Genomic DNA, 864,458 nt, shown 5'->3' with positions numbered 1-864,458 from the left:
CTTCCCATTCCGAACAGAGAAGTTAAGCCCACCAGAGCCAATGGTACTGCGGTAACACGTGGGAGAGTAGGTCGGTGCCAGATCTTAAACAAACCCTGTAGCTACAAATGCTGCAGGGTTTTGTTGTTTATACGGAGTTCTTAAGTTGAATCTATGATATTGTTGCTAGACTTTCTCGTATATTCAGGTTATGAAAAGCTTAGCTACGCTCTTGTTATTGCTTCTAGTAGCATCCGCTGGTTTCGGTCAGTCGGTTGTCAAGGAACGACTTTATTCCCACATTGTTAAAGATACGATACTGTATAATGTCTGGCTTCCTTATGGGCATGAGGGCGGTAAAGGAGCGTATCCGGTAATCTATTTGCATAATTACGGGGCGTTGTCTGATTATGGTCTCAATGTAGCCGCTGCATTAAATGAAAGAAGATCTGCGTTCCCGAAGTCGATAGTGATTGAGCTGACCGGTTCTAGCGCAACTGGGGATATTTCTGAATTAGTGGATTTTAGTTATTTTAGGTCGGATTTGTCAAGTAAAGCTAAAAACTATCTTAGTTTTCTCAGCACGGAACTATATCCCTCTGTCGAAAGAAAATATACAACATCGGAATTTAGGGCTTATATGGGGCACTCGTTTTTTGCTTCGTATGGCAATATGCTCTTTCGCGATCATCCGCAAATGTTTGATGCTTATATGTTGTTTGCACCTGAGCGGTTAAATGAGTTTCAGGATTTGTCTTATCATGGTAAAGTTGCGACACAGCAAAAGTTTTATTACGTAGCTACGGGCAGAAAGGACGTTGAAAGAAGAGTGAAGTTAAATGAAATGATTGGGAATAGTCTAAAGGGTTTACAAAGTGCTTATTTACAGGCTGAGATCATCGATTCTGCCGATCATAATTCAATCGCTGATATAGTTATCGGGAGGGCGCTGTCGTTTTTGTTTAGTAAGCATTTTAGGATTTTTAATCTGGACACCTCCGACTTGACTGGATCCTACCAAAAGGAATTACAACGTGTAAAATCACTATACAAGCTGAACGACTATTCTCCGGAGCGCAATTTCTATGCTTTATACGATTTGGGTGCCAAGTATAAGAACAGAGCGTTTATTGAATTTTTAATTGCGACGGAGAAGGCGATTTCAGATGATCCGCTGCACGTGTTTAACTTGGGCTATATCTATATGGAGAATTTTAAAGATCCAGTAACAGCTGAGAGATTTTATAGAAAGAGCATTGATGTGAGCCTTAAAACTAAAAGGCCCAAGGCTTCTTACAACGGCTATTACTGGTTAGCGACACTGTATTCCGATCAGGGCAGGTACAGGGAAGCCTTTGAGCTGCTGGAAGATGGGTACAAGACCAGCAGGAGTTACGCCTTACTGTACAAGGCTTGCGGATTAGCCTTAGAGGACAAATCCTTAGCCTCCCGGAGTCGGGCGTATTTGAAGGATATAATTAGCAATTTTGAGGGTTCGGATCTTGAGTTGTTCGGAGTAAAGATTGAAAACCTGAAGGATCGATTGATGAAGTTGAAGTAGCCATAAGTCGCGGTTCTAAACCATATCGCCTTTTGATTGTTATTGGTTTAACATTCACCTAAACTTTAAATATCATGGCAAGAGGAACAAAAGTGGAAAGGAATTCGGTATCGAATCAGGAACACGAGATTAAATATGAGGCTGGAAAGATGGGCGTTAAGCAGTCGGATATTAAGGACGCAAAGAAAGGCGGCTCTAACCAGCGTAAGGATATCGAAAAGAAAGTAAAGTAGAAGACAGAATTAAGAGCCCCTTATAAGGGGCTTTTTTGTCAGACATACCGTCCTGCTGGGCTTTTTGTTCTTTTGGCTGGTTTGCCTTTATGGTTGTACCACATGATGAATCCGGTGATGGGTAATCCTGCGCAAATGAGCGACACGAAGAAATAGAAGAGCTTGGTGGGTATGCCGCTGTAAGCGCCGGTATGCAGATCGTAATTCATGGTACGGAGTTTTTGTCCGCCCCTGATGTCCTGATCACCATACCTTAGTAATAGCTCACCCGTGTTGCGATCGAAGTAATACCACATGAACAGGTGGGTCCGGTTTTTGGCCAGACGTACTTGTACATCAAGCGGATCAGTTTCCTTGTCGCGAAAGCGTACGGAAAATATGTCGGCATCTTGATGATCGTGTAAGAGTTTTTTTAGTACTGAGTCGGCCGCTCCGCGGTGATAATCCGGGTTTGGGCTCGACAGAGGAATTTTAATCTTCTGGTAAGGCGTGCCGCCGTTAGCTACATATTGCACCGATTTATCGGCCCATTCAAAAGCGAATACCATACCTGTTACGGAGATGATGATTCCGGGTATGATAATGTAGAACCCGAAGACATTATGGATATCGTAAATCAATCGCTTAATACCGACGCGCATTTTTAGTGCGAATCCGCGCTTAAAAGCTTTTTTCTTCCATTTTCGCGGGAACCAGAGGACGAGGCCGCTTAGCAGCAGTAGGAAAAAGCAGAGGGATGAGCCTCCGGTTATTATGCCCCCGACAGTATCGCCAAGGAGCAGATTGCGGTGCAGGCTGAGGATGATCTGGAAGAACTCGTTCAGCGTATTTTCTATGTAGACTACTTTTCCGGTGTACGGATTTACGTACACCCGGTAGTAATATTTGTTATAGTTCCAGTAGCCGATGCCGTCTTTGTCGGTAAGCGTAGCCCGGAAGATCCAGTTGCGCCGGCCGTCAGGGTAGATTTCAGCGCGCGTGACCTTGATATCAGCTCCCAGCGCTTGCTGTGCGGTTTGCCTCAGTTCACTGAAATCACGAAATGTGCCCCCACCGGTATCTGTAACATACAGCCTGTCGCGATAAAAAAACGTTTTCAGCTCGTCGGCAAAAACGTTAATACAGCCGGTGAGGCTGACGATCAGGACGACGATCCCGGTAATCAGCCCCAACCATTTATGTAACCAGAAGAAAACCTTCCTGAACACCTGTTAGAAGTTGTACGATACGTTGAGACTCATGGTGGCTCCATTGCCGCGCACGTACTCCGCGTCTATAGCCCTGTACTGACTTACTACGGGATAGTAGGCGTTGTTGAGCAGGTTTTCTACACCTAGTCCGGCCGACCATTGCGTGTTGATCCGGTAGGCTGCAGTAAGGTTAAACAGGCTTACCGGTTCTACAGGTCCTTCGCTGTTGGCGTAGAGGTTGTTGGCCCGCACATCAAATCTGTCGCGGCCTTCGGTGTATACCCAATATAGCTTCATATCCAATGCGCTTAGCGGACGGTAGCCAAGATAAGCTGTCGCTTTGGGTGGCGCGATACGCAGCCCGTTCATATATACTTTATTGCCATTGGCCTGTTCGGCTTTGCCTTCTACGTAGGAGTAACTTCCTCCGAGGGCCCACTGCTCACTCAGGTTCACATCGGCGGCGATTTCATAACCGTGTATCCTTTCCGGTTCGCGTTGCGCCACAAGGAAACCACCCACGTCGACCAGGTTGGCGCCCAGTTTGGATGTGCTCACATAGTATGATGCGGTGAGGTTGACCATGCCCAGCCTTGAACTGAAGCCTGCCTCGTAATTGTTGGTGATGATGGGGTCGGTTGCAATTGACTCGAGTGTATTGCTTGTCGCCCGCCGCAGGATGCGACCTAGTTCGTTGATGGCGAAGCCCTGTGAGAAGCTGATGAAGGGATTGAATATCTCGTACCTGTTGTACCTCAGGCCAGCATTAAAAGTGGTGGCGTTATATGGAATCTTTCCGCCGCTCACGGCGATGCTGCCTGCACCGTTAGCGCCGGTTGCAATGGTGTTGAAGTCTTTCACCTTGACACGCGCATTCTCGTGGCGGACACCTGCTTTCAATACAAACTGGTCGAGCAGATCAATGTTGAATTGTGCATAGGGCGCAAGGTTGAGCATATTCATATCTGGAATGTACACCCGTCCGTCGGTAAGAACCTGGTTGGTACGGTCATTTAGCAGGTCTAATCCGTAAGTTAACTCACCCCGGCCCAGACCGCCCATTGCCCAGGGCGTATTGAGCGTAAGCCTGACACCCTTTTTGAATGATTGTATTTTCGTTTGTCCTGGTCCGTACCATGCGGTGCCTTGCTCTACATAGCGGTTCATGGATACGAAGCTGTTGTAATAGGCAGACAGATCAAGCGAACTTGCTAAAGGCAGGGCAGTATTTTGGTAGGAGATGAGGGCGTTGTGGTTATAGGGCGTTCCGGCAGGTTCGCCCGGATCATCGCCTTTCTGGCCAACTGAAGGCGTCTGCCCATATTTTCCTGTCACATTGATATAGTCTGCATCCTGCACGCTACGAAAGAGGTTGTAGGAGGCAGTAACTGCGCTGTTTGCGTTTGGTTTGTAAGATAGTTTGGCAAATGCATTATACAGAGAGTTTTCGCCCAGTCCGTCGGGCTGTGCGTTTACATTGCCCTTCGCGTCACGTAACACACCGGTGTAATTATAGGTGCCGTTTACCACATAGGAGAGCTTGTCGACCGTTCCGGAAAAGCCCTGAGATAAGCGATAACCAAGGGTATTTGCGGGATGAGCAACATTGCTGTTTAATCCGACGCTCGTGGTGCCGCTGAACGCTTTGTCGGCCACCGCTTTCTTCGTGATAAAGTTGATGATTCCCCCTGCAGAGCCATTGCCGTAAATGGAGGTAGCGCCTTTTATGACTTCCACACGTTCAATGACCGCAGGATCAAGCGTACGGATGTCACGGCTTCCGTTCATGAGCGGTGTAGACTGTGGTATGCCGTCGATGAGCACAAGTACTTGTCGCCCCCTGAGGGTCTGTCCGGCGTTAGTAGCTTTATTATTCGATGTCCCTAATCCCGGTATGGTATTCCCCAAAATGGCCGCTACCGACGGATTAACGTTCAACTGTTCCTTTACTTCGCGTTCGGTAAGGATGCTCACCGAAGATGGTACGTCTTTGAGGCTCTCGGGCTTTCTGCCTGCAGTGACAATTACTTCTGAGAGGTCGGTGCCGGGCTGAAGTACGAAAGTCAGGTCCTGTGCCTGTCCGGCTTCCAGGTTGATGTTTCTCGTCTCTGACTGCTGGCCTACACGGCTAACGGTGAGCTGATAAATGCCCGGACGTAAACCGGTAATACGGAATTTACCCTCAGCGTTTGTCTGACTGCTCTTGCCTCCCTTAATGGCTGCAGTAGCATATTGGAGAGGCTGGCCATTGATGTCGGAAACTGTTCCGGTGATGGTAGCGCCTGAGGTTTCGCTGTTTTGCGCAGACGCGGCGGTGAACAGGAAAAGGAACAGTATGCTTAGAAAAAAGCCGGACAGAAGTTTAGCCGCTGGCCCGGATGGTATAAGTAAATATGAATTCGGCATATTGGTTTGTTTTGAATTGGTGCAAATATATTTTTATTTGGATTCATTACAAATTAAATGAACGGTTATCTGCCCACGGCTTGCGTTTGATAGGAGGATAAAATGTGTATCTTGAGCTATATAAATCCAGTGTATGAGAAGTGTTCTATTACTATTGATTTTTGTCGCGGGCGCTCGTCGCCTGCCAGCCCAGAGCGGTACGGATGGTAAGGGACTTAAGGATTACTACAAGGCTTACTTTCCGATAGGAGTAGCAGTAACGCCCCGTCAGCTGCAGAATCCGGACGAAAGGAAGCTGATTTTGAAGGAGTTTAACAGCGTAACTGCCGAGAATGCGATGAAAATGGAACCGATTCATCCGGAGGAAAACCGTTACGACTGGCGTGGTGCAGATGCGATCGTTGATTTCGCTGCTGCAAATGGGTTGAAGGTGAGAGGGCATACCCTTTGCTGGCATTCCCAGGCACCAGATTGGATGTTCCGCGATGATAAGGGTGAGCGGGTAGGTAAGGAAGTTCTGCTTGAACGCCTGAAGGCACATATTTATACTGTGGTGAAACGCTACAAAGGCAAGATATATGCCTGGGATGTGGTGAATGAAGCAATTTCAGATAATCCCAATGAGTTCTTACGAAACTCGGTGTGGTACCAGATATGCGGTGAGGACTTTATTTTTAAAGCGTTTCAGTATGCACATGAGGCCGATCCGGCCGCGGTGTTGTTTTATAACGACTATAATGCTGAACACCCGGAAAAGCGTCAGCGTATTTATAAACTGTTAAAAAAGCTGATAGATGCCAAGGTTCCTATCCACGCTGTAGGTCTGCAGGGACACTGGTCTGTAGCCGGCCCTTCAGAAGAAACCATAAAAGCAGCTCTGGACCAGTATTCGGCATTGGGCCTTAAAGTGCAAATTACCGAACTGGACGTATCTGTCTATCCCGATGGCGGCAGGAAAACCGAAGGGGCCGCTAGTTCCGGATTCACACGAGAGCTGCAGAAGAAGCAGGAAGAGCAATACGGTACGTTTTTCCGGGTGTTCCGGCAATACCGTGGTGTACTTACGGGCGTTACCTTCTGGAATTTGTCGGACCGCCACAGCTGGCTCGACAACTTCCCGGTACGCGGCCGTAAGAACTACCCGCTTTTATTTGACAAGGACCTGCAGCCTAAGGGCGCTTACTGGAACGTGGTCAGGTTTTAAGGCATACAATTAGGCCTGGAGCGTTTTCATCGCTTCTGCCCACTTCGCTAACTCTTTAAACATGGCTCCTGCGGCTTTACCATGACTTTCGTCGGCCGCAAACTTTCCGTCTTCACCGATAAACTTACTGAACATCGGTAGGGTAACTCCCTGGTTAAGGGGCATCATATGCAGCGTGGTGAGTACCTGCTTAAGCATTTGCGTGGAGCGTAAGCCACCGGAAACGCCGCCATAACTCACTATTCCTACTGGTTTATAGGCCCATTCATTGAAAAGGTAATCGAGGGCATTTTTAATTGGCGCCGGAAACCCGTAATTATATTCTGCCAGAACAATAATGAAGGCGTCGGCCTCACTGATCTTAGCACTCCAGTCTTTCGTATGCTGATGCTGATATTGTTGTAACCGCGGATGTTGCGGCTCGTCCATCAATGGAAGATTGATTGCAGCAAGATCAAGCAGTTCGGCATCTATGTTTTCCTGTGAGGCAGCAAGGTTGTATATCCACTCGGCAATGGCGATTCCTTTGCGCTCCGGCCGGGTTGTAGAGGTGATGATCTTTACATTCATTTTCTGTCTTTTTTAAGATAAAGGTACATATCCGGGGATTGTTTTTGTTGAAGGGGAAAAATGTACAATGCTCATGGCAATATGTCCATTCCCCCGCTGTATGTGTTTGTGCAACTTTGTACTGTTCAATTAATCATAAACACTAAAAAAAATAAACGACATGAAAAATTCAGTATCAAAAACAATCAGCAAGTTAATTTTAGCAGCGGTTATCGCTTTCGGTGTAAAAGATTCAGTACACGCTCAAGGGAAAAGAGTACCTGCTTCGCTTGGCAGGGAGGAGTATGTTGAGGTGGAAAAAAATGTTAGGTTACATGTTACCGACCTGGGTGAAGGTAAACCTGTTGTTCTGATTCATGGATGGCCGCTGAGCAACGCCATGTACGAGTATCAGTACCAATATCTGGTCCGAAAGGGTTTCAGGGTCATAGGAATCTCTCTTCGCGGGTTTGGTAAGTCGGACAAGCCATACGGACGCTATGATTTTGATGTATTCTCGGATGATATCAAAGTTGTCTTGGAAAAGTTGAAAATTGAAGATGCGGTACTTGGCGGTTTCTCGATGGGCGGAGCAGTGGTGATTCACTATGTAACAAAGTATAACTCGGCTCATGTAGGAAAACTGGCCTTATTCGCAGCCGCGGCTCCGACATGGAAACAACGCGAGGGTGCTCCTTATGGTGTGCCCGAAGCCGATGCGATAAATCTTATTAATGAAACGATGAAGAACAGGCAGGATTTAATTGCCGGATTTGGAAAAGATTTTCCGGCCAGGGAAGGTGCTATTTCTCAGAACATTGTGAAGTGGCTGGAGAATATGAATCTGGAGGCCTCGCCGTATGCGACAACTGAATCTATCAGGTCATTACTTAACCTGGATTTACGTCCGGAGCTTTCAAAGATCAAAATACCGACCGTCATTTTTAGTGCGGTGCACGACAAACTGGTTAGTTTATCGGCCGGTGAAGCGCTCAAAAAGGGAATTGCAAATGCTCGCCTGGTAAGGTTTGAAAATAGCGGACATGCCTTATTCTTTGAAGAAGCAGACAAGTTTAATGCAGAGTTGGAAAAGTTTGCAAGGCAATAACACCCCGTTTGCCTATTTTAGAGAAATTTTGCTAAATGAGGAAAGATAATTATCTGTTTGAAAGCAGCCTGAAGACATTCGGGCTGCTTCATTTTGATCAGGTTGAGGCAGCCGGCATTGATGCCTATAAATCATATATCAAGGTTTTATATCTGCCGGAAGGCTATACCATAAAGGTAGATTTTGCGGTGTATAACACGTCTAAGCCTACGCTTCTGTTTGTGGCCCCCAACCAGCATATCGAGTTAGAACGTTTGGGAGACCGGCCTGGACATTTCGTATATTATAATCGTGATTTTTATTGTATTCAGATCAATGATGCGGAGGTTTCTTGTGATGGGCTGTTATTTAACAATATTCATAATATGCCTGTGGTTGTGCTGGAAAGCAGGGAGGCTGCATTTATCGATTACCTGTTTTCTGAACTGGAGGACGAGTTCTTGAACAACGACTCTTCGATGGAGGAAATGCTTCGTACCTATCTGAAGCAGTTGCTGATTAAGGCTACACGGCTATGGAAAATACAGCATCTGGACAGGGTGGTGACGGAGCAGCATGCCGACCTGGAGTTTTTCAGGAAATTCACCCTGCTCGTTGACGCGAACTATAAACAGAAACATACGGTAGCCGATTATGCTGACCTGCTGTATATGTCGCCCAAGACAATTACGCATAAATTTAAACGGCTTAATCTTCCACAGCCCAACGAGGTCATCAAAAACAGGATCGTGCTGGAGGCTAAGCGTTTATTGGTTCACACTGGGATGACTGCAAAAGAGATTGCTTACGATCTGGGCTACGACGATCCGGCGTATTTTAGCCGTCTGTTTTTGGTGAAGACCGGCGAGTCGCCTACAGGTTTCAGGACTAAGTATAATCATAGTTAATATTCTATGGTGGCCGAAAAGTGCTGTCGGGAATAGCAATGTTATCGTCCTGGAGATTTACGCGAATACGTTTTGATTCCCGGTTCTTTATCTCAATAATCCGGCCGCAAAGATCTTTTCCCGGTCCTCCAGTGTTCTTGTCGAGTCTGTATACGCGCAGGTGAAAGCGCGTAGATTCGATACCGCCGTTGTGATGAAAGGTGAATGCAAGGCGGTGGATGGTGACTTCCTGAAGCAGAGCCCCAGCAAATGGAAGGTCGAACTGCTGTGCAAGCTGAAGATGGTCTGCATCTGCAGGTGTTTTCTGTATGTCGGCGTAATGGGTGATGTCGCGGCGACTGAAATCGTTTAAAACCGAGTCTTTCGCTAATGTCCGCTTTGCTTTATTTGGCTTATAAGGTACTGGTTTTAAACGTATGCTGTTTTGTGCGCTGAGCTTGCCCAGGGGTATAAGCAGTGTAGCATAGTTTTGCGCAGAAACGCGGAGGGTGTCTTTTATCTTTGGAAGTTCGCCCGGAATGGAAAATATGCCATCGTCTTCAGTGTTGATGTACAAGTTTGCCCGTAGCAGACTGATGGAAACGAAGGGGATGGGCTTCAGCGTTTGTTCGTCAATGACTACAAAGCGAGTTAGCGGTATTTCCTGGCTGAACGCGAATTGCACGGAAAGCAGTGTCGCAGCTAGCACTGCGACAAAAGGTGAGTGAGCGAAAATCATCACACAATATACAAAAAGTAATCTGTGTTATGCTACGCTGCTTCAAAAGAGTTCCTCTGCCAGGTCTCTGTTGACCATCGCGCCCGTTAACGACCCCGCCGCTACGGCATTGGCCACCGACCGCATGGCTGAGGTGTTGTCGCCGCAGGCATACACCCCATGTACTGAAGTTTTCTGAAAGGCGTCTGTCTTGATATGTCCCTGCTCTGTGAACTCACAGCCTAAGAAAGCCGGGATCTCCGACTGCTGAACAAAGGGGATGCCCGCATAAATTGCGTCGAATGCATACTTACTGCCGTCTTCCGTGACCACATGGTGAAGGTAGCCAGCCTCATGTTCGATTTCTTTGACCGTTGCTGCGATGAACTGCACGTTATTCTCCTTGAACTTATCGAGCTGTGGCCCATCGAATGCTGTACCCTGCAGCCCGATAATGCTCAGGTCTCTGGTCAGATTGCTGACCAGCGGCGCTAAATGCGTTGCCCGCGCTGCATCCGCCATAATCGCCGTCTTTTTGTCACGAAATTCATAACCATGGCAATAGGGGCAGTGGATGACGGAAATTCCCCAACATTCAGAGAAGCCCTTTATGTCTGGCATCAGATCTTTTATGCCGGTAGCAAGAATAAGTTTTCTGCCGTAAAAGGTGTCTCCTAAGTTTGCCTTTATTTCGAATCCGTTTTCTGTTTTAATGCCCGCCGTCGCAAGACCATCATAAAACTGAACTGTTCTATATTGCGCTACCTGGGCCCGGGATGTCTCGGAAATCTCCCTGGGTGTCTTGCCGTCCTGAGTCAGGAAATTATGGGAATGCGGCGTTTGCCGGTTGCAGGGCAGTCCGCTGTCTATCACAAGAACGTTTCTGAGCGACCGACCTAAACTCATTGCAGCAGCGAGCCCGGCATAACTGCCTCCAATAATTATGACGTCGAAAGTTGGAATATGTGTCATCATTTGCTTTTGAATTCTCATAAAGGTAGCTTATTTATTTATTTGTTGCAATGTAGTTGCAACAAATGACTTTGGAAAGACTTCTTTCAATGTTCCGGAAAACTAGTGTACTTCAGTTTTGTTTATATACCATCAGCAGAATGCTATTATGGAAAATTATCCCGTTACGGTTAGCGTAGACAAGGAGGTCCACCACTTTGAAGTTGCAGAATACCCGCATCATGACGGCGACCGGTGCAAAGTAAAGGTTTACCAGGATGGTAAGCTTGTGGCTGGTTTTGAACCTGATGAGTACAATTTCCTGCATATATGCCAAAACCCTGGTGGTTTAGATGAAGAACTGTTGCATGTATTGGCGGACCGGCTGGATGCTCTCCATCCGCATCGCATTAGTAAGGACATAAATGAAGAACTATGAGATCAATTTGGAAAGGGACAATCAGTTTTGGCCTGGTGAGTATTCCCATCAAGTTATATTCGGCGGTGCAGACTACTTCGCTCGACCTGGATATGCTCGACAGCAGGGATCATGCACATATTAAGTTTCAGAGGATCAACGAAGATACCCGGAAGGAAGTTCCCTACGATAAAATTGTGAAGGGCTATAAGTACAAAAACGGGAATTATATCATTGTAGAGGAGAGTGATTTTGAGGCTGCCGCACCGGAGAAGACCAAGCTGATTGAGATAGAAAGCTTTGTGGACATTGCCTCGGTAAACCCGATGTTCTACGAGACATCTTACTATGCTGAGCCTGAAACGAAAAGCAACAAGGCTTATGCTCTACTGATGCAGGTACTGAAAAAGTCGGGCAAAGCCGGCCTGGCCCGCTTTGTGCTGAGAAGCAGCGAAAGTTTATGTATTGTACATCCGGTGGGCAAGGCGCTTGTCGTTACCCGAATCAGGTTTCAGCAGCAAATCCGCGATCAGGATGAACTCAAGGTGGATGATAAGATCAGTATCAGCAAAAAGGAGCTGGATATGGGACTGACGCTGGTGAACCAGTATGCTGAAGATTTTGATGTGTCGAAGTACAAGGATGAATATCATACTAAGCTGCTTAAGCTGATTGAAGCGAAGGCTAAGGGCAAACGGCCAACCATCAAGAAACTTAAACCTAAAAAGGAGAAAGGCGACGATCTCTATGCTCAACTGATGAGCAGTCTTGGGAGCAAGAAAGGCGCATGATTTAGCTTATGTCGGATTTGTCATGCTTCTATTCGGGGACCAGCGGGCTTTTACTACCAGTGCGCAACAAGCTTTTCTATCCGGATGAGTTTAAAAGTAAAAGCCGTCTCTGTTTCTATGCTTCGCTGATGAACAGTATTGAGGTGAACAGCTCCTTTTATAAAATTCCGATGGCGTCTACCATTGCCCGTTGGGCAGACGATGTGCCCGAGGGTTTCAGGTTTACTTTTAAGCTTTTTCGTGAGATTACTCATAACAAAGGTCTGCTTTTCGACGCAGAATTGGTACAGCGCTTCTGGGATGTTATTTCTCATGCAGGCGAAAAGAAAGGGTGCGTGCTTGTGCAATTTCCGGCGAGCGTACGGATCGAACACCTGCGTCAGCTGGCGCGGCTGGTAACTGAGCTGAGGCATTGCGATGAGGAGATGAACTGGAACATTGCGCTGGAATTCAGACATGTGTCGCTCTACCGCGATGAGGTATATCGTCTTTTGGAGGACAATCGTATGGCTCTCGTTATCCAGGATATGCCTGCTTCGGCAACGCCTATGCTAGATAGTGATCTGCCTTTTGTATATCTCCGGTTCCATGGTCCGGGCGGCAGCTACCGCGGGAGTTATGACGAGCAGTTGCTATATGAATATGCGGGGTATATTTCTGACTGGCTTGCGGAGGGAAAGACGGTTCATGTTTATTTCAACAATACCATGGGTGATGCATTAAAAAACCTGAACACACTAAAAGACCTTGTGCATGGCTCGCGCTAAAATCTTATCTTTGCAAACGCATGAATACAAGCCATCCTTCAGACCATCTCGCTGAAAAAACCGTATTTCCGATTCTTTTTGCCATCAGCTTTTCGCATCTCCTGAATGACACGATTCAGTCGATCATTCCGGCTATATATCCGGTTGTAAAAAGCAGTTATAACCTGAGTTTTACGCAGATTGGTCTAATTACACTGACTTTTCAGATGGCGGCTTCGCTCTTTCAGCCTTTTGTGGGGCTTTATACCGACAGGAAGCCTCAGCCATATTCTTTAGCTGTGGGAATGAGTTTCACATTAATAGGGCTTATCTCATTGGCTTTGTCGGGCAATTTTTATATGATGCTTGTATCGGTTGCTCTCGTGGGAACGGGTTCATCGATATTCCACCCGGAGGCTTCCAGGATGGCCCATGCGGCTTCAGGTGGAAAAAGGGGATTGGCACAATCGATCTTTCAGTTGGGCGGGAATTTCGGGAGTTCACTCGGGCCGCTGCTTGCTGCGTGGATCATTGTGCCTAACGGCCAGACCAGCGTGATATGGTTCTGCTTAGTGGCTTTGGTGGCCATAGTTGTATTGAGCCGCGTAGGGAACTGGTACCGCAGCTATGTTAGTGAGCGTACACGATCAAAGAAGGGAACAGGGGCAGCCCCGCACGGCTTTTCCCGACCCAGGGTCATTCTGGCCATAATTATCCTGCTTATCCTCATCTTTTCCAAGTATTTTTACATGGCCAGCTTAACAAGCTATTTTACGTTCTATGTGATGAGTAAGTTTCATGTTTCTGTTCAAACTTCCCAGGTGTATTTGTTTATCTTCCTGGTTTCCGTTGCTGCGGGCACACTTATTGGCGGCCCGGTTGGCGACAGGATAGGTCGCAAGTATGTGATCTGGTTTTCTATATTGGGTACCGCTCCATTCGCGTTGCTGCTGCCTTACGCAAATTTGTTCTGGACTGGCGTGCTGGTGGTTCCCATTGGCGTAATTCTGGCCTCGGCATTCTCCGCTATTCTTGTTTATGCGCAGGAACTTATTCCAGGTAAGGTAGGCCTTGTATCTGGTCTATTCTTCGGTTTTGCTTTCGGACTGGGTGGAATTGGGTCGGCACTGCTGGGCAACTTAGCCGACAGCACAAGTATAGAACACGTTTTTCATTTGTGTTCATTTCTGCCGCTTATCGGTCTATTGACGGGCTTCTTACCTAATATCGGGCGTAGCAGATAGCCTTCCAGCAACAGCGAGGAACCGATCTATGTCGGCTTCTACAAGGTCGAAGGCGCATACCAGGCGCATTTCCTGAAGTTCCTCATCCCAGGTATGGAAATACATGGTTTCCTTTAACGAAGAAACCCATGAAGCTGGAAATATTGCGAACACGGCGTTTGCCTCTACCGGACGGGTAATCTGCACTTCCGGAATCTTTTTGAGTCCTTCAGCAAGCCGGGATGCAAGGTTATTGGTGTGGTTAGCGATCTCCCGCCATAGTTCGCCATTCAGCATGGCTTGAAACTGACTGCTGATGAAGCGCATCTTAGAGTTTAGCTGCGTTGCCCGCTTTAAATGGTAGATGGCCTTCTGGTATAACTCGTCGTTAAAAAACACCACTGCCTCACCGAACATCATGCCGTTTTTGGTTCCGCCCAGTGAGAGTACATCAATACCGATTTCTGAGGTAAGTGCTGCAAGACTGCAGTTTAAGCTGGCTGCGGCGTTATAGATACGGGCACCGTCCATATGCACGAGCAAACCGAATTCTTTGGCCACGGCAATAAGCTCCTTGAGTTCGCTGATGGTGTAAACTGTGCCAAACTCCGTGCATTGGGTAATAGATATGGCGGATATCTGGGCTGCGTGCGGGTTGCCGATCCTGGTGATCTTTCTCCGAAGCGCTGCTGGATCAATCTTTCCGTTGGTGCTGGCCACCGGCAAAAGCCGGCATCCGGCCAGAGATTCCGGGGCGGTCGACTCATCGTTATATATATGGGCGCTGTCTGCACAGAGTATTGCGTTAAACCGCTCAGCCATGCTACTTAAAGAGACGATGTTGGCGCCTGTTCCGTTGAAGGTAAAATGGACGCCGGCAATATCGCCAAACACCTGCCCGAACAGCTCGGATGCATTACGCGTATATTCGTCGGCACCGTAAGCAAAGCTATGTCCGTTATTACATTGGATGAGCGCTTCCAGAAAAGCGGGGTGAACACCTGCAAAATTTTCGCTGGCTAGTGATTGGATTGTATGACTTGTGTCCATTTTTTACGTTTGCGACAAATTTAGGGACTTTTTAGTACCTTTATTCCAATCAAAACAGAAAGATTATGAGTACGGAAAAAGCTATTCTTGCAGGGGGGTGTTTTTGGGGCGTTGAGGAGTTATTCAGGCATCAGCCAGGAGTGATATCTACCGTAGTGGGTTACACTGGCGGCGATGTTCCTAATGCAACCTATCGAAACCATGGTACACATGCGGAAGGGATCGCCATAGAATTTGATGCTAAGCGTTTATCATACAGAGGATTACTTGAATACTTTTTTCAGATTCACGACCCGACAACGCGTAACAGGCAAGGCAACGATATCGGTACCTCGTACCGCTCGGCGATTTTTTACCTCAATGATACGCAGCGAGAGGTAGCACTCCAACTGATTGCAGAAATGGAGGCATCAGGCAAATGGCCTGGTAAGATCGTTACAGAGGTGGTACCTGCTACAGATTTCTGGAATGCCGAAGAGGAGCATCAGGATTACCTGCAAAAGTACCCAAACGGATATACCTGTCACTATGAGCGCCCTGAATGGAAGCTAAGCTGATTGTTTAACGCAGTCGCCGATGTACATGAACGAACGTTACAGCAGACAGATCCGTCTAACGGATTTCGGCATCGAAGCGCAAAGAAAACTCTTTAGTGCCAGTGTCCTGGTGATTGGTGCTGGAGGACTTGGTTGTCCGGCATTGCAATACTTAGCTGCCGCTGGAGTTGGACGAATCGGAATTGCTGATCCGGATGTTGTTGAGTTGAGTAATCTTCACCGGCAGATCTTGTACGGGACAGAGTCACTTGGTTTATACAAGGCGGACGCTGCTGCTGCAAGGTTGCGCGACCTTAACCCGGATGTAGCTGTCGAGCCCTATATTTATCCTGTAGATCAGCATAATGCGCTATCCTTATTTGAGCGCTACGATTATATTTTAGACGGTACGGACAACTTTGAGTCGAAATACATGATCAGTGACGCTGCTGCGATGCTCGGTAAGCCATTGGTTTTTGGGGCGGCCGATCAGTACGACGGTCAGCTTGCTGTTTTCAATGTAACAGGGCCTGATGCTATTGCTGCGAATTATCGGGACCTGTTTCCAGAGCCGCCAGGGAAAGATCAGATAGGCAACTGCGCTGACAATGGCGTGCTCGGTGTGCTTCCCGGTATTATTGGTACGATGCAGGCGGCAGAGGTGATTAAAATGATTACCGGTGTCGGTACAGCCCTTGTCAACCAGCTGCTGATTTATGATATAAGAAATCAGCAGATGAGTAAGCTTGCCATAGTGCCTTCGACGATTAGTTATCGTTTACCGGCGTCGGCGAACGAATTTATTGCAATGAATTACAGTCTGAACTGTGGTCTGTCTGACGATGATATCGAGGAAATCAATGCTCAGCGAATGGAACAACTCTACCTGGGCGGCGGTACCTTACTCGTTGATGTGCGAGAGGAACGCGAGACTCCCCGCCTTGACGCCGCTAAATTTGTGCTGGCTCCATTGCGGGATTTTGATTCCTTCCTTAATAATCATTATAAAGAAGAACGCATCGTGTTGGTTTGTCAGCATGGTATTCGAAGTCTCCATGCAGCCCAGCAACTTCAGGAGAAATGGGGCAACGACAAGAAAATTTATAGTTTAAAAGGGGGTATTGCGAAATATCCTCAGTATTTTGTGGCGAAAACTAAACTAAGCTAGCTTTCATGGAGCACATCACCACGCCGATTTTTCAAGCGCTCTTTCAATCAGACGTGCCGCGGATCATTCTTCGGGCAAACTCGCCCGAGTTTACGATACTTGATTATAACAGTGCACATATGCAAGCTACGGGCATAGGTGCCGGCTCCGACCATCGAGGCAAAAGCCTGTGGCAAGTTTACGATCCGGTGATCGCAGGTGAGAATGGCCCGGAACTGGTAAGCCTGGCCTTAAACCAAGCGATAGACCACAATACACAGGTGCATATGCCCGTTTTCCGATACGACATGCGCAACGAAGCAGGAGAAGTAGTGCCGGGCTGGTGGCAACTGGAGATACTGCCGGTGAAAAAGAATTCTGACGATGTCGAGTATCTGCTGATCACAACGCAGAATGTTACTCAGGCGATCCTTGCCGAACACCGGGAGCAGGAACTTACTGAGGAGCTTGCTGCTTCTAACGAAGAGCTTGCTGCAGCAAATGAAGAACTGACAGCTACAGTTGAGGATTTGAAGGAAGCGCATGATGAGCTTGAAAAGCTTAACGCGGAACTTGAGGCTAAGATTGAGGCTCGTGTCAGGGACCTGGCTAAAAGTGAGAGCAGTTTGCGTAGCCTAGTGATGACTGCACATTATCCGCTGATGATACTCAGAGGCCGCGAGTGGGTTATAGAAATTGTTAATCAACCTCTTGTAAACTTGTGGGACCGATCGATAGAGGAGGTTACAGGCCGGCAGCTGATGGAGATACTTCCGGAGCTTGAGGGGCAGCCGTTTCCAGGCTATCTACGACAGGTCTATGAAACCGGTATAGGATACGGGCAGGAGGAGCAGATATTTTACTACAATTCACCCTCAGGTCCGGCCGAAAAGTATGTCAGTTTTTATTATGATCCGCTAAGAGATGACCAAGGCAATGTGTGCGGTATTATCGTGGCGGCCGATGACATTACAGCGAAGGTTCAACAGCGCCAACTGCTCGAGGCCAGTTTGGAAAATGAGCAGGTGCTGACAGAGCAACTCAACGCTATTAATGAGGAGCTTACTGCCGCGGTAGAAGATCTTTCTGCCTCCAACGAGGATCTCGTTCGTTCGCAACATGATTTGCAGGACAAGCATCAGGCACTCACTGAAAGTGAAGCACGGTTCAGGAGTTTAATCCGTCAGGCTCCGATTGGAATATGTGTGCTCCGGGCGAGTGATTTGATGGTGCAGGAGGTTAATGATGGTTATCTTGAACTGGTAGGCAAGGACAGGGCTGAACTGGAAAACCGTACCATTTGGGAGGCCATATCAGAAGCGGCCGAAAGCTATGCGCCGGTTATGGACCAGGTTATTCGTACAGGGCAGCCGTTTGTTGCCAAGGAGCATGAGGTTGTCCTTATCAAGCATGGTATACCTCAAACGGTCTTTATCGATTTTGTATATGAACCTGTGGTAAACCAGGGTCAGATCAATACGATTATGGTTGTGGCCATTGATGTGACGGAGCAGGTTAAAGGAAGACGGTCCATCGAAGACGTTGAAGAACGCATCAGGCTTGCGGTGGACGCTGCTGAGATTGGTACTTTTGAACATAATTATCTGACCAATGCCTTGCTCACGTCCGAGCGCTTCGACGCCATATTTGGTTTTCCTAAGCCGTCTTCGCGCCTTGATCTTCTTCCGTTGTTTCATCCCGACGACGTGCATTTGAGTAAGCAGGCTCACATTAGGGCGGCGCGCGACGGTCACATGTTTTACGAGGCACGGTTAATCGCCAAGGATCAGTCGATTCGCTGGATCAGGGTGCAGGCTAAGGTTTACTTTCAGTCGAACGGAATACCTGAAAAGCTGTTGGGTACGGTTTTGGATATTACCGACTTTAAGAAATTGCAACAGCAGAAAGACGACTTTATTTCCATTGCCAGCCACGAACTTAAGACGCCGATCACAGCGCTTAAAGCTTCTCTTCAGTTAATGCAGCGATTGAAGGATAATCCATCCGCAGCTATTTTGCCAAGGCTCATTGATCAGGCCGGCAGGAGCATGGATAAGATCAGTGCCCTGATTGACGACCTGCTCAACGTAAGCCGGATGAATGAAGGTTCTATGCGGTTGAATAAGACTACCTTCCTTTTAAAGAAGTTACTTGACGAATGCTGCGGGCATGTGCGTGCAAGTGGCACTCACGAGCTCATCTTTGAGGGCGACGAAGAACTGGAAGTGTATGCGGATGAGCACAGGATCGATCAGGTGGTTGTAAATTTTGTAAACAACGCGGTTAAGTATGCGCCTGACTCGAGATATATTTACCTGATTGCGGAAAGAGTTGGCAACACCGCGAGGGTAGCGGTACGCGATAACGGACCAGGCATTTCGGCCGACAAGCTTCCGCATTTGTTTGAACGCTATTACCGCGCAGATGAGTCTGGTTATCAGGTGTCAGGACTCGGTTTGGGCTTGTATATCAGTGCGGATATTATACAGCGTCATGGAGGCGAAATTGGTGTGAACAGCAAGCTAGGGGCGGGATCAACTTTTTGGTTTACACTTCCCATTGGGCTGGACTAAACTCATTTTTTTGCATTTCTACAGAACATTATAATACTTCGTTTTGTCGACGTTGCAAATGTGCAAATGATTGTTACTTTTGTTTAAAAAATAAATAACTGGAATGAAACAAAATACGTCGGCTCTTCTGAAAAAGAAAAGCGCTCAGATCATGGAAAAGTGGATGACAAATCAACTGGCTGATGCCGGGCTGCGCGATGATCTGATCAGTAACGAAGACCTGAGGGAACAGTCTGAAGAACTGCTTACTTCGTTGCTGAACAATATCAGTAGTGAAAATATTGTCAACCCGGAATCCGGCGATTTTGATCAGCTGATTGAGATCCTTTCCGGCGTATCGATCTCCCGGGCAAGACAAGGGTTTTCCCCAAGGGAAACCGGGATGTATGTACTTAGTCTGAAACAAGCTTTGGTTGAACTCCTGGAAAAGGAAATAAAAGACGATCCTGCTTTGCTTTATGCTGAAGTGACAAAGATCGGTAAGTTGTTCGACTACTTCAGCATGCTTACCTTCGAAACTTTTATTAAGGGAAGGGAAGATGTAATTCTGCGTCAGACCGACGAAATCACGGAGATTTCCACTCCGGTTATACAGGTTTGGGACGGTATTCTTGCCTTACCTATTATAGGCACCCTGGATAGCTCACGAACGCAAATCGTGATGGAAAGTCTGCTTGAAAATATTGTTCAGACGGAAAGTACCATCGCCATCCTGGATATATCAGGAGTTCCGGCTGTTGATTCGCTGGTAGCCCAGCATTTAATGAAAACTGTGGCAGCGACAAGGCTAATGGGCGCCGAATGCGTTATTAGCGGTATCAGACCGGAAATAGCGCAAACCATTGTGCATTTGGGGATAGACCTGTCAGGTATCATCACCAAGGCATCGTTGGCGAGTGCACTTAAGTATGCTTTTCAGGTATTAAAGCTTGAAGTCCGGAAACAAGTAGTGAAAGTAAATCAGTAAGTTTTTATGGAGAAAATTCCTATTTTAAAAATGGGACCCTTTCTGCTTGTGACTATACAAGTAGATCTTTATGATCGTTTAGCGCTGAACCTGGAATCAGATCTTATTCAGACCATTAACAAGACCGGCGCTCAGGGGGTCTTAATCGACATATCTGCCGTGTCGATCGTAGATTCCTTTATGGGCAGGATTATTGGTAATATCGCCAGCATGTCTAAGATACTCGACGCGCATACCGTTGTAGTAGGGATGCAGCCCGCCGTTGCCATTACACTTATCGAGTTGGGATTGCCGCTAACAGGTGTGCATACGGCACTAAATGTGGAGCGGGGCATGGAGTTTTTGAGGTCAAAAATAGTGGTAGATCAGGAAGATATTGATGAAGAACTAAACAACGATGATAATCTCGCTCTCTAAGCAGCAGATGCGGATTGAAAGAGATCACGATGTGGTGCCTTTTAGAAACAGAGTTAAGGAGTGTGCTGTAAAGATCAGGATGGGCCTGGTTAATCAGACCAAGCTGATCACTGCTGCAAGTGAACTTGTCAGGAACATGTTGAAATATGGCGGAGGAGGCGAGACATTAATTGAAGTGGTAAGCCGGGGCAGGGATACTGGCGTTCGGCTGACATTTTTAGATCATGGTCCGGGAATACAGGATATAGCTCAGGCCATGAAAGATGGCTTCTCGACCGGGAAAAGTCTCGGTTTAGGTTTGCCCGGCGCCAGGCGGCTGGTGAATGAGTTTGACATTAAAAGTGAGTGGGGTAAGGGAACGACAGTTGTTATAACAAAGTGGGCGAATGGTTAGTGGCGTTTATAAGAGCTTTGATGCTAACGACAGAAGTTATTTTGCGATCATCAAAAAGGAAATACATAAATTGGTTGCTGAGGCCGGCTTCCCTGAACAAAAAGTAGCGCATACGGATATTATTGTTGGAGAAACCACCTCTAACCTTATGAAGCACGCTTTAGGTGGCGAAATTCTTGTCGCTTTAAAGGGGGAGGGTAGTGAGTCCTATCTGGAAATCGTCAGCATAGATAGTGGTCCTGGAATAAAAGACGTGGATCGCATGATGGAAGACGGCGTATCCACCTCCAGCACCATGGGGCACGGATTAGGAAGTATACGGCGACTGTCTGATTTTTTTGATGCTTATTCGTTGCAGGGATGGGGCACGATTCTTCTAATCAGGATCTTCAAAGACAAGCCGCTTAAAAACAGCATGAGTAGTGCTCTAGGGGCACTTATTGTACCAAAGAAAGGTGAGGCAGTAAGTGGAGACGGGCTGATCGTGGCCAGGAACAAAAATCATGTGAAATTAATGCTTATGGACGGGCTGGGCCATGGCGCCGATGCAAACGCGGTGATTAAAGAGGCGGCTAAAGCCTTTAATAATTGCCTTACCGACGACCCTGTTGCAACGGTCAGATATATCCACAGCTATATCAGGAAGACCCGCGGGGGGGTGGGTACCGTATTGTTATATAATCTAAAAGATGCCTCCTGGGAGGCTGCAGGTGCAGGAAACATCATGGGCAAGCTGTTCGGACACGCCTCAAGTAAAAACCTCGTACCGTATAACGGAATTATCGGGCATAATATACCTGCTACAATGAATGTTCAACGATATAGCGGTAGTGATTTTCCTCTGGTCATTTTATGTTCAGATGGAATTAAGTCCAGATGGGATATCTCCAGGTATGTCGGTGTTCAGCGTCATGATCCGGTGATACTTGCTACGGCCATCTATAAAGATTATGGGCGGCAAACGGATGATATGTCGGTAATAGTTGCTAAATTGAATACTTTATGAACTCAATTCTGGAGATAACACTGGAAAACGAAATGGATGTCATGCTTGCACATCAGAAAATGATGCGCGCTGCGGAGATAATTGGATTGAGTATTACTACTAAGACCACTTTCGTTACTGCACTCTCTGAGCTAAGCCGTGTATTAATTGAGCACACTGATAAGGGCTTGCTTTCTGTTGCTGTGGCAAGCGATAATGCAAGGCATAAGTTGAATGCATTGCTCACTTATCCTGTTGCCGACGGACTGATCGACGAGCGTCTCTTCTATTATGCCAAGAAGCTGGTGCCTGTGTTAAATTTCACTAGCACCGCAGAGAGCTACGCCATAAATTTCAGTATCGGATTGCCAAGATCTGCCGCTTTCGGGTCTGAAGTCCTGAGGCGCGTACGGTCTGAAGTGCGCGACAAGATTATCTCACCGTATGAGGGGATTAAAAGTAAAAATGCTGAGCTTTCGCGTCTTACCGAAATGCAGGAAGAGCAGTTGCGATACTCAAAACGTCTTAACGAATTGAAAAGCGAATTCCTGTCGGTTGCCAGCCACGAAATCAAAACTCCGTTGACGGTGTTACATGGCTATGTTCAGATGGCCGCAAAAAAAGAAACACTTGAGGAGACACGAAAGATTATTACGAAAATAGAACAGCAGCTTAAAAAACTCAATCACCTCTCCGTAAAGCTCCTTGATTCTGCCAAGACGGACAGCGGTAAGCTGGAATATGATAAGCAGCCTATGATGGTTAATGCTGTTTTGGAACGCCTCTTTGCAGACCTGGTATTGATCACTTCAAGCCATGAACTCGAAATGTCCGTGTGCGATGATGTTCAACTTTTCATAGATCCTGTTCGCATAGAGCAGGTTATAAGCAATATGGTATCTAACGCGGCAAAGTATTCGGCTCCCGGAAGCAGGATTAATATCAGTAGCAGCTTGAACGACAATGCTGAATTGATTATTTCTGTTAAGGACGAAGGTTTTGGAATGAACAGTGAAAGTGTGTCAAGAGTATTTGAAAAATTTTACAGGGATAAAGGTATAGCCAATTCCTATTCGGGCTTAGGGATGGGAATGTACATTGCTAACGAGATCGTATCCGAACATGGTGGCAGGATCTGGGTGGAAAGTGAAGCTGGCAAAGGTTCAACATTTCATTTCTCTATACCCCGCGCGGAAGGTGCAGCTTAAGCTTCAAATGCCTGGAGAATGTTAAGAATGCTTTTTCAGCAGGAGCAGTGCGGCAGCTAATCCAAGTATAATTCCGCCACCGATATATTTCCGGTGGGCTTTAGGTTTCCCTGGTAGCCCCCAGCCCCCGTACACAGCGTTTCCATACCGCACGGGGTTAAACAGGTTACCGTCTGATTTTTCTATTTTTTCAGCTCTGTTCAAGTAATATTTGATTACTGCTCCGGCGATCCCCTTGGTAAGCCCAGGCATTAAAGCGTAAGACAAACGCAGCAGGCGCGACGCGCTACCGATCATCGTTTCATTTGTGGGATTGTCGGCAAGCGCTGTCACGGTCGATGCAATACGTCTTGGGTCATAAATAGGAGGTGCCGGTCTGACTTGCTTTCCGGTATAGTTAGCCGCATGCTGTATGCCTGGCGTATCCAGAAATGCAGGGAAAATATCACACACATGGATGTTTTCAAATTCGGCCAATTCTGTTTTTAATGCGGCGGAGAAGCCCCTCAGTCCAAACTTACTGGCCGAATATGCCACACCAAACGGAACAGGCAAGAAGCCGCCAATGGAGATATTATTGATCAGTATACCATACTGTTGTTTCTTAAAATATGGAAGTGCCGCATGTGCGCCATGCATGTAACCCAGCAGGTTCGTCTTTATCACCTGTTCCTGCACAACCATTGGGGTTTCATCAAATGGGCCGACTGCCAGAACCCCTGCGTTGTTTACCCATACATCTATTCCCGCGCCTTGCTCATCGGCGATTGCGGCAAGGTTGACCATGTCGGCCGACTCCGTAACGTCGGTTTTAACAACGGTGGCAATAGCTCCAAATGATCTACACTCCGCAACCAGTTCTTCAAGTTCTCTCTCATTCCTGGAAGCCAGGAAAAGTCTGTCCTGTCTTTCCGCAAATGCAAGTGCGATTGCTTTTCCTACGCCGCTGGATGCCCCGGTTATCACTATGGTTTTTGACATAATCCGATTTAATTATTCACTTAATTGAAACTCAAAAGCACGTAAAATGTTTCGATTAATCTCATTCCGGAAGTTTCTATAAAACATAGCAGATGCAACGCTTGTTACACGAGGAACACAATAACAATAATTATGAAAAATACGAGAGGTAATTTGCAGAACCAGGACGACGTAAATCCTACTACTCAGCTCGACAAGATTTTAGTAGAGGGAAGTGATGAAGCCGTGGATACCAACGGTACCGGGTCTAACCGGCCGGTGCCAACTTCAGACTCAGTGGTCATTAAAGATGAATCATCAGATGACGACCATGATAAGGACTGACATAAAAAAGAGCTAACTTTACAGACAAAAAAAGATAACAGGTTGTATTCAAAGAGCGAGGCATCACAGCTTAGACACGAATTCTGGACTACTTTCGGTCAATACATCTCGCCCCTTCCTTCGGCAGATGGAATGCGGATAAACTGGGTAAATTATAAAACCGGCATTAAGCATCTTCAGTTCAAGATGCAGGCCGACAACCGATCGGCCTCCATCGCTATAGAGATTTCCCATCCGGACCCAGGCATTCAGGAACTTGTCTTTGAACAATTTAGCGAATTAAAAAAAGTCCTGCATGAACAACTTGGAGAAGAATGGGAATGGAATAAGTTTGTAGCCGATGAATATGGTAAAACTATTTGCCGTATTGAGCGTTCCTTAAGTGGTGTACGGATATTCAGGAAAGAAGACTGGCCTACACTCATATCATTTTTCAAACCAAGGATTATCGCGCTCGACGAATTCTGGAGTGTGGCGCAATTCAGCTTTGAGATGTTTAAGTAACATTTATATGCATTTCCGCAGATGTGGCAAAGTTGTTGCTTATAAAAACGCAACGACCATATAAAACTACTCCAACATGATAAAAAGAATACATGTGCTTGAAGATGATGAGGATATCAGATACATAATCGGTGTCTTGCTAAAAGACGAAGGTTATGAATTGCAATTGTCGTCTTCTTTTACAGAGCTAAAGAGCAAATTAAGAGATTCAGTACCTGATCTGTTCATTCTGGATGTAATGATACCTGACGGTGACGGTACCGATATTTGTACTGATCTGAAGAGCGATCCCTTCACCAGACATATCCCGATTATCGTCATGTCGGCGAATGACCAGAATAAGCAGAAAAGTCTTGAAGCAGGCGCCAATGATTATATCAGCAAGCCTTTCGACATAGATTACATCGTGAAGCGTATCAACGCTCAGCTCAACCGTTAAACTTACATTCCTATCTTATAAGGGCCCGGGCTTTGTTCCGGGCTTTTTTTTTGCCTGTCACCCAGCACGTTTATCGCGTTGCAATTTTTTTTCCTACTTTTGGTGTTTAAAAATTAATATTCCCAATGTCAGATCAGAAAAAAGAGATATTTGAAAGTGTCGCACAACGGTTGAAAATTGAAGGTTTCAATATAATCAATCGTGATGAAACTCGTCCCTGGGGCGGTTTTTTTGTTATCGACGAAGCACAGGCCCAACAATTTGCCAATATTTATTTTGAAGGCCTTAACGTAGAGGACCTGCGAATTTCAGGAAAGCTGAGTCCAAAGATATTGATCGTTGCCCCAGAGACTCGTTTGTCCTGGCAGTATCACCACCGCCGTGCAGAGATATGGCAGGTCGTTAACGGTACTGTAGGTGTTGTTACAAGTGATACTGACGAAGAAGGAGACCTGCAGGAACTTGCGCCCGGACAGCGTATTAAGCTGAAGCAAGGCGAAAGACATCGACTGATCGGCTTGAAAGACTGGGGTATCGTTTCAGAAATATGGCAGCATACTGACCTGGATAACCCTTCAGACGAAAGCGATATTGTTAGGGTTCAGGATGATTTTGGACGATAGGTCTATTGACCACATCATAAAAAAAGCAGGAGTTTAATGATTCCTGCTTTTTTTTATTTAAGACTTGGCAGTCCGTTTGCCAAACCAGCGTTTTCCTCCATTTGGTTTCTTCCTGGCGCCGCTCAAATTAGGTTCTTTTTCTTTGCTGCCGTTTCTCGGCGCACTTTGTGAATTCCTACCCCTGTTTTTGGCTGTCGTCTCCGGTGCTGATGCCAGGAGGCTTTGCCAGCTTTTTGCGTAAGGGTGGTCTTCCGTAACCGGCAACTTTAGGCCGATCAGTTTTTCGATGTCGTTTAAATAGGCTTTTTCCTCGCCATCGCAGAACGAAAATGCAGTGCCGCTTAAACCCGCCCTGCCGGTACGGCCGATCCGGTGAACATAAGTTTCCGGAATATTCGGAAGTTCATAATTGATCACGTGCGCAAGTTCATCCACATCAATACCCCTTGCGGCAATATCGGTAGCTACTAAAATTCGTGTAGTCTTTGCTTTGAAATTCGTCAACGCTCTTTGTCTGGCGTTCTGCGACTTATTACCATGAATAGCTTCTGCCCTTATACCCGCCTTTATCAGGTCCTTAACAATGCGGTCAGACCCATGTTTTGTCCGGGCAAAAACCAATGCTGTCTCAATAGACGGATCCTTTAAAATGTGCAGCAGCAGATTTTTTTTATCGCTCTTTTCCACATAGAATACTTGCTGACTGATTTTTTCGGCAGTAGATGATACGGGAGTTACCTCTACCTTAACCGGGTTTTCCAGAATGGTATCTGCAAGTCCCTGAATCTCTTTCGGCATTGTGGCAGAAAAGAAGAGGGTCTGCCGCTTAACCGGAAGCTTGGCGATGACCTTTTTTACATCGTGGATAAAGCCCATGTCGAGCATCCGGTCTGCTTCATCAAGCACAAAAAGTTCAATATCCTTTAAGCTAATAAAGCCCTGGTTCATCAGGTCGAGCAAACGGCCAGGAGTAGCCACTAAGATATCTACACCTCGTTGTAACGCATCGGTTTGCGATTTTTGACCAACACCACCAAAAATTACCAGGTGCCGTATGGGAAGGTTTTTTCCATAGGCTTTAAAGCTCTCTTCGATTTGAATAGCAAGTTCCCGGGTAGGGGTAAGCACCAGTGCCTTAATGGCTTTGTGGACTTTTGTATTCGTATGCGGTTTGTTTAAAAGCTGCAACATCGGGATCGCAAAAGCGGCTGTTTTACCTGTGCCGGTCTGCGCGCATCCTAAAAGGTCGCGGCCTTGTAATATAGAAGGGATAGATTGGGCTTGTATTGGAGTTGGTTGTGTATAACCTTCTGATTGCAGCGCCTTTAGGATCGGCTCAATCAGATTTAATTCTTGAAATGACAATGTATAATATATTAAGTAATAAGTGAAAGAGTATCACTTTCCTGCAAAGGTAGTTATAAAATGTTATATTTGTGTTATACTCCAAATCATCATGGCTGAACCAAACTACAACGAAGATAGTATACGATCGCTCGACTGGAAGGAACACATCAGACTGCGCCCGGGTATGTATATCGGTAAGCTGGGCGACGGCTCAGCGCAGGACGACGGGATATATGTTTTGCTTAAGGAGATCGTCGACAACTCGATCGATGAGTTTGTGATGGGGTCGGGCAAGACGATCGAGATAACTGTTTCAGAACATAAGGTCAACGTACGGGATTACGGCAGGGGGATTCCTTTAGGGAAAGTGATCGACTGCGTATCTAAGATTAATACCGGCGGTAAGTACGACAGTAAGGCCTTTCAAAAATCGGTCGGTCTTAACGGGGTGGGTACTAAGGCGGTGAACGCACTGTCCAGCACATTTACGGTTCAATCGTATCGCGACGGTAAAACCAAGAAGGTCGAATTCTCGAAAGGGGAGATCGTTATCGACCATGACATTATTGATACCACTCAGCGTAACGGAACGGCCATCACTTTTTATCCCGACGACACTATATTCCGCAACTACCATTATATAAGCGATTTTGTGGAGAGCATGATCTGGAATTACGTTTTCCTGAATACAGGGCTTACAGTCAATTATAACGGGCAGAAGTATTTTTCCGAGCGCGGACTTTACGATCTGTTGCACAAGGTGGCTGATGTAGAACATATCCGCTACCCGGTGATCCATATGAAGGGCAACGACATTGAGATTGCTATGACGCATGGGCAGCAGTACGGAGAGGACTATCATTCTTTCGTTAACGGCCAGCATACCACCCAGGGTGGTACTCACCAGGCAGCTTTCCGAGAAGCGGTAGTAAAGACTATACGTGAGTTCTATAAGAAAGAATTCGATGCCTCAGATATCAGGGCCTCAATCATTGCGGCCATATCCGTCCGCGTACAGGAACCGGTGTTCGAATCACAGACAAAAACAAAGCTGGGTTCGCAGAACATTGGTCCGGATGGTCCCACCGTAAGAACCTTTGTAAATGACTTTGTAAAAAAGGAACTTGACGATTATTTGCACAAACACCAGGATGTTGCAGACGCGCTTCTGAAACGCATCATGCAGTCGGAAAGGGAGCGTAAGGATATCGCAGGTATTAAGAAACTGGCCAACGACCGTGCTAAAAAAGCTTCCCTGCACAATAAGAAACTCAGGGATTGCAAAGTTCATTTCAACAGCAATCACGACAGACGGTATGAGACAACGCTTTTCATTACCGAGGGTGATTCCGCTTCGGGCTCTATTACCAAATCCAGGGACGTAGAGTGCCAGGCAGTATTCAGTCTTAAGGGCAAACCTTTAAACTGTTATGAGCTCACCAAAAAAGTAGTGTACGAGAATGAGGAATTCAACCTCCTTCAGCATGCGCTGAATATTGAGGACGGTCTGGAAGGTTTACATTACAATAACATCGTAATTGCCACGGATGCTGACGTAGACGGTATGCACATCCGTTTGTTAATGATGACTTTCTTTCTGCAGTTTTTCCCCGATTTGGTCCGTGCGGGCCATGTCTACATTTTACAAACCCCGCTTTTCAGGGTTCGCAATAAAAAGGAAACAATATATTGTTATAGCGATGATGAGCGAAAAAAGGCGATTGAGAAGCTAGGGAACAGACCAGAGATCACGCGGTTTAAAGGGCTAGGTGAAATATCGCCCGACGAGTTCGGTCTTTTTATAGGAAAAGATATACGGCTCGATCCGGTGATCCTAAAAGATCAGACCATAAAGGGCCTTCTTGAATATTATATGGGCAAGAACACTCCGGACCGTCAGCAGCACATTATCCGTAACCTTCGGGTGGAAAAAGACACCGTAGAGGAATTGGTTTCAGCGGTGGAGGATGCCGCAACAACAGCTGTTGTACACGATGTGGTAGAAGACGACTTCGCGGAGTCTGCCTGAGCAGCTCCTGCTAATCTTCTTTAGCAGGGTCGATTTTAGTGTCCTCAGGATGCTGTGGCGGAAGCACGTCCACTTTCTTTTCTACCACGATGACTTTAGTATGAACGGCATACTTAGTCGGGCTTATCCCATGATCATACCTTTCCGCATATGCTTGTGTAAACTCTGCCCCAAAGTATAATATAACAGCTGTATAATAAATCCACACCAAAATAACGATCACAGAGCTGGCCGCGCCAAACGCTGAGCCAGGATCACCTTTCTCTATATAGATACCAATGGCATATTTGCCAATACTAAACAATACAGCGGTAAAAAGAGCGCCTACCAGGGCAGGCTTCCATTTCAGGTCCACATCTGGCAATACCTTGAAGATAACAGCAAAAACACAGGTCACCACAGCAAGCGTGAGCGCGTTCGTAAGGATAAGCATAAACAGTTCAGAAACCTGCTCTACGCCAATCTTAGTAGCATAAAGCTCAAGCTTACTGCCAATTGCCACAACAACGCTATTAACGACCAGCGATACAAGCAGGAGGAATCCCAGCGAAGCAATCAGTGAAAACGACAGTAAACGGTTAACGATGAGTTTCTTCCAGCCTTTCTTTGGTACGGCTTTCACCTTCCAGATCAGGTTTATACTATCTTGAATTTCAATGAAGATCGCCGTTGCACCAATGATCAGCGTTCCTATACCAATGATTAAGCCAAGCGTGCTTTTACCGGAATAGTTGGCGTTATTTACAAAACTCCTGAGTTGATTAGCAGCATCGGGACCAACAAGTTCGCTGATTTCACCGAAAAGCTTAGTGTTAGGATCCATATTATCGCCCAGAAACAATGATGCTGCGGAGATAATGATAATGATCAGGGGAGTTAGCGCAAATATGGTATAATATGCCAATGCCGCGCTTAATTTCATCACCCGGTCTTCCGAGAAGCCTTTACCGGCGGCAACAAACAAATGGTATACCGCTATAAAGAAGTGTTTCACTTTTCTTAGAACTGCCATGCTCAATTGCGATTAGAATGGATATCCGATTCCTATGTTATAGATCAGATTTTCCCTGCGCCAGTCCTTACTGCCAAAATCAACCTGATCAATTACCCAGCGATCACCCGGCGGCAGGTATGGTTTTCTGATCGGAAAGGCTACATCCAGACGAATTACAAATATGGTTGCATCAACCCTTAAACCAGCCCCTGTTCCTACAGCCATTTCACTCAAAGCATATCCGGGCCTGAACTTTGAACCAGGACGTTCCGGATCCTCTTTCCGTAGCCACACGTTACCTGCGTCGGCAAATAGTGCACCGTGCAGTACGCTTACCAGCTTAAAGCGGAGCTCAGTATTCAGCATAATTTTTACGTCACCGCCCTGATCAGCAAAGATAGTGTCCGGCAGCTCATACGTGCCCGGTCCCAAACCTCTGGCCCTAAATGCCCTGATGTCATTACTTCCACCGGCAAAAAATTGTCTTACATAGGGTAACGCCCTGCTGTTGCCGTAAGCGAAGCCATAACCAACATTGAAGCGGTTGGCCCAGGTAATGCCCTTGGTTAGTTTAAAATAGTCTCTTACATCAGCCTCCAGCCTTACGAATTGTGTTAGCGGGGTTTTCAGGAAAGTTTTCTGACCCTCGTCGTTTTCCGGAACAAATAAACCCCATACGTTGCCGGCAGTCTCTATATCACCACTAAAATAAAGGTTGTTTCGTCTTTCGTCCTCCATTTGATTGGTATAGGTGAAGTTGTAGTTGCTCCCAATGATGAACTGTTTTTCCAGAACCCCTCTCAAGCCGATCCGGTACAGGCTGTCCAGCTTTTTCTCATTTTCATTCGAAGGCTGAACATAATTGATCGAGATAGGGTTAAAGGTATGTTCCTTGTATTTACTCTCCTTGAAATTGTAGCCGAACTCACCCCTGATGGAGTTAAGATTATATAGGGAACCTCTGCTCAGCAGTTGATACGACGCCGTTACGATCGTCTTTGGTACAAAGGCATTTGTGCTGCTAAACTTAAAGAAGGGTATGATCAGGCGCGGGAAGGTCAATTTTCCTTCAGTGGTAAAAGAATAAGAGTTCAAACCTCTGGCCTGGCCGCTCACCTGGGTTTCGAATCCGCCGCTTACACTTACATCAAGCTGTTCAGCTGCCCTGAACAGGTTCCGTGTTGTCTGCGTGAGCCTCACTTCCGATCCCACAAAATTGTTCGACTTGCTGGTTCCCAGAACAGAGAAGGTAAGCGAGTTCTTTTTCAGAGGAGTAAGGTATAGATTTAGATCAAGCTGATTATTCTTAAAACTATCTATCGGCACAAAGTCGGCCCTCACACCCTGAAAAGTACCAATGTTCACGAGTCTGTTCAGCGACTGGCTATGATCTCTCCGGTTGTAGCGTTCACCTTTTTCGAAAAATACCAGGCGGTTAAACACCCATGGTTTAAACGTGTTCCGGTTATCGTAAATATTGAAGTTCCCGAACTCCAATGGCTTAAGGCGTTTCAGAACACTGTCGCGGCGTACGTTATAATTTGGGAAGATATTGATGTCTCGAATGGTGTACGGCTTCAGTCCCGCATCCGGAGCGCTGTCCTTAAGCCGTATCCTAACATCCACCATGTTTCGTCCAATTGTGCTGTCTACCTGCATAATCAGGTAATCCGGACTGAAGTAAAAATAGCCACTCTCTTTCAGGTCGTTGTCAATCCGTATCCGCTCATTTTTATAGGTCTCCAAGTCATAATAGTCGCCCGCTTTCAATAGGGATCTATCCTTATTTGCGTTAATAATATTGGCTAGATTACCACTGTCTTTCGGAAAGGAAATGCTATTGATCTTATAACGCTGGCCGGTAACAGCCGTATACACAGCCTTGCCTTTTTTCTTCTTCACCACCGTGTCGCCGGTAACCACCGATTGAAGATATCCCTGACTTATCAGGTAGCTCGTTAGCACATCATTGTTATACCGTAGTTTAACCTCACTCAGCAGTACCGGGGGTTCACCAAGTTTAGTCCGCAACCAGTGTTTAAAGCCCTTATTCTTCTTAGGCTCGCCAGCCAGGTTGTAAAAGAACAGTTTATACTTAAATCCGAGGATAGACTTGTTCGGGCGGGGCCTGGTGCGGCTTTCAAGTGCGTCTTTTACCGATTTCTGGTCATCAATCCGCCCCGAAGAATCCGGATTTATCTTTACGTCCGCGCCGGTGTACAAAATCTGCCCCGGCTTTAAGCCCCGGGTGCTGCTGCAGCCAGCAAGGATAAATAACGAAAATAATGCTAATAAAATTAAGTGAGATCTGTTCATTTTATCTGGTGGTGTTTGTGCTGTCTGGGCTCATGCCCTCAGCTTTAAGCTGTTGTTCACGTGCTTCACGATTCCTGTTTTCCTGTTCCCTTTGTCTGTTTTTTTCCCGTCTTGCCCTGCGCTCTTCCCTAGTTTCTTTCTTTTTGAAAATCTCCCTGAACTTGTTGTAGTCGACTACAAGCGCAAAGCCAAGGCCAGTCTCGATGATCTGTCCCTCAATAACACTTTCATTCTGGTTACGGCGATAGGCCCTTAGCCTGTACCTGCCGTCGGCAGAAAGGGCATATTCGACATTCACGTTACCCGCAATATTGGTAGAGTTTTGATTCTGGGTTTCCGGCCCTTCAATGCCAAATGAGCTGCCCACGGTTACGGTCAGCCTGTCGTTTAACAATTTCTTGGACAAGCCAACTTCCAGATCTGTCTTCTGCTCGAGTGAACCGGTAGAGTAATCTTCCGAAGAATTCAGGTTAAAATTGAGATCAACTCCCTGGATGAGATCAGAAGCCAGGTTGTTGAGCTGCTCGGTCAGAAGCTTACTTACACTAGACCGGGCAAGGGTAGATACCCCACCTCCTCCGCCAGCCAGACTTTGAAACGGATTATCTGCAATGAAGCGGTTCAAAGCAAGCAGCGCAAATACCTGCTTGTTCAGTTCGTTAACATCCTGATTTACCTGAAGGAGTTTGGCATATACTTGTCCCCCGAGCGCACCGCGCTCATTTTCTGGTAGATCCAGCCTGAATGAGATGGTAGGCTTCATCAGTTCATCCTCCATCATCAGGTAAACCTGGAATGGCAGTTTAGTTTTTGCCTGAATGTTGTTCTCTTCGTTCAATAGATCAATAGGTGCAGCGTTCACCTCATACAAGGCGGTAAGGTCAACGTTGGCCGACATCGGATCGCCGGTCCAAACAATGGAACTACCCTTAACCAAGCTGAAAGACTTTTTGCCCAGCGGTCCTACCGATAAGTTATAGGAGCCATCATTAATCTCATAACGTCCGGTCAGACTAGTCTTACCGCTGGCATCCATCGTAGCAATCAGGTTGGCCTCTCCGCGCACCTTCAACGCATCTCCATTCGCGGGGTCTACCACTACATTTAATTCGGCTTCGGGATCGAGGTTCAGGGTCGCGTTCAACGTCATGCCTTTAATGGGCGCTTTGCTCACGCTATCAGTTTTCAGCGCCAGTTGGCCGTTAAACGGAGGAGCATCCGCATCAATAAACTGCACAATGCCTTCCTGATCAATCACCGAAGGGTCGCTCGTTGGCACTGCGAAAAAGAATTTTGTGCCCTTTTCAACGGTAACGGTCATATCAACATCCGGTTGGTTCATGTCGCCACGAACCTTAATGTTACTCGTCAGGTACACGGTGCCATAGATCATTTCATTATCTTCAGAAGTCGAATTTAAAGCCCGGAAATTATCTGTGGTGATGTCCATGTTGAAGGCAAAGTCCTGATAATTTGTGGTTCGTACTCCTCCATTGATCACCGCCTGTTTGCCTAGCGAATCAAGGATCGTGAAATTGTCGAAATTTACACCGGTATCCGTAAAGCGTATCGATTCGTTAGGAATTCGCAGATACGAGTTTACATACCCCGCAGTAAAAGCAACCTGGTTGAAATCTATATTACCACGCACCTGTGGGGAAGATGTAGAACCTTTCACCGTCATCTGTCCCGTAACGGTTCCCGACCCATTCTTGATCTGCCCCATCGACACACTTTCCAGTGATTTTAAGTCTACCTTATCAAGGTTTAGTGTCAGATCAAGCGCGTTTTCCGTATTGGTATAATAAAAGCCATTCACACGCAATTCATGGACGCCGGTTAGCGCCACATTCACCTCGTATGCATTTGTTGTATTGTTGTTCACCGCTATGCGCAACGTGCCAAGCTGGTCTTTCTGGTATCGCAGCTCGTCTACCGTCAGGTTAGCCACAAACTTAGGGCTTCCCGTCAGTTCGCTTATATTAGCTGTTCCATTAATCACACCGCCAACAAGCGCACTGTCCTGCTGGGCAAACTTAGTCAGTGTCTCAATCCTGAAGTCCTTAAACTGAACCTCCACCGGCGAGTTAGGCGTTTCGTCCGAACTGTTAATACGCAATAGCTGATTGCCCTTGCTTAGGTTAAACTGGTGCGCCAGGATACCCGATTGCCCGAACTGCAGGTAATTTTCAGGCGCTATGGCCCAGCGCTCATAGTCTAGCAAAAGTTTCTCAGGATCAAGCGAAAACTGGTAATCCTTATTAACCGATTTAAATGTACCCCCAAGCACATACTTATCTTTACGCTCGCTGTCACGCAGATAAATGTTCAGTCCCAGTTGATTATTTGCAGCCTTTCCACCGATTTCGGAATTATACAGGGCTATTGACGGACTCTGCATGCTTCCAACACTGAGTTTATACGACAGCTGTTCGGCGGTATTGCCAATATCCAATCTGGTGCTGTCCACCTTAAAATCCCCATATACGACCTGCGGAAACCAGGCGTTCATTTTCAGGCTGTCCTGCTGCGTATCTATTACCCCGCTAATGCTGGAAGGAGAGAAGCTGGTCAGATCAGGAACAAAATTTTTCAAAACTTTAGCGTTGTAGATGTCTACTTTAAACCGCATGCGCTGATCCGGAACTTCTTTCACTTCCCCAAATGCGTAATATTTATTGATCTCATTGATCACAGCCGTCCCCATATTGGTCAGCTGGTATTTTCCATCGATGCGGGCACTCAGAATTTCCGATTTCAGGGTCAGCAGATTGCGGTCGGCCGTCGCTTCCGAATGGATATCAATCGTATCCATGTTAAACCGCTGACCATCTTTCGCAAACTGCAAACCCCTCAGGCTGATGTCGCCATTCAGATAGTCAGGATCAGCTGTTTCGATATCAGCATCGAGCAGCCCCGCTACACGGAATTCTGAGGTGCTGAAGTTTAGCTTTTGAAGGTCAACCTGAACCAGGTCCAGATCAGCCTTTACAGCAGGATATTTACCGGCCATGTTTACCGCTGCGGTCAGCTTGAAGTTGGCGTTACTATCGGCCATGTTACTTCGCAGATTCACTTTCTGGCGGTTATAATCGCCGGTCAGATATAAATTGCGATAGGTGTATTTGTTATAGAAAGCACTAACCAGTTGGGCATCTATCTTTGCTGAGGCCGTCTTCATATCCAGACCGGCTCCGCTTACTGTGGCTTTTACCGTAATCCGGCCAAGCGTCGGCTCCTGCTTCAGCAGCCGGCCTACGTTAAAATTATTCAGGCTTACATTCGCGGCGTATCTTTCACGACCCTTCGCACCGCGCATTTTTGCAGCCAGTTTAGCAGAACCCATATCGGTCGCGATATTAAAGCCGGTTGTAAAATTCGTCATGGAGCCTTTAAACAATCCGTTAGCCAGGATCGCATTCGGTAGTTCTATGTTGGCTGGCAGCGAGTTCCTCGGAATAATGACCAGGAGGTCCTGCTTCGTCAACGAGAACTTTTTTATTTTCAGATCAAGTACCGTTTTTTCCATATCAGGCAAACCTTTCGCCGTGCCGCTGATGTCAATCTGTGTATTTTTCAGCCCTCGCACCTGCAATTTAGGAACCGCCAGGTTGTTCATGTAGCCGTTTGCGCTCGCTTCCAGCCTTATTTTCTCATTCCGGTAATTGGCCGGGATAGCATCGCTAAAGTAAGCAGCATCGCGCAGCCCAATCGTTGTGTTATTCACTGTCATCGCCAGCTTTACGCGCTCGGGATGCTTGGTGAGGTCATCCATGCTGGTATAGTTCAACTGGGTATTGTTTTCAATACTGGTATTCGGCGTTTTAAGCTTGAAGTTGTCAATACGGATTTGCTTTTGATTATACCCCACATCGCCTTGCAAAGTGTTCAGTTGAAAGCCACTTTTTTCCCGGAAGCTTCCTTCACGAAGGTTTGCGGTTATGGCAGTGTCGCTGTAGGCAATTTGCTCCGCCATCAAGGTCAGATCGCTGAACTTCAAATGATTAAAATCCATAACATTCCTCACTGGCCGGGCTGCCATATTATCGAACTGTACGTTGTTGTTCGCGAGTCTGATTTTGCCTAGCTGTAAACTTAAAGGGGCAGAGGCTGCCGTAGAATCGGCCGGGCCAGAAGCAACAGTCGCGGTTTTAGGTGCTGGCTTGAGCGCAAACAGCACGTTTGAATTGTTGAGCGCCGCGTCATCAATTTTATATTGCCCGCTCTTGACGTCTGCCAGTAATTTGCTTAAAGAAAGTTCGCCCAAAGCTACGTTCGCCTTACTTCCCGCATTTGAAAATCCGATTTTAGTGTCGTTTATCTTGCCTTCCCCGAGCGTATACTTACTGTTGGTCAGGTCAACCAGCAAATCAGTCAATTCAAGTTTTTGCAGATCAAGGTCTGCATCCATGCCCGACAAACGATCAGCAAAGCCTACACGCACGTTATTAAATGCAAAATCCTCAATTTCAACCGTCGGCAGCTTGCCCGATTCCGTCTGAGCGGTGTCCACGCTTTTCTCCAGCTGTGCCGCCAGCACCGTCAGCGGCTTTTGCTGAAGGTAATCGACACTCGTATTGCTAAGCTCCAGTTCCCTGATCACATAGCGCTGATTGGCAAGGTCAAAGTCCTTCACCTTCGCTGTAAATTCCCCAAGGTTCAGCTTCAGGTCGTTCCCCGCCACATCATCATGGTAAACAATCCCGATATCTTCAAAACGCACCTTGTCGATAGCGAACTTCATGGTTGAAGTCGTATCCTTCTCAACCTCTTCTTCCGGCTTTGTCTGTTCCGACATAAAGGCGTCGACCAGGAAAGAGAAGTTAAACGTGGTGTCCGGATCGATACGGGTTACGTTGGCCCTGATCTTTTCCAGTGAAATATTATTGATCTCCACCTTGTTGCTGATCAGCTTAAACAGGCTGATGTCTACCGACAGTTTCTGTGCATAAAGGAGTGTATCGCCTTTCAGATCCTCGATATAAAACTTGTTAAGCACAACATCTTTCGGAAGTGCAATTTTAATGCTCTCCAGACTTACCTCTGTTTTTGTTTTTTTCTTCAGATAGCCTATAGCTTTGTCCTTAACAAAGTTCTGTACGGCAGGAATGTTTAAAGAAGCGGCAATCAGCACAAACAGCAGAATGATGCAGCCAATTACCCAAAGAAGTACCTTAAGACTTTTTCGTATATATTTGTTCAATGGTATGTGTTTGAGAGTTTGTAAACGTGTTTATCTCCACTATATCTACAATCATGCCAGTTAAATTGTTTAGAGCGCACATATAAAATACGGCCCTTTATTCATATATTTCTTCGCATCGCTTATATTTACACATCCAATCCTTTTTTGATGACAGAAGAACCAGAAAACCACATAAACGAAGAAAACGCACATAATGTAACCCCCATCAACGGGCTTTATGAAAACTGGTTTCTCGATTATGCGTCGTATGTAATTCTAGACCGGGCGGTGCCCCACATCAACGATGGCTTAAAGCCGGTGCAGCGCCGCATTATGCACTCGCTGAAAGAAATGGACGACGGCCGTTTCAATAAGGCGGCAAATGTCATCGGGAATACGATGAAATACCACCCGCATGGCGATGCATCCATAGGCGATGCTATGGTGCAAATAGGTCAAAAGGAACTGCTTATCGACTGTCAGGGCAACTGGGGTGATCCTATCACCGGCGATAGTGCAGCAGCGCCTCGCTACATTGAAGCAAGGCTTTCCAAATTTGCAAATGATGTGGTATTTAATCCGGATACGACCGAGTGGCAGCTCAGCTACGACGGCCGAAACAACGAACCGGTAACGCTCCCTGTAAAGTTCCCGTTGCTGCTTGCACAGGGTGCAGAGGGAATTGCTGTAGGCTTGGCTACTAAAGTAATGCCCCATAATTTCGTGGAGTTGCTGGACGCCTCCATGGAAATACTTCGGGGCAACCGGTCTAACATACTGCCCGACTTTTTCACCGGTGGGATGGCCGATTTCTCGGCCTACAATGAAGGGATGCGGGGCGGAAGGATTCGCGTGAGGGCTAAGATCACGGAGAAAGACAAGAAGACACTGGTTATCACGGAAATTCCCTACAGCACAACTACCGGATCAGTTATAGACAGCATACTCTCGGCCAACGACAAGGGCAAGATCAAGATTAAAAAGATCGAAGACAATACCGCCCAACACGTCGAGATTGTGATCCATCTGGCACCGGGGATATCACCCGATGTTACCATCGACGCGCTTTACGCCTTTACATCTTGCGAAGTGTCTATATCGCCGAACACCTGCGTGATCAAAGGCGACAAGCCACACTTCATGAGTGTGAACGATATACTGGCAGAGAACACCGCTCATACCAAAGGTCTGCTAAAGCGCGAACTGGAGATTAAGCTGCATGAGCTGATGGAGAAAATCTTCTTCAGCTCGCTGCTCAAGATCTTCATCCAGGAGGGGATGTATAAGCATGCCGATTATGAGAATTCGGGCAATTTTGATACGGTCGTAGAAGTGTTACATCGTCTTTTTGAGCCCTTTAAGCCTGATCTGTATCGCGAAATCCAGCCTGAGGATTTTAAAAAGCTGATCGATAAACCGATGAGCAGCATTACGCGGTTCGACGTTAAAAAAGCGGACGAGCAGATGAAAGCGCTTAATGCGGATATCAAAGAAGTAAAACATCACCTGCGTCACCTTACCGACTATGCCATTGCCTGGTTCCAGAAATTAAAAGACAAGTATGGAAAGGGTAGGGAGCGTAAAACCGAAATACGCTTGTTTGATAGGGTAGAGGCTGCTAAAGTGGCCCTTGCCAATGTTAAGCTCTATATGAATCGGGAAGACGGTTTTATTGGTACCGGTTTGCGCAAGGACGAATTCGTAGCCGATTGCTCTGATATTGATGAGATCATTGTCTTCCGCGAGGATGGAAAGTGCATGGTTACCAAGGTGGCCGACAAAACCTTTGTGGGTAAAGGTATCCTTCATGCCCAGGTATTCAAAAAGGGTGATGAACGGACTATTTACAATATGATTTATAAAGATGGCGCCAGTGGCGTTTCTTATATCAAGCGTTTTGCGGTAGTAGGCGTTACGCGCGACAAGGAATACGATCTTACTAAGGGAACAAAGGGTTCCAAGGTGTTGTATTTCACCGCAAATCCGAACGGCGAAGCCGAGGTGGTCAATGTGCAGCTTAAACCGCACAGCAAACTTAAGAAGCTTCAGTTCGATCTGGACTTTGCTGAACTGGCCATTAAAGGGCGTGGTTCTCAGGGTAACATCGTTTCCAAATACCCGGTGAAGAAGATTTTATTGAAATCAAAAGGCGTATCTACGTTATCCGGACTTAAAATTTGGTACGACGACCTGCTTCGCCGTCTGAACGTGGATGGCCGCGGAAAGTACCTTGGTGAATTTGACGGCGACGACAAGATACTGCAGGTGCATAAAGATGGCTGGTACGAACTAAGTACATTCGAATTGAGCAACCATTTTGATGCCGACCTGATCCTTATTCAGAAGTTTGATCCGGAAAAGCCGTTTGCGGTTGTGCATTTCGAAGGTAAAGCTAAAAACTATTACGTTAAACGCTTCCTGTTTGAGTCCATCGCGGTTGGTAAAAAGGTTAGCCTGATCAGTGAAGAGACAGGCTCAAGATTCCTTTATCTTTCCGCAAATCCTGAGGCGATGCTTACTGTCGATGTGTTGAAAGGCAAAACCCAGATACCAGAAACGCTGGAAATAAAGCTGGCCGATTTTATTGATGTGAAAGGGATAAAGGCGAATGGAAACCGGCTTACCCAACATGAGGTAAAGACCTTAAATATCAGCAATCAGGAGGAAGAGGGACCTTCAGTAGATAAAGCGGTTGAACCGGCAGAACCGACTGAAGCGGATGGGGAACAGCCGGAAGAACAAGAGCCAACTCCGGAAGCCGGACAGGAAGAGAAGCCCGTTAAAAAACCATGGTCGGGCAGCGGCGGAACGCCAGCTAACACAACTGCCAAAAACGTTAGTCTCGAAATTACCAATCCTGAGGATATAGATATCGATGATCTGGGGCAGACTAAGTTGTTTTAGTCTGCCGCCAGTATCTTACTGCCTGCGCGATTCCTGCATGCGGTTGTTTCCTGTAGAGGATCCGCGTACAGCTTCTTTCTGCTTAAACAGCTCAAATCGTGATGGCTTGGCCTGTCTGGGCCAGGCATTATTGCTTTCGTCGATGTCTGCGGTCTCCCGGTAAGGATCTAACTGAACAGACACCACCTCCTTGTCTTTCGCAAACACCTTCGTCACCTTATTCTCGTTTTTACGCCATATGTACGCCGGTATCCGGTCCATTTCCTTACTGCCGTCCTTAAAGGTCCACTCAACAATGATCGGCATCACCAGTCCGCCCGGGTTACTAAACTCCAGCTCATAAAAGTTCTTGTTGCTTTCGTACAATTTCTTCTCCTCAGCAGTTAAGCTGTTATAATACGACTGAAAGTCCTGATCGGCTGTTCTGCTAACCTCAAAGCGGTTAAACTTGTTATAGAAGTCGAGCAGGCTTGTGTCCTGTTCAACGGCAAACTTTATCCCTGCCGCGCGGTTGCGCTCCCGTCCTATGTACCGCTCGTCATGCTCATAGGCCTTCTTTGCTTCGCCCTTTTCAATCGCATCTTTCATGCTATTCATCCGGTAGGCGCTTACATTATCGAGGGAAATATCAACCGGATCGGTCGTAAAGAACCATCCCCGCCAGAACCAGTCGAGGTCCACAGCCGAGGCATCCTCCATCGTACGGAAGAAATCGGCCGGAGTAGGATGTTTAAAAGCCCAGCGTCTCGAATATTCTTTAAAGGCATAATCGAAAAGCTCGCGTCCCATTACGGTTTCCCTCAAAATATTCAGTGCAGTAGCCGGTTTAGCGTAGGCATTCGGTCCAAACTGAATGATGTTTTCAGAGTTTGTCATAATAGGCTCCAGCTGATCCTTAGGAAGTTTCATGTAATCAACAATCTTATGCGCCGGACCCCTGCCCGATGGATAATTGTTATCCCATTCCTGCTCAGCCAAAAACTGGCAGAAAGTATTCAAGCCCTCGTCCATCCAGCTCCATTGCCGCTCGTCAGAGTTTACGATCATCGGGAAAAAGTTATGGCCCACCTCATGAATGATCACACCGATCATACCAAGTTTAGTAGCCTCAGAATAGGTGCCGTCCTTATCGGCCCTGCCATAGTTGAAGCAGATCATTGGGTATTCCATACCGTTGGCCGCCTCTACAGAAATCGCCACCGGATAAGGGTAGGGTATGGTATGTTTTGAATAAACCTTCAGGGTATGGTCAACCACCTTCGTTGAATAGCGGTTGTAAAGCGGATAAGCTTCCGGACCGTAATAAGACATAGACATGATCTTTTTACCATCGATATAGGTCGCCATAGCATCCCATACCAGGCGCCTCGACGACACCCAGGCAAAATCACGCACATTTTCAGCAGTATAGGTCCAGGTCTTTTTGGCCGACGATTTTTTGCTTAGCCCAGCTTTAACTTCAGCCAGGTTCACAATTTCAACAGGAGCCTTAGCCGTTTGTGCAGCGTTCCATCTTTTCATATAAGCCGGACTAAGCACCTGACTGTAGTTCTGGCACTCGCCGGTAGCACCCACAATATGGTCGGCCGGCACCGTCATGTTCACCTTATAATTACCAAACACAAGTGCAAACTCGCCACGTCCCTCAAACTGCTTGTTCTGCCAGCCCTGGTAGTCAGAATATACCGCCATGCGCGGAAACCACTGGGCCATAGTAAACAAGTAGTTGTCGTCTTCTGCGAAATATTCATAACCTCCCCGTCCACCGGCTGTCATCCGGTTCGAGATCTTGTAATTCCAGGAGATGTTCAGTACATACTTCTCGCCCGCTTTAAGCACTACCGGCAAGTCTATGCGCATCATCGTGTTGTTGATTACATAAGGCAATGCCGAACCAGACCCGTTGGTTACTTTCAAAATGTTTACCCCGAGGTCGTTAGGCTCGTTAACGATGCCCGACAAGGTCTTATAAGTCATCTGGTCGGTCATTCTGCTCTGCTCGGTCAGCTTATTGTCGCTGGTCGATTTATGCTGGTTTTCATCCAGCTGTACCCAAAGGTACCTCAGCGGGTCGGGCGAGTTGTTATAATATGTAATCGTTTCCGATCCCGTAAGCCTCAGGTTTTTTTCATCCAGTTCGGCGTTGATCACATAGTCAGCCCGCTGCTGCCAATATGCCGGGCCAGGTGCTCCGGATGCCGAGCGGTAAGAGTTCGGGTCACTGAGCACTGTTCCCAGTTGTTCAAACTTATTGCCATGGTTTGATCCTGGATTATTATGCAATTGCGCATGCAGGGAACCACTCAGTGCGCATGTGATCAATAAGAGTAATGGTCTTTTCATGTATGTGTTATAAAAGTTCGGGCAGCCGTTCGGCGGCCATAATGAACGATATACCAAAGATAGCAGACGATAAGAAGAAATTCCAGTCCCATCGCTTGATTTTTACAAGGGAAATCAGAATAAAAGACAAGAGTAATGCTGCAATCACAATCAGGATCTGCCCAAATTCAAGGCCAATATTAAACGCAAACAGCTCAAGTACGATGTTTGTGCTCTTGCCCAGGAGGCTTTTCAGGTAGTTGGAAAAGCCTAATCCGTGAATTAGTCCGAACAACAGAGCCAGGGTATATTTCAATCCAAGTCCTTTCGGTTTCGTTTTCTTTGATGCGATATTAGACAAAGCCGTAATGGCAATCGTTACCGGAATCAGAAATTCAACGAGGGCGGTATTTACGCTTAGCAACCGGAGCGCACTTAAAGCAAGCGTAACGCTGTGACCGACGGTAAAAGCGGTCACCAGAATAAGTACCTGTTTCCAGTCTTTAGCCGTGTAAATACCACAAAGCACCAAAACAAAAAGAATATGATCATAACCCTGCCAGTCCAGAATATGCTGCCAGCCAAGTTCAAAATAAAGATTAAAGTCGCGCATTACATTTTGAAAGTCGCAATTTCCGAAAATAATTGCAACTAATACACTAAGTTTGTTACTAAGAAACCATGATACTATCCATCCTGCTTATCTTTTTTAAGATTTTTCATCCTTTTTATGTCAGTGTAACCGAAATAACGCAGGATGAAAAGACAATGGCTGTGCAAGTGAGTGCACGGATATTTTTTGACGATCTTGAAGCTGCGTTAAACAAAAAATACAAGACTAATGTCAGCATTTTAAAACCTGCTGATAAGAAGCAGGTAAATGCGCTGATCTCAGCCTATATTAAAGACCACCTTAAAATTAAAGTTAACAACACTGATGTTGCACTCAGTTTTGTAGGCTATGAAATTGAAGAAGAAGCAGCCTGGTGTTATTTCGAGTCTGCGAAAGTACCGCCGATCAGGCAGCTTCGTATCCACAACGATATTCTATTCGAGCAACACAGCGCTCAGATCAATATGATCCATGCTATTATCAAAGGCAAGCGACAAAGCACCAAACTGGATAATCCTAAGACCACAGTAAACTTCCTGTTTTAATACACAGGATGCTGGCGTCTTCGTAGCATATTCGGGCTAAACAGGTACTTTCTTCGGGAAAAGTACCCCTTTTCCCGAAGAAAGTACGAGGAAAGGCCCAACATGCCCCGAATATCCGAAGACCAAGCCATCTGAATAAACCCGCCTAACTGTGACAAATGGCGTAGTTAGCCATGAGTCTGCACGCTACCTTTGTACCATAACAAATTAAATATGGCAAGATATAATAATGGAATTAATGGTCCCGTGAGCGGGAAAGTCGGGAGTGTAGTAGGCGCCAGCTGGCGAGGAGTAGACTATATGCGGAGCCTCCCAGTCAAGACCAAGGAGTCTAGTGAGGCTCAACTGGCACAACAGGAAAAATTCGCAGTGGCTGTCGCCTGGCTAAAACCTCTAACAGAAATTATTAATGTTGGCTATCACCACATCAAGAAAGGTATGACGCCGCATAACGCGGCGATGTCTTACTATTTAACAGAGGCAGTAGCCGGAACGGCGCCCGACTTTGTGATCAATTTTAGCAAGGCAATTTTCAGTGAAGGACCGCTGATCACTTCCTTTGTTACCGAAGTAACACCGGCAGGAAGTTGTCTGCTGAATTTTAAATGGGAAAATGCGACAGACTCGATCTATTCCGCTGCAGACGATCGGGCGACCTTTGTTCTTTACAATCCACAAAAAGAAAAGTTTGTGTTGTACCAAAGCGTTGCAGCACGGGGCGAGCGATCTGTCACATTGTCGATACCCAATAAATCTTCCGGTGATACGGTTCATGGGTACCTGTTTTTTGTCCGTGCCGACGGGCAGGCCGTTAGCACTACGCTCTATCTCGGGCCGCTAATAGTTCCCTAAGACGTACGCCTTAGCGTTTGTAAGGTGGGCTTAGGCCCACTTTACAAACGCTTACTGATATTGAATGTAGATAGGCGCCGGTTTCAGTTTTAGAAGCTCCTCAGGGGTCATTAACCTGTTAGGAGCTTTCTTTAAATCATTCTTATAGAATAGTTTAAATCCAGTAAACTGCACTGGCTCAGAGTATATAAAGTGACGGTAAGTTCCTCTTTTTAGTTCTGGTTCGCCCCAGCCATCCATATGCATCACCACCTGTACTTCCGGACGAAGCTTGATGTTCTGGGAATTGGTGACCATTTTTCGGGTAAACCGGTGAATAACGAAAACCTTTGGCGGAAGGTTATGCTTCTTTACCAGTCCGGCCAGGTAGTCTGAGCAATAGTTAATGTCTGCTGCATCGTAGGTGCCTATTTTCCTGCCGGGAAGTGATCCGTCTTTCATGGAAAACTCAGGGTCGATTCCAAGGTGTACATTAGGTAGCTTCAAATATTCTTCCAGTTGCGGCAGTTCATCGCGGATGCTGCCCAAACCAACCTGAATATCAAGGAACACGATCATGTTTTTACGCATTCTGGAGATGGCCATTACAGAATCTATCTGTTTAAAAGGCATACGTGTGCGATACTTTCCAGACTTTCCGGGCTCACCTGCGGCAACCACGGCAATGTAGTGCAGACCTGGTTGAACAGGGGTAGATGGGTCAGCTTTCTCCCAACGCTTCACCTCTGCGTCAAGTCTCGAGAGCATTTCTTTAGGTGCATACTCGCCTAATGCGCCCATTTTTTTCGAGAAAAGGTTGCCGTAATAAACCACGATACGTTTAAATGGCAATATAGCCCCGTCAAGCGGATAGGGATGCTGTTTCACCGGCCACTTGCCGGTAGTGTCGCCATTGGCAAGTTTTTTCATCAGCTGATTGTATTTAGCTGTATCAACCGGTGTTCTTACATTGGCGTCTTCCTCTGCTTCAGGGTTTTCTGTTGAATCCTTGGTGGCGGTTGTTTTGGTTTTAACACCGGTTTGTTTTCCTTCCGAGGTGCAGCTGGTGGTTGTGGCCACCGTAACAACGCCAATTAAAAAGACTCCTGCAAGCTGAGATAATTTCATTTGTAATATTATTTAAGGTAAGATGTATAGGGTTAAAATCGTTTAACTATGCAAGTATAATACACTTTATGATGCTAAACAAACTTGTTGAATTTACCAAAAACGCCGAGGGGCAGCTTTGTGCCGGCGGTCGCCTGCAAATACAGTTCACCGGTTTCCAGGTTCTGTACCTGCGGAAAGGATGTTTTGATCAGATTTTCAACGATGACCGACGAAAAGCCCAGCGAATAGGTGTTCAGAATAAGGAAGTGTTCCTTGTCGTCCAGAAGCTGTACCACATCCTGCATCATTTCTTGAATATGGTCTTCAAGCTTCCATTTTTCGCCATTCGGACCGTGGCCAAAGGCAGGCGGATCAAGAATTATTCCGTTGTATTTCTTTCCGCGTTTCAACTCGCGTTTTACGAATTTAAGTGCGTCCTCAACCACCCAGCGCACATCCTTTAGTTTCGATAGTTCCTGGTTTTCGTTTGCCCAGTTCACCACCTGCTTAATGGAGTCGACATGCGTGGTATCTGCACCAGCGGCTTTGGCCACAAGCGATGCCGCTCCGGTATACGCAAAAAGGTTAAGCACCTTCGGGCTCTGCGCTTTAAACTTCTTCACGCAGGAAGAAATATAATCCCAGTTTACCGCCTGCTCAGGAAATACACCTACGTGTTTAAACGAGGTAAGTCCGAGCCTCAGATTGATAGTTATATCGTTGTTTTTATATTCAACATTCCAGCGGTCGGGCAGTTTAGGGTTATTTCTGATCCACTCGCCCGTAGTCGCGGTGCGACCTTTGAAACGGATATGCGTACGCTTTTTCCATTCTTGTTCTGAAAGCGTCTTTTTCCAGACCGCCTGAGGTTCGGGTCTGGTAAGTACCATCGTTCCGAAACGTTCCAGTTTTTCAAAATCGCCACAATCAATCAGTTCGTAATCTTTCCAGTGCGTGGGGGTTAGCAGGCTAATCATGGTATTGGTTGGTTTGGTATTTTATTAAAACTTTCCCTTGGCAGCTTTCATGAAGCGGCTTGCAAAGACAAAGTCATTTAGCTCCTGAACATCTGTATGGGCAATCTCCTTATTCGAGCCTTCCCAGAACTTCTTGCCTTCATGCAGGAACAGGATATAGTCGCCAATACCCATTACAGAGTTCATATCATGTGTTACCACGATCGTGGTAGTATTATATTCTTCGGTCAGCTCCTTGATCAGCTCATCGATCACAATGGAAGTTTTCGGATCCAGTCCGGAGTTAGGCTCATCTACGAACAAGTACTTAGGGTTCATGGCTATTGCCCTTGCAATGCCTACCCGTTTCTTCATACCGCCCGACAGCTCTGCGGGGAAAAGTTTGTTCTTGCCTTCCAGGTTTACGCGCTCCAGGCAGAAATTAACCCGCTCCAGTTTTTCTTTGCGCGACTGGTCGGTAAACATATTCAGCGGGAACATGATGTTTTCCTCCACGGTCATAGAGTCGAATAGGGCAGAGCCTTGAAAAAGCATGCCTATCTCTTTTCGAATCTCGATCTTTTCCTCAAAGTTCATTTTGGTAAAGTCGCGTCCGTCATATTCCACAATGCCCTGTTCCGGAATGTGCAGTCCAATCATGCATTTGAGCAGGGTGGTCTTGCCCGATCCCGATCCGCCGATAATGAGATTGGTAACCCCAGCCTCGAACTTGCCCGAGATGCCTTTAAGCACCTCGTTCTCGCCAAACGATTTGTTGATGTCTTTAATCTCGATCATAATAACAGCTGGGTTACAATGTAGTCACACGCCAGAATAGTGATACAACTGACCACCACAGCCCTTGTACTGGCCTGCGCAACTTCGAGTGCCCCGCCTTTTACATAGAACCCTTCATAGGCTGGCACGGACGTGATAATAAAACCAAAGACAAACGCCTTTACGAGTGCAACGGTGATGGTATAGGGGTTGAAATCCGTAGTGATACCCTGGATATACTCTGCCGGAGTAACGGCGCCCGACAATGTGCCGCCGAGATAGCCACCGCTGATGCTCAAAAACATAGAGATGATTACCAACAGCGGAACCATAGTAATTCCCGCAATGATCTTTGGAAGGATCAGGTAGCCCGGCGAATTTATGCCCATGATTTCCAGCGCGTCGATCTGCTCACTCACACGCATGGTGCCGATCTCAGAGGAAATAGCAGAACCGATTTTACCCGCAAGAACAATAGCGCTGATGGTAGGGCTCAACTCCAGGATCGTAGAGTCGCGGTTTACCGAACCGATTATGGTCTTAGGAATAAAATCGCTCACGAGCTGGAAGGCGATCTGGAGGGTCATAACTGCCCCAATAAACGTTGAAATAATGGCAATAAGACCAAGTGAACCCACACCGATAAAGTCCATTTGCTTAAAAATGGCTTCCAGGTAGATCTTAAATTTTTCGGGTCGTCTGAATACCGCTTTTAACAGAAGCAGGTACTTGCCAAAATTGGTAAAATTCATTCAGTGAAATTTAGCTTTATATGCAACGATGTACAAAGAAACAATAAAATTTGAAACAAGTATGCGTTCCCACGCATAAAACATGATGCAAAACTGAAACAATTCTTCATGGCCAAAGTTTTGCTATGGATGGGTTTTTTGTATTATTGCGCCACATAACTGTTTAAACAATGAATGCTATTATTACCGGTGCCACCAAAGGGATGGGCAAAGCCATTGCTATAAAACTGGCAGAGAATGGGTACAATCTTGCGGTGTGCGCGCGAAACAGGGAGGAGCTTGCCGAATTTGCCGAAGCAATGGCGTATACCGGCCGGGATATTTTTACTTTTCAGGCCGATTGCAGCATTAAAGAAGAGTTGTATGCTTTTTGCGAGGCCGCCTCTGCGCATATGCCCACGGTCGATGTGCTGGTCAACAATGCAGGGATGTTCCTTGTCGGCGCCATGCTCGACGAAGCGGATGAACAGTTGGAAAAACAGGTCAGCCTGAACGTAATGGCCGCTTACTATACAAGTAAATATTTTGGCAAAAGGATGCGCGAGCAGGCTTCAGGCCATATTTTCAACATCTGTTCGGTAGCCAGCAAGCAAATCGTTGAAAATGCTGGTAGTTACAGTGTAACTAAAGGCGCATTGCTTAGTCTTAATCATGTATTCAGGGATGAGTTATCAAAATACAACGTTAAGGTTACAGCGGTTTTACCGGGCTCAACACTTACCGCTTCATGGGAGGGAACAGATATCCCATTTGAACGGTTTGTACAGGCGGAGGATATTGCAGAAACGATCCTTTATGCGCTTAAAATGAGCAGTGGCGCAAATGTTGATGAGATAACGATACGACCGGTACAATTTTAGCATTGGAGGAAAAAAAATATGGACAGGAGATTATTTAGGAATGAGCATGAAAAGGTGATCGCCGGCGTATCGTCTGGCATAGCTGAGTACATGGAGGTGGATGTAACGATAATCAGGCTATTGTTTGTACTGTCCACCATTTTTCTGGTTGGAACCGGGATATTGGTATACCTGGTTATGTGGATTGTGGTACCGGTAAATAACGACCCGCTGAGGAGATTTACCAAATTTAATGAATTCTATCAGGGAAAAGATACTTTTAACTCACCAAACGCATTTACCCAGCCGCATCAGTCAAGTCAGCAGCCATTTACGTCACCGGGTACTAATGAGCCCTTTCAGGCTGACCCGAAGGCTGGCGATTTTAAACCGCTGCAAAAAAATAATGAAACAGGGCGCATGGTTGGGGGATTATTTCTGCTTGTTATAGGGGTGTATTTTCTGCTGAACGAGTTTAATATAATACCGTTTTGGTTTAGCATCAGTAAGTTGTGGCCTTTGGTTTTCGTAGCTATTGGCGTTAGTTTTATTCTTAAGGCCAACAAGAAAAATGCCTGGGAGCAATGGAAGCGCGAGCAGGAGCGGGATCTTTACAGTGATATCCGCAACAGTAAAACAAATGAAACTTCAGCCGGCGGTGCACAAGATGGCTCTGCAACTGATGGTTCTGCACAAACTGAGGGAGGCGACAGATTCACTCAAAAAGATATATAACATGAAATTGGATAGAATAATGTGGGGTATCGTGCTGCTGTTTATCGGCGGTGTACTCCTGTTGGAGAATTTCGGTATTATAGATTTTCATTGGGGAAATGTCTGGCGCTTCTGGCCGATCTTTCTGATCATTGCCGGAGTTAACATTTTATTTGGCCGGGGAAAGTCGCAAACCGGCGGCATTATCTCTATAGCTATTCTGGTTGCGATGCTTGCGCTGCTGTTTTACAAGGGTCAGCAGTCACCGGATAATGAGCGCTGGATAGGGGACCGTATTAAAGAAGATATAGGGGCAGAAACGGAGGTGTTAGAGGAAATGAATTTTTCGCACCCTTATGAATCGGAATCTGCCCGTAACACGGTGTTGAATATTCGCGGAGGCGGTGCCTCCTTTGAATTGAAAGGGGCTACAGACAGTCTGATCGCGGTGCATGTTTCCAAGAGATCAGGGCGGTTTAGTATGGAAACATTACAAACCGACAGCACCACCACGATTAGCTTCGAGAAAAACGGTAAGTCGAAATGGAATATAGGTAGTGGAGGTGAAGACGTCGATTTCCGCCTTAATACAGGCCCGGTTTGGGAACTTAATGTGAACATGGGCGCCGGCGAGGTTAAATTTGATTTATCTGACTATAAAGTCCGGACATTTAATATCGACGGAGGTGCTGCAGCCTTAGATATTAAGCTTGGAAGTCAGCTACCGATAGCCGATCTTAATGTAAAAACCGGAGTGGCCGATGTCAAGATTCAAATACCGCAAGCCTCCGGCTGTCGCATCAAAGCGAAAACGGGTTTGTCGGCCAAAGACTTTACCGGTTTTGTGAAGATTGCAGACGGAACATATCAAACGTCGAACTTTGATGCGGCTGCGACAAAAATCTTTATCAATTTGGATGGCGGGCTCAGCAGTTTCGAGGTTCGCAGATATTAATCTATGGGAGTATGTCTAGCGGGGAACAATATACCATTGTTGTAAACGGCAGGCCCGAAGGCCCTTATACGCTGGATCAGCTTAGAAATATGCCGCTTAGGGCAGAAACTTTTGTGCGAACCCCTCAAATGCCGGATTACAAAGAAGCTCACGAAGTACATGAATTGCGTGAGCTTTTCGGTTTTACATACCAGCAGACCGCCCCTCAGTATTTTGCTTCTTTCGATCAGCGGTTGCTGGCTATGGTGGTCGACTATTTTCTCGTATCGCTTTGTTATGTTGTTCTGGCCTTGATCGGGTTTATTTTTATAGAGGGACAGTTTCAGCGGATATCTCTGTTGCTTAGCGGGGTGCCACTGATTCCGCTTGCAAAATTCCTCTACAGCAGCATCGCTGAAGCCTCTGAAAAGCAGGCTACAATCGGCAAACGCTTGTTGCGCATCACGGTGACCGATGAGGCTGGTCACCGCATCAGCATGGCCAATTCCTTTGGTAGGAATCTAGCCAAAGTTTGCTCTGTTGCTCCGTTTTACATCGGTTACCTTTATAGTTTCCTCAATAAGAAGCAACAGTGTTTTCATGATCTTATTGCCCATACGCTAGTTACAAAGGAGCGCCTCATTTAAACATTATACTTATCTTTGCTGTTCATTTTGCATTCCATGGAAAAAGTACCAGCTCCGTATTCTAGATTTCTAACCCGTGAGGTGCACATCGGTGACGTTCCGATGGGTGCCCATCATCCAATACGGATACAGTCTATGACCACTACAGACAGCATGGATACGATGGCGACCGTGGAGCAAACGATCCGTATGGTGAATTCGGGCTGCGAATATGTGCGTATTACAGCGCCGAGCGTAAAGGAAGCGGAAAACCTTGCAAACATTAAAAAGGAACTGCGTATGCGTGGCTATACGGTACCTTTGGTAGCAGACATTCATTTTACGCCAAATGCTGCGGAAGCTGCTGCACGTATCGTTGAAAAGGTACGGGTGAACCCGGGGAACTACGCAGATAAGAAGCGCTTTGAAAACATTGTTTACACGCAGGATGCCTACCGTGCTGAACTGGAGCGGATCTATACCAAGTTTAAACCGCTGGTGAAGATCTGTAAGGAATATGGAACGGCGATGCGGATCGGCACCAATCATGGTTCGCTTTCCGACCGGATCATGAGTCAGTATGGTGACACGCCGCGTGGAATGGTTGAGTCAGCCATGGAGTTCATCCGTATGTGCGAAGATCTGAATTATTACAACCTGGTTATTTCCATGAAGGCCAGCAATACACAGGTAATGATTCAGGCGTACCGCTTGCTTGTGGAGACGATGATCGAGGAAGGCATGAACTACCCGCTTCACCTTGGGGTTACAGAAGCAGGCGATGGGGAGGACGGGCGAATCAAGTCGGCCGTAGGCATTGGTACCTTACTGGAGGACGGGCTCGGGGATACCATCCGGGTTTCACTGACAGAGGATCCTGAATTCGAGGCGCCGGTTGCCAGGGCCCTGGCCATGCGTTATGAACGTCGCGCCGCGGGACAGCTGCCGCAATCGAGAGAGCGGCTTTACATGGGCGATCTTGCTTACAATCCCTTTGAATACAGTCGCCGGGCAACGCTGCCTATACAACATATTGGCGGCAGTCATCATCCTCTGGTGTTGTTAGACGTGTCGGCCCAGAATCTGAAAGATCCATTCTTTCTTAATGCGGCGGGATATAAGTACAGTGTCGGGCTCGACAAATACAATATGACCGATCAGGCCTGTGATATGGTTTACCTCGGTGATGCGCTTCCCTCATTCTCATTCCCGGGCAACTTGGTGCAGATTTACAATTATGCGACCTGGGCATCACTTAAAAACAAATATAATTGCCATCCGCTGTTCAGCTACCAGGATTACTTGTCGGCTACCCATAAAGATCCTGTACTGAATCTGGTAAGTATAGAAGCAGGCGAAGAGATTGATTTCAATAACCTTGAAAGTAATGTTGTGCTTGTTTTAACGACAAGTGCTGAAAATGGTGTGCAGGCGCAGCGGAGCTTCTTCGCTGACCTGTTAAGGTCGGGCGTGCGACTGCCGGTTATCATTAAACGCACTTATGGCGATATTTCTTCCGATGATCTGATGCTCTATGCGGCCACCGACATGGGTGCTTTGCTGAACGATGGTTTTGGCGATGGGGTGTGGATAGATGCCGCAGCCGATCTAAGCTTACTTAATGCAGTAAGCTTTGGTATTCTGCAGGCTACCCGGACGCGTATTTCAAAGACCGAATATATATCGTGTCCGAGTTGCGGCCGTACCTTGTTTGATTTGCAGGAAACTACGCAACTGATCCGGTCACGAACTGACCATTTAAAAGGTATTAAGATCGGGATTATGGGTTGTATTGTGAACGGTCCGGGCGAAATGGCAGATGCTGATTATGGATATGTGGGTACAGGTCCCGACAAGATTACACTGTATCGCGGTAAAGAAGTGGTTAAAAAGAACGTTAATACCGCAAATGCGCTCGACGATCTCATCGGCTTGATTAAAGAGGACGGAAACTGGATTGACGCAGTTTAACCTGTAACTCGTATATTGAGCCAAAATATAACCACATGAAACCAAATTCTTTTATCGCAGCCCTGCTGCTGGTATGCGCCAGTGTCAGCGTTTTTGCCCAGCAGTATACCGTGGGCTCTTTTAATATTCGAAACGACAATGCCGGTGATGTAGGCAACCGCTGGTCACAGCGCTCAGCCGTTGCCGCCAATCTGATTGACTTCCATCAGTTTGATGTGGTCGGACTGCAAGAGGCGCTGAAAAACCAAGTAGACGACTTGAGCAATGCCCTTCCCGAATATGCACATTACGGAGTAGGCCGGGATGATGGCAAAGAAGGCGGCGAGCATTCGAGCATTTTTTACCGTAAGGACAAGTTCAAGTTACTGAACAAAGGCGATTTCTGGTTGTCGGAAACGCCAGATAAACCGGGTAAAGGCTGGGATGCCACCTGCTGTAACAGGATTTGCAGCTGGGTTCAGTTGCAGGACATCAAAACGGGCAAACGCTTCTTCTTTTTTAACGCGCACTATGACCATGAAGGTAAGGTAGCTCGTATGGAGAGCAGCAAGCTGATTTTGACAAAGATCACAGACATTGCCAAAGGTCAGCCAGCCATATTCACGGGCGATCTGAACGGCAGCCACAAGAGTGAGTGGTACCTTAGGTTAGCGAATTCGGGCATGCTTACCGATGCCTATACTCAGGTTAAGAAGCCGTACTTGAATAATGCATCGTTTAACGGCTGGGGTAGAAGTATAAGCGGCTACGATGTCATCGACCATATCTTCGTCACCAGGCACTTTCAGGCTCAGCGTTGGGGCGTTCTCACAGATACCTACTACGGCAAATTTGTATCAGACCACTTTCCGGTATTAGCCGATGTGAGACTAAAATAGGGCAAACCTTCGCTTTACGGTAAGTGTTGTATGGAAAAGCATTGGTATGACTCTTCAAAAATATATCAAAAAGCGCGATTTCAGCAAGACCCGGGAGCCGGGAGCCTCTCACACGAAAGCTTCGGCAAAAAATAGTAAACTGAAGTTTGTGGTGCAGCGTCACCACGCTTCACGTTTGCATTACGACTTCAGGCTGGAGATGGAAGGTGTGCTGAAAAGCTGGGCCGTCCCTAAAGGTCCTTCACTCAATCCGTCCGACAAGCGACTTGCCATGATGGTGGAGGACCATCCGTACGACTACCGTACATTTGAGGGCACCATACCAAAAGGCAACTATGGGGCTGGTGTGGTGCATATTTTTGATGAAGGTACATACGAAGCCCTGGATGGAGGGAATGAAAAAGACCTGCTTAAGGGTTTGCACTCCGGTAACCTGAAATTCAGGCTGAATGGAAAAATCTTAAAGGGGGAGTTTGCGCTGGTCCACATCAAGAGTTCCGAAGACAATGCCTGGTTATTGCTGAAGCATAACGATGAGTTTGCCGTGAAAAAGCCTTTCAATACCGAGGATCTTGTTTCCGCTTCGATTAAAAAGAAGGGGGTCGATTTTAAAAATGAGGACGGCAAAAATAGCAAGTCAAAACAACGCGTAATCCCTGATCCGGAACCTCATGAACTGGAACAGGAAAATGAAATTACCGCAAAGTTTGGCCGTAAGACCGTTAAGCTGACCAACCTGAACAAGGTTTACTGGCCAGATGAGGGGATTACAAAAGGTGAGCTGCTGGGGTATTACGAGCAGATCAAAGATTACATCCTGCCCCATTTAAAAGACCGTCCGCTTTCGTTGAACCGCCACCCCAATGGTATTAAGGAACCTGGTTTTTTTCAAAAAGACCTTGATCTGGATAAGGTGCCGAAATGGATTAAGTCGGCTCCTTTATATTCGGAGAGTAATGACAAAGATATCGACTATCTGATCTGCAATGATGAAGCGACGCTGCTTTGGATGGTCAACCTCGGTTGTATCGAGATCAACCCATGGCTAAGCAGGTACAAGAAGCCGGATAACCCTTTGTTTGCGGTACTCGACCTCGATCCACATGATATAGATTTTGAAGAAGCGATAAGCGTAGCGCTTTCCGCAAAGGAATTGATGGATCGCATGAAATTGAGGTCTTTCATCAAAACGTCGGGGTCTAAGGGACTGCATATTTTTATCCCGGTTGGAGCTAAGTACGATTATCAGATCACTAAAGATTTTGTTCGTTATCTCGGAGAACAACTTCTCGATATGCATCCCGACACCACAAGCCTGGAACGCAGTCCGGCGAAAAGAAAAAATAAGATCTACCTCGACTTCCTGCAGAACCGACGCGGACAAACCATTGCCGCACCTTACTCTGCTCGGCCAAAAGCCGGTGCCACAGTGTCTGCGCCGCTCGACTGGAAAGAGGTTGCGCCCGGTCTCAATTTAAAGGACTATACCATTTATAATATGGCCGATCGGCTCAGGAAAAAAGGAGATTTGTGGGAGGATGTCTTTTCGGTAAAGAATGATCTGCTGAAAGCACTTAAGAACTTTAAAGGTTGGTTGATTGTAGTGTTTACGTTTTATCAGGGCGCCCTCGATTTGTTTGAGTTTGGTCAGAAAACATGGTGAAATTTTGATGTTAACGGAAAGCAGTTAAATTTGTTAACACTGTTATTATTCCCATGGGCATAGCTGAACGCAAGGCAAGACAAAAAGAAGAGTTCAAAGCAAGTATACTGGAAGCTGCATGGCAGCAAGTGATTACTGAAGGCTGGCAATCGCTGTCCATCAGGAAAATTGCGGACGCTATTGAGTACAGCGTTCCGGTAATTTACAGCCATTTTGAAAATAAGGAGGCTATTTTACTGGAATTTGCTAAAGAGGGGTTTCAGAAGCTGGCCGACACGCTGCAGGCGATCAAAGAGCAACATACTGATCCTGCCCGCCAGTTGGAAGCAATGGCTTATGCCTACTGGGACTTTGCTTTTGATAACAAAGAGTATTATCAGCTCATGTTTGGTCTGGGGATTCCGGCGTGTGAGCAGGTGAATCAGATTACCGAACTGAAGAATATGACGCAGGTGATGATCGAGCCCATTCAAAGCGCGATATCCCAGAGCAAAACTAAAAACGCCGAGTGTTTCTTAAAATACCATACCTATTTTTCTATACTGCATGGGCTGGTTTCCATTCAAATGATCGAGAAGACCGGGAAGCCAGGTCCTGAAAAGCGCATGATCCTGAAGGATGCGATTTCCGGATTTATAGCGTCCCTGCTTGCGGGGTAATCCTGAATTTATCTATATTTACTTCCGCCTGAATAAGCAACTAACAAAACAAGATATGAGACGATTGTTTAATACAAACTTTAACAACGAGAGCATGCATTTCATGCTGCTGGTATTGCGGGTTACCTTCTCCGTGTTTATGATTACACACGGCTATATGAAACTTCAGATGCTTACCGCCGGTGGTGAAATCCAGTTCGGTGATCCGATCGGCGTTGGTCAGGCTGCATCTTTATATCTCGCTGTTTTTGCCGAATTCTTTTGTTCGGTGTTACTATTGCTGGGTTTGGCAGGCAGACTGGCCACCATACCGCTCATCATTACCATGATCGTAGCCGCATTTATTGTTCATGCACCTGATCCGTTTGCGAAGAAAGAGATGGCCTATCATTTTCTGGTAGTTTATCTGTTCCTGCTTGTGTCTGGTCCTGGAAAATACAGTATCGATCATTTCATCAGCCGCAGTTTAAATCCTCGCAGGCGATAGTTTATATGATTTATCATAAATAACCGTTATAGCTGTTATGAAAAAACTCCTGATCATTTTTCTGGCAGCTATAGCTGTTTCAGGCTGCGGCATAAACAAACAAACCGAGCAGATCAAAGCACTTGAGAAGTGTAAATATCGTATTACGGCCGTGGAGCAATTGCTTGTTGGCGGTACAGATGTGAGAAAGCTGATCGGCGGTGAGGATATTAATCTTGCCAGCCTGCCGGCACTTGCTTTCGGCTTTCTGAGGCAGGATATTCCGCTGAAAGCAAGGCTCAATCTGGAAGTAACCAACCCGTCCTCCAATCATGCAGCTATCAACGAATTTGAGTATAAGATACTGGTCAATAGTCAGGAACTTGCTAATGGTTTTGTAAACCAGGAAGTAAGTGTAGGTCCGGGACAAAGCACCGTTGTACCGGTAGATATGACAATAAATGCATATCCTTTTATATCCAACGACAAGGTGATGGGGGAAATCAGTGAATTTCTGAAGACCCGCACAAATGGTACGGAGAAGAAAGGTATGCTGACGCTCAAAATTAAACCCAGCATCAAGGTAGGCAGCACCCTGGTGAAATATCCTGGCTATATCACCATTGACAAAGAGATAAGCAGCAAAATTCTGCTGTAATCATGGCTTTGCTGTTGAGGTGTCTCATTATTGCAGCATTGTTACCTGTATTTTTCGTCGATAAATTTTCGATTACAGATTTTTGGTTATTTTCGAATCAACTATGAATGTAACCATGAAGTTTCGACTGCTTTTTGTGGCCCTGTTTTTCCTTTGCCTATGTACTCAAGCACAACGTATGCAGCAGCTCAATGCTGCAGAAATCAGGCAAGGGCTGGAGGCATTGCAGGTTACCGGAAGCGTGCTTTATATAGCTGCGCATCCGGATGACGAAAATACCCGGCTGTTGACCTACCTGGCAAGGGAAAAGAAGTTGAGAACCGGCTATCTTTCCCTTACGCGTGGCGACGGCGGTCAGAACCTGATAGGCAATGAGCAGGCGGAATTGCTGGGCTTGATCCGTACGCAGGAGCTGCTTGCGGCGCGACGTATAGATGGAGCCGAACAATTTTTTACACGTGCCAACGATTTTGGGTTTTCTAAAAACCCGGAGGAAAGTTTCCGTATATGGGAAAAAGGGAAGATACTGGGCGATGTGGTCTGGGTGATCCGGAACTTTCGGCCCGATGTGATCATCACCCGCTTTCCGGAAGACTCCCGGGCCGGACACGGACATCACTCAGGATCAGCAATACTGGCCCGTGAGGCCTTTACTGCAGCAGGAGATCCTAAACAGTTTCCGGAGCAACTTGCTTTTGTGAAGCCCTGGCAGGCGAAAAGAATCGTGTGGAACACTTTTAATTTCGGTGGCAATAATACCACGTCGGAAGATCAGCTGAAGATAGATGTAGGATTGTACAACCCGCTGTTTGGCAAGAGTTATGGCGAATTGGCTGCAGAGAGCCGGTCGAGCCACCGGAGCCAGGGGTTCGGTTCGGCCATGCAGCGAGGCAGCGGTTACGAATATTTTACCCCTGTAGCTGGCGCGGAAGCCAAAGGAGATCTTTTTAGCGATATAGACCTTACATTAGGCAGGTTGTCGAAGGGCGCAGCTGTCCAGAAACTGTTAGCTGAGATAACCAGAAATTACGATGTGGCCGACCCTTCAAAGTCGATCCCTAAACTTCTGGAGCTAAAAGTGATGGTGAACGATCTGCCGTTCAAGCATCAGGCTTTAGATGATCTGATCCTTTCCTGTGCAGGCATCTGGCTGGAGAGCGCCGCGTTGAATCAGACCTATGCCCTGGGCGAAGAAGTCGATGTGCGCGTACAGGCGATCGTTCGCCCCGGATCGGGGTTTTCACTGCCGGTAGAGGTAACAGAGGTCTTGTCGGGAGCATCGTTTAACCTGAAACCGAACGTCCTGGCCTCGCAGGATCGAAGCATAGCGCCGAAGGATATCGCCATTACGCAGCCGTACTGGCTCGAGCAGAAGCATGGCATCGGGACATTCAACGTAGATGATCTCCATAAGATAGGTATGGCGGAAAACAAGCCGGCAGTTGCAGCTTTATTTAAGATAAGGGTGGGCGACCATGTTATAGAGAAATCTTTGCCGGTGGTATATAAATATACGGATCAGGTGAAAGGCGAAATCTATCAGCCGCTGGTCATTGCACCTCCAGTTACAGCCACGCTTTCTGAAAAGGCTTTTATTTTTAACGGTAACGCAGAGAAGAAGGTGGTCGCCACACTGCGCGGCTTTAAAGAAAACGTGTCAGGCATGATCCGGCCGGTGGTACCAACGGGCTGGAAAGTAAGTCCGGAACAGTTGCAGTTTACTTTAGGTCGGAAAGGAGAGGAGCGTAATGTGGAGTTTACCGTTACACCGGCTGGCAGCGTCGCCTCGGGTACACTTTCGTTAAAAGTTGTTGTCGATGGAAAAACATACGACAAGGGACTGCATGAGATCAACTACGACCATATACCAGCCCAAACGCTGTTTCCTCTGGCGGCAGCAAATGTTAACCGTGTTAGCCTGGTTGTCGGCGGTAAACGCATCGGCTATATCGCCGGAGCTGGTGATCTGATTCCCGAATCACTTCGTCAGATTGGCTACCAGGTAGAACTACTTAACGCAAACCAGGTGATCACACAGGATCTATCAAAGTTTGACGCTATTGTAACCGGGGTGCGTTTGTATAATGTAAGCGATCAAGCCAGGGTGATGCAGCCTAAACTCATGAATTACGTAGAGAACGGTGGCACACTGTTGGTACAATACAACGTGAATGCACCGCTGCGTATAGACAATATGGGACCTTACCCCTTCCGGTTGTCGAGAGACCGGGTAACCGAGGAAGATGCAGCGGTTACTTTCCTGGCGCCTCAGCATCCGGTGCTTAACGTTCCCAATAAAATTACAAAAGACGATTTCAACGGCTGGGTGCAAGAGCGGGGACTATATTTCGTGACCGATACTGACCAGAGATATACGCCGCTGTTTAGCATGCACGATGCAGGAGAGCCCGCCCGGAACGGTTCGCTTATCGTAGCCGATTATGGGAAAGGGCGTTACATCTACACCGGTATTTCCTTTTTCCGTCAGCTACCCGCGGGCGTTCCCGGAGCCTATCGGCTGTTTGTTAATCTTATATCCAGGAGAAATTAGAGGAATGCAGAACGAAAAGCGGTTTTATATCCTGTTGGTTGGCTGGCTTGTTCTGCTTATAGTGTTGTTTTATGCATTTACGCGGTATTTTGAATGATATTGCTAAGATTAGATCGCTATGAGTAGTATCGACTGGGCGGTATTAGTATTAACGCTGGTTTTCATAGTCGTGTATGGGGTCTATAAGAGTCGCGATACCCAAAATATACAAGGTTATCTTCTCGGTAACCAGTCGCTGCCCTGGTACCATGTTTGCCTTTCGGTTATGGCTACGCAGGCGAGTGCCATTACCTTTCTCTCAGCGCCTGGCCTGGCGTACTCCTCGGGTATGGGTTTTGTACAGTTCTATTTTGGTTTGCCGCTGGCGATGATTGTGCTTTGCGTAACCTTTGTACCTATTTTTCATCGCCTGAAAGTCTATACCGCCTACGAGTACCTGGAGCAGCGGTTCGACCTGAACACCCGTGCGCTTACCGCTTTTCTTTTTCTCGTACAAAGGGGCTTGTCTACCGGCATCACCATATACGCCCCGTCTATTATTTTATCGACCATACTCAACATCAATACCACATACACTACCCTGTTTATGGGTAGCCTGGTTGTATTTTACACCGTATACGGAGGCACCCGGGCTGTGTCTTACACCCAAATGCTCCAGATGAGCATTATCTTTTGCGGACTCTTCGCTGCTGGGGCCATGGTGGTTCACTTACTGCCGGCCGAGGTAGGCTTTGTAAAAGCGCTGGATATTGCGGGCAAAATGGGCCGTACTGAAGCGATCGATTTTACCTTCGACCTCAATAACCGGTACACGGTATGGACCGGTATTATCGGTGGATTCTTTTTACAACTTTCTTATTTCGGTACCGATCAGAGCCAGGTTGGTCGATATTTGTCGGGCGCCTCCGTAAGCCAAAGCCGCATGGGTTTACTTATGAATGGTTTGGTAAAAATACCTATGCAGTTCCTGATCCTGCTCATCGGTGTGCTGGTGTTCACCTTCTATCAGTATAACCGCCCGCCTATATTCTTCAACAGTTTTGAGTTGAATCGCTTAGAGAAGAGCGCTTACGCTCCGCAACTTAGAAAGCTCAGTGCCGAATATGATGAGGCCTTTCAGCAAAAGCAGGTGGTGGTTCAGCAAATGAACAATGCTTTGGATCAGAACAACGAAGCTGCGGTGAATGAGCAGCGCCTGCTGCTTCAGCAAGCCGATCAAAAGCAAAAAGATTTACGTGAGAAAGTCACCCTATTGATGAAGGCGAACAATAAGGACGCCAATACAGATGATGTGAACTATGTATTCCTCAGTTTCGTGACCCAGTATCTTCCGCGTGGACTTGTGGGACTGCTTATAGCCATTATCTTTCTGGCATCGATGGGTTCAACAGCCAGCGCACTCAATTCCCTGGCGTCGACCAGCGTCATCGACATCTATAAACGCCTTGTAAGGAAGGATGCATCAGACCATGAATATTTGCAAGCCTCGCGACTGGCTACGTTGTTTTGGGGTGTTGTTTGTATCGTTATGGCGCTTTATGCCGGGAAAATCGGTAACCTCCTGGAGGCGGTTAATATTCTGGGCTCCTACATATATGGCACAATACTGGGGATTTTTCTCGTTGCCTTTTACGTAAAACATGTACGGGGACGTGCTGTTTTTGCTGCGGCACTGCTCTCCGAAGTTATTACCATAGTCCTGGGCTGGCAGGAGGCCGTCGCTTATCTTTGGCTCAATGTGATCAGTTGCACCATGGTAGTCGGGTTTTCGATCTTCATCCAATACTTCACCGGCGGAAAAGAAAAGACCGCCCATTCCAGTGGAGGGGCGGTCTCATAGCATAGCAAAATAATTTATTTCCTGGCTTCAGCTAACAGGGCTCCGTTCAATCGGATATATTCCTGGTTCTTGATTTCGGTAGCGATCCTTAATCCTTCTTCCGCTGTTTTGGCGGCTCCGGCTTTGTCGCCCATCTTGAGCTGAACGCGGCCTTTCCATAATTTAACCCAAGGCTGGGTGGTGTTGTTAGCGTCTGCCGCATTCATCCACTCCAAGGCTTTATTGATGTCTTTTCCGTTTTCAAAGTAGTACTGCGCAGCCTGAAAGTACGGTTTCTTTTCGCCCTTCATGGCTTCGTCGATACTGGCCATTACTTTGCTGTCTACGTCGGTGCTCAGGTTTACCGTTACACCGGTGTTCTCCCACATCAATTGCAATTTAGCTGTTGTCGGATAGACGTCAGAGAATTGAATAGTAAAAGTTTCCACTTTGTCTTTAAGCTTAACTGGTTTTACTTTTACGCGCAGTACGTCGTTGGCTTCTTTGTAAGTGTACGAACCCCATTGTTTGGCTTCTTTGTTAAACACGATTGTCCAGTCGTTCTGCTCAGGTATGGTGAACAACGCATACTCGCCTGCAGGAAGGTTCTGGCCTTCAATTTTAACATCCTCGCTAAACTTGATGGTCGTCGCCGAGTTGGCACCCGTACGCCATACGGTTCCATAAGGTTCGAGTCCGCCAAATATCTTACGTCCTTTAACGTTAGGGCGGGCATAGTTAAGGGTAATAGTGCCAAGTCCGAATGCCTGGGTAACCGTTTGAGAGGTACTTGCCTGAGGCATTTTAAGTCCCTGAGCATTACCTTCAAATTGCAATCCAGCGGCAAGAGCAATGACCAGCATGGTTTTCAACGTCGTTTTCATATCTTATTACTGTTAAATTTTGTTGTGCTAAATTAATGCTAAAGCGGATTATATGGTCATTATATTTTGATTAATTTAGCCCGCATGGTTAATTATCGCATTTGGCTTGCCTCTGTCTGTCTCTTTTGTTTGTCTTGTTCTGCATTTAAGTATACCGCCGCACCAAATTTGGAGCCGGGCGTATCAAGAAGGCTGGCCGAGTACAGAAAAGCAATCATAAAAGGCACCAATTACAATCTCGAACTGGATATTCCTGGAGATAAGCAGGCTGGTATAGCAGCCAGGGAAGTCATCACCTTTCAAATGTCTGATGTCACACATCCTTTGCAGATCGATTTTAAGGAGGACCCGGCCAAGCTTAAGTCGCTTGCCGTAAATGGCAAGACAACAGCTATAGATTATCGTGATGAACACATCATTATTGCCCCCGAGCATTTAACCAAGGGTTCGAACAGGATAGAGATAAGTTTTGAGGCTGGTAATGGTGCGCTGAACAGGAATGCCGACTATTTATATACTTTATTTGTGCCGGACCGGGCCAGAACCGTTTTTCCTTGTTTCGACCAGCCGGATCTGAAAGCTACCTATACACTCACGCTGATGTTGCCGTACGACTGGACCGCAATTGCCAATGCTGCCCTTCAGGATTCTGTGCAGACCGGCGATCGCAAGACTTACCGCTATGCGACCTCTGATACATTGAGCACATACCTTTTTGCTTTTGCGGCAGGTAAATTTTTTCGCGCCTCGGAGCGACTGGCAGAGGGTAACAACCCCAAGTATGTTTCCGACTTTCTGTACCGGGAAACTGACACGGGTAAACTGAAAACCAGCATCAGGTCTGTATTTGATCTTCATGCAGCTTCGCTTCGCTATATGGAGGAGTGGACAGGCATACCGTATCCCTTCCAAAAGTTCGGGTTTGTGGCTATTCCTGATTTTCAGTTTGGCGGAATGGAGCACCCAGGTGCGATACAATACAAGGCTTCTGCTTTTTTCCTGGATTCGGGAGCTACAAAAGATCAGTTGAACGCAAGAAGTCACGTAATAGCACATGAAACTGCGCACATGTGGTTCGGCGACCTGGTAACAATGAACTGGTTTACCGACGTATGGATGAAGGAGGTGTTTGCCAATTTTATTGCCGACAAGAGCATGGAAGCCGAGACCGGTAAGGATTTGTTTGATCTTAAGTTTTTGCTTGATCATTTTCCGGCAGCATCGGGGTGGACCGCACCTCAGGTTCTAACCCGATCAGGCAGGACCTGGATAATCTGAAGGATGCAGGAACACTTTACGGCAATATCATCTATCACAAAGCACCTGTGATGATGCGGCAACTGGAAAGATTGATGGGGGAGGAGAAGTTCCAGCGGGGTGTACAGGAATACCTGAAGAAATTTGCGAATGGCAACGCTTCCTGGCCCGAGCTGATTAGTATCCTGGATAAGTATACTGATGAGGACCTGCAAGCATGGAACAAGGTCTGGGTGAACGATGTGGGGCGGCCGGTGGTCGACTATAAAGTAGAAGAGGAGCGTGGTAAAATATCTGCATTCACCATCACGCAGCATCCGGAGTACGGTAGTCATCGTTTATGGCCGCAGTGGGTGGAGGTCAAGTTTTTCTATCCGGGCAGGACAGAAGAATTTAGCGTAAACCTAAACGCAGAAACGGTTCAACTTCCACAGGCAAAAGGGCTGGATAAACCCTTATTTGTACTCTTCAACTCGTCCGGACAGGGCTACGGTTTGTGGCCGGTCGATAAGGAAATGTTTGACCGCATATATGCTATCGAAAAGCCGCTAAACCGGGCCTCTGCTTACATAACCCTGTATGAGAACATGCTGACTGGGAGGTTTATTTCACCGGTAGCATTGCTGGACTTGCTCATGAAGGGTTTGCAAAAGGAAACTGAAGAGCTGAATTTAAAGCTCATCACGGGCTATATTGGCACGATATATTGGGAATTTTTAAGTGCGGCCGACAGAGTTGCAGCATCGGCTTCTTTGGAACGTACGCTGTGGCTTGCATTAAGCGAGCATGGACAGGCTAATCATAAAAAGCTTCTATTCAAGAGCTATCAGGATATTTTCGCCTCCGCGGAGGCCAGGGATCGCTTGTACCGGATATGGCATACCCAAGCGCCGCCCGATGGCTTAAAGCTTACTGAAGACGACTATACAACCCTTGCGTTTTCGCTTGCGTTAAGAGGCGATGCCGACAAGGATCTGCTGAAAAAGCAATTGGCCCGCATCAGCAATCCGGACCGCCGTACACGCTTCGAATTTATAATGCCGGCCGTATCGGCATCGGTGGCCGAGCGTGACGCGTTTTTCGAGAGTCTGCAGCAGCGCGCCAACCGTGGTAAGGAAGCTAATGTCGTGGCTGCACTTTACTATTTGCATCATCCGCTAAGGCAGCAAACCTCTGCGAAATATCTGAGAAAGAGCCTGGAGATGCTGGTGGAGATTCAAACAACGGGCGACATATTCTTCCCGCAGAATTGGCTGCAGGCAATATTTTCTTATTATCAGCATGCCGAAGCCGCAGACACGGTGCGCAGTTTTCTTGACGAAAACCCTGATTACAATCCGAAGTTGAAGGCCAAGATCCTTCAGGCGGCAGATCATGTTTTTAAAGCGGAAAAATTACTGAGAAAGGACTGATCCTTCAGGCCCAATATTTTGATTTGCATAGCTTTTTAACGAGTTTTGGAAATCAATCTTTTCCCGCATGGATGATCTTCTTGCCGCACGTCTCCAGATGGCCTTTTCGCTGGGCTTCCACATTGTTTTTGCTTGTATAGGAATGGTTATGCCGTTCTTTATGTCGGTAGCCCATTTTTATTGGCTCAAGACGAAAAAGTTGGTATTCAGAGATGTAACGAAGGCATGGAGTAAGGGTGTTGCTATTTTTTTTGCTACAGGTGCTGTGTCGGGTACGGTGCTTTCTTTTGAACTTGGTTTGCTCTGGCCCACTTTTATGGAACATGCAGGCCCTATTTTTGGGATGCCCTTCTCACTGGAAGGCACGGCCTTTTTTATCGAAGCAATTGCACTTGGCTTCTATCTGTACGGTTGGGGAAAGCTGCATCCCTGGTTCCATTGGTTTACAGGGGTCATTGTCGGTATCAGCGGTTTGGCTTCAGGTATTCTGGTTGTGGCAGCCAACTCCTGGATGAACAGTCCGGCCGGATTTGATTTTATTGACGGACAATACCTTAATATAGACCCTATCGCGGCAATGTTCAACGATGCCTGGTTTTCTCAGGCTCTGCATATGTGTATAGCGGCGTTCGTGGCTACCGGCTTTGCCGTGGCTGGTGTGCATGCGCTGATGATTCTGCGCCGCCGGAACGTGGAGTTCCATGCAAAGGCCTTTAAGATTGCCGCGGTCTTTGGCGCTGTGGCGGCTTGTCTGCAGCCTTTGAGCGGAGATATTTCAGCAAAGGATGTGGCAGAGCGGCAACCTGCAAAGCTGGCTGCGATGGAGGCACACTTTCATACAGAAAAGGGTGCAGGGCTAATTATTGGCGGCATACCCGACACGGCAACCAAAACCGTAAAATATGCCGTAAAGATACCAAACTTACTCAGCTTTATGACTACTGGTGATTTCAATGGTGAGGTGAAAGGACTTGATCAGATTCCGGTGGAGGATCAGCCTCCTGTGGCAGTAACGCATTACGCATTTCAGGTAATGGTTGGCCTCGGAATGTTACTTGTGTTGATTTCAATGCTATTCTTTGCGGCGCTCTGGAAGAAAAAGCTTTGGCTCGAAAGCCGATGGCTGCTAAAACTGTTTGTGGCGGCTACACCGCTTGGATTCATCGCTGTGGAAGCGGGCTGGACAGTAACGGAAGTGGGTAGACAGCCCTGGATTATTCAAGGCATAATGCGTACGGCTGATGCGGTGACACCAATGCCTGGCATTGCTTACTCCTTTTATCTGTTTACCGCCATTTATGTGTCGCTGTCGGTGGTAGTGGCTATGTTGCTGTACCGGCAGATATCAATGGTTGGTAAATTGTATGATTCATCTTTAAAAGCGAACGACTGATGCTATACATTGTAATTGTTTTCTTGTGGCTGTCTATCTTGTTATACATTCTGTTAGGCGGAGCAGATTTTGGGGCAGGTATTATTGAACTGTTTACATCAGCCAAAAACAAGGAGCGAACGCGTAAGACGATGTATAAAGCCATTGGCCCCATTTGGGAAGCTAACCATATGTGGCTGATCATTGCTATAGTGATCCTTTTCGTAGGTTTCCCCCGAATTTATACCACTGTGTCGGTATACCTGCATATTCCGCTTGTGTGCATGCTGCTCGGTATTGTAGCTCGGGGAACAGCCTTTGTATACCGGAATTATGACGCCGTCCGCGACGATATGCAGAAAATATATACCCCGATCTTTGTATATTCCAGTTTAGTTACACCCTTCTTCCTTGGTATTATTGCGGGGAGCGCAGTATCGGGGCAGATCGATGCGCAGGCGGGCGATTTTTTATCAGCGTATGTCTTCAGTTGGCTCAACTGGTTTTCTGTTTCCGTGGGGATGTTTACAGTTTGCATCTGCGGTTTCCTGGCAGCGATTTTCATCATCGGGCAGACTGTTCGGGATGAAGACCGGAACTACTTCGTCAGGAAAGCAAAGCAAACGATCTTTATGGTCATGTTCAGTGGCTTGTTTGTGTTTGCTGCTGCTTATTACGAAGGTATTCCACTGCTCACCTGGATTTTCGGTGATTTCCCGGGTGTGGCGGCAATTGTATCAGCAAGTATTTCGCTTGTGGTAATGTTTTATTTTCTTGGCCGCAACCGGCCCGTATTGCTTAGGTTGCTCGCCGGCTTTCAAGTCACGATGATCCTTTTTGCAGCTACTTATACGCACTTTCCTGATATTGTGCTGATTAAAAATGGTCCGAATTTATCGCTGCTGGTACATCAGGGCCAGGCGAAGACAATATCGTCTCTGGCTTATGCCCTGCTTGCTGGGAGTGTATTCATTTTGCCTGCCTTGGCATATCTTATTTACATCTTTCAGGTGAAGGCTAAAGCGCAAGGTGAATCTTAAATGATTGGTTATTATCTTCTTCAGCGATTTTAACAAAATCGTGACAACAAGCAATTAAACCAAGCTCTACGAGCCTAGTCATACTTCAGAAAAAACACAGAACAGATATTTCTCAGTATGAAAAACGGATTTTTCGGCACACTAGCGGCCATTGTATTAATAGCATTCAGCGCGGCTATGGCCACAGCTCAGAAAGTTACGGAATTACAGGAAGTGGGTATCGTAGCTCCTCCGGCTATGAAAATAGACGGTAAAAATTTCGAATGGAAGGACGCGGATTTTACCGTTAATAAGCGCACTACGCTTTCCTATATCATCAGTAATGATGACAAAAATCTGTATCTTATTGTCAAGTCGACCGACGCCATGAATAATAACAAAATTCTTGCGGGTGGCATTACTTTTTCAGTGAATCCCGACGGTAAGAAAAAAGAGAAGGAAAGCATCAGCCTGACATATCCCCTGATTAACCGTAGTAATATGAGAGGACCGGGAGGAGCCGGCATGAGAAGAATGGGCGCGGCTATGGGGATGGGTGGCGGCGCAATGCCGTCGCAGAAAGAACGGGATTCTATGATGGCCGCCATGCAGCGTACGCAATTGGCTCAGGCGAAAGAGATTAAATTAAGTGGATTTAAAAAAACGACAGACACGTTGCTGTCTATTTATAACGCAGAGGGAATAAAGGCTTTTGCTTCTATTGATAAGGAGAATGTGTTTTTCTATGAAGCCGCAATTCCTTTGGAAGAGCTCGGAATGTCTGCCGGAAACACAAAGGAGTTCGTCTATAATATTAAAGTAAACGGTTTACAACTCGCGGGATTTGATGGTCCTGGTGGCGGCGGTGGTGGACGCGGTAATGTGGTAGTGATGGGAAGCCCGAGAGGTGGGGGTGGTTTTGGTGGTCCGAGAGGGGGCGGCTTTGATTTTCAAGAGTTTACAAGTCCAACAGATTTTTGGGGAAAATATACTTTGCTTCAGAAATAACTCTGTATACGCGCACACCAAATAATATTTAATCATACACACAAATGAATCATTTTTTTCAGACTGTGAGAACGGTGATGGCACTGCTTCTTATAGGGCTTAGTTCATCCAGTCTATTTGCTCAGGTCCCTGCCGGAAAGCCTTCGGACCCACCTCCGCCCTTGCCTTTCCGGGAGATCAGCGGTATTGTAAAAGACAGTACAGATCTTGGCGTTATTGGTGCCACGGTGAGCCTGACTTCGGAGAAAGATACTTTGAAAACAAGCACCAACAGCGACGGTATTTTCATTTTTAAAAATGTTAAGTCGGCCACCTACACGCTTGTTGTACAGAGCATAGGTTTTCGCGCCACCCCACCCATGCGCTTTAAGCAGAATGACCTTGCGCCACGTATTGTGATGGATCCCATCGTTCTTAGCGAGGAAAAGAACACGCTGAAGGAGGTTGTCATTAGTGGTACGCCGTCTATAACCTATAAGACGGATACTGTAGAATATAAAGCAAGCGATTACGTGGTGCGCAAAAATGCCAGTGTGGATGAGTTGCTCAAGAAGATGGAAGGTATGGAAGTGGGCAATGACGGGACGTTGGTTCACCAAGGTGAGAGTGTTACCCGAGCAAAAGTAAATGGTAAGGAGTTTTTGGGTGGCGACGTCGCTAATGCCATAAAAAATCTGCCGGCAGAAATTGTAGATAAGATACAGATTGTGGACGACTACGGAGATCAGGCTGCGCGCACAGGTATTAAAGATGGCGATGCGCAGAAGATATTGAATATTACAACACGTACGGATAAGTCGGTGGGAAATATGGCCAATGTTAATATGGCTGCCGGAAACAATGATAGGTATGAGGCTGGAATCTTCGGCACGAGGATTAACCAAAATCAGCAGATTGGTCTGAATGCCAACTACACGAATACCGTGAATGGCGTGAATGTGAACGCCGGTGATATGGGTGGTTTCGGTGGGGGAGGCTTCAGAGGACGAAGAGGTAATAACCCAAGTGCGTCTGGCGGTATAGGCGGTAATACCAAGATGGGCAGCACATCTTTCAGTATACGCGACAAAGTCGGCTCAAAGATCGAGTATAACTTGAATTACGATTTCACAAGGACTTCCGCGAATTCGATTAATGCTTCGGAGTCTTTGCTGAACCGTAGCGGGTCTGGATCTGATACAGCTAATACAAGCCTTTTCACAATCAGTAACTCCAACGGTGACGACGATGATAAAACCCACGAACTGAGGCTCGAGACGGAAATTAATCTTGATTCAAACGACTTTTTGAGGATCAACCCGCGTCTGTCTTATTCCTCGACCTCGTCATTAAGTGATTTCAGGCGATCGATAACAGGAGAGTTGAACGGCCAGGACAATAGCAGATTGGAAACCGGAAGCACTGGCCGGAGTAATACCACACCCTCATTGGGTTTGACAGTATTTTACCAGCATCTGTTTGCTAAAGCAAGAAGAAACTTTTCTGCACAGGCCGAGATTAGCAGAAATAACAATGAGACAGCGCAGACTCAGGACAGACTGGATTCTTTGTATTATTTACCTGTTAATCAGCAGCAGCTTCTTATTGACCGTATTGTGGCAAGAAAAAATCTTAGGAACAATTATCGAGGCAGCCTGACCTATGCTGAACCGCTTAGCGGAAATACCCAGTTGGAATTCAATGCGCAAGTTAACCGGAATGGTTATGATAACGAGGCTATCACGAGCGAGCTTAATGCTTCGGGAATCCCGGAGGTGCAGGCTGATCTGAGTAATATCTACAAGTATTCTTTTACACAAGGGCGCTTATCAGTGAACTTTCGGTATGGGATGCAGAACACGTCTAAAGTCCGCTTTTCGCTGGGCGTGACTGGTGTGCCTGCCCAATTGTCGGGCACAAAGGCAAGCTTGGGGACCTCTACCAACCGGACCAGCTTTAACGTTGTGCCTATAGCCCGCATGGAGTATTTATGGTCAAGACAACACAGGATCAGTTTCGATTATTCGGGCAATGCAACCGAACCGACGTTCGATCAGATTCAACCCGTTCGAGATGTTTCCAATCCGGAAAATCCGGTACTGGGTAACTCCGATCTGAAAGCGACATTTGTACATGGTCTTAGAGCGAGGTATGATAATTACATCGCCAATGCTAAATTGAATTATTCCGTAAATGCCAACCTGTCATTCACAGATAATGCTGTTGTTCAAAACCGGGTAGATACGAATAACACAATCAACGGCAAACCAGTACGTGTAATTGAAACCCGTTTTATCAATATGGATGGTGTTTACCGCGTGGGTGGAAATTATAACATCAGCAAGCAACTGTCGAACCGAAGATATAATCTGCAGCTCAATGGATCGGTAAATTATAACAGGGGTGTAGGAATCTCTAATGGACTGGAAAACATAAACAGACAGCTTACTATTGATCAGCGGTTTGGACCGAGGATTAACCCGGCTGACTGGTTCGAGATTAATCCGCATGTCTCGTATACGTACAGCAGTTCTCGAAATACAGTTCAGGCATTCATCGGCAATGAGACAAAGACGCTCGGTCTAAACCTTGACGGAAGGGTTTATTTTAGCGAAACTTGGTTGTTGGGTTACAATGGAAGCAAGCGCTTTATTAGTGGACTTTCATCAAACATTAACAACGATCCTTTCGTTGTTAATGCATATCTCGAGAAGGAAGTATTCAATCGTCGAGGCAGAATTACGTTCCAGGCTTACGATATTTTGAATCAGAATAACGTAGTCAGTCGAAACAACACTGACTTCGGCTACACCGATATCCGGTCTAACCCGGTGAGCCGCTTCTTTATGTTACGCTTAAGCATGCGCTTGCAGAAATGGAGTGGTGCCCAGGGTGGAAGAGGTGGAAGAGAGATCCGGCGAAGGGGAGACGGCAGCTTTTTTTAAAACCTCCTAGCGCACTTTATCTGATTTTTAATATCTTCATAGTTCTAATAGGATATTTATGAAGGGTAAAGGGCGCTTGCTCATGATCTTTGCGGTGATTGCAGCGTTTGTTATATTTTTTTCCCAGTGTGTAGATGCTCCCAAGGAGTTGAAGGCAACAGAAAATACGCTTGCCGGCTCCGAAAGTTGTAAGCAGTGTCATCAAAAGATATACAATGATTATCAGCATGACTTTCATGCCCGGACTTCAAGGGCTGTAAGAGACACAGACCTGGTAGAGGGACCGCTGCCGGATTCGATATACAGGTTTCACAAGCATCTGAAAATACAGGTGGAAAAGCGGTCGGGCGGAATGTATCAGGTAGCATATTTTGACGGGGAGGAAGCCATGGCCAGACGATTCGATGTCGTCATCGGATCAGGGAAACATGCCTATACCTATGGATCTTGGCAAGGCAAGATGCTGTTGCAGTTACCGCTGTCCTACTTTCGGGCTATAAATGCCTGGGCGAACAGCCCTGGCTTTCCTAAGGACCGGGTGCACTTTAGCCGTCCTATCGATCAGCGTTGCCTCGAATGTCATAGTAGTTTCGTGGAGCAGGCCCCTGCGACGCATCAAGGGATTGCAACAGTAGAACGATTTCAACCGGGATCCGTCGTTTACGGCATTAATTGCGAAAGATGCCACGGTCCTGCTGGAAGGCACGTCGAGTTCCACAGGAATGATCGCGAAGAAAAGAAGCCGCACTATATCACCCTTTATAGTTCATTGACCCGAAAGCAACGGCTTGACGCCTGCGGAATTTGCCATTCTGGTGTCGACATGCAGTCATTGAAGACAACTTTTAATTTTAAACCGGGCGATACCTTAGAATCCTACTATGCGATTGCTGCCAACCAGCAAGGGCAGGCGTCTCCCGATGTCCACGGCAACCAAGTTCAGATGCTGGCGCAGAGTAAATGTTTTACCGCTAGCGATAAACTCGACTGCAACACCTGTCATAGTCCACATGAATCAAAGAAGGCGGGGTTGACGGCTTATTCAAGGAAATGCATGTCCTGTCATCCCTCGGTCGAGCATAGTGCGAAAACGCTTTCCAATGCGATGGTTAAGACGAACTGTATTGATTGCCATATGCCTTTGCAGAAGTCGAGGGTGATCAGTTTTCAGGAGGCAGGCAAATCCGATGCGAGTCCATACAAGCTACATACCCACAGGATTGCGATATATTAGAACGCTAATGCATAAAAGAGAAAGCCCGATACATCGTATCGGGCTTTCTCTTTTATATTTTGGCTAGAAGCTAACTTAGAATGAAAAGTCATCGCCTTGTGCACGGGCAGGAATGCTCTCGTGGTTGTCGGCGTACTCATATCTTTTCTCTACGACTTCCTGGTGATTTTTAATATACTCTACCGTTTCATTAAGGCCTTCAGCAAACTTTTCGAAGTCCTCTTTATATAAAAAGATCTTGTGCTTCACAAAAACGCCATCTTCCAGTCTTTTTTTACTTTCAGTCAGTGTCAAATAGTAATCTCCTGATCTGGTTGCTTTTACGTCAAAAAAGTAAGTTCTTTTGCCTGCCCTTACCTTCTTAGAAAAAACCTCTTCTCTCTCTTTGTTTTCAAATTCTCCCATGTTGCTTTAGCTCTTGGTTTTGGTTCGGGTAAATATAAAGTAATAATTTTTAAAGTTCAAAATCAAATTATGCAGTTTGATTTTCCTCTTCCAGCAGCTGATTTTGGTACATCTCTGCGTAAGCACCATTTTGATGAACGAGCTCCTCGTGTGTACCTTGCTCTATAAGACGGCCATCGTCTAAAACCAGAATCTTATCGGCATTTTTGAGGGTCGATATACGATGTGCAATCAAAATAATGGTTTTCTGATGCATGAGTGCCCCCAGATTATTCAAAATTTCTTCTTCCGTCTTTGTATCTACAGCCGAAAGGCAGTCGTCTAATATAAGTATCGAAGGAGATTTAATAAGCGCCCGGGCAATGGAAACCCGTTGCTTTTGGCCGCCCGACAAAGTTATGCCGCGTTCACCCAGCATAGTGTCAAACTGTTTCTCGAAGCCGATGATATTGTTATATACAGCCGCCTGTTTTGCGGCGGTTTCTACCTGCGACTGGTTCACTTCTTCAAGACCGAATGCAATATTGTTTCTTATCGTGTCCGAAAACAAAAACACCTCTTGTGGTACATAGCCAAGCTGATTCCGGTAATGCTGAAGACTTAGCTTTTTCAAAGGGAGACCATCTACCGTTATGCTGCCACTGTCTGCATCATACATCCTCATGAGAAGATTGGCTAGCGTAGATTTTCCCGATCCCGTTCGGCCCATAATAGCAACGAATTGTCCTTTTTTGATGTCGAAGCTGATGTCGCTTATCGCCTTAATACCGGTGTCGGGGTAAGTAAACGTAACGTTTTTAAAACTGATGTCACCCAAAACAGTCACTTCGGGGTGATCTCCAGACACTATATCCGGCTCGGTATGCAGGAACTCATTAATCCGTTTTTGCGATGCCGATGCCCGCTGGATCAAAGTGGTTACCCAACCGAGCATAGAAACCGGAAAGGTCAGCTGGTTCACGTACACAATAAATTCGGCGATATTGCCTGGTGTTATATAACCGCCAATGACCTGTTTCCCCCCGATATAAATGGTTAAGATCGTACTCAAACCAACAAGCAGGATCATTGCCGGATAAAACAACGCTTGAACCTTTACCAGATTCATCGCCAGATCTTTGTATGTATAGCTCTCACCGGCGAATACCTTGCGCGTGTGTTCTTCCCTTACATAAGATTTTATAACCCGAATGCCAGAAAACTGTTCCTGGACATAACTTGACAACCTCGACAGCTGCTGCTGTATACGTTCGCTTTTGCGGTTGATAAGTGTGTTTACAAAATAGATAACAATAACAAGTACAGGTAATGGTAACAACGAAAACAGGGCCAGTTCAGCATTTACGTCGAACATCGCGTAAATGACTAGCGAAAAAAGCACAGCGGTATTAATCGCATACATGATGGCCGGGCCGACATACATCCGCACTCTGTTTACATCTTCGGTGGCACGGCTCATCAGGTCGCCTGTATTATTGCGCCGGTAAAAACCAAGATTCAGTTTTTGGTAGTGGGCATAGATTTCGTTCTTCATGTCGAACTCAATATGCCTCGACATGAGAATCAGGGTTTGTCGCATAAAAAAGAGAAAAAGGCCTCTCAATAGATACAGGATAAGGACGATGGCACCAAAATAAAGAAGACTATAACTAAAGATGTCGTAGATGATTTCCCTGCGTTCGAAGCCGTTAAAAAGTCTGTATATCTGTATATTTTCCGTAATCAGGTTAAAAGCATGACCTATGACCTGGGCAGGTACAACCCCAAAGATATTAGATACAATGACAAAGAAAATACCTGGTATGATCCACCATTTATATTTGTAAAAGTACTTGTTTAAATGGCGGAGATGCTTCATGGTTTGTAAAGTTAGCCAAAGCAGTATTATTTTCTAAAGACTTTGGTTAAAACAATGTAAATATCTTTTTTTATGCTAGTTTTGCGGCATATCTGATAAGAGTCGTATGTCTGGTAATAGTTCTCCTGTAAATTCCGTTTTAGATCAAATTGGCACTTCGGGCCATAGAAAAGTTGTTTTTTGCAATGATCCTGATACCGGACTAAGAGCGATTATTGCTATTCATGACACAACGCTAGGGCCCGCCATAGGGGGTACGCGCATGTGGAATTATGCTACCGAATCTGAGGCATTGGAGGATGTGCTAAGACTGTCGAGGGCAATGACCTATAAGTCGGCAATTACTGGCTTGAATTTGGGTGGGGGCAATGCCGTGATCATCGGCGACTCGAGAAAGTCCAAGTCTGAGGCGATGATGCGGAGCTACGGGCGCTTTATTAAGAATCTAAACGGCGAATTCATTACAGCAGAGGACGTAGGTACCAATACGAAGGATATGGAGTATATCCGTATGGAAACAACGCATGTTACCGGTGTGCCTGAATCGCTTGGCGGAGCCGGAGATCCCTCACCGACGACTGCCAAGGGTGTTTATCTCGGGATAAAAGCCTGTGTTAAAGAGGTCTTCGGTACAGATATGCTGGCCGGGCGTTCCGTTGTGGTTCAGGGTATTGGCAACGTGGGTGAACATTTGGTTGAGTTGCTGCGTTCGGAGAATGTGGAAGTGTACATCAGTGACATCAACGAAGAACGTTTGCAGCATGTCGCAAGGAAATATAAAGCTAAACCTGTAGCGGCAGATAAAATCTTTGGTTTGAATGCCGACATTTACGCGCCGTGTGCCCTTGGTGCAACCGTAAACAACAATACCATAGAGAAGATGAAATTTGCCATTATAGCCGGCTCGGCCAATAATCAGCTTGCAGATGAACAGGTGCACGGGAAGCGGTTACTGGAAAAGGGTATTTTGTTTGCGCCGGATTATCTGATCAATGCAGGCGGGCTGATCAGTTGCTACTCAGAGCTTACAGGCTTTGGCAGAAAACGGACTACCCAGCTGACAGAAAATATTTATAACGCAACCAGAGATGTGATCAGGATGTCTAAACGTGATAATATCCCCACGGTTTGGGCTGCAAACCAAATCGCAGAGCAAAGAATAAGAGATATAAAGAAAATAAAATCATCATTTTAAAATCAGGTAATTACCACTCGTTCTTACATTCATGTTAAACAGAAGGCACTTAAGAATTAAAGCTTTGCAAAATGTTTTTGCTTGGCACATGGCAGATAAAAAAGATCTGACGTCATCAAGAAAGGCGTTGATGCAGAGTATAGATAATGTATACGAAATGTATATGTGGATGCTGTCGCTCCTCGTTGAAATCACCGAATACACCGGCATAGACGCAAGTGAGCGCGCAAATAAACATCTGCCTACGGAGGAGGATCTCAATCCAAACCTCAAGCTGCTTGAAAACAAGTTCATCAACGTGCTTAAGGAAAACCCCGAATACGTTGCCCTTGTTAAAAAGTACAAAATCAATTGGATGTCCGATCCGGAATTGGTAAAGGCTATTTTTAACGCACTTAAAGTCACCCCGGAATACCAGGCTTATCTCGCAGATCCAAACAATGACCTCGAGGAATCCAAAACCATCATTAAATATATTTTCAGAAAGATTGTACTGAAAAGTCATGCTGTTATTCAGGCGTTTGAAGATAAATTTATCAATTGGTCGGTAGACAAAGAGGTTATGCAGGGTATGGTAGCTAAGACCATCAAAAACTTTACTTCCGAAGACCCTTTTGCAAATAAACTCACGCCCATTAGCCAGGACTGGGATGAAGACGGCAAGTTTGTGGAAGACCTGTTTGTGTTTACGCTCAGAAATGACAAAGAGTACCAGGCAATGATTGCGGATCGTACAAAGAACTGGGAATCGGAACGTATTGCGCTGATGGACACGATTCTGATGAAGATGGCTATTTGCGAACTGCTCAATTTCCCATCCATACCTGTTAAGGTAACCATTAACGAATACCTCGATTTGTCAAAAGATTACAGTACTCCGAAAAGCAATTCGTTTATAAACGGTATATTGGACAAAATTATGGGCGACCTAAAGCGTAACAATGTGCTCAAGAAAACTGGTCGCGGTTTAATAGAAGATTAACAACTATGAAGAAAATTTTATTTGCGCTGTTTGTTGCAGCCGCGCTCACATCATGCCAGTCTAAAACGGAACAAACAAACGAAAGTGCTTCCTCACCGGCCGATACTTCCTCATTGAAGCAGGACGGTCCTGTGATGAAATTTACTACGGAGACTTATAATTTCGGTAAGATAAAGAAGGGTGAGTCAGTGTCTTACAGCTTCACGTTTAAGAATATGGGGCAAGTTCCGCTGATTATAACGGACGCTGTTACTACATGCGGATGTACAGTGCCTGAGGTTCCCAAAGAACCGGTTAAGCCGGGTGACGAGGGAAAATTGAACGTGGTGTTTAACAGCGCGGGTAAACCGGTGGGTATGACTGACCGCGTGGTAACCGTGATGTCCAATGCTTTAAACAGTTCAGTGCAGTTGCATATAGTGGGAGAAATAACAGAATAGCAAACCAATAAAAATTGAATATGATATCTACGATAATTTTACAGGCGGCAGCTGGTGGCGGTGGTTTTATGAGTTTACTTCCTTTAGTGCTGATTTTTGTGGTCATGTATTTCTTCATGATCAGGCCACAGCTTAAAAAAGCGAAAGAGCACAAAAAGCTGATTCAGGAATTAAAGAAGGGTGATAAGATTGTCACAACCGCAGGAATACACGGTCGCATTATCGATATGAACGAAACTACCTTCCTGATTGAAGTGGAGAGCGGAGCAAAGATACGGTTTGATAAGACTGCAGTATCTCTGGACGCTACGAAAACCGTTGTGCCAAAATCTGATAAAAAGGATACTCCAAAGATCGAAACCGCTGCGAGCTAGTTTGCATATACAGAAATTAGAGCCGCTTCCTATGGAGCGGCTTTTTGCATGAATAGGGGTATTATGATATTTTTGTGTATTTTACAGCATGCCCGTAATTAAACTCACGAAAATAGAGCGTAAGCGTTTTTTGGCATTTATCACTTGTTTGCTGATCGCTATCGGTGCGTGGTTATTCCTTGCTCTGAACAATAAATATATATATACGGCCAAGACAGTTTTAGTTTACAAGAACTTTCCCTCAAAGCGGGCTTTTCATGCCTTACAGTCGGACACTGTAGATCTTCAGGTAGAGGGAACCGGCTGGCAATTGTTGTTTGCCCGGCTGCGTATAAAGCCACAGTCCATATCGATCAATTTGGAAAAGCTGAACAGCCGTAACTACATTTTATTTTCGGAGCAACTGCTTAGCGTCAACAATCAGTTGGAAACGGCTCAGAAAGTCATTTCGGTGAAGCCGGATACGCTTTATTTTGATTTCTCGGAGCGCAAAGTAAAACGAGTGCCGTTAAAGCTGTTGTCCAAGCTTGGTTTCGCTAAGCAGTACGGTGTTTCCGGTGAAACGGAACTCACGCCGGAATACATTACGCTGTCGGGCCCTGAGCAGGATCTTAAACAAATATCAGAGTGGTATACAGACACGCTTTCGGCCGACCAGATACAGCGAACTTTTGTGGCTCGTGTACCGGTTATGCGGAACCGCATGAAAAACGTAAGTATATTTCCGACTAGTGCGGAAGTACGTATTCCTGTCGATGAATTTACAGAGAAGACTTTGGAATTACCTATCCGGGTGATTAACAACAAGCAATATTTAAACGTTCGGCTGTTTCCCAAGAAAGTTCGGGTCACATTTTTAGTGTCTTTGTCTGATTATCAGCAGATCGACGAAGAATTTATGGATGCTGCGGTAGATATCGATGACTGGAGGACGCTTGGACATAGCCAGTTAAGAATCAAAATGCGACGCTTTCCGGAATACTGTAGGCTAGTAAAGCTGGAGCCGGAAAAGGTCGATTTCATTATAGAGAAGTAAATGAAGAAAATTGGTATAACCGGGGGGATCGGGAGTGGAAAGACGACGGTTTGCAGAGTTTTTCAAACTCTGGGAATTCCAGTTTTTTATGCTGACGAAGCGGCAAGGAGCGTAATGATCAAAGATCAGGAACTGATGTGTGGTTTAAAGCAGGAATTCGGATCGGAGAGCTACTTCAATGACGGATCATTGAACCGGGCTCATATAGCCGGGATTGTATTTCATGATGCAGATAGATTAGCCAAGCTAAATGCGCTCGTGCATCCAGCCGTTTTCAGAGCCTTCGATCAGTGGTGCGCAGATTTGCCGGTCGGCTTTCCCTACGTACTTAAAGAAGCCGCATTGCTTTTTGAAAGCGGTTCGGCGTCAATGTGTGATGAGAATATCGTTGTCGTATCACCCGTGCAACTGAAGCTTGAACGGGTGATGAAGCGGGATAACACGAACACGGAAGAGATTATGGCAAGAATGAGTAAACAACTGCCCGATGACAAGAAAGCCGAGCTGGCCGACCACGTCATTGTAAATGATGAAAACGAATCGCTGATTGCCCAGGTGGTACGCCTGCACCATAGATACCTGGATTAGTATGATTCTCGAAGATTTTATTTGTCTCGATAACACGGGACTGTATTGCAGATATGGGGATTTTTATATAGATCCTAAGCAGGCGGTTAAGCAGGCAATCGTTTCACACGCGCATGGCGACCATGCGGTAGGAGGAAATGCTGAGGTTTATTGCACTGAGGCTACATCTCTGTTCATGAAACACCGGTATAAAAATTTCTCCGCTGGTACCTTCCATATCAAAGGATATCACCAACAGTTTGTGTTAAATGATGTAAACGTAACATTTATTCCGGCAGGGCATATGCTCGGTTCGGCAATGATCCTGATGGAATACAAGGAGGTGCGTTATCTTTACACAGGTGATTATAAGCTACAGTCTGACGAAACCTGCGAACCTATTGAGTATGTCAAAGCGGACGTGTTAATTACCGAAACTACCTTCGCGAACCCGGAAGTTGTGCATCCGGAGGCCGAACTGGAAATTCTGAAACTAAGCAGTACCGTGCATAACATTATGTTGGGTGCTTACGCCTTAGGAAAAAGTCAGCGTCTGATCAGTTTAATCAATCGGTATTGTACAGAAAAAAGGATATTGGTGCATCACAGCATCATGCCATACATAAATATTTACCGCCAAATGGGTGTAAACCTGGGCAGGTATGAAATATATGACCGCAAGGTCATGAAGGCGCAGAAAACGAATCTGATATATCTTGTGCCGCCCATGGCCTTCAACAGTTACATCCGCGCTGTTGGTGTAAAACGGGTATTTGCTAGCGGATGGAAGCATTTGCAACGCACAAACGACATGGATCTGTACATATCCGACCATGTAGACTGGAACGGAATCATCAATACCGTAGCGTATGTACAGCCTAAGCAAATATGGACAAACCATGGCAATGGAATGCTTTTAAAGGATTATTATCAAAAATCTTTGGTAGTTAAATTGCTTAATTAATGACAGGGGAGCCAGATTACTACTTCAATGAACAAGGTCTTATGGTTTTTACCAAAGCCTATCACCTGAAACGAGGATTCTGTTGCAAGAATAAATGTAAGCATTGTCCCTGGGGATTTGGCAGAGAGAAAATAAAAAAGCAAACACCTGAGAAACGCTAAACACAATACCGATGCAACTGCTGAAAGATACGTTTACATCACGATTTGAAAATGAACATCAAAAGGCAATCGTTAACGTGCTTTATACTTATAGCTGGTGTATAGATCAGCTGAAGCAAGTAACCGCGCCTTATGAGATTACCACCCAGCAATTTAATATTTTGAGGATACTACGCGGTCAGTATCCTAATGCTTCTACAATTAATCTGCTTAGAACGAGAATGCTTGATAAAATGAGCGATGCCTCCAGAATTGTTGACCGGCTGGTTCAGAAAGGTCTGGTTGTGAAGCAGGTTAGTGCACTGGACAAGCGCGCGGTTGATATATTAATTAGTGAGAAGGGACTTAAGCTCCTGAAAAAAATGGATAAGGAAGTTAATGTGTCGGCTATTATATCAGATAACCTGACAGAGGAGGAGGCCAGGCAATTGAACTTACTGCTGGACAAAATGCGCAAATAAGTTGTCAATGCGTGTGTCCGGTACCAGACCCGGATAGGAAATATCCGATGAGTGCAATAGAGATTCCGCACAATACCGCTACCATTTTCCGCTTGTTCACTTTGTGGTCTACACTTGATTCAAAAAGAATTGTTGTTGAAATATGCAGAAATATGCCGATCACAATTCCCATGATCCTGCTGAAATATTCCTCGACGTTTCCGATGGAGCCAGTGCTCATTCCGTAGCTCACGTAAAAACCTAATGGCGCCATAATAGCAAATACTGAAATAAATATCAATATTCTTGGTGGCGTAAACTTATTCTGGAGCAAAATGCTGGCCAGCGCAAAAGCAGCCGGAATATGGTGCAGGGAAATCCCAAAAATCAGCGCATTATGATGGTCCTTGGCCAGCGGCATTCCTTCAAGGAAAGCATGCAAGCATAAGCTGATCATGATGCCATAAGGGAACACCTGTGCTTCGTTGTGTTTATGTATATGGCCATGTTCCACACCCTCCGAAAACTGTTCGAGAAATACCTGCAGCAAAAATCCAATCAATATGAAGATGCCAATATCATGATGGTGGTCGTGATAGGCTTCCGGGATCAGATGCAACACCGTTATTGCAAAAAGATAAGCACCGCTGAAAGACAGAATGAGCTTCAGCAACTGTGATTTGTCGCTTTTTACCAGGAAAATTGAAGCACCACCGAAAAAGGCGCTGAGGAATAAAACCAATAGCTTCCAGAATTCCATTACAATCGTTGCTCTAGCGTTTTATAAAGTTTTGAAGTCAGTATACCAATCGTTGTCCCAAGCATGGCGCCTATCAAGGTGTCGACCGGGTAATGCACGCCCACATAAATTTGCGAAAAGGTAATGATCGCCGCCCAGAACAAGGCAATAGGTAGAATCGGTTTCCATCGCCTGTAGAAAACCAGTATACAGAAAACGGAAAGCGCAAAGTGATTGGTGGCATGCGCAGAGGGAAAACTATAACCCGCCCCGCAAGGTACCCTGGCGATGATTTGACCAGACAGCGCCGGTTCATTGCAGGGCCTTAGGCGACCAACAGTAGGCTTTATCACACGCGATGCTGACAAATCGCCCAGTGCAAAGGTGAACAACAACATGCCAACAATAAGCCATCCCTTTTTTTTGTACTCGCGCACACAATACACAATGATGAACAAGTACAGCGGCGCCCAGAAATATTTATTCCGCATCAGAGGCAGAAGCCAATCGAAAAAAGGATTTGACATCCCCCGGTGAATGTCGAGGAACAAATCATGATCAAATTGCAGCAGCGCTTCGATCATGCCCGTTTACAGATAAATATCACACGATCAGAACGCATTTCGTCGTACGGTTCCAGTTCATAGCTGCCGAACTTCTCTTTGATCTGCAGCCCGCTTTTTGAAAACATACGCTCGAAATCGCTTAAAGTGAAAGCTTGCACCCTTTCTTCGAAGGCATACGTCTTGCTTTTATGTTCAAAGTTGATGTGTTTGATAATCTTGCCTTCAGATACGAATTTGTGCAGATGGAACTCAATACCTTCAACCACCTTAATTTCCTGATGTGTAAGGTTCTTGATGATCTTTTCGGTATTAAAATAATCCAGTACAAGTGTCCCGTCAGCCTTCAGGCTTTTACGGAATGACTTCAGCGCGTTGACGTGATCCTTTTCCGTTTCGAAATATCCAAAGCTGGTGAACAGGTTTACCGCAATATCAAAATAGTTGATGTAGCACAACTTTCGCATGTCATGTACATAAAAATGCAGGTTTTTCTGTTCAAACTGCTGGGCATATTTAATGCTTTGTTCCGACAAGTCAATACCAGTCACATCGTAGCCCTTCTTATGCAGATATACCGCGTGTCGCCCTCTTCCACAAGCAATATCAAGAATCTTAGCGTTGGCAGCCGGCTTTAGGTATGCCGAAAGATTATCTATAAGTAATTCAGCTTCAGCATCATTGCGCTGACTGTACAGGATATGATAAAACGGGGAGTTGAACCAGTATTGAAACCATTTTCGCTGCATGAAGCTTGTTTTTTTTCTTTTTTGAGCCACAAAGATAATATTTTAACGAGCATAAGCCTTGTAATCTTTGGTTAAAAGGAAATTTGTTACTTTTGAAAAAAAACTGAACATTGACACTTATAAAATCTATCTCTGGTATCAGGGGAACGATAGGTGGTGCGCCTGGTGAAGGGCTTACGCCTATGGATATCGTAAAATTTACCGCCGCCTACGGAGCCTGGGTTATTCGTACCACAGGGAACAAGAAAATCGTTTTGGGTCGCGATGCGCGGACCTCAGGCGCGATGGTTAATCGTATAGTTACCGGCACCCTTCAAGGCCTTGGCATAAATGTCATCGACCTCGGACTGTCTACTACGCCTACAGTGGAAATAGCTGTTCCGCTTGAACAGGCGGGGGGCGGAATTATTCTGACTGCAAGCCACAACCCAGCGCAGTGGAATGCACTGAAGCTGTTAAACAGTAAGGGCGAGTTCATCAGCGACGCTGAGGGTAAGGAGGTGCTGGATATTGCTGAGAGCGGCACCTTTGAGTTTGCTGAAGTAGAAGAACTCGGTCGGGTATCTACAGATGACACCTACCTGCAAAAGCATATCGATGCAATTTTAAGTCTTCCGCTTGTAGACGTTGCAGCCATTAAAGCCGCTGATTTTACTGTGGCGATCGACTGCGTGAATTCGACGGGTGGAATCTTTGTGCCAGCTTTACTTAAGGCTTTAGGCGTAACCAATATTCATGAACTTTATTGCGAGCCAAATGGCCACTTTCCTCATAATCCGGAACCATTACCCGAAAACCTGACCGCCATAGCTGGTATGGTTAAAGAGAAGGGTGCCGATCTTGGTATCGTCGTCGACCCTGATGTCGACAGGTTGTGCTTCGTGAATGAAGACGGAAGCATGTTTGGCGAGGAGTACACCCTCGTGGCCGTGGCCGACTATATCCTGAAAAATAGCCCGGGTAATGCCGTCTCCAACCTGTCGTCAACGAGGGCCTTACGGGACGTTACCGAAGCAGCGGGAGGTAATTACTACGCTGCGGCTGTTGGAGAGGTAAATGTCGTCAACAAAATGAAAGAGAGCGAGGCGATTATCGGCGGGGAAGGAAATGGCGGTATTATTTATCCGGAATTGCATTACGGCCGTGATGCTTTGGTTGGAATAGCCTTATTTTTAACACACCTGGCCAAATCTGGTGTTTCAATGACCCAGCTCAGGGGCGGTTATCCTCAATACAGCATCTCAAAGAACAAGATTACACTAACGCCAGGGATGGATATCGATGCGCTTTTACTTAAAATTCAGGACAAGTATAGCGATCAGCCCAACAGTACAATAGACGGACTCAAAATAGAATTCGGCAAAGAATGGGTGCATCTTAGAAAGTCAAATACTGAACCGATCATTCGTATATACAGTGAAGCATCATCGGCCGAGCGTGCGGACGCACTGGCCATGAATGTCATTTCGGATATCAAAGCAATATTAAATTAGATCCATGCAAAGAATTTATTTGGATAACGCGGCTACAACGCCATTAGATCCTGTGGTCATTGATGAGATGGTTCAGGTTATGACTCAGTATTACGGCAATCCGTCATCTATCCACGCACAGGGGCGGGAAGTTCGCACCATCATTGAAAAGGCAAGGAAGACCGTTGCCGGCCTGCTTAATGTGACGCCTGCCGAGATATTTTTCACTTCAGGCGGAACGGAAGCAGATAATACGGCCATAAGATGTGGCATCGCCGCTTATGGTATAAAGCATGCCATTACGTCTAAAATTGAACATCACGCCGTAGAGCACACGTTGAATACGCTGCTGAAACAAGGCGTAATTGATAAACTCAGCTTTGTGGATGTTGATAGTAAGGGCAACGTAAACCTGCATCATTTAAGGCAGTTGCTGCAAGACAATGAACGTTCGTTCGTATCTCTCATGCATGCCAACAATGAGCTGGGTACACTGACGGATATTGAACGCGTGGGCGAAATATGCGAGGAATACAACGCGATCTTTCATTGCGACACCGTACAGACCATGGGGCACTACGTACATGACCTGAGGAAGATCAAGGCACATTTCGTTGTTTGTGCAGCGCATAAACTACACGGCCCTAAAGGCGTTGGATTTTTATATGTAAACCACCAGGTAAAGATCAGCCCGATGATTTTTGGCGGGGCACAGGAACGTAACATGCGCGGGGGTACCGAGAATGTATATGGCATTGTAGGCTTGGCGAAGGCAATGGAAATTGCTTATGCGGAAATGGAGGAGCATCAGCATTATATCCAGGAATTAAAATCGTATCTGATCGGCCGGCTTACTCAAGAGATTCCAGATCTCTGTTTTAACGGCGAGACAGCACCCGAGAGAAGTCTTTATACCGTGCTGAACGTATCCTTCCCGGCAATGGACATGGGAGATATGCTGCTTTTCAATCTGGATATTAATGGAATTTCAGCATCTGGCGGCAGCGCCTGCTCATCTGGGTCAAACATAGGATCGCACGTTCTTGCAGGTATATCCGCCGATCCGAACAGGCCTTCGGTCAGATTCTCTTTCAGTAAGTTTAACACCAAAGAAGAACTGGATATTCTGGTAGATAAAGTCAAGCAGATCGTCAGCCAGAACGTCGCGGTCTAAGCCAAAACAATTTGATTATCGGGATGTTGTATAATAAGCAATATTATATATAACCTAAAATTGTTAAAGTTATGATACATACCGATAAGCATCACGACAGCGATGAAAGCGACAAAAAGAAGACCGTTCTGAGGGAGGAAAATTATAACGCGGAAAATGAAACCAGCGGTGAAACATCTTCTGCTACAGAGTTTGACCGCTCAGGATTTACCAAAAAGACCGGTCGCAGTAATAAGCCTCTGGGTTCAAGCCATGAACCCGGCGTAACCCCCGGTTCAGAATTCTGATTCTAACCTCTATCTTATTTAAGTCACGGCCGCAGACCGTGACTTTTTTGTTTTTTATATTTGGAAATTCTTTATCTTGGTGGCATGTAACCAGTTTTGGCGACTTCCTTTGTTGCTGAGACGTTTAATTTATAAACCACACATAATGATTAAGAAACTTTTAACCGCCTCACTTGTGGCGGCTTCGTTTGGTGCGTTTGCCCAGACAGTTGAAAAAGTAACCGATCCGGTCGAGTGGATCAACCCGCTCATGGGGACATTTAGTAAACCAAGCCTGTCAAACGGAAATACCTATCCTACGATAGCAGTTCCATGGGGTATGAACTTCTGGACGCCACAAACCGGCAAGATGGGGGATGGCTGGGCTTATACCTACGATGCCGATAAGATCAGAGGGTTTAAGCAAACGCATCAGCCGTCACCCTGGATGAACGATTACGGTCAGTTTTCTGTAATGCCGGTCACCGGTAAGAAGCGGTTTACCCAGGATGAGCGTGCGAGCTGGTTTTCACACAAAGCAGAAGTTGTAAAGCCATACTATTACAGTGTTTATCTTGCTGATGCAGATGTTACTACAGAAATTACCCCTACGGAACGTGCTGCACAATTCCGTTTCACCTTTCCTAAGTCGGACGAGTCTTATATCGTAGTAGACGCCTTCGATCGTGGATCTTACATTAAAATCATTCCTTCAGAGCGGAAGATCGTGGGTTACAGTACCAGACACTCACATAAATCGCCCGAAAACTTCAAGAACTACTTTGTGATGTATTTCGATAAACCATTCGCTTCTGCAGACGGATGGAAAGGTTCGGAACTGGCAAACGGTGTGCTGGAGATTACAGACAACCATGCAGGAGCGATCATTGGCTTCAAAACCAACAAAGGCGAGCAGGTTAACATGAAAGTTGCCTCGTCATTTATCAGCATTGAGCAGGCAGAAATATCTTTAAAAAGAGAACTTGCCGCTGATAGCTTCAATGATACCAGAGATAAAGCAAAAGCTATCTGGAATAAAACCCTGAGCCGTATCAGTGTCGAGGGAGGAACAATTGATCAGGTCAGAACATTCTATTCCTGCCTGTATCGCACCCTTTTCTTCCCGAACAAGCTTTATGAAATCGATGCGAACAACCAGATCATTCACTGGAGCCCTTATAACGGCAAGATCCTTCCTGGTTATATGTTTGCCGGTACTGGGTTCTGGGATACCTTCAGGGCACTTTATCCATTCCTTAACCTGATGTATCCTTCTATTAATAAGGAAATGCAGGAAGGACTTGTTAATGACTTCAAGGAGGGCGGGTTCCTTCCCGAATGGTCTAGCCCTGGTTTTGCAAACATCATGGTTGGAAACAACTCCGCTTCTGTAGTGGCGGATGCCTATATAAAAGGTGTAAGGGGTTACGACATCAACACCCTATGGGACGCTGTAAAACATGGCGCGAATAACGAAGGTCCGATGACAGCAGTTGGCCGTGTAGGTGTTAAGTATTACAATGAGTTGGGTTATGTGCCTTATGACGTGAAAATCAACGAGAACGCAGCAAGAACGCTGGAATATGCTTACGATGACTTCGCGATTTATCAATTGGGCAGGGCGCTTGGAAAGCCAGCTTCAGAGATCGATATCTATAAGCAGCGGGCAATGAACTATAAAAACCTGTTTGATCCTGCTAGCGGTTTGATGCGTGGTAAAAACAAAGACGGTAAATTCCAGTCGCCTTTCAACCCATTCAAATGGGGAGATGCCTTCACGGAGGGTAACAGCTGGCATTATTCATGGTCGGTATTTCAGGATGTAGACGGTTTGGCTAAACTGATGGGTGGAAAAGAAAAGTTTGTAGAGAAACTCGACTCTGTATTTACCTTGCCGCCAATCTTTGACGATAGCTATTATGGTGGAGTGATACACGAAATCCGCGAGATGCAGATTGCTAACATGGGACAGTATGCACACGGTAACCAGCCTATACAGCATATGATTTATCTGTATAACTACGGCGGTGCGCCATGGAAAACACAATACTGGGTGCGTGAAACAATGAACAGAATGTACAAGCCAACGCCAGACGGATACTGTGGTGATGAAGACAACGGACAGACTTCGGCCTGGTATGTTTTCTCTGCCCTTGGGTTCTATCCTGTTACCCCTGCGGTAGATCAGTATGTTTTAGGTGCTCCTTTGTTCAAAAAAGTAACCTTGAACCTGGAGAACGGTAAACAAATCGTCATCAACGCACCTGAAAACAGCGATACTAACCGCTATGTAGACATTTTGAAATACAACGGTAAAATAAGAACGCAAAGCTGGCTGAGTCACTCTGATTTGATTAAAGGTGCTAAGCTTGATTTTAATATGATCGCTTCACCGAACAAATCAAGAGGAACCAAGGAATCTGATTTCCCTTACTCTATGTCGACGGAAAAATAAACTTCTTTTAAAGACTGATGTTCGTTCGTGCTGCATTTCTCTAAGCTTAGCAAAGGAACGCAACGCACTCACAAACATCAGTCTTTTTGCCATATAACAACAAAGCCCATTCATTGAATGGGCTTTGTTGTTATCGTATAAAAAGTGTTTTTTGTATTGTTAGTGCTTCATCATCTTAATAAATGATGCAAGTTTAGATTTCATAGCACGTCTGTCGACAATAAAATCCAGGAAGCCATGTTCCAATACAAACTCCGCTGTTTGGAAACCTTTAGGTAAATCCTTCTTAATGGTTTCCTTAATAACCCTCGGACCTGCAAATCCGATCAAAGCACCCGGTTCAGCGATGTTAATATCTCCAAGCATCGCGTACGAAGCCGTAACACCGCCTGTGGTTGGATCGGTAAGCAGGGAAATATAAGGAATCTTCGCCTGACTTAGCAAGGCAAGCTTTGCCGAAGTTTTTGCCATCTGCATGAGCGAAAATGCAGCCTCCATCATTCTGGCACCTCCCGACTTGGAGATCATCAGAAAGGGTATCTTATTCGCAATAGAATAATCAATACAGCGGGCAATCTTTTCTCCAACAACAGAACCCATAGAACCGCCAATAAAATTAAAGTCCATACAGGCAATCACCAGGTCTTCACCTTCAATCTTACCGTGAGCAGCCCTGATGGCGTCTTTCAAACCCGTCTTAGCTATAGTCTCTGTCAATCTGGCGGTATAAGGTTTACTGTCCGTGAAATTAAGCGGGTCGCCCGATTTCAGATTCCCGAAAAGTTCGGTGAACTCGTTCTGGTCGAACAGTACCTGAAAGTACTCTTTAGAACCAATTCTTAAATGGTAATCGCAATACAGGCACACATATTTGCTTTCCAGCAGTTCTCCGGTATGCAACGCTTTTTTACAATTAGGGCACTTGTTCCACAATCCGTCGGGAGCTTCTTTTTTCTCTTCAGTAAGTGTACTTATGCCTTTTTTATCTCTCTTAAACCAAGCCATGTTATTTCTTGAAAAATGCGACCACAAAGAAACGAAAAAAAATCAGAAGAGTTCAACCTTGTTTTCGCATTAGATTTCCGTTCCACAGCTCAAAATATTGCGCCGCAACCTTGGGCTTAAGGCATAATTTTCCTAACTTCGGCGTACATTAAAATATTAAAGATGAGTTTAAAAGGTTACAAGGGAGTAATTTACGGAGATGCTGTTCAGGAATTATTTGAACAGGCAAAGAAACATCAATTTGCACTACCAGCAGTAAACGTTACTGGAACAAACACCATTAATGCTGTGATGGAAACTGCAAAAGCCGTGAATTCACCGGTTATTATTCAGTTATCTAACGGCGGAGCCCAGTTTTATGCAGGTAAAACACTAAACAACGATAACTTGAATGCTTGCATTCTTGGCGCTGTATCAGCTGCTAAACATGTGCATTTGTTGGCAGAACACTATGGTGTTGCAGTAATATTACATACCGATCATGCCGCAAAAAAGCTTTTGCCATGGATCGACGGCCTGCTTGATCACGGTGAGGAGTTTTTTGCCACTCATGGCAAACCTCTATTCTCGTCTCACATGCTCGATCTTTCAGAGGAGTCTATCGAAGAGAATATGGAGATCTCAGCGAAATACCTGGAGCGTATGTCTAAAATGGGCATGACTATCGAAATCGAACTGGGCGTAACAGGTGGTGAGGAAGACGGTGTAGATAACAGTGATGTCGACAGCTCTAAACTATATACACAGCCTTCTGAGGTAGCTTATGCGTATGAAGAACTCAGCAAGGTTAGCGATAAATTTACCGTAGCTGCCGCTTTCGGTAACGTACACGGTGTTTATAAGCCAGGTAACGTTAAGCTACAGCCGGTTATTCTCAAGAATTCTCAGGACTTCATTAAAGAGAAATTCAATCTTACCGCCGAGAAGCCGATTAACTTCGTGTTCCATGGCGGATCAGGTTCCTCTCAGGAAGAGATCCGGGAAGCAATCTCCTACGGCGCTATCAAGATGAATATCGATACCGACATGCAATGGGCGTTCTGGGAAGGCATCCACGATTATTACAAAGCAAATGAAGCTTATCTTCAGGCACAGATCGGTAACCCGGATGGCGAGGACAAACCAAATAAAAAGTACTATGATCCACGCGTATGGTTGCGCAAAGGTGAAGAGAACTTCGTAAAGCGTCTAACTCAGGCCTTCGAAGATCTGAATTGCCGTAACGCAAGCGATAAGTTATAACAACAATATACCTTTCAAAAGGCAGAAGCGTTGCGGAGCAATCCTCAACGCTTTTTTAATGGAATATACGCGACGAGAACCGCACCGCTTCCGTCCATTTTTCCATATCAAGGTTAAGATGTATGTTCTTGGCTCTGAAGAAATCAATAAGATCTTCTGTTGCCATGTTCCCCGTAAGGTCATCTGCAGCCATAGGGCAACCGCCATATCCGCGCAGTGCACTATCAAATCTCACACATCCCGAGTCAAATGCTGCTTCCATTTTTTCAAGCCTGGTAGCTGGCGTACTATGGAGATGCAGACCAATCTCGATATTGCTGAAGCTGGCCAGGAGAGGGGGCACGATTTCTCGTATTTTTTCCGGGGATGACACCCCGATGGTGTCCGAAAGTGCCAGTATCGTTACGCCATTTCCCACCAGTCTGTCTGTCCATTCCTCAACAATTTCCGTATTCCAGGGGTCGCCATAGGGGTTACCGAAACCCATAGAAAGATAGACTACGGCCGTCTTTTGTCGCTTATCGCATATCTCAAGCAAAGCCTTTACTGTGTCAACCGATTCCAGTATGCCCGAATTCGTATTCCTCCGCTGGAATGTCTCGGAAATGGAGAAGGGGAATCCCAGATAGCTTATCTCGTCGAACGCTGATGCTTCCTCTGCGCCGCGAAGGTTCGCGACTATGGCAAGCAGCTTTGACTTTGTGCCCGTCAGATCCAGCTTGCTTAACACCTCCCGGGTATCTTTAAGTTGAGGAATGGCTTTAGCAGACACGAAACTTCCAAAATCAATCGTGTCAAATCCTACCCCGAGGAGTAAGTTGATGTACTGCGCTTTTAGTTCGGTGGGAATAAAATCATGGATGCCCTGCATGGCATCCCTGGGGCACTCAACCAGTTTTATCGATTTTTGCTTCATTGTTGGTATCTCTGAAAAACGGGCGGATAATCAGTCGTGTGCCCCTGTCGTAACTGAAATAACTCCAAACCCAGTTCACGAATACGACCAGCTTGTTCCTGAATCCAACCAGCGTCATCAAATGTACAAACATCCAGGTAAACCAGGCAAATACCCCCTGAAATCTGATCTTGTGCAGATCAACCACCGCCCGGTTTCGGCCCACAGTAGCCATGGTTCCCTTATCGAAATAGTCGAAAGGTTCGGTAGGCTTGCCCTCAATAATACCCATCAAATTCTTTGCTAGCAATTTCCCTTGCTGCATCGCTGCTGGCGCCACGCCGGGGTGACCGTTCGGAAATTTATCTGTGATCATCGCAGCCACATCACCGATAGCAAAAATATTGGCATGGCCCTCAACCAGGTTTATTTCATTGACCCTTAAGCGGTTTCCGCGTACTATACTGGCCGGGTTCAGGCCGTCGAGAACGGCACCTTTTACGCCGGCCGACCAGATTACGGTAGAGGAGGAGATTCTTTGTCCACCTTCCAAGCTAAGCACTTTACCGTCGTACGACAGTACCCGGGCATCGGTTAGCACCGTAACCCCCAATTCAACAAGGAAGTCCCTCGATTTCTTCTGCGCCTGGGGAGACATGGCGCCCAACAACTCGGGCGATCCTTCAATCAAATAGATGTTGACCTGGTCAAGGTCCAGATCCGGATAGTCGTTCTTCAGTACATGCTTCTTCAGTTCAGCGATCGCGCCTGCTGTTTCTACACCCGTGGGGCCGCCGCCCACCACAATGAAGTTCAGCATCTCCGACTTTAATACTGGATCGGCCGTGATCTGCGCAGCTTCCAGATTCTGCAGCATCAAACTGCGTAAATTTAAAGCCTCCGGAATTGACTTCATGGGCATGGCATTCCGCTCAATTTCCGTCTGCCCGAAGAAGTTACTCGTAGAACCTGTCGCGATAACCAGGTAATCGTATTCAATTGTGCCTACGGTGGTTGCCAGAATGTTTTCCTCCGGGATCACATGCGTAGCGTCCGTAACCCGGAACGTAAAATTCTTTTGCCCCTTGAATACTTTTCTCAGCGGGAAAGCGATCGACTCTGCTTCTAGTCCGCCAGTGGCAACCTGATACAGCAATGGCTGAAATGTATGATAATTATGGCGGTCGACCATCAGAACATCGACATCTTTGTTCCGAAGCTTTTTAGCTAATTCAATACCGCCGAATCCACCGCCCACGATAACAATTCTTGTTTTGGATCCTTTCGGGAAATGTTGCTCCATAGTGATCAATTTTGATGAGTATGATATAACAACAAAAAGGCATCCAAAAAGGATGCCTTTATTTATAGTTTTTTGTATTTCCGGATTATACGGTCGTGTTGTCTTCCTTTTTACGGGTAAACTCAACCACAAATGGCGTAGCCACGAACAGGGATGAATAAGTACCGAAGATAACACCGATCAGCATCGCGAAAGAGAATCCTCTCAAGATATCACCTCCGAAGAAGAACAATACCAGCAAGGCAAGCATTACGCAAAGACCAGTAACCACCGTACGGTTCAAGGTGCTGTTCAATGCGTTATTCACGATAGTCGGCATGCTTTCGTTCTTATGACGGCTTTGGCCCAGATATTCCCGTACACGGTCAAATACTACAACTGTATCGTTCATCGAATAGCCCATTACTGTAAGGATGGCAGCAATAAACTGTTGGTCGATATCCAGTGAGAAAGGAAGTATTCCGTTGAAAATCGAGAAGATCGCAAGTAATACCAATACGTCGTGTAACAATGCGATAACCGCTGCGATACCAAACTGCAGGTTTTTAAACCTGATAACGATGTATATAAATACCGCCAGTATGGCTAACAAAACTGCATATACCGCTGAGGTCTTGATGTCGCTCGCCATAGTCGGACCGATTTTCTGCGCATCCTTAATCAGGTAAGGGTTGTTAAGGCTCTTCAGTCCGGTATTCAGTTTCTGCTCCACCTGGCTTTCTACATTTTCACCAGTTTCATCGATCAGGTAGCTCGTTGTAATACGAACCTGATTGCCGATACCGTAAGTTTTCACTTCCGGCGCTTGTCCGAATTTCTCGTCTAAAGCATCCCTTACATCTATAGTATTAACATCTTTTTTAAACTCTACAACGTAAGCACGTCCGCCTTGAAAATCTACACCAAGGCTGAACCCTTTGGTGAAAATGGACACAATACCCGCAAGGATAATAACAGAGGAGAAGATATAGAACTTACGTCTTCCGCTTACAAAGTTAAAGTTTGAATCTTTGAAGAGGTTTGCAGTTAAAGGAATAGAGAAAGAGATCTTTCCTTCTTTCTTTAAAAGCGCTTCGAATACAAGGCGGGTGATAAAGATCGACGTGAACAGTGAGGTTACGATACCTAAAACGAGGGTAGTAGCGAAACCTTTGATCGGACCAGTACCCAGGTAGAACAGGATGATACCTGTGATCAGGGTTACGATGTTTGAATCGATGATCGCAGAATAAGCGTTTTTGTAACCGTCAGCTATAGCTTGTCTCACTGCCTTTCCGGCGGCAAGTTCTTCTTTGATACGTTCGTAAATAAGTACGTTGGCATCCACGGCCATACCAATGGTAAGTACCAGACCGGCGATTCCAGGAAGCGTCCATACCGCACCCAATGAAGTCATTGCACCAATCAGGAAGAACAGGTTAGTCACCAAAGCGATGTTGGCAACCCATCCGGCCTTGCTGTAATAGATAGCCATAAAGCCAAGTACCAGCACCAGACCAAGGATAGACGAGATTAAACCGGCGTCAATTGACTCCTGGCCTAAAGTAGGACCAACAACATATTCACCTACAATATGCGCAGGAACAGGTAGTTTACCAGCTTTCAGTACGTTGGCTAAATCTTTTGTTTCTTCCACTGTAAAGCTTCCGGAAATTGACGATACCCCGTTCGGAATTTCTTCGTTTACAGAAGGGGCTGAGTATACCTGGTCATCAAGAACAATAGCAATTGACTTTTTGCCGTTAGCGGCAGCCTCTCCAGTCATTTTTTTCCATGTTGAGGCACCTACACCAGTCATGTACATGGTTACAACAGGCTTACCACTCTGTGGGTCGTAGTCATCCCGTGCATTACTTACAGCATCACCGCCCAAATCAGGCCTGCCATCAGATGAAGTAACCTTTATAGCATAAAGTTCAAATATCTTGGTGTCGTTTATTGGCTTTACACTCCAAAGGAATTTATAAGTCTGAGGAATTATTGCCGCAATCTCCGGTCTTGCAAAAAACTCATTAACCTTCGCTGTATCCTTCTGAAGAACCCGGCCAACTACAGCGCCCGGGGCCAGTTGCTGCTGACCATTTTCAGCCTGGTAGGTCGGAATATTCAATACAGAAAACAGGGGGTTAGTTTTGGCCATCTCCTGTGCCTGCAGGGCGGTAGAATCACTTTGTTTTGCCCCTTTAGCCAAACCAGCCAGTTTACTTCCACCTTTAGAAGCTGTATCCGCAGTTGCTGTACCTGAAGTATCTTTTGCGTTCTTTAAGCTTGCAGCCAGAGTATTGTTAATGTTCTCCATGATGGGGAACACCTCTTCGTTATTATATACATGCCAGAACTGCAGCTCAGCAGATCCTGATAAAAGCTTGCGCACTCGTTGCTTCGCACTTTCGTCAACTCCCGGAAGTTCGATAAGGATACGGTTGGTACCTTCCTGCTTCTGCATGTTCGGACTCACAACACCGAATCCGTCAATACGGCTTCTCAGGATAATAAATGAACGGTCGATAGCATTATCTGCTTCCTTAGTCAGGAAGTTTTTAATTTCAGCGTTAGTAGCGTTAGCCTTTACGGTAGCAGCATTGCTTTCATTCGCAAAATAATCGGCCAGTTTGCCGTTCGGGCTGATTTTCTCAAACTCGTTAACAAAAGCAGCAATAAAATCTTTTCCGCTGGCGCCGGTCTGACGTTGCGCGTTTTCAATAGCCTGGTTAAAATTTGCGTCGTCAGTATTGTTGGCAAGCGACTTGATCAGGTTAGCCACGGAGATTTCCATGGTTACGTTCATGCCGCCTTTAAGGTCAAGACCAAGATTAATTTCCTTCTCCTTGCAGAATTGATAATTGAATCCAAGAATCGGATAAACAGGAACAGTAGCCATGGAATCCAGATACGCTCTTTCCTTGTTCACATCCCCTTTAGCATAAGCTTTGGCATCTTTTTCAACTTTAGAAGTTACAAAGCTGAACGAGAGAGAATACACACAGACAATACCTAGAAGTATTGCCATTAATTTAATAAAACCTTTACCCTGCATTTTTTGTTGTTAGTTATCTGTATGCTGCTTGTCTTTTTTTACAAGTCGGCAAATCTAATTATTTTTTTAAATAATAGGCTAGCTATTAGAATTTTTATTATGGCGCGTTAGCGCCTTTCCAAAGTGGAAAATGTGAAGGCCACACTGTGCCTGTCATCTGCCTCATGACGCTGTGATTCTGTTTCTTTCCAGAGCGTCTCGTTTAGCTCCGGGAAGAAGGCATCAGCATCATAAGTCTCATGCACAGTGGTCAGATAAATCCGGTCGGTACGCTGAAGCGCGAGCTTATAGATCTCCGCCCCCCCGATAATAAATACCTCAGTTTCATGTCTGCAAAGTTCAAGGGCGGCGTCCAGACTGCTTACCACCTCAGCACCTTCTATTTCCAGATCCGTTCTACGCGTAATCACAATATTACGGCGGTTGGGCAGGGGCTTACCTACCGAATCATAGGTCTTACGGCCCATAATAACCGTATGTCCGCTGGTAATCTTTTTAAAGTGTTTCAGGTCCTTAGGCAGGTGCCACAGCAACTGATTATCTTTACCTATAGCCCGGTTTTCGGAAATGGCAACAACGGCAGAAACGATCATACAGCAACTACCCCCTTAATATGCGGATGAGCTTCATAGTTTTTCAACGTGAAGTCCTCATACTTAAAGGCAAAAATATCCTTCACCTCCGGATTAATCTCCATCACAGGTAGTTTGTGCGGCGTGCGGCTTAGCTGCAGTTTGGCCTGTTCAATATGATTATTGTATAAATGCGCGTCGCCAAGCGTGTGGATAAAATCACCATACTGCAAGCCGCATACCTGTGCAACCATCATGGTCAGCAGGGCATAGGAAGCAATGTTAAATGGTACACCCAGGAAAATATCCGCACTGCGCTGATACAACTGGCAGCTCAACCGGCCCTCTGCTACGTAGAACTGGAAAAAGGCGTGACAAGGCGGAAGCGCCATGTTTTCTACCTCAGCCACGTTCCAGGCCGACACAATAATGCGACGCGAGTCCGGATTATTTTTAATCGTTTGTATGATCTGGGTGATCTGATCTATATGTCCGCCATCGGGTTTAGGCCAGGAACGCCATTGTGAACCATAAACCGGGCCCAGATTGCCGTCCGCATCCGCCCATTCATCCCAAATCCTTACACCATTATCTTTCAGGTATTTAATATTGGTATCACCACTTAAAAACCAGATCAACTCATGAATGATCGATTTCAGGTGAAGCTTTTTAGTAGTCACCATCGGGAAACCCTCTTGCAGGTTAAACCGCATCTGGTAGCCGAAAACACTGATCGTTCCCGTTCCCGTTCTATCATGCTTCTGTGTGCCGTTCTCCAGCACATGCTGCATCAAATCTAAATATTGTTTCATGATATTATCAACTGCTTGCGAATATAGTTAAAACCCGGGCAATTACCAGCCTATCCCATAGTCTTCCCCATGATTGCTGGAGCCGCCCCACAAACTGCCATGCTTCCAGTCAAAATAAATCGCGTTTATAGGCCCGCTTGTCCGGTCGTCAAAGCTCAATACATATCCCATCTTTTTCAGTTCCTCCCTGATCTCCTCCGGCGTAGCGTCATGCAGCAGCAACTGACCAGGCTTTGGTGCCCTGTCAGATGTCCGGGTGCCGCCCAGCGATAGCCACAACTGGTTGGTGTTGATATTAGGCGCCTCAGCAGCCTGCTGCACGTTCATGCCAAACTCAGCGATATTTAGAAAGCACTGCAAGAGGTTCTGATCCTGCGTATCGCCCCCCTGCACGGCGGCCGACAAAAAAGGCTTGCCGTCTTTCATGGCCAGCATGGGCGATAGAGTTACACGCGGACGTTTGCCCGGCTCAACAACATTGAAAGGGTTAAGCGAAGCATCCAGCACAAAGCTCTGCATACGCTGACTCATACCGATACCCGTATTGCCCGCAATGCAGGCCGGCAGCCAGCCACCGCTAGGAGTAATAGATACTACCCAACCTTCTTTGTCGGCCGCTTCAACTGAGGTGGTGCCCCGCCACAGCCTATCCTCATAGGTTTCCCGATCCGTATTGTTTCCCATATCATGTTTAGGCGCAAAATTCCTTTTTGTAGTATCCATTTCATAGCCGCGCGACCGAAGCAAATTGAGATAAGGATTCTTCTTTCCTTCAAAAGGGTAGGGGTCGCCCGGACCAATCTTAGGTTCATTCCTGTCGCTTCGTATCATGGCCGCGCGTTGCCGGGCGTATTCCTTGCTTAGCAGTCCGACAATAGGTTCGGCGGGTGACTTATACGGATCGCCATAATAGAAATCCCGGTCGGCAAACGCCAGGTTCATCGCCTGGTATAACGTATGAATGTATTCAGGGCTATTATAGCCCATCTTTTTCAAGTCGAAATTTTCCAGTATGTTCAGTGCCTGGAGCATCACCGGTCCCTGCGTCCAGGATTGCAGCTTATACACCTCAATGCCTTTATAATTTGTTTTCAAGGGTTCCTCTTCCAGAGGTTTCCATCTGGCAAGATCCTCCATCGTGATCAACCCGCCCTGTTCCTGGCAGCCGCGCACAAATTCACGGGCAATATCGCCCTTATAGAACCGGTCGTACGCCGCCATCAGCGCATCTTTCCTGCTTTTGCCTTTTTTCAAGGCCTCGTCCTCAGCCTCCACAAGCTTGCTAAGCGTATTCAGCAAGTCCTGTTGCACAAAGATTTCCCCAGCTTCAGGTGCCTCGCGCTTGGCTCCCGAATGAGGAAGCAAGACCTTCTTACTGTAAGGCCATTGTTTGATCTGAGATTTATATCTTTCCATGATATTGGCCGCCTGAGCCTCTATCGGATAGCCGGCCGCCAGTTCCATAGCTGGTTTAAGCACCTGCTTCAAACTCATGGTACCATAATTGGCCAGCATAAAAATCAGTCCCCCCGGCGTACCCGGAGTCGTTGCTGCCAGCGGACCGTACTCTGGTGGAAAATCAAAGCCCTTGCGCTTAAAAAAGTCGGCCGTTGCACCAGTCGGCGCTACACCCATCGCATTAATGGCAATCACCTTACCCGTCTTCGGGTTATAAATAAGAATCTGGCTTTCCCCGCCCCAGCTCAGCGTATCCCACATGGTACAGGTGGCAGCAAGCATGGCGCAGGACGCATCAACAGCATTCCCGCCCTGTTGAAATACCATTGCCCCGGCAGTGGCAGCCAACGGCTTTCCGGTTATAGCCATCCAGTTTTTTCCGTGGATAACCGGTTTTTGTGTCTGCCGGGCCGCAACGCTTATAGCGCACAACAGAAGTCCCGGAATCAGTAAGGTAGAGATATATTTCATTGGACGAATCAGAGACTCTAAGATACCAAAAAAAGCCTACTTTTATATCATGATACTCGACGCACTGCTTACCCTGAGCCACCTGCTTGTTATCGGTTTCAACCTTTTGGGCTGGATCTGGCCGGCAACCAGAAAGGCACACTTCGTCGTCGTATGTGCAACCGCCGCATGCTGGTTGCTGCTCGGAATCTGGTATGGCATAGGTTATTGTCCGCTTACCGACTGGCAGTGGACCTTGAAAGAACGTATGGGCGAGACTGATCTTCCTGCCTCGTTCATCAAGTACTTTGCCGATAAAGTAAGCGGCCGCGACATCCCGGCTGTGTTGGTCGACTGGCTAACCGCCCTGTGCTTTGCCGCTGCAGCAGTACTATCCGTTTACCTTAATTTTTTCAGGAGACGGCAAATACCTGTTAAACACTAAAACTCTCTGCCACTGCCGTTGCGTAGTAACCAACAAACCACTTTAATGCCGCACTTTGGTTTGTGGCCTTAAAAGCCAGCACCACCTCCGTGTTCACAGGGATATCCGGCAGACCAACAAAGGAAACATCCAAATGTGCATACTGATCTCTTAGCGATGATGGCAGTATCGATACTCCCAGTCCTGCTTCTACCAACTGAAGGATAGAATGAACATTGTTCGCTTCATGCATGATCTCTGGTTTAAAGCCCATGCGCTCGCAAATCTCGGTTAATTTGTCGCTGTAATGCGGCGCGAAATCCTTGTTAAAGAAAATAAACGGACTTGCCCGAAGAAGCGATATAAGTTCTTCCGAAGACGCGGTTGCGGTCTTCCCGCCGGGTAACACAATAACAAAGGGATCAAAAACATCGTTTGCACCTTAAGCACTTTGGAGTGAACGGGTGCACGCAGTATACCAACGTCAAGTTCGCCTTCTTCAAGTGCCTTGATCTGCGATAGGGTGGGTATTTCGTACAAACTGGTTTTAACGTAAGGAAAGGCTGCACCCATCTCTTTTAGCGCCTCAGCGAGTTGTGTTTGATACACCGAACTGATGTAGCCGATTTTAAGTGTGCCGCTCTCGTTCAAATGGATTTGTCGCACCGAATTTTTTACCTCCTCCAACCTGCTGAAAAGATTGTCGACCTCCGTTTTCAGATACGCTCCCGCGTCAGTTAACGCTACGCGTTTATTGCTTCTGGTGAACAGCGTGGCGCCCAGTTCTTCTTCAAGCTCTCTGATCTGTCTGCTTAAGGGCGGTTGCGAGATAAAGAGCTTTTTGGCTGCATTTCCAAAATGAAGCAGGTCGGCCAGCGTTTTAAAATAGCGGAGGTGTCTAAGTTCCATACCTTAAAAGTATCGATAGTTGATGAAAATGATATTTTCCAAATATCAATAATGACGCTAGTTTTAGCAAAAAAAAGAAAATGCAGAAAGATTATTCAAAGAAGTCTACCACCGACGAGATCAGGGCAAGGTTCGACGCTGATGTAGAGCGTTTTTCAGATCTAGAGGGCGGTCAGGCCACGATGCTCGATGCCGCCTTAACTATGGACTTATGTACAGAGGCAGCATTATGCACAAACCCCGAAGCCAGGGAACTACTGGATATCGGTTGTGGCGCCGGCAATTACACCCTGAAAATGCTCAGCAAAGTCCCCGGTTTGAACTGTACGCTTAACGACCTGAGTATGCCTATGCTCCACCGGGCCCGCGAAAGGGTGGCGGCGCAGACCACCGGAAAAGTCACCTGCATACAGGACGATATGCGGAATCTGGATATGCCCAATGATCACTACGACATTGTGCTTGCCTCGGCAACCTTTCATCACCTGCGCGATGATGCCGATTGGGAAAATGTTTTCAAGAAGGTACACCGCGCACTAAAGCCAGGTGGAAGCCTGTGGATCTCCGATATTATTACCCACGATACGCCAGCATTGGCAGATCTGTTTGAAAAGAGATTTGCCAACTACCTTGAATCCTTAGGCGGCGCGGAGTATCGCGATAAGGTGATTGCCTATGTTGATTATGAAGACACCCCGCGCTCACTGAACTATCAGCTCGAACTTATGCGCAGGGTAGGCTTCCGTCATGTAGAGATTCTACATAAGAACAGCTACGTTGCCGCTTTCGGCGGAATAAAATAATTGCTAAATTGACACCACCAAAAAGATACCTTATGAAACACCTCATCCTTACGACAATCATGCTGAGTGCAGGTCTGGCGGCAGCTGCGCAGAACCTTAAAACTGTAAATTATATCGATGGTTCGCAGAAACTCAAGGGGCTTGTAACTTCAAATGCTGGAAAGAAATTGCCTGGCGTGCTCATCCTGCCGGCCTGGAAGGGCATCGACCAGGAAGCTAAAACGGCGGCGCTCGATCTGGAAAAGCAAGGCTATATTGCCCTCATTGCAGATATTTATGGTGAGGGGAATGTTCCGGCCGACAATGCGGCTGCGGGTAAACTGGCCGGACAGTACAAACAGGACTATAAAGCTTACCAGCGCAGGATCAGCGTAGCGCTTGATGAGCTGAAAAAGCAGGGAGCGATGCCTGAGAAGCTGGCGGTAATAGGTTACTGCTTTGGCGGTACAGGTGCTTTAGAGGCCGCAAGAGCTGGTTTGCCGCTGCAAGGCGTAGTCTGTATACATGGCGGACTGGGCAAGGCGGCCGACCGCCCCAATGTGCCATTGAACACACGAATACTCGTGGAGCACCCGGCCGATGATGCTGGTGTAAAACCTGAAGATTTAACCGCACTGATGAAGGAGATACGTGAAGGGAAAAACGACTGGCAGATCATCACTTATGCAGACAGCAAGCATACTTTTACCAATCCTGAATCGGCCGATTATAATCCGGTAATGGCGAAACGCGCCTGGCAGCACACGCTGTTTTTCCTTAAGGAGGTGCTGAATTAAAAGGCGGCCATTCCCTTTGTAAACTCAAGCAGGTATTTATCGATATACAACTGCTGGTCTTTCAATTTGTACTGCTGTATAAAACGGGGATGCTCGAGCACAACGAGCTCCCCGAAAAGCTTCTCCGTTCTGTTTAACCTGTCTAAAAACGTGGCATTCTTTTTTCCAAGTACAAAGACACGGGATGTGTCGAGGCCCAGACTGATGTGTTCTCTCAATGCAGAGATCATAAAATCTCTGACCATTTCAAATAGCCTCAGGTCGTCGTAATAGTTCGCGTTCAGCCATTTGCCTCCCGCAGTTTGCCTGATGATGGCCAGCGGAAAGGGCGAATTGATATAGAAGTCCCTGTAAAAGGCCGTAGGTCCGCCATAAGCCGCAATCATTTCATACATAAACACAGAAGATATTTCATGCGTGTATGCAGAATGCATTTTTATGCCGCATACCGCCTCAAGGCGCTTCGTGTCTGTAAAGGGTACGCCCGTTACTCCTGCGCCATGCCGACTTGGATTTATGCCTATAATGAACCTGCGCTTTTCCTTGTCGTTATAGTACTTCTCGTAAAACTGCTGCATCACAGAAATCGTTTCCGGATTATCCATATAAGGATTCAGCACCTGAAAGCCATCAGGCAGGCTGCCTGTATATTGCAAATTCCGGTTAAACGCTATGATTTTATCTGCCAGTACCATCACGTCACTAACCCGGGTACTTGTCGGCTATCAGATTCAAATTGATTCCATGCTCCAGGTAAGCTTTTAGCCCATCCAACACGGTCGTAAACCCACCGGTCGAGTCTTTAATCTCCCTCAAAAGGTCATCGCCCTGCTGCGGAAAACCATAGTTCCTGATAATGACATACGTTTTGTCTTCACCCATCTCCTGGAAATTAAACTCCACGGTAGTTGCCGGGTCGCCCCATTCGATCTGGATAAGCTTATCCGCAACAATGTCGCGTACAATCACCTCAGCCGAAACATCATACATCTCCCAGGTCCAGGTTACGGTTGCGCCTTTTTCCAGTCTACCGCTGCCTTTGGTAAACCAGAAGTGCTTTGTCTGCTCCGGATCGCAGAATGCGTTGAACACTTCGGAGGCTGGTTTCCTGATCAGCATCTGTGCTTCTACAAAATTTTGGTTCTGTTCCATAAGCTAACCTTATTAAATGGGTGAATTTAGCTATTTTATATCGTGTTTGGCGTATAAACTTTCACTACACCATCATTTTCGCTGCTCACCACCAGCAGGCTTTTTTTGGTCGGACTGTCTTTAGCCGGAATGAACAGCACACCTTCTGGTGCATCGCCGCATTTAAGCATTTGCAGAAACACAGGGCTTGCCGGATTGCTTACGTCATAAACCGCTACGGCATCGGCCCTCTCCAAGCCTACAAAGGCGACTTTTGTACGGCCAACGGTTCCTGTAGTGATACCTTCCGGCTCCACACTTTTGTCATCACTGCGGCCATCATCATAAACTCCTGCCTTAACGGCTTCTTTGTCTAGCTCGTTCTTGCTATCAAAAACCAGTGTGCCATTGCTTCCGTTCCATACGTTAAATGAACGTGCACCCAAAGAATACAATTCATCCAGGTCACCGTCGCCATCGGTATCTCCGAGGGTAGTGGTAATGTTCAGTCTGCCCAGTTTACCGTCCTTTTTCAGATCAGCTGCATTCGGAAATTTGGTGGCATCCAGAATAACAGTCTTATCTTTTACGCGCTTCACTTCTGCAAAGGTATCGTACTCACGGGCATCGCCTTCATTGGCGGTAAAGAGATAGGGAGTACCGTTGCTTTCCATTACCGCAACCGCATCCGGCATATAAACACCTTTTACCGGCCATTTAGCTGCGGCATAAGCTTTGTCATCGTCGGTAGGGTCTATTTCGTTGCCGTCGGTATTGTAGTCTTTGAAGCCTAGCGGAAAAATATTGCTGATGGTTTTTGAAGGTATGTCAATTTTAGCGATACCGTTGTTTTCCTGTAAAGTTACCCATGCGGTTTTCGAATCGGCTGAAATGGTCACGTATTCCGGTTCGATGTCTTTCACAAAGGTTGCGCTCGGACCAAAAACGCGAAAACCCTTCTGCATCAGTGCATTTTGCTGCCCGGCCATCGACGAAAAGTTTAGCGTGGTAACCGCATAGTTTTCAGCTACCGAGATAATGGAAACCGTCCCTTCCGGGTCAGTGGTATAGCTGGCATTGGGCTCGCCTTCATTTGCAGTCATGATGAATTTCCCATCTGGCGAGAACGTCACCATATCTGGCAAGGCACCAACATTGATCTGGCTGATGACGCTATGGTCGCCAGTTTTAAATACGACAACCTTGCCATTTGATGTTTTGTCGGTTGCTTGTATCGCAGCGGCCAGTTTGCCGGAATGTACAGAGAGACTGTTTACCACACCACCAAACGGCTGCACGCTGATGTTGCCGATAATGGTCATTTTTGATGGGTCTTTAAAATCAATCACCTCGATGCGGTTAACTGCAGCAGCAGTACCCTCACCTTCATTTTTTACGACAAATAGTTTTTTTGTGTCCGGATCATACGCTGATATTTCAGCAGCACCTGTCTCACCGATATCAATAGTACCGATCTCAGCAAATGTCTTCGCATCTTCGTTCACAAAAAAGTCAGGCTCGGGTAGGGGACCTTTATTGTCATTTTTTTTACAGCCCAGTGCCGCCGAAATCATCAAAGCGAGAAGTAATCTTTTATGCATAAAATTGTTTTTTGAGGCGAAAATAGACCCCCAATGTTAGTATAAGTTCAGTCTTGCGTTATGTTAGTGTTAAGCTAAGGTTGCAGACGAGCTACCACTTCCAGCTAAGGTGGTTCACATGGGGAATATTTTTTTGCGCTATCAAGATGGCTATTTCCTGATTCAGCGAAGGCGAGGCTTTAGTAAGTATTAAACTTGGTCCTGTACTTATCTTGATAAAAAAGTGACTTGCAATTTCAGTTACACCGATAATTTCAGATATTTTAATACAACTCTCTCCAGTTTTGTCTTCAAATCTCAGTAGTTCATCTTCGATTTCGAGTTGAACCGATTCATTAAATGCACCTTTGTATGTGTCCTTTACGAACTTGGTATAATGTTTTTTTAATCTCCATTTCAAATATTTATAATAAAAAAGTGCGACCACGATTACACAACATGTAGCGTAGTAGAATAGAAAGGTATCACGCTCATAATAGCCAATAATTATAAAAAATATCCCCAGGGCGATTAATGAAAGGTAATTTCTTTTACGAGTTTTTATTTTTTCGGTATTTGTAGAGGCCCCATATAATTGAAATGTAATGAAGTCGCCTTCTTTGAGCGTTATCGTGTGGGTCATTTGATTCTGATTTCCGGGTGGATGGTTATTAGTTAAATACACGTTGTTGGAAGGAGACATAGCTGAGTACCTCGCTAAACGTGCTATCGATTTTAAATGAACTGATGTATGTGGCACTAGCGCCGGAATCGTTCTTAGCCTTGAAGCTATGTGACAGGTTAAAATATTTAACTCCACCCTGCTTGGTGAAAACAGTATCTATTGACCCATACTTAAGCGGTTCATAGCTTTCGGAATCGATCAGTGTGGTGTCTAAATAATTTTTAATCAGGATTTTCGCTTTTTCATCAGGATTGCTGGAACAAGCAGCCAATAGAATGCCGAGGACGCTAAAGTAGATTTTTCTTTTCATCGCACTTAATTTACTGCAATGTAGATAATTAATAGATTAATATCATATCTCACTTTTAGCAAGCGGAGCAGCGATAATTGCGATGGTACCTTTGTCAGGTTCGCTGGAAACGGTTAGTGTGCCGCCATTCAGGCCGGCAAACTCCATGGCTAGCTTTAGTCCAAGCCCGGTTCCACGTTCATTCAGGGTACCCTGTGTAGATCGGAGTGTTGAATCTATAAAACAAGGCATCGAGCAAGACGTATTGCTATAATATAGGAATGATCTTTCGGATCGATGAAATCAAAGTCTTATCATTGTATATGAGAACTAAAGTATCAATCGTTTTTTTCTTGTTGGCCGCACTGCTTGTGCGCGCTGAAAGCGCATATGCCCTACACACAAAAGATTCGAAGCGGAATATATTGCCATTAGCAATAAAGTCGCCCAACAAGAAATTAAAATTTGAGTTCAGTTATAATCAAAACAAGGAGATCATCTTTACAATTACGGCCAACTCGAAAACCATTATCTCAGCTTCGAAGATGGGACTAAGTGGTATTGATGGAGCAGTGCCGTCAAGTTTCTCCCGTGCTTCCAGCAAATCAGTCTGGAAGCCCATCTGGGGAAAAAGAGCTATCGTGCCTGATGAATACAATGAGCTTACGCTGGATGTAAAAACCTACAAGATCATCGTCAGGGCATATAATGATGGAATAGCTTTCCGGTACGACTTCCAAAAGGAGATGGCAAAAAGCGATTTGACGGAGTTTAACTTTAGTGGCGACTATACGGCCTGGTATTATAATGGTGAGCATGCCAATATTGGCCCGGAGAAGTTATCGGCCTGTAACGATAAACGCTTACCTGTAATGACAGTTCAGGTAGACGATCACAATTATCTGGCTGTGCACCAAGCAGATTTATCATGGGGCGACCCGCTGATGTTGGCGTCAAAGAAAGGCCAAACCCTGTTTACCGTAGCGTCTAAGCTGAATAATGCATGGAAAGTGGTTATGTACGGAAATACTCCTGGTGAATTGGTTGATTCGCACCTCATAGAATTGTTAAATCCTCCGCCGCCGGGCGACGCAGATTTCTCATGGGTGAAGCCAGGCGTTGCTGTTTGGGACTGGCGGATAGCAGGCGCGCAGGTCGACGGTTTCAAATATGATATGTCTCTTCCTTCCTGGAAAAAAATGGTGGACTTTGCTTCTGAAAATAACATCCGTTACCTGGCACTTGATGCCGACTGGTATGGTCCCGAATTTGGCAAAGATTCAGATCCGCTGAAAGGTGGGAAAGTCGCCCAGGTTCATGAGATCATCAGATATGGGAAAATGAAAAATGTGGGCATCTGGCTATATCTCAACGACGTTGGCGGTCGTATGTTTCCCATAGAGCAAACTTTGAAGCAGTATGGCGACTGGGGTGCTGCGGGTATTAAATACGGTTTTATGTCGGGCACTCCCGCAGAAAAGAATGAACGTACCCGAATGATCACGGAGCTATGTGCAAAAAATCGTCTGCTATGCGATTTTCATGATGGTCCTGTACACCCGTACGGACAAATGCGTACGTTTCCAAATGCAGTCACACGCGAATACTGTCAGGCACAGCTTGATGGCAGCACCGCCCTGGAGCCAAAAACATTTGTCACCTCGGTATTCGTGAACATGCTTGCAGGTCCGCTCGATATGAACAATGGCATAGCTGATCTGAAACAGGCTGGCAGGGTTCATGCGCCAGCTTATGCTACCAACTCCACAGTGGTAGGCGAGGCAGCACGTACATTAATTACCTTTTCGGGGGTGACAGTTATACCTGATATACCTGAGAGTTACCGAAAGCATCCTGAGATTCTTGAATTTATTTCATCACAAAACATGCCCTGGATGGAAAGTAAAACCATCAAAGGCGACATAGGTCAATACATCGTTATGGCAAGGCAGGCCAGCGACAAAACCTGGCTTGTCGGAGCAGCAACAAATGAAAATTCAAGAGAACTGGATATTCCGCTTTCTTTCCTGAAAAAAGGCCGCTACAAAGCACTGATTATTCAGGATGGCGATGATGCTGATTATCGTACCGATAAGGAAAGTTATAAGAGCTCGAAGACGGAAGTTAGCGCAAAAGATTCGATTAAGGTCAGGCTGGCGCCGGGCGGCGGGGCTTGTATTTTGATCAGGCAGTTGTAACTGTGGGCTTGGCACGTCCATCGCCTTACCCATTTTACACTTCGCTTGGGGCAACCCGGTCGGGGAATTGTTTCAGGATCACTTCTCTTAATCTGTCCTCATTCGCATCACCCCAAAGGCCAATGGTGCGGATCACAGGGATTAGTGTCTCACCAAAATCAGTCAGATCGTACTCTACTTTGGGCGGCATTACCGGATAGATGGTCCGTTTTACCAGCTCGTGTTCTTCCAGCTCCTTCAGCTGAATATTCAGTACTCGTCTTGAAACATCGGGTATTTTTCGCTGTAATTCGCTAGGACGTTTATGTCCCTGATGAATGAACCACAATATACGCAGTTTCCACTTTCCATACAGAACCTCGCCGACCAGGTCCAGTCCGCAATTCAGATACGGTAAGATTTTTCTTTCATACATTATCGCAAATATAGGCACACATGCTGGTTGGCGCAATAGGGATAAATTTCTCCCTATTTGAATCGTAAGCCCGTACTTGTTAGCGCTTTAGGTACTGCCTAGATTTGCCCGAAACAAGTACGATATGGAACAACAATTTAATTACAGCAACGAATTATCAGGAAAGATTGCCTTAGTAACGGGCGGTACAAAGGGTGCCGGCAAGGCGATCGCGGAACGCTTAAAGGCAGCAGGGGCAATGGTTATCATTACCGCAAGAAACCCTGCTAAGCAAGTAGACGCAGATCTTTATTTTATTCCTGCCGACCTGAGCAAGGCAGAAGATGCTCAAAAAGTGATCAGCGAAGTACTGTCAATCTATGGCAGGCTGGATATCCTGGTAAACAACCTGGGAGGTTCATCAACACCTGCAGGCGGTTTTTCAGTATTAAATGATGAGGATTGGATCTCAACGCTACAGGCAAATTTACTTGCTCCTGTAAGGCTCGACAGAGGGTTTTTACCGCAAATGATCGATAGGAAAAGCGGTGTAATCATTCACATCGCTTCCATCCAGGGCAAATTGCCGCTATATGATTCTACCTTGCCGTACGCAGCTTCAAAAGCGGCACTAATCAATTACAGTAAAAGTTTATCCAATGAAGTTACGCCAAAAGGTGTGCGCGTGCTTACTGTCTCGCCAGGGTGGATCAATACAGCAGCATCGATAGCCTTTTTAGGCGAGATTGCAAGAAATGCAAATACTACCGTAGAAGAAGCTCAGCTAAGTGTAATGGATGCACTGGGCGGAATACCTTACGGCAGGCCTGCTGAACCAGAAGAAGTAGCCGAATTGGTTGGCTTTTTAGTTTCACCAAGAGCCAGTTACTTAACAGGAACAAATTTCGTCATCGACGGTGGAACAGTGCCCACAATTTAAAAAACTTAAAACCTATCATCATGAAATTACCAAAAGTAGTAGAGCGCTTTATTGAGACGCAAAACAGTTACGACAGCAAATCTTACACAGAATGTTTCACTGAATCGGCCATTGTGCATGACGAAGGGAAGGTACATAGAGGTAAAGAGGAAATTCGCCGTTGGATTGAGCATTCGAATGAGGCTTATCAATCTTCGATGGAGTTGGTTGATTATGAGCAGGCCGGATCTAATGGCGTGTTGACGGCAAATGTTTCGGGTACATTTCCGGGAAGTCCCATTGTATTGAAGTTTCATATGGAGCTCAAGGATGAGCTAATCGATTCGTTAAAAGTAACTGGTTGAGACATTAGGTGCTGCCCCGCTTATCGAGGTACTCAAGGTAGGCAATTACCTGCGCTTCAGTTTCGTTTTGAAGCTGGATTACTGCCGGGTAAAGTTTAGCACGGAGTCTGTGGTAAAGTGATATTGCGTTCTTTAAGGCCTGGAGAATCGATCCCTTGTTGTAGGCTGGAATGGTGCTCGTTAAGTTATCCAGATGTTCTCCGTCCAGTATCATTTCCACCTTACGAACGCCTCTGGGCTGCTGGTTTACGCTATGCTGAAGAAGCGGACCGAGTACTGTCATACGCAAATAGCCGAGAAAATCCAGCGCCTCCAGATATTCGCCGCGTCCAATTTTGAGCGCGGCGTAATGAATCCAGATCCAAAAGCGGTCTTCAATCCACTGAAAGTCTGGCAGGCTGCTCTTAGGAGGATGCCGATTTATGGTTTCTTGAATTTCTCCGGAAGGGTCCAGCAAGATGGCTGGATCTTCGATTCGAAATCGAAGTTCGTCAAGAGTTAAGAATTTTAGGTCTACATGCAGCAGCGGGTCCTTATATAAGCAAATCAATAAACGTGGCTCGCCAACATGTTCTCCGGTAAATCCCGAAAGCAAGTTTCCCAGGCTGGCCGCGCAGTCTACCATTAACTGCTTATTGGCTGATATGGATTCTCGGGTTACAACGATCAGATCCAAATCTGAATATTCGTCAATTTCGCCAGAGATCCATGACCCACCAGCGCAAAGGCCGACGATACCCTCCTTTTTTGAGAGTACGCTCGCTGCGCGGTCTGCAAATGCTTGTTGTATCATATTACGTGAATGGATACAAATATACTATTCTTGCCGGGGCCTTGTCTTTTGCCGTTTTGAAAGTAGAGTTGAAGACCGTAACTTATGCTGGATTTATGCAATTTCACATCATTGAAACACAGCGGCTAAAGCTGAAACGGTTAGGCCACGATGATTTCATTTACATATTTAACAACTGGCAGAAACCAGAGATTAAGCGCTTTTTTGGTCATCGCAACGAAGAGGAATATCGGCTTGCCCGGTTGAAGTTTGAAAAGGGTTATGTCTCTTACAACAGGAGCATTCTTTTTTTCTTGATTATCGATAAGTTTGATGATTGTGTTATCGGTGAATGCTCTTTTCACAATTGGTATCCAGACCATAGGCGTGCTGAACTAGGTTATTCTATTAAGACTGATGCTTACAAAAACAAAGGACTCATGTCCGAGGCGCTTGCCGCGGTGATTGCTTACGGGTTCAACGAAATGAATCTTCACCGGATTGAGGCGTTGGTCGGTACGCGGAATGTTCCCTCGTTACGTCTTGTGGAAAAGTTTGGATTCAGTAAGGAAGGGGTACTGAAGGAACATTATTTTATTAACGGGCAATATGAGGATTCAGCGGTTTTCGGTTTGTTGAAAAGCGATTACGGTGTAAATGCAGAAAGCGTCTCATAGTCAGTTGGGTACAGTGTAATCCAGTGGCTAGCGCTCTAAAACAACAGCAACGGTTTTGCAGATTAGTATGCGATTCCTATCTTTCACTATTGATCCAGTTCATATGAAAATTCTCTCTGTATTAATTGCCACTTTTCTTACTGGCAATCTTTTTGCCCAATCCACTCCTGAGCAGATCCGTGCCGTTGACAGCATCTTCAGCCGTTACAAAAGCCCTGAAACAACTGGCATTAGTGTTATGGTCATCCGGGATGGGCGCAAACTTTATAGCAGGTCATTCGGATATGCCGATATCGCCCGAAAAGTCAGGGCTACTAGCAAAACCAATTACCGGATCGCATCAGTCACCAAGCCTTTTACCGCGATGGCCATCCTCATGCTTCGCGACCAAGGTAAGCTCGACCTCGGCGACCGACTGGATGCCTTCTTTCCCGATCTGCCAGCGTTCAGCAAAGAGATCACAGTCAAACAAATGATCAACCATACCTCCGGGCTGAAAAGCTATGGGAGCGTTCCGACTAGCCGTCCCTTAAAAGATATCAATGTACTACATATTGTCGCAGAGCAGGACAGCACAAATTTTAAACCCGGGACAAAGTTCTCCTACAGCAATACTGCTTACGTTTTACTTGGGCTGATCGTGGAAAAGGTGTCCGGATTACCATTTGATGAGTTTGTTCGCCGTCATATATTCAAGCCGCTGAAAATGGCCAACTCCACTTTCAATAATATGGAGGGGACAATACCAAACCGGGCATATGGTTATAATCCAAAAGATGGCAAACTGGTCTTGGATGATCAAAGTACGGCCAGTTATCTGCAGGGCGATGGAGGAATTTATTCTTCCATCGACGATTTCTACTATTGGGACCAGGCGCTCTATGGAGATAAGCTGGTAAAAAGAGAAACGCTGAATGAAATTTTCAGTCCCAGTTCAAACGAAACGCCTGAGATTGCCTACGGCTACGGCTGGTATATCGAGCGCCGCTATAATGCGACACGGATATCTCACAGCGGTGGAACGACCGGTTTTTCGTCTTATTACGTCCGCTATCCTGAAAAGAAGTTCTCTATAGTGGTGTTTGGCAATCAGGATGACGGACTGGCACTAGACCCGATAATTACCGCAATCGAACGCATCTATTTGCGGTAAACTATCGGATTAGTGCACTTGAATGTAACTGCTTCCTCTAGTTTTAAGCTAGTTCGCCAAGCAGCATTTTGCTTTTTTCAGTGTGTTCGGTGATCGTGGGGTGTGATACGGTGGCGATGTGCCTGGTATGCTTGTCCGGCATGCCGGTTTTTCCCTCGGTACTCTTAATAAAGTCGCCCGTTAGGGATTTCAACTGCTGATGGGTTTCATGCTGAGCCTGCATGAAGGCTTTGTCAAAGGCAGCCCCGCTGGCGGCGTTGAGCTTTTCAATGATAGCCTGTCCTTTAGCATCCATAGCAGGGATAGGCGTGTTTAAATCTTTCAGCACAGTTGCCAGAGCGGTTTGTTCAGCTACTTCACATTTCGCAAATAGCTTAACTTTTGGGTTCATGGCTTTTCTCACCGCAATTTCGCTGGTCATCAGCGACAGGCTACCTAGCAGGCCAAGTTGACTGCGGAATGCAGCTTCCGACTGGTCAGCTTCCGCCGGGGCGAACGATTGCAGCAGGGTTACAGAGGACATGCCTGCCATCACCAGTAAGGATCCTTTCAGGGATGTCGATAAAAAATCCCTTCTTGGGTTTTGGATTAGTGTTTTCATAGTAGAAATGTTATAATTTTAATTGCGATAACCATCTGCCGGGGCATGTGGTTCTTTAGTTCGACGGATCAAGTATAGTCCGCAGTCGGTAGTAGATTACGCAATTAGATGCATCGTCAGCATTCAGCGTAAATTGTATCTGATGTCCCGAATCCTGCATGGCGCTAAGTCTTAGCTGGCTACCGGAGCTGAAAGCCATTCTGAAGGCGGTTCCGTGGCCGCTCGAACGAAGAACTATTGCCCATAACGAGTCATAGCAACTGAAGATTTGGAACGTATAATCGCAGGCGGTGCGTTCAATAATAGGTTGATTGTTTTTGAGTTCTTTTAACGCAGTGGCTGTCCAGGTAGAAATTGGCATCATAGGTGTTTTGTTTAGTTTGATATGCTGCCTTAAAAACACTCTACTTCAATTTGATGTTTGACCGCTTAATACCTGATCTTCTGCGTAAATATCGGCAAATGCGTTGAAACATACGTGGGGCTATCGCCGGGCCGGGCTGGTCGGCTGTGCTGGAAATGTGCCTAGGGATTAATCTAAAGGGGGTAGGAGGGTCCAGCGAACCCTAATGACCTCGCCCTCATCATTTACGTCCTCCTGGCGGGCATAGGTTTTGTTTACGAGCCTGCCCCAGGTATGCTGTTTGCCAATCCGGACCACAGAAGGCTGTCCTTTCTCGTCTGTGGATATCTGCAGGTCGTATCTTCCTTCCGAGATGTTGAGTGTGGAATTGGCCGGGTAGTACCTGCTAAGCAATGTCAATATCTTCAAATTCATAACCCTCGCTTTAGCCTAGTAAATTTACGTAGTTCGCCGAAAAAGCGATGCGAGTATTTAGGCCTGAAAACTATCAAGAAATACTGATTTTGCTGCATGATTCACCCGCGGTACCTGTTTGATCACATGACGGGATTGATTACATTTGTATCTGACCGAAAAACCTATGATGCAGTCGAGCCATTATGCTTCGCTTTCCGATGAATCCGGGGTAGCCACTTTCATATTTGATATAGAAGCTCATAAGGTCGTTTATAAGAATGCAGCTTTTGATGCGTTGTTTGGCGCAGGCAAAACCGGGGCGCAGCTGGATGAATTGAAAGACATTGTACATCCGGATGATGTTGAATATGCGCTCGCTTGCCTATCGGACCTGTTGAAAGGCAGATTGGATAAGCATGTCCATCTTCGGATACGGCACGCTGAGGGGAAGTTACGCTGGGTGCGGGTCATGGCCTCTGTTCATACAGACAGTAAACAGAGGAGATCGGTTTATGGCCACGCTATAGACATAACGACAGAATTAACCAGTCAGCATACATTTGCAAAGTACGCCAATAAGAAAAATTCCATTCTTAATATTCTTGCCCATGAACTCTCTGGGTCCCTGGGGATAGCCCGGAGCCTGGCCAAGGCGTTAAAGGCTGATTTGCCCGACACGGTACATAACGAACGCATTGATAAGATCATGGAAATCAATCAGCAGGCTGTGCAGCTGATCCGGGATCTGACCAACCGTGAGTTTTTGGAAACTGCAGAGGTGAAACTGGTGAAGAAGCGGGTTGACATTGCAAAGAAACTCCGCGAGTATGTAGAAGAGGCCCAAAAAGCCGAGGGTGGATTAAGGCGGAGCATTACGTTCAGTTCTTCGCCTGAGGAGGTATTCATTCGTATTGATGAACCGAAGTTTATGCAGATCATCAATAATCTGATGAGCAATGCGCTGAAATTCACCGCCGAAAACGGGGCCATCGCATTCAAAATAGTGAAAAATGCCGATGGCGTTCTATTCACTGTTTCCGATAACGGTATCGGTATTCCGAAAAAACACCATGCGATCCTGTTCGATCAGTATACTGCGGCAGGGCGGCCGGGCCTTCAAGGCGAGCCGTCAATGGGTCTTGGGATGAATGTTGTAAAAAATATTGTTGAATGGCATAAGGGAAGCATCTGGTTCGAAAGTGCAGAAGGACAGGGAACAACTTTTTACTTTGAAATTCCGGATAAGGGTGTTTGAATCGATGCTTTTAGTTAAGCCAGACGTATAGGCTACCCTCTGTGTCGTCTTTTAGAGACGGAAGTTTCCATTTTTGAAAGGCCTTTATTCCGGCGTTTTTTATATTTTGCGCATTGATGGAGAACTCAAGCAATCAACCTCAGGATCACTATTTCCTCCCTGGATGGAGTGAGGTGGCGGTCGCCATTTTTGGCTTCGACTGGACGGCTACGTCCCTAGGCGACCTGCGCAACTGGCCTGTCGTTTTAAAGCAATCGCTTAGCATGGCCCTGAACAGTCCGGTGCCGATGCTTATTTTCTGGGGAGCAGAATTCATTGTCTTGTATAACGACGCGTTTGAGCCTTACGCGACTAAGTCCGGCTTTGCTCTGGGCCAGCCCGCTGCGCAGGCGGGCCAGCCAGCCTGGACAGAACTTGCCGCCGCGTTCCAGCCGGTATATTCCTGCAGGCCTGCTATATTGCGCGGGGTCTGTTTCGGGGAGGGCTCAGGAGAGCGCTTCGACGTGTATTGCAGCGCGATACAAGATGAATCGGCGGACATACAGGGCATAGGGGCTATGCTTGTTGCCGCGTCCGCTTTTGCAGACACGCAGTCGGTCAATGAAGAACTGGCCGCTTCCAACGAGGAGCTGCAGGCCATCAATGAGGAGCTTCTTGCGGTGCAGCAGGCCCAGGAGGAGTCCATGGCAGTGATCTCCCTTCGTGAGCGGCAAATGGCTGCGCTAGTGGAGAGTGCTCCTTTTCCCATTGCCGTATACACAGGTCCGGAAATGCGGATCGTCCAGGCAAACAGGTCGCTTATAGAACTTTGGGGTAAGGGAAATGACATTATAGGTAAAACCTATTTTGAGGTGCTGCCAGAACTCAGCGATCAGCATATTTATGAGCGCCTTACGCAGGTTTATGAGACGGGTGTGGCATATCATGTGAGAAACCAGCCAGTTAATCTAATGGTGAACGGACGCATGCAGGAGTTTTTCTTCAATTACAGCTTTACGCCGCTGTTCGATGGTCAAAATCGTATTTACGGGATCTTGAATACGGCAGCCGATGTGACGGATTTAAACCAGGCAAAAAAGCAGTTGGAGCATAGCCAAGAAAACTTTCGCAACATGATATTGCAGGCTCCGGTCGCCATGTGTCGCCTGATGGGGCCTGATTTTGTTGTTGAGGTTGTAAATAGTGCAATGCTGGAAATCTGGGGCAAGCCACTGGACGAGGTCATGAATAGGCCGGTGTTCGACGCCCTTCCGGATGCCCGGTCGCAGGGACTGGAAGAGGCAATGGCTGGTGTGTACCGGTCAGGGGTTTCATTTTCTGCAAAAGAGCAGCCAGTGGAGCTCACAAGGCATGGCAAGCAGGAAACTGTTTATCAAAACTTTGTATATCAGGCTTACCGTGATTCTGACGGATGTATACAAGGTATCCTGGCGATCTCGGTAAACGTGACAGAACAGGTGCTGGCGAGGCTCGAGCTCCACAAGGCGTATGAGCAAATCCGGCTGTCAAAGCAGGCAGCGCAACTAGGTACTTTTGATATGGACCTGATAGAAGGGACGATGGACTGGGACGAACGCTGCCGGAAGCTTTTTGGGATTGATCATGCTGGCCCGGTCACTTATGAGTCGGACTTCCTGGCAGGTTTGCACCCGGATGACCGGGAAAGGATCGAGTCTCAGATATCCCGACTTTTTGATCCTGTAAACAGTGGAGGCGACTATGACGTGGAATATCGGACGGTCGGGGCTTCCGACGGTCGGGTACGATGGGTTCAGGCCAAAGGAAAAGTGTATTTCAGCGGTGGGTTGGCTACGCGGTTTATTGGTTCGGTTATGGACATTACTGCCCAGAAGCTCAGCCAGCTTCGCCTGGCAGAACTCGCAGAAAAGCAGGCCCGGCTTGCTGCAGTAGTCGCCTCATCCGATGATGTAATCATCAGCAAAACGCTGGAGGGAATTATTACCAGCTGGAACTTTTCTGCCCAGCGGGTTTTTGGGTATAGCGAGCAGGAAGCGATCGGCAAACATATTAGCATAATCATTCCGGAGGAGCGGCTGCAGGAAGAGGATTTTATCATTTCAAAGATATGCGCAGGCGAAAAGGTAGACCATTTTGAAACGGTCCGAAAAACCAGAGATGGCAGACTGGTCCAGCTTTCCCTGACAGTTTCCCCGATTATTGACGAGCAAGGCAAGATAATCGGAGCATCCAAGATTGCCAGGGATAACAGCCAGGAGCTGGCTGCGCGGCAGAATGCAAGAAAATATACGGAAAGACTGGAGATCATGAATATGGTGATGACAACGATCTCTGAAGAGTTGGAACTCAATAAAATTTTGCAAAAGGTAACCGATGCAACAACTGAGTTGACCGGAGCAAAGTTTGGCGCCTTTTTTTATAATAAAACGGATGAACGGGGCGGCTCATATATGCTCTATACGCTGTCTGGCGCCCCGCGAGAGGCATTCGAAAAGTTCGGAATGCCGCGCAACACGGCAATCTTTGAACGCACGTTCTCCGGTTCGGGGATCATGCGGGTAGATGATATTACCTCCGATCCGCGGTATGGCCATAATGCGCCACATTATGGAATGCCCAAGGGCCACCTGCCGGTTGTAAGTTATCTGGCCGTTCCGGTGATATCACGCTCAGGCAATGTGATTGGCGGGCTGTTTTTCGGACACCCCGAACCGGCCCGGTTTACCGCAGAGCATGAGACACTTGTCAGCTCAATTGCCGCACAGTCGGCCATAAGTATTGACAATGCGAAGCTCTTTGAAGAGGTGAAAGGCTTAAACGACAAAAAAGATGAGTTCATCGCATTGGCAAGTCATGAATTGAAAACCCCTCTTGCTAGCATTCATGGATACCTGCAGATTCTAAACAGGTTGCCCGCAGATGAGCAGCAAAAGAAATTTATGAGTAAGGCTGGCCAGCAGGTCTTAAAACTCACCTCGCTTGTGAATGATTTGCTGGACGTTTCCAAGATTGAAGCCGGTAAAATGATATTCAGCTATGGGGAGTTTGATCTTCAGCAAGTGGTGACCGAAGCCATCGAGCTTATTCAGCATAGCTCCGGTGCACACCGGATCATCTTTGATCGTACTGCTGATGGCTGCATGGTATATGGCGATTCGGCCAGAATAGAGCAGGTGATGATCAACCTGCTGAGTAATGCGGTTAAGTATTCCCCGAATGCAGACACGGTAGAGGTGAAAGTTACAAAGCAGGAAGATACGGTGGTGATCGCGGTGCGGGATTTCGGACCCGGCGTTCCGGAAGACAAACTGAAGCATATTTTTAATCGCTTTTATCGTATTGATGAACTGACGCCGAACATCTCGGGACTTGGCATCGGGCTATATTTGTCACGTGAGATTATCGGCAGGCATCAGGGCGATATCTGGGCAGAACGTGCACAAGGAAACGGTACGGTGTTCTTTGTTTCATTGCCCGCATTCAACAAAGCTTCTGCACCAATAGCACTAACTAGCACTAACTAGCATGTTACCGATGGCTGACGAAACGCTTGGGCCTGGAATTAGCCTGAATACGGTGCTCTAATAAGCGAAAACCATTTGTCGGATTGGGATGTATCTACGGTGAAGTTAAAATCACCTCAATGGCAGAACGACTGTTTAAGTGGATACGTAAGTATTACAATATATTTGTGCACAGCATCGGCTTTTTCCCTGCTGTTTTCGGTCTTTTGTTTCTGGCAATCGCCGTGGGCGCTCTTGAGCTGGACGCTGCCGGTTTTGGTCATGTGCTCAACGAGCGGTTTAGATGGCTGACGCTTAAGGATCCAGAAACGGCCAGGACAATTGTGTCTACAATCGCAAGCGGAATTATTTCCCTGACTGTCTTCAGTTTCTCAATGGTCATGATTCTAATGAATCAGGCGGCATCCCAAATGAGCAACAGAATGCTCGATAATATCATCGGAGACCGAGTTCAAAAGGTTATTTTAAGTTTTTATATCGGTACTATTGTATTTTCCTTATTTCTCCTGGCCAACATTAATGACTCTGAAACCGATCTGTTTGTCCCGTCAATCAGTGTATATCTCCTTGTGCTGCTCACGATCGCCGATATCTTCCTGTTTGTGTACTTCCTCCATTACTTTACTCAGTCTTTTCGTTACGAGCAGCTAATCCAGCGCATCCATTTAAGGACATCCCGTAGCTTGGAAAGGGTCGCAAAGAACACGCATGCAAGCATAGTACCGGCGGCTGAAATCCACGGCCAGCAAATTCTTTCGCCTCAAAGCGGGTATTTTCAAGGCTTCGACGAAGGTCGCTTGCTGAAATTTTTGTGCAAACATGATCTGGCGATCAGCTTTCTGCATCCCGTTGGTACGTTTGTTCTTCAGGGAACGCCATTTTGCGTCATTGAAGGCCATCCGGACGAAGACCAGTTACAGAGATTGTTGCTCGATATTGACTTTTACTATGGACAGGAAGTTAACAAAAACGCTTATTATGGTTTCTTTCATCTGGCCGAGGTAGCAGTAAAGGCCCTAAGCCCGGCAATCAATGATCCGGGGACAGCAGCACTAAGTATTCACGCGTTGACTGACCTTTTTTCGCAAGTGATCAAAAGACCAATGATGACCGTGCTAAAGGACGATCAAGGCAATACGCGTATTATTACCAAAGAAATTCCGGTTGAAACGTTGTTGGATAATGTTCCGGGTTCCATCTGGGACTATGGCAGAAATGACCGGATTGTAAAAAGGGCGCTATCCGACATGCTACACCAGCTTATTTTTATTGATAGAGACAGAAAATATGAACCCTTACTCAGCAGAAGACTGGAGGATGTTGATGCCGGAAACGGTTTTGGGTGAACTGGTTGGACTGTAATGGAGGTACTCGTCGTATTTACACCTTTAAACTATGCCGTCTGCTCGCTAAGTTTGCTTTTAAATTTCAAAAATATGACCAATACAGACGTTTATGGTATTTTGATGTGGGGCAGCGTTTGGCTGCGCAATGAACGCTTCAGACATCTTTTTCCTTTTGTCCGGAGCAAGCGGTGAAAGGTGGCTTAATATGAAAATTTAAACAATGAGATATGTCATTTCAAGGATATTTAAAGGCGATACAGGACAAGACCGGTAAGACTGCAGCGGATTTCAGGGCACTGGCTGAAGAGCGGGGTTTTGCAGTTAACGGGCAACTGGCCGTAAAGGCGGGTGACATCACCAAATGGTTAAAGGAAGAATTTGATCTTGGGCATGGACATGCAATGGCGATCTATGCCCTGCTTAAAGGCTTAAAGGATGAAAATAGCAAATGATTGTCTGACTTGGCCTTTATTTCTAATTCATTTGGAAGGTGAGCGTGAACAAAACTGGCGATGGTTTTGTAGGTTTTTATATTATTGAACTCACGTTCGTTAGATTTAACCACCGCCTCTCAAATCAATCAAGTTTGAGAAAACTCACCGGTTATATGGGGTTATTGATATCCGTAATGATCAAACACCGTGCAAGTAAAGATTTTGCCTACGTAGATTTAGCGGATATCAAAAGTAGCCAGGATATGGGCTATTAAGTCAACGTGTGCCTTCAGTTTAATCCCGCAAAAAAGGTTGCATGCCACCTGTTCTCTTGCAAGCGCGGGGCAATCAATCGCTCTTCGGATATGCCGCTTTATGATAACTCTAAAATGTTGCTTTATCGAGCGGTTTTCGTAATTTAATGATCTGATAACCTTAAAACGAGCTATGGGCAAAATTTCAGATTTAGAGGACACGAATGCCAGCGGAATGTCTTTCCGGAAAGTTATAGATCATAGCCTTTCAGGTATCCTATTGCTTGATGGTGACTTAAGGGTTATGGATAGCAATCCATCTGCCCGTCGGATCACCGGCTGGCGCGATTGCGACTTATCCGGACAGAACCTTATCGACCTGGTGCACCCGGACGATAAGGATTTGGTTCAGGAATGTGTGCAGAATATATCTCCGCACCACGACGAAGCGGTCTCGCTGGGTTTCCGGCTGCAACGCCACCCGGCAGAATATCTTTGTATAGATTGTACGTTTATCAATCTATTGCATGCCGCCGATGTGGGCACCATTGTACTTAGCTTTGTTCGTGCTCCCCATATCGTCGAAACGGCCCCAGAGCCATCTAAAGAGAAAGTTGCCAATGGATCGATAGCATTGGAAGACGTGCTGGAGACTATTTCAAACGGCTTCATCGCTGCAGATGCAGACCAGCGGTATGTGTACGTAAACAAGAGGTTAGGGGAGATGGTTGGCAAAGCACCACAGGATATGATAGGCCAATGCATCTGGGATCTGTTCCCGGAAGCGATCGGTTCCCCTACCTACAAATCGATACAGGAAGCTTTGCGCGAAAAGCGCTGCGTAGTAAGTGAAGATTTTTATGCTCCCCTGGGCCTGTGGCAGGAGAACCGGATTTATCCGAATGGCGACGGTTTTTTTATGTTTGTTCGGGACATAACCAATCGCAAGAACGCCGATGAACAGCTCCGGATGCTGTTTGACCGCGCGGCAGATATGGTGGGCATATTAGGGATAGACCGCTATTTTAAAAGAGTGAATCCGGCCATGTACAATCAGTTGGGCTTTACCGAGGAGGAGCTGCTGGGCAGACCGCTCGATCTGTTGGTTCACCCGGATGACCTGGAAGCCAGTCGCGAACGTACCAAAGCGTTTATAGCGGGTGGCGATCAGACCATGTATTTTGAAAACCGGTTTCTTACCAAAGGTGGCAAAGCGATCTGGCTGTCGTGGACGGTTACTCGTTCGGCACAGGAAGGGGTCATGTTTTGCGTCGGCAAAAACATTTCTGACAAGAAGGAGCTGGAAAACCTGCTGCATAAAGCGAATAAGCTTGCCAGGATTGGAGGCTGGGAGGTCGACCGGGTTAGGGGTACAGCGTATTGGTCGGCCATTACGCGTGAAATTTATGAAGTGCCTGAGGATTTTGTGCCGGCGGCAGATAACTGGCTATCTTTTTACCAAGAGGGTGCCGATAGGGACTACATTGCAGGCAAAATGGCGCATACCATAGCCACTGGGGAACCGATTGATGCTGAAGTAGAAATGACAACTGCTCGCGGCAACAGACGATGGATCCGTGCGATGGCGGAGGCCGAGTTTCGCGATGGCGAATGCGTGCGCGTATATGGCAGCTTTCAGGATATCGACCATCGCAAAAGGGCAGAACTTGCTGCTGTAGAGGCCTTAGCCGAGCGCAACAGCATACTCGAAAGTATTGGCGACGGCTTCTTTGCGGTCGACCGGAACTGGATTACCACATATTGGAACCTTACTGCTGAAAAAACGATGGGAAAGCCACGCGAAAGCATGCTGGGGAAAAACTTTTGGGATATATTTGATGACGCCCTTCAGCTGGATTTTTATAAGCACTATGAATATGCCATGCGTACCGGAGAAGCAGTCCAGTTTGAGGACTACTACCCTGCAACCCAAACATGGTTTGGTGTTAGTGCCTATCCATCTGCAAACGGGCTCTCGGTATTTTTTAAAGACATCACCGAAAGCAAAAGAACCATGGAGGCCCTCGCTGAGTCAGAAAGACGTTACAGCGACCTCTTCCAGCTTAGTCCGCAACCCATGTTTGTTTATGATGCAGAGTCACTGCAATATCTGGATGTCAACACGGCCGCGGTAGAACATTATGGGTATAGCCGGGAAGAATTTTTGTCGATGACGATTCTGGATATTCGCCCGCCGGAGGAAATACCGCTCGTTAAAGAGACGGTCAACCAGCAGCAGAATGAAAAGAAAGTGAGGTTACAAGGCATGTTCAGGCACCGTAAAAAGAACGGTGAACTAATTCAGGTTGACATTCAGAGCAATCTGATTGTTTACAAAGGCAGAAAAGCTAAGGTAGTCCTTGCCAACGACGTGACCGAGCGTGTACGCTACATTGAGGCTATCGAAGACCAAAACAAAAAGCTCCGGGAGATTTCCTGGATACAGTCGCACCTGGTGCGGGCCCCACTATCTCAGATTATGGGGCTTGTGCCACTGCTGCGCGGTACTTGTGAAGACGACCCCGAGAGGGAGAAAATCCTTGATTACCTGATGGCATCCGCCAATGAGCTGGACGAAGTGGTACGTTCAATCACGCGTCTCAGTAATAAGTGAGTTCGCCAGGATCATCCACTTGTAAAAGCCAAAAAGTTAAGTCTTCGTAGCCTATAACTAGAAAATAAATACGTGATAAGTAGAATATAAATAGGGGGTTGGTATATGGTTGGTATATCCTTGGTATATCGTTGACATATCCTTGATATATCCAATTGATATAGCAAGGATATGTCAAGTATAGTTCAACCATATATTGATTATCTAGTTATTATCTATTTATATTCTAAAGAATATCGACTTATTGGTAAGGATGCCCAGAGATGTACAAGCATTGCACTCAGATATCTCTTCACGGGGACTACAACAAATTTGATCGGTAGAATGATTTATTTCTATCAGATAGGTTGAGGTCTGCAAGATGGCATAAATTTAGTGCCAATTCTTAAAAAGCATATGAAAAGCATTGTATACGTTATAGCTCTCTCAGCAACTATGTTAGCCAGTTCGTGTTATAGTTACCGAACCGCAGGAAACAGTGGAAAGGTGCCTCCTGGGCAAGCAAAGAAAGGAACAGGATCTAAGTCGGCGAAGCCATTCGCTCCCGGCCAGCAAAAGAGAAATTAGTGCTTACTCAAAGGGCTGATATTGAACGTGTAATGGGGTCAAAGGAAACAATTATCATAGGCGGCGGGCTGAGCGGAATCACCCTGGCTTATTTATTAACCAAACGAAATATAAAATCTACCATACTTGAAGCCTCGCCACGGTTGGGGGGAAGAATACAAACCATCAAAGGAGTCATCGGAACGCCCTTAGAATTAGGTGCAACCTGGTTTTCGGATATGCATCCGAATTTACTTGCTTTGATTGATGAGCTTGGGCTAAAGAAGTATCCCCAGTTTTCAAAAGGCATATCGTTATTTCAAACCAGATCGTTCGAGCCACCGCAGAAGTTCTATGTGCCTGAAGCAGAAAACCCGTCATACCGGTTGGCAGGTGGGACCCAGATGCTGATTGACACACTGATCCAAAAGCTACCAGAAGATGCAATCTTACTAAACACGAAGGTTACGACGGTAAGGGAAACAGAAAATGGTATTGTATTGGGCACGGCCGATGGCCGCTTCCTGGACGCTCACACTGTTGTTATTTGTATTCCGCCTCAACTGGCGTCAAAACAAATGACATTTTCGCCAGCTTTGCCGGATCCGCTTGTTGCTGTTTTGCCGTCTGTACAGACATGGATGGCAGGAGCCGTTAAATTTACACTAGAATATGAGCGCCCGTTCTGGCGTACTGAGGGTTATTCGGGTATGCTATACAGCCACGCGGGGATTATTACGGAGATGTACGACCATACGAACTTTGAAGGAAGCAAGTTTGGGTTTACGGGTTTTCTCGGCGGCGGTGCGGCATCCTATGCGGAGGAAGTAAGGAAAGAACTTGTATTGCGGCAGTTGGGCGAATTATTGGGAGAAAAGGCGTTAAAACCTGTGGCTTATTTTGACAAGGTTTGGACAGACGAATTTATATTGTCGGGCAATCAGGTTATCCAGCGCCCTCATCAAAACAACGGACATCCGCTATTGCAACAAAGCTATATGGACGGAAAGCTCTTTTTTGCCGGAACGGAAACGTCCCCTGAATATTCCGGCTACATGGAGGGAGCAGTTATTTCGGCTCAATTGGTGGCAAAAAGATATTTTAAGACATAGTCAAGACACCGAGCCGCTACCGCGTATATTTTAATGAGACAATCTGATAAGACCGTTACTAAAGGTTTCCTGTTCGCAATTGTAGCTGCTATTCTTTGGGGAATTTCGGGAACCTTCGGGCAGTTTCTTTTTCGGGAAAGAGGTGTGAATGTAACTTTTACCCACGGTAACTTCAACAGTCTTGCGATATCCCCAATGGCTCTTTTTCTTGGACTGGCTTCTGCCGTTGCATTGGCTATTTATACACTACAGCCTAGAGAACTGCTTTCACAATACCGGGCATCGGTTGTTATTGGTTCGGGTATGCTTTGCGGCGGCATAACAATCAGTTTGATAAAGGCCCCGGGGAATGTAGATGGGGTTTGGGATTTATATACCTATTTATACACAGGACTGAACAACCAACTTTAAATTCCGTTCTCAATGGAATCAGCATTGAAATTGTACAGTGAAGTGATCATCCGCTTAGAGAGGCTTAATAGTTTATAACATGAATGCCAGAAAAAATTACGTCCTTATACTGATATTAGGAGCTCTTATTGCCCTAAGCCCTTTCTCCATTGACATGTATTTGCCTTCATTCCCGGCAATTGCCTCGTCGTTAGATACAAGTCTTGCAGCAGTTGGTTACAGCCTGACGAGCTATTATGCCGGCCTTTGCATAGGACAGCTGGCCTACGGGATTCTTATTGATCGCTTCGGAAGAAAGAAACCCTTGGTAGCGGGTTTGATCATTTATATACTCGCAGCTTTACTGTGCGCATTATCAACTGGTATAAGCAGCCTGATAATTGTGCGTTTATTTATGGCGCTTGGAGGATGTGTAGGCATGGTAGCGGCCAGGGCCATTGTCAGGGACGTTTTTCCTTCCGAAGAAACAGCAAAAGTACTTTCTACGCTGGTATTGGTAATGGGAATAGCTCCTATCATTGCACCAGCTATCGGAGGAATAGTTAATAACCGGCTTGGTTGGCGATGGGTATTTGGCGTAATGGCAACGATCGCGTTAGCCATTTTGATTGCAGTGAAATGGGTCTTGCCTGAAACCAAGGCAGAAGACAAATCTATCTCCCTCAAGGTGTCGAAAATATTTCCGGAGTACTTAACTGTCCTTAAAAATCCCGCATTCCTGAGTTACACTTTGGCTGGAGGTATCAGCTATGCGGGGATGTATGCCTATATCGCCGGTTCTCCATTCGTATTTATGGAGAAATTCGGCTTTACAGATAGTGAATACAGCTGGGCTTTTGCATTTAACGCATGCGGACTCATTGCAGGTAGCCAGCTCAATAAACTGGCATTGAAAAGGTTTACGAGCGAGAAGATATGTTATTGGGCGGGTATTTTATTATTTATTACCGGATTTCTTTTTTTTGTTACTGCAGTTTCCAGTCTGGCAAATGCATTTTTGACATTGGCATTTACATTTTTTTTCTTATTCTGGGTGGGCTTCATTAACCCAAATACGACTGCCCTTGCATTGAAAGAATTTAAAGCAGCTACCGGAAGAGCATCTGCTGTTTTAGGAAGTTTGCAGATGATAGCCGGAGTTATTGCTTCCGGACTAATTAGCTTGCTGCATAACGGAAGTTTGGCAATCATGCCTTCGGTCATGTTTGGCTGTACTGCAATTGCCTTACTGCTATTGTGGCGTTCCAGATTCAGGGATCAAATTAGCTATTAGACTAATCACTACAACCACTAATCACTACATCCACCTACTGCTGCAGACGAACAGTTTTGTTGTTCAGGTATAAAACGGGGAATAGCTATGGTTTAAGGGCTTTTGTACGGTTCCTGAGTGTATCCGGGTGCAACCTATAAACGGGCATTTCCGCAACTTTCTATGCGGTTTAATAACTGTGTTGTAAGCGCTTGGCATTAATTTCTTGGGTGGCGCCAAATGCCAGGTATACAAAATCTTTCCCGGTCTGGTTTTTTAAGTATATTTATCGGGCATCAAGTATGATCTATGGGAAGCGTTAATGAATTCGATGAACAAAATTTGCTGATCCGGTTGAAGAACGGTGATGAGCATGCGTTTGCCGTTTTGTATGACGCCTATAAATATCGGCTGACGGGCAACCTTTTCAAGCTCTTAAAGTCGAGTGATCTGGTGAAAGAAACGCTGCAGGAAATATTTGTCAGAGTTTGGGAGAACCGGGAACGGATAGAACCCGACAAGTCCTTCAAGTCTTACATCTTTCGCATAGGCGAAAACCTTGTCAGCGATTATTATCGGAAAGTTGCCAGGGACAGAAGATTGCTGAACAAGATGATGGAGGCTACTTCTGAGCTTTATCTGCACATCGAGGAGGATATTTGGGAAAGGGAAGGTTCGCAAAAGTTTATGGATGCCATTGCGTTAATGCCGCCGCAGCGGAAGCAGGTTTTTACACTTTGCAAACTGGAGGGCAAATCTTATAAAGAGGTGGAAGAAATCTTAGGGATAAGCGCCAAGACGATTAGTAGTCACATGCTACAGGCAAACAGATTTCTGAGAAACCATTTCCGGAATTCGTCCGGGCTTGAGTTGTCTATCATACTGGCAATTCTGGTAAAGGGACTGTGATATAATTTTTTAAAAAAAATCGTCTGCTGACTAAGGATTTTTTTAGTCTTCTACGTATTAGCTTAAAATCAGACATTGAAAAAGACCGACGAAGTACTTGCCTTATTCCACAAATACCTGGATAATTCCTGCAATGCCGAGGAAACGCAGCGTGTTATGGAGTTTTTTCACAACGAACGCGATATGGATCGGTTGAACGCAGCGATTGTTGAGGTATTGGCTGAGGTAGGCAGTGAGTATGAAACTGATCCGCTTGTTGAAGATGTGGTAAGCAGGGTGGATCGTGATTTGTTTATCCATGTGAGATCACGGAGGTTTAAGCTTTGGCCATGGATTTCCGTTGCGGCAGCTATTCTCTTAATTGTTTTCGGCATTCGTTTGTTCAGTGTTCAAACGGACAAGGTAGCGGCGCCTCAGTCTGTTGTTGCCGAGGATGTAGCCCCCGGTACTGTTGGTGCTACATTAACGCTCGCAAACGGGAAGAAGATCAGACTCGCAGATGTTGCTGCCGGAACCTTAGCGAATGAGTCTGGGATTGTGATTTCGAAAAATGAGGAAGGTATGCTGGTCTATGAAATTAGGGATGTCGTATCTGATCCGGATGCGGTGAACGTTTTGTCGACAGACAAAGGACAAACCTCCCGTGTGCTTTTGCCAGACGGATCTGTCGTCTATCTAAATGCCGCTTCCAGCCTAACCTACACGACCTCTTTAATGAGAGGCGGTAAACGGGAAGTGATGCTTAGCGGGGAGGGGTATTTTGAAATTGCTAAAGACAGGCAGCATCCATTTGTTGTAAAGACGGCAAAACAGGAGGTGGAAGTCTTAGGAACGCATTTTAATATTAGTAGCTATTTTGACGATGCATCAGAACGCACTACGCTTTTAGAGGGTCGTGTAAAGGTAAGTGCATCAGGTCATTTCCGGGTTCTGGAGCCCGGACAACAGAGTCGGTTGACGAAAGATAAATTGATGGTATCAGAAACGGATACCGATCTGGCTGTTGCATGGAAAAACAACGAATTCGTTTTTGACAGTCAGACGATCGAGGAAGTGATGAAGATGGTGGAACGCTGGTACAATGTGGAGGTGGTATTTGTCGGCGAAAAGACCAGCGAACGATTCAGCGGTGGCGTATCGAGGTTCGATAACGTGTCTAAAGTGCTGGAAATGATCGAGTCGACAGGTGCCAGTCATTTCCGAATAGAAGGAAGGAAAATATATGTACAGAACTAAACGCGAATTAATAGAATATTAACCAAAAACCGACTACATGAAGAAAATGCTACTATAAACACGCCATAAAGAACAAAACCAGACCCGGTAGCTACCGGGACCTGGTTTTAGTTTGGCACATTGAAATTATCAACTTTAAACCGCAGATTCCTGGACCGTTGGAAGAAAAGGAACTGCTCAACCAAACCAAACACTAATGTATCAAAATTCCCGGAAATTTGGTGTGCCTAAGCGGCTATACCATAAAATCTTGCTAACCATGCGTTTAACCATCGTTATCATCGCAGCATGTCTGATGCAGGTAAGTGCGTCGACCCTTGCCCAAAAAATCACGTTGTCGGAATCTGACGCTTCGTTGAAGTCAGTATTTAAAGCTATCAAGACACAGAGCGGTTATAATTTCCTCTATACTGACAACCTGTTAAAAAACACAAGACCGGTCGACATCAATGTTAAGGAGAAGGAATTGGACGAAGTTCTGAAGATGATCTTTGCCGGCCAGAATCTGAACTATGTTGTACGCGATAATACTGTGATTGTACAGCCAGCCAAAGTGGTTGCACAGGACATTATCTCAGGATCTGTGGGCGATAGGCGGACCAGACAGCCCATCCCGGGGGTGACCGTAAGTATCGTTGGTACAAGATCAGTTGTTCAAACTGATAAGAACGGAAAGTTTACCATCAGCGTCCCAAGCGGGGCAAAATCACTGGAATTCCGGTATGTCGGGTATAAAGTAGCGGAGGTGCCCATTGAGGCCAACTCAAATTATACTATTTATCTTGAAGAAGAGGAGCAAATGCTAAAGGAGACCGTAGTTAGAGGAATTGTGGAGCGAAAAGTCTCTACATTTACAGGTGCTGCGAAAACGATTACGGGAGCGGAACTTCTCCAGGCTAACCCTACTAATCTGTTTACGGCTATTCAATCCCTCGACCCATCCTTTAGGATTATCCCGAATAATAGCACAGGTGGTGATATCAACGCATTACCGGACATCGCGGTTCGCGGACAAGGTTCTTTCCCTACCTTGGGAGACCAGTTAGCTGGCAATCCTAATTTGCCGCTGTTTGTGCTGGATAATTTTGAAGTGAGTTTACAACAGGTTGCAGATCTGGACATGAACAGGATTGCCTCTATAACGATATTGAAAGACGCGTCTGCTACTTCCATATACGGTGCAAGAGGCGCAAATGGAGTCATGGTGATTACCACCGTAACTCCTGCAGCAGGTAAATTGGAGGTTTCACTGACAAATAACTTCACCTTGTCGAGTCCCGACTTATCGGTATACAATATGCTGAACTCGGAGGAAAAGCTGGAGTTTGAAAAGCGGGCAGGATTGGTCACAACCTTTGCCGAACAGTACAGATATGCTGAACGCTATAAAGAGATGCTCAGGGGCGTAAATACTGACTGGAAACGCGTCCCCGCCCAAACGGGTTATAGTAACCGTACTTCATTGGGACTGTCTGGTGGCGACCAAACCATCAGATATGGGATAACGTTCAATGGTCAGTTACTGCAGGGCGTTATGAAAGAACAGGACCGGAAAAATTATTCCGGAAACTTTAATTTTAGTTACAGCGTTAAGAAAGTCCGATTTAGAAATGATGTCACGGTAACTCAAACTGTCTCAAATGCATCGCCGTACGGTGAATTCAGCGATTATCTCGCATATAATCCATACACCCGGCCTTACGACGAAAATGGTAAACCAAGGCAATATATTGAACAGATAACAGTACCAAATACCAATAATCAAAATGATCATTCCGCGGTTTTAAACCCATTGGCAGATATTAACTATAACACTATAAATGATCGGAACAAAACTTTTAACCTTCGAAATCAAACCAGCCTGGAATATTTTGTAACTGATCATTTGCGGGTTGCTGGAAATTTCGGTATCACAAAAGAAAACGGAACTGTAGACAATTTTTACTCCGCATTTGACAGCCGGTTTGCAAGCGTTACAGATGTCTCAAGAAGAGGTTCTTATTCCATAGCAACTAATAATTCTCTTGGGCTGGACGGACAGGGGCGAGTTAATTACAATAACAGTTTTGGGCGTCACATTTTCACAGCTGGAGGTACGTTTGATATCCGTTCATCTGACGCCGATAACTACACGCTGGTTACCGAGGGCTTCCCGTTCGATAAACTGGATAATTTGCTGTTTGCCACACAATATCAGGCCAATGGTAAGCCTACCGGTCTACAAAGCACAGTCAACGAGCTTTCCTACGGGGCGGTGTTCAATTACACCTATGACAACCGCTATTTCGCTGATTTTTCTTATACCAGGGAGGGCTCTTCAGCTTATGGCGAGAATAATAGGTTCGCTTCGTTCTGGTCTGCAGGGCTCGGATGGAACCTTCATAACGAACAGTTCCTGAAATCCGTTTCGCAAATAAGTTCTTTACGGATACGGGGAAGTTATGGTTCGACGGGATCGAGTGCAACTCAGCCTTACGCATCTCAGTTCAGATATAACTTTGGGACAGCGACTACTTATTACGCAGATCTTGGAGCTACATTGGCTGGCTTCGGAAATCTAACCTTAGGTCCACAAAATAGATTGAAAGCCAATGTCGGAATAGATGCGAGTCTATTTAATAACAGATTGAACCTGACGGTTGATGCCTATAGGGAGTTAACAGAGAACTCTCTGACGTCGGTTTCTTTGGCCCCTTCAACGGGCTTCAACAGCTATATTGAAAACCTGGGTCAGATTCAAAATTCGGGGATTAACTTCGATGTTGCTTATCAGGTGATCAATGATCCTGTGAGGGCCTTACGATGGACAGTCAGTGTAAACGGCGCAATGAATGAAAATATTTTGAAGAAATTGTCTGATAAAATGAAAGCTTTCAACGACCGGCTGAATGCTGCTAACCCTAATCAGTATACACCAAACCCTCAGTTTATTGAGGGACAGTCAATGACTGCTATCTATACGGTCCGATCATTAGGGGTTGATCCAATCACCGGGCAGGAAATTTATGTGAAGCTCGACGGCACGCCAACGTACAACTGGGACACCAGGGATAAAGTGAATACGGGCGATTCAAGGGCCAAGATTACGGGTGGATTAAATTCGAATTTTCAATACCGGGGCTTCAACTTTGGGTTTAACCTAAGGTATGATTTCGGTGGCTATATGTATAACTCCACGCTGGCCACGAGAGTGGAAGGAACCAATCCTTCAGGAAATGTGGACCGCAGAGCCTATGACCTGGGCTGGGTGAATGTCGGAGACGTGTCGATGTATAAAAGAATTTCTGCGAATAGTATTGTAAGAAGTACATCCCGCTTTGTACAGAAGAACAATACGGTAACGCTGCAGGGACTCAATATCGGGTATACGTTTCAAAATGCGTTTGTGCAGCGGCTTGGTTTGAAAAATCTCCGGATAACGGCAAATTCGGACAATGCATACACCTTCAGCTCAATAGAAGTTGAGCGCGGAACGGAAAACCCTTTTGCCAGAAGCTATACGCTCAGTCTAATTTCAAGATTTTAACATTTGATTCGATGAAAAAGAATATCATATTAATAGGGTGCATTGCTATTGGAATTTCGCTGGCAGGGTGCAAGAAATTTCTGGATGTGGAGCCAAAGGACAGTTTGTCGGAAAAGCAGTTTTTCTCTTCGGAAGCAGGTTTTCAGCAGGCGCTTAATGGTGTCTATTCCCAACTGGCTTCACGAGACCTATATGCCGATAAGCTAACAATGGGGTTCGTTTCTGCGCTTGCACAGAATTATGCCATTACAAGCACACAGAGTACAATACCTCTTGTGGAAACAACTAAATTAAACTTTACGACCACTGAGGTGCAGACGCATGTATCGGCAATTTGGTCGACCAGTTATAACGCAATTGCTGGACTGAACAAAATTCTTGAGAATACAGTCGCCAATAGATCCGTTTTGTCGGACAGTACTTACACAATTATTCGCGGGGAATCGCTTGCGCTAAGGGCATTAATACATTTTGACCTGCTGCGTCTGTTTGGTAAAGAGTATAAAGGCAACATGAACGCCAAAGCAATTCCCTATAAAAAGGATATTAGTGAGAACGCTCAGGTGCCCTCCACTTCAGAGCAGGTTGCAAATCTGGCTTTGGCCGATCTTAAGGAGGCTGAGGACTTACTGATCAAACAAGATCCAATTGTGTTGAACGATGTCAGGACAAGACGTGAACATATGAATTACTATGGGGTAAAAGCGCTGGAAGCGAGAGTCAGGATTTACATCGGGGATAAAGAAGGTGCGAAAAATGCAGCCCTGGTAGTCGTAAACTCGGGAAAATATCCGTTTGTCACTCTTGCCGCTGCTGAGAGTACAACAAACCGAGATCGTTTGTACATAACCGAGCAAATCTTTATGCTTAGATCCAGAAGCTTGATCGGTCACACCGAAACTTATTTCAGGGCTGGGACGCTGTTGAATACTAAACTGACCAGAAGTGAAGCAAACTTTAATACTTTATACGAGACACCGACCTCAGGTCCCCTGGCAGGGGTTAATACAGATATCCGGTTTAAGAATTGGATAGAAACCGACGGCGGGCTTAAGTTTCCATCAAAGTTTTGGCAATCATCAAATACAGTCATTTCAACAGCCAGGTTAGATCAGTATGTACCCGTAATCCGGCTCTCAGAGATGTACTATATTCTTGCAGAATCCGCTGCTACTGTGGCAGAAGGTATTGCTTATCTGAATACCGTCCGGCAGAACAGGGGCTTGTCGCCGCTTTCAACAACCGGCTCACAGGTCTTTTTAAACGCTGAATTATTGAAAGAGCATCAAAAGGAGTTTTATGCGGAAGGTCAGCTATTTTTTTACTACAAAAGAATTAATGCTGCGACTATGCAGTTCAACACTACTGCGTTGACGCCGGCCAAATATGTTCTGCCCATACCGGATACTGAGCTCCAATTCAACCCGAATTATTAATCCAATAGTAAGTTTTATGAGATATTTTCTGTTTTTTATATGCTTCGTCAGTTTTATTTCCTGTAAAAAGGAAGAGGTAATGACCTATGAAGGCGAAAATGGAGTCGCCTTCTATGAGTATTACCAGATTACCAATCCACGTATATATTCCTTTGCCGCCACCGCAAATGCAGCTAAGGTTAAGGATTCTGTTTTTATAGAGATGCAGATTTCCGGCAAGCTGGCCGACTATCCCCGAAAGATAAAAATTAAATCTGTCGCCGGTACTACAGCCCGCGTTGGAATCGATTATGATTTTCCTGAGGAAATCACTCTGCCTGCCGGAGCGCACAAAACGAGGTATCCAATTGTGGTTTACAAGACGCCACAAATGATGTTGGATACAATGATATTAGTTGTGGAGCCTGAGGCGACTGCGGATTTCAAGGTCGGCGCAGCAGGAACGATACCAAGAAAGAACAATGCAAGTTCTGATGAGCAGCTTTTCACACAGCTTAAGCTATATGTCAGCAATATGTTGTCAAGGCCCACAAACTGGAGCGATGCTACTTACGGAAGCTTTAGCTCCGTTAAATTGCGTTTTATGATGCAGAGCGTCCCGGGTTCCACGCAGACCTACTTTACTGCTGCAAGGGGGGCGGCTACACTGCCCGTTTTAAGGGCGGCACTACTAACTTATGAGTCAACCAACGGGCCTCTTATAGACGAGAGCAACAACCGGGTTACGTTTTAATTACTTTTAATACGAGAAGCAATGTATTACATAAAGCATAAAATACTGAACATCATCATGTTGATGGTGATACTGATCGTCTCCTGTAAGAAGGAAGAAGGCAAAGAAGATTACAAGCTGATCAATGATATAACCATTGAGACTCCAACTGAAAGTAGTTTGGTCAGATCGCTCAACGATTCCCTGATCATTACGCCGGTTTTAAAGGAGTCTATGCCAGCCGGAGACGATTACAGTTATTCCTGGACAATAAACGATTCCCTGGTGTCTGTACAAAAAGACCTCAGAATGTTGGTCGACCTGCCGGTTAAAACCGGTTATAAAGTCTGGTTTAAAGCGACCAACAAAGCGACGGGTGTACAAGCGATGTATCAATATGATCTGGAAGTAAAAGGAACATACTATGGTGGATGGTATGTTGCCCACAATAAGGACGGGAAGGCACGTTTTTCTTTTATCCGGGAAGACGATGTAATCTTTACCAATCCGTTGGAAGAAGTTAATCAGAAAACCTACTCAGGTAGTGCACTTGGTTTGTATCACGCTGGCGCTTACGCTTATGGCGGCAGCACCTATTCGGGCTATATATTCGCTTTCACCAGCCAGGGTGTGTGGAGGTTTGATCGGGATAATTTAAAGGAGATACATGATATTTCGGAAATTGTTCCTTCTTTCGGTAGTTTTCCCTTGTTGGGAAAGCCTTTCCAGGCCGACGTTCCAGCGTTCTATATTGATCAGGTCCTGATTTTAAACGGTGGTGTCTATGCAGGACCCGGACCGGCATTCCCGGACTATGAACTAGGGGCCTTTGACGAAGTTTCGGCGGGAGATTATGACATGTTTCCTGGTGCTTTCTTTTTAGCATCAACTTCTCCTGCATACTACTATGACAACAAAAACAAGCGATTTATGACGCTTCCTCAGCAGTCGAATATCCTTAGCGTTGCGGCTGTTACCACCGGTAGCTTCAACTTCGCGAACGTGGGGCGAACTTTGCTTGCATATGATACAGGCCTGACTTCGTCCAGAGAATACTACTTCATCATGGCTGATGCAACGAATGTTAAATATCTGATGTCGGCAGTAGCAAATGGTAGTGGAACGACGCCAGGAATTAACCAGCGGATAGAGGGTCCAAATATTAATCTGGCTTCAAAATTTGTTACCTCATCCACCCAAAAGCAGATGTATTATGCAGTTAATAATGAGATATACCTCTATAATATTCTAACAAACACCGCACAGTTAATCTATTCGTTCCCCGTAGGCTACGTCGTTAAGGATATGAGAAAATCGGGTGCTACCCGAATTGTCGTCGCTACGGCTTCGGGCTCAGCTGGGGAGGTTTATTACTTTGATCTAGCGGCGACAGGAGAATTTAACGGCAACACCTATGTAAAGAAATATGTAGGATTTGGTGACATCGTCCAGGTTACCCAACGATAATTAGAAAACTGATATGAGAAAAATGACTATGATCGCAGCAAGCCTTTTAACGGGGCTTGCTGTTTACGGCCAGCAACCTGCTCCGGCCTACAAGGCAAGTTTAGATTCCTTAAAGATCGTTATCGATCCGTTAAAGCAAGAGGCTATTATTACCAGATTGATCCAGGCCAATCCGAATGACAACTTTGAGCAATATCAGGCGATGTTGGCAAGCAATTTCGCGGCCGCAAAAAATACGTCAAAGGCCTTGAATTATTTTGGTCAGCTTAAGGGCAGACCGCGGAGCATGTACCTGAACGCTGTTGTAACGAGTATTCTCGCTTACGATCTACAAGCGGCAAAGGAATTTGTGAAAAAAGAGTTAAGCAAGACAGATCTTCCTGCTCAGGAGCGTCAGATGCTACTTAATTTACAAAGCCAGATTTTGGCAAAGGAAGGTGATTACACGGGTGCGTTTTCGGCTTTCAAACAGTATTATGATCAGGCGCAGCGTAAATCACCTGGGTTGACGGCTAACTATTATTACTTAATGAGCAGGTGGGGCAACAAGCAGGACGCTCTTCCCGAATTGGAGAAGGCAGTGCTTGCTGGGGTAGCTACTGAAGAAATGAAGACTGAATTGTCGGCGGCTTTCGGTAAACTAAATCCGGGTAAAGATGCTAAAGTGTATGTATCCGGACTCATTAGGCAATTCGAAGAAAAACATAAAGCAGAGCTGGCTTCTCAAATGATCAATGAAGCTGCACCGAACTTTGTGGTTACGGACCTGAAAGGGAAAGCTGTTTCCTTGAGTGACTTCAAAGGAAAAATTTTAGTGCTGGATTTTTGGGCCACCTGGTGCGGACCCTGCAAGGCTGCGTTGCCAGCAATGCAGATGACTGTCGATAAATATCGCGCAGATCCGGATGTGCAGTTTCTGTTTATTCACACCTGGGAGCAGGTCGCGAATCCGAAGGAAGAAGCGATGAAGTACTTTGCGGATAACAACTATAGATTGCCCTTATATATGGATGTCAGAGATGCTTCAACGAAGAAGAACCCAGCGGTATCGGCGTTTGAGGTAAAGGGCATTCCTGCCAAATTTGTTATTGACGGAAAGGGGAATATTCGCTTTAAGACGGCGGGATTTGGCGGTACAAAAGAAGCTGCGGTAAATGAACTCTCTGCAATGATCGAATTAGCGCGTAAATCTGGCTAACAATTAATAAACTAAACACATGAAAAGAATAATACTGATTGTAGCGGCATTGTATAGCTCTGTTTTCGCCAGTGCCCAATATATGATCATTCAAACCCCCGAGACCATTGCACTAAGGAATATAAAGGATCCTTCAGAACTACAGGCTAAACTACAGGCGCTGCAGTTATCTGGAACGGACAAGGATTTGAATACATTACACACCTACTATCAGTTGCGGGATCGGCAAAAGGCAGATTCAATCGCAAAAGTTGCTGTAGGGAAGTTTCCCAAAGGTGCGGTTGCTTTTAAGAATGCCTCAAGCGGGGTGATGTTGGAAAAGGATCCCGTTAAAATTGAGCAGATGCTTAACACGCTGAAGCAGAATTTTCCGGGGCAGGACTTTAGCACAGTGTTTTCCATCGTTATACCGAACTTGTTACAGGGGAATGATGTTTCTGCCGCATTAAAATACCAGAAGCTGGTTTCCGGTGAAACAAAATCAAACATGTTAAGAAGAACAGTAAGGAGCGCCAGCACAATCGATGCTCAAGCGACTGCAAGATACGTGGAGGAAGAATTAAATCATGCGAAAATTTCAGAAGGTGACAAGATGACCTTGCTGTTACTCCAGAGTGAGGTGCTTACAAGAACGGGCGATTATAAAAAGGCATTTAAAGCCATGGAAACCTATTACAATAAGCTAGGGCAAAAGACCCCCGAATCCGAAGCAGCATATTATAAACTGATGAGTATGGCCGGTAGACAAGCTGAGGCTTTCCCTCATTTGGAAAAGGCAGTGTCGACCATGGTAGGCGGCCCCGATGTTAAGGCAGAACTGAAAGCTGCTTACATCAGGCTTAATCCGGGAAAGGATGTAGATGCTTATATGTCAAGACTTGTGGAGATGGTTGGTGACTTTAAAATGGATGAGGTGGCGAAGTCGATGATAAAGGAAAAAGCACCATCATTTTCCGTGCTCGACGCCAGTGGTAAGACAGTCTCGTTAGCCGACTTTGAAGGAAAGACAATTGTACTGGATTTCTGGGCTACATGGTGTGGCCCCTGCAAGATGTCGTTGCCTGGAATGCAAGCTACAGTAAATAAGTATAGAAACGATCCGAAGGTAGCTTTTCTGTTCATCCACACGTGGGAAGGTAAGGGGAAGGATGCTAATCCAACCGAAGCAGCAAAAAAATACTTTGCTGATAACAAATACGACAATTTACCGCTTTATATGGACTTGCAGGACGCTAATAAAAAGAACCCTGCAGTGTCCGCATTTAAAGTTTCGGCCATCCCTACGAAGTTTGTCATCGACGGTAATGGTGATATCAGATTCAGGCATACTGGCGCCAGTATAGATGTCAATGCAGCGGTCGCAGACCTTTCCGCTATGATTGAATTGTCCCGTAAAAAAAGTTAAAATGAAGTATTTAATGCCGCTAAGAACAAACATCATGCTACTTATGGCTTGGTGCGTGTCGTCGCATGCGCAGTATGTGAAGGACCCGCGGAAAATAGAAGCACAGGTACAGACAGCTTTGGACAGTGCATACTCAGCCAGCGTCCAGATTGTGCCGTTTGATACAATACAGAATCGTCAGAGGCCGGGAGTGTTCAGTGGAGTTGTCGTTTCCGCTCAGGGGCATATACTCACAGTGGCACATGCAACTACTCCGAACGCGGTTTATCAGGTAATGTTTCCCGATGGTGCCAAACACATTGCTATCGGAAAAGGCCGGATGGCCATAAAGCAGCAAGGACGTGACCTCGATATGGCGATGATCAAAATCCTCCGGCCAGGAACCTGGCCTTATGCAAAGATGGTCTCTAATACCGGGATGAAGGCGGGGCAGTTATGCCTGAGCATTTCATTTCCGGGTTCATACAATCCGAAGGCGCAGCCGAACATCCGGGTGGGACGTATCAATGATCCTTCTGTCAGCTCGGGATACTTTGAGACCTCTTGCAAGATGGAGCCTGGGGATTCCGGTGGTGGACTTTTTGACGGGGCGGGCAGGCTGCTCGGTTTACATAGCTGGATTAAGCGTTCTGAAGATCAAAACTTCGAAGTTCCGGTCGACTTGTACAAAAAATACTGGACAGCCTTAAATAGGGCGGAAGATTACAAGGAACTGCCCGAGATGGATGATTTCAGGGCTGTTCCGGACCCTGTGAGTATACCGCTCATTGCCCCGGTAGAGGAATTGGTGTCCGTTCCGGGTACGTTACGTAAAAGTATAGTGATGTTAGAAAGCAAGAGATCAGGTAAACCCGTCCGGATTTTAGCTACCGTAATTGAAGCTAAGAATGCGGGAAAGAGACAAGCTTTTTTAATCAGCAAAAGTTCAATGGTGGCAGATAGCCCTTTAGTCTCCTATATGGGCAATACGGTTGAGTTGCAGGTATTGGAACGTGACAGGGAAAACGATTTGGTTTTATTGATGGCGAGATCCGCGCTTCCAAAAGGAATACCACTTAAAAGCATCCCCGATAGTATAGCGCTCAGTAAAGCTGATTTAGGTAAATTCCTGGTGAGCGGTTTAAATGAGGCAGGCAAGAAAGTCGGAGTATTAAGCAGCATCTATACCAGAATGCCCCTGCGTTTCAGCGTTGGTTATTTTGGGGCAAACGCGCGGTTCATTGATGAGAAGATTACAATCACTGATATCGCAAAAGGCGGAGCCGCCAGTAATTCGCTTCAACTCAATGACCAGGTAACTGGTATCGGAGGCGTGCCAATTAGCAGACCGCCAGAATACGGTGCAGAACTGATGAAGCACTTGGCGGGCGATTCGCTTACCGTCGACGCGGTAAGGGCAGGGCAACCGATTCAGGTCAGGATGTATCTTCCCGCGCAACCGGGACCTAATCATGTGGCGAGCCAGTTTGAAGGGGGGCGGAGTGCGCGCTCTGATGGATTTGCACGGGTGTTAGTCCATGATGCAGCGGTTACAGCTGGAGAATGTGGTGGTCCGGTGTTCGATGTTAGCGGAACATTTTTAGGGATCAATATCGCTCGCCACAGCAGGACATCTACGGTAATAATGCCCGCGGATGTTGTTAAGAAATTTATTGTAAATGGCCTTAAGATTAAAAAAACATGAGACAAATAAAGGTATTTAAAGTCATAGGCTTTCTGGCTATGTTGCTCTCCATCAATTCGGCTTCAGGACAATCAATGCCGGCAGACACTTCATTGTCTGGGCTATACAATGGTATCAAGTCGGAGGTTGAGGCCGAACGCATGGAGCAGATGCTTAATATGATGATCAGGAAGCCTGAGGTAGGAAATAATAAAATGCTTATTGATGCAAGCAAACAAATGACGGCTATGGCTTATGCTGAGTCCATCAACGTGCGAAAGGCATTGTATTGGGCAAAGCAAATTGATGAAAACAGCTGGAAAGCATCCACGTTAACAGCAATTGTCAGAACGCTTATTGACAAAGATAGATTAAAGGAAGCTGAGCTCGTGATCAACTCAGTTATCAGCCCAGCTTCAGCTACAGAAGCGATTGCGCTGTCAGACACGGATCAGCAAGGTCTTAGGAATAGTCTTGGAGTGATCCGGTATAAACAAGGCAGGTATAAAGAGGCATTATCCTATCTGAGCGGCCGAAGCGGTCGACAAGGTGCTGGGGACGCCGAATATTATGTTCTCGCCTTGATGCACTCAGGACAGAACGATGTCGCTTTCTCAGAAGCATCCAAGCTGTTGAAAACGACAGCGCGCATTAGCCCGGAGTTTAAGTCGGGCGTCAAGTCCTTGTTTGTGACCAAGTATGGTAATGATGAGCGGTTCAACATTATTATAGATTCTCTTGAAAATGTCGAACATCAAAAAATGCTGCGCAAGATATCAAAAATGGAAGTGAATGAACCAGCACCAGATTTCGAATTAAAAGATTTGAATGGAAAAACTGTCTCGTTGAAGGACTTAAGAGGTAAAGTCGTCATTCTGGACTTTTGGGCCACCTGGTGTCAACCATGTGTAGCGTCATTTCCTGGAATGCAAAAGGCTGTAGACTTTTACGGGAATGACAAGGAGGTTGTTTTTATGTTCATACATACTATGGAGAAAAGCCCAACTGCAGATCAGGATGCAAAAAGAATGTTGGCAGCAAAAAGAAACAGGTTTGAGGTCTATATGGATTGGAAGGATAAGACCACCGGACGGAGCCCGGTTGCAGCGGCGTTCAAAGTCTCTGGGATACCCGCTAAATTTTTCATCGATAAGAAGGGGATTGTCCGTTATAAAAACTCAGGCTATATTGGCGTTGATGAGGCAATTCCGGAGATTAAGACTATTGTGGATAAAATCAGGGAACAATGAAACGGTCAGGCCTGTCTTGATATGCTTAACAAGATAGGTGGCAGTTTTTGTCCTTCACTATTGTTTTTTGCATAGTCATACCAGCCACATTCTATCGGATAATCTGTTAGAAAAAATCCGTAGATTAGGGTTAACACAAACGGAAGTATGAAACCACTTATGATTTGCCTTGGAGGGCTGGCGTTTGTCGCCAGTTTTTTTGACAATTTGCCTTTAGTAGCGACAAAGCCTCCGGTGACGGCAATAGCAACCAACGATTTTTTAAACAGTATTGGCGCTAATTCAGCGATAGCCAGCCGTGGCGAGCGGTTGGAAAAAACCGTTGAGATCTTGAGGTATACAGGGATACGGTGGATTCGTTCGGGGTATGAAGGTGATGTGAAGATAGAAGACTATCTGAGTCTGCACAAGCAAGCTGGTACAATGTTCAGTTACGGTCTTATGAGCGGCGGAAATGATATTCCCCGACTGTTAAGCGACGGTAGAAAGCTTGCTGCAGCCGGGGCGCTGCTGGCCTTTGAGGGTGCCAATGAACCGAATAATTGGGGCATTACCTATAAGGGTGAAAAGGGCGGAAGTACGCTAAGCTGGCTGCCGGTTGCCAAGTTACAGCGCGAACTTTATGCTGAAGTCAAAAAGGATCCCGACCTGAAAGGCTGCCCGGTGTGGAGCATCAGCGAAAACGGGGCGCAGACCGACAATGTGGGTCTCCAGTACCTGCAGATTCCTGAAGGCGCAGGTACGACGATGCCCGAAGGCACCATATATGCCGACTTCGCCAATTGTCACAATTATACGATCCATTCCTCCAACCCAAGGCTTGCCGACAATCAGGCCTGGAACGCCGCTGATCCAAGTCATTTGTGCCCGGTTGACGGCTTGTATGGTAATTACGGCAACACTTGGGCTAAGAAATTTAAAGGCTATTCAGAAGAGCAGCTCATGCGGCTGCCCAGGGTAACCACGGAAACGGGCAGCACCCTGAGCGAATATGTAACGGAGGAGCAGCAAGCCAGATTATTCTTGAACTTGTATCTGGCACAGTTTGTCCGCGGCTGGTCATATACCGCGCTGTATTTACTGCGCGACCGCTCCGATGAGGCTGGCAATCAGAGCTTCGGGTTTTACGAGCCGGATTATACGCCGAGGAAGGCGGCACTTTATATGCACAATTTCACGAAGATTCTGGCCGATAAACCCGTATCAAGAAAACCATCGTCGTTAACTTATTCAATCGCTGATCAGCCAAACACCGTTCATGATCTGTTATTGCAGAACAGCAATGGAAAGTTTCAACTTGTGGTTTGGGGGGAGCGTGTGAGCGGCAGCGATGAGGTAACCGTGAGTTTGGGAAACAAGGTGCGCTCTATCCAAGTGTATGATCCTACGCTTGGGATTAATCCGACGCAAACGCTGAGGAACACGAGCTCGATAAAGCTGGCGCTTTCAGATCACCCGTTGCTTTTGGAAATTGGTTGAGGTAGCGGCATGCGAGGAAAAGCATTTTTTAAATTGGTATCTTAGTCACAAGATGACTTATTATCAAACAGAGTTTATACGGATCCGACAATTGGTTTATCCGAACCAGCAGCAGCTGGATGGGGTGATTGGGTTGAAGCGATTTATGGACAGCAACTTTGATCAGGATCTGAATTTAGATGCGCTGTCTGAGGCCGGGTTTGTCAGTAAGTTTCATTTGCTTCGGTTATTTAAAAGATATTATGGTCAAACGCCGATGCAGTATTTGACCGGTATAAGGATTGAGCGAGCGAAAGAGCTTTTAAGGTCGGGCATGCCGGTTACCCAAACCTGTTTTGCGGTAGGCTTTGAAAGCCCTGCGTCCTTTTCCACGCTGTTTAAAAGGCGGGTTGGACAAACCCCTCTTGCCTATCAAAAGAGCAATTTTCGAAAAGTTTAGTCCGCCAGGATTGCTCAGCTTTGCTCTAAATTAGATTACATCATGAGAATACAGATCATTAGTGTACCGGTATTAAACCAGGCGGAGGCCTTAGCCTTTTACACGGAAAAGTTAGGGTTTATTAAAAAGGTTGACCTGCCATTGGGCGGGGAAAACAGGTGGCTTACAGTGGTGAGCGCTGAGCAGCAGGATGGTCCTGAAATTCTGCTGGAGCCTGCGCCGCTACACTTCGAGCCTGCAAAAGTTTATCAAAAAGCCCTCTTGGACGCTGGAATTCCCTATACGCAGTTCAACGTGGAGGATGTGCAGTCGGAGTTTGAGCGTTTAAGTGGTCTTGGCGTGGAATTTAGTGTGCACCCGACAGTAATGGGTACCGTAAAAATTGCGGTGTTTAACGATACCTGCGGAAACAATATCCAGCTTGTGCAGATGTTGTAGGGCATGGGATGGTTGATTAATATATTCAACTGCTTTTGAAAGCTGGTTAAGGCTGTTTAGCTGGAGCAGGTTGTCTGACAAATGATAGCAATAAGGTATCTTTGGCGTAGAGTTTTAAGCTGTCTTGACTTGCCTCATATCGGGTGACTCGGCGTAGGTATGAAAAGTATGTGGGTTCTATGCTGCCGATGCATCCTCTTTGAGTGGCCATCAGGTCGGCAATGGTCAATTGGTGTTTTAGCAGGGTGTATTCGCCACCAAAGCTGTTGCAGCCTGAGTAGCCACCGATGGTCTTTTTAGCAGTATCAATGCTGAGGTATGGCCTATTCTCCACCGTGCCTTTTTTAATGTCGACTGTGTCTGGAAACGCGCTGACCAAGTTCCAATGACCGTGCAGGTCGGCGGGGAGTATGGCTCTGCTTTCTTTTTTTGGGCTGCTGCAAGCTGCCAGGATGCAGACCAGTAATGCCATGGTAAGTTTTGTGAACATGCTTTCAAGATGCGCATGGTCAGAAGATTCCATAAAGGAGCGATCGCTTTAGATGTTTAGATTAAATTTGTGTATTGGAAGGCCCTCGGGATGCGGCTGGCTGGATTTCTTCTGAAATCCAAGCTTGGTTAAGAGCCTGTTTGATTTCTCGTTATGCTGGTGAGAAAAAGCGTATATGGTTTTGATGGTTAAGGAGGCGTGCGCGTATTGGATGACGGCTTGGGCTGCTTCTTTCATTAGTCCCTGACCCTGGAGTTCGGGGAGCATTTCGTAGCCGATTTCGTAGCTGCTTGTTTCTTTTGAAAAGTTGAAAAGGCAAATGATACCGACGCAAGTTTCGGTTTTACTTAAAGTAATCGCCCAATAGTAGAGTTGATGTATTGCGGTATGCTCGCTGATTGTGGTGATAAAATCTATTGCATCTTGTTCGGTTGTGGCAGGCTTCCGGTTTAAGTACCGGTTTACTCCTGCGTTAGAACGGAGACGGAAGATAGCTAAAGCATCGGTAAATTCCAGCTGTCTAAGTCTGAGTCTTTCCGTATGTAGATTGGAGAGTTGTTCTGCAATGTGCGTTTTTTTCGATGTGTCCAATGTTCTAACTATTGATCGCGTTACAAAGTAAGGTATAATTCTTGGATCGGTACAAGTCGCCTGCTTCTGAACGACTGGTACCTCCGCGACGTCGTCGGCCTTATAACGAAAATAGGCCCTTGTAAGGGGCTATCCGATGTTTAGCGGAGAGTGAGGGAAATGAAAGCACGGTTTAAACCGTCATTTGGCGTCATTTTCTCATCATTGCCACGAATTACGAGGGCACTTTCCTTGTACTATGTAGAGTAGGATGCCGGGTCACACTTGACGCTCACCTACTTCAATCCATTTTGTTAATGTGAATTTACGGAAAATCGATCAGATTAACAAATGAGTAATACCATATGATACGTCTGGCGCTTTTATTCGAGGGTGCCGTAACGCCTACCTTCATAGATCTCACTTGCCGATTGTGTTTTGCCTTGTAAGATACGCGCTACCTAGCCGAATGTTACACTAACACGTACAGCACGATTGCAATATGCACTTCTGCTATGATATGTAAATCATTCGACGAGTGCGTCGTTGTCTCGTCTAAGCAAAAGTTACTATATTTACCCTTATCCAATTTGCTTGCCTTTTATAAGATATGAAGATAAACAACCGCAAAATAATGCCTGTCGAGCAGGCGTTGTTGTCGCCAAAATTATTATTGGAGGTGGTGTACGAAATCTATTACGACAGGTTGCTTTATTTCGCCTGGACAATGATCCACGATAAAGAAGTGGCAAAAGATCTGGTTCAGGAGGCCTTTGTGAGCTATTGGGAGCACAGGGAGATAGTGACCGTGGATGCTGTGAAGGTACGCAACTTCCTATATGTCGCTGTCAGGAACGGATGCTTAAAGTACATCAGGCATAATAAGGTAGTTGACAGGTACCTCGCTGTACAGGATCCCGAACCTATGGTTGAAGGTGTGGCATTGGAACAGATGATCAAAGCGGAAGTTATCGGGCAGATATACGCTGCCATTGCCACCCTGCCTCAGGCCATGCAGCAAATCTCCCGGATGGCTTATTTGAAGGGAATGAAAAATCATGAAATTGCCGATGAACTCGGTATCTCCATCAATACCGTTAAAACTCAAAAGCAGCGAGCAGTGCAGCTTTTGCGTGTGAAGCTGAAGCCGGAAAGCTTTTTGGTATTACTTAGTTTTTATATGGCTCATAAGTGCTGAGTATCCTATTGCAACGCCGAGAGTTGATTCCCATTTAAATTTTTTCTTATCTCTTTGTCACCCCGAATTTGTGTTCAGGGATCACTATTAATATGAAAGAGGAAGCGGATCTATTATTTCGGGCGGAGCAGATGCTCGCTAGTCTTCGTAATGAGCTTGATGAAAAGCAGCATCGGGAACTGCAACTTTGGCTTCAGTTGCATCCTGATCAAGCCAAATTGATGAAGCAACTCTCAGATGGCCGCGGATTCGACGGCGAGCTAACCTTTTTTAAGGAGAGTTCCAGGACTGACGACTGGGAGGAACTGCAACGCCGGATCCTTCGAACTAAGCCTTTGAAAAGGGCCAGACTTTGGCCGGGATTCGCAGTTGCTGCTGCAGTTACAGCTATCACCTTGGGTGTATGGTTGTATTATATAAATAGCGGACCGAATGTAGACTCTAAAGCTCCTGTGGTCATGAAGAATGACATAAAACCCGGAGGAAAACGGGCGACTATAACCTTAGCTAACGGTAGAGTGATTAATTTGAGTGCTCAGAAGAGTGCCGTTATAATTGGTGAGGCGGGAATTACTTACTCTGACGGTGATAGTTTAAACAGTGGAGTATACTCGGAAGTACAGACTTTGGTGGCAAGGACACCAAGAGGAGGGATGTACGACTTTATATTACCTGATGGCTCTAAGGTATATTTAAATGCAGCTACTACGATAAAATTTCCTTCAACTTTTGACCAAGAAAACAGGGTAGTTGAACTTGTGGCCGGAGAGGCCTACTTTGAAATAACAAAAGATGCAAGCCGGCCTTTTATAGTGAACGGATCAGGGCAGCAGGTCGAGGTATTAGGTACACGTTTTAACGTTAGCGCTTATCCTGATGACAAGGCGAGTACGACAACATTACTGGAGGGGTCGGTGAAGATGGTCACCGCTTTCGAATCGCGCCTCCTCAAGCCAGGACACCAAGCTGCTTTAAGGAATGGAAAGCTTGAAATTTACCCTACCGACACTGATCTGGCAGTTGCTTGGAAAAACAATAAATTCTCCGTGGAAGGTTCAGACATTGAGTCGTTTATGAAGATGGTAGAAAGGTGGTACGATGTCGAGGTAATCTATGTAGGGGATAAAACTGAGGAGACTTTTAGTGGTAACGTATCGAGGTTTGACAATTTATCTAAAGTGCTTCAAATCGTAGAGGCCTCAGGTGCTGGCCACTTTAAAATAGAAAATAGAAAAGTTTATGTTTTTAAATAAGAATCAATTAATCAACTGTTAACCCTTTAAACCAGAGACTATGAATCAATATTTACCCTAAGAGCTAAAAAACCAGAAAAGCAAAGCCATTCTGGTTTATGGCCTAGTTAACTAAACAAACGTTATTTTGCAGTTTCTCGCTCGTGGAAAAGTTTAGGAACTGCTCAACCAAACCAACTACTAATGTATCAAAATTTATCGAAATTCGGTATACCTCTACGGCTATACCAAAAAATCCTGCTAATTATGCGTTTAACCATCGTTATTATTTTAGCATGCTTAACTCAAGTGAGCGCATCGTCCTTTGCTCAAAACATTACAATTAAGCGGTCAAACGCTAGTGTTAGATCGGTGCTAAAAGAGTTGGAAGCACAAAGTGGCTACGACGTTTTTTACAGAGACAAACTGCTAAAGAATCTGGATCTGATAGACATTAATGTAACTAACAGAAAATTAGAGGATGTACTACAATTGATTTTGTCGCCTCAAAATCTAACTTATATCATTGATAATAAGACGGTCATAATTAAACAGCGTGAGCAGTCTGCATTTGTGAAGGCGGTCGTGGACACCACTGTACGAGGAGTTGTAATAGATGATGCGACCAGAAAGCCGGTTTCAGGTGTTACTATTACCTTAAAGGGCCGAACAGTCGTTACCAAAGAAGATGGAACGTTCTCTTTTCCGAATGGTTCCGTTGGCGCTACGATTACTGCCAAATATCTAGGTTATAAGTCGTCAAGCATTACCATAACCGAACTTAATATCTCGCAGCGTATTACTATACGGCTGGAAGAGTCTAACACTGAACTAAAGACAGTCGAAATCAACAACGGCTTGTTTACCCGTGAGAGCACCAAAAGTGCCGGAATTACCAAAACCATTAGTGGTGCAGAACTCTTAAAAGGCGGAACAGTAAATATCATACAAAGTCTGAGAAACCTTGAGCCTAGCATGATGGTTATTGAGAACAATGTTGCCGGTTCTAATCCAAACGCTTTGCCTGAAATCAATGTGCGCGGCGCTACAGGTTTGCCAGACCTTAATGGAGAGTTCGCCGGCAATCCCAATCTCCCACTTTTTATTTTGGATGGCTTTGAAACTTCGTTGAGGACGGTTCTTGACCTAGACATATACCGTGTAGCTAGCGTCACACTTCTGGTAGACGCTGCCTCTAAAGCTATCTACGGTTCTAGGGCCGGCAACGGGGTGATTGTTATCGAAACCGTTCGTCCCGCTGTGGGTCAGATTCAAGTATCATACAATAACACCCTCGGCTACGAAGTACCTGATTTGAGTAGCTATAATTTAACCAATGCAAGGCAGAAACTGGACGTTGAAGTGGCTGCGGGTATTTTTAATGGCGCTACAGCAACTGAGCAATATAATAACGATGTACTTTACAACGAGAAGCTGAAGCTCGTGTTGAGCGGAGTCGATGTCGATTGGATGCATAAACCCCTGCGGAATGCTTTTACTCAAAACCACAGCATAAATATCTACGGTGGTGAACAAAGCTTTATGTATGGGATAACCGGTACTTACCGGGGAAACAATGGTGTTATGAAAGGCTCTGGTAGAAATAACTTAGCAGGTAATATTCAACTTACCTATCGGCCGATATCCAAGAAAGCACTTGGTTTGACGAATTATAACGTGAGTATAACAAACAATCTATCCATTAGTAACGACAAATCCACGAATTCACCCTGGGGCGATTTTAGTACTTACGCGTCGATGAATCCCTATATGCCTTATACCAATACAGACGGCTCAATAACAGATACTACCAGGTTAGGAGCGTTAATTTTCGCCAATCCTGCGTACAACGCCACATTGAATTCGTTTGACAAAAGTAACACAACCACAATTACCAACAATACTTCCTTAAATGCAACCCTCTTTAAGGGTTTCGTGGTGAACGGACGGTTCAGTTTCACTAAAGCGATGGGACAAACCGATATATATCTACCAGCTGCACATACCACCTTCGCATCTACACCCATGGCAAGAAAGGGATCTTATAACAAGTCAAACGCGAATATTGACAATTATGGAGGTCAATTGATTCTTACCTATTCGAAAGCAGTCAATAAAAATACTTTTACCATTAACGGTGCTGCAGATCTTCAATCCAACAGTTCGTTCGGAAACGGTTATATCATTGAGGGTTTTCCGAATGAACGTTTAAATATCCCCTCGTTAGGACTGCAATATGCATTGAACTCAAGGCTGAGCGGTACGGAGAATGTAACGCGCACGATGGGACTCTCGGGAGTGCTCAACTACTCATACGATAACAAATATGTACTCGATGGATCGTACAATGGCTCACAGTCTTCTCAATTTGGCGAGAACGCGAGATGGGGACAATTCTGGTCGCTTGGGGCACGTTGGAACGCGCAGGAAGAAGAATTCCTCAAAAACGTTAAATGGCTTGATCAGTTAAGTATTCAGGCATCTACAGGCTATACGGGCACACAAGGATTCAATTCCAGCATGAGCCTGGGATCGCTGCAGTATATCATTGATGCTACTTATAATGGTGCAAATGGCGCCACCTTAACAGCTTTGGCCAACCCGGATTTGAGGTGGCAGCGCGTACAAGATCATAATTTCTCTATTCAAATCGGGCTGTTCAGAAAGTTCAGAGCAAGCTTTAATCCATATATTAGAAATACGGCCGGCGCCCTAACGGATATTAACTTGCCGCTTTCTAGTGGTTTTACAACGTACAAAGCGAACTTGGGACGTGTTCAAAACAAAGGATACCAAGCCTCCCTGAACTACAGTGTCTTTCAAGAAGGAAGAAATTTCCTTCAGTTGACTGCTGGTTTCCAATATAATGAGAATACGCTTAAGGAGTTGTCTAACGCCTTACTCGCATATAATAAGAGAATCAATGATATCAGCTCTGGAAGCACGGGTTCAAATACACAGACCACTACGGTTCTAAGTGCTACAGACATTACAAGACCAAAGACATTATTTTTTGAAGGCCAGTCGATGGATGCGATATATGCTGTACGTTCTTTGGGGATAGATCCTTCAACCGGAAGAGAACTTTATCAAAGGTTGGACGGAACCGTTACCTATACCTGGAATGCGAACGATCAAGTGCCGCTGGGAAATACCATCCCTAAATTTAATAGTAATTTCGGTTTTAATCTTAGTTACAACGGCTTTCTGGTCAATGCCACGTTTCGATTAACCTTGGGTGGTCAAATGTATAATTCAACTTTGGTCGATAAGGTAGAGAATGCGAACATTTACAATAATGTTGACCTGCGCGTATTAACGGACAGATGGAAAAAACCGGGAGACGTAGCCTTTTTCAAGAATATTGCGGATCAAGGTATCACACGTCTTAGTTCACGATTTGTGGAGGATAACAACCAATTAACACTAGGCGCTTTGAACGTAACATATGAATTGGATCGTATGGTAGCAGTTAGGAGAACGGGTATTTCGCGCTTGCGGGTTGGATTGAGTTCCAACGAGCTCTTTACTATTCAATCGATGCAAATTGAAAGGGGTACCAGTTACCCTTTCTCACGAAGCATACAGTTCACTCTAAATGCAAACTTTTAGTTAAAAGCTTAAAACAATGAAAATTAAACATATAATTTACACATGCCTCGCTCTTGCGGTTGCATTTGTTTCATGTAAAAAATGGATCGACGTAGAACCTAAGACGAATATAGAGAATGATCGTTTCTTCAGCAGCCCTGCCGGCTTTACCGAGGCGCTAAACGGCGTTTATCTCAACATGGGTAATGTCGTTTCCTATGGAAGAGATATGACTTGGGGGCTCGTTGACGTAATGGGAAGAACTTACGTAACACCTCCCGGAAACGCGCCACTTAGTGGGGCTTACGTAGATGCAGTCAATGGAAATTATCAATCGCGACGGTTTCAAGATGTGATCAGCGCTACATACCTCGCACAATACAATAGTATAGCGAACCTAAACAATATATTAGAGAAATTGGAAAGTAAGGCATCCCTTCTCTCTACATCACAATACAAAATGATCAAAGGGGAAGCCTTGGGGCTACGGGCGTTTTTACATTTCGACATGCTCAGATTATTTACTAAATCTTACGCAGACGGGGGGGAGAATACTCAAGGGGTGCCTTATGTGACCGTTTACAAACCAATTGTGACGCCTAGGTTAACCGTTAAGGATGCTATGGAAAACATCCTGAAAGATCTTGATCAAGCTGAGCAAATGCTTAGCAAGGATACGATCATTACGGGTAGTGCCTCAGACATTCTTGATACCAGAAGGTCCCGTTTTAATTATTATGCTGTTAAGGCCACTAAAGCACGGGCATATTTATGGAAAGGCGATAAACCAAACGCCTTGAAAAATGCAGAAGATATAATAGCAATTTCGGCCGCGAAATTCCCATTTGTCAGAGATGCGGAACTTACGGTAGCTGATGCACAGAAGAACAGGGTTTTCACCAGGGAACATTTGTTTGGCCTAGTGGTGCCAAAACTTGCAACTAACTATGTTGGCTTTCTGGATTCCAATAGGGCTGCCGGCCTTCAGTTGGCTATCACGCGGACCATCATGAATGATCAGTATGAAGCTACGACGGTGGGGAGCTCGGATATCAGACGTGTGTACCTGCTTAAAGATTTGACCGCCTTACCATCGCCTAATAATAGAATATACTTCAGTAAACTACATCAGCCAGCTTTATCTAATCGCATGCCGCTTATTAAAATCCCAGAGATGTACTATATAGCGGCGGAATGTTTGGCCGAGAATGATCCGAATAAGGCAGTTGGCTACCTGAATACAGTAAGGACAGCCAGAGGAATAACTGCACCACTTGTAATAGGAACTTCCGGGTTAGAGACGGAAATAAGGAGAGAATACCGCAAGGAGATGCCTAACGAAGGCCAGGTTTTCTTCTATTATAAGCGGCTCAATACCACTTCTGTACCTCAGATAGCCCAGGGAACTTTGTACCCTACAGCAAGGTATGTGATTCCTTTGCCACAGGCAGAAATTGATTTTGGAAACTAAACTTAAATGTATGAAAACTATTTATCACTTATTCTTTGCGGCTGTTGTGCTCGGTTGCCTAGCCACAGGCTGCAAAAAAAATATACAGGACAAGGAGTATAAAGATACTAGCCGGCTAATGATCAGTGGAGATTTCAACGAGGGGGCGCGAGGGGATTCTATAGTGGTGTCTTTTGCAAGCGTAGATGATGCGGTGTTGGAACGGAAAGTAAGCATGTTAGCCTACACCATGGGCTATATCTCAGATAAACCCAGAGAATTTAAGATATCGGTTGATCCTGCCAGTAACGCTTTACCGGAAGAATATGAGCTTCCTGCAACTTTCGTGGTTCCGGCTCGTGCCACAGTGGCCAGAATTCCAATTACCCTGAAGCGCAGCGACAGGTTGAAAAACTTGAAGGTTAAATTGATTTTGAAACTTGAACCTAATGACAATTTTCAATTAAGCGAACGAATTCGTCGTAATGAAATAGACATGGGACCGACGTTTCAATTTCATTGGACCGCTCAATTGGTTAGGTTTCGATATTGGAATTCGGGCCTTTGGGGAGGATACAGCTATAATAAGCATCGGTTTTTGTTAAATTCCCAGGATTTATATAAGGATTTTGATTTAATACCACTTAGTGAGCTTGACAGAGCAATTGGAATTATTGCTGCGAGAGCAACGAAAGCCTTGTATGATTATAATCAGGCAAACCCAGGAAATCCCATCCTTAACGATGCGAACCCTAGACAACCCATTCAGATATGTTCCGCATGCCCGTAATTACTAAATAATAAGAAAATGAAGTCATTAAAATTAAAATATAGCTTGCTTGTTGCGGTATGCATCGTTTTCTACGCTTGCAGAAAGGATCATACCAACATGGATCTGATCAGTCTCCCACATTTGACTGTGGATACGGTTGGCCAGAAAACAAGTTTTGAAGTAAGACAAAATCTAGATGAGGTCACAATTGATCCGAAGATCGTTGGCAATACAACTACAGACAGCCAGACTTACTTGTGGCGCATCTACGCAGAAGATACCGGCTTTTCAGATACGTTAAGTAACGAAAAAACATTTAAGCAGACGATTAAAAAGGCTCCAGGAACTTATACCTTAGAGTTCCAGGCCAAACAAAGCAACGGCGTAAAATCGTTCATGCGTTATAATGTGACCGTGGCTAAGAAACTGCCATATGGCTGGGTGGTTGTATATGAAACGCCGGAAGGGACCACTGATCTTGGTTATTTCAGGACATCGGAAATTGTAAAAAATTTAACCAGCGATGTAGTGCTAAAAGACCTTTATAAAGCGGCAAACGGATCGGCTTTCCCGGGGCCGCCTTTAGCCATTGGGATTAATGGAGTAAATGTCTTCCTGTATTCAACCAAGGAAGCTGCGGGTCTGTACGACTCCGATTTTTCAAAAATAATCAGCTTTAGCACTCTGTTTGTTGGTGCTCCCCCATCTGAACCCAATATTCAGGGCATCTTTGGTAGTACAAACTTCCAGCTTATTAATAACGGGAAGGTATATTTTATGGATAATAATATTTATCTCGGGCAAGTAGTTGTCGATAACAAAGGCTACCAAGTTGATCCGACCGGGGGTATAGCAAGTGGAGGTGCCCGAACCGGTATATTTTTCGATATTTTAAATAAGCGGTTTATCAATTTGGGCCAGTTTGTCGTTACGGGCACCACCTTTATTGATGCCAATGCTGGCGCCAGATTTAGTCTGAACTCAATTAATAAACGATTGATCTATGGAGATCAGTCAGCACCTGGGTTCTCCAATGCCAATAAGGTAACTATCTTTGAAGATCTTGATAAATCTAAACGATGGTTGTATGGCATAAATTTTAATACACCGGCAACACCAGACCGGTTTTTGATTGATATGAGTGTTATGCCAAATATTTTACAGGCAAAATATTTTGAACTCAGTAAATTAGGTGAAGCCATCGCTCCTATAGGCTTCTACGCTACTGAAAGTCAGATCTACAATTACAACTACAGTATCGCCGATAATTCTATATTGTATACTCGGGCAGGATTTACTGCGCCGGCAGGGGAGTCAATTACTGCGATGAAATTGTTTAGAGATAATGGAAGTGGTGGTTATACCGCTACAGATACGAGAAGCAATAGACTCCTATTCGTTGCGACCTGGAATGAGGCAGCGAAAAATGGGAAAGTCTATTTGATACAGGTAAACGGAACCAGCGGCGACATGACAACCACTCCTTTAAAAGTAATTGAAGGTTTTGGAAAGATTAAAGACATGGCATTAAAGCCAAGCTAATTGAAGCTTGGAATAGGGTTAGCCACTGCTCTCAGCAGAAATCTAGGAGAGGAGTTTACATAATTTTAAATTAGAATATACAATGTTATCAAGTAGAATTGTAAAGATAGTTATCGTGCTATTATTCAGCAGTTTCATTGCTGTACGAAGCCAAACGCCCACAGGGACAAAAAGCAACGTTTTAAAAATTGGTGATCCCGCACCAGCACTTTCTGTTGCTAAATGGATAAAGGGGGATAAGGTCGACCAATTTAAAAAAGGCAGGGTTTACGTCGTGGAATTTTGGGCTACCTGGTGCGCCCCTTGTATTGCGGGGATGCCCCATCTTTCTGAACTTGCTGAAAAATATAAAGAGGATTTAACAGTTATTAGCTGTAGCATTATGGAAAGACCCGGTACAACTTTAGCAGATGTTGAAAAATTTGTGATGGGGAATACGAATAACATGCGTTTTCTTGTAGCGGCGCAAAAGGGAAGGGATATGGCCGATAACTGGCATTTTGCCAGTGGCGGAGCCGGTATTCCAAATGCCGTAATTGTTGACCGGGACGGAAAAATTGCATGGACCGGGCATCCCGTACGTTTGGACGAGGTATTGCCTAAGATTATTGCCGGAAAATGGAATTTAGCATCAGAGTCTGAAAGGAAACAAAAACAAATGGAGTTAAAAAGGATGGACGGCGATGAGGTGGTCTCAACCCTGAACAAGTACATGGGGCGACCAGGTAATCCGGTAGGCTGCCTTGCCAGAATAGACAGCTTTTTACGCGTAGAACCTGGGCTTAAGTACCAACATAGTTTTGGGCATTTTACTTTTGTATGTCTTGCTAAAACAGATGCTGATAAGGCAATTGCATTTGCTAAAGACTGGTTCGCTGCCAATCCGGATGGCCCGCGTTACTCATCGGTTACGGATGCTATAAACTATATTGAAAATCCCTCTCCCGCCTTTTTTAGGTTTGCAGCCGAATGCTATCAGGCGCAATTAGATAAATATCCCTGGAGTATGATTTTTAAAGACACCTATAACCAAATGGCATCACTGTATAGAAAAGCTGGTGATGAGAAGAAGGCGATTGAATTCGAACAAAAAGCCGCAAAGGCTTCATCCGTTCGCGGTGAATATTGACATATAATATTGAATGATAATAAAATGAAAAAGATACTATTAGGCGCTTTATTTGTGCTTCAATTAAGCTTCGCTATTGCGCAGCGGCCACAAGCGAACCCTAGATTAACCCAGCTCAGTAATGAGCAGGACTCGGTGGCGTTAGAAAAAAAACTGGCAGCGCTTTATTCGAGCGATGACGAATCAGACTTGATCCTGTTGAGTAGTTATTATTCCGTGAAAGGTTCTCGCGATAAAGCCGCGGAGGTCTCCAGCTTAATCCTTAAAAAGCATCCCCAGGGCTTGACGGCGTTTCAAGAATTGTTCACGCAAATATACAATGAACCTGATCCGAACGAAAAGGAAAAGTTATTTAAAAATATGACAAGCAGATGGAGCAGTACCCCCCCGGGTTTTACAGGTCTTGGCCTGGATGGATCCAGGTACTATGTGGCCGTTAGCTTTCTAGGTAGAAATAGACCTGAAAAAGTAATGGAATATTTGAACGCCATTAAAGATAGCACGTACAAAACCAAAGCCTTTTCCTATGCTGCACGTGAAGCCATTGATGCTCGTGATTACAAGCTAGGAGAACAGCTTATCAGAAAAACCTTTGCAGACCTGGCACGGCGCGGTGAAGTAAAGCCAAGCGGGTATGAAGAATACATTAGGATTTTTAGTCTTTTACTTTATCATAATGGTAAGTACGAAGAAGGTTTTAGATATGCAAAGGAGCTTTATGAGTATCCCACGGAAAATGTGTATGCAAAAAATGAATACCAGAATATCTATATGAATTACCTTATCGGGATGAATCGTCTGAAAGAAGCATATCCGCTCATGGAACAGCAGATGCGCGACGGAAGAGGCACAGAGGCTCTAAGATCTAAATTCAAACCAGCCTATATGGCCTACAAAGGTAGTGACGCTGGGTTTGATGAAATGCAGACGCAATTTGATGTGGCATTGAAAGAAAGGATAAAGTCGAACATAAGTAAAAGAATGAAATCGGAACCTGCTTTTAATTTTACTATGAAAGACTTGAATGGAAAGACTGTACGTTTAAGTGACTATCGGGGAAAGGTTGTTATTCTGGATTTTTGGGCGACTTGGTGTGGTCCATGTAAAGCATCCTTTCCAATGATGCAAACGGCTGTCGATAAATTCAGAAGCGACAAAGAGGTTGTATTTTTATTTATTCACACCTTTGAAAAGACACCAGAAGCGCCTAAAATGGCAGCCGAATATATCAAAAGTAAAAATTATACCTTTAATGTGCTTATGGACATGAGAGATCCCGAGACTAATTTGAATCCGGGAGCAAAAGGCTTTAAGGTAATAGCTATTCCCAGCAAGTTTGTGATTGATAAATCAGGCAACATACGTTTTAGCTCTACGGGCGGTGGGGCAGAAGGTGAACAGGCTTTTTTGCAAGAAATGTCGACCATGATAGAACTCGCCAAAAATGGTTAGGTTTAAGACGGAACTGAAAATGAACAATCTGCTTATTTTAATCGTGTTATGCAGCATTTCAACAGCCTGTGCGCAATCGCAGATTAACTCGCGACGAACTTCCAAAAAATCTGAAGTTGAGGGAAGCACATTAGGGCTTCAAACGAGAAAGGACTCTTTAAGCTACGCGATGGGTTTAAAGGCTGCAAAATCTTACGCTAAACAAGGCGTAACGGAGATAAGTAAGCGAGCTTTCTCGCTGGGCGCGGCTGATGTTATCGACGGTTCCAAAGTACTCCTCAGCGAGGCTGAAATGGATATCATAATCATGGAGGAAGTCAACCCCAAAGTCGCTGCTACAATCAAGAATGGCCTGGCTTTTCTAAAAGCCAATAAAAGCCGACCCGAAATAAGATCAACTCAAGGTGGTTTACAATATGAAATTTTGGTTTCCGGAACCGGAACGAAGCCAACCATTTCCGATACAGTTATAGCACATTATGAAGGTAAACTGCTCGACGGAAAAGTTTTCGATAGCACCTATGGTGAAAAAGACCCTGTGGCATTTCCGCTTAAAAATACGATAGGCGGGTGGATCCAAGGAATTCCGTTGATGTCTGTGGGATCAAAATATAGATTTTACGTGCCGTACCATTTGGCATATGGAACGAATGGCCGCCAAGGCATCCCGGGTGGGTCCTTACTGATCTTTGATGTCGAATTGCTAAATGTGAAATCTGCTGCTTTGTCAGATAAGTGACCCAAAGTTAATAAATCATGAAAGTGTTTTTGAGTGTTCTTTTCTTTTTGATCTATTTGGTTCCAAATGCAAATAGTCAGCATTATGGGATTGCTGAGCTTCAGGTGCAAATTAAACAAAGTATCAAGAAGGCCTATTCAGCGTCTGTCAGAGTCTGGGGATTTGATACGATAAGAAAAACGCAGAATAGTGCGCAGTTTAGCGGGGTGGTAGTAAGTGCCGAAGGCCATATACTAACTGTCGCTCACGCTATTCAGCCGGGCAGAACTTATAAGGTTCGGTTTCCGGATGGAAGGGAGGTTATGGCTACAGCATTAGGCAGAATCGGATTGGCCGATATGCAGGTCAGACCTGATATTGGGATGATGAAAATCATTGATAAAGGTGTGTGGCCGGCTGCTGAAATGGGCTGGTCATACAGCTTAAAGGTAAATGAGCCTTGTATCAGCATTTCCTATCCTGAAACTTTAAATCAGTTGTTCCCCTCAGTACGGTTTGGCCGGATTGTCAATGTGCTTACCAAATGGGGTTTTGTGCAATCGAGCTGCAAGATGGAGCCAGGTGATTCCGGAGGGCCGCTATTTGACTACATGGGCCGTTTAGTAGCGATGCATAGCAGGTGTGAGTTGTCAGAGAATGAGAATTATGAGGTGCCGATAGACACTTATCGGAAGTACTGGGATTTATTGTCTGTAGCCGAAGATTACAAGGCATTGCCTGAACCAAGCAATGAGGTGAAAGCAGATCCGCTTGTGGGTAAGATTTCATCAGTTCCTGATCTTGTTGACCCAGTCAGTACTAAGGAGCTAACATTCAATTGGAAGAACAGCGTCATAGAGATCAGAAGTGTGTTCAATGAACTGGCACAGAGCGCTATGGGCACAGCCTTTAGCGTGGACGGAAAATCTGTAGTTGTCAGCAAAAATTCGATCGTAGCCGATCATCCGGTAATCTCCGTTAATGGTAAGGAATTTAACACAGAAGTAGCTGCAAGAGATGTGGAAAATGATCTTGTGCTGCTGCGCATAGCGGGTGAACTTAAAAATAGCATTCCATTGCGTACGATGAAAAACGCGCCGGTTGCTGAGCTGGAAGCTCTTGGACATTTTCTGATTTCTCCCCTGCCGGGAGATGTTCGAAAGGCAAGTGTGATCAGTACTGCTGAATTTAACCTGCCCAGAAAGTTCAGCGCAGGGTATTTGGGTGCACCAGCGAATTTTAAGGACGAAAAGATTATCCTTTCTCGGATAGCTCCAAATAGCCCGGCGGCGATGGCCAAACTACAGGCGGGAGACCAGGTTACCGGCATCAATGGGATTCCGATTGATAAAGCCGAGCAGTATGGCGCAGAGCTTGTTAAATACAATCCCGGTGATACCATTGGCATTCGGGGAATCCGTGAGGGGAATAATTTTGAGGTAAGCGCTATATTGACAAAACGGCCGATAGGTAACCACCCAGCAGACCGACCAGAAGGAGGAAAAAGCCTTCGGCTGGATGGATTTAACGGTGTGTTTTCACATGATGCGGCGATCAGGGCAGACGAATGCGGGGGGCCGGTTTTTGACAGTTCAGGTAAATTTTATGGGATTAACATTGCAAGGTTTAGTCGCACAAGCACGCTTATTATGCCTGCCAGACAGGTTGCGGAATTTATTAAAAGTCATATCTACTGATTAGAATAGCAATCGTTTTGTGTAATTTGAAGATATACATGATCAGGAATGCCGGAAGTGCATGATAGAAAACAATCTGCTTTCCAGGTATTTCAGGCCATCTGGACCGTCTGTACAACTTCGGCGGCAGCTTCAGCTTTACCTTCAAATCCTGATGCATAAAAACGTATCCGCCACTTTCGGCAATAGTGAATTTAGCAGGATGCCGTTAATCTTGAATGCGTCGGCTGCAGCACCGTGACGGGTAACCGGGTCACAAGCTGCTTTTCAAAGCGGGTAAAAATGAGGAAGCCTACCCATTCACGGTGGAAGCTTACAACAAAAAGAGAGAGAGACGCGGAACTGGAAGAGAGCTACGGTTTCTTTCAAGCCTGAAAGGGAAAGTATGATGTTGCATCGCCGATTCTTTCTATAAAAGGGTAGACAAAAAATGCAACCTTATCTTTGATGAATACCTGACATTGTTTATCAGCCTGATCACTACGACTACTACCGGTGGGGGCAAGTTGATTCGCTATACGATTGGGATTCAAAGTATTCAGCAGACAAGAAACGACTATGGGGCGGAACTGGAGATCATAGCGGAAATTGATGCCACTCATTAGCGTTAACCCTACAGTACTAAGCGATTGGTATACTAAAAAGATAAAGGTTGTTAACACAAATGGATTGAGCAAGGTTGGTTGCCCATTATTGCAAGTTTAGTTTCATTCCCTCATGGGTAGCGATGAAACCAATACTTTGGTAGAAAGTAATAGCATGAGGCCTCTGCTTATCCGTTGTCAACTGCAACATGATACAGTTTTTCTCTTTAGCTCTTCCAATTGCATACTCAAATATTCTCTTTCCTATACCTTGGCGTCTACAATTTGAGTGGATTCTGACACCCTCAATTTGCGCACGAAGACCGCCTTGATGGGTCAAATATTGCAAAAAGCTCAATTGAAAAGTACCTACTATGTATCCTTCCATTTCTACAATCATTAATTCATGAGTGGAATTAGTATTAATGGCTTCAAAGGCACCGATATAGCGTTCCGATAGAACTTCGCCGACGTCTTCCCTGATTGCGCCTAACTCGTCATCTGCTAACATCTTTGCAAGATCCGGCAGATCTTTTAAAGTTGCCTTTCTAAATTCAAGTTTATTTTTCATAATTATTCTGCAAAGACTAACCATTAATAGGTTTTAGCAAAGGACAATTTTGCTATTTGTTAACTTTCCCCAAACGTAGCAATAAGGGAAAACGTATCGTTTTTGTTTCGCCGGTTTTCCAATGCTTTTTTATATCCATTTGTAAACGATCTACCGGGTTAACATGGTTTGCTTTGATGTAATGCTTTACTGCCGACCAAGTGTTCAAATAGCCGATCAGATGTTCTAAGGTCCATACCTGAATATTTACAAATTCAGGTGTCTCGACCTCCTCAAAGGGGAATGGGATGGTCTGGTAATTATCATCTATGAATTTCCTTTCTTTATCCCAATAATGACCTAAAACATGATGGTAAAAATCATCTATGATCTGATCTATCAATTTGGAAATTTCTAATCTGCCATAACCCACAACGCAAATCCATGCATTTCTTGTTGCTGTCCGTTGAACTTCACTGTAAAACTGTTCAAAATCAAACCAATGAATGGCCTGACCGACAATAATGAGATCAAACATATTATTTTGAAACATCGTCTTCTCGGCTGGTTGTAAAGAATAAATTATGTTTTCTGATCGTTGGGCGTTGTCTATCTGAGACTGACTGATGTCGGTTGCATATACCGTATTAAACATGGCAGATAACTGTATAGCTATTTGACCATTACCCGCGCCACAATCCCATGCGCTTTTCCTTTGAGATGCTTTGGAGCCAAGGTAGTCAAAGAGCTCCGGAGGATAAGTCGGTCTATATTTCGCGTATTTGTCTGATCCTAATGAAAAGTTGTCTTTCATAATTGCAATTTATGGATTCTAGACTATTTAACAGGTACTAAATTAATCTAACGATCATTGAATCCCCCTGTAACAATATTATAAGAATTCAAAATTCTACATAAAGAGTCATCGAAATTGTGGAGGGTCTTTTTGATATAAAGATTTAGTTTGCCCTCAACTTCATTAAGTAACTTTATTCTTCATGTTGCTGTTGACACGCGTACGAATAGCCCAGTCATATTCATAACGATGCAATCGAGAATACTGTACGTCCCATCGCTTTAGGACGCAAGAACTACCTTTTCGCTGGCACCCATGATGCTGCTAGCTGGGCTGGAATGCTATATTCCTTTTTTGCAATCTGCAAAGAGCACGAGGTAAATCGCTTCCAACGATTGAAATACGCCATGGAAAATATCTTGCCAAGCCAGCCCAACTTGAAGTGAATTTCTTTCGCCAATCAAACTGTGAACCACCTTCAGCGAAATCAGCTGACCACTTTGAGCGAAATATGCATTATTGGGAGGCTTTCTAAAATGGTATTTCAAAGACTAAAAGTTAAATATTGTTTTAACCATAATCATTCTGCCCGGTAATCCAAAATTGCTGATTGAACGGATATTGTTGGAAATGTTTGGAAGGGTATATTGTTTAACGTTAAAGATATTTAATGCTTTCAGTTCAAATTCGATCCGTTTTTTGCTGAACATATATTTGCCGCTGATATCGCTGAAAAATGATTGGACAGTTTGACTGTTTTCTTGCAAGGTTAGAAAGTGTTCTCCAAATAACTGAATGTCTAGATTTTCTAGAAGCGTGAGGTTCACAGATAGTGATTGCTCCAATCTCCTGAAGTTAATAGGGGAGGTCAGAGGCGATTTACTGCTTGAATTGTATATATTCCCTTCAAATGTAATGTTCAAGGATTTTGATATTGATTTGTCAAGACCTAATGTGGTTCCTGCGGTATTTGTCCGGTAAGGAAGAAGGCTTTCATTCTGGATGATTTCTGTTTCCGAGAAGCTGATGTAAGGGCCTGCACTTAACGTGACCCCAAAAAAGAACAAGTATTTGCTGCTGAACATGTTCAGGCTTAGGTTGCTTCTTTTATTATGTATGGGAAGTAATATACGTCTACTCAATTCCTGGCTAGTTTCGAACGAGGGAAGTGAATTTGATATGGAACTGGTGTATCTTATATCCAGGTTGGTAAAGAATAGTTTTTCTGGTCTCACATATTTAAAGCCTATCGAAGCTGTATGATTTATTTGCCTTAGCAGACCTGCGTCATTGGCGCTGAGGTTTCTGTAATTTCGCAGTACATAGCCTCTATAAACCTGTTCAATGTCTCCCTGCTCATTTTGTAATCGGTAACTGAAATTCAGACTGTGCTGGTTGATCAGCTTGTAGTTTAATCGGATGGCGGGCAATACCATTAAATTGGTTACTGTGTGATTCAGGTCCCAGCTGGGGTCATCGTATGAGGTACGCTGTAGGATAAATGGGAGCTTTCCGCTGAGGGAAATTTTCTTTCCCGGAATATCGATGCCCGCTTCAGCGAAGAGATTGCCACGTGTCCAGGAAACGTTATTTGTGGAACGATCAATGGCAGAGGCATGAGTAGCTTCGGATGTCACTTTGCTGAGGTTTGATCGGTACCGCTGATTTTGATAATTAACTCCAGTACTGTAGTTGAGAAATATGTTGCCAATCCTGTGCTTCATTGATAAGCTGTGGCTAGTTAGGAGTGATGGGGCATGAATAGTTTGATCAAGGAGAGAATAGGGGATGCCTCCATTAAACAATTTTGGATTATAACCCGGTAAAATTGATAGGTGCTGTGGTTGACGCAGGTAATCTATGTTCGAGTTAAATTGAATCAGTGATGTTTTGCTGATAGGGAAGATATAATTAAGATCATTGGAAAGTTCGACGGGACGAACAGATAATCTTTGATCCAATCTTTCCCCATTTGTTTGTATGGTTGCGTTCTCTGAAGTTTGGTTACTTGTAATTTTACTGGTGTTGTTGAAGTACGTGTTTTTTTTATTGATGTTTAGGTTGGTTTGAATTTGAGAGTACCTTGGCTTTCGCTGATCATTTTGGGTTTCATCGTATTGTATTCGCTGCTCCGGTAATAAGATTTCTGTTTGACTGTTGTATCGCTCGTCTTGTCGATCTCCAAAGTAGTAGGTGTTCAATTTTAGTTGCAGACCTTCTTTTAATTTGATCAGGTTGTTCAGGTTGACCAGCGCCGCGTTATTCATCAGATATCTTTTGCTGGGCAGATCTGGTGTTCCTACTGTACCTATCGAGAGCTGTGTTTGCGGATGTTTGAGGTCGCTATCTCCGTTCTGGTCCAACTGGTGGGATTGAATATCATTTTCAAGGTTGAGGCCTATATTGTTAGCCTTGATTGAATTGATCGCTTTAAAAGATCTCCTGAAGGTCATCGCATTGACTTCTGTATCGTACTTTTTGGGAACGCCCCCGGCAATCTTTGCCTGACCCATAATTTGTAGTTTTGCATCGTCCTTTAATTTGAGATTCAGGGCAACGGCGTCGCTAAATTCTTTTCCTTCAAGCATTTTAACGCCCTGATGATTCTGTAGGACTTGTACCTGGTCAACAGCCAGGTTTGGAATTGATTTTGAAGCCAGGTTGTACCTGTCATTTAACAGATCGTCCCCATCGATATAGAAGTTGGTGATCGCTTTTCCGTTATAGCTTATCTTTCCAGTAACATCAATTTTGATACCGGGCATTCGTTTCAATACATCGCCAATGACCCGATCCTGATTTCGGCTGAAACTGGCTACTGAATAATTAATGGTATCTCCCCTCGCTTCAATCTTAGGCCTGGAGCTGGAGATTTCTACCGCTTTTAACTGCTGTATATCTGTCTTCAAGACAAATCGGTGGTCGGGCGTCCCATTCAATCTCCTGCTTTGTTTTTGGTAGCCGATACAATTAACCTCTATGCTTAACTCATTTGTATTTAGACCTGCAGGAACGGCCAATTCAAACTTTCCGTTTTCATTTGTCAGTACAAAGGCAATGATAGACTGGTCGCTTGCTTTCAGATTAACGCTGGCATAGGAGATTGGTTTATTCAGCGTATCAGTTACGAGTCCATGGACGGACTGACCATATAGATTGAAAGAGATGAGAATCAAGTATAAAAAGACAGGACAATAGAAAGCAAATCGCCTTTTCATGGCTGTTTATTCAGGTAGCTCGATCGGATTGTTGATGGCCGGACTGAAAGTGTTCTTTGTTCGCTTCACATTGATGGCTTTAATTTTACTTTTATCGACGCCAGAAAATGGACCGCTATCCGGAGCTGTCCCCGCCATTTTATAGAACGCCCCGGGATCAGTTCGCTCCAGTTTTTTAAGTTTAGCATATTCAGCCTCGCTTAGTTTGGTAGCATTTTCTGGAAGCCCGACCGTAAGCTGTTTCGAACTGACGTCTGTAAATCCGGCATATTCAAAAATTACCTGACTTTTAGTGTCTTTGACCTGAACGATTAGCCCGGGGAGGCCGCTAAACTTCCAAGGGCCACTATGAAAGGGAAGATCCGGACAGAACCAAGCCTGATACCTTCGTCCCATGTAGGTCGTTTCTGCCTTTTGACATTTTAGCCCAGCTATGCTTGCAGTATCCTTTTGTATTTGCCAGTTGAATTCAGGGATACGTTGATCATAAAGGTATGCATGCGGACCGATAAACTCTTTGGAATATATCTTCTTTGCAGAAAGGTCTTGGAAAAATTCCACTGGGCTGGTTGGGCGCCCTTCTGTAATGGTAAGTTCAAGCTCATTGGGGTTGGTAGCCCTGTCGATTTGATCCTTAATGTCTTTTTCCATGGCGGATTTAGACTGTCTGGCGTCATAGCTGCTGTATAAACTTGATCTCTTCCCGAGCAGTAGTACAAAGCTTTCAGTATAAGGATTATTCTTTTCAGTGGTATCCGTGATATGTATCAACTTATAATGCACCTCGGCTAAGGCAGGCTCCTTTTTCTGTGCCTTTGAAGTAATTGCGATAAGCAGTAATAAAAATAGCAAGAGATTTTTCATAAGAACAATTAATCTTAAAGTTTAGAATTGGGTGATAACGCAATATAGTACTTTGTTGTCAGAGTATTTAGCGGTTGAACTGGAAGTAAGTGGGTATTCCGGCAAAACTGGCCAGGAATTCCACAAACATGGTAACCTGTCGATCAAAGAGATGGAGATACGTTTACAGGGCAATAATTTTTTAAGGATTCGCCGATCCTTCCTTATTATGCTAATTAGATAACGGCGTTAGAAAAAGAGAATACCATAGCGATAGGAGACTACATAATCCCCATCGATGATGCTTACCGTAAAAACTGTTTAACTTTCGTGGCGTTGTGCAGCGTGTAGCTTCACAGCTCCAATAAATGAACGACAAACGCTAAAGTAAGGTATTCCTGCAAGGATCCCCGTAAGATACGTAAAGCTTTACGTTTATGTTGTTCAACCGTATTTACAGAAATGTTCAGCCGGGCAGCGATCTCCTTGTCGCTTAGATATTCGAAACGGCTTAAGCGGAAAACGGTTTTACATTGCGAAGGCAATTTTTCTATCTCTTCAATGATCCTTAGCTCGAGGTCTCGTGTGTCGATGGTCAGCTCTGTCGAGCTATCCTGCTCTCTAGTATGTTGCTTCACATACGCTTCATATTTTTTATGCGTATTTTCTTTCCTGTAATAATTTAAAATGCGGTTTTTCAACGCGATATACAGGTAAGCACCGATATGCGATTGTTCGGTAATATCGGCCTTGTGCCGGTATAATGAAAGGAAGGAATCTTGCACCAATTCTTCAGCAACGTTCCGGTCGCCTGTTTTGTGCACAGCAATCTTTAATAGTTTAACCGCATGTTTTTGATAGAAAGCTTCAAATACATGGTCATTCCCATGTTGCCAGAGGGAAATGAGTTGTTGTTCGCTATAGCTGCTATAATTTTTGATAGGTAAATTTACCGAGTAAGTGCGCAAAATAAAAAATATTTTTGACCGGAGTAACGGTAAGGGCATCGAAGTGCATCTTTGAGGTATGGAACAGGAAAGATTGCACTATCTTCTAACAAAACATGCACAGGGAAATAGCTCGGTTGCGGAACAGGCAGAACTTGACAATTGGTTTCATGAGCTTAGTTATGATCTCTCCGATCTTAAACACTGGATGGAAGCTAATGGAGGTGAATACGAAGTGGCAGATCGATTATACGCAGATTTTAAAAACAAATATAAACCTGAGCCTGCTAAAAAAATTGTTAGATGGATAGCTATTGCTGCAGCATGTGCTGTTTTAGTAAGCGGTGTCCTGTTTTTCGTTAAGAAAGAAAAGGTGCAGAAGACAAAAGCAATTGCTGCTTATTCTGTGTCAACGGCCAAACCAAAAGAAGTTCAGGCTGGTAAAACGGGGGCGACCTTAACCCTGGCTAGTGGCAAAAAAATATACATATCTGATAAAACATCGGGGCAACTTGCAGAAGAAGCCGGAGTACGGATCTCCCTTACAAAAGATGGAAGATTGCAGTACACCTTAAGTGCCGCACAGGTTGAAGCTAATGCGATGAATATGCTGGAAACAGCTAAAGGAGAACAGATAGAACTTGTACTTCCGGACAATTCCCTTGTATTCCTTAACGCGGCTTCTTCCATAAAATACGCCGCTAACTTTGCGGATAAAAAAGAGCGTAAACTAGAGATCACCGGTGAGGCTTATTTCGAGGTGGAGAAGGATAAGAGGCGACCCTTTATTGTAAAGGCCGGGAAACAAAGTGTGCAGGTGCTGGGTACCCGGTTTAATATAAAAAGTTATGCGGATGAACCCGACATTCGCACAACGCTAATAGAAGGCAGTGTAAAAATTAATGCGGAAGGCGTTAAAAGTGGCGTTATCCTTAAACCCGACCAACAGGCTGCATTTAATGGAAGTGCCATCATGGTAGCTGAAGTGGAGGCTCATTCTTTCGTTTCGTGGAAAGAAGGGAAGTTTTTATTCGTTAGTGAAGATATGGAATCAATTATGCGGCAAGTATCAAGGTGGTACAATGTAGATGTAAGCGTTGCGGATCATCTTAAAAAGATAAAGCTAACGGGGAGCGTATCCCGTTTTGCGAATATATCTACTTTGTTAGAGAAACTGGAGCAAACCGGCCAAGTTGACTTTAAATGGAGTAATGGGAAACTAATAGCAACTAAATAAATTATATAATAAATAACCTAAAACCAAATGAATAAACCATTACGAATTACAACCTGATCGTATAGGGATAACTTAAAAATGCGCAGAAGTGCTTGGAACACCTCTGCGCTGATCTGAGTTAAGCCCTTTCCCCATAAGCGGGAATCATTGATAGCAAACCAATCAGTATTAACCCAAACAAACAAAAGTATGCAAAATAATGCTTTTGCACTTGGTATGCCTAAACGATGGCTGCCACCTAAACTATTATTGATTATGAAATTGATCATAATTATTATGACAACCATGTTACTGCATGCCAGTGCCTCAGCTTTTGGCCAGCGTGTTACGTTGGACGAACGAAATGCGACATTGGCACAGGTGCTGACGAAAGTGAAACAGCAAACGGGATTTGACATTCTTTATGCAGATGATGTATTACCCGCGAAGAAAAAGATCGACATTAAGTTAGTAAATACGCTACTTCCGGAAGCGCTTAACAAAATATTGCTAAATCAGCAGTTGATGTATTCGATCGGTGATAAAACCATCGTTATCAAAGAGCGAGAAATGGTGGAGATCGAAGTGCGCGGCCGGATCGTTGATGAAAGCAACAAACCTTTGCCTGGCGCAACCGTGCGGGTGAAGGGAACTGAACGTGCCGTTACAGCGAACGAAAAAGGTGAGTTTGTATTAGCCAACGTCGATGAAAATGCGACGATATTGATCACTTTCCTTGGTTATGCACCTAAGGAGCTTAGGGCGGCTGCTAATCTTGGAACCATCAGTCTGGTTCTAACATCGGGAGATTTGCAAACAGTTGATATCGTTAATACCGGTTATCAGAGGATATCAAGGGAAAGGGCAACCGGTTCTTTCGGTGTGGTTACAACAGAAAAACTGGAAGAAAGGTTACATACGGATCTTCGGTCGGCATTAGAAGGGCAACTAACGGGTGTAGTATTGGATAAAAATGGTAATATTGAAGTGCGAGGGGTTTCTACCTTCACCGCAGGTGTAGTTACTCCCCTTGTAGTGGTAGATGGTTACCCGATAGAAGGGGGGCTCGGAAACATCAATCCTTTAAACATCAGTAGCATCACTGTACTTAAAGATGCGGTCGCTGCCTCCATTTATGGATCACGTGCCGCAAATGGTATAATCGTGGTGACCACAAAATCAGGAGCGGCAGGCGCTCCTAAAATTACATATAATGGCTTATTAAATGTAGTATCAAAGCCAGATCTCAACGACCTTAACCTTTCTTCAACCTCAGATTATATCGATGCAGAACTCGATATATATAACCAATTTCCGAATAGTCCTTCAACGATTTCAATAGCAAATATGAGTAGGGTTACTTTCCTGATGATGCAGGTAAGGGAGAAAAAAATAACCGAGGCAGCCGCCATGGCAGAGATTGATGCGCTGCGCAATGTGAATGGCTTACAGCAGTTCGAGGATCATTTTTTCCGGCCGGAAATTAGTAACCAGCATAATATAGGTATTTCTGGCAGTGGAGAAAAAAATAATTATAATGTTTCCCTTAACTTACTGGATACCCGCGAAAATTTTATCAACAGCGATTACAATAGGCTTATTTTTGATATAAAGAATGAATGGAAACCTTTAAAATTCCTTACCGCGGGAATGACGTTCAATGCCGTATATAGCAATCACATTTCACCAATGAGCGGCTATTCTGATCTATTAGCCTACGGATCAACAAGCATATTACAGCCATACACATCATTAACCGACGCAAATGGTGATCCTGCTGCTGTTTGGGGGCTCAGCCAGTATAAAATTGATACCTATAAAACAAAGCCGGGTATGAAAGACTGGACCAATGTTCCTTTACAGGATATATATAAACAAACACGCAGGACGGCCGATTTTCAAACCCGGTTTGGTGGCTTTTTACGTGCAAATATACTACCGGGGCTTAATGCAGAATTTGGCGGAAACTGGCAGCGCGGATCAACACATGTTAGGGAACTGCGCGATGCAGATGCCTTTGCTGTGAGGACAGCTTATAACGATGCCACTTCTATCAAAAATAATGCAGATCATTATTTGCCAGATGGAAGCATTATCGATGAGCGGAGAAATGTCAATCAAAACTGGACGGTAAGGACACAGCTTAATTTAAACCGGGAGTTTAACGGCACCAAACACCGGATCACAGCTTTGGTTGGAAGTGAGATCCGAAAACTTACTTTTGATAACAATCAAAACGAGACCCGTGTAGGATACAATCCGATAGCCGGCTCATTTATCCCAATGAATTTAAAGGATTATAATGCCGGCATCTATAATTCGGACATGTTACTTGGAAGACGTATAACCCTTAATCCAGGAAGTTTTCAATACATGGATAATCGTTTTGTATCCTGGTATGGAAATACATCGTATGAATACGATAACCGTTTTATTTTAAGTGGAAGTGTCCGTATGGACCTGACCAATTTCTTTGGAACGGATCCCGATTACAGATACCGTCCGATGTGGTCTGTTGGGGGTACCTATAAAATGGGACAAGAACCATTTTTTAAAAGCGACTTCATAAGCAGGTTTAACCTGAGGGCATCTTACGGTATTAACGGAAATATTTCTTTAGATCAGGGCCCGTTTTTAATTTTATCTGTCGGCAACTTCAATAATAATACCGGCGGGGTTTCTTATGGCGTTGCCTCACCTCCGAATGATCAGCTACGCTGGGAACGTACGGCAACGGTGAATTTAGGTGCAGATATGTCATTTTGGAATGACCGTGTTAATGCCACCATAGATTATTACCGGAAAAATAGTACAGACCTTTTAGCAAGGGAAACAGCAGACCCGACAATGGGCTTGTCAACCGTTACAAAGAACGCAGGTGCAATGATCAATCATGGTATTGAGATGTCGCTGAATGTGGACGTGGTTAAAACTGAAGATTTTCGTTGGAATTTAATACCGAATTTTACCTACAATTTCAATAAAGTTACCTCTTTCAAGCTGGATCGAAATTTCATTGGAGACTATGCTGTTGCTAACGGTATACTAACAGAAGGTTATCCCGCAGATGCTTTGTGGGGGCATCGTTTTGCAGGCCTTAATAACTTAGGTGAAGTACTGTCTTATAATGCAGCGGGCGAAAAAATGAAAATCGCTAATGCCACCATACCAGACCTGATCTATCAAGGTACACTACGCCCAAAATACGACCTGTCTTTAGGAAACACGTTCACCTATAAAAACTGGAACTTAACAACTTTATTTATTGCCAAACTTGGTCACAAATATCGTAAAGATGGCTTTTCGGGTTCTAATTATTTAAATCGTTTCGTTGGCCAGCGCTGGAGGAAAGCTGGAGACGAGGCGACCACAATTTATCCGGTGTTAAGGCCATTTAACGCAGATTCGTTCGATTTTCCTTATACGGATGTATTAATCGGTAATGCGAGTTATGCGAGGCTGCGTGATGTTACGCTATCTTATAATATGACCAAAGTTGCTTCACATTTAAAGATGAGCAATGCCCGGATATTTGTGCAGGGCCGAAATCTTTTCCGGATTACCGCAGAAGGAACAGATATAGACCCGGAAAACGTTAATTCGCTTTCCCTGCCGGCTGAACTCTTTTTTGGTTTCACCTTCTCATTTTAATGACCCATGACTACAAATTATTTAAAAATAAGCGTGCTCGCAGTAACCGTTCTGCTCACCTTATCCTGTAAAAAGTTTCTGGATGTAAAACCAGTGGGAAAGCTGATTCCGTCCAAAGTGGAAGAGCTGGAAAATTTGTTGAATAACAATGGAACAATTGATTTTCATTTTATTAACGGCAATCGCGGAAGCTTTTATCCGTTTTTAGGAGACAACTACGTGATTAGCGAGAATCAAGCAAAATACTTGTATATCAGTACTCATCCTAACGTGGATATATATGCAGCCCATACTTTTAACCAGCCTTATGAAAATCCAAGGGTGCCACAATTCGCTTGGAACTCGGGTATCTATCTTGCGGTGGGCTTGTTTAACAATGTGATCGATGGCGTTAAAAGCCTGAATGCCACAGAATCGGCTACAGGAAAGCTGATTACTGCTCAAGCGAAAGCCGGCAGGGCCTGGTCGTTAATGGTAGGCACACTCACTTATGGCCCAATGTTTAATCCGAATGGACAAAATAATACAAAGGTTTTGCCGTATCGTACTTCGGCAGACCCTGGTGTGGCAAACCCCGATCTTTCTACAACAGCGGAGGCGCTCGCATTGGTTGAACAGGATTTAAAGGATGCCTTGGGCGGAGCACCGGCAAATGTTTCCAACCCAAGTCGTGCTAACCTTGCTGCTACCCATGCTTTGCTGGCTCAACTTTATATGTATAAAAGAGATTGGGTAAAAATGCATGAACATGCCCAGGAAGCCTGGACACGCTCCATTGCTGTAAAAGGGAGCGTGGATAACCTGATCTATAATTACAATAGTTTTGCATATAAACCGAATCCATCGGCCAATCCTGCACCGGGTACTGATGTAGAAGTGACGCTATCTCTTGAGGCGCCAGATCTGCTTCAAGGACAAGTTGTTCATCGTGAAAATTTGTTTTACAGAATGGTGTCAAATGGTACACCTTATCCATCTCAGGACTACCTGGACTTGTTTGACAAGACGAATGACAGGCGATATAAATTATTTTCGCTAAAGGCCCTGGGATATTCTGTAACCGTTGGTGGTATTAAGTATGATGATGGTATACGAACATTATGGTACCGCGACCGGAAAATGAATTCCTCACAAGGTCTAACTTATCCTGATCTCCTTTTGATGCAAGCTGAAGCAGCAGCACGTTTGAATGACCTTAGTACAGCGCTGTCCGACCTGAATACACTTCGTAAATACCGTTACTCAGGTGCTGTTACCAACTTGCCTGGGGGTGTAGGTTTAAGTCAGGATGCCCTGCTTTTCGAAATCTTGAAAGAAAGACGCCGGGAGCAACCCATCGGCAGCTTCCATCGCGTGCTTGATATTAAGCGATATGTTTATGATACTGGAAAACCATGGAGCAAAACGAGCATTACGCACACAATCGGCTCTAAGGTGTATACCAGTGATATAGAAGGTCCGAATTTCAGATTGCAAATTGCAAATCAAGTGCTTGCAGCTAATCCTCAATGGGGCCTGCCGCTTTTCCAAGGTGTTTGGGCGCCTACGTCTAAATAATAGTAAGAGTGATTAGTATTAAAAAGTTCTTAGGCACACCTTAAGAACTTTTTTTTCATTTAAAGCATTTCCTTGTTAAGAAAGTGGTCACCAGGCATGAAAATCCTATCACCACATTCGTATCAAAGGGGGAATTTGTTACCGACAATCAAGGAAAAACACCTCATTACGGCGTCCTGATCGTTGTTTTCTTTCCGCTGTTCAATGTGTCTCGTCCTGCTTTCATATTTCACTCAAAGTGGTCAGCTGATTTCGCTGCAAAGTGGTGACATTTGGACCGGCGAAAGAAATTCACTTCAGGGGTGGGCTGGCCAGTTAATGAATGATCCTATTCTGGCTACCCTAGGCACTTCTGTTAGCGACTTTAAAGTTGTCTGATCCGTAGGTCCCATCTCCTTGACACACGAACTCAAATAAAGGCCTACAACTGATTTTCCAGCAGCATCCGGCTTGTATCCTGATGACTTACATCTCTTCTCACCGAGGCTTAAAGGATAGTTCCATGTCACCTTTAGGAAATCACCCAATTAATACACTTCTAATTTGTAGGTCAAAACTGACCACTTTGCGGCGGAATTGCCTTCACCTTAATGCGGAACAGGTTGTCAGCATGTTGGCGAAATATCTGACCAGTTTTGCTGAAATACCCGTCGTAAGCACATGATGTATTAACTTACTTAAGAAATACCTATTACAGGTACCGAAAGTTTTTTGTCCGGGATAAACCCTTGTATGCAAGAAAGATTGCTACGACACCGACAAAACAACGAAGGCTGGCCATTGGGGCTACGGAGTCGCTTTGTAGAATGCCAGCTAGTGTCGATAGCATGAAGGATAGCAATAATTGAATAAATCCGATGAATGCAGCCGCTGTACCTTTTCCTTTTTCAACAGTTTCCAATCCCAAAGCTGTTGTTATTGGGAATAGGATTCCGATAGGTATCAGCGATAAAAAAAGAAGCAAGATCATGGCTGAAGGGTTTGTTCCGGTAACCGCTACTAGCCCAAACATGGCACAGCACAGTGCAAGTGCAATACTCGCCCAAAATGCCAGGACTTGAGATCTAACGTAGACTAACAACTTTGGGGTTATATAAGAAGCGAAAATCAGAGCGAGCGAGTTGAAGCCAAAGGCTAAACTAAATTCCATTTCTTTAAATCCAGCCTTTTCCATAAAAATAAACGGGGCACTGGATATATAAAGCATCAAGGCACTATATGCCATTGACCCTACCATTGTATATATTAAAAATTGCTTGTTAGAGAACGTGACTTTTGTCAGAGATGTTCCAAATCCTTTGTCTATATTGTTTTTAGAGATGTTGGTTTCTGGAATATAGACCGATACAGCTATTATACAAAGGGTTCCTAATAATGTTATCGCTGAGAAAATGCTTTTCCAGCCCCAGAAGTTTAAGAGCAAACTTCCCAGTAAGGGGGCGATAATTGGTGCAATGCCACTTATCTGAGATTGACTGGAAAATATCTTTATTGCATCTTTCTTTTCAAAACTATCTGCAACAATTGCTCTGGACATAACGATTCCCGCACATCCACCAAAAGCCTGTAAAAAACGGAGCACCCAAAGCAGTTCTATATACTTTACGAAATGGATAACTACTGCACTTACCACAAACATTGTTAATCCACACAACAAGATGGGCTTTCTACCGTGCTTGTCAGATAATGGGCCCCAGAATAATTGCCCGAATGCAAAACCCGCCAGGAACAGCGAGAGTGAAATTTGCACATCCCCTATGGTAACATGAAATGTCTGAGCAATCTGCGTAAATGCCGGAAGATACAAGTCAATGCTTAACGATTCAAGAGCAGTAATTACTGCAAGTATTACCACTATCAGCTTTGAATTTTTCATAATACAAAGCTCGCCATAACCATTACCTGTTGAAATGGATTAAGTGCGGTAACTCTTGCACAGTAATCGCGCTTACGAAGAAAGTACAGGTAGTGACGCTCTGAATTGCTCCGGACTTAGCCCAGTTTGCTTTTTAAAAAAACGGGAAAAGTAAGCTGGATCAGTAAACATTAGCTTGAAAGTAATCTGCTTAAAACTAAGCTTTCCAAACCTGATTTCTCGTTTAGCTTCCAGTAGTAGTCGCTCTATTATAAGTTCCTTGACTGTTAAACCGCGCTCTTTTTTAGTAATAGCATTTAAATGCTTAATGCTAATATTAAGCAAATTTGCATAGAAAGTTGGCTCCCGTTGCTCTAGATAATACTGGTCAACGTATCTGAGCAATGCCGCAACACGAGTATTTGACCCGGTTTGGAATTCTATTGATGATTCTAATAAAAGAAATAAAAATGCACTTAAGTATGCCTTTAAAAGTGATACTCTTTTCTTTGAATGGTATTCTTCTATAATTAGTTGAATCAGCATTTTAAGAGGCTTTTCGTTCTCCAGGCTTATTTTCACAGGAGCTATCCCTGGAAAATAGGAGGGTTTATCTTCTAGGATAGCGTTAAATAATTCCTTCGAAAAGGCCATTACATAACCTTTTTGTGTGGTTAGCGACATGCGGAATACTTGGCCAGGAGTTAAAATACAAACGCTGTTGTCATATACAGGAAAAGGCGTGAAGTCAATTTCTACCAACTGATCCTGCTCAACATCAGTGAACCATATTACTTCAAAGAAATCGTGACGATGCAAGCCATCAAAGGTTTCATCACTTGTTCCATCTATCGAAAATATAAGGAATGAGGATTTAGTTAATTGATGGACTGGAATACTTTCTTGCATAATGTATATGACCAAGTTATGAATGATAGACGATACGTCCAAGTTAAATGGATCTTCCAGGATTTAAATTTCAGAAGCTCTGAATTTTAATTTAGTCTAGTGAGCCAAGCATAGCTTATTATCTATAGAGGAATCTTCAAACTTACTTTACGATCGCTATTCTAATGTTTTTGCTATAGTTCAAAAAGTTATAACCTTTTGAATCTTACGAACCTGCTGACAATAAGCTATTTAGAAAGTAGGGCCAGAGCAAAGGCTAATTTAGTTTGGGGATGAATCGTAGATATTTGGTATGTTAAATATCAATCAATTTGCTCAACTTTTACAGGATGCGGTAATTTCAATTTTAGTAAATTTTGAGCAGACGCCGGATGAATAAGGATAAAGCTTGCATACAGGTCGAATTCAGCTTTTAAGGTACCATTTAGTGGTTTGATTGGTTACGAAGATGTAGCTAAGGGACGCTCCAAATCATCAAGGAAGCCAATTGTTTATACTTTACTCAATCAAGGTCGTTTGTAGATTTGATGTAAATGAAGAAAGCCTTCAGAAATACGGTGAATATATTTGAAGGGTAGTAGTACACTCACGATTTGGACACAAGACCAACCGATTGAGCTACATCCCCTACAATATTACTGGCCATCTTTGCATTATCATTTGTAAATAGATAAAAAACAAAAAGAATGGAGAATATCAAAGGAAAAGTAGTGGCTGTTACAGGAGCCAGCAGCGGAATTGGGGAAGCGATTGCACGACATTTAGCTTCATTGGGCGCTAAAGTAGCTTTAGGCGCTCGTCGTATCGATCATTTAGAAAACATCGCCGAAGCAATTAAAACAACTGGCGGCGAAGCGATTTACAAAATGCTGGATGTTACGGATCCAAATAATGTAGCTGATTTTGCCGCTTTTGCTGTAACTCAATTTGGAACAATAGATGTTTGGGTTAATAATGCAGGTTTGATGCCTTTATCGATGATCAACAGTTATAAAATCGACGAGTGGCACCGTATGGTCGATGTAAATATAAAAGGGGTATTGCACGGTATTGCTGCGGCACTGCCTGTATTTGAAGCAAAAGATAACGGTCAGTTTGTAAACATTACCTCGGTGGGGGATCGTTGGGTCGGACCAACTTCCACTGTTTATAGTGCTACCAAATTTGCTGTTAGAGCTATTTCAGATGGACTTAGACAAGAAGTGAGCCGCAATATTCGAGTGACTTTAGTGGCACCGGGTGCTACGGAATCTGAACTACCAAATACCATTTCGGATCCTGAATTAAAGAAATTGGCTATTGAACAATTCAGAACCAACTTACTTCCTGCTGAAGCCATCGCTAAAGCTGTGGCGTTTGCCATTGCACAGCCAAATGATGTAGATGTGAACGAAATGGTGGTAAGACCAACTGCACAAAAAAATCTTTAATCCAAAAACAGTTACAATGGGCAAAACCATAGAAGAAACAAAAGAATACATTGGGATGTGGGTAACCGAAGATGGCCATATTCGACATCATCTATTGTGTGATAACCGTTATGACGAAGCAAGATGCCAAAAGGAAAGTGCGTATCAAGGGGACTATCAGGTGACCGGCAATCATATCGACTACCAGGACGACACAGGCTTTACGGCAGATGGCGAATTTATAGACGGCACCTTGTATCACGGTGGCATGATATTTCACAAAGAAAATAAGTAATTTACCAACAATGAACAACACATTCCGTCTCAATTCAATCGCAGAATTTCACACTTTCTGCCATCTTCCAAGCCCTGAACATCCGTTAATCAGCCTGATCGATTACAGTAAGGTGCAGTATCCCTTTGAGGAAAAAAATATAAAATGGATACAAAATTTTTATACGATTGGATTGAAACGGAATGTGAATGCCAAATTCAATTATGGACAACAGCAATACGATTTCGACTTAGGTGTATTGTCTTTCATTTCACCTTTGCAATTCCTGAAGATAGAAATAGATCCTAATATTACCGTAGAGCCTACAGGTTGGCTATTGCTCATTCATCCAGATTTCCTTATTCAGACTGCCTTGGCAAAAAAAATAAGATACTACGATTTTTTTGGCTATGCGGCAAGCGAAGCTTTGTTTCTATCCGATAAAGAAGAACAAACCATCCTTGAAATTCTAAAAAACATCGAGAAAGAATATCAATCCAATATTGACAAATTCAGCCATGAACTCATCATCTCACAGCTAGAAATGTTGTTAATCTATTCCGAACGCTTTTACCAACGTCAATTTATCACCCGTAAGAAAACGAATATCGAGGTCATAGACCAATTCGAGCACTTGCTAAATGACTATTTTCAGAGAGGCAAAATCTTCGAAAAAGGTATTCCTACGGTAAGCGACATTGCCGAACAGCTGCATATTTCGGCCAACTATCTGGGGAGTTTGCTTCGCTTGTACACTAGCCAAAACACCCAGCAACATATCCAAAATAAAATGGTGGAATACGCCAAGGAAAAACTAAGTACCACCGAACTTTCAGTACGCGAAATTGCCTACGAACTGGGCTTTGAATATCCACAGTCGTTCAGCAAACTTTTCAAACAAAAGACTAACCAAACACCTCTAGAGTTCAGGGCAAGGTTTAATTGAAAATGTACACCCTTTTGCATATTTCACTCAAAGTGGTCAGCTGATTTCGCTGCAAAGTGGTCACATTTTGACAAGCGAAAGAAATTCACTTCAGGGTTGGGCTGTCCTGGCCAGTTAATGAAGGATCCTATTCTGGCTTACCTGGGCACCTCTGTTAGCGACTTTAGGGGTGTCTGATCCGCAGGTCCCATCTCCTTGACACACGAACTCAATAAAGGCCTACAACTGATTTTCCAGCACCCTCTGGCTTGTATCCTGATGACATACATCCTCTTCTCAGCGAGGCTTAAAAGGATAGTTTCACGTCACCTTTAGAAAATCACCGAATCAATACACTTCTTATTTGTAGGTCAAACTGACCACTTTGCGGCGGAATTGCCTGTCACTGTGCGGAACAGGGTGTCAGCATGTCCAGTCTTCCGCGGTATATAGTTCTTCAAAGACCGAAAGTTCTATACAGAGAGCATTAACGTCATGTTCAAGGCGTTCTTGGAAAATGGTAAAGCGAGTGATCTGATTGAATTTCGTTAAATCGCATGTTGTACCCCGAAACTTCACCTGAAGGGTATCAAGCGAAACTGGTCATTACTCAATGCAGACTTGCAGCGAAACTCAGTGCGTCGCTCTAAATGAAATTTGCGTCCCTCGGATTAGGTGTTTTTAGCTTTTGCCACAGGTCAGAAGCGAGCTTTCTCAACATGCATGGCTCACACGTGGATGATCACCAAGGGTCGGGGAGCGAGGTTTTTTTATTAATGGCCACCAAGTTAGCCGTGAGGCCTTCGGGGCGCAAAAATTGTTCGGCATAAACCCGCCGGCTTTCGGCTCCTGTCCATTTATTCCGCTGCATTTTTTGCTTGCTCGGCCTCCGGCTGGTAAGCGCGCAATTAATCAAATTTTCAATTTAACATGTAAAGTGATGAAAGCGCAAAATGTAAATCCAATGTTTCAGGTTTCAGAGATCCAGGTATCCTATCAGCCAAATTTCAAGGCAAGCGAAAGGCCTAAAATCGGCTCTTCAAAAGATGCCTTTGATGTGCTGATCAGCTGTTGGGACAAAGATCAGATCAATCTGCTGGAGCAGTGCTTCATGCTGGTTCTGAACCGTGCTAACCGGGTAATTGGTATCCGGGAAGTTTCCAGTGGTGGCTATTCAGGAACTGTAGTGGATCCGAAACTGATTTTTGGTATCGCCCTGAAATGTGTTGGTTCTTCGATCATCATTGGGCATAATCATCCTTCTGAAAACCTTAGACCTAGTACTTCTGACCTGGACATCACCAAAAAACTTACTGCCGCCGGAAGAATGCTGGACCTACCCGTGCTGGACCATTTGATTGTGACCGCAGAAGGGTATTACTCATTTAGTGATGAAGGGTTGATTTAACCTCTTGGTGATGTTTGAACACCGATCGACCTGATGGTTTCAAGGGTGAAAGGACATAGGGAATGCACCCGGTTCCTGCACAAAAAAAAATGGCTCCCGTTAATGCGGGAACCATTCTTTGTTGTTATTTAACGGGATGAGGGGCTATGAGCTGCACCTGTACAGAGCCGCCGCCATCTAGTGTCAAACCTTTTTTAAATGCGTTCGCATCACCAGCCGGATCAAATTCATAGATCGCAGCTTCTCCGCCCACAGGCGCAATCCCTGTATAGTATTTACCTTTAAATACCAACGGCGATCGTACCATGGCCACAGGACTTAAAGGGGTGGTCATCAACGTAGCTTTTTTATTGACCAGGTCAAGTTTCACGACCTGGGCGACATTTTTCAATCTGTCGCGTACAGAGGACATCAAATCCTCAAACTGTACCGTTCCAAAAGCGATGCCGTTCGAAACATAGCTTACACCCATCAAACAGCCGTTCTGACCAACCTGGGAGGTTACATCAAAGAAATAATCCTGATCAAATTCGGAGGTGCCTTTTTTAATGCGCACGAGTCCTGACTTTCCGCCTAAACCCGTCCAGTATTTACCTGCACTGGCAACAAAGTAGTGGTTTCCCTGCTCGTCTGTAGTGATTGAATTCAGGTAATCGTAACCGATGCCACCTGCAGTAGCGGTAGTTTTGATCACCCGCATATTGGTCATTGCCGGATAATCATAAACCAAGGCTCTTACACCATCCACCACATAAGCGGCGTTAGTGTTGTCGTAAAAGTATCCGCCCAGGATAAACTTACCGTTATCCATAAATCCTTTTCCCGGATAGAACTCGACACCCGGTTTTGCGGCTTCAAAAGGTACTGACATGGTTCCTTTTGCGGCAACGGTGAAATCGCTGAGGTTGATTCTTGCCCATCCGATTGTTCCATTTCCTCCTGCGGTAGGTGCACCAAGAACCAGCATTGTGTTGTCGTCGATGATGTTCAGTGACTGGAAATAATTGGGTACCACACCATCAGTAAGGATAGAAGCCTTTAGTTTCAGGCTTCCGTCGGTACCCATTTCATATTGGTTGAACTTCTTTTCAGGAAGGTTCATGAGGTATACAAATTGTTTGTGCCATATATAACGAGATCCGTTAGCTTCCAGGCCCTTGCCTTTAAAGGTGAGTGCGCCACTTTGCAATGACGGCACACTTGCAACGTATTGTAAATCCTGCGTCCAGCTGGCAATGGTGAAGTGTTGATCACCTGGCTGCGGCTCGGGTTCTTTCTCTGATTTACTGCATGAACTTATCGCGGCGGTGAGCGTTAATGCTGCGAGTACCGATTTTCTTAATTTTAACATCTGTAGTTTATTTTATTATAGTTATTTATTGAATGAGACAGCGGAATTTAAGGCTAATGAACCGGCCTGGCTTTTGCAGCAGATAGTTGTCATAAACCTGTTTGTCGAATATATTTCTAACGCCAAGATTCATAGCATAGCGATTTTGCGCGAAGGCGTAACCTATGCCGGCATCCTGGACAAATTGGGTAGGAATGATCTTCTTTTCAGATTTCTGACCTAAACTTGGCCATCCCAGGAAATACTCCTGCACATAGTGGGTGTTCAGATAAACCGAGAGCTTTTGGCTGATGTGCAAAAACTCCTCAGCATTTAACCTGAATTCTGCATTGCCCATTAAGTATGGGGTATTTCGTAAACGGTCATTGAAAACAATGTTCTCTGCGCCCGAACTGGTAAACCTTAATCGGTTGCGGATATCGTTGTAAGTGAGGTTGGCAGACACCTGAAATAGGTTGCGATGCGCATATAATACATCTGCTTCCATGCCAATGGTTCTGATTTTTTCGATATTTTCATATCTGGCTGTGCCGAAAAGATCACCCTCTCCGAGCCATATTCGATCATTTGTATTCCTGAAGAAAGCCGCCAAGCTCACCGTGAATGTGTTAGCGCCAGTACCTATGCTGCTATGCACAGAGGCATTCAGATTGCTGCTGCGTTCAGGCTTTAAGTTAGGCGAATTTAAAATGGTATTTCCATTGCCTAAAAGCTCCTGAGCCTCGGGGAGCCTGGCTGTACGCTCTGCAGAAAACTTGAAATGCAGTTTATCGGTGAATGAAAACTTGCCTGCATAACCGAAACCCCAGGCGTTGTCATCAGAAGTCTGATAAAATAGTTCCTTTTGCTGCTGACCCCTGTAGTCGTATACGCTCGCCTTGGCGTCGTATCTAAAGTTCTTAACAAACAGAATGTTGGTTAGCCGCGCATCAAGTGACAGATGCTGGTAGGAAAGCCCCGTGACGTGCTTGGTCATATCCTGTGGTTGCAGGAATGGGATGGTCCATTCGGCCAGTGAGATCTCATCGCTGCCCTTGCGGGTGATCTGGTTCAACGTATAGTTGAGCTGCAACGACTGATGTTCATTAAACTGGTAAGCAAGGTTTAACCGGCCTAGGGTATTGTTGTCGGTGAATGTGTAAATGGATTTTTGGTTCCTGATGCCATTTAGTTCTCCTTGTGAAGTGCTGGAAATGACGTCCTGGTTCCAGTTGTACCGATTTGAACTTGTATCTGTGGTTGTACCGCTCAGTTCATGAAAAGCTGCGAACAGGTCAATAGTCAATCCCTTAACCAGGAAATCTCTTTTGAGATATTTAAGCGAAGGCATGAGGAAGTTTTCGCTGTATCTGGCATCCCCATAAACGAATGCCATGGTGCGCCCTGTTTGTAGCCCTCTTTCCTGATCCGAATGGGTGATTCCCAGCAGAAGCTGATCCGCCCAGGATACATTGGTAAAGCCTGTCTCCGCTTTAAGGGCATAAGCGCGGTAGTCGTCATTAAAACGTTCAAAGCGCGGGTAACCAGGAAGCGCACGGCCATCAGGACCAGCCACCTCGACCGTAGGTCCCCAAACTTTATAATTATTGTCAGAGTAATTAAAGAAAGCGTTGGTCTGCACCGTAAAGCCGCTTGTTGCAGCCCTCCATCGTCCGGAAATCGTAGACCGATAGGTGTTGAAAGAACCTGCGCTTTGTGAAAGTTCAAGGTAGTTTTTGATTTCTTTTCTGGATACCAGATGGATCGCTCCACCCAGGGCGTCGCCACCCAATTCAACAGGCACGACCCCTTTGTAAATTTCAATGCGGTCAATGGTGTTGGAGGGGAGGTTATTGATGCTGAAAGATGAACCGAAGCTTTCCATAGGTATACCATCGATAAAAAACTTCACGGCCTTGCCTGATAAACCGTTGATGGAGTAATTGTATTCTGAACCCAGCCCGCCATTTTCCTGCACGCGGATTCCGGCCAGACCGTCCATCGCCCGGTTCAAATCGATGTCCCTGTCCCTGAATTTTTTTAAATCCAGTACATCAACAGAAAAGGGTTGTAGTTTTTTGGTTTGCGCAATGTTTAAACCACTGATGTTGACCTCATTCATCTGTAAAGCCTCAGATTTTATTTTGAAGGTTAGCGCTTCTGCGTGATTTATCCGGATGCTGATCTTCTGTTGTTGGGTGAGATAGGACACATGGGATACTATAAGCAAATAATTGCCCACTGGTAAAGGGCCGAATTGAAAAATGCCACGATGGTCTGTTGAGCGGCTTACGGTATCTTTTGAAATCAAGGTCACTGAGGCGCCGCTTACAGGGTTACCTTTGAGGTCTGTCACCGTGACTTTAAGACTTCCCGAAGGAACTGATTGCGCAACCGCCCCTGTAAAATGAGCGGAAATCGTTAAGAAAAATATCAACGTGATCGATCTCATGAATCTTCAGGTTACAGGTTGAAACGTTTCTCCAATCTGGAACTGAAGGAGCGGGGCAGCCCGTCGAGAATTTCCTCTGTGGTGGCCGAGATCAGACTGTACCGCTGGTCTGTCATAGCCAGATAAGTCTGACCTTTATGGAGGCTGATGCTATCGTTTACAGTAACGGTGCAGCTAAACAATCCTGAGGCTACATGGACTTTCCGCGCTACCGGCGAGACATTCTGTACGGACACCGCTCCGCAAAATTTCAGACTCGTAGTATTAGAGATCAGTGATTGCTCAATCGTGCATTCGCTATTTGGCTGCAGGATGAACTCCAGATTGCCAACGCTTACTTTGCGCAGATACTTTCCGTTTATGTTGTCAATGGTGACCGGCCGAAGATGGCTGTTCGTTTGAAGTGCAAGAAAGATACCTGCAACCAAAGCAATGCTTGCCGCGGCAGCATATATGCTGAACTTTGATAAGCGCCTGTTTTTTCGCTCTGTTTTAGGGGTAGCGAGTAAGGTAGCACTTTCAATATGGGTCCATATCTGCCTTTTTACCTGCTCCTCGTTTTCGCCACCCGGAAAGCCTGCGTTATACCGATCGTGATCAGATTTTTTTTTCATGTATGTACTGTTGGTATAGATATGTTGCGTTGAGGACCGATAGCCCTATGTGGATTTTTAAAAAAAAATTATCTGAATATTTTCAACTTGCTTCTGATACCGCGCAATGCTCTGGTCATGTTGCCTTCAACGGCCTTTTCACTGATGTTTAAGGCCAGCGCAATGGATCTGTTGTCCAGTCCGTTTTCGCGACTCAGGGTATAAACTTCCCGGCAACGCCCGGGAAGTTGCTCAACTGCAGAATTCAAGGCCTTTTCCAGTTCCTTGTAATAGAGCAGTTGCTCAGTGCTATCTGATTGTAAATCCTGTTGGAGCAGCGTGACCATATAATTGTCCCGGACTGCCCGTTTACGGAAGTGCTCCAAGATCTTCAGGCGCATGGCCCTGTACAGATAGCTTTTCAGGGAAGTATGAATCTGTAAATCTTCCCTGCGCTCCCAAAGTGAAATGAAAATCTCCTGGATGATCTCTTTGGAAAGCTCAATATCTTTCGAATAGTGATAAGCGGCTATGTAAAGCTCTCTCCAATAGGTGTCATAGGCATTGGAAAATACCTCAGGCGTGATCTCAAGGGGAATCTTGTCAGTCAAATCTTCAAATTTTTTCGGTAAATATATTATTTAATTAGACTAATTATAAATAAATTGAGATTTTGAGGTTCTTTGGATGATCAGGCTTTTTACGCCAAACCCGCTAGTCAGCATGTACGGGGAATTGCTGACCAGTTTTGCCGAAATACCCAGCACTTCGATTGCGAGAAAGAAGCGGGTCAACTTTCAGCAACTGGTGATCCGCTATCTATATGAGCGTTTGCTGTACAGACTGCCGATCGCCTTTCACGAGTTTTTTTCCAATTGACGCAAAAGTTGCTAATGAAACTGCCGATCTCAAGGCTGATTGGATGCCTAAGGGGTCAAGTGGGCGGGACAGTACGAGGATTAGTTCAAGAGGAATGATATCTCCAGAAAATAGTCAATATTTCGGACTAGTCCCGAGCCAGATGTACCCGCATTTACCGCAGGCGGGTATATGGAAACCAGCTTTTACTGCCGGAGGAATCCCGGTCTGGAAAAGTATTATTCGAAATTTTATTGCTTTACTTAGGTATTAATTGCAACTTTGATGCATTAATTTATATGCGCATAGCCGTCAGAAGATTTTTCGCTGCTTTTTTCCTCTCGCTGGTTGTATTAGTGCAAGCTGAGCAGGGACTGCATCAGCACGCCTGTAAAGGTCATAATCATTCCAGCGAAATGGACTCTTCCTCCAACGATGTTGCTGTAAAGCTGCAAAAGGGGACGATCCGGTGTCTGGTATGTGAATTCAATCAATCTCACGGACAGGAATGTCTCCCGGACGCCGTGCAATCCGGGTTGCACTGTCCGGCAATGTTCCACGAGCAGCGCCCATGCCACCACCTGCGCCATGGTTATCAGGTGTTCCTGGGAACCTGGACCAATAAGGGGCCGCCTATCTCACGATTTTCATAACTCACGAAGGATTTTCTGTTTCACTAAAGTTTCCGGCTGCAAACTTATTGTGACCTGAAAAGGGGTATCGATTGCCGGTTACTTGCATTCCCATGCACGGCGGCTATTATTGTGTGCAATCGGAAGTTTGCTGTCGAACTAAATTATTATTCGCTATCACCATTATACAAAAAATGATTAAAATTATTTTTACCGTTTTGTTCTCATTATTCAGCCTGCAGGTAGCTTTCTGTCAGGCAGTCATTCGCGGCTCGATCGAGGACGAACTTGGCAGGCCGCTGCCTGGAATCAATATTTCGCTGAATGCTGACCGGCGAGGCACGACGGATGCTGCCGGAAAGTTCATTTTTGAAAATCTTGCGCCGGGGGAGTATATGCTGATCGCCACCGGCGTTGGCTACCAGGCTACCAAGCAAGGCATCGTCTTAAGGGATGGCCAGCATTTATCGCTGCGCCTGGTTTTGAACATCTCCAGCAGTACGCTTACTGAAGTGGTTATCAGGGGCCAGGCGCAAAGGCAGACCGGCTCACTTACCAGAGGTCCGGTCTTGCTGAAGGACATCCCTCAGCAGGTACAGCTTGTTGAGCGCGAGCTGATCAACGATCAGCAGCTCTTTCAGCTCAACGACGCCTTCAAAAACGTAGCGGGATTCACTTCCACGGACTTCTATGGAAGTTTCTCCAGCCGTGGCTACACTTCAGGCATTGGCGGAATAACCACCAATGGTATCAAGGGCAGCCCTTACCCTGAAGGCCAGCTTCCGTTGTTGGGTAACGTCGAGCGCGTAGAAGTCATCCGCGGCCCATCGGCGATTCTTTACGGACAGGGTGGAATGGGCGGCAATGTCAATCTGGTGACCAAGCAGCCCAAAAGGGAGTCCACGCTCAACGCCTCCGCCGCAGGCGGCAGCTTTGACCTTTACCGCATGCAGGCCGACGTCACTTCGTCTCTGACCAGAAGCAAGAACCTGTACTTCCTTTTTGGCGGAGGATTTCAGGACGGCGGCAGCTTTACCGACGGATTTGACCGGCGCAGCATCCAGGCCTACGGATCACTCAAATGGGATATTGCCCCGAAGACAAGCTGGCAGATAAACGCCAATTATATCCATGACGATGCCAGCAATAACTATCAGCCGCGGGTTCCCATTTATAACTCACTTAAGCCGGACAGCATCTTCCTGGCACCGCACACATTCAACCCCGGTTACAACAGTTTTTACAAGGGCAATAACCTGCAGCTTCAATCGGTGATGGAACATGCATTTTCCGAAAGGGTATCTGTGGGTGTTTTAGCAGCCTTCAATCAGAGCAGGACCGTGCGCGAGCAGTACACAGCAGCTGGATACATTCGAACGGCCGACCAGACGGTGATGAGGAGCTATACCTATCAGAAGATCAACTCGCCCGGCACAACGGTAAACCTTTACACCAATGTTAAGCAAAAGATTTGGGTAATGACGCATCAGCTTTCTGTGGGCGCTGACGCCGTCCTGAACAAAAACAAGTACCCGGAAGGCATCCGGCAGTATGCTGCTGATCCGATCAATGTATATGATCCGGTAAAAAATGAAGTGTTTGACAGCGTCGGAAAACAGGTCTATACCAATTCGCAGATGGAGCGCTTCACCTATAACACGCTGGGCGCATACATTCAGGACCATATTGAAATCGGAAGGCAGTGGAAAGTACTGGCCGGTCTGAGATATAACAATTACTTCAGGCGCTACCTGGCGGTAGATCCTGAAAGGGTTACGCTTTATAACGAGCGCCCTGAGCGTACGGAAAACTTCAGCCCCCGTCTGGGTGTCGTGTATCAGCCTCTGGCGGTACTGTCTGTATACGCGGACTACAACCAGGGTTTCTCACCCCATTACAGCAATTACTCGGAAAACGGCGGGCCGTTTGATCCCGAGACTTCCAAGCAACTGGAGCTCGGATTCAAAGGGGACTTTCTTCAGGGTAGGCTGCTACCTTTTGTCAGTCTTTACCAGAGCACACGAAGGAATGTCCTGCAGGTTGTCCCAAGACCCGGTTTGCCTCGCTGGCAGGAAGCCATAGGCGCGGTGAGAAGCCGCGGTATTGAAGCCGGGGTAAGTGGCAGCGTAACCCAGGCGCTCTTTATCAATGTCAATTATACCTTCAATAAGACCAGGATCACAGAGGCTGTGAAGCCCGAGGATATTGGGCAGCGCTTCGCCAATACCCCCGAGCACACTGCAAACGCATGGCTGCGCTATGTCCTGCCACCGTCGCTCGTGAAGGGCTTATATGTTGGTGGCGGGTTCCAGCATGTCGGCAGACGCTTTTTCAGTAATCAGAAAGTCGGTCGCACTGTCGCCGAAATGCCGGCCTATACCATATTCGATGCTATGATCGGTTACCGCTATGAAAATTATAGGCTCCAGGTCAATGGCAACAACCTGTTTGATAAGCGGTATGCCATGAGCGGAATAGCAAATTCATATACGCCGGGTATGCCGCGAAACATCCTGGTCGGTATTTCTTATGAAATTAGATAACAACATGAAAATTCAATCAATCATCATCAACGAGTGGCGCAACCTGCTCAGGGGCAATATCGCCAAGGCATTGCTGGGTGTGCTTCTTGTGCTTGCCGTCTTTGCCGTCTGGCAGTCGTACCAGCTTTTTGCAGCGTCCGACCGGTCCAGAGAAGCTGCGCAGCAACACATGCGGAGTCGTTTCCTGGAACAGGGAGAGGTAAATCCGCACAGTGCAGCGCATTATGGCCATTTTGTTTACAAGCCCGTAAGTACGCTCAGCGTATTCGACCAGGGCGTAAACCCATTCACCGGTTTATCCCTCAGGCTTGAGGGCCATAAGCAGAACGAACTTATGTTCTCTGCGGCAAACCGGTCCAGCTCACTTATCCGCTTTGGGCAACTGGACCTTGGGCTTATTCTTCAGTTATTACTGCCTCTGCTGATCATCTTTGTCTGCCATGACGCAATCTCGCGGTTGCGCGAGCAGGGCACGCTGCCGCTGATGCTCACCCAGGGAGCTACCCTCAGGAAGCTCATGTGGGGCAAGTTCCTGGCTTACTGGCTCCTTTGGTTGTCTTTCCTGGTGGTCAGTATCCTGGTACTGTGGGTTTTTTCGGCCACCTCTGCTGACGCCGACTCGGTGCTGCGCCTTTTGCTTTTATTCCTGCTCTACGGCTTGTTTTACGCGATGGTAACTGCTGGGTCGATTTACATTTCGGCCCTGAGCAGGACCTCCTCAGCAGCATTGCTGCCGCTGCTGTTTATCTGGCTGATCTGTTTTATCTTGTTGCCCAAAGGGTTGGCCAACTTGAGTGAGCAGATCCATCCGCTGACCACACGGCTCGTGCTGGATCAACGCATCAAAGAGGACAACAAAAACGGCATCAACGGTCACGATCCGCGGAATGAGCGCACAAAAAAGTTCCAGGATAGCCTTTTAAAGGTTCACCGGGTGGACTCCGCCGCACAGCTACCAGTAAACCTGGATGGCTTAACCATGCAAGCGGATGAGGAGTATCACAATAAGGTATATGACCGGCATCTGGGTAACGTCCAGCAACGCATAACAAGCCAGAACCGGATGATCGCCTGGAGCAGCCTGATCAATCCGTTTTCCGGTATTCAAAGTATGAGCATGAGCCTGGCCGGAACTGACACGTATCATCATTTCCACTTCAGTGAACGTGCCGAAGGCCACCGCCGGGAGCTGATCCGGGAGCTGAATCTTGAGCAAGCCTACGGGGGCAGCAAGACCGGTGACTGGCAGTGGAAGGTGAAAGCTGACTATTGGCAGAAGATCAGGGACTTCCATTACAGGTCTCCGGGTGTGGCCTGGGCCATCAGGCATAACGTTCCGGAACTGCTCTCGCTACTATTGTGGTGTGCCGGCCTGTTTCTGTTAATTAACCTAACTGCTAACCGTATCAAAATTGCGCGATGAAAGGAATATTTATTTATGAGTGGAAGCGGCTGCTGCGTAGCAAGGTATTGGTGGCCGCTTGGCTGACGATGCTGCTTATAGGCGCCTATGGGCTTTACTGTGGTTATGAGTTTAGAACCGACCAGGTGCGAACGGCCTATCAGATAGATACGGCCTACCGATCCCGGGTTAACGCCCAACTGGGAAAATTTCGGATCCTTGATACCGTGAGCGAGCAGGGCAAAAAGGACTATAAAAGTGCCCGTGACCCTTTCTTGAACGAGTATGCTTTGCAGGTCCCTGCGGTTAAAAGGCCGGCACCACTGCAAGCCATGGCCATTGGGCAGGCAGACAACAATATTTTTTACTACAATACCTGGATAGCACAAAGTATCTACAGCAGCAAGACTTCCGAGATCAGGAACCCCGCGAAGCTCAAAGCGGGAAACTTTGATCTTTCCTTCGTGATCATCTACCTTTTCCCTTTGCTGATTATTGCATGCACGCATGATGTGGTGGGGGAAGATCGCCAAACTGGTGCCGACAAACTCATCGTCGTTCAGGGCAGGCCGCAATGGTGGGTCAGCGCCTGGCGGATCTTCTTTCGTGCTGGGGCCGTTACTTTCCTGGCGCTCTTGCTTAGCGCAGCAGGAGCGATGCTTACAGACGCGCTGTGGACAATCGAAGCGTTGGTCTGGATGCTCGTTACGCTGATCTATCTCACTTTTTGGGCAGCCCTGTGCTTTTTCATTGTGAATCTCACACGGACTTCCTCGTTAAGTGCACTGGTGATGGTCAGCGTCTGGATACTTTTTCTATTCCTGGTTCCCTCATTGATCCATCGCGGCATGTCCAAGGCAGATCTTCATGGTGTTGAAATGGCCGAGGTGGAGCGCGAATTCTCTTACCGCGTATGGGGCATGGACCCCGATAAGTTGCGGGATACGCTGGTTATGCTGAGGCCGGCCTGGAAGAGCTACGATCTCAGCGATGAACGCGAAATCAAAACAATCAGCTACTACACCATTCTTGCCTCAAGGCTCAGCGAGGTAGGAAGCCAAAGAGATGAGCATATCCTCAGCGAAGAAGAAACACTAAGATGGTTCACTGCCATCAATCCAGGCTTTGCCGCGCAGTTCCTGTTCAACAGGCTGGGGGGCAGCGAAGCCAGTGATTTTGTCCGTTTTCGCAGAGCGGCCGCTGCATTTCAAATCGCCAGAATGGATCACGTCAATTATTACAGGTTGTCCAAAGAAGCGTTTACCCGGCAAGCTTTCGTGGGTTCGCCTGGTTTCCGAAGTCCAAAACCTCATATCCTGGCAAGCCAGTGGATGGCGGGCCTTTCGCCGTTACTGCTCCTGAGCGCGGGATTTATCGTTCTCGGTATCTATGTTTCTGAAAAAACCAGTCGATCAACTAAATAGAAAAACACATGTCAATTATATTAGAAGCTATAGACCTTAGCAAAACTTACCATCAGCACCATGCTTTAAATAAGCTTAATTTATGTGTCCGGGCTGGCGAAATCTATTGCCTGCTGGGACAAAACGGTGCAGGAAAAACAACGACCATTAATTTGTTTCTTGGACTCATCGATCCCACGGAAGGTGTTGCCAGGATTAATAACATTGAAGTGCATGAGAAGCCGGAGGTTGCCCGGGCACATCTGGCCTATATCCCTGAAGTTGTACAACTCTACGGCAATTTATCTGCCGTGGAGAATCTTGATTTCTTCAGCCGCCTTGCCGGGATAAGGCATTCTGGACCGCAATTGACAGATTTGCTTCACCGCGCTGGCTTGCAGTCTGAAGCTCACCATAAACATTTGAAATTGTATTCTAAAGGGATGCGGCAGAAGGTCGGCATTGCGATCGCACTGGCCAAAAATGCCAAAGCAATTCTGATGGACGAACCGACCAGTGGCCTTGACCCCAAGGCCTCGGCTGAATTCACGCAGCTATGCAAGGAACTGGCGTCCGAAGGCCGGGCGATTCTCATGGCTACTCATGATATTTTTGGGGCGGTCAACCTTGGTACCACGATTGGAATCATGCGCCAGGGACAACTCGTGCACCAGTTGCCTACCAGCCAAATTACAGCGGATGGTTTGCAACAATTGTATATGGAGACGATTTAGTGCTAACTGAATGAAAATGCATCCACAATGACATTGAAGTTGGCAACCGTTTTTTTCCTGGCATTTTTTTTTTTAGTATGAAGCGCTAAAATCAGAAACCAACTCACTTTGAGCTTCGCGTCTTAGGTTCGCATCATAACATCACGAAGGTCAGATCGACAGTTGATTCGTTTTAAATCACGACGATTGCAGGGAAGTCTGGTGAGCACCTGACTGGTTGCAGATTAGTTTATTTGACGCTCCCTCAGCCCGTCAAAGAACTAGGACGGCCAGGAAGGTGCTCATTTTTTTGGATAGTCGGAAAACGCCTTTATGTTTGCGCAGATACAACCGAAAAAGCGTATATGTGGATATATGTGAAAAAGGTCATAGCTCCTCCAATAAATGACATGTAGCGTTCGGACCGATCAATCCAGTTGAAGAAGAAACATGCCTTCAGCACTCACAAGGCGGTACTTTTTAGTATTTGTCACAAATCATGACCGGCTACCGCCGCTTACCCTGAAATTTGTCACCATTCTCACGTTCGATGGGTTTCCCGGCGTCACAAATAACGGTGGGAGATACCTGTTTTCATTTTCTCCCTTGTGAGAAGGCACTGCTCTACGATTTATCAAAAGCCTCAAATGGGATGATCTGAAGGGGCCAGGGAGCGTGTTTTTTTTTATTAATGGGCACCAAGTTAGCCGCAAGGCCTCAGGGCGCAAAAATTGTTCGGCATAAACCCTCCGGCTTTTGCGCTCTTGTCCATTTATTCCGCTGCATTTTTTGCTTGCTCGGCCTACGGCTGGGGAACGCGCAATTAATCAAATTTTTCAATTTAAAAATGTAACTGATGAAAGCGCAGAAAGTAAATCCAATGTTCCAGGTTTCCGAAATTCAGGTATCGTACAGGCCAAATTATAAGGCTGGCGACAGACCAAAAATATCTCAATCGAGGGATGCTTATCAGGTATTTATGGCGTATTGGGATAAGGATTTGATCAGTTTGCAGGAGCAGTGTTTCATGCTGGTCTTAAATAGGGCTAACCGTGTGATTGGGATTAAGGAAATATCTTGTGGTGGTTATTCGGGTACGGTAGTTGATCCTAAGGTGGTGTTCGGTATTGCGTTGAAATGCGCGGCATCTTCGGTGATCATTGCGCATAACCATCCATCTGAGAATCTTAGACCGAGCGATGGAGATATTGCTATTACTAAGAAGTTGGTAGTAGCTGGTAAGGCTTTGGAGTTGCCGTTGCTGGACCATCTGATTGTTTCGCTGGATCAGTTCTTTTCGTTTGGTGATGAGGGATTAATCTAGATATACAAAGTTCTTCTAATTTCCAGAAACTAAAATTATCTTAGCCTTAGAATTAATCGCCATGGCTAAACAGAAAGCAGTACCTCCCGAAACAATGGAAGAGGGGTTGGAAATTTTGAAGACCAGAATTTCAAATTGGAAAAATAATCCAGGCAATACAACTTTGAGCTTAAAGGGGCTAAAACTTGATCACATCCCTGATGAAGTTTTCGAACTTAAAGGAATACGGTTTCTGTCGATTGGGATGAATCCAATCTCGTCATTACCTGAAAGATTTAAGGAGCTGACAAACCTTCGGCACTTTAACGCTACCCGATGCCTGTTTAAGGAGATTCCGCCGATTTTATTTGAACTGCGTGAATTGGAATTAATTAATTTGACAGGCAACCAGATTGAGACCATTCCGGATGAAATCGAGCAGCTATCAAATTTAAAAACCTTAACAATTGGATCTAATAAGATTTCGGCCGTACCAGAATCAATTACCAGAGTTACGGCACTGACATCGATAGACCTTGCAAATAATCAAATCAAAAATCTCCCAGGCGGAATGATTGATCTATTCAATTTGCGGACCCTGGTATTAACTGGAAATCCGATACAGCTTTTGGAAGGCAATAAAAAAATCAACGTTACGGGCAAAAATGCAGTAGTTCCAGTTCTAAGACATTTTATGAGCTTGTCGAGAAGAAGCACGAATGATTCTGGGAAATTTCATAGCCATTTTGAATTTGCAAAGGAGCTTAAAACTGCATTCTTTCAGTACTTGATTTATTTTAACTCGTTTGTCGAAAAAACAAAGGGTAAAGTTTTTGACCTTGAGGTTTCGAGTGACGATACCGGCCTTACAATAAGCGGCCAGGTAACCGATAAAGAATTTATCCAGATATATTTAATTGAATTTGTCGGTTTTATCAAAGAAAAAGTCGAATTAATCGATCCTGTCTTTGAAAGGTCGTTGACATCAAACGAAAGAGAACTTGTGATGATTGAATTAAGAAACCAAGTTCGCCATTTAAGTTCTCAAATTGAATTGAGAAATCTCGAAAATAAGATGTTAACTGGTGAAGTCAACAGACTCATGCGAATAATTGAGTTTGATAAGAGCCATCCTCAGCCCATATTGATCAACGCCGTCTCAAACTCGAATTCAACTGCTACGGCCAGCGCAAATTTGGATCTCAAAATCGCTATTCCTGATCTGCAAAACATTCTCTTTGAATTGAAAAACGCATTAGATTCCACTCTGAGCAATGTTCAAAAAGAAGAGTTAAATGCTATTGATGCAGAGCTACTATCAATTGATGAAAATGCTGATGCAACAACTGTCAATAAAACTCCATTTAAACGATTGCGACGCATTCTTGATCAAATTAATAATCCGGAATCAGAATGGTCTAAAGCTTTGTCTGGTACAAAAAAGGGCGTGGAGTTGTTGCAAGTACTTGGCAGAAAATACAACATAGTCGCCCCTTGGCTTGCGCTTCCTAGTATACCAGATCTTCTTGTAGGAAAAGATAAATAGATTTGCTATCAGTCTGTTTCTCCCACATGGGATTTTCGCAGCTTTGTCGTTGGCAACTTTGGCTGAACGTAATTTATTGAGCCATGAGCAACTACAGAAATCCCCACATCAAAGAAAACGAAAGGCGGTACAACTTTGTCCCGCACCTGAAGTTTAAAAGAGTAAAGGTTATATCAAGGGGCAGGATCCGGCAACAGCTTCGCGCCAGCCTGTCACCGGAGGAAATAATAGCTGGTCGGAACCTCTATTCAGTCATTTAGTAACTCTTTTCAAGTAGTTAAAACGTTCAGAACGGCAGTGTCTTAACGAGCTCGTTTTTAGTCCGCGTGGACTAAGCAAAGATGTATTTTCGTATACGAAAATCACTTTGCTGTCCTAGTGGCCAGGGGCTTTGCTTCGGAACTCGCAAATCCTGAACGTGGATGAATATCAATCATATGCCCAGAAAAAAAGCAAAAGATCAAGACCAGCTGCTGTCTAACCCGATCATCATTCGGGTGACCAAAGCGGTATTTGATAAGCTGGAAGCTAAAAGAAAAGAAAGCGACTGCGGCACGATAGGCGAGGTGGCCAGGAAGATTCTGTCCGATCGGCCCATCAAATGCTTTTACAAGGACGTTACGCTAAACCCGGTGATGGAGGAGCTTGCCCAGATACGAAAGGAACTCAAAGCCATTGGCGTCAACATCAACCAGATCACCCGCAGTTTCAATCAGGACAAAGCCGAAAGGCATAGGACGTATTACGTAATGCAGGTTGCAGACCTATACAGGAAAGTTGATGCTAAGGTAGATCTCCTGCTTTCAATAATTACGCTGCTGGCAGAGAGATGGTTGCAAAAATAATAACCGGCAAAAGTATCAGAGGTATGCTGCATTACAATGAAAATAAGGTCGCCAAAGGCGAGGCCAGCTTGATTCTGGCCAGTGGCTTTGCGGCGGATATAGACGGCTTGGACTTTAACCAGAAGCTGCAAAGGTTCAGGCATCTGACAGAACTCAAGCCAAGCGTAAAGACCAATGCTGTGCACGTTTCGCTGAACTTCCACAGCAGCGAGCACCTGAATGATTTCATGCTTCAGCAAATCGCTGGCGATTATATGTGTAAGATCGGTTTCGGGGATCAACCCTTTTTGGTATACCGGCATGATGATGCCGCACACCAGCATCTCCATATTACGACCACTAACATTACGGCAAGCGGCGAGCGCATAGACCTGCACAATATCGGCCGGCAGTTTTCGGAACCGGCAAGGAAGGCCATTGAGATTCAGTTCAATTTGGTTCAGGCGGAAAGTGCCAGGCAAAAGGTGCAGGCGCCCATTAAAAAGGCTGACTTCAAACAGGCCAGATATGGAAAACTTCCTACCAAGCGGGCGATGAGTAACGTAATCACGGCGGTAAGCAGGGATTACGCTTTTACTTCTCTTGCCGAGTACAATGCTGCACTGAAATGTTTTAATGTGGTGGCCCTGCGCGGTAAGGAAGGTTCCGAAATGTTCCATAAAAAAGGGCTGATCTATTCGCTTACCGATGCCGAGGGAAGCCCTGTAGGCGTACCGATCAAATCCAGCGCCTTTTATTGTAGAGCGACACTGAGGAATCTGGAAAAGAAGTTCGAAAAGAACAACCAGCGGCGGAGAGGCTTAAAGCCCGGAATAAAGGCACGGCTGGATCAAACCTTGCAACGCACCCCCCGAATGAGCCAAAAGAAGTTCGAGCAGCTGCTGGCAGATCAGGGGATTGAGGCAGTCTTTCGCAGGAATGCGGAAGGCCGGGTCTTTGGTATCACCTTCGTGGATCACGCTAGAAAGGCTGTCTTCAATGGCAGCGACCTGGGAAAGGCTTACAGCGCCCAGGCCATCGCTTCACGATTCATCCAGGAGCAGGGCGTGACCGCGAGGATAACAAACACGCTGATGGAAGGCGTTCGTCACATCCCTCATGCTGACCTGGCTCGACCAGCGCAGTCTGGAGACACAGGTATACTGGCGACGCTGCTGAAATCAGCACATTTTCAGGAAGGGATCGCAGTACCTAAACGCAAAAGGAAGCGCAGAAAATCTGCGGGTAAATCACATGAACTTAATCTATAAATATGGATACCGGAGAAGACAAGCAAGCACTTAGAAAAATCCTTGACCTGACCAGGATGATCAGTATCGCAATATTAGCCATCCACCTCTACATCATATGTTACCAGGCATTCAGTGCTTGGACACTGGTTTCCGAAATCTCAGACCGCCTGGCCAGCAATATGTACCGGCTGCCGGTCTTTCAGGGGTTATGGAAAGCAAAGCTTGCGGCACTTTTATGTCTGTTGATCTCGTTAATTGGGACCAAAGGGAAGAAGAATGAAAAAGCGAGATACAAGCCCGCTCTTTTACAGCTTGCCTGTGGGCTGGTGATTTACCTGTTGGCATTTCTGACCTTATACATGCCTTTTTCGATAAACCTGGTTGCCTGCGGATATATGATTACGACTACTACGGGCTATCTGCTCGTTTTATCCGGAGGTGTGCGCCTGAGCAGACTGATCAGGCTTAAGTTGAATAAGGATATCTTCAACCGGGATAGCGAGACCTTTCCGCAGGAAGAACGCCTGCTGGCAAACGAGTATTCCATCAACCTCCCTGCAAAGTATAACCTGAAGGGTAAAATAAAGGACAGCTGGATCAACGTGCTCAATCCGTTCAGGGGACTGCTGATCGCCGGAACGCCCGGTGCGGGTAAATCGTATTTTGTGGTTCGACACATTATTGACCAGCATATCAAAAAGGGCTTTTCTATGTTCCTGTATGATTTCAAGTTTGACGACCTGTCCCGGCTGGCATATAACAAGCTGCTGAAGTACTGCAGCAATTACCCGGTGAAGCCCAAGTTCTATGTGATCAGCCTGGATGAAATTTACCACCGGGCCAATCCGCTGGATCCGGGAAGTATGGAGGACATTACTGATGCAGCCGAATCGGCGCGGACGATTATGCTGGGATTAAACCGTGACTGGATTAAAAAACAGGGTGATTTCTTTGTGGAAAGCGCGGTTAATTTTGTGACGGCGGTAATATGGTATTTGCGTAAATACAGGGACGGTAGATACTGCACGCTGCCCCACGTGATTGAATTGATTCAACTGGATTATGAAAGGCTGTTCGCAGTCTTGAAGACGGAGAAAGAGATCCAGGCGCTGATCAGCCCTTTTGTGTCCGCACTGGAACAGGGAGCGGCTGCTCAGTTAGAAGGTCAGATCGCTTCGGCCAAGATTGGCCTGGCAAGGCTGGCTTCTCCGCAACTCTACTACGTGTTAACAGGGAATGATTTCACGCTGGACATCAATAATCCAAAAGCACCTAAGATCATTTGCGTCGGCAACAACCCTCAGAAGCTGCAAACTTACGGTGCAGTGTTGTCGTTGTACATCTCCAGGATGGTCAAGCTGGTCAACCGTAAAGGGCAGCTCAAAAGCAGTCTGATCTTTGATGAGTTTCCGACGATCTTTTTGAACAATATGGATAGCCTGATCGCTACAGCCAGAAGCAATAAGGTGAGTACGACGCTTGCCGTACAGGATTTCAGTCAGTTGAGTAAAGATTACGGATCGGATCAAAGCAAAGTCATTACAGGGATTGTCGGCAATATCATTTCCGGTCAGGTAACCGGCGAAACGGCCAAACGGCTTTCAGAAACCTTCGGAAAGATTATGCAGGACCGGGAATCGGTGAGCATTAACAGTTCCGACGTGTCTGTATCTAAAAGCAAGCAATTGGACTTCGCGATCCCGCCAGCAAGGATTTCAAGTCTGTCTTCGGGCGAATTTGTCGGGATGGTTGCTGATAATCCGGACCAAAGGATCGAACTGAAGATGTTTCATGCAGAAATCCAGAATGACCATGATGGAATTGCACAAGAGGCGGCGGGATTTGAAAGCATTCCAAAACCACAAAAAGCTACTTCTGACGATGTCCACGAGAACTATTTGCGGGTGAGACGGGAGATACAGGACATCGTGGAAAACGAACTTGTTTCTATCTCTAAGGCAAAAGATGCTGCAGCGGTTAAGCGCAAAAAAACAAAAACACCGAAGGGAAATAATTCTTCTAGGAAGCCTCCCAAGGAGGGCTCGGAGCAAAGATCGATATCCTATTAGACGTCCGCAGGTGCTCTGCCAAGACACTATTTGAAAGATAGCCTATAGCGGGCCTGGGCAGCGCCGCCCGGTTATCTCTAGATTCTCAGATTCGACATATCTTTTGCACGATCTATTGTCTATGCTGCACTAGGTTTCTTGTCGGCAGCTGAGCTGGTCTGGTAGCTTTCCTGATGGTTATTATGGTAGATCATGCTTCGTTTCATGTTTTATTTGAAGTTGCGGAATTATTTTTTAAATGCTTGAAATGATATGGATGAAGGCGATCTGAATTTATTTAAATAGCTGCAAAATAGCGGTTTGTGATTATTGTTGTACAGGATTTTTTGTCATTTTCGGCGTCATGAATCCTAAAAATTACCATTTTGATCCCACGTTATTGATCAGGACTCCCGCAAAGCCACTCTCGGAATTTAGCCTTGGTCACTTAGGTAGACAGTTGCTCGATAAGGAGTTTCAACAGGCACTACATCTCGCCAGTCCAGATCTGTTTACTGCCCTGCGCAAGCTTAATTTCAGGTTTGAAAAGCTGACCCCAAAATTAGGATTGGCGGTATACCGCTATTATAACAGAATGTCATTCCGGTCCACACCCTTTGGTGCCTTCGCATCAGTAGGAGTAACCAAATGGTCTGATCGTCCCACATCGCTCTGCCGTCTCGGACCAGCGGAGGTTTTTAGTTTTCCGGACTTTGCCCGCAAGTATAATCGCGGTGCGTTTAACCCGGGTCATATGATATATGCTAATCCAACACTTTATGTGGTAGGAGATCACTTCCGTTTTCTATTCAGACGTGAGCGAGATGGTGAAAGGACTTCGTTCCGGATAGTGTCTATTTTCAAAAGCCGGCCGCTGGAGCGCTTGTTGAACATTGCACAGGCGCCTGTGCACCGTGAAAAGCTGATTGAATTCCTTACGGAAGACTTGCAGCAAAAGGATTCGTCTCTTCTGGTTGACCAACTGCTCAATGCACAGGTGTTATTGTTCGATCAAGGATTTAGGGTAACCGGTGAATTTCGAAAGCAGCGTTTACCAGAAACCGGCATTTCTCAAACGTATGCTATTGCGTTTCATCAGCAGCAAGGTTCTCTGAATTCAAAATATCAAAAGGATATCTATGACGCCATTCATGCACTCAAGTGTATGATTCCCCTTCCTGAGGACCCAATGGATGATTTTAAGAAGAAGTTTTACCAAAAATTTGAGCTTGCAGAAGTTCCGCTAATGAAAGCTTTGGATCCCCAACTTGGCGTCGACTACCTCCAGGCCGGACGGGCTTTGGATCAGCATTATGCAAGAGCAGGGGCGGACTCGGGCTCAAAATTCGGGGGTGATCACTGGTCGTCGCTTAGTTCTACGATCCTCCAGCGGATGATGACGAGTGCACAGCGGCAACAGGTAGTTGCCCTTAACGAAGAGGACCTCGCGGCGTTCCCGGACAAAGATGGCTCACTAACTGATCCGCCTTCAATTTCGGTAATGTTTCGTATAACCGCAGATCAGCAACTTCTCCTTGAATATGCTGGGGGCAGCAGTGCGATCAATCTTGCAGGCAGATTTTCACATCACTCCGGCATTCGTTCAGCGCTGAAGCAAATCACCTCCATCGAGCAAAGTACCAATAGCGAGGTAATTTTTGCGGAAATTGTATTCGCGGGAAGCCGTAGCACGGATGCCATCAACAGCCGGGGGCATCTGCGGGATTACGAGATACCGGTTCTATCAGCATCAAGCTTACCCGAGGATCAAGTTATCCATTTGAATGACCTTTTTGTGCGACTGGTAGGAGACAGACTGGTTTTGCGGTCTAAGCGGCTTAACCGCACTGTTATACCCCGGCTTGCCAGTGCTTATAATTACCGGCTGAGCAATCTGAGCATTTTCCGGTTCCTGGCTGACCTTCAGCATCAGGGGCTCCGGAGCTATCTCCATTTTGATCCCGAACATGTTGTCCCCGGGCTAAGCTTTTATCCGAGGATCGTTTTTAACAACGTAATACTTTCGCCGGCAAAATGGATCTTGAATGATCGTTTGCTGGGGACGTTTACGGATACTGAAAATGGTCGTGCAGAATTCAGGAAGATAGCACAGAATAACGGGATGTCAAAGCTGTTTGCGATGAATTCTGGGGATCAGTTCCTTGTATTTGATTTGGGTTGTGATTTATCTCTAAGCTACTTTTTTCGGCTTATCGGCGGGCAGAGAAAAATTGTCCTTCAGGAATACTTCGAGCCCAACGATCAAGACGGCGTAAGAAGCCCGGACGATCAACAGTACGCGAGTCAATTTCTGGCCTTTCTAATCAACAAAGAACCGGTTTATAAGAAGGGGGATTCCACCAGGCCGCAAACACTCGATTTCAAAGGATATTTGCCCGGTGAAGATTGGTTATACTATAAACTTTACGGTCATCCAAAGACTATCTATATGCTCCTCGCAGACCCCGGCTTCCAGGAGATGCTCGAGCGATTATCAGTCAATAAGCAAATTTCAACCTGGTTTTTCATTTGGTATGCAGATCCGCAGGATCACCTCCGAATTAGATTTAAATGTCTCGAAAAGCATCTCAGCCATGTGCATAACTGTGTTACCCGCTGGATCAGACAGTATCTAGAGTCCGGGCTGCTCTCCGATTTCCTGATCGGTACCTACCGGCCGGAAGTCCATCGGTATGGGTTCGCTGGGATGGGCCAGGTTGAATCGGTATTTTGTCGCAGTAGCCGGCTGGTGTTGAATGTGATTAAACGAAAGTTTCAAATTGCTGAGTTATATGCTTCCGCCGTTTCCTCGGTTCTGATGATTTGCTCGGCATTTCTTCCGGATGCACAACGACTACTGGGTTTTGTCCGAAACGCGCTTCTGAACATCAATTTTACCAAAACCGAACGGATCGACCTTGATCGTTATTACCGGGATCACAAATCTGAGTTTATCGAAATCCCACGGAAAATTGGGGCTATCCATGGAATGCAGGAATTATCTGACAGTTGCACTGCGATTGCTGCTAAGGCAGCCGTACGTCAACAGCCACAATACGACACCCTAATATTGGACCTGATACATATGCATGTCAACAGGCTCAGTGTAGTCATCGGTGAGGATATTGAAAAGAAAGTATATTACTGGTTACTAAAGTACTGCCTGACCAAACTGCATAGTCAGAAATCGTCTATGCTGGAATGATGGCTGTTCCATCACTTTTTTAGCTCATGATAAATGTTTCCTGTAGCACCAGCCTGTAATCTTTAAGTATTATTTATAAGCGACTTGTCGATGAAGTTTTGAAGCTGACCACGGTAAGTGGGTCCTACAGTAATTTTTTTGCCGTTTTTCAGAATAACCATATTCCCATCTATCGCCTCAAGGAAAGCGGGATTAATCATAAATGATCGGCTTACCCGGATCATGTTTGCACTGTTGAGCTTTTCAAGGGCTTGCTTTAAAGTTAGATAGACAACGGAAGGGGTATTTGAAGTAGCGGTGAAAAGTTTGATGTAATTTCCCATGGCCTCTATATAGATGATATCATCATTTCTCAAGCTGATATATTTGCCTTTCAGACTGGTCTTGAGCAGCAACTGCTCAGGTTTGGGGGACTGGAAATGCGGCGAACGTATTTTTCCGCACACATGCTGAACGGTTTCGAGGAATTTCTCAAAACCGAATGGCTTTAACAGATAGCCGGCTGCATGAATTCCGAAAGCCGCTAACGCGAATTGCGGGTGACCGGATACAAAGATAATCTCTGTCTGCCTCGCGAACAAATTTGCTAAAGCCAGTCCTGACAGTTCGGGCATCTCAATGTCTAAAAATGCAATGTCCGGTGGCAGTTGCCCCGTTAAGGAAGCGTGAGCTTCTACAGGGTTCTCGAACGATCCGATAAGCCGTATATAAGGCACCTTAGCGATATACTCGATGATGTTTTCAATGTCATCTTTATCATCGTCTACCACAATGGCTGTAAACTGAATCATAAAAGGTGAATGGTTAGCGTGAGTTGATAACGTTCCAACGTTTGATTAATTTTCAAGTGATAACTGTCACCGTAAGCCAGTGCAAGTCTTTTTTCGGTGTTTCTCATGCCAATCCCATAACTTATAGGATTTTTCTGCGCTCGCTTTTTGTTGGAAATATTGATCTTAAGCGTCTGGTCATTTATTACACATTCAAAGCGCGCAGGATGATCCGGATCGGAGAGTTCAGCATACTTCAACATATTTTCGCAAAGGGTAATTAACACCAAAGGGATAATTTGCAGGTTACCCGGATCTCCTGTAACAGAGAAATCAACAAAAAGATTGCCACGCGATTTCAGCTTGCTGATGTTAAACACAGCTCGGACATAGTTGAGCTCCTCCGATAGATTTACGCGACCATCAGCGGGCGTGCTCAATGTGTAATGAAAGATATCTGACAGCCCCAGCAGGGCCTCTCCAGCTTTCATATCGACCTTCTTTATGGTGTTTCGCAGGTAGTTTAGCGTATTGAACAAGAAATGGTGATTAATCTTTGATTTCAGCAGGTCATTCTCGATAGCGATCAGCTCGCGCCTTGCGGTTTCATGGATCAGTTGCTCGGTTAGCCTTTGCTGCTCGAGGTTCGCCACTTCGCGCTGTTTCTCAAGTGCGTTTGCGGCAAACCAATAGCCGAAACTCAGGCCGGAAATATTAATGAAACGCCACAGCGTATCACGGAGGAAGCCTAGAAATTCCACGTAGGGTCGGGTTGTTTCTACGCTGAATAGTGCGTAGAGCTGGCTAAGTAGATATTTCAATACGAAGAAGCCCAGAAAGGCCAGCAGTAGCAAAACAGCGCCGATAGCGATACGAGTTACCTGACTATCCTGCCGGTTCGCTGCCGGTAGGATGGTGAGTGCTATGGTATAAAATAAGCAAAGGTTGACCATTAGGTGCCACAGCGCGTCTGTAAAGTAAACCATTTCTCCGGTATAGGCATACAGCATACCGACTTCATAACTGAAGTAGGCAATTATGGCTAAGATATGCCTTAAAAGTACTTTGGAGCGAGTCGTTAAGGTCATAATAGGGTTGACATCGGCAATGTAGCACTTTTAGATAATATTTCGGGATGCTCGGATAACGTAATTTAGCATTCGTCCCATATCCGCTAATTTTTCAAAAAAAACACTATGAAAAAGAAGCAATATGAACAAATCCTGCCTGAGATCGAGGTGGTTTTTGAAATGGAAGACGATGGGACGGCTGGTCATCAGCAAGATCCTACGACGACTTTGGCAACAAGCACAATGACCCATATCTTTACGATCCGGGACCATCGTGAAAGGCGAGAAAAGTAGTTGAGGTCAGGGAATAAAATGCAAAATTATGGCACTGGAAAACAGGGATAGAGCGCGAATAATCGAAATTCTGACAGAGGCGTTTAAAACCAATCTCAGCGTCACTTATATGATTCCGGATGGACCAAAAAAGTCTCGAAAGATCCGAGGTTTGATGGAATACGCCGTCGCCGTCTGCGAGGAGCAAGGGAAGTTTGTGCTTAGTCTGGACAGGAATTGTTGTGCGCTCGTTTTATTTCCTCATCTAAACAAAACATCGGTTAGGCGTATTTTTTTAGATCTCAAGCTGGCCTTTCAGGTAGTGGGCATCCGGCGTCTTTGGAACGTCCTTCGTAGAGAGTCGCTGATTAAAAAGCGTCATCCCATTGAGCCGTTTTATTATTTATGGTTTATTGGGGTCGATCCGCGAATGGCCGGAAACGGACTTGGTTCGGCGCTTTTGGAACAATTGACTGCAGATGCTGAATCGATGAACCTCGCACTGTATCTGGAAACCTCAACGCAGCAAAATATCCCCTGGTATCAGCGATTTGGTTTCCGCATTTATGATCAGTTAGACCTGGGGTATCGGTTGTATTTTCTTAAAAGATGACTTACTAATCTGCCGGCGCTCGGATAACTCCGTTGTGCCGGCGGAACAAAACTCGTTAGGCAGATGAATGTGTTCAATTCTGAAATGCATGTGTTGACGCTGATTATTGTGGCGATGGAGCTCATTTTTTTTGGATTCCAGCTTTGGTACTATTACGCCTGGCCGCAGGACAAGTCACGCCTATGGTATTTGGTTTTGCTAGGCCTGCTTATCGTATATAACTTAACGGGTGGACTGTTTCCGGATCCGGATATTACTTGGCTCTCGGTGCGCTTACAAAACATCATTGCATATGGGTCTGGATTTTTGACGGCCTCTTACTTTCCATACTATTTTTATCGAGCGTTTGAGCTTGACAGTCTCCGCTTTCAGGCAATTTTTGGGGTGCCGTTATTCTTGCTGGGCCCTTATCTATTGTTCTTTGGTCTTGTATATGCACTTAATGGGAATCTCGACCTTGCCATTAAATACGGACTGGTTGTCCCGTTTTTTTATTCGCTATACCTTTTTTACGCGATCACCCGGGCGATAGGCCGCAGACTTAAAGCGGTGGATAAGATGAGCGTCCCGCACAGCGCACTTGAGGCGAAGGCAGTTTATTTTGCCATGTCACCTTGGGTATGTATGACTGTCTTCGCTTACTTGCAGATTTCTCAGTGGGTTGAGGTCTTGGTCACCAACACAGGCTTCATCATTATCACCATCCTCTTTATGCTTCGTTCCGGAAGGTTCCAGCGAATGGAACACGAACGGCTGCTGGTTTTGGAAGCCATAGGTGAAAATCAGGAAATGAGTTTTGAAGAAGCTTGCAGAATGTACGGGCTTACCAGGCGCGAGGCCGAAGTTGCTGAACTTCTTTGCCGGGGAAAAACATATAGGGAGATTGCCGAAGCGCTGTTTATTGCTGAACGAACCGTTGGTGTTCACGTACGCAATATTTTTTCCAAAACGCGGGTGAACAAGAGATTCGACCTTGTTGAGCAGTTACGTTTTCGTGCATAGCACTACAACTAATATCCATCCCATGAAATCTATTTCCCATTCGGCTTTTCAGATTGTGCTTGTTTTTATCGAACGGTTTTTTGAAGTCAACAGTAACTTCAGGATAAGTCTGAGATCGGCCTTGATTGAAGTGGAATATGCGAAAGGCGTTCGAGTGCTTAATTACCAGCAAACGCAACATCGAATTTGGTTTTTGCTTAAGGGGCTTGCCAGGGAGGTTCAAGTCGATGAAATGACATTAGCAGAATACACAAGTTGGTTTTGGCAGGAGGGAACCCTGGTGTGCGTCGAGCCCGGCTTTTTTAGTCAGGAACCTTCCGACAAAGCGATTGAGATTTTAGAGGATAGTGTATTGGTTTTTCTGGATTACCAGGATTGGCTGCGGTTAAAGCACGAATTTCCGGATATTGAGCAGACGGTTGAAAGACTCAGAAGTTTTTATGCCCGGGGTCGTCAGCGCTTCGTGGTTGAATTGCTGAAGCGATCTGCTGAGGAGAGGTACCAAGAGCACAAAAGAGAACTGGAGGCCTTATTTCTGAAGACCAAGGTGAAATATATTGCGGAATATTTGGGCGTCACGCCCGACACGCTTTCCAGGCTGCGAAAGCAAGGTTTCAAGTAGCTTGTAGCCGTGTCTCATTCAAAGATCCGACCTATATCGGACAACTTTCCGATGTAAAGCTTACCCTGGTGGCGCTGGATTGCTGAGATTTGATATAGATAAATGATCAGATTATGGAACGCCAGAAAATAAAGTGGTTGGCTTACTGGTTTAGTATTGCGATGATCACCCTGTTGTTTTGTTATACTGCTGCAAGCAAATTGATGGATTATGAAAAGTTCGTCTTCCAGATGCAGTTATCCCCGTTTTTGATAGTGAAGGAATTCGCGAATGTATGGGCGTGGCTTGTTCCGACGGTTGAAGTTATAGTTGTCTTCGCCTTGCTCACTGATAGGTGGCGAAGACTAGGGTTGGTTACCACAATCCTTTTGCTGTCAATTTTCCAGATATATATCGGGCTGATGTTACTTTCCAAAGCCCAATTGCCCTGTACGTGCGGAGGTGTTCTTTCAATTTTGGGCTGGGACGCTCATCTCATTTTCAATTTCGCCTTTATCTTTTTGGCTATTTCAGGATTAGTTCTAGATGGACCGAAAAATCGCATACCAACTTTATACCAGAATATTCTACGCGTGAATAGATACAATTAACCAAATTTCTTATTAAAATTAAACAAAATGAAAAGTTTAAAGACAACAATCCTTTCTCTTGCGGTGCTTGCAGGAGTGACTGGAGCCCTGGTGACTAACGCAGCGGAGTCAACCGTTGGTCAGGATCCGACCGTTTACAACTGGACTAAGCCAGGGTCACCGAATTTTCAGGGAACTGTGAGTGCTGCACAGTCGAACTATAATTGCTCGGGCGCTGGGAGCGTTTGCGCCACCGGAACCCGGGTGTCAGGAACCGGCCCGCTGAATGCAACTATCCGCTTCAACTAGGGTTTGTATCCGGAATGCTGGCAAGAAAGAGGAAATCTTCCTTGCCAGCAATTAATTCAGGTCACGCAGGACAAGCACAGGATATCGTCTGTTCCTCATTTTATAAGTCATGCCCTGCTTTTTCAGGGCGTCCCAGAGCTCGTTTTCTGAGTAGGTCTGTCGGCCGTTTAACTTTGGAAGCTTGATCTCCCAGTTAATACCATGATGAACACCCGACCTGTTAATGTAAGGCTCCTTGTTGCCAAACCATTCATACAAGTAATTTAGCAACTCTTCTATTGTCTTATTCTTCACAATAAGTAAACCGTCCTGTAGTTCGATTGTACTCGCCGCTAGACTGTCTGCTCTGGTGATGTTTGTCTGCCCGAAGAACACTAAGCGACATAGCTTTATCCTTTTCCTGACTTCCGCTTTGATGTTGAAAAAGCGCTGAAGATCGTTAAACATGTATTCAGCGACTACCGAGTTGCTTGTGTGCCGCGGTAAGATCAGTTCATAACAATAAAGGTTTTCTGCATTCCACTTTCGCTCGTCTTTTGCAAAATCACCACTGTAATATCTTGAGCGTTCGAACTGGGCCATGTTACTTCTGGGATGATAGAAGCGGACAGAATCGCTAGTCTGCAACTCCACTAAATCCCAGTTGATCCGTATAGTCATCTGCTCGGTATAGGCAGTCCAGAATAGCTCCGCTATACGGGTATTCCAGGAAAAATAGCGTTGTGTAGTACCACCTGTTTTCGGGTTGTAACTAACGCCACTTGTAATGCGGGGATTGTAGCCTGATATCTGGGAACGGTAGCCGATCTCGTCATCAGCGATACGGTAGGGCTTGAGGAAGTCGAATGCCAAATCGTCGTCCTTTTGATAGAGGTCGCTCGAGCCCTCTGACAAAAATCGACTAAGGTTCGCTCTGGTTATCTCGTCGCTTCCGGTTATTGCTTTTACAATCCCTTGTTTATCAATCCATATATTATGTGGGATTGAGCGGTGAGGGAAGTGATCATGGAGTGTCGAATCGTTGGCTACGACAAGCAAAGATGCTGATTGAGGTGCAGCGTTACGCCGAAAGAACCTGTTAACAGCGTCCTCTGTCTCATAGGTTGCGGAGATAACCCTGAGCCGACTTTTGTTTTCTGTGCTGAGCGAATCAAGCAACCTCATTTCTCGTAGACACGGCGTACACCAAGTTGCCCAGAAACTTATGATGAGCCCACCTTTAGAAGACATTTCACGAATGTTGGTGGCTCCCGAGAGTGCCCGGAAATCCTTGACCGTTATGTTGGGGACTGTGTCTCCAATTTTTAAAACCGAAAGCTTGCTTTGGGCAAAGGTGACAGCAGTAGACGCAACCCATAAGATGGTTAATGCTAGGTAAGTGCTTTTCATGATATCGAATTAATAGCCATCGTTTTGAATCAGACTACGGTTGCTTGAAAGTTCGTTTCTTGGGATAGGTAAATTTCTGGCTCTTGGCAGCCAGAGCGGCTTTGCCTTCAGGATTTCATTCAATTTTCCGGTACGTTTTAGGTCAAATAGCCTGTCGCCTGATTCCAGGAATAGTTCCAATCTGCGTTCTCTCGTCACTGCTTCCCTGCAGAGTTCTATTGAGCTTAGGTTACTATAGGTCTGGATATTTGCGCGTTCGCGCAGCACGTTTAAGGCTGTCATGCATGCATCAAAGTCGCCTAGTTCTGCTTTGGCTTCAGCAAGAATAAGGTATTGATCGGCCAGCCGCGAGTATATAAAATACTCCGGATCTGAAGAGTCTGCCGCCGTGTTGCTGTATTTGATCGGATAAAAGTAAACTTGGGTATTTGAGCCGTTGCTTAGGCTTCTGATACCTACCCAGTGCTCTTTTCTGAGGTCATCAGTCTCGAAGGCGGTCCCTAATTGGGTGTTTAGCGCATATTGTGGGTTGTTTGTATTTGTGAGTATCAACTCAGGGGTGTTATAGTTATAGCCCTGAGGAGTCCAAAACTGAAAGATCGTCTCAGCACTTGAAGCTTTGAAAACTTCTGCCGGATGTTCCAGTTTGAATAAATTTGAATTGATCACAATGTTTGCAGCTTCTGCCGCTGCTGGCCACTGTTGCTGATAAAGATATACCTTGGAAAGTAAAGCGGTAGCCGAATAGTAGCTAGCCCTCGTTTTCGTGTGTGGTAATGGATAGTCGTTTAATAAACTCTGTGCAGATTGTAAATCTGCTTCGATCTGCGCATAATTTATGGCTAGGTTGCTCTGTCCTGTTTTGGATGAAGCGGCAACATCGGTAGCAAGTATAATTGGAATATTCTCATAAAGGTTGATAAGGTGGAAATACGCAAATGCCCGAAGGAAATGCGCTTCCCCTGCCACGCGTTTTCGGAAGGCGTCAGGGAGATTTTCACTGACGGGCAGCTTTTCCAACAAATCATTGCATTGATATACCATGTTATAGAGCCTCGCCCATAGGCTTTGGTTCCTTTGATTTCCGGTAGAAACACGACTCTGGAAGAATTCTATGGTTTCGGTATTTAAACCAAAATAATTGAGCTCGTCAGCATAAAGGGCGAGCGAAAGATTCAATATAGGGTTTATATTCCGTTCATAGTTCGCATACACATTCGCAATGACACCTTGCGCTGCGTTGGTGTCCGCATAAACTTTCTCCGGGGTAAGCTGATTTTTAGGGTCGTCGATCTCAACGAGTTTTCGGCAGGCTGCCAGGGTTGCTAAAAATGTCACTGCGCATAGCAATAGACGATATCTGTTAGTGGAGGAAAATAGGTTATTCATATGCTAAATCTTTAGAAGGTTAGTTGAACTCCTACTGTGAATGATTTCATCGGAGGGAGGTTTTTTTGCGAGACAGAAAGCGCCCCGGATTCGGGGTCTGCGATCGGAGCGTTGGCGTCCCAAAAGGTGAGCAGATTCTGAGCCTGTATGTAAGCACGTAAGTTTTGAGCGCTGCCAGGATTCATATCGTACGATAGGGCGACATTTTTAAGTCTGAGATAGGTGGAATCAAAGAAATTCGCAGACGATTGGCCGTAGTAGAAATCAAGGCCTGTACTCGCTTTTGGTATGTCGGTCTGATCACCTTTTTGTCGCCAGCGTCTTTCCAGATGCCGGTAGTTTCCGTATATCCAACCGGGCGTATAGAATATACCCCCGACACTTCGTTGACCTACAAACTGAAGGAAGATATTCAGTGTCAATGCCTTCCACTGAAACGCGTTGTTCATGCCGCCAAAAAAGTCCGGTGTTTGTTTACCGATTGTGCGATAATAGTCAGGCATTGCCTGTGGGTCGTCGCCCTCAGTTGCATAAATGGCCTGTCCATTGTTCGGATCGACTCGGAGAAATTCGTAGCCGATTATCCTGGTGATATCATAGCCCAGTTTGAGGGTTCTCGAGTAGCTAGAGTTCTCAAAGTTTTCAAAGCTTTTTAGTTGGTTTTTAGGAAGCGTGATGTTGAAATCGGTGGACCAGCGGAACTTCTTGCTGACGATATTGCTTGTACTTAGTTCGAACTCCCAGCCGGTATTTTCTACAACCGCAGGAAGATTAGCCTGGTAGCTGCTAAATCCGGTCATTTCGGGGAGCGTATAATTAACCAGTTGGTTGCTGCTTCGATTTCTATAGTAGCCAGCGTTAAACCGGATTCGATCCTTAAAGAATCCAAGTTCCACAGCCGTTTCCAGCTTTCCGGTGCTTTCCCACCGGAGGTTTGGATTTGCAATTCTGCTAGGCTGAAGGCCTGAAACCCCCTCGTAGACAAGGCCAGAGTTGCTGTAGGTTGGTAGATATTGATAGTCCGTAATTTGATCATTGCCGGTAATTCCGTAGCTCGCTCTGATTTTTCCGTAACTTAAAAATGGAAGCAGGGTCGCTGACCATTCTTCATTGCTGAAGAGCCAAGCAGCGCCAATTGCGCCGAAGTTACCAAACTGGTTTCCAGTGCCGAACCTGCTTGAGCCGTCCCGTCTGGCTGTGGCGTTAAGGACATATTTCTCCTTTGCAATGAATGTTGCTCTGGCAAATACCGAGGCAAATCTATAATCGATTTGGGTACTTCGACGTGCGTCTATATACCCTGCGGAAGCGAGGTTTTCCATAAGGCCTTCGTTTCCGAAATTCCGAGCCTCCATGTACGTGCCCTCACCAGTCTTTTGTTGATAGGTTGCCCCGGCCATTAGCGTCAGCTGGCTTTGACCGATCGACGTTTGGTAGTTAAGTTGTGGTTCGGTAATGAAAGACTGATTGATGTTTGCACCGAAAAGGGTGTAGTTGGGTGTTCCGGGGTACAATGCTGCGTTGGGATAGATTTGCCTTTGGTCGACCTGAATCCGGTTGTAGCCCATGTTGACTCTAAGCATAAGTCTCTCAGCGATCTCGTAACCAGCTACAACGTTGGACAGTACATTATTCGTCGAGATTCTATTGGTAGCCAGCATTTCGGCTAGAAGGTTACTTCCAGCGAACCAGTTGTAGCTGCCCGAAGTTTCCATAAGCGGGTAATTTGGTGGCGGTAAGGTCGACAGGCTAATGTTTTGCCCATTGGACATGCGGTTGAGGTCAATAGACAGGGTCGTAGATGCGTTTAGTTGAAATTTTCGGTTTTCAGATTCATGGCTAACCTGTGAGTGCAGACCACCACGTTGGTAGTTATTCATTGCTCTTAAATACGACTTTTCTCTGCGGAAGTTTCCACTAATAATGAAACCGGTTTGCTTGCTGCCGCCTTTTAAAGTAAGTTGAGCGCTGCTTACATTTCCTTTTCCGCCAAAGAGGTAATTTGCCCAATCCGTATTTTGCTCGTGCGACCAGACTGTCAGATCCGGCGCATACGCAAAAGAATTGGGATCGTTAGAGGGGACAAGACCGTCGTTGATGAAGGCTTCTCGGCGCAGGCTCAGATATTGTTTGATGTCCATCATTGCAGGAAGGTCAGCAGCCATATTGATGCCTTGATACACGTTTAAGTCTGTTACAACCGCACCCTTGATGCCTTTTTTGGTCGTGATCAAAACAACGCCGTTTGCGCCCCTGCTACCATAGATAGCAGTGGCGTCAGCATCTTTCAGCACGCTGATGGATTCGATATCGGTAGGGTTTAGACTGTTTAGTGGGCTGACGTTTCCTGCGATTGATGAGTACCCAAGGGAAGTTTCCGCAGCGATGGGACTTGAGTCAAAAGGTATTCCATCTATGACATAGAGCGGACTAGTTCCAGCCTGGATAGATCCCTTTCCCCTGATCTGGACATTGATGTTTCCGCCCGGCAGACCGTTGGTGGTTTGTACAAACACGCCTGCCATTCTCCCGGACAGGGCTGAAAGTACATTAGTCACAGGCTGCTGTTCGATTTGCTTTGCTGTTACTGAAGCCACGCTGCCGGTGTTTAACATACGGGTCGTTTGCCCGTATCCGATTACTACCACTTCATTTAGATTGCCCTGCTGCTCCTCCAGATGTATTTGCAACTCGTCAGTGGAGAGATCAAAAGATACTTCCTGCGTTTTGTATCCGGTATAGCTGATCACGAAAAAGCCTTGGGCTAGGAGAGGTGTGATTCGGTAGTTACCATTTCGATCGGTTTGCGTGCTTACGTTTGTTGCTTTCACGGTAACCGTGGCGTCTGGCAAGGGCTGCTGATCCTTATCAAGCACCTTTCCTATTATCGTATGCTGTTTGGTGGTAGGTGTTGAACTAGGCGCGCCCGGCTTCCTCCTGATAATGACAGTCTTTTCCTCAATAGCGTACCTGAGAGGCTGGTTTTGAAAGCACTGGTCAAGTACTTCGGTAATGGTGGCATTCTTTACATTGATGCTTACTTTCTTGGCCCCGGCGATTTGCTTTTTCGAATAGATGAAATCATAATCTGTCTCAGATTTCAGCAGCCTGAATACCTCTTCAAGAGAGACGTTCTTCCTGTTGATGCTGATAGACTGGCCATATCCTGATGCGCTAACCTGTAGGAATGAAATCAGTAGTGAAAGAAAGATCACGTAAGTCCTCATAAGCCATTTGCTTGGTTTCCAGCCGGTCGCGGGTATAGCAGAAATTGTTGATGATGAAACTGTAGCCATACGCCAGGGCGCCGGCGCACGTTTTGTATAAAATTTGTACATTCGGTTCGGTTTTGTTGATTTAAATACTTAGCGGTGTTTAATTTTTGACTGAACTTATGATCAGGAGCGTTCCACCGCTTCTGATCTTTTTCAGATGTTTAACTGGATCACTTCATAACATATACCTTCCTTCCTTCTATTTTAAAGTGAACTTCGCCCGTCGATTCAAGTAATTTGAGGACGGCGGAAATATTTTTCTTCCGGGAGACTGACCCTGTGAAACGTGCTTCCGTATTACTGGTGAGGTAGATCGTCTGGATATCGTACCAACGCTCTAGCATACCCATGACGGTATTCAGGTCAGCATCCTCGAACTCGGTTTTTCCGCGTTTCCAGGCCGTTTCCAGTTGGACGTCAGCTTGCTTTGCGGTGATCTTGCCTCGGTTGGTGACGGCCTGCTGGCCTGGGACCAGGGTGATACTTTCCATATTATTTTCTGAGCTTACTTTTACCGAGCCCTCTAGTAGCGTGGTTTTGATTTGACCGTGCCCCAAATAGGTATTGACGTTGAATTCTGTTCCTAATACCTGCACTTCCTGATCTCTACTGATCACCACAAATGGAAGCTTTCTGTTTTTGGTGACCGAAAAGTAAGCCTCCCCCGAGACCAGTCTTACCCGGCGCTTTCCCTGCTCGACATTCAAATTGGTAGCGTACTGTAGGATCGATTCAGCGTTGAGCCAGACATTGGTTCCATCGGGCAGTTCAACCTGGTATTGTCCGCCTTTCGGCGTAGTGATGGTTTGTATGGCGGTCGGGTCGGCTACCGGTATTTTTGTTCCGTCGGCATAGGTTAACTTTTCGGGACGGATGATGATCTGGCCTTTTTCCTCGTCTAAGGGAATGGTCTGACCATTTGAGAGGGTAAGGGTGGCGCGGTTGCGTCCAGGAGCGACATCGGCGAATCTGGAAGCGGGTGGTATCTGGATTTGACTGTCATAGTACATCCAGGTGGCGATAGCCAGGATGAGGACGGCCGCAGTGGTTGCGATTAAGGGCCATAGCCTGGCGGGTTTTTGTTCGGCAACGGGGAGAGGGAGTTCGATTAAGATTTCCCTGCCAAGTTTGGTTATTTTCTCTTCAGATAATACTGGGGCGTCCTGATTTAGCTCAAGAAACCAGGAATCCAGTAGAGCGCATTCGGCTGGTGAACACTTTCCCTCGTTATATTTTTTTATCAGCGCGTGGGCTTCCTTTGGAGTCATTAGCAGGTTGTTTTAGCTATGACAGGGAAGGGTGACAAAATGGGAAAAACTATCCTAAAATATCTCGCCATAAGATAGGCGTTCTTCCGGTATCAACACAGTGGTTGTCTTTCCGTTTGTAACGGTTGCTTTAGGACACCCACATTGGCAAAGTCACCTAGTTGTTAACACGGGTCTTTGCCGTATTCAATATCAGTCAGGTGAATATTCGAAAGGCAACTGATCCCCAACCCGCTTTCGCGCTAGGTAACCATATATGAAGAAAGTTTGGGGATCAGCATAACTTCCTCTTTTATCTATCACCGCCTCGCTGGTGACTAACCGAATTACAGATGAGTTGCGTCCGAAAGGTACCGTTTTTCCTGGAACTGATTTTGAAATACTTGCTATGGCTGCAGCCTTTTTTGGATTGTAGGTCAGATAAATATTTGAAAATTTAAACGATATAAGAGAGGAATCTATCGCTGTTACTACTGTGTCGAATCGTATCGGCCTTGGATTTATTGATACCAAATCCATCGGATTATCATAGGGACTTTCAACTACATTTTTATAATACTGTTGCGCGATGAATCCCTGTTGCAAAACCTTGTTAAAGAACACTGATCTCAGAAAATGCGTCATTGAACCATAGTACGCTTTACTTCGGTTCTTGCTCCACTTTTTGTTTTCCTTTGCCGACCCCGCAAGTTCTTTAAACACAACCTGTCCGTCGTAGATCGCAGTTTGGGAAACAATATTATACTTAAATGACGTGAGTAGGTACCGCAACTGGTATCCAAGATGGCGGTTTTCAATGACAAGAAATTTATCTGTCCATGCGGTCATTGTGTTGCCTATATAGCCAAAGTTAATTGCTTCACTGTTAAGTATGCGGCAATTTTTAGCGCTTTTCGATCTGCCCAGAAACTCCCGGATGAAAATTTTGAGGTTCTTTTTTCTTAAATCTGGACCTATAGTAACTTCATCAAGTTCAATGACCTTTTTTTGCAGAACTATTTTAACACTGACATCCGCGTTTTGAATTGCAACATTGGCCGAATAGGTCGAGTGCCCTATCATGCTGACGGATATTTGATACATTCCCGGCGCCAAACCTGTAATTGCAAAAGTTCCGTCTGTTTTCGTCTGACTAATTCGTGTTGTGGAATTTATGAAGACCGTCGCCGCTTCTAGTGGCATAGAGTCTGGATCCAGGACTATCCCTGTTATATTGACACCCTTTTGAGCATAAGCGGCATTCATTATCAACAGGCAAACAAAAATCGATAGAGATAAGTTCAGTTTATACATGAGGAGTTTCTTTTATATCCGGAAGCGTATACATTAGTGAATCATTTGGAGTAAAGGTCTTCATTTGCATCTTCTTTCGCATAATTTGATCGGTGAAATGCTAATGGTTTTTTTAAGCTAAGATAAAGGTGACAGGATCGGAAAGCGTTCAAAAATGTAACAGATGCCTTACTGTCAGCCGCAAAACGATGTTCTGGGATCAGCCACTCTTAGCCGTGAATTAGTTCTTTGTTGCGCGTCCGTTTTCAATAGGTTGGCCGCGCTGATTCGTATCGTCACCTTGAGTTAACTGATCGAGCAAAGCAGTCAGTTTGTCATCGCTCGGCCTAGGGGCCGAACTGGACACTAACTTGCTGTCTTTGTCGTAAAGAAGATAGCGGGGTATAGTTGTCAAATTGATTTTTTCCTTCAGTTTATCAAGTGACGGAGGATCAATCAGGAAACTTAATGCACCATCTAGTGGTAAATCATTATGTATTGACTTCCATTGATGCTTCGACTTATCAATAGATAAATAGATAAATTTCACCCGTTTTCCAGCATAGCGGTGCTGCAGTTTTTGCGACTTCGGAAATTCTGCTTTACAGGGCTCACACCAACTTGCCCAAAGGTCTACATAAATGATATCTCCTTTCAGTGAATCTAGAAGTTCACCAAATGAAATATGTTGGCCGGTTGTAGATATCAAAGTTGTCTGGTCGGAGGTCCAATCGTCCTTCGTAGCTAGAAATTGATTATATGAAGGCTTTAAAAGATCATTGTACCGGTGATCGGCAAACATAGTACCGCGTTCAAACAGTTTCGCCAGTATATTGGTGTATTGATTACTTTTTCTCACAAAGGTTCTTGATAAAAAATAGGCCAACATTACATCTTTTGTAACATCATTAAAATGTTTGGTTATAAACCTGTGCTGTTGTCTCAAAATTTGCTCATCGTCAAGAGCAAGTAGCGGTTTGGCCCAGAGATTTTCTAAAAGGATATCCAAAGACCTAACGTAATAAAAACTGTGTAAGTGTTGATCGTTCATCAGCTTTTCGGGGGTCAGGTGATTAAGATACTTTTCAACCAGCAGGGGATTGCCTTTTTCCGTAAAAAAGACACGAGAAGTTAACGAAACGAGATAGCGAAAGTACAGCCTGGCAAATACATAATCCTGAAAATCTCGTTTGGGTGCCTTATCCCTCACAAAGGTTTCAAAACTATTTAGCTTACTTGTAAGGGACGACTTCAGGTGATGGTAAAATTGCTCAAAATTTTTCTGAGTGACTGCAGAACTAATTTCGTTTGCCGTTTTCTTCTGTATCTCATACTCATATAAGTCAACGAGAAAGTTATATGCCTCAGAGGATTCGCCGGAAAATTTCATTCTTGGCGTAACTCCTTCGGGATATATCTCGATGTGAAGAGAATCTCCGGGATGGCAAAAAAAAGGGATATGATTTATGGTAAGCTCTAAGGGGTGATTTAAATGAAACCTTAACAAGAACGTACTATCCGGTTTTGCTTGAAAAGAATAAATATTTGGTTGAGCCAAATGGGCCGCATCTGAATAGAACGTCACTCCTGCGGCCCATTTCGAGTAGATTTTTCCAGTGAAGATAACTTCGGTGGGCGATCCAGCACAAACTGTGGTAGCACTAAACAGCAGAAGAATAAAAAATAAACAAGCTCGAATGTACACTGATTTCATATCCATATTGTGTTAAGCGGCCCGGTAACAGAAAGCAACGTTAATTTCCGACACAGTTGCATCGCTCTAGCGACGTCCTCTACATTTTTGAAAACGGAGTCAATAGCGCTTCGTGAAGAAGTGGTCACCTCGCCGAGGGTAAGCCCGTTGTCTTCGGAATCATGACAGGTCACCGAGCATGCCCGCCCGCTATTGTCACTACGGCGTTTGCCAAAGACTTTCAGCAACTGATTCTTGCTCAATACTTCTGCTTTGAGATTTTGGGCTTTTGTCGATAATTTTTTCATACCAAAGATTGGTTAAAGAAGGCGACCGTTTAAAGGAGGGCTGTATGATGGTTAATCATTTTGTAGTGTTTTCGGCTTAATTGATTGGCAACCTTTTACTGAGCGCGTTTTAGGGAACGAGTTATCAATATGTACCCTTGCTAGGGGTTATCGCTTATATGGACATTGGCGCAGATCTCGCCGTAAAATGACCAAAATGTATTGGGCCTTGGTCAAATTGCCACTAACCCAAGTCCTTCAACACCGTCTTATCTCGAATGAAAACCCTGGAGAATAGTCACTCCATTGACCACATCTATTTTTAATGCGAGCAATCACTGTAATCATAAAAGGGGAGGACACTATGTTAAAGGTCACTGAAATTCCTGAATTAATAGCCGAACCGGGTGTAGAACAAGCGTAAGCACCCGAATTGTTCGTGACTTGAATGGTGCCTGAGCCAAAGTTAAACACCTGCCATTGCACCTCTGTGATGCCCGCCGAAAAAAGGTTACAACCAGAACTGCCATTGTATATCAACCCAAATGAAAGCGGTTGAGTACTGGAACTTATGCATGACGGGCCGCTCTTCACTATACTTATTCCTTCAATCTGAGGAGCACCCGCAAAGACTTGTACAAGTTTTGATAGCGTTTTAGAGGAACCGCAGAGATCTGTTACCATAGCAGTTAGCGTCACTGAACCGTTAGCAATGCCACCCAAAGTGGCACCCTGTCCGGACGTAGTTAACTGTGCGATGTTACTTGGCGTCACAGACCACGCAACATTAAATGCGGCTGGGAGGTTTTGGATATAATACGTGGACGGCGTGCATACTTGATCGGATCCCATAATGGTTAGCGAAAGCGCCTCCCACAACGCTTTACAGGCATTAAGCCGACCATACCCAAGCTGAGGTGACCACCCGTTTGAGTCGTATGTATATCCGCCTACCTTATCCGCGCTGCCGGTAATTATACTGGCAACTTGTGAATATGTAAGGCTATTATTGACAGAGAGAACAAGTGCTGCCACCCCGGCAACGTGCGGCGCAGCAGCCGACGTGCCCCCAAAAGCACTGTAATAGTCTCCTGCTGGACTCGGGGAGGGATTGTAACCCGCCGGCCCAACAAGGTCCGTTGTGTATATCTGGAAACCAGGTGCACCTATATCAAGCCCAGGGCCATAATTTGCAATATCCCTGAAATCAGCGAAGTTCGTAGCCGTAACAGCCATGACGTTTGGAAGGTTCGATGGATAGAGTATGAACGATGCGCCCGTGTTACCAACGGAAAACGTCAAAACGCATCCCAAACCACCCCGGCCGCTTGAGGTGGCTAAGTTAATCGCATCGTCAATGACCTGGTAAGGCACATCAGAACTCCATGAATTGTTTATCACGGACGCGCCGTTCAGTCTCGCAAAATTAATTGCATCTGCACGCTTCATTCTTGAACTTACCGAGCCAGACAATGAATTACTTATTGACATAAGCGTTATATCAGGAGCGATTCCAGCAATCCCAAGGTTATTGTTCCTCGTGGCGCCGATTATTCCCGCACATGCGACTCCGTGGGCGCCATAGAGTATGCTTGGAGAAGTACCTGTTTCGCTATCGAAGCTTGTAGCCGATATGTTCGTGAAATCCGGGTGATTGAATTCCAGACCTTCATCTACCACTGCAACGATTATGCTTGGATTGCCGGTAGTGACGGCCCATGCAGGACACATTTTAATGTCTGCTCCTGGAGTCCCTCCCGACTGTCCTGTATTCTGGAGCGCCCACTGCTGAGAAAAGTATGTGTCGTTAGCGCATGTTCTTACGTCCTCGATGAGGTCAGGTTCAGCAGCCTCAAACAGTCCGCTTTCATAAAATAGGTTTGCCAGTACCAAAGAATTCTGTTTCGTCCCGTTAGTGCATGCTACGGCATACCATTCTGGCATAAAAGAGTTTCTACCCTCGATGACAACGCCATTTTCCGAGGCCATGTTATATAGAAGTTCATCGTCAGCCCCCTCCTTGAGTTTAACATAGAAAATATGAGAAAGTGATAGTAGCTTTCCATTTTCCGAGGTGAACGAAGGCCCTCGGTATATAACGTCCACATCGTCTGGGTCAGCTAGCTTATAACTAGAAGTTTTAACAATGGTCCAATAGAGATTTGAATCCGAATCATCTAAAACGGAAGACTTCTCCAAACTACCTAACTGTAAACGATTCGGCTCAAATGGTTGAGGCAAATGCTCCTCAGCATCAACACTTGTTAGAGAAATCGTCGGGGAAGTAAGTAACCAAAATTCGAAGTGCGGATTGGGCGTTAAATGCACCTTCCGGCCTTTATACCAATAAAAAGCGTCCATGATATGGTTTAGATAAGTTTATAGTGCAGTTTGTCAATTATTTTATGAAAGGCAAATATTAGTTGAGGTATTCGATTACAAAATCAATTTCCTTGTCCTTGTATTCAATCGGCAAGCTCGCAGCGAAAAATGCTGTATCAATTTTTTGGCAATCCGATTGCTCAAGAGCCACATGGTAGCGAATTACACCGCTTTTCAATTCAATTTTCTGGTTCTTGGTCTCTATACATTGTCGAAATGCTACCCGACCGGCCAAAATGAAGTGTGTGTTAAAATCAACTTCTGGCATCGTGGCCTGGCAGCCGAACTCATCAGCGTATGCAGTTGCATCTTTGATAACGATAAAGGACTCCTTCTGTTGACTCGAATTAATGCTCGAAGAGGGGCAAAACCTTACGGTTGGGAATAGATCGTAATCAATTGGTTGTATCTGGACAAGCTCGTTATTGTCAGTTGGACTTGATTTGCTACATGAAAAAAACAGAATGACAACTACTAATAACGATGGGAAGCTATAAGTCTTCATAACAAACTTCGGTAAACATGAGTAAAAGATAATTGAGCGTTTTGAACTTGATAATGTTCTCTAAGTTAGTTAATTGGTAAGATATTCGTTAGTTCATTTTGTAAAATTTAAGTTACAAAGCGATATTATCAGGCACAAATCAGAGAGCCAGCACACGCAGGAAAGATATCTGAATAGCGCTTTGAAGAAGCCGATAGTTTAAAGACGCTAATTCCTGACCAGTTTTTCCGAAATACCTAATGGACCGACGTCACAGAAAAATCGTTGATGAGTTCGCTACGGAAAATGAATTTTAACAGTACTAAGATTTCCGTTCTTGTTTTGAATAAGCAAATGCCTAATAGGTTTTTCATAAAGTTAAAATGCTGAAAAATGGCAGCACTTAGTAAAGCGCCTTATTACTTAGTGAGAAGACCTACTCACTGCGCGATTAATTTTTTTGAATAACAGTAGGGTACCTGAGATGTCGCTCCCAGATACAGCATCGAAATCGCCTATTTTTAGTAGGTTTACAGAAGGGCGGTTAGTCTTGTTTTTAATAACTTAATAGCGCTATTTATATGCTTTTGAATATTGTTCTCTGTCGTTTGGAGTTCCTCAGCGGTTTGAGCGTATGTTTTGTATTCAACTCTATTTGATATAAACGCCTTGCGCATCTTGTTAGGTAAGGATGCTATCGCTGTTTCGATATGCTTTTGCCATTCCTTCTCTCTTACTAAATAGTCTGCGTGAGCCATATCGCCGGTATTAGTAAAGTCGACCAATGACTCAATATATTTTGATGATACCTGCTGGTGTTCGAAATGGTTGAACATTAGGTTTTTCATCGAGGTCACAAGAAAACCGGGCAAGTTCGATATGGTGAGCGTCTCGCGTTTAGTCCATAGTTTCACGAACAGATCCTGTACAAGATCTTTTGCGATATCCTCGTCTTGCAGCTTCTTGAACGAAAAAGCAATGAGTAGGCCTTGGTACCGGTTATAAATCTCAGTGTACGCTAAATGATCGTTCACTTTTAACATATCGATCAGTTCTAGGTCGGAGAGTGCCGTGTAGTTAGAGGCCCGTTCCATGACTTTGTTCTGTCAACGGGTGAAGCGCTAACCGTATAACCTGTCGGTATGTACAAACTAGAAGACTTTGCTGTTGCCCGATAAATTTCATCACCCAGATTCTGTGGCATGATCACGAATCTGGAGGAAGAGAATGCCCTCTAATCGAAAAGAGATGGGACTTACCTCATTCCCTGCCGACGGCCGTAGGAGACCTAACACGAGAACAAGAGCAAGCCCATCTCTTCCCGTAAAGGTAAGAGAATGGGCATTTACTCCTGATCTTGCGTGTCTTAAAATTTCCTACGTTTTCGGCAGCAAGATTCAGTATCAAATACCAAATTAAATTACAGATAAGCACGTTATTACGTGTCCATCAACATTGCTAAAATAAAGGTTTTCCTTCAAAAATGCAAATTTTCTTTTACAGTTAGTTGTGTGCTGGAAGCTTTCCTTGGCAGGAAGAATCGCTTCTATGTCAAAAATCACATGTATATCCCTCTTTGTAATTAATCAAGTTCGTTTACGCCGTATGATATTGGGCCTATCATCTAGATCACTGTCAATGTTACTAGGGCGGTCCGAAGGGTATGTTGGTATGGTTGAAAGCTTGACGTCGCAAACGCAGTATCCACCAAACGAGTGGCCGAAACTTGCCAAGGCTTTAAACTGTACAGTTCATGATCTGCTTCCCTCGTCGCAAAGTGCAAATGCTGGTGAACTCGTGGATAAGGTTGTGTTGAGTTTAAGTGATGCGGAGGACATTTTGCTGGTGATTGATGGACTAATTGGGATCGGTTATTTTGCACAGCCAAGGTCGATTTCGGAGGTGTCAAGATACCTGTTTATTGAGAAGGCGGATCAGGTTGAGGTTCTGGCTAATGCTTTGAAACTTGCAACCAGTGACAGTGAACTCGCGGAGCAGGACGGGAAGTTCGTGGCAATCAAATCTGTTTAGCTGTTCCCGTTTTATTCGCCTCCTTTTTGGAGTGTACTGATACTTTTCTATGCTGTGCATATGGCTAAACAAAGTATTTTTGTAACCAATGTCAAAAAGTAGAATGGACAGCCGGGTGGTGATGTCCCGCATGGATTACGAAATTCTAAGGCGGGTGCATGAGCGTGCGGTGTCCATTGGGCTTGGTGACGAGGAGCTCTCCTTTTTGATGGGTAAGCGGAATAAGTATTTTTTTGATCTGCTTGATCCAACGGACAAGGACAAACTCAAAACAGAACAGCTGGATGTATTACCGGTGATCCTTGGTGTCGGGATCAGGGATCTGGTTCCAAATGAGATTTCGCCAGGAGAAGACGTGATAATATATGGCTATAAGAGAGTCACTGCGACTAAGATCGTTTACAGGCATTGTGTTCGTTATCACAACGGTCAGGAATCCGGTACGGTTGTTTGGAGTAAAAGGGTGATAAGAGGTGTGCGCCGGAAGCTTAATTTGGTTTTGCATAAAGCAGTGGTTGAATTTTTAGATGAGGGATATTTCGATGTTCATCGAAGTGCGCTTGAATTGTATATAGAACTTAACGCGGCTGGGCTTGTCTTTACCCCGTCGGATCTGCAAAAGTCATTGTCTGTCTTGATGAATAGAAAGCGCAGTTTGCCGGTGTCGCTGAAATGTGAATCGCTCCATTCCAGGTATTACTATATCAGGGCATAGCCGCTTGTATCTTTGCCATCTTCGAACAGAATGTGTCAGATACTGAACTTTCAGCGCCCTTTTGGTTTTCTTTTCTTCCCGGTCTAAGCAGAAAATGAGTGAATTTTACTCGTTGTTTTGTTAAGTCTTTCGACGGTTTGATTGTGACGGTGTATTCGGCGTTGTCTCTGCGCAAAAACAGCTCTGCAATCTCAAAGGTCGTCGATTGACGATTTGAGCTGCTTTTCTTCGAATTTTCTTTCAAAATTTTATCTAAGTATAAACCAGTATTTTTCAATCTACTGGTTTATACGTATTTCTTTTTTCGAGCCGGGTGTGCACTTTAGGGTCAATCAACCTAATTGCCTATGGTAAATCATTGACTCATTTTTCCGCTTGTGCAAAGTTGTCGCCAGTGAACGGGCAAAGCGGAGTTTATTTAACTTTTATGTGTATGATGCAGGAGTTTAGTAAGGGGCTTTTGGAAAAGCTCCAAACTGAGTTGATGGAAGTGCGTGTGGGAACCTTGCTGCCGCACGCCAGGTTGCGCGATCAGCTGGCGTTGATCCGCGAGGCGATAGGTAAGCTTCGCGCCTATGTAAGGGAGCACCCGTTCGATAGTGAGGATCAGGAGATCAGCTACTATAAGCAGATTTTGCCTGCGTTTAAATCGGAGATGATTTATCAGGTGGAAATTTATAATCTTCAATCGGACGCACCCTCTGGTGTGACTGATTTGTCGGAGTACTACCGGCAATCTTTTGCTAGTCAGATGGCATTTCTAAATCAGTTCTGGTTTTACTACCGCTACTTCAAGCTTAAGGCCGAAGAATTGGATAGCTTGTTTTTTACGGCTGACGGCGGTGCGCGCAGTGCGCTCGTGCCGGTGCTCGCTGAATCGGAAGAGTATGGTACGGCGGTGGGTTACCTCTTTGCCAAATTTAAAGCTATTGACCGTTTGCAGGAATTTGTGCGCCAGAAGTCGGAGGAACTTAGTGCCGTAGGGTACCGTGCTGCTGCCAGTGGTAAAAATACTCCTAGGCCTGCCTTTAAATGGACCGGTAAAATCATCGACCTGATCGAGGTTGCACATGCTTTGTATTTGTCAGACGAGGTGAATAACGGCAATGCGGGCGTAGTGGATTTTTTTAAAGCGTTCGGCGATTTCTTCGGGGTGGATCTGGGGATACCAAAAAAGGGCATGGATAATTTGATGGACCGCAAGACGATTGGGCGCACGCGGTTTTTGGATAAGATCCGCAGTTGTATGCATGAACGGATGGATGAGCTTTTGGCTTATGACCCGGATAGGATGCGCCGGAAGATGGGAATTTAGTGCCTTTTATTGCGCAGTTTTTCTTGCTTTCAGCTTGAACTTTTCCCATGTGGGAGGCATCCGGTTTTTGAATTTCAACCTTTGTTTCATCGCCCGGGGCAATGTCGCTCCGGGATTAAAAAAATTCTTATGATGGTTTTACAATCATTTTCATGGCTGCATTTTTTGATTGCTGCTGTACTGCTGAGCCTGGTCTGGTACCTGGTGGTCTGGCTGATGTTTTTTAGGCGAAGGCCGGCGGGTGCTGGTGCTGTTTCTCCTGCTGAGTCTTTGCCGCATGGCTGGCAGGACCGGGTGGATGTGCTGGAGGACGGGCTGGTCGGAAAGCCGGTTCCCGATCCTGGGGTTAGCTTGGTAGCGGCGGATGAGTTTGGTTTTGGCGGGCCGGGAAAGGATCTGCAGCTTGGCGTACTGGCGGACGTGCAGGAGGAGATCAAATCGGCTTGCCGGGATCTGGAATACTCGGTGGGCACCAAGGAGGACTTCTATGAGCGCTTCGCTTTGATTCGCGGGCGTTATGCGATCCCTGCGGGATCTCGCCAGGCGCTTAATGAGTTCATTCGGGAGCATGTGCCTTTCTATTTATCTGAGGATGAACTGGAGCATCTATGGCTGTAGGTTTGGCGGCTATGCCGCGTGGTTAGGAATCAATTTTTTGGGCATGAATAAGATCTTAAAAAGAAGAATGAAGTATTTGAAAGTGAGAATTAAGAAGATGATGCTGAGGGCCGGTTTGGCTTTGCTGGCTGTAGTGGGCGTGATGCTGGGAAGTTTGTCGGCATCTGGGCAGGATGGGGCCTCGGGAATTAACGAGGCGACCAGTAAGGTGACCAGCTATTTTGATGCGGGCTGCGATTTGATGTATGCCATTGGCGCGGTGCTGGGTTTGATTGGTGCGATTAAGGTGTATTCCAAATGGAATGCGGGGGAGCCGGATACCAGTAAAGTGGCGGCGGCCTGGTTTGGCAGCTGCGTGTTTTTGGTGGTGGTAGCTACGGTGCTTAAGTCTTTCTTTGGTATTTAACTAAGGGGCCGAGCAGCAGCGCTGCTGCCCGGCGCTTTAAATATGTTTTTTGTTATGAATAGCGTATATCAGATCAATAAGGGGATCAATCGCCCGATTGTCTTTCGGGGGCTTATGGGGCAGTATATCGGCTGGCTGGCAGCCGGGCTGGTAAGTTTGCTCGTTGGCTTTGCGGTGCTCTACGTGCTGGGCGTGCCGGTGTATCTGCTGTTGCCTGGGGTTCTGGGGTTAGGTACGGCTTTGTTTGTTTTGGTCGGAAGGCTGTCTAAGCGATTCGGCGCGCACGGGTTGGAGAAGTATTTTGCTGCGCGTGGTTTACCTGTTGCCTTGAGATTTCGCTCCAGGCGGCTGTTTACGGGGCTGAAGTATGGCTCTGGGTTATCTGGGAGGAAGCGGTGATGGAGATGTCTAAAATTCTTCCAATCTGGAAGGTAGAGCGTAATGCAATGGTCTCCATGCAGGGTGATCTGACGATCGGGTTCCGGGTCAGGCTGCCCGAGACGGGAACGCTGTCGGCGGAGCAGTTTGAGGCTTTGCACCAGGCTTTTGTTAAGGGTATTCGGGTATTGCCTTCAGGCAGTATCCTGCAAAAGCAGGACTGGTATTTTCGGTCCGGTGTTGCAGCAGATTTTGATCGCTTTGATGGAGCGGGTTCGGGCGCGATGCTGGGCAGGGCCTCCGAACGGCACTTTCATGAACGGCCGTTTTTAGCGCACGAGTGCTTTGTGTTTTTAACGCAAAGGCCATTGAATCGTCGGGCTTCGACTTCTTCCTATAGCGGGATTCTGCGCAGATCGGTGGCGCCGGTGGGTAAGCTTGATGAAAAGCTGTTTTCGCACTTTCTGTCCTGCGCTGGTCAGTTTGAGCGGATCTTGGGGGATACTGGCATGGTGGAAATGGTGCGGCTTTCAGATGATGATTTGGCGGGAACGGCCAGTAGGGCTGGGGTGATCGAGCGGTATTGCTTTTTGCTTGGTGCCGGGGATCAGCCGGTGATTAAGGACATCTCGGTGCGGGATGGGCTTCGGGTAGGCGATAAGCGCCTGGAGCTATTTGCGCTGTCGGATGCCGGGCACTTGCCGGCCTTTTGCGGCCCTCGGATCAGTTACGATAAGTATTCTACCGATCAGACCAAGTACAGCATTGGCTTTGCTTCGCCCTTAGCTGGACATCTGGACTGTAACCATGTCTATACCCAGTACATTTTTGTGGGGGATTCGGCTAAGGTGATCAAGGAGCTGGAAGCGAGGAAGCTGCGCCTGCAGTCGCTGTCGGCGTATTCCCGGGAGAATGCGATTTCCAGGGATGCGGTGAATGACTTCTTAAATGAGGCGGTGGCGACGCAGAAGCTTCCGGTGAAGGCGCACTTTAGTGTGTTGTGCTGGGCGCAGTCTGATTTGGAGTTTGCGGATTTGAAAAATAAGGTGGGTTCAGCGATGGCTTCCATAGATGCGGTGTGTAAGCAGGAGACGGCCGGGGCGCCGCAGATCTGGTTTGCGGGTATTCCGGGCAATGCTGGGGATTTTCCGATGAACGATACTTTTGATACGTTTGCCGAGCAGGCCTGCTGCTTTTTGAACCTGGAGACGAGTTATCGTTCCTCTCTGTCGCCTTTTGGGATCCGTTTGGCAGAGCGCCAGGCGGGCGTGCCGGTACATGTGGATTTATCGGATGAGCCGATGAAGCGGGGCTGGGTGACCAATCGAAATAAGTTTATCATCGGGCCTTCGGGATCAGGAAAGAGCTTTTTTACCAACCATATGCTGCGATCTTATTATGAGCAGGGTACACATGTGGTGGTGATTGATGTGGGGCACAGTTATAAGGGTTTGTGCGATCTGGTCGGCGGATATTACTTTACCTATAGGGAGGAAGATCCGATCCGGTTTAATCCGTTTTATATTGCGCCTGGAGATTTCCTGGATACCGAAAAAAAGGAAAGCATCAAAACGCTGCTGCTGGCGCTTTGGAAAAAGGATGATGAGACCTATACCCGGGCGGAGTATGTCGCGGTCTCCACGGCCTTGACCTTGTATTACGGGTATCTGGATCGTAGCCCTTCGGTATCTCCCTGCTTCAATTCGTTTTACGAGTTCTTACTTACCGAGTACATGGAGGTGCTCAAGGACGGCAAGGTGGATGCCAGGGATTTTAACGTGCAGAATTTCCTGTATGTGCTGAATCCCTATTATAAAGGCGGCGAGTTTGATTACCTGCTGAATGCTTCAGAAAACCTGGACCTGCTCCATGAGCGGTTTATTGTCTTTGAAATTGATACGATTAAGAGCCATCCGATTTTGTTTCCGGTGGTGACGCTGATCATCATGGAACTGTTTATTTCCAAAATGCGTAAGCTCAAAGGCGTCCGCAAACTGATCTGTATCGAGGAGGCCTGGAAGGCAATTTCGGGGGCAGGTATGGCGGACTATTTGAAATTCCTGTTTAAGACGGTCCGCAAGTTCTTTGGGGAGGCGGTGGTGGTGACTCAGGAAATCGAAGACATCATTTCTTCTCCGGTAGTCAAGCAGGCGATCATCAACAATGCGGATTGTAAGATCCTGCTGGATCAGCGTAAGTATCAGAATAAGTTTGACCAGGTGCAGCAGCTGCTGGGCTTGACCGACAAGGAGCGGGCGCAGGTGCTGTCGATGAACCGGGCGAATGATCCGAAGCTGAAGTACAAAGAGGTCTTTATCTCGCTGGGCGGGCAGGTGAGTAAGGTGTACCGCACGGAGCTTAGCCTGGAGGAGTACCTGGTGTATTCCACCGAGGAATCGGAAAAGCTTAAAGTGCAGGCGTACGCCGACCGGTACGGCGACATCTCCCGCGGGGTCGCCGTACTGGCGGCTCAGCTCCGCTCGGGAGCGGAGAAATTGTAAAACGTGTTGACTAAAATTTATAGGTTATGACAAAAGTGATGTTAATGAGAGAAGCCTGTTTTGAGCTGAGGTTTGCTGGTTGGATTGGGTTTGTGGGATTGCTGTTTGCGCTTTTGCAGGGCTGCTCGGTGCAGCCGGGTCTGGCGCTGGAAGGCGTATTCGTCAATCATGCGAAATCTGAGTTCAGCTTTGCTGCTGACACTTTGATCGTGGACCACGTAGCGCAGGAGGAATTTTTGATGCAGCGCCGCACGGGCATCCAGATGCGGGATGAATTGGGCCAAGTGGGGAAGCTGATCCTGGAGGGCGAGCAGTGGAAGGGGGTGTTTGACGCAGAGCGGGAGGTGATGATTGAGCAACGGCGTGGCAGGGAGCTTAGGCTATCCGGGGAGGATTTGGTGCTGGAGAAGGCGGTCTACAGGCGGATCTCTAAATGAAAACGAAAATGATAAAGAAATTGAAAGAGGTATTGAAAACGTATATGGTCGTACTCTCGCTGAGCGGTACGACCATCCTGGTGGCTTTGCCCACCGGGGCTAACGCCCAGCTGGCCATTGCCGAGGTGATTAAGGCTGGGGTGAAAAAGGTGATCAGGGCGGTGGACCTGAAAGTGCAGCGGCTGCAGAACCAGACGATCTGGCTGCAGAATGCGCAGAAGGTGGTGGAAAACCAGTTGTCTAAGTTAAAGCTGGGGGAGATCTCGGACTGGACGGAAAGGCAAAGGTCTTTGTATGCCGGGTACTTCGAGGAATTGCATAAGGTAAAGGCGGTGATTTCCGGTTACCAGCGGGTGAAGGATATTGCCGCGACCCAGCGGGAAATTATCCGGGAGTATGAGTGGGCAGCGGGCTTGTTCCGAAGGGATAGGCATTTCTCAGCCGATGAGCTTTTGTATATGGAAGAGGTCTATCGGGGGATACTGGATGAGAGCATTAGGAACCTGGATCAGGTTTTTATGGTGATGAACTCCTTTAAAACCCAGATGAGCGATGGAGCGCGGCTGGAGCTGATTGATGCCGCGGCGGATAAGATGGCGGAGAACTACAGCGATCTGAAGCAGTTTAATCAGCAGAACATCATGCGATCAGTTAGCAGGGCGCGCTCGGAGCTGGAAGTGAAATCTTTAAAGCAGGTGTATGCATTGGAGTAGAAGTTTTTTATTAGGGCTTTGCCTGTCGTTGTCTGCTTTTTCTTCGCTTAGCGCACAGAGTTTTTCAGAATGGTTTCGCCAGAAAAAAACGCAGAGAAAGTATCTGGTGGAGCAGATCGCAGCTTTGCAAATGTATTTAGGTTACGCGAAAAAGGGCTACGAGATTGCGGGCCAGGGCTGGTCTGCGGTCCGGCGTATTACGGAGGGGGAGTTCAAACTGCATGAGCTGTTTATCTTCGGGCTGTCGGCGGTATCGCCTTCGGTTAGAAACGATTCAAGGATCGCGGAGATCATCACTTTGCAGGTGTCGGTTTTAAAATCATTTTCCGGATTGGTTGATCGGGATGGATTTACCGGCGATCAGCTGGCTTACGTGCTGGAAGTCAAAGCTGGGGTGCTGGAAGAATGCCTGAATGACCTCTCGGAGCTGTTTCTGGCAGTGACCGCGGGAAAGGCGGAGATGAGTGATGATGAGCGTTTGGCTAGGATCGGTGCGGTGCACGAGGCAATGCTGGAAAAGTCCGCCTTTTGCCAGGACTTTGTGTCTGGCGCAAGGATGTTGCTCAACCAGCAGCGGCTGGAAAGTCACATGCTGGAGAAGCTGAGGAGGTATCATGAGTAGGCGAATATTGTTTTTGGGTATGCTGTTGGCGCTGATGTGGTCTAGTGGTATGCGTTCGTATGGACAAAGCAGCGAGGCGCAGCAGTTGCTGTTGAACGTGGAAAAGCTCTCGCAGCTTAAAAACATCTTAGCGGACATGAAAAAGGGTTACCAGGTGTTGTCCCAGGGCTACGGCGCGGTAAAGAACATTGCCCAGGGTAATTTTTCGCTGCATGAGGTTTTTTTGGATGGGTTGATGATGGTCAGCCCGGAGGTGAAAAAGTATCACAAGGTGGGCGATATTGTGCGGTATCAGCTGGCTATCGTTTCAGAGTACAAAGCGGCGCTGTCCAGGTTGAGCAGGTCGAATATGTTTTCCGTCTCGGAACTCGATTACCTGGCTCGGGTTTACAAGCAGCTGTTCGAGGAGAGCCTGGTAAATCTGGACAGGCTGCTGATGGTGGTGACTTCCAGTAAGCTGCGCATGCGTGATGACGAGCGCTTATCGGCGATTGACCGGATTTATGCGGATACTGTCGACAAGCTCAGTTTTCTGCGGGCCTTTAACCGGAAGGCAGACGTGCTCCGGATAATGCGGGTGAAGGAGCGCTCGGAGCTGGTGGAGACGGGAGCTTATTTTGGAATCAAATAATTGAAGTTATGAAGAAGATTTTGTTAACGGCATGTATTGCCGTGATGGGATTGCTGTTGCCCGGAATTTGTGTGGCGCAGTCGGGAGGCGGGCTGGCGGGCAATATTGCGGGGCTGCAGCCGGTGCTGGACCGGGTGTATGAGGAGATGCTGCCGCTTTGCTCCAGGCTGATTGGGGTAGCCAGGGGATTAGCAGGATTTGGGGCGCTATGGTATATCGCTTCCAGAGTCTGGCGGCATATCGCCGCTGCTGAGCCGGTGGATTTTTATCCGCTGCTCCGGCCCTTTGCATTGGGGCTGGCCATTCTGCTTTTTCCGGCGGTGATCGGGCTGCTCAACGGCGTGCTTAGACCGGTGGTGTCGGCGACGGGTCTAATGGTGAAAGACAGCAATGCGGCGATTGCGGCTTTACTGAAAAAGAAGCAGGAGGCGATTAAAAAGAGTTCGCACTGGCAGATGTATGTCGGAGAAACGGGTTCGGGAGATTCGGACAAGTGGTACCGGTATACGCATCCAAAGGATCCGGGCCGCGAGAAGGAGGGGATGTTTGAAGGGATTGGCAATGATATCAAGTTTTGGCTGGATAAGAATGCCTATGCCTTTAAGAACTCGATCAAGCAGTGGCTGTCTGAGGTCTTGCAGGTACTTTTTGCCGCGGCGGCTTTGTGCATCAATACGGTCAGGACTTTTTATTTGATCGTGCTGGCGATCCTTGGGCCGCTGGTGTTCGGGTTTGCGGTCTATGATGGCTTTCAGCATACTTTGACGGTCTGGCTGGCGCGCTACGTGAATATTTTTATGTGGCTGCCGGTGGCCAATATCTTTGGCAGCATCCTGGGCAAGATCCAGGAAAATATGTTACGCATAGACATCTCCCAAATCGGTCAGGCGGGGGATACCTTCTTTTCTCCGGCAGATTTTGCGTACCTGGTCTTTATGGTAATTGGTATTGTCGGCTATTTCACGGTACCGAACGTAGCCAGTTACATTGTGCATGCAGGCGGCGGCAATGCGATGCTGCAAAGGGTGAATACGCTGGTCATAAGTGGCGGTAATTATAGTTCGGGGAAGGTCGTACAGAGGAATAAGATGCAGAGTGATGCCGTGGGTGATATGTACCGCAGGATGACCGGCGGATATGCCGCTGAGGGTAGTGATTATTTCAAGGATAAAATTAAGTAATATGTTTTCTCAACTTAAAAACATTGACACCGCTTTTCAGCACGTCAAGCGGTTCAGCCTGTTTCTGATATTGGCCTGCGTTCTGGTCAGTGGCTTTGCGATGTATTTCGCATACGGGCTGATCCGGTCCGCGCAGGATCGGGTGTATATTTTATCGAGCGGGAAGGCGCTGGAGGCTTTCTCAGCTTCCCGCAAGGAGAATGTTCCCGTAGAAGCGCGGGATCACGTCTCCATGTTTCACCACTGGTTTTTTACGCTCGACCCGGATGATAAGGTGATCCAGTCGAATATAGCTAAGGCGCTGAACCTGGCGGATGAATCGGCAAGGCGCCGCTATGAGAACCTGAAGGAGCAGGGCTATTACAACAACATCATCTCGGCCAATATTTCTCAGGAAATTTTGGTCGACAGCATTCAGTTGGATCTTTCGGAATACCCGTACCGATTTCGCTGTTACGCAAGCCAGAAGCTCATTCGGGCCAGTTCGGCCGTCTCCAGGAAGCTGGTGTCCAGCGGCAGGTTGAGGAATGTAAGCCGCTCGGATAATAACCCGCACGGCTTTTTGATCCAGGGCTGGGAAATTTTGCTCAATGAAGACGTAAATGCTAAAGCTGCTTTAAGATGAAACTTTTTAAAAAGGGTTCGCAGCTTACCGCTGGACAGGAAGGGATATCGCGAAAGCTTGCTGGCGATTTGCTCATGCGCCAGCGGCGTTTGGCTGACCGGCTGAATAGGCATACTGCTGGTTTTTCTCTCAGGGCTTGGCTATGGCTGCTGGTTGTATTCTGCGCAGGCTTTGGTGGCTATTGCCTATGGCTGGTTATTGGGGCATTTTATTGAATGTTTAACTTTTAAATATATAATTATGAACAAAAAAATTGAAACGCGCAGGATGCTGCTTTTCCTGCCACTGGTGGTGATTCCGCTGCTGGCGCTCGCTTTTTACGCGCTGGGCGGGGGATCGGGTAACAAGGATGAGGGTAAATTGGTTGCTGCCGGGATCAATACTGCTTTGCCGGAGGCCAGGTTCGGGGCGGATTCGCTGGCCGATAAAATGGCGGTGTACGATCGGGCTGCGGTATTAGATACCGCTGGTCTTGAGAACATCGCAGGAAGGTTGGGGTTTGCCGGAACTTTTGATGATCCACAGACCAGGGCCATTGAGGAACGGCTGTCTGCTTTGCAGGTAGAGCTGGCGAAGCCGGAGGTGGTGAAGTCTTCGGGCTTTGATAAAAGGGCAGTAGGTGGTTTGGCGAGTAACGACATGAGTCGGGACGTGGATAAGCTGGAGATGCTGATGAAAAGTATGCAGTCGCCTGCGGGGGAGGATCCGGAACTGGCGCAGTTATCGGGCTTACTGCAGAGTATCCAGGAGATTCAAAATCCGGATCTGGCGAGGCTAAAGTTTTCTGCTGGTGTAAAGGCTGATGGAGAGTTGGACAGCCAGTTTGTAGCGATACCCGCCGAGGTGGATGGGGATCACCGTGTGGTGCAGGGATCGGTGGTTAGGTTGAGATTGCTGGATACCGTGCGTCTGGGCGGGCAGGTGTTCCCAAAAGGGCATTTGGTGTGCGGGCTTGCGGGTTTTTCTAACCAGCGGCTGAATCTGGAGATCAAGAATATCAGGCTGGGCAACGCAATTGTACCCGTGAATTTGACGGTGTTTGACAGGCGGGATGCGATGGCGGGTATTGCGGCGCCTGAGGCGATGCTGTCTGATGCGGCAAGTGGAGGCGTGGTGGATGCTGCCGGAAGCGTGACCCTGGGCGGCTTTGATCTGGGGACGCAGATCGTGGGCGCGGGGATTGATGCGGCCAGGTCGCTGCTGGCCAGAAAGGTGAAACGTATCCGGCAGCCTGTGAAGTCAGGGTACCAGGTGTTGCTTCGGGACAATGCCAGGACGGCTGGAAATTAATAGAGTGTACATAGTAAATTGAATGACGATGAACAGAAATTCGTTAGAGAACTTTCGCGCGGAAGCGAAAGCGCTGAAAGTGCCGCAATCGATGATCGATGCGGCAGAAAAAGAAATGGAAAAGGGCGTGGCCAACGTCCAGTTGCAGGGGCAGCTGCCTGCGGATAAGGGGACTATTGATGTCACGATCCATATCCGCCAGAGTTCCCAGTCGGACTTTTATTATTTCAATAAGTTCGATGTGGCGCTGGATAAGTCTAAGCCCCTGGAAAAGGACCATAAATATATGGTGACCAGTCCGAGCGCGGATAAGCCGGATAAGAATGTAACCCGGGGTTTTGACAGCGTGATTAAGGCGATGGACTTTTTCAAGGATCAGAAAGGCGCGGCGGAACTCTCGATGGGCAAGTTTACCGATAAGGATATGCAGTACCGGGATACGCTGGCGACGATGAAAGAGGGTAAGGTGGATTACGTGAAAAATGAATTCCGTAAGACCTTTTACGCTCCGGTAATCCGCAATTCGCATTATGTGGATCGTGGGAAGGGCTTTAGCGTGGAGCAGGCTTCCAATATGCTGCAGGGGCGTTCGGTGTTTCGTGAGGATATGGTGAGCCGGGCGGGAGAGCAGTATGCGGCCTGGAGTCAGTATCAGTTTAATGAGCCGAAAGACCGTTATGGCAATTACACGATGAAGCAGTTTAGTGAAAGCTATGGTTTTGACTTGCGGAAGGAACTGGATCGCTACCAGCTGAAGGAGCTGGATGGCAAGGAGTCGGCTGAAAAACTGGTGAAGGCTTTACAGGATGGTCAGCGGCCAGTGGTGACGGTGACTGGTCCGGATGGAGAGGACCGGAAGCTTCGGATCGAGGCTGTTCCCCGTTATGGGAATGTGAATTTTACGGAGCTGGACGGTAAGCCGCAGAAGCGTGAGGAATTCCTGAAGGCATCGGAGCTTGACAAAGGTGCCGGCAGGGAGGTGTCTCAGGAGAAGCGTAGGGAGAAGTCAAAAGGCCAGGAGATGGGCGTCTAGGTTCTGTTGTTTAGTGTTAATTAATTTGTGGATTGAATCTCTGGCAGCAGCTTTGCTGCCAGAAATTCATCGATCTGGGTAAGTGTAATCAGTTGAAAGCGTTGGTAGCTGGCATCCGGTTGATAACGTTCTATGATAGAGATAACGGTTCTGCATTTATGAGTGCGCGCACTTAATTTTAGAATCATATTAGTTTGCCCATGAATCGATTTGATTGGTGGGCAAATTTATTGTTTTTCCAAATTTGTTAGTCGAGTTAAAACCCCCGAATCAGCAAGACCAGATCAAATAGTGTCGAAGCGGCTAAGGCATCTATTTGGCCTGATCTAGAAAAAATTAACAATTTGTTGAGAGAAAAGTCAGATCCAGATGTCAGCGCGTACACTCTGGTTAGAATAGCCCCCAATGGTAAGAATAAATGTCAAACGCGTGTTTTGCCGGAATATCCAGCAAATACTTTAATGGATAAATGGCGTGTATGTCCAATCTTATATAAAATTTCACTACGAACAGCACGGCCAAAAATAAGGATGATAGATGGCGGTACCCTATCTCTTCGTCGCGTCTTTCAAAATGCGAAAGATGCCGCACATTCGAGGTTGTCTACAACTCAAAACTGGTCTCGTGTTTAATCTCTGTCATAACGAAAGAACTTCTGACAGTTCCAATATTTGTAAGTTTTGCCAGTCTGTTGACGATAAAATCCTGATATTCATCCATGTCCTTTACCAAAACCTTCAACATATAATCATCGGTTCCTGTCATATGATAGCATTCCATTACCTCAGATGATTTTACAATTTCCTTTTCAAAGCGCTTCAACATGCCATGCTCATGTTCCTTTAACTGAACGGTTGTGAAGGCCACCAAGGTTTTGTCGATGTGCCGGTTATTTAGCATCGTTACGTATCTTTTGATTAGACCTGATTGCTCCATCTTTTTGATACGTTCGTATACAGGTGTCACAGACTTATTCACTCGCTCGGCCACCTGCTTATTAGATAACTTCGCATCCTGTTGCAGCAAATTAAGGATCATTCGATCAATCTTGTCTATCTCCATTGGTTTTTTTTTCTTTAAAACTACACAAAGCAAACGGTAAGTAGATATATCATCTAAAAAATTTACATTTTTTAGGTGTTATATCTAAAGATGACTGTGACTATAGAATGTGAATTCTATATTCAGCAGTTTTACCAAAAAAAATCTATGTCTGATAAGAAATATTCTCCCGAAAGTTTAATGATGAGTTACGGCTATAATCCAGAGCTCAGCGAAGGTGCGATTAAATGTCCCATATTTCAAACTTCTACCTTTGTGTTTAGAAATGCTCAAGAAGGAAAAGCATTCTTCGAAATCGCTTACGGCAAACGGGCAATCCGGGCATCCGAGGAAATGGGTCTCATCTATAGTCGGATCAATAATCCAAATTTGGAGATAGTGGAAAAGCGACTTACGCTTTGGGATGGGGCTGCCGATGCTGCAGTATTCGAAAGCGGCATGAGCGCGGTATCGACAGTCTTAATGGAATTTCTAAAACCGGGGGATATTGTGTTATACAGCACTCCACTTTATGGAGGGAGCCATCACTTTCTAAACCACGTGTTGAGCAAGTTTGGTATTCGTGCAATCGGCTTCGATGCAAGCGATGCGGACAAGAATATCGAAGATCTTCTGAGAGACGAAGATGTCAGACGCAAGGTCGCACTGATTTACCTTGAAACACCGGCCAATCCCACAAATACCTTAGTTGACATCAAATATTGTGCGGATGTTGCGGAGACGCTTTCAACGGCAGAAAAGAAAATAATTGTCGCTGTAGATAATACCTATCTGGGCCCTATCTGGCAACACCCGCTGCAACTTGGCGCCGACCTTGTTATTTATTCTGCTACGAAATACCTCGGTGGACATAGCGATTTGACCGCTGGTGCTGTGCTGGGCAATAGTGATCACATTCAGAGATTAAAAGTGATGCGTACGTTCTTAGGCAATATGTGTAGTCCAAACACTGCCTGGCTACTGCTACGCAGCCTGGAGACGCTAAAAGTTAGAATGGACCAGCAGCAGGCCAATGCTGTCCAAGTAGCGGAGTTCCTGGATCGCCACGAACGTGTCGAAAAAGTACATTATCTCGGACTTATTGATAGATCCGAAAGCAGTAAACAATATCAGATTTATAAAGATCAGTGTCTGGGCAGTGGTGCGATGGTAAGTTTTCACATTAAAGGAGGGGAACAGGAAGCGTTTGCATTCCTAAATGGCTTGAGGCTCATAAAGCTTGCCGTAAGCCTGGGCGGAACAGAAAGTTTAGCAGAGCACCCAGCAACGATGACGCATACGGATATCCCTGACGAGGAAAAATTGAGGATCGGCATTACAGAGCAGTTAATAAGGATTTCTATCGGCATTGAAAATGCTAAAGATATCATCGCTGATCTGGATAGGGCTTTATGGATGATAAACGGGGATTAAATGACCTTAAATTTACAGCAGAAAAAATAGGGGCTATATGGCGCTCCCTATCGGTTGCTGGTTGCGGAACCACGTGTTATTCGATTAATTTGGTTGGAAGCTTCCGAGCGTTCCTGTTCTCTTACATTAGCCCTGTTACTGCAGATATGACTATGCTAATTGATTTAAGTTGTCAGGGAAATTGAATCATAAGAGTAAATTTGATACAGTTCACCAGTCTGGGCTCGACCTTCGATGCTAGCTTCCCCAAATGATCTCATTAGTTGAAGTGAGGCAGCAGCGCGAGCTGATTACTGCGTTTATAATGTCGGTTATTCCAGTCTACCGAAAAAATTTCGTGAATTGGATTGATAGAGGAAGATCAAATCCGCCAGTCATTGCAGGCTTCTTTAGTGAAGTTTTAATTGCAACAATAGCCTGAAATGTGTGGCCTATCCAGCTCACGGAACCAGTCCCAGTTGGGCCCACTTAATTCCGATTTAACTTTTTAAGTCAAACGCTGCGCCCCTACGGTTGAATTTGAACAACATTTAAAATGAGCTGCCGGTTTCGAAAGTACTTACTTTTGTTTTGAACCTATGTAGTTCACACGATTCGTTTCTTTTGTTTGTATATCCGAGGTTAAGACAGTTAATTAATTTGGAGTAGTTAAGCCACGAAGTCGCACAAAATGGTAATTTTGTATATGAGGTACAGCGAATGAGTAACGAAAGACATCTCTTGATTGGACTGGCCAATGCCGACCCGAAGGCGTTTCGCGTACTGTTTGACATATATAGGAATAAGGTTTTTAGATATGCTTTTCGCTATTTAAAGTCAAAAGAGCAATCGGAGGAAATTGTGCAGGAGGTATTTCTAAAAATTTGGGTTAAAAGAAGGGAATTGTCCGATGTCGACAATTTTGGTGGATATCTGCGTATGGTAGCAGTTAACCAGACGCTCGACGCCTTGAAGAAAAGAGCATTAGAATATAAGTCACAGATAGATTTTCAGCGCGAGAGCTCGGAAGTTTACAGTAAATCTGAAGAAATTTTGATGTTAAAAGATTCGCACGCCCACATCGGTGCTATTATCAATAAATTGCCAAAACAGCAGAGACTGGTCTGTCAGATGTACTATAACGAAGGATTGAAACAAAGAGAAATTGCTGAAAAGCTTGGTATTTCAACATTGACGGTAAAGGTGCATCTACGGGAAGCTATTAAGAAGTTGAAGTCCACTGTAAGGAAAGGAGAGGCTTTAGCTCTATTCTTGCTTCTTTTTTTTGGCGATGTCTAGTCACATAATGATTGTTGGACTGCCGCGAGTAATTTTTATTGTGGCAGCAAGGAACTATGTTAAATAGTTTTCCGCATTGGATCATACCACGGCCAGATTTTTTTTTCCAACAGACTACTACCTTTTTGAATTTGAATCGTCAGATACAATAACAGTGTCTCCTCACTTAGACACATTTTATGAAAAAACCACAACTCAAACAACTGATTCACAAACACACAAATGATATAATATCTTCACAGGAAGAAGCTCAGCTTTTGGAGTTTCTTAGGTGCCAGGATGACTTATCTGATTTGCGGGACCTAATGATTGCAGACTGGGACAGCCCTGCTGTCGAGGTAACTATGGACGCAGCAAAGGCAGATGAGGTCTTTACAGCAATTACTACTTCTCAAAAGCCGGCTCCATTTAAGGTCAGTCTAGTTTGGATGTGCAGTGCCGCGGCGATCTTTCTTTTCTTTCTAGCTGCCGTTTATCTTATTAATTCAACAAAACTCTTTGCGCCACAACGGACAATCGGCGGGTTAGACGCCAGCGCAGTTACGACACTTCAACACCGAAAGGTGTCCTTGCCCGACGGCAGTACAGTCATTCTTAATGATAACAGCATTTTGGAGTACCCTAAAGTGTTCTCCGGAAAATCACGCGAGGTGGTTTTGCGGGGTGAAGGCTATTTTGACATCAAACATGATCCAATGCGGCCATTCGTAGTGCAGTCAGAAGGTTTAACGACAATTGTGTTAGGCACAGCTTTTAATATTCGGGCTTTGAAGGGGACGCCCATTGTTGTGACTGTTACTCGCGGGAAAGTTAAAGTTCAGGAAGATGACAACTTGTTGGCGGTCCTTTTGCCAAATCAACAGTTGGTTTTTGACCAAAAAGTCGGAACACCGAGGAAATTCGAAGTCATCGCTGATAAAGCGGTGGCTTGGCAAAAAAATGATCTTTTCTTTGACGATGTAACTATGGAACAGGCGGTCGCTATACTTAATAAAAAGTTCAATGTGAAAATTTTTTTTGAACAGGAGCAGGGAAAGAAATGCCGATTCACAGCCGCTTTTTTAAATGATCAGAACCTCGACGAAATACTCAATGTGATTACTGCATTTAATAATGCTTCATTCAAACGCGCTGGGGATATAATAACCATAATTGGCACCGACTGCGAGAATGAACCGTCTAACAAATAATCAACTAAACCAAACCAAAACGTTATGAAGAAAAACCATTACCAAAGAACGTAATAAAAAAGCCCCCTGCTCGAACAGGGAGCTATCCTGTAAGAAGTAGCTTTTCTTACGGGCATTTTAAACAACCTACTAAGTCATTTAAACCACGAATGTATGAAATTATTCGCAAGGTCAGCACGTGCCACGACCACAGTGACATACTGTCTGACTGCTTTTACACCACAAAAACTAGTCAATACCATTATGCGGTTAACCATCGCGACAGCTATATTGCTTTGCACCAGTGTCCAATTTTTATCCGCGTCTATGTCAAAGGCGCAGTCTCTTTCCCAATTAGAGGTAACTCTTCAGGCCGGCACTAGTTCGCCATTGAAAGTACTGGAGCAAATAGAACAGATCACCAGCTTCAGGTTTATATACCGGAAGGATCAACTTCAAGCAGTGAAATCGGTTAAAATACCGGCAGGGAAATATAACGTCGAACGTTTACTTGAACTGCTTTTTCCTCCAAATGAATTCCAACTGAAGCAGTTGAATGGAGTCAATATTGCTATACTACCGGTTACCGCAGGACCGGAAGCCTTAGCGGACATTCGCATCAGTGGGATGGTGAACGATGAGACGGGGCGACCTATCCCTGGTGTTTCTGTGCGTGTAAAAGAAGACCGGTCCCGTTCTACTGCAACAGACCAAAACGGTCATTATAATATTGATGTGGATGACAAGGTGAAGTCAACGCTGATCTTTAGTTACATCGGTTATCGAACGCAGGAGGTAGTCGTAGGCAACCAAACGTCTATTTCTATAACCCTTGAACCGTCCGTTGGCAAATTGGAAGAGGTGCAAGTGATAGGTTATGGTACGACAACCAGGCGTATGAATACTGGCTCTGTAGGCTCAATTACTAATGAAGTTATTGAAAAGCAAACAGTAGCAAATCCGATACAAGCCTTAGCGGGTAGAATATCTGGAATGACTGTTGTGCAAAATAACGGCCTACCGGGTAGTAACTCGACAGTAACTATTCGGGGGAACAACACCTTAGGCGCCAATGGACTTTCTGGCGCACTCCCTCTGTACGTCGTCGACGGTGTACCTTTTACGAATTTTAACTCGGGCATCCCTGTCACGGACAACTTAAATAGTTTTGGTTTAACCGGTGCAAATGGAGGACTTAGCGTATTCGGCCTGATCAGCCCGCAGGACATTGAACGCATCGACGTGCTAAAGGATGCAGATGCAACCGCTATATACGGTGCCCGAGGAGCTAATGGCGTGATTATGATTACGACAAAACAGGGAAAGAAAGGAAAAACGTCGTTAGGGGCCAACGTCTATGTGGGCGCCGGAAGAGTTGGTCGCTTTATTGAAATGTTAAATACTGATCAATATTTGACTTTGCGACGTGAGGCTTTCAACAATGATGGTGTAGTGCCAAACACGACGAATGCTCCGGATCTGTTGACGTGGGACCAAAATGCATATACAGACTGGCAGGACTTGCTGATCGGAGGAACTGCGAATGTCAGTGACGCTCAGCTCAATTATTCGGGAGGTAATGATCGTATTAATTTCTTTTCGAGCTTAAATTACAGACGAGAAACCACGGTTTATCCTGGAGATATGGGCAGCAAACGGATTAATGGACGGCTTAATGTGCAAACCAGGTCTGCTGACAATGCCTTTACTACTTCCTTTAGTGTAAACTACGCAAATGACAGAACGAACTTGATAGCGTCAGACATAAGTTCGGCGTTGAGTCTGCCCCCAAATTATCCCCTATATAATCCAGATGGCACTTTGTATTGGGGTAGTAACTTCACCAATCCCTATGCAAATCTTTTGAAAAAGTACAATAGTGACAATTCAAATTTTATTGCCAACGGTGACCTGAAGTACACTCTATTGGAAGGGCTCAATTTGAAAATGAATCTTGGTTATACTAGAACAACTGTAATTCAGAATACTCAAAATCCAATATCCTCTCAAAACCCTACATCAACCGGCAGGAATAACTCAGCTGCATTTGCCAATACACTTGCAACGAACTACATTATAGAGCCTCAAGTAGACTACTCACTAAAAGTTCATAGAAGCAGTTTTAATTTTTTAGCAGGAACATCATTTCAGGAAAACGTTAGCGATGCCAATCGTGTTAACGGAAGTAATTATGCTTTCGAAGCGATGTTGAACACCATAAATGGTGCGGGTACAGTTACCTCAACAAATAACTATTCAATCTATAAGTTCGCCTCTTTGTTTGGACGGATAAACTATGACTTGGATAAGAAATATATTTTGAATCTGACTTATAGGCGTGACGCCTCGTCAAGATTCGGCCCGAACTTTCAGGAAGCGAATTTCGGGGCCTTGGGAGCAGCCTGGATTTTCTCCGATGAGGATTTTATTAAGTCCAAGGTAGGATTTTTGAGTTTCGGTAAGTTGCGGGCAAGCTACGGCACTACCGGCAACGACATATTGCCAAACTATTCTTACTTAAGTCGTTTCAATGCCGGTGCTCAGTATCAGGGGCAATCTACCCTTGCCCTAAACGGTGTCGCCAACCCCAATTTAAAGTGGGAGACGACGCGAAAACTGGAGTTTGGTGTGGACCTCGGTTTTCTTAAAGACCGGATTTTATTTAAAATGGATGCTTATTGGCATCGGTCAACGGATTTACTCACTTATGCAGATTTACAAACGGCTACAGGATTCAATTCGATCAACATAAATCTTGATGCTTTGGTGCAAAATCGTGGACTGGAATTTGAATTGGAGTCGACCAATATCAATTCAAATAACTTTAAATGGAACACATCTTTCAATATTTCCTTCCAGCGCAATAAACTGTTAAGTTTTGACCAGCAGTCTACCGCATTTTATGGCTCGAGTTTCGAAATAGGTTATCCGGTAAGTTTGCAACGATTATTCCAGTTTAACGGAGTTGATCCGACAAGTGGAGCCGCGCTTTACCAGGATTTCGATGGTAACTCCGGTTTAGATTTTACAGCCGACAGGTTTAACGCGTCGCCGGGTAGCCCGTTTTTTGGAGGTATTAACAATGCATTCACTTACAAAAATGTCAGTTTAGATGTCTTTTTGCAGTTCAATCACAGCCGCGGAACTACCAACCAAATTTTCGGCACTCGGATAGGCAGTCTTAACAATCAAAATGCATCTGCTTTAAACCGATGGGTTAATCCTGGCGATGAGGGCACCCTTTTTCCGGGCGCTTCCGCAAATGCCGGCGGAGCAATCTATTCGACTTATAACACTTTTGGTCAGTCGAGTTTCTTTTACGGGGACAATTCATGGATGAAGCTGAGGTCTGCTAGCCTGTCCTATACTTTGCCTAAAGATTGGCTTACCAAGATAAAACTAAGTAATGCAAGAGTGTATTTACAGGGACAAAACTTGTTGACGATGGCCAAAAATAAATATGTGCTAGACCCGGAATCAGCTAATTCACTGCAGTTTGCTAACACGTTGCCCCCGCTTCGTACTATTGTATTTGGCCTCAACCTGACACTTTAAAACTTGATTATGAAATTGACAATATTAAAATTAAAATATGGATGTGTGGCTTTGCTCTCATTCACCATAAGTTCTTGCAAGAAATTCGTCGATATCGGCACACCAAACGGAACAGTTCCTGCTGTTGAAGTGTTTAAAACAGATCCTGCTGCTACTGCTGCGATAGCGGCACTTTATGACAACACGGCTGTTCGTGAATCAATGCTTAACGCAACTGTTGTAGGCGGAGCATTGGCTGATGAGTTGCGGTACAATTTGACGGATTTTGTTGCTGATTTTCAAACTAATTCTGTGGCGCCGAATAACGGTTACCTGAGCGGTACTCTTTGGTCTGGCCCATATCGCAATGTGGCCAACAGCAACATTGCTATTGATGGCCTTTCAAAGTCCCAAACCTTAACGCCGGCGGTTAAAAGCCAGTTGCTAGGTGAAGCTTATTTTTGGCGGGCATTAGCTTATCTGCAGTTGAAGACTTTTTTTGGTGATGTGCCCCTTTCCACATCTCCGGACCCTTTAACTATAGCATTGCTACCTAGATCTCCTGTCGCGGATGTTACCGCTTTAATCATTTCTGACTTGAAAACTGCTAAGCAATTATTGACGCCGACTTACCCTTCGTCAGAGCGTGCGCGGGCGAACGTGTATGCAATATCGGCGCTCTTAGCTAGGGTGTATTTGTATGAAAAGGATTGGGCGAATGCAGAAGCAGAGGCAACGTCCGTAATTTCATCCGGAGTTTACAGCATGTCAAGTTTGGCAAACACTTTTGTCAAGACCAGCACTGAAACCATTTTACAAGTTTTCAACTTAAATGGGGTCACCCTTTGGGGTACGACATACGTGCCATCTTCAGCAACTGCTACACCTAATTGGCTTCTTACTAATGATTTGGCAGATGCATTTGAGGCAGCTGATGCCAGGAAGGCTGCATGGACTGCGGCGCTCGGAAATTCGGGCAATTTTTCTGTAAGCAAATATAAATTACGTACGGGGGCAGTCGGCAGCGAGTATTATGTGGTATTGAGGCTGGCAGAGCAACACCTGATCCGAGCTGAGGCGCGTGCGCAGCAAAATAATTTAGCCGGGGTTTCCGGCGCTGAGGCTGACTTGAATGTTGTTCGTAACCGGGCAAATTTAGGTAGCTTATTGAATTTGAATAAGCCTGATATGCTTAGAGCTATCGAGAAAGAAAGGAGGTTGGAACTATTTGGAGAATGGTTTCACCGCTGGGCAGATTTGAAGAGAACGCCCGGCTTTACCGATCCTTCGAAATCCCGGGCTGACGAAGTGCTTTCGGTTTATAAAGGCGTGAACTGGCAATCAACAGATGTACTATTGCCGATTTCTTCGGATGAGATTACTAAGAACCCCGCATTAAAACAAAATTTGGGATATGAGAACTAAAGAAGTTAGAACTCTATTTTATATCAGCTTGACCGCTTTGGGACTTTGGAGTCCAGACGCTGTAGCTCAACAGTCCGGTGAATTAGAGGATTCACTAAGGAATCGATATACGGAACTTTTAAAGTCTGAAGACCCATCCGACAAACTGGCGTTAGAAAAAGAATTGTACATTTTGCTTCAAAGCAATAATGAAAAGGACTGGGCCACGGCGGCCCAGTTCTTCTACCGCTTAGGTAAACCTAAAATTCAGGATTCCATAGCAACTGCCGGACAAAAGAAGTTTCCAAATGGCATTTGGGCGCGTGGGGCCGCGATTTCGAGCATCTATAAGGAGAAGGATCCGGTAAGAAAAGAGCAAAAATACCGTGCATGGATAAAAAAATTTCCGCCGAAAAATTTTGACGAAGAAAGTATCGAATACGACTATGCCAGCAATGCTGTGGCCTCAGCTTATGCGGAGGCCGGTAACACAAAGAAAGCAGTTGCTTATGCAAATATGGTCTCTATTCCGGCCTGGAAGGGCGAGGGGTATGCCGGACCTGGTATGCGTCTAATTAAAGCTGGACACGTAAAGGAAGGCGAACAGCTTTTGAAAAAAGCCTGGGAGGTAAGCTACCGAGCTTCAACGACTGATAAGGATAAGCCTGGTGCTAGTTTTACGGCTACGGGTCTGCCGAGCTATACACGGACCCTGGTTGATATCCTCGTGGAACGTGAAGATTACGCAGGAGCTTTAAACTATTTGAACTTGGTTTACAACAACGTCCCGGCTGCAACAGGGTCACTTGAGGGCAGATATGCACTTGTACTCGAGCGTTTGGGCCGAAGGTTTGAAGCCTTTGACGTTTTACAAAGAAGCATACAACGAGGTTTAGCTACGCCTGAGATGAAGGATCGCTTAAAAGCACTTTGGCAGGAAGTCAAAGGGTCGGATGCTGGATACGCAGACTTTATGTCATCCGTCAACAAAAGTCTCCGCAAAAGGATGAAGGATGAACTGTCTAAGAAGATGATTAGCCTCCCTGCACCTTCATTTACGTTAACAGATGTTGACGGAAACAAGGTTGTTTTGAGTGATTTAAAAGGCAAAGTTGTGGTACTGGATTTCTGGGCTACTTGGTGCGGGCCATGCAAGGCTTCATTTCCTGGAATGAAACGTGTGGTTGAGAAATTTGCACAGCAAGACAACGTTAAGTTTTTATTTATCCACACATGGGAAAGGGAGGAGAATGCGACGGAAAATGCTAAGAAATTTATGATTGCTAATAATTATCCATTCCAGGTGTTAATGGATTTAAAAGATAATAATGGGATCAATAGGGTTGTAAGCGATTTTAAAATAAGTGGTATACCAGCAAAATTTATCATTGATGGGAAAGGCATTATACGGTTTCAGGTCACTGGAAATGGCGGACAATATGATCCAGTAGAGGAAATGACTGAAATGATTGAGCTGGCTGGGAATGGAGTTTAACCGACATACTCATATCCGTCACAATATTTAGCGCGTGTCCGGTAGCCTTAGAAGTGGATGGTCCAACCGTAATTAGTTGCCAACAAGTGATCAATTTTAAACCTAGAAATAAGAGTATGATGAAGAAAGTAAAATTTATAATTCTTTTCTGTTCTGTCTTTTTCACTTCAATAGTGAATGCCCAGCAGCGGGCGGCAAAATCAAACGGGATTATAGGAGGGCCGGCTCCCGAGCTGCATATCGCAAAATGGTTAAAAGGCGACAGTACGAGCAAGTTTAAAAGGGGAAGGGTTTACGTGGTCGAATTTTGGGCGACATGGTGCAAACCCTGCATTGCGGGTATGCCGCATCTTTCTGACCTTGCCAGGAGGTATAGGCAAGACGTCTCAATAATCGGTGTGAATGTAATGGAGAGAACCGGCACAGCAATGTCTGTGATAGAAAAGTTTGTTGGAGGGATGGGTAACAAAATGGACTACCATGTCGCTGTGGAAAAGGAGGGCAGGATGACCCAAGATTGGTTGAGGAGCTATGGATTTCGAGGAATCCCAACCGCCTTCATTGTCGACAGGGAGGGTGATATAGCTTGGGCGGGTCTGCCGGCAGGTCTAGACAAAGTGCTTCCACAGGTTATTGCCGGCGAATGGGACAATGCGCGTGCTGCAATGGAACACCAAGAATATAGGCGGTTGACAGAATTGGACAACAATCTGGTGGTAAGTACTTTAAATCCAACAATGGGCAATCCGGGCGATCCGCAAGGTGCACTGAAAAAGATAGATGAGCTTGTCAAAGAAAATCCAGGACTGAAATACTATCCTAAAACTGCACATTTCACGATTTGGTCACTTGTGAAATTGAATTCAGAAAAGGTTGTGGAGTATTATCACGGGATGAAAGCATTTCATGCTGATCCACCCTTTAACGCAGTAACAGATGCTGTTTACGATAAAGATAATTTGAATGCCGCTATTTACCTTATCGCAGTGGACGCCTATGAGGAACAGTTAAGGAGATATCCGTGGAGTATGAATTTTGCGGAAACATATAATCGTATGGCTGCCTTGTATGAAAAGGCAGGGAACCCTGCGAAAGCGGTAGAAATGAGACAGAAAGCTGAAAAGTCTGCAACGCCATGAAGTTGTAGCAGAACCTAAGCCCCTTAGTCATTTCATTACATCTCATCAACTGATCAATTTGGTTTTGTGCCAGAGTATTTGAATGAACCAATTTCCCATGAGCATGGCCGCCTTAAATGCAATGTTATCGCGGGATTATCGTTCGTTACTGCTCTTGGTTCGCGTAATAAACGGTGCCAGCATTTATGACGGCTGCCATCGGGTTGGTCTGCCATAGACGGATTATCGGATTTGAAGCTTTGAATGTGGCACCACCCACCTATCGTCAAATTAGCTAAATGCTCGGCACCTTACCTGCAGACTGATATGGTGTTTAGACAATTTCAGCGCATGGTAAGGAATTGGACAACATTTGCTAACAAAGCCAATAGATCGATGGTTACTGTTGAGCCCCCGTAATTACATTCCGGAGGATTGCCATCAGAATCATTTCCTTATAAGGAACAGATTTTGTTCGAGCTTTCATTAACTGATCCGTATAACGGCGCACTGCGATATCGGCAGTGTGCCAAGCCCATAAATTCGTCTTGTGCACATTGGCTGCCCCCACAAAACAGGGTTAACTATGCGCACCCGTAATTTCTTGAACGTAGAGTTGAGTGAAATTCCATCTAAAGCAATAGCCTATCGAAATATCCATTGCCGCGAGGAGGCATTCCGTTGAGACGTCTGCGGAGATTTAGACCTTTAGTTCCCTCTAAACCCGTTTTGTGAAAGGTAGAAACTACTCAATGACAAAAGAAAACATATCGTCTTGGGTTGAATGGATCTAGTAGGATCAGACCATCAAGCAGTTTCCCAGTGATTCTAGTAACATAAATATCCCATCAAATTCATCACTGATAGCAGCGATAACATCTCGTTATTGTTCCCAACTTTTGGAAATTGAAACCTATTGCATAGTGAGTGCGTATACAGCAAAGGAAGCCAGCCAATGCTCACCCATATAATCGCCGCTGGCGACATTCGGAAGTGCCGAACTCAAATGCTTGTTCGCCAGAACGAATAGCTGCTTTTGGTTCTTTGAATAATGCTTCCCAATATTATAAAGAGCGGAGGCCCGACTAAGATTTAGGCCATCCAGATGAACCAGCTTGCCATCACTTCTGTCTTTTACTTCGCCTGGAATGATGTTGAAGTTGGTTTTGGATGCTGATGGCAGAAATTTTTTAAACCACTTTTCAAATTGTTTCCCAGTCAACACACGAGCCATTAAGTCTGCTTCTTCCAAGCAGGGACTTAAAAAGTCAGCGCCTCCAGGTTCCCAGTTAAATGGGCAATTTGCGTCATTTTGATAGAATCGGACGGCAGTTTCTTTGACAACATTTTGCAATTCCTGATTTTTCGCGTTTCTAGCATACTCCCAGGCAAGTTTCAATCCGAAGGCTAGATTAGAATGTTCCCCAGATCTGACTGCGTAACTCATCTTCGGTAAATACTCAATATAAAGACTTGCTATTTTGTTAGCTAACGGCCTTAGATTATTCTGGAGCTTTGTGCCAAGCGGATCATTCCAAGTATCCAGTTCGGTTTGTAATTGAAGCAACCAGGCCCACCCGTACGTTCGCTCAAAAGCTTTATTATCCTTTCCTTCGAAGATTTTAATCTCTTGAATGATATTTTCAGCAGATAGGTTTTCGTTGAGTTTAGACCGGATTTCCGACGCTTCTGGGATAGTTGGGAAAAGTTTGAGTAGTCGTACAAGCATCCAATGCCCATGAACACTGCTGTGCCAGTCATAACACCCATAGAATGCAGGATGATAGTCCCGTGGCTTTCTAGTCATTGAAGTGTCGGTAAAGGTAATTCCCGTCTTATATGGGAATTCGGCTTGCATGCATTTCAAAGGCAGTGCGGCAAAATGGGAAGCCCCCTTCAACGTAAGTGTATATTTTTTGTCTTTGATTGTATAGTGTTCGGATTGTGCTAATAGGTAATCAGGAAACAGCAAAACAAAGTTAATGGCTAGGAACGATGCGAACTGATAACAATTGATTTTCATATAGGTTTGATTCAAGTTGCGGAAAATGCAATATTACCAGAATGATTTCTCTTTAGGTAATTTATTGCCAGTAAATGTTGAAGATTCTGTGCCATGGAGTCTGGTAAGCGACTGAGCTGTAAAATCTTGTGTTGTCCCTGGTTGCTTTAGAATGCGTCACCTTAACAAAGGGAATCGCCAAAAAGTATGATCTGAAAAACAAAAAATATTTTTGAAAAGGGATTGAAACTGGTTAAAAAATTCAGGCATGAGCAAATATATAAACATCAATTGCTTATTTGCTCGAAATTGAAACTCTAAAAATGCAGTCTGCCGTGCAGATTAGAGTAACTAGATTGACCAAATCCGGTAAATGCTAAAATATGCATCCTCGACATATGGGAAATATTATCTATCATTGCGATTATTCGTAAATTTAAAGGAATAAACTGATCAACATATGGTGCTGAAACTCGGTTATGATGAGGCTGAATTATTGGCGAGAATTGCCGAGGGGGACCAGCGTGCGTTTGAGATTATTTATGATAGATACCATGCTCGCATTTATCAATTCGCGATTGCATATCTTAGGAATGAAATGGATTCCGAAGAGATAGTACAGGAGATTTTTTTGAAGTTGTGGATGCGTGACGGCCGTTCCTCGCCGATAGAGAACCTGCCTGCATATTTCCAGATTTTAACAAGGAATCATTCGCTAAACGCACTAAGGCGGAAAGCCAGAATAAACAGTACGGATTTAGAGGCGTCGGTGAACTGGATTGAAGACGATCTGGACACTGAACATCATATCTTGCTCAACGATACGCGCAGAGTACTGAACCAAGCTATTGAGCTACTACCTCCACAGCAAAGGATAGTATATCAATTGTGTCACGTACAGGGCCTGAAATATGAGGACGTGGCGAAGCAGTTAAATATTTCTCCGGGGACGGTGCACTCGCATGTAAAAAGCGCACTTAAGTTTTTGCGTGAATACCTACGCAGTCATACTGACATTGCAGTGTTATTAATTATTTTTAAATTATTTTAAAATTCACTACCCCGATCATCTTCGGGCGGGGTTCATATAATAAACGGATCATTGTGATCCTTGAACTTGGACTATATGGACAAAACCCGGATCGTTTATCTGCATACACGTTATCTGCAAAAACGACTGACACTCGCTGAATTGGAGGAGTGGAAGGTGTTACTGAATGAAAAAAGTATGCAAGATTCTATTGAAGAGGTGATGGATACGAACTGGGAGTACTTACAAACAATTGATCCTCCTCCGTTACCACCTGGGCGCTCGCTAGCAATTTTGAACAATATTTTAGCGAATAAGAAAAAGAAAGTGGTTAAGGTCGTATGGCCGAGACTCGCGGTTGCTGCTGCAGTTGGAGGTATTACCTTTGCTCTCTTGTTGTATTATAATATATCTGATAAATCGGATGTAAGTGCAAAGCGCGACACTATCGTCAAAAGCGATATCCTCCCAGGAGGTAACAAAGCTACTCTTAGGCTGAGCAATGGCCAGGTAATTGACCTGAGCGCTCAAAAGAGCGGCGTGGTGATCGGCGCTAGGGGAGTAACTTATTCTGATGGAGCTACTCTAAAGAATGGCTCTTATTCCAAAGAGCAAACCATAACGGCAAGTACACCGAGAGGAGGAATGTATCATTTTGTTCTTCCGGACGGCTCAAAGGTATATTTGAATGCTGCCACTACTATGAAGTTTCCTTCGGCGTTTAATAAAGCGAACAGGGTTGTAGAACTCGTTTCAGGAGAAGCATATTTCGAGGTTGCGAAGGATAAAAACAGTCCATTTGTTGTAGAGAGTACGGATCAACAAGTAGAGGTTTTAGGTACCCGTTTCAATATAAGTGCCTATCCCGAGGAGATTGGAATAGCAACTACACTTTTGGAGGGTAGCGTCCGCCTGAAGAGCAACAGTGCCCAGCGGATTCTGGCGCCTGGGATGGCGGCACTAAATAATCAAAAGGGCATTCAGATTTATGATGTGAACGCCCCGCAATCTATTGCATGGACAAATAACAAGTTTGTTTTTGCTAATGAAGATATCGAAACCATCATGAGGAAGGTCGCGCGCTGGTACAATGTACAGGTGTATTTTCTCGGTGAAAAGCCCTTGGATCGATTTGAAGGAACCGTTTCTAGATTTGAAAGGGTTTCCAAAGTGTTAAGGGCGCTTGAGTCTACCGGGCAGGTGCATTTTAAGATAGAAGGAAGAGCAATATATGTATTTAAATAATAGATCGCTTAACAATTAACTAACGAATATGGAGGAAATCTACGAATGAAGCTATGATAGGTAGATAACCCGGAAATGGCCTAACATCTCCGGGTACAGACCGGCGTGTCAAAATTAATCAACAAACCTCAGCTGCCAAAAGTTTCGAAGCAGGAAGCAGCTAAATAAACCAATCTAAACAAATGTATAAAAATTACACCAGGAAACCGGCTGTACCATGCAGACCGTACCGAAAAATTTGGCAAATTATGCGTTTAACCATCGTCATATTGCTAGCTACATTTCTTCACGTCAGTGCTAGTAGTTTTGCACAAAAGATCACATTGTCGAAATCAAAGGCAGACTTACGAACCGTACTTAGACACCTTAGCGCACAAAGCGGCTATGATTTTATTTACACCGATGTACTGCTTGAAAAGTCAAATCCGGTGAGCATCAACGTAAAAGATGCGTCATTGAATATTGTACTTGAGGCTGTTTTCGAAAATCAACCTTTACAATATTTGATTGAAGACAATACTGTTATCCTTAAAGCTAAGGAAGCTTCGCTTATCGATCGGTTGGTATCCCGATTGCAGGCTATCGATGTCCGTGGCAGGGTGGTAGGCCAAACAGGATCGCCTATCGCTGGAGTAACTGTTCGTGTAAAAGGCACCAATAAAGGTACTGTCAGTGGAGCGGATGGGCGTTTTCAGATAACAAACGTTGATGATAATGCAATAATTGTATTTGAATTCGTAGGCTATGCTCCTAAAGAAGTTAAAGCATCTGAAGCCAGCGGCAAGGATTTGAATATCATTCTGACGGAAACATCTATGGACCTGACTGAAATTCAGGTCGTGAATACAGGGTATCAGAAGATTTCAAGGGAGCGGGCCACTGGTGCATCCGCAACAATTACTGCCAAAGAGCTTCAAAGCCGTTTTACACCGAATATCATAGATAACCTAGAAGGGCGTGTGGCTGGACTAGTAAACTACGGGGATAGAGTGGCGATACGGGGTACTGGTACTTTGTTCGCAGAAAGCAGACCGCTCCTGGTTGTTGATGGCCTTCCGGTTGAAATGGCCTACGAAGACCTCAATCCTTATGATGTTGAAACTGTAACGGTATTGAAAGATGCTGCTGCTTCTGCCATCTATGGCGCTCGGGCGTCCAACGGTGTGATCATCGTGACTACAAAGAAAGCAACCAACCTAGACAAGATTGATGTAGAAGCATCTTCTAACACAACTGTATGGCAAAAAAGGAACGTAGATTACTCAGACAATTGGTATATGACCCCGGAGCAACAGGTGGATCGGGAGAATCAGTATTATAAATGGCTTTACAATACTTCCCCTAACGCCGCTGCTGCAACCACCAGTATGGCAAATTCACTTGCTGGTACAGGTAGTTTCGAGCTGATTCCAACTCCTATCCAATACGATCACTATCTGTTGAAAATCGGAGCCATAGAGCAGTCGGAATTAGACCGTAGGCTTTCCCAGTATAAAACTCAGAATTTTGCGAAAGACTATGCAGAGAATATATTAAAACAACGGGTACTGCAGATGCATAACTTGTCTATACGTAACCGCACAAAAAACTTTCAGTCAAATCTTGTATTGAATTACAGAGGTGACAACAGAGGTAATATCCATGACAAAGAAAATCAATTGAATATTTTTTACAAGGGTGCTTATGAAATGACTCCTTGGTTGACAGTCAACTTTACTGTTAATAATATATCGCAACGAGCTATAGAACGACGAAGTAATTACGTCGAGAATATTTTCGACCCATTTAGCTTACCAGCTTATTATAGCCTGTTTAATCCCGACGGGAGCCAGGCAAATCTTGCGCCATCATATGCACATTATTATAATCCCTATTCTAATTGGATAGAGAACGATAAGGCGCTGAAACCAATGCAGTATCATCTGCTTGACGAGATCAATTTGAATCAGCATAAGATTGAACGACAAAACACACGCTATCACGGGGAGTTGCTATTTAAGATTATCCCAGGGTTGACATTTAATACCCAATATGTTTACGAGGTGAACCGACGATCTGAGATCAACAACTCAGAAGCAGACAGCTATTTAATGCGCCTGATGCGAAATGCATATACAGTCAGGGATAACAATGGCAGCTACCGCTATTTGATACCTCAAACCGGAGGCAGATTGGCTACTGAGAACTCACAGGGCAACTTCTGGACTGGTCGTGGACAAGCTAATTTCAGCAAAGTCATAAAAGATGTACACAGTCTAGACGTCATTGCTGGGTTAGAGTTTAGAGAGACCAATACTAAAGGTTTCCGCAACCTGTATCTAGGATGGGACGATCAGTTACAATCCCAGTCTACAACTGCGGTGAATTACAATGATCTTTGGAATATCAACAGTACGAGTTTTTATGCCCCGGGATATCCTGCAAGAGTCTTTTTATTTAATCCATTCATTCAGGATGCGATTACGCTGAATGTTCCAGGCAACGATCTCACTGAGGTAAGGCGACGAAATGCATCTGGATATGCAAATGTGACATATAGTTATGACAGGCGTTACAATATATTCGGATCTGTTAGAAAGGACTTCGCAGATGTTTATGGTTTGGCCACGGAGTTCCGGGGGGCTCCGTTCGGATCCGTTGGTCTGAGTTGGAACTTAAACAACGAGAATTTCATGGAGAAGTATACATTCCTGAATCTTTTAAAGCTTAGGGGAAGCTATGGGTTTACAGGCAACATTTACCAGGGTGCTACCAGTTATATGACTGCTACTACAGGCCTATCCAACAATAATACTGGTCTTCCCCGGGCTAGTATAGAAAGTCCTGGGAATCCAGAGCTGTCATGGGAAAAAACTAAAAATGTCAACCTGGGAACGGAATTCATGTTATTTGATTCGAGATTGCGGGGTGTACTAGACGTGTATAAGAAGGATAGTGAGAAAGTATTTTCTAATCAAACTCTGGAAGTCACCAAGGGCTTTAATAGCCTGGTAATGAATATGGCCAATGTGACAAACAATGGGGTGGAGCTGACCCTAGCGTATGACTGGTTCCGCGCTAGAGATAGAAGCGGACTGTCGTGGACTACTTCTGGTACCGCATCCTGGAATAAAAATGAAGTTAGCCGTGTTGAGATTCAGGCTAATGGCGCATATCAAGTCGTAAGCATCGGTTATAAACAAGGATATCCCGTTCGCTCATTGTTTTCCTACAGGTATGCTGGCTTGACAGCAGCAGGCACACAGTCCTGGTATACCGAAGATGGCAGGATAATCCCTGATGTGGGGATTCAAACTGCAAGCCCTGGCTCTGTTTACTACACTGGCCAGGCGGACCCTAAGCATACGTATGCGTTGGAAAACCAACTGTCCTGGAAGGGCTTTAGTTTAAATTTATTGATGGTTTATTACGGCGGACATCACATGCGTGCCAACCAAGTGCAGATTAACATGTCACCGACAGCTTCCCCGGCAGCAGCTCCAGTAAGGTCATGGTACTTAAATGCCTGGACTCCTACCAATACCGATACAAACATACCGGGTATCTGGGAATTCAATGCCGCTGGAGGTTCACAGCCTGCTGTACAAAACAATACAGATATATTTGTGCACGCAGCAGATTTTCTGAAGATTAGGAATTTTGTCTTGGGCTACGACGTGCCGCAGACGTCAGTTTCTAAAATCGGGTTGAGCAACCTGAGGCTGCGATTCCAGGTCAATAATCTTCCTGCGCTTTGGAAAAGCAATGATATCGGTGTAGATCCTGAAACATTGGGAATACGCCTGCCAACAAGTTATGTTTTCGGAGTTAATTTTAATTTTTAATGAGATGAAGAATATATTATATAGAATATCAATCATATTATTGGTTGCGCTTGCCGGTTGTGAAAAATTCACCGAAATAGAACCCAAGGGCAGGAATCTCCTGAGTACGGCAAGTGATTTAGATTTATTGTTGAACGATCCCTATTCTGGTTTCGAAGTGGTTCGAACAGCAAGTCTCACATCAGGAATTTATTTTGCGAATATTGGACTCTTGAAACAAGAGCCAATAAAGACCTTCAATCATGCCATTATATTTTGGGATGAAACAGTAGACAGAGCAGCACTACGTCCAAACTGCGATATTTATGAACCTATTTATAGCGTGATCGGGAAAACCTGCAATCCGGTGATTTCCCGCGCTGATGCCGCAAAGGGGGTGCGTTCGCTAATTGACCGATATAAGGCCGAGGCCTTGGTGCTAAGGGCGTGGTTTCACTACTTGTCAGTGAACATTTTTGCAAAGGCTTACAACCCTGCAACAGCAAATACGGATGGTGGTGTACCTTACTTGTTGGAAACAGACCTGATCTCTGAGCCATCAAAAAAGTATACCGTAGCGGAAGTTTATGACCTCATACTTAAAGATTTGGATGATGCCTTCAAGCTGAATGCCATGCTTGATGAAGGTGTGAACACCCAGCGTGTGGGAAAATCATTTGCGTATGCGGTCCAGGCAAGAGTATTTTTAACTATGCGTAGATTTGACGAGGCGCTTGTGTCTGCGCGCGCTTCCCTGGCCATCAACAGTCACATCGATGACCACAACAATATGCTTGTAGACTATCCTGTGCCCGGGAAAACACCGAGCCCGAAAGGATGGGCAAGACCCAGGTTTACCAGTAAGGAAGATCTTTTCAATACCCCTTCTGTAATGTACCTTACGTGGTATGCTCCTGAGGTACTAGCACAATTTGATCCAAATTCCGTGCTCTACAACTATATCCCTACTTTCGCCAATATTCCCTATCCCGGTGATTATGGGGTATACTTTGGCATGCCGGGAGCTAAAGATATTTGGTCGTTTCAAGGTACACTGTCGGAAGTCAGCGGTGCAGGCCTTACCTCGGTTGATACGCGTTTGACAGAGGCTGAATGTCTGCTGCGTACCAATGACCTCAACGGAGCTAAACAAAAGATGGAAGATATCCGTAAGATGCGCATCATCACCGACAGGTATGTCGCGTCACCTGCTGCTACCAGAACCGAATTGTTTGCACTACTGAAGCAATTGTCGAGGAGTGAGAACTTCAATACCATGAAGGATATGATTGATCTAAAAAGATGGAACACCGAGCCAGAGTTTGCATCGAATCTGCGCCGGACCATTCTTGGCGAGACTTATATACTTACACCGCAGTCACCTTTATGGATTTACCCGTTTCCACAGAATGCAACGAACTTTAATCTTCAATTAACACAAAATTACTGATGAAAAATTTAATTATCTTAGCTAGCCTATTCGTCTCCATAGGATGCATCGGACAAGAAAAAAATCTGTTGACTGTAGGTGATCCCGCACCTGCCATTCATTACTCCAAGTGGTTAAAGGGCCAGCCTTTTAAGCCAGATCAAAAAGATATGGTTTATGTATACGAGTTCTGGGCTACGTGGTGTGGGCCATGCGTTGCCGCTATGCCGCACCTCTCGCAAATGGCTCGAAAATATAAAGGGAAAGCCCACATCGTCGGAGTCAATGTATGGGAAAAAACTCAGGGGAAGCCGTATGAATCTGCTATTCCTGCAGTTGAAAAATTTGTAACCGCCAGTGGCAGCCGTATGGATTACAACGTCATCGTAGATAACAATGCACAAGAAATGGGAAATAATTGGTTGCGTGCTGCAGGTCAGAATGGTATCCCATCTACGTTTGTAATAAAAAATGGCATCATACAATGGATTGGCCACCCCCATTATCTGGAAGGTCCATTGGATAGTTTGGTAAATGGGACGTTCGATTTACCGGCGTTTAAACAGGTATATACAAAAGCACAACAGGCCTCGGTACTACAAAGTGCTCGATTAAACAGGATTTTAAAGGCTATCAAAGATGCGACCGATTCAGCAGATTTTACGATGCTGGAAAGCGCAGTGGAGAACGGTTCAAAAGAAATTCCTTTTATAAAAGGTGCACTTCAGGCGAAGATGTTTGAAGCGCTGCTCACTAAAAAGTCAGCTCGTGAGGCTTTTGCTTACGCAGATACAATACTTAAAGAATTTCCTGATATGAAAACTGGTCTGGCGTTGATTGTTTTAGATCAAAATAAACTGGACAAAGTAAGCTACACAAAAGCCATCCAGTGGCTGAAAGAATCTGATGTGAATTCTATCATCCTCGATAAAATGGCTGACGGATACTTAAAGATGGGTGACTATAAAAGCGCTATAATCACCATGGAAGAAGCTGTGCTGAAGGGACGCGAGGAACTGAAAGATCAACGATATAGTGGCCGGGTGTTTGAATATACTGTGGAGGGGTATAAGAAGAAACTAAACGAAATAAAAAGTAAAATAAACTAAGACTGAATACGCTCATATTAAAACTGTAAGTCGGCCGGCTCTTAGCCGGCCGTTCTTAATCAACCAAAATATAATAATGAAAAAATATTTGCTTGCAGCAATTTGCCTGGTCTCGCTATCCGCAGTTGCACAAAAGATTGTAAAGAAAACGCAAGGTTCCACTAAAATAGTAGTAAAACCTTTTGCTTTGAAAACGACTAATGATTCGATAAGTTATGCTATTGGAATGATGACTACTAAGTCATATCTCAAGCAGGGCATTAAATCTATTGCCCCTACAAGTTTAAATCAGGCTGTAAAGGATGTATTGGCAAACACGAAAACCAGGATGACGGAGGATGAGGCTGAGGTTATTGTTTTAAAAATTACCAATCCTAAGGCAGTGTCTCAGGTTCAGTCGGGACTAAAGTTTCTAGCTCAAAATAGAATGAAACCAGGAGTCAACACAACATCTTCCGGGCTGCAATATGAAGTTATCAGGGAAGGTAATGGCGTAAAGCCGTTGATCACGGATACGGTTGAGGTGAACTATTTTGGCCAATTGACAGACGGTTCCGAATTTGATAGTTCCTACAAACGAGGGGAATCAACTTCTTTTCCTTTAGGAGGTGTGATTAAAGGTTGGACAGAGGGTTTACAGCTGATGTCTGAAGGGTCGAAATATCGGCTTTATATCCCGCACAAGTTAGCTTACGGCACTTCCGACAGGGGACCAAAAATCCCAGGAGGTTCAGTCTTGATTTTCGAAATTGAGCTATTAAAGGTGATAAGACAGAAGGTTTAAGGTAGATAATAGCCTTTACGGCCGTAATTTATTGAACATATATTGCAGTTATTCCATTGTTTGACATTAAAAAGTAGAAGAACGCCCAACCATGAAATTAACTAAAATCAAACTGAAACAGCTGAAGAGAAGTAAAGATGGTTGAGCTGTAGGAGAGTCCGACCGCCGAAGCAGACTTACGAAGTGGTCGTAAGGTTGCTGCAGACGGATGCGTCTGCTGTTGAACTTTCGGTGATTTGAATCTGCGGCTATACCGTTGAAGCTTTTCCATTTAGTTGGAAAAATATCTCTTTGAATTGAAATGAGTGGGCAGTTCAACTTGCTGATGTGACCTTTTTTCTCAGCAATTTTTTGTAATCCGTTGGAGTCAGTCCGGTTAATTTCTTGAACACTTTTGACAGATGGCTCACGTCGGTGAATCCGAATTCCTGGGCTATCTGTTTCAGCTTTATGCCGCCTATTGCCATGCGCTTTTCTATGAGCTTTATGCGATAGTTGTCAAGATACTCCTGGTAGGCAGTGTCAAAATTTCTTTTAAAGTAGTTGCTGAAGTATTTGACCGAGATGTGAAAGTGCGCTGCAACTGCCTTTATTGTCAGTTTTTCGCGTCTATAAATGTTCTCGTGCAAGTACGATAAAACTTGTCCATTACTGCGATCATCAATTGTGGCCACCACTTGTTTGGCTTGCATCGCTTCTCTTACAATGCCAAAAATGCCCAGCAGCAAATAGAACACCACTACTGAATGAGCCACGTCTTTTACTCGATCATAAGCCAGTATGCTATCAATAATGCTTTTGAGGACTACTGATTGCGGATGTTCAATCTCAATCTTAATTTCCTTGAGCATACTGAGTTTCATAATCGCTTCGGGAGTAAAATAATAATGCGCCGGTGCAAGATGTGTTTTTGATTCGAAGTAGGCTTCGTTAAATTTGATGTATGTGAATGCTGTTATTGCCCCGATCTCGAAGAAATGCTGATCCCCAGGCGAAATCAAAAAAAGATCTCCTGTTCGATATTCCTGTGCGTTGTCGTTGAAGAAATGCTGACCGGTGCCTTTATTGATATACACAATTTCGAAGTGATTGTGTGAGTGGCGGGCACAGCTTTCCCTCACCTCCGGATCAAAGGTAATTGTCAGCGGATCGAACTGTTTTAAAATCTTCATATACCAAATATACATAAAATTGAAATAATTGTACCAACTAGTTCCTTTTTCCGACCTGTAACTTTGAGTAAAGATTTTCTTAGTAAGCCATGAGTTTTTAGGAACTACCGAGAGATGTTATTACGATCACTGTACACAGAGACCCGACATTTACATATTGATGGTCAGATTGAAGAGTTGTTAAAGCGGAGTTGCAATATTTAGCGAAGGCATGGTTGAAAGGATGCGGCTTTTGGCTGATTTCAAATAATTAAAACCGTTGATCAAAGTTGTCAACATAATTTGTTTATATATGGAAAAAGTAGAGTTATTAGCAGCTTATTTTACCCTTTCGGGAGATATACATCCGTTCGGGCCAACAGAAATAAGCCCATTCGATTTTAAGTTCCGTGTGGAAGCAGCCGCTAAGGCTGGCTATAAAGGAATAGGCTTGGTTCACGCTGATTTGATGCACACTGCTGATCAAATTGGTCTGAAGGAAATGAAAAATATTCTGGAGTTGAATGGGATAAAACACGTTGAATTTGAATTTTTGGACAATTGGTACGAGCGTGGTGATCGTCGCAGAGCCTCAGACAAAATGCGGGATGAGTTGCTAGCGGCAGCTGGACTACTGGAAGCTCGGGACATAAAAATTGCGCCAGGCCTTTTCACAACAGAGGTAAACATACCACTAATGGTAGAGGAATTTGCGAAACTTTGTCAGCGTGCCGCCGACGTAGGTACCTCTATTGTGCTTGAAATCATGCCCTTTAGTAATGTGAGCACCATGGATACTGCTCTTGGTATTGTTCAGGGTGCCAATCGTTCCAATGGAGGTTTACTGTTAGATATTTGGCATCTTAGCCGGGGGGGCATAGATTTTACTGAAATAGAAAAAATTCCAGCGGAGTTTATCGGAGCTGTTGAGCTCGATGATGCTGACCGGTATCCGGTGAATCCATTATGGAAGGACACGATTCATAAGCGGAAGTTACCAGGGGAGGGTGTTTTGGATATTGCAGGTTTTATCAGGGCAATTCAGGCTAAAGGATACAAGGGTCCATGGGGGGTGGAAGTTCTTTCAGAAGTTGTCCGTAAACTGCCCCTGGAAGACATGGCTAAACGCACGTTTGATACTTCGTTTTCTCAGTTTGGGCAATTGTAAGGAGTTAGGGATAATTGACCTGCACTAGATGTCGTGCAGGTTAATTCAGATTCTGCTTTTTGAATCGGGGTGTTTGAATCACAAGTCAATTAATCCGTTTATTTCCCCTAAGCAAACGACAAAATCTGCTCCATCGATTAGATTAGAAGCGCAATGTCCTGGTCAGCTTTTAAATAGTATGAGAGCGAGGATGGCAATTAATCCAGCATTTCTTCTATCCAGGCGTTGCCGAAAGATTTTGAGGACATTGCTGATCTGTTTCTTCACAGTTTTGTCTGAAATATTCAGTTGTTCCGCTATTTCTTTATAGCTCAGATTTTGTCTCCGGCTAAGCAGAAATATTTCGCGCATCTTTTCAGGTAATCTGTCAATTTCCTGATCAATTATTATTGTTAGTTCTTTTGCATCGAATTCCTCATCCAAGGGACTGCTCACTTCGGAAAGATACTCAGCCAGATTAGTGATGTACTTGTGCCGGGTCTTTGCTGTGCGTAGGTGGAATAGGGCATTTCTACGGGCAGCTCCGTATAACCAGGGTTTTATATCAGCGTTGACAATCAGCGAATGCCTGTTCCATAAAGAGATAAATACCTCCTGAAGAATGTCTTGCGCTCCTTCATTATCCTCCCCTGTCACCCGGGAAATATAGCGAAGCAGGGGCTCCCAGTTGCGGTTGTAAATCTCTGTGAATGCAGCGTAGTCGCCTCGTTGCAGAAGTTGAGTCAACGCTTGATCCGATAGTTTACCTCGACTTTTCATACCAGAGAGCAAAATAAATAAAAATAATTGCAAATTATCTACTACCAAACCGGTTGAGCAGCAACTTGTGATTATAAAGTTAAAATATGGATCGTACCCTTGCCGAACAATTGCTGGAAAAATATCAGGTTGGCACTATCAGCACCGAAGAACTTATCGAACTGGAGGCTTGGTTTGAAGGATTGCCCGAAAAAAATAGCGAGTTTAGTAAAGTAAGCCGAAAGGATTTTAGTAAGCAGCTGAAATCAAGAATTGACGCGGCGACCGGTAACGGAATGTCGAAAACAAAAAGGATGCGGCAGATATTGGGCGGTGTTGCCGCTGCCGTAGCAACCATTGTTTTTGGTATATGGTTCTTCAACTATCGTTCGCAGAGAGCCATCAGTTCTAGAGGCTACGCCACTGAATTTACCAAATCAATTGTGCCTGGGAAAAATGGCGCCACCATCACTATGGCGAATGGACAAGTAATTGAACTGAGTGAACGCCAGAACGGTGTAGTATTTAGGCCGGATCAATTTGTTTATGAGGATGGAACTGAGATTGGCAGTTACTCTTTAAAACAGGGCGAGGTGTCTTCCTCACCAACTGGAGAGGAGGAATTAGTTACTGCCAGTACTACAAAAGGACAGACTTACACGTTCACGTTGCTTGACGGGACTAAAGTTTGGTTAAACGCAGACTCTAAAATTTCTTTCCGAAAGAATTTTTTTAGGGACACTCGTGATATCTTTTTAGAAGGGGAAGCTTATTTTGAGGTTGCCAAGAACAGGTATCATCCGTTCATAGTGAAAAGTCAGGGCCAAGAAGTTAAGGTTCTAGGAACGCATTTTAATGTGAGTGCCTATAGTGACGATGACTTTCAAACTACAACTTTGGTCGAAGGCGCTGTAAATGTCAATGGTGTTAGCATTAAGCCAAATCAGCAGGCGTTGCAGAATAAGGGCAATATTGGTGTGCGTGAAGTAGATGCGAGAGCACTTACGGATTGGATCAGGGGGAAATTTACTTGTAGAAATGATGCCTTAGAAGAGATCATGAGGGGCGTCTCCCGCTGGTATAATGTCGATGTCGTTTATGAAGATGAAAGATTGAAGAGACGAACCTTCAGCGGTTCCATCTCGAAATATGACGAAGTAACGAGTTTGTTGACCGCATTAAAATATGCAGGAATAAACTCAAAGATTCAGGGCAGAAAAATTATTATAATCAACTAAGTTTTAAACCTAAGGGCCATATATGACGAAAAATCTACACTAACGAATCGCGAAGGCTAATTAAGCCGGAAAGTGCGGGAACACAATCCGGCATAGTTTGAGCCTTCATTTGCCTATAGGTTAGACCCGTAAGGCAAAATAATTGACCGAAAAACCAATTCAACTCAAACCAACCACTAAAGTATGAATAAAATTACTTTATCTTTTGGTACGCCTCATTGTTGGCTGCTAAAAAAACTAATGCTAATCATGAGGCTAGCCACTTTCATATTAATACTTTCGCTTGCTCAAGTAAGTGCAGCAGGCTTCGCGCAGAAACTCAGCTTTACAAAAAAAGGAGCAACAATGAGCGAGATTTTTGCACAAATTGAACTGCAGACCGATTTCAATGTGTTTTACTCGGATGAGAGCGTAAATAATAAGCTCAGGTATAATGTCAATTTTAAGGATGAGAATTTATTTGATGTACTTGATGTAGTACTGCGAAATCAGTCTTTGTCATATAGAATTGATAACAATAATATCATTATTAAACCTAAAAATTTTCAAACAGCCACCAGTCAGACCCACCATACCGAACAGAATAGTGATGTGAAGGGACGGGTTCTAGGAAGAGATGGACAACCATTGGCCGGCGTGACAGTCAAGATAAAAGGAACGAACAAGGTCACCAATACCAATGATAAAGGTGCATACGTTCTAACTGATGTACCTGAGAATTCGTTATTGACATTCTCCTTTGTCGGCTACGTTACTAAAGAGCTGCCCGCTGAACCTGTAATGAGAGATGTAGTATTGGAGGAAGGGGTTAAGGAATTGGAAGCTGTTGCGGTGACTGGAAACACAGGTTACGAAAAAATTTCCAGGGACCGATCGACAGGCGCATTCGATGTCGTTGGCCAGGAGGTTCTGTCAAGGCGACCAGTGTCAAACTTATCCACGGCTCTTCAAGGGACAGTAGCGGGCTTGCAGGCAAAAGAAAATGTTGATGGCAGCGTTTCCTTCTTACTTCGCGGTGCGGGTACTTTAAGTACTGATATTGAAAGACCGTTGTCAGTTACCCAACCACTGGTTGTAGTAGACGGTTTTGCTATTTCGGGTTTTGATTTCAATAATATTAACCCCAATGATGTCGAGTCTGTCACTGTTTTGAAAGACGCAGCTTCTTTATCAATTTGGGGATCAAGGGGTGCGAACGGGGTGATTGTGGTGACTACGAAATCTCCTAAAGTCGGCAGGACGAGCGTCGAAGCAAGGGCATTTACGCGGGTTTCTCAAATGATCGACCTGGATCAGGTCATGTTGCAGGCGAACTCCGCGGATCACATTGCTTACGAAAAGCTTGCATTTGACCGGAATTTACTGTTTTTTCCGTACGCTGGCGGATTTTATGACATAGAAAGCCCTTTAACTCTGGCCCAGGAGCAACTTTTCGCTTTTAAATACGGAGCTATTACTGAATCACAGTTAAATACAGAATTGGCGCGGCTCAGTGCAATTGACAACCGCCCGCAGATAAAGGATCATTTGATGCGAAATGCTATCCTTAACCAGGTCACTCTTAATTTTTCCGGAGGGACCGAACGGATGAAAACGTCTGCTTCAATGCTCTATGAAAATAACAAAGAGGGATTTATTAAGCGTGGATATGACCGAGCTGTCCTGAACTTTAATAATAATTTCACAGCGACAAGATTTATGACGTTGAATTTTGGAGCAAACATTCACTACAGAAAAAATGATTTTAGTGGCGTTGGGGGGGAGACAGGCACGGACATTTCTGAACTGGAAGGTTTGTCGCCTTATGAATTGTTACTCAACCCGGATGGAACTTATGGGGTGAATCTGCGCAGTTTCAACCGTGCGGAGCTGAATAATATACCATCTTCAAAATTCCCTTACCAAGATTGGTCTTATAATTTATTAAGGGAAGTAAGGGGAAGGGAACGTAATAGCGAAAACTTAAGTGCACGTATTCAGGCCGGTGTCAACCTTAAACTAGGGGGCGGTGTAACGTTCGATGGAAGTGGGCAATACGAAAAGCGTAAGATTAATACGAGTTCACATTTCAATGAGGAAACATTCGCGGTACGCGGATACGTAAATTCATATGTTGAATACGACGATGATTCGAAAACAGTGGGACGTGTATTCCTTCCAAAGGGCGGAATTCTACGTAGCTCGCAGTCGGACTACCGCAGCTACACGCTGAGAGGCCAATTCAACTATGACAAGAATATTGGTGAAAGACATCAGATCACGGCCATTGCGGGTTCAGAAATCTTTGATGAGTTGATAACGGGCCAGACAAACCCCACCGTCTACGGTTATTTTCCTGAGAAAAACCAAGTGACGGTGCCACCTTACGGCTATGGAAGTTCAGTGACTCCGTTGCGGTATTTTACATATGGTACTGCTGCCGTTGCCTTACCTACAGAAGAGTTTCCCGGAGATGCTGGTAGCACAATTCTGAACTGGAATTCCAACCGGCTGGCATCTTTTTATAGCAGTGTTGGATACACACTTGACCAAAAATATACTTTATCAGGCAGTATTCGAAGTGATGCATCCAATTTTATCACGGATAATCCAAAATTGAGATGGACTCCCTTATGGTCGGTCGGCGCCATGTGGAGAATTTCGAATGAAAATTTTATGCAATCGCTCAATTGGATGGACCGGTTGAATCTCCGATTCACTTATGGCGTGACAGGGCTTGCTAACCAATCTGTTTCCACACAAACGTTGGTGAATATTAGCAATTCGCCTAGCCCGGTGTCGGGCACCATAACTGGTGCGGTGGGTACCATTGGAAATCCCCTCTTACGTTGGGAAAGGAATTACAATACTGAATTGGGAATTGACTTTACTTTGTTTAAAGGCAAGCTTCTCGGCAAAGTAGATGCTTATAATCGCCTGGGAAAAGATATCGTTGGTAATATTGCGCTGCCTTCCGCATCCGGCGCGTTGTCTGGTCGGGTAAATAATGCAAGCATATACAATAGGGGAATTGAGGTCGAGTTAGGAACAAATGTAGATATCACCCAAGACTTCTCCTACAATACCAATCTTACGTATGCGTACAATAAAAACAAGATCACCAGCCTCTATTTTCCTGCAGTGTATGCCTATGAAATGATAGACGGACAATATATTGAAGGTCGCCCGGTAGGTTCTGTTTTTGCTTACAAATATGCGGGCATGGTTGATGGTGTCCCTCATGTGCTAGGTCCGAATGAAGTGCCAACCACTACCAATAGCGCAGCACTTTCCAATACAGGACTAGGTAAGAATTTTTTGTCTTACGAGGGTACAAGTATTCCACCACATACAATGGGATGGATCAACAACTTCAGGTATAAGGATTTTAATCTAATGATGGTAATAACTGGTACGTTCGGCGGGAAATTCCGGAGACCAATTTTTAATTACTCGACTATAATAGGCTCCTTTAAATCATCGGTTGATCGATTTGTTTCCGACGTTTTTGCCGGAGATCCAACGATTCCAGCATTTCCTCAGATGGATGAACAGCAATACTATTTGTGGGATAGGTATACGCCTAATTTACAAAATCTTGTGGAAAGTTCTTCGTTCGTAGAACTGAAGGAAATCAATCTGGAATATTTTCTGCCACAATCGCTTGTGCGCAAAGTCAGTTTCAGCAATGTAAAGGTGTATGCGCAGCTTAGAAACGTTGGTCTGCTATTTACAGATAACAGTAGAGGTTATCATCCGGAGTGGCTACCCGGAACGAACCGTCCGGTGGGCACGTATACATTTGGTTTAAATCTTCAATTTTAATTTATCGACATGAGACTATCACACATCATTATATTATTTGGCATGGCACTGTTGTCCACTGCTGGTTGCAAGCGTTTCCTGGATCAGGAGCCTCTGCGTCAAACTTCAATTAAAAATGTGGACCAGTTACAGGCTTTAATCGACAACATTCCTGTGACTGCGAACGTCGCCAGTGGCTCCGCCGACGAGACGAACCTAACTGCTGCTTATTCCACTGATGATACGGAAATTGATCCCGAACTTTATAAGGAGAGTCCGTCAGTAGCGCCATTGGAAAATATTCTTTATTATACTTTCAATATCCAACAAGTTGCTGATGCAAGTCTTGATGCGCTATGGACTGGTGAATTCCGGAAGATATTTTTAGCCAATACTATATTGGAAAACGTTGAAAAAGTTACAGGATCAGAAGAACAGAAGGGATACGTAAAGGCTGATGCTCATTTTATCAGGGCGTATTCAAACTGGGTGCTGGCAAATTACTATTGCTTACCCTATAGTAAAGATAATTTGACGACTCCGGGGTTGCCCTTGAAAAAGTCTGCCAACGTGGTGGAGTCACTTAAAAGATCCACATTAGGGGAAACTTATGAGTTCATACTCTCGGATCTCAATGAAGCTATGAAAGTCGCACGTGAGGACGTTGATCCCTTAAAAAGGTGGAGGGTGACTAAGCGAACTGTTGAAGCTATGTTCAGCCGATATTATCTTTTTATTGGTGATTATACCAAGGCGTTGGAATATTCTGATAGGGCGTTAGCGTCTACGACCGTCTCCCTTAAGGATTATAAGACGATCGTTGCAGGTGCTCCGATTACTTATAACAATCCACCCGCTACGCTGCAGGTACCACAGATGTATTTCTGGACAAATGCTGAGTCACTTTATTGGCCGGAGTTTTACTATACTAGGTACACAAATAACAGAAGCCAGTTTTATATGCCCAGTTCCTCTCTGCTAGCGCTGTTTGAAGGTTCCAACGACCTTCGGTATAAATGGTTTATGATTGAAAACGGTGGTCGCAGATTCGGCTCTGTCAAGAGAGAGGTCATAAGATATTCGTTCTTTAGTGATGGTAAACAATTGCCTTCCGGCCTTACACGCGCGGAATTGATTTTGAACAAAGCAGAGGCATTGGCCCGAACCAACCACATTGGTGATGCTATGGCGGCGGTGAATGAGTTGAGAGCTATGCGCTTTTCCAGTCCAACCAACCTTTCAGCAGTTAATGCTGATCAGGCTATCTCGCAGGTTTTAAACGAGCGTAGAAGGGAGTTTCCTTTCTCAATGCGCTGGTTGGATATCCGCAGGTTTAGTGTTAACAATTATCCTCAAGACGATGTCACGGTGACCAGAAACTTTTTTAAAATAGGTGAGGGGGGAGTAGATGTTAACACCCCACAGACCTATACATTGCCTACTGGAAGCAGAAGATACATGGTACCTATTAACGGCATTGACGTCAATGCGAGTGGTGGCCAACTTCAGCAAAATACTTATTAACGCAACATTCACTATATGAGAAATTTAGCGTTACTGTTATAAATTTTTGTCTTTCATCGGCGATACCTTTGAGTAGAAGCAACCTAGCAGTTGGCCGGTAAAAGGGGATAACAATATCGTTAGATTATCATCATGTTGTTTGAAAGTTAGTGATGCAAAATGACAACTGTGGCTTGTCAGATCATGCTAACATTATTTTAAATTAGATATATTCAATGAAAAAACTTGTTTTTAAAATTGCCAGTGCTATTTTGATAGTAGCCAGCTCAACCGTAGAAAGTTCCGCGCAAACCAGGAAAACTGAGATTATCACGGACAAAAATAAACTGTTGAAATTGAGGACCGACGTAGAGAGGAACCCCGACAGTCTTAGTTATCATCAAAAATATATTGAAGCTATGGGTTTAGAAAATCCCAAGGTTACACAACAGTATGCAGTATGGATGTCCAAATTCCCAAAAAATGCAAATATTCCCTATGCGATAGCAGAAGCGTACCTCGGTGAAGAAGATCCAAAAGCTAAATCCTACCTATTGAAAGCTGTGGAAATTAACCCCAGTTTTTCTGACGCTTGGGCAGGGCTATGGATCGACGGAGAGCGGTGGGGTGATTTTAAACTAGCTAATTCTTATCTGAAAAAAGCTACAGAGACCGACCCCTCTAATCCATCCTATGCTTTTTATTACGCAAATTCTTTCTATAATAATGATAAGGAGACGTATGAAAAATTGAGTTTAGATGTAGTAAGCAGGTTCCCCAGCAGTGAGAGAGGCGCGCAGGCCTTGTATTGGTTAGCTACAAGATCTAATGATCCGTTAACTAAACGGAAATACTATGAGATGCTAAAGAAAAAGTACTCTCCTCAAGATTTCAACTGGTCCGCCAGCGGAATGCCTCAGTATTTTGAGTTGCTGCTATCCCATGATCCCGCCAGTGCCTTGAGTTTGGCAAAGGAAATGGAGAGCAAAGAAAGTGGTGAGGATAGACAGTGGCAGGCTCATGTCGATCTGGCGGACCGGATTGTAAAGGCCAAAAATTTGTTGAAGGAGGGCAAGGTGACTGATGCTTCAGAAGTTTTAGATAATATAAAGCTTTCCAGGCGGTCACGGTTTGGAAACGATCTTATATTATTGAAAGCCCAAGCTGCGCATGTGGGAGGTAACACACTGGCTGCTTATGAGTCGATAATTAAAGCATTTGTGACTGCTCCAACGGTCCGATTGATGGATGCAATCAAGATGTACGGGAAGATGATTGGCAAGGACGATGCTGACAATGAAGCCAACATTTTCAGTAAAATTGATGCTCAATCAGAGCTTGCCACACCGTTCATCGGTTTAAAACGATACCTCAACGAAGGAACAGCCTCACTTTCTGATTTTAAAGGTAAAGTTTTACTGTTGACATACTGGTTCCCTGGTTGTGGTCCTTGCCGTGGAGAATTTCCTCATTTTGAAAATGTGATAAGAAAATTTACAGGCAAGGATGTTGATTATGTCGGAATTAATATCGTCTCTCGTCAAAATGATTATGTAGTTCCGTTTATGAAGTCGACCCGCTATTCTTTCACCCCGCTGGAAGATGTGGAAGGACGAAACAAGGGAAATCTTGATAATGGGGGCGCTGCTCCTGTAAATTTCTTGATTGATAAGAATGGTTATCTGACTTTTAGTGATTTTAGGACTGATGGAGATAATGAAGAAGACTTAGAGCTTATGATTAACCTACTACTGCGTAAGAAGTCTTAAGTCATTGATTGATGTGAGCAAAAAAAGTATGGACATTCATACAACATGTAAATCCAAAGAATTCGTAAGTAGATTCGCAGACAGGATGATCATGGGCAAAAGCAAAAATTACAGATTTAATAATCCCACAAGACGGATCGCCTAAATTATATACCGATGAACGAATATAGGCTGGGTTAAATCCGGCCTTTTCGTTACGCTATCGTTACAATTTGTTAACCTTTAAGATGTTAATTGATAGTATTTTTTTGCTTGAATGCTGTTTGAATTTCATTATAGGAAAAAAAACAAATTCTCCCGTGGGTCTTGGGCATAGATACAACAACCTGATTGTTTAGATGCCCTAGCTGCTTTGACGGGTTGGGCAGTGCAACGAAATTCGATCTGGGGCGGTTAATTGTGAAAATCCTGTCGGTAAGGAATGCATGCTGCAGTAGTTAGTAGATAGGCGTAAAACCAAAAGCAGCTTACGCGTAAACAAGTGCGGCCTGTATGAAAACAATAGCCTATCAAAACAAAAAGTATTTTAAATCATATATAGATGAAAACAAAACTATTAACGAATGCTTTGCTTGTATTAAGCAGCATTGCGTTTGCTCAGAGAATCAAACCGAATTATACCATTTCAGGTAACATTGGGGGATTAGCTGATGGATGGATATATATCATGTCAGAGAACAATTCTGATTCGACCCGAGTAAGATCAGGTCAGTTTAATTTTGCCGGTTACGCTTCTAATCCTGAACGTTTGGTTATAAGGTCGAAAGGCTACGACAATAAATTAGTCTATGTTGAAGAAAATGCGGCGGTCACATTGACGGGCGCCGGGGGGAAAGTGAGTCAGTCTAAAGTTCAAGGGGGAAAAACCCAGTCTGAAGAAGATGAACTTTTAGAACTGACAAAGGAGGTCGACGCGCAGATTGAAAAGTTACAAACTCAGACAGCCGGAAGCGCCAGCCCGTCCGAAGAGGTCAAAAGGCAATATGAAGCATTGGATAAAAGGTCCACTGCAATAATAAAACAATTCATTGCAAACAATCCATCCAGCTTTGTTGGACTTTACCGGTTAAATGATTTGATTTTTTCGTTGACACCTAAGGAGTTATCATATTTGTTTCACAGCTTGGGGCCCTCCGTGCAAAATTCAGCCATGGGTAAGAAGATGAATAGAATTATCGAAGTTAAATTGAAAACCGATATAGGGCAAATGGCTTTGGATTTTTCTGCTCCCGATACGCTTAATAGAGAAATCAGCCTATCTTCCTTCAGGGGGAAGTATGTATTGCTGGATTTTTGGGCTTCCTGGTGTGGCCCATGTCGCGCTGAGAACCCGAATGTTTTAAAAGCATATAACGCTTTCAAGGATAAAGGTTTTACTGTTATGGCCGTATCGCTGGATGTGAACCGCCAGGCTTGGATCAAGGCGATAAAAGAAGATAATCTGCCGTGGACACACGTATCCGATTTGAAATCCAAGAACGTAGCTGCTGATTTGTATGCGATTCAAGGGATTCCTGCGAGCTACCTCATTAATCCCAATGGTAAGATAATCGCTGTTGATCTGCGCGGTGATGATTTGATGAATAAATTAGAACAGGTTTTTATTAAATAGAGATTTTTATGATGAAATTAAATTTATTATTGATGGCTCTGGCTTTTCTTTCCGCTTGTCAAAACGTAAATGAAAAGAAGGACACGTCTGATAATTCGCGGACGGCGTTTTTTGACAAATCGGGGATGGATACCACGGTTAAGCCGGGAGACAACTTCTTCCTGTATGCAAACGGGAAATGGATCAAACAAACTCAGATCCCCGAAACGGAAACCGACTGGGGCTCGTTCAACACTTTATCGGTTGATAACATAACGAAGTTAAATGAGATATTGATCCGTGTGTCGGCGCAGAAACATCCGGAAGGTAGCCTGGAGCAAAAGGTGGGCGACTTCTACGCCAGTGGTATCGATACGCTGACTATAGAAAAACTGGGTTCGAAACCATTAAGCGCTACGTTGGCGAAAATCGATGCCATTAAAGATTACAAAGAACTTCTTGACTTTGTATCAGGTTCCTTTAAAGAAGGCGATGGTTATTTGTTTGGATTTAGGGTTGGGCCTGACGATAAGATCAGCAGCAAAAATGCGGTAAATTTCTTCCAATCTGGTGTAACTCTGCCAGACAAAACTTATTACCTTAACAATGATGAGCAAACACTGAAGGTGAGACATGAATTTCTAAAGTATATGAACCGTGTATTGGTTTTAACAGGATCGAGTAGGGAGAAAGCCAGTGAAAGCGCAACTCAGATACTCAAACTCGAAACCAGAATAGCCAGGTCGCATTCTGACCAGGTAGCGCTACGGGATCCCCAGAAAAACTACAACAAATATCTAGTTGCGGAGTTCCAAAAAATGACCCCTGCGATCAACTGGGAAAAGGTACTGACCAATATGGGGTTGAAAACCGACACCATTCTGGTAGGCCAGCCGGAGTATTACAAATCCTTGAGTAAGTTGGTAGCTTCACAGCCGATAGCAATTTGGAAAGAAAAGTTGAAGTTTGATGCCATAAATGGGTCTGCAGGAGCGCTCAGCAAAGATTTCCGGAACGCTGCATTTGATTTTTTCGGGAAAACGTTGCAGGGTCAGCAACTTCCCGTACCACGCTGGAGAACTATCGTGAATAGCACCGATGGATATATGGGTGAATTGCTTGGGCAATTGTACGTAAAGGAGCATTTTACGCCTGAAGCAAAAGAAAGAATGCTAGAACTAGTCGATAATTTGCAGAAAGCCTACCAGGCCAGAATGGAAAAGATCGATTGGATGAGTTCAGATACTAAGAACAGGGCAATTGATAAACTGCGGTCCATCATTAAGAAAATCGGATATCCTGACAAATGGGAAGATTATCAGGGTATGAACATCAGAAGGGATAGTTATTACAACAATCTACAGTCTGCAGCCAAATATAGCTACAAAAGAATGATTGACAAATTAGGTAAGCCAGTGGATAAGACAGAATGGCACATGACGCCTCCTACTGTGAATGCCTACTATAACCCTACGGTAAATGAGATCGTCTTCCCGGCGGGTATACTGCAGTTCCCATTCTTTGACCAGCAGGCAGACGACGCAATTAATTACGGTGCAATAGGTGCGGTGATCGGCCATGAGATGACGCACGGCTTTGATGATCAGGGAAGGCAGTATGATAAAAATGGTGATCTTAAGGATTGGTGGACAGCAGAAGATGCGAGTAAGTTTAAAGTCAGAACGGATAAAGTTGTTAGCTTATATAATAGTTTTACCTTGTTAGATAATCAGCATGTAAATGGAGAGTTGACGCTGGGGGAAAATTTAGCCGATATTGGTGGTCTGGCGATTGCTTATGACGCGTTTAAATTGACAAGTCAGGGGAAGGGAACAGAGAAGATTGACGGGTTCACGCCTGATCAGCGCTTCTTTTTAAGTTTAGCGCAGGTCTGGCGCACCAAAAGCAGGGACGAATCGATGCGGGTTCGTTTAAAAACCGATCCTCACTCCCCGGAAATGTTTAGGGTAAACGGCTCGGTATATAATATGGAAGCTTTTTACAAGGCATTTAATGTGCCTTCAACTGCAAAAATGTACGTCGCGCCGGCTGATCGTATAAAAATTTGGTAGTTGGACAAAAGTTAAAGAAAATCGCTTTAATATCAGCTGTAACGGCTAGCCAAATGGTTAGCCGTTTTATATTATCAGACTCTGCTATCACTTAGATCAATAGTGATCAGAACAACGTGTAGGCCATAGGCAGCCATAGCCGCTTCTCCCTGTGATGCGGTTGTCCACTTGCATATGTTTCGTTGACTTTTGCTTCTTCACTAAGGCCTGAAGGTGCTCCGGACCTACTGGTTCAAGCCTAATAAATTTCCCGTCAAAATTATATGGTTTTAAGGGACGGAAGCAATTCTCTAATGTAAATCTTCGTCGCGATGAGTATTTCTTGCGGAATCTTAGCAGTATTTAGGACATTTCGCCCCAAGGCCTCAACTTTGTCGCGTTCGTCGGAACTGTCTTCATGTGGACTGACCGACAGGAAAATGAAGGCTCCGACAGCCCGGATAATTCTTCTCATATGTTCAAACTTAATTGAGCCGCTGCTGTGCCGAAAAATGCAGCGTCATTGGGCGGCGATTCGCTTGATCGGCGAATGCAGGCTCGAAAATCAAACCCTTGCGGCTATTTTTGGAAGAAACTCGCGCGGAAGTTGACCGTTCAGTGCTTTTTACGGTTGAGATATTCGGTGATTTTCCCGACGGCATGCTGCAGCAGGCCCTTGCCGCAGTTTTGATGGCTTCAGGCGTTGCTTTGCACTGATTGGACCAGTAGCGCAATGAAATGTTGCGAGCGATGGCGGCCAGTAGGGCTACATTCTGGGCGATGGTGACGTCTGATTGCCAGTGATTGTCCGGGGTTTTAGTCAGCTCGTATTCCTTGCCGTTAAGCTCAATTTTGATGAGCGTGGCGTCCCGGGTGATCTGGCAGGTCAGCACCTTGTAGGTGTAGTCATTTTGTTCAAAGGTAATAGGCAGCGGCAAACTCATCGGGGCAAAGATAAAAGAAGTATCGGTTAGGAGGGCATGATGTGGAAATGCTATCTCCGTCCGCCACGAGGCGCATTACATGAGATCGATGTGCAGCAAACGGTAGTGCGATGGAAAAAATCTGTCGTGGCAGGAAGAGCGGAGCTTTTTTTCGGTAATACCGGGTAAGCTAAGAGTTTACAAGAGCCCCTCCGAGACAACAGGCTTTGGCAGACGCCCTTCATCAATGAGGCTAACTACGTGCCAGTGATTTCTTACAGGTTAATCTGCGGGCTGTCTTGCTGAGTAGGTATTAGACATTATCTTAGGACAGCATGCTAGGCTTTAATGATGAGAGGAAGAAACGGGGATAGGGACTCAATCTGCGTAACACATGACTGTTACAAACCCGTTTATACGGCATTCATTTGATTTGTGGGCTACCAGCATAGATGTCTGAGTTAACGCCGAGTCGGTGTTTTTTATTTATCCGGCAGTGCTGCAAGTTCCACGCGTTCCTTTTCATTCCATCCTCTGCTATCGGTGATGTCCCAGAGCGCAGTTTGAGCGACCGCCGAGCCGGCATCTTTTGTAAGGTCCTTGTTCTTAATAAAGTCCAGTAGTTCCCTGACCTGTGGAACTGTGGTAATCGGGCCCGGGGTAAACATGTCCTCTTTGTAGCTTCGGTGACGGCTGCTGTTGGCGCAATGTAGCTCAAGTTTGAAGCTACCGACTTCATGGGCTGGAACTTCAAAGGTTTCCAGCTGAATGACCATGCCGTTCTGCACCTTGGTGTCAAAAGCTATAAAAATGAGGCCTGCCGGAAAGGTCACCCTTATCGGCCGCGACGTGGTGTTCTTCAATTGTATGCAAAGGTTAACCAGTCCGTCGGCATAGGTCCCGCAATTGGGACGGGATAGGATATTGCAGGGGCAGGCATCCTTGTCAAAGGGGTCGACGGCGGAAATCTGTGCATCTGCCCACTCCAAGCCCTCAGGCAGAATGAACGTTTCGCCCTCAGGCATTGCTGTCGAAGGGCCCAGCCCGTTTGCGATAGCAACTGCGGGTGGTAATGGTGGTCGTTCGGTCTCTTCTTCAGGAGCGGGCTCCTGTTCTGGCTGCGCGGTTTCTGTCTTACCGCATCCCAGGGTAAAGAAAAGAGCGGCAATAAATAACGTACGTAAAGCTTTCATGTTTGAGAATTTTTGCGCAAAGTTATTTGCGATCGCGTCTCAGAAAAGATTTTGCGGATGGGACGCCGGCTTTGGGGGATAGGCTGGACATTCCGCGATCTGAATTGACGGTGTGCAGGTAAGCGGTTGTTTTTGAGGTGTCGCGATCTGATGCGAGATGTCGCATTTGTTCAATCCAGGCCGGGCGTCAGGGCTAATTTTGCCTGATCATTTAACAAAAACATTATGGTCATGGAAAAGCAACCCCAGCTTCAGCGGATGGATCCCGGAAAACAACTCATCGTTTTCGGTCATTTTTTTAATCTTTTAGTGACCGGCGAGGAGTCCGGCGGGAGATATTTTATTTATGAGGATGTTGTTCCCCCGGGCGGCGGCCCGCCGCCGCACACGCACCCGGATGAGGAACTTTTCTACATCATCGAGGGTGAATTTGAGTTCATTTTGAACGAGTTGGATAAGCCGTTCCGCGTTCCTCCCGGCCAGCTCGTAAAAATCCCGTCGATGGCCGTGCACACCTTTAAAAATGTTGGAAAAGAAATGGGCAGGACGCTGACGCTGTTATTGCCCGGAGATCTGGAGAAATATTACCGGGCAATAGGGAAGGTGGTGTCGTCGCCGGACGACATACCTGATCTTTCAGCAGTGCCGGATTATCAAAACATGGATCTAAGCCAGGCGTTTTCCCTGGCGCCGGAGCACAAGGTCGAATTCGTGTTTCCGAGGCAGGAAATCGGGATTTTTGAGTAGTAAGGAAGGCGGGTGGGCTATTGTCAGTCCATCCGCTTGTTGCTGCTGCCTTGCGCTGGCAGCATGGTAGGAGCCAGACGGCCTTAACCTATCGATTTTGATCGCACTTAATATCTGGTACTTCGTGTCGGCTACTGATCGGTATGTTCAAGGTACTGGCCGCGCTTGATTTCCGGTTTATGTCCCGTTTTTGTCAATCCAGCAGAAAAAATCCCGGAACATCCGGATTTCATTTTCTGTGGAGTGGCATTGGCTGATCTTTGATACGCCTTTTTTAGTTTTGAAGGAGGTTTCGAAATACCTGAAATTTTTAACCGTACTTTATTCATGCACTATAAAGAACATGTCCCGGCAGCGCTGCTGAGACCATATGTAGAATGTTACTGGGAGTTCAGCTCGGGGAACGATCCGGTGGTCGTGCCGGAAGTGCAGCGCTGCCTGCCTTTGGGCACTCTGGAAATTATTGTTCAGACGACGCAGCGCCCCTGCGAGATTCTTCATAAAAACGGCAGGTTCGAAAAAAGCGCTAATGTCTATCTCACTGGTCTGTATACCGGTACAGCGATCTGGAGACCTGGAGAGGACACGCCGATGTTTGGTATCCGGCTGAAGCCGGAAGGGTTGATCCGGCTCTTTGGTCAGCCTGTAAGTGTATGTCTGAATTCCGTGTTTGATGCGGAAGTAGTACTGGGCAGCCCGGTCAAGACGATGTGCGATGAAATGGCGGGTGTCAAGGATAGTCAGCGGCTGATCGCGATCGCTGAACGATATCTGCTTGGCAGATTAGATCGGCGCAACGATAAATTCAATTACGCTGTGAGTGCCTGTAAAGTGATTCGGGATAGCGCCGGAGTACTGAGCGTAGAGGCGCTGGCCCGGCAGCTTTTTGTCAGCAGAAGGCAGCTTGAACGCTCTTTTAGAGATGATATCGGTACGAGCCCCAAAACCTATCAGCGGATTATCCGGTTCAGGAACGCCTATGCCCTGGCTAGGGCATCCCATAGCGGGGAGCGATCCTGGACGCAGATCAGTTATGCCTCCGGCTATGCCGACCAGGCACATTTCATCCGTGATTTCAAGGCGTTCACCGGACAGGTGCCGTCCACGTTAAACAGCCAGCCGGCAAGTTTCTTTCAGACCCTGGAATCGCTTGGACTATCTGCAAGGTAAGGCAATTTTCTCTGCTTAACCACCGATCAAGAACCGGTATGCTTCAGGAAGCAAAATTCCATGGAATCTTCCGGTCATGGCGTAGATCACAAACAATGCGAAAATTGCGCCCAGTACCAATATTAACCTCGATTGAAGCCGGACAGAGCATCCGAGAAGCCGGTGCCGCATGTTTTTGTGGTGAACTGCTGCGATGTGCCCAAAGACCGAGATAATGGCGAGCGTGTAGTAAGGTACATAGAAGAGAACGAAGGGGAAGAAGTTAAGTCCGGCAGCCGCAAAGTAGTAGTTTGTATCTATATTCAGGGATCGCCCCATCATCACTGCAAACACGTGCGCTACAAGAAAGAACGCAAGATACATCCCGCTGTAGAGCTGGACTACCTCGAAGGAAAAAGCGAAAGCCTTTGAGCGTTTTCCTATAAGCCTGATGCCGGAAATAATCTGGACAAGTACTGCTCCCATCAGCACCGTTTCTATCAGCGGGTTTCTATAGATCGTCCTGGCCGCGTTCATGATTTGGATATGGCGTTCGGGTCCTGCAACGGCAGCTGCCTGGTTGAAAAGGTGTATGGCGATAAATACCGTTAGCGTAAGACCCGAAAAAAAGTGCAGCTTCCTGGTGCTGATCCACGAACTGCCCATGCTGCGTAGTGGTGCTTTCATGTTGCAAATATGTGCTCGCGGAATGTTGTACCATTGAATAAATGCGACAGAAAAATTTTCCCGTATCCCGCTTCACCGGGAAGTGTCTCAATTCAGGTACCATGGATTGCAGTTCAGGCTGAATTTGCCATGATATTGGACAGCACCTTTTATATTTGTGAAACCAATGGCAGCGATGAGAATTCCCAGCTTCACAGGAAGTGATGTGAAAATCATGTTCGGGATACTCATCCCTTACGTCATCATCCTCAATTTTATCCTTTTTGGCGGAAGGCTTTTTTCAAGTCCTTATATTTTTTTCCTGCTGCTGGTGTCATCGCTTATCATTAAACTTGTTTTCTGGCAGTTTCATACGTTGGTCGCCGTGCTTCTGAGGAAACGCTATCCTGCTGATGCGCAGATCATGAAACGGATTGGCATTGCCCTGTTGTGTTTTTATTTGATGACTGCGGCAGCGAATTCAAGCATCGTTTACCTATATGCCTCCACGGACTTTCTGGGTTTCAGGTTTGAACTGCAAAGCTATTTGTTTGCGCTGGGAAGTGGTGTCGTACTCAATACCTTTACTACGCTTGTGCATGAGGGCGTCTCGACCCTGGAAAAGTGGAAGGCGACACTTACGGATACGGAAAGGCTCCGTACGGAGTATGCCAAGAGCAGGCTGGAAGGACTGAAAAACCAGATTCGTCCGCATTTCCTGTTTAATAGTATCAATACGCTCTCGGCGCTGATTTCCGAGGACGCCAAAAGAGCTGAGACGTTCCTTGATGAGATGTGCATGGTGTATCGCTACCTGCTTCGCGGACATACCGGTTATGTCCCGCTGCGCGAAGAGCTGGAGTTCATCCGCTCGTATTTTTTTATCCTTAAAGCGCGGTTTGGTCAGGGACTGCAAACCAGTATTACGGTTCGTCCGGAGCAGATGGAAATGCTGCTGCCTCCGTTCACGTTACAGCTTTTAATGGAAGATATCCTGCAGACCGGCACGATCAGCAAAAGAGCGCCGCTTTGTGTGGCTATTCAATCTGCAGCAAATGGCATTGTGCTGGTCACCAGTGTCCCGCAAAAGACGGCCAGGAATCTAGAGGGCGAGGAATCTCCGCTGGGAAATCTGATCAATAAATTTCGCTTACTAGGCGTTGGTGAGATCCAGATTGCTGACGCTGAGGATACACGCATAATTTTTCTGCCGCTGCTTTGCCAGGACTCCCCATATATTCCACATGAACATATTTAGGCCTACAAAAATAGAATGGACCACCTTCTGGGTGCTAATGCCGCTGATTTCTATCGGAACTGGCCATCTGTTATACGGGACGCGGTTTTTTAGCCAGTGGCCGCTCTTTTTAGCTGGCTTTGCCGCAATTTACCTGATCGGGTTGGTGTCCTGGTACCTGCACGTGGTTTCTATGCATTATCTGGCTAAGTTAATGCCCGATCTGTCGCAGACCTTGCCAAGGCTGCTGATACTGGCCATTGTACATATCCTGTTGATCACACTTACGATGATTGTCTACTTTCACGGCTTTGACGCTATTGGTTACCTCGGCTATCGCCTTGAGGTATCGAACTTCCGGTCGGCGCTTTGGCTGGGTGTGTTTCTGACGCTGATAGCGACCTCTGTCTGGCAGGTGGAACACATCTTTTTCAAGTGGCGGGAAAGTCTGGCACAAAAGGAACTGATAGAACAACAGCGGCTGGTGCAGGAATATGAAGCACTCAAAAGACAAATCAACCCGCATTTTTTGTTCAACAACCTTAATATCCTGTCTTCGCTCATCACGGATGATCCGGTACGGGCGGAGTATTTTCTTGACGAGCTCAGCAAAGTGTACCGCTATATGCTGGGTAATAATGAGGAAGGGATCGCTGAGCTGCGCAGCGAACTTACCTTTATAAAATCTTACTATGCGCTGATAAAAATCCGGCATGGCGATGCTGTGCGGATGGAAATAGCTATTCCGGAAGAATATCTCGATATGCACTTGCCGGCCTTTTCCCTTCAGTTGCTGATAGAAAATGCGGTAAAACATAACGTTGCAACCAAAGCCCGCCCGCTGTATGTCCGTATTGGTGTCAACCAGGCGGGTGAACTTGAGGTCAGCAACAACCTGCAGCGCAAGAAGGGCGGCATCCTTTCTAACAATGTCGGTCTCTCGCATATCTCTGAAAACTACAGGCTGCTGCTTAACCGGGACCTGACCATTGCCGAGGATGGTACCTGTTTCCGCATCATGCTGCCGCTTATAAAATTAAAAACAAAAAAATAGCATTTATGAATGTACTGATCGTTGAGGATGAAGAACTTGCTTCGAAAAAACTTATCAAAACGTTGCTGGCTGTTGAACCGGGGGCGGAGGTGCTGACAACCACCGACAGCGTAGAATCGACTGTTGACTGGCTTCGGCAGAACCCGGCTCCCGATCTGATTCTGATGGATATCGAGCTCACGGATGGGCAGAGTTTTGAAATCTTTAATCAGTACGATGTGCAAAGTACCGTGATCTTTACGACCTCGTACGATGAGCACGCACTGCGTGCCTTTAAAGTAAACAGTATTGATTATTTGCTCAAACCCGTGCAGAAAGATGAGCTCGCCGCTGCGCTGGCTAAGTTCCGAAAGTTCAGCGCCCAGGGCATGACAGCGGACGTGGTCAATTTTGAAAGGCTCATCGCAGGTTTGAAGGAAATCAAACAGAAGGACTACCGCAAGCGGTTCCTGGTAAAGAATTTGCAACGGCTCGTGTCTGTTGACGTGGACAATATCGCCTATTTTTATTCCGACGATCGCCTTAACTTCTTTAAGACTTTTGACGACAAGCGCTACATTGTGGATTACACGATGGATCAGTTGGAATCGATGCTGGATCCGGATTGTTTTTTTCGCATCAACCGTGCGTTCGTTATCTCCAATAAAAGTATTCAGCAGATTCATGATTATTTCGGTCATCGCCTGGCCCTGAACCTGAAGCCGGCTGTCGATAAGGAATCGATTGTTAGTCGTGAGAAGGTTGCCGATTTTAAAGTCTGGCTCGGGAAATGAACCGGTCTGTTATGTAGCACAGTTCATCCGAAAAATCCGCAGTTGATCCCGGTCGTTCTTTCGTCCGGCAGGGCCAGAGGCCATATTTGCAGTCACGTAATTCTGTAAATAAAAATCAACTTATGAAAGCGTTAAAAACTTTATTAATTCTCTTAGGCCTGGTGCTTCTGATGGTGATCGCTGCTGGCACCTATGTGAAGGTGGCCTTGCCCAATACTGGTGAGACTCCAGCGATCACGGTTAGCCGAGATAAAGAAAGGGTCGAGAATGGCAGATATCTGGCTAACCACGTTGCTGTTTGTATGGACTGCCACAGTACCAGGGACTGGAGTCGTTTTGCCGGCCCGATGATGCAAAAGGATATCGGCGCAGGAGGGGAGGCCTTTGACAGGAAAATGGGCTTTCCCGGAGAATTTTATGCGCCAAATATTACCCCTTATGCGCTTGGCGAATGGAGCGACGGAGAGCTATTCCATGCGATAACGACCGGTGTTAGCAGGGACGGGAGGGCACTGTTTCCGATTATGGCCGCCCACAGGTTTGGCCGTATGGACAAAGAAGATATTTACGATATCATTGCCTATATCCGGACATTGGCTCCGGTGAAGAAGGATGTGCCTGCTTCCAAGGCAGATTTTCCGGTGAATATCATCATCAATACCATGCCGGAGAAAGCGGACTTTCAGTCGAGGCCTGCCCGTGCAGATATTGTAAGATACGGTGGGTATCTTGTCAATGCAGCCGGATGTGTGGACTGCCATAGTCAGACGGACAAGGGCAGCGTGATCGAGGGCACTGAATTCGGCGGCGGCATGGAGTTCAGGCAGCCGGCGGGTATTGTGCGCTCAGCGAATATTACTTCAGAAAATGTGACCGGAATTGGAAATTGGTCTAAAGCGCAGTTCGTTTCCCGCTTCAAGGCCTTCGCAGATTCTGCTCATAGCTCCCCTAAGCTAGCAAAAGGTTCTATGAATACACCGATGCCCTGGTCGATGTATGCCGGAATGAGCACCGGAGATCTGGAAGCGATCTATGCTTATCTGAGAAGCGTGAAAAAGATTCGCAACCGGGTCGTCCGGTTTTCAGCTGTCCAGTAGCCGTCTGTTCAGAAAATTTCTATCGAAACCAAATCATAACAGCGTGATCATAAAGAACATACACATTTTTGATGGCGGGCCTTTGAACAGGCCCGTCAATATTCGTATTGCACCGGATGGAACGATTGGTTCGATCTCTGAGTTGATGCCAGTACAGGCCGAAGGTGAAGTAATTGATGGAAAGGGCATGATCGCTCTGCCCGGCATTACCGATGCGCATCGACACGTATGGCAATCCCCTTTTGATGGCTTCGCAGCCGATATGCTGCTGATGGAGTATCTGGAAAAAGTAAATACCCAGATTGCAGACAAGCTGTCGGCAGAGGATCTTTACTATATCAGCCTGTTCGGATATCTGCAGGCAGCAAAGGCGGGAATATCAACGGTGTTTGACTGGGCGCATATCATGAATTCTCCGGAGCACGCTGACGCCGCCCTTTACGCGGCGGCAGCCTCGGGCATCAACGTTCTCTTTTTTCATTCTACGCCTTCGTTTAATCGTGACCAGAACTGGTACAACAGTTCTGTCCCGCATGATCGGGACGTGGAGCGATTAGCAAAGTTTTATGCAGGCCATCCGACAGTGAAGATCGGACTCGGAATCCGTGGTCCGGAGTTTTCGACTATTGATGTAAACAGGGAAGATATTCAGCTGGCCCGAGCACTGGGTTGCAAAGTTTCCATGCACGTTGGAAGTTCGTTTTTGGGGACTTTATGCCGACCGGTGGGGCAACTTGCCGAGGCGGGTTTGCTTTCTGAAGCGCTCAACCTGGTGCATTGCAGCACTTTGCCAGCTGAAGAATATCGAATGATCGCCGAGGCGGGCTGTCTGATGACACTCACGCCGGAAGCGGAGATGCAGACGGCACTCGGCCAGCCAGCAGTGGGATTTATCCATGATTTTCCTGAAGCCAGGTGGTCGGTAGGTACCGATATCCCTACAGGATCCACACCAAGCATGCTGTTTCAGCAGCGGCTGCTGCTGCAATGCTATCGGGCGCAGGTAAATCAGCCGGCAATTGATGCGCTTTCTTTTCCGGAGCAGATGCATTATCGGGCAAACGCTTTCTTTTTCGACTCTTCGCGGCATGCGGATGTGTATGCCGGATTTGGGGCCTCTCCTAAAATAGAAGTTGGCAGCCAGGCGAATTTTTCCCTTGTTAAATGGGATGAGCTGGCCAGTGGAAGTTTCTCTTCGCACCCGGTTTTTTATTATCTTAATGAAGCCAGCATAGATACCGTGATCTGTGGGGGGCGGATAATAATTCGGGAAGGGCAGCCGGTTGCCCATGACGGTGCTTTGCTGCGCGAAAAGATCGGGCAAATCGTTAAAAGGCTTTTTTAATATGTTTGAACCCATCGAATTCGGCTGGAAGATGAAAGACATCTCTTCTGCGTCCACAGATTTTAAAATCGAAAGTGACAACGTATACCATTTGCATATTCAGCATGATACCATCAGGGGCGTGACACCTAAGATGTTATACTGGTGGTTCAGAAATATAGCTGGCGACATGAAATACAGGGGCGGGCGTTATCCAAGATACCGGGTATGGCATCCGCTGGACCACCAGGAGTGGAGACTTGCCAGAAATGAGCGGCATGACGGTAGTATAGGGGTAGGATCGCATTTTCATATCGTTGAATATTTCGGACGCAATCCAAAGTTCCGGGTGAACAGTACCGAACGTGTGGAAAAACTTGACGAGACGGGAATACGCCTGGTCTATCGGATTTTTGGCATTCGTGTGTTCTCTCTGGAGCACTGGTTTTCTCCTTCAGGGGAGCGTGATAGCAATTACCGGTCTCACATGATTGTCGGCAGCCAGGGCGTGTTTGGTCAAGTCGTTTTTAACCGGTTGATACGGCCATTCTTGTTTACGCGGGCAATGGGCAAGGCCTGGCTGAAGCATAATGTAGAAGAGGTGGGTAACTTTGAGTTTTTCCTGCCTGAACTTTATGCTGCCGAGAATCCCGGCAAATGAACCAGAATGATTATTCAGCAACATAGTATCATGATAGGCAGCGATTGCAGGTCCGCATTTGAATTTATAGCAGACCTGAGGAACGATTGGCGATGGCGCACTGAGGTGAGGACTACCGTACTCGACGGAGAGGTAAGGCTCGGTGCTGTGGCTGTAGAAGCATCGTACTTATCAAAAAAAATGCCCGCTTACCTGCGAAAATTAGTCTGTTCAAGCTATACTCCCGGACAGACGGTAGCCTACCAGACAGAACCGGCAAACCTTCATTATCTGAAAACGACAAGATGGGCAGTGTCGCATGGTCCAAATCTTAGCCAGCTTACTTACCGTCTTGAGTTCGATCCTTCAATTGTAAGGTTCAGTCTGGGATACCCGGTGCCAAGGTTAATCATTCACTACGTAACCAGAAGGGCAATGAAAGCCTACCTTCGAAATCTGAAGCGAATTCTTGAACAGCAGCCAGGGGGCTGTTCACATTAAACTTTTTTGCTCAATCCGTACGTCTGATGCGATTGAAAAGCAAAGCCAAGGTTAAATAACCTTGGCTTTGTTCTTAGTAGGCGTGAATCGAAAAGAAGCGGACATCTAGTTTTTTGTTTTGTGAACAAAATCAGTCAAACGGATCTCGTAGCCATCGGCAGTTTTTTCGAGCACCATCTTGCTTGGATAGTAGCCGGCTTTGGCAAACTTGTTCGGAAGCGGTATACTGCGCTCGAATTTGCTGTTTAGCGTCTGCAGGTATTCCCTGGTCACCATGGGTTCATAAAAGTTTACTTTTCCGTCATAACTTCCGTAGATAAAGGTCTGGGTGAAAGTACCGCCCGGATTGAGTTCCGGGGATGTCGGGTCAGCCCAGTGCACGCCCATTTTTGCCTGTCCGCCCGGGATAGGAAAATAACCTTCAGGAAGATACCCGGTTTCCGGGTGAATGTTAAATTTGCTTGGATCGGTCTCGAAAGCTGGAATCTGATCGCGCTCAGCCTTGGAAATCATGTAAAAATGGAAGTCGAAATGTGCTTTCGTATACACGTTCTCAGGCGGGTGTCCGTGCGGGTTCCAGTCGACCGTCACATGATCAAAGACCGTCGATACCTTGCTTTGGGGAAGATCGAGCTCGAAAACTGAGACGCCATCATGCCCTTCATGCATAATAGAAGTTGCCGGCTCATTCAGCGCATCGGCAGAAAGTCGGATTCCAACCGCTACCGGTATGTGCTCTGGTGTAGTCTCGATCCAGGTATACCCTTGTCCGCCATTGACGGTTTTTACCGGCCCTTTCTGGATCTGGTTCTTACGGGGCATCTCGTTCTGGTTTTCATCTTTTGAACAGGAGGCAAGTCCTGTGGCTGCGATGAGGGCAGCAGCTAACATTTTTTTCATTATAAATCAATTTTCGGCAAAGGTGCGCAGCGCGTATCTATCGCTGAAGGCACTTTGTCATGAATTGCTGCATAAGATGTATGAACTGTAAAAAGCCTTTTTTGAGGAAAAGGAGTACGTTTTTGTTTTCCCAGCTCATGTTGGTTTTTTCTCAGTTCATGCCAATATTGCTTTTGCAGCGGATGCAGAAGCCGGAGTTTTGCGGCGTCCTGAAAGCCAGAGATCAGCGCTTTTAAGGCAGATGTATCAACAAATGTTTCACAAAATTAAATTACAATGAAAACAACATTTCTATTATTTACAGCCATCATCGGTATGAGTCTGTCTTCGTGCAAAAAGGGCGCACAAGGGCCGCGCGGAGAAAAAGGTGAGCCTGGAGCACCGGCCGGCCAGGCATCTAGCTTCCTTTATACTGCTCAGGAGATTGCACCAACCACTGATCTTGGTTATGATGAGGGATCCGGAATGCAAACCTGGTCGGGAAGCAAGGATTTTATTCCGCAAGGCTATACGGCTGCAGTCAACAACGGGATCGTACTGGTCTATTTTAGAAGCGGGGCGAATGACGGTTGGCACCTGAGCACCATGACCACTTCTAGAAAAGAAGCCAATGAAAGCGTGTCGACGAACGTTTACACGGCGGTATTGGAAAAGGATAAAATCCGTATCAATGCGGTATCACGATCCGTCTTTACCGATGGACAATATTTAAATTCCAGTAAGTTCGATCTGAAAGTTGTGGTCATTAAAGCCGTAGCGGTGCCAGAAGTCTCTTCACATGTAAATGTGAATAGCCTGGCTGAGGTAGAAAGGTACTATGGGCTCAAATAGGCACACACGCTAAGGCCTCCCAAATTCAAGAATTTTCTACATACCTGTTTCATTAGCCCAAAGCGTATGCTTTGGGCTTTTTGCTGCCTGAGACACGTGTAAGTGGTGACGGTCGGACATTTCAGACATAGCTCCCGGGGGCTAGCGGTATATCCGCTTAAGGGAATTCTGAAGTCATGTTGGTGGCCGGAAAGCCCCGGCAGGCAATTACTCTGCTAAAAGTCTACCGTATAGACATTGGACAGTGCGTCGTAACGGACGGAATCAGGCATCAGCCTTATGGCGATGTCGCGAAGACCAGTCATCAGCGGATTAGTCAACTGGGCGGCTGCACCGATCTTCCTGGATTGCTCAATAATCATTTTAGTCCTGGCAAGCCTTCTGTTTTCGAATCGCACAAAGGTTGCTGCGATATCCCTGGAATTTTGCAGCTCATCAAGGAGCACAGCGGCATCCTCGAGTGCCTGACAAGCTCCCTGACCCATATTCGGCGTAGCTGCATGTGCGGCGTCACCTACCAGCAGCACCCTTCCGTAGGCAAAGCGTGTAAGCGGCTTTACATCGTAGATATCGTTATGGAGCAGGGCAGTATCCGGCGTCTGATCCAGTATTTTTTCGATTGGCTTATGATAGCCCTTAAAACGTGAAATCAGGTCGGAAGTAGTGACCGTTTTCATTTCCGGGTCGTTTTGTTTTGCATTAGCGCAGGCAAACCAGTAAATCTGGTCTTGTTTCAGCGGTACGATGCCAAACCGGCCAGCACTGCCCCATGTTTCGCTCGCCCCCTGGGCATTGATGCCTGTCCCGTCCGCCAGCCCGCGCCAGCAGGTATAGCCTGCATATCTTAGTGTTGCACCTGGGTTGAGGATCTTTCTGGCCTTGGAGTAGATGCCATCTGCCGCGATGACGTAGTCGCTGCTGTGCCGGGAGCCATCCGAAAAACTCATGGATACCTGGTTTTTGTCTTGCACAAGATCGGTAAGCTTTTTTGATGTGTGAATCTCGCAGTGACCGAGTTCTTCGAGTAAGCAACGGTGCAGCGCATCCCGGTGGATCGCGAAGTTGTCCAAACCATACCGGCTTTGGATCTCCGTGCTCCTGTTGACTGCAAGGTGCTTACCCTTACTACTGAAGATGTTGAAATAAGGCAGCTGGATGCCGCAGGGCAGCACCTGGTCGGCAATACCGAGTTTCTCGAGGGCCTTTACAGCGTTTGGCGCCAGTCCCAGTCCGGCGCCTGCCGGACTAATCGTTGCTCCGGCTTCAAATATTTCTATATCAATACCGGCTTTTTTTAGGGCGATAGCCGTGCCTAGTCCGGCTATCCCGGCACCTATTATACTTACCTTCATCTACTGAATATCTGATTGTTGTATAGATTGATTATAAGGCGGATTTCATGCAGTCCAGCCAGTTTAGCAGACTTTTGTCTAGCTTGCGTTGAAGCATTCCAGCCAGCAACTTGGCAAGAAACCCCTCCATGCTCTCTTCGGTAGTTACCGTCACCATCCCGTCTTTTTCTTCCAAAGACCAGTAGTGAATAGCTTTTACGCCGAAAAAGCTGCCTTTCCATCCGAAGGATTTATTTTTTGCGAAATGATGTATTTCAGAGCATATTCTGGAAGCCCCGCTCTTCCAGGTAAATGCAGTCCCCGAGGTCAGAGGGCCGTGAAGGAAAGCTTCGGATATATCACTGTTCCACGAGGGCCATTTATCAATCCCGGTAAGTAGTTCCCAGACCATATTAAGGTCGGTGCTGATTTGAATTTGATGCCTTGATTTAACCGGGGCGTTGTCGTTGATGCGCTTCATAATGGAAATGGATAGTTTCTTTCTGTGATTTTTGATTAGGCTATTGGGTGTAAGAAGCAAATATCCCGCGCGTTGATCGACACAGCAATTGCATGCTGGTTTAACTGTTCAATATGCATGGCGAGCTGCAGATATTTGCGTTGTACTGGCTAAGCCTGCCGGCTATGGCCGGGAAACTTCGGGCTGTTCCGCAATAATAGTTTTATTCCAACTGTAGCAATAGCAGCCGCGAAGTCAATTGTATTGTTTTTTTTAGATAAGGATTACTTTCTAATCTCAGGTATTCGGAAATTGATTGTATTTCCCTAAAAAGCCTACGAATTTCTAATCCTATCTTTGCCTTATGGACAAATTCTTCCCGGCCAGCTATTCATGCTTAAGCTCACAGGCCTTAGCTCAGTTCATTGTTGAAAAATATCAGCTGCCAGCCGTTGTCTGCAAACTGCTGGTTCGCGGCGTTGGTGACACCTACCTCGTAATGAGCGATAAGCGAAAATTCATTATGCGCGTCTACCGCAGCAGCCATCGCACCTTGCCCCAGATCAAGGAGGAAATTAATCTGCTATTAGCATTGCATAGCGCACAGGTGCCGGTTTCCTATCCGATTGCCTGCGGTTCGAAAGCGTACGTCCTGAGTGTAAACGCTATAGAAGGGGAAAGACATTTAGTATTATTTAGCTATGCACCAGGCCAGAGCGTCAGAATCCTGAATGATAACCAGCTCCGCAACCTCGGCCGGGAAATGGCCCGCTTCCACAACGTTTCAGCCAAATTTGTTCCCGATGGATCACGCTGGAAACTGGACATCAACACGACATGTCTTGAACCTTTAAAACGAATACGACCCGCCCTCAGTGATGACCTCGAAAACTACAGTTGGCTGGAGAACACCGTTAAACGTGTCGAAAAAAAGTTCAGCACGATCGACAGCGCATCTTTCGCCAAAGGCTATTGCCACTTTGATTTCCTGCCCAAAAACTTCCATTTTGAAAATGACGCAGTAACTTTTTTTGACTTTGATTTCATGGGTTACGGCTGGCTTGTCAATGACATCATGAGCTTCTGGCAGCACCTCTGCCTGGAAACTTATACCGCAAGAACAACCCGGGAAGCAGCCGACCAGGCCTACGGGCGATTTCTGGACGCATACCGACAAACCCGTGCGATCAGCGAAGCCGAACTCGATCTGGTTCCCTTCCTGGCCGTCGGCTTCTGGTTGTTTTATATGGGCTTTCATACCACCCACGATCAGTTTTACACTCAGTGTCAGCCGAGTCAGGTCAAAGCTTATATTGGGGTTATCAAGTATATCGTAAACACCCACTGGACACCTGAGGATCAGTAAATCACAACTAATTCCGTCAACCGGGTGTCTCTCCGCTCAGCTGCCAGAATCCGGTCGCCTATTAATAACCGATTGTGTGCGTTTTGGGGTACGGCTTATACTTGGTCAGAATCTTTATATACGATAGGGGATAAATTGCTAATGCTTTTTTATTATACCCAAACGCTACTGATCAAATAGGTTTTATTTCCTGGGATTGTTTAGCTTCTCCGGGATGCGATAAAGCATCAGGTAAGCATGAAAACAAAGATAAAAGATAGTAATAGAATGTTCGGTGCCGAGGATGCTCCGGATAAGGATAGCCTGGAAGCTTTGCTGGAGCTTCTGGCGGAAATCATGGTGGAATATTTAGGCCATGGAGGGAGCGATGATCGGGAGCAAGGCTAGGGCGCTGGGGTATCGTCGGCTAAGTGATAAAGATCAATCCCATTATTCACTGGATTATCAGCAAAAGGCGATTGCGGATTATTGTGTGCGGTATGGGCTAGAACTGGTGGAGATCTTTACGGATAACGGGGAGTGCAGCGATAGTTTTGACCGCCCGGATTATCGTAAACTGGAAAGCTTTATTCGCAGGCATAAGGGAGCGTTTCAGTATCTGCTGATCATGGATCATGACCGGTTTAGCCGGAACCTGCCCGAAGCGCTGCTGAAGATTGAGGAACTTCAGCGGAAGTTTTCCATTAAGGTGCTGGCAACAAATGAGGATCTGAACCTGGATGTTCGGGACCCGGATGTATTTATCCAGCGGGCTTTCCGCTATTTAATGGCTAACCAGGAGCTGCTTCGTATCAGGCAGCGCACCCGGAATGGTATCCGGCAGGCGCAGCTCCAGGGGCGCTTTGTGAATAAAGCGCCCTTTGGTTATGTCAATGTCAAAGACGCCCAGGGGCGGGGGACGCTCGCGGTTGATCCTGAGAAGGCGGAATTGGTGCGCTGGATGTTTGAGCAGTATCTGGGCGGAGTTCCGATGTTCCAGGTTTTGCGGGAGGCCGGTAAAAAGGGTTTTTCCCGAACTGGCGGCAACGCGATGCTGAACCTGCTCCGGAATTGTACCTATGCAGGGCTGGTGCGGGTAAAGTCGCACACCGGGGGCAGGGATGTTTTTGTAAAGGCGCTCCATGAGCCGCTGATTAGCGAACCTACTTACTGGCGTGTGCAGGAGATGCTGGGATTTAAAAAAGTCGGCAAAGCGGAAGTGGCCGGGGATATGCCGCTACGGGGAACGCTCCGATGCTGGTGCGGAAGCCAGATGACGGCGGCTTATTCTCAGGGAAAGTGCAGGAAGTATCTTTACTATTGGTGTAAGCAGCATCGCGGGCTGAACATTCCGGGTAGAGTAGTTCATGAAAAGCTAAGCGAGTTGCTCAGCTTACTTGAGCTTGGCGGGAGGGAAATGGCTTTTATTAAATCGCGGGTAATCGGCTTTCTGCAGGAGCGGTCGGTTCATGAGCAGTCAGCTTTGCAGGCGCTCCAGGCAAAGGCAGGTGAACTGGAACTGAAGATCGAAAAACCGGAGGCGAAATACATCAGTGATGAAATTGACTACGATGCCTATGGCAAATGGAAGCCCAGGCTAGCTGGAGAACTGCAGGCCATATATGCTGAGCTGAAAGACAAAATACTCAGGCTTGAGCAGGACCATCAAAGACAATTGGATCGTGCGCTACGCAGCGTTAAATCTGTAGGTGACATTTTCGAGCGGGCCAGTCCGGTGTTTAAGCAGCGGCTTTTGACAACGATCTTTCCCGGTATGCTGTTTTTCAAAGACGGCAAGTTTTATACGGAGGGTATTAACGTTATGTTCAAGGGGGTAGCGGAGAATGGCCGGGCAGGTCATCTGATCGCGTTTCGTTGAAATTTGCGGTGAATTATAGCCGGGCGTTCTGAATTTGCTTTGCTTCGTCGGGAATATGTTAGATTTGAGGAATTGGTTATGAACAGATTTCTAAGCGATTGATCTGATGTACGAAACGGTTATACAAAGTCTTAGGGCACTGGTGGATTTCTCGGAAGAAGAGCTTTTTCTTTTTATGAAGGCGCTTAAAGCGCGTTCTCTGGCTAAGGGGCAGCACCTGTTTCAGGCAGGGGAAACCTGTAGTCACATGTGGCTGATTCATACCGGGGCTTTGCGCTATTATACGGTGTCGGACTCGGGAGAACAGAATTTCTGGTTTGCTTTTGAGGGGGAATGGCTGGGTGATTATGGTAGCTTTCTTTCACGTACGCCTTCCCGGCATGCTTTGCAGGCTTTGGAAAATACGGAGGCTTTTGGTTTGAGTTATAGCGCTATGCAGGATTTATATGCCTGGGCTGCGTGTTTTGAGCGGTTCGGCAGACTTATCGCTGAAAATCTTTTTTTGACGACTGAACGCAGCAGGCAGGAGCTGGCCTCGGTTTCCGCTGAACAGCGCTATCTGAATTTGATTGCCAGGCATCCCGAGATCATCCGCCGTGTCTCTCAGCAGCACATTGCTTCTTATCTGGGCATTCAGCCGCAGAGCCTGAGCCGTATCCGTGGCAGGCTTGCGGGTTCGACAATTAACCCAGGTTAATTATTCGGGATGCTTTCTTAGCCCGGGGTGATTGGAGGGTGAGGAGCGGCGGCTTAGGTTTGCATAAAAATTCCTCATGAAAGCAAGTTTTTTAAAATTCAGCGGAGCCTATCGTGCGCTTTGGATCTGCGGATGGCTGCACCTGTGCCTGGTTGTTATTTTTGTACTATTGACCGTAATGGACCAGCGCATGCTGCTGGGGGTTAATATCTGGATCAAACCGCTGAAATTTGCGCTTTCTATCGGAATCTACTGTCTGACCTGGCCTTTCTTTCTGATCCATCTGGAAGGTGAACGGGATGAAATGCTGGGGCGCAGATTCAGCAGGTTTACCATTTTTGCGATGGTTTTTGAGATGCTTGCGATCGCTAGTCAGGCGGCAAGGGGAGAGCTGTCGCACTTTAATCAGCAGGGCTTATACAATATGACGTTATATGGTCTTATGGGTATTGTGATCACTACGCAGACCCTGTTTTCCGTGTTTATCGGATACAGTTTTTTTCGCTCGCGGCCAGGCGGTTTATCCCATGCCATGCTGTGGGCGATTCGGCTTGGTATTTTGATTGCGAGCATATTTGCGCTGGAAGGCGGGTTGATGGGCCAGCGTATGTCTCATACCGTTGGCGCTGTTGATGGCGGGCAAGGGATTCCTTTGCTGAACTGGAGTTCCAGCGCGGGGGATCTTCGCATCGCACATTTTTTTGGTCTGCATGCGCTTCAGCTGTTGCCACTATTTGTGTGGGTTTTCCGGGTTAAAAGATCAGCTGTGGTGATTGGCTTTGGTGTTTTATATTTTGGTTTGACCAGCTTCGTTTTCTACAGGGCTTTGTTGGGACTATCGATTTGATGAACAAGTGGCCGGATATGCTTTTATTTAGCTTGGCGTTTTGATCATGGGATGGATTTCTGGGAGTTGATCCGGCGAGTTACCAGATTACTGCTATCATTAAAAAGCAAAAAATTGCAACTGTTATTGATAAGTGTTTTTATGGAGATTTGTCTTTGAGCGAATATAATCCCTCTGCACAATCGGATTAAGTCCTGATTATAGGCAAATGACAACGAAATAACTAATGACTATGAATACCATTATAGACCAGCAGCCGCAAAACGGCGCCCCCGCATTCAATTTCGATTCCTTTACTTTTGGTGAAACGCCAACTGACCATATGTTCGTTGCAGCATATAGAAACGGTGATTGGGGAGCGGCGGGTTTGAAGCCGTTCAGCAATTTTTCACTTAGTCCATTTTCGCTTTGTTTTCATTACGGACAAATGGTCTTCGAAGGAATGAAAGCGTTCAGACATGTGGATGGCAGAATCAGTATTTTCCGGCCGGAGAAACATTTTTCCAGATTGAATGTATCTCTGGAAAGGATGTGTATGCCCCGATTGCCCTGGGAACTTTTTGCCGGTGGTTTGACCGGGCTTCTTGAAGCGGATTCGGGCTGGATGCCGGAGGGTAGAGACGATCTGGCCATGTACATCCGTCCGTTTGTCATTGCGAGTCAGCCCAAACTGGGCGTAAAAGTATCTGATGAATACATGTTCGCAATCGTTTGTACGCCTATTGGGGAATATTACGATAAGCCGCTACGGGTGAAAGTGGAAACCGAATTTGTTAGATCTGCCCAAGGTGGAGCCGGGTATGCAAAATGTGCCGGAAATTACGGCGCGGCTTTCTATCCAACAAGTCAGGCAATGAAGCAGGGGTTTGATCAGATCATATGGACTGATGCAATTAATCATGAGTACCTGGAGGAAGCCGGAACCATGAACATCATGCTTATTGCAGGGGATACGCTGATTACCCCGCCATTAAGCAATTCGATATTGGATGGCATCACACGTGATTCACTCCTCCAGATTGCCCGTGACATGAACTTAAGTGTCGAGGAAAGACCCGTAAGTCATCAGGAATTGAGAATGCTTTTAGAAGCGGGCGAACAGGTTGAATTATTTGGAGCAGGCACTGCGGCCATTGTTTCGCCGATCTCCTGTATCCAGATTAACGGGGTTGACTATTATCCTTATGCGCAAGGCGATGCTATGATGTTCCGCTTGAAAGAATCGTTAGAGGGCGTCCGCCGCGGGAAAAGTGAGGACGTTCATCACTGGAATTATTTTATTGACTAAACACTAAGGAGATGTTAGACAAAAAGCGGTTTCCTATAGGGGTTTTTTCTTTGCCTGAGGAGGTATCTCAGAGACTTATTGAAAAGTGGATTGCCAGCATTTCTGATTTACCCTCGGAACTGGCAGCGGCAGTGGAAGGTTTGTCTGAGGAGCAACTGGATACGCCCTACAGACCTGGCGGCTGGACGGTTCGTCAGGTTGTCCACCATTGTGCAGACAGTCACATGAATGCTTTCTGCAGGTTCAAACTATCGCTAACGGAAGATAAGCCCAGCATAAAGCCGTATTTGGAGCACAGGTGGGCAGAACTTGAGGATGGCAGGGAACTACCGGTGCAATCCTCGCTGGCGATCATTCAGGGATTGCATTTAAGGTGGACAATCTTGCTCAAAAGTCTCAGCGCCGACGATTTGAAACGAAGCTATATACATCCCGAACATGGCCGTGAGATTACGCTTACTGAAGCGCTCGGCATGTATGCCTGGCACGGGGCGCATCATCTGGCCCATATTAAGATGACCTTGCCAGAATTCCCAAAAGCTTGAGGTCATTTTCCAGTTTCTGGTCCCAAACCAAGCCGTAATTGAGCCGGAGACAGTTGTCATATTGGTTTTGCATCGTGAATATTCTTCCCGGTGCAAAACTGATCTTTCTGGCAAGGGCTTTTTCATGAAGTTCCAGGGTATTTATATCGCCAGGCAGTTCCACCCAGAGTACGAAGCCTCCCGTTGGATGGCTGGTGAGGGTACCTTCGGGAAAGTATGCTGATATGGCTGTGGAGTATTTAAGCAGGTTTGCATGCAAGGAGTGACGGAGCTTGCGTAAGTGGCTTTCGTATCGCCCGGTTTCAAGGAAGCCGGCTATCACTTCCTGGGTAATTGTTGTACAGGAAATGGCATGGTAGAGCTTCATCCGAAGAACCTTTTCTTTAAACTTTCCCGGTGCAGTCCAGCCAACGCGGTACCCCGGAGCCAATGTTTTTGACACGGAACCGCACCACAAGACCATGCCGCTTTCATCATAGGTTTTACAGGATTTCGGCCGGTGGCTTCCGAAGTAAACATCTCCGTTTAAGTCGTTCTCAATGATGGGAACCTGATATTTTTCCGATAACAGCGCTACAGTCCGCTTATGTTTATCAGGCATGCAACTGCCCAGCGGATTGCTAAAATTGCTGATGAGCAGGCAGGCTTTGATCTTTCCCGACTTCATTGCGTCTTCAAGCGCATTCAAATCCACGCCGGTTTCCGGGTTGGTAGGCAGTTCCAGTACTTTTAATTGCAAGGCCTGTGCAAGCTGAAGCATGCCAAAGGATACCGGACTTTCCATAGCTACGGTATCTCCTTTTTCAGTAACGGCCATCATACAATAAGATAACGCGTTCAGGCAGCCGCTGGTGGTAATCAGGTCGTCATAGCTGATGCGCGCGTCCATGTTCATGGCCCATCGTGCGATCTGCCGCCTGAGCCTTTCATTGCCCTGGGCCGTGTCATAGGCCACGCCACTTCCGCTTAGTTCGCGCGTGGCTTGAAGCAAGCCTTTGTTCAGTTTGGCAATAGGTAACAGTTCATTGGCGGGTGTGCCAAGGGAGAGTGGCAGGTGCCCTGACTCACCTAAACTGTCGTATACCTTGCTTACTAATTGTTCGTTTAGACCGAAGCTGGCAATCCCCGAAGGTTTGCTGGCGCTGGCCACAGCGGGCATTCTTAAGCGTGAATACTTAACGTAATATCCCGATTGCGGCCGGGTTTCAATGAGCATTTTGCTTTCCAGGTGATAATAAGCGCTGAGTGCGGAATTTTGGCTAATTCCGTAGTCACGGCATAATGTTCTCAGTGAGGGAAGTTTGTCTCCGTGCTGCAATGTGCCGTCCTGGATCTGCTTCTCAATGATGCCGGCTATCTTTAAGTAGATAAATGTTTCCTTTTTGTCGACGGTTGTTTTCATAACTGCTACTGGCAAAATTAATGAAACTGCATCTGCTATCGTTTATTTATTTTCTTCAAATTTGTTTCAAAGCAAACGAGCATGGATTTTAATCTACATATCTATATCATAGGCGCAGGGGCGGTGGGCAAGGCCTTGGCGGTGCTGCTTAAGTCAGCGGGACGAAGGGTTACCCTGATCAGGGGTAGTGTCGATGATGGCAGCAGTCGAATGGAAATACATGAAGTGGAGCTGGCCGACGGAACCATTCGACAGGCTGAATTGGAGGTTGCCACACTGCAGTGTTTCGAAATGCTTGAGGGCATTGTCGTGATTGCCAGCAAAGCCTACGGGAACAGCCAGCTGGCTGCATCCCTTCAAGGCAGAACAGGTAAATCTCCTATTACTATCCTGCAAAACGGCCTGGGCGTAGAAAAGGCTTTTGTTGACCTCCAGTTCCCGGCAGTGTACCGATGCGTCTTGTTTGTCACCAGCCAGGTCATGTCTGCTGGCCTGGTTAGGTTTAAGCCAGTCAGCGCGTGTCCCATCGGGGTCGCACATGGAGATGGCGGGTTTCTTGATGATGTCGTTTCACACCTTTCTACCTCGCAGTTTAATTTTAGGCTGGAGCCGGATATTGCTCTGGTGATTTGGAAGAAGGCGATCGTCAATTGCGTATTTAATTCAGTTTGTCCTCTGCTTGAGGCGGATAACGGGCTTTTTCATCGCAGCCTTCAGGCCAGGGATCTTGCCCGGCGGATCATTAAGGAATGCTGTGCAGTGGCCAATTCCACAGGAATTATAGCGGATCCTTTCGAGATCGAAGCGCAAATGCTACAAATCAGCCGTGTATCCGAGGGCCAGGAAATATCCACCCTCCAGGACATCCGACACCATAGAAGAACGGAAATGGATTCATTGAACATGGAAGTAGTCCGGATCGCAGACAGTTTGAGCATGATTGAGCAAGTAAAGCTAACCAGGGCGTTTGGCGAACTCATTCTTCTTAAATCCGGTTTGATGTTGTTATAAATTAATTGATATGATAGACCTAGTGAAAAAGCTCTATAACCGTAAATACTATAAAGCATGAAGAACCTGGATAACTTAAAGACAATGATCATTACCGGTGGCAGTCGTGGAATAGGTGCTGCTACCGCGAAACTGGCAGCACAAAATGGATTTGCGGTGGTGGTAGGATACCATAAAAATCAGCAGGCGGCCGAAGAGGTTACCGCAGAAATCAAGGCTGGAGGTGGCCTGACCCTTGCCGTTCAGGTTGATATATCGTTGGAGCCAGATGTTAAACGTCTTTTCGCAGAAACTCAGCGTGTCTTCGGAGGCTTGCATGCTTTGGTTAATAACGCAGGGATCCTTGAGCGCCAGATGCGGCTGGAAGAGATGGATGTTGCCCGGCTCAACCGCATTTTTGCGGCGAATATTACCGGACAGATGCTTTGCGCACGAGAGGCAATCGGCCTGATGTCGACAAAGCATGGGGGACTTGGCGGAACGATTGTTAATGTATCTTCCATCGCTTCCAGGACCGGAGCGCCAAATGAATATATCGACTATGCCGTTTCCAAGGGGGCTATCGATACCCTGACCATTGGGCTCGCTAAAGAGCTTGCCGAGGACGGTATCCGGGTGAACGGGGTGCGGCCAGCATTTATTTACACGGATATCCATACAGATGGAGGAGAGCCCGGCCGGGTCGATCGGATCAAAGACAGTATTCCGTTGAAAAGGGGTGGGCTTGCCAGCGAAGTGGCTGAGGCAATTTTGTGGTTGTCGTCCGAGAGATCTTCATACTCAACCGGGATCTTCATTGATGTAACGGGAGGCAGGTAAACGTTATTTGATATGCACGGACTTTTTACGAAAAAGATTCACTTGCCGCCCCTGCTTTGGAAGCTTCATGGGCGTAGTGCCTGCGTTACTGATTTATTGATGACTTATTCGTTTGCAATATTGGTCGGTATCGTAAATCTATATTTCAGCAGGGATTTGCCCGTTTGGGCCAGCGTAATCATTCTGGCGCTTTCGCTCGATATTGGCGGTGGTGTGATCAGTAACCTGACCCGGGGTACGATCGACTATTACCGGCAGTCAAACCATTCCCCGTATGCGTTTATTTGGGTACATTTGATACAGGCGGCTCTTCTGGCCTGGGTATATCAGGAATTAATGGATCAGATTATGATGCTAAGCTTGATCATCATGACACTTTCCAGTGAGTTGATCAGGGTTTCCGGTACGGAGAGGCAGAAGCCCTTGAGCACGTTTTTATTTGGCTTGGTTCTCCTTGCAACACTAGTGCTGGAAATGTCAGCCTTGCCGGTGCGCCTTTTACTTATACTGCTGGCTTTTAAGTTGATAATGGGATTCGCCGGGCATTCTAAATCATTACATAAAGAATAGATAGAAATATGGAAAGTTACCTGACAAGCGTGATTAAACAATTTGAATATTATAAGCTGCTTGGGGAAAAGGCCATGGTGCAAGTACCGGATGAGGCGTTGTTCTGGCAGTATAATACGGAAAGCAACAGCATCGCAGTGATTGTTCAGCATCTTTCCGGAAACATGCGATCGCGCTTTACGGATTTCCTTACCTCTGATGGCGAAAAGCCCTGGCGGAACCGGGATGAAGAATTCGAAGTTACAGCCTCAACGCGGCAGGAGGTGATAACCTTATGGTACAGCGGCTGGAAGTGCCTCTTTGATACTTTAACACATATAACGCAGTCTGAACTAGAAACCATCATCTATATCCGCAACGACGGGCATACGGTGCTTGAGGCGATCAACCGGCAACTTGCCCACTATCCCTATCACATCGGTCAGATCATATTCATTGCGAAAATGGTCAGGGATGCGGAATGGGAAAGTTTGTCGATTCCGCGCAATCAATCAGGTGCATACAACGGGCGGAAATTCGGCCAGCAAAAAGGCCAAAGGCATTTTACAGAGGACTTATAATTGCCGGTGCCAATCTTTGGACAAAACAGCATAGATAAAAATTTGCTGTTAAACGATTCAACGACGTCATCAAATAGTTAAGTGCAGTAGTGATAACGACCACCCCCCCGGAACGCAGACACGGTCGAGGTGAAGTCACAAACCAGGAAGATAAGGTGGTGATCGCGGTGCGCGATTTCGGACCCGGCGTTCCGGAAGACAAGCTAAAGCATATTCTAATCGCTTTTATCGTATTGATGAACTGACGCCGAACATCTCGGGACTTGACATCGGGCTATATTTGTCACGTGAGATCATCAGCGGGCATCAGGGCGATATCTGGGCAGAACGTGCACCAGGAAACGGTACGGTGTTTTTTGCTTCATTGCCCGCATTCGACAAAACCTCTGCCAGCCAGTAGTATTGATCGGCATATATACGGATGGTCCGCATACAGTCGCCAGAACGCTGCTGTGTATTTTTTAAGCGACAGACCGCTTGGTCTGCGTCTGCTTTTTACGGTGAAGGTATTCGGATATTTGCCCGACTGCATTACTGCAGCAGGCCCTTGCGGCAGTTTTGATGGCTTCGGGGGTTGCCTTCAGCTGAAGGGACCAGTAGTTCAGCTCTGCGAATTCGGAAAAATCGATCAGTTGCTTGTTGCGAATATTTATCGGACTGTTCATGACTAAATGGTTAGGAAATTAAAAACAAGTCAGCCGCGAAATTGTTTGCCAGCTTTTCTTCCTGCCTGGAAAAGGTGATGGAAAAGGCCGCGTTATATGCACAGTTTGTATTGCCGGATTATTCACCCAATTATGAGGCTATTGAAATGTTACGGAGGGACGTTTTAGATGTTGTACCCTAGGGCTTACAAATACATATTTAACGATGAAAAGCAGGTAGACATCAGACCGCTTTCGCTAGGCTTTGCGGGCGCAGTCGCAATATAGAGGAAGTGGGCTACTAGTTTGGAAGTTGGTAATTAGCCTGTCAGTCAGACAGGCTGTGGCTACCCGAGGCTTATATTTTAGTATATGCGATAGCGCAAAGAAAGGTTGCGGGCGATGGCGGCCAGTAGCTGGGCGTTTTCAGCAATGGTGACGTCCGACTGCCAGTGGTTGTCCGGCGTTTTGGTGAGCTCGTATTCCTTGCCGTTAAGCTCAATTTTGATGAGCGTAGTGTCACGGGTGATCTGGCGGGTCAGCACCTTATACGTGTAGTCATTTTGTTCAAAGGTAATACGCAGCGGCAAACTCATCGGGGCGAAGATAACAGAAGTATCGGTTAGGAAGGCATTCTGTGGAAATGTTAAAAGCGATCCAGTATACGGATGTTAAGATGCTCTTTGACGGCGGAGCTTCTTCAGGTTGCGCTGGGCAAGATTTTTTTTTGCTTTGAGTTCCTGGGCGAGCAATCCTTTTGTTATAGACTGGTACAGTTCCTTTGTCTTGTTGTCAACTTCTGCAAAACTGGGAACAGAACTGATGAATATGGCCACCGCATAGTCTAGTACCTTAGGCATCTTTTGATGGAATAATCTGGCTTTCATGGTAGACTTAATCCAAATTAATTTCTATGCCTCAAAGCCAGTGAGAGGTATAATTTACAATACCTTCACATTTTGTTTATGTTTAGGTTTTACGGTTGAATAAATTTTGATCAATGTGTTCGTTACTCAAACTGAATTAAATTGGCTTGCTACCGATTGAAGGTACCTGTCGAAAATAGGGTATAATCAATTCAATTGAAATTGTCAGAACATAACGGTAAACGTTGTTCAAGCGGATGCCATGGCGTAATACCGGTTATGGAAAGTTCGGTTGGTTAAAACGCGAGGAGATATATAATTTTGAGCATACAGCGCTAATATAATCTATGGAATTTAGAATCACGCTGATTGTGACGCTGTTTCTCTCGCTTCTCTCTGCGGGATGTAAAGACAGAGATGCAGCAGGCACCCCATGTGAACACTTAATGAATGAGAGTCCAGGGGCTAACTTGACGCTGATTTTTAAAGAAGCAGGTACGGGGCAGAATCTCATCATCGCAAAAGATCTGAAAAGATCGGATTTTGTGGTGACCGATGTCAGTAGCGGAAAACCTGTAACATACTTTGAAGTACGAAAGGGCAGCAAACAATCCCATCAACGGGTCCTTACAGTTTTTTGTGTTTCCGTCAGCTGCCGGTCAGCCTAATTATAAAATTGAAGTCGGACAGTTAGGCACAGTGACGCTCAGTTATACAGTAACCAGAAAAGAAACCGGAAATGTTTGTAAACCAGTAGCGTATCCCATTAGTGAAATAAAGCTTACGGATAATCCCTTTTATGAGTTTACATATGAAGGCAAAAGCCACCTCAACATCTTGGTGACTGAACTTTGATCGATCGTAGATAACCTTAGGGCTTACAGCTAGATGCCCGAGTTCGAAGCGCAACTACGAGGCTGTTCTCAACAAAACTTCCCTTTCTTTGTAGAAATTCTCGGCATTAGTAGGTCTCGGCGTGCTATTTTATTTGCGTTACATCAATTACCCGGCTAGGAACAAGGTATTCAGGACGAGGCAAACATCGAAAAGTAGACTCTCTAATCACTTCGCAACATAATTGGATGCGGAGTTTAGTTGAACTGTGCGGTCTATACAGCGGATAACCTGGGATGACAAGCTTTTCCATGTCCCTTTAGTATTGGGCTGTGTATTGCTGATCTATGAATTTCGTAGTTATGTCTGCTGCAAAGGGGATTGTCCTTTTTAACTTTTAGAAAGCTTCTCAAACTTTCGCCGCGTGTTTTGTACTTATGGTCCGGCCAAAGAATCTTTGACACATTTGCTGCCGCTCCTAGGATGCTTTGTATTGAGCGCCAGGTTTCTATATCGTAAAATTTTTCATGAGTAGCCCGCAATCTTTCTGCAGCTTTTTTTCTATTTTAGCCTGTAGGTGGGAGTTTCAACAAAAGTGTACAGTTCCTACCCACTAATCTGACCATTTTATACCCTTCAAACTGACCCCTCCATTACACACGAAAGTGGCCGTTTTGACCTCTAGAGGCGGTTTTTAACCTGAGGTGATATGGAATATATGTTTCAAAATTGAGAGTTTTTAGGCGCACAGATTAGAGATCTCCTTAATCTGGATACGGACTACAGATCGGATATTTGACGCCTTTAAAAAGGCTTGTTTCGACTGGGTGGTTTTTGGCTAAGAAGCTCCAGAACTTGTTAGATCTTCCAGAGTTCATTAACTTCGGAATCAAAGCGGTCAAGCCAGACTGATAAAATCCAGACTCCCTAAGCGGCCACGTTGGATTGAAATACAGGGGTCACATTCATTGTAATATACACGCTATTAACTGTTTCATTAGAAAAAGCCAAATTCTATATATATTTGTTTTACTCTAAATCCAGCATAGATGACTCAACATGATATCGACTCTCTTAAGAAACATTTTAATACAGCCTTTCCAGGGAAAGATGCTGATAACTTTCCGGCTGATTTTGCTGCTTATCTTTTTCTACAAAGGAATATCCAAATTGACAATGCAATCAGAAAACTTCAGTCATCCAGAATTGGACATCACCTAGATCTCGCCACAGTTATTGAAATGCTTAATGCATTGAAATTTAGCTGACATTTATAATTAATTGCCTCGAAGATTGACCTTAGGAGGATAAATTACGTCTTGTGCTGTTTGAAATACAGTTTGTAGGTGCCTTTGAAAATTATATCGTTGGAGTACAAAGAGCGGATCAGAATTCTGATCCGCTCTTTGTTGATTGTACAGGTGCCTACTTGCTTAGAATGCTTCGGATCTCATGTTTACAGACCCTAGGGATATCTGACGCGTCCCAATTTTCCCTGCGTAGCCAATTGTAACTCTGCTGTCTATCCATACCCTTGTCAGCAGCCTTATCATTTATGATGCTCGCAGTTGTACGGGAGAAGCCTATACCAATAAGGCTAATCATAGTCCCTGAAGCCGCACCTATTTCTAAATAAAGAGGAAGTGATGGAATTTTTTGAGCTTTATCATTTTGTCCATTTAATATCAAAACGTGTTTCAACAGTTCAATGTAGCACTTAGTATATTGGACTAGTCTAAATCGAATAACATTTTCAATTGTCTCCATAGTTTCACGAATGATTTTAGGCAAGTTTTCTGAATTGCTTAATTCTTCCTGCTTTTTTATAATTATTGGATATGAATCGCCTCTCATCCACGACAGTGACATTGAAGCCAGCCTCTTTGGGATTTTCGTCGCTTTTTCTCGCCCATCAAAATACTTTTCAAATCGACTAAATATCCTAACATAGTTTTTCCAAGCATCTGCCAAGGGATGTAAGGGTATGAGTTTTTCGGAGTCATTTTTTTGAACACATTTAAGCATGTAATCTAACATCCTCTGCTGTCTATGTGGCGAGATTCCTATATTATTTTGAATAATTTCATCAGGCACATCGAAATTTAGGCTTTCAAATGCGGTTTTCAACTCTTCTAGATAACCCGCTGATAATCTTTCTGGAGATCTTAGGAAAGTTTTTTCAAGTGCACCTCGACGATAATCACTGTATAATTTAACGAAAGCACTTTCTGCGGTTTCTCCATCTTCCAAGCCTTTCAGGCTTTCAACTTCTGATTTAGCAATTTGAAGTATTGAATCTCGATGACTACTTAAAATTTTATAAAATGAAGCATGAATGACTTGTTCTCTTTCTCCCTCTAAGGGATTTTCCTTCCATTCTTTTCGATTAACTAAGAAGACGTTTCCCTCAAAGTCTTTCCCTAAACGTCCTGCTCTACCTGCTAAGTTCCAAAATGAAGGGGCGCTTATAGATTCAGCGTTATTAGTCAACCATTTGTTACCTTCCGATGGCTTTAGTAGAAATAAGTTTTTCGCGGGCAGGTTGACGCCGTGTAACAACGTGCTAGTGCAAACTAGATGTTTCATGTCTGGATTATCAGAAAAATGTTCTTCTAATGCGCGACGTAATACTGCTGGCATTTTGCCGTAGTGAAAAGAAACACCTCGCTCGACAATGTCTGCAAGAAAATATTTTGGATGAATATGATCTTTGATAAATTGCACCAAGTCACGGGTATCATCGCTTATGTTTTCTAAATGATTAACTCCTTTTACCTCGTTATCGGCGTCGATCCACTGCCTAATCTTATCTGCCACATCTTCGCAGGCAGATGGACTTCCTGCATAAATAATATTTTTTGCGTTTGTCCCTAGATAGAAGCAAAGGTATGAGAACAAAGATTTTTCGTCAGGCAGATCTTTTTCCAATTTTATCGTGGTTAATTGGGTAAACTTACCATTATCGTATAATTTAAGTTCTACTGTATTTGATCCAGCGACAGTATCCGCTCCGATAAGGTTTTGTATAACAGGGCTTTCTTGTTCTTTTACAGGATGGAGATCCTGCTCAAACATGAACGAAAAATAATTCGGGTTATTTGAAAACGGAGAACCAAAAAAGAATTTTGACTTCGGGTTCTTAAGTATTAATTGTTCAATAACTACCTGCAAGAGGACACCGCGGGCTCCTGCATTTATAGTCTGAGCTTCATCTACGACAATGATATCAAAGTAAATATTATTCTCAAGTGCTAACAGGGCGTAAGCACGTTCTTGCGTAAAAACATAAATCCCGCGGCTTAAATTCAAACTCTCTTTTGTTTCAGGAATAGTTATTACAGGAATTTCTAAACCTAGTGAAGTCAAAGATTGAGATAACGCTTCCGCGATTTGTCCTAATAGTGCGCGAGATGGTACTAGGTAAACTATAAAGTTCGCATTGTTGTTTACCAATTCATTAATCAGAAATTTTTGTAGGGTAAAAGATTTTCCCGCTGAAGTTGGTGCTGATATAGACAACAAGTTTTGATTTTCAAAACTATCCCATAGCCTTTTCTGAAAATCAGTTAGTAATACGTTTTGATCAGATAAATTTATCGTGTTTTTTTGTTCATGTTCCACCAATTCAAATAAGAGTCCAGCAGGAATGTCGTAGTTTTTAGGAATCTGCGATTCTTTAAACATAAATTCGGCCGCGGGGAAATTTCCTAACCTTGCTAAGATCACATGAATCACGTTGGCTAGTTGTATATCCCCAATTTTATAAAGCTTCCAAGCCGATATCGCGATTCGGTAAGCTGCCCTTCTATGAGCCGTTTCATCAGACAAGGAAAGTATTGCGGCAGATTGTATTAATCTTTTAATTTCCAAATCCGTGGGCATGCCGTCATGTCTCGAGTTTAGAAACGAATCATATACACTTGAAAAATAAAGCCTTGAATACTCTGATTGAAATTTTGGGTTAGCCCAAATACTATCAGATGTTAGAGAGTAAAGGGTGTTATTAGTCATCATCGCCATCTAATTCGTCTTCTAACTCATCCTCAAATTCGATACCTATCTTATCGCAGAAAAGCTTTCTAAAATCCTGTGCATTTTTAATAGGAACTAGAAAAAAATGGAATCGCAAATTCTGGAGCGAGTGTGCATGTATTTTCTTCTTAAAAGATTCGCAGGCAGTGCTAATTTCCAGTCCATATTTTTCCTTGAAAATATCTTCTGCCTGTTCTGGTGAGCAGCCCTCTAGCGCTTCATATATTTTAGTATTCCAGATCGCTACACACGCATACACTTCTCTTAGCTTTTCATGGTTTTCTTGATAAGGATCTAAGAATTTTATCAGCGATTGGGTGGCATCCTCATTTCCTAAGTCCGAATGTCTCTCGATAAGGCTTATATCGTAATCTCTGCCAGTTTTACCTTTTCCATCTTTGGTCATGTATCCTTTTACCGAAAGAGCTATTCGGTTTATTGCTTTGGATAAATTCTGATAAAGCTTAGCTTCTCCCCAGTATAAATATAAATGGCCATCGGTGGTATCAAATTTTAGATGTATGCCATCGCTTCCGTACACTTCCATATTTCTATTGGTCTTCAACTGCATTTTACTTAGCACTCGTGGTGCTCCTAACGCATATTCAAGAAGTGCAAAAAGAATAATTTCTCCAGGTTCCCCAGTTTTCTTATTCTTCTTTTTGGCATTTATGAACAAATTTTTAGCCTCGTCAGTTATCTTCATTGCGACTTGGTGATCCCCAGCCCCAACTTTTTCAAAGCTTTCCTTTATGTAGCCTCTGTCTAAACAAAATGGTATTACTTGATAATATATAAATTCTACAAATTGATCTTGTGTAGGTTGCCCATCGTGAAAAGCTAAATAAAAAAAACTTCCTTCTGCTCGTAAGCCATCGGTCTTCCAGTCGAATGCTATCTCTTTGAGTCGTGTCTTAAATCCAGTTTGGTGCTGGCCGACTAGCTCAATCGCAGTTAGGCTTATAGGGTTTTCTGAGGTCATTAATATAGTAAATGAGCATGATGTTGTTTTGTAACAACTATTTCGAGTATAATTTTACAAAAAGAAATGTTCGTTATCAAATATTCATAAAAATTTTAGTTATATATGTACTTACGGAGGTCATGTGTTCAGAAGATCAATCGTTCTATTCGCTCTTACAGAAGTTAAGCCTTTTTTAAACGAGGATTCTAATATGATCGCCGCCTGTAGCTGTCTGGTTGATGATGCGGGAATGCGATGGAGCGTAATTATAGCTGTTCGCAAGCCCGCTGCTCAGTTCTCGCATCATGCGAATTTGCATACCTTGTTTAATAATTAACATGGCGTTCAATTCCAAAATATTTAGTATGAGTCTGTAGACAACCTGAACTTCATCCGATAGTATTGTTTTTAGGTTCTAATCTATGATATGGAATGTTGCATTATCCGGACTTTCTAACAAAGGTAAACCGGACTTTACAACAAAGCAAGTTATCTGTTTTTTGGTGAATTTTGCATCACAAAATAAAGAATCATGAACAGTCAGACAGTTTTAGTAACCGGAGGAACCGGTTTTGTTGGTATCCATACCATCTTACAATTATTACTTCAGGGGTATTCAGTCAACACGACTTTACGTTCTCTGGATAAAAAGGATATAATTTTAAATGCGTTGCGGGAAGGGGGCGTGGATGAGTTCAGCCGTCTCATTTTTTTTGAAGCTGACCTGACCAGTGACAAGGGTTGGAACGAAGCAGTCACAGGGTGTGATTATGTGTTACATATTGCTTCCCCTTTTCCGTCGGGTGAACCTGCGGATGAAAATGAATTGATTGTTCCAGCTAGAGACGGGGCATTGCGGGTGCTGCGGGCAGCCAACCATGCCGGAGTTAAAAGAGTTGTACTGACTTCCTCTTTTTAAGATTATTTGGCATCGTACTTTTTCTATCTACTTTAAGTCTTGTTCGGCAACATCGACCAGACTGGAGTGTAACGACCATCAGGTAGCGTCTTTGAGTGCACGATCCGTTACTTCTTTCACTGCTGCACAATGTGGATATCTTAATCGGTGTTTATCTGCAGATGTCATAATTGACGTCATGCTGTGGAGTGCCTAGATTTCCCACATGTGATTTGTTCTGTGAACTTATGATCATTTTCGAACTAGCAAAGTGTCTGGCAGAGAAAACGCTTCTTATGTTGCAGGCGAAAATTAGATTTTATTAAACACGTGTATATGGAAAGAGGAGAGATTGAATTTTTAAAAAGGGAGCTGCTTGCAGAGATCAAGGATTATCTGGCGCCGTATTTTGAAGGACCCAAAGTACAGGGTTTGTATAAAAGCTCGGAGGTCAGGAAGCTGCTTAATATTTCGGCAGGTACCCTGCGTTCCTTGAGAATCCAAGGCATTTTGAACCCGAAGAAACTCAGTGCGCGCGGGTACCGTTATCCCGCTAAGGAAGTAAATGATTTATTGTCTAAACGGAAGTCATGATGAAAACGCAACTAATGAAGCAACTCCGTGCGAAGATTAACGGGGATCAGCGGATAACCATATGGCACAGGAGCATTCTTTTGGCCATTTCCGAGATAGCGGCGGCTGACGAAAAAACGGCGATGAGCCTGGATTCGATCCGAATCAGCAGAAAGCGGGTGATGGAACTGGCCCGGCTGAGGAGTATACCTACCTATCACAAATATATGAAGGAGCTGCAAACAATGGGGTATATCGTGTATTCCCCGAGCTACCATCCAATGCTGGGTAGCAAAGTAAAACTTTTAATGAAATAGAAGTGGCTGTCACTTTTACGCTATTATCTCAAGCAGATTCTTGCTGGTGAAGTGTTGGGCGTTTCGACAGCCACTTTTTCATAGGGCAACTTTACGTGTTTAATATCGCAGCAAGGGCATTCATGTCTTTACTGATCCTTTCATCACACATCTTCGCATAATGCTGTGTCTGCTTGATGGAACTATGCCCGAGCATCTTAGACACCGTTTCGATGGGAACACCATTGCGAAGCGTAACCGTTGTCGCAAAGGTATGCCGGGCGATGTGAAATGTAAGTTCCTTAGTAATACCGCACATGGTTTGAATTTCCTTCAGATAGGCATTCATTTTCTGATTGCTTGAAATGGGAAGTATCTGACCATGATCTTTTCGGCAGGGGTGCTCATTGTATTTCTCCAGTATAGCATATGCCGCAGGCAGTAGGGGAAGACGCACCGGGCTTCCGGTTTTCTGCCGTTTGCTGTCTATCCAAAGCGTGCCATCATCGAACCGAACGATGTGCTCCTGTTTTAAATTCGCTGCATCTATATAGGCAAGACCGGTGTAACAGCAAAACATGAAACAATCTCTTACGGCCTCGAGGCGCCCGAGTTCAATTTCTTTTGAGGCGATGCGCTGAAGTTCGCTTTGAGACAGCGCCAACCGTTCCACGGGTTTCCGGGCAAGACTGAAATTCAGGAAAGGATCTCTCGGGAGCCAGCCCTTTTTGACGCAGCTTAAAACGATCTTTTTAAAATTGGCCAGATACTTCATGGTTGAGTTGTGATCGCAGTTGCGAACCGTTCTCAGATAGAAGCAGAACTTCTCTATGAACTCATAATCAAGTTCACCTATTTCCATATCGTTGCGCCCGTACTTCCAAAACATGAAATTGCGTGTATGCGTTAAACATACAGCATAACGCTGAACGGTTCCTGGTGCGAATTCGCGGCCTTCCAAGGCTTTCATTTCTGCATTGTGCTCGGCAAACAGTTCCAGGATCATTTTTTTAGCATCAACTTTTCCCTGCAAATAATCTTTGATGGCTTCTGCGGTGATCTGCTTACCGGTTTCCAAAAGTTCCGCTTTGATCCGATAAACTTTTGCCGTAAGAGTGTCAAGATAGGCGTTAACCGTTTTTGCGTCCTCCTTGTTTCCAAGCGCGCGGCCAACGTCCTGTGACCATCGATCTTCGGTCCATGTCCTTTTGGTAGAGAATTCTTTGGCGATGCCGTCAACGGTGATCCTGAGATAGATGTACCGTGCAGTTTTTGATTTTGTTTTTGATTGTTTCAGGAAAAACAACAACCCGAAGCTTCTTTCCAACATAGTGGTAAAAATTAAGTGTACTAATATCGGATTGAAGCGGCTGCGAATCAAGATGTTAACCTGATGAACATGTTCGTTATCAATGAGTTACATCGATAATCGTGGCAATTTTTTTCTGAAATCTCTTTTGCCACGATTTACGCTTACAGTAAGGTGCATTAATGACAATTTTGACACATTTACATGCATAAAAAAAGCCTGTAGATCAGGTGACCTACAGGCTTTCTACTCTTAAATAGTATTTTTTGCGGACCAGACGGGATATGAACCCTGGGTTTAAACCCTCGTCAGGCCTGTTTTTCGTATTCTTGAAGTCATTTTGCCACGAATGACGCTTTTACCTTCAATTTATACTCAGCGGAGAGTGAGGGATTCGAACCCCCGGAGCTATTACACTCAACAGTTTTCAAGACTGCCGCAATCGACCACTCTGCCAACTCTCCGGCGCAAAAGTACAAATACGACTTGATTCTGCAAACTGCTGAATACTTTTTTTGAGGAAAATGAGATAAAGCCTTAAAACTGAGAATGAAAAATTTTATTTCTTTTCCAGTTTCCCTTCTGCGGGTTCAGGTTTTTTGAATACGTTGAAATTCGGTTTAATGATTTTAACGCTGCGTTTGGACAGGTCTACACTGGCATTTAACTCAAATCCGACGAGAAGGATCAGGGAGTTTAGGTACAACCAAATCATGATAACGATAAGTGTACCTATGGAACCGTAGACTTTATTGTACGAACCGAAGTTGTTGATGTAGAACGAGAAGCCCCATATCGTAAAAAAGGCAAGGATGGTTGCCAGCCAGGACCCGGCACTGAAGAATTTCCATTTTTTGGCATGCGCGGGTCCGTAACGATACAGAATGGAAATGGTAACAAAATACAGTATACCCAGCAAAGCCCACCGCGTTAGCTGAATGGCGTAGGTGGTCAACGTGTCTTTGAGGTTTAAGGTGTTATCAATGTAGTTGAGTGCTATTTCGCCAACGGTCATGGCAACGATGCATACAATTACAGAAAAGGCGATCACAAGCGTTAAAACGATGGCTATAAGTCTTTGTCTAATCCAGCTCCTAGTTTCTATAATCAACGACGACTTGTTAAAGGCCATCATGAGGTTATGAACGCCGTTTGTTGCAAAGAAAAGCGAGAGAAGAAAACCGAAAGACAAGAGTCCGCTGTTCTGCTGGTTCACGATCTCGTCGAGCGTGGTCTTGAAAGCCGCATAGGCCTCTTCTGGCAGCACCAGAATGATCAGGTTCATGAGTTGCTCCTGGAAGCCGATTCTTTTTGGAATGAAGGGAATGAGTGTAAAAAGGAAGATGATGGCCGGGAAGATGGCCAGCATGAAGTTATAGGCCAGGCTAGAGGCTTTGTTGACCAGCGAGTCTTTTCCAATTTCCTTGAAGAAGAACGTGGCTACGGTGTATAGGGGTAGGGGACTAAAGCCGGGCAGTACGCAAACTTTTGTCCAGTCGATAAACATCGCATAAAATTTAATACGCAGCAGCTGTTTATGTACCCATTCCATGTTGCTGGTTACTTATAGTGTGGACGCATCTTTTCCATGAAGTTTTCAGGCGGCATACAGGGCTTGTTCTTTTCCATATCAACAAAAACCAGCGTGGTGTGACCGATGTGTATCAGTTCCTCACTTTCATTAAACAGTTCGTACTTGAAACGAATGCGAACCCCTGGAAGTTCTTCTACGGTGGTGACAATAGTGATTTCCTGATCATAACGGGCTGGCTTTATGTATTTGCAGTTCATTTCCAGCACGGGCATCATCACGCCTTCACGCTCCATCGAAGCGTAGTCCATCCCCAGGCTCCTCAGCATTTCCACTCGTGCTACTTCGTAAAACTCGGCGTAGTTTCCATAGTACACGTAGCCCATCTGATCTGTTTCGCCGTATCTAACCCTGATCTTCGTGCTGTGCTGATACATCGGTCTGTTATTTATAAATATTGCGTTTGTTCAGCGCTTCACGATATTTCCTGGCGTTGCGCTCATGTTCCTGAACTGTTACCGCAAAGTTGTGATAACCGGAAAAATCTTCCTTAGCGCACATATAGATGTAATTGTTGTCGTCTTTATTGAGCACGGCGTCTATTGCGGCTATGCTTGGCATCATGATAGGGCCCGGGGGCAGGCCAGCGTACCTATAGGTGTTGTACCTCGACTCTACTTTCAGCAAAGCATTGGTTACGCGCTTTACAGTGAAATCATCACTGGCAAAGATTACCGTTGGGTCGGCCTGAAGGAGTATGCCCTTGTTCAGCCGGTTGAGGTATAAGCCTGCTATGATCGGCATTTCCTTGTCGTACAAAGCCTCTGCATCTACGATCGAGGCGAGAATCGAAACTTCAATTGGCGTTAGGTTCAGCGCCGCAGCTTTCTGCTTACGTTCATTGTTCCAGAACTTCTCGTACTCTTTGTGCATGCGCTCGAAAAATTCAGTCGCCGATGTATTCCAGTACATCTCATAGGTGTTTGGAATAAACATCGCATAGCTGTTGTCTTTATTGAAGCCGTACTTTTCTATTAGTGCAGCCGAGTCTAACAGTTGTAAAAAAGCTGCGGAATCTGGCTCAAGCTTTCTTGAAAGCGCACCGGCAAGGTTCTCTTTTTTCCGAAAACCCTGGATTTTCAGCATCACCGGGTCCTGGTTTCCTGCTTTAAGCTTATTGATGATGATCCGGTTGTTTGCGCCTTTAGCCAGTTTATACCGTCCGGGTTTTAATGCCTGGGCTAGATCCATTTTTCCCGCCGCCTCCTTAAAGGTGCTCAGGTTTAGCAGCGCTTCGTTACGTTCCAGATCTTTGTACAGGTCGTCGATGTTAGACCCGGTGGGTACATACAGATATTCTTCTTCACCGCTTACGTTCGGCGAAAAATATACGCGGTAAAACTGGAAGCCAAAATAGGCGACTAGGACCAATGCAATAAGTAACAGGCCGATAATTGCCCTGAACTTGGTATGGCTTTTTGCTTGTTTGTGATCGGAATTCATATAGGTGATGTAGTTCTTTAATTTACGTTAAAACGGCTGTCTGAGCTGGTTGGACAGCGTAATGTTTACTGGTGTACCAAGCTTTACTTTGGTTACCGAGTCGGTAAGCATTGGGTCCTGACGAACAACCACTGCCGACGCGGAGTCTGTGATGTTGCCTTCGTAGGTAATTGTTCCTAAGGTGAGGCCTGCACCACCTTTTAGGGCAAAGAGCGCTTCGTCTTTGGTTAAACCGAGTAAGGTCGGAATGTCAACTTCCTCGTTTCCTTTTCCGTCGCCCAGAACAAAATCAATTTTCGATCCCTTTGGTAAGGTCTGGCCCACCGCTATCGACTGCCCGCCGAACTGGGCTTCGAGAACTACATCGCGACTTACATCGGGTTTGTAGGTGGTATCGCCAAGCTTAAGACCGAAACTTTCGATAATGGCTTTGGCTTGCCTTAAAGATTTAAACACTACGTCGGGAAACTTCACGTTGGGCGCCGTATTCATACTCACCGTAAGGTATATGGTGCGGTTGTCTTTTACAAAGGTATTGGGGTTCGGGTCCTGGTCGAGCACCGTTCCCGGGGGCATGTCCATTACATAAACGGAGTCCACTTCATAACGAAGTCCAAGTTGGTCCAGCTTATCGACCGCCTGCAGGAAGCTCAGCCCTTTTAACACGGGTACATTGAGTCCCTGACCATGTTTAGTATAGTACCGTAAACTGAAAAATGCGATAAACAAGATGATAGCCACGGTTAGTACCGCTGCGATCAGGTTGTTTCGAAATGATTTTGTTTTAAGGTAGGATATGAATTTACTCATGCTTCGGTTCCGAGATATGTGTGCCAAATTTAGCTTAAAATATTTTCTTATTGGAATTAAAATAGCCGGAATTACATAAGTTTGCGGAAGGTAAAATACAACCGTCAATGAAAAAAACGATAGCCTTGCTTACAGGCGGAACTACAGGAGAATGGGTGATATCCGTAAAAAGTGCTGCGACGATCGCGCAAAATCTGGATCCTGACAAATTCGAGGTATACAAGATCATGCTTACACAGCAGGGCTGGTTCTATGAACCTGCGGATTCCATGAAGATTGAGGTGGACCGTAACGATTTCTCGCTGACCATACGCGGGCGTCGGATCACCTTTGACGGTGTCTTTATCTGCATACATGGCTCGCCGGGTGAGGACGGAAAGCTGCAGGGCTATTTTGATATGCTAGGTTTGCCTTATACCACCTGCGATGCGCTGACTTCTGCAATAACGATGAACAAGGGTTATACTAAGGCTGTGGTGAATGGTTTGCCTGGTTTGAACATTGCCAGGTCTGCTCAGATTTTCAAGGGTGGCGATCATGATTTCAATCAGCTCAAAGCAGATCTTAAGCTTCCTTTCTTTGTAAAGCCAAACAATGGAGGAAGCAGCATAGGCATGAGTAAGGTGGTCCGTGCAGATGATCTTGAAGAGGCGGTCGACAAAGCGTTCAAAGAAGATAGTCAGGTGCTGATCGAGGAGTTTATTCAGGGGCGGGAATTCACCATTGGCGTCGCCAAATTGGACGGAGACATTGTTGTGTTGCCGGCTACTGAGGTGGAAACAAAGAAGGAGTTTTTTGATTTTGAGGCCAAGTATACACCAGGCGTGGCTACAGAAACCACGCCAGCGCTGTTACGGCCTGAAACACGCGAGCGCGTTGCCGATATAGCCAGGTCGGTTTACAGAAAGCTGAATTGCAGGGGAGTTGTACGTATTGACTTTATATTAACAGGTGATGAGGGCGACTTTTATTTCATTGAGATCAATACCATACCGGGCCAAACGGCAACAAGCTTCATTCCCCAGCAGGTAGCTGCCATGGGAATGAAGCTTAATGATTTTTATACAAAACTTATTCGTGAAACGATCGGCTAAGGTCAGAAGCGGAAGCCTACACTAAGACCAGCCCTGAGCCCTGCCCATGGGCCGTCGAAGTCTACTTTGGCACCGTTGCCGTCTACGGTATATTTGGTTTTCACCAGAGGAAGATCTTCAAGTTCTGCCAGTTGTTCGCGCAAGGCCTGCTGTTCTTCGTTACTAAGTGTCTTAGTGCCCGATATGTTGCCTGATGAGGTTCCGTAATGGGCGCCTAAGATCCACCAGTCGAGATGCAGACGTTTAGCAATTTTAAATTGAGATCCTAAAAGGATGCCGCCCGACAGTGTAGTGATGTCGCCACTAAGGGGCATCGTTTCGGTGTAGGTAGTACCCATGACATCTACGTCAAACTTAAAAGGCACTTCGGCGGTGTACGTGGCAAATCTGGCGTATGGTGCAATGTAAAATCCTTGAAATACTTTCTTTCCGAGGTAAAACCTGAGTTCGGGTGTGATCGCAAAATTCCCGGTTTTAAACTGGCTGATGCTTTCCCAGGCCTCTTCGTCGTCTATCAGGGATTCCAGCCTTGATTTTAGCGGGACACTCGACTTAGGCGAAAACTTGATTCCCCCGCCTATCGACATTTTTTCTCCAATGGCCCGCTCGTATTGGAAAGAGTAGTTTTTTAAAAAGAGGGCAGGAACGTTTATTTTTACGATGTTCTTGCTTTCTGCCGCTTCCTGAGCTTTAGAAGTAAGGGTAGTTCCAAACATAAGGAATAAGATTCCTATGCCTGCGGTTTTAGAGATTGTTTGTTTCATGATGGTTTATATATTTGGTTTGTTATCAAATATATAAAGAAAAAAGGCTAAACCTTAATGGTTTTCCATTTCCCACGTTTGAACAATAAATATCCGGCTATCGCTATACCTGTCTCGGCAACTGGTATGGCAAAAAAGACTCCTGTGGGGCCCATACTGAAATATTTGGCCAGTACATAAGCCAGGGGAATCTGAAAAAGCCAGAAGCCAAAAAAGTTGACCCGGGTAGGTGTCCAGGTATCGCCCGCTCCATTAAATGTACTGATAAGCACCATTCCAAGTCCGTAAAATACGTAGCCTGCACTGATGATGATCAGTGCCTGATAGGCTACCTCCTGTATAAGGTTATCGTTGGTAAAGAAAGCAACCAGTTGCCGGCCCAAGAGGAAGGTTATAAGCATCACGATCACCATGTAAATTGTAACGTACCTGGCGGTGGTGAAAACAGATCTTTCCGCCCTGGCGAGCTGCTTCGCGCCAAGGTTCTGCCCCACAAGTGTAGCTGCGGCATTGCTGAGTCCCCATGCCGGAAGCATAAAGAACATCATTAAACGTAAAGCGGTCTGATACCCGGCCGAGCCGTGATCGCTTCCTGTAGTGGCTACGAGTTGCGCCAGGAATATCCAGCTGCATGAAGCGATGACAAATTGAAATATGCCAGGGGTAGCAATTTTGAGTAAGGTTTTAATTTGTTCCCAATGGGGTTTAAAATAGCTTAGCTTAAGCTTTAACAATTGTTTTCCGCTCGATAGATGGTAGACCTGATAGCATACACCAATTCCGCGACCGAGTGTGGTAGCTATAGCAGCTCCCGTAAGACCGAACGCAGGTATAGGACCAAGTCCGTTGATCAGGATCGGACAAAAAATGATGTTGGCGATATTGGCAATCCACAGGCTTTTCATAGCGATGGCGGCGTTGCCCGCGCCCCTAAATATACCGTTGATGAGGAATAGCATTACGATAATGATACTTCCGCCCATCATGATGCGGATAAAGGGTGTGCCCTGGCTGGCGGTCTCCTCTGATGCTCCCATGAGCAGCAGGATTTCTCTTGCGTAAATTAAGCCTCCAATACTGATCAGCACCGTCAGGCCAAAGGCAATAATGATAGCCTGCACACCTGCTTTTGCTGCGGCTACCGGATCTTTCTCGCCTATACGGCGCGCAACAACCGCTGTAGCTGCCATGCTCATGCCTATGGCAAGCGAGTAAATTATGGTAAGTACCGACTCCGTTAGCCCTACGGTTTGTATGGCGTGACTGCTGTTGTGCAAGTGCCCAACGAAATAAAGGTCTACCAATGCAAATACCGATTCCATAGCCATTTCAAGCATCATCGGTATGGCGAGCAGCACTACGGCACGCCGTATACTCCCGGTGGTGAAATCCAGTTCTTCGCCCTGAATGGATTGTTTGATAAGCCGGAACATTTTAGTAAGGTTTCCGGCTTTTACAGTTTCATTTGTTTTCATCAGACTGAGTATGCGGCAATCATTTCGGGCGTTACTTTACAGCCTTTTCCGGTGTTGATATCAATCATCACATAATCGAACCATCCGTCGGACGCCACTTTTCCTGTACGTTTATTAAGAATCTCAAATTGAACACGGCAGCCTTTTTCGTTGATGGTGAGGATGCCGGTGCGGACGCTGATCACATCGCCAAGAATAAGCGGGCGCTTAAACTCGACAAGCGCAGTGCGCACAACCCAGCCATAGCCGTTGCTGAGGAAGGATTCCATTGGCATCTTATAAAACTCACTCATTTGTTCATAACGTGCGGCCAGCACGTAGTCGAAATATTTGCTGTTGTGGACATGGTTGAACATGTCGATATCATCGGGGCGCACTTTTAGTTCGCTTTCGAATATGCTGTAGTCGTTCTTTTCCATATATGGTTCGCGTAAAGTTACCAATTATACACTTATGATGAGCAGGTTAATCGGAAAGCGCTTGTTAATTGTTAAAACTTAGCTTATCTTTGCGGCGAATTAATTAATTAACAAACACTTTAGTACCATTCAAGAATGTATTTAAGTAAAGAAAAGAAGGCCGAAATCTTTAAACAACACGGCGAGACAGAAACCAACACAGGTTCTGCAGAAGGTCAGGTAGCGTTATTTACGTACCGTATTGCGCACTTAACTGAGCACTTGAAGAAAAACCGTAAGGATTTTTCTACGCAGCTTGCGCTTCAGAAGCTTGTAGGTAAACGCCGGGGTATACTGGCTTATCTGTACAAAAAAGATATTGAGCGCTACCGTGCTATCATCAAGAACTTAGGTTTGAGGGATATCATCAAGTAGAACTACTTATATCAGGAAAAGCCATTCTTCAGGGAATGGCTTTTTTAATTTCATAGCTAAAATGATTGGCCTTTTATCTAAGTTTGCAAACAAAAAGTAATATATATAAATCCGGTATGTAAGAAAGAGGAAGACATACCATAATAATTTTTAAATGAATGTAATAAAAAAATCGTTCGACCTGGGTGACGGGCGGACAATTGAAATTGAAACCGGTAAGCTGGCTAAACAGGCCGATGGGTCTGTAGTTGTTAGAATGGGTGACACCATGCTTCTTGCTACTGTAGTTTCAACACCGGATGCTAAGGCAGGTATTGATTTTTTACCATTATCTGTCGATTACCAGGAAAAATATGCTGCTGCAGGCCGCATACCCGGAGGCTTCCTGCGCCGTGAGGCCAGGTTATCTGACTATGAAGTTCTAATTTCCCGTTTGGTAGACCGCGCGTTGCGCCCGATGTTTCCGGAGGACTACCACTCGGATACTCAAGTGATGATTTCCCTGATTTCATCTGATAAAAATGTAATGCCTGACTGTCTGGCCGGTCTTGCGGCATCTGCGGCTATTGCTGTTTCTGATATCCCTTTTAACGGACCGATCTCGGAAGTTCGCGTGGCACGTATAGATGGTAAACTGGTAGTTAATCCTTATGTAAGTGATCTGGAGCGTGCAACAATGGATTTCCTTGTAGCTGGTACAGAGCGTGACATCGTGATGGTAGAAGGTGAGGCTGATGAGATTTCTGAAGCTGAAATGGTTGAAGCGATCGAGTTTGCACATAAAGCAATTGTTATACAGGTTCAGGCTCAGAAGGAGCTTGCCGAGCTTGCCGGCAAAACTGAAAAACGTGTTTACTCTCATGAAGAAAGTAATCCGGAGCTTAGGGATCAAGTGTATGCAGCCACGTACGATAAAGTGTATGCAATTGCTAAGACTGCATCTGCAAAGCACGAAAGAGGTAACGCATTTGGTGAGGTCCTCATGGACTTCATTACAACATTAGGTGAAGATATTGATGATGTAACCGGATTCCTTGCCAAGAAATATTTTCACGATGTGCAGTATGATGCCATCCGCAACCTGGTTCTTGATGAAGGCATCCGTTTGGATGGCCGTGACGTGCGTACTGTTCGCCCGATCTGGAGCGAAGTAGGTTATCTGCCTGCTGCACACGGCTCTGCCGTATTTACGCGTGGTGAAACGCAATCGCTTACTACGGTGACTTTGGGTTCTAAGGATGATGAGCAGATGATCGATGGTGCTTTCATCAACGGTTATAACAAATTCATGCTTCATTATAACTTCCCTGGATTTTCAACCGGTGAGGTTCGCCCGAACAGGGGAGCAGGCCGTCGTGAGATCGGTCATGGTAACCTGGCCATGCGTTCATTGAAAAAGGTATTGCCAGGCCTTGAAGAAAATCCATACACAATTCGTATCGTTTCTGATATCCTGGAATCTAACGGTTCTTCTTCTATGGCTACTGTATGTGCTGGTACGCTTGCGCTGATGGATGCTGGTGTGAAAATCAAGGCGCCGGTATCTGGTATTGCTATGGGATTGATCACCGATGAGAAAACCGGTAAATATGCGATCCTTTCTGATATTCTTGGTGATGAGGATCACCTCGGCGACATGGACTTTAAAGTAACTGGTACGGAAAAAGGAATTGTTGCCTGCCAGATGGATTTGAAGATCAATGGCTTAAAATGGGAGGTTTTGAAGAATGCGTTAGACCAGGCCAAGGAAGCGCGTTTGCATATTCTTAACGAGATGAAGAAGACCATTGCTGAGCCTCGTGAGGATTACAAAGATCATGCTCCGCGTATTGTATCACTGAGCATAGATAAGGAATTTATCGGTGCAGTGATCGGACCAGGTGGTAAGATCATTCAGGAGATGCAGCGCGAAACAGGTGCTACCATTTCAATAGAAGAGGTTGGTAACAAAGGTATCGTTGAGATCTTTGCGGATAACAAGGCTTCGATAGATGCTGCTGTAGGCCGTATTAATGCGATTGCTGCCAAGCCGGAGATCGGCGCGACTTACGAAGGTAAGGTGAAATCTATTATGCCATTTGGTGCATTTGTGGAAATCATGCCTGGTAAAGACGGTCTGCTGCACATTTCAGAAATAGACTGGAAACGCCTGGAGACTATGGACGGAGTTTTCAAGGAGGGTGAAAAAGTAACGGTTAAGTTGCTGGACATCGATAAGCAAGGCAAGATGAAACTTTCCAGAAAAGTTTTATTGCCTCGTCCGCCAAAGCCTGAGGCTGCGTCTCCGCAAGCATAAACACATGAAAAAGCCTCGCCTGCGCGGGGCTTTTCTGTTATCACAAATCGTTATTTTATATTAGCACAATGAATATCAATCCTAATCACCTCATTGCCCCGTCTGTACTTTCTGCTGATTTTGGTAACTTGTTAAAGGATATCCAAATGATTAATTCCAGTGAAGCTGATTGGTTTCATGTGGATATTATGGACGGTGTTTTTGTACCCAATATTTCATTTGGTTTTCCTGTACTCGAAGTATTAAAAGCCTATGCCCAAAAGCCCCTGGATGTTCATCTCATGATCGAAAGCCCGGAGCGCTATATCGAACGTTTTGCTGAGGGTGGTGCCGCTGTGATTACGGTACACTATGAAGCATGCGTGCATCTTCATCGCGTCGTGGAATTAATACGTTCAACAGGCTGCAAGGCTGGCGTGGCGATAAATCCGCATACCCCTACGGCCTTGCTTAAGGACATTTTACCTGATCTGGATCTTGCGCTTGTGATGTCGGTAAACCCCGGTTTTGGCGGACAAAAATTTATTCCGAACGCGCTGAATAAGGTTCGTGAACTGCGAGCCATGGCAGAACGGCTGAACCCTGAACTCGTTATTGAAGTAGACGGCGGTATCGGAATGGCAAACCTGCCTGACCTGGTGATGGCTGGCGCAGACGTGCTGGTAGCTGGCAACTCCATTTTTGGTGCGGATTCTCCTGAACAAATGATCGCAGATCTCAAATTTTACAACCACCGAAAGGCATAAATATATTACATTTACCACCATTATAAATAACCAAAAAAAAATGAGACACAATTTCGGCGCAGGCCCATGTATTTTACCTCAAGAAGTATTTAAACAAGCATCGCAAGCGGTACTTGATTTTAAGGATGGTTTATCGATCCTTGAGATTTCGCACCGTACATCAGAGTTCGAAAATGTTGTAGAAGAGACCACCAGATTGGTGAAGGAATTACTGAATGTTCCTTCAGGATATTCTGTAGTTTTATTGCAGGGAGGTGCCAGTTTGCAGTTTTCTATGGTGCCTATGAATTTGTTGCCCGAGGGGAAAACTGCCAGTTACCTGGATACAGGGGTTTGGGCAAGTAAGGCCATCAAGGAGGTTGCCGCTTTCGGGACAGCGAACATCGTGGCTTCTTCAAAAGCTTCCAATTACACTCATGTGCCAAAGGAATATGATATACCCGCCGATAGTGCTTATTTCCATTGTACCTCTAACAACACTATATATGGCACAGAAATGTTTAGTTTCCCGGAAACAGATGTTCCGGTAGTATGCGACATGTCGTCTGATATTATGAGCCGGGTTATCGACGTATCGAAATTCGGTCTGATTTACGCCGGAGCGCAAAAGAATATTGGCCCTGCGGGGCTTACTATCGCGATTGTAAAGGATGACATCCTTGGCCGTTCAGGCAGGAAAATACCTTCCATGCTCGATTATCAGGTTCATATTGAGGGTGGCTCAATGTATAACACTCCGCCGGTTTTCTCGATATATGTAGCTATGCTTAACCTGCGCTGGCTCAAATCTAAAGGAGGCATTGCGGAAATTGAGAAGGAAAATAAAGCGAAGGCTGATGCTTTGTATAAAGAGATCGACAGAAATCCATTGTTTAAAGGCACCTGTGCCGTAGAAGACAGGTCGAGGATGAACGTTTGCTTTGTGATGGAGAATAAGGAGCTGGAAAAGCCCTTCCTGAAGTTTGTGGAAGAAAATGGCATCGAGGGCTTGAAGGGCCATCGCAGTGTTGGCGGTTTCAGGGCATCGATGTATAATGCGTTACCGATTACAAGTGTACACGCTCTGGTTGAATTAATGCAGGTTTTTGCGGAAAAACATCAATAAAATAAGATTAAATGGTTAGGATACTTGCAAACGATGGGATTGACCCGATCGGAAAAATGTTGTTAGAACAGGCTGGTTTTGTAGTTGATACGGAAACTGTGCCTCAGGATAAACTGGCGGAAGCCTTGAAAAATTATGATGCCATTACTGTACGTAGTGCCACTCAGGTTCGTAAAGAATTAATAGACCAATGTCCGAATATCAAGCTGATTGGTCGCGGGGGCGTGGGCATGGATAATATCGATGTAGAATATGCGAGAAGCAAGGGTGTGGCTGTTGTAAATACGCCAGCAGCCTCTTCTCTGTCGGTTGCTGAACTTGTGTTTGCGCATTTATTTACCGGCGTTAGGTTCCTTCAGGACGCCAACCGGAAAATGCCGGTTGATGGCGATAGTAAATTCAATGCGCTTAAGAAGGCTTATGCCAAGGGTATCGAACTCCGTGGTAAAACCATAGGCATCATCGGATTTGGAAGAATTGGTCGTGAAACGGCAACTGTGGCACTTGGCCTGGGTATGAATGTGCTGGCATATGACCTTTATCCGTTCGACGGGAAACTGACACTTTCGCTGCAGGGCGGCGTACAGGTCGATATTCCGGTTAAGACAGTATCGCTAGATGACGTGATTTCAGGCAGTGATTTTATCAGTCTGCATACACCGTTTGCGGATAAGCCTATTTTGGGTGCTTCGGAATTTGAAAAGATGAAGAAAGGTGTAGGTATTGTGAATTGTTCAAGAGGCGGTACTATTGATGAGCAGGCGCTTATCACCGCCCTAGATAGCGGTCAGGTAGCATTTGCCGGACTGGACGTATTTGACAATGAGCCTACGCCGTCAAGAGCAGTGCTTGAGCATAGCAAAATATCTTTAACTCCGCATATAGGTGCCTCAACGAATGAGGCCCAAGAGCGTATTGGTACGGAACTCGCTACACTCATTATCGAACATTTTAACTCATAAGAAACGGGGCGTTTGCCCCGTTTTATTTTCCGCCAGTATGCCAAGGATTAAACCTTTTTGTGCGCTTATACCTGCGACGGACCTGCAAGAGCGGGTTGTGACGCATCCCCTGGAAAATTATTCCGCAGACGAGGCCAGGATGATCACATCAGAAAACAGATATAGCTTCCTGCATCTGATAGATCCGGAACTGGACAATCCTTATCTGCGCGGTACCCGGCAAGAGCTTATTTATAAAACAATAGGCGAAAACGTGGAGAAGTTTCTTGAAAATCACGTTTTAGTACCGGATATAAGTCCTGCTATCTATGTGTACCGGGTGACACATGACGGGCTCAGTCAGACCGGCATCTGGACGTTGACACATATCAACGATTATGCAGATGGTTTGATCAGAAAGCATGAGTCGACCGTTGAGCGCAGGGAACAGGCACTTGCCGACTACTTACAGCACACTGGTCTGGATGCTAACCCTGTATTGGTTACTTATCCGCCTGATGCAGCAATTGAAAAGGTTGTCGGCGCTTACATTCGTCTGGCGTCTGATCTGAAGCTATCGATGTCTGATAGCACCCTGCATGAAGTATGGGCCGTAAGGGATGCGGAGGACATAAAAACTATTGAAACTGCTTTCGAAAATATGTCTTGTGTCTATATCGCTGATGGGCATCACCGTGCGGCATCTATGGTGAAGATGGGTTTACAAAAGCGGGCATTAAATGTGAAACGGCATACGGGTGCTGAGCCATATAATTACTTCACGACGGCTTATATGAACACCGACGAGGTGAGGGTTTTGGAATTTAACAGGTTGGTTCGTGATCTTGGGAATTTGTCGCCGTCACAGTTTTTAACGGCTGTTCAAGCATCTTTTTTTGTGGAGGAGGCCGACCGTGCGGTAAGACCTGAAAGCAGACATGAGATCGGTATGTACCTGAATAAGCAATGGTATAAGCTTAGGCCAAAGCCGGGGATATTTGATGCCGATGATCCGGTAGACTCGCTTGATGTCACCATCCTGCAAAAGAATATTCTGGACCCGATATTAGGTATTTGTGATCCGAGAACAGATCCGAGGATTGCATTTGAAGGTGGACGTGTACCCGTGCATGTATTGCAGCAGAGGGTCGATCAGGGTATATTCAGCGTGGTCTTCACTTTACATCCGCCTTCGGTTCATCAGGTGATGGCAGTTGCTGATGCTGACGGCATTATGCCGCCAAAGTCTACCTGGGTGGAGCCGAAGTTCCCTGTCGGGCTGCTGACTAATTATTTCAATTGAGAGGACTTGATTCAGGTAACTGGTCTTCCTTTTCTGTTGAATTTGTAAAAGAATACTATCCATGAGATAATCAGGGCGAAAAAAGCTACCAACCCAATTGACCTCCAGTCGCTGCCTCCGGTGTCTTGTTTCAAGCGTTCGTTTTCGTCCTGTAGCTTTTTAATCGACGCCCGGTAGTTCTCAAGGCGGCTGTTCATGTCTGCCGCGGTCCGTTGTACTTGCTGATATTGCTGATCTTTATAATCCATCAGGATTTTTAACTCCTTAAAAATGTTGTTATCGTTCAGGACAATTTGACGAAGGATGTCGTTTGAGTTTTTAATGTCTTGTTTGGTTTGCAGACCGAAAATGCCGGTTCTTTTACTCAAGCTCTCGTCGTACTGACCAAACCTCGAGCTTCGTTCTGCCAAAAGCGCGTTAACTTTAAGTCGCTGCAAATGATAGGCGCTGGTGTCGGCCTGAGTGGCAAAGGCGGGTATTACAAAACAAGTAAGGATAAGGCTGAGCAGATGTTTAAGCATACTAAAAGTTTGGGTAGCATAGAGCAAACTCTGTGCCCTTGCTTTATGGGTGAAATTCTACCCGCACGATATCGCCAAGGTGCAATCCCAGGAGGCCGCTTGCCTTACCTTTATTGATGGCTATTTCAAGATGATTGCTTATGCCAAACAGACAGAGCTTTTCGCCTTCCGGTACTTCGTTATAGTGCCAGCTAAGCTGGGTAATGGTCTCGCTTTTTCTGAAATAGAGGGTAAAATCCCGGTTCCGCTGTATTCTGGTAAATAGGTCTTTCGTAATATTGGTGATGACGTTACAAAATGTGTCAATATAGATCACACTGCCCCTGATAATATCGCGTTCGATAACCGGGTGGAGAAGCATTCTCTGTTCAATTCCCTCCACAGGCAGGCCGATATCTTTTAGCTTGTTTCCTTTGGCAAGATGCACAGCTGCTTTCACAAAAATATCCACCAGCGGAAAATGAAGATATTTTAAATCTTGCATGATATTCAACTCAACAATGGTTTCAGGCTTGTCGTCGAACAGCAGAGAAAATATTCCGTTATCGGCGCCAACAAAATAATGATCGTTGTGTTTTAGAGCTACATACCTGGTGTTTTCGTTGTAGACGGAATCGATACCGATCAGATGTACTGATCCCTTTGGAAAGTAGGGGTAAACGTTCTTTAATACGAAGGCTGCGTAGGAAATATTGAAGGAAGGAACTTCGTGTGTTACATCAACGATCTGAGCGCTTGGCAGGATGCTTAAAATGCTTCCTTTTAGGGCGGCTTGATAGAAATCTTTAGAACCTAAATCTGTCGTTAATGTTATGATGGCCATTAAAAATTAAATATTTATTCTTAATCTTGCGTAGGCGTCAAGTCGCGTACAAATATTCAACTTTTATATTAGAATATACACTCCAATCAAAAAAACAATATTTTGAACGAACTGAAATTAACATTAGAATCGGTTGATCCGGTGCAGTTTTGGGGGGCCAACAATGAGCACTACGAGCTCATTAAGAACGCCTTTCCGAAGCTGAAAATAGTAGCGAGAGGTAACGAGGTGAAGGTACTGGGCGACGAAATGGAGCAGAAGGCGTTCGAGCTGAAATATAACAGCCTGATCGGCCATCTGGAAAAGTTCAGCGCTTTGAGTGCGGGCGATGTGGAAAGTATATTGGCTGGTGCAGGGGGGCGCTTAGGTGCTGAACCTGCCGGCGAAAAGGCTGCAGCCGGTGGCAGTGGGGGTGGTGAAGTTATCGTGTTTGGCACAAACGGCCTACTGGTTAAAGCAAGGACCGCTAATCAAAGGAGAATGGTGGACAGCATCAAAAAGAATGATGTGCTTTTTGCTATTGGTCCGGCCGGAACCGGTAAAACCTATACCGCAGTGGCACTTGCTGTGCGTGCTTTAAAAAATAAAGAGATCAAACGCATCATCTTGACCAGGCCGGCGGTTGAGGCCGGCGAGAGCCTTGGTTTTCTGCCTGGCGACCTGAAAGAGAAGGTTGACCCTTATCTTCGTCCTTTGTACGATGCGCTCGATGATATGATACCTGCGGAAAAATTGAGGACCTATATTGAGAATAGAACCATAGAGATTGCACCACTGGCATTTATGCGCGGCAGGACACTGGATAATTGTTTTGTTATCCTGGATGAGGCGCAGAACGCGACAGACCTGCAGCTCAAAATGTTTCTTACCCGTATGGGACCATCGGCTAAATTTATCGTGACGGGCGATGTAACCCAGGTAGATTTGCCGAAAAAGCAGATGTCGGGCCTCCACAACGGACTGCGGATACTGGCGGATATACCCGGAATTGATATTATCTATCTGACCGGAGAGGATGTGGTGAGGCACAAACTGGTTAAGCGGATTTTGAAAGCTTACGGCGATATACAATAAAGAACATACGGTTTTATAGATGAGAGCAATAAAAGAAACAAATTTCAGTTTTTCAGGGCAAACGGCATTTTATAAAGGTAAGGTACGTGACGTGTACACGATAGATAATCGTTTTATGGTCATGGTAGTTTCCGACCGTATATCCGCGTTTGATGTGGTTCTACCGGAGGCAATTCCATTTAAGGGTCAGGTACTTAATCAAATCGCGGCCAAGTTCCTGGCTGCCACAAGCGACATCGTTCCGAACTGGGTGATCAGCACGCCAGATGAGATGGTGACGATAGGCCGTATTTGTGAGCCTTTTAAAGTTGAAATGGTGATCAGGGGTTATCTGGCCGGGCATGCCTGGAGAGAGTATCAGGCAGGAAAGCGGAGTATTTGCGGCGTTAGTTTGCCGGAAGGTTTGAAGGAGAATGATAAGCTGCCGGTTCCCATTATAACGCCTACAACCAAGGCGGCGGTTGGTCATGATGAAGATATTTCGAAAGACGATATTCTGGCGAAGGGTATCGTGTCTTTAGCGGATTATGCAAAGCTCGAAGAATACACTTATGCGCTTTACCAGAGAGGGGTACAGATCGCTGCGGAGCGCGGTCTTATCCTGGTGGATACGAAATATGAGTTTGGCAAGTCGGGTGAGGATATTTTCCTCATCGATGAGATTCACACCCCAGATTCGTCCAGATATTTTTACCTGGAGGGGTACGAAGAGCGCCAGGAAATGGGTGAACCTCAAAAGCAGTTGTCTAAAGAATTCGTTCGGAAATGGCTTATTGAGAACGGTTTTCAGGGTAAAGAGGGACAGAGCGTTCCTGAGATGACGCCGAATATCATTAATTCCATATCGGACAGGTATATTGAGCTTTACGAGCAAATAACAGGCGACCGTTTTGTGAAAGCAGAATCGGGCGATATTTTAAGCCGTATTGAGCAAAATGTTAATCAATCCTTGCAGGAATTGCTAAACCAATAGTTATGGAATTCTCTCTTGATAGACATGATAAGTACGTCGTTCTGAAGCTTCACGAGCCTGCGTTAACTAACGACAATACTCCCCGGTTGAAGTCGGAAGTTATAGCGCTGAACAGTCAGGGATACAGCAATATTGTTTTGGATCTATCGGCCGTAGAACATTGCGATGATGCTCAGGATTTGAGTTGTTTGCTTGCCGGCGACCGCCTGTGTAAAAAGCAGAAGGGCTTATTCATTGTCACAGGGCTGAACGAAAATCTAAGTAGTATTGTTCAGTTGTCAAACCTGGATGAGTCGCTGACCATTGTAGGCAGGATGGAAGAGGCGGAAGACCTCATCTTCATGAATGAGATTGAACGGGAGTTGCTGGGGGGCAGAGATACTGATGATGAAGTTTGAAGTGACCATTTTGGGAAGCAGTTCTGCAACACCAATTTACAACAGAAATCCGACGGCGCAACTGCTGAACTGTAATGAGAAATTTTATCTGATAGATTGTGGAGAAGGTACACAGCAACAACTCATCAGGTACGGTTTTAAGGCGAGTAAAATAGACTATATTTTTATTAGTCATCTGCACGGTGATCATTATTTTGGTTTGATTGGCCTCCTGTCCAGTCTGCACCTGAATGGCAGAATAAAACCCTTGCATTTGTTTGGTCCGCCGGCACTCCTGGAGATTTTACAGTTACAATTCTTACACTCAGAGACTGTGTTGCGTTATCAGATAGATTTTCATGCCACTAACACTGAGACGGCTGAGTTGATATTTGAAAATTCAGACCTGAGTGTCGAGACCTTTGTACTGAATCATCGCATTCCATGTACAGGGTTCAGATTTAATCAAAAGAAGCGGCTTAGGCGCCTGCTGGTAGACCGTTTGGAGGCCGAGGGCGTTGCTGTCGAATACTACCCATTGCTAAAGCGGGGGCTCGACCTTACTTTGCCAAATGGGAAAGTCTTTTTAAACAGCGATTATACCGCCGATCCAGACCGGCCTAAAAGTTATGGCTATTGTTCGGATACCCTTATGGATGAATCTTATTTCGCCAATATCAAGGACTGCGATACGTTATATCATGAGGCTACTTTTCTGCACGAGATGCTGAGCAGGGCAAACGAAACTCATCACACGACTGCTTTGCAGGCGGCCCAGATTGCGGAGCTCACAGGAGCCCGGAAGTTGCTTATCGGGCACTTTTCCTCCAGATACAAGGTGCTTCAGCCATTGTTGGATGAGGCCAGGTCAGTATTCGAACAAACTGAACTGGCTATTGAAGGTAATACCTTTTCTATCTAAGCCGCGCTAATCTTTGTTGCCGCCACCGAAAACAGAGAAATGAACATACCGCTTAGGGTTCTGCTTCAAATCAATCATCAAGGCGTCGAGATTTTTAGAAGCATTATTCAGGTTTTCATACATCTGCTTGTCATTGATCAGCAAACCTAAGGAGCCCTCTCCGCTATTTATCTTGCCTACGATCAACTGAAGATCAGTCATAGCTTTATTCGCATTGTCAATCGTTTGTTTGAAGTTTGACGCTGCAACCTGATCGGTAACACTGCTGATGTTATTCAGGATCCCTGAAATTTTCTGATTGTTTTGTCTGAGGTTGGCAGAAATTGCTTCAACATTGGCCAATATGGCCGATATGCGCGAACCTTCAGAACCAACGAGATTGTCTACCTTTTTTGAAGTGGCCTCAAGCGAAGAAAGGGTTGCTGCTATACTTGTGAAACTTCGGTCGACATTCCTTTGAAAATTTGGGTTCAGTATAGCATTTACGCTGGTAAGGATGGAGTCCATCTTTCCGATGATTACCTCGGCCTTCTTTTGCACTGGCTGTACCGCTTCCATTAGCCCTTTCTCCACATTGGCATTCAGCGTATCCCCGTCAACTGCAAAATTACTTCCCGGTCCAAGCTCCATTACTATAGCTTTACTGCCTAAAAGATCTGTGCTTTCCAAACGTGCAATGCTGGTACGGGGAATCTCGTATTTGCCTTTAATTTTCAGTGTAGCAAGTATAGATCCATCGGGTTGCAGTTGCAACTCGTCGACCCGGCCAATCTGGAAACCGTTTACAAGTACGGGCTTAGATACGGCGAGTCCTTCTACACGGGAATATCTGGCATACAAAACTGTCTCGCTGCTAAAGATGGAGTTACCTTTCAAAAAGTTATAACCTATGATTAAAACGGCAATGGAAAAGGCCGCAAGTATACCAACTTTTGTTTCGTTTTTTATCTTCATTTAGTGTTAATTTATATGGTTTGGATGCGCAGGAAGCGTTGTGCTATACCTCGGTTTCCTTTTTATAGGTTTTAATCGCTTTAAAAATTGAGTTCACAATTTCAGCCTGGCCAGCCTCCGAGTTGATATACTTTTCTTCCTCGGGGTGAGATATGAATCCTATCTCAGTAAGTACTGCGGGCAGTCCGCAGCGCTGTAGGATCAACAGCCCCTGTTCCTTTACTCCTCTATCAACTCTTTTATCGTCATTCCGGTAATTATCCTGAATAAGACGGGCAAGCTTTAAGCTTTTGTCTCTAAACAAGTTCTTAAACAAAGATAAGATAATAAATGTTTCGGGATCTTTGGGATCGTAGCCGTTGTAGTTTTCCTTGTAATTTTTCTCGAGCTTAATGTCCTCATTTTCACGAATAGCGGCATCCTGTTCGTTTAAACGGTGTGAACCGGCTACAAACGTTTCAGTTCCTCTTGTTGTGGTGTTCTTAACGTAACCGTATACCGGTGTTTTTTTTCCGCTTTTCAACCGCTTGTATCCGGTTATCACCCGTCGGTTGGGCATGGAGTTGCAATGGATAGAAATGAAGAGGTCGGCATGGTTGTCATTTGCCAGGGCGGCGCGTTTGTAGAAATCCACATCCACATCCGTTTTTCGGGTGTAGAGCACTTTTACGTCCGGGAGTTCCTCTTCGATTTTCCGGCCTAGCTTAAGTGCCACCTGAAGGGCAACGTCTTTTTCTACAGAAAAGCTGCCCCGGGCACCGGGTTTGTTGCCGCCATGTCCGGCATCAATAACAATGGTTTTTACTTTATATGATTGTGAGAAAGCGCTTTGAAATGAGTAAAATAGTAAAAGTAACGGCAAAAATTGTACGGCTTTTTTCAATCTCATAATGTTCTCTAATTATCCTTCCAGGTTTTTCCTATAATTAATGATTGCGTTAAGTAAATTATTTGTTATTTCAATTTGTCCGGCCTCGGAGTTCATATAATCTTCTTCCTCCGGATTACTGATGAAGCCAATTTCTGTAAGTACCGCAGGCATTCCGGCACGGGCAAGCACTGCCAGGCTCTTTTCCTGTACGCCGCGGTTAACCCGCCCTACGCTAACATATTCATTCTGGATTAGCTTTGCTAACCTTAAGCTCTGAGTACGAAAAGTATTCTTTAACAGGGACAATATGATTGCGCTTTCAGGATTGTCGGGGTCAAAACCCTCATAATTTTCTTTATAATTCTCCTCAAGGAAGATAGCAGCATTTTCGCGTTTAATCACCTCATCCTGTTCGTCCAGTCGGCCCATACCCGATACGAAGGTTTCCACGCCACGGGTGGAAGTGCTTTTTTTGTAGACCGCACGCGTAATCGGAACGCGTTTTCCCTTACTGTTCTTCTTATAGCCTGTCACCTGAGTTGTCCTAATCAGCGGCATGTCGTTACAATGTATTGAAATAAACAGGTCTGCGTGCGCCTTATTCGCCATGCCAATACGCTCATACAGGGGAACGAATGTGTCGTCGGTACGGGTATATATAACCTTCACATCTTTCAGGGTTTCCTGAATTGCTGCACCCAAACGGAGCGCCGTCTTCAACGCCACATCTTTCTCAGTGGAATAAACTCCGCGGGTAGCCCCATCTTTGCCGCCGTGACCAGCGTCAAGTACGATAGTTTTGATTTTGTATTCCTGTGTAAAAGCTTGATTACCAGTTAATGTAAGTCCAAAAATGCAAATAAATATGACCAAAAGCTTATTTGGTCTAAGCAATGGCATATTTTTCATTAATTTTGAACGTTTTGGATTAAACATTAATGCAAAAATAACTATTCACCACGAATTTGAAACTTTTACGGTACATCATTTTTCTTAGTTTAACAGTTTCATTAGCTTCGGTTAGTAAACGCTCTTACGCTGTTTCTGAATCCTTTTGGCAACAGGACACGACCAAGATTGATACCATAAAGCGAGCTAATCCCCAGGTTAATAACGTACAAACAGGGGCTGCTGATACAACCGCCAGTCAGAAAGTTGAACACCGGGCTGAAGATTCGACCCGGGTGGACCCGGTGAATGATATTGTGCATCTTTACGGGAAAGCACGTTTGACCTATCAGGGCTTTGAACTTGACGCAGATTATATCCAGTACAACCGTCGCACGAACCAGCTTTTTGCGCGTGGCTCCTGGACGCCGGGCGGTAAGTATGTAGGGCGCCCAATCCTGAAAATGGAAGGTCAAAGTACCTCAATGGCCGACTCGCTAAGATACAATACCGAGACTATGGAGGCCCAGATATGGGGCGTTTTCACGGAGCAGGAGGGTGGATTTTTTACGGGAGGCCGTGCAAAGAAGCAGCCAGACGATGAAATTCATAGTCAGGGGCAAACCTATAGTACATGCAACCTGCCGCACCCGCATTTTGGTATACATATCACGAAAGGTATCGTTACAGAAAATCAGATCATTACCGGTCCGGTATATTTGAAAATTGAGGACGTGCCATTGCCCATTGGTCTACCTTTTGCCTTTTTTCCAAAGCCGAACAAGCGGTCTTCTGGTGTGATACTTCCTTCACCCGGCGAAGATTTCACCCGTGGGTTCTTTTTACGGGATGGGGGTTATTATCTTGGATTAAGCGATTACTGGGATGCGCGTATAACAGGTACTATCTACACCCGGGGTTCATACGACCTTAACGTTGCGACCAACTACATCAAACGTTACAAGTATACCGGTAATATCAATTTCAGTTATTCAAATTCACGGTATGGACTGGAGGGCACTCCAGAGTATGACCCGAAGAAGGATTTTAATCTGCAATGGAGCCATAGTCAGAATCCCAATGCACGGCCGGGAACGACATTTTCAGCCTCAGTAAATGCTGGAACCGCAAGTTACAACCGGAATACGGCCGGGGGGACTACATATGATTTTGAGAGGATCGCTCAGAACACATTGCGTTCCGCTATCTCTTACGGCCGGGTTTTCGACAGCGGCATCAACCTTAGTCTAGCAGCCGACGCAGCACAGGAAACGCTTAATCAGACCGTAAGCATCCGTTTGCCTGATATAAGCCTGTCGGTACCCACTTTCAGCCCCTTCGACTCTCCAGATCGTGTTGGGGAGCAAAAATGGTATCAGAAGATTACCGTCGGTTATAACATGCAGGCCAGCAACAGCATTACCACGATAGAAAGTGAATTGTTTAAGCGCTCATCTTTGAACAAATTTCAGAATGCTGTAAACCACCAGATTCCGATCAATATGGCATTTACAATAGCTGATTACTTCAACTTTAACACTGGAGTGAATTATACGGAGAGATGGGCATTTCAGACAATTAGTAAGACTTATACCCGCGTGGTAAACGGATCGCACGTTCCGCGTATAGACACCATTCCGGGATTTAAGCGCAATGGGGTATATGACCTGAACATGGGGCTTTCTACAAAAGTGTATAGCACCGCCCAATTTACCAAGTTCGGAAATTTTAAGGCCTTAAGACATGTAATGACGCCCCGCGTGAGTTTCGGCTACACACCTGATTTCTCGGATCCTAGCAGAGGGTATTATAAGATTGCGCAATATGAGGATGGCTCCCAGGTACGCGACTCGCGTGGCGAGCTCATCAAATATAGCGTCTTTGAAGGCGCAGTATACGGTGGTCCTGGATTAGGCCGAAACGCATCAATATCCTTCGGGCTAGATAACACAGTTGAAGCAAAGGTTCTTACGCCAAACGATACCACAGGCAAAGGCGAGAAAAAGATTCCAATTATCCAGGGTCTGGGTATCAGTGGATCTTATAACTTTTTAGCGGAGAATTTTAAACTGTCAAGACTTAACTTCAGCGGCAGATCGCAGTTTACGGAGAAGCTAGGCATCAATTATAATGGTACGTTGAACCCTTATCAGGTCGAAATTCAGACTGTTAATGGTGTGCAAACACCTGTTTTGGTAGATCGATATACCTGGCAGGCGGGTCGCTTGCCTCGTCTCACGAACTTTGGTTTTTCTTTCGACTACAGTCTCAATCCCGAAGCGTTGAAACGACGAAACGAGAATATTGATGAAGTCAACGAGATTGCCCAACAACGAGGGATCACTGAAGAACAGGCAGAAGCACTTGCCAGGGTAAGCCGAGATCCGAATGCGTTTGTAGACTTTAATATTCCCTGGAACTTTGCATTCAGCTACAGTTTCCAATATGCCACAGATGAAGTAGGGCGGAACGGCTCAATCACCAATACGTTGAATTTCAACGGCGATGCTAATATCACGCCGAAATGGAAAGTACAATTCAATTCGGGATGGGATTTTAAAGCCAACACTTTTTCACAAACCTCTTTTTCTATTTACCGCGATCTACATTGCTGGGACATGAGCTTTAGCTGGGTTCCATTTGGTCAGTACCAATCTTATTCAGTCGATATAAAGGTAAAGGCTTCTGTGTTGCAGGATCTAAAACTGAGTAAGCGGAAAAATTATTACACCCGTTTCTAGTATGACAGCTGAAATAATAACGATCGGTGATGAGATTCTTATCGGCCAGATTGTAGACACCAATTCCGCCTGGATGGCACAAAAGCTCAATCTTGCGGGCATCGCGGTAAAGCAAATTACATCAGTGTCGGATCAGGCCGATCATATTATCGATGCTTTGTCTGAAGCTGAAAAGCGCGCAGGCATAATATTGATCACTGGTGGGTTGGGCCCCACAAAAGATGATATAACGAAAATCACCCTTTCCAGGTATTTTAACATGGGAATGCGTAGGGATGAAGAGACGCTACAACATGTCAGGACCTTCTTTGAGCGGTTAAAGCGACCTATGCTCGATTCGAATATGGGCCAGGCCGATGTGCCGGAGGGGTGTACTGTGATTCAGAATAAGCAGGGCACAGCCCCGTGTATGTGGTTTGAGAACAATGGGCGTATTATTGTTTCCATGCCTGGCGTACCGTTTGAAATGATGTATTTAATGGAGGAAGAGATCATTCCAAGGCTGGTCAGTTTGTTCAAGCTGCCCCATATTGTACATAAAACGATTCTGACTTACGGGATAGGCGAGTCCTTTCTGGCCGAGGCAATAGCTGATATAGAAAACGATCTGCCTGAACATATCAAGCTTGCATACCTGCCGCGGCTCGGTCAGGTGCGCCTCCGCTTAAGCGGAAGCGGATATGAAGGTGCGCTTCTTGACCGTCAGATCATGGAGTTCACACAGCGCATCGCGGAGCGGGTGAAGAAGCATGTAGCTGCCTTAGAAGATATTGCACTTGAGAAAGCCATGCTGAATACGATGGAGAAGCGGGGACTGACACTTTCAACTGCTGAGAGCTGTACCGGCGGGTATATCGGTCATCTGATTACGCAGCATCCAGGAAGTTCGGCTGTATATAAGGGTGGTGGAGTTGTTTACTCCAATGAATTGAAAATAAAGATACTCGATGTAAGTGAGCAAACCCTGGAAAGATACGGGGCGGTTAGCGAAGAAACCGTTACCGAGATGGCTGCCGGAGCGCTCCGCACATTTAACACGGACTATGCCGTTGCAGTGAGCGGAATTGCAGGGCCTGATGGTGCGAGTCCGGGAAAACCCGTCGGTACCGTTTGGATAGCGGTAGCTAACAAGCAGCAGGTTGTTGCGCGGCTTTTTACTTTTGGAAACAAGCGGACGCAAAATATAGAACGCTCTGCAGTAGCCGCTTTAGGTATGATTTTGAATGAACTTGGCCCTGATTAGGTTTAAGTGTTCAAAATACTTTACTTTTGCCTGCAATACCAATCATGAAATAAAAAATGGCTCAATACGAATTGTTGTTACCAAAAATGGGGGAAAGTGTTGCAGAAGCCACCGTCATTAAATGGGCAAAGCAACCAGGTGACGCGGTAGAAGTGGATGATATAGTTCTCGAGATAGCGACAGATAAGGTAGATTCTGAGGTTCCTTCTCCGGTGTCGGGTAAGCTGGTGAGCCAGTTGTTTAAGGAAGATGAGGTGGCCCAGGTGGGCGATATTATAGCCATTATTGAGATCGAAGGTGAGGTGACTAGTGCGCCGGTAAAACAGGAAGAAACAGAAGACGATCTGCCAGCTGATCTTCCGCCGCTTAACGATATACCTGGAGTAAAGGCGGTATCTGAAAGGTTTTACTCTCCTTTGGTGAAGAGCATTGCGGCGGAGGAAAATATCAGCAACGAGGAACTTGATCATATACCTGGCAGCGGAGCTGAAGGCCGCCTTACTAAGGACGACCTGCTTTCTTACATCCGTCAAAGGCAAAGTAGTCAAGTTCAGCACAACAAAAATATTCAAGAAGACATTCCGGTTTTGAATACAAGCGCCGAGGCTCCGGTAAGAGCGCCTGTTTCGACGTTGCTCTCAGCTGGAGAAGAGATCATTGAGATGGACCGTATGCGTAAGCTTATTGCTGATCATATGGTAATGAGCAAACAGACATCTCCCCATGTAACCTCTTTTGTTGAGGCGGATGTGACCAATATGGTTTTGTGGAGGGAGAAGGTTAAAAAGACGTTTGAGCAGCGTGAAAAGGAGAAAATAACGTTTACACCGTTATTTATCGAGGCAGTGACTAAGGCTATCAAGGATTACCCGATGATAAATGTGACCGTTAACGGATCACAGATCGTTAGAAAAAGAGACATCAATATCGGAATGGCGGCAGCCTTGCCTTCAGGAAACCTGATCGTACCGGTGATAAAAAACGCGGATCAGTTCAATCTTGTCGGGCTTACCAAGTCTGTTAACGATCTTGCGCTCAGGGCCAGGGCTTCAAAGCTGAAGCCGGATGAAACGCAAAACGGAACTTTTACGCTTACAAATATAGGATCCTTTGGGAATGTCATGGGCACACCGATCATTAACCAGCCTCAGGTAGCTATATTGGCTGTTGGAGCCATTAAGAAAAAACCAGCAGTGCTGGAAACTGAGTTTGGGGATGTCATAGCCATCCGCCATATGATGTATTTATCACTTTCCTATGATCACCGCGTGGTAGATGGCGCATTAGGCGGCTCATTTGTACGACGGGTGGCGGATTACCTGGAGAACTGGGATATAGAGCGTGAGATATAAGCTTTAGAGATATAAAAAAAGCCCCTTGTGGATCAAGGGGCTTTTTTATGGCCTAGTTGTTAATTTGCCAGCACAGCCTCTTCAACAACCGCTTTTATTTGCTCGTCGGTGTATGTATACCTTCCTGTATGAGCAATAAAAATGTCCTTTTGCTCCAGCAAGTCACGATTTGCGAGCAGGCTCTTTAGATTTACATTTCCGATCACATATTTGTAATCGTCGCGAACAAAACGTTCCACGATGTTCTTAATGCCAAGCTTCTCGATAGTATACTCATGCGTGTAACGCAGGTAAACCTCAATGTCGACGTTGTCTGTGTGTATCAAACCATTGTGCTGATGATATTTCTTATACTCGTAGCGATAGTCGTACCGCAAGGCTGCAATATCCGATAACACTGCTGCGCCGGTTGGGTGACCACCAGCACCTTTTCCAAAGAAAAATTGCTTATCCGCAAAGGCAGCCTGAACGGTCACACCATTATATTCGTTCTCGACGTTAAAGAGAAAATCGTCAGATTTAACAAACTTGGGGAGCACGTAAGTCACGATTTGTTTTGTGCTGATCTTCCTGGCTGTTGGTACCAGCTTTATCCTGAGATTTTTCTCTCTCGCATAACGGATGTCGTTGTCAGACAGGTTTTGAATACCAACGTTCAAGATCTTATCCGGGTTAATAAACAAGCCGTAAGCATGAGCGGTCGCAATGGCCAGCTTAAACTTAGGATCGTATCCGCCGACATCCAATATCGGATTCGTTTCAGCGAACCCGAGGTCCTGAGCTTGCTTTAGTGCTACGCCATATTCCAGTCCGTCATTAGAGATTTTGGAAAGGATATAGTTCGACGAACCATTAAATATTCCGCTTATGCCGTGCAGAAGTTCGTTGTCGTAATACTCTTCCAGATTCCTGATTATTGGGATACTACCACATACAGCACCTTCATATAGCAGCGACGTACCGTGGTCTGCCTGAAGCTGGACCAGTTCAGCAAGATGATGCGCAATCATCTTTTTGTTTGCCGATACAACGTTCTTCCCGCTCGTCAGTGCTTTTTTTGCAATATTAAAAGCAACGTCGGCATCGTCAATCAATTCTACAATGGTATTGATCTCTGGGTTGTTTAAAATTTCGTCATGATCGGTCGTAAAAAGGTGCGCATCTAATATGCGTTTTTTTGAGGGGTCTTTAATCGCTATCTTAACAATCTCCAGGTTAAGTTCCTGTCCGCGGATAATGTCGTGCAGTCCTTGTCCGACCACGCCAAAACCAAACAGGCCAATCTTAAGTTTTTTGCTCATGAATCAATTAAGCTGTTTTATGTAATTTAATTATCTTTTTATCTGCATGCTCTTTTAAAAATGTGCCTATCATTTTTGTGAGCACGTTCGTCTCAATCAGGAAGCCATCATGGCCATACGCAGATTTCAGGGCCTGAAATTCAGCATCAGGAATAGATTTAGCCAAAAACTCTTGTTCTGAAAGCGGGAACAAGACATCATTTTCAATGCCGATCACTAAAGTATTTGCCTTCACTTCCAGAAGTGCATCGTTTACGCTGCGCCTCCCGCGTCCTACGTTGTGACTATCCATCGCCTTGGTAAGGTACCAGTAGCTATAGGCATTGAAGCGTTTGCACAGCTTTTCACCCTGATAGTTCTGGTAAGAGGAGGCCCTGAAATTGTCCGTTTTGTCGTTTACGCTTTCGAGTTGAGTAGCCGTATACGCATCGTAAGTCCGATAGGAGAGCAGCGCGATACTTCGCGCAGCCTTTAAGCCTTTCAAACCACCTTCCGGTTGCTGAGCGTAGAAAGTCCGGTCGGCCGTAATAGCAAGGCGCTGGCTTTCATTGAAAGCAATACCCCAGGGCGAGTGTATAGCATTGGTGGCAATTAATACCAGATTTTCAATCCGGTCGTTTTCCGTGATTGCCCATTCCAAAGATTGCTGACCTCCTAAAGATCCACCCATCAGTACCTTAATTTTTCCAATGCCCAGATGATCAGCAAGGATGCGGTGTGCAGCCACAATATCCCTGATCGTAAACTCCGGGAACGAAAGGTAGTAAGGCTGACCGGTAGCCGGATTGATACTTAATGGGGAGCTGGTCCCATAATGGGAGCCCAGCACATTGGCACATACAATGAAATGCTCTTCCGGATTAAATAAGTCATTTTGACCAAACAAACCCTTCCACCAGTCCAGTACATCTGAATTTGCGGTTAACGCGTGGCAAACCCAGACCACATTGTCTTTCTCCGCATTTAACTGGCCATAAGTCTGATAAGCAATCGTAAGGTCGTTAATCTCTTTGCCATTCTCCAGTTTGAAGGTCTCTTTATAACGATGCGTCGCCGTATTTGTCATTCCTGTGAACTCCGTATTAAAGTTTTATTGCCGCAAACGCCTGTTCAAAATCCGCCTTTATATCGTCAATGTGCTCAATACCTACAGACACGCGAAGTTGGTTAGGCAAAACGCCTGCTGCCACCTGTTCCGACTCGCTAAGCTGCTGATGGGTAGTAGCCGAAGGCTGGATGATGAGTGTTTTCGCGTCGCCCACATTGGCCAGGTGGCTTACCAGCTTCAGGCTGTCCACCAGCCGGGTTGCCAATTCCTTGCCTCCTTTCAATTCGAAGGAAAGAACCGCGCCGAAGCCATTTTTAAGGTATTTTTTTGCGTTAGTATGATATTTACTGCCCGGCAATCCAGGATAACTCACTGAGCTTACAGCCTCATGGCTTTCCAGCCAGGTTGCCAGGGCTAACGCGTTATCCACATGTCGTTGAACGCGAAGCGACAATGTTTCTAAGCCCTGAAGCAGTAAAAACGAGTTGAACGGCGATATGGCCGGACCAAAGTCCCTTAATCCCTCCACTCTTGCACGAATGATAAACTGTATATTTCCGAAAGGACCCCCGATGCCAAAGACATCATTAAATACCAATCCGTGATAACCCTCGGAAGGCTCTGTAAACTGCGGAAACTTTCCATTGCCCCAGTTGTAATTTCCTCCGTCTACAATGACGCCACCGATGCTGGTACCATGCCCGCCAATCCATTTTGTCGCCGATTGAACCACGATATGTGCGCCATGCTCCAAAGGCTTGAACAGATAGCCCGCTGCTCCGAATGTATTGTCCACGACCAGTGGCAGTTCATGGCGGTTGGCAATCTCAGATAATTTTTCAAAATCTATGATACTGAACGCAGGATTGCCTATGGTCTCCACGTAAATGGCTTTGGTATCGCTGTCGATCTTTGCTTCAAAATCTGTAACGTCATCGCCGTTAGCAAATCTCACATCAATGCCCAGACGCTTGAAGGCCACCTTAAACTGATTGTATGAACCACCGTATAAGTGTGATGAAGCGACAAAATTGTCGCCCGCCTGCAAGATATTGTTTAAAGCTATGAACTGCGCTGCTTGTCCCGAGCCTACTGCCAGGGCCGCTACGCCACCCTCAAGTGCTGCAATCCGCTTTTCAAACACATCATTGGTGGGGTTCATGATGCGTGTATAAATATTTCCGAATTCCTTTAGCGCAAACAGGTTCGCGCCGTGTTCTGAATTCTTAAATCCATATGATGTCGTTTGATAAATAGGTACGGCTCTCGACCCTGTTGTAGGATCTATTTCCTGTCCTGCATGTACCTGCAGTGTTTCAAATTTAAGGTTTGCTGACATATGTAATTTTTTTTATGGTTAATGATTGGTTAAGCTAAGCGGCTTATTGCTGGGATGTAACTTTCTCGTACCCTGTAAGGGCCTTCCGTATGACAAGATATAGCAGGAAGATTTTCAATGATCACATGCCGAAGCACATGCATGCAGGCCTGTGAAGATCACTGAATAATCCGGAAGTAATTCTTAATGTTTTCATTTCGTTTCAATTTATCTCTCCAAATAGCACCATGCCTTTGGTCAGGAATTGGCACCTTCTTCCCAGTTGGGGAGGGTTGCCAGTGGGTCTCAGAGCCTGTCTCTCGCCACTTCTTTATAAATCAAACCATGTAGGCTGACTTGATTAGCTCCTCGCTAACGACGACAAATGTACTACTTCGCGGCCAATTCGTCCAAATAATATTTCGAAATATTTTTAAACGACTTATAGTCAATTAATTGGCATCAATGTTTCAGTCGGTTTTTTAGCCTAAAGCCTGTGTCAGGTCCCGAATCAGATCGTCAATATGTTCAAGTCCCGCAGATATCCGAATTAAATTTTGCGGTGTTTTGGTATCTGGTCCTTCAATGGACGCCCGATGTTCAATCAGGCTTTCTACACCACCAAGACTTGTCGCCTGGGCAAACAATTCCACCTTGTTTACCACCGCTTTAGCTTTTTGTGCGCCACCCTTAAGCAGTACAGAAAGCATCCCTCCAAAGGCCTTCATCTGCGATGTTGCGATCTCATGCTGAGGATGGTTGGCAAGGCCAGGATAAAACACCTCATCAATCGCCGGATGTTGTTCCAGGAATTTTGCGAGGGCAAGGCCATTTTCGCAGTGTCCGCGCATTCTGTACGGCAAAGTCTTAATACTGCGCAAAAGCAGGTAGCAATCGAAAGGCGAGGGCACTGCGCCGCCTACCTGCTGAATATTTCTGATTTTGTCCCAAAACTCATTCTGAGTAGCCGTAATCAGCGCACCGCCTAGTACATCGCTATGGCCGCCAATGTATTTGGTAGAGGAATGCATCACGATATCAGCCCCAAGCGCCAGCGTATGTTGCAGGCAGGGGGAAGCGAATGTGCTGTCGCAAACCAGTATCAGATCAAACCGCTTTGCAATTTTAGCCGTTGCAGCGATATCGGTGATCTTTAACAGCGGATTTGATGGGGTCTCTATCCATATTAGAGCTGTATTCGGTTTTATGCAGGATTCGATCGCCTCAGACGAGGTCATATCCGCGAAGTCAAATTCCAGTGTTTCGTTAAACATGGTCAGCAGCTGTTTCTTGAACCCCCAGTACATATCGTCGGGCGCAATAACGTGGCTGCCCGCGGGCAAGGCCTGAAAAACGGCCATACCAGCCGTATTTCCGGAGGAAAAAGCACATGCATCAACCCCGCCTTCGAGTGCCGACAACGCTTTTTCCAGCGCAGTCCGGTTAGGATTGCTTATTCTGCTATACATATGTCCACCCGAATAGCCACCGTCTTCGTTACGGAAAAAGGTGGTCGACAAATTGATTGGTGATGTCACATCTCCGGTGCTGGGCTTGTAAAAATTACCCCCATGAATGGCAATAGTTTCTGGCTTCATATAACAAAGTTAAGCCGAAAACTTGTTAGTTACTGGTGTTTGGCAAGATTTATGTAATTAGGAAAGCAAAAATGAAGATATGAAAAGAATAGTGTTACTAGCTGCCATCATATGCAGTTCAATGATGGTATTGCAAAGCTGCTCTCCCAAAGGAACAAATACAACAGTAAAAAGAGGTAACATCACCGGAAGCTGGGTGCTTAACGACATCACGTTTGAAGGTGTCCCTCAATCTGCTGTAAAATCACTTTTTGATGAAGGGCCTCATACCTGCTTTATTGGGAGCACATGGCGGCTAACCAATAGTGGCAACGGGACCTATACGCTTCCGGGAGGCAGTAATTGCGCAGCCAAGACACAAAATATTTACTGGTCTGCCAGTCCTGCCGATCAAACGTTTCAGTTTAAGAAGCTGAATGAAGGAGAGAAGGCGAGAGATATCAGTTCCGGATACCGGACAGTGCTGGCTTCGGCCGACGGCAATACCATGGTGATCAAGTCGCCCGTTGAATATGGTAGCGGTGCCGCATACATCGTCCTTAACTTCAGCAAAGCCGCAAATTAAGGATATTCTGAAAAATTTGAAGCGGGGATAGTCTATTCGATTATCCCCGTTTTTGTTAGTCTTACTCAAGCATATGTTGCTGTAATGACATCTTCCTGGCATTTTTATCCTATTTTTGTTGAGTTAAACAACATATGGATACTTCATTACTGAACTTGCTTCTATCAGACGCCAGTCTGCCCGAAGAACATAGAAATATAGCCAGGAAAGTCCGCGACCGGGAGCGGATTACATTTGATGAGGCTGTTTATCTTTACGAAAAAGCGGAACTGGGTTATCTGGGTGTGCTCGCTAATTTCATCAGGGAATATAAGCATGGAGACCTGACCTATTTCAACCGGAACTTTCATTTAGAACCCACCAACCTTTGTGTGTATGACTGTAAGTTTTGCTCGTATTCCAGGCTGATTAAACAGAAGGAGGAAGGCTGGGCGTTGAGCATGGAACAAATGATGGATATCGTAAGGCGGTATGATGGCGAGCCGGTTACGGAAGTTCATATCGTAGGCGGTGTACTGCCGCAATACGACGTGGACTTTTATGCTGCACTATTCTCTTCCATTAAAGCGCATCGGCCAGAGCTTCACGTGAAGGCTCTTACACCGGTAGAGTATCATTATATTTTCAAGAAGGCGAAAATCGACTATGCGTCTGGCATGCGTCTTATGAAAGAGGCCGGACTTGAATCCTTGCCCGGCGGCGGTGCGGAAATCTTTCATCCTGATATCCGTTCGCAGATCGCGAAAGATAAATGTACGGGCGACCAATGGCTGGCCATCCACGAAGAATGGCATAAGCTTGGAATGCGGTCAAACGCCACGATGCTGTATGGCCACATAGAAAAGTTTGAGCACCGGGTAGATCATATGGATCAGCTAAGGCAGCTGCAGGGCCGCACCGGAGGGTTTCAAACGTTTATACCACTTAAATTCAGGAACCAGCATAATCAAATGAGTGGCGTTCCCGAGGTTTCTGTGATTGAAGACCTCCGCAACTATGCAATTGCCCGGATATATCTGGACAACTTCGATCATATTAAAGCCTATTGGGCGATGATCAGCAGGCAAACCGCGCAATTATCACTAAATTTTGGAGTGGATGATATAGACGGCACACTCGATGACACCACAAAGATTTATTCCATGGCGGGTGCAGAAGAACAGAATCCTGCCATGAGTACCAAAGAACTTGTCGACCTGATCAAACAGGTAAAACGGAAACCCATTGAACGCGATACCTTGTACAATGTGGTCAGAGACTACTCCGATGTGGTATTTGAAGAAGACGCAAAGCCTCAGTTTTACAAACTTCCGGTCATTAACTGATGGAGAAAGAAATATACATCATAAGGCATGGTGAAACAGATTTGAACCGGTTAGGTATTGTTCAGGGCAGGGGCATAAACAGCGACTTGAATGAGACGGGACGCGGGCAGGCAGAGGCCTTCTATAAAAAGTACAGTCAGGTTCCCTTCGATAAAATTTATACCTCTACATTAAAACGAACGCACCAAACCGTCCAGAATTTTATAGCAGCAGGCATTCCCTGGGAACAGCACCAAGGCTTCGACGAACTGGCCTGGGGCGAATGGGAAGGTCAGCCAAACGACGAAAATGCAATTGCTGCCTTTCGCGGTATAATGGAGAAATGGGAGGGGGGCGATTACCACGCTTCTTTCCCGGGCGGCGAAAGTCCCAATGATGTGCTTAAGCGCATTAAAGAGGCCCTGGACGAACTTATGAGCCACGAGGAGGAGAAGCTTGTCCTGGTCTGCATGCACGGGCGGGCCATGCGATTATTGCTATGCCATTTGGTGGGTAAGCCACTATCCGAGATGGGCGACTTTCCGCATTTAAATACCACACTTTACCGCGTGCTTTTTAGTGATGGTAAGTTCAGCATTGTTGATTTCAACAACACAGATCATTTAATATAAAACTTTTGAATAAGATTCGAATTTCAGCAGTTTCCTACACGAACTCCAAACCCTTTGTGTATGGTATCAGTCGCTCTCCTATTGCAGATAAAATTGATTTAAGCCTTGATATCCCGGCAGATTGCGCCAGCAAGCTTATACATGATCAGGTCGATATCGGTTTGGTGCCTATAGCCGTTCTACCTGAAGTACCGAACGGACAGATCGTCTCCGATTACTGTATAGGATCCGTCGGAGCCGTTAACTCCGTTTTTATTTTCAGTCAGGTCCCCGTTAAAAATATTCAGACCGTTAAACTTGATCCGCAGTCAAGGACCTCAAATAACCTGGCTAAAGTCCTTTTGAAATTCTACTGGAAAAAAGATGTTCGGTTTCTGGCCGGAGATGAAAATACCGATGCTATAGTATTGATCGGAGACCGGACATTCAACAGTAAATCGGCCTACCCCTATGTTTATGATATGGGTGAGGCCTGGATGACCTTCACCGGTTTGCCTTTTGTTTATGCCGCATGGGTGGCCAATAGGCAGATTGAACCCGGTTTTCTGGCAGAGTTTAATGAAGCTTTAGGCTTCGGTGTGAAAAATGTCGATCAGGTAATTGCCGGACTTCCCGAAACTCCGGGGATCGATTTAAAGGATTACCTTACCAACAAACTGGATTTTCCGCTTACCGATAAGAAGCGCGAGGCCATAACACTTTTCCTGAGTTATATCGCCCGGTTATAGCCTGTTCACATTTTTTAACTTTTCAACAAATCATTTTGTCAGTCATTCAAATAGTATCTTTGATATTTTGAACCTAGGAAATCCACTTGGCTAACACAAAACTTAAAGAAACCCCGCTCATGCAGCAGTACAATGTCATTAAGGCAAAGTACCCTGGTGCGCTGTTGCTGTTTAGAGTAGGCGACTTTTATGAGACCTTCGGCGAGGATGCCGTAAAGACGTCCCAGATACTGGGCATTGTGCTCACGCGGCGTGGTACAGGTCCGAATGGCGCACTGGAATTAGCCGGATTTCCGCATCATTCTCTCGACAATTACCTGTCCAAACTGGTGAGGGCCGGCCAAAGAGTGGCAATTTGTGATCAGCTGGAAGATCCAAAAGCCACAAAAACCATTGTGAAGCGAGGCGTTACCGAACTTGTAACCCCCGGGGTGGCTTATAGCGACAACATCGTTAACCAAAAGTCGAACAATTATCTGGCTGCGGTCTATTTCGATAAAAATGCTGTAGGCGTTGCATTTGCCGACATCTCTACTGGTGAGTTTATGGTAGCCCAGGGCGACGCTGAATACATTGATAAACTTCTGCAAGGATTAAAGCCAAACGAGGTTGTTTATCAGAAATCGAGGAAAAAGGATTTTTTTGAATGTTTTGGCGACAGGTTTTATACTTATCATTTGGATGATTGGGCATTCACAGCCGACTACGCTCATGAAACGCTGACCAGACATTTCGAGGTGACTTCCTTAAAGGGCTTCGGTATAGAAAAACTTTACTCGGGCGTCGTGGCTGCAGGGGTTGTCCTGCATTATCTTAACGAAACCGAGCACCGCAACCTCAAACACATTACCTCCATTTCCAGGCTCGAGCAAGATAAATATGTTTGGCTCGACCGCTTTACCATAGGAAATCTTGAGCTGGTTTCCTCAGCAAACGATCAGGCAGTCACGCTTTTTGAAACTCTCGATCATACGGCCACACCCATGGGCGCAAGGCTGCTTCATAAGTGGATTATCATGCCGCTCAAGGATTTAAAGCCCATAGAGGAGCGCCTGGAGGTCGTCAACTTCCTGGTGAATCATGAAGAAGTTCGTGAGGAATTTATGGAGCACGTGAAAGTAATAGGCGACCTTGAACGGCTTATTTCGAAGGTAGGGCTGCTTCGCGTTGGTCCACGCGAGCTTTGCCAGCTTAAAAAGGCCTTATATCATATAGAAGCTATCAAAGAAATCGCCGGAAGAGCGAATAACTCATTTTTGACCAATATCGCAGGTCAGCTCGATCCTTGTTTGAGCGTGAGGGACCGCTTAGAGAAAGAACTAAGTCAGGATCCCCCGGCTGTGGTCAACAAGGGCAGTGTGATCGCCGATGGCGTAGATGAAGATTTGGACCGGCTGCGAAAAATTGCTTTCGGCGGAAAAGACTATCTCGTGGAAATACAGAAACGGGAAGCCGCTGCCACAGGGATACCTTCGTTAAAAGTGGCCTTCAATAATGTATTTGGCTATTATCTGGAGGTAACGCATACACATAAAGATAAAGTTCCTGCCGACTGGATCAGAAAGCAGACTTTAGTTAGTGCTGAGCGTTATATAACACCCGAATTGAAGGAGTATGAGGAGCAGATCCTAGGCGCCGAAGAAAAAATACAGCAGATTGAACTGCGTTTGTACGGCGAACTTGTTCAGGCGGTTGCCGGCTACATCAGGCAGATTCAACTGAATGCCCACCTTGTTGCGCGTCTGGATGTGTTATTATGCTTTGCACGTCTTGCCGGTATGAATCACTATGTAAAACCGGAAGTTCATAAGGGAAAAGTACTTGATATAAAAGGCGGAAGGCACCCGGTTATCGAGAAGAGACTTCCTATTGGGGAAGAATATATCACGAACGATGTGTTCCTGGATAATGATACACAGCAGATTATTATTATCACCGGGCCAAACATGTCGGGTAAGTCGGCCATATTAAGGCAGACCGCCCTTATTGTGCTTATGGCACAAATGGGTTGTTTCGTACCGGCCAAATCGGCTTCAATAGGCTTAATAGACAAGATATTTACCCGCGTCGGTGCTTCCGACAACCTATCCTCCGGCGAAAGTACGTTCATGGTTGAGATGAACGAAACGGCAAGTATCCTGAACAATATATCGGACAACAGTTTGATCCTGCTCGACGAAATTGGAAGGGGAACGAGTACCTACGATGGTATATCTATAGCCTGGGCTATCGCAGAGTTCTTGCATACACATCCTTCGGCCAAACCAAAAACTTTGTTTGCCACGCACTATCACGAACTTAATGAACTGGCAAATACCATGAGCCGGGTCCGGAACTTCAACGTTTCCATTAAAGAAGTGTCGAACAAAATCATTTTTCTCCGTAAGCTTGTTCCAGGTGGCAGCGAACACAGCTTCGGTATCCACGTAGCCAAAATGGCCGGCATGCCGCCGCGACTGATTAACAGGGCCAATGAGATATTGAAGAAACTGGAGATCGACAGAACGGAGGGTCAGAGTATTAAAGACAGCATCAAAAAGGTTCAGAACCAGGCCTACCAGTTGCAGATGTTTGCGGTTGATGATCCGGTTCTTGTAAAGATCAGGGATACGCTGAACAATCTGGATGTAAACATCCTGACCCCGGTTGAGGCTTTGCTTAAACTGGATGAAATTCAACGACTTGTTAAACAGTAATGAACAGATGAGGAAAACAATACCTAGTACAGCAACCTTATACCGTTTATTCTTATTTGCATTCATGCTGGTTGTGCTTGCTTCCTGTAGCTCAAGGCGACATGTTGCTAAAGCTCCCCACGTGAACGCACCAAAAATCGCCGATGCGATGGCTAACCTTGAAAGTAAGGAGCTTTACCGCTTTATAACCGATTGGACAGGCGTGAGGTATCAGCTGGGAGGATTGGACAAAAGTGGAATAGATTGTTCGGGCTTCGCTCTGTTGCTGCAGAAGAACATCTATGGTCGCTCACTTCCGCGCAGGTCGCGTGATCAGGCGGATGTAATTGAAGAGAAACGTTTAGGGCAGCTCAAGGAAGGGGATCTTATTTTCTTTTCCTTTGGAGGGTCGGCAGTCGATCATGTCGGGGTTTACTTAAATGACCACTATTTTGTGCATGCATCTACTACGCGAGGTGTAATTGTCGACGACCTGAATCTCCCCCAATACCAGAAAGCGCTGGTTAAAGCCGGGTCTTTAAAAGGGCAGCTTTTAAAATAAACGACGGAACGTCTGCAGGTTTGTTTTTCTGAATATGAAATAAATTAAAATTAACGGATGTTTTTTACGAATTTTGGTTTGACAAACTTTATTCATGAAACTAAATCTAATCCGTCCGCTTGCTTTCTTTGATCTTGAAACTACCGGCGTAAATGTTGGTTCCGACCGAATTGTAGAGATCGCTATCCTAAAAGCCTTGCCGGATGGAACAGAAATCATCAAGACCATGCGGATCAATCCGGAGATGCCGATTCCTTTGCAGTCTTCGCTCATCCATGGCATTTACGACCAGGATGTTGCCGAGGCGCCCACCTTTAAACAGGCCGCCCACGAAATCGCTGATTTTATAGGCGACGCTGATCTTGCGGGGTACAACTCCAATAAATTCGATATTCCTGTGCTTTTAGAGGAATTTATGAGGGCTGGCGTCGATTTCGATATGTCTGACAGAAAGTTTGTTGACGTGCAAAATATATTCCATCAAATGGAACAGCGCACCCTTCGTGCGGCCTATAAGTTTTACTGCAATAAAGACATTGTTAACGCCCACTCTGCTGAAGCAGATATTATAGCCACCTATCAGGTGCTTCTGGCGCAGATAGAAAAGTATCAGGACGCTGATTTTGAAGACAAGCAAGGCAATATTTCCAAACCTGTTAAAAACGATGTTGATGCCCTTCATCAGTTCACCAATATGAACAAGTGCGTAGACTTCGCTGGTCGGATGGTGTTTAACGATAAAGATCAAGAGATCTTTAATTTCGGGAAGCATAAAGGCAAGACCGTAGAGCAGGTCTTTGACATTGAACCAAGTTATTACGCCTGGATGCAGCAGGGCGATTTTCCTTTATACACCAAGAAGAAGCTGACGGAAATCTGGCAGCGCTGGAACCAAAAGAAGGCTCAAAACAAGACGCAGGCTCCTCAAAAAGCACAGCAGCCCAACGCCAGACCTGGAAATGCTTATCCTACACCAAGGAAAGAGAAGCCAGCTGCGGAAGTGACAAGCGATATGCTTGAACAACTTAAAATGAAGTTCGGAAAATAATCAGGCGCCTGGACTATTAAGAAAATTAATGTTTCTGGTAAGGCCCTTAAACTTGGTGCGTTTAACCGCTGAGTTCTTGAATATGCTTTGAAAAACCTCTTCGGTAATCTCTGTCCATTCCTTTCTGCTCATGTTAAGTAAATTTTCGTTGGCCTTAAACATGGGTTCCTGATGGGGAACGGAGAACCTGTTCCAGGGGCAGACATCCTGGCACACATCACATCCAAACATCCAATCGTCCATCTTATGCTGAAATTCATTCGGTATTTCATCTTTCAGTTCTATGGTGAGGTAAGAAATACATTTTTTTGCATCCACCACATAGGGCAAAATGATCGCTTCCGTCGGGCAAGCGTCTATACAACGGGTGCAGGTGCCACAATGATCCGTATCGAACGCGTTATCGTAACTAAGCGGAAGGTCTACAATCAGTTCAGCAAGAAAAAAAAATGAGCCGTTTTTCTTACTGATCAGATTGGTGCTTTTTCCTACCCAACCGACGCCTGCTCGTTTAGCCCAGGCCCGGTCAAGCACCGGTGCTGAATCTACAAAGGCGCGTCCGCCTACCTCGCCAATCTCCGCACGTATAAACTCCAGCAATTGCTTCAATTTATCTTTGATCACGTGATGATAGTCAGCGCCGTAGGCATACTTAGAGATTTTCGGGGCTCCCGGATCGGTCTGAGTTGTCTCCGGAAAATAATTAAGCGTCAGGGAAATTACCGATTTAGCGTCATCTACCAGAAGTCGCGGATCAAGGCGTTTATCGAAGTAATTTTCCATATAGGCCATTTTGCCCTGTTTGCCTTCAGTAAGCCATTTTTCCAGTCTCGGCGCTTCCTCTTCCAGAAATTCGGCCCTGGCGATACCGCACTGCGTGAAGCCCAGCCTTGCTGCCTCTTCTTTAATCAATGTGCTATATTTTTCCCTTCCGGCCTCCATTCATACAAAGATAGACCTTTGCAGGCAAAAACATTTTAAAACAACAGCGTGTTTATTAGTTAACAATAAATAGAACGCCATGGAAAACTTTGAATCAAAACACATAGAAGACCCAAATAAGCCGCATAAACCAATTGAGCACGACTATGCAAAACACGAGGCAGATCCCGGTCCGTCACCGCAGGCGGTAAAGGAATCCAACAGCGGGGGAGCTGGTCCGGCCTTAAAGTGGATCATCCCGATTGTGCTTATCATCCTCTTTGCGCTTTACTGGATGTTCTTTAAAGTAGACCCTAACTAAGGTCAGACGCTAAATTAGGCGCCCTAAAACAGGGTGCCGGTTTGCGCGGGCGGTATCTTCTGAAGGTGCCTGTAAGCAGCTTCAGTCGCTTCCCTTCCTCTCGAAGTACGCATCAGAAAGCCCTCCTGAATGAGGAAAGGCTCATAAACCTCTTCAATGGTGCCTTCATCGTCGCCAACAGCGGTCGCTATGGTCTTCAATCCTACAGGACCCCCTTTAAACTTTTCGATAATCGTGCTGAGGATCTTGTTGTCCATTTCATCAAGGCCATGCTCGTCCACATTCAGTGCATTCAAGGCATAACGGGAAATTTCTGTATCGATTTTCCCGGTTCCCTTAATTTGTGCAAAGTCTCTGGTTCGCCTTAACAAAGCGTTAGCAATACGAGGGGTTCCACGGCTTCTCCTCGCGATTTCGTACGCACCTTCTTCCGTTATCGGTGTGCGAAGTATGTCGGCCGAGCGCAATACAATGTTCGTCAATAATTTCGCGTCGTAATAGGAGAGACGTGAGTTGATGCCAAACCTGGCCCTGAGTGGCGCGGTCAGCAAACCAGACCGTGTCGTAGCCCCAACCAGCGTGAAAGGATTAAGGCCTATCTGCACCGAACGTGCGTTCGGTCCGCTTTCCAGCATGATATCAATCTTGTAATCTTCCATGGCAGAGTACAGATATTCCTCGACAAGCGGACTCAGACGGTGTATCTCGTCTATAAACAAGATATCACCTGTTTCCAGGTTGGTCAGCAAACCAGCCAGGTCGCCCGGCTTATCCAATACAGGTCCCGACGTTATCTTAATACCCACGCCCATTTCATTAGCAATGATGTTGGAAAGCGTTGTTTTTCCCAATCCGGGCGGACCGTGTAAAAGCACATGGTCAAGCGGCTCTCCGCGAAGCCGCGCAGCCTGAACAAAAATCTTCAGATTCTCCATGACTTTCTCCTGTCCCGCAAAATCTTCAAAGGCCTGCGGACGCAAAGCCCTTTCAATGTCGCGTTCCTGTGGTGTCAGTCGCTCATAAGAAGGATCAAGGTTTTCATTCATAGCGTAAAGTTAAGGATTATGCAGGGAAATCACCTTTGAAACTTCTTCGAGACCCTTGCAGATTTTGTACCCTCGGCATAGTCGTAAAACCCTTCGCCGGATTTCACACCTTTTTTGCCCGCAGTTACCATATTCACCAAAAGTGGGCAAGGCGCATACTTCTGATTGCCAAAGCCATCATAAAGCACCTGCAGAATAGCCACGCAAACGTCCAGCCCGATGAAATCAGCCAGTTGCAGCGGCCCCATAGGATGGGCCATACCCAGTTTCATGACCGTATCTATTTCCGATACACCAGCTACCCCCTCGTACAGGGTATATACAGCCTCATTGATCATAGGCATCAGGATCCTGTTGGCCACAAAACCCGGATAGTCGTTCACCTCCACAGGTACCTTTTCCAGGCGCTGCGCAAGATCCATTACGGTTTGCGTTACACTGTCGCTCGTAGCATAGCCCCTGATCACTTCCACCAGTTTCATTACCGGTACCGGGTTCATGAAATGCATGCCAATCACCTGATGGGCACGCTCCGTCACTGAAGCAATCTTAGTGATCGATATAGATGAAGTGTTCGTCGCCAATATAGCCTCCGGCCGCGCAGCTTTGTCCAGTTGCTTGAAAAGCTCCAGCTTCAAGTCGATATTTTCGGTTGCCGCTTCTACTACCAGGTCAACTTCTGCCACACCCTTAGTCAAATCACTTAATGCAGATATGTTGGCAAGCGTCCCTATTTTGTCATCCGCGGTAATTAGCCCCTTGGCAACCTGTCTGTCCAGATTGTTGCCGATGGTAGCAAGCGCTTTCTGCAAAGCATCCCCAGAAATATCAATCAAATTTACCTTGAAACCAAATTGTGCAAAAGTATGCGCGATGCCGTTGCCCATAGTTCCCGATCCAATAACAGCGATGTTTTTCATGGTGCTAATCTATTCATAATCCACGAACCGTTGGTAAGCTCATACACAATTCTGTCGTGCAGCCTGCTTGGCCGGCCCTGCCAAAACTCTATTCGGGTAGGCTCAACAAGGTATCCCCCCCAGTGTTCCGGCCGCGGAATCATCGTGTCCCTGTACTGCTCGCCAAGTTCCGCAACCCGCTGCTCCAGTTCTGTGCGACCAGAAATAACCTTGCTTTGCGGAGAAGCGAGGGCACCGATCTGACTCCCTGCAGGGCGCGAGTGGAAGTACTCGTCCGACAACTCGCCGGAGACTCTGGTCACCACACCCTCTATCCGCACCTGGCGCTCCAGTTCTGCCCAAAAGAACACCAGCGCTGCCTGCGGATTCTCCAACAGCTCCTGCCCCTTTTTACTTTCATAATTGGTGAAAAACACAAAGCCTTCTTCGTTAAAACCCTTTAACAAGACTATCCTGGCAGAGGGGCGACCAAAACGATCGGCTGTAGCCAGCGTCATTACATTAGGTTCGTATAGCTGCGCCTGAACGGCTTCCTGGAACCATTTTTTAAATTGATCGATCGGATCAGTTGCGGCATCCTGTTCCGAAAATTGTGCCGAGCGGTAATCTTGGCGTAAGTTTTGTATGTTTTCTTTAGTAAGCTCCATGTACAAAAGTAAAGTTTTAGTTTTGTTGAATTATATCTAAATCATAATGTTAAGCCGCATCGCACCCTCAGCAGGAAAACTACTTATATCGGAACCATTTCTACTGGATCCAAATTTTAAACGGTCTGTCGTATTGCTTGCCGAGTATCAGGAAGAAGGTGCTTTAGGCTTTGTTCTTAACCACCCCAGTGCACTTTTGCTGAGCGACCTTCTGCCCGAGATGCCCGAGGCGAAGTTTCCTGTTTACATCGGCGGACCGGTTGCCACAGATACCATACATTTTTTGCACCGTTGTTATGATAAGATAAACGATGGCGAAGAAATAGGCAAGGGGGTATATTGGGGAGGCAACTTCGAAACCCTAAAGATTTTGATAGAAACAAATGCCATCACGGAAGACGAAGTGAAGTTTTTCATTGGTTACTCGGGCTGGGGAGAGCAACAGTTGCAGGATGAGATCGAAGAAAACACCTGGATCGTGTCCGACCAGTATTACCCGGACACTGTATTCTCCTCAGATGAAGACGACTTATGGCGCGAGGTTATCATTAACCTCGGACCTAAATACGCACACGTCAGTAATTTCCCGACGAATCCAAACCTCAATTAAAGCGCGGTCTCTTCGATTTTTTTGCGCAAGTCATCCTTATAGGCCTGCATTTTGTCAGTCAGTTCCGGATCAGAAACACCCAGAATCTGCATCGCGAGCAAACCAGCATTTTTTGCTGCGTTCAACGCAACCGTAGCTACCGGAATACCGTTAGGCATCTGCAAAATGGATAAAATAGAATCCCAGCCATCAATAGAGTTCGACGACTTGACCGGTACCCCGATAACCGGCAATACCGTTATAGAAGCAACCATCCCCGGCAGGTGTGCTGCACCCCCGGCGCCGGCGATAATGACCTTTAAGCCACGGCCTGCTGCGTTTTTAGCGTAGTCAAACATCCGCTCGGGTGTGCGATGTGCCGAAACCACCGTAATTTCAAACTCAACACCAAATTCCTTACAAATATCCGCTGCATCTTTCATAACCGGCAGATCGGACTTGCTGCCCATAATAATTCCTACTTTTACGCTCATCAGGATACTACTTTAAGTGTGTTTTTAATATAATTCGCTTTCTCTACAGCAGTTTCCCGGTTTTGATCTACCACAGTAACGTGCCCCATCTTTCTGAAGGGTTTGGTGTATTTCTTGCCGTAAAGGTGAACATATACACCCTCAACGGCCATAATCTTTTCCAGACCTTTGTACACAGCCACACCGTCGTGCCCTTTTTCACCCAGCAGGTTAATCATTACGGCGTTGGAAATGGAGCGAGTGTCGCCCAGAGGAAGGTTGAAGATGGCGCGCAGATGCTGCTCAAACTGCGAAACATAGTTCCCTTCAATGGTATGATGCCCGCTGTTATGCGGTCTTGGAGCCAGTTCATTGACCAGAATATCTCCGTTTCTTGTAATAAACATCTCCACGGCAAGGATGCCGCTGATGTTAAGACTGGAGGCAATCTGCTTGGCAATATCGCCTGCCCTTTGCTGTATAGCATCAGGATAGGTAGACGGCGAGATCAGGAACTCTACGAGGTTGGCTTCAGCATTGAATTCCATTTCAACCATAGGGAACGTGGTCATGTCGCCATTCGGATTTCTTGCTACTATAACCGCAATCTCCTTCTCAAAGTCAACGAGCTGTTCAATTAAACAGGGGGCATCAAATGCTCCGTTAATATCCGCGATATTGTTAATTCTCATCACACCCTTTCCGTCATACCCGTCTTTCCGTTGTTTCAGGATATAAGGAAAAGCGAAATGGCTGTTATGCATATCTTCCTTGCTATTTACAAGCTGAAAGGGAGCAGTAGGAATATTGTTTTCTTTAAAAAACTGCTTTTGTACACCCTTGTCCTGGATAAGACGTATCACCCGAGGCTGCGGAAAAACCATTTTGCCTTCCTTCTCCAGTTGCTCTAAAGCTTCAATATTAACCTTTTCAATTTCAATGGTCACAATATCTGCTTTCCTGCCGAAATTATACACCGTATCGAAATCGGTGATGGAACCGCATTCAAACTGATGCGCCAGGTGCTTGCACGGAGCATCATGATCCGGATCCAGCACCATGGTAGTGAGATTGTAATTAATGGCTTCCTGTATCAGCATCCGGCCCAACTGCCCGCCGCCAAGTATCCCTAATTTCAAATCACTTATTTGCTTTGCCATATTAATGTGAGAAAGTAATGCTTATTTTGCACAAAAATAATAATAATAACGAATTGAGGGGTAATAATAAAGCGTCATGAAGAACAATGTGGATGCCGACGCTATTATAATAGGTGCCGGGGCATGCGGACTCATGTGTGCCGTTCAGGCAGGGTATCTGGGCAAAAAGGTTATACTTCTCGAAAAGAATGAAAAGCCCGGAGCTAAGATCCTTATATCCGGGGGCGGGCGGTGTAACTTTACAAACCTGGGTACCAGTACCGAACAGTTCATCTCCGCTAACCCTCATTTTCTCAAGTCATCCTTTTCGCAGTGGACGGTAGACGATACCATCGGTTTTTTCGAGACCTATGGTGTCTCAGGAAAGGAAAAGACCCTTGGTCAGTTATTTCCGGATGGCAAAACCGCGAAAGACGTGGTTGGGGTGTTCACATCTATTTGTGATGATTTCGGGCAGGAGATACGATGTGGTGCAAATGTGACCGGCATACTGCGGGACGACCAAATTTATGAGGTAACAGGCGAACGCAACAGCAAGCCGTTTAAGTTGCGGGCTCAAAAAGTGGTTATTGCTACCGGCGGACTGCCCATTCCTAAAATGGGCGCAACCGACTTTGCGCTTCGCTTTGCCCGGCAGCATGGATTAAAGATCGTGCCTACCGCGCCCGCTCTGGTGCCGCTCACCATTACCGGCAAGGACCACGACTGGTATGCGCGTTTGTCGGGAAATTCTGTCTACTGCCGGGTAAGCAATAGCCGCATCAGTTTTGAAGAGCAGATCCTGTTTACACACTGGGGGCTTAGCGGTCCGGCCATTCTGCAGATATCGTCCTACTGGCGTAAAGGCGAAACCATCCAAATCGATCTTTTGCCCGATCGGCAGATATCCGGACTCATTACCGAAGCCAGAAATACCAACGGTCGGCAGTTATTATCCACCCTGTTAAGTCGCTTCTATACCAAAAAGCTCACGGAGGCGCTTTCTGCCTTCCTGCCGGTCGACAAGCAGGTGGCTACGCTCACCGCTGCTGAAATTGAACTGGTTAGCAACACCATACATCATTTTGCGGTGAAGCCGGCGGGCGACAAGGGTTATGACAAGGCTGAAGTGATGCGTGGCGGAATAGATACCAGTGAACTCTCGTCTAAAACCCTTGAGTGTAAGTCAATACCCGGTCTGTACTTCGGCGGCGAATGTGTAGACATTACAGGCTGGCTCGGCGGCTACAATTTCCAGTGGGCCTGGGCAAGCGGCTTTGTTATTGCGCAGAACATCTGAGCTCCAGATTTGTTTTTATATTGGTTTTATGAAGTAAGAATATCATATAAAAATGGAAAACAAAGAAGGCAACATCAATAAGTCGGTGGTCATTAACGCATCCGACGATAAAGTTTGGCAGGTACTAACCACTACGGAACATGTATCGAAGTGGGCGCAGGCTTTTCTGGAAGGCATATCCGTGGAGTCCGACTGGACAGAAGGGTCGGTTGTAATCTGGAAGGCGGCCGATGGCACCGTAGGTACAAAGGGTATAGTCGAAGTCAATTACGCGCCCCGAGTGTTGAAAGTGAATTACTTTGATGATCCTGAAAGTCCGGCAGACGCTCCTACAGGGGATTACAAAGAACATTTCACCTTATTGGAACAGGAAGGGCAAACTACGCTAAGCGTGGAGGCCGGACCTCTGTCCGCTGACTATCTGGACAATCATAGCGGTAGCTGGGACAAGGCCCTGAACCTGATCAAGGAAATAGCCGAATCTAATTAGTTCATACATCGCCTGTAGTGAGACCGCTTTGCAGCCAGTGTAAGTTAGCCATGAGTCCGCCTTTTTTCAGGAAAAAGGCGGACTCATGGCGGACTCACCGCGGACTCATGGCGGACTCACTAGCTACGAAGTGGCTACTCGCATTGAGGTACGCCGTAGGTCCAGGTTTCTGCAATACCTGTAGGGAAACTGTAGATCATCCCCTTTCCGGTCTCAAACCAAAGCTTTCCGCGCAGTTTTTCACGGCCACCGACCTCGTTCATAGAAAGGCTGTCGTATAAACGGCCGTTGATCATGACATATTTAATCTTTTCAGAATTTCGGATGTCATCCAGCGGGTTTGCATCCATAACGATCAGGTCGGCGAGTTTGCCGGGCTCGAGCGAGCCGATTTCCATATTCATTCCTAAGTAAGCCGCGCCGTTTAAGGTAGCACACTCAATGGCGCGCAATGGACTCATTCCTCCCTGAACAAGCATCCAGAGTTCCCAGTGGGCGCCAAGCCCTTGTATTTGTCCGTGAGCGCCCAGGTTTACCTTGGTATTTCCACCGTCTGCAATCTGTTTTACAGCTTTGGAAACCTCAATATGTCCGTAATCGCCATACTCTGAAGTGGTACGCCTGCGGGCGCGCGAATCAATGATCGGCCTCGGTGTAAAAGCCATCAAACGTTCGTTCTCCCAGACATTGGTGCGGTCGTACCAGTAATTTTCGCCCCACTGGGCGCCATAACTTACAATAAGGGTGGGGGTGTAGGCCACCGTGGTATTGTTCCAGAAAGATACCACGTCTTTATATACGGGAGCTACCGGGATACTATGCTCTATACCCGTATGGCCGTCGGCCACCATGTTCATGTTGTGAAAGAACGTTGATCCACCTTCGGGCACAACCATCATTTTCAATCTGCGCGCAGCCTCCAGGATTTGCTGGCGCTGATCGCGGCGGGGCTGGTTGTAAGACTTTACGGAGAATGCACCTACAGATTTTAACCTGCGCAGATGGGAAAGCGCGTCGTCCAGACTGTTGATTACCACTTTAAAGTCGCCATCGGCGCCATACAGGATAGAACCGGTGGAGTAAAGACGCGGCCCCACAAGTCGGCCAGCCTTGATCATTTCAGCCTGACTGAATACCATTTCTGTGTTGCTCGACGGGTCGTGCGCTGTAGTTACCCCAAAGGCAAGATTGGCCAGGTACGACCAGTCGTTTTGCGGACTGATCCCGTCCGGACTCGTGCGCAGGTGTGCGTGTACATCGACAATTCCGGGCATAATGGTTTTGCCTGTCACGTCAATCACCCTTGCAGCCTCGGGAATGGCGACCTCGGACGCTTTACCTACAGCGATGATCTTATTGTTTTCAATCACGATGGTGCCTTCTTCAATGACCTGATTGCCCTTTACGGTGATGATCCGTGCACCCTTAAGTGCTGTAAGGCCAGTGGGCATATCGCTTTTCAGCTTAAGGTCCATGGTGATGCCGAGCGAGTCGGCCGCCACTGGCTTGGCGCCATTGCCCTGATCAAAATGGTTCTTAATTTCGGTGCTGAAATACTGCTCGCCGAGTGTCCAGTACAATTTGCTGGCATCGTTGCTCCAGTGTACATAGGTTCCTGCGTCTTTAGATACCCGGGTTAGGGGCACTGACTTGTTGCCGGCCGATAGATCAAGTGCGCTTCCGGTGGTGACCATCGGCGTTATATATACATTAAACAGTTCGGTAAAAGCCATCCATTTGCCGTCCGGGCTCGGACAGAATTGTGTTGCGTAAGTAGAGGTGTAATGCGTGCGTTCGTTGCCGCCGTTAAGGTCTACGCTTTTAAATGCTTTCTTACCGCCTTCGCTGCCCTGAAAATAGATCCGGGTATCGTCTTTGTTGAACTGCGGACGGATGCCTGATTCGGAGATCAGTGTTTTTGCACCTCCGCCGGCTGGCATCACAAAGATGCCGGTGTTGCGGCCAAAGGCATAACCTAGTACATCGTTCCCAATTCCCTTTCGGAATACGATGCGGTCGCCCTTGCTAGAGAACCTCGGCGAATAGTAAAAGCCTTTTTCATCGGTGAGCGACACAATTTTACCTGTTTTAAGGTCGGCCTTTTTTATAGCACCTTTAAACTCATCGCTCCAGGTAGCAAATATCACAGACTTGCCGTCGGGACTTATCTGTGGTTCAAACTCAAAGTCCAGTCCCTCAGTAACCCTCACCGCTTTACCTTCGGGCAGGTCCTTTTTGTAAAGGAACCCGGCGGCGTTAAACACCACAAACTTGCCGTCGGGAGAGGTGGTGAGTTGCCTGATCATCTTGGCGGTAAACTCGGGCACGAATGCTTTTTGAGGAAAATGCAGGGCATCCTGAACGGTTTGCTTGCTGGATACCTGAAAGGGTATGTCGCTAATGACCAATGAAGCTACCTCCATTTTTTTAATTTTCCCTTTACCATAAAAAACGATGTTTTTGCTGTCGGGCGTCCATGCAAAATTGGGGTAGACGCCGAAAATAGCCCAGGTTTCCTGCTGGTCGTGCGATAAATCATCTGTTAAAGGCCATTCTTCGCCGGTTTGCATGTTCTGGACGAACAGTACTGATTTTAGTCGCACCCTCCGTACATAAGCCATCATCTTGCCATCAGGCGAAATCTGCGGACGTGCCGCACCGCCCTGAACGGCAATCAGGTTACTCAGTTTGCCGGTGGTCATGTCGAGCTGCCGTATGGCATAGATCATCCCGTTAGGGTCTTTGCTGTACTCAAAATTAGGACCGGGGGAGACGTCTTCACTGAAATACAGGTAGCGGCCATCGGGCGATACATTGGGCTCACCAGCGTCCTGCTGGTCGTTCTTCCTTTTGGTAAGCTGTACACCCTCGCCACCGTAGATGCTGTACATCCACATTTCGCCTGCGCCGAGCGAACGGCTGCCTGTAAAGTGTTTTCTGGCAACGAGGTATTCGCTGTTTGGTGTCCAGGTGGCGTTATTAAGCAAACGGAAGGTTTCTTTGGTGACCTGCCGTTTACCTGATCCGTCGCGGTTCATGATCCAGATATTGTCTGCACCGCTTTTATCGCTTGTATACGAGATGAATTTGCCATTTGGGCTGAAGCGCGGCTGCACATCCCAGGCTATGCCGCCGCTGAGGAGCGTGGCGCCGCCGCCGGCAATGGGCATGATATAGATGTCGCCAAGAAGGTCAAAAACGATATCCTTGCCATCGGAGCTCACGTCGAGGTTCATCCAGGTGCCCTCGTCAGTTAAAATGGTAAAGGTTTTAGTTGCACCCTGATATTTTTCAATATCCCATTTGTCTTGCGAAAAAGCGACCGGATGTATGAATGAAAACAATGTTGACAGGAGTAAAAGTATTTTTCTCATACGCTTCGGGTTATATGGGTGCAATTTACTAATATTGGTTCATTTTTATAGTTTTGACCGTATATAGTGGGTGCAAATTTTGAGCGGAACGAATGAACGAACTGGAGGTTTTAAAGCAATACTGGGGATTTGATCATTTCAGGCCTTTGCAAGACGAGATCGTTGCCTCGGTTTTAGCAGGTAGTGACGTTTTGGCGCTCTTGCCTACGGGTGGTGGCAAGTCGGTCTGTTTCCAGGTACCTGCTATGGTTATGGAGGGCATCTGCATCGTTATTTCGCCACTTGTGGCGCTGATGAAAGATCAGGTGGAGAACCTGAAGCGAAAGGGGATTGAAGCCGTTGCGATCTATGCGGGTATGGGAAAGCGGGAAATTGACATTTTGCTGGACAACTGCATATACGGCCCGGTGAAGTTTTTGTTTTTATCGCCAGAACGCCTGATGTCTGACCTGGTGCGTACGCGCATCTCCTACATGAATGTTAACTTGATTGCGGTAGACGAGGCGCATTGTGTGTCGCAATGGGGCTATGATTTCAGACCGCCTTATCTGCTGGTGGGCGCCATACGCGAGCTGCACCCTGAAGTTCCGCTTATTGCGCTGACGGCTACTGCTACCGATCGAGTTCGGGAAGATATTCTGGAAAAGCTGCAAATGAAGCAGGCCCGGATTTTCGTGCAGAGTTTTGCGAGAAAGAACCTGAGTTATGTGGTTCAGCAGGACCAGGACAAATACAAGAAGCTTCTGCGGATAGTTGGAAATATTAAGGGAAGCGGACTTGTTTACGTACGAAACAGGCGCGAGACGACTGAAGTGGCACTTTTTTTACAGCGGAACGGTGTGTCGGCTGATTTCTATCACGCAGGCGTTGAAAAAGCCGAGCGTTTCAATAAACAGGAAAACTGGACGCGGGGGCGCACAAGGGTTATGGTGGCTACAAATGCTTTTGGTATGGGTATAGATAAGCCTGATGTGAGATTTGTAGTCCATTTAGATCTTCCTGAGAGTCTGGAGGCCTACTATCAGGAGGCGGGCCGCGCTGGCCGGGACGGCAATCGCTCGTATGCTGTTCTGCTGGCCAATCAGTCGGACGAAATGACCTTGCAGTCGCGCTATGAGCACAGTTTCCCATCGGTAGACGAGACGAGAAAGGTGTATCATGATTTGGCCAATTACTTTCAGCTGGCTTTTGGTGCAGGGGAGGGCGTAGCTTTCAGTTTTGACCTGGCCGATTTTTGTAAGCGCTTTAATATCAGTGTGATCAAGGCGATGGCGGCGCTGAAATTCCTGGAGCGGGAAGGTTACCTGACGCTCTCTGAACATATTTTTCTTCCTTCGAGACTCATGTTTCTAGCCAGTCACGAAGATGTATACCGTTTTCAGATTGAAAATGCGGGATATGATCGTCTCATTAAAGCGATACTGCGTTCGTACGGCGGGGCTTTCGAACAGTTTGTGAAGATCAGCGAGTCGGACCTGGGCAACCGGACCGCGAATTCTTATGATGATGTGGTGAGGCAGCTCACACAGCTTCAGCAGTTTGGCCTGATCTCTTATTTGCCGCAAAGCGATCAGCCACAGCTGCAGTTTGTAAGGCCAAGAGTCGACTTTACGCATCTGGACATAGATGCTAAATATATTGAGCTCCGTAAGAAGATCTATCAGAACCAGATTTCTTCGGTGCTTAGCTATGTGCAGACCTGGAAATGCAGGACCATTCAGTTGCTCGCTTATTTTGGTGAACAGGATGCGGCAAAATGCGGCGTTTGTGATGTGTGTCTGGCCGAAAAGAAGGCAGATGACACCGCACAGCTTGCCGACAATATCGATTACGCAATCATTACCCGCCTGCAGCTTGGAAGCGCCAGTCTGGACGAACTTATGGCCGAACTACAGGCAGGAACGGAGCAGGAGCAACTGGAGCGTGTGCGTGAATTGCTTGATGCGGGAAAGATTAAAACAGATGGTAAAAATTATTACCTTTAGCGCCTGATTTGAACTATGCAGAAAAACGATAAAAGCGTCATCCGTTCATGGGCTTTCTTTGACTGGGCTAACTCAGCCTATAACTTGGTGATTACTTCTACGATTTTTCCAGCGTATTATACGATCATTACTACTACCGAGGCTTTTGGCGACCAAGTCACTTTTTTTGGTCGCACCTTTACCAACACGGCTTTATCCAATTACGCTTTGTCTTTCGCTTACCTTGTTATGGTAATCCTGCTGCCGGTGCTTTCTTCAGTAGCCGATTACCGGGGCAATAAAAAAGCATTCATGAAATTCTTCACCTATATGGGCGCTGCAGCTTGTATGGGTCTCTATTTCTTCAAACTAGAAACGCTGGAACTGGGCATCATTTGCTTTGTGATAGCAGCGATGGGGTATATTGGGGGTATACTGTTCAATAATTCTTATCTGCCCGAGATTGCAACGCCCGACCAGCAGGATCGTGTGAGCGCGCAAGGCTATGCTTACGGCTATGTCGGATCTGTTCTATTACAAATTATATGCTTTGTTTTTGTACTGAAGCCTGAAATCTTTGGTATTACTGATCCGTCCTTCCCTCCGCGACTTTCTTTTCTGCTGGTAGGTATCTGGTGGATCGTTTTTGCACAGATTCCTTTTCGCCGCTTGCCGGGCTCGGGCAGAAACCGTGAGGCTATGGTGAGAAGCCGGGTAAAGAGCGGTTTTGAAGAGTTGTCTAAGGTTTGGACGCAACTGAAAAATATGGCTTTCCTGAAGCGGTATCTGGTAGCTTTTTTCTTTTATTCGATGGGCGTGCAGACGATTATGCTGGCTGCAGCCGGGTTTGGTGAAAAAACCTTGCATTTAGGTACGTCGAAACTAATTGCGGTGATCCTTATTATACAACTGGTGGCTATTGCAGGTGCGATGCTTATGTCTCGTGCGGCTGTAAAATGGGGTAATGTAAATGTCCTTATTGCGGTCGTACTGGTATGGATAGCCACTTGTATATGTGCGTACTTTATCAGCAATGAGTTTCAATTTTATGGGCTGGCAGTCATTGTAGGCCTCATTATGGGGGGTATCCAGTCCTTGTCCCGTTCTACCTATTCCAAATACCTGCCTGCAAACACTCCGGATACAGCTTCTTTTTTTAGTTTTTACGATGTTACGGAAAAACTGGCCATCGTTATCGGGCTCTTCAGCTTTGCGCTGATTGAGGAAGCTACCGGAAGCATGAAGAACTCTATTATTGCGCTCGCGTCCTTTTTCATCGTTGGTTTAGTATTTTTGCTGCTGCTCAGGAAGAGCAGCCGGAATACATACACAGCCGCCGATTTGCATTAACCGTTATTTGTCCATGAAAGTCGAATTATTTGTCCCATGTTTTGTAGATCAGTTGTCGCCCGAGACTGCATTTAATACCATTAAGTTATTGGAGAAAGCTGGCTGTGAGGTCAGTTACAATGCTGATCAGACATGTTGCGGGCAGCCGGCTTATAATGCCGGATATTGGGAGCAGGCAAAGGTGGTCGGCAATAAGTTTCTGACAGATTTTTCAGACAACAATTATATTGTTGCACCTTCCGCGTCGTGTGTGGGTATGGTTAAGGGCGGGTACAACGATTTGTTTACCAATTCTATCGTGCATAACAAATGCCGGAGCATCCAGGCAAATATTTTCGAGTTGTCTGACTTTTTGGTGAACGTACTGAAACGCGACTACTTCGGGGCAGAATTGGAGGGTAGGGCAGTGTATCACGACTCATGTAGCGCCTTGAGAGAGTGTAAAATCAAAGATGAGCCGCGCCTGCTTCTTTCCAAGGTGCACGGTTTGGAACTTGTGGAAATGAAGGACACAGATATGTGCTGCGGTTTCGGGGGTACTTTTGCTGTAAAATTTGACGCCATATCTTCTGCAATGGCTGAGCAGAAAGTTAACCACGCGCTTGAGCAGGACGCCGAGTATATTATTTCAACCGACCATTCCTGCCTGATGCATCTGCAGGGCTATATCGACAAAAATAACATTCCGCTGAAAACGATGCATCTGGCGGATGTTTTAGCAAACGGTTGGCTTGAAAGTACAGAATATTAGTTAGCTTTGCCTATAAGCAGATCGCATCGTAAGCGATCAGAAAACACTATTTATTTAATTTAAAATCATAGTTGTAGATGATTAATATCACGTTGCCTGACGGCTCTGTCCGTCAGTATGAAAAGGGTGTAACTGCCCATGAAATTGCGCTCTCAATTTCTGAGGGCCTTGCCAGAAATGTCTTAGCAGCTGAAGTTAACGGAGAAGTCTGGGATTCTTCCAGAGGGATTGACACAGATGCTACAGTAAAACTGCTTACCTGGAACGATGAAGCAGGTAAAGCAACGTTCTGGCACTCTTCTGCGCACTTAATGGCCGAGGCACTTGAGGCCTTATATCCGGGTACCAAGTTTGGTATCGGACCGGCTATTGAGACTGGCTTTTATTATGATGTGGATTTTGGCGACAGGGAATTTTCTTCCGACGATTTCAAGGCTATTGAGGCCAAGATGCTTGAGTTAGCCAAACAGAAATCAGTATTTGAACGCAAGGCGGTTTCTAAGGAAGAGGCGGTAGCTTACTTTGATGAGAAAGGCGATGAATATAAGCTGGATCTTTTGGAGGGACTGGAGGATGGTAAAATTACGTTCTACACACAAGGCGCATTTACGGATTTGTGCCGCGGTCCGCATATCCCGAATACCGGATTTATCAAAGCTATTAAACTGATGAACGTTGCCGGGGCCTATTGGCGCGGCGATGAAACCAGAAAACAGCTTACCAGGATTTATGGGGTGACTTTCCCTAAAGCCAGCGAGCTGACTGAGTATCTTCATATGATTGAAGAAGCGAAGAAGAGAGACCACAGGAAACTGGGAAAAGAGCTCGAATTGTTTGCTTTCTCAGAAAAGGTGGGTATGGGTTTGCCTTTGTGGCTGCCTAAGGGTGCAGCACTGCGGGAGCGCCTGGTGCAGTTTCTGACCAAGGCGCAGGTAAAGTCGGGTTACGAGCAGGTGGTGACGCCGCATATCGGGCATAAGAACCTTTATATTACTTCCGGCCACTACGAGAAGTATGGCAAAGATGCGTTCCAGCCTATAAAGACCCCTCAGGAGGGCGAAGAGTTTTTCCTGAAGCCAATGAATTGTCCGCACCATTGCGAGATATATAAGACCAGGCCAAGATCATATAAAGATCTGCCCCTCCGTTTCGCGGAATTTGGGACTGTGTATCGTTATGAACAAAGCGGGGAACTGCACGGGCTTACGAGGGTGCGTGGCTTTACACAAGACGATGCGCATCTTTTTTGCCGGCCTGACCAGGTGAAGGAGGAGTTCAAGAAAGTGATTGATCTGGTTCTTTATGTGTTTAAGTCGCTGGGCTTCGATAACTATATTGCCCAGGTTTCTCTCCGGGATCCGGATAACCGTGCCAAATATATTGGTAGCGACGAGAACTGGAAACTTGCTGAAACTGCAATTATTGAAGCGGCGCAGGAAAAAGACCTTCCAACTGTTGTAGAGTATGGCGAAGCGGCATTTTACGGTCCGAAACTAGACTTCATGGTAAAAGATGCCTTGGGCCGTAAGTGGCAGCTGGGTACTATCCAGGTCGATTATAACTTGCCGGAACGCTTTGAACTGGAGTATACCGGAAGCGATAACCAGAAACATCGTCCGGTGATGATACACAGGGCGCCGTTTGGTTCATTGGAACGTTTTATTGCCGTGCTGATCGAGCACTGTGCGGGCAATTTCCCGCTGTGGTTGTCGCCCGAACAATTTATCATTCTTCCGATCTCTGAGAAGTATGAAGATTATGCAAAAAAAGTTTCAGATGAATTAAATAATTACGATATTCGCGGGCTGATTGACTTCCGTGACGAGAAGATTGGAAGGAAAATCAGGGATGCAGAGGTCAAAAAGATCCCTTATATGCTGATTATCGGCGAAAAGGAGAGTGCCGAAGGAAAGGTCTCTGTGAGAAAGCATGGTGAAGGAGATTTAGGGGAAATGACCCTGCAAGCGTTTAGTGAATTATTAATAAAAGAAATAACAGTTTAACGGAACTAAAAATTTGGCATTAGGCAGACCAGGATTTAATAGGGGACCACGTCCTCCTTTTAAGAAAAAAGAAGCAGAACATAATATTAATCAGTTCATCAAAGCTCCCGAAGTGAGATTGGCTGGCGATAATGTTGAACAAGGGATTTATCCTTTGTCAAAAGCTTTGGCCATTGCTGATGAACTTGAACTGGACTTGGTTGAGATTTCCCCTAATGCGAACCCACCTGTATGCCGTGTAATGGACTACAGTAAGTTTGTATATGAGCAGAAGAAAAAGCAGAAGGAAATTAAGGCCAATGCCAAGCAGACCGTTATAAAGGAGATCAGGTTCGGGCCAAATACCAGCGATCATGATTTTCAGTTTAAACTTAAGCATGCGATCAGTTTTCTGGAAAATGGAGAAAAGGTCCGCGCTTATGTTCATTTCAAAGGTCGCGCTATTGTTTACAAGGAGCAGGGAGAAATTCTTTTGCTTAAGTTTGCTCAGGCCCTTGAAGACTATGGCAAGGTTGAATTGCTTCCCAAACTGGAAGGAAAGCGTATGTTTTTAACGCTTGCTCCAAAAGTTGCAAAAAAATAGATAAATTAAATAAATAAACACAGGTTATGCCAAAAATGAAAACCAATTCCAGTGCCAAAAAGCGCTTTTCGCTTACTGGAACAGGTAAAATCGCAAGGAAGAACGCATTCAAAAGCCACATCTTGACAAAGATGTCGACTAAACGTAAGCGTAACTTAGGGCACACTTCAATGGTGTCAGATGCTGACATGGGCAACGTTAAGCGTATGCTCGCAATCGGTAAGTAATTAATTTTTTAACCAGGTATCCGGTAGTAAGTTTGCTGTAAAACGCAACGCCGTTTATCAAAAACAACAACAACATGCCACGTTCGGTAAACGCAGTAGCTTCGAGAAGAAGAAGAAAAAAGGTTCTTAATTTAGCCAAAGGCTATTGGGGATCAAGAAGCAAGGTATTCACCATTGCTAAAAACACAGTCGAAAAAGGTTTGCAGTATGCATACCGCGACCGTAAAGTAAAGAAAAGAGAGTTTCGTGGATTGTGGATCCAGCGTATTAACGCCGGAGCCCGTCAGCACGGTATATCGTACTCACAACTGATTGGTAAATTAGCTGCTAAAAATATTGGTTTGAACCGTAAGGTACTTGCTGATCTAGCAATGAATCATCCAGAGGCTTTCAAAGCTGTAGTTGATGCAGTAAAGTAAGACATACATTTAATAAAAAAGGGAGCCAAAAGCTCCCTTTTTTTATTTTACAGACTTTTCATATTGTAATGTATTTGCCTGCTTCTGCAATTGTTTCTTTAGTAATGACATTTAAAGCCGGTACCTTTCCAAGAATCTTCACGCCACTGTATTTTTCAATATACTCTTCCGTCTCTGAATTGCTTTTGCCGTTAAAAATCAGGCCTTCTACAGGAATTTGGTAATGCTTCAGAACCTCCAGGGTGAGTAGTGTATGATTGATGCTACCCAAATAGTTCTGTGAGACGACGATCACTTTAACACCTAAGGATTTGATAAGATCCAGGATCAGGTCACGATCGTTCAACGGCACCATTAGCCCTCCGGCACCCTCAACTATAAGTGTGTTTGCTTGCGCTGGTAACTGAATAAGATCTTTATCGATTTCGATCCCATCAAGCCGGGCAGACAGGTGGGGAGATAAAGGTTGTCCAAGCCGGTATTTCTCTGGATGAATCGTTGTTTTGGGATTGCTGATCAGTTGTCCCACAAGCAGACTATCGCTAACATCCAGATCGCCCGATTGAATAGGTTTCCAGTAATCGGCATTAAGTTTTTCTGTTAAGATGGCACTGATGATTGTTTTTCCTATCCCTGTACCTATTCCTGTGATAAAATATCTTTTCATACGTTAAGTTTTGATAATGCATTGACTAAGCCGATAATCTCAGAGTCGGTATTGTATAAATGAAGACATATTCTTAGTCGTTCATAGCCAACTGGAACGGTAGGGCTTAAGATAGCCCGTACGTCAAAGCCCTGACTTTGAAGTTCTGCTGCTGCATTCCTGCAGCTGTCGTTTGACGGACAGATCAGGGTTTGAATAGTACTTTCCGTCGTTATTATATGTGGCATCTCAGCCTGCATTCTGGCGGTATATAGCTTGATTGTGTTGGCTATTGCTTCTGTGTAGTTGGTGTCGTTAAGCAAATGATAACCGGCTCTGACCATCGCAATTCCGTGTACCGGAGCTGCCGTGGTATAAATGAAACTTCTGGCAAAATTGATGAGGTAGTTCCTCAGAGTATTGCTTCCGATCACAGCGGCCCCATGAGAACCAAGGGCTTTGCCGAAGGTCATGATGCGTGCAAACACTTTTGATTCCAGTTTAAGCTGTGACACCAAGCCTCGGCCATGATCTCCAAAAAGACCCGTGGCATGCGCTTCGTCGACAATCAATGCCGCGCCATAGCGTTCACATAAAGTACTTATGGTTAGTAGAGGTGCCAGATCGCCATCCATGGAATAAACGCTTTCTACGACCACGTAGATGTTTCCTGACGCTTTCCTTAGTCTGGACTCCAACTGGTCGACATCGTTATGTTTAAATGTAAACCTGTTTGCGTGCGATAAGCGTGCGCCGTCTTTAATGCTGGCATGAACGAGTTCATCAGAAATAATGGTGTCACCGCGCTGAGGTAGGGAAGATAAAAGCCCGACGTTGGCATCATAGCCTGAATTGAAAATTAATCCGCTTTCTGCCCCATGGAATGCTGCAATGTAAGCTTCTGTTTCTTCTGTAAAAGCGTGGTTGCCCGATAGTAGTCGCGATCCGGTGGCGCCATGTTTATAATTGCCGAGCGAATTTAATATGCCCTCAGCCCGCTCTCTCAGCGCGCCAGACCGTGCAAAACCGAGGTAGTCATTAGAAGAAAAGTCTATCAGAGCGCCCGGCTGCTCCAGCCTCCTTAGCGAACCGGCTAAAGTACGCTGCTCTAGTCTGCTTTGCATAAATTGCTCAGCTCTGGTCATGAACCCTAGTTTTTATTAAGCTGAGAGATAGATTTTTGCATTTGTGACATCATGTGGGTCAGCGTTTCGATGGTTGGTTCAGGCGTCGGGTCAGGAAGCGCAGAGGAAATAAATGCTTTTGCTTTCCATATTTCCAGAATGTCTTCGGACGATATGTTATAGGGGTCGTAAGCTTTATTGTCTGAGACGAGTTTCAGTTCTTTGTTCTCTCTGAATTTGTTTCCGGCCCTTTTGTACACTATACCTTCATTTCTGCTGATAACGATATAGGTGTCGCCAGCTTTTACGTCATGCCAGTTGTCCAAGTACTCGGCAAGAATAATGCTTCCAGGTTGAATAGGTAGCATGGAATCGCCCATAATTTCGAATGCCCTGAAGGTGCCGTTTCTGAGAAAAGGTAATGGCAGATGAAATTTCGGAAGATCTTTGATGTATTCCGGATCAGACAGACCATTTAAATAACCTGCACTGGCCTTAACCGGTACGAGTTCGATGTTCTCATTCTCATCTTTGTCTACCGAGATGCTTAATATCCTGAGGTTAGATCCCTGACTTTTTGGTTTTGGCTTCCAGTTATCATTGATGTTTTCATTAATGAATTCATCTATCGTCAACTCAAAATATTCTGCTATCTTTTTTAGCAGGTCATATTTAGGTTCTGCCCGGTCTTCCTCATAAGCTCCGATCAGCGATCGCTTAATTTCCATAATATCAGCAAACTGCTGCTGTGTAAGTCCTTTTTTCTTTCTAAGGTACTTCAGGTTAGAGGAGATATTTGCCATAAATAAAAAAGTTAAAATAAATTTGTTTCTACTAAAATTGTTAGTATTATTGTGCCAATAAAGTTAGTATTAATAATTGATTTCTGCAATAAATATACTAATTAAATTAGTTTAAACAAGTAATAGCAAGCATCATGAGAAAATTTGTTTATATCGTTACAGATCGCAACCGTACAAGTTTACACGTAGGAATTAGTGCCGACCTTATCAAAACGCTTGATTTTTATAAGAAGATGCCTTGCCTTTTTTTTGATAGTGCACATCAACTGACAAGACTTGTGTATTTTGAGGAGTTTAAAACCGAGGCGCAGGCGCTGAGCAGATTCAAACAGATGAGTAGGTTTACAAGGGCTCAAAAGGAGCGTATTGTAAGATCGTGTAATCCCGACTGGATTGATCTTACAATAGGCCTTGATTTCGAACATATCATGATGTCGAAGAAGATTTCTACTCAGGTAAATCTTCAGTTCGGCATCCTCTCCTAGTTAATCCGGCTTACCACCCTGGGGCAAATGTAAGTCCAAATACGCCTGCCGATACGTCCTTACGCTGAAAAGGGAACGCGTAATATGGCTCCAGAACAAAATAGCCAAACACGTTAACCCGTAGGGAAATGCCTGCACTCAGTGCCGGAACACGTTCATTGGTAAAACTTGTTGTAATTGGGTTTCCGTTTTCATCAAATACTGGCTGACCTGCTGAATTAAGCACAGGTACCGTCTGATAAGTGGGCTGTCCTTTAAATACGACCTTTTGCCCCTCATTCCAGGCTACACCGGCATCAAAAAATAGATTGAGGTCGGAAAAAAGCAAACCTGATGGGATTTGGGCAAGTTTTTTAGGCCCTGTAAATGGTAGTCTGAGTTCAAAATTGAATACTGCCATTTTACTCCCTGACAACTGATTAATGTCGAAGCTTCCGTTTTGTGATTGGTTGCGGTACAGGGAATTTGCCTCATATCCACGGATGAAGTAAGGATATCCAATGAACAAGGGGTAAAGGTTTTCGCCGTCTTTGCCAATTCTCAAATAATTGTAAGTTCTTGCAGCGAAGGTGACAGGTTTAACCCGGAGATACCTTCTGGCATCAAGCGTAACTGCCGAAAACTGGTAATCGCCAAAGTATTTCTCTGCGCCTACGCGATAACGGAATCCATCTAATGGCCCGGTTATCCCATTGATTGTATTGTCGCCTACAAAAGATGCGTTGGTTTGGAAAATGGAGAAAGCATTAAAAGGCATTCCATACTCGTTTGTAGCCTGATCAGTGGCTACCTTATTTCGGTCGGAACCGATATAGTAGCCATCGTAGGTATAATAGTTGCTTATCCGGTCTATCCGGTAACCATAATGGGAAAAAGCCCCGCCAGCTTCAAATCTGTGGACTTTATTGAAAGGATAGGCGCCAAACACCTGCACCTGGTCTTCAAAAGTCCTGATCAGGTTTGTACGGTCGTTAATCACTTCTTCAGTATTTCCGTTGTAGCTGATCTGGTCCGGAACAACCTCCCTGAAACCTGTTATATAGGGGATGTGAGATACCGCAACGCCCCAGTTTATACGGCTTTGCTGATTGATATACCCCACCATACCTCCAAAGTCGTAGATTTCCCCATTTATGGATACGTTTGCCACAATTTGATTTCTGCCAAGGATATCACTGAACATGCCTACGATGCCACCCTGCACACCAGTTCCAAACCGGCTGGCGGAAACGCCAACACCGCTATTGGCAAGATAATCCAGGCGGAATTTCGGTTTGTAGGGTACGAGCCGCATGGAGTCGGCACTAGTCTTTTCGAAACGTTCGAAATTGCCAAGATTGGAGTTTACGATGTCTACCCCAGCATTCTCCATTGGAGGTAAAACCGCCGCATCGAAGTTGACTTCGTTTGGATCAACATCCATAGCCCTGAAGTTAGCGAGCGGGGAGTTATACAAGGTATACCGTTGATACCTATAATAGCTGTACACGATGTCGTCGTTCCTGGAAACTGAGATAGCGGGAGAGAATTCGGTAATACCGCTTATCCCGGTGAAGTAGTCTGTTAGCTGTTTTACGGACTTGTTGCCTAGGTTATACTCATACAAATTTCTGAATCCATCACGGTTAGACAGGAAGAACAGTCTCTTGCTGTCGCCCGAAAACTGCGCATTCAAATTATTGGCACCAGGGAAAACAGGAATGTTGCCTAATGACTTTGAGGCGAAATCGTATACCGTCAGGTTAATCGGATGAACGGCATTTGTGCCGCCCTGACTCATTGAAGCTCTGTCGGACGAGAATACCAGCATTGTGCCGTCAGGGGAATAGCTCGGTGCGTAATCAGAATACGTGTCATTCGTAATTTGGGTGATTTCCTTTGTTCTGATATTGTAAGAGAAAATATCACTTTGACCTTCAACCATTCCTGAAAAAGCGATTACTTCGCCGTTGGGCGACCATGTTAGGTTGCCGAACTGCTCCACCTGCTTCATGTCGGTTCTGAGTACCACCTTTCCATTGCTGATGTTAATGATCATCAGTTGATTTTTGCCCTTGCTGAAAATGCTAAAAGCGAATTGCTTGCTGTCTGGCGACCAGGCACCGGCAGACTCAAGAAAATTATAGTCGTCTATATGTGAGTTGGCCACCTGGCTGCTTAGTTTTCTGATGATCTGCCCGGTCTTAGCATCGGCAAGGAACAAGTCTATACCAAACAGATCTTTCTCCGATAAGAATACCAGGTATTTACCATCCGGACTAAGGGCAGGGGCCACGTTCATATTCCCCGCGTTTTTATTATCTATAATCTTCGTTCCGGTTATTTGTATCTGTGAGCTATCGGGTTTCAACATTGGACGGTAATGTGTTTCGATGGCGTTTTTCCAAAGCCCTGAAAGCGTGTTGTCGTCATAACCGAAAGTGTACCTTAACCCGTTCTCGTAGCCATAACGTGCAGTGGCCTTAAACAGGGGGGACAATTGTGGTATCCCCATAGCGGGAGCCAATGAAAGTCCAGAATGCTTGTCCATACCGATATGGGAAGTATTTATTGGAGTTCGTTAAATCTTTCAAAGAAGGGATATCCCTGTTCAGCAAAGCATCACGCATCCACATGGAAGTGAAGGCATCTACTTTTCCTACCGACAGGTACTCGGCCATACCTTCAATCATCCATAACGGGATCTGACTAATGTTTTCCAGCCCCATAGAGTCTTTTTCCAACAATATATGATACTGAAAAGCGTGCACCAGCTCATGCCCTAAAACATGGCGGGTCTGGTTGTTCAGTTCCATCACAGGCATAATAACCCTGTTCTTGAAGGCCTCGGTAACACCACCGGTCCCAACGCCAACTTCTCCCTGAAGCGCCGTTGTCTGCTGAAAATCCGGGTGGTTGTTATACAGAATGATCGGATTCTTTTTAAAGAACGTATCTCTGAAAACCTCCTGATGCATCTTATACCATGTCTCCGCATCTTCCGCAAATTTCTTCACCATCTTCTCATTCTTCAGATAGTAGTAAAGCTCGAAATGCGGTGTTTGAAGGACTTTGAATTTCTCGTTTTTATAGCGTACCCTGTTCTGTCCGAAATATTGTGCGTTAACGGTGAACGCGGAGAGTAAAACGATGACGACCATCAGAATCAACCGTTTCAAGGATGTAGCGCTTTTTATCATAATATGACAGGTTAGTATAATTTAAATGTACGAAGTTTTACATAAACAAGTTTAAACGGCAAGATGTTACACCTGACTAAAAATATTTAGCTCTTATTGCTGTTGTCCTGCTCTTTTTCTTCCTGCCGCTGTTTCCTTCTTAGCTGTCGTTCTTCGCGTCTGGTAAGGGGCGCTGGTTGTGCGGCCTCCTGTTTGGCCGGCTGCGATGCGGGAGGTGCCGTTTTTACTTCTGCTGGCTTTTGTTCCTCCTGCTGAGTCTTTTCCGGCTGCTCACCCTCAAGCAAAGGCACCTCGAAATCTGTTGAGTCGACCGCCAAACTATCCGTTTCCGTAGTATCCCTGACATACCTTGGGGTAGGGCAGTAATATTCTCTCTCGATTTTTACTTTTGGTTTAGGGAAGCGGCCTTTCGTATAACCGGTGCTGGGATCCTTATACACCTTATCCATAAATTTGGCAAAGATGGGGAGCGCTGTTTTCGAACCTTCCCCTGTTTCACCGTTTTTAAAGTGCGCGGTCCGCTCATCGCAGCCCACCCAAACACCTGTTACAAGGTCTTTGGTAACACCCATATACCAGGCGTCCACATAGTCGGATGATGTTCCGGTTTTACCACCTATTTCGTTGTTATGCAATACTTCTCCGTACGACCAAAGCGCCTGAGACGTACCTTCAGGCTCCTCCACACCCCCTCTGAGCATATAGAGCATCAGCCAGGCGATTTCTTCACTCAGCACACGCTTAGTCTTAGTTTTAAACTCTTCGATCAGGTTGCCGTCCTGATCCGTAATACGTTCAACCAAAATCGGATCTGTACGCACGCCCTCGTTCAAAAACGTACCGTAGGCACGCACCATTTCATATACCGACACGTCATTTGGTCCGAGACTTACGGAAGGCACAGTGGCCAGTTTGCTCTCGATTCCACATTCATGCGCCCATTTAACTACATTCTCTGCGCCTACGGCTTCAGTTACCTGGGCCGTAATGGTGTTTACCGATTTGGCCATTGCCCAGCGAAGCGACATTTCGCGGTAGGTAATGTTCCAATCGGCGTTTTTAGGCTCCCAGTATTCAGTTTTTCCCTTTTCCTGGTAAGCTATACGCACTGGCTTATCTGTAAATTTGTCGCATGGACTCATGCCTTGCTCCAGCGCGGCAAGGTAAGCGAAGGGTTTGAAAGTAGAGCCCGCTTGCCTTTTCGCCTGACTCACATGGTCATATTTAAAGAATTTATGGTCGATACCACCCACCCACACCTTAATCTTTCCGCTGAAGGGGTCCAGCGTCATCATACCAGTATTTAGGATTTTTCCATAGTATTTAATGGAGTCCATGGTGGAGAACAAGGTATCGCGGTCGCCATTCCAGGTAAATATTCTCATCCTCTTTTTACGGTTAAAATAGGCTTCTACAGAATCAGGCTGATCCTTGAACTTTTTTTCAAGCATAGCATATACCGGCAGGTTCTTCATAGCACGTCCCGGATAATCAACCTTATTGTCTTCAGAGTCGTACCAAGGGTCCTGGTTACCCCATACATTGTAAAATCTACGCTGAAGTACCTTCATCTGTTCAGAAACGGCCTCTTCCGCATACTTCTGGAGTTTGGAATCAATGGTGGTGTAGATTTTTAGCCCGTCCTCATACAAGTCATAGTTATTCTCCTCACACCATTTTTCAAGATATTTGTCGACCGCCGTACGCAGGTAAGAATCACCCTCACTGCCACCGTCCATCATACCTTCACGTAAATTAAGACCGGTACGTTTGAACGTGTCGAGTTGGGCAGCCGTCAGGTAATTATATTTATTCATCTGTGTGAGGACTACATTTCGTCGTTCCAGCGCACGCTCCGGATTTCTAACAGGGTTATACATGGAGGTGCCTTTCAACATGCCCACCAGCAATGCTGATTCCGGGATTTCCAGTTTGTCGGTCGTTTTATCGAAATATATCCTCGCAGCAGTCTTGAGCCCGTATGCATTGTTACCGAACGAGACGGTATTGAGGTACATCGTCAGGATATCGTTTTTTGAGTAGTTGGCTTCAAGTTTCACTGCTGTAAGCCATTCCTTAAGTTTAGGAACGATTGTTCTAAGCAAGGGTATTTTGCTTAGAAGGCCCTGCGATTTATTGTAACGCGTCCGGTAAAGGTTTTTAGCGAGCTGTTGAGTAATGGTACTGGCTCCTCGCCGGTCGCCCGTAGCCGTCGATATACTGCTTGACAGCAAAGAACGAAAGTCGATCCCCATATGCTGGTAGAAGCGTACATCTTCGGTGGCAACCAGCGCTTCAATAACGCTGGAATCAATCTCCTCGAAACTTACAGGAGTCCTGTTTTCCTTAAAATAGCGTCCAATTAGCTGTCCGTCCGAAGTGTATAATTCAGAACCTACACGAAGCGTCGGCGATTTAATGTCTTTGTAAGAGGGCGAATAGCCAAATAACCAGAGAAAGTTAAGTTGGAGCGCACAAAAGAAGATAATAATGCAATAAATGAATATGATTGAGTAACGGATAAACTTATTCCGGATTTCTTTAAACATGTGATAAAGATCAAAAAATCGTAAAACTCCTTATGTTAAATAGTGTTAAAACCCACGGTACAAATTAACGTAATAAATTCCCTTAAATTTTATTCTATGTTCAAATAGGGCTGATTACATGAATTTAGTTACATTTGCCTCGCTTTTGGTTTCTTTATGATGAATAAAGAATTAAAAGGGAATACGGTGTAATTCCGTAACTGTCCCGCAGCTGTAAGCTCTGTAACGGTGTTCAAATCACGCCACTGAATTGTCGATAGGCAAATTGGGAAGGCAGAATATCCGGGAGTAAGTCAGAAGACCTGCCTTTAGCCATATGATTTCATAGCTTTCGGGGATTGAAGCTAGGAGTGAGTGCTGTATTATTATTGTATTTCATTTCCTTGATCTAACTGTTTGCTGTGGGTAATACTCACAACAAAATTATTGTTGTTGTTTATTGTGTTTTGCAAATGATTAAACAAACAATACAGAATGAAAATTAAGAACAAAGTGTGGATGGCAGCCGGATTCGGCGTTCTCCAACTCGGTATCGCTGGTGCCGCATCAGCGCAGGACGCCATCAGGCTGGATAGCGTGGTCATCTCTGCGACCAAAAACGACCAGAAGCAGTCGCAAACCGGAAAAGTGGTCACGATAATCGGAAGCGAGGTACTGGAGCGCAGCCATGGCAAGAGCCTGGTCGAACTGCTCAATGAACAGGCAGGCATTGTGGTAGGCGGGGCAACAGGAAACGTCGGGTTAAATAAAAGTCTTTTCTTTAGGGGAGCAGCGAGTGTTCACGCCGTTGTTCTGATCGACGGAATCCTGGCAAGCAATCCTTCTGGGACCGGTTCATCATTTGATCTCAGAATGTTTTCTATCGACCAGATCGATCACATTGAAATCATCAAGGGCGGACAATCTACCATCTATGGATCGGATGCGATAGCCGGTGTAATCAACATCATCACCAAAAAAGGTACTAAAGCTGGCAACAGTGTGTATGGTGTAGCCAGCTACGGCAGCTATGAAACTTATAAGGGAACCATTGGCATCAGTGCCAACGTAGAACAGTTTTCTTACAACATCGCATTCACACAGGGCAAGACAGATGGCATTTCCGAAGCCGCTAACCCGGTTGGCAATACCGACGTGTTCGATAAGGACGGCAATAAGACGGGAACCGTTAACGCAAACTTCGCGTTTCAGGCGACAGATAAGTTCAGTGTAAGTCCTTTTTTGCGCTACTTTTATGGGCATTACGATTTTGACGCCGGTTCATTTGCCGACAATCCGTCGAACAATTTCAAACTTGAGCGTTTCAACGGCGGGTTGAACACCAAATACGATTTTGGCCGGAGTAAAATAAATCTCAATTACAGTCACGAGAAATCCAAGATCAACACACTGAATCAGTACGGAACAAGCAATTCAGTAGGGTTTATGGATCTGGTCGATCTGTTCTACAATCAAAAGGTTGGTCAGAAGGTTGATGTTCTTGTGGGTCTGGACAACCGGGCTACAAGGTTAAACGCAAATTCCAAGGCTCAAACAAATCTCTTCAGTACCTATGCCTCTGTGTTTTTGCACGATCTGAGCATCTTTAATCTCGAAGTAGGCGGAAGATATAATAAGCACAAAGAATACGGCGAGAACTATACCTACAACATCACACCCTCAGTAAACGTATTGGAAGGTGTCAAACTCTTTGGTACCGTTTCCACATCGTTTAAGGCGCCAACGCTTGAAAACCTTTTCGGTGCTTTTGGAGCCAATCTGGATCTGGTACCGGAAAAGTCGAAAAACTATGAGGCGGGTTTTAACCTCAGCTTTGTTGAGGATCGCTACAGTTTGCGCGCGGCAGGTTTCAAGCGCGACTTAACCAATGCCATCGTATATGGAACTGTTGGCTATGTGAACCAGGCCAACCAGGAAGTAAAAGGATTTGAGATTGAGCCGGCGGTCAGATTGTCCGTGTTTAATATCAACGGATATTATGCCTTTGTTGAAGGTACAGAGTTCAACTTCATCACCAACCAGGTTTCCGATTATCTGTTGCGCAGGCCAAAGCACATTTTTGGAATTAATGCTGGCGTTCAGGCCACTAACGCACTGTATCTGAGCAGCTCATTCAAATACAACGGTGCCCGTACCGACGGAAATTTTAGCGATTATGTGATCGAAGATCTGCCGGCTTATAAAGTTTTAAATTTCTACGGTGAATATGCGTTATTAAACAAACGCCTGAAAATATTTGCCGACCTGAAGAATATCCTCGATGAGCAATACCAGGAGTTTTACGGGTATAACAGCATGGGCTTTAATATGAATGCCGGTTTAAGTTTTATTATTAAGTAAGAATTGATATTTTTACAACTCAAAAGCTATACATATGTCATTAGAAAAATTCAACATCAGAAATTCTATCTTGATCCTGATCGTTATTGCTGCAGCAGCTACACGGTTTCTCCATCTGGATAGTTTTACAAGTTGGTTTAATTTTACGCCGATTGGCGCTATAGCGATGTTTGGCGGCGTTTATTACGCAGATAAACTTAAGGCATACTTTATTCCCTTTATAACCCTGCTGGCCAGCGATCTTATCTTGAATTATACCGTCTACTATCATATCGACGGCAAATTCGACGCTGCAGTGTGGACATACATCAGCTTTATGCTGATGGTAACAGTCGGCCGCTACATGAAACGCGTGAGCGTTCTGTCGGTTGTTGCCGGGTCCTTTGCATGTGTTTTTATTCACTGGATTGTTTCGGATATCAGCGTGGTCATGATGGAGGGTTCTATGTACCCAAGAACGTTCAACGGTTATCTGCTGGCCCTGTGGAATGCGATTCCCTGGGAACGCAACCTACTGGTAAGCACACTTGCCTACAGTGCGGTGATGTTCGGCGGATTTGAGTACGCTAAGGCGAAGTTTCCTTCATTGAGGTACGCTCCGGGTGCCGGATTGCAGCATGCTTAACATAATCTTATTCGTGTTACAACCCCTTTTGCAAGTCGCAGGAGGGGTTTTTAATATTCCGTCATGAAAGTTGTCTCATTTTTACCCGCTGCTACCAAGATGATCTACGATATGGGTTTGGAGGAATATCTCTGCGGGGTTACCTTCGAGTGCCCCAAAGAGGCGTCTGCCCAGCCAAAGATCGTCCGCTGCGTGCTCGAGGGCAACAATTACTCCAGTGCAGAGATCGACCGAATCTTTTCGGCATCAAAAGCCCAGGGCAAAAGCTTGTATTGGGTCGACGAAGAGTTGCTCGAGCAAATACAGCCCGATGTGATCTTCACCCAGGACACCTGCGAAGTCTGTCTCATCGACACCGCCTGCACCTTGTCTTCCATTGCCAACCTCAGCAAGCAGCCTCAGCTCGTTACCTTAAGTCCGGATAGCCTAAACGATGTGTTCGACTGTGCATTAAAAATCGGCCAGACACTCGGGAGGGAGGAAGTGGCGCTTCGCTATCTGGCCGCGTTAAAAAGCCGGGTGGACGATATTAGCGACACCTTGAGGCTTCATCGCGCTCCTCTAAGAAGGGTTATGCTTATGGAGTGGATCGAGCCGATCTATAACTGCGGGCACTGGATTCCTTTCCAGATTGCAGCAGCCGGAGGGGTAGATATGCTGTCTAACCCCGGGGGCGATTCGATTGTCAATAAATGGGAAAAGATACAGCAGTACAATCCTGAAGTTTTGGTTATCGCACCCTGCGGTTTCGATGTGCAGCGCAGTTTTCAGGAAATGTCGCTCTTAACCTCAAAGCCAGGCTGGGATGAACTCGAAGCTGTTAAGAACAAGGCGGTCTACCTGGCCAACTTTGATATGTTTACTCAGCCTAGCGTAGGCACTTTGGTTCAGGGCATCGAATCCCTTGCCGAGATGTTTCACCCGGAGATCTTTGGCGGCGATCCATCTGCTGAAAAGCGGTTCGTTAATTTTTACCACCAGGAACTTGTTCTCCGATAAGCCGCAAATAACCAAAAGCGTTTTCAACTGGAGCGGGGGCAAAGACAGCACGCTTGCGCTTCACTATGTGCTCCAGGACAAAAACATACAGGTCGACTGCCTGCTCACGACGGTTAATGATGGTCTCGACCGTGTATCCATGCATGGGCTGCGGACCTCCTTGCTGATCAGACAGGCAGAAAGCATTGGAATCAGACTTCATCAGGTCCGCCTCCCGGAAATGCCTGGGATGGATGTCTACGAACGGGAAATGCGCCTTCACTTGAATCGTTTGCGGTCAAGCGGCATCGGACAGGCCATTTATGGCGATATATTTCTGGAAGACCTGAAAGCCTATCGGGAGAAGCAACTGGCTGAATTGAACATGACCGCGCACTTCCCTTTATGGAAGCAAGACACCAGGACCTTGCTGGAAACCTTTATCAATCTTGGCTATAAAACCATCGTTGTTTGTGCGCAGGAGCGACTGCAGAATTTTTGCGGGCGGGTGATCGACCATGATTTTCTAAGTGAACTACCCGCTGATATTGATCCATGCGGCGAGAACGGCGAGTTCCATACCTTCGTTTTTGATGGCCCGATTTTCAAAGAGCCCATCAGGTTCCGCACGGGCGAACGAGTGCTCAAGACCTATGAAACGGCAACCGTAAAGAATGCCGGATACTGGTTCCTAGATCTGCTCGAGTGCTAGGGTAAGCCCTACATTCCAGCCAAGCCAGCCTTTCACTTTTGAGGAAAAGTCGTGCCGGCGATCGGGATACACCTGTTGACTGTAGTTTTTCGCAGCACCGCCAACCGGCGCATTGCTCACATAGACCGAGTAAGCCGGGCCCGCCACAACAGCAAGACCTTTAACAACCTGATACTGTGCGCTCAACCCAAAGCGGTTCAGAATGTTCGAATAATCCCAATTACCCAGATACAGATACTGTGAAGTCAGTTCCATAGCTGCCGACCACCTCGGTCCGAAAATAAAGTCGTGACCGAAACCCAATCCGGCGCTGAGCACCTTAGCCGTATCTGAGAAGTTCTTGCCAGCCAGCAGGATATTATACAATTTGGCATTGCCCAGTTTCAGTGCCACGTTCGCGTTTATGGTCTCGTTGGCCGACACACAGACACGGTGATAGCCGTGATGTACGTAATTGAGCAGGCCGATGCTGTAGCCTTCATTGCGACTGGAGATATTCAGCAAGCCGATCTGCAGGCCGCTCACATCAGTCGCGTAATTGACCAGACCAGCTATCTGGACTCCGTCCAGTTTCTTCACGGTAAGGTTAACCAGGCCCGCCACCTGTGTTCCTTTCATGTCTTTCTGCACAGCGTTGACCAGTCCCGCTACCTGGACGCCTGAAACGCCTGTCCGTACATCGTTGATCAGACCGGCGACCTGCACGCCCCTGACCGAACCGCCAACGCCGTTAAACAAGCCTGCTACCTGCACCTTATTTACATCGCCCTTGGTAATGTTGAACAGTCCGCCCACTTCCACACCATCCACGCCTGCGGTATATCCGCCAAGAACATTCAGCGAACCTTTATTGATCATTTGTCCGCTCATGCTCCCATGCGAACTCAAACCTGGTATTAATGAAGCCTGAAAGGGCATATTCGCCAGAAAATCCGGGATATTCAGGCTCTGAAGCTTTTGTTTGGATGACAGGAAAAACCTGCTGAGTCCCAGGTTTTCAATACGGTTCAAAAAGCTGGCCGACTCGTCTGCTTCTGTACGGTACCCCTCTGGTTTCACCGTGATATCTGCCAGAAAGAACAGGGATGTATCCCGGTAGTTCTCCCGGCTGGCAGTGAGAATCACGTTAGAGTGATTGCCCTTAAAGCGTAACCTAAAATAGCCATCCTCGTCTGTTAAAGCCGACTGCAGCAGCCGCTTTTCATACACGCTGGCTTTCGATAGTCTGGCACCTGTAGCTGCATCGACCACATAACCGCTGATCTGGTAGTGCGACTCGTTCTGCGCGATGTTCTCCGGCTCAATCGTCAGCCGGTTTGCCGCATACCTTAAAATAATATGTTCTGCGATTTCCTTGTATTCCACCGTTCCCTCAAAGAGCCGGTCGAGCACATCACGCACCGGCATCTGATTTACTTGAATGCTCACCAAACTATCGCGGCGGAAAAGGCGTCCGCTATAAGAGAAGTAAAAGCCGCCTGCCTTGCTCATCTGCTCAAGCACACGTACAACTGGTTCGTTGCTGACATTCAAACTCAACTGCTTATCCAGGTTGCCACGATACCGTACAACAGCCGATTGCGCATGTACCAGCGCCGGAGCCAACAGGGCATAAACGAGCAAAAAAAGCGTCAGGCGTAATTTCATTTCGGAAGTTTAGACAACAGGTACCGCTTTCCGTTACGCTCCATTTTTAAGCCCAGGGTCTCGCAAACGATCCGCAGGTTGTCTTCCAAGGGCGTGTCCGGTCGCAAGGTAATACTGATCTGTTCCCTGGCCGTAGCCTCATCGCTGACCTCAATCTGTGCTTCATAGGCCTCGTTCAGCACATCAAGGAGTCGCCCAAGCGGTATGTTATCGGCGACAAACTGCTTGCTGCGGTAGTAATTATATAAGGCATCTGTGCTGGCCGATTTGCGTAGTTCGCCCGACGCAGCACTGATCAGCACCTTCTCACCCCGGCGCAGTTCCAGCTGGCTTTGGCCTCGGGAGACACGCACAATGCCGCTTTCAACGATCACCTCTGTCTCATTTCCCCGGTGCTTCACATTAAAAGAAGTGCCCACCACCAAAACCGAAACCTTGTCCACATCGATCACAAAAGGCCTCGCCCGGTCTGGCGCTACCTCGAAAAACACATCTCCCTCTTTAAGCCGCACACTGCGATTGTCGGCAAAATCGGCCGCATAGCTAAGCGAACTGTTCTTGTTCAAGGTAATTACCGAACCATCAGGAAGTTTTTCCCGGCGCACATCCGCCTGCGCCACCACATCCGTGTAGCCCGAAGGGCCAAGCAGACTGTAGACAAGCCAAATTCCAACAACTGCAACCAGCGCTGCAGCTACCCGTATCCATGTGCCTGCAAATGAAGGCCTGACTTTCAGAAAAGGAACTTGTCGCGATTCAGAATTTCCTTCAGTGGCGCGCGACTTAAACCTGATCCATGCTTCATCTGCATCGGGCCTGGCTGATGCACTTAAACTTTTGCTTGCCGTCCATATCTTTTCAAAGGCAGCAAACCTGGAACGGTTTGCTTCCGATTGCGCAAGCCATTCCTCCACTGCGATCCGTTCAGCTTCAGCGGCCTCATTCAGCAGATATTTGATCAGCAATTCATCTTCCATAGCCCGGTTCCTAATTAAAAAAGTCCCTGTAATAAACCGCAAAAGCGACCACGAATACCGTTATAAAATCAGCCAGTTTCAGCCTAAGCGTTCTCAGGGCCTTACCCATCTGGTTTTCAACTGTCTTTACCGACAGGCCCAGTCGCTCGGCAATCTCTTTATATTTCAGATCCTCATAGCGGCTCAACTGAAATATGGTGCGGCAAGCCTCGGGCAGTTCATTCAGGGCTTCGGTAAGCCGCATCTGCAATTCTGACAGCTCTGCTTTCGCAGAGGCCGGCTCCTGCATCTTGTTCATGCTGTGCGCGGCATAGTCCTGATATTTCAATTTAATCTTTTCGTGCTTCAGATAATTCATGCTGTCGTGATAAACGCATTTATACAAATAAGCCCGCACTGCAGTCTCAATATTCAGCAGTTCGCGCTTCTCCCAAAATTTAAGGAACATCTGCTGCACAATCTCCTCCGCCACATCGCTGTCCTGGAGGATAACCTGTGCATAACTATGCAGCTCCCCGTAATGCTTTTTAAACAACTGTTCAAAAGCAACATCATCATATACGCTGGCACGCGGATTCACGTCAATTAAATGGGGCTCAAAATATTTAAGCCCCAAATATACCAGTTTCTTTTTATGCTGATGCCATGCAACAAGTTTAGTCGCGGTTCTTAAGCACCTTGCCTGAGCCGCTAACCTCTGCATCAACCTGCGGATTGCCGTTATAATATATTTTTCCGCTTCCGCTGATGCGGGCCTTAAGGCGGTTGTACACCGTAATCTCCACCTCACCGCTGCCCGAAACTTCCACATCGGCATCCTCGGCACGCAAAGCTTCAAGGTCGGCATTACCCGAACCGGATACGCTTACCCGCGCATTTTCCGCTTCAATGGTGCGCTCCAGGTCGACCTCCCCAGAACCGCTCACAGACACCCTGAACTCGTCGACCGCCGGGAAAGCTCCTGTTATATCGATCTCGCCGCTGCCGCTGGCAGATACATGGTCGATAAGCGGGAGGGTTACGGAAACCTGCAGGTCGTCGTGACGCACGTTCACGTCGTCGTACTGCAGATACAAGATTCCGCCGCGTACTTCCGTTTCGAAATGCGGGATCAGGTTGCTCGAGCCCTTAATAACCACCCTGTATTCTGTGCCGTAACTAATCTGTACGTCGGTTGCGCCATTTGCGCTTACGCCGGTAAACTCGTCCAAATTCCTGGTTTCTGAAGTCCGCTCGCCATTGGCCGTTAGCCTGTCTTTGGTGCATGACATAAGTGATAAACCGATAAATGCTGATAAAAGTAAATGTTTCATGATGTTGTATTAAATAGATAAATAATATTAAAACCGTATATGTAAGCCAGCCGTATAGCCCAGGTAAAGTGCCCTGAAATCCTCGTCCCAGTCGCCATTCCATTCCTTCAGATAACGCTTGGTCAGGTTAACCCCTTCGGCCGTATCCGTGCTGATGAAATGAAGGGCGGGGCCGGCAAAAAGCTCTATGCTCGGACCAATCTTAACGGCTGGCATCACCCGAAACGAGGCCTTAAAATATTCGCCCTCCTCAAAATCCTCCAGCATCCCCGAAACGAGTTCCGTGTTCAGTCGGAAGACCGGCGTACGCAGCAAATGGGCACCCAAGCCGGCCTCGAAGGCATACACCGCATCATCGTTTTTGAAGTTATAACCCAGGCCGATGATGCCGTACATCACCTTGCCGCCCGATCTGAAGCCCGCCATCAGCGTCTGATTCTCGTCGATCGTGAGGCCTACGCTCTTCTCGCCCTGTCTGATGATGTTGATGATCCCGATGGGACAGTCGCTGCTGTCGGCAATGTTCACAAAACCGGCAATCTGCGCGCCCTTTACTTTCCGTGCCACGTTAATAAAACCCGCGATCTGCGAACCATTTACATCACGGGCGGTGTTCACAAAGCCCGCAACCTGCAGACCCTTCATATCGCCTGTCGCCACGTTGCCGAAGCCAGCAAATGCCGCATGATCGCCGCCGCCCGAGGTGTTCAGAAAACCTGCGAACAAGCCCCCGTTGGCTTTTTTGCCGATATGATTAGAGAAACCGGCAAACTGTACCCCATTGGCATTACCCCTTACCACGTTCGAAAATCCGGCAAAGGAGGGACCCTGTTCTTCGGCCGAAACGCCTGCAAAAAGGTGGATGGAAAGGTTGTTCGTATCCAGCGGTGCATGTGTGCCATTGGTGCTCAAAGGATACACAATGCCCAGATGCACCTTGCCAGGAAGCTGATGCTGCGCGGCCGATGTAAATGCGGCCGCCATTAAAATAGATGTTAAGATTGATCTCATGTTGTCTTGTTTTAAACTAAGACAGCCAGATTTCGATCTACCCCTACGCGCTTAAAAATTATTTTTTGCTGCCTGCAGGCGGGCGACTTTCTTCCGCCCAAAGTGCAGGATAAGGAAGGCCGACAAGGTCGTAACGGCCATAATGGTTACCATCGGCACAGCCGAGGTCTGCTCAAAAAAGCCAATACATGCCGAGGCAATGGCACCGATGGCCATCTGCGATGCGCCCATAAGCGCCGAGGCGCTGCCGGCATTTTTGGTAAAAGGTGCGAGCGATAAGGCCGCGGCATTAGGGTTTGCAAAACCCAGACAAGCCAGAAAAAGAAAGAGCATAACAAGTGTGCCCGCCAGTCCGAACCAGCCGTTCATGCTGCCGACCAGGAACAGCGAGGCGATGACCAGTTGTCCGCATAATGCCGCATAGATCATTTGCTCGCTGCGGTATCTTCTGAGCATCAGCGTGTTTACCTGGCTGGCGCCTATAAAGGCGATGCTAAGTCCGGCGAAGATCCAGCCGTAGGTTTCTTCGGCTACGTTAAAAACCGACATAAACAGCAGGGGCGAGGCGCCCACATACACAAACAGGCCCGCAAAGGCGAAAGCGCCGGTAAAGGCATAGGTATAAAACTGCGGTACGCGCAATACGGCCGAAAAATTGGTCAGGATAGGCTTGGGTTTTAGGGATAAGGTTGGGTCGGGCGACTGTCCCGCAGGCAGCCAAAGCCAGCTGGCAAGCAGGTTAAAGACCCCCAATCCGGCCAGGAAAAGAAATATGGCATGCCAGCCAAAGGCCACCGAGACGTAGCCGCCCAGCGTAGGCGCAATCATGGGCGAGGCGCCCAGCACGAGCATCAGCAGCGCGAACACCTCGGCATTTTCAGATACCGGAAACAGGTCGCGCACCAGCGTAATGGAAGCTACGCCCGCCGCGCAACTTCCAACAGCTTGAAAAAATCGCAGCCATATAAAAGAATCGATATCTGCAACAAAGGCACAGGCAACAGAAGTAAGAATATAGGCAAGCAGTCCGATATAAAGTGGCATTTTACGCCCGTAGCGGTCAAGCAGCGGCCCGTAAAGCAACTGTCCGGCCGAGATGCCGATGAAATAGCTGGAGAGCGACCAGGCAACTTTCGCTTCGCTGGTCTGCAGATCGGTCGCTATGGCCTTAAAACCAGGTAGGTACATGTCGATAGAAAACGGCCCTAAAGCGGTAAGCGATCCAAGGATCAGAATAAGGAAGAAATAAGTGGTACGTGGCATATGACTAAGAGCATGCAAATATAAGATTTAATCGATATTTTATAACTTCTAAGCTGAGGCAGGCCTTATCTTTGTGGTATCATTTTCTAGAACCCATTATTTAAATCGTTTATTATGCATACTTTAGCTTTTAAAACCAATATTAAATGCGGTGGTTGTATTGCCGCCGTAACCCCGGTTCTTGACCAGATTCCCGGTGACTGGAAGGTAGATACAGAAAGCCCGGATAAAATCCTCACCATTAGTACAGATGAGCCCCTCAATCCAAAAGAAGTTATCATTGCTCTTGATCAGGTAGGGTACCAGGCAGAGAAAATATGATCCTCCATATTAAAAATATGGTGTGCGACCGATGTAGCCTGATTGTACGTCAGCAACTTACCCAGCTTGGTTTCAGTGTCTCTGAGCTTAGTCTGGGGCGGGCAAACGTTACGCCGGATCCAAGCCCTGCACAGCTGCAGGATATATCAGCCGCATTCCAGGTACTTGGCTTTGAATTGATTGATAAAGAAAAAGACAAGCTGGTTGAACAGATTAAGAATGCTGTTATAAACCTGGTTCATTACTCAGATCTTGAGGAGATAAACCGAAGTCTGATGCATGTGATCGCCGATCAGCTTAACCGTGACTACACTTATCTTAGCCGGCTGTTTTCTGACCGGGAGGGAATAACCATAGAGCGCTACATCATTCAGCAGAAAATCGAACGGGTAAAGGAACTTTTAGAATACGGCGAGTTAAACCTCAATGAAATTGCTTACAAGATGGGCTACAGCAGTAGTGCCCATCTTTCCGCCCAGTTTAAATCTATCGCAGGGATGTCTCCCTCGAAATACAAGTCGTCCGATCACCCTTCCCGCAGACCGCTCGATAAGGTATCGAAATAACTACGCCGGAAAATCCGCGCCTGCGCTGGTTTCAGCCCAATGGTCGAAGTCTGTAGCCAGTTCCTCAATTTTCTTTCTGGCATTTCTAAGCGCAGCCGCACCTAAGAGCAGCCGTAATGGTGGATTTGCAGCTTCGGTGGCCTGAATAATAGCCGCAGCCGCCCTCACCGGGTCGCCCGGCTGATTGCCGCTATATCCCCGGATGCTGTCGTGGTTTTGCCAAGCGGTAGTTTTGTAATCTTCAATAGTTTGCTCTGCCTCGTTGGCCGATCTGCCCGCCCAATCGGTGCGGAAACCGCTCGGAGCTATAATGGTAACTTTTATACCCAGCGGCGCAGTTTCCTTAGCTAAAGACTCAGAGAAGCCGTCTACCGCAAATTTAGTAGCGTTGTAATAGGACAAAGCGGGAAATGCCATGAGCCCTCCGATCGAAGAAACATTAAGAATATGGCCGCTTCGCTGCTTGCGCATCACCGGTAATACTGCGCGGGTCATGTTTGTAAGTCCCCAAAAATTCACCTCAAACATGCGGCGCACTTCCTGTTCATCACTCTCTTCGGCAGAACCAAAATAACCTATGCCAGCGTTATTCACCAGAACATCTATCTGACCGAAAATCTCCAGCGTTTGGCGCACAGCCTCGTCTATCAAATTTTGGTTTGTTAGGTCAAGCCCTACTGCAATCGACGTTTCGGGGTAAGCAGTAATAATATCTTCGATATCTTCAACTTTACGGGCGGCTACTGCTGCACGATAGCCCTTTTGTAAAACCTGTTTTGCTAGTTCGCGGCCAAACCCTGTAGAGCAGCCTGTTATTAACCATACTTTGTTCATATTCATCTCATACTTTTTTGCTAATTAACACCAAGCATTTTCGTTCGGTGTCAGTCAAAAATCATTTTCGTTTTACGGCTTGTATATTCCTTATATTTGCCCGCTTATGAAAATTGCCCATTATGCTGTTCAACTTCCCTGCCAAAGTCAGGCTCTTCGACTTTTCACAGCCGGTTAATTATAGGACCGAGATATTGGCCGGACTTACCGTAGCCATGACGATGATGCCTGAATCGCTGTCTTTTGCGATACTGGCCGGATTCCCACCGCTGGTAGGTTTGTACGCCGCGTTTATCATGGGGTTGGTCACCGCTATTTTTGGTGGCAGGCCAGGGCTGATATCTGGAGGGGCGGGGGCCACCGTGATCGTGCTTATCGCATTGATGCGATCGCACGGAATAGAGTACGTGTTTGCCGCCGTAGTGCTTGCCGGCATAGTGCAGGTCCTGGTCGGTTTGTTCAGGTTGGGTAAGTTTGTTCGCCTGGTTCCGCAACCCGTAATGTTCGGGTTCGTGAACGGTTTAGCTGTCATTATATTTTTGTCGCAATTTGAACAGTTTAAGACCGTAGTAAACGGTGAAGTAACCTGGCTTTCGGGTACGCCCTTGCTCATTATGGCCGCACTCACTGCATTAACAATCTTTATCGTACTTATCTTCCCTAAGATTACCAAGGCGGTGCCGGCTTCGCTCATGGCTATTATAGTAGTGTTCATAGTCGTAATAGCATTCGATATCGATACCAAAACCGTCCGTGACATCGCTTCTGTAAGTGGAGGTTTTCCTCCGTTTCACATTCCTCAAATTCCTTTTACATGGGAAACTTTAGAGATTGTGCTTCCCTACGGAGTTGTGATGGCAGGGGTGGGACTAACCGAGGGTTTGCTTACGTTGAACCTTGTAGACGAAATTGTAGGTAACAAGGGAAAAGGCAACAAAGAGTGCCTGGCTCAAGGTTCGGCGAACATCCTGAACGGGCTGTTCTCGGGTATGGGCGGCTGTCCGATGATTGCGCAAACCATGGTCAATCTATCAGCCGGAGCTCGGTCCCGTTTATCTGGTATTATCGCGGCACTTACCATCCTGCTTATCGTACTGGTAGGTGCACCTGTGATAGAGCGCGTACCCATGGCTGCACTAACTGGCGTAATGATTATGGTCGCTATTGGCACGTTTGAATGGATGAGTTTTCGCGTGATAAACAAAATGCCGAAGCAGGATATTTTTGTCGGTATCGTTGTAGCCCTCATAACGGTTTGGTTGCACAACCTGGCCCTGGCAGTTCTGATAGGCGTCATCATCTCTGCACTGGTTTTTGCCTGGGAAAGTGCGAAGCGTATCCGGGCGCGGAAACATGTAGATGCGCATGGAGTAAAGCACTATGAAATATACGGTCCGTTATTTTTTGGCTCCGTAGCCAACTTCAACGATAAATTTGATGTTGCCGGCGATCCGCAAAGAGTAGAAATAGATTTTAAAGACAGCAGGGTGGCCGATATGTCTGGTATCGAAGCGTTAAATAAGCTTACAGAACGCTATCGTTTAGCCGGCAAGTCGCTTGTATTACGGCATTTAAGTCCGGACTGCAGGCAACTGCTAAAAAATGCAGAGGGGATTATAGAAGTAAATATTGCCGAGGATCCGCAATACAAGGTAGCAACGGAAAAAAACATACCTTCCTGACGCTTTTTTTTATCATTTTTGAAAAGGTATGAACACACGAACAAAGAAACGAAAGAATATAACATATTATGGATAATCTGATCAATCATCCCGGAGTAATTACTGGATTCGGCGTAGTAGTGGTAGGGATGTTACTGCTGGACCTCGGTGTGTTTAACAAAAAAGCTCATGCGGTTTCAAATAAAGAAGCTGCCGTGTGGTCTGTTGTATGGATATCGCTCGCCATGATATTTAGCGGTGTCATTTATTATGTTTCCGGCTTTGAGAAATTTACTCAGTTCCAGTCGGCCTATTGGATAGAGAAGGCGCTGTCTGTCGATAACCTTTTCGTGTTTATCCTGGTATTCGGCTACTTTAAAGTACCTAAGATGTTGCATCACAAGGTACTGTTTTGGGGAATTATAGGTGCACTTATCTCCAGAGCGATCTTCATTTTTGCCGGGGTTGAGCTTATCAATTTAACATACCTTCCTGAGATGAACCTTTTTGGTCATAACCTGCGTATCAATGCAGTGTTATTTATCTTCGGCTTATTCCTGATCTACGCAGGTATTAAATCGGGCTTTACGAATGACGATGATGATGCCGAAAAAGACTTTAATAAAAGTGCCGGTGCACAGTTGATTTACCGGTTATTTAAAGTGAGTAAAGACTTTGATGGCGAGAAGTTCTTCACCGTGGAAAACGGCGTTAAGATGGCCACGCCGCTCCTGGTCGTGGTAGCTGTGATCGAATTTACCGATGTGCTTTTTGCGGTCGATTCCATTCCTGCTATTTTCGCCATTGCACCAGATGATCCATTCATCCTGTACACTTCCAACATATTTGCGATATTGGGGCTTAGGGCTCTTTATTTCCTGTTGGCTAACTTTATGTACATGTTTAGCCTGCTTAAATATGGCCTGGCTGTAATTCTGGCCTTCATCGGTGTAAAAATGGTGATTTCGCCCTTGTACCATATTTCGTCACCCTTATCATTATCTATTGTCGGAGGCGTACTGTTCATTTCTGTTATAGCTTCGCTGATTGTGGCGCGTAAGGCCGATCCTAATAACATCTAGACTGATCTAAAATGATAACGGCCGACAAATAATGCCGGCCGTTATCATACTGTTCCGTTTGGTTCAGCAATTAGTACAAGGTGAATTCCACCCTTCTGTTTTTCTGACGTCCATCAGCAGTTTTGTTAGACGCAATGGGTTGGTTAGGTCCGTAACCTGTAGCCTCAATTCTTGAAGCATTTGCTCCCTGAGATACCAGATATGCTTTTACGGATTCCGCACGGTCTTTCGACAAACGCATATTCAAAGCCATTGAACCGGTATTGTCTGTATGTCCGGCCAGCTTCAAGCTAAAGTCTTTTTGTACAAGCAATTCAGCCACCTTGTTAAGCGTTGGGTACGACGTAGAACGTATTGTTGCCTTACCTAAATCAAACTCAAGGTTTTTGATCGCTTCGTCAACAACCCTACGGTCGGCCTCTGTAACCACAACTTTTTCCCTGATGATTTGTGAAGGAGCTTTTAGCGGACAACCTGCGCCATCTACCACGGTGTTAGCAGGTGTACCCGGACACTTGTCATATTTATTAGCTACACCGTCACCATCGTCATCGGCCAGTTGCTTCATCAACTCTTCCTTATCTCTGCGGGCATTCTCTTCGGCCGAAGAAAGTGCTCTCCTTAGCTCAGCGCTTTCGGCTGCGCTTTCTTCACGGATAGCAGCAATAGCGCTATAGTTCTGCAACTGAGAGGTTCCTTTGCGGCCAAGTGCAATCTCGATACCGGCGTGGGCATAAGAGAACCTGTCGTTGGCACCGCTCGCTACGCCGTCAAAATTGTTGTCCTTAACAAAGTTCACCTGATATCCAAGATCGATGTTTACCCCTTTAGAGACGCCAATTTTGAAACCTGCACCAATCGGAACAAACCAGTTTTGCTCATATCCAGTACTGCCGGCTCCAGTCCCGGTCGCGTTTGTCCGTGCCTGCGACGACATATAGCCCGCACCAGCAGTTAGGTAAGGCGACAATATGTTACGCTTCTGATTTAAACTAAGATTGGCGATGGTAAAGTTACCACTTAACGCGGCCGACCACTCGATGCGAGATGTAAATGTTTCACGCTCACCTGTAAATGCGTTCATTCTTGCGCCGCGAACTTTACCGGCCAGGAAATCCGCCTGCAAGCCAAAGCCAGGGACGATCTGTTTTTTGATATAACCGCCGTATCCCCATTCTTCGTAAGGCGTAGAAAAGTCGCCATTACTGCGGTTATTAAACGGTGTGTAATGGGTAAGCATACCCCCATGCAATCCTATGGACCAGGTACGGAAATACTTTTTACCAAATCTGTCCCCTGTTTGTGAGTCTTCTTCCTGAGCGAATACTTGTGATGTAGCACCCATTAGGGCGGCAACCATCATGGCTTTTGTAATTTGTGATTTCATTTTTCAATTAGTTAGATATATTTTCATTCACATAGCCGTGAACATCTCAACCGGAGAAATAACCCTGCCAAATTTGGATGAGTTGTGTGTACTTTGACTTAAAATAGGTTAATAGTCAGCCGAATACACAAGACCTCAAAGTCTTTTGTGAGAAGGTAGGGATCTGCAATCTAACCTGTAAACTGTATAGAAAAAGCTACATTTGCTCCTGGTCGGAACAAATTTATAACTCAAAGGTCTGACCTTTTTCAGGTAAGTTAACATGGTAGCCAAGATCGTTAAGACTGGTCATAAGTGCCTGCATGCCGGGTCGATCTCCGTGCACCAAAAACACAGCCTTCAAGCGCGCAGGATTTTGCTGAGTTACCGTATTCACCAGATCTTTATGATCTCCGTGTCCGCTCAAAAGATCTGTCTTTTTAATGGTGGCATACACCATCAGATCACGATTTCTCAATCTTACGATCGGGTCTCCACGCAAGAGCCTGTCGCCAAGCGTTCCCTTAGCGCAATAACCTATAAAAAGTATCGTGCAATAATAGTTTTGTATATTATAGTACAAGTGATCCTGTATCCGCCCCCCTTCAAGCATGCCTGCCGACGAGATAATAATGCAAGGCTCATGATAGTTGGAGATGGCAGTGCTCTCTTTGAGCGTATGGATATAAGTGAGTTCCGTGAACTCAAACTCGTCGCCCTGTCTCTTATAGAAATCGCGGGACTCCGCGTTCAGCAAATGCGGGTATTTTCGGTAAACCTCGGTGGCATGATTAGCCAGGGGGCTATCTACGAAAACTTTCACCGGCGGAAGTAACCCCTGACTAAAGATCTTGTTTAACGAGTAGACCAAGGCCTGTGTTCGTCCTATACTAAACGCGGGAATGATAAGCCGGCCGGGGAATTTGATACAGGCCTCCTTGATCGTATCGATCAGCGTATCCTGAAGCGTAGCGTCGGTGCTATGGAACCTGCCGCCGTAGGTAGACTCGCAAACAAGATAATCCACCTGTGGTATTGGCTCCGGATCTACCAGAACCGGGTAGTTCTTACGCCCAATATCGCCTGTAAAGGCAATCTTCTTCTCCTGTCCATTTTCCTTTATGCAGAGTACAACCGCGGCGGCACCAAGAAGGTGTCCGACAGGTATAAACGTTACCGATACGCTGTCCGTGAGTTTAAACTCTCTATTAAATCCTATGGTAACGAAGCGTTCCATGGTGTCGTTCACATGCTTCTGGAGATATAAGGGCGGCGGACCGGAATTCCTTTTGCGGCCGCGGCTCGCCTTGTTTTGCTTGCCGAGAAAGACGTTTACTGAATCAAGAAGTAACAGCTCAGTCAGGTCGGCAGTAGGGGACGTGGCTAAAATCTGTCCTTCGAAACCCATCCTGACCAGAGTGGGCAAGTTGCCAGAATGATCTATATGGGCATGAGTAAGGATTACGACATCAACCGAAGCCGGGTCAAAAGGAAAATAAATATTCTCCTCCTGTAAAGTGCCCTTTTCATAATCGAGGCCACAGTCAATCAGTATAGTATAATTATCAGTCTGCAGTAAATGCATACTGCCGGTGACCTGTTGCGCAGCTCCCCAAATGGTCAATTTCATGCTCAAAATCCCGTAAAGTCGCCCAAGTTAGGAATTAATCCTGTATTAGCCAGTTGTTCCAGTCAGAGATTTTGAAGCTATAATTCAGTTTATCGGGTATGTGCTTGCTGGTCACTATTTTCCAATCGCACAGTTCCGCTATGAACCGAGGCGCTGGCAAGCCTGACTTCCGTGCGGCCAACGTATAGAAGTCAGCTCTGGTAGGGTGATGAGGTGCTACGGCGTTCAGGCGAAGATCCCATACCTCCTGCTCGATAACTGCCCTGGTAATCCCTACGCAATCGTCAAGGTGGATCAGATTCACCGGCGCGAGGCCGTTATTTATGCTTGTTTTCCCGGAAAAGAAGCGCCCCGGATCGCGGCCTGGACCAACTAATCCGCCGAAACGAATAATGGTGGTTTGTGTAGTCGGGACCTGCATGACCACCGTTTCCGCATCAAGAAGTGCTTTCCCGGAAGCCGTAACGGGCGAAGGCGGATTATCTTCGTTAAGACTGGTATTCAAATCGCCATAAACGGATGTTGAACTGATCAGTATTATACGCGTTACCGACCCGAAGGATGCTGCTTTTAATATGTTTCTGATTTTAGGAAGATAAGTATCCTGATTGCCCGTGGCGCGTCCGGGCGGAATGCATATCACAAGAATACTGCTATCAAAAAATGCTGGGTCGAACGCCGACGATGACGGTTCGAAACTTAGTAGAAAAGGATTTATACCGAGGCTTTTAAGATGTTCCATCTTATCCGGCCTGGTCGTAGACCCGTTCACCAGCCAACCCTCATCGGCCAGACTTTTGCCCAGTGCGGTGCCGTACCAGCCGCTTCCCAGTATACTAATCGAGTTTTTTTTCATCGGTTCTGCAGCGGATTTTTGATGTATGGAAACCTAAATCCCCTGTGTTTGTTGTGAATGTGACAAGTAACAAATATGCGCATTATGGACAAGACAAAAAAGAAACTGCTCGAAACAGAGACCCAGGAAGAAGCCACAATGGGTCTGGATTCAGATCATTCGTCGAACGGACAAACGCTTTTTCCGGAATTAAACACAGATAATGATACTGGTAACGAAAATGGGGGTAAACGCACACCCGGAGACGATTTTGAAGGCGACGGACTGATCGGAAACTCGCCGCTTGAAGACAAATAGCTGGAATTGGCATCATTTTTTCTATACCGTACTTAACACTAACTACATTAAACATTAGAAGCCATGAAAAACGTAATTTTAATTTTAGCAATAGCAACGGGTCTCTCGGCATGTACGTATAATGCAAAGGATGAGGCCAAAATGAAACAACAGGCAATGGCAGCAGTAAGGGACAGTTTGAAACTCGATAGTTTTAAACGTGCCGAAGCTCAGCGAATAGAAGATGAGCGCGTAGCAGCCAGGGTAAGACAGGAAACTCAGGCTCGCGAAGCCCAGGAAAAACGTACACTGCTCTTGTCAGAGCGTAACGACCCTGCGCCAGCTCCAAGGACTTACAGTGAACCTGCTGCGCAACAGAAAAAAGGATGGAGTTCTGCAGCTAAAGGGACTGTAATAGGAGCCGGGGCCGGAGCACTTGGTGGCGTGCTCCTCGATAAAAAAGATGGACGTGGAGCCATCATAGGGGGTTTGGTAGGTGCCGGAACCGGTTATTTGATCGGTCGTGACCGCGACAAGAAAAACGGTAGGGTGCAACCTAAAAACTAGGCTGTTCAATTTGCGCATAGGCAGAATATAAAAAGGTCGCCACAACTTAAACAGCTGGCGACCTTTTTATTTTAAAAACGCGCCTCACAGAATAATTATGCAGGTATTTCCATAATTTATTATGAAATAATTCGTATGTTCGTTTTACAAAATATTCTAAAATTTCTTTTACAACAGGCATGGCTAAAAGGCAGATATTGATAGTTGATGACGAAGTCAGCATCCTTAAGTTGTTAAACTTTGTTCTTTCAAGCCAGTACGACCTGATCATCAAGACAAGTGGGGTAGAAGCTATCAGCTGGCTGGAAGAAGGGAATTCCCCGGAGCTTGTTATTTCTGACCTGGAAATGCCTTATTTTGACGGCAGCTCTTTCATTTATAATTTGAAAATAAGCGGCTATTACCGAGATACACCGGTGATTATTCTATCAGGCGCCAGCAATCTTCCTGAGAGAGTGTCGCAGATGCCTTTTACGCTTGACGACTTTATCCAGAAGCCCTTTAACCCGGCACAATTAAAGGAGGCTATTTCAAACGTTTTTGCAAAATATGATTCAAACAGAAGCTAATTTATCATCGGCAGCTAATAAATCTATCAAACTGTTACTCTCAGCTCCGTCATTTGCCGGAGAATTGTTGCCGCAGTTGCAGGCTTCTTTCGATGTGCATCTGGAGGCAAATATTGAGGGGGTCGATAATTATTTGAAAGACCAGTCTCTTTATTCCCTTCCCGATGTGATATTACTGGAAGTTGCTGATCCGGCTGCATGCTTTAATTACGTTGGCAAGCTTAAGGAAAATTTACTTCTGCGCGGACTCGTCATCATACTACTTGCGAATAAACCCGACAAAGCACTACGTGCTCAGGCGATGCAACTTCGCGTGAACGATCTCTATTACGCGCCTATTCCGGTAAAAGATCTGTGTGAACGCATATTTTTCCTGGTTAAGTTTAAGCTGATCAAACCTCAGCTGTCTGACCTCTCCAATATAGATTACACTTATAAGATGCCTTTCCAGAAACGTCTCTTTGATATTGTTGCTTCTGGTTTGGCCCTGCTTATTCTGTCACCCTTGTTGCTTCTTGTCGGAGTTATTGTTGCCCTGGAATCCAGAGGACCGGTTATATTTAAGAGTAAACGCGTGGGTACCGGATATAAAGTTTTTGACTTCTATAAATTCCGGTCTATGCGCCAGGGTGCCAGCGATGAATTGAAGCAGCTCTCGGAAAACCTCAACCAGTATGACAAGTCGGAGACCGGAAATACCACATTTGTTAAACTTAAGAACGATCCGCGCATCACACGATTCGGCAGTTTTATCCGTACATACAGTATTGATGAACTGCCCCAGCTTTTCAACGTGCTTATCGGAGACATGTCGCTGGTGGGAAACAGACCCTTGCCACTATACGAAGCAGAAATGTTAACTTCCAATGAATGGACGATGCGGTTCCTTGGACCGGCCGGACTAACCGGTTTATGGCAGGTAAGCAGGAGAGGTAAGGCTGATATGTCAGAGCGGGAACGTAAGAAGTTAGATAACTTTTATTCTCAGAACCATTCCTTCTGGTTAGATCTTAAGATCCTGCTAAAAACCCTTCCCGCTGCAGTGCAGAAGGAAAAGGTTTAAAGCTATTAAGTTATTTGTCGTTGCAGTTCTGACGGGTGATGTTGACGCCGTTCAGGATCACGTCGAATTCGGTTCTCCTGTTAAGCTGCTGATCTGCCTCAGAACAAGGTACACCATCGTAGCATCTGTTCACCAGACGCGTCTTTCCGTAATATTCAACCTTGATTCTTGACGGTGAAATTCCCCTTGAAACCAAATAGCTCTTTGAAGATTCTGCTCTTCTGAGAGACAGGCTCCTGTTGTAGGCCTCTGATGCGCGGCTATCGCAGTGACTGGAGGCGATAATGGTAATTTCCGGGTATTTATTCATAAGCGATACCAGTTCATCCAATGCAGGTCTTGCATCAGGGCGAATGTCGGAGCGATCCAGGTCGTAATAAATGTTCTGAACCGCAAATACCCTTTTCAAAGAATCACAGTTGTTAAGCACATACTGTTGAATATTCTCGGTCTTGAACAGATAGATATCCCTGTTGATCACACTGTCCTGAGTAATGCCAATGGATGAAACAAACCCGATCTGATTAATATATCCGAGTTTTTGCGCCGTCACCTCATAATCCATTTCGCGAGGCAGCTCGCGTTTAAATTCTCCTTTAGATCCTGCACGTATCGTGTCTGTACCATCCAGATGGTGCATCAGCAGCCGACTTCCCGCAAGCGGAAGCCTGGTCCGCCCATCCCTGATCGTTCCTTGAAACACGATGGAATAAGTTGATTTTCTGAAGGTATAAATGTCATCGTTTCCACGTCTGTTGGAACTCAGGAAGCCGCCTTTGCCGTCTTCGTTCACGATCATACCAAAGTCGTCTTTAGACGAATTGATCGGCGCTCCCATATTCTTGGGGTCAGACAATGGCCGCATTTCTTTCAACGCGACCTCGAACATGTCAAGGCCACCCAGACCAGCGTGTCCCGTCGATGCAAAATATAGTGTGTTATCTTTATCAAAATAGGGGAACATTTCGTCTCCCTCCGTATTGATCTTCTTACCCAGGTTCACAGGTCTCGTCCACTGCCCATAGCCCGAACGCACGCAGTAATAAAGGTCAGAGCCACCATAACCACCCGGACGGTCGGATGAGAAGATCAGAATATTTCCATCTTTACTTAGTGTCGGGTGACCAGTAGAAAACTCATCGCCATTATAGGGGAACTCCGTAATCTTACCCAGATTCTTGCCCGAAACGGTATAGAGTTTTAGCTTGTTTATACCTTCTTTGCTAGTTCGGGTACGGCCCTTATAGTAATTGTTCCGGGTAAAAATAATGGAGCCGTCAGGAAATGCCGCTGCCGAGCCATCGTGAAATTTCGAGTTAAGGGCTCCCTTCAGCAGTGTAAGATTAAGCCCCTCCTCCAGGATCAGGCCCAGGGTATCGCGCTCGAGTGAAGTATTATACTGGCCAAGGGTTTTAGTGTCATTGCTTGTCGGAGCAGTATCATCATCGTTGAAGCGGTAAAGCCTGTTGTCCTTATTCTGGGCTATCGCCATAATACTGTCGGGATCTACCACCTTAACGGCAGAAAGGGTAGGGACAACATATAAACTGCTGAAAGGCGTATTGTCCCATTGAAATATGCGTCGTGATAGTTTCTTAGTTTGCCTGTTGCTCGTGAAAATCAATCCGCCATTATAAAAGGCCGGAGAATAGTCCGAACCCTGGGAGTTCAGGTTAGTAAAACCAAGCTTCCAATTGCCAATATTCTTATTAAGCTGGTTCAGGTTCGAACTCGCAAAAGCAGCAGCGCGCTTGTCGGTCGGAATCATGCTGAAATATTTCCTGTACCAACCTTCCGAACGTTCATATTGCTGATTATTAGCCAGTGCTTCCGCATAGTGAAGCGCCCATTCGGGTTTCAGGTTTTTTTGCCGGCTCAACTTTTCGTACCAGAACAAAGATTCCTGGTAATTTTTAATCATCCGGTAGCTATAGGCGATCATTTCCTGCGCCCGCACATTACCAGTGTCGGCCTTTAGCACGGAAGAAAGCTCCTTAATTGCCGATACATATCTGAACGCGTTGAATTCTGTGGTAGCTTTACTCAAATTGACGTTAGCAGACTGGGAAAAAACCGGCGAACCCGAAACAAGCAGGAATACAAGAAGCAATAATTTATTTAAGGTCAATTTCATAGTCTAAAAGTATCTTGGAGATAGTATTCTGCCGCCGCCAAAACCGAATTCATACCTCAGCATGATTTCGTGGCTGCCGGAATTGAAATTTCTCAAAGCAGTTGTACTATAATCATAGCTATATCCAATTCTGATCTGAGGGCTCGCCTGCACTTCAATAAGGCCGGCAATATCTGCACTTGTACGATATTGTGCGCCTATGCCCACCACATCCTTAATCCAAAGCGTAGCATTGATGTCGGCTTCAACCGGAGCACCCTTTACACCCTTGATCAAAAAAGAGGGTTTAAATTTGAAATCATCATCCAGGTCGAATACATAACCGCTGGCCAAAAACAAGTGCATGTATTGCGTGTTTCGGAGATCACTGTTGGGCGATTCAAATTCAGTAAGCCGGTTTTTGGCAATATCCTGAGCCGACAATCCAACATAAAACCTGTCCGAATTATAGTAAACGCCCGTACCAAAATTGAACAGCACTTTATTGATGTTATAGCTGAAAGCCGGATCATAAGCCCCGGTGTTCAAATTTACAGAGGTATAATCGGCCCTGTACTGAAGCACATTACCTTGAATACCAAATGCAAGCGTACCCTGATCCATACGAATCCTGTACGCGCCGCTAAATACAGCCCCGTTTGTTTGCGTTATCCCGAGGCGGTCGGTCACCAGCTGTATCCCCAAACCGATGGTTTTGTCGTACACCGGTGCGTCCAGTGTCAGCGTGCCTGTTCTCGGTGCGCCTTCAATGCCAGTCCACTGATTACGGTAAAGCGCAGTAGCCGAAACAACGTTCCTGCTTCCCGCATATGCCGGGTTGATGGCCAGCGTATTAAACATATACTGCGTGTACATGGGGTCCTGTTGAGCTTTCAGGCCGAGTGTGGCAGCAAGGAGGGTAGCTGTAAATATGGTTTTGAAAACTAATTTCATGTTATCTGTTAATAGTGATGTATCCAACTTTTCTATCTTTTCCGTCGAGTATAATGACATAGTAATATGTACCTGGAGGAACATCGTCGCCCACATACAGCCCCTCAGTAGTTTTCCCGTTCCAGTTATTTTGATAATCTGTCGAACGATAAATCCTGTTACCCCATCTATTGAACACCTCGAGCGACACCCGTTTGCCTAGCGCATTTTCAATAACGAAGAAATCATTGATACCGTCATTATTTGGAGAGAAACCTCCAGGAATCTTAAGATCGAGTTTGGTTAGGGTAACCGGAGTCAGTACAGAAGGAGATACATCGCCCGCAGTTATCGGATCGGGGTTGAAACCGTTTGTCGATTGGTCGCTCACCTGGCTGCCATCGCCGGCAGATATACCCTCCACGGTAGCAAAGTTATTGAACAAACCTTCTTGCTTATTAAGTACAACACGCACTTCCATATCTACCGTTTCCTTGGTCAGACCCGCAAGGGTGCTTGCCGGAAGCAACATATTGGTCACACTGTTCCCATTATAAGCCTGATTTATTCTCAACGTGCTTGTTCCTGAAGTTGTAATGTTAACAATCTGGTAGGTAGCATCCGTAAATGCAAGGCTCAGGTTATCAAACAGCCCGACATTATTGACAGTTACATCTCCATAATTCACCATCGTGAATCTGTACCGCACGCTATAACTTCCGTCCGCATTTTTTGTGGTCGACACCATAGCCTTGGCCAAACCGATCTTCGCAGGAGCAGTAACCGTAAGGGTCACCGTAGCAGGTGGCGACTGATTACCGTTCGCATCCACAATCACATAAGTGAACTCATCTGGTCCTGAATACCCCGGGTTCGGTGTATATATAGGCCTACCTGTAGCCGGATCAATCGAGATCGTGCCATTTGTTGGCGGATTGGTAATCACAAATGAACCACCGGTAGGGATCGGGATGTTGATAATAACGTCGTCGTCGGTGGAAACTGGGATATTCAAAGAAGGCGCAAAAAGAAGCACCGCAACCGTTGGGTCAGAAGGGCTCACGTCTCCCGGAGTCGTAGGGTCAGGTGTCAAACCCGTAGTCGATACGTCTGTGGTAGTTGCCCCGTTATCGGCCGATTGTCCCTGCGCCGTTGCAGAGTTGGTATAAGTACCCGTCTGCTGGTTACCACTCACAGTAATCTCCAGTTCCACCTGCTCTTTAAAATTAGCCGCAAGTGTACTTGTATTAAGCAGTAACTGGGTAGCCGTATTTCCATTGTAGTTAGCGTTCGTCCTTAAAGTACCTGATCCGTTGATACGGTTCACCGTCACCGTTCGGCCAGGGAAAGCCGTAGCCAGGTTGTCGATCAAACTTAAGTTATTTATTGCGACATCCCCGTAGTTCACCATAGTGAACAGGTATATCAGTCTGAAACTACCATCCTGATTAGCCACCGTAGAGATCAGCGCCTTAGCCAGACCAATCCTCGCAGCCCTTTTCACCGTTAGCGTTACCTTGCCTGGAGGCGACTGATACCCATCTTCATCTTCGATCACATAAGTGAAGTCGTCAGGGCCGGTATATCCAGGGTTAGGCGTGTAGATTGGTTTGCCTGTAACAGGATCAAAAGTTATGGTGCCATTCTTTGGGGGAACAGTAATGATTACCTTACCGCCCGGGGGAATGGGAACATCAATCACGGTAGGCGTGCCCGTTGGCGCATCTATAGTGATGTCTGGAGCGGGAATCGCCGGATTAATCGTCACATTTACAGTAATCGGATCAGATTCAACAGCATCAGCAGTTCTAAGTACATAGGTAAATACATCTGTGCCGATGTAACCCGCCTGAGGGGTATATCTGATTTCCCCTGTAGGTGTTACCGTAACAGTACCCCGGGTTGGATTGGCATTAACAAGTACTGTTGTTCCAGTTTTATTAAGGTCATTGTCTTTTACAGGTATGGTAACTGCGTTATCACGTAAAGTAGTAACGTTGTCGGCCGAACCAACCGGCTTCACAGTAACGTTAACCAATATCGGATCAGATTGAAGCCCGTCCGCTGTCTGCAGAAAATAGGTGAAGTTATCGAGTCCTGCGTAACCTGTGGCCGGGGTATAGAGCGGCTGGCCTGATGAATTAATCACCACGGAACCATGAGCCGGTTGAGTAGTGCCCGGAACAACAGTGGTCCCAGCACTGCTCGCATCATTAGCCTTAACAGGAATAGTTACCGCCGTATTTGAATTGGTGGCAATATTATCAGTGCTACCTACGGGTCGCACATTTACGGTTACGGTTATCGGATCGGAAGTCACACCAGTTCCATTTCGCAGAATATAAGTAAATGAATCCTTTCCGCTAAATCCGGTTTGCGGTGTATAAGAAATCGTTCCGTTTGGATTTATGGTAATTGTGCCGTTCACCGGATCCGCGCCCCTGGTCACCGTCACTCCGGTTTTATCAAGGTCATTATCCTGAACAGGAACCGTAATAGGACTTCCAGCGAGCGTTGTTGCAATGTCCGGACTTCCTATTGGCTTGGCATTTATTGCGACATTTACGGTGGCGTTGTTACTTTCTGTACCGTTGATGTCTTTTACAGAATAAGTGAAAGTATCGTTGCCGCTGTAGTTGTTGGTCGGAGTATAGGTAATTACACCCGTAGTATTGTTAATTTGAAGCGTACCATGCTGCGGAGGAGATTTGATTACGATAGAACCGAGATTTAAAGTTGTATTACCATCTGCATCTATATCATTGCTTAGTACGCTCATCTCAACCGCAGTATTGAGGTTTGTTCGATAAGAATCATCATTGGCGACCGGTGCACTGTTCACCACAATCTGGACGTCGTCGGCCAGATCGCAGCCTGCTCCGGAACTTATCGTCCAACGGAAAATATATGTGCCAGCAGTAAGATTTCCGACAGTTGTATTATTTTGATTTTGGTTCACAAATGTTGCTACGGTAGGGCCGCTGATTTGAGACCATCTCCCCGTTCCTGAGATTGCTGCATTCGCTCTCATTACGTAACTCTGCGGAGTCAGGGAGGCAATAAGTACCTGATCAGGGCCAGCGTCAGGTGCGGTTGGTGCCGTTACATAATTTACGGTAACTTTCGCCGAGTTAGAAAGCTTACCATAATTATCCCTCACCGTATAATTCGCCTCAACGGTCCCAACGAAGGGTGCGTCTGGTACAAACTCTACAATGCCATTGGATGTCAATGTAAATACCCCACGGCCAGGAACTGTATATGTTGTTTGTATTCCCGATTGAGCTGGATTCAAGTCGATGGAGGCAACATTTATCGCTCCATTCGTGTTATTTGTAACATCATTGCTCACCACATTAACTATAGCACTATTGCTGCTGCAGGATGTTAAAACATCGTCATTGGCCGTCGGAGCGACAAGACTAGCATCATCAAAGACGTCAATGTCTACATTCCTTATTTCGTGATAATTTGTTTGGTTACCTGTTGAAGAAGCTAGTCCGTAACGTAGAAGGGGTGGTGCTGGCTCGGTATAATGATAATTATCAATTACCGTAGTTTCAATCGCTGGAGAGCCTCCCCGAACGATCTTAACAGTAACCCGGTATCCAACCACGGCGTCTGGAGCCAGGTCAATCTTTACTCTCCTATACCCAGGAGATGTTGGATTTGATTGTCTGGATGAAGCGTTTCCTACTAGAGAAAAGGGATTAGAAGGCATTGTCGAGGTTTGCACTGTAGTGAGAAACTTGTAGTTGTTTGGTTCTAAAGCTGCGCCATCGCCTTTACCCCTTAGCGTCACTGAACCAGGTCTGGTGCCGGGAAGTCCTCCTTGTCTGCCTTCTGTATTGTTAGAGAAGTTGCCATATTCATCCAGTCCAATAGCTAAGTATCCTTTACTCACACCAGGCGAAATGGGTGTGGTGGTTGTTATTTGTGCGTAACCGAGCGATCCACCGAATCCCCCGATAACGAATGGGTTTGCCGTAGCATCAAACAGGAAAAAACTGATGCCATCTGCACCACTACCTCCGTACACATAATATTCTAATTCTACTTTCAAACCGTTGCTTGAGGGGAAATTGGAGTTGGAATAAATGTACCCTTTTTGATTCCTCGTATTGTTCGTAAGACGTAAATAACCATCTCCGTCCGGATCGAGCGGGTTCCCGGTATGAGTCTGTGTAGCGATATCTAATCCGCTACCGCCCGCAGTTAAAAACGCAGAAGGCGCGCCGCCGAAAGTAATTCCCGGAGCGGTAGACCTTCTAAAACTCTCCAGGTAAGGGAATTGTGCAAAGGTTTGATTTGCAAATAAACAGAGACCGAGGAAAAATATATTAAGTCGTAAAAATTTAATCATATCGATTTAAAGAGTGAGTCTACTATAGTAACCAAAAAGAAAGCCATAAGAGCGAGTAACCGTTTTTTTTCTAGTTTTTGGTTGAAACAACTTGTATACAATGACATACACAAATATATGTGCGCATTTTATAAAAAGGGGAATTCATGAGCATATTATTTTCTGGGGAATTTTTCCCACTACATGTAAAAAAATCCCCTAAAAAATCCTCAATATTGAGCAGAATTGTACACTTATCGATCAAACCACGTGTCGTGGGCTACTTTAAAACAATTAAATATCTGTTAATCAAATGTCTAATAAGATCAAAGCAATTATTATTGTCGGTTTCTGTTACATGGTATAATTTTAGTCATCATAGAATTAACAATAATGTTTTTTAGCCAAAAACTAAATAAGATAGTTGACGCCGTATAGCCAAAAATATTACCTTTATTTTTTAATTAAAGCCTGAAAATTGATTAAATGACAAGTACAAAAGCCATTATAGTAGGCATTCTGATATATTTACCATTCACACTGCATGCTCAGGAAAGTATCTTAAGTGACGTCTCCTATCTTTACATGGAAAAATTAATTGCCGTAGCGAAAGCAAACTATCCCAGAAACAAAGCGTTTTCAAGCCGTGTCGATGTAGCAAAAAGTAACTTAGGGAGTGCTAAGGCTAGCTGGCTTGATCCTTTTTCTTTTTCATATGTTTTCCGTTCAAACAGCAATAATGTCGATCTCGAAACCGGAAATCTGCTACTTCGCGGATACCAGTTCGGGGTCACGATAAATCCGGGTACCATATTAAGGAAGCCATACGACGTGAAATCTGCCCGCGCTCAATTAGCTATTGCAAAAAATGAAAGCCAGGAATATGAATACCAGTTGGAAGCAGAAGTTAAAACAAGATATGTGAACTACCTCCAGGCCCTGAACTCACTCAAACTCGTTACCAAAACTGTGGTAGATACTGAGACTTCGTTCAAATATATTAAGGCAAGATACGAACGCAGTGAGGTTTCCTTTCAGGATTATAGCTCTGCGTCCGTGCAGTTGAATTCTGCATATGCTTCGAAAATCGACGCTGAAGCTACTCTTGCAAACGCGAAGTTCTCTCTTGAGGAATTGTTAACGATGAAATTGGAACAAGTTAAATAATGGACGAGATAAAGATCTTTTTAAAACTACTTTTAAGATATAAGCTGGTTTTAATTATCGTACCGGCAGTCACAGTAATCATCACATTTTTCCTCGTCAGAAACATGCCAGACGTTTATGTTGCTGATGCGCAGATATCGACTGGTATCGTCGACGATACTCAAAACCCTGTTTTAGCCGGGCTGGAGGTGCCTAAAACATTCCAGGTAAACCAGGAGTTCAGTAATCTCGTTGAGATGATGAGGATGAGTCGGATATTAGATCTCGTTTCCTATCGTCTCATAATAAACGACTTAACGACCAGTAAGCCGTTTCGTCCGAGGAGTCAGGCTATTAAAGAAACCAGCACGTATAATCTAACCAGGGCTGTAGGAGTTTATCGTGATAAGTACAACAGACGGGAAGGTCTTAATTTATGGGATAAAGATCAGAGCGGTATGTACAGGATTTTAAGATCAATGGGATATGACAGTGAGAGCCTGAGAGATAAGCTTAGAATTAACCGGGCAGGCGACAGCGACTTTATCAATATTGAATTCAGTTCTGAAAACGCCGAACTGTCAGCTTTCGTCGTCAATACATTAAGCGCAGAGTTTATAAAATACTACGCCTATCTTCTTGATGTGAACCAGCAAAAGGCCGGAACTTTTCTCAGTACGCTTTTGGAAGAAAAGCGCATCATGATGAACAAGCGCATAGATTCCCTGCGGAACTACAAGATAAAAAACAGAGTTTTAAATTTAGATGAACAATCAAAGCAGATTTATAGTCAGATCACCACCTATAATGACAGAAAGCAGCAGTTAGCCGAGGGTATCGCAGCCAAAAGCGGTGCATTAATCGAGATAGACAGGAAGTTCAGCCCCTCCGAAAGGGGCTATTTAGAATCTACTATGGTGAAGCTGAACCAACGCCTTGCAAACACCAGAGAGGAACTTAAGGCTTTGAATGACAGGTATATTACTAATGACTTTGACCCGGAGTATAAAGAATCAATCGACTCTGCTAACCAGGTTCTCAACGGGCAAATCAACGAGTCGTTAGATCAGTTCATATACAGCCCGCTTATACCTAAGCAGGAACTAATCCAGCGAAAGGTCAATCTCGAAGTTGAACTTGACCTGGCGCGTTACAGCGTTGGCATGCTTGAACGTGAGTTGGGTAAATTGAACAGCGAATTTGATAAGTTGGTCCCGTTTGATGCTTCGGTACAGTCAATGGAACGCGACGTTGAAGTATCTACTCAAGAATATTTAGATGTGCTCAATAAGTATAATCAAAACCGCCTGCAAAGTAGCTTCTCAATAAAGTTAAGCCAGGTCCAAACGGCTATGCCAGGTCTTCCGGAACCATCTAAAAAAATGCTGCTTGTAATTCTAGGTGGTGTTATCAGCTTGATGTTTTGTGTTACCATCTTGTTCCTGATGTATTACTTTGATAAGCGGGTCATTTTAACAAAACACCTAAAATCTGTGACGTCAGCTCCCGTTCTGGGGGAGATTAATCATGTTGATTCGAGGAAAATCGATCTGCGCGGCATATGGACGGAAACAAGTATGTCTGAGGCAGAAATCAAGTTTCGAGATCAACTCCGCTCCTTACGCAGCCAGATTGACAAAAGACTGGATGGAAAAATTCTGACGGTAACCAGTCTGGGTCGGGGCGAAGGGAAGTCCTTTATGACCCTGAGCCTTGCGTTCGCCTGGGAGATGACAAAGAAGAAGGTTTTGATTATTGATGGTAATTTCACAAATCCATATATCGGTCAAACATCTAATACAAAATTTTACGTCGAAGATTTCTTAAATGGTACTTTGGCGCTTTCAGAGTTGCAGTCGCGCTCTGTCACGATATTGGGCAATCGGGGTGGCGACCCATCACTGATGGAAGTTGCCAGCTTTAAATTCATCCGCGAGAGGTTTGATGAGGTTAAAAGTCTATTCGATCTTGTTATCATTGAAACCGCTCCGCTCGACTCGACTTTCCATTCTAAAGAATGGTTGATGTTCGCAGACAATGTAGTAGCAGTATTCGAGTACGGAAGTCTGTTAAATGAAGTAAAAAAAGAAAATATAGAAGTACTAAAAGAAAACGATCGTTTTCTTGGCTGGATATTCAATAAAGTAAATACTTTGGAGTCACTTTAGACACAGATATGATATTGGAAAATTCGTTTTTCTATATTTGCTGGGCACTTGGGATCATGGTGTGCTATCATATGTTTTTTCCATTTGCCCTTTTTATGGCCTGGAGGCTAAAGGAAAAGCAATCCGTTTCAGGTTTCAGGGAAAAAAAAGAACTCGACTTTGCGGTAATTGTAACTGCTTACGAACAAACTGACCTTATTCCCCAAGCAGTTGCCTCTATCAGGGCGTTGAACTACAGGAACTATCTAGTGTATGTCGTAGCAGACAATTGTGCTGAAAATGAAGATCTTGTTTTCGATGATAGTCTCGTGAATGTTTTATATCCCCCAACCACGCTGGCCAGCAATGTCGCTTCACACTTTTATGCAATCAATCACTTCGTCCGGGAACACGATGCGCTGGTTATTATCGACAGTGATAATCTTGTAGACCCCGATCTGCTGAAACAACTTAATAGCCGGTTTTTTGAAGGCTTTAGTGCGGTGCAGGGTATTCGTCTTCCAAAAACCCTTGATTCCGAAATCGCTTGTTTAGATGCCGCGAGAGATATTTACTATCACTTTTATGATGGAAAGCTTCTTTTCAATGTTGGTTCTTCAGCTACGCTTTCTGGCTCCGGGATGGCTTTTACCGTGCAATTGTATAAAGAATGCCTGGAAAACCGGGATTTGAAAGGCGCTGGATTTGACAAAGTACTACAGGCAGAAATAGTGAGAAGAGGAAAGCGCATTGCGTTTGCCGACTCTGCAGTGGTGTTTGACCAAAAAACGAGCAATTCGACACAATTGGTCAGTCAACGTTCAAGATGGATTATGACCTGGTTCAGGTATTTCAGTCTGGGCTTCAAACTTATGTATTATGGCATGTTAAAGATGGATCTGAATAGGATGTTGTTTGGCTCCGTATTGTTGCGCCCACCGCTTTTCATGTTTTTAGGAATGGCTCTGCTGCTGCTCGTTGCTGGTTTGTTCCTGGATACCGGGCTAAGCGTTTTGATGGGCATAGGGCTTGCCGTTTTTGTCCTTAGTTTCTTGCTTTCGTTGCATTATTCCAATACAGATAAAAAAATATATAAGTCGCTTGCCTATATACCCGTGTTTGTGTTTTATCAGGTGATCTCGTTGCTCAGCTTCAAGTTTCGAAAAGGAAACGTAGCAACCAGGCATGAGATTGAAAAGTAAGAAAATATGCGCCAACTCTTCTCTACTTCGAATTTCGGAAAGAAGGCCCTGACTATTATGGTTACGTTGGTGGCATGCTTTTTAGTTGCGCTGATGACTGCTAAACTACAGGTATTAGCGTTGTTCGTTTCCTTTTTTCTGGTGTCGGCGATAGTATTTGCAATCGCAATTTTTGCAAATCCAAAGGTCGGTTTCTATATATACCTCGTCTACTGCTTCGTTATCGCGGGACTATTAAGGAACACGACAAACCTAAATCTCGGGCCGCTCATGGAGCTTTTGCTAGCGTTAACGTGGATCGCGATGCTCGTAAATCATGCGAACTATGAGTGGAAAAACATCAGGAATGACCACTGCATTCTTACTCTAGCATGGTTTATCTACAATTTTCTGCAGATTTTAAATCCCGGCGCAAGTGTGCTTGGCTGGCTCAACGAAACCCGGTTTACAGCCTTTAACTGGCTTGTATTGGCTCCTCTTCCTTTTGTACTTTTCAATACAAAAAAGGACCTTAATATCTTTCTCATCGCCATACTCAGTTTTTCGTTGGTTGCTTTTCTCTATGGAATGAAACAATTATATATCGGTGTCTCAGGCCCCGAACAGAGATGGCTTGATAATGGTGCCGACTTCACGCACATTGTATTTGGTAAGCTCCGGGTGTTCTCGTTTTTCACCGATGCTGGTCAGTTTGGGGCACAGCAGGCGGCGATGGCAGTCGTAGCCTTCGTTTTAGCATTAGGTAAATTTACAACGTGGAAGCGGATCATCTTCGGAGTGGCGGGCGCATGTTTGTTTTATGGAATGCTTATCTCAGGAACAAGGGGTGCGCTATTTGCACTGGTTGTTGGTTGTGTTTTCGCAATCGCCTTAAGCAAGCAATATAAAATAATGATCATTGGCTCAATCGTAACCTTGCTATTCTTAGGATTCTTGAAATACACGAAGATTGGTAACAGCAGTTATGAAATATACAGACTTCGCTCCGCACTAGACCCGCAAGACGCATCACTTAATGCGCGGCTGATGAATCAACAAAGATTAAGCAGGGCCCTTTCATCATTACCATTCGGAGGGGGGGTTGGTATAAGCGGATTCAACGGTTCTCAATATAATAAAGGCAAATATCTGGCAAGCATTCCGCCCGACAGTTACTGGGTTAAAATTTGGGTAATGTATGGCGTCGTCGGATTAACCATATGGTTTAGTATTAATATGTACTTACTCGGAAAATGTTGCGGTGTCGTGTGGAAGTTAAAAGACCCGCGCTTGCGATCTAAAGCGATGGCATTAACCGCCTTTGCTGGCGGTGTGTTTTTCTGCAGTTACGGGAACGAGGTAATGAATGGATTTCCAACTTCAGTGATTCTGATCATGTCATGGTCTTTCGTATTGATGGCACCTTCATTAGATAAAATTGATAGTAAATAAAACAGCCTATGCCTTTTGAAATAATTGCGTTACCAGCCCTGATATGTTTTATTTTTGGTATTTACAAAGGTTTGAAAACATCGAAGACCAATGATTAAATGGATCACCGGGCTGCCTTCAAAGTTAACCAGGGTAACTTCGGGCCGTAAACTAATTAAGGAAGTAGATGGTCTACGGTTTTTTGCTATAGTGCCCGTATTAATTCAGCACTTAACCGAACGTTTCGAAAGGAACACCAGCTTTGTTAAGGGCGATGTGGCAGAAACGATAGGATTTCTTGCCCACCGAGGGTTTATTGGCGTATATATATTTTTCGTAATAAGCGGATTCATACTTTCCTTACCATTTGCATCCTATTTTTTAAAAGGATCGGAAAAGATAAGTATCCGGACCTACTTTTGGCGTCGAATTACGCGACTGGAACCACCATATATTATCTGGCTTACCATTTTTTTTATTATTTTCCTCCTTACCGGCGTCAGGTCATTTCAGGAATATCTTCCTCACTATTTGGCAAATCTTACCTATACCCACGGACTGATTTATCATTTATGGTCGCCCTTCAATCCGCCTACTTGGACTTTGGAAATCGAGATTCAGTTCTATATTTTAGCTCCCTTCCTGGCTATGTTATGCTTCAAGCTCAAAAACAAGGTACTTAGGAGAGCTCTTAATGTGTTGTTAATTGTCGCACTTATCCTTATCCAGCAGCATTTCGGTCTGTATAAAAACCCTTACAACCTCACCATCCTGGGACATCTGCATTATTTTTTAATAGGCTTTATATTGTCAGATATATATTTATCGGACTGGACGGAAAAGCAAGCTAATAAAATTTACGATTTTGCCGGGCTAGCTTCCGTGTTTGGACTCATCTATCTCTGGAGTTGGGACTACGAGTTATCAAACAGGTTATATTTTCCAATTTGCCTGTTTATTTTTTTCGTGTGCTGTTTTAGAGGTGTATTTATCAATTCAGTATTACGGAACCGCTGGATAATGGCCATCGGGGGGATGTGCTACACGATTTATCTAATCCATCTACCATTCGCAGAACTGTTTATTAAAATCTCAAAGAATTTAAACATTGGGAACTCGTATTCCGTTAATCTGTTGTTTCAACTGTTAATGTTTTTGCCGATCGTACTGTTTTTAAGTGCTATATTTTATATTACACTAGAAAAGCCGTTTATGAACAAAGATTGGCCAGGTAAATTTAAAGCCTTTTTGCGGTCCGCATTAAATAAAAAGCTATGAGCGTTGCAGGAGTACCCTTATGGATCCAGGAGATCAACTACCCTTATGTCAAGTATGACGACATACCAAAAGAAATATTTGACGGCATTAACCGCGATCTGGACAAAAAAATAAGTCCATTGCCGGAGGTAAGCGTAATCGTATCGGCTTACAATGAGGAAGTCAATATACTCAGATGTATAGCATCGCTGTCACGAACGAGTACCGCTTTGCCGTTTGAGATTATTGTAACCAACAACAATTCAAACGACCAGACACAGAGAACGCTAGATAATTTGCATGTTAAATCCATCTTTCAACCAATCCAAGGCTGGGGTCCGGCCAGGCAGATGGGGCAGGAACATGCTAGAGGCAAGTATGTACTTATGGCCGATGCCGACTGTTTTTATCCTCCTGGCTGGATTGACGAAATGATAAATGTCCTAAGCCGCACGGGCGTATCCTGCGTATATGGTCGATATTCATTCATACCAGAGCCAGGCTTTCCACGCTGGAAACTTAAAATGCTGGAGACAATGAAGAATGTAATTGCTGAGTACAGACATTACAAACGTCCGTATCTGAATGCTTATGGAATCAGCATGGGTTATATCAGGGAGTTTGGAATCAAAATTGGCTTTATTATGAAGATGGTGCGAGGTGAAGACGGCCGAATGGCATTCGACCTGATGAATTATGGTCGAATAATGCAAGTTAAGTCAAAAGAAGCAGTTGTTTGGACGGGTCCGCGTACTTTGCAGCGCGATGGTAGCTTTAGCAAGGCATTATGGAACCGGGTAACTAAAGAATGGCGGCGATTCTTTACTTTATTGAAGCCAGAAAAGCCGCACGATACCAAAAATTCTTCCATTGACTAACGTTGAACCGCATGAATTTCGTTTTCGTAAGCCTGCAGCGTATTAATACAGACAGGGAATCTACATCTACCAGTTTAGCTAAGGAGCTTGCAAAGCACCATAAGGTTCTTTATGTAAATCCTCCAATAGACAGACGGACCTGGCTTAATCCTTCAAGAGAAGATCAATACGGACAAGCGCATATACAAGCAATAAAAGAAGCTGTTCCAGCGCTGAGGGCTTGCACGGAGAATCTTTGGGAGTTCAATCCCCCCCATATCATAGAGTCGATAAATTGGATCCCCAGTACCCTGCTGTTTACTTGTCTGAATTATTTCAACAATAAAACATTCGCTAGCGATATCAAGAAGGCAATAAAAGAGATCGGCTTTTCATCATTCGTTTTAATCAACGATAAGGACATGTTCCGGAGCTACTATTTAAAAGAAATACTAAAACCGAGGTTCTATATCTACTTAGACAGGGACTATACCCTGGGCTTTGACTACTGGAGAAAACATGGCATATCGTTAGAACCGAAGCTCATGGCAAAAAGTGATGCGGTAGTATGCAATTCTCCGGATTTTCAAAAACGGGCCAGCCAATATAACCCAAATAGTTTTTATATCGGGAACGGCAGCGGAATGAAGGACGATGTCGAAGATAAGGCTGGCAGACGGCCGAAGGAGTTGGCAGATATTACCGGTCCCGTTATCGGGTACGTTGGTGCACTCACATCACATAGGTTGGATATATCGTTAATTGAAGAGGTTGCTAGTTATTTTACAAGCTCCACCATAGTATTGGTTGGCCCTCAAGATGATGTTTTTCAAAGTAGTAAACTTCACCAGATGCCCAACGTATTGTTCATTGAGAAAAAGAGTAAAGAAGAAGTGCCATCCTACATAAGCTGTTTTGATGTATGCATCAACCCTCAATTGAAAAACGAGATAACGATGGGGAACTTCCCGATGAAAATTGTTGAATACTTAGCAATGGGCAAACCAGTTGTGGCTACGAAAACAAATACAATGGAGGAGATATTCTCCAGTTGCACATATCTGGCCGATAATGCCAAGGAATTTATTTCGCAAACAGAACGGGCATTGAGCGAAAACACAGACATACATACTTTGCAAAGGAAAGCATTTTCTAGGCAGTTTAGCTGGACGAACGTTACTTCTGCACTTTTAAATGTTATATCAAACCTTGATGGAAATGAACATTAGCGAAAGAATAACTCTTGTAATGGTATGTGATAACCATTACCTGGTATTGATGGCAGCCCTGATCAAATCAATCGAGCATAATCACAAGACTGGAGAACAAATCGATATTATTGTAGTTGGGGATAATGTAGCTGAAAGCAATAAAGTTAAGCTTGAGCAGTCCCTAGATTCTACTTTGATCTCCCTACGCTGGATCACAATGCGCGAGGCAGTGCCGGCCAATATGAAGTTACCTTCCGATAAAAGTACCTACCCGATGAACATTTATACACGTGTTTTCATTCCATGGTTTGTGCCCGAGAGTGTAACACGTGTTATTTATCTCGACGTAGACATGATAGTGACTGGCGATATTAGCGAGCTTTGGTATAGCGACATAGATAATCTTCCCCTTGGAGCCGTTCAAGATCCGCGCATAAAAACAGCAAATAATTCCTGGGGCGGGATCAAAAATTATGAACAACTAGGGCTTGCGCCCGATACTAAATATTTTAACACCGGAATGCTTATAATAGATACAGAAGCATGGAGAAGCGAGCACGTGGCAAATAAAGTGCTCGAATGTGTTGCAAATAACCAGGCATTCCTGAACTATCCCGATCAGTACGCACTGAATGTTGTACTAGCAAACAAGTGGGCAGAGATAGATCCAAAGTGGAATCACTTCGTTACCTCTGGTGAAACGCGTGACGCAAAACTCATTCATTTCGTGGAAAGAAAGCCTATCTACAAATCGTATTCAAACAGCGAAAGCTACCAGATTTTATTTTATAGATATCTCAACCAAACGAAGTGGAAAAGCAAAAGAAAGATCGGAGAGCCCGAACGATACCTCAAGAAGATAGGGAATCTGTTGTATAAACTTATAAAGAAGTAGATTGATGAATTTTATTTCAGAAATTTACAAGAAGATTCAAGGGTCCCCTTTTTTAAAATCGGGAATAGCGGTTGGCGCAGGAAAGGGAATCGTCATTGTATCCAATTTTTTGATTTTCTTCATGCTAGTCCGTATTTGCAGCCCCGGCGATTACGGTATCTGGGTTTTATTCACTACAATTACAGCAATCTTCGAGGTAGCAAACACCAGTTTCATCAACAATGCCCTTATCAAATACTACAACGAATATACAGGTGGCCGTCGGGGTGTATTTATATATAATGCATTTCTATTTTGCTTCGCGTTAACAACTGGCATAGCGCTTCTACAATTACTTTCTATAATTTTTATAGATTATATATATCATTCAGAAACACTCGTAAACCTGATGTTTTATGCGCCCGCACTGCTGTTGTTTTCCGGACTGATAAATTTCATTAATTGTATCGAACAAGGAAACCTTCGCTTTTATGGACAATTACTGTCCTCAATAATACGATCTGGAATTTTTATTATCTACCTCTTGTATCTATTTTTCGGCAAATCTGAATATTCCCTTGCTGGTTTCGCTCTTGTCAATATTGCATCAGGCTTTCTTGCATTTTGCGTTGTCACGTTAAGCACCCGTCAGTTCATCTCTGTCTCTAGGCGGCTTAGGCCGGAAATTGTCAGTAAAATCGCCAGGTACGGATTTTTTACATTTGGTGTTGAAGTTATTGGCCAAATATCCAACAATATCGGTCAGCTAATATCCGGAGCCCTTTTGTCAACGTCCGCCGTAGGTATAATAAATATCGCTATGCGCGTCTTGCAATTTATTGAAGTCCCCTTGCAATCTATTTCTACAGTACTTATGCCAAAAGGCGTAAAAACACTTAAGGATGAAGGTATGGAAGGAATAAAAAAGCTATATGAAAAATCTTCGGCTATAATCACAGCAGTGATGCTACCGTTTCTTCTTTTACTCTTTATCTTTTCCGACCAGGTGATATATTTCCTTTCAGGTGGCGGGTTTGAAGAAGCCTCAGTCCTCCTTAGGATTATTGTTGTCTACAGCCTGTTCAAGCCTTTCGGCCGCAATGCCGGAGTTATTTTAAACGCAATTGGAAAGACACGAATAAACTTTTTCATGGTTTTGATTCCAACAGCGCTTAACTTGATCTTAAACTATCTGCTAATACAGGCTATTGGAGTTACAGGTTCTCCAGTAGCCACATTAATCGCAACCCTGGTTGGGTTTGGGTTTAACCAGTATATCTTGTACAAAATTGCGGGAGTTAAAATGGCCATTATTATTTCAGAAATCGGGAACTATTATCAATTTATTTTTAATTTGGCCTCGAAGCGATCTAAATAAATGATTATTGCGACTATAACAAGCGGACTGGGCAACCAGCTTTTTCAATACGCGCTCGCGCGGCAGTTGTCTATCAAAAACAAAACATCACTATATTTGGACAAACGGTTCTATGGGTCAGATTATGCTCGGGAAAGTCAACGTGGCTTCAAGTTGGATAATTTTAACATTGGCTATAGGGAACTTACAATGCCAATCCAATACTTAATGAAGTTTACAAAGTTTTTCAGTGAGCAGACCGTTCATCCTTTTTTTTCTCTACAGAAAGAAAAATATTATCATTTTAATCCGGCAGTGCTAGATTCAGCGGATCAGTTCATAATCTTGAAAGGCTATTGGCACTCAGAAAAGTATTTTGCCGGCATTGAACACATAATACGGGACGAGCTTAAATTCACCAAGGTAACGGGTCAGCAGTTTGCCATTTATAAGTCGGAAGTTGAAAAGTCGCCCATTTCAGTGTCAGTTCACGTGAGAAGGGGCGATTACGTACACCATCCTGAGTTTAGCAAGACCTTTGGCTTCATCGGTCTTGAATATTACGATAGCGCAATAGCCGAAATTGAAGAGCGATATCCCGATGCACGATATTTTGTTTTTACCGACGACCCTGCATGGGTAAAGGTTAACCTCAAGCTAAAACCTAATACGGTTTACGTCGAAAACAATGGTCCAGACGCAGATATTGATGACCTTCACCTGATGAGCTTATGTGCGCATAACATAATTGCAAACAGCTCTTTTAGCTGGTGGGGCGCATGGCTAAATAATAATTCCCAAAAAATCGTCATTGCGCCTAAGAAGTGGTTTAAGAACCAGCCTGAATGGGACACAAAAGACCTCTTACCGGATTCCTGGCTCGCAATTTAAAATGAAAAAACTGATTCTAAAGATTTTATTCGCTGTTGCAAGCATTCAATACCCTAAGATTAGGCGAGATTACCGATACTTTATACGTGACAATTACTACGCTAGGCTCCGGCAGGTCAAATACTTTTTCAAAGATTATGTTTTTAAAAGCAAATACAAAGAAATTGAGTTCCAAGGAGAATTTGACCAAGAGTTAAGGTATGTAATTCCGTTCGCCTATTGGCACCATAAAAACGGTACATTAAAAAAAACTATATCAAGCAAGAATACTCGTCCTTTCTATTTCTTTAGCGAGAATCACGAAGAGAGACATTCCAAGCGTATATGGGAGTTAGGATATTCTAATTTCGAAATCCCCAATATGACGCATAGTATTAATTTCAGTTATACAAAGTGGGAGAGGGTGCCCTTTAAATCTTATTATAAGAATGAAGTGTTTAAATTTCCGAAGCCAATACTTGTGATCGCCAACAAGTATAATATTGAGTGGGATCAAGCACCGATAAATTTCTTTAACATCCAAATGCTAAAGTGGATAATAGAAAACTTCAGTCATAAATACCAGATTATATACAATCGTCCATTGTCTGCGCAAATCGTGACGGACAATAGTGATACGCTCGACTTACATGAACATTCATGGCTGCGGGACAATCATCCCGAAGTTATTCTAATGAACGATCTGCAAGAAGTCCATAAATCAGATATTGATAATTTTAATCACCTTCAACTTATGGTATATGCTAACTGTGATCATTTCATATCAGCACATGGAGGAACAGCTGCTTTCGCGAGCTATTTCGGCGGAAAGAACATTATACTCTCCAAACGGGGGATTGAACACGAATTAAGGGAGTTTGACTCGATTCTCCCCGCTTTATCCGGATGCCAAATACTCCACGCAAGATCCGATGACGACGTACAAAAGTTATTGCAGCAGTATTATTAGTAAACTTCCTTATTCCTCAAATGTGGAAAATATAAAGTTGTTTGATGCGCCTTTGTAATTTGGGTCTATTGCTATAGGTGTTAAGAAATCATCGTCAAGTACATAAATCATATACCCAATACCATCTAAAAGATCAAAGACTTTCTTGCGTTTTTCATTATCCCAGAGCTCACAATATATAATGGGAAGCGATGCCTTGAGCATATTTATGCCGCCTTTGAGAACCTCGTATTCATAGTTCTCGACATCGATTTTAATGGCAGATATTTTTTGTCCTGGCTTTATAAGCTCGTCCAGAGTATACGATTCGACCGTATATCGTATCCCATCCTCACTTTTACCGGGGGTCTGTTCAACTTTGCTTAGTCCTTGTTGTCTAGCGCCACTTTTTAACGGCATTACCATAGTTAACGAACCGCGCTGGTCACTCAGAGCAACATTATGAATTTCAGAATTCTGCACTCTAAAGTGTTTTAGAATTAACTTAGCAGTTTCAAAATTCTCGGATATCGGCTCAAAACCCATAATGCGGGCATTGGGCTTTGCCAGGGCCAACGGAACCATAGTGATGCCTATATTTGCTCCAATATCCAGAATAATGTCTCGATCAGGAATCATAGATATAAAGCGGTTAAGCGCTGGCTCATACTTACCTCGTAACGCTTTTTTAACGGCATACCAGGCAAACAAAAAAAGATACCGTCTGAATCCGAGTAATTTTTGAAGATAAAATTTGAAAATTTCCTTAGACATAAGGTATGATACCAATGAAGCAGATAACAATCCATCTCAAGGATGTTTAACGGAGCCAGCCCTTGAAGAGATGGCTACTAATATAACGATGTTTGTCTAATTATGCTACCGATTGTGTTAAACTCACATGTTTAGATTCGATAGCTCTTTTAGATGGATAAAACCTATCTCTAACTTTAAGGAATGGCAACTCGATGTAACGGGTAGCGAGGATTCCGGGTGCCAGACCTATTATTATGTACACAATTAAATATATACAATAATCTAATGACCTAGTTATATCAAGATCCATTATATCGACCAACTCGGCAGAATAATAAAACGGAATGTAATGCCACAAGTAAATGTTAAAGGAGTTTCGGCCGATAAATCCAAGCGTTTTATTCTTTAGCATTTCAAATCTCAATGCATATAAAAAGAGAAAACCATAGCTAATAGGATTTATACTTAACGTGATTACCGACTTAATTCCCCCTTTCCAAATTAGGAAATTAATTAATATCCCTGAAATAAATACCGGTAGCAATACCTGGCGGTATTTCATAATTTTGTCTATAATAGAACTATGAAAATAGTAAATGTATGAGATTAACACTCCTAATGCGATGGCGTCAATTCGTTGATGTGTTAGCGTGAACTGTTTTGGGAATGAATAGGGCTGATTATAATTTGCAATGAACCGCCCGATTATAGCAATAAGAGTGGAAACGACGTATAGAGCCACAACTGACTTTAAACTGAGTTTTCCAGTATGTTTTAAGGAAAGATATATAAAAAGCGGAAATGCTAAATAAAAGAACTCTTCGACATCAAGCGACCAAGTTTGACCCCAGCGGCCGCCTAAATAATTATGTAAAAAAAACAGATCTTTTAGATAGTCTAGAATGGGAAAGGTAGCAAGGTTTAGTTGAATTCTAACGATAGTTTCTAGCGTAGAGACTACGACTAAAAAAAATAAAAAGCTAGGATAGATTTTGAAAGATCGTCTTATGAGGAATCTTTTAAGATCTACACATTTAAAGGTAAGAAACTCCCTAAATAGCAAACCAGAGATCAAAAATCCACTCATCACAAAGAAAAGATCTACGCCCGTCCAACCACCGTTCTTAAAAAACTGCATCACGGCAAGTAATATTCGATGACCAGTCGTTTGGGAACCGTTGGCAGGTATTAAAGCGTGGCCAAGTAGAACCAAAAGAATCGCGACACCTCTGACAGAGTCCAGTGTCGCGTTTCTTAATTTAGTGCCTACCATATTGCCTAGTTTCTAAAAGAGCAAGACCTCACCGTTTGTATATTTTGCTAGCGTTCCGGTATCCCGCTGTAGTGTTGCTATACCAATCTTTAAACTGAGTGTTTCCTGAGGCTGCCCACGCAGTGAAGTGAGGGTATGCACTTATAATGTTAGCCTCTTCAATTGGATATTCGAAATTTCCAATGAAATTCAAAGCAAAGGGTCTGTTGTCATTTGTTAGGTAGTATTTATTACTAGCAGGTAAGCTCTTATCCTTTCCTGTTCCAAAAAGAGACGTATTAGCCAGATTCGTCGGCTTCTGGTTTACCAGGTGAATCTCATTACCGCGCTTAGAGTCTGCAATGAGGAATGGGTTGTAGGGAACTTGTGCAGTAAATGCATCAAAATTCGCGTTAATAAAGGTGAATTTGACACTGACGGTGTCTCCATCATAGTACCCGGTGTTTGATTTTGTATTTAAATATGCCCCAGGGCTTTTAAATAGCGTTTTATGATTGTCGAACGGAATAATTACTGTGGAAGTTTGACCACTTTCAGCACCATTTGAAGCCAGGGTTATGTAAGAGTTTGGTGACAGTTTGTATCCGGTAACATTTGTAATATTAGACGATGGCGTGCTAAACTGTATACCGAATCCGTTATTAAACACTGCTCCAGCTGCTAAAGGCTTAAGGTCGCTGATCACATCTTTCACTTTATTTGCGTTGTCCATAACGAAAGTGTATCTGTAGCTTAATACCAAGTCATTAAAGTCATAGTCCCCTTCGTTTGGCCAGTTATCTTCGAAAGCCAGCGTACCCCATACATTTTTACTTGGATAGTATTTTTTGTAAACACGAGCCGGGTCATTTGGATATTCGTCAACGACATCAGGCACGCCATCACCATCGGTATCGGTTATGCGGTCATCCAGATAGGGGATGTCTGTTGGATCCAGATCTGTAACCGCTTGCGACTGGGCGAAAAATACCAAGTCATTAAAGTCATTATCGCATGAAGTTAAGTTTCGTCTGATGTCCTCAAATCCGACAAGGAAAACTTTGTTAGAGGTTCCAACGCTTTGTAAAAGCACATTATGTCTTTTCAGATGTAGTTCCGGCTCTATGTTATATTTCTCGTCAGTGTAAAATTTAAGCGCATTAGTATTCACGCTTTTGTCATTGTTAAAAGCGTTTTGAATGAGCACGAATCCTATCGATGTCCCTGGTTTAAAGCGGCCAATCTTAACCCTGTCGCCGGTCCTCATGTTTCCAGCGCCAGTACCACCTAGTAAGGATGCGTTTGGAAATATCAAGTGCACCGAATCTATCTGAGCTGCCGTAGTAGGCTGCTGACCAGTAGGGTAGGTATAATAACCTAGCGTATTTCTGTTATCTGCCCCCTCGTGTACAAACGATATCCAAACATCAGATAATGTTGTAACTTTCAGGTTCGTTGGCGCTTCAGTAGCAATGTACTCCGGGTGTAGTTCTATACCGTTTATCCGTTCAGGTAATGAGGTATTTATTTGCTTCATCAATTCAACAAAGTCAATATTGGGTGCCGGATTCAAAACCGCATTTGGTCGTCCCAAGGCATCATAATTAGCCGGATTATAAACGTAAACAGTCCCCGTAGAGCCACCGGCCGAAATGGTCCTGTTTCCAGCTACCGATAACTTGTTGATGCCAGTCGCTCCTGGATTTGTGAAGCTTATAGTAGTTGGTACATAATTAGAACTTACGCCGTTTTCACCTCCAACTGTAGCCGTAAGGTTGTTTCCGCTCAGCTCGAACTTGACGTTTCTTGCAAGCCCCACGTATGCCGCATCTACTACCAATTGTTCCGTGAACGCGGGAACTACCAACGTAGTCTTGATAAATCCATCCTTATCCGAAATAGCTTTTGAAATTTCCGATCCTGCTGTGGTGAAATCAGGATTGTAGATTGATACCATAACGCCACTAAGTGGTTTGTTGTTTCGGGTAAGTAACCGTACAGAAACATCGACCGACTTGGTGGTCGAGTAATCAAAACCGTCTGGAGCGTACTTTTCATCTGCAACTCCGTCCGGCTGCTGGTCATCTGCATATTTCTTACAACCTGTAACGGCGATCGATGCAGCAAGGAAAAAGAGAATTAATCTGTTGGTCATGGTTTATATTCAACTATTGTTCACGCACATAGTGAAATAATTATTCCAACTGTGTTTAATTTCCGTAAATAATTGATTTACAGTATATTGAAAATTAATGAACAGTGCAATGCGGTGTGAGTAATACCCAATGTGTGATAAAAATTTCTCACATTGGGTAATTCCGTTTAGTGCCAATTGATCATTCCGACATACACGCTGTCGGAAATTTGCTGGTGGTCATAACCTATAAACGAGCAGTACACATGCAGTTCTGTATTTTTCATCTGCTGAGGCAATTCCATTGTTTCCCCGCCTTGGTGGTTACATGCGCCTCCAATTTTAAACATCGACTGATCTATTTCGGGTGAGTAAACCAGCAGCATAATCTGGGCATTTCTTTCGTACCAGGAAAGGGCAGATGGTTGTTCCCAAGTTAGCAAAATTGAGCTGTGAACAATCAGAGCAGCCGGGTTAACGGGTTTTGTTAAATTGCCCTGTGTCAGCCTTGCCTTGCTGTAAACCATTTCAATGCTTGGATACTCGCCTTGGGTAGCATGGAGTAACTGGTACGATTTCGCGGCATTGTTTGCTGTAATACCTTTAAGCTTGCCATCCAATTTAAAGCCCACACGGATATATGGAGTCATACTTCCTAAGAATCGACTTATCACCGCCATGCGCCGTCGTGTTGCCGCTTGCTTTACAGAAGGCTTCTTCGTACTCTTCCTTCTGCGTTTTCTGATGAAGTATTTACCATTCCTGATATAACCTTCAAAGTCACCTGCCTTACCTGAAAGGCCTCCCAGCAATCCATTAATTAGTCTCGCCATTTTTGTAGAATTAGATTTTAAAAAAACTGAATTAATTTTGTTGTCCCGTAAGTCAACTGAACAAACATAATATCAGGAGATGCATAAAAGCGAAGGACCATGAAAATTTGCCGGAGTTTTCCGTTGATTTTCCGGTTGTCCGGAAAATTTTCGATTGACTTGGTACTGGTTTGGCAGGCCTTGCTGTCCAGCTGCTATCCAGCTATTGAACAGCTGTTGACCAGTACCCAAACAGACTGAACTGGTTATTCTCTGATGCATAGCTGTTTGGTATCTGGTTTATATTGTCATTCAGAACAATATCCAACTGCCTGTCTTCTAATAATATAGGTTTGTAGGCCTACAAATTAATTGGAAATAACCCATCACGGTCGGATCAGCGCCGCGGTCCCTCCGCATTTGGATCGTCTCAGGACGATGCAAACACGATGCGGAGGTGGATAGGAGGCGAAGGGAAGACGAAGAGATGAAGTAATTTCAAGCGTGTATGGTTGCCCATATATAGGTAATTCTAACATACACTTTAGCTACAGACAAACATGTCTAGGGTTATAAAAAAAGGCTGCAATTAAAGATGCAGCCCTTTTTTTATCTGAGTCAGGTTTTGACTATGGAGTGTAAAGTTTAGCGGTGTTCTTAGAACCTGTGGAATACCAGGTTGCACTTTGTACACCGCCGGTAATTGCCCAGTTCGCAAATTCAAGGTATCCCTCAGTTATCGATACGGTTTCTAATGGATATACGAAATTAGCAACCGGCACCACAATCGCCCACGGCAGGTTATTGGCTGTTCTGTAATATTTTCCAGAACCAGATTTGTCGTCGCCAGTGCCAAATAGCGTTGAGTTCGCCTTGTTTGTTGGTGTCTTATCTACCAGGTGAGTTTCAAAGCCGCGGCCATATCCAGGTGAGCTGTTCCAAATGAAAGGATTAAAGTTAGCAGTTCCAAATGCCGCCTGATCTGGACCATCAGTAAAGTGTAGTGTTACATTAAATTCTACAACAGGTGATTTTGCAACATTAGGTTGGGTGTTCCAGGTCAACTGTCTTGCACGGCTGTTACTGAAGAGGATTAGTACCGCTTTATCCTGTCCGCTTTCCAATGCGATCTCATCGCCAACAGGACCATCTGTTTTGCTGGTAATGCTCACTTTGTTAGCCGCAACAGGGAATTCTACACCGAATCCATTCTGGAAGTTTCCTCCAGTAGCCAACAGCCTGTAAGTAGCCTTTACGTCAACAACTTTATTTTCTTTGTTGGTAATGATTTGATATTTGAAGTTTACAACCACATCATTTAAATCATAGTCGCCCTTAAGTGGCCAGTTATCCTCAAACGCGATGGTTGAGTTCTCGGAATCTATAACGTAAGCTCTGGTAGGATCATTAGGGAATTTATCAAGCGTGTTCGAGACTCCATCATTGTCATCATCCATGTTTTGGCCTACAGTCTCCTCCATGCATGGGCCCACTGGTATGTAAACCGTCGCATTTGCTGCTTTTTGAGTTGCAACACCTTCAAACATACTGTTAGGTAAAGTCCCAGATGTATAGATTACCTGCAGTGCACCGCTAAATTTAGGGCTATTTTGGTGGTTCTGAAGATTAGGAATCGCCTCTGTTATCTTAAGGACCGACATGCTACCGGTTCCAGTGATCTTTTCGCTAAAACCGTCATAGATAGATTTTGTAACGAACAATGCACCGTTATTCAGCGTGATCTTTCCGCCACTGTTGATATTAATGGCTTTACCCACATAAAAATAGCTGTTATTGGTAATAGGACCGTTGATTTCATTTTTGAAACTTTCGCTGGTTATAAACCATTTACAGTTGTTAACGATGCTACCTCCACTGTTGAGGTGTAATTCTTTAACACGGACAGTACCGCCATTCGTGAAAACGCCTTTCAAGATCATTCTTGCATTCGGCGCGGTAAACGTTCCAGTGTTAGATGTAGTATTAGCATTTCCATTATAAGTGATCTCAATGCTGTTGATGGTCATAGTTCCGGAGTTCACAATTGGGCCATCAAACGTTGTGTTTGTACTGCTGCTTTGGAACTGAACAGTTCCCGAGTTGGTGAAAGAAGACACTGCCAAAACATTATTTCCTGATTTTGTAATAAATGTACCACCATTGTCTACTACAGCCCCTGTGTTGTTATCTTTATTACCAATGTTGAGATTACCATTTACGGTAAATGTAGAAGTATTCGCTACAGCAGTTCCTCCTTCAGGTGTAAACTCTCCACCAACGGTTAGAGGTCCCTGGTTCCGGAAGGTACCGCCTTTTGGTTGTGCATTATTCGTGATCGAAACAGTTCCGAAGTTTTTAAACACGTTTGAGCCGCTCCAGTTAAAGTTGCCAGTAAAGTTAACCGTTGATCCGCTTGTCACGATTAAGGTTAAATTGTTTTGGAATTCAATATTATTGATGTTGATGTTAGTTCCCTGAACGTAGACAGTTGCATTTGCACCAAATGCATTAAAATTATAGGTGCTAGCGTTACTTTTAATCACATAGGTAGTGTTTCCAGGCAACGATACCCAGTTTGCAGACGTAATTTCCGTAGCATTACCAGGAACAGTAGGAGGGTTTTCTGTAGTGACAGACAGTTTTCTAAGTGCCGAGCCTGCCAATTTCTCCGATACCAGCGAAGTAGCGTTGATAGATGCCGAAACGTTATCAGATGTTAAGTCGAGCATCTGGCTTACGGCTGAGCCGTCCGGAGCGATTTTCTCAACGTATACCTGTTTAACCATTGATGACAGTGTCACCTTGGTGTTGAAAGGTTTGATAAGCGTTGCCGAACCGGTAGATATCAGTTGCCCGCCTTTAGATGGGTCAGCAGTATATACATTTACTACATGAATCTGATTTCCGAAGCTGTTATCGGAAATACCCAAACTCAAATTTACATCTCTGGAACCCGACCACATAAAGCCGGCAGGAGCGGAGATTTCATCGATTGACTTGTTGATAACCTCGTCGAGGTTGTTGTTGTCTTTTTTGCAGGATGATGCAAAAACACCAGCAATGATTGCCAAAGAAAGTAAGTGTTTCTTCATTTTATTGTTTCTGTTTGATGTGCATAAGGCCATAATTGTACCAAAAGCTAGTTAAATAAATTACCGCCCCTGTCTGATTTTACTGTAAATATACGTTAGACGGCTCTGGAGGGTTTTTTTTGGACACGATACCTGTTTCGAATGTCCCGGACAAAACAAGCTGCTCGAACGAGGTGACTACTATTATTCCCCACTTCTTAAAAAATGTGTAGAAATCACTCCCCATTCCCCTTAATATTCATGTTCACGATGTAACGGTTTTCCTTCAGATCCGGGTCGTACTGGTAAATGAAACTGTCGGACGCCAGTGTGATGATGTAAAAGCCGAAATGCTCAGGCATATGGTCTAGCGACATCGGGCCGTCTTTGTACGGGTTCAGAAATTTAAACTTGTACTGGTCCAGCGGCAGAATGTGGTGGCGGTTCTCTTCAGAAAAACTTATTTTAAGTACTTTGTCTACATCTTTAAAGGGAAGCTGCGGAGATGTAGCGCTGAATTCTATCTGTACACCTTTTTCCAGTTTCTGAATGCTAAGTTGAGGCTCGTCTATGACAAGTTGCAACTGAGAATTGCCATCAGGCGCATGCTTAATGGAATTGGTAATAAGTTCAACCAAAATCAGCTTTATATTGCGTTGGTTCGCTATATCCAGTTCAACGTAACTTAAAATGTCTTTGAGTACCGCCTCGGTATAATCATAAATCTGGTCAGGATCATTGGGGATCTCCAGATTTATGGTAACTGGTAGTTCCTTCATATCTAGTCTAGTGCAGTTTCTACAGATGCTCTTAAATCAAAGATCTTATCCAGTCTGGTCAGCTCAAAAAGGTTAATAATGTCACTGTTCAGCTCAACCAATTTGAGGCTGCCGTTCTTTTGCACCAGATTCTTGAGTATGGCAACCAGCGCGCCCAAAAATGAACTATCTATGTATTTCACTTGCTCAAATGAGATTATCAGGTGAATAGAACCCGACTCTATTTCATTAACAACCAGTTCCTTAAAGCTCGACGAATTCGAAAGATTGGCATCTTTGTCTTCGATTGTAAGCACCAGGTATTTACCCCTTAATTGTTTGTTTATATTCATGGTTTCCTCCTTATAATAATCAAGCTGCAGTCGTCTACCTGAGATACATGCTGGCTGAAAAGACTGTTTTTAATCTCTTCAAGCGACTTGTTATGCTTTCTAAAATAATATAAATTTTCCTTAAACAAACGCAAATCTGATTTCTTTTCCCCTGTCGCTTCGTAATCAATCATTCCGTCGGAGATCAGATAAAGCTCATCATTAGGCTGAACGTTCACCTCCATTTCCGTATAGATTGCAAAAGGGTAGAAGCCCAGCAGTATTCCGTCCGACAGGTACTGCTGCAGCTCCGGTGCCGATTCAGTAAATTTCAGCAGGGGCAGGTCGCCCGCGCCAGCGTATTTCACTTCTCCGCTTTCATCGTCCAGCAGCACGAGGCTTAGCGTCGAAAATATTTCACTCAGCAGGGCGTCGTCGTGCACTACGCGGTTAAGCTTTTTCAAAATTTCAGACAGGTCGTAGTTTTCATCATACACGCACAGGCGGATGGCCGACCGTATATAACTCAAAAAGCTGAAAGAAAAGAACCATGCACCCCATTTTTTGCCCATCACGTCACCCAGCACCACAAACGTATAGCGATCGTTGATCTTAATGAAATCTATAAAGTCTCCTCCCGGCTGGTTCTGGAACGACTGGTTGAAATAGCTGATCTCGAAACGATTTAATTCAGGTGCCTTTTGCGGGATGTTTCTAAGGTTAAGTTTTTCTGCAATGCCTTTGATCTCGCTTAGTGATCTTTCGTATTGCTCGCGGACGGCCTGCAGGAGGTTATCTATCTTGGCCAACACCTGAGAGGCGGGGGTGTTTTTAGCGATATAATCGATGGCCTTCAAATCCAGCCCCTGCTGAACAAAACGTTCGTCATTTACAGACGTGAGAAACAGGAAAGGGATATGCTTGTACGGGTCGCGCTCCAGCAGCCTTCGTCTGAACTCGAAGCCATTCTTGCCGGGCATCTCATAGTCTGAAATGATCAGGTCGAACGATCCCGTCTTCAGGATCTTCTCTGCCTCATCAACAGATTCAGCGATCTTACAGTTGTAACCGTTGGAGGTAAGTAATTTCTCAAACAGCTTTAGCTGAAAAATATCGTCATCAACGAGCAAAATATTTCTACTCATCCGGCTTCATCTTAAGTACAGCATTTAAAATAATAAATATCCCTGTTGCAACGATGATCAGTGAGATCAGGTCCATCAGCGTCACACCATCGTCCGGATTGAAATAAAATATTGTAAACATTTCAAAGTAGGGCGGAGCGGGCATGATGATCATTGCAAATCCCAATGTAACAAATAATAGTCCAATCAGAATCTTTATCCCTTTATACGCAAGTATTTTAAAGCGGGGCTGCCTTACCTGGCCTGAGTCGAACCGGCTTTTGTTCAATAGTATTTCCAGTTGATCCAGTTGCTCCAGCTTGTCCATTTCAGAGCTGGCCAGGTCTTTCACGTCTTTGATAGCGTTTTGAGCTTCCAGCTTATCGTCCAGGACCTGGTTTACCCTCCCTCTGATCGCTTTGATATTTTCAGAATCGATTTCGCTTTCTTTAAGCAGGGCGAGCAGTTCATCGAGTTTTTTGCTCACAGACTCGTCCTTACCTTCGATCTGCTGAAAGCGCTGTAATTCGTCCTTAAATTTGCTATTATCACCCAAAATGCACTAATTTGACATGCTTACCATATTAAAATACATGGCCTTAATTTCGATCGTTACTGTAAATTACAATCAGCCGCAAGCTACGGCCGAACTCCTGAAGTCAATAAATCTATACTATGGTCAAGCTAATATAGAGATTATTTTAGTAGATAATTGCAGCGAAAAGGATCATGAGGCAGATTTCAGAGCTGTAAACGATCAGATCATCTATATCCGCACTGCACGCAACCTTGGCTTTGCAGGGGGGAACAATGTGGGGATAATGCGGGCTCGGGGCGACTATGTTTTTCTGGTAAACAACGATACGGAATTTACATCCGGGCTCATAGAAACGCTTGTAGATACATTTTCTGCAAGTCCGAAAATAGGCATGGTTTCGCCCAGGATCAATTATTACGATGATAAGTCGATCATTCAGTATGCGGGGTTTACGCCGATGAACTATTACACTTGTCGCAATAAATGTATCGGTCAGTACGAGGCAGACCAGGGTCAGCATAATGACGTAATAGGACCCACAGGGTATGTTCACGGTGCTGCCATGATGGTTAGCCGCGAAGCATTAAGCAAGGTAGGGTTGCTGCCGGAAAACTTTTTCCTGTACTATGAGGAGATGGATTGGTGTGAAATGATGCGAAGGGCCGGATTCGATATCTGGATAAATACCAATGCGCTTATATATCATAAGGAGTCGCTTTCGGTAGGTAGGAACAGTGCGCTCAAGGAGTATTATATGAACAGGAACCGCATCTTGTTTATCAGGCGAAATGCCAGCTGGTTCCATACGCTGGTGTTTTTTGTGTATTTTATTATATTTGTTACACCAAGAAATATGCTGAAATACTTTAAATCCGGTACTCCGGAATTTGTACCGGTTCTGTTCCGGGCCATTAAATGGAACCTCTCCAATAAACCGACCAGTTCATACCTCGGCTTTAAAAAAACCGGAACATGATTGTCGCTTTCTGGATCTCACTTTTCATCATCTTTTATACTTTTTTTGGTTATGGTTTGGTGCTTTACTTTCTTGTGGCGCTGAAACGACTTTTTAAAGCGGGTCGCCGGAAACATTATCCGTTCGAGGCGTTGCCTTCCTGTACGCTGATCGTAGCTGCGTACAATGAGGAGGCCTTCATCGAGGCCAAAATAGCTAATAGCTTGCAGTTAAAATATCCTGCAGGCAAGCTCAACTTTGTTTTTGTAACGGACGGGTCGACCGACCGTACGCCGGAAATTGTGTCGCGCTATCCTGAAATACAACTTCTGCACAGCCCGGGCAGGTCGGGTAAAATAGCTGCTGTGCATCGCGCCATGGACCATGTGAGCACCGAGCTCGTGGTGTTTACCGACGCCAATACATTTCTTAACCCGGACGCTTTGATGCTGTTATGCCGGCATTATGCGGACCCTAAAGTTGGCGCCGTGGCAGGCGAGAAGCGTGTGCATATCGAGGAATCAGCCGATGCTACTGCAGGTGAGGGCTTCTACTGGAAATATGAGTCTAAACTTAAGACCTGGGATTCTGAACTATATTCTGTGGTGGGTGCGGCAGGCGAACTTTTCAGCATAAGGCGGGCACTGTACGAGCCTGTGCCTGTAAATAGTGTTTTGGATGATTTTATGATCTCCATGCAGATCGCAGGCAGAGGATATGTTATTGTTTATGAACCTGAAGCTTATGCTCAGGAGACCTCTTCTGCTAATGTTGCCGAAGAACTGAAGCGAAAAATACGTATCGCAGCCGGCGGTATACAGTCTATAGTTTGGCTAAAAGCGCTTTTAAACCCCTTCAAATATCCCTTATTAAGTTTCCAGTACATTAGTCACCGCGTGCTGCGGTGGACGGTTACACCCTTCCTGATGATCCTGGTGTTGCTCCTTAACGTTGCTATTGTGGTGTCGGCACCCGGTCAATGGCTATACACGATTCTACTCTTCGCTCAGATACTGTTTTACATATCGGCTTGGATGGGGAAGGTGCTTGAGGAAAAAAAGCTGCGTGTTAAACTGCTTTTTATCCCGTATTATTTCTGCATGATGAACTACGCCGTTATTGCCGGTATCGGACGATATATCCAAGGCAGCCAGTCGGTGATCTGGGAAAAAGCAGAGCGCAAACTTTAAAGGCTACTTCTTTAGTTGCAGATAATAACTTATTCGGGCTTGTCCGTTAAGTGCCTTAGTGGTGGGGCGTCTTAACTTGCCGGTGATCCGAAGTTGGTGATCCGCCGCATAGTTTTTAAATTCGTTTTCCGTTGCAATAATCCGTACGTCTATAGCGGTGCTTTCATTGTCGGGTACACGTCCGCCTGCAAGAAGCACTGAGGGCTGACCTGCCGCTTCTATCGCAATGCTCATTTCCTCAATATTGGCAAAGTTATTCGTTGCGTCTCTAGGGGTGTCCGTAAGCGCCAGCTTAAGGGATGTAACTTTCATGCTCACCACGTCGGCCGCCGAAAACTGCTCGCCTTTTTCTTTCACCAGTTCATCGAGGTTGGCCGATGCGGATATGTCTGTAATTTGCGTACCGGATGTGGTGCTTGATGTGACCGGGATAACGAATGGGATGGCGCCAGTCGCCACCGTGAAGTTCATGTCTGTTGATTCGTCAATTTTGGTGCAGGAAGCGATAAAAGTGACTAAAAAAGCTGACCAAATTATATTTTTCATAGATTTAAAACGTGTTGTTAATCAGTGTTATCATTGGTGTATATGTAATCCAAAGATTTACCAAAATCGGAGATGCATATCTATTGAGGCTTGAAATTGCCAAATTAAATTTTGTTTACGAGACAACCATATTGTAAACTAAACGGTTACGTAGGGTCATTTAAACTAAAACTGGTGCCGCTTGTACGTCGCCGTAAAATCGCTTCTCATCTCCTTAAACCTCGTCACAACAGTAGCTATGAATGCTTCGTCGAGCAGCTCAAAAATTTCATTAACGCCGCCCCCACTCAAGTCAAGTTCTGCGATTTTATAGCTTTGTTCGAAGGTACCCTGCTCAAACTTTACAATGTATTTCTGGTTCATACTGAAGATGGTGATCTTACATTCCGGATGCGGAAGTTCTGCTATTACTCTCATGTTTTCTATTACAGTTTAACGCCCATTTCCCTTACCAGAAAATCAGCCTTGTCAATCTTTGATGCAACCCAAAGAACATAGCGTATGTCGACACCTATGGAGCGACTGTAACTTTCGTTCCAGGCATAATCATTTATGGTTGCGCCGTAGGCTCTGTCAAAGTTTACGCCAATCAACTCGCCATAAGCGTTCATGATCGGTGAACCGGAGTTGCCCCCGGTAGTGTCCATATTGTAAAGCAGGGCTACCGGTACATCGTTTAGGTCTTTCTTGGCGAAGGGGCCAAAGTCTTTCGCGTCCCACAGGTTTTTGATCTGTGGCGGGTAGTCGAATTCCGGATTGTCGGTAGCGCCCTTTTCCAGAATGCCGCGTATGGTGGTATAGGGCCGTTGGTAGGTTGCGTCGGCCGACCAATATCCGCGTACATACCCGTAAGTGAGTCGCAGTGTGCTATTGGCATCAGGGATGAAGTTCTTTTTAAGGAACTTCTCTTTCACGTTTACATAATCACCCATCAGTTTGTTTAATAAGCCTTCACGGCGATCCTTCTCGGGTTTGAGTTCGCTTATCTGAACGGATATGTCCTTCTCGAAACGAAGGAGGGCGTCGTTGTATGCGGTAAGGCTTTGCGGCGATTGGAGCAGGGTGCTTAGCACATAGTTTTTGTCGGCCAGCCTGGTGCTGCTTAAGGTGGTCTGGGCAAATTGATCGGTTGGTCTGGCTACAGACTTCAGTGCATTTACGGGCTGGCCAGAAGGGAAGGCAGCAGCATCGCTGAGCATTCGCTTAAAGATGATTCGGTCTGCCTCCGGGTCGTAAGCTTCGTAATTGGCCTCCAGGATCTGTTTCAGTCTCGCCAGATTCTGATCGAAGAACGCCTGATGCTGACCGGCAGGGTAAGTCTCCATGGCCGATTTAAAGTTGTTGATATTACGCGCTACCGAAAGCAGGTTCGTTGAGTTGTAAATCTGTGAAAACCACAGGTCGCGCTGCGCATCACCATTGATCAATTTGTACAGGTTGTCAATCTCGGTCATCAGATTTCCGTACCGCGCCTTCATATCGATGTTGCTGTTGATGAATCTGGCCAGGTTGTTATCTTCCTGCTGTTTCTGAGCGACTAAATCGATCCCCTTCAGGCCCTGAAGTTTGCCGCGATAATTTTTCATAACATTTGCGTTCCGTTTGATTCGGGTGGCGAGTTTAATTTCTGTCGCTTTATCTTTTTTGCCGACTTCCTCCATGGTCTGGTTCTGGAAGGCATAGAGTTCCGAAACGTATGGTAACACGTATTCCTGCTGGTAGGCGATGAACTGTGCAGGACGATGACGGAATGTGCGGCCCGGATATCCGAGTATAAAGACAAAGTCTTCTTCATTGGTTCCGTTTGCATTTACTTTCAGAAACTTCTTGGGCTTATAGGGAACGTTATTCTTCGAATAGCTGGCTGGCGAGCCATCGGGCGCCACATATGCACGCATAAAGGCAAAGTCGCCCGTGTGCCGGGGCCATACCCAATTGTCAGTTTCACCGCCAAACTCACCGATTTGACGGTGCGGGACATATACCAGGCGAACATCCTGAATCGTTTTGTAACGGAACAGCACATACGTTTTTCCAATGAACATCTCAGAGACCTCGGCCTTTATAGAGGGATCTTTCTGTTCCGCTTCCCGCGCGATGTTATCCATTGCGGTATTGATGAGTTTCAGTCGCGATGCAGGATCCTCAACCTGTGCTACTACGGCGAGTACACGATCAGATACGTCTTCATAACTGTCCGTAATTCGACAGGTTAGGCCTTTTGCTTCAATTTCCTCTGAAGGTGCTTTTGCAATAAAGCCGTTGGTCAGGTAGTCATGTTCCGGCGTGCTCGCCTGCTGCACTGCACTGAAGGAGCAGTGGTGGTTGGTGATGATGAGTCCCTGGTCGGATATGAACGAGCCGGTGCAGCCGCCCACATTTACCAGTGCGTCTACCAGGCTGGTGCCTTTCGGGTTGTATATCTCATTCTGACTGATTTTAAGTCCGGCTTTCTTCAGATCAAGTTTATGGATCTCGCTTAGCGGAAACATACCTTCCTCCCAGGGCTTGAAAGCCGTGGCAAGGACGAGTGACACACTTAAGATGGCGGCCGACAGTAGTACAGTTCGTTTCTTTTTGTTCATATGGATAATGCTGAGTATATGCCAAATTTAGTTATTTACTTGCTAGATTTGCAGGAAAACCAAGTTCATGGCGGAAGATTTACAGATCAATAGCAGCGCTGACAAAGCTGAACAGTATAGAACGCTTATTCCACAGATCGCAGCCCTGATCTCTGGCGAAGAAGACCTGATTGCCAATATGGCCAATATAGCTGCCGCGCTTAAGGAGCAGTTCAGATGGTTCTGGGTTGGGTTTTATCTCGTGAAGGATGAGGAGCTTGTGTTAGGTCCCTTTCAGGGTCCGGTGGCTTGTACCCGGATAAAGAAAGGCAAGGGGGTCTGCGGGGCAGCCTGGGAAAAAGCGGAAACGCTTGTCGTGCCTGATGTGGATGAATTTCCGGGTCACATCGCCTGTGCATCGGCCTCAAGGTCGGAGATCGTGGTACCTGTAATGAAAGGGATTGAAGTCATGGCCGTATTGGATGTCGACAGTGAGTATTTGTCTCATTTTGATGATGTTGATGCAGATTACTTAAAGAAGATTGTCGCATTGATTTATGGCTAAGCTGCCCTTCTCATTTTACCAGGGAACCGATGTAAACCTGTTAGCGCAGCAGTTATTGGGGAAAGTGTTATATACCCGCCTGGGCGATGAAATTACCGCCGGGATCATTGTAGAAACGGAAGCCTATAAAGGCGTGGAAGATCGGGCTTCTCATGCCTACGGTGGCAGGCTCACCAATCGCACGCAAACCATGTATGAGCGTGGGGGTATCTCCTACGTGTATCTGTGCTACGGAATTCATCATTTGTTTAACGTGGTTACCGCCCCCGAAGGCGTTCCGCATGCGGTACTGGTACGTGGCCTGGAGCCCTTACAGGGACTGGAGCTTATGCTTGCACGGAGAAAAATGCTTGTGTTGAAGCCTAATCTAACTGCGGGCCCTGGGGCACTGGCGATGGCCATGGGTATCGACCGCTCCCTCAATGCAAAGGATCTGCTAGGCGATGAGATATGGCTGGAAGATCAGGGAGCTTTGCTTTCCGAGCCTGAGATCGTGAGCTGTCCGAGGGTGGGTGTCGACTATGCGGGCGAACATGCATTGCTCCCCTGGCGTTATTATGTTAAGGGGAACAGGTACGTAAGTAAACCAAATCGCTGAGTTAGTATTTTTCAACATTATGGTTTAATCATTGCCCCTTTTGTCTAAGTTTGGACTGATGAATTTCCAGAATAATTTGGCCTTTGCGCAAGGCCTTGATCAGGCTGATCCGCTCGCTCGTTTTAGGGAGATGTTTTACTTCCCGAATCAGAATAACGAACCATTTATTTATCTGTGTGGTAATTCTTTAGGTCTTCAACCTAAATCGGCGCGTGAAGTGCTTGATGTACAGCTTTCCAACTGGCAAAATCTGGCGGTTGAGGGTTGGTTTGAGGGCGAAAGGCCCTGGATGTTTTATCACAAGGCGCTGAAGGAATTGATCGCGCCAATTGTGGGCGCAAGGATTCAGGAAGTTTGTCCCATGAATACGCTGACGGTGAACCTTCATTTATTGATGGTTAGTTTTTACAAGCCCGACGCAAAGCGTTTTAAGATCATTATGGAGGCTGGTGCCTTTCCGTCAGATCAGTATGCCATCGAGAGTCAGGTTCGCTTCCATGGTTACGATCCTGCAGAGGCGATTATTGAGGTTGCGCCGAAAGCCGGTGCATTTAACTTGGAAACGTCCGATATATTGCAAGCTATAGCCGATAACCGTGATGAGCTTGCATTGGTCCTTTTTGGTGGGGTCAACTATTTCACGGGTCAGTGGTACGATATGCCGGCTATCACCAAAGCAGGTCATGAAGCAGGGGCTGTAGTGGGTTTCGATCTGGCTCACGCAGCGGGCAATGTGCCGCTCGAGCTGCACGACTGGGATGTCGATTTCGCCTGCTGGTGTTCTTACAAATATCAGAATTCTGGTCCGGGTGGCATAAGCGCCATATTTGTGCACGAAAAGCATTTCGGCGACGAGACGCTGAACCGGTTTGCCGGATGGTGGGGCTACCACGAGGAACAGAGGTTTAAGATGGAAAAAGGCTTTGTACCAGAGGCTGGCGCCGATGGCTGGCAGGTAAGCTGCACCCAGGTTATGCCGATGGCTTTATATCATGCTTCTTTGCAAATCTTTAAGCAGGCTGGCTTTATGAAGCCCTTGAGGGAAAAGAGTGAAAAACTTACCGCTTATCTGATGTACCTGATCGCCGAGGTGAATATTGCACTTGGGTATGAACAGTATAAGGTGATTACACCTTCGAAGCCTACCGAAAGGGGTTCGCAGGTGTCCATTATTGCCAAAGAGAACGGTAAGGCGATCTTTAATGAGCTTGTCGCCAAACATGTGTTGGGCGACTGGCGCGAACCGAATGTGATTCGTCTGAGTCCCGTGCCTTTGTACAATTCATTCGAAGATGTATTTAAAACAGGAGCGTTGCTTCTGCAAGTTTGCCAATCGAAATAACGCGTATGGTTAATTATAATCCAAAGGACTGGTTCACTTTTATATTCCACATCCACAAAGCTGATACTTTCCGGAAACTCTGGCCGCTGATGATCAGTGTGTCTGTTTTGTCGGGCATTATCGCCTTTTTTGAACTTAATTATCTCAAGCTGGCTGAAACGACCTATGTGAAGAACGTGGGCATGATGCATAATCTGCTTGGCTTTGTGATTTCTATGTTGCTTGTTTTTCGTACCAACACGTCGTACGACAGGTGGTGGGAAGGACGCCGCATGCTCGGGTCGCTTACCAACGTAAGCCGCAACTTCGCGATTAAAATCAAAGCGTTGAATTTGACGACCGAAGATAGCGTATTTTTCAACTATGCTATTCCCAAGTACGCTTTTGCCCTGAAGGAGCATCTCCGCGAAAAGCAGTACTTCGGCAAGAACAGCTTACTTATCGAAGTGGATGGGGGAAAGCATATTCCAAATCAGGTGGCGTCAAGTATTTCTGCGAAGGTTTTCGAATTACAGCGGTCAGGACAAATCAGCCAGGAACAATTGATTATACTTAATGGAGATGTTCAGCAATTCACAGATATATGTGGTGCCTGCGAGCGAATTAAGAAAACGCCGATCCCGTTTTCGTACAGCGCCTTTATCAAGAAGTTCATCTTCATCTACGTCATCACACTGCCTATCGGCTGGGTGTTCAGTCTGGGATATTTCGTTGTGCCTATCGTGCCGTTTATCCTGTATGTGCTGGCGAGTCTTGAACTTATCGCTGAAGAGATTGAAGATCCCTTCGGCGTAGATGCGAATGATTTGCCGGTCGACGAGATCTGCAACAACATTGAGAAACATGTTGGGGAGATTCTGAACTGATGATCAAAATAGCCTGGCATCCGGCCTACTCGCATCCGCTTCCGGAGGGTCATCGCTTTCCGATGCTGAAATATGAACTTATTCCAGAACAGTTGCTTCACGAGGGCGTTATTACACCCGAAAATCTCTTTGCCCCGGAGTTGGTTTCTGAAAAGGTGGTTCTTCTGGCGCACGATGCCCAGTATTGGACGGAATTGCGGGACCTGACATTGTCGCATCAGGCGCAACGCCGCATTGGCTTCCCGTTGACGCGGGAGCTGGTTGATCGTGAACTGAGGATTACGCAGGGTACGATAGACGCTGCATGTTTTGCTCTGGAACATGGGCTGGCATTTAATGTGGCTGGTGGCACGCATCATGCCGGGAGCAACTGGGGCGAGGGTTTTTGCTTGCTGAACGACCAGGCTGTAGCGGCGAGTTATTTACTGCATCAGGGTTTGGCTCAACGCATCCTGATCATTGACCTGGATGTCCATCAGGGGAACGGCACGGCGCAGATATTCTATAACGAGTCGCGGGTATTTACGTTGTCGATGCATGGAGAAAAGAATTTTCCGTTCCGAAAGGAGCGTTCCGATCTGGATATTGGTTTACCAGACGACTGCGGGGATGAGGAATACCTGAGTAAGCTAGAACGGGCACTTCAGGCTGCTACAGCGCACAAGCCGGATTTTGTGTTTTATCTGTCGGGCGTCGATGTTCTCGAAACGGATGAATTGGGTAAACTCGCCTTATCAAAAGATGCATGTAAACATAGGGATCAACTTGTATTCGAGTTTTGTAAGCAAAATGGTTTGCCTGTACAGGTGAGTATGGGAGGTGGATATTCGGCGCACATCCGTGACATTGTCGAGGCGCATTGTAACACCTTCAAAGTGGGATTTGATTTATTGGGAGCATGAAAATAGTTATTGCTGAAAAGCCATCTGTAGCGCGCGAACTGGCGAAAGTCTTTGGCGCCACAACCAGGCGGGATGGATATATTGAAGGAAAGGGATATTCATTTACCTGGGCGTTCGGACATTTGCTTCAACTAGCCCCACCCCAGGACTATGGCTATATTGGGTGGAGGCGGCAGCATCTTCCTATGTTACCGCAAAAGTTTAAGCTGGGGATCCGAAAAATAAAAACCAAAGATGGCATAGTCGAAGATCCGGGTGTACGCAAACAACTAGACATTATTAAAAAGCTGTTCGATGAAGCCTCGGAAATCATCGTGGCCACGGATGCCGGGAGGGAAGGCGAACTTATTTTCCGCTATATCTATTATTTCCTGAAATGCAAGAAGCCTTTCAAGCGGCTTTGGATTTCTTCGCAAACAGATGAAGCGATTAAGGAGGGATTCAGGAACCTCAAAGCCGGGACGGAATACGATACACTTTTTTATTCTGCGCACGCACGTTCTGAATCAGACTGGCTGGTTGGCATGAACGCCACCCAAGCCTTAAGCATATCCGCCGGCGGCCGTGCTGTATTGTCGCTGGGAAGGGTGCAAACACCAACCCTGGCTATGATCTGCGCCCGGTACCTGGAAATTAAGCATTTTGTGCCCCAGATCTATTATCAGCTTGCCATACAGCTCGACAAAGACGGGCAGCTGTTTAGGGCTATGTCGGCCGACAGCTACGATAGAAAAGAGGACGCTGAAAAAGCGTTCGCGCTGATCGACGATGTGGAATCGGGCGTTGCAGAAGGGGCCAAGGTGCTTACCGTTGAGGCAAAGCCGCGAAAGGAGCCTCCACCACTGCTTCATGATCTGAGTAGTCTGCAACAGGAGGCGAATAAACGCAGGGGCTTAACGGCCGATCAGACATTAGGTATTCTCCAGAACTTGTACGAAAGCAAACTGGTGACTTACCCCCGTACGGGAAGCCGGTATATTGGCGATGATGTATTTGCCGGCATACCGAAGCTTATCGAGAGTCTTGCAGGTCACACCGAATTTGGTAAGCAGGCGCTGTTTCTGCAGACTGTGGCATTAAACAAACGCAGTGTGAACGCAAAGAAAGTGACGGACCATCATGCCATCCTGATTACAGGTGAACCTGCTAGTTATCTGACTGGTGATAAGCTCCTTGTTTACAATATGGTTGCCGGACGAATGCTGGAAGCTTTTCATCAGGAATGTATCAAGGAAATCACCAAAATAACACTTGAATCCGGAACGGTCTTTTTGGCCAACGGCACAGTGATCCGTTCTGCCGGATGGCGCAGTGTGTTCAACGACTTTGATGAAGAGAAGAAAGACGAGGACAATCCCTCACTTCCAAAGGTGAAGGCCGACGAGCTTCTTCCAGTGGTGAAAAAGGCCTTGCTGGAAAAGCAAACGAAGCCAAAGGCGATGTACAATGAAGCGTCGTTGCTCAAAGCACTGGAAACATCGGGCAAGGATATCGAAGACGAAGAGCTTCGTTATGCGATGAAAGATAGCGGACTCGGAACGCCGGCTACGCGTGCAGCGATAATTGAAACGCTCCTGAACCGGGAGTATATTGTGAGAGAGAAGCGAAACCTGGTGCCCACGGCTAAGGGCCTCGCGGTTTATGAGGTTGTAAAAGAAAAAATGATTGCGCAGGCTGAACTTACCGGGCAATGGGAAAAGCGCCTGGAGGAAATACGATCTGGCGCTTCGGTGACCGATTTTAAAGCGGAAATTGTAGCGTATACCAAATCCATTACCGACGAGCTTCTACAGGCAGGCGCTGGTTTGGCCGAAAAAATTGCCGTTCCATGAAAAGAAAGAAAATGACATATACACTTGTAATTTTAACCCTGTTGGCGGCGCTGACGGTATGGGTGCTGTATCTCCCGATATTTGGAAAGGCGCCGGAGGGTGAAAGGCTGGATCGTGTTAAACGGTTGCGTAATTATAGAGATGGCGAGCTTCAAAATCTCTCACCAACGCCGGTAAAACCTGAAGGCGTAACTTACTGGGATATGCTGAAGGCAGTAATTCAGGGAAACGAAACGTCGGTACCTACCGACCCGCTTCCGCATGTTAAACCGGATTTTAGACGTGCGGATTCGGTTAAGGTAACCTGGTTCGGTCACTCTTCATATCTCGTTCAGGCAGATGGGATGAATGTTCTGGTCGACCCGGTTTTCAGCAAAAGGGTTTCGCCTTTTTCATTCATTGGCAGCAAGCAGTATCCGGGTACAGATTTCATCAGCCTGGAAGATCTCCCCACACTAGATGTTATCCTGATTACGCACGATCATTACGACCATTTGGACTACTTCAGCATCGTCGCATTAAAAGATAAAACGAACCGCTTCGTAACATCGCTGGGCGTCGGTGCCCATCTGGAACACTGGGGGGTTGCGGCAAACAAAATCACCGAACTTGCATGGGGTGAAAATACGGTGGAGCAGTCGCTAAGCTTTACGGCACTGCCTGCGCGCCATTTTAGCGGGCGGCTTTTTAAGCGCAACCAAACTTTGTGGTCGGCCTTTGTGCTGCAAACCACAAACAGCCGGCTGTATCTCGGCGGCGACTCAGGGTACGATACACATTTTAAGGCCGCAGGTGAGCAATACGGACCTTTCGACCTGGCACTGCTGGAGTGCGGACAGTATAACGCCTACTGGCCGCTGATACACATGTTTCCCGAACAGACCGTTCAAGCGGCGCTTGATTTAAATGCACGGGTGCTCATGCCTGTGCATTGGGGAAAGTTCAGTCTGGCCCTGCACGATTGGGATGAGCCGGTGATACGGGTAACCAGGGAGGCTAAAAAGCAAAATCTGCGTATTACCACGCCAATGCTTGGAGAATCTGTTATTTTTGGTGTGACTTATCCCGACAAGGCATGGTGGCAACGCTGATGTGCACAGAAAACAATATAAAGCAAAACGTGTTGTAGGTTTAAACCATTATCATTATGAATCAGGCTAAAACAGATTTCGTTGAGATTTTCCAAACCATACGGGCTTCTTTACAGCCCTATGCAACCATGGGGTTTGAGAACAGGGTAAACAGCGAGGAAGTTTACGATCTGTGGAGCAATAAAAACGTGGTTATTGAAGGAAAACCGCGTACGGAAGTGTTCTTTGCTTCAGTAAAGATATTTAAAGGTCATGTAGGTTTCTATTTCATGCCTGTGTATGCCGAACCGGAAATTAAGCAGGTATTTGATCCCAATCTGCTGAAGCATTTAAAAGGCAAGTCCTGTTTTCATATCAAAAAGCTTGACGACACACTGTTGTCTCAAATTGAATCTGCACTTGCCGGGGGGTTCAAATTGTATAAAGAAAAAGGTTGGGTAGTATAAACTGGCATGTTGATCTCTTGGCGGGATTGGAACTGTTAGGCCAGCGGTTTTCCCTGCATACATCCGGTCCTTTTCATTTAATCTATTTTGAAAATTCTCAAGTCGCGCTCAACCTGATTTCATCAGGTACAGCGAAACTCCCTGAAATATACATCGAACTGCAGGATCGGTACAAGCATGAGGGCAAACATCTGTTTCATTTATGGGAAGACATATGGAACAGCAGGAGAGCACAGGTGATTGGCCGGCTACGTTCTGTGTTGGGGCTCAACACGCGTGTTCATGGAAGGCAAACATCAGTGTCGAGGATCAGCCAAACTGAGGCCGACACGTTTCTTAACGCCAACCATTTGATGGGGACAGCTAAAGCTAAACATCGTTTCGCGCTGAAAAAAGACGGGGAGATTCTCGCGGTGGCCTGTTTCAGCCATTTGAGAAACATCGACAGAAACGGGGTAAGATACCGTTCGGCCGAACTTATCCGCCTGGCTACGCTGAGCGGATACACAGTGACCGGCGGCTTCGGAAAACTCCTGAAGTACTTTATAGAGGCTTTCAGACCAGATGATGTGATGAGTTACGCCGATCGCGACTGGTCTCAAGGATTGGCTTACGAAAGGGCGGGTTTTCAGTTGGTTGAAACTACTTCACCTGCGGTTTTATGGCTTGATAAGGATACATTGGAACGTATTTTTGATCATCGTTTGCCGCCAGACTCCAGGAAAGAATCGTATATGAAGCTATTTAATACGGGCAATTTGAAATATATCTTATACTTGCGCTCTGATAATGGATATAAAGGTTAAACATCCGCTTATAGTTGTTTTGGGTCCGACCGCTTCGGGCAAGACCCGTCTTGCAGCTCATCTTGCAGCCTCATTAAATGCTGAAATCATTAGTGCAGACAGCAGGCAGATTTTCCGCGGTATGAATGTTGGAACAGGGAAGGATCTGCATGAGTACATCGTTGCTGGCAAAAGCATTTCCTATCACCTGATCGATATTCAGGAAGCCGGCGCCCATTATCATGTGCATGCTTATCAGGAAGATTTCTACCGCGTGTTTGAACACCTGATACAAAAAAACGTTCTTCCGGTGCTCTGCGGAGGAAGTGGCATGTATATTCACAGCATCTTGCAGCAGCATCAATACACTGCTATACCTGTAGATACTAAACTGCGGGAAATTTTGCTGCCGCGCTCGGTCGAGGAGTTGAGGGTTGAACTTGACAAATTCCCCGAAGCATTTACCGCGCACGCCGATCGCTCCTCACATAAACGTCTGATCCGTGCTATAGAGATCGCCGCCTATCTGAGCAGTAACACGCCGGAAACGGCCAGGCGTCCTGAAATAGATGCGCTGGTTATTGGACTGTATACCGATATCGCCAGAAGGCGGCAGCGGGTGTCCGACCGTCTGCTTGCCAGGCTAGAGGGCGGATTAATTGAGGAGGTCGAATGCCTGATGAAAGCCGGGGTGGGCGCAGATATGCTTAAATTCTATGGGCTTGAATATAAGTTTGTAAGCGCCTACCTTTTGAATGAAATGAGCTACGATGAGATGGTTGAGCGATTAGCTATCGCTATTTCTCAGTTTGCTAAACGTCAGATGACCTTTTTCAGAAAAATGGAAAAGGACGGTGTTCATATCCACTGGCTGGAGGCCGATAGAGATTTTGAGGCATTGTATTTCAGTGCTTTAGAACTAATTCAGCAAAAGTTCGGCCTGGGCGGTTAATTTTTTTGTTACAAATGGCATGTGTTTTGCATTTAGACAGTCGGCACGCTTAAAATGCCGCTATTATTTAAATTAAATGACGAACAACATGAAAAAATCGACTAAATTTTTAGCTTCCGCAGTAGCTGCAGTGGCTTTATTCTTTACAACAAATGTTAACGCACAGTCTGGCGATTCAAGAGCTACACGTCTGGGTATCGGCTTCAGTGCCGGTTATCCGACAAAAGACGCTTATAGTGTAGCACTTGGGGGCGATCTTCGTTTACAGAAAGATTTTAGCGCCAACATCTCTGGTATGCTGTCTGCCGGTTACACCAACTTCTCGGTGAAAGATGACTTCGGAGGCGGTAGCCTTGGATTTATCCCGGTAAAGGCTGGTGCCAAAATTTTCTTTGCAGAAAGCGCATACTTTTCAGGTGAACTGGGTGCAGGTTTCTCGACAGAAGACAACGGCAGCACTGCATTTCTTTGGGCTCCAGGAGTGGGTTATGCCTTTGATAACGGTTTAGATCTTGGTTTGCGTTATGAAGGGGCTGAGTTTGACGGCGGAGGCATTGGACAGGTAGCATTTAGAATCGCTTACGGCTTCAGATTATAATTCTAATCAGATTTTAATCATCTAAAAGCGATATTTTGAAAAAAGCCCCTGAAAAGTCAGGGGCTTTTTTATTTATTTAAATTAAAATGCTAATTTACCCCAAACGATGAAAACGCCGGGTTAGGACCTGGGAACTGAATATTTACCAATAAAATTTGAACGGAATGAAAAAGTATATAGCCTTCGCCTTTTTAGTGGTCACTTTATCCTGTACCAATGCTCAGAAAGATCATGAGACATCTGCCGGCGAGGCTGATGTAAAAACGGGTACTGAAGTCGAGTTGACTGACGCGGTGGACCAGGATATCTATGACGGCTACATTTCGCTGAAAAATGCATTGGTGGCATCGGGTTTTGAAGGGGCGAAGACTGCTGCCCAAAGCCTTAAGGCTGGTTTGGAAAAGCGTGAAGGCTGTGAGAGTACTGCCCTGCTTGCGGATCAAATCAGTAAGGCGCCGGATCTGGCTGCCCAAAGAAAACAATTTACCGCATTAAGCACTGATCTGATCGCCTTATTTAAACACGCCAGCCTGAGCAAAGGTGAAATATATGTGCAGCATTGCCCTATGGCCAATAGCGGGGAGGGTGGCGACTGGCTCGCCTCGGAGAAGAACATACGTAATCCGTATTATGGTGATGAGATGATGGAATGCGGTTCCGTAGTGGAAGAAATTAAAGCGAAGAAATAGTTAGTTTTGTTATTATAATATTATAAGTACATATGTCAGAAATCGCAGAGATTAAGATCGATGGGAAGGTTTACGAATTCCCGGTTATTACAGGTACCGAAGGGGAGAAGGCTATTGATATATCGAAGCTTAGAGACCTCACGGGTCATGTGACCCTGGATTTCGGCTTTAAAAACACGGGCTCTACGAAAAGTGCCATTACTTTTTTGGACGGAGAGAAGGGCATCCTGAAATACCGCGGGTATCCTATTGAAGTACTTGCCGAGAAATCTACTTTCTTGGAAGTAGCTTATCTGCTGATTTACGGGGAACTTCCGAAAGCAGAAGAACTCCGTAATTTCCAGGCTGAGATCAGCAAACATACGCTTATACATGAAGACATGAAGAAGTTCCTCGACGGATATCCTTCTAAGTCGCACCCCATGGCTCAGCTGGCATCGCTGGTTTGTTCTTTGTCTACATTTTATCCGGAATCGCTTAACGCGAATTCCACTCCTGAGATGATGGATCAGACCATGATCAAGCTTTTGGCGAAGTTTCCTACCATCGTTTCCTTCATTTACAAAAAGTCGCTCGGTCACCCTTGGATTTATCCGAAAAACAAGTACGATTATGTGAGCAATTTCTTGAACATGATCTTCGGTCAGCGTACCGAAGAGATTGAAATTGATCCGGTTGTGGTGAGCGCAATGAATACTTTGCTGATACTCCATGCTGATCACGAACAAAACTGTTCGGCATCTACCGTTCGCATTGTGGGTTCTTCTGATTGTAATCTGTATGCATCGGTTTCTGCAGGTATTTCTGCACTTTGGGGGCCTTTGCATGGTGGGGCAAACCAGGCCGTGATTGAAATGCTTGAGCGGATCAAGGATGATGGCGGGGATACAGAGAAATGGATCAACAAGGCGAAAGATAAAAATGACCCTTTCCGCATGATGGGCTTCGGTCACCGAGTATACAAGAACTTTGACCCAAGAGCGAAGATCATTAAGAAGGCCTGCGACGATATTCTCGGAAAGCTGGGCATCGATGATCCTGTGCTGGAAATTGCAAAGAAGCTGGAAGAAGCTGCACTAAGTGATCCGTATTTCATTGAACGCAAGCTGTATCCGAACGTAGACTTTTACTCAGGTATTATTTATCGCGCATTGGGTTTCCCGACCGATATGTTTACGGTATTATTTGCTTTGGGCAGGCTCCCGGGCTGGATCGCACAATGGAAAGAAATGCACGAAAACAAAGAGCCGATTGGCCGCCCGCGTCAGGTATACGTAGGTCACACCAATCGCGAGTTTACAGAGATCTCAAAGCGCTGATCATTCCGCACTAAATAAAAAAGCCCTTGCTTATCGTTTAAGCAAGGGCTTTTTTATTTAGCAATAAGTTTATGCCTGGTTTCGTTTGTTTAATTCGTCCCTTATTCTCGCAGCCTTTTCATAAGCTTCTTCTGCAATTGCTTCCTGAAGTTTTTGCTGAAGTTCTTCTGTAGTCAGCGATTTGTATCCGGAACCAGGTATAGAGGTTGTGATATCTTCTGTGCCTTCTTCTTTCGGGATGTTGTCCATATTTTCCAGAAAAAGCAGGTCATTGCCCTCTATCACAATACCCGCCGAAGAGAGGATGAATTCGTAGGTGTAAATCGCCGCATTGAAACGCACTGCCAATGCAATGGCATCAGAAGTCCTGGCGTCAATTTCCTGGGTTACGTTTCCGTCCGTGCAAATGAGTTTTGCGAAGAACACGCCCTCCACCAGATTATAAATAAGTACTTCCTGGATCTGTATGTTATAGGTTTGCGCGAAGGTCTTGAACAGATCGTGCGTAAGCGGCCGGCTAGGCGTCATCTTTTCAATTTCTATGGCAATGGCCTGGGCCTCAAATGCACCAATAATAATAGGAAGCCTGCGCCTGCCGTTTACTTCGCCAAGAACAAGAGCATAGGCGCCCGACTGCGTTTGGCTGTAAGATAATCCGACGATGTCTAATTTTACTTTTTTCATTAAGATTTATATGCCTTTAACGCCTCTATTAATTTTGGCACAACCTCAAAGGCATCGCCCACTATACCGTAGTCGGCCACCTTGAAAAACGGTGCTTCAGGGTCTTTATTAATTACAACGATTACTTTTGACGAACTGACACCCGCGAGATGCTGGATGGCTCCGGATATGCCGATCGCAATGTACAGGTTAGGGCTGATTGCAATACCCGTTTGTCCAACGTGCTCGGAATGTGGTCTCCAGTCTGCATCAGACACCGGTTTGGAGCAAGCTGTAGCAGCCCCCAGAAGTCCAGCCAGCTCTTCAATCATACCCCAATTTTCCGGCCCCTTTAACCCGCGGCCGCCAGATACCACAATCTCCGCATCAGGTAAGGAGACCTTATCGGTGGCCCGAATGATTTCTTTAACGACGGTGCCCAGGTCTGTCGCTTTCACGTCAGCCTCAAAGTCCTCAATCGAAACATCAGCAGCCGATTCCCTTACTCCAAATGCATTGGGATTCAAAGCGATCACTTTGATCTCAGAAAGAAGTTCTGTCGTAGCAAAGGCTTTACCTGAAAATGCGTTTTTCTTCACCAGGAATTTTCCGTTATCAGTACGTGGAAGCTCGATTGCACCGTCTACAAGGCCGGCTTTCAATTTAACCGCCACGCGAGGGGCGAGGCCTCTACCGGAAAATGAGTTCGAAAGTATGACGACATTGGCATTCTCAGCTTTGGCAGCTTCGCTTATAATGGAGGCGTAAGCCTGGTTTACAAAACTATGAAGTTGTTGATCGCTAACGCGCAACACTTTTGAAGCGCCGTAGCTTCCCAGCGCCTTCAATTCATTCTCGTCAACGTTTCCTATTGACAAGGCGGTTACCTGGGTATTTTGGTCATCTGCAATGGCTTTTGCGTAAGAGACTGCTTCAAACACAGACTTCTTAAATTTGCCATCTACATGTTCTGCATATACTAAAACTGACATATCTTATATTTTAAAGGGAAGCACCGGTTAAATAACTTTTGCCTCTGTATGTAAAAATTCGATCAACTTCTCCGGCTCAGCAGGGCTTATTTGTTTTACAGCACCGCGTGGTGCAGGCGTTTCAAATACCTGTATCTTCGAAAGTTCTTCCAGTTCCTTTGCCTCCACAACCTGAAGGGGCTTGGTTCTGGCCGACATGATTCCGCGCATATTTGGGATCTTTGGTTCTGCGGTGCCTTCCGAGCAGCTCGCTACAAATTTACCGCTTACCGATATCACTTCCTTCCCGCCTTCAATTTCCCTTTCCAGCGTGGCTGTTGTACCGTCAAAATCGAGCTTCTTAATGATGGAGATGGATGGTATATCCAGGAATTCACCGATCATTGCGGCAACCTGTGATCCGTTATAATCAATAGATTCACGTCCACACAAGATCATGTCGAACTCGGCTGTTTTTGCATACTCAGCGATCTGAAAAGCAGTGAAATAGGCGTCTCTTGGTGAAGCATTGATGCGCATCGCGTCGTCAGCGCCAATCGCCAGTGCTTTTCTGATCGTAGCCTCCGTGTGGCTCTCTCCAACAGTGACCGCAGTAACGGTTCCTTTGCCGCCCTCGCAAAGTTCGATAGCCCTGGAAAGTGCGATCTCATCGTATGGGTTTACGATAAACTGTACGCCTGCCGTATTGAATTGTGTATTATCGTTGGTAAAAGTTATTTTTGTAGTCGTGTCCGGCACGTTGCTGATACAAACTAATATTTTCATACTTATATATTTGTTAAGTAATAGAGCCTTTACAGGCATTTGTTCTTTTGCAAATCTAATTAAAAAAGCAGGTATAAAAAATGCAAAGCACCCGATTAGCCAAGTTATTGGATTTTTTAAACACTGACCCCAACGATCCTTTTATCTTATACGCACTGGCAACGGAATATGTGTCGCAGGGCGAAGACGATACTGCGCTGGATTATTATAACAGGCTTTTAAGCGATCATCCTGATTATGTCGGTACCTATTATCATCTCGGTAAATTACACGAACGTCACGACCGCAAGCAATTGGCCATAGAAATTTATCAGAGCGGTATGGCTATAGCACGGAGCAAACGTGATATGCATGCTTTTTCGGAACTGCAAGGTGCTTATAATAGTGCATCGGGGCTCGACTATGAAGACGACTAACTGAACTGGGTTTGATCAAAAAAAGGCAGCTTTTATTTCTCCGGAATGTGGTGTTTTTTACGTTCACCGCATTTGGCGGAGCTCAGGCGCATCTCTCGCTTTTACTGCGCTACTTTGTAAAAACCAACCGGTACATATCTGAAGAAGAACTGCTGGAGCTGCACGCGCTGGCACAGGTGCTGCCCGGGCCGGCTTCAACACAAACGCTCGTAGGTATCGCATACAAGGTGGGGGGACTGAAACTCGCGCTGATCACGTTCCTGATCTGGATCCTTCCATCGGCAGCTATCATGACATTTGCGGCCATCAGTTACGCGCGGCTCGATCAGAAAGCCAGCTTTGCCGAAATATTGAAATTTATTGAGCCTATTGCGTTAGGGATTGTTGCTTATGGTGCTGTTACGCTCTCCAAAAGAGTCTTAAAAACACAGGTGTCAATTTTTTTGGCGATATCAGCTGTGATATGCACATTGGTACTTCGCAATGCCTATGTTTTTCCGATCGCAATTCTGATTGGCGGAATGATTTCTTCAGCACTAGAGGCTCCAAAGGAAGAAAGTGAAATAAGGGTAAGCTTGTTTTCGAACATAAACCGCAAAAAGCTGATTTACTTTTTTGCCGTGTTGTTGGTTTTTGCGCTTTTAGGGGCAATTATCAATAGAACCTCGCCGTTTAGTCTGCCCATCAGGCTTTTCGAGAATTTTTACCGTAACGGAATTTTTATCTTCGGCGGCGGTCAGGTGCTCGTGCCGCTTATGTTTACAGAGTTCGTGCAGATGAAGCAATATTTGCACGCTTCAGGTTTTTTATCTGGTTTCGCCCTTCAGCAGGCAATACCAGGTCCGACCTTTTCATTTACCAGCTACATAGGAACTTTAACGATGCGCAATTTTGGCTATGGCTTAGCCGGACAGATCACCGGGGGCGCGGTTGCCGTGCTGGGCATAAATCTTCCCGGACTGATCCTTGTTCTGCTGATTGTACCTTTCTGGGAAAGCCTTAAAAAGATTACGCACATCAAGTATTCGCTGGCTGGGATAAATGCCGTAAGTGTTGGTTTTATACTGGCAGCGTTTATCCTGCTGGTTATGCCGGTCGGATTGAACGTAATGGCCATCTGCATTATGACGGTAACTTTCCTATTGCTTAATTATACCCGGATAAACCCGCCTTTGATCGTTTTTGCAGGAGCCTTACTGGGCTATTTAATTTGACCGGGCTCAGAAGGGCGCATCGTCGTCGTGCATGTCATCCATACGCGAAGGCTTGATGATCACATTTCCCGGGCGGTCGAAATTCTGTGAAGGCTGCATACCCGCACTGGAATCCATGGAGAAGGAATTAGGTGCCGCAAAGCTTTCCTCAAGGTCGGCAAACTTCACGTATTTTCCGATGAACCTTAAAGGCACAATGCCCGTTTCACCGTTACGGTGCTTGGCAATGATCACCTCGCCCACGCCAGCCTGCGAACGGCCTTGCTCATCTTCGGTAATGCCATAATATTCCGGCCTGTACAAAAACAACACCATGTCGGCATCCTGCTCTATGGAACCCGATTCACGCAAATCCGACAGCATAGGCCTTTTGCCATTTGCGCCTGGTCTGCTTTCTACCGCCCGGCTGAGCTGGGAGAGGGCCAGAACAGGTACATTAAGTTCTTTAGCGACCGATTTAAGGGCACGGGATATACTGCCGATCTCCTGCTCACGGTTTCCACCTCCGCCTTGTCCCTCGCCTTTACCATGCATCAGCTGCAGGTAGTCGATAATGATAAGCTGAAGATCGTACTGCGACTTCAGGCGCCGGCACTTGGCCCTAAACTCAAAGATGTTCAGTGCGGGCGTATCATCAATAAGAAGCGGGGCCTCGGTTAGCCTGCCAATTTTACTGTGCAATTGCTGCCATTCCCATTCGGCCAGGTTTCCCTTTCTGATCTTCTCCTGCTCAATCTCCGTTTCACCGGAAATGAGACGGTTCACAAGCTGTACAGAGGACATCTCCAGGGAGAATACCACTACTGGTCGCTTGAAATCGACGGCCGCATTTCGCGCGCAACTCAGAACAAATGCAGTTTTACCCATAGCAGGCCGCGCAGCGATGATGACCAGATCTGATGGCTGCCAGCCGCCGGTAATACGGTCCAGGTCGGTAAAACCAGAGGGAACCCCGGTTAATCCGTCTGTTTTGCTTTTTAATTCCTCCAGTGTGGCCAGCGACTGCTTAATGATCTCGTCCATCTTTTGCGTATCGCGGCGAAGGTTGTTCTGAGCAATGTCAAAGAGGTTTTTCTCCGCATGGTCAAGCAGATCGAAAATGTCGGTGGTATCTTCGTAGGCGTTTTGAATGATCTCGGACGAGATCCTGATCAGCTCACGCTGAATATATTTCTGTGAAATGATCCGGGCGTGATACTCGATATTCGCCGCCGAAGCCACGCGGTTGGTTAGGTTTGTAATATAGAAGGCGCCGCCAACCATCTCCAGGAGACCCAGAGTTCTTAACTCGGCCGTCACCGTAAGGATATCTACGGGTTTAGACTTCTGGAAAAGCCCCTGAATGGCTTCAAATATCTGTTTATGAGCTTCATGGTAAAACACATCCGGTTTAAGAATGTCAATAACGGTAGAAAGCGCATCTTTCTCCAGCATTAAAGCGCCCAGAACAGCCTCTTCAAGGTCAACAGCCTGCGGAGGCAGTTTACCCATGGTATTCATTGACCCTGTTAACCTGTTCTTTCTCGCTGTAAAATTTCTGTCTGTTCCCGGTTTTGCGTTATCGCTGCTCATGACACAAAAATATACAAAATTTTGGCCCTTTGCGGCAACTTTTATACACATCACAAATTGCTTTGATTTGAAGTAGCTTAACTTTTTCCGTCGGGGTTATGCGTTGCTAACAAAAATCTGTGGATAAGCCCGGGGGTTTGGGGGTTTGAAAGCCACTTCGGTGCAAAGCGAAATATTTAGCTTATTTTTGCCTGAAATCAAGCATATGGAGTATACTGGTAAACCGCGCCGCGTACGCGAGAGCAATGAGTTCATTTTTGGCATCCGTGCCGTTATAGAGGCCATCAAAGCAGGTAGGGATGTAGAAAACATTTATATGCAGCGCGGCTTATCGGGTTCGATCATTCTTGAGCTAAAGGCCCTGTTAAAAGGTACAGATATACCGCTTCATAATGTGCCGGTCGAAAAACTGAACCGGATGACCACAAAGAATCACCAGGGTGTGATTGCAGTGATCTCTGCCATTGCCTTTCAAAAGATTGAAGATATTATTCCGGCGATATATGAAAAGGGTGAAACGCCCCTGGTGCTGATCCTTGACGGGGTGACCGATGTCAGAAATATGGGCGCTATTGCACGTACAGCCGCCTGTGCTGGAGTTCATGCGTTAGTCGTGCCCTCCAAGAATTCTGCGCAGATCAATGCCGATGCAATTAAGACTTCTGCTGGTGCCTTGTTCAGCATTCCGGTATGCCGTCATCAGAATCTGCATAAAACGGCGCTGTTCCTGCAGGAATGCGGTCTGCAGATCGTAGCCTGTACAGAAAAGACCAGCGACTTGATCTATGCGCCCGACTATACCTTGCCAACCGCCATCGTTATGGGCTCAGAAGATGAAGGCATATCCAACGAAATCATGAGGATGGCCAATCATCTCGCTAAAATACCGATGCAGGGAGAGATCAGTTCCCTGAATGTTTCGGTGTCGGCCGGCGTAATTCTCTACGAAGCCATCAGGCAAAGAACCTTCTAGGTTAGCCTGACTGCAGCGGCGCTCAGGGTTAAATGTACTTGGTCCCGAATTTCGATTTGACGTCGGCAACGATCTGCTTGATGCTTTGCTCAGCGTTCCTTGGACAGATTAGCAGGGTGTTGTTAGACTCTACTACGATGTAGTCGTGCAGGTCCTGAAGGATCACAAGCTTGTCTTCCGGTACATTCACCATACAATTCGATGAATTAAACATCATCACCTTCTCTGCAGGTATCACCGCGTTGCCCACATAGTCGTGTTCTGCGATTTCGTAAATAGAAGCCCATGTTCCCAAGTCCGACCAGCCGAATTCAGCGGGCAATACATATACATTCTCAGCCTTTTCCATGATGCCGAAATCAATAGAGATATTGGTGCATTGCTGGTAAGCTGTCCCAATAAATTCAGTTTCATGCTCGGTGTTGTATATGGAACTTCCCTGCTGAAATATCTCGTGCATTTCGGGAAGATGCTGCTGGAAGGCATTGTTGATCGCTTTTGCCGACCAGATAAAAATCCCTGCATTCCAAAGGAAATCACCGCTTTGGAGGAAGGACTTGGCCAGCTCCAGGTTGGGCTTTTCCGTGAAGGTCTTCACTTTAAATATTTGCTGATCTCCCGGAAGCGGGGTGTCCATATACTGAATGTATCCGTAGCCTGTGTCTGGCCTGCTCGGTTTGATACCCAGCGTAATCAGTACATCACTTTTGGAGGCCGCATCAAGACATTGATTTATTGCCGCTACAAATGCTTCAGGATTGGTGATGGTATGATCGGAGGGGGCAACAACAATGGTCGCATCCGGGTTCAGTTGCGCAATCTTGGTAGACCCATAAGAGATACAAGGAGCTGTATTTCTCATAATCGGTTCTGCAAGAATCTGATTGTCGCCGATATCAGGAAGCTGCTTTTTTATGATGTCTGTGTATATCTCGTTGGTAACGATAAAGATATTTTCAGCTGGGCAAATTTTCAGAAACCTATCGTACGTGCTTTGGATCAGCGTTTTGCCAACGCCAAAGAAATCTATAAACTGTTTTGGATACTCTGTTCTGCTTACTGGCCAGAACCGGCTACCCACGCCGCCCGCCATGATTAATGCGTAATTGTTTTTGTTCATGTTTTAAAAAACGCGTCGTTTAAATGATCCCTTCCTGAAGGAGATCGTGTAAATGTAACATTCCAAAATATCTTTCACGATCGGTAACCAGCAACTGTGTGATATTATTTTCTTTTATGACATTAAGTGCATCAATGGCAAGGGTGTCCCTGTCTACCCGTTTTGGCATGCTTGTCATCAGATCACTCGCTTTTATATTGGTCAGGTCCGTCTGCTTTTCCAGCATACGCCTGATATCCCCGTCGGTAATAACACCCAGAATATTGTCGCCCTCTATAACAACCACTGCTCCCAAACGGTTTTGACTAATTTCTACAATCACATCTTTAACTGATGCAGAAGGATGTATACTTGGTTTTTCGTTCTTAACCGCCAGATCGCCGGCCTTGAGATATAATCTTTTGCCCAGAGAACCGCCCGGGTGATACTTAGCAAAATCATCACGGTTAAAACCGCGGGCATGGAGTAAGCACACCGCAATCGCATCGCCCATGGCCAGTTGAGCAGTCGTGCTGGTGGTGGGGGCAAGGTTATGCGGACAGGCCTCTTTACTCACTGCAGCATTCAGGACAAAATCGGCCATGCGGGCCAACTCCGACTCGGTGTTTCCCACAATACCAATAAGTACGTTGCCGCCTTGCTTTAGCAGCGGGGCAAGCAGCTTAATCTCCGGTGTGTTACCACTTTTTGAAATGCATATAACGATGTCGTTTTTCTGAATCATGCCGAGATCGCCATGAACGGCGTCGGCCGCATGCATAAACACTGCCGGAGTTCCGGTAGAGTTAAACGTAGCAACAATCTTTTGCGCAATAATTGCGCTTTTGCCAATACCGGTAACCACTACTCTTCCTTTATTTTCGATGATAAGGTGGATAATATTAACAAAATTATCATCAATCCTGTCAATCAGTCCAGCAATCGCTTCAGCTTCGAGCTTTAAAGTATTGGCAGCGTTATCAATTATTGATTTTTTACTTTTCAAATAGAATTAATTAGTATATTGATGCTATGAATTAGTGCAAAATTATGTTATTTTGAGTAAAAAAAGCACGGAATATTTTATAGAGGAAATGGATGTGAAAAAGTCGTTGTTTGACAACTTGCAAACCTTTTTTGGTTTCGACAATTTTAAAGGTGACCAGGAATCAATAATTACCAACATACTTGAGAAGAAGAATACCTTTGTAATAATGCCGACCGGCGGTGGGAAATCCATTTGTTATCAGTTGCCCGCCCTGATGGAAGAGGGCACGGCGATCGTCATTTCACCGCTGATCGCGCTCATGAAAAATCAGGTAGATCAGCTCAGGGCATTTGGCGGAAACGACAGCATCGCCCACTTTCTTAATTCTTCACTTACCAAGGCAGAAAGCAACCAGGTAAAAACTGATTTGCTTGCAGGCCATACCAAACTGTTGTATGTAGCGCCCGAGTCGCTTTCGAAACAGGACAATATCGAATTTTTGAAGCTGATCAGGATATCTTTCGTGGCGGTAGACGAGGCGCACTGTATCTCTGAGTGGGGGCACGATTTCAGACCGGAGTACAGAAAGATCAGGCAGGTTATACAGGGATTGGGCGATCGCATACCCATTATAGCGCTTACAGCTACCGCAACCCCGAAAGTACAGCAGGATATTATTAAAAACCTGCAGATGTCGGACGCCACGCTGTTTAAATCTTCATTCAACAGACCTAACCTCTTTTACGAAATAAGGCCGAAGCGCGATGTGATAAAAGAGATCATCCGGTACATCAAATCGAACACAGGCAAGTCTGGTATCATTTACTGTTTGAGCCGTAAGAAAGTTGAAGAGGTTGCAGAGACGCTGAACCTGAATGGGATCAAGGCGCTACCGTATCATGCCGGACTGGAACCGAAGGTTCGGGCTGAGACGCAGGATAAGTTCCTGATGGAAGACGTGGAAGTTATCGTGGCAACCATTGCATTCGGTATGGGTATAGACAAGCCCGATGTGAGGTTTGTTATCCATCACGACATCCCGAAGAGCATGGAAGGCTACTACCAGGAAACCGGTCGGGCAGGCCGCGACGGGGGCGAAGGGATGTGCATAGCTTTTTATACCCAAAAGGATATCGACAAGCTGGCTAAATTCATGAAAGACAAGCCGGTTTCTGAGCGTGAGATCGGTACACAGATACTCAAGGAAGTTATTGACTATGCTGAGTCTGCCGTTTGCCGCAGGAAGCAGATCCTTCATTATTTCGGTGAAAACTTTAATGAAACGGGTTGTAACTGCATGTGCGATAATTGCAAACGTCCCAAAAAGCTTTTTGAGGCCGAAGACTCACTCATGGTATTACTTAAACTGGTTGATAAGATCGGCGAGAAATTTGACGACGCCCATTTACTCAATGTAATCCTTGGGCAGGAAACTGCGCAGACAATCGCTTACGAGCATGCCAAGCTTGCTGAGTTTGGAATAGGGAAGGTTGAAGGTGAACTGCATTGGAAGTCACTCGTCCGCCAGGCGGTGCTGAATAATTTTTTGTCCAAGGATATCGACAATTATGGCTTGCTTAGGCTGACGGCCTTCGGAAGAAGCTTTATCGAAAATCCGTACAGCCTCAAGTTTGTGCTTAACGAGCTCCTGGAGAATGCAAGCGAGGATGATGATGACGACGTAAAACCAAGCACTGGGGCACTTGACGCACAATTGCTGCAACTGCTTAAAGATCTCAGGAAAAAGATTGCCAAGCAAAAGAACGTACCTCCTTTTGTGGTGTTTCAAGACCCTTCACTGGAAGAAATGTGCACCCATTTTCCGGTTACTGTCGACGAATTAAAGCAAATATCAGGCGTGGGGCATGGTAAAGCCCTGAAATTTGGCGCACCCTTCCTCGAAATCATCAAGAAGTACGTTGAAGATAACGACATCGAGAGACCAGTAGATCTGATTATAAAAACCCAGGCCAACAAGTCTCAGTTGAAGGTTTCTATCATTCAAAACATCGATCGCAAAATCGGTCTTGAAGACATCGCCAGGTCTAAAGGCATTACCTACGATGAGATACTTAAAGAAGTGGAGGCGATCGTAAACTCAGGAACGAAACTAAACCTTGGTTACTTTGTTGACGAACTGATAGATGAAGATCGTCAGGACGAAGTTTTCGACTATTTCCAATCAGCAGAGAGCGACTCGATAGATCAGGCGCTTAAAGAGCTCGGCGAAGCCGACTATTCACGTGAAGAGATCCAGTTAATGCGCATTAAATTCTTATCAGAGCTGGGTAACTAGCTACCGTTATTATGATCAATTTTCAGTTAGATAAATTAAAACATATCAATTCGGATAATTTCTTTTTGATGGCTGGTCCATGCGCCATCGAAGGGGAGGAAATGGCACTTCAGATCGCTGATCGAATTGTTGAAATCACCGACAAACTAGGTATCCCGTATATCTTTAAAGGTTCTTACCGCAAAGCCAACCGTTCTAAGGGAAGCTCTTTTACCGGAATAGGCGACGAAAAGGCACTCAAGATCCTTGAAAAGGTGGGCCAGACATTCGATATACCGACGGTAACAGATATGCACGAGAGTGGCGAGGCGGCTATGGCCGCGGCCTATGTAGACGTGCTCCAGATTCCTGCTTTCCTGTGCAGGCAAACCGACCTGCTCATTGCGGCGGCCCAGACTAATAAGGTCGTCAATGTGAAGAAGGGCCAGTTTTTATCAGCCGCTTCTATGAAATTCGCTGTAGAAAAGATCGTTGAGGCTGGTAATAATAGGGTAATCCTCACCGACCGGGGCAACACCTTCGGCTATCAGGACCTGATTGTCGATTATCGCGGACTGCCTGAAATGCAAAGTTTTGGTGTGCCCGTAGTTATGGATTGCACGCACTCGCTGCAACAGCCTAATCAAAGCAGTGGGGTCACCGGTGGCAAACCCGAACTTATTGGTACGATTGCTAAAGCAGCCATAGCAGTGGGGGCGGATGGCCTGTTTATCGAGACGCATCCCGATCCTGCCTGTGCTAAGTCAGACGGAGCCAATATGCTGCATTTGGATCGCTTAGAGGATCTTTTAACAAGGCTCGTTAGGATCCGCCAGGCAATAACTGGTTAGGACCTCTCTAAACTACATCGCTGTGATTTTAAAGGAAGTTCTCCGGTTAAGGCTTCTGTCTTTTTCTGTTGAATTTCCGGCGATAGGTGCCGTTTCTCCGAATCCCTTAAAGCTAAGTCGCGAGGCCTGAATACCGCTGTCAACGAGATGGTTATACACCGACTTCGCCCTGGCTAACGATAACTTAAGATTATCCTCGGGTTTGCCCACATTGTCTGTATGGCCTTGCACCTCAACCTGCAGCCCCGGATTATCTTTCAGGAAGCTGATCAGCGTATTCAGTTCTGTAAGCGAAGCGGGTAACAGCTCGCTTTTGTTCGTTTCAAAGAAGATGTTTTTCATCACCAGTTCCTGGCCAACTTTCAGCCTTTCCATCAGTATCTCCACGTTGAAAGGTTTTCCCGCCGGGGCCTCCTTTAGTGCATAGTGTGCTGAGAAAAATAAATAGCCCTCGGCAGCCGCCTCAAAAGCATAGTCATTGCCTAAAGGCATCACTGCTGTAAATTCTCCGTCTGTGTCCGACGTATAGTCATTAAAGAGCAGTACATTATCCGATAGACGCGCCACCGTAACCTCCGCCTGGACGAATTTTCCGCTTTCCTTATCCTTTACAATGCCCTTTACATAGGTGACTGGTCCCGGTTTCTTTTCCGCCGGAATTTTGAAACTATAGATGTCCATATCGCCATAACCCCCGTCCAGTTCCGCAGAATATAAACCCTCCGTGCCATCCGCCATTACCACCAACCCCGACTCTTCGTTGAACGTGTTCAGCGGATAACCCATGTTTTCGGGTTTGGTCCAACGCCCTGTAGCATCCATACGACTCACAAAAATATCCTTATTTCCAAAGCCGGGCCATCCGTCGGAAGAGAAATAGAGCGTTCTGCCATCGGCATGCATAAAGGGCGTGTGTTCATCGTAGGGGGTATTGATCTCCGGACCGAGATTCACAGGCTCCGCCCAATATCCATCGGCCTTTAGTGTGCTTTTCCAGATGTCATAGCCACCCTGGCCACCGCGCCGGTTGCTCACGAAATACAGTGTTCCGCCGTCCGGACTGACGGCTGGTTGTGATTCCCAGTAAACGGTGTTTACCGGTGCACCCAGATTGAACGGCGCAGCCCAGGCGTCGCCTTCTTTCTTGCTGAGGTAAATGTCGCAGCGTCCTAGTCCATCGGGACGATTGCATCCCGTAAAGAACAGATATCTGCCGTCAGCTGAAATGGATTGCGCCCCTTCATTAAATCCGGAAGTGTTGATTCGGTCACTCAAAGGAACCGGAGCAGTCCATGCCCCGTTCTTCTTCCGTGAGATAAAGAAATCTTCATTGTTCTGTACGTTTCGGCTAAAAATCAATTGCGTCCCATCAGCCGTCATTGCCGGAAAGTAGTCCCGGAATTCCGAATTGACTTCAGGGCCGAGGTTCTCCGGCGAATAGGGAAGCGGAGTGGTCACCGCGTTCACGGCAAACTCAAAATCTGCCAGGTACTTGTTCGCTCGCCTCTTAAAATCTGGATCCGTACCCCGGTAACGATCCAGAAAAAGGCGGATGTTTTCCAGGCCATATTTGTAATCCCCGGTTAAGAGGCAGGCCTCCGACAGTCCGAAATAGGCCCTTGGGTCCACCACCTTAGCTATGAGCAGATACTTTACAAAAGCAGCTTTAGCATCTGCATACCGCTTTTGTTTTCGCAGTATGTCACCCAATTGAAGCCAGGCATAAGCGAATTCTGGGTCTTCTTTGAGAGCCGACTTAAGGTTTTCAACAGCTGGGTCGTATGCTTCATCTTTTAAATATCGCTGCGCTTTATCAAAAGCAGTCTGGGCTTTTTTATTTGAAGTTACCTGAGCATGTGAAATACAGGGGAAGAGGAAGAAGCATAAGCCAAATAGCCATCTATTCATAATGCGGTATGACATGCAGAATAAATATCGCTATAAAATGGCTTAATGCCTACGGAATATTTAAATATTTATGCGTTTGCAGGGAAATCTCCCACTTAGGATTCGCCATCACATAATCGATAATCAGGGGTGTCACAACTTTAGATTTCGACCATTCGGGCTGCAGGTAAAGCTTACAGTCTTTAGATACGGTCTCGGCATACTGCTCTGCCCATATGAAGTCACTTTTATTAAATACAATAACTTTAAGCTCATTTGCAAAAGGGGTAATGTCAGGTCGCGGCGCTTTAAATTTCTTGGGCGACAAGCAAATCCAGTCCCAGTAACCTGACAGTGGATAGGCACCCGAAGTCTCGATGAAGGTCTTTATACCTCTTTTCTGAAGTTCCGAAGTAAGGTAATTTAAGTTATAGATAAGCGGTTCCCCGCCCGTTATTACCACAGCTTTTCCTGGATACCCGGCTGCCTTTTCAACGATCGCATCCGCGTGGGTCAGCGGATGCAGTTCTGCATCCCAGCTTTCCTTAACGTCACACCAGTGGCAACCCACGTCGCATCCGCCAAGGCGGATAAAGTACGCCGCCTTTCCGGTGTTGAAACCTTCACCTTGTATCGTGTAAAATTCTTCCATCAAGGGAAGCCAAGTGCCGTCGTCCGGAATGTGGTGTGCCATAACTGAGGGCGCAAAGTTAAATAAATAAAACAAGCAAAACGCAAATCGCTATATTGAGCATGCTTTAATGACCAATCAATGAAGAAGCATCCCAATGATCAAGTGGCATAAGTTAGATACTGAACTCCCTGAGGGCGAGTTTGTAAAGCAGATACAAATCGACGGCAAGAAGTTATGCCTTGCCAGACATCAGGGCCAGCTCTATGTTGTACAAAACCAGTGTCCGCACGCCGGAGGTATCTTAAGCGGAGGCTGGTGCCGTAATGGTCATCTGATTTGCCCTATACACCGCTGGGAGTATAATCTGGATACAGGGAGGGGTGCGGCTGGCCAGGGCGACTATATACGAATATATCCGATAGAAGTCAGACCCGAAGGCTTGTTTGTAGGCATTGAGCAAGGTTTCTGGGGAAAGCTGTTCGGCTAACCCGAAAAGCTTACTGGTATATTTCTCTCTTCGCCGAAGCAAGCGTGTTTTTCAGCAGGCCAACGATAGTCATCAGGCCAACGCCACCGGGAACAGGAGTGATCCACGATGATATTGGTGCAACATGTTCAAAATCCACGTCACCATACAGTTTATAACCTGACTTAGTCGTTTCTGAGGTTTCCCTGTTCATACCTACATCAATTACGATGGCACCAGGTTTTACCATATCTGCCGTGATGTAGTTTTTTCTGCCGATAGCGGCAATCAGGATATCTCCCTGCAAGCACATTTCTTTAAGATTCGTCGTCTTGCTGTGGGTAAGCGTTACGGTACAGTTGCCCGGATTCGCATTGCGACCCATCAGGATGCTCATGGGGCTTCCAACTATATTACTCCTTCCAACAACTACGCAGTGCTTGCCTACGGTATCAATACCATACGACTGCAACATAAGCATAATCCCATAAGGCGTAGCGGGAATAAAACAGGGGAGGTTCCGCATCATCCGGCCCAGGTTAATCGGGTGGAATCCGTCTACATCCTTCCGGTGATCAATTTTCTCTGTAACCTTTTCCGGATCAATATGCTTAGGTAATGGCAGTTGAACAATTAAGCCATCCACTCCAGCGTCCTGATTGATTTCTTCCACCTTCGCAAGCAGTTCCGCTTCCGTAACCGAATTATCGTATCGCACCAGGGTCGACTGGAAACCTACCTTCTCGCAATTCTTCATCTTGCTGGCTACATAAGTTTCACTCCCGCCATCATGACCAACCAATATAGCCACCAGGTGAGGCTTGCGCCCGCTTGCATTTAAAAATTCAGCGGCTTCAGTTGCAATATCCTGTTTGATTTTCTCCGATACGTATTTTCCGTCGAGTAACTGCATATATTCAGATGGTTTTTAGATTAGTCTAATTTGAGTACGGCCATGAAAGCGGTTTGTGGAATCTCTACGTTTCCAACCTGCCGCATACGTTTTTTACCTTGTTTCTGCTTTTCAAGCAACTTACGTTTCCTGGAAATATCCCCCCCATAACATTTTGCGGTAACGTCCTTACGCAAGGCACTTAAGGTTTCCCGGGCTATAACTTTAGCACCGATCGACGCCTGAATCTTTATTTCAAATTGCTGTCTGGGAATCAGTTCCTTCAGCTTTTCACATATCTTCTTGCCGAAATCATAGGCATTGCTCCGGTGGATCAGGGAAGACAAAGCGTCCACAGGTTCCTCATTGAGCAGCATATCCAATCGTACCAGGTCTGACTTACGGTAACCTATCTGGTGGTAGTCGAACGACGCATACCCTCTGGAAATCGTCTTGAGCTTATCATAAAAATCAAATACGATCTCACCCATCGGCATCTCAAACACGAGCTCCACCCGGTCAGACGTGAGATAAGACTGGTTGATAATAATCCCTCTTTTCTGAATACAGAGCGACATTACCGGTCCAACAAACTCTGCCTTAGTAATGATGTTCGCTTTGATAAAAGGTTCTTCAACAGAATCAAGTTTACTCGGGTCAGGCAAATCCGAAGGATTATTTACTACGGTCTCCACACCCTTGGTAGTCTTCGCTATATACGAAACGTTTGGTACTGTCGTTATAACCGTCATTCCAAACTCCCGCTCCAGACGCTCCTGAATAATCTCCATATGCAGCATTCCAAGGAATCCGCAACGGAAGCCGAAACCAAGAGCAGCAGAACTTTCCGGTTCAAACACAATGGAGGCGTCGTTAAGCTGCAACTTGTGCATGGCCTCCCTGAGTTCCTCAAACTCGTCTGTATCAACCGGATAAATCCCCGCGAATACCATAGGCTTAACTTCCTCAAAGCCCTGTATAGATTCTGGGGAGGGCCTGTCTACGGTAGTGATCGTATCACCAACCTTTACCTCGCGTGCTTCCTTAATACCCGAGATAATATAGCCTACGTCTCCGGTCTTCACCGAATTCCGCGGCGCCATATCCAGCTTAAGAATACCTACCTCATCAGCAATATATTGTTTGCCGGTGTTGATGAACTTTACTTTGTCATTCTTTTTGATCTCTCCGTTCACCACTTTATAATAAGCGATGATCCCCCTGAACGGGTTAAACACAGAGTCGAAAATCAGCGCCTGCAGCGGCGCTTCGGGATCACCTACCGGAGCAGGTACACGATCTATGATCGCCTGAAGGATATCCGGGATGCCCATTCCGGTCTTACCCGAGGCAGGGATAATTTCCTCACGTTTGCAGCCTATCAGGTCGATAATCTGATCCTTAACCTCTTCTGGCATAGCACCGGGAAGATCCATCTTGTTCAGGACCGGAATAATTTCCAGATCATGCTCCAGGGCAAGATAAAGGTTAGATATTGTTTGCGCCTGTATGCCCTGAGATGCGTCTACAATCAGCAAAGCCCCTTCGCAAGCCGCAATGGAGCGCGATACCTCATAAGAAAAATCGACGTGTCCAGGCGTATCGATCAGGTTCAGCACATATTCCTGCCCATCTACGGTATAGTTCATTTGGATGGCGTGACTTTTAATGGTAATACCACGTTCACGCTCAAGATCCATGTTGTCCAGCAACTGGGCCTGAGCCTCACGCTGACTAATGGTTTTGGTGTACTCCAGTAAACGATCGGCTAAAGTGCTCTTGCCGTGGTCAATATGTGCAATAATGCAGAAATTACGTATATGCTTCATCAGTGGCGCAAAGATAGTGTTTTGGTGGAATTATTCAGTGAATTATTGAGTGCCGCGGGCAAGCCGGATAAGTTCGCTAACCAACTGACTGTCGGTGAGGTGGTAACTAAATTCATCTGTTTCGGCCCCCATACACAGCCCCTCATTCCTGAAAAGCATGCCGCCAGGCTGCAGCCTCCGCGCCGATGCGTGAAATTCCAGAGCGCCGGTGCGCTGAATAAGCCCGGCAATATTTGTTGTATTAACACCTGCGCCAGGCATGATGCTAATCCGCCCTGCCGATAGGCGGACCAATTCTGATATGGTATCAGCTCCTTCCACAGCAGAGGCTTTTCCACCCGAGGTCAAAATGCGTTCGCAGCCCAGTTCAATGATGTCGTCCATGGCTTCAAACAGGTCCCTGGTCATGTCGAAAGCCCTGTGAAACGTAACGCCCATCGAACCAGCCAACCCTATGAGTTCCGCACAACGCGCTTTATCCACAGTGCCATCCGTGTGTAGGATCCCGATCACAACCCCGTCGCAGCCGAGTGCTTTGCACTGAAGAATGTCCTCCTTCATGATTTCAAACTCCAGATCGGTATACAGAAAGTCGCCACCACGCGGCCTGATAATTGGGTATACCTGGATATTCAGAAGTTGCCGAGCCAGTTTAATTTGCGCATAACTGGGGGTGGTGCCACCCTCAGGTAGGTTGTCACACAACTCCACGCGCACTGCACCACCTTGCTGTGCCTCAAGTGCCGAACGCAGCGAATTGGCGCAAACCTCCATATTAATCATGAGTTGTAATAGCTTTTTCCGTCCACCAGCAGGTCATTCCGCTGTTTGTTACAAACCGCATAACTGAAACCCTTTTGAATAGCATAGGCGCCATATTCGCCCTTCTTATTAAGTGCCAGAAAGCCCACCTGGATCTGCTTTGCCGTTTCTGGCTTCTTTCTGATGATCCGCATCACAGCCTCTTTACAGGCCGCCTCCGGCGGATATCCCTGTCGCATCAGTTCCACCACCAGAAAGCTGCCCACGTTCCTGATCACCTCTTCACCTACGCCCGTAGAGGTAGCGCCGCCAACTTCATTATCGACATACAACCCGGCACCTATTATAGGGCTGTCGCCCACACGTCCGTGAAGTTTAAACGCCATACCACTGGTCGTGCAGGCGCCCGACAAATTGCCCTTCGCATCCAATGCCAGCATACCTATCGTATCGTGATTATACTGGTTGCCCGGTAGTTTTTTTGGGGCAAGCTTGTCATAAGACCTGTTTTCTATATTCATTACGGGCGAGTATTTCGCCGTTTTAAGCCATTCTTTCCAGGCCTTTTCCGATTCAGGCGTAAGGAGATTCACCTTTTCAAAGCCATTCTCCAGCGCAAATTGCAGGGCTCCATCCCCAACAAGCATCACATGAGGCGTCTTTTCCATCACCATGCGAGCCACGCTGATCGGATGCATAATATGTTCCATACCCGCAACTGAACCGCAATTGCCGAATTCATCCATGATGCAAGAATCAAGCGTTACCCGCCCGTCCCGATCAGGAAAGCCACCGTAGCCAACCGTCTGAACCTTCGGGTCTGCCTCCGGAACACGCACACCCTGTTCCACAGCGTCGAGTGCCCTGCCTCCGGCCGCCAACACCTTCCATGCCGCTTGGTTGGCCGGAATACCGAAATCCCATGTTGAGATCACCACCGGCTCAATCCCGTTTGCCATGCCCGCCACGATATTGCCGGCTTTGGTCTGGCCAACGCCAGCAAACGCAGCAGAAAGTGCCGAGGCTTTAAGAAATTTTCTTCTGTCAAACATACTACAACATTTTAAACTTGTCTGCGTCCTGCAGAAATGGAAAACTTTCCCGGGTCTTGATCAGCTCTTCGTAGCTGATGCTGAATGTGTACAAATCTTCATCCTCCGGTTTGTAGTATACCGTTTTTCCCATCGGGTCGATGCATTGGGAGTGCCCGCTGTGGTACATTTCATTTCCGTCGTGGCCCACCCGGTTAGCCGCAATCACATAAGACTGGTTTTCTATTGCGCGCGCAGGAATCAGCGCATTCCAGTGGGCCGACCGCTTATCCGGCCAGCTGGCAATGATCAGCAGAGCATCATACTCCCCGTTCTGGTTGCGCAGCCATACCGGGAAACGCAGATCGTAGCAAATGGCCAGTCGGATGTTCCAGCCTTTCAGATTTACAATCACCTTTTCATTTCCCGGGGTATATCTCGCATCTTCGCCACCCAGACTGAACAAATGGCGTTTATCGTACGGGCTGTAACTGCCACCGGGCAACATCCAGATCAGCCGGTTAAAGTAGTTGCCCCCTTCTTTAATAATCAGACTCCCCGCTACTGCACAATCATACTTCACCGCCGTGTCTGCCATCCATTTCATGGTTTTACCATCCATTTCTTCGGCTAGAGCCTCAGCATTCATGCTAAAGCCCGTATTGAACATCTCTGGCAAAACAATCAGGTCTGTTTTTTCCTTGATGCCCATGGAGAGCCGGAGACTTAAATTCTGGAGGTTTTTATCCACGTTTTCCCAGAAAAGATAAGCCTGGAAAATAGTGATCTTTAAATTGCTGATACCGGATTTACTGATTTGTTCCATATCAAGATGGGCTATAATTTCATTAACCTTTCAACGGCCTTTTCCAGGGTATCTTGCCTTTTCGCAAAACAAAAGCGCAAAATACCATGATCCGTACGTTTGGTATAAAATGCAGAAACAGGGATGGACGCCACGCCAAAGTCAGTAATCAATCGCTCCGCAATCTCTGTATCTTTCTCCTCACTAAAATGCCGGTAACTAACGCACTGGAAGTAAGACCCCTCACAAGGTAGTAATTTAAATTTAGTTTCCGACATCAGGCGCCGGAACAGGTCGCGCTTCTCCTGAAAGAAAGCTGACAACCCCAGGTAACTTTCCGGGTTGGCGAGGTATTTTGCAACACCGGCCTGCATTGGGGTGTTCACACTAAATACATTAAACTGGTGCACCTTCCTGAACTCCTTGGTGAGTCCAGCAGGGGCCAGGCAGTAGCCCATTTTCCAGCCGGTCGTATGCAGTAATTTGCCAAAGGAAGCAATTACAAAGCTACGTTCCTGCAATTCGGGGTGGCGACAAACACTTTCGTGCACGTTCCCGTCAAAAACGATATGTTCATACACTTCATCACTCAGAATCAGCACATCGGTGTTCCGTGTCAGCTTAATGAGCTCCTGTATGTCAGCTTCACTCAGCATTTTACCTGAGGGATTTTGCGGGGAGTTCAAAATAATCATCCGCGTATTTGCGCTGAACAGCTTTTTCACCATATCCCAGTCGATCTCATAGTTTGGCGGAGCCAGCTCGTAAGGCTTCACCAAACCGCCGAGCAGCCGCACAGCGGGGGCATAAGCATCGTAGGCCGGTTCAAAGATGATCACCTCATCGCCCGCGCTTATGCAGGCGCTTAGCGCCGTAAATATGGCCTGGGTACCGCCCGCCGTTACCGTGATCTCAGTTTCGGGATTATATGAGGCGCCGTACAGATTTTTAGTTTTCTCGGCGATCAGTTCCCGGAGCACCGGCAAGCCCGTCATAGGGGCATATTGGTTCATTCCTGAGCGCATAGCCTCGCTAACCGCTTCTATCAGCGCAGGGTCGCAGTCAAAATCAGGAAAACCCTGGGAAAGATTAATGGCATTATGTTGCCCGGCAAGCTTAGACATGGTCGTAAACACCGTTGTGCCAACGCCGGGTAGCTTCGATTGTATAGATATCATGTAAGGGCGAAAATATCAGATTTATTTAATAATTTCAACCTTCGTATGAGTTCAAAGACCAAAGAGAGCAGGCTTTTGCTGATGCTGGGCAGCTTCTTCGTTGCCAACGCAGTCCTGTCCGAATTTATCGGCGTTAAAATATTTACGGTAGAAGGCTCGCTGGGCATCAGTCAGTTCAATATCAACCTGCTTGGCGTTCCCAATTTGTCTTTCAATATGTCGGCCGGCGTACTCACCTGGCCGCTCATTTTCATCATGACCGACATCATCAACGAATATTATGGCATCAGGCAGGTTAGGTTCCTTTCCCTGCTTACCGCTACGCTGATCGCGTACGCCTTTATTGTAGTTGGCGGCGCCATGCAGCTTACACCATCCGATTTCTGGGTAAACCAGCAGGTTAACGGAGAGGCGCTCAATATGAATAACGCTTTCGCAGGGATATTCGGCCAGGGCATGTGGATTATTGTCGGCTCCATTATCGCCTTTATTGTTGGCCAGATTGCCGATGTGCTGATCTTCCACCGGATCAAACGCCTCACAGGCGAAAATAACCTGTGGCTGCGGGCTACCGGCTCTACGCTTGTTTCCCAGTTTATCGACAGCTTTGTTGTTATATTTATCGCTTTTTACCTGAATCCGCAATACCAGTGGAGCTGGCAGATGGTCGCTGCGATCGGCCTGGTCAACTATACCTATAAATTTATCGTCGCCATCCTCATGACCCCGGTTTTATACCTTGTACACGGTGCCATAGATCGCTACCTAGGCAAGGAACTCGCGCAGCGAATGATACAAATGGCAGGTCGGAAGTAGCTAGTCGTTCGGAAGGAGTTTCTTTACCTGTGTAATCAATTTGTCAAGATCGAAGGGTTTACTGATAAAGCTATCTGCACAAGCCTGCTCCAACACCGCTTTTTCTGCGGCGTGTGCCGACATAACAATCACTTTAATCTGGTCAGCGTCTTTAGAAAGTCTGATATCTCGACAAATATCGATGCCGTTTCCATCTGGCAGCATCACATCCAGCAGCACAAGATCGGGTTTAGGATTATTCATGGTCTCGTAGAAAGCGGTGGCTGTCGCCGACGAAAAGACCTGGTATCCGCTATCCATCAGTATGTATTCGATGATGAATCTGATGTCATCATCATCTTCAACAACGTGTATAATTTTACCCATATCAAATTAATCGTAACTCGTATTACCTAACGAAATAACATCAAAAAGGTTTTTGACAATCATAACTACCTTCCAAATTTGTACTTAATACATATATTTGGTCATGCACTATACACCCTCATCAACCAGATATACATCAATGCCTTATCGCCGCTGCGGTAACAGCGGCATCAAGCTCCCTGCCATTTCGCTCGGTTTATGGCATAATTTCGGTCATGTCGACCAGCTCGAGAATTCCGCAGAGATACTTCGCCTGGCGTTCGACTGCGGCGTAACGCATTTCGATCTCGCGAACAACTACGGCCCGCCTCCGGGATCGGCCGAAGAAAACTTTGGTAAATTACTTAAGCGCGATTTCTTAGGTTATCGCGACGAGATGATTATTTCCTCGAAAGCTGGTTATACCATGTGGGAAGGGCCGTATGGCGACTGGGGTTCCAAAAAGTATCTGGTATCCAGTCTTGATCAGAGCCTTAAGCGTATGGAGCTCGACTATGTGGATATATTCTATCATCATCGTCCCGATCCAAATACACCATTAGAAGAAACCATGAGCGCGCTCGACCTGATTGTGAGACAAGGGAAGGCACTTTATGTAGGTATATCGAATTACCAGCCTGTTGAAGCCGAGCGGGCGATCCGTCTGCTTAGAGAGCTGGGTACGCCATGTCTCATTCATCAGCCGAAATACTCCATGTTTGAGCGCTGGGTGGAAAACGGCTTGCTGGATGTACTAGGTAGGGAAGGCGTGGGCTGTATACCATTTTCTCCATTAGCCCAAGGCTTGCTTACCGACAAATATCTGAGCGGTATACCGGAAGATTCAAGGGCGGCAAAATCGCATGGGTTCTTAAAAGCGGATCAGATCACTGCAAGCCGGTTGCAGCAAATCAGGGCTTTGAACGAGCTGGCGCAGGGCCGCGGACAAAAGCTTGCGCACATGGCTTTAAGCTGGTTGCTGAAAGATCATCGGGTAACGTCGGTGCTTGTAGGGGCAAGCCGTGCCAGCCAGTTGGCCGACTCGCTGAAATGTCTGGATAACCTCGACTTCAGCGCAGAGGAACTTAGCCGGATAGACCAAATATTAACGCAGGAACAATAAGCATACATGGAAGAAAAACATACGCTCCCCGTGCTTAACGCGGAGGAAATCAGGGTGCTTGGCGTGCTCATGGAAAAGGCCAGGACCACCCCTGAATATTATCCCATGACCATAAACGCCATTACTGCAGCATGTAATCAAAAAACATCACGGAAGCCGGTAGTGCAGTACGACGAACAAACCGTTACGCTCACGCTCGATGCTCTTAAGCGTAAGGGACTTATATCTACCGCAACAGGCGGATCAAGCCGCTCGGTAAAGTATAAGCATAACTTTGCGATCGTATTTCCGGTGCTCCCGTCGGAGGTGGCCGTCATATGCCTGCTTATGTTGCGCGGTGCGCAAACCCCGGGGGAGATCAATACCAATTCGGGCAGGATGTATGAGTTTGAGTCGCTCGACGAAGTCCAGGATGTTCTTGAAAAGCTTGCGGCCGAGGAACCGCCGTATCTGATGCAACTGCCACGCAGGGCAGGGCAGAAGGAAGCAAGGTATGCACATCTTTTCGCAGGGATCCCGGATGTCGAACAGGAAGCTGACGAGGCTTACAGTAAACCCGCGGGCGATTTGGAGCAGCGTTTAGCCAGTGTGGAAGAGGAACTCGCAACGCTGCGAGCCGACTTCGACAAGCTGATGAAGGAACTGATGGGTTAGGCAAACTTTTGCCCTCAGGCTATGTTTTATGTTTACACCTTTTAATGTAAGCATATGGAAACAAATAAAGCAGCCGATTCAGACAAGAACAAGACGCCGCAACCGGATTCGGAACACTATGATTTGGAACATCCGGAAAACCTTGCCATGCCCAAATTCAACAGTGCAACCGAGAAGCGGGAGGGCAGCGGATTGCCGCAGGTAGAGAACATGAACGATGAGCAGCGGAATATCGATACCGACGGTTCACACGATACGGACCTCCCTGAAACTGATCTTGGAAACGACAGGTCGGACGACGAGTCGGAGGATGAGAAGATCATCAGGACCTGAAGCACTTAAAAAACAATAATGAATTACGGCGAGAGATCGCCGTTTTTTAATTTCTCTTCTTCCTTCTGGGCGGTCAGCTTGATCTTCTTCAGGTCAATACGCACCAGGTTATATAAGCTCATATAAACGTTGGCAATCCATACAATGGAAAAGCCGGCAAGGATATACCCGCGCCAGTCCGGATACAGCAGGGTGTATTTAGTGAGAATAAGCAGCAGAATGGTCACGTAATGGCTAAAGCAGTATTCACAGGTAAACATATAAAATAGCTTGCGCTGAAACAGGCTTTTGCAGCTTTTAGATCGCTCAACACAGAATTCCCGCGGTTCTCTGAATACCTCTTCTTTTGTTACCGTCCAGGCTATACAAGCTACAGGTATTGCCAGGATAAAAATCCAGTATATCGGTGGAGTCATATGATTTGAAATATGTGTTATAACAACCGTTAAGCGGGCTTTGTTTCTACCGGATTCTCTGGACGTTCAATGCCTTCACCCATCGCTTCCGTTTGCATTTCTTACATTTATGCTCGCTGGCGGGTTTTAGTTCTACCGCTCTGCCACAATACTGGCATGCATATACACCGCCTTTTTCAATTTTAATGAGCCATTTCTCAAACTCTTCCGGAAGTATTGGTAGGCCGTATTGCACTTTATCATCAGGAAAGAAATACACACTCAGGTTGCCCGAAGTTTCCAGAATAGCCGTGTCTACCTGTCCCAGATGTGCAACACTCTGCTGTCTCAGTTCGGCAAAGAACTCGTCATATGCCAGCGCTTCCTTTCCGAAATTATCGATAGAAAATTCACCGTCCCTTACCAGATACACAGGTTTGCCCTCCACCAGATCTTCAAAGTGCTGGCTCTTAGCCATCATAAAGGTGGTAAGCCGGTAGGCCGCCACGACCACAGAAAAGATCACCACAGGTATGGCCAGACCAACTTCCTTATAAAACATCGGGTCGCCGGCTGCGGAACCCAAACTAATGATCACCACGAGCTCGAACACCGAGAGCTGCTTCACGCCGCGTTTACCAAGCAGGCGCAATCCGAGCAGTATGATGAAATACATGATGATCGTTCTTAGCGCGATCTCAACAAGAAATTCCCAGTTTTCTTCGCCTATCAGGAAGGCGTTCCAGTCAATAGCCATCAGCATCTCAGTGAATTTAAACTTTTCATAATAACTTCGGAGGCCGTCGCACAGAAATCCAGCCCCGAGTAGTCAGGATTATAGCCTCCAATAAAAGGAACAGCCATTACGTAAATGCGTTCATTGTAAGCGTTGTAAGCGTCCACCACCTGAAAGCTGTCGTTAATCGCGATACCAGGCACGCGTAAAAAATATCTGCCCTCTGTATCTTTTTCCACCAGCCCGCTGTCTTCTTCCAGAGCCTTTATGCCATTTTCCGGGTTTCTGAACTGCACGCGGGCCGGACTTACCGCACGTTGTTCTTTCAAAGCCTGAAACGGGAAATCCTTAAATGCAAGATGTGGCTGGCCTGTACAGTCCACAAACAAGTCGTATGCTTGCTCCAGGCGTCGGCCCGATTCATCGGTATAATGATAAATCACGCCGCCCTCAGGTTTCACTTCTACACGGCTATCGTCGCCCACCGCTATAATTTCCAGCACCCCTGCCTGAAACAAAGCAATCATTTCTTCAGCAGAACGCTGCGGTACACAGGCAATAACAATGGAAATTAAGGGCATTAGCACCTTTTGCAGACGCTGCATATCCTCGGCCGAAAAATACTTTGCCGGATAATTCATGGCGTAACTTAGCACGGCAAGCGATTCCTTCCAGTATACCGACTGCTTCCTTCTGATCGATTTCTCCGCCTCTGCATATTCCGCCTTAAAAAGCTGTACCGGGTCTATGTCCAGACGACGTGCCATCATTTCCGAGACAAAATCTTCCATTTGCATGTCACGGATCTGATCATAAAATTCCCGATGTTTTTCACACATCAGATCTTTAAATCTCTTTTCAAATACGTAGTCGAGCGACAAAAACCCATCGTTTTGCTCCCTGTTCCGCTGAATGTCTTCCCAGCTAAGCCGGGTGTATTGCGAAGAAAGCAGGTCGTCCGAATGAAAGCGCACCGCAGGGAGAAGCCCGCTTCGGGAGTGCATCACGATCTTAAAGTTCTTACTGTCTTCATCAGGCGTGTATACCAACTGGCCAGCTTTATTTCTTGAAAACCTTCCGTTATGTTGACTAAGCGTCTTTATGGCATCAATGGCAGTAAGCGAAGCGCCTTTTAGTGCTATTGGAAAATCTACTTTAAGGGAAAGTTTTGCAGGAGGGTAGGGCGAGTCATAACATCCGTTTTCGGTTTCTTCGCAGTCCTTCGGCCACAAATGGCCTGTACACACGATGATATGGTCGTACGCCTTAGTAGTGCCATCAGAGAGATGTACCCTGACTTTCTTCACATCAGCATTGTCCGAGAGATCCGTTACCTCCGCGTTGAAAAACACCGAAGTCTGAATCCCTTTTTCTTTCGATTGTTTCCTGAGCAAATTAAATTGCTCGCAGAGATAGTCGCCAAACAGTAATCTGGGCAGAACTTTGTACTCATGGAAAGTATCAAGATCAATGTTAAACCGGCTCAGTGTGTCAGCATGAACCTTCTGGATCCAATCTTCAATCGGAATCACCAATTCCGGTATCTCATTGCCTGAAACGTTGGTGATGTGTTCATCATTAGCGCCCTCGCTACTGTATGGCATACCGGCGCCAGGCTTATTTTTTTTCTCATATACATCGATGCTGATGTCATGTCGGCCAGACTCAATAAGTCTTTTAAACATAAACAACCCGCCCGGACCACCGCCAACAATGGCAATATTTTTTAGCTGTTCCAACTTTTATATGGAAAACAACGATCTGGGTGGAGTTGTTTTATGCCCCGCTATTTCAACGTCATCGGAACCATCATCATCGTTCCGCTTTTGCTTTCTTTCATTCCCTGATTAGCAAGCAGCTCAGCCTGTTTTTTACTGTCATCGGCCTTTTGCGTGTCTCCCGTTTCGTTGTATACCGCTGCACGAAGACTATGCATTTTGGACAAATCAAATTTATTCGTCAATGACGGCATCAAAGCGTCTGTCCACCCGATCACCTGCTGCACATATTTGTGGCCAGTCTCCTTAATTAAAGTGTATGAGAAGGACGTTACTACCGCGCTCACCGGCATATTGATCAGTCCCTCATTCTTCTTTACCATAGTGCTTATGATCGAAACGTAGTTTTTCCACTCCTTACGCTTGCCTGCGGCCAGTAATTTCGTCTGACGGACCAGCTGTTCCCTGTTCGGTAAAGCGGCGCGCTTAATTCGCTTAATGATCTGGTTTTCTTTGTTCTTGTCGAACGCGGCCTCAGCGCGATATTGCGCCCAGATACTCTCATTGAAGTGTTTTTCCAGCTCTTCTTTTTCATTGATGGCCGGATTCGCAGCTTTAAGTGCCGTCGCGTGGCTCAGCACGTAGTCAAACATCGGATCTGTGGCATCCTTAACATGAGTTTTAATCAGGTTCCAACTGGCCGCAGATGTCAGGTCTGCTTCCGGTAGTGAACGGAGGTAGGCCTTTGCTACAACCGCCGCCTTCTCAGCTTCGTACGCAGCGTCAAGCGCCGAAATATAGTTGGTTACAAAATCCGGATCCCTGGTGCCCTGCTCATATTGCTTATGCATTGCAGAAAGCTGTTTTGCAGGGTTCAGTGCATCTTTTGACTTAGCCAGAAATACCTGCGCGGCTGAGGAACCTACGATGCGGTGTACTTCTTCGCCCTTTCCGTTGATGAACAGAAAAGTAGGATAGGCCTTTACCTGGTAGGCGTTTTTCAATGTGATGCCTTCACCTTTTTCCATGTCCATTTTTACGTTCACGAAATTGCTGTTAAAGAAATCGCCAACATTACGCTGAGTAAACACCTCTTTATCCATGATCTTACACGGACCGCACCATACGGCATAGCAGTCCACAAAGATCAGCTTGTTTTCTTTCTCAGCCAGTTGCAGCATATCTTTCCAGCTTCCACTGCCAAAAGAAATTCCGCTTATCGAAAGGTCTTTCATGCCCGCTTTTTTCAAGGCAGCTTTTCCTGTCTCAATAAATGGATCTGCATCCTGGTAACCCACTTCCTGATGTACCACCTCACCATCGCCGTTAATAAAAAGAAAGGTCGGATAGGCACCGATCTTATATTTTTTATTCAGCGCAGGCCCGTCGGTTTTTTCCATATCCTTACTTACATTGATGAAGTTGCTGTTGTAAAAATCAGCCACCTTGTTCAGTGTAAACACATCACGTTCCATCATACGGCATGGTCTGCACCACTCGGTTTGCGCATCCAGGAAAATAAGTTTTCCTTCTTTCTTAGCAAGTGCAAGCAAGTTGTTCCAGCCCTCGGAGCGGAAAGCCACGCTGCGCTTGTTTTCCATTTTGATTTTTGCAGTAGCGGCGGCGCTACGGGCTTTCTCCATTAAGACGCCCGGATCTTTGGTAACAACAGCTGCGTTAGTATAGCCTATTTCGGCTCCCTTCGCGTCATAAAAAACGTAGGCGGGATACATGAGCATGTTAAGTCTCGGAGCAAAGGCTTTCCCCGCATCAGAGTGCATGTCTATTTTGATCGCAATAATGTGCTTTGAGAAGAAATCAGCGATGCTGTCTATTGTAAACACCGTCTGCTCAGCCTTTAAATTCAACTCTGTAGGGGTGTTCCGTTGCACATCAGCAAATATGATCTTGCCGGTTTTCTCAGCCTGGCTCATGGCCTGATCAAAGCTGATATTCTCGTACTTAATACCCGTTTGCTGCGCCATTAAGGGAAGACAAAGCAGGTTCAGTAAGCAGGCCAGGAGCATGCTCTTCATGGATTGATTTATAAATTTCATCGTTTTCTGTTTTTTGCGGCGGTCCGCACTCGTTTATAGTTATGTTTAAAAAGTATATCCCGGATTTTGTTTAATCACACCTTTTCCAATCAGGATCTCCGATAGTGGCAAGGGTAGCACCCATTTAGACGACGGTAAGCCATTGTCCCGCGGCGCCTGCCCGGTGCGTATGCGGTCATAGCGGTAATGGCCCTCAAAAGCGAGTTCAAGTCGCCGCTCTTTAAGAATTGCTTCCAGAAACCGCTCCCTGCTGGCAAAACTGCTTGCCGTATAAGGTATAGCTCCAGGTATCGCCCTGCTTCTTACTTCGTTGAGCAGGTTTACCGCCTCTGGTACAACTCCGTCTTCCCGTGCCAGTGCCTCACATCTCGAGAGCAGGACTTCAGAGAGCCGTATCACGGTTACATTATCGCGGCCATAGGGGTCATTGAACTTAAACGTTACCCGTGCAGAAAACTGGTCCGGATTTGCCAGACTGTCTCCCTTAAAGATCAAATGCGTTAAGCGGCGGTCATTGGTCTCATGCATACCCATAAATTCCGGATCTATCCAGAAACTTCGTTTAAAGAAGTAGCTGTCGCCAAGGTTATTTCTTGCATAGGTCGAAGAACTTTTCATGTGGCTTACTGGAAAACCAAAAATGTGTTCTTTTGAGAAACCTTTAGCCGAACCGTCCTGGTTGTTTGGAAAAACTGCAAACAGGGAATTCGACAGTTCATACGTGGCTGGTCGTCTGCCAAGCACCTCCGTAGAAGCCAATACCGCGTCATCGTAGCGATGCATGTACATATATGCCCGGGTCAGCAGCGCATAAGCCGCGCCCTTCGTGCCCCTCGAGCGTGTTTTCAGGTCGTCTCCATGAAGATCGGGCAGGCCAGGTATCGCCTCATTTAGATCCTTTATGATCTGGGCATATACATCGCCATTGGGCGAACGCGGAATTAGTTCACCAGTATCATAACCCTTAAACGGCGTCAGTTGCAGTGGTAAGCCAAGACCGGCCATATTTCCCGTAAGCGCACCGTCACCAAATAATTTAAGAAGGTCGAGGTAAGCAAGTGCACGGATAAACTTAGCCTCGGCAATATACTGATTCCGCAGTGACTCGCTGTAAGTAGCGTATTGCGGAACCTTTTCCAGAATATTGTTCGCATTGTTGATCACCTTGTAGTAGGCCGACCAAACCGCCGAGATTTCCGGATCTTCCGGTGAGGTGTTGCCCGCATCCATGGCATCGTAATACACGCTGTGCTTTATGTTTGCCGTCGTAAAATCGCCTATCAGGTATGATATCGACCCGGTGCTGGCCCTGAACAAATTAAAATAGGCGTCTGCCATTACCTGTTCTGTTCCATTAAGGTTATTAAAAACCTCCCTGTCCAGCAGTGTATCCTCCGGCTTCAGATCCAGTTGCTTGTCGCAGCCAGCAAGGAAAACCGTTAGTATTGAAAGATATATGATATGTTTCATCTCAAATTATAAGCCTATGTTGATCCCTAACTGATACATCTTGTTCTGCGGCATGGTCAACTCGTCATAACCCGAACGTATGGCGGAAGATCCGAACGCATTCACCTCAGGATCCACCCCGGTGTAAGAAGTCCAGGTCAGCAGATTGGTACCTCTTACAAACACCTGCAGGTTTTTTATCGCATTTTTGCTGACACGCTTCAGGTAAACGTTATCCACCTGATAGGAGAGATTCACCGTTCTGAGCCTAAGGTAACTTGCATTTTCCAGGAAACGGCTGTTAGTGCGACTGGTGGTAAAGTCCCTCACGCCACCTGCCGAGCCGGGAGAGGCCGTGATCGAGCGGTTTGCCAGTCGCGGTATTTGCGTATCCTGACCAGCCACCTGCCAGTAATTTAATATTTCTGTACTTAGGTTGTTCGCATCTTCCGTAGCATACGTCAGCAGCGTAGCCCTTGAACCGTTGATCATCTTGCCCCCGATAGAGAACGAACAGAAAGCGTCCAGTTCCAGGTTTTTGTACCTTACTGTGTTGCTAAATCCGCCAAATGCTTGTGGTAAACTGGAGCCGAATATCTTCCTGAACTGGTTTACGTCGTCCACCTGGGTAAACAATGATCCAGGAGGAATGCTGCTCGAAGTGCCATTACTGCCGCCCCAGATCGGGTCGCCGGTATACACGTCGATACCCTGCCAGTCGTACAGGAAGAACTGAGCCACAGGCTCACCTTCTTTCATATACTTATATGCTTCGTTGGCCAGACCAACTTCCTCGCCGTCGAAGTTCAGCTTTAGCAGCTTGTTTTGGTTGCGCGAGATGTTCAGTCGCATCGACCAGTCCACATTACGCGTCCTCACAGGGTTGTAGCTCGCAGTAAATTCAATGCCGCTGTTCTTCATGTCGCCGATATTTTGAGGCTGAATGCTCCAGCCCTGATACAGCGGTATTGCCGAACTCAATATCATATCCTTGATCCGACGGGTATAATAATCAACAGTAAGCGTGATCCGGCTCTCCATAAAAGAAGCGTCAAGCCCCAGATCTACCGAACGTGTGCGTTCCCATTTCAGGTTCGGGTTGTCCGGTTGCTGCATGCTCAGTACCGGCGTACCCGCATAGGTCATCGCATTGCTGTTAATAATATACTGTCCCTGGTTGCCGTAGTAGGAGGCCGGACTGTTGTTGCCCGAAAAGCCCACACTGCCACGCAACTTAAGATCGTCGATCCATCTTTTGCTCTTCAAAAATGATTCCTCTGAGAGCCTCCATCCGGCAGATATCGAAGGGAAACCTACGTAGCGCTGATTTTGGCTGAACTTTGATGAGCCGTCCACGCGATACGTTACCCCAGCAAGGTATTTGTTTTTATAGGCATAGTTTACCCTCGAAAAGAAAGACACTAAAGCCCATTCCTGTTTCAAAGCACGTTGTATGTACCGGTTAGTTGCCGATCCTATACTCAGGATATTGTCATTGAAGAAACCGTAACCGCCAATGCTGCCCGAAGATTCCACCGACTTCTCAAAACTTTGTCCCACAACCGCATCCAAGGCATGTTTTTCCTGATCAGAGTACACAAACGTGGCGGTGTTGTTGGTCACTATTTTCCGGTTGTTGGTAGTGCTCTGCACCGCATCGTCACCAAAGCCGCTCGGGCGCTTTACCCTCCGCGTATACGCATTTCCGTTATTCATATCGGTACCAAACTCAGATTTTAAATGGAGTCCGGGGAGCACCTGATATTGAAGATAAATATTGGCCAGCGTTTGCGTAGACTCCAGAAAGTTGGTGTTCAGTTCGGCATCGGCCACCGGGTTTGTATCCATGTTACCGTACGGATTCGTACCCTTGCTATATAGATAATTGCCATTCGCATCCCTCACAGGTAGGTTTGGAGCCTTTAAGATCGCCTGTCGGTATATGGATGCCGCATTCAGCGCAGCGTTGTCGGTATAAGCAACCGAAATATTCGCCCCAGCGCTTAGTTTCTCGCTTGCCATATAGGTAAAGTTCATCCGGCCGGTGTAGCGCTTATAATCATTATGAATCACATACGCAGGCTGATCGGTATAAGAGCCACTCAGAAAGTAACGCATCTTGTCGGAACCGCCCGAAAGCGAGAGGTCCGCATTCTGAACAATCGCCGTGCGGGATATGGCTTTTACCCAGTCTGTATTGTCGGCCGAAGCAAAGGTCGCAGGTGTGCCCAATTCTTGGTACAAGGCCGTATACAACTGGTTGTACTGCTGTCCGTTTAGCAGACTATATGTGCCTATCGGTTGGGCCGCCCCGGTGATGTACCGGAAATTCACGACCGCGTTCTTTTCACTACCTTTTTTAGTCGTTACCAGAATCACCCCCGAGGCGCCCCTGGAACCGTAGATGGAAGTTGCATAAGCATCTTTCAGTACCTCTATCGACTCAATGTCGCTCGGATTCAGGTTACCCAGCGGATTTGCCTCAAAGTCATTTCTTGGCGTCAGATTGTCCGACACCGTAGTACCGCCAAAGCCGATCATGCCGGTTGTGGAAGGGTTAAATGTCTTCGTATTCAAACCCGCTCCCGAACCATATACAGGTATGCCGTCTATCACAATCAGAGGTTGGTTTCCGTCAGAGTTAAGCGAACTGATCCCCCTGATCGTAATCGCTGTTGCCGAACCCGGAACGCCTGAACTCGATAACACATCAACACCAGCGGCCCTTCCGGCAATCGCATTGTCGAAAGAGATGGCGGAACTTCTGGAGATGTCCTTTGCGCTGACTGAAGCAATGGAACCAGTGATATTTTTTTTCTTCACGTTGCCATAGCCCACTACCGTAACCTGCTCAAGGTTCGCCATATCTTCCTGGAGAACGAGCTTAAGCATAGGTTGGCCGGAATGTGCTAATTTGAGCGGCTTAAACCCGATACAACCTACAATGAGTGTATCGCCAGGAGCTGCACTGATTTCAAAGCTGCCGTCGGCTTTTGCCAGGGTCCCATTGGTCGTGTTCTTGATCATGATGGTAGCACCTGTTACCGGGTTACCCTGCTTGTCAAGCACTACTCCTTTCAATTCAACCCGCTTAGCAGGTAGATTTTGGGCATACAAGTCTGAACTCATAAAAGAGGCTGCCGCTGCAAACAGCAGCAGCCCTGTCAATCTAATACGCATTGACCCCCTCTTATTTAAGTAAACTGCCTTTCCAGGTATCGTTACGGTAGCTATATGTACCGTCCAGTTGCATCTCTCCGCCTATGATCCAAACCGCTCCCGTGTTCACGAACATGCCAAAGTGCACACGTGGTTCAAACGTACCAGGTAAAGCTCTTGGATCGCCTGTTTCCACTTTTTTCCAGGTCGCACCATTATCTTCGGAAACCCAAAGTTCCTTCGATACGCCATCGGCGACGCGGCCGCCGGCGATAAATAACTGATTATTAAACGACACCGCTTTATGTCCCCAGCGTGCCGTAAAAGGTGCGGTAACAGTCATTTCCGTCCAGGTTACGCCATCTTCCGAAACCCAGATATCATTGAGCAAGGTGTTGCTACCATTCTTTCCACCTATCACATACATTTTGTTGTTATGAACAAGAACTGCCGGGTTAGACCTTGCCACAAACTGCGCATTCGCCGCTACTCGTGTCCAGGCCGTACCATCGGTAGTGCTCCAAACGTCGTTTTGCGGTGTACCTGTGCTGTTGATGTTACCAAAAGCAGGGTAAGCATTCCCACCGATCACCCAAAGCTTATCTTTGTAAACCACTGCATTCAAACGCTCCCTTGGTGTCCAGATCTCATTGTTTGCCGGTGCTGCAACGTTAGCGGTAGCCGTCCAGGTGGTTCCGTTGGCCGAACTCCATACCGCGTTGGTTACATAACTAAAGTTAAATCCGATACTCGGTACCAGGCCTCCAAGCAACCACATTTTATCTTTGAAACCGAAAACGGCAGTCTGACGTTCCGCAAAAGGCACAACGTTGGTATTGTTGTCGGTGGCAGCTACTGTGGTCCAAGTAATTCCATCTGCTGAAGAATGAACACCTTTTGTTGTAGCATTAGTACCTACAACCCAAAATTTATTGCTGAAATAACCTGCAGTCATAGTACGGTAAGGCCCCCAGCCGCCGTTTGCGGTCTGCTGCTTCCATGAAACTGATTTGGGATCTATCTGCGCCACATTCACTTTAACTGTGTAGGAGCGGACAGTACCGTCCTCGGCGACCGTTTCATAAATAATAGGGTTTTGAAAGTTGTTTGGCGTTACACCAGAAACCTGCACGGTACCGTTAACTTTTACCTGTGAACCGCCGACCGATTCGAAGTTGGCTATAAGCGCTGAAACATTGGTGAGGTAGGGAAGACTATCCGTGTTACTGATCTTAAGTGCATTTTGGTCGACTGTGAAAGTAGTGGTTTCGTGGCCTTTAATGCTGAACGAGCTGATGCCCGCAAGGTTGCTCTTCGGGTCTGACTTTTTACATGCCTGGGTTAGCACCAGAAAAAGTGCCGTGGAGACAAAACATATCAGTCTGAGCACTGATGAGCTGTTGGTTTGTAGAGTTAGGTTCATAGTTTATTTGTTTGTTTTCAGTTGATTAATCAGGTGGTGACGCAGATGGATTCAATACAGCGGGATTATTCGTTGGTTCATTGCAGAAGTAGATGTTCTTTCCTTTAACCTGGAAGCCGATGTTCAGGGAACTGCTGATCTTTTTTAAGACCTCCTGCAGGTTCATATTCCGGAATTCGGCCGTGTAGCGGTTTACCCCCAGTGCAGCGTCGCAAACCGTGATTTCAACACCATACCATCTTTCAAGCTTCTCCGTAATCTCGGCCAGACTGGCGTTATCAAAATAAATAATACCGTCCTTCCAACCGAACGCTTTATTATCGTTGGCCGCGGGCAACAGGTCCACATGATGCTCCTGCTTATTAATTACCGCATAGGCGTCCTGACCGATCACTACGCTGGGCTTTAACTTAACCAGCGCGATCGCGGCCGGCCTCAAATCATGGAAGGCAGAGTCACGGTTTTTAGCCAGCACAGGCTGCTGCGCAGGAATCCTGAGCTTCATAAGCGGCCAGGCTTTTGCTGCGCCTCTTATTTCTGCATTGCCTTGGTCCACAGATACTTTGATCGTGCTGTCTTTCGGGAAGGCAGAGATATTGAAAGCTTTTCCTTTTACAGTAGTTTCTATACCGGCCGACTTAACCACCATAGAATCCCGGTTTTTTGCGATCTTGATGAAGGCCTCACCTTCCACATACACAGCCTGTTTACCTCCGGGACTCGTCGGATATGAAATCTTACTGTCGGCATTTAAGTATACTTCAGAGCCATCACCCAGCACAAAACGCTTCCTTTCACCTTTTTCCGTGCGTACCGTTACATAGCTGTCCTTTTCGGCAAGCGGTGTTTTGGTATTCATGTACCAGAAAAAAGAGAAGGCGACCATTAAACAGGCTGCTGCGATTGATATCCACTTGGTATAAGAACGATTTCTCACGGGCAATCTCTGCACGCGGTCATTTTTCTCTATATATTCCAATATTCTCTCAAATACTGGAGCATCTTTTGCTGATCCTGATGGCTCAAATTCCTCCCAAAGCATGTCGATTAGTGACAAAGCCTCTTTTTCGTTTCTCTTATCAGCGAGCCATAACTCTATTTCTTCCCGCTCTGCGGGGTTCAAGGTATTGTTGAAATACCTTTCCAATTGTCTCTTTTCCACAAATAAGTTGGTTATAAAGAGTGGTGTTTACCTGTATATACAATCAAACTGATTGCTGCACCTACTCGTAAATGAATTTTTTTTATTTTAATAAGAACAACGATATATAAATCATTACATACGACCCAAAACCATAGCCTTTCAGCTGAGTTTTTATAAGATGTATGGCTTTATTGATGTGATTTTCTACCGTACTTTTAGAAATTGACAGCTTATCGGCGATCTCCTGGTTAGAATATCCCTCAAACCGGCTCATTCGAAATACAAGTCTGCATTTTTCCGGTAGTTGTTCAAGGATCTGTTCTATACTCGTCTCCAGTTCCTTATCGGGTATTACATCTAGTTCAGGTTCCTTGAATACGCCCATGTACCGCCTGATAAGCGCCTCCTTGCGGACTTTGTTATAGATAAGGTTCCGCGATATCGTCATCAGATATGCATTCAGCGAAAAACCTGTCTGCAGCCCTGCACGGTTTTCCCAAATCTTCGCGAAAGTTTCCTGCACAATTTCCTCCGCGTCTTCCGCGTCCAGATTCAGCTTTTTCGCGAAATAAAAAAGCTTTTTACCGTAGAAATTGTAGATCTTACGGAACGCATCCGTATCACCTGCCCTCAACAGCCCAAGCAGGTGGTCCTCGTTCTGGAGTTTAATCATCAGAATTATTAAAGTATGGTTATATCGAGCCCTTAAGGCTTAAAATGCTGTAGAAAGGAGCAATACCGGATCACCGGTTAATCCCGTGCTCTTTCGCGAATATAACTGACTTTTTTTATTTCTTCGGCTGATTTTTTCCGAATTTCCGTGGATAATAGGATAGGGTAGTCATAAAATACTGCTGTAATACATTTTGCCGGCCTACAGTCACACTGCTTCCGTTACCATAATTAATCACGCTGCTGTTCTGGTGAAGCAGGTCTAATGCCGAAAACTTAATCTCACCATTATTGCCCTTCAGGAAACGATAAATCGCACTGGCATTCCAGATCGTGAAGTTCACGTCCTCAGCGGATGAGGAAGAACTCGTGTTGACAGAGATATTGCTATTTAAGGTGAGCTTCTTGGTGACATTATAGCTCGTGCTCACTGCTGTACTCAAGTTTTTACCGCTAAACTTGGTATTGAAGGCTTCCTGAACCGTTCTGTAGGTCGACAAGGATTCACTTACCTCAAGCGCAAAAAGGCTTTTATAGGTAAGGGTTGCATTTACCCGGATATTGCTGTTCAGCTGCTTGGAATACGCAAAAGCATCGTTCGTAAAGCCTGGATTCCGGCCCACATAAATATCGCCATTAGTGCCGAACTGAAGTTCAGCGCTTTTGAACTTAAAGGCCTTTCTGATATTGCCGCTTATGTTCGCATACTTGTTTCCCTGTGCGTTGACTGAATACACGGTACGACGGTTCAGGCTATCGATCAAAACACTATCCACAATATTGTCCCGTACAACCGCCGCCCGGGCATACAGTCCATAGTTGAGCGTATTTTTCGTCGTCTGATCGTAATGGTTAAAACTGAACGACAGTACACGTTCCACAGCCTGGTTGAGCGCCAGATTACCTCTCCTCAAATAATACACATCGGAGCTGTCGGTTAGCGGGGCCAGCTGTTCTAAAGAAGGCATTCGGACCACCGTGTTGAAATCCAGATTGTAGTTGCGGTAATATTCCCCGTACTGGTTGTCACTATACTGCACCGAAGCATCCGGCATGAACTGGGTGTAGTTACGTTTGATGTTTTGGAAGGAGCGTGCCGACTTAAACCGCTGATTGATCAGCTTCTGCTTGGGTGAAAAAGAGAAGGTAAGGTTTTCATAGTATCTGTTCGACAGGTTCTTTGAAAAAGTCTTGGATATCCTCAGACCGGGCGCCTGGTCGAGCACATCCATTTGCACGTTATTGCTCAGATAAGCGTTTTGCCGGTATGCATTGCCGATGGTGTCCAGGTCTTCCACCTGGTCGTTGTCTGTATTATGCTTTAGTTCTATATTGTTAAAAGCATTAAAGTCTATCCCCGCCAATTGTGCTTTTCCGAAAATCAGCGAACGCAGGCTGTTCAGCGTAAGCTGCATCCTGTGTGTAGTTTCATTGAATTTACTGTCATACCTGCGGTTAAATTTTCTGTTCGCCGCCGGATCGGCGATCGATCTGAACTCCGTAAAATTCGTCCGGTCGTCTTGGTTGTCGATTACGTTTAAACTATATCTGACATCAAAACCCTTGAAACGCTGATCCCACTTATTATAGTTTTGCCCCAGCCGGAAATCTGCGGTTAAGTTAAAGTCCATATTGTTAAAACTACTCAGGTTACTGCTATTGTTGGTACTCGTCATCACATCATCCGCATTACGGGCTGTGCGAAACGTCTGATTGTTGTTCTCACCCTGATTTCTGTTCAGATTCTGTGAAATTTTAAAACTCTTCGACTTTTTTACCCACTCAAATTCCGAATCGAACCGCTGACGTATATTCTCGCCTAAATTGGTGCTAACGCTTTCCTCCTTTATTCTGTCGGCATTGGGCAGCGTTGTTGTGGTAACCTGGTCTGAGTTGTTGTCCCGTTCATTGTCGGTAAGAAAATAATTCGCTTTCAGGGTTTTCTTATTTTCCCAGGTGGGTTTTTCAATGAAATTATAGGTAAAGGCCATCCCACCGGAGTTGCCCCGGTTAACGCCTGTAGCCCTGAAGTCGGGCTGATATTCCACATTGGTGCCCGTACCCTTAAATGTACTGCTCTCCATCAGCGAATTTATGCTGCCGGCCTGCTTGTTGATGTTGTTGCTGGCACCGATAATCGCCAATTGCATTTTAGGCGTGAATATGTTGAAACTTGCGTCACCTTCAAACCTGCGGTCTGTGCCGTAACCGCCCCCAAGCTTCCCAAAATAACCGATGTCCTTGCCCTTTTTTAGCTTCAAGTTCATTTCTAGTGTCGAATCAAGCAGGTTTTTCTGGTCGGTAACCGTGCTGTAAACCTGTATCTTCTCCAATGCGTTTTTCGAGATATTCTGCGTAGCGATCTTAGCGTCTCCGCCAAAGAAAGGTTTGCCATTTACCAGGATATTTTTTACCTCTCGACCATTTACCGTAACCTGGCCGTCACCCCATAATACAATATTCGGGATTTTCCGGAGCAGGTCTTCCACCACGGCATTACTGTCGAGTTTAAACGCTGCGGCGTTAAACTCCAGGGTATCACCATTCATACTGATGGGAGGGACGGTAATGACAATATCTTTAAGCATAACGTCCCGCGACTGTACCACAAGCGTTTTCAGATCAATTTCCCCTTTGTCGGCCGGAATCACAAACGTCTTCCTAAAAGGATTATACCCCACGTAACTTACATCTAACCTAAGCTGGATGCCGACCGGAAGGGTCTTAAACACAAACTCCCCATAATTGTTGGTGATCTGGTAATTGAGTAGAGAGCTATCAGCCGCCCTATAGACCGATACGGTAGCGGAGCGGAGTACATAATTCTGTGTCGTATCTTTCACCAGACCTTTGGCTATGCCTTTATGGCCGGAAGTAGTTTGCTGTGCTTGACTCAGTAAGGGTACAGACAGCACCAGCAACAGCATCGCCGCTGCAAGTTTAATCAGGATTGTATTTATCATGAGGTGTTAATTTTTTTTTGGTTTCAGGCGTATTAATACCGGATTGCTTTTCTTGTTTTCTGATTTAAAATAGCTAGCCAGTTTAGGCGGATAGGTGGCATTTTTGCCTGCACTTTGCTCTTTGAAACTAAACATCGCGAGCGAGGAATAACTGGTATACAAATACGTCCCGTCGTATTTATGAAATCCCCGGTTAGAGAAATCCCAGCCGCTTCCTGCATCATTAACGGGAAGGAAATGCGACAGCGAATCCGGTTCCAGATTGCCAAGAGAGATCAGGTCAGCGTTGTCAAGGTTATATACAAAGGCAAATTTCTTTTCCCTCGAGCCTCCCCAGCTGTGTGTCTTAAAATAAAGGTTATTTCCAAATTTATAGGTTCCGCTCAAAGCGTAGATCGCATCACGGTTGGCATCGAAATACTCCTGTCTTTTCCCCTTGTACACGGGGTTCGACAGGAAGTCTGCCGGCAACGTGTTTGCCGCCGGAAAAATAATGCGGTAGGCAAGAGAAAGTTTCTTAGGAGTCAGCTTGTAAATATTAGTTTTATAATACGTCAGAAAAAACAACTCATCCTGAACGCGATAGTCATAAACACCACCGTGGCCAAAGAACTGATCATTCTCATAGCGTTTTACGTCGAAAGGGAGATAAGTTGCTACCGGGACCGTATCTCTGAGTACGGCCAGCTCATAGTAGGTGCTGTCTTTGGTCTTGTTATCCCGAAAACCCTGCTGAACCTGATCTCCATTGGAGAAAGTATATTCGCCCCGGTATTTGTTATCCTTGTGGAGTACCTTTTTAACAAGCTTTCCTTTAGTATCAAAAAAGATAGCGTACTTTCTGGATTGAATCTGAATGAGTGATCTGTCGCCCTCTTTCCTAAGCTGGAAACCCCAAAAGTTCTGAGGCTCTTTCTCATTTTCTTCTTTAGGCAAACTGCTTGCGTTAATCCTGCCTTGGAACTTGCCGTCTCTGTTAAATATAAAGACACCTCTGGTATCGTAATCGAAGATCACATAGCAACTGTCTGTCAGATCAAATTCTGCGATTGATCCAAAAAGACTCTCTTTAGTTGTCTCCAGCGGTATAAACTCTACTTCGTCGAATATTTGCGATACGGCTGCTCCGCGGGCACTTTGCGGATCAATACGTAGCGTTTTCATTTCGGAGCTGTCTATTTTGCTTTCCTGCGCATGGCCCGAATGGCAAAACAATACAAAGACAAGCATACCGAGCAGGGGGTAGATGAGCGTTGGTTTAAACATACTGATGGTTATATTGGTTCCTAAAGATAAACCAAAAAGCGTTAAACAAAAGATGTTTAACAAGAATTAACGTTTAATTCCTGAAATTCTGCGTAATCATCAGACCATATATCCCGCCCTGCAATACCCCGATGCCCACCCGACCGAATGCCGGCCTGAGAATATTAGCACGATGACCCGGCGATTTCATCAATCCGTCGTGCGCAATCTTCAGTGTAGGTGCCAAAGCAAGGTTCTCGCCAGCGGTGAGGTAGAGGATCCCCTCGCGGTCTATACGCTGAAAGGGCGTGGTGCCATCCGGCGCTATATGCGAAAAATATCCACGGGCAAACATGTCGGCCGAGTGCTTACGAGCTACCATCCGCAAGGCGGTGTCGGCCTTGAGCGGTTTCAAGCCTTCTTTTGCGCGTTCCTGATTGACCAGCTCAAGCATTTCCGCCTCCAGATCCGGCCGGGTCCTAGGCTTGCTCACTTTAAACGGAAGGTCAATACTTTCCTCCTTATTCACCGCGGCGTTGTTGGCCGGAACGATCTTCTGAAAGAAATCGGTAAACACCGGTGCCAGTTTGTCTTTAGCCCAGGTGGCACGGTCGAGCACCCAATCGTTCAATTTGCTCTCGCCGCCTTGGGTAGACAAGCGGCTGGTCACCGGCATCAGCATAAACAAAGCCGACAAGAAAAGCATCCACAAAAAGCCGTTGATCACGCCCGGAACCACACCGAGTATCTTGTTCAGCAGGTGCCCATGCCAGCGCCTATCGACCCCCGCCAGCACAAATTCCACCGCGCGCTCCAGCAACAGCCGCGCTACAACAAGCGTTACTAGAAAAGCCACAGGCGCAGCCCAAACCCCGAGGGAGGGCGCAACAGCAGTGAGCAGGTTAAGCAACAGTCCGTAGCCAAACAATGCAAGCGCAAGACTACCCAGCCAGCACACCAGTTCGGCGGCCGACAATATAAAGCCTCGCTGCACAGCTGAAAGTATAGACAGCAATAAAATAATGATCAGTATAAAATCGAGCCAGTTCAATTACTTTCCACTTCAGATAGATCAATTTTGTTAATTTCGCTTCATAAACAACACCGCCCTGAGCGCTTATGTTTAATGATTTGCGAAACGATCTGAGATTAAAAATGTTATCACTGCAATGGAAAGTGTAAAATTACAGGTTATTGGCTGCGGAGACGCTTTTGGCAGTGGAGGCAGGCTTAATACCTGCTTTTTCGTAGCCGCGCACAATACCAGGTTTCTGGTCGACTGCGGCGCAAGCAGTCTGCCCGCCCTGAAACGTGCAGGCATAGCCATCGAAGAGATTGATACCATTGTTATTACACATTTTCATGGCGATCATTACGGCGGTGTTCCCTTCGTGATCCTGGATGCAGCCACCACAAAGCGCAGTCGCCCCCTCAACATTATCACGCCCCCGGGCGGCAGGGAGCGCATCAGCGCACTTACTGATCTGCTGTATCCGGGCAGCAGGCCCATCGAAAAAATAACGGTCAACTTTATTGAGTACGAGCAGCGCAAACCCTTGCTGGCGGTCAATTTATCTATTGAAGCTTTTCCTGTTGTGCATACGGAGGAAGCCTTGCCCCATGGCCTGCGCATCAAGGCGGGCAACCGCATCCTGAGCTTTTCAGGAGATACCTCCTGGACGGACGAACTAATTCCGCTTAGCGCGGATGCTGATTTGTTCGTCTGCGAGTGCAATTTTTATCAGACCCAGGTAAAGGGTCACCTAAGCTATATCGAGCTTGAAAGCCGGCTTAGTCAGCTAACCTGTAAAAGATTATTGCTCAATCACTTCGACCATGAAATGCTGTCCAACATGCAGTACGTGAAACCGGAATGCGCAACGGATGGTTTAATATTGCACATCTGATCGCGATATCGCTGAAACATCGTTGACAGTCAGCGACCAGGACATTTCCTTTATATATGGCAAAGCAAAGCGCTGGAATCTTATTGTACAGAAAAGGTAGTTCGGGACCCGAATTTCTGCTGGCGCATCCGGGCGGACCGTTCTTTCGGAATAAGGACGCTGGGGTGTGGACCATCCCGAAAGGGGAACCCAGTGAGGGAGAGGCGCTGTTTGATGCGGCCATAAGGGAGTTTGAGGAGGAGACAGGCCACAGGCCGGTGGGCGACTACCTTGCCCTGCAGCCCATTGTGCAGAAAGCCGGCAAGGAAGTGCATGCCTGGGCGGTGGAAGGCGATTTTGATCCGGATCACCTGCGCTGCAATACATTTGAGATGGAGTGGCCACCCAGGTCGGGCAAGATGGAGGCCTTTGAGGAGGTCAACAAGGTGGCCTGGTTCAGCTATACCGAGGCCTGCCAGAAGATCAACGAAAGGCAGCGGGGCTTGCTCACCGAACTTCTTGCCGTACTGCAAAACCATGGCGCAAACAAAACTTAATGCCTGAAAGGGTTGTTTAGCTAGAAAACACAAGCTATGAACAACTTTTTCAGAGGTATTATTGCTGCCTGGGGCGCCAAGAAACTGGGCGGAGGCTGTCTATCTACCATCATCATATTTGCGCTCATCTGGACCCTGCTGGGCAAATGCAACCAGGGCGCCAAATCACAGAGTGCACCTTCGCCGAGACCACCGGTGGCCATGTGCCGATAATATTGATCCTTCTAAACTGCTGAAACCATGAGCGCGACCGATTATAGAAAGCTTCTGAAAGCTGCTCCTAAGACGAAGATCCCGATAGGTATAAAGCCCATGCTGGCTACGCTGGTAGATAAGCCTTTTGATGGCGACGACTGGGTGTACGAAGTGAAATGGGATGGGTACCGCGCGTTGGGTTTCAGCCTGAAGAACGGCGATGTGCAGTTGCTGTCGCGCAACAACAAGCAGTTTAACGAGAAATTTTACCCGATATATGACCTCATGCGCAAATGGAAGCTGGATATTGTGGTCGACGGCGAGATTATGGTGCTGGGCGAGAACGGAGTCTCTAATTTCGGAAACCTGCAAAACTGGCGCAGCGAGGCCGATGGTGAATTGGTGTACTATGTGTTCGACCTCATCTGGTATGAGGGCAAAGACCTGACTGGTTTACCACTGAGCGAAAGACAGGCAATTCTGGCGGAGGTACTGCCGCAAGATGACGAGAGCATTCGCTTGAGCAAGGTGTTTAAGGCCAAGGGAACGGAGTTTTTCAATGCCGCACAGCGTATGGGGCTTGAAGGTATCATTGCCAAGAAGGCCGATAGTCTGTATAGTGTGAACAACCGCTCCAAGGAATGGCTCAAGATTAAAGTGCAGAAGCGGCAGGAAGTGGTTATTGCTGGTTACACGAAAAACGAGGATACGCCCAAGCTGTTCAGTTCGCTGCTCCTAGGGGTGTATGAGGATGGTGTTCTGCGCTATGCAGGAAAGGTGGGAACGGGCTTTAACGATAAAACGCAGAAGCAAATGATGGCCAGCTTTAAACCATTGATTACAGATAAGAGCCCATTCAATGAGATTCCTGATGTCAATAAGCCTTCCAGGTTTCGGCCTAATCCGCCGAAGGCAAAAGCCACATGGCTTAAACCAGAACTGGTCTGCGAAGTTGCTTTTACGGAGGTGACCAGCGATGGAGTATTCCGTCACCCTTCTTTTGAGGGTATGCGGATCGACAAGAAAGCTACTGATGTGGGACTGGAAGTGCCGGTCGGTACCGCAGATGCGCTGGAGGGCTTGGACGAACATGCGGAGGCGATTAAACCGCCCAAAGCAAAACAACGCAAAACGCTGCTTAATCCTAAGGAGCAATCGCAGGTGCGGAAGGTGAACGGGCACGACTTGAAGTTCACCAATTTGAGTAAGCTGTACTGGCCGGAAGACGGCGTGACGAAGCGCGATCTGTTTAATTATTACTACCAGGTGGCCGATTTTATCCTGCCTTATCTAAAGGACAGGCCGCTTTCCCTTAACCGCTTTCCCGGCGGCATACACGGCAAGAGTTTTTACCAGAAAGATGTGAAGGATAAGGCGCCCGAATGGGCTAAGACTTTTCCGTATATCACAAGCGATGGCGAGGACAAGGAATATCTCGTGGGACATGATGAAGCGACGCTGCTATGGATGGCTTCGCTGGGTTGCATTGAAGTAAACCCATGGTTTTCGAGGGTGCAGCATCCGGATAATCCGGATTACTGTGTGATTGACCTCGATCCGGACCAGAACACTTTTGAGCAGGTTATTGAAGCAGCGCTTGCGGTAAAAGACATCCTGGATCAGCTCGCGGTTCCGAGCTATTGCAAGACTTCTGGCTCTACAGGTATGCATATTTACATCCCGCTGGCGGCTAAATATTCGTACGACCAAAGCCAGATGTTTGCGCGTATACTTGTCAACCTCGTGCATAAAAAGATACCGGAATTCACAAGTGTGGAGCGGATGATTTCGAACCGCAAAGGCAAGATGTACCTGGACTTCCTGCAAAACCGGCCGGGGGCTACCATTGCAGGCCCTTACTCTTTGAGGCCGAAGCCTGGGGCTACGGTCTCTATGCCGCTGGAATGGGAGGAAGTGAAACCGGGACTTAAAATGCGGGATTTTACGATATTTAATGCGGTCGACCGGCTAAAAGACAAGGGCGATCTCTTTAAGGGTGTATTAGGGAAGGGGATTGATTTGGAGAAGACGGTGAAAAAGGCGAAGGAACTTTTTGGATGATCATATGAAGGCAAGAGTTTTAATATATTATGCGGCGTTTAGTCTGCCGGGTACCCTGGTTTACCAGTCGGCCACCGCTCAAACCACCGAAACACCTTATTTTAAGGACGTTACGGCATCAGCCCTTCCAGCCGATCCGGAAGCACATATCCTGGATGTGGTTCTTGCTGATGTAAGCGCAGACGGTCACCTTGATGCGGTATTAGCACTGGAGGGCCGGCCCAACCGACTGTATATCAATGACGGCAAGGGTGTTTTTAGCTGGAAGAAGGGGGTGTTTGCGGATAAGAACCACGACACAGAACATGTGAGGCTAGGCGATTTCAATGGCGACGGTCACCTGGACGGGATTTTTGTAGCGGAGGATGATCACAATTCTGAATACTATTTGGGCAACAGTGATGGGACCTTTACCGATGTGAGCGACCGGCTTCCGGCACTCAGCGAGGGAAACGGCCTGGATATAGGCGATGTGAATGGTGACGGCCTCCCTGATATTGTGGTTGGCAATACAGGTGCGGATGCTAAAAACTTCTTATGGTTAAATGATCCGGTGCGTCCGGGACATTTTAAGGCGAATGCCGGAGGCGTTTTGTCTGAACTTCCGGCGCAGACGCAATCGGTTAAACTGGCTGATCTGGACGGCAACGGCGCCCTTGATGTCGTATTTGGAAATGAGGTTCCGCCTAACCGCCTGATGTTCAATAATGGAAAGGGCAACTTTTCAGAACGCGAGGGGGCATTAGATCTTCCGGTTCCGCTTCATACCCGTGAAGTGATCGTTTTTGATGCGAATGGAGACAAGCATCCCGACATCCTATTTGCTAATCTGACCAGCAACGCCGGTAAATATGAGAAAGATCCAAACGCTCGCCTGCTTATAAACGACGGCAAGGGGCGGTTTAAAGATGAGACTGCGTTGCGCTTGCCCAAACAGGAATACTCAACTTATGCCGGCGCGGTGGTCGACTTTAACCGCGACGGACATCCCGATATCATCTTCAGTGCCGTTAGGATTCCCTCATTTGCGCCTATGCAGGTCCAGGCCTTGCAAAACGATGGAAAAGGCAAGTTTAACCTGGCCACAGCCGAAGTTATCCCAGGTTCTACCATAGGCCGGAGCTGGGGCATTGCCGTCGGCGATGTAAACGGCGACGGCATAGCAGATTTGTTTATCGGTCAGTGGGGAACACAGGCCAGATTGCTCCTGGGTAAGCGGTAGCACCAAGAACTCCTGCAGCGAAACCTGGTGTAGGACTTACTGTTTAGAGAACACGAAACTATGCCCGTGCTGCTTCAGCAACATCTCTTTCTTTTGCGTATCAAACTCCAGAACTATCCCTGCACCATCAAACTTAAACCTGCTCTTGGTAACCGCTTCCATAGGCAATGCCGATTGTCCTGAAGCTTGTGCAATAATTGAACTGCCATTTCTGGTCACCGTTATCGTAAAGGGAAGTCCAGCAGAACTGTAGGTCCCGGTAAGTGGATCAAGTTCAGCCGGAGTCAGGTCAAGCGACTTGAAGGAGGGGATTTGAAGCGGTTTGTTATAGGCTGCACTCAGCAGCGCAATGCTGATATCGTTTATTGGGTAATTGAGTCCATTAACACAGAAAGCTATGGATATGCCGCTCTCTTTGAAATGATATAGAATACTGTGCGTGCCGTATGTGTCGCCTCCATGGCCCAAACCCCAATACTCATAAAAAGGAACTTTCATTAACCCTCTGGCAAGGCGACTTTGGCCGGTGAATGTACGCATATCAGCATAACGTTCCGCAGATAAAAGTTTGCCGCTAGCCAGGGCATTCATAAACACAAGCAGATCGGCGGGGGTCGATAGTATGTCGCCCACGCCAATTACATTGGGAAAGTATATGTCCTTAATATCCGTCCATGAACTAATCCTCGCATACGGCATAGCCTCGTTTTTGCTATTGTTAGGAACACCCGCCACACTGCTTTTAAGGCCCAGCTTTTTAACGATGCGGGTCTCCAACAATTTGTTAAATGACTTTCCCGTAATATCTTCAAGAATATAGCTCAAAAGCAGGTATCCCGAATTGGAGTATTGCTGCTTGCTGCCAGGCTCAAAATTCACTTTACGCTTCGCTATCGTATCCAGAAGTTCATTTTTAGGATGAGCTTGAGTGATCCAGACCCTGTTGCTTACCTCGCTGACATAATCGATCAGCCCGCTGGTGTGCGACAGGAGGTGATCGATGGTGATTTTATCACTGTTTGGCAGGGCTGGATAGAACTTAGACAACTTGGTGTCGAGCGATAGTTTGCCCTCATCGATAAGCTGGAAGATCATCACCGCAGTAAAAACTTTAGTAATGGACCCGATCCGGTATTGCGTATTGGCGGTGGCCTTAACGCTATCCGGACCTAATACCTGGTATCCGACAGATCTTTGGTAAACCACCCTGCCATCTTTAGCCACAGCAAAACTGCCCATCGTTTTGTCGTTCGCAGCCAGTGCGTTAAAGAAACTATCAAGTTTGGCGGTGTTGACGGTCTGGGCATGAGATTGTGTGGCAAAGAGCACACCGAGGAGTAAGATTGCGATGATTTTTTTCATGTCTATACGTTAATCGGGCCTTAAGGTAAAAAGAAAGGCGCGAATATTTGTTATCTTTATGAAAAGCGTTGATTATGATTTTACAATATCTTACACAGGAATTTGAACATGAGGTAAACAGTACACGAAAGTTGTTGCAGGCTGTTCCGGAAAAGGACCTTGGCTATAAGCCTTCTGAAACCTCATGGAACATGGGCGAACTTGCCCAGCACATTGCTACGATCTATTATTGGTATGAGGGTACGTTTACACAAGATGTGTACGACATCACGGCCGACCACCTGGAGCGTGGCAGTACGGACGATATTCAGGCAACCCTTGCGCTTTTCGAAAGCAATGTAGAAAAAGCCAGAGCAGCGCTGCAAGCACTAAAGGAAGAGGATCTGGCCGTGAACTGGACGATGAAAGTAGGGGACAAAGTACTTCTCGGCCCAATGCCGAGAGGCATCGTAGCACGCGGGTTTCTCTTCAATCACATCTATCATCACAGGGGTGAAATGATCGTTTACCTGCGCGCTACGGGTAACAAAGTGCCGGGTATGTACGGGCCTACGTATGAGGATGAGCTGAGGCAGTAACCGCTGCACCGACCTTGCGGTCGGCCGGTCGGAAATACCAGGAGACTGTGGTAAGCACCAGCAACAAGGCAGGGCCAAAGTACTCTATGGCGCTGTCGCCATGGGCCAGGTGACTAAAAATAGCCCCGGTCATGAGGAAAAAGAATCCCGCATAGGCCCATTCTTTGAGCAGAGGTGTTTTGGGCAGGATAATCGCTATGGTACCCAGTATCTTCCAGATGCCTATGACGGTTAAAAAATAGCCAGGATAGCCGAGTTCACTCATCTTTTGTGCTTCCTCGTCCATTTGGATAAGCTGCACAATGCCAGTTGATGTCATGCCCAGTCCCAGCCATAGGGTGGCTACCCAGTAGATGATCTTGTGTGTCTTTTTCATATTCTATTTTAAAGCGTTTAGGGTGTCTTGCAGTTTATTGTGTGCCCAGTTGAGCCCCTGCGCGAAAGGCATTTGAAGCAGCTGGTTGCGGTGGGCGGTCGACTTGAACACGATTTGCATGGTAAGCTTGCTGGTTTCGGCATTGAGGGCTTCAAACTCCAGATATTCGAGTTGCACGGGAAATGGTGTATTTTCCATTTCAAATGTGCGGGTAATTTTCAGGTTGGGAACAAATTCGTGAATTGTACCGTTGGCCGCAAAAGCCACCTGACCGTTATGCGAAGTTTCAAACGCGTAGGAGCCATGTTTGCGCATATCGAACTTGGTTACCTTAGTACTCATCCATTGCTCAAATAGCTCAGCCTCTTCATAAGCTTTAAAAAGCAGTTCAACCGGCAGGTCGAACACCCGGGTAATGGTAATCTCCTGACTGCCTTCTTCGGCGTTTATTTTAGTTTTCTGTTCCATCTTGCTTGCTTTTGTATTGTTTCATTACGGCTTCCAGCTTGTTAAATCGCTCGTCCCACATCTGGCGGAAAGGCTCTAAAAAGTCGGCCACCTCTTTCATTTTTTGGGCACTGATATGATAGTGAACCTCTCTGCCTGTTTGTTCCTGGCGTAAGAGTTCACACTCCGTAAGAATTTGCAAGTGCTTGGAAATGGTAGGTCTGGCAGTATCAAAGTTGGCCGCAATGGCACCGGCCGACAGCGACTGAGAGGCAACTAGCAAGAGGATGGCCCGTCGGGTCGGGTCGGAAATAGCCTGAAAAACGTCTCTTCTTAAATTCATTATGTAGTTATTTGACTACAAATATATATGTAGCTATTTAACTACGCAAGTTTTAAGAAGAATTTTTATTCGATAGGAATATAAAAATCTACGATGGCTTTCTGCTCAGGATGCTTACTAAAATCATTGTGATAGATTTCAAAAGGATTCTGACTGGCCTTTTTATAGCCGTTCTCATTCATCCAGATAAAGAGCCCGGTCCAGGATTTCTCAAATTCCTCTAGCCCGATCTCGAAACTGCCGACTATGAACTTCCCGCCGGGGATTGTCGATAAAGTTACTTCGCCACTTACTTTTACGGGCTCACTTATCAGTACACAAGCCTCCATGCGAACTTTGTTCGAATCTGTGATTTTAAAACTGTCGTGATAAAGGGTCGCCATTTTAGTATGCACTGAAAGCAATCCGAGCGGCGTTGCCCAGCGTATTAACTTCTGGTAGGCAGTCTGCACATTTTGATGGCCAATGCAGGGTATGCAGGCCACCTGTATTTCCTGAATCGTTTTGATTTCAATTTTTGCGTTCATTGTTATCCATGTTTTTAGATCATTAATAACGCAAAGGTATCTCTCGACATCGGGGTAAACTTGACCGATCTTGCTGAGCATTTGGCTTATCTTGCTAAATCTGTTGGGGTTTTGTTTTCTGAATTCGGTAGGACTTACCCCATAGTACTTTTTAAAGGTTCTGGTAAACGAGGCATTGTCGCTGAAACCATATTTTACAAGAATCTCCGTGAGCGGACCGTCCTTATGGAGTAGGTCGGACGCAGCTTTTTCAATTCTGCGACGGGTAATATACGCGCCAAGCGCTTCGCCTGTCACCATCTTAAATACGCGGTGGAAGTGAAATGCTGAGAAACTGGCAATTTCCGCAACCTCGGCCAGGGAAACCTGTGCGTCCAAATGCTCGTCAATGTATCTGAATACCTTGTTTATCCTGATCTTGTAATCAACCTGGGTCTCGCTCTCTGGATTGGTCATCTGAAATACTTTTGCGTCAAAAATAGCAAATTGGTTTTTGCATGTCTTACACAGTTTATAATAGCTATTTTGCATTCGAGAATCATTGTGTCTAAAATCTGCATATGAACCCCTTTATATTAGCGCTTCAGGCAAGCAATCTCACGGTAGAAATCCATCACCATGCGGCCTATCAGATCGTGCTGTCGACCGACACCCCATTTAACTCTACCATCGATGGGACGTTAAACGAGGGTATTTATGGCTTTCTTATCAAACCGCATGTCAGGCATTTATGCGTTGCAGAAAAGGGCACGCTAAGTGTGTTAAACATAGAACCTTATTCCAATCTCGGGCTTGAGCTTTCCACAAGGTTTAAAGAAAACGAGGCTTTTACCATTTTCCGTTCAGCACAAGAGATAATCACTTTTTTCGGAACTCCGGAACATAGCCGGAGCGTTCCAGATGTTATCGAAACGCTGATTTCGAAGATTCCGGTGCTGCAATATGACGACCGGGTTGCTACGATCGTCGATTATATCCGGAGCAATTACTTCGAGTCTGATATTACGCCACAGACCTTTTCCGACAAGGTATTTTTGTCGCCCTCCCGTTTAGCCGCACTGTTTAAAGAACAGACCGGCAGCAGCCTTTCTAAATACCTGTTGTGGACACGCCTGCGGCAGGCCATCTATCTGGCGCTTACGGAGAAAGACAAGAGCCTTACCGAGATAGCCTATGAGACAGGCTTTTACGACCTGCCCCAACTCAATAAATACATGTACGAAATGTTCGGTATGCCGCCCAAGGCTTTGAAGATGAACAGCAATCTGATTCTGGTACACTAAAACAACATCAGTGTTTTGATACAAGTTTAGGCGTTGGCCGCTTCGCAACTTTGTGATATCATTTAAACATAATATCATGAAAGCGATAGCATACGAAAAGTTCGGGACCACAGAGGTTCTGCAAATTGTAGAGAGACAAAACCCTTCGGTCAAAGATGATCAGGTGCTCGTAAAAGTCAAAACATTTTCCATCAACCCTATGGATTGGAAGATCCGGAAGGGAGAGATGAAACTCATGTCGGGTTCAAAGTTTCCGAAGTACACCGGCGCCGATTTTGCAGGCGTAGTTGTCGCCACCGGAACTTCCGTGAAAGGACTTAAAAAAGGAGATGAAGTTTTTGGTGTGGTAGGGAACATCATGAAAGACGGCGCATCTTCCGAGTATATCGCCGTACCCGCGAATCTGGTATGGAGGAAGCCTTCAGAATTGAGTTTCGCTCAGGCCGCATCTATCCCAGTCGTCGGCACTGCTGCGGTCACTACCTTCGAGAAAATGGGCCATACCGATTCACAAACAACAGTCCTGGTAAACGGCGCTACCGGTGGTTATGGCATGTTTCTGATGCAGTTACTGTCACAAACCGATGCTGATGTAACAGCGGTTACAAGTGCAGGCGGGATGCGATATGCCAAACAATGGGGTGCTGCCCGGGTGGTCGACTATAAAAAAGAAGACATTCTTGCTCAAAAACACACCTACGATATAGTGATTGATCTGTCGGGAAAAATGGGCTACCGGAAGGCTAAACAAATCATGAATCCCCGGTCGCTCTTCCTGAACCCGACGCCCAAACCCGTTGAGATCATCCTGTCTAAAATATCCAACTTCTTTACCGGAAAGAAACACCAGGTCGTCCTTTCCAGCCCATCTAAAAAATACGCCGATGCCTTATTGGCTGCCATAAGGAACGGCTTCGAAGTGAAGGTCAACCGGGTATTTCCGTTTACGGAATACCGCCAGGCATATCAATACGCAGAGGCAGGTGGCTTCGTCGGTAAGGTTGTCGTCGAATTCCCAGAAGAAAGATAAAGAAATACGTCTTATACATTCAACATTAGAAAATATGAAACTATTAGAGAAAGCAAGCTTAGGAAGCCTGCATTTGAAAAACAAAATGGCTATGTCGGCCATGACAAGAAGTCGCGCCAACATCAACGGTGTGGTAGGCGATCCTACGGTAAAATACTATACGCAGCGGGTAAGTGCAGGCGTGATATTCACCGAAGCGATCCGGATCAGTGAAGACGCAACTGGCAGTCCCTTTACTCCGGGTATTTTCACTGAGGAACAAATCGAAGCCTGGGAAAAGGTGACCAAAGCCGTACATGACGAAGGCGGCCTTATCATCGCTCAACTTTGGCACACAGGCAGGGCAGGACATTCCGTAGACCGGAATGGCAAATTGCCCCTTGCACCCTCGGCTTTGCCTATAACAGGCATGCAACATTTTACCTCGCAGGGGCTTAAGGACTATGAGGTTCCGCAGGAAATTACGGACGAGCAGATCGGGCAAACCATAGCCGACTACGGTAGGGCCGCTAAAAATGCGATAGAAGCCGGATTTGATGGGGTAGAGCTTCACGCGGCAAATGGGTATCTGCCCAACCAGTTTCTGGCCGAGAGCGCAAACCAACGGACAGATAAATATGGCGGAAGTAATGCCAATAAAGCACGCTTTGTGCTGGAGGTGATGCAGGAGCTGATCGCTGCAGTAGGGGGTCAGCGGGTCGGAATTAAAATCTCGCCATTGCATCCCTACGGTAACATGGTGCTGGATAACCCGGTTGAAACCTACACCTACCTCATAAACGAATTGAACAAACTTGATTTTGCTTATGTGGAACTGATGAAGAGGAGTCCGTATTTCCCCGCACCGGAACATTATCCTGAAATAGATGAGATGGAAGTTTTCGGGAAGATGATTAAGCAAGCAGTGATTGCCAACTCAGGCTACAACAGAGACACGGCAGAAGCAGAGCTTGAACGAGGCATCGCAACAGCCGTGTCTTTCGGGACCTTGTTTCTGGCCAACCCCGATCTGCCGCAACGCTTTCTTGCCAACGTGGCACTGAATGAACCAGACAGGGCAACGATGTTTGGCGGCGGCGATCAGGGTTATATCGACTACCCTTTTTTAAGTGCGTATGCTTAACCTACATATTCCACGCCCCATTTATAGAGCTCATTAATGATGGGCTCTAACTTTTCCCCTTTTGTCGTCAACGTATATTCCACAGTAGGCGGCACAGTAGCAAAAACCTTTCTGGTTACGATTCCGTTTGCTTCCATATTCTTCAATTCCTTTACCAGCATTCGGGTACTGATGTTTGGTATGAGTCGTTCCAGTTCGCTAAAACGCTTTGTACCAGTAAACAAAGCATAAATGATAGACATCGACCATTTTCCGCCGATCACACCTAAAATTTCCTGAAGCGTGCATTTATATTCCGTTTGTTGCAATTTTCTTTTGCTCATAACTAGTTGATAATGTTCAATTCTTTACTTGGTGTTATTACTATACAATAGTGTAACCACTTGCAAAAGTAAAGTATTGTAGGTTGCTTTGCTAAACATTATAAAATAAATGATATGGATAATTCATTAAAAGGACAGGTTGCGCTGGTAACAGGCGGAACAAAAGGTATTGGCAAGGCCATTGCCGAAACATTAAGTAACCGTGGTGCTCAGGTGGTGATTACAGCACGAACTGCACCGGAAGAAAGCATCGAGGGACAGCATTTTATATCCGCAGATCTGACCCAACCCGAAAGTGCAGCCACCCTTTCCAAAGAGATTTTAGAGAAATACGGAAGGATAGATATTATTGTAAATAACGCAGGAGCGAACTTAAGTCCCGGAGGCGGTTTTAGCGTGCTGTCAGACGAACACTGGAACAACGACTGGCAGCTCAATTTTATGTCGGTAGTCCGCGTGAATAAAGCTTTGCTGCCCACCATGATCGAGCAAAAAAACGGGGTGATCATCAACATTTCTACTGGTTCGGCAAAGCAACCGATCTGGGAAATGACCATGTCCTATTCATCTGCAAAAGCAGCCCTAAACGTTTACAGCAAAGCACTGGCAAGCGAACTTGGCGCAAAAGGTATACGTGTAAACGTCGTTTCGCCAGGGGCGATAAAAACCCCGCTAATGATGGAGTTTATCGACAACATTGCAAAATCCTCAAACATCACATCAGATGAAGCCTTCAAAGCGGTGATGGATAAAGTAGGTGTTCCTCTCGGCAGGATGGGCGAACCGGAAGAGATAGCTAGCCTTGTGGCCTTCCTGGCCTCTCCGGAAGCGAAATATATTACGGGTGCAAATTATTCGGTCGACGGCGGTGCATTGCCAACGGTCTAAATGGCCTGCTAGTCGTCGCGCTCAAATAATGAATTGCGTTTATCCACAAGCGCAGCGAAGTTAATGTTTAGCTGGTCGACATGTTTTTTCTGCTCATACACCTGATTTAGCTCTTTCATAAACTTGTCAAGTTCCTTTGCCACAGGATGCATTTGCCGGGCAAGCTCAAGAGCTTCATCAGGACTGAGATTGCCCTCGCTGATCAGCGTAGTTATGCCCAGCATAGAGCAGATCGGCCGGCGCAGTACATGGGAAATATCATATAGGATCTGTTCCGCGGAGGCGATATAGTCAACCAAAGCGGTGACATCGCGGGTTGCGCCATACCAAACAACTTTTCCTTCCTGATCTTTTTCCGGTACTGCCTGAAGCCAGCGCCAGCGAATCACACCGTCTACCACAATCCGGTATTGAAAGCTTATTGGTCTTTCCGTTTTATAGGCCTTCTTCATGTTCTCGACAAAAAGACTGCGGTCGTCCTCATGCCAGACTTCCAGTATCCTGTCTGGATTTCTTGAAATATCCGCTAAATCGGCCGTAAAATTGTATTCCTCAGTTCCACGGTTTACAAAAAGGAAATTCAGTTTGCCGGTTTCTTCAATTTCGAACATGTAGGTATTTCCCGGTACCTGGCTCGTGATCTTTCTGATGAGCTGTTCGCTCTCCTTCGTCTTTTGTTCCGCTTTTACCCTGGCCGAAATATCGGTATGTGTACCTAAACTAATATTCGTAAGGTTGCCCCGGTGGTCCTGGAGCTTCCTGGCGCGCGACCAGATCCAGACCCAGTCGCCCGACTTATGCCGCATCCGAAAGAAATTCTCGTACAGATCGGTAGAAGTGCCATTCAGGAACTCATTGAAAATCCGCACAGCATTTTCGCGGTCGTCGGGGTGAAGGCGGTCAACCCATGACATACCCTGCGTATCCTCCCAGGTTCCGTCCGGTCTGTCGAACCCCAGCATAGCAAAGTATTGCGAACTATACCATACCCGTTGCGTGTCCAGGTCATATTCCCATGCGCCCATATTGGAAACCTCTATGATGGATTTGTATCTTTCTTTGCTTATCCTAAGCTGCTGCACCGCCTCCTTTTTCGCCGTGATATCGCTGTTTATCGATATGTATTGATATACCTCGCCTTCGTCGTTCACAAACGGTACGATCGTGGAGTCAACCCAATAATTGGAGCCATCCTTCGCCTTGTTGCAAAATTCTCCTCTGTATGGCTTACCCTCCATAAGCGCGGCGCCTAATTCGTCGAAATACTCTGGTGGATGATAGCCGGAAAAAAGGATATCGTGAGTCTTTCCTATAAGTTCTTCAGCGCTGTATTTGCTCACTTTGCAGAAATTGTCGTTCACGTACAAAAAGACACCGTCAACATTAGATATCGCCACTATAGACGAAATGTCTAAAGCATATTTATAGTCTTCCAATTCCTTTTCCCGCTCAACAAGTTCATTGAAGGCCTGTTCCCGCTGGGCTACCGCCGTTCTGCGCTTTAAGGTTTCCCGCTGCATCGATCTCAGGCTGCTCCGTAGATGGTTGATCGCGTAATACTGCATCACCAATATGGTTATGATGGGAATCATAGCGCTGATCCACCTGCTGATCGGATCGTGAACTACCGTGGGCGCAGGTAACTGGCCGTTTACCTCGAGCAAAGCCAGTGCAAAATCTGCTGCGATGGTTAGCAGACCAATTGCCAGTCCACCCCTTCGCCCGAGCAAAAACCCGGCAGTAAGAATGACTGCCATTTGCGATAATATTCCGGGCGCAAATATCCCCCCGGCCGAATAGCATGGCACGGTGATGTACAGCCATAGCATGATGGTGAGCGACCAACTCGCCTTGCGGGTGTGCCCATAATAGTTCAGGCTTAGGTTAACTATAGCAATTAACAAGGCCACACCTAACAATATTGCCCATCTCGACTTCAGTTGCGGAAAGTAGAAAAGGCCGAACACCACGACCAAAGCCGTAACTGCCGACCAAATAATGGTCAGCATAAAGACCATATAAGCCTGATAGTTCTTGATCTTATCCGGTGGACGTAAAATATGGTTCATAAAGCGAAACCTGTTCGTATAAATATAAGCAAGTTTATACAAACTAATCTGCCTGATTTCAGGAAGGGCAGGCTGGAACTCTTATTTAGTTATTAAACTTTCAATATATTTTGAAAGTTTAATAACATCTTTTATATTTGTTTCATGGAACTAGTAGAAGCAAAGAAAAAGTTTATTGAGACGTGGGGCAAGTTAGGATCTGAGTGGGGGATTAACCGAACCATGGCGCAAGTCCATGCTTTGCTTCTTATAACGCCCGAGGCTCTTACGACAGAGGAGATTATGGAGACGTTAAGTATTTCAAGAGGTAATGCAAATATGACACTAAGGGATTTAATAGGCTGGGGCTTGATTGAGAAGCAGCATAAGGCAGGCGAGCGTAAAGAGTATTTTTATGCTGACAAGGACACCTGGAACATTGCCCGTCAGGTAGCTAAAGAGCGGAGAAAAAGAGAATTAGACCCAGTTTTAAAAGCCCTGGATGAATTGTCAAAAGTAGAGGGGAATAATAAAGATCCTGAATATGCGACCTTTAATAGGTCGGTTACCGATATACATAAGTTAGCTAAAAATGTAGATCGAACACTTGACACCATGCTAAAAGCAGAGGAAAACTGGTTTTGGGGATCTATATTCAAAATATTCAAGTAGAATATTTTTTTATCACAATCTTTCAGTTTTTTCTGAAAATACGAAAAGTTAAAAGAATTATTTTAATAGCTAAGTAATATGAAATACAACAAAATAGTGCTCGCCGGAGGCAGCGGATACCTAGGCCAGGTGTTAAGCAAATATTATAGATATCTTGCAAAGGAAGTAATTGTCCTTGGCAGGAAATATAAGGCCTCAGAAGGCAACATCCGGACGGTGCTTTGGGATGGAGTTAACGAAGGGGAATGGAAAAACACTTTGAACGGTGCTGACCTGCTGATTAATTTATGCGGTAAAAATGTGAACTGCAGGTATACGGAAGAAAATAAAGCTGAAATTATCTATTCTAGAGTAATTCCAACCGCACTTTTAGGAAGTGTGATTGCCGAGTTGGAGCATCCGCCTAGGGTATGGATCAACATCACTTCCGCTACGATTTACAGACATGCAGAAGATTGTCCACAAGACGAGGAAGCCGGTAATATTGGCTATGGATTCTCCATCGATGTGTGTCGACAATGGGAAGAGACTTTTTTTAATACCAATACGCCTCTTACCCGAAAAATTGCTTTGCGGATGGGCATAGTGTTCGGTCGTAAAGACGGAGCTTTCCCTCGTCTGCTCAATCTTGTAAAATTCGGCCTCGGAGGCAAGCAAGGAGATGGTCAACAGTATGTCTCCTGGGTACACGAGCAAGATGCCGCAAAGTGCACTGAATGGTTATTGAACCGCGAAGAACTTAATGGTGTAATTAATTGCACAGCGCCAGAACCCATAAAAAATTCTCAGCTGATGGGATTGATCCGCAATGCTTATGGCGTTCCGTTTGGTTTACCCGCGCCTGCCTGGCTACTTGAAATTGGGGCAAAGGTGATTGGAACTGAAACGGAACTGATCTTAAAAAGTAGGTGGGTTTTACCTAAACGCCTTTTGGATAGTGGCTATTCTTTTCTTTTCCCAAAGGCGGAATATGCGGTTAAAGACCTTTTAAGTACTAGAACAAACTAGAATCTCACATATTACAACGTTATCTTCAGCATGGACAAACAAACACTCAAATTTGAAATAATCAAAGGTCTCATCCTTTCAAACGCTTTTGCATTTAGTAGCATAGCGATAGCAAGCTTTTTAAAGCCTGATTCAAACGTTCTGGTATATACAGAATTTGTTGTTGTCCCTTTATTGATGGGTATTATTTGCGCCTGGTGCTGGAGAGATTTGGGAATTAAAAGTAGGGTATTGGTTCTGCTTTCCTGCTTAAATGGGTTGATTGGCGTGCTTTTGAGCGCTGTCTTTCTCGGAGAAGGAGTGATCTGTCTGCTTATAGTATCGCCGCTCATTTTCACATTCATTATTACAGGCGTGTTTACCGGCAGGGCAATTTTCAAAAAGCGTAACCAGAACTTAAACGTGAGTGTAGTCTCGCTGTTGTTATTGCTGTTTTTTGTGGATACAGCGTCCAGACACCACTATGAAAATCTGGTGTCGGATGTTGTCATCGTTAATGCTCCGCCAGAAGAGGTCTGGAAGCATGTAGTAGCTTTCGATAGAATAGAGGAAGAGGAAAATTACTGGTTATTTAAGATGGGCATGCCAAGTCCTGTTGCCGCCAGCGTTGATGGTTACTACGAGGGGGCCGGACGAAAATGTATATTCAGCAACGGATACATTTTCGATGAAAAAATGGTTACTTACAAGCCCGCTGAGAATTTAACTTTTGATATTGTTCAGCAACCACGCGACCCCGAAATTATGGGGCACATAGATATCTTGCGCGGCCAATTTATCTTAAAGGACAACGGAAACGGAACGACAACGCTGACAGGCAACAGCTGGTACAGGCTTCATGTATTTCCTGTGTGGTATTATGATCTGTGGGCCAAAAGCATTACCCGGAATGTTCATCTGCGCGTAATGGATCATATAAAGTACCTTAGCGAAAAGTAAGGAGATGTTTCAGTTTGTTGTCCGCCATTTCGGGTTTCTCAAGAATGTCCCCTTATTGCCGCATGTCTTTGAAAGTCTGCTAAAATTGCACACCTTTATCTTAAGAAGCCACCTTTTGGATGCTTTTGATCATATTGAAGCTGAAGTTATGCGCTGGGAGGGAACCACAATTGGTATACATAAGTATGGCGGAATGCAGTTTAATGTTGCTAAAAAGGAAATCGGACATTTGCATGGCAACGGAATATTGGACGTGTTATATAGCCGAAAAGTTAAAACGTTGCTGGTTGAAGAAGGCAGGGTGACCGATCATCATACTTTTAAAAAGTCTGGTTGGGTTAGTTTTCAGATAGTTAGTCCGGAAGATACCGCTTATGCCATAAAATTACTGAAGCTTAGTTACTCTATGAAGCGTTTCCTCATAATCCTCATACTTTTAGTACCAGCAGCACTTTATGCGCAGAAGCCAACCGCTCAATACGTAAAAGCCCTTTACAAGAAATATCCTACCCAGAAATCTGACCTTTGTTCCTCTTGCTTGCTCTGGGTTAATCCTTACTTTAAGTCGATTGGCGACACGGTGGACCACAAGCCTGTTTTGACTTATTATGTTTACACAAAAGCGCACCGGATTGAACAGGAACGAATCCGCCTCCCCCGGACTGGTGCTAACGCAGCCTGGCATTCTGTGTACGGCCAGCCCAACGAAACCGCTGTTTATAAGGAAGCAAATAGAATTATAGGTAAACCCAATTCGGCCGAGATGATCTCAAAAGGCCATTGCCAAGCCTGGATACTCATGGCTTGGAATCAGGATGCGGCGATCTTGTCGAATACCTATACTTTTAACGCTGGAATGCAATATCAGGGGCAAAATACGGGAACCCAATTGGCCACTGAGGAATTGTGCCGCGTGCTTACCGGCTATAAAACTAATGCGGTTACCGATAGCGTTAAGATCTGGTGTGGGACATTTGGGAGTCAGGCCACTTACAAAAAGCAGGAGGTCAAAGTAGTCGTGCCTGAATATTATTATAAGGTTATTGAATATAATGATAAGGTTTCGGGTACGAAGGTCACTCACTGCTATTGGATGCCAAATAGACCCGATGCTAAGCGCGCTAGTTTAATCAGCTGTCAGATATCATACGCTGAGTTGACCGCTCGGTTGGGGTTCGACCCGAGGGCTATTTTTAATGAGTATTAGGTATTTAAAGCAAAATGGCTTTAGACTTGATGAGAATGCCATTTTAGTTGACGAGATCAAAGAAGTAGTTGAAGACCTCAAGCTGGTTCGCCAGGGTAAACTGAAAGCACGTCCTGCAAGAGATCTCGTTAATGAGCTATAATATATTTACCTTAAGGCCTTTTGACAAGCAGCTAGTCTATGTTTCAATTCATCAAACGATATACTGCGACCTGCTTTTATATCTTCCTGACCTTTTTGGATACCATCAATTACATGCTGCGGCAATTTCTCTTCTTTTTTTTCTTCAAAGGTAACATTCAGGGCTTTCAAAAAAGCCTTCACAGGTTTTAGTTGATCTTTCTCAGGGTGTATTACGATGGTTGCCATGTACTCACGAACACGTTCTATTTAATCTGCTGCTTCAGTAACTCCACTTTCTCTTGCTCACTTTTCAAAAGACGCTCGTCAAGGGCTTTATTTTCTTCAAGAGCTTCCATTAATTTATCAAGAGGATTGAAATTACAGTCTTGATAGCCAGTACCGTTCGCTACTGCACCATTATTATTTGGAAAGCTGCCATCATTAAAGGTATTAATATAAGTAATAGCCGACTGCTCATCAAAGTTCTTTATAGCTTCCGGGCTGACCTTTAAGATTTCAGCCACCTGTTTCAGAATAGTTTCCTCAATGCTCTCCTGCGCTTCCAGCATAGAGACCTTCTTTTGGCTCCAATCTACACCCAGTTCAGCAGCAAGCGCTTCCTGCTTGATGCCCATCATTTCCCTGAACCTTTTAACGTTTCTGCCTTCATGAACTTTATTTGTACGGTCTGATGTTGAATTCATAGTGTTTGATTTTAACCAAAAATACGTAAATATTTTCCTCATGATGTAATGCGAAAGAATAAAATATCCCTATAAACGGAATATAATATCTCTTCGTGAGATTTTACAGACAGACCATCCTGCTGAAATTAGCGCTGCCAACATTATTCATATATAAACATCTAAAAGCCATGACGCAAAGCCAGCTTAGAATCATTGATGAAATTACTTCCAGGATTGCTGTATCCAGAATTTACCAGATCGGCCACCGCCAATATGTCGAAACCTACGATGGCATTTATCAACAAACAAAGCGTAACCGGGAGCATTTTGATCTGCTGGTAGTGGTAGACGGTATTTGTAATAGAGAAGCTTTTAATATTCAGAAATCAATAAATAGCAGTTCAAACATTGGCATTTCCGTATCATTATGGATCCATAGCGGGGCTAGCATTGAGGAGTTTTTGTATGACAAAAGGAGTGGACATTTCTTTCACGAGATATTAAAGTCTGAAAAATTGATCTACAAAATGCCTGATGATCCGGAATTTGATGTTGATACAGACATTAACGCGTTAAACAGACAGGGCAATCTTGATGAAATATGGGCTCGCGGATACAGCAAAGCCAAAGCCCTGTTGCATGCAGCCTCAACGCTGGATGAAAACGATAACGAAGAAATAAAGTTATGGCTCATGCGTCAGGCCATGAAGCAATTATGCCTGGCGTTTATTTTCAAAATGATCGGATACAAACCATCACAACATTCATTATCATACTTGTTTAATATCTGCCGCTGTATCACCCCGGTTTTTGATGAGGTATTTCCGAGGGAAGGTATGCCGGCCCATAAACTCTTTAAAACGCAAAAAATCAGCATACTCCATCAGCGATGTAAAGACTGGATGGAGAGAGCAAAGGAAGTTGTTATGCAGGGAAGTTAACCCCGGTTAACGCCTTTTCTTGCAGCTATGCATATTAAGTCCGCAGCCTTTGTTATATTCGTTTAGCGTAACGTAACTCATGACTAGTTTTTCTCACCAGGTTATTTCAACTTACGGGGTCTTAATGAAGAAGGCCTCTAATAAAGATATTGATGAAGCTTGGATTGATTGGGCGTTGGAGATGATTCATGCGGGATACGAATCTGATAACCTTTATATACTTGCTGGGATCTCCGGACCTTACAATCAGTTTGAACTTCAAAAATTAACGGATAAAGTTCTCGTTGACTTTGATCTCTGCTATGAAGATAAACTGCAGGTGATGAGAAATTATATCTATTACCTTATCTCATCTACTAAAAGTGAACCATCGAAGTACCTTTCGACCTTAAAGGAAATCAAAGACATATGCATAGACCTGGATATGGAAAAGGAATACATGGATTTTTATTTGCTCTATTATGCGAAAGATGAGCTTAATGAATCAGAAGTGCAGTGGTATTGGGATGGCGCGGACAGAACAAATATTGATATAATAATTAGAAACGCATTTCAGGATTATCTCGATAAGATGGTAAGATAAATGACTCTTAAGAGCTGTAAAATTAATTTTGGAAATTGATAGAATATATGCGGCCGTATAGACTGAAAAACGCCGATCCAGAGGAGATCGAAGACCTCCTAATTAGAGTAGAGCGGTCTTTCAATATTAAATTTCACCACCGAGAACTAGCCCATATCAAATCGTTCGGCGAGTTTTGCGACTATATCGCAGAAAAAATTGAACTTGAAAACTCAGAGGATTGTACGGGTCAGCAGGCGTTTTATAAACTTCGTGACGGAATTTCTTATATACAGAATATAAATAAGGCATTGATTTTGACTGCCTCACCGCTTCACGGCCTATTTCCTAAAACATGTCGACGCCAGCAGGTCAAGCGCTTGGAAAGCTACCTTGGACTTAAATTGAATCTTTTAATACCCCCGCTCTGGGAGACGGCAACGTTAGTCGTTCTCTTTCTTGCCTCCCTGACTTATTTTTTCTTTGACTGGAAGATTGGATTAACTGCATTATGTCTTTCGGTGACAGGGTTTTGGATAAGCGGTAAACTGGGTAGGGGGATGCGTAAGACAACTGTAGGGGAGCTAGCTGCGAAGATGAGGCGCGAAAACTATATCAAATCGAGAAGGAATCCGGAAACCTATAATAAACGAGAGATCGAAGTTATTTTACGAGAGTGGTTTAGTGACGATTTGGATATTGATAAAGAGGAATTGACACGAGACGCTAAATTCATATAAACACTTGAATTAGGGTAGTCCCGCTGGGATTCGAATCCAGGACTCTTGATACAAGTGTTAGAATCGCTAAGGCAGATTGATTTAGACGTAACTGCTCGTTCGTGAATACCCTTTAATTAAACGACCTCCTAAAATCCAAAGGCGACATATTCGTCTTCAGCTTAAATAGCTTACTAAACGAGGGCGGGTGTTCAAATCCTAGTTCGTAGGCGATCTCGCTTATCGATGCTTCCGTTGTCGATAGCTGTTCTTTCGCTTTTTCGATCGGGTGGTTATGGATGTGCTGTTGAGCGTTTTGCCCGGTAAGAGATCGCAGCATATCGCTTAAATAACTTGCGCTCACGTTTAATTGCGCGGAGAGGTATTGGACGGTCGGAAGTCCCTGGGTTTGTGTTTGGGGCGACTGAAAATAACCGCGCAAATTGTCTTCCACCTTTTGCAGTAAATCGCTGCTAACGGCCTTACGGGTAATGAATTGCCGGCTGTAGAAGCGGTTTGAATAATTGAGCAGCAGTTCGATCTGGGAAATCACCACATCCTGACTGAAATTATCGATTCTGCCTTTTAATTCTTCTTCGATACTGTCAAAAACGGTAATAATCGTGGTTTTCTCTTTCTCGGAGAGGTGCAGTGCTTCATTGGCAGAATAGGAAAAGAAACCATAGGTCTTAATCTTCCTGGCGAGTTCGTGACCAAGTAAGAAATCCGGGTGGAAAAGCAGGGTATAACCAGATTGATCGCTTAGTGGTGCGTAACCTCCTGTGATCTGATTTGGCGAAACGAAAAACATTCCTCCTTCTTCAAAGTCGTAATAGTGCTGGCCGTATTTGAACTTTCCCTGGAAGTTCATCTTATAGGATATCTTGTAGAAACTTAAGATGTGGGGGCTAGGGAGGTTTTTGAGCGGAATGGTTCCGTCGGCATTATTTATTAAAGTTACCAATGGGTGCACAGGTGCCGGCATGTCCAGCGCCTTATGCAACCTTGATAAGGAATTAAATCTGTGGTTAGACATTTCATCCTTCATAATGGTTCTGTTTATGATTTGCTTTCAATACTGCCTAACGCACCTTCTACGCCATTAAGGCTTTTCTTTGCTTGTTCCCAACTCCGATCGTTCGGATCGAAGTTACTCCGAATATACGCAAGAATGGTTTCGCATACAAAGGAAACACGCTCCGGATTTTCATCACTTGTCTCACGGGCATCATAACCTGATATGCCACCAAAGATATGTTCTGCGCCAAAAACGGTCAGCAAGTCCTTAGGTCCGGGACTTTGATAATAGGCATCCGCACGCCAGTTGTCTACATCAGAGAACATGAGGTTTACGTCCTTGTCGCCATTCACAATAAGCGCGGGTAGAGTCATCGTACTGAAATCGCCGGCCGCCAATACAGGATAGTGCTGTCTGGCAGCTCCGGTAAATCCTTCGGGTCCACCAGGTGCGCCCATAATCACACGGGCCTTTAATCTTGGCTCTGCGGCATTCACTATTTTACCTGTTACCGGATCAGTTACCTCCATACCGGCCAGCATAGAGACGGTCTGCCCGCCCATAGAATGGCCTACAACGGCAACGTTCGTCTTGTCCACTCTTCCGGTTAGCCCAGGTACGGTGTGGATAATTTCATCGAGATGGTCGAGGATAAAACTCATGTCGGCAGGCCGTGAACTCCAGAACAAGGGCGCTTCGGGAAGGGATGAGGAAAGGGCTAGCGCTTTAGAATTTTGATGGGTAGGCTGGATGACTACAAATCCTTCTGCGGCAAAATAATCTGCCATTGGGCCATATCCCTTGTACGAAGACAGGAAGTTAGACGGGCCATGTCCGTGCGAAAGAAGAATAACGGGCAGGTTGTTTCCGTTCGCGGGAACAGAAACTTTCATTTCAAGGTCTACATGACGGCCGGCAACCGGTAACACAACCGGACTAAAGCTGATGATGGGTGTTTTTGACTGTTTCATTTTTTTTAATTTTTGATATAGTCAAAGATCATCAGGTCTAATCTTCGCGGCATAGCCAAAACGGGGAATTGTATAGCCAAAGTCGGAGAGTCATAAAGTGGCTACGTGGTTACTATTAAATAGAGAAAAAGTAGATAATAATTAGATAATAAATAGGAGGTTGATATATCCTTGGTATATCGTTGGCGTATGGTTGGTATATCCTTGATATATCCTTTTGATATACCAACCATATAGCAATGATATCTTAACTATATCCTAACTATCAAGTTATTATCCACTTATATTCTAGTGATTACTTATTTATTAGTAACTAGGTGGCTAGGATGTAAACGGATAGGTGCATTTGTTGCAGGATTAATATTTTTATAATATTGCGTGGTATTCCTTGATTATATGGGAACAACCTTAGTATAGATGATCAGGAAACCCGTTATAGAGGAAAAAAATCTGCTTTCGAGAGTTAGTCAGCGTGACGAGTCAGCTTTTAAAATTATATTTGATGCGTATCACGCTCAAATTCTCACTTTCGCAAACAAGTACCTCAAGTCGCGGCAACTGGCAGAGGAAGTGACACAGGAGGTGTTCCTCAAGGTCTGGAATCTTGGTGATAAACTGAACTCGATCAATGATCTTGAAAATTACCTGCTTACCATTACGCGAAATCGGACGTTCGATATACTGAGGCAACTGAAACGGGAAGTGCGCTATGTTCAACCGATCGGGGAGGTGGATGATGTGCGGGAAAACATTACTGAAGAAAGTATTTTATTGAGCGATACCCGACAGTTGCTGGAAAGGGGCATAGCGTTGTTGCCACCTCAACAGAAGCAAGTATACAAACTCTGTCATCAGCAAGGCTTAAAGTATGAGGAAGCAGCTAAAGAACTCGGAATTTCTCCTCAAACTGTACACCGCCACATGAAACTTGCCCTAAAATCGCTCCGATCTTTTATGGCTAAGCATACTGATTTATCTGTTTTACTGATTATTTTAAAATTATTTTAAAATAATTGAGTGTGCATTGCCCCTGTGCACATTCTTTTTACGTCCATCTATTAAATAGCTTTGGCGATTTCGGGCAATTGTTGACCCGCACAAACTGAAATGGATCAAAAAAAAATAGAATATCTGCATAAGGCCTACCTGGAAGGCAGCTTGGATCCGGTTGAAATGGCGGAATGGGATGCATTGTTAAAATCTGACCTGGCAGAACAGCCTGTTAAACTATTTATGGAGGAAACCTGGCACTCCATTCTTCCTGAAGAACGCATGATGCTGAGTTCTGAGGAGTCTGGAAGGTTATACGACCGCATTATCTCGCAGGCACGTAAAAAGTCGGTCCGTTTATGGCCAAAAATTGCGGTGGCAGCAGCAGTTGCTTCAATTACTTTAGGCGTTTGGTTTTATACCAGCGATTCCGGATTTCTGAAAGGCGAACGTGATGGAATGGCTTCCGCAAGCGATATTGCACCCGGAAAAAATAGGGCGACGCTGACTTTGGCTAACGGGCAGACCGTAGCTTTGAGTGATGGCAAGACTGGGGTGGTGGTCGACCATGGCCTTGTCCGGTACTCTTCCGGGACCCTGTCTTCAGGTTCGCTGAAGGGCGGTACGGACACCGCTGGTCGTGATGTGGTGCACGCACTCGCTGGCGTCGAAATGCTGAGGGTAGAGACGCCGCGCGGGGGGACATATCAGGTTGTTTTGGCCGATGGTACGCATGTGTGGCTAAACGCTGCTTCGTCCCTGAAGTTTCCGTCGAAGTTTATGGGGGCGGAAAGACGTGTGCAAATTACCGGTGAGGCTTATTTTGAAGTCGCTTCGGCATCATTGCCGGGGCGCATGAAGAAACAACCTTTTATTGTAGAAAGTGCGGGTCAGGAGGTGACAGTGCTTGGTACGCATTTTAATATCAACGGTTATAGCGATGAACCGGCAGTAAAAACCACTTTAATGGAAGGCTCTGTGAGGGTTAAGTCGGGCACTAACGTTCGGACCATCAGGCCTGGTGAACAGGCTGTGAACAATGGTGCTGAACTAAAGGTCTTGAAGGTGAATACCGCGCTGGTTACAGACTGGAAGGAGGAAGCGTTCAACCTCGAGGGGGCAGATTTCCGGGTGGCGATGCGTGAAATAGCCCGGTGGTATGATATAGAAGTGGTGTACGACAAGAGTGTTCCGCAAGATATTGAGGCCTGGGGATGGATTTCGAGAAAAAGCAGGCTGTCCTCGGTGCTAAACCTCATTGAAAATTCGGGTCAGGTTAAATTCAGATTTGAGGGCAAAAAACTATATGTGTATAAATAACAGGGTGTTAACCATTAAAGCAAACAAAGAATGAAGAAATTTTACTAGAACCAGCTTGAGAAAAGCAACCAGTTCTGAAAGAACTGGTTGAGGTTTGGCCAAGAGCCAGCTATTAAACCAGAACTAAACCGCAATATCCTGTTTCCTGGAAAGATGAAGGATGTTGCTTTAACCAAACGCTAAACAAATGTATCAAATTATTAAGGAAATTGGTATGCCGGAGCGGCTGTACCATAAATTATGGCGTATCATGCGATTAACCACCGTTTTATTGATAGCCTGTCTGATGCAGGTCAGTGCATCAGGACTCGCACAGCGCATTACTTTAAACCAACGTAATGTCCCGTTAAGTACGGTACTCACAGAGATCCGCAAGCAAAGCGGTTATGATCTGTATTCAGACGGAAAAACGTTGCCTAAGAACCACAGGGTGACGGTTGTACTTAGCAATGCTTCTGTGGAGGAAGCCCTCAATGCAGCTTTGAAAGGATTGAACGTCGTTTATAAGATCGAAGGAAACACCATTGCGGTGCTTCAAAGGCCTTCTCCATCCATCCTGGACCGGGTAATTGCGAAATTTCAATCTATTCACGTTACGGGCAGGGTGGTAAATAGCGACGGCGAGGGTATCCTCGGTGTAACGGTGAGTATAAAGGGTAAAAATTATTCGATCATTGCCGGGTACGATGGGAACTTTATGCTGGACGCAGATGAAAAGGACGTTTTGGTCCTTTCGTATGTTGGCTATAAAACAAAGGAGGTTCCGGTAAAAGAAAAAATGGGCAACATTGTGTTGGAAGCACTTGTTTCTCCGCTCGACGAGGTGCATGTAATTGGCTACGGAAAGGAGCGCCGACGGGTATCAATTGGCGCTGTCAATACCGTATCTGCAAAAGACATCGAAAACCAACCGGTGATGAACCCGCTGCAGGCTTTGCAGGGGCTGGTACCGGGCTTAAATATCAACTCAACATCTGGCGCGCCGGGAGCTGCCGTGAGGGTGCAGGTTAGGGGACAAAACTCGTTATCGCAAAACAGTAATACCACATTAAAACCGTATGACCAGCCATTGTTCATCATTGATGGCGTGCCTGTAGCTGCCCAGAATACCAATATCAACTCTTTAGCGTCGCTGGGCGGGTATGATGGCACCATAAACGGCGTAGGGGGCTTTAGTCCGATTAACAGCCTTAACCCCGCAGATATAGAGAGCATTACTGTTCTGAAGGATGTTTCGTCGACCGCTATCTATGGTACGCAAGGTGCAAATGGGGTCATATTGATTACCACTAAAAAGGGCCGGGCAGGGAAAACCAGGGTGCAGGCCAGTTTCAATTCTGGATTAAATACGGCCACGAGAAAGATCAAACTGCTGAACACGGAGCAATATTTAGCCTACAGGCGGGAAGCACTGGCCAACGATGGTATTGATCTTTCTACAGCGGATCCTTTGTCTTACCCCGACCTGCTTCTTTTTGATCAGCAGAAAAACACAGACTGGTTTGAGAAATATCTGGGAGGCACCTCACATAATAACGACGGGCATGTAAGTGTATCGGGCGGGGCCGACAGAATGAACTTTCTGATCTCAACGGGTTTTACTAAAGCGGAATACAATATTCCGGGCGACTTTGATGATAAGCGTTTAACCCTGCATTCGAACTTAAATTATAAATCTTTAAATGATCGCTTCTCCGTAGGCTTTGGCTTTGATTTCAGTCATGAAAAAAATAATACAGCAGCCTCAGCCAATATCCTGAACACCATTATGGCGCCTCCTAATTTCCCGGATCTTGTGGACGCCGGTGGTAAGCCAGTCTGGAATTACAAAGGGTATAATACCGGTTCTTTTGCACAGTATGCTGCGAATTTAATGCAGCCTAGCGCAATGTCGGTGCACAATATGAATACCTCTCTGTCGCTGGGCTATCAGATAGTTCGCGACCTTAAGTTTAATGTAAACCTGGGATACAACAGGCTTATGAGTGCCGAAGATCAGCGTAAACCTGCAAGTACGATTAACCCAAGCAATTTCCCTGCTTCAAAAGCAACGTTTACAGATAATACTTTTGAAACCATAAACGTGGAGCCGCAACTTAACTATGAGCGAAATTTAGGACGAGGTGTTTTTACCGGCCTTTTGGGTGCTACTTATAAACAGAATGATATTGAGAGAATTCAGCTCGAGGGAACAAACTATGCGAACGAGGCGCTGTTGGGTTCGATTGCGCAGGCGGGTACTATTCTTGGCACAGATTCCTATGATCCGTACAAATATGTAGGTGTTTTTGCGCGACTTGGCTACGTATACGACCAGCGTTATATTGTCCAGGTTTCCGGCAGGCGAGACGGATCCAGCAATTTTGGCCCTGGTAGGCAGTTTGGTAATTTCGGTTCTGTGGGTTTAGGCTGGATTTTCTCGGAAGAGCAGTTTTTTAAAGGTCCGCTCCAGTTCCTTTCGTACGGCAAATTATCAGCCAGCTATGGTACTGTGGGTACCGACTCAACCTTGCCATACGGCTATCAGCAATCTTTTTCAGGAAATACTCAACCTAATTTTCAGGGCATAAAACCATTGTTTGTGGAAAACCTGTACAATCCGGATTATGGATGGGATACTAAGAAATCATGGAACCTGGGCTTGGATCTTGGCTTTTTTAAAGACAAGGTTTTGCTGAATGCGAATTATTATCGCGACAGGATAGGTAACCAACTGGTAAATTATACTTTGCCTTCTCAAACCGGCTTCGGCTCGGTGCTGGCAAATTTCCCGGCGGAAGTAGAGAACAAGGGGCTGGAATTTAACCTGACTTCTAAGAATGTTAACGGTAAAAACTTTTCATGGAGTACAAATTTTAATATCTCTGCCAACCGTAATAAACTGATCTCGTTTCCTGGACTGGAAGAATCTTCCTATGCGCTGAGATATTCCATAGGAGAATCTGTAAACATCGTTAGAGGCTATAAGCTCGCAGGTGTGAATCCGCAGACGGGTACTTTTGAGTTCTATAAGGTGGATGGTACATTAACTTCATCTCCTGCATATGGAATACCTTCGCAGGGAGGCGACTTTCAGACCATTGCCAATCTTGACCCTAAGTATATTGGCGGACTTGGAAATACGCTTTCGTATAAACGTCTGAGCCTGTATTTCTTATTTCAGTTCCAGCATAAGCAGCAAGAGAACTATCTAAGCAGCATTTATTCAACTACTACACCAGGATCTTTAGCGAATCAACCTGTTGAGGTATTAGACCATTGGAGAAAGCCGGGGGATATTTCTTCTATCCAAAAGCTCACTACCGGTTTCAGCTTTTTCGGATATAACTTCATCACTTCGTCCGGTGCATATAGTGATGGATCTTATGCAAGGTTAAGGACGGCGGCGCTGTCTTATATGCTCCCCTCTGGATTTTGTGAGAGACTGGGCATTTCGGACGCCAAGGTGTATGTTAACGGACAGAACCTCTTTCTGATAACAAATTATAAAGTTGGTGATCCTGAACTGGGCAAGTTGTTCAGTTTCCCTATCCAGCGGACAATAAATTTTGGTCTTACAATTAATTTATAGCTTATGAAAGCTTTTAGTGTTATCAACAAAATATCGACGGTTGCTATCATTCTGACTGGACTAGTTGCCAGTTCGTGTAAGAAACTCATAGAAATACCGTCAAATGCAACAAATAAGGTTTCTGCTGAATTCGTGTTCACGGATAGTGCAAGTATCGTTTCCGCCGTGGCAGGGGTGTACACGAATTTTGGACTGTCTGCCTTCAGCCCGCTATTTGGAAGTGGGGCAGTCACCATATACACCGGACTGACGGGCGACGAGCTTACCGTGGGGGCGAGTACCTATACGGGCACGGACTTTTACAATAACCAGATTACGCCAGATAATAGCACCAACAGGTCAATATGGGCTGATGCATACAAGAACCTCTATCAGATTAATATTTGCCTAAACGGCATTGAGGGCTCTAATGCGATAAGTTCGAAGTTGAAAAATCAGCTGATCGGCGAGTTGAAGGTGGACAGGGCACTTTACTATTATTATATGGTTAACCTTTGGGGACCGGTTCCGCTTATCACTTCCACGGATTATAAGGAAACTCAGCGTATGCCGCGGTCTTCAGTAGAAGATGTTTTTAAGCTGATTATGTCAGACCTGACCGACGCACAGCAGAGATTGACGGCTGAGTATCCTTCTGCTGGTCGGATACGACCAAATTTGCATGTGGCGCAGGCGTTATTAGCCAAGGTGTACCTCTACCTCGGTCAGTATCAGAATGCGATTGATGCGTCCAGCAAAGTGATTTCTTCGCCACTATATAGCCTAACAGCGCTAAACAATGTGTTTTTAAGCGGGAGCGAAGAGGCCATTTGGCAATTACCTGCCAATGGCGTCTACTACCAAACGGTAGAGGCGTCTACGTTTATACCGTATAGCCCAACCGCCCAGCCAAATTATGTGCTTTCTCCGCAGTTACTCGCCGCTTTTGAAAGTGGTGATCCGCGCGTAGCGATCTGGACTGGTGTAAACACGGTAGGCAGCGCTACCTATTATTATCCACGTAAATATAAGAATACCAGTGCTGGTCAGACCCCTGCAGAGGATTACATGATTTTTAGGCTCGCCGACATTTATTTAGTCCGCGCCGAAGCCTATGCGCAACTGGATAAGTTGCCCGAAGCGCTGGCTGACTTAAATAAAATCAGGGATAGGGCGCAGGACCGCGTTGATATCAGTACAGATTCGAAGGCAACGGCGCTAAGCGCTATTCTTCATGAACGGCAGGTCGAGCTCTTTTGCGAATGGGGAAACAGATGGATCGACCTGAAACGTACAAAAATGATAGATGCGGTTCTCGATCCGGTAAAACCATTCTGGAAGAGCAGCGCCGCAGTGTTTCCTGTTCCGCTAGCAGAGCGGCAGGCCAATCCGGCTTTAGACCAAAACGACGACTATTAATATTTGACACAACTTATAAAGAACATGATTATAACTAAAATTGGGATTTCCTTGTGTGCGTTAGCTTTACCGCTATTCGCTGCCGCACAAGGTCGGCAGTATGTGGTAGAGGGCAAGATCGGTAAACTAAATCCCCCTGCTAAGGCTTATTTGTTCCTGGCGCATGGAATTGATTCTACGGTAATAACCAAAGGATCCTTTAGATTTACCGGTAATGTTGACGGAGCGATGCCTGCGCATATCATTATCAATAAAAAAGGTACGGGCTTACAATCTAATCAGATTGGAGGTAGCCCCTTTACGTTTAACTTTTATATAGAACCGGGGAAGATATCCATCACCAGTCCGGATTCGCTACCAAACGCTAAACTTACTGGCGGACCCTTAAATATGGACTATGTCAGGTTGAAGGCGCAATTGAGACCGACGGACAAAGCCTTAGGTGATCTTGTTGATAAGCTATTGAATGCGACACCGGAAACCAGGAACTCAAAAGCGTTCAATGACAATTTCCAGCAAGAAAGTTCTGCTATCGGCCTTCGGCAAAAGAAGATATGGCTGGATTTTATAAAAAACAATCCAAACTCATTGATGAGTTTAATGGTACTAAAGTCCTATTCGGGCGTTGGCTCCCGTTTGTTATACAATTCGATACCGGGCAGCCCTGCACTGGAAGAGGTGGACTCACTTTACCATACACTCGGTGAGCATGTACGCCTGAATCCGCTGGGAAAAGATTTCGGCGATGTATTAGCGAGGCAGAAGTACATGAAAATAGGTGCTATTGCACCGGACTTTTCTCAGACTGATGCTAATGGCAAGCTGGTTTCCCTAAAGGATTTTAAAGGCAAATATCTTTTGATAGATTTTTGGGCGAGCTGGTGCGGGCCGTGCCGGGCAGAAAATCCTACAGTAGTTAAAGCCTATCATAAATATAAAGCGAAGGGTTTTGATGTGTTGGGCGTCTCGCTGGATTTTGCGAACGGCAGAGAAGCATGGCTCAAAGCTATTAAAGACGATCAGTTGACCTGGACGCAAGTCACGGATTTAAAGGGCTGGCAGAACAAAGTTGCGGATTTGTACATGGTTAGAGCAGTTCCTCAAAATTACTTATTGGATCCGGACGGAAGGATTATTGGAATTAACCTGAGAGGGGAGGCCCTGGAGAACAAATTACAAGAAGTTCTGGGGGCGGTTTCATCTGTCGACCTTGATGCTGATACATTCGAATACGTCGTAAAGGGAAAGTTGCCAAAAAGCTCGATACCTAAGCGTGCTTTTTATGTGTATACACATGTTGATGGCACTATAGCTACCGACTCTACAGATGTTAAAGACGGTGTGTTTTCGTTTAAAGCGTCTACCAATAAAAAGGAAAGTTTAGGATTTGTGAGAGTCTCCGATCTAGTGAAAGGTAAATCTTCGACAAGCGGAAAGTTTATCCAGTTTTATACGGATTCTACGACCATTACCTTGACCAGCGCCAGTACTATTGATCAGGCAAAAATTGCCGGAGGAGAGCTTAACAGGGATGAGCAAGCACTCGTAGAACTCGTTAAAAAAGAGCCAGAAGCAGGCTATTTGAAGTTCCTCCAGTCGCACCCGAACTCCCTGATCATTATAAATGCGCTTCAGAAATTGCGGGAGAGTTCACCTGACATCGATGTTGAGTCTCATTTTAATTCCCTATCTGTCCGTGTGCGCGCATCGGAAAAAGGCAAAGCTTATGCCGCTAAGATATCGGAGTGGAAAAAGGTGATGATTGGCGCTTATGCTCCGCAGTTTACCGCAGCTGACACCGCAGGCAAGCCAGTGTCTTTAAAAGAATTTAAAGGAAAATATGTACTGCTGGATTTTTGGGCAAGCTGGTGTCCTCCTTGTCGCGAGGAAAGTCCGTTTTTAAGAGCCGCATTGAACAAATATGGCAAAGACAATTTTATCATATTGGGTATTTCATTAGATAATCCCAGAACCGGTAAGGAAGGCTGGATAAAAGCGATAAAAGATGACAAGCTCACCTGGCCACAAGTGTCAGATTTAAAATACGAGAATGAGGTAGCCAAGTTGTATTCGGTAACTTCCATACCACAAAATTTCCTGCTGGATCCGGATGGAAGGATTATCGCCACAAATCTTAGGGGGGAGGGGGTTGACCGGAAACTCGGGGAACTTTTGAAGCCTTTATAACGTAATTCTTTTTCCTGCTATAGCTTGTTATTTAACTCTATTTAATAACAGGCTTTAGCAGGATTGCAGGAATGGCCTAATTGGTCTTCAACACCTTGCGGAAAACGATGTTCCTCACGCGTGGAGTGGTGAAACTTATTGCGGAAATGTTGCCGAGGTTATCCTTCAGTATTTGTAGCGTGACTTTAGAATCCTGAATTCGGAAATTGCCGTCAGAGCTGGTTGCCAATTTAAATACTTCATTTGATTTCCGATGGATTTCCAATTGATCATTATTGAGCTTAATGTCAAGTTCTGCCTGTACTTCGTCTGAATAATAATGACCTGTGACGGATTCCAGCGTAATCGGATCGATGGCATTTGGAACTGCGACCACCTCAGGCATTTTCAACGGTTTTTGTGGCGGTTCCTGCCTCGCTTCTAACTTGACTTCCGGAGTTTTTTCCGGTAATAGCAGTTGCCTCAATTCATTTAGGCCGTCGGGCTTACCGTCAAAGGCCGAAGTGTTGGCCAGCCATGCAATGGAAAGCCCGGTTTCCGGATAATATTCCAGGGAACTGCGATAAGCGGCCGTGGCGCCATCGTGGATGTATACTTTCCAGTTCCTGATCTGAACGATACGCAGACCTGCAGCGTAATCATTCGTTTGTCCATCATTCAATGGCGACCCCGAAATCTGCTTTTGCAGCAGCCCCGGTTTGCCCAGTCTATCACCGGTATAGTACTTGTTCCATTTTAACAGATCTTCGGCTGTTGTAAGCAAACCGCCGCTGCCATACACTTCTTCGTTAGGCATGTCAGGTAGAAAGCTGCTCTGATCTGGGGCATAGGCGATGCTTCTATTGCGGATGATCTCATTTGCATTCGTCCGCCAGCGCGTGTGCGACATTCCGGCTGGCTTGAAGACATACCGGTGTGTGAAACTTTGCAGGGTTTCTCCGCTCACGCGTTCTGCGATGATGGCAAGCAGCACGTAATTGGCATTGCTGTACATAAATTCCGCTCCGGGCGAGTGGTTCAGGCTCTGGCGGGAGAGCAAATCAAGTATGTCCTGATTCCTGTAAATTTTGCTGCCCCTTGGCGCGTCGGAAAGTGACAGAAGCGCCCAGCAGTCCTTAAGGCCACTGGTGTGTTGCATCATTTGCCTCAAGGTAAGCTTTGAAGGATAGGGCGGTAGTTCCGGCAGGTATTTGTGTACGTCTTCATCCAGGGATAACTTCCCCTGCTGCTCCAGCAGGAGTATGGAGGCCGCCGTGAATTGTTTGGACACGGATCCGGCTTCAATCAATGTCTGCGGAGACATTGCTTTTTGGTTTTCAAGATCTGCCATACCGAAAGCTTTCGAGTAAAGGAGATGTCCGTTTCGACTGATTGCGATTTGACAACCTGGGCGATCTTTTGCGTAGATGTCGAAAATCTGATCAATCCGATTTACTGTATCCTGCCAGTCCTGCGCCTGGATACGTAAACATACATGGCAAAGTAGCGATAAGATCAGTACGACTTTCGTTTTCTTCATTGGATTTTTTATCAGTAGGCTAATTTAGACAATCTGTTGAACTAGCCGGTATTGATATCATTGAAAATAACCTTATCATCGTTTCCAACGCTTATGTGTCCACAGCCACCCGTATGGTTCTTCCATGATATTTTCTGTTAAGAGGTCGATATACTTTTTGGTTATTTGGCCATCCGTCGTAGATTCCGCATTTGAGCATATCGGTAGGCAGACAATTTTGTAGTTTCCTTTTGATAGCTGTGTAATGTGCAGATAGATAACCGCTGTCTGCCCTTTGCGCGCCAATTTTTCCATTCCTGAAAACCAATAGGTTTCTTGATTCAATAAAGTAAACCTATATTTTTCGTCTTTGATGCGTGGACATTGGTCGGCAAGGAATAGATATACGGCAGGACTTGAGCTATTAGATAGGACATGACGCATAACTGCGCTGTCCGCTAATAGCTTCATGCCAAAACGTGATCTTAGTTTGATCATCAGCCTGTTCATTGACCCAGACGTAAGAGGCTTGTAAACAGCATATATTTCATGGTGTATTTTATATGGCATGAAGTTTAACATCTCCCAGTTTCCACAATGTCCTAAACAGGCAATGACATTTCGTCCCGAGTTTATATACTGGTCTACCAACTCCAAATTCTCAAATAGTATTTTCCGATTAAGCACCTCTGCCGGAGCAGAGACGCTTTTTATAATTTCAGCAAAATAAGCTACAAAGCAAGCGTAAAATTTTCTTACAATAGCATGGACCTCCCCATATCGCTTTTTGGGAAATGAACGTGCGACGTTTTGAAAGACTACCGCTTTCCTGTACCCAATAATGTGATAGGCGAGGAGGAAAGCGAATGAGGCGATCGAATAGAGAAAACTCATAGGCAACAGGCTTATGACATAGGTAATTGCATAAACACCTCGGTATGTTAAAGTCTGCAGGGCTTGCTTCATGTTTATGAGTTAAAGCTTCATCTTTAAACCGATGGAAGCATATGGAGAAACAGAAAAATGATAGTCATTGTCTCCTGCAAATACACCTTTCAATGTTCTGTCGCTGTATGACGCAGGACGAAACAGGTTAAGCCCCGCCATACCCGTTAAGGATGGCCCTTTTTTACCTAGCTTTACTTCGGGGCGAAATCCCGTAACAATGTATTGATGGGAGAATATAACGTCTTTACCATCCTTTTCCAATAGGGCTACCTGTCCGTTCATTTCAAGCGCATATGATAATTTGAATCTTTCGTTGACAGCATAACCTATCGACACATCCAAGCCATCACCCAATTCAATATTCACATTGTATTTTCCCTCACGCCTCCAATCGACGTAAACGGCCGGAAATACCATTGGATATCCCAGAGAACTGTTTATAGCCACACCTCCTCCGATATCAAGATTGGAATTCAGATGACGGATAAAAACAATTCCCCCGCTGCCCAGCACATTTTTGAAACTGATTTCGGTAAAATCGGTGGACGGCGTAAATATCCCCATTCCGACACTTGCCCTCATGGACCATTTGTCGTTTAAAGGACGTAAATGATAAACGCCAAACTGTAAGTTCATGATTTCGGAGACCATATGTTCCGAAAAGTTTTGGTTATGCAAGGAGACGTATGCCCCTCCAAAACCAATTCCCCAAGCGGTAGGACGGTTATGCTCATTTGACTTCATGGACAAGGGCATATTGAAAGTTCCCTGATAAACCATGGCCGAGCCTTTAGCATCACCTATTTTTTCTCTTGGTTTTTCGCCGGGAGGCAAATAGTAGTAGCCCGAATTTCCGATGTACTCTGTCTTGAAGGATACTTGCTGTGCTTTTGCCTCCAGACATAAAAGCACAACCCATGTTGCTGAGAGTAATGATATTGTCTTCACGATTTTAAAATGTATTTATACTTGTTTATTTCTTTGGGCAAAAGAACGGCGAACGCTGCGATCAAGAAATCTCTAAGCGATAGACTTTAGATTTTGGTAAATGAAGTGCAATATAAAGGAGATGGATTTTATGTATCAAGCTATTGTAGGATACCGTCCATCCATTTGAGAAAGTCTGGTACTCGCATCCGACTAACCAAAACCTCATGTGGGCATTCCGGCGAAAAGGAAAGTTTAAGACGGCTGTTAAAGTATTTTGCAACATTTTCAATGGCTTTGACATTCCCGATGCAATTACGCGACACCCGGAAAAACAATCGGCTATCAAGCTGTTGATCCAATTGATCTAAAGTATAATTAATGATATACCGCCTGTCGTTGAACGTGTGGAGGAAGATGACCCCGTCTTCACTGTAAAAATGGGCAATATCCTTGGTTTCAATATAATGATAGTTTTCACCTTTGGATATCAGGAAACGGTTTTTGGTCTTGAGCGATAGTAGCTGCTCAAAATTCTTCGAATTGGTTTTATAAGATTGATGATAAAATATGTTCTCAAATTTGCTTAGCGCTGTCTCCAGTTCACTTTCATCAAATGGTTTTAAGAGGTAATCTATACTGTTCAGCTTAAATGCTTTAATGGCATGTTCATCGTAAGCTGTTGTAAATATAACAGGTGTTGTAACATCTACATGGCTAAATATTTCGAAGCAGTTGCCGTCTGCAAGACGGATATCCATAAGAATAAGATCGACAACAGATTCTTTCAGAAAAACAATGGTATCTATGACCGTTTTCGTTTGCATTTCCAAGAGATAGTCTGGACGTAACTTCATCATCATACGTTTCAGTTCTTCGTATGCAAACCGCTCATCTTCTACGATCAGGTATTTCATGACTGTATATAGGGGATTTTTACAATAAACAATTCCTCGGTATGATCAACCGTAACTTCTTTAGCATAGATTTTATACTGCCTGGTAATGTATTTTAGCCCGATTCCACCTTTATCAGCACTGCCCGATGGCTGGATGTTGTTTTCGACTGTGATATGTTCGTAATCAATATTGATTGTGATATTTAATGTTGATTCTTCCGTTGCGATATTGTGCTTGAATGCATTTTCTATAAGCAGCTGCAGCGTCAGGGGGATAATCTTATGCTGTTTATTGGGCGATATTTTGTTTACCGTAAAAGTAAAGGAGTTCTCGAATCTCATCCGCATGAGGAATATATACGAATCCAAAGCATTCAATTCTTCCGTAATGGACACTATCGGTTGTTGCGTGAGGGATAGTACATAGCGATAGGTTTTTGAGAGAGCTTTCGTGAATTTGTTGGCATTTTCCTGATTTACATATATCAAAGATGACAATACATTAAGGGAATTAAACAGGAAATGAGGGTTTATCTGTGATCTCAATGTCTCGTGCTGAAACAGCAGAACCTCACGTTTGGCTTTTTCTGAATCGGCTATCGCTTTCTGTTCAGACTGGAAATAATGAATCAACTCAAAGACCAACAGAATAGGAATATTTGTTGACATGGCAAAAGCAAACTTAACGTGGAACGGGGGCAGTCCCTCCTGAGGAATGCGGAACACGTCATAAATCAGAAAATTAAATACCCATAGTAATATCAGGCATATCAAGGTTATCCCCGCAATATCTGCCATAATTCGCAAGAATATATTCTTTGAATAAGGTAAATTTTTATTCAAGAACCTTAATAAAGTGTAATCGGCTATACACATAGCAAAAATTACCACATAATGGGCTGACAGCTGTATATGAAAATTCCGCCATAAATCTTCTTTCATTAAAACAATGGTAAAAAGCATTTGACAAAGGGCATATACCAGTGTCGAAAAAAAGAAGATTGTGAGTCTCTTTATATTAATGTTTTTTATTCGAATCATTGTCCAAAAATATATTTTAGGTATCAAGGATGTGTTTTATTTATTCCGACTTTCCGATGAACTTCATTATTTAAGGGATGAATTCAAGGTGTCGCACTGAATTGTTGGGATTTGACGGAACAAGACATCGAACTTTGAGGCTAGGTTCTGCTATTGCTTTTATTTGTCAGATTAACAGGAAATTGGAGGGTAAAAAAATGGGACAAATCCATATATTCAGATTTGTCCCAAGTGGTGATCCCGCTGGGATTCGAACCCAGGACCACTACATTAAAAGTGTAATGCTCTACCAGCTGAGCTACGGAATCATTCCCCTTTTCAGGAGGTGCAAAGATAGAATTAAATGTTTATTTTACTATAAAAATTTTAAAAAGTTGAAGTCGCCAACTCAAGCTTGCCAGGGATCTTTATTTTTTCAGATCCACATTTCTTGTTATCTTGACAGGAAATTAACGTGAATCATTATGAAGATCATTGCTGCGGGCTGGTTATTGTTATGCCTATCTGTCTGTCAAAGTTTCGCTCAGGGCGACTCGCTGAGCAACCATATCATTGGTACTTGGGAACTTAGTTCGTATATGATTTCAAAAGGGGGCGCGAGCCAAAAGGGCATGGAAAATTTTAAACGTTTCCGTATCCACACTAGGTATAACTATACTGATATCTTTTGCGAGCCAAAGACGGGCCGTAACCTGGCGAGTATGACTGGTTCGTACCGTTATCACCCGGATTCGCTAAATAGTAATTTTCTGGAGCATGCAACTACGGTAACGCCACAATTTAAACCTGTTTTGAATGCGCTCTTTCGGAAGAACTTATCGATCTTGAATAAAGATGAATTAGTGTTCACCTGGGTAGCGGATGGGGCAGACCACCGCCAAGTGTGGTCGAGGGTTAAAAAAGCCAAGGCGGCGGCTGCGCCACAAGTCGTGGATTCCATGGCGGCAAAGATCGTGGGGAGCTGGGACTTGCTAAAATATGACTACGGTAGGGGGCAGACTGCTGATCAGACTGTGAGGCATTTCAGGAGAGTGAAGTTATATGATGGGTCTAGTTTCTCGGTTGCAGATATTAATCCGCAGGACTTTATCACACGGACGGCTTTTGCGGGTAACTACTTTACGGGCAACGTGCCATCGAAAAAAGGCAATTATGAGGAGAATCAGTGGCCCTTAAACAATGCTCTTCCTAAAGGGGAAGAGAAGCGGTTTGTAACTAATATGCGCTTTGAGGGCGATCAGTTGCTTATTTTTGAGTGGGAAGCGGATGGTCATAAATGTTCTGAGACATGGATGAGAATAGGCGGCTGGGAACCTACCTATGACGCGAAAACACTGCTTGTTATTTCAGTAGGTGATAAATACATTCGGGTAAGGCCCACTGCGGAGCATCCTCAGCCATTCATATTGTTTGCAAATCAGCCGGCTTTAGGCATACAGCACATTAAGGATGCTACGGGTGTTCAGAGGTTTGGCTGGGACGCTGTTCATGGTGTGGTAGTATTGAAACTTTCAGAGGAGGTTTTTCTAAAGAATGCCGACATTCTGCGTGAGCGAAAGATTATCGAATAATTATTTAAGCTGCCTCTGTTTTTTACAAAACGATGTTTGCAACTGAGTTGTTATACTGTATATTTGTTAGCAAGAGCAACCAATTATAAGTTAAACGACGAATACTATGCTAAGTAAAATAGCAGGCATTTTCTTGTTGTTATCATTTGTTTTGGCAAAAGGAGTAGATCTGATTGCTGATTCTGGTTTGCCTGCTTACGCCTATCATCTAGACCAGTCTTCGGACGAGGTTCCTGATGAGGATTCTAAAGAAAATAAACTGACGGAATATCCTGATGAACTTTATGCTGAGGTGGCGGCTGCCGTCCCCTTTGTTGTTCTGTTTTCAACGTTTGATGGACGGGGCAATCCGAATACCCTGACGGTTCATCTTTCTACGTCTTGTCCGCCTCCGGACGGTGCCGCTGTTTAAATGGCGCGACTAATTTTCTTTTAAATTTTATTAATCATTTAAATTATACTTTATGAAATATTCAATGTTGGGTAAAGTTTCTTTGATGGGACTTTTACTGAGTGTGACTGCTGTTGGTGCGAATGCACAGAAAATCGATGAAAAGGAGCTGAAGATTGGTGTGGGTCAGATTTCGAATACAACCCGCCAGCTGACCAGTTTACAGCCTGTTGTTTTTAAATATGATGTCGAGAAGTTTAAGCATCTGAATTTACCTGCCGGTGAGCATTATGGTTTTCTGGCTAGTGATGTTGCTGCGGCTTTCCCTGGTTTGGTGAAACAAACCTCGAAGCAGTATCCTTCGGGCAAAAACAGCCATAAGGTTGCTACCTATAGTGAAGTGGATACGAAGGAGCTCATTCCTGTGCTTGTGGCTGCCATAAAAGAGCAGCAGGAGCAGATAGAAAGCCTTAAGGTTCAGCTAAACCAGTTGAAGCAGAAGGCCAAATAAGTTTTGCCAGTGTTTTTAGTTTAAAGCATCGTGTTTACACGGTGCTTTTTTTATATTCAGGCTATGAAACGGAATGTTGTTTTGGTTGTGCTGTTGCTTGTGGTGTCGCTGCCGTATGGTATGGTGCGGGCGCAGAGCAGGCATGGTAGGGCGGGGTTGTTTAAGAGCTACTCGCGACTGGTTATGGCGGGTTATCAGGGCTGGCACAACGCTGAGGCAGATGGTGCCGGCCGGGGCTGGTACCATTACACCCGGCAGGGAAAGTTTGAGCCGGGCTTTACCAACGTTGATCTGTGGCCGGAAGTCGGCGAGCTAAAACGTACGTATCAGACCAATTTTAAGCATGCTGATGGCAGTACGGCTTTTGTGCACAGTGCCTATGATTCGTCGACCGTCGATACGCATTTTAAATGGATGAAGGATTACGGTGTCGACGGCGTGTTTATGCAGCGGTTTCTTGTAGAAATAAAAGGGAAGAAAGGTCGGCATCATTTTAACAAGGTCTTGCAGAACGCGCTCAGCGCTTCGCAGAAGTATGGCAGGGCTATCTCCGTGATGTACGATCTATCGGGCTGCCAGGGCATGGCTGATATGCAGGTGCTTATCGCCGACTGGAAGAATCTGGTGGATAGCATGAAGATTACCAGTCAGGGTAAAACGCAAACCTACTTGTTTCATAGAGGTAAGCCTTTGGTCGTGATATGGGGTGTAGGCTTTAACGACAACCGGAAATACACGATTAAAGATGTTGCCAGCGTTGTAGAGTTTTTGAAAAACGATCCGGTATATGGGGGCTGTTCAGTAATGCTGGGTGTGCCTACGTATTGGCGTGAATTGAGAAATGATACGCAGAGTGATCCTTTTCTGCATGAACTGATCAGAAAAGCGGATATTGTGCATCCATGGACCATCGGTCGGTATGGAGATGAAGCGGGCTATGGGCGATATGCCGGGGTGCAGCGCGAGGATATGGTCTGGTGTAAGGCTAACGGGCTGGATTATACGGCAGTGGTGTTTCCTGGGTTTAGCTGGCATAACATGAACAATTCGGCGCCTTCGGATCAGATTCCGCGCAAGCGGGGTACCTTTTTCTGGAAGCAGATTGAAGGGGCGCTGAGGCAAGGTGCAAAATCAATATATATCGCGATGTTCGATGAAATTGATGAGGCTACGGCGATTTTCAAAGTTTCGAAGAATCCGCCGGTTGGCGCAAGTACATTTGTTAGCTTTGAAGCGGATGTGCCTTCCGACTACTATTTGTATCTTAGCGGCTATGCTGGTAAGATGCTTAGGAGGGAGTTGCCTTTGCGGGCAACGCCACCGCCTCCGATCAGGTAGCTTTTACCAAAACTTCAAACAATTTTAAATGGTTCATGTAATTACTGGTATGGAATCTATAAACACAAAATATACATTGGCGAACGGGGTAGAGATCCCCGCTATAGGCTTTGGAACATGGCAAACGCCAGATGGCGAAACTGCGGTATCGGCTGTGAAAGCAGCATTGGAATACGGATACCGGCATATTGACACTGCAGCGGTTTATCAGAATGAGCAGAGTGTAGGAAAGGCAATAGCTGAATCGGGTGTAGCACGGAAGGATATTTTTGTAACCAGCAAGTTGTGGAACAGTGAGCGCGGTTATGATAAAACGATATGGGCTTTCGAGAAGTCCCTGGCCGATCTTGGTTTGGAATATCTTGATCTTTACCTGATTCACTGGCCTGCCAATGAAAAGCAGTTTGCCAACTGGCACCGACTGAACGAGCAGACCTGGAGGGCTTTTGAAGAGTTGTATAAGCAAAAGCGGATCAGAGCGATTGGAGTAAGCAACTTTTTGCCACACCATTTGGAGGTATTGATTCCGGAAGCGGAGGTTATGCCTATGGTAAACCAGATCGAGTTTCATCCTGGACAAATGCAGGAGGAGACGGTTTCCCTGTGTCGCGATAATAATATTTTGATCGAGGCCTGGGGACCGCTTGGTACGGGCCGGATGCTTGACAATGCTGACTTGAAAGAGATTGCTGCGAAATATGATGTATCCGTTGCGCAGTTATGTGTGCGGTGGTGCCTGCAGAATGGTACTTTGCCATTGCCTAAATCTGTAACTCCCGAGCGGATAAAGCAAAACCTTGAAGTTGATTTTGCGATCAGCGAGGAGGATATGCAAAGGATCAATGCTTTCCCGTATATAGGCGGGTCTGGATTGAATCCGGATGAGGTTGATTTTTAGAAATTTAATGCAATAAAAAAGGGAACAACTTGCGGGTTGTTCCCTTTGTGCCCGAAGAGAGACTCGAACTCTCAAGGATATTACTCCAACGGCTTCTGAGACCGCAACGTTTACCAATTTCGCCATCCGGGCATGACTAAACGATAAGGTTTAATGGGCGCAAATATAGAAAAAGTATTATAAAAAACATGCTTATCTTTGTTTAATGAATAAAAATCTAGCTGTAATCTTTGATATGGACGGAGTGATCTGTCACACAAACCCTTACCATTCTATTGCCTTCCGTGAGTTTTTTTCTTTGAGGGATTTGTCGCCCACAGATGAGGAATTTGCCGAGCATATGTTTGGCAAAAGCAACAGTTATATTTTAAGTCATTTCCTGAAGCGCCCTATTAGCGGGCAGGAGTTGCTTGAGTTGGAGGATGAGAAGGAAAGCTTATTTAGAAAGATTTACGAGCCTCATGTTGAGCCGGTAGCGGGATTGGAGGGGTTTATGGATGATCTGCACCGGAATGGCGCTAAAATAGGGGTGGCTACTTCTGCGCCTATGGCCAATTTGTTGCTGATCTTGAGTAAGGTGCTGATCCGGGAAAAACTGGGCTCTATTATGGCTAGCGAGGATGTAAGCCGCCATAAACCAGACCCGGAGGTATATCTAACTTCGGCGAAGAATCTGGGTGTAAGTCCGGATAATTGTGTGGTGTTCGAAGATTCTTTTTCTGGTGTATCCGCTGCGCTAAATGCCGGAATGAAAGTAGTCGGGGTGTTAACATCACATGCCAAGGAGGAACTTCCTCCATGCGACCTTTATATACATAATTATGAGGGTTTGACTTATCAGACTGTTGCTGAGCTGGTTGGCTCCCATTAATTTACTATCTTGTGCTATGCTAAAAAAAGTATCAGTTTTCTTGTTGGGGTTGGTTTTTGCGGTGAACGGTTCGTTTGCGCAGCAATTGAATGTGGCCACGTTTAATATCAGATATAAAAACAGTGGCGATGCCAAAAATGGAAATGGCTGGGATCAGCGCATGCCTGTTGTTGCAGATCTGATACGGTTTCATGACTTCGATATCTTCGGTACACAGGAGGGACTTCATGAACAGCTGGAGGATTTGTCGGTTAAGCTTCAGGAGTATAGGTACATCGGTGTAGGCCGCAACGACGGGAAAAAGTCGGGCGAGCATGCCGCTATTTTTTATAAACCGGAAAAGTTCAGGCTGTTGCAGAGCGGCAATTTCTGGCTGTCGGAAAAAACGGATAGCCCCAACAGGGGATGGGACGCCGCGTTGCCAAGAATATGCACATGGGGTGAATTTCAGCATATTGAAAAGGGAACCAAATTTTACTTTTTTAACACGCATTTCGACCATGTAGGCATTAAAGCACGCAGAGAAAGTGCAAAGCTCATTATGGCAAAAATCAGGGAGTTTGCTTCCAATGAGACGGTGATTTTGACCGGTGATTTTAATGTAGACCAGACCAATGAAATCTATGAGATCATGAATGGTTCAAATGTGGTGCGTGATGCCTACGAAACGGCGCTGTTCCGCTATGCCACCAATGGCACGTTCAATCATTTTGAAATAAATTCTAAAACGAATAGCCGGATCGACCACATTTTTTTGACTAAACAGGTGGTGGTAAAGCGCTATGGTGTGCTTACAGATAGCTACAGGGCTACGCGGGCTGATGCAGGGGACGTGAATACTTCGGGGAATTTTCCGAGGGAACTGAGCTTGAAAGCCTTTGAGGCTAAACTTCCGTCGGATCATTTCCCTGTAATGGCTGTTATTGAGTTTAAAAAATAGCTATAGAAAGTGATAGGCGGTTTCTTTTTTTACCTCCGACAGGACCAGGAAACTATGAATACTGCCAACGTTGGGCAGGTTTGCCACCTTGGTTTTTAAAAACTCATTGTAGGCGTTCATGTTTGGCATCATGATTTTAAGCATGAAGTCGTAGTGCCCGGTCAAGTTATAGCATTCCATGACCTCGGGATATGCGGTAACAGTCTTTTGAAAGCTGATGATCGCCTCTTCTGAATGGGCCGTAAGGTTGATGTGCGGAAATGCGATGAATACAGGTCCCAGTTTGCTGTAGTCGACCATAGCCACGGTAGATCTGATATAGCCCTCTTCCCTAAGTCGTTTTACGCGTTCAAAGATGGCGTTTGCCGAGCGTTTGATCTTAAAACCTATTTCTTTATAAGATAAAAGTGCGTTGCGTTGTACCAGACGCAAAATGTCGAAATCTGTTTCATCAAGTTTGTGGTTGTGCATCCTGGTGATTTTGGCTTAGTGTATTTCTTTTAGTAAGGTCTGGTTGTATCTGTCAGTACGCCCAAATGTATAAAATGCTCTGTTATATTGCAAATCAATTGGATTCTAATATTTTGATGTTTTGCTCAAAATATATGTATTGTGATTGCTTAGTGTATATTTTACATTATCTAGGGCGGCTTTTTATTTTGCTAAAAATTAAATTCTGCGTTCAGGCATTAAACAGTGTCTAACCAAATAATATTGGTGATTCTGGTCTCGATTCCGTTTTTTTTACCAAAATGATACAGACATAAAGTAATAAATAATTTAACCTCTGAACTTTATCCTCGGAAACTCTGGGTTTCTGTTATTCAACTGACTTATTAAACATGAAAAAACACAATTTTGGTGCAGGCCCCTGTATTTTACCGGCGTCGGTCACGGAACGGGCAGCTCAGGCGGTATTGGATTGGAACGGTATGGGTCTGTCTATCCTGGAAATTTCGCATCGCTCTCCTGAGTTTGAGGCGGTGATTCTTAAAACACAACTCCTGATCAGGGAACTTCTTCATGTTCCCGATAGCTACTCGGTGCTTTTTCTTCAGGGCGGGGCCAGTACGCAGTTTAACATGGTTCCGATGAATTTCCTGAAGCCGGGTTTGCGTGCCGACTATCTGGACACGGGTTACTTTTCTCAAAAAGCGATCCGAGAAGCCAGTTTATTCGGAAAGGTAAGGGTAGTGGCCTCTTCTGCAGACAAGGATTACTCGTACATCCCGGATTATATTGACGAGAAGCATGATGCGGCATATTTGCATTGTACATCCAACAACACCATTGAGGGTACAGAGATGTTTCATCTTCCAGAGACTAAGGTTCCTGTGATATGCGATATGTCGTCAGATATTTTTTCCAGGATCATTAACGTACGTGATTTTGACCTTATCTATGCTGGCGCACAGAAAAATATGGGTCCGGCGGGGCTGACGTTGGTTATCGTGAAAAACGCGCTACTGGAAAGAATTGATAAGGCCATACCTGCTATGAGCGACTATCGCGTATATAAAGACCATAACAGTTTGTATAATACCCCTCCTGTTTTCTCCATTTATACGGCGATGCTTAATCTGTTATGGCTTAAAGATCAGGGTGGGATACCGGCTATTGAGCATCAGAATAAGAAAAAAGCTGCAATGCTGTACCAGGAGATTGATCGTAACGCGCTCTTTTACGGATTGGCTACTCCGGCTCATCGCTCCAGAATGAACGTTACTTTTAAAATGCATGATGAAGGATTGGAGCCGGCCTTTCTTTCCTTTGCCTCCAGCCGGGGTATTGTAGGTATAAAAGGCTACCGGACCGTTGGCGGGTTCAGGGCTTCATTGTATAACGCGCTGCCCATATCAAGCGTGGCGCTCCTGGTAGAGGTTATGCAGGAATTTGAAGCAGAAATTGGTGTTGGGAAAATACAGGCTGAATATAATATGGCTATATAATGGACCGCGGCGATGAGAGAAATACGTATCGAAAAATCTTTTACAAACCGGGACAGCGATTCTTTAAACCGGTACTTAAGTGAAATCAACAAAATAGATCTGATTTCAGCTGATGAAGAGGTCAGGCTTTCCAGAAAGATAAAACTCGGTGATGAGCAGGCATATGAGAAACTTGTTAAGGCCAATCTAAGGTTTGTTATCTCCTGTGCCAAAAAATACCAGGGCGTTGGTCTTTCTCTTGGTGACCTGGTGAGTGAGGGTAATCTGGGTCTAATGAAGGCGGCCAGGATGTTTGATGAAAGTAAGGGCTTCAAGTTTATATCTTATGCAGTCTGGTGGATCAGGCAGGCGATGCTCTCGGCAATATCCGAACACATGCGGATGATAAGGCTGCCTATGAACCAGATACTTACCATAAATAAAATAAAGCATAATGCTGCTAGCCTTGAGCAATCGCTGGAACGCGAGCCGACGATAGAGGAATTGGCGGAAGTGATGGAAACAGAGTCGGATATTATCGCGAAAACACTCGGGCAGGACGGGCATATGAAGTCGCTTGATGAAAAGGTTTCTGAGGATAGTGATCTTGATATTGGCGGCGGACTGGCCGATCCCAATACGCTGGATGCGGATCACCTTGTGATAAAGTCATCGCTTGGCGTTGAAGCCGAGAGGCTTTTAGCTTCGCTTGGGAAGCGGGATGCCAATATTCTCAGGCAAATCATGGGTATTGGCGGCGAAGGTCCGATGACGCTTGAAGAGGTGGCCATAAGAAATGATCTAAGTAAAGAGAGAGTGAGGCAAATACGCGCGAGCACAATCTCCCAGCTCCGGAAAGCAAACCTGACCCGGCTAAAGGAATATATTTAGTAAAAGGACACTTCTTCGCAGTTATAGCCGCGTTCTTTAAGCAGATACCTGACTACTTCTACGCATGGTATAGACGATACCACGCTTAGGAGCCTGTCTTCAAAAGCAAAGAGCCAGTTTTTTTCTCCAAACAGCATGTCAAAAACAGGCTCTATTTTTTTAATGTCCCTCTTATGCGTTAAACTTGTCTTAAAAATCGATGTGTTCATTTCTTCTTTGACCTGGAATGAGATAATTTGTTTCAAACTCTGGTTCAAAAATGAAGAAAAAGTAAGCATGAGGGAATACACACAAGGTCATCAGTAAGTGAGAGGCGGTAAAGACCCGCTATTTACCGGTGAAAACCTTAATTCGTGTTTTTGGCAATGCTGACTACGAAATCAAGCACCGAATTTGCCGGTACCCGTTCGTTTGCAATATGTCCGTAACCGTAAAAGGATGGCAAGAACATACGGACAGTGCTGCCTTTTTTTACAAGCGGAAGAATGGCCTGCCACCCAAGCATAGCACCCTTTAAAGAGAATGTTTCTGGTGTTGAGCCGGTGGTTACAAACTCTGGTCCGTTTAATATTTTTCCTGTGTAGGTGGCCGTTAGGGAACTGTTCAGTGTAATGGCCTCACCGTCTCCTTCCGTGGTAACCTGGTAAAATATGCCGGTATCTTCCTGTTTTATAACGGAAATATTGTTGGCTTTAACGTAGGCTCTTATGGCAGTAGTATCAATGTGAAACTGTGCAAGTTCATCGAAGGGTTCAACTTCATCTTTCTTGCAGGCTGCGATGCTGATCATCACGCAGGCCAATATCAGGATGTGCTTCAGGTAGTTCATATACAAATATACAAGTTAAGGATAATGTTTTTATATTGGTTTCGGAATATTCCGAAACACCAAATAAAACCATATGAAAAAGTTAGTCGCCTGCGCTGCATTATTATTTGCTGTATCGCACGCTGATGGGCAGACGCCTGAAAAGTTCAACGGACTTGACATGAACCTGGGCAGTTTGTCGAGATTGTCTGATGCTAAAACCCGTTCCATAAGTCCCGAAAATTTTACCGGGGAAAAGGGAAAGGCTGCCATGGCTGATCCTGCGAAGCAGAAGGGTCAGCGTAATGTGGCAAATGCTGCGCGCGACTTGGGAGTAGGCTGGAAAGTGAATCCCTTTATTATTGTAAAAAGTGGAGAAACGATCACCATTGCGGAAATGGAAGGTCCCGGAGCTATTCAACAAATCTGGATGACCCCTACAGGCAACTGGCAGTTTTCAATCCTCAGGTTTTATTGGGACGACGAAAAGGAAGCGTCTGTAGAATGTCCTGTAGGCGCATTTTTTGGAATGGGATGGGGAGAATACGCTCCTTTAAACTCTTTGCCGGTGACCGTTAATCCAGGAAGTGCATTTAACTGTTACTGGAAGATGCCTTTCCGTAAGAAGTGCCGGATTACGCTCGAAAATATCAATCCGCGCGACGAGATGCGACTGTATTACCAAGTGAACTATACTTTAACGACCGTAGGTGAAGACGAGGCTTATTTTCACGCGCAATACAGACGAAGTAACCCCAACATGACCTCGGTACACACCATTATAGACGGCATAAAGGGTAAAGGACATTATGTGGGGACCTACATGGGGCTGGGTGTGAATAATGTTGGCTGGTGGGGTGAAGGGGAGATCAAGTTCTTTATGGATGGCGACAAAACCTATCCGACGATAGCCGGAACGGGTACGGAAGACTACTTTTGTGGTTCTTATAATTTTGACAGAGGCGGTAAATATGTTGAGTTCAGCACATCTTATGCGGGCTTTCATCAGGTAATCCGTCCTGACGGCACTTACCGCTCACAGCAGCGCTTCGGTATGTATCGCTGGCATGTTATGGATCCTATTCGTTTTGATAAAGATCTTAAGGTAACTATTCAGGACTTAGGATGGCGTGACGGTGGACGGTATCTGCCGCAAAAATCAGATATTGTGACCGTAGCCTACTGGTATCAGCGTGAGCCTCATGCGCCTTTTCCTAAACTTCCGTCGAGAGATGATCTTGAGGTAAATTAGATAAAATAAAAAAAGGGTAGTTCCATCCAGACACAACCCTTTTCTAACCAAATATAAACCTGTATGAACGGTTTTCTCTTTTAATACAATCTCTGTACCAGTACATGAGATTGTGATTTATTTTCTATCTATCAAACGCCTTTGTCAGCTTGTTATTACGTTCCGTAAAGGCTTTTGTTAGGACAAATATAAGTAATGCAACAATAGTGTACAATATACACTAAGTTATATGACTTTAAACTAACAATTCTCGTGCCGGATAGCTTTGATTTTGTCAGCACCACAAATTAATTCTATTTTGGCGGCGTGAATACGCAAACAATGAACTGGGAGAAGCTGCTGTCGGCAAAGCGATGGGGCAGCGAAGATCGTTTCAAAGGCAATCAAAAAGAGGCGAGGTCGGAATTTCAGCGCGACTATGATCGGATTATTTTTTCATCTCCTTTTCGGAGACTGCAAAATAAGACTCAGGTCTTTCCTTTGCCCGGGAGCGTTTTTGTGCATAATCGGCTTACCCATAGTCTTGAAGTGGCAAGTGTGGGCCGTTCGCTCGCCACGATATTTTATAATCGGATGCGCGAAAGCGATCCTGACATAGACAACGCTTGCCCTTTACTTGCTGAAATTGGAAATATCGTGGCATCGGCCTGTCTGGCGCATGACCTTGGGAATCCTGCATTCGGCCATTCGGGGGAATCGGCCATATCTTCCTACTTCATTAATGGCGGCGGGCGTATCTATAAGGATCAGGTGAACGCGCAGCAGTGGAACGACCTTGTACATTTTGAGGGTAACGCCAATGCCCTGAGGATACTTACGCATCAGTTTAAGGGTAAGGGGTCGGGTGGATTTGCGCTAACGTACGCCACACTAGCCGCTATCGCGAAGTATCCATGCGCATCTTCGGCCGGTCACGATAAGACAAAGGTCTACACGAAGAAGTATGGATATTTTGTTTCTGAGGAGAGTACTTTTGAGAAGCTGGCCATAGAAATGGGGCTTATTCATGTGCAGCAGGATCCATCGGTATATATGCGGCATCCGCTGGTGTACCTTGTCGAGGCTGCAGACGATATTTGCTACAATATTATTGATCTGGAAGATGCGCATCGCCTTGGTATACTTAGCTACGAGGAGATTAAACAGTTGCTGCTGCCGTTGTGCAATGATGCCAATATAGAGACGCGATTGGCTGAGATAGACGATCATGACGCGAGGATAACGCTCATGCGTGCCAAGTCTATCAGTACGCTGATCGGCTTATGTTCTGAGGTTTTTTTCAACGAGCAAACGGCTATCCTTTCAGGCGAATTCAATAAAAGTTTGATGGATGCTATTCCGGCTACTTTCCATACGGTGATGAAAGATATTGAGCGCATATCTGTGAAGCGCATTTACAACGATTCATCAGTAGTCCAGATTGAAGTGGCGGGCTACAAGGTCATGGAGGGTTTGTTGGAGGAATTTATTCCCGCGTATCTTGAGAACAAGTCGAAGTACCATAAAAAACTCATAGAACTTATTCCAAGGCAGTTTCTAACCGATAGCACCGATCCTTACTCCAAAATCCAGAGTGTACTGGATTTCGTTTCGGGTATGACGGATATCTATGCTGTTGAGATGTTCAGAAAGATAAAAGGCATTTCCTTCCCTTCAATCAGCTGACAAGTTAAGATGTTTCTCGATGGCTTGTTCGATGTCAAGGAAAGCCTGGGCCGACATGCTGCGTGTGCCGAAGTTTTCAATACTCCAGTTGCCTTCGGGGCAACGGTTGAGGATAATGGGATGCGGCTCGCCCGTTACCATCTCAACTTTAAAACGGTCGTTGTTTTCTGAGGCTGTAACAATGGCGTCAAGCTCAAGACAGCCTACGGTAAACGTGATCGGGAATATCTTCATATTTATTCGGCTTGTTTTATAATCCCCTTTTGGGTCATGTCGTTAAATATTTTATCACTGAATTCGGTGGCTAGGGATTGTGGACTTGCAGGATCTACAGATCTGGCCTGCCCGGAGTAAAGGAGCTTGTCTGCATTCAGGTCATAGAAATTTGCCTCCAGCATAAAGTTGTTTGTGACCGTGTAATATCCTGGTTCGTAAATGCGGGTATACATCATGTTATAGTATCCCCAAAACCGGTAAGGGCCGGGGTATATGCCCATCATTCCCGGAGTGTATCGCTTTTCTTTGCTCTTATCCAGAAGGGCAACGGTAAATGCACCATCGTAGCCTTTTTCCTTGAGCTTGCTTAGGGCTGCTTTTTCTTCTAATTTTTCAAAAGCTTTGGGTCCGTATTCGGCATAGGCGGAACCGGCGTTTATTCCGTAAGACTGCAGGCGCCTGACGATTACATTTTCCGTGTTTTCTCTTAAATTCCTGTCTCTGTCGCCCATCAACCCGATGACAAGCACTTTGTTGAAGCCTCGCAAAGAGGCATCAGGGGCGTTCCATGAGGAGACCAGTCTGGTGCTGCTGCAGGAGGAAACGATACATGTTACCACCGCACCGAAAATCAAACCCAATTTATATATCCGTTTCATAATATGAATATTTGCTTATAGGAATAACAATCCAGTAGAGGATTTGATTGCATTATTTACTAAACCCAATGTAAAATGGTTTGTTTATTACAAAAGGCATGCCTTCAAGCGTTGTTAAACATATAGATTATGATGCCGGTTTGAAAATACTTACGGTGGTGTTTCAGTCTGGAAAGGTATATTATTACAAAAATGTACCGCAGGGTGCATATTTGTCGCTCAAAACTGCAAGATCGAAAGGCGCCTACCTCAACAAGTGCATAAAGGGCGTCTATGAATACGAAAGCTCAGATCTGGACTAACCAAACCTGAGCTTTACAAGAACTAACTAAATGTCTTAGTGACTTACGTGATCGCGCAGTGCTTTGATCTCATCATGCGATCCGCGAAGATCAAATTTTTGCTCTGATACAATTGTTCTAAGGTGTGCTGACAGACTTTCGTCTTCCAGAGCCATCTGATACGCTTTTTGAGCGGCGTCTTCGCCAAATTCGCAGTTGTTAAGTACGGTCTCGCGATCGTGACCTGTAAACATCGCTTTCACATCCATCCAGGCACGGTATATTTTTCCGGAATTGGTTGTACCGGTTTCAACATCAGATCCAAGTACCTGTACTTCCTGTGCAAGTTCTGCTTTGAGGCGCTGACTTTGAACGATCATTTCGGTGAACAGTGTCTTAAGATCGCTGTCTTCGTCGCGGAGCTCTTCAATTGCTTTCTGATATCCGGCAACTCTGTCGTTGTTGATCTGGATCAGATCATTTAGAATTTCTGCATTTACTTTATTGTTTTCCATGTCATTAAAGGTTTTGATGTATTTGTCTAACATCTCGACTTCGCAATGGTTTGTAAAATTATTTTTTCTCGATGACGCCACAGCCTACTCTTGGACCAGAGTTGCCGGTTGGCTGAGTGGTGTAGTCGTCGGTTCCGCCATGCACGATAATTCCTCTGCCAATGATGCTGTTTACATCATTTTCTGTGACCGTCCACCGGTCGGTTACCACACTGATGTGACCTTTTCCTTTGCTGTCCAGCTGTATGTTCCCAATGTCCCCTGAGTGGTGGGCTCCAGAATCCCATCTGCCATGGGGTTCCTTTGTGGGGTTCCAGTGGCCGTGGGCATTTTCGCCCATATTGCCACAATCGCCGTGTTCATGGAAGTGTACGGCCACAATACTGTCGGCCCGCGCCGGATAGTTAATTTCAAGTTCCATCCTGATTTTGTTGTCATCTTCGGCATAGAAGGTGGCCATCCCCATTTCTTTGTTATCGGCCGTAGCAGACAATTTCGCTGAGGCAATTTCGTGGTTGCCGCCAGCGCAGGAAGAAAGAAGCAGTGTGGCGCCCAATACGATAAGGCTTGAAAGATTTTTCATAGTGAATATATTTTGATTTATATAGAAACATGGAGAACATATAATAGTTTCAGTTGTTATATATTTGGGTACTAAAAACCCGGGGGATTCGTTTAAAACCGCATGAGAAAATTCTTATTTATGCTTATCTTTTCGATAAGCGCTGTTGCGTTCGGACAGGAAAATTACTGGCAGCAGCAGGTTAACTACAACATCGATGTAACGCTGAATGATTCGGACAAGTCGCTTAAAGGTTTCGAAAAGATCGTTTACAAAAACAATTCGCCGCAGACGCTTGATTTTATCTGGTTTCATATATGGCCAAATGCTTACAAGCACGATTCAACGGCGCTGTTTAGGCAGATTAAGAATGATACCGCTCGCGTAAAAAAGGCCGAAGATGTTACGTATGGTTATATTGATCAGTTATCCTTTAAGGCGGATGGTAAGGTTGCCGGCACGGAGCCCCATCCGAATCCGCAATATATTGATGTGTTGAAGGTTAAACTCAACAATCCGCTTAAACCTGGAGATTCGGTGGTTATTACAACCGACTTCCGGGTAAAGCTGCCATCGTATTTTTCTAGGTCGGGCTTTGCTGATGGTCAGTTTATGGCTTGCCAGTGGTATCCTAAACCTGCAGTTTATGATAAGGAAGGCTGGCATGAGTTTCCTTATCTTGACATGGGGGAGTTTTATGCTGATTATGGCAACTTCAGGGTAAATATTACGGTTCCCTCCGCTTATGTGGTTGGTGCAACGGGTGAACTGAAGTCGGCAGCAGAACTTGCCCAGTATAAGAAAATCGGCGCAAGCAATGCTTCGAACAGAACCAAGCGTCCGCAGTTATATGTTCCATCGGGCAAGGCTGTCACAAAAACGTTGACTTACGTAGCAGAAAACGTCCCCGACTTTGCCTGGTTTGCCGACAAAAAGTTTGTGATACAGTACGATACGGCAAAGCTTGGTTCAGGAAAGATCATTGATGTTTTTAATTACTATCACGATAAAACCCCAACGATCTGGAATAATAGCATTGATTATACAAAAGATGCTGTTAAGAAATACAGCGGTTGGATTGGAGAGTATGAGTATCCGGTAGTACAGGTTGTTGAGGGGCCGGCAAACAATTCAAGCGGGGGTATGGAGTATCCAATGATCACATTGATTACCAGTCCGGACGCCAAAAAGGAGTCGCTCGATGCGGTGATTGCACACGAGGTTGGGCACAACTGGTTTATGAGTATGCTGGGATCGAATGAGCGCAAGCATACCTGGCTGGACGAAGGTCTTAATACCTACTTCCAGTTTAGATATGAGGCTGAAAAATATAGATTGAATTCACTATTCGGGGATGCAATACCGGCGGAGATCCGAGCCCTTCCTGAAAGGGAGTTTCTGCAAAGTCTCTACGGTGCGCTGAGCAGCGTTCCGATGGATTCCCCAATTGATATACCGGCCGACCAATTTAAATCGTCTGAAGAGTATGGGCTTATCTCTTATGTGAAGACAGCGTTGTGGCTATTCATCCTGGAAAGTCAGGTGGGTAGAGAGAAAATGGACGCTGCATTTAAGAGCTATTTCAGCAAATGGAAACATAAACATCCCCAACCTAAGGACTTGCAGCAAGCTCTGGAAACGAGTTTGGGGATACCACTCGACAACTATTTTAACCTGCTTCATAAAGAGGGGGCGTTCAAGTAGTATCATATTGTTGTTTTAACGCCATATAATCTAAATCAAAAGGCTTTGAAGTGCGTTTAATTTGCTGAAGAATCGTACTTTTGCACAAAATTTCGGAAATGACAGGTAAGACTAGTAATCAGGAGCAAACGGTTGATGTGATATTGATTGGCGCTGGGATCATGAGCGCTACTTTGGGTGTATTGTTGAAAGAATTGCAGCCTGATCTGACTATTGAGATTTTTGAAAGGTTAGATGTAGCAGCTGCAGAGAGTTCAGATGCCTGGAACAACGCCGGTACAGGGCACTCTGCGTTTTGCGAATTGAATTATACACCGCAACGTGCGGATGGTACCGTTGAAACAAAGAAGGCTGTTTCTATTGCCGAGTCTTACGAGGTATCAAAGCAATTCTGGACCTTCCTGGTGAAGCGCGGATTTGTGGGATCGCCGGCAGATTTTATAAAACCCATTCCGCATATCAGCTTTGTGTGGGGGGAGAGGAATGTTGAATTTTTGCGTGAACGTTATAATAAGCTTCAGGAATGCAGGCTTTTTGAGGGAATGGTTTATTCTGAAGATCCGAAACAATTGGCTGAATGGATGCCTATTGTAATGGAAGAAAGGGACAGTAGCCAGAAAGTTGCGGCAACTTGTATGGATCTTGGGACTGACGTCAATTTTGGATCTCTAACAAGAATGATGTTTGGACACCTGCAAAAGCAGGAGAATGTAAACATGTATTTCGCTCATGAGGTTCGCAAGTTGAAACAAAAGGATGGACTGTGGCACGTTAAAGTTAAGGATGAGACGAGCGGCAATAAACGTACATTAAAAGCTAAATTTGTGTTCATAGGCGCCGGAGGCGGATCTTTGCCATTGCTTGAGAAATCAGGGATTCCTGAGGGTAATGGTTTTGGCGGTTTCCCGGTGAGCGGGCAGTGGTTGAAGTGCACCAATCCGGAGGTGATTGAGCAGCACAATGCCAAGGTGTACGGCAAAGCTTCTGTAGGCGCGCCGCCTATGTCGGTACCGCACCTCGATACCAGGATGATCGACGGGAAAAAAGCGCTTCTGTTTGGCCCATATGCCGGGTTCTCTACGCGTTTCTTGAAGCACGGCTCTTTATTGGATCTGCCTTTGTCGATTAAGATAAACAATATACGTCCGATGATCTCTGCTGGCTTAGATAACCTGCAGCTGACCAAATACCTGATTGACCAGGTGAGGCAATCGCCAGAGGACAGGCTAGAGGCCTTAAAGGAATACTTACCAACGGCAAGGATGGAAGATTGGCAGCTTGAGACTGCCGGGCAACGTGTGCAGGTGATCAAGAAAGATGAGAAACATGGGGGTATACTGGAGTTCGGTACGGAAGTGGTGACAGCTGCCGACGGATCGATCGCGGCATTGCTTGGTGCTTCCCCGGGGGCGTCAACAGCGGTATCTATCATGCTAACCTTAATGGAGCGTTGCTTCCCTGAACGCGTCAACTCGCCAGAATGGCAACGTAAACTGCAGGATATGATTCCGTCGTACGGACAAAAACTGAGCGACAATCCTGAACTTCTGGACTCAGTCCGTAATGAAACATCCGCTGCTTTAGGACTACAGCCAAAGCCGGTGGCAGGATAGCCAAACAAATTCAGGTGTTAAGCGTTTGATGATAAACGCTATATGCCAAAGTGGTCTAAAATTGCCATCAGAATATTCGGTGTGCTTGTCTTGGTTGTGCTTGTTATGTATATGGCCATTGCGGCCTATGTTTACTTTAATAGGGAACAACTTCTCGTAAGCATAACAAAGAAATTAAATGAAAATCTGAACGGCAAGATGACCGTGGAAAGCATGGATCCAACCTTCCTGTCGGGATTTCCCTCTGTTTCCATCAAACTAAAAAATGTGCTCCTTAAGGATCGGTATTGGGAAAAGCATCAACATACTCTGCTAAAAGCGGAAGATTTCGAAATCGCGGTAAACGCTTTAGCACTCGTAACGGGCACCATTGACATTAATAAGATCAGTATTCATAAGGCGGCCATCTATCTGTATACGGATAGTACGGGTTACAGCAACAGTTCAATATTCAGACGGGGTGGCAGCGGTACAGACAAGTCTGATCGTGGGGCGGGAGATCTTGAGATCGGCAGGTTAAATCTAAGTAACGTCGACTTTGTGCTTGATAATCAGAAAGGTTATAAAAAGTTTCACTTTAACGTAGACAGGCTAAATGCGGCGGTCGACTACAACTGGTCGGACTGGACAGCAGATATTCGTTTGAAGACGATGGCCAGGAGCTTGGCTTTCAACACAAGAAAAGGAAGCTTTATTAAAGACAAGATACTGGAAGGGCCGTTCAAAATCAGTTATACCGCTAAGACAGGCATGCTGGAAGTTTGGCCTAATGAACTCAAGATCGGAAATCGCCCTTTTCTCATAAGTGGCCGTTTTGATACATCAGTGCCCGATACGCGGTTTGGAATTAATATTGAAGTCGACGATATACGCTGGCGCGAAGCCTCGGCTTTACTGGCCTCCAATATATCTGCTAAATTAAATATGTTTAACTTGGATAAGCCTATAGATGTATATTGCAATATAGCAGGGGATATGGGCCCGGGCGGTGATCCCACTATTAACGTAAAGGCGATCGTAAAAGATAACATTTTAAGCAGTCCGGGTGGCGTGGTAAAGGGATGTGATTTCACCGGAACTTTTACGAATAAAAACCTCGCCTCTCAGCCGCAGGGGGACGAAAACTCGGCTATCAAACTCTATAAGTTCAGGGGCACTTATGAGGAGATTCCTTTTTCAATCGATACCGCGTCGATCGTGAACCTTGACGATCCGGTGGCTACCGGTGTGTTTAAGTCACGCTTCGCAATAGTTAAGCTCAACAATGTGATAGGCGATAATATGCTTAAGTTTGGTGAAGGCACGGCGGATGTGACACTCGCGTATAAAGCGGGTATTGTTGATTTTCAGCTTAACAAGCCCTTTTTGAAAGGGAAAGTTTTCATAAGAAACGGCGATGTAACGTACGTTCCGAGGAAAGTGCGCTTTAAGAACACGGCAATCTCGCTTGATTTCACGGATAACGATCTATTCATCAGAAACATAAAACTGCAAAGCGGGAAAAGCAAGGTGTTTATGGAAGGTTCTATCAAAAACTTTTTGAACCTTTACTACAACGCTCCTGAAAAAATTGTCCTTAACTGGCAGGTAAAAAGTCCGGAGATACATCTGGGAGAGTTCGCGGGCTTTCTTGGAACCCGAAAGCCTAAAGCTAAAAGGCGAACACCGCAGTCAAATTTTTCAGACAACCTCAATGAGGCGTTTGAACGTAGTAACGTAGATATGAATGTAAGCGTCGACAAGCTTTACTATAATAAATTTCTGGCCAGCAATGTAAAAGCCAGTCTGTTAGTTTCAGAATCTGGCATTCAACTCAGGAATGTCAGGCTCAGCCATGCCGGCGGGTCTTTAACTTTAAACGGTGCGGTGACACAGCAACGGGGAGTCAACCGTTTTGGCATCCGCACAGTATTGAATAATGTGGACGTGAAGCGACTTTTCTATGCGTTTGATAATTTTGGGCTAACGTCATTAACTGCAGCAAATCTCCAGGGTTTCATGAACGCGCAGGCTAAAGTAGGGGGGCTTGTGGACGACGAGGGCAAACTGGTCAGAAACTCGATGAATGGTAATGTATCGTTTCTTTTAAGAAAAGGTGTACTGAAAGATTTTGAACCGGTAAAGAACGTGGGCAAATTTGCCTTTCCGTTCCGGGATATGGATAATATTACATTCAGTGACCTGAAGGGGCGGTTCGACATACGTGGAGAGAAGATTATGATAAAACCTATGCAGATCAGTTCAAGTGTGTTGAATATGGACGTTTCGGGAGTTTATTCTATGAATGAGGGTACCAATATCGCGGTGGACGTGCCGCTCCGTAATCCAAAAAAGGATGAGGATCTCACAGATGAAAAGGAAATTAAAGCGCGGAGGATGAAAGGAATAGTGTTACATTTACTGGCAACTGATGGCGAGGATGGTAAAATAAAGATTAAACTGAATAAAAATCGCGACAAATCAAAAACTATATAATTATGAAACGTAATGCAACAGCCGTTTGGAATGGCACAATTAAAGAAGGTTCTGGTCATTTAACAACTGGTAGTAAAGTACTTGATCAGACCCAGTATTCTTTCAATAGCAGGTTTGCAGAAGGTATAGGTACCAACCCGGAAGAGCTTATGGCAGCAGCACATGCGGGTTGCTTCACCATGAAACTGAGCCTGGATTTAACTGAGGCTGGCTTCAATCCAGCGTCGTTGGAGACTACAGGCACCGTTACTATCGACAACGGGGTGATCACAAGTTCTAATCTTGTCCTCAAAGCAAGTATCCCCGGTATAGAGGAAGACAGGTTTCAGGAGATTGCCAAGGGTGCTAAAGAGAATTGCCCGGTGAGTAAGGCCTACAGCGTTGATATTTCACTGGATGCCACGCTGGTCTAGTACCTAAAAATGCCGAACCTAAATCCTCCTGTGCGAAAACTCAGGAGGATTTTTTTATGGAACTGTTTGGGCGTAAAGGTGTATTTTGTATATTTTCGCAAGGCAACCTAAATATTTTTTAAACAAACAAACTAATGAGCAAGTCTATACTTGTTTTGAAGCTGGGTTCAGCTTCTATCACAACGCCTCAGGGAGAGATCGACGAAAGCGTTATTGCCGATATTACCAGACAGGTGGCTATCTTGAATGAAAAACACCACATTATCCTGGTGTCTTCAGGTGCTGTTGCGGCAGGTAAGCGTTATCTGACCAACTATCGCGGACGCATTACGGAGCGGAAAGCAGCTGCGGCTATTGGTAATCCGCTGTTGTTGAATATGTACGCTAAGTATTTCCAGCCCTATGGCATCTCCATTGCTCAAAGTTTGTGCGAACGGCAGCATTTTTCGAAAAGAGCGCAATTTCTTCAATTAAAACAAACTTACGAAGAGCTTTGGAAGAGCGGTATTATACCTATTGCTAATGAAAATGATGTTGTCAGTAACCTGGAACTTAGATTTTCTGATAATGATGAACTTGCCACCTTACTAGGTGTGGGTTTCGGCGCTTCTTTAATTCTTCTTGGCACATCTGTTCCTGGAGTACTGGATAGCGGGGGAGCGGTTGTAAGCCAGATTGACTCTATTAATGATGAAACATTCTCTCTTGCCAATAAAAAGACTTCAGACGTAGGATTAGGGGGTATGACTTCGAAACTCACCTTTGCTCATCTTGCATCGACGATGGGTATTGGTGTCGTAATATTTGGGGCCCGTACGCCGGATGGTGTATTGAAGGCTGTGGAACATCAAACAGGTACATATTGCAAGCCACGGAGCGCCTCGATCTCGGCCCGGAACAAATGGCTGGCGAGCGGAAGCCTGGTAACCGGTAGGCTGATGATAGATAGTGGTGCCTGCGAGGCTATCAGGAAGCGTAAAAGTTTGTTGGCAGTTGGCCTGAAATCAGTTATAGCGCATTTCTCTGACGGGGAAATATTTGAAATCGTAGATGAACAGGAGCAAATCGTTGCCGTTGCTCGGGCAAGAATGTCTTCTGAACGATTTACTTCTGAACTTAAGAAACATAACCTGGAAATCGCTAATGCCAGCGACATTGTGATATTATAATGAAAGTGATACAAGAACAACTGGATCGGGCACTGCGTGCAAAACCAGCAATAGCCGGCATGACAGATGCTGGCAGACAGGGTATTATAAGGCAATTGGCTCAAATGCTGAGCGCTAATAGCGGTGAGATCATCTCAGAAAACCTGAAGGACCTCGCGCGGATGAGTGAGGCGGATCCTAAATTCGATCGATTAAAGCTCAATGAAAGTCGTATTGCCGCGCTGCATGACAGTTTGTTGAAAATAGCGGCCTTGCCCGATCCCACTGGTTGCCTCATTTCGGAGCAGACACTGGATAATGGCCTCTTGGTTCAAAAGAAAACTGTAGCCCTGGGTGTTGTTGGTGTTATTTATGAATCGCGGCCTAATGTTACCGTTGATGTTGCCGCGTTATGTTTGCGTTCTGGAAATGCGTGCTTGCTTCGTGGTGGGCAGGATGCACAGTTCACAAATGCTATTATCATTAGACTTATACAAGACGTTCTCAGCAAAGCCGGCGTGAACAGGGATGTAGTGCAGCAGTTGCCTGCCGACCGAAAGTACATCCTTGACATCCTTAAGGCCAAACACTATATCGATGTGATTATTCCGCGTGGTTCTGCGCAGTTGATTAACTACGTCCGCGAAAATTCGCTGGTTCCTGTTATCGAAACCGGAGCAGGAGTATGCCATACCTATATAGAGCGAACGGCAGATATGCATAAGGCCGTAGACATTGTCGTGAATGCGAAGACTTCGCGTCCGTCAGTTTGTAATGCATTGGATACAATATTGGTCGATGAATTCGTAGCTGCTGAATTTATCAAGGCTTTAGCCTTAGCTTTTTTACCATATAAAATCGAGGTTTTTGCCGACCCTTTAGGTTATGAATTGCTACATGAAGCCGGATATCCTTATCGTAAACGTGCAGGCGCGGAAGATTACGGGAGGGAGTTTTTGGATTTCAAGTGTTCCTTGAAAGTCGTGTCCGGATTAATTGAAGCGCTAGCACATATTGCGATGCATTCCTCGAAGCATTCTGAAGCGATTGTAACAGAAGATAACGAAGCGGCAGATCGTTTCCTGAATGAAGTAGATGCAGCAGCAGTTTATTTAAACGCATCAACACGATTTACAGATGGGGAAGTGTTTGGCCTGGGTGCGGAAATAGGGATTTCGACGCAGAAGCTTCACGCCCGCGGGCCGTTCGCATTAGAAAAATTAGTAACTGAAAAATGGATTATAAAAGGAGAGGGACAAATTAGATGAAACCTACATCAATAAAAGACATAGCGACCCGCGCTAAAGTTTCTATCACGACAGTTTCTTTCATTCTTAACGGGAAGGGCGAGAAAATGCGGATCAGCAGACCTGTCATCGACAATGTCCGGTCGATCATCAGAGAGATGGAATTCGTTCCGAACCAGGTAGCGAGAAGCCTGCGGACCGGAAATACCAAGACAATAGGCTTGATTGTGGAAGACATTTCTAACCCCTTTTTTGCCAGCATTGCGAGGAAGATTGAAGACAAAGCATATAAGCTTGGCTATAAAATCAGTTACTCAAGTACAGAAAACGATGTTCGCAAGGCCAAGGAACTGATCGACATGTTTAAGGCACGTAAGGTCGATGCCTATATTATCGCTCCGGTGCCGGGAATGGAGGCTGAAATAAAGCAGCTGGTGGGTGAGGGAATCCCTGTAGTCATATTTGACAGGAACCTGCATGACCTGGATGTCAATTTTGTTGGTGTAGATAATTTTAACGGAGCATATCTGGCTACTCAGCATTTAATAAACCAGGGTAAGAAGCATATCGGGTTTGTTACGGTTGACCTTGACGTTGATCAGATGAATAACCGCTTTCTGGGTTATAAACAGGCTCTGGCTGATGCTGGAATACCATTTAACGACGAGATTTACAGGGCAGTCGCGTTTGGTAGCAGTGATCTGGCTATCTCCGCTCAATTGATTGAGCTTTTCAGTGAACAACCTGAAATTGACTCGGTTTTATTTTCGACCAACTATTTGGCAATAAAAGGCTTGGGTGCATTAAAAGATTTGGATAGATCGCTTGGCCCCGACCTTGATATTGTATCTTATGACGACCATGACGTCTTTCGCTTACATACACCGCCGATTAGCGTTATAGATCAGCCCATAGAAGATATGGCTGAAAAGATCATTGATATTTTATTACAGGAGTTGACCCGTAATAAAAAGGAAGAACAAATTGAGCAGCGCAGTATGGTTAAAATCGTTCTGCAACCTCGACTTATTGAAAGGTGATTTAGAGGTTAAACCTCTAAATCACTAATAATATTTTTGATTTTTGAACTAAGTTCAGTATTGACTGCTGCAAAAGCATCCCCGCTGGCCAACGGCGCGTTAACACTGCAGTAGAATTTAATTTTAGGCTCTGTGCCTGATGGTCTTGCCGAAATGATGCTCCCGTCTTCGGTCACAAACTGAAGCACGTCCGACTTAGGTAAAGCTAACTGAGACTTACTACCTGATTTTATGTTGGTTTCGATTCCCAATTCGTAGTCTTTAAGCGTGATAACGTCTGAGCCTCCCAATTTCGCAGGCGGATTTGTTCTGAATTTTTCCATCATGGCTTTTATTTCTTCAGCGCCCGACTTACCCTTTTTGGTTATCGACACAAGCTCCTCTTTATAAAAGCCGTACTTCACGTACATGTCAAGTAGCGCGTCATACAAACTGCTGCCCTTATCTTTATAAAACGCAGTCATTTCAGCTATGAATGCACAAGAAATAACTGCATCCTTGTCGCGCACAAGCTCGCCGATAAGGTAGCCATAACTTTCCTCGCCCCCGCCTATAAAGGTCTTCTTGCCTTCAAGTTCGGTCATCATCTTGCCGATCCATTTAAAGCCGGTAAGTGTATTGTAGCAGGTAACCTTCTTTGCAGCTGCTATGGTATCAATCAGGTTAGATGTCACAATCGTTTTCACAATATATTCTTCCCCGGTGAGTTTACCCTTTTCTTCCCAGGCGCTCAATAGGTAATTGATGAGCAGGCTTCCAGTCTGGTTGCCGTTCAACAGCTCAAAATCTCCATTGCTGTTCTTTACTGCGATACCCACGCGGTCAGCGTCCGGATCTGTAGCCAGTACGAGGTCGGCGTCGATTTCTTTAGCTTTCTCCAGTGCAAGTGTAAGCGCTTCTTTTTCTTCCGGGTTGGGATATATTACTGTGGGAAAGTTTCCATCTGGTGTACTTTGTTCTTCAACCAGGGACACGTTTTCAAAGCCAAATTGCTTCAATGCCTGGGGGACAAGCGTAATACCGGTCCCGTGGATCGGGGAGAAAACAATCTTAAGATCTTTCTGCCGCGAGATCGCTTCCGGCGAAACCGACAGTGCTTTGATTTTATCCAGATAGAGCTGGTCGATATCTTCGCCGATAAACTCAACATTCGCGTCGATGCGGTTAAAATTCACCTCATCTATGCTTGTTATCGATGCAACCTTTTCCATCACCATTTTATCGTCCGGGGAAGTAAATTGTCCGCCGTCGGCGCCATACGCCTTATAACCGTTATATTCTTTTGGGTTATGAGACGCTGTAAGCATTACGCCACTTTTACAGCCTAATTCCCGAATGGCAAAAGACAATTCAGGTGTTGGCCTCAGGGCGCTGAAGAAGTATACGTGTATGCCATTGGCAGAAAACACATCAGCTGTTACCTTTGCGAATACATCTGAGTTATTTCGGCTATCGTGCGCTATGGCTACTTTAATTTTTTCCGCAGGGTATTTCTTTAAAAGATAGTTGCTCAATCCTTGCGTAGCAGTCCCAATGGTGTAACGGTTTATACGATTAGAACCGGCTCCCATAATACCCCTTAATCCACCGGTGCCAAACTCAAGGTTCCTGTAAAATGAGTCAGTAAGCTCAGTATAAGCCTGCTGATCCAATAAATCCTTGATTTCCTGCTTGGTAGCATCATCATAATTACCGTTTAACCACTCGTTTACCGTACGTTGGATTCCTGTTTCTAGCTGCATATTAAATTGTGTCTTTTTTTATATGATGTTCTGGAAACAAATAAAATAATCTGAAGGTTTGTTGTGTATTTTATTTAATTTCACGCCCTAATATAGGTATAACATCATTTACATAATATAAACAGACGATAAAATTTAAATATTCCGAAAGAAAATGAAAGTATTAAAGTTTGGAGGAACGTCAGTAGGAAGCCCTGAGCGAATGAGGAGATTGCTGGATATCATTAATCCGGCTGAAGAGCAGATCGTAGTTCTTTCAGCAGTTTCCGGCACCACAAATAGTTTAGTCGAGATTTCAGCCAAACTTTTAGCAGAGGAGAAACAGAAAGCCTTTGATCTCATTGGAGCATTGAAGGAGAAATATAACGAGTTTGTGGCCGACCTCTTGCCTGAGGGGCAATACCGGCAACAAGGTCAGGAGCTGATCGACTATCATTTCAGCTTTTTGACAAACCTGGCGAGTGATCTTTTCACACCGCTGGAGGAAAAGGTTGTTCTGGCGCAGGGCGAGCTTTTATCTACCACTTTGTATCACATTTATCTGAAGTCTATCGGCATTGCTTCGGTACTTTTGCCTGCGCTGGATTTCATGAAAATTGATGAAGACAATGAACCTGATATCCCTTATGCAACGGCTCACCTTAAGCCTTTGCTGGATCAACATAAAAATAACAAAATGTTTATCACTCAAGGATTTATATGTCGGAACAGTTTTGGGGAAGTAGACAACCTAAGACGTGGCGGGAGTGATTATACGGCCTCGCTCATAGGTGCGGCTATATTGGCTGAAGAAGTGCAGATATGGACCGATATTGACGGTATGCATAATAATGATCCGCGTATTGTAAAAGGGACTAAACCCATTGCCCATTTAACATTTGATGAAGCTGCTGAATTAGCATATTTTGGCGCGAAGATTTTGCATCCGCAGTCGGTATTTCCTGCACAAAAATATCAGATTCCTGTGCGTTTGCTTAACACTATGGAACCGGGTGCCCCCGGCACGATGATTTCCACTCAAAGCGAAAAAGGTAAAATTAAATCTATAGCTGCGAAGGACGGAATTACTGCAATTAAGATCCATTCGAGCAGAATGTTACTGGCCTACGGTTTTCTCAGGAAGGTATTTGAGATATTTGAGCGTTACAAGACCCCGATTGATATGATTACCACGTCTGAGGTAGCCATATCACTGACAGTTGATATGACGGACAACCTGGAAGCAATTAAAGAAGAGCTGCTTGCATTCGGAACAGTAGAGGTTGACCGCGACCAGTCAATCGTTTGCGTAGTTGGAGATTTCAGTGCCGAAAAGCACGGATATGCGGCGCGTGTATTGGATGCTATCAAGCACATACCGCTGCGAATGATATCTTACGGCGGAAGTGATTACAATATTTCATTGCTAATTAATACTGAGGATAAGGCGGAAGCGCTGAAAAGTCTGCATAACCGGCTTTTTGACTAACGCCGTTTAAGCCAAAACAAAACTGCAGCTACAATTAGCAATAACAGAATAAAAAATCGTTTTCGCTTATTGTACTCATAAGTGCTGATCCGCCCATTGCGATAGTCGATATAATTACCTGCGTAGATAAGTGCGCAAAATACAATAAAACTGATAATAAGAAACTTAAACACGATGTTTTCTTCTAAAGATATTTCTGATTTCGCCGAGCTGGAAACCCCATTTTACTACTATGACCTCAACCTGCTTCAGCAAACTTTGCTAGCTTGCGCCGACGCGGCTAAGGTATATAATTTTCATGTGCATTACGCGATGAAGGCAAACTTTAACCCGAAGGTTCTGGATGCGATAAAGCTCGCCGGACTGGGTGCTGATTGTGTAAGCGGTGGCGAGGTAAGTAAAGCTTTGGAGGTAGGTTTTGATAAGCGTAAGGTCGTTTTTGCTGGTGTGGGTAAATCTGATAAGGAAATTGTAGCCGCGCTAAACAGCGATATCTTCTGTTTCAATGTTGAATCCATCCAGGAACTGGAAGTCATTAACGGACTTGCTGAAATACATGGAAGGCGTGCCCGGGTTGCGATTCGTATCAATCCGAATGTAGATGCTCATACACATCATAATATAACCACAGGGCTGGATGAGAACAAGTTCGGAATCAATTCGTGGGATTTACCGGCATGTGCCGAGATGCTTAGACAATCGGCTCAGCTGGACTTTGTTGGTATTCACTTCCACATCGGCTCACAGATTACCAATCTTGACGTATACAAAAACCTTTGTGTACGCGTTAACGAGTTTGCTTCATGGTTTGAGGAGCGTGGGTTTCTTGTTAAAGTTCTCAACGTTGGGGGTGGACTGGGTATTGACTATCATAATCCGGACAATCAGATTCCTGATTTTGAAGCCTATTTTAAAATATTCCGTGATTTTCTGGAAGTTCGGCCTAATCAGGAGGTGCATTTTGAACTGGGGAGGGCACTGGTAGGTCAATGCGCATCACTGGTAAGCCGAGTTCTATATGTGAAGAATGGCAAAAAGAAGAATTTTGTCATACTTGATGCTGGTATGACTGAACTGATGCGTCCGGCACTTTACCAGGCCTATCATCAGATTGAAAATCTGAGCAGGAGAGAGCACGTTCAGCTAGCCAACTTGATAAAATATGATATTGTAGGCCCAATTTGCGAGAGTACTGACTGTTTTGGCAAGGAAGTGGAGCTTCCGGAAACCTTTCGTGGCGATTTCGTTACGCTAAGAAGTGCGGGGGCATATGGAGAAGTAATGGCTTCCAATTACAACCTCAGAAATGAGATGAGGTCAGTATACACGGTTAATGAGCTCGCGGACTAAACGCGAGCTCTATTCTTCGAAGAAATCAAGTAGTCCGCCAATGAAATATTCATTCAATCCTTCGGTAAAGTCAGCATAATCTTGGTCTGGGATATTCGTCTGAACAAATTCCATCGAAGTTCCCTTCTTATCCTCATGAAGTTTTATGGTAACAATTGATGCTTCCTCCTGGTCGCCGAAGTACCACTGCTGAACGATTTTTTTGCCATATTCAAAATCGAGGTTTTTGCCGCTTATGTCTCCATCCCAAAGTGAAAACTCCGTCCCAGGTACATCTACAAAATCAGCTTCCGCACCTGTCCATAACTGAATGCTCTGCGCTTTGGTGAGCGCAAGATAAACCTCCTCAGGTGTTGCGGGTATGTGAGTATATTTTTTAAACGTTTTCATGTTCTGTTTCAGCAGTTTTTATCTCTATCTGAGATTTTGGCTCAGAAGCGTTTGCATAATATAAATCGAGGGCCGACTGCCATGCAAATTTAGGATATGTGAACACAAATGTATCCCTGACCCGTTCAGATTTTAACAAATATAAAATCCAGGCAAAGCTGTAAAGAGTACCGAAGATCACTTGCACCACCGCTTCGGGTGTTGTAAAAGATACGTCTTGAGATCTGTTGATCAGCCCGCCTACCAAAAAGTCCGACAGCAAGAGTGCTATATTGATCGCTGTCAGGATGATGAAATGTTTCGGAAATTCTCTCCTGCGCTGAAAGAAAATCACCATGCAAAATATACTGTACGTAAAGAGGATTGAAAACAGAATTGTTTCAAGCAGGAAATAAGATTTGAGTGGAAGAGCCCAACTACCAAAGCTTGTGATGTTCATCCATACTGTCTTGTTGAATACACCCGAGTTCAAAACTCCATGTATCAGTAGAATTGGGAGAACTACGATACGTATTGCAAGCAATATTAACCAGCCTTTGATCTCTGTTGCATTCGCAATAGCGTTTACATTAAAAGTGCCCGGTGTTTTAAACAGCCGGAAAAAGATAAAGCCCGAGACCGCGGCAGCAAGCATATACGTGATCGCGGTAAATTGATTCGGGCCAGTCGCTGTTTCAGCGTTTATGCTTCGTCTGACGTAATGAGTCAGATATTCGTCGATCTTTTTCACATCTTTTGCGTATGCTCTGGCTTTATCGGAAGCTAAAAAAGAAGACATGTTTCGATAAGTATAACTAAATCTTAATTCCCGGTCTCGCTGACTGGTGTAAATATCAAAATGGTAGTCGCCGGTTTCAACCTGAAAACTGTCTTCAGATGGACTGACATCGTAAGGCATATCTACAAAGATATTCTGCTCCACATTCAAGTCTTCATCTAGCAAAACGGGCGACAATCTGGCGCTTATCGGGATCTTCCGAAGATTAGCGTTGATAATATCACCATAGAAATAAACCACCTTGTCTTTTATTTCGTCGTTGTCTGCCCAGATATTCTTGATTTCATACGATTCAGTAACTTCGATGGTATTCGATTCTTCATGATCTTCTACTTTTAGCGATTCTGCGACTGAAATGTCTGGATACATATTCTCGAAGTATTCAAAGAAATTTTTCTCCATGCCGTCAAGACCAGATTCGGCCAACTGCTCACGAAATGTGTCGGCGTAATTGCTCGTATATATACTGGTTACAACCAGGTTAGTTGTTGCGTTAGTGGTAGTGTCTGCCAAATTAAAGCGCAAATTACTGGTTAATTTCCCGAGAGTTTTTCTTTCAATCAAATCCAGCTTATTATTTCCTTTTTTCAGGACCAGGACATATCCATAGGGCGGCGGATAGAAGTCGTCGAATCCGCCACGTTGGTAACTCATTGTCGGATCAATCCATGTGTAATAATTATCAAGGTTAACTACTACAATGACATGGTTAAAGGCAAATGGGCTGGGTAATGATTCATTGGTCTTAACTGTGGTATAAGTATTTGCATATACCAGGCTGGCATCAATTCCCTTGGCTTTCAGCAGTTCTACCAGGAGGAGTGACTTATCCTTACAATCGCCATAGCGCTGGGTAAGGATCTTTTCCGGTGGGTTTGGCTTGTGCGAATAGATTCCTGTTTCTATACCCATGTACCTGATCTCATCCTGCACAAATCGGGTAGCAAGTGTGATGTACTTCTTCTTATCATCGCCGGCCAGATCAGACAAATCTTTAACCTTCGTTTTAAACAGTATAGAATTACTTTTTGGATAATGACTTACATTCAAACCCCATTCTACCACTTCTGACCAGTTTTTATACTCCGATACTGCTGTCCGGCTAATGGGGTTATACCAGGACGGTTCATAATCGACCGTTCGATGAGTTTTTGTTAGCGTACTTTCCCATTCATAGATACGCATACCTGCCTTTTGTGAAACGCGTCCAAGCGTCTTATTTCCGAAGTCTTTTAACTTTATTGCTCTTTTGTTTGAAAAAATTATATTGGTATAAAGATGGCCAATGCTACTTCCGCCCTCAAAATATAAGGTGTTAGCGTACTTCTTTCCATATATTGGATTTGTACCTTTCAATGTATATGCAAATTCAATACGGTCGCCCTTTCTTACATCTTCTATGAGAAAAAAAGCGTCATATGTGCCACTATATATAAATCTGGAAAGTTCCTTTTCCGTCTGAAGCACCTTAAAATTAGCTTTGTTTAGTTTGTCGAAAGCCTTGCCTCCTCTCCACAAAATGACTTTGTGGAAAATCAACTTCTGAAAGCTCGGGTCGTATTCAACGCTTATCTGGGAACCATACTGAACCCCTGCATCCGAGACGATTTCACGAATGACACGACTGTACTCTTCGTGAAGTTCGGCATGATTCTGATTTTCAACGAACGATAAAAAATACCCATCCGATATATCTTTAGAAGCCGGCCTGGTGTTTTTTGGTTCAACCTTGACAAGCCATGTGGGAAACTCGCGGTCGATTGAAAAGTTCTTCTTCTGTGCCACAGAAGAAAGACCAGGAAGTAGTAGAAATATTAGGACAACGGCGAATAAATTCCGGATGAGGAAATTCAGTAGGCATCTGTTGCAAGATGAGAACGTTATTAAAAGCATACAAATCAGAAATTGCTAATTTAATAAATTACTTGAAAGCGTTCAATCCTGTAATATCCATTCCCGTAATTAACAGATGAATATCGTGTGTGCCTTCGTAAGTAACAACCGACTCGAGGTTCATCATGTGACGCATCACTGAGAACTCACCCGTGATCCCCATCCCGCCCAGGATCTGTCTGGCATTTCTGGCGACGTCAAGCGCCATTTCCACACTGTTACGTTTTGCCATCGATATTTGTTCAGGAGTGGCGCGCCCTTCGTTTTTTAAAATCCCGAGCCGCCAAACCATAAGCTGGGCTTTAGTGATTTCGGTGATCATCTCGGCAAGTTTCCTTTGCTGCAATTGAAAGCTGCCTATAGGGCGGCCAAACTGCAGGCGTTCCTTCGCATATCTCAAAGCGGTATTATAGCAATCCATTGCAGCACCTATGGCACCCCAGGCGATTCCAAAGCGGGCCTGGTTTAGACAGTCGAGCGGGCCCTTCAAACCGATGGTGTCGGGGAGGATATTTTCTTTTGGAACCCGGACCTGATCAAAAACCAGTTCACCTGTAGCCGAAGCGCGCAAACTCCATTTGCCATGAGTTTCTGGTGTTGAAAATCCTTGCATGCCACGCTCCAGTATCATTCCTCTAACTTTTCCTTGTTCATCTTTCGCCCATACAATCGCAATATCGGCAAATGGAGCGTTAGAGATCCACATCTTTGCACCATTGAGAAGATAATAGTCACCCTGATCTGAAATTCGGCTGATCATTCCGCCAGGGTTAGATCCATGGTCAGGCTCGGTTAGCCCAAAACAGCCCATTAGCTTTCCGCTGGCAAGTGCCGGAAGGTATTTCCTGCGCTGCTCTTCTGTACCATACCTGAATATCGGATACATCACAAGAGAGCCCTGCACCGATGCCGTCGACCGGATGCCCGAATCACCCCGCTCGATCTCCTGCATCAAAATCCCGTACGATATATAGTCAAGTTCTGCTCCGCCGTATTCAGCAGGTATTGTTGGTCCAAATGCTCCAAGATCTGCCAGGCCATCAATCAGTTGCTTTGGGAATTCCGCACGCTGGGCATAATCTTCAATTATGGGGCTGAGTGCTTTTTTTACCCATTCGCGTGCTGAGGATCTTACCATTTTATGTTCCTGGGATAGTAGATCATCGAGAGCATAGTAATCGGGCGATTCGTACAGGTCTTTTTTTGTGTGAATGTTCATTTTTAAGCTATATTTGGCTGGTCGGTACCAGCCAAAGTTAATGAATTCGCAAAATTTTACCCAAACTGTCGCCCTGCGCGATGTAAAGTGTTATGCCTATCACGGCTTTTATCCTGAGGAACAGCTTACGGGGATCTATTTCAGTGTCGACATAGTGGTCAATTTTGTCCCTAAAGGCGACACAGAGGATATAGAGCAGACTGTAAACTATGAGGTTCTTAATAATATTATTATTGAAGAGATGCAGCGGACTCAGAAGATGCTTGAGACCGTTGTACGCAGGATTATAGATCGTGTAATCTCTGGTTATCCCTTTTTACGCACTGCTGAAGTCAGTATTAAAAAGCTGAGTCCGCCGATGCCAGGGCAGGTTGGACACTCTTTCGTACAATTAAAATACTGTTCAGACAACAACTGAATATCATGCTATACAACTCCGTCACCGAGGAAATTCTTGAAAAAATTCGTCATACTGCAGGAACTGCCAATGTCTTTGTAGATGATGAATCACTTGAAAAATATGCACAGGATGAAACAGAAGATCTGAAATATCGTCCGGAAGTAGTGGTGAAGGCTGAAACTCCCGAGGTGATTGCCGCTTTACTCAAACTATGTAATCTTTACAACATTCCTCTGACCCCGAGAGGGGGAGGTACAGGGCTGAGTGGCGGCGCTTTGCCAATACATGGCGGTATCCTGCTTTCTATGGAGCGCTTTAAAAATATCATAAATATAGATACGGCAAATCTGCAAGCTGTTGTTGAACCGGGCGTTATCACTGAAGAATTTATAAATGCAGTAGCGGAGCACGGTTTGCTTTATCCTGTAGACCCGTCCAGTAAAGGGTCCTGCTTCATAGGTGGAAACGTGGCGCATTGTTCCGGTGGACCGCGCGTGGTAAAATATGGCACTATCCGGGAGTATATTCTAAATCTGGAGGTAGTACTGCCTTCGGGGGAGATTATCTGGACTGGGGCCAATACGCTGAAGTATGCTTCGGGATATAATCTTACACAATTAATGATCGGATCGGAAGGCACATTGGGTATCGTAACGAAGATTGTGACCAAACTGATTCCGAAGCATCAGCAAAGCGTGCTCATGCTCGCAGAATTCTCCGGGAACGAAACGGCGTGTGCGGCAGTTTCGGCGATATTCAGAGCTGGTGTGACCCCTTCGGCGCTAGAATTCATGGAACGAAAAGGGGTTGAATGGGTGATCCGCTACGACGATATCCGCTTTGACGTTAACCCCGGGGTGGAAGCTTATTTACTTATAGAGCTGGATGGTGACAATATGGACAACATCTTTCAAGATTGTGATAGGGTAAACGAGGTGCTCGAAGCATTTGGCTGCAGTAACGTGTTATTCGCAGATACTGCTATGCAAAAAGAGGAGTTGTGGCGTATGCGTCGTACGATGGCTGAATCAGTCAAATCTAACTCCGTTTACAAAGAAGAGGATACTGTGGTGCCTCGGGCAGCTCTTCCCGAACTTATTAAGGGAATAAAGGAAACGGGCAGTCGATATGGATTCGATAGTATTTGTTACGGACATGCCGGCGACGGAAATCTGCATGTAAATATTATCAAGGCTGGCATGAGTGATTCCGACTGGAAGGAGAAATTAAAAGATGGTATCGCAGAGATTTTTAAACTCACAACGGCATTAGGCGGAACTATATCCGGCGAGCATGGTATCGGGCTTGTTCAAAAAGAATATATGCCGATCAAGTACTCTGAAGTACACCTCGGAATTATGAGGGCTATTAAGAGCGTATTCGATCCTAATCATATCCTTAACCCGGGAAAGATCTTTTAGTGTTCGTTTAGCTGCTCAAAAATCAGCATCTTATTTCTTTCGTTATGAGGTATTTGCACTGGTGCGTTCTGCACATAGCTGAAGGCTACACAGACGGTTTTTCCTTTACTGCATATGACCTCATCGTTGTTCTTCTGCTTTACGAAGAGGTATTCTAACTCAAAACTTGTATTTCCTATTTTCGATGTGCGCACATATATGCTGATCTTGTCGTCAGGCAGAATTGGAACAATGTAATCGAGGCTTGCCCGGGCTATAATAACCCCTGTCGTTTTCCAATCCCATTGTATTGCCTGTTTCCAATATTTGCTTCGGGCGATTTCCATGAAAGTGAAATACGCGGCGTTATTTACATGCCCCATCATATCAAAATCCGCAAACCGGGTTTCTATCGTAGTCTTATACTTGAATGTGTCTACATCGATCTCCGTACTTTCTTCTGTCGTTTTGTCTTGTTGTTTTCGTTTTTTACGCCAAATTGTCTCAAAAATCATAGAAAAGCTTGTTGGTATAAGAGTTGACTAAAGTTGTAGGTAGATAATAAAATTGAAACTTAATAAGAATAAACGATGACACTAGTAAAATTTAACAACCGTACCAGAAACACCGCACCTTATTTCAACAATGTATTCGATTCTTTGTTTAGCGAAGCGATAAATAAAAATCTGACCGTAAATAAAGTGCCTGGCGTAAACATTCTGGAAGATGAGCAAGGTTATAAAATTGAACTTGCAGCTCCGGGTATCGGGAAAGAAGATTTTCAGATCAACCTTATCAAGAATACGTTGACGATATCGTCAGATAAAAAACAGGCCGAGACAGAAGAAAAGAAGAATTTCACCCGGAAAGAATTTGAGTATACCTCATTTTCAAGATCTTTTGTGTTACCTGAAAGCGTAAATACGGACAGTATCGAAGCCCATTATCAGGATGGTATACTCCGTATTTCTATTGGCAAAGAAAACAGTCAGTCACAGGTGCGGGATATTAAGGTTTCTTAAAAACCAGCTTGACATAAAAGGCAGCACCTAAGGTGCTGCCTTTTTTTATTTCTGTTCCATTCGAAGCAGTTCCTGTTTTAATTCCTGCACACGTTGCTCGTATTGTCTGCTCTCCAGATAAAAATATATCGCAAAAGCCAGGAATATCTTGCCTAGCAAAAAAACAATGAGGAACAGCCAGCGCCAAATTTTATGCACACGCATATGACTGGAGTTGCCTTCAACCTCAATATAGTTCTCCCTGGAATTCGTGTTGCTCCTGTGGTCTTTACTCCGACCGTCAGGATATGGGCTGAATGGAGTCTGAATAAGTTCATTAACGCGGTCTTCAATTTTATTGAAGGTAGACGGAGGCGGAGGTACTCCCAAATTCATAGTAATATGACTTATATCTGCTTCAATCTCCTCCATAGCCAAAGCTACTTGAGGGAATCTTTCCTTAAGATGCATCAATTCCTCAATTTCCTTGTCGGATGCCGAACCAAGTAAGTAACTTTCAATTACTCCACTCTCTATATACTTATCAATCTCCACAGTTTTAAGAAGCACATGCTACACGCCTAAAGTACGGTCTTTTATCGAACCCGGCAAAACATAAATTGAATCTCCGGGTAGATGCTAATCTACATACTTAATGTTTAACTTTGAGTGATGAAATGTTTTTTGTTCCAGATACTTCTTTTAATATTTACTACAACCGGATTTGCACAGGTTAGCTACACTAGTGCCGTGCTAGATCAGGAACCATATTTTGCCCGGTACGCTGCCAAACCCTCAGATTCCCTGTTTCAGAAAGATATACAGATCATACGTGGTTCTGTCAAACTCGATAGTATTGATGCTGAAATACTAAAAGCACCGGTTTTGGCTGCACTGCTTGTTGAGCAGGTGCGGAAAGGCAAGCCTGCGACATACCGCACTATTATAGAGTTTATCACTTTGTTCAAAACAACGCCTGCGTACCAAGATTTTCGTACAGGTGTTCTCCTTTATAAGAAGTTAGAAGCCATAAAGGTAAACCTGGATCATTGGGATGATGATAAAATGCTATTTGTGAGGCTTGGCTGGACTGAGAACGACCTTGAGGATTTTAAGAGTTTTATAGAGAAACAGCAACCAAAACAAATGACCTACAAGGATGCCTATGTCCAATACATGAAAGAAATTGAATCTCTATAAATAAAGAAGGCCCCGTTTCAAGGGCCTTCCAGAGAGTTTCTTTTGCTTAATTAATTACAGCAGCAAAACCACCGTTACGAACCATCTTCACAGGTATCGAGTCGCCGGCTTTAACCTGTATTGTTTTCTTTCTGTAATCCATGGCCTGTCTGCCGGCATTAATTCCGTCCTCAAAGTACGTCATCGTGTACGTACGTCCCTTTTCCAGGAAGTCGAGCGCTACCGATATATTTCGCTCCTCTTTCTTGCCATTCGTCATACCGCCAATGTACCATTTGTCCCCTTTGCGTTTTGCTACAACAGCTACTTCACCCACCGTAGCTTCAAGAGCCTTTGTTTCATCCCAAGTAGTCGGCACTTGAGTGATAAATTCAGTACATTCCTGGTTTTTATAATACAATGTCGGATTATCCGCGAGCATTTGCAATCCACTCTCAAAAATCACGAACAATGCAAGCTGATAAGCCCTTGTGCCAATACTGGCGGCATTCGGCCGTTCGGCACGATAGACATTCGGCTGCATGCTGATCATTGCGCCCGGTGTGTAATCCATTGGGCCGACCGCATTTCGCATGAATGGAAGGAAAATACTGTTGTCAGGATAGCAGCCACCCATCTGCTCCATACCCCGCACACCTTCGTAAGAAATCACATTCGGGTATTTATATTCCAATCCCGCGGGTTTAAAGGAGCCGTGGAAATCAACAAATAGCTCATGTTTAGCGGCTTCTTTTGCAACATTTTCATAGTAATTAACCATCCACTGATCGCTGCGATCCATAAAATCGATTTTGACACCCTTAACTCCCCAGTCTTTAAAGGTCTTAAACAAATCCATGTTGTTGTGAACAGTAAGCCATGTAAGCCACAAAACGACGCCGACATTTTTTTCTTTTCCGTAGCGGATGAGCTCATGAACATCAACTTTCGGATTTGGCGTGTAAGGATCACGCGTGCTATTGGCCCATCCTTCATCCATGATGATGTATTTCATGCCGAACTTTGCAGCAAAATCAATATAATATTTATAAGTCTCAAGGTTGTAACCGGCGACAAAGTTTACGTCAGGGCCGTAAGGGGAGGCGTCATTCCACCATTCCCAGCTCACCTGACCTGGCTTCACCCAGCTTGGGTCTTTGATCACACTTTTCGAAGCGAGCTTCAGTGTCATGGTGTTTTCCAACAACTGCTTATCCTCTTTTGTAATCACAAAATACCGCCACGGGAAAGTCCTTGATCCGGTTGTTTTTGCAATATAGTCGGCCTCTTTCAAGATCTTAACACTACGGTCGCCATCATCACCGAACTCAAGCGGAACTTTAGGAAAAGTTGCGGCCATGCCGTTATCACCTGTGCCCTTTAAAAACATACAAGGATAGTCAGACAAATCAGATTCGCTGATCAGTACCTTATATTTCTTTTTCGTGTCGATAAGAACAGGAAGCGTAGACATCTTATTTTCCGGCTTCCAATCTTTAGAGGCCAAATGTGTGTATATCTCTTCGTAAGCTGTCTTAAACCCGCCAGCCTGTTGCAGGTGTAAGGCATACTCGGCAGGGAAATTTACAGAGAAGTCTTCGTTTAATATTTCTAGCGAGCCTTTCTTCTTAGTTATAAAACGGTATGCTACACCCTCATCGAACGCGCGGAACTCTACCGCGTAATCTCCTTTGAAATTCAGTAGCAAAGAGTTGTAGTCGTTCTTTACGGAAGCATACTTTAACGCGATATAGGGTTTCAGAACCTCATTACCTTTAAGCCTTTTCATGCTCAGCAGTCTGGGGTTACTGCCCAGCGTTTCGTTTTTTAAATTCAGCGCAAGATGGTTTTTTTCAAGAAGAGTTTCGCCGTCGCAGGAAACCGTGTAATAAATCCTGTCGGCTATGTTGAGGGATACCTTAATTTCTCCATTCGGCGAGGACAACTCCTGTGTCTTGCTCTGGGCTTGTAAGCCCGTACAAATACCTGCAACAGCGATCAGCAGCAGCAACAATTTTTTGTTAAAATTCATTTTGTGTTTATTGGTTGGTTAATAGATGCATAGATATGCACGGCCTTAAAGGTAGCAATTCATTTTTATTATTCTTAAATTACCCTTTTATTAGCCCCATTAGTTTTGTTATGAAACTCCATCTCCGTACCATACGCCTGCTTTGTTTGTTTCTGCTCGGTGTTTGCCAGGCTGCCTTCACTCAGCCATCTGTTACGCCTTCCACGGCCTTAAGTCATTATGTGAACAAGGCCGACAACGCTTATCAGTGGCAGATGCGCGACAGTTACGAGGTAGGCGGCGTCAGGGCGTATCGCATACTTCTCACTTCCCAGCAGTGGCGCTCACTAACCTGGAAGCACGAACTTATAGTTTTAGTGCCTCCTGGTAAAATAAAAGAGGATGCTCTGCTGTTCATAAGCGGTGGCAGCGTCGGAAAGGAGGGTTTGCCTAACTGGTCATCTTCAGGTGACGCTGCACTAAAGATGTTTGCGGGTATTGCCAGCCAAAACGGGGCTATTGTTTCTATGCTCAAACAAACGCCCAATCAGCCACTTTTTAACGGATTGTATGAAGATGCATTGATCTCTTATACGCTGCATCGTTACAAATCCGACAACGATTACACATGGCCTTTGCTCTTTCCCATGGTTAAGTCGGCCTGCCGTGCCATGGATGCGGTACAGGAATTTTCGAAATCTGAGCTTCAGCATTCTCTCAAGGGATTTGTCGTATCCGGGGCATCAAAGAGGGGCTGGACCACATGGCTGACCGCTGCCACGGATAGCCGCGTAAAAGGCATAGTACCAATGGTGATTGACATGCTCAACATACCTGTTAGCATGAAATACCAGATTACCAATTGGAACGATTATAGTCCACAGATCCAGGATTATGTAAAACTAGGCCTGGTGCAGGACATGGGTTCGGGATTAAGTAATGACCTGGTACAAATGATCGATCCCTACAGCTACAGGAAGGTCTTGACAATGCCTAAATTAATGATCATGGGAACCAACGACGAGTACTGGCCCGTTGACAATGTGAAAAACTATTTCAATGAACTTTCCGGCAACAAACAGCTTAAATACGTAGCCAATGTCGGCCATAACCTTGGTGATTTTCAGGAAGCCGCGGATGCGCTCAGCGCATTCTTCGGATATACAGTTAACCATAAGGACTATCCGGTTTGCAGTTGGAAGTCGGCCGTGTCGCAGTCGTCCTTAAAACTCGACGTGGGCAATAGCGGCGGTAAAGTCACAGAGGTTACGTTGTGGGAGGCCAGTTCGCCCGATCGCGATTTCAGAAACGACAGATGGAGCAGCAGACCTCTTAAAATCGCTGGTGCAAAGCGGTTTATCGTCAGCGAAACCTTGCCGTCGAAAGGTTATAAGGCTTTTTATCTGGACCTGAAATATATTAATGAACAGGGGCGTGCTTACAGGCAAAGTACCAGGGTGTTTCTGCTCGGCAGCAGCGGTGTTTTATAGTATTCTATATAAAATCCTATATTTAGCGAATAACCAAAACCTAAATTTGAATGAAAAAGTCAACCCTGACCATGTTTTCGGCATGCCTCATGCTCTCTGCCTGCCTGAGTTTCAGCTGTAGTAAAAAAGAAAAGCCTACTCCCCCCGAACCAGAACCAGAAAAGCCCATCAAAGAAGAGCCAAAGCCTTTGATCGAAGAAAAGGACATCACGAGTCTCGCTACTTTATTTGTCAGCACAGAAAACCAGTTCGGCAAGGCGTCCAAGGAAGGGTCGCCTAAATTGATTGATAATGATAAAGCGACAAAGTATCTTATACAATCTTACACCCCTGCATTTTACATTCAGTTTTCATTTGCTGAGCCGAAACTTATTGCGTCGTACGCATTCACGTCCGGCGATGACGCCGATGGGAGGGACCCCGAAAACTGGACCGTTACAGGTTCGCTCGATGGAAGCACCTGGGTACAGTTGGATAAGCAGGACTATGAATTCTTTCCCGAGCGTACGCAAACAAAGCGGTATTATTTTGTTAATCCTACGGCTTACAAATATTACCGGGTAAACATAACAGGAATTCGGGGAGGGGGCCTGTTCCAACTATCGGAACTCCGACTTTTCCAGATGCCATCGAACCTCCAGAAGGTGTTGCCATTCAGTACCACGGAAACGATTACAGCGGGCAAGAACACGCTGATATTTGTTAATAAATCAAATCTTCTTACGCTTCCGGTTAAAAACGGCCTCATTAACGTTTTCAAAGAGAACTATCAGCGTATGGCCGACCTTTATAATCCTGACGCTAAAACGAAAGTGGTATTTGTCGTAGATGCGGCATACGAAGGCGTAGCCGCTGCTTTCGGTGGGGCAGTGATCCGTTACGACCCGGACTGGTTCGTAAGTAATCCGACAGACCTTGATGTAGCTACACATGAGCTGATGCATGTGGTACAGTCCTATCCCTACGTAGCCGATGCAGGCTGGGTAACTGAAGGTATCGCCGACTATGTTCGTTTTACGCATGGACTTACAAATCCGGTCGCTAAATGGACGCTGCCTGCATTTTCAAGCAATCAGTCTTACAAAGACGCTTACCGGGTAACTGCAAGATTTTTTCTATGGCTGGAAAAAAATGGATACGAGGGCATTGTTATAAAGCTCGATAAAAGTATGCGTACTGCAGCCTACACCACAGGAACGTTCTGGCCTGCAAATACGGGGAAGACGGTCGACCAGCTTTGGGCCGATTATGCCGCTAATCCGAACCAGATTTAGTCAGATCAGATGCAACCTGCTCGGGTGTGTACATCCCTTGTTTATTGCCAAAACTATTGGTGATAAAAACAACCACCTGAGCGATGTCAATATTGGCCATATCCTCTGCTGCCGGCATTTCATTCTTACCATGTTTGATCAGTGCCGGCAGCTGATGTTTGTTAGACTTCATCCAGATGGTGTCCGTAAGCGGTGGATACAAATCAGCCAAACCCTCGCCCTTTGATCCATGGCAGTTCTGGCACTTTTTTATATAAAGGTCGCGGCCGTTGGTATAATAGATGTCCTGCTGTAATTGCTCCGTACTCTGGCAGGAGGCTGCAATGAGACAAAAAGTAAGGCAACCTCCAAGTACGCCCGCAGTCCTGAATTTAAGCCTCAGATGCATGATCGTTAATTCTTAACTTCTTGCAGTAAAACCGGAATATCCTTCTTTAGCTGCGCTACCTGTTTGTCATCCGTACCGTCGTATACGCCTCTGATCTGTCTCTTGCCGTCTATCAGCACAAAGTACCCCGCATGCACGTAATTTTCTTTAGCAGTACTGTCTTCCATCACAGTAACCAGGTAGTCCTTTTCTGCAATGGTGTAAACACTGTCTTTACTGCCATACACAAACTGCCAGCGACCATCATCAACGCCGAGTTTTTTTGCGTAACGCTTCAGTGCAGAAGGCTTATCATATTTGAAATCAATAGTATGGGATAAGAACATCAGCTCAGGTCTGTCCTGAAAGTCCTCATATAGATCCTTCATATTGCGGTGCATGATCGGACATATCGTGGTGCAGGACGTGAAAAAGAAATCAGCAATGTAAATCTTGTTCCCGAAGGTCTGGTTCGTAATGGCTACACTATCCTGATTCAGGAAACTGAAGTCGGAAATCGGCTTCTGGCTTAGCACCGGCAGAGGCTTTTCTTCTTTGCACGAAGGCAAAAGGATTGGGGAAGCGAGGATCAGAAGGCAGGCAAGGAAGTTAAATAATTTCATATGATGTGATTTCAAAGTAAGAGAGACGCACAAATGTAGTTTGTTTTCTACAATTTAAAGTCAAGGAGTGCGTTACTTTTGTACCTTTGCACAAAATTTCTGGGCAGTTGGCTAACTGCCCGATTATTCATAGATAAACACACTGAATGAGAATAAGGAAAAACGCAGTGATTACTGCTGTTGGTGGTTACGTTCCAGATACAGTTTTGAGCAATCATGACCTTGAAAAAATGGTGGATACCAATAATGAATGGATTGTTGCGCGCACAGGGATTAAAGAAAGAAGGATTGTGAACGATCCTGAAATTGCCACTTCAGATATGGCAGTCAAGGCCCTGAATCGGTTGATGGAGGAAGGCAATGTGTCTCCCGACGAGATAGACTGCGTTATTGTCTCCACTTCTACACCTGATTATGTGATGGTTTCTACGGGCAGCATGGTATGTGAAAAGGCGGGGCTTAAGAACGCCTGGGGTATAGATACTAACGCGGCTTGCAGCGGATTCCTTTACGCACTTACGTTGGGGGCTAGTATGATAGAAAGTGGTCGCTGTAAAAAGGTCGTGGTTATCGGTGCCGATAAAAACAGCGCAATTGTAAACTATACCGACCGCAACACTTGTATTCTCTTCGGAGATGGCGCTGGCGCAGTATTGCTTGAGCAAACAGAAGAACCCGTAGGTCTTATGGATAGCTTCTTTCGTACGGATGGGTCTGGCAAGGAGAATTTGATCGTCTCAGCTGGCGGCTCAAGGTTCCCTGCTTCACAGCAGACTCTTAACGATAAGTTACATTACGTACGCCAGGATGGCCGGGTCGTATTCAAAGCAGCCATTCAGGGGATGACCGACACTTGTAATGAAGTGCTGAAAGCCAATGATCTTGTAAGCGCTCAGATCAACTATCTTATACCTCATCAGGCTAACCTGCGTATTATTCAGTCGGTGGGTGAGTACCTTGGTCTGTCTGGCGATCAGGTTAAAGTAAATATAGACCGCTACGGCAACACCACAGCGGCAACAATTCCGCTTGTTCTTTGGGATTACAGAAACGATTTTAAGTATGGAGACAAGATGATCCTGACCGCCTTTGGTGCGGGATTCTCATGGGGAGCTACCTATTTGAAGTGGGGCCGGTTAAGAAGTTCGAGTTCTGCGCAATAGAATAGGTAAATCTCTTGTCCGAAAAATAAATCTCTCTATCTTTGCGCAGATGTTTCTAAAGCCGGTTTCCATTCTGCTGCTTATGAGTTTGCTAAGTGCGAACTTCTCAGGTTTGTGGATTTGCCTTGGTTTCAGTATGAACCAGAAATACATCGCCCGGGAACTTTGTGTTAACAAAGACAGACCTCAGCTCCATTGCGAAGGAAAGTGTTACTTAATGAAGAAGCTCAAGCAGGCTGAAGAAAAGGAACAAAAGCAGGAGCGTCAGTCGCAAAAAACGCAGCTTGTCCAGGATGCAGTGATAGTGACGCAACTCAATTTCACGCAATATTTTTTGGCGGAGCTTGATGCACACGTGCCGCCTTCTATGGGTATGCCGAGCAGTATTAAAAATTCGATATTTCATCCACCGCAAGGGTGATTAACATGCTAAAGCGTGCCTTTTGAAGGCACTGACAATGTTTCGAATTTTTTAATATCCTTTTCATGAACCAGATCAGATTTTTAGGTCTGTGTGTGGTATTGATGCTCATTTTCGAGCAGTCACATGCCCAGACCTATACCATAACGGGTTATATTTATGACTCTCAAACACAACAGCCATTGGCTGGCGTAAACATCGATAGTTTAGGCGTGACCGATAGAAACGGTCACTTCGAGTTTACGATTGGTGCAACACAAACATTTCGCGTTTCTCTCGCCGGCTATAAGACACAGCTTATCAAGGTAGTAAAGTCACAGAGAAATTACAATATTCAGTTAGAAGCAGACGCAGTTCGTTTGAACGAAGTTCGTGTTGCCGGCGCCAACAACGGCAATACGATTCGTGAAACGCCGGGTGCGGTATCTGTTGTAACCGCAACAGAAATTAACCGTGGAAACGGCGTGTCTCTACAACAGGCATTTAATGGCATTCCCGGCGTCCGGATGGATCAGAGCACGCTATCGGAGGCTCGGATTTCTATCCGCGGAAATGGCATACGAGCTTCGTTCGGTAACAGAAACATCCGGATTTATGTTAACGAAATCCCGGTAACAGAAGCAGATGGTACAACCCGGATAGAGGCCCTCGATGTAAACAGTATAGGCAGGGCAGAAGTTATCCGCGGACCCGGATCAAGTATATACGGTGCCGGAACGGGAGGAGTTATTAACTTTCAGCTTCAGCGCTCCCCTTATCAGGAACAGAGCATAGAGGGGTCTACCTTATTCGGCAACAACGGGCTGAGGCGTATAGCATCTGCTTATCGTAGCGGGGGCGACAAAATGAACGGCTATGTATCATACGGATGGCAGGAATATGACGGTTACCGCAGTCATAGTTCAGATATGCGGAGGTTCCTTACAGGTAATTTCCAGTTGTTTCCCGACAATAAGCGACTAGTCACGCTATTGATTAACCGCACCACGCAGTACTCACAAATACCGGGGGCGCTGACTGCCGCTCAGGTGTCCGAAGATCCGAGGCAGGCCAACCACACGAATGTTGAGAAACAGGCCGGGCGATATCAGAACTGGACACGAGTCGGGTTAGGACAGAAATACCTTTTCAGTGATCGTCTCAGCAATTCCAGCAGCGTCTATACTTATTTTTATGATCTAAACCATCCGTTGGCTTTTGCCTACATACGAAACTTTTACCAGAGTTACGGTGGTCGAACCCGCTTTAATTACGAGGCTGATTTTCCAGTGTTGCCCACGAGGTTCACTATCGGCGCAGAGTTTAACGAAGGACTTACCAAAGGCAGTCAATATGTAAACAACAAAGGCACAGAGGGTGCGCTAAATACGCAGATCGACTATAGAAACCTACAGTACGCACTCTTTTATCAATCGGAGACCATGCTTAGCCGACGTACGGCTTTAACGATCGGGATGAGCTATAACAAACTCAGTTATGACGTTTCAGACTACCTTAAACCATCGCAGAGCGGCGTAAAAGCCTTTGAGCCTCAATTTGGCCCACGCCTCGCCTTAAGTCACACTTTCGGAGAAGCTCTTAGTCTGCATGCAAGTCTCAGTTCTGGCTTTTCCCCGCCCACCGGATCGGAGATCAGAAATGCAGATGGTTCTATCAACGGTGCTTTGAAAGCGGAACGAGGTATGAATTATGAGATTAATGCTAAAGGTAACTTAGGTGCAAGCAGGGTGGCATACGACCTCGCTTTGTTTATGATGAACCTGAAAGGAGAATTGATCGGTCAGACGATCTCACAGGGTATCACCGTGTATAACAATGCCGGTAAGACAGATCATGATGGCATCGAGCTTTCCTTGTCGTACCAGTTGCTGCGCGAAGAGGACAGTAGCCCGATCATGAACCTGCGTCCTTATGCGGCAGTTACTTACGCTGATTTTAAATTCCGTGACTATAAAGTTATTAACGCCCAAAATGTGGTAACGGCCACTTACGACGGGAATAAGTTAACCGGAGTTTCTCCATGGGTCATTAATGGCGGGGTAGATCTTGAAATGCGCAACGGCTTCTATGTGTATGGAAGCTGTTTTTATAGCGATAGGCTGCCGGTTAACGATGCAAATACAAACTTCAATGGTGCTTACACAGTTCTTAGTGCACGACTAGGTTACAAGAAGCGCTTCGCCAGGCACTTTGAAGCCAATATTTACGGCGGAGTAGATAACGTGCTCAATAGGAATTACAGTTCCATTTTTGCACTAAATGCGGCTGGCTTTGGGGGTTCGGCACCAGCATACTACAATCCCTCACCGTTAAGGGCTGGGTATGGCGGGTTAAATCTTAAATATAATATGAGATGAGAAAAGTTCAAGTAATTTTTGGGACAGTCGCCCTGCTGATCCTGCAGGCATGTTCCGCTCATAAAAGCGAAGAGCAGGAAGCAGCCACTATTCAGCTTCCTGTAAATGGTATTGCAAGAGGCGCGTATCTTACTAAGAATCAACATGGCGAGGCAGTGTTGTGCTGGACAGAGTTAGACACGGCCGATTCCCTCAATTGCCTTAAGTACGCCGTGTATGATTCCATTAAAAATGTTTTTAGGCAGGCCATAACGGTATACAGCTCCAGAGGATGCGGCGCATCAGCGGAAAGTATGGCTAAGGTGGCCTTTAAAGCCGACGGCGCCATAATCGCAGTGTTTGCAAAGCCGTTTCCAAAAGAAAACAATCGCTTTGCCGGGGCAATCTACTACAGCATGTCAGCAGATCATGGCAAAAGCTGGTCGCCCGCGGCTTTTCTGCACTCCGATACAAGTCATGCCTATGGACGTAACTTTTTTGACATCACTACCTTAAACGATGGAGAAGTAGCGGCCATCTGGCTCGACGGGCGTTTTGGCAAAACGATCAAAGGATCTGCCCTGTATTTTAGCCGCACGCAAAAGCAGGGCGGCTTCGGTAGGGAAGCCTGCCTGTTGAAAGGCACCTGCGAATGCTGCCGGACCGAGTTGTTGCAGGACAGTCAGGGAACCATACATTTGGCCCTTCGCGACATTATGGAAGCTGGCCAACTACAGGACAATGCGAAACAAGTGAGAGACATGATCTATATGCGGTCGACCAGCGGTGGAAATGGTTTTGCGGCGCCCGAGGTAATCAGCTCTGATAATTGGGAAGTTTCCGGTTGTCCGCATTCAGGACCTTCACTTGCTGTGGCCGGCAACCGCGTCCATGCCGTATGGTTTACTGCAGGTGGCGCCCCTGGTGTTTATTATACTTCGCGAGAACTGAACAGCGGGAAATTCAGACCGCGTACACTTGTAAGCAGCAAGGGCAGGCATCCGCAGATGGTCGCATTACCGAACGGAGTACAGGCCATCGTTTGCGAAGAAACGGAAGCTGCGGTGGAACACCATACCCATGGCCATCAGGCGGAGCAGACAGAAGGCTCAAGCATTGTGTTGCGGTATCTCAGCCACGGACAAATCCAGGCAAAATCGTTAATCACAAATGGTCAGTTTGCTGACAGCCATGCTGTGCTGCTCCCTTTGTCAGGAAGGATTCTCCTCGCATGGGAACGGAAGGAGCCATCCGGAACCAAAATATATTACCAACTTACCAACAGTAAAATATACTAGTTAAATATTTCATCATGTATTTCATTAAAATTATGACAGCTATTGTGCTCGTCGCCGCGATTTCAGCTTGCGGGAGCCAGGAAGGAGACTACAAAGCAGAACGTCAAAAGGTAATCGAATATCACGATATCGTGATGGCTGACCACGGAAAAGTAGTGGGCAATCAACGCAAAATACAGGCCTTACTTAATGATCTTAAATCGTTAAAAGCCAGCCATCCGATGCTCGACACCATCAAAGAAAAGGACAGCATGGACCTTATCCTGCAACACCTGCTGGATGCCGAAGAAAGTATGAATGACTGGATGCATGAATTTCAGGCCGACATCACAGGAAAGTCGAACGCCGAAGCCATACGGTATTTTCAGGCCGAACAACGAAAGGTCGCAAAAATTGACAGCCTGTTTAAAATGCACTTAAAAAATTCGGATGCATACCTTTCGCGGTTCGGTAAATAGCAGCCCTGCGTCTGTAATAATCAGTTATATTTGCGCTTCAGCGCTATGCTGATGATAGATGAACCAAGAGGACAGTCAAAAGAAATACGATTTCGGCCTGCTTAAAAAGGCAATAGCTACAGCCAGATCGGCCGCTATGCCGCGTTCTTTGCAGAAGGAAGGTCATATTACGGTGCTGATATTCAGTCAGCACCGTTTCTACCGGAATTTGGTGATAGAATTGGCTGAAGCGCCGGTTTCGCAGACAGGCAAACTCAAAAATCCCCTTATAATCCTTGATCCGCTGGATAGTGTATGGAAAACGCAGCAGCCAGCCGAACTCAAATTCTATAGTGGCGTCTCGAGGTTCCGAAATAATTATGCAGAAGGCAGGGCAGAAGCTGATTTGGAAGCACTAAAGGCGGTAGCCGCCAATCCTTTGTCTTTGCCGGTTTACCTCCACAACGCCAATAAGTCGTCGTCTATTACATCAAGCTCCATCGTTGCAGCCCGGTTGAGTATTCTCAAACCTGATCTCCGGATCACAGTCAATCAAAAGAATGAAGATTTCGAGATATCAGGCAGGATAAAAGTGGGACAAACACTTTATATGCTGTCAGATATTCAATTAAAATACAACTATTTTATACAAGTAGATAATCATCTTTATCTGGTTGATAACCCTTATGTATTGAGCATCATCGATTTCTTTAAAAACCAGGGTAGTTCCATTATCATAGGTGGGGATGAATATGAGGTGTTTCAGCAAAGCGTGCTGTCGCCCATGGAGGAAAAAGTCCGGGTCGACTATTCCTATCTTAAACGTGCTACCAAAATGCAGATCGAAGAGCAAGGTTTTGATCTTGAAAACGAACAGATCATTTACCTGTCTGAATCAGAAGATTTTGTTCTGCTCACCCCGGTTATGAAGTATGGCTCCCTGGAAATCCCCGTATTATCCAGAAAGCAAATCCGTTCTAAAGATAAGTTTGGTAAGGCCTTCACCTTAAAACGTGATGAAGACCGCGAATTGCAGTTCCTGGCCAACATCATGCATGCACATCCTTATTTTCAGGAACAGGTAAACCAGTTCGACGACCAAAATGTATTCGTGACAGACTGTTTCTACATGCACCGCAAGCATTTTCTGGATGCCGACTGGTTCCTCGAGGCCTTTGCTGCCTGGCGCAGCCGGGGCATAGCTATCCTTGGTTTCAATGCGTTGAAGGGTAACAAGCTTAGCCAGTATAAGCCGGAGATCGACATTAAAGTAAACAGTGGTATGGATTGGTTCGAAACTGCTGTCAAAGTTAAATTCAACAAGCAGACCGTTGCGCTAAAGCACCTGCATAAATCTATACGGAACAAGAGCCATTTTGTGCAGCTCGACGATGGTACCATGGGTATTCTGCCGGTCGAGTGGATTAGGCGGTTCGAAGACTATTTCGGCGCCGGGGAAGTTTCAGAGGAAGTAATCCGTACAGCCCGCGTCAATTATCTTTCCGTGCACGAACTTTATGAAGATCATATGCTCGACGAGCAAGCGCGCCAGGATCTATCGGCGCTTAGAACCAGGCTCGCAAATTTCGAGGCTATAAGCCCGGTACCTGTGCCGTCCGGATTGCAGGCCAAGCTCAGGGCCTATCAGCAGGAGGGGCTCAACTGGTTAAATTTTCTGGACGACTTCAATTTCGGCGCTTGTCTGGCCGACGATATGGGACTTGGAAAAACGATACAGGTCATTGCCTTTATACTGTCGCAGGGCGAAAAGATCAGCGCTCAGGGACTCGGTCACCCAAATACCAACCTAATTGTTGTCCCGGCATCGCTTATCTTTAACTGGCAGCAGGAGCTTCGTAAGTTTGGCCCTGCACTGAAAGTTTACACGCACTACGGCGCTGGGAGAGCGAAGCAAACGAATCACTTTGATCAGTGCGAAGTAATTCTCACCAGCTACGGAACACTGTTATCCGATATCAGCTATTTAAAAACATACCGCTTCAATTATATTTTTCTCGACGAATCTCAGACCATCAAGAACCCCGACTCGCAGCGATATAAAGCGGCTCGCTTACTCCAGTCGCGAAACAAAGTGGTATTGACAGGTACGCCTGTTGAGAACAATACCTTTGATTTGTACGGTCAGCTATCGTTCGCTTGCCCTGGTTTGCTTGGTTCGAAAATGCATTTTAAACAGCTTTATTCTGTGCCTATCGACCAGTTTAAGGACAGCAGACGCGCTAAAGAACTGCAGCACCGCATCAAGCCCTTCATCTTACGGCGTACGAAAGAACAAGTAGCGCGGGAATTACCGGAAAAGACAGAGATGATCATTTACTGTGAGATGGGCGCACAGCAGCGAGAGATATATGACGCTGCCCGGGAAGAGATACGGGAGTACCTGATGGGCCGCTCGGAAGATGAATTGCTTAAAAGCAGTATGCATGTGCTTCAGGGTATCACCAGGTTGCGGCAGATATGTAATTCGCCAGCCTTACTAGCCAAAGACAAATACTATGGGGACGCTTCAGTAAAGATGGATGTTTTGCTGGAGCAGATTGAAAATAAATCGCCTGAACATAAAATACTTGTCTTTTCGCAGTTTGTTACCATGCTCGATTTGATCAAAGCACAGTTGGAAAGCCGGCAGGTGGGATACGCGTATCTTACAGGACAAACACGCGACCGCGAAGCTGCTGTATCCTTGTTTCAGGATGACCCCAAAGTCCGGGTGTTCCTCATAAGCCTTAAAGCCGGAGGTGTCGGACTTAACCTTACACGTGCTGATTATGTGTATCTCGTAGATCCATGGTGGAATCCTGCGGTCGAAAATCAAGCGATTGACCGCGCATACCGGATAGGTCAGGATAAGCATGTCATGGCCATTCGCCTCATTTGTCCCGATACGGTAGAAGAAAAGATCATGACCATGCAGCAACATAAAAGAAATTTAGCAGACAACCTGATCCGCACCGAAGAATCCATCTTTAAGTCGCTCACAAAAGATGATTTGCTAAACCTGCTTTCGTAAAATATCATTATTATTGGTGCTATATAACCATTTAGCACATTGTATGAAACCAAATATTGTGAAGCTTAGCCTAGCTTTTCTTCTTGCCGCGCCCTTATTCAGTGCAGCGCAGCAATTGGGCAACCTCAAGAACGTCTTGAAACCTGTAAATGTGATACGTGTTGCCCGCCTCACCGGCAATAGTCTGCCTGGTGAAGACCTTCCCAATGCCAACGAGACGGTAAAAAAATACGATATCGGCGGCACCGATCTAGGTATAGCATGGCGCATGGGCAATGGTAAAACCGGCTTCTGGTTTGGAGATACCTATGGTGCTGACTGGAAGCCGACTCCAGAAGGCGGACCTGGCCCGGCAGGCCACTGGCGCTCCAACGTAGTGGGTATATCGACTGATGAGCACCTCGGTGATGGCGTCACTTTTGATCACATGGTTGCCAAAGAAATCATCCCTAGTCCGCATATCACCGATGGTACCGGCAACCACACAACGATACCGACAGCAGCCATACACGCTAATGGGAAAGATTATGTTCATTATATGGAGGTCCGGAAATGGGGGCCTCCGGGAACTTGGACCACCAACAAATCTGGCTTATATAAGTCGGCCGACAATGCACTCACATGGACGGAATGCAAGACTGTAGAGTTTAGCGGGAGCAGCAATTTTGCCCAGGCTGCATACGAAAAAAAGGATGGTTACGTGTATATGATGGGCACCGTTTCGGGCAGGCAGGGAGCTATTCACCTAAGCCGGGTAAAGGAGCGCGATATGGAAGATAAATCGGCTTACGACTACTGGAACGGGGTAAAATGGCTGAGAAATCAGGAGACATCCGCAACACCGATCATTCCAGCGCCGGCTGGAGAACTGTCACTCGCCTGGCACCAAAGGTATAAGCGCTGGGTTGTTGTCTACCTTGATGAAAAACGGCATGAACTGGTACTGCGGTCGGCTGCTTCAATTACGGGGCCCTGGACTGAGGCACAATCATTGGTTAAGTCTGCCGACTACCCGGCGCTTTACGGCGGTTTTATCCATCCCTCATCAACCAACGGTAGCGAACTATATTTCCTGATGTCAATGTGGCATCCTTACAATGTTTTTCTCATGAAAGCCGATCTCAAATTAGAGTAGGCTTTTATTGGCCGGTGTAGTATCCTGTGTCAGCCATTTCCGGTAACGATTGCGTAGTTTTAAACCTGTGCTGTCTTGATTTGTCTATACGAACTTCTTAATCTTGCCATCATAGTATATTAGAAATGAATTTACCATCAAAGATCAGTTTAATGCTCGTGTACTCCCTCATCATGCCAGCAATGATTCCGGCTTTAAGCGTTAATGCCCAGTCTGGATCTGTGTCGAGCACCATTAAGCTATCTCCAATTACATTAAAAGCGCGGCAGGTCGCCGCTGATCTACAGGCTCCGACGTGCATCGTGTTTCCGGCCGACAATGAGATATGGGTTGGCGAGCAAACCGGGAAAATACGTGTCATCAAGAATGGGAAGCTGAGTGATGCCGTCATACTCGATCTTAAAAGGCAGCTTACCAGAATGAACGACGGCTATGAGGAAAGAGGATTGCTGGGCCTGGCTCTACATCCGAAATTTAAGTCGAACAAAAAGTTCTATGTGTATTACAGCACCCCGTCAACACAAAAGTTTAATCATACGGGTGTTCTGGCCGAATATACCTTAGCGGAACCGCTTAATCCTGAAATCGGCCGTGTGATACTTACTGTAGAAGAGCCGGATGGCAATCATAATGGAGGCTGCATTCAGTTCGGGCCTGATGGATTCCTATATGTTTCTTTAGGTGACGGAGGAGGACAGGGCGATAGACACGGTGAGATTGGAAACGGGCAGGATATGGGCACATGGCATGGTAAAATTCTTCGCATTGATGTCAATACCGATCAGGGGTACAAAGTACCGGAAACCAATCCGTTCGTGGGTAAACCGGGCGTAAAGCCGGAAATATGGGCGTTTGGCTTTAGAAACCCCTGGAGGTTTTCATTCGATAAGGTCTCGGGACAAATGTTCGCGGGTGATGTGGGGCAATCGGCTTGGGAGGAGGTAGATATTGTGAGAAAAGGCGGCAATTATGGTTGGAGACTAATGGAAGGTACGCATTGTTATAATCCTGCTCAAGACTGCGATACTACAGGTCTGGAAATGCCGATTGCTGAATACAGTCATCGCGAAGGGGTATCCGTAACCGGTGGTTATGTGTATAACGGGGGTAAGATCCCGGTATTAAAAAGTAAGTATGTATTTGCCGACTGGTCCGGACCTGTTTTTTATTTGCAAAAGACCGGAACCAAATGGGCCAGAGGTACCCTCGCGCTAAACAATTTGCCTCAGGGCCTTAAGATAACGTCTTTCGGTGAAGATGCGTCCGGAGAATTATATCTATTAACCAATCCCGAAACCGGACCCGATAACACAAGCGGTGGTGCTTTTAAGATAGAAAAAAATTGAGAAGCGGAATTATGAACATTTGATATCCATCTCAATATTTTGCGTGAAAATTCAATATTCTTAAATTTGAATTTCACTATGCTTGGTAAGAAAAAGCCCCTTATAAGGGGCGAAAGTGCGTGGCACAAGGGATGGAAAGATCTCTTTCCTGAATCATACCGTGAGGTAAGCTTTCCCGATAAGCTTCTCGGGGACTTACACCGGGCAGATATATTCACATCATGCGGCACAACATTGGAATTCCAGAATTCACCGATCTGTCTGGACGAACTGCGAAGCCGGGAAGCTTTTTATCCCAAATTGGTATGGGTGCTGAACGGAAAAAAATTTAAGGGCTTCAAGATATTGAAGCATTTACCCGATGTGGATGATCCGCGTCTGGATCCGTATGATTTTTGCCTTGGTGAGCATTTATCTGTCTACCGGCGGGCCGAGTTGCATTCGGGCGCAGCTCGGCCGCTTAACTTTTATCATCCTGAATTAAGAAACATACCCTTTACTAGTTACTATTATTCTTTTTGCTGGAAGCAGCCTCATCGCGTATGGTACGAGGCGACCTGTCCTATTATTGTTGACCTTGGCGGGCATTTTCTTTATCAGCTCAAACAGCGCCCGCAGTTGGGTGAAAGTTATCCATACCTGCACATGATCACGAAGAAAGCTTTTGTCAGTCAATATCTGTAGCCGGCCAAAACGTTGGGCGTCGGCTTATGCCCGCAACTTTGACGTAATCGGCCCTTTCTACATGTACCCCTGAAACTTATCTTTGGTTAAATACTAATTAACAAAACAAATTGTTATGGCAACTACAAGAGAATTGATCGAAGAAATTAACGCATTGTTCGTCAACAACGAAATGGAGAAATTTATGGACTACATGGCAGACGATTGCGTTTGGGACATGTATTCATCTTCAAATGGTCACAGAACCTTTAGAAGTAAAGCGGAACTGGCGGGCATGGAAGACAGCAGTATGCCCACCGTTATGAACTTTAAGTTCGGTCAGATTACTATTGAAGGCAACGTTGCCGCTGTTGAAGGTACTGCAGACGGAACGAAAGCAGACGGAAGTCCATATCAATCAGGATTTTGCGATGTGTATCATTTCAGCAATGACAAAATTGTAAGAATAACTTCGTATGTAGTAGAATACTAAGCATGCTCGACATTGTGATACCATCGCGACAGGCGCAAATTACGGAAGGTTTTGCCGTAAAGCGTATCCTGCCTTACCAACTGCGGCGGATGGTTGGTCCCTTTATATTTGTTGACCATGGCGGACCGGTAAACATGCCTGCGTCAATCGGCAGCGAACTCGATGTCCTGCCGCACCCGCATATCGGCTTGTCGACCGTCAGTTATTTGTTCAGTGGCGAGGTGACTCACCGGGATTCACTTGGTGTAGAGCAGGTGATCAAACCGGGCGAGGTAAACTGGATGACAGCCGGAAAAGGCATTGCCCATAGTGAAAGGTTTGAGGATCCTGCGATTAGGGCAGGAGGGAAACTCGAAATGATCCAGACCTGGGTAGCCCTGCCTGAAAAGGATGAAGAGGCAGAACCTTCTTTCAGAAATTTTACGGCCGACCAGCTCCCTGTGTTTACCGACAGCGGCATATGGCTGCGGCTTATCGCCGGCGATGCCTTTGGGTTAAAAAGTGCTGTAGAAGCCACTTCGCCATTGTTCTATTTGCATGTTGTATTAGAACCCGGGGCAAGATTCGGTATACCACCTGGATACGGCGAAAGAGGCGTGTATATTGCGCACGGAAGTGTCATCGTTAACGGGAAGCAATATCCGGAGGGGCAACTGCTCGTGTTCAGCAAGGGTGTGGACCCTGTCCTGATCGCTGCTGGACATACCACCCTGATGATGTTAGGTGGAGAACATCTTGGCGACAGATACATCTGGTGGAACTTTGTCTCTAGTCGCAAAGAAAGAATTGAACAGGCCAAAGAAGACTGGAAGCAGGGGCGGATACTTTTACCGCCGACAGATAACTCGGAATTCATCCCTTTGCCGACTAGGCAATCTCGACCCGCCGGAGGTCCTGCTCCGAATGCCTTGTCATAAATAATAATCAAGACGCTATTTGTATTTATATAAGTGCTTACATATATTTGTATAAGCACTTATATAAATGGATAACTTTTACCAATCGCTCGGTTACCTCATCTTCGGTAGTAGGCTCAAAAGGCTGAGTGAATATTTTCTTTCAGAAATTAATGCGGTCTATAAGCAGCAGGACATAGAATTTGATGCCAGCTGGTTTCCCGCATTCTATTTACTCTCACAACACCAACCGGTCTCTATTCAGGAATTGTCGGAGACGATGATGGTTTCACATTCTGCTTCAAGTCAACTCGTTAGCACGCTCCAAAAGAAGGGTTTGGTGATCTCAGAAAAGAGCAAAGATGATGCGCGTAAGCAACAGATCAGACTCACCGCAAACGGCGAACAGCTGCTCCAAAAGCTTATTCCTATATGGGACGCCATCGTCCAGGTCCTCCAGCATAGAATTGAGAACGATCCCGCTAGTAAAGCCTTATTGCAGGTGCTTGCGGCTGCAGAGGAAAAGCTGGCAGTAAGCCCCCTCGCACAGGACATCGTCAGCCAGCTTAATCATAATAACCAAAAATAAATCTATGCATAATGAATTTCAATACGGGACATCTACGCTCACAGCTAGTATTGCGCTAGAGCTTGCAGACGGGAAGCGCCGTGGTATCCTTTCGCCCGAGGCGATAGCAAAAGTGAAGCAATCCCGCGCTTATGTTACCGAAATAGTCAGCAATCACAATATTGTATATGGCATCAACACCGGTTTCGGACCGCTTTGCGACACGCGCATTTCAGAAGAGGACACCCGGCAGCTTCAGTACAACATTTTGCAGAGCCACAGCGTCGGTGTAGGTGAACCCATCGCGCCGAAGCTAGCCAAACTTATGCTCATCACCAAAGTACATGCGCTTGCTATGGGATTTTCGGGTGTGTCACTTGAAACGCTCCAGCGCATCATCTGGCATATTGAGCAAAACGTGATACCCGTTGTTCCTGAAAAAGGTTCCGTCGGCGCTTCGGGCGACCTGGCGCCTTTAAGCCATCTTTTTCTGCCCCTGATAGGTTTGGGAGAAGTATGGGATAAAGGCCGGCGAATGCCCTCGGCAGAGGCACTTCAGAAGCATCAGCTAAAACCTATAGTGCTCGGACCTAAAGAGGGCCTGGCCCTGATCAATGGCACACAGTTTATCCTTGCCTTCGCTACGAGTGCCGTGCAGCGAATGCATCAGGCATTGGACGCGGCCGACCTGATAGGTGCACTTTCGCTTGAAGGCCTGATGGGCTCTTCGCGGCCGTTCGATCCGAGACTGCATCAGTTGCGGCCTTTTCCGGGTTGTTTATACGTGGCAGGCCGACTTGAGTATTTGCTTAAAGGCTCGGCAATTGGCGATGCGCATGCCGACTGTGACCGCGTGCAGGATCCTTACTCCCTGCGCTGTATGCCACAGGTACACGGGGCTTCGCGCCAGGCCTGGGCGCATTTGCGCGACGCCGTTGCCCTGGAGCTCAATTCAGTTACGGATAATCCCATCATCTTCAATGCAGAAGACACCATCAGCGGGGGCAACTTCCACGGACAGCCCCTGGCTCTGCCGCTCGACTATGCGGCCCTAGCCAGCGCTGAACTCGGGAATATCGCCGACCGCCGCTGCTATCTCATGCTGGAGGGGCGTTACGGACTTCCAAAACTGCTGATCGATGACGCGGGATTAAACTCTGGCTTTATGATTCCTCAATATACTTCAGCCGCATTGGTCACCGAAAACAAGACGCTTTGCTTTCCGGCCAGTGCAGACAGTGTGCCTACATCACTAGGCCAGGAAGATCACGTTTCAATGGGTTCTATCAGCGGAAGAAAACTTCACCAGGTGATCGACAATCTCGAATATATCCAGGCGATAGAATTGCTTTATGCGGCGCAAGCCATTGAATTCAGACGGCCGCTCCGGTCTACGCCGGTCCTCGAAGCCTGCCATGCCTTTGTCAGACAGCAAGTGTCCTTCGCTAAGAGCGACCGCATCTTTGGCACCGACATCAAGGCACTTCATCAGCTCATAGCCAACGGATCCCTGTTGAGGGTTGCCCGGGAGGCTGGCGACCAAAACCTAAATCTTTTACATCATGACACATTCGGAATTTATTAAACAATATGCGGCGCATCCGCGGTACCGTTCGCCCAAAGGAAGTACGCTTCATACCAAAAGCTGGGCCACAGAAGCACCGCTCAGGATGCTGCTGAACAACCTCGACCAGCAAGTTGCTGAAAATCCTGACGAGTTGGTCGTATACGGTGGCATAGGTCAAGCCGCACGCAATAAGGAATCCTTACAAAAAATCATAGAAATACTGCTTCAGCTTGATGAAGAGCACTCCCTGCTGGTGCAGTCAGGCAAACCAGTGGGTATTATCCGGAGTCATCCGCAGGCGCCGCGCGTGCTTATTGCTAACAGCAATCTGGTGCCAGCGTGGTCTACCTGGGAGCATTTTAACAGTTTGAGAGCGCGCGGACTTATGATGTACGGACAGATGACGGCGGGAAGCTGGATCTATATCGGCTCGCAAGGCATTTTACAGGGCACTTATGAGACGTTTATGGAATGCGGTCGACAACACTTTAACGGTGATTTGCGCGGACGCCTCGTTGTGAGCGCGGGACTTGGTGGTATGGGCGGTGCGCAGCCGCTGGCGGCTACAATGGCTGGCGCTGTTTTTTTTGGGGCAGATGTAGACGCATCCAGGATAAAGAAGCGGCTGGATACAGGTTATATCGACCGGATGACAGAAGATTTCGCCGAGGCGATAGGTTGGATACAGGAGGCAATAACATCACGTGAACCGCTTTCGGTGGGTCTGGTTAGCGACGCAGGAGATATGCTGGAGCGATTGCTTGCCGATGGACTTATTCCAGATATCCTTACTGATCAAACTTCAGCACACGATCCCATCAATGGATACATTCCCAATGGGTTATCGTTGCCAGAGGCTCAGGCACTGAGGCACTCGGATCCCAAAGCCTATGAATCTAAATCCATTCAAAGCATGGCTCGACACGTGAATCTTATGCTGCAGCATCAGCAGGCAGGGGCGGTCACGTTCGATTATGGAAATAACATCCGGGAGTTTGCCCGGCAGGGCGGGGAGAAGAACGCATTCAACTTTCCAGGTTTTACGCCGGCGTACATTCGTCCCCTTTTTTGCGAAGGCAAGGGGCCTTTCCGTTGGGTGGCTTTATCGGGCGACCCGCAGGATATTTATACGACCGACGAGGCCTTGATAGAGGCTTTTCCGGAAAATACGGCGTTGGCCAACTGGCTTCGACAGGCGCGAGAAAAAATCAGTTTCCAGGGACTACCAGCCAGGATTTGCTGGCTGGGCATGGGCGAGCGTGAAAAAGCGGGACTGCTGTTCAATGAACTGGTACGTTCCGGCAAAGTTAAGGCTCCGATAGTGATCGGTCGCGACCACCTAGATTGCGGTTCAGTAGCCTCGCCAAACCGCGAAACGGAGGCTATGCTCGATGGTTCTGATGCGGTATCTGACTGGCCACTGCTCAATTTAATGGCGAACGCCTCCGGCGGTGCTACCTGGGTTTCGTTCCATCACGGCGGTGGCGTAGGCATAGGTTATTCGCAGCACGCGGGCATGGTGGTTGTGGCCGATGGTACAGACCGGGCAGCGGAATGCCTGAAGCGCGTATTGCATAACGACCCGGCCATGGGTATTTTCCGGCATGCCGATGCAGGCTATGAAAAGGCGAATACCTGGGCCAAAGAATTTGATCTCAAAGTATGGTAACAGCTCCGCATAATGCAATGAAACTGATTGGTCCCTTTAAGCAAATGCTAACCCTGGCAAACTTACCGCTAAAAGGCGCCTTGCTGGACGATCAGTTGGAGATCGTTCCAGACGGTGGCGTACTCGTCCAAAATGGACGTATCGTCGATGTCGGGCATTTTCAGCGGTTACGGCTGAGGTACCCGGATGCTGCGGTTGAGGCTGTCGAAAACCCGATGGTATTGCTGCCTGGATTTGTCGATTGTCATACCCACCTGTGTTTCGCCGGAAGTAGGGCAAAGGATTATGCGATGCGCATATCGGGGCGTACTTACCTGGAGATTGCCGCCTCAGGCGGGGGAATATTGGATTCCGTAACCCAAACACGCGGGGCTTCTGCGGCTGAACTCGAGGAGCTTATTTGTGTTCGGGCTGCACGGCATTTCCAGGAGGGGGTAACCACCATCGAAGTCAAGACTGGTTATGGACTTAACCCGGACGAGGAGCTCCGGCAACTGGAGGCGATACATACAGCTTCAAAAAGGAGTGTGGCAGAACTGGTTCCCACCTGTCTGGCCGCACATATCAAACCAAAGGATTTTGACGGATCGGCATCCGCCTATCTGGAGCATGTAGTGCGGGACCTCTTGCCGCTGGTACGCCAGCGCAATTTAGCATCGCGGGTCGATATCTTTGTAGAAACGGGTGCCTTTACACCTGAAGAAGCAGCAAGCTATTTAAATCAGACCATCAGGATGGGCTTCAGGCATACGGTGCATGCCGACCAGTTCAGCGTCGGGGGGACTGCGGTAGCTGTGAAGACTGGTGCTGTCTCTGCGGATCATCTGGAAGCCTGCGGCGATGCGGAAATTGCGTTGCTTGCAGGTTCGCAAACGATAGCCGTCGCATTACCAGGTGCCTCCTTGGGTCTGGGTATGGGCTACGCTCCGGCCAGGAAATTGCTGGATGCGGGGGCAGCCCTGGCTATTGCCAGCGACTGGAATCCGGGTTCTGCACCTATGGGCGACCTGCTTGCTCAGGCAGCAGTCATGGGGGCGGCAGAAAAGCTGACCACCGCGGAAACTTTCGCTGGGCTGACCTTTAGAGCTGCACATGCACTTAGCCTGTCTGACAGGGGTCGGATAGCACCCGGGCAACTGGCCGATTTGCAGGCTTATGCTTGCGACGACTACCGGGAGATATTGTATCATCAAGGTAAATTAAAACCAACCTGCGTATGGAAAAGCGGAAACAAGTAATGCCCTTTTATGAGCCCGCCGATGGCAGGCTCTGGCAGGGTCGGGTAGATGGCGATACCTGGGAGTCCAGGCGCTGGCACCAGTGCGTTGAACTATTCAACGTCTTGGTCCATCCGGATAAGGAGGTTGCCATGCCCGCATTGCTAGCCGGACAAAAAGGCTTTGCCTTCATTGGCTTTTGTTGCGACGAAGGCGTCGTCCGTAACCAGGGACGCCCGGGCGCAGGCTTTGCACCCGGGCAGCTCAGGAAAGCTTGTGCGTCACTTCCAGTACACTTTGAACAAGGTATACGCTTGGTCGACCTCGGCGATATTGTGTGCCGCGATCATGACCTGGAAGGTGCACAACTAGCACTGGGCATACTCGTAGAATCGGCTGTTACCCGTGGCTTTTGTCCTATTGTGCTCGGGGGCGGACATGAAGTTGTCTACGGCCACTACATTGGCTTCACTGCCCTGGCTCAAAAGATCGGTATCATCAATTTTGATGCACACTTTGACCTCCGCATTCCCGCTGCAGCGGGACCGTCATCGGGTACCGGATTCTGGCAAATTGCGGAAGATTGCAAAGCTTCCGGGCGGTCGTTCCATTATCTGCCTATTGGCATACAGCAGCACGCAAACACTCGTGAATTGTATAACATAGCAGCGCAAATGGGAGTTAAACCTATTCATGCCAACGAATTTATACCGGCAAACGAGACCGGTATTATTCAGGCTATAAACGAGTTCATCGAAGTTACAGACCACGTGTACCTAACCATCGATCTCGATGTGTTTGCCGCTGCTTACGCGCCGGGCGTAAGTGCGGTTGGTCCGACGGGCCTGATACCGGATGCGTTTTTTGAACGCGTCCTGGCACATGTCATCCAACAGGGAAAAGTGATCAGTTTTGATATCGCAGAACTAAATCCAACCTACGACATAGACAATCGCACGGCAAAACTGGGGGCATGGCTAATCTTTAATCTGGTTTCCTTACATCCTAACAGATAAGCAAAAGGGCGTCGCCAACCTAGCTATTCTAATCCAGATATTCATTTTTTATCAGTTCAGGCAGAGCTTTTCTCAACTTCAGCACTTTAGGTTTCGATACGTTCCTGATATAGCCGTCAAATTTGTGACGTACATAATAATCCTGGTGTTCTGCTTCTGCGGGATAGAATGCGCTGAAGGCTGTGATTTCCGTAGCAAGCGGCATGGTGTATCTTCGGGCTGAGTCAAGCTGATTCATAACCTTTATGATGGTTTTACGTTCATCAGCAGTACGGAAAAAGGCAATCGACCGGTAGTCAGACCCAACATCCGGGCCCTGACGGTTGATCTGCGTGGGGTCATGAGCATTAAAAAAAGCCGTTGTCAGTTGTTCAAAGCTGATCTGCCGGGGGTCATAGTATACTTGTACTGACTCTGCGTGGCCAGTTTTACCAGTCAGCACCGTCTCGTAATCCGGATTGGTAGTTGTGCCCCCTGCATATCCGCTCACTACCGTAGTCACGCCTTTAAGTTCCAGCATGCATTCCTGCATTGCCCAAAAGCATCCGCCCGCAAATGTCGCAATCTCTTCTCCCGGTTTCTTAGTGGGCAAAACTGTAAAGCCATTTTTGCTTTCCAGGTTTTGGCCTCCGCATGCTGCAAGAAAAAGCGTTACGAGCAACAGGCTGGCTAATAGTACAATTCTCATCTTTTTACGAACGACCGAACGATTAGTGATATTGTAGTGCCCCCGGTAATTTCCGGTCTAGACCAACCTGTTCTGTCAGCCCTCGGACTTTCTTTTCTTCGGACATAGGTATATAATAATTAGGTATTAAATAGATAATAAGTGGAGGGGGTGGTATATCAAGGATATATTAAATATATTTTAATTATGTACTTATTATCTATTTATATCCTAGTTAATACTTACTTATATGATACGTAGTACAGAATGCAGGGCTGCAATCTATTTGGTTGCAACCCTGTTTGTCTTAACATGTTCATTAAGTACTTTCTTTTCGGCCAAGTAACTGCTATTTCCCGTTACGGGGATAAAATTTACTTCAATCCATAGGTTAAATAACCTCCGTCGGCCACAATTTCTGTTCCTGTGATAAAGCTTGCGGCATCAGAAGCCAAAAACAGTACGGTGCTGGCGATTTCTTCTGGGCGACCTAAACGCTGAAGGGCAGTTGCAGCAGCGAGGTATGATTTGGCTTCTGAGGCAACCGATTCGAGCCCTGGCGTTAATACCGGACCGGGACTCACAATGTTTACCCTTATTTTGCGGTCGACCAATTCATTCGCTGCAATCTGCGCGATCTTATTCAGCGCACCCTTGGTAGAGGAGTATACGCTCGTACCCACGTTGGTAGCCGTTGCAACCGTAGAAGAAGTGAAGATAACAGATGCACCATCTGCAAGATGTGGCATTAGCTTTTGAAGTGTAAAATAGTGACCCTTCACATTAGTGTTAAACTGCGCATCGAAGTCGGCTTCTGTGGTTTGTGCAATAGGTGTAAACACAGCAATACCTGCATTGAGGAACAGCACGTCCAGTTTCTGTCCGCTTTCGGCAAACGTTTTTTCGAGTATGTCGATATCGGACATTTTTGACGTATCGGCCACAAGCGTGTGCAGGTTAGGATTGTTGATCTCAGTACTTGCCTTGTTCAGGTTCGCTTCATTTCTGCCAGTAATCCATACATTGGCGCCTGCACCGATAAAGGCATGCGCAGTAGCCAGGCCGATACCTGTGGTACCGCCAGTTATGACTACGTTCTTTTGTGTAAAATTCATCGTAAAAGTGTTTAATGATTATGATGCAAAACTAGTGTGAGTAAATTAATTATGGTAACTTTGTAACCAAAAGTAACAGTAACATTTGAGTAACCAGGTAACTTATGACAGAAAATATTTGCCACAAACCAGAGATTATGGCCGTTCACGATGCCATGGACGTGCTTAACGGAAAATGGAAAATTTCCATAGTTTCGTCGATCTGCTATTATAACAAAAGAAGGTTTTCGGATATCCTGAACGATGTAGAGGGTATCTCCAATAAAATGCTAAGCAAAGAACTGAAAGAGCTTGAGATGAACAAGTTGATTAATCGTACAGTTCATAATACACAGCCCGTTACTGTTGAGTATAGCCTTACGGAATATGGCAGAACCCTACAGTCTATTATCGACGACCTGGCCAGGTGGGGAAAACAGCACCGAAAGGTGATTACTGGGAAGGGGTAGTTTCATGTTCAAGCTTTCGGCGTTTGCATACAGATTACTGTTTGCTGGAAGCCGGAAATACAGTACATTGGCACCAATGCAGCACTGGGATCAAGCAACCGACGAAGAATTGATCGTTTTACTCGCTCAGGAGGATAAACAGGCCTTTGGGGAAATTTACCGCAGGTATAAGGCTGCGTTGATATTACACGCCTTTAAGAAACTGGGCGACTTTGAGCAGGCTAAGGATGTGGTGCAGGAAGTTTTTTCGACGTTGTGGCATAATCGCATTTCGCTGAGTGCGATCAACAGTTTGCCCGCCTATTTGTATGTCCTGGTGCAGCGCCGGGTCTTAAACGTGGTAAAACACCATGCTGTGGCCAATCGGTACCTGGCCTCGTTTAATGAGTATCTGGCCGAAAACCCGCATACTCCTGACGAGGTTTTCAGGGAAAAAGAGCTGGCCGGGCTGATAGACCGGGAGATAGCCAGTCTGCCTGACAGAATGAGAGAGGTCTTGATATTGAGCCGAAAGGAGCATCTAAAGCACCGGGAGATTGCTGAACGTCTGGGAATTTCGGAGTTTACAGTTAAGAATCACATGAAAGCAGCTTTAAAGATGCTCCGTAAAAACCTCGGAAACGCACTTTCCTTGCTTTGCTGATTTTTTTTAACATCCCGCTAGCCCTCTTTCTTTTCCTGGTTGTCTTATCTCTAAAACAACATTGTTAGAGAGCAGGACTACAGCACATGGATAAACAAGCGTTTGAAAAACTAATAGACCGCTTTTTGAGCGGCGAGGCGACTGAGGCCGAGCAGGCGCGTTTAGAGTCCTGGTATCATGATCTTGAAATGGCGGATGCGGCGCTGCTTTCTGATGAACAGTTACTTGATATTGTCACGCTGAAGCATCATCTTATGACGGACGAATCGCGGGGCTTCGGGTTGCCTTACCGTTGGATAGCTGTAGCTGCGTTGTTACTGATGGTGCTTTCTGTGGGCATTTACACTTTGATTTTAAATCCAGGTGGAGGCTCCGCAGAACCGGTGCGATCAGCGATCACAATCCCACCCGGCGGTAATAAAGCTATTCTAACGCTGGCAGATGGTAGCCGGGTATTGCTCGGTACCACTACCGGGTCTGGTAAAGTCAAAGAGCAGGGTGGGGTCAGACTTGTTGAGCAAGGGAATGGTAAGCTTGCTTACCTGATCGACGGAAACAACGCTTCGTCTGACGGTGAAAAACTGATGAACAACATCCGGACACCGCGTGGTGGACAATATCAGGTGACACTTTCTGATGGCACGCGGGTATGGTTAAATTCCGCCTCCTCGATTTCCTATCCCGCTGATTTCCCTGCAGGCGAACGCCGGGTTGAAGTTAGCGGAGAGGTGTATATGGAAGTCGCCCACGATCAGACCAAGCCTTTCCGAGTGGTTTCTGGGCAGCAAACCGTGGAAGTGTTGGGCACCAGGTTTAACATAAATATGTATCCTGACGAACCGGCTGTCCGGACTACACTGGCGGAGGGCAGTGTTCGCGTAATCCACGGCTCTGCAGTCACCACCACTTCTATAGCGGTTTTAAAGCCGGGTCAGCAGTCCATCCTGGCTGGAGGAAATGTAAAGGTCGCTTCTGTCGATGTAGAGCCGGTTATTGCCTGGAAGAACGGCATATTTAAGTTCAATAAGACGAACCTGCGTGAGGTAACCCGGCAGTTATCCCGCTGGTATGATGTTGATTTTACTTATGCAGCTGGGGTGAGTGACCGTAGTTTCTCTGGTGAACTTGCCCGCAATGCTAATATTTCCGAAATTCTTGATCTGCTGAGATTTCTTGATATCAATTTTAAGCTGACACAGGAGGCTGGCCGGAAGGTGATACACATACAACAAAAATAAACTGAACTAAAACAAACAAACCGAACACTATGAAGAAATGGCTACCATGATGTAAACGAAGGTTTTCCGGAATAAAAAATGCAGGAGTGTGACAGCACCCCTGCGTTAAGCTGGCTTAACCTTGCCTGAGGGCAAACGATGAAAAGTGATTCAATCAATTAAACCAAACTGTACAAAAGTAATGAAATTCAATTCTATTGCTGTGCCGGAGGCATGGCATTTAAAAAAAATCCTAATGGTTTTAAAACTAACCACATGTGTACTATTTGTTGCTTTGCTCCAGGTAAGTGCTGCCGGCTACGGACAGGTGAGCCTGAATGAAAGCAATGTGCCTCTTGAAAAGGTCCTGAAGCTGATTAACAAGCAAGCGGGGTATCATTTTTTTTATGATTCGGAAGACCTGGACAAAAAGGTCGTCTCTGTGAATGTAAAAAATGTGACTGTTGAGACAGCTCTGAAGACCTGCCTGGATAACTTGCCGCTCACTTATAAGATTGTTGGACGCAATATTGTTCTAAAGCAGTTGGAGCAACCTGTACCCATGTCTCCGGCAGTATCTAATGTTGCCACCCAGGTAACCGTTAGCGGAAAGGTGACCGACGAAACAGGCGGACCAATGTCGGGCGTGGGGATTATGAACAAGCGTTCAAAAAAGGTGGCCATGACGGATAAGAATGGTTCTTATGCTATCGCGGCTGAACGTGCTGACGTGTTGGTATTTTCCTACATTGGGTACAAGACCACCGATGTAACCGTTGGCAATTCTACGGTTTACAATGTAAAGCTTGAACCAGTTACTTCCGGTCTGGAGCAGGTGGTTGTGGTAGGGTACGGAACAGTGAAACGTAAAGATCTGACCGGGTCAGTAGCTTCTGTCAGCGTAGACGAGATTAAGGACATACCCTTCATGAGTGTAGACCAGGCGTTATCGGGTAAAGCAGCCGGTGTCCAGGTAGTGCAGGGCGATGGCTCACCGGGGGGTGTCGCCAGCATCAGGGTTCGCGGCGGAACTTCAATAATGGGCGGAAATGATCCGCTCTATATTATTGATGGCGTGCAAATTACGCCTCAAAACAGATACATCAGTACTCCTGGCGAACTGGTAGATCCTGTTGCACGCGCATCTAGCGATTCTTCACCAGCGCTAGCCGGGGCTTTTGCCAGGGGATTGAATAGTCTGGCCGGTTTGAACATCAACGATATCGAGACTATCGATATATTAAAAGATGCTTCAGGTACGGCGATTTATGGTTCGAAAGCGGCCAATGGGGTGGTAATCATCACCACTAAAAAAGGCAGGCGTGATCAGAAGCCGGTTGTAGAACTAAACAATTATACCGGCTTTTCTAGTCCGATAAAAGCGGAGTTGCTGAATGCCGATGAATACCGGACGATCATGAAGGAAGCAGCGCAGAACTTGCTGAACGAACAGGCTGCGCTAGGGGAGCCCTTAAGTGCAAGGGCCAGTAGCATCGTTAATACGCCTGACTTCCTTGGTGCAGATAACACAGACTGGCTGGATCTGGTGTTGCGTACAGGTTTAACTCAAAATACCGACCTGTCGGTTCGCGGCGGCGGAAAGGCCTCTCGGTATTATACTTCATTATCGTACAGCAAGCAGAGCGGGGTAATTGAGGGGACAGACTTTTCGCGTCTTTCGGGTAAGGTGAACTTTGATAACGAGGTGGCGAGCAAGTTTAAAGTGATCACCAATATTAATTATGGCTTTACCACCAACAATATTACCAACGGCGCATACTCGCAGGCGCTTTATGCACCGCCTACACGGAGTCCTTATAATGCAGATGGTTCGCTGACAAACCTGAGTGCCGGGGCTATTGGAAGCGATGCTTATCTAGGTTTGCAGAACCCATTGTTGTTGCTGAAGGGTATAAACCGAGGCAAGAACGCCATGTTCCTGGGCTCCCTTACGCTGGAATACGATATCGTTAAAGACCTGAAATTCCGTAGTCAGTCGTCTGTAAACTATAACAATTACCAGCAGCGAAACTTCACGCCGTCGTCTACACTAGTCGCATCGGGTAGTACCAATGCAGTCGACTCCAAAGGAGGTGTAGGTTCATTGGGCCAGTCAGAAAACGTGAGTTATCTTTACGAAAACACCTTAAATTACAATACACAGTTTGCTGAGCATCGCTTAGATTTCGTGGCGGGTACTTCCTGGCAGTTGAGTAAGTCGTCCTCTTTCCAGGCATCTGGCCAGACCTTCCCGGATGACGTTGTACTGAATCACCTTGGTTCTGCGGCAGTAACCCTTCCGAACGTTTCGTCATTTGGTCAGAATTCACTCTTAAGTTTTTATGCAAGAGGTAACTATGCTTATCAGGATAAATACTTGCTTACCGTTACAGCGCGTTCTGATGCTTCTTCCAAATTTTCTAATACCAACCGGATCGGCTATTTTCCTTCTGCTGGTGTAGCCTGGCGGTTATCAGAGGAGAATTTCATGAAGGATATAAGTTGGATAGATGATATTAAGCTGCGCGCCAGTGCCGGTTATACGGGTACGCAGAATATCGGCGATTATTTGTACCGCACTCTGTATACTCCAGCCACCTATAATGGTGCAAATGCCGTTATACCCAGTCAGCTCGGCAATAATGCCATAAAGTGGGAGTCAACTTTACAAAAGGATGCTGGAATTGACCTTTCATTGTTCGATTCAAGATTATCGGCAAGTATAGGTCTTTACGAGAAGAAGTCGTCAGGTCTGCTGTTTACCCTTCCGCTTGCACCAAGTTCTTCGTTCAGTAATTTAACGGCCAACCTGGCCGATATACGCAACCGCGGTTTGGAAATTGGTCTGCAAGGCGAGATTTTACGTGCTAAGTCTTTTACCTGGAGGAGTGATCTGAATGTGTCGTTCAACAGAAGTCTGGTTACCGGGCTTAATATGGACTATGCCGATCCTAAACATGGAAGTGTAAACAGCAACAACGGACAAAGTTATATCATGTCGAACACCGTGCTGCGAACCGGCATGGCAGTAGGGCAGTTTGTTGGTGCCCAGTACGCAGGCATTATCCAAAACACGGAGCAATTGGAGGCCTATAAAGCACAGCAGCCCTTTTATATGTTCTTTAATCCATACCTGAACATCGGCGATGCTATGTATCAGATCGGTAGCGGTCCGCTGGAAGGATTTGTGGACACCTACAGACTTATTGGAAGTGCCGCGCCTAAATTTTATGGGGGCTGGACGAACACGTTAATCTTCAGTAACTTTTCACTGGTGAGTCTGCTTAACTATTCTTACGGGGGCCAAATACTCTACCTGGCCGATATTCGTGACAATTTTATTTATGACATGGCCAACAAGGGAAGGGCGGTACTTGGCCGCTGGACGCCGGATAACACGAATACCGCTCGTCCGCGACTGGTATACGGGCAGAATTCTATCGGCACAACCAGCAGCAGTATTTACAGTTCCTCATACATCAAATTGAAATCGCTGACATTGAACTATCAGCTGCCACAAACCCTGCTCCAGCGCCTTAAGGTTGCCAACCTATCGGTGTATGTTTCAGGTACCAACCTGTTTACCATATCAAAATATCCTGGTCAGGACCCCGAGGTAAGCAACGATCCTTACAGCTTGGTTGATGGCTATACAGATTCCAACGCTTATCCTACGATAAGACAGTATGTATTGGGTGCAAGGCTAAGTTTTTAACAGATAATAATTGATAAGATCATGAAACACAAGATATTGATGGCGATAGTGGGACTTACCTTGTTATCGCAATATGGATGTAAGAAAGAACTGGATGCACTGCCCGAAAATGCGCTTGTAGAGGGCAACGCGATTGTAAATCAGCAGACAGCTGCAACGGCTTTAAATGGGGTATATTACCGGTTCGCTAATGCTACGGTAACGAATACCAACTGGCTAAGCAACCAGATAAACGGCGGAATCCTGACCGGTTATCTGGACGATGGCAACAATACTTTAAATGAGGCCAAAAACCTGCTGGGTACTAGTCCGATGAATAGCGAATGGCGTACACAATACACATTAATCAATGCGACAAACGGTGTTATTGAAGGCTTAAACAAGCTGGGCAGCGCTGCCATCGCTGATGATATAAAACTTCGAATGCTTGCAGAAGCCCGGTTTTTACGCGCCTACAGCCACTTCAAATTGCTACTTTGGTTTGGTCAGTGGTGGGATTTGAACAGCGCGTACGGTGTGATGCTACGCGAGAAGTTTATTACCTCGACAAATATTTCGCAGGCCAGGGCGTCGGTAAAAGACAGTTATGCTTTTATACTGGAAGATCTGAACTTTTCGATAGCGGCCAATGTTCCGGCAACAACAAATGTATATGCGAATAAGTGGACCGCAATGGCCCTTAAAATGCGGGTACTAATGAGTCGCGGACAGGGAAGTGACTATGCCGATTGCGCCCAGCTTGGAAATACGATAATCACCACCGGCCCGTATGTGCTCGAAAACAATCCGAGGGATATATTCTACACCAAGGGCTTAACCAGCACCGAGGTGATTATGGGTGTTAAACCTCAGGCCAATCAGGAGAACTACTACTATAACACAAGTGGAAATTACGTTTCCAGAAACTCCTATTATGTGGCTACCGCTGCTTTGAATACGCTGCTAACCAATGATCCTCGCAAGTCATGGATGATCGGCAATGCCGGGAGAAGAGGCAAAGGGTACTATTTTATCAAATATGTGCAGCCTGCCCTGGCCACGACGATGGTATCTGAAGTTGCATATGCCTTCAGACTATCGGAGATCTACCTGATGCAGTCGGAGGCGATTGCCCGCTCAGGAGGTGACCTCAACCTGGCCAAAACACAGTTAAAAGCAGTAATGACCCGCGCCGGGGTGACGAACTTTAGTGCTGTAGACGGCTCCGCCACAGCCAACGAACTTTGTAAGGAGATTTACTATGAATATGTCAGAAGCCTTATCGGTGAAGATGGACAAGCGTATTGGGCGCTGCTTCGTTTTCCTTTGGCTAAGGTGACTGAACTGCGCCCGACAATAACAAGTGTGAATCAATATATTTTACCGATACCGAAAACGGAGTTTGTAAGTAACCCGGCTATTGGCGATCAAAACCCAGGATATTCTAAGTAAGATTTACTAAACATTTGATATATGAAAGCAATCAAAATATTAGGATGCGCGCTGCTGGTAAGCTTCTGTGTAAACGTTAACGGACAGGAACAAAAAGTTACTTCACCCGCGAATATGGATCAGATGTTGGCTTCGCTGGTATCTGAGCTTCAAAATAAACTGGTAGGTAAGAAGGCGCCCGATTTTACTACCAAGGACGTCAACGGCAGAAAACTGTCGCTTGAAAGTTTTAAGGGTAAGTATGTAATCCTCGACTTTTGGGCCACCTGGTGTAAACCCTGCAGACAGAGTCACCCGCATCTCATCTCCCTTTACAAAAAGTACCATGATAAAGGTCTTGAAATTATTGGCATAGCAGATGATGATTCGCGACCGGAAGCCTGGCGTGAGGCCATTGCGGCCGACAACATCACCATGTTTCACCACGCGTTGGCAGGTTCAGATCCCAAAAAACGTATGAAGGGTGAGGAGAATCCCGCCGATATTATGGCCATGTACAGCGTTCCGGCGTTGCCCACCAAGTTTGTGATCGACAAAGAAGGTAAGGTTGTGGCGGCTTACGTTGGCGATAGCGATAAGATTGACGGTAAACTAAAAGAGCTCTTTGGGTTCTAGCGGCCCCCAGATCGAAAAGTTGTTTCATTAAAAGATCAGTATCCTTAGAAAATGCGGATACTGATCTTTTTTATTTTTATTCTAGCCAAGTCTTTGTGGGCTTTATAACTCAGTTCCTAATCTCGAGCTCAGGTGGCCTCTTGCAGGTTTTTGGTAGCATATTTAACGCTTGTTTAGAATTTGTATAAATAATTTGTGACTTATTTGGAATAATTCTAAACATACTTCTATATTTGCTGGCATAAAAAAAATGCCACACGGTTTCGGACCCGTGTGGCGACCGGCAAAGCCGGGTTACCTTTAATCTCAGTTAAAAGCCATGCAAATTAGTAAATTTTTGCTATTAGGTATATTATGTACCTGCGTATTTTTTTCACAAGCCCAAACCGGGCCAAGCAGCCTGAAAGGGAGGCTTACCAGCAGCACCGGAGAACCGGTTCCTTCTGCAACCATTAAAATTCAAAATTCTACAAGCGGTGCTGTTTCTGACGAGAATGGTTACTATCAGATTAGTAACGTTGTCGCGGGCAGTTATAGTATTCTCGTTTCTGCCATTGGATTCCATTCTGAAAAACGAAATGTAAAAATTGAGGCTGGTAAACAGCTGACGCTCAACTTTACCCTCGCCGAGGATACCCGGAATATGGAGACGGTAAACGTGATTGGCCGTACTAAAGCACAGGAGGTAAACCGGCAGGCTTTCAATGTAACAGCGGTTGACGCGACTAAGCTATATAATACCACACTGGATATTTCGGGCGCTTTAGATCGTGTTGCGGGTGTGAGGGTAAGGGAGTCTGGAGGTGTAGGTTCTAATTTTAATGTATCGCTAAATGGTTTCTCGGGCAGCCGTATCCGTTTTTTTATCGATGGTATCCCCATGGATAACTTTGGATCGTCTTTTCAAATTAATAACATCCCAATAAATGTAGCCGAGCGGGTTGAGGTATACAAGGGCGTTGTACCAATGTGGTTAGGTTCCGATGCATTGGGTGGCGCGATTAATATTGTGACCGGAGACAGACATAGAAATTATGTGGACGCGTCTTATTCGTATGGTTCATTCAATACGCACAGAAGCGTTCTAAATGGTGCTGTAACTACAAAAGATAACTTTACTTTTCAGGTCAGCGCTTTTCAGAATTACTCCGACAATGACTACAAGATGGATATTATGGCATCCGATATCTTTACAGGCCAGTATTATCCGGGCAAAACAATCAGGAGATTCAACGACACCTATCATAACGAAACGGTTATTGCCAACATTGGCGTGGTAGACAAAAGCTACGCTGATAAATTACTGCTTGGCATGACGGTTGGTAAGAACTATAAGGAGATTCAGACCGGCGCCCGAACAGAAGCCGTTTTCGGAGCTCTCCACAGACGCGGAAACATCCTAATGCCGTCTTTAAAATATAGGAAAAGTGATTTGCTGAAAGGGCTGGACGTGACCATTAATGCGAATTATAATCTTGGATTTGAACAGAATATCGATACCGTAAATGCCAGGTTCGATTGGTATGGAACGCGTAAGTCGATGGGTACAAGCGGCGAGCGGGGAACTACGCTTGCTAAGTACCGCAACCATAACGGTCTGGGTACTGCAATGTTCAATTACCGCCTCGATCAGCATCAGTCGATAGCCTTAAGCAACGTATATAATACATTCAACAGGACCGCGAATGATATATTGAATCCTGCAAATTCGGACAATGGATTGAAAAGACGTTTGGATAAGAATGTAATCGGCCTTGGATACAGCTATGACGTTGCTGATAAATGGAGCGGTACAGCTTTTGGAAAAATGATATATCAGAAGACCATAAACGGCAATGAATCTTCTGGACAGCCCGGTATGACCAAGTTTGGCTTTGGTACCGCATTTACTTATTTCTTTGATTCCAACTTGCAGTTGCGTGCATCGTATGAACGGAGTAATCGTTTGCCTGAAGCTCAGGAAACTTTTGGCGATCTGGAAAATCTTGAGGGGAATCCAGACTTGAGGCCTGAGAGCAGTGATAACCTCAATCTTGGGATGGTTTATGGATTCAGCTTAAACAACCGTCATTATTTCTCAGTAACGGCTACCGGTATTTACCGATATGCCAAAGATTTTATTTTTAGCAGACTAAACAGGAACCAGACCAGGTTAATACTGGACAATAAGCAAGGCGTATCAACCTGGGGCGGGGACGCTGAACTGCGTTATTCATATGGCAAATGGCTGTCTGCAGGTGCTACGATGACCTACCAGTTTTTGCGTAATCTTCAAAAGATAGAACCAGACTATAATGGTGTGAGCCCGCTTTATCTTGATCAGATGCCTAATATCCCTTATCTGTTCGGTAATGGAGATGTATCTATAACTCTTCCGAATCTGGGCGGAAAAGGCACTAATCTGAACATTGGCTATAATCTCCTATATGTGCATTCATTTTGGCTTTACTGGCCGAGTCTAGGGACGAACAGTTCAACGACAAAAAATGAAGTACCTCAGCAATTTTCGCATGACGTAAACTTAGTTTACAGCATGGCAAAAGGCCGTTACAATATCGGAGTGGAGGCCCGAAATATTACCGACGTAGCCCTTTACGACAACTTTAGTCTACAAAAGCCTAGCAGAGGATTTTATCTGAACCTCCGATATTTTATAAATAGACAATAATTATAAACGATTAATATATTCACATGAAAACAACTATTACTAAAACGCTTGCAGCGTTAGCCTTCGCAGCCGTATTGACTTCGTGTTCAAAACGGAATGAGGAAATTGTTCCGGAAAATCCAGGTAACTTTGTACTGGCGGTGACTCCCATTGCCTTAGAGGGTGTCGCCGACTACTTGGTAACAGCCGGCAACTTGGACGAGGGCACTGTTTCGATTATTGGCAACGGTGTAGAACAAGATGGAACTTACAGGTATTATGTGACTGCCAACAACAAGTTTTTTAGCATGCTTTATGGACAAGGCAATCCTGGAGCAGTAACAGCATATAATATCGTAGGCGGGAAATTAAATAAGTTGACAAATTTCGTCACAGAAACTGTTCAGGCTTTCGCTCCCGTTAAGGACGACATTTTGATGGTGAAAGTACCAAGATCAATTGCATCAACTGACGGCAACCCTACCGCAAGTGCACTTTGGTATAGAGTAAATACAAATACAACCTCCATTGTAGGTGAAGGAACTTTAGACGCACTTGCCCCGGCGGCCAATGGCGAAATCGCACATTTTAGTTGGATTAAACAAGTGGGCGACAAGGTCTGGATGCCTTTTTTCTCTATTACAGGACGTAATTTCTGGACCAAGCACCCCGATGAGGCGTGGATTGCCGTATATTCGTATCCAGACATGCAATTGGAAAAGGTGATAAAGGACGACAGAACGAGCTTTATCGGAAAGTATTTCACAGATGGCCTTAGTGTTCAGGAAAATGGGGACGTTTATGCATATTCGCCAGCGGCAGCTGCCGACGACAATGTTGAAAGCCCGGAGACAAGCGACTCAAAGTTTACTTCTACCAAACCATCTGCGATTACCCGCTTGAAATCAGGCACCACGGAATTTGACAAATCTTATTTTTTTAATTTTGAAACAGCCTCAGGCGGTTATGTAATCACCAATTGGATGTATTTGGGACAAGATAAATATATCGCAAATGTTGTATTAAAAAACGATAAAGATCGCGACGCTTATACAGACGGAAAGCAATTAGCTATTGTGAATGTTGCGGATCAAACCGTGAAGCTGGTAACAGGGTTCCCTGATCCAGAAAGCGTTGAATTTATAACCACCAATAATTACACGCCTAAGGATGGAAAGTATGGCTATATCGGCGTAAACCTGAATGACGGTACTACTTGGATTTATAAAATCGATGCTTCGACTGCATCAGCAACAAGAGGTTTAAAGGTTGAAGGTGGAAAAATCACTGCAATTCAGCACCTGCAATAACATATAGTTTGATATAGAGCTATGTTTAGATTAATTATAAATAATCTGTGTTTTATTTGGATTAATTCTAAACGTAGTTCTATATTTGCGGGCATAAATTGTAACAAAACCATGCAAATCAAAAGAATTGTGCTCTCTAGTTTTCTTTGTGCTGCTGTGCTTTCAGCCACCGCACAGGGAAATTCAAGTAATTTTACTGCGTCTGTCCTCGCTAGAAAGGCGGTGACATCTACCAATGATGCGCAGCAATACGGCTCCGTTCGAGGCCGGATAACTACTTCCGACGGAAGCATTGCACCGTATGTAAGTGTAGCTCTTAAAGGAACTGCCTTCGGTGCAATGACCAATGAAGATGGTGAATATCAAATAAAGAGGGTGCCTGAAGGCGAGTACACGCTTGTGGTGTCGGCCGTAGGCCTTTTTCCAAAAGAAAAACAAGTACGAATTACATCAAAGTCAACGGTGGTGGTTGACTTTTCATTGAATGAAAATTCGTCTGAATTGGACATGGTTCAGATTGATGGACATAAAAAGAAATTTAAGGTCGACAAGGTTTCTCCTTCTTTGAGGTTACAATCGCCTTTGCTTGAGGTACCTCAGAATATCCGCGTAGTAACGAGTGCTGTGCTTTCCGATCAGCAGGTGTTTGATATCGTTGACGGGGTGACCAGGAACGTCTCAGGAACCGTTAGGACAGGGCACTGGGACGCGCAGTATGCGAATATATCTACAAGGGGAACTTCGATCCCGGCCTTTAGAAATGGGATGAACCTAAAAACTCCATGGGGTCCACTTGCCGATGACGCTGCTACCATTGACCGCATCGAGTTTATTAAAGGTCCATCCGGATTTATGATGGCTAATGGCGAACCCGGGGGTATTTATAACGTCGTAACCAAAAAGCCAACCGGCGAAAATCGAAGCTTTTTAACGCTAGCCGCGGGCGGTTTTGGTTTGGGTCGAGCTGCGATCGATCTTGATGGAAAGCTGTCCAAGGATGGAAAGTTGTTGTATCGTTTTAACGTCGCTGCACAGGCAAAGAATAGTTATAATAAATACAATTACACCGATAAATATGTGATTGCACCGGTTATTAGTTATGAGATCGACAGCAATACGAAATTTACGCTAGAATACACGACACAGCATGTAGAGGCATTGGCTTTGGGTACGTACGGTTTTTCTCCAAAAGGATACGCTGATACAGATCCCAGTCTCTTTATTGGTGATCCGGCTCTTGACCCGGCGAAGCTTTATGATCACAACGTAACGCTTTATCTGAATCATCGTTTAAACGACACCTGGAAATTAAATGGACAGGTGGCATATTTGAACTACGGCTTGGAAGGTGGTACGCCTTGGCCTTCGACTATTGCTCCAAATGGGGATATGATCAGGTATCTGAATATCAGCGAGGAGCTGGCGATCAATAGAAACGCACAGTTCAGCATTATGGGTGATTTAAAGACCGGAAATGTAATTCACCGACTAATGGGTGGATTAGATATGGGGCTATTAAAGACTTGGGGAGACTTTGGTAATGCAATAAACCCAGGAAGCGCGGATATCAGATTATCTCCAGATATTAACAATGGGATTTTTAATATCTACGACCCCAGATACGGGATACCGGTAGCAAACATACCTGTCTTTGATCGTTCGAGAAGCATTCGTCACCGCTCTGGCAGCAATACATACGCAACCGAACTCGCATACACCGGTGCATACTTGCAGGACGAGGCTCGATTTTTAGACGAAAGATTGCGTTTAACGGGTGCCGTGAGATTTACCCACGCGGTAACTGTCGGGAAAACCAACAAAGCGCAAGTTTCAGATAACGTCTTCAGTCCGCGGATTGGTTTAAGTTATTCAATAACTGATAATTTCTCTGCTTATACACTTTATGATCAAAGCTTTCTTCCAGTCGCTGGTCAAACTCATGAGGGCGATCCGTTTAAACCCATCCGTGGTAACAATATTGAATTTGGGATAAAGAAGGATTTCTTTGACGGTAAGTGGAATGTGACGAGTGCTGTCTATAAGATAGTTAAGAAAAATCAGTTGACCTCGGATCCAAGAATTGGCCCAGATAATCCGCAAATTCAACCCAATGCTAGTGTGCAATTGGGAGAACAAGAATTTAAAGGCTTCGAGCTAGATATTAACGGAGAAGTTCTCAATGGACTTAATGTGATCTTGAATTATGCTTACACCGACGCCAGAACGACTAAAGACCTAAATCCTAATGCCGCTACAAATCAAAAGGGCGCATATGCACCAAACTCAGTAAGGCACATTACCAATGGATGGCTGTCATACCGTCTTAGAAAGCCTGGTGCCATTCTAGATGGTTTTGGATTAACTGGTGGTTACCAGCTCCTGCTTGATCGTTTCGCAGGACGCGGTGCAAGAAAGCCGAACTTACCGGATTTTATTCGCTTCGATGCTGGGGCAACATATGAAAAGGGTAAGCTTGCTGTCTCCGTATTAGTAAATAACTTGCTCGACCGCAGATTGATAACCCAAGGTTCCTATACTCCGGTAGCAAAGGAAACTCCTACATCCGTCTCGTACTACACCTATATCTACGATATGCCAAGAAACGCAAGGCTATCGTTAACCTACCGATTTAAATAATTCAACAAGCTAACAATAAAACAATGATGACAGACAGGAATTCCACACAGAAAAAAAAGCAAAAGGACTCGCTTTTTAAGAGGGTAAACAACTGGCTCCATCTGTGGATGGGTCTTATATCTGGCATCATTGTTTTCGTTGTCTGCATCACAGGCTGCATATGGGCATTCCAGGAAGAAATTACAGCCCTGGTAGAGCCGGAACTAAACGTGGAGTGGCAGGATAAGCCTGTGATTACCCCATCTGCTATTGCCACTGTGGCCTCGGAGCGTTTTCCTGATAAGGTGGCGGCTTCTGCTTATTATTTACAAGGCCGTGCTGTGCAGGTTACATTAAGGTCGCCTGAAGAGGTTGGCCGCCGAGGTGCTGGTGTTACACTCAACCTGAATCCTTATACTGGTGAGGTAATGAAGGAGCAGATACGCAAAAAAGGTGAGGTTGATTTCTTCAGGTTTATTCTGAACGGTCACCGCTTTTTATGGATGCCTCCGGCAATCGGTAGGCCTATCGTTAATTACGGTACGCTGGTATTTGTTGTATTGTTGATCACGGGACTAATCTGGTGGTATCCTAAGAAATGGAACAAATCTACACGCGATAAGAGTTTTAAAATTAAGTGGAAAGCTTCATTTAAACGCGTGAATCTTGATCTGCACAATGTGCTTGGTTTTTATTCCCTGCTGTTTCTTGCGGCAATCGCGCTTACCGGAATGGTATATGGAATTGAGTGGTATAGTAAAGGCTTGTACTGGGTTACCAGCGGAGGGGAGAAACTAGGTGAGTATGGCCGCCTGCAGTCGGATACCACACAGGTTGGTAAGTTTTACAAACCACTTGAGGCTATGGATGCCGCCTGGAGCAAGGTTGTTGCCAAGAGCCCGGAATCTAAAGGGTTCTATTATGTTTTTCCTGATCAGAAAAAGGCCAAAGCGGCCATCGAAATATCGGTATATCCAAGCAAAGGACAGTTTTACAACCGCGAGGCCTATGCCTTTGATCAGCATACCTTGAAGGAGTTAAAGGGTACCGATGTATATTCGGTGTCTTATGCAGATGCCGGCTTTGCGGGCAAACTTCGGAAAATGAATTATGACATCCACGTGGGCAGCATACTGGGCTTCCCGGGAAAAGTGCTGGCATTTTTAGCTTCACTGATTGGCGCAAGTTTGCCTATCACGGGTTTCCTGGTATGGTATGGACGAAAGTTTAAGAAGAAAAAGAAGTCTGACAGCAAGAGTGCTTTGCAGTCGGCAGGCGAGGGGCCTAATCCGGGCAGAAAGGTATTTAAGAAGGTACCGGAGCCGGTGCTCGCTGCTAGTGCTCCCCTGAAGTAATTGTCTATTAAAAACCTATATAAAGAAATAAAAATGAAGAAACTAAAATTCGCGATTCTTGCCGCACTGCTGACGTTCTCAACTGCCAGTGTTTTCGCACATGCACTATGGATAGAAACTGCTGCCACCGGAAAAGTTGGACAGAAGCAGACCGTTAAAGTTTTCTACGGTGAGTATGCCGATCTGGGTCGCGACAGCGTTTCGACCTGGTATTCTGACGTTAAAGAATTTACGCTGTGGCTGGTTGGTCCCGATCAAAAGAAAACTCAGCTGACAGTCACTCCCGGTGTAAACTATTTTGAAAGCAGTTTTACACCACAGCAGAATGGCGCATACACCATCACGGTAAGCCATGAAGCTAAAGACCTGGGTGGTACTACCAAATACCACTTTCTCTCAAGCGCAACCGTATCGGTTGGCGGGGTAGCGCCGGTAGCTTCTCAAAATAGCAATGCCCTTAATCTGCACCTGGCCGATGTATCATCGCTGAAAGTGAAGAAACCGGTAAAAATGACTGCTTACTTAAATGGTGCTGCGGCTACGAAAAAAACAGTTACTGTTTTCTCGCCTTACGGATGGTCTAAGGAGTTTTATACCGATGCCAACGGTAGTTTCGAATTTACACCTATTTGGCCCGGACGCTATGTAGTTGAGGTGAGCGATATGGACAAGACACCTGGTGAGCATCATGGAAAGGAATATAATGCGACCTGGAAGGGCGCAACCTACAGCCTGGTACTTTAAGAGATATGCATAGATAAAAACAATTTATCTCCAGTTTATATTATAAGGGTAGTACATTGATGTATTACCCTTATTTATTTTACAGCTATGCAAGAAGAAACAAAGAAACACCCGGCACCATCAGACGAAGTTCAAAAAGATATAGAAACCGTGACGCCCGATACTGAAAAAGAGGGTCTGCCAAACGATCGCACCGGAGAGGTTGATGAAAGTGCAGTAACGAAGGAAGGCAGGGAGGAAGAGGAATAGCTCTTCCTGCCGCTCACTATTTCGCCATCATATCATAACACTGCAGTGCAATCTCCAGTTCCTCGTTGGTCGGAATAACCAAAATCCTGACCGCAGATCCATCTTCACTGATGTCTGTGATTTGCTTTTTGTAGTTCCTGTTCTTTTCCTCATTCAGCGCTATACCCAGGTAGTCCATTTCTTCGCATACTGCTGTGCGCATGTCGGCGTCATTTTCGCCGACTCCGGCTGTGAAGATGATTGCGTCGAGTCCGTTCATTGCAGCGGTGTAAGCACCCAGGTATTTTTTGATACGATAGGCGTAAATTTCAAGTGCCAGCTTAGCCCCCTGATCACCGTTTGCAACGCGTTTGCGAATGTCTCGCATATCGCCGGAACCACCCACACCCAACAATCCTGATTCCTTGTTCAGCAGCCTGCTAAGCTGTTCAAGCGTATAACCTGAATGTTCAATGAGATGGAAGATCAACGATGGGTCGATGTCGCCCGACCTGGTGCCCATCATTAATCCGGCCAGCGGTCCGAAACCCATGCTGGTGTCTACCGACTTGCCGTTTTTGATGGCGGTCATACTGCATCCGTTGCCCAGATGTATACTTACGATCTTCGTGTCTGCTTTGTCGCCCAGCCACTTTATTGCCTGTTCACTTACGTATTTGTGGCTGGTGCCGTGAAAGCCGTACACGCGCATTTTGTTTTCCCTGTAATACTTTTCGGGGATGGCAAAGCGGTATGCTTTCGCGGGCAGGGTATGATGAAATGCCGTATCGAAGACAGCGATCTGAGTAATGCCCGGGAAAGTCTGCTCAGCCATTTCAATGCAGGCGTAGTTGGCCGGGTTGTGCAGCGGTGCCAGGGAAAACAGCCGGCGGATTTGCTTCTTGACATCGTCGTTGATCACAGTGGCCTCCGAAAATCGCTCACCGCCGTGTACAACGCGGTGACCTACCACATCGACTGCTGCAGGCAATTCTTTAAGCACTTCGTCAAGTGCGGCTTTGTGGTCTCTAATAGGGCTGCCCGCTTCGCCAATTCGTTCCACCAGTCCGCTGGCTAAGAGCGTACCAGAAGGCATCTTTAAAAGCTGATATTTCAGGGAACTGCTTCCCGAATTAATAACTAAAATATTCATGTATAAGTTATAAGTCCTGGCACTGGATGGCGGTGATGACTACAGTATTGAAAATGTCATCCACGGTGCATCCGCGGCTCAGGTCGTTGATTGGTTTATTTAATCCTTGAAGCATAGGGCCGATCGCCAGTGCGCCGGTTTCCCTTTGCACGGCTTTGTAAGTGTTGTTTCCAGTATTGAGATCAGGGAATATCAGCACACTGGCCCGTCCGGCTACTTCCGAGCCAGGCAGTTTTTGCTTACCCACTGCCGGGTCTACCGCAGCGTCATACTGTATCGGTCCCTCAATCTTAAGTTCGGGATGGCGTGCTTTAACAATGGCCGTGGCCTCGCGTACGCGTTCTACATCCTCGCCCTCACCGGAGGTGCCCGAGGAGTAGGAAAGCATTGCTATGCGTGGTTCTATACCAAACCGGGCGCTGCTCTCGGCCGAAGAAATAGCGATCTCCGCCAGTTGCTGCGCAGTGGGGTTGGGATTTACCGCGCAATCGCCAAATATGGCTACCCGCTCAGGCAAACACATAAAAAAGATGGACGACACAACAGACACCCCTGGTTTGGTCTTAACAAACTGCAGTGCGGGCCTAATCGTATGCTGCGTGGTGTGTACCGCTCCTGAAACCATGCCGTCGGCATGACCTTTATAAACCATCATCGTGCCGTAGTATGATACGTCGGTCATCATATCCCTGGCCATTTCCATGTTTACATTCTTCGTTTTGCGCAGTTCGTAAAGGGTCTCGACGTATTCGTTGTAGTGGCTAGACTGTGCGGGATTATGGATGTTAATCGCGTTGATGTCCAGGTTCAGGCCAAGTCGTTTGATGGACGTGGCGATTTCAAGCTGATCGCCCAGGAGCGTAATATCGACGATGTCCTGACTGATCAGACGCTCTACCGCCTTTAATATGCGTTCGTCGTTCCCTTCCGGAAGTACAATATGCTTTTTCTGGCTCTTAGCCCATTTAACCAGCTGGTACTGGAACATGTGTGGGGTGATGCCTTCATACTGGAAGGTAATGATCTTATCGTCGAGCACCTGCATATCTACATAGCGCTCAAAGATATCGATGGCCAGCTCAATCTTCTTCTTGTTGTCTTTAGATATCTTGGAATGAATGGCGCCGATCCGTGTGGAGGTTTCAAAGGTGCCGTAGTCGACTGCTATAATCGGGATGACAGCCTGCAGACCTTCTATCAGACGCAGCATGGGCTCATCGGGCAGGGTACCGGCAGTGAGAACAATTCCGGCAACCTTTGGATAGTTGGCCGATAGGTTGGCCTGTAAGGATCCGATAATGATGTCGCCGCGGTCGCCCGGCGTAAGTATGAGCACATTCTCTTTAATGTGGTTCAGAAAGTTAGGCAGCATCATAGCACCGGTAACGAAATTGTCTACCTGATTGGCCATCAGCTCTTCGCCAAAGAGTACCCTTGCGTTTAAAGCGGTGGTAATTTCCTTCATGGTCGGACTCTGCAGTCCGCTCTCCATGGGTATGACAGTAATCATCACCTCAGCAGGTAATTGGGCTGTTAGCGCATCCCGGATATCATTCACATCTCCCGGGTCTACCATATTGGCAACAATGCCCAGCACCTGTAAGTCACGCTGCAGGAAGTTCCGGTAGATATTGATGGCTTTGGTGACCAGCTGTATAGCAGTCTTGTCTTTCCCCGTAACCACCATAATAATAGGCGCACCGAGATTTTTAGCGATGAGGGCGTTCGATTCAAATTCGAAGGCAATGCCTTCGCCGAGGAAGTCGCTGCCTTCTATGACGGTAAAGTCGTAATTATCTTCCAGCTTTTTATATTTCGTAATGACCGTATTGATCATTTCGTTGGTGTTCTCCGAATTGGGCGACTGAAGAATCTGCTGCCGCGTAAAAGCAAAAGTGTCGTTATAAGCGATGGGAAGGGAGAAGTGATCCAGTATGGCTTCCAGATGGGCTTCCTTTTGTGTTAGGTCGTCTTCTGCGATGATGGGCTTAAAATACCCGACCTTTTGCGTTTTAGACAGCAGCATATTTACCATGCCAAACGCTATTACAGATTTACCGGTATAGGGCTCGGCCGACGCGATGAAGATGTTTTTGGTCATGTCAGGGGGTTTTGATCAAATATACACGTATATATCTAACCAAAACAAAAACTATGCTATGCAGTTCCCTACAAACTGGTATTTCTAAAAGAATTGTTTTCCGGCAATTCTTTAAAAAGTACATAAGCCACTGGTACGCAGGTTACAAGCGCATAAGCAAGATGCAAATACCGCTGAGCGCCTTCTACAGGTGAACTTTGATTGAAAACAAGAAGAGAGGTAGAAGACAGGATCAGCACAAGGAACACTATGCATGTGAACATCCGGAATGGCGCCTTGTTCAGAATATAGTGAATACCATAAAGCACGAATGAGACCCCCGCGATACATATAAAGTACCAAAACGCATCATCCAGTTTCAGTTCCGACCAGACCGAGGTAGTTGAGTTTCCGAACCGTCTTAGCTGTGAAATCAGGAATTTTACCGTAAGAAAGTATGATACAGCCCAGAAAAAGTAAAAAACGACCGTAAGAAATAACCAATAGAGGATGAGTTTAATTCTTTGTGTGTCCATTTGCCCTTGTTTTTACCTTAAGATTAAACCGCTATCATAAATTTACCTCCAATAATTTGAAAATCCAAGAAAAAAAGGAATGTAAAGTCAATTTTTTATAAGTAGTTTTATAGATGTATGCGCATTAAACACGATTTTACTCACTTGAGCGACCGTGAAAGCGGAGAAGTATATCCTTCGCTGATCGATAACGCGGAAAGACATTTTTCTGTTGCTCACCACATTTTTACGGTAGGTGATTACCCGAATTCGGTGGCGCATCTGATATTAGGGGCTGAAGAGATGGTCTACGCCACCTTGCTGCTGCTGAGGAGTAAAGCATTATATCCCGAACATATCATCAGTTACCATGAACTCCTTGCGCGGGATAGACGTGGCAACGGCCTGATCATGGATTTTTTTAAGGTCTGGTTTAATATCAGGGAGATCCTGAAACTGGCAGGGCCGAAGAAACAATACAGCCTTAAGAGCCTGTTTCAGTTGCTCGTGGTAGAATTTACCGGCCTGGTAACCGGAAAGGACAGCTTAACCTGGTGGCAGCGGGCAGATGCGTTGAAGGAGCGCTGCCTGCATGTTCATTATAGCGATGGGATTGTTCTGCCCGACATCCAGGTCAGTAAATCTGACTACAACCTGGCGCATCATTACGTATATCTTTTCCGGTATGAGTTTTATGCGCTGCAGCACAAACTGATCAACGCATCGGATGAGGATTTAACGGATCTGCGCGAACAGATCGACAACAGGGAGTTCGCCGGGGTGCTTAAAAGTATACTCAGCAGCAAACGCCAGACACAGGAACCTGCAATTTAAATATCTTTACTTTTATTCAGGCTCAGGTCATCATCGGCATCATGGTTCAGTCCTGTATCTTCTGCCGGAGCCGTGTTCAAGTCGCCCACATGCAGTTCGTCAGCCTCATTGTCCTTGTCCTCCGAAACCTCCCCGGTAGGAAGTTCATCGGTTTCGGCTGTGAGCGATGGGTCGGTGATTACTTCGGGATCGCGCTTTGGCTCATTTTTCTCGGGTGGATCTTGTGCAAATTTGTTCATGATCGGGTATTTTGTAATGTTAACAACCCGGGTATGAAAAAGTTCACATTTTTTAGCCTGCTGGTTGCCGGCGGCTTTCGAGTGTATACACGAAACTATCGGCTTTATAGTAACCCACATTGTATTCAATAGGACGTTCGTCCTGATCGTACACGAAGCGCTTCCTGAACAAAATGGGCGAGCCTGGCTCAATCTCCAGCTTACCCGCAATGAACTTATCGGCTCCCTTGGCGCTGATCTCTTCTTTGGAAAGATCTGCCAGTACCGAATATTGTTTCTGCAGTATTTCGTAGAGCGGTTGTTTAAAGTCCTCCTCGCCGGTGAGGCCAAGCCGTGGATTAAAGTAGGATACAAAATAGACGAAAGGGCTTTCCGGCCTTCCGCGCAAACGTTCCAGTTTAAGTACTTTCTCAGTGGCTGTTGTGCCGAGAAACTCTGCCACATGATCGTCTGGTATTACCCAACTAATGTGGAGTTCGTAATTTCTGATCGGAATGCCGCGTGCCTTCATCTCCTGTGAGAAACTGAGCCAGTTCATCGATTTCGAGCTTACGGACTTTTCGGCTACCTTGGTGCCTACACCTTTTTTACGGATCAGCAGACCTTCGTATACAAGTTTGTTCAGGGCTTGCCGCAACGTGGTGCGCGATATTGCGAGATGGTTGGCCAGCTCAACCTCGTTGGGTAGAAGTTTTCCCTGGTCGGAATACTGAGGCTCCTCAATAATTCTTCGCAATAATTGCTCTGCCTGAATGTGCAGAGGGACAGGGCTTTTATGATCAATTGAATACGTCATGAACTGAGAATGAAACACCAAAAATATGAAATAAAAATTTGTATTGTTACATTAGCAGTATGTTGGTACATATTACCGAACGTGTGCACATGAATATTTAACCAAATTAATACCTTATGAAACATCGCATAGTGCGTGCAATAATTTTTACACAGCTGTTTACAGCTGGCATATTTAGCAATACCCGGGCGCAGCAAAAGGATTTTATCCAGTATGTAAATCCAAATATTGGTACCGCGCATTGCCGCTGGTTCCATTACGCTCCCGGAGCCATGCCCTTTGGAATGGCCAAGCCCGGACCCTCTACCAATGGTAGTTATGGCAATGCGAGCGGCTGGGAGGCTACTGGCTACGATTTTCGTCACACATCCATCGAGGGCTTTCCCAACTTTCATGAGTTTCAGGTTGGCGGCGTTGTGTTTACAGCCACAACGGGAAAGCTGCAGACCGTCCCGGGCAAACTGGAAAATCCGGAGGCAGGGTACCGGTCTGCGTTTGATCGTAAGGACGAAACTGCTACAGCAGGATATTATGCAGTTTTGTTGAAAGACTATGGCATTAAAGCTGAGGTTACAGCAACAGCCCGAGTAGCTTTTCACAGGTATACATTCCCGGCATCAGAAGAATCGCATTTGATTTTTGACATCGGCAACCGGCAGGGCGAAAGCGGACCAGTAAAGGACGCGGAAGTTCAAGTTACGGAGGATGGCCGGATAGAAGGATACGTAACAACCTTGCCAGTTTATGTGCAGAAGTATCAGACCGGATCGGAGGTCAGAATGTACTTCTCTGCAGTGGTCGATAAACAGCCTTCCAGTTTTGGTACTTTTAAAGGCGCCGTGCAGCGTGCTGGAAGCCGGTCCGAAAAGGGTGAAGGAGCGGGTGCTTTTCTCAGTTTTAAGACTAAAAGCAATGAACCCATTACCGTCAAAGCCGGTTTGTCGTACACATCGTTAGAGAACGCACGCCTGAATCTTGCATCTGAGGCCAAGACGCTTGATTTTGATCAGGCCCGGAAACTGTCGCAGGAATCCTGGAACAATCACCTCGGGCGTGTAGATGTCTCCGGCGGCAAGCCGGAAGATCTGCAGAAGTTTTATACCGGCCTATATCATGCCCTGCTAGGCCGTGGATTGGCCAGCGATGTCAATGGTGCTTATCCAAAGAATGACGGAACTGTCGGTCAGATTCCGGTCGACCGCAACAACCGCCCACTTCATCACCACTATAATACAGACGCCATATGGGGCGCTTTCTGGAACCTTACTCAGCTGTGGGCGCTTGCTTACCCGGAATATTATTCCGACTGGGTGAAAAGCCAGCTGCTGGTTTACCAGGATTCCGGTTGGCTGGCCGATGGCATCGCCAACAGCAAATATGTTTCAGGCGTAGGTACAAACTTTGTAAGCCTGGCGATGGCAAGCGCCTACATGGCGGGCATTCGCGATTTTGACATGAACAAGGCCTATGAAGCTTCGCTTAAGAACGAACTGGTTGGTAAGGACCGTCCGCGCGGCGCAGGAAAACTTGATGTAGACAGTTTTGTGCATTACGGTTATGTGAATCATATCGACAAAGGCAATGGCTGGGAAGAGTCATGGAAGTTTTCTGCTTCGCACACCATGGAGTATGCATTTAGTGCGCACGCTGTAGCACAATGGGCGAAGGCGCTTGGGAAAACTGAGGACTATAAAAAGCTATACCGCTTGTCATCGGCCTGGGAGCAACTGTTTGATCCAAAATTAAAGCTTATCCGCCCCAAGCTGGCTAACGGACAGTTCATCGACAATTTTAAACCCAGCGAAGCCTGGCGTGGTTTTCAGGAGGGAAACTCATGGCAGTATACGTTCTATGTGCCACAGAATCCCAACAGGCTCGTCGGAAAGATCGGTCGCGATGAGTTTAACATGCGGCTCGACAGTATCTTCACTACCTCACGTAAGCAGAAGTTTGGCGGTGGGACGACGCTCGACGCCTTCAGCGGATTGGAAGGCTTGTACAACCATGGAAATCAACCCAACCTGCACGTTTCCTGGCTTTTCAATTATTCCGGCAGACCATCGCTCACTCAGAAATGGGTAAGCACGATATGCGATGAGTTTTACGGTGTGGATGGCGTACATGGCTATGGGTTCGGGCAGGATGAAGACCAGGGCCAGCTGGGCGCATGGTATGTAATGGCCGCTATGGGTTTGCTTGATGTAGGTGGCCTTACCAGCATTAATCCGGAGATGGGCATCAGCAGCCCGCTGTTTGATAAGATTTCAATCCGTTTAAACCCGAAGTACTACAAAGGAAAGATGTTTCATATATTGAGGGAAAATGGAGGAGAGACCCGCCGTTATATCCAGAGCATGCGGTTCAAGGGCAGGCCGGTTAGTCGCCCGTTTATTTCCTGGAAGGATATCACGGGTGGGGGAGAACTAGTCATTAAAATGGCTGCCGAACCAAAAGACGACTATAATCGCTGACAGTGATGATGGATGAACTACAATTAAAAGAACTGGCAAGCCAGCTGGGCTGTCCGCATGGCGATAATGGCTTGCCTACCGCTGAAAACATGGCAGCCAACAATCAGTTCATGATCTCAACGGCAATTTCTGCCCTGGATTTGCATAGTAACGATATCGTTCTGGAAATAGGACCTGGAGGGGGCGCACATGTTGCTGAGCTTTTTACACGTACAAACGCAATTCGATATCACGCAATCGATATATCGCCGTTGATGGTCGATCTGTGTAAACAGACCAACAGTGATCTGGTCGGCGAGGGGCGCGCGGAGATCCATTTGTCAGACGGCATCCGGATTGATTTTCCCAATGATATGTTCGACAAGATATTTACGGTAAATACACTGTACTTCTGGAAAGAGCCGGAAGCATACTTGCGGGAAATAGAACGCGTGTTGAAACCGGGCGGTATGTTTGTCCTTTGTTTTGCACCCAAATCTTTCATGGAGACGCTTCCATTTACGCAGTACGGCTTTAAATTGTATGAGAACGCCGAGGTGAAAGGGTTACTTGCAGGGGCAGGCTTTACGCCTGCAAAGATAGATACATATGAAGAAACCGTGGTTGCTGGTACCAGATCCATACAAAGAAGTTTCTCGGTAATAAGGTCTGCAAAACCACCGGTTTATTAGGCAGGTGTCGACGGCACACAATTAATTTAACTAATAATCAGGATTGTATAGGTTTTGTACAATAAATATTTGCAAAAATTGAGGCATACTTCTATATTTGCACCACTTTAAACGGAAACGCTTAGAGTAAATAAGTTCGAAAGAACGATGATTCCGTAGCTCAGCTGGTAGAGCATTACACTTTTAATGTAGTGGTCCTGGGTTCGAATCCCAGCGGGATCACAAAAGCCTCACATCGTGAGGCTTTTGTGTTATAAGGCTGGTTCACAAACCGAATTCATTTGCAAACCAGCCTCAAAAAATCGGGGCTTTTCTTAATTAGTAGCTGTGAAGTTCCCGTCAGCCATAACTTCTTGTCCCGCCGTCACGATGCTTAATTTCATGGCACCGAGATTCAGATTGGATGGTACAGCAACTGTGATCGTGTTTTCTGTCACTTTTATCGCCTGAATACTAATCGTGCCGAATTTTACTGTGGTATACCAGTCTCCCGGATAAAATCCGGAGCCCTTTATCGTAATAATTGTACCCGCAATTCCTGAAGCCGGAGAAAACGAATCGATGGTTGGGCCTTTTATTTCAAATTCACCAGGCGCAGAGATTCTTCTGCCAGGCAGATCTACGGCAAGTTTGAGCATTCCTGCGTTGATTCCAGTGGGAACAACTGCGCGCAAATTAGAACCCGATGTGGCGACTGCACCTACCATTGAGTTTCCAAAGTAAACGTTGTAACCGTTATCTTTAATAAAAGTGCCGCTAATGTTTACCTCCGTCCCGGGCGCACCTTTTTGCGGGCTAAATCCAGTAACGGCGTAAGCACCTACGGTTACTTTTTGTGGCGATACGATCTCTGTACTTCCAAGCTTCAATGTCAGGGTGTACTCGCCTGGTTCTGTATTGGACGGAACGACGAAGGTATAGTTGCCCTGATAATCATAGTTTGCTGAAGTATAGGATGCATCACCAAGCTTAGCCATAGCAGCGTTTTCATAAGGATTATGCTGATTAGGAAAATTGGTACCGGAGATTGTCAGCATCATATCTGGCATTATCGACTGGGGTGAGACTTTTGAGATCGTAGACGGCTGTATGCTGAATTCACCAGGCAGGACAGTCTTCACGCCGTTATAAGTGATAGAAACAGGTACATTTCCGCTTAAGCCGGAAGGGACAAGCGTCTGCATCTGATTGCTATAAACGATACTTGCAGGCTTATCCCCAAAATGCACTGTAAAGGCGCTGCCATTGCTATATTCAGAAAGAAGATTGTCGCCGGAAAACGTAACTACGGATCCGATAGCACCGGATTTGGGTGAGTAATCTTTCACATTGGCGAGGATCACAAAGTTGTTCGTTACCACTACAGGTACGTTTCCTACAGAGGCCGTGACGCTCAACTGGTAACCGTGCCATGCATTGATTCCGCTTGGCACCTCAACACTGATCTCGGTATCGTTAGCCGCAATGACTTTTCCTTGTATATTCTGGAAAGTAACCTGTACATCAGCCAGGTCAGGGTTATAAAATTTACCGATAATTTTAACCACGTCGCCAGACTTCGCAGAGCCAGGCTGAATGTTGCCCGCCGAAGGGCTTGGCAGACTGACGTTGAGCATTGCGCCGAAAGCCGTTCCCCTCTCATCGCGCAGATAGGCGCGTGCATAAACCCAATTTGTGTAACCGTAGCCTGGATTTAGACGGATGTTTTTCACTGTCGTTGAAAATTCGCCTTTGCCAATACTATTGCCCAAAGAAACCTTGGTTCCGTTATTTTCGTCTACCGTTCCAGTGTTGGAATAAACAAAACCGTAGTCGAGTACTTTGTGTTTCCCCGTACTTACCACGTTTCCCTTAAATTCTACGGCCACCGGTGAAAGGGCAGTGAGGGAAAGCGTTTGTATTTCGGGACCCGAAAGGTCGTCTGATTTCTTGCAGCCGGATAAAAGGGCAGACAATACTGCCATACTTAGAAAGAAGCGTTTCATAACCGGTGCTGCTTAAAAGGTGTAACCAATTCTAATACCGTTCATAAGCGAGGTACCGAAAGCCGAACTCTCATTCTTACCGTCAACAGGAGGCTGTGCTGGCTGGCCGTTGCCGGTAATCTTTATCTCCGGAAGCTTGTAATTTGTCTTCAGATAGCTAAGGTTAAACTCATAACCTAAGAACAGATTTCTTGCTAGATAGAAGTCGAAACCCGCGACAGCGGTAATACCGAATCTGTTGTAGGCAAGCTGAACAACTTGCTGTGTATAATAGGGAGGTTGCCCAATGTAAACAGTTTCTGCCCAGGCGTTTTTAATGTTATAAGTAACCTGATTGTTGACCAGATCCTGGCTGGCTGTCCGCATACCAAAAGTAAAGTCTGCCCCGATGTAGGGAGAGAGCCTTGAGGTTCCTTTGAAATGCTTTTCAACGCCAAGGTTCACATCAAAGATGGTTCCTTTTCTTTCATCTTTCGAAAAAGTGCTTTGGGTTCCGTAAGAGCTGCCCCGGTTAGCTACCGTATCAATAGTACTGAAGTGAAGGCCAAGCCTTAGTGCAAGATCGCTCTTCGCGAAATACCTGAATTTGATCTGGTTAAGGGCATTGTTCAGACTAAGGTTGCCCCTGAATGGGTTGAAATTAAGTTCCGTCGACACAGACCCGGCTATGGGCTTAAACGATTGTTCGGAATCTGAGGTTTGTGCGCTGGCTGAGAGCGAAGCAATTGCAACAGCAATGCTTAAAAGCGTTTTCTTCATGATGGTGATAATTGTTTGCGGCAAAAGTATATAAAAATACAATGAAAGACCAGTGTCCTGGCATCATAACTAACTGGAAGCCTTTTCAGTGATGGCCCTCACGACGTCATCGGCTTCTTTCGCTGACCGCATCAGCAAGGGGAGTATCTCATAGACATCTTCAGGGCTGCTGGTTTCTGGATCTAACAGCGATATCAGGCCCATAAGGGAGGCGAGCGGCGCGCGTAACTGGTGCGACTGGATAAAAGATATTTCCCGCAGTTTAGCGTTTTGCAATTCGATTTCTGCAATGTGTTTTTTCAGACTCGTAATGTCCTGCATAGATCCGATGATACGCGTTGGGAGGCCCGATTCGTCAAAATGAATATACGATCGGTCAAACACATTTTTATAGGATCCATCTGCGCTTCGATATCGGTATTCGAGCCTCGATTTGATGATGCCCGATTTAATCATTTTATTGAAATGCGCAAGCACCGGTTCCAGATCGTCAGGGTGCACATTACCTTTCCACCAATCCATGCTGGTGTATTCCAGATCGTAACCGAATAAGCCGGTCAATCCTTTATTCCAGGTGATCGTTTTTGTCACGAAATCCAGATCCCAAATGGCGTCACTCGTTGCCTTCGATACCGTATTAAACCGCTCCAGTATCTTTTTTAGTGCTATTTCCTGGTTTATTCTTTCCGTAACATCGCGGGAGTTGGTTATAATGCCGTTTATTACCGGGTCTTTCAGTCTGTTGGTAATGATTGTCTCCATCCATCTGATCTCGCCGTTGTAATGCTTATATCTGAAAGGAGGCATCATAATGCGATGTTCATTTTCCACCAGCTTAAATTGCAACCTTGCGGTTTCACGGTCATCAGGATGTATGAAATCAAACACATTTCTGCCAATCAGCAAGTCTGGCCCCACGCCCAGGACATTGATAGCTGTGGGGCTCGCAAATTTGTAAACCCCATCCTGATCGAAAATGGTGACCAGATCTGATCCGTCCTGCACCAAGAGTTTGAACCGCTGTTCACTGGAATTCAGCTCAATATCCCTAACAAAGACGGCAACTCCGTCTGCCGACTTATACGCTCTTATTTCCAGAGCCGAATCGCCTGATCCGGAATGACGGTGGCTTACCTCATAACTGTATTCGCTAGCCGCAGCATCAGCATCTAGTTTGGATTTGAGCGGAGAAAAGATTTCAGGCCAGGTTTCGAGCAAGTGCTTTCCCTTAGCGTCCGTACCCGCCATTTCAAATATTTTTGCGGCAGAAGCGTTGAATACTTCGATGATCCAGCGATTATTGGTAAAAATATAGCCTTCCTGCATATGCTGCAGCGCATGGTAGAGGAAAGGTTCGTTTATATTTTCGCTGAATTGCGTCATCTGACAATCAATAATTTATTTCGCTATTTCGCGCAGTTCCTGCAATTTGTCCGGGTTGATCGGTTTGCTGAGAAACCTGTATACATAGGGGCTGTCGAGCGCGCGTTGTTTATCTTCGGGATGCAGGGAAGACGACAGCATCACGATGATGCACTTTCTTTTTATGGAGTCCGGAAACTCCTTATATGCATCCAGGAAATCAAAACCGTTCATCTCGGGCATGTTTATATCCAGAAAAATAAGCTCTGGCAGCGCCCCCGGATCATTTTTGTACGCATCGATATAACTCAAAGCGTCCATGGCCGATTCTACCGAAATAACATCGCTGGCAAAGTCGTACTTCTTCATCACCTTCTGCGCCAAATAGCGGTCTATCTGCGCGTCATCAACAATCAATACTTTCTTGTAATTCATCAGATAGCTATTTATGCGGATTGGACATTGTTTAAATTCGGTACCTTTAATAAAAATTCTGTTCCACGGCCTGGCTCAGATTTCAGGGTAATGGAACCGTTTAATTTGTCGACAGCTTCCTTTACAATATAAAGTCCTAATCCTGAGCCTACAGATTTTTTTGATACACGGTAAAACATATCAAACACTTTATCGTGGTATTTAGGGTCAATTCCCATTCCATTATCTGCAATTCTTATTGTTGCCTCATGCGGCCCGATGCTTACGTCTACCAAAACGAAAGGGTCTTCTGCCGCCGGATTGTGATATCTTATCGCGTTAGAGATGAGGTTATTGAGTATGGTATTCAGTCGGCTGCTGTCCGAATGAAGTATTGCCTGCCCGCGGATATTTAATCGCACATCCACTTGTCCGTTATCCTGGCTCATGAATTTAAGATTCTTCACGGTTTCGCTCAGCATTTGCTCAAGGTCTACCGGCCCGCTTTTTACCTCCAGACGCGAGTTCCTTGAGTAATCAAGAATATCGAGAATAAAGCCGTCGAGTTTCTGAACGCTAAACTTCATCATAGACAGGTTTTCTAATATTTCCGGGTCATCCGTTTCGGTCTCAGTAAATTCAATAGCGCCCAGGAGGGATGCCAGCGGAGCTCTTAAATCATGAGATACACTGTATACAAAGCGATCCAGTTCATCATTTGTTTTTTTTAAATCTCTGTTTGCTGATTTAAGCGCTTCCTCGTGCGACAGGCGTTCCGTTACATCACGGAAGTTCGTGACGAAGCCGTTTACGGCCGGTTCATGCAGAAGGTTCTGTGACACACCTTCCAGCCAGATCCATTTTCCACTCTTCTGACGTATTCTTGCTGTATATTGAGCAGTGCCGGCTGTTTTCTTCATTAGGTTGTCCCTAACTTCCAGCAAGGCTTCCAGGTCGTTCGGGTGCACCAGTGCGGACACGTTGGTGTGAAGTAAGTCCTCAGCACTGTATCCGGTAATCCGCAACATGGAGCTTGAGGCAAATGTAAGCTGCCAGTTGCCGTCCGTAACTGCAACACCGTCTGAAGAGTTTTCCAGCATTGTGCGGAATTTGAGCTCACTGTTGATCAAAGCAATTTCTGCGTTTTTGCGCGCGCTGATGTCGGCGCATACGCCGTCAATACGCAGCAGGTTGCCACTGTCGTCCAGCGTTGGCGTCAGGGTCCCCCAAATCCAGCGAATACTACCGTCCTTATGCCGTATCCTGTATTCGTTGGTTACGATCTCGCCGCGCCGCATTACAGGATCACTTTCATGGATGATGTGCTTATCTTCATCCAAAATTACTTCGAACCATCTTAAGGGATTTTCAGTCATTTCAGCAACCGTGTATCCGTAAACACGTTCGCAGGCGGGCGACATCTGCAACACTGCGTACTGCTGCATATCTACCGAATACAATACCTCATCTACTTTTTCAAAGAAGATACTCAGGTCTCTGTTGACCCGCTCTAAGGCCTCGCGTGCCTCATTTTCTTCTGTAATGTCTTTCATTGCGCCGCACAACTTCAAGGGTTGTCCGGTTTTCTGATCTCTGATCACCTGAGCAACGCTTCGGGTAACCACAATACGACCATCCGGGGTGATATGACGCTGTTCCATATCATATTCCCTGCCTTCCTTAATGCTGAGTGCCGAAGCCTCCAGAACGTTATCATAGTCGTCCGGATGTATAGAATTCATAAAGGTACGATAACACGGCTTCGCCTCGCCGGGTTCATACCCCAATATCCGGTAGGTTTCGTCCGACCAGTATTGCGGAGCTTCAGGGTCGCTGTTGGTCAGATCCAGTTCCCAGCTTCCGATTTGTCCCAGGCGCTGGGTAATTTCCAAGTGGCGTTTAAAGTCGGGTCCGTTGTTACCTTCAGACGTATGAATACCACCATTATCTGCGTTCAAATAAATTATCATTGGTTAGGAATGAACCTAAATTTAGCAAAAAAAAGTACTTATCGGAGCTTAACCGAAGAAAAAGGCATGGCGGGAATAAGAACTACTGACGTCTTGTGATCTCAAATTCGCCCGGTGCGGTAAATAGATTCTCCTGTATATTAACAGATAGCTTTACTTTTCCGACAAAGGTTGAGTAAGGCACTGCAATCTGTAAATGAGTGGCCGACTGCGCTACTGCTCCATCCTTAATCTCTCCAAAGTTAACCAGGTAAAATCTATCCTTCTCAAACGTTCCCTCGATGTTAATAACGGTTCCCGGACCGCCTGAAGCAGGTGAAAAACCGGTTACGAAAAATGGCTTTACAGTAATCCTGGAAGATCCATGCAGTTCCAGACTGCCTAACTTTAAAGTTAGGTCGTAGGTCCCTGGCTTTATATTCCCCGGCACGGGGAAAAAGTAATTGTTCCTTCCATGATAATTTATAGGGATGTATGCTCCGTCGCCCAGCCTGACCTTCGGCGCATCCTCTGCAGGACCGTTAAGTAGTTCATAGTTTTCAATATCAACTTTTAGTCGGGACCCTGGGAAAACTGGCTCAGATGTCATTTCCTTAATCTTTGGTGCGTATACAGTGAACTCGGGAAGGTTGATGGTCTGTCCATGATACGAAACGGATAACGGAACTTTCCCGGAAATGCCAGAGGGTACCTGGATCCTCATAGTATTACCGACAAGAAAGTAGGGCTGCCGGTTTCCGAAAAGAATCGTAAACTGATTAATATCGGTTTCCTGTCGGTAACTATTCAGCATGTTCTCGCCTGTAATAGTGAGTATTGAGCCCATTGGCCCCTCCTTAGGTGAGTAATCCAAAATATTTGCGAGAATAGTGAGGTATTTGATCGCTGGAATATCGCCGATCAAAACGGTTACCTTTGCCTGCATGCCATGGATTGTTTTTAGGCCAGAGGGAACTTCTACGCTAATTTCTGTATCAGTAGCCGAAATCACCTTGGCAGAGTTATCTTCGAACAGTACCCGTACCTCGGCCAGTTGCGGGTGATTAAACTTACCGGAGATTTTCACTACATCCCCTGATTTTGCCGCCGCAGGAGAAATTCTGCTGATAGCAGGCATTGGCATGGTCAGCTTCAGTACATTGCCGAAAGTTGTCCCCTTTTTATGTTTAACATAGGCCATCCCGTAAACTGTTCTCGGATAACCGAAATCTTCGTTAAGTCTGAGGTTCTTTACCGTTGTGTTAAAAGCTCCACTTTTAACTTTACTGCCCAGGGAAATCTTGACTCCATTCTTTTCATCGGGCTTGGCATCGTGAGAATAAATAAAGCCTAAATCCTGTACACCGGTATTCTTTGTAGATATAAGATTTCCGCTAAATACAAGTGTAGTCGACGACTCTGCCTCTATCAATACAGTCTCAACAACTGGCTCAAGGCCGTCCTCATCTTTTTTACAGCTAAAAAAGACAAGCAAGCTGACAAAAACTAGCAGGTAATGGTGGAGATGCGTTTTCATTAAATATAGCTGTTACGTGCAAGTTAAAAAAAAAATCCTAAGCTGATGCATAACAAATGCAAATCAGCTTAGGAAGAAGAAGATATCCTACAACGGCAAACTATCCAGCAGTTCCTTCAGTTTCGGATCCGAAGGCCTTGGTGCATTGGTAGACACAATATTACCCTTAGGATCAATAATTAAAAATCTCGGAATGCCGGTGATGTTATACGCCTTAATGAAAGCCGAGTTGAAAGCATCATCGGCAAGTAGCTGTACGCCGTCGAGATTCTTTTCTTTAACATAGTCCTTCCATTTTTGCCGATCGGTTTTTTTATCAATAGAAAGGGTTATAAACGTAATGTTCTTCCCCTTATAGCCGTCCTCTAGCTTATCTAAAAAAGGCATTTCATAAATGCAGGGACCACACCAGGTTGCCCACACATCTATGAACAGGTATTTTCCCTTAAAATCGTCCAGAGAGGAGGTACCGCCGGCATAATTCTCATAATTCACAAACTTAGGCGAGGGAGCGTTTACGACCAGGCTGTTTATTGCATCGCGCATCTTCGTAATTTTAGTTTTATCAGCCTCATTGGAAGAGCCTTTCATGAATGCGTTGTAGAAGCCCTCCCGATCCGTCGTATAGTTGAAATACGATGCAGCAAATCTGTATAGCAAATAGTCACGGATAAAAGCATTGTCGATCGTAGAAACTAGCTTGAGGTAGGTAACATCCCTTGGAATTCCTTCAGCGATGCTCTTCTTGCCGGCATCTTCGTAGTACATACTTTGGATGATATTACGATACATATCAGAAAACAGAAAATCAGCCTGATTTGTGGCATCAAACCCTTCTAATTCTTCAGTCATGGCTTTCGAAGCCTTAAAATCTGGTTTTTTCATATGATTCACCTGAACCGCTTCATACTGACTTAAAAAGTATAGATACTCATAATTGATGTTTCTTGCTTCCAGCTTTTTATATTGGTCAGACAGCCCGGCGGTGGCCGACAATTCCCCAAGCATCGCCTTCTTCATATCAGAATAATGTGCTTTAAAGCTAGCCTCGCTCAAGGTAAAAACATTTGATGCCCCGTCAGCAAGAGGTTTCTGTTCGTGCTGCTTCCTGATCTCCTCTTTTCTGCGTATGTAATTGTTTGGCGCGGCTCCAGGTCCTGAAAAACGGATGCTTCCGTCAAAGTTCTTCGCATCATAGGCAACCGTCAGGTCTTTTCCATTCTCAAGGTAAATGGCCAGCTTGTCTTTATTATCATAAAAACGATAATGTCCTGCGGTGATTACATGCACCGTGTCCTTAAACCGGCCGGTCTGGTCAACCATGATCGTTTTTTTATTATTGTAAACGTCAAATAATATAAGTTCATGGTTCGTAGCGTTTTCTATCTTTCCGGAAAACACTACATAATCTTTAGTCTGCGCCTTTGCATAGGCGGTGGTCAGGAGGCATATTGCCAGTATCAGTTGTTTTATAGTCTTCATAGTAAAATCATTTTGTTTTTAATCGCGCGGGTTAGGCTTAATCTCCGGATTGATCTGGATGTATTTTGTTGCTATCGGTAGTATCCACTTTTTACTGGTTGGTCCCACGGTAATGGTCTTCCCGTTATATGTCCTGGTTACAGAAATACCGTCCTGATCCAAAAGATTATAGCGTTTTATATCAAACAATCGCTCTGCATCCGCAGCCATTTCGCGACGGCGCTCAGCTTTTACAAACCGGAGCAGCGCTCCCGGGTCGGAAATGTTTATATCGGTATAATTTGCCGGCTTAAAGCGCTTCTTCCTCAGCTCATTAAGATCCTTATTGGCTTCTGGTATCTTACCCAACCTTGCGTTACATTCGGCATGGATTAAAAGCAGTTCCGAGGTACGGACGCCGGAAGACGTATTGTTTGCGACAAGTTGTGCAGCGTAAATGGTACCCTCTGCATTGCTGCCCAGAATCAAATGATTTCGAACCGTACTGTACCATTCTTTTCTCAGATCACCCGTTTCGTAGAGGTTGAGCAGTTCGCCGGAGACAGCACTGAGGAACAGCCCGCCCTGATCCTTGTACCAAATGATCTCCGGATCATTAACCTGGTTCGGAAACACACGAACGCCCGGCGCGAACATCGACATGGGATCTGTATTAATATCCCTGATCGTACCCTGCAATTTCAATGCGCTCTCTGCTGCGGCGAGCGCATCGGAATATTTTGCCTGGTACAGATAAGTTCTGGCAAGCAGTCCGAATGCCGCAGCCTTTGAAGGCCGGAACTGCAAAGTGCCCGGCTGTTTATCCGCAAGGTTCTGCGTGCCAAAAGTCAGATCAGCAATAACCAGGTCGTATACCGCTTGTACCGATGCCCTGGTAAGGTCTACGTTAGAGAGCTGAATACCCTCCCTTATCGGTACACCCAAATCACTGCCTGCAGTAGCAGCGTTATAGTGTGGCGCATACATGTTTACCAAATGCAGGTAAGCATAAGCTCTGTGCAGGCGGGCTTCCGCCTCCAGTAGTGATTTCTCGGCCGACTGGCCAGCTATATCTTCCAGCCCGTCCAGAATCACATTAGCTACGTAAATATGCTGGTAGTAGCGGTTCCAATCAAGATCGTCCTCTGTCGGCCCATAAATTGCGTCTTCAAACATATAGGCTCTTACCTCATAATCCTGCTTAAACAGTGCAAGCGTAAGCTCAGGCGTAAGCGTTGTATTGTCTGTCATCAGCGCCGTACTCTGGTGTTTCGCCGATAAACCAGAGGTTACTGAACCACTGGCGGCTGCCGATACAACGTTATCCAGGATCAACCTGAAATCGGCAAGGGTAGAGGGAATTACGATGCCCCTCGGCTTTACGTCCAGGAACTCCTCGCGTTTGCACGATGCAAACACTAGCACGGCGAATAACATCATGATTGTATAAATACTTTTTTTCATAGCTGTAGATTAAAATGAGATCGAAACATTCAAAGTGTAGGTTGGTGTCACCGGAATAAAGTTGCTCTCCGGGTCAACATCCCATTTGTTAAAATTCCACACGGCAAGGTTGTCAGCCTGCAAACCAATCTGCAAAGCCGTCAGGCCCAGGCGGTCTGTCATCTTCTTGCCCAAACTGTATCCCAGGTTCAACTGACTCAGGCGGATAAACGAAGCATTGTCGACAAATTTATCCGCGTCCCGGTAGTAATCGTACCCGGTCGACTGCTGCCTGTCTGCAAGTGTAGGAAGTGCAGGAATGTCTGTAAAATGCTCATCGCCTGGATTTTGCCAGCGTTGATTAAAGTCGGCCGTCACGTTCGACCATGGCGCCTTTACAGACACAGCCGGTATGTACGTCACGTTATTATTCCTTGCATAGCGAAACACATGTCCCGCCTTAAAGGTGGTCAGCGCCCTCATATAAACGTTGCGGTAAGAGAAACTATTGATCCAGGAGCCATAGAACTTTGGAATGAGAGAACCATGTTTAACCAGTGCTTCGGTACTGTTAATGAAAGTTTTGACATCTACGATCTGACCGAGTTCGTTCGCAAACTGCGGTGCACCCTTGGCATCCAGCCCTTTATACTGATAACTGTAGATGGTACGCAAAGCCGCTCCCGACTCAGCAACGGTCCCGTTTACGTATTCAAATATCTGCTTATTGGGTACATCCACCTTTTTGAGCGTATTCTTATTTACGCTGAAGATTCCGGTGGTATAATAGCTGAACTGGCTGTTTTCAAGCACTCTGAACCGCAGGTTTAGGTCGAAGCCCTCATTACGGAGCGTGCCATTATTAATCAGAGCGCCAGTTACGCCAAGCGTGGGGTTCAACGTCGTAAAGGCCAAAAGGTCTTCGCTGTTCTTTACATAGTATTCCGCGCTTCCGCTGATAAATCTGTTAAACAAGGAAAAATCTGCGCCAACATTCAGTGTCCGTGTTTTTTCCAGGCGAAGTTCAGGGTTAGGAACACTGATGATATCGGCGCTCATGCCATTGAAAGGAGGGAAGCCACGCTTAATCTTAGCCTGTAAAAAGGGGCTGGTGCTGCGGTCTACGTTACCATTCGTACCATAGGTGGTCCGGAACTGCATATCATCCACCACCTCGCTGCCTTTCAGAAACTCGTTATAAACGTTCCACTTGAAGCCAAAAGAGTACAGGGGGATGTTTTTGTACTTGTCGGACGTGCCGAACAAGTTGGTGTCATCCAAACGCGTACTGGCCGAAACCGTATAACGGTTGTCGTACGTATAGGCACCATTGGCATAGTATGAAATAAAGCGGTTTTCGATATACTCATTGATAGTGTTAGGCGGAACCGTGGTGATCGTCGTCAGCGAAACAGCGGGGGTTACAGTTGGCCTGTAATCTGGTCTGATAGAAGTAAGTGACTGTTCATTATAACCGTATTTCCTGTCGGTAGCCCGGTCGAACAGCGTTTTACGCACTTCGTAACCCGCTATAGCGACCACCTGATGCTTGCCATCTCCGAATGATCTGTCGAAGTTCAGCTGACTGCGGAAGGTGTGCGCTCTCTGATTACGCAGGTCTGTATCGAGGATAGCCCCTGGATCGATGTTGTATCCTGAAACGACACCATTAGTCAGTTTACTGAACATATTTACCCGTGAGCGGGTAAACAGCGTTTGCTCGTTGTGCAGGTCCGAGGTATTCTGCTGCGCCCATTCATATTGATATTTCATACTGAAATCAAGGCCCTTCATAAAGTTATAAGTGGCACCGGTCTGCAGGCGCAGCGCTGTTTCGCGTAGCGTATTGTTTGTGTTTTCAAGTTCCTGCTTAATATTGTAAGTCCAGGCATATGGAAAGCCGCGCGATAACGCCAGGTCTGAACTTTGTTTGCCAAAACTCAATATGCTCTCCATAGGCACATAATTTCCCGATTCGTCCAGGATGCGGCCGTTTAGAGGCACGTTATTGAGAAAGGTAGTATGGGTATTAACACCTACAGAAGGTATGCCGTCGGCGGTGGTTGAAGCCGGAAAATTTTCCTTCGACTGCGAAAAATTGAGTGATCCGTCTATCTTCAGGCGGCTAACCGGATTAAAGGTGTTTGCAAAATTTAGCAGGTACTGCCTGGCGCCGGTTGTTACAAACTCTTTGTCGTTCCCGTTATAGCTTGCCGAAGTTACAAAGTCATAGTTCTTGCTGCCACCAGATACCGAAACATTGTACTGTCGCCATGCCTCGGTTTGCTGAATTAAATCCCTGTATTCTTTTCGTATATCCGTATTGGCAAGGTCTTGCAGGCGACTTTCAGCCTCTTCAGCAGTAATGTCCCCCCGGTCGCGCAGCAACAGAGTTTCACCCACCGGGTTCAAGACCCGGCCAGAGCTGCCGCTCAGTACGCCGGAGTATAACTGCGAAGCAAGATAATAGCCACCCACTTCATACATGGCCCTGTGGTAGGCTACCTGTGTAGCGGCATCGCCAAGGGGCACGGCAAAAAGATCTGGTTTCGGGGTAAATGCAGTGTTTACCGACCCGCTCACATTGAGCTTCCCATTCCTGGCGGCCTTCTTGGTGGTAATCACGATGACACCGTTGGCTGCCCGTATACCCCATATCGATGCGGCGGAGGCATCCTTTAGTACAACGATGCTCTCCACATCCGTCGTATTGATCGTATTTGCACCTTGCTCTACCGGAAATCCGTCTACCACAATCAGCGGATCGGTGTTTGCCCTTATCGAACTAAGTCCCCTTATAATAAAGCGTCCGTTGGCATCTGTGGTTACACCGGCTACTTCACCTTCAATTTTTGAAAATACGTTCTGACTGATCTTCCGGTCGAGCGTCTGCTGGTTAATTCGTTCAAATGAACCGGTCGCACGTTCTTTCGGCAGGGTCTGGTAGCCTGTAGACACCAGTTCAACCGTGCCGAGCTCAATGCTGGTCGGTTTCATCTGCAGGTCGTAACTGTTTTGCCTGCCAACCGTCAGCTCTGCTTCCATAAATCCCAGGTAGCTAAACACAAGAATCTCTCCGTCGTCTGCCTTGATCTGGTAGCTTCCATCGGCGGCTGTGAGTGTTCCCCGTTGCGTCCCCTTCACCAAAATAGTCACTCCGGGCAGGGGCTGACCTTTATCGTCGGTAACACGCCCGCGTATATCAATGGACCTGAAACGGGAAATCAAATTATCGAGCAAGCTCGCTTCCCGTGTTTTCAAGGTCACTGTGTTGTTTTCAATGTCGTAGCTGATCGGTTGTTTTTCGAAAATCTGTTCCAGCACGAGGCGGAAGTCCTTGTTCCTCACATCGATGCTAACGAGTCTGGCCTTGTCCAGCACATCGCCGGTGGCAATGAAATTGTATCCGCTCTGCACCCTCAGTTCGTTGATCACCGATTCAAGGGAAGCGTTCGATCTGGTCAGACTGATTTTTTGAGCAAAGCCAGTAGCGCTGACCTGCACGATGGCGACAATTAAGATTACGGTGGTTAGTCGCATAATGAGCCAAATTTTACGGGCATATGCGCTCAGCATACCCCAATGAGTAGTATCTTTTTTATACATTTGTTTAGCTGGTTTTAGCAGTATGCCTTGTGTCTCGAAATCATTGGGCAACTGCGGTTAAACGTTGATTGAAATAAATTAGCGGGTCCGGCTTTCAGACCAGTTCCCTGCGCAAACGGGGAATTGGTTCTTTACTTCTGCCGGGGGCTGGTTTAGCCGCACTTTTGTAGTTTTTCTTTCATGTGGTGTTGTTTGGTTGTCTAATCAGTTAATTATCCCTTACGTAAATTGTTCTTCCTTCAATGCGGAAGCGTGCATGTCCCGTCTTTTCCAGCGGGCGTAAAACCTCCGATACATCGTTGAACCGAGATACTGAACCCCAGAACAACTCAGACGGAACCTTTCCCTCGTATACGACCTCCACATTGTACCAGCGGGAGATCATACGCATAATTTGTCCGATGCTCAGGCGGTCGAAAGCGAAATTGTTGTCTTTCCAGGCCGTTGCAAGTGCCGTATTTGCTGTTGAAATGCTGACTGTACCGTTACGATTGGTAGCCTGCTGACCCGGAACGAGCATCGCGCTGCTGTTTCTGTCGGCCAGCTTCACACTGCCCTCAATAAGCGTAGTCCTGATCACGGGTTCGTCTGCATAAGCGTTTACATTGAAAGCCGTGCCGAGTACTTCCACCTGCTGCGATCCGCTTTCCACTATAAAGGGCCGCTTTTCGTCCCTGGCTATTTTAAAATAGGCCTCTCCGGTCAATCTTACCCGTCGTGTATCTGCACCAAGAGCGGCCTGATAAGTAAGTTCAGAAGCAGCATTCAGCCAAACTTTCGACTTGTCAGGCAGCGTGAGCTCAAAAGATTCGCCTCGCGCTGTGGTCAGCTTGTTTAACTGGCCCTTGCCAAAATCATGACCTATGATTTCGTAAGCAATTCCGCCATCGGCGGTCTTGGTAACACGGATGCCGGCCTCTTTTGCAATTTCACCTTCAGCGACCTCATCCAGGCGGATCTTCCTGCCGTCAGACAGCGTAAGCGTGGCGCCGGTTTTTCCAGGTTTGATATGCTGCGCAGATAGAGGGTTTTCAGAGATTTGCGATCTGTTGGCCTGATAGTAGAAGAGTCCGACGACCAGCACCACTATAGCCACAGCTGCAGCCATCCACCGCGGCCATAATGGTATATGTTTGGCGTAGCCGGGCAATTGCGACCTGATGGCGGCCAGTTGCACAAGTTTTTGCTGGTCATTCAATCCCGAAACATCGGGTACTTCAAGCGCATCATACCATTGCTCTACGATTTCCCGTTCGGCAGCGTCTGCTTCGTCGTTCAAATATTTGTGTAGTAGTTTCTCCGATGATTTCATCCAGGGGCAACATGCTTTTATCTGCCATGTTCATACCTAAGACAAACAACGCGGGCCATACAAGTATTGCACTTGAAAAAAAACTGCAAAAAAATCAGGGAATAAGAAAAACGATGAAATACAACTTACCAAGTTTCTCCCGCAATACCTTTAACACATTGGTCATTTGCTTGGCTACTGTTGTTTCAGAAGTACCTAGTTGCGCAGCAATCTGTTTATGGGAAAGACCCTGGTTGCGACTCAGATCGAACACCTGCCGCATCCGCGGTGGGAGCGCGTCGATCTCCTTTTGTATTTGTGCCGCAAATTCGGCCTCGCGTATCTGCAGGTCTATGAGGTAATTGCCCTCACTGATGAATTCTTCAAGTGAGTCGAGGTAATGATGTTCCTTCCTGCGCTTATAGATCAGGTTTAGCGAGCGGTTTCTGACTGCTCTGAAAAGATAACCGGGAAGTCCTGTCGTGAGGTGTAGGGCTTCGCGTTTATGCCATAGTTCGGTAAACAGCTCCTGAATAACGTCTTCCACATCCTGCGCATTGCCAAGTTTCTTATAGGCGTGTTGCTGCAGTGGCGACTTAAACCTGTCGTATATTTCCAGATAAGCGGAATGATTTCCCTGTCGCAGTAATGCCACAAGTTCCTCCTCGCTGTATGTAGAATATTTCGCCATTGGCCGCATGTTGCGTTATACGGCCAATGATAGCGAAATAATTCCTAAAAAGCTATTTTGCCTGTTTCAGGTCAAACCTGTCAAGGTTCATTACTTTAGTCCAGGCAGCAACGAAGTCACGGACAAATTTGCCATCCGCATCGGCACTTGCGTACACCTCTGCTACAGCACGCAGTTCTGAGTTCGATCCGAATACCAGATCGGCACGGGTCGCCGTCCATCTTAGCTCGCCTGTACTGCGATCGCTTCCCTGATAAAGTTCTTTATCTGGGCCAACTGCCTTCCATGCGGTGCTCATGTCGAGCAGGTTCACAAAGAAGTCGGTACTCAATACGCCTGGTCTTGAAGTAAATACACCATGTTTTGAGCCATCGTAATTCGCTTCAAGAACACGTAATCCGCCTACCAACACCGTAAGCTCAGGCGCCGTAAGTGTAAGCAGTTGGGCCTTGTCAATGAGCAGCGCTTCAGTAGACACGCTTGAAACGGATCTCCGGTAATTGCGGAAGCCATCGGCAGCCGGCTCTAAAAAGCCCATAGAGTGCACATCAGTTTGGTCCTGGGTAGCGTCTGTACGGCCCGGACTGAAAGGAACGCTGATTGCGTGACCAGCCTGCAGGGCGGCTTTTTCTACCGCGGCACTACCGCCAAGCACGATCAGATCGGCGAGGGATACCTTTTTTCCGGTCAACTGCGCAGTATTAAATTCCTGCTGAATGCCGGTCAGCACATCAAGCACTTTTTGCAGTTGAGCCGGGTTGTTAACCTGCCAGTAACGTTGAGGCGCCAGCCGGATGCGTGCACCATTAGCACCACCACGCTTGTCGGAGCCCCGGAAAGTAGAGGCCGAAGCCCATGCGGTAGAGATCAGTTCGGAAATGCTTAGTCCTGATTCGAGGATCCGTGCTTTCAGGTCGTTGATATCCTGCGCATCGATCAGTACATGGTCGACCGCCGGAACGGGATCCTGCCAGATCAGTTCTTCTGCAGGTACATCCGGACCGAGATACCTTGACCGCGGGCCCATATCCCGGTGCGTAAGTTTAAACCACGCACGTGCAAAGGCATCTGCGAAGGCATCCGGATCTTCCAGAAAGCGGCGCGATATTTTTTCATAAACCGGATCAAAGCGTAACGACAAATCGGTGGTGAGCATGGTAGGAAAGTGCTGCTTTGAACCGTCATGGGCGTCAGGAATAATGCGTTCAGCGTTGGTTGCTATCCATTGATGTGCACCGGCCGGACTCTTTGAAAGCTGCCATTCAAATCCAAACAGGTTTTCAAAAAAGTTATTGCTCCACTGCGTAGGTGTTTTGGTCCAGGTAACCTCCAAACCGCTGGTAATTGTGTCTGCACCCTTGCCTGTACCATAATTGTTTTTCCATCCTAGTCCTTGCATTTCCAGATCTGAGGCTTCCGGTTCATTGCCCACATGGGCCGATGGTGCAGCACCGTGGGTCTTACCGAAACTATGTCCGCCGGCTATAAGCGCAACAGTTTCCTCATCGTCCATAGCCATACGGCCAAAAGTATCCCGGATGTCCTTAGCGGCTGCGATAGGATCGGGGTTGCCATCCGGACCTTCGGGGTTTACGTAAATCAAGCCCATCTGCACTGCAGCAAGTGGTTTTTCCAGATCGCGGGAGTGTATTTTTCCATCGGCGTCATCATCAGACACCAGCACCGAGTGCGGCGCTACACCCTCAGACCCGTGCGAATATCGCAGATCGCCGCCGAGCCATGTTTTCTCTGATCCCCAGTAAACATCCTCCTGAGGCTCCCATACATCGGCACGACCTCCAGCAAAGCCGAAAGTTTTAAAACCCATGGATTCCAGCGCTACGTTGCCGGTAAGGATCAGCAGGTCGGCCCAGGAGATCTTGCGCCCATACTTTTGCTTGATAGGCCAGAGGAGCCTGCGGGCCTTATCCAGACTGACATTATCCGGCCAACTGTTCAGCGGGGCAAATCGCTGCTGTCCGGCACCGCCGCCGCCGCGACCATCGTGCACCCGGTATGTACCAGCACTGTGCCAGGCCATCCGGATGAACAAAGGCCCGTAATGGCCAAAATCAGCCGGCCACCAATCCTGCGAGTCGGTCATCAACGCATGAAGATCCTGCTTCAATGCTTCCAGATCAAGCGTTTTAAACTCCTCGGCATAGTCGAAGTCCGGATCCATAGGGTCCGACAGCGACGAATGCTGACGAAGAATATTTAACTTAAGCTGATTGGGCCACCAGTCGCGGTTACGAGTACCGCCGCCGCCGGCATTCTGCTTCATACTACCGTTATGGAACGGGCATTTACTGATGTCTTGTGATTCGTTTTCCATGATTATGATTTTACTGAATGATCAAATGAGTTAAGCATTCTAATGTTGCATCATAAAATTACCTGAAATGGAAACGAATCACAAAACATTAATTTCTATAGCGTTATAGTTTAAAACTATAAGCCGTTAGAAGCGCATTGTGGCAGCCATCACAGCTTCCCGTGGCATCTTTTCGGTGTTGAGTACATGCACGGTACCGCCGTTCTGGATCACCTTAATGGCAGACTGGCCAATCAGGCACACGTCTCCAGGCTGGCGCTCGTCATGAATCTCCAGGCGGTTTTCCATCTCATCAAAGCTCCCCCAAATGTGTGCATCGCGGCAGATAAACAATGTGGACACCTTGCCATAATAACTGGCCGGGATTACCGACTCGGGCATAGAAGAGGTGAGTGAGGTGGCGATCTGGTTATAATAATTTTCAAGCGCTTTACGTACAGGCTCGTCAAAGTAAGGTTTTACGATCGGGTATACCTCGGCAAACAGCTGATGTTTGTCTTTATAATCCGGATTGCCGCCTATTGAAGTTTCAGCAATATGTTTGTAGCGGCTTGCATCACGATAGATAGGGATCAGATAATCCACGCCGGCTAAAACAAGAGGCGCATGCTCATCGTGCAGCTGTTCGCCGAACAGTGTGCGGTCGACCTCCTTGAAATAAAGCGCCACATTTTCTTTGTCTTCGGGCTGACCAGGATCATGTCCGTGGAAGCTGGCGCCGCCTTTTCCTCCACCTCCCTGACGGAACAGCTGCTGTCCGCCCTTCTCTTCAAAGTGAACCACGTCGGCCACACCGTTGGGTAAGCCTGGTACGTCAACCTCCTCCATACCGAAGCAGTCGCCCCGGAAGAATTTTGCGTCGTGCTTACTCAGCCCAAGCAGGAAGAAGTGATGATCGTGCATCGCATTGAGCAGGGGAGTTACCATAAAAACAGGGCCTGTGAACTGTTCTTCCTTAACGGTATAGGGCAAAGTTACCGCCTTAAAATAGCCATCGGAAATAAATACGGCCAGGCCTTTCGACTGCCGGTTCCATACGGGCTCGGCCCTGTAGAACTCATAAGCTGGCCGGAGCAGCCGGTCCGCCTCGCTACTGCCCAATCCCAGACCTGCCAACTGTGCTTCCACATTTTGCAGTCCGTTTTTGTACCGTATGGCATCCTGTTTCTCGTTTACTGCTGCGCCCGACTGATGGGTGGGCAGGAACATCGAAATACAATGTTCTGCGGCATGGCCCGACAGCTCGTCGAATAGTTCGCGGGTAAGCATATCCATTTCCGGAATTTCCATATCCGCTGTTTGTGCCGAAGGGGAGCCTCCGCCGTTTCGTTTAATATGCCTGTTAGGGTTATTAATACGAATACTCGCGGCAGGCTCCTCATTCTCATCGAGGTACTTTTCGGTGATCTCGATGTCGCGTTCAGGATTGCTGCTTCCGAAGGCATCGCTTAACTGGTGGCCTTCCCGGCCGTTCCCTGAGGGTTTTCCTTTTAGCGGTGTAAAACCGTTCTTGTTCTTCGCCATAATCTTTCAATTAATAATCCATAAAAAGAACAAGACGGCTGGCAATCGGGTTTTTACGGTAAATACTTAAAGCTACCGTAAATATACGTAAAAGTGCGCGATGCTAAGGCGGGCTATCCGGGAACTTCCAAAAACGACATAGTGCCTAAATCAGGGTTCCGCCCGAAACCTCTATACGCTGGGCATTGATCCATCTGGCCTCTTCGGTGCATAGAAAGGCGACAACGCCGCCGATATCTTCAGGTTGGCCCACCCGCCCTAATGCGGTAACCCCGGCAATGTGTGCGTTCATGTCCTTATCGTCCCGTACCCGGCCTCCGCCAAAGTCTGTAGCAATTGCCCCCGGAGCCACAACATTTGCAGTGATGCGGCGCGGACCAAGCTCTTTGGCCAGGTAGCGGGTAAGCACTTCAATTGCCCCCTTCATTGAACCGTAAGCAGAGGAGCCCGCAAAAGCAAACCTGGCCAGTCCGGAAGAGATATTTATGATGCGGCCCCCATCATTAAGTAAAGGTAAAGCTTTCTGTGTCAAGAAGAAAACCCCTTTATAGTGAATGTTAAGTGCTGTATCGAACTGTTCCTCAGTGGTTTCAGCAAATGGAGCGTAAAGCGCTGTTCCGGCATTGTTGACCAGAAAGTCGAACCTGGAAACGCCGTATGTCTGGTTAAGATAAGCCGACACTTCTTCATAAAAAGGATCGAAGGATTTAATGTCGCCGGTATCCAGTTGAAAGGCCGAGGCCTGTGGCCCTAATGCCTTAACCTCTGCCACAACCTCATCGGCTGCTGCCTTATTGCTGTGATAGGTAAACAAGACGTCGATGTTCTGTTTAGCCAGATTGATGACCATGTCTTTGCCAAGTCCGCGGCTGCCGCCGGTTACCAAGGCTATTTTGTTTTGTGTTGCCATAACTATAATGATTTTTTATTACACAAATATCCGCAGGCATGTATGCTGGCAGTTTGTACCGATCAATCGGATATTTGCAAAATTCAAATCAATGTGCAGTAATCATGTTCAGCACACGCAAGCTTTGCACAGCTCAGTTTCTGAAACTAATAGGAGCGAGTGAAGTTTGCTTTTTAAAGAAGTTAGAGAAATGTGCAACCTGCTCAAAACCCAGACAATACGATATCTCGGAGATATTCCAGTCGGTTTGCTTCAGCAGGATTTTAGCTTCCTGAACAACACGTGTTGCAATCAATTCCGTTGTCGTTTTTCCGGTGTTTTCCTTTAAAACTTTATTTAAATGGTTTACATGCACCGCCAGACGATCGGCATAGTCCTTTGCTGTTCTAAGCTGGATGCTTTGATTGGGCGACTCGATCGGGAACTGCCGTTCGAGCAGCTCGATGAAAAGTGAAGATACTCTGGCAGAAGCCGAATGAGCGGGGTACATCACTAAGGCAGGTTGTAATTTCTGACCGTAGTGAATCAGTTCGAGCACATAGTTCCGGATAAGGTCATATTTATAAAGATAACTGGATGATAGTTCTTTATGCATTTTTGCAAAGATGGCTGCGATGGCTTCGGCATCCTCGCTGCTCAACTGGAGCACCGGGTAGCCGCCTGGCTGAAAGATAGGGAGCTGATCCAGTACTACCCCGCTCTTGTTTGCTACGAGGAAGTCGGCGGTAAATATGCAGAAGCTCCCGCTTTGATCCTGATCTAAGGGCACATAGTTGTACGGAATCTTGGGCGTGGCAAACAGCAGGGCATCGCTGTCTATATCGATTACCTTATCGGCATATTCTGCTTTGTTTCGGCCGCGGATCAGGCTGATCTTGTAGTAGGCCCGTCGGTTGTACGGCATCACTGCCTTTCCATTTCCAGCCTTGATCAGGTCTGAGATATTGAACACGTTGAAATGACCTATTTCACGGCTAATGCCTTCGGGAACAAGAAAAGCATGCTCTTTATAAAATTCCTCGATGGTCGTGGCTTTTAGTTTTTCCATTGCGAGAATCAAATATAGAAAAAAGGTGTCGCAAATCACCCCGTATTTTGACAGCATTGACCAGTACCTCGGGGTACATATCCTGTTTACATTTGTGCTTATTGAATTAAATTTTAAGCGTATGAAAAATGCGATTTACCCTTGTTTGTGGTTTGACGGTAATGCAGAGCAGGCCGCCCGGTTTTATTGTTCACTGTTTAAAAACTCCTCGCTAAAGCAATGTACCCCGATGGTAACCAGCTTTGAACTGGAGGGGCTGATGTTTATGGGCCTGAACGGGGGACCCATGTTTAAGCCTAATCCTTCGGTGTCGTTTTTCGCAACAGTTGAGACGGAAACGGAGCTGAGAAGTATATGGAATGCGCTGGCAGAAGGAGGGATGGTGTTGATGCCGCTTGATAAGTACGAATGGAGCACGCTCTATGGCTGGGTGCAGGACAGGTATGGCTTTAGCTGGCAGCTTAGCCTTGGCCGGGTGAGCGATGTGGGACAGGCGATCGTTCCGCTGCTGATGTTTTGCGGTGAGCAGCAGGGACGGGCGGAGAAGGCCATAGCTTTTTACACTTCGGTTTTTCCTGAATCAGTCCTGGAGCTTGTGGCGCACTATGCCGAAGGGCAGACCCAGGTTGATGCATCGGTTGTCCACGCGCGCTTCCGGTTAAACAACACGCCGTTTATGGCTATGGATAGTGGGGTAGCGCAGACATTTACGTTTAGCGAAGGTGTATCGATGGTGATCAGTTGTGATACGCAGGAGGAGATCGATTATTACTGGAATGCATTTACGGAAAAAGGACAGGAAAGTATGTGCGGCTGGTGTGCTGATGAATTTGGCATGTGGTGGCAGGTGGTACCATCGATCCTTGGCGAACTGATGAGTGATCCGCATAAAGCGCAGCATGTTGCCGGTGCCCTGATGAAAATGCGGAAGCTGGACATTGCAGCCCTTGTTTCGGCCGGATAAAGGAGGCGGGCTATTTTAAGTTGATCAATAAAATGGTATATTCATTGAAAAATGATGGACCATGCTAAACTTAGACGATACCCGGCGACTGTATAATTTACCGCCGTACGCGCGGCAGGATCTGAACAATTATGCAGAGGAGTTGAACGACACGATGCTGCTGATGAGCCAGGCGCAGGAACTTGCACGCTTCGGCAACTGGTCGTGGGATATCATCAATAACAGGGTTACCTGGTCTGATTCGCTTTATGATATATATGGCTTGGACAAACATCAGTTTAAGGCCACGTTTGAAGGTTATCAGGAACTGCTGCATCCGGATGACCGCAAAATGGTTTACGACAAGATCCAAAGGGTATTGTCGACCCATGAAGACACGCAGTTTGACGAACGCATTGTACGCCCGGGCGGTGAGATCCGCTTTCTCCGTTCCTGGGGCAGGCTAAAATGTGAAAATGGTGTGCCGCAAAAAATGATCGGCGCCTGCCTTGACATTACCGAAACAGAACAGCAAAACCGGCAGCTGCGCGATATTGCCTGGGCACAGACCCATCTGGTGCGTGCGCCGCTGGCGCGGGTTTTAGGTATCGTGGAATTGCTTAATGCGCAGGCAGGTAATACGGCAAAAGAAACGGAACTGCTGAATTATCTTAATACTTCTGCCAAGGAACTGGACGATGTGATCCGCGATATTATTAAGAAGAGTTTAACTTAGTAAAAGAAATAAGGCCGGTATTACCGGCCTTATTTCTTTATTTTTTTCAGTAGCTGATAAGGCATGTCTATTTTGTAAGTACCTCGATCTTGCCGCCGGTTTTAAATAAATCATGCGGCACAAAATAACCTTTGTGCGTTTTACCGTTAACTTTTATGCCTGTAAGCGCACGGCCTTTTCCAGGTTTGCTTATCGTAAGCACCTTTCCGTTCTCTGAGGTCCATTTTACTTCGTCGAACAGCGGAACGGTTACGAGATATTCAGGATCGGTGGCCGAGAAGGTATAAAGACCAAGTGCCGTAAATGCGTACCAAGCCGACATCTCTCCGGCATCGTCCATGCCTGAATAGGCCAGACCTTCCGGACCAATACCGTAAAGGTTGTTCATGATATGATCCAGCATCTTCTGCGATTTTTCGGGCTTATTGATGAAGTAGTATGCGAAGGGAGCCTCGTGATCTGGCTGGTTACCGTGACAGTATTGTCCAACCATCGTCTCCACGTTTCTCGCGATGTGCTTAGGGTTCCATGGAACGGTAAACAAAGAATCAAGTTTAGATTCAAAACCTTTTGGCCCGCCGTACAGTTCAATAAGTCCGGGCATATCGTGCGGTGCAAAAAAGGATACCTGCCAGGCATTTGCCTCGCGGTACATGTATTCATAGTATGGATACTGGGGGTTAAAGTTCTTGATCCATTCACCATTCTCCAGTCGCCCGCGCATAAACCTGGTCTCCGGATCGAACATATTCTTATAATTTTTCGAGCGCTGTATCAGGCTGCGGTAGTTGGCGCTATCGCCAAGAACCTTAGAGAGCTGCGCTAATGAATAGTCGTCATAAGCATATTCCAGCGTTTTAGAAACGCCGGCTTTTGCCTTGGTTTCTACATGAGGGTTTGCAATATCGGGATCGGAGATATAGCCTTTTTCGATATATTCCTTGATGTGTGGACGTGCCCCACCGTCAACATTAGCGTTCTTTAACAGGATCTCATAAGTGCCTTTCAGGTCAAAGTCGGTAATTCCGCGCAGGTAGGCCCCTGCAATGGAGGACGCGCCATGATCGCCGTGGAAAAAGGTTGGAATGAAACCGGTTTTGTCGCCCACGTCTTTCATCGACTTGATCACATCCAGCGTGACTTTTGGGGAAATGATGCCCAGAAAAACGTCTTTGTTGCGATAGGTATCCCAGAGCGAGGGTTCCGTGTAATAGTTGAAGTCGGCCTTGACAACATTACGCTTGCGGTCTACATACTCCCCGTTTACGTCGCTGCGCAAGGCTGGCCAAAGCAATGAACGATAGAAGCAGGAATAAAACATTTGACGTTGTTTATCGGTACCGCCCTTTACCTGTATCTTGCTAAGTACTTTTTCCCAGTCCTGGGTTGCTTGCTGATGTATGGTCTCGAACGATTTGCCTCCGATCTCTTTCTCCAAATTTTCTTTAGCATTTTCTGTACTTACAAAAGAAATTCCGATCTTCATTTCTACGGGACCTTTACCTGCGTCGGAAAGCAGGACACGCGCGTAGCCGCCGGCTTTGCCTTCATCGGTTTTTTCAATCTTCTCAATATTGGTATTCAGGATGGCGTAAAAATAGATGCGTTCGCCGGGACGCTGCGATCCCTTTATGACATTGCTGCCTTCCTGTTCAATGTTCCAGTCGGATATCCGGTTGTTTGAGCGGCCGAGGTCGAAAATAACTTGCCGGCCCGTATTGTTCTCGAAGGCATAACGGTGGTATCCGCAGCGCAGTGTTGAAGTGAGGCTTACGTTAACTTTGTAGTTGTCGAGATAAACCTGATAGAAACCAGGGGCAGCACTTTCCTTTTTATGGGAAAATTTTGATCCGAATTCTTTTGGATTCCGGCTGCGACCTTCAATAGTATTGTCGGAAGCGGCAATAACTGCTTTAGCCTCTTCGATGCCCCCGGCCCAGACAGGCATTACCGGAATATTGCAAAGGTTCCAGTGGCCTTTGTTGGTATGCGTGAAGCCATAAATAATGTCATCTTCATACTCATATCCTGCTCCCGAGCCATACTCGGTCATAGGGCTGAGTTGCACCATGGCGTTTGGCATGGAACTCCCGGGAAATACCAGGCCAGCCCAGGAGCGCCAGTCTTTCGGCAATTCATAACCAAGGATAGCGGGATCGGTAAGTGGTGCAGTACCAATAAAGGTGTTTACGTATTTGGTGTAAATGGGCCGCTGCTGGGCCTGACTACCTAAAGTCATGGCACTAAGCATCGCTACACCTGCTAAACTTGCAATTCTTGTAATCTTTTGTTTCATTTTTGTTAAGAAATCTTGTGTGCGTATCCAAATATAGGAATTGAATTGGCATTAACTCTACACAGTGTGCCAGCCTAGTCTAGAATTATTGTTACATTCACGGCCTTGAAAAAACGATAATCTCATTTTAATGAACAAAGCTGTTTTTCTGGACCGAGATGGCGTCTTGAACCGCGAACTATACGATTACATCTGCAGACCTGAAGATTTTCACGTATTGGAATATCAGATCCCGCCGCTGAAAAAATTATATGATGAGGGTTACATGCTCATTATCATTACCAACCAGGGCGGTATCGCCCAGCAGCGTTACTCGGAAGAAACGCTGGCAGAAATGCATCAGACGCTGTTTGGGAGATTTGCGCAGCAGGGCGCAACGATCACCCACGCCTATTATTGTCCGCATCATCCAACGGTTTCCGGCGAGTGTGATTGCAGAAAGCCGAAGCCGGGCATGCTCAAAGAAGCAATAGCCAGGTATAATATTGATCCTGAATTATCGGTGATGATTGGTGATAAGCCTCGCGATGTGGAAGCTGCTAATGCTGCGGGCGTCCGCGGCATTTTGATTGAGCCGGACGAGCAGATTGACTATGAGATCGTTAAAAAGGTGTTGGCAGGCTCTGAGTTTGCCAACACCAGTAAAGATTTCCGGTAAATTATTTACCTGCTTCGGCAGCCTTCTTATGGTCGGCCAGGAACTGCGCCAATCCAGTATCAGTTAGCGGATGCTTTAGTAATGCGGTAATCGCGGCTAGTGGCCCGGTGATCACATCGGCACCGATTTTTGCACAGTTAACGATATGCAGCGGCCCGCGGATCGATGCAGCCAGGATCTGCGTTTTGTATCCATAGTTATCAAATATGACACGTATGTCTTCTATGAGCTGCAACCCGTCTGTTGAAATGTCGTCGAGACGTCCGAGGAAGGGGGAAACATAGGTGGCGCCTGCTTTTGCTGCAAGCAATGCCTGGCCTGGTGAAAAGATTAACGTACAGTTGGTACGGATGCCTTTGGATGAAAAGTGTTTGATGGCTTTGATGCCGTCTTTGATCATGGGTACTTTGACCACGATCTTAGGATTAAGCGCTGCAAGTGCTTCACCTTCCTGAACGATCTCGTTATACGTAGTGGCAATAACCTCGGCGCTTACATTATCGTCTACAATATCACATATCGCCTTATAATGAGCCGTTACATTAGCATCGCCGGTGATGCCTTCTTTTGCCATGAGGCTTGGATTCGTGGTTACGCCATCCAATACGCCAAGGTCCTGAGCCTCTCTGATCTGATCTAGGTTGGCTGTGTCAATAAAAAATTTCATATGCTAGTTATGGGGTTTTAAATCAAAAAGAATAATGTTTACCCAAGGAAGAAAAAAATGGGCAAGCACCTCTTATCGCATCGCTACAACCTTCTACCCTTGCTGCGTTCCCACCCTGGGGGAGTTCAAAGGGAGCTGATCGTAAAAGACTTGCCCGGCACAAATGTAGTAAAAGACATCGATCTGCAAAGGGTGAAATTATATTTAGTTGTGAAGTAGGGGGCTCATGCCGGCTAACAAACTGATCATAAATTAATTGGATTTTTAAATATTTTCTGCGATATTGTTTATCCAAATTATCGTTTTCGCTCCTGGTACGGTTACCGGAAGCCTTATGCAAAATTATTCTAAATTGCAGATTTGTGATTCTGTCATTTTTATGCGATGTAATTTGCTAATATTACAATATGGGTTCGTATTTTTTTAAAACATCCGGATTTTTCCTAAAAAACATGCGAATATTATAATTCATGGAATTTATTTTATATCTTAGTGTCAGAAATACACTATACCAAACTAAATATTTTAAACGGACTTATGGAACAAAAACAAGATAACCAAGGGTTATACGACCAGCGTTTTGAGCACGATGCATGTGGTATAGGCTTTGTAGCCCATATTAAGGGAAGAAAGTCTCAGCAGATCGTTTCGGACGCCATAACCATTCTTGAAAATCTTGATCACCGCGGAGCATGCGGAGCCGAAATCAACACAGGGGACGGTGCGGGTATCATGATTCAGATACCGCATGAATTCCTGTATGATGAGTGTCTGAAGATCGGGTTCAGCCTGAACGAATCTGGAGACTACGGCGTCGGAATGCTTTTCCTGCCAAAAGATGTGAAGGCAAGAGAGGAATGCAGGGAGATCATTTACCGGGCGGCTGAGAAACTGAACCTGGAGGTACTTGGCTTTAGAAAAGTACAAACCAATGCCGAAGGTATTGGTGCTATGGCACTTTCGGTTGAGCCGGAGATGGAGCAGGTTTTTATTGGCAGACCGCATGCGGTATCCGCAGGCGCTGACTTTGAGCGCAAACTGTACGTTTTTAAAAACTACCTGACTAAAACCATTAACAGTACGGTAAAAGGAATAAATGGCGGCTTTTATATTGCTTCCTTTTCTTCGCGTACCATCGTATATAAAGGTCAGCTTACCTCGATGCAGGTTCGGACTTATTTTACCGAGCTCAGCGATAAGCGCGTTGTGTCGGCTTTCGGTTTGATCCACTCGCGTTTCGCGACCAACACTTTTCCTTCATGGAAGTTAGCGCAGCCGTTCCGGTATATTGCGCATAACGGCGAGATCAATACGCTGCAGGGTAACCTGAACTGGTTCCGTGCGAGCGTTAAGTCTTTCGCTTCGTCTTATTTTACACAGGAGGAACTGAATATCCTGCTCCCGGTTATTGATGAAACCAATTCGGATTCAGGCTGCCTGGATAATGTAGTTGAGCTGCTGCTTCATTCAGGCCGTTCATTACCACATGTACTTATGATGCTTATTCCTGAGGCATGGGATGGCAATGAGGATATGGATGATCTGAAAAAAGCCTTCTATAAGTTTCATGCTACGCTGATGGAGCCATGGGATGGCCCGGCCGCGGTATCGTTTACCGATGGCAACCTGATCGGTGCTACGCTTGACCGTAATGGCTTGCGGCCGCAGCGTTATGCCATCACTTCGGATGACCACGTGATTATGGCTTCTGAAGCTGGTGCTGTCGCGCTCGATCAAAGCAAGATCATTGAGAAGGGGCGTTTAACACCAGGTAAGATGTTCGTCGTAGACATGGAGCAGGGCAGGATTATCAGTGACGCAGAAATTAAACAGAAGGTGTGCGGTAACAAGCCGTATGGCGACTGGATCAATAAGTACCAGATTAAACTTGAGGAGTTGCCTGAGCCGAGACTCGTGTTCAGCAATTTGTCTCAGGAGTCGATCTTCAGATATCAGCAGGTGTTTGGTTACAGCCGTGAGGATGTTGACCTTATCCTGAAGCCTATGGCTAAAGAAGGGAAGGAGCCTGTTGGTTCAATGGGAACAGATATTCCGCTTGCAGTCCTTTCTCAGAAGCCTCAGCACCTTTCTTCTTATTTTAAGCAGTTGTTTGCCCAGGTAACTAACCCGCCGATTGATCCTATCCGTGAAAAGGTGGTTATGAGCCTGGCCGGTTTTATGGGCAATAACGGCAACATCCTGGAAGAAAATGCGATGCAGTGTCACTGCGTTGGCATAAAGCATCCGGTGCTCACGAACCTTGAACTGGAGAAACTGAGAAGTATAGATACTGGGGTGTTTCAATCGAAAACTTTGCAGACTTACTTCAGGGCTGATGGTACACCAGGAGCCTTAGAACGTGGTTTACAGCGCTTATGCCGCTACGCCGTGGATGCAGTTGAAGATGGCTTCCAGGTTTTGGTGCTTTCTGATCGTGCGCTCGACTCTGAACATGCTGCCATCCCGTCGCTGCTTGCTGTTTCGGCTGTGCATCACCATTTGATCCGCAAAGGTTATCGCGGTGCTGTAGGTATTGTTGCTGAAGCAGGTGATGTGTGGGAAGTGCATCATTTTGCTACACTGATCGGTTTCGGTGCTACTGCCGTAAACCCATACCTGGCATTGGAGACGATCACTGGTTTTGAACAGGAACTTCAGGAGAAATCGGAAAAACTGATCAAGAACTATATTTATGCAATCAATAATGGCTTGCTGAAGATATTCTCTAAAATGGGTATCTCAACCCTGCAGTCTTACCATGGTGCACAGATTTTCGAGATTCTGGGTATCAACAAGAGTGTGGTCGACAAATATTTCACTGGTTCGGTGTCGCGTATCGGCGGACTTGGCCTGGATGAAATTGCCAAAGAAACGCTGATTAAGCACAACCGCATATTTAAAATGGCTAACCGTCCGGATGCCATTTTGCCAACAGGCGGTAACTACAAATGGAAGCGCAAGGGTGAACAGCACTTGTTTAACCCCCAAACGATTCATTTGCTTCAAAATGCGACACGCAAAAATGATTACAATACGTATAAGCAATATTCTAAGCTGATCAACGACCAGACCAATCAGGCCTATACGATCAGGGGATTATTTGAGTTTAATTATAACCGTCCTGCTGTCCCTCTCGAAGAAGTGGAACCGGTTGAGAATATTCTGAAGCGTTTCGCTACAGGAGCGATGTCTTTCGGCTCAATTTCTCATGAGGCGCATTCTACACTGGCCATTGCGATGAACCGTATCGGTGGCAGGAGCAATACCGGCGAGGGTGGGGAGGATGAATTGCGTTATGAGCCACTGCCAAACGGTGATTCGATGCGCTCTTCAATCAAGCAAATCGCTTCTGCCCGTTTTGGGGTAACAAGTTATTATCTGACTAACGCCGATGAACTGCAGATCAAGATGGCTCAGGGTGCCAAGCCGGGTGAAGGTGGACAGCTTCCGGGTCATAAAGTGGACGACTGGATTGCCAAGGTACGTCACGCTACACCTGGTGTTGGTTTAATTTCACCTCCGCCGCATCACGACATCTATTCCATTGAGGATCTAGCGCAGTTGATCTATGACTTAAAAAATGCCAACAGACAGGCACGTATTAACGTGAAACTGGTATCGAAAGCGGGTGTCGGCACCATTGCAGCAGGGGTGGCTAAGGCACATGCTGATGTTATTCTTGTTTCAGGATTTGATGGTGGTACGGGCGCTTCTCCGCTTACTTCTATACAGCACGCTGGCTTGCCATGGGAGCTTGGTTTGGCAGAGGCACATCAGACCCTGGTAAAAAACAGGTTAAGAAGCCGTGTGGTATTGCAGACTGACGGACAATTGAAGACAGGAAAGGACATTGCCATTGCTACCTTGCTTGGTGCCGAGGAATGGGGTGTTGCTACTGCAGCGCTGGTAACCGCAGGTTGTATCATGATGCGTAAATGCCATCTGAACACTTGTCCGGTAGGTGTGGCTACCCAGGATCCGAACCTTAGAAAACTGTTTACGGGTGAACCCGATCATGTGGTAAACCTGTTCCACTTCCTTGCTCAGGAATTGAGGGAAACCATGGCTGAGCTGGGCTTTAGAACGGTTGAAGAGATGGTAGGCCAGGCAGACATGCTGAAGGTACGCCAGATTGACCAGGCGGAATGGAAACAGAAGGACCTCGACTTCTCCGCGATCTTGTTTAAAGCGCCGGATAATGGTTTAAGCCTATACAAAACCGAAGATCAGGACCATGGCATCGAGGGTGTGCTGGATCATCAATTGATCAAAGCGGCTCAGCCTGCGTTAGCTACCAAAGAACCGATCTACGCGGAATTCGATGTAAAGAATACGGATCGATCAATAGGTACGATGTTGTCTAATGAAGTTTCTAAGGTGTATAAAAGCCAGGGACTTCCGGCCGACACGGTAAACTTTAAGTTTAAAGGTTCTGCCGGACAGAGCTTTGGTGCTTTTGCTACGAGAGGTATCTCGCTGCAGCTTGAAGGTGAGGCTAACGATTATGTAGGAAAAGGTCTTTCAGGCGCACGCTTGTCTATATATCCTTTCGCCGAAGCGAAATATGTGCCTGAACAGAACATTATTATTGGTAACGTAGCGTTGTATGGTGCCACCTCGGGCGAACTGTATGTACGCGGACAGGCCGGCGAGCGTTTTGCTGTGAGGAATTCCGGTGCAACGGCGGTAGTTGAAGGCTTGGGTGCACATGGTTGTGAGTACATGACCGGGGGCGAAGTGCTGATCATTGGTGACACAGGAACTAACTTTGCAGCTGGAATGAGCGGCGGTATAGCTTGGGTATACGACGTGAAAGGGGATTTTGCCAGCAAATGCAACAAGGAAATGGTTGATCTTGATCCGCTTGATGAGCAGGATGAGCTGCGCATTGCGCACCTGTTGAGAATGCATGTGCAGCTGACCGACAGTAGCGTAGCGAAGTTTTTACTGAGCGACTGGTCGACACAGTCGGCCCGCTTCATCAAGGTATTCCCTAAAGAATACAAGGCCGTATTAATGAATAGAACGAACAAACTGACAATATCTTAAGTTATGGGAAAAGTAACTGGATTTTTAGAATACGAAAGGCTTGCTCCTGTAAAAGAAGATGCACAAGAGCGCCTGAAACATTATAACGAATTTGTACACGCGCTTGAGCTGGAGGATGTGAACAAGCAGGCTGCGCGGTGTATGGATTGCGGAGTACCTTTTTGCCAGTCGGGCTGCCCGCTTGGCAACGTGATACCGGAGTTTAACGAGGCTGTATATAAAGGTGACTGGCAGCTGGCTACAACTATTTTGCTGAGCACCAATAACTTCCCTGAATTCACCGGAAGGATTTGTCCCGCGCCTTGCGAATCTGCTTGTGTACTGGGTATCAACAAGTCGCCGGTTTCTATCGAAGAGATAGAAAAGCACATTATTGAGATGGCGTTCAGCAAAGGCTATATCAAAGCCGAGCCTCCACTGATCCGTACAGGTAAGAAAGTTGCCGTGATTGGTTCTGGTCCGGCAGGAATGGCCGCTGCCGCACAGTTGAATAAGGCTGGCCATGAGGTTGTGGTATACGAGCGTGATGACACACCAGGTGGACTGTTAAACTATGGTATCCCAGATTTCAAGCTTCAAAAAGATGTGGTAAGCCGCAGGATTAGTCTGATGGAGAAGGAAGGGGTTGTATTTAAGTGTAACGCCAATGTTGGGGTTAACGTAGAGCTTAACACTCTGCTTCGCGAAAATCAGGCGATTATTCTGGCAGGCGGCTCAACCATACCGCGCGATCTTCCGGCCACAGGGAGGGATGCAAAGGGTATACACTTTGCGATGGACTTCCTTAAGCAACAGAACAAACGGGTTAGGAATATCCCGGTACAGGGCGAAGACATCCTGGCGACAGGTAAAGATGTCATCGTGATCGGCGGTGGTGATACAGGCTCTGACTGTATCGGAACTTCCAATCGCCAGGGTGCCAGATCGGTTACCCAGTTTGAGATTATGCCTATGCCTTCTTCGTCCCGTACATCGAATATGCCATGGCCTACTTATCCAATGCTGCTTAAAGTAACAACCTCACATGAAGAGGGTTGCGAACGTTTCTGGGGAGTGAACACTAAAGAATTCATTAAGGATGAAAATGGCAATCTGAAAGCAGTTAGGGTAGTGGACGTAGAATGGGAAATTGATGCGGCCGGCAGACCGGTCAATTTTAAGGAAAAGGCTGATACCGTACGTGATTTGCCATGTCAGCTTGTATTACTAGCAATGGGCTTCCTTTATCCGCAAAAAGATGGGTTATTGGAGAAGCTTGGAGTTGAACTTGACGCCCGGGGTAATGTTAAAGCTGAGGAAGGTAAATACCAGACCAATATTGCTAAGATTTTCGCCGCCGGAGATATGCGCAGAGGCCAGTCGCTGGTTGTATGGGCGATATCTGAAGGGCGTGAGGCGGCCAGGAAGGTAGATCAGTACCTGATGGGGCACAGCAGTCTGCCTTCTAAAGATGGCATACCATACGCATAGTCTTCGTTTAATATATTTAAAGGCGCACTGCTTATGAGCAGTGCGCCTTTTTAGTATCTGACACGTAGTCCGAGTCCCAGCTGAAATACATCAGTAATGGTGAGTGCCGACATATTTTGGAAATAGTTAACCAGATAGTAATCGTTAGTATTTGCCTCGATATAGACGCCCAGTTTTTTGATGGTATTCGTCTTAAAGAGTTTTGCTGTACTGATGTCGACTTCGGTGCTTACCGACAGGTGCGGACGTAAAGCCTCCGACCAATAGTAATAGTCTTTAGGGTATTGCTCCGTGTCGAAATTAAAGGAAAGTTCTTTATGGAAAGTATAGCTCAAAAATATACCTGGATTTAAAGGATAGAATTTAGTTGTCTTTCCAATGCCGATTTCCCAGGGCTTATAAGCGAATTTTACTGTGGCAATATTAAGTTTGCCACCTTTATTCTGTGGCACGTATCCATAATGAAAATCTAAGCGGCCCTTCTTGTTGGCAAAAATATCATAACCGGCACCTGCGCTGAAATAGCCGATGCTCCCCGCGTACTGGGCAATGGCTTCATCTGGAATTAAAGCTTTAAAAATTTGGGCCTGAGCCGTCGTGCTTAAAAGGATAAGCCAAAAAGGAATATATTTAGAAACTGACACGTTTGTAGGTTAAATTGTTATTAACAACCTCGATGACGAGAAACTCGCTATCGGCCATTGCACTGGTTATGATAAAGGGAACCTTTCTGTCGCCCGCAAAGTATTCTTCAAACTGGTGGGTGTGCGCGTGCAGTGAGGCGAGTAAACCTGGCGTTTGTACCATCGTATCAGTATAAGGTTTTATAAGCCCTGGATCGAAGTCTGGATTATTTGGGGGTACATGTGAAATAGCGATGTAACCGGTTACTCCATTTTCCGGCTTAAGCTGATGCTGGAGCCATTGCATATCAGGGGTTTGTCCGTTAAACTGATACTCTCGCCCGTTAGTATCGTGGCATACAAATTTAATTCCGCCGTAGGTAAAGGAATAATTTAACTCCCCGAACATGTTCAGAAATACGTCCTTCCCACGGGCTACGAGATCGTGATTGCCTACAACTGCTACGTATGGCGGGTTAAGGTCTTCCAGCGCTCTCGATATCCATTCCATTTCCTTGAGTACGCCGAACTCGGATATATCGCCAGCCAGTAGAACGAAATCGATACCGGGCAGTGCGTTCACCGCCTTGCAAAAGGCGACTGTTTCGTCTCTTGATTTCTGGCTATCGCCGGTAAGCACAAAGCGAACGGTGTCGTCTGTTGCGCCCGAGCCAAGTTTCTTCAGATTTCTGTTGTTGATGTCTCTGAAGGAATTACGGTCGAACGCCTGATTGGGACTAAATTCAAAATGATTGCAGCCCGCTAATACAAGGCACAGGAACAGGAAAAAGGATAATCTCATAGACTGTTAATTGGCGACAAAGAAAATCTATTGCGCCGACATAGTCCGTGTTTTCCTGAGGTTCTTACTTTATTAAGACAGTTTTTTGGCCGGATGATTAACTCCGGCCGGTATCTAATCTCAGTTTAGAAAAGAAATCCCACAGGACAATACCTGCCGAGATAACAATATTAAAGGAATGCTTGGTGCCAAACTGAGGAATTTCTATGCAGCCGTCGACCGCCGCCATTACCTCATCGCTGACGCCGTTTACCTCATTGCCGAATACAAGCGCGTACTTCTCCTTCGGCAGGGGTAGATAGGCGTTCAGCATAACGCTGCCTTGTGCCTGCTCAATGGCAAGTATCTTATAGCCCTGCAGGCGCAGTTCAGCCATTGCGGCACAGGTCTCAGCAGCGTATTCCCAGTCGACAGACTGCGTGGCGCCTAATGCGGTTTTTTCTATTTCTCGATGTGGAGGCTGTGCAGTAATGCCGCACAGCACTATTTTTGATACGGAAAAGCCATCAGCTGTTCTGAATACAGAACCCACATTGTGCATGCTCCGCACGTTATCGAGCACGACAACGACAGGCAGCTTTTCCTGATCTTTGAATTCTTCTACTGAAGGCCGGTTAAGCTCTTCTGATTTCAGCTTCTGCATGGATCAGATGCTTGAAGCACCATGTCCGATATCGCTGATATACACCGTCGGCGCGTAACCAATCCTATCCGTATAGAAGGCAGTTAGTTTGGTTTTAAAATCCTCTTCCTGTCCTTTTTTCAGTAATGCTATGGCACAGCCGCCAAAGCCAGCACCAGTCATCCTTGCACCGATCACATCGGGGTATTGAGCGCAAAATTCCACAACTGTGTCAAGCTCGCGACCGGTAACTTCATACAGCTCTTTAAGCGATTGATGAGAACCGTACATCAGTTGGCCGAAAGCCTTCAGATCGCCGCTGTTCAGCGCCTTTGCAGCATGGTTAACCCGGTCGTTCTCAGCCACCACGTGGGTTGCACGCTTCAATACTACGGCATCGCTTATCAGGTGCTTATACTGATCAAACTGTTCACCGTCCAGTTCACAGAGATTACTAAGGTTCAATTCAGCGTTAAGTTCCCCAAGTGCAGTTTTACATTCGGAGACCCGCTCGTTATATTTCGACTCTGCCAGTTTACGCGGTTTGTTCGTGTTAATGATCGCCAAGTTATATTCGCCCAGGTTACAGTCGACAATTTTATGGTCTAGCGTATCGCAGTTCAATACAATTGCTTTATCGGTTTCGCCGAAGGCTACCGCAAACTGGTCCATAATACCACAGTTTACACCGATAAACTGGTTCTCAACTTTCTGAGCCAGCAATGGAATATCCAGTTTGCTGTAACCCAAATTGAAATAATCGTTGAGCGCATATGCCATGGCAACTTCAATAGAGGCCGAAGAAGACAGGCCGGAGCCGATAGGGATATTGCCAAAAAACAACATATCCAATCCGGTATTGATCTCATGCTGTTTCTGCATTTCATGAAAAACACCGAGTGGATAATTATACCATTCCGGGCCCGTCTTGCTATATGTTTTTTGGAGCGGCGTTTCCGTATGTTCGTCGAAATTCAAACTTCTGAATCTTAGCACGCCGTCGTTGTTAGGGGCAAGGGCCAGCCAGGTACCCATGGTTACTGCACACGGCATAACCAGGCCTCCGTTGTAGTCAATGTGCTCTCCGATGAGATTCACACGTCCCGGTGTAAAATAATGTTTGGCGGGCTCCTGTCCGTATATCGCTAAGAATTTTTCAGTGATTTCAGCTTTCATTTTTCAGTATATTTCAAATTTTTATTCCAGATTCGGTAAACTATTGATAGTATTGTTTAAAAAATAAGCCCTAAATATACATATATGAATACAAAGCTGATCCACACGGGTAAAATTATTGATGGAAAAGAGGTTCTGGCGGTCGAGTTAACAAACGCCAAAGGGAGTTATGTGAAGGTCTATAATTATGGAGCCATTGTCAGTAAGTTTATCGTAACCAACGCGCAGGGGGAAAGGCAGGATATTGTGCTGGGCTTTGAGGATATTGATAGTTACACCAGCGAGGCATATTTGGAAAATTATCCCTATTTGGGGGCAGTTATCGGACGGTATGCCAACCGGATTAAAGATGGGCGCTTTAATATTGACGGTAAGGAATATCAATTGTCGCTGGCTAAAGGGCAGGACACTCTGCACGGAGGAGATATAGGCTTTGATAGAAAGGTGTGGGACATATTACCCACCATTGACCCTACGGTAACGATGAGATACCTGAGTCCGGCAGGTGAGGAGAACTTTCCAGGCAACTTATTGGTAGAGCTCACCTTCAAACTTACGGATGATGATGAGTTAGTTCTCGACTTCAAAGCCAGCACTGACGAGCCAACTGCTGTTAACCTGACGCATCATGGCTATTTTAACCTTTCTCCGACCGGCGGATCAGTGAAAGACCACCTGCACAGGATAGCGGCGAGTAAGTATTTAGAACAAGATGAACGATATGTAGTTACAGGTCGCCAAGTCGCTGTCGCCGGAACCAAATATGATTTCCAGGGAGCAAAGCCGATCGGCCAGGACTGGGATCCGGAGGAGGGTTACGACCAAACATTTCTGCTCGACAAAGAATATGGCGAGTTAACGCTGGCTACCGAGACTTCGGAAGCAGAGAGCGGGTTAACGCTATATGTTTATACAACGGAACCGGTTGCGCATTTTTATACAGCTAAGTTTCTTGATGTGAAGCAAGGTAAGGAGGGACGACACTACGGGCCTTATAGCGCTTTTTGCGTTGAAACCCAGCACGCACCAAATAGTGTTAATGTACCGGACTTACCGACAACTATATTGCGGCCGGGTGAGACCTACCGTCAGACAACCATTTACAAGGTTGCGCCTACCGTGATTGGACAATTATAGCATTCCGGATATGGCCTTCCAGATGATCCGTACGCTGGAAATAATCACGATTACGCCTACGCCGATAAACATCTTTTTTATGGGTAGGCGGCCTACAAGCCTGGCCGCAATTGGAGCAGCAAGTACACCACCTACGATCAGTCCCAGGATAGACTGCCAGTGACTGACACCTAGTATGAAAAAGAATGTTACGGCGCTGGCCATTGTAACAAAAAATTCGGTTAAGCTTACCGATCCGATAACATATTTCGGAGTTCGTCCTTTCGATATCAGGGTTGAGGTAACGAGAGGCCCCCAACCACCACCGCCAAACGAGTCGAGGAAGCCGCCTGCACCAGCAAGCCAGCCCGCGCGCTTTACTTTTTGTGGTTTTCTTTTTTCTTTAAATGCATTGGTGAGAATGCGTATACCCAATAGCAGTGTATAAAGAGAGATCACCGGACGAATATATACGGAAAATGCCTCTCCCGCGTAGCTGAGCAACAATGCACCGGCAATTGCGCCCAGTACCCCTGGTATAAGTAAGGTTTTGAACAGTTTCTTATTGACGTTGCCAAAGCGATAGTGGCTGAATCCTGAGGCTCCGCTCGAAAACATCTCAGCGGTATGTATACTACCCGATATAACGGCCGGATTTAGTCCGCCAGACAGCAGGAGGGTGGTCGACACAACGCCGTATCCCATCCCTAAGGCGCCATCAACAAGCTGTGCTACAAAGCCGACAAGTAGCATCCAAAGAAACATGTCGTCTATTTGCCCGTATATCTGTTTTCCGTATGCAACAACCGACGCATAACCAAGTGAAGAATATAACGCATAGCCAATGAACACAACAGCAAGAATGATAAGACACAGATACGCGACCCTTTTCCATTTATTTTCCTGTGTGCTTGTTACCATATAAAATCCATCATTTTAGTAGACAATATTATTACATGTTTTCCACTTCACAAAATTATTTAGGTGATTAATGTATAAATGGTTGATTTATAGTGTGAAATAACCTTAAGCTGATATGGGCGCCGTGCCCGATACCTTTTTTCTAAACCTGAGATACAGCATGAGAGAGGCGGCGAGCAATCCAATAGTAAGACCGTACCAGATTCCGTTTACGCCAAGGCCAAGCCTGATACCAAGCAGGTACGCGAGTGGCAGGCCCAGGACCCAGTATGACATGAAAGTTATTATGGTGGGCACGTTTACATCGCCGATACCCCTGAGTATGCCGAGTCCAACAACTTGAGTACCGTCGAACAACTGAAACAATCCTGCAATGATCAGCAGGCCGCTGGCAATCTCAATAACATCGATATCTGAGGTATAAATGTATGGCAAGAGCTGATTTGCAAAGATGAAAATGAGCGCAGTCGCCGTCATAAACATCACAACGACATGGTAGCTTGCAATAGCGGAGAACCGCAGATCAGCAAAATGGCCCTTACCGTAGTTATTGCCCGTTTTGATCGTGGCGGCGGAGGCTACACCACTGGCCATCATATAGGTGACTGCGGCCAGGTTGATTGCTACCTGGTGTGCGGCTTGCTCTACGGCGCCTATAGTGCCTATGAGAATGGCGGCCATGCTGAACGCGCTGATCTCGAAAACATATTGCAGGGCTACCGGTGCGCCGATCTTCAGGATCTTGATTGTGCGTGCTTTTTCTATGAGCGCCAGTTTAAAATGTTTGATATAAATTTTGAAGTGCCTCGACCGCAACACATAGATGATGATCACAGTCGCCATGATCATACGATCGATTAATGTGCTTAGCCCAACGCCTGCCACACCCATAGGGCTGATCCCGAACATTCCTTTGACGAATACAATACCCAGCACTATATTGATGATATTTCCCCATACGGATATGTACATGGCCTGTTTGGTAAAACCCAGGCCCTCTGTAAATTGCTTGAAGCTTTGAAAAATCATCAGTGGGATGATGGAAATACCAAGATACGCCAGGTACGGCTTTGCATGCCGGACAACTTCTGGCGACTGTCCGATATGGTCTATGACCAGCAAGGTTCCCAGATATATAAATGCGTAAAGAACTAACGAGGCTACGATATTGATCGCTAAACTGTTTGACAGCAGTTTTCCGCATTCGTCGTAATTTCTCTTTCCGTTTTCCTGCGCGATAAGCGGCGTAAGGCCATAGGCGATACCTATACCCAATACCATAACTATGGTGAACAAACTATTTACCAGCGATACTGCAGCAAGCTGAACTGTTCCGGCGAAGTGCCCAACGATGACACTGTCGGCCAGATGCACCATGGTATGCCCCAGTTGCGACACAACGATCGGCATCGCCAGACGGAGGTTGTCTGCGTAATAGGGTTTGTACTTTCGACGGATTTCCTGAAACATTTTGCAAAAGTCGGCTTTTTAAGCCGCAATTGCGTCAGCTTAAGGTGTAATATTCAGACCGCTGTAAAATATTCCTCTTTCTCTGAGATATGCGGACGGATAACACCGCTGATGATGAGGCTGACCAGTATCTTCTGAGCTTTCTTATACGAACTTCTTGTAAGCTTGCTAAACTCTTTTAGAGTTATTCTTCCCTGTTCGTTCAGATAATCAAACAACTGCTTTTCCTGATCCGTATAATTGATAATATTCGGTTCCTGGTTGTTGCTCTTTTTGATCACGTCTACCAGTATCTTACTCGCCAGAATGCTTTTGTCCTTAACGCGATAGTATACCCACCACTTCTTGTGCTCATCAAGCGCATAGTGAGGTTTGAGCTCGCTTTCAGCGATATTGACAACAAGGACCAGCTTGTCATCTACATATACTTCTTCGAATTCGGGCTCAAGAGCAGGTTTGCAATACTGATGTGCTGCTTTGGTGATCATATACCGTTCTTCGTCTTCAGATTTGACACCTTTGATGCTGCCATCGTCGGCAACACCGATAAGCAGTTTACCTCCTTTATTATTTGCGAAGGCCACAAGGCTCTTGGATATCTTTTCTGTACTGGTTATCGTTTTCTTAAAATCCAGTGTTGTCCCTTCGCCCTGCAAAATTAGCTTCCTGATATTCATTTCTGGTTTTTTTAATACGCTACCCTCGATATCTCACCCTGATGGAGATTGCGAATATATACTTCGTTTATCACGCTTGCGCAAAGTTCTCCCTCAGAATTGCACACCTCGATGGGATAAGCCCTTATAAATTTTCCCTGAGTACTCAATGCCTGCACGGCCTCTTCCAACATCTCGTCGCTAACCTTAATCGTGAAATAGAGATTGCTTCTTCCGGGTTTGAGGTACTGAATGGATGCACTTTTAAGCCACACCCGTACTTTGAAACCTCGCCGTTGCAATAACTGATCAAAAAGGATGGCGTAAAACGGGTCCGTAGCTGAATAAATAGTTCCACCGAATATGGAACCGTTATAGTTTCGGTTGATGATACTCCGGCTGATTTTTACATCTACTCCACGGAAACCTTTATGGAAATTTCTGATCCAAATCCGTTGAAACAACATCGGAGGGTATAGGGATAATCCCCATTTCAAGGTACGCTCTGATACGATCATGATGCTACAATATCAGAAAGATTATTGAACTATGAAAGGCCCGAAGCCTTTTTTAAAACCTTTCAGAATTCAGATTGTTCAACGATATGATAATCAATGTTTTGATAAATGTAAACTTAGTTAAACACGAAATTCATCTCTTATGAAAAAGTTAATCTTAAGCATGGTTTTTGCTTCCGCTGTAGCGATTGCAGGGTCAGCATGCAACTCGACAAAAAGCGTGTCGGACAGTACAGACAGCACTCAGACAGATACTTCGATGAGTCCGTTAGATACAACGGGTACTGTACCACCGGATACGGCAGCGATGCCGCCGGACACAACCACTATGCCACCTGATACGCTGTGAACCTGGCCCGGTAATTTAGCCGGGCATTTTTTTTCAATTTCTTGCGCATGTGTTTAATTTGTTTGTACTTTCAGCATCCAAATTAAACCATATGACTAACGGAAAACAGAGCGGAAGTGTTTCGCTTTTAATTCTCGTGGCTGCGCTCGGCTATTTTGTAGATATTTACGATCTGCTCCTCTTCCTGATCATTAAAAACAAAAGTCTTAGTGCCTTGGGTGTTGCTCCCGACCAAATTACAGAAGTTGGTCTCTATTTGATGAACTGGCAGATGGCGGGCTTACTTATCGGCGGTATTTTCTGGGGCGTTTTGGGGGATAAAAAAGGCCGGTTGTCTGTATTGTTCGGTTCTATCATCATGTACTCGCTGGCAAACATTGCAAACGGTTTTGTGACCACAATCCCCATGTACGCCGCCCTTAGGTTTATTGCGGGGGTGGGCCTTGCAGGTGAACTGGGTGCGGGCATTACCCTTGTCAGTGAAAGCATGAGCAAGGAAAACAGGGGATACGGCACAATGCTGGTAGCCGGCATTGGTTTGATGGGCGCGGTGGCGGCTTATGTTGTAGGCGATATGTTTGAATGGCGGACAGCGTTTTTTGTTGGTGGGGGACTGGGAATTTTGCTTTTACTGCTTCGATTCGGCGTGTTCGAGTCTGGTCTGTTCGAGCGCATGGCGAAGAAAGATGTTCAGAAAGGGAATTTTCTGATGCTGTTTTCAAGCAGGGACAGATTTTTTAAGTATTTAAACTGCATCCTGATTGCGGTACCCTTATGGTTTGTGGTTGGAATTCTTGTCGGCATTGCGCCCGAGTTTGGAAAAGCGCTACAGGCCAAGGACGTGCTTGACAACGGAAAGGGTGTGATGTTTACCTATATCGGTATATCCCTGGGTGATTTTTTAAGCGGCGCCCTGAGTCAGATCTTCAGAACTCGTAAGAAGATTGTCCTGATCTTTATACTGCTTACCTTCTCCACGATGCTGGTTTACCTGCTGAGTACCGGCTGGACTGCCAATGGATTCTATGTGCTCTGCGTGGTATTTGGTTTATTTACCGGCTATTGGGTGGTATTTGTGACCATCTCGGCGGAACAGTTTGGAACAAACCTAAGGGCTACGGTGACGACAAGTGTACCCAATATGGTCAGAGGTTCTCTTATCCCGGTTACATTGCTTTTTCAATACCTGCAGGCGCAAATGGGTATCATAAACGCAGCGCTTTGTATTGCTGTGCTAACGGTTGGTCTGGCACTATTTGCCTTGTATCACCTCGATGAGACTTACGGCCGGGATTTAAACTTTATTGAAGAATAGACATCTGCATTTGTTAGTGTCAAAACAATGTACTATCTCTTTAAATATCCCCTTTACAAGCGTTTATCAGCGTATCTTTGGACACAAGGGTAATCGAAATGGAATTTAGAGATCAGGTAGTAGCAGCGTTTAAGCAAATTCAGGATGAGATATGCAGGGAGTTGGAACAAACCGATGGCGGGGCCTCTTTTGAGGAGGAAAACTGGACGCGCGATGGCGGTGGCGGCGGAAGGACCAGAATAATTCAGAACGGAAATGTGCTCGAAAAGGGTGGTGTGAATTTTTCGGCTGTCCATGGTAAACTTCCCGAATCGGTAAAACGCGGACTAGGTGTAGACAGCGATGAATTTTTTGCCACAGGCGTATCAATCGTTATGCACCCGTCTAATCCATACGTGCCAATTATTCATATGAACATCAGGTACTTTGAGTTGAATGAGGGAACAAGATGGTTTGGTGGTGGCATTGACCTGACGCCGCATTATATCATCGACACGGATGCGCGCTATTTCCATCACTTGTTGAAGCAAGCCTGCGATAAATTCGATGCACAGTTTTACCCGAAATTCAAGCGAAGGGCCGATGATTACTTTTATATCCCGCACAGGGAAGAAACAAGGGGAATCGGCGGCATTTTTTATGACAGGCTAACCCCAGAAAGCACCGGTGTTTCAATTGAAGCTTTACTTGAATTTTCGGTTGAGGTCGGAAATACATTTGTTCCTGTATATACAGAACTTATAGACCGGAACCGGGATAAAGAATTCAGTGAAACAGAGAAGGAGTGGCAGTACCAGCGAAGGAGCCGGTATGCCGAATTTAATCTGGTATACGATGCCGGCACTAAGTTCGGGTTGGAGACCAATGGACGCATTGAGTCTATACTGATGAGTTTGCCCCCGCTTGCCAAATGGACCTACAACCATCAGCCCGTTCCCGGATCACCAGAAGCATACACCCTCAGCAGGCTTAAAAAGGGGGTTGACTGGGTGTAATTCCCTGTTAATTTATCCGCTAAAATTTTTCCACAATGCACCGTTATGGTGCATTTTTTATTAGATTCGCAAGGTTATAGGAATACCACATTTAAATCGTTCTTAAGGAACATTAACATTTTATGGCAGAAGATTTAGAAAATCAAGAAAACGACAAAGTAATAAGAATCGATATAGATGAACAGATGCGTTCGGCATACATTGATTATTCGATGTCTGTTATCGTATCAAGGGCGCTTCCTGATGTACGGGACGGTCTAAAGCCGGTTCATCGCCGCGTTCTGTATGGTATGTTGGATCTTGGATTAACGAACAATAAACCTTATAAAAAATCAGCACGTATTGTCGGAGAAGTGTTGGGTAAATATCACCCGCATGGCGACGCATCAGTATATAATACTATGGTTAGGATGGCCCAGGACTGGAGCTTGCGCTATCTGATGGTAGAAGGACAGGGAAACTTTGGCTCAATCGACGGTGACTTTCCGGCGGCCATGCGTTACACCGAGGCACGTTTTCAGAAGATTGCAGAAGAGATGCTTGCTGATATCAACAAGGATACGGTTGACTTTCAGTTAAACTTCGACGATTCCCTGCAGGAGCCAACAGTTTTGCCTTCTAAAGTTCCGAACCTGCTGATTAACGGATCATCTGGAATTGCTGTAGGTATGGCAACGAACATGCCGCCCCACAACCTCACAGAATCTATTAATGCCACAATTGCTTATATAGACGATAACGACATCAGTATCGCTGATTTGATGAAGCACATTAAAGCTCCTGATTTTCCTACGGGAGCTATCATCTATGGTTACACAGGGGTACAGGAAGCTTTCGAAACAGGACGAGGCCGTATCGTGATGCGGGCAAAGGCCGAAATTGAGTCGAATAAAGACAGAGAGACTATCATTGTGACCGAAATACCTTATCAGGTAAACAAGGCACAAATGATTGAGCGTACGGCAGAACTTATAGGTGAAAAAAAGATAGAGGGAATTTCGAATATCAAAGATGAGTCGAACAAGGATGGTATCCGGATTGTTTACGAAATAAAGCGTGATGCGAATGCGTCAATCGTCCTGAACAACCTATTTAAACAGACGGCCCTGCAAACCTCATTCAGCGTAAACAACATTGCGCTGGTAAACGGCAGGCCGCAACTGCTTAATCTGAAGGACCTGATTCGTCACTTCGTGGAGCACCGCCATGAAGTGGTTATCCGCCGGACTAAATTTGAGCTTGCCGAAGCAAAAAAGCGTGCGCACATATTGGAGGGTTTACTCATCGCCCTGGATCATCTGGATGAGGTAATCAAGCTTATCCGTAACTCTGATACCCCTGAAGACGCCAGGACCGGCTTGATGGAGCAGTTCGGCCTTACAGATATCCAGGCGAGGGCTATATTGGACATGACATTACGTCGTCTGACAGGTCTGGAACGTGATAAGATCAAAGAGGAATACAATGAATTGATGAAAACCATCGATTATCTCCAGTCTATCCTGGATGATGAAGGTAAGCGGATGCAAATCATCAAAGACGAACTGACAGAAATGTCGGAAAAGTACGGGGATGAGCGACGGACAGAAATTGTTCATGCAGCCGGCGATATGAGCATGGAAGACTTTATTGAGGATGAAGAAGTCGTCATAACGATATCCCACGAAGGCTACATTAAGCGCACACCTGCTACCGAGTACCGCACGCAGGGCCGTGGGGGCAAGGGTTCTAAAGGCAGCGATTCACGAAATGAAGACTTTATTGAACACCTGTTGATCGCTTCAAATCACAACTACATGTTGTTTTTCACCGAAACCGGTCGCTGTTTCTGGCTAAGGGTATATGAGATACCTGAAGGCAGCAGACAAAGCAAGGGCCGCGCGATACAGAATATCATCAATATTCCAAAAGAGGAAAAGATCAAGGCTTATATCAAGGTGAAAAACCTGAAAGATCAGGAATATCTGGAAAACAATTATATTATCATGTGTACAAAGAAGGGAACTATTAAGAAAACCTCCCTTGAAGCTTACTCACGTCCGCGCGTAAATGGTATAAATGCGATAAACATCAATGAGGGTGATCAGCTGCTCGAAGCCAGCCTTACCACCGGCACAAGCGAGATCGTGATGGCGTTGCGTTCCGGAAGGGCCATCAGGTTCAATGAATCAACTGTCAGACCAATGGGAAGAACGGCGACTGGTGTGCGCGGCGTAACGCTTGCTCATGATAAAGATGAGGTGGTTGGCATGATTGCTGTGGATAATCCTGATAGCACCGTACTTGTGGTTTCAGAAAAAGGTTATGGTAAACGTACTGATATAGATGATTATCGCGTTACTAACAGAGGCGGTAAGGGTGTTAAGACCATCAATATTACCGATAAGACCGGGGATTTGGTTGCCATAAAGGCCGTTACAGATGCAGATGACCTGATGATTATTAACAGATCCGGTATTGTGATCAGGATAGTTGTAAGTGAACTAAGGGTGATGGGTCGTGCTACACAGGGCGTAAAGCTCATCAACCTGAAGGGAAATGATGAGATTGCATCTGTCGCACAGATTGAACATGAGGACGAGGAGGTAGAAGAGGGAGGTTCTGACGTTACGGAACAAGCGCCCGAAGACGATAGCGCGAACAACGACACTGAAACTAATGACGAGGAATAGATAAATTAAACGTTGAACTAATAATTAACAAAATGAAGAAAATACTTTTAGTTTTACTTTGTGCAGGAGTAGCATCCATTGCAAATGCACAAAAAAATGAAGTAACTGCTGCAAAAAGTGCCTGGGTGCTTCTTGCCAACAGTGGCGCCAAAACTTTGCCGGAAACGCTTAAAATGATTGAAGACGGGTTGGCGCATACCGATAAGGCAATTGCTCACGAGAAAACAAAAGAAAATGCTGAAGCATGGTCTTACCGTGCACTTCTTGCGTCGCGCGCCGCGCTGATAGATACGCTTGATTTCGCTAACTCCAAAGCAAAGCAGATTATCGCTGAAGAGGCCATTGAAAAAGCAACGACTTTTGATAAGAAAGGCGACGAGAAAGAGAACCTTCAGAACGCTAAGCTCAATATTGAGGACGCAGTAAGAAACCGAGGCGTTTTTGCTTATCGTAAAAAAGACCTCCCTACAGCACTTGAATCATTTAACGAGGTAACCAAGCGCAATCCGCAGGACACTTTTATGTTCGTAAATGCTGCAGTAATTGCGAGAGAGCTAAAAAACTATCCCGAGGTTGCGCGGAATTATAAGGCAGCCATAGCGCTTAATCACCCAGAGAGTAATATTCTGTATAAAGATCTCATTGGCATTCAGTTTAGAGAGCTCAAAGACAGTGCGGCTGCAATCGCCTTGATTCAGGAAGCGTCAGCTAAATATCCAGAAGACAGCGATCTGATCGGTATGGAAACTGATTATTATATGAAGAAAGGCGACATGGCAAAGTCTCAGGCGATGTTGACTAAACTTATAGAAAAGAACCCCCAAAACGATACCTATCAGGTGATTATGGGCGACACTTACTTCAAACAGGCTACTGATATCCAAGATCAAAGGAATAAAGTTGATCCTAAGAAAGTGAAAGAATTTAATGAGCTCGGCGTACAAATGAAGAAGTTGTTAGATCAGTCGTTGCCTTATTATAAGGCGGCTGTAGCAATTAACCCAAAGAATGAGATAGCGCTGGATAAATTAAGGTCGATCTACTTCTTTAAGGATGACAAAGCCAATCTAGACGCGGTTCAAAAGCAAATAGATGCGTTGAAATAAGACGTTAAAACATCAGAATATAAAGAGGGACGTTATTCCCTCTTTTTTTTTAAATTTGTATTATGAGTAAGCTATCATTTCTTCAGATTCTGTTAATATCATTGTTCGCTTCAGTTACAGCATTCGGTCAGAGAAGCCAGGTTAAGATTGCGAGAAACAGTATAGGGAAATTACAGGTCGCCATTAACGCCAAGGAGGATGCTAAGAAGCAACTCAGCATACTAGGAGAGGGGATCAAGGCCAGTGAGGCGGCGCAGAATGATAGAAAAACAAAGAAGTGGCCGGAGACATGGGCAATTAAAGCTTATCTTAGTTCCTATATTTCCATCATTGATACAGACGAGGGCAACGCAGAACGTTATTATACGATCGCAAATGAGGCGATTGATTCTGCAAGACGACTGGATAAATTCCAAGCCAATTCCAGACTGATCGATGCGGCAATATATAACGTGAACATCAGGAAGCAGAACAAAGCGGCGGTTGCATTCTCAAATAATGACTTCTCTACAGCGTATAAAATGCTGAAAGAAGTCAGTGACTTTTTTCCGAAAGATACTGCGCTGGCTATTAATACAGCTATAGCCGCACAAAACGTGCAAGATTATGACAATGCGCTGGTATATTACAAACGAGCAAAGGAAAACGGTGTTCGCAATCCCTTGCTTTTCCAAAACCTGGCCAGAATTTACACCTCAAAATTTGAAAACGAACTGGCTATCCGTACGTTAGAAGATGGACTCAGAATGAATCCACACGATCAGGGACTCACAAGTAATTATATCAATACTTTACTTGACAATGAGCGCTACGCAACGGCCATAAAAGTCATTGAATCCACGTTGAAAGCAGATACCAAAAATAAACTGCTGTACTTCCTTTACGGATACCTCCATCAGAATAACAAGAATTTCAGCACGGCGGAACTAGCATATAACAGAGCGCTTGAACTGGACGAAAACTATTTCGATGCCTTATACCAAATCGGTCTCGCATACATACAGTCTGCGAACGAAGCGCTTAAAACGTCGGCAGCTGATAAAAATCAACAATTTGCATCACTAATCAATCGTGCAGAAGTTTCTCTGTTGCAGGCGCATGAGATCAATCAAAACGACAGAGCTACCGTACAGTTGCTAATGGACATTTATTCCAGGAAAAATCGCCTAGACAGAGTGCAGGAGTTAAAGTCTAAGCTGGAAGAATTCTAAGCATAGCGGATACGTTAGTTAACATAATATAAATTATGGTCTAATAGTTATTAAAGACGTTCATGCTGAATCGCCCAATCCGTAGTATTCACGACTTTCTGCTTAGCACATACTTTGCAGACGGATTGCGGATTTCCTTTGGCGTGCTTTGCCCGCCGCTTATTCTCGCACAGTTTGGTATGCTGCAGTACGGCATCACATTATCATTGGGCGCGTTATGTGTGAGTATTACAGATTCGCCCGGACCAATCGTTCATCGTCGCAATGCGATGCTCGTAACTACGGGACTGATCACGATCATATCCGTAATCGTCGGGCTGACCAATAAAAACGATTACTTTATAGGTGCTGTGCTGACCCTGTGCAGTTTCGTATTTTCTATGTTTTTCCTGTACGGACTAAGAGCTGCATCTGTTGGCACGGCCGCGCTGATTGTCATGGTGTTGAGTATCGACGACGTGAGGCCCTGGCAAGATGTGCTATTTTATGCTTTATTGGTCTTTCTCGGTAGCATTTGGTATACCATGCTCAGCTACCTCTTTTATAAGCTACGACCATATCGGCTGGTTCAGCAGAGTTTGAGCGAGTGTATCCATGAAATTAGTGATTTCCTTCGCGCTAAGGCTAAATTTTACAGAGAAAATACGGACTACGACCAGGCCTACGCAGAACTTTTAAAACTTCAGGTTCAGGTACATGAAAAGCAGGATGCGGTTCGGGAGGTTCTATTTAAAACCCGCGAAATTGTGCGTGAATCGACTCCGGAAGGCCGGTTTTTATTGCTTGTATTTGTAGACATCGTTGACTTGTTTGAGCAGATCATGTCGACATATTACAACTACAAACGGCTGCATGAACAGTTCGATCCGTCCGGAATCCTTAGTCATTACGAAAAGGTTATTATAAAAATTGCGGACGAACTGGACGATATAGGATTTGCGCTCGTTGCCGGAAATACCCCTCACCTGCCCTCAGATCTTGATAAGGACGTCGAAATGCTAAAAGCTGAAATTGTAAAGCTTGAGACCGACAAGTCGGGTGCTAACTATACCACGCTCGGCATCATTGCCCTTAAAAATATTGAGGTCAATATTGAGAACATCCTGTCAAGGCTGAAAACCATAAATGGATATTTCAATAAAGCCAAAAAGAAGAGCCTAACAACACGCAATATAAATGTCGACAAGTTCGTTACCCGGCAAAGCTTCGATACGGATCTGCTCTGGGAAAACCTTACGTTCAGATCATCAACCTTCCGGCACTCCTTACGTGTTGCTATCGTTATGCTGATCGGCTTTGTCGTGGCCAAATCATTAAACTTTTCTCATAGCTATTGGATACTCCTCACCATACTTGTGATCTCAAAACCTGGATTCAGTCTTACAAAGCAACGCAATTATGAAAGACTGGTCGGCACAATCGCCGGATCATTTGCCGGCATGGGCATCCTTATATACATCCAGGATAAAAACGCCCTCTTTGCCATTCTGCTGATATGTATGATCGGATCTTATAGTTTTCAGCGCAAAAATTATGTGGTCAGCGTATTGTTTATGACGCCATATATCCTGGTACTCTTTGATTTCCTCGGTATCGGAGGCTTGTCTGCCGCGCGCGAACGTATCTACGACACCTTGATTGGCTCTGGTATTGCACTAATCGCCAGTTACTCCCTGTTTCCAAACTGGGAACACGAAAAACTAAAAGAAGCACTCCAGGAAACCCTGCAGGCCAATATGAAATATTTCGAAGAGGTTGTTTTATTGTATTCAGGTCCGCTGGGCGACCCCACCAATTATAAAGTGGCGCGCAAACAGGTTTACGTAACTACGGCCAACCTGGCCTCACTTTTTCAGCGGATGTTCTCAGAGCCAAAAAGTAAGCAGGTAATTATGAAAGAACTGCATCAATTTACCGCACTAAACCATCAGCTGTCGTCCTATATCGCTACCTTGTCCCTGTATGTTAAAGAACACAACTTTACAGGGATTGATCTTGAAGAACTTAAGCCTGTCATCCAAAACACCCAATACCTCTTTAAACAGACTATCGAAATCCTGCAGCACAATACCGGGCAAGTAAACAATGTACCCTTAATCAGACGCTCAAGTAAAGATGGCGAAATTCAAACCGCTCAGATGGTCATATCTGAGCAGTTCGACCTGACGCAAAAAGTAGCTTACGATATTTATAAGCTATGCGAGCGCATCAAGTTGTAGTTTTTCTGTATTTGCAGGCCTGCCCTTTTTAAAGGCATCTCTTGTTTTTAGGCCAAGTAACTCGAACATAGCCATATCATCAATAAAAGCAGGGTTTGGAGTAGTCAGCAATTTATCGCCCGCAAAAATCGAATTGGCACCAGCCATAAAACAAAACGCCTGTTCCAGCGTGCTCATCTCATTTCTGCCAGCCGATAGGCGAACAACAGAATTTGGCATTACGATACGCGCAGTCGCTATCATCCTCACCATATCCCATATCGGCACACGCGGCTGATCCTCGAGTGGCGTACCCTTTACAGGTACCAATGCGTTAACCGGAACAGATTCCGGATGAACATCCATGTTTGCCAGGGTATGCAACATTGACACCCTATCCTCCACAGTTTCACCCAATCCAATGATACCTCCGCTGCACACAGTCAGTTTCGCCTTACGCACATTTTTAATAGTGTTCAGACGATCATCATAAGTACGCGTAGAAATGATCCGCTTATAATCATCCTCAGACGTATCCAAATTATGGTTATACGCATACAACCCTGCATCGGCCAATCGCTGTGCCTGGCTTTCAGAAAGCATACCTAAGGTACAGCACACCTCCATGTCCATGTCATTAACCGCTTTTACCATCTCAATTACGCGGTCAAAATCCCGGTTATCACGAACCTCGCGCCATGCCGCACCCATGCACAACCTTGACGCACCACCCTCCTTAGCTTTAACAGCAGCACTCACAACCTGGCTCACCTGCATTAAAGGCTGAACCTGCAGATCAGTATGATAACGTGCCGCTTGCGGACAATAAGCACAGTCCTCCGCACATCCGCCAGTCTTAATGGATATCAACGAACTGATCTGTACTTCGTTATAATCCTGATTTTCGCGATGAATGGTAGCTGCTTCATAAATCAAATCCAGCAGAGGCTTATGATATATAGACGATATCTCATCTTTCGTCCAGTCGTGTTTTGTGGGTTGCATATAAATAATTAGTTAAAGTAAAAGTTTGCTCGCCAAACCAAGCAGCAGCAAAAATCCGAAAACATCTGTAAAAGTTGTAATAATAATTGAAGAAGCAATGGCCGGATCGATTCCAATTCGCTTTAAAAACAAAGGAATGCCCGTACCCGTCACAGCCGCTATCATCAGATTGCCGATCATCGCAAAAAAGATCACCAGGCCGAGCATCGGATTTGCATCGAAATACAATGCGAAAATAAATACGATCAAGCCAGTTACCGCCCCGTTTATTAAACCTACGGTAAACTCCTTCAATACCGCCCGGTAAGCCTGATTGTCCGTTAAATCGTAAAGGGAAATCCGCCGCACCGTAACAGCAAGCGCCTGGGTGGCCGCATTCCCACCCATACCGGCAATAATGGTCATATAGGCAGAGAGCACCGGTATGCGGTTTAGCGTTGGTTCATAATGCCTGATCACGCCAGATGCAAGAAATGCAGTACCAAGGTTCACAATTAACCAAGGCAGGCGCGACTTCACAGCCTCCACCCAGTTACCCGACAGCTCCTCATCCTCAGAAACCCCGGATATCTTAAGGATATCCTCCGTGTTTTCTTCCTCCAGTACGTCAATCACATCATCAAAAGTTACCCTGCCCAGCAGCTTCATGTCACTGTCAAGCACCGGTATACTCGTGATGTTATATTGCGAAATCAGTCTCGCTACCTCCTCCTGGTCCGTATCAGGGTGCACCCAGGCCACCTCTGCCCTTACAAGTTCCGTGATCTTTACGTTGCCCTTTGATCTGATGATATCCTCCAGCGACACAACCCCTTGGAAAACATTGGCATCATCTATTACGTACACAGTATAAAACTCCTCAATTTCTTCACTTTGCCGGATGATCTCGTCGATAGCATCCTTCTTCATCATGTTCACATTAATACGGATAAACTCCGTATTCATCAAACCACCGGCCGTCTCATCGTCGTAGCTCAGCAGGTTCCGGATATGAGAAGCATCATCTTCGTCCAGTTCTTCCAGTATCTCCAGTTGTTCGTGCGCTTCCAGTTGAGAGAGAATATCCGTCGCATCATCGTAATCGAGCTCTTCAACCACCTCGGCACGCTTTTCCGGATCCATCTGCAACAATAGTTCCTCCGGATGCGCCTCTTCAGTCATTTCCGAAAGCACCTCAGAAGCCGTTTCTACAGGAAGTAAATTGATAATACGCTGCCTGTCATGGGGCTGCAGACTAGCGAAAAGAATGGCAATCTCCGAGGCATGATATTCAGCCAGAACAGCCGAAAGCTGCTCATCGCTGCCGCTTAAGGCAGCCTTTATCTTGGAGATATCACGCTTATCCAGTTCAAATGATTGCACGGCACTAAGGTAATAATAATAGCCCCTATTTAAACCATCCCTTTTTCCAGAAATATATAACCTGAACTACCGCAATAAACGCCATTACTGCAATCGTATACACGTAACCGTGGGCCTCATATAATTCCGGCATATTACCCGGAAGCTCCTTGCCGGTCGCCGGATCTACCCGGGCAAAATTCATCCCGTAAATGCCCGCTATAAAAGTCAGCGGAATAAAGATAGACGAAATAATCGTTAGCACCTTCATAATCTCGTTCATCCGGTTGCTAATGATCGATAGATACATATCAATATTACTCACCGAGATCTCCTTCAGCGAATCAACAATATCAATAAGCTGAATACAGTGATCGTAAGCATCCTTCACATAGGTCTTTGTCTGATTCGGGATCCTCGGACTGTCACTGCGTAGAATATCGTTCAATTTGTCGCGCTCCGGCCAAACCACCCGCCTTATCGAGATAAGGTTGCGCTTAATAGACTGCGTGTCGTACATCACCGAGCGATCCGGATTGGCAAACAAGCGGTCCTCGATAGCATCCAGATCATCGCCCCACTTATTCAGAATCTGAAAATAATGGTCAATAATATTATCCATCAGCGCATACATCAGATAGCTGCTTCCTCCCGTACGTATATTTCCTTTGCCAGCCTTCAACCTGGATCTTATAGGATCGAGACAATCCTCATAACTTTCCTGAAAGGTGAATAAAATATGATCGAACAAAATGAACGACACCTGAACATTATCTACATCTTCATTTTCGTCGATATACAGCATCCGGCTAATCGCAAAATCATAGCCCTCATACTCTTCAAGCTTCGGACGCTGATAAGTGCGCGTAATATCCTCAAGAATGAGCTTATTAATATTGAAATTCAGGTTCAGTTCCTCAAACACCGCCTCAGAATCCAGACCCTTCACTTCTACCCAGAAATTATAGTTCCGGTCGGTCACACACTCATGCAAGCCCTCAAATCCTGCCAGTTCCGAAATCTCATAATGGTCGGCGTTATACTTATACAGCCTTACAACCGTCTTTAAAGCATTCGGATCAATATAAACCAGACCCGGACTGGAACCGGCCTCCGGCAGCGAATATCGCTTACGCTTGTGGTGTTTGCGTCTTGGTTCCTTTGGCATAGATTACAGATAAGATTTAGACTGCGGCCCCTGGTTAAACAACAAGTCAACCACACTTAAGTTTGGCAGGAAGCCCTGACGGTCGTCAAACACCTGGAAATAAGGCTTGGCAGTAAACCCTAGGCAATCCCTTTTCGGATGAATACGCTCCCTGAAATCGAGTTCGACAGGCAAATCATCTTTGTAGTCGTCCGTAAAACCGATCTGCATATCCTTCTTCAACTGTTTAAAAACCCATGTCAGTAATTCCAGGTTATAGTCAAAAAGAAAAGAATATTCCCGCTCATAAAACTGTACAAACTCATCCTCATAAAACTCAAAATAGGCCGAGTTCCGGTAGCAACTCGTCAAGCTCTTCCAGTGCAGGCGCTGCCATCTGAAATCATTGCTGATCCGCACATCCTTTACCTTAGTATGAACCTTGGCACCCTTTATTACCGGAACAATCAAATCAAGCGCCCCATTTGGCGAATAAATCTGCGCCCTGTTCCGGTAAGTTTGCTTTACAAAATGCTCCTCCCGCTCCAGCAGCAGCTCTGGTTCAAAGGCTTTTAAAGCAGAAAAATAAGCAACCGGCGGAAGATAAAAAAGCGGGAATATAGCTGAACTTTGCATCTGATAAATTATGTTTGCATTCTCAATTCGCCAAAATAATGATAAAAAAAGGCTTTTCTTATACAGGCATATTTTTTTTGAAGCTTTTATCATTACTACCTTTCAGCATACTGTACATCATCTCCGATCTGCTCTTTGCCATACTATACTACATCTTTCGCTATCGCCGTAAGGTTGTACAAGAAAATCTTCGTAACTCCTTCCCCGACAAAACTGAGGCTCAATTGGCTGTAATCGAGAAAGCCTACTACCGGCACCTCGCCGATCTCATCATAGAGATTGTGAAACTCGACAGCATTACCGAAAAACAAATCCTGGAAAGAGTAAAATTTAAGAACCTCGAAGTCATAACCAACCTGCTTAACGATGGTAAAAGCGTGCTCGCCTGCACTGCTCATTATAGCAACTGGGAACTGGGTATGATGGCCTTCGGCATTTGCATACCTGCAAAGTCATACGTGATCTATAAGCCGCTTAACAACACAGCCTTCGATAAGTGGTTTTATAAGGTCAGAACGCGAACGGGCAACATATTTATCACCATGAGGCAAACCCTTCGGGCGGTAGCTGCCACCAAAAATGAAGTAACCGCATTCTGTTTTGCAGGCGATCAAACCCCTATTCGGGAAGAAGCCCGGCATTGGATCAATTTTCTTAATCAGCCTACCGCCGTCATCACCGGTATCGAAAAGATCGCATTGCAAACCGGCCGCATACCCATCTATCTCGATATGCAGCGCGTGCGCCGGGGATATTACGAAGTAGAATGTACGCTGATCAACACGGAACTTGCCCCTGCCGGGACCACCGAATTTCCAATTACAGCAGCTACCTTTGCGCTGTTAGAAAACATTATACGTAAAAACCCGCCCTTCTGGCTTTGGAGCCACAGGCGATGGAAGCACAAACCAATAGCCGAATGATGACAACCCCGAGTGTAGCCGTAGTGATCCTGAACTGGAACGGTCAGAAATTATTGCAGCAATTTCTGCCAGGCGTCGTCATGTCGCAGTACCCAGATCTGCAGCTTATTGTGGGCGACAATGCCTCTTCCGACGAGTCCGTCGCTTTCATTAAGGCCAACTATCCTCAAATCCGGATCATTGAAAACGACAGGAACTATGGATTTGCAGAGGGTTATAAAAGAGTGCTCAGTCAGGTAGAGGCCGATTATTATGTGCTGCTCAATTCTGATGTCGAGGTGCCGCCCGACTGGATTCATCCGGTAATCAAATATATGGAACAGGACCCGCTTATGGCGGTCGCTCAGCCTAAAATCAAATGGCAGGTCAACAAAACCAAGTTCGAATACGCCGGTGCCGCCGGAGGTTATCTCGATCTGCACGGCTTCCCTTTCTGTCGCGGTCGGTTGTTCGACACGGTAGAAGCAGATTACGGGCAATACGACCAGGCATCCGAAATCTTCTGGGCAAGTGGTGCCGCTCTTTTCATCAAGAGTCGCTGCTGGAAGGAAGTTGGCGGTCTCGATCCCGATTTCTTTGCGCATATGGAGGAGATCGACCTGTGCTGGCGACTCAAAAACCTGGGTTATAAGATCGGGTACTGTCCCCATGCAGAAGTCTATCATGTTGGCGGCGGTACGCTCGACAGCAACAACCCCTATAAAACCTATTTGAACTTCCGGAACAACCTGGTCATCATGCAAAAAAATCTCCCGCTAAACGATGCCTGGTCCAGGATATTCATTCGTATGTCGCTCGATTTCGTAGCATGGATACATTTCATGATTCAGGGTAAACCCGATTTCGCCTTCGCCATCAATAAAGCGCACTGGCATTTTTTAACGAGCCTGAATCATAACGCCCGAAAAAGATCAGGCAAACAGATTCCTTTCCAGCAACATGGCGGACAATACCCGCACAGCATAGTTTATGCGTATTTTATCGAAAAGATCAGGTTTTTTAGCCAGTTAAAGTGGTTTTAACAGACTTTCAATAGCAAGCCGGTAACCATCCAGACCAAAGCCTGTCAGCACTCCTTTACAATTCTTTCCCGTCAGCGACACATGCCGGTATTCCTCCCGCGCATAAATATTAGATACATGCACCTCAATCACAGGTGTATTTATTGCCGCAATCGCATCTGCCAAAGCCACCGAAGTGTGGGTATACCCTCCCGCGTTAATCACGATGCCGTCATAGGTAAAGCCCACTTCGTGCAACTTATTGATCAATTCACCTTCCACGTTGCTCTGAAAATAGTCAATTTGCATCACCGCGTACATGGCCCGCAACTGCTCCATATACGTTTCGAAACCAACGTCGCCATATATCCCCGGTTCACGGACGCCGAGCAGGTTAAGATTGGGACCGTTTATTATTTGTATCTTCATTGCCTCAAACATAAACTATAAAACTTACAGAATAAAATCTTTTTTGACGTGCAGATCGAAGCCTGTTTGCGACCTTATAAAAATTACCTGCGACTGGAACGCGGCTTGTCGGCCAACTCCATCGAGGCCTATCTGAGTGATGTACGTAAACTGGATCAGTACCTTCAGTCTGTTTCTAAAACTACTGATATAAGGTTAATTGATATCTACCATCTAAAGGAATTTATTACATGGATATCAGAACTCGGGATGCTTGCAAGCAGCCAGGCCAGGGTCATCTCCAGTATCAAATCCTTCTTTTCTTTCCTTGTGCTTGAGCAATTGATCATAGAAGATCCAAGTGAAGTCCTCGACGCACCGCGGATACCCCGCAAACTGCCTGACGTCCTCAACGTAGAAGAAATCAATGCACTCATAGGCGCGGTAGATGCATCTAAACCAGACGGTATGCGCAATAAAGCAATGCTTGAAATACTTTACGGATGTGGGCTGCGAGTATCAGAGCTCGTCAATTTGAAGCTGTCGCAGATATTTATCGAAGAGGGATTTATCAAGGTACTGGGAAAAGGCAACAAAGAACGTCTCGTACCCATAGGTAGTACAGCCCTTAAAATGCTGATGATATATCTTGAGGAAGTGCGTGTTCACGTTAAAATTATCCCTGGGTATGCCGATTACGCCTTCCTTAGCCGTCGGGGTTCCGGACTCACCCGGGTATTCGTGTTTAAAGTCATCAAATCCCTGGCTGAAAAAATCGGGCTCAACAAGGCAATCAGTCCGCACACTTTCCGGCATTCCTTTGCTACACATCTTATAGAAGGCGGGGCCGATCTGCGGGCCATTCAGGAAATGCTCGGACATTCAAGCATCACTACAACGGAAATTTATATGCATCTCGACCGCGATTACCTTCGCTCGGTTGTTATGCAGTACCATCCAAGAAGTTAGCTCTTATCATTCTGTCGTTTCCCTGCATGTCTTGTTTTAGCTCAATGTTTGTAAAGCCTTTGGAAGAAAGCATTTTAACAGTTTCGACGCCATACCTGGCGTTAATCTCAAAAAACAGCAAACCACCTTTCCTAAGACTAACTTTCGCAAAATCTGCGATCGCCTCATAAAACAACAATGGTCGTTCATCCGCAACAAACAAGGCCAGATGCGGCTCAAAGTCCAGTACATTCGCATGCATTTCAGCCTTTTCCGACCCACCAATATACGGGGGATTGCTTACAATAATGTCGTATTTATCCGCTGTGGAAAACGTTAATATGTCAGCTTGAACAAAATGCACATCCACATCATTCAAAAGCGCATTATTGCCAGCCACCTCAAGTGCCTCTTCAGATATATCGAGTGCAGTTACAACCGCCTCAGGGATAAACTTCTTAAGTGAAACCGCAATGCAACCACTACCCGTGCCTATATCCAAAATCTGCAATCCTTTACGTGTATTGCACGACCGTATCACCCAGTCGACCAATTCTTCCGTCTCTGGCCGTGGTATAAGCACATTTTTATTCACCCTAAAAGTAAGTCCGAAAAAGCTTGCCTCGCCCAACACATATTGCAAGGGTTCCCCCGCTTTCAAGCGCTCAAGAATTTTAATATAAACCTCATGTGCATCAGCGCTCAACGGATCATCGTGTGCCATTGTAGCCTGCGACCGGCGCATGCCGGTAAGATGTTCAGTCACCAGATAAAACACCGAGCTAATTTCATCCCGATCATAGATGTTACTTAACTCATTAGTGAAAAATTGCAATAATTGCTTTAAATTCATGCGTTGCAAAAATAGTAAATCCAACATTAAACTTACTTTTGCTGAGATGACAAAAGAGCTATACATGCGTCGCTGCCTCGAGCTGGCAGAAATGGGCATCGGAAACGTAAGCCCAAATCCAATGGTAGGCTGTGTTATTGTGCATAACGATACCATTATCGGCGAAGGGTATCACGCCAGGTTTGGTGAAGCGCACGCGGAAGTCAACGCCATTAACGATGTCTTCAGGCTGCATGGCGAGCACGCGCCGCAACTGCTCCGCGAAGCTACGCTGTATGTCAACCTAGAACCCTGCGCGCATCACGGCAAAACACCACCCTGTGCAGACCTGCTCGTAAAGCACCAGATCAAAGAAGTCATCATAGGCAATAAAGATCCCTTCGCCGATGTCAACGGCAAAGGCATAGCACGCTTGCGCGATGCAGGTATTGCTGTAGAAACCGGCTTGCTCGAGCAGGAATGCAGTCAGCTCAACAGGCGCTTCTTCACCAGGATTACGCAGCACCGGCCTTATATTATTTTGAAATGGGCTACAACGGCCAACGGCTACTTTGCACCAAAAAACACCCTTCAGGAATGGATCAGCGGACCGCTTGCAAAAAAGCTGGTGCATAAATGGCGTACAGAAGAAGACGCCATACTCATAGGCAAGCGTACTGCCATGGCCGATAATCCCCTGCTTACCACAAGGGAGTGGACAGGTAAAAATCCTGTGCGGATATTAATTGACCGCCAACTGCAGGTTTCAACCTCAAGCCATTTATTCAATGACCAGTCTAAAACGCTCATATTAAATGAGGTAAAGACAAAAACTGAGAATAACATATGTTATATCCAGATGGAAGACATGCAGAACTACCTGCCTCAGAAGATAGCCTTCCAGCTTTACCTGATGGATATACAGTCTGTTATCATAGAAGGCGGGGCAAACACCCTATGTCAGTTCATAAAAGCCGGACTATGGGATGAAGCGCGCGTGTTCACTTCAGCCACATCCTGGCAGGAAGGTGTGCGCTCACCGCAAGTAAATGGATTCATTGCCGAACAGCTGGATATCCATAACGACCGGCTTACCATCTATCAAAACCAACTGAATGCTGTACCTTTTCATTAGCGTCTGCTGCAGCGTAACCGTAGCGGTTATGTTGAAGCTTGCACGTCGATACAAAATCAATATCCACCAAGCCGTTACGTGGAACTATTTCTTCGCTATCATCCTGGCCATTTTCTTTTTCCGACCAGAAGTACGGACCTTAAGTCCGTCTAACTTTTCGCTGGTCTACCTGGCTTTAGGAATCCTGCTCCCATCTATATTCTGGTTTTTGGCCGCGTCCGTCCGAAATATAGGCATCGTCAAAACCGACATCGCGCAGCGATTATCCCTGTTCATTCCTATCATAGCGGCCTATGTCGTCTTTCAGGAGCGTTTCAGTACGCTTAAGATTGTCGGGCTCTGCGTTGGCTTCCTTGCTATATTTTTTACACTCTACAAAAAATCGTCCGAACACAAAAGCGGACAAAGGTGGATATATCCGCTCATGGTTTTTATCGGGTTTGGAGTTATAGATACTCTCTTTAAGCGCGTTGCCCAGGTTCAAACCATACCCTACACCAGTTCACTCATCCTCATTTTTGGCCTGGCTTTCATCCTTTCCCTTTGCGCAATTATGTACCTGAGGCTGGTCAGAAAGCAGCGTTTGCAAATGGTCAATTTCGCCTGCGGATGCATCCTTGGCTTCTTCAATTTCTTCAACATCCTGTTTTACCTCAAGGCACATCAGGCCATGGCCGATAATCCCTCCACCGTATTTGCTGCCATGAACATGGGCGTTATCATTGCCGGAACCCTCGTCGGGATCTTCCTCTTCAAAGAGAAACTAAACCGGCTGAATTATCTGGGACTTACCTTCGCGCTCTGCGCCATCATCCTGATCGCCATAGCCCAGAAATACCAGATCTGACATGTTATTCGACGATACCTACAAAACCATAGCTCAGTCGGCCGAAGGGCTCTTTAAGGACAAAGGCAGTAAATTTATCGCCTATGCCTATCCCGTTTCGTCCGACGAGCAGGTGAAGACTATCCTGCAGCAACTTCGTGCTGAACACCCTAAAGCGCGACATCACTGCTGGGCCCTGCGGCTCACGCCGGATAAAAGTGTGTTCCGGTTGCAGGACGACGGAGAACCTTCGGGAACAGGCGGTCGTCCCATCCTGAACGCTATCCTCAGTGCAGATCTCACCAATATACTTATTGTCGTGGTACGCTATTTTGGCGGCACGCTGCTTGGCGTACCCGGACTCATCAACGCCTATCGCACCGCTGCTGCCGATGCTATTTCCGTCGCGCAGGTCATCGAAAAGACGGTCAACGACATCTACGAAATCACCTTCGATTACCTGGTCATGAACGACGTTATGAAGCTCATCAAGGACCAGCAGCTTAACGTCATTTTCCAAAGCTTCGACAGCACCAGCACCATGCGGTTTGAAGTGCGGAAGAGTCAGGTAAACGTTGTGGCCGACCGGCTGAGCAACATACAAGGTCTTGAGGCCAAATACCTGTATACCGGCTAAAGCAACGGCATCATCCACTGTCAGTTTCCTTGTCAAAAACCACAATTCCCAAACAAAAACCGGGCATTGATGTTGAATATTCAGCGAGAAGAGCAAAGTTATTCAACATAAAATGAGCACATCTATGTTTACCAAACTGAAAGACAAAGCAACCTTAGCCCTTGGAGGCTCTATATTAAGAAGATACGAAGCAGAAGAGCTCAATGCCGGAAAACGCTTGATCTCCGTCATCGCTGGCGCATACATATTGCAGCGCGGAATCAAAGCACTCAAGACCCGTCCTGTTATCGCTGCCGAAGAAATTATCCTTGGCGGCATGCTGCTGTTCAGCGCAGCAAGCGGACTAAACAAAAAGATAACGAGGCGACCAGTCGAACCCTCCGATTTTCGTCGCAATCAGATACAGGGCAACGACCCTGCATCTGGCGTTCCTGCATTTGTCTAGCGGCGCTGCATTAATCGCATCACCTATGAAAAACAAGACACGCCTGTCCGCATTGCTGACAGGCGTTGTCAATTAAAAAGCCCTCATCTTCGCATTTTAAATACCCGATTACTACCTTTGCGCAAAATTTCCTAACGCTCTGGGTCTCAAAATCAATCAACTATGCGAGAAACAGTCATACGTTACAATTATTTCAAATTAGCATTAGCATCCATCATTGTAGGTCTTTTTGCCTGCCTGCTTGCCGATTCGCTAAAATATATCACCGAATACTATCAGCATCTTATCTTCAACCGGGCCAAAAGCATCCCTTATCTGTTCGTTCTGCTGCCCTCCGTCGGCATCACCCTCATATACTTCCTTCGCAAGTATCTTTTCAAGGGCAAGCAAAACAAAGGAATAAAAGAAATATACCAGACCATATCCAATCGTAAAAACCAGTTGCCCGCCTTCAAAATACCGTCCCATTATTTCAATGGATTTTTAACGGTCATCTTCGGAGGATCTACCGGCATAGAAGTTTCCACCGTAGTATCCACAGCTACCATTGGTGCTATGGCACACAAGCGTGAAGACATCGCCAACCTCTACAAAACCGAACTGGTATGCGCTGGCGTAGCCGCAGGAGTAGCTACCTTGTTTGGAAGTCCGCTGGCCGGAATGCTCTTCGCGGTCGAAGTCATCTCCAGGAAAGTCACTAAAACCGTATTATTAAGCACCGCGTGCGCTTCGCTCATTGCCTGGCTGTTCATGATCCTGCTCCGTGGTGAAGCCATGTTTCATTTCAGCGTATCCGAATGGAAGCCTGCTGCCATGCCTTTTTTCATCCTGCTTAGTTTGCTGGCCGCCTGCCTGGCCGTGTATTTCACGCGGACCGTCATCTTTATCAAAGCCCGTTTTTCCAAAATATCGAGCAACTTTATCCGGGTAAATGCAGGCGCGGTACTCGTCGGACTCGCGATCTTTCACTTTCCGCAGTTGTATGGCGATAGTTACCATGCCATCCCAGGATTAATGAAGCAGCTTCAAAGCAATAACTATACCTCGATGCTTCCGCTATTGCTGGCTGCCGTTGTATTGCTTAAACCGCTGGTCGCATCGCTCACCCTTGGTGCTGGGGGCGACGGCGGAGTGTTTGCGCCAAGCATAGTAGCCGGCGCCTTTCTGGGTATGCTCACGGCCACAGTGTGCAACCACTTTTTCGGCACCGAGCTGGTGGTAGTCAACTTCGCCCTTGTAGGTGCCGCTGCTGTACTTAGTGCCGCAATCCATGCACCCTTCACCGCCATAGCTTTGGCCTGCAGTATGGTCCTTGGCGGCTACATGCTGATTATCCCCGTCCTGTTAGCCTGCTTCCTATCCAGCTATCTCGCTAAATACCTCTGTAGCTACAACGTCTACACCTATAAAGAACAAAAAGCCGTATAAACACAAAGCGAGGGTAAACCCTCGCCCTGTTTTTTTTATATCTGAATTAAATGTCTTTGAGGGAGCCTCAGCGCTTTTGTTGCGCAGCATCAAAAGATGCAGCTCCCGAAAAGAGATTTAATTAGTACAACATGCTTACTTTTTGACTTTCCCCGTCATAAAAAACTTCAACTTGCCCCCATTCATAATGTCAGCATGCTTAAGCTTCCAGTCCGTAACAGGCTTATCATTCAGCAGTACCTTAGAAACATAAACATTCTTGTTGCTCTGGCCAACAGCCTCAATCTCAAGCGTCTTACCGTTCTCTAAAGTCAGCACCGCGTTTTTCACGGCCGGACTGCCAATCGCATATTCATCAGAACCTGGCGCTACAGGATAAAAACCCAGAGAAGAAAACATATACCAGGCACTCATCTGACCGCAGTCATCATTACCACCTAAGCCATCAGGCGTCGGCTTGTACTGCATCTTCAGGATCATACGTACCCGTTCCTGAGTCTTCCATGGCTGTCCCACCCAGTTATACAAGTATGCCACATGGTGTGCCGGTTCATTGCCATGCACATAGCCCCCAATAATCCCCTCACGTGTAATATCCTCCGTGTCCGCAAAAAACTCATCAGGAAGATGCATGGTAAACAACGAATCCAGCCGGGAAGCCACGCGTTTAGCCCCACCCATCTTCGCAATTAGTCCAGCCGGATCATGAGGTACAAAGAAGCTGTAATTCCAGGTATTGCCCTCAATAAAACCCTGACCGTGCGTGCTCAGTGCATCAAAATCCTTTTTAAAACTACCATCGGCAAGTTTAGGCCGCATAAAACCTATCGACGGATCAAAATTATTCACCCAGTTGCCAGAGCGCTTCATAAATTCATTGTAAACCGACTGCTTACCGAGTTTCTTTGCAATCTGCGCAATGCACCAGTCATCATAAGCATACTCCAGCGTATTCGAAACAGAAGTACCATTACGCTCTGCAGGGATATAGCCAAGATCAATATAGTCACCTATGCCCTCATAATTCCTGTGATTAGCCGTTACAATACAAGCCTCAAGCGCTTTTTCCGCATCACCATCGTACACGCCTTTAATAATTGCATCCGCCAAAACCGACACACTATGATAACCGCTCATACACCAGTTGTCATTCGCGTAGTGCGACCAGATCGGGAGCATCTTCAGAGAATTTTGCTCATAATGTGCCATCATCGACTTCACAATGTCATTATTACGAGAAGGCTGCATGATATTGAAAAAGGGATGCAAAGCCCGGTAGGTATCCCAAAGCGAAAACGTCGTGTAGTTCACAAATCCGTTTGCCTTATGGACGTTCTGATCCAAACCCTTATACTCGCCGTTCACATCGCTATAATTTGTCGGGTTCACAAAAGCGTGGTACATCGCTGTGTAAAAGTTGATCTTGTCATTCTCAGACGCACCGATTTTTATCTTGTTCAGCTCCTTATTCCAATCCTGTTGCGCCTGAGCCTTTACCTGCTCAAAATCCCAGCCCGGAATCTCAGCACGCATGTTTTCCAGTGCATTGGCCTGGCTCACGGGCGATAGCGCGAACTTGATTTTCACCTTCTCCCCCTCATCCGTTGCAAAGTCAAAGTACATCCTGATTCGCTTTCCGGCGATCTCAGGGTGGTTCTTTGTCTGATCAAACTTGCGCCAGAAGCCACGGTAAACCGGTGCCGGCTCAAAATTCTTTTGTCCGTATTCTCTAAAAGGCTTCGAGAACGACATCGCAAAGTAAACCGTCCGCGTCCGCGCCCAACCGTTCGTTTGCCGGTAACCTGTAATCAGCGTATCATTCACCACCCGCACATACGTCCAAACCGTCTTGTCCTCATAATTATAAATACCCGACATCAGGTCGAGGATAATATGCGAGTCATCCGATTTAGGGAAAGTATACTGATGCATACCCACGCGATTAGTCGCCGTCAGCTCCGCCAGGATATTATGATCGTCAAGCTTAACCTTATAATAGCCCGCTTCTGCCACCTCATTGGCATGAGAAAAAGCCGAACGGAAGCCCGATCTAGGATCAGACGCCACACCCGGATTCATTTGCAGCTTACCCTGCGTCGGCATAATCAGGAAATCACCAAGATCAGAGTGTCCCGTTCCGCTAAAATGCGTGTGACTAAAACCTACAATCGTCTTATCTTCATATTTATAGCCTGCACAATACTTATACACCTCACCGTTATACTTACCGTTTACCGCATACGGAATAGTGTCCGTATCCGGACTCAGTTGTACCGCGCCGAACGGGACCGTAGCGCCCGGGTATGTATGCCCCATCTTTTCCGTTCCAATAATAGGTTTAACGTATTTAACCAGAGCCTGTTGGGCGTCAGCCAGACCAGGAACCAGCAGCAAACCAAAAAATAGAATTTTCTTCATAAAAGATACCGTGTTTTATGCTGTCTAATATAGAAAAATAATTCCACACGCCCGCTTCGTTGCCGCTTCCCGTGGGTACTATTTGCCTTGATAAAAACATTACACAAGACGACGGTATCAAGCTTATCAGCGACTTTTTCGTTAAAATAAAGTAAAATTAATAGTCTTATTCTTACATTTGTGTAGAAAATAATCAAATAATGAAAGTATCATCTGTTATTCCGACACCTAAGATTATAGAAAGGCTCCAATATGAAAATCCCTGGTGGATATCCAAGGTGATCCATCCCGCTTACAGTTCGATGTCAAGGCGACTGTACTTCGAGCTTTTTTACCCTTACGTAAAAGAAACGGATGTAAGGCGTGCCGTTGTTCTGATGGGACCTCGTAGGGTCGGAAAAACCGTGATGATGTTTCACGCCATATCACAGCTTATCGATGACGGGATCAATCCCCAGCGAATATTTTTTATAGGAATTGACAACCCGATATACATGAACCTGGGGCTTGAAGATATTCTTTTACTGTGCCGCGACGCGTTGCAATTGGCGGACTTGCACGGATGCTATGTTTTTTTCGATGAGATTCAGTACTTAAAAGACTGGGAACGTCATTTAAAAGTATTGGTCGATACTTACCGGGATTGTAAATTTATTGTATCGGGCTCGGCCGCCGCTGCCTTGAAATGGCACAGTTCAGAAAGCGGAGCTGGCAGGTTTACCGACTTCATGTTGCCACCGCTCACATTTCAGGAATACATCCACCTGAAAGGCATGGCGCACCTGTTAAACAAAGGAACCCTTACATACTCCGGGAAAACCGCTCCTTTCACAGTAACGCACGATATCAAAGTATTGAATAAGGAATTTGTCAACTATCTTAATTTTGGCGGGTACCCGGAAGTTGTCTTGTCCGAAAAGATACAAGACGATATGGGCCGCTATGTTAAGAATGACATTGTAGATAAAGTACTGTTACGCGACTTGCCTAGTCTATACGGAATCAAGGACGTTCAGGAACTGAACAGGTTTTTCAGTTACATTGCTTACAATACCGGAAACGAGTTCTCCTTCGAAAAGCTGTCAAAAGAAAGCGGTATTGTGAAAGAAACGATCAAGCGATACTTAGAATATCTTGAAGCAGCATTTTTGATTAAAGTCCTGAATAAGGTCGACATAAACGCCAAGCGATTAAAGCGGATAACAAGTTTTAAGGTCTACCTCACAAATCCCTCCCTTCGCACTGCGCTGTTCTCTCCAATATCCGACAGTGACCCCGAAATGGGGAACCTTGTCGAGACCGCGCTGCTATCACAATGGATGCACCGGGAGAAACTGGATTTAGCCTACGGGCGTTGGAAGGCAGGAAGATCCGAAGGAGAGGTTGACCTCGTGTTATTGGACGACAAAAGATTTAAGCCACTATGGGGCGTAGAAATTAAATGGAGCAATCGTTATTTCGATAAACCACAAGAGTTGAGTAGTTTGGTTCAATTTTGCGAAACCAATCAGTTCAATGCAGCATTGGTCACCACAATCGATAAAGAAGGCGTCCGGGAAATCGGAAATATTGCCCTTACTTTCATACCCGCGGCATTGTACGCATATCATATCGGAGTAGTTACCCTACAGAAGAAAGCTCAGCAAAGCTCAATCTGATATTTACGCTAGCCTGACCCCAATATTTAAATAAGCCCCAAATAAACACTATTTTTGCCGCTGAAATTGGAGCTGTTTTCAATTTAATCACCGGACCTTGAACCCGGGTAGATCGCAACATGAGTAAAAGAGGAAGAATATTGGTCGCCATGAGTGGCGGCGTCGACAGTTCAGTAGCATCTGTAATGCTGCACGAACAAGGATACGAGGTTATAGGCCTTACCATGAAAACATGGGATTACGCCACCTCAGGCAGCAACAGCAAAGAAACCGGCTGCTGCAGTCTCGATAGCATCAATGATGCCCGCGCACTGGCGGTCAACTACGGCTTCCCTCATTATATATTGGATATACGCGATGAATTCGGCGACTTCGTGATCGACAACTTCGTGGACGAATACCTCGCCGGACGCACACCTAACCCCTGTGTACTTTGCAACACCCACATCAAATGGGAAGCATTGCTTAAAAGAGCGAATAAACTAGATTGTGAGTTTATTGCCACGGGCCACTATGCCAATATCCGCCTGCAAGACAACGGTCGCTACGTCATTTCCAAAGGAAAAGACGAAAACAAAGACCAGTCATACGTACTCTGGGGTGTTTCCCAGGAAAACCTAGCCCGTACCCAATTCCCTTTAGGATCCTTTACCAAAGCCGAAATCAGGCAAATGGCGCTGGATATGGGACAAGAGGAACTTGCCAAAAAAAGCGAAAGCTACGAAATATGTTTTGTTCCGGATAACGACTACCGGGCCTTCCTTCGTCATAAAGTGGAGGACCTCGACGAGCGCGTTGGCCCGGGCAACTTTGTCCTGAGCAACGGCAAAGTGGTAGGTCAGCATAAAGGCTACCCATTCTATACCATTGGTCAGCGAAAAGGCCTGGGAATAGCCCTTGGCGAACCGATGTTCGTTACCCGAATCCTCCCCGAAAGCAATACCGTTATGCTGGGCCGGGCGGATGAGCTTGAGCGTGGAGAAGCCTTGGTGCGCAACCTGAACCTGGTAAAATACGAAAGCATTGAGGAACCTATGGATAACGTGGTTACCAAGATCCGCTATAAAGATGCCGGTACACTAAGCACCATCGTACAGGAAAAAGATAAGATGCGCGTGTTCTTCGATCACAACGTTTCTGCCATCGCACCCGGACAATCGGCCGTATTCTACGAAGGTAACGATCTGCTCGGCGGCGGCTTCTTGTGTTAATCTTTCACGTGCTGGGCGACCTTTTTAGCCAGCAAGCCATCGGCGTGGCCAACCCATGAATCGAGAAGCACACCCTCCGGGGAGATGATCACATAGTGCGGAATGCCGCTTACGCCGAATTTTGCTGCAAGACCGCTATTACCCAGGCCGTCACTAAGATTGATCCAGTTCATTTTATAGGAAGCACAGGCCTTTTTCCACGTTTCCCTGTTGCGGTCGGTACTAAAACTGATCACGGCAACCTTATCCTGCATGCGTTCATGAAGCGCCTTCAAATCCGGCATAGCCATGATGCAGGGACCACAGCCCACGCTCCAGAAATCAATCAGCAAATACTTGCCACGATAGTCGGCGAGCCTGCGGCTGTTACCCTCCAAATCCCTCAACATCGTATCGGCAATCTGCTCTCCCACCTTCACCACCACTGGCGGAAAAAGATTTACGCGAATCTCCGATCCCTGATCATTATTCTTTTCCTGATTGCTCAGACCACGATAGACATCAGTTACCCGCCTCCTCAAGACTGTGTCAGAACCGTATCTTACTGTTCGCGACAAGTCATTTAACACACCCATCCATACCCTGTCATGTTTCTTTATGGTCGTCAGAAGCGCCAGCTCGTTGTACGACACCTTGCTATGGAGCCCGTCCTGTATCCGGCGGAGCGAATCTACACTAGCCCAGATGCGTTTGGTTTTTGCTTCATCTGCCCCCTCCCTCTGCTCCAGCAAGGCGCTTTCCTGGGCCGATAAGCCTTGCAGTTCGTCGAGTACAAGCTTGCTCGCCCGCATAAACCGCTGTTGCACTTGTTGTTCAGGAACCTTGCTCGATACCTTCCATGTTTTCAGCAGCTTATTTTCACCCGCAATTGCTACACTACTGCCGGGCGTAACCCATATATCCAGCCATTTCGAAGGAAAGCCAGGGCCATCGCCGATCAGTGCCATCGCCGTGAGCTCTGTAGCCTCCCCTGAGAAATAAAAACCGCCATTCTTCACCGTATCCGTACCAAGGGTCGTCAATAAGTTACCCTCGTCTCGCATCAGGCGAATCACCGCACCATCTCCCACACCCTTTAACTTTCCATGAATAGTATACTTTTTTTGGCCAAAAGCCAAGGCAACCGGAGCCAGCAGCAGCAGGATTGCGAGATTGCGTTTAATCATTTTGCGTTTGATTTGATAACTCTAATATACGACAATCTTTTGTAAGCCACATAGCCAGCTACCGCAACTAATATGAACATCCATAAATTGGTCAGGAACAGAAGAAACTCCACAAACATGATCCATCCTGATTGGATATTCAGCATGAGCCGGTTCACAAAAGGCGGCCTGTAATCAGCTGCTTCGTACCTTGCACATCCTTCACCCGAATCTCATATCAGCCGTCTTGATCACCTTATCCGACAACAGCGTATCCGCGTTTTCTTCAAGGGGCGCAGTCGCATCCGCATGTTCGCCATGTCTATTTTTGTCGCAGCCCAAAGCCACCATTGCGAATACACAATAGATTAAACACCTTTTCATAAAATTAAATAATTTGGATTTAGTATTAATACAGGAAAAGGCAAAAAGGTAACCCTATCCTCTCGGCTCCCACTCTACAACAATGTGTCTTTGCAGATAGCCAAAATCGATCAGGTCAGTAGCCCGGTTAACCTTTTTGGTATTTCCTTCCTGCATCAGGATCACCCTAGATGATATTTCGAGTACGTTGCGGTAATCATGGTCGGTAACCACAATCCCCTTACCACTTGCACTCCGGATAATATCTTTCACAATTTCCACATGCAGGGGCGCCAGACCATTAAAAGGTTCATCTAAAAGCACGTACTTCGCATCTGAGTTCAGAAGCAGCAAGATTTCTATAATACGCTTCTCGCCGCCCGACAAATCTCCAGGCAAACGTTTCAGAAAAGGTTGAACATGAATACTTCGTCGAAGTACATCGGCGTTCGGGCTGCTGCAAAAGCAACATAATATACTTTCGATACTTATGTGGCTGGGTAGAAAGTTATCTTGTGGCAGGTAACGCATTAGTCGGCGCGACCGGAACGAATCAGCAAGCCGGAGGTTGTCTATAGAAATGTATTTATAATCCGCCGATAGCGTCCCAGATATAATCTTAAGTAAAGTCGACTTTCCCGAACCGTTTCGCCCCAGAAGTCCAACAGTCTCACCAATCTGGCAAGACAGGAACACATCATTCAGCACAAAGCGCCCGCGGAATTGTTTCCTCACACTGTCAACATGCAAACCAGAACTCATAAAGCGAAAAATATTGCCGCCATCACCATGCCTACCAAAAGCGTGCTTAACCATAACAACCGCCTCGAGAGGCCCATGTTATGGTAAAACAAATACTCATTTTTGTAGGTCCAGTCGTACACCAGAAGATGCGCAGTAGGCATCAGCAACAACATTCCCAGTCCTGTACCGGCCATCACGCGCGACCAGCCCATCATAAAAAACGAAAGCAGGAAAGATAAAAGAAATGCCGGCAACACCAGCCGACGTTGAAAATACCAAAGGGCGCTAATTATTTGCATCTTGCTGAGCTCTAGTTAATGTCCCTCAAAATAAATATATTTGATCAATCAACCTAACGCAATCAACAAACGCTAACCGAAAAATCATATGTTCAGCTTCTTTAGTATCTTCCCCTACCTGTATTTCGCTGCCATGATCGGCGCCGCCATTTATTTCTTCTGGATTATAAACGATATCCGTAAATCCAGCAGGAAGCGCAACGCCATCCTGAAAGATATCCATGAAGAAATGAAAAGGGACAAAGGTTCCGGCGTTTAAACCAAAATCTCCGGCTCATGGCGCACCGGGAAGTTCAGCGAGCGTGCAATAAAACAAAACTCATTTGCTTTCTTGTGAAGTTCCTCGGCTTTCCCAAGCATATCTGCGTTCGCCACCTTAACTTTTGGTTTCAAAACGATCTCTTTGAAAGCGCCTGAACCATCAGAATTTTCGAGCATTAAGCCACTGGCTTCGTCACGGTATTCCAGCACAATAATACCTGCTTCAGCACAGAGATGTAAATACCAGAGCATGTGACATGACGAAACCGACGAAAGCAACAGCTCCTCCGGATTGTACCTTTTTGCATCACCCCTGAAAGCCGAGTCAGAAGAACATTCAATAGCCGGACGGCCCGGTGCCTGAATCAGGTGATCGCGCTTATATGAGGTATAATTGAAGGTTCCGCTGCCTAGATTGCCCGTCCATTCCACTGTCGCCTGGTACTGATGTTTCTTCTCCATGATTTCAAGATTTGGTTACCTAAAATAACATTCTACGGCCAAAAAAGCAAAAAGGGAATGTTAAAGCATTCCCTTTTTATTTACGGTGCACCAAAAATTCAGTGCATCACTTGTGTTAAATATTTTTCACAACACTCTCGTCGAGCGGCTTTACTTTGGAGCGGTAGCGGTGTATAAGTTTTCCGTTCTCGTCGATGAGGAATTTCTCGAAATTCCAGTTGATATCGCCTTTGAAATCAGGGTTTTCAGCTGTGGTAAGATACTTGAACAGCGGCGTGATGTCATCGCCTTTTACACTGCTCTTTTCAGCCATCAGAAATGACACATCAAACTTGCTCGAGCAAAACTCCTTGATCTCGCTGTTGGTAGCCAGTTCCTGTCCCCCAAAATTTCCCGCAGGAAAACCAATAACAACCAGCTTTTTACCATACTGCTTATGTAGTTTCTCAAGCTCTTCATACTGCGGCGTAAAACCGCATTTCGAGGCAGTGTTCACGATCATGATTTTCTTGCCTTTAAATTTAGACAGGCTGATCTTTTTACCATCGATACTGGTAAACGAAAAATCGTGTACGCTTTTTGCCGGCGGCGTAAAAAGCAGGCTCAGCATAATCAATAATGTAGTCATAAATATGGTTTTTTTATTAGACGAATATACACACAAAAATATTGCCTGAATAATTGAAAAGCTTGGCATTTCAACGGCCATTGCGTGTGTCAATTAGACTGCTTTTAGACTGGTATTACACTGCTATTAGACTGGTATTAGTCTGCTTAAACCAGTGTAAAAGCCGTTTTATAGCAGTATAATATCAGCGGAGAACCAGCGTAAAATATTTACCCAATGGCTTGGCAGTTTCGGTTATTTTTCTTTATTATTGTTTAAACGTTTATTAAATATTAAAAAATAAAATTATGGCTAGACTAAAAAATGGTCCTTACGGGTTCCTGATCGGGTTACTTGGGAACATCGTAAATTACGTAAGACGCGGGGAAAACGTGACGAGGATGCGTCCGCGAAAAACGGCAAAGCGCAGGAAAAAAGCTACGGGCAAACTGGCCGATTCTCAGGCAAGGTTTCGCATGGCGCAGAAGTATGTGAGTCCGCTGAAGGATTTTGTGTGCTACAGCTTCCACCCGGCTACAAAGGGTACTACGAAGATTCCGCAAAATGCGGCGACGAGCCTCTTCAGGGAGCACGCCATTATGGGTGAGCATCCTAACCTGTGGGTCGACTACAGTAGGGTGATTGTGAGTGAGGGAAATCTTCCTGAACCGCAAAATGCTGCGGTTTCGTTTGAAGACAATGTCCTTACCTTCACCTGGGATGTGGATGCCAATTGGGGTTATGCCCGCAGGAGCGATCAGGTCATGGTGCTCGCTTATTTGCCGGATACCATGAGGGCTTTTTTCATTGTGGGTGGTGCGCGGCGCACGGCTGGTGTGGAAACACTGGAGATTAATCCGGAAAAATCCAAGTCATGGTTAGGTGAGTCAGATACGGTAGTGGAGACTTATGTAGCCTTTATATCGAACGACAGGCAGCGGGTGTCTGACAGTGTGTATTGCGGACAAATCTCCCTTTAATTAATTGAGCATGAAAAACGATAGCGGCCGACTGGTACAAGTGTTTTCTGGCGATGTTTGGAAAGCGAAGATGATAGAAAGCATGTTTCTGGAACATGATTTACCGTGTATGGTCAAGAATGAACATATGAGTTCCATTGAATCACCGGCCGTTAGCGCCGGTGGTTTCAATGCTGCCGAAGTGTGGGTGGCTGCTGAAAATGCGGAGCTAGCAGGGCAACTTGTCCAGGAGTTCTTTAGTTAAGCGTTCAGTCTCAGGCTTGTTATAACATAAGCTGGTAAAACCTAGCGATTTACTGGATGGGTGACAATGTAGTTGCGCTTATTTTATTATAAAATTCCGATCTGATTTTGATATTCGGCTTAATTATAGCTTTATTTGCAGAAAATCGGTCTGAATGGTCAAAAATCTGTTAATCGTCGAGTCTCCTGCAAAAGCCAAAACCATCGAAGGATATCTGGGTAAGGATTTCCTTGTTAAGTCTAGTTACGGACATATCCGGGATCTGGTTAAGGGCGATATGGCTATCGACATTGACAATAATTTTGCGCAGACTTACGAGGTGCCTGCAGACAAGAAGCAGGTGGTGGCTGAGCTGAAAAAGCTGGCTAAGCAAGCAGAGATGGTCTGGCTCGCATCCGATGAGGACCGCGAGGGAGAAGCGATTTCATGGCACCTGTTCGAGACGCTTGGCCTGAAAGAAGATAAGACAAAACGGATCGTTTTTCATGAGATCACTAAACCGGCTATACTTAAAGCTATTGAAGCGCCGAGACGCATCGATTATAACCTGGTGCATGCGCAGCAGGCCCGGAGGGTGCTCGACAGGCTGGTGGGTTTTGAGCTTTCGCCGGTGTTGTGGAAGAAGGTGAAGCCTTCTTTGTCGGCCGGAAGGGTACAATCGGTAGCCGTAAGGCTTATTGTAGACCGCGAACGCGAGATTAATAAGTTTAACGCTGTGGCGGCTTTCAAGATCACGGCAGAGTTCTCTACCGGCAATGGCCGCGAGCTGGTTAAGGCTGAACTTCCGCACCGCTTTGGTACCGAGGCAGAGGCAGAAAGTTTTCTGAAGGATTGCATGAACGCTTCGTTTTCGGTGTCGTCATTGGAGACTAAGCCTGCCAAACGCAATCCGGCAGCGCCGTTTACAACCTCTACCCTGCAGCAGGAAGCTGCCCGGAAGTTGGGTTATTCGGTTTCCCGAACCATGCAGATCGCGCAGCGCTTGTACGAAAGCGGGCGTATTACTTATATGAGGACAGACTCTGTGAATTTATCGGAGACTGCGCTTCAGGCTGCAGCGGCAGAAATTAATTCGGCCTGGGGAGAAAAATATCATCAGAGAAGGGTATATAAGACCAAATCGGCCGGTGCACAGGAAGCGCATGAGGCTATTCGTCCTACCTACTTTAATCAGCATACGGTGCCGGGCGACAGCTCTGAGCAGCGTTTATATGAATTGATCTGGAAGCGTTCTATCGCCTCGCAGATGAGTGAAGCGCTTTTTGAGAAAACCACAGCGCAGATTGGAATCAGCACCCGCGGTGAACATCTGGTTGCCGAGGGCGAAGTGCTTAGGTTTGACGGATTCCTAAAAGTGTACCTGGAATCGTCGGACGACGATGATGCAGACGACAGCGAAAAAGCTGGTTTGCTGCCGCCGCTCACACGCGGACAGGCGCTTACGCTGAATGAAATGCTGGCTACGGAACGTTTTTCGCGTCCGCCTGCTCGATATACGGAAGCTAGTCTGGTAAAGAAACTTGAAGAGCTGGGTATAGGCCGGCCTTCCACCTATGCGCCTACCATATCTACTATTCAGAACCGCGGTTATGTGGTTAAGGAAGACCGGGATGGAAAGCAGCGTAGTTTTACTTGCATCAGGTTGCATAAAGGTGCTGTAAATAAGCAAACTAAGACAGAAATAACCGGAGCCGAAAAGGCTAAATTATTCCCTACCGACATTGGTGAGGTGGTGAACGATTTCCTGGTGGAGCATTTTAAGGGTATTGTGGATTTCAACTTTACGGCAAGCGTAGAGAAGGAGTTTGACGAGATCGCTCAGGGGCTTCAGGAATGGACTAAGATGCTCCACTCTTTTTATAAGCCTTTCCATAACGAGGTGGAGGTGACATTGGAGACTGCCGACCGCGCCAATGGGGAGCGTTTGCTTGGAACAGACCCTGCCACGGGCAAGAATGTGTATGCTAAGGTAGGCCGTTTTGGTCCCCTGGTGCAGATTGGCGAGAACGACGACGAAGAGAAGCCGCAGTACGCTAGTCTGACGAAATCGCAATCTGTGGCTACGATAGGCCTGGAAGATGCACTGGAACTTTTTAAACTCCCGTTTGCACTCGAAGACTATCAGGGTAAGGAAGTGATGGTGGGCATAGGTCGCTTTGGTCCCTATGTAAAATGGGGCGATGCTTTCATCTCTGTGCCGAAGAACGAGGATCCGCTGACGATAGATCAGGCGCGTGCGCAGGAGATTATCGATGAAAAGATTACTGCTGATGCGCCGGTAGCGCATTTTGAGGGCTTGCCGGTAACCAAGGGTACTGGTCGCTTCGGTCCTTTCATTAAATGGAACGATTTGTTTATCAATGTGCCGAAGGCCTATAATTTCAATCACTTAAAGCAGCAAGACATTGAGGAACTGATCCGTAAAAAACTGGATAAAGAAGCCAACAGGTTCATTCAGCAGTGGCCGGAAGAAAAGATTGCTATTGAAAATGGTCGCTGGGGACCTTTCATTCGCTTTGGTAAAGACATGCTGAAGCTGAAAAAGAATCCGGCTACCAACGATAAATATACTGCTGAAGCGCTTGCGGAGATTTCGCTGGATGAGGTAAAGAAACTGATCGTGGAGCAGGTTCCGGACGCCTTTACGCCTAAGGTGAAGAAAACAGCCGCAAAGAAAACGACCGCTAAGGCTGGTGCACGGAAAACCACGGCGAAAGCAAAGAAGTAATGAAAAAGGATCTGCCTGAAAATATTGTAGAAGATGTGGCCATGGCCGTTGTGCTGATGGGCGACAGGCCTGAGTCGGGCGACTGGACGGTATACGTGGTTAATCTGAAGGAGAGTCCGATCAACAATGTGCTGATCAGTTCTAAGGGTTATGGCGAGAAGGACGGTCGGCAGGTTAAAACCTCTGTACTGCGGCATTTTCTGGGCGACATTGATGCCCAGGCTTTTGCTGGTGTGGAAGCTATTGACCCGCAGGTTTTCGGTCTCACCAACGAGTACTGGCTCAGCTATTATATAGACGGGGTCATCTACGATAAGAAGTTTATTTTCCTTCCGGAGAGCATTGTCGATGATAACCTTATTCATATCCCGCTGGTAGACAAGCCGGGTGTGATGATCAGGTAAGCTGCGGTATTATTTTTGCTCTGCACTTGGTTATGAAACCAAGACAAACCGCCGTTGTGGCTATTGTAGCTGCAATACTCATCGCCGCAGGCGCCTATTTCTTTTTCAAAAAAGACAAACCAAAAGATTACGACCAGCGTTTCGCACGCTATATTGAGGCTTATACCTCGGGTACGGTGTCTAAAAAAAGCTATATCCGGCTGCGTTTGGCCAATCAGGTTAAGACCATGGCAAGCGTTGGTGTGGCAGATGAACGCGATTTGTTCAGCTTCTCTCCTTCTTTATCTGGAAAGACGTATTGGATTGACGCCCAGACCATAGAGTTTAGGCCGGACGAGGCTTTGGAGCCGGGAGAGACTTACGAAGCCAGCTTTGATCTGGATAAGGTGACCGACACGGAAGAGGGGCTCGAGGAGTTTGAATTCGACTTCCGCGTGATCCGTCCGGGTTTAAGTTTTCGGCATAATGGCCTGGTTTCGCAAAGCAATACTTCTATGGACCTGATGAAGCTCTCTGGCGAGATCAATACTTCCGATGAGGAAGATGCTAAGGCCGTCGAGAAGACTTTATCGGCCGAGTTCCCTCAGCCCCTGCGCGTCAAATGGCAGCACTACCCGCAGGAACGGCGTTCGGTGTTCACGATTGACAGCATTAAGAAGGCCTGGTCGGCACAGCAACTGGTCCTGAACTGGTCGGCCAACCCCATAAATGCCGACATGAAAGGCGGAACAACGCTTCGTTTGCCCGCCAAAGGAGCGTTTGAGGTTCTGGATATCAGGGCGGTGCAGGATCGTGAAGACTATATCCTGGTGCAGTTTTCAGAGCCGGTTGGTGCGATGCAGGATTTGTCGGGATTGATTTCCCTGGTGAATATGAACGACCTGAGGTATACCGTTGCCGGAAGCGAGGTAAAGGTGTATGCGCCGGTAAAGCTGGAAGGTACTTATGCGGTGAACGTAGGCACCGGTATCGAGAATATCCAGAACCGCAAGCTCAGCGTTGCAAAGACAGCCAACATTACTTTCGAGAACAAAAATCCTTCGATAACCATAAGCGGCAGCGGTTCTATCCTGCCTAATTCGGGTAAACTGCTCCTGCCCTTTGATGCGATAAACCTGAGGGCGGTAGATGTTACGGTGATAAAGGTTTACGAAAACAACGTACCCCAGTTTTTCCAGTCGAACAACTACAAAGGCGACTATGGTTATGCCTCGGAACTGCGCCGCGTAGCCAAGCCTGTGGTACAGAAAACTATTCGGCTGGACGAAGACCGGGCGCTTGACTTGCATAAGAAGAACCGCTTTACGCTGGATTTAGATAAAATTATGAAGGCGGAGCCCGGTGCCATTTACCGGGTGGTGATTGGATTTAAGCAGGCTTATAATGTGTATAACTGCGGTACGGATGCTGTATCAGAAGAGGAAGAGGATAGCTCGCGCGGCGGATGGTCGGAAAAAATAGATGAAGACGATGATTTCTGGTCGCGCTACGGCAATTACTATCCGGCTAACTACCGCTGGGAGGACCGTGATAATCCGTGTACCCCATCCTTTTACACCAGCGAGCGCTGGGCAAACCGTAACCTGATTGCCTCCAACATCGGGTTGATTGTGAAGCGGGGTAACGACAACAGCATGTTTGCCATGGCTACCGACTTACGCACCGCCGAACCTATGGGTGGCGTAACGCTGGAGTTTCTGGACTATCAGCAGCAACTGATGCATACGGTGAAAACGGATGCAGAGGGTATGGCTAAGTTTGACCTGAAACGCAAGCCTTATTTGCTGGTTGCAAAGAACGGCGATGAACGTGGCTACCTCAGGATAGACGACGGTACTTCCCTCCCATTGAGCCGGTTTGACGTTGGTGGCGATGTGGTGCAACAGGGTTTGAAGGGCTTTATCTATGGCGAGCGCGGGGTGTGGAGGCCGGGAGATTCGTTGTTCGTGACCTTCGTGCTGGAAGATAAACTAAAAAAACTGCCTGGCGGTTACCCGGTAACTTTCGAACTCTACAATCCTAAGGGTCAGCTCATGAAGCGGCTGGTAAACGGTAAACCGCTGAATGGCTTTTATACCTTTAAAACGCTTACCGACCGAAGTGCACCTACGGGCAACTGGCTGGCGAAGATCAGGGCTGGCGGCGCTACATTTTCTAAGACCATCAAGATTGAAACGGTGATGCCCAACCGCCTGAAGATTTCTTTTGATAACGCTGTGCTTACGGCCAGGTGGCTGTTCGGCTCGCCAGCCAGTCATCTCAAAGCTAAGGTGGACGTGAACCTGAACGCGATGGAAACGAAGTTCAAGGGCTTTGAGCAGTATTCTTTTGATAATCCGGCTGTGAAGTTTGAATCGCAGTTGAAGACTATTTTTGAAGGCACGCTTGATGAAAGCGGTTCGGCCCGGGTAAACACCTCGCTGATTGGCAACCACGCGGCGCCGGGCATGTTGCGGGCCAACTATACGACGAAGGTATTTGAGGCGGGCGGCAACTTCAGCATTGATAATTTCAATGTGCCGTATCACGTGTACCAGAACTATTATGGTATCCGGACTCCGGAAGGCGATAGATTAAGCGGCATGTTGTTTACGGGTAAGGACCATCCGGTAGATATTGTGAACGTGGATCGCAATGGTCGTTTACTGGCTGGCAGTAAGTCGGTAACCGTAGAACTTTACAAGCTGGAATGGCGCTGGTGGTGGGAACAGGACGATGAATATGCCTTCGCCAACTTTACCCAGAATTCTTTTAATAAGCTGATTAAAAAAGAGAATATTACCCTGCAGAACGGAAAAGGCAGATGGACGCTCCGCATCGATGAACCAGAATGGGGCCGGTACCTGATCCTCGTGCGCGATGCGCTGGGCGGTCACGTATCTGGCAAGACGGTGTACGTGGACTGGCCAGGCTGGGCGCAGCGCGAGCAGGCGAATAATCCGACGGAAGCATCGATGCTCTCCTTTACGGCCAATAAGCAGAAATTCCACGTAGGCGAAGAAGTGGTGCTTACCATACCTTCGGGTAAAGGTGGCCGGGCGCTGATCTCCATTGAGAATGGCAGCAGGGTGCTGCGTACGTTCTGGACTAAGACGGCGCCCGGACAAACGCAGTTCCGGTTTAAGGCCGAGAAGGATATGGCGCCAAACGTTTTTGCGAACGTAACCTTGCTTCAACCGCATGCGCAAACGGTCAACGATCTGCCTATCCGCATGTACGGTGCTATTCCCCTGCTGGTTGAGGATCCTCAAACGATACTGAAACCCCTGTTGAATATACCCGCGAGCATCCGGCCGGAAACGGTCACGGAACTTACGGTGGCTGAACAGCAGGGTAAGGCGATGACGTATACCATTGCGCTTGTCGACGAAGGGCTGCTAGACCTGACGCGCTTTAAAACCCCCGATCCGCACGGCGCTTTTTATGCCCGTGAGGGACTTGGGGTGAAGAGCTGGGATTTATTTGACCATGTGCTCGGCGCCTGGGGCGGCAACCTGGAACGGATACTGAGCATCGGCGGCGACGGCACCATAAACCGCAACCTTAACCCGGCAAAAGCCAACCGCTTTGTGCCCGTGGTGAAATACATGGGGCCGTTTGCGCTAGGCAAGGGTGAACGTAAAACGCACCGCTTCCGCCTGCCGCAGTACATTGGCTCAGTGCGCGCAATGGTAGTTGCCGGACAGGACGGTGCCTATGGTTTCACCGAAAAGACAGTGCAGGTTAAGAAACCGCTGATGCTGCTGGCTACATTGCCCCGGGTGATCGGCCCGGGTGAGACCTTTACCCTTCCGGTAACGGTGTTTGCTACAGAATCGCGCCTGAAGAAGGTATCTGTACAGGTACAAGCGAGCAGTCTGCGCCTGACCACCGCATTCAGTCAATCGCTAAATTTTGCAAAGCCCGGAGAGCAGATGGCTTATTTTGAGTTGAAAGCTCCGGAAAGTACCGGCATAGCAAAAGTGCGTGTTACCGCACAGAGCGGAGCAGAAAAGGCGGTCTACGACGTCGAACTGGATGTTCGGAACCCCAACCCTTATATCACCAATGTGATCTCTGCTGCCATAGAGCCCGGCAGTTCATGGTCGCATGCCTACCAACCAATTGGTATGGGGGGAAGCAACACCGGCGTGCTGGAAATTTCATCGCTGCCTCCTATTGATTTAAAAAAGCGACTTGGCTACCTGACGCAGTATCCGCACGGATGTGTAGAGCAGGTTACCTCATCGGTATTTCCGCAGTTGTATTTGTCGGCCCTGACCCGCATGACCGAGCAGCAAAAAGCCAATACCGAGCGAAATATTAAGGCAGGCATTGCGCGACTGCGCGGATTTCAGTCGCCCGACGGCGGCCTGGCTTACTGGCCTGGCGCTTCCTCATCCGACGAATGGGGCAGCGCTTACGCCGCACATTTCTTACTGGAAGCCCAGAAGGCGGGTTACAGCTTGCCGGTAGGCATGGCCGATGAGTTGTTCCGTTACTTAAGGAGCAAATCCTCGGCCTGGGTACCGGATAGCGAGAACTTTTATGGCGGCGACCTCTCGCAAGCCTACCGACTCTACGTACTGGCGCTCGGTCGGCGTGCCGATATAGGTGCCATGAACCGTTTGCGAGGCTTTGAGTATTTGTCGGCCCCAGCCAAATGGCGCCTTGCCGCTGCGTACCAGCTTGCCGGTCAGCAACAAGCCGCCGCTGCGCTGATCAAAGGCTTGCCACTTACGGCTGAACCCTATAAGCAACCCGGGGGTACGTATGGCTCTGAACTGCGCGATCAGGCGATGATCCTGGAAACGCTGACATTGCTCGGGCGCAAACAGGCCGCTGCCTCTGCCCTGCAGTCGGTAGCCGCCACACTTGGTCAGGAAACATGGTACAGCACGCAAACTACGGCATATAGCCTGCTTGCAATCGCTAAATTCTGCGGAGCAAACAGTGCCTCAGCCAGTCTCAATTATACTTACACGATTGATGGTAAAAAAGGCAAGACTAATCTCCCCGAGTATTTTTCGAGCACACCGCTGACGTTTAAAGGCGGCGTGTCGCTCGTGAATACGGGCAATCGCGTGTTGTTTGCGCGGCTGATTCTGAGCGGTCAGCTCGCACCCGGTCAGCATAACTTCGCCGCCCTGAACCCCGATGTACTCGATATGAAGGTGGCGTATAAACTGCTGAACGGGAAAACGCTAGATCCTTCTGTGTTGAAACAGGGCACCGATTTTTATGCGGAGGTGACCGTCAGAAATCCGGGTAAGCGGGGCGATTACGAGCAACTGGCTTTAACGCAGATATTCCCTTCGGGATGGGAAATCGTGAACACAAGAATAAATGATAACGAAAATATCCTCGCATCATCGCCATATGCGTACCGCGATATCCGGGACGACCGGGTGTTTACTTATTTCAATTTGCGTGAAAACCAGAGTGTGGTGTATAAAGTGCTGCTAAATGCCTCCTATCTGGGACGCTACTATTTGTCGGCCCAGCACTGCGAGGCGATGTACGATCAAACTATCAGTGCGACACATGCTGGAAAATGGGTTCAGGTAGTAAAATAGTCTACTGGACAAGCGAGGCCTTATGCGTGGTGCTGTTTCTTTGGTTTTGGTTCGCTTTACCCAAGCAGCTATTTACTTCGCCAACCTCCTACGTGGTAGAGGCCGGGCGCGGTGAATTGTTGAGTGCATCGATAGCGGGCGACGGGCAGTGGCGCTTTCCGGCGTCTGACCGGGAGGTGCCAGAGAAATATATGCGCTGTTTGCTTGCCTTTGAAGACAAAAGGTTTTTCAGTCACCCCGGTATAGACGTGCTGGCCATGGGCAGGGCCATACGTCAGAACATCAAGGCACGGACGGTAGTCAGCGGCGGCAGTACCATTACCATGCAAGTGATCCGTTTGTCGCGGCGACAAAGCAGAACAGTGCGACAGAAACTTACAGAGATGATTCTCGCGCTCCGGCTGGAGCTGCGGCATAGCAAAGCCGAAATTTTGAAGCTTTACGCGGCTAACGCTCCCTTTGGCAGCAATGTGGTGGGCTTAGATGCTGCGGCATGGCGCTATTACGGTCGCCCCGCAGAACGCCTGTCCTGGGGTGAAATGGCCACCCTGGCAGTGCTGCCGAACAGTCCATCGCTGGTCCGGCCGGGCCGCAATGCCGGCCTGCTGGTCAGAAAGCGAAACAGGCTGCTCGACAAACTTGTAGAGAGCGGGGTGGTCGACAAGGCTACAGCCGATCTTTCAAAGCTCGAACCTATTCCCGGCGCGCCTAAAGCTTTGCCCCAGCATGCTCCTCACCTCCTTAACCGCTTTAAGCGGGAGTATGCATCGCTGAGTAAGGAAGGCGTAGGTACAACGAGGATCACGACGACGGTCGACTACGATTTGCAGCTTAAGCTTAGCGACCTGCTGAAGCGCTATCAGAACAGGTACCGCTCGAACGGCATCAATAACATCGCAGCGCTTGTGCTTAATGTGAAACAAGGTTCTGTTGCCGCCTATGTGGGCAATATTTTTAAACCGGAGGACAAAGAGCTGGAAAGTCATGTCGATATGATCTCCGCGGCAAGAAGTCCCGGCAGCACCTTAAAGCCCCTGCTGTATGCCTGCATGCTGAGCGATGGTTTTATATTACCTAAGACGCTGATCCCGGATATTCCGACCCAGATCAGCGGCTATTCGCCCCAAAACTACGACCTGGGTTATGATGGTGCGATTCCTGCCGATCAGGCTTTGAGTCGCTCGCTTAACATACCGGCTGTAAAAATGCTGCAAACTTACCGGTACCAGCGGTTTTACGACAAGCTAAAACAGTTTGGGCTCTCGACACTTAACCGACCGCCCGATCATTATGGCTTGTCGCTCATACTTGGCGGCAGTGAGGTAACGCTATGGGATTTGTCGGCCGCCTACTTAGGCATGGCGCGGACTTTAAATCACTTCAACGACCATAAAGGCCGCTATAATCCGCATGACTACGACGCACCGGTGTACCTGAAGAAGGCAGGCGATAAAGTCTTTGCGCGCGATAAGCGCTTAAAAGATGAGGAAACTTCGCTAAGTTCGGTAACCGATTTTGGTTCGATCTGGAATACCTTTAACGCCATGGAGGAAGTAATGCGTCCTGGCGAGGAAGGACTTTGGGAACAGTTCTCTTCTTCACAGCGCCTGGCCTGGAAGACCGGTACGAGCTTCGGTTTTCGCGATGCCTGGGCTATAGGACTAACGCCAGATCACCTGGTTTGCATCTGGGTGGGCAATGCCGACGGTGAAGGTCGCCCCGGGCTAACGGGAATTGATGTGGCCGCCCCCGTCCTGTTTGATGTATTCAGGCAGTTGCCCGCAGGCCCCTGGTTTAAAATGCCTAAGCAGATGATGAAGACGTATACGGCATGTAAGCAAAGCGGCTACAAGGCAGGCGAATATTGTACCGACCGGATGCAGATGCATGGTTCACCTGCGGGTGAAAAGACAGGGCTTTGTCCGTACCATAAGCTGGTTTACCTCGACAGGACTGGTCGCCACCGCGTGACCGATGCCTGCGAGCAGCCGGGGATGATGCTGCGCCGCCCCTGGTTTATACTGCCCCCGGCTATGGCGTATTACTATAAGAGTAAACATAGCGAGTATACTGAGCCTCCTGCGCTGATGCCCGGCTGCGAAGAAGAGAGCAGCCAGCAAATGATGGAGATGATCTACCCTAAAAACAATGCTATGGTTTATATTCCTGTGGAGCTGGATGGCAGTCCGGGTAAACTGGTACTTGACGCCACCCACCGCTACACCAGTGCCGAGATTCATTGGCATATTGATGAGGAATACGTCGGGACGACACAACATCGTCACCAGCTTGCCCTGCAGCCAAAGCCCGGTAGGCATACGCTTACGTTGGTAGACAACAACGGTCTGCGCCTGGTTCAGGTTTTTACTGTACTGAACAAAGCATTATGAGTGTATTAAAAAGAGGTCTGACCCTCCTAGCTATGTGGCCTAACCTTGGATGCCCGGCATACAAATACGCTACGCTAGGCTTGTAATGCGCATTTTTAGCAGTAAAGCTCGCGAATTGTCATATTAATGTCTTTATTGATCTGGCCGAAAACTTTGGCATACCAGTTGCCGTTATGATGATAGTTTGTTTGGTTTAGGTTGATCTGTGGTGGGTCAACCATCTATTAAAACAGGGATGCATCGCCAGATGTTTCCCTGTTTCCTTTTTAGGGTCAGGTGATCTGCTAAACCGGCAACTATTTCCCGTTTCCTTCATCTGCAGCCGTAAATATAAGTAAATTGTAATTTTTGTTTTAAAAAACAATATATTGATAGTTGATAAACTTTTAGTTTTGTTTTGTCTGATTATGATCTTAGATTTGGGAAGTTTTTTTATTGGCATAAATGTTGACTTTTAACTTAATATTAAGCTAGCGTAATCAATGATGTCATATGAAAACTACTACCAAACATAACTCAGCTCTATTAAAAGATATAGAATAGCATGCGCAAAAAATTACAAGATAGGATAGCAGCATTTAAAGATGCCAATGCGATCAAGGAAAAGGGTTTATACCCATATTTCCGTGCAATTGAATCGGGACAGGACACAGAAGTGATGATCAATGGGAAGCGGGTACTGATGTTTGGTTCTAACTCCTACCTTGGCCTTACCAACCACCCTAAAATAAAGGAAGCCGCCAAACAGGCGGTCGATAAATACGGCACTGGTTGTGCTGGTTCCCGGTTTCTGAATGGTACGCTGGATATACATATTGAACTGGAACGCAGACTGGCAGCCTATGTAGGTAAAGAAGCTGCGGTACTTTTCAGTACCGGCTTTCAGGTTAACCTCGGGGTGATCTCCTGCCTGCTGGACCGTAATGACTATCTGATCCTTGATGAATACGACCATGCATCCATTATTGACGGAAGCAGGCTTTCTTTTTCGCGTTCCATCAAGTATGCGCATAATGACATGGACGATCTTCGCAAGAAGTTGAGCAGGCTTCCTGAAGACGCCGCAAAACTGATTGTTGCTGATGGTATTTTCAGTATGGAAGGTGACCTGGTCAATTTGCCTGAGATCGTAAAAATTGCCGATGAGTTTGGCGCAAATATTATGATGGATGATGCGCACAGTTTAGGCGTGATTGGCTTAAACGGTGCGGGAACGGCTTCGCATTTCGGGCTTACCGACAAGGTGGATCTGATCATGGGTACTTTCAGCAAATCGCTTGCTTCCCTCGGTGGGTTTATTGCCGGCAACGAGGAAACGATTGAGTTTGTGAAACACCGGGCAAGATCGCTGATGTTCAGCGCCAGCATGCCCCCTGCAGCAGTTGCGAGCGTTATAGCTGCATTGGATATCATAGAATCGGAACCGGAGCGCATCGACCAGCTTTGGGCAAACACGAACTACGCAAAAAAGCTTTTGCTCGATGCAGGGTTTGATATAGGCCATACAGACAGTCCGATAATTCCGGTATATATCCGCGATAACGATAAGACCTTCTTAATTACCAATATATTGAGCAATAATGGAATTTTTGTGAACCCGGTAGTATCTCCGGCAGTTCCTTCAGATTCGTCGCTGATCAGGTTCTCCCTGATGGCCACACATACCTTTGCTCAGATCGAGGAAGCGGTGGATAAAATATCAGCTGCCGCCAAGCAGGTTCAGGTTCAAAGATCGCAGGTAACTATATGAAGCAGATCGTTGCTGTAAGCAATAAAAAACAATTAGCTGCTTTTATTGACTTTCCTCACGAATTGTATAAGAACGACCCGAACTACGTTCCGGAATTATTTATTGCACAGAAAGACTTACTGACCACCCACCCTTTTCATAAACATTCTTCGCTACAGTGTTTCCTGTTGTACAACGGGGATCAGATCATTGGCAGGATTGCGGCAATACTGAACAACAGCCATAACCGGGTTAACCAGGTGAATGACGGCTTCTTTGGTTTTTTTGATTGTGTCAATGATCAGAGTGCCGCAGATTTGCTGCTGCAGACCGCTTCGGACTGGCTGAAAGAGAAAGGTGTGACCGGTTTACTTATGGGCCCTGTCAACTTCTCTACAAATGAGTCGTGCGGCTTATTGGTTAAGGGTTTTGACATGCCGCCTGTGGTTATGATGCCTTACAATGCTTCCTACTACCCCGCCCTTCTGGAAAACACTGGTCTGCTGAAAAAGGTTGATTTGCTGGCCTGGCGCTTTACTGGCGAAAACTATGATGATCGTTCTGTGAAGCTGGTAGACCGCCTTGAAGAGCGCTTAAAGCGCAATAATATCGTGATCAGGAAGATCAATATGAAAAACTTCAAAGCTGAAGCTGCGAAGTTGCGCGAGGTATATAACAAGGCTTGGGATAAGAATACAGGATTTGTACCGCTAAACGATGAGGAATTTGACTATCAGGCCAAAGACCTTAAGCTGGTGCTCGACCCGGATTTTTGTCTGGTTGCCGAGAAGGATGGTGAATTGGTTGGCTTTGGGGCCGCAATTCCAGATATGAACCAGATCCAGATCAACATTAAAAAGGGGCGCCTCCTTCCTACCGGCTTGTTTAAGCTGCTTTTCGGAAAGAAAAAGGTTAAGGGAATCAGGATCCTGCTGTTGGGTGTGGTCGACGGCTATCGGAAGATGGGTATTGAAGCCTGTATTTATGCGAAGATCATTCAGGCTTATCGCCGTAAGGGATTTGAATATGCCGAGGCCAGCTGGACGCTTGAGCACAACGACATGGTAAACAGTGCCATTGAAGCCATTAAAGGCGATCCTTACAAAACCTATCGCATCTACGAAAAACAGATATGAGCAAAAAGGTGCTGATCACCGGTGCCACGGGCTTTGTAGGCTATCATCTGATTGCCCAGGCGCTGCAAGCCGGACTTGAAGTGGTAGCGGCCGTGCGATCGGGCACTTCCAGAGCGCACCTGAAAGCATTCGATATCAGTTATGCCGAGCTCAACTATGCATCGGTAGCCGACCTGCGGGATACGCTTGAGAAGTATCAGTTCCATTATATTATTCATGCGGCAGGAATCACCAAGGCAAAAACGCGGGAGCAGTATGAACGGGTAAACGCGGAATTTACGAAAAACCTTGCCATGGCTGCCACTGAAGCTAAGATTCCTCTGGAAAAGTTCGTGTTTGTGAGCAGTTTAGCCGCACTGGGCCCGCTCGCCGACTTATCTGCCTGCATAAGCGACGAGATGACGGGAAAGCCGGTAACCCAGTATGGTGCGAGCAAGCTGAAAGCGGAGCGATACCTTTCCGAATTGCCGGAGCTTCCGCTTATTGTGATCAGGCCAACGGCAGTGTACGGGCCTCGTGAAAAAGATATTTTCATTCTGTTTAAAAGCATAAAACAGGGCATTGAACCTTATATAGGTTCCTTTCAGCAACAGCTTAGTTTTATTTACGTGACCGATCTGGCGGAGATTATTGTAAAATCGCTTTTCGCTGAAGTGCGCGGACGTACGTTTAATATTTCGGATGGTCAATTCTATGACCGCTATACGCTGGGCCGCTTTATCCGAAAATCACTTGGAAAGCGCACGCTCAGGTTTCATCTTCCGGTCTCGCTAGTGGGCGCACTGGCCCGAATCATGGATTTCCTTTACCGGAACCGCAAGGATACTCCTGCCCTGAACAAAGAAAAGATGGCAGAGCTAACGGCGGTAAACTGGTACTGCGATATCAGTCGCGCTAAAGCCGATCTTAACTTCCAACCCAGGTATAATCTGGAAAAAGGAATAGCCGAAACCGTAGCATGGTATCGGGAAAATCATTGGTTGTAAGCGCAATCGTTTTCGTATTTTTTCTGTAGTAAATATCGGTTTATGAGCATATTATGCGCTAAGACAACTATATTTAACTAAATGTTCGTCCCATGTTTCGGGGCCTAAGTAACCAAATACGATGAAAATAAACCTGCTTATTGTTTTATGCTGCTGTGCGGTTTCAGCAACTGCCCGGCAAGTCAAAGTGGAATTTGTTCCGGATACGGAGCAGAAATCGGTGAAGGTTTTGGTCGGCAATAAGCACTTTACGTCTTTCATCTATCCGGATAACCTGGAGAAGCCGGTATTGTATCCGATTTATACCGCTGGGGGACTGGTTGTTACCCGTGGTTTTCCGTTGAAGAGCCGCGATGGTGAACGGACCGACCATCCGCATCATGTTGGCCTGTGGCTTAACTATGAAAGTGTGAATGGTCTGGATTTCTGGAACAACTCTTATAACATTCCGGCGGCAAACAAAGTACGCTACGGCTGGGTAAGAAACACTAAAGTGGAAAAGCTTACCGGCGGTAAAAATGAAGGGCGATTAAGTTATACCTCAAATTGGGAGAATCAGGCAGGAAAGGTGTTGCTTAAAGAGCAGACGACCTTTGTGTTTTCGGGCCGGGGGCACAGCCGGAGTATAGACCGTATTACCACGCTTATCGCACAGCAGGATACCGTATTTTTTAAAGATGTTAAGGACGGTATGATTGGGCTAAGGGTAACTAAGGAGCTGGAAATGCCGTCGGACAAGGTTGAAGAGTTTACCGACAGTCAGGGTAACATTACCAGGGTGCCTGCCTCAAACAATGGTGCCAATGGGAATTATCTCAGCAGTGCAGGAAAACAGGGAAATGATGTATGGGGCAGCCGGGGCAACTGGTGTATGCTGTATGCGAAGAAAGAAGGTATGCCTGTTGCGGTTTCCATTATTGATCACCCGAAAAACCCGGGCTACCCAACCTACTGGCATGCCCGCGACTACGGCTTGTTTGCGGCAAACCCATTGGGACAAAATATTTTTTCGAACGGTAAGGAACGGCTTAACATGAAACTCGCGCCCGGCCAGTCGGTAACGTTCAGATATCGCGTGCAGATTGATGAAAAGATACATCCTGATGCAAAGGCATTGAATGCCGCGGCAGACGATTTTGCAAAAACCTATTAATTAATATATAACACGAATGAAAAAGAGACAGTTAGTAATGGTGGCTATGATGCTTGCAGGGAGTTTATCGGCCGTGCATGCGCAGGACGGGAAATGGCAGAAGCTTTTCAACGGGAAGGATTTAAATGGCTGGAAACAGCTGAACGGTAAGGCGAAGTACCAGGTCGTAAAGGGAGAGATTGTTGGCACCACTGTTTCCAACGAACCGAACTCCTTTCTGGCGACAGAGAAAGAATATGGTGATTTTATTCTGGAACTGGAACTGTTGGCCGACAACTCCATGAATTCCGGCATACAGGTGAGGAGCTTGAGCAAGGCTGATTATCAGAATGGCAGGGTACATGGTTATCAGGTGGAAATTGATCCCTCCGATAGAAAATGGAGTGGCGGTATCTATGATGAAGGCAGACGAGGCTGGTTGTATCCGATGGACATCAATCCGGCGGGGCAGGCTGCTTTTAAAAAGGGCCAGTGGAACAAGTATAGGATTGAATGTATAGGCTCATCGATCCGCACCTGGGTTAACGGCATACCGGCCGCGAGTTTGGTCGACAATGTGACCCTGTCTGGATTCATTGCCCTGCAGGTACACAGCATCGGTAAAAACGAGGTTCCCGGCAAGCAGATCAAGTGGAGGAACATCAGGATTCAGACGGGTAAGCTGACGCCTGCGAAAGCTGATGATACTTATGTTGTGAACATGATCCCGAACGATCTTTCTGCACTGGAACAGGCTCAAGGTTACAGCCTGCTGTGGGACGGTAAGACCAGCAAAGGATGGGTTGGCGCCTATAAAGGTACTTTTCCTGAAAAAGGCTGGCTCATACGCGATGGAGAACTTAGTGTGGAGAAATCTGATGGCGGCGAGTCGACCAACGGCGGAGATATTGTTACCGAGAAGCTGTATGGTGCATTTGAGCTGAAATTCGATTTCAGGCTTACTCAGGGCGCCAATAGCGGAGTGAAATATTTTGTGACGCTGTCTGAGGGCAACAAAGGCTCAGCAATAGGTATGGAGTACCAGATTCTGGATGATGAACGGCACCCGGACGCTAAGCTGGGTAAAAACGGCAATAGAACGCTTGGTTCTTTGTATGACCTTATAGCCAGTAAAAAGATACCGGCTTCTCAAAAGAAGATCGGCGAGTGGAATAAAGGCCTGATCAGGGTGTATCCTGACAACCGCATCGAGTATTGGTTGAACGGCTTCAAAATCACTGAATTTACGCGCGGAACGCCCGAGTTTCTCGAGCTTGTTGCCGGTAGTAAGTACAAAGGATGGAAAGATTTTGGAATGGCACCTAAAGGCCGTATCCTTTTACAGGATCATGGCGACAGGGTTTCGTTCAGAAGTATAAAAATTAAAGAATTGTAATCTTATCAGACCATGGAAGAATCCAGAAGAACATTTTTAAAGCAGGCCGCTATCGCCGGTGCAGGTACATACCTGGGCACTATGGGGTTTTCGGCCAAAAGTTATGGCCGTATTATCGGGGCTAACGACCGGGTGCGTGTCGGCGTAGTAGGGTTTTCAGACCGGTTTAAGGACTCCCTCCTGCCGAGTTTTTTAAACCATCATAAAGAACTGAATTTTGACATTGTTGCCGTATCAGATCTTTGGAACTATCGCCGCGGACTGGGCGTGGATCATCTTAAAAACAAGCTTGGTCACGACATCACGGCTTGCCGCAATAATGATGAGCTGTATGCGCTAAAAGATATCGATGCGGTAATTATCAGCACAGCCGACTTTCAGCATGCTCTTCACACCATTGAGGCAGTAACGGCTAAGTGCGATGTGTATTGCGAAAAGCCTTTTGCGGAAACGATGGCTGATGCGCGGGCTGCCTTAAAAGCGGTGAAAGCCTCTAAGCAGATCGTTCAGATCGGATCGCAGCGGAGAAGTGGCGGGAACTATGAAGCCGCTGCGCAGTTTGTAAAGGATGGCAAGTTTGGGGATATTACGATGGTTGAACTGAGCTGGAACGTGAACCAGCCTGGCCGCTGGCGCCGACCTGCCTTAGTGGCCAGACTCAAGCAGGAAGATACCGACTGGAAGCGTTTCCTGCTCAACAGACCGTTTGAAGCCTGGGATCCGAGGAAATACCTGGAGTACCGCTTATTCTGGCCGTATTCTTCAGGCATGCCTGGTCAGTGGATGTCGCACCAGATCGATACTGTACACTGGTTTACCGGACTGAAACACCCGAGAAGTGTGGTGGCCAACGGTGGTATCTATCAGTGGAAAGACGGACGCAGAAACTGGGATACGACCACAGCGGTGTTTGACTACGGCAAGCCAAACGACCCCAACAATGGTTTCCAGGTGGTGTTTACCTCGCGTATGCACAATGGCGACGAGAACCCGGCGGAGATTTACTACTCAAACGGCGGTGAGATGAACCTGATTACCAATATGGTATCGCCTAAGGGTGGTTTGAGAGAGAATGCGGCAAAGGCTATGGACATGAAAGCGAATCTGCTGCCGGAGTTTAAGCTTACCGAGAACGTAGAGAAGGTGGCTGCATCTGCAAATACGGGAGGCGACAAACTCACCTCAGCGCATATGCGCAACTGGATGGAGTGTATCAGAAGCCGTAAGGAAACCAATGCTCCGGTAGAGGCGGGTTATTACCACTCGATTGCGAATATCATGACCAACGCGGCTGCGCGGACCGGCCAGAAGGCAACCTTCGACGAGAAAACACAGGAAGTGATGGTTGGCGGCAAGGTGTTTAAATACTAAGCCCTCTTTACAATCCAATAAGAAAGCCCCGGCGAGATATCGCCGGGGCTTTTTGGTGTGTTATATTTTTCAATGAAAACTGGCCGACTTACCAGTATGCCGAGTACAAGGCAACGAGCATAGCGATAATGATCAGCGAGCCTACTGCGAACGAGGTAGAAACACGGAACATCTTGGTGTCCACTTCGAGTCCGTTTGGTACAATACCCTTCTTGTTTTCATAGATGCTGATGAAATACATACCGATGATACACACAGCAAACACGATAAGCATCCGGTCCATAAACGGTATTTCATAGATGCCGGCAGAATTTGCAACAGCCCATCCGTATTCGTAGAGCGGCGACAAGTCCACCCATCCCGGAAGGAACTTAAGTATAATGGATACGATAAAACCACCGATGGTAGCAAAAAGCGCTGCGTTTGATGTAGTCTTCTTCCAGAAGAATCCCAGTATGAACATGGCAAAAATACCTGGCGATACGAAACCGGTGTATTCCTGAATGTACTGGAACCCTTGTTTACCCTCTCCCATCAATGCATCACCAACGATGAGTGAGAGCAATACCGCCATCAGCATGGAAACAACAACACTGATCTTACCTACGTTAACCAGATTCTTCTCTGAAGCTTCCCTGTTGAACGCCTTCTGATAAATATCCAGTGTAAAGATGGTCGCGATACTGTTCGCTTTACCGGCAAGAGACGCCACAATAGCCGCTGTAAGCGCAGCAAATGACAAACCCTTTAATCCGGTTGGCAGCAAAGTAAGCAAGGCAGGATAAGCCTTGTTTGGATCCTGTACGCCGGAGCCTGTTAACAGGTTATCAGGGCTGATTGCCGGAATATCGTTTTTGATGATATAGTAAACGGCAATACCCGGAATAACAACAATTACAGGCATCAGCATTTTTAGAAACGCAGCAAACAGCAAACCTGCACGCGCTGTAGGTAAAGATGCACCTAAAGCCCGTTGCGTGATATACTGGTTACATCCCCAATAGCTCAGGTTGGCAATCCACATACCACCGATCAGTACGCTCAGTCCCGGAAGATCCATGTAATTCGGATTATCTTTCTCAAAGATCAGGTGGAAGTGCTCAGATGCCCCGTCGGTAAGGATATCAAAACCTTTAACGACGCCTTGCTGACCAGAAATGATGTTTAATGCAATATAAGTAGCTACCAAACCGCCCAGCACCAGGAAAAATACCTGGATAACGTCGGTATAACCGATTACCTTCATACCACCCAGCGTGATAAAAATAGCAAACAACGCCAGGCCCAGAATACAAAGCGTAATGTCGATACCCGAAATACCACTAATGGCAAGCGCGCCCAGGTAAAGGATCGACATCAGGTTAACCACGATATACAGCATCAGCCAGAACACAGCCATAATCATCGCAACGGTTGAGTTGTAGCGCTGATTGAGGAACTGGGGCATGGTAAATATCTTGTTCTTCAGATATACCGGCATGAAAAATACAGCTACGATAATAAGGGTAGCGGCAGCCATCCATTCGTATGCCGAAATGGCGAGTCCGAGCTTAAAGCCCGATCCGCTCATACCGATCATTTGCTCTGCAGAAATATTTGAGGCGATAAGTGAGGCACCAATAGCCCACCAGGTCAGTGACCCCTCAGCCAGGAAGTAATCTTTAGAGTCGCTGGTGGCCGACTTCTTTTTGTAATAAATCCACAAGCCGTAGGCGGAAACGATTATAAAGTAGATAAAAAATACAATGTAATCGCTAGTTTCGAGTCTATTCATTGTTTATGCTTGGTTAAAATGAAGCGCTAAAATAAAAAAATATTCGGCATATATAACTAAAAGTCACACGTGCCGAATATTTTTAATTCAAGAGAGCAAAAATGCTATTTATTAAGAGAGTTGATCCAGGCGGCAATTTTCAGACCGTCTGCCTTCTTAACCTGCGGCATTGGCGGCATTTCGGTTGAATAGCCTGGCCAGTTTTCAGGTTTCGGATTGTGGATCAGCTCCACGATTTTCTCCGGCGAATATTTGCGTTTAGCGATATCCACGAAGGCCGGCCCAATCTGACGTTTGGTTGGGTTGTGACAAGCTGTACAAGTATAGCTGGTCAGCAAACCTTTTACCTGGTTGTACGTAGGCGCTTCGGCTTTAGCGGTAGTAATCACTTTCTGTGCAGTCTTTTTAGCTTCAGGTGCATTTTTACCAGGAGCTTTGATCGGCGCTGGAGCCTTCGCAGGCGCAGCGGCTGAATTTCTGGTGCTTACTTCGCTCATAGATAGCTTAGCGTTGGTAGGGATGCTGTTCAGCGTATAGTATCCAATTGGATGCATCAACGCAGCTCCACCCTCCTGGGCACGTACGCCCTCAACCATAATGGTATGGATGTAATACTGACGCAGGTTATCTACAATAATTCTGGCACGAAGACCGTCGGCCGAAACTTTTACACCTCTAACTTTAAGTGTTTCTTTGTTTACCGGTGGCGAACCATAAACCGGCTGATATTTGTACAGGTAGCTTTCAACATCATAAGAAGCAAGATCCTCAGCTGTTTTTCTGTCAACCGGCTTGGTGAACTCAATTTCAAAACCGTCAGACATGGCGCGGATAGCACGCATCTCGAAAGGTGTTTTGCTATTGTCGTAAACCAAACGCTCAAGGCCTTCATTGGCATCACCTGCTGATCCCCATCCGCGGTTTGTTTCACCAACGAACAATGAACCATCCTGTGCCCAAGCCATTCTAAGTACACCCGAGCGGAAACCACTGCGGAACATGAAAGAAGCACCTTGCTCTACCCCGTTCACTGTTTCAAGGAAAACCCTTGAAATAATACTCATACCCTGATCACCGATCAAAAGCTGACCGGCAAAAGGTCCGAAAGTATTTGCAGGAATTTTAACCGGCTCAGAAGTTGAGATACCCAGGATACCATAAGGCAACCATACCGACGGAAGTCTTAACTCAGGGAAATCTTTCTTCATTTCGTAAAGCAGCTTATATTGCTCATCTACACGGTTTTCAGGCTTAACCATTCTGCCCTGATCATTTCTAACCCTTCTCTCATCAATTTTAGAACGGAAATATTCTTCAGTCATTTTGATTGGGGAATCAGATCTGCCAGTCCAGCGCAATCCTGCAGGGTGACCTAAGAAGTCGCCCTTGTTAACCTGCCAGATAGCACCAGAACCGAACCAGTCGCCCTGGTTGTCAGTATAATAAAGCTGACCATCGATAACGTTTGGTCCCGCAGGTGAACGCTGACCGGTAGCCCAAGGCTCCATTTTACCATCCTCAGTAATTTTCATGGTCCAGCCACGCATCGGCACACGGCTCTCGCCTCTCCACCATTCTTCGTCACCAAACGCAACGTTGCCAGTCACAAAGAAGGAACCATCAGGTGCGATCTTAGGACCAAAGCTATACTCATGGTAGTGTCCGCTTAGCGGCCAGGCGTAAACAGTTTCATAGACCTCAGCTTTACCGTCGCCATTTCTGTCGATCAGTTTAGTAAGCTCACCACGCTGTGCGCAATATAAAGCACCGTCTTTGTAAGCAAGACCAAGAATTTCGTGCAGACCAGAAGCAAACTTGCGGAAATATGGTCTGTTGCTGGTTGGGTTCTCTACGATATACACATCGCCACGTCTTGTAGAAATAGCGAGGTCGCCATTAGGCATAGTTACCAAACCACCCACTTCCAATATATTTCCTTCCGGAACCCTTACTTTTTGTATTTTGTAGTAATCTTCTTCTTTTTGCGTCTCCTGTGCATAACCCACGGAGAAGCTGAAACTTAATGCCAGCAGTGCCAGCGTCTTAAAAGTATATTTCATTATCTAACCCTTTTAAAATAAAATAGAATAGCTAAGCTTACCATTCACAGGAGCTATTAATTGCTTCGTACCGTTTGCATCTTTAACCATTGGCTTCATTTTGCTGTCGCTGAACTTGATGTAGTACGACTGACCATCGATCAGGTATAACCCTTTGCCCAGGTCTTCAATAGCAGAACCAGAAGCGATCATGTGATAGATGTTAGAAACCGGTTGCTCCAGGGTGATTTCTCTTGTTAAACCCTGACCATTCTCATTGGCGCGGATAGCATCTTTAACGCGGGTACCGTACATCTTGTAAACAAAAGTAGGACGATCGTTACCATCAAGCTCATAGCCTTTAGTCTGGAAGCCAGTGCCGGTAGTGTCGTTCAACCAGCTGTCTTGTGCGCTCAACAATTTTGCAAGCGCAGGAACAGGCTTCTTAGTGAAAGTAGTTACCGTACCGCGGGGGCGTGAAGTTCCATTACCTCTTTCGTGCCACATTGGGGTTGCATCTACGAATTCACCATGCCATGCGTGGAACAACACACCATTATCAAGGTCATATCCGTAATGTACTTCTTCCGGGCTCGAAACAGAAATCGCATGAACAACTTTAGTACCACCAGCGATGTCTACGAAACTGCGGATAAGCGGGTTATTAGCCGGATCTACATAGATCGGGTCAGCACTGTTTTCCCTTTGCCTGATGGCCGATTGCGCATCTGCAGGAAGTTTAGATATTTTAATGTTTCTGAAGGCCACAGCACCATGATCGCCCTGCAAGCGAAGCGGACCTACTGCACGCTCGCCGCCATTGGCACCACGGGTAACACCAAACAGTTCCACGTTATCGTGAATAAGCACGCCGTTTAGTTCTACAGCAACCATTCTTGCATTCTGAACTTTCTTGCCGGAGCCGTCAAATCTTGGTGCCCTGAATGCAATTCTCATTTTTTGCCACAATCCAGGTGCTTTAGACGCATTCTGACGTGGAGCATAACCGTCGTAGCCTTTCTGGCCTTCTGGTCTTGAATCATCCCAGCGCTGGTAGATACCACCGTTGTTAGATGCCTTAGGGTTTTTAAGTCCCCACGCGTCTTCCAACTGGATTTCATAAACACCTTGCAGGTAAATACCAGAGTTACCGCCTTTTGCAAGTAAGTACTCCAGTTCAAGTATCATATCACCATGTTCGGCAACGGTATACAGGTCCCTGCCTGCATTCTTTTTAGGGATGCTTACTAAAACGCCGCTACCCTTCGCGACCTTTAACACATCTTGTTGGTCAAGATTAGCCGTAACCCCTCCGGCAATTGACCAGGTTGGACCCGGATCTTTGAATGCCGAAAGATCGTTCAGGCTGATTTCCGACTGATCAGTTAGCTGCTGACCAGCCACAAGTGAAGTGCCCAACAGCCAGACAAGGGCCGTTGTTCCAAACCTTAAGTAATTAAGTTTCATGTTGTGGTTTTTGGTTAAAAAAAATTAAAAGTAACTATTTTCTCATGCGATTAAAAGATTCGCAAAATAATGATTTTGTTACAATAATCAATACCTGCTGATAATGAACAAATAAAGCTTAATAGTTAGCTAAAACTATTTAATACCTATTGTTAGGAAATGGCACTCAAAGCTGTATTTTTGGTTTTATACATACACTTGAATAATCAGGACAACCAATAAACCAAATGAAAACTTACTTCGCGTTATTACTTTCAGGAATCGCATTTGCCACTTTATTACCACTCGGAAAAGACACCGAAATAACAAAAGCCACACAAATTGACACGCCCGATCAAAACCGCTTTGTGAAAGTCACCCTCGTACAGGGACAGTTCACCGAACCTACCGAAATTGCCGTACTGCCAAACCTCGACGTGCTGGTATCTCAGCGACGCGGCGAACTTATGCTTTATAAAAATGCCACACGCACATTGATACAGGCTGGCAAACTGGATGTATATTTCAAAACCAGTGTGCCCGATGTAAACGCCGAGGAAGGTTTACTCGGCATCGCGGTAGATCCAAAGTTTGCCGCAAACCAGTATGTTTATGCGCTGTACAGTCCGGCCGGCAAATCGGTAAACCGCCTTTCGAGGTTTAAACTGGTGAACGACAGGATCACTACCGCCACAGAAAAGGTCATCCTTGAATTCTACTCACAAAGAGAGATCTGCTGCCATACCGGCGGTTCGCTCGCCTTTGGGCCCGACGGACTACTCTATATTTCTACAGGTGATAACTCTACCCCGTTTGATGTACCAAAGCAGCAATACGTAAACAAAGGCTATGCCCCGCTGGATAACCGGGAAGGCCTTCACCAATATGATGCCCGCCGCTCCGCGGGAAACACAAACGACCTCAGAGGCAAAATTTTACGGATAAGGGTCAACGACGATGGCAGCTATGGTATTCCAGACGGTAACCTGTTTGCGAAAAATGACCCTAAAGCCAAACCGGAGATCTATGTAATGGGCAACAGAAACCCCTACCGTATTTCGGTAGACCAAAAGACAGGTTTCCTGTACTGGGGCGAGGTTGGTCCGGATGCGGGCAACGACGATCCGGCCCGTGGTCCGAGAGGCTACGATGAAGTTAACCAGGCAAAGAAAGCCGGCAATTTCGGTTGGCCACTGTTTGTGGGCAACAACTATCCGTACCGGGCATATGATTACACCAATGGCACCAGCGGAGATCTTTTCGATCCCAACGCGCCTAAGAACGACTCGCCAAACAATACCGGCCTCAGTCAGTTGCCCCCGGCGCAACCTGCATTTATATGGTATCCTTACGGGGAATCGCCAGACTTCCCGCAGGTTGGCACCGGAGGACGCACCGCTATGGCCGGACCGGTATACTATACCAAGCCAGGCGCTTCGCCATACCCGGCCTACTATAACGGTAAGCTGCTCATCTACGAATGGGTTCGCGGCTGGGTTAAAGCCGTAACCATGTCGCCACAAGGCGATTATTTAAGCATGGAGCCCTTTATGGCAAACATCCCCCTTGCTGCGCCTATCGACATGGAGCAGGGTCGCGATGGCAAACTGTATATACTGGAATACGGTAAGGGCTGGTTTGCCAAAAACCCAGATGCGGCGCTGGTGCGCATCGACTATCTCGAAGGCAATCGTCCGCCCGTAGTAAGCAAACTGAACATTAAAAAAACAAGCGGACTCCTCCCCTATAGGCTTGAAGCCAGTGTTGAGGCAACAGACCCAGATGGTGATGCGCTCACTTATGTATGGTCGCTCGGCCATGGCATTAAGAAAACCACCACAGTACCAAACATCCAGCACACCTTCAGCAAAGCAGGCCAGTACAGCATCAGTGTTCAGGTGGTCGACAAAGACCGCGCTTCTGCGAAAGGTCCGTCAATACTCGTCTCCGCGGGTAACGCACAGCCTGTGGTAGACATCGCCACCAGCGATAACAAGAGCTTCTTTTTTCCAGGAGTACCGGTTAATTATAACGTTAAGGTGACTGATCCAGGGGCAACGGTCAACAGAACCCGCATCTTTGTCTCCAGCACTTACAACGAGGGTACCGACATGGCTGGCGCCAAATTAGGGCATCAGGAAGTGGCCCAAACGCTGGTCGGAAAGGCACTGATGCAAAAATCAGATTGCAGCACCTGTCACAAAGTGAGCGAAAAATCGATAGGTCCGGCTTTTACGCTGGTATCTGCAAAATACCAGGCAAAGCCTGATGCGGCAAAATATCTTGCAGGCAAAATCATCAAAGGAAGTACAGGCGTGTGGGGCGAAGTTCCAATGCCGGCACACTCCGCGATGAAAACTGATGAAGCCACCCAGATTGCCGAGTGGATCATGAGCCTGAAAGCGAAATCAACTGCAGCGCCTTCGCTGCCAGCTGCCGGAAAGATCACCCCGCCTGCATCTTTAAGTGGAAAACAAACAGTATTGAGCATAAAGGCAAGTTACTCAGACCTGGGCGGCACAAACCTGAAGCCGCTTACATCCACCGCGGTACTCAACCTTAGAAGCAATGTAATTGACGCCAAAGACCTGCGGGACCTTTCAGGCTTCGGCCGCAAAGATGCCAACGGCACCGAATCATTGATATTCCCCGAAAAGAGCGGATGGATAAGACTGAAACAGGTCGACCTCAGTCACGTAGCTGCTCTGGCCACCACGGTAGTTGCCCAGGGCGGTACACCCTACACTATCGAGATCAGACTGGATTCAGAAAATGGTACCCTAATAGGAAGCGGCAAACATAACGACGGCCAGATTTCACTGAATGAAGTGACCGATGGTAAGATGCACGATCTGTACATCGTCGTTAAGACGGATCAGTCGGCCGCCAAAGACAGGCATGCCATGAGAACGCTGACTATCGTCCCGAAGAAATAAACCCACGAAACAACTGTAAAAGGCCGGCTTTAGTCGGCCTTTTGTTTTTTTCCGCCAACATTAAACACAGCCCCTATCGTAAAGATAGAGTTGCCCGCGCTTACATACTTCCGGTTGTTCAGGCCGAAGTTTGCGCTTGTAGTATATTGCAGTTGAAACGCATCGCTTAGCCTCATACGGGTAAAAAATACTGGTTCAAGAAATACATTGCCCTCCCGCAGCTGTCCGATGCTGTTCCGCATAAAGGTCTTCATCTCTACATTACTTATGCGCAGCGCTGTACCATAATTGATTGGAAAAGCCTGGCCGAACAAATTCAGTGTATTGCTCTTCCTCGAGCTATAGTTCACCTGCAGGAAGGTTTTAGTGTAGGTAACCTCTTCCAGATCAGAGCCAGTCAGCACCTTATTTTCATCGTAATGCCTGAACACACGATCGGTGCTCCCGGTGCCGTAGCCTGCGTAAACTTCCAGGATACGGTTATCATCCGGACCAAACGTATTGAAATAACCAACGCCCGCCTCTCCAAGCTTGTGCTTAAAATCCTTCTTTTCCCAGTCGCGGTCCATATACGAGCCGCTGAAGATCACCCCAAAATGGTCCGACACCGCATAGGCGCCATTGACGCTGGCATTGCCACGCAATGAGATATGGCCACCACCGCTAAACTCGCCTTGCTGACTAAGCATGGGCGTGTTTGGTACGTTAGGCATATATATCGATGAACAGGAAGCCGTTAGCAACAGGGCGGCCGACAATAAAGGAAGTCTAAACTTTAGCATATCACAATAAGCGTAATCAACTTAACGAAGGCCGGCAAGTTACAAACAAACTGGCACTCAGGCTAATCTTAATAAGCAATAAATTTAATCTTTGGAAAAACAATTGCGCACTTGGAGATGTTGTAAAGTCAGATATGCCAACAAAAAACAAAACAATTATAATATCGAACCGGCTTCCCGTAAAAATCAGCGAACAAAATGGTGAATATATTCTGAGGCCGAGCGAAGGTGGTCTGGCCACCGGTCTTGGATCCGTATACAAAAATGGCGACAACATCTGGATCGGCTGGCCGGGAATAGAAGTTCCGGCAGACAGGCAGCGCGAGGTAACCAGAAAGCTGGCTGCGTTAAACTTAATACCTGTTTTTCTTACCAACGAAGAAATCAATTTCTATTATGAGGGCTTTTCTAATGAAATCCTTTGGCCGGTATTTCACTACCTGGTTACCTATGCCAATTTCGACCAGGCCTACTGGGATTATTATCAGGCGGTAAATGCCAAATTTAAAGACGTCGTTTTGCAGCATAGCAAAGACGGCGATACCATTTGGGTGCACGACTATCAGCTGCTCTTACTGCCCAACTTAATAAGACTGCAGCAGCCTGGCGTTACCATAGGTTTCTTCCAGCATATTCCGTTTCCGTCATATGAAATATTCCGGCTTATTCCCTGGCGTGAAGAGCTGATTGCGGGCATGCTTGGTGCAGATTTGCTCGGCTTCCATACCTTCGACGATGTAAGGCACTTCCTGAGTGCGGCATCGCGACTTTCCAGCGGCAAGCTTTCGGAAAATGTGATTGTCGATAAAAACCGGCATGTGGTGGTCGAGGCCTTCCCTATGGGCATCGACAGTGAGAAATTTGAAAACCTTACCAATCACCCCAAAGTAGCACGGCATTCCACTGCTTTCAAGGAAAGTCAGAAAGACCTTCGGATTATATTGACCATCGATCGGCTTGATTACAGCAAGGGGATCATACAGCGGCTTCAAGCCTTAGAGCTGTTGCTGCAGCTCCATCCCGAATACATTGAGAAAATTGTTCTTTATATGGTTGTTGTGCCTTCGAGAGATACCGTTCCCCAGTATAAGGACCTTCGGGATCGTATCGACCAACTGGTAGGCAATATCAACTCCAGGTTCAGAACAATGAACTGGTTGCCCATCCATTATTTTTATAAATCGTTCTCAGTAGAATTCCTCTCGGCATTGTACAGCACGGCCGACATCTGCCTGGTTACGCCCATGCGCGACGGTATGAACCTCGTAAGCAAAGAGTATGTTGCATCCCGTATCAACAACGACGGAGTGTTGATACTTAGCGAGATGGCAGGCGCATCTAAAGAACTCAATGAAGCATTGATCGTTAATCCGAACAACATTGGCGACATCATGCGGGCCATTGTACAGGCTATCAATATGCCGCGCGAAGAGCAGGAAGCACGTATGACCAATATGCGACATACCGTTAAAAAATTCAACATACACCTTTGGGTAAAAAACTTTATAGATAAACTACAGGAAGTAAAACAGATGCAGCAGTCGCTTTTAACCAGATACGCCTCCCAGCCGATCCGTGAAAAAATAGGTCATGATTATGCCAATGCGGCCGACCGTTATATTTTTCTCGACTACGATGGTACGCTGGTTGGTTTTCATGGCGATATCAACCTTGCGGCGCCCGACGAAGAGCTCTATGCGCTGATTGATAAACTGCTCAGCGACCCGGCTAATCATGTCATCATCATCAGCGGCCGAAACTACAAGAACCTCCAGAAATGGTTTGGTCACCTCAACATCGGCATGATTGCGGAACACGGCGCATGGCTTAAGCAGCAGGGCGAAGACTGGCAGAGTGTGCCTTTCCTGACCGACAAATGGAAGCACGAGGTTAAGGCTGTTCTCGATACGTATACCGACCGTACTCCGGGCTCCTTTGTAGAAGAAAAAGCTTTTTCGCTGGTGTGGCATTATCGTAAAGTAGAGAACGGGCTGGGCGAACTGCGCGCAGGTGAAATTGTGAATCACCTCAGGATGTTTATTGCCGACAAGGGCTTACAACTGATGGAAGGCAATAAAATCATAGAGTTTAAGAATATAGAGATCAACAAAGGCAAGGCTGCCCTGAACTGGCTGGCCAACCATAATCCCGACTTTATGATTGCCTTTGGCGACGACCATACCGATGAGGATATTTTCAAATCCCTGCCGGAATCGGCCTATACCATAAAAGTAGGCAACAATATATCGGCGGCGCGGTATTATCTGCGCGACCACAAAGAAGTAAGAGAATTGCTGAGTCAGCTTGCCTATAATAAATTTCCGGCAACAACGGCACAAACAGAAAAGTCAGCGACCGAGCAACCCTCATTTCTGAAGCGATTGCTTAAGTCGCTGACCAACTAAGCTTTCAATACGTATTAAAGAAACGCCGGCCTGTCGAGTTTAACACCAATCCGATGGGCCGCATTCATTAAGCCCACATGGCTGTAGGCCTGAGGGAAATTACCCCATTGGCTGCCGTCGCGCTCGTCCACATCCTCGCTGAACAAAAGCAGGTGGTTCGAATATTTTATGATGGATTCAAACTCGCGGATCGCATCCTCTACCCGGCCCACACATGCCAGTGCTTCCACGTACCAGAAGGCGCAGATCAGGAACGTCGTCTTCGGCCTGCCAAAGTCGTCGGTATGCAGATAACGGTAAAACAAACCATTTTCAGCCTTAAGTTCCTTCTCAAGCGCCAGCAGATGGTCCTTAGCACGGTCAGACGCCGGGTCCAGATAGTTCATCAGGATCAACTGTAAAGTACTTGCATCGAGGTGACTGCTGCCTACGGCGTGCGTGTACACCTTTCGCTCCGGATCATAGCAAGCCTCAATATGCTCAGCAGCCCTGTCGATCAATATCTGCGCACGTTCCTCATACTCCGCGTTGCCGATGGTTTTGGCCATTTTGAGCGCGGCATTGGCACCCGCCCATTGAAACAAGTTGGTATAGCAATGGATATGCGCAATATTTCTGAACTCCCACAAGCCGGCGTCGCGCTCGTCGATGGTACGCTCAATTTTACTCAGCAGATTGTCAAGCCACTGCGCCGAATCCTGACGCTCCCTGAATATAAACCTATGGTCGGAATACAATGGCAGCATAGAAATCAGCACCTGGCCATAAATATCGTTCTGAATATGCTCATAAGCCTGGTTACCAATACGTACAGGCTTATTGCCCTGGTACCCATGGATATGATCCAGCACGCTCTCTTTCAGCAGGCGCTCGCCGCTAATACCAAACAAAGGCTGATAACGCTTTTCATCCCGGAAGGAAATGTCGGTTACGTATCCAAAGTACTTTTCCATCTCCTCGAAATGTCCGATGTGGTTCAGCGCCGTAATAACATAATAGGTGTCGCGCATCCAGCAATAACGATAGTCCCAGTTGCGCCCGCTGCCCGGCGATTCAGGCAGACTGGTTGTGCTGGCTGCTATAATAGCACCGGTATCTTCATACTGGTGAATTTTAAGCACCAGCGCCGAGCGGATCACCAGATGCTGATAAAACCCGGCAATATTAGAATGCTTAATCCAGCGTCTCCAGTAGCGGATGGTTTCCGTCAGGAATCGGTCGGCCGTACTAATGATCGGTGCATTCAACTCATACCCGTAAGTCATAATCAGGTACTTAGGTTCATTGAGCGCAAAGTAATGCTCATCTTCAATATAGCTCAGCGAAATATTCGTGCTCAACTGCATCATTTCGGTGCAGCCGCTAAAGAGAATATGGTTGCTGCCACGGCTGCCCTTTTGCCGCGACTTGCCATAATTACATACCGGCTTACACCTCACCCGAACCCGCGGATTGCCCTCAATCGGCTCAATCTTGCGGATCATCATTAAAGGCTTAAAATAGCGTTCATGGTGATAAAATCTAGGTGCGAAATCCGTAACCCGGTATTTGCCCTCCGGGTTACTAATCTCCGTACATAAAACATTCGTGTTTTCCAGGTAAAACTGACGCGAAGTGAATTCGCCATGCGGCTTTATCGAAAATTCACCCCCGTTTTCTTCGTCGAGCAAGCCTCCGAAGACAAAACTGCTGTCAAACCTTGGCCAGCAAAGCCAATCAATATTCGTATTCTTATTAATATGTGCAAGATATGCACAGTTTCCAATGATACCTGTCTGGTAGGTATGCCTTTCTGCCATAAATAATTTAAAATTGTGTATAAATTAAACAGCACCATGCAGGTTTTGTTTACCTAAATAAACACTCTCTGTCGTATCACGTTTAGTCCGCGACGCGAAGCACATATATACCTCCATATACGCATTGCACAACTCAGGTGGCAAGTATAGCTGCTCGCTGCAGGCACAGCGATCAGCACCGTCCAGCACGTAAACAGCGCGGCTCAGCACAGGGAAGAAAGCCAACAGCATCACCCGCTCACTGGCCTGCTCAAAACAGGTATGCGGCTCAAAGTCCCAGGTAACCAAAATGCCATCATCATTGAGCACAGCGGAGGCAGTGGTACCTATATGCCGGCCACAAGCCAGCTTAACCTTCGCATAATCCAGATACAGATCAGGATACACACCATCAACCGCATTTTTTAAATGGTAAGACACAGCCGCATTAAATGCTGTCTGCCCTGCTTTCATCTTTCCGTCAAAACCGATATTCACAAACTCACGCACCACTTTCAGAAAAGCCATCACCACCGCAAGCGCATTTCTGTTGGCCGTTTGCTTTTCAGAAGCAGGCACCCTACACTCCCCCACAGTACGCACTACCTGCCTGCCATTCCTTATATAAAAAACCAGATTCCCTAAACGGCCGCTGTAGCCACCTAATAAACCCGAATTCAAAGTTGCCATAACATCATAACATAAATAAAACATAAGACTAAAAGTGCGGCGTGCACGGTCTGGCACGCCGCACAGACTACATCACAACCGCGCTTCCCACATAAAGCGTGTTGCTGGCCGTTTTGCCGTCAGCCGACACAAAGTTCATCCATACATGAACCGTATCTCCGCTAAAATTGACAGGTACGGCAAGGTCGTAGGCAAGGGCCGAACGTAAAGCTGCATCAGCCCTTACCACAAACTTGTCCTGCGCCGGGTTGTACACCACAAACGAAGCCTTGTCCGATGCCGCGCCCACGCCAGTGTCCGGAACCGCCGTCCAGCTAAAATCAAGCTGAGCGTCCGTGTTCACCTGCATCTCCAGGCCAGCGGCATTGCCAAGCATCCCTGAGCTGTACATAAACTTCGGATAGTCGATCGTCCAGTTCAAACCAGAGCCAGTCACCGCATTGCGATAATTGTACACAAAGGCAGCGTTAAAAGCATTCTGCTTTTCCTTGTGCGCATTTCTGAAACCGGTGCGGATCAGTGGCGTGATCCACTTCTGGAAGCTAACCACCAGTTTAAACCTGGCACGAAAACTAAGCTGCCCCTCACTGGGTGGCAACTCACTAGGGTGAGGAATTGCTGTGATCACATTCTGTCCGTTAACTCGCCGACCGACCAGGGCACCCGTCTTCTTCTGGAAGCCACCAAAGGCTCCCCAAATCTGAATTCCCATGATAAAATCATTAGAGGTAAAACATTTGGTTAATTATACCACCTGCCCACCGCTTTCGCTACGGCCACCTCCTGGAGGCACACCCAAGCTACTCAGGCACCAAATGGTAACACCAAAGCTACCGCTGCCAATGTTTTGAAAAAGAATGATTTAGAGCAATAAATTATGGTAAAAACACCACAATTCTTGCAATGTAGATCTTTATGCCTACAAGTTTGTTCCCGTTAGGATTTTTGCATAAATTTGATTGGTTTCTAAGAGAACTATAATGAAAAAAAGTAAGCAATCATTCGAGCAAGCCGAATTAGAGCTTCTTAAGGAAGGTTTGAAGCGCAGCTACAAAGAACGTTTCGAAATGGCTACCCGTCTTTACAAGATTCATCAGACGTTGAGTAAAGCGACTATTTCTCACAAACCTTTTGTTAGCAAATAGTCCGTGGATATTTTTGATGAAGAGATTTTAAAGTTCTGGAGAGCTCTACAAGAATGTGGGGTTGCGTATATTATGGTCGGTGGATATGCCACCAACTTGCACGGATACCAAAGGTTCACAGGAGATTTGGATCTTTGGCTGCAGGATAGCGTAGACAACAGAAGAGCGCTGCGTCAGGCTTTTGTTAAATGTGGCATGGGGGACTATCCTATGATTGATAATATGCAATTTGTACCCGGATGGACCGACTTTCGTCTAAACAATGGCCTTAGACTTGATATTCTGATTGAAATGAAAGGTTTAGAAGGATATACTTTTCAAGAATGTTTAGACATGGCGTCGATCGCCGACATTGAAGATGTAACTGTGCCTTTTCTTCACATCAATCAGCTCATAGAAAACAAAAAGACCGTAAATCGTCCTAAGGATCAGTTAGATGTATTGGCTCTAGAACAAATACGCAAAATTAGAGGCGAACTTTAAATGATGCCATCTGGCCAGCAGTCTGCAATCTCCAGTTAGTCGCTGAGCACTATTTTCTCAGGGCCGCTGATCTTCTCGACATGGCAATTGCACTTGCCTCCTTTTATTTTGAAAATTGCCGTCTTCGTGTCGCCATTAGCCACGTTGGTGCCACTAACCTCAACCTCGTCGCCACTTTCAGAAAATAACTTTAACTGATTGTCGGCAGTGACTACATAAGTGCCGGTAACATCCGTACGTGCATCTTCACCTTCCATCAGCACTTTGCCCGTTCTTAAGTTTTTAGCGGTATAATTCGCAACATTCACCGCCGCGCCCGTTTCGCTTTCAAACCGCACCACGATGCTCACATATTGTTCGGTGCAAATCTTATTCGCTTCACAATCTGCAGCAAGATCTTCCTTACAGGCAACAAAAGCAGTCGCCAAACATAAAACTAAAAACAGGTTTCTGATCTGAAAGGCCATAGGTTGTTATTTTATTAGAAAAACGAGCCCAACACAAAAAACGCTACAACCACTATTGCCGAAAAATCAATATAAAAACCCAAACAGCCATAGCGGTATTTTGTTGCCGAAACCATATTCCAGATCGTCTGCCACTATATAAGCCTTTTCATGCCCCCTTATCTGCTTGCCTTTTTTGTTTATGCCTCCTATTTCCATCAGATACTTCCCGTTTACCATAAAATCCCCGGCTTTAGGATATGTTACCACTGCACCCGAATTCTGCACCTGCGAAAGAAAAAAAGTCTCCCTCATATTACCAATATCTGGCTTCCCTTCAGCAAGGGCAGCAATGAGGCTTGTATTATGCAAATAAATCTTTTCAGGTTTATTCATCAGGCTCGTTCCATAAGAGGCCGAGCGTAAATTATGAATCAACTGAGCCTGTTCCAAAATATGAAGCATCTCTAAAAGTCGGACTCTCGAAGTATCTACCTGCTCCGCCAGCTTTGAAATATTTGGAGTAAACGGCACAGCGGTCGAGAGGACGTACATCAATTTCTTGAGTTTCGCCAGCGTAGCAACCTCTAGCGCCTTTGCCTCCGGCAAATCATAATCTATAATAACGTTTATCAACTGATTGATACGCATAAAATAGTCCGACTCTCCCTCTAAAAAAAACGGATATGCTCCATAAGTGAAATAATCATTAAGCGATTTTAATGGGGAAGCGATAATCTTAAGAAGTTCCTCCGCAATATCCGCATGGTTATTCAATATCTCCTCAAAACCATAAATCGGCATCTCCGTCAAGTGCTTCAACGAAAGATACTCCCTAAGCGACAACTCCGGTAAATGATAGTTAAGCATCCTCCTGCTTAAGTCTGCTCTTGACTGCTGTAAAGCCAAAATAGAAGAGCCCGAGATTACCAGTTTCATCTCCGGCAAAAAATCATAAATGTTCTTCACAGCCGTCTGCCAGTCAGCATACTTGTGCACTTCATCCAGAAAGAGATGCCTGCCCCCTAATCCGTAAAAACGCTCGGCCACTTCAACCAAGTTATTTTGCCGAAAATACAAGTCATCCAGCGAAACATATAACGTCTGGTCTAATGGCAAGTTCTGTTTAATGTATTGCAACATCATCGTCGACTTACCAGTGCCACGCGCACCTTCGATGCATACGCCTCTAGCGTTCCAGTTAATCTTATAACTTAACCCCCTTTTAAACTTAATGTCAGATGAGCCCAATAGCAGGCGAAACCTTTGTGTCAGTATATCCATTGCATGATCAATACATCAAAAATACAAAAACGTTTCGCAAAAGAAACGTTTTAAGCTCAAAATCGTTTCACAGAAAGAACAATAGCGTTGTCGATTTATGGTGAAAATACGATCTCCTTGGGGCCAATCACCTTCTCTACATGGCAATTACACCTCCCACCTTTGATCTTAAAAGTTGCTGTCGCAGTTTCCTCAGCAGCTACGCTAGTCGCCCGGACTTCTACCATGTCACCGTTTTCAGAAAGTAAGTCCAACTGACTGTCGCCGGCAACGATATAGGCACCCCAAATATCCATACGCGCTTCATCACCTTCCATCAAGACCTTGCCCGTTCTCAGATTTATAGCCTGATAATTCTTAATCTCTGCTGTTGCACCCGCCGCCGTTTTAAAGCTTACCAAAATATACACATATTGTTTCGTGCAGGTTTTATTACAATCTCCGGTAAAATCTTCCTTACAGGCAACAAAAGCAGTCGCCAGACATAAAACTAAAAACAGGTTTCTGATCTGAAAGGCCATAGGTTGTTAATTTATTAGAAAAACGAGCCCAACACAAAAAACGCTACAAACTGTTTGCGGCGAAATATGCTCCGTTCAACAGATTTCTTTACTCAGAACAAGCAAGGTCATTTATTCGGGAGCGTATAAAAGTAGACTTTCCGGCCGCATTACAGCCTACGACGAAAATTAACTTTCTGGAATCCACTATTCAGTAAGTTTCTTTATCACGGTATCTTTTATTTGAACCGGCATTTCATTCTCGTCATAGACGATCTCCACATTCACCAAATACTTTTCGCCGGTAGGAAGTTCCTTTCTGTAATAGCCACCATCTTCTCTATAAAGCCCATAAAAAGGTTTACCCAACTCAAACGCACGTTGCCTACCCATTTCATGCATATTATCCATGTTCTCCAGTAGCCTATCTATTATTGCTGGTCTCATTTTTGAAAAGTATTTGTACTCAAAAATAGTAAAATCTTTCACATCAACCATCACCTCCTCCCCCTATCCCTCAGCACCAACTCCCTCTTACCCGTCGTAAGCGTCTTCTGGCAGATCCCCAAGAACCACCTGATCTCCCTGTCGGGCAAGTTCAGCAGCCATAAACGATGAAACCACGAGTAAAACAAATCATAACGTAAATTAGGCCTCTTCATCAGGATCGCCGTATGCAGCATCCGCCAGCGGTGCATCTCGTTCCGGATCATATTCGTATAAACCATAGCCTCCGGATACTTACTGTAAATCACATCCATCTGCGCCTTGGTAATCGTATAAATCTCCGAATCATCCAAAGCAACAATGTGCACCGTCTGGTTCTGGAGCCCCGCAAAAAACTCCTCCGGCAAAAGCATAATATCATTTAGCGTCCATATATAGAAAGTCTCCGGCTCATTCTCCTCATTCATATAATACCCCTTAAAAGCACCCGAAGCAATATAATGCGCCTCATCAGCCATCATCTTAGGCATCAAAATCTTGTCGCCCTTCTTAATTACCTGCTTTCGAAGCGTATTGTCATCTTCCAGAAGAGAGCGTAATTGTTTACTCATTGGATGCATAGCACCCAACATGTTGGTGAGTTTGCGTTTAGGCATGATCAGTTAGCGTTTATTTAATATTTGGTTAGTTCATTAAAAAAACGTGCGCAGCCCTTAGACCACGCACGTAGGCAATCAGTCTTCCTTAAACAGCAGGAACTTTTCACCCTTATAAGTCACGCGGTAGAAGTTCTTCCCCTCTACTAATAGGGCTTCGGAATAATCTTTAGCATGCGGCACATCCGTATTGATCACCTTGTTATCATACAACACGCTTATTGTATCAGCTACAATAGTATGACCCGTTACAATATGCTTTGCCTTGTATTTGGCAAGAATACTATCCACTGCAGCCCCGGTATTTACCTTTGGACCGTAGTAACCACGATACCAGAACGGCCCATAAGTCTGGCTCATCACCAGATTAGTATTTGCATCACCGTAGTCAGGTCGCTCATCTGCATAGTAGGGCCTGGCCAATTGGTTCATATCCGAAACCGTCATAGACGATGCGCTGATCTGCGGCGACAATCCACCATGCACGAACAGCAGGTCGCCAATCTTTTCAACGATGTTTTTCGATCTTAACCACCTTCCAAGTTCGGTGTTCTCACCGTAAAGTTCCGTGAGCGTTTTGCCCAATTTTTCTGCACTCCTTTGGTACTTCTCATCAGCATAGCGATGGTCGCCCTGCAGGTTCATGATCTCATGGTTCCCCAATATAAAATGCACTTGACCACCGGAAGCCTTCGCTTTTTCTTCTAAAGAGTAAATCAGCCATAAACACTCAGTCACCTGCTTTCCGCGGTCAAACATATCGCCCGAAAACACCAGGTGCCCATTGCCAAATGTCCAGTTATAACCCGTATCAATGATTTTATTGTTTTGCAACAGCATGCGGAATTTCTCAAAATTGCCTTCGATATCGGAAAGTGCGAATATTTTTGAACCAGGCGCCGTCTCGGAAGTGGGAATATTAATTGAACGCTGTAATGCCACAGTAAATTTTTTGCCAGGTCTATCGGTGCCAACAGCGAAGTCGTCTGCCACGCTGTCTCTAACCGCGTCAGGAGCTACCCAGAAAGCAGTTTTTTTGTTACCAACGGCGAAAACATATGGTCCGTCCGTAAGCCGTGCAAGTTGCAACCTGATCGCAGCAACTAACTTTTCACCATTATCTTTAAGGGGGTCAGGAAACAATGGTCCCGAATGCATATCAAGGGCGTAGGCGTTGTTAGCGTTGAACACAGACTTTCCGGATTCATCCAGCAATATGGTTCTCGGGTACCCCAACACCCCGTAGCCTTTAAATGCAGGATCATTTTCTCCTTTTCCATCGGTGTACAGGTTGGTTAGGTCGTTCAAACCGTTCTGTCTAATTAACGCCCGCCATTTGTTTTTGTCCTTCTCGGAAGAAATGTTCGCAACTACGAGTCTGCAGGAATCCCTAACCTGCCGGGCAACATGCACAAGCATTTTAGCGGTCTGCGTACTCTTCGGATTGTCCGGATTCCAAAAATTAAGAAGAAGCAAACGCCCTGCATAGCCCTCTTTAGATTGTCTATCACCGTTAAGGTCTGTCAGACTGAAATTGAACCCTTTCTGCCCGATGCCCGATAAAAACCGGTGATATTTCAGGTCATATTCCTTCACATGCCGAACGTGGTCCAGGAAATCTGAGATATCGCTATAATATCTCGCAAGTAAATGCTCGAACTCCTCTACATAGCCTTTTTTGAAGGTCAGTTCCTTGATACCTCTCGAAGTAATCAAAAATGTGAGGCAGTTCGCGAGCGCGTTTCCTTTAAATAAATGTTTCGATCTATTGTAGTAGGAAATCAACTCATTGGTTCCGGTCAGACTATCATGTTTCAGGTCAAAGTGATACTTTCTAAGTGTCGATTGCCTTGCATACTCAAAGTAAACATAATTCGCCTGCGTTGCACCAGAATAATTGATAAGCCACCTACTGTGCAGTCCTGACGTTGTCTGGTCAAAGATCCGCACGAGTTCGTCGCTGCTCAGGTTGTACGTTTCTCTCTTTGCGCGAACAATTCCAAACCTCAAAATGCGCTCATACTCGAATCTAGAGATAAGTTGCGCTTTTATATATGCTAAAGCGAACGGACTTATCTTTCCACGCCACTTGTTTATAACAGTCTCAACAAGTTGCTCCTGACGATCCAAATGCGTATTCCACTCCTTAAAATCTCGCATGTCAACAACTACACTTGATCGCTTGTTCAGGGGCATCGCCAATGTGCTTAGCCGCGAAACATAATCTTCCAGAAGGAGTAGTTTCTCAGCCCCCTTGCCATAGAAGCGAACCGAATCACGATCAATTTCGGCTGTAATGTCATCATTAAGTTCCAGCAATACCCATCCAAAAAGCGGCCGTACCTGGAGTTTTGGTATAATTCTTCCCAGATTGATCAGCACGGCCTTCTGCTGCTTAAATCTAAACTCCTTTCCGCCCGGCACCACAATTCCAGTGAGCCTCAGATCTTCGGGATAAAAGTATGAAGCACTTTGATAGCTTAACGAGTCTGGACTACGCAGGCCCTCTCTAACTTTAATGGTAAAACGCGGCGGCAATTTTCGCCCAGCAGCCAATACAACGGAGTTACAAGCGAAAGCGAACAAAAGAACAAAGATGATCTTGTTCATACTAATATCCGTCGTTTTGGTCCAACCCTGATGATTTAACGTCCAACAATGGAATGGGCGCTATCGCCTTATCATTAGGATAAGACAATTCCTTTGGGGAACCGGCCACAGCATCCTCCCTTTTTACCGGCAATTTCCACCTCATCAAGTCAAACATTCTGAACCCTTCAAAGGCCAGCTCTTTCCGTCTTTCCTTGTACACCGCGTTCAACAGCTCAGCGCCCATTACCGTAGTTGCACCTGCATTTACATCTGCCCGCTGCCTTACCTGATCCAGGAAAAACACGGCGCTGTCAGGCCGGTTCAACTTTGCATACGATTCAGCGGCAATGAGATACATTTCAGAACTGCGTATTAAAGGAACGTAATATAAATTGGAGGGAAAATCATCAGAAGTAAACGCATTTTGAGGAAACTTTACGACATTCCATCCGCCGACGGCGGTTTTATTTACCCAGACACTACGCTTATCCGTAGCGCTTTCAGTTAGCAAGTCCGCGATATCTGCAGTAGCTTCGAAAGATATAAACTCCCTGAAATAGAAGGACGGGAAAAGCACCGAGTAATTTGCACCGGCAGCGGCTGGCGGCGATGAAAATATAGCCTCTGTATCATTTGAGGTGAACAGATTATTCGGATACCCTGCTAGCATCAGGGGTTTAACCGCGATTACTTCCCTGCTTCTCGAAATAGCATTCTGCAACTGCCCTGTATTCAAATAAGCCCGCGCAAGCAGTGCCAGAGCGGCAGTTTTGGTAAAATAGATCGGCTTCGTTGGCGAAATCGGCAATGCCAAGGCCCGGTCCAGATCCTGTATTGCCAGCCGGTACACCTCTTTTACCGGTAATCTCGTGCCTTGGTCAGTCCACTTGGAAGATGTAATATATGCAATGCCCCTATGCGAGCCGTCGGAGGTGAAGTTAACTTGCTGAGCGAAGTAGTTCACTAAAAAAAGATGCAGGAAAGCCCGCAATCCATAGGCCTGTCCCAACAAAGAGGCAGCCAACGCGGGGTTTTCTTTCTCAAACTCATTGGCCTTCTCAATAACAAAATTGCAGCTTCTTATCGCCCCGTAAGCATTGTAGGACACCCCGTTAAGGTTACCTGTTTCAGGCCTCACGCCAGAACTTGAGCTTTCGTCTGGCTGCTGCTGCCATTTGTACAGCGCAGAAAGCGGACTGTTCCCAATTGGCTTAAGGTTATCTGCAGCAAGATCCGGGTAGATCAGGCTGGCATCAAGGTTCAGACTCAATTTTATATATATGCCCAGAGCAAATTCACTCGTTGTCTTCAGGTCAACCACGTAGTCCTGCCTAATTAGCGTGCTGTTGTCGTTTACCTCATTTAAATAATCCTTTTTGCAGGAAAGCAGACAAGATGCCATCGTAGTCAGAAGGAAAATCTGTATCATTAATTTTGTTCTCATATGATTCGTTTGTATTAAAACCTTGCGTTTAAGCCGATGGAAAATACCCTTGCATTTGGATAGGCAAAACCATTATTACCCAGAATATCGGTATTGTCGGGATCGGCCCCTTTGTATTTCGTAAAAACAGCCAGGTTATTCCCCTGCAAATAGACCCTGGCAGATTGAAGTCTCGCACGGGAAATCAGCTTGTCCGGCAGGCCATAATCCAATACGACATTCTGAATTCTCAGGTAATCGCCGCTAAACAAATACCGCGTAGAAGGTTCATTACCCCTGTCCGTATTGTTCAGTAGTCGTCTCGGATTCGGCGAGGTATCCCCTGATTTTTGCCAGTAATTCATTGCCTGAACAGATTGGTTAACATAGGGCGACCGTCCGTCATTCAGATAAATAGTCCTCGAAGCGTTGTCAAAGATCTTAGAACCGTACTGATAATATAGCGACACCGAGAGTTGCAAATCGCGATACCGTAACGTATTGATAATGCTGCCAAAACCGTCAGGTTGTGGCTTGCCAACAAACTGTCTCGCTCCCTGAGCGTAAGTATTGGTAATCGTACCATCTGCTTTCAGCCATTGAGGACGTCCGGTCTGCTGATCAACCCCCGCCCAAACCGGTATATAGAAAGCGTTGAAGTTCCGCCCCTCCTCGCGGCCAATATTCCCTGTCAAAATCTGTGCTATCGGCACGTTCGCCTTAATCAGGATATTTTCATTCCTACTCCAGTTGCCTCCCAGATCCCAGCTCAGAGATTTACCCTTCAGGATACTTGTGTTCATTTGGATCTCCAACCCCTCGTTTCTGATATTCCCGATATTTCCCGGCACAGAAGGATAACCAGCGAACGATGAAAGGTTCATCGGAAAAATCAGATCCCTGGTATTTCTCTGATAGTAATCCATGGTAAGCGAAATCCTGTTATGGAGAAATCTTGACTCGAGACCGATATCCCAGGTCGTAGTCGCCTCCCACTGAATGTCTGGGTTTCCGGGGGTAGATGATGGAAGCAACGCCTGGCTGCCATCGAAATAGGCAATTCCAATTCGATCAAACCTTGTGTAAGCATCGATGGCCGAGGCGTTACCAGCAGCGCCTATGCTACCCCTGATTTTGAGATAGCTCAACCAGCGATCCCTGTCTTTTAGGAAAGTTTCGTTAGACAGTATCCAGCCAAGGCCGGCCGACCAGAAGGTGCCCCAGCGCTGGTCATCTCCAAACCGGGAAGATCCATCGCCTCTGATACTTCCGGTAAAATAATATTTACTGTCAAAACCATAATTCGCCTGTGCGAACCAAGAAAGTTGCGTTTGCCGCGTTGCATAACCTGCATATGCATTTTGGGTATATCCGGGACTACTCAATTGATCATAGAAATCGAGCGTTCCCTTCGTGCCTATGACCTCCGCGCCCAAGTCTTTCTGGTTAGTCATTTGAGACTCTCCCCCAACTAGCAAAGTAACGGCGTGAATGTCTGAAAGTACCTTGTTATATGTTAACGTATTTGAGTTAATAATGCTGCTTCGCTTTACATCCCGTTCACGAATACTAGGTGGTAAGGTCGAAGGGGAAGCTGCTAAGAACACCGGACTATTTTTAAATTTTGATTCGGCCAGCATAAAATCAACGCCCAGGAGGCTTTTCAGCGTAAGCGATTTGAACAACGTCAGTTCACCGTTAATGCTGGCCAAGCCCCTGTACGCTGTGTTGTTGTTGATATTATATTCGCTTTGCGCCGCCGGGTTAACTGCCTGGCTTGTCAAGCCAAACGGATAAACCAGAATATACTGGCCATTCTCCGATCGTACAGGATTAAGCGGCGATATGATTTTTGACAAGGCAAACCCGTCCGTACCCGAAAAAGCGTTTGAAAAGTCTTGTGAATTATACGAGAAAGTAGAATTAAGCCCCAGTTTAAAGAAGTCAGCCGGCCTATTTTCCAGATTTATCCGGAGTGACTGTCGGTCATAACCTGTATTTTTTACCGCTCCATTCTGACTTGAATACTCCAGGTTTACGTAGTAAGTATTCCTGTGGCTCCCGCCCGACATAGATATCTCATTGCTCGTCGTATACGCGGCCCGCTCGTATACTGCATCATCCCAGTCAGGCGCCGGATAAAAAGTACCATCGGAACGCACCGGGAATTTGGCCTTCAAGTCGGCAAGGATTTTCTCGTCCGTCCAGTTGGCAGCGTTTGTATTCTTATATGTTTGATAAAGGAGACTAAGATAATCCTGTTGGTTGAGCACTTCCGTTTTGCCATCCATTCGGCTGGCAAAATCCAGTTGCGACCGGAAGTTAAAAATAGTCTTACCAGCCTTCCCCTTTTTGGTTGTTACCAAAATCACCCCGTTACCTGCTCTGGCACCATATAGCGCAATGGCAGAAGCATCTTTCAGTACAGAAATTGACTCGATATCGGATGGGTTTATCTGTGCAAGCGGATTCGTAATTTGCGTGACCCTCGCGGGGTTAGCCTGAAAGGTTTGATTCGTAACCGGTGTGCCATCTATCACAAAAAGTGGACTTCCGGCAATCGATCCCTGGCTCAGGTCTGCTCCGGTAGCAATACCTCTTAAAACGAGGTTTGCCGTGTTTCCCCCCGGCTGTCCGGTGCCGTTGGTAATTTGCAGTCCCGGTACCAGTCCTTGCAAACTCTTGTCAAAGCTTCTGTTTGGCAAGTTCTGTATTTGTTCCCCTCTTACTACGGTCACCGACCCGGTCAAAGCCTGTTGAGTCGTTCTGCCGTACGCTACCACCACCTCATCAAGCTCGCTGGTACCCATTTCCAGCCTAATGTTACTAAAATTAGCCGAAGCAGGCAGTTCCTGTGTTTTATAACCTACATAACTAATTTGAATACTGGCCCGGTCGTCCGTTCCCGGCAAATAAAAGACACCGCTGTCATCGGTTGTCGTATATTTGTTTGTTCCCTTCACCTTAATCGTAACACCTGGGATAGGTACGCCCTTTTCATCATAAACGGTACCCTTTACGTCAATAGGCGGCTTTAACGCCTCTACCAGCCTGTCAAGAAAATTCTCCTCCCTCCTTTTTACCACGATGGTATTCTTCACCAGTTCAAACGTCAGGTTTTGTTGTCTGAAAACCTCGTTCAATGCCTGTTCAAGGCTAACATTATTCAGTTTAATGTTCAGTTTGTTGTCGTTAATCAGCTTGTCTTTATAAAAGAGATTATAGCCGCTTTGTTCCTGTATTTTCTCCAGGATTTGTGTAAGCGGGGCATCCTTTTCAGATAGGGTTATTTGCGATCGTACGGTCGCGCTAAGCTGCATACAAAAGGCAAATAACAGTATGGCCGTTATTTTCATTCTGAGAATGTTTTTGGGCGAGAAAAATGCCTTATATACAGGCAATTTCCTGCATAAATTAATTTGCATAAATTTGTTACTGTTTGGGTTTAAATAGTCTTGTTGTTTAATCGCGACGGGATTTAAGCTCAGACTTTTTTCCGCTCCGGAATGCGACTCCGGGGCGGTTCTTTTTCCAGAACTTCCCTTTCTGTGGTGGTAGCTATTGCTTCATTCTTTTCATGTTTTTAAGTTTTGTGGTTCAACCATGCTGGTTAGGTATGTTGGTTTTTGTTTAGTCTGTTACAATGAGGCGTTTCTTTCCCTGACTGCTTTCTACCTTGAACTGCACATCGCCGGTCTTCAATATGGCAAGCATATCGGCCAGGGTCGATTGCCGGCTTATCACCCCGCTAAAACGGTCGTTGGCCACCGTTCCTTCATATACCACTTCAATGTCGTACCACCTGGATATCTGGCGCATCAGTGTACGCAGATCGGTTTTAGCAAAGCGGAAGTAGCCATCTTTCCATGCAGTCGCAGTTCTTAAATCAGCTGTCGTCACGCTTAGCCTTCCATCATTGGTTATGGCCTGCTCGCCAGGTTTTAATATAGCGTTTGTCCTTCCCGTAATGCTCACCATTACGCTGCCTTCAATCAGCGTAGTTCTTATATCCGCTTCGTCCTCATAGCTGTTAATATTGAAATGTGTGCCGAGCACTTCAACCTCCTGGTTCCGGCTATTATCCAAATTTATGGAAACTACTACAAAAGGTTGATTCTTGTTCTTAAAAACTTCAAAGTATGCCTCACCTTTGAGTATAATTTCTCGTCGTTTTTTGTCTTTAAAATCGTCTGGAAAGGTTATTTGCGATGCTGCATTCAACCACACTTTTGTTCCATCCGCTAAGGTAAAGGCATAGGTCTGACCATTGCCGGTTGCGGCAGTCAGCAGCTCTGCCTTTTGTCCGGGAGTCTTCGCTACTTTGTCTAGAGGCAAAACGGAAGTTCCGTCATCGTACGTCAGGTCCGCACCTACAATCACACCTTCCTTATCTCCATCCAATTTTATTACCTGGCCGTTGGCCATCGTAATCGTGGCGCCATTTCTGCCAGGTGAAATATTTTCGGCTGCATTAGAACTTGGTTTGTAATTAAAGAACCAAATGCCAAACACAATGGCAGTAAGCGCCGCTGCGATACCGGCAGCCTGCCATATTCTGCTAAATGGTCGTTGCTTCAAACCGGCTTCAACCAGCTTCCAGGTCTTACCGGTCTCAATATCCCTAAACTTTTTAAATTCTGCTTTGAAGTAATCCTCGTCCGTTAAGTGCTCATAAAAATCCCTGTTTGCCGCCGATGCATTAATCCAGGCATCCAGCTCCTGCTGCTGGCTTTCTGTAATCGTCCCATCCAGCCGTGCCGTAACTAGTTCAGAGATATAAAATTCCTTTTCGAGCATACCACTAATGTTTCTATCAATTTAATTACATTTTCCCGAATGTTGTTAACGGAAATTCCGCAATTTGGTATAGAAACGGTAAGTGGTATTAAAACAACCATGTGTCTGAAAAATATTCTTGCGCAGCTATCTGTAAGATTTAAAATAAATTGGCGGCATTCTAACTAAGAAGACTGGAAACAGAGAAAGTTAAAGCACCTCCTACAAACTTGATTCTTTTAACTGCGATTTCTTGCGGTATAAATAGCGACAAACACAATAACATAATAATACAGGATTTAAATCCTATATTAGCATAATATTAAAGCATTCAATGCCAAGATGATTACTAGAAGCTTAAAAGGAACCATAGAGAATAGGTTATTCAGAGGAAAGGCAATATTGATATTTGGGCCAAGGCAGTCAGGTAAATCCACGTTGGTGGAATCCATCCTGCAAGACAAGACACACCTTTATTTAAATGGTGATGACTCGGACGTAAGGGATATTTTAACCAATACAACAGCTACAAAGTTAAAAGCAGTCATTGGGAACCAAAAGATGCTGTTCATAGATGAAGCACAGCGAATTCCTAATATAGGCTTAACGCTTAAACTTTTTACCGACCAGATTAAAGATGTGCAGGTGATTGCAACAGGATCGTCAGCATTTGAACTTTCTAGTCAGGTTAACGAACCGCTAACCGGAAGAAAGTATGAGTATATGCTTTATCCGTTGAGTTTTGAAGAGCTCGTTCGGCAAAATGGATTAATCAATGAAAAGCGATTGTTAGAGCACAGGATGATTTACGGATGTTACCCCGAGATTGTTACTAAAGCGGGTGAAGAAGTGGAGCTTTTAAAGCTACTAGCCAGTAGCTACCTGTATAAAGATTTGCTGATGCTCGAACAGGTGAAAAGACCCTTAATTTTGGAGAAGCTGTTAAAAGCACTGGCGCTTCAGGTTGGTAGTGAGATCAATTATCAGGAATTGTCGCAAACTGTAGGTACTGACGCAAAAACGGTTAACAAATACATCGACTTGCTGGAAAAGACTTATGTTGTATTCCGTTTACCCGCTTTCAGTCGCAACGTCCGAAATGAAATAAAAAAGGGCAAGAAGGTCTATTTCTATGACTGCGGTATCCGCAATGCAATCATAAACAACTTTAAACCCCTGGGATCAAGAACTGACGTAGGTGCCCTTTGGGAAAATTATCTGATGGCAGAAAGGATCAAATCCCTTCGCTATCATAGCATAGATGTCGATCAATACTTTTGGCGGACGACTCAGCAACAGGAAATTGATTTAATAGAAGAGGACAGCGAAGGCTTGTACGCTTATGAATTCAAATGGAACAAGAAAGTTAAAGCTAAATTTCCGCAGACCTTTACAGAAAATTACAAAGTTTTAAAAACGTTGGTAATCACACCGGAGAATTTAGAGGAGTTTTTATTGATCGAATAAACCTACCATCAAATGAGACCGTGAGGTTTATAGCAGCCCAATTTTATGAATCCGGAAAGCTTTCTCTCGGTCAAGCTGCTGATATGGCTCGATTGAGTAAACGTACCTTTGCCGAGCTACTTAGTGATTATGGTGTTTCTTTAATAAAACTACTCTGCCAGCGATTTATCTGATGAGCTTGACCGGATCACGGGTATATATAGTATAATCATTACCGATACTACCTGTTTTATAAATAGAATTCGCGATCTCAAAAATTAATATTATACGTATTCTTATTCTCGCACATCACAAAGGTGCTGTGCGTACTTCCGATGCTCTTAACCGAACCGAGTTTGTTGAACACAAAATCCTGATAGTGCTTCATATCCTTTGCCAGTACTTTTAAAAGAAAATCAAAATCACCAGATATATTATAGCACTCAACCACCTCATTAAGTTTCATAATCTCCGAAACAAAATCGTGGCCAATGCTCTTGTCATGCTGCTTTAGCCTGATGTTGCAGAAAACGATCAGGCCATAATCCAGCTTTTCCGCATCAATTAAGGCGATATACTTTTTAATGAAGCCCTTAGTCTCAAGTCGCTTCACCCTTTCAAAAACCGGCGATGGCGAGAGATTTACCTTTGTGGCCAGGTCCTTTGTGGTAATCTTGGAATCTTCGCCCAGGAGCCTTAAAAGCTTTAGATCTGTTTCGTCTAACAATTCGTCCATAGAATATTTTTCTGTTTACACGGCTTCAAAGACTATTAGATAGATTATTATCCTATAACAGCCTTATAATGTCTTCTTTTTAACTGAATATTTTTAAAATTTCAGTGCAATATACTGACAATATAGCTTTGTGTCGAACAATAATCTACAAAATATGCTAACGCAAAATCTCGGCTACCCGCGTATAGGGGGCCAGCGACAATTAAAAAAGGCCTGTGAGCAATACTGGTCGGGAAAGATCGACCAGAAAGAATTAAACACAGTCGCACGCCACATCCGTGAAGAAAACTGGCAGGTACAGCTCGATGCAAACATTGACCTTATCCCCTGCAATGATTTCAGTTTTTATGATCAGATGCTCGATATGAGCCTGCTCTTGGGGTCTATTCCTGAGCGCTACTCCCCCGTTCTGTCGCAGGTAAAAACGAATACCGAACTCGATCTGTACTTTGCCATGGCCCGCGGCTATCAAAAGGACGGACTAGACATCACAGCCATGGAAATGACCAAGTGGCTGGATACCAATTATCATTACCTGGTGCCCGAATTTACCGCCCGACAGCAGTTCCGGATCTTTTCTGAAAAGGTATTCGGTGAACTAAACGCCGCAAAGAAGTTGCTGGGCGACAAAGCCAAACCTGTGCTTGTCGGACCGGTTAGCTATCTCTTGCTGGGAAAAGAGAAAACGCATGAAGCATCAGGGGCAGGCACATTCGAGCGTATCGATCTCATCAAGTCGCTGGTACCCGTATATATTGAGATCATCAACCGACTCAAACAGCAGGGCGCCAAATGGATACAACTGGATGAGCCTTGCCTGGTGCTCGACCTGTCCGATAAGGAAAAACAGGCATTCGAGTTTGCTTACCGTACTATCGCTAAGCAGACGGGCGGTGTTAAACTGCTGGTGGCGACTTACTTCGAGGCTTTGCTCGATAACACGACACTGGCAGTCAACCTGCCGGTGGCTGCGTTGCATGTCGACCTGGTACGTGCGCCCGAACAGCTCGATGAAATTCTCGAATTGATCCCGGCGCGCATGCAGCTGTCTATCGGTATAGTAGACGGCCGCAACGTCTGGAAAAACGATTACGCCAGATCCCTGGAGCTTATTAATAGGGCAGCCGGTAAGCTCGGCAGCAAGCGCATCATCATTGCGCCGTCCTGCTCGCTGCTGCATTGTCCCATCGATCTGGAACTGGAGACCACCATAGACCCGGAGATCAAAAACTGGATGGCCTTCGCCAAACAGAAGCTGAATGAGATCGCTGAACTCAGAAAGATCATCGAGGGAAACATCACATTGCTGGAAGAGAACAAGCAAGCGCTCGACAGCAGAAGAATTTCCGAAAAGGTTCACAAACAAGCTGTAAAAAACCGCGTCCTCGCCATAACGGATGCCGATTCTAATCGTCAAAGTGCCTTTGCGGTGCGACAGCAATTGCACCGAGAGCGTTTCAGGCTCCCGCTTTTTCCTACCACTACCATCGGCTCTTTTCCGCAAACAGACGATATCCGTCAGTTGCGTGCCCGATTCAAAAAAGGCGAACTTACATCCCGGCAATACGAAGAGCAGATCGAACAGGCCACAATCCAGGCCATCCGCTGGCAGGAGGAAATCGGCTTTGATGTGTTGGTGCACGGCGAATTTGAGCGCAACGACATGGTCGAGTACTTCGGTGAGCAGCTCGACGGATTCTTACTTACGAAAAATGGCTGGGTGCAGAGTTACGGCAGCCGCTGTGTAAAGCCGCCGGTCATTTATGGCGACGTAAGCAGACCGCGGGATATGACGGTTCGGTGGACCAAGTTCGCCGCCCAACAAACCAAACAGCTGATGAAAGGCATGCTCACCGGGCCGGTCACCATCCTGCAATGGTCCTTCGTGCGCAACGATCAGCCGCGTAACACCACCACCAATCAGATCGCCCTCGCGATCCGCGATGAGGTGCTCGCACTCGAACAAGCAGGCATCAGCATCATCCAGATCGATGAGGCCGCAATCCGCGAAGGACTACCGCTTCGTAAAGCCAGGCGCCACGATTACCTGCAATGGGCAGTCAACGCCTTCCGGCTCACCGCAAGCGGGGTTGCCGACCAAACACAAATCCATACGCACATGTGTTACAGCGAGTTCAACGACATCATCGAACATATTGCGGCCATGGATGCAGACGTCATCACCATCGAAACTTCACGCTCGCAAATGGAACTTCTGCAGGCCTTTAGCCATTTTAAATACCCCAATGAGATTGGTCCCGGCGTGTACGATATCCACTCACCGAGGGTTCCTGCTAAGGATGAAATGCTTTCGCTGCTCAGAAAAGCAGCAGAGTTACTGCCCGCAGAAAACCTATGGGTAAATCCAGATTGCGGCCTGAAAACCCGCAAATGGCCGGAGACAAAAGCTGCGCTCGAAAACATGGTCGCTGCTGCGAAAGCAGCACGTGAAACCGCTTAATCACTCGGCTACAGGAAGCAGGAAACAAAACCTGCTTCCTCAAATAAATTGAGTCAAATCGCAGAAAGCTAAAGTTGCTGAACTTTAAAATCCTGCACAGCCCTTCTCTCCGATGAGAAGTTGATGCCTATTGCGGTTTTCTTCCTGGGATCGGCTTTGTAGGCATCCAAATAGCCCTTATGGATGATTTGCTCTAACGCAGCCTCTGCACTGCCTTCCAGTTTCAATTCCAGCACGTAAATAAAATCGTTGGTAAGAATTAATATGTCACAACGGCCTTTAGCGCTATGTACTTCACTGTGCACATTCATCCCGATCCTTTTGAAAGCCAGGTGTAAGATAATATGAAATATAGATTCACTCTCCGCCCGCCAATGGTCGTATGGAATTGTAGAGATCAGCACGTTTAACTGCTCAATCATTCCATTGATATTATTTGTACGGAGAGCAGTCACCAGGTCGTAGGTAAATTCCTGGGAATCTGCCGGGTAGACTTCCCGATAAGCACTGAGTAGATTATCAAGCAGACTGGCCTCGACCTCTTTGTTCGGATAACCCAGTTCGTAGGCATCAAATTCGCTGTCGTATGACTTCACTGTCAAATACCCGGTTTGAAATAACAAGGGGATTGATAGCAAATTCTTTATATCGAACTTACCCAATGTACTTTTGCCAACGCGTATTTTATCAAAGTTATAATCCTGTTGTTCCCTGATCTGCTTTATCAGAAATGTCGGCGTCCCGGTTTCAAACCAGTAATTGCTGAATGTCCGGTCCGCCATAAAATTGAGCAAGGAAAAGGGATTATAAACCCTGTCCACTCCATTCCACGAATATCCGTTATACCACTCCCTGATCTTTTCAACAATATTTGGCTCTGTTTCCTTCATCTCCGCTATTTCAGCACTAAAGTTCTCTTCCACCTGCGCCTGGGTAATTCCTACCAAAGTGCTAAATTCAGGCGCCAGAGAGATATCACGAAGATTGTTCAAATCAGAAAAAATACTGATTTTAGTAAAACGGCTAACCCCGGTAATGAGCAATAACCTGATATATTCATCTGCATCTTTTAATACCGAATAAAACGCCTTAAATACAGAACGGTTCTCTTCAGCGGTGTCAAGGTCTTCGAGGTAGTCAATAACGGGTTTGTCGTATTCGTCGATAAGGATCACAACATTTCCGTTAACTGAGGATTTTTCAATAAGCTCTTTAAATTTGTCTTTTAGATCTTGTTCTTCAAGTACAACGCCTTGTGCTTTTGCCTGTGCATCCATTTCTTTACTAAGCGCCGCATATAATCCCAGTTTTTGGTAGTTGATACTGCTTAGTTTCAGATGGATTACCGGATGCTTCTGCCTCCAATCCCATTGGTCATGTATCCAAAGCCCATCAAACAAAGATGTATTCCCTTTAAAGATCTGCTTAATGGTCGACAAAAGAAGAGATTTACCAAAACGCCTTGGACGGCTCAGGAAATAGTACTTCCCTGAACTAATCAGATTAAAGATCGGTTCAGTTTTGTCAATGTAAAGATAATCGCCTGATATTACTTCTCCGAAATCCTGTAAGCCAATTGGATACTTCCTCATGCGGTAAATATAAACAAAAAACGGGCAGCAAGTAATCTCCAGGATGCTAATCACTCAGCTACAGGAAGCAGGAAACAAAACCTGCTTCCTTCACCAATGGCGCTTTCCACCCATATCTTTCCCCCTTCAGCCTCTATGAAATCTTTTGAAATCGCCAGGCCCAGGCCCGAACCAGATTTGTTGCTGCCATCAGTGGGCACCTGAAAATACCGGTCAAACAAGCGTTTCTGATACTGCTCGTCAATCCCCTTACCAAAATCACGTACAGAAAACTCGATATCTGTACCATGCTGAATCACCTGCACCACAACCCTCGATTTCGGTACACTGTAACGGAGCGCATTAGAGAGAAAGTTAACTAGCACCCAAGCCGTTTTCTCTGTATCCATATTAACTTTCGGCAGATCGTTCCGGCCAATCAGCTCCAGCTCGATTTCCTTTTGCTCGGCTTGCAAGCGAACCGTATCCATCGCATAGATGGCCACCTTCCTGGGGTCCGACCTAACCAGATTAAGCTGCAGATTGCCTGTTTCAACCTGCGAGAGGTCAAGCAGTTCACTGGTAATCTTCAGCAGGCGACCACAATCTTCTTTGATATGTTGCACCAGCTGTCGCTGTTCGGGGTTCATCCCGCCAACGCGTTCGTCGTCGAGCAGTTTCACGCTCATCTTGATAGATGAAATCGGCGTTTTAAGCTCATGCGAAACCGTAGCGATAAAGTTCGTTTTCGCCTCGTCAAGTTCCTTATACTCCGTCACGTTTTTAAGCACATACACCTCCCCTGCTGTTTTAAGTGATGCGCTGATGGCATTTTCCGATGGTTCGCCGGTCATGGGTACCAGAATCTCACGTCGCTCCAGCTTAAAATATGATTCCTTGCCGTCAGCATAGATCTTCATCGGCTTCGTATCATCAGCAGCCTGTATCACGCTGCTCAACAGGTCATTCTTTTTCATCAGCTCAAGGGCATCTGCACCAGTAAGGTCCCGCCCGTCCAAATTCAGTAGCTGTCCGGCTACCTTGTTCAGGAACAGGATCTCTTTTTTCTCATTCAAACCGATAATAGCGTCCCGCATCTGACCAATAATTGCTTCGATCCTCAGCTTCTCCGATTGCAGCTTGGCAAGATTGCTGTTTTCCCACCTGTTCAACTGTGCCGTCATAGCATTAAACTCCTCGGCCAGCTCCGCAAACTCATCGTTTCCCTTAAACTCTAAACGCTGTTTGTAATTCTTGCGGCCTATGGCCTTAATCGCCTCCGAAAACTCGCGGAGCGGATTAGCCACAAAGCCCGGAAAGTTGACACTGAAGGAAAACAATACGATAAAGCAAATAGATGCCGCAAAGATCAAATAAGTAGCGGCCTTTTCCACGCTCTGCCGGGCGGCCTCGTTTTTCCGCACAATGGCCTGCATATTCAACTCCTCAATTGTCCTCAATTGCAGGTGCATCTGGCGAAGTGCTGATCTTTGGGCCGACTGCACAGCCCCGGGGCGGGTAAGCGCCGTGAAGGCGCCAGAAAGGTCTGCTACGGCTTTAGCTTCACCCGGCTCTGTGATGTTTTGCTGCTCCAGTTCAAGCTGCATCTTAAGCTTCTCAACCGCTGCGGCGGAAAGCGGCAGGTCATTGTCATCCAGTATACTTCTGATCTCCCGGGCATACCGTAAGCTCTCGTAATTGTCTTTCAGGATCACCCTTGCGCTTACTGAAATCTTATTCATATAGTGCAGCGACACCGCACCAAAGAAGATCACCACGAGGAACAGGAATCCGAATCCCAGGCGAAGTTTAGTTTTTATTTTCATTGTCTGTCCATATTAAGAAAGGATAACCAGATCAGTTTCCGTTTCCGAAATATTTTTTAAAAGTCGGTTGAATATTGCAGTCCTCAAAATCACCTGAAACAAATTAAGGTGCGGCTTCCCGATACAGATCGTTGTCACCTCCTTTTCAGCCGCTATTCTGGTGATGGTCTCCGTTACATCCTCACTTTTTATCTTCAGCACCTCCGCGCCCAGCTCAATTGCCAGTTTAAAATTGTTGATCAGATGCCGCTGCAGGTCCAGTTTTATCCGGTCGCCCTGCTCATTACTTCGCTGCACATACAGCACAATCCAGGGCGAGCGATAGTAAGAGGCCAGCCGTGCAGTCTTGCGGATAACAACTTTGGCCGTTTCATGGTTGGTCGAAATACAGGCCAAAAACTTTTCCGGGCGCAGCTTAAGCTGCTTTGGCACTTCAAGGTCAATCTTGCGCATCAGGTGGTGCGCCACCTCTTTCAGGGCAAGCTCCCGCAACTGCAGGATGCGCTCAGGCTGAAAGAAGTTTTCGAGTGCACGCTTTATCTTGCTTTCCTCATAGATCTTTCCGGTTTTCAGGCGCTCTATCAGTTCCTCGGCCGTAAGGTCAATATTCACAATTTCGTCTGCACGCTCCAGGATTTTATCGGGAATCCGCTCCGTCACCGGAATTCCGGTGATGGTCTCCACTTCCTCGTTCATGCTCTCCAGATGCTGAATATTGACCGCCGATATGACATTGATCCCAGCGTCCAGAAGATCGGCTACGTCCTGCCACCTTTTGCTGTTTTTACTACCATCTATATTGGTATGGGCCAATTCGTCTACAATGACCACCTCCGGGTGCAGGTTGAGTATCGCCTGCACATCCATTTCTTCCAGCGACTTGCCCTTATAAAAGATCTTCCGTCTGGGTACTACCGGGATGCCGTCCAGAAGCGCATGTGTTTCCGGTCGCCCATGCGTTTCGATATAGCCGATCTGAATGTCGATGCCTCGCTTCAGCAACGCGTGCGCTTCCTGGAGCATACGATACGTTTTTCCCACGCCGGCACTCATGCCAATATATACCTTAAACTTTCCGCGCCGCGATCCTGTCGTCATGTCTATCATCCCTTCACCATATCAAAAGGCTACAGCGAGGCTTGCCGTAAGTACCCCATCGTTCTTGTACATCTTCCCTTCCAGCCGCACAACAGCATTACTTACGGGTGAATAATCTACATTCAACGAATATCCTGTGGTCTTGAAACCCTCAGGGGTATTTGCGACTATCAACATTCCATTCCTGTCTTCATAATACTCCAACCTTCCGGCCATAGCCCATTTGGGTGCGAGCGCGTATCTGGCAATAATTACTGGCGACAATACCTCATGTTTGTCATCGCTTCCCTTTACCCGCTGCTGGGTTCCGTAGTCAAAGCCCAGCGTCAGGCCAAGCTTTTCCGTCACAGAAAATATACCATACACATTGTGATAGAAACGGGTTACACGAACTGAATCAGCCCCTTCCGTACCCAGGTAGTTGCTATAGTTGACCGTGATCGCGGGTGCCGGCTTCCAGGTCAGTTGCAGTCCGCCTGCTGGCCTGCTGTTCCCGTTCTGCCTCGTTATTCTTTGCCATCCGTTCAGGTACAGTACTGCGGCGGTAAATCTTCCGTCGTCGCTGCCGTAAGTCAGTTTTGCGCCCGACTCATAATAAGGCGTGTTCTCCGAAGAAATATTCCTGGTCAGCACCCAGCAGTCTTTTGAAACCGCACTCTCAAACCCGATATGCGACGAAAATATCCCGGCATCAAGCCAGAGATTACTCTTGGTAGACAGCCTAACCCCAACATTTGCCTCAAACAAATTTTTCAGCACATCAGGTTCAGCCGCAAGATTAGCATTGGTATAGGTACCCGCCATTAAAGCGAGATTTGCGCGGATCGGGCCATCTTCATAGCTGGCTTTGATAAAGCCGAGGTTCAGGTTAACCTCGTTATGCCTGTTGTGCGAATAGACAAAGCCGGGCCGGTTATTGTCAGCCGGTTTATCGAAATCGTATCCGAAATAAGTTTCCAGGTAAGCACTCAGCTTAACTTTCTGTGGCTCCTGACCCGATACAGTCGATCCCATTGTGAGCAGTACAGCTAATATTAAAAAGTTTTTCATGTGTTCCGAATAGCAGATCAGTTTGTTTTATCACTCAGATCGTCCAAAGCAAGGTTAAGCTTCAGCACGTTGACAGAGGTGGGGCCAAATAAACCCAACACCGGTTTTTCTGTATGGGCCACCACCAATTGCGCGATCACCCGCTCATCCACATTCCTTGCTGCTGCGATCCTTTTGATCTGAATATTAGCCCCCTGCAGGGATATATCCGGATCCAGGCCACTGCCCGAGGCGGTGACCATCTCTGCCGGTATATCGGCCTTTTGGATGCCGGGATGGTATTTCAGCAGCGTATCCACGCGGTCCGACACCTGTTTCAGATAGTCCGCATTAGAGGGTCCCTTGTTCGATCCTCCAGATCCAGCAGCATTATAATCCACTGCCGAGGGTCTGCCCCAGAAGTATTCGGGGCGACTAAAAGATTGGCCCAGCAAGGCATAACCGACAACCTTTCCATTTCTGCTGATTTTCTCCCCACCACCATTTCCGGCTGAAAAACTTCCGGCAAATGCAACGATCAAAGGATAGATAACGCACAGCAGCACCATCAGGACTGCCGTTAAGCGCAACGAAGGCAAAATATATTTTCTCATGATTTTAATTATTAATGTTTATACGAAGAGGGCGACCAGCAAGTCGATGAGCTTAATTCCAATGAACGGCACGATTACCCCGCCAAGGCCATAAATCAGCAGGTTTCTGCGCAGCAGCGCGCTCGCCCCGATCGGTTTGTAGGCCACGCCCTTCAGGGCCAGCGGGATCAGCACAGGGATGATGATGGCATTAAAGATCACGGCCGACAGGATGGCACTTTCGGGGCTATGTAAGTCCATAATATTCAGATGCTGCAGCGCAGGGATGGAGGCAATAAACAAGGCAGGCACAATGGCAAAGTACTTGGCCACGTCGTTCGCAATAGAAAAGGTCGTCAGTGTCCCCCGGGTTATCAGCAACTGCTTGCCGATCTCCACAATCTCGATCAGCTTCGTCGGGTCATTGTCCAGGTCCACCATATTACCAGCCTCTTTTGCGGCCTGAGTGCCGCTGTTCATTGCCACGCCAACATCCGCCTGGGCCAGGGCGGGCGCATCATTCGTGCCGTCGCCCATCATGGCAACCAGCTTACCCTGTGCCTGCTCCTCCTTAATATAGTTCATCTTATCCTCAGGCTTCGCCTCGGCAATGAAATCGTCTACCCCAGCTTTTTGGGCAATAAACTTAGCGGTCAAGGGATTATCTCCCGTTACCATCACCGTCTTCACGCCCATTTTCCGCAAGCGCTCAAAGCGCTCGCTGATACCGGGCTTGATAATATCCTGAAGCTCGACCACACCCATCGCTTGCTCGTCGACCGCAACAACAAGCGGCGTTCCACCATTGCCGGAAATAACTTTAACCCGGTCTTCTATCTCCCAGGGAAAGGGATGGCCGGCCATAAGCACCATATTGCGGATCGAGTCAAACGCACCCTTACGCGTACGCCTGCCATCGGCCGTATCCAGTCCGCTAGAACGTGTTTCGGCGGTAAACTTAATAAATCTGGATCCTTCAGGAGCGGCTTGTATGCGATGCCCCTGTCCGGCAGCGAGTTCAAGGATCGATTTACCCTCTGGCGTTTCATCGGCAAGGGAACTCATCAAACACGCTTCCATAAACGCATTCATCTCCACGCCCGGCGCTGGATAAAACGCAGTTGCTTTTCGGTTACCGATGGTGATCGTACCGGTCTTATCCAGCAGCAGTACATCTATATCCCCGGCGTTCTCCACGGCCTTGCCCGACTTGGTGATCACATTGGCCCGCAAAGCCCTGTCCATACCCGCAATACCGATGGCCGACAGCAGGCCCCCGATCGTTGTAGGGATCAGGCACACAAACAAGGAGATCAGTGCAGCGATGGTAATTGGTGTATTCGCATAATCAGCAAAGGGCTTCAGCGTTACGCATACGATAATAAAAACCAGGGTAAAACTGGCCAGCAAAATCGTCAGCGCAATCTCATTGGGTGTTTTCTGGCGCGAAGCACCTTCAACCAAGGCAATCATTTTGTCCAGAAAGCTCTCGCCCGGCTGGGTGTTTACCCGCACCTTAATCTCGTCCGACAGCACCTTAGTACCGCCCGTCACAGAAGATCTGTCGCCGCCCGACTCCCGGATCACAGGTGCAGATTCCCCGGTAATGGCCGACTCGTCTATGGTAGCGATCCCTTCAATGATCTCCCCATCGGTGGGAATCACATCACCGGCCTCGCATATAAATACATCACCTTTCTGCAACAAAGACGATGAGCGGACCTCCGTTTTTCCATCAGCCAGCACCACCCTGGCCGGCGTCTCCTCGCGTGTTTTCCGCAAAGAATCTGCCTGCGCTTTGCCCCTCGCTTCTGCAATGGCTTCCGCGAAATTGGCAAATAGCACCGTCAGCAGAAGGATAAGAAAGATCAAAAAGTTATACGCAGCTGGGCCCTGCCCGCTGTGGCCGATAGAGTAAATCGTAACATAAGCCATAACGAGCGTTCCGATCTCCACCGTAAACATCACCGGGTTTTTGATCATCAGCCTGGGGTCAAGTTTAATGAAGGATTGTTTCAGCGCTGTTTGTACCAGCGCCGGTTCAAATAATGTATTGGATGAAGTTTTCATAGTCTATTTAAGCATGGTAAAGTGTTCTGCCAGCGGACCAAGGGCCAGTGCCGGGAAGTATGAGAGCGCGTTCAGCACAATGATCACCGCAAAGGTCATCAGGCCGAAGGTCAGCGTATCGGTTTTCAGCGTGCCGGCCGACTCAGGCACATATTTTTTAGATGCAAGCATGCCGGCAATGGCAACCGGACCGATGATGGGCAGAAAGCGTCCCAGCAAAATCACCAGACCCGTCAGCACATTCCACAGCACATTATTGTCGCCCAAACCTTCAAAGCCGGAACCGTTATTGGCATTGGCCGATGTTACCTCATACAGCATCTCGGAAAATCCATGAAAGCCAGGGTTGTTTAACCAATTTTTCGGCTGGACTGCCCAGTCGGCACCACCGTGATTGGTAAATACATAGCTTGCCACAGCTGTTCCCGCGAGGATAAGAAAGGGACTTAACAAGGTCACCATCGCGGCAATCTTAACCTCCCTGGCCTCCACCTTATGTCCCATAAACTCCGGTGTTCTGCCCACCATCAGTCCTGAAATAAATACGGCGATGATCAGGTAAACAAAGTAGTTCAGCAAGCCCACGCCGCAACCCCCGTAAAACGCATTGATCATCATACCCAGCATCTGCCAGGCACCAGTAAGCGGCATGGTCGAGTCGTGCATACTGTTTACCGACCCTGTGGAAATAATCGTTGTCACCGTACTCCAGTACGCAGATATAGCCGGACCAAAGCGCATCTCCTTGCCTTCCATCGCACCGGTTGGCTGACTAATGCCAAGTTTTGCCAGGGCCGGATTGCCGCCCAGTTCCGAGCTGATGGTCGGAATGAGCAGCAGCAGCATACCGATCGTCATTACACCAAAAATAACCCAGCTCAACTTCCTCTTTCTGATAAAGATGCCAAAGGCGATCACCATAGCGATCGGAATGATCACCTGGGCAATCAGCTCGACCGAATTGGTGATATAGTTCGGGTTTTCCAGCGGATGGGCCGAATTGACACCAAACCAGCCTCCCCCATTGGTACCCAGATGCTTAATAGCGATCATGCCTGCAGCAGGGCCTCTCGACACATTCACTGTATCGCCCTCAAGGGAAATGAACTGATCCTTCGCCGCATAACTGGTCGGCGTTCCATTGAAGGCCAGCACCAGGGCTATAAGTAGCGACAAAGGCAGCAGCAGCCGTGTGATCGACTTGACAAAGAATTCCCAGAAATTTCCCAGCTGCTCGGTGGTCTTATCGCGGAATGCTTTAAAGAACGCAACCGCGGCAGCCAGTCCGGTGGCGCAACTCACAAACATCAGAAACATCATTACAAAGTGCTGCGTCAGGTAAGTTGCGCCGCTTTCGCCCGAATAATGCTGCAGGTCGCAGTTCGACACAAAACTGATGACGGTGTTAAATGATAAATCGGCCGACATGCCTGGATTTCCGTCTGGGTTCAGCGGAAGTTTATCCTGGTACATCAATAAGAAAAATCCGTAGAGCAACCAGATCAGGTTGATCGTTAGCAGCGCTTTCATGTGCTGCTTCCAGTTCATCTCTTCTTTCGGGTTAATTCCTGAGAGCTTATAAATGCCGGCTTCCAGTGGTTTTAAAAAGTCGGTCCAGACCTTCTCTCCCGCAAATACTTTGGCGAGGTACCCGCCCAGCGGAATAGCGATCAGCAAACTGAGTGCATAGGTGGCTATGACTCCAATTAATTCAGTGTTCATGATGTTCAGTTAAAATTTTTCGGGTTTAATCAGCACGTAGATCATGTAAATGAAGACGGCGATGGCAATAATGAATAGTGCAGTCATAATATGTTGTTTTGATCTGCCCATGCCAATCCGGGTGCCATTAAACTGGCAACTTTTATAATAGGCTCATCATAAACTGGTTATGAACGAAAGCATAAATCCTGAAGCTTGTTTGAAACATAAACACCCCTCCATTTTGGAAGGGTGTTTATCATACTGGTATGGCTGGTATCAAGAGTCTGTTGCTTTTAAATATCAATATGATACTCTTCAATTTTGCGGTACAAGGTCGTTAGGCCTATGCCTAGCAGCCTCGATGACTCCGTTTTATTTCCACGGGTATATTTCAGCACCTTGATGATGTGTTGTTTTTCTACCTCCTGCATATTCATCGAGTCTACGGCCCCTCTTGGGCTATGGAACTCAGCAGGCAGCAGATCAGGGCCAAGCGTATCCCCGTCGGCCAGTATCACCACCCGTTCCATCACATTCTTCAGCTCCCTGACGTTGCCTTTCCAGGTGTGGGCGGTCAGAAGCCTTTCAAATTCCCTTTCTACCGTAAATTTGGGCTTATTGGCTTTCGCGGTAAATACGGAAAGATAATGCATTGCCAGCGCTGGAATGTCTTCCCGGCGTTGCGACAGCGGCGGCAGTTCAATCGTAAATACAGAAAGGCGATAATAGAGGTCCAGCCGGAAACTTCCTGCCTCTGCCTCTGTCTTAAGGTCGCGGTTGGTGGCGGCAATGATCCTGATATTCAACTGACTAGTCCGGGTATCTCCTACTTTAATATAGCTGCGGCTTTCCAGTACGCGAAGCAGTTTGGCTTGCAAGTCCAGGTTCATTTCCCCAATTTCATCCAGAAAGACCGTTCCTTCATTCGCCTCCTCCAATAAACCGCGTTTATCTTTCAAGGCACCTGTAAATGCGCCAGCCTTGTAGCCAAACAGTTCTGTTTCAAGAAGCTCTGGCGTAAAGCCGCTGCAGTTGACGGCCAAAAAGGGTTTTGCTTTTCGCGGGCTTTCATTATGGATAGCCTGCGCAAAAACCTCCTTGCCGGTACCGGTTTGCCCCAGAAGCAACACGGTGGTGTCGGTGCCAGCTACCTTTTGGGCAAGCTTTACCGCCTCTTTGATGGCTTCCGACTTTCCTAAAATAGCATCGAAGCCATATTTATGATCTGCAAGCTCTTTTGGCGCTTCAGGTTTTGCGTTGAGTTTTGCTTTCTCTGCAGCCTTATAAACGAGCGGAATAATTTTATCGTTATCGTCGCCTTTCGTAATATAATCGAAAGCCCCGTTGCGCATCGCCATCACCCCATCCGGGATCGTTCCAAATGCTGTCAGACTGATTACCTCGGCGTTAGGTCTTACGTTTTTAATCTCCTTCACGAGTTCCACGCCGTTGTAGTCGGGCAGCTTCACATCACTAACCACCACCCGGATATCCTCCGACTTCAGGATTTTTAATCCATCCTTAGCGGTATAGGCCTGGAAAACTTTAAAACCCTCAAGTTCGATGATCCGCGCCAGCAAGCCGCACAATTTTTTTTCATCATCAATGATCAATACGTTGTCTTGCATGACCCTCTCTTATTCTGATTTAAATTCTTTTCTGATATCACTTCCCATCTACAAAAAGTAAAAACGCAAGCTGCAGCGCACTGGAAACGCCCTTCCTGACTAAGGCATTTCTGATCAGTTCGATTGCTTTGGTTTTCTGATTGCGTACCGTCTGCACCGATAAGCCGAGTTCTTCTGCAATTTCGGCGGTAGACTTGTCGTCAACATACAGCATTTTAAAAATGATCCGCATTTTTTCGGGCAGCTCTTCAATTTCCTGGTTTACCAGGTCGAGTACCTCCGACTGGATAACATCGTACAATGCGGTATCGCCGGCCGACTCCAGGTGCGTACGGTATCTTTCCTGGGCTTGGGTTCTCACTTTCAGACTGTCCAGGTAGTCCAGGCAGGCGTTCCGGCAGCTGATGTACAAGAACGCTTTGATGTTTTGTGGCGTTTTAAAAGACCCTCTTTTTTCCCATACTTTAAGGAAACACTTTGATACCACATCTTCCGCCTCTGCACCATCGCCCAGCAAGCGGCCGGCAAAATAGGTCAGCGGCCGACTATGCAGTTCAAAAAAGTGCGCAAGTGCGGCATTGTCGCCATCCTTCAGGCGCTCAATCCAATAGTCCCCCGGGCCGGTTTTTGTCGTTATCATCCTGTGCAGATTCTGCTGGCAATATCATCATTTTTTAAACACTGTAGTAAGATTAGTACCTGAAACGTATGGAATTCATGCTAAATTAACATCCATAATTCAATCATGAGAAAGACTTATATCGTATTAACTATTATTTTCTTAACCTTTAATGGTATTGCTAATGGTCAGCTGAATAAACGCCAGAAAGCATTTATTACGTCATTTTTGAACGAAAGGGAGCCTAAAAAGCCTGTATTTTACTTATCAAATCATAACGATCGTGCATTACTTGAGGCGCTTAAACCTGATACATTGGTTGATATGTGGGCGTTGGCTGGCAGAAATAAGCCACAAAACAAACTCATTCTTACCCAGAAAGAAAGAAAACATATTAGCACTAAACTCCGTCAACTTAGGGAACTAAAGTGGAAAGATCGTTTACTGCCGGGTGCCAGGTTGCTACATACAGATACAGTCCAATATTACCTAAAAGATAGAGCTCTTGGATGGCAAAGGATGTATGATCGAGGAATTTCTGGTTTCTATACCTTTAGCAATCCAATATTCTTACGTAATGAAACACTTTGCATTTTTCAGTATGATTTCAGTTGTGGCAGTCTTTGTGGAGATGGCACCATAATGATATACAGGAAAGAAAATGGCCTATGGAAGCCCTACATAAACTTAGCCAATTGGGTGAGCTAACCTGATACTTCGGCAAAACTGGTAAGGGATTCCAGCAATTCCGACTGAAAGGTCTGCCCTTTGTCTTCATTGTACCACTTCTGCAGTTCAATCTTCATCGTGTTAAAATCCACGTTTTCTTCCTTAAGCCGCAGGTACAGTTGCTGACATGGCGCGGGCCTTGGTCCCCAGTTCATCAAATCCGTACCGTTTTCGTCGCGAATGATAAACTTCGGGATCGCCTTGCCTCCGTTTGTCAGATACTGCTCTATCAGAAAGGGCTCCGAATCCCTCAGCTGATAATCGATGCTGATCAAGGGATTCAATTCACTGAGTTTATGAATAAAAGGAACGAGGTGCGAGGCATCACCACACCAGGGTTCTGTGATGACGATCCAGTTTTGAGGTTTGTCAATAGCCGCAACTTTATCGGCCAAAGGTAAACTCAGTACCCCGGTTTTAAGCCATCGGTTTTGCCGTGCCCAGTTCATTTTGGTATAGTCCAGATAGTCAATATTGTTGTATGGTGCAGGTGCGTTCGGATCATTCAGGATACCCTGAAAATATTCCAGGTACTGTTGGAAAGTCATAGATTGTCTCTAAATTTTTATGTCGGATAAGCGCGGCTAATCTAATGGAATTTTCAGACATTTTCAGTGATGCTGCCAACATAAAAGCTGGTACCGGTAATGTTGTTAAACAGGTCGTTAAAATTCATATAGCAATGCAGGTCCTCTCCGCTAAAGCTGGCAGGTATTTCAAAAAGATAACTCAGGTCGCCCCTCCTCGCTGCCGAAACACGGGTTTCGAAAACGTTCCTCTTTGCATTATAAACGACAAAAGTGCCGCTGTCCTCCCGGTAACAGTAAGGGTTCGAGGGCTCATCTTTCCAACTGAACAGCAATCCTCCCGACGCCGGTTCAACGCTGGGCAGCAGCGGACCATAGATGTTACCGCGGCTGTATACCAATGCTTCGTATTTCAGATGCGGCTGGCTGCCCTGGTCGGAAAAGACCCTGTCGAAGTTAAAACGGAAAGCCGCGTTAATGGCAGTGTTTCCTTTCCTGAACCCACGAAATCCTATATTGATTAGCGGAGTGATCGGCGTCAGGAAAGACATCAGCAGCCGGAGTTTTGCCTGATAAACCATTTGTTCGGCCGTAGCGTTGCGGTTGACCCAATGATGCAGCCCTGTAATAACGTTTTTGTGCTTTTGCCTGCGTCCAACAAGCGGACCGGTTTTTCCCGATATACCGCCAAACGGCCCTGAATGTAAAATGCCCATATTGTTTTGGTTAGACAGGCAAATCTAAGAGGCAAAGGCCGGCTTACCATTGGATAAACGCCTCAAAATAATGGCATTTTTACCAGAATCAGCTTTCAAAGCGGCTGTACAAGCGTAGAATTTATATTATCCCTTCGCCTTTCCTTCGTCTTTTCAACGCATTCTCGCCGGCATCTGCTTGTCGAAAGACGGAGGGAAGCCGGCATGGATGGGGCTATGATCCGGAATGCGGAGGCAATTTTTGTGAATCTTTCAGGGTAATTATGGGCGACTTTTAATTCATGAGCTGAATGGCCATGAGAATGAGGAGCGCAATTACGCATACGATGAGCTGGTTTATCGATAGTCTGTTGGTCATGATCGTTTGTATTTCCTGCTTAGACGATAGGAAACCGCATTTCGCTACAGGCGTAGGCCTTACCAGAGTAAAATTGTTTATAAAAGTGTTAACAACCTGTTAATAAGATGTTTGTAACTAATCGAAATATTACTTGACAACCCGGATATTATATCCGTAAATTAGATCTATCAATTAGCACGTACTTTGACAGCCCTCGGAAATGCCAAAAAGAATACTTGGTCTACGGACAGAAAGTTTCTGGTCATTTCAAATAGAAACTACAGATTCCGAATTATTGGAAACATGAACCGGGAGGATTAAATGAAGTTGAAAAAACGTAATATTAATCGTAGATGTTCAACGAAGGGCGTTATACCTGGTGAGGAATTTTAAGGAATGAATCACGATAAGGATAATTTGATCGGAAGGTGAAGTTCTCAGGAACTAAGCTGTGACGAGATAGGTTAAAGGAAAAATAGGCAATTGATATTTTATGTCTCGCTACGGTGAGGATAAAATGAAAACGGAGTACTCTGATCGAAAGAAAATGAGACTCCGTTTTTTTTTCAGGAATTGTGTTGTGTTTGCAAAATATTTGCATATTTAGCCAACGCTTTTAACGCACACACAAATATAAATTTCATGAAAAAACAATTATTGACTGCTGCGGCAGTAATGCTCTCCCTGGCGGGGATTGCTCAAACCAAAGGGACCAGTGCGCTTGGCTTCAGCGTATCGTCCCAGAAAATCAAGAACGATCTCGGCACGTATAGTTCGGAGCAAACATCCAGGGACTTTGGTTTAAGTTATGGTATGTTCGTAAAAGATAATGCCAAGCTAGGTGTCCATCTTTCTTACGGCACCGCTGAGGCTTCGACCAATACGTCGACCATCAGTTCAGAAACAAGAAGATACGGCATAGGTCTGGACTATCAGCACTATTTTCCTGTTTTTAAATCCCTGTACCTTTATGCCGGCGGACTGGGTGGTTATAGCCGTACCAAGGAGACATTAAGCGAAAATACGGCGGATAACAATGAGGCAAACATAGCTAATATGTACAGCTTAAGGGCAAACGGCGGACTTACTTGGTTCATATCGAAACGTTTTGCGCTGGAAACAGAATTGCTTTCTGCAGGTGGTAATTACTATAAAGCCAATAATCGGCTAGGCAGTAATGACTCGGAGTCCGATTATTTTTCGTTTGATTTATCTACCAGCGGACTGATCAACGACATGTCGTTCAAAATTTACTTCCTTTTTTAACCTTTTCAATATTAAGATTATGATCAAATATATATTAGCCGCGGGTTTATTAATGACATCGCTGGCTGGGATGGCACAGACAAAAGGCACAACGACATTAGGTTTGGGCATAGTATCAAGCAGGTCGACGATTAAGGCTGAGGGTTACGGGGATTTAAAAACCACAAACAATGCTTTTTCTTTAGGGTTTGGAGGCTTTGTTGCAGACAACGTAAAGATCGGCATCGAGGGACTGTATGGCAAAACCAAAGGGGACGAATCCGAGATGAAAGTGTATGGTGGTAAATTGGATTATCAAAGATATTATCCTATTGTAAGGTCGCTTTACGCTTATGCCGGCGGCGAGGCGGCTTATTTGAAAAATGAGGACAGCCAGGTTCAGGGAACTAATAGATATGAGCGTAGCATAGATAACTACGGTTTAAATGCTTATGGTGGGATAACCTGGTTTATGAGCGAAAATCTGGCTTTGGAGACACGCTTGTTGTCTGCCGGCGCAAATTATTCTGTGAATAAGGAAACCAATTTCGGACAGCCGATTTCACGTACAAAGCGCCAGAATTTTGACTTATCGACCGGCGGGATCATTAACAACTTTGCTTTCAAAGTGTACTTTCTGTTTTAGTTAAAATAGTTTTTAGCAGAGGGGCGCCTGGAGCGCCCTTTTTTTATTTTCACTGTTTTGTTTAACGGGTTATTCCTTACTTTAGCTGTATGTCCAAAGCCAGTAAATTACACAAAAAAGGCCAACCGGATAAGCAGCAAAAGATTTTTGTGCTGGATACTTCGGTGCTTCTATACGATCATAACGCCTTTACGCATTTCCAGGAGCATGACGTGGCTATTCCAATTCAGGTTCTGGAGGAACTGGACAATATGAAAAGCGGTAATGAAACGCGTAACGCGGAAGCCAGGGGATTTATCAGGTTGATGGACCGGTTGTCGGCCAGCAGGCTGATGAACGAATGGGTGCCGCTGAACGGGAGCAGCAAAACCGGACGGTTTAAGGTGGTGATGGACAGGGCTTCCGTTTCGGGTAACCGAAGTTTGGAGCAGGATGCGGAGGCGGTTTTTGGCTCGGGTAAGATCGATCACAAAATTTTGAATGCAGCGCTTTCGCTGAAGCGGGAGTTTCCGAAGCGCCGGATTGTGCTGGTATCTAAAGACATTTGTTTGCGCCTGAAAGCTAAAGCGCTGGATATTTTCGCCGAGGACTATGAAACTGGGAAGGTTAAGAACCTCGATGAACTTTATACCGGTAAGGAACTGTTGACACGGGTGCCTGAGGAGGTTATGATAACGCTTAAGGAAAAGGGCGAAGCGGAGGCCGGCGATTTGAATCTTGCAAATGCGGATGCCAATCATTTTTGTGTGCTTAAGAGCGGAAGGAAATCGGCGATGGCCTGGTATGGACTGCAAACGGGACTGTTACAGAGGGTCAAACCAAGGCCGGTTTTCGGTATCGCGCCGCGGAATGATGAGCAGAGCTTTGCTGTGCATGCTTTGCTGAATCCGGACATAAAGCTGGTGACGATTCAGGGTAAGGCCGGCACGGGAAAAACGCTTATTGCGTTGGCCAGTGCGCTGGAGCAGCGCAAAGATTTTCGGCAGATCTACGTAACCCGGCCTATTATTGCGATGGGGAATAAAGATATTGGTTTCTTGCCGGGAGATATTAAGTCGAAGATTGACCCGTACATGGCGCCGATATGGGATAACCTGAAGTTTATTAAAGACCAGTATGCGGACGACTCGAAGATGCAGGCGCGGATTGACGAGTTTGTGAGTTCGGAAAAGATCGTGATTACGCCGCTGGCGTATATCCGCGGGCGCACGTTGACGAAAATATTTTTTATTGTCGACGAGGCGCAGAACCTGACCCCGCATGAGGTGAAAACGATCATCTCCCGTGCTGGAGAGGATACGAAGATCATCTTTACAGGAGATATCTACCAGATAGATACCCCCTATCTTGATGCTGAGAGTAATGGTTTATCTTACTTGATTCAAAATGCTAAGCACCACCCTCTTTATGCACATATTACACTGGATAAAGGCGAACGAAGTGCATTGGCCAATCTGGCGAATGACTTGTTGTGATCTTTACCTGGCTAATGAGCGCTAATTAATCGTTTCGAGTTCTTCCTGTGTAAATGTCTTCTGACGTCCTTTTAGTTTTTCGCGCTGTGTGGTGACTTCTTTAGCGGTTATTTTGCCTGAGTTGTTTTGCCACGACTGCCTGATATAGCTTAGCAACTGGGCAATGTCTTCGTCGGAAATTTCATCGCTGTTGGCGATGCCCGGCATATCTCCTGCAATTTCCGGTGCCTCGTAAAGGTGTCCGTTAACGTTGATGGGGCCGGTAAGCCCGTGCAGTACGATGGAGATCAGCCGGTTCTTGTTGCCGGTAACCCACTGCGATTTATTAAGCGGCGGGGCGAGGGATTTAATGCCGTTTCCATCTGCACCGTGACAGGTTTGGCAGCTTGAGGCAAATAAGGCTGCACCTTTGGGAAACTGCCGGGCAAGTACCTCCGGATTGCGGTTTTTTTGCTTGTTCCAATAATTATCGGCCGCTTTGCGGACCTGTCTGGCTACCAGTACAGATGTATCCGGCAACGCTTGCGAAAGCGTTGCAGCAAAGGCTTCTTCCCGGTATTCCAGGTTGCTCACTATAGCATCGGCCAGATATTTATTCTCCGGCTGCCGCTTGGCAAGCGCCAAGAGTAACTCATCGGCGGCGCGCTGGTTGTAGGCTTTTAAATAGCTGGCCAGGTAGGCTATATATGGCAGCGCTGGTTCATCGTTGCTTTCGAGCATGTGCTGCAGCGCGGCAATATATACCGGCGCCGATTGCATATGGAGTACGGAAGGGATAACGGTAAGTGCCTGAAGGCGAATGTGTGTATCTGCGTTCTTGAGGAGATTGACGACTTCGTTAGTTTCGAGCGCATGTAATCCCTCTAAAGTCCACAACGCGTGAATGGTAAGCAACGGGTTGGCCGTTTGTCGGACTGCCTGTTTTAATGCAGGGATCGCCTGCTTATATTTCCTGTCGATCAGCGTTTGCTGCGCAAGGTCACGAATGTGCCCATTGGCATGCCCGAGGAGGCCGACCAGTTGGGCGGGATTGTCGGGCACGATGGTGTGTTTTGCTTTGCTGCCGCTTGGTGTAATCCGGTAAATGCGGCCGCAATTGAGGGGAAGCGTCAGATTCCGCGCTTTGATCTGTGCCGAGAGATACGGGGTAACATAGGTTTTATGCTGGATAATGCCGCGATACATATCAAGCAGGTACAACGCGCCATCTGGACCGTTATACAGGGCTACCGGGCGGAATCTCTCATCGGTACTGGCCAGAAATTCTTTGCCTTTATAGGCTTGCTGCCCTTTGACGATATAGCCGGTCTCGGTTAATATATTGCGCTTGACAAGGTTGGCCGAAGGCTCGGCAACGAAGGCATTGAAATTATAGCTGTCGCCAAATAGGTCGCCCCGATAAATAAGCGGTGAACAGGCTGCCGTGAAGTTGTTGAGACGCAGGCTATCATCCAGCATCCCGTCCATATACCCCCGGTTGATGCCCGGTGTCGGGCGTATCGGATATACCTTGTTGTTGGGCACCACGCGCTGGTTGTAACCGGCAACTTCACGCTGGTTGCTGTTCTTTGCGCCGAAACCTGGACTGAAATAATCGCCCCAAACGTTAGACGAGTTGTCGTTATAATACAGCCGGCCGTAGTTATCCTGACTGATCCCGAACTGACCGCGGAAGTGCGTGTGTTCTTTGAGCCATTTATCGCCCTGCTTCCGGTAGCGCGTGTCTGATTTGGCATTGTAAATCCAGTTGTCGAGGCCCCGAAGTAATCCGTTTGGCTGATGCTCGACATTTCCGCCCACTGCGTATTTATTATCGACCAGGGTTTTGCTGATGGGTTTGTCGTCTTTGATTTTATAATACCAGAGGTTAGGCGGCTCTGCCACAAGCAGTCCGTCTTCTATAAGGCAAAGCGACCGGGGAAGTATCAAAGAATCGAGAAAAACGGTACGCTTATCGGCCCGACCATCGTTGTCTGTGTCTTCCAGTATCACGATGTTTCCGTTGGGCAGGTCTTCTCCTGTTCCGAGCGTATCGGGCATATAGCCGTTCATTTCGGCCACCCACATGCGTCCGCGATTGTCGAACACCATCGCTACCGGCGTTGTTACGAGCGGCTCAGCAGCAATCAGTTCGATATCGAAACCTGCTTCAAGCTGCATTTTACCGATGCTTTGATCGGCGGGAATGACCGGCGATGTGCTTAGGTCGACCGGTCCGACTTCTTTGTTCGGGCTAGCGGCCTTTCGGTAACTCTGACATTGATACAACGTTAAGATGATGAGGAGCAGAAGCCCTGAAGTATATATTTTGTTCATTGTTCTTTTGTCTGTTTCAAAGCTATTTCAATAAAGCAAAGGCGCACCACAGTACCGGGGCCTGACCGTGCATATCGCCTGTAATACGCTTTCTGTCCAGATAATATTGTCTGCTGTTCTCTTTGTTTGTACCCTGACAAACCTCGCGGACGTCGCCATTGGGCTCGATGTATTTGGTTAGCGCGATCCAGCCTTTGCGGGCTACAAGCGCATATTCATCAGCGTTAAGCCAACCGTTTTTTACCCCGGAGATCATGGCGAAGGTAAACATTCCGGTTCCGGAGGTTTCGGGCCAGGATTCTTTATCGTCGACCAATTGAAGCCACATGCCATCGGCAGTCTGGTATTGTTTAAGACTGGCCATCATGGTTTGAAATGCCTTCAGGATTCTTGGACGATCCTTGTTGTCCGCCGGCAGCGAAGTAAGCAGTTCGGTCATGCCGGCAGCCATCCAGCCGTTGCCCCTTCCCCAAAAGAATGGTACATCGGGGGCATGATAAAACAGGCCGTTCGGTCGCTGTATAGCGTCGAGGTAAACCACCATTTCTGCCGCTGCGCGATCGATGTATTTACGGTCGCCCGTAGCCCGGTATGCCTGGCACTGCATGTTATTGATCATGTACATATCGTCGATCCACATCCGCGTTTGCCAGGTTAGCCCCTTATCCATCAGCGCTTTGTGCTCTGGTTTGGCATTCTTCGGCAAAGTCCATTGCTGGTCGGCAAACCATTTTCCCATGTCGAGGTAAATGTCGTTTTTCTTCTGCATGTAAAGCTCGAGCGGTATGGAACCGAAAACGTTCGGGTCGACATGATCCGGACGCGGCTGCAGGCCCTTCTTTTCGTACAATAGCGGACGGAAACGATCATCGAGCTTGTCGGTCAGCCCCCGGTTGTTAGTAACAGCGCTGTATTTAAGCGCTCCGTACCAAGTACATACCTCTGAATAAGTAATAGAGCCCGGAGGTGTTGGAAAGCCGAAATTGGTATGCGGTGTTTCCAGGTAGTGGGTGGTAAGCAGGTATCCCACTTCTTTCGGGTCTGAACCTTTCGGCCAGTTTTTGAACGCCTTGTTCTGAGCTATAGCTTGTCCATGTACGATTGAAGATATAACAATGGCAGAAATGAGGATGATCAGTTTGTCGGTTTTCATGTTCGTATAGCGGTTCATTTGGTTGCAGATGCGCCTGCAATTTAATAATCTAAATCTTTTTTGGGATTATGTATATCGATTTTTTGGCGTAACATATCTGCAACTTGTGTTACTTTAGTGCTATGAAAAGATCGTGCGTTTTATCTTTATTTCTTTTGTTTGCATTGCCGGGTTTCGCCCAGCAGTTGCAGCCCGGTTCGGCTATGCCCAGAGGTGTGTTTTATACGCTGGATGACAAGGCATTTTCGACGGATCAAATTCCAAAAACCAAGAAATCGCTTATTATGCTGTTTGATGCCACATGCGAGCATTGTCAGAAAATCGGTGCTGCGCTTTCCAAACGTAATACTGAGCTGGCCGACATTAACATCTATATGGTTACGCTGGATGAGCCAAGATCGATCGACTATTATTTCGGTAAGTTTGCCAAGCCGCTCCGCGCGATGAAGAATGTGACGATTTTGAGGGATAAGGATATGGTTTTTATTCCCTTGTTTCGTCCGAAACAATATCCTGCGCTGTATTTGTACGGCAGGGACAAGACTTTAACTTTCTATTCGACCAACGAAAAGGACGTACCTAAGTTTTTTACGCTGATAAAGCAGCCTTAGCTTTTGGCTGACGGAATGGACGTTCTATCGCTTTCTAGTTTCTTCCAGTTTTTGGCGATAGGCCTTGATCCGTTGATCGAAATCCTGTCTTGGCGTGCCCGATGCAGTTAAAATCCGCTGAGCGGACTCTAGTGTGGCGATTGCTGTCTCATACTGGCCGTTTGCCGCGAGGGCGTCTGCATACTGGTTGCGGTATTCGAAATGCTGGGGCTTTTGCGCAACAATCTTGCTAAGTACGCTCAATTGGGTGGCATCGCCGTTTTGGGCCCGCTGGGACGCTGCAAAAGCTAATGCATCGTCCCTCCTGTCGCGGAGGTATGTGGAGATTGTCGCCGCCTTGCTGACATAGGCTTCGGCTGCCTTGATGGCCTCTTCGGTCTGACCATTTCGGAAATACAGCTCCCGGAGTTGCCTGTGAACGGAGGCGAGTTCCTGATAGTCGGTTTCCAAGGATATGGCTTTATGTAACCGTTCGGCCCGCTGCGCAACGGTAAGCGGCAACAGATTGGCCATTGCGGTGTAAACAGGCGCATAGTTTGGGTCAATTTTACGCGCACGATCCAGCCAGGACGCCGCTTCTTTGATGTTGTTCTCTTGCTTTTTGAGCGCGGCCATCCGGATATACGCAGGAAGATAGTTGCGATCATATTGCAAAGCGGTATCCACATATCGAATTGCGGCTGTTGTCGACGGCGCTTTCTGACTGAGGTTGAGATATACCTGCGCCCAGTTGGAGGCCATAGCTTTATGATCGCCAGCCTGGTATGCCCTTTCTTTGCTGACAAGTTTATGTATAAAACTGAACATTTCCGGGTCTTTACGCTGGAGGTCGGAACGTGTGTTCATCGATTTAAAATCGAGGGGATGGACTTTAACGGCTTCAAAATATGCAGGGTATGTTTGCGCGAAGTATTCGCTTTCATTATTCTGGGAATAGTAATCGAGCGTACGCCCCTCCTCCATGGCTTTATAATAAAGTGCGCGTATTTTCCGGTTCTCCTCGTCGGTAAGCACGGTACCATGAAACAGATGAACATACTCATGGAGCAGGACGTTCCGTTCGCCGAAGGCGCCCTTTTCGACATATTCTATCCCGGCGGCGCCGCTGCCCACGCCGCGGATGTCCATCCACTGCCGGTTATCGAATGTTGTCATATACCGGAACGAGGGTGATTTCATGGCGATAGCCAGGTCGTGATGCAAGGGCGGGATGCGGAAAGACTCGCCTTGTTTGGCTAGAAAGGGAAAATAGACGGTCGCTGTGTACAATTGGTTCCAGACCATTGCCTGTACGGTGCGGCCTGGATAGTCAGATATGTTGGGAAAGACCTGATGAAATGTTTCCGGATTAATGAGCAGAAAGTTTTTTAGCCGGCTTTGAATGGCATCGTAATTTTCCTGGAAGGGTATCCGACGTGACCTGATGACGCTGGCAAGGCCATTGTGAGCGGGGCCATAGTGCGGTTTATTCAGCAGTATGCGAGTAAAAATAGCCTGTGCGGAGTCTAACGCAAGCCTGCGGCTGTCTGCAAAGTTGAGGTAATATATCGAGCCGAGGTACATATCTGGGAGCTGTGAGGCAGGGTATTTCTCCTTTACTTTGCGGGCGACGTGAAGGGCTGAGTCGATCAAATTGCGTCGCAAGTATTCGTCAGCAGCATAAAGTTGTCCGCGAACAGCTGAATCATCCGGCCGCGCATAATCTGCATAAGTCAGGTTGGTATGTCCGTTTCCGAAATGCCAGTGCGTTTGGTAATGCAGGGAATCTATTGCGAGTGCCAGATCCCACTGGGCAGCCATTGCGTTGAGCTGCATGGCGTCTCCCCTTCGCCAAATGGCATAACCATAGCTAAAGCGTGCATCGGCGTTTAATGGATCCAGTTGCAACGAACGCTTAAGCGGGCCCTCAGCTTTGTCTGGCTGTTGGTTCCAGAAACAGGCATCGGCCTCTAAAAGATAGGCAGCTGCATTTTCAGGGAATTTCTGCTGGAGATCTTTTGCTATTGTTAAGGCTGAGGTATAGTTTTTTTGTAAGATAAGCACCTTGCCCTTCAGCAGGAGCGCGGCCGGGTGTGCAGGATGCCTGTCCATGATCTTTTTTGCGCAACCCAGTGCATTCTCAAGTCGCCAGCCTGCTATTTCTAATTTTCCTTTCAGCAATAGTGCCTGATCGTTTGCCGGGTTTTGCTCTAGCAGCCTGTTGACAATAAGCGCTGCGTTGTGGTAAGCATTGTTGTCAATTTCTTGTTCCGCGAGAATAAGAAGGCGCTTCTCGGAGTTCTGCGGTAGCTCCTTGAGCATGCTTCGAACGGAATCGGCTTTTATTTTGAGTTTTAGCCTGATCATCCGGAACTGCTCTTTGCTGGTATTGTCGGGATCGTTGTACTGCCCGCTGGTGCTGGTTGCGAACATGAACGGGATCAGCAGTATCGTCAAATGTAGTCTCATAGTCCAGATTATCCACCAATATAAAAAAAATGGTGTAGAACAGACACTATGGTACGTTTTATGTTAGGTCTAATTACGAACAAAAACCTCTATTATGAATTACAAGAAATTAATTAACAGCCATTTATCAAAAAGTACCTGCAGCACGTCGACTGCCGTAGTGGGATTGGTAGCAGGATTGGCCGTAGGCGCTGCGCTTGGAATATTGTTTGCACCTGATAAGGGAAGTGCGACACGGGAAAGACTGACCGACAGGGCGCTGGGCCTGGCCGATGATGTGAAGGACGGACTGCATTCGCTTAAAGATACAATCAGCACCGGAAAAGACAGTCTGGTTGGTCTGAAAGATGATGTGATCGAAAAGGTGAAGACCAGGGCGAGCAATATCTCCCAGGAGTATAAGGATTTCAGGGAATCGGAACTGAATAAGTCGGCCGCAACCGACGCTGATACCGGGCAGGCTTAACTGCTGATCTTTGCCTGGTGGTTGAAGAAGGCCCTGGTTATGGGTATAAGCAGCAATCCGCACAGTGCGAAGATGACAAATGATATACGCAGGTTGAATGCATGGGCCAGGTAGCCGATAAGCGGCGGGCCCAGCAGCATACCTGTAATCGAATACGTGGCGATCACCGATATCGCCATTCCTGGTGAATACTTTTTAGAAGCGCCTGCCAGTGCATAAGACATGGGTATAACGGCTGCTGTTCCAAAACCGACCAGAGAAAAGCCGATCATGGCTGTCCAGAATGCGGGAAAGATGACAGCCATACTGATGCCGAGAACGATGCAAACTGCACTCATGATATATGTTTTTGGCATCCCGAAACGCGCAATGATGATGTCGGACAAAAACCGCGAGGCGGCCATAAAGGTCATGAAAATCAGGTATCCGTAGGTGAAGATGTCGACCTTTACAACCTGCTGGAAATAGATGCCGCTCCAATCGAACATCCCTCCTTCGCAGATGGCGCACAGAAACACAACCATGCCAAGATAAAATATATAGGGATCCGGCTTCTTGAGATTTAGCTTGTTTCCCGACTGCGCGCGATCGCCTGCCAGTAAGAACTGGTAAGCGTAGATGGTGAATAGTACCATCACGCCCCCTACTACAGCGAAATGTAAGGTCAGCGATGTGCCCAGCGATAGCAATAAGGTGGATATGACAATGCCGGCGATCCCGCCGATGCTCCAAAAGCCATGAAATGAACCGATGATCTTATTCTCAAATCTCTTCTGGAGGGTAAGCGCCTGGGTGTTGACCGATATATTGAATACCCTTGTTGTGAATGCAAACAGGGTGATTGCAACCACCAGCGTAAAGACATTATGAGCCGTGCCGATCAGCAGCAGGCACAAACCGTTTAACGCAAAACCTACGGCGAGCGGTACGCGGCTGTTGTATTTTGAGACCAGCCATCCGGATATGGGAAGGCCAAGCAGTGACCCTACGGGCATGGCGAGTAAAATTGTGCCAAGTGCCGCCTCATTCAGATCAAAAGCCGACTTTATCGTTGGAATTCTGGACGCCCAGGTGGAAAAACTTAAACCGGACGCAAAGAAAAAAAGGCTTAGAAACAGGCGATGTGTGCTATTGGAAATCATAGGGGAAATGCTGCCGCAAATGTACGATATTTGGTATTTAAAAATTATATACTAGCTTTACAAAAAACTTTAGGGGTGCCTTGTGCTGAGATATACCCTTTGAACCTGATGCAGTTAGTACTGCCGAAGGGAAAAGTAGAAGCAAATCTGTTGCTTTCTTTTTGTCCTGTTTAAGGATTCTCCCCTACAGTTTTCATGATTTAACCTGTTTAACATGGAAATTACTGTAAACCAAAAATCTTATCAGCTTGATGCGACTTGTTCGGTAAGCCAAATGCTGGAGCAAGTGTTTGATGCTGGCCCGCGGAATATTGCCGTGGCCGTAAACCAAGCTGTTGTACCGAAGCATGAATGGCCGGATCGCCTGTTGAACCAGGGCGACCAGGTGATGATCATTAAAGCCACCCAAGGCGGATAACCCCTAATCTTTTAGACTATGAGACAAGAAAAAATTCCAAATGAAGGACTGATCAGCCGGACGCCTTTTCCGGCATCGCGCAAAATTTATGTGAAGGGTGAAATGTATGACATCGACGTGGCCATGCGTGAGATCACGCTGACGGAGACAAAGATCCATAATGGTTTTGGCCTGACTGAGCCGAATGAGCCTGTAACTGTTTATGATACAAGCGGTCCCTATACAGATCCTGAAGTAGAAATTGATGTTCGAAGCGGTCTGCCGCGACTCCGCGAACAGTGGATACTTGGCAGGCAGGACGTGGAGCAACTGGATGAGATTTCGTCTGATTACGGACAGATGCGGCTGGCTGATGAGAAGCTTGATCAGTTCCGGTTTAAGCATCTGGCGAAGCCTTTGAAAGCTAAAGAAGGTCGCAATGTGTCACAAATGCACTATGCCCGTCAGGGTATTATTACCCCGGAAATGGAGTACATCGCCATACGCGAAAATCAACGGACCGGCGGACATATTACGCCGGAGTTTGTGCGTGATGAGGTAGCCCGCGGTCGCGCCGTGATTCCCTGCAACATCAATCACCCCGAACTGGAGCCTATGATCATCGGCAGGAACTTCCTGGTGAAGATTAATGCCAATATTGGAAACTCTGCGGTTACCTCGTCCATTGAAGAAGAGGTCGAGAAAGCCGTATGGGCTTGTCGCTGGGGCGCAGATACGATCATGGATTTGTCGACCGGCAAAAACATCCACGAAACGCGTGAATGGATTATCCGGAACTCTCCTGTACCGATCGGTACGGTGCCGATCTATCAGGCATTGGAAAAGGTAAATGGTAAGGCGGAAGACCTGACCTGGGAACTTTTCAGGGATACGCTGATTGAACAAGCCGAGCAGGGTGTAGATTATTTTACGATTCATGCTGGTGTGCTGCTGAGATATATTCCGCTGACAGCCAAGCGTGTGACGGGTATTGTTTCTCGTGGTGGTTCAATTATGGCGAAGTGGTGCCTGGCGCATCATAAGGAGAATTTCCTCTACACGCATTTTGAGGAGATCTGTGAGATCATGAAGGCCTACGATGTGGCTTTCTCATTGGGCGATGGCTTAAGGCCGGGCTCGATTGCGGATGCAAATGATGCGGCCCAGTTTGCCGAGCTGGAAACGCTTGGGGAGCTGACGAAAATCGCCTGGAAGCATGACGTGCAGACGATTATTGAGGGGCCGGGACATGTGCCGATGCATCTGATCAAGGAAAATATGGATAAGCAGTTGAAGTATTGTGATGAGGCGCCATTTTATACGCTCGGGCCGCTTACGACCGACATTGCTCCGGGGTATGACCACATTACTTCGGCTATTGGTGCGGCGATGATCGGATGGTATGGCACGGCGATGTTGTGTTATGTGACGCCGAAAGAGCATCTGGGCTTGCCGAATAAGAAGGATGTGAAAGATGGTGTTATTACGTATAAGATCGCGGCGCATGCTGCTGATCTGGCTAAAGGTCACCCCAGCGCCCAGCATCGGGATAATGCGCTGAGCAAAGCGAGGTTCGAATTTAGATGGGAGGACCAGTTTAATCTGGCCCTGGATCCGGATACTGCGATGGAGTTTCATGATGAGACTTTGCCTGCGGAAGGTGCGAAGGTTGCGCACTTCTGCTCTATGTGCGGTCCGAATTTCTGCTCGATGAAGATTACGCAGGATGTGCGCGAATATGCCGCTAAGCAGGGCGTTGAAGCGGAAGAGGCGCTGGCTAAGGGTATGGAGGAGAAATCGAAGGAGTTTAGTGAAAAGGGCAGCGAAATTTATTTGTAGGTTGATTGCCAAGGATAAAGCATGGAACTGATCGTGATTTCCAGTCCCGCTGAACTTGAAGCTGAAGCGCCGCTGATTAACCGGCTGTTTGAGGCCGGTATGCAGTTGTTTCACCTCAGAAAGCCGGGTCTGCCGCTGGCGAGATACCGGGATATGCTCGCTGGAATAGACGCCGCGTTCCATGATCGGGTGGCACTGCATCAGCATCATGAACTGGGCGATGCGTTTGGCATCCGGCGATTGCATTTGCCGGAGCTGCGGCGAAGGGAATTTGATGCGAACGGCTACCCTTCACTTTACGGGGATAAGTATTTGAGTACTTCGGTTCACTGCAGAAAGGATCTTGGTGCGATGAGTCGTTTTGAGTATGTCTTTTACGGGCCGCTGTTCGACAGCTTATCCAAACCTGGTTATCGGGGAATCGGTTCAAGTAACATAGTGATTCAGACCGCTGAAGCGCCCGGCGTTGAAGCTGTGCAGCCTCGCCTGATCGCTTTGGGGGGAATTTCGGCGGATAAACTGGGTGATGTGCAGATGATGGGTTTTGATGGAATTGCTGTACTGGGTGCTGTTTGGAACGAGCCGGCCAGAAGTCTGGATAATTTTAATCAATTGAAATGGGAAACAGACCTTATACACTGACGGTAGCCGGACTGGATCCGAGTGCGGGAGCAGGACTTCTGGCCGATGTGAAGTGTTTTGAGCAGCATGAGGTTTATGCTTTCGGCGCCTGTTCAGCGCTGACGGTGCAAACGGATGATTGCTTTACCCGAAATCAATGGCTGGAAGCTTCGGAGATCATTGCCCAGGTGGAACCGCTTGCCAGGAAATTTAAAATTGTTGCCTGTAAGATCGGGATCATCAAAGATTTGCATGTTTTGCTGGAGGTAACGGCATTTCTGAGACATGTGAATCCGTCGATCTATATGGTATGGGACCCGGTGATATCGGCAAGTACAGGTTACCAGTTTCATCCAGACCAGCTTGATGCCGGGTTGCTTACTGATGCTCTTCATTCTATTGATGTAATAACACCTAATTATGATGAAATACAGCTGATTAAACCTTTGGTGAGTCCGAAAGAAACCGCCTCCGAATGGTCAGAATACTGTGCCGTACTGTTAAAAGGCGGGCACAATCCGGAACAGCCGGGTACCGACTACCTGTATATAGAAAATGAGGTCGTACCGATTGAGCCGGTTCTTGCAGAGTTGCCGGCCAAACATGGATCGGGTTGCGTATTGTCGGCCGCCATCACCGCAAACATGGCTTTGGGTAATTCGATTGAACGTTCGTGCAGGCTCGCAAAGCATTATACAGAGAAATTTCTTGCCAGCAACCAGACGCTGCTGGGATACCATACGAACTAAATATTATGATTGATCAGTTACATTATATATCGAACGCTATCGATTCATTGTCAACCCTTAATGCAATTTCGGATGTCCTGAACGCAGGCGGAAAGTGGATACAGCTTCGCATGAAGCATGCGGCTGTAGAAGAGATACTGGAAACGGGTGTGAAGGCGCTGCAACTGTGCAATGAATACGGTGCAAGGCTGATTGTAAATGACCATCCCGAAGTTGCGCGTCAGATTGCCGCTCATGGTGTGCATTTGGGCCTGGCCGACATGCCGGTTCCTGAAGCCAGAGCGCTACTCGGTCCTGATATGATTATTGGCGGCACGGCCAATACGATCGAAGATATTGGTCGCCGCGCCGCTGAGAAGGTCGACTATATCGGCCTTGGGCCCTACCGGTTTACCGATACAAAACAGAACCTTAGTCCCATACTGGGTTTGGGAGGCTACGAAAATGTAATGCAGCAAATGCGGGATGAGGGGATCACAATTCCGGTTATTGCTATCGGCGGTATTATGCCAGCCGACATCCCTCAGTTAATGTCGGCTGGCGTTCATGGAATAGCTGTGTCATCTGCGTTGACAGGTGCCGGTGATCTTCGTAGCCGTCTGGCAGAAATGAATGAACTAATAAAATCTTTCAAACCTGTTTTACAATAAGATATGCTTAAGGTAGGAAACAAAATATTTAAATCCAGGTTGTTTACCGGAACAGGCAAATTCAGCTCGACCAGCGAAATGGCGGAGGCAATTCTTGCTTCCGGATCGGAACTTGTAACGGTGGCCTTGAAGCGGGTTGATCTGCAGAATAGCGAGGATGATATCATCGGACATTTGAGACATCCACATCTTAATTTGCTGCCGAATACCTCGGGTGTCCGCAATGCAAGAGAGGCCGTTTTTGCCGCCCAAATGGCACGTGAGGCTCTGGAAACCAACTGGATCAAACTGGAGATTCATCCGGATCCGAAATACCTGATGCCAGACCCGGTTGAGACACTGCTGGCAACGGAAGAACTTGCGAAGCTGGGCTTCGTTGTGTTGCCCTATATTCACGCCGATCCGGTACTATGCAAGCGGCTCGAAGATGCAGGAACGGCCGCAGTAATGCCTTTGGGATCGCCGATTGGCAGTAACAAGGGCTTAAAGACGATCGACTTTCTGGAAATCATCATCAGTCAGAGTCAGGTACCTGTGATCGTTGACGCTGGTATCGGCGCGCCTTCCGACGCTGCGAAGGCTATGGAGATCGGCGCAGATGCTGTCCTGGTGAACACCGCTATTGCTGTCTCCGCCAATCCGGTCGGCATGGCGGAGGCCTTTAAACTCGCTGTAGAGGCAGGCAGAATGGCTTTTGAGGCAAAGCTGGCCCGTACGAGCGTACAGGCGGTGGCAAGTAGTCCGCTTACCTCCTTTCTTGATTAATTTATCGCATGGATAACACGTTTAAAGATGTATTTGGCCGGTATGACTGGGATGTTGAGAAGGCAAGTATTTACAGCAAGACTTCGGTCGACGTTTCAAACGCCCTGCATGCGGTAAACCCCGGGCTGGAAGATTTTAAGGCCCTGATCTCCCCTGCCGCCGCACCCTATCTGGAGCAGATGGCAGCGTTGAGTCAGCAGCTGACACAAAAGCGGTTTGGCAAGGTCATTCAGCTCTACGTACCTCTTTATCTTTCTAATGAGTGCAACAATATATGCACCTATTGCGGCTTTAGCCTGGATAATAAGGTGCGACGCAAAACGTTGACACCCATCGAGATTATGCAGGAGGTTGCGGCCATCAAGGAAATGGGCTATGAACACGTGCTGCTGGTCACAGGCGAGGCTAATCAGTCGGTACACACGGAATATTTCAAACAGGTTCTGAAACTGATCAAACCCCACTTCTCCCAGATATCGATGGAAGTACAACCCCTTGATCAGGCGGACTACGAGGAGCTGATCCCCTACGGACTGAACTCGGTGCTGGTTTACCAGGAGACTTATCATCGTGATGATTATAGGAAGCACCACCCAAAAGGTAAAAAGTCCAATTTTACATACCGGCTGGAAACTCCTGACCGACTTGGATCGGCGGGCATTCACAAGATGGGTTTGGGGGTGCTGATTGGTTTGGAGGACTGGCGCACAGATTCTTACTTTACGGCAATGCACCTGTCTTATCTAGAGAGAAAGTACTGGATGAGCAAATACAGCTTGTCTTTTCCACGATTAAGACCCTTTAGCGGCGGCCTTGAACCGAAGGTGGTGATGAGCGACCGGGAGTTGCTGCAGCTGATCTGTGCTTACCGGATCTTCAACGGCGAGGTAGAATTGTCGCTGTCGACCCGCGAATCTGAGCTGTTCAGGAACAATGTGATTAAGCTGGGAATTACTTCTATGAGCGCGGGCTCCAGGACCAATCCGGGAGGATACGCAGTTGAGCCGCAGTCGCTGGAGCAATTCGAGATCAGTGATGAACGTCCTCCGGATGAGATTGCACGAATGATTATAGATAAGGGTTATGAGCCGGTTTGGAAGGATTGGGACAGAAATCTGGTCGTTTAGCTAAGCAATAATGTTACCTTTGCAAAATGGCAGCAATAGGACAATACAATGATCTCCGGGTGGTCGAGAAATCGGATTCAGGCTTTATTTTGACGGATGGTGAGGATAAAGTGCTGTTATCCTATCATGAGGCGCCAAAGCATATTACTGTCGGCGATAATCTGAACACCTTCGTTTATCTGAATAAAGAGGGCCAAATGGTAGCCACAACGAGGCGACCGAAAGCCTGTGTGGGCGATTTTGCTTTTTTGACCGTTGTGGATGATTCTGAGGACGGTGCCTTTATGGATATCGGTATTGGCAAGGACATTTTTGTGCCGCGCCGTGAGCAGAAACGCCCAATGTTTAAGGGCGACAGGCATGTGGTGTATGTGTTTCTTGATGAGCGGAACGGCCGGATGACGGCTTCGTCTAAGCTGCTCGACTTTGTGGAAGAGGATGATATTGATCTGGAAGAGGGCGACGAGGTAAGTTTGCTGATTGCGGACCAGTCTGACCTGGGCTATAATGCGATCATCGACAATAAATATATCGGATTATTATATAACAACGAGTTGTTCGAAAATATCGCTCCAGGTGAAACCAGAAAAGGCTGGATCAAAAAGATCCGTGTGGAGGGCAAGATTGACCTGAGTCTGCGCCCAATGGGTTATGGACATATTCTTGATACGAAAGATACCGTTCTGGCCGAACTTAAAGCAAGCGGCGGTGTGATTTCCCTGGGTGACAAAAGTGACCCGGATAAGATCTATGAACGTTTTGCAATCAGCAAGAATGCGTTCAAAAAGGTGATCGGCGGCTTGTATAAGGACAGATTGATCACTGTATCTGATCATGAGATCAGGCTGGTTAACCAGGAAGGGGACTAAAAGTTAAACCCGACTGATATGTATGGTAATGTGGCTTCTCGCGAGAACCCGACGGTCGCCTGTAGCAACAAGACCTCCCCTGGCATCAGGTAAAGGCCGCCGCCATAACCATGGTGCCATCTGTCTGACTGCTCACCTTTTTCCCAGACCCGGCCTACATCATTGAATCCGATCAGTCCGACTGTACCTGGAACCAGATAGGAAGTAAAATTGAACAATTTTAGCCGCATATCCAGGTTGTGGTAGGCCATCGACGTTCCGGTGAATCGCCTGCTGTTGAACCCGCGCAGACTTGCTGTCCCGCCGAGATGCATGCGCTGGAAGAAGGTAGGATCACCGATTACCGTTCCGCCGCCGATCCTGTTGGCCAGGACAAGCCCGGAATTATTTGGATTGATGTAGAATCTAAACTCTGAATGCACAGATGCATAACGGTCGCTCCCCTTATCTAACTGTTGCTGGCCGACGATGGAAGTCTTCCAGTAGAGCCCGCTTTTTGGAATGGCAGGATTGTTTCTGGAATCGTAGGTAAAGCCTCCCACAAAACCACCATAGTACTTATCAGCGAATATTTCTTCCTCCGGGTTTGCCGCATCGTAATCGGCGAAGAAACGCTCATCATTGCCCGATCGGCTGCTGGTGTAGCGGGATCCGAGAATGCCGGCCTCGATTCTAAAGTGTTTGCCGAGGGGGCGACTTAATCTGAAATCTATATTCAGGTAATCATACCTGTTTCTGTAATATGAGATGCCGTCCTCCCGGTCATACAGTTCTTCGTCCTCGTCATCCAAATCCAGAAAAGCTGTGTTATTGCCGATGCCGAAGAAATTGTTCAGGCTGTTTGGCCCGAGCAGGTTTGCATGTATAATCAGATCATTTTTACCGACCGCCTGTTTAAAGGTGCCTTCATAGTCGAAAATAAACGATTGGCGTCCGGTGGAGTAGTTTGCCCAGAACTGGTGTTTAACGGCAAAAGGTTCGAGTCTGAAGCCCTGCTTTTCTATGATGTAACCCAGACCGAGCTCAAAGCCACGGTCGATGTTATAATTTAAGCTGAATAAAGGGCCACTACGGTCGTACAAGAAGCTGTTGCGGTCAAATTTGTTGACCAGCGTATCATTCGATAACCGGAATTTGGCATACCTGCGCTCGGGCAGTTCGTTGGCTTCATCGGAGCGGTCGTAGATAAAAGCCTTGTTTGCAGGCTGACCCGCTACTTCAAAACGGTCTTTTCCGTCGCCGCCGATCAGCCTGACTTTTATTGGGGACTGATCTGCACCGCTGATATTGAATACATCATCACCAGCTAAACCGAACAACCTGATTTCTTTCGTTATTGCAGGATCAAAGGTACGCTGATAGACGAGCCTGCCCTTCTTTCCTTCTTTGTTGATGTTATTGACGACAACTTCAATATATCCGCCAGCGGTATGCCGGATCCCGAAAATTTCCTTTTTATCAGATGCGGGGACATCTACGTATATCGATAAAAACCGGTAATATTTTTCTGCCAGGGAGTCGAGTTTGTTTCTTCTCGACTTGAAATTGTGCACAAGCTCTTGTCCCCCAAGCCTGAAAATGGTATCCGGCATTTTGCGAAAGGCCTGGTCGACAACCGCGTCTGTAAGATGATTCTGTACATATTGTACCTCTACTTTCCAGGTTTTTAGATCGAGTTCATTTAAAAAATAACGGTCAAAATAGCGTTCGTTGAAATTCCAGTGCTGCACATCACGTATATTCGGACTATATGGCTGAAGATGCGATTTGAGCCATTGGTGGTTTAAGATCCAGGGAAACACGCCGGATGTCTTATAAAAGACCTTGTCGCGGTCGCGGGGAACCGGAACATACGTAGTTTCACCCTTCTTTTTATCAGCGAACCAGCGCCAGTTATCCTCGTGCCTGTCCCAGTCGCCCAACAGAAAATCGAGCAAGCGTGCCCGTAGTGTAAGCCGCTGATCGGCGCGGGTATCGTTGTCTTCTTCTATTTTACGTTGCGCCTTCGGCGTGTTATCGGTTTCATCCTCGTAAGGTGATCGGGGTTCAAGCAAATAAACGGCGTTGGCAAACTTTTCCCGGTATTCTCCAAATACGGGGTCATCGCCCACATAAACAAGTTCGGGTACTACATGGGGAATACCTAATGCCGATGCCAGCGTAGGAACGACCAGTGCTCCAAACGGATGGTTGGTAGACACCTGGTCTTGCGCGATTGCCTTGGCTATGGTTGGCCGCAAACTTTCCGGCAGGCCCTGCTCGGGGTATTTCTGCACCGTACGCAAGGCCCACTCCTGTCCGGCTGTATCAACCAATCGAAGTGAACGCGTTTGCATGCCGCCGCCGAGCTTGACGATTTTGAAACCGCCCCGCTCCTTTCCCAGTTCGATGATGCGGATCTTTACTGGTGTGGCCCATACCTTGCGGTAACTCTCCCCAAGCCAGAACCGGTGAAATCCGCTCACCCGATCGTATTCGGGACCTACGGCTACCTCAATGGAATCGTTTGCCCGGCGATTTTGAGCAGATGCACTGCTGAGGGCAAGGGATAGTACACTGAAGGCAAATAACGCGGGGAAGATTCTGCGAGGCATATTTACTTCATTGAGTTGTTCAAATTTACGCTGACCCTGAGTGCTTTAAGTCCCTCAACGCCTTGCAGCTCTTCAATCTCCAGGCGTTCAACCTCTTCGCCCAGCAAGTTTTGCTTTTGAAGTTTTTTGATATAACGCATATATTCCTGGGCCTCAGAATGGTTGAAGTATACGATCGCGATTTTGCCCGGCTGGGTTAAGCGTTCTGTTGTATTCTTTATGTGTGCTTTATCTATTCGCTTCTTAACCATCTGGTAGCGGATATTGTAACTGCCCTCTACATCGAAGCGTTGCTCGTCGATCCGGAAACTCACGTCAATTGGCTTGTCGTAAACAAATATGAGTTGTGTGGTTTCCAGCGGAAGCGAAAAATATGGCCCAAGATTGTTCGTCGTTTGCGCTATTTCAGCCAGCACACGGAGCTGTCTTAGCCTGAAGGCACCCAGAAGTTCGTCCCTGAAAGGCACGTCGGGGGCGATAGACTGACCCAGGTATATGTCGAATTCTACACCATCGGTCCTGAATTTTTCAAAATAATTCGGATAAATGGCCTGGAGTTCAGCATTGAATTCGTCAAGGTGACGGGTAACGGCAAGGTTGATCATCTGCATGCTCTTTTCGTACCGCTCCCTGTTGTCAAATATTTTGCTTTCGGGGCCGGATTGCAGAAAATACTCCGAAACCACCCCCTTAAGCTGCGGATGCTCAGCACTTAGCTGCCGGAGGGCTGCAGGTATTTGTCGCTGCAGGTAGTCTTCGGTTTTCAGGATCTCCCTATCGGATAGCTCGTCGACTTGCCTGTAGTCCCATATACAGTCGGATTGCGGCAGATCGTGATCGCAAAGCGCAACTGTTTTCCCAATCTTTCGGAGCGTTTTGTCGAGCAGTTCGAACTGCAGGGTAAGATCTTTTCGGATGGCCGCATTACGCTGAATGCTGGAATTACGAATATCTATAGCACCGTAGAAGGGATACACATCACGGAAAAATATGGACTCAACCGGCAAATTACGCTCGCGGGCTCCGGACTGCATGTAGTGATAGGCAGCTTCATTGAACCGCCATTGTATCGCCGGCTGGAGTGCCGTAAACTTGTCGGTAATAATATCCTGGATCTCGTTATTGAAATCGGTTATGATGTTGTGAAACAGCTGAGCAAGCAACGGAAAGGCCCGCTCGATCTTAGTCAGCGTGTGACCGTTAAATACTTTTCGTTCGCGCGTATAGAACTCAAGACAGCCTACCAGTTTGGCATTGTAATATAAGGGGAACAGTGCATAGGATTTGATGCCCTCTTCGCCCAGGAGCTGCAGCAAGGGATAGTTTTCCTGTTCTTCCTTTGTAATTTCAGGAAATATGAGCGTGCGCGGTTGCTTCAGGTAATCTTCAATAAGGCGGTGGACCTCTTTTTCATCCAGTTCGCGCTCGCGCGCCAGCTGTACAACGATGCTCTTGAAACCAGAATGCTCGTTGATCATGAGTTTTTTGTTCAGCTGCAGATAGGGCAGCATACCAAAATCGGCCTGATCTGTACCCACCAGCGCCTTGAGCGCAACGTTAATGGCTTCGCTATGCTCCGCTTTGCGCGACTCGTTGTGCGCAATAATCAGGTTTTTAACTGATTCAAGAATGTACTCTGCGGTGACGTCCGTTAAGCTTACGATAGATATGCCCTCAATCTTAAACAACTGAGGCGGAATGAGCTTTGTAAGAATTTTAAGGATATTTCGCTCGTCCTTAATATCGTCTTTAACATCCTTCAGATTATACTCCGGAAGTTTTGCCTCGGTGCTTATATCTAAAAACCGGGTGTCTACGTCCAAACGGTAGTACTTGAGTAAGTGTGTTTCCGGATCAATAATAGAATGAATAGAGGATTGTGTATTCGTTAAAGAGAAATTATAGTATTTCTCCATGACGAGGTTGTAAAATGATGACAGCAGTTCCGCTTCCATTTCCTTTTTTGGTGGCAGCGTAAGGTCGTGTTTCAGGTTACAGCGGTTTGGCTCCATAAACACGCTGTAAAAGGCATCCGTTCCGTAATGGAACAGCCCAGTCAGCGGGGTACCGATAGCCCAGCACTGATTCTGTTCATCATTTAGGATAGGCGATAAAGAAGTGTGGATCAGTTCAAAAAGCGGCGCATACTTTGCAGCCTGGTCGGCAGCAATTGGCCGCCGCAGTTCGGGGAATTTCTCGAACTGTTCTAAGATGTACTTGTAAAAGTTGACTTTTGCCGTTTTTTCAACCTCAACCCTCGCCTCTACATATCGGATAAAGGGATATAAGGACAGGTGTATTTCTGCACCCAGCAGATTGTTTCCGCTGGTCGGTTCAGTATGTGTGTTGAGGTTTAACGTGATAGCTTGCATGGCGTTCTTTACCTGGCAAAGTTAGTAAATTTTAAAATGTTGCCGTCTGTGATCTCATCGCCCTCATTCGAGATGTATAAGTTCATATCCTTGTCGAACGCAATGCCTTCGGGCTGATTGAAAACCGATGAATTTAGTCGGTGGGCCTCTTTGACCGACCAGTCCTGTCCGGTTACAATCAGCAGCTTGTTGGCCGACAGCAAAATATACCATTCCCCGGTGTCAGGTTTTTTCGCCATTGCCGAGGGCGACGGACGACCACGTAATTTCACATTTATCTTTTTGAGTTGCTCCAGATCAATACTGAACTCATCATCGAGATAAAGGGAGTCGGCCTGCTCCAGATAATTGAAGATGTAGCCGCTCACGCGCTTCGTCTTTTTGTCTTTAGTACAACTTTTACATAGAACGTATAACTTATTTGTTGCCGAATCGGCAAACAGGCTCTCGTACTCACCTTTCGGAAGTAGTGTGCGGTATTCTTTGACGTTTTCTGCAACTTTCTTCTGCGCTTCTGAACGCAGGAAGGAGTAAAACCTTCCATTGCTTTTAAGCACAAATATCCGCTCACCTAGCATGCCTATATCCTCAAAATCGCCGTTCTTGGCAAACTTGGTGTTTTGCTGCTTTTTGATTCCCCAGGCCTGTCTGAAGAGTTTCCCTTCTTCGTCTTGTATACTGTAGATGGTGTCTGCCCTGCCATTATAGAGTGCAATGCCGGATATTTCAAGCAGACTTGATGGCATCTTGAACTTTTCCGGCTTGGTGAGATCATAGCTGCCAGGCGATGTAGTCTTAGGGCGGGCGCATGCTGCAACGAAAACCAGCGGCGCTATGACTGAGAATAGGATCAGCGTTTCGATTCTTCTCATGCTAAATTGCGACTAAATAGGCCGCTGTAATGAATGCGAGCACGGCAGCCACTATGCCAAACATAAACACGTTATATGCGACGCGTAGTAAACGGTATTTGCGCCCCAGGACGACACCTTGAGCATAGACGTCACGAATCAGGCTACCATAAAGAAAGTCCCTGTCGCCCATCATTTTAATCATTCCTTCTTCATAATCCGGCAGACTCATCCGGTAGAAGTTCCCGAAAAAAAGCAGGTTTACGCGTTTCGCCCTGATGTCCTCATTTGTAAATACACCCTCCGGAATAGACGGACGTGTAGCAAGTATGGAGAATACCATGGTAACCACGCATATAATGAGCAAGAGCAATGTAGGGATGATCAGGTGTGGATTGTCCTCCAACTTCCGAAGTAGCAAACTAAGTATAACGGATAAAATGATCGAGTTTGTCGAAATCATGATATGGGCTTTGTTATCGGCCATATCACTTAATCGCTGATGGTTTGCCGAAGTGATCCTGAACATGGTTTCTATGCCACGCTCTGGTTTATCGCTTTTATTTTTTTTGTCACCTTTAGACGAATTATCCTCTGCATTCCATGGCAGCAATTGCGACAAATCCCCCCCTGCTTTGACTGCGCCGTTTTCCAGTTCAGCAAGGTTGGCTCTTTTGCCCTCGTTCAACAGTTTACGGCAAAATTCTGTATGGTAGGTGTGCGCCTTAAACAATGAAATGGTTTTATTTTTCCATTCGGCCCGATCTATACGGCTTCCCGAGCATGCCTCAGCTTCTTTCCGCATGAGCTTGTTCCTTACCTTGAAGTCAGGACCTCCTAGATGGAACAGGTCGGCATCGCACACGATTTCCTGCAGGAGGTTTTGCGGCTCCTGAGGCATTTTTGTCGCCATAATACAGCCCTGCACTTGTGCAACGGTATCGGTATCGACCTGATTCGCAGTCAGGAAGTCTCTAGCCATTTCGGCCCCACTGGCTTCGTGGTCCTTCCTATTAAACAGATACCCGAGATCGTGGAACCAGCAGGCCGACAATACAATAAACCTGTCCTTGTCGTCGAGGTTATAGTGCGCTACAATGCGCTGAGCGTTTTCTACAACCTGTTCGGTGTGACTAAGATTGTGGTATACAAGACGAAGATCGTTATGCGACTGAAAGAGTCTGATGACGTGCAGGCGGAGCAGGTCTAATACTTGACTATATTGAGTGTTTACCATATTAAAATACGCCGGCTTTTGCGACGTTTACGTTATAAAGATGCCTGTTTTTAGTTGAAGATACTGCACAAAAATGTAAAACTGTTAATTTGTTATTCGCCGGCGGACTACCGAATATGTTACTTTTGCAATGATGAGAAAATATTTTTGTGCGCTGGCACTTCTTTCACTGGTGTTAAACGTTGCGTTTGCCCAGTCGGCAGACCTGAAAAAGCTTGAAGACATAACAACAACCGCGATAAAAAAAGCATATGCAGCGAGCGTGCGCTGCTATGGTTTCGATACCGTTAAAAAGCAGCAGAACAGCTCGCAGTTCAGTGCTGTATCGGTGAAAGATGGTTATATCCTGACGGTGGCACATGCAATAGTTCCCGGCAACACCTATAAGGTCCGTTTTACTGACGGCAGGGAAACAATAGCTGCAGCCCTTGGTGAGATTACAGATCAGGAACGTCAGGGACTTCCAGATATGGGTTTAATGAAATTGCTGCAGCCGGGAGACTGGCCGTATGCCGAGATGGGCTGGTCGTACAGTCTGAAGCGCAACGAACCCTGCATCAGCATATCCTATCCGGAAACCCTAAACTTGTTAGCGCCTACAGTCAGGTTTGGCCGCATTACCAATCCGGCAGACGAATGGGGTTTCGTGGTATCTACATGCAAGATGGAACCGGGTGATTCGGGCGGGGGTCTGTTTGACTACATGGGGCGGGTAATTGCGCTCCACAGCAGGATAGCCATGCCTGAAGATGTGAACTTTGAGGTGCCGGTAGACAAATACAGGCAGTATTGGTCGGCCCTGCTGAAGCGCGAAAGCTACAAGCAGTTTCCGGCTCAGCAGGATGAAGTGGGCAAAGACCCGGAACAGGGAAACATTCTGACATTGCCATATCTTGAAACGCTTCCAACTGAATTACAACATGTTGACAGGCGTGCCGGCGAGCGTGTGATACGTATTAGAAGTGCTGTTAATGGTTCCGAAAGATACGTTTTGGGCACGGTCTTCAATTATAAAGGGAAGACTGTTATCGTGAGCAAAAGTTCCGAAGTGGGTGATGCGCCCGAGTTGATGGGGAATGGTAAGGGCGACAAAGGATTGAGGGTTTTGAAGAGAGATCCGGATAATGATCTGGTTTTGTTGCAGGCGAAGTCTAAGATGAAAGCAGCTTTTAAGCTGGATAGCCGGAAAGAAACGGACTCCTTAAGTACGAAAGATACAGGTCGTTTTCTCCTCAGTCCGATTCCTTCGGCACCTGCCAAAATGAGTGTAATAAGCGCTTCCGGTATCCATTTACCCCGAAAGTACAGCGTTGGCTATTTCGGCGCAGGCGCAACTTTCATAGAAGAGAAAATCACCATTACCCGTTTCGGGCCGTCCAGTCCGGCAGCTAAAGTGCTGAAGCTGAAAGACCATATCACGCAAATAAACGGCGTTACAGTGAGCTTGCCTCCGCATTACGGGGCTGAACTTATGAAATACAATGCTGGTGATACCATCAGCATAGATGGGATGCGCGAAGGTGTACCTTTTCATGTAAAGGTAGGTCTCACCTCAACGCCGGCTATGAGCGATCATCCGGCCGAGCACTTTGCTGGTGGAAAAAGTCGCAGGCCCGACGGGTTCAAAGGGGTTTTTATACATGATGCTGCGCTAAGACCTGAGGAATGCGGAGGTCCGGTCCTGGATCGCGAAGGTAACTTGCAGGGCATCAATATCGCGCGGTTCAGCAGGACTGCTTCGCTTGCGGTACCCCTGGCAATAGTTAAATCATTCATCGGGATATAATGATCCTTTTTTTAATTTTGAAGCATGAACGCAGATGAATATGAGGCGGCTTTCCACGGAATAGATTTGCCAAAGGAAGTAGAGTTGTTTCCCGGAAGCTATGTGCCTGATGTACGTTTCTTCCTCGATGCACAACTTAATTTGTTGAGACATTTGGGGACCGAGCGTCAGCGAGACGCAGTCAGACACCGCTTAAACCGCCTGCTGGAAATTATTAATGAAAATAATGAGAATTCCTGAATCCTGCTGACAAACTGTTGTCACCCGCCCTTTTTTTCTTTGCTGTGTAGAACTTAAAAACATAACATTATGAACAACACAGTAGAAGCAAACAGCACACAGGCACAGATTATCAGTTCATCAGATCTGTTGAGACATTGGCAAGGACACAGAGGCCTTACCCGCCGGGTGATTGAAGCATTTCCAGAAAAGGATTTTTTTACATTTTCCGTTGGAGGGATGAGAACCTTCTCTCAGCTTGCTTCTGAGTTATTGGCTATCGGCGCCCCGGCGATGAAAGGGATTGTAAACCGTCAGGTTGAGCCATATCAGGAACATACGGAAGAACTGACCACAAAAGCCCAGTTCCTCGACAAATGGGATGAGGCAACTGAAGAAATCAATAAATACTGGGCGCAATTAAAGCCTGAAGACTTTAACGAAACCTTCAATCTGTTCGGTCAGTATGAATTTCCGATTATTCAGAACATCTTGTATTTCATCGATAACGAGATTCATCACCGCGGTCAGGGCTATGTTTATTTGCGGGCACTGGGCATAGAGCCCCCCTACTTTTGGGAAAGATAGTTATTTATGGAGGCCAGCGGATTTATTTTGGCATATATTTTTTCCATCAGTTCCAAAACGCTGTCCTTTAAACTTTCCGGTTCCAGTATTTTAGCACAATCGCCGAACATCATAAACCAGCGTGAAAATCCATTTTCTATGTGATGTGTCAAAAAGGTCATTTCAATCTGATCGCCTGTCAACTTTTCCGACACAAAACCATGGTATTTTTTCTCGTGTTCCAGATGTTTGGCGATCTTTTTATCTACCAGGATCCTGACACGGGTTGTCGGGATCTTTTCTTTATCGTTTTGCAGGTAAACCTCTAAGGGTTGATGCTGCAAGGTAAACGGCCTATCGGTAACGCGAATGGAATGTATGCGGTCGGCCCTGAACTGCCGGTAATCATTCCGGAGATGACAATACGCGAAAGTGTACCAATTGTTATTTTCATGAAAAATGCCGACCGGTTCAACAACTCTTTCCATGGGCTCCGCTGCTTCAGCCGGCATATAAAGAAGGTATACCTGTGTTTTTTCGGCGATGGCTTTAAACAATATTGAGAGCGAGTTTGGCGCCTGCTCATGGAAAAGCCTTTCGGCGGGCTGCATCAGCACGTTGGATTCAATATTGGAGATCCACTCTTTATCTGTGCTTCTTAATACAGCCTTCAATTTAAACGCAGCAGAAGCATAGTGCTTTCCAAGTTCTTTATCCGTAAATTTTTGCATGAGTTTTTCGGCTGCAATAAAGCTGCCGGCCTCCTCACGGGTAAACATCACGGGCGGCAGGCGATAGCCTTCAAGCAAAGAATAGCCAATTCCTGCCTCGCTGTATATGGGCACACCCGAAGCCTCCAATGTCCTGATATCCCGGTAAATGGTTCTGAGGCTTACTTCGAAGCGATCGGCCAGGTCCTGGGCCCGCACAATCTTTTTCGACTGTAACTGGATCAGAATGGCCACTATTCTGTCGAAACGTTTGGGGCTGTCGTCCATGATGATGTTCTTTTAGTCAAATATAATGGCTTCGGGCAGATATGTGATAAATTACTTCTTATCTTTGCCGCGATGCAAGCCGTTCTGTCGCTGTTCCGGTAACGGAAAAGAGGAAAGTCCGGGCAACAAAGGGCATCCCGCTTCCTAACGGGAAGAGGTTTGGGAATGAAGACCTGAATTATGGAAAGTGCCGCAGAAAATACACCGCCGATGGCCGTAAGGCACAGGTAAGGTTGAAAACGTGAGGTAAGGGCTCACGGTGCTTTTGGGCGACCAGAGGTTACGGTAAACCCCGGGAGTTGAAAGACCAAATAGGCTAACGCAGTAGGGCTGCCCGTCCGATGTTAGTGGGTAGGTCGTTTGAGGTAAATGGCAACATTTATCCTGGATAAATGGCAGAAAGTTTATCTCTGAAAAGGATGAACTACAGAACCCGGCTTACAGGCTTGCATTTTTTAAAAAAAACAAAAATTCCGATGAAAATAATATATTAGCACCGGTAAAAAGCATTAGCACACATATATGGCGAGATTGTTAATTATTGATGACGAGCGGGCGATTAGAAGTACGCTGAGGGAGATTCTGGAATACGAAAACTATGAGGTTGAGGACATTGATAACGGAATTGAAGGTCTGGAACTCATCAAAAAGAAGAAGTTTGACCTTGTGCTTTGCGACATCAAAATGAATAAAATGGATGGTATGGAGGTGCTGGAACAGGCACTTGCATATAGCCCTGACCTTCCATTCATCATGATCTCCGGTCACGGTACGGTGGAAACCGCTATTGAGGCGAGCAAGAAAGGGGCGTTTGATTTTATTTCTAAACCACCTGATCTTAACAGGTTACTGATTACGGTAAGGAATGCGCTGGACAGAGGTACTTTGGTATCGGAAACGAAGGTCCTGAAGCGTAAAGTAAGTAAGACCCGGGACATACTCGGAAACTCCGAAAACATAGCGCGGATCAAAGATACCATAGATCGCGTAGCCCCTACCGATGCGCGGGTACTGATTACCGGGGCAAACGGAAGCGGTAAAGAACTTGTTGCCCGCTGGCTGCATGAGAAATCCAACCGTGCTGATTATCCGCTTATAGAGGTTAACTGTGCTGCTATTCCTTCCGAACTTATCGAAAGTGAGTTGTTTGGCCATGAGAAAGGATCTTTTACCTCTGCAGTAAAACAGCGCATTGGGAAGTTCGAACTGGCGAATGGTGGTACGCTTTTTCTGGATGAAATCGGCGATATGAGTTTATCCGCCCAGGCGAAGGTTTTGCGTGCCCTTCAGGAGCATAAAATTACCCGTGTTGGTGGCGAAAAAGAGCTGGATGTAAATGTAAGGGTGCTGGCTGCGACAAATAAGGATCTGTTAAAAGAGATTGAAGACGGCAATTTCCGGATGGACTTATATCATCGTTTAAACGTTATTAACATACATGTGCCACCGCTGAATGAGCGTGTGGAAGATATTCCTGAAATTGCCCAGAGTTTCCTTGAAGATATCTGCAGGGATTATGGTATGCCTGTTAAGAAGATCAACGAGAGTGCTATGGCGGCGCTACAGCGTCTTCCCTGGACAGGAAACGTGCGCGAGTTGCATAACATGATAGAGCGTTTGATTATCCTTAGTGATAAAACGATCACCGAGCATGATGTTATAGCCTTTGCCAATCCCGGCGGGGGAACGAATATTGGCGCTGTCCATAATGGTCACGTTCATGCTGGCGCAAACGGCAGCAGCAACGGACACGCTGTTGATTATGACAAGTTTAGCAATTTCCAGGATTATAAAGACCACGCGGAAAGGGAGTTTATCAAATTCAAGCTGGAAAAAAACAACTGGAATGTATCTAAAACCGCTGACGATATTGACATTCAGCGCAGTCACCTGTACAGCAAGATTGAGAAATTTGGTTTAAAGCGAACCGCAGAATAAATTAACCACGCTGGTTAAATATCGAACTTATCGAGCAGTTTAACCAGCGTTGCAAAATCTTTAGGATATGGCGCATCTATAGCGATATCCTTTTCATCTAAACCTTTGAATGTTAAATACCTTGCATGTAGTGCGAAGCGCTTCATAATGGGCTGCTCCTCTTCCTCCTTAGATAGGCGGTATCCTTTTTTGATAGAAGACAGAAACACGGGCGTTCCCTTATACATGTGATCGCCCACAATCGCCGCCCGCTGTGTTGCCAGGTGAATACGAATCTGGTGCATACGGCCGGTAACCGGTTTGCATTCTACCAGTGTGTAGTGCCGGTAGTTTTTAATGGTGTTAAACCAGGTTTCTGCACGCTTCCCTTCTTTTCTGTCGATGGTCACGTTTTTATTGCCGTCGTTAAGAATAGGCAAGTCCACCAGCAGATCCTTAAAACTATATTGTCCGCCAACAACAGCGTGATATACTTTATTGACCTTCCGCTTTTCGAATTGGATGGATACATGACGATAAGCTTCCGGGGTTTTAGCGATCACTAATGCGCCAGAGGTCTCTTTATCTAAACGATGCGCTACTTGTGCATCAGGCACATATTGCTTTGCTAGCCGAAGTATGTTAACATCGCCTGAGCCGCCTCGCTCGTCGAGCGATGCTACAAAGGGGGGTTTATTGACAACAATGTAATCATCGTTCTCAAACAGGATCAAATCTTTAAAAGAAGGGTATTTCAATGGCTTTTCGTTTGCCGCAAAATTAGCTAAAATAGCGGGAAACCGAAACTTAAGCCAACTCGAATTTGTAGCCTACGCCTTTTACGGTAGAAACGTACGATTCGCCGAGCTTTTCCCTGAGTTTACGAATATGAACGTCGATGGTACGATTAGTTACCACTACGGAATCTTCCCAGATATTCTTCAATATCGATTCCCTGGTATAAACTTTTCCGGGTTTTGAAGCCAGCAGGTAAAGAAGTTCGAATTCTTTTTTTGCCAGCACCACCTTCTGCCCGTTCTGGTACACCAGATATGCCTCCCGGTCTATAACAAGATCGCCTATCTCCACTTTGTTTTCAGAAAGTTCCTCTGTGCCGGCATTTCTCCGCAAAATTGCATTGATCCGGCTTACCAGCGCCCGTGGTTTGATGGGTTTGGCGATGTAGTCGTCTGCCCCCACATTAAAGCCCGCAATTTCAGAATACTCTTCGCTCCTTGCGGTAAGAAACACCATAAAAGTGTTTTTGAACTCCGGTATAGCGCGCATAAGTCTGCAGGCCTCAATGCCATCCATCTTAGGCATCATGATATCTAGGATGATCAGGTCCGGGTTAACCTTCTTGGCTACGGTAATCCCTTCCTGCCCGTTACCGGCCGTGAACACCTGATAACCTTCCTTTTTCAGGTTGTACTCTATCAGCTCCAGAATATCCGGTTCATCATCAACGATCAATATCTTTTGCTTCACAACACTCATAACTTTAAATATTTGTTACGAAAATAGGTATTCGGTTATAATATTAGGTTAAGTGTGTGTTAACAAATTGTTAAAGCATAAACTACCGTTAACAAGCTTTTTATAATGTCTTGCTTAAAAAGGCTTCCAATTCAGCACCTCTCAGATTCTTGGCAATGATCTTCCCATTTGGATCCAACAGGAAAGAGCTTGGGATGGAGTTGATCTGATACATGCGCACTACAGGACCTTCGAAATCTTTCAATTCCCCTCCATGAGTCCAGGTAAGGCCATCATCTTCAATAGCTTTTTTCCATGCGATCGCGTCTTTGTCGAGCGAAATGCCCAGAATCGTAAAATTCTTGTCTTTATACTTGTTATAGGCCTTGACCACGTTAGGGTTTTCCTCGCGGCAAGGCATACACCAGGAAGCCCAAAAATCTATAAGCAAGTATTTACCCTTGAAATCGGAAAGTTTAATTTGTTCGCCGCCGTTGAGCGCGGGAAGCGTGAAGTCTGGCGCCTGTTGCCCCACCTGCACCTTTTTCAAGCCTGCCATCTTCGATACAAAGTCGCTCACCACCTGGTTCCCCTTAAAACGATCCTTGATGTCATCGGCATAGGCAACCATTTCGCGCTCATACTCGGCCGGATTTAACATATTAATAGCAAAGAAGCCGGCGAGTGACTCCGAATTCTCCTGAGCAAATTTTAAAACGGCCTTATTCATTGCCTCAACTTCCGCCATATAAGCAGGGCGCATTTGCTCCATGATCATGTCGCGCTTATCGGGCTGGGCCTCTACGTTCTTGTCAAACTGCTGCTGTATGCGGTTGATTTTAATGACGTACTCATTCTTCGTTTTATTCAGCTCATGAAGTTTCTCGGCTTCGCGTGCGCCCGAAACATTATAAGTTAGTGAGGGATCCGCGAGGTCGGCTTCTATTTCAATATCATCGCCATTTTTTGCGATCAGCAGATATTCATTATCTCCGGCAGCCACTCTAAAAAAATCAGCCTCCGGCGATTCATGTTCAAATTTAAATTCACCTTTCTCGGAAAGTACCGTAGAGTCGACCGGGGTGTTGCTATTTTGCTGAACGCCGTATAAATAAACTTTTCCTTTAAGGTCTACATTCTTAAAAGTGCCGCTGATCGTAAAGCTGTCTTTGTTTTTGCAGGCCATAAAAGCCGAGCAAAGCATAATGATATATGATAATCTTTTCATTGGATGAAGATATTAGTGGGATTAGTTTAATTTTTCCTGTAGCAATTGATTTACTTTTTGGGGGTCGGCCTTACCCTTTGCGAGTTTCATGACCTCGCCCACAAACAGTCCGAGCACACCCTTCTTACCCTTTTTGTAAGCCTGGACCTGCGCCTCATATTTCTCAAGTACCAGATTTACATGAGCGGCCAGTTCGTCCACATCGTTCGAAATCAGCAGATTTAACTGCGCTGCAAATTGCTCCGCATCGGCTTCGGGTTTTCCATAAAGAGCGGGCAACAATTGCTGTAAGGCAATCTGCTGGGTGATCTGTTTCTCGTCTACCATATTCACAAGATCTGCCAGTTGCTCCGGAGTGATTTTGAACGCAGTGATGTCGATCTGCCGCTCGTTCAATAGAGCTCTTACTGCACCTACAAGCCAATTTGCTAAACTCTTAACGTTATTTACATGCGTTATTGCATCGTTAAAATACTTGAGCAGATAAATGTCTTCCGCAATCAGCAACGCATCTGCCGCCGCAACACCATGTTCCTGTACCAACTGCTTGCTTACTGAAGCAGGAAGGGCGGGCATGTCAAACATTATCTGCGCCAGCCACTCTTCTGATATATGTATCGGGGCCAGGTCAGGATCAGGGAAATAGCGATAATCATTGGCTTCCTCCTTGCTCCTCATTGGAGCAGTTGTGCCCTTATCAGCATCAAAATTTAACGTACTCTGGACGATCTTTCCCCCTGCGCTGACAACGGCCGTCTGGCGTCCATACTCAAAGTCTATCGCTCTTCGCAGGTTTCTTATGGAGTTCAGGTTTTTCACCTCACAGCGGGTACCGTATTCCAGGGTACCAACAGGCCGTATAGAAATGTTTGCGTCGCAGCGCAGACTTCCCTCCTCCATATTGCCATCGCTGACATCAAGGAAGCGCACCAGTTTCCGCAGTTCGGTCAGCAAAGCCGAGGCCTCTTCAGATGAACGGATATCGGGCTCGGTAACGATTTCAATGAGCGGCACGCCGGCGCGGTTCAGATCTACAAATGAATAAGCATCATGCTGGTCATGCATACTTTTACCAGCATCCTCTTCCAGGTGTATCCGGTTAATACCGATCCGTTTCTCCGTACCGTCACCCAAGGTTATGTTTAGAAACCCGTTCTGGCAGATAGGTTGGTTATCCTGTGTAATCTGGTAGCCTTTAGGTAAATCTGCATAAAAATAGTTTTTCCGGTCGAAGTAATTAACCGCATTGATGCTGCAGTTCAGTGCAAGGCCCATTCTTACGGCTTTAGCCACAACCTCCTTATTCAGTTTTGGCAGCGCACCAGGCAAAGCAAGTGATACAGGCGAAATGTTGGCGTTTGGTTCAGCTCCGAAAGCAGCACTGTCTGACGAAAATATCTTTGACTTTGTATTGAGCTGTACGTGTATTTCCAGGCCTGAAACCAATTCGTATTCAGATATAGAAACTTCGGGTGGTTGACTCATTTATGGCTAGCAGTTACTTATCAATTGAAATTTAAATATACAAACATAACCATTTGAAGCGTTATAAGGATACACAAATACTAAAACCATGAATCTATGAAACGATTAATTTTACTGGTGGCTCTCGGATTTGCATCCGTCGCCGCAACAACAACCGCCAGCGCGCAGGTCAGTGTCAACATCAACATTGGTGCGCAGCCAAGATGGAGTCCCGTTTATTATGAAACCGTGGCCTACCGACCAGTTTATACACGGCCAGTGGTATATACCCGACCTGTCGTTTACACGCGTCCGGTAGCTACGCATTACGTCCGGACGGTTAAATACAAATCACAGCCAAGCTGGAAAAGCTACAAGAAGTATACAAAGAAACATCATAAACATCATGGCAAGCGTCACCCACATCATGGCAGGCATCGCCGTTAATGAAAAAGGGGCGGTCATTTGACCGCCCCTTTTTTTGATATCGCACCATCGACTATTTCATTAACTCCCTTACTTGTGCAATCGTTACATTTTCCGCTACAACGGTACCTTTTTCATCCAGAAGGAACATTGCCGGAATCGTTCTGATCTTCCAGGCTGCTGAGGTTGCGCCCTTGTCCAGAAAACTTGGCCAGGCCAGCTGTTCTTCTTTTTCTGCTTTCAGCCAGTCGGCCTCCTTCTTGTCAATAGACAGACTTACAATTTGCAGTCCCTTCGCGTTCATATCGGCATACAGAGACTTCAATGCCGGGATTGACTTGCGGCAGGGCTGGCACCATGACGCCCAGAAATCAACCAGGGTATATTTATTACCTTTCAGCAACTGACTCAGATCAGCGTCTTTCTTGTCATTGGTCATCGCTTCAAACAGCGGAGCCTTCTCACCTAAAAATCCTTTAGGAAACAATTCATCTTTTATCTTCTGCCCATAGTAGCTTTCCTGCGCTGTCTGCGACAATTTATTGAAAACAGGTTTCTGCTCGGGCGTGAAATACGAGTAAGCGTTTAACATCAGAAACGCACCCCACCAGCTGTCTTTGTTGGCCGTAATCAGAGAATCAAAAGTCACCTCAACCTTATCAAAAAAAACCTTCTCATCAGCTTCAAACTTTTTATAAGCTGCAGTCTTATACAAAGAATCAAGCTTTACCGAATCTTTGGCCTGTCTGGCCGCACTAACCTGCTTCATGATAGCCTCACCGCGACGGTTATAATCCATATGATCCTGATTGAGCTTTTCCCGGTAGGAAGTCTTTTTCAGGTATTCCTCATGGAGCTTGCTCCCGGAAACCTTAAGATCCTGCAGATCAAGAAACTTGTTCTTATAACGTTCGGCGGTACTCCCAGTAGCCGTAACAGTGATGTTGCTGCTGTTGTCAACCATCACCTGGCATCCCCCGTAATGGCCTTTAACCGAAATTCTAAACAGCCTCGGCCCCGGTATGGTGCCGCTGAAGCTGAACTGCCCGCCCTTCAAAACGGCCGTAGCCACAGGCTTCTCGTCGTCATGCGTTCCGGAAGGAATAAGTTCCAGCACAGTGCCATCCGCCAAACCTGTAAACTTTCCTTTAATGGTATATCCTGGCGCTGCAGATGACGCGATCAGATTGCATAAAAGCAACGCGAAAATGCCCAATAATCTATATAATCTCATAGCTGAACTAATTAAAAAGTGTAGCAAGTTTTTTCTCCAATGCGTCTCCCCTAAGGTCCTTGGCGATAATCTTCCCGCTGGCATCTACCAGGAAACTCATCGGGATGGATTTTATTCCATATTCTAAGGCCAGGTCGCTCTTCCATCCTTTTAGATCTGAGGCATGAACCCAATTCAACTTGTCCGCTTCAATCGCGGCCAGCCACCTGTCTTTCTTGTCATCCAGTGAAATACCGATGATCTCAAAGCCTTTATCATGATATTTCTCATATGCCTTGACCAGATTCGGGTTCTCTTTGCGACACGGACCACACCAGCTTGCCCAGAAGTCAACGAGCACAACTTTCCCTTTAAAATCGGCCAAAGACACAGCTTTGCCGTTTTTGTCGGGCACGGAGAATTGAGGGGTAACTCCTATACCGGTTTTAGCATTGATCTTGATTGATTCACCCAACTGAAGTCCGTAATAAGAGTTCTTAGCCTGCGGCGCCAACGCTGCATAAGTGCTTGCCGCTTTTTCAGGGTTTGGGTAGTTTACGAACCGGTCGATGATAATATAGGGAGTAACCATCGATGAAGGATATCGCTTTACCAACGACTCAACAGAATCAACCAGACGCTGATTGAGAGCGTCAAATCCGGCATCCACCTCCGAGCGATCGACCTGCTTGCCTGTAGCCTTAGCAAGTTTATCCAGGCTGTCGGCCATTTTATATAAGCCGCCAGCAGTCGCTGTAATGGTATTCCATCCCTTAAACCATTCTTTCCATACCGGATAGTGCTTTGCACCATCAACCCTTACATCGGTAAGTTTTTTTACGTCCCCGTTAATGGCCACCTTCTCATTAGCGTCCACAGGCAGACTCAAAAATCCCGACTTGCCAAACCTTAAGTAATACACCAGTCCAGTGGGAGCTTCGCCTTTCAACATAAATGCCCCGTTCTTTGCCCGTACCGAATCTTTGATTTCCCTTCCCTGGTAGTTTGAACTGAGTCGTACCATTTCGTTCCCCAATCCTTCCAGTTTTCCAGAAATTCGGTAGGATATCTGAGCGCCAGCACTTGAAAAAAGAAACATTAATGGCAGCGCCGTACCGAGTACCTTTTTAGTTAATTTCATTTGTATTCGTTTAATTAGTATTTATAAGCCAGGTCAACAATTTTAGCGAAGCCACCTACAACGTTTGTATAAGAGCCCATTGCGCCGGTCGGTCCTGTGGTAAAAAAGTAAACCTTTCCGACTGTACCATTCCAGGTTGCCACAACCAATTTAGACCCTTGGCCACCCTGTGAATATCGTGCGTACTTCATCGCTGTGACCGTTTCGTTTGCAGGAAAGCTATATGTTTCTAAAACTGTGTTTGAACTGGTTTCATAACGCCTTATGATGTTTCCCTTCGCATAATACAAGCTAGGGGATGTGGTAGAGGCAGCCGCCGCGCTGTAAGAAAGAATGTCCGGGGCATTCATTAACAACTTTTGGATCGTAATAATCGGCGCCGTAGTTGTGTTTACCGTTTTATACCTCAACATATACGGCAGGTTATCCTCGCTCTTCATAATAGCGTTATACTCATGAAGAACTTCGGTCGAATCCTGAAAGATCATGGTCATCCCTACGTTGTTCATATCAAATATGGCCGGATTGCTGACGTTAGAAGTTGTACCAGTCGGAAACGGTTCGAGTGTTCCGGCGACGGGACTTGGATTGTACGCCTGAACATGATAGAATCGCTTGTCAAGGTTATCATAAACAACGGCGGGAAAAGTCGTGCCTCCAACGACGAAGGGAGCCAGGTCGTAGTTTTGGTTTTTTTGCGGGTTTTGTGCAACGTCTCCCCACTTCTTAATTCCGGGAAATCCGCCGACCAGGTTGGAATGCAACTTGCCTCCATTGATTGCAATACCCAATGACGGAGAACGGACCCCGCTATATGTATATTGACTTGTCCAGGTCATAACCGTTGGGTTTATGGAAGCCGGAGCTTTGAAAAACAAAAAGCTATAGTCAAATTTCTTAACCATCGTCAGATAATTGTACTCCTGACTTCCTTGGTCGGCCAGAATATATAGCCTTTTTCCCGTCGCAGAGATCTCATCGCCGACAGGGAACGGTGTAATCTCCAACTTCCGCGGACCTCTAAGTACCGCGGTGTTCCTCGACGTGTATACCTGATGCTCTGCTGTATAATCGTTAAAAATGAACGACAAATCACCTGCACCTGCTTTATCTTCGAGAATAAGCCAGCCCACACCATATTTGTTTCCGATGAGGACATTATAATTAATGTATGAGGCAACACCAGCCTTCTTATCTTTTACCTCAAGTCTGAATACGTATGGTTCGCCAAGAACATATTCATTTGAAATGGCTATTTTGAGTTCATACTCGTTAGACACCTCAAACCGCGGTGACGCTAAACTTATAGAACCATTGTTTTGATAATATATCCACTTAAACTCGAGCTCATCTATCCTGCTGCCTAGTGATTGAGACAAAGTGGGCTTTAGTTTTAAGCTGTCGCCCTGAAACTTTACTATCTGCGTTAGATTCGCGGGATCGCTAATCTCAACCGTATTTACTGGTATTGTGTCAAGCGTGCTGTCGTCTTTATAACACCCCGTAATTGCTGAACCAACAACCAATAATATGACATGGAGTATCTTATATTTTATTTTCATTTTCTGTAGTTATTAAGGGTAAGCGGCAAGGTTTATGGAAAAGATACTTCCTGCCCAAATTCATCAATTAACGCGCCGTTTTGCTGGTTGTATTCAAGTAATGCATTTCGGGCAATTTGAGACAAGACTCGAGAGTCCTGAGGAAGGGGCGAAGAATTCCAGTTTGTTTTTCCGGTTGCCGTTAGCAAAAACCTGAATTTTACTTCAGAGTAACTTCCGAAGTAAGATGCCCAGGTTGTCTCCCAGTTGGTTGGTTTACTGAAGATATCTGACAGTCTGAACTTGAAGCGTTGACGCTGGGCGATACCCTGTTTAAAGTTTTCATTTTCCTGAATTTCTAAGGTTGCCTGAACCAAGCTGTCTTTTAAGCCTGGTTTGCGGTAAAAATATATCGGAACAATGGCTTGAAAAGTGTTGGCCTTAATTACAAGCGGCCCTAGGCTATAGTGATAACCTAGCTTGGCGGTCGCCCCGCTTACGGGGACAAGATTAAATGTCCTATCTGACGACGATGCCGTGCCACTGATCCTAAAAGAAACCATAAAAGAATCTTTAACAACCGAACCCGGGCTCGTTGCGAAGGTATATTCCGTACTATCCTGATAATCGACGTATATTGAATTCTTATCATCGAATAGCAGCTCTTCATCTTTAGCGCAGGCAGCCAACACCATCGTTGCAAACGCAGCTAAAAGTATTTTTTTAAATGTCTTCATGTTATAATTGAATTAGTTAGCACCTGAGGTTCCGAATTCGACCTCTGCATCAGGAATGGGAAAAGTATATTTCGATGCAGTCATAGGGTTCGCCACGCCATCCGGAATGGATAATACATTTTTACGTTTATAATAAAACCAGAGCTGCCCCTCAGCATAAAATTCCTTCCGGTATTCCAATTGAATCTCTGCGTCGAAAGCTGCCTGAGATGCAGGAAGCGGCAAAGCAGGAATCAGACGATTCTCCCTTACATTATTCAGATACGTGACGCCTTCAGCCATCGTCGGTGCGGCTTCTGCGGCTATGTAGTACATTTCTGAAAGACGTATCAATGGAATTACACGTTGCTTAACGTTTTCAGGCTTGTCACTCCAGTACTTCTTTGTGTAAATGATTGTTGCCGAAACGACATTCCATAAGTCCCTGGTCGCCGCAGGCCTCCTGATTTCAGAGCCATAACCAGGTACAGAAGACTGGTACATCGCATCCAGTTTAACGCGGGTAGACCATAAGTCCGAAGTCTCGCCAGTTGGACCAGTATTTTTGAAAAACACATCTGCCTCGCGCTTTAAACCGGATACATAAATTGAAAAAACGTGTTCATTGGTGAATGTCAGGTCCGAATCATTTGATGCAACATCAGTATTGATAGACGAAGGGTTAATGAAGCCGAACTTGGTACTGTTTATTACTTCCAGCGCATATTTAAGAGCGTTCGGCTTGTCCCCTTTAAACATATAAAGTCTTGCCAGCGTAGCTTTCACTGCCCAATAATTTAAATGATTTTGCCGGAATTGGAGAAATAGATCTGGATTAGTACTACCCTGATTTGCAGCAATACGATCTATGTTCTTATCTCCGGAAAGCAAGATCTCGGCAGCCTTCAGGTCTGCTTCGCAACTGTCTAACACAGCTCCAAGCGTCAGTCTTGTCTGCGGAAAAATCGTGAAAGATTTCAAGTAAGCAATGGACGGGGAGTTTGCGTTTGCACCGTCAGCATAGCGATCCGAGAACAGCCGGGCAAGATCAAAATGGAGGTATGCACGCATACCAAGGGCCTCACCTTTTATGATACTGTGTGTGGCCGCATCCAACACACCATTGGCGTTATCCAAATTTTTCAAAAGATAATTGGCCTGTGCTATCGATTGATAGGAATTATTAAATACGCTGTCTACTACTTTTCTTACCTCTGTATCGGTATAGTTATATCGTGCAATATTGTAATAGACGGTATTACCTGTCGACTTGTTCTCATATCGCTGGGCAAGCATATCAACGAAGCCAAAAGTTAGATGCTTACCATATCCGGCAGCATCCGCTGATTTCTGATAAATTCCGAAAAGCGCATCAATATAGCCTTGGCGAGTGCTGAACTGCTCACCTTCCGTCATCTGCGTTTTCGGTTTAACATCGAGCCATTTTTTACAAGAACTAAACAATAGGACCGTACCCATCAACAGGACGGCTGTAATATGCTTTATATTTTTCGTTTCCATTATAGTCTTAAGTTTCGATTAAAAGGTCGTTTGTAACTGGAGAGTGAAATTGTGTGCGAAAGGATAATCCAAGCCTCTCTCCTGCTTTATCGAACCCGTCCTAAATAGTTGTCCGGTAAACAGCGTAACCCGCGTGTTTTGTACACCAAGTCTTTTATTTAGCCGGTCAGAAAAGCGATAGTAAAAGGATGCGTTCTCGGCGAGCAGAAAGTTATTGCGCTGAACAAATCTGGATGTAGCATAGGCAATATTCGGATTTTGCTGTCCAGCATAATTTACGATCGCCCGGTAAAATGCCACATCACCCGGCTTGGACCAGCGCTCCTCGTATACCCGCCTGTCGACATTATACATGGAAACGAGCGCATTTTCAACCCTGTCAATTAATGTTTGATTATACGCATCGCCACCGAAATTAAAACGCATATACAGGTTAACTCCGATACCGTTTATCTCCATGTTTGTTCCAAATGTGCCCTGGAGCGTCGGCGTCTTATCGCCCACGATAACCTGGTCCAGCGGATTGTAAACATTCGTAATCTTTCCATCCCTTGTCAGGAACAGCTCGTTGCCTGATGCGGGATCGATTCCAATTGATCTGACCGCCCAGATTGCGTTAACCGATTGCCCTTCTGCATACCTGGGAAGCGGGGTAGTCGAACGCTCTGAGTTTGCACGTTCATTTAAGGCGCGTATAGTCGTCGAAATCTTCTCTATTTTGTTGCTTACGTGAAAAGCATTTACGAAAACAGACCAGTTGTTGCGCTGCGCAGGATTTGCAATAAGATTAAACCTTCCATACAGCTCGTACCCCTTGTTCAGTACATCACCCATATTATCAAAGTACCCGCCAAATCCAGATGAAGGTGCAGTAGAGATGAAAGCTATACTTCCTTTTGTGCGTTCAACAAAATAGTTTGCGTTTAAACTCAGCCGGCTGTCGAAGAGCGTTACGTCAGCGCCGATATTCTGCTTAAGTGTTTTCTGCCATGCCAGCGCCGAGTTGCCATAGCCCATCAGGTAAGACGCCAGTACGCCGCGATACTCACGATCGGTAAAATACCTGCTGGTCGTAACACCTTTATAACTTTCAAAACTTTGCGACCCTGTTGTCCCTACGGTATAACGCAATCTAAACTCGCTAATCGCTTCGTTGTTGCGGAAAAAAGACTCATTATGCAAATTCCATCCTGCACCGAGCGACCAGAACGGAGCGAAACGCTTTTGGGAACCAAATAGTGAGGAGCCATCCAGACGGTAAGTAGCGTCAAAGAGATAACGATTGTCGTAGCTATATGCAGCTCTGGCCAATGTTCCAATCGTCCTGGTGGTCCCTTCCGTGCCAGCCGGTTTGCCGGCTGCGGGATACTGATTTCCAAGGATCAGCTGATCAAGGCTCGGGTTAGGAAAGCCCTCAACCCGGATCGACTGCGTATTAAAATTGTTCTCCTGCACGTTCAATGTAGCGGAACCCGATACAAAGTGCTTACCGAAAGACTTGTTTGCTTCTGTTGTCAAGAATCCTTCAACTGATGTGAGGTCTCCCGTCCCTTTTGTGTAACTGCCTTTTTCGAAAGTTTTCACATCAGCAAAGGAACTGTGTTGTGCAGGCAAAAATATGTCAGACTGATCGTCTTGTCGCATGTAAGATAAACGTGCAGTTACACGCAGCCAATCAATTGCCTGCCAGCGTGTTTCAAAATTGTTCCTAACGCTTCTATAAGCCGTTTTGTCTGTTATATTCAGCGAGGCGTTATAAAGTGGATTTAACGGTCTCCCTTTATAGCCATTAAGGTTGTCATAATGATCTGTTAGCTGTTTATCGATACGAACGCCAGTCAACGGGTTAATTACATCGTCCAAAAAGATCTTATAATTTCCATTTTCATCATAAGGAGTCCAGTAAGGATTTAACTGTGCATATTGTCTGAAAGAACCATACGGTGAATTATTTGCATTATTATAGGTCAGCGTCAGGTCATTACGGAACTGAAAGTTTTTCAACCGATAGGATAGGAACGAATTTGCTGTGGTCGTTTTTCTGTCCGATTCCTTCATTACTCCAGTTTTTTGGTCATAGGTCAGGTTTAACCCGTATGTTACGGCTTCAGCTCCTCCTTCAACATAAATGTTGTGCTTTTGTCCAATTCCCGTTCGCAAAGGCTTGGCCAACCAATTGGTATTTATTCCACTTTGAATAGCCTTAAGGCGATCCGAGCGCAAATAATCCAGCTGATTTTGCCGATCATTGAAATTATCCACGTATCGCAAGGTCCGTTCCTCCAGATCAAATTTCTCCTGCGCGTTTAGAAGATCATAGCCAGTTAGATCCGGTGCCTCAACAGACGTACTACCATTGTATGTAAAACGCAGTTTTCCTTCAACCGGCCGGGTTAATTCGATCACTATTACTCCATTTGCCCCTCTCGATCCGTAAATCGCCGTTGCACCAGCATCCTTCAAAATGGTTACACTCGCAATCCTGTTCATATCAAGGTCGTTGATCCGCTGTAACGTTGTCTCAAAGCCATCTAAGATGAACAGGGGTGCATTTGGCCGGTTACTGTAGTTAAAGGGATCGGTATTGCCATCCTGCCTGATATCTACCAAGGTGTTTCCACCCCTCAAAACTACATCGGGCAGAACGTTAGGGTTCGAACCAACCAGAAGATTTTCAGGAATCTGGAAAGCCGGGTCAAGAGAAGTTAGTGCGCTCAACACATTGTTATTAGAAACCTTTGCAAGCTCCTGTGCATTAAATGTGCGCGCTGCACCTGTAAAAGTCGACTTCGACTGGTTTACGATACCCGTTACCACCACACCTTTAAGCGACTGCGCCGATTCCTCGAGCCTTACCTCCAGCACAGGTTTAGTGATTGTAATCTCCTGCGTTTCGTAGCCAATATAACTAATCAGCAACACAGCATTTCTGGAAGCCGATAGCCGGAAATTACCCCTGGAATCTGTCTGCACACGCGTACTCGTATTTTTCACAGCCACCGTGGCGCCGGCTATCCGGTCCTTGTTCCGGGCATCATAAACTGTACCCGTTATAACGGTATCCTGCATTACCATGCCACGAAGCGATCTTGTCAAAGTCCGGGTCGCAGCCATGCTCTTTGTAATTAAAATCCGGTCATCTACCTGCCGGGCAGTCAGGTTAGAGCCCTGCAGCAACTGCTTCATCAGGTCCTCAACATTAATAGAAGCTGAATTAAACGTCAGGCCGTCCACACCTTTTACATCTGAGCTCCTGTACAGAAATCTGAAGGGTGTTGTTTTTTCGATCTTCTTGATCGCATCTATAAGGCTTTCATCCTCAAATTTAATACTTAAGCTAACTGCATTCATAGCCTGGCCCTTTGCGCCTGAGGCGGTGGCAAATTGTAATGAAAGCGAGAGGATAATGCCGATGAGTAAGGTTATACGCATACAGTGAATTAAGAAATGGTGGTTTGTCAGGAACAAAGAATTCCTGATTCTTGCTGCATCTGCAGAAAAATTCATATTTTCGAATTTATGTGATTACTAAACGTTTGCTTGGAATTACATCAGGGGCCGCTATCCTTGATAGCAACTGCCCGGAGGGTAAGGCTCATCTTTTGATACTCGCAATATCAGCAGATTACCTTACCCTTCTTTATGTCGAATTTTTTGAGACTGAGTAGAATTTCTTCATGTACTTGTTGGTTTTAAAGGTTGAATTGATATGGTTTTAAGCTCTTTATTGATGCTGTAAGTTGCCATTAGAAACTCACAAAAACTCTTCATAAAAGAGTCTGGAGACTCATTGCTACGCATTGAATAGGTAAATTTTTGCTTCCTTAAATCCGGATCATTTACCACAATCTTATATCCGAATTGCTCCTCCAGGCGCTGAACGGCATCTTCCAGTGAAATATCATTGAATTCCAGATCCTGCTGTCTCCAGGCCAGTTCCTGCTCCGCGTTTACCTCCTGTCTCAGGGTTACCCGGTTATCTTCTCCAAATACAAGCTGCATATCTTTATGCAAATAAGTAACCTGGCGGGATACGGTATTTTTCACCTCCACCTTGCCCCGTATCACATTAACCTTGACCGTCTTACTGCCGGCGGAGGTCGTAATATCAAAAGCAGTACCCAGCACTCTAGTGAGAACGTTGCCTGTGTGAATTATAAATGGCCTGGACGGATCATGGGCAATATCAAAGTACGCCTTGCCTTCTAACCTAACTTTCCGGCCGGATGCGCCGTTAAAATCAGAAAACAACGTAAGACTACTCCCCTTGGCCAGTATCACCATACTGCCATCAGGCAATTTCATCATGGTATTCTCTACGTCAGAGGCTTTAAGCAATTTAACTTCAGCTTTTCCGGGAGCGGCAAGTGCCGATTGTTCTCTAACAGAACTGTGTGCACCCTTCTTCCAATCCAGTTTGTATGTAAATAATACGGCAGCCGCAAGTGCTGCTGCAACGGCCGACCACTTGAGGATCCGCATTACGCTATACCTCTCAACAACAGACTTCTCAGACAGCTCGTTCCACATTTCTTCCTTGACTTTTGCAAGCTGTTCCGCTGAAGGGCGCTGACCATTTTTTAGCTGCGACAAGTACCAGCCTTCCAAAAGTGCACGCTCTTCATCCGTGCATTTGCCTGCCGCATACTTCTCTAAAATATCTTTAAAATCGGGTTTCTTCATTTAGGTTACACATAAAAAGCTATTCGCCTTTCCTATATGTCGGTTGTGCGCCGCTTCGGTAGTAGATAAAGTTTGAAAAAAAATCAATTTTTTAATGCTCACCTGAAATATGCCGTAAAAAAGGCCAAAACGAGCATATAATAGTTCTGAAACTTGGGTCTTAGCAACTTTACCGCATTGCTGATTTGCTTTTTAACTGTCTTATCTGAAATATTTAAGGTTTCGGCAATCTCCTTGTGAGACATTTCACCCTTCCGGCTCAGCAAAAACACTTCTCTCATCTTTTCAGGCAAATTATCAATTTCCCGATCCATCTCTGCCCTGATCTCCTTTTCTATTAAAGCATTGTCAGTACTGATATTACCCGCCTCTACATAATTATTAAATGAGTCAGCATAGTTGTCGCGCACCTTTTGTCTACTCATAGCGTCAAATACCTTATACCTTACGGCAGTGTACAAATAATTCGATAAGGAACCAGTGATCTCTATAGACGGGCCTTTGGCTAAAAAAGACATGAAAATTTCCTGCACCACGTCCTTAGCGTCATCCCCGGACCTAAGCACCTTACTTGCCGCCACATATAGCAATTGCCAGTAGCGTTCATAGATTACATTGAAAGCAAGCTCATCCCCGGCCTTCAACCGGGATAGAAGTTCAAAATCACTAATGTTAGCTTTATCTTTCATTTTCCAAAGGGAACCCTCACTCCCGTTGTTATCAGGTAAAACATTATACGTTGCGGTGCGACCGATATCCTAAAGTACGACTTTTTCAGATAATTAATACACAACCGAACAATCTGGGGCAAAGATATAAAAATCTACAGTATTAGTAGACTTTATTTTACTATTCAGCCTGATCCTTAAACCTCACCCTGATGAACCTCGGCCTGTACAACTGCGGATCATCAGCGAGGTCTTTTAAAAAATCAAAAGAATTCACATTATAACTAATCAAAAGCTCTCCCGGAGCAGACAAATGCGGATACGCTTTAGCATTATACACAAAATAAGACTTTTTGGTTAGTGCCGGGCTACAGTCATACAACCTTATTATAGGTCCAAAGGGCCCTACTGGTGTGTCTCCTATGCGCATGGCAACATGACGGCCCATGCCTCCCTCCTGAAAAACCAATGCGTATCTTCCATCCGGTAGCGCTGATACGCTTAGTTCGTTAGAAACCTTGTCGGTAACCGGGGCCGACTTCATCATATCGGTCTGCCAGGTATTGCCGTCCCAAAACCGCCAGCGGTCATAACGTTCAAAATCTTCCGGTTTCACGCGCGCCACGAGCATTTTCTTAGCCTGACCCCTCACACCGTATACATAAACATAGCCATCCGGGGCCGGAGCGCCAGCCACTTTGGTGTTCACGTAAATTCCGGCGCCAAAGGAACCCATGTCACCTGTCTCCTTCGAAATAAAAAAGGGCGTGTCTTTCTGATCGTACCAAGAAGACTTAAAACTGCCTTCCTGCTTTTCCACTGCACCAATTGCTGAAGGATCTATCTTCAACAAGGTGTTTCCGACTTCTTCAAAGCCGAATGTACCGTCAGATACCTGTTTCACCCGATAGCCAAAAATAAACATGCGGTTCAGCGCCGTATTAAAAAAACCATCGCCCAGCCAGTAATAGTCGGTCGGACCAGTCTTCGGCGTTTTAGGAATAAAGACTGTCTCTGCTTTTCCGTTTGGATGCTTGTCCCAATAGAATTGCAGACTATCGCCGACTGGCTTCTGGCCTCTCATGATTGCAAAAGAGTTATGGACCATTACCGCACCGGGAGCCATTTTACCCGCTGTAATTTCACCCACCATGCTGTCGCTGAAGATGAACATGGTTTTGGCAGAAGCGCTTAGGCCGGATTCCGAGCCGTTGAAGGGTATCGCGTAAATACCGTCGCCGCCAAACCAACCCTTGGTGCGGGTAAACAAGGCCGACCATTCGGGAGCTTCTTCAACCGTAAATTTCAGATCAGATTGTGCACCTGCCTCAGAAAACACCAGGAAGCATCCACAAAAAAGAGACAAAATTCTTTTCATTTATTCCATTTGCTTGCTAAAATGCCAAACTAGGAATAAAATCCCTTACACGGGGAACGAATCAGTGTCTAATTTTAAATCTTTTACGCAGCATGATAGGATCTTTAAGAAAATCTACAGCCTTAAGATGACTTGCTCCTACCGTGCGTGTCATCCTTATCCTGCCTTCCGGTCCATCGCCGGTTAGGGCGCCAACTTTATCCAGCACATCCGCTGCATTACTGCCCAACTGCTCGTCGCTAGGCTCAATATCTGGTGTAAAACCTGAAAAATACCCTCCCGCTCCAGCAGCGTTATAAATTAAGAAGCTCGGCACATGCAGCGTATAGCGATCTACAACTATACCGAAAGAGCCCACCGGTTTCCCGTAAGTCTTTGTCCCTATCAGGGTGACCGGAACATAGGGCTTCATCACATTAATCAACAATTCACTGGCCGATGCGGTGTTTTTATTCACAATAAAGCACAGCTTTTTTAAGGATGTCAGCGCGCCTTTCTTTTGGAAACGGATCGTATTGGCAGCAATGGAGAAGTCGATGTCCGCATACGTTGCAGGCCGGCCGCCAACATAAACAACCCTGCCGTTTTCATCCTTGTATACCTGATGCTTTAAGATCTTTGCCCTACCTGCCTGCATTTCAGTGTTAAATTGTTGTGTATACATCGTCTTTTCATTCATCGATGGCAGTGCAAGCAAATCTGCAATATACTCTGCCGTCTCCGTATATCCGCCCATGTTCCCCCGCAAATCAATGATCAGGGAGGTGATGCCCTGCGGCTGCGCAAAGAGCTCAAAGGCTTCATCCAGCAAACCGGTCATTGACGATAACGCATAGAATTGGGTAAACCTGAGGTAACCAATATCGCCCTGTCTGACTGCTTCCAACTGGCCTGTGGCCGATAATTCGTCAGACTGCCCATTGGCGGCCGCCACCCGGCCATAACCATCGCTTTCCTCGATGAAACTGTATTTAGAAAAACCCGGCAGTGCGGTATACTCGTATGGTTTTGAAGTAAGCGGATTCACAGCATAAGTCGTCAGGTCAAACACCGCCTTTTTCAGATTGAGAAGCTCCGATGCGGCAGCCGAATGATATTTCCTGGGATTGAATACGCGATAGTCCGGCAACGCTTCATGCCAGACATACACATGCCGGGCATAAAGAAAAACAGAGTCCAGCGTTAGTTCAGCGCGAGTTCCCGAGGCGGGCGATTCCAGCTCCGGCTCAACAACGTCTGGCTTTCTGCAAGCCGCAATGCTGCTGACCGTCACCGTCAGCAGCGCAAACTTTAGCCAGGCGCAAAATTTCATGCTATTTCGTAGTCAGATCCTTACTGCCTGCCTTACTGATGAAGTACCTGAACGAACAATACCCCAGCTTGTCGGCAATATGATCAGCAGCAGTCGGATTGGTCAGTCCCCCTTTATAATTGCTCTGATACTGAAGTTTAGCATAGCGCCCATCGGTCAGTTTAATGATCAGGGTTTTGTTCGGATAAGGCACACTATGCGTAGCAAACCCTTTTTCATCGTACATATAATTGGCCCAAAAGAAAGGCTCTTCCGGCGCTCCCGAACTTCGTATACCAAAAGCAAGCTTGCCGGTCTGGTCAAACTGATCGTCGGCCGGAGGTGCCGTAACATCATCGAAATTTTGCGTTACAAAAGCAATAACTGCCCGGCCAGCACCCTGATAATACGGTGCATCCGTGTTGGTTGTCTGTCCTGTGTTCGCATAAATATTCGCTGCGTTTGCAAGCGTAAATGCGATGTCCCATTCATTGGTCTTCACCTTTTCCGCATCAACAATCTTCATCCCCTCCAGCGAGAAATACACAAAAGTCCTTCTGCTGCTTTCTATCTTAAGATCCTTTACGTTAACGATCTTCTTTTTGTCAATCGTTACCCATTCGTTCACAATAACCTCTTTAGGCTCAGGTTCGGGGGCAGGCTTTTCAGGCGTCACGTCGTCGTCTTTACACGCGTTCAGGCAAAATAACAATAGTACAGATGATAGCAGGGTGTAGTGGTTAAATTTCATGTTTAAAGAATATTTATATGGAAAACTTTATTCAGCAAGCGCTTCGTTAGCCGCTGTTAATTAAGGTTTAAGTTAAATTGGTGTATACCTAAACTTATAGTAAGGGAAATCCGTAGCCATGATCGGCGAATCAGGCGTTCCATCCTGATAGATGCTCTGAATTTCGATTTTGAAATAGTCGCTGCCGCTCTTATAAATCAGCGTACGGCCGCTCAATGGAGACACAATGTGAACGGCAAAGTTGTAATTATACCAACCCGGACCAGTGTACCGCGTGGTTGGAGGTACCGGGTAATTGATCGTGTTTTCCTTGCCTATTACAGATTGTACACTGTCGGCATGAAAATCAGAGCGCGTTACGCTGCAATAGGCCTTATTGATATAAGCCAGCTCACCATCAGGTCCGGCCGAAATGTCTCCATTAGCCGTACCGGTAAAGCGCAGATCGTAGAGGGATGACGTACCCCCTTTGTTATCAAACAGGTTAAAGTAGTAGGTTGTTGCCCGGTCGTGCGGATCGGAAGGTGTAGGGTTCACCGTTCCCTGGAAAAAATTAAGAACGTGGTACGACTGGCATTCCACATTATTCGCATCACGGGAAATGGTGCCCCCACCATCGGTAATGCTAACCGGGCTGGCGCCTGGCGTTATGGTTACCGCCTGCGCACCTCTGAGTTTCAGTTTAGCGCTTTCGGGAGCATCCGCAGATTCCTTTTTGCAGGATGACAAGATAAGAAGGCCAGCCACAACAAGCATGCTGCCTTTAAAATAGTTTTTTTTCATAATTTTGTGTTTTTACTGGTCCTGGCAGCGTGTAGACCTGAGAAATTTAGACGCTGCCATACCAAATCATTAATAAGGGATTAATTGGTGGATATATTCCGGCTGCCCGGCGTTTGCTGAATAAAGTATCTGAAATTGAGGAAGGGCGCCAGCGTCTTCGCATTAGGGTCTTCCCACCAGGGAGGTGTTCCCGGATTATCTTTGTACAGGTTCACCAATTGCATTTTCACATACCGGTTATCCCTGAGTTTAAATACCAGCGTATTGTCCTTATGCGGATATAAGGCGTGCGTACCCAGCCTGTAGAAGCCCCAGCTCAGAATTGGCGAGAACTCGTCCAGTGAAACCGGTATCAAACTTCTGATGAAAGCTTCGGCAGGTGCTTCTTTAAGCGCATCAAAAGCAGTAGCCACTACCTTGATCTTGCCCTCGCCCTCCTGCCAGTCAACCGTCGTAGCGTTCGAGTGTACAGACGAATTATACATGTCATCAAAATACACATGCCAGTTTTGGGTCGACGACCAGGTATAGCGTACATCCACAGCGCCGTTATGGTTGTCGCCTAAAATGGCCGAGCGTGTGTCAAAGTTAAAACCTATAGGCCGGTGCCCCTCTGAGGCACCCTTGCCAACATCCGGGGCCGGAAGGTTTACTACATACACCACCTGGTATTTTTCGTCCAGGTATACATAGTCAGATATCTTCTTAACCCTTGCAGGCACCCAGTTCGTGCCCGACAGCTTGGCCGTATCGGGAATCTGCGGACCGTCCGGACCATCATTATTCTTTGCGCAGGATACCATAAGCGTCACTGCCAATATCGCCACCAGGGCAACCCTAATCTTGTTCATGGTTTATTTAATTTTTGTGAAGTCTTTCAACCCGTCTTTCAGGATCGTGTATTTAAATGTGATGTACGGCGCTTCAGACTGCAGTGTCGGACTCGTCGGACTGCCTTTATAAAAACTGTAAATAATCAGTTTGGCATAGTTGCCCTTGGCCGTTTTCACGATAATGGGCCGCGGCAAATTGTATACAATATGCGCCCGCTCCTTATCGCCCGGAAACATTGCGCCGTAAAAGTCGTAAAAAGCATAACCATTGCCGCTGCCAAGGAAGTGATCCAGGCTCAGGTAGCCTGCGCTGAGCAACTGATTGTCGGCCACCGGTACTGTCTTCACGTTATCGTAAGCCTCATCAAGCAGCGACTTGTCGATCGGCACCTGCTTAGGCTGATGCTTTTCCTGGTCGTAATATCGGGCCTCAACGGAGGGGTCAATGATCAGGTACAAGCCTCCCCGTGCAGGACTGCCAAAGCCAGGACCCTTAGTCCCGTTCTCGAATGCAGCTTCGCCATGGTTGGCCCACATGCTGCTATTATATATACTGGTGAAAGCAATATCCCACTTGTCGGTAGCCGCATAAGCCTCCGGCACCGGCCTGCCATCCTCCAGACTGTAGTACACCGGCTTAAAAACACCATCGCCTGTGCTCATGCTGGCTTCCGTGTCTCCAATCAGTGTAGCCGTATACTCGCCGCTGGCGGTCACGGTAGCTGCTGGCAGCGGAGGCAATTCTTTTTCCGGCGCGGGGTCGTCCCCTTTGCTGCATGACAGCAAACCCATCATTAGCCAGCAATAAAAAGCGTAAGTTATTCTCATGTTTTATTTAGAATGATTTTAAATAATAGCAAATATGACAACTATCTTCCACATAAGCCTTGATAAAGGCTTACCATTTCGGGATTATAAATGGCGATTATGGGATTCTATTTGGTACTCAGATCGCGGCTTCCATCTGCCTGCACATAATATCTGAAAGTAAAGTAAGGCGCAGGCCAGTTCAGGTCGCTCACCGTCGCAGGCGCGCCTTTATACATACTTACCATTTCAAGCTTTGCAAACTTACCTGACGCGGTTCGCAGCACAAACGTTCGGTTTTTCACAGGTACCGCTATGTGGGTCTTCAGGTCATAAAAAAACCAGCCTATCCCATTTCCAGAATCCCAGCCAAAGCTGGGAATCCCTTTTGTCTCAAAATCAGCATCGGCCGGAGCCTGCGATACTTCTGCATAAGGCTGGTCAACAATCAATATTTTGCCCCTGGCCACGCTACCAAAACCAGGCGTTCCCTCGTGCAGACCGTTATTGATCACGATAAGCGAGTTATACTGCTCCGTAAAAGCAATATCCCAGTCGGCCGTTTTAACTTTAGACCCGTCCACCTTCATGCCTTGCTCCAGCGAGAAGTAAAATGGCTCAAAAGGCTTGCCGCTGCTCACGGTGTTGCCCACATCGCCGGGAAGATCTTTAATCAACGTACTCTTTGTATCTGCCAGTTCCGGTTTTTCCTCCTTCTTCGTGCAGGCGGCCATCAGCCCGGCCAGGGCCAACGCGCAAGCCGTCAAAGCCATATATCTTTTCATCATCATTGTAAATTATTGTTGCAGCATCATCTGCTGATCTTCATCAGCCTTCATTTCGCTGGGCAGCAAACCAAAATACCGCTTAAACGCATCTGTAAAATGGCTCGGATGGTTAAAGCCCACTGCGGCCGACACCTGCCCAACGTTCTTCTTTTCCGAAACCATCAGTCTGCGCGCCTCCTCCATCCTAAGCCTGGTCACGTACCCATAAATCGTTGTGCCATAATACTCTTTAAAGCCCCGCTTCAACTTAAATTCGTTCAAAGAGATCTGTTTAGACAGCTCAATGATCGTTGGTGGGTAACTATAAGTGGCGTCCAGAATCTCTCGGGCATGCTCTATCTTCTTCAAATCATCCGGCTTCACCATATACTTGTCTACCTCGGCTATACCCGACTGCATTTGCTCCAGCTGAAGCATAAGTAGCTCCAGGATGCGCGATTCGGTATGAAGCCGCTTCAATTCGCCCGTCCGCCTGCAGTCGCGGATATCCTTAATCACCCGCTTCATCTCGGTGGTCACCGAAAAATCCTTCGCCGCATAAGAAGTATACCGGCCCTTTAGAATCTCCTTTACAAAATCGCTGTGCAAAAGCGAGTGCTGATCAATCAGGTGAAAATAATAGGGTTTAGACAGCACGAGTAGAAAGTATTCGTATTCCACGCCGGCAGTCATCGGATACTTCCCCTTTATAGAAGGTATATACCTGATGTTGTGCCTGCTTCCCGTCCGCCTGGTCGCTTTGTCTGACTTTTCCGCCTTACCAGTCTCCGGCCTGGTGCCATAGAAAATGAACTGCGAAGTGATCACCTCGCCCTCGATCTCCGAGAGCACCTTTACATTTTCCGAGAACTGCATGGTGGAGTGCACCAGGAATAAACCACCCGTACTCAACTGATAGTTCACCAGCTTTTGCGCAGAGAGGCTCTTAATGTTTACCTGCTTCTCGCAAAGCTGTGTACTTGGTGCGTATAGCTCCGGAATCTCTTCCATGAACAGCCAGTCGTCGGCCCCCTCTATCTTCGATTTAATCTTCATTTGTCAACAATTATGGGACAACTCCGCTGCCTTAGGCCACGGTAACGGCATCAAACACATCACCAAAGCGCTCAAAAGTTTCATTGGCCTTGCGCACAGCCAGTTCCTCATGCTCCGCAGTCTGCGCATGCGCGTTCAACACGGCCACAAAACGGCCCCACATCTCACCTGTTGCCTCCCCATATCCCGAAAAGAAGGAAAAACCTCTGCTCAAACCATGTTTGGTAAGCATCTGCACAATGATTGGTCCGCCCATAATGGAGCCCTCCATCACATAGAGGGCACCCAGGGCCCCCTGAACATTAGTAATCGAGGGAGCAGTTGCTGGCGGAAGCTGCTCCAGCGAGCCACCCAGTTCCTCAATGTCCGCTTTCAGGTAAGCCGAATTCCGTCGCTCCGCGTAATCGGGCAGAACCTCAGCGGTAATATAGGGCGCTATAGCCCGTTCAACTTCGCTAAAATAGGCGTAGAAGTTTTTGAGCATTTCCGCATAATCCGCCTCGCTGCGAATGGCCTTCATTTTCAAAACCACTTTTTTTTCCAGTTCCTGATGTGCTACACGTGTAGCCTCTTTAATTTTAGTGCTTAACATAGTGTTTCCTTTTATTCGTCTTTAAAAAATCTCCAGCTCAGGCCGGCCAATACCGCCCTGCCCTGCTGTGCCGGCATCAACTGATCCCGGTAGTCCATAATATTATCCGCAGTCAGCTGCAACTGCAGATGCTTACCATAAAATGTCTTCTGCACAGATACATTGAACAGAAAATAACCAGCCACAAACCGGTCCCAGCGGTCCAGGAAGTTATTTGCCCGGTTGTCCTCCATAAAACCATATCTGCTCCGATAGCTCAAACGGACAGCGCCTGTAAGCCCCAGTCGGTCATAAATGTAAGTCGCCTTCAGGTTGGCCATGTGCCGACTGCGATTGTTCATACCCACGTAATCACTTCTGCGCGAAGCACGCATACGGTTGCTCGATACATCGTATGTCTGCCCGTACAGTCCCGTACCGTTTCTTATGGAGTCTACCACTCCGCGGTCGACCGCGTACAGCAGCTGATAACCCGCCGAAAGGCTCAGCGAGCGCGAAGCTCTCCAGTTCCCACCCAGTTCCGCCCCTGCCGTATATGCTTTAGCAATGTTCATGTACGAATAGATCTGCTGACCGCTCGTCTTCAAGCCCACCTGTTCATAGTTAATGAAGTTCCGCATATCATTGTAAAACAGATTAATGTCTAGCCCTACCGAAGCTAAAGGTTTATATTCCAATCCTGTGCTATACGACACCGACCGCTCGGGCTTGAGCTTACCCACACGCTGAGCCATAGGAAACACGCTCATAATCTGTCCCGCATCCTGCAGCCTTCCCATCTCGCGCCAAAACTCCTCAGCACCAAACACCGAATAGCCCGTCTGGATGTTTGTGAACACCATATACAACTGCTGGAAATTGGGCGTTTTAAACCCCGTGCCAATCGCCGCTTTTAAGTTCAAATTATGGGTGATCAAATAACGCAAACCGAGACTAGGATTCAGTTTGCTTCCATATTTGTCATGGTAGTCATACCTCGCCCCGGCGGTTACCGACAAGCGTTCGGCGGCCTGCCATTGCGCCTGTCCGTACACAAAATAATTTGACATACTTTTATTTCCCTGATAGAAATCATTATCCAGCAACTCATAGGCCGCACCGGCACCGCCTGTCAGGCCCAGTACGGCGGTCAACTGCCGGTCCGCCTGCAACTCTGCGCGATGCAAGTACTGTCTGAAATCACTGCCCGGTATCACCAAGCCGCTTTCCAGGTCGGTTATGCCCTGTTTATTCTCGTACCGGGTTAGATAATACTGCGATCTTAAGCGCAAACCGTTGCTGAAATTGTTGTTCAGCGCTATCGAACCATTCAAATCGAACTCATCAAGCACATCCACACTCGGTTTCACACCTTGGTAAGCCAAACGGTTCTCCGAATGCCTGGTCACCAGTCGCCCGTTCAGGTTAACGGAACTCACATCACTCAGCACATACCTCATCCTTCCCTGTGCCGAATAACTGTTAAAAGGTGGTGCCGTCTTGCCCTCAGATAAATAAGGGTTCGAGTTAAAACCATCCGTCCGGTAATAGTTGGCCGACAAATACGCCGATCCTTTTTTGTCCGCAAAGGGACTTTGCCCTTCCAGCGTCAGGTCGGTCATGCTAAAACTGCCATACTTCAGTGCGGCCAGTCCTTGCGGCTGGCTTATCTGCTTGCGTGTAACGATGTTTACTACCCCCGCAAGCGCCTCACTGCCAAACAAGCAGGAAGATGCTCCTTTAATGATCTCAATCCGTTCAATATTAGATACCGTGACCCTTGAGAGGTCGAAGTTGCCGTTATTCCGGCCAACCATAGGCTGCCCGTCAATCATCACCATGGTATAGCCGCTGTCAAAACCCTGCATTTGCAGGCCTACAGCGCGACTGCCCGAACCGATGTCGTTAACGATCGCCAACCCGGTCTGCTCTTTCAATACCTCATCCAAGCGCCTGCTGCCCATCATTTCGATCTCTTCTCTACTAATCACCTTGGAAGGCATAGCCGTTTTGGTCATATCGATGAAATTATCCGGATTGCCATGCACACCCGCAACCTTCACTTCGCTAAGCTGCCGGCTGCTTGTCCGCAAACTCATTTTAACCTCGTTAGGCCGTTCCGCCCCAATACTTATCGTAATCTGTTCAGGCTCAAACCCCAACGCCGAAGCCGTCAAGGTGTAATCGCCCTCATACAAAGCCTTTATCACAAACCTGCCTTGCGCATCAGTAATTGCCCGCCTGTTGTCCGGTTGTAACGTCACGCCCGCTTTCTCAATTGCCTTGCCTCGTTCATCGCAAATCATCCCCCGAAGCTGCTGTTTGTCCTGCGCCTTCAGTGAGGGTACTGAAGGTTGGGCAAGGGCAAACAAGCAGCATAAGAGGAATTTATTGGGGATTCGGACAGACATTGCAATAGGCGTATTATTTTTAATTAATCTAAATAACACCGCAAATATGTACACTATTGCGCTAAAGAAAGCAACGGCAAAAGGATTATTTTTAGCGATTTCGGGATAGAATTTACCTAATACGGAGCGGTGGGCTCAGGATCCAAACACACAAACCGAGCTCAAATAGCATTTCAGTGGGTATTTTTGACGTCATCAACGGTCCTCGTCCTCAAAATACCGATACCGCTATATCCCTTCCTGCTATTTGGAATCATTTTAATTAACTCGTCCTTTGCAGTCACAATGAACAAATTATATACTGCCCTATTGCTTGCTTTGCTGATAATCCAATCGGCATTTGCAGCACCTAAAAGGATCATCAGCTTAAGTGGTCCGATTACCGAGACCGTAGATGCACTGGGATGCGGCGCACAAATCGTTGCTGTCGACGTCACCAGCACCTACCCCGCGTACATCAACAAAGTACCGAAAGTAAGTAAAGACAGGGCAGTCTCTGCAGAAGGTATTATTTCGTTCTCGCCCGATCTGGTGCTTGCACCAGTCGGGCTTATTTCCAAACAAACAGAAGCCCAGCTTAAGTCGGCCGGCGTAAAACTCATCGTCATCAATGAGGAGTACAGCCCCAAAGGCGCCGTGAACTTCATCAGCCAGGTAGCACATGCGCTGGGCAACCCTGCAAAAGGCGAAGAACTCATCAAAAGAACTACAATGGAGGTCAACAAGGCCCTCGAAACAGTAAAGCGCAATCCCAAATCACCGAAAGTCCTGTTCCTCTACGCCAGGGGCACCGGCGTTATGATGGTCGCCGGCAAAGAAACCAGCATAGATGCCATTATCAAACTGGCCGGAGCGAAAAACGCAGCAAGCAATTTCAGCAAATACAAACCCTATACTACAGAAGCCCTGGTAGCCGCCAATCCCGATATCATCCTGATGTTCGATTTCGGCTATAAAAGTCTGGGCGGCGCGGCCGGAATCCTTAAAATGCCCGGCGTAAACCTCACCAATGCTGGCAAGAACAAACGTATTATAGAAATGGACAGCGAGTTGCTGACAAATTTCTCCGTAAGGCTCGGACAAGCCATCACCGCTTTGAACGCCAAATGGTAAAAAAACTTAGCCTTTATACCTTCCTGATCGTTACCCTGGTCCTCTCAGCGCTGCTCTCTATGAGCCTCGGCGCGGTAAAAATAGGGTTGTCCGACATACTGCTCATCCTGGCACAAAAAACCGGTATCTCCGCAAGCCAAGATATCCCCGAGCAGTACACGGGCGTTATCAGCATGATCCGTTTGCCGCGTGTTATTCTCGGCATCCTCGTCGGCGCCGCGCTGGGCATCTCCGGCACGGCTGTACAAGGCATTTTCCGCAACCCCCTTGCCGAACCCGGACTCATCGGCATCTCTGCAGGCGCGTCCCTCTTCGCCGTCATTATTATCGTGCTCGAAGCCACACTCCTGGCAAGTCTGAGCAGCCTCTTCGGCTATTATTTGCTTGCCTTTGGCGCCTTTGCAGGAGCCGGGCTCGCTGCTATGGCCGTTTACCAGATCTCGCGAAACGATGGAAAATCCAACATCGCCACCATGCTGCTGGCCGGCATTGCCATCAATGCCCTGGCAGGTGCACTCACGGGGCTAATCACCTTTGCGGCCGATGATCAGCAATTGCGCAACATCACCTTCTGGATGCTCGGCAGCTTAGGCGGCGCCACTTGGGAGACCGTTGCCGCCCTCTTTCCCTTTGTCCTCATTCCGCTGTTGCTTTTACCAGGCATGAGCAAAGCCCTCAACGCCTTTGCCCTTGGCGAAACCCAGGCCGCGCAACTTGGCCTCAAAACCCATGTCATCAAAAGAAACGTAGTTATTCTGGCCACCATGGCCGTAGGCGCTGCCGTGGCCGTATCAGGCATCATCAGTTTCGTCGGACTGCTCGTTCCCCATACCATCCGGCTGGCCATTGGTGTCGACCATAAACATGTCCTGCCCGCCTCAGCAATACTCGGTGCACTCATGCTTACACTGGCCGATATGATCAGTCGCACCATTATAGCACCCATAGAGCTACCCATTGGCGTGGTTACCGCATTGCTGGGCACCCCGCTCTTTCTGCATATACTTATTAAGGACAAGAAAAAACTCGTTCTATAATGCTTATTGCCCAGGCCCTTAGTTATCACATCGGTAAACGACCACTCCTCAGGAACGTTTCCTTCAGCCTGCGCAGCGGCGAAATGCTTGCCATCCTTGGCGCAAACGGTGCAGGCAAATCAACCCTGCTCAAAATGCTCAGCGGAGAAAAGACACCCAGCGAAGGTCAGATCACACTACATGAAAAAAACCTTGCCGAATACAAGTCCGTCGAACTGGCCCGCAACAGGGCTGTGCTCAACCAGCAAAATTTCGTGAGCATGGCCTTTACGGCCGAAGAGATCGTGAGCATGGGCCGCTATCCGCACCGTGGACAAACGACCGCGGCGCAGGACCGAAACATTTGCAGCCAGGTCATGGAACTCACCGGTACTACAGTGCTGGCAGAGCGATCTTATCTCACACTATCCGGCGGAGAGCAGCAGCGCGTGCAACTGGCCAGGGTGCTGGCGCAGATCTGGGATGTACCCGGCGCACTGCTTATCATGGACGAACCCGTGGCCAGTCTCGACCTCCAGTACCAGCAGCAAACCCTCGCCATCGCCAAAATGCTCAGCAGAAAAGGATATATGGTGATCACTGTGCTCCACGATATTAACCTGGCCGCACAATATGCCGACCGGATCCTGATGCTAAAAAACGGAAGAAAATGGTATGACGGTTCGGCGGCTGAAATACTCTCCAGTAAGAACATTTATGAAGTATTCGAAATCAGTGCAGACATTATCACGCAGCCAAGTACACTGCGGCCGGTGTTTTTGCCTCACGAAGTCCTTATAGAACTAGGGCAATAACATCAAACCCAAAAATTACTTACTTTTGTAAACAGCAGACCAATAATAAGATGAATACGCAACCAAGTACCGATAGAAAGGCAGCCATCATGAAGTGGCTGAAAAAAGTGGGCTTCTGGGGCTTCATGTTTTTCCTGATCAAAGGACTCGTTTGGCTGGCCCTGGGCTACTGGGTATTTAAATAAAAAAAAAATGCGGCCAGGCCCACGCCCAGCCGCATTCCATTACGCAACAATCTCAATCTCCCCAAGATACACCGTGTTGCTGGCCATTTTACGATCAGCCGAAACAAAGCTCATCCATACATGAACCAAATCCCCGCCAAAATTAGCGGGCATAGCCATCGTGTACTGCAAAGCAGAGCGCAGCGCAGCATCCGCCTGCATCACAAACCTGTCCTTTACAGGATTGTAAACCAGCAGCGTGGCCTTGTCGGTACCCGAGCCAATAGACGTGTTAGGAACCGCGTCCCAGGAAAAATCCAGCTGCTCCGCAGTATCCGCAACCACCGAAGCACTGTCGGAATTGCCGAGCATACCAACACTGTACATGAACTTAGGATAATCAACTTCCCAGTTCGGATACATGCCAGTTACCGCATTCTCGAAATTGTACCTGAAGGCAGCGTTAAACGGCGTTTGCTTTGGCTTGCCAGCATGCTGAAAGCCAACTTTGATCAACGGGCTGATCCACTTCATAAAAGTGACCACCAGTTTAAACATCGCCCTAACGCTCAGCTGCGCCTCGGTAGGCGGTCGCTCACTCTCGTGAGGAAGCTGACTGATCACGTTCTGGCCATTCACCCGGCGGCCAACCAGGTTGCCCGCCTTCTTTCGGAAGCCACCAAAGGCTCCCCATTTTTGAATTCCCATGATTTCATCATTTAGGAGTTAAACATTTAATTAATTAATCAAACTTAACTCGCTGAAAAACAAACCACAAGAAAGCGGCAACATGTGATATCAACTGACAAAAAACAGCAACAATCGCCTGCTTAGTTAAAACATCCCATACTCATATACATACTTAGTCACCGTCGCGGTATTGTTTACCGAGTTCACAGACGAACTCGATAAAGTCGTCGGAAACCCGTTCGCATCGTAAGTGTACGTATTGGTTGTCGTCGTAGTGATCGGACTTAACGTGTTACTAACTTTTACCGTCAGCTCGTTATGTTTACTGTAAGGCCCGCCAGGCAATCCCATAATCATCGGGTACGCCAGCAACGTATGATAATGAATCGTCTTTTTATCATCGTAAGTGTATTCCGTTCTATATTCGGGTTTATCACCTTTAGTGTTATCGATACTCGTCTTTTTACTTACATTATCCCCGTTATATTCAAAAAGAATGTCTTCCCAGGCCAGCGGACCCCCATCGCGCCGGGCAACAGCCGTTAGCTTGCCGTCAGTATAGAAATGATAATACCTGAACTCAGAGCCCTGAGCCTGCGTATAGTCGATACGGCCGTTTTTGTAGGTAATATCCGTAACTGTACGCCTTGAGCCATCAACTACCTCCGTCCAGGTCAGCAAATCACCCCCATAAAAATAAGACGTTTTAGCATTACCCGAAGTAGAAGAAATCAGCCGGTTGTTATCATCATAAGCATAGGTGGTAACAGTTACCGATCCATTAGAAGACGTGCGCGTCATCTTAGTCAGCAACTGGATCTTTTCACGATTCTCCGGTTCTCCGGGATTAGAATTATCTTTACACGAGAGTGCCAGCAGAGAGAGCCCCCAAAGCAGCGCAGCGTACTTAATTTTCATGGGTTTACAAATTGGTTAAATAAAATTACCCAATTAAAGTACAAATCCAAATAAATTTTCGTTACCCCTTCTCCAAACGCTTCATCACATACTCGATATCCAACCGGTTATACATACAGTAATCCATAACAGACACAGGTTGATACTTGCTCAGGCCAAAGTGAGCCCTCACCCTGGCAAGCCTGCGCTGCGCAGCACTTGCAGAAAGTTCAGTAAGAACCTGAACATTTTTGATAGACATAAAAAGAGACGCCATGACAAGATAGTTTAATCATACAAAAAGGTTTGTATCCTGAATTTAACCATCCCGCCAAGCGAAGCCAATTAAAAAAATTTAATACCATATCTTTACAACTATGCACCGCCGCCACTTCATCAAACTCTCAGCCATCGGGGTACTCACGCTCAGTACTAAAGAACTGCAAGTCATGACCGTCTGGGGACCCGTAAGTCCGTTCCGCCTGGGGAAAGTGCTGGCACACGAACACATCTTTACCGACTTCAGCGGGGCCGGACAAAAAACACCACAGTATAACCGCGAAGAAGCCTTTCAGTTCGCCCTGCCCTATCTCAAAAAAATCAAAGCCAGCGGAATAGGCACCATTATAGAATGCACACCCGCATACATTGGTCGCGATGTAATCCTGCTCAAACAACTTTCAGAAGCAAGCCGCCTGCACATCATCACCAACACCGGTTACTATGCCGCCGTTAACCAAAAGTACCTGCCTCCCCACGCCCACACCGAAACAGCGCAGCAATTGGCCCAGCGCTGGATCAACGAATACAAAAACGGTATAGAGGGAACAGGAATAAAGCCCGGCTTCATCAAGCTCGGCGTAGGCAACGCACCCCTAACACCCGTAGAGCGCAAACTTATCCAGGCCGCAGCCATCACACACAAACACACCGGACTTAAAATATTTATACACACCGGCAATGGAGAAGCCGCAGTAGAAGAAGCAGACCTGCTCCAAAAAGAAGGCATAGGCCTAGAAGCCATGATCTGGGTGCATGCACAAAACGACCAAAGCGGCAATTACCATATACAACTAGCCAAACGCGGCTGCTGGATCAGTCTAGACGGCTACAGTCCGGCCGAAACCGGAAAGTACATTACCTTCCTGCAAAACCTAAAGCAACAAGATCTGCTCAATAAAGTCATCCTCTCGCACGACGATGGATTTGCCGTAACAAACAAGCAAGGGAAAATAAGTTTCGAAGCCTACCGTAAAAACAACGATACCATATACACCAGCATACAAACCATACTCCTACCAGCATTGATAAAGGCCGGGTTCAGTGAAAAGGATCTCACCACCCTTATGCAAAACAACCCGCCCGGTGTACTTAATATAACTTAATTTTATTTACCTTTGATAGTATCATATGATACTATCACATGTCATACAACAAGCCTCCATATCAGATCACAACAGAAATATTATCCTTATTAACAAGGGTATCTGAGCAAATCGGTGCGGTGAACGCACTCCATCTGAACCGCCCTCAAACCGAATTGCGAAAAGCGAACAGGATAAAAACAATTCAATCCACACTGGCAATAGAAGGCAATACCATGTCCGAAGAGCAGATTACTGCATTTCTCAATAACAAAAGGATCCTAGCCCCTCAGAAAGATATTTTAGAGGTACAAAATGCCATTGCTACCTACGACAAACTCCACACATTTAAACCTTTTCAGTTAAAATCAATCCTTAAAGCCCACAAAACCCTAATGGAAGGCCTCATCAAAGAGGCCGGTTCATTAAGAAAGGGAAACGTTGGCATTGTTAAGGGCTCGCAGGTTACGCATGTAGCACCCCCCGGCAACATGGTTGCGCACCTGTTGCAGGAGCTGCTGGATTATGTAAAATCAGACAAAGATCCAATACTGATAAAGACTTGTGTATTTCATTATGAGTTTGAATTCATACATCCTTTTGCAGACGGAAATGGAAGAATGGGGCGGCTTTGGCAAACCATTTTACTAATGAAAACTTATCCGGTGTTCAAATATTTGCCAATCGAAAGTCTGATTAAAACTGAGCAGTCCAAATATTATGAGGCGTTGAACAAATCAGATAACCTGGGACAAAGTACGCCATTTATCATTTTTATGCTCGGGCAGATTTCAAAAGCACTCGATGAATTGTTAGAAAGCCCGCTAAGCGTCCCCAATGCCTCAAGCCGAATCCTGATTTTTAAAGAAATAGCCGGTAACGCAGTCTTCACCAGGAAAGACTATCTTCAGCACTTTAAAGGGCTGTCAACTGCAACGGCCAGCAGAGATTTGAGAATAGCAACAGAAATGGGCGTTGTTCAAAAATCCGGAGATAAAAACTCCAGTACATACCGTTACAACGTCAGATAATAGGCGAAAACAACTATACCAATTTACTAAAACAACTTAAGCACATTACTAAAATGCACCTCCGTCATCCCAAAGAAATCCGCTAGCTGCTTCTGAGAAAAATACTGCATCACACCTATCCCATATAACTCCACCAGAGCTCGCAGCTTCGCATCCCCCTTAAGCTTCATCATATTCAGCTTAGCCATCATAAAGTCCGAATTCTCCGCCAGGATGCAGGTCGCCAGTTTATCCACCCCAGCCTCCGTTAAGCCAAGCACATCAAAAGCCTCCCGTGTAAACGGAATCGAAACAGCACCCTTCGCCACAAACATCTCCGCCTTTGTAGCCTTGCCATTAAAGAAACCATCACTGTGAAGCATGATCATCTTAGGCGGAAAAATATCCGTTACATGCGTCACCGGCAAACCCTCCCGATCAAGCCCAGCTTCAGTCATATATCCATAACCCTCATCAATCCAGTAAGCAGTAAGCAAAACGCCCTCAGTCTTAGCGCTGCGGTATAATTTATCATGTTTAGTAGATTCCAGCATCGGTATGATGCTGGAATCGAAGGTGTCACTTAATTCGCACTTTGAGTGGAGGTAATTAAGGAGATTTTCTACCGGCGTGCCGGTATAGAGAGGTGATTTAGAGTTGCTCATAGAAAAAATCAGAACTTTGATAGACAACGCGTTACTTGAGGGTTAATGCTTCTTTCGCTGCCTTTATCATGCCGCTGGCGTCAACCCCGCCAACCACCCTTTTTACAAGTTTACCTTCCGGCGAAAGGAATATAAGTGTTGGCAAAGCGTTAACTCCGTATTTTTTCATCAAAGAAGGGACTTCTTTATACCACTGCTTAACATAAGCATTATCTTTGTCCGTCTGGTCCGTCTGAATTTTCACTGCGATAAAATTTTCATTTAACAATTTTCCGACTTCGTTATCCGTGTAGACATATTTGTCCATTTCCTTGCATGGGCCACACCAAGTCGCTACAAACGCTAGCATTAAATACTTATTTTCTAATTTAACCTTCTGCAAAAGGGCCCCTTTATCTTTTACTTCAGTGAAAATAGTCTCTGTCCGTTTGCTTGGCCAAGTAGGCAAATCGTCTTGAATCTTTCGTATCGCTCCTCTGATTGAGGCGCGCGAATAGTCATCTCTCGCCAGTGATAAAACTTTTTCAAGTTCAATTAACGCCTCCTTCTTAAACCCCAGTTTGTAGAGCAGTTGAGCATAGGTATCTAATGCATGATGCGACAATTTTTCCATCCCCACAGCACGAAGTGCCATTTGCCTGGCGACTTCGAGAGCACTTCTGTCTTCGATGTGTTGAAAGACGCGCCAAGCCACGTTATTTAATAACATGAAAGACAACCATTGCCGTTCCCTTCCGAACCTCGTGTACCACGGGGTAATAGACTTCGCCAACAGATCCCAGTCTTCATTGTTCACCCCAAATAGCATTTGGTTTTGGAGAAACGCTTCTTCTCCAATCGCTCCAAACGGGGTCACTTTGTTCCGCAGAAAGTCCCAATCTGGTGTATTTGACATAAACGGCTTAATAAATTCGCTTTCGACTATTACTTTCAGAAATGTCTCCGCCTCACCCTCTCCCAATTTCTCATTAATTTGTTCTTTGTTTGTTAAAATAAAGCTGTATCCTGGATCTCTCGTACTAGTAGTGTTTTTACGAATAAAATCTAGGTTTACCGCCAATAATGGGCACTTTAGCACTTTTAGTAAACCTCTTACGGCATCTCTATTCGTCTGTATATCACCTCGTAACTTCGCAAGAGACGTTAACTGCTTCAGGAAATTTGAATCCCGCTTTCCTTTAACATATTTCTGCAGTAAGCGCAGATACACTTCGTTTGAATCTTGTACATGAAGTTTGGTTAAGGTATGTAAGGATGGTTTGCGAAAATCTACCGTAATCGATAAATCGTTTATTTTGTTATCAGCACATACCGGTACATATTCGCTCCTGTTGACGTTTAAAGCAGGACTCGTGTTATTTTCGATTCTTGCGCCTTTTGCAACTGGAATTCCACACATTGATCCTGCAATATAACAGGAGACTAAAATATTTTTCATTCCGATTTTTTAGTTAAATTGGTTCTTTTGTTAACAAGAAACTTATGAGCTACAACTGCTCTAGAGTGTTACCATTATAGATCACACCGCCCTTCACCACATATCCAATATCGCTGGTTAACATTATATTCAACAATGGATTGTTGTTCAATATTACAAGGTCGCATATCTTGCCCGACTCGACAGAACCAAGATCATCATCAAGACCTAAACTTATGGCGCCATTTATAGTTGCCATTTTTAAAATCTCAAAATTAGAGAAGCCTCCGTATAAGGCCTTACTCCACAACTCATAGTGATACCTTATTCCTGCTTCAGGCTCGTCCCCGTGACTTCCTATTGAAAAAATAGTCGTTTTTCCGCTAACGTCTTTTATGTCAACTTCCGACCTCCTTAAATCACTAGTAGATAAATTGCTTTTTGGAAGGAAACTTGAAATTACTTTTTTATAGGCTGCGGGATTAATATATTTTAACTTAGAATGATCCGGGTAAAGATTTCGAAAATCTGAGTGATATTGCACCATATTCGTCAAGGTATAGATGGTTAGGGAATTCCTTAACAAGAGCTTAATATCTTTGTACTGCTTGCCCCATCCCGCCCATCCGAAGTGTTCAACTTTCGGAGATCCATTTTTAATCATAGCAACGCTTTCTAACATGCTATTTCCGCCCTCGTTTGTCATATTTAGACCAAGTTCATTACATGCAATCTGGAGCCATTGTTGTTGCATCCGAGTTTTCTGCTGATATTGTTTAATGGCGACGCAGCCTAGCCGCTTTCGCTCTTCCACTTCTTTCCTGGCCTCTTGCGGATTAGAAATTGCTTCGTTATAACCCGGGCCAATGGCGCGACAGACATTATATAATCGAGGTCCTGTGGCGAGTCCAGCGTCTAGCATTTCTCGAAAAGTCGCCATTTGATTGGAACTTGATGGATCGAATGACGTCGTTATACCATAAGCTAGGTATGTCTTCAGTTCTAAATTTTCGTTGTAATCGATGTCACGGTATGCTGTCGCATGACAATGAAGATCAAACATTCCAGGTATAACGGTTTTTCCCCTTAAATCTACAATTCTAGCTTCTCTGGGAATTGAAAAGTCGGCAGGGGAACCAACCTTGATAATCCTTCCGTCATGGACTAAAATCGTTCCATTTAGGATCTGTTCGTCGCCCTTCATTGTGATTATGTGTGCGTTGACAAATGCTAGGTAACCAGGTCTATAGTTTGGCTTATAACTTAACCTTATTTGAACAACGGTATCCGGGGTTAGATCCAAATGCCTGGCTACGAACGGTAAAGCACAATATTTGTCCTCGGCGATCACCGAGTTTTTAGTGGCACTCAATATCCTTTCAAGTCGTATCGAACGAAATTCGTTCGCAATTGTCCAACTAAGAGTTTTACCATCTGGACTCCAGATCGGATTTACACAGCCAGTTGCAACACGTGCGAACTGCAGTTCACTATTACCACTTTTACAAAGTGATGTTAAGAAGAGATCATCCCCATAATTAAATGCCAAATAATTCAAATCTGGGGACGGATACATATTAACTTTCGGTCCAAAGCCAATCATCCCCAAATTGTCAGTTTCAAAAATTGTTGAGACATCTTTGTTTATAATATCCAGTAGCTCAATTCTTTTAGAATTCTCGTACGACCTTATGCATATCAAATAGCCTTCCTTAGTAAATTGTAAGTGTTCAACATCCAGATTAGTAGCTAACGTCGTAACACCCCTGTCCTGCAAATCGTATAAAACCAGTTCGGTGTCATAAGGATTAACCTCTGCTTCAATAAGCATAACGATGGAACGCCCATCCGGTGTCCAGGACAGTTCGCGGATCACCCTATTAAATGTATAGAGAAGTTTGTAACTATTTCTGCGTCCGTTGATGTCTTGTATGTAAAGATTACCTAAAGTTGTATCGTTACCTGCAAAAACTATTTGTCTCCCATCTAAAGAGAATTTCGGCCGATAAAAAATTCCTGGGCCTTCAGCAATTAGAGTAGGCTCGCTATCATCCAAGTTTTGGATATAAATTTTCTTTAAAGCACTAAAAGTTAATAAGCGTTTGTGCTCGTTGATATTTGCTCCGCTGATTCCGATAACTTCCTTCTCATGAAAGTCAACAGAGAATTTGTTGAATTTTACGGATCCAATATCAAGGCGTACATCAGCTTTAAAAGACACAATTTTGTCAGATCCGCCTCGAACAGACAGTTTATGAATCTTTCCGTCGTAGGATAAATAAACAAAGTGATTGTCAGGTGAGAATGAATACTGCATATAATACATTTTTTCACCTAATGGGTTATAGTGAAACGTGTCTAATTTTGCTACATCCTTTACTTGACAGGAACGTAGATTTACCACACTCAGAGTCGGAATACCCTGAGAATCTGTTCTTATGAAACCTAAGGTGCTGGCATCTTTTGAGAGTCTAAAATTAGCTAGACGTTCGTTAGGGTAAAAAGCAGAAACGTTTTTATTAGTTATCTTCCTAGATTTTAAGTCAATCTCGACCAATTGGAAACCCGATTCTTTGGAATCTACTCTTACCACATAAATTGCACGACCGTCTACACTGTAGCCAACAACTTGATCTCGTTCATTTATGTCTCGCAAGGCCAAGGACATGTCGATTTTTCCGCCACCAAAGGTATACTCTTGAGTATTTGAGAATATTCCTTTGCTATTTGGCTTCCAAATAATTTGCCAATTCTCCGGCCAGTTATATGACCGATTTTTTATTTGCGAACGAGTATTATTCGCTAACGTTGATTTGATAGGCGGTGAGTCAGGAATAACTATATGAAAACTCCCTGTGACATCTCGGATATGTGTTTGCGGCTGGCCAGTTGCATCACTAGTATAAGCAAAGTATTTTCCATCTGGTGACCAATTTGGCCGGTTATTTAATGAGATACCTCGGGTTAGTTGCATAGCAGTTCCCCCATCTTCTGGTACCAAAAAAATCTCGCCTAAAATTGTTAACAGAATCTGTTTTCCATCGGGCGAAACATCCACATGCATTCTAGATCCTTCCTCTGTTTCAAACTGTATGGTTCTATCTGGCGTAATAGGTAGCTGAGAAAAATCTTTTACCCAATGATTTCCAACGCCAGTAACCTCATGTCTAGGAGATTTCCCAGTAGTTGAAGGTCTCTTCACTAATATACAACTTTGAAAAACACATGTCCAAATAAGCATGAGAAATCCCATAGCTATTCGAAGTGTTGGATACTTGGTACTTCCTAATTTAACTTTTGCCATGACGTTTGAAAAATTTATATTATGTTGGTAAAACGGAATCCGTGTACTATGATGAAGGGGAAGCTGGGGTTACATCAATTATGATGGGGTTTAATAACCTGGATTTTGCTGCCCTTTCAAATTTGGATTGTTTAAAATTGACTTAGCGGGAATTGGAAGTAACGATTTGTAATTGTTCCAAACACCTCCCTTCTTCGGAGTAATTGCTGACATGGTCTCATCAAGTAGTTGCGTACGTTTTAGGTCAAACCAGCGATGACCAAATTCTGTAAACAACTCAACTCTCCTTTCGTGAGCAATTGCATCCAATAAAGCATCTCGGTCATTTGGGCTTAGAGCGTCGAGGTCGGCCCTGGCTCTTACATCATTCAAATCAGCCCTAGACCCGTTGAGCTTATCCAATTTCGCACGAGCTTCCGCTCGAATAAGAAATTGTTCAGATAACCGGAATATTGTAGAATAATATCTAGTCGGAACGTCATCAATCTCAATTGGATACTTATTGGAATAATAATAAGTTTGACCAGCTGTCACTATTTTTCCAACCCATTTGTCCTTACGCTGATCTTCTGTCTCAAAACTTCCGATAAGCTCTTCATTTAGATACACGTCCTTTTCGCTGTCCGGCCCGTTTCGAGAAAGAATATATATCCAACCTTCTTGCGGATTTGACCAATATCCGTTAGAAACTACCTGCAACTGCCATATCGCAGCCTGCTATTCATTAAAAACTCTTCATCTAGTGGAACAAGTGAAAATAGATTTGATTCGATAACTTTTGTGGATTCTAATTCTGCATTTGCATAATCTTCCATAAATAGATAGACTCTCGATAATAACGCCGTTGCTGCCCATTTGGTTGGTCTAACTCTTGATGTTGTACTTTTCAACAATGTGCCGTCTAAAAACTCAGAGGAAAGTTGTTGTTGAGCTAAATTCAAATCTGAAATAATCTGCTCATAAACTTCGCGAACTGGTCGGCGACCTAACTTATTTATTTCAGTATAGTCAGTTGTCAATGGCACCGGAATTGCCCCGTACAGATTTGTCAAATAGAATAGGTGTAAAGCCCGCAAAAATAAAGCTTCACCAATTAACTGCGATTTTACAATTGGTGTCACTGAGTTAGATTTCTCGAGTCCATTTATCACAGAATTAGCCATAAAAATTTCTTTGTAAAAGTATGTCCAGTATCCGGGAGGTTCGTTCTGGGAGCTTAAAGCATTCAGATAGTAAGGACTTTTGGAATTGTCTGACATCTCCCATAAAGTAAGTTCGTCAGACAGGAGGCCAAGACGAAAACCTAAAGATCTAATTGAACTAGTTCCTTCCACTACTTCGCCGCCAGGTCCACCTGACATAGCTGCATATGTCCCGTTAAGTACGGCAATCGAGGTTTTGTCTGACGAGAAGACTGCTTCAGAAGTAACTGCTGTTGACGGAGGATCTATATCAACGAAGCTCTTGCATGAAACAAGAATTATCGTGGAAAAGACCACGATCTTCAATACTCTCTTATTGTAATAAATAAAAGCTGCAGTTGGTGTGTTGCAAAAAAGTGCCATGTTCGTAGTTTTAAAATGTAATTTTGGAACCAAACGTTAGAAGTCGTAATTGGGGCAGCCCAGCTACGCCACCCGACGCGCCAGTTTCAGGGTCGCCAGCAGGAAAATTTGTGACGGTAAGGAGATTCTGTCCTTGGAAGAAAACTGATAGAGCTTCAATATTCACTTTAGACAAAAATTTTGTTGGAAGTTGGTAAGAGAGTGCTACATTTCTTAATTTTAAAAATGTAGCGTCAACTACAACTCCATCGCTTGATGACCTAGCATCGAAGTGAGTGTCACTTATTTGATTAGTGAATCGTTCAATCTTTGCGTAATCTCCAGCGTTTTGCCATCTGTTTAGCACTTCTCTTCCCTGATTTCCCGTACCAAAAGACACAAACGTTCCTGGTCTTCTACCGAACCGGTTATAGTCAATATTTCGTCGGCTGGCTTGAAATATGAAAGACAGATCAAAACCCTTGTAGTTGATAGAATTAGTAATCCCAGCGAAGAACTTAGGGTTCCTATCCACAATTACAAAGTCATCTACTCCAAATTGCGGATCGTTAGTTATAGCTCCCTGACTGTCCAAAAATTGATAAAAACCGGTTTGCGAACTTACGCCCGCGAAGCTAAACAGTCTGCTAATGTTAACCGACTCGCCAATTCTGTATTTCGCATAATAGCTGGTCTGTTCCAAGTTGGGAAATGAGACGAGTTTGTTTCTGGGTAAAGTTAAATTGATACCCGACGTCCATTTAAAGCCGTTGAACTGCAGCAGTCGAGAGTTCAACACTATTTCCCACCCGAAGTTCTTAACAGAAGCATTAAGGTTACCCGTGACGTTTTCAAATCCTGAGACGTCTGATATCGGTATATCCAAAAGCTGATTTGACGACCTATTTATATAGTAGTTCGTTTCCAACATCAACCTATTAGAAAGGATTCCTACTTCTAAACCAAAATTCAACTTGGTGGTTGCCACCCACTCTAAAGAAGCATTAGGAGGTCCGTATGTATATAGGCCTTGAGTACCTTGGTAAGGCACGCTGTCGAATCCTACAACGTATAAATTTTCGTACCGGTAATCGCCAATCTGATCATTCCCAATTGTACCATAGCTCATCCTCAATTTTCCAAAGCTAAAAAAGCCCTGTGTATTGAAATCAGGCTCATTGGAGAATAGCCAAGCTACACCAACAGACCCGAAATTATTAAACTGGTTCTTTGATCCAAATCTTGAGGAACCGTCTCGACGCGCTGTCAAATTAACTAGATATGTATCTTTTAAGTTGTAGTTTAATCTTCCATATAACGCGGTGTATCTATATTGGGACATCATTGACTGACCAACTGATATTGTTGAGGCAGCACTAATATTGCGCATTAAGCTCTCAGTACTATATCCCGATCCTGATATAGCAGTTCGGCTGCTGTTTGTTACAGAGAATGTAACTCCTATCAGGGCACTAATATTTGAAGACCCAAATCGCCTGTCAAAATTAAATTGCGGTTCCGCTATCCAAGTTTTGATTTCAGAATCCGAAAAACTGGAACTATTTAACTCATTACGCTCGGGGCGGAAGGATGAGCTAGGGGATCCTACAAACTCGTCTATCCTGAAAGAGTTGTAGCCAAATGTTGAGGAAAGAGCTAAAGTCGGCGAAATCTTATAATTAAGTGCAGCGTTGCCAAGCAAGTTAACAGTCTTAGTCTCATATATTCTTTTAAGAATTGCGAGCGGGTTCTCCCATGTAGAGGTCCCGTTAGGGAGCTTTTGCCAATTTAGAGAACCGTCTTCCTGATATAAAGCAGGTGCATTCGGCGCCAGCGTCAAGGCCCTTTCCACAAGGCTTAAATTTGGAATGCCATTTTTATCACCCAAATAGGACATAGAGAAATTATAATTAAATTTATTATTTGATGTTTTTCCGCCTAAATTGATCCTTCCTGATCCTTTCTGATTGGAAAAATCGCCCGGAAATACAGTCGTTTCTCTATGATAGCCCAAATTGACTAAATAATTAAATAGTTCGGTACCAGCAGTTAACGAGGTATTGAGATCTGTAAAGGAACTATTTTTCCCTAATAGAACTTCCTGCCAATCTGTATATCTATTTTTGTCCCACGCTCCATTCAGATCATAATCAGTTGGTCTGATAGATAGGTTGTCGTTTTTCATAGCTTCTTCCCTCATTTCTAAGTATTCTTCAGTATTTAGTAAAGTTGGCTTAACACTGTTTGGTAGAACACCGACTCCGCGCTTCACCTCTGTAATAAAGCTAAGTTTACCAGCCCTACCCTTTTTTGTTGTAATTAAAATTGCTCCATTCGCAGCTCGAGATCCATAAATTGAAGTTGCATCTGCATCTTTTAAAATGTCTATCTGAGCGATGTTAGCCGGATTTATAAAAGCCATGGGGCTATTACCGATTCCGCCCAGTCCGTCAAACGCACCAACAGCATAAATTTTACCTAAAGTTTGGCTGGGATATGGAATTCCGTCGACTACAATCAAAGGGTCACTTCCATTTGCAATACTTGTTTGGCCTTGTATTCTAAGTTGTACACCGCTATTAGCCAAGCCATTACTTTGAATGATATCCAAACCGGGAACTCTACCCTGCAATGCCAAGATGGGATTATTGCTTGGTTGGTTCTCTATATCTTTTGAAGAAATCGTTATAACATTTCCCGTCTTCAGTTTTTCATTGATTTTATAGTATCCTGCGTTCACCACCACCTCATCCAACTTACTCGCACTCTGCTGCAGCTGAACATAGTTAAATTCCTTGCTTACAGCGACCTCCTTCGTCATATACCCCAAATAACTCACTACCAGTACAGCTCCCTCATCCACATTCCTCAACTGAAAGTTTCCTCCGGCATCTGTAGATGTAGAGCCTTTGCCGTTCTTCACGCTTACTGTGGCGCCCGGCAGGCCGTTGCCTAGAGTGTCCACCACTTTACCTCGTACATCAATCGCCTGAAATCGGGCGATTACTCTGTCGAGTATGGAAGGGGTTTTTTCTTTGATGACGATGACCTTGTCTTCAATGGTGTAGGCTAGGTCGCTGCCTTTGGTCAGTTGGTCCATTACGTCTGTTAAGGCGGTGTTTCTGAAGTTTACCTTTACGCCTTTCTCGGTGTCTACCTTACTTGTTGATACGAGTACGCCATAGCCGGTTTGCTTCTGGATCTCGTTAAATATACGTTCCAGTTTCACGTTGTTGCCAATCAGGGTAAGGCGCTGCCCAAAGCTGGCGGCGCTCACCTGCATAAGCGATATGATTAATATGAGTGTGGTTAACTTCATAATTAATATCCATTTATGTATGTAGCCTGGCGGCATACATAAGTTTCTAGTATAATTTTTATACATTTACTTTGTCTGTTATGGGTGTTGCTTGTTTTCAAGAATGCGGCAACCACCCGGTTCACGAAATAATTGTTTAATTGTTTCTGAAGCAGCATTACACGGACTCCGACGGCCATCGGTGTCCGTTTTTTATTTTGCATGCTTTCTGCAAATTATACTAGGGAATGTGCTCTTGATCTCTCATGACTTGGTTGGTTTAGGTTTACAGATTGGTTGATTCAGGAGATGATTTATCTTATTTGGTTATATAATATGATCTTTTTTGTCGGTCATTTCTTATCGATTATAACCTTATTTCCGGTAATCTCAAACTTCACTACACCCGTTCGTTCCAGGGTTTTCAGGGTGGTCGATAGCTTGTCGAACCTACTAAACTTGCCGTAGAAGGTTTCCTGCTTCACGCTGCTGTCTTTATACGCCAACTGAACATTGTACCACCGGGCTATTTTATTCATGGCGCTTTCCAGGCTTTCATGATCGAACATAAAGTTTCCTTCTTTCCAGGCCACGGCATTTTCAGCATCTACGTTCTGTATGTTGATCTGATTGGTAAATACCGATTGCTGGTTGGGTTTCAGAAGTTGAGGTTGCCGCGTCGTTCCTCCTCGCAATGACGAAACGGAAACACTTCCTTCAAGCAGGGTCGTTTTGATTGCGCCGTCCTCACCATAGGCATTAATGTTAAAGTGCGTACCCAAAACCTCCACCTGCTGGTCTAGCCCGTTGCTCAAATTTTTGGTGTTCACCACAAAGGGTTGAGATTTATCGCTAAATACTTCAAAGTAGGCTTCGCCACTCACTATTACTTCCCGTCTGACTAACCCTTTGAATGATATCGGAAATTCTATTTTAGAAGCAGCGTTAAGCCATACTTTTGTTCCATCTGGTAATGTAAAGGCGTAGGTTTGTCCATTGGCGGTCGCAGCCGTCATCCCGAGCGCAGCGTGGGACCCCTTGTCATTCAAGAGATCTCTCCCTTCGGTTCGAGATGACGTGACCTCACTCCCATCTTCGTACCTCAACTCCGCTCCAACTACCACACCTTTCTTTTCACTATCCAATACGATCGTTTTCCCATCGGCCAGGGTAATTGTTGCACCATAATTACCCGGTGCAACGTCATTGGCATAGTCCATGAGATTCGTCCTGTCGTCGGAATGACGGCCCCATTGGTCATTAAAGAACCATAACCCGAATACGATAGTCGCCACAGCGGCAGCCACGGCTACAATGCGCGGCCATAGTTTATACGGCTGTTTATCCTTGAGTCCATTGCCGTTCCCGTCAATTTCTTTGCTCTCCCCTCGAGCCTCTGCACGCATCCCCGCAAGCACCTTATTCAACATCCGGCTTTTTACCGCATCCGGTCCGCCGGAGCTGTCGGGCAATAACAGCAAATCATCCAGCATACTTTCATCCCAGTCGCGCAAATACCTCCGTTCCTGATCCGTCAACTGCCCCTTTTTCCACTTGTAAGCCAGTTCCTGTACATATGCCCTATTAAAATTGCCGTTCATTTAAATTGCCTTTCCTATATAGACGGCAAAAAATAACGTAACCCTAGGTCGGGTTGGAAAATTTTTTAGAAAAATTCATTCTGTGAGACCCGGCAACAATGTTGACTTTCACTTCGATATTGTGTATTTTTGGTTATTAATTTAGCAGTATGGCATCTACAGCAATTCGAGACCGATTATACGATTATATTCGCTACGCAGATGATAAGAAGGTGAGGGCGATATATACGATGGTAGAAGACGAAATTAAAGAACAGATTAACCTTTGGAACGATGAGAATGTCCTCAGGGAAATTGATATGCGTCTTGATGGTTATGAGTCAGGTGAAATCCAAACATCTAGCTGGGAAGAAGTGAAGCAGAAAGCAAAATTATTTAAGAAAAGCCGATGAGCTTTAATATTCGCTTTCATCTCAGGTTAAAAAGCGAAACTGTAGAGAAAGTAAAGTTGATGTTTTTCCATATCTTATAGTGTACAAAGTATACAAGAAAACCAATGATATCTTGATCGTCGCGGTATTTCATACAAGTAGAAAGCCCGGCGGAAAATACCGCAAATAACTTGGCTCATTCGAAGAGCTCATGTTCCCAATAACAACACAGCAATCGGCACCGCCACCGCTAAATTGTTCCTGATTCCCTTAAAGGCCCTCGACATATGTGCTTCGACCGCCTTCTCCGAAATATTTAATTCCTCGGCGATCTGCTTGTTCGTCAGGCCCTGTTCCCGGCTCATACGATATACGATGCGGCATTTCTCGGGCAACTGCCGCACAGATGCTTCGATCTGTTCCAGAAGTTCCTTCTCCAGCAATTGCGCATCGGCCGATAACTCATCGCTCAACCCGCTTTCTGCCTCCGTAAGCTCCCCGGTAGCATGCTTTTGTTTATAGTATTGCCCCGCAAGTAAGTCATACACCCGGTACCGCACCGCTGCCGCCAGATAGGTAGCGAGTGTATATTTCAGTTCGAGTTTATCCCTCAGCTTCCACAATTTCAGAAACACATCCTGCACACACTCTTCAGCCTCCTCCAGATGCTCCAGACGATTCAGCGCCACCGCCAGCAGCTTATCCCAATACCGTTCATAAAGTTCGGTCATAGCACTAGCATCGCCCTGCTTCAGCAAAGCCACCAGTTCCAGATCAGTATAAGCACGTCGAGCAGACATTTAATTAGCGTTTTCCCTTAAGGGTTGTCCCTTTATAAATTTAACTAAAGTTTCGCAATAGTAAACTTTTTTCAGGACATAATGTTAAGAGGGGCCATGGTTCTAAAGACGGTGCTAAGATGTTATTCTTCAAAATACCTCAATAGAATTCATTTTATTTAGCTGTAAATCAATATTTTAATATAACACATTTCCTTGGAAATGTTGGGTTGAATTACATGTTATACTTAACTTTGCTTATGGGACCTACGTACAGTAAAATCGCGTATATTTGTTATATGCAAAAACTTATTGTTCAGCCAAGAGATAAAAGGCAACTTTCACAAGTTAAAAGCGCACTAAAGGCCTTAGGCGTTCCTTTTACCCAAGAAGAGGTTGAACCTTATGATCGGGACTTTGTTAAAAAGGTCCAATCTAGTTTGGCAGAATTCGAGGCCGGAAAAACCACAAAAGTAAAATCTGAAGATCTTAAAAAATTTCTTGGCCTTTAATGGAATATAACTTAGTATTTTCGGATCAGGCCAAACTTGAGATCGAATATTTTAAGCAAACCGGCAATAAAACTATCTTAAAAAAGCTATTAAAGTTATTCCAGGAATTACAAAGTCATCCCTTTTATGGAACGGGCCGTCCAGAAGCATTAAAACATAGTCTTTCAGGTCTCTGGTCAAGCCCCATCAATCTTGAACACCGATTAGTTTACCAGGTCTTAGATTCGAATATCAATGTGATTTCTGTGAAAGGACATTACTAGGAAGGTAATAGGTCCAACGAGTATGGGACGCTCAGTTAATGTTGAGCGATTATTTCAGTCTTCAGTAGAGCCCTTCGGATTTAGAACCTCATCAGTAAAGTGCCCGCGATGCCTTTCCTGCGCAAATTTGCCGGCATTAAATGCAGCTGAATTTCCCTTTGGAATAGATAAAGACTGCCAGTTAGAAGCCAGCATTTTGCCGATGAAAACGATCTGCCCCACATGATAAGGATAATGCGCCAATTGCCGGTTAATCGCTTCCATCACGGTGTGCCTCTCGTTACGGATATAGACGATCTTGCTAAGGTCCTCATCAGACAGCGATTCAAGACTATCCAGTAAAACGATCCAGCCCTGTTCCCATAATTTCAGCATCTCTTGCTTTGAACCCAGATCATTCTCAAACTCGGCATCACGGTGGCGCCAGGGCTTTTCTCCGTCGGTCGTTAAAAAATCTGTCCAGCGACTAAGCATATTACCCGCCATATGCTTAACGATCGTCGCGATGCTGTTGCTATCCGGATTATGCTGCATAAACAACTGTTCTTCTGTAAGCTGATCAAAGGTTCTATCGCCCAGCATTTTGTAGTACAAAAACTGCTTTAATACGCTTTCCAGATACTCATTTTTCATAACAACGATTTGTTGGTTAACAAATATACTCAAACGTGAATTCAATTGTGCGTGAGTTATTGGGTCAATCGCGATGGCGATAAATTTAAACATTCTCATAGCGGTATCTCACCTCCTCGCTATACGTCAATATAATAAGCTGACCATCAATATTTTGAACAAATAATTATTATTTTGAAACTTGGCTTTTCTGCGAAGATCTGCATAGGTTTGCTGAAATAATTCTTATGCCAATTACATCCAGATTCCTCGACCCGCTTACCGACTTTGGTTTCAAACGCCTTTTCGGGAGCGAACCCGACAAAGACATTATGATCGACTTTCTAAACGTTCTCTTTGAGGGCGAGAAAGTCATTGCCGACATTAGCTACAGTCCGACCGAAATGAACGGAGCTAGTTCAAAAGAGAAAAAAGTGCTTTTCGACCTCACCTGCACTGGTGCCGATGGAGAAAAGTTCATTATTGAAATGCAGCGCACCGATCAGGAGTTCTTCAGCGACCGCTGCGTGTTTTACATGTCCAGATTGATAAGCTCTCAACTGGCCAAAGACAGCTCCAATTGGTCCTCAGCCCTAAGCGAAGTGTATTTAATCGGAATTATGGAGTTTTCTTTCAAGGAATCCGACTGCGACTATCTGCATAATATCAAACTGGCAAATCTTAAGACCGGCAAGGTTTTTCACAATGGCATGGGTTATAAATTCCTGGAATTGCCTAACTTTGATAAGAGCGAAGCGGAATTGCAGACTGATCTGGACAAATGGTTTTACGTATTGAAGAACCTGAGCAGTCTGGACAAAATCCCTGCAATCCTCGACAAAAGAGTCTTCCAAAAGATCTTTAAAATTGCGGAGGTAAGCAAAATGACTAAAGAAGAACAAGAACTTTACGATTCAGATCTCAAAGCCAAATCTGACTGGAACGCAGGGATTGAGTGGGCTAAGAAGCAGGCCGATCACGAAGCAACATTGAGGATAGCTCTTAACTTCCTCAAACGTGGCTTTACCGCGGAGCAAGTTTCTGCAGGAACTGGCTTGTCATTGGAAGAAGTGCACAAACTTCAGAGTTAGGCAGACAACAAAAATGACTAAAGAAGAACAGGAACTTTACGATTCAGATCTCAGAGCCAAATCTGACTGGAACGCAGGGATTGAATGGGCTAAGAAGCAAGCTGCGCAAGAAGCATTTGACGAAGCGTCTAAAGAAGCGGAACAACGCATATTACAGATCGCCCGAAACCTTAAGGAGCAAGGCATCGATGAAGCCCACATCTCCAAGGCTACCGGGCTGTCCATCAAGGAAATCAAAGCCCTATAAGCCAAGCCCTACCTTAAGATATCATAACGCAGCGATACCAAACCCGTTTCATAAGTCTTACTTTCCAGCAAAGTAAGCTGCGAACGATGATCCTGTCCGGTAAACAAAGGCCTTCCGCTGCCAAGCAATATCGGGTGTACCGACAACCACAACTCATCCACTAGCCCAGCCTTCATCATGACCTCATTCAGAGAGGCACCACCGAACAACCAAATGTCTTTGCCCGGCATTTCCTTCAGGCGCTGTGCTTCGAGCATGCTATCGCCCGAAACTAGTACTGCTCCATCTTTCACCTGTTGTAGCGTATTCGAAAACACATATTCTTGAAGCGGAGGCATGCCGGGAACAGCTTCACCCCCATGCTCAGCCACATGCTTTTGCAAAGTTTCGTAGCTTTTACGCCCGATAAACATCGCATCGATCCGCTCATAAAATTCATTCAGACCATAATCCTGATCCGTGAAGCACCAATCATATTCACCGTTTGGCCCTTCAATATAACCGTCAAGCGTAACGGCCAATCCTAAAATTAGTTTCCTCATCTCTTTTTTATATATAGCTCAAAGGTAGGGCAACGAAAGCATGGCAAATTGTACAAAACGGACATCAATACAAAATATGATCCGAGCGAACCAATACACCCGGCGTACACCCTGTAAATTCCTTATAATCCCTTATAAAATGTGCCTGATCATAATACCCAGATCTATGAGCGAGCTCAGTAAGCGAATGATTCGGATAGTATTTTAATTGCCGTAGAGAGTAAATGAACCGGGTGACCCGCAGGTACTCCTTCGGCGGTAAACCCAGGTTATGACCAAATTTTCTGGAAAGCTGGCGCTGACTCAATCCGGAGAGACCACTGATGTCACCCGCGGAAAGATTACCCTTTGCATGTTCAATATGCTTCATACAATATACAAAGACAGCGTCCGTTTTGCTGCCCGTAAGCTGTGTAATGAGATAGTTCTGCAAGATATTAACTTTCTCCAGCGCTGAACTGCAGAGCGCCAGTTGTTCTTCCAGCATATCGGAGTTCAACTTCCAAAGATCAGAAAGCGGCGTAGTGGTATTGGCTAGTTCACTCATCGGGACCTTGAAAAAGTGCTGTGCCATTCCGGGATAAAAGCACAGGGCGACACAGCCCGACCCTTTTCGCATTCGAACATCCGCATACCGGTTCATCCTAAAAGTAACGATGCTTCGCGTGTACAATTGCCCATCAATCACTGCCACAGGCGGATTTGTATAGTTAAGAAAAATTTCCACACAAGCGTCTGGCAAAACACGGACATGGCTCGTATCCGCATCCTCATCGCATTCCATGGTACAAATCGACTTTACGTAAGGCGCAAGCTTTGGCTTGATATCATATAACTGCAGTTGCATAATTTCGAACTGGGTTTACAGTTTAAGGCGTTTGCTGCGGCATAAAGTTAGTGATATTCCGACAGTAGCGGTACATAAAGACTTACCAGAATAGTCAGGTCATGCATTATTATTCCTTTAGATTTCTTAAAAAATGTTAAAATGTTCTGAGGTCACCTTTATTCACATAATTTAGATAAAAAATTGCTTATCCAAATAGATATGAGACCGTATACGCTTTCAGACATTACTTCCTTATTACGAATAACTGCGCTATTTAGTTACTTTATCTTTTGCCATACATCTGTGAGCCTGGCTCAAGATCCGTTTGTAGTGAAAGGTAAAATCAAGAATCTGCCCGACGGAACGGTAATTAACCTCATGCGTAACGAAGGCAACCTGCTCAGTTCCGTTGACAAAGACACCCTTCATCAAGGTGTCTTTCATTTGTCAGACTCGGTAGCGGAGTTAAGCCAATACGGACTGATGATATTTGACCCTGGGTTCCCCTCGGGTTACCTTGAACTTTGGGCTCGCCCGGGGAGCAGCATAAAAGTGCAAGGCACAGGCAAATACTTAAAAACATGGAAGGTAGTTTCAAATATACCCGAACAGAAAGATCTATCTCGCTATATATCCGCCAGTGAACCACAGCTTTATGAACTGCAGGCCTTATCCGCACAAGAAAGCACGCTACGTAGCCAGCGCGATTCTGCCACCCAGCAGTATCGCGAGGTACTCAAACGCCAGATCGATTCCCTCCGCGCGGTTCAGGATTCGATAACCAGGATAATGGATAACATAGACATTAAATTGCTGAGCAATACAAGTAAACATGGCCGGGTATGGCTCAACAGATTTAAAACGCACGCAAGATTTGCGAAATACAGCCCCGACACGCTATATCAGCAAGCCGTGTCAAACCTATACAAGTCTTTGCCGGCGACAGAACGGGAAAGTCATTCGGGACAGGAAATCCGTACGCTCCTGTATCCGCCAGTCGTCGTGAAACTGGGAGAAAAGATGGCTGACACGGCATTGAAGAGTCTGGACGGTACAGTTCATACCTTGTCAGACTTTAAAGGTAAATATTTACTTATCGATTTCTGGAGCATTGGATGCGGCCCATGCATCGCCGCTATGCCCGAACTTAAAGCACTCCACGAACGCTTCTCCGATCAGGTGACCATAGTAAGTTTCAGCCTCGACGAAAAACTGGAGACCTGGAAAAAAGCCTCGGAACACGTGAAAGTGAGCTGGACCAATCTGACCGATGGCAAAGGAATGTCCGGGCTGGCCGCCAGGTATGGAGTAAGTGGAATACCACATTATATTATCATAAGTCCGGACGGTGTACTGATAGATTCATGGGTGGGTTACTCCCAGGGCCTTCTCACTAAAAAACTGGAAAAGCTACTCAAAATTTAAGGCTTTACTTCGATACATTATTATTATCTTTTTCCTGAAAAATTGATTAGCAGGGAAAGGTCTGAAATAGAAGTTACCGGCGTTGGTAAGTCGTCAGAAAGACCAATTCAAATTACACAAACACGCTATATAGAGCAGTATATAACATTGTTTATCAATATTTTGTGTAAATAATTATTATTTTGAAACTTGGCTTTTCTGCGAAGATCTGCATAGGTTTGCTGAAATAATTCTTATGCCAATTACATCCAGATTCCTCGACCCGCTTACCGACTTTGGTTTCAAACGCCTTTTCGGGAGCGAACCCGACAAAGACATTATGATCGACTTTCTAAACGTTCTCTTTGAGGGCGAGAAAGTCATTGCCGACATCAGTTACAGTCCGACCGAAATAAACGGAGCTAGTTCAAAAGAGAAAAAAGTGCTTTTCGACCTCACCTGCACCGGCGCCGACGGTGAAAAGTTTATCATTGAAATGCAACGTACCGATCAGGAGTTCTTCAGCGACCGCTGCGTGTTCTATATGTCAAGATTGATCAGCTCCCAACTGGCCAAAGACAGTTCCAACTGGTCTTCAGCTCTCAGTGAGGTATATCTGATCGGCATTATGGAGTTTTCTTTCAAGGAATCCGACGGCGACTATCTGCATAATATCAAGTTGGCAAATCTTAAGACCGGCAAGGTTTTTCACAATGGCATGGGTTATAAATTCCTGGAATTGCCTAACTTTGATAAGAGCGAAGCGGAATTGCAGACCGACCTAGACAAATGGTTTTATGTTTTAAAAAACCTGAGCAGTCTGGACAAGATACCTGCAATCCTCGACAAAAGAGTTTTTCAAAAGATCTTTAAAATTGCGGAGGTAAGCAAAATGACTAAAGAAGAACAAGAACTTTACGATTCAGATCTCAAAGCCAAATCTGACTGGAACGCAGGGATTGAGTGGGCTAAGAAGCAGGCTGCTCAAGAAGCATTTGACGAAGCGTCTAAAGAAGCGGAACAACGCATATTACAGATCGCCCATGACCTTAAAATGCAAATCGCACGAAAACTCAAACAGAAAGGAGCCAGTGACGCTGAAATCTCGGAACTCACTGAGCTTTCCCTTGAGGAAATCAAAGCGCTGTAGGTAAAGCGCATTAATTTTTCGTTCAAAGTTCATGCAAGTCCTTTGTCTTAACAGCCTACTTTGCAGAAACTACTATCAAGCGAATAAGAGATGAGCTCGATCAGAAAATCAATTTTAAGGCTAAAACCTTATATTTGCTTCATAACCATTTGTTTTGAAACGCTCTCCTGCTCTTCGGTTCATCGTCACGCTTCTTATTTTTTTCGGAAGTCTGAGTCTCCACGCCCAACAAAGCCGAAAGGTCTCCGGCAGCATAACCGATACCGCTAAAACGGCCATATCTGGCGCCACAGTGCTGCTGATCTCCGAAAAAGATACGCTTAAAAGCATAACCGATTCCGAAGGCTATTTCAGCTTTTCAAAAATAACCGTCAATAAGTTTTCGCTGGAGATCAGCAGTGTTGCCTATCAAAAAGTCAGCTTTGAGCATAGCTTTACAGAAAAAGAACGACATAAGCGGCTCGAGCCTATCGAACTGAAGCCGTCCAACCAAATGCTTAAAGAAGTGGTCATCAAAGGCAAACCCAACCCGGTCAGGTTCATGCAAGACACAGTGGAGTTCAATGCAGAGGCCTTTCAGGTGCTTGAGGGCGATAACGTAGCGGATCTGATCAAGCAGTTTCCAGGCATGGAGGTCGACGACCAGTACAACGTCAAGTCCATGGGCAAGCAGATGGTTAAGTTGAGGGTAAACGGTGAAGATTTCTTTACTGGCGACGTCAATGAGTTCATCCGGCGCCTGCCTGCCGGTATCGTATCTAAAATTCAGGTCATCGACGATTTTGGGGATGAGGCTAACTTTACGGGTATTAAGGTGGGCGAACCCAGAAAGTTGCTGAACATTGTCACCAAACCGGGTATGGACAACGGCACCTTCGGCAACGCATCGGCAAATGCGGGATCCAACGACATGATCGGAAGCGGCCTCAGCGGCAATCTCTGGAAGGGCGGAAAGCAGACCTCCGCTCAGGGCAATATCGGAACCCAAAACAACGGAGCCGGAACAAGCAGAAACATTACCGGAGGCTTCAGTCATAACGACAAGTTCGGTAAACATACCCGCGGCGGTTTTGGATACAATTTCAGAAATAACAGCAACGCCTTCTCTCAGGAGCAGGTTATGGAATCTGTATATCCAGAGGGAACTTTCGTAAACAATTCCAGAAGTGCTGGCGACAATGGCGGAAGCCGTCACCACTTGAACGGTAACCTGCATTTTAATAACAAGAAGCTCTTCCTGACCACAAACTTCAACGGTGCGTTAAACCGCTCCAATGCGGCAAACAGCTCGGCGACCAATCAATTCGGCCTCGTCCGGCAAGATTTGCGCAACAGCACGCAGTCGAAGAACTCGACCCCCAACCTGAACGCTTCTTTCTCAGCTGCCCGCAAGCCTTCAAAATCACCCCACCGCATCACGTTCAGCGGTGGCGTTTCCACATCAGGAAATAACGGCACACAGCAGATCAATACGAATACATTGTACTACAACAAAGCCACAGGCGCGCTCGAAAAAGATTCGGTGCTTAACCGCGACCTCCTTAACCGGTCGGACAGCCGCGGTTTTAATGCGGGGTTTAACTATAGCTTTGGGTTTAAAAAACCTAAAGACAGTCTGGTAAACCGTCACCTTACCCTGGGTTACAGCGGCAATATCAACCTGTCATCCAGCGAGGTATCAACTTTTGTGAACGACAATATCACAGGCCGCGTCGCGCTGGTCGACTCGCTCAGCCAGTCGTTCCGGTCAACCAGCCTCAGCCAATCAATCAACCTCGACTATAATTATAGCCGCAAAAATTTCCGGTACAACTTCGGAATCAATGCGCGGCCCAACATGCTCAGCAACGAGGACCTGAAACTGAAGCAAAAATTTGTAAACAACACTTTCAATTATGCTCCAAGCGTCAGTCTCGGCAAAACCCTTGCGAAAAACAAGACCATTTCCGCCAGTTATAACGGCTCCAACAACAATCCCTCCATCCATCAACTTCAGCCGATTCGCAATACCCAAAACCTGCAAAATATCGTTGTTGGCAACCCCGACCTGAAAGCGTCCTTCAATCATAGTATGAGGCTGAGCTTTAACTACAATCATGCAAAGACTGGCTTTTCCGTGCAAACAGGCCTGAATGCCAACGTTACGCAGCGCGAAATTGTGGACCATGTAATCCTCATACCCGACACGCTCGACAGCTACCGGCAGATCACCCGCTATGAGAACGTAAACGGCAATTACGGCGTCAACGCGAATTATTACGCCAATTTCCCGTTCCTGAAAAACAAGCTTTTTTTCGGTCTCTCCGGCAATATTGGTCGCTCTAACCGGGCAATCCTGTTCAACAATCAGCGGGCCTTCGGTTCGGGGCTCAACTTTGCGCAGAGGCTCAACGGGCGCTACAACTTCAAGAAGTTCAATGTAAGCATGAACCTGAATTATTCGGTTACAAACAACAATGACGCAGGTTCGCTCCTACGCACAGCCTATATGCAGCAGCCTATGGGTTTGGGCATGATCAGCGCACCTGCCTTCTTCCGAAGCAATGCGCTCCAGATGAACATAAACGGCAGCATGCGACTAAAAACGCTCTCGCTCTCGGCGGGCGGAAACTATGCAAATACCAGGAGTGGCACCGGGGTCGATTCTACCTTGCGAGATGTGTCGAACATCAACTTAAACATGCAGGCGGAACTTACGGTTAAGAAATCTTACCACATCAGATTTGACGCATATAAGCGCATCAACTATGGTTATGCCCTTCAGGAGGCTAACCCGCTGGTCATCAATATGGCCTTAAGCAAAGGCTTTTTAAAAAATACACTTAGGTTTAACCTGAGCGGGAACGATCTGCTTGCCCAGGGCAATAACATTTCACGTGTGCTGTCGGGCAACACGATCATCGACAGCCGGACTAAACAACAAACCCGGGTGTTTACCCTCGGCCTCAGCTACGATTTATCTAAGTTTGGTGGCAGGGTGTTCCGTGTTGATGCCGACTAGCCCACAAGCTAGTGATAAGCCTGATTCTCCAGTTGTTATCCACCTGTTATCCACTTGTCGTCCACTTGTCATCCACACAACTTTGGCCGACCTGGCGATCGATATTGTAGTCAAAACATATCATTTCATAGCGCATGTGCTTCGCAAATAGTGTGGTATGTTAACTTTAAGCTGTCGGGCAATGTAGCCTGATCAATAAAATCTATCGTATTATGGGTGTGGCCAGGTACGGACCATTGGGTCCTTTTAAAGGCAAAATCGGGCCGATCTTCGGTTATGTTAAACAAGGCAAACTCATTTTAAGGGCTGCGCCTCAGGTAGTACCGCCCCGTTCGGAAAAGCAAAAAGCGGTACTGCAGCGGATGCCGGTGCTGGGTACCTTCTTTCAATTCATCAAGCCTTATCTCGCCATCGGGTTTGAGCTTTCCGCACTGCGCAATGGCAACAGCGCGAATAATTCGGCGAAATCGTACAACCTAAAGCATGCCATTGGTGGGGTGTACCCACATCAGTTTCTCGAGTATGATAAGGTGCGCCTTACCGAAGGTGGGCTGGCTGTTGCCGAAAACGCCGTCGTAGTGGCAGTAGCTGATGGTTTCCGGTTTTACTGGGACTATGATGAGCACGATCCGCATGCCGGAGCGCAAGATAAGACCATGCTGATGGCATTTTTTCCCGATCAATCTAATCCGGTGTACCTGATAAGTGGTGTAGAGCGTAAAGCGCAGACACAATTGCTGGAAGTTCCAGCCCCTTTGAAGGGGCTGTCGGCGCATACCTATATCTCGTTTGTAAGAGACGACCGCCGGGCGATTTCCAACAGCGTGTATACCGGGGCTATTGTGTTTAGTTGATGCGGATCTCGAAACTGTCTTCCGGCTCTTTCGGTGCTTCCGTACCGTTCTTGGCACGCACGGCAAAATAGCCTCCGCTGAGCAATAAGCCGCTTTCTGTCCGCTCCAGGTGTACCTTTAAAAAGCCATGCCGGTCGTCGCAGTAGTTGACGAGCCGCACACCCTCAAACTCCGGCAGCGCGGCAGTGAAGTACGGATCGTCTTTACGGGCAATGGGGTGCAGTTCATCGTAACCCCCGCCCCCGGCTACAATATAATTTACTACGTCACCGTCGGGATAGTGTTTTTCAAAATGCTGGTAGTTGTGCACGTGTCCGCTGAAAACAGCATGCGGCCTCACGCCTGCCTCTACGTAGGCGCTCTCCAGCATTTCGATCATGGGCATGCTAGAACCATGGTTGATGTCGCCCGAATACGGTGAATGGTGAATGCAGACAAACAAGGCCTTGTCAGGATGTTCGCTTTTGGCCCATTCAAGTTCTTTGATGAACCAACTGCGCTGTTCGGGTGTCACTACCCCAAATTTTGGGACGTTGGAGGCTAGTCCGATGAAATTCGCCAGCGGTGTTTCCATAGTCCAGTATACATTTGGCTGCACCATACTTTTCCGGGAATTGCCGCCACTAAACTCCACTTCGCTGGGTGTTTCCGAACAGAAGACCCTTACAAAGGTATCCAGACTGTTGTAAGGAACCTTACTAAGCGGATTGACATCGCTGTCGTGATTGCCGGGTATGGCAAATACAGGTGCCGGATAACCATTAAACGGGTCGAAAAACTGACGCTGGTATTCGTGGGCTTCGCCATGGTTGTACACAATATCACCCAGGTGATACAGAAATTCCGGTTTGTCGCCGTATTCGTCCACATCGTCAAACTGGCTTAGCATCTGCCTGGAAACCAGCTTCAGGAAGTCCGGGTTGCGCATACTGCCTGTATCGCCTACCATCTGGAAGGTCATTTTGTCGCGGCGAATGCCGGGAATAACTTTGGAAATCTCTAAGTGATAAGGATAAGCGCCCGTAGGCCGGGGCAACGGCAGGTATTTGTAGGTGTCGTCGGGTTGTCCTTTTTTAAAAACTGGTGTTGTGTGTATGGGGTCGTCTTCAGAAATTGTCATGTGTTACAAAAATACCCTTTCTCATATTAAGGGATTGTCAAATTCGGTGATAAAATGCGGTAATAAAAAAAGGATGCCTGTTGCCAGACATCCTTCCAAACCAATTTATCCCTATAATAATCAGCTTGTTGTCGTTTGGTTAAGCGCCTCTCTTCTTTTTCACCCTATCCTTCATCGCTTCCATCCGTTTTGCTTTTAATTCTTTGTAGGTTGCCTTTTGCTGATCGGTCAGTATACTGTTGATCTGGTTTTCGTGCGCCTCCCTGGCTGCTTTGAACGCCGCTCTGTCGGCCTTAACTTTCTTTTCACCTTTTACATGGGCCTCTTTGGCTTTTTTAGCTGCCTCAAGGTTCAGCGCGTAAATCTTCGACTGCTGGTCGGCCGTAAGTGAAAGGTCTTTGTTTAAACGTTCGGTCATTTTCTTTGCCCGCTCTTCAGGTGTTCTTACCTGTCCCTTATCTCTTCCATCCTGTGCAAATGCCATTGTGCTTAGTCCGACAAGTACAGCGGCGGTAAAAATTAACTTTCTCATCTTCAGTTCCTCGTGCTTTATGGATATAGAGGGCTAAAGGGGCAAATAGTTTAAATGCCGAAATGTTAAGAAATGTTAAAATCAGGGCAGGTTGTTTTCAAGCAGCAGAATGTTGGCGCCGATCTCGTCGACCAGGCGCTGACTGATCTCGTCGTCGGTACGCCACTCAAGTTTGGTGTCGCCCTGCACAGTATATAAATGTCCGCTGCGTTCTCCGTTGATATATACAATATAATCGCCTTCCTGTGGTACCTCCACGCGTATGGCATGTGGTTCTCCATCTATGTCGATGGTGAATTCGTATGGGTTCAGATCTTTTTCCATGGCCTTGTATGATTTGTTTCAGGAAAAACAGTGAACAAAGGAGATTGTTTTTTGTTACCCTTTAAAACCAGTAATCACCCTAAAAACGGAGGCATTATGGAAAATGAACATGAAAAGCCGCTGGGTTCAAACCTGACGGGCACCGCTGTTCCGGCCAAGCCGGGACACGATCGCGATATTAAACCTGAAGCTTACGTACCGGAAACTGATCCGGAAGAGAGCAACCCGGACAAAGCGCAAAATACAGACGCCCTGCTGGGCGACGTATCCCACGATGATACGGAAGAGCTGACGGATTGATGTGGTTTAATTACGGTTTAGTTAAGGAGGCGCTAAGCAATTAGCGCCTCTGCTTTTGTAAGTACATTGGCTAGTCCCTCTTTGTTTTTACCGCCTGCAGTGGCGTAAAAAGGCTGACCACCGCCTCCGCCCTGAATCTCTTTAGCCAGTTCGCGCACAATGTTGGAGGCGTTCAGGCCTTTATCTTTCACGAGGTTTTCCGAAAGCATTACGGTGATACCCGGCTTATCGTCGATCAGCGTGGTAAGCACCAGGAACAGGTCGTCTACCAGGTCCTTCACGGCAAATGCCAGGTTTTTGACGGCATCGGCCGAGGGCAGGTCGACATGCGTTGCGATCATATTGATGCCGTTATGGGTCTTCACATGATGAACGATCTCATGCTTCAGGTTGGCCGATTGCTCTATCAGCGCTTTCTCTGCCTCTTTCTTCAGTTTGTTGTTTTCTTCAATCAGGGCCAGCACACTTCCTTTCAGGTCTTTACTGTTTTTAAGCAGTGCCCTAAGCTCGTTAAGTTCACGGTTCTGATCGAGGATAAACGCCTCAGCTTTGTCGGCCGTAATCGCCTCGATACGTCTTACGCCTGCGGCAACGGCACTCTCGGCGGTTATCTTGAAGTATCCGATATCGCCTGTAGCCTTGGCATGCGTACCGCCGCAGAGTTCTTTTGAGTAATGATCGTCGAAAGTGATGATACGTACCAGGTCGCCATACTTCTCGCCAAACAAAGCCGTAACTCCACTTGAAATAGCCTGATCGTAAGGCACATAACGCTGCTCTTTTAAAGGAATGTTTTCCCTGACTTTCTGGTTTACCAGGTGCTCGATCTCGGCCAGCTGCTCGTCGGTAACCTTAGCAAAATGCGAGAAGTCGAACCGCAGGTAGTCTGCATTAACGAGTGAACCTTTCTGGTTGACGTGGCTGCCCAGCACGCGCTTTAATGCAGCGTGGAGCAAGTGTGTAGCGGTGTGGTTAGCTTGAGTAAGCAGACGTTTGTCCTCATCTATCACCGCATAGAACTTACCTTCCGGATCTTCCGGCAACGCATCGCTGTAATGTACCGTGATGCCGTTTTCCTTGCGTGTATCGGTAATCTCTACAGAGAACATTCGACTGTGATCCTCCAGTCGACCAGTATCGCCTACCTGTCCGCCACCTTCTGCATAAAAAGGCGTTTTGCTCAGCACGATCTGATATTGCTCTTTACCTTTAGAAAGAACCTTGCGGTATTTGATGATCTGGGTTTCGGCCTCAACTTCGTCGTAACCTGTAAACTCCGTCTCCAGATCTTCATTAATATTCACCCAATCGCCCGTATCTATCGACGTAGCGGCGCGTGAACGCTCTTTTTGTCGCAGTAGAGCGGCGTTGTATTCCTCCATGTCTACCTGCCAGTTTTTCTCCCTGGCCATCAGTTCGGTGAGGTCGATCGGAAACCCATAGGTATCGTTCAGTTCGAAAGCGAATTCGCCCGAAATCACCATCTGATCTTTCAGTATGCTGTACACCCATGGGTCCTCAAAGGCCTTTTCAGGCTCTATGGCGTTTTCAGACATCAGGTGATCTGCCTGCTTTTTGATATAGCTTTCAAAGCGCTGTATCCCGGTAGCCAGTGTACGCAGGAAGGAAAGTTCTTCTTCCAGGATCACCTTCTGTACGAAATCCTGCTGCAGGGCAAGCTCCTCAAAGACACCCTCAAACTGTTGCGCCAATACCGGCACCAGCTGGTTCAGGAAAGGCTCTTTAAGGTTAAGGAAGGTATATGCATAGCGTACTGCGCGACGCAGAATGCGTCGGATCACATAACCTGCTTTATTGTTGGACGGCAATTGTCCGTCGGCAATCACAAAAGATATCGCCCGGATATGATCGGCCATCACACGCATCGCAATATCCGTTTTCTCATCAGCACCGTAAACCACCCCTGCGTGCGCAGCAATATGCTGAATAAGCGGCTGGAATACATCCGTATCGTAATTCGACTGCTTCTGCTGCAGGACGCGAACTAAGCGTTCAAAACCCATACCTGTATCTACGTGTTGTGCAGGTAATGGGTGTAATGAGCCGTCTTTCAACCGGTTGAACTGCATGAATACATTATTCCAGATCTCTATGACCTGAGGATGGTCGGCGTTGACCAAAGACTTACCCTCTACCTGCGCACGTTCTTCGGCAGAGCGGCAGTCGACATGAATTTCGGAGCATGGTCCGCATGGTCCGGTATCGCCCATTTCCCAGAAATTGTCTTTTTTATTTCCCAGGATGATGCGGTCTTCCGGCACAAACTGTTTCCATAATTCGTAGGCTTCCGTATCCCGTGGCAAACCCTCCTTTTCATCGCCCTCGAAAATAGAGACGTACAGTTGGTCTTTAGGAATCTTATACACCTCGGTCAGCAATTCCCAGCTCCAGGCAATGGCTTCTTTCTTGAAATAATCGCCAAAGCTCCAATTGCCCAGCATTTCAAACATGGTATGGTGATAGGTATCGATACCAACCTCTTCGAGGTCGTTATGCTTTCCTGAAACACGAAGACAACGCTGCGTATCGGCCACACGCGGGTATTTGATTGCGGCTTCGCCAAGGAACAGGTCTTTAAACTGGTTCATCCCCGCGTTGGTGAACATTAACGTGGGATCGTTTTTTATAACAATTGGCGCCGAAGGCACGATATTGTGCTGCTTTGATTTAAAAAACTCCAAAAATGCCTGTCTGATTTCCTTAGCTGTCATGTAATAAGATTTGAATAGGGCAAAATTAGCATAATTCCGCTAAGGTGAATGGCGAAAAAAATTTCCGGTGGTTCTATGGTTTGTTGCTAAACTTTATCTAAGTTTGACAACTTCAAATAAAAGCTGTAAATCGTTAATAATCAATATCAAGATGCCTTACAAAGAACGGGAAATCAATAAAATGTACTACACCATGGGTGAAGTGACCGAGATGTTTGGTGTAAACGCTTCGCAGATCAGATTTTATGAAAAGGAGTTTGACGTACTGCAGCCTAAGAAGAATAAAAAAGGCAACAGGCTCTTCACGCCAGAGGATATCGAGAATTTGAAAATCATCTTTCACTTGGTAGACGACAAGGGTTTTACGCTTAAAGGTGCTAAGGAGCATATGAAAAACAATAGCGGTGAGGTGAAGGAAAATCAGAAGATCATCGCTTCGCTGGAACGCCTTAAAGATTTCCTGCTAAAACTGAACGAGGAGATTTAAATCCGCTTCAAAATATCTGGCTGATATTCAGTTGTGTTTTAACTTAACCGGTTATCCATTTTGCTTTAAGGAAAAATAATGGCTGATTTGACGGCGTATGTCTACCGTCAGATTATTTCTATGCGTGTTTTTGTTGCCCGGAGCTTTGGGGTTAACGGCTTTGCGTGCCGGCGCGCAGGAGACGGATGTTATTAAAGATATCATTGAACAGCTTTCGGAGACCTTGCCCGAGGATACGGATTGGTCGGAGTTGACGGAACGGCTTATTTATCTGCGTAAACACCCTCTGGACCTGAACCGGGCCGACGCCGGGCAACTGAAAGAGTTGTTGTTTCTTTCCCCCCTGCAAATTGCAAACCTGCTGAACCATATTAAGGCCAATGGCGAACTGCAGGATTTTGTGGAAATGCAGGTGGTTGAGGGCTTCGACGAGCTGACGCTCTCGAGACTGAGTCCTTTCGTGTATGTGGGCAGCGCGGGTAGTGGGTTTTCGGGGACTGGGGTGGCCATCGAAGGCAAACATGACCTGATGCTGAGGTATGGCCGGCTGCTGGAACAACAGAAGGGTTTCAAGGATTTGTCTGGCAGCAGATATCTGGGCGGCCCCGACAAGGTGCTGATGCGGTATAAGTATACGGTCGACAAGCGCTTCTCGGTTGCCTTAATAGCTGAAAAAGACGCTGGAGAATCCTGGCTTAACAAGTATAGTCCCGATCACCTCTCCTTTCACGTAGCACTGTATAATCGCGGCCGGCTGAAACGCATGGTGCTGGGCGACTACAGTCTGCAGTTCGGCCAGGGCCTCACCTTATGGTCGGGGTTCGCTTATGGCAAGGGACCGGATGTAACCAGTGTGGCTGCCAATGAGACCGGACTTAAACCTTATTACTCGGCCAACGAGCTCTCCTTTTTCAGGGGCTCTGCAGCAAGTATTCGTCTGACGCAGCACCTTGACCTGACAGCTTTTGTTTCAAGGCGCCGCCTGGATGCAAGTTTGAAACAAGCGGAGGACGGATTTACCCTACAGAATATCGGGTCGACCGGCCTGCACCGCACAACTACCGAGCGAAAGAACCAGCACAGTCTGTCCCACACCCTGTACGGTACAGCCCTGCAATATCACCGTTCAGATCTGAGTGTGGGGCTGGTCGCCCATCATTCCGGCTTCGGACATCGCTTCGTAACTGGCAATCAGTTGTACAACAAGTACAGCTTTGAGGGCAGAGAACTCAGCAATGCGGGTTTTCATTACAGCTATACCTGGAAGAATACCTATATATACGGTGAGGCGGCCAATAGTATCGGCTCCGGCTGGGCTTTTGTAAATGGTATGCTAAGCAGCTTATCGCCGCGACTCTCATGGGTAATCTTGTACCGGCGCTATGACCGCGACTATCATAACTTCTTTAGTCGCGCCCCCGGCGAAGGCACTGAGACCAGCAATGAACGAGGCTTTTACACTGGGTTCAATTACAGCATCAGAAAAAAGTGGCTGTTTTCTGTGTATGGCGACTATTTTCGCTTTCCATGGCTCAAATACCGCGTTGATGCGCCTTCGTCGGGTTATGAGACACTCGGACAGGCGACCTACACGCCTAATAAGCAGAGCAGATTTTTACTGAGGTATAAGGTAGAACGTAAGCAGCAAAATGCCGATGGCGGAGGCGAAGGTGTGGTTCCCGTCGTGAAGCAAACGCTCCGGTTAGACGGGAGCTGGAAGTGGGGACCGCGCATTGCGCTTCATCACCGTACGGAGCTTAGCGGGTATGAGAAGGCTGCGATTAAAGAAACCGGCTGGGCCGTGATGCAGGATGCAGACTATAAGCCGCTTCGTGGTTGGATGTCGTTTAATGTCCGCCTGGCTTTTTTCTGCACACCTTCCTACAACAGCCGGATTTATGCCTACGAGGATGATGTGCTCTATGGTGCGGGGTCGGCGGCATACAGCGGTAAGGGCCTACGGTTTTATCAGAATGTTCGCCTGCGTTTGTGGGGGTCGGGCGACCTCTGGCTAAGGTATGCCATATACCGGTATTCGGACCGGGAGACTGTGGGGACCGGCCTCGACGAGATACAGGGCAGACAGAAATCAGACTTCAAACTACAGTTAAGGTATCAGTTTTGAAACATTTGAAAAACAATGGTTTGTCTGACATTACACTGGCGCGAATTACCTTGCCTTTTGTGCTTGGTTTATGTGTATTTTATGCCTTGCGGCAGAGTAGCCTGCTTGGCTTGTTGGTCGCCCTAAGCAGTATACTATTTATCTGCTTATGTGTGGTAAACCTGCTGTATGCCCGGCTGAGGATGTACCGCTACAAGCTTATTATCGGTTTACTACTTTATCTGCTGCTTTTCTTGCTGGGTGGTATATGCTGCCTGCTTCACCAGCAATCTGACCGGCAACAACACTTTTCGCACCTGCCCCGGAGCGGCTACCTGCGCATCAGGGTAGATACGGAACCACATGATAAGCCAGGTTCGGTCGCCTTTACGGCTGCTGTGACCGCCTGCGGGCTGGATACCGTGCGGAGTACCCTAGGCAGGTTGCAGGTATACCTGAGGCGCGATAGTCCGGCCGCCTTGCCTAAGTTGCGTTACGGTGATGAATTGTTGATCCCGGCAAAATATCGCAAGCCGAAAGCACCGCAACATGAGGGGCAGTTTGATTATCGGGCATGGCTGGCTGCGAAGAATGTGTATCACCAAGCTTTCCTGGAAGAAAGTAAGGTTAGGCTGCTTGCGAGGGATAAGGGAAACCCGGTTCAGGCTTTTGCTTTTAAATTGCGGGCGCAGCAGGTATCGTATTACCGGAAGGTGATTTCAAAAGCGGATCATCAGGCGCTGCTCTCGGCGCTGATATTAGGTTATAAAGCTGAATTGGATCAGCGTACGCTGACGATGTATGCGGGCACGGGAATCATTCATGCCCTTTCGGTATCCGGCATGCATGTGGGAATGATCTACATGGTGCTTACCTGGCTGCTCAGGTTCATGGATGGCGGGCGTTTGCTCAGGACCATCCGGACGATGCTGATGTTGCTTTTGATCTGGGGGTATACGGTGCTAACCGGCCTCTCGCCTTCTGCCCTGCGGGCAGCCGTGATGATCAGTGTTTTAATATTATCGCGAGCCGCTTCAAGGCCGGCCAATAACTACAACGTACTTGCATTTACAGCGCTCGTGATGCTGGTAGCTGATCCGTTTCTGGTATGGGATGTAGGCTTTCAGCTGTCTTTCCTGGCGGTGTTTGGTTTGATGTGGCTGCAGCCAAAGTTTGAGGGATTATACCGTCCGCCTAACCGCGTCGTTGCTTTTTTCTGGAGCTCGGTATGCATGTCGATTGCCGCGCAACTGGCTACTTTCCCGCTAAGCATCTACTATTTTCATCAGTTTCCGGTCTGCTTTCTGGTCAGCAACCTGTTTGTGCTGCTGCCGCTTACGATGATCATGTACCTGGGTATTGCGCTGCTTTTGTTGCGGGCCGGTTTTCTGGCTGGCGTACTGGGATATTTGATAGACCTGATGCACCGGGGATTGAATGCGATTGCAGGTATGCCGGGTTCGACCATTTCGGGTATTTGGGTTGACCGGACGGAACTTGTGCTGATTACACTTAGTGGTGTATTATTGGTGTTTGCCTTTTCGCACGGCAAAAAGCAACTGTTGATCGCTGCCCTGTGCTGTGGCTTGTGCACGCAGCTTTACCATACAATGGGGCTGTTTAGTTCACTGTCCCAACGCAGGTCGATCCGCTTTGATCTTCCACAGGGTAAAGTAATGGCTTTTCTATGCGGCAGGCATGCTGTGCTGGTAGCAGTAAGGCAGCCCGACGAGGAAAAATTTCGTTACTTGATTAAGCCGGTGCTCGACAAAAATCGGGTTACAAAAGAACAATGGCTTATTATTTCCGAGTAAATACAAACAAATACTCCTGCTGGTTGTTAGTACTCCTTTACATTTTAAGGGCCGCTATTTTAATTGTTCAAATTTCTGATATTTTTGTGCGGTATCCTTATCATACACGACTAACATTACATGAATAACATTACCGTTGACCTGACGAATTGTGACAGAGAGCCAATACATATTCCAGGGAAAGTCCAATCGCACGGGTGCCTGATTGCGGTAGATGGCGAAAGCCATTTGATTACCTATGCAAGCGAAAATGTGCAAACCTATCTGAACGTGAGCGCAAAGGATTTGCTGGGCAAGCATATCGGCGAGCTGTCGGGGAGCTTTAGCCAGGGATCACAGGAAGTCGATTTCCCTGCCCTTATTAAAATTGGCAGGACCCAGCAGAGTTTTGATGCGGTAAACCCGTACCGACTGCTTGTTAACGGAGAGCCTGCTTACCTCGTGATGCATCAGTCGGCCACCGACTTTGTGCTGGAGTTTGAGCCGGCCACATTGGAATATGATATTCAGAACGTGATCGGCAGGTCGGTTTCGGAAATTCTGGCGAACAAATCGCTGGCAGGTTTGCTTCATAATGCGGCCAGGGAGGTTAAGAACGTTATTGAGTACGATCGTGTAATGATCTATAAGTTCCAGGAAGATGGTCACGGTGAAGTGGTAGCAGAAGTAAAGAATGACGACCTGGAACCGTTTTTCGGTCTCCACTACCCTGCTTCGGATATTCCTAAACAGGCCCGGGAGCTTTACAAACTGAATTACACCCGGATCATCGCTGATGTTAACGCGGAGGCTTCGCCTATCCTGACTTTCGAGCCGAACAAGCCGCTTGACCTGACGCATTCTTGTTTGCGTGCGGTTTCGCCTGTACATATTCAGTATCTCAAGAATATGGGCGTGGCCTCGAGTTTCAGTATTTCGCTGATCAGCAATGGGGAGTTATGGGGACTGATCGCCTGCCATAGCTACAGTCCGAAATTTATTGACTACAAGGCCAGAGAGGGTGCTAAACTGATTGGTCAGATCTTGTCCTCGGCCTTAGAATACCGCGAAATGGAGGAAGAAACAGAGCGCGATAATGTGCTTAAGGAGGCCGTTCAGGAAATCGGCAGCTACCTGGAAAAGGATGCCGATCTGATTGCTGCGCTGACTAAGTATAAGTATAACCTTCAGCAGGTTACTCATGCGTCTGGCGTGGCCATCTTGTTTGAGGATGAAATGCACACCCTGGGTGAGACGCCCTCGGAAGAAGATTTAAAGGACATCTTCAAATGGCTGAAAAGGAATATGTCGGAGTCCATTTACCATACCAGCCAGTTTCCGGAGGTATACACTCCTGCGAAGAAGTATGCAGACACAGCAAGCGGTATTTTTGCATGCATGCTTTCGCGTGAACTGGGTGAACTGATTGTTTGGTTTAAACCGGAACAGATCAGAACGATAAACTGGGCCGGAAATCCGGAGAAGCCTATGGAGCCCGCGCAGGATACGGATCCGAACGCACCTGCAGGACTTATGATGCTTTCTCCGAGAAATTCGTTTGAGAGCTGGGCGCAGATCGTGAAGAACACTTCGGCTCGGTGGTCGCAAATTGAAATATCTACGGTGCTTAAACTACGTGAAAGGATCATTACGACCATCAACCAGCGGGCCAACGAGATCAGGCAGCTCAATGAACGACTTAAACTGGCGTACGATGAACTGGACACCTTCAGTTACACGATTTCGCATGATCTGCGTACGCCGCTGACCTCGATAAAAAGTTATACGGAATTATTTCTGGCTCAGCATAAGGACCTCGACGAACGGGGGAAAAGTTTACTCAATCGTGTGGTTGCAGGGGCAGATAAGATGGGATTTCTGATCAACGAGATTTTAAAGCTGGCCAGAGTGGGCCGTTCGGAAATTGATTTTGTGCAGATCGATATGCCTAAACTGCTTTCAGAAATCAGTACAGAGGTGATTTCGGCACTGAAAGCGGAGCATGTTAAGATTGAGTTTGGCGACTGTCCGGACCTGGAGGGCGACCATACGCTGATCTCTCAGGTGTTTTCCAACCTGATCGGAAATGCGGTAAAATACAGTCAGCGTTCTGAAGCTCCGGTGGTACGCGTTGAGGCGCAAACGGATAAGGATCAAATTGTTTACAACATTAAGGATAATGGCATCGGTATTGATGTGAACTATCATGATAAAGTATTTGAGCTCTTTAAAAGAATGGAAAATGTAAGAGATTATGAGGGTACCGGGGTTGGCCTGGCCATCGTAAAAAGAATTATCGAAAAGCACAACGGACGTATTTGGTTCGAGAGTGAATTGGGTGTTGGGACAACTTTTTATGTAGCATTTAAGAAATAGGGATATGGCTTCGCCGGATATATTTTATGTAGAGGACGACCAGGATTTTGCTTTTATCCTGGAGCACGCGGTTAAGGAAGTTCGGGACGACCTGACTGTAAGTGTTGTGGAAGACGGAAGGGACGCTATTGCGCAACTGGAGCAGTTTGTACTGCACAGGAAGCGACCGAAGCTGATCTTGCTGGATCTGAACCTCCCGGGTTTATCGGGCCTGGACTTGCTTAAAAGGATCAAAGAGATCCCTTTTCTAAGGTACACGCCGGTTATCCTGTTTTCCACTTCAGACGACCCGCTCGATGTGAGGGCTTCGTACGAATTCGGGGCAAACGCTTATATTACCAAACCTTCGGGATATAACAACCTGATCTCCTGTGTGAAGTCTATGCATGAGTTTTGGTTTAAGCAAAACCGCTCGATCAACTAAACCTTTTAGATGCTTCAGGAGAGATTAAAGAACGACACGCTGCTGCAGCATGAGCGACTGGAATCGCTGATGTTTGTAGACAACATCATGGGCAAAACGCTGAGCCCTGAACAATACAAGAAAATATTACTTACAAATTACATAGCACATAAAGCTTACGAAGCGGCTATTTTCAGTGCTATTGGCCCGGACTTGGCCGAGCGCCTGGACCTGAACGAAAGGCGCAAACTTGCTGCGCTGGAGAGGGATGTGGAAGAGGCTGGTCTGGACGAGCAGCTGTTTAAGGCTGAACTGATTGTAAAAGGCCTGATGCCGCTTCATTTTAACGAGGCGGCCGCACTAGGTGCCTTATATGTGATGGAAGGTGCTACGCTGGGCGGAAGTGTTATATTAAAACAGCTGAAGCTTAATCCTTCATTTGCCGGCAAGGGTCTGCATTTTTATTATTACGGGGTGTATGGCGGGGCGCTGATGGCGAACTGGAAATCGTTCGTGGATGTGCTTAACGCATTCCCGGAAGGCAATGAGGACGAGGTGGTTGAAGGAGCCAAACAAATGTTTGACGCGATTTCCGCCATAGCCGAAATTGCCTATATTTGAGGAATGAATGAACCACTGGTTTTATACAGCGTTACGGACCGGATCGCTAGTATTACCATCAACAGGGTTGAAAAGCGAAACGCGCTGAACCCGGAACTTGTGGCTTTGCTTACGGAATCGCTTTTAAGGGCATCGGAAGATGATGAGGTGAAAGTGATCGTGCTGAAGGCCAACGGAAAAGTATTCAGCGCAGGGGCCGATCTGGCTTACCTGCAGCAACTGCAGCAAAATAGTTACGAGGAAAATCTGGCCGATTCTGAAAATCTGAAGCGTTTATTTACGACCATATATTATCTCCCTAAAATTGTGATCGCACAGGTGGAAGGCCATGCTATTGCGGGAGGATGTGGCCTGGCTACGGTATGCGATTTTGTGTTTGCGGTGCCGGAAGCAAATTTTGGATACACGGAGGTAAAGCTTGGCTTTGTGCCGGCCATTGTGTCCTGCTTCCTGGTAAACAAGACTTCTGAAACGATCGCCAAGCGGATTTTGCTTACAGGCGAGCTGTTTTCTGCCAGGCAGGCGCTTGAATTCGGCCTGATCACAGAGGTTGTTGAAGGCCATGAAATCGCCGGCCGTGTACTGGAACTTGCCCAAAAGCTTTGCACAGAGACATCCGCGAATTCGCTGATGGTGACCAAGCAACTGATCGGGCAGACCAACAATCCTTTGCTGGAAAAGAACCTGGCTTTTGCGGTGCAGATCAACGCACGTGTGCGTGACAGCGAAGATTTTAAGCGTGGCGTGGCTTCTTTTATTAATAAGGTGCAGATCAAATGGTAAACAGCCTGGCATTTTTTGCCAGATTCTTCCTGTTCTGGCTCTTGTTTTTTGTGGTGGACCGCCTCAGCTTTCTGTTGATCAATATGGCTGCTGTTAGTCAGTTTCCCCTTTCGGAGACCGCCTCGGTGTTTGTGCATGCGCTGGCGCTCGACTTATCGATGTGCGGTTATATCCTGGTCATACCCCTTCTTGTCTTTTCTTTTGCCCTGCTTAGCGGCAGAAAGGAATTGGGGCTGCGCTGGCTTTCGTTTTACGACGGCTTTCTGGTAGTTATCTTCAGCATTATTTCCGTTGCCAACTTTAATATTTACCGGGAATGGGGCACCAAGATGAATGCAAAGGCGATTGATTTCGCTTTCGGTTCCCCGGGCGAGGCGCTGGCCTCGAGTGCCTCCTCCCCTGTGTTTCTGACGCTGTTTACGCTTGCCGTGCTGATCGCTTTTGGATTGGTGCTGCACAGATTTGTGATGCCGTCAAAACTGAGGTTTGGCCGGATGGCGCTTGCACCTCGCATTCTGGTGGTGCTGCTCTTATTTTTTGGTACGTTCGTCATGATCAGAGGTGGACTTAAAGGTTCGCCTATGAAACAGAGTATGGCGTATTTCTCGAAAGAGCAGATCTTAAACCACGCTGCCGTGAATACGCCTTGGAATTTGCTTTCAAGCGTATTGTCGTCGGGCAAAATAACCAAAAATCCATATGTGTACCTGAAGCCTGAACAGGCCTCTGCCTATGTGGACAGCATATATCGGGTGAGTAAGGATACAACGGTGTCGATTTTGAAGAATAAGCGCCCGAATGTAGTTCTGATCATTATAGAAAGTTTTGGGGCCGACCTGACCATGACCCTGGGAAATGAACCGGGCATTACGCCGAACTTTGATGCAATGATCCGAGAGGGCGTGTTGTTTAGCCGCATCTATGCCTCGGGAAGTCGCACAGACAAAGGAATTATCGCTACGCTGGCGGGTTTCCCTACTCTGGCAGCCAGCAGTATGATGAAGTGGCCCGACAAGATGCAGAAGCTCCCGGCGATCTCTCAATCGCTTTTTAAGCAGGGTTATCAGACTTCTTTCTATTATGGTGGAGAGTCTGAATTTGATAACTATAAGGCCTTTATTTTAAGCCATCATTACAGCAGGCTTGTCGACCGCAACAACTTTGACACTCCAGGCAAATCAACCTGGGGACAGTTTGACGAGGCGGTTTTCAGCAAGCAGATTGCCGAACTACGATCGGAGAAACAGCCTTTCTTTTCTACCCTGCTTACGCTCACCAACCATGAACCTTATGTGGTTCCAGGCAAACCTAAATTTGGTTCGGCTGATAATAAAGCGAAGTTTAAAAGCACGGCTTTTTATACGGATTCCTGCATTCAGGCTTATATTGCAGAGGCCAAAAAACAGCCTTGGTATAGCAACACGCTGTTTGTATTTGTGGCCGACCATGCCCATGCCTATCCTAAGGACCGCTTTGATGTGGCTGTCCCGGAACGTTATCACATCCCGCTGCTTTTCTACGGGGAGGTGATTGATGAGGCCTATCGGGGAAAGCAATTTGACGTAACGGGAAGTCAGACAGACCTTGCTGCTACCCTGCTCGCCCAGCTTGCCTTGCCAGCTAAAGATTTCAGGTGGAGCAAGAACCTGTTGAACCCGAGTGTAAAACCTTCGGCATTTTTTAGCTGGGACAATGGTTCGGGCTTTATCTATAACAAACATTATGTTACTTTTGATCATGTAGGTCAGTCGGTTTTGCATAACAGCGATGAGGGTGACAAACCGGGCAGCGCTGAGGTGCTGAATATGAACAAGGCTTACCTGCAAATGGTATATCAGGAATTTACTGATCTTTAAAATATGAGAT

At 46.0% G+C, this 864,458-nt stretch carries 758 protein-coding genes, 4 tRNA genes, 1 rRNA gene, 2 other RNA genes, 3 pseudogenes and 3 riboswitches (1 of these 771 cut by a window edge); of the genes and pseudogenes, 440 read left to right on the top strand and 328 right to left on the bottom strand.

Features of this window, described 5'->3' with window-relative positions; translation table 11 throughout:
• The 3 genes from rrf to J3P40_RS15080 form a co-directional block, all read left to right on the top strand.
• Positions 1-83, top strand: a 5S ribosomal RNA gene (gene rrf / locus J3P40_RS15090); the annotation flags it as partial.
• A 107-nt stretch (positions 84-190) separates the two neighbouring features.
• Positions 191-1,540, top strand: coding sequence for an alpha/beta hydrolase-fold protein (locus tag J3P40_RS15085; RefSeq protein WP_256007037.1), 1,350 nt, complete (start codon positions 191-193; stop codon positions 1,538-1,540).
• Positions 1,541-1,614: 74 nt separating this feature from the next.
• The gene (locus J3P40_RS15080) at positions 1,615-1,773 is read left to right on the top strand and encodes a hypothetical protein (protein WP_256007036.1); all 159 of its coding nucleotides are present in this window, start codon (positions 1,615-1,617) and stop codon (positions 1,771-1,773) included.
• Between the two features lie 38 nt (positions 1,774-1,811).
• Here the strand turns inward: J3P40_RS15080 and J3P40_RS15075 are convergent, their stop codons facing one another.
• Positions 1,812-2,981: a PepSY-associated TM helix domain-containing protein gene (locus J3P40_RS15075; protein WP_256007035.1), complete on the bottom strand. Its 1,170-nt coding sequence runs from the start codon at positions 2,979-2,981 to the stop codon at positions 1,812-1,814.
• A gap of 3 nt (positions 2,982-2,984) precedes the next feature.
• Complete coding sequence (locus J3P40_RS15070) at positions 2,985-5,369, bottom strand: TonB-dependent receptor (protein WP_305120562.1); 2,385 nt, start codon at positions 5,367-5,369, stop codon at positions 2,985-2,987.
• A 133-nt stretch (positions 5,370-5,502) separates the two neighbouring features.
• Between J3P40_RS15070 and J3P40_RS15065 the strand changes: the two genes are divergently transcribed.
• On the top strand, positions 5,503-6,573 hold the full coding sequence (locus tag J3P40_RS15065) for an endo-1,4-beta-xylanase (protein ID WP_256007034.1): 1,071 nt from the start codon (positions 5,503-5,505) through the stop codon (positions 6,571-6,573).
• Positions 6,574-6,582: 9 nt separating this feature from the next.
• Here J3P40_RS15065 and J3P40_RS15060 read toward each other — a convergent pair whose 3' ends face one another.
• The gene (locus tag J3P40_RS15060; RefSeq protein WP_256007033.1) at positions 6,583-7,143 is read right to left on the bottom strand and encodes an NADPH-dependent FMN reductase; all 561 of its coding nucleotides are present in this window, start codon (positions 7,141-7,143) and stop codon (positions 6,583-6,585) included.
• 160 nt (positions 7,144-7,303) lie between these two features.
• Between J3P40_RS15060 and J3P40_RS15055 the strand changes: the two genes are divergently transcribed.
• Entirely contained in the window at positions 7,304-8,230 is a 927-nt protein-coding gene (locus J3P40_RS15055) for an alpha/beta fold hydrolase (protein ID WP_256007032.1), read from the top strand.
• A 35-nt stretch (positions 8,231-8,265) separates the two neighbouring features.
• Positions 8,266-9,117 carry a helix-turn-helix domain-containing protein gene (locus J3P40_RS15050; RefSeq protein WP_256007031.1) on the top strand — a complete coding sequence of 284 codons (852 nt, stop codon included), beginning with the start codon at positions 8,266-8,268 and terminating at the stop codon, positions 9,115-9,117.
• Between the two features lie 4 nt (positions 9,118-9,121).
• Here the strand turns inward: J3P40_RS15050 and J3P40_RS15045 are convergent, their stop codons facing one another.
• Together J3P40_RS15045 and J3P40_RS15040 are read right to left on the bottom strand one after the other, a co-directional pair.
• Complete coding sequence (locus J3P40_RS15045) at positions 9,122-9,835, bottom strand: peptidase associated/transthyretin-like domain-containing protein (RefSeq protein ID WP_256007030.1); 714 nt, start codon at positions 9,833-9,835, stop codon at positions 9,122-9,124.
• Positions 9,836-9,877: 42 nt separating this feature from the next.
• Positions 9,878-10,807 carry an NAD(P)/FAD-dependent oxidoreductase gene (locus tag J3P40_RS15040; RefSeq protein WP_256007029.1) on the bottom strand — a complete coding sequence of 310 codons (930 nt, stop codon included), beginning with the start codon at positions 10,805-10,807 and terminating at the stop codon, positions 9,878-9,880.
• Between the two features lie 127 nt (positions 10,808-10,934).
• On the opposite strand from J3P40_RS15040, the gene J3P40_RS15035 reads away from it, so the two are divergent.
• From J3P40_RS15035 to J3P40_RS15020, 4 genes are read left to right on the top strand one after another with little or no spacing between them, the layout of a single operon-like run.
• Entirely contained in the window at positions 10,935-11,204 is a 270-nt protein-coding gene (locus J3P40_RS15035) for a hypothetical protein (RefSeq protein ID WP_256007028.1), read from the top strand.
• Complete coding sequence (ku, locus tag J3P40_RS15030) at positions 11,201-11,974, top strand: non-homologous end joining protein Ku (RefSeq protein WP_256007027.1); 774 nt, start codon at positions 11,201-11,203, stop codon at positions 11,972-11,974. Before J3P40_RS15035 ends, ku begins: the two co-directional genes overlap by 4 nt.
• An 8-nt stretch (positions 11,975-11,982) precedes the next feature.
• The gene (locus J3P40_RS15025; protein ID WP_256007026.1) at positions 11,983-12,741 is read left to right on the top strand and encodes a DUF72 domain-containing protein; all 759 of its coding nucleotides are present in this window, start codon (positions 11,983-11,985) and stop codon (positions 12,739-12,741) included.
• Positions 12,742-12,761: 20 nt separating this feature from the next.
• Positions 12,762-13,964, top strand: coding sequence for an MFS transporter (locus tag J3P40_RS15020; RefSeq protein WP_256007025.1), 1,203 nt, complete (start codon positions 12,762-12,764; stop codon positions 13,962-13,964).
• Here J3P40_RS15020 and J3P40_RS15015 read toward each other — a convergent pair.
• Positions 13,938-14,993: a threonine aldolase family protein gene (locus tag J3P40_RS15015; protein ID WP_256007024.1), complete on the bottom strand. Its 1,056-nt coding sequence runs from the start codon at positions 14,991-14,993 to the stop codon at positions 13,938-13,940. The two genes, J3P40_RS15020 and J3P40_RS15015, sit on opposite strands and share 27 nt — an antisense overlap.
• A gap of 65 nt (positions 14,994-15,058) precedes the next feature.
• Between J3P40_RS15015 and msrA (J3P40_RS15010) the strand changes: the two genes are divergently transcribed.
• The 8 genes from msrA (J3P40_RS15010) to J3P40_RS14975 all read left to right on the top strand — a co-directional run bounded on the left by msrA (J3P40_RS15010) (position 15,059) and on the right by J3P40_RS14975 (position 23,220).
• A complete protein-coding gene (msrA, locus tag J3P40_RS15010; RefSeq protein ID WP_256007023.1) occupies positions 15,059-15,550 on the top strand; it encodes a peptide-methionine (S)-S-oxide reductase MsrA in 492 nt (163 codons plus the stop codon).
• A gap of 19 nt (positions 15,551-15,569) precedes the next feature.
• Positions 15,570-16,697 (top strand): HesA/MoeB/ThiF family protein, encoded by a 1,128-nt coding sequence (locus J3P40_RS15005; RefSeq protein WP_256007022.1) that lies wholly within the window; start codon positions 15,570-15,572, stop codon positions 16,695-16,697.
• Between the two features lie 5 nt (positions 16,698-16,702).
• Positions 16,703-19,249 carry a PAS domain-containing protein gene (locus tag J3P40_RS15000; protein WP_256007021.1) on the top strand — a complete coding sequence of 849 codons (2,547 nt, stop codon included), beginning with the start codon at positions 16,703-16,705 and terminating at the stop codon, positions 19,247-19,249.
• Positions 19,250-19,352: 103 nt separating this feature from the next.
• Positions 19,353-20,216: an STAS domain-containing protein gene (locus J3P40_RS14995; protein WP_256007020.1), complete on the top strand. Its 864-nt coding sequence runs from the start codon at positions 19,353-19,355 to the stop codon at positions 20,214-20,216.
• A gap of 6 nt (positions 20,217-20,222) precedes the next feature.
• The gene (locus J3P40_RS14990; RefSeq protein WP_256007019.1) at positions 20,223-20,633 is read left to right on the top strand and encodes an STAS domain-containing protein; all 411 of its coding nucleotides are present in this window, start codon (positions 20,223-20,225) and stop codon (positions 20,631-20,633) included.
• Positions 20,614-21,027 carry an anti-sigma regulatory factor gene (locus tag J3P40_RS14985; RefSeq protein WP_256007018.1) on the top strand — a complete coding sequence of 138 codons (414 nt, stop codon included), beginning with the start codon at positions 20,614-20,616 and terminating at the stop codon, positions 21,025-21,027. The genes J3P40_RS14990 and J3P40_RS14985 overlap by 20 nt, the downstream gene beginning before the upstream one ends.
• On the top strand, positions 21,020-22,033 hold the full coding sequence (locus J3P40_RS14980; protein WP_256007017.1) for an ATP-binding protein: 1,014 nt from the start codon (positions 21,020-21,022) through the stop codon (positions 22,031-22,033). The genes J3P40_RS14985 and J3P40_RS14980 overlap by 8 nt, the downstream gene beginning before the upstream one ends.
• Entirely contained in the window at positions 22,030-23,220 is a 1,191-nt protein-coding gene (locus J3P40_RS14975; RefSeq protein WP_256007016.1) for a sensor histidine kinase, read from the top strand. Before J3P40_RS14980 ends, J3P40_RS14975 begins: the two co-directional genes overlap by 4 nt.
• A 21-nt stretch (positions 23,221-23,241) precedes the next feature.
• On the opposite strand, the gene J3P40_RS14970 is transcribed toward J3P40_RS14975, so the two are convergent.
• Positions 23,242-24,201, bottom strand: a complete 960-nt coding sequence (locus J3P40_RS14970) for an SDR family oxidoreductase (protein ID WP_256007015.1) — start codon at positions 24,199-24,201, stop codon at positions 23,242-23,244.
• Positions 24,202-24,333: 132 nt separating this feature from the next.
• Between J3P40_RS14970 and J3P40_RS14965 the strand changes: the two genes are divergently transcribed.
• The 4 genes from J3P40_RS14965 to J3P40_RS14950 all read left to right on the top strand — a co-directional run bounded on the left by J3P40_RS14965 (position 24,334) and on the right by J3P40_RS14950 (position 26,091).
• The gene (locus J3P40_RS14965; protein WP_256007014.1) at positions 24,334-24,525 is read left to right on the top strand and encodes a hypothetical protein; all 192 of its coding nucleotides are present in this window, start codon (positions 24,334-24,336) and stop codon (positions 24,523-24,525) included.
• A gap of 42 nt (positions 24,526-24,567) precedes the next feature.
• Entirely contained in the window at positions 24,568-25,029 is a 462-nt protein-coding gene (locus tag J3P40_RS14960) for a DUF4268 domain-containing protein (RefSeq protein WP_256007013.1), read from the top strand.
• A 76-nt stretch (positions 25,030-25,105) separates the two neighbouring features.
• Positions 25,106-25,468 (top strand): response regulator transcription factor, encoded by a 363-nt coding sequence (locus J3P40_RS14955; protein ID WP_256007012.1) that lies wholly within the window; start codon positions 25,106-25,108, stop codon positions 25,466-25,468.
• Between the two features lie 125 nt (positions 25,469-25,593).
• Positions 25,594-26,091, top strand: a complete 498-nt coding sequence (locus J3P40_RS14950; protein ID WP_256007011.1) for a cupin domain-containing protein — start codon at positions 25,594-25,596, stop codon at positions 26,089-26,091.
• 57 nt (positions 26,092-26,148) lie between these two features.
• Here J3P40_RS14950 and J3P40_RS14945 read toward each other — a convergent pair whose 3' ends face one another.
• Positions 26,149-27,456: a DEAD/DEAH box helicase gene (locus J3P40_RS14945; RefSeq protein WP_256007010.1), complete on the bottom strand. Its 1,308-nt coding sequence runs from the start codon at positions 27,454-27,456 to the stop codon at positions 26,149-26,151.
• A 91-nt stretch (positions 27,457-27,547) separates the two neighbouring features.
• Here J3P40_RS14945 and J3P40_RS14940 point away from each other — a divergent pair, with 91 nt between their 5' ends.
• Complete coding sequence (locus J3P40_RS14940) at positions 27,548-29,467, top strand: DNA topoisomerase IV subunit B (protein WP_256007009.1); 1,920 nt, start codon at positions 27,548-27,550, stop codon at positions 29,465-29,467.
• Positions 29,468-29,477: 10 nt separating this feature from the next.
• Here J3P40_RS14940 and J3P40_RS14935 read toward each other — a convergent pair whose 3' ends face one another.
• From J3P40_RS14935 to J3P40_RS14925, 3 genes are read right to left on the bottom strand one after another with little or no spacing between them, the layout of a single operon-like run.
• Complete coding sequence (locus J3P40_RS14935; RefSeq protein WP_256007008.1) at positions 29,478-30,479, bottom strand: YihY/virulence factor BrkB family protein; 1,002 nt, start codon at positions 30,477-30,479, stop codon at positions 29,478-29,480.
• 12 nt (positions 30,480-30,491) lie between these two features.
• Entirely contained in the window at positions 30,492-32,777 is a 2,286-nt protein-coding gene (gene tamL / locus J3P40_RS14930) for a translocation and assembly module lipoprotein TamL (RefSeq protein WP_256007006.1), read from the bottom strand.
• A 1-nt stretch (position 32,778) separates the two neighbouring features.
• Positions 32,779-37,980 carry a translocation/assembly module TamB domain-containing protein gene (locus J3P40_RS14925; protein ID WP_256007005.1) on the bottom strand — a complete coding sequence of 1,734 codons (5,202 nt, stop codon included), beginning with the start codon at positions 37,978-37,980 and terminating at the stop codon, positions 32,779-32,781.
• A 150-nt stretch (positions 37,981-38,130) separates the two neighbouring features.
• On the opposite strand from J3P40_RS14925, the gene J3P40_RS14920 reads away from it, so the two are divergent.
• On the top strand, positions 38,131-40,866 hold the full coding sequence (locus tag J3P40_RS14920; protein ID WP_256007004.1) for a DNA gyrase/topoisomerase IV subunit A: 2,736 nt from the start codon (positions 38,131-38,133) through the stop codon (positions 40,864-40,866).
• 15 nt (positions 40,867-40,881) lie between these two features.
• On the opposite strand, the gene J3P40_RS14915 is transcribed toward J3P40_RS14920, so the two are convergent.
• Positions 40,882-43,209, bottom strand: a complete 2,328-nt coding sequence (locus tag J3P40_RS14915; protein WP_256007002.1) for a M1 family metallopeptidase — start codon at positions 43,207-43,209, stop codon at positions 40,882-40,884.
• Between the two features lie 7 nt (positions 43,210-43,216).
• The gene (locus J3P40_RS14910) at positions 43,217-43,801 is read right to left on the bottom strand and encodes a HupE/UreJ family protein (protein WP_256006999.1); all 585 of its coding nucleotides are present in this window, start codon (positions 43,799-43,801) and stop codon (positions 43,217-43,219) included.
• A 68-nt stretch (positions 43,802-43,869) separates the two neighbouring features.
• Here J3P40_RS14910 and J3P40_RS14905 point away from each other — a divergent pair, with 68 nt between their 5' ends.
• Both J3P40_RS14905 and J3P40_RS14900 read left to right on the top strand, forming a co-directional pair.
• Positions 43,870-44,346 (top strand): DUF6702 family protein, encoded by a 477-nt coding sequence (locus J3P40_RS14905; protein ID WP_256006997.1) that lies wholly within the window; start codon positions 43,870-43,872, stop codon positions 44,344-44,346.
• 213 nt (positions 44,347-44,559) lie between these two features.
• Positions 44,560-45,198, top strand: coding sequence for a DUF6266 family protein (locus tag J3P40_RS14900; protein ID WP_256006995.1), 639 nt, complete (start codon positions 44,560-44,562; stop codon positions 45,196-45,198).
• 51 nt (positions 45,199-45,249) lie between these two features.
• On the opposite strand, the gene J3P40_RS14895 is transcribed toward J3P40_RS14900, so the two are convergent.
• From J3P40_RS14895 to J3P40_RS14880, 4 genes are all read right to left on the bottom strand, one after another.
• Complete coding sequence (locus J3P40_RS14895) at positions 45,250-46,305, bottom strand: hypothetical protein (RefSeq protein ID WP_256006994.1); 1,056 nt, start codon at positions 46,303-46,305, stop codon at positions 45,250-45,252.
• A 74-nt stretch (positions 46,306-46,379) separates the two neighbouring features.
• Positions 46,380-47,264, bottom strand: a complete 885-nt coding sequence (locus J3P40_RS14890; protein ID WP_256006993.1) for a class I SAM-dependent methyltransferase — start codon at positions 47,262-47,264, stop codon at positions 46,380-46,382.
• A gap of 24 nt (positions 47,265-47,288) precedes the next feature.
• Positions 47,289-48,041: an ABC transporter ATP-binding protein gene (locus J3P40_RS14885; protein ID WP_256006991.1), complete on the bottom strand. Its 753-nt coding sequence runs from the start codon at positions 48,039-48,041 to the stop codon at positions 47,289-47,291.
• A complete protein-coding gene (locus tag J3P40_RS14880) occupies positions 48,038-48,772 on the bottom strand; it encodes an MlaE family ABC transporter permease (RefSeq protein WP_256006989.1) in 735 nt (244 codons plus the stop codon). The genes J3P40_RS14885 and J3P40_RS14880 overlap by 4 nt, the downstream gene beginning before the upstream one ends.
• 170 nt (positions 48,773-48,942) lie before the next feature.
• Here J3P40_RS14880 and J3P40_RS14875 point away from each other — a divergent pair, with 170 nt between their 5' ends.
• The 12 genes from J3P40_RS14875 to J3P40_RS14820 all read left to right on the top strand — a co-directional run bounded on the left by J3P40_RS14875 (position 48,943) and on the right by J3P40_RS14820 (position 62,571).
• Positions 48,943-49,632, top strand: coding sequence for an SDR family oxidoreductase (locus J3P40_RS14875; RefSeq protein ID WP_256006987.1), 690 nt, complete (start codon positions 48,943-48,945; stop codon positions 49,630-49,632).
• An 18-nt stretch (positions 49,633-49,650) separates the two neighbouring features.
• On the top strand, positions 49,651-50,346 hold the full coding sequence (locus tag J3P40_RS14870; protein WP_256006984.1) for a PspC domain-containing protein: 696 nt from the start codon (positions 49,651-49,653) through the stop codon (positions 50,344-50,346).
• Positions 50,252-51,280, top strand: coding sequence for a toast rack family protein (locus J3P40_RS14865; protein ID WP_256006983.1), 1,029 nt, complete (start codon positions 50,252-50,254; stop codon positions 51,278-51,280). The genes J3P40_RS14870 and J3P40_RS14865 overlap by 95 nt, the downstream gene beginning before the upstream one ends.
• Positions 51,281-51,291: 11 nt before the next feature.
• On the top strand, positions 51,292-51,906 hold the full coding sequence (locus J3P40_RS14860; RefSeq protein ID WP_256006981.1) for an RDD family protein: 615 nt from the start codon (positions 51,292-51,294) through the stop codon (positions 51,904-51,906).
• Positions 51,907-51,942: 36 nt separating this feature from the next.
• On the top strand, positions 51,943-53,856 hold the full coding sequence (gene ispG, locus J3P40_RS14855; protein WP_256006980.1) for a (E)-4-hydroxy-3-methylbut-2-enyl-diphosphate synthase: 1,914 nt from the start codon (positions 51,943-51,945) through the stop codon (positions 53,854-53,856).
• A gap of 35 nt (positions 53,857-53,891) precedes the next feature.
• Positions 53,892-54,734 carry an endonuclease/exonuclease/phosphatase family protein gene (locus J3P40_RS14850; protein ID WP_256006979.1) on the top strand — a complete coding sequence of 281 codons (843 nt, stop codon included), beginning with the start codon at positions 53,892-53,894 and terminating at the stop codon, positions 54,732-54,734.
• A 46-nt stretch (positions 54,735-54,780) separates the two neighbouring features.
• Positions 54,781-56,397, top strand: coding sequence for a non-homologous end-joining DNA ligase (ligD, locus tag J3P40_RS14845; RefSeq protein ID WP_256006978.1), 1,617 nt, complete (start codon positions 54,781-54,783; stop codon positions 56,395-56,397).
• Positions 56,398-56,450: 53 nt separating this feature from the next.
• Positions 56,451-57,056 (top strand): TetR/AcrR family transcriptional regulator, encoded by a 606-nt coding sequence (locus J3P40_RS14840; RefSeq protein WP_256006977.1) that lies wholly within the window; start codon positions 56,451-56,453, stop codon positions 57,054-57,056.
• A gap of 55 nt (positions 57,057-57,111) precedes the next feature.
• The gene (locus J3P40_RS14835; RefSeq protein ID WP_256006976.1) at positions 57,112-57,543 is read left to right on the top strand and encodes a DoxX family protein; all 432 of its coding nucleotides are present in this window, start codon (positions 57,112-57,114) and stop codon (positions 57,541-57,543) included.
• Between the two features lie 37 nt (positions 57,544-57,580).
• Positions 57,581-58,180 carry an LEA/WHy family protein gene (locus tag J3P40_RS14830; protein WP_256006975.1) on the top strand — a complete coding sequence of 200 codons (600 nt, stop codon included), beginning with the start codon at positions 57,581-57,583 and terminating at the stop codon, positions 58,178-58,180.
• A 178-nt stretch (positions 58,181-58,358) separates the two neighbouring features.
• A complete protein-coding gene (locus J3P40_RS14825) occupies positions 58,359-60,731 on the top strand; it encodes a PIG-L family deacetylase (protein WP_256006974.1) in 2,373 nt (790 codons plus the stop codon).
• A 118-nt stretch (positions 60,732-60,849) separates the two neighbouring features.
• Positions 60,850-62,571 carry a sodium:solute symporter family protein gene (locus tag J3P40_RS14820; protein ID WP_256006973.1) on the top strand — a complete coding sequence of 574 codons (1,722 nt, stop codon included), beginning with the start codon at positions 60,850-60,852 and terminating at the stop codon, positions 62,569-62,571.
• Positions 62,572-62,585: 14 nt separating this feature from the next.
• Here the strand turns inward: J3P40_RS14820 and J3P40_RS14815 are convergent, their stop codons facing one another.
• The gene (locus J3P40_RS14815) at positions 62,586-63,434 is read right to left on the bottom strand and encodes a DUF2911 domain-containing protein (protein ID WP_256006972.1); all 849 of its coding nucleotides are present in this window, start codon (positions 63,432-63,434) and stop codon (positions 62,586-62,588) included.
• Positions 63,435-63,518: 84 nt separating this feature from the next.
• On the opposite strand from J3P40_RS14815, the gene J3P40_RS14810 reads away from it, so the two are divergent.
• The 7 genes from J3P40_RS14810 (at position 63,519) to J3P40_RS14780 (ending at position 73,660) form a co-directional block, all read left to right on the top strand.
• Positions 63,519-64,712, top strand: a complete 1,194-nt coding sequence (locus J3P40_RS14810) for a M1 family aminopeptidase (RefSeq protein WP_256006971.1) — start codon at positions 63,519-63,521, stop codon at positions 64,710-64,712.
• Positions 64,661-66,103 (top strand): M1 family aminopeptidase, encoded by a 1,443-nt coding sequence (locus tag J3P40_RS14805; RefSeq protein WP_256006970.1) that lies wholly within the window; start codon positions 64,661-64,663, stop codon positions 66,101-66,103. Before J3P40_RS14810 ends, J3P40_RS14805 begins: the two co-directional genes overlap by 52 nt.
• Before the next feature lie 67 nt (positions 66,104-66,170).
• Positions 66,171-67,496: a cytochrome ubiquinol oxidase subunit I gene (locus J3P40_RS14800; protein ID WP_256006969.1), complete on the top strand. Its 1,326-nt coding sequence runs from the start codon at positions 66,171-66,173 to the stop codon at positions 67,494-67,496.
• Positions 67,496-68,515 (top strand): cytochrome d ubiquinol oxidase subunit II, encoded by a 1,020-nt coding sequence (locus tag J3P40_RS14795; protein ID WP_256006968.1) that lies wholly within the window; start codon positions 67,496-67,498, stop codon positions 68,513-68,515. Before J3P40_RS14800 ends, J3P40_RS14795 begins: the two co-directional genes overlap by 1 nt.
• A gap of 117 nt (positions 68,516-68,632) precedes the next feature.
• On the top strand, positions 68,633-69,502 hold the full coding sequence (locus J3P40_RS14790) for a hypothetical protein (protein ID WP_256006966.1): 870 nt from the start codon (positions 68,633-68,635) through the stop codon (positions 69,500-69,502).
• A 44-nt stretch (positions 69,503-69,546) separates the two neighbouring features.
• Positions 69,547-72,426, top strand: a complete 2,880-nt coding sequence (locus tag J3P40_RS14785) for an outer membrane beta-barrel protein (protein ID WP_256006964.1) — start codon at positions 69,547-69,549, stop codon at positions 72,424-72,426.
• 58 nt (positions 72,427-72,484) lie between these two features.
• Positions 72,485-73,660 (top strand): cytochrome c3 family protein, encoded by a 1,176-nt coding sequence (locus tag J3P40_RS14780; RefSeq protein WP_256006963.1) that lies wholly within the window; start codon positions 72,485-72,487, stop codon positions 73,658-73,660.
• A gap of 75 nt (positions 73,661-73,735) precedes the next feature.
• Here the strand turns inward: J3P40_RS14780 and J3P40_RS14775 are convergent, their stop codons facing one another.
• Both J3P40_RS14775 and J3P40_RS14770 read right to left on the bottom strand, forming a co-directional pair.
• Complete coding sequence (locus J3P40_RS14775; protein WP_256006962.1) at positions 73,736-74,065, bottom strand: DUF3276 family protein; 330 nt, start codon at positions 74,063-74,065, stop codon at positions 73,736-73,738.
• Positions 74,066-74,132: 67 nt separating this feature from the next.
• Positions 74,133-75,923, bottom strand: coding sequence for an ABC transporter ATP-binding protein (locus J3P40_RS14770; protein ID WP_256006961.1), 1,791 nt, complete (start codon positions 75,921-75,923; stop codon positions 74,133-74,135).
• Positions 75,924-76,029: 106 nt separating this feature from the next.
• Here J3P40_RS14770 and J3P40_RS14765 point away from each other — a divergent pair, with 106 nt between their 5' ends.
• The 9 genes from J3P40_RS14765 (at position 76,030) to J3P40_RS14725 (ending at position 82,103) form a co-directional block, all read left to right on the top strand.
• On the top strand, positions 76,030-77,118 hold the full coding sequence (locus J3P40_RS14765; protein ID WP_256006960.1) for a Glu/Leu/Phe/Val family dehydrogenase: 1,089 nt from the start codon (positions 76,030-76,032) through the stop codon (positions 77,116-77,118).
• Between the two features lie 88 nt (positions 77,119-77,206).
• Entirely contained in the window at positions 77,207-78,100 is an 894-nt protein-coding gene (gene nusB / locus J3P40_RS14760; RefSeq protein ID WP_256006959.1) for a transcription antitermination factor NusB, read from the top strand.
• A gap of 5 nt (positions 78,101-78,105) precedes the next feature.
• Positions 78,106-78,540 carry a DUF1573 domain-containing protein gene (locus J3P40_RS14755; protein WP_256006958.1) on the top strand — a complete coding sequence of 145 codons (435 nt, stop codon included), beginning with the start codon at positions 78,106-78,108 and terminating at the stop codon, positions 78,538-78,540.
• A gap of 20 nt (positions 78,541-78,560) precedes the next feature.
• Positions 78,561-78,914, top strand: coding sequence for a preprotein translocase subunit YajC (gene yajC / locus J3P40_RS14750; protein WP_256006956.1), 354 nt, complete (start codon positions 78,561-78,563; stop codon positions 78,912-78,914).
• A gap of 88 nt (positions 78,915-79,002) precedes the next feature.
• Positions 79,003-79,950 (top strand): CdaR family protein, encoded by a 948-nt coding sequence (locus J3P40_RS14745; protein WP_256006954.1) that lies wholly within the window; start codon positions 79,003-79,005, stop codon positions 79,948-79,950.
• Positions 79,951-80,538, top strand: a complete 588-nt coding sequence (coaE, locus tag J3P40_RS14740; RefSeq protein WP_256006953.1) for a dephospho-CoA kinase — start codon at positions 79,951-79,953, stop codon at positions 80,536-80,538.
• Position 80,539: 1 nt separating this feature from the next.
• Positions 80,540-81,481, top strand: coding sequence for an MBL fold metallo-hydrolase (locus tag J3P40_RS14735; RefSeq protein ID WP_256006952.1), 942 nt, complete (start codon positions 80,540-80,542; stop codon positions 81,479-81,481).
• Entirely contained in the window at positions 81,481-81,642 is a 162-nt protein-coding gene (locus J3P40_RS14730; RefSeq protein ID WP_256006951.1) for a C1orf53 family protein, read from the top strand. Before J3P40_RS14735 ends, J3P40_RS14730 begins: the two co-directional genes overlap by 1 nt.
• An 11-nt stretch (positions 81,643-81,653) precedes the next feature.
• A complete protein-coding gene (locus J3P40_RS14725; RefSeq protein ID WP_256006950.1) occupies positions 81,654-82,103 on the top strand; it encodes a MarR family winged helix-turn-helix transcriptional regulator in 450 nt (149 codons plus the stop codon).
• A 4-nt stretch (positions 82,104-82,107) separates the two neighbouring features.
• Here the strand turns inward: J3P40_RS14725 and J3P40_RS14720 are convergent, their stop codons facing one another.
• The 3 genes from J3P40_RS14720 to J3P40_RS14710 are packed head-to-tail and all read right to left on the bottom strand — an operon-like array spanning position 82,108 to position 84,133.
• Positions 82,108-82,842 (bottom strand): ZIP family metal transporter, encoded by a 735-nt coding sequence (locus J3P40_RS14720; RefSeq protein ID WP_256006949.1) that lies wholly within the window; start codon positions 82,840-82,842, stop codon positions 82,108-82,110.
• Positions 82,842-83,405, bottom strand: a complete 564-nt coding sequence (locus J3P40_RS14715) for a phosphatase PAP2 family protein (RefSeq protein WP_256006948.1) — start codon at positions 83,403-83,405, stop codon at positions 82,842-82,844. The genes J3P40_RS14720 and J3P40_RS14715 overlap by 1 nt, the downstream gene beginning before the upstream one ends.
• A complete protein-coding gene (locus tag J3P40_RS14710; protein WP_256006947.1) occupies positions 83,402-84,133 on the bottom strand; it encodes a class I SAM-dependent methyltransferase in 732 nt (243 codons plus the stop codon). Before J3P40_RS14710 ends, J3P40_RS14715 begins: the two co-directional genes overlap by 4 nt.
• Before the next feature lie 110 nt (positions 84,134-84,243).
• Here J3P40_RS14710 and glmM point away from each other — a divergent pair, with 110 nt between their 5' ends.
• From glmM to J3P40_RS14690, 4 genes are all read left to right on the top strand, one after another.
• Complete coding sequence (gene glmM / locus J3P40_RS14705) at positions 84,244-85,626, top strand: phosphoglucosamine mutase (RefSeq protein ID WP_256006946.1); 1,383 nt, start codon at positions 84,244-84,246, stop codon at positions 85,624-85,626.
• Positions 85,627-85,630: 4 nt separating this feature from the next.
• Positions 85,631-86,779 carry a cysteine desulfurase family protein gene (locus J3P40_RS14700; RefSeq protein ID WP_256006944.1) on the top strand — a complete coding sequence of 383 codons (1,149 nt, stop codon included), beginning with the start codon at positions 85,631-85,633 and terminating at the stop codon, positions 86,777-86,779.
• 71 nt (positions 86,780-86,850) lie between these two features.
• Complete coding sequence (locus tag J3P40_RS14695; protein ID WP_256006943.1) at positions 86,851-87,066, top strand: hypothetical protein; 216 nt, start codon at positions 86,851-86,853, stop codon at positions 87,064-87,066.
• 145 nt (positions 87,067-87,211) lie between these two features.
• On the top strand, positions 87,212-89,500 hold the full coding sequence (locus tag J3P40_RS14690) for a GH92 family glycosyl hydrolase (protein WP_256006942.1): 2,289 nt from the start codon (positions 87,212-87,214) through the stop codon (positions 89,498-89,500).
• A 159-nt stretch (positions 89,501-89,659) separates the two neighbouring features.
• Here the strand turns inward: J3P40_RS14690 and accD are convergent, their stop codons facing one another.
• Positions 89,660-90,505, bottom strand: a complete 846-nt coding sequence (accD, locus tag J3P40_RS14685) for an acetyl-CoA carboxylase, carboxyltransferase subunit beta (RefSeq protein WP_256006940.1) — start codon at positions 90,503-90,505, stop codon at positions 89,660-89,662.
• Positions 90,506-90,667: 162 nt separating this feature from the next.
• Here accD and fbaA point away from each other — a divergent pair, with 162 nt between their 5' ends.
• Positions 90,668-91,747 (top strand): class II fructose-bisphosphate aldolase, encoded by a 1,080-nt coding sequence (gene fbaA, locus J3P40_RS14680; protein ID WP_256006939.1) that lies wholly within the window; start codon positions 90,668-90,670, stop codon positions 91,745-91,747.
• Positions 91,748-91,802: 55 nt separating this feature from the next.
• Here the strand turns inward: fbaA and J3P40_RS14675 are convergent, their stop codons facing one another.
• The 6 genes from J3P40_RS14675 to J3P40_RS14650 all read right to left on the bottom strand — a co-directional run bounded on the left by J3P40_RS14675 (position 91,803) and on the right by J3P40_RS14650 (position 100,295).
• A complete protein-coding gene (locus tag J3P40_RS14675) occupies positions 91,803-92,663 on the bottom strand; it encodes a hydroxymethylglutaryl-CoA lyase (protein ID WP_256006937.1) in 861 nt (286 codons plus the stop codon).
• Positions 92,635-93,945 carry an NAD(P)/FAD-dependent oxidoreductase gene (locus J3P40_RS14670; protein ID WP_256006936.1) on the bottom strand — a complete coding sequence of 437 codons (1,311 nt, stop codon included), beginning with the start codon at positions 93,943-93,945 and terminating at the stop codon, positions 92,635-92,637. The genes J3P40_RS14675 and J3P40_RS14670 overlap by 29 nt, the downstream gene beginning before the upstream one ends.
• A gap of 85 nt (positions 93,946-94,030) precedes the next feature.
• On the bottom strand, positions 94,031-96,982 hold the full coding sequence (gene secDF / locus J3P40_RS14665) for a protein translocase subunit SecDF (RefSeq protein WP_256006935.1): 2,952 nt from the start codon (positions 96,980-96,982) through the stop codon (positions 94,031-94,033).
• A gap of 107 nt (positions 96,983-97,089) precedes the next feature.
• Complete coding sequence (locus J3P40_RS14660; RefSeq protein ID WP_256006934.1) at positions 97,090-97,575, bottom strand: dihydrofolate reductase; 486 nt, start codon at positions 97,573-97,575, stop codon at positions 97,090-97,092.
• A complete protein-coding gene (locus J3P40_RS14655) occupies positions 97,572-98,366 on the bottom strand; it encodes a thymidylate synthase (RefSeq protein ID WP_256006933.1) in 795 nt (264 codons plus the stop codon). Before J3P40_RS14655 ends, J3P40_RS14660 begins: the two co-directional genes overlap by 4 nt.
• 42 nt (positions 98,367-98,408) lie before the next feature.
• Complete coding sequence (locus J3P40_RS14650; RefSeq protein WP_256006932.1) at positions 98,409-100,295, bottom strand: gamma-glutamyltransferase family protein; 1,887 nt, start codon at positions 100,293-100,295, stop codon at positions 98,409-98,411.
• Positions 100,296-100,344: 49 nt separating this feature from the next.
• Between J3P40_RS14650 and J3P40_RS14645 the strand changes: the two genes are divergently transcribed.
• Complete coding sequence (locus J3P40_RS14645) at positions 100,345-100,719, top strand: DUF2784 domain-containing protein (protein ID WP_256006931.1); 375 nt, start codon at positions 100,345-100,347, stop codon at positions 100,717-100,719.
• On the opposite strand, the pseudogene J3P40_RS14640 reads toward J3P40_RS14645, so the two are convergent.
• Positions 100,709-101,607, bottom strand: a pseudogene (locus J3P40_RS14640) (LysR family transcriptional regulator). The gene J3P40_RS14645 and the pseudogene J3P40_RS14640 overlap by 11 nt on opposite strands.
• A gap of 80 nt (positions 101,608-101,687) precedes the next feature.
• Between J3P40_RS14640 and J3P40_RS14635 the strand changes: the two are divergent.
• Both J3P40_RS14635 and J3P40_RS14630 read left to right on the top strand, forming a co-directional pair.
• The gene (locus J3P40_RS14635; RefSeq protein WP_256006930.1) at positions 101,688-102,410 is read left to right on the top strand and encodes a class I SAM-dependent methyltransferase; all 723 of its coding nucleotides are present in this window, start codon (positions 101,688-101,690) and stop codon (positions 102,408-102,410) included.
• Positions 102,411-102,442: 32 nt separating this feature from the next.
• Entirely contained in the window at positions 102,443-103,186 is a 744-nt protein-coding gene (locus J3P40_RS14630) for a dienelactone hydrolase family protein (protein ID WP_256006928.1), read from the top strand.
• Here J3P40_RS14630 and J3P40_RS14625 read toward each other — a convergent pair.
• The 6 genes from J3P40_RS14625 to J3P40_RS14600 all read right to left on the bottom strand — a co-directional run bounded on the left by J3P40_RS14625 (position 103,183) and on the right by J3P40_RS14600 (position 107,123).
• The gene (locus J3P40_RS14625) at positions 103,183-103,881 is read right to left on the bottom strand and encodes an SMUG2 DNA glycosylase family protein (RefSeq protein ID WP_256006927.1); all 699 of its coding nucleotides are present in this window, start codon (positions 103,879-103,881) and stop codon (positions 103,183-103,185) included. The two genes, J3P40_RS14630 and J3P40_RS14625, sit on opposite strands and share 4 nt — an antisense overlap.
• Before the next feature lie 7 nt (positions 103,882-103,888).
• Positions 103,889-104,338, bottom strand: coding sequence for an SRPBCC family protein (locus J3P40_RS14620; protein ID WP_256006924.1), 450 nt, complete (start codon positions 104,336-104,338; stop codon positions 103,889-103,891).
• A 35-nt stretch (positions 104,339-104,373) separates the two neighbouring features.
• Positions 104,374-105,918, bottom strand: a complete 1,545-nt coding sequence (locus J3P40_RS14615) for a choice-of-anchor I family protein (RefSeq protein WP_256006923.1) — start codon at positions 105,916-105,918, stop codon at positions 104,374-104,376.
• Positions 105,919-106,009: 91 nt separating this feature from the next.
• Positions 106,010-106,540, bottom strand: coding sequence for a hypothetical protein (locus tag J3P40_RS14610; RefSeq protein ID WP_256006922.1), 531 nt, complete (start codon positions 106,538-106,540; stop codon positions 106,010-106,012).
• A gap of 28 nt (positions 106,541-106,568) precedes the next feature.
• On the bottom strand, positions 106,569-106,892 hold the full coding sequence (locus J3P40_RS14605; RefSeq protein WP_256006920.1) for a hypothetical protein: 324 nt from the start codon (positions 106,890-106,892) through the stop codon (positions 106,569-106,571).
• A gap of 42 nt (positions 106,893-106,934) precedes the next feature.
• On the bottom strand, positions 106,935-107,123 hold the full coding sequence (locus J3P40_RS14600; RefSeq protein WP_256006919.1) for an ATP-binding protein: 189 nt from the start codon (positions 107,121-107,123) through the stop codon (positions 106,935-106,937).
• Positions 107,124-107,194: 71 nt separating this feature from the next.
• Here J3P40_RS14600 and J3P40_RS14595 point away from each other — a divergent pair, with 71 nt between their 5' ends.
• Positions 107,195-109,069: a glycoside hydrolase family 97 protein gene (locus J3P40_RS14595; protein ID WP_256006918.1), complete on the top strand. Its 1,875-nt coding sequence runs from the start codon at positions 107,195-107,197 to the stop codon at positions 109,067-109,069.
• A gap of 34 nt (positions 109,070-109,103) precedes the next feature.
• Here the strand turns inward: J3P40_RS14595 and J3P40_RS14590 are convergent, their stop codons facing one another.
• On the bottom strand, positions 109,104-109,484 hold the full coding sequence (locus J3P40_RS14590) for a winged helix-turn-helix transcriptional regulator (protein ID WP_256006916.1): 381 nt from the start codon (positions 109,482-109,484) through the stop codon (positions 109,104-109,106).
• A gap of 124 nt (positions 109,485-109,608) precedes the next feature.
• On the opposite strand from J3P40_RS14590, the gene J3P40_RS14585 reads away from it, so the two are divergent.
• Together J3P40_RS14585 and J3P40_RS14580 are read left to right on the top strand one after the other, a co-directional pair.
• A complete protein-coding gene (locus J3P40_RS14585) occupies positions 109,609-110,403 on the top strand; it encodes an SDR family oxidoreductase (protein WP_256006915.1) in 795 nt (264 codons plus the stop codon).
• A 20-nt stretch (positions 110,404-110,423) separates the two neighbouring features.
• Positions 110,424-110,747 carry a nuclear transport factor 2 family protein gene (locus tag J3P40_RS14580; RefSeq protein ID WP_256006914.1) on the top strand — a complete coding sequence of 108 codons (324 nt, stop codon included), beginning with the start codon at positions 110,424-110,426 and terminating at the stop codon, positions 110,745-110,747.
• Positions 110,748-110,751: 4 nt separating this feature from the next.
• On the opposite strand, the gene J3P40_RS14575 is transcribed toward J3P40_RS14580, so the two are convergent.
• Complete coding sequence (locus J3P40_RS14575; protein WP_256006913.1) at positions 110,752-111,540, bottom strand: hypothetical protein; 789 nt, start codon at positions 111,538-111,540, stop codon at positions 110,752-110,754.
• Positions 111,541-111,545: 5 nt separating this feature from the next.
• Between J3P40_RS14575 and J3P40_RS14570 the strand changes: the two genes are divergently transcribed.
• Entirely contained in the window at positions 111,546-112,196 is a 651-nt protein-coding gene (locus J3P40_RS14570) for a GNAT family N-acetyltransferase (protein WP_256006912.1), read from the top strand.
• Positions 112,197-112,299: 103 nt separating this feature from the next.
• Positions 112,300-113,349 carry a serine hydrolase domain-containing protein gene (locus J3P40_RS14565; RefSeq protein WP_256006910.1) on the top strand — a complete coding sequence of 350 codons (1,050 nt, stop codon included), beginning with the start codon at positions 112,300-112,302 and terminating at the stop codon, positions 113,347-113,349.
• Positions 113,350-113,392: 43 nt separating this feature from the next.
• Here the strand turns inward: J3P40_RS14565 and J3P40_RS14560 are convergent, their stop codons facing one another.
• From J3P40_RS14560 to J3P40_RS14550, 3 genes are all read right to left on the bottom strand, one after another.
• Positions 113,393-113,950 carry a DUF4142 domain-containing protein gene (locus J3P40_RS14560; RefSeq protein WP_256006909.1) on the bottom strand — a complete coding sequence of 186 codons (558 nt, stop codon included), beginning with the start codon at positions 113,948-113,950 and terminating at the stop codon, positions 113,393-113,395.
• Between the two features lie 55 nt (positions 113,951-114,005).
• Positions 114,006-114,314: a hypothetical protein gene (locus tag J3P40_RS14555; protein ID WP_256006908.1), complete on the bottom strand. Its 309-nt coding sequence runs from the start codon at positions 114,312-114,314 to the stop codon at positions 114,006-114,008.
• Positions 114,315-114,482: 168 nt separating this feature from the next.
• Positions 114,483-114,728, bottom strand: a complete 246-nt coding sequence (locus J3P40_RS14550; protein WP_256006907.1) for a hypothetical protein — start codon at positions 114,726-114,728, stop codon at positions 114,483-114,485.
• 166 nt (positions 114,729-114,894) lie between these two features.
• On the opposite strand from J3P40_RS14550, the gene J3P40_RS14545 reads away from it, so the two are divergent.
• From J3P40_RS14545 to J3P40_RS14445, 21 genes are all read left to right on the top strand, one after another.
• Positions 114,895-115,965, top strand: a complete 1,071-nt coding sequence (locus tag J3P40_RS14545) for a PAS domain-containing sensor histidine kinase (protein WP_256006906.1) — start codon at positions 114,895-114,897, stop codon at positions 115,963-115,965.
• A 116-nt stretch (positions 115,966-116,081) separates the two neighbouring features.
• Positions 116,082-119,468, top strand: coding sequence for a PAS domain S-box protein (locus J3P40_RS14540; RefSeq protein WP_256006905.1), 3,387 nt, complete (start codon positions 116,082-116,084; stop codon positions 119,466-119,468).
• 119 nt (positions 119,469-119,587) lie between these two features.
• Positions 119,588-120,814 carry a DUF2254 domain-containing protein gene (locus J3P40_RS14535; RefSeq protein WP_256006903.1) on the top strand — a complete coding sequence of 409 codons (1,227 nt, stop codon included), beginning with the start codon at positions 119,588-119,590 and terminating at the stop codon, positions 120,812-120,814.
• Between the two features lie 227 nt (positions 120,815-121,041).
• A complete protein-coding gene (locus tag J3P40_RS14530) occupies positions 121,042-121,266 on the top strand; it encodes a DUF4287 domain-containing protein (RefSeq protein WP_256006902.1) in 225 nt (74 codons plus the stop codon).
• A gap of 429 nt (positions 121,267-121,695) precedes the next feature.
• Complete coding sequence (locus tag J3P40_RS14525; protein ID WP_256006899.1) at positions 121,696-124,116, top strand: PAS domain S-box protein; 2,421 nt, start codon at positions 121,696-121,698, stop codon at positions 124,114-124,116.
• Positions 124,117-124,715: 599 nt separating this feature from the next.
• A complete protein-coding gene (locus J3P40_RS14520) occupies positions 124,716-125,774 on the top strand; it encodes a flavin monoamine oxidase family protein (protein WP_256006898.1) in 1,059 nt (352 codons plus the stop codon).
• Positions 125,775-125,807: 33 nt separating this feature from the next.
• The gene (locus tag J3P40_RS14515) at positions 125,808-126,185 is read left to right on the top strand and encodes a hypothetical protein (RefSeq protein WP_256006897.1); all 378 of its coding nucleotides are present in this window, start codon (positions 125,808-125,810) and stop codon (positions 126,183-126,185) included.
• A 79-nt stretch (positions 126,186-126,264) separates the two neighbouring features.
• Positions 126,265-127,458 carry a multidrug effflux MFS transporter gene (locus J3P40_RS14510; RefSeq protein WP_256006896.1) on the top strand — a complete coding sequence of 398 codons (1,194 nt, stop codon included), beginning with the start codon at positions 126,265-126,267 and terminating at the stop codon, positions 127,456-127,458.
• A 288-nt stretch (positions 127,459-127,746) separates the two neighbouring features.
• Positions 127,747-128,346 carry an RNA polymerase sigma factor gene (locus tag J3P40_RS14505; RefSeq protein WP_256006895.1) on the top strand — a complete coding sequence of 200 codons (600 nt, stop codon included), beginning with the start codon at positions 127,747-127,749 and terminating at the stop codon, positions 128,344-128,346.
• Between the two features lie 75 nt (positions 128,347-128,421).
• Positions 128,422-129,582 (top strand): FecR family protein, encoded by a 1,161-nt coding sequence (locus tag J3P40_RS14500; RefSeq protein WP_256006894.1) that lies wholly within the window; start codon positions 128,422-128,424, stop codon positions 129,580-129,582.
• Between the two features lie 259 nt (positions 129,583-129,841).
• Entirely contained in the window at positions 129,842-133,108 is a 3,267-nt protein-coding gene (locus J3P40_RS14495) for a SusC/RagA family TonB-linked outer membrane protein (RefSeq protein ID WP_256006893.1), read from the top strand.
• A gap of 11 nt (positions 133,109-133,119) precedes the next feature.
• Complete coding sequence (locus J3P40_RS14490) at positions 133,120-134,544, top strand: RagB/SusD family nutrient uptake outer membrane protein (RefSeq protein WP_256006891.1); 1,425 nt, start codon at positions 133,120-133,122, stop codon at positions 134,542-134,544.
• 16 nt (positions 134,545-134,560) lie between these two features.
• Positions 134,561-135,277 carry a DUF4843 domain-containing protein gene (locus J3P40_RS14485; protein WP_256006889.1) on the top strand — a complete coding sequence of 239 codons (717 nt, stop codon included), beginning with the start codon at positions 134,561-134,563 and terminating at the stop codon, positions 135,275-135,277.
• A 21-nt stretch (positions 135,278-135,298) separates the two neighbouring features.
• Complete coding sequence (locus tag J3P40_RS14480; protein WP_256006887.1) at positions 135,299-136,723, top strand: PKD-like family lipoprotein; 1,425 nt, start codon at positions 135,299-135,301, stop codon at positions 136,721-136,723.
• A gap of 13 nt (positions 136,724-136,736) precedes the next feature.
• On the top strand, positions 136,737-137,921 hold the full coding sequence (locus tag J3P40_RS14475; protein ID WP_256006886.1) for a TlpA family protein disulfide reductase: 1,185 nt from the start codon (positions 136,737-136,739) through the stop codon (positions 137,919-137,921).
• A 19-nt stretch (positions 137,922-137,940) separates the two neighbouring features.
• On the top strand, positions 137,941-139,326 hold the full coding sequence (locus J3P40_RS14470; protein ID WP_256006885.1) for a redoxin domain-containing protein: 1,386 nt from the start codon (positions 137,941-137,943) through the stop codon (positions 139,324-139,326).
• Between the two features lies 1 nt (position 139,327).
• Positions 139,328-141,010, top strand: a complete 1,683-nt coding sequence (locus J3P40_RS14465; protein ID WP_256006883.1) for a S1 family peptidase — start codon at positions 139,328-139,330, stop codon at positions 141,008-141,010.
• Complete coding sequence (locus J3P40_RS14460) at positions 141,007-142,239, top strand: TlpA disulfide reductase family protein (protein ID WP_256006881.1); 1,233 nt, start codon at positions 141,007-141,009, stop codon at positions 142,237-142,239. Before J3P40_RS14465 ends, J3P40_RS14460 begins: the two co-directional genes overlap by 4 nt.
• A 147-nt stretch (positions 142,240-142,386) precedes the next feature.
• On the top strand, positions 142,387-143,718 hold the full coding sequence (locus J3P40_RS14455) for a hypothetical protein (protein WP_256006880.1): 1,332 nt from the start codon (positions 142,387-142,389) through the stop codon (positions 143,716-143,718).
• Between the two features lie 52 nt (positions 143,719-143,770).
• Positions 143,771-144,157, top strand: coding sequence for a helix-turn-helix domain-containing protein (locus J3P40_RS14450; protein ID WP_256006878.1), 387 nt, complete (start codon positions 143,771-143,773; stop codon positions 144,155-144,157).
• Between the two features lie 42 nt (positions 144,158-144,199).
• Entirely contained in the window at positions 144,200-144,595 is a 396-nt protein-coding gene (locus tag J3P40_RS14445) for a VOC family protein (RefSeq protein ID WP_256006877.1), read from the top strand.
• A gap of 46 nt (positions 144,596-144,641) precedes the next feature.
• Here J3P40_RS14445 and J3P40_RS14440 read toward each other — a convergent pair whose 3' ends face one another.
• Together J3P40_RS14440 and J3P40_RS14435 are read right to left on the bottom strand one after the other, a co-directional pair.
• The gene (locus tag J3P40_RS14440) at positions 144,642-145,118 is read right to left on the bottom strand and encodes an META domain-containing protein (protein WP_256006876.1); all 477 of its coding nucleotides are present in this window, start codon (positions 145,116-145,118) and stop codon (positions 144,642-144,644) included.
• 15 nt (positions 145,119-145,133) lie between these two features.
• A complete protein-coding gene (locus tag J3P40_RS14435) occupies positions 145,134-145,676 on the bottom strand; it encodes a GNAT family N-acetyltransferase (protein ID WP_256006875.1) in 543 nt (180 codons plus the stop codon).
• 589 nt (positions 145,677-146,265) lie between these two features.
• On the opposite strand from J3P40_RS14435, the gene J3P40_RS14430 reads away from it, so the two are divergent.
• From J3P40_RS14430 to J3P40_RS14380, 11 genes are all read left to right on the top strand, one after another.
• Positions 146,266-146,853 (top strand): RNA polymerase sigma-70 factor, encoded by a 588-nt coding sequence (locus tag J3P40_RS14430; RefSeq protein ID WP_256006874.1) that lies wholly within the window; start codon positions 146,266-146,268, stop codon positions 146,851-146,853.
• Between the two features lie 92 nt (positions 146,854-146,945).
• Positions 146,946-148,106, top strand: a complete 1,161-nt coding sequence (locus J3P40_RS14425) for a FecR family protein (RefSeq protein WP_256006872.1) — start codon at positions 146,946-146,948, stop codon at positions 148,104-148,106.
• 246 nt (positions 148,107-148,352) lie between these two features.
• Positions 148,353-151,697: a SusC/RagA family TonB-linked outer membrane protein gene (locus tag J3P40_RS14420; protein WP_256006871.1), complete on the top strand. Its 3,345-nt coding sequence runs from the start codon at positions 148,353-148,355 to the stop codon at positions 151,695-151,697.
• Between the two features lie 16 nt (positions 151,698-151,713).
• Positions 151,714-153,147, top strand: coding sequence for a RagB/SusD family nutrient uptake outer membrane protein (locus tag J3P40_RS14415; RefSeq protein ID WP_256006870.1), 1,434 nt, complete (start codon positions 151,714-151,716; stop codon positions 153,145-153,147).
• A 10-nt stretch (positions 153,148-153,157) separates the two neighbouring features.
• Complete coding sequence (locus J3P40_RS14410; protein ID WP_256006869.1) at positions 153,158-153,916, top strand: DUF4843 domain-containing protein; 759 nt, start codon at positions 153,158-153,160, stop codon at positions 153,914-153,916.
• A gap of 18 nt (positions 153,917-153,934) precedes the next feature.
• On the top strand, positions 153,935-155,440 hold the full coding sequence (locus J3P40_RS14405; protein WP_256006868.1) for a PKD-like family lipoprotein: 1,506 nt from the start codon (positions 153,935-153,937) through the stop codon (positions 155,438-155,440).
• A gap of 82 nt (positions 155,441-155,522) precedes the next feature.
• The gene (locus J3P40_RS14400) at positions 155,523-156,569 is read left to right on the top strand and encodes a TlpA family protein disulfide reductase (RefSeq protein ID WP_256006867.1); all 1,047 of its coding nucleotides are present in this window, start codon (positions 155,523-155,525) and stop codon (positions 156,567-156,569) included.
• A gap of 24 nt (positions 156,570-156,593) precedes the next feature.
• The gene (locus tag J3P40_RS14395; RefSeq protein ID WP_256006866.1) at positions 156,594-158,021 is read left to right on the top strand and encodes a TlpA disulfide reductase family protein; all 1,428 of its coding nucleotides are present in this window, start codon (positions 156,594-156,596) and stop codon (positions 158,019-158,021) included.
• On the top strand, positions 158,014-158,760 hold the full coding sequence (locus J3P40_RS14390; RefSeq protein ID WP_256006865.1) for an FKBP-type peptidyl-prolyl cis-trans isomerase: 747 nt from the start codon (positions 158,014-158,016) through the stop codon (positions 158,758-158,760). The genes J3P40_RS14395 and J3P40_RS14390 overlap by 8 nt, the downstream gene beginning before the upstream one ends.
• A 17-nt stretch (positions 158,761-158,777) precedes the next feature.
• A complete protein-coding gene (locus J3P40_RS14385; protein WP_256006864.1) occupies positions 158,778-160,436 on the top strand; it encodes a S1C family serine protease in 1,659 nt (552 codons plus the stop codon).
• Between the two features lie 461 nt (positions 160,437-160,897).
• Positions 160,898-161,041, top strand: coding sequence for a hypothetical protein (locus tag J3P40_RS14380; RefSeq protein WP_256006863.1), 144 nt, complete (start codon positions 160,898-160,900; stop codon positions 161,039-161,041).
• Positions 161,042-161,126: 85 nt separating this feature from the next.
• On the opposite strand, the gene J3P40_RS14375 is transcribed toward J3P40_RS14380, so the two are convergent.
• Together J3P40_RS14375 and J3P40_RS14370 are read right to left on the bottom strand one after the other, a co-directional pair.
• Positions 161,127-161,591, bottom strand: coding sequence for a GNAT family N-acetyltransferase (locus tag J3P40_RS14375; RefSeq protein ID WP_256006862.1), 465 nt, complete (start codon positions 161,589-161,591; stop codon positions 161,127-161,129).
• A gap of 52 nt (positions 161,592-161,643) precedes the next feature.
• Positions 161,644-162,384, bottom strand: coding sequence for a class I SAM-dependent methyltransferase (locus J3P40_RS14370; RefSeq protein ID WP_256006861.1), 741 nt, complete (start codon positions 162,382-162,384; stop codon positions 161,644-161,646).
• Between the two features lie 221 nt (positions 162,385-162,605).
• Here J3P40_RS14370 and J3P40_RS14365 point away from each other — a divergent pair.
• A pseudogene (locus tag J3P40_RS14365) lies at positions 162,606-162,788 on the top strand (IS66 family transposase); the annotation flags it as partial.
• Here J3P40_RS14365 and J3P40_RS17830 read toward each other — a convergent pair.
• The 4 genes from J3P40_RS17830 to J3P40_RS14350 form a co-directional block, all read right to left on the bottom strand.
• Positions 162,708-162,914 carry a hypothetical protein gene (locus J3P40_RS17830; protein WP_370687719.1) on the bottom strand — a complete coding sequence of 69 codons (207 nt, stop codon included), beginning with the start codon at positions 162,912-162,914 and terminating at the stop codon, positions 162,708-162,710. The pseudogene J3P40_RS14365 and the gene J3P40_RS17830 overlap by 81 nt on opposite strands.
• A 3-nt stretch (positions 162,915-162,917) precedes the next feature.
• Entirely contained in the window at positions 162,918-165,584 is a 2,667-nt protein-coding gene (locus J3P40_RS14360) for a carboxypeptidase regulatory-like domain-containing protein (protein ID WP_256006860.1), read from the bottom strand.
• A 6-nt stretch (positions 165,585-165,590) separates the two neighbouring features.
• Complete coding sequence (locus J3P40_RS14355) at positions 165,591-166,448, bottom strand: GLPGLI family protein (protein WP_256006859.1); 858 nt, start codon at positions 166,446-166,448, stop codon at positions 165,591-165,593.
• Positions 166,449-166,780: 332 nt separating this feature from the next.
• On the bottom strand, positions 166,781-167,434 hold the full coding sequence (locus tag J3P40_RS14350) for an RNA polymerase sigma factor (RefSeq protein ID WP_256006858.1): 654 nt from the start codon (positions 167,432-167,434) through the stop codon (positions 166,781-166,783).
• 19 nt (positions 167,435-167,453) lie between these two features.
• Here J3P40_RS14350 and J3P40_RS14345 point away from each other — a divergent pair, with 19 nt between their 5' ends.
• The 3 genes from J3P40_RS14345 (at position 167,454) to J3P40_RS14335 (ending at position 173,798) form a co-directional block, all read left to right on the top strand.
• The gene (locus J3P40_RS14345; protein ID WP_256006857.1) at positions 167,454-168,611 is read left to right on the top strand and encodes a FecR family protein; all 1,158 of its coding nucleotides are present in this window, start codon (positions 167,454-167,456) and stop codon (positions 168,609-168,611) included.
• 255 nt (positions 168,612-168,866) lie between these two features.
• A complete protein-coding gene (locus J3P40_RS14340) occupies positions 168,867-172,241 on the top strand; it encodes a SusC/RagA family TonB-linked outer membrane protein (RefSeq protein ID WP_256006856.1) in 3,375 nt (1,124 codons plus the stop codon).
• Positions 172,242-172,247: 6 nt separating this feature from the next.
• Positions 172,248-173,798 carry a RagB/SusD family nutrient uptake outer membrane protein gene (locus J3P40_RS14335; RefSeq protein WP_256006854.1) on the top strand — a complete coding sequence of 517 codons (1,551 nt, stop codon included), beginning with the start codon at positions 172,248-172,250 and terminating at the stop codon, positions 173,796-173,798.
• Between the two features lie 691 nt (positions 173,799-174,489).
• Here J3P40_RS14335 and J3P40_RS14330 read toward each other — a convergent pair.
• Entirely contained in the window at positions 174,490-175,674 is a 1,185-nt protein-coding gene (locus J3P40_RS14330) for a multidrug effflux MFS transporter (RefSeq protein ID WP_256006853.1), read from the bottom strand.
• Between the two features lie 72 nt (positions 175,675-175,746).
• Positions 175,747-176,562: a helix-turn-helix domain-containing protein gene (locus J3P40_RS14325; RefSeq protein WP_256006852.1), complete on the bottom strand. Its 816-nt coding sequence runs from the start codon at positions 176,560-176,562 to the stop codon at positions 175,747-175,749.
• A 686-nt stretch (positions 176,563-177,248) separates the two neighbouring features.
• On the opposite strand from J3P40_RS14325, the gene J3P40_RS14320 reads away from it, so the two are divergent.
• The 4 genes from J3P40_RS14320 to J3P40_RS14305 all read left to right on the top strand — a co-directional run bounded on the left by J3P40_RS14320 (position 177,249) and on the right by J3P40_RS14305 (position 180,578).
• Positions 177,249-177,992: an SDR family oxidoreductase gene (locus J3P40_RS14320; protein WP_256006851.1), complete on the top strand. Its 744-nt coding sequence runs from the start codon at positions 177,249-177,251 to the stop codon at positions 177,990-177,992.
• Between the two features lie 16 nt (positions 177,993-178,008).
• Positions 178,009-178,266: an Atu4866 domain-containing protein gene (locus tag J3P40_RS14315; RefSeq protein ID WP_256006850.1), complete on the top strand. Its 258-nt coding sequence runs from the start codon at positions 178,009-178,011 to the stop codon at positions 178,264-178,266.
• A gap of 10 nt (positions 178,267-178,276) precedes the next feature.
• Positions 178,277-179,191 carry a helix-turn-helix domain-containing protein gene (locus J3P40_RS14310; protein WP_256006849.1) on the top strand — a complete coding sequence of 305 codons (915 nt, stop codon included), beginning with the start codon at positions 178,277-178,279 and terminating at the stop codon, positions 179,189-179,191.
• A gap of 919 nt (positions 179,192-180,110) precedes the next feature.
• Entirely contained in the window at positions 180,111-180,578 is a 468-nt protein-coding gene (locus J3P40_RS14305) for a JAB domain-containing protein (protein ID WP_256006848.1), read from the top strand.
• A 124-nt stretch (positions 180,579-180,702) separates the two neighbouring features.
• Here J3P40_RS14305 and J3P40_RS14300 read toward each other — a convergent pair whose 3' ends face one another.
• The 4 genes from J3P40_RS14300 to J3P40_RS14285 all read right to left on the bottom strand — a co-directional run bounded on the left by J3P40_RS14300 (position 180,703) and on the right by J3P40_RS14285 (position 185,564).
• Positions 180,703-181,929: a DUF4374 domain-containing protein gene (locus tag J3P40_RS14300; protein WP_256006847.1), complete on the bottom strand. Its 1,227-nt coding sequence runs from the start codon at positions 181,927-181,929 to the stop codon at positions 180,703-180,705.
• A gap of 25 nt (positions 181,930-181,954) precedes the next feature.
• Positions 181,955-184,360 (bottom strand): TonB-dependent receptor, encoded by a 2,406-nt coding sequence (locus J3P40_RS14295; RefSeq protein WP_256006845.1) that lies wholly within the window; start codon positions 184,358-184,360, stop codon positions 181,955-181,957.
• An 11-nt stretch (positions 184,361-184,371) separates the two neighbouring features.
• Positions 184,372-184,974 carry a hypothetical protein gene (locus tag J3P40_RS14290; protein ID WP_256006843.1) on the bottom strand — a complete coding sequence of 201 codons (603 nt, stop codon included), beginning with the start codon at positions 184,972-184,974 and terminating at the stop codon, positions 184,372-184,374.
• Positions 184,975-185,042: 68 nt separating this feature from the next.
• Entirely contained in the window at positions 185,043-185,564 is a 522-nt protein-coding gene (locus J3P40_RS14285) for an RNA polymerase sigma-70 factor (RefSeq protein WP_256006841.1), read from the bottom strand.
• A gap of 76 nt (positions 185,565-185,640) precedes the next feature.
• Here J3P40_RS14285 and J3P40_RS14280 point away from each other — a divergent pair, with 76 nt between their 5' ends.
• The 12 genes from J3P40_RS14280 to J3P40_RS14225 all read left to right on the top strand — a co-directional run bounded on the left by J3P40_RS14280 (position 185,641) and on the right by J3P40_RS14225 (position 202,683).
• A complete protein-coding gene (locus J3P40_RS14280) occupies positions 185,641-185,832 on the top strand; it encodes a hypothetical protein (RefSeq protein ID WP_256006840.1) in 192 nt (63 codons plus the stop codon).
• A gap of 805 nt (positions 185,833-186,637) precedes the next feature.
• The gene (locus J3P40_RS14275) at positions 186,638-188,986 is read left to right on the top strand and encodes a TonB-dependent receptor (protein WP_256006838.1); all 2,349 of its coding nucleotides are present in this window, start codon (positions 186,638-186,640) and stop codon (positions 188,984-188,986) included.
• Between the two features lie 4 nt (positions 188,987-188,990).
• Positions 188,991-190,409 (top strand): ABC transporter permease, encoded by a 1,419-nt coding sequence (locus J3P40_RS14270; protein WP_256006837.1) that lies wholly within the window; start codon positions 188,991-188,993, stop codon positions 190,407-190,409.
• Positions 190,406-191,812, top strand: coding sequence for an ABC transporter permease (locus J3P40_RS14265; protein WP_256006836.1), 1,407 nt, complete (start codon positions 190,406-190,408; stop codon positions 191,810-191,812). Before J3P40_RS14270 ends, J3P40_RS14265 begins: the two co-directional genes overlap by 4 nt.
• Positions 191,813-191,820: 8 nt before the next feature.
• Positions 191,821-192,525 carry an ABC transporter ATP-binding protein gene (locus J3P40_RS14260; RefSeq protein ID WP_256006835.1) on the top strand — a complete coding sequence of 235 codons (705 nt, stop codon included), beginning with the start codon at positions 191,821-191,823 and terminating at the stop codon, positions 192,523-192,525.
• A gap of 835 nt (positions 192,526-193,360) precedes the next feature.
• Positions 193,361-193,828: a JAB domain-containing protein gene (locus J3P40_RS14255; protein WP_256006833.1), complete on the top strand. Its 468-nt coding sequence runs from the start codon at positions 193,361-193,363 to the stop codon at positions 193,826-193,828.
• Between the two features lie 61 nt (positions 193,829-193,889).
• Positions 193,890-195,353 (top strand): leucine-rich repeat domain-containing protein, encoded by a 1,464-nt coding sequence (locus J3P40_RS14250; protein ID WP_256006831.1) that lies wholly within the window; start codon positions 193,890-193,892, stop codon positions 195,351-195,353.
• An 83-nt stretch (positions 195,354-195,436) separates the two neighbouring features.
• Positions 195,437-195,613 (top strand): hypothetical protein, encoded by a 177-nt coding sequence (locus J3P40_RS14245; protein ID WP_256006830.1) that lies wholly within the window; start codon positions 195,437-195,439, stop codon positions 195,611-195,613.
• Between the two features lie 177 nt (positions 195,614-195,790).
• The gene (locus J3P40_RS14240; RefSeq protein ID WP_256006829.1) at positions 195,791-196,198 is read left to right on the top strand and encodes a plasmid mobilization relaxosome protein MobC; all 408 of its coding nucleotides are present in this window, start codon (positions 195,791-195,793) and stop codon (positions 196,196-196,198) included.
• 23 nt (positions 196,199-196,221) lie between these two features.
• Complete coding sequence (locus J3P40_RS14235; RefSeq protein ID WP_256006828.1) at positions 196,222-197,448, top strand: relaxase/mobilization nuclease domain-containing protein; 1,227 nt, start codon at positions 196,222-196,224, stop codon at positions 197,446-197,448.
• A gap of 2 nt (positions 197,449-197,450) precedes the next feature.
• Positions 197,451-199,499, top strand: coding sequence for a conjugal transfer protein MobC (mobC, locus tag J3P40_RS14230; RefSeq protein ID WP_256006827.1), 2,049 nt, complete (start codon positions 197,451-197,453; stop codon positions 199,497-199,499).
• A gap of 343 nt (positions 199,500-199,842) precedes the next feature.
• Positions 199,843-202,683 carry a lantibiotic dehydratase gene (locus tag J3P40_RS14225; RefSeq protein WP_256006826.1) on the top strand — a complete coding sequence of 947 codons (2,841 nt, stop codon included), beginning with the start codon at positions 199,843-199,845 and terminating at the stop codon, positions 202,681-202,683.
• Between the two features lie 62 nt (positions 202,684-202,745).
• Here J3P40_RS14225 and J3P40_RS14220 read toward each other — a convergent pair whose 3' ends face one another.
• A complete protein-coding gene (locus tag J3P40_RS14220) occupies positions 202,746-203,474 on the bottom strand; it encodes a LytR/AlgR family response regulator transcription factor (protein WP_256006824.1) in 729 nt (242 codons plus the stop codon).
• Positions 203,471-204,541 (bottom strand): sensor histidine kinase, encoded by a 1,071-nt coding sequence (locus J3P40_RS14215; protein WP_256006823.1) that lies wholly within the window; start codon positions 204,539-204,541, stop codon positions 203,471-203,473. The genes J3P40_RS14220 and J3P40_RS14215 overlap by 4 nt, the downstream gene beginning before the upstream one ends.
• A gap of 108 nt (positions 204,542-204,649) precedes the next feature.
• Here J3P40_RS14215 and J3P40_RS14210 point away from each other — a divergent pair, with 108 nt between their 5' ends.
• From J3P40_RS14210 to J3P40_RS14185, 6 genes are all read left to right on the top strand, one after another.
• Complete coding sequence (locus J3P40_RS14210; protein WP_256006822.1) at positions 204,650-204,817, top strand: hypothetical protein; 168 nt, start codon at positions 204,650-204,652, stop codon at positions 204,815-204,817.
• A gap of 28 nt (positions 204,818-204,845) precedes the next feature.
• Positions 204,846-205,409 (top strand): GNAT family N-acetyltransferase, encoded by a 564-nt coding sequence (locus J3P40_RS14205; RefSeq protein WP_256006821.1) that lies wholly within the window; start codon positions 204,846-204,848, stop codon positions 205,407-205,409.
• A gap of 63 nt (positions 205,410-205,472) precedes the next feature.
• Positions 205,473-206,411 carry a response regulator transcription factor gene (locus J3P40_RS14200; RefSeq protein ID WP_256006820.1) on the top strand — a complete coding sequence of 313 codons (939 nt, stop codon included), beginning with the start codon at positions 205,473-205,475 and terminating at the stop codon, positions 206,409-206,411.
• Positions 206,412-206,433: 22 nt separating this feature from the next.
• Positions 206,434-207,033 (top strand): Crp/Fnr family transcriptional regulator, encoded by a 600-nt coding sequence (locus tag J3P40_RS14195; RefSeq protein WP_256006818.1) that lies wholly within the window; start codon positions 206,434-206,436, stop codon positions 207,031-207,033.
• 113 nt (positions 207,034-207,146) lie between these two features.
• Positions 207,147-207,623 (top strand): MauE/DoxX family redox-associated membrane protein, encoded by a 477-nt coding sequence (locus J3P40_RS14190; RefSeq protein ID WP_256006817.1) that lies wholly within the window; start codon positions 207,147-207,149, stop codon positions 207,621-207,623.
• Between the two features lie 27 nt (positions 207,624-207,650).
• A complete protein-coding gene (locus J3P40_RS14185) occupies positions 207,651-207,911 on the top strand; it encodes a hypothetical protein (protein ID WP_256006816.1) in 261 nt (86 codons plus the stop codon).
• A gap of 51 nt (positions 207,912-207,962) precedes the next feature.
• Here J3P40_RS14185 and J3P40_RS14180 read toward each other — a convergent pair whose 3' ends face one another.
• The 10 genes from J3P40_RS14180 to J3P40_RS14135 form a co-directional block, all read right to left on the bottom strand.
• Complete coding sequence (locus J3P40_RS14180) at positions 207,963-209,300, bottom strand: TlpA family protein disulfide reductase (protein WP_256006815.1); 1,338 nt, start codon at positions 209,298-209,300, stop codon at positions 207,963-207,965.
• A gap of 9 nt (positions 209,301-209,309) precedes the next feature.
• The gene (locus J3P40_RS14175; RefSeq protein ID WP_256006814.1) at positions 209,310-210,689 is read right to left on the bottom strand and encodes a RagB/SusD family nutrient uptake outer membrane protein; all 1,380 of its coding nucleotides are present in this window, start codon (positions 210,687-210,689) and stop codon (positions 209,310-209,312) included.
• Positions 210,690-210,700: 11 nt separating this feature from the next.
• Positions 210,701-214,027 (bottom strand): SusC/RagA family TonB-linked outer membrane protein, encoded by a 3,327-nt coding sequence (locus tag J3P40_RS14170; RefSeq protein WP_256006813.1) that lies wholly within the window; start codon positions 214,025-214,027, stop codon positions 210,701-210,703.
• Between the two features lie 107 nt (positions 214,028-214,134).
• On the bottom strand, positions 214,135-214,974 hold the full coding sequence (locus J3P40_RS14165) for a FecR family protein (RefSeq protein WP_256006811.1): 840 nt from the start codon (positions 214,972-214,974) through the stop codon (positions 214,135-214,137).
• A 450-nt stretch (positions 214,975-215,424) separates the two neighbouring features.
• Complete coding sequence (locus J3P40_RS14160; protein ID WP_256006809.1) at positions 215,425-216,525, bottom strand: carboxypeptidase-like regulatory domain-containing protein; 1,101 nt, start codon at positions 216,523-216,525, stop codon at positions 215,425-215,427.
• Between the two features lie 220 nt (positions 216,526-216,745).
• The gene (locus J3P40_RS14155) at positions 216,746-218,218 is read right to left on the bottom strand and encodes a TlpA family protein disulfide reductase (RefSeq protein WP_256006808.1); all 1,473 of its coding nucleotides are present in this window, start codon (positions 218,216-218,218) and stop codon (positions 216,746-216,748) included.
• The gene (locus J3P40_RS14150; RefSeq protein WP_256006806.1) at positions 218,215-218,505 is read right to left on the bottom strand and encodes a hypothetical protein; all 291 of its coding nucleotides are present in this window, start codon (positions 218,503-218,505) and stop codon (positions 218,215-218,217) included. Before J3P40_RS14150 ends, J3P40_RS14155 begins: the two co-directional genes overlap by 4 nt.
• Before the next feature lie 237 nt (positions 218,506-218,742).
• Positions 218,743-220,845: a S8 family serine peptidase gene (locus tag J3P40_RS14145; RefSeq protein WP_256006805.1), complete on the bottom strand. Its 2,103-nt coding sequence runs from the start codon at positions 220,843-220,845 to the stop codon at positions 218,743-218,745.
• Positions 220,846-220,903: 58 nt separating this feature from the next.
• The gene (locus J3P40_RS14140; RefSeq protein WP_256006804.1) at positions 220,904-221,371 is read right to left on the bottom strand and encodes a hypothetical protein; all 468 of its coding nucleotides are present in this window, start codon (positions 221,369-221,371) and stop codon (positions 220,904-220,906) included.
• A 509-nt stretch (positions 221,372-221,880) separates the two neighbouring features.
• The gene (locus J3P40_RS14135) at positions 221,881-222,444 is read right to left on the bottom strand and encodes a sigma-70 family RNA polymerase sigma factor (protein WP_256006802.1); all 564 of its coding nucleotides are present in this window, start codon (positions 222,442-222,444) and stop codon (positions 221,881-221,883) included.
• A gap of 544 nt (positions 222,445-222,988) precedes the next feature.
• Between J3P40_RS14135 and J3P40_RS14130 the strand changes: the two genes are divergently transcribed.
• Together J3P40_RS14130 and J3P40_RS14125 are read left to right on the top strand one after the other, a co-directional pair.
• Positions 222,989-223,381, top strand: coding sequence for a hypothetical protein (locus tag J3P40_RS14130; protein WP_256006801.1), 393 nt, complete (start codon positions 222,989-222,991; stop codon positions 223,379-223,381).
• 88 nt (positions 223,382-223,469) lie between these two features.
• Positions 223,470-224,096: a hypothetical protein gene (locus J3P40_RS14125; RefSeq protein ID WP_256006800.1), complete on the top strand. Its 627-nt coding sequence runs from the start codon at positions 223,470-223,472 to the stop codon at positions 224,094-224,096.
• Here J3P40_RS14125 and J3P40_RS14120 read toward each other — a convergent pair.
• Positions 224,086-224,373: a hypothetical protein gene (locus tag J3P40_RS14120; RefSeq protein ID WP_256006799.1), complete on the bottom strand. Its 288-nt coding sequence runs from the start codon at positions 224,371-224,373 to the stop codon at positions 224,086-224,088. The genes J3P40_RS14125 and J3P40_RS14120 overlap by 11 nt on opposite strands.
• Positions 224,374-224,529: 156 nt before the next feature.
• On the opposite strand from J3P40_RS14120, the gene J3P40_RS14115 reads away from it, so the two are divergent.
• The 14 genes from J3P40_RS14115 to J3P40_RS14050 all read left to right on the top strand — a co-directional run bounded on the left by J3P40_RS14115 (position 224,530) and on the right by J3P40_RS14050 (position 235,846).
• Positions 224,530-225,411 carry an RteC domain-containing protein gene (locus J3P40_RS14115; protein ID WP_256006798.1) on the top strand — a complete coding sequence of 294 codons (882 nt, stop codon included), beginning with the start codon at positions 224,530-224,532 and terminating at the stop codon, positions 225,409-225,411.
• A 132-nt stretch (positions 225,412-225,543) separates the two neighbouring features.
• Entirely contained in the window at positions 225,544-226,029 is a 486-nt protein-coding gene (locus tag J3P40_RS14110) for a hypothetical protein (protein ID WP_256006797.1), read from the top strand.
• A gap of 100 nt (positions 226,030-226,129) precedes the next feature.
• Positions 226,130-226,435 carry a DUF4134 domain-containing protein gene (locus J3P40_RS14105; protein WP_256007080.1) on the top strand — a complete coding sequence of 102 codons (306 nt, stop codon included), beginning with the start codon at positions 226,130-226,132 and terminating at the stop codon, positions 226,433-226,435.
• Positions 226,436-226,489: 54 nt separating this feature from the next.
• A complete protein-coding gene (locus J3P40_RS14100; protein WP_256006796.1) occupies positions 226,490-226,834 on the top strand; it encodes a DUF4133 domain-containing protein in 345 nt (114 codons plus the stop codon).
• Complete coding sequence (locus J3P40_RS14095) at positions 226,834-229,314, top strand: TraG family conjugative transposon ATPase (RefSeq protein WP_256006794.1); 2,481 nt, start codon at positions 226,834-226,836, stop codon at positions 229,312-229,314. Before J3P40_RS14100 ends, J3P40_RS14095 begins: the two co-directional genes overlap by 1 nt.
• A gap of 26 nt (positions 229,315-229,340) precedes the next feature.
• Entirely contained in the window at positions 229,341-229,751 is a 411-nt protein-coding gene (locus tag J3P40_RS14090) for a hypothetical protein (protein WP_256006793.1), read from the top strand.
• 8 nt (positions 229,752-229,759) lie between these two features.
• Positions 229,760-230,464 (top strand): conjugal transfer protein TraI, encoded by a 705-nt coding sequence (locus tag J3P40_RS14085; RefSeq protein WP_256006792.1) that lies wholly within the window; start codon positions 229,760-229,762, stop codon positions 230,462-230,464.
• Entirely contained in the window at positions 230,451-231,086 is a 636-nt protein-coding gene (locus J3P40_RS14080) for a hypothetical protein (protein ID WP_256006791.1), read from the top strand. Before J3P40_RS14085 ends, J3P40_RS14080 begins: the two co-directional genes overlap by 14 nt.
• A complete protein-coding gene (locus J3P40_RS14075; protein WP_256006790.1) occupies positions 231,079-231,717 on the top strand; it encodes a TerB family tellurite resistance protein in 639 nt (212 codons plus the stop codon). Before J3P40_RS14080 ends, J3P40_RS14075 begins: the two co-directional genes overlap by 8 nt.
• 8 nt (positions 231,718-231,725) lie before the next feature.
• Positions 231,726-232,898, top strand: a complete 1,173-nt coding sequence (gene traJ, locus J3P40_RS14070) for a conjugative transposon protein TraJ (RefSeq protein WP_256006789.1) — start codon at positions 231,726-231,728, stop codon at positions 232,896-232,898.
• Position 232,899: 1 nt separating this feature from the next.
• The gene (gene traK, locus J3P40_RS14065; RefSeq protein WP_256006788.1) at positions 232,900-233,523 is read left to right on the top strand and encodes a conjugative transposon protein TraK; all 624 of its coding nucleotides are present in this window, start codon (positions 232,900-232,902) and stop codon (positions 233,521-233,523) included.
• A complete protein-coding gene (locus J3P40_RS14060; RefSeq protein ID WP_256006787.1) occupies positions 233,520-233,738 on the top strand; it encodes a hypothetical protein in 219 nt (72 codons plus the stop codon). Before traK ends, J3P40_RS14060 begins: the two co-directional genes overlap by 4 nt.
• 25 nt (positions 233,739-233,763) lie before the next feature.
• Positions 233,764-234,813, top strand: a complete 1,050-nt coding sequence (traM, locus tag J3P40_RS14055) for a conjugative transposon protein TraM (protein WP_256006785.1) — start codon at positions 233,764-233,766, stop codon at positions 234,811-234,813.
• Positions 234,814-234,841: 28 nt separating this feature from the next.
• Positions 234,842-235,846, top strand: coding sequence for a hypothetical protein (locus J3P40_RS14050; RefSeq protein WP_256006783.1), 1,005 nt, complete (start codon positions 234,842-234,844; stop codon positions 235,844-235,846).
• A gap of 20 nt (positions 235,847-235,866) precedes the next feature.
• On the opposite strand, the gene J3P40_RS14045 is transcribed toward J3P40_RS14050, so the two are convergent.
• Together J3P40_RS14045 and J3P40_RS14040 are read right to left on the bottom strand one after the other, a co-directional pair.
• The gene (locus J3P40_RS14045) at positions 235,867-236,034 is read right to left on the bottom strand and encodes a hypothetical protein (RefSeq protein ID WP_256006781.1); all 168 of its coding nucleotides are present in this window, start codon (positions 236,032-236,034) and stop codon (positions 235,867-235,869) included.
• A gap of 415 nt (positions 236,035-236,449) precedes the next feature.
• The gene (locus J3P40_RS14040; protein WP_256006780.1) at positions 236,450-236,908 is read right to left on the bottom strand and encodes an Lrp/AsnC family transcriptional regulator; all 459 of its coding nucleotides are present in this window, start codon (positions 236,906-236,908) and stop codon (positions 236,450-236,452) included.
• Between the two features lie 90 nt (positions 236,909-236,998).
• Between J3P40_RS14040 and J3P40_RS14035 the strand changes: the two genes are divergently transcribed.
• The 7 genes from J3P40_RS14035 (at position 236,999) to J3P40_RS14005 (ending at position 248,340) form a co-directional block, all read left to right on the top strand.
• Positions 236,999-238,321, top strand: a complete 1,323-nt coding sequence (locus tag J3P40_RS14035) for a cystathionine gamma-synthase family protein (protein ID WP_256006779.1) — start codon at positions 236,999-237,001, stop codon at positions 238,319-238,321.
• Positions 238,322-239,020: 699 nt separating this feature from the next.
• Positions 239,021-239,599 carry an RNA polymerase sigma factor gene (locus J3P40_RS14030; RefSeq protein WP_256006778.1) on the top strand — a complete coding sequence of 193 codons (579 nt, stop codon included), beginning with the start codon at positions 239,021-239,023 and terminating at the stop codon, positions 239,597-239,599.
• Between the two features lie 179 nt (positions 239,600-239,778).
• On the top strand, positions 239,779-240,789 hold the full coding sequence (locus J3P40_RS14025) for a FecR family protein (protein ID WP_256006777.1): 1,011 nt from the start codon (positions 239,779-239,781) through the stop codon (positions 240,787-240,789).
• Positions 240,790-240,942: 153 nt separating this feature from the next.
• A complete protein-coding gene (locus tag J3P40_RS14020) occupies positions 240,943-244,323 on the top strand; it encodes a SusC/RagA family TonB-linked outer membrane protein (protein WP_256006776.1) in 3,381 nt (1,126 codons plus the stop codon).
• A gap of 9 nt (positions 244,324-244,332) precedes the next feature.
• Entirely contained in the window at positions 244,333-245,727 is a 1,395-nt protein-coding gene (locus J3P40_RS14015; protein WP_256007079.1) for a RagB/SusD family nutrient uptake outer membrane protein, read from the top strand.
• Positions 245,717-247,201 (top strand): TlpA disulfide reductase family protein, encoded by a 1,485-nt coding sequence (locus J3P40_RS14010; protein WP_256006775.1) that lies wholly within the window; start codon positions 245,717-245,719, stop codon positions 247,199-247,201. Before J3P40_RS14015 ends, J3P40_RS14010 begins: the two co-directional genes overlap by 11 nt.
• Positions 247,202-247,317: 116 nt before the next feature.
• A complete protein-coding gene (locus J3P40_RS14005) occupies positions 247,318-248,340 on the top strand; it encodes a TlpA disulfide reductase family protein (protein WP_256006773.1) in 1,023 nt (340 codons plus the stop codon).
• 892 nt (positions 248,341-249,232) lie between these two features.
• Here J3P40_RS14005 and J3P40_RS14000 read toward each other — a convergent pair.
• Positions 249,233-250,342 (bottom strand): DUF2891 domain-containing protein, encoded by a 1,110-nt coding sequence (locus J3P40_RS14000; RefSeq protein ID WP_256006772.1) that lies wholly within the window; start codon positions 250,340-250,342, stop codon positions 249,233-249,235.
• A 439-nt stretch (positions 250,343-250,781) separates the two neighbouring features.
• On the opposite strand from J3P40_RS14000, the gene J3P40_RS13995 reads away from it, so the two are divergent.
• The 6 genes from J3P40_RS13995 to bamJ all read left to right on the top strand — a co-directional run bounded on the left by J3P40_RS13995 (position 250,782) and on the right by bamJ (position 259,721).
• The gene (locus J3P40_RS13995) at positions 250,782-251,372 is read left to right on the top strand and encodes an RNA polymerase sigma factor (protein ID WP_256006770.1); all 591 of its coding nucleotides are present in this window, start codon (positions 250,782-250,784) and stop codon (positions 251,370-251,372) included.
• Positions 251,373-251,447: 75 nt separating this feature from the next.
• Positions 251,448-252,596, top strand: coding sequence for a FecR family protein (locus tag J3P40_RS13990; RefSeq protein ID WP_256006769.1), 1,149 nt, complete (start codon positions 251,448-251,450; stop codon positions 252,594-252,596).
• A 248-nt stretch (positions 252,597-252,844) separates the two neighbouring features.
• A complete protein-coding gene (locus J3P40_RS13985) occupies positions 252,845-256,420 on the top strand; it encodes a SusC/RagA family TonB-linked outer membrane protein (protein ID WP_256006768.1) in 3,576 nt (1,191 codons plus the stop codon).
• A 4-nt stretch (positions 256,421-256,424) separates the two neighbouring features.
• Positions 256,425-257,849: a RagB/SusD family nutrient uptake outer membrane protein gene (locus tag J3P40_RS13980; RefSeq protein ID WP_256006767.1), complete on the top strand. Its 1,425-nt coding sequence runs from the start codon at positions 256,425-256,427 to the stop codon at positions 257,847-257,849.
• A complete protein-coding gene (locus J3P40_RS13975; protein WP_256006766.1) occupies positions 257,849-258,937 on the top strand; it encodes a TlpA family protein disulfide reductase in 1,089 nt (362 codons plus the stop codon). The genes J3P40_RS13980 and J3P40_RS13975 overlap by 1 nt, the downstream gene beginning before the upstream one ends.
• A gap of 76 nt (positions 258,938-259,013) precedes the next feature.
• Positions 259,014-259,721, top strand: coding sequence for a BamJ family beta-barrel-assembly machinery protein (gene bamJ, locus J3P40_RS13970; protein ID WP_256006765.1), 708 nt, complete (start codon positions 259,014-259,016; stop codon positions 259,719-259,721).
• A gap of 314 nt (positions 259,722-260,035) precedes the next feature.
• On the opposite strand, the gene J3P40_RS13965 is transcribed toward bamJ, so the two are convergent.
• Positions 260,036-260,893, bottom strand: coding sequence for a helix-turn-helix domain-containing protein (locus J3P40_RS13965; protein ID WP_256006764.1), 858 nt, complete (start codon positions 260,891-260,893; stop codon positions 260,036-260,038).
• A 292-nt stretch (positions 260,894-261,185) separates the two neighbouring features.
• Here J3P40_RS13965 and J3P40_RS13960 point away from each other — a divergent pair, with 292 nt between their 5' ends.
• Positions 261,186-262,040: a sugar phosphate isomerase/epimerase family protein gene (locus J3P40_RS13960; RefSeq protein ID WP_256006763.1), complete on the top strand. Its 855-nt coding sequence runs from the start codon at positions 261,186-261,188 to the stop codon at positions 262,038-262,040.
• A gap of 162 nt (positions 262,041-262,202) precedes the next feature.
• Here J3P40_RS13960 and J3P40_RS13955 read toward each other — a convergent pair whose 3' ends face one another.
• Positions 262,203-262,799 (bottom strand): RNA polymerase sigma factor, encoded by a 597-nt coding sequence (locus J3P40_RS13955; protein WP_256006762.1) that lies wholly within the window; start codon positions 262,797-262,799, stop codon positions 262,203-262,205.
• Between the two features lie 86 nt (positions 262,800-262,885).
• Here J3P40_RS13955 and J3P40_RS13950 point away from each other — a divergent pair, with 86 nt between their 5' ends.
• The 6 genes from J3P40_RS13950 to J3P40_RS13925 all read left to right on the top strand — a co-directional run bounded on the left by J3P40_RS13950 (position 262,886) and on the right by J3P40_RS13925 (position 274,734).
• Positions 262,886-264,016 (top strand): FecR family protein, encoded by a 1,131-nt coding sequence (locus tag J3P40_RS13950; protein WP_256006761.1) that lies wholly within the window; start codon positions 262,886-262,888, stop codon positions 264,014-264,016.
• 249 nt (positions 264,017-264,265) lie between these two features.
• Positions 264,266-267,820, top strand: coding sequence for a SusC/RagA family TonB-linked outer membrane protein (locus J3P40_RS13945; protein ID WP_256006760.1), 3,555 nt, complete (start codon positions 264,266-264,268; stop codon positions 267,818-267,820).
• A 9-nt stretch (positions 267,821-267,829) separates the two neighbouring features.
• Positions 267,830-269,323, top strand: coding sequence for a RagB/SusD family nutrient uptake outer membrane protein (locus J3P40_RS13940; RefSeq protein WP_256006759.1), 1,494 nt, complete (start codon positions 267,830-267,832; stop codon positions 269,321-269,323).
• 215 nt (positions 269,324-269,538) lie between these two features.
• On the top strand, positions 269,539-271,071 hold the full coding sequence (locus tag J3P40_RS13935; protein ID WP_256006758.1) for a redoxin family protein: 1,533 nt from the start codon (positions 269,539-269,541) through the stop codon (positions 271,069-271,071).
• 541 nt (positions 271,072-271,612) lie between these two features.
• Complete coding sequence (locus J3P40_RS13930) at positions 271,613-272,683, top strand: TlpA disulfide reductase family protein (protein WP_256006756.1); 1,071 nt, start codon at positions 271,613-271,615, stop codon at positions 272,681-272,683.
• Positions 272,684-272,691: 8 nt separating this feature from the next.
• Entirely contained in the window at positions 272,692-274,734 is a 2,043-nt protein-coding gene (locus J3P40_RS13925; protein WP_256006755.1) for a M13 family metallopeptidase, read from the top strand.
• 259 nt (positions 274,735-274,993) lie between these two features.
• Here the strand turns inward: J3P40_RS13925 and J3P40_RS13920 are convergent, their stop codons facing one another.
• The 3 genes from J3P40_RS13920 to J3P40_RS13910 all read right to left on the bottom strand — a co-directional run bounded on the left by J3P40_RS13920 (position 274,994) and on the right by J3P40_RS13910 (position 276,829).
• Positions 274,994-275,188: a hypothetical protein gene (locus J3P40_RS13920; protein ID WP_256006754.1), complete on the bottom strand. Its 195-nt coding sequence runs from the start codon at positions 275,186-275,188 to the stop codon at positions 274,994-274,996.
• Between the two features lie 10 nt (positions 275,189-275,198).
• Positions 275,199-275,657, bottom strand: coding sequence for a hypothetical protein (locus tag J3P40_RS13915; protein WP_256006753.1), 459 nt, complete (start codon positions 275,655-275,657; stop codon positions 275,199-275,201).
• Between the two features lie 461 nt (positions 275,658-276,118).
• Positions 276,119-276,829 (bottom strand): hypothetical protein, encoded by a 711-nt coding sequence (locus J3P40_RS13910; RefSeq protein WP_256006752.1) that lies wholly within the window; start codon positions 276,827-276,829, stop codon positions 276,119-276,121.
• 231 nt (positions 276,830-277,060) lie between these two features.
• Here J3P40_RS13910 and J3P40_RS13905 point away from each other — a divergent pair, with 231 nt between their 5' ends.
• A complete protein-coding gene (locus J3P40_RS13905; RefSeq protein ID WP_256006751.1) occupies positions 277,061-277,576 on the top strand; it encodes a cupin domain-containing protein in 516 nt (171 codons plus the stop codon).
• Positions 277,577-277,903: 327 nt separating this feature from the next.
• Positions 277,904-278,746 (top strand): helix-turn-helix transcriptional regulator, encoded by an 843-nt coding sequence (locus tag J3P40_RS13900; protein ID WP_256006750.1) that lies wholly within the window; start codon positions 277,904-277,906, stop codon positions 278,744-278,746.
• A 15-nt stretch (positions 278,747-278,761) separates the two neighbouring features.
• Here J3P40_RS13900 and J3P40_RS13895 read toward each other — a convergent pair whose 3' ends face one another.
• Positions 278,762-279,412 carry a succinate dehydrogenase/fumarate reductase transmembrane subunit gene (locus J3P40_RS13895; protein ID WP_256006748.1) on the bottom strand — a complete coding sequence of 217 codons (651 nt, stop codon included), beginning with the start codon at positions 279,410-279,412 and terminating at the stop codon, positions 278,762-278,764.
• Between the two features lie 175 nt (positions 279,413-279,587).
• Here J3P40_RS13895 and J3P40_RS13890 point away from each other — a divergent pair, with 175 nt between their 5' ends.
• The 7 genes from J3P40_RS13890 (at position 279,588) to J3P40_RS13860 (ending at position 286,017) form a co-directional block, all read left to right on the top strand.
• Positions 279,588-280,649: a sensor histidine kinase gene (locus J3P40_RS13890; RefSeq protein ID WP_256006747.1), complete on the top strand. Its 1,062-nt coding sequence runs from the start codon at positions 279,588-279,590 to the stop codon at positions 280,647-280,649.
• On the top strand, positions 280,636-281,682 hold the full coding sequence (locus tag J3P40_RS13885) for a sensor histidine kinase (RefSeq protein ID WP_256006745.1): 1,047 nt from the start codon (positions 280,636-280,638) through the stop codon (positions 281,680-281,682). The genes J3P40_RS13890 and J3P40_RS13885 overlap by 14 nt, the downstream gene beginning before the upstream one ends.
• A gap of 5 nt (positions 281,683-281,687) precedes the next feature.
• Positions 281,688-282,455 carry a LytR/AlgR family response regulator transcription factor gene (locus J3P40_RS13880; protein ID WP_256006744.1) on the top strand — a complete coding sequence of 256 codons (768 nt, stop codon included), beginning with the start codon at positions 281,688-281,690 and terminating at the stop codon, positions 282,453-282,455.
• A gap of 122 nt (positions 282,456-282,577) precedes the next feature.
• Entirely contained in the window at positions 282,578-283,552 is a 975-nt protein-coding gene (locus J3P40_RS13875) for a c-type cytochrome (protein ID WP_256006743.1), read from the top strand.
• A 43-nt stretch (positions 283,553-283,595) separates the two neighbouring features.
• Positions 283,596-284,897 carry an amidohydrolase family protein gene (locus tag J3P40_RS13870; protein WP_256006742.1) on the top strand — a complete coding sequence of 434 codons (1,302 nt, stop codon included), beginning with the start codon at positions 283,596-283,598 and terminating at the stop codon, positions 284,895-284,897.
• A 1-nt stretch (position 284,898) separates the two neighbouring features.
• Positions 284,899-285,537, top strand: coding sequence for a DAPG hydrolase family protein (locus J3P40_RS13865; protein WP_256006741.1), 639 nt, complete (start codon positions 284,899-284,901; stop codon positions 285,535-285,537).
• 30 nt (positions 285,538-285,567) lie between these two features.
• The gene (locus J3P40_RS13860) at positions 285,568-286,017 is read left to right on the top strand and encodes an SRPBCC family protein (RefSeq protein WP_256006740.1); all 450 of its coding nucleotides are present in this window, start codon (positions 285,568-285,570) and stop codon (positions 286,015-286,017) included.
• Positions 286,018-286,122: 105 nt separating this feature from the next.
• On the opposite strand, the gene J3P40_RS13855 is transcribed toward J3P40_RS13860, so the two are convergent.
• The gene (locus J3P40_RS13855) at positions 286,123-286,917 is read right to left on the bottom strand and encodes a DUF5602 domain-containing protein (protein ID WP_256006739.1); all 795 of its coding nucleotides are present in this window, start codon (positions 286,915-286,917) and stop codon (positions 286,123-286,125) included.
• A 276-nt stretch (positions 286,918-287,193) separates the two neighbouring features.
• Between J3P40_RS13855 and J3P40_RS13850 the strand changes: the two genes are divergently transcribed.
• Entirely contained in the window at positions 287,194-287,748 is a 555-nt protein-coding gene (locus tag J3P40_RS13850; RefSeq protein ID WP_256006738.1) for a hypothetical protein, read from the top strand.
• A gap of 215 nt (positions 287,749-287,963) precedes the next feature.
• Here J3P40_RS13850 and J3P40_RS13845 read toward each other — a convergent pair whose 3' ends face one another.
• Together J3P40_RS13845 and J3P40_RS13840 are read right to left on the bottom strand one after the other, a co-directional pair.
• Positions 287,964-289,100 carry an FAD-dependent monooxygenase gene (locus tag J3P40_RS13845; protein WP_256006737.1) on the bottom strand — a complete coding sequence of 379 codons (1,137 nt, stop codon included), beginning with the start codon at positions 289,098-289,100 and terminating at the stop codon, positions 287,964-287,966.
• Positions 289,101-289,131: 31 nt separating this feature from the next.
• Positions 289,132-289,560: an SRPBCC family protein gene (locus J3P40_RS13840; protein ID WP_256006736.1), complete on the bottom strand. Its 429-nt coding sequence runs from the start codon at positions 289,558-289,560 to the stop codon at positions 289,132-289,134.
• Positions 289,561-289,903: 343 nt separating this feature from the next.
• On the opposite strand from J3P40_RS13840, the gene J3P40_RS13835 reads away from it, so the two are divergent.
• The 7 genes from J3P40_RS13835 (at position 289,904) to J3P40_RS13805 (ending at position 296,140) form a co-directional block, all read left to right on the top strand.
• On the top strand, positions 289,904-290,905 hold the full coding sequence (locus tag J3P40_RS13835) for a phosphotransferase enzyme family protein (protein ID WP_256006734.1): 1,002 nt from the start codon (positions 289,904-289,906) through the stop codon (positions 290,903-290,905).
• A 237-nt stretch (positions 290,906-291,142) separates the two neighbouring features.
• Positions 291,143-291,292, top strand: coding sequence for a hypothetical protein (locus tag J3P40_RS13830; RefSeq protein ID WP_256006733.1), 150 nt, complete (start codon positions 291,143-291,145; stop codon positions 291,290-291,292).
• Complete coding sequence (locus J3P40_RS13825) at positions 291,261-292,763, top strand: recombinase family protein (protein ID WP_256006732.1); 1,503 nt, start codon at positions 291,261-291,263, stop codon at positions 292,761-292,763. Before J3P40_RS13830 ends, J3P40_RS13825 begins: the two co-directional genes overlap by 32 nt.
• Positions 292,764-292,869: 106 nt before the next feature.
• Entirely contained in the window at positions 292,870-293,460 is a 591-nt protein-coding gene (locus J3P40_RS13820) for a Crp/Fnr family transcriptional regulator (protein WP_256006731.1), read from the top strand.
• Between the two features lie 76 nt (positions 293,461-293,536).
• Positions 293,537-294,307, top strand: a complete 771-nt coding sequence (locus J3P40_RS13815; RefSeq protein WP_256006730.1) for a hypothetical protein — start codon at positions 293,537-293,539, stop codon at positions 294,305-294,307.
• 232 nt (positions 294,308-294,539) lie between these two features.
• A complete protein-coding gene (locus J3P40_RS13810) occupies positions 294,540-295,595 on the top strand; it encodes a branched-chain amino acid aminotransferase (RefSeq protein WP_256006729.1) in 1,056 nt (351 codons plus the stop codon).
• A gap of 11 nt (positions 295,596-295,606) precedes the next feature.
• Positions 295,607-296,140 carry a YfiT family bacillithiol transferase gene (locus tag J3P40_RS13805; RefSeq protein ID WP_256006728.1) on the top strand — a complete coding sequence of 178 codons (534 nt, stop codon included), beginning with the start codon at positions 295,607-295,609 and terminating at the stop codon, positions 296,138-296,140.
• Here the strand turns inward: J3P40_RS13805 and J3P40_RS13800 are convergent.
• Entirely contained in the window at positions 296,106-297,542 is a 1,437-nt protein-coding gene (locus tag J3P40_RS13800; RefSeq protein ID WP_256006727.1) for an aminotransferase-like domain-containing protein, read from the bottom strand. The two genes, J3P40_RS13805 and J3P40_RS13800, sit on opposite strands and share 35 nt — an antisense overlap.
• 81 nt (positions 297,543-297,623) lie before the next feature.
• On the opposite strand from J3P40_RS13800, the gene J3P40_RS13795 reads away from it, so the two are divergent.
• From J3P40_RS13795 to J3P40_RS13770, 6 genes are all read left to right on the top strand, one after another.
• A complete protein-coding gene (locus J3P40_RS13795) occupies positions 297,624-298,553 on the top strand; it encodes a ketopantoate reductase family protein (protein WP_256006705.1) in 930 nt (309 codons plus the stop codon).
• Positions 298,554-298,610: 57 nt separating this feature from the next.
• The gene (locus tag J3P40_RS13790) at positions 298,611-299,372 is read left to right on the top strand and encodes an SDR family oxidoreductase (protein ID WP_256006704.1); all 762 of its coding nucleotides are present in this window, start codon (positions 298,611-298,613) and stop codon (positions 299,370-299,372) included.
• 12 nt (positions 299,373-299,384) lie between these two features.
• Positions 299,385-299,942: a hypothetical protein gene (locus J3P40_RS13785; protein ID WP_256006702.1), complete on the top strand. Its 558-nt coding sequence runs from the start codon at positions 299,385-299,387 to the stop codon at positions 299,940-299,942.
• A gap of 8 nt (positions 299,943-299,950) precedes the next feature.
• Positions 299,951-300,502, top strand: a complete 552-nt coding sequence (locus tag J3P40_RS13780) for a DUF1572 family protein (protein WP_256006701.1) — start codon at positions 299,951-299,953, stop codon at positions 300,500-300,502.
• A gap of 89 nt (positions 300,503-300,591) precedes the next feature.
• Entirely contained in the window at positions 300,592-300,747 is a 156-nt protein-coding gene (locus J3P40_RS13775; protein WP_256006699.1) for an ATP-binding protein, read from the top strand.
• A complete protein-coding gene (locus J3P40_RS13770; RefSeq protein WP_370687733.1) occupies positions 300,735-300,902 on the top strand; it encodes an ATP-binding protein in 168 nt (55 codons plus the stop codon). The genes J3P40_RS13775 and J3P40_RS13770 overlap by 13 nt, the downstream gene beginning before the upstream one ends.
• Positions 300,903-300,963: 61 nt before the next feature.
• On the opposite strand, the gene J3P40_RS13765 is transcribed toward J3P40_RS13770, so the two are convergent.
• The 3 genes from J3P40_RS13765 to J3P40_RS13755 all read right to left on the bottom strand — a co-directional run bounded on the left by J3P40_RS13765 (position 300,964) and on the right by J3P40_RS13755 (position 302,033).
• Entirely contained in the window at positions 300,964-301,167 is a 204-nt protein-coding gene (locus tag J3P40_RS13765) for a DUF3606 domain-containing protein (RefSeq protein WP_256006696.1), read from the bottom strand.
• Between the two features lie 344 nt (positions 301,168-301,511).
• A complete protein-coding gene (locus J3P40_RS13760; protein ID WP_256006695.1) occupies positions 301,512-301,742 on the bottom strand; it encodes a hypothetical protein in 231 nt (76 codons plus the stop codon).
• A gap of 75 nt (positions 301,743-301,817) precedes the next feature.
• Positions 301,818-302,033, bottom strand: coding sequence for a hypothetical protein (locus J3P40_RS13755; protein ID WP_256006694.1), 216 nt, complete (start codon positions 302,031-302,033; stop codon positions 301,818-301,820).
• 326 nt (positions 302,034-302,359) lie between these two features.
• Here J3P40_RS13755 and J3P40_RS13750 point away from each other — a divergent pair, with 326 nt between their 5' ends.
• Positions 302,360-302,680, top strand: a complete 321-nt coding sequence (locus tag J3P40_RS13750) for a hypothetical protein (RefSeq protein WP_256006693.1) — start codon at positions 302,360-302,362, stop codon at positions 302,678-302,680.
• A 1,591-nt stretch (positions 302,681-304,271) separates the two neighbouring features.
• Here the strand turns inward: J3P40_RS13750 and J3P40_RS13745 are convergent.
• On the bottom strand, positions 304,272-306,728 hold the full coding sequence (locus J3P40_RS13745) for a DEAD/DEAH box helicase (protein ID WP_256006692.1): 2,457 nt from the start codon (positions 306,726-306,728) through the stop codon (positions 304,272-304,274).
• Between the two features lie 121 nt (positions 306,729-306,849).
• Complete coding sequence (locus tag J3P40_RS13740) at positions 306,850-307,860, bottom strand: HamA C-terminal domain-containing protein (protein WP_256006691.1); 1,011 nt, start codon at positions 307,858-307,860, stop codon at positions 306,850-306,852.
• 514 nt (positions 307,861-308,374) lie between these two features.
• Between J3P40_RS13740 and J3P40_RS13735 the strand changes: the two genes are divergently transcribed.
• The 3 genes from J3P40_RS13735 to J3P40_RS13725 all read left to right on the top strand — a co-directional run bounded on the left by J3P40_RS13735 (position 308,375) and on the right by J3P40_RS13725 (position 309,630).
• A complete protein-coding gene (locus J3P40_RS13735) occupies positions 308,375-308,761 on the top strand; it encodes an NAD-dependent epimerase/dehydratase family protein (protein ID WP_256006690.1) in 387 nt (128 codons plus the stop codon).
• A 315-nt stretch (positions 308,762-309,076) separates the two neighbouring features.
• Positions 309,077-309,334 carry a helix-turn-helix domain-containing protein gene (locus tag J3P40_RS13730; RefSeq protein ID WP_256006688.1) on the top strand — a complete coding sequence of 86 codons (258 nt, stop codon included), beginning with the start codon at positions 309,077-309,079 and terminating at the stop codon, positions 309,332-309,334.
• Positions 309,331-309,630, top strand: coding sequence for a hypothetical protein (locus J3P40_RS13725; protein WP_256006687.1), 300 nt, complete (start codon positions 309,331-309,333; stop codon positions 309,628-309,630). The genes J3P40_RS13730 and J3P40_RS13725 overlap by 4 nt, the downstream gene beginning before the upstream one ends.
• Before the next feature lie 91 nt (positions 309,631-309,721).
• Here the strand turns inward: J3P40_RS13725 and J3P40_RS13720 are convergent, their stop codons facing one another.
• From J3P40_RS13720 to J3P40_RS13695, 6 genes are all read right to left on the bottom strand, one after another.
• A complete protein-coding gene (locus J3P40_RS13720; protein ID WP_256006686.1) occupies positions 309,722-310,939 on the bottom strand; it encodes a site-specific integrase in 1,218 nt (405 codons plus the stop codon).
• A 358-nt stretch (positions 310,940-311,297) separates the two neighbouring features.
• Positions 311,298-311,382 (bottom strand) — tRNA-Ser (locus J3P40_RS13715).
• Between the two features lie 95 nt (positions 311,383-311,477).
• The gene (locus J3P40_RS13710) at positions 311,478-312,470 is read right to left on the bottom strand and encodes a YihY/virulence factor BrkB family protein (protein WP_256006685.1); all 993 of its coding nucleotides are present in this window, start codon (positions 312,468-312,470) and stop codon (positions 311,478-311,480) included.
• 8 nt (positions 312,471-312,478) lie between these two features.
• On the bottom strand, positions 312,479-312,886 hold the full coding sequence (locus J3P40_RS13705) for an acyl-CoA thioesterase (protein WP_256006684.1): 408 nt from the start codon (positions 312,884-312,886) through the stop codon (positions 312,479-312,481).
• A gap of 7 nt (positions 312,887-312,893) precedes the next feature.
• Positions 312,894-313,952, bottom strand: coding sequence for an endolytic transglycosylase MltG (gene mltG / locus J3P40_RS13700; RefSeq protein ID WP_256006682.1), 1,059 nt, complete (start codon positions 313,950-313,952; stop codon positions 312,894-312,896).
• 27 nt (positions 313,953-313,979) lie between these two features.
• Positions 313,980-314,762, bottom strand: coding sequence for a PASTA domain-containing protein (locus tag J3P40_RS13695; RefSeq protein ID WP_256006681.1), 783 nt, complete (start codon positions 314,760-314,762; stop codon positions 313,980-313,982).
• Positions 314,763-314,869: 107 nt separating this feature from the next.
• Between J3P40_RS13695 and J3P40_RS13690 the strand changes: the two genes are divergently transcribed.
• Positions 314,870-315,856: a D-alanine--D-alanine ligase gene (locus J3P40_RS13690; protein WP_256006680.1), complete on the top strand. Its 987-nt coding sequence runs from the start codon at positions 314,870-314,872 to the stop codon at positions 315,854-315,856.
• A 2-nt stretch (positions 315,857-315,858) separates the two neighbouring features.
• On the opposite strand, the gene J3P40_RS13685 is transcribed toward J3P40_RS13690, so the two are convergent.
• The 3 genes from J3P40_RS13685 to J3P40_RS13675 are packed head-to-tail and all read right to left on the bottom strand — an operon-like array spanning position 315,859 to position 318,514.
• The gene (locus tag J3P40_RS13685) at positions 315,859-316,620 is read right to left on the bottom strand and encodes a DUF3575 domain-containing protein (protein ID WP_256006679.1); all 762 of its coding nucleotides are present in this window, start codon (positions 316,618-316,620) and stop codon (positions 315,859-315,861) included.
• Between the two features lie 47 nt (positions 316,621-316,667).
• Positions 316,668-318,095 carry an MATE family efflux transporter gene (locus tag J3P40_RS13680; protein WP_256006678.1) on the bottom strand — a complete coding sequence of 476 codons (1,428 nt, stop codon included), beginning with the start codon at positions 318,093-318,095 and terminating at the stop codon, positions 316,668-316,670.
• On the bottom strand, positions 318,095-318,514 hold the full coding sequence (locus J3P40_RS13675; RefSeq protein ID WP_256006676.1) for an acyl-CoA thioesterase: 420 nt from the start codon (positions 318,512-318,514) through the stop codon (positions 318,095-318,097). Before J3P40_RS13675 ends, J3P40_RS13680 begins: the two co-directional genes overlap by 1 nt.
• A gap of 135 nt (positions 318,515-318,649) precedes the next feature.
• Here J3P40_RS13675 and rpsO point away from each other — a divergent pair, with 135 nt between their 5' ends.
• The 6 genes from rpsO to J3P40_RS13645 all read left to right on the top strand — a co-directional run bounded on the left by rpsO (position 318,650) and on the right by J3P40_RS13645 (position 325,319).
• On the top strand, positions 318,650-318,928 hold the full coding sequence (rpsO, locus tag J3P40_RS13670) for a 30S ribosomal protein S15 (RefSeq protein WP_256006675.1): 279 nt from the start codon (positions 318,650-318,652) through the stop codon (positions 318,926-318,928).
• A 154-nt stretch (positions 318,929-319,082) separates the two neighbouring features.
• Positions 319,083-321,224 carry a polyribonucleotide nucleotidyltransferase gene (gene pnp, locus J3P40_RS13665; protein WP_256006674.1) on the top strand — a complete coding sequence of 714 codons (2,142 nt, stop codon included), beginning with the start codon at positions 319,083-319,085 and terminating at the stop codon, positions 321,222-321,224.
• Between the two features lie 68 nt (positions 321,225-321,292).
• Positions 321,293-321,970: a ribulose-phosphate 3-epimerase gene (gene rpe / locus J3P40_RS13660; RefSeq protein WP_256006673.1), complete on the top strand. Its 678-nt coding sequence runs from the start codon at positions 321,293-321,295 to the stop codon at positions 321,968-321,970.
• 40 nt (positions 321,971-322,010) lie between these two features.
• On the top strand, positions 322,011-323,075 hold the full coding sequence (gene serC, locus J3P40_RS13655) for a 3-phosphoserine/phosphohydroxythreonine transaminase (RefSeq protein WP_256006671.1): 1,065 nt from the start codon (positions 322,011-322,013) through the stop codon (positions 323,073-323,075).
• Between the two features lie 11 nt (positions 323,076-323,086).
• Positions 323,087-324,037 (top strand): D-2-hydroxyacid dehydrogenase, encoded by a 951-nt coding sequence (locus J3P40_RS13650; protein ID WP_256006668.1) that lies wholly within the window; start codon positions 323,087-323,089, stop codon positions 324,035-324,037.
• Between the two features lie 37 nt (positions 324,038-324,074).
• The gene (locus tag J3P40_RS13645) at positions 324,075-325,319 is read left to right on the top strand and encodes a DUF1015 domain-containing protein (RefSeq protein WP_256006665.1); all 1,245 of its coding nucleotides are present in this window, start codon (positions 324,075-324,077) and stop codon (positions 325,317-325,319) included.
• Between the two features lie 11 nt (positions 325,320-325,330).
• Here the strand turns inward: J3P40_RS13645 and J3P40_RS13640 are convergent, their stop codons facing one another.
• A complete protein-coding gene (locus J3P40_RS13640; RefSeq protein WP_256006662.1) occupies positions 325,331-325,840 on the bottom strand; it encodes a hypothetical protein in 510 nt (169 codons plus the stop codon).
• A 43-nt stretch (positions 325,841-325,883) separates the two neighbouring features.
• A complete protein-coding gene (locus tag J3P40_RS13635; protein ID WP_256006659.1) occupies positions 325,884-326,663 on the bottom strand; it encodes an SAM hydrolase/SAM-dependent halogenase family protein in 780 nt (259 codons plus the stop codon).
• Between the two features lie 102 nt (positions 326,664-326,765).
• On the opposite strand from J3P40_RS13635, the gene J3P40_RS13630 reads away from it, so the two are divergent.
• From J3P40_RS13630 to J3P40_RS13615, 4 genes are read left to right on the top strand one after another with little or no spacing between them, the layout of a single operon-like run.
• Positions 326,766-327,737: a PhoH family protein gene (locus J3P40_RS13630; RefSeq protein ID WP_256006658.1), complete on the top strand. Its 972-nt coding sequence runs from the start codon at positions 326,766-326,768 to the stop codon at positions 327,735-327,737.
• Between the two features lie 19 nt (positions 327,738-327,756).
• Positions 327,757-328,710, top strand: a complete 954-nt coding sequence (locus J3P40_RS13625; RefSeq protein ID WP_256006655.1) for a phosphoribosylaminoimidazolesuccinocarboxamide synthase — start codon at positions 327,757-327,759, stop codon at positions 328,708-328,710.
• Positions 328,711-328,712: 2 nt separating this feature from the next.
• The gene (locus tag J3P40_RS13620; protein WP_256006652.1) at positions 328,713-329,108 is read left to right on the top strand and encodes an STAS domain-containing protein; all 396 of its coding nucleotides are present in this window, start codon (positions 328,713-328,715) and stop codon (positions 329,106-329,108) included.
• Positions 329,098-330,009, top strand: coding sequence for a ribonuclease Z (locus J3P40_RS13615; RefSeq protein WP_256007078.1), 912 nt, complete (start codon positions 329,098-329,100; stop codon positions 330,007-330,009). The genes J3P40_RS13620 and J3P40_RS13615 overlap by 11 nt, the downstream gene beginning before the upstream one ends.
• Positions 330,010-330,015: 6 nt before the next feature.
• On the opposite strand, the gene J3P40_RS13610 is transcribed toward J3P40_RS13615, so the two are convergent.
• From J3P40_RS13610 to J3P40_RS13600, 3 genes are read right to left on the bottom strand one after another with little or no spacing between them, the layout of a single operon-like run.
• The gene (locus J3P40_RS13610; protein WP_256006650.1) at positions 330,016-330,963 is read right to left on the bottom strand and encodes an MlaD family protein; all 948 of its coding nucleotides are present in this window, start codon (positions 330,961-330,963) and stop codon (positions 330,016-330,018) included.
• 43 nt (positions 330,964-331,006) lie between these two features.
• Positions 331,007-331,852, bottom strand: coding sequence for an N-acetylmuramoyl-L-alanine amidase family protein (locus J3P40_RS13605; protein WP_256006647.1), 846 nt, complete (start codon positions 331,850-331,852; stop codon positions 331,007-331,009).
• Positions 331,853-331,864: 12 nt separating this feature from the next.
• Complete coding sequence (locus J3P40_RS13600) at positions 331,865-332,734, bottom strand: N-acetylmuramoyl-L-alanine amidase family protein (protein WP_370687732.1); 870 nt, start codon at positions 332,732-332,734, stop codon at positions 331,865-331,867.
• 65 nt (positions 332,735-332,799) lie between these two features.
• Between J3P40_RS13600 and J3P40_RS13595 the strand changes: the two genes are divergently transcribed.
• The 3 genes from J3P40_RS13595 to J3P40_RS13585 are packed head-to-tail and all read left to right on the top strand — an operon-like array spanning position 332,800 to position 338,058.
• On the top strand, positions 332,800-335,463 hold the full coding sequence (locus tag J3P40_RS13595; RefSeq protein WP_256006641.1) for a putative LPS assembly protein LptD: 2,664 nt from the start codon (positions 332,800-332,802) through the stop codon (positions 335,461-335,463).
• Between the two features lies 1 nt (position 335,464).
• The gene (locus J3P40_RS13590) at positions 335,465-336,706 is read left to right on the top strand and encodes a competence/damage-inducible protein A (RefSeq protein ID WP_256006638.1); all 1,242 of its coding nucleotides are present in this window, start codon (positions 335,465-335,467) and stop codon (positions 336,704-336,706) included.
• 56 nt (positions 336,707-336,762) lie between these two features.
• Positions 336,763-338,058 carry a dihydrolipoamide acetyltransferase family protein gene (locus J3P40_RS13585; protein WP_256006636.1) on the top strand — a complete coding sequence of 432 codons (1,296 nt, stop codon included), beginning with the start codon at positions 336,763-336,765 and terminating at the stop codon, positions 338,056-338,058.
• A 59-nt stretch (positions 338,059-338,117) separates the two neighbouring features.
• Here J3P40_RS13585 and J3P40_RS13580 read toward each other — a convergent pair whose 3' ends face one another.
• The 4 genes from J3P40_RS13580 to J3P40_RS13565 all read right to left on the bottom strand — a co-directional run bounded on the left by J3P40_RS13580 (position 338,118) and on the right by J3P40_RS13565 (position 343,323).
• Positions 338,118-339,359: a homoserine dehydrogenase gene (locus J3P40_RS13580; protein WP_256006634.1), complete on the bottom strand. Its 1,242-nt coding sequence runs from the start codon at positions 339,357-339,359 to the stop codon at positions 338,118-338,120.
• A 7-nt stretch (positions 339,360-339,366) separates the two neighbouring features.
• Complete coding sequence (locus tag J3P40_RS13575; protein WP_256006631.1) at positions 339,367-340,425, bottom strand: homoserine O-acetyltransferase family protein; 1,059 nt, start codon at positions 340,423-340,425, stop codon at positions 339,367-339,369.
• A 16-nt stretch (positions 340,426-340,441) separates the two neighbouring features.
• Positions 340,442-341,746 (bottom strand): O-acetylhomoserine aminocarboxypropyltransferase/cysteine synthase family protein, encoded by a 1,305-nt coding sequence (locus J3P40_RS13570; protein WP_256006629.1) that lies wholly within the window; start codon positions 341,744-341,746, stop codon positions 340,442-340,444.
• A 204-nt stretch (positions 341,747-341,950) separates the two neighbouring features.
• A riboswitch (SAM riboswitch) is annotated at positions 341,951-342,065 on the bottom strand.
• A 142-nt stretch (positions 342,066-342,207) separates the two neighbouring features.
• Positions 342,208-343,323 (bottom strand): trans-sulfuration enzyme family protein, encoded by a 1,116-nt coding sequence (locus tag J3P40_RS13565; protein ID WP_256006627.1) that lies wholly within the window; start codon positions 343,321-343,323, stop codon positions 342,208-342,210.
• A 79-nt stretch (positions 343,324-343,402) separates the two neighbouring features.
• Here J3P40_RS13565 and J3P40_RS13560 point away from each other — a divergent pair, with 79 nt between their 5' ends.
• The 7 genes from J3P40_RS13560 to J3P40_RS13530 all read left to right on the top strand — a co-directional run bounded on the left by J3P40_RS13560 (position 343,403) and on the right by J3P40_RS13530 (position 350,837).
• Positions 343,403-343,888: a lipocalin family protein gene (locus tag J3P40_RS13560; RefSeq protein ID WP_256006624.1), complete on the top strand. Its 486-nt coding sequence runs from the start codon at positions 343,403-343,405 to the stop codon at positions 343,886-343,888.
• A gap of 134 nt (positions 343,889-344,022) precedes the next feature.
• Entirely contained in the window at positions 344,023-345,213 is a 1,191-nt protein-coding gene (locus J3P40_RS13555) for a radical SAM protein (RefSeq protein WP_256006622.1), read from the top strand.
• Entirely contained in the window at positions 345,213-345,824 is a 612-nt protein-coding gene (locus J3P40_RS13550) for a histidine phosphatase family protein (protein WP_256006619.1), read from the top strand. The genes J3P40_RS13555 and J3P40_RS13550 overlap by 1 nt, the downstream gene beginning before the upstream one ends.
• 5 nt (positions 345,825-345,829) lie before the next feature.
• Positions 345,830-346,552, top strand: a complete 723-nt coding sequence (locus tag J3P40_RS13545; protein ID WP_256006617.1) for a menaquinone biosynthetic enzyme MqnA/MqnD family protein — start codon at positions 345,830-345,832, stop codon at positions 346,550-346,552.
• A gap of 86 nt (positions 346,553-346,638) precedes the next feature.
• The gene (gene mutS / locus J3P40_RS13540) at positions 346,639-349,248 is read left to right on the top strand and encodes a DNA mismatch repair protein MutS (protein ID WP_370687718.1); all 2,610 of its coding nucleotides are present in this window, start codon (positions 346,639-346,641) and stop codon (positions 349,246-349,248) included.
• A gap of 121 nt (positions 349,249-349,369) precedes the next feature.
• Entirely contained in the window at positions 349,370-349,789 is a 420-nt protein-coding gene (locus tag J3P40_RS13535) for a C40 family peptidase (RefSeq protein WP_256006615.1), read from the top strand.
• A gap of 94 nt (positions 349,790-349,883) precedes the next feature.
• Entirely contained in the window at positions 349,884-350,837 is a 954-nt protein-coding gene (locus J3P40_RS13530) for a 3'-5' exonuclease (RefSeq protein WP_256006613.1), read from the top strand.
• Here the strand turns inward: J3P40_RS13530 and queG are convergent, their stop codons facing one another.
• A complete protein-coding gene (gene queG, locus J3P40_RS13525; protein WP_256006612.1) occupies positions 350,838-351,779 on the bottom strand; it encodes a tRNA epoxyqueuosine(34) reductase QueG in 942 nt (313 codons plus the stop codon).
• A gap of 79 nt (positions 351,780-351,858) precedes the next feature.
• On the opposite strand from queG, the gene J3P40_RS13520 reads away from it, so the two are divergent.
• Entirely contained in the window at positions 351,859-352,080 is a 222-nt protein-coding gene (locus J3P40_RS13520) for a hypothetical protein (protein ID WP_256006611.1), read from the top strand.
• Between the two features lie 23 nt (positions 352,081-352,103).
• Here the strand turns inward: J3P40_RS13520 and ruvB are convergent, their stop codons facing one another.
• From ruvB to pdxH, 3 genes are read right to left on the bottom strand one after another with little or no spacing between them, the layout of a single operon-like run.
• On the bottom strand, positions 352,104-353,126 hold the full coding sequence (ruvB, locus tag J3P40_RS13515; protein ID WP_256006609.1) for a Holliday junction branch migration DNA helicase RuvB: 1,023 nt from the start codon (positions 353,124-353,126) through the stop codon (positions 352,104-352,106).
• Between the two features lie 29 nt (positions 353,127-353,155).
• Entirely contained in the window at positions 353,156-354,046 is an 891-nt protein-coding gene (locus tag J3P40_RS13510; RefSeq protein ID WP_256006607.1) for a 3-hydroxyacyl-CoA dehydrogenase family protein, read from the bottom strand.
• The gene (pdxH, locus tag J3P40_RS13505; protein WP_256006605.1) at positions 354,043-354,693 is read right to left on the bottom strand and encodes a pyridoxamine 5'-phosphate oxidase; all 651 of its coding nucleotides are present in this window, start codon (positions 354,691-354,693) and stop codon (positions 354,043-354,045) included. The genes J3P40_RS13510 and pdxH overlap by 4 nt, the downstream gene beginning before the upstream one ends.
• A 46-nt stretch (positions 354,694-354,739) precedes the next feature.
• Between pdxH and J3P40_RS13500 the strand changes: the two genes are divergently transcribed.
• Positions 354,740-355,303: a YqgE/AlgH family protein gene (locus tag J3P40_RS13500; protein ID WP_256006603.1), complete on the top strand. Its 564-nt coding sequence runs from the start codon at positions 354,740-354,742 to the stop codon at positions 355,301-355,303.
• Here J3P40_RS13500 and purE read toward each other — a convergent pair.
• Complete coding sequence (purE, locus tag J3P40_RS13495; protein WP_256006600.1) at positions 355,300-355,776, bottom strand: 5-(carboxyamino)imidazole ribonucleotide mutase; 477 nt, start codon at positions 355,774-355,776, stop codon at positions 355,300-355,302. The two genes, J3P40_RS13500 and purE, sit on opposite strands and share 4 nt — an antisense overlap.
• Positions 355,776-356,915 (bottom strand): 5-(carboxyamino)imidazole ribonucleotide synthase, encoded by a 1,140-nt coding sequence (locus tag J3P40_RS13490; protein ID WP_256006598.1) that lies wholly within the window; start codon positions 356,913-356,915, stop codon positions 355,776-355,778. The genes purE and J3P40_RS13490 overlap by 1 nt, the downstream gene beginning before the upstream one ends.
• 76 nt (positions 356,916-356,991) lie before the next feature.
• Between J3P40_RS13490 and J3P40_RS13485 the strand changes: the two genes are divergently transcribed.
• Entirely contained in the window at positions 356,992-358,194 is a 1,203-nt protein-coding gene (locus J3P40_RS13485) for a BaiN/RdsA family NAD(P)/FAD-dependent oxidoreductase (protein WP_256006596.1), read from the top strand.
• 52 nt (positions 358,195-358,246) lie between these two features.
• Positions 358,247-358,684: an SRPBCC family protein gene (locus tag J3P40_RS13480; RefSeq protein ID WP_256006592.1), complete on the top strand. Its 438-nt coding sequence runs from the start codon at positions 358,247-358,249 to the stop codon at positions 358,682-358,684.
• 134 nt (positions 358,685-358,818) lie between these two features.
• Here J3P40_RS13480 and J3P40_RS13475 read toward each other — a convergent pair whose 3' ends face one another.
• Entirely contained in the window at positions 358,819-362,058 is a 3,240-nt protein-coding gene (locus J3P40_RS13475) for an amidohydrolase family protein (RefSeq protein WP_256006590.1), read from the bottom strand.
• 92 nt (positions 362,059-362,150) lie between these two features.
• On the opposite strand from J3P40_RS13475, the gene J3P40_RS13470 reads away from it, so the two are divergent.
• The 7 genes from J3P40_RS13470 (at position 362,151) to rplT (ending at position 369,355) form a co-directional block, all read left to right on the top strand.
• Positions 362,151-364,043 (top strand): RecQ family ATP-dependent DNA helicase, encoded by a 1,893-nt coding sequence (locus tag J3P40_RS13470; RefSeq protein WP_256006587.1) that lies wholly within the window; start codon positions 362,151-362,153, stop codon positions 364,041-364,043.
• Between the two features lie 15 nt (positions 364,044-364,058).
• The gene (locus J3P40_RS13465) at positions 364,059-365,372 is read left to right on the top strand and encodes an MFS transporter (RefSeq protein WP_256006585.1); all 1,314 of its coding nucleotides are present in this window, start codon (positions 364,059-364,061) and stop codon (positions 365,370-365,372) included.
• A gap of 13 nt (positions 365,373-365,385) precedes the next feature.
• Positions 365,386-366,123, top strand: coding sequence for a (Fe-S)-binding protein (locus J3P40_RS13460; RefSeq protein WP_256006583.1), 738 nt, complete (start codon positions 365,386-365,388; stop codon positions 366,121-366,123).
• A gap of 77 nt (positions 366,124-366,200) precedes the next feature.
• A complete protein-coding gene (gene thrS, locus J3P40_RS13455; RefSeq protein ID WP_256006581.1) occupies positions 366,201-368,126 on the top strand; it encodes a threonine--tRNA ligase in 1,926 nt (641 codons plus the stop codon).
• Positions 368,127-368,139: 13 nt separating this feature from the next.
• Complete coding sequence (gene infC, locus J3P40_RS13450) at positions 368,140-368,709, top strand: translation initiation factor IF-3 (protein ID WP_256006578.1); 570 nt, start codon at positions 368,140-368,142, stop codon at positions 368,707-368,709.
• 26 nt (positions 368,710-368,735) lie between these two features.
• On the top strand, positions 368,736-368,936 hold the full coding sequence (rpmI, locus tag J3P40_RS13445) for a 50S ribosomal protein L35 (RefSeq protein WP_256006575.1): 201 nt from the start codon (positions 368,736-368,738) through the stop codon (positions 368,934-368,936).
• A 74-nt stretch (positions 368,937-369,010) separates the two neighbouring features.
• Complete coding sequence (gene rplT / locus J3P40_RS13440; protein ID WP_256006573.1) at positions 369,011-369,355, top strand: 50S ribosomal protein L20; 345 nt, start codon at positions 369,011-369,013, stop codon at positions 369,353-369,355.
• A gap of 58 nt (positions 369,356-369,413) precedes the next feature.
• Here the strand turns inward: rplT and bioD are convergent, their stop codons facing one another.
• The 3 genes from bioD to J3P40_RS13425 are packed head-to-tail and all read right to left on the bottom strand — an operon-like array spanning position 369,414 to position 371,928.
• The gene (bioD, locus tag J3P40_RS13435) at positions 369,414-370,022 is read right to left on the bottom strand and encodes a dethiobiotin synthase (protein ID WP_256006569.1); all 609 of its coding nucleotides are present in this window, start codon (positions 370,020-370,022) and stop codon (positions 369,414-369,416) included.
• On the bottom strand, positions 370,019-371,146 hold the full coding sequence (locus J3P40_RS13430; protein WP_256006564.1) for an aminotransferase class I/II-fold pyridoxal phosphate-dependent enzyme: 1,128 nt from the start codon (positions 371,144-371,146) through the stop codon (positions 370,019-370,021). Before J3P40_RS13430 ends, bioD begins: the two co-directional genes overlap by 4 nt.
• Before the next feature lie 5 nt (positions 371,147-371,151).
• Complete coding sequence (locus J3P40_RS13425) at positions 371,152-371,928, bottom strand: XRE family transcriptional regulator (protein WP_256006561.1); 777 nt, start codon at positions 371,926-371,928, stop codon at positions 371,152-371,154.
• Positions 371,929-372,062: 134 nt separating this feature from the next.
• On the opposite strand from J3P40_RS13425, the gene J3P40_RS13420 reads away from it, so the two are divergent.
• A complete protein-coding gene (locus J3P40_RS13420; protein WP_256006558.1) occupies positions 372,063-372,413 on the top strand; it encodes a GIY-YIG nuclease family protein in 351 nt (116 codons plus the stop codon).
• A 10-nt stretch (positions 372,414-372,423) separates the two neighbouring features.
• Here the strand turns inward: J3P40_RS13420 and J3P40_RS13415 are convergent, their stop codons facing one another.
• The 3 genes from J3P40_RS13415 to J3P40_RS13410 all read right to left on the bottom strand — a co-directional run bounded on the left by J3P40_RS13415 (position 372,424) and on the right by J3P40_RS13410 (position 378,141).
• Positions 372,424-374,943, bottom strand: a complete 2,520-nt coding sequence (locus J3P40_RS13415; protein ID WP_370687717.1) for a tolB protein precursor — start codon at positions 374,941-374,943, stop codon at positions 372,424-372,426.
• The gene (locus J3P40_RS17825; protein ID WP_370687716.1) at positions 374,876-375,592 is read right to left on the bottom strand and encodes a basic secretory protein-like protein; all 717 of its coding nucleotides are present in this window, start codon (positions 375,590-375,592) and stop codon (positions 374,876-374,878) included. The genes J3P40_RS13415 and J3P40_RS17825 overlap by 68 nt, the downstream gene beginning before the upstream one ends.
• Positions 375,593-375,678: 86 nt before the next feature.
• Complete coding sequence (locus J3P40_RS13410; protein ID WP_256006556.1) at positions 375,679-378,141, bottom strand: penicillin-binding protein 1A; 2,463 nt, start codon at positions 378,139-378,141, stop codon at positions 375,679-375,681.
• A gap of 129 nt (positions 378,142-378,270) precedes the next feature.
• Positions 378,271-378,465: riboswitch (cobalamin riboswitch) on the top strand.
• A gap of 150 nt (positions 378,466-378,615) precedes the next feature.
• On the opposite strand from J3P40_RS13410, the gene J3P40_RS13405 reads away from it, so the two are divergent.
• The 4 genes from J3P40_RS13405 (at position 378,616) to J3P40_RS13390 (ending at position 382,796) form a co-directional block, all read left to right on the top strand.
• On the top strand, positions 378,616-380,481 hold the full coding sequence (locus J3P40_RS13405) for a TonB-dependent receptor plug domain-containing protein (protein ID WP_256006555.1): 1,866 nt from the start codon (positions 378,616-378,618) through the stop codon (positions 380,479-380,481).
• 34 nt (positions 380,482-380,515) lie between these two features.
• Positions 380,516-381,106 carry a DUF6580 family putative transport protein gene (locus J3P40_RS13400; RefSeq protein ID WP_256006553.1) on the top strand — a complete coding sequence of 197 codons (591 nt, stop codon included), beginning with the start codon at positions 380,516-380,518 and terminating at the stop codon, positions 381,104-381,106.
• A 63-nt stretch (positions 381,107-381,169) separates the two neighbouring features.
• Positions 381,170-382,105, top strand: a complete 936-nt coding sequence (locus J3P40_RS13395) for an ABC transporter substrate-binding protein (RefSeq protein ID WP_256006550.1) — start codon at positions 381,170-381,172, stop codon at positions 382,103-382,105.
• The gene (locus J3P40_RS13390) at positions 382,092-382,796 is read left to right on the top strand and encodes a Dph6-related ATP pyrophosphatase (protein ID WP_256006548.1); all 705 of its coding nucleotides are present in this window, start codon (positions 382,092-382,094) and stop codon (positions 382,794-382,796) included. The genes J3P40_RS13395 and J3P40_RS13390 overlap by 14 nt, the downstream gene beginning before the upstream one ends.
• On the opposite strand, the gene J3P40_RS13385 is transcribed toward J3P40_RS13390, so the two are convergent.
• The 6 genes from J3P40_RS13385 to J3P40_RS13360 are packed head-to-tail and all read right to left on the bottom strand — an operon-like array spanning position 382,776 to position 389,007.
• Positions 382,776-384,443: a hypothetical protein gene (locus tag J3P40_RS13385; RefSeq protein ID WP_256006546.1), complete on the bottom strand. Its 1,668-nt coding sequence runs from the start codon at positions 384,441-384,443 to the stop codon at positions 382,776-382,778. The genes J3P40_RS13390 and J3P40_RS13385 overlap by 21 nt on opposite strands.
• On the bottom strand, positions 384,440-385,420 hold the full coding sequence (locus J3P40_RS13380; RefSeq protein WP_256006543.1) for a FecR domain-containing protein: 981 nt from the start codon (positions 385,418-385,420) through the stop codon (positions 384,440-384,442). The genes J3P40_RS13385 and J3P40_RS13380 overlap by 4 nt, the downstream gene beginning before the upstream one ends.
• Before the next feature lie 10 nt (positions 385,421-385,430).
• Positions 385,431-386,123, bottom strand: a complete 693-nt coding sequence (locus J3P40_RS13375) for an RNA polymerase sigma-70 factor (protein ID WP_256006541.1) — start codon at positions 386,121-386,123, stop codon at positions 385,431-385,433.
• Positions 386,077-386,733 (bottom strand): head GIN domain-containing protein, encoded by a 657-nt coding sequence (locus J3P40_RS13370; protein WP_256006539.1) that lies wholly within the window; start codon positions 386,731-386,733, stop codon positions 386,077-386,079. The genes J3P40_RS13375 and J3P40_RS13370 overlap by 47 nt, the downstream gene beginning before the upstream one ends.
• Before the next feature lie 27 nt (positions 386,734-386,760).
• Positions 386,761-387,744, bottom strand: a complete 984-nt coding sequence (locus J3P40_RS13365; RefSeq protein WP_256006536.1) for a hypothetical protein — start codon at positions 387,742-387,744, stop codon at positions 386,761-386,763.
• A 51-nt stretch (positions 387,745-387,795) separates the two neighbouring features.
• Entirely contained in the window at positions 387,796-389,007 is a 1,212-nt protein-coding gene (locus J3P40_RS13360; protein WP_256006534.1) for a multidrug effflux MFS transporter, read from the bottom strand.
• 114 nt (positions 389,008-389,121) lie between these two features.
• Between J3P40_RS13360 and J3P40_RS13355 the strand changes: the two genes are divergently transcribed.
• Together J3P40_RS13355 and J3P40_RS13350 are read left to right on the top strand one after the other, a co-directional pair.
• Entirely contained in the window at positions 389,122-389,328 is a 207-nt protein-coding gene (locus J3P40_RS13355) for a heavy-metal-associated domain-containing protein (RefSeq protein ID WP_256006531.1), read from the top strand.
• The gene (locus tag J3P40_RS13350) at positions 389,325-389,894 is read left to right on the top strand and encodes a helix-turn-helix domain-containing protein (RefSeq protein WP_256006528.1); all 570 of its coding nucleotides are present in this window, start codon (positions 389,325-389,327) and stop codon (positions 389,892-389,894) included. The genes J3P40_RS13355 and J3P40_RS13350 overlap by 4 nt, the downstream gene beginning before the upstream one ends.
• Here the strand turns inward: J3P40_RS13350 and J3P40_RS13345 are convergent, their stop codons facing one another.
• The gene (locus tag J3P40_RS13345) at positions 389,895-390,734 is read right to left on the bottom strand and encodes an oxidoreductase (RefSeq protein WP_256006526.1); all 840 of its coding nucleotides are present in this window, start codon (positions 390,732-390,734) and stop codon (positions 389,895-389,897) included.
• A 116-nt stretch (positions 390,735-390,850) separates the two neighbouring features.
• Between J3P40_RS13345 and J3P40_RS13340 the strand changes: the two genes are divergently transcribed.
• Together J3P40_RS13340 and J3P40_RS13335 are read left to right on the top strand one after the other, a co-directional pair.
• Positions 390,851-392,410, top strand: coding sequence for a SulP family inorganic anion transporter (locus J3P40_RS13340; protein WP_256006523.1), 1,560 nt, complete (start codon positions 390,851-390,853; stop codon positions 392,408-392,410).
• Between the two features lie 68 nt (positions 392,411-392,478).
• The gene (locus J3P40_RS13335; RefSeq protein ID WP_256006521.1) at positions 392,479-393,471 is read left to right on the top strand and encodes a TerC family protein; all 993 of its coding nucleotides are present in this window, start codon (positions 392,479-392,481) and stop codon (positions 393,469-393,471) included.
• Between the two features lie 70 nt (positions 393,472-393,541).
• Here the strand turns inward: J3P40_RS13335 and J3P40_RS13330 are convergent, their stop codons facing one another.
• The 3 genes from J3P40_RS13330 to J3P40_RS13320 form a co-directional block, all read right to left on the bottom strand.
• Positions 393,542-394,858, bottom strand: coding sequence for an OmpA family protein (locus J3P40_RS13330; protein ID WP_256006518.1), 1,317 nt, complete (start codon positions 394,856-394,858; stop codon positions 393,542-393,544).
• 223 nt (positions 394,859-395,081) lie between these two features.
• Complete coding sequence (locus J3P40_RS13325; RefSeq protein ID WP_256006517.1) at positions 395,082-396,467, bottom strand: MBL fold metallo-hydrolase; 1,386 nt, start codon at positions 396,465-396,467, stop codon at positions 395,082-395,084.
• 34 nt (positions 396,468-396,501) lie between these two features.
• Entirely contained in the window at positions 396,502-397,323 is an 822-nt protein-coding gene (locus J3P40_RS13320; RefSeq protein ID WP_256006516.1) for an SDR family oxidoreductase, read from the bottom strand.
• Between the two features lie 84 nt (positions 397,324-397,407).
• Between J3P40_RS13320 and J3P40_RS13315 the strand changes: the two genes are divergently transcribed.
• The 4 genes from J3P40_RS13315 to J3P40_RS13300 all read left to right on the top strand — a co-directional run bounded on the left by J3P40_RS13315 (position 397,408) and on the right by J3P40_RS13300 (position 399,798).
• Entirely contained in the window at positions 397,408-397,620 is a 213-nt protein-coding gene (locus J3P40_RS13315; protein WP_256006514.1) for a hypothetical protein, read from the top strand.
• Positions 397,621-397,683: 63 nt separating this feature from the next.
• Positions 397,684-398,166 carry a YMGG-like glycine zipper-containing protein gene (locus J3P40_RS13310; protein WP_256006513.1) on the top strand — a complete coding sequence of 161 codons (483 nt, stop codon included), beginning with the start codon at positions 397,684-397,686 and terminating at the stop codon, positions 398,164-398,166.
• 179 nt (positions 398,167-398,345) lie between these two features.
• A complete protein-coding gene (locus J3P40_RS13305; protein WP_256006511.1) occupies positions 398,346-398,735 on the top strand; it encodes a response regulator in 390 nt (129 codons plus the stop codon).
• Complete coding sequence (locus tag J3P40_RS13300; protein ID WP_256006508.1) at positions 398,716-399,798, top strand: sugar transferase; 1,083 nt, start codon at positions 398,716-398,718, stop codon at positions 399,796-399,798. Before J3P40_RS13305 ends, J3P40_RS13300 begins: the two co-directional genes overlap by 20 nt.
• Positions 399,799-399,808: 10 nt before the next feature.
• On the opposite strand, the gene J3P40_RS13295 is transcribed toward J3P40_RS13300, so the two are convergent.
• The 3 genes from J3P40_RS13295 to J3P40_RS13285 are packed head-to-tail and all read right to left on the bottom strand — an operon-like array spanning position 399,809 to position 407,207.
• A complete protein-coding gene (locus tag J3P40_RS13295) occupies positions 399,809-401,932 on the bottom strand; it encodes an OmpA family protein (RefSeq protein WP_256006506.1) in 2,124 nt (707 codons plus the stop codon).
• 3 nt (positions 401,933-401,935) lie between these two features.
• Positions 401,936-402,865 carry a PorP/SprF family type IX secretion system membrane protein gene (locus J3P40_RS13290; protein ID WP_256006504.1) on the bottom strand — a complete coding sequence of 310 codons (930 nt, stop codon included), beginning with the start codon at positions 402,863-402,865 and terminating at the stop codon, positions 401,936-401,938.
• A 1-nt stretch (position 402,866) separates the two neighbouring features.
• The gene (locus tag J3P40_RS13285; protein WP_256006502.1) at positions 402,867-407,207 is read right to left on the bottom strand and encodes a cadherin-like domain-containing protein; all 4,341 of its coding nucleotides are present in this window, start codon (positions 407,205-407,207) and stop codon (positions 402,867-402,869) included.
• Positions 407,208-407,672: 465 nt separating this feature from the next.
• Between J3P40_RS13285 and J3P40_RS13280 the strand changes: the two genes are divergently transcribed.
• The 11 genes from J3P40_RS13280 to J3P40_RS13235 all read left to right on the top strand — a co-directional run bounded on the left by J3P40_RS13280 (position 407,673) and on the right by J3P40_RS13235 (position 420,487).
• Positions 407,673-408,353, top strand: a complete 681-nt coding sequence (locus J3P40_RS13280) for a TolC family protein (RefSeq protein ID WP_256006498.1) — start codon at positions 407,673-407,675, stop codon at positions 408,351-408,353.
• Entirely contained in the window at positions 408,353-410,500 is a 2,148-nt protein-coding gene (locus J3P40_RS13275) for an exopolysaccharide transport family protein (RefSeq protein ID WP_256006496.1), read from the top strand. The genes J3P40_RS13280 and J3P40_RS13275 overlap by 1 nt, the downstream gene beginning before the upstream one ends.
• Positions 410,501-410,595: 95 nt before the next feature.
• Positions 410,596-411,681, top strand: a complete 1,086-nt coding sequence (locus J3P40_RS13270) for a glycosyltransferase (protein ID WP_256006494.1) — start codon at positions 410,596-410,598, stop codon at positions 411,679-411,681.
• Between the two features lie 6 nt (positions 411,682-411,687).
• Positions 411,688-413,112: an O-antigen ligase family protein gene (locus J3P40_RS13265; protein WP_256006490.1), complete on the top strand. Its 1,425-nt coding sequence runs from the start codon at positions 411,688-411,690 to the stop codon at positions 413,110-413,112.
• 90 nt (positions 413,113-413,202) lie between these two features.
• Complete coding sequence (locus tag J3P40_RS17820; RefSeq protein WP_370687715.1) at positions 413,203-414,369, top strand: acyltransferase family protein; 1,167 nt, start codon at positions 413,203-413,205, stop codon at positions 414,367-414,369.
• Entirely contained in the window at positions 414,366-415,226 is an 861-nt protein-coding gene (locus tag J3P40_RS13260) for a glycosyltransferase family 2 protein (RefSeq protein WP_256006487.1), read from the top strand. The genes J3P40_RS17820 and J3P40_RS13260 overlap by 4 nt, the downstream gene beginning before the upstream one ends.
• A gap of 11 nt (positions 415,227-415,237) precedes the next feature.
• Positions 415,238-416,434: a glycosyltransferase gene (locus tag J3P40_RS13255; RefSeq protein WP_256006484.1), complete on the top strand. Its 1,197-nt coding sequence runs from the start codon at positions 415,238-415,240 to the stop codon at positions 416,432-416,434.
• On the top strand, positions 416,424-417,311 hold the full coding sequence (locus J3P40_RS13250; protein ID WP_256006482.1) for a glycosyltransferase family 8 protein: 888 nt from the start codon (positions 416,424-416,426) through the stop codon (positions 417,309-417,311). The genes J3P40_RS13255 and J3P40_RS13250 overlap by 11 nt, the downstream gene beginning before the upstream one ends.
• 4 nt (positions 417,312-417,315) lie before the next feature.
• A complete protein-coding gene (locus J3P40_RS13245; RefSeq protein WP_256006480.1) occupies positions 417,316-418,668 on the top strand; it encodes a lipopolysaccharide biosynthesis protein in 1,353 nt (450 codons plus the stop codon).
• A 207-nt stretch (positions 418,669-418,875) separates the two neighbouring features.
• Entirely contained in the window at positions 418,876-419,538 is a 663-nt protein-coding gene (locus J3P40_RS13240; RefSeq protein WP_256006479.1) for an alpha-1,2-fucosyltransferase, read from the top strand.
• Positions 419,539-419,899: 361 nt separating this feature from the next.
• Positions 419,900-420,487, top strand: a complete 588-nt coding sequence (locus J3P40_RS13235; RefSeq protein WP_256006476.1) for a hypothetical protein — start codon at positions 419,900-419,902, stop codon at positions 420,485-420,487.
• Positions 420,488-420,496: 9 nt separating this feature from the next.
• Here J3P40_RS13235 and J3P40_RS13230 read toward each other — a convergent pair whose 3' ends face one another.
• The 9 genes from J3P40_RS13230 to J3P40_RS13190 all read right to left on the bottom strand — a co-directional run bounded on the left by J3P40_RS13230 (position 420,497) and on the right by J3P40_RS13190 (position 431,261).
• Complete coding sequence (locus J3P40_RS13230) at positions 420,497-421,240, bottom strand: FkbM family methyltransferase (RefSeq protein ID WP_256006474.1); 744 nt, start codon at positions 421,238-421,240, stop codon at positions 420,497-420,499.
• 100 nt (positions 421,241-421,340) lie between these two features.
• Positions 421,341-422,495, bottom strand: coding sequence for an acyltransferase family protein (locus J3P40_RS13225; protein WP_256006471.1), 1,155 nt, complete (start codon positions 422,493-422,495; stop codon positions 421,341-421,343).
• 28 nt (positions 422,496-422,523) lie between these two features.
• The gene (locus tag J3P40_RS13220) at positions 422,524-424,629 is read right to left on the bottom strand and encodes an LruC domain-containing protein (RefSeq protein ID WP_256006468.1); all 2,106 of its coding nucleotides are present in this window, start codon (positions 424,627-424,629) and stop codon (positions 422,524-422,526) included.
• A gap of 167 nt (positions 424,630-424,796) precedes the next feature.
• Positions 424,797-425,441, bottom strand: coding sequence for a DUF6266 family protein (locus J3P40_RS13215; RefSeq protein WP_256006466.1), 645 nt, complete (start codon positions 425,439-425,441; stop codon positions 424,797-424,799).
• Positions 425,442-426,049: 608 nt separating this feature from the next.
• Entirely contained in the window at positions 426,050-428,512 is a 2,463-nt protein-coding gene (locus tag J3P40_RS13210; protein ID WP_256006464.1) for an LruC domain-containing protein, read from the bottom strand.
• Positions 428,513-428,727: 215 nt separating this feature from the next.
• Entirely contained in the window at positions 428,728-429,270 is a 543-nt protein-coding gene (locus tag J3P40_RS13205; RefSeq protein ID WP_256006462.1) for an ATP-binding protein, read from the bottom strand.
• A 2-nt stretch (positions 429,271-429,272) separates the two neighbouring features.
• Complete coding sequence (locus J3P40_RS13200; RefSeq protein ID WP_256006460.1) at positions 429,273-429,602, bottom strand: STAS domain-containing protein; 330 nt, start codon at positions 429,600-429,602, stop codon at positions 429,273-429,275.
• Complete coding sequence (locus tag J3P40_RS13195; protein WP_256006457.1) at positions 429,599-430,726, bottom strand: fused response regulator/phosphatase; 1,128 nt, start codon at positions 430,724-430,726, stop codon at positions 429,599-429,601. The genes J3P40_RS13200 and J3P40_RS13195 overlap by 4 nt, the downstream gene beginning before the upstream one ends.
• Positions 430,719-431,261 (bottom strand): hypothetical protein, encoded by a 543-nt coding sequence (locus tag J3P40_RS13190; RefSeq protein ID WP_256006454.1) that lies wholly within the window; start codon positions 431,259-431,261, stop codon positions 430,719-430,721. Before J3P40_RS13190 ends, J3P40_RS13195 begins: the two co-directional genes overlap by 8 nt.
• A 37-nt stretch (positions 431,262-431,298) precedes the next feature.
• Between J3P40_RS13190 and J3P40_RS13185 the strand changes: the two genes are divergently transcribed.
• Both J3P40_RS13185 and J3P40_RS13180 read left to right on the top strand, forming a co-directional pair.
• Positions 431,299-432,219, top strand: coding sequence for a glycosyltransferase family 2 protein (locus J3P40_RS13185; RefSeq protein ID WP_256006450.1), 921 nt, complete (start codon positions 431,299-431,301; stop codon positions 432,217-432,219).
• Positions 432,216-433,388, top strand: coding sequence for a glycosyltransferase family 2 protein (locus J3P40_RS13180; RefSeq protein WP_256006446.1), 1,173 nt, complete (start codon positions 432,216-432,218; stop codon positions 433,386-433,388). Before J3P40_RS13185 ends, J3P40_RS13180 begins: the two co-directional genes overlap by 4 nt.
• Positions 433,389-433,391: 3 nt before the next feature.
• Here the strand turns inward: J3P40_RS13180 and J3P40_RS13175 are convergent, their stop codons facing one another.
• The 3 genes from J3P40_RS13175 to J3P40_RS13165 form a co-directional block, all read right to left on the bottom strand.
• Positions 433,392-433,934 (bottom strand): hypothetical protein, encoded by a 543-nt coding sequence (locus J3P40_RS13175; RefSeq protein WP_256006444.1) that lies wholly within the window; start codon positions 433,932-433,934, stop codon positions 433,392-433,394.
• 165 nt (positions 433,935-434,099) lie between these two features.
• Positions 434,100-434,351 (bottom strand): hypothetical protein, encoded by a 252-nt coding sequence (locus tag J3P40_RS13170; protein ID WP_256006442.1) that lies wholly within the window; start codon positions 434,349-434,351, stop codon positions 434,100-434,102.
• A gap of 8 nt (positions 434,352-434,359) precedes the next feature.
• Positions 434,360-436,519 (bottom strand): S46 family peptidase, encoded by a 2,160-nt coding sequence (locus J3P40_RS13165; protein WP_256006440.1) that lies wholly within the window; start codon positions 436,517-436,519, stop codon positions 434,360-434,362.
• A gap of 67 nt (positions 436,520-436,586) precedes the next feature.
• Between J3P40_RS13165 and msrC the strand changes: the two genes are divergently transcribed.
• From msrC to J3P40_RS13100, 13 genes are all read left to right on the top strand, one after another.
• Positions 436,587-437,063 carry a free L-methionine (R)-S-oxide reductase MsrC gene (msrC, locus tag J3P40_RS13160; protein ID WP_256006438.1) on the top strand — a complete coding sequence of 159 codons (477 nt, stop codon included), beginning with the start codon at positions 436,587-436,589 and terminating at the stop codon, positions 437,061-437,063.
• Positions 437,056-437,661 (top strand): DNA-3-methyladenine glycosylase, encoded by a 606-nt coding sequence (locus tag J3P40_RS13155; RefSeq protein WP_256006436.1) that lies wholly within the window; start codon positions 437,056-437,058, stop codon positions 437,659-437,661. Before msrC ends, J3P40_RS13155 begins: the two co-directional genes overlap by 8 nt.
• A 58-nt stretch (positions 437,662-437,719) precedes the next feature.
• Positions 437,720-439,003 (top strand): kynureninase, encoded by a 1,284-nt coding sequence (gene kynU / locus J3P40_RS13150; RefSeq protein WP_256006434.1) that lies wholly within the window; start codon positions 437,720-437,722, stop codon positions 439,001-439,003.
• Positions 439,004-439,008: 5 nt separating this feature from the next.
• Positions 439,009-439,869, top strand: coding sequence for a bestrophin family protein (locus J3P40_RS13145; protein ID WP_256006433.1), 861 nt, complete (start codon positions 439,009-439,011; stop codon positions 439,867-439,869).
• Positions 439,869-440,771: a histone deacetylase family protein gene (locus tag J3P40_RS13140; protein ID WP_256006432.1), complete on the top strand. Its 903-nt coding sequence runs from the start codon at positions 439,869-439,871 to the stop codon at positions 440,769-440,771. Before J3P40_RS13145 ends, J3P40_RS13140 begins: the two co-directional genes overlap by 1 nt.
• Positions 440,768-442,603, top strand: a complete 1,836-nt coding sequence (gene topB, locus J3P40_RS13135) for a DNA topoisomerase III (RefSeq protein WP_256006429.1) — start codon at positions 440,768-440,770, stop codon at positions 442,601-442,603. The genes J3P40_RS13140 and topB overlap by 4 nt, the downstream gene beginning before the upstream one ends.
• Positions 442,600-443,694 carry an MBL fold metallo-hydrolase gene (locus J3P40_RS13130; protein WP_256006428.1) on the top strand — a complete coding sequence of 365 codons (1,095 nt, stop codon included), beginning with the start codon at positions 442,600-442,602 and terminating at the stop codon, positions 443,692-443,694. The genes topB and J3P40_RS13130 overlap by 4 nt, the downstream gene beginning before the upstream one ends.
• 56 nt (positions 443,695-443,750) lie before the next feature.
• Complete coding sequence (locus J3P40_RS13125) at positions 443,751-444,140, top strand: DUF1801 domain-containing protein (protein WP_256006424.1); 390 nt, start codon at positions 443,751-443,753, stop codon at positions 444,138-444,140.
• A gap of 17 nt (positions 444,141-444,157) precedes the next feature.
• Positions 444,158-444,946, top strand: coding sequence for a hypothetical protein (locus tag J3P40_RS13120; protein WP_256006420.1), 789 nt, complete (start codon positions 444,158-444,160; stop codon positions 444,944-444,946).
• Complete coding sequence (gene miaA / locus J3P40_RS13115) at positions 444,930-445,877, top strand: tRNA (adenosine(37)-N6)-dimethylallyltransferase MiaA (RefSeq protein WP_256006418.1); 948 nt, start codon at positions 444,930-444,932, stop codon at positions 445,875-445,877. Before J3P40_RS13120 ends, miaA begins: the two co-directional genes overlap by 17 nt.
• 88 nt (positions 445,878-445,965) lie before the next feature.
• Positions 445,966-446,475, top strand: a complete 510-nt coding sequence (locus tag J3P40_RS13110) for a hypothetical protein (protein ID WP_256006416.1) — start codon at positions 445,966-445,968, stop codon at positions 446,473-446,475.
• A gap of 164 nt (positions 446,476-446,639) precedes the next feature.
• Positions 446,640-447,164: a DUF3347 domain-containing protein gene (locus tag J3P40_RS13105; protein ID WP_256006414.1), complete on the top strand. Its 525-nt coding sequence runs from the start codon at positions 446,640-446,642 to the stop codon at positions 447,162-447,164.
• A 32-nt stretch (positions 447,165-447,196) separates the two neighbouring features.
• Entirely contained in the window at positions 447,197-448,483 is a 1,287-nt protein-coding gene (locus tag J3P40_RS13100) for a citrate synthase (protein WP_256006413.1), read from the top strand.
• A gap of 69 nt (positions 448,484-448,552) precedes the next feature.
• Here J3P40_RS13100 and J3P40_RS13095 read toward each other — a convergent pair whose 3' ends face one another.
• The 3 genes from J3P40_RS13095 to J3P40_RS13085 are packed head-to-tail and all read right to left on the bottom strand — an operon-like array spanning position 448,553 to position 450,903.
• The gene (locus J3P40_RS13095; RefSeq protein WP_256006411.1) at positions 448,553-449,167 is read right to left on the bottom strand and encodes a bifunctional nuclease family protein; all 615 of its coding nucleotides are present in this window, start codon (positions 449,165-449,167) and stop codon (positions 448,553-448,555) included.
• Positions 449,167-450,138 (bottom strand): electron transfer flavoprotein subunit alpha/FixB family protein, encoded by a 972-nt coding sequence (locus tag J3P40_RS13090; protein WP_256006410.1) that lies wholly within the window; start codon positions 450,136-450,138, stop codon positions 449,167-449,169. The genes J3P40_RS13095 and J3P40_RS13090 overlap by 1 nt, the downstream gene beginning before the upstream one ends.
• A 27-nt stretch (positions 450,139-450,165) precedes the next feature.
• On the bottom strand, positions 450,166-450,903 hold the full coding sequence (locus J3P40_RS13085; protein WP_256006408.1) for an electron transfer flavoprotein subunit beta/FixA family protein: 738 nt from the start codon (positions 450,901-450,903) through the stop codon (positions 450,166-450,168).
• A gap of 80 nt (positions 450,904-450,983) precedes the next feature.
• Here J3P40_RS13085 and J3P40_RS13080 point away from each other — a divergent pair, with 80 nt between their 5' ends.
• Positions 450,984-451,319 (top strand): tetratricopeptide repeat protein, encoded by a 336-nt coding sequence (locus J3P40_RS13080; protein WP_256006406.1) that lies wholly within the window; start codon positions 450,984-450,986, stop codon positions 451,317-451,319.
• A gap of 11 nt (positions 451,320-451,330) precedes the next feature.
• Positions 451,331-452,533 (top strand): chromate efflux transporter, encoded by a 1,203-nt coding sequence (gene chrA, locus J3P40_RS13075; protein ID WP_256006404.1) that lies wholly within the window; start codon positions 451,331-451,333, stop codon positions 452,531-452,533.
• Between the two features lie 6 nt (positions 452,534-452,539).
• On the opposite strand, the gene dnaB is transcribed toward chrA, so the two are convergent.
• Positions 452,540-454,105 carry a replicative DNA helicase gene (gene dnaB, locus J3P40_RS13070; RefSeq protein ID WP_256006403.1) on the bottom strand — a complete coding sequence of 522 codons (1,566 nt, stop codon included), beginning with the start codon at positions 454,103-454,105 and terminating at the stop codon, positions 452,540-452,542.
• 205 nt (positions 454,106-454,310) lie between these two features.
• On the opposite strand from dnaB, the gene rlmB reads away from it, so the two are divergent.
• On the top strand, positions 454,311-455,078 hold the full coding sequence (gene rlmB / locus J3P40_RS13065) for a 23S rRNA (guanosine(2251)-2'-O)-methyltransferase RlmB (protein ID WP_256006400.1): 768 nt from the start codon (positions 454,311-454,313) through the stop codon (positions 455,076-455,078).
• 28 nt (positions 455,079-455,106) lie between these two features.
• On the opposite strand, the gene J3P40_RS13060 is transcribed toward rlmB, so the two are convergent.
• On the bottom strand, positions 455,107-456,198 hold the full coding sequence (locus J3P40_RS13060) for a mannose-1-phosphate guanylyltransferase (protein WP_256006398.1): 1,092 nt from the start codon (positions 456,196-456,198) through the stop codon (positions 455,107-455,109).
• A 19-nt stretch (positions 456,199-456,217) separates the two neighbouring features.
• Positions 456,218-457,183, bottom strand: a complete 966-nt coding sequence (locus J3P40_RS13055; protein WP_256006396.1) for a KpsF/GutQ family sugar-phosphate isomerase — start codon at positions 457,181-457,183, stop codon at positions 456,218-456,220.
• 88 nt (positions 457,184-457,271) lie between these two features.
• Between J3P40_RS13055 and recQ the strand changes: the two genes are divergently transcribed.
• Positions 457,272-459,461: a DNA helicase RecQ gene (gene recQ, locus J3P40_RS13050; RefSeq protein WP_256007076.1), complete on the top strand. Its 2,190-nt coding sequence runs from the start codon at positions 457,272-457,274 to the stop codon at positions 459,459-459,461.
• 11 nt (positions 459,462-459,472) lie between these two features.
• Complete coding sequence (gene kdsA, locus J3P40_RS13045; protein WP_256006393.1) at positions 459,473-460,291, top strand: 3-deoxy-8-phosphooctulonate synthase; 819 nt, start codon at positions 459,473-459,475, stop codon at positions 460,289-460,291.
• 12 nt (positions 460,292-460,303) lie between these two features.
• Here the strand turns inward: kdsA and J3P40_RS13040 are convergent, their stop codons facing one another.
• The gene (locus J3P40_RS13040) at positions 460,304-462,199 is read right to left on the bottom strand and encodes an OmpA family protein (RefSeq protein WP_256006390.1); all 1,896 of its coding nucleotides are present in this window, start codon (positions 462,197-462,199) and stop codon (positions 460,304-460,306) included.
• A gap of 49 nt (positions 462,200-462,248) precedes the next feature.
• The gene (locus tag J3P40_RS13035; RefSeq protein WP_256006389.1) at positions 462,249-462,872 is read right to left on the bottom strand and encodes a 7-carboxy-7-deazaguanine synthase QueE; all 624 of its coding nucleotides are present in this window, start codon (positions 462,870-462,872) and stop codon (positions 462,249-462,251) included.
• Positions 462,873-462,966: 94 nt separating this feature from the next.
• On the opposite strand from J3P40_RS13035, the gene J3P40_RS13030 reads away from it, so the two are divergent.
• Positions 462,967-463,299, top strand: coding sequence for a Rieske (2Fe-2S) protein (locus tag J3P40_RS13030; protein WP_256006386.1), 333 nt, complete (start codon positions 462,967-462,969; stop codon positions 463,297-463,299).
• Positions 463,300-463,309: 10 nt separating this feature from the next.
• Here the strand turns inward: J3P40_RS13030 and J3P40_RS13025 are convergent, their stop codons facing one another.
• From J3P40_RS13025 to J3P40_RS13000, 6 genes are read right to left on the bottom strand one after another with little or no spacing between them, the layout of a single operon-like run.
• The gene (locus J3P40_RS13025; protein ID WP_256006384.1) at positions 463,310-464,191 is read right to left on the bottom strand and encodes a bifunctional 5,10-methylenetetrahydrofolate dehydrogenase/5,10-methenyltetrahydrofolate cyclohydrolase; all 882 of its coding nucleotides are present in this window, start codon (positions 464,189-464,191) and stop codon (positions 463,310-463,312) included.
• Between the two features lie 20 nt (positions 464,192-464,211).
• Entirely contained in the window at positions 464,212-465,999 is a 1,788-nt protein-coding gene (gene lepA, locus J3P40_RS13020) for a translation elongation factor 4 (RefSeq protein WP_256006382.1), read from the bottom strand.
• A gap of 42 nt (positions 466,000-466,041) precedes the next feature.
• On the bottom strand, positions 466,042-466,782 hold the full coding sequence (locus J3P40_RS13015) for a copper homeostasis protein CutC (RefSeq protein WP_256006380.1): 741 nt from the start codon (positions 466,780-466,782) through the stop codon (positions 466,042-466,044).
• Entirely contained in the window at positions 466,779-467,813 is a 1,035-nt protein-coding gene (locus tag J3P40_RS13010; protein ID WP_256006377.1) for a glycosylasparaginase, read from the bottom strand. The genes J3P40_RS13015 and J3P40_RS13010 overlap by 4 nt, the downstream gene beginning before the upstream one ends.
• 1 nt (position 467,814) lies before the next feature.
• Entirely contained in the window at positions 467,815-468,618 is an 804-nt protein-coding gene (locus J3P40_RS13005; protein ID WP_256006375.1) for a nitrilase family protein, read from the bottom strand.
• Between the two features lie 11 nt (positions 468,619-468,629).
• Positions 468,630-469,775, bottom strand: coding sequence for a methionine aminotransferase (locus J3P40_RS13000; RefSeq protein WP_256006371.1), 1,146 nt, complete (start codon positions 469,773-469,775; stop codon positions 468,630-468,632).
• A 45-nt stretch (positions 469,776-469,820) separates the two neighbouring features.
• Here J3P40_RS13000 and J3P40_RS12995 point away from each other — a divergent pair, with 45 nt between their 5' ends.
• Positions 469,821-470,591: a queuosine precursor transporter gene (locus tag J3P40_RS12995; protein ID WP_256006369.1), complete on the top strand. Its 771-nt coding sequence runs from the start codon at positions 469,821-469,823 to the stop codon at positions 470,589-470,591.
• Here the strand turns inward: J3P40_RS12995 and J3P40_RS12990 are convergent, their stop codons facing one another.
• On the bottom strand, positions 470,592-470,957 hold the full coding sequence (locus J3P40_RS12990) for a response regulator transcription factor (protein ID WP_256006366.1): 366 nt from the start codon (positions 470,955-470,957) through the stop codon (positions 470,592-470,594).
• Positions 470,958-471,060: 103 nt separating this feature from the next.
• On the opposite strand from J3P40_RS12990, the gene mgrA reads away from it, so the two are divergent.
• The 3 genes from mgrA to J3P40_RS12975 are packed head-to-tail and all read left to right on the top strand — an operon-like array spanning position 471,061 to position 473,046.
• Positions 471,061-472,059, top strand: coding sequence for an L-glyceraldehyde 3-phosphate reductase (gene mgrA, locus J3P40_RS12985; protein ID WP_256006364.1), 999 nt, complete (start codon positions 471,061-471,063; stop codon positions 472,057-472,059).
• Between the two features lie 6 nt (positions 472,060-472,065).
• Positions 472,066-472,713, top strand: a complete 648-nt coding sequence (locus J3P40_RS12980) for a YceH family protein (RefSeq protein WP_256006362.1) — start codon at positions 472,066-472,068, stop codon at positions 472,711-472,713.
• Positions 472,714-472,767: 54 nt separating this feature from the next.
• Positions 472,768-473,046 (top strand): hypothetical protein, encoded by a 279-nt coding sequence (locus tag J3P40_RS12975; RefSeq protein ID WP_256006360.1) that lies wholly within the window; start codon positions 472,768-472,770, stop codon positions 473,044-473,046.
• Positions 473,047-473,069: 23 nt separating this feature from the next.
• On the opposite strand, the gene J3P40_RS12970 is transcribed toward J3P40_RS12975, so the two are convergent.
• The 12 genes from J3P40_RS12970 to J3P40_RS12915 form a co-directional block, all read right to left on the bottom strand.
• Positions 473,070-473,462, bottom strand: a complete 393-nt coding sequence (locus J3P40_RS12970; protein ID WP_256006359.1) for a hypothetical protein — start codon at positions 473,460-473,462, stop codon at positions 473,070-473,072.
• Between the two features lie 46 nt (positions 473,463-473,508).
• On the bottom strand, positions 473,509-474,204 hold the full coding sequence (locus J3P40_RS12965) for a DUF421 domain-containing protein (protein ID WP_256006358.1): 696 nt from the start codon (positions 474,202-474,204) through the stop codon (positions 473,509-473,511).
• Positions 474,198-475,916, bottom strand: a complete 1,719-nt coding sequence (locus tag J3P40_RS12960) for an FAD/NAD(P)-binding protein (protein ID WP_256006356.1) — start codon at positions 475,914-475,916, stop codon at positions 474,198-474,200. The genes J3P40_RS12965 and J3P40_RS12960 overlap by 7 nt, the downstream gene beginning before the upstream one ends.
• A gap of 47 nt (positions 475,917-475,963) precedes the next feature.
• On the bottom strand, positions 475,964-477,952 hold the full coding sequence (locus tag J3P40_RS12955; RefSeq protein WP_256006354.1) for a thioredoxin fold domain-containing protein: 1,989 nt from the start codon (positions 477,950-477,952) through the stop codon (positions 475,964-475,966).
• 45 nt (positions 477,953-477,997) lie between these two features.
• Positions 477,998-479,422, bottom strand: a complete 1,425-nt coding sequence (locus tag J3P40_RS12950) for a RagB/SusD family nutrient uptake outer membrane protein (protein WP_256006351.1) — start codon at positions 479,420-479,422, stop codon at positions 477,998-478,000.
• Positions 479,423-479,428: 6 nt separating this feature from the next.
• Positions 479,429-482,581 (bottom strand): SusC/RagA family TonB-linked outer membrane protein, encoded by a 3,153-nt coding sequence (locus J3P40_RS12945; protein WP_256006348.1) that lies wholly within the window; start codon positions 482,579-482,581, stop codon positions 479,429-479,431.
• A gap of 10 nt (positions 482,582-482,591) precedes the next feature.
• A complete protein-coding gene (locus J3P40_RS12940; RefSeq protein ID WP_256006346.1) occupies positions 482,592-483,983 on the bottom strand; it encodes a Kelch repeat-containing protein in 1,392 nt (463 codons plus the stop codon).
• A 25-nt stretch (positions 483,984-484,008) separates the two neighbouring features.
• Positions 484,009-485,145 (bottom strand): FecR family protein, encoded by a 1,137-nt coding sequence (locus J3P40_RS12935; RefSeq protein WP_256006342.1) that lies wholly within the window; start codon positions 485,143-485,145, stop codon positions 484,009-484,011.
• An 82-nt stretch (positions 485,146-485,227) separates the two neighbouring features.
• Positions 485,228-485,800 carry an RNA polymerase sigma factor gene (locus tag J3P40_RS12930; protein WP_256006339.1) on the bottom strand — a complete coding sequence of 191 codons (573 nt, stop codon included), beginning with the start codon at positions 485,798-485,800 and terminating at the stop codon, positions 485,228-485,230.
• A gap of 115 nt (positions 485,801-485,915) precedes the next feature.
• Positions 485,916-488,762, bottom strand: a complete 2,847-nt coding sequence (locus tag J3P40_RS12925; RefSeq protein ID WP_256006336.1) for a peptidase associated domain and porin domain-containing protein — start codon at positions 488,760-488,762, stop codon at positions 485,916-485,918.
• Positions 488,763-488,768: 6 nt separating this feature from the next.
• Positions 488,769-490,028, bottom strand: coding sequence for a DUF4934 domain-containing protein (locus tag J3P40_RS12920; protein ID WP_256006334.1), 1,260 nt, complete (start codon positions 490,026-490,028; stop codon positions 488,769-488,771).
• A 73-nt stretch (positions 490,029-490,101) separates the two neighbouring features.
• A complete protein-coding gene (locus J3P40_RS12915; protein WP_256006332.1) occupies positions 490,102-491,058 on the bottom strand; it encodes a CvpA family protein in 957 nt (318 codons plus the stop codon).
• Between the two features lie 118 nt (positions 491,059-491,176).
• On the opposite strand from J3P40_RS12915, the gene J3P40_RS12910 reads away from it, so the two are divergent.
• From J3P40_RS12910 to J3P40_RS12890, 5 genes are read left to right on the top strand one after another with little or no spacing between them, the layout of a single operon-like run.
• Positions 491,177-491,914 carry an MBL fold metallo-hydrolase gene (locus tag J3P40_RS12910; protein WP_256006330.1) on the top strand — a complete coding sequence of 246 codons (738 nt, stop codon included), beginning with the start codon at positions 491,177-491,179 and terminating at the stop codon, positions 491,912-491,914.
• A 56-nt stretch (positions 491,915-491,970) separates the two neighbouring features.
• Positions 491,971-492,450: an NUDIX hydrolase gene (locus J3P40_RS12905; RefSeq protein ID WP_256006328.1), complete on the top strand. Its 480-nt coding sequence runs from the start codon at positions 491,971-491,973 to the stop codon at positions 492,448-492,450.
• A 36-nt stretch (positions 492,451-492,486) separates the two neighbouring features.
• Complete coding sequence (locus J3P40_RS12900) at positions 492,487-492,663, top strand: hypothetical protein (protein ID WP_256006325.1); 177 nt, start codon at positions 492,487-492,489, stop codon at positions 492,661-492,663.
• Between the two features lie 27 nt (positions 492,664-492,690).
• The gene (gene ligD, locus J3P40_RS12895; RefSeq protein ID WP_256006323.1) at positions 492,691-494,706 is read left to right on the top strand and encodes a DNA ligase D; all 2,016 of its coding nucleotides are present in this window, start codon (positions 492,691-492,693) and stop codon (positions 494,704-494,706) included.
• 4 nt (positions 494,707-494,710) lie between these two features.
• Positions 494,711-495,928, top strand: coding sequence for an FG-GAP repeat domain-containing protein (locus J3P40_RS12890; RefSeq protein ID WP_256006321.1), 1,218 nt, complete (start codon positions 494,711-494,713; stop codon positions 495,926-495,928).
• A gap of 36 nt (positions 495,929-495,964) precedes the next feature.
• Here the strand turns inward: J3P40_RS12890 and J3P40_RS12885 are convergent, their stop codons facing one another.
• A complete protein-coding gene (locus J3P40_RS12885; RefSeq protein ID WP_256006319.1) occupies positions 495,965-497,290 on the bottom strand; it encodes a serine hydrolase domain-containing protein in 1,326 nt (441 codons plus the stop codon).
• A 74-nt stretch (positions 497,291-497,364) separates the two neighbouring features.
• Here J3P40_RS12885 and J3P40_RS12880 point away from each other — a divergent pair, with 74 nt between their 5' ends.
• A complete protein-coding gene (locus tag J3P40_RS12880) occupies positions 497,365-497,868 on the top strand; it encodes a DinB family protein (protein WP_256006317.1) in 504 nt (167 codons plus the stop codon).
• Here the strand turns inward: J3P40_RS12880 and J3P40_RS12875 are convergent.
• From J3P40_RS12875 to J3P40_RS12860, 4 genes are all read right to left on the bottom strand, one after another.
• Positions 497,840-498,244, bottom strand: a complete 405-nt coding sequence (locus J3P40_RS12875) for a DoxX family protein (RefSeq protein ID WP_256006315.1) — start codon at positions 498,242-498,244, stop codon at positions 497,840-497,842. The genes J3P40_RS12880 and J3P40_RS12875 overlap by 29 nt on opposite strands.
• Before the next feature lie 3 nt (positions 498,245-498,247).
• Entirely contained in the window at positions 498,248-498,712 is a 465-nt protein-coding gene (locus tag J3P40_RS12870; protein ID WP_256006313.1) for an SRPBCC domain-containing protein, read from the bottom strand.
• Positions 498,696-499,034: an ArsR/SmtB family transcription factor gene (locus tag J3P40_RS12865; RefSeq protein ID WP_256006311.1), complete on the bottom strand. Its 339-nt coding sequence runs from the start codon at positions 499,032-499,034 to the stop codon at positions 498,696-498,698. The genes J3P40_RS12870 and J3P40_RS12865 overlap by 17 nt, the downstream gene beginning before the upstream one ends.
• Positions 499,035-499,099: 65 nt before the next feature.
• The gene (locus J3P40_RS12860; RefSeq protein ID WP_256006309.1) at positions 499,100-500,017 is read right to left on the bottom strand and encodes an AraC family transcriptional regulator; all 918 of its coding nucleotides are present in this window, start codon (positions 500,015-500,017) and stop codon (positions 499,100-499,102) included.
• Positions 500,018-500,121: 104 nt separating this feature from the next.
• On the opposite strand from J3P40_RS12860, the gene J3P40_RS12855 reads away from it, so the two are divergent.
• From J3P40_RS12855 to J3P40_RS12845, 3 genes are all read left to right on the top strand, one after another.
• The gene (locus J3P40_RS12855) at positions 500,122-500,844 is read left to right on the top strand and encodes a helix-turn-helix domain-containing protein (protein WP_256006307.1); all 723 of its coding nucleotides are present in this window, start codon (positions 500,122-500,124) and stop codon (positions 500,842-500,844) included.
• 76 nt (positions 500,845-500,920) lie between these two features.
• Positions 500,921-501,874, top strand: coding sequence for an NAD(P)-dependent alcohol dehydrogenase (locus tag J3P40_RS12850; RefSeq protein ID WP_256006304.1), 954 nt, complete (start codon positions 500,921-500,923; stop codon positions 501,872-501,874).
• 34 nt (positions 501,875-501,908) lie between these two features.
• Complete coding sequence (locus J3P40_RS12845; protein ID WP_256006302.1) at positions 501,909-502,997, top strand: alkene reductase; 1,089 nt, start codon at positions 501,909-501,911, stop codon at positions 502,995-502,997.
• Here the strand turns inward: J3P40_RS12845 and J3P40_RS12840 are convergent.
• The gene (locus tag J3P40_RS12840) at positions 502,994-503,320 is read right to left on the bottom strand and encodes a winged helix-turn-helix transcriptional regulator (protein WP_256006301.1); all 327 of its coding nucleotides are present in this window, start codon (positions 503,318-503,320) and stop codon (positions 502,994-502,996) included. The genes J3P40_RS12845 and J3P40_RS12840 overlap by 4 nt on opposite strands.
• Before the next feature lie 114 nt (positions 503,321-503,434).
• Between J3P40_RS12840 and J3P40_RS12835 the strand changes: the two genes are divergently transcribed.
• Entirely contained in the window at positions 503,435-504,208 is a 774-nt protein-coding gene (locus tag J3P40_RS12835; protein ID WP_256006299.1) for an SDR family oxidoreductase, read from the top strand.
• Between the two features lie 8 nt (positions 504,209-504,216).
• On the opposite strand, the gene J3P40_RS12830 is transcribed toward J3P40_RS12835, so the two are convergent.
• Positions 504,217-506,277 (bottom strand): PAS domain-containing protein, encoded by a 2,061-nt coding sequence (locus tag J3P40_RS12830; RefSeq protein ID WP_256006296.1) that lies wholly within the window; start codon positions 506,275-506,277, stop codon positions 504,217-504,219.
• A 144-nt stretch (positions 506,278-506,421) separates the two neighbouring features.
• Between J3P40_RS12830 and J3P40_RS12825 the strand changes: the two genes are divergently transcribed.
• From J3P40_RS12825 to J3P40_RS12805, 5 genes are all read left to right on the top strand, one after another.
• Positions 506,422-506,928: a GbsR/MarR family transcriptional regulator gene (locus J3P40_RS12825; RefSeq protein WP_256006294.1), complete on the top strand. Its 507-nt coding sequence runs from the start codon at positions 506,422-506,424 to the stop codon at positions 506,926-506,928.
• A 78-nt stretch (positions 506,929-507,006) separates the two neighbouring features.
• Positions 507,007-507,936 carry a TIGR01777 family oxidoreductase gene (locus tag J3P40_RS12820; protein WP_256006292.1) on the top strand — a complete coding sequence of 310 codons (930 nt, stop codon included), beginning with the start codon at positions 507,007-507,009 and terminating at the stop codon, positions 507,934-507,936.
• Between the two features lie 30 nt (positions 507,937-507,966).
• Positions 507,967-508,875, top strand: a complete 909-nt coding sequence (locus J3P40_RS12815) for an SRPBCC family protein (protein ID WP_256006290.1) — start codon at positions 507,967-507,969, stop codon at positions 508,873-508,875.
• Between the two features lie 4 nt (positions 508,876-508,879).
• A complete protein-coding gene (locus J3P40_RS12810) occupies positions 508,880-510,082 on the top strand; it encodes a luciferase domain-containing protein (protein ID WP_256006288.1) in 1,203 nt (400 codons plus the stop codon).
• Positions 510,072-510,224 carry a hypothetical protein gene (locus J3P40_RS12805; RefSeq protein WP_256006286.1) on the top strand — a complete coding sequence of 51 codons (153 nt, stop codon included), beginning with the start codon at positions 510,072-510,074 and terminating at the stop codon, positions 510,222-510,224. The genes J3P40_RS12810 and J3P40_RS12805 overlap by 11 nt, the downstream gene beginning before the upstream one ends.
• Before the next feature lie 5 nt (positions 510,225-510,229).
• Here the strand turns inward: J3P40_RS12805 and J3P40_RS12800 are convergent, their stop codons facing one another.
• Positions 510,230-510,451, bottom strand: a complete 222-nt coding sequence (locus tag J3P40_RS12800; RefSeq protein ID WP_256006284.1) for a DUF2683 family protein — start codon at positions 510,449-510,451, stop codon at positions 510,230-510,232.
• A 17-nt stretch (positions 510,452-510,468) separates the two neighbouring features.
• Complete coding sequence (locus J3P40_RS12795; RefSeq protein WP_256006282.1) at positions 510,469-510,909, bottom strand: helix-turn-helix transcriptional regulator; 441 nt, start codon at positions 510,907-510,909, stop codon at positions 510,469-510,471.
• A gap of 95 nt (positions 510,910-511,004) precedes the next feature.
• Here J3P40_RS12795 and J3P40_RS12790 point away from each other — a divergent pair, with 95 nt between their 5' ends.
• The 3 genes from J3P40_RS12790 (at position 511,005) to J3P40_RS12780 (ending at position 513,134) form a co-directional block, all read left to right on the top strand.
• Positions 511,005-511,832, top strand: a complete 828-nt coding sequence (locus J3P40_RS12790) for a hypothetical protein (RefSeq protein ID WP_256006280.1) — start codon at positions 511,005-511,007, stop codon at positions 511,830-511,832.
• 124 nt (positions 511,833-511,956) lie between these two features.
• Positions 511,957-512,415, top strand: coding sequence for a hypothetical protein (locus J3P40_RS12785; RefSeq protein ID WP_256006278.1), 459 nt, complete (start codon positions 511,957-511,959; stop codon positions 512,413-512,415).
• 35 nt (positions 512,416-512,450) lie between these two features.
• Positions 512,451-513,134 (top strand): hypothetical protein, encoded by a 684-nt coding sequence (locus J3P40_RS12780; RefSeq protein WP_256006277.1) that lies wholly within the window; start codon positions 512,451-512,453, stop codon positions 513,132-513,134.
• Between the two features lie 112 nt (positions 513,135-513,246).
• Here the strand turns inward: J3P40_RS12780 and J3P40_RS12775 are convergent, their stop codons facing one another.
• Positions 513,247-514,161: a helix-turn-helix domain-containing protein gene (locus J3P40_RS12775; protein ID WP_256006275.1), complete on the bottom strand. Its 915-nt coding sequence runs from the start codon at positions 514,159-514,161 to the stop codon at positions 513,247-513,249.
• An 11-nt stretch (positions 514,162-514,172) separates the two neighbouring features.
• Positions 514,173-515,102, bottom strand: a complete 930-nt coding sequence (locus tag J3P40_RS12770; protein ID WP_256006272.1) for an alpha/beta hydrolase family protein — start codon at positions 515,100-515,102, stop codon at positions 514,173-514,175.
• A gap of 417 nt (positions 515,103-515,519) precedes the next feature.
• Between J3P40_RS12770 and J3P40_RS12765 the strand changes: the two genes are divergently transcribed.
• The 5 genes from J3P40_RS12765 to J3P40_RS12745 all read left to right on the top strand — a co-directional run bounded on the left by J3P40_RS12765 (position 515,520) and on the right by J3P40_RS12745 (position 524,568).
• A complete protein-coding gene (locus J3P40_RS12765; RefSeq protein ID WP_256006270.1) occupies positions 515,520-516,110 on the top strand; it encodes an RNA polymerase sigma factor in 591 nt (196 codons plus the stop codon).
• A gap of 99 nt (positions 516,111-516,209) precedes the next feature.
• Complete coding sequence (locus tag J3P40_RS12760; RefSeq protein WP_256006268.1) at positions 516,210-517,412, top strand: FecR family protein; 1,203 nt, start codon at positions 516,210-516,212, stop codon at positions 517,410-517,412.
• 187 nt (positions 517,413-517,599) lie between these two features.
• On the top strand, positions 517,600-520,983 hold the full coding sequence (locus J3P40_RS12755) for a SusC/RagA family TonB-linked outer membrane protein (RefSeq protein ID WP_256006266.1): 3,384 nt from the start codon (positions 517,600-517,602) through the stop codon (positions 520,981-520,983).
• Between the two features lie 3 nt (positions 520,984-520,986).
• A complete protein-coding gene (locus J3P40_RS12750) occupies positions 520,987-522,381 on the top strand; it encodes a RagB/SusD family nutrient uptake outer membrane protein (RefSeq protein WP_256006264.1) in 1,395 nt (464 codons plus the stop codon).
• A 24-nt stretch (positions 522,382-522,405) separates the two neighbouring features.
• Positions 522,406-524,568, top strand: coding sequence for a redoxin domain-containing protein (locus J3P40_RS12745; protein ID WP_256006262.1), 2,163 nt, complete (start codon positions 522,406-522,408; stop codon positions 524,566-524,568).
• Positions 524,569-524,644: 76 nt separating this feature from the next.
• Here J3P40_RS12745 and J3P40_RS12740 read toward each other — a convergent pair whose 3' ends face one another.
• The 6 genes from J3P40_RS12740 to J3P40_RS12715 all read right to left on the bottom strand — a co-directional run bounded on the left by J3P40_RS12740 (position 524,645) and on the right by J3P40_RS12715 (position 530,188).
• A complete protein-coding gene (locus J3P40_RS12740) occupies positions 524,645-526,087 on the bottom strand; it encodes a serine hydrolase domain-containing protein (RefSeq protein ID WP_256006246.1) in 1,443 nt (480 codons plus the stop codon).
• A gap of 75 nt (positions 526,088-526,162) precedes the next feature.
• Complete coding sequence (locus J3P40_RS12735; RefSeq protein ID WP_256006245.1) at positions 526,163-527,032, bottom strand: lysophospholipid acyltransferase family protein; 870 nt, start codon at positions 527,030-527,032, stop codon at positions 526,163-526,165.
• Between the two features lie 9 nt (positions 527,033-527,041).
• A complete protein-coding gene (locus tag J3P40_RS12730) occupies positions 527,042-527,962 on the bottom strand; it encodes a DUF6268 family outer membrane beta-barrel protein (protein ID WP_256006243.1) in 921 nt (306 codons plus the stop codon).
• A gap of 140 nt (positions 527,963-528,102) precedes the next feature.
• On the bottom strand, positions 528,103-528,858 hold the full coding sequence (locus J3P40_RS12725) for a LytR/AlgR family response regulator transcription factor (RefSeq protein ID WP_256006240.1): 756 nt from the start codon (positions 528,856-528,858) through the stop codon (positions 528,103-528,105).
• Entirely contained in the window at positions 528,855-529,637 is a 783-nt protein-coding gene (locus tag J3P40_RS12720; protein ID WP_256006238.1) for a sensor histidine kinase, read from the bottom strand. The genes J3P40_RS12725 and J3P40_RS12720 overlap by 4 nt, the downstream gene beginning before the upstream one ends.
• 475 nt (positions 529,638-530,112) lie before the next feature.
• A tRNA-Lys gene (locus tag J3P40_RS12715) sits at positions 530,113-530,188 on the bottom strand.
• Positions 530,189-530,344: 156 nt separating this feature from the next.
• On the opposite strand from J3P40_RS12715, the gene J3P40_RS12710 reads away from it, so the two are divergent.
• The 5 genes from J3P40_RS12710 (at position 530,345) to J3P40_RS12690 (ending at position 534,589) form a co-directional block, all read left to right on the top strand.
• Positions 530,345-531,451: a hypothetical protein gene (locus J3P40_RS12710; protein WP_256006236.1), complete on the top strand. Its 1,107-nt coding sequence runs from the start codon at positions 530,345-530,347 to the stop codon at positions 531,449-531,451.
• Positions 531,452-531,602: 151 nt separating this feature from the next.
• Positions 531,603-531,863: a hypothetical protein gene (locus J3P40_RS12705; protein ID WP_256006233.1), complete on the top strand. Its 261-nt coding sequence runs from the start codon at positions 531,603-531,605 to the stop codon at positions 531,861-531,863.
• Positions 531,864-531,915: 52 nt separating this feature from the next.
• The gene (locus J3P40_RS12700) at positions 531,916-532,353 is read left to right on the top strand and encodes a tail fiber domain-containing protein (RefSeq protein ID WP_256006231.1); all 438 of its coding nucleotides are present in this window, start codon (positions 531,916-531,918) and stop codon (positions 532,351-532,353) included.
• 63 nt (positions 532,354-532,416) lie between these two features.
• Positions 532,417-533,691, top strand: a complete 1,275-nt coding sequence (locus J3P40_RS12695; protein WP_256006228.1) for a glycoside hydrolase family 99 protein — start codon at positions 532,417-532,419, stop codon at positions 533,689-533,691.
• Positions 533,692-533,740: 49 nt separating this feature from the next.
• Entirely contained in the window at positions 533,741-534,589 is an 849-nt protein-coding gene (locus J3P40_RS12690; RefSeq protein ID WP_256006226.1) for an aldo/keto reductase, read from the top strand.
• A 48-nt stretch (positions 534,590-534,637) separates the two neighbouring features.
• On the opposite strand, the gene J3P40_RS12685 is transcribed toward J3P40_RS12690, so the two are convergent.
• Positions 534,638-534,721 (bottom strand) — tRNA-Leu (locus J3P40_RS12685).
• A gap of 73 nt (positions 534,722-534,794) precedes the next feature.
• Here J3P40_RS12685 and J3P40_RS12680 point away from each other — a divergent pair.
• A complete protein-coding gene (locus J3P40_RS12680) occupies positions 534,795-535,460 on the top strand; it encodes an HAD family hydrolase (RefSeq protein ID WP_256006224.1) in 666 nt (221 codons plus the stop codon).
• 16 nt (positions 535,461-535,476) lie between these two features.
• A complete protein-coding gene (locus tag J3P40_RS12675) occupies positions 535,477-536,400 on the top strand; it encodes an endonuclease/exonuclease/phosphatase family protein (protein WP_256006221.1) in 924 nt (307 codons plus the stop codon).
• Here J3P40_RS12675 and J3P40_RS12670 read toward each other — a convergent pair whose 3' ends face one another.
• Positions 536,401-536,871: an Lrp/AsnC family transcriptional regulator gene (locus J3P40_RS12670; RefSeq protein WP_256006219.1), complete on the bottom strand. Its 471-nt coding sequence runs from the start codon at positions 536,869-536,871 to the stop codon at positions 536,401-536,403.
• A gap of 371 nt (positions 536,872-537,242) precedes the next feature.
• Between J3P40_RS12670 and serC (J3P40_RS12665) the strand changes: the two genes are divergently transcribed.
• Entirely contained in the window at positions 537,243-538,349 is a 1,107-nt protein-coding gene (gene serC, locus J3P40_RS12665) for a 3-phosphoserine/phosphohydroxythreonine transaminase (RefSeq protein WP_256006217.1), read from the top strand.
• Between the two features lie 12 nt (positions 538,350-538,361).
• Positions 538,362-539,219 (top strand): sigma-70 family RNA polymerase sigma factor, encoded by an 858-nt coding sequence (locus J3P40_RS12660; RefSeq protein WP_256006215.1) that lies wholly within the window; start codon positions 538,362-538,364, stop codon positions 539,217-539,219.
• On the opposite strand, the gene J3P40_RS12655 is transcribed toward J3P40_RS12660, so the two are convergent.
• A complete protein-coding gene (locus J3P40_RS12655) occupies positions 539,216-539,428 on the bottom strand; it encodes a hypothetical protein (RefSeq protein ID WP_256006213.1) in 213 nt (70 codons plus the stop codon). The genes J3P40_RS12660 and J3P40_RS12655 overlap by 4 nt on opposite strands.
• A gap of 137 nt (positions 539,429-539,565) precedes the next feature.
• A complete protein-coding gene (locus J3P40_RS12650) occupies positions 539,566-540,048 on the bottom strand; it encodes an FKBP-type peptidyl-prolyl cis-trans isomerase (protein WP_256006212.1) in 483 nt (160 codons plus the stop codon).
• A gap of 73 nt (positions 540,049-540,121) precedes the next feature.
• Between J3P40_RS12650 and J3P40_RS12645 the strand changes: the two genes are divergently transcribed.
• Positions 540,122-541,279 (top strand): glycoside hydrolase family 172 protein, encoded by a 1,158-nt coding sequence (locus J3P40_RS12645; RefSeq protein WP_256006210.1) that lies wholly within the window; start codon positions 540,122-540,124, stop codon positions 541,277-541,279.
• Positions 541,280-541,600: 321 nt separating this feature from the next.
• Positions 541,601-542,944, top strand: coding sequence for a deoxyguanosinetriphosphate triphosphohydrolase (locus J3P40_RS12640; RefSeq protein WP_256006208.1), 1,344 nt, complete (start codon positions 541,601-541,603; stop codon positions 542,942-542,944).
• Here the strand turns inward: J3P40_RS12640 and J3P40_RS12635 are convergent.
• The gene (locus J3P40_RS12635) at positions 542,933-543,178 is read right to left on the bottom strand and encodes a hypothetical protein (RefSeq protein ID WP_256006206.1); all 246 of its coding nucleotides are present in this window, start codon (positions 543,176-543,178) and stop codon (positions 542,933-542,935) included. The two genes, J3P40_RS12640 and J3P40_RS12635, sit on opposite strands and share 12 nt — an antisense overlap.
• Positions 543,179-543,180: 2 nt before the next feature.
• Positions 543,181-543,819, bottom strand: coding sequence for a DUF4136 domain-containing protein (locus J3P40_RS12630; RefSeq protein WP_256006205.1), 639 nt, complete (start codon positions 543,817-543,819; stop codon positions 543,181-543,183).
• Positions 543,820-543,917: 98 nt separating this feature from the next.
• On the opposite strand from J3P40_RS12630, the gene J3P40_RS12625 reads away from it, so the two are divergent.
• Positions 543,918-544,121, top strand: coding sequence for a KTSC domain-containing protein (locus J3P40_RS12625; RefSeq protein ID WP_256006203.1), 204 nt, complete (start codon positions 543,918-543,920; stop codon positions 544,119-544,121).
• Between the two features lie 35 nt (positions 544,122-544,156).
• Here J3P40_RS12625 and J3P40_RS12620 read toward each other — a convergent pair whose 3' ends face one another.
• The gene (locus J3P40_RS12620; protein ID WP_256006200.1) at positions 544,157-544,615 is read right to left on the bottom strand and encodes a ferritin-like domain-containing protein; all 459 of its coding nucleotides are present in this window, start codon (positions 544,613-544,615) and stop codon (positions 544,157-544,159) included.
• A gap of 58 nt (positions 544,616-544,673) precedes the next feature.
• Entirely contained in the window at positions 544,674-545,198 is a 525-nt protein-coding gene (locus J3P40_RS12615; RefSeq protein WP_256006199.1) for a superoxide dismutase family protein, read from the bottom strand.
• A gap of 102 nt (positions 545,199-545,300) precedes the next feature.
• Between J3P40_RS12615 and J3P40_RS12610 the strand changes: the two genes are divergently transcribed.
• From J3P40_RS12610 to J3P40_RS12580, 7 genes are all read left to right on the top strand, one after another.
• Positions 545,301-546,881 (top strand): M1 family metallopeptidase, encoded by a 1,581-nt coding sequence (locus tag J3P40_RS12610; RefSeq protein ID WP_256006197.1) that lies wholly within the window; start codon positions 545,301-545,303, stop codon positions 546,879-546,881.
• 80 nt (positions 546,882-546,961) lie between these two features.
• The gene (locus tag J3P40_RS12605; protein ID WP_256006183.1) at positions 546,962-548,494 is read left to right on the top strand and encodes a malate:quinone oxidoreductase; all 1,533 of its coding nucleotides are present in this window, start codon (positions 546,962-546,964) and stop codon (positions 548,492-548,494) included.
• A gap of 42 nt (positions 548,495-548,536) precedes the next feature.
• On the top strand, positions 548,537-550,969 hold the full coding sequence (locus tag J3P40_RS12600) for an AsmA family protein (RefSeq protein WP_256006181.1): 2,433 nt from the start codon (positions 548,537-548,539) through the stop codon (positions 550,967-550,969).
• 2 nt (positions 550,970-550,971) lie between these two features.
• Positions 550,972-551,382 carry an OsmC family protein gene (locus J3P40_RS12595; RefSeq protein ID WP_256006179.1) on the top strand — a complete coding sequence of 137 codons (411 nt, stop codon included), beginning with the start codon at positions 550,972-550,974 and terminating at the stop codon, positions 551,380-551,382.
• Positions 551,383-551,516: 134 nt separating this feature from the next.
• Positions 551,517-552,551, top strand: coding sequence for a glutamate 5-kinase (gene proB / locus J3P40_RS12590; protein ID WP_256006176.1), 1,035 nt, complete (start codon positions 551,517-551,519; stop codon positions 552,549-552,551).
• Positions 552,551-553,798 carry a glutamate-5-semialdehyde dehydrogenase gene (locus J3P40_RS12585; protein ID WP_256006173.1) on the top strand — a complete coding sequence of 416 codons (1,248 nt, stop codon included), beginning with the start codon at positions 552,551-552,553 and terminating at the stop codon, positions 553,796-553,798. Before proB ends, J3P40_RS12585 begins: the two co-directional genes overlap by 1 nt.
• Positions 553,795-554,817, top strand: coding sequence for a LacI family DNA-binding transcriptional regulator (locus tag J3P40_RS12580; protein ID WP_256006171.1), 1,023 nt, complete (start codon positions 553,795-553,797; stop codon positions 554,815-554,817). The genes J3P40_RS12585 and J3P40_RS12580 overlap by 4 nt, the downstream gene beginning before the upstream one ends.
• Before the next feature lie 8 nt (positions 554,818-554,825).
• On the opposite strand, the gene J3P40_RS12575 is transcribed toward J3P40_RS12580, so the two are convergent.
• Complete coding sequence (locus tag J3P40_RS12575) at positions 554,826-556,559, bottom strand: phospho-sugar mutase (RefSeq protein WP_256006168.1); 1,734 nt, start codon at positions 556,557-556,559, stop codon at positions 554,826-554,828.
• Positions 556,560-556,713: 154 nt separating this feature from the next.
• Here J3P40_RS12575 and J3P40_RS12570 point away from each other — a divergent pair, with 154 nt between their 5' ends.
• Together J3P40_RS12570 and lysA are read left to right on the top strand one after the other, a co-directional pair.
• Positions 556,714-558,027: an aspartate kinase gene (locus tag J3P40_RS12570; protein WP_256006164.1), complete on the top strand. Its 1,314-nt coding sequence runs from the start codon at positions 556,714-556,716 to the stop codon at positions 558,025-558,027.
• 174 nt (positions 558,028-558,201) lie between these two features.
• Positions 558,202-559,377, top strand: a complete 1,176-nt coding sequence (gene lysA / locus J3P40_RS12565) for a diaminopimelate decarboxylase (protein ID WP_256006160.1) — start codon at positions 558,202-558,204, stop codon at positions 559,375-559,377.
• Positions 559,378-559,386: 9 nt separating this feature from the next.
• On the opposite strand, the gene J3P40_RS12560 is transcribed toward lysA, so the two are convergent.
• From J3P40_RS12560 to J3P40_RS12550, 3 genes are all read right to left on the bottom strand, one after another.
• The gene (locus J3P40_RS12560; RefSeq protein WP_256006158.1) at positions 559,387-559,767 is read right to left on the bottom strand and encodes an SRPBCC domain-containing protein; all 381 of its coding nucleotides are present in this window, start codon (positions 559,765-559,767) and stop codon (positions 559,387-559,389) included.
• Positions 559,754-562,330 carry a DUF3857 domain-containing protein gene (locus tag J3P40_RS12555; RefSeq protein ID WP_256006155.1) on the bottom strand — a complete coding sequence of 859 codons (2,577 nt, stop codon included), beginning with the start codon at positions 562,328-562,330 and terminating at the stop codon, positions 559,754-559,756. Before J3P40_RS12555 ends, J3P40_RS12560 begins: the two co-directional genes overlap by 14 nt.
• Before the next feature lie 136 nt (positions 562,331-562,466).
• Positions 562,467-563,657 carry an acyl-CoA dehydrogenase family protein gene (locus J3P40_RS12550; RefSeq protein WP_256006153.1) on the bottom strand — a complete coding sequence of 397 codons (1,191 nt, stop codon included), beginning with the start codon at positions 563,655-563,657 and terminating at the stop codon, positions 562,467-562,469.
• A gap of 40 nt (positions 563,658-563,697) precedes the next feature.
• Between J3P40_RS12550 and J3P40_RS12545 the strand changes: the two genes are divergently transcribed.
• Positions 563,698-564,075 carry a dihydroneopterin aldolase gene (locus J3P40_RS12545; protein WP_256006151.1) on the top strand — a complete coding sequence of 126 codons (378 nt, stop codon included), beginning with the start codon at positions 563,698-563,700 and terminating at the stop codon, positions 564,073-564,075.
• A gap of 5 nt (positions 564,076-564,080) precedes the next feature.
• Positions 564,081-565,478, top strand: a complete 1,398-nt coding sequence (locus J3P40_RS12540; RefSeq protein ID WP_256006149.1) for an FAD-binding oxidoreductase — start codon at positions 564,081-564,083, stop codon at positions 565,476-565,478.
• Here the strand turns inward: J3P40_RS12540 and J3P40_RS12535 are convergent.
• Positions 565,475-565,972 carry an acyl-CoA thioesterase gene (locus tag J3P40_RS12535; protein WP_256006146.1) on the bottom strand — a complete coding sequence of 166 codons (498 nt, stop codon included), beginning with the start codon at positions 565,970-565,972 and terminating at the stop codon, positions 565,475-565,477. The two genes, J3P40_RS12540 and J3P40_RS12535, sit on opposite strands and share 4 nt — an antisense overlap.
• Positions 565,973-566,047: 75 nt before the next feature.
• On the opposite strand from J3P40_RS12535, the gene J3P40_RS12530 reads away from it, so the two are divergent.
• A complete protein-coding gene (locus J3P40_RS12530) occupies positions 566,048-566,479 on the top strand; it encodes an Hsp20/alpha crystallin family protein (RefSeq protein ID WP_256006143.1) in 432 nt (143 codons plus the stop codon).
• Between the two features lie 45 nt (positions 566,480-566,524).
• On the opposite strand, the gene J3P40_RS12525 is transcribed toward J3P40_RS12530, so the two are convergent.
• Positions 566,525-567,013 carry a hypothetical protein gene (locus J3P40_RS12525; RefSeq protein WP_256006140.1) on the bottom strand — a complete coding sequence of 163 codons (489 nt, stop codon included), beginning with the start codon at positions 567,011-567,013 and terminating at the stop codon, positions 566,525-566,527.
• A gap of 117 nt (positions 567,014-567,130) precedes the next feature.
• On the opposite strand from J3P40_RS12525, the gene J3P40_RS12520 reads away from it, so the two are divergent.
• A complete protein-coding gene (locus tag J3P40_RS12520) occupies positions 567,131-567,658 on the top strand; it encodes a hypothetical protein (RefSeq protein ID WP_256006138.1) in 528 nt (175 codons plus the stop codon).
• Positions 567,659-567,704: 46 nt separating this feature from the next.
• On the opposite strand, the gene J3P40_RS12515 is transcribed toward J3P40_RS12520, so the two are convergent.
• Positions 567,705-569,669 carry a glycoside hydrolase family 97 protein gene (locus tag J3P40_RS12515; protein ID WP_256006135.1) on the bottom strand — a complete coding sequence of 655 codons (1,965 nt, stop codon included), beginning with the start codon at positions 569,667-569,669 and terminating at the stop codon, positions 567,705-567,707.
• Between the two features lie 110 nt (positions 569,670-569,779).
• On the opposite strand from J3P40_RS12515, the gene J3P40_RS12510 reads away from it, so the two are divergent.
• Both J3P40_RS12510 and J3P40_RS12505 read left to right on the top strand, forming a co-directional pair.
• Entirely contained in the window at positions 569,780-571,138 is a 1,359-nt protein-coding gene (locus tag J3P40_RS12510) for a PhoPQ-activated pathogenicity-related family protein (RefSeq protein ID WP_256006133.1), read from the top strand.
• A gap of 50 nt (positions 571,139-571,188) precedes the next feature.
• Positions 571,189-572,412: a basic secretory protein-like protein gene (locus J3P40_RS12505; RefSeq protein WP_256006130.1), complete on the top strand. Its 1,224-nt coding sequence runs from the start codon at positions 571,189-571,191 to the stop codon at positions 572,410-572,412.
• On the opposite strand, the gene J3P40_RS12500 is transcribed toward J3P40_RS12505, so the two are convergent.
• Together J3P40_RS12500 and J3P40_RS12495 are read right to left on the bottom strand one after the other, a co-directional pair.
• On the bottom strand, positions 572,393-572,800 hold the full coding sequence (locus tag J3P40_RS12500) for a c-type cytochrome (RefSeq protein WP_256006127.1): 408 nt from the start codon (positions 572,798-572,800) through the stop codon (positions 572,393-572,395). The genes J3P40_RS12505 and J3P40_RS12500 overlap by 20 nt on opposite strands.
• A gap of 5 nt (positions 572,801-572,805) precedes the next feature.
• Positions 572,806-573,402, bottom strand: coding sequence for an SCO family protein (locus tag J3P40_RS12495; protein ID WP_256006124.1), 597 nt, complete (start codon positions 573,400-573,402; stop codon positions 572,806-572,808).
• A gap of 146 nt (positions 573,403-573,548) precedes the next feature.
• Here J3P40_RS12495 and J3P40_RS12490 point away from each other — a divergent pair, with 146 nt between their 5' ends.
• The 16 genes from J3P40_RS12490 to hutG all read left to right on the top strand — a co-directional run bounded on the left by J3P40_RS12490 (position 573,549) and on the right by hutG (position 592,658).
• A complete protein-coding gene (locus tag J3P40_RS12490; protein ID WP_256006122.1) occupies positions 573,549-574,565 on the top strand; it encodes a beta-ketoacyl-ACP synthase III in 1,017 nt (338 codons plus the stop codon).
• A 49-nt stretch (positions 574,566-574,614) separates the two neighbouring features.
• Positions 574,615-574,986 (top strand): hypothetical protein, encoded by a 372-nt coding sequence (locus tag J3P40_RS12485; protein ID WP_256006120.1) that lies wholly within the window; start codon positions 574,615-574,617, stop codon positions 574,984-574,986.
• Positions 574,987-575,051: 65 nt separating this feature from the next.
• On the top strand, positions 575,052-577,343 hold the full coding sequence (locus J3P40_RS12480; RefSeq protein ID WP_256006118.1) for a TonB-dependent receptor domain-containing protein: 2,292 nt from the start codon (positions 575,052-575,054) through the stop codon (positions 577,341-577,343).
• Positions 577,340-578,620: a sialidase family protein gene (locus tag J3P40_RS12475; RefSeq protein WP_256006115.1), complete on the top strand. Its 1,281-nt coding sequence runs from the start codon at positions 577,340-577,342 to the stop codon at positions 578,618-578,620. The genes J3P40_RS12480 and J3P40_RS12475 overlap by 4 nt, the downstream gene beginning before the upstream one ends.
• Before the next feature lie 14 nt (positions 578,621-578,634).
• Positions 578,635-579,078 (top strand): hypothetical protein, encoded by a 444-nt coding sequence (locus J3P40_RS12470; RefSeq protein WP_256006112.1) that lies wholly within the window; start codon positions 578,635-578,637, stop codon positions 579,076-579,078.
• Between the two features lie 58 nt (positions 579,079-579,136).
• The gene (locus J3P40_RS12465) at positions 579,137-582,088 is read left to right on the top strand and encodes a DEAD/DEAH box helicase (RefSeq protein WP_256006110.1); all 2,952 of its coding nucleotides are present in this window, start codon (positions 579,137-579,139) and stop codon (positions 582,086-582,088) included.
• Positions 582,089-582,131: 43 nt separating this feature from the next.
• Positions 582,132-583,223 carry a glycoside hydrolase family 183 protein gene (locus tag J3P40_RS12460; protein WP_256006108.1) on the top strand — a complete coding sequence of 364 codons (1,092 nt, stop codon included), beginning with the start codon at positions 582,132-582,134 and terminating at the stop codon, positions 583,221-583,223.
• A 125-nt stretch (positions 583,224-583,348) separates the two neighbouring features.
• Positions 583,349-584,569: a PQQ-dependent sugar dehydrogenase gene (locus J3P40_RS12455; RefSeq protein ID WP_256006104.1), complete on the top strand. Its 1,221-nt coding sequence runs from the start codon at positions 583,349-583,351 to the stop codon at positions 584,567-584,569.
• 78 nt (positions 584,570-584,647) lie between these two features.
• Positions 584,648-585,253: a competence protein CoiA family protein gene (locus tag J3P40_RS12450; RefSeq protein WP_256006102.1), complete on the top strand. Its 606-nt coding sequence runs from the start codon at positions 584,648-584,650 to the stop codon at positions 585,251-585,253.
• A 115-nt stretch (positions 585,254-585,368) separates the two neighbouring features.
• Positions 585,369-585,725: a nuclear transport factor 2 family protein gene (locus J3P40_RS12445; RefSeq protein WP_256006099.1), complete on the top strand. Its 357-nt coding sequence runs from the start codon at positions 585,369-585,371 to the stop codon at positions 585,723-585,725.
• A 2-nt stretch (positions 585,726-585,727) separates the two neighbouring features.
• Positions 585,728-586,642 carry a pirin family protein gene (locus J3P40_RS12440; RefSeq protein ID WP_256006095.1) on the top strand — a complete coding sequence of 305 codons (915 nt, stop codon included), beginning with the start codon at positions 585,728-585,730 and terminating at the stop codon, positions 586,640-586,642.
• Positions 586,643-586,709: 67 nt separating this feature from the next.
• Positions 586,710-587,210 (top strand): MarR family winged helix-turn-helix transcriptional regulator, encoded by a 501-nt coding sequence (locus J3P40_RS12435; protein ID WP_256006092.1) that lies wholly within the window; start codon positions 586,710-586,712, stop codon positions 587,208-587,210.
• Between the two features lie 4 nt (positions 587,211-587,214).
• Positions 587,215-588,774: a histidine ammonia-lyase gene (gene hutH, locus J3P40_RS12430; protein WP_256006088.1), complete on the top strand. Its 1,560-nt coding sequence runs from the start codon at positions 587,215-587,217 to the stop codon at positions 588,772-588,774.
• Entirely contained in the window at positions 588,752-590,425 is a 1,674-nt protein-coding gene (hutU, locus tag J3P40_RS12425; RefSeq protein ID WP_256006085.1) for a urocanate hydratase, read from the top strand. The genes hutH and hutU overlap by 23 nt, the downstream gene beginning before the upstream one ends.
• Before the next feature lie 17 nt (positions 590,426-590,442).
• On the top strand, positions 590,443-591,663 hold the full coding sequence (gene hutI / locus J3P40_RS12420) for an imidazolonepropionase (protein WP_256006083.1): 1,221 nt from the start codon (positions 590,443-590,445) through the stop codon (positions 591,661-591,663).
• Positions 591,642-592,658 (top strand): formimidoylglutamase, encoded by a 1,017-nt coding sequence (gene hutG / locus J3P40_RS12415; RefSeq protein ID WP_256006081.1) that lies wholly within the window; start codon positions 591,642-591,644, stop codon positions 592,656-592,658. Before hutI ends, hutG begins: the two co-directional genes overlap by 22 nt.
• 28 nt (positions 592,659-592,686) lie before the next feature.
• Here hutG and msrA (J3P40_RS12410) read toward each other — a convergent pair whose 3' ends face one another.
• Both msrA (J3P40_RS12410) and J3P40_RS12405 read right to left on the bottom strand, forming a co-directional pair.
• Positions 592,687-593,346 carry a peptide-methionine (S)-S-oxide reductase MsrA gene (gene msrA, locus J3P40_RS12410; protein WP_256006079.1) on the bottom strand — a complete coding sequence of 220 codons (660 nt, stop codon included), beginning with the start codon at positions 593,344-593,346 and terminating at the stop codon, positions 592,687-592,689.
• A gap of 353 nt (positions 593,347-593,699) precedes the next feature.
• The gene (locus J3P40_RS12405) at positions 593,700-594,440 is read right to left on the bottom strand and encodes an SDR family oxidoreductase (protein WP_256006077.1); all 741 of its coding nucleotides are present in this window, start codon (positions 594,438-594,440) and stop codon (positions 593,700-593,702) included.
• Between the two features lie 104 nt (positions 594,441-594,544).
• On the opposite strand from J3P40_RS12405, the gene J3P40_RS12400 reads away from it, so the two are divergent.
• From J3P40_RS12400 to J3P40_RS12345, 12 genes are all read left to right on the top strand, one after another.
• Positions 594,545-594,889, top strand: coding sequence for a winged helix-turn-helix transcriptional regulator (locus J3P40_RS12400; RefSeq protein ID WP_256006074.1), 345 nt, complete (start codon positions 594,545-594,547; stop codon positions 594,887-594,889).
• A gap of 76 nt (positions 594,890-594,965) precedes the next feature.
• Positions 594,966-595,532, top strand: a complete 567-nt coding sequence (locus J3P40_RS12395) for an RNA polymerase sigma factor (RefSeq protein WP_256006073.1) — start codon at positions 594,966-594,968, stop codon at positions 595,530-595,532.
• Between the two features lie 86 nt (positions 595,533-595,618).
• Positions 595,619-596,770 (top strand): FecR family protein, encoded by a 1,152-nt coding sequence (locus J3P40_RS12390; RefSeq protein WP_256006070.1) that lies wholly within the window; start codon positions 595,619-595,621, stop codon positions 596,768-596,770.
• Positions 596,771-597,005: 235 nt separating this feature from the next.
• Positions 597,006-600,464, top strand: coding sequence for a SusC/RagA family TonB-linked outer membrane protein (locus J3P40_RS12385; protein WP_256006068.1), 3,459 nt, complete (start codon positions 597,006-597,008; stop codon positions 600,462-600,464).
• A 21-nt stretch (positions 600,465-600,485) separates the two neighbouring features.
• Positions 600,486-601,895 carry a RagB/SusD family nutrient uptake outer membrane protein gene (locus J3P40_RS12380; protein WP_256006066.1) on the top strand — a complete coding sequence of 470 codons (1,410 nt, stop codon included), beginning with the start codon at positions 600,486-600,488 and terminating at the stop codon, positions 601,893-601,895.
• 21 nt (positions 601,896-601,916) lie between these two features.
• Positions 601,917-602,510: a TlpA family protein disulfide reductase gene (locus tag J3P40_RS12375; RefSeq protein WP_256006063.1), complete on the top strand. Its 594-nt coding sequence runs from the start codon at positions 601,917-601,919 to the stop codon at positions 602,508-602,510.
• Positions 602,511-602,829: 319 nt separating this feature from the next.
• Positions 602,830-605,178: a TonB-dependent receptor gene (locus J3P40_RS12370; RefSeq protein ID WP_256006061.1), complete on the top strand. Its 2,349-nt coding sequence runs from the start codon at positions 602,830-602,832 to the stop codon at positions 605,176-605,178.
• A gap of 23 nt (positions 605,179-605,201) precedes the next feature.
• Entirely contained in the window at positions 605,202-606,467 is a 1,266-nt protein-coding gene (locus J3P40_RS12365) for a DUF4374 domain-containing protein (protein WP_256006059.1), read from the top strand.
• 111 nt (positions 606,468-606,578) lie between these two features.
• Positions 606,579-609,104 carry a TonB-dependent receptor gene (locus J3P40_RS12360; RefSeq protein WP_256006057.1) on the top strand — a complete coding sequence of 842 codons (2,526 nt, stop codon included), beginning with the start codon at positions 606,579-606,581 and terminating at the stop codon, positions 609,102-609,104.
• A 23-nt stretch (positions 609,105-609,127) separates the two neighbouring features.
• Positions 609,128-610,438: a PepSY-associated TM helix domain-containing protein gene (locus J3P40_RS12355; RefSeq protein ID WP_256006055.1), complete on the top strand. Its 1,311-nt coding sequence runs from the start codon at positions 609,128-609,130 to the stop codon at positions 610,436-610,438.
• 33 nt (positions 610,439-610,471) lie between these two features.
• Positions 610,472-611,182 carry a DUF4198 domain-containing protein gene (locus tag J3P40_RS12350; RefSeq protein WP_256006054.1) on the top strand — a complete coding sequence of 237 codons (711 nt, stop codon included), beginning with the start codon at positions 610,472-610,474 and terminating at the stop codon, positions 611,180-611,182.
• An 87-nt stretch (positions 611,183-611,269) separates the two neighbouring features.
• Complete coding sequence (locus J3P40_RS12345; RefSeq protein ID WP_256006053.1) at positions 611,270-611,431, top strand: hypothetical protein; 162 nt, start codon at positions 611,270-611,272, stop codon at positions 611,429-611,431.
• Positions 611,432-611,447: 16 nt separating this feature from the next.
• Here the strand turns inward: J3P40_RS12345 and J3P40_RS12340 are convergent, their stop codons facing one another.
• The 3 genes from J3P40_RS12340 to J3P40_RS12330 all read right to left on the bottom strand — a co-directional run bounded on the left by J3P40_RS12340 (position 611,448) and on the right by J3P40_RS12330 (position 615,179).
• Positions 611,448-612,563, bottom strand: a complete 1,116-nt coding sequence (locus tag J3P40_RS12340; RefSeq protein WP_256006052.1) for an acetate/propionate family kinase — start codon at positions 612,561-612,563, stop codon at positions 611,448-611,450.
• Between the two features lie 7 nt (positions 612,564-612,570).
• Entirely contained in the window at positions 612,571-614,664 is a 2,094-nt protein-coding gene (pta, locus tag J3P40_RS12335; protein ID WP_256006049.1) for a phosphate acetyltransferase, read from the bottom strand.
• 68 nt (positions 614,665-614,732) lie between these two features.
• Positions 614,733-615,179, bottom strand: a complete 447-nt coding sequence (locus J3P40_RS12330; RefSeq protein ID WP_256006046.1) for a hypothetical protein — start codon at positions 615,177-615,179, stop codon at positions 614,733-614,735.
• 117 nt (positions 615,180-615,296) lie between these two features.
• Here J3P40_RS12330 and J3P40_RS12325 point away from each other — a divergent pair, with 117 nt between their 5' ends.
• Positions 615,297-615,992 (top strand): hypothetical protein, encoded by a 696-nt coding sequence (locus tag J3P40_RS12325; protein ID WP_256006044.1) that lies wholly within the window; start codon positions 615,297-615,299, stop codon positions 615,990-615,992.
• On the opposite strand, the gene J3P40_RS12320 is transcribed toward J3P40_RS12325, so the two are convergent.
• Positions 615,989-616,231, bottom strand: coding sequence for a hypothetical protein (locus J3P40_RS12320; protein ID WP_256006040.1), 243 nt, complete (start codon positions 616,229-616,231; stop codon positions 615,989-615,991). The two genes, J3P40_RS12325 and J3P40_RS12320, sit on opposite strands and share 4 nt — an antisense overlap.
• 52 nt (positions 616,232-616,283) lie before the next feature.
• Entirely contained in the window at positions 616,284-617,027 is a 744-nt protein-coding gene (locus J3P40_RS12315; protein ID WP_256006039.1) for a GntR family transcriptional regulator, read from the bottom strand.
• Between the two features lie 116 nt (positions 617,028-617,143).
• Between J3P40_RS12315 and J3P40_RS12310 the strand changes: the two genes are divergently transcribed.
• The 3 genes from J3P40_RS12310 (at position 617,144) to J3P40_RS12300 (ending at position 620,391) form a co-directional block, all read left to right on the top strand.
• The gene (locus J3P40_RS12310) at positions 617,144-619,498 is read left to right on the top strand and encodes a GH92 family glycosyl hydrolase (protein ID WP_256006037.1); all 2,355 of its coding nucleotides are present in this window, start codon (positions 617,144-617,146) and stop codon (positions 619,496-619,498) included.
• A 5-nt stretch (positions 619,499-619,503) separates the two neighbouring features.
• Positions 619,504-620,169, top strand: coding sequence for a class I SAM-dependent methyltransferase (locus J3P40_RS12305; RefSeq protein ID WP_256006034.1), 666 nt, complete (start codon positions 619,504-619,506; stop codon positions 620,167-620,169).
• A gap of 149 nt (positions 620,170-620,318) precedes the next feature.
• Positions 620,319-620,391: transfer RNA gene (locus J3P40_RS12300), tRNA-Lys, on the top strand.
• 92 nt (positions 620,392-620,483) lie between these two features.
• Here J3P40_RS12300 and J3P40_RS12295 read toward each other — a convergent pair.
• From J3P40_RS12295 to J3P40_RS12225, 15 genes are all read right to left on the bottom strand, one after another.
• On the bottom strand, positions 620,484-622,154 hold the full coding sequence (locus J3P40_RS12295) for an IPT/TIG domain-containing protein (protein WP_256006031.1): 1,671 nt from the start codon (positions 622,152-622,154) through the stop codon (positions 620,484-620,486).
• A gap of 12 nt (positions 622,155-622,166) precedes the next feature.
• A complete protein-coding gene (locus J3P40_RS12290) occupies positions 622,167-622,913 on the bottom strand; it encodes a BT1926 family outer membrane beta-barrel protein (protein ID WP_256006029.1) in 747 nt (248 codons plus the stop codon).
• Between the two features lie 69 nt (positions 622,914-622,982).
• Positions 622,983-624,296 (bottom strand): PAS domain S-box protein, encoded by a 1,314-nt coding sequence (locus J3P40_RS12285; protein ID WP_256006026.1) that lies wholly within the window; start codon positions 624,294-624,296, stop codon positions 622,983-622,985.
• Positions 624,297-624,311: 15 nt separating this feature from the next.
• A complete protein-coding gene (locus tag J3P40_RS12280; protein ID WP_256006023.1) occupies positions 624,312-624,710 on the bottom strand; it encodes a response regulator in 399 nt (132 codons plus the stop codon).
• 11 nt (positions 624,711-624,721) lie between these two features.
• Positions 624,722-626,659, bottom strand: coding sequence for a PAS domain-containing sensor histidine kinase (locus J3P40_RS12275; protein WP_256006021.1), 1,938 nt, complete (start codon positions 626,657-626,659; stop codon positions 624,722-624,724).
• Positions 626,660-626,741: 82 nt separating this feature from the next.
• Entirely contained in the window at positions 626,742-628,175 is a 1,434-nt protein-coding gene (locus J3P40_RS12270; protein ID WP_256006019.1) for an IPT/TIG domain-containing protein, read from the bottom strand.
• 87 nt (positions 628,176-628,262) lie between these two features.
• A complete protein-coding gene (locus J3P40_RS12265; protein ID WP_256006016.1) occupies positions 628,263-629,657 on the bottom strand; it encodes a TlpA family protein disulfide reductase in 1,395 nt (464 codons plus the stop codon).
• An 18-nt stretch (positions 629,658-629,675) separates the two neighbouring features.
• Complete coding sequence (locus J3P40_RS12260; protein WP_256006012.1) at positions 629,676-631,100, bottom strand: RagB/SusD family nutrient uptake outer membrane protein; 1,425 nt, start codon at positions 631,098-631,100, stop codon at positions 629,676-629,678.
• 9 nt (positions 631,101-631,109) lie between these two features.
• Positions 631,110-634,685 (bottom strand): SusC/RagA family TonB-linked outer membrane protein, encoded by a 3,576-nt coding sequence (locus J3P40_RS12255; protein ID WP_256006009.1) that lies wholly within the window; start codon positions 634,683-634,685, stop codon positions 631,110-631,112.
• Positions 634,686-634,893: 208 nt separating this feature from the next.
• On the bottom strand, positions 634,894-635,997 hold the full coding sequence (locus tag J3P40_RS12250; protein WP_256006006.1) for a FecR family protein: 1,104 nt from the start codon (positions 635,995-635,997) through the stop codon (positions 634,894-634,896).
• Between the two features lie 94 nt (positions 635,998-636,091).
• On the bottom strand, positions 636,092-636,667 hold the full coding sequence (locus J3P40_RS12245) for an RNA polymerase sigma factor (RefSeq protein WP_256006003.1): 576 nt from the start codon (positions 636,665-636,667) through the stop codon (positions 636,092-636,094).
• A 52-nt stretch (positions 636,668-636,719) separates the two neighbouring features.
• On the bottom strand, positions 636,720-639,002 hold the full coding sequence (gene katG / locus J3P40_RS12240) for a catalase/peroxidase HPI (RefSeq protein WP_256006001.1): 2,283 nt from the start codon (positions 639,000-639,002) through the stop codon (positions 636,720-636,722).
• Between the two features lie 126 nt (positions 639,003-639,128).
• Positions 639,129-640,526 carry a baeRF7 domain-containing protein gene (locus J3P40_RS12235; RefSeq protein ID WP_256005998.1) on the bottom strand — a complete coding sequence of 466 codons (1,398 nt, stop codon included), beginning with the start codon at positions 640,524-640,526 and terminating at the stop codon, positions 639,129-639,131.
• A 145-nt stretch (positions 640,527-640,671) separates the two neighbouring features.
• Positions 640,672-641,436 carry an SDR family NAD(P)-dependent oxidoreductase gene (locus J3P40_RS12230; RefSeq protein ID WP_256005995.1) on the bottom strand — a complete coding sequence of 255 codons (765 nt, stop codon included), beginning with the start codon at positions 641,434-641,436 and terminating at the stop codon, positions 640,672-640,674.
• 133 nt (positions 641,437-641,569) lie between these two features.
• Positions 641,570-642,484 (bottom strand): helix-turn-helix domain-containing protein, encoded by a 915-nt coding sequence (locus J3P40_RS12225; protein ID WP_256005992.1) that lies wholly within the window; start codon positions 642,482-642,484, stop codon positions 641,570-641,572.
• 121 nt (positions 642,485-642,605) lie between these two features.
• On the opposite strand from J3P40_RS12225, the gene J3P40_RS12220 reads away from it, so the two are divergent.
• Together J3P40_RS12220 and J3P40_RS12215 are read left to right on the top strand one after the other, a co-directional pair.
• Positions 642,606-643,448 carry a VOC family protein gene (locus J3P40_RS12220; protein ID WP_256005989.1) on the top strand — a complete coding sequence of 281 codons (843 nt, stop codon included), beginning with the start codon at positions 642,606-642,608 and terminating at the stop codon, positions 643,446-643,448.
• A gap of 61 nt (positions 643,449-643,509) precedes the next feature.
• The gene (locus J3P40_RS12215; RefSeq protein ID WP_256005986.1) at positions 643,510-644,163 is read left to right on the top strand and encodes a PAS domain-containing protein; all 654 of its coding nucleotides are present in this window, start codon (positions 643,510-643,512) and stop codon (positions 644,161-644,163) included.
• 67 nt (positions 644,164-644,230) lie between these two features.
• Here the strand turns inward: J3P40_RS12215 and J3P40_RS12210 are convergent, their stop codons facing one another.
• A complete protein-coding gene (locus J3P40_RS12210) occupies positions 644,231-646,459 on the bottom strand; it encodes a GH92 family glycosyl hydrolase (RefSeq protein WP_256005983.1) in 2,229 nt (742 codons plus the stop codon).
• Between the two features lie 130 nt (positions 646,460-646,589).
• Between J3P40_RS12210 and J3P40_RS12205 the strand changes: the two genes are divergently transcribed.
• A complete protein-coding gene (locus J3P40_RS12205) occupies positions 646,590-647,117 on the top strand; it encodes a D-glycero-alpha-D-manno-heptose-1,7-bisphosphate 7-phosphatase (protein WP_256005980.1) in 528 nt (175 codons plus the stop codon).
• 1 nt (position 647,118) lies between these two features.
• Here the strand turns inward: J3P40_RS12205 and fsa are convergent, their stop codons facing one another.
• Together fsa and ffs are read right to left on the bottom strand one after the other, a co-directional pair.
• The gene (gene fsa, locus J3P40_RS12200; protein ID WP_256005977.1) at positions 647,119-647,784 is read right to left on the bottom strand and encodes a fructose-6-phosphate aldolase; all 666 of its coding nucleotides are present in this window, start codon (positions 647,782-647,784) and stop codon (positions 647,119-647,121) included.
• 56 nt (positions 647,785-647,840) lie between these two features.
• Positions 647,841-647,940: signal recognition particle sRNA small type (gene ffs / locus J3P40_RS12195), an RNA gene on the bottom strand.
• Between the two features lie 381 nt (positions 647,941-648,321).
• Here ffs and gltB point away from each other — a divergent pair.
• Together gltB and J3P40_RS12185 are read left to right on the top strand one after the other, a co-directional pair.
• A complete protein-coding gene (gene gltB / locus J3P40_RS12190) occupies positions 648,322-652,833 on the top strand; it encodes a glutamate synthase large subunit (RefSeq protein ID WP_256005975.1) in 4,512 nt (1,503 codons plus the stop codon).
• Between the two features lie 3 nt (positions 652,834-652,836).
• On the top strand, positions 652,837-654,303 hold the full coding sequence (locus J3P40_RS12185; RefSeq protein WP_256005972.1) for a glutamate synthase subunit beta: 1,467 nt from the start codon (positions 652,837-652,839) through the stop codon (positions 654,301-654,303).
• A 50-nt stretch (positions 654,304-654,353) separates the two neighbouring features.
• Here the strand turns inward: J3P40_RS12185 and J3P40_RS12180 are convergent, their stop codons facing one another.
• The 4 genes from J3P40_RS12180 to J3P40_RS12165 form a co-directional block, all read right to left on the bottom strand.
• Positions 654,354-654,947, bottom strand: a complete 594-nt coding sequence (locus J3P40_RS12180; RefSeq protein ID WP_256005969.1) for a hypothetical protein — start codon at positions 654,945-654,947, stop codon at positions 654,354-654,356.
• Positions 654,934-655,728, bottom strand: a complete 795-nt coding sequence (locus tag J3P40_RS12175; protein ID WP_256005965.1) for a metallophosphoesterase family protein — start codon at positions 655,726-655,728, stop codon at positions 654,934-654,936. The genes J3P40_RS12180 and J3P40_RS12175 overlap by 14 nt, the downstream gene beginning before the upstream one ends.
• Before the next feature lie 97 nt (positions 655,729-655,825).
• Positions 655,826-656,371 (bottom strand): RNA methyltransferase, encoded by a 546-nt coding sequence (locus tag J3P40_RS12170; protein ID WP_256005962.1) that lies wholly within the window; start codon positions 656,369-656,371, stop codon positions 655,826-655,828.
• Between the two features lie 3 nt (positions 656,372-656,374).
• On the bottom strand, positions 656,375-657,526 hold the full coding sequence (locus J3P40_RS12165; protein WP_256005960.1) for a galactokinase: 1,152 nt from the start codon (positions 657,524-657,526) through the stop codon (positions 656,375-656,377).
• A gap of 84 nt (positions 657,527-657,610) precedes the next feature.
• Here J3P40_RS12165 and J3P40_RS12160 point away from each other — a divergent pair, with 84 nt between their 5' ends.
• Positions 657,611-658,663, top strand: coding sequence for an aldose epimerase family protein (locus J3P40_RS12160; protein ID WP_256005958.1), 1,053 nt, complete (start codon positions 657,611-657,613; stop codon positions 658,661-658,663).
• Here J3P40_RS12160 and J3P40_RS12155 read toward each other — a convergent pair.
• The 4 genes from J3P40_RS12155 to J3P40_RS12140 all read right to left on the bottom strand — a co-directional run bounded on the left by J3P40_RS12155 (position 658,658) and on the right by J3P40_RS12140 (position 662,207).
• Positions 658,658-659,563 (bottom strand): sulfite exporter TauE/SafE family protein, encoded by a 906-nt coding sequence (locus J3P40_RS12155; RefSeq protein WP_256005955.1) that lies wholly within the window; start codon positions 659,561-659,563, stop codon positions 658,658-658,660. The genes J3P40_RS12160 and J3P40_RS12155 overlap by 6 nt on opposite strands.
• A gap of 105 nt (positions 659,564-659,668) precedes the next feature.
• A complete protein-coding gene (locus tag J3P40_RS12150; protein ID WP_256005952.1) occupies positions 659,669-661,033 on the bottom strand; it encodes an MATE family efflux transporter in 1,365 nt (454 codons plus the stop codon).
• A gap of 53 nt (positions 661,034-661,086) precedes the next feature.
• On the bottom strand, positions 661,087-661,710 hold the full coding sequence (locus J3P40_RS12145) for an AlbA family DNA-binding domain-containing protein (protein WP_256005950.1): 624 nt from the start codon (positions 661,708-661,710) through the stop codon (positions 661,087-661,089).
• A gap of 11 nt (positions 661,711-661,721) precedes the next feature.
• A complete protein-coding gene (locus tag J3P40_RS12140) occupies positions 661,722-662,207 on the bottom strand; it encodes a DUF4442 domain-containing protein (RefSeq protein WP_256005947.1) in 486 nt (161 codons plus the stop codon).
• Positions 662,208-662,349: 142 nt separating this feature from the next.
• On the opposite strand from J3P40_RS12140, the gene J3P40_RS12135 reads away from it, so the two are divergent.
• From J3P40_RS12135 to J3P40_RS12105, 7 genes are all read left to right on the top strand, one after another.
• Positions 662,350-662,556, top strand: coding sequence for a coproporphyrinogen III oxidase (locus J3P40_RS12135; RefSeq protein WP_256005945.1), 207 nt, complete (start codon positions 662,350-662,352; stop codon positions 662,554-662,556).
• 91 nt (positions 662,557-662,647) lie between these two features.
• Complete coding sequence (locus J3P40_RS12130) at positions 662,648-663,871, top strand: MFS transporter (RefSeq protein ID WP_256005943.1); 1,224 nt, start codon at positions 662,648-662,650, stop codon at positions 663,869-663,871.
• A 98-nt stretch (positions 663,872-663,969) separates the two neighbouring features.
• Entirely contained in the window at positions 663,970-664,866 is an 897-nt protein-coding gene (hemF, locus tag J3P40_RS12125) for an oxygen-dependent coproporphyrinogen oxidase (protein ID WP_256007075.1), read from the top strand.
• A gap of 122 nt (positions 664,867-664,988) precedes the next feature.
• On the top strand, positions 664,989-667,538 hold the full coding sequence (gyrA, locus tag J3P40_RS12120) for a DNA gyrase subunit A (RefSeq protein ID WP_256005942.1): 2,550 nt from the start codon (positions 664,989-664,991) through the stop codon (positions 667,536-667,538).
• Between the two features lie 32 nt (positions 667,539-667,570).
• Positions 667,571-668,644, top strand: a complete 1,074-nt coding sequence (locus tag J3P40_RS12115; RefSeq protein WP_256005940.1) for a tetratricopeptide repeat protein — start codon at positions 667,571-667,573, stop codon at positions 668,642-668,644.
• 62 nt (positions 668,645-668,706) lie between these two features.
• A complete protein-coding gene (locus J3P40_RS12110; protein ID WP_256005937.1) occupies positions 668,707-669,855 on the top strand; it encodes a tetratricopeptide repeat protein in 1,149 nt (382 codons plus the stop codon).
• Positions 669,856-669,917: 62 nt separating this feature from the next.
• Positions 669,918-672,074: an FUSC family protein gene (locus J3P40_RS12105; protein ID WP_256005936.1), complete on the top strand. Its 2,157-nt coding sequence runs from the start codon at positions 669,918-669,920 to the stop codon at positions 672,072-672,074.
• Here the strand turns inward: J3P40_RS12105 and bioB are convergent.
• From bioB to J3P40_RS12085, 4 genes are read right to left on the bottom strand one after another with little or no spacing between them, the layout of a single operon-like run.
• Positions 672,051-673,058: a biotin synthase BioB gene (gene bioB / locus J3P40_RS12100; RefSeq protein WP_256005935.1), complete on the bottom strand. Its 1,008-nt coding sequence runs from the start codon at positions 673,056-673,058 to the stop codon at positions 672,051-672,053. The two genes, J3P40_RS12105 and bioB, sit on opposite strands and share 24 nt — an antisense overlap.
• A 12-nt stretch (positions 673,059-673,070) precedes the next feature.
• Positions 673,071-674,420: a magnesium transporter gene (gene mgtE, locus J3P40_RS12095; protein ID WP_256005928.1), complete on the bottom strand. Its 1,350-nt coding sequence runs from the start codon at positions 674,418-674,420 to the stop codon at positions 673,071-673,073.
• 25 nt (positions 674,421-674,445) lie between these two features.
• The gene (gene corA, locus J3P40_RS12090) at positions 674,446-675,567 is read right to left on the bottom strand and encodes a magnesium/cobalt transporter CorA (RefSeq protein ID WP_256005927.1); all 1,122 of its coding nucleotides are present in this window, start codon (positions 675,565-675,567) and stop codon (positions 674,446-674,448) included.
• A 3-nt stretch (positions 675,568-675,570) separates the two neighbouring features.
• Positions 675,571-676,182 carry a WbqC family protein gene (locus J3P40_RS12085; RefSeq protein WP_256005926.1) on the bottom strand — a complete coding sequence of 204 codons (612 nt, stop codon included), beginning with the start codon at positions 676,180-676,182 and terminating at the stop codon, positions 675,571-675,573.
• A 77-nt stretch (positions 676,183-676,259) separates the two neighbouring features.
• Here J3P40_RS12085 and J3P40_RS12080 point away from each other — a divergent pair, with 77 nt between their 5' ends.
• Both J3P40_RS12080 and J3P40_RS12075 read left to right on the top strand, forming a co-directional pair.
• On the top strand, positions 676,260-677,105 hold the full coding sequence (locus J3P40_RS12080; RefSeq protein ID WP_256005925.1) for a lysophospholipid acyltransferase family protein: 846 nt from the start codon (positions 676,260-676,262) through the stop codon (positions 677,103-677,105).
• Entirely contained in the window at positions 677,105-678,127 is a 1,023-nt protein-coding gene (locus J3P40_RS12075; protein WP_256007074.1) for a glycosyltransferase family 2 protein, read from the top strand. The genes J3P40_RS12080 and J3P40_RS12075 overlap by 1 nt, the downstream gene beginning before the upstream one ends.
• Here J3P40_RS12075 and aroQ read toward each other — a convergent pair.
• Positions 678,113-678,535, bottom strand: a complete 423-nt coding sequence (aroQ, locus tag J3P40_RS12070; RefSeq protein WP_256005924.1) for a type II 3-dehydroquinate dehydratase — start codon at positions 678,533-678,535, stop codon at positions 678,113-678,115. The two genes, J3P40_RS12075 and aroQ, sit on opposite strands and share 15 nt — an antisense overlap.
• Positions 678,536-678,583: 48 nt before the next feature.
• Between aroQ and xerD the strand changes: the two genes are divergently transcribed.
• The gene (xerD, locus tag J3P40_RS12065) at positions 678,584-679,483 is read left to right on the top strand and encodes a site-specific tyrosine recombinase XerD (protein ID WP_256005923.1); all 900 of its coding nucleotides are present in this window, start codon (positions 678,584-678,586) and stop codon (positions 679,481-679,483) included.
• On the opposite strand, the gene prmC is transcribed toward xerD, so the two are convergent.
• A complete protein-coding gene (prmC, locus tag J3P40_RS12060) occupies positions 679,458-680,315 on the bottom strand; it encodes a peptide chain release factor N(5)-glutamine methyltransferase (RefSeq protein ID WP_256005922.1) in 858 nt (285 codons plus the stop codon). The two genes, xerD and prmC, sit on opposite strands and share 26 nt — an antisense overlap.
• A gap of 46 nt (positions 680,316-680,361) precedes the next feature.
• Between prmC and ribD the strand changes: the two genes are divergently transcribed.
• The 5 genes from ribD to J3P40_RS12035 all read left to right on the top strand — a co-directional run bounded on the left by ribD (position 680,362) and on the right by J3P40_RS12035 (position 684,765).
• Entirely contained in the window at positions 680,362-681,429 is a 1,068-nt protein-coding gene (ribD, locus tag J3P40_RS12055) for a bifunctional diaminohydroxyphosphoribosylaminopyrimidine deaminase/5-amino-6-(5-phosphoribosylamino)uracil reductase RibD (protein WP_256005921.1), read from the top strand.
• Complete coding sequence (locus J3P40_RS12050) at positions 681,410-682,276, top strand: EamA family transporter (RefSeq protein ID WP_256005920.1); 867 nt, start codon at positions 681,410-681,412, stop codon at positions 682,274-682,276. Before ribD ends, J3P40_RS12050 begins: the two co-directional genes overlap by 20 nt.
• A 1-nt stretch (position 682,277) precedes the next feature.
• Complete coding sequence (locus tag J3P40_RS12045; RefSeq protein WP_256005919.1) at positions 682,278-682,892, top strand: IMPACT family protein; 615 nt, start codon at positions 682,278-682,280, stop codon at positions 682,890-682,892.
• A gap of 112 nt (positions 682,893-683,004) precedes the next feature.
• On the top strand, positions 683,005-683,337 hold the full coding sequence (locus tag J3P40_RS12040; RefSeq protein WP_256005918.1) for a hypothetical protein: 333 nt from the start codon (positions 683,005-683,007) through the stop codon (positions 683,335-683,337).
• Between the two features lie 162 nt (positions 683,338-683,499).
• Entirely contained in the window at positions 683,500-684,765 is a 1,266-nt protein-coding gene (locus tag J3P40_RS12035; protein WP_256005917.1) for a chloride channel protein, read from the top strand.
• Positions 684,766-684,900: 135 nt separating this feature from the next.
• Here the strand turns inward: J3P40_RS12035 and J3P40_RS12030 are convergent, their stop codons facing one another.
• The gene (locus J3P40_RS12030) at positions 684,901-687,183 is read right to left on the bottom strand and encodes a GH92 family glycosyl hydrolase (RefSeq protein ID WP_256005916.1); all 2,283 of its coding nucleotides are present in this window, start codon (positions 687,181-687,183) and stop codon (positions 684,901-684,903) included.
• 200 nt (positions 687,184-687,383) lie between these two features.
• Between J3P40_RS12030 and J3P40_RS12025 the strand changes: the two genes are divergently transcribed.
• Both J3P40_RS12025 and mnmA read left to right on the top strand, forming a co-directional pair.
• A complete protein-coding gene (locus tag J3P40_RS12025) occupies positions 687,384-688,841 on the top strand; it encodes an ATP-binding protein (RefSeq protein WP_256005915.1) in 1,458 nt (485 codons plus the stop codon).
• 119 nt (positions 688,842-688,960) lie between these two features.
• Positions 688,961-690,052 carry a tRNA 2-thiouridine(34) synthase MnmA gene (mnmA, locus tag J3P40_RS12020; RefSeq protein ID WP_256005914.1) on the top strand — a complete coding sequence of 364 codons (1,092 nt, stop codon included), beginning with the start codon at positions 688,961-688,963 and terminating at the stop codon, positions 690,050-690,052.
• On the opposite strand, the gene J3P40_RS12015 is transcribed toward mnmA, so the two are convergent.
• The 4 genes from J3P40_RS12015 to J3P40_RS12000 form a co-directional block, all read right to left on the bottom strand.
• Positions 690,049-691,218, bottom strand: a complete 1,170-nt coding sequence (locus J3P40_RS12015; RefSeq protein ID WP_256005913.1) for a TlpA disulfide reductase family protein — start codon at positions 691,216-691,218, stop codon at positions 690,049-690,051. The two genes, mnmA and J3P40_RS12015, sit on opposite strands and share 4 nt — an antisense overlap.
• A gap of 201 nt (positions 691,219-691,419) precedes the next feature.
• Complete coding sequence (locus J3P40_RS12010) at positions 691,420-691,581, bottom strand: hypothetical protein (protein ID WP_256005912.1); 162 nt, start codon at positions 691,579-691,581, stop codon at positions 691,420-691,422.
• Positions 691,582-691,635: 54 nt separating this feature from the next.
• Positions 691,636-692,322 (bottom strand): ATP-binding cassette domain-containing protein, encoded by a 687-nt coding sequence (locus J3P40_RS12005; RefSeq protein WP_256005911.1) that lies wholly within the window; start codon positions 692,320-692,322, stop codon positions 691,636-691,638.
• Positions 692,319-692,603, bottom strand: coding sequence for a hypothetical protein (locus tag J3P40_RS12000; protein ID WP_256005910.1), 285 nt, complete (start codon positions 692,601-692,603; stop codon positions 692,319-692,321). Before J3P40_RS12000 ends, J3P40_RS12005 begins: the two co-directional genes overlap by 4 nt.
• An 88-nt stretch (positions 692,604-692,691) precedes the next feature.
• Here J3P40_RS12000 and J3P40_RS11995 point away from each other — a divergent pair, with 88 nt between their 5' ends.
• Positions 692,692-692,862 carry a hypothetical protein gene (locus J3P40_RS11995; RefSeq protein WP_256005909.1) on the top strand — a complete coding sequence of 57 codons (171 nt, stop codon included), beginning with the start codon at positions 692,692-692,694 and terminating at the stop codon, positions 692,860-692,862.
• On the opposite strand, the gene J3P40_RS11990 is transcribed toward J3P40_RS11995, so the two are convergent.
• Positions 692,859-693,326 (bottom strand): OsmC family protein, encoded by a 468-nt coding sequence (locus J3P40_RS11990; RefSeq protein WP_256005908.1) that lies wholly within the window; start codon positions 693,324-693,326, stop codon positions 692,859-692,861. The genes J3P40_RS11995 and J3P40_RS11990 overlap by 4 nt on opposite strands.
• 115 nt (positions 693,327-693,441) lie before the next feature.
• On the bottom strand, positions 693,442-693,954 hold the full coding sequence (locus J3P40_RS11985; RefSeq protein WP_256005907.1) for a glutathione peroxidase: 513 nt from the start codon (positions 693,952-693,954) through the stop codon (positions 693,442-693,444).
• Positions 693,955-694,241: 287 nt separating this feature from the next.
• Here J3P40_RS11985 and J3P40_RS11980 point away from each other — a divergent pair, with 287 nt between their 5' ends.
• The 12 genes from J3P40_RS11980 to J3P40_RS11925 all read left to right on the top strand — a co-directional run bounded on the left by J3P40_RS11980 (position 694,242) and on the right by J3P40_RS11925 (position 713,984).
• Positions 694,242-694,913, top strand: a complete 672-nt coding sequence (locus tag J3P40_RS11980; protein WP_256005906.1) for a DUF6266 family protein — start codon at positions 694,242-694,244, stop codon at positions 694,911-694,913.
• A 10-nt stretch (positions 694,914-694,923) separates the two neighbouring features.
• Positions 694,924-695,157, top strand: a complete 234-nt coding sequence (locus J3P40_RS11975; protein WP_256005903.1) for a putative signal transducing protein — start codon at positions 694,924-694,926, stop codon at positions 695,155-695,157.
• Positions 695,158-695,311: 154 nt separating this feature from the next.
• A complete protein-coding gene (gene topA, locus J3P40_RS11970) occupies positions 695,312-697,885 on the top strand; it encodes a type I DNA topoisomerase (protein ID WP_256005901.1) in 2,574 nt (857 codons plus the stop codon).
• Complete coding sequence (locus tag J3P40_RS11965) at positions 697,885-698,289, top strand: hypothetical protein (protein ID WP_256005898.1); 405 nt, start codon at positions 697,885-697,887, stop codon at positions 698,287-698,289. Before topA ends, J3P40_RS11965 begins: the two co-directional genes overlap by 1 nt.
• A 32-nt stretch (positions 698,290-698,321) precedes the next feature.
• Positions 698,322-703,844, top strand: coding sequence for an alpha-2-macroglobulin family protein (locus J3P40_RS11960; protein ID WP_256005895.1), 5,523 nt, complete (start codon positions 698,322-698,324; stop codon positions 703,842-703,844).
• Entirely contained in the window at positions 703,823-706,234 is a 2,412-nt protein-coding gene (gene pbpC, locus J3P40_RS11955) for a penicillin-binding protein 1C (protein WP_256005892.1), read from the top strand. The genes J3P40_RS11960 and pbpC overlap by 22 nt, the downstream gene beginning before the upstream one ends.
• 544 nt (positions 706,235-706,778) lie before the next feature.
• The gene (gene spt, locus J3P40_RS11950; protein ID WP_256005890.1) at positions 706,779-707,984 is read left to right on the top strand and encodes a serine palmitoyltransferase; all 1,206 of its coding nucleotides are present in this window, start codon (positions 706,779-706,781) and stop codon (positions 707,982-707,984) included.
• Entirely contained in the window at positions 707,981-709,099 is a 1,119-nt protein-coding gene (locus J3P40_RS11945; RefSeq protein ID WP_256005887.1) for a GNAT family N-acetyltransferase, read from the top strand. The genes spt and J3P40_RS11945 overlap by 4 nt, the downstream gene beginning before the upstream one ends.
• On the top strand, positions 709,096-710,085 hold the full coding sequence (locus J3P40_RS11940) for an NAD-dependent epimerase/dehydratase family protein (RefSeq protein WP_256005885.1): 990 nt from the start codon (positions 709,096-709,098) through the stop codon (positions 710,083-710,085). Before J3P40_RS11945 ends, J3P40_RS11940 begins: the two co-directional genes overlap by 4 nt.
• 121 nt (positions 710,086-710,206) lie before the next feature.
• Complete coding sequence (locus J3P40_RS11935; RefSeq protein ID WP_256005883.1) at positions 710,207-711,238, top strand: DUF6807 domain-containing protein; 1,032 nt, start codon at positions 710,207-710,209, stop codon at positions 711,236-711,238.
• 16 nt (positions 711,239-711,254) lie between these two features.
• Complete coding sequence (locus J3P40_RS11930; protein WP_256005882.1) at positions 711,255-712,613, top strand: 3-keto-disaccharide hydrolase; 1,359 nt, start codon at positions 711,255-711,257, stop codon at positions 712,611-712,613.
• Positions 712,614-712,625: 12 nt separating this feature from the next.
• Positions 712,626-713,984, top strand: coding sequence for a Gfo/Idh/MocA family protein (locus tag J3P40_RS11925; protein ID WP_256005880.1), 1,359 nt, complete (start codon positions 712,626-712,628; stop codon positions 713,982-713,984).
• Between the two features lie 88 nt (positions 713,985-714,072).
• Here the strand turns inward: J3P40_RS11925 and J3P40_RS11920 are convergent, their stop codons facing one another.
• The 3 genes from J3P40_RS11920 to J3P40_RS11910 form a co-directional block, all read right to left on the bottom strand.
• On the bottom strand, positions 714,073-715,758 hold the full coding sequence (locus J3P40_RS11920; RefSeq protein WP_256005877.1) for a sodium/sugar symporter: 1,686 nt from the start codon (positions 715,756-715,758) through the stop codon (positions 714,073-714,075).
• A gap of 104 nt (positions 715,759-715,862) precedes the next feature.
• Entirely contained in the window at positions 715,863-717,818 is a 1,956-nt protein-coding gene (locus J3P40_RS11915; RefSeq protein ID WP_256005876.1) for a hypothetical protein, read from the bottom strand.
• Between the two features lie 12 nt (positions 717,819-717,830).
• Positions 717,831-719,264 carry a 3-keto-disaccharide hydrolase gene (locus J3P40_RS11910; RefSeq protein WP_256005875.1) on the bottom strand — a complete coding sequence of 478 codons (1,434 nt, stop codon included), beginning with the start codon at positions 719,262-719,264 and terminating at the stop codon, positions 717,831-717,833.
• Between the two features lie 227 nt (positions 719,265-719,491).
• Between J3P40_RS11910 and J3P40_RS11905 the strand changes: the two genes are divergently transcribed.
• The gene (locus J3P40_RS11905) at positions 719,492-722,179 is read left to right on the top strand and encodes a PQQ-dependent sugar dehydrogenase (RefSeq protein WP_256005874.1); all 2,688 of its coding nucleotides are present in this window, start codon (positions 719,492-719,494) and stop codon (positions 722,177-722,179) included.
• Positions 722,180-722,208: 29 nt separating this feature from the next.
• On the opposite strand, the gene J3P40_RS11900 is transcribed toward J3P40_RS11905, so the two are convergent.
• A complete protein-coding gene (locus J3P40_RS11900; protein WP_256005872.1) occupies positions 722,209-722,961 on the bottom strand; it encodes a hypothetical protein in 753 nt (250 codons plus the stop codon).
• A gap of 134 nt (positions 722,962-723,095) precedes the next feature.
• Here J3P40_RS11900 and J3P40_RS11895 point away from each other — a divergent pair, with 134 nt between their 5' ends.
• Positions 723,096-725,366 (top strand): bifunctional alpha,alpha-trehalose-phosphate synthase (UDP-forming)/trehalose-phosphatase, encoded by a 2,271-nt coding sequence (locus J3P40_RS11895; protein ID WP_256005871.1) that lies wholly within the window; start codon positions 723,096-723,098, stop codon positions 725,364-725,366.
• Between the two features lie 14 nt (positions 725,367-725,380).
• On the opposite strand, the gene J3P40_RS11890 is transcribed toward J3P40_RS11895, so the two are convergent.
• From J3P40_RS11890 to J3P40_RS11880, 3 genes are all read right to left on the bottom strand, one after another.
• Positions 725,381-727,165, bottom strand: a complete 1,785-nt coding sequence (locus J3P40_RS11890) for a glycoside hydrolase family 15 protein (protein ID WP_256005870.1) — start codon at positions 727,163-727,165, stop codon at positions 725,381-725,383.
• A 24-nt stretch (positions 727,166-727,189) separates the two neighbouring features.
• The gene (locus J3P40_RS11885) at positions 727,190-727,834 is read right to left on the bottom strand and encodes a DUF6266 family protein (protein ID WP_256005869.1); all 645 of its coding nucleotides are present in this window, start codon (positions 727,832-727,834) and stop codon (positions 727,190-727,192) included.
• Positions 727,835-727,901: 67 nt separating this feature from the next.
• A complete protein-coding gene (locus tag J3P40_RS11880) occupies positions 727,902-728,546 on the bottom strand; it encodes a DUF6266 family protein (RefSeq protein ID WP_256005868.1) in 645 nt (214 codons plus the stop codon).
• A gap of 268 nt (positions 728,547-728,814) precedes the next feature.
• Here J3P40_RS11880 and J3P40_RS11875 point away from each other — a divergent pair, with 268 nt between their 5' ends.
• Both J3P40_RS11875 and J3P40_RS11870 read left to right on the top strand, forming a co-directional pair.
• Positions 728,815-728,979, top strand: coding sequence for a hypothetical protein (locus tag J3P40_RS11875; protein WP_256005867.1), 165 nt, complete (start codon positions 728,815-728,817; stop codon positions 728,977-728,979).
• 3 nt (positions 728,980-728,982) lie between these two features.
• On the top strand, positions 728,983-729,462 hold the full coding sequence (locus J3P40_RS11870; protein WP_256005866.1) for a hypothetical protein: 480 nt from the start codon (positions 728,983-728,985) through the stop codon (positions 729,460-729,462).
• A 35-nt stretch (positions 729,463-729,497) separates the two neighbouring features.
• Here the strand turns inward: J3P40_RS11870 and J3P40_RS11865 are convergent, their stop codons facing one another.
• The 9 genes from J3P40_RS11865 to J3P40_RS11825 form a co-directional block, all read right to left on the bottom strand.
• The gene (locus J3P40_RS11865; protein ID WP_256005865.1) at positions 729,498-729,929 is read right to left on the bottom strand and encodes a hypothetical protein; all 432 of its coding nucleotides are present in this window, start codon (positions 729,927-729,929) and stop codon (positions 729,498-729,500) included.
• A gap of 66 nt (positions 729,930-729,995) precedes the next feature.
• Positions 729,996-731,192, bottom strand: coding sequence for an ATP-binding protein (locus J3P40_RS11860; RefSeq protein WP_256005864.1), 1,197 nt, complete (start codon positions 731,190-731,192; stop codon positions 729,996-729,998).
• Between the two features lie 95 nt (positions 731,193-731,287).
• Positions 731,288-731,713 (bottom strand): hypothetical protein, encoded by a 426-nt coding sequence (locus tag J3P40_RS11855; RefSeq protein ID WP_256005863.1) that lies wholly within the window; start codon positions 731,711-731,713, stop codon positions 731,288-731,290.
• Between the two features lie 186 nt (positions 731,714-731,899).
• The gene (locus J3P40_RS11850) at positions 731,900-732,139 is read right to left on the bottom strand and encodes a hypothetical protein (protein WP_256005862.1); all 240 of its coding nucleotides are present in this window, start codon (positions 732,137-732,139) and stop codon (positions 731,900-731,902) included.
• A 50-nt stretch (positions 732,140-732,189) separates the two neighbouring features.
• Positions 732,190-732,795 (bottom strand): Crp/Fnr family transcriptional regulator, encoded by a 606-nt coding sequence (locus tag J3P40_RS11845; RefSeq protein ID WP_256005861.1) that lies wholly within the window; start codon positions 732,793-732,795, stop codon positions 732,190-732,192.
• 78 nt (positions 732,796-732,873) lie between these two features.
• Entirely contained in the window at positions 732,874-735,405 is a 2,532-nt protein-coding gene (locus tag J3P40_RS11840; protein ID WP_256005860.1) for a metallophosphoesterase, read from the bottom strand.
• 1 nt (position 735,406) lies between these two features.
• Entirely contained in the window at positions 735,407-736,831 is a 1,425-nt protein-coding gene (locus J3P40_RS11835; RefSeq protein ID WP_256005859.1) for a RagB/SusD family nutrient uptake outer membrane protein, read from the bottom strand.
• Positions 736,832-736,845: 14 nt separating this feature from the next.
• Positions 736,846-740,166, bottom strand: coding sequence for a SusC/RagA family TonB-linked outer membrane protein (locus J3P40_RS11830; protein WP_256005858.1), 3,321 nt, complete (start codon positions 740,164-740,166; stop codon positions 736,846-736,848).
• Positions 740,167-740,440: 274 nt separating this feature from the next.
• The gene (locus tag J3P40_RS11825) at positions 740,441-741,607 is read right to left on the bottom strand and encodes a FecR family protein (protein WP_256005857.1); all 1,167 of its coding nucleotides are present in this window, start codon (positions 741,605-741,607) and stop codon (positions 740,441-740,443) included.
• A 321-nt stretch (positions 741,608-741,928) separates the two neighbouring features.
• Here J3P40_RS11825 and J3P40_RS11820 point away from each other — a divergent pair, with 321 nt between their 5' ends.
• Together J3P40_RS11820 and J3P40_RS11815 are read left to right on the top strand one after the other, a co-directional pair.
• Positions 741,929-743,053: an ATP-binding protein gene (locus J3P40_RS11820; RefSeq protein WP_256005856.1), complete on the top strand. Its 1,125-nt coding sequence runs from the start codon at positions 741,929-741,931 to the stop codon at positions 743,051-743,053.
• Positions 743,054-743,073: 20 nt separating this feature from the next.
• Positions 743,074-743,226: a UPF0175 family protein gene (locus J3P40_RS11815; RefSeq protein ID WP_256005855.1), complete on the top strand. Its 153-nt coding sequence runs from the start codon at positions 743,074-743,076 to the stop codon at positions 743,224-743,226.
• A 77-nt stretch (positions 743,227-743,303) separates the two neighbouring features.
• On the opposite strand, the gene J3P40_RS11810 is transcribed toward J3P40_RS11815, so the two are convergent.
• Positions 743,304-743,768: an Lrp/AsnC family transcriptional regulator gene (locus J3P40_RS11810; protein ID WP_256005854.1), complete on the bottom strand. Its 465-nt coding sequence runs from the start codon at positions 743,766-743,768 to the stop codon at positions 743,304-743,306.
• A 154-nt stretch (positions 743,769-743,922) separates the two neighbouring features.
• On the opposite strand from J3P40_RS11810, the gene metE reads away from it, so the two are divergent.
• Positions 743,923-746,229: a 5-methyltetrahydropteroyltriglutamate--homocysteine S-methyltransferase gene (gene metE / locus J3P40_RS11805; RefSeq protein ID WP_256005852.1), complete on the top strand. Its 2,307-nt coding sequence runs from the start codon at positions 743,923-743,925 to the stop codon at positions 746,227-746,229.
• Between the two features lie 68 nt (positions 746,230-746,297).
• Here metE and J3P40_RS11800 read toward each other — a convergent pair whose 3' ends face one another.
• The 10 genes from J3P40_RS11800 to J3P40_RS11755 form a co-directional block, all read right to left on the bottom strand.
• The gene (locus J3P40_RS11800) at positions 746,298-747,821 is read right to left on the bottom strand and encodes a PD-(D/E)XK nuclease domain-containing ATP-binding protein (protein ID WP_256005850.1); all 1,524 of its coding nucleotides are present in this window, start codon (positions 747,819-747,821) and stop codon (positions 746,298-746,300) included.
• Between the two features lie 50 nt (positions 747,822-747,871).
• Positions 747,872-749,626, bottom strand: coding sequence for a HAMP domain-containing sensor histidine kinase (locus J3P40_RS11795; protein WP_256005848.1), 1,755 nt, complete (start codon positions 749,624-749,626; stop codon positions 747,872-747,874).
• 12 nt (positions 749,627-749,638) lie between these two features.
• On the bottom strand, positions 749,639-750,733 hold the full coding sequence (locus tag J3P40_RS11790) for a sensor protein KdpD (protein ID WP_370687714.1): 1,095 nt from the start codon (positions 750,731-750,733) through the stop codon (positions 749,639-749,641).
• Between the two features lie 12 nt (positions 750,734-750,745).
• Positions 750,746-751,774 (bottom strand): porin, encoded by a 1,029-nt coding sequence (locus J3P40_RS11785; protein ID WP_256005842.1) that lies wholly within the window; start codon positions 751,772-751,774, stop codon positions 750,746-750,748.
• 17 nt (positions 751,775-751,791) lie between these two features.
• Positions 751,792-752,367, bottom strand: coding sequence for a K(+)-transporting ATPase subunit C (locus tag J3P40_RS11780; protein WP_256005840.1), 576 nt, complete (start codon positions 752,365-752,367; stop codon positions 751,792-751,794).
• A gap of 18 nt (positions 752,368-752,385) precedes the next feature.
• Positions 752,386-754,416, bottom strand: coding sequence for a potassium-transporting ATPase subunit KdpB (gene kdpB / locus J3P40_RS11775; RefSeq protein WP_256005837.1), 2,031 nt, complete (start codon positions 754,414-754,416; stop codon positions 752,386-752,388).
• Between the two features lie 3 nt (positions 754,417-754,419).
• Positions 754,420-756,138: a potassium-transporting ATPase subunit KdpA gene (kdpA, locus tag J3P40_RS11770; protein ID WP_256005835.1), complete on the bottom strand. Its 1,719-nt coding sequence runs from the start codon at positions 756,136-756,138 to the stop codon at positions 754,420-754,422.
• A 9-nt stretch (positions 756,139-756,147) separates the two neighbouring features.
• Entirely contained in the window at positions 756,148-756,225 is a 78-nt protein-coding gene (locus tag J3P40_RS11765; protein ID WP_084498241.1) for a potassium-transporting ATPase subunit F, read from the bottom strand.
• A 188-nt stretch (positions 756,226-756,413) separates the two neighbouring features.
• Positions 756,414-757,748: a sigma-54-dependent transcriptional regulator gene (locus tag J3P40_RS11760; RefSeq protein ID WP_256005833.1), complete on the bottom strand. Its 1,335-nt coding sequence runs from the start codon at positions 757,746-757,748 to the stop codon at positions 756,414-756,416.
• Positions 757,749-757,785: 37 nt separating this feature from the next.
• A complete protein-coding gene (locus tag J3P40_RS11755) occupies positions 757,786-758,388 on the bottom strand; it encodes an RNA polymerase sigma factor (RefSeq protein WP_256005831.1) in 603 nt (200 codons plus the stop codon).
• A gap of 105 nt (positions 758,389-758,493) precedes the next feature.
• On the opposite strand from J3P40_RS11755, the gene J3P40_RS11750 reads away from it, so the two are divergent.
• Entirely contained in the window at positions 758,494-759,075 is a 582-nt protein-coding gene (locus tag J3P40_RS11750; protein ID WP_256005828.1) for a hypothetical protein, read from the top strand.
• On the opposite strand, the gene J3P40_RS11745 is transcribed toward J3P40_RS11750, so the two are convergent.
• Together J3P40_RS11745 and J3P40_RS11740 are read right to left on the bottom strand one after the other, a co-directional pair.
• Positions 759,072-759,644: a thioredoxin family protein gene (locus J3P40_RS11745; protein ID WP_256005827.1), complete on the bottom strand. Its 573-nt coding sequence runs from the start codon at positions 759,642-759,644 to the stop codon at positions 759,072-759,074. The genes J3P40_RS11750 and J3P40_RS11745 overlap by 4 nt on opposite strands.
• 53 nt (positions 759,645-759,697) lie before the next feature.
• Complete coding sequence (locus J3P40_RS11740) at positions 759,698-760,339, bottom strand: DUF6266 family protein (protein ID WP_256005824.1); 642 nt, start codon at positions 760,337-760,339, stop codon at positions 759,698-759,700.
• Between the two features lie 982 nt (positions 760,340-761,321).
• Between J3P40_RS11740 and J3P40_RS11735 the strand changes: the two genes are divergently transcribed.
• From J3P40_RS11735 to J3P40_RS11725, 3 genes are all read left to right on the top strand, one after another.
• On the top strand, positions 761,322-761,945 hold the full coding sequence (locus J3P40_RS11735) for a hypothetical protein (RefSeq protein WP_256005822.1): 624 nt from the start codon (positions 761,322-761,324) through the stop codon (positions 761,943-761,945).
• A 19-nt stretch (positions 761,946-761,964) separates the two neighbouring features.
• Positions 761,965-762,570, top strand: coding sequence for a hypothetical protein (locus J3P40_RS11730; RefSeq protein ID WP_256005820.1), 606 nt, complete (start codon positions 761,965-761,967; stop codon positions 762,568-762,570).
• An 89-nt stretch (positions 762,571-762,659) separates the two neighbouring features.
• On the top strand, positions 762,660-764,045 hold the full coding sequence (locus tag J3P40_RS11725; RefSeq protein ID WP_256005817.1) for a PhoH family protein: 1,386 nt from the start codon (positions 762,660-762,662) through the stop codon (positions 764,043-764,045).
• Between the two features lie 21 nt (positions 764,046-764,066).
• On the opposite strand, the gene J3P40_RS11720 is transcribed toward J3P40_RS11725, so the two are convergent.
• Both J3P40_RS11720 and J3P40_RS11715 read right to left on the bottom strand, forming a co-directional pair.
• The gene (locus J3P40_RS11720) at positions 764,067-766,361 is read right to left on the bottom strand and encodes a DUF7133 domain-containing protein (protein WP_256005814.1); all 2,295 of its coding nucleotides are present in this window, start codon (positions 766,359-766,361) and stop codon (positions 764,067-764,069) included.
• A 22-nt stretch (positions 766,362-766,383) separates the two neighbouring features.
• A complete protein-coding gene (locus J3P40_RS11715; RefSeq protein WP_256005811.1) occupies positions 766,384-767,532 on the bottom strand; it encodes a glycoside hydrolase family 88/105 protein in 1,149 nt (382 codons plus the stop codon).
• A 104-nt stretch (positions 767,533-767,636) separates the two neighbouring features.
• Between J3P40_RS11715 and J3P40_RS11710 the strand changes: the two genes are divergently transcribed.
• Positions 767,637-768,125 (top strand): peroxiredoxin family protein, encoded by a 489-nt coding sequence (locus J3P40_RS11710; RefSeq protein ID WP_256005810.1) that lies wholly within the window; start codon positions 767,637-767,639, stop codon positions 768,123-768,125.
• A 24-nt stretch (positions 768,126-768,149) separates the two neighbouring features.
• Here the strand turns inward: J3P40_RS11710 and J3P40_RS11705 are convergent, their stop codons facing one another.
• Positions 768,150-770,573 carry a tetratricopeptide repeat protein gene (locus J3P40_RS11705; RefSeq protein WP_256005808.1) on the bottom strand — a complete coding sequence of 808 codons (2,424 nt, stop codon included), beginning with the start codon at positions 770,571-770,573 and terminating at the stop codon, positions 768,150-768,152.
• 94 nt (positions 770,574-770,667) lie between these two features.
• Between J3P40_RS11705 and J3P40_RS11700 the strand changes: the two genes are divergently transcribed.
• Entirely contained in the window at positions 770,668-771,039 is a 372-nt protein-coding gene (locus J3P40_RS11700) for a YtxH domain-containing protein (RefSeq protein ID WP_256005806.1), read from the top strand.
• On the opposite strand, the gene J3P40_RS11695 is transcribed toward J3P40_RS11700, so the two are convergent.
• Positions 771,036-772,181, bottom strand: coding sequence for an MFS transporter (locus J3P40_RS11695; protein WP_256005804.1), 1,146 nt, complete (start codon positions 772,179-772,181; stop codon positions 771,036-771,038). The two genes, J3P40_RS11700 and J3P40_RS11695, sit on opposite strands and share 4 nt — an antisense overlap.
• A 61-nt stretch (positions 772,182-772,242) precedes the next feature.
• Positions 772,243-772,330, top strand: a riboswitch (TPP riboswitch).
• A 65-nt stretch (positions 772,331-772,395) separates the two neighbouring features.
• Here J3P40_RS11695 and thiS point away from each other — a divergent pair.
• Genes thiS through J3P40_RS11655 form a run of 8 tightly spaced genes read left to right on the top strand, consistent with a single transcriptional unit; the run spans position 772,396 to position 779,198 of the window.
• Positions 772,396-772,599: a sulfur carrier protein ThiS gene (thiS, locus tag J3P40_RS11690; protein WP_256005801.1), complete on the top strand. Its 204-nt coding sequence runs from the start codon at positions 772,396-772,398 to the stop codon at positions 772,597-772,599.
• An 18-nt stretch (positions 772,600-772,617) separates the two neighbouring features.
• Positions 772,618-774,417: a phosphomethylpyrimidine synthase ThiC gene (gene thiC, locus J3P40_RS11685; RefSeq protein WP_256005798.1), complete on the top strand. Its 1,800-nt coding sequence runs from the start codon at positions 772,618-772,620 to the stop codon at positions 774,415-774,417.
• Positions 774,418-774,438: 21 nt separating this feature from the next.
• Positions 774,439-775,059: a thiamine phosphate synthase gene (locus J3P40_RS11680; protein WP_256005796.1), complete on the top strand. Its 621-nt coding sequence runs from the start codon at positions 774,439-774,441 to the stop codon at positions 775,057-775,059.
• Positions 775,035-775,787 (top strand): hydroxymethylpyrimidine/phosphomethylpyrimidine kinase, encoded by a 753-nt coding sequence (locus J3P40_RS11675; RefSeq protein ID WP_256005794.1) that lies wholly within the window; start codon positions 775,035-775,037, stop codon positions 775,785-775,787. Before J3P40_RS11680 ends, J3P40_RS11675 begins: the two co-directional genes overlap by 25 nt.
• A gap of 5 nt (positions 775,788-775,792) precedes the next feature.
• Complete coding sequence (locus tag J3P40_RS11670) at positions 775,793-776,437, top strand: thiamine phosphate synthase (protein ID WP_256005791.1); 645 nt, start codon at positions 775,793-775,795, stop codon at positions 776,435-776,437.
• A gap of 3 nt (positions 776,438-776,440) precedes the next feature.
• Positions 776,441-777,202, top strand: coding sequence for a thiazole synthase (locus tag J3P40_RS11665; RefSeq protein WP_256005788.1), 762 nt, complete (start codon positions 776,441-776,443; stop codon positions 777,200-777,202).
• Positions 777,203-777,210: 8 nt separating this feature from the next.
• Entirely contained in the window at positions 777,211-778,329 is a 1,119-nt protein-coding gene (gene thiH / locus J3P40_RS11660; RefSeq protein WP_256005785.1) for a 2-iminoacetate synthase ThiH, read from the top strand.
• A 26-nt stretch (positions 778,330-778,355) separates the two neighbouring features.
• The gene (locus J3P40_RS11655; protein ID WP_256005783.1) at positions 778,356-779,198 is read left to right on the top strand and encodes a CvfB family protein; all 843 of its coding nucleotides are present in this window, start codon (positions 778,356-778,358) and stop codon (positions 779,196-779,198) included.
• Here J3P40_RS11655 and J3P40_RS11650 read toward each other — a convergent pair.
• Genes J3P40_RS11650 through J3P40_RS11635 form a run of 4 tightly spaced genes read right to left on the bottom strand, consistent with a single transcriptional unit; the run spans position 779,195 to position 786,252 of the window.
• Complete coding sequence (locus J3P40_RS11650) at positions 779,195-781,792, bottom strand: BamA/TamA family outer membrane protein (protein ID WP_256005780.1); 2,598 nt, start codon at positions 781,790-781,792, stop codon at positions 779,195-779,197. The genes J3P40_RS11655 and J3P40_RS11650 overlap by 4 nt on opposite strands.
• 2 nt (positions 781,793-781,794) lie before the next feature.
• The gene (locus J3P40_RS11645; protein WP_256005779.1) at positions 781,795-784,164 is read right to left on the bottom strand and encodes a GAF domain-containing protein; all 2,370 of its coding nucleotides are present in this window, start codon (positions 784,162-784,164) and stop codon (positions 781,795-781,797) included.
• 8 nt (positions 784,165-784,172) lie between these two features.
• Entirely contained in the window at positions 784,173-785,036 is an 864-nt protein-coding gene (locus tag J3P40_RS11640) for an SdiA-regulated family protein (RefSeq protein WP_256005777.1), read from the bottom strand.
• A 1-nt stretch (position 785,037) separates the two neighbouring features.
• The gene (locus tag J3P40_RS11635; RefSeq protein ID WP_256005775.1) at positions 785,038-786,252 is read right to left on the bottom strand and encodes a Pycsar system effector family protein; all 1,215 of its coding nucleotides are present in this window, start codon (positions 786,250-786,252) and stop codon (positions 785,038-785,040) included.
• A gap of 133 nt (positions 786,253-786,385) precedes the next feature.
• Here J3P40_RS11635 and J3P40_RS11630 point away from each other — a divergent pair, with 133 nt between their 5' ends.
• The 3 genes from J3P40_RS11630 (at position 786,386) to J3P40_RS11620 (ending at position 788,845) form a co-directional block, all read left to right on the top strand.
• Complete coding sequence (locus J3P40_RS11630) at positions 786,386-788,038, top strand: S1 family peptidase (protein ID WP_256005773.1); 1,653 nt, start codon at positions 786,386-786,388, stop codon at positions 788,036-788,038.
• 24 nt (positions 788,039-788,062) lie between these two features.
• Complete coding sequence (locus J3P40_RS11625; RefSeq protein ID WP_256005770.1) at positions 788,063-788,278, top strand: DUF6965 family protein; 216 nt, start codon at positions 788,063-788,065, stop codon at positions 788,276-788,278.
• A gap of 69 nt (positions 788,279-788,347) precedes the next feature.
• Positions 788,348-788,845 carry a DinB family protein gene (locus J3P40_RS11620; RefSeq protein ID WP_256005768.1) on the top strand — a complete coding sequence of 166 codons (498 nt, stop codon included), beginning with the start codon at positions 788,348-788,350 and terminating at the stop codon, positions 788,843-788,845.
• On the opposite strand, the gene J3P40_RS11615 is transcribed toward J3P40_RS11620, so the two are convergent.
• Positions 788,827-789,822 (bottom strand): helix-turn-helix transcriptional regulator, encoded by a 996-nt coding sequence (locus J3P40_RS11615; RefSeq protein ID WP_256005765.1) that lies wholly within the window; start codon positions 789,820-789,822, stop codon positions 788,827-788,829. The two genes, J3P40_RS11620 and J3P40_RS11615, sit on opposite strands and share 19 nt — an antisense overlap.
• Positions 789,823-789,893: 71 nt before the next feature.
• On the opposite strand from J3P40_RS11615, the gene rnpB reads away from it, so the two are divergent.
• Both rnpB and J3P40_RS11605 read left to right on the top strand, forming a co-directional pair.
• An RNA gene (gene rnpB, locus J3P40_RS11610) (RNase P RNA component class A) lies at positions 789,894-790,279 on the top strand.
• Positions 790,280-790,344: 65 nt separating this feature from the next.
• Positions 790,345-791,760: a sigma-54-dependent transcriptional regulator gene (locus J3P40_RS11605; RefSeq protein WP_256005762.1), complete on the top strand. Its 1,416-nt coding sequence runs from the start codon at positions 790,345-790,347 to the stop codon at positions 791,758-791,760.
• A 14-nt stretch (positions 791,761-791,774) separates the two neighbouring features.
• Here the strand turns inward: J3P40_RS11605 and J3P40_RS11600 are convergent, their stop codons facing one another.
• From J3P40_RS11600 to gatB, 4 genes are all read right to left on the bottom strand, one after another.
• Positions 791,775-792,497, bottom strand: coding sequence for an RluA family pseudouridine synthase (locus J3P40_RS11600; protein WP_256005760.1), 723 nt, complete (start codon positions 792,495-792,497; stop codon positions 791,775-791,777).
• Positions 792,498-792,546: 49 nt separating this feature from the next.
• Positions 792,547-793,236, bottom strand: coding sequence for a response regulator transcription factor (locus J3P40_RS11595; protein ID WP_256005758.1), 690 nt, complete (start codon positions 793,234-793,236; stop codon positions 792,547-792,549).
• Between the two features lie 100 nt (positions 793,237-793,336).
• Positions 793,337-794,443: an AhpC/TSA family protein gene (locus J3P40_RS11590; protein ID WP_256005756.1), complete on the bottom strand. Its 1,107-nt coding sequence runs from the start codon at positions 794,441-794,443 to the stop codon at positions 793,337-793,339.
• 21 nt (positions 794,444-794,464) lie between these two features.
• A complete protein-coding gene (gene gatB, locus J3P40_RS11585) occupies positions 794,465-795,928 on the bottom strand; it encodes an Asp-tRNA(Asn)/Glu-tRNA(Gln) amidotransferase subunit GatB (protein WP_256005754.1) in 1,464 nt (487 codons plus the stop codon).
• Positions 795,929-796,024: 96 nt separating this feature from the next.
• Here gatB and J3P40_RS11580 point away from each other — a divergent pair, with 96 nt between their 5' ends.
• Positions 796,025-796,354, top strand: a complete 330-nt coding sequence (locus J3P40_RS11580) for a hypothetical protein (protein ID WP_256005752.1) — start codon at positions 796,025-796,027, stop codon at positions 796,352-796,354.
• 52 nt (positions 796,355-796,406) lie between these two features.
• Here the strand turns inward: J3P40_RS11580 and J3P40_RS11575 are convergent, their stop codons facing one another.
• From J3P40_RS11575 to J3P40_RS11490, 18 genes are all read right to left on the bottom strand, one after another.
• Positions 796,407-797,567, bottom strand: a complete 1,161-nt coding sequence (locus J3P40_RS11575) for a TlpA disulfide reductase family protein (protein ID WP_256005749.1) — start codon at positions 797,565-797,567, stop codon at positions 796,407-796,409.
• Positions 797,568-797,574: 7 nt separating this feature from the next.
• Positions 797,575-798,687, bottom strand: a complete 1,113-nt coding sequence (locus J3P40_RS11570) for a TlpA disulfide reductase family protein (protein WP_256005747.1) — start codon at positions 798,685-798,687, stop codon at positions 797,575-797,577.
• A 14-nt stretch (positions 798,688-798,701) separates the two neighbouring features.
• The gene (locus J3P40_RS11565; RefSeq protein WP_256005744.1) at positions 798,702-800,249 is read right to left on the bottom strand and encodes a PKD-like family lipoprotein; all 1,548 of its coding nucleotides are present in this window, start codon (positions 800,247-800,249) and stop codon (positions 798,702-798,704) included.
• Positions 800,250-800,281: 32 nt separating this feature from the next.
• Positions 800,282-800,965 carry a DUF4843 domain-containing protein gene (locus tag J3P40_RS11560; RefSeq protein WP_256005741.1) on the bottom strand — a complete coding sequence of 228 codons (684 nt, stop codon included), beginning with the start codon at positions 800,963-800,965 and terminating at the stop codon, positions 800,282-800,284.
• A gap of 12 nt (positions 800,966-800,977) precedes the next feature.
• Positions 800,978-802,465: a RagB/SusD family nutrient uptake outer membrane protein gene (locus J3P40_RS11555; RefSeq protein WP_256005739.1), complete on the bottom strand. Its 1,488-nt coding sequence runs from the start codon at positions 802,463-802,465 to the stop codon at positions 800,978-800,980.
• Between the two features lie 18 nt (positions 802,466-802,483).
• A complete protein-coding gene (locus J3P40_RS11550) occupies positions 802,484-805,972 on the bottom strand; it encodes a SusC/RagA family TonB-linked outer membrane protein (RefSeq protein ID WP_256005736.1) in 3,489 nt (1,162 codons plus the stop codon).
• A gap of 168 nt (positions 805,973-806,140) precedes the next feature.
• Entirely contained in the window at positions 806,141-807,148 is a 1,008-nt protein-coding gene (locus tag J3P40_RS11545; protein ID WP_256005735.1) for a FecR family protein, read from the bottom strand.
• A 98-nt stretch (positions 807,149-807,246) separates the two neighbouring features.
• A complete protein-coding gene (locus J3P40_RS11540) occupies positions 807,247-807,837 on the bottom strand; it encodes an RNA polymerase sigma factor (RefSeq protein WP_256005731.1) in 591 nt (196 codons plus the stop codon).
• Positions 807,838-807,997: 160 nt separating this feature from the next.
• A complete protein-coding gene (locus J3P40_RS11535; protein ID WP_256005729.1) occupies positions 807,998-809,194 on the bottom strand; it encodes a DUF5005 domain-containing protein in 1,197 nt (398 codons plus the stop codon).
• 61 nt (positions 809,195-809,255) lie between these two features.
• Positions 809,256-810,506 (bottom strand): S41 family peptidase, encoded by a 1,251-nt coding sequence (locus J3P40_RS11530; RefSeq protein WP_256005727.1) that lies wholly within the window; start codon positions 810,504-810,506, stop codon positions 809,256-809,258.
• 1 nt (position 810,507) lies between these two features.
• Complete coding sequence (locus J3P40_RS11525; protein WP_256005725.1) at positions 810,508-811,236, bottom strand: HmuY family protein; 729 nt, start codon at positions 811,234-811,236, stop codon at positions 810,508-810,510.
• 72 nt (positions 811,237-811,308) lie between these two features.
• Positions 811,309-812,019, bottom strand: a complete 711-nt coding sequence (locus J3P40_RS11520) for a hypothetical protein (protein ID WP_256005724.1) — start codon at positions 812,017-812,019, stop codon at positions 811,309-811,311.
• Positions 812,020-812,099: 80 nt separating this feature from the next.
• Complete coding sequence (locus J3P40_RS11515) at positions 812,100-812,870, bottom strand: hypothetical protein (protein WP_256005723.1); 771 nt, start codon at positions 812,868-812,870, stop codon at positions 812,100-812,102.
• A 3-nt stretch (positions 812,871-812,873) separates the two neighbouring features.
• Positions 812,874-813,680, bottom strand: a complete 807-nt coding sequence (locus tag J3P40_RS11510; protein ID WP_256005722.1) for an HmuY family protein — start codon at positions 813,678-813,680, stop codon at positions 812,874-812,876.
• Positions 813,681-813,787: 107 nt separating this feature from the next.
• Positions 813,788-814,450, bottom strand: coding sequence for an HmuY family protein (locus J3P40_RS11505; protein ID WP_256005719.1), 663 nt, complete (start codon positions 814,448-814,450; stop codon positions 813,788-813,790).
• 6 nt (positions 814,451-814,456) lie between these two features.
• Positions 814,457-815,482 carry a helix-turn-helix transcriptional regulator gene (locus J3P40_RS11500; RefSeq protein ID WP_256005716.1) on the bottom strand — a complete coding sequence of 342 codons (1,026 nt, stop codon included), beginning with the start codon at positions 815,480-815,482 and terminating at the stop codon, positions 814,457-814,459.
• A 31-nt stretch (positions 815,483-815,513) separates the two neighbouring features.
• Positions 815,514-816,074, bottom strand: a complete 561-nt coding sequence (locus J3P40_RS11495) for a biliverdin-producing heme oxygenase (RefSeq protein ID WP_256005713.1) — start codon at positions 816,072-816,074, stop codon at positions 815,514-815,516.
• A gap of 11 nt (positions 816,075-816,085) precedes the next feature.
• Complete coding sequence (locus J3P40_RS11490; RefSeq protein ID WP_256005710.1) at positions 816,086-818,464, bottom strand: TonB-dependent receptor; 2,379 nt, start codon at positions 818,462-818,464, stop codon at positions 816,086-816,088.
• Between the two features lie 285 nt (positions 818,465-818,749).
• Between J3P40_RS11490 and J3P40_RS11485 the strand changes: the two genes are divergently transcribed.
• The 4 genes from J3P40_RS11485 to J3P40_RS11470 are packed head-to-tail and all read left to right on the top strand — an operon-like array spanning position 818,750 to position 821,593.
• Positions 818,750-819,577 carry a heme/hemin ABC transporter substrate-binding protein gene (locus tag J3P40_RS11485; RefSeq protein ID WP_256005707.1) on the top strand — a complete coding sequence of 276 codons (828 nt, stop codon included), beginning with the start codon at positions 818,750-818,752 and terminating at the stop codon, positions 819,575-819,577.
• A complete protein-coding gene (locus J3P40_RS11480) occupies positions 819,571-820,614 on the top strand; it encodes a FecCD family ABC transporter permease (protein WP_256005705.1) in 1,044 nt (347 codons plus the stop codon). The genes J3P40_RS11485 and J3P40_RS11480 overlap by 7 nt, the downstream gene beginning before the upstream one ends.
• Positions 820,614-821,408 carry a heme ABC transporter ATP-binding protein gene (locus J3P40_RS11475; RefSeq protein WP_256005703.1) on the top strand — a complete coding sequence of 265 codons (795 nt, stop codon included), beginning with the start codon at positions 820,614-820,616 and terminating at the stop codon, positions 821,406-821,408. Before J3P40_RS11480 ends, J3P40_RS11475 begins: the two co-directional genes overlap by 1 nt.
• A gap of 50 nt (positions 821,409-821,458) precedes the next feature.
• Positions 821,459-821,593, top strand: coding sequence for an alanyl-tRNA synthetase (locus J3P40_RS11470; protein ID WP_256005702.1), 135 nt, complete (start codon positions 821,459-821,461; stop codon positions 821,591-821,593).
• A gap of 39 nt (positions 821,594-821,632) precedes the next feature.
• Here the strand turns inward: J3P40_RS11470 and J3P40_RS11465 are convergent, their stop codons facing one another.
• From J3P40_RS11465 to J3P40_RS11455, 3 genes are all read right to left on the bottom strand, one after another.
• Positions 821,633-822,280, bottom strand: coding sequence for a DUF6266 family protein (locus tag J3P40_RS11465; protein ID WP_256005700.1), 648 nt, complete (start codon positions 822,278-822,280; stop codon positions 821,633-821,635).
• Between the two features lie 126 nt (positions 822,281-822,406).
• Positions 822,407-823,180 carry a hypothetical protein gene (locus J3P40_RS11460; RefSeq protein ID WP_256005699.1) on the bottom strand — a complete coding sequence of 258 codons (774 nt, stop codon included), beginning with the start codon at positions 823,178-823,180 and terminating at the stop codon, positions 822,407-822,409.
• Between the two features lie 61 nt (positions 823,181-823,241).
• Positions 823,242-823,436 (bottom strand): hypothetical protein, encoded by a 195-nt coding sequence (locus J3P40_RS11455; protein ID WP_256005698.1) that lies wholly within the window; start codon positions 823,434-823,436, stop codon positions 823,242-823,244.
• Between the two features lie 100 nt (positions 823,437-823,536).
• Between J3P40_RS11455 and J3P40_RS11450 the strand changes: the two genes are divergently transcribed.
• Together J3P40_RS11450 and J3P40_RS11445 are read left to right on the top strand one after the other, a co-directional pair.
• Positions 823,537-824,544 carry a phosphotriesterase family protein gene (locus J3P40_RS11450; RefSeq protein ID WP_256005697.1) on the top strand — a complete coding sequence of 336 codons (1,008 nt, stop codon included), beginning with the start codon at positions 823,537-823,539 and terminating at the stop codon, positions 824,542-824,544.
• A 38-nt stretch (positions 824,545-824,582) separates the two neighbouring features.
• Positions 824,583-825,554 carry a Fic family protein gene (locus J3P40_RS11445; protein WP_256005696.1) on the top strand — a complete coding sequence of 324 codons (972 nt, stop codon included), beginning with the start codon at positions 824,583-824,585 and terminating at the stop codon, positions 825,552-825,554.
• Positions 825,555-825,580: 26 nt separating this feature from the next.
• On the opposite strand, the gene J3P40_RS11440 is transcribed toward J3P40_RS11445, so the two are convergent.
• The 7 genes from J3P40_RS11440 to J3P40_RS11410 all read right to left on the bottom strand — a co-directional run bounded on the left by J3P40_RS11440 (position 825,581) and on the right by J3P40_RS11410 (position 837,362).
• Positions 825,581-826,198, bottom strand: a complete 618-nt coding sequence (locus tag J3P40_RS11440; protein ID WP_256005695.1) for a hypothetical protein — start codon at positions 826,196-826,198, stop codon at positions 825,581-825,583.
• Positions 826,199-826,229: 31 nt separating this feature from the next.
• Positions 826,230-827,636: a thioredoxin family protein gene (locus tag J3P40_RS11435; protein WP_256005693.1), complete on the bottom strand. Its 1,407-nt coding sequence runs from the start codon at positions 827,634-827,636 to the stop codon at positions 826,230-826,232.
• Positions 827,637-827,685: 49 nt separating this feature from the next.
• On the bottom strand, positions 827,686-830,919 hold the full coding sequence (locus J3P40_RS11430; protein ID WP_256005691.1) for an amidohydrolase family protein: 3,234 nt from the start codon (positions 830,917-830,919) through the stop codon (positions 827,686-827,688).
• A gap of 90 nt (positions 830,920-831,009) precedes the next feature.
• A complete protein-coding gene (locus J3P40_RS11425; protein ID WP_256005689.1) occupies positions 831,010-831,618 on the bottom strand; it encodes a RagB/SusD family nutrient uptake outer membrane protein in 609 nt (202 codons plus the stop codon).
• Positions 831,609-832,484, bottom strand: a complete 876-nt coding sequence (locus J3P40_RS11420; protein WP_256005687.1) for a RagB/SusD family nutrient uptake outer membrane protein — start codon at positions 832,482-832,484, stop codon at positions 831,609-831,611. The genes J3P40_RS11425 and J3P40_RS11420 overlap by 10 nt, the downstream gene beginning before the upstream one ends.
• Before the next feature lie 10 nt (positions 832,485-832,494).
• Positions 832,495-835,746 (bottom strand): SusC/RagA family TonB-linked outer membrane protein, encoded by a 3,252-nt coding sequence (locus tag J3P40_RS11415; protein ID WP_256005684.1) that lies wholly within the window; start codon positions 835,744-835,746, stop codon positions 832,495-832,497.
• A 368-nt stretch (positions 835,747-836,114) separates the two neighbouring features.
• Positions 836,115-837,362, bottom strand: a complete 1,248-nt coding sequence (locus tag J3P40_RS11410) for a FecR family protein (protein WP_256005681.1) — start codon at positions 837,360-837,362, stop codon at positions 836,115-836,117.
• Positions 837,363-837,511: 149 nt separating this feature from the next.
• On the opposite strand from J3P40_RS11410, the gene J3P40_RS11405 reads away from it, so the two are divergent.
• Together J3P40_RS11405 and J3P40_RS17815 are read left to right on the top strand one after the other, a co-directional pair.
• On the top strand, positions 837,512-837,754 hold the full coding sequence (locus tag J3P40_RS11405) for a hypothetical protein (RefSeq protein ID WP_256005679.1): 243 nt from the start codon (positions 837,512-837,514) through the stop codon (positions 837,752-837,754).
• A 43-nt stretch (positions 837,755-837,797) separates the two neighbouring features.
• A pseudogene (locus J3P40_RS17815) lies at positions 837,798-837,923 on the top strand (type II toxin-antitoxin system RelE/ParE family toxin); the annotation flags it as partial.
• A gap of 19 nt (positions 837,924-837,942) precedes the next feature.
• Here the strand turns inward: J3P40_RS17815 and J3P40_RS11400 are convergent.
• Positions 837,943-838,533 (bottom strand): RNA polymerase sigma-70 factor, encoded by a 591-nt coding sequence (locus J3P40_RS11400; protein ID WP_256005676.1) that lies wholly within the window; start codon positions 838,531-838,533, stop codon positions 837,943-837,945.
• A 278-nt stretch (positions 838,534-838,811) separates the two neighbouring features.
• Between J3P40_RS11400 and J3P40_RS11395 the strand changes: the two genes are divergently transcribed.
• Both J3P40_RS11395 and J3P40_RS11390 read left to right on the top strand, forming a co-directional pair.
• Positions 838,812-839,024, top strand: coding sequence for a DUF2683 family protein (locus J3P40_RS11395; RefSeq protein ID WP_256005674.1), 213 nt, complete (start codon positions 838,812-838,814; stop codon positions 839,022-839,024).
• Positions 839,024-839,287 (top strand): Txe/YoeB family addiction module toxin, encoded by a 264-nt coding sequence (locus J3P40_RS11390; RefSeq protein WP_256005672.1) that lies wholly within the window; start codon positions 839,024-839,026, stop codon positions 839,285-839,287. The genes J3P40_RS11395 and J3P40_RS11390 overlap by 1 nt, the downstream gene beginning before the upstream one ends.
• A gap of 54 nt (positions 839,288-839,341) precedes the next feature.
• On the opposite strand, the gene J3P40_RS11385 is transcribed toward J3P40_RS11390, so the two are convergent.
• Entirely contained in the window at positions 839,342-839,920 is a 579-nt protein-coding gene (locus J3P40_RS11385) for a DUF1572 domain-containing protein (RefSeq protein WP_256005669.1), read from the bottom strand.
• A gap of 227 nt (positions 839,921-840,147) precedes the next feature.
• On the opposite strand from J3P40_RS11385, the gene J3P40_RS11380 reads away from it, so the two are divergent.
• Entirely contained in the window at positions 840,148-840,990 is an 843-nt protein-coding gene (locus J3P40_RS11380; protein WP_256005664.1) for an Rpn family recombination-promoting nuclease/putative transposase, read from the top strand.
• Between the two features lie 13 nt (positions 840,991-841,003).
• A complete protein-coding gene (locus J3P40_RS11375) occupies positions 841,004-841,237 on the top strand; it encodes an Rpn/YhgA-type helix-turn-helix domain-containing protein (RefSeq protein ID WP_256005661.1) in 234 nt (77 codons plus the stop codon).
• An 8-nt stretch (positions 841,238-841,245) separates the two neighbouring features.
• Here the strand turns inward: J3P40_RS11375 and J3P40_RS11370 are convergent, their stop codons facing one another.
• Together J3P40_RS11370 and J3P40_RS11365 are read right to left on the bottom strand one after the other, a co-directional pair.
• Positions 841,246-841,779, bottom strand: coding sequence for a dihydrofolate reductase family protein (locus tag J3P40_RS11370; RefSeq protein ID WP_256005659.1), 534 nt, complete (start codon positions 841,777-841,779; stop codon positions 841,246-841,248).
• Positions 841,780-841,843: 64 nt separating this feature from the next.
• A complete protein-coding gene (locus tag J3P40_RS11365; protein ID WP_256005656.1) occupies positions 841,844-842,626 on the bottom strand; it encodes an AraC family transcriptional regulator in 783 nt (260 codons plus the stop codon).
• A 201-nt stretch (positions 842,627-842,827) separates the two neighbouring features.
• On the opposite strand from J3P40_RS11365, the gene J3P40_RS11360 reads away from it, so the two are divergent.
• The 4 genes from J3P40_RS11360 to J3P40_RS11345 all read left to right on the top strand — a co-directional run bounded on the left by J3P40_RS11360 (position 842,828) and on the right by J3P40_RS11345 (position 849,017).
• Positions 842,828-844,033 carry a TlpA disulfide reductase family protein gene (locus J3P40_RS11360; protein ID WP_256005653.1) on the top strand — a complete coding sequence of 402 codons (1,206 nt, stop codon included), beginning with the start codon at positions 842,828-842,830 and terminating at the stop codon, positions 844,031-844,033.
• A gap of 235 nt (positions 844,034-844,268) precedes the next feature.
• Complete coding sequence (locus J3P40_RS11355; protein WP_256005651.1) at positions 844,269-845,162, top strand: Rpn family recombination-promoting nuclease/putative transposase; 894 nt, start codon at positions 844,269-844,271, stop codon at positions 845,160-845,162.
• A 154-nt stretch (positions 845,163-845,316) separates the two neighbouring features.
• The gene (locus tag J3P40_RS11350; protein ID WP_256005649.1) at positions 845,317-848,163 is read left to right on the top strand and encodes an outer membrane beta-barrel protein; all 2,847 of its coding nucleotides are present in this window, start codon (positions 845,317-845,319) and stop codon (positions 848,161-848,163) included.
• A 212-nt stretch (positions 848,164-848,375) separates the two neighbouring features.
• The gene (locus tag J3P40_RS11345) at positions 848,376-849,017 is read left to right on the top strand and encodes a DUF6266 family protein (RefSeq protein ID WP_256005646.1); all 642 of its coding nucleotides are present in this window, start codon (positions 848,376-848,378) and stop codon (positions 849,015-849,017) included.
• Here J3P40_RS11345 and J3P40_RS11340 read toward each other — a convergent pair.
• The 3 genes from J3P40_RS11340 to J3P40_RS11330 form a co-directional block, all read right to left on the bottom strand.
• Positions 849,010-850,137: a metallophosphoesterase family protein gene (locus tag J3P40_RS11340; RefSeq protein ID WP_256005643.1), complete on the bottom strand. Its 1,128-nt coding sequence runs from the start codon at positions 850,135-850,137 to the stop codon at positions 849,010-849,012. The two genes, J3P40_RS11345 and J3P40_RS11340, sit on opposite strands and share 8 nt — an antisense overlap.
• Positions 850,138-850,276: 139 nt before the next feature.
• Positions 850,277-850,669 (bottom strand): DUF4890 domain-containing protein, encoded by a 393-nt coding sequence (locus J3P40_RS11335; protein WP_256005641.1) that lies wholly within the window; start codon positions 850,667-850,669, stop codon positions 850,277-850,279.
• 81 nt (positions 850,670-850,750) lie between these two features.
• Positions 850,751-850,993: a hypothetical protein gene (locus J3P40_RS11330; protein WP_256005633.1), complete on the bottom strand. Its 243-nt coding sequence runs from the start codon at positions 850,991-850,993 to the stop codon at positions 850,751-850,753.
• A gap of 96 nt (positions 850,994-851,089) precedes the next feature.
• Between J3P40_RS11330 and J3P40_RS11325 the strand changes: the two genes are divergently transcribed.
• A complete protein-coding gene (locus tag J3P40_RS11325; RefSeq protein WP_256005629.1) occupies positions 851,090-851,293 on the top strand; it encodes a hypothetical protein in 204 nt (67 codons plus the stop codon).
• A gap of 32 nt (positions 851,294-851,325) precedes the next feature.
• On the opposite strand, the gene alaS is transcribed toward J3P40_RS11325, so the two are convergent.
• A complete protein-coding gene (gene alaS / locus J3P40_RS11320; protein ID WP_256005626.1) occupies positions 851,326-854,025 on the bottom strand; it encodes an alanine--tRNA ligase in 2,700 nt (899 codons plus the stop codon).
• A 151-nt stretch (positions 854,026-854,176) separates the two neighbouring features.
• On the opposite strand from alaS, the gene J3P40_RS11315 reads away from it, so the two are divergent.
• The 9 genes from J3P40_RS11315 to J3P40_RS11275 all read left to right on the top strand — a co-directional run.
• On the top strand, positions 854,177-854,512 hold the full coding sequence (locus J3P40_RS11315) for a MerR family transcriptional regulator (protein WP_256005624.1): 336 nt from the start codon (positions 854,177-854,179) through the stop codon (positions 854,510-854,512).
• A 97-nt stretch (positions 854,513-854,609) separates the two neighbouring features.
• Positions 854,610-856,637 carry a helix-hairpin-helix domain-containing protein gene (locus J3P40_RS11310; protein WP_256005622.1) on the top strand — a complete coding sequence of 676 codons (2,028 nt, stop codon included), beginning with the start codon at positions 854,610-854,612 and terminating at the stop codon, positions 856,635-856,637.
• The gene (locus tag J3P40_RS11305) at positions 856,634-858,430 is read left to right on the top strand and encodes a ComEC/Rec2 family competence protein (RefSeq protein ID WP_256005619.1); all 1,797 of its coding nucleotides are present in this window, start codon (positions 856,634-856,636) and stop codon (positions 858,428-858,430) included. Before J3P40_RS11310 ends, J3P40_RS11305 begins: the two co-directional genes overlap by 4 nt.
• A gap of 120 nt (positions 858,431-858,550) precedes the next feature.
• Entirely contained in the window at positions 858,551-860,785 is a 2,235-nt protein-coding gene (locus tag J3P40_RS11300) for an ATP-binding protein (RefSeq protein WP_256005616.1), read from the top strand.
• Between the two features lie 4 nt (positions 860,786-860,789).
• Positions 860,790-861,209 (top strand): response regulator, encoded by a 420-nt coding sequence (locus J3P40_RS11295; protein ID WP_256005613.1) that lies wholly within the window; start codon positions 860,790-860,792, stop codon positions 861,207-861,209.
• Between the two features lie 9 nt (positions 861,210-861,218).
• Positions 861,219-861,809 carry a biliverdin-producing heme oxygenase gene (locus J3P40_RS11290; RefSeq protein WP_256005611.1) on the top strand — a complete coding sequence of 197 codons (591 nt, stop codon included), beginning with the start codon at positions 861,219-861,221 and terminating at the stop codon, positions 861,807-861,809.
• A gap of 3 nt (positions 861,810-861,812) precedes the next feature.
• Entirely contained in the window at positions 861,813-862,592 is a 780-nt protein-coding gene (locus J3P40_RS11285; RefSeq protein WP_256005609.1) for an enoyl-CoA hydratase/isomerase family protein, read from the top strand.
• The gene (locus J3P40_RS11280; protein WP_256005607.1) at positions 862,586-864,448 is read left to right on the top strand and encodes an LTA synthase family protein; all 1,863 of its coding nucleotides are present in this window, start codon (positions 862,586-862,588) and stop codon (positions 864,446-864,448) included. Before J3P40_RS11285 ends, J3P40_RS11280 begins: the two co-directional genes overlap by 7 nt.
• A 3-nt stretch (positions 864,449-864,451) precedes the next feature.
• Positions 864,452-864,458, top strand: the start of a protein-coding gene (locus tag J3P40_RS11275) for a S9 family peptidase (protein ID WP_256005605.1). It continues 2,150 nt past the right edge of the window; 7 of the gene's 2,157 nt are visible here — the first part of the coding sequence; the start codon lies at positions 864,452-864,454; its stop codon lies beyond the right edge, outside the window.

This window comes from Pedobacter deserti, from assembly GCF_024436415.1.
Classification (GTDB): Bacteria; Bacteroidota; Bacteroidia; order Sphingobacteriales; family Sphingobacteriaceae; genus Pedobacter; species Pedobacter faecalis.
This window is presented reverse-complemented; position numbering and strand designations above follow the sequence as displayed.

Bases quoted from the DNA above. Each gene is read 5' to 3' on its own strand.
- J3P40_RS14125 (WP_256006800.1), top strand. From the start codon at position 223,470: ATGTCAAAAAGTAGAATGGACAGCCGGGTGGTGATGTCCCGCATGGAT.
- J3P40_RS11865 (WP_256005865.1), bottom strand. From the start codon at position 729,929: ATGGCCTTTCAGATCAGAAACCTGTTTTTAGTTTTATGTTTGGCGACT.
- J3P40_RS11795 (WP_256005848.1), bottom strand. From the start codon at position 749,626: ATGAAAATAAAAACTAAACTTCGCCTGGGATTCGGATTCCTGTTCCTC.
- J3P40_RS13640 (WP_256006662.1), bottom strand. From the start codon at position 325,840: ATGCTTAAACATCTGCTCAGCCTTATCCTTACTTGTTTTGTAATACCC.
- J3P40_RS11920 (WP_256005877.1), bottom strand. From the start codon at position 715,758: ATGAATAGACTCGAAACTAGCGATTACATTGTATTTTTTATCTACTTT.
- J3P40_RS12930 (WP_256006339.1), bottom strand. From the start codon at position 485,800: ATGATTAAACTCCAGAACGAGGACCACCTGCTTGGGCTGTTGAGGGCA.
- J3P40_RS11820 (WP_256005856.1), top strand. From the start codon at position 741,929: ATGATTACTAGAAGCTTAAAAGGAACCATAGAGAATAGGTTATTCAGA.
- J3P40_RS12050 (WP_256005920.1), top strand. From the start codon at position 681,410: ATGCTGTACCTTTTCATTAGCGTCTGCTGCAGCGTAACCGTAGCGGTT.
- pdxH (WP_256006605.1), bottom strand. From the start codon at position 354,693: ATGGAGCTTACTAAAGAAAACATACAAAACTTACGCCAAGATTACCGC.
- J3P40_RS12640 (WP_256006208.1), top strand. From the start codon at position 541,601: ATGAACTGGGAGAAGCTGCTGTCGGCAAAGCGATGGGGCAGCGAAGAT.
- J3P40_RS14020 (WP_256006776.1), top strand. From the start codon at position 240,943: ATGAAATTATTCGCAAGGTCAGCACGTGCCACGACCACAGTGACATAC.
- J3P40_RS14745 (WP_256006954.1), top strand. From the start codon at position 79,003: ATGCCCGTAATTAAACTCACGAAAATAGAGCGTAAGCGTTTTTTGGCA.
- J3P40_RS14320 (WP_256006851.1), top strand. From the start codon at position 177,249: ATGGAGAATATCAAAGGAAAAGTAGTGGCTGTTACAGGAGCCAGCAGC.
- J3P40_RS11635 (WP_256005775.1), bottom strand. From the start codon at position 786,252: ATGGTAAACACTCAATATAGTCAAGTATTAGACCTGCTCCGCCTGCAC.
- J3P40_RS13250 (WP_256006482.1), top strand. From the start codon at position 416,424: ATGAACATTAGCGAAAGAATAACTCTTGTAATGGTATGTGATAACCAT.
- J3P40_RS13810 (WP_256006729.1), top strand. From the start codon at position 294,540: ATGAATACCATTATAGACCAGCAGCCGCAAAACGGCGCCCCCGCATTC.
- J3P40_RS14115 (WP_256006798.1), top strand. From the start codon at position 224,530: ATGATGCAGGAGTTTAGTAAGGGGCTTTTGGAAAAGCTCCAAACTGAG.
- J3P40_RS11430 (WP_256005691.1), bottom strand. From the start codon at position 830,919: ATGGCAAAAGTTAAATTAGGAAGTACCAAGTATCCAACACTTCGAATA.
- J3P40_RS11900 (WP_256005872.1), bottom strand. From the start codon at position 722,961: ATGCTAAAGTTTAGACTTCCTTTATTGTCGGCCGCCCTGTTGCTAACG.
- J3P40_RS14660 (WP_256006934.1), bottom strand. From the start codon at position 97,575: ATGATCGTTTCTGCCGTTGTTGCCATTTCCGAAAACCGGGCTATAGGT.
- J3P40_RS12560 (WP_256006158.1), bottom strand. From the start codon at position 559,767: ATGAAAACGTTTAAAAAATATACTCACATACCCGCAACACCTGAGGAG.
- J3P40_RS14395 (WP_256006866.1), top strand. From the start codon at position 156,594: ATGAAAAAGATACTATTAGGCGCTTTATTTGTGCTTCAATTAAGCTTC.
- J3P40_RS11440 (WP_256005695.1), bottom strand. From the start codon at position 826,198: ATGAGCAACTCTAAATCACCTCTCTATACCGGCACGCCGGTAGAAAAT.
- J3P40_RS14190 (WP_256006817.1), top strand. From the start codon at position 207,147: ATGGAACGCCAGAAAATAAAGTGGTTGGCTTACTGGTTTAGTATTGCG.
- J3P40_RS12105 (WP_256005936.1), top strand. From the start codon at position 669,918: ATGCTGAATCGCCCAATCCGTAGTATTCACGACTTTCTGCTTAGCACA.
- J3P40_RS14990 (WP_256007019.1), top strand. From the start codon at position 20,223: ATGGAGAAAATTCCTATTTTAAAAATGGGACCCTTTCTGCTTGTGACT.
- J3P40_RS11725 (WP_256005817.1), top strand. From the start codon at position 762,660: ATGTCCAAAGCCAGTAAATTACACAAAAAAGGCCAACCGGATAAGCAG.
- J3P40_RS13465 (WP_256006585.1), top strand. From the start codon at position 364,059: ATGCAGAAAAACGATAAAAGCGTCATCCGTTCATGGGCTTTCTTTGAC.
- J3P40_RS11520 (WP_256005724.1), bottom strand. From the start codon at position 812,019: ATGAAAAAAAACTATTTTAAAGGCAGCATGCTTGTTGTGGCTGGCCTT.
- J3P40_RS14935 (WP_256007008.1), bottom strand. From the start codon at position 30,479: ATGGCAGTTCTAAGAAAAGTGAAACACTTCTTTATAGCGGTATACCAT.
- J3P40_RS13610 (WP_256006650.1), bottom strand. From the start codon at position 330,963: ATGAAGATAAAAAACGAAACAAAAGTTGGTATACTTGCGGCCTTTTCC.
- J3P40_RS12650 (WP_256006212.1), bottom strand. From the start codon at position 540,048: ATGAACTACCTGAAGCACATCCTGATATTGGCCTGCGTGATGATCAGC.
- J3P40_RS13430 (WP_256006564.1), bottom strand. From the start codon at position 371,146: ATGACCAGAGCTGAGCAATTTATGCAAAGCAGACTAGAGCAGCGTACT.
- J3P40_RS11475 (WP_256005703.1), top strand. From the start codon at position 820,614: ATGCTTATTGCCCAGGCCCTTAGTTATCACATCGGTAAACGACCACTC.
- topB (WP_256006429.1), top strand. From the start codon at position 440,768: ATGAAAATAGTTATTGCTGAAAAGCCATCTGTAGCGCGCGAACTGGCG.
- J3P40_RS11565 (WP_256005744.1), bottom strand. From the start codon at position 800,249: ATGAAAATAAAATATAAGATACTCCATGTCATATTATTGGTTGTTGGT.
- J3P40_RS14560 (WP_256006909.1), bottom strand. From the start codon at position 113,950: ATGAAAACACTAATCCAAAACCCAAGAAGGGATTTTTTATCGACATCC.
- J3P40_RS11335 (WP_256005641.1), bottom strand. From the start codon at position 850,669: ATGAGAAAGTTAATTTTTACCGCCGCTGTACTTGTCGGACTAAGCACA.
- J3P40_RS12965 (WP_256006358.1), bottom strand. From the start codon at position 474,204: ATGCTGATGGCTATTGACTGGAACGCCTTCCTGATAGGCGAAGAAAAC.
- J3P40_RS14730 (WP_256006951.1), top strand. From the start codon at position 81,481: ATGACAGGGGAGCCAGATTACTACTTCAATGAACAAGGTCTTATGGTT.
- corA (WP_256005927.1), bottom strand. From the start codon at position 675,567: ATGCCAAAGGAACCAAGACGCAAACACCACAAGCGTAAGCGATATTCG.
- J3P40_RS14175 (WP_256006814.1), bottom strand. From the start codon at position 210,689: ATGAATAACCTATTTTCCTCCACTAACAGATATCGTCTATTGCTATGC.
- J3P40_RS13090 (WP_256006410.1), bottom strand. From the start codon at position 450,138: ATGTCAGTTTTAGTATATGCAGAACATGTAGATGGCAAATTTAAGAAG.
- nusB (WP_256006959.1), top strand. From the start codon at position 77,207: ATGGCAGATAAAAAAGATCTGACGTCATCAAGAAAGGCGTTGATGCAG.
- J3P40_RS13645 (WP_256006665.1), top strand. From the start codon at position 324,075: ATGCCAAGGATTAAACCTTTTTGTGCGCTTATACCTGCGACGGACCTG.
- J3P40_RS11885 (WP_256005869.1), bottom strand. From the start codon at position 727,834: ATGGCAACTTTGAATTCGGGTTTATTAGGTGGCTACAGCGGCCGTTTA.
- J3P40_RS11675 (WP_256005794.1), top strand. From the start codon at position 775,035: ATGGGAAACAGACCTTATACACTGACGGTAGCCGGACTGGATCCGAGT.
- J3P40_RS12520 (WP_256006138.1), top strand. From the start codon at position 567,131: ATGAAATGTTTTTTGTTCCAGATACTTCTTTTAATATTTACTACAACC.
- J3P40_RS13100 (WP_256006413.1), top strand. From the start codon at position 447,197: ATGTCAGAAATCGCAGAGATTAAGATCGATGGGAAGGTTTACGAATTC.
- J3P40_RS13740 (WP_256006691.1), bottom strand. From the start codon at position 307,860: ATGACCTCAGAAAACCCTATAAGCCTAACTGCGATTGAGCTAGTCGGC.
- J3P40_RS14465 (WP_256006883.1), top strand. From the start codon at position 139,328: ATGAAGTATTTAATGCCGCTAAGAACAAACATCATGCTACTTATGGCT.
- J3P40_RS13475 (WP_256006590.1), bottom strand. From the start codon at position 362,058: ATGAGAAAAATACTTTTACTCCTGTCAACATTGTTTTCATTCATACAT.
- J3P40_RS11940 (WP_256005885.1), top strand. From the start codon at position 709,096: ATGAGCAAAAAGGTGCTGATCACCGGTGCCACGGGCTTTGTAGGCTAT.
- J3P40_RS13415 (WP_370687717.1), bottom strand. From the start codon at position 374,943: ATGGACAAGCATTCTGGACTTTCATTGGCTCCCGCTATGGGGATACCA.
- J3P40_RS13930 (WP_256006756.1), top strand. From the start codon at position 271,613: ATGAAAACAAAACTATTAACGAATGCTTTGCTTGTATTAAGCAGCATT.
- J3P40_RS13935 (WP_256006758.1), top strand. From the start codon at position 269,539: ATGAAAAAACTTGTTTTTAAAATTGCCAGTGCTATTTTGATAGTAGCC.
- J3P40_RS15005 (WP_256007022.1), top strand. From the start codon at position 15,570: ATGTACATGAACGAACGTTACAGCAGACAGATCCGTCTAACGGATTTC.
- J3P40_RS14025 (WP_256006777.1), top strand. From the start codon at position 239,779: ATGAAAAAACCACAACTCAAACAACTGATTCACAAACACACAAATGAT.
- J3P40_RS14915 (WP_256007002.1), bottom strand. From the start codon at position 43,209: ATGAAAAGACCATTACTCTTATTGATCACATGCGCACTGAGTGGTTCC.
- J3P40_RS11290 (WP_256005611.1), top strand. From the start codon at position 861,219: ATGCTTCAGGAGAGATTAAAGAACGACACGCTGCTGCAGCATGAGCGA.
- J3P40_RS11390 (WP_256005672.1), top strand. From the start codon at position 839,024: ATGGAATATAACTTAGTATTTTCGGATCAGGCCAAACTTGAGATCGAA.
- J3P40_RS13165 (WP_256006440.1), bottom strand. From the start codon at position 436,519: ATGAACAAAAAGAAACGAACTGTACTACTGTCGGCCGCCATCTTAAGT.
- J3P40_RS11615 (WP_256005765.1), bottom strand. From the start codon at position 789,822: ATGGACGACAGCCCCAAACGTTTCGACAGAATAGTGGCCATTCTGATC.
- J3P40_RS11450 (WP_256005697.1), top strand. From the start codon at position 823,537: ATGCACCGCCGCCACTTCATCAAACTCTCAGCCATCGGGGTACTCACG.
- J3P40_RS13395 (WP_256006550.1), top strand. From the start codon at position 381,170: ATGAAAGTTGTCTCATTTTTACCCGCTGCTACCAAGATGATCTACGAT.
- J3P40_RS12610 (WP_256006197.1), top strand. From the start codon at position 545,301: ATGAGAAAATTCTTATTTATGCTTATCTTTTCGATAAGCGCTGTTGCG.
- J3P40_RS12250 (WP_256006006.1), bottom strand. From the start codon at position 635,997: ATGAAATCATCGGAGAAACTACTACACAAATATTTGAACGACGAAGCA.
- J3P40_RS13735 (WP_256006690.1), top strand. From the start codon at position 308,375: ATGAACAGTCAGACAGTTTTAGTAACCGGAGGAACCGGTTTTGTTGGT.
- bamJ (WP_256006765.1), top strand. From the start codon at position 259,014: ATGAAAAAATATTTGCTTGCAGCAATTTGCCTGGTCTCGCTATCCGCA.
- metE (WP_256005852.1), top strand. From the start codon at position 743,923: ATGCTAACGCAAAATCTCGGCTACCCGCGTATAGGGGGCCAGCGACAA.
- J3P40_RS14140 (WP_256006804.1), bottom strand. From the start codon at position 221,371: ATGAAGACTTATAGCTTCCCATCGTTATTAGTAGTTGTCATTCTGTTT.
- J3P40_RS14980 (WP_256007017.1), top strand. From the start codon at position 21,020: ATGGTTAGTGGCGTTTATAAGAGCTTTGATGCTAACGACAGAAGTTAT.
- yajC (WP_256006956.1), top strand. From the start codon at position 78,561: ATGATATCTACGATAATTTTACAGGCGGCAGCTGGTGGCGGTGGTTTT.
- J3P40_RS13840 (WP_256006736.1), bottom strand. From the start codon at position 289,560: ATGAAGCGCATCAACGACAACGCCCCGGTTAAATCAAGGCATCAAATT.
- J3P40_RS14075 (WP_256006790.1), top strand. From the start codon at position 231,079: ATGAGTAGGCGAATATTGTTTTTGGGTATGCTGTTGGCGCTGATGTGG.
- J3P40_RS14505 (WP_256006895.1), top strand. From the start codon at position 127,747: ATGGGAAGCGTTAATGAATTCGATGAACAAAATTTGCTGATCCGGTTG.
- J3P40_RS13705 (WP_256006684.1), bottom strand. From the start codon at position 312,886: ATGTATCAGCACAGCACGAAGATCAGGGTTAGATACGGCGAAACAGAT.
- J3P40_RS13825 (WP_256006732.1), top strand. From the start codon at position 291,261: ATGGAGGGAGCGATGATCGGGAGCAAGGCTAGGGCGCTGGGGTATCGT.
- J3P40_RS12220 (WP_256005989.1), top strand. From the start codon at position 642,606: ATGAAAAATGCGATTTACCCTTGTTTGTGGTTTGACGGTAATGCAGAG.
- J3P40_RS11345 (WP_256005646.1), top strand. From the start codon at position 848,376: ATGGGTGTGGCCAGGTACGGACCATTGGGTCCTTTTAAAGGCAAAATC.
- J3P40_RS13900 (WP_256006750.1), top strand. From the start codon at position 277,904: ATGCACTATAAAGAACATGTCCCGGCAGCGCTGCTGAGACCATATGTA.
- J3P40_RS13635 (WP_256006659.1), bottom strand. From the start codon at position 326,663: ATGGCCATCATAACATTAACGACAGATTTAGGTTCTAAAGATTTCTAT.
- queG (WP_256006612.1), bottom strand. From the start codon at position 351,779: ATGGAGGCCGGAAGGGAAAAATATAGCACATTGATTAAAGAAGAGGCA.
- J3P40_RS13945 (WP_256006760.1), top strand. From the start codon at position 264,266: ATGAGGCTAGCCACTTTCATATTAATACTTTCGCTTGCTCAAGTAAGT.
- J3P40_RS13730 (WP_256006688.1), top strand. From the start codon at position 309,077: ATGGAAAGAGGAGAGATTGAATTTTTAAAAAGGGAGCTGCTTGCAGAG.
- purE (WP_256006600.1), bottom strand. From the start codon at position 355,776: ATGAGCGTAAAAGTAGGAATTATTATGGGCAGCAAGTCCGATCTGCCG.
- J3P40_RS11640 (WP_256005777.1), bottom strand. From the start codon at position 785,036: ATGAGAAGAATCGAAACGCTGATCCTATTCTCAGTCATAGCGCCGCTG.
- J3P40_RS13410 (WP_256006556.1), bottom strand. From the start codon at position 378,141: ATGTTTAAAGAAATCCGGAATAAGTTTATCCGTTACTCAATCATATTC.
- J3P40_RS11790 (WP_370687714.1), bottom strand. From the start codon at position 750,733: ATGATAGACATGACGACAGGATCGCGGCGCGGAAAGTTTAAGGTATAT.
- J3P40_RS14015 (WP_256007079.1), top strand. From the start codon at position 244,333: ATGAAATTGACAATATTAAAATTAAAATATGGATGTGTGGCTTTGCTC.
- J3P40_RS12910 (WP_256006330.1), top strand. From the start codon at position 491,177: ATGGAAAGTGTAAAATTACAGGTTATTGGCTGCGGAGACGCTTTTGGC.
- J3P40_RS14215 (WP_256006823.1), bottom strand. From the start codon at position 204,541: ATGACCTTAACGACTCGCTCCAAAGTACTTTTAAGGCATATCTTAGCC.
- J3P40_RS13760 (WP_256006695.1), bottom strand. From the start codon at position 301,742: ATGAGTTTGCCGCTGCGTATTACCTTTGAACAAAATGACTACACGTAT.
- J3P40_RS14090 (WP_256006793.1), top strand. From the start codon at position 229,341: ATGACAAAAGTGATGTTAATGAGAGAAGCCTGTTTTGAGCTGAGGTTT.
- J3P40_RS11420 (WP_256005687.1), bottom strand. From the start codon at position 832,484: ATGGCACTTTTTTGCAACACACCAACTGCAGCTTTTATTTATTACAAT.
- J3P40_RS11750 (WP_256005828.1), top strand. From the start codon at position 758,494: ATGAGAAAGACTTATATCGTATTAACTATTATTTTCTTAACCTTTAAT.
- J3P40_RS13960 (WP_256006763.1), top strand. From the start codon at position 261,186: ATGGAAAAAGTAGAGTTATTAGCAGCTTATTTTACCCTTTCGGGAGAT.
- J3P40_RS13110 (WP_256006416.1), top strand. From the start codon at position 445,966: ATGAAAAAATCGACTAAATTTTTAGCTTCCGCAGTAGCTGCAGTGGCT.
- hutU (WP_256006085.1), top strand. From the start codon at position 588,752: ATGACACATTCGGAATTTATTAAACAATATGCGGCGCATCCGCGGTAC.
- J3P40_RS13910 (WP_256006752.1), bottom strand. From the start codon at position 276,829: ATGAAAGCTTTACGTACGTTATTTATTGCCGCTCTTTTCTTTACCCTG.
- J3P40_RS11550 (WP_256005736.1), bottom strand. From the start codon at position 805,972: ATGAATTTTTCTGCAGATGCAGCAAGAATCAGGAATTCTTTGTTCCTG.
- J3P40_RS12350 (WP_256006054.1), top strand. From the start codon at position 610,472: ATGAAGAAACTAAAATTCGCGATTCTTGCCGCACTGCTGACGTTCTCA.
- J3P40_RS12845 (WP_256006302.1), top strand. From the start codon at position 501,909: ATGAAACTATTAGAGAAAGCAAGCTTAGGAAGCCTGCATTTGAAAAAC.
- J3P40_RS14085 (WP_256006792.1), top strand. From the start codon at position 229,760: ATGATAAAGAAATTGAAAGAGGTATTGAAAACGTATATGGTCGTACTC.
- J3P40_RS14850 (WP_256006979.1), top strand. From the start codon at position 53,892: ATGAAACCAAATTCTTTTATCGCAGCCCTGCTGCTGGTATGCGCCAGT.
- J3P40_RS12945 (WP_256006348.1), bottom strand. From the start codon at position 482,581: ATGCGTATTAGATTGACAGGGCTGCTGCTGTTTGCAGCGGCAGCCTCT.
- J3P40_RS11700 (WP_256005806.1), top strand. From the start codon at position 770,668: ATGAATTACAAGAAATTAATTAACAGCCATTTATCAAAAAGTACCTGC.
- thrS (WP_256006581.1), top strand. From the start codon at position 366,201: ATGATTAATATCACGTTGCCTGACGGCTCTGTCCGTCAGTATGAAAAG.
- ku (WP_256007027.1), top strand. From the start codon at position 11,201: ATGAGATCAATTTGGAAAGGGACAATCAGTTTTGGCCTGGTGAGTATT.
- J3P40_RS12660 (WP_256006215.1), top strand. From the start codon at position 538,362: ATGAGAGAAATACGTATCGAAAAATCTTTTACAAACCGGGACAGCGAT.
- J3P40_RS12130 (WP_256005943.1), top strand. From the start codon at position 662,648: ATGACTAACGGAAAACAGAGCGGAAGTGTTTCGCTTTTAATTCTCGTG.
- J3P40_RS13920 (WP_256006754.1), bottom strand. From the start codon at position 275,188: ATGAGAAGAATTATCCGGGCTGTCGGAGCCTTCATTTTCCTGTCGGTC.
- J3P40_RS11975 (WP_256005903.1), top strand. From the start codon at position 694,924: ATGAAAAACGATAGCGGCCGACTGGTACAAGTGTTTTCTGGCGATGTT.
- J3P40_RS13570 (WP_256006629.1), bottom strand. From the start codon at position 341,746: ATGTCAGCAAACCTTAAATTTGAAACACTGCAGGTACATGCAGGACAG.
- J3P40_RS11485 (WP_256005707.1), top strand. From the start codon at position 818,750: ATGAACAAATTATATACTGCCCTATTGCTTGCTTTGCTGATAATCCAA.
- J3P40_RS15025 (WP_256007026.1), top strand. From the start codon at position 11,983: ATGTCGGATTTGTCATGCTTCTATTCGGGGACCAGCGGGCTTTTACTA.
- J3P40_RS13145 (WP_256006433.1), top strand. From the start codon at position 439,009: ATGGTTAATTATAATCCAAAGGACTGGTTCACTTTTATATTCCACATC.
- J3P40_RS14580 (WP_256006914.1), top strand. From the start codon at position 110,424: ATGAAATTACCAAAAGTAGTAGAGCGCTTTATTGAGACGCAAAACAGT.
- ribD (WP_256005921.1), top strand. From the start codon at position 680,362: ATGACAAAAGAGCTATACATGCGTCGCTGCCTCGAGCTGGCAGAAATG.
- J3P40_RS14265 (WP_256006836.1), top strand. From the start codon at position 190,406: ATGAAAGGAATATTTATTTATGAGTGGAAGCGGCTGCTGCGTAGCAAG.
- J3P40_RS13005 (WP_256006375.1), bottom strand. From the start codon at position 468,618: ATGGAACAAATCAGTAAATCCGGTATCAGCAATTTAAAGATCACTATT.
- J3P40_RS13605 (WP_256006647.1), bottom strand. From the start codon at position 331,852: ATGAGATTGAAAAAAGCCGTACAATTTTTGCCGTTACTTTTACTATTT.
- J3P40_RS14890 (WP_256006993.1), bottom strand. From the start codon at position 47,264: ATGATTAGCCTGCTAACCCCCACGCACTGGAAAGATTACGAACTGATT.
- J3P40_RS14355 (WP_256006859.1), bottom strand. From the start codon at position 166,448: ATGAAAAATCTCTTGCTATTTTTATTACTGCTTATCGCAATTACTTCA.
- J3P40_RS13310 (WP_256006513.1), top strand. From the start codon at position 397,684: ATGAAAAACGTAATTTTAATTTTAGCAATAGCAACGGGTCTCTCGGCA.
- J3P40_RS11435 (WP_256005693.1), bottom strand. From the start codon at position 827,636: ATGAAAAATATTTTAGTCTCCTGTTATATTGCAGGATCAATGTGTGGA.
- aroQ (WP_256005924.1), bottom strand. From the start codon at position 678,535: ATGAAGATACAAATAATAAACGGTCCCAATCTTAACCTGCTCGGCGTC.
- alaS (WP_256005626.1), bottom strand. From the start codon at position 854,025: ATGACAGCTAAGGAAATCAGACAGGCATTTTTGGAGTTTTTTAAATCA.
- J3P40_RS14630 (WP_256006928.1), top strand. From the start codon at position 102,443: ATGAAACACCTCATCCTTACGACAATCATGCTGAGTGCAGGTCTGGCG.
- J3P40_RS13230 (WP_256006474.1), bottom strand. From the start codon at position 421,240: ATGTCTAAGGAAATTTTCAAATTTTATCTTCAAAAATTACTCGGATTC.
- J3P40_RS14595 (WP_256006918.1), top strand. From the start codon at position 107,195: ATGAGAACTAAAGTATCAATCGTTTTTTTCTTGTTGGCCGCACTGCTT.
- J3P40_RS12015 (WP_256005913.1), bottom strand. From the start codon at position 691,218: ATGATTAAACGCAATCTCGCAATCCTGCTGCTGCTGGCTCCGGTTGCC.
- J3P40_RS13975 (WP_256006766.1), top strand. From the start codon at position 257,849: ATGAAAAATTTAATTATCTTAGCTAGCCTATTCGTCTCCATAGGATGC.
- J3P40_RS14195 (WP_256006818.1), top strand. From the start codon at position 206,434: ATGAAATCTATTTCCCATTCGGCTTTTCAGATTGTGCTTGTTTTTATC.
- J3P40_RS11945 (WP_256005887.1), top strand. From the start codon at position 707,981: ATGAAGCAGATCGTTGCTGTAAGCAATAAAAAACAATTAGCTGCTTTT.
- J3P40_RS14375 (WP_256006862.1), bottom strand. From the start codon at position 161,591: ATGAAAAATAAACTTGAATTTAGAAAGGCAACTTTAAAAGATCTGCCG.
- J3P40_RS14965 (WP_256007014.1), top strand. From the start codon at position 24,334: ATGAAAAATACGAGAGGTAATTTGCAGAACCAGGACGACGTAAATCCT.
- J3P40_RS14720 (WP_256006949.1), bottom strand. From the start codon at position 82,842: ATGGAATTCTGGAAGCTATTGGTTTTATTCCTCAGCGCCTTTTTCGGT.
- J3P40_RS12235 (WP_256005998.1), bottom strand. From the start codon at position 640,526: ATGGCGAAGAACAAGAACGGTTTTACACCGCTAAAAGGAAAACCCTCA.
- J3P40_RS12025 (WP_256005915.1), top strand. From the start codon at position 687,384: ATGAAAGTATCATCTGTTATTCCGACACCTAAGATTATAGAAAGGCTC.
- J3P40_RS13710 (WP_256006685.1), bottom strand. From the start codon at position 312,470: ATGGAATGGGTACATAAACAGCTGCTGCGTATTAAATTTTATGCGATG.
- J3P40_RS14690 (WP_256006942.1), top strand. From the start codon at position 87,212: ATGATTAAGAAACTTTTAACCGCCTCACTTGTGGCGGCTTCGTTTGGT.
- J3P40_RS13030 (WP_256006386.1), top strand. From the start codon at position 462,967: ATGATCAAGTGGCATAAGTTAGATACTGAACTCCCTGAGGGCGAGTTT.
- gatB (WP_256005754.1), bottom strand. From the start codon at position 795,928: ATGAGTCAACCACCCGAAGTTTCTATATCTGAATACGAATTGGTTTCA.
- J3P40_RS12155 (WP_256005955.1), bottom strand. From the start codon at position 659,563: ATGGTAACAAGCACACAGGAAAATAAATGGAAAAGGGTCGCGTATCTG.
- J3P40_RS13990 (WP_256006769.1), top strand. From the start codon at position 251,448: ATGGACAAAACCCGGATCGTTTATCTGCATACACGTTATCTGCAAAAA.
- J3P40_RS11400 (WP_256005676.1), bottom strand. From the start codon at position 838,533: ATGTCTGCTCGACGTGCTTATACTGATCTGGAACTGGTGGCTTTGCTG.
- J3P40_RS15080 (WP_256007036.1), top strand. From the start codon at position 1,615: ATGGCAAGAGGAACAAAAGTGGAAAGGAATTCGGTATCGAATCAGGAA.
- J3P40_RS12360 (WP_256006057.1), top strand. From the start codon at position 606,579: ATGCAAATCAAAAGAATTGTGCTCTCTAGTTTTCTTTGTGCTGCTGTG.
- J3P40_RS14105 (WP_256007080.1), top strand. From the start codon at position 226,130: ATGCTGAGGGCCGGTTTGGCTTTGCTGGCTGTAGTGGGCGTGATGCTG.
- J3P40_RS14880 (WP_256006989.1), bottom strand. From the start codon at position 48,772: ATGAATTTTACCAATTTTGGCAAGTACCTGCTTCTGTTAAAAGCGGTA.
- dnaB (WP_256006403.1), bottom strand. From the start codon at position 454,105: ATGAGCAGCGATAACGCAAAACCGGGAACAGACAGAAATTTTACAGCG.
- J3P40_RS13555 (WP_256006622.1), top strand. From the start codon at position 344,023: ATGGATACTTCATTACTGAACTTGCTTCTATCAGACGCCAGTCTGCCC.
- J3P40_RS13260 (WP_256006487.1), top strand. From the start codon at position 414,366: ATGAGCGTTGCAGGAGTACCCTTATGGATCCAGGAGATCAACTACCCT.
- J3P40_RS12545 (WP_256006151.1), top strand. From the start codon at position 563,698: ATGAATTCGCAAAATTTTACCCAAACTGTCGCCCTGCGCGATGTAAAG.
- pnp (WP_256006674.1), top strand. From the start codon at position 319,083: ATGAATGTAATAAAAAAATCGTTCGACCTGGGTGACGGGCGGACAATT.
- J3P40_RS15085 (WP_256007037.1), top strand. From the start codon at position 191: ATGAAAAGCTTAGCTACGCTCTTGTTATTGCTTCTAGTAGCATCCGCT.
- J3P40_RS15060 (WP_256007033.1), bottom strand. From the start codon at position 7,143: ATGAATGTAAAGATCATCACCTCTACAACCCGGCCGGAGCGCAAAGGA.
- J3P40_RS13015 (WP_256006380.1), bottom strand. From the start codon at position 466,782: ATGATTAATATGGAGGTTTGCGCCAATTCGCTGCGTTCGGCACTTGAG.
- J3P40_RS14245 (WP_256006830.1), top strand. From the start codon at position 195,437: ATGAGCAACTACAGAAATCCCCACATCAAAGAAAACGAAAGGCGGTAC.
- J3P40_RS12825 (WP_256006294.1), top strand. From the start codon at position 506,422: ATGGAACTAGTAGAAGCAAAGAAAAAGTTTATTGAGACGTGGGGCAAG.
- J3P40_RS13755 (WP_256006694.1), bottom strand. From the start codon at position 302,033: ATGAAAGCCAGATTATTCCATCAAAAGATGCCTAAGGTACTAGACTAT.
- J3P40_RS14565 (WP_256006910.1), top strand. From the start codon at position 112,300: ATGAAAATTCTCTCTGTATTAATTGCCACTTTTCTTACTGGCAATCTT.
- J3P40_RS11525 (WP_256005725.1), bottom strand. From the start codon at position 811,236: ATGAAATTTAACCACTACACCCTGCTATCATCTGTACTATTGTTATTT.
- J3P40_RS11735 (WP_256005822.1), top strand. From the start codon at position 761,322: ATGAAAAAACAATTATTGACTGCTGCGGCAGTAATGCTCTCCCTGGCG.
- J3P40_RS13470 (WP_256006587.1), top strand. From the start codon at position 362,151: ATGAACGAACTGGAGGTTTTAAAGCAATACTGGGGATTTGATCATTTC.
- J3P40_RS12135 (WP_256005945.1), top strand. From the start codon at position 662,350: ATGAAAAAGTTAATCTTAAGCATGGTTTTTGCTTCCGCTGTAGCGATT.
- J3P40_RS12380 (WP_256006066.1), top strand. From the start codon at position 600,486: ATGAAACACAAGATATTGATGGCGATAGTGGGACTTACCTTGTTATCG.
- J3P40_RS14050 (WP_256006783.1), top strand. From the start codon at position 234,842: ATGAACAGAAATTCGTTAGAGAACTTTCGCGCGGAAGCGAAAGCGCTG.
- J3P40_RS13235 (WP_256006476.1), top strand. From the start codon at position 419,900: ATGACGCATAGTATTAATTTCAGTTATACAAAGTGGGAGAGGGTGCCC.
- J3P40_RS14790 (WP_256006966.1), top strand. From the start codon at position 68,633: ATGAAAAACGGATTTTTCGGCACACTAGCGGCCATTGTATTAATAGCA.
- J3P40_RS14210 (WP_256006822.1), top strand. From the start codon at position 204,650: ATGAAAAAGAAGCAATATGAACAAATCCTGCCTGAGATCGAGGTGGTT.
- J3P40_RS11875 (WP_256005867.1), top strand. From the start codon at position 728,815: ATGAAAAAAAGTAAGCAATCATTCGAGCAAGCCGAATTAGAGCTTCTT.
- J3P40_RS14525 (WP_256006899.1), top strand. From the start codon at position 121,696: ATGGGCAAAATTTCAGATTTAGAGGACACGAATGCCAGCGGAATGTCT.
- J3P40_RS13885 (WP_256006745.1), top strand. From the start codon at position 280,636: ATGAACATATTTAGGCCTACAAAAATAGAATGGACCACCTTCTGGGTG.
- J3P40_RS11380 (WP_256005664.1), top strand. From the start codon at position 840,148: ATGCCAATTACATCCAGATTCCTCGACCCGCTTACCGACTTTGGTTTC.
- J3P40_RS13955 (WP_256006762.1), bottom strand. From the start codon at position 262,799: ATGAAAAGTCGAGGTAAACTATCGGATCAAGCGTTGACTCAACTTCTG.
- J3P40_RS14475 (WP_256006886.1), top strand. From the start codon at position 136,737: ATGAGAAAAATGACTATGATCGCAGCAAGCCTTTTAACGGGGCTTGCT.
- J3P40_RS12495 (WP_256006124.1), bottom strand. From the start codon at position 573,402: ATGAAATTATTTAACTTCCTTGCCTGCCTTCTGATCCTCGCTTCCCCA.
- J3P40_RS12575 (WP_256006168.1), bottom strand. From the start codon at position 556,559: ATGCAGCTAGAAACAGGAATCCAACGTACGGTAAACGAGTGGTTAAAC.
- J3P40_RS12950 (WP_256006351.1), bottom strand. From the start codon at position 479,422: ATGAAACATATCATATATCTTTCAATACTAACGGTTTTCCTTGCTGGC.
- J3P40_RS14300 (WP_256006847.1), bottom strand. From the start codon at position 181,929: ATGTTAAAATTAAGAAAATCGGTACTCGCAGCATTAACGCTCACCGCC.
- J3P40_RS14385 (WP_256006864.1), top strand. From the start codon at position 158,778: ATGAAAGTGTTTTTGAGTGTTCTTTTCTTTTTGATCTATTTGGTTCCA.
- J3P40_RS12145 (WP_256005950.1), bottom strand. From the start codon at position 661,710: ATGAATATCAGGAAGCTAATTTTGCAGGGCGAAGGGACAACACTGGAT.
- secDF (WP_256006935.1), bottom strand. From the start codon at position 96,982: ATGCAGGGTAAAGGTTTTATTAAATTAATGGCAATACTTCTAGGTATT.
- J3P40_RS12045 (WP_256005919.1), top strand. From the start codon at position 682,278: ATGTTATTCGACGATACCTACAAAACCATAGCTCAGTCGGCCGAAGGG.
- J3P40_RS11935 (WP_256005883.1), top strand. From the start codon at position 710,207: ATGAAAATAAACCTGCTTATTGTTTTATGCTGCTGTGCGGTTTCAGCA.
- J3P40_RS12670 (WP_256006219.1), bottom strand. From the start codon at position 536,871: ATGCACAACCACAAACTTGATGAAACAGATTTCGACATTTTGCGTCTG.
- thiH (WP_256005785.1), top strand. From the start codon at position 777,211: ATGGATAACACGTTTAAAGATGTATTTGGCCGGTATGACTGGGATGTT.
- J3P40_RS12205 (WP_256005980.1), top strand. From the start codon at position 646,590: ATGAACAAAGCTGTTTTTCTGGACCGAGATGGCGTCTTGAACCGCGAA.
- J3P40_RS13255 (WP_256006484.1), top strand. From the start codon at position 415,238: ATGAATTTCGTTTTCGTAAGCCTGCAGCGTATTAATACAGACAGGGAA.
- J3P40_RS13530 (WP_256006613.1), top strand. From the start codon at position 349,884: ATGAAACTAAATCTAATCCGTCCGCTTGCTTTCTTTGATCTTGAAACT.
- J3P40_RS11925 (WP_256005880.1), top strand. From the start codon at position 712,626: ATGGAAGAATCCAGAAGAACATTTTTAAAGCAGGCCGCTATCGCCGGT.
- J3P40_RS17820 (WP_370687715.1), top strand. From the start codon at position 413,203: ATGATTAAATGGATCACCGGGCTGCCTTCAAAGTTAACCAGGGTAACT.
- J3P40_RS14390 (WP_256006865.1), top strand. From the start codon at position 158,014: ATGGTTAGGTTTAAGACGGAACTGAAAATGAACAATCTGCTTATTTTA.
- J3P40_RS14280 (WP_256006840.1), top strand. From the start codon at position 185,641: ATGATCAGGCTTTTTACGCCAAACCCGCTAGTCAGCATGTACGGGGAA.
- J3P40_RS14610 (WP_256006922.1), bottom strand. From the start codon at position 106,540: ATGACCCACACGATAACGCTCAAAGAAGGCGACTTCATTACATTTCAA.
- J3P40_RS12295 (WP_256006031.1), bottom strand. From the start codon at position 622,154: ATGAAACGCTTCTTTCTAAGTATGGCAGTATTGTCTGCCCTTTTATCC.
- J3P40_RS13210 (WP_256006464.1), bottom strand. From the start codon at position 428,512: ATGAAGAAACACTTACTTTCTTTGGCAATCATTGCTGGTGTTTTTGCA.
- J3P40_RS13180 (WP_256006446.1), top strand. From the start codon at position 432,216: ATGATTGTCGCTTTCTGGATCTCACTTTTCATCATCTTTTATACTTTT.
- J3P40_RS14575 (WP_256006913.1), bottom strand. From the start codon at position 111,540: ATGATACAACAAGCATTTGCAGACCGCGCAGCGAGCGTACTCTCAAAA.
- thiC (WP_256005798.1), top strand. From the start codon at position 772,618: ATGAGACAAGAAAAAATTCCAAATGAAGGACTGATCAGCCGGACGCCT.
- J3P40_RS12630 (WP_256006205.1), bottom strand. From the start codon at position 543,819: ATGAAACGGATATATAAATTGGGTTTGATTTTCGGTGCGGTGGTAACA.
- J3P40_RS11490 (WP_256005710.1), bottom strand. From the start codon at position 818,464: ATGTCTGTCCGAATCCCCAATAAATTCCTCTTATGCTGCTTGTTTGCC.
- J3P40_RS12010 (WP_256005912.1), bottom strand. From the start codon at position 691,581: ATGAAAAGGTGTTTAATCTATTGTGTATTCGCAATGGTGGCTTTGGGC.
- J3P40_RS11395 (WP_256005674.1), top strand. From the start codon at position 838,812: ATGCAAAAACTTATTGTTCAGCCAAGAGATAAAAGGCAACTTTCACAA.
- J3P40_RS11830 (WP_256005858.1), bottom strand. From the start codon at position 740,166: ATGAAAATAACGGCCATACTGTTATTTGCCTTTTGTATGCAGCTTAGC.
- J3P40_RS13140 (WP_256006432.1), top strand. From the start codon at position 439,869: ATGATCAAAATAGCCTGGCATCCGGCCTACTCGCATCCGCTTCCGGAG.
- J3P40_RS12745 (WP_256006262.1), top strand. From the start codon at position 522,406: ATGATTATAACTAAAATTGGGATTTCCTTGTGTGCGTTAGCTTTACCG.
- J3P40_RS12675 (WP_256006221.1), top strand. From the start codon at position 535,477: ATGCTAAAAAAAGTATCAGTTTTCTTGTTGGGGTTGGTTTTTGCGGTG.
- J3P40_RS11370 (WP_256005659.1), bottom strand. From the start codon at position 841,779: ATGAGGAAACTAATTTTAGGATTGGCCGTTACGCTTGACGGTTATATT.
- pbpC (WP_256005892.1), top strand. From the start codon at position 703,823: ATGGGTTCAGGTAGTAAAATAGTCTACTGGACAAGCGAGGCCTTATGC.
- J3P40_RS11825 (WP_256005857.1), bottom strand. From the start codon at position 741,607: ATGCTCGAAAAGGAATTTTATATCTCTGAACTAGTTACGGCACGGCTG.
- mgrA (WP_256006364.1), top strand. From the start codon at position 471,061: ATGCACTATACACCCTCATCAACCAGATATACATCAATGCCTTATCGC.
- J3P40_RS14135 (WP_256006802.1), bottom strand. From the start codon at position 222,444: ATGGAACGGGCCTCTAACTACACGGCACTCTCCGACCTAGAACTGATC.
- J3P40_RS13695 (WP_256006681.1), bottom strand. From the start codon at position 314,762: ATGAGTAAATTCATATCCTACCTTAAAACAAAATCATTTCGAAACAAC.
- ligD (WP_256006323.1), top strand. From the start codon at position 492,691: ATGAGCGCGACCGATTATAGAAAGCTTCTGAAAGCTGCTCCTAAGACG.
- J3P40_RS13875 (WP_256006743.1), top strand. From the start codon at position 282,578: ATGAAAGCGTTAAAAACTTTATTAATTCTCTTAGGCCTGGTGCTTCTG.
- J3P40_RS12785 (WP_256006278.1), top strand. From the start codon at position 511,957: ATGAAGAAGGCCTCTAATAAAGATATTGATGAAGCTTGGATTGATTGG.
- J3P40_RS14755 (WP_256006958.1), top strand. From the start codon at position 78,106: ATGAAGAAAATTTTATTTGCGCTGTTTGTTGCAGCCGCGCTCACATCA.
- J3P40_RS14770 (WP_256006961.1), bottom strand. From the start codon at position 75,923: ATGAAGCATCTCCGCCATTTAAACAAGTACTTTTACAAATATAAATGG.
- J3P40_RS13745 (WP_256006692.1), bottom strand. From the start codon at position 306,728: ATGCCCACGGATTTGGAAATTAAAAGATTAATACAATCTGCCGCAATA.
- J3P40_RS14715 (WP_256006948.1), bottom strand. From the start codon at position 83,405: ATGATCGAAGCGCTGCTGCAATTTGATCATGATTTGTTCCTCGACATT.
- J3P40_RS14950 (WP_256007011.1), top strand. From the start codon at position 25,594: ATGTCAGATCAGAAAAAAGAGATATTTGAAAGTGTCGCACAACGGTTG.
- J3P40_RS11710 (WP_256005810.1), top strand. From the start codon at position 767,637: ATGAAAAGATCGTGCGTTTTATCTTTATTTCTTTTGTTTGCATTGCCG.
- J3P40_RS13305 (WP_256006511.1), top strand. From the start codon at position 398,346: ATGGCTAAAAGGCAGATATTGATAGTTGATGACGAAGTCAGCATCCTT.
- J3P40_RS13600 (WP_370687732.1), bottom strand. From the start codon at position 332,734: ATGCCATTGCTTAGACCAAATAAGCTTTTGGTCATATTTATTTGCATT.
- J3P40_RS12880 (WP_256006317.1), top strand. From the start codon at position 497,365: ATGATTTTACAATATCTTACACAGGAATTTGAACATGAGGTAAACAGT.
- J3P40_RS12470 (WP_256006112.1), top strand. From the start codon at position 578,635: ATGTATTTCATTAAAATTATGACAGCTATTGTGCTCGTCGCCGCGATT.
- J3P40_RS12970 (WP_256006359.1), bottom strand. From the start codon at position 473,462: ATGACTCCACCGATATACTGGATTTTTATCCTGGCAATACCTGTAGCT.
- J3P40_RS13095 (WP_256006411.1), bottom strand. From the start codon at position 449,167: ATGAAAAAAGTAAAATTAGACATCGTCGGATTATCTTACAGCCAAACG.
- J3P40_RS11280 (WP_256005607.1), top strand. From the start codon at position 862,586: ATGGTAAACAGCCTGGCATTTTTTGCCAGATTCTTCCTGTTCTGGCTC.
- J3P40_RS12990 (WP_256006366.1), bottom strand. From the start codon at position 470,957: ATGGGTAAAATTATACACGTTGTTGAAGATGATGATGACATCAGATTC.
- J3P40_RS14240 (WP_256006829.1), top strand. From the start codon at position 195,791: ATGCCCAGAAAAAAAGCAAAAGATCAAGACCAGCTGCTGTCTAACCCG.
- J3P40_RS13835 (WP_256006734.1), top strand. From the start codon at position 289,904: ATGGACAAATTCTTCCCGGCCAGCTATTCATGCTTAAGCTCACAGGCC.
- J3P40_RS11645 (WP_256005779.1), bottom strand. From the start codon at position 784,164: ATGCAAGCTATCACGTTAAACCTCAACACACATACTGAACCGACCAGC.
- J3P40_RS14030 (WP_256006778.1), top strand. From the start codon at position 239,021: ATGAGTAACGAAAGACATCTCTTGATTGGACTGGCCAATGCCGACCCG.
- J3P40_RS14910 (WP_256006999.1), bottom strand. From the start codon at position 43,801: ATGCGCGACTTTAATCTTTATTTTGAACTTGGCTGGCAGCATATTCTG.
- J3P40_RS14670 (WP_256006936.1), bottom strand. From the start codon at position 93,945: ATGGAGCAACATTTCCCGAAAGGATCCAAAACAAGAATTGTTATCGTG.
- J3P40_RS14515 (WP_256006897.1), top strand. From the start codon at position 125,808: ATGAGACAATCTGATAAGACCGTTACTAAAGGTTTCCTGTTCGCAATT.
- J3P40_RS12770 (WP_256006272.1), bottom strand. From the start codon at position 515,102: ATGAAACAGTCAAAAACACCCATCATCAGCTTTAGTCCGGTTGTGTTA.
- J3P40_RS12505 (WP_256006130.1), top strand. From the start codon at position 571,189: ATGAAAAAGTCAACCCTGACCATGTTTTCGGCATGCCTCATGCTCTCT.
- J3P40_RS13560 (WP_256006624.1), top strand. From the start codon at position 343,403: ATGAAAAGAATAGTGTTACTAGCTGCCATCATATGCAGTTCAATGATG.
- J3P40_RS11930 (WP_256005882.1), top strand. From the start codon at position 711,255: ATGAAAAAGAGACAGTTAGTAATGGTGGCTATGATGCTTGCAGGGAGT.
- J3P40_RS15035 (WP_256007028.1), top strand. From the start codon at position 10,935: ATGGAAAATTATCCCGTTACGGTTAGCGTAGACAAGGAGGTCCACCAC.
- J3P40_RS12905 (WP_256006328.1), top strand. From the start codon at position 491,971: ATGGCAAAGCAAAGCGCTGGAATCTTATTGTACAGAAAAGGTAGTTCG.
- J3P40_RS11510 (WP_256005722.1), bottom strand. From the start codon at position 813,680: ATGAGAATAACTTACGCTTTTTATTGCTGGCTAATGATGGGTTTGCTG.
- J3P40_RS12230 (WP_256005995.1), bottom strand. From the start codon at position 641,436: ATGGCAACACAAAACAAAATAGCCTTGGTAACCGGCGGCAGCCGCGGA.
- J3P40_RS17825 (WP_370687716.1), bottom strand. From the start codon at position 375,592: ATGATAAAAAGCGCTACATCCTTGAAACGGTTGATTCTGATGGTCGTC.
- J3P40_RS14040 (WP_256006780.1), bottom strand. From the start codon at position 236,908: ATGGAGATAGACAAGATTGATCGAATGATCCTTAATTTGCTGCAACAG.
- J3P40_RS13915 (WP_256006753.1), bottom strand. From the start codon at position 275,657: ATGAGTTTGCCGCTGCCTATTACCTTTGAACAAAATGACTACACCTAC.
- J3P40_RS11755 (WP_256005831.1), bottom strand. From the start codon at position 758,388: ATGATAACGACAAAAACCGGCCCGGGGGACTATTGGATTGAGCGCCTG.
- J3P40_RS14460 (WP_256006881.1), top strand. From the start codon at position 141,007: ATGAGACAAATAAAGGTATTTAAAGTCATAGGCTTTCTGGCTATGTTG.
- J3P40_RS14840 (WP_256006977.1), top strand. From the start codon at position 56,451: ATGGGCATAGCTGAACGCAAGGCAAGACAAAAAGAAGAGTTCAAAGCA.
- J3P40_RS11800 (WP_256005850.1), bottom strand. From the start codon at position 747,821: ATGAGGAAGTATCCAATTGGCTTACAGGATTTCGGAGAAGTAATATCA.
- J3P40_RS14400 (WP_256006867.1), top strand. From the start codon at position 155,523: ATGTTATCAAGTAGAATTGTAAAGATAGTTATCGTGCTATTATTCAGC.
- J3P40_RS11905 (WP_256005874.1), top strand. From the start codon at position 719,492: ATGAAAACTTACTTCGCGTTATTACTTTCAGGAATCGCATTTGCCACT.
- J3P40_RS11360 (WP_256005653.1), top strand. From the start codon at position 842,828: ATGAGACCGTATACGCTTTCAGACATTACTTCCTTATTACGAATAACT.
- J3P40_RS12620 (WP_256006200.1), bottom strand. From the start codon at position 544,615: ATGGAAAACAATAAAGTAAATGCAGAAATTCTAAATGATCTGATCCAG.
- J3P40_RS12810 (WP_256006288.1), top strand. From the start codon at position 508,880: ATGTTTCAGTTTGTTGTCCGCCATTTCGGGTTTCTCAAGAATGTCCCC.
- rpmI (WP_256006575.1), top strand. From the start codon at position 368,736: ATGCCAAAAATGAAAACCAATTCCAGTGCCAAAAAGCGCTTTTCGCTT.
- hemF (WP_256007075.1), top strand. From the start codon at position 663,970: ATGGAATTTAGAGATCAGGTAGTAGCAGCGTTTAAGCAAATTCAGGAT.
- fsa (WP_256005977.1), bottom strand. From the start codon at position 647,784: ATGAAATTTTTTATTGACACAGCCAACCTAGATCAGATCAGAGAGGCT.
- J3P40_RS11785 (WP_256005842.1), bottom strand. From the start codon at position 751,774: ATGAAAAACTTTTTAATATTAGCTGTACTGCTCACAATGGGATCGACT.
- J3P40_RS13175 (WP_256006444.1), bottom strand. From the start codon at position 433,934: ATGAAAAATATAATTTGGTCAGCTTTTTTAGTCACTTTTATCGCTTCC.
- J3P40_RS14470 (WP_256006885.1), top strand. From the start codon at position 137,941: ATGAAAAGAATAATACTGATTGTAGCGGCATTGTATAGCTCTGTTTTC.
- J3P40_RS12900 (WP_256006325.1), top strand. From the start codon at position 492,487: ATGAACAACTTTTTCAGAGGTATTATTGCTGCCTGGGGCGCCAAGAAA.
- J3P40_RS14415 (WP_256006870.1), top strand. From the start codon at position 151,714: ATGAAAATTAAACATATAATTTACACATGCCTCGCTCTTGCGGTTGCA.
- J3P40_RS13405 (WP_256006555.1), top strand. From the start codon at position 378,616: ATGAAAATTAAGAACAAAGTGTGGATGGCAGCCGGATTCGGCGTTCTC.
- J3P40_RS11530 (WP_256005727.1), bottom strand. From the start codon at position 810,506: ATGAAATTTTGCGCCTGGCTAAAGTTTGCGCTGCTGACGGTGACGGTC.
- J3P40_RS13185 (WP_256006450.1), top strand. From the start codon at position 431,299: ATGGCCTTAATTTCGATCGTTACTGTAAATTACAATCAGCCGCAAGCT.
- J3P40_RS13985 (WP_256006768.1), top strand. From the start codon at position 252,845: ATGCGTTTAACCATCGTCATATTGCTAGCTACATTTCTTCACGTCAGT.
- traK (WP_256006788.1), top strand. From the start codon at position 232,900: ATGTTTTCTCAACTTAAAAACATTGACACCGCTTTTCAGCACGTCAAG.
- J3P40_RS12270 (WP_256006019.1), bottom strand. From the start codon at position 628,175: ATGAAAACGCATCTCCACCATTACCTGCTAGTTTTTGTCAGCTTGCTT.
- J3P40_RS12580 (WP_256006171.1), top strand. From the start codon at position 553,795: ATGAAACCTACATCAATAAAAGACATAGCGACCCGCGCTAAAGTTTCT.
- J3P40_RS11465 (WP_256005700.1), bottom strand. From the start codon at position 822,280: ATGGGAATTCAAAAATGGGGAGCCTTTGGTGGCTTCCGAAAGAAGGCG.
- J3P40_RS12210 (WP_256005983.1), bottom strand. From the start codon at position 646,459: ATGAAACAAAAGATTACAAGAATTGCAAGTTTAGCAGGTGTAGCGATG.
- rpe (WP_256006673.1), top strand. From the start codon at position 321,293: ATGAATATCAATCCTAATCACCTCATTGCCCCGTCTGTACTTTCTGCT.
- J3P40_RS14045 (WP_256006781.1), bottom strand. From the start codon at position 236,034: ATGATTCTAAAATTAAGTGCGCGCACTCATAAATGCAGAACCGTTATC.
- J3P40_RS11965 (WP_256005898.1), top strand. From the start codon at position 697,885: ATGAAAAAGGATCTGCCTGAAAATATTGTAGAAGATGTGGCCATGGCC.
- J3P40_RS11365 (WP_256005656.1), bottom strand. From the start codon at position 842,626: ATGCAACTGCAGTTATATGATATCAAGCCAAAGCTTGCGCCTTACGTA.
- J3P40_RS13025 (WP_256006384.1), bottom strand. From the start codon at position 464,191: ATGCAGTTACTCGACGGAAAATACGTATCGGAGAAAATCAAACAGGAT.
- J3P40_RS12370 (WP_256006061.1), top strand. From the start codon at position 602,830: ATGCAAATTAGTAAATTTTTGCTATTAGGTATATTATGTACCTGCGTA.
- J3P40_RS11505 (WP_256005719.1), bottom strand. From the start codon at position 814,450: ATGATGATGAAAAGATATATGGCTTTGACGGCTTGCGCGTTGGCCCTG.
- J3P40_RS13220 (WP_256006468.1), bottom strand. From the start codon at position 424,629: ATGACCAACAGATTAATTCTCTTTTTCCTTGCTGCATCGATCGCCGTT.
- J3P40_RS12455 (WP_256006104.1), top strand. From the start codon at position 583,349: ATGAATTTACCATCAAAGATCAGTTTAATGCTCGTGTACTCCCTCATC.
- J3P40_RS14585 (WP_256006915.1), top strand. From the start codon at position 109,609: ATGGAACAACAATTTAATTACAGCAACGAATTATCAGGAAAGATTGCC.
- J3P40_RS12540 (WP_256006149.1), top strand. From the start codon at position 564,081: ATGCTATACAACTCCGTCACCGAGGAAATTCTTGAAAAAATTCGTCAT.
- J3P40_RS11555 (WP_256005739.1), bottom strand. From the start codon at position 802,465: ATGGAAACGAAAAATATAAAGCATATTACAGCCGTCCTGTTGATGGGT.
- J3P40_RS12585 (WP_256006173.1), top strand. From the start codon at position 552,551: ATGAAAGTGATACAAGAACAACTGGATCGGGCACTGCGTGCAAAACCA.
- J3P40_RS12840 (WP_256006301.1), bottom strand. From the start codon at position 503,320: ATGAGCAAAAGAAAATTGCAACAAACGGAATATAAATGCACGCTTCAG.
- J3P40_RS12465 (WP_256006110.1), top strand. From the start codon at position 579,137: ATGAACCAAGAGGACAGTCAAAAGAAATACGATTTCGGCCTGCTTAAA.
- rpsO (WP_256006675.1), top strand. From the start codon at position 318,650: ATGTATTTAAGTAAAGAAAAGAAGGCCGAAATCTTTAAACAACACGGC.
- J3P40_RS14905 (WP_256006997.1), top strand. From the start codon at position 43,870: ATGATACTATCCATCCTGCTTATCTTTTTTAAGATTTTTCATCCTTTT.
- J3P40_RS12165 (WP_256005960.1), bottom strand. From the start codon at position 657,526: ATGAAAGCTGAAATCACTGAAAAATTCTTAGCGATATACGGACAGGAG.
- J3P40_RS11535 (WP_256005729.1), bottom strand. From the start codon at position 809,194: ATGAAAAGAATTTTGTCTCTTTTTTGTGGATGCTTCCTGGTGTTTTCT.
- J3P40_RS13365 (WP_256006536.1), bottom strand. From the start codon at position 387,744: ATGAGATCAATCTTAACATCTATTTTAATGGCGGCCGCATTTACATCG.
- J3P40_RS12445 (WP_256006099.1), top strand. From the start codon at position 585,369: ATGGCAACTACAAGAGAATTGATCGAAGAAATTAACGCATTGTTCGTC.
- J3P40_RS11730 (WP_256005820.1), top strand. From the start codon at position 761,965: ATGATCAAATATATATTAGCCGCGGGTTTATTAATGACATCGCTGGCT.
- J3P40_RS14290 (WP_256006843.1), bottom strand. From the start codon at position 184,974: ATGAAAAAAAAATCTGATCACGATCGGTATAACGCAGGCTTTCCGGGT.
- J3P40_RS11780 (WP_256005840.1), bottom strand. From the start codon at position 752,367: ATGAGAAAATATATTTTGCCTTCGTTGCGCTTAACGGCAGTCCTGATG.
- J3P40_RS13215 (WP_256006466.1), bottom strand. From the start codon at position 425,441: ATGGCGAGACTAATTAATGGATTGCTGGGAGGCCTTTCAGGTAAGGCA.
- J3P40_RS13355 (WP_256006531.1), top strand. From the start codon at position 389,122: ATGCATACTTTAGCTTTTAAAACCAATATTAAATGCGGTGGTTGTATT.
- J3P40_RS13800 (WP_256006727.1), bottom strand. From the start codon at position 297,542: ATGAAAACAACCGTCGACAAAAAGGAAACATTTATCTACTTAAAGATA.
- J3P40_RS14940 (WP_256007009.1), top strand. From the start codon at position 27,548: ATGGCTGAACCAAACTACAACGAAGATAGTATACGATCGCTCGACTGG.
- J3P40_RS14550 (WP_256006907.1), bottom strand. From the start codon at position 114,728: ATGAATTTGAAGATATTGACATTGCTTAGCAGGTACTACCCGGCCAAT.
- J3P40_RS12490 (WP_256006122.1), top strand. From the start codon at position 573,549: ATGAGAATAAGGAAAAACGCAGTGATTACTGCTGTTGGTGGTTACGTT.
- J3P40_RS12510 (WP_256006133.1), top strand. From the start codon at position 569,780: ATGAAACTCCATCTCCGTACCATACGCCTGCTTTGTTTGTTTCTGCTC.
- J3P40_RS11990 (WP_256005908.1), bottom strand. From the start codon at position 693,326: ATGGAGAAGAAACATCAGTACCAGGCGACAGTGGAATGGACGGGCAAT.
- J3P40_RS14035 (WP_256006779.1), top strand. From the start codon at position 236,999: ATGACTGTGACTATAGAATGTGAATTCTATATTCAGCAGTTTTACCAA.
- J3P40_RS14445 (WP_256006877.1), top strand. From the start codon at position 144,200: ATGAGAATACAGATCATTAGTGTACCGGTATTAAACCAGGCGGAGGCC.
- J3P40_RS12475 (WP_256006115.1), top strand. From the start codon at position 577,340: ATGAGAAAAGTTCAAGTAATTTTTGGGACAGTCGCCCTGCTGATCCTG.
- recQ (WP_256007076.1), top strand. From the start codon at position 457,272: ATGGATGTGAAAAAGTCGTTGTTTGACAACTTGCAAACCTTTTTTGGT.
- J3P40_RS12400 (WP_256006074.1), top strand. From the start codon at position 594,545: ATGACAGAAAATATTTGCCACAAACCAGAGATTATGGCCGTTCACGAT.
- J3P40_RS14295 (WP_256006845.1), bottom strand. From the start codon at position 184,360: ATGAGATCGATCACGTTGATATTTTTCTTAACGATTTCCGCTCATTTT.
- J3P40_RS13690 (WP_256006680.1), top strand. From the start codon at position 314,870: ATGAAAAAAACGATAGCCTTGCTTACAGGCGGAACTACAGGAGAATGG.
- J3P40_RS13980 (WP_256006767.1), top strand. From the start codon at position 256,425: ATGAAGAATATATTATATAGAATATCAATCATATTATTGGTTGCGCTT.
- J3P40_RS14130 (WP_256006801.1), top strand. From the start codon at position 222,989: ATGTTACTAGGGCGGTCCGAAGGGTATGTTGGTATGGTTGAAAGCTTG.
- J3P40_RS14010 (WP_256006775.1), top strand. From the start codon at position 245,717: ATGAGAACTAAAGAAGTTAGAACTCTATTTTATATCAGCTTGACCGCT.
- J3P40_RS12735 (WP_256006245.1), bottom strand. From the start codon at position 527,032: ATGAAGCAAGCCCTGCAGACTTTAACATACCGAGGTGTTTATGCAATT.
- J3P40_RS12245 (WP_256006003.1), bottom strand. From the start codon at position 636,667: ATGGCGAAATATTCTACATACAGCGAGGAGGAACTTGTGGCATTACTG.
- J3P40_RS12175 (WP_256005965.1), bottom strand. From the start codon at position 655,728: ATGAGATTATCCTTTTTCCTGTTCCTGTGCCTTGTATTAGCGGGCTGC.
- J3P40_RS14440 (WP_256006876.1), bottom strand. From the start codon at position 145,118: ATGGAATCTTCTGACCATGCGCATCTTGAAAGCATGTTCACAAAACTT.
- J3P40_RS14410 (WP_256006869.1), top strand. From the start codon at position 153,158: ATGAAAACTATTTATCACTTATTCTTTGCGGCTGTTGTGCTCGGTTGC.
- J3P40_RS11745 (WP_256005827.1), bottom strand. From the start codon at position 759,644: ATGACTTTCCAACAGTACCTGGAATATTTTCAGGGTATCCTGAATGAT.
- J3P40_RS14875 (WP_256006987.1), top strand. From the start codon at position 48,943: ATGAATGCTATTATTACCGGTGCCACCAAAGGGATGGGCAAAGCCATT.
- J3P40_RS14095 (WP_256006794.1), top strand. From the start codon at position 226,834: ATGGAGATGTCTAAAATTCTTCCAATCTGGAAGGTAGAGCGTAATGCA.
- J3P40_RS14765 (WP_256006960.1), top strand. From the start codon at position 76,030: ATGTCTGGTAATAGTTCTCCTGTAAATTCCGTTTTAGATCAAATTGGC.
- fbaA (WP_256006939.1), top strand. From the start codon at position 90,668: ATGAGTTTAAAAGGTTACAAGGGAGTAATTTACGGAGATGCTGTTCAG.
- J3P40_RS13510 (WP_256006607.1), bottom strand. From the start codon at position 354,046: ATGAAAAACATCGCTGTTATTGGATCGGGAACTATGGGCAACGGCATC.
- J3P40_RS12285 (WP_256006026.1), bottom strand. From the start codon at position 624,296: ATGACGCAATTCAGCGAAAATATAAACGAACCTTTCCTCTACCATGCG.
- J3P40_RS12500 (WP_256006127.1), bottom strand. From the start codon at position 572,800: ATGCATCTGAGGCTTAAATTCAGGACTGCGGGCGTACTTGGAGGTTGC.
- J3P40_RS12875 (WP_256006315.1), bottom strand. From the start codon at position 498,244: ATGAAAAAGACACACAAGATCATCTACTGGGTAGCCACCCTATGGCTG.
- J3P40_RS13290 (WP_256006504.1), bottom strand. From the start codon at position 402,865: ATGAAATTAGTTTTCAAAACCATATTTACAGCTACCCTCCTTGCTGCC.
- J3P40_RS12260 (WP_256006012.1), bottom strand. From the start codon at position 631,100: ATGAAAAAAAGTATTTATACAATCATGATGTTATTCGCCGTGCTAGTG.
- J3P40_RS11855 (WP_256005863.1), bottom strand. From the start codon at position 731,713: ATGGCCTTTCAGATCAGAAACCTGTTTTTAGTTTTATGTCTGGCGACT.
- J3P40_RS14450 (WP_256006878.1), top strand. From the start codon at position 143,771: ATGACTTATTATCAAACAGAGTTTATACGGATCCGACAATTGGTTTAT.
- J3P40_RS13370 (WP_256006539.1), bottom strand. From the start codon at position 386,733: ATGAAACATTTACTTTTATCAGCATTTATCGGTTTATCACTTATGTCA.
- J3P40_RS14430 (WP_256006874.1), top strand. From the start codon at position 146,266: ATGAAGATAAACAACCGCAAAATAATGCCTGTCGAGCAGGCGTTGTTG.
- J3P40_RS11545 (WP_256005735.1), bottom strand. From the start codon at position 807,148: ATGAAGAAACCCGATTTTAAAGATATTTTAGAGAAGTATGCGGCAGGC.
- J3P40_RS12075 (WP_256007074.1), top strand. From the start codon at position 677,105: ATGACAACCCCGAGTGTAGCCGTAGTGATCCTGAACTGGAACGGTCAG.
- J3P40_RS12635 (WP_256006206.1), bottom strand. From the start codon at position 543,178: ATGAAGATATTCCCGATCACGTTTACCGTAGGCTGTCTTGAGCTTGAC.
- J3P40_RS11895 (WP_256005871.1), top strand. From the start codon at position 723,096: ATGCCAACAAAAAACAAAACAATTATAATATCGAACCGGCTTCCCGTA.
- J3P40_RS13895 (WP_256006748.1), bottom strand. From the start codon at position 279,412: ATGAAAGCACCACTACGCAGCATGGGCAGTTCGTGGATCAGCACCAGG.
- J3P40_RS14480 (WP_256006887.1), top strand. From the start codon at position 135,299: ATGTATTACATAAAGCATAAAATACTGAACATCATCATGTTGATGGTG.
- J3P40_RS14625 (WP_256006927.1), bottom strand. From the start codon at position 103,881: ATGGTACTGGCAGATAAAATCATAGCGTTTAACCGGAATTTGCAATAT.
- J3P40_RS14150 (WP_256006806.1), bottom strand. From the start codon at position 218,505: ATGAAAAAATTATCGACAAAAGCCCAAAATCTCAAAGCAGAAGTATTG.
- J3P40_RS15000 (WP_256007021.1), top strand. From the start codon at position 16,703: ATGGAGCACATCACCACGCCGATTTTTCAAGCGCTCTTTCAATCAGAC.
- J3P40_RS11625 (WP_256005770.1), top strand. From the start codon at position 788,063: ATGAACGCAGATGAATATGAGGCGGCTTTCCACGGAATAGATTTGCCA.
- J3P40_RS11315 (WP_256005624.1), top strand. From the start codon at position 854,177: ATGCCTTACAAAGAACGGGAAATCAATAAAATGTACTACACCATGGGT.
- kdpA (WP_256005835.1), bottom strand. From the start codon at position 756,138: ATGAACACTGAATTAATTGGAGTCATAGCCACCTATGCACTCAGTTTG.
- J3P40_RS14540 (WP_256006905.1), top strand. From the start codon at position 116,082: ATGGAGAACTCAAGCAATCAACCTCAGGATCACTATTTCCTCCCTGGA.
- J3P40_RS12980 (WP_256006362.1), top strand. From the start codon at position 472,066: ATGGAAGAAAAACATACGCTCCCCGTGCTTAACGCGGAGGAAATCAGG.
- J3P40_RS13785 (WP_256006702.1), top strand. From the start codon at position 299,385: ATGCACGGACTTTTTACGAAAAAGATTCACTTGCCGCCCCTGCTTTGG.
- J3P40_RS12405 (WP_256006077.1), bottom strand. From the start codon at position 594,440: ATGAATTTTACACAAAAGAACGTAGTCATAACTGGCGGTACCACAGGT.
- J3P40_RS13815 (WP_256006730.1), top strand. From the start codon at position 293,537: ATGAAAGCAAGTTTTTTAAAATTCAGCGGAGCCTATCGTGCGCTTTGG.
- J3P40_RS12275 (WP_256006021.1), bottom strand. From the start codon at position 626,659: ATGATAATTTATTTGAACGCAGATAATGGTGGTATTCATACGTCTGAA.
- J3P40_RS12265 (WP_256006016.1), bottom strand. From the start codon at position 629,657: ATGAAGACTATAAAACAACTGATACTGGCAATATGCCTCCTGACCACC.
- J3P40_RS12515 (WP_256006135.1), bottom strand. From the start codon at position 569,669: ATGAATTTTAACAAAAAATTGTTGCTGCTGCTGATCGCTGTTGCAGGT.
- J3P40_RS12310 (WP_256006037.1), top strand. From the start codon at position 617,144: ATGAAACATCGCATAGTGCGTGCAATAATTTTTACACAGCTGTTTACA.
- J3P40_RS12460 (WP_256006108.1), top strand. From the start codon at position 582,132: ATGAAACCAAATATTGTGAAGCTTAGCCTAGCTTTTCTTCTTGCCGCG.
- J3P40_RS11835 (WP_256005859.1), bottom strand. From the start codon at position 736,831: ATGAGAACAAAATTAATGATACAGATTTTCCTTCTGACTACGATGGCA.
- ispG (WP_256006980.1), top strand. From the start codon at position 51,943: ATGGAAAAAGTACCAGCTCCGTATTCTAGATTTCTAACCCGTGAGGTG.
- J3P40_RS14330 (WP_256006853.1), bottom strand. From the start codon at position 175,674: ATGAAAAATTCAAAGCTGATAGTGGTAATACTTGCAGTAATTACTGCT.
- serC (WP_256006671.1), top strand. From the start codon at position 322,011: ATGAGACACAATTTCGGCGCAGGCCCATGTATTTTACCTCAAGAAGTA.
- J3P40_RS12870 (WP_256006313.1), bottom strand. From the start codon at position 498,712: ATGGAACAGAAAACTAAAATAAACGCCGAAGAAGGCAGTCAGGAGATT.
- rplT (WP_256006573.1), top strand. From the start codon at position 369,011: ATGCCACGTTCGGTAAACGCAGTAGCTTCGAGAAGAAGAAGAAAAAAG.
- J3P40_RS11460 (WP_256005699.1), bottom strand. From the start codon at position 823,180: ATGAAAATTAAGTACGCTGCGCTGCTTTGGGGGCTCTCTCTGCTGGCA.
- prmC (WP_256005922.1), bottom strand. From the start codon at position 680,315: ATGAATTTAAAGCAATTATTGCAATTTTTCACTAATGAGTTAAGTAAC.
- J3P40_RS12805 (WP_256006286.1), top strand. From the start codon at position 510,072: ATGAGTATTAGGTATTTAAAGCAAAATGGCTTTAGACTTGATGAGAAT.
- kdsA (WP_256006393.1), top strand. From the start codon at position 459,473: ATGATCAATTTTCAGTTAGATAAATTAAAACATATCAATTCGGATAAT.
- J3P40_RS12655 (WP_256006213.1), bottom strand. From the start codon at position 539,428: ATGAACACATCGATTTTTAAGACAAGTTTAACGCATAAGAGGGACATT.
- J3P40_RS14165 (WP_256006811.1), bottom strand. From the start codon at position 214,974: ATGTACTATGACAGTCAAATCCAGATACCACCCGCTTCCAGATTCGCC.
- J3P40_RS14255 (WP_256006833.1), top strand. From the start codon at position 193,361: ATGAAAGCGCAGAAAGTAAATCCAATGTTCCAGGTTTCCGAAATTCAG.
- J3P40_RS12315 (WP_256006039.1), bottom strand. From the start codon at position 617,027: ATGACGTATTCAATTGATCATAAAAGCCCTGTCCCTCTGCACATTCAG.
- J3P40_RS13780 (WP_256006701.1), top strand. From the start codon at position 299,951: ATGGAAAGTTACCTGACAAGCGTGATTAAACAATTTGAATATTATAAG.
- J3P40_RS14785 (WP_256006964.1), top strand. From the start codon at position 69,547: ATGAATCATTTTTTTCAGACTGTGAGAACGGTGATGGCACTGCTTCTT.
- J3P40_RS12615 (WP_256006199.1), bottom strand. From the start codon at position 545,198: ATGAAAAATCTTTCAAGCCTTATCGTATTGGGCGCCACACTGCTTCTT.
- J3P40_RS13820 (WP_256006731.1), top strand. From the start codon at position 292,870: ATGTACGAAACGGTTATACAAAGTCTTAGGGCACTGGTGGATTTCTCG.
- J3P40_RS11580 (WP_256005752.1), top strand. From the start codon at position 796,025: ATGAAACGATTAATTTTACTGGTGGCTCTCGGATTTGCATCCGTCGCC.
- J3P40_RS13080 (WP_256006406.1), top strand. From the start codon at position 450,984: ATGCAAAGCACCCGATTAGCCAAGTTATTGGATTTTTTAAACACTGAC.
- J3P40_RS13490 (WP_256006598.1), bottom strand. From the start codon at position 356,915: ATGGCAAAGCAAATAAGTGATTTGAAATTAGGGATACTTGGCGGCGGG.
- J3P40_RS13890 (WP_256006747.1), top strand. From the start codon at position 279,588: ATGAGAATTCCCAGCTTCACAGGAAGTGATGTGAAAATCATGTTCGGG.
- J3P40_RS14775 (WP_256006962.1), bottom strand. From the start codon at position 74,065: ATGGGAGAATTTGAAAACAAAGAGAGAGAAGAGGTTTTTTCTAAGAAG.
- msrC (WP_256006438.1), top strand. From the start codon at position 436,587: ATGGCGGAAGATTTACAGATCAATAGCAGCGCTGACAAAGCTGAACAG.
- coaE (WP_256006953.1), top strand. From the start codon at position 79,951: ATGAAGAAAATTGGTATAACCGGGGGGATCGGGAGTGGAAAGACGACG.
- J3P40_RS12530 (WP_256006143.1), top strand. From the start codon at position 566,048: ATGACACTAGTAAAATTTAACAACCGTACCAGAAACACCGCACCTTAT.
- J3P40_RS12535 (WP_256006146.1), bottom strand. From the start codon at position 565,972: ATGATTTTTGAGACAATTTGGCGTAAAAAACGAAAACAACAAGACAAA.
- J3P40_RS14895 (WP_256006994.1), bottom strand. From the start codon at position 46,305: ATGAAATTATCTCAGCTTGCAGGAGTCTTTTTAATTGGCGTTGTTACG.
- msrA (WP_256006079.1), bottom strand. From the start codon at position 593,346: ATGAGAATTGTACTATTAGCCAGCCTGTTGCTCGTAACGCTTTTTCTT.
- bioD (WP_256006569.1), bottom strand. From the start codon at position 370,022: ATGAAAAGATATTTTATCACAGGAATAGGTACAGGGATAGGAAAAACA.
- J3P40_RS13360 (WP_256006534.1), bottom strand. From the start codon at position 389,007: ATGCCACGTACCACTTATTTCTTCCTTATTCTGATCCTTGGATCGCTT.
- J3P40_RS14005 (WP_256006773.1), top strand. From the start codon at position 247,318: ATGATGAAGAAAGTAAAATTTATAATTCTTTTCTGTTCTGTCTTTTTC.
- J3P40_RS14325 (WP_256006852.1), bottom strand. From the start codon at position 176,562: ATGCAAGAAAGTATTCCAGTCCATCAATTAACTAAATCCTCATTCCTT.
- J3P40_RS14780 (WP_256006963.1), top strand. From the start codon at position 72,485: ATGAAGGGTAAAGGGCGCTTGCTCATGATCTTTGCGGTGATTGCAGCG.
- J3P40_RS13575 (WP_256006631.1), bottom strand. From the start codon at position 340,425: ATGACAAATACGGCGACGCATCGTTATAAAGAGACCTTCAAACTGGAG.
- traM (WP_256006785.1), top strand. From the start codon at position 233,764: ATGAACAAAAAAATTGAAACGCGCAGGATGCTGCTTTTCCTGCCACTG.
- J3P40_RS14820 (WP_256006973.1), top strand. From the start codon at position 60,850: ATGAGTAGTATCGACTGGGCGGTATTAGTATTAACGCTGGTTTTCATA.
- J3P40_RS11500 (WP_256005716.1), bottom strand. From the start codon at position 815,482: ATGAAGATTAAATCGAAGATAGAGGGGGCCGACGACTGGCTGTTCATG.
- J3P40_RS11890 (WP_256005870.1), bottom strand. From the start codon at position 727,165: ATGGCAGAAAGGCATACCTACCAGACAGGTATCATTGGAAACTGTGCA.
- J3P40_RS13295 (WP_256006506.1), bottom strand. From the start codon at position 401,932: ATGAAATTGACCTTAAATAAATTATTGCTTCTTGTATTCCTGCTTGTT.
- J3P40_RS12375 (WP_256006063.1), top strand. From the start codon at position 601,917: ATGAAAGCAATCAAAATATTAGGATGCGCGCTGCTGGTAAGCTTCTGT.
- J3P40_RS13375 (WP_256006541.1), bottom strand. From the start codon at position 386,123: ATGCAGAGGTTAGCGGCTCAGGCAAGGTGCTTAAGAACCGCGACTAAA.
- J3P40_RS12170 (WP_256005962.1), bottom strand. From the start codon at position 656,371: ATGCAGAAGCTGAAATCAGAAGAGCTTAACCGGCCTTCAGTAGAAGAA.
- J3P40_RS11650 (WP_256005780.1), bottom strand. From the start codon at position 781,792: ATGCCTCGCAGAATCTTCCCCGCGTTATTTGCCTTCAGTGTACTATCC.
- J3P40_RS12750 (WP_256006264.1), top strand. From the start codon at position 520,987: ATGAAAGCTTTTAGTGTTATCAACAAAATATCGACGGTTGCTATCATT.
- J3P40_RS12955 (WP_256006354.1), bottom strand. From the start codon at position 477,952: ATGAAATTTATAAATCAATCCATGAAGAGCATGCTCCTGGCCTGCTTA.
- J3P40_RS13805 (WP_256006728.1), top strand. From the start codon at position 295,607: ATGTTAGACAAAAAGCGGTTTCCTATAGGGGTTTTTTCTTTGCCTGAG.
- J3P40_RS11515 (WP_256005723.1), bottom strand. From the start codon at position 812,870: ATGAACAAGATTAGGGTTGCCCTGGTGGCGATATTGGCAGTGACGCTT.
- J3P40_RS12775 (WP_256006275.1), bottom strand. From the start codon at position 514,161: ATGAAGGATGAAATGTCTAACCACAGATTTAATTCCTTATCAAGGTTG.
- J3P40_RS12680 (WP_256006224.1), top strand. From the start codon at position 534,795: ATGAATAAAAATCTAGCTGTAATCTTTGATATGGACGGAGTGATCTGT.
- J3P40_RS14305 (WP_256006848.1), top strand. From the start codon at position 180,111: ATGAAAGCGCAAAATGTAAATCCAATGTTTCAGGTTTCAGAGATCCAG.
- J3P40_RS11480 (WP_256005705.1), top strand. From the start codon at position 819,571: ATGGTAAAAAAACTTAGCCTTTATACCTTCCTGATCGTTACCCTGGTC.
- J3P40_RS12160 (WP_256005958.1), top strand. From the start codon at position 657,611: ATGAATACAAAGCTGATCCACACGGGTAAAATTATTGATGGAAAAGAG.
- J3P40_RS13425 (WP_256006561.1), bottom strand. From the start codon at position 371,928: ATGGCAAATATCTCCTCTAACCTGAAGTACCTTAGAAAGAAAAAAGGA.
- J3P40_RS11595 (WP_256005758.1), bottom strand. From the start codon at position 793,236: ATGAGTGTTGTGAAGCAAAAGATATTGATCGTTGATGATGAACCGGAT.
- J3P40_RS13625 (WP_256006655.1), top strand. From the start codon at position 327,757: ATGAGAGCAATAAAAGAAACAAATTTCAGTTTTTCAGGGCAAACGGCA.
- J3P40_RS13240 (WP_256006479.1), top strand. From the start codon at position 418,876: ATGAAGTTTACAAAGTTTTTCAGTGAGCAGACCGTTCATCCTTTTTTT.
- ligD (WP_256006978.1), top strand. From the start codon at position 54,781: ATGACTCTTCAAAAATATATCAAAAAGCGCGATTTCAGCAAGACCCGG.
- J3P40_RS11715 (WP_256005811.1), bottom strand. From the start codon at position 767,532: ATGAACCGCTATACGAACATGAAAACCGACAAACTGATCATCCTCATT.
- J3P40_RS13685 (WP_256006679.1), bottom strand. From the start codon at position 316,620: ATGAAACAAACAATCTCTAAAACCGCAGGCATAGGAATCTTATTCCTT.
- J3P40_RS11570 (WP_256005747.1), bottom strand. From the start codon at position 798,687: ATGAAATTAACTAAAAAGGTACTCGGTACGGCGCTGCCATTAATGTTT.
- J3P40_RS12085 (WP_256005926.1), bottom strand. From the start codon at position 676,182: ATGCAAAGTTCAGCTATATTCCCGCTTTTTTATCTTCCGCCGGTTGCT.
- J3P40_RS14060 (WP_256006787.1), top strand. From the start codon at position 233,520: ATGAAACTTTTTAAAAAGGGTTCGCAGCTTACCGCTGGACAGGAAGGG.
- kynU (WP_256006434.1), top strand. From the start codon at position 437,720: ATGAATTTCCAGAATAATTTGGCCTTTGCGCAAGGCCTTGATCAGGCT.
- J3P40_RS14860 (WP_256006981.1), top strand. From the start codon at position 51,292: ATGTCTAGCGGGGAACAATATACCATTGTTGTAAACGGCAGGCCCGAA.
- J3P40_RS12995 (WP_256006369.1), top strand. From the start codon at position 469,821: ATGAGTTCAAAGACCAAAGAGAGCAGGCTTTTGCTGATGCTGGGCAGC.
- J3P40_RS11285 (WP_256005609.1), top strand. From the start codon at position 861,813: ATGAATGAACCACTGGTTTTATACAGCGTTACGGACCGGATCGCTAGT.
- J3P40_RS12625 (WP_256006203.1), top strand. From the start codon at position 543,918: ATGCCTTCAAGCGTTGTTAAACATATAGATTATGATGCCGGTTTGAAA.
- J3P40_RS13225 (WP_256006471.1), bottom strand. From the start codon at position 422,495: ATGGTAGGCACTAAATTAAGAAACGCGACACTGGACTCTGTCAGAGGT.
- J3P40_RS13500 (WP_256006603.1), top strand. From the start codon at position 354,740: ATGTTAAGCCGCATCGCACCCTCAGCAGGAAAACTACTTATATCGGAA.
- J3P40_RS14725 (WP_256006950.1), top strand. From the start codon at position 81,654: ATGCAACTGCTGAAAGATACGTTTACATCACGATTTGAAAATGAACAT.
- J3P40_RS11840 (WP_256005860.1), bottom strand. From the start codon at position 735,405: ATGAACAAGATCATCTTTGTTCTTTTGTTCGCTTTCGCTTGTAACTCC.
- J3P40_RS14800 (WP_256006969.1), top strand. From the start codon at position 66,171: ATGGATGATCTTCTTGCCGCACGTCTCCAGATGGCCTTTTCGCTGGGC.
- J3P40_RS14345 (WP_256006857.1), top strand. From the start codon at position 167,454: ATGGAACAGGAAAGATTGCACTATCTTCTAACAAAACATGCACAGGGA.
- J3P40_RS13380 (WP_256006543.1), bottom strand. From the start codon at position 385,420: ATGGAAGATGAATTGCTGATCAAATATCTGCTGAATGAGGCCGCTGAA.
- J3P40_RS14795 (WP_256006968.1), top strand. From the start codon at position 67,496: ATGCTATACATTGTAATTGTTTTCTTGTGGCTGTCTATCTTGTTATAC.
- J3P40_RS12140 (WP_256005947.1), bottom strand. From the start codon at position 662,207: ATGATCGTATCAGAGCGTACCTTGAAATGGGGATTATCCCTATACCCT.
- J3P40_RS13350 (WP_256006528.1), top strand. From the start codon at position 389,325: ATGATCCTCCATATTAAAAATATGGTGTGCGACCGATGTAGCCTGATT.
- J3P40_RS12355 (WP_256006055.1), top strand. From the start codon at position 609,128: ATGATGACAGACAGGAATTCCACACAGAAAAAAAAGCAAAAGGACTCG.
- J3P40_RS12345 (WP_256006053.1), top strand. From the start codon at position 611,270: ATGCAAGAAGAAACAAAGAAACACCCGGCACCATCAGACGAAGTTCAA.
- serC (WP_256006217.1), top strand. From the start codon at position 537,243: ATGAAAAAACACAATTTTGGTGCAGGCCCCTGTATTTTACCGGCGTCG.
- spt (WP_256005890.1), top strand. From the start codon at position 706,779: ATGCGCAAAAAATTACAAGATAGGATAGCAGCATTTAAAGATGCCAAT.
- J3P40_RS14205 (WP_256006821.1), top strand. From the start codon at position 204,846: ATGGCACTGGAAAACAGGGATAGAGCGCGAATAATCGAAATTCTGACA.
- J3P40_RS14645 (WP_256006931.1), top strand. From the start codon at position 100,345: ATGATACTCGACGCACTGCTTACCCTGAGCCACCTGCTTGTTATCGGT.
- J3P40_RS14155 (WP_256006808.1), bottom strand. From the start codon at position 218,218: ATGAAATCAGTGTACATTCGAGCTTGTTTATTTTTTATTCTTCTGCTG.
- J3P40_RS12330 (WP_256006046.1), bottom strand. From the start codon at position 615,179: ATGGACACACAAAGAATTAAACTCATCCTCTATTGGTTATTTCTTACG.
- J3P40_RS12225 (WP_256005992.1), bottom strand. From the start codon at position 642,484: ATGGAAAAACTAAAAGCCACGACCATCGAGGAATTTTATAAAGAGCAT.
- J3P40_RS12280 (WP_256006023.1), bottom strand. From the start codon at position 624,710: ATGAATTACAAGAAAGTATTGATTGTTGATGACGCGCAGATAGACCGC.
- J3P40_RS14250 (WP_256006831.1), top strand. From the start codon at position 193,890: ATGGCTAAACAGAAAGCAGTACCTCCCGAAACAATGGAAGAGGGGTTG.
- tamL (WP_256007006.1), bottom strand. From the start codon at position 32,777: ATGAACAGATCTCACTTAATTTTATTAGCATTATTTTCGTTATTTATC.
- J3P40_RS12320 (WP_256006040.1), bottom strand. From the start codon at position 616,231: ATGAACAAATTTGCACAAGATCCACCCGAGAAAAATGAGCCAAAGCGC.
- J3P40_RS13200 (WP_256006460.1), bottom strand. From the start codon at position 429,602: ATGAATATAAACAAACAATTAAGGGGTAAATACCTGGTGCTTACAATC.
- J3P40_RS11455 (WP_256005698.1), bottom strand. From the start codon at position 823,436: ATGGCGTCTCTTTTTATGTCTATCAAAAATGTTCAGGTTCTTACTGAA.
- J3P40_RS13925 (WP_256006755.1), top strand. From the start codon at position 272,692: ATGATGAAATTAAATTTATTATTGATGGCTCTGGCTTTTCTTTCCGCT.
- J3P40_RS11405 (WP_256005679.1), top strand. From the start codon at position 837,512: ATGGCATCTACAGCAATTCGAGACCGATTATACGATTATATTCGCTAC.
- J3P40_RS13155 (WP_256006436.1), top strand. From the start codon at position 437,056: ATGGCTAAGCTGCCCTTCTCATTTTACCAGGGAACCGATGTAAACCTG.
- J3P40_RS14405 (WP_256006868.1), top strand. From the start codon at position 153,935: ATGAAGTCATTAAAATTAAAATATAGCTTGCTTGTTGCGGTATGCATC.
- J3P40_RS12835 (WP_256006299.1), top strand. From the start codon at position 503,435: ATGGATAATTCATTAAAAGGACAGGTTGCGCTGGTAACAGGCGGAACA.
- J3P40_RS12885 (WP_256006319.1), bottom strand. From the start codon at position 497,290: ATGAAAAAAATCATCGCAATCTTACTCCTCGGTGTGCTCTTTGCCACA.
- J3P40_RS11760 (WP_256005833.1), bottom strand. From the start codon at position 757,748: ATGCAAGACAACGTATTGATCATTGATGATGAAAAAAAATTGTGCGGC.
- J3P40_RS14340 (WP_256006856.1), top strand. From the start codon at position 168,867: ATGAAATTGATCATAATTATTATGACAACCATGTTACTGCATGCCAGT.
- J3P40_RS11985 (WP_256005907.1), bottom strand. From the start codon at position 693,954: ATGACTACATTATTGATTATGCTGAGCCTGCTTTTTACGCCGCCGGCA.
- J3P40_RS15065 (WP_256007034.1), top strand. From the start codon at position 5,503: ATGAGAAGTGTTCTATTACTATTGATTTTTGTCGCGGGCGCTCGTCGC.
- J3P40_RS14825 (WP_256006974.1), top strand. From the start codon at position 58,359: ATGCAGCAGCTCAATGCTGCAGAAATCAGGCAAGGGCTGGAGGCATTG.
- J3P40_RS12725 (WP_256006240.1), bottom strand. From the start codon at position 528,858: ATGAAATACCTGATCGTAGAAGATGAGCGGTTTGCATACGAAGAACTG.
- J3P40_RS13680 (WP_256006678.1), bottom strand. From the start codon at position 318,095: ATGAAAACAAATGAAACTGTAAAAGCCGGAAACCTTACTAAAATGTTC.
- J3P40_RS14970 (WP_256007015.1), bottom strand. From the start codon at position 24,201: ATGTCAAAAACCATAGTGATAACCGGGGCATCCAGCGGCGTAGGAAAA.
- J3P40_RS12865 (WP_256006311.1), bottom strand. From the start codon at position 499,034: ATGAATTTAAGAAGAGACGTTTTTCAGGCTATTTCCGACCCGACCCGA.
- J3P40_RS14170 (WP_256006813.1), bottom strand. From the start codon at position 214,027: ATGTACAAATTTTATACAAAACGTGCGCCGGCGCCCTGGCGTATGGCT.
- hutH (WP_256006088.1), top strand. From the start codon at position 587,215: ATGCATAATGAATTTCAATACGGGACATCTACGCTCACAGCTAGTATT.
- J3P40_RS13270 (WP_256006494.1), top strand. From the start codon at position 410,596: ATGGCCTGGAGGCTAAAGGAAAAGCAATCCGTTTCAGGTTTCAGGGAA.
- J3P40_RS12940 (WP_256006346.1), bottom strand. From the start codon at position 483,983: ATGAACCTAACTCTACAAACCAACAGCTCATCAGTGCTCAGACTGATA.
- J3P40_RS14620 (WP_256006924.1), bottom strand. From the start codon at position 104,338: ATGGAACAGAACCAAAATTTTGTAGAAGCACAGATGCTGATCAGGAAA.
- J3P40_RS14985 (WP_256007018.1), top strand. From the start codon at position 20,614: ATGATAATCTCGCTCTCTAAGCAGCAGATGCGGATTGAAAGAGATCAC.
- J3P40_RS12395 (WP_256006073.1), top strand. From the start codon at position 594,966: ATGCAGCACTGGGATCAAGCAACCGACGAAGAATTGATCGTTTTACTC.
- J3P40_RS13400 (WP_256006553.1), top strand. From the start codon at position 380,516: ATGTCATTAGAAAAATTCAACATCAGAAATTCTATCTTGATCCTGATC.
- J3P40_RS11655 (WP_256005783.1), top strand. From the start codon at position 778,356: ATGGCAGCAATAGGACAATACAATGATCTCCGGGTGGTCGAGAAATCG.
- J3P40_RS12030 (WP_256005916.1), bottom strand. From the start codon at position 687,183: ATGAAGAAAATTCTATTTTTTGGTTTGCTGCTGGTTCCTGGTCTGGCT.
- J3P40_RS12290 (WP_256006029.1), bottom strand. From the start codon at position 622,913: ATGAAGAAAACGCTTTTAAGCATTGCTGTTGCAATTGCTTCGCTCTCA.
- J3P40_RS12305 (WP_256006034.1), top strand. From the start codon at position 619,504: ATGATGGATGAACTACAATTAAAAGAACTGGCAAGCCAGCTGGGCTGT.
- J3P40_RS14735 (WP_256006952.1), top strand. From the start codon at position 80,540: ATGATTCTCGAAGATTTTATTTGTCTCGATAACACGGGACTGTATTGC.
- J3P40_RS12820 (WP_256006292.1), top strand. From the start codon at position 507,007: ATGAAATACAACAAAATAGTGCTCGCCGGAGGCAGCGGATACCTAGGC.
- J3P40_RS12695 (WP_256006228.1), top strand. From the start codon at position 532,417: ATGAAACGGAATGTTGTTTTGGTTGTGCTGTTGCTTGTGGTGTCGCTG.
- J3P40_RS13320 (WP_256006516.1), bottom strand. From the start codon at position 397,323: ATGAAAAAAAACTCGATTAGTATACTGGGAAGCGGCTGGTACGGCACC.
- J3P40_RS13285 (WP_256006502.1), bottom strand. From the start codon at position 407,207: ATGATTAAATTTTTACGACTTAATATATTTTTCCTCGGTCTCTGTTTA.
- mltG (WP_256006682.1), bottom strand. From the start codon at position 313,952: ATGAATTCCGATCACAAACAAGCAAAAAGCCATACCAAGTTCAGGGCA.
- J3P40_RS14815 (WP_256006972.1), bottom strand. From the start codon at position 63,434: ATGAAAACGACGTTGAAAACCATGCTGGTCATTGCTCTTGCCGCTGGA.
- J3P40_RS13650 (WP_256006668.1), top strand. From the start codon at position 323,087: ATGGTTAGGATACTTGCAAACGATGGGATTGACCCGATCGGAAAAATG.
- J3P40_RS14455 (WP_256006880.1), top strand. From the start codon at position 142,387: ATGAAACCACTTATGATTTGCCTTGGAGGGCTGGCGTTTGTCGCCAGT.
- J3P40_RS13245 (WP_256006480.1), top strand. From the start codon at position 417,316: ATGAATTTTATTTCAGAAATTTACAAGAAGATTCAAGGGTCCCCTTTT.
- J3P40_RS11910 (WP_256005875.1), bottom strand. From the start codon at position 719,264: ATGAAACTTAATTACTTAAGGTTTGGAACAACGGCCCTTGTCTGGCTG.
- proB (WP_256006176.1), top strand. From the start codon at position 551,517: ATGAGCAAGTCTATACTTGTTTTGAAGCTGGGTTCAGCTTCTATCACA.
- J3P40_RS13125 (WP_256006424.1), top strand. From the start codon at position 443,751: ATGAATCAGGCTAAAACAGATTTCGTTGAGATTTTCCAAACCATACGG.
- J3P40_RS11295 (WP_256005613.1), top strand. From the start codon at position 860,790: ATGGCTTCGCCGGATATATTTTATGTAGAGGACGACCAGGATTTTGCT.
- J3P40_RS14650 (WP_256006932.1), bottom strand. From the start codon at position 100,295: ATGAAATATATCTCTACCTTACTGATTCCGGGACTTCTGTTGTGCGCT.
- J3P40_RS11330 (WP_256005633.1), bottom strand. From the start codon at position 850,993: ATGGAAAAAGATCTGAACCCATACGAATTCACCATCGACATAGATGGA.
- J3P40_RS14185 (WP_256006816.1), top strand. From the start codon at position 207,651: ATGAAAAGTTTAAAGACAACAATCCTTTCTCTTGCGGTGCTTGCAGGA.
- J3P40_RS13340 (WP_256006523.1), top strand. From the start codon at position 390,851: ATGCTGTTCAACTTCCCTGCCAAAGTCAGGCTCTTCGACTTTTCACAG.
- J3P40_RS12760 (WP_256006268.1), top strand. From the start codon at position 516,210: ATGGATCAAAAAAAAATAGAATATCTGCATAAGGCCTACCTGGAAGGC.
- J3P40_RS14810 (WP_256006971.1), top strand. From the start codon at position 63,519: ATGGTTAATTATCGCATTTGGCTTGCCTCTGTCTGTCTCTTTTGTTTG.
- J3P40_RS11695 (WP_256005804.1), bottom strand. From the start codon at position 772,181: ATGATTTCCAATAGCACACATCGCCTGTTTCTAAGCCTTTTTTTCTTT.
- J3P40_RS14485 (WP_256006889.1), top strand. From the start codon at position 134,561: ATGAGATATTTTCTGTTTTTTATATGCTTCGTCAGTTTTATTTCCTGT.
- J3P40_RS11960 (WP_256005895.1), top strand. From the start codon at position 698,322: ATGAAACCAAGACAAACCGCCGTTGTGGCTATTGTAGCTGCAATACTC.
- J3P40_RS12890 (WP_256006321.1), top strand. From the start codon at position 494,711: ATGAAGGCAAGAGTTTTAATATATTATGCGGCGTTTAGTCTGCCGGGT.
- J3P40_RS11720 (WP_256005814.1), bottom strand. From the start codon at position 766,361: ATGAACAAAATATATACTTCAGGGCTTCTGCTCCTCATCATCTTAACG.
- J3P40_RS12435 (WP_256006092.1), top strand. From the start codon at position 586,710: ATGGATAACTTTTACCAATCGCTCGGTTACCTCATCTTCGGTAGTAGG.
- J3P40_RS12550 (WP_256006153.1), bottom strand. From the start codon at position 563,657: ATGAACATTCACACAAAAAAAGACCTGTACGAATCGCCCGATTACTAT.
- J3P40_RS13565 (WP_256006627.1), bottom strand. From the start codon at position 343,323: ATGAAGCCAGAAACTATTGCCATTCATGGGGGTAATTTTTACAAGCCC.
- J3P40_RS11980 (WP_256005906.1), top strand. From the start codon at position 694,242: ATGGCTAGACTAAAAAATGGTCCTTACGGGTTCCTGATCGGGTTACTT.
- J3P40_RS14315 (WP_256006850.1), top strand. From the start codon at position 178,009: ATGGGCAAAACCATAGAAGAAACAAAAGAATACATTGGGATGTGGGTA.
- J3P40_RS11765 (WP_084498241.1), bottom strand. From the start codon at position 756,225: ATGACTGCACTATTCATTATTGCCATCGCCGTCTTCATTTACATGATC.
- J3P40_RS13205 (WP_256006462.1), bottom strand. From the start codon at position 429,270: ATGAAGGAACTACCAGTTACCATAAATCTGGAGATCCCCAATGATCCT.
- J3P40_RS11470 (WP_256005702.1), top strand. From the start codon at position 821,459: ATGAATACGCAACCAAGTACCGATAGAAAGGCAGCCATCATGAAGTGG.
- J3P40_RS11880 (WP_256005868.1), bottom strand. From the start codon at position 728,546: ATGGGAATTCAGATTTGGGGAGCCTTTGGTGGCTTCCAGAAGAAGACG.
- J3P40_RS13855 (WP_256006739.1), bottom strand. From the start codon at position 286,917: ATGAAAAAAATGTTAGCTGCTGCCCTCATCGCAGCCACAGGACTTGCC.
- J3P40_RS14235 (WP_256006828.1), top strand. From the start codon at position 196,222: ATGCTGCATTACAATGAAAATAAGGTCGCCAAAGGCGAGGCCAGCTTG.
- lepA (WP_256006382.1), bottom strand. From the start codon at position 465,999: ATGAAGCATATACGTAATTTCTGCATTATTGCACATATTGACCACGGC.
- J3P40_RS13485 (WP_256006596.1), top strand. From the start codon at position 356,992: ATGAAGAACAATGTGGATGCCGACGCTATTATAATAGGTGCCGGGGCA.
- J3P40_RS14655 (WP_256006933.1), bottom strand. From the start codon at position 98,366: ATGAAACAATATTTAGATTTGATGCAGCATGTGCTGGAGAACGGCACA.
- J3P40_RS12440 (WP_256006095.1), top strand. From the start codon at position 585,728: ATGCTCGACATTGTGATACCATCGCGACAGGCGCAAATTACGGAAGGT.
- J3P40_RS14260 (WP_256006835.1), top strand. From the start codon at position 191,821: ATGTCAATTATATTAGAAGCTATAGACCTTAGCAAAACTTACCATCAG.
- J3P40_RS14360 (WP_256006860.1), bottom strand. From the start codon at position 165,584: ATGAAAAGGCGATTTGCTTTCTATTGTCCTGTCTTTTTATACTTGATT.
- J3P40_RS13345 (WP_256006526.1), bottom strand. From the start codon at position 390,734: ATGAATATGAACAAAGTATGGTTAATAACAGGCTGCTCTACAGGGTTT.
- J3P40_RS13280 (WP_256006498.1), top strand. From the start codon at position 407,673: ATGACAAGTACAAAAGCCATTATAGTAGGCATTCTGATATATTTACCA.
- J3P40_RS13580 (WP_256006634.1), bottom strand. From the start codon at position 339,359: ATGAGCAAAAAACTTAAGATTGGCCTGTTTGGTTTTGGCGTGGTCGGA.
- J3P40_RS11325 (WP_256005629.1), top strand. From the start codon at position 851,090: ATGGAAAATGAACATGAAAAGCCGCTGGGTTCAAACCTGACGGGCACC.
- J3P40_RS11605 (WP_256005762.1), top strand. From the start codon at position 790,345: ATGGCGAGATTGTTAATTATTGATGACGAGCGGGCGATTAGAAGTACG.
- J3P40_RS13130 (WP_256006428.1), top strand. From the start codon at position 442,600: ATGAAAAGAAAGAAAATGACATATACACTTGTAATTTTAACCCTGTTG.
- J3P40_RS11995 (WP_256005909.1), top strand. From the start codon at position 692,692: ATGTTCAGCTTCTTTAGTATCTTCCCCTACCTGTATTTCGCTGCCATG.
- J3P40_RS12740 (WP_256006246.1), bottom strand. From the start codon at position 526,087: ATGAAGAAAACGAAAGTCGTACTGATCTTATCGCTACTTTGCCATGTA.
- J3P40_RS14080 (WP_256006791.1), top strand. From the start codon at position 230,451: ATGCATTGGAGTAGAAGTTTTTTATTAGGGCTTTGCCTGTCGTTGTCT.
- J3P40_RS14520 (WP_256006898.1), top strand. From the start codon at position 124,716: ATGGGGTCAAAGGAAACAATTATCATAGGCGGCGGGCTGAGCGGAATC.
- bioB (WP_256005935.1), bottom strand. From the start codon at position 673,058: ATGCAACCCACAAAACACGACTGGACGAAAGATGAGATATCGTCTATA.
- J3P40_RS14700 (WP_256006944.1), top strand. From the start codon at position 85,631: ATGCAAAGAATTTATTTGGATAACGCGGCTACAACGCCATTAGATCCT.
- J3P40_RS12390 (WP_256006070.1), top strand. From the start codon at position 595,619: ATGGATAAACAAGCGTTTGAAAAACTAATAGACCGCTTTTTGAGCGGC.
- J3P40_RS13620 (WP_256006652.1), top strand. From the start codon at position 328,713: ATGGAATTCTCTCTTGATAGACATGATAAGTACGTCGTTCTGAAGCTT.
- J3P40_RS13905 (WP_256006751.1), top strand. From the start codon at position 277,061: ATGGAAAAGCAACCCCAGCTTCAGCGGATGGATCCCGGAAAACAACTC.
- J3P40_RS14530 (WP_256006902.1), top strand. From the start codon at position 121,042: ATGTCATTTCAAGGATATTTAAAGGCGATACAGGACAAGACCGGTAAG.
- J3P40_RS11860 (WP_256005864.1), bottom strand. From the start codon at position 731,192: ATGGATATACTGACACAAAGGTTTCGCCTGCTATTGGGCTCATCTGAC.
- J3P40_RS14975 (WP_256007016.1), top strand. From the start codon at position 22,030: ATGAACTCAATTCTGGAGATAACACTGGAAAACGAAATGGATGTCATG.
- J3P40_RS14200 (WP_256006820.1), top strand. From the start codon at position 205,473: ATGAATGTGTTCAATTCTGAAATGCATGTGTTGACGCTGATTATTGTG.
- J3P40_RS11680 (WP_256005796.1), top strand. From the start codon at position 774,439: ATGGAACTGATCGTGATTTCCAGTCCCGCTGAACTTGAAGCTGAAGCG.
- J3P40_RS11415 (WP_256005684.1), bottom strand. From the start codon at position 835,746: ATGCAGGTGAGCGCCGCCAGCTTTGGGCAGCGCCTTACCCTGATTGGC.
- J3P40_RS14710 (WP_256006947.1), bottom strand. From the start codon at position 84,133: ATGCAGCGAAAATGGTTTCAATACTGGTTCAACTCCCCGTTTTATCAT.
- J3P40_RS11445 (WP_256005696.1), top strand. From the start codon at position 824,583: ATGTCATACAACAAGCCTCCATATCAGATCACAACAGAAATATTATCC.
- J3P40_RS12830 (WP_256006296.1), bottom strand. From the start codon at position 506,277: ATGAACCATATTTTACGTCCACCGGATAAGATCAAGAACTATCAGGCT.
- J3P40_RS12365 (WP_256006059.1), top strand. From the start codon at position 605,202: ATGAAAACAACTATTACTAAAACGCTTGCAGCGTTAGCCTTCGCAGCC.
- traJ (WP_256006789.1), top strand. From the start codon at position 231,726: ATGAAGAAGATTTTGTTAACGGCATGTATTGCCGTGATGGGATTGCTG.
- J3P40_RS12035 (WP_256005917.1), top strand. From the start codon at position 683,500: ATGCGAGAAACAGTCATACGTTACAATTATTTCAAATTAGCATTAGCA.
- J3P40_RS12385 (WP_256006068.1), top strand. From the start codon at position 597,006: ATGGTTTTAAAACTAACCACATGTGTACTATTTGTTGCTTTGCTCCAG.
- J3P40_RS14000 (WP_256006772.1), bottom strand. From the start codon at position 250,342: ATGAAAATCAATTGTTATCAGTTCGCATCGTTCCTAGCCATTAACTTT.
- J3P40_RS12255 (WP_256006009.1), bottom strand. From the start codon at position 634,685: ATGTATAAAAAAGATACTACTCATTGGGGTATGCTGAGCGCATATGCC.
- J3P40_RS11355 (WP_256005651.1), top strand. From the start codon at position 844,269: ATGCCAATTACATCCAGATTCCTCGACCCGCTTACCGACTTTGGTTTC.
- J3P40_RS12185 (WP_256005972.1), top strand. From the start codon at position 652,837: ATGGGAAAAGTAACTGGATTTTTAGAATACGAAAGGCTTGCTCCTGTA.
- J3P40_RS14145 (WP_256006805.1), bottom strand. From the start codon at position 220,845: ATGGACGCTTTTTATTGGTATAAAGGCCGGAAGGTGCATTTAACGCCC.
- rlmB (WP_256006400.1), top strand. From the start codon at position 454,311: ATGGAGTATACTGGTAAACCGCGCCGCGTACGCGAGAGCAATGAGTTC.
- J3P40_RS12005 (WP_256005911.1), bottom strand. From the start codon at position 692,322: ATGAGTTCTGGTTTGCATGTTGACAGTGTGAGGAAACAATTCCGCGGG.
- J3P40_RS12975 (WP_256006360.1), top strand. From the start codon at position 472,768: ATGGAAACAAATAAAGCAGCCGATTCAGACAAGAACAAGACGCCGCAA.
- J3P40_RS14110 (WP_256006797.1), top strand. From the start codon at position 225,544: ATGGTTTTACAATCATTTTCATGGCTGCATTTTTTGATTGCTGCTGTA.
- J3P40_RS14335 (WP_256006854.1), top strand. From the start codon at position 172,248: ATGACTACAAATTATTTAAAAATAAGCGTGCTCGCAGTAACCGTTCTG.
- J3P40_RS13035 (WP_256006389.1), bottom strand. From the start codon at position 462,872: ATGGCACACCACATTCCGGACGACGGCACTTGGCTTCCCTTGATGGAA.
- J3P40_RS13265 (WP_256006490.1), top strand. From the start codon at position 411,688: ATGCGCCAACTCTTCTCTACTTCGAATTTCGGAAAGAAGGCCCTGACT.
- J3P40_RS14350 (WP_256006858.1), bottom strand. From the start codon at position 167,434: ATGCCCTTACCGTTACTCCGGTCAAAAATATTTTTTATTTTGCGCACT.
- J3P40_RS13060 (WP_256006398.1), bottom strand. From the start codon at position 456,198: ATGAACAAAAACAATTACGCATTAATCATGGCGGGCGGCGTGGGTAGC.
- J3P40_RS11375 (WP_256005661.1), top strand. From the start codon at position 841,004: ATGACTAAAGAAGAACAGGAACTTTACGATTCAGATCTCAGAGCCAAA.
- J3P40_RS15045 (WP_256007030.1), bottom strand. From the start codon at position 9,835: ATGATTTTCGCTCACTCACCTTTTGTCGCAGTGCTAGCTGCGACACTG.
- J3P40_RS13520 (WP_256006611.1), top strand. From the start codon at position 351,859: ATGGAAAACTTTGAATCAAAACACATAGAAGACCCAAATAAGCCGCAT.
- J3P40_RS13195 (WP_256006457.1), bottom strand. From the start codon at position 430,726: ATGAGTAGAAATATTTTGCTCGTTGATGACGATATTTTTCAGCTAAAG.
- J3P40_RS14900 (WP_256006995.1), top strand. From the start codon at position 44,560: ATGGCAAGATATAATAATGGAATTAATGGTCCCGTGAGCGGGAAAGTC.
- J3P40_RS14100 (WP_256006796.1), top strand. From the start codon at position 226,490: ATGAATAGCGTATATCAGATCAATAAGGGGATCAATCGCCCGATTGTC.
- J3P40_RS14490 (WP_256006891.1), top strand. From the start codon at position 133,120: ATGAAAAAGAATATCATATTAATAGGGTGCATTGCTATTGGAATTTCG.
- J3P40_RS15015 (WP_256007024.1), bottom strand. From the start codon at position 14,993: ATGGACACAAGTCATACAATCCAATCACTAGCCAGCGAAAATTTTGCA.
- J3P40_RS13965 (WP_256006764.1), bottom strand. From the start codon at position 260,893: ATGAAGATTTTAAAACAGTTCGATCCGCTGACAATTACCTTTGATCCG.
- J3P40_RS11495 (WP_256005713.1), bottom strand. From the start codon at position 816,074: ATGTTAAGCACTAAAATTAAAGAGGCTACACGTGTAGCACATCAGGAA.
- J3P40_RS13330 (WP_256006518.1), bottom strand. From the start codon at position 394,858: ATGAAATCACAAATTACAAAAGCCATGATGGTTGCCGCCCTAATGGGT.
- J3P40_RS13880 (WP_256006744.1), top strand. From the start codon at position 281,688: ATGAATGTACTGATCGTTGAGGATGAAGAACTTGCTTCGAAAAAACTT.
- J3P40_RS13995 (WP_256006770.1), top strand. From the start codon at position 250,782: ATGGTGCTGAAACTCGGTTATGATGAGGCTGAATTATTGGCGAGAATT.
- J3P40_RS11310 (WP_256005622.1), top strand. From the start codon at position 854,610: ATGTCTACCGTCAGATTATTTCTATGCGTGTTTTTGTTGCCCGGAGCT.
- J3P40_RS14270 (WP_256006837.1), top strand. From the start codon at position 188,991: ATGAAAATTCAATCAATCATCATCAACGAGTGGCGCAACCTGCTCAGG.
- J3P40_RS11630 (WP_256005773.1), top strand. From the start codon at position 786,386: ATGAGAAAATATTTTTGTGCGCTGGCACTTCTTTCACTGGTGTTAAAC.
- J3P40_RS12855 (WP_256006307.1), top strand. From the start codon at position 500,122: ATGAACCCCTTTATATTAGCGCTTCAGGCAAGCAATCTCACGGTAGAA.
- J3P40_RS14160 (WP_256006809.1), bottom strand. From the start codon at position 216,525: ATGTATAAACTGAACTTATCTCTATCGATTTTTGTTTGCCTGTTGATA.
- J3P40_RS11385 (WP_256005669.1), bottom strand. From the start codon at position 839,920: ATGAAAAATGAGTATCTGGAAAGCGTATTAAAGCAGTTTTTGTACTAC.
- thiS (WP_256005801.1), top strand. From the start codon at position 772,396: ATGGAAATTACTGTAAACCAAAAATCTTATCAGCTTGATGCGACTTGT.
- J3P40_RS14420 (WP_256006871.1), top strand. From the start codon at position 148,353: ATGCGTTTAACCATCGTTATTATTTTAGCATGCTTAACTCAAGTGAGC.
- J3P40_RS11845 (WP_256005861.1), bottom strand. From the start codon at position 732,795: ATGCCTAAACGCAAACTCACCAACATGTTGGGTGCTATGCATCCAATG.
- J3P40_RS13725 (WP_256006687.1), top strand. From the start codon at position 309,331: ATGATGAAAACGCAACTAATGAAGCAACTCCGTGCGAAGATTAACGGG.
- J3P40_RS13550 (WP_256006619.1), top strand. From the start codon at position 345,213: ATGGAGAAAGAAATATACATCATAAGGCATGGTGAAACAGATTTGAAC.
- J3P40_RS12325 (WP_256006044.1), top strand. From the start codon at position 615,297: ATGCGCATTAAACACGATTTTACTCACTTGAGCGACCGTGAAAGCGGA.
- J3P40_RS11670 (WP_256005791.1), top strand. From the start codon at position 775,793: ATGATTGATCAGTTACATTATATATCGAACGCTATCGATTCATTGTCA.
- J3P40_RS14180 (WP_256006815.1), bottom strand. From the start codon at position 209,300: ATGAAAAGCACTTACCTAGCATTAACCATCTTATGGGTTGCGTCTACT.
- J3P40_RS11620 (WP_256005768.1), top strand. From the start codon at position 788,348: ATGAACAACACAGTAGAAGCAAACAGCACACAGGCACAGATTATCAGT.
- J3P40_RS14695 (WP_256006943.1), top strand. From the start codon at position 86,851: ATGATACATACCGATAAGCATCACGACAGCGATGAAAGCGACAAAAAG.
- J3P40_RS12485 (WP_256006120.1), top strand. From the start codon at position 574,615: ATGTTTCTAAAGCCGGTTTCCATTCTGCTGCTTATGAGTTTGCTAAGT.
- msrA (WP_256007023.1), top strand. From the start codon at position 15,059: ATGAGTACGGAAAAAGCTATTCTTGCAGGGGGGTGTTTTTGGGGCGTT.
- J3P40_RS12920 (WP_256006334.1), bottom strand. From the start codon at position 490,028: ATGTTTAAACCAACGCTCATCTACCCCCTGCTCGGTATGCTTGTCTTT.
- kdpB (WP_256005837.1), bottom strand. From the start codon at position 754,416: ATGAAAACTTCATCCAATACATTATTTGAACCGGCGCTGGTACAAACA.
- J3P40_RS13795 (WP_256006705.1), top strand. From the start codon at position 297,624: ATGGATTTTAATCTACATATCTATATCATAGGCGCAGGGGCGGTGGGC.
- J3P40_RS12860 (WP_256006309.1), bottom strand. From the start codon at position 500,017: ATGACCAATCCAGAGAGCGAGACCCAGGTTGATTACAAGATCAGGATA.
- J3P40_RS13480 (WP_256006592.1), top strand. From the start codon at position 358,247: ATGGAAAACAAAGAAGGCAACATCAATAAGTCGGTGGTCATTAACGCA.
- J3P40_RS14425 (WP_256006872.1), top strand. From the start codon at position 146,946: ATGAAAGAGGAAGCGGATCTATTATTTCGGGCGGAGCAGATGCTCGCT.
- J3P40_RS14830 (WP_256006975.1), top strand. From the start codon at position 57,581: ATGAAAAAACTCCTGATCATTTTTCTGGCAGCTATAGCTGTTTCAGGC.
- J3P40_RS13325 (WP_256006517.1), bottom strand. From the start codon at position 396,467: ATGAAATTGACCATTTGGGGAGCTGCGCAACAGGTCACCGGCAGTATG.
- J3P40_RS11705 (WP_256005808.1), bottom strand. From the start codon at position 770,573: ATGAGACTACATTTGACGATACTGCTGATCCCGTTCATGTTCGCAACC.
- J3P40_RS14275 (WP_256006838.1), top strand. From the start codon at position 186,638: ATGATTAAAATTATTTTTACCGTTTTGTTCTCATTATTCAGCCTGCAG.
- J3P40_RS13790 (WP_256006704.1), top strand. From the start codon at position 298,611: ATGAAGAACCTGGATAACTTAAAGACAATGATCATTACCGGTGGCAGT.
- mobC (WP_256006827.1), top strand. From the start codon at position 197,451: ATGGATACCGGAGAAGACAAGCAAGCACTTAGAAAAATCCTTGACCTG.
- J3P40_RS14495 (WP_256006893.1), top strand. From the start codon at position 129,842: ATGCGTTTAACCATCGTTATCATCGCAGCATGTCTGATGCAGGTAAGT.
- J3P40_RS12595 (WP_256006179.1), top strand. From the start codon at position 550,972: ATGAAACGTAATGCAACAGCCGTTTGGAATGGCACAATTAAAGAAGGT.
- J3P40_RS14635 (WP_256006930.1), top strand. From the start codon at position 101,688: ATGCAGAAAGATTATTCAAAGAAGTCTACCACCGACGAGATCAGGGCA.
- J3P40_RS13040 (WP_256006390.1), bottom strand. From the start codon at position 462,199: ATGAATAGATGGCTATTTGGCTTATGCTTCTTCCTCTTCCCCTGTATT.
- J3P40_RS12795 (WP_256006282.1), bottom strand. From the start codon at position 510,909: ATGAATTCAACATCAGACCGTACAAATAAAGTTCATGAAGGCAGAAAC.
- J3P40_RS13335 (WP_256006521.1), top strand. From the start codon at position 392,479: ATGGATAATCTGATCAATCATCCCGGAGTAATTACTGGATTCGGCGTA.
- J3P40_RS14615 (WP_256006923.1), bottom strand. From the start codon at position 105,918: ATGCATAAAAGATTACTTCTCGCTTTGATGATTTCGGCGGCACTGGGC.
- J3P40_RS14555 (WP_256006908.1), bottom strand. From the start codon at position 114,314: ATGATGCCAATTTCTACCTGGACAGCCACTGCGTTAAAAGAACTCAAA.
- J3P40_RS13275 (WP_256006496.1), top strand. From the start codon at position 408,353: ATGGACGAGATAAAGATCTTTTTAAAACTACTTTTAAGATATAAGCTG.
- miaA (WP_256006418.1), top strand. From the start codon at position 444,930: ATGGATATAAAGGTTAAACATCCGCTTATAGTTGTTTTGGGTCCGACC.
- pta (WP_256006049.1), bottom strand. From the start codon at position 614,664: ATGACCAAAAACATCTTCATCGCGTCGGCCGAGCCCTATACCGGTAAA.
- J3P40_RS11300 (WP_256005616.1), top strand. From the start codon at position 858,551: ATGAATAACATTACCGTTGACCTGACGAATTGTGACAGAGAGCCAATA.
- J3P40_RS14370 (WP_256006861.1), bottom strand. From the start codon at position 162,384: ATGAAAGACAACTTTTCATTAGGATCAGACAAATACGCGAAATATAGA.
- J3P40_RS11915 (WP_256005876.1), bottom strand. From the start codon at position 717,818: ATGAAATATACTTTTAAGACGCTGGCACTGCTGGCATTAAGTTTCAGC.
- J3P40_RS13865 (WP_256006741.1), top strand. From the start codon at position 284,899: ATGTTTGAACCCATCGAATTCGGCTGGAAGATGAAAGACATCTCTTCT.
- J3P40_RS13420 (WP_256006558.1), top strand. From the start codon at position 372,063: ATGAGAAAATTTGTTTATATCGTTACAGATCGCAACCGTACAAGTTTA.
- J3P40_RS13460 (WP_256006583.1), top strand. From the start codon at position 365,386: ATGAAAGTCGAATTATTTGTCCCATGTTTTGTAGATCAGTTGTCGCCC.
- J3P40_RS12710 (WP_256006236.1), top strand. From the start codon at position 530,345: ATGAAGATCATTGCTGCGGGCTGGTTATTGTTATGCCTATCTGTCTGT.
- J3P40_RS15055 (WP_256007032.1), top strand. From the start codon at position 7,304: ATGAAAAATTCAGTATCAAAAACAATCAGCAAGTTAATTTTAGCAGCG.
- lysA (WP_256006160.1), top strand. From the start codon at position 558,202: ATGTTTTCTTCTAAAGATATTTCTGATTTCGCCGAGCTGGAAACCCCA.
- J3P40_RS11740 (WP_256005824.1), bottom strand. From the start codon at position 760,339: ATGGGCATTTTACATTCAGGGCCGTTTGGCGGTATATCGGGAAAAACC.
- J3P40_RS15020 (WP_256007025.1), top strand. From the start codon at position 12,762: ATGAATACAAGCCATCCTTCAGACCATCTCGCTGAAAAAACCGTATTT.
- J3P40_RS12925 (WP_256006336.1), bottom strand. From the start codon at position 488,762: ATGATAAATACAATCCTGATTAAACTTGCAGCGGCGATGCTGTTGCTG.
- J3P40_RS12600 (WP_256006181.1), top strand. From the start codon at position 548,537: ATGCCAAAGTGGTCTAAAATTGCCATCAGAATATTCGGTGTGCTTGTC.
- J3P40_RS13105 (WP_256006414.1), top strand. From the start codon at position 446,640: ATGAAAAAGTATATAGCCTTCGCCTTTTTAGTGGTCACTTTATCCTGT.
- J3P40_RS12215 (WP_256005986.1), top strand. From the start codon at position 643,510: ATGCTAAACTTAGACGATACCCGGCGACTGTATAATTTACCGCCGTAC.
- J3P40_RS12690 (WP_256006226.1), top strand. From the start codon at position 533,741: ATGGAATCTATAAACACAAAATATACATTGGCGAACGGGGTAGAGATC.
- J3P40_RS13585 (WP_256006636.1), top strand. From the start codon at position 336,763: ATGGCTCAATACGAATTGTTGTTACCAAAAATGGGGGAAAGTGTTGCA.
- J3P40_RS13085 (WP_256006408.1), bottom strand. From the start codon at position 450,903: ATGAAAATATTAGTTTGTATCAGCAACGTGCCGGACACGACTACAAAA.
- J3P40_RS13170 (WP_256006442.1), bottom strand. From the start codon at position 434,351: ATGAGAGTAATAGCAGAACTTCCGCATCCGGAATGTAAGATCACCATC.
- J3P40_RS13615 (WP_256007078.1), top strand. From the start codon at position 329,098: ATGAAGTTTGAAGTGACCATTTTGGGAAGCAGTTCTGCAACACCAATT.
- J3P40_RS14225 (WP_256006826.1), top strand. From the start codon at position 199,843: ATGAATCCTAAAAATTACCATTTTGATCCCACGTTATTGATCAGGACT.
- J3P40_RS11410 (WP_256005681.1), bottom strand. From the start codon at position 837,362: ATGAACGGCAATTTTAATAGGGCATATGTACAGGAACTGGCTTACAAG.
- J3P40_RS11810 (WP_256005854.1), bottom strand. From the start codon at position 743,768: ATGGACGAATTGTTAGACGAAACAGATCTAAAGCTTTTAAGGCTCCTG.
- J3P40_RS14835 (WP_256006976.1), top strand. From the start codon at position 57,112: ATGAGACGATTGTTTAATACAAACTTTAACAACGAGAGCATGCATTTC.
- J3P40_RS11665 (WP_256005788.1), top strand. From the start codon at position 776,441: ATGCTTAAGGTAGGAAACAAAATATTTAAATCCAGGTTGTTTACCGGA.
- J3P40_RS11340 (WP_256005643.1), bottom strand. From the start codon at position 850,137: ATGACAATTTCTGAAGACGACCCCATACACACAACACCAGTTTTTAAA.
- mnmA (WP_256005914.1), top strand. From the start codon at position 688,961: ATGAGTAAAAGAGGAAGAATATTGGTCGCCATGAGTGGCGGCGTCGAC.
- J3P40_RS14310 (WP_256006849.1), top strand. From the start codon at position 178,277: ATGAACAACACATTCCGTCTCAATTCAATCGCAGAATTTCACACTTTC.
- J3P40_RS13300 (WP_256006508.1), top strand. From the start codon at position 398,716: ATGATTCAAACAGAAGCTAATTTATCATCGGCAGCTAATAAATCTATC.
- J3P40_RS12040 (WP_256005918.1), top strand. From the start codon at position 683,005: ATGAGCACATCTATGTTTACCAAACTGAAAGACAAAGCAACCTTAGCC.
- J3P40_RS13675 (WP_256006676.1), bottom strand. From the start codon at position 318,514: ATGGAAAAGAACGACTACAGCATATTCGAAAGCGAACTAAAAGTGCGC.
- J3P40_RS12755 (WP_256006266.1), top strand. From the start codon at position 517,600: ATGTATCAAATTATTAAGGAAATTGGTATGCCGGAGCGGCTGTACCAT.
- J3P40_RS12850 (WP_256006304.1), top strand. From the start codon at position 500,921: ATGAAAGCGATAGCATACGAAAAGTTCGGGACCACAGAGGTTCTGCAA.
- J3P40_RS14995 (WP_256007020.1), top strand. From the start codon at position 19,353: ATGAAACAAAATACGTCGGCTCTTCTGAAAAAGAAAAGCGCTCAGATC.
- J3P40_RS11540 (WP_256005731.1), bottom strand. From the start codon at position 807,837: ATGAAAGATAAAGCTAACATTAGTGATTTTGAACTTCTATCCCGGTTG.
- J3P40_RS14955 (WP_256007012.1), top strand. From the start codon at position 25,106: ATGATAAAAAGAATACATGTGCTTGAAGATGATGAGGATATCAGATAC.
- gltB (WP_256005975.1), top strand. From the start codon at position 648,322: ATGGAACAAAAACAAGATAACCAAGGGTTATACGACCAGCGTTTTGAG.
- J3P40_RS12000 (WP_256005910.1), bottom strand. From the start codon at position 692,603: ATGCAAATAATTAGCGCCCTTTGGTATTTTCAACGTCGGCTGGTGTTG.
- J3P40_RS13750 (WP_256006693.1), top strand. From the start codon at position 302,360: ATGGAATTTAGAATCACGCTGATTGTGACGCTGTTTCTCTCGCTTCTC.
- J3P40_RS12115 (WP_256005940.1), top strand. From the start codon at position 667,571: ATGAAGAAAATACTTTTAGTTTTACTTTGTGCAGGAGTAGCATCCATT.
- gyrA (WP_256005942.1), top strand. From the start codon at position 664,989: ATGGCAGAAGATTTAGAAAATCAAGAAAACGACAAAGTAATAAGAATC.
- J3P40_RS13010 (WP_256006377.1), bottom strand. From the start codon at position 467,813: ATGTTTGACAGAAGAAAATTTCTTAAAGCCTCGGCACTTTCTGCTGCG.
- katG (WP_256006001.1), bottom strand. From the start codon at position 639,002: ATGGAAAACGAATCACAAGACATCAGTAAATGCCCGTTCCATAACGGT.
- J3P40_RS15050 (WP_256007031.1), top strand. From the start codon at position 8,266: ATGAGGAAAGATAATTATCTGTTTGAAAGCAGCCTGAAGACATTCGGG.
- accD (WP_256006940.1), bottom strand. From the start codon at position 90,505: ATGGCTTGGTTTAAGAGAGATAAAAAAGGCATAAGTACACTTACTGAA.
- J3P40_RS12815 (WP_256006290.1), top strand. From the start codon at position 507,967: ATGGACAAACAAACACTCAAATTTGAAATAATCAAAGGTCTCATCCTT.
- J3P40_RS11575 (WP_256005749.1), bottom strand. From the start codon at position 797,567: ATGAGATTATATAGATTATTGGGCATTTTCGCGTTGCTTTTATGCAAT.
- J3P40_RS12480 (WP_256006118.1), top strand. From the start codon at position 575,052: ATGAACCAGATCAGATTTTTAGGTCTGTGTGTGGTATTGATGCTCATT.
- J3P40_RS15070 (WP_305120562.1), bottom strand. From the start codon at position 5,369: ATGCCGAATTCATATTTACTTATACCATCCGGGCCAGCGGCTAAACTT.
- J3P40_RS14220 (WP_256006824.1), bottom strand. From the start codon at position 203,474: ATGATTCAGTTTACAGCCATTGTGGTAGACGATGATAAAGATGACATT.
- J3P40_RS12720 (WP_256006238.1), bottom strand. From the start codon at position 529,637: ATGGCAGATATTGCGGGGATAACCTTGATATGCCTGATATTACTATGG.
- J3P40_RS13385 (WP_256006546.1), bottom strand. From the start codon at position 384,443: ATGAAATTACGCCTGACGCTTTTTTTGCTCGTTTATGCCCTGTTGGCT.
- J3P40_RS12765 (WP_256006270.1), top strand. From the start codon at position 515,520: ATGATCAGGAAACCCGTTATAGAGGAAAAAAATCTGCTTTCGAGAGTT.
- J3P40_RS13850 (WP_256006738.1), top strand. From the start codon at position 287,194: ATGAAAACAACATTTCTATTATTTACAGCCATCATCGGTATGAGTCTG.
- J3P40_RS14510 (WP_256006896.1), top strand. From the start codon at position 126,265: ATGAATGCCAGAAAAAATTACGTCCTTATACTGATATTAGGAGCTCTT.
- J3P40_RS14590 (WP_256006916.1), bottom strand. From the start codon at position 109,484: ATGTATGAAAGAAAAATCTTACCGTATCTGAATTGCGGACTGGACCTG.
- J3P40_RS12800 (WP_256006284.1), bottom strand. From the start codon at position 510,451: ATGGCAACCATCGTAATACACCCTGAGAAAGATCAACTAAAACCTGTG.
- J3P40_RS13315 (WP_256006514.1), top strand. From the start codon at position 397,408: ATGGACAAGACAAAAAAGAAACTGCTCGAAACAGAGACCCAGGAAGAA.
- J3P40_RS13720 (WP_256006686.1), bottom strand. From the start codon at position 310,939: ATGTTGGAAAGAAGCTTCGGGTTGTTGTTTTTCCTGAAACAATCAAAA.
- J3P40_RS14605 (WP_256006920.1), bottom strand. From the start codon at position 106,892: ATGAAAAGAAAAATCTACTTTAGCGTCCTCGGCATTCTATTGGCTGCT.
- ruvB (WP_256006609.1), bottom strand. From the start codon at position 353,126: ATGAATGAAAACCTTGATCCTTCTTATGAGCGACTGACACCACAGGAA.
- J3P40_RS13940 (WP_256006759.1), top strand. From the start codon at position 267,830: ATGAGACTATCACACATCATTATATTATTTGGCATGGCACTGTTGTCC.
- J3P40_RS14920 (WP_256007004.1), top strand. From the start codon at position 38,131: ATGACAGAAGAACCAGAAAACCACATAAACGAAGAAAACGCACATAAT.
- J3P40_RS12450 (WP_256006102.1), top strand. From the start codon at position 584,648: ATGCTTGGTAAGAAAAAGCCCCTTATAAGGGGCGAAAGTGCGTGGCAC.
- J3P40_RS12645 (WP_256006210.1), top strand. From the start codon at position 540,122: ATGAAAAAGTTAGTCGCCTGCGCTGCATTATTATTTGCTGTATCGCAC.
- J3P40_RS13765 (WP_256006696.1), bottom strand. From the start codon at position 301,167: ATGAACAGTCCGATAAATATTCGCAACAAGCAACTGATCGATTTTTCC.
- J3P40_RS11560 (WP_256005741.1), bottom strand. From the start codon at position 800,965: ATGAAGACATTTAAAAAAATACTTTTAGCTGCGTTTGCAACGATGGTG.
- J3P40_RS14865 (WP_256006983.1), top strand. From the start codon at position 50,252: ATGAAACTTCAGCCGGCGGTGCACAAGATGGCTCTGCAACTGATGGTT.
- J3P40_RS12340 (WP_256006052.1), bottom strand. From the start codon at position 612,563: ATGAATATTTTAGTTATTAATTCGGGAAGCAGTTCCCTGAAATATCAG.
- J3P40_RS11590 (WP_256005756.1), bottom strand. From the start codon at position 794,443: ATGAAAAGATTATCATATATCATTATGCTTTGCTCGGCTTTTATGGCC.
- J3P40_RS14885 (WP_256006991.1), bottom strand. From the start codon at position 48,041: ATGATCGAGATTAAAGACATCAACAAATCGTTTGGCGAGAACGAGGTG.
- J3P40_RS13000 (WP_256006371.1), bottom strand. From the start codon at position 469,775: ATGATATCTATACAATCGAAGCTACCCGGCGTTGGCACAACGGTGTTT.
- J3P40_RS13950 (WP_256006761.1), top strand. From the start codon at position 262,886: ATGGATCGTACCCTTGCCGAACAATTGCTGGAAAAATATCAGGTTGGC.
- J3P40_RS14675 (WP_256006937.1), bottom strand. From the start codon at position 92,663: ATGAAGCAAAAATCGATAAAACTGGTTGAGTGCCCCAGGGATGCCATG.
- J3P40_RS14870 (WP_256006984.1), top strand. From the start codon at position 49,651: ATGGACAGGAGATTATTTAGGAATGAGCATGAAAAGGTGATCGCCGGC.
- J3P40_RS13590 (WP_256006638.1), top strand. From the start codon at position 335,465: ATGACAGCTGAAATAATAACGATCGGTGATGAGATTCTTATCGGCCAG.
- J3P40_RS13845 (WP_256006737.1), bottom strand. From the start codon at position 289,100: ATGAAGGTAAGTATAATAGGTGCCGGGATAGCCGGACTAGGCACGGCT.
- J3P40_RS11850 (WP_256005862.1), bottom strand. From the start codon at position 732,139: ATGAGACCAGCAATAATAGATAGGCTACTGGAGAACATGGATAATATG.
- J3P40_RS14545 (WP_256006906.1), top strand. From the start codon at position 114,895: ATGATGCAGTCGAGCCATTATGCTTCGCTTTCCGATGAATCCGGGGTA.
- J3P40_RS15040 (WP_256007029.1), bottom strand. From the start codon at position 10,807: ATGAGAATTCAAAAGCAAATGATGACACATATTCCAACTTTCGACGTC.
- J3P40_RS14535 (WP_256006903.1), top strand. From the start codon at position 119,588: ATGGCAGAACGACTGTTTAAGTGGATACGTAAGTATTACAATATATTT.
- J3P40_RS13860 (WP_256006740.1), top strand. From the start codon at position 285,568: ATGATAGGCAGCGATTGCAGGTCCGCATTTGAATTTATAGCAGACCTG.
- J3P40_RS12150 (WP_256005952.1), bottom strand. From the start codon at position 661,033: ATGTTTCAGGAAATCCGTCGAAAGTACAAACCCTATTACGCAGACAAC.
- J3P40_RS14600 (WP_256006919.1), bottom strand. From the start codon at position 107,123: ATGCCTTGTTTTATAGATTCAACACTCCGATCTACACAGGGTACCCTG.
- J3P40_RS12700 (WP_256006231.1), top strand. From the start codon at position 531,916: ATGAAATATTCAATGTTGGGTAAAGTTTCTTTGATGGGACTTTTACTG.
- J3P40_RS13830 (WP_256006733.1), top strand. From the start codon at position 291,143: ATGAAAACAAAGATAAAAGATAGTAATAGAATGTTCGGTGCCGAGGAT.
- topA (WP_256005901.1), top strand. From the start codon at position 695,312: ATGGTCAAAAATCTGTTAATCGTCGAGTCTCCTGCAAAAGCCAAAACC.
- J3P40_RS12110 (WP_256005937.1), top strand. From the start codon at position 668,707: ATGAGTAAGCTATCATTTCTTCAGATTCTGTTAATATCATTGTTCGCT.
- J3P40_RS12570 (WP_256006164.1), top strand. From the start codon at position 556,714: ATGAAAGTATTAAAGTTTGGAGGAACGTCAGTAGGAAGCCCTGAGCGA.
- hutI (WP_256006083.1), top strand. From the start codon at position 590,443: ATGAAACTGATTGGTCCCTTTAAGCAAATGCTAACCCTGGCAAACTTA.
- hutG (WP_256006081.1), top strand. From the start codon at position 591,642: ATGGAAAAGCGGAAACAAGTAATGCCCTTTTATGAGCCCGCCGATGGC.